At 67.1% G+C, this 922,746-nt stretch carries 856 protein-coding genes, 11 tRNA genes, 1 other RNA gene and 17 pseudogenes (2 of these 885 only partly in view); 400 read left to right on the top strand and 485 right to left on the bottom strand.

From position 1 onward, the window contains the following. The 16 genes from QGN32_RS13840 to ftsH form a co-directional block, all read right to left on the bottom strand. Window positions 1-213: the 5' portion of a CbtA family protein gene (locus QGN32_RS13840; RefSeq protein ID WP_326544950.1), read on the bottom strand. It extends 603 nt beyond the left edge of the window; only the first 213 of its 816 coding nucleotides appear in the window; it begins with the start codon at window positions 211-213; its stop codon lies beyond the left edge, outside the window. A gap of 21 nt (window positions 214-234) precedes the next feature. After that, entirely contained in the window at window positions 235-450 is a 216-nt protein-coding gene (locus QGN32_RS13835) for a CbtB domain-containing protein (RefSeq protein ID WP_326544949.1), read from the bottom strand. 311 nt (window positions 451-761) lie between these two features. Continuing rightward, window positions 762-3,308 carry an ATP-dependent protease ATP-binding subunit ClpC gene (gene clpC1, locus QGN32_RS13830; protein WP_326544948.1) on the bottom strand — a complete coding sequence of 849 codons (2,547 nt, stop codon included), beginning with the start codon at window positions 3,306-3,308 and terminating at the stop codon, window positions 762-764. A 266-nt stretch (window positions 3,309-3,574) separates the two neighbouring features. Beyond that, window positions 3,575-3,916 (bottom strand): histone-like nucleoid-structuring protein Lsr2, encoded by a 342-nt coding sequence (gene lsr2, locus QGN32_RS13825; protein ID WP_326544947.1) that lies wholly within the window; start codon window positions 3,914-3,916, stop codon window positions 3,575-3,577. Window positions 3,917-4,026: 110 nt separating this feature from the next. Beyond that, entirely contained in the window at window positions 4,027-5,565 is a 1,539-nt protein-coding gene (gene lysS / locus QGN32_RS13820; RefSeq protein ID WP_326544946.1) for a lysine--tRNA ligase, read from the bottom strand. A gap of 57 nt (window positions 5,566-5,622) precedes the next feature. Beyond that, entirely contained in the window at window positions 5,623-6,444 is an 822-nt protein-coding gene (locus tag QGN32_RS13815) for a type III pantothenate kinase (RefSeq protein ID WP_326544945.1), read from the bottom strand. 5 nt (window positions 6,445-6,449) lie between these two features. Beyond that, window positions 6,450-6,857 carry an aspartate 1-decarboxylase gene (gene panD / locus QGN32_RS13810; RefSeq protein WP_326544944.1) on the bottom strand — a complete coding sequence of 136 codons (408 nt, stop codon included), beginning with the start codon at window positions 6,855-6,857 and terminating at the stop codon, window positions 6,450-6,452. Continuing rightward, window positions 6,857-7,789: a pantoate--beta-alanine ligase gene (panC, locus tag QGN32_RS13805; RefSeq protein ID WP_326544943.1), complete on the bottom strand. Its 933-nt coding sequence runs from the start codon at window positions 7,787-7,789 to the stop codon at window positions 6,857-6,859. Before panC ends, panD begins: the two co-directional genes overlap by 1 nt. Beyond that, entirely contained in the window at window positions 7,786-8,721 is a 936-nt protein-coding gene (locus QGN32_RS13800; RefSeq protein WP_442791703.1) for a Rossmann-like and DUF2520 domain-containing protein, read from the bottom strand. The genes panC and QGN32_RS13800 overlap by 4 nt, the downstream gene beginning before the upstream one ends. 80 nt (window positions 8,722-8,801) lie before the next feature. Then, window positions 8,802-10,037 (bottom strand): DUF6779 domain-containing protein, encoded by a 1,236-nt coding sequence (locus tag QGN32_RS13795; protein WP_326544942.1) that lies wholly within the window; start codon window positions 10,035-10,037, stop codon window positions 8,802-8,804. A 78-nt stretch (window positions 10,038-10,115) separates the two neighbouring features. After that, window positions 10,116-10,592 (bottom strand): DUF3180 domain-containing protein, encoded by a 477-nt coding sequence (locus tag QGN32_RS13790; protein WP_326544941.1) that lies wholly within the window; start codon window positions 10,590-10,592, stop codon window positions 10,116-10,118. Further along, window positions 10,592-11,104: a 2-amino-4-hydroxy-6-hydroxymethyldihydropteridine diphosphokinase gene (folK, locus tag QGN32_RS13785; protein WP_326544940.1), complete on the bottom strand. Its 513-nt coding sequence runs from the start codon at window positions 11,102-11,104 to the stop codon at window positions 10,592-10,594. The genes QGN32_RS13790 and folK overlap by 1 nt, the downstream gene beginning before the upstream one ends. After that, window positions 11,101-11,481 carry a dihydroneopterin aldolase gene (folB, locus tag QGN32_RS13780; RefSeq protein WP_326544939.1) on the bottom strand — a complete coding sequence of 127 codons (381 nt, stop codon included), beginning with the start codon at window positions 11,479-11,481 and terminating at the stop codon, window positions 11,101-11,103. Before folB ends, folK begins: the two co-directional genes overlap by 4 nt. Continuing rightward, window positions 11,474-12,316, bottom strand: coding sequence for a dihydropteroate synthase (gene folP / locus QGN32_RS13775; protein ID WP_326549065.1), 843 nt, complete (start codon window positions 12,314-12,316; stop codon window positions 11,474-11,476). Before folP ends, folB begins: the two co-directional genes overlap by 8 nt. Window positions 12,317-12,351: 35 nt before the next feature. Further along, on the bottom strand, window positions 12,352-12,960 hold the full coding sequence (gene folE / locus QGN32_RS13770; RefSeq protein WP_326544938.1) for a GTP cyclohydrolase I FolE: 609 nt from the start codon (window positions 12,958-12,960) through the stop codon (window positions 12,352-12,354). Window positions 12,961-12,989: 29 nt separating this feature from the next. After that, window positions 12,990-15,326, bottom strand: coding sequence for an ATP-dependent zinc metalloprotease FtsH (ftsH, locus tag QGN32_RS13765; RefSeq protein ID WP_326544937.1), 2,337 nt, complete (start codon window positions 15,324-15,326; stop codon window positions 12,990-12,992). 202 nt (window positions 15,327-15,528) lie between these two features. Between ftsH and QGN32_RS13760 the strand changes: the two genes are divergently transcribed. From QGN32_RS13760 to QGN32_RS13750, 3 genes and pseudogenes are all read left to right on the top strand, one after another. Further along, window positions 15,529-16,494, top strand: a complete 966-nt coding sequence (locus QGN32_RS13760; protein ID WP_326544936.1) for an alpha/beta fold hydrolase — start codon at window positions 15,529-15,531, stop codon at window positions 16,492-16,494. Window positions 16,495-16,558: 64 nt separating this feature from the next. Beyond that, window positions 16,559-17,282: pseudogene (locus QGN32_RS13755) on the top strand (zinc-binding dehydrogenase); the annotation flags it as partial. Between the two features lie 16 nt (window positions 17,283-17,298). After that, window positions 17,299-18,045 (top strand): SIMPL domain-containing protein, encoded by a 747-nt coding sequence (locus QGN32_RS13750; RefSeq protein WP_326544935.1) that lies wholly within the window; start codon window positions 17,299-17,301, stop codon window positions 18,043-18,045. Here the strand turns inward: QGN32_RS13750 and QGN32_RS13745 are convergent. The 5 genes from QGN32_RS13745 to dacB form a co-directional block, all read right to left on the bottom strand. Beyond that, entirely contained in the window at window positions 18,042-20,261 is a 2,220-nt protein-coding gene (locus QGN32_RS13745) for a molybdopterin-dependent oxidoreductase (protein WP_326544934.1), read from the bottom strand. The genes QGN32_RS13750 and QGN32_RS13745 overlap by 4 nt on opposite strands. 84 nt (window positions 20,262-20,345) lie before the next feature. Next, window positions 20,346-20,936 carry a hypoxanthine phosphoribosyltransferase gene (gene hpt, locus QGN32_RS13740; protein ID WP_326544933.1) on the bottom strand — a complete coding sequence of 197 codons (591 nt, stop codon included), beginning with the start codon at window positions 20,934-20,936 and terminating at the stop codon, window positions 20,346-20,348. Beyond that, window positions 20,923-21,912 carry a tRNA lysidine(34) synthetase TilS gene (tilS, locus tag QGN32_RS13735; RefSeq protein WP_326544932.1) on the bottom strand — a complete coding sequence of 330 codons (990 nt, stop codon included), beginning with the start codon at window positions 21,910-21,912 and terminating at the stop codon, window positions 20,923-20,925. Before tilS ends, hpt begins: the two co-directional genes overlap by 14 nt. After that, window positions 21,891-22,961 carry a zinc-dependent metalloprotease gene (locus QGN32_RS13730; protein WP_326544931.1) on the bottom strand — a complete coding sequence of 357 codons (1,071 nt, stop codon included), beginning with the start codon at window positions 22,959-22,961 and terminating at the stop codon, window positions 21,891-21,893. The genes tilS and QGN32_RS13730 overlap by 22 nt, the downstream gene beginning before the upstream one ends. Continuing rightward, complete coding sequence (gene dacB / locus QGN32_RS13725; protein WP_326544930.1) at window positions 22,949-24,328, bottom strand: D-alanyl-D-alanine carboxypeptidase/D-alanyl-D-alanine endopeptidase; 1,380 nt, start codon at window positions 24,326-24,328, stop codon at window positions 22,949-22,951. Before dacB ends, QGN32_RS13730 begins: the two co-directional genes overlap by 13 nt. Window positions 24,329-24,442: 114 nt before the next feature. On the opposite strand from dacB, the gene QGN32_RS13720 reads away from it, so the two are divergent. From QGN32_RS13720 to QGN32_RS13710, 3 genes are all read left to right on the top strand, one after another. Beyond that, window positions 24,443-24,931 (top strand): inorganic diphosphatase, encoded by a 489-nt coding sequence (locus tag QGN32_RS13720; protein ID WP_326544929.1) that lies wholly within the window; start codon window positions 24,443-24,445, stop codon window positions 24,929-24,931. Between the two features lie 91 nt (window positions 24,932-25,022). Then, window positions 25,023-25,544, top strand: coding sequence for a 2-oxo-4-hydroxy-4-carboxy-5-ureidoimidazoline decarboxylase (locus QGN32_RS13715; protein ID WP_326544928.1), 522 nt, complete (start codon window positions 25,023-25,025; stop codon window positions 25,542-25,544). 152 nt (window positions 25,545-25,696) lie between these two features. Continuing rightward, entirely contained in the window at window positions 25,697-28,978 is a 3,282-nt protein-coding gene (locus QGN32_RS13710; protein WP_326544927.1) for a LuxR C-terminal-related transcriptional regulator, read from the top strand. Between the two features lie 96 nt (window positions 28,979-29,074). On the opposite strand, the gene QGN32_RS13705 is transcribed toward QGN32_RS13710, so the two are convergent. Further along, a complete protein-coding gene (locus tag QGN32_RS13705; RefSeq protein WP_326544926.1) occupies window positions 29,075-30,082 on the bottom strand; it encodes a TerC family protein in 1,008 nt (335 codons plus the stop codon). 275 nt (window positions 30,083-30,357) lie between these two features. On the opposite strand from QGN32_RS13705, the gene QGN32_RS13700 reads away from it, so the two are divergent. Genes QGN32_RS13700 through QGN32_RS13680 form a run of 5 tightly spaced genes read left to right on the top strand, consistent with a single transcriptional unit; the run spans window position 30,358 to window position 39,632 of the window. Continuing rightward, window positions 30,358-34,263, top strand: coding sequence for a Pls/PosA family non-ribosomal peptide synthetase (locus QGN32_RS13700; RefSeq protein WP_326544925.1), 3,906 nt, complete (start codon window positions 30,358-30,360; stop codon window positions 34,261-34,263). Continuing rightward, on the top strand, window positions 34,260-35,591 hold the full coding sequence (locus tag QGN32_RS13695) for a M1 family metallopeptidase (protein ID WP_326544924.1): 1,332 nt from the start codon (window positions 34,260-34,262) through the stop codon (window positions 35,589-35,591). The genes QGN32_RS13700 and QGN32_RS13695 overlap by 4 nt, the downstream gene beginning before the upstream one ends. Then, window positions 35,588-36,865: a polysaccharide biosynthesis protein gene (locus QGN32_RS13690; protein WP_326544923.1), complete on the top strand. Its 1,278-nt coding sequence runs from the start codon at window positions 35,588-35,590 to the stop codon at window positions 36,863-36,865. Before QGN32_RS13695 ends, QGN32_RS13690 begins: the two co-directional genes overlap by 4 nt. Window positions 36,866-36,880: 15 nt before the next feature. Then, a complete protein-coding gene (gene galE, locus QGN32_RS13685) occupies window positions 36,881-37,858 on the top strand; it encodes a UDP-glucose 4-epimerase GalE (RefSeq protein ID WP_326544922.1) in 978 nt (325 codons plus the stop codon). Next, a complete protein-coding gene (locus tag QGN32_RS13680) occupies window positions 37,821-39,632 on the top strand; it encodes a hypothetical protein (RefSeq protein ID WP_442791702.1) in 1,812 nt (603 codons plus the stop codon). Before galE ends, QGN32_RS13680 begins: the two co-directional genes overlap by 38 nt. A 221-nt stretch (window positions 39,633-39,853) precedes the next feature. On the opposite strand, the gene QGN32_RS13675 is transcribed toward QGN32_RS13680, so the two are convergent. Both QGN32_RS13675 and QGN32_RS13670 read right to left on the bottom strand, forming a co-directional pair. Then, window positions 39,854-39,929 (bottom strand) — tRNA-Thr (locus QGN32_RS13675). Between the two features lie 84 nt (window positions 39,930-40,013). Next, complete coding sequence (locus tag QGN32_RS13670) at window positions 40,014-41,222, bottom strand: DNA polymerase III subunit delta' (RefSeq protein WP_326544921.1); 1,209 nt, start codon at window positions 41,220-41,222, stop codon at window positions 40,014-40,016. An 88-nt stretch (window positions 41,223-41,310) separates the two neighbouring features. On the opposite strand from QGN32_RS13670, the gene QGN32_RS13665 reads away from it, so the two are divergent. After that, window positions 41,311-42,915: an adenylate/guanylate cyclase domain-containing protein gene (locus tag QGN32_RS13665; protein ID WP_442791840.1), complete on the top strand. Its 1,605-nt coding sequence runs from the start codon at window positions 41,311-41,313 to the stop codon at window positions 42,913-42,915. A 27-nt stretch (window positions 42,916-42,942) separates the two neighbouring features. Here QGN32_RS13665 and topA read toward each other — a convergent pair whose 3' ends face one another. The 3 genes from topA to QGN32_RS13650 form a co-directional block, all read right to left on the bottom strand. After that, complete coding sequence (gene topA / locus QGN32_RS13660; RefSeq protein ID WP_326544919.1) at window positions 42,943-45,732, bottom strand: type I DNA topoisomerase; 2,790 nt, start codon at window positions 45,730-45,732, stop codon at window positions 42,943-42,945. Window positions 45,733-45,866: 134 nt separating this feature from the next. Beyond that, window positions 45,867-46,457: a hypothetical protein gene (locus QGN32_RS13655; protein ID WP_326544918.1), complete on the bottom strand. Its 591-nt coding sequence runs from the start codon at window positions 46,455-46,457 to the stop codon at window positions 45,867-45,869. A 130-nt stretch (window positions 46,458-46,587) separates the two neighbouring features. Then, window positions 46,588-46,791, bottom strand: coding sequence for a cold-shock protein (locus QGN32_RS13650; RefSeq protein WP_006243848.1), 204 nt, complete (start codon window positions 46,789-46,791; stop codon window positions 46,588-46,590). 277 nt (window positions 46,792-47,068) lie between these two features. Between QGN32_RS13650 and QGN32_RS13645 the strand changes: the two genes are divergently transcribed. The 4 genes from QGN32_RS13645 to QGN32_RS13630 all read left to right on the top strand — a co-directional run bounded on the left by QGN32_RS13645 (window position 47,069) and on the right by QGN32_RS13630 (window position 51,586). Further along, window positions 47,069-49,396, top strand: coding sequence for a DEAD/DEAH box helicase (locus QGN32_RS13645; protein ID WP_326544917.1), 2,328 nt, complete (start codon window positions 47,069-47,071; stop codon window positions 49,394-49,396). 37 nt (window positions 49,397-49,433) lie between these two features. Then, window positions 49,434-50,435 (top strand): PAS domain-containing protein, encoded by a 1,002-nt coding sequence (locus QGN32_RS13640; RefSeq protein WP_326544916.1) that lies wholly within the window; start codon window positions 49,434-49,436, stop codon window positions 50,433-50,435. A 75-nt stretch (window positions 50,436-50,510) separates the two neighbouring features. After that, window positions 50,511-50,816 carry an Rv3654c family TadE-like protein gene (locus tag QGN32_RS13635; RefSeq protein WP_326544915.1) on the top strand — a complete coding sequence of 102 codons (306 nt, stop codon included), beginning with the start codon at window positions 50,511-50,513 and terminating at the stop codon, window positions 50,814-50,816. Continuing rightward, entirely contained in the window at window positions 50,816-51,586 is a 771-nt protein-coding gene (locus tag QGN32_RS13630) for an MMPL family transporter (protein WP_326544914.1), read from the top strand. The genes QGN32_RS13635 and QGN32_RS13630 overlap by 1 nt, the downstream gene beginning before the upstream one ends. On the opposite strand, the gene QGN32_RS13625 is transcribed toward QGN32_RS13630, so the two are convergent. From QGN32_RS13625 to ssd, 8 genes are all read right to left on the bottom strand, one after another. Next, on the bottom strand, window positions 51,587-53,002 hold the full coding sequence (locus tag QGN32_RS13625) for a cytochrome P450 (RefSeq protein WP_326544913.1): 1,416 nt from the start codon (window positions 53,000-53,002) through the stop codon (window positions 51,587-51,589). Window positions 53,003-53,141: 139 nt separating this feature from the next. Next, window positions 53,142-53,519, bottom strand: a complete 378-nt coding sequence (locus QGN32_RS13620) for an Rv3654c family TadE-like protein (protein WP_326544912.1) — start codon at window positions 53,517-53,519, stop codon at window positions 53,142-53,144. Further along, window positions 53,485-53,784 (bottom strand): TadE family type IV pilus minor pilin, encoded by a 300-nt coding sequence (locus QGN32_RS13615; RefSeq protein ID WP_326544911.1) that lies wholly within the window; start codon window positions 53,782-53,784, stop codon window positions 53,485-53,487. Before QGN32_RS13615 ends, QGN32_RS13620 begins: the two co-directional genes overlap by 35 nt. Window positions 53,785-53,807: 23 nt before the next feature. Next, a complete protein-coding gene (locus tag QGN32_RS13610; protein WP_442791701.1) occupies window positions 53,808-54,029 on the bottom strand; it encodes a DUF4244 domain-containing protein in 222 nt (73 codons plus the stop codon). A 3-nt stretch (window positions 54,030-54,032) separates the two neighbouring features. Beyond that, window positions 54,033-54,602 (bottom strand): type II secretion system F family protein, encoded by a 570-nt coding sequence (locus tag QGN32_RS13605; RefSeq protein WP_326544910.1) that lies wholly within the window; start codon window positions 54,600-54,602, stop codon window positions 54,033-54,035. Next, a complete protein-coding gene (locus tag QGN32_RS13600; RefSeq protein ID WP_326544909.1) occupies window positions 54,599-55,375 on the bottom strand; it encodes a type II secretion system F family protein in 777 nt (258 codons plus the stop codon). The genes QGN32_RS13605 and QGN32_RS13600 overlap by 4 nt, the downstream gene beginning before the upstream one ends. Further along, complete coding sequence (locus QGN32_RS13595; RefSeq protein ID WP_326544908.1) at window positions 55,372-56,538, bottom strand: TadA family conjugal transfer-associated ATPase; 1,167 nt, start codon at window positions 56,536-56,538, stop codon at window positions 55,372-55,374. The genes QGN32_RS13600 and QGN32_RS13595 overlap by 4 nt, the downstream gene beginning before the upstream one ends. Next, complete coding sequence (gene ssd / locus QGN32_RS13590) at window positions 56,535-57,599, bottom strand: septum site-determining protein Ssd (protein WP_326544907.1); 1,065 nt, start codon at window positions 57,597-57,599, stop codon at window positions 56,535-56,537. The genes QGN32_RS13595 and ssd overlap by 4 nt, the downstream gene beginning before the upstream one ends. Before the next feature lie 418 nt (window positions 57,600-58,017). Here ssd and QGN32_RS13585 point away from each other — a divergent pair, with 418 nt between their 5' ends. Further along, complete coding sequence (locus QGN32_RS13585; protein ID WP_442791700.1) at window positions 58,018-58,875, top strand: HAD-IB family hydrolase; 858 nt, start codon at window positions 58,018-58,020, stop codon at window positions 58,873-58,875. A gap of 420 nt (window positions 58,876-59,295) precedes the next feature. Here the strand turns inward: QGN32_RS13585 and QGN32_RS13580 are convergent, their stop codons facing one another. Beyond that, complete coding sequence (locus QGN32_RS13580) at window positions 59,296-60,054, bottom strand: Fic family protein (protein WP_326544906.1); 759 nt, start codon at window positions 60,052-60,054, stop codon at window positions 59,296-59,298. A gap of 113 nt (window positions 60,055-60,167) precedes the next feature. Here QGN32_RS13580 and acs point away from each other — a divergent pair, with 113 nt between their 5' ends. After that, on the top strand, window positions 60,168-62,126 hold the full coding sequence (acs, locus tag QGN32_RS13575; protein ID WP_326544905.1) for an acetate--CoA ligase: 1,959 nt from the start codon (window positions 60,168-60,170) through the stop codon (window positions 62,124-62,126). 120 nt (window positions 62,127-62,246) lie between these two features. On the opposite strand, the gene QGN32_RS13570 is transcribed toward acs, so the two are convergent. Continuing rightward, entirely contained in the window at window positions 62,247-62,957 is a 711-nt protein-coding gene (locus QGN32_RS13570) for a S1 family peptidase (protein ID WP_442791699.1), read from the bottom strand. A 153-nt stretch (window positions 62,958-63,110) separates the two neighbouring features. Here QGN32_RS13570 and QGN32_RS13565 point away from each other — a divergent pair, with 153 nt between their 5' ends. Next, complete coding sequence (locus tag QGN32_RS13565; protein ID WP_326544904.1) at window positions 63,111-63,620, top strand: phage holin family protein; 510 nt, start codon at window positions 63,111-63,113, stop codon at window positions 63,618-63,620. Continuing rightward, window positions 63,621-64,568 (top strand): alpha/beta fold hydrolase, encoded by a 948-nt coding sequence (locus tag QGN32_RS13560; protein WP_326544903.1) that lies wholly within the window; start codon window positions 63,621-63,623, stop codon window positions 64,566-64,568. On the opposite strand, the gene marP is transcribed toward QGN32_RS13560, so the two are convergent. From marP to nth, 4 genes are read right to left on the bottom strand one after another with little or no spacing between them, the layout of a single operon-like run. Then, on the bottom strand, window positions 64,565-65,752 hold the full coding sequence (gene marP, locus QGN32_RS13555) for an acid resistance serine protease MarP (protein ID WP_326544902.1): 1,188 nt from the start codon (window positions 65,750-65,752) through the stop codon (window positions 64,565-64,567). The two genes, QGN32_RS13560 and marP, sit on opposite strands and share 4 nt — an antisense overlap. Next, window positions 65,749-66,525 carry an NUDIX hydrolase gene (locus tag QGN32_RS13550; RefSeq protein ID WP_326544901.1) on the bottom strand — a complete coding sequence of 259 codons (777 nt, stop codon included), beginning with the start codon at window positions 66,523-66,525 and terminating at the stop codon, window positions 65,749-65,751. The genes marP and QGN32_RS13550 overlap by 4 nt, the downstream gene beginning before the upstream one ends. Next, a complete protein-coding gene (locus QGN32_RS13545) occupies window positions 66,522-67,181 on the bottom strand; it encodes a TlpA family protein disulfide reductase (protein ID WP_326544900.1) in 660 nt (219 codons plus the stop codon). Before QGN32_RS13545 ends, QGN32_RS13550 begins: the two co-directional genes overlap by 4 nt. Window positions 67,182-67,202: 21 nt before the next feature. Further along, window positions 67,203-67,985: an endonuclease III gene (gene nth, locus QGN32_RS13540; protein WP_442791698.1), complete on the bottom strand. Its 783-nt coding sequence runs from the start codon at window positions 67,983-67,985 to the stop codon at window positions 67,203-67,205. Between the two features lie 144 nt (window positions 67,986-68,129). Here nth and QGN32_RS13535 point away from each other — a divergent pair, with 144 nt between their 5' ends. Both QGN32_RS13535 and crp read left to right on the top strand, forming a co-directional pair. Next, window positions 68,130-68,423, top strand: coding sequence for a hypothetical protein (locus tag QGN32_RS13535; RefSeq protein WP_326549059.1), 294 nt, complete (start codon window positions 68,130-68,132; stop codon window positions 68,421-68,423). An 87-nt stretch (window positions 68,424-68,510) separates the two neighbouring features. Beyond that, window positions 68,511-69,185 carry a cAMP-activated global transcriptional regulator CRP gene (gene crp / locus QGN32_RS13530; protein WP_326544899.1) on the top strand — a complete coding sequence of 225 codons (675 nt, stop codon included), beginning with the start codon at window positions 68,511-68,513 and terminating at the stop codon, window positions 69,183-69,185. Window positions 69,186-69,270: 85 nt separating this feature from the next. Here the strand turns inward: crp and QGN32_RS13525 are convergent, their stop codons facing one another. The 4 genes from QGN32_RS13525 to sp36 form a co-directional block, all read right to left on the bottom strand. Continuing rightward, window positions 69,271-70,464 (bottom strand): integrase core domain-containing protein, encoded by a 1,194-nt coding sequence (locus tag QGN32_RS13525; protein ID WP_326544898.1) that lies wholly within the window; start codon window positions 70,462-70,464, stop codon window positions 69,271-69,273. A gap of 112 nt (window positions 70,465-70,576) precedes the next feature. Next, a complete protein-coding gene (locus QGN32_RS13520) occupies window positions 70,577-71,353 on the bottom strand; it encodes an MBL fold metallo-hydrolase (protein WP_326544897.1) in 777 nt (258 codons plus the stop codon). Between the two features lie 152 nt (window positions 71,354-71,505). Beyond that, the gene (locus tag QGN32_RS13515; RefSeq protein ID WP_326544896.1) at window positions 71,506-71,991 is read right to left on the bottom strand and encodes a RidA family protein; all 486 of its coding nucleotides are present in this window, start codon (window positions 71,989-71,991) and stop codon (window positions 71,506-71,508) included. Continuing rightward, a complete protein-coding gene (gene sp36, locus QGN32_RS13510; RefSeq protein WP_112557730.1) occupies window positions 71,988-72,149 on the bottom strand; it encodes a Sp36 family protein in 162 nt (53 codons plus the stop codon). Before sp36 ends, QGN32_RS13515 begins: the two co-directional genes overlap by 4 nt. Window positions 72,150-72,240: 91 nt before the next feature. Here sp36 and bagA point away from each other — a divergent pair, with 91 nt between their 5' ends. Both bagA and bagB read left to right on the top strand, forming a co-directional pair. Further along, complete coding sequence (gene bagA, locus QGN32_RS13505; protein WP_326544895.1) at window positions 72,241-73,260, top strand: ATPase BagA; 1,020 nt, start codon at window positions 72,241-72,243, stop codon at window positions 73,258-73,260. Then, on the top strand, window positions 73,260-74,390 hold the full coding sequence (gene bagB / locus QGN32_RS13500; RefSeq protein WP_326544894.1) for an ATPase BagB: 1,131 nt from the start codon (window positions 73,260-73,262) through the stop codon (window positions 74,388-74,390). Before bagA ends, bagB begins: the two co-directional genes overlap by 1 nt. A gap of 29 nt (window positions 74,391-74,419) precedes the next feature. Here bagB and QGN32_RS13495 read toward each other — a convergent pair whose 3' ends face one another. Further along, window positions 74,420-74,776 (bottom strand): WhiB family transcriptional regulator, encoded by a 357-nt coding sequence (locus tag QGN32_RS13495; protein ID WP_326544893.1) that lies wholly within the window; start codon window positions 74,774-74,776, stop codon window positions 74,420-74,422. A 294-nt stretch (window positions 74,777-75,070) separates the two neighbouring features. Between QGN32_RS13495 and ponA2 the strand changes: the two genes are divergently transcribed. The 5 genes from ponA2 (at window position 75,071) to QGN32_RS13470 (ending at window position 81,180) form a co-directional block, all read left to right on the top strand. Beyond that, a complete protein-coding gene (gene ponA2, locus QGN32_RS13490) occupies window positions 75,071-77,521 on the top strand; it encodes a transglycosylase/D,D-transpeptidase PonA2 (RefSeq protein ID WP_326544892.1) in 2,451 nt (816 codons plus the stop codon). 73 nt (window positions 77,522-77,594) lie between these two features. Next, a complete protein-coding gene (locus tag QGN32_RS13485) occupies window positions 77,595-78,554 on the top strand; it encodes a metallophosphoesterase (protein ID WP_326544891.1) in 960 nt (319 codons plus the stop codon). After that, window positions 78,551-79,657 carry an L-cysteine desulfhydrase Cds1 gene (gene cds1, locus QGN32_RS13480; protein WP_326544890.1) on the top strand — a complete coding sequence of 369 codons (1,107 nt, stop codon included), beginning with the start codon at window positions 78,551-78,553 and terminating at the stop codon, window positions 79,655-79,657. The genes QGN32_RS13485 and cds1 overlap by 4 nt, the downstream gene beginning before the upstream one ends. 350 nt (window positions 79,658-80,007) lie before the next feature. Further along, window positions 80,008-80,081: transfer RNA gene (locus QGN32_RS13475), tRNA-Pro, on the top strand. 79 nt (window positions 80,082-80,160) lie between these two features. Next, on the top strand, window positions 80,161-81,180 hold the full coding sequence (locus QGN32_RS13470) for an iron-containing redox enzyme family protein (RefSeq protein ID WP_326544889.1): 1,020 nt from the start codon (window positions 80,161-80,163) through the stop codon (window positions 81,178-81,180). On the opposite strand, the gene QGN32_RS13465 is transcribed toward QGN32_RS13470, so the two are convergent. Both QGN32_RS13465 and QGN32_RS13460 read right to left on the bottom strand, forming a co-directional pair. After that, a complete protein-coding gene (locus QGN32_RS13465; RefSeq protein ID WP_326544888.1) occupies window positions 81,160-81,378 on the bottom strand; it encodes a CDGSH iron-sulfur domain-containing protein in 219 nt (72 codons plus the stop codon). The two genes, QGN32_RS13470 and QGN32_RS13465, sit on opposite strands and share 21 nt — an antisense overlap. Continuing rightward, the gene (locus QGN32_RS13460) at window positions 81,375-82,070 is read right to left on the bottom strand and encodes a HemK2/MTQ2 family protein methyltransferase (protein ID WP_326544887.1); all 696 of its coding nucleotides are present in this window, start codon (window positions 82,068-82,070) and stop codon (window positions 81,375-81,377) included. The genes QGN32_RS13465 and QGN32_RS13460 overlap by 4 nt, the downstream gene beginning before the upstream one ends. A gap of 124 nt (window positions 82,071-82,194) precedes the next feature. Between QGN32_RS13460 and QGN32_RS13455 the strand changes: the two genes are divergently transcribed. Then, complete coding sequence (locus QGN32_RS13455; protein WP_326544886.1) at window positions 82,195-82,866, top strand: phosphodiesterase; 672 nt, start codon at window positions 82,195-82,197, stop codon at window positions 82,864-82,866. 1 nt (window position 82,867) lies between these two features. Here QGN32_RS13455 and QGN32_RS13450 read toward each other — a convergent pair whose 3' ends face one another. After that, window positions 82,868-83,029, bottom strand: a complete 162-nt coding sequence (locus QGN32_RS13450; protein ID WP_326544885.1) for a hypothetical protein — start codon at window positions 83,027-83,029, stop codon at window positions 82,868-82,870. Window positions 83,030-83,143: 114 nt separating this feature from the next. Between QGN32_RS13450 and QGN32_RS13445 the strand changes: the two genes are divergently transcribed. Then, window positions 83,144-83,722: a hemerythrin domain-containing protein gene (locus tag QGN32_RS13445; protein WP_326544884.1), complete on the top strand. Its 579-nt coding sequence runs from the start codon at window positions 83,144-83,146 to the stop codon at window positions 83,720-83,722. 15 nt (window positions 83,723-83,737) lie between these two features. On the opposite strand, the gene QGN32_RS13440 is transcribed toward QGN32_RS13445, so the two are convergent. From QGN32_RS13440 to QGN32_RS13430, 3 genes are all read right to left on the bottom strand, one after another. Then, window positions 83,738-84,631: a manganese catalase family protein gene (locus QGN32_RS13440; protein ID WP_326544883.1), complete on the bottom strand. Its 894-nt coding sequence runs from the start codon at window positions 84,629-84,631 to the stop codon at window positions 83,738-83,740. Window positions 84,632-84,701: 70 nt separating this feature from the next. Next, the gene (locus QGN32_RS13435) at window positions 84,702-85,688 is read right to left on the bottom strand and encodes an LLM class F420-dependent oxidoreductase (protein ID WP_326544882.1); all 987 of its coding nucleotides are present in this window, start codon (window positions 85,686-85,688) and stop codon (window positions 84,702-84,704) included. A 48-nt stretch (window positions 85,689-85,736) separates the two neighbouring features. Beyond that, the gene (locus QGN32_RS13430) at window positions 85,737-86,201 is read right to left on the bottom strand and encodes a GatB/YqeY domain-containing protein (protein WP_326544881.1); all 465 of its coding nucleotides are present in this window, start codon (window positions 86,199-86,201) and stop codon (window positions 85,737-85,739) included. Between the two features lie 82 nt (window positions 86,202-86,283). Here QGN32_RS13430 and QGN32_RS13425 point away from each other — a divergent pair, with 82 nt between their 5' ends. Genes QGN32_RS13425 through QGN32_RS13405 form a run of 5 tightly spaced genes read left to right on the top strand, consistent with a single transcriptional unit; the run spans window position 86,284 to window position 91,510 of the window. Next, the gene (locus QGN32_RS13425) at window positions 86,284-87,438 is read left to right on the top strand and encodes a hypothetical protein (protein WP_326549058.1); all 1,155 of its coding nucleotides are present in this window, start codon (window positions 86,284-86,286) and stop codon (window positions 87,436-87,438) included. 1 nt (window position 87,439) lies between these two features. Continuing rightward, the gene (locus QGN32_RS13420) at window positions 87,440-88,093 is read left to right on the top strand and encodes a DUF4129 domain-containing protein (RefSeq protein ID WP_326544880.1); all 654 of its coding nucleotides are present in this window, start codon (window positions 87,440-87,442) and stop codon (window positions 88,091-88,093) included. Continuing rightward, window positions 88,090-89,229, top strand: a complete 1,140-nt coding sequence (locus QGN32_RS13415) for a DUF4350 domain-containing protein (RefSeq protein WP_326544879.1) — start codon at window positions 88,090-88,092, stop codon at window positions 89,227-89,229. The genes QGN32_RS13420 and QGN32_RS13415 overlap by 4 nt, the downstream gene beginning before the upstream one ends. Further along, window positions 89,226-90,188 (top strand): AAA family ATPase, encoded by a 963-nt coding sequence (locus QGN32_RS13410; protein WP_326544878.1) that lies wholly within the window; start codon window positions 89,226-89,228, stop codon window positions 90,186-90,188. Before QGN32_RS13415 ends, QGN32_RS13410 begins: the two co-directional genes overlap by 4 nt. Continuing rightward, window positions 90,188-91,510: a DUF58 domain-containing protein gene (locus QGN32_RS13405; RefSeq protein WP_326544877.1), complete on the top strand. Its 1,323-nt coding sequence runs from the start codon at window positions 90,188-90,190 to the stop codon at window positions 91,508-91,510. Before QGN32_RS13410 ends, QGN32_RS13405 begins: the two co-directional genes overlap by 1 nt. On the opposite strand, the gene QGN32_RS13400 is transcribed toward QGN32_RS13405, so the two are convergent. Next, window positions 91,507-92,499: a stage II sporulation protein M gene (locus QGN32_RS13400; protein WP_326544876.1), complete on the bottom strand. Its 993-nt coding sequence runs from the start codon at window positions 92,497-92,499 to the stop codon at window positions 91,507-91,509. The two genes, QGN32_RS13405 and QGN32_RS13400, sit on opposite strands and share 4 nt — an antisense overlap. A gap of 28 nt (window positions 92,500-92,527) precedes the next feature. Between QGN32_RS13400 and QGN32_RS13395 the strand changes: the two genes are divergently transcribed. Continuing rightward, complete coding sequence (locus QGN32_RS13395; protein ID WP_326544875.1) at window positions 92,528-93,370, top strand: RDD family protein; 843 nt, start codon at window positions 92,528-92,530, stop codon at window positions 93,368-93,370. Here QGN32_RS13395 and QGN32_RS13390 read toward each other — a convergent pair. Further along, on the bottom strand, window positions 93,367-94,701 hold the full coding sequence (locus QGN32_RS13390) for a carotenoid oxygenase family protein (RefSeq protein ID WP_326544874.1): 1,335 nt from the start codon (window positions 94,699-94,701) through the stop codon (window positions 93,367-93,369). The genes QGN32_RS13395 and QGN32_RS13390 overlap by 4 nt on opposite strands. Before the next feature lie 78 nt (window positions 94,702-94,779). Between QGN32_RS13390 and QGN32_RS13385 the strand changes: the two genes are divergently transcribed. Both QGN32_RS13385 and QGN32_RS13380 read left to right on the top strand, forming a co-directional pair. After that, entirely contained in the window at window positions 94,780-95,325 is a 546-nt protein-coding gene (locus tag QGN32_RS13385; RefSeq protein ID WP_326544873.1) for a PadR family transcriptional regulator, read from the top strand. Window positions 95,326-95,389: 64 nt separating this feature from the next. Continuing rightward, the gene (locus tag QGN32_RS13380; protein WP_326544872.1) at window positions 95,390-96,100 is read left to right on the top strand and encodes a PadR family transcriptional regulator; all 711 of its coding nucleotides are present in this window, start codon (window positions 95,390-95,392) and stop codon (window positions 96,098-96,100) included. A 91-nt stretch (window positions 96,101-96,191) separates the two neighbouring features. Here QGN32_RS13380 and glpK read toward each other — a convergent pair whose 3' ends face one another. After that, a complete protein-coding gene (gene glpK / locus QGN32_RS13375) occupies window positions 96,192-97,709 on the bottom strand; it encodes a glycerol kinase GlpK (protein ID WP_326544871.1) in 1,518 nt (505 codons plus the stop codon). Between the two features lie 196 nt (window positions 97,710-97,905). Here glpK and QGN32_RS13370 point away from each other — a divergent pair, with 196 nt between their 5' ends. After that, window positions 97,906-98,670 (top strand): class I SAM-dependent methyltransferase, encoded by a 765-nt coding sequence (locus QGN32_RS13370; RefSeq protein WP_326544870.1) that lies wholly within the window; start codon window positions 97,906-97,908, stop codon window positions 98,668-98,670. Window positions 98,671-98,788: 118 nt separating this feature from the next. On the opposite strand, the gene QGN32_RS13365 is transcribed toward QGN32_RS13370, so the two are convergent. The 4 genes from QGN32_RS13365 to QGN32_RS13350 form a co-directional block, all read right to left on the bottom strand. Continuing rightward, complete coding sequence (locus tag QGN32_RS13365; RefSeq protein ID WP_326544869.1) at window positions 98,789-99,928, bottom strand: acyltransferase family protein; 1,140 nt, start codon at window positions 99,926-99,928, stop codon at window positions 98,789-98,791. Between the two features lie 28 nt (window positions 99,929-99,956). Further along, window positions 99,957-100,448: a catalase-related domain-containing protein gene (locus QGN32_RS13360; RefSeq protein WP_326544868.1), complete on the bottom strand. Its 492-nt coding sequence runs from the start codon at window positions 100,446-100,448 to the stop codon at window positions 99,957-99,959. Further along, window positions 100,412-100,888: a catalase gene (locus tag QGN32_RS13355; RefSeq protein WP_326549057.1), complete on the bottom strand. Its 477-nt coding sequence runs from the start codon at window positions 100,886-100,888 to the stop codon at window positions 100,412-100,414. Before QGN32_RS13355 ends, QGN32_RS13360 begins: the two co-directional genes overlap by 37 nt. 281 nt (window positions 100,889-101,169) lie before the next feature. Continuing rightward, window positions 101,170-102,003 (bottom strand): MBL fold metallo-hydrolase, encoded by an 834-nt coding sequence (locus tag QGN32_RS13350; RefSeq protein ID WP_326544867.1) that lies wholly within the window; start codon window positions 102,001-102,003, stop codon window positions 101,170-101,172. Window positions 102,004-102,142: 139 nt separating this feature from the next. Here QGN32_RS13350 and QGN32_RS13345 point away from each other — a divergent pair, with 139 nt between their 5' ends. Continuing rightward, the gene (locus tag QGN32_RS13345; RefSeq protein WP_326544866.1) at window positions 102,143-103,627 is read left to right on the top strand and encodes a glutamate-cysteine ligase family protein; all 1,485 of its coding nucleotides are present in this window, start codon (window positions 102,143-102,145) and stop codon (window positions 103,625-103,627) included. Between the two features lie 70 nt (window positions 103,628-103,697). On the opposite strand, the gene QGN32_RS13340 is transcribed toward QGN32_RS13345, so the two are convergent. From QGN32_RS13340 to QGN32_RS13295, 10 genes are all read right to left on the bottom strand, one after another. Continuing rightward, window positions 103,698-104,837 (bottom strand): MSMEG_1130 family ribosome hibernation factor, encoded by a 1,140-nt coding sequence (locus QGN32_RS13340; RefSeq protein ID WP_326544865.1) that lies wholly within the window; start codon window positions 104,835-104,837, stop codon window positions 103,698-103,700. Window positions 104,838-104,966: 129 nt separating this feature from the next. Further along, window positions 104,967-106,091 (bottom strand): ergothioneine biosynthesis PLP-dependent enzyme EgtE, encoded by a 1,125-nt coding sequence (gene egtE, locus QGN32_RS13335; protein WP_326544864.1) that lies wholly within the window; start codon window positions 106,089-106,091, stop codon window positions 104,967-104,969. Next, a complete protein-coding gene (egtD, locus tag QGN32_RS13330; protein ID WP_326544863.1) occupies window positions 106,088-107,089 on the bottom strand; it encodes an L-histidine N(alpha)-methyltransferase in 1,002 nt (333 codons plus the stop codon). Before egtD ends, egtE begins: the two co-directional genes overlap by 4 nt. Beyond that, complete coding sequence (gene egtC, locus QGN32_RS13325) at window positions 107,086-107,790, bottom strand: ergothioneine biosynthesis protein EgtC (protein ID WP_326544862.1); 705 nt, start codon at window positions 107,788-107,790, stop codon at window positions 107,086-107,088. Before egtC ends, egtD begins: the two co-directional genes overlap by 4 nt. Continuing rightward, window positions 107,790-109,064 carry an ergothioneine biosynthesis protein EgtB gene (gene egtB / locus QGN32_RS13320; RefSeq protein WP_326544861.1) on the bottom strand — a complete coding sequence of 425 codons (1,275 nt, stop codon included), beginning with the start codon at window positions 109,062-109,064 and terminating at the stop codon, window positions 107,790-107,792. The genes egtC and egtB overlap by 1 nt, the downstream gene beginning before the upstream one ends. Beyond that, window positions 109,061-110,353, bottom strand: a complete 1,293-nt coding sequence (gene egtA / locus QGN32_RS13315; protein ID WP_326544860.1) for an ergothioneine biosynthesis glutamate--cysteine ligase EgtA — start codon at window positions 110,351-110,353, stop codon at window positions 109,061-109,063. Before egtA ends, egtB begins: the two co-directional genes overlap by 4 nt. 120 nt (window positions 110,354-110,473) lie before the next feature. After that, a complete protein-coding gene (locus QGN32_RS13310; RefSeq protein WP_442791697.1) occupies window positions 110,474-111,112 on the bottom strand; it encodes a sensor domain-containing protein in 639 nt (212 codons plus the stop codon). Window positions 111,113-111,117: 5 nt separating this feature from the next. After that, entirely contained in the window at window positions 111,118-111,543 is a 426-nt protein-coding gene (locus QGN32_RS13305) for an organic hydroperoxide resistance protein (protein ID WP_326544859.1), read from the bottom strand. Between the two features lie 43 nt (window positions 111,544-111,586). Continuing rightward, the gene (locus QGN32_RS13300) at window positions 111,587-113,044 is read right to left on the bottom strand and encodes a catalase (RefSeq protein ID WP_326544858.1); all 1,458 of its coding nucleotides are present in this window, start codon (window positions 113,042-113,044) and stop codon (window positions 111,587-111,589) included. Between the two features lie 193 nt (window positions 113,045-113,237). Continuing rightward, a complete protein-coding gene (locus QGN32_RS13295) occupies window positions 113,238-113,636 on the bottom strand; it encodes a hypothetical protein (RefSeq protein WP_442791696.1) in 399 nt (132 codons plus the stop codon). 146 nt (window positions 113,637-113,782) lie between these two features. On the opposite strand from QGN32_RS13295, the gene QGN32_RS13290 reads away from it, so the two are divergent. Beyond that, a complete protein-coding gene (locus tag QGN32_RS13290) occupies window positions 113,783-115,000 on the top strand; it encodes an oxygenase MpaB family protein (protein ID WP_326544856.1) in 1,218 nt (405 codons plus the stop codon). 74 nt (window positions 115,001-115,074) lie between these two features. On the opposite strand, the gene QGN32_RS13285 is transcribed toward QGN32_RS13290, so the two are convergent. The 6 genes from QGN32_RS13285 to QGN32_RS13260 all read right to left on the bottom strand — a co-directional run bounded on the left by QGN32_RS13285 (window position 115,075) and on the right by QGN32_RS13260 (window position 120,512). Next, window positions 115,075-115,386: a DUF3303 domain-containing protein gene (locus QGN32_RS13285; protein WP_326544855.1), complete on the bottom strand. Its 312-nt coding sequence runs from the start codon at window positions 115,384-115,386 to the stop codon at window positions 115,075-115,077. A gap of 169 nt (window positions 115,387-115,555) precedes the next feature. Then, window positions 115,556-116,647 carry a DUF4185 domain-containing protein gene (locus QGN32_RS13280; protein ID WP_326549055.1) on the bottom strand — a complete coding sequence of 364 codons (1,092 nt, stop codon included), beginning with the start codon at window positions 116,645-116,647 and terminating at the stop codon, window positions 115,556-115,558. Between the two features lie 37 nt (window positions 116,648-116,684). Next, window positions 116,685-117,722 (bottom strand): aspartate-semialdehyde dehydrogenase, encoded by a 1,038-nt coding sequence (locus QGN32_RS13275; protein WP_326544854.1) that lies wholly within the window; start codon window positions 117,720-117,722, stop codon window positions 116,685-116,687. Further along, entirely contained in the window at window positions 117,722-118,987 is a 1,266-nt protein-coding gene (locus QGN32_RS13270; protein ID WP_326544853.1) for an aspartate kinase, read from the bottom strand. Before QGN32_RS13270 ends, QGN32_RS13275 begins: the two co-directional genes overlap by 1 nt. Window positions 118,988-119,060: 73 nt before the next feature. Next, window positions 119,061-120,041: a linear amide C-N hydrolase gene (locus QGN32_RS13265; protein WP_326544852.1), complete on the bottom strand. Its 981-nt coding sequence runs from the start codon at window positions 120,039-120,041 to the stop codon at window positions 119,061-119,063. A 21-nt stretch (window positions 120,042-120,062) separates the two neighbouring features. Further along, window positions 120,063-120,512 carry a hypothetical protein gene (locus QGN32_RS13260; RefSeq protein ID WP_326544851.1) on the bottom strand — a complete coding sequence of 150 codons (450 nt, stop codon included), beginning with the start codon at window positions 120,510-120,512 and terminating at the stop codon, window positions 120,063-120,065. 290 nt (window positions 120,513-120,802) lie between these two features. On the opposite strand from QGN32_RS13260, the gene leuA reads away from it, so the two are divergent. Next, window positions 120,803-122,620: a 2-isopropylmalate synthase gene (gene leuA, locus QGN32_RS13255; protein ID WP_326544850.1), complete on the top strand. Its 1,818-nt coding sequence runs from the start codon at window positions 120,803-120,805 to the stop codon at window positions 122,618-122,620. 15 nt (window positions 122,621-122,635) lie between these two features. Here leuA and QGN32_RS13250 read toward each other — a convergent pair whose 3' ends face one another. Beyond that, window positions 122,636-123,565: a DEDDh family exonuclease gene (locus tag QGN32_RS13250; protein WP_326549054.1), complete on the bottom strand. Its 930-nt coding sequence runs from the start codon at window positions 123,563-123,565 to the stop codon at window positions 122,636-122,638. Between the two features lie 233 nt (window positions 123,566-123,798). Here QGN32_RS13250 and QGN32_RS13245 point away from each other — a divergent pair, with 233 nt between their 5' ends. Together QGN32_RS13245 and QGN32_RS13240 are read left to right on the top strand one after the other, a co-directional pair. Next, entirely contained in the window at window positions 123,799-125,037 is a 1,239-nt protein-coding gene (locus tag QGN32_RS13245) for a MurT ligase domain-containing protein (protein WP_326544849.1), read from the top strand. After that, complete coding sequence (locus QGN32_RS13240; RefSeq protein WP_326544848.1) at window positions 125,030-125,746, top strand: type 1 glutamine amidotransferase; 717 nt, start codon at window positions 125,030-125,032, stop codon at window positions 125,744-125,746. The genes QGN32_RS13245 and QGN32_RS13240 overlap by 8 nt, the downstream gene beginning before the upstream one ends. Here QGN32_RS13240 and QGN32_RS13235 read toward each other — a convergent pair. The 3 genes from QGN32_RS13235 to QGN32_RS13225 are packed head-to-tail and all read right to left on the bottom strand — an operon-like array spanning window position 125,743 to window position 127,104. Continuing rightward, complete coding sequence (locus QGN32_RS13235) at window positions 125,743-126,141, bottom strand: hypothetical protein (protein ID WP_326544847.1); 399 nt, start codon at window positions 126,139-126,141, stop codon at window positions 125,743-125,745. The genes QGN32_RS13240 and QGN32_RS13235 overlap by 4 nt on opposite strands. An 18-nt stretch (window positions 126,142-126,159) precedes the next feature. Further along, window positions 126,160-126,771 (bottom strand): recombination mediator RecR, encoded by a 612-nt coding sequence (gene recR / locus QGN32_RS13230; RefSeq protein WP_326544846.1) that lies wholly within the window; start codon window positions 126,769-126,771, stop codon window positions 126,160-126,162. Beyond that, a complete protein-coding gene (locus tag QGN32_RS13225; protein ID WP_326544845.1) occupies window positions 126,772-127,104 on the bottom strand; it encodes a YbaB/EbfC family nucleoid-associated protein in 333 nt (110 codons plus the stop codon). Window positions 127,105-127,215: 111 nt separating this feature from the next. On the opposite strand from QGN32_RS13225, the gene QGN32_RS13220 reads away from it, so the two are divergent. Continuing rightward, window positions 127,216-127,989, top strand: a complete 774-nt coding sequence (locus tag QGN32_RS13220; RefSeq protein ID WP_442791695.1) for an Rv3717 family N-acetylmuramoyl-L-alanine amidase — start codon at window positions 127,216-127,218, stop codon at window positions 127,987-127,989. Between the two features lie 65 nt (window positions 127,990-128,054). Here the strand turns inward: QGN32_RS13220 and QGN32_RS13215 are convergent, their stop codons facing one another. Further along, window positions 128,055-128,492 carry an SRPBCC family protein gene (locus QGN32_RS13215; RefSeq protein WP_326544843.1) on the bottom strand — a complete coding sequence of 146 codons (438 nt, stop codon included), beginning with the start codon at window positions 128,490-128,492 and terminating at the stop codon, window positions 128,055-128,057. 65 nt (window positions 128,493-128,557) lie between these two features. Between QGN32_RS13215 and QGN32_RS13210 the strand changes: the two genes are divergently transcribed. Both QGN32_RS13210 and QGN32_RS13205 read left to right on the top strand, forming a co-directional pair. Then, complete coding sequence (locus QGN32_RS13210; protein WP_326544842.1) at window positions 128,558-129,946, top strand: FAD-binding oxidoreductase; 1,389 nt, start codon at window positions 128,558-128,560, stop codon at window positions 129,944-129,946. Further along, window positions 129,943-131,256: a class I SAM-dependent methyltransferase gene (locus QGN32_RS13205; RefSeq protein WP_326544841.1), complete on the top strand. Its 1,314-nt coding sequence runs from the start codon at window positions 129,943-129,945 to the stop codon at window positions 131,254-131,256. The genes QGN32_RS13210 and QGN32_RS13205 overlap by 4 nt, the downstream gene beginning before the upstream one ends. Before the next feature lie 13 nt (window positions 131,257-131,269). Here the strand turns inward: QGN32_RS13205 and QGN32_RS13200 are convergent, their stop codons facing one another. The 3 genes from QGN32_RS13200 to ffs all read right to left on the bottom strand — a co-directional run bounded on the left by QGN32_RS13200 (window position 131,270) and on the right by ffs (window position 134,564). Further along, window positions 131,270-133,114: a DNA polymerase III subunits gamma/tau gene (locus QGN32_RS13200; protein ID WP_326544840.1), complete on the bottom strand. Its 1,845-nt coding sequence runs from the start codon at window positions 133,112-133,114 to the stop codon at window positions 131,270-131,272. A 49-nt stretch (window positions 133,115-133,163) separates the two neighbouring features. After that, on the bottom strand, window positions 133,164-134,441 hold the full coding sequence (locus tag QGN32_RS13195) for an aspartate aminotransferase type Ic (RefSeq protein ID WP_326544839.1): 1,278 nt from the start codon (window positions 134,439-134,441) through the stop codon (window positions 133,164-133,166). 28 nt (window positions 134,442-134,469) lie between these two features. Next, an RNA gene (ffs, locus tag QGN32_RS13190) (signal recognition particle sRNA small type) lies at window positions 134,470-134,564 on the bottom strand. Between the two features lie 68 nt (window positions 134,565-134,632). On the opposite strand from ffs, the gene QGN32_RS13185 reads away from it, so the two are divergent. From QGN32_RS13185 to QGN32_RS13175, 3 genes are all read left to right on the top strand, one after another. Further along, window positions 134,633-134,718, top strand: a tRNA-Ser gene (locus QGN32_RS13185). A gap of 84 nt (window positions 134,719-134,802) precedes the next feature. Further along, a complete protein-coding gene (lucA, locus tag QGN32_RS13180; protein WP_326544838.1) occupies window positions 134,803-135,564 on the top strand; it encodes a lipid uptake coordinator LucA in 762 nt (253 codons plus the stop codon). Between the two features lie 28 nt (window positions 135,565-135,592). Then, entirely contained in the window at window positions 135,593-136,609 is a 1,017-nt protein-coding gene (locus tag QGN32_RS13175) for a S1C family serine protease (protein WP_326544837.1), read from the top strand. Here the strand turns inward: QGN32_RS13175 and QGN32_RS13170 are convergent. Then, on the bottom strand, window positions 136,606-137,262 hold the full coding sequence (locus QGN32_RS13170; RefSeq protein WP_326544836.1) for a TetR/AcrR family transcriptional regulator: 657 nt from the start codon (window positions 137,260-137,262) through the stop codon (window positions 136,606-136,608). The two genes, QGN32_RS13175 and QGN32_RS13170, sit on opposite strands and share 4 nt — an antisense overlap. Before the next feature lie 88 nt (window positions 137,263-137,350). Here QGN32_RS13170 and QGN32_RS13165 point away from each other — a divergent pair, with 88 nt between their 5' ends. Beyond that, complete coding sequence (locus QGN32_RS13165) at window positions 137,351-138,418, top strand: NAD(P)H-dependent amine dehydrogenase family protein (protein ID WP_326544835.1); 1,068 nt, start codon at window positions 137,351-137,353, stop codon at window positions 138,416-138,418. A 50-nt stretch (window positions 138,419-138,468) separates the two neighbouring features. Here the strand turns inward: QGN32_RS13165 and lipL are convergent, their stop codons facing one another. From lipL to QGN32_RS13135, 6 genes and pseudogenes are all read right to left on the bottom strand, one after another. Further along, entirely contained in the window at window positions 138,469-139,749 is a 1,281-nt protein-coding gene (gene lipL, locus QGN32_RS13160) for an esterase/beta-lactamase LipL (RefSeq protein ID WP_326544834.1), read from the bottom strand. Window positions 139,750-139,798: 49 nt separating this feature from the next. Beyond that, the gene (locus QGN32_RS13155) at window positions 139,799-140,257 is read right to left on the bottom strand and encodes a hypothetical protein (RefSeq protein ID WP_326544833.1); all 459 of its coding nucleotides are present in this window, start codon (window positions 140,255-140,257) and stop codon (window positions 139,799-139,801) included. Between the two features lie 71 nt (window positions 140,258-140,328). Then, window positions 140,329-141,099 carry a superoxide dismutase family protein gene (locus QGN32_RS13150; protein WP_326544832.1) on the bottom strand — a complete coding sequence of 257 codons (771 nt, stop codon included), beginning with the start codon at window positions 141,097-141,099 and terminating at the stop codon, window positions 140,329-140,331. Between the two features lie 76 nt (window positions 141,100-141,175). Further along, window positions 141,176-142,234 (bottom strand): non-homologous end-joining DNA ligase, encoded by a 1,059-nt coding sequence (gene ligD, locus QGN32_RS13145; protein ID WP_326544831.1) that lies wholly within the window; start codon window positions 142,232-142,234, stop codon window positions 141,176-141,178. A gap of 1 nt (window position 142,235) precedes the next feature. Continuing rightward, a pseudogene (locus QGN32_RS13140) lies at window positions 142,236-142,451 on the bottom strand (ATP-dependent DNA ligase); the annotation flags it as partial. A 126-nt stretch (window positions 142,452-142,577) separates the two neighbouring features. Next, window positions 142,578-143,369: a GntR family transcriptional regulator gene (locus tag QGN32_RS13135; RefSeq protein WP_326544830.1), complete on the bottom strand. Its 792-nt coding sequence runs from the start codon at window positions 143,367-143,369 to the stop codon at window positions 142,578-142,580. Between the two features lie 248 nt (window positions 143,370-143,617). Here QGN32_RS13135 and QGN32_RS13130 point away from each other — a divergent pair, with 248 nt between their 5' ends. The 3 genes from QGN32_RS13130 to QGN32_RS13120 all read left to right on the top strand — a co-directional run bounded on the left by QGN32_RS13130 (window position 143,618) and on the right by QGN32_RS13120 (window position 146,914). Beyond that, window positions 143,618-145,213, top strand: a complete 1,596-nt coding sequence (locus QGN32_RS13130; RefSeq protein ID WP_326544829.1) for a YeeE/YedE thiosulfate transporter family protein — start codon at window positions 143,618-143,620, stop codon at window positions 145,211-145,213. Window positions 145,214-145,368: 155 nt separating this feature from the next. Further along, a complete protein-coding gene (locus tag QGN32_RS13125) occupies window positions 145,369-146,433 on the top strand; it encodes an ATP-dependent DNA ligase (protein ID WP_326544828.1) in 1,065 nt (354 codons plus the stop codon). A gap of 58 nt (window positions 146,434-146,491) precedes the next feature. Beyond that, window positions 146,492-146,914 carry a hypothetical protein gene (locus QGN32_RS13120; RefSeq protein ID WP_326544827.1) on the top strand — a complete coding sequence of 141 codons (423 nt, stop codon included), beginning with the start codon at window positions 146,492-146,494 and terminating at the stop codon, window positions 146,912-146,914. Here QGN32_RS13120 and QGN32_RS13115 read toward each other — a convergent pair whose 3' ends face one another. Then, window positions 146,915-148,303, bottom strand: coding sequence for an MFS transporter (locus QGN32_RS13115; RefSeq protein WP_442791694.1), 1,389 nt, complete (start codon window positions 148,301-148,303; stop codon window positions 146,915-146,917). Window positions 148,304-148,485: 182 nt separating this feature from the next. On the opposite strand from QGN32_RS13115, the gene gluQRS reads away from it, so the two are divergent. Further along, entirely contained in the window at window positions 148,486-149,355 is an 870-nt protein-coding gene (gene gluQRS / locus QGN32_RS13110; RefSeq protein ID WP_326544826.1) for a tRNA glutamyl-Q(34) synthetase GluQRS, read from the top strand. 76 nt (window positions 149,356-149,431) lie between these two features. On the opposite strand, the gene QGN32_RS13105 is transcribed toward gluQRS, so the two are convergent. Beyond that, on the bottom strand, window positions 149,432-150,754 hold the full coding sequence (locus QGN32_RS13105; protein ID WP_326544825.1) for an acetyl-CoA hydrolase/transferase family protein: 1,323 nt from the start codon (window positions 150,752-150,754) through the stop codon (window positions 149,432-149,434). Window positions 150,755-150,836: 82 nt separating this feature from the next. Next, window positions 150,837-152,105, bottom strand: coding sequence for a tRNA guanosine(34) transglycosylase Tgt (gene tgt / locus QGN32_RS13100; protein ID WP_326544824.1), 1,269 nt, complete (start codon window positions 152,103-152,105; stop codon window positions 150,837-150,839). 17 nt (window positions 152,106-152,122) lie between these two features. On the opposite strand from tgt, the gene QGN32_RS13095 reads away from it, so the two are divergent. Continuing rightward, a complete protein-coding gene (locus QGN32_RS13095; protein ID WP_326544823.1) occupies window positions 152,123-152,572 on the top strand; it encodes a lipoprotein LpqH in 450 nt (149 codons plus the stop codon). Between the two features lie 119 nt (window positions 152,573-152,691). Then, window positions 152,692-153,156, top strand: a complete 465-nt coding sequence (locus tag QGN32_RS13090) for a lipoprotein LpqH (RefSeq protein ID WP_326544822.1) — start codon at window positions 152,692-152,694, stop codon at window positions 153,154-153,156. Between the two features lie 54 nt (window positions 153,157-153,210). On the opposite strand, the gene QGN32_RS13085 is transcribed toward QGN32_RS13090, so the two are convergent. Further along, window positions 153,211-153,552 (bottom strand): DUF732 domain-containing protein, encoded by a 342-nt coding sequence (locus QGN32_RS13085; protein WP_326544821.1) that lies wholly within the window; start codon window positions 153,550-153,552, stop codon window positions 153,211-153,213. A gap of 55 nt (window positions 153,553-153,607) precedes the next feature. Between QGN32_RS13085 and QGN32_RS13080 the strand changes: the two genes are divergently transcribed. Together QGN32_RS13080 and QGN32_RS13075 are read left to right on the top strand one after the other, a co-directional pair. Continuing rightward, window positions 153,608-153,979 (top strand): hypothetical protein, encoded by a 372-nt coding sequence (locus QGN32_RS13080; RefSeq protein WP_326544820.1) that lies wholly within the window; start codon window positions 153,608-153,610, stop codon window positions 153,977-153,979. Window positions 153,980-154,107: 128 nt separating this feature from the next. Beyond that, window positions 154,108-154,554 carry an ATP-binding protein gene (locus tag QGN32_RS13075; RefSeq protein WP_326544819.1) on the top strand — a complete coding sequence of 149 codons (447 nt, stop codon included), beginning with the start codon at window positions 154,108-154,110 and terminating at the stop codon, window positions 154,552-154,554. Here the strand turns inward: QGN32_RS13075 and QGN32_RS13070 are convergent. The 6 genes from QGN32_RS13070 to QGN32_RS13045 all read right to left on the bottom strand — a co-directional run bounded on the left by QGN32_RS13070 (window position 154,527) and on the right by QGN32_RS13045 (window position 159,052). Next, window positions 154,527-154,967: a response regulator gene (locus QGN32_RS13070; protein WP_326544818.1), complete on the bottom strand. Its 441-nt coding sequence runs from the start codon at window positions 154,965-154,967 to the stop codon at window positions 154,527-154,529. The two genes, QGN32_RS13075 and QGN32_RS13070, sit on opposite strands and share 28 nt — an antisense overlap. After that, window positions 154,964-156,535: a sensor histidine kinase gene (locus tag QGN32_RS13065; protein WP_326544817.1), complete on the bottom strand. Its 1,572-nt coding sequence runs from the start codon at window positions 156,533-156,535 to the stop codon at window positions 154,964-154,966. Before QGN32_RS13065 ends, QGN32_RS13070 begins: the two co-directional genes overlap by 4 nt. Beyond that, window positions 156,532-157,674: a PP2C family protein-serine/threonine phosphatase gene (locus QGN32_RS13060; protein WP_326549052.1), complete on the bottom strand. Its 1,143-nt coding sequence runs from the start codon at window positions 157,672-157,674 to the stop codon at window positions 156,532-156,534. The genes QGN32_RS13065 and QGN32_RS13060 overlap by 4 nt, the downstream gene beginning before the upstream one ends. 155 nt (window positions 157,675-157,829) lie before the next feature. After that, a tRNA-Ser gene (locus QGN32_RS13055) sits at window positions 157,830-157,920 on the bottom strand. Between the two features lie 138 nt (window positions 157,921-158,058). After that, a complete protein-coding gene (locus tag QGN32_RS13050) occupies window positions 158,059-158,508 on the bottom strand; it encodes a nucleoside deaminase (RefSeq protein WP_326544816.1) in 450 nt (149 codons plus the stop codon). 22 nt (window positions 158,509-158,530) lie between these two features. Next, window positions 158,531-159,052 (bottom strand): tRNA adenosine deaminase-associated protein, encoded by a 522-nt coding sequence (locus tag QGN32_RS13045; protein ID WP_326544815.1) that lies wholly within the window; start codon window positions 159,050-159,052, stop codon window positions 158,531-158,533. A gap of 180 nt (window positions 159,053-159,232) precedes the next feature. On the opposite strand from QGN32_RS13045, the gene QGN32_RS13040 reads away from it, so the two are divergent. Then, window positions 159,233-160,138 carry a prephenate dehydrogenase gene (locus QGN32_RS13040; protein WP_326549051.1) on the top strand — a complete coding sequence of 302 codons (906 nt, stop codon included), beginning with the start codon at window positions 159,233-159,235 and terminating at the stop codon, window positions 160,136-160,138. Here the strand turns inward: QGN32_RS13040 and QGN32_RS13035 are convergent. From QGN32_RS13035 to QGN32_RS13025, 3 genes and pseudogenes are all read right to left on the bottom strand, one after another. Further along, window positions 160,101-160,649, bottom strand: a complete 549-nt coding sequence (locus QGN32_RS13035; protein ID WP_326549050.1) for a putative glycolipid-binding domain-containing protein — start codon at window positions 160,647-160,649, stop codon at window positions 160,101-160,103. The two genes, QGN32_RS13040 and QGN32_RS13035, sit on opposite strands and share 38 nt — an antisense overlap. Before the next feature lie 44 nt (window positions 160,650-160,693). Further along, window positions 160,694-161,137 (bottom strand): annotated as a pseudogene (locus QGN32_RS13030) (ABC transporter permease family protein); the annotation flags it as partial. After that, window positions 161,098-161,503 (bottom strand): annotated as a pseudogene (locus QGN32_RS13025) (glycine betaine ABC transporter substrate-binding protein); the annotation flags it as partial. The pseudogenes QGN32_RS13025 and QGN32_RS13030, both read right to left, overlap by 40 nt. Before the next feature lie 82 nt (window positions 161,504-161,585). Here QGN32_RS13025 and QGN32_RS13020 point away from each other — a divergent pair. After that, window positions 161,586-161,960, top strand: coding sequence for a LapA family protein (locus QGN32_RS13020; RefSeq protein WP_326544814.1), 375 nt, complete (start codon window positions 161,586-161,588; stop codon window positions 161,958-161,960). Here QGN32_RS13020 and QGN32_RS13015 read toward each other — a convergent pair. Together QGN32_RS13015 and QGN32_RS13010 are read right to left on the bottom strand one after the other, a co-directional pair. Continuing rightward, window positions 161,957-162,985, bottom strand: coding sequence for a phosphotransferase family protein (locus QGN32_RS13015; protein ID WP_326544813.1), 1,029 nt, complete (start codon window positions 162,983-162,985; stop codon window positions 161,957-161,959). The genes QGN32_RS13020 and QGN32_RS13015 overlap by 4 nt on opposite strands. A 10-nt stretch (window positions 162,986-162,995) precedes the next feature. Further along, window positions 162,996-163,598, bottom strand: a complete 603-nt coding sequence (locus tag QGN32_RS13010) for a histidine phosphatase family protein (RefSeq protein ID WP_326544812.1) — start codon at window positions 163,596-163,598, stop codon at window positions 162,996-162,998. 17 nt (window positions 163,599-163,615) lie between these two features. On the opposite strand from QGN32_RS13010, the gene QGN32_RS13005 reads away from it, so the two are divergent. Then, window positions 163,616-164,389, top strand: a complete 774-nt coding sequence (locus tag QGN32_RS13005) for an SDR family NAD(P)-dependent oxidoreductase (protein ID WP_326544811.1) — start codon at window positions 163,616-163,618, stop codon at window positions 164,387-164,389. 78 nt (window positions 164,390-164,467) lie between these two features. Here QGN32_RS13005 and QGN32_RS13000 read toward each other — a convergent pair whose 3' ends face one another. Beyond that, complete coding sequence (locus QGN32_RS13000) at window positions 164,468-166,345, bottom strand: alkyl/aryl-sulfatase (RefSeq protein WP_326544810.1); 1,878 nt, start codon at window positions 166,343-166,345, stop codon at window positions 164,468-164,470. 51 nt (window positions 166,346-166,396) lie between these two features. Here QGN32_RS13000 and QGN32_RS12995 point away from each other — a divergent pair, with 51 nt between their 5' ends. Next, entirely contained in the window at window positions 166,397-166,939 is a 543-nt protein-coding gene (locus QGN32_RS12995) for a cupin domain-containing protein (protein WP_326544809.1), read from the top strand. On the opposite strand, the gene QGN32_RS12990 is transcribed toward QGN32_RS12995, so the two are convergent. The 4 genes from QGN32_RS12990 to QGN32_RS12975 form a co-directional block, all read right to left on the bottom strand. Further along, window positions 166,936-167,349 carry an MmcQ/YjbR family DNA-binding protein gene (locus tag QGN32_RS12990; protein WP_326544808.1) on the bottom strand — a complete coding sequence of 138 codons (414 nt, stop codon included), beginning with the start codon at window positions 167,347-167,349 and terminating at the stop codon, window positions 166,936-166,938. The genes QGN32_RS12995 and QGN32_RS12990 overlap by 4 nt on opposite strands. After that, window positions 167,342-167,845, bottom strand: a complete 504-nt coding sequence (locus QGN32_RS12985; protein WP_326544807.1) for a metallophosphoesterase family protein — start codon at window positions 167,843-167,845, stop codon at window positions 167,342-167,344. The genes QGN32_RS12990 and QGN32_RS12985 overlap by 8 nt, the downstream gene beginning before the upstream one ends. Window positions 167,846-167,928: 83 nt before the next feature. Then, window positions 167,929-168,001, bottom strand: a tRNA-Arg gene (locus QGN32_RS12980). A gap of 38 nt (window positions 168,002-168,039) precedes the next feature. Continuing rightward, window positions 168,040-168,128: transfer RNA gene (locus QGN32_RS12975), tRNA-Ser, on the bottom strand. 83 nt (window positions 168,129-168,211) lie between these two features. Here QGN32_RS12975 and QGN32_RS12970 point away from each other — a divergent pair. Both QGN32_RS12970 and QGN32_RS12965 read left to right on the top strand, forming a co-directional pair. Next, window positions 168,212-169,267, top strand: coding sequence for a pyridoxal phosphate-dependent aminotransferase (locus tag QGN32_RS12970; protein ID WP_326544806.1), 1,056 nt, complete (start codon window positions 168,212-168,214; stop codon window positions 169,265-169,267). After that, window positions 169,264-169,734, top strand: a complete 471-nt coding sequence (locus tag QGN32_RS12965) for a DUF4334 domain-containing protein (protein WP_326544805.1) — start codon at window positions 169,264-169,266, stop codon at window positions 169,732-169,734. The genes QGN32_RS12970 and QGN32_RS12965 overlap by 4 nt, the downstream gene beginning before the upstream one ends. Window positions 169,735-169,806: 72 nt before the next feature. On the opposite strand, the gene QGN32_RS12960 is transcribed toward QGN32_RS12965, so the two are convergent. Beyond that, on the bottom strand, window positions 169,807-170,385 hold the full coding sequence (locus QGN32_RS12960) for a TIGR03086 family metal-binding protein (protein ID WP_326544804.1): 579 nt from the start codon (window positions 170,383-170,385) through the stop codon (window positions 169,807-169,809). A 40-nt stretch (window positions 170,386-170,425) separates the two neighbouring features. Between QGN32_RS12960 and QGN32_RS12955 the strand changes: the two genes are divergently transcribed. Together QGN32_RS12955 and QGN32_RS12950 are read left to right on the top strand one after the other, a co-directional pair. Next, a complete protein-coding gene (locus tag QGN32_RS12955) occupies window positions 170,426-170,842 on the top strand; it encodes a hypothetical protein (protein WP_326544803.1) in 417 nt (138 codons plus the stop codon). 19 nt (window positions 170,843-170,861) lie between these two features. Continuing rightward, window positions 170,862-171,677 (top strand): crotonase/enoyl-CoA hydratase family protein, encoded by an 816-nt coding sequence (locus tag QGN32_RS12950; protein WP_326544802.1) that lies wholly within the window; start codon window positions 170,862-170,864, stop codon window positions 171,675-171,677. Here the strand turns inward: QGN32_RS12950 and QGN32_RS12945 are convergent. Continuing rightward, window positions 171,664-172,572: an NAD-dependent epimerase/dehydratase family protein gene (locus QGN32_RS12945; RefSeq protein ID WP_326544801.1), complete on the bottom strand. Its 909-nt coding sequence runs from the start codon at window positions 172,570-172,572 to the stop codon at window positions 171,664-171,666. The genes QGN32_RS12950 and QGN32_RS12945 overlap by 14 nt on opposite strands. Next, complete coding sequence (locus QGN32_RS12940) at window positions 172,572-172,985, bottom strand: hypothetical protein (protein ID WP_326544800.1); 414 nt, start codon at window positions 172,983-172,985, stop codon at window positions 172,572-172,574. The genes QGN32_RS12945 and QGN32_RS12940 overlap by 1 nt, the downstream gene beginning before the upstream one ends. A 46-nt stretch (window positions 172,986-173,031) precedes the next feature. Here QGN32_RS12940 and pdxR point away from each other — a divergent pair, with 46 nt between their 5' ends. Further along, the gene (pdxR, locus tag QGN32_RS12935; RefSeq protein ID WP_326544799.1) at window positions 173,032-174,438 is read left to right on the top strand and encodes a MocR-like pyridoxine biosynthesis transcription factor PdxR; all 1,407 of its coding nucleotides are present in this window, start codon (window positions 173,032-173,034) and stop codon (window positions 174,436-174,438) included. Here the strand turns inward: pdxR and QGN32_RS12930 are convergent. Together QGN32_RS12930 and QGN32_RS12925 are read right to left on the bottom strand one after the other, a co-directional pair. Further along, window positions 174,420-174,506: transfer RNA gene (locus tag QGN32_RS12930), tRNA-Ser, on the bottom strand. The two genes, pdxR and QGN32_RS12930, sit on opposite strands and share 19 nt — an antisense overlap. A 39-nt stretch (window positions 174,507-174,545) precedes the next feature. Continuing rightward, entirely contained in the window at window positions 174,546-175,058 is a 513-nt protein-coding gene (locus tag QGN32_RS12925) for a MarR family winged helix-turn-helix transcriptional regulator (RefSeq protein ID WP_326544798.1), read from the bottom strand. Between the two features lie 79 nt (window positions 175,059-175,137). Between QGN32_RS12925 and QGN32_RS12920 the strand changes: the two genes are divergently transcribed. Continuing rightward, the gene (locus QGN32_RS12920) at window positions 175,138-176,109 is read left to right on the top strand and encodes an NAD(P)H-quinone oxidoreductase (RefSeq protein WP_326544797.1); all 972 of its coding nucleotides are present in this window, start codon (window positions 175,138-175,140) and stop codon (window positions 176,107-176,109) included. Between the two features lie 4 nt (window positions 176,110-176,113). On the opposite strand, the gene QGN32_RS12915 is transcribed toward QGN32_RS12920, so the two are convergent. Then, on the bottom strand, window positions 176,114-177,310 hold the full coding sequence (locus QGN32_RS12915; RefSeq protein ID WP_326544796.1) for a cysteine desulfurase-like protein: 1,197 nt from the start codon (window positions 177,308-177,310) through the stop codon (window positions 176,114-176,116). A 360-nt stretch (window positions 177,311-177,670) separates the two neighbouring features. Between QGN32_RS12915 and QGN32_RS12910 the strand changes: the two genes are divergently transcribed. From QGN32_RS12910 to QGN32_RS12890, 5 genes are all read left to right on the top strand, one after another. Next, complete coding sequence (locus QGN32_RS12910) at window positions 177,671-178,177, top strand: bacterial proteasome activator family protein (RefSeq protein WP_326544795.1); 507 nt, start codon at window positions 177,671-177,673, stop codon at window positions 178,175-178,177. 10 nt (window positions 178,178-178,187) lie between these two features. Beyond that, on the top strand, window positions 178,188-178,979 hold the full coding sequence (wzt, locus tag QGN32_RS12905; RefSeq protein ID WP_326544794.1) for a galactan export ABC transporter ATP-binding subunit Wzt/RfbE: 792 nt from the start codon (window positions 178,188-178,190) through the stop codon (window positions 178,977-178,979). 10 nt (window positions 178,980-178,989) lie between these two features. Further along, window positions 178,990-179,910: a galactofuranosyltransferase GlfT1 gene (gene glfT1 / locus QGN32_RS12900; protein ID WP_326544793.1), complete on the top strand. Its 921-nt coding sequence runs from the start codon at window positions 178,990-178,992 to the stop codon at window positions 179,908-179,910. Next, window positions 179,907-180,737, top strand: a complete 831-nt coding sequence (wzm, locus tag QGN32_RS12895; RefSeq protein ID WP_326544792.1) for a galactan export ABC transporter permease subunit Wzm/RfbD — start codon at window positions 179,907-179,909, stop codon at window positions 180,735-180,737. Before glfT1 ends, wzm begins: the two co-directional genes overlap by 4 nt. A gap of 768 nt (window positions 180,738-181,505) precedes the next feature. Continuing rightward, entirely contained in the window at window positions 181,506-181,817 is a 312-nt protein-coding gene (locus QGN32_RS12890) for a TFIIB-type zinc ribbon-containing protein (protein ID WP_326544791.1), read from the top strand. Here QGN32_RS12890 and QGN32_RS12885 read toward each other — a convergent pair. After that, a complete protein-coding gene (locus QGN32_RS12885; RefSeq protein WP_326544790.1) occupies window positions 181,814-182,560 on the bottom strand; it encodes a phosphotransferase family protein in 747 nt (248 codons plus the stop codon). The genes QGN32_RS12890 and QGN32_RS12885 overlap by 4 nt on opposite strands. Window positions 182,561-182,644: 84 nt before the next feature. On the opposite strand from QGN32_RS12885, the gene QGN32_RS12880 reads away from it, so the two are divergent. From QGN32_RS12880 to QGN32_RS12860, 5 genes are all read left to right on the top strand, one after another. Then, entirely contained in the window at window positions 182,645-183,043 is a 399-nt protein-coding gene (locus QGN32_RS12880) for a GtrA family protein (RefSeq protein ID WP_326549049.1), read from the top strand. Between the two features lie 190 nt (window positions 183,044-183,233). After that, entirely contained in the window at window positions 183,234-184,634 is a 1,401-nt protein-coding gene (dprE1, locus tag QGN32_RS12875; RefSeq protein WP_326544789.1) for a decaprenylphosphoryl-beta-D-ribose oxidase, read from the top strand. Further along, the gene (gene dprE2, locus QGN32_RS12870) at window positions 184,635-185,417 is read left to right on the top strand and encodes a decaprenylphospho-beta-D-erythro-pentofuranosid-2-ulose 2-reductase (protein WP_326544788.1); all 783 of its coding nucleotides are present in this window, start codon (window positions 184,635-184,637) and stop codon (window positions 185,415-185,417) included. Further along, on the top strand, window positions 185,417-187,315 hold the full coding sequence (locus tag QGN32_RS12865; protein WP_326544787.1) for a galactan 5-O-arabinofuranosyltransferase: 1,899 nt from the start codon (window positions 185,417-185,419) through the stop codon (window positions 187,313-187,315). Before dprE2 ends, QGN32_RS12865 begins: the two co-directional genes overlap by 1 nt. Before the next feature lie 11 nt (window positions 187,316-187,326). Next, window positions 187,327-190,560 (top strand): arabinosyltransferase domain-containing protein, encoded by a 3,234-nt coding sequence (locus QGN32_RS12860; RefSeq protein WP_326544786.1) that lies wholly within the window; start codon window positions 187,327-187,329, stop codon window positions 190,558-190,560. A gap of 46 nt (window positions 190,561-190,606) precedes the next feature. Here QGN32_RS12860 and QGN32_RS12855 read toward each other — a convergent pair whose 3' ends face one another. Both QGN32_RS12855 and QGN32_RS12850 read right to left on the bottom strand, forming a co-directional pair. Then, window positions 190,607-191,011: a putative endonuclease domain-containing protein gene (locus QGN32_RS12855; protein ID WP_326544785.1), complete on the bottom strand. Its 405-nt coding sequence runs from the start codon at window positions 191,009-191,011 to the stop codon at window positions 190,607-190,609. Further along, window positions 190,992-191,570: a type IV toxin-antitoxin system AbiEi family antitoxin domain-containing protein gene (locus tag QGN32_RS12850; protein WP_326544784.1), complete on the bottom strand. Its 579-nt coding sequence runs from the start codon at window positions 191,568-191,570 to the stop codon at window positions 190,992-190,994. The genes QGN32_RS12855 and QGN32_RS12850 overlap by 20 nt, the downstream gene beginning before the upstream one ends. A 174-nt stretch (window positions 191,571-191,744) precedes the next feature. Here QGN32_RS12850 and QGN32_RS12845 point away from each other — a divergent pair, with 174 nt between their 5' ends. The 4 genes from QGN32_RS12845 to QGN32_RS12830 all read left to right on the top strand — a co-directional run bounded on the left by QGN32_RS12845 (window position 191,745) and on the right by QGN32_RS12830 (window position 200,038). Then, window positions 191,745-195,023: an arabinosyltransferase domain-containing protein gene (locus QGN32_RS12845; RefSeq protein WP_326544783.1), complete on the top strand. Its 3,279-nt coding sequence runs from the start codon at window positions 191,745-191,747 to the stop codon at window positions 195,021-195,023. Then, window positions 195,020-198,217, top strand: a complete 3,198-nt coding sequence (locus tag QGN32_RS12840; protein WP_326544782.1) for an arabinosyltransferase domain-containing protein — start codon at window positions 195,020-195,022, stop codon at window positions 198,215-198,217. The genes QGN32_RS12845 and QGN32_RS12840 overlap by 4 nt, the downstream gene beginning before the upstream one ends. Before the next feature lie 286 nt (window positions 198,218-198,503). Then, window positions 198,504-198,746 carry a hypothetical protein gene (locus QGN32_RS12835; protein ID WP_326544781.1) on the top strand — a complete coding sequence of 81 codons (243 nt, stop codon included), beginning with the start codon at window positions 198,504-198,506 and terminating at the stop codon, window positions 198,744-198,746. Window positions 198,747-199,012: 266 nt separating this feature from the next. Beyond that, window positions 199,013-200,038 (top strand): transporter substrate-binding domain-containing protein, encoded by a 1,026-nt coding sequence (locus QGN32_RS12830; protein ID WP_326544780.1) that lies wholly within the window; start codon window positions 199,013-199,015, stop codon window positions 200,036-200,038. A gap of 55 nt (window positions 200,039-200,093) precedes the next feature. On the opposite strand, the gene QGN32_RS12825 is transcribed toward QGN32_RS12830, so the two are convergent. The 16 genes from QGN32_RS12825 to glf all read right to left on the bottom strand — a co-directional run bounded on the left by QGN32_RS12825 (window position 200,094) and on the right by glf (window position 222,805). Continuing rightward, window positions 200,094-200,942: a pyridoxamine 5'-phosphate oxidase family protein gene (locus QGN32_RS12825; protein ID WP_326544779.1), complete on the bottom strand. Its 849-nt coding sequence runs from the start codon at window positions 200,940-200,942 to the stop codon at window positions 200,094-200,096. 31 nt (window positions 200,943-200,973) lie between these two features. Next, window positions 200,974-201,270 (bottom strand): protein UsfY, encoded by a 297-nt coding sequence (gene usfY / locus QGN32_RS12820; RefSeq protein ID WP_326544778.1) that lies wholly within the window; start codon window positions 201,268-201,270, stop codon window positions 200,974-200,976. Window positions 201,271-201,309: 39 nt separating this feature from the next. After that, on the bottom strand, window positions 201,310-201,693 hold the full coding sequence (locus QGN32_RS12815; protein ID WP_326544777.1) for a phage holin family protein: 384 nt from the start codon (window positions 201,691-201,693) through the stop codon (window positions 201,310-201,312). 93 nt (window positions 201,694-201,786) lie between these two features. Continuing rightward, a complete protein-coding gene (locus QGN32_RS12810; RefSeq protein ID WP_326549048.1) occupies window positions 201,787-202,797 on the bottom strand; it encodes a DUF4331 family protein in 1,011 nt (336 codons plus the stop codon). A gap of 171 nt (window positions 202,798-202,968) precedes the next feature. After that, window positions 202,969-204,543 (bottom strand): acyl-CoA carboxylase subunit beta, encoded by a 1,575-nt coding sequence (locus QGN32_RS12805; protein ID WP_326544776.1) that lies wholly within the window; start codon window positions 204,541-204,543, stop codon window positions 202,969-202,971. Beyond that, window positions 204,540-209,936, bottom strand: a complete 5,397-nt coding sequence (pks13, locus tag QGN32_RS12800; RefSeq protein WP_326544775.1) for a polyketide synthase Pks13 — start codon at window positions 209,934-209,936, stop codon at window positions 204,540-204,542. The genes QGN32_RS12805 and pks13 overlap by 4 nt, the downstream gene beginning before the upstream one ends. 14 nt (window positions 209,937-209,950) lie before the next feature. Beyond that, the gene (gene fadD32 / locus QGN32_RS12795; protein WP_326544774.1) at window positions 209,951-211,840 is read right to left on the bottom strand and encodes a long-chain-fatty-acid--AMP ligase FadD32; all 1,890 of its coding nucleotides are present in this window, start codon (window positions 211,838-211,840) and stop codon (window positions 209,951-209,953) included. A gap of 177 nt (window positions 211,841-212,017) precedes the next feature. Next, a complete protein-coding gene (gene culp6, locus QGN32_RS12790) occupies window positions 212,018-213,019 on the bottom strand; it encodes a carboxylesterase Culp6 (RefSeq protein ID WP_326544773.1) in 1,002 nt (333 codons plus the stop codon). An 18-nt stretch (window positions 213,020-213,037) separates the two neighbouring features. Continuing rightward, a complete protein-coding gene (locus tag QGN32_RS12785; protein ID WP_326544772.1) occupies window positions 213,038-213,523 on the bottom strand; it encodes a DUF732 domain-containing protein in 486 nt (161 codons plus the stop codon). Window positions 213,524-213,580: 57 nt separating this feature from the next. Then, window positions 213,581-214,468 carry an alpha/beta hydrolase-fold protein gene (locus QGN32_RS12780; RefSeq protein WP_326544771.1) on the bottom strand — a complete coding sequence of 296 codons (888 nt, stop codon included), beginning with the start codon at window positions 214,466-214,468 and terminating at the stop codon, window positions 213,581-213,583. A 138-nt stretch (window positions 214,469-214,606) separates the two neighbouring features. Beyond that, a complete protein-coding gene (locus QGN32_RS12775; RefSeq protein WP_326544770.1) occupies window positions 214,607-215,656 on the bottom strand; it encodes an esterase family protein in 1,050 nt (349 codons plus the stop codon). A gap of 411 nt (window positions 215,657-216,067) precedes the next feature. Further along, a complete protein-coding gene (gene aftB, locus QGN32_RS12770; protein WP_442791693.1) occupies window positions 216,068-218,155 on the bottom strand; it encodes a terminal beta-(1->2)-arabinofuranosyltransferase in 2,088 nt (695 codons plus the stop codon). Then, window positions 218,133-219,047, bottom strand: a complete 915-nt coding sequence (locus QGN32_RS12765; RefSeq protein ID WP_326544768.1) for a decaprenyl-phosphate phosphoribosyltransferase — start codon at window positions 219,045-219,047, stop codon at window positions 218,133-218,135. The genes aftB and QGN32_RS12765 overlap by 23 nt, the downstream gene beginning before the upstream one ends. A gap of 41 nt (window positions 219,048-219,088) precedes the next feature. After that, window positions 219,089-219,610 carry a phosphatase PAP2 family protein gene (locus QGN32_RS12760; RefSeq protein ID WP_326544767.1) on the bottom strand — a complete coding sequence of 174 codons (522 nt, stop codon included), beginning with the start codon at window positions 219,608-219,610 and terminating at the stop codon, window positions 219,089-219,091. Continuing rightward, window positions 219,603-221,540 carry a glycosyltransferase gene (locus tag QGN32_RS12755; RefSeq protein ID WP_326544766.1) on the bottom strand — a complete coding sequence of 646 codons (1,938 nt, stop codon included), beginning with the start codon at window positions 221,538-221,540 and terminating at the stop codon, window positions 219,603-219,605. Before QGN32_RS12755 ends, QGN32_RS12760 begins: the two co-directional genes overlap by 8 nt. Continuing rightward, entirely contained in the window at window positions 221,537-222,805 is a 1,269-nt protein-coding gene (glf, locus tag QGN32_RS12750) for a UDP-galactopyranose mutase (protein WP_326544765.1), read from the bottom strand. The genes QGN32_RS12755 and glf overlap by 4 nt, the downstream gene beginning before the upstream one ends. Before the next feature lie 219 nt (window positions 222,806-223,024). Here glf and QGN32_RS12745 point away from each other — a divergent pair, with 219 nt between their 5' ends. Together QGN32_RS12745 and QGN32_RS12740 are read left to right on the top strand one after the other, a co-directional pair. Next, window positions 223,025-223,942: a hypothetical protein gene (locus QGN32_RS12745; protein ID WP_326544764.1), complete on the top strand. Its 918-nt coding sequence runs from the start codon at window positions 223,025-223,027 to the stop codon at window positions 223,940-223,942. Between the two features lie 193 nt (window positions 223,943-224,135). Further along, window positions 224,136-225,710 carry an N-acetylmuramoyl-L-alanine amidase gene (locus tag QGN32_RS12740; RefSeq protein ID WP_442791839.1) on the top strand — a complete coding sequence of 525 codons (1,575 nt, stop codon included), beginning with the start codon at window positions 224,136-224,138 and terminating at the stop codon, window positions 225,708-225,710. A gap of 6 nt (window positions 225,711-225,716) precedes the next feature. Here the strand turns inward: QGN32_RS12740 and QGN32_RS12735 are convergent, their stop codons facing one another. Genes QGN32_RS12735 through QGN32_RS12725 form a run of 3 tightly spaced genes read right to left on the bottom strand, consistent with a single transcriptional unit; the run spans window position 225,717 to window position 228,085 of the window. Next, window positions 225,717-226,532 carry an HAD family hydrolase gene (locus QGN32_RS12735; protein WP_326544762.1) on the bottom strand — a complete coding sequence of 272 codons (816 nt, stop codon included), beginning with the start codon at window positions 226,530-226,532 and terminating at the stop codon, window positions 225,717-225,719. Then, on the bottom strand, window positions 226,529-227,302 hold the full coding sequence (locus tag QGN32_RS12730) for a lysophospholipid acyltransferase family protein (protein WP_326544761.1): 774 nt from the start codon (window positions 227,300-227,302) through the stop codon (window positions 226,529-226,531). Before QGN32_RS12730 ends, QGN32_RS12735 begins: the two co-directional genes overlap by 4 nt. A 6-nt stretch (window positions 227,303-227,308) precedes the next feature. Continuing rightward, window positions 227,309-228,085: a lysophospholipid acyltransferase family protein gene (locus tag QGN32_RS12725; RefSeq protein WP_326544760.1), complete on the bottom strand. Its 777-nt coding sequence runs from the start codon at window positions 228,083-228,085 to the stop codon at window positions 227,309-227,311. A gap of 68 nt (window positions 228,086-228,153) precedes the next feature. Between QGN32_RS12725 and QGN32_RS12720 the strand changes: the two genes are divergently transcribed. Continuing rightward, window positions 228,154-229,704 (top strand): Rieske 2Fe-2S domain-containing protein, encoded by a 1,551-nt coding sequence (locus QGN32_RS12720; protein WP_326544759.1) that lies wholly within the window; start codon window positions 228,154-228,156, stop codon window positions 229,702-229,704. After that, a complete protein-coding gene (locus QGN32_RS12715; protein ID WP_326544758.1) occupies window positions 229,701-230,033 on the top strand; it encodes a hypothetical protein in 333 nt (110 codons plus the stop codon). The genes QGN32_RS12720 and QGN32_RS12715 overlap by 4 nt, the downstream gene beginning before the upstream one ends. On the opposite strand, the gene QGN32_RS12710 is transcribed toward QGN32_RS12715, so the two are convergent. The 3 genes from QGN32_RS12710 to serS form a co-directional block, all read right to left on the bottom strand. Further along, a complete protein-coding gene (locus tag QGN32_RS12710; protein ID WP_326544757.1) occupies window positions 230,030-230,593 on the bottom strand; it encodes a hypothetical protein in 564 nt (187 codons plus the stop codon). The genes QGN32_RS12715 and QGN32_RS12710 overlap by 4 nt on opposite strands. A 10-nt stretch (window positions 230,594-230,603) precedes the next feature. Continuing rightward, complete coding sequence (locus QGN32_RS12705; RefSeq protein WP_326544756.1) at window positions 230,604-231,752, bottom strand: zinc-dependent alcohol dehydrogenase; 1,149 nt, start codon at window positions 231,750-231,752, stop codon at window positions 230,604-230,606. A 79-nt stretch (window positions 231,753-231,831) separates the two neighbouring features. Further along, complete coding sequence (gene serS / locus QGN32_RS12700) at window positions 231,832-233,091, bottom strand: serine--tRNA ligase (RefSeq protein WP_326544755.1); 1,260 nt, start codon at window positions 233,089-233,091, stop codon at window positions 231,832-231,834. 92 nt (window positions 233,092-233,183) lie between these two features. On the opposite strand from serS, the gene QGN32_RS12695 reads away from it, so the two are divergent. The 3 genes from QGN32_RS12695 to QGN32_RS12685 all read left to right on the top strand — a co-directional run bounded on the left by QGN32_RS12695 (window position 233,184) and on the right by QGN32_RS12685 (window position 235,222). Further along, a complete protein-coding gene (locus QGN32_RS12695; RefSeq protein ID WP_326544754.1) occupies window positions 233,184-234,602 on the top strand; it encodes a septum formation family protein in 1,419 nt (472 codons plus the stop codon). A gap of 4 nt (window positions 234,603-234,606) precedes the next feature. Then, window positions 234,607-234,957: a metallopeptidase family protein gene (locus tag QGN32_RS12690; RefSeq protein WP_326544753.1), complete on the top strand. Its 351-nt coding sequence runs from the start codon at window positions 234,607-234,609 to the stop codon at window positions 234,955-234,957. Window positions 234,958-235,030: 73 nt separating this feature from the next. After that, window positions 235,031-235,222: a hypothetical protein gene (locus QGN32_RS12685; RefSeq protein ID WP_326544752.1), complete on the top strand. Its 192-nt coding sequence runs from the start codon at window positions 235,031-235,033 to the stop codon at window positions 235,220-235,222. Here QGN32_RS12685 and QGN32_RS12680 read toward each other — a convergent pair. Both QGN32_RS12680 and pheA read right to left on the bottom strand, forming a co-directional pair. After that, window positions 235,202-235,888 carry a histidine phosphatase family protein gene (locus QGN32_RS12680; protein ID WP_326544751.1) on the bottom strand — a complete coding sequence of 229 codons (687 nt, stop codon included), beginning with the start codon at window positions 235,886-235,888 and terminating at the stop codon, window positions 235,202-235,204. The genes QGN32_RS12685 and QGN32_RS12680 overlap by 21 nt on opposite strands. Beyond that, a complete protein-coding gene (gene pheA / locus QGN32_RS12675) occupies window positions 235,885-236,811 on the bottom strand; it encodes a prephenate dehydratase (protein WP_326544750.1) in 927 nt (308 codons plus the stop codon). The genes QGN32_RS12680 and pheA overlap by 4 nt, the downstream gene beginning before the upstream one ends. 120 nt (window positions 236,812-236,931) lie before the next feature. Between pheA and QGN32_RS12670 the strand changes: the two genes are divergently transcribed. The 3 genes from QGN32_RS12670 (at window position 236,932) to QGN32_RS12660 (ending at window position 239,777) form a co-directional block, all read left to right on the top strand. After that, on the top strand, window positions 236,932-237,729 hold the full coding sequence (locus QGN32_RS12670; protein ID WP_326544749.1) for a DUF2470 domain-containing protein: 798 nt from the start codon (window positions 236,932-236,934) through the stop codon (window positions 237,727-237,729). 19 nt (window positions 237,730-237,748) lie between these two features. Further along, a complete protein-coding gene (locus tag QGN32_RS12665) occupies window positions 237,749-238,519 on the top strand; it encodes a CPBP family intramembrane glutamic endopeptidase (protein WP_326544748.1) in 771 nt (256 codons plus the stop codon). Between the two features lie 151 nt (window positions 238,520-238,670). After that, window positions 238,671-239,777: an LCP family protein gene (locus tag QGN32_RS12660; RefSeq protein WP_442791838.1), complete on the top strand. Its 1,107-nt coding sequence runs from the start codon at window positions 238,671-238,673 to the stop codon at window positions 239,775-239,777. Window positions 239,778-239,822: 45 nt separating this feature from the next. Here QGN32_RS12660 and QGN32_RS12655 read toward each other — a convergent pair whose 3' ends face one another. The 3 genes from QGN32_RS12655 to QGN32_RS12645 are packed head-to-tail and all read right to left on the bottom strand — an operon-like array spanning window position 239,823 to window position 241,853. Further along, entirely contained in the window at window positions 239,823-240,641 is an 819-nt protein-coding gene (locus QGN32_RS12655; RefSeq protein ID WP_326544747.1) for a glycerophosphodiester phosphodiesterase, read from the bottom strand. Window positions 240,642-240,646: 5 nt separating this feature from the next. Further along, window positions 240,647-241,666, bottom strand: a complete 1,020-nt coding sequence (locus tag QGN32_RS12650; protein WP_326544746.1) for a DUF4328 domain-containing protein — start codon at window positions 241,664-241,666, stop codon at window positions 240,647-240,649. Window positions 241,667-241,700: 34 nt separating this feature from the next. Next, the gene (locus QGN32_RS12645; RefSeq protein WP_326544745.1) at window positions 241,701-241,853 is read right to left on the bottom strand and encodes a hypothetical protein; all 153 of its coding nucleotides are present in this window, start codon (window positions 241,851-241,853) and stop codon (window positions 241,701-241,703) included. A gap of 382 nt (window positions 241,854-242,235) precedes the next feature. On the opposite strand from QGN32_RS12645, the gene QGN32_RS12640 reads away from it, so the two are divergent. Further along, complete coding sequence (locus QGN32_RS12640; RefSeq protein ID WP_326544744.1) at window positions 242,236-242,394, top strand: hypothetical protein; 159 nt, start codon at window positions 242,236-242,238, stop codon at window positions 242,392-242,394. Window positions 242,395-242,467: 73 nt separating this feature from the next. Here the strand turns inward: QGN32_RS12640 and sodN are convergent, their stop codons facing one another. Continuing rightward, window positions 242,468-242,890 (bottom strand): superoxide dismutase, Ni, encoded by a 423-nt coding sequence (sodN, locus tag QGN32_RS12635; RefSeq protein WP_326544743.1) that lies wholly within the window; start codon window positions 242,888-242,890, stop codon window positions 242,468-242,470. Between the two features lie 83 nt (window positions 242,891-242,973). Between sodN and QGN32_RS12630 the strand changes: the two genes are divergently transcribed. From QGN32_RS12630 to QGN32_RS12615, 4 genes are all read left to right on the top strand, one after another. Then, window positions 242,974-243,252, top strand: a complete 279-nt coding sequence (locus tag QGN32_RS12630; protein ID WP_326549046.1) for a S24/S26 family peptidase — start codon at window positions 242,974-242,976, stop codon at window positions 243,250-243,252. 120 nt (window positions 243,253-243,372) lie between these two features. After that, window positions 243,373-243,906 (top strand): peptidase, encoded by a 534-nt coding sequence (locus QGN32_RS12625; RefSeq protein ID WP_326544742.1) that lies wholly within the window; start codon window positions 243,373-243,375, stop codon window positions 243,904-243,906. 263 nt (window positions 243,907-244,169) lie between these two features. Beyond that, the gene (locus QGN32_RS12620; protein ID WP_326544741.1) at window positions 244,170-244,877 is read left to right on the top strand and encodes a TMEM165/GDT1 family protein; all 708 of its coding nucleotides are present in this window, start codon (window positions 244,170-244,172) and stop codon (window positions 244,875-244,877) included. A gap of 305 nt (window positions 244,878-245,182) precedes the next feature. Beyond that, window positions 245,183-245,581: a helix-turn-helix transcriptional regulator gene (locus tag QGN32_RS12615; protein ID WP_326544740.1), complete on the top strand. Its 399-nt coding sequence runs from the start codon at window positions 245,183-245,185 to the stop codon at window positions 245,579-245,581. A 51-nt stretch (window positions 245,582-245,632) separates the two neighbouring features. On the opposite strand, the gene QGN32_RS12610 is transcribed toward QGN32_RS12615, so the two are convergent. After that, the gene (locus tag QGN32_RS12610; protein WP_326544739.1) at window positions 245,633-246,793 is read right to left on the bottom strand and encodes a hypothetical protein; all 1,161 of its coding nucleotides are present in this window, start codon (window positions 246,791-246,793) and stop codon (window positions 245,633-245,635) included. Further along, window positions 246,790-247,281 (bottom strand): ImmA/IrrE family metallo-endopeptidase, encoded by a 492-nt coding sequence (locus tag QGN32_RS12605; RefSeq protein WP_326544738.1) that lies wholly within the window; start codon window positions 247,279-247,281, stop codon window positions 246,790-246,792. Before QGN32_RS12605 ends, QGN32_RS12610 begins: the two co-directional genes overlap by 4 nt. 221 nt (window positions 247,282-247,502) lie before the next feature. On the opposite strand from QGN32_RS12605, the gene QGN32_RS12600 reads away from it, so the two are divergent. The 8 genes from QGN32_RS12600 (at window position 247,503) to QGN32_RS12565 (ending at window position 258,237) form a co-directional block, all read left to right on the top strand. Then, window positions 247,503-248,159 (top strand): DUF6474 family protein, encoded by a 657-nt coding sequence (locus QGN32_RS12600; RefSeq protein WP_326544737.1) that lies wholly within the window; start codon window positions 247,503-247,505, stop codon window positions 248,157-248,159. A gap of 89 nt (window positions 248,160-248,248) precedes the next feature. Then, window positions 248,249-248,794: a copper resistance CopC family protein gene (locus tag QGN32_RS12595; RefSeq protein ID WP_326544736.1), complete on the top strand. Its 546-nt coding sequence runs from the start codon at window positions 248,249-248,251 to the stop codon at window positions 248,792-248,794. Then, entirely contained in the window at window positions 248,791-249,714 is a 924-nt protein-coding gene (locus QGN32_RS12590; protein ID WP_326544735.1) for a CopD family protein, read from the top strand. Before QGN32_RS12595 ends, QGN32_RS12590 begins: the two co-directional genes overlap by 4 nt. A gap of 61 nt (window positions 249,715-249,775) precedes the next feature. Next, window positions 249,776-250,288: a hypothetical protein gene (locus QGN32_RS12585; RefSeq protein WP_326544734.1), complete on the top strand. Its 513-nt coding sequence runs from the start codon at window positions 249,776-249,778 to the stop codon at window positions 250,286-250,288. Between the two features lie 215 nt (window positions 250,289-250,503). Then, complete coding sequence (locus QGN32_RS12580; protein WP_326544733.1) at window positions 250,504-253,311, top strand: ATP-binding protein; 2,808 nt, start codon at window positions 250,504-250,506, stop codon at window positions 253,309-253,311. Window positions 253,312-253,313: 2 nt separating this feature from the next. Further along, complete coding sequence (locus QGN32_RS12575) at window positions 253,314-256,181, top strand: ATP-binding protein (RefSeq protein ID WP_326544732.1); 2,868 nt, start codon at window positions 253,314-253,316, stop codon at window positions 256,179-256,181. After that, window positions 256,178-256,657: a ribonuclease E activity regulator RraA gene (rraA, locus tag QGN32_RS12570; RefSeq protein WP_326544731.1), complete on the top strand. Its 480-nt coding sequence runs from the start codon at window positions 256,178-256,180 to the stop codon at window positions 256,655-256,657. Before QGN32_RS12575 ends, rraA begins: the two co-directional genes overlap by 4 nt. Before the next feature lie 200 nt (window positions 256,658-256,857). Then, the gene (locus tag QGN32_RS12565) at window positions 256,858-258,237 is read left to right on the top strand and encodes a 13E12 repeat family protein (protein ID WP_326544730.1); all 1,380 of its coding nucleotides are present in this window, start codon (window positions 256,858-256,860) and stop codon (window positions 258,235-258,237) included. Window positions 258,238-258,264: 27 nt separating this feature from the next. Here QGN32_RS12565 and QGN32_RS12560 read toward each other — a convergent pair whose 3' ends face one another. Then, on the bottom strand, window positions 258,265-259,740 hold the full coding sequence (locus QGN32_RS12560) for a flavin-containing monooxygenase (protein WP_326544729.1): 1,476 nt from the start codon (window positions 259,738-259,740) through the stop codon (window positions 258,265-258,267). Between the two features lie 79 nt (window positions 259,741-259,819). On the opposite strand from QGN32_RS12560, the gene QGN32_RS12555 reads away from it, so the two are divergent. Then, a complete protein-coding gene (locus QGN32_RS12555) occupies window positions 259,820-260,461 on the top strand; it encodes a TetR/AcrR family transcriptional regulator (protein ID WP_326544728.1) in 642 nt (213 codons plus the stop codon). 23 nt (window positions 260,462-260,484) lie between these two features. Next, the gene (dinB, locus tag QGN32_RS12550) at window positions 260,485-261,690 is read left to right on the top strand and encodes a DNA polymerase IV (protein WP_326544727.1); all 1,206 of its coding nucleotides are present in this window, start codon (window positions 260,485-260,487) and stop codon (window positions 261,688-261,690) included. Here dinB and QGN32_RS12545 read toward each other — a convergent pair. The 10 genes from QGN32_RS12545 to QGN32_RS12500 all read right to left on the bottom strand — a co-directional run bounded on the left by QGN32_RS12545 (window position 261,679) and on the right by QGN32_RS12500 (window position 271,404). After that, window positions 261,679-262,104 (bottom strand): hypothetical protein, encoded by a 426-nt coding sequence (locus QGN32_RS12545; protein ID WP_326544726.1) that lies wholly within the window; start codon window positions 262,102-262,104, stop codon window positions 261,679-261,681. The genes dinB and QGN32_RS12545 overlap by 12 nt on opposite strands. Before the next feature lie 132 nt (window positions 262,105-262,236). Then, complete coding sequence (locus QGN32_RS12540; RefSeq protein WP_326544725.1) at window positions 262,237-263,241, bottom strand: PHP domain-containing protein; 1,005 nt, start codon at window positions 263,239-263,241, stop codon at window positions 262,237-262,239. Window positions 263,242-263,280: 39 nt separating this feature from the next. Beyond that, complete coding sequence (locus QGN32_RS12535) at window positions 263,281-264,756, bottom strand: hydrogenase large subunit (protein WP_326544724.1); 1,476 nt, start codon at window positions 264,754-264,756, stop codon at window positions 263,281-263,283. Continuing rightward, complete coding sequence (locus QGN32_RS12530) at window positions 264,753-266,222, bottom strand: proton-conducting transporter transmembrane domain-containing protein (protein WP_326544723.1); 1,470 nt, start codon at window positions 266,220-266,222, stop codon at window positions 264,753-264,755. The genes QGN32_RS12535 and QGN32_RS12530 overlap by 4 nt, the downstream gene beginning before the upstream one ends. Beyond that, window positions 266,219-266,884, bottom strand: a complete 666-nt coding sequence (locus tag QGN32_RS12525; RefSeq protein WP_326544722.1) for a hypothetical protein — start codon at window positions 266,882-266,884, stop codon at window positions 266,219-266,221. Before QGN32_RS12525 ends, QGN32_RS12530 begins: the two co-directional genes overlap by 4 nt. Beyond that, window positions 266,881-267,837 carry a respiratory chain complex I subunit 1 family protein gene (locus QGN32_RS12520; RefSeq protein ID WP_326549045.1) on the bottom strand — a complete coding sequence of 319 codons (957 nt, stop codon included), beginning with the start codon at window positions 267,835-267,837 and terminating at the stop codon, window positions 266,881-266,883. The genes QGN32_RS12525 and QGN32_RS12520 overlap by 4 nt, the downstream gene beginning before the upstream one ends. Window positions 267,838-267,842: 5 nt before the next feature. Beyond that, window positions 267,843-269,762: a proton-conducting transporter transmembrane domain-containing protein gene (locus tag QGN32_RS12515; protein WP_326549044.1), complete on the bottom strand. Its 1,920-nt coding sequence runs from the start codon at window positions 269,760-269,762 to the stop codon at window positions 267,843-267,845. 41 nt (window positions 269,763-269,803) lie between these two features. Further along, a complete protein-coding gene (locus tag QGN32_RS12510; RefSeq protein WP_326544721.1) occupies window positions 269,804-270,283 on the bottom strand; it encodes an NADH-quinone oxidoreductase subunit B family protein in 480 nt (159 codons plus the stop codon). Beyond that, window positions 270,280-270,612 (bottom strand): ArsR/SmtB family transcription factor, encoded by a 333-nt coding sequence (locus tag QGN32_RS12505; protein ID WP_326544720.1) that lies wholly within the window; start codon window positions 270,610-270,612, stop codon window positions 270,280-270,282. The genes QGN32_RS12510 and QGN32_RS12505 overlap by 4 nt, the downstream gene beginning before the upstream one ends. 99 nt (window positions 270,613-270,711) lie before the next feature. Then, window positions 270,712-271,404, bottom strand: coding sequence for a potassium channel family protein (locus QGN32_RS12500; RefSeq protein WP_326549043.1), 693 nt, complete (start codon window positions 271,402-271,404; stop codon window positions 270,712-270,714). A gap of 182 nt (window positions 271,405-271,586) precedes the next feature. Here QGN32_RS12500 and QGN32_RS12495 point away from each other — a divergent pair, with 182 nt between their 5' ends. Next, the gene (locus QGN32_RS12495; RefSeq protein WP_326544719.1) at window positions 271,587-273,083 is read left to right on the top strand and encodes a potassium/proton antiporter; all 1,497 of its coding nucleotides are present in this window, start codon (window positions 271,587-271,589) and stop codon (window positions 273,081-273,083) included. A gap of 482 nt (window positions 273,084-273,565) precedes the next feature. Here QGN32_RS12495 and QGN32_RS12490 read toward each other — a convergent pair whose 3' ends face one another. The 4 genes from QGN32_RS12490 to QGN32_RS12475 all read right to left on the bottom strand — a co-directional run bounded on the left by QGN32_RS12490 (window position 273,566) and on the right by QGN32_RS12475 (window position 283,086). Continuing rightward, window positions 273,566-274,399: a polysaccharide deacetylase family protein gene (locus QGN32_RS12490; protein ID WP_326544718.1), complete on the bottom strand. Its 834-nt coding sequence runs from the start codon at window positions 274,397-274,399 to the stop codon at window positions 273,566-273,568. 159 nt (window positions 274,400-274,558) lie between these two features. Next, window positions 274,559-276,025: a glutamate synthase subunit beta gene (locus QGN32_RS12485; RefSeq protein ID WP_326544717.1), complete on the bottom strand. Its 1,467-nt coding sequence runs from the start codon at window positions 276,023-276,025 to the stop codon at window positions 274,559-274,561. Continuing rightward, entirely contained in the window at window positions 276,018-280,631 is a 4,614-nt protein-coding gene (gene gltB / locus QGN32_RS12480; protein WP_326544716.1) for a glutamate synthase large subunit, read from the bottom strand. The genes QGN32_RS12485 and gltB overlap by 8 nt, the downstream gene beginning before the upstream one ends. 409 nt (window positions 280,632-281,040) lie before the next feature. Then, window positions 281,041-283,086: a heavy metal translocating P-type ATPase gene (locus tag QGN32_RS12475; RefSeq protein WP_326544715.1), complete on the bottom strand. Its 2,046-nt coding sequence runs from the start codon at window positions 283,084-283,086 to the stop codon at window positions 281,041-281,043. A gap of 64 nt (window positions 283,087-283,150) precedes the next feature. On the opposite strand from QGN32_RS12475, the gene QGN32_RS12470 reads away from it, so the two are divergent. Beyond that, window positions 283,151-283,954, top strand: a complete 804-nt coding sequence (locus QGN32_RS12470) for a PaaI family thioesterase (RefSeq protein WP_326544714.1) — start codon at window positions 283,151-283,153, stop codon at window positions 283,952-283,954. Between the two features lie 24 nt (window positions 283,955-283,978). Next, entirely contained in the window at window positions 283,979-285,358 is a 1,380-nt protein-coding gene (locus QGN32_RS12465) for a chloride channel protein (protein WP_326544713.1), read from the top strand. On the opposite strand, the gene QGN32_RS12460 is transcribed toward QGN32_RS12465, so the two are convergent. The 3 genes from QGN32_RS12460 to QGN32_RS12450 form a co-directional block, all read right to left on the bottom strand. Further along, on the bottom strand, window positions 285,351-285,914 hold the full coding sequence (locus QGN32_RS12460) for a Dps family protein (RefSeq protein WP_326548854.1): 564 nt from the start codon (window positions 285,912-285,914) through the stop codon (window positions 285,351-285,353). The genes QGN32_RS12465 and QGN32_RS12460 overlap by 8 nt on opposite strands. Window positions 285,915-285,983: 69 nt before the next feature. After that, window positions 285,984-286,895 carry a DNA-3-methyladenine glycosylase family protein gene (locus tag QGN32_RS12455; protein ID WP_326548853.1) on the bottom strand — a complete coding sequence of 304 codons (912 nt, stop codon included), beginning with the start codon at window positions 286,893-286,895 and terminating at the stop codon, window positions 285,984-285,986. A gap of 9 nt (window positions 286,896-286,904) precedes the next feature. Further along, window positions 286,905-287,279, bottom strand: coding sequence for a DUF427 domain-containing protein (locus tag QGN32_RS12450; RefSeq protein WP_326548852.1), 375 nt, complete (start codon window positions 287,277-287,279; stop codon window positions 286,905-286,907). Between the two features lie 111 nt (window positions 287,280-287,390). Here QGN32_RS12450 and QGN32_RS12445 point away from each other — a divergent pair, with 111 nt between their 5' ends. From QGN32_RS12445 to QGN32_RS12435, 3 genes are all read left to right on the top strand, one after another. After that, window positions 287,391-287,618, top strand: coding sequence for a DUF222 domain-containing protein (locus tag QGN32_RS12445; protein ID WP_326548851.1), 228 nt, complete (start codon window positions 287,391-287,393; stop codon window positions 287,616-287,618). A 298-nt stretch (window positions 287,619-287,916) separates the two neighbouring features. Next, on the top strand, window positions 287,917-288,387 hold the full coding sequence (locus QGN32_RS12440; RefSeq protein ID WP_326548850.1) for an SRPBCC family protein: 471 nt from the start codon (window positions 287,917-287,919) through the stop codon (window positions 288,385-288,387). Next, the gene (locus tag QGN32_RS12435; protein ID WP_326548849.1) at window positions 288,387-289,037 is read left to right on the top strand and encodes an enoyl-CoA hydratase-related protein; all 651 of its coding nucleotides are present in this window, start codon (window positions 288,387-288,389) and stop codon (window positions 289,035-289,037) included. The genes QGN32_RS12440 and QGN32_RS12435 overlap by 1 nt, the downstream gene beginning before the upstream one ends. Before the next feature lie 69 nt (window positions 289,038-289,106). Here QGN32_RS12435 and QGN32_RS12430 read toward each other — a convergent pair whose 3' ends face one another. Genes QGN32_RS12430 through QGN32_RS12415 form a run of 4 tightly spaced genes read right to left on the bottom strand, consistent with a single transcriptional unit; the run spans window position 289,107 to window position 291,912 of the window. After that, window positions 289,107-289,925, bottom strand: coding sequence for a class I SAM-dependent methyltransferase (locus QGN32_RS12430; RefSeq protein ID WP_326548848.1), 819 nt, complete (start codon window positions 289,923-289,925; stop codon window positions 289,107-289,109). A gap of 9 nt (window positions 289,926-289,934) precedes the next feature. Then, on the bottom strand, window positions 289,935-290,969 hold the full coding sequence (locus QGN32_RS12425) for an NAD-dependent epimerase/dehydratase family protein (protein WP_326548847.1): 1,035 nt from the start codon (window positions 290,967-290,969) through the stop codon (window positions 289,935-289,937). Beyond that, on the bottom strand, window positions 290,966-291,472 hold the full coding sequence (locus tag QGN32_RS12420) for a nuclear transport factor 2 family protein (protein ID WP_326548846.1): 507 nt from the start codon (window positions 291,470-291,472) through the stop codon (window positions 290,966-290,968). The genes QGN32_RS12425 and QGN32_RS12420 overlap by 4 nt, the downstream gene beginning before the upstream one ends. Before the next feature lie 38 nt (window positions 291,473-291,510). Next, a complete protein-coding gene (locus QGN32_RS12415; protein ID WP_326548845.1) occupies window positions 291,511-291,912 on the bottom strand; it encodes a hypothetical protein in 402 nt (133 codons plus the stop codon). Window positions 291,913-291,971: 59 nt separating this feature from the next. Here QGN32_RS12415 and QGN32_RS12410 point away from each other — a divergent pair, with 59 nt between their 5' ends. Both QGN32_RS12410 and msrA read left to right on the top strand, forming a co-directional pair. Beyond that, the gene (locus tag QGN32_RS12410) at window positions 291,972-292,217 is read left to right on the top strand and encodes a peptide-methionine (R)-S-oxide reductase (protein ID WP_326548844.1); all 246 of its coding nucleotides are present in this window, start codon (window positions 291,972-291,974) and stop codon (window positions 292,215-292,217) included. Continuing rightward, window positions 292,214-292,726, top strand: coding sequence for a peptide-methionine (S)-S-oxide reductase MsrA (msrA, locus tag QGN32_RS12405; protein ID WP_326548843.1), 513 nt, complete (start codon window positions 292,214-292,216; stop codon window positions 292,724-292,726). Before QGN32_RS12410 ends, msrA begins: the two co-directional genes overlap by 4 nt. A 7-nt stretch (window positions 292,727-292,733) precedes the next feature. Here the strand turns inward: msrA and QGN32_RS12400 are convergent, their stop codons facing one another. Together QGN32_RS12400 and QGN32_RS12395 are read right to left on the bottom strand one after the other, a co-directional pair. Further along, complete coding sequence (locus QGN32_RS12400) at window positions 292,734-294,065, bottom strand: cytochrome P450 (protein WP_326548842.1); 1,332 nt, start codon at window positions 294,063-294,065, stop codon at window positions 292,734-292,736. After that, complete coding sequence (locus tag QGN32_RS12395; RefSeq protein WP_326548841.1) at window positions 294,062-295,441, bottom strand: cytochrome P450; 1,380 nt, start codon at window positions 295,439-295,441, stop codon at window positions 294,062-294,064. Before QGN32_RS12395 ends, QGN32_RS12400 begins: the two co-directional genes overlap by 4 nt. 100 nt (window positions 295,442-295,541) lie before the next feature. Here QGN32_RS12395 and QGN32_RS12390 point away from each other — a divergent pair, with 100 nt between their 5' ends. Further along, window positions 295,542-296,147 carry a TetR/AcrR family transcriptional regulator gene (locus QGN32_RS12390; protein WP_326548840.1) on the top strand — a complete coding sequence of 202 codons (606 nt, stop codon included), beginning with the start codon at window positions 295,542-295,544 and terminating at the stop codon, window positions 296,145-296,147. Between the two features lie 5 nt (window positions 296,148-296,152). On the opposite strand, the gene QGN32_RS12385 is transcribed toward QGN32_RS12390, so the two are convergent. Beyond that, window positions 296,153-296,722, bottom strand: a complete 570-nt coding sequence (locus tag QGN32_RS12385) for a TetR/AcrR family transcriptional regulator (protein ID WP_326548839.1) — start codon at window positions 296,720-296,722, stop codon at window positions 296,153-296,155. A 65-nt stretch (window positions 296,723-296,787) separates the two neighbouring features. On the opposite strand from QGN32_RS12385, the gene QGN32_RS12380 reads away from it, so the two are divergent. Beyond that, window positions 296,788-297,435: a class I SAM-dependent methyltransferase gene (locus QGN32_RS12380; protein ID WP_326548838.1), complete on the top strand. Its 648-nt coding sequence runs from the start codon at window positions 296,788-296,790 to the stop codon at window positions 297,433-297,435. Here the strand turns inward: QGN32_RS12380 and mmpH are convergent, their stop codons facing one another. From mmpH to manT, 3 genes are read right to left on the bottom strand one after another with little or no spacing between them, the layout of a single operon-like run. Beyond that, on the bottom strand, window positions 297,436-298,515 hold the full coding sequence (gene mmpH / locus QGN32_RS12375; protein ID WP_326548837.1) for an MMP endo-(1,4)-3-O-methyl-alpha-D-mannosidase: 1,080 nt from the start codon (window positions 298,513-298,515) through the stop codon (window positions 297,436-297,438). Then, window positions 298,502-299,233: a class I SAM-dependent methyltransferase gene (locus tag QGN32_RS12370; protein WP_326548836.1), complete on the bottom strand. Its 732-nt coding sequence runs from the start codon at window positions 299,231-299,233 to the stop codon at window positions 298,502-298,504. The genes mmpH and QGN32_RS12370 overlap by 14 nt, the downstream gene beginning before the upstream one ends. Then, window positions 299,227-300,462, bottom strand: a complete 1,236-nt coding sequence (gene manT / locus QGN32_RS12365; protein WP_326549042.1) for an MMP alpha-(1->4)-mannosyltransferase — start codon at window positions 300,460-300,462, stop codon at window positions 299,227-299,229. Before manT ends, QGN32_RS12370 begins: the two co-directional genes overlap by 7 nt. A gap of 222 nt (window positions 300,463-300,684) precedes the next feature. Between manT and QGN32_RS12360 the strand changes: the two genes are divergently transcribed. Continuing rightward, window positions 300,685-301,110: a DUF3224 domain-containing protein gene (locus QGN32_RS12360; RefSeq protein WP_326548835.1), complete on the top strand. Its 426-nt coding sequence runs from the start codon at window positions 300,685-300,687 to the stop codon at window positions 301,108-301,110. Here QGN32_RS12360 and QGN32_RS12355 read toward each other — a convergent pair. Further along, window positions 301,076-301,184 (bottom strand): annotated as a pseudogene (locus QGN32_RS12355) (PPOX class F420-dependent oxidoreductase); the annotation flags it as partial. The gene QGN32_RS12360 and the pseudogene QGN32_RS12355 overlap by 35 nt on opposite strands. A 225-nt stretch (window positions 301,185-301,409) precedes the next feature. Here QGN32_RS12355 and mycP (QGN32_RS12350) point away from each other — a divergent pair. From mycP (QGN32_RS12350) to QGN32_RS12335, 4 genes are read left to right on the top strand one after another with little or no spacing between them, the layout of a single operon-like run. Continuing rightward, window positions 301,410-302,768 (top strand): type VII secretion-associated serine protease mycosin, encoded by a 1,359-nt coding sequence (mycP, locus tag QGN32_RS12350; RefSeq protein WP_326548834.1) that lies wholly within the window; start codon window positions 301,410-301,412, stop codon window positions 302,766-302,768. Then, a complete protein-coding gene (eccE, locus tag QGN32_RS12345) occupies window positions 302,765-304,162 on the top strand; it encodes a type VII secretion protein EccE (protein ID WP_326548833.1) in 1,398 nt (465 codons plus the stop codon). Before mycP (QGN32_RS12350) ends, eccE (QGN32_RS12345) begins: the two co-directional genes overlap by 4 nt. 26 nt (window positions 304,163-304,188) lie before the next feature. Further along, window positions 304,189-305,709, top strand: a complete 1,521-nt coding sequence (locus QGN32_RS12340; protein ID WP_326548832.1) for a PPE domain-containing protein — start codon at window positions 304,189-304,191, stop codon at window positions 305,707-305,709. Then, window positions 305,706-306,047: a YbaB/EbfC family nucleoid-associated protein gene (locus QGN32_RS12335; RefSeq protein WP_326548831.1), complete on the top strand. Its 342-nt coding sequence runs from the start codon at window positions 305,706-305,708 to the stop codon at window positions 306,045-306,047. The genes QGN32_RS12340 and QGN32_RS12335 overlap by 4 nt, the downstream gene beginning before the upstream one ends. On the opposite strand, the gene QGN32_RS12330 is transcribed toward QGN32_RS12335, so the two are convergent. The 4 genes from QGN32_RS12330 to QGN32_RS12315 are packed head-to-tail and all read right to left on the bottom strand — an operon-like array spanning window position 306,044 to window position 309,152. Beyond that, on the bottom strand, window positions 306,044-306,538 hold the full coding sequence (locus QGN32_RS12330; protein ID WP_326548830.1) for a TIGR04338 family metallohydrolase: 495 nt from the start codon (window positions 306,536-306,538) through the stop codon (window positions 306,044-306,046). The two genes, QGN32_RS12335 and QGN32_RS12330, sit on opposite strands and share 4 nt — an antisense overlap. After that, window positions 306,535-307,314 (bottom strand): DUF2786 domain-containing protein, encoded by a 780-nt coding sequence (locus QGN32_RS12325; protein ID WP_326548829.1) that lies wholly within the window; start codon window positions 307,312-307,314, stop codon window positions 306,535-306,537. Before QGN32_RS12325 ends, QGN32_RS12330 begins: the two co-directional genes overlap by 4 nt. A 15-nt stretch (window positions 307,315-307,329) precedes the next feature. Beyond that, window positions 307,330-308,316: an alpha/beta hydrolase family protein gene (locus QGN32_RS12320; RefSeq protein ID WP_326548828.1), complete on the bottom strand. Its 987-nt coding sequence runs from the start codon at window positions 308,314-308,316 to the stop codon at window positions 307,330-307,332. Next, window positions 308,313-309,152 (bottom strand): alpha/beta hydrolase, encoded by an 840-nt coding sequence (locus tag QGN32_RS12315; RefSeq protein ID WP_326548827.1) that lies wholly within the window; start codon window positions 309,150-309,152, stop codon window positions 308,313-308,315. The genes QGN32_RS12320 and QGN32_RS12315 overlap by 4 nt, the downstream gene beginning before the upstream one ends. Window positions 309,153-309,168: 16 nt before the next feature. On the opposite strand from QGN32_RS12315, the gene QGN32_RS12310 reads away from it, so the two are divergent. The 3 genes from QGN32_RS12310 (at window position 309,169) to QGN32_RS12300 (ending at window position 312,340) form a co-directional block, all read left to right on the top strand. After that, a complete protein-coding gene (locus QGN32_RS12310; RefSeq protein ID WP_326549041.1) occupies window positions 309,169-310,182 on the top strand; it encodes a sigma-70 family RNA polymerase sigma factor in 1,014 nt (337 codons plus the stop codon). A 114-nt stretch (window positions 310,183-310,296) separates the two neighbouring features. Next, window positions 310,297-311,058 carry a pirin family protein gene (locus tag QGN32_RS12305; RefSeq protein ID WP_326548826.1) on the top strand — a complete coding sequence of 254 codons (762 nt, stop codon included), beginning with the start codon at window positions 310,297-310,299 and terminating at the stop codon, window positions 311,056-311,058. Continuing rightward, window positions 311,036-312,340, top strand: a complete 1,305-nt coding sequence (locus QGN32_RS12300; protein ID WP_326548825.1) for a PQQ-dependent sugar dehydrogenase — start codon at window positions 311,036-311,038, stop codon at window positions 312,338-312,340. The genes QGN32_RS12305 and QGN32_RS12300 overlap by 23 nt, the downstream gene beginning before the upstream one ends. Here the strand turns inward: QGN32_RS12300 and QGN32_RS12295 are convergent, their stop codons facing one another. Beyond that, a complete protein-coding gene (locus QGN32_RS12295; RefSeq protein ID WP_326548824.1) occupies window positions 312,341-312,619 on the bottom strand; it encodes a GlsB/YeaQ/YmgE family stress response membrane protein in 279 nt (92 codons plus the stop codon). Between the two features lie 327 nt (window positions 312,620-312,946). Between QGN32_RS12295 and QGN32_RS12290 the strand changes: the two genes are divergently transcribed. Next, window positions 312,947-313,975, top strand: coding sequence for a phosphodiester glycosidase family protein (locus tag QGN32_RS12290; RefSeq protein ID WP_326549040.1), 1,029 nt, complete (start codon window positions 312,947-312,949; stop codon window positions 313,973-313,975). On the opposite strand, the gene QGN32_RS12285 is transcribed toward QGN32_RS12290, so the two are convergent. The 16 genes from QGN32_RS12285 to fadD5 all read right to left on the bottom strand — a co-directional run bounded on the left by QGN32_RS12285 (window position 313,972) and on the right by fadD5 (window position 331,141). Then, a complete protein-coding gene (locus QGN32_RS12285; RefSeq protein WP_326548823.1) occupies window positions 313,972-314,742 on the bottom strand; it encodes a fructosamine kinase family protein in 771 nt (256 codons plus the stop codon). The two genes, QGN32_RS12290 and QGN32_RS12285, sit on opposite strands and share 4 nt — an antisense overlap. 2 nt (window positions 314,743-314,744) lie before the next feature. Continuing rightward, entirely contained in the window at window positions 314,745-315,575 is an 831-nt protein-coding gene (locus tag QGN32_RS12280) for an SDR family NAD(P)-dependent oxidoreductase (RefSeq protein ID WP_326548822.1), read from the bottom strand. 9 nt (window positions 315,576-315,584) lie between these two features. Further along, a complete protein-coding gene (locus QGN32_RS12275) occupies window positions 315,585-316,268 on the bottom strand; it encodes a YoaK family protein (RefSeq protein ID WP_326548821.1) in 684 nt (227 codons plus the stop codon). A 15-nt stretch (window positions 316,269-316,283) separates the two neighbouring features. After that, the gene (locus QGN32_RS12270; RefSeq protein WP_326548820.1) at window positions 316,284-317,150 is read right to left on the bottom strand and encodes a mammalian cell entry protein; all 867 of its coding nucleotides are present in this window, start codon (window positions 317,148-317,150) and stop codon (window positions 316,284-316,286) included. After that, window positions 317,117-317,668, bottom strand: coding sequence for an Rv1363c family protein (locus QGN32_RS12265; RefSeq protein WP_326548819.1), 552 nt, complete (start codon window positions 317,666-317,668; stop codon window positions 317,117-317,119). Before QGN32_RS12265 ends, QGN32_RS12270 begins: the two co-directional genes overlap by 34 nt. Further along, window positions 317,665-318,648 carry an RDD family protein gene (locus tag QGN32_RS12260; protein ID WP_442791807.1) on the bottom strand — a complete coding sequence of 328 codons (984 nt, stop codon included), beginning with the start codon at window positions 318,646-318,648 and terminating at the stop codon, window positions 317,665-317,667. The genes QGN32_RS12265 and QGN32_RS12260 overlap by 4 nt, the downstream gene beginning before the upstream one ends. Continuing rightward, window positions 318,645-319,289 carry an Rv1363c family protein gene (locus tag QGN32_RS12255; protein ID WP_326548818.1) on the bottom strand — a complete coding sequence of 215 codons (645 nt, stop codon included), beginning with the start codon at window positions 319,287-319,289 and terminating at the stop codon, window positions 318,645-318,647. The genes QGN32_RS12260 and QGN32_RS12255 overlap by 4 nt, the downstream gene beginning before the upstream one ends. Next, window positions 319,259-320,824, bottom strand: a complete 1,566-nt coding sequence (locus QGN32_RS12250; RefSeq protein ID WP_326548817.1) for a virulence factor Mce family protein — start codon at window positions 320,822-320,824, stop codon at window positions 319,259-319,261. The genes QGN32_RS12255 and QGN32_RS12250 overlap by 31 nt, the downstream gene beginning before the upstream one ends. 3 nt (window positions 320,825-320,827) lie before the next feature. Beyond that, window positions 320,828-321,979: a virulence factor Mce family protein gene (locus QGN32_RS12245; RefSeq protein WP_326549038.1), complete on the bottom strand. Its 1,152-nt coding sequence runs from the start codon at window positions 321,977-321,979 to the stop codon at window positions 320,828-320,830. Between the two features lie 98 nt (window positions 321,980-322,077). Continuing rightward, complete coding sequence (locus QGN32_RS12240) at window positions 322,078-323,727, bottom strand: virulence factor Mce family protein (protein WP_326548816.1); 1,650 nt, start codon at window positions 323,725-323,727, stop codon at window positions 322,078-322,080. Window positions 323,728-323,738: 11 nt separating this feature from the next. After that, window positions 323,739-325,307: an MCE family protein gene (locus QGN32_RS12235; protein ID WP_326548815.1), complete on the bottom strand. Its 1,569-nt coding sequence runs from the start codon at window positions 325,305-325,307 to the stop codon at window positions 323,739-323,741. Beyond that, on the bottom strand, window positions 325,304-326,335 hold the full coding sequence (locus QGN32_RS12230) for a virulence factor Mce family protein (protein WP_326548814.1): 1,032 nt from the start codon (window positions 326,333-326,335) through the stop codon (window positions 325,304-325,306). The genes QGN32_RS12235 and QGN32_RS12230 overlap by 4 nt, the downstream gene beginning before the upstream one ends. Beyond that, a complete protein-coding gene (locus QGN32_RS12225) occupies window positions 326,332-327,543 on the bottom strand; it encodes an MCE family protein (protein WP_326548813.1) in 1,212 nt (403 codons plus the stop codon). Before QGN32_RS12225 ends, QGN32_RS12230 begins: the two co-directional genes overlap by 4 nt. Before the next feature lie 4 nt (window positions 327,544-327,547). Continuing rightward, complete coding sequence (locus QGN32_RS12220) at window positions 327,548-328,417, bottom strand: MlaE family ABC transporter permease (protein ID WP_326548812.1); 870 nt, start codon at window positions 328,415-328,417, stop codon at window positions 327,548-327,550. 1 nt (window position 328,418) lies between these two features. Then, window positions 328,419-329,213, bottom strand: a complete 795-nt coding sequence (locus tag QGN32_RS12215; RefSeq protein ID WP_326548811.1) for an MlaE family ABC transporter permease — start codon at window positions 329,211-329,213, stop codon at window positions 328,419-328,421. Between the two features lie 212 nt (window positions 329,214-329,425). After that, a complete protein-coding gene (gene fadD5, locus QGN32_RS12210; protein ID WP_326548810.1) occupies window positions 329,426-331,141 on the bottom strand; it encodes a fatty-acid--CoA ligase FadD5 in 1,716 nt (571 codons plus the stop codon). A gap of 83 nt (window positions 331,142-331,224) precedes the next feature. On the opposite strand from fadD5, the gene QGN32_RS12205 reads away from it, so the two are divergent. Continuing rightward, window positions 331,225-331,917, top strand: coding sequence for a GntR family transcriptional regulator (locus QGN32_RS12205; RefSeq protein WP_326548809.1), 693 nt, complete (start codon window positions 331,225-331,227; stop codon window positions 331,915-331,917). Window positions 331,918-331,988: 71 nt separating this feature from the next. On the opposite strand, the gene QGN32_RS12200 is transcribed toward QGN32_RS12205, so the two are convergent. Both QGN32_RS12200 and QGN32_RS12195 read right to left on the bottom strand, forming a co-directional pair. Beyond that, the gene (locus QGN32_RS12200; protein WP_326548808.1) at window positions 331,989-332,429 is read right to left on the bottom strand and encodes an SRPBCC family protein; all 441 of its coding nucleotides are present in this window, start codon (window positions 332,427-332,429) and stop codon (window positions 331,989-331,991) included. 16 nt (window positions 332,430-332,445) lie between these two features. Further along, window positions 332,446-332,898, bottom strand: coding sequence for an acyl-CoA thioesterase (locus QGN32_RS12195; RefSeq protein WP_326548807.1), 453 nt, complete (start codon window positions 332,896-332,898; stop codon window positions 332,446-332,448). Window positions 332,899-332,958: 60 nt separating this feature from the next. On the opposite strand from QGN32_RS12195, the gene QGN32_RS12190 reads away from it, so the two are divergent. Both QGN32_RS12190 and QGN32_RS12185 read left to right on the top strand, forming a co-directional pair. Continuing rightward, on the top strand, window positions 332,959-334,065 hold the full coding sequence (locus QGN32_RS12190; RefSeq protein WP_326548806.1) for an alcohol dehydrogenase catalytic domain-containing protein: 1,107 nt from the start codon (window positions 332,959-332,961) through the stop codon (window positions 334,063-334,065). 46 nt (window positions 334,066-334,111) lie between these two features. After that, window positions 334,112-335,009, top strand: a protein-coding gene (locus QGN32_RS12185; protein ID WP_326547988.1) for an IS5 family transposase whose coding sequence is annotated in 2 segments (ribosomal slippage) — window positions 334,112-334,458 and window positions 334,457-335,009 — 900 coding nt in all. Because the reading frame shifts where the segments join, the coding sequence is not laid out codon by codon here. A 103-nt stretch (window positions 335,010-335,112) separates the two neighbouring features. Here QGN32_RS12185 and QGN32_RS12180 read toward each other — a convergent pair. Together QGN32_RS12180 and QGN32_RS12175 are read right to left on the bottom strand one after the other, a co-directional pair. Next, window positions 335,113-336,909, bottom strand: coding sequence for an acyl-CoA dehydrogenase (locus QGN32_RS12180; protein WP_326548805.1), 1,797 nt, complete (start codon window positions 336,907-336,909; stop codon window positions 335,113-335,115). After that, window positions 336,906-337,589: a TetR/AcrR family transcriptional regulator gene (locus tag QGN32_RS12175; protein ID WP_326548804.1), complete on the bottom strand. Its 684-nt coding sequence runs from the start codon at window positions 337,587-337,589 to the stop codon at window positions 336,906-336,908. Before QGN32_RS12175 ends, QGN32_RS12180 begins: the two co-directional genes overlap by 4 nt. A 136-nt stretch (window positions 337,590-337,725) precedes the next feature. On the opposite strand from QGN32_RS12175, the pseudogene QGN32_RS12170 reads away from it, so the two are divergent. The 5 genes and pseudogenes from QGN32_RS12170 to QGN32_RS12150 all read left to right on the top strand — a co-directional run. After that, window positions 337,726-337,836: pseudogene (locus tag QGN32_RS12170) on the top strand (CAP domain-containing protein); the annotation flags it as partial. Between the two features lie 302 nt (window positions 337,837-338,138). After that, window positions 338,139-339,659 (top strand): Re/Si-specific NAD(P)(+) transhydrogenase subunit alpha, encoded by a 1,521-nt coding sequence (locus tag QGN32_RS12165; protein WP_326548803.1) that lies wholly within the window; start codon window positions 338,139-338,141, stop codon window positions 339,657-339,659. A gap of 3 nt (window positions 339,660-339,662) precedes the next feature. Beyond that, on the top strand, window positions 339,663-341,108 hold the full coding sequence (gene pntB, locus QGN32_RS12160) for a Re/Si-specific NAD(P)(+) transhydrogenase subunit beta (RefSeq protein WP_326548802.1): 1,446 nt from the start codon (window positions 339,663-339,665) through the stop codon (window positions 341,106-341,108). A 168-nt stretch (window positions 341,109-341,276) separates the two neighbouring features. Continuing rightward, on the top strand, window positions 341,277-341,387 hold the full coding sequence (locus tag QGN32_RS12155; protein WP_326549037.1) for a hypothetical protein: 111 nt from the start codon (window positions 341,277-341,279) through the stop codon (window positions 341,385-341,387). Between the two features lie 49 nt (window positions 341,388-341,436). Then, on the top strand, window positions 341,437-342,576 hold the full coding sequence (locus QGN32_RS12150; protein ID WP_326548801.1) for an acyl-CoA dehydrogenase family protein: 1,140 nt from the start codon (window positions 341,437-341,439) through the stop codon (window positions 342,574-342,576). Here the strand turns inward: QGN32_RS12150 and QGN32_RS12145 are convergent. Both QGN32_RS12145 and QGN32_RS12140 read right to left on the bottom strand, forming a co-directional pair. After that, window positions 342,566-343,750, bottom strand: a complete 1,185-nt coding sequence (locus QGN32_RS12145; protein WP_326548800.1) for a sensor histidine kinase — start codon at window positions 343,748-343,750, stop codon at window positions 342,566-342,568. The genes QGN32_RS12150 and QGN32_RS12145 overlap by 11 nt on opposite strands. Next, the gene (locus QGN32_RS12140; RefSeq protein WP_326549036.1) at window positions 343,751-344,347 is read right to left on the bottom strand and encodes a response regulator; all 597 of its coding nucleotides are present in this window, start codon (window positions 344,345-344,347) and stop codon (window positions 343,751-343,753) included. A gap of 233 nt (window positions 344,348-344,580) precedes the next feature. Here QGN32_RS12140 and QGN32_RS12135 point away from each other — a divergent pair, with 233 nt between their 5' ends. Further along, a complete protein-coding gene (locus tag QGN32_RS12135) occupies window positions 344,581-344,823 on the top strand; it encodes a hypothetical protein (RefSeq protein WP_326548799.1) in 243 nt (80 codons plus the stop codon). A gap of 58 nt (window positions 344,824-344,881) precedes the next feature. On the opposite strand, the gene ahpD is transcribed toward QGN32_RS12135, so the two are convergent. Then, window positions 344,882-345,415 carry an alkyl hydroperoxide reductase AhpD gene (ahpD, locus tag QGN32_RS12130; protein ID WP_326548798.1) on the bottom strand — a complete coding sequence of 178 codons (534 nt, stop codon included), beginning with the start codon at window positions 345,413-345,415 and terminating at the stop codon, window positions 344,882-344,884. 2 nt (window positions 345,416-345,417) lie between these two features. Continuing rightward, the gene (locus tag QGN32_RS12125) at window positions 345,418-346,005 is read right to left on the bottom strand and encodes a peroxiredoxin (RefSeq protein ID WP_326548797.1); all 588 of its coding nucleotides are present in this window, start codon (window positions 346,003-346,005) and stop codon (window positions 345,418-345,420) included. A gap of 167 nt (window positions 346,006-346,172) precedes the next feature. Between QGN32_RS12125 and QGN32_RS12120 the strand changes: the two genes are divergently transcribed. From QGN32_RS12120 to QGN32_RS12110, 3 genes are read left to right on the top strand one after another with little or no spacing between them, the layout of a single operon-like run. Then, entirely contained in the window at window positions 346,173-346,430 is a 258-nt protein-coding gene (locus tag QGN32_RS12120) for a hypothetical protein (RefSeq protein ID WP_326548796.1), read from the top strand. Window positions 346,431-346,453: 23 nt separating this feature from the next. Beyond that, a complete protein-coding gene (locus QGN32_RS12115) occupies window positions 346,454-347,767 on the top strand; it encodes an acyl-CoA dehydrogenase family protein (protein ID WP_326548795.1) in 1,314 nt (437 codons plus the stop codon). Then, entirely contained in the window at window positions 347,768-348,571 is an 804-nt protein-coding gene (locus QGN32_RS12110) for a tyrosine-protein phosphatase (protein ID WP_326548794.1), read from the top strand. A gap of 7 nt (window positions 348,572-348,578) precedes the next feature. Here the strand turns inward: QGN32_RS12110 and QGN32_RS12105 are convergent, their stop codons facing one another. From QGN32_RS12105 to QGN32_RS12065, 9 genes are all read right to left on the bottom strand, one after another. Next, window positions 348,579-349,742 carry an LLM class flavin-dependent oxidoreductase gene (locus QGN32_RS12105; RefSeq protein WP_326548793.1) on the bottom strand — a complete coding sequence of 388 codons (1,164 nt, stop codon included), beginning with the start codon at window positions 349,740-349,742 and terminating at the stop codon, window positions 348,579-348,581. Between the two features lie 36 nt (window positions 349,743-349,778). Next, complete coding sequence (locus tag QGN32_RS12100) at window positions 349,779-350,273, bottom strand: DUF456 domain-containing protein (protein WP_326548792.1); 495 nt, start codon at window positions 350,271-350,273, stop codon at window positions 349,779-349,781. 16 nt (window positions 350,274-350,289) lie between these two features. Then, window positions 350,290-351,033 (bottom strand): methyltransferase domain-containing protein, encoded by a 744-nt coding sequence (locus QGN32_RS12095; RefSeq protein ID WP_326548791.1) that lies wholly within the window; start codon window positions 351,031-351,033, stop codon window positions 350,290-350,292. A 22-nt stretch (window positions 351,034-351,055) separates the two neighbouring features. After that, a complete protein-coding gene (locus QGN32_RS12090) occupies window positions 351,056-351,757 on the bottom strand; it encodes a haloacid dehalogenase type II (RefSeq protein ID WP_326548790.1) in 702 nt (233 codons plus the stop codon). Beyond that, window positions 351,758-352,729 (bottom strand): NADPH:quinone oxidoreductase family protein, encoded by a 972-nt coding sequence (locus QGN32_RS12085; RefSeq protein WP_326548789.1) that lies wholly within the window; start codon window positions 352,727-352,729, stop codon window positions 351,758-351,760. Between the two features lie 7 nt (window positions 352,730-352,736). Then, on the bottom strand, window positions 352,737-353,600 hold the full coding sequence (locus QGN32_RS12080) for an SDR family oxidoreductase (protein ID WP_326548788.1): 864 nt from the start codon (window positions 353,598-353,600) through the stop codon (window positions 352,737-352,739). Window positions 353,601-353,611: 11 nt separating this feature from the next. Further along, window positions 353,612-355,036 (bottom strand): aldehyde dehydrogenase family protein, encoded by a 1,425-nt coding sequence (locus QGN32_RS12075; RefSeq protein WP_326548787.1) that lies wholly within the window; start codon window positions 355,034-355,036, stop codon window positions 353,612-353,614. 162 nt (window positions 355,037-355,198) lie between these two features. Beyond that, window positions 355,199-356,134 carry an SAM-dependent methyltransferase gene (locus QGN32_RS12070; protein ID WP_326548786.1) on the bottom strand — a complete coding sequence of 312 codons (936 nt, stop codon included), beginning with the start codon at window positions 356,132-356,134 and terminating at the stop codon, window positions 355,199-355,201. A 45-nt stretch (window positions 356,135-356,179) separates the two neighbouring features. Next, window positions 356,180-356,815: a TetR/AcrR family transcriptional regulator gene (locus QGN32_RS12065; RefSeq protein WP_326548785.1), complete on the bottom strand. Its 636-nt coding sequence runs from the start codon at window positions 356,813-356,815 to the stop codon at window positions 356,180-356,182. A 263-nt stretch (window positions 356,816-357,078) separates the two neighbouring features. Here QGN32_RS12065 and QGN32_RS12060 point away from each other — a divergent pair, with 263 nt between their 5' ends. After that, the gene (locus tag QGN32_RS12060; protein ID WP_326548784.1) at window positions 357,079-359,247 is read left to right on the top strand and encodes an FUSC family protein; all 2,169 of its coding nucleotides are present in this window, start codon (window positions 357,079-357,081) and stop codon (window positions 359,245-359,247) included. On the opposite strand, the gene QGN32_RS12055 is transcribed toward QGN32_RS12060, so the two are convergent. Together QGN32_RS12055 and QGN32_RS12050 are read right to left on the bottom strand one after the other, a co-directional pair. Beyond that, the gene (locus tag QGN32_RS12055; protein WP_326548783.1) at window positions 359,228-360,196 is read right to left on the bottom strand and encodes a pirin family protein; all 969 of its coding nucleotides are present in this window, start codon (window positions 360,194-360,196) and stop codon (window positions 359,228-359,230) included. The genes QGN32_RS12060 and QGN32_RS12055 overlap by 20 nt on opposite strands. Before the next feature lie 61 nt (window positions 360,197-360,257). Then, window positions 360,258-361,490 (bottom strand): DDE-type integrase/transposase/recombinase, encoded by a 1,233-nt coding sequence (locus tag QGN32_RS12050; protein WP_326548782.1) that lies wholly within the window; start codon window positions 361,488-361,490, stop codon window positions 360,258-360,260. Window positions 361,491-361,592: 102 nt separating this feature from the next. Here QGN32_RS12050 and QGN32_RS12045 point away from each other — a divergent pair, with 102 nt between their 5' ends. Then, window positions 361,593-361,862, top strand: coding sequence for a winged helix-turn-helix transcriptional regulator (locus QGN32_RS12045; RefSeq protein ID WP_326548781.1), 270 nt, complete (start codon window positions 361,593-361,595; stop codon window positions 361,860-361,862). Between the two features lie 150 nt (window positions 361,863-362,012). Here QGN32_RS12045 and QGN32_RS12040 read toward each other — a convergent pair whose 3' ends face one another. Continuing rightward, on the bottom strand, window positions 362,013-362,321 hold the full coding sequence (locus QGN32_RS12040) for a hypothetical protein (RefSeq protein WP_326548780.1): 309 nt from the start codon (window positions 362,319-362,321) through the stop codon (window positions 362,013-362,015). Continuing rightward, window positions 362,321-362,848, bottom strand: a complete 528-nt coding sequence (locus QGN32_RS12035; protein WP_326548779.1) for a hypothetical protein — start codon at window positions 362,846-362,848, stop codon at window positions 362,321-362,323. The genes QGN32_RS12040 and QGN32_RS12035 overlap by 1 nt, the downstream gene beginning before the upstream one ends. 210 nt (window positions 362,849-363,058) lie before the next feature. On the opposite strand from QGN32_RS12035, the gene QGN32_RS12030 reads away from it, so the two are divergent. Continuing rightward, on the top strand, window positions 363,059-363,358 hold the full coding sequence (locus QGN32_RS12030; RefSeq protein ID WP_326548778.1) for a hypothetical protein: 300 nt from the start codon (window positions 363,059-363,061) through the stop codon (window positions 363,356-363,358). Window positions 363,359-363,457: 99 nt separating this feature from the next. Then, the gene (locus QGN32_RS12025; RefSeq protein WP_326548777.1) at window positions 363,458-364,840 is read left to right on the top strand and encodes an acyl-CoA dehydrogenase family protein; all 1,383 of its coding nucleotides are present in this window, start codon (window positions 363,458-363,460) and stop codon (window positions 364,838-364,840) included. Between the two features lie 107 nt (window positions 364,841-364,947). On the opposite strand, the gene eccD (QGN32_RS12020) is transcribed toward QGN32_RS12025, so the two are convergent. The 13 genes from eccD (QGN32_RS12020) to QGN32_RS11960 form a co-directional block, all read right to left on the bottom strand. Continuing rightward, entirely contained in the window at window positions 364,948-366,474 is a 1,527-nt protein-coding gene (gene eccD / locus QGN32_RS12020; RefSeq protein ID WP_326548776.1) for a type VII secretion integral membrane protein EccD, read from the bottom strand. Then, window positions 366,471-367,823 carry a MinD/ParA family ATP-binding protein gene (locus tag QGN32_RS12015; RefSeq protein WP_326548775.1) on the bottom strand — a complete coding sequence of 451 codons (1,353 nt, stop codon included), beginning with the start codon at window positions 367,821-367,823 and terminating at the stop codon, window positions 366,471-366,473. The genes eccD (QGN32_RS12020) and QGN32_RS12015 overlap by 4 nt, the downstream gene beginning before the upstream one ends. An 87-nt stretch (window positions 367,824-367,910) precedes the next feature. Then, on the bottom strand, window positions 367,911-368,198 hold the full coding sequence (locus QGN32_RS12010; RefSeq protein ID WP_326548774.1) for a WXG100 family type VII secretion target: 288 nt from the start codon (window positions 368,196-368,198) through the stop codon (window positions 367,911-367,913). A 29-nt stretch (window positions 368,199-368,227) separates the two neighbouring features. Continuing rightward, window positions 368,228-368,530, bottom strand: a complete 303-nt coding sequence (locus QGN32_RS12005; protein WP_326548773.1) for a WXG100 family type VII secretion target — start codon at window positions 368,528-368,530, stop codon at window positions 368,228-368,230. 95 nt (window positions 368,531-368,625) lie between these two features. Next, window positions 368,626-369,912 (bottom strand): PPE family protein, encoded by a 1,287-nt coding sequence (locus QGN32_RS12000; RefSeq protein WP_326548772.1) that lies wholly within the window; start codon window positions 369,910-369,912, stop codon window positions 368,626-368,628. Between the two features lie 56 nt (window positions 369,913-369,968). After that, entirely contained in the window at window positions 369,969-370,262 is a 294-nt protein-coding gene (locus tag QGN32_RS11995) for a PE domain-containing protein (RefSeq protein ID WP_326548771.1), read from the bottom strand. A 168-nt stretch (window positions 370,263-370,430) separates the two neighbouring features. Then, complete coding sequence (eccCb, locus tag QGN32_RS11990; protein WP_326548770.1) at window positions 370,431-372,188, bottom strand: type VII secretion protein EccCb; 1,758 nt, start codon at window positions 372,186-372,188, stop codon at window positions 370,431-370,433. Further along, complete coding sequence (gene eccCa / locus QGN32_RS11985) at window positions 372,185-374,413, bottom strand: type VII secretion protein EccCa (RefSeq protein ID WP_326548769.1); 2,229 nt, start codon at window positions 374,411-374,413, stop codon at window positions 372,185-372,187. Before eccCa (QGN32_RS11985) ends, eccCb begins: the two co-directional genes overlap by 4 nt. Beyond that, window positions 374,410-375,885 carry a type VII secretion protein EccB gene (eccB, locus tag QGN32_RS11980; RefSeq protein WP_326548768.1) on the bottom strand — a complete coding sequence of 492 codons (1,476 nt, stop codon included), beginning with the start codon at window positions 375,883-375,885 and terminating at the stop codon, window positions 374,410-374,412. Before eccB (QGN32_RS11980) ends, eccCa (QGN32_RS11985) begins: the two co-directional genes overlap by 4 nt. Window positions 375,886-375,887: 2 nt before the next feature. After that, window positions 375,888-377,609: a type VII secretion AAA-ATPase EccA gene (eccA, locus tag QGN32_RS11975; RefSeq protein ID WP_326548767.1), complete on the bottom strand. Its 1,722-nt coding sequence runs from the start codon at window positions 377,607-377,609 to the stop codon at window positions 375,888-375,890. Continuing rightward, the gene (locus QGN32_RS11970) at window positions 377,602-378,075 is read right to left on the bottom strand and encodes a YbaB/EbfC family DNA-binding protein (RefSeq protein ID WP_326548766.1); all 474 of its coding nucleotides are present in this window, start codon (window positions 378,073-378,075) and stop codon (window positions 377,602-377,604) included. Before QGN32_RS11970 ends, eccA (QGN32_RS11975) begins: the two co-directional genes overlap by 8 nt. Then, window positions 378,065-378,862: an ESX secretion-associated protein EspG gene (locus tag QGN32_RS11965; RefSeq protein WP_326549035.1), complete on the bottom strand. Its 798-nt coding sequence runs from the start codon at window positions 378,860-378,862 to the stop codon at window positions 378,065-378,067. The genes QGN32_RS11970 and QGN32_RS11965 overlap by 11 nt, the downstream gene beginning before the upstream one ends. Window positions 378,863-378,918: 56 nt before the next feature. Next, window positions 378,919-379,245, bottom strand: coding sequence for a type VII secretion target (locus tag QGN32_RS11960; RefSeq protein WP_326548765.1), 327 nt, complete (start codon window positions 379,243-379,245; stop codon window positions 378,919-378,921). A 524-nt stretch (window positions 379,246-379,769) separates the two neighbouring features. Between QGN32_RS11960 and QGN32_RS11955 the strand changes: the two genes are divergently transcribed. Further along, complete coding sequence (locus QGN32_RS11955; protein ID WP_326549034.1) at window positions 379,770-381,101, top strand: MinD/ParA family ATP-binding protein; 1,332 nt, start codon at window positions 379,770-379,772, stop codon at window positions 381,099-381,101. A gap of 3 nt (window positions 381,102-381,104) precedes the next feature. Here QGN32_RS11955 and QGN32_RS11950 read toward each other — a convergent pair whose 3' ends face one another. After that, window positions 381,105-381,839, bottom strand: a complete 735-nt coding sequence (locus tag QGN32_RS11950; RefSeq protein ID WP_326548764.1) for a transcriptional regulator — start codon at window positions 381,837-381,839, stop codon at window positions 381,105-381,107. Between the two features lie 309 nt (window positions 381,840-382,148). On the opposite strand from QGN32_RS11950, the gene QGN32_RS11945 reads away from it, so the two are divergent. After that, window positions 382,149-382,439, top strand: a complete 291-nt coding sequence (locus tag QGN32_RS11945; protein ID WP_326548763.1) for a WhiB family transcriptional regulator — start codon at window positions 382,149-382,151, stop codon at window positions 382,437-382,439. Window positions 382,440-382,632: 193 nt separating this feature from the next. On the opposite strand, the gene QGN32_RS11940 is transcribed toward QGN32_RS11945, so the two are convergent. Further along, the gene (locus QGN32_RS11940; protein ID WP_326548762.1) at window positions 382,633-384,201 is read right to left on the bottom strand and encodes an acyl-CoA carboxylase subunit beta; all 1,569 of its coding nucleotides are present in this window, start codon (window positions 384,199-384,201) and stop codon (window positions 382,633-382,635) included. A gap of 72 nt (window positions 384,202-384,273) precedes the next feature. Here QGN32_RS11940 and QGN32_RS11935 point away from each other — a divergent pair, with 72 nt between their 5' ends. Genes QGN32_RS11935 through QGN32_RS11925 form a run of 3 tightly spaced genes read left to right on the top strand, consistent with a single transcriptional unit; the run spans window position 384,274 to window position 386,024 of the window. Then, window positions 384,274-384,693: an EVE domain-containing protein gene (locus QGN32_RS11935; protein WP_326548761.1), complete on the top strand. Its 420-nt coding sequence runs from the start codon at window positions 384,274-384,276 to the stop codon at window positions 384,691-384,693. Window positions 384,694-384,709: 16 nt separating this feature from the next. Continuing rightward, window positions 384,710-385,675, top strand: coding sequence for a pirin family protein (locus QGN32_RS11930; RefSeq protein ID WP_326548760.1), 966 nt, complete (start codon window positions 384,710-384,712; stop codon window positions 385,673-385,675). A 7-nt stretch (window positions 385,676-385,682) separates the two neighbouring features. Further along, a complete protein-coding gene (locus QGN32_RS11925) occupies window positions 385,683-386,024 on the top strand; it encodes a GNAT family N-acetyltransferase (RefSeq protein ID WP_326548759.1) in 342 nt (113 codons plus the stop codon). A 200-nt stretch (window positions 386,025-386,224) separates the two neighbouring features. Here QGN32_RS11925 and QGN32_RS11920 read toward each other — a convergent pair whose 3' ends face one another. From QGN32_RS11920 to QGN32_RS11880, 10 genes and pseudogenes are all read right to left on the bottom strand, one after another. Then, window positions 386,225-387,178, bottom strand: a complete 954-nt coding sequence (locus QGN32_RS11920; protein WP_326548758.1) for a ferritin-like domain-containing protein — start codon at window positions 387,176-387,178, stop codon at window positions 386,225-386,227. 123 nt (window positions 387,179-387,301) lie between these two features. After that, a complete protein-coding gene (locus tag QGN32_RS11915) occupies window positions 387,302-387,781 on the bottom strand; it encodes a nitroreductase family deazaflavin-dependent oxidoreductase (protein WP_326548757.1) in 480 nt (159 codons plus the stop codon). A 4-nt stretch (window positions 387,782-387,785) separates the two neighbouring features. Beyond that, a complete protein-coding gene (locus tag QGN32_RS11910; RefSeq protein ID WP_326548756.1) occupies window positions 387,786-388,286 on the bottom strand; it encodes a pyridoxamine 5'-phosphate oxidase family protein in 501 nt (166 codons plus the stop codon). A gap of 43 nt (window positions 388,287-388,329) precedes the next feature. After that, window positions 388,330-389,493: a DUF7373 family lipoprotein gene (locus tag QGN32_RS11905; protein ID WP_326548755.1), complete on the bottom strand. Its 1,164-nt coding sequence runs from the start codon at window positions 389,491-389,493 to the stop codon at window positions 388,330-388,332. Between the two features lie 117 nt (window positions 389,494-389,610). Then, window positions 389,611-391,551: a DNA topoisomerase subunit B gene (locus QGN32_RS11900; protein WP_326548754.1), complete on the bottom strand. Its 1,941-nt coding sequence runs from the start codon at window positions 391,549-391,551 to the stop codon at window positions 389,611-389,613. Between the two features lie 363 nt (window positions 391,552-391,914). Continuing rightward, complete coding sequence (locus tag QGN32_RS11895) at window positions 391,915-392,040, bottom strand: hypothetical protein (protein ID WP_326549251.1); 126 nt, start codon at window positions 392,038-392,040, stop codon at window positions 391,915-391,917. 26 nt (window positions 392,041-392,066) lie between these two features. After that, window positions 392,067-392,185, bottom strand: a pseudogene (locus QGN32_RS24290) (sulfotransferase family protein); the annotation flags it as partial. Between the two features lie 773 nt (window positions 392,186-392,958). Continuing rightward, entirely contained in the window at window positions 392,959-394,752 is a 1,794-nt protein-coding gene (locus QGN32_RS11890) for a hypothetical protein (RefSeq protein ID WP_326548753.1), read from the bottom strand. Next, complete coding sequence (locus tag QGN32_RS11885) at window positions 394,749-395,819, bottom strand: site-specific integrase (protein WP_326548752.1); 1,071 nt, start codon at window positions 395,817-395,819, stop codon at window positions 394,749-394,751. The genes QGN32_RS11890 and QGN32_RS11885 overlap by 4 nt, the downstream gene beginning before the upstream one ends. Window positions 395,820-396,703: 884 nt before the next feature. Further along, the gene (locus QGN32_RS11880) at window positions 396,704-396,877 is read right to left on the bottom strand and encodes a hypothetical protein (RefSeq protein ID WP_326548751.1); all 174 of its coding nucleotides are present in this window, start codon (window positions 396,875-396,877) and stop codon (window positions 396,704-396,706) included. A gap of 473 nt (window positions 396,878-397,350) precedes the next feature. Here QGN32_RS11880 and QGN32_RS11875 point away from each other — a divergent pair, with 473 nt between their 5' ends. Both QGN32_RS11875 and QGN32_RS11870 read left to right on the top strand, forming a co-directional pair. Then, the gene (locus tag QGN32_RS11875) at window positions 397,351-397,962 is read left to right on the top strand and encodes a hypothetical protein (RefSeq protein ID WP_326548750.1); all 612 of its coding nucleotides are present in this window, start codon (window positions 397,351-397,353) and stop codon (window positions 397,960-397,962) included. Then, window positions 397,959-398,933 carry an ImmA/IrrE family metallo-endopeptidase gene (locus tag QGN32_RS11870; RefSeq protein ID WP_326548749.1) on the top strand — a complete coding sequence of 325 codons (975 nt, stop codon included), beginning with the start codon at window positions 397,959-397,961 and terminating at the stop codon, window positions 398,931-398,933. Before QGN32_RS11875 ends, QGN32_RS11870 begins: the two co-directional genes overlap by 4 nt. A 276-nt stretch (window positions 398,934-399,209) precedes the next feature. On the opposite strand, the gene QGN32_RS11865 is transcribed toward QGN32_RS11870, so the two are convergent. Further along, the gene (locus QGN32_RS11865; protein WP_326548748.1) at window positions 399,210-399,446 is read right to left on the bottom strand and encodes a hypothetical protein; all 237 of its coding nucleotides are present in this window, start codon (window positions 399,444-399,446) and stop codon (window positions 399,210-399,212) included. 29 nt (window positions 399,447-399,475) lie between these two features. Continuing rightward, window positions 399,476-401,530 (bottom strand): DEAD/DEAH box helicase, encoded by a 2,055-nt coding sequence (locus tag QGN32_RS11860; protein ID WP_326548747.1) that lies wholly within the window; start codon window positions 401,528-401,530, stop codon window positions 399,476-399,478. A 135-nt stretch (window positions 401,531-401,665) separates the two neighbouring features. Between QGN32_RS11860 and QGN32_RS11855 the strand changes: the two genes are divergently transcribed. The 3 genes from QGN32_RS11855 (at window position 401,666) to QGN32_RS11845 (ending at window position 408,625) form a co-directional block, all read left to right on the top strand. After that, complete coding sequence (locus QGN32_RS11855; RefSeq protein ID WP_326548746.1) at window positions 401,666-402,613, top strand: oxidoreductase; 948 nt, start codon at window positions 401,666-401,668, stop codon at window positions 402,611-402,613. Beyond that, window positions 402,610-403,128 carry a hypothetical protein gene (locus tag QGN32_RS11850; RefSeq protein WP_326548745.1) on the top strand — a complete coding sequence of 173 codons (519 nt, stop codon included), beginning with the start codon at window positions 402,610-402,612 and terminating at the stop codon, window positions 403,126-403,128. Before QGN32_RS11855 ends, QGN32_RS11850 begins: the two co-directional genes overlap by 4 nt. Window positions 403,129-403,603: 475 nt before the next feature. After that, complete coding sequence (locus QGN32_RS11845) at window positions 403,604-408,625, top strand: DEAD/DEAH box helicase (RefSeq protein ID WP_326548744.1); 5,022 nt, start codon at window positions 403,604-403,606, stop codon at window positions 408,623-408,625. On the opposite strand, the gene QGN32_RS11840 is transcribed toward QGN32_RS11845, so the two are convergent. Further along, a complete protein-coding gene (locus QGN32_RS11840) occupies window positions 408,603-410,285 on the bottom strand; it encodes a DUF262 domain-containing protein (RefSeq protein ID WP_326548743.1) in 1,683 nt (560 codons plus the stop codon). The two genes, QGN32_RS11845 and QGN32_RS11840, sit on opposite strands and share 23 nt — an antisense overlap. A gap of 329 nt (window positions 410,286-410,614) precedes the next feature. Continuing rightward, window positions 410,615-410,697: transfer RNA gene (locus QGN32_RS11835), tRNA-Leu, on the bottom strand. A gap of 257 nt (window positions 410,698-410,954) precedes the next feature. Here QGN32_RS11835 and QGN32_RS11830 point away from each other — a divergent pair. The 7 genes from QGN32_RS11830 (at window position 410,955) to pknB (ending at window position 420,613) form a co-directional block, all read left to right on the top strand. After that, a complete protein-coding gene (locus QGN32_RS11830; RefSeq protein WP_326548742.1) occupies window positions 410,955-412,370 on the top strand; it encodes an FhaA domain-containing protein in 1,416 nt (471 codons plus the stop codon). Between the two features lie 142 nt (window positions 412,371-412,512). Continuing rightward, the gene (locus QGN32_RS11825; protein WP_326548741.1) at window positions 412,513-412,980 is read left to right on the top strand and encodes an FHA domain-containing protein FhaB/FipA; all 468 of its coding nucleotides are present in this window, start codon (window positions 412,513-412,515) and stop codon (window positions 412,978-412,980) included. After that, window positions 412,977-414,518, top strand: a complete 1,542-nt coding sequence (locus QGN32_RS11820) for a PP2C family protein-serine/threonine phosphatase (protein ID WP_326548740.1) — start codon at window positions 412,977-412,979, stop codon at window positions 414,516-414,518. The genes QGN32_RS11825 and QGN32_RS11820 overlap by 4 nt, the downstream gene beginning before the upstream one ends. Then, complete coding sequence (locus QGN32_RS11815; protein WP_326548739.1) at window positions 414,515-415,927, top strand: FtsW/RodA/SpoVE family cell cycle protein; 1,413 nt, start codon at window positions 414,515-414,517, stop codon at window positions 415,925-415,927. Before QGN32_RS11820 ends, QGN32_RS11815 begins: the two co-directional genes overlap by 4 nt. Beyond that, window positions 415,924-417,399, top strand: coding sequence for a D,D-transpeptidase PbpA (gene pbpA, locus QGN32_RS11810; protein ID WP_326548738.1), 1,476 nt, complete (start codon window positions 415,924-415,926; stop codon window positions 417,397-417,399). Before QGN32_RS11815 ends, pbpA begins: the two co-directional genes overlap by 4 nt. Further along, window positions 417,396-418,739 carry a protein kinase domain-containing protein gene (locus tag QGN32_RS11805; RefSeq protein ID WP_326548737.1) on the top strand — a complete coding sequence of 448 codons (1,344 nt, stop codon included), beginning with the start codon at window positions 417,396-417,398 and terminating at the stop codon, window positions 418,737-418,739. The genes pbpA and QGN32_RS11805 overlap by 4 nt, the downstream gene beginning before the upstream one ends. Continuing rightward, window positions 418,736-420,613 carry a Stk1 family PASTA domain-containing Ser/Thr kinase gene (pknB, locus tag QGN32_RS11800; protein WP_326548736.1) on the top strand — a complete coding sequence of 626 codons (1,878 nt, stop codon included), beginning with the start codon at window positions 418,736-418,738 and terminating at the stop codon, window positions 420,611-420,613. The genes QGN32_RS11805 and pknB overlap by 4 nt, the downstream gene beginning before the upstream one ends. Here pknB and QGN32_RS11795 read toward each other — a convergent pair. Next, entirely contained in the window at window positions 420,591-421,277 is a 687-nt protein-coding gene (locus QGN32_RS11795; protein ID WP_326548735.1) for an aminodeoxychorismate/anthranilate synthase component II, read from the bottom strand. The genes pknB and QGN32_RS11795 overlap by 23 nt on opposite strands. A 33-nt stretch (window positions 421,278-421,310) precedes the next feature. Further along, complete coding sequence (locus tag QGN32_RS11790; protein WP_326548734.1) at window positions 421,311-422,075, bottom strand: DUF881 domain-containing protein; 765 nt, start codon at window positions 422,073-422,075, stop codon at window positions 421,311-421,313. Between the two features lie 100 nt (window positions 422,076-422,175). On the opposite strand from QGN32_RS11790, the gene crgA reads away from it, so the two are divergent. Both crgA and QGN32_RS11780 read left to right on the top strand, forming a co-directional pair. After that, window positions 422,176-422,439: a cell division protein CrgA gene (gene crgA, locus QGN32_RS11785; protein ID WP_112558699.1), complete on the top strand. Its 264-nt coding sequence runs from the start codon at window positions 422,176-422,178 to the stop codon at window positions 422,437-422,439. 154 nt (window positions 422,440-422,593) lie between these two features. Next, window positions 422,594-423,016: a PH domain-containing protein gene (locus QGN32_RS11780; protein WP_326548733.1), complete on the top strand. Its 423-nt coding sequence runs from the start codon at window positions 422,594-422,596 to the stop codon at window positions 423,014-423,016. Between the two features lie 7 nt (window positions 423,017-423,023). Here QGN32_RS11780 and QGN32_RS11775 read toward each other — a convergent pair whose 3' ends face one another. Next, window positions 423,024-423,551 (bottom strand): peptidylprolyl isomerase, encoded by a 528-nt coding sequence (locus tag QGN32_RS11775; RefSeq protein ID WP_326548732.1) that lies wholly within the window; start codon window positions 423,549-423,551, stop codon window positions 423,024-423,026. Between the two features lie 106 nt (window positions 423,552-423,657). On the opposite strand from QGN32_RS11775, the gene cwsA reads away from it, so the two are divergent. Next, window positions 423,658-424,083, top strand: a complete 426-nt coding sequence (cwsA, locus tag QGN32_RS11770) for a cell wall synthesis protein CwsA (RefSeq protein ID WP_326548731.1) — start codon at window positions 423,658-423,660, stop codon at window positions 424,081-424,083. 43 nt (window positions 424,084-424,126) lie between these two features. Here cwsA and QGN32_RS11765 read toward each other — a convergent pair. The 11 genes from QGN32_RS11765 to dnaA form a co-directional block, all read right to left on the bottom strand. Further along, a tRNA-Ala gene (locus tag QGN32_RS11765) sits at window positions 424,127-424,199 on the bottom strand. After that, complete coding sequence (locus tag QGN32_RS11760; protein WP_326548730.1) at window positions 424,190-424,315, bottom strand: hypothetical protein; 126 nt, start codon at window positions 424,313-424,315, stop codon at window positions 424,190-424,192. The genes QGN32_RS11765 and QGN32_RS11760 overlap by 10 nt, the downstream gene beginning before the upstream one ends. Before the next feature lie 16 nt (window positions 424,316-424,331). Further along, window positions 424,332-424,405: transfer RNA gene (locus tag QGN32_RS11755), tRNA-Ile, on the bottom strand. Between the two features lie 94 nt (window positions 424,406-424,499). After that, complete coding sequence (locus QGN32_RS11750; protein ID WP_326548729.1) at window positions 424,500-425,402, bottom strand: DUF3566 domain-containing protein; 903 nt, start codon at window positions 425,400-425,402, stop codon at window positions 424,500-424,502. A gap of 29 nt (window positions 425,403-425,431) precedes the next feature. Further along, a complete protein-coding gene (gyrA, locus tag QGN32_RS11745) occupies window positions 425,432-428,434 on the bottom strand; it encodes an intein-containing DNA gyrase subunit A (RefSeq protein ID WP_326548728.1) in 3,003 nt (1,000 codons plus the stop codon). 22 nt (window positions 428,435-428,456) lie between these two features. Beyond that, window positions 428,457-430,493: a DNA topoisomerase (ATP-hydrolyzing) subunit B gene (gyrB, locus tag QGN32_RS11740; RefSeq protein ID WP_326548727.1), complete on the bottom strand. Its 2,037-nt coding sequence runs from the start codon at window positions 430,491-430,493 to the stop codon at window positions 428,457-428,459. Between the two features lie 228 nt (window positions 430,494-430,721). Beyond that, a complete protein-coding gene (locus tag QGN32_RS11735) occupies window positions 430,722-431,276 on the bottom strand; it encodes a DUF721 family protein (protein ID WP_326548726.1) in 555 nt (184 codons plus the stop codon). Next, entirely contained in the window at window positions 431,273-432,436 is a 1,164-nt protein-coding gene (gene recF, locus QGN32_RS11730; RefSeq protein WP_326548725.1) for a DNA replication/repair protein RecF, read from the bottom strand. The genes QGN32_RS11735 and recF overlap by 4 nt, the downstream gene beginning before the upstream one ends. A gap of 11 nt (window positions 432,437-432,447) precedes the next feature. Continuing rightward, entirely contained in the window at window positions 432,448-433,341 is an 894-nt protein-coding gene (gene gnd, locus QGN32_RS11725) for a phosphogluconate dehydrogenase (NAD(+)-dependent, decarboxylating) (protein WP_326548724.1), read from the bottom strand. A 27-nt stretch (window positions 433,342-433,368) separates the two neighbouring features. Continuing rightward, a complete protein-coding gene (dnaN, locus tag QGN32_RS11720) occupies window positions 433,369-434,562 on the bottom strand; it encodes a DNA polymerase III subunit beta (protein ID WP_326548723.1) in 1,194 nt (397 codons plus the stop codon). Between the two features lie 566 nt (window positions 434,563-435,128). Further along, a complete protein-coding gene (gene dnaA / locus QGN32_RS11715) occupies window positions 435,129-436,613 on the bottom strand; it encodes a chromosomal replication initiator protein DnaA (RefSeq protein WP_326548722.1) in 1,485 nt (494 codons plus the stop codon). 554 nt (window positions 436,614-437,167) lie between these two features. Here dnaA and rpmH point away from each other — a divergent pair. The 9 genes from rpmH (at window position 437,168) to QGN32_RS11670 (ending at window position 443,543) form a co-directional block, all read left to right on the top strand. Continuing rightward, window positions 437,168-437,311, top strand: coding sequence for a 50S ribosomal protein L34 (gene rpmH, locus QGN32_RS11710; RefSeq protein ID WP_059165437.1), 144 nt, complete (start codon window positions 437,168-437,170; stop codon window positions 437,309-437,311). A 33-nt stretch (window positions 437,312-437,344) separates the two neighbouring features. Further along, window positions 437,345-437,704: a ribonuclease P protein component gene (gene rnpA / locus QGN32_RS11705; RefSeq protein WP_326548721.1), complete on the top strand. Its 360-nt coding sequence runs from the start codon at window positions 437,345-437,347 to the stop codon at window positions 437,702-437,704. Next, window positions 437,701-438,081, top strand: a complete 381-nt coding sequence (gene yidD, locus QGN32_RS11700; protein WP_326548720.1) for a membrane protein insertion efficiency factor YidD — start codon at window positions 437,701-437,703, stop codon at window positions 438,079-438,081. The genes rnpA and yidD overlap by 4 nt, the downstream gene beginning before the upstream one ends. Further along, a complete protein-coding gene (gene yidC, locus QGN32_RS11695; protein ID WP_326548719.1) occupies window positions 438,074-439,186 on the top strand; it encodes a membrane protein insertase YidC in 1,113 nt (370 codons plus the stop codon). Before yidD ends, yidC begins: the two co-directional genes overlap by 8 nt. A gap of 34 nt (window positions 439,187-439,220) precedes the next feature. After that, window positions 439,221-439,763 carry a Jag family protein gene (locus QGN32_RS11690; RefSeq protein ID WP_326548718.1) on the top strand — a complete coding sequence of 181 codons (543 nt, stop codon included), beginning with the start codon at window positions 439,221-439,223 and terminating at the stop codon, window positions 439,761-439,763. Window positions 439,764-439,803: 40 nt separating this feature from the next. Beyond that, a complete protein-coding gene (gene rsmG, locus QGN32_RS11685; protein WP_326548717.1) occupies window positions 439,804-440,493 on the top strand; it encodes a 16S rRNA (guanine(527)-N(7))-methyltransferase RsmG in 690 nt (229 codons plus the stop codon). Further along, window positions 440,490-441,509, top strand: coding sequence for a ParA family protein (locus QGN32_RS11680; protein WP_326548716.1), 1,020 nt, complete (start codon window positions 440,490-440,492; stop codon window positions 441,507-441,509). Before rsmG ends, QGN32_RS11680 begins: the two co-directional genes overlap by 4 nt. A 57-nt stretch (window positions 441,510-441,566) precedes the next feature. Then, window positions 441,567-442,559, top strand: coding sequence for a ParB/RepB/Spo0J family partition protein (locus QGN32_RS11675; RefSeq protein ID WP_326548715.1), 993 nt, complete (start codon window positions 441,567-441,569; stop codon window positions 442,557-442,559). A 189-nt stretch (window positions 442,560-442,748) separates the two neighbouring features. Beyond that, a complete protein-coding gene (locus QGN32_RS11670) occupies window positions 442,749-443,543 on the top strand; it encodes an acetyltransferase (protein WP_326548714.1) in 795 nt (264 codons plus the stop codon). On the opposite strand, the gene QGN32_RS11665 is transcribed toward QGN32_RS11670, so the two are convergent. From QGN32_RS11665 to sigM, 5 genes are all read right to left on the bottom strand, one after another. Then, on the bottom strand, window positions 443,540-444,736 hold the full coding sequence (locus tag QGN32_RS11665; protein ID WP_326548713.1) for an N-acetylmuramoyl-L-alanine amidase: 1,197 nt from the start codon (window positions 444,734-444,736) through the stop codon (window positions 443,540-443,542). The genes QGN32_RS11670 and QGN32_RS11665 overlap by 4 nt on opposite strands. 144 nt (window positions 444,737-444,880) lie before the next feature. After that, window positions 444,881-445,228: a thioredoxin gene (gene trxA / locus QGN32_RS11660; RefSeq protein ID WP_326548712.1), complete on the bottom strand. Its 348-nt coding sequence runs from the start codon at window positions 445,226-445,228 to the stop codon at window positions 444,881-444,883. Window positions 445,229-445,242: 14 nt separating this feature from the next. Continuing rightward, on the bottom strand, window positions 445,243-446,214 hold the full coding sequence (gene trxB / locus QGN32_RS11655; protein ID WP_326548711.1) for a thioredoxin-disulfide reductase: 972 nt from the start codon (window positions 446,212-446,214) through the stop codon (window positions 445,243-445,245). A 94-nt stretch (window positions 446,215-446,308) separates the two neighbouring features. After that, window positions 446,309-446,923, bottom strand: a complete 615-nt coding sequence (locus QGN32_RS11650; protein WP_326548710.1) for an RsmA family anti-sigma factor — start codon at window positions 446,921-446,923, stop codon at window positions 446,309-446,311. Window positions 446,924-446,980: 57 nt separating this feature from the next. Beyond that, window positions 446,981-447,502, bottom strand: a complete 522-nt coding sequence (gene sigM, locus QGN32_RS11645; protein ID WP_326548709.1) for an RNA polymerase sigma factor SigM — start codon at window positions 447,500-447,502, stop codon at window positions 446,981-446,983. On the opposite strand from sigM, the gene QGN32_RS11640 reads away from it, so the two are divergent. Continuing rightward, the gene (locus QGN32_RS11640) at window positions 447,501-447,842 is read left to right on the top strand and encodes a hypothetical protein (RefSeq protein ID WP_326548708.1); all 342 of its coding nucleotides are present in this window, start codon (window positions 447,501-447,503) and stop codon (window positions 447,840-447,842) included. The two genes, sigM and QGN32_RS11640, sit on opposite strands and share 2 nt — an antisense overlap. A 71-nt stretch (window positions 447,843-447,913) precedes the next feature. Here the strand turns inward: QGN32_RS11640 and QGN32_RS11635 are convergent, their stop codons facing one another. From QGN32_RS11635 to QGN32_RS11585, 11 genes and pseudogenes are all read right to left on the bottom strand, one after another. Then, the gene (locus QGN32_RS11635; RefSeq protein WP_326548707.1) at window positions 447,914-449,014 is read right to left on the bottom strand and encodes a hypothetical protein; all 1,101 of its coding nucleotides are present in this window, start codon (window positions 449,012-449,014) and stop codon (window positions 447,914-447,916) included. Between the two features lie 533 nt (window positions 449,015-449,547). Then, window positions 449,548-449,925 carry a hypothetical protein gene (locus QGN32_RS11630; RefSeq protein ID WP_326548706.1) on the bottom strand — a complete coding sequence of 126 codons (378 nt, stop codon included), beginning with the start codon at window positions 449,923-449,925 and terminating at the stop codon, window positions 449,548-449,550. Continuing rightward, entirely contained in the window at window positions 449,922-450,215 is a 294-nt protein-coding gene (locus QGN32_RS11625; RefSeq protein ID WP_326548705.1) for a hypothetical protein, read from the bottom strand. The genes QGN32_RS11630 and QGN32_RS11625 overlap by 4 nt, the downstream gene beginning before the upstream one ends. After that, window positions 450,197-450,445: a hypothetical protein gene (locus QGN32_RS11620; protein WP_326548704.1), complete on the bottom strand. Its 249-nt coding sequence runs from the start codon at window positions 450,443-450,445 to the stop codon at window positions 450,197-450,199. Before QGN32_RS11620 ends, QGN32_RS11625 begins: the two co-directional genes overlap by 19 nt. Further along, complete coding sequence (locus tag QGN32_RS11615) at window positions 450,442-452,553, bottom strand: DUF3631 domain-containing protein (RefSeq protein WP_326548703.1); 2,112 nt, start codon at window positions 452,551-452,553, stop codon at window positions 450,442-450,444. Before QGN32_RS11615 ends, QGN32_RS11620 begins: the two co-directional genes overlap by 4 nt. Window positions 452,554-452,795: 242 nt before the next feature. Beyond that, window positions 452,796-453,023: a hypothetical protein gene (locus tag QGN32_RS11610; RefSeq protein WP_326548702.1), complete on the bottom strand. Its 228-nt coding sequence runs from the start codon at window positions 453,021-453,023 to the stop codon at window positions 452,796-452,798. A 422-nt stretch (window positions 453,024-453,445) separates the two neighbouring features. Then, window positions 453,446-454,861, bottom strand: coding sequence for a recombinase family protein (locus QGN32_RS11605; protein ID WP_326548701.1), 1,416 nt, complete (start codon window positions 454,859-454,861; stop codon window positions 453,446-453,448). Between the two features lie 23 nt (window positions 454,862-454,884). Beyond that, window positions 454,885-455,001, bottom strand: a pseudogene (locus QGN32_RS11600) (RNA polymerase sigma factor SigM); the annotation flags it as partial. A gap of 67 nt (window positions 455,002-455,068) precedes the next feature. After that, window positions 455,069-458,590: a murein biosynthesis integral membrane protein MurJ gene (murJ, locus tag QGN32_RS11595; protein WP_326549033.1), complete on the bottom strand. Its 3,522-nt coding sequence runs from the start codon at window positions 458,588-458,590 to the stop codon at window positions 455,069-455,071. A gap of 128 nt (window positions 458,591-458,718) precedes the next feature. Then, a complete protein-coding gene (locus tag QGN32_RS11590; protein ID WP_326548700.1) occupies window positions 458,719-461,133 on the bottom strand; it encodes a DUF6049 family protein in 2,415 nt (804 codons plus the stop codon). Continuing rightward, window positions 461,130-461,987 carry an NUDIX hydrolase gene (locus QGN32_RS11585; protein ID WP_326548699.1) on the bottom strand — a complete coding sequence of 286 codons (858 nt, stop codon included), beginning with the start codon at window positions 461,985-461,987 and terminating at the stop codon, window positions 461,130-461,132. Before QGN32_RS11585 ends, QGN32_RS11590 begins: the two co-directional genes overlap by 4 nt. 200 nt (window positions 461,988-462,187) lie before the next feature. On the opposite strand from QGN32_RS11585, the gene QGN32_RS11580 reads away from it, so the two are divergent. Continuing rightward, window positions 462,188-463,648, top strand: coding sequence for a CCA tRNA nucleotidyltransferase (locus QGN32_RS11580; protein WP_326548698.1), 1,461 nt, complete (start codon window positions 462,188-462,190; stop codon window positions 463,646-463,648). Between the two features lie 109 nt (window positions 463,649-463,757). After that, complete coding sequence (locus QGN32_RS11575) at window positions 463,758-464,240, top strand: pullulanase (protein ID WP_326548697.1); 483 nt, start codon at window positions 463,758-463,760, stop codon at window positions 464,238-464,240. A gap of 30 nt (window positions 464,241-464,270) precedes the next feature. Here the strand turns inward: QGN32_RS11575 and QGN32_RS11570 are convergent, their stop codons facing one another. The 3 genes from QGN32_RS11570 to QGN32_RS11560 all read right to left on the bottom strand — a co-directional run bounded on the left by QGN32_RS11570 (window position 464,271) and on the right by QGN32_RS11560 (window position 467,530). Continuing rightward, a complete protein-coding gene (locus tag QGN32_RS11570; RefSeq protein ID WP_326548696.1) occupies window positions 464,271-465,329 on the bottom strand; it encodes an AAA family ATPase in 1,059 nt (352 codons plus the stop codon). A gap of 130 nt (window positions 465,330-465,459) precedes the next feature. Next, entirely contained in the window at window positions 465,460-466,236 is a 777-nt protein-coding gene (locus QGN32_RS11565) for a TIGR03084 family metal-binding protein (protein ID WP_326548695.1), read from the bottom strand. A gap of 10 nt (window positions 466,237-466,246) precedes the next feature. Continuing rightward, a complete protein-coding gene (locus QGN32_RS11560) occupies window positions 466,247-467,530 on the bottom strand; it encodes an MFS transporter (protein ID WP_326548694.1) in 1,284 nt (427 codons plus the stop codon). Window positions 467,531-467,639: 109 nt separating this feature from the next. Here QGN32_RS11560 and QGN32_RS11555 point away from each other — a divergent pair, with 109 nt between their 5' ends. Continuing rightward, window positions 467,640-468,245: a YqgE/AlgH family protein gene (locus tag QGN32_RS11555; protein WP_326548693.1), complete on the top strand. Its 606-nt coding sequence runs from the start codon at window positions 467,640-467,642 to the stop codon at window positions 468,243-468,245. Between the two features lie 7 nt (window positions 468,246-468,252). Here the strand turns inward: QGN32_RS11555 and QGN32_RS11550 are convergent, their stop codons facing one another. Next, window positions 468,253-468,612, bottom strand: a complete 360-nt coding sequence (locus QGN32_RS11550) for a hypothetical protein (protein WP_326548692.1) — start codon at window positions 468,610-468,612, stop codon at window positions 468,253-468,255. Between the two features lie 78 nt (window positions 468,613-468,690). After that, window positions 468,691-469,656, bottom strand: a complete 966-nt coding sequence (locus QGN32_RS11545) for an LpqN/LpqT family lipoprotein (protein WP_326548691.1) — start codon at window positions 469,654-469,656, stop codon at window positions 468,691-468,693. Between the two features lie 193 nt (window positions 469,657-469,849). On the opposite strand from QGN32_RS11545, the gene leuS reads away from it, so the two are divergent. From leuS to QGN32_RS11530, 3 genes and pseudogenes are all read left to right on the top strand, one after another. Further along, window positions 469,850-472,708 carry a leucine--tRNA ligase gene (leuS, locus tag QGN32_RS11540; RefSeq protein ID WP_326549032.1) on the top strand — a complete coding sequence of 953 codons (2,859 nt, stop codon included), beginning with the start codon at window positions 469,850-469,852 and terminating at the stop codon, window positions 472,706-472,708. 92 nt (window positions 472,709-472,800) lie between these two features. Next, window positions 472,801-472,875, top strand: a pseudogene (locus QGN32_RS11535) (hypothetical protein); the annotation flags it as partial. Between the two features lie 363 nt (window positions 472,876-473,238). After that, complete coding sequence (locus QGN32_RS11530) at window positions 473,239-473,670, top strand: endonuclease domain-containing protein (RefSeq protein ID WP_326549031.1); 432 nt, start codon at window positions 473,239-473,241, stop codon at window positions 473,668-473,670. A gap of 21 nt (window positions 473,671-473,691) precedes the next feature. On the opposite strand, the gene QGN32_RS11525 is transcribed toward QGN32_RS11530, so the two are convergent. Beyond that, complete coding sequence (locus QGN32_RS11525) at window positions 473,692-474,363, bottom strand: SDR family oxidoreductase (protein ID WP_326548690.1); 672 nt, start codon at window positions 474,361-474,363, stop codon at window positions 473,692-473,694. Between the two features lie 54 nt (window positions 474,364-474,417). Here QGN32_RS11525 and ggh point away from each other — a divergent pair, with 54 nt between their 5' ends. After that, the gene (gene ggh / locus QGN32_RS11520; RefSeq protein ID WP_326548689.1) at window positions 474,418-475,758 is read left to right on the top strand and encodes a glucosylglycerate hydrolase; all 1,341 of its coding nucleotides are present in this window, start codon (window positions 474,418-474,420) and stop codon (window positions 475,756-475,758) included. A 3-nt stretch (window positions 475,759-475,761) separates the two neighbouring features. On the opposite strand, the gene QGN32_RS11515 is transcribed toward ggh, so the two are convergent. The 9 genes and pseudogenes from QGN32_RS11515 to QGN32_RS11475 form a co-directional block, all read right to left on the bottom strand. Further along, a complete protein-coding gene (locus QGN32_RS11515) occupies window positions 475,762-476,208 on the bottom strand; it encodes a MarR family winged helix-turn-helix transcriptional regulator (RefSeq protein WP_326548688.1) in 447 nt (148 codons plus the stop codon). A gap of 75 nt (window positions 476,209-476,283) precedes the next feature. Beyond that, window positions 476,284-476,418, bottom strand: a pseudogene (locus tag QGN32_RS11510) (peptide ABC transporter ATP-binding protein); the annotation flags it as partial. A gap of 149 nt (window positions 476,419-476,567) precedes the next feature. Then, window positions 476,568-477,245 carry a GntR family transcriptional regulator gene (locus tag QGN32_RS11505; RefSeq protein WP_326548687.1) on the bottom strand — a complete coding sequence of 226 codons (678 nt, stop codon included), beginning with the start codon at window positions 477,243-477,245 and terminating at the stop codon, window positions 476,568-476,570. A 73-nt stretch (window positions 477,246-477,318) separates the two neighbouring features. Continuing rightward, window positions 477,319-478,119, bottom strand: a complete 801-nt coding sequence (locus tag QGN32_RS11500; protein WP_326548686.1) for an LLM class F420-dependent oxidoreductase — start codon at window positions 478,117-478,119, stop codon at window positions 477,319-477,321. A gap of 91 nt (window positions 478,120-478,210) precedes the next feature. Beyond that, window positions 478,211-479,116: an Rv0045c family esterase gene (locus QGN32_RS11495; protein ID WP_326548685.1), complete on the bottom strand. Its 906-nt coding sequence runs from the start codon at window positions 479,114-479,116 to the stop codon at window positions 478,211-478,213. An 81-nt stretch (window positions 479,117-479,197) separates the two neighbouring features. Then, complete coding sequence (locus tag QGN32_RS11490; protein ID WP_326548684.1) at window positions 479,198-480,274, bottom strand: inositol-3-phosphate synthase; 1,077 nt, start codon at window positions 480,272-480,274, stop codon at window positions 479,198-479,200. Window positions 480,275-480,308: 34 nt separating this feature from the next. Next, window positions 480,309-480,863: a PadR family transcriptional regulator gene (locus tag QGN32_RS11485; RefSeq protein ID WP_326548683.1), complete on the bottom strand. Its 555-nt coding sequence runs from the start codon at window positions 480,861-480,863 to the stop codon at window positions 480,309-480,311. 113 nt (window positions 480,864-480,976) lie between these two features. Continuing rightward, window positions 480,977-481,831, bottom strand: coding sequence for a DUF1707 SHOCT-like domain-containing protein (locus QGN32_RS11480; RefSeq protein WP_326548682.1), 855 nt, complete (start codon window positions 481,829-481,831; stop codon window positions 480,977-480,979). 23 nt (window positions 481,832-481,854) lie between these two features. Continuing rightward, a complete protein-coding gene (locus QGN32_RS11475) occupies window positions 481,855-482,691 on the bottom strand; it encodes a thioesterase family protein (protein ID WP_326548681.1) in 837 nt (278 codons plus the stop codon). A 96-nt stretch (window positions 482,692-482,787) separates the two neighbouring features. On the opposite strand from QGN32_RS11475, the gene QGN32_RS11470 reads away from it, so the two are divergent. The 3 genes from QGN32_RS11470 to QGN32_RS11460 are packed head-to-tail and all read left to right on the top strand — an operon-like array spanning window position 482,788 to window position 487,392. After that, window positions 482,788-483,213 (top strand): DUF5318 domain-containing protein, encoded by a 426-nt coding sequence (locus QGN32_RS11470; RefSeq protein ID WP_326548680.1) that lies wholly within the window; start codon window positions 482,788-482,790, stop codon window positions 483,211-483,213. Beyond that, on the top strand, window positions 483,206-485,725 hold the full coding sequence (locus QGN32_RS11465; RefSeq protein WP_442791806.1) for a transglycosylase domain-containing protein: 2,520 nt from the start codon (window positions 483,206-483,208) through the stop codon (window positions 485,723-485,725). Before QGN32_RS11470 ends, QGN32_RS11465 begins: the two co-directional genes overlap by 8 nt. A 5-nt stretch (window positions 485,726-485,730) precedes the next feature. Further along, entirely contained in the window at window positions 485,731-487,392 is a 1,662-nt protein-coding gene (locus tag QGN32_RS11460) for a glycosyltransferase family 87 protein (RefSeq protein ID WP_442791837.1), read from the top strand. Here the strand turns inward: QGN32_RS11460 and QGN32_RS11455 are convergent. Continuing rightward, a complete protein-coding gene (locus QGN32_RS11455; RefSeq protein ID WP_326548679.1) occupies window positions 487,385-488,695 on the bottom strand; it encodes an adenylate/guanylate cyclase domain-containing protein in 1,311 nt (436 codons plus the stop codon). The two genes, QGN32_RS11460 and QGN32_RS11455, sit on opposite strands and share 8 nt — an antisense overlap. A 142-nt stretch (window positions 488,696-488,837) precedes the next feature. Between QGN32_RS11455 and rpsF the strand changes: the two genes are divergently transcribed. The 5 genes from rpsF to dnaB all read left to right on the top strand — a co-directional run bounded on the left by rpsF (window position 488,838) and on the right by dnaB (window position 492,383). Further along, window positions 488,838-489,128 (top strand): 30S ribosomal protein S6, encoded by a 291-nt coding sequence (gene rpsF, locus QGN32_RS11450; protein ID WP_014818429.1) that lies wholly within the window; start codon window positions 488,838-488,840, stop codon window positions 489,126-489,128. Window positions 489,129-489,244: 116 nt separating this feature from the next. Then, a complete protein-coding gene (locus tag QGN32_RS11445) occupies window positions 489,245-489,748 on the top strand; it encodes a single-stranded DNA-binding protein (protein ID WP_326548678.1) in 504 nt (167 codons plus the stop codon). Between the two features lie 44 nt (window positions 489,749-489,792). Further along, window positions 489,793-490,047 carry a 30S ribosomal protein S18 gene (gene rpsR, locus QGN32_RS11440; protein WP_064402259.1) on the top strand — a complete coding sequence of 85 codons (255 nt, stop codon included), beginning with the start codon at window positions 489,793-489,795 and terminating at the stop codon, window positions 490,045-490,047. A 13-nt stretch (window positions 490,048-490,060) separates the two neighbouring features. Further along, on the top strand, window positions 490,061-490,519 hold the full coding sequence (gene rplI / locus QGN32_RS11435; protein WP_326548677.1) for a 50S ribosomal protein L9: 459 nt from the start codon (window positions 490,061-490,063) through the stop codon (window positions 490,517-490,519). Between the two features lie 481 nt (window positions 490,520-491,000). Beyond that, entirely contained in the window at window positions 491,001-492,383 is a 1,383-nt protein-coding gene (dnaB, locus tag QGN32_RS11430; protein WP_326548676.1) for a replicative DNA helicase, read from the top strand. Between the two features lie 166 nt (window positions 492,384-492,549). Here dnaB and QGN32_RS11425 read toward each other — a convergent pair whose 3' ends face one another. The 5 genes from QGN32_RS11425 to QGN32_RS11405 form a co-directional block, all read right to left on the bottom strand. Then, window positions 492,550-493,938: an LAGLIDADG family homing endonuclease gene (locus QGN32_RS11425; protein WP_326548675.1), complete on the bottom strand. Its 1,389-nt coding sequence runs from the start codon at window positions 493,936-493,938 to the stop codon at window positions 492,550-492,552. Window positions 493,939-494,272: 334 nt separating this feature from the next. Next, complete coding sequence (locus tag QGN32_RS11420; protein ID WP_326548674.1) at window positions 494,273-494,962, bottom strand: type 1 glutamine amidotransferase domain-containing protein; 690 nt, start codon at window positions 494,960-494,962, stop codon at window positions 494,273-494,275. A 477-nt stretch (window positions 494,963-495,439) separates the two neighbouring features. After that, on the bottom strand, window positions 495,440-495,880 hold the full coding sequence (locus QGN32_RS11415; protein ID WP_326548673.1) for a nitroreductase family deazaflavin-dependent oxidoreductase: 441 nt from the start codon (window positions 495,878-495,880) through the stop codon (window positions 495,440-495,442). Between the two features lie 140 nt (window positions 495,881-496,020). Beyond that, on the bottom strand, window positions 496,021-496,143 hold the full coding sequence (locus tag QGN32_RS11410) for a hypothetical protein (protein ID WP_326548672.1): 123 nt from the start codon (window positions 496,141-496,143) through the stop codon (window positions 496,021-496,023). Window positions 496,144-496,272: 129 nt separating this feature from the next. Further along, window positions 496,273-496,848 (bottom strand): TetR/AcrR family transcriptional regulator, encoded by a 576-nt coding sequence (locus QGN32_RS11405; protein WP_326548671.1) that lies wholly within the window; start codon window positions 496,846-496,848, stop codon window positions 496,273-496,275. Between the two features lie 198 nt (window positions 496,849-497,046). Here QGN32_RS11405 and QGN32_RS11400 point away from each other — a divergent pair, with 198 nt between their 5' ends. Together QGN32_RS11400 and QGN32_RS11395 are read left to right on the top strand one after the other, a co-directional pair. Then, entirely contained in the window at window positions 497,047-497,982 is a 936-nt protein-coding gene (locus QGN32_RS11400) for an acetoacetate decarboxylase family protein (RefSeq protein ID WP_326548670.1), read from the top strand. 68 nt (window positions 497,983-498,050) lie between these two features. Then, window positions 498,051-498,971 (top strand): NAD-dependent epimerase/dehydratase family protein, encoded by a 921-nt coding sequence (locus QGN32_RS11395; RefSeq protein ID WP_326548669.1) that lies wholly within the window; start codon window positions 498,051-498,053, stop codon window positions 498,969-498,971. Here the strand turns inward: QGN32_RS11395 and QGN32_RS24285 are convergent. Genes QGN32_RS24285 through QGN32_RS11380 form a run of 4 tightly spaced genes read right to left on the bottom strand, consistent with a single transcriptional unit; the run spans window position 498,935 to window position 501,243 of the window. Then, the gene (locus QGN32_RS24285) at window positions 498,935-499,423 is read right to left on the bottom strand and encodes a zinc-ribbon domain-containing protein (RefSeq protein ID WP_442791805.1); all 489 of its coding nucleotides are present in this window, start codon (window positions 499,421-499,423) and stop codon (window positions 498,935-498,937) included. The two genes, QGN32_RS11395 and QGN32_RS24285, sit on opposite strands and share 37 nt — an antisense overlap. Next, the gene (locus QGN32_RS11390) at window positions 499,420-499,608 is read right to left on the bottom strand and encodes a hypothetical protein (protein WP_326548668.1); all 189 of its coding nucleotides are present in this window, start codon (window positions 499,606-499,608) and stop codon (window positions 499,420-499,422) included. The genes QGN32_RS24285 and QGN32_RS11390 overlap by 4 nt, the downstream gene beginning before the upstream one ends. Further along, entirely contained in the window at window positions 499,605-500,420 is an 816-nt protein-coding gene (locus QGN32_RS11385; protein ID WP_326548667.1) for an SDR family NAD(P)-dependent oxidoreductase, read from the bottom strand. Before QGN32_RS11385 ends, QGN32_RS11390 begins: the two co-directional genes overlap by 4 nt. 49 nt (window positions 500,421-500,469) lie before the next feature. Next, window positions 500,470-501,243 carry a hypothetical protein gene (locus QGN32_RS11380; protein WP_326548666.1) on the bottom strand — a complete coding sequence of 258 codons (774 nt, stop codon included), beginning with the start codon at window positions 501,241-501,243 and terminating at the stop codon, window positions 500,470-500,472. Between the two features lie 303 nt (window positions 501,244-501,546). Here QGN32_RS11380 and QGN32_RS11375 point away from each other — a divergent pair, with 303 nt between their 5' ends. The 4 genes from QGN32_RS11375 (at window position 501,547) to QGN32_RS11360 (ending at window position 504,728) form a co-directional block, all read left to right on the top strand. After that, a complete protein-coding gene (locus tag QGN32_RS11375; protein WP_326548665.1) occupies window positions 501,547-502,080 on the top strand; it encodes a TetR/AcrR family transcriptional regulator in 534 nt (177 codons plus the stop codon). Between the two features lie 276 nt (window positions 502,081-502,356). Continuing rightward, window positions 502,357-502,608 carry a type II toxin-antitoxin system ParD family antitoxin gene (locus tag QGN32_RS11370; RefSeq protein WP_326548664.1) on the top strand — a complete coding sequence of 84 codons (252 nt, stop codon included), beginning with the start codon at window positions 502,357-502,359 and terminating at the stop codon, window positions 502,606-502,608. Beyond that, window positions 502,605-502,901, top strand: a complete 297-nt coding sequence (locus tag QGN32_RS11365; RefSeq protein ID WP_326548663.1) for a type II toxin-antitoxin system RelE/ParE family toxin — start codon at window positions 502,605-502,607, stop codon at window positions 502,899-502,901. Before QGN32_RS11370 ends, QGN32_RS11365 begins: the two co-directional genes overlap by 4 nt. A 681-nt stretch (window positions 502,902-503,582) precedes the next feature. Further along, the gene (locus QGN32_RS11360; protein ID WP_326548662.1) at window positions 503,583-504,728 is read left to right on the top strand and encodes an ATP-binding protein; all 1,146 of its coding nucleotides are present in this window, start codon (window positions 503,583-503,585) and stop codon (window positions 504,726-504,728) included. 115 nt (window positions 504,729-504,843) lie between these two features. Here the strand turns inward: QGN32_RS11360 and QGN32_RS11355 are convergent, their stop codons facing one another. Then, a complete protein-coding gene (locus QGN32_RS11355; protein ID WP_326548661.1) occupies window positions 504,844-505,749 on the bottom strand; it encodes a VOC family protein in 906 nt (301 codons plus the stop codon). 284 nt (window positions 505,750-506,033) lie between these two features. On the opposite strand from QGN32_RS11355, the gene QGN32_RS11350 reads away from it, so the two are divergent. The 3 genes from QGN32_RS11350 to QGN32_RS11340 all read left to right on the top strand — a co-directional run bounded on the left by QGN32_RS11350 (window position 506,034) and on the right by QGN32_RS11340 (window position 508,518). Then, entirely contained in the window at window positions 506,034-506,261 is a 228-nt protein-coding gene (locus QGN32_RS11350) for a CopG family transcriptional regulator (RefSeq protein ID WP_326548660.1), read from the top strand. Further along, window positions 506,251-506,679 carry a TA system VapC family ribonuclease toxin gene (locus QGN32_RS11345; protein WP_326548659.1) on the top strand — a complete coding sequence of 143 codons (429 nt, stop codon included), beginning with the start codon at window positions 506,251-506,253 and terminating at the stop codon, window positions 506,677-506,679. The genes QGN32_RS11350 and QGN32_RS11345 overlap by 11 nt, the downstream gene beginning before the upstream one ends. A gap of 735 nt (window positions 506,680-507,414) precedes the next feature. After that, entirely contained in the window at window positions 507,415-508,518 is a 1,104-nt protein-coding gene (locus QGN32_RS11340; RefSeq protein WP_326549028.1) for a coiled-coil domain-containing protein, read from the top strand. A 4-nt stretch (window positions 508,519-508,522) separates the two neighbouring features. Here QGN32_RS11340 and QGN32_RS11335 read toward each other — a convergent pair whose 3' ends face one another. Together QGN32_RS11335 and QGN32_RS11330 are read right to left on the bottom strand one after the other, a co-directional pair. Further along, complete coding sequence (locus QGN32_RS11335; protein ID WP_326548658.1) at window positions 508,523-509,329, bottom strand: DUF1906 domain-containing protein; 807 nt, start codon at window positions 509,327-509,329, stop codon at window positions 508,523-508,525. Window positions 509,330-509,446: 117 nt separating this feature from the next. Next, complete coding sequence (locus tag QGN32_RS11330) at window positions 509,447-510,547, bottom strand: ferritin-like domain-containing protein (protein WP_326548657.1); 1,101 nt, start codon at window positions 510,545-510,547, stop codon at window positions 509,447-509,449. 179 nt (window positions 510,548-510,726) lie between these two features. Between QGN32_RS11330 and QGN32_RS11325 the strand changes: the two genes are divergently transcribed. Next, on the top strand, window positions 510,727-512,028 hold the full coding sequence (locus QGN32_RS11325) for a DUF2786 domain-containing protein (RefSeq protein WP_326548656.1): 1,302 nt from the start codon (window positions 510,727-510,729) through the stop codon (window positions 512,026-512,028). A 73-nt stretch (window positions 512,029-512,101) separates the two neighbouring features. Here the strand turns inward: QGN32_RS11325 and QGN32_RS11320 are convergent, their stop codons facing one another. Together QGN32_RS11320 and otsB are read right to left on the bottom strand one after the other, a co-directional pair. Continuing rightward, window positions 512,102-513,493: a wax ester/triacylglycerol synthase family O-acyltransferase gene (locus QGN32_RS11320; protein WP_326548655.1), complete on the bottom strand. Its 1,392-nt coding sequence runs from the start codon at window positions 513,491-513,493 to the stop codon at window positions 512,102-512,104. A 236-nt stretch (window positions 513,494-513,729) separates the two neighbouring features. Beyond that, a complete protein-coding gene (gene otsB / locus QGN32_RS11315) occupies window positions 513,730-514,545 on the bottom strand; it encodes a trehalose-phosphatase (protein ID WP_326548654.1) in 816 nt (271 codons plus the stop codon). Between the two features lie 136 nt (window positions 514,546-514,681). Here otsB and QGN32_RS11310 point away from each other — a divergent pair, with 136 nt between their 5' ends. The 3 genes from QGN32_RS11310 to QGN32_RS11300 all read left to right on the top strand — a co-directional run bounded on the left by QGN32_RS11310 (window position 514,682) and on the right by QGN32_RS11300 (window position 517,506). After that, window positions 514,682-515,674 (top strand): acyl-ACP desaturase, encoded by a 993-nt coding sequence (locus tag QGN32_RS11310; protein WP_326548653.1) that lies wholly within the window; start codon window positions 514,682-514,684, stop codon window positions 515,672-515,674. A 91-nt stretch (window positions 515,675-515,765) separates the two neighbouring features. Next, on the top strand, window positions 515,766-516,119 hold the full coding sequence (locus tag QGN32_RS11305; RefSeq protein WP_326548652.1) for a VOC family protein: 354 nt from the start codon (window positions 515,766-515,768) through the stop codon (window positions 516,117-516,119). A gap of 94 nt (window positions 516,120-516,213) precedes the next feature. Then, window positions 516,214-517,506 (top strand): hemolysin family protein, encoded by a 1,293-nt coding sequence (locus tag QGN32_RS11300; protein ID WP_326548651.1) that lies wholly within the window; start codon window positions 516,214-516,216, stop codon window positions 517,504-517,506. 12 nt (window positions 517,507-517,518) lie between these two features. On the opposite strand, the gene QGN32_RS11295 is transcribed toward QGN32_RS11300, so the two are convergent. Then, entirely contained in the window at window positions 517,519-520,347 is a 2,829-nt protein-coding gene (locus QGN32_RS11295) for a cation-translocating P-type ATPase (RefSeq protein WP_326548650.1), read from the bottom strand. Window positions 520,348-520,500: 153 nt separating this feature from the next. Here QGN32_RS11295 and QGN32_RS11290 point away from each other — a divergent pair, with 153 nt between their 5' ends. Further along, complete coding sequence (locus QGN32_RS11290; protein ID WP_326548649.1) at window positions 520,501-522,102, top strand: FMN-binding glutamate synthase family protein; 1,602 nt, start codon at window positions 520,501-520,503, stop codon at window positions 522,100-522,102. Window positions 522,103-522,125: 23 nt separating this feature from the next. On the opposite strand, the gene QGN32_RS11285 is transcribed toward QGN32_RS11290, so the two are convergent. Beyond that, window positions 522,126-522,722, bottom strand: a complete 597-nt coding sequence (locus tag QGN32_RS11285; RefSeq protein WP_326548648.1) for a TetR/AcrR family transcriptional regulator — start codon at window positions 522,720-522,722, stop codon at window positions 522,126-522,128. Between the two features lie 180 nt (window positions 522,723-522,902). Between QGN32_RS11285 and QGN32_RS11280 the strand changes: the two genes are divergently transcribed. The 6 genes from QGN32_RS11280 (at window position 522,903) to QGN32_RS11255 (ending at window position 529,273) form a co-directional block, all read left to right on the top strand. Then, complete coding sequence (locus tag QGN32_RS11280) at window positions 522,903-523,307, top strand: MmpS family transport accessory protein (RefSeq protein WP_326549027.1); 405 nt, start codon at window positions 522,903-522,905, stop codon at window positions 523,305-523,307. Further along, complete coding sequence (locus tag QGN32_RS11275; RefSeq protein WP_326548647.1) at window positions 523,304-526,192, top strand: MMPL/RND family transporter; 2,889 nt, start codon at window positions 523,304-523,306, stop codon at window positions 526,190-526,192. Before QGN32_RS11280 ends, QGN32_RS11275 begins: the two co-directional genes overlap by 4 nt. Before the next feature lie 31 nt (window positions 526,193-526,223). Continuing rightward, complete coding sequence (locus QGN32_RS11270) at window positions 526,224-526,661, top strand: hypothetical protein (protein WP_326548646.1); 438 nt, start codon at window positions 526,224-526,226, stop codon at window positions 526,659-526,661. Between the two features lie 205 nt (window positions 526,662-526,866). Beyond that, window positions 526,867-527,346 (top strand): cupin domain-containing protein, encoded by a 480-nt coding sequence (locus QGN32_RS11265; RefSeq protein WP_326548645.1) that lies wholly within the window; start codon window positions 526,867-526,869, stop codon window positions 527,344-527,346. A 174-nt stretch (window positions 527,347-527,520) separates the two neighbouring features. Then, window positions 527,521-529,038, top strand: coding sequence for a molybdopterin-dependent oxidoreductase (locus tag QGN32_RS11260; RefSeq protein WP_326548644.1), 1,518 nt, complete (start codon window positions 527,521-527,523; stop codon window positions 529,036-529,038). Window positions 529,039-529,051: 13 nt separating this feature from the next. After that, window positions 529,052-529,273: a hypothetical protein gene (locus tag QGN32_RS11255; RefSeq protein WP_326548643.1), complete on the top strand. Its 222-nt coding sequence runs from the start codon at window positions 529,052-529,054 to the stop codon at window positions 529,271-529,273. Here the strand turns inward: QGN32_RS11255 and surE are convergent, their stop codons facing one another. Together surE and QGN32_RS11245 are read right to left on the bottom strand one after the other, a co-directional pair. Then, on the bottom strand, window positions 529,274-530,080 hold the full coding sequence (surE, locus tag QGN32_RS11250; protein WP_326548642.1) for a 5'/3'-nucleotidase SurE: 807 nt from the start codon (window positions 530,078-530,080) through the stop codon (window positions 529,274-529,276). Window positions 530,081-530,102: 22 nt separating this feature from the next. After that, on the bottom strand, window positions 530,103-531,095 hold the full coding sequence (locus tag QGN32_RS11245) for a 1-phosphofructokinase family hexose kinase (RefSeq protein ID WP_326548641.1): 993 nt from the start codon (window positions 531,093-531,095) through the stop codon (window positions 530,103-530,105). A 106-nt stretch (window positions 531,096-531,201) separates the two neighbouring features. On the opposite strand from QGN32_RS11245, the gene QGN32_RS11240 reads away from it, so the two are divergent. Continuing rightward, window positions 531,202-531,828, top strand: a complete 627-nt coding sequence (locus QGN32_RS11240) for a TenA family protein (RefSeq protein WP_326548640.1) — start codon at window positions 531,202-531,204, stop codon at window positions 531,826-531,828. On the opposite strand, the gene QGN32_RS11235 is transcribed toward QGN32_RS11240, so the two are convergent. The 3 genes from QGN32_RS11235 to QGN32_RS11225 are packed head-to-tail and all read right to left on the bottom strand — an operon-like array spanning window position 531,819 to window position 534,854. Continuing rightward, window positions 531,819-533,144, bottom strand: coding sequence for an MFS transporter (locus QGN32_RS11235; RefSeq protein ID WP_326548639.1), 1,326 nt, complete (start codon window positions 533,142-533,144; stop codon window positions 531,819-531,821). The two genes, QGN32_RS11240 and QGN32_RS11235, sit on opposite strands and share 10 nt — an antisense overlap. A 46-nt stretch (window positions 533,145-533,190) precedes the next feature. Then, a complete protein-coding gene (locus QGN32_RS11230; RefSeq protein ID WP_326548638.1) occupies window positions 533,191-533,643 on the bottom strand; it encodes a rhodanese-like domain-containing protein in 453 nt (150 codons plus the stop codon). 8 nt (window positions 533,644-533,651) lie between these two features. After that, window positions 533,652-534,854 (bottom strand): YVTN family beta-propeller repeat protein, encoded by a 1,203-nt coding sequence (locus QGN32_RS11225; RefSeq protein WP_326548637.1) that lies wholly within the window; start codon window positions 534,852-534,854, stop codon window positions 533,652-533,654. A 170-nt stretch (window positions 534,855-535,024) separates the two neighbouring features. Between QGN32_RS11225 and QGN32_RS11220 the strand changes: the two genes are divergently transcribed. From QGN32_RS11220 to QGN32_RS11160, 13 genes are read left to right on the top strand one after another with little or no spacing between them, the layout of a single operon-like run. Next, window positions 535,025-535,846, top strand: coding sequence for a class I SAM-dependent methyltransferase (locus QGN32_RS11220; RefSeq protein ID WP_326548636.1), 822 nt, complete (start codon window positions 535,025-535,027; stop codon window positions 535,844-535,846). Beyond that, window positions 535,843-536,544: a helix-turn-helix transcriptional regulator gene (locus QGN32_RS11215; RefSeq protein ID WP_326548635.1), complete on the top strand. Its 702-nt coding sequence runs from the start codon at window positions 535,843-535,845 to the stop codon at window positions 536,542-536,544. Before QGN32_RS11220 ends, QGN32_RS11215 begins: the two co-directional genes overlap by 4 nt. 15 nt (window positions 536,545-536,559) lie before the next feature. After that, entirely contained in the window at window positions 536,560-537,369 is an 810-nt protein-coding gene (locus QGN32_RS11210; RefSeq protein ID WP_326548634.1) for an ABC transporter permease, read from the top strand. A 26-nt stretch (window positions 537,370-537,395) separates the two neighbouring features. Further along, window positions 537,396-538,211 carry an MlaE family ABC transporter permease gene (locus QGN32_RS11205; protein ID WP_326549026.1) on the top strand — a complete coding sequence of 272 codons (816 nt, stop codon included), beginning with the start codon at window positions 537,396-537,398 and terminating at the stop codon, window positions 538,209-538,211. Between the two features lie 7 nt (window positions 538,212-538,218). After that, on the top strand, window positions 538,219-539,256 hold the full coding sequence (locus QGN32_RS11200; RefSeq protein WP_326548633.1) for an MlaD family protein: 1,038 nt from the start codon (window positions 538,219-538,221) through the stop codon (window positions 539,254-539,256). Further along, window positions 539,253-540,284, top strand: a complete 1,032-nt coding sequence (locus QGN32_RS11195; RefSeq protein ID WP_326548632.1) for an MlaD family protein — start codon at window positions 539,253-539,255, stop codon at window positions 540,282-540,284. The genes QGN32_RS11200 and QGN32_RS11195 overlap by 4 nt, the downstream gene beginning before the upstream one ends. A 56-nt stretch (window positions 540,285-540,340) precedes the next feature. Further along, complete coding sequence (locus tag QGN32_RS11190) at window positions 540,341-541,252, top strand: MlaD family protein (protein ID WP_326549025.1); 912 nt, start codon at window positions 540,341-540,343, stop codon at window positions 541,250-541,252. Continuing rightward, entirely contained in the window at window positions 541,222-542,331 is a 1,110-nt protein-coding gene (locus tag QGN32_RS11185; protein WP_442791804.1) for an MlaD family protein, read from the top strand. Before QGN32_RS11190 ends, QGN32_RS11185 begins: the two co-directional genes overlap by 31 nt. Beyond that, window positions 542,328-543,326: an MlaD family protein gene (locus QGN32_RS11180; protein ID WP_326548630.1), complete on the top strand. Its 999-nt coding sequence runs from the start codon at window positions 542,328-542,330 to the stop codon at window positions 543,324-543,326. The genes QGN32_RS11185 and QGN32_RS11180 overlap by 4 nt, the downstream gene beginning before the upstream one ends. Beyond that, on the top strand, window positions 543,323-544,279 hold the full coding sequence (locus QGN32_RS11175) for an MlaD family protein (RefSeq protein WP_326548629.1): 957 nt from the start codon (window positions 543,323-543,325) through the stop codon (window positions 544,277-544,279). Before QGN32_RS11180 ends, QGN32_RS11175 begins: the two co-directional genes overlap by 4 nt. A 27-nt stretch (window positions 544,280-544,306) precedes the next feature. Continuing rightward, a complete protein-coding gene (locus QGN32_RS11170; RefSeq protein WP_326548628.1) occupies window positions 544,307-544,918 on the top strand; it encodes a hypothetical protein in 612 nt (203 codons plus the stop codon). Between the two features lie 10 nt (window positions 544,919-544,928). Then, window positions 544,929-545,540, top strand: coding sequence for a hypothetical protein (locus QGN32_RS11165; RefSeq protein ID WP_326548627.1), 612 nt, complete (start codon window positions 544,929-544,931; stop codon window positions 545,538-545,540). After that, a complete protein-coding gene (locus QGN32_RS11160; RefSeq protein WP_326548626.1) occupies window positions 545,527-545,982 on the top strand; it encodes a hypothetical protein in 456 nt (151 codons plus the stop codon). The genes QGN32_RS11165 and QGN32_RS11160 overlap by 14 nt, the downstream gene beginning before the upstream one ends. A gap of 3 nt (window positions 545,983-545,985) precedes the next feature. Here QGN32_RS11160 and QGN32_RS11155 read toward each other — a convergent pair whose 3' ends face one another. From QGN32_RS11155 to QGN32_RS11145, 3 genes are all read right to left on the bottom strand, one after another. Then, window positions 545,986-546,498, bottom strand: coding sequence for a hypothetical protein (locus tag QGN32_RS11155; protein WP_326548625.1), 513 nt, complete (start codon window positions 546,496-546,498; stop codon window positions 545,986-545,988). A 514-nt stretch (window positions 546,499-547,012) separates the two neighbouring features. Beyond that, window positions 547,013-547,918 (bottom strand): DUF1028 domain-containing protein, encoded by a 906-nt coding sequence (locus tag QGN32_RS11150; protein WP_326548624.1) that lies wholly within the window; start codon window positions 547,916-547,918, stop codon window positions 547,013-547,015. A 210-nt stretch (window positions 547,919-548,128) separates the two neighbouring features. After that, window positions 548,129-549,160, bottom strand: coding sequence for a fused (3R)-hydroxyacyl-ACP dehydratase subunits HadA/HadB (locus QGN32_RS11145; RefSeq protein WP_326548623.1), 1,032 nt, complete (start codon window positions 549,158-549,160; stop codon window positions 548,129-548,131). A 252-nt stretch (window positions 549,161-549,412) separates the two neighbouring features. Here QGN32_RS11145 and QGN32_RS11140 point away from each other — a divergent pair, with 252 nt between their 5' ends. After that, window positions 549,413-549,763 (top strand): YidH family protein, encoded by a 351-nt coding sequence (locus QGN32_RS11140; RefSeq protein WP_326548622.1) that lies wholly within the window; start codon window positions 549,413-549,415, stop codon window positions 549,761-549,763. 1 nt (window position 549,764) lies between these two features. Next, a complete protein-coding gene (locus tag QGN32_RS11135; protein ID WP_326548621.1) occupies window positions 549,765-550,070 on the top strand; it encodes a DUF202 domain-containing protein in 306 nt (101 codons plus the stop codon). Between the two features lie 26 nt (window positions 550,071-550,096). Here the strand turns inward: QGN32_RS11135 and QGN32_RS11130 are convergent, their stop codons facing one another. The 3 genes from QGN32_RS11130 to QGN32_RS11120 are packed head-to-tail and all read right to left on the bottom strand — an operon-like array spanning window position 550,097 to window position 551,874. After that, a complete protein-coding gene (locus tag QGN32_RS11130) occupies window positions 550,097-550,387 on the bottom strand; it encodes a metal-sensitive transcriptional regulator (protein ID WP_442791836.1) in 291 nt (96 codons plus the stop codon). 11 nt (window positions 550,388-550,398) lie between these two features. Beyond that, the gene (locus tag QGN32_RS11125; RefSeq protein WP_326548619.1) at window positions 550,399-551,274 is read right to left on the bottom strand and encodes a sulfite exporter TauE/SafE family protein; all 876 of its coding nucleotides are present in this window, start codon (window positions 551,272-551,274) and stop codon (window positions 550,399-550,401) included. Window positions 551,275-551,280: 6 nt separating this feature from the next. Beyond that, window positions 551,281-551,874, bottom strand: coding sequence for a rhodanese-like domain-containing protein (locus tag QGN32_RS11120; protein ID WP_326548618.1), 594 nt, complete (start codon window positions 551,872-551,874; stop codon window positions 551,281-551,283). A 200-nt stretch (window positions 551,875-552,074) separates the two neighbouring features. Between QGN32_RS11120 and QGN32_RS11115 the strand changes: the two genes are divergently transcribed. From QGN32_RS11115 to QGN32_RS11070, 10 genes are all read left to right on the top strand, one after another. Continuing rightward, window positions 552,075-553,454 carry an MBL fold metallo-hydrolase gene (locus tag QGN32_RS11115; RefSeq protein WP_326548617.1) on the top strand — a complete coding sequence of 460 codons (1,380 nt, stop codon included), beginning with the start codon at window positions 552,075-552,077 and terminating at the stop codon, window positions 553,452-553,454. Between the two features lie 33 nt (window positions 553,455-553,487). Continuing rightward, window positions 553,488-554,699 (top strand): NAD(P)/FAD-dependent oxidoreductase, encoded by a 1,212-nt coding sequence (locus tag QGN32_RS11110; protein WP_326548616.1) that lies wholly within the window; start codon window positions 553,488-553,490, stop codon window positions 554,697-554,699. A gap of 41 nt (window positions 554,700-554,740) precedes the next feature. Further along, a complete protein-coding gene (gene trxA, locus QGN32_RS11105) occupies window positions 554,741-555,112 on the top strand; it encodes a thioredoxin (protein ID WP_326548615.1) in 372 nt (123 codons plus the stop codon). Between the two features lie 63 nt (window positions 555,113-555,175). Next, complete coding sequence (locus QGN32_RS11100; protein ID WP_326548614.1) at window positions 555,176-555,739, top strand: COG4315 family predicted lipoprotein; 564 nt, start codon at window positions 555,176-555,178, stop codon at window positions 555,737-555,739. A gap of 59 nt (window positions 555,740-555,798) precedes the next feature. Next, window positions 555,799-556,629 carry an LLM class F420-dependent oxidoreductase gene (locus tag QGN32_RS11095; RefSeq protein WP_326548613.1) on the top strand — a complete coding sequence of 277 codons (831 nt, stop codon included), beginning with the start codon at window positions 555,799-555,801 and terminating at the stop codon, window positions 556,627-556,629. 135 nt (window positions 556,630-556,764) lie between these two features. Next, window positions 556,765-557,970, top strand: coding sequence for an acyl-CoA dehydrogenase family protein (locus QGN32_RS11090; RefSeq protein WP_326548612.1), 1,206 nt, complete (start codon window positions 556,765-556,767; stop codon window positions 557,968-557,970). Next, window positions 557,963-559,159, top strand: a complete 1,197-nt coding sequence (locus QGN32_RS11085) for an acyl-CoA dehydrogenase family protein (RefSeq protein WP_326548611.1) — start codon at window positions 557,963-557,965, stop codon at window positions 559,157-559,159. Before QGN32_RS11090 ends, QGN32_RS11085 begins: the two co-directional genes overlap by 8 nt. A gap of 50 nt (window positions 559,160-559,209) precedes the next feature. After that, a complete protein-coding gene (locus QGN32_RS11080; protein WP_326548610.1) occupies window positions 559,210-560,199 on the top strand; it encodes a glycoside hydrolase family 6 protein in 990 nt (329 codons plus the stop codon). Between the two features lie 99 nt (window positions 560,200-560,298). Continuing rightward, on the top strand, window positions 560,299-561,438 hold the full coding sequence (locus QGN32_RS11075; RefSeq protein ID WP_326548609.1) for a glycoside hydrolase 5 family protein: 1,140 nt from the start codon (window positions 560,299-560,301) through the stop codon (window positions 561,436-561,438). A 164-nt stretch (window positions 561,439-561,602) separates the two neighbouring features. Continuing rightward, window positions 561,603-562,277 carry a L,D-transpeptidase family protein gene (locus tag QGN32_RS11070; RefSeq protein WP_326548608.1) on the top strand — a complete coding sequence of 225 codons (675 nt, stop codon included), beginning with the start codon at window positions 561,603-561,605 and terminating at the stop codon, window positions 562,275-562,277. Here the strand turns inward: QGN32_RS11070 and QGN32_RS11065 are convergent, their stop codons facing one another. The 6 genes from QGN32_RS11065 to QGN32_RS24360 all read right to left on the bottom strand — a co-directional run bounded on the left by QGN32_RS11065 (window position 562,278) and on the right by QGN32_RS24360 (window position 567,532). Next, window positions 562,278-563,537 (bottom strand): oxygenase MpaB family protein, encoded by a 1,260-nt coding sequence (locus tag QGN32_RS11065; RefSeq protein WP_326548607.1) that lies wholly within the window; start codon window positions 563,535-563,537, stop codon window positions 562,278-562,280. It abuts the gene before it with no gap. 14 nt (window positions 563,538-563,551) lie between these two features. Next, window positions 563,552-564,376 (bottom strand): TspO-related membrane protein, encoded by an 825-nt coding sequence (locus QGN32_RS11060; protein WP_326548606.1) that lies wholly within the window; start codon window positions 564,374-564,376, stop codon window positions 563,552-563,554. Between the two features lie 34 nt (window positions 564,377-564,410). Beyond that, complete coding sequence (locus QGN32_RS11055) at window positions 564,411-565,142, bottom strand: peroxiredoxin (RefSeq protein WP_326548605.1); 732 nt, start codon at window positions 565,140-565,142, stop codon at window positions 564,411-564,413. Window positions 565,143-565,211: 69 nt separating this feature from the next. Then, a complete protein-coding gene (locus tag QGN32_RS11050; RefSeq protein WP_326548604.1) occupies window positions 565,212-566,558 on the bottom strand; it encodes an MBL fold metallo-hydrolase in 1,347 nt (448 codons plus the stop codon). A 17-nt stretch (window positions 566,559-566,575) separates the two neighbouring features. Continuing rightward, window positions 566,576-567,349, bottom strand: a complete 774-nt coding sequence (locus QGN32_RS11045; protein ID WP_326548603.1) for a sulfite exporter TauE/SafE family protein — start codon at window positions 567,347-567,349, stop codon at window positions 566,576-566,578. A gap of 18 nt (window positions 567,350-567,367) precedes the next feature. Beyond that, a complete protein-coding gene (locus tag QGN32_RS24360) occupies window positions 567,368-567,532 on the bottom strand; it encodes a DUF8730 family Cys-rich protein (RefSeq protein ID WP_500862309.1) in 165 nt (54 codons plus the stop codon). Between the two features lie 231 nt (window positions 567,533-567,763). Here QGN32_RS24360 and QGN32_RS11040 point away from each other — a divergent pair, with 231 nt between their 5' ends. Together QGN32_RS11040 and QGN32_RS11035 are read left to right on the top strand one after the other, a co-directional pair. Next, window positions 567,764-568,033, top strand: a complete 270-nt coding sequence (locus QGN32_RS11040) for a metal-sensitive transcriptional regulator (protein WP_326548602.1) — start codon at window positions 567,764-567,766, stop codon at window positions 568,031-568,033. Window positions 568,034-568,060: 27 nt separating this feature from the next. Next, window positions 568,061-568,459: a DUF302 domain-containing protein gene (locus tag QGN32_RS11035; RefSeq protein WP_326548600.1), complete on the top strand. Its 399-nt coding sequence runs from the start codon at window positions 568,061-568,063 to the stop codon at window positions 568,457-568,459. A gap of 40 nt (window positions 568,460-568,499) precedes the next feature. On the opposite strand, the gene QGN32_RS11030 is transcribed toward QGN32_RS11035, so the two are convergent. The 3 genes from QGN32_RS11030 to QGN32_RS11020 form a co-directional block, all read right to left on the bottom strand. Next, the gene (locus QGN32_RS11030) at window positions 568,500-569,273 is read right to left on the bottom strand and encodes an enoyl-CoA hydratase/isomerase family protein (protein WP_326548599.1); all 774 of its coding nucleotides are present in this window, start codon (window positions 569,271-569,273) and stop codon (window positions 568,500-568,502) included. Between the two features lie 110 nt (window positions 569,274-569,383). Further along, window positions 569,384-569,848: a hypothetical protein gene (locus QGN32_RS11025; RefSeq protein ID WP_326548598.1), complete on the bottom strand. Its 465-nt coding sequence runs from the start codon at window positions 569,846-569,848 to the stop codon at window positions 569,384-569,386. A 218-nt stretch (window positions 569,849-570,066) separates the two neighbouring features. Further along, window positions 570,067-570,903, bottom strand: coding sequence for a class I SAM-dependent methyltransferase (locus tag QGN32_RS11020; RefSeq protein WP_326548597.1), 837 nt, complete (start codon window positions 570,901-570,903; stop codon window positions 570,067-570,069). A 167-nt stretch (window positions 570,904-571,070) separates the two neighbouring features. Between QGN32_RS11020 and QGN32_RS11015 the strand changes: the two genes are divergently transcribed. The 3 genes from QGN32_RS11015 to QGN32_RS11005 are packed head-to-tail and all read left to right on the top strand — an operon-like array spanning window position 571,071 to window position 574,957. Then, window positions 571,071-572,651, top strand: a complete 1,581-nt coding sequence (locus tag QGN32_RS11015; protein ID WP_326548596.1) for an FMN-binding glutamate synthase family protein — start codon at window positions 571,071-571,073, stop codon at window positions 572,649-572,651. Window positions 572,652-572,703: 52 nt separating this feature from the next. Next, window positions 572,704-574,062, top strand: a complete 1,359-nt coding sequence (locus QGN32_RS11010) for a WS/DGAT/MGAT family O-acyltransferase (protein ID WP_326548595.1) — start codon at window positions 572,704-572,706, stop codon at window positions 574,060-574,062. A gap of 52 nt (window positions 574,063-574,114) precedes the next feature. Beyond that, complete coding sequence (locus QGN32_RS11005) at window positions 574,115-574,957, top strand: SDR family oxidoreductase (protein ID WP_326548594.1); 843 nt, start codon at window positions 574,115-574,117, stop codon at window positions 574,955-574,957. A gap of 11 nt (window positions 574,958-574,968) precedes the next feature. Here the strand turns inward: QGN32_RS11005 and QGN32_RS11000 are convergent, their stop codons facing one another. Together QGN32_RS11000 and QGN32_RS10995 are read right to left on the bottom strand one after the other, a co-directional pair. Further along, window positions 574,969-576,219: an MFS transporter gene (locus tag QGN32_RS11000; RefSeq protein WP_326548593.1), complete on the bottom strand. Its 1,251-nt coding sequence runs from the start codon at window positions 576,217-576,219 to the stop codon at window positions 574,969-574,971. Beyond that, complete coding sequence (locus tag QGN32_RS10995; protein WP_326548592.1) at window positions 576,216-576,698, bottom strand: MarR family winged helix-turn-helix transcriptional regulator; 483 nt, start codon at window positions 576,696-576,698, stop codon at window positions 576,216-576,218. Before QGN32_RS10995 ends, QGN32_RS11000 begins: the two co-directional genes overlap by 4 nt. Window positions 576,699-576,971: 273 nt before the next feature. Between QGN32_RS10995 and QGN32_RS10990 the strand changes: the two genes are divergently transcribed. Genes QGN32_RS10990 through QGN32_RS10980 form a run of 3 tightly spaced genes read left to right on the top strand, consistent with a single transcriptional unit; the run spans window position 576,972 to window position 580,916 of the window. Further along, a complete protein-coding gene (locus QGN32_RS10990) occupies window positions 576,972-577,400 on the top strand; it encodes an MmpS family transport accessory protein (protein ID WP_326548591.1) in 429 nt (142 codons plus the stop codon). Beyond that, entirely contained in the window at window positions 577,397-580,282 is a 2,886-nt protein-coding gene (locus QGN32_RS10985; protein WP_326548590.1) for an MMPL/RND family transporter, read from the top strand. Before QGN32_RS10990 ends, QGN32_RS10985 begins: the two co-directional genes overlap by 4 nt. Window positions 580,283-580,298: 16 nt before the next feature. Beyond that, complete coding sequence (locus QGN32_RS10980; RefSeq protein WP_326548589.1) at window positions 580,299-580,916, top strand: TetR/AcrR family transcriptional regulator; 618 nt, start codon at window positions 580,299-580,301, stop codon at window positions 580,914-580,916. On the opposite strand, the gene QGN32_RS10975 is transcribed toward QGN32_RS10980, so the two are convergent. From QGN32_RS10975 to QGN32_RS10965, 3 genes are read right to left on the bottom strand one after another with little or no spacing between them, the layout of a single operon-like run. Beyond that, window positions 580,913-581,806, bottom strand: a complete 894-nt coding sequence (locus QGN32_RS10975; protein WP_326548588.1) for a ferredoxin family protein — start codon at window positions 581,804-581,806, stop codon at window positions 580,913-580,915. The two genes, QGN32_RS10980 and QGN32_RS10975, sit on opposite strands and share 4 nt — an antisense overlap. Next, window positions 581,803-583,026, bottom strand: a complete 1,224-nt coding sequence (locus QGN32_RS10970; RefSeq protein WP_326548587.1) for a cupin domain-containing protein — start codon at window positions 583,024-583,026, stop codon at window positions 581,803-581,805. Before QGN32_RS10970 ends, QGN32_RS10975 begins: the two co-directional genes overlap by 4 nt. Before the next feature lie 10 nt (window positions 583,027-583,036). Continuing rightward, window positions 583,037-583,282, bottom strand: coding sequence for a BatC protein (locus tag QGN32_RS10965; protein WP_326548586.1), 246 nt, complete (start codon window positions 583,280-583,282; stop codon window positions 583,037-583,039). A gap of 91 nt (window positions 583,283-583,373) precedes the next feature. Between QGN32_RS10965 and QGN32_RS10960 the strand changes: the two genes are divergently transcribed. The 5 genes from QGN32_RS10960 to QGN32_RS10940 all read left to right on the top strand — a co-directional run bounded on the left by QGN32_RS10960 (window position 583,374) and on the right by QGN32_RS10940 (window position 588,781). Next, window positions 583,374-584,093 carry an NUDIX hydrolase gene (locus QGN32_RS10960; RefSeq protein ID WP_326548585.1) on the top strand — a complete coding sequence of 240 codons (720 nt, stop codon included), beginning with the start codon at window positions 583,374-583,376 and terminating at the stop codon, window positions 584,091-584,093. A gap of 123 nt (window positions 584,094-584,216) precedes the next feature. Next, complete coding sequence (locus QGN32_RS10955) at window positions 584,217-585,389, top strand: acyl-CoA dehydrogenase family protein (protein ID WP_326548584.1); 1,173 nt, start codon at window positions 584,217-584,219, stop codon at window positions 585,387-585,389. Between the two features lie 7 nt (window positions 585,390-585,396). Beyond that, window positions 585,397-586,488, top strand: coding sequence for an acyl-CoA dehydrogenase family protein (locus tag QGN32_RS10950; protein ID WP_326548583.1), 1,092 nt, complete (start codon window positions 585,397-585,399; stop codon window positions 586,486-586,488). 330 nt (window positions 586,489-586,818) lie between these two features. Further along, on the top strand, window positions 586,819-586,947 hold the full coding sequence (locus tag QGN32_RS10945) for a hypothetical protein (protein WP_326548582.1): 129 nt from the start codon (window positions 586,819-586,821) through the stop codon (window positions 586,945-586,947). Window positions 586,948-586,975: 28 nt separating this feature from the next. Beyond that, a complete protein-coding gene (locus tag QGN32_RS10940) occupies window positions 586,976-588,781 on the top strand; it encodes a fatty acyl-AMP ligase (RefSeq protein WP_326548581.1) in 1,806 nt (601 codons plus the stop codon). On the opposite strand, the gene QGN32_RS10935 is transcribed toward QGN32_RS10940, so the two are convergent. After that, window positions 588,778-589,755 (bottom strand): aldo/keto reductase, encoded by a 978-nt coding sequence (locus QGN32_RS10935; RefSeq protein WP_326548580.1) that lies wholly within the window; start codon window positions 589,753-589,755, stop codon window positions 588,778-588,780. The genes QGN32_RS10940 and QGN32_RS10935 overlap by 4 nt on opposite strands. A 209-nt stretch (window positions 589,756-589,964) precedes the next feature. Between QGN32_RS10935 and QGN32_RS10930 the strand changes: the two genes are divergently transcribed. The 4 genes from QGN32_RS10930 to QGN32_RS10915 all read left to right on the top strand — a co-directional run bounded on the left by QGN32_RS10930 (window position 589,965) and on the right by QGN32_RS10915 (window position 595,685). Next, a complete protein-coding gene (locus QGN32_RS10930; RefSeq protein ID WP_326548579.1) occupies window positions 589,965-591,080 on the top strand; it encodes an alpha/beta hydrolase fold domain-containing protein in 1,116 nt (371 codons plus the stop codon). Window positions 591,081-591,238: 158 nt separating this feature from the next. After that, window positions 591,239-591,994 carry an SDR family oxidoreductase gene (locus QGN32_RS10925; protein ID WP_326548578.1) on the top strand — a complete coding sequence of 252 codons (756 nt, stop codon included), beginning with the start codon at window positions 591,239-591,241 and terminating at the stop codon, window positions 591,992-591,994. A 107-nt stretch (window positions 591,995-592,101) separates the two neighbouring features. Beyond that, the gene (locus tag QGN32_RS10920) at window positions 592,102-594,900 is read left to right on the top strand and encodes an ATP-binding protein (RefSeq protein WP_326548577.1); all 2,799 of its coding nucleotides are present in this window, start codon (window positions 592,102-592,104) and stop codon (window positions 594,898-594,900) included. A gap of 119 nt (window positions 594,901-595,019) precedes the next feature. Further along, entirely contained in the window at window positions 595,020-595,685 is a 666-nt protein-coding gene (locus tag QGN32_RS10915; protein ID WP_326548576.1) for a nitroreductase, read from the top strand. Here the strand turns inward: QGN32_RS10915 and QGN32_RS10910 are convergent. Beyond that, window positions 595,682-596,579, bottom strand: a protein-coding gene (locus QGN32_RS10910; protein ID WP_326548575.1) for an IS5 family transposase whose coding sequence is annotated in 2 segments (ribosomal slippage) — window positions 595,682-596,234 and window positions 596,233-596,579 — 900 coding nt in all. Because the reading frame shifts where the segments join, the coding sequence is not laid out codon by codon here. The two genes, QGN32_RS10915 and QGN32_RS10910, sit on opposite strands and share 4 nt — an antisense overlap. A gap of 238 nt (window positions 596,580-596,817) precedes the next feature. On the opposite strand from QGN32_RS10910, the gene QGN32_RS10905 reads away from it, so the two are divergent. The 6 genes and pseudogenes from QGN32_RS10905 to QGN32_RS10885 all read left to right on the top strand — a co-directional run bounded on the left by QGN32_RS10905 (window position 596,818) and on the right by QGN32_RS10885 (window position 599,876). Then, window positions 596,818-597,426 carry a sigma-70 family RNA polymerase sigma factor gene (locus QGN32_RS10905; RefSeq protein WP_326548574.1) on the top strand — a complete coding sequence of 203 codons (609 nt, stop codon included), beginning with the start codon at window positions 596,818-596,820 and terminating at the stop codon, window positions 597,424-597,426. A 14-nt stretch (window positions 597,427-597,440) separates the two neighbouring features. Further along, window positions 597,441-598,154 carry an SDR family NAD(P)-dependent oxidoreductase gene (locus QGN32_RS10900; RefSeq protein ID WP_326548573.1) on the top strand — a complete coding sequence of 238 codons (714 nt, stop codon included), beginning with the start codon at window positions 597,441-597,443 and terminating at the stop codon, window positions 598,152-598,154. Window positions 598,155-598,182: 28 nt separating this feature from the next. Continuing rightward, window positions 598,183-598,614, top strand: a complete 432-nt coding sequence (locus tag QGN32_RS10895; protein WP_326548572.1) for a cupin domain-containing protein — start codon at window positions 598,183-598,185, stop codon at window positions 598,612-598,614. Window positions 598,615-598,638: 24 nt separating this feature from the next. After that, a complete protein-coding gene (locus QGN32_RS10890; RefSeq protein ID WP_326548571.1) occupies window positions 598,639-598,959 on the top strand; it encodes a DUF7218 family protein in 321 nt (106 codons plus the stop codon). Window positions 598,960-598,988: 29 nt separating this feature from the next. After that, window positions 598,989-599,077: pseudogene (locus QGN32_RS24280) on the top strand (DUF899 domain-containing protein); the annotation flags it as partial. Between the two features lie 145 nt (window positions 599,078-599,222). Further along, complete coding sequence (locus QGN32_RS10885; protein WP_326548570.1) at window positions 599,223-599,876, top strand: hypothetical protein; 654 nt, start codon at window positions 599,223-599,225, stop codon at window positions 599,874-599,876. A gap of 1 nt (window position 599,877) precedes the next feature. Here the strand turns inward: QGN32_RS10885 and QGN32_RS10880 are convergent, their stop codons facing one another. From QGN32_RS10880 to QGN32_RS10865, 4 genes are read right to left on the bottom strand one after another with little or no spacing between them, the layout of a single operon-like run. Beyond that, window positions 599,878-600,951, bottom strand: a complete 1,074-nt coding sequence (locus QGN32_RS10880) for a M42 family metallopeptidase (RefSeq protein ID WP_326548569.1) — start codon at window positions 600,949-600,951, stop codon at window positions 599,878-599,880. A 56-nt stretch (window positions 600,952-601,007) separates the two neighbouring features. After that, a complete protein-coding gene (locus tag QGN32_RS10875) occupies window positions 601,008-601,232 on the bottom strand; it encodes a hypothetical protein (RefSeq protein WP_326548568.1) in 225 nt (74 codons plus the stop codon). A 23-nt stretch (window positions 601,233-601,255) separates the two neighbouring features. Next, on the bottom strand, window positions 601,256-602,713 hold the full coding sequence (locus QGN32_RS10870; RefSeq protein ID WP_326548567.1) for a protein adenylyltransferase SelO: 1,458 nt from the start codon (window positions 602,711-602,713) through the stop codon (window positions 601,256-601,258). A gap of 30 nt (window positions 602,714-602,743) precedes the next feature. Then, window positions 602,744-602,998 carry an ANTAR domain-containing protein gene (locus QGN32_RS10865; RefSeq protein ID WP_326548566.1) on the bottom strand — a complete coding sequence of 85 codons (255 nt, stop codon included), beginning with the start codon at window positions 602,996-602,998 and terminating at the stop codon, window positions 602,744-602,746. A gap of 212 nt (window positions 602,999-603,210) precedes the next feature. Here QGN32_RS10865 and QGN32_RS10860 point away from each other — a divergent pair, with 212 nt between their 5' ends. The 4 genes from QGN32_RS10860 to QGN32_RS10845 all read left to right on the top strand — a co-directional run bounded on the left by QGN32_RS10860 (window position 603,211) and on the right by QGN32_RS10845 (window position 609,952). Beyond that, the gene (locus tag QGN32_RS10860; protein WP_326548565.1) at window positions 603,211-604,104 is read left to right on the top strand and encodes a mycobacterial-type methylenetetrahydrofolate reductase; all 894 of its coding nucleotides are present in this window, start codon (window positions 603,211-603,213) and stop codon (window positions 604,102-604,104) included. Window positions 604,105-604,126: 22 nt separating this feature from the next. Continuing rightward, window positions 604,127-608,017 (top strand): ATP-dependent RNA helicase HrpA, encoded by a 3,891-nt coding sequence (gene hrpA / locus QGN32_RS10855; protein WP_326548564.1) that lies wholly within the window; start codon window positions 604,127-604,129, stop codon window positions 608,015-608,017. An 86-nt stretch (window positions 608,018-608,103) separates the two neighbouring features. Continuing rightward, on the top strand, window positions 608,104-608,886 hold the full coding sequence (locus QGN32_RS10850; protein ID WP_326548563.1) for a glutaminyl-peptide cyclotransferase: 783 nt from the start codon (window positions 608,104-608,106) through the stop codon (window positions 608,884-608,886). 37 nt (window positions 608,887-608,923) lie between these two features. Further along, window positions 608,924-609,952 (top strand): tocopherol cyclase family protein, encoded by a 1,029-nt coding sequence (locus QGN32_RS10845; protein WP_326548562.1) that lies wholly within the window; start codon window positions 608,924-608,926, stop codon window positions 609,950-609,952. Between the two features lie 19 nt (window positions 609,953-609,971). Here QGN32_RS10845 and lipE read toward each other — a convergent pair whose 3' ends face one another. The 4 genes from lipE to QGN32_RS10825 all read right to left on the bottom strand — a co-directional run bounded on the left by lipE (window position 609,972) and on the right by QGN32_RS10825 (window position 612,687). Next, window positions 609,972-611,207: a lipase LipE gene (lipE, locus tag QGN32_RS10840; RefSeq protein ID WP_326548561.1), complete on the bottom strand. Its 1,236-nt coding sequence runs from the start codon at window positions 611,205-611,207 to the stop codon at window positions 609,972-609,974. Next, window positions 611,204-611,686, bottom strand: coding sequence for a peroxynitrite isomerase (locus tag QGN32_RS10835; protein WP_326548560.1), 483 nt, complete (start codon window positions 611,684-611,686; stop codon window positions 611,204-611,206). Before QGN32_RS10835 ends, lipE begins: the two co-directional genes overlap by 4 nt. Before the next feature lie 9 nt (window positions 611,687-611,695). Continuing rightward, window positions 611,696-612,181, bottom strand: a complete 486-nt coding sequence (locus QGN32_RS10830; RefSeq protein WP_326548559.1) for an Rv1352/Rv1906c domain-containing protein — start codon at window positions 612,179-612,181, stop codon at window positions 611,696-611,698. 107 nt (window positions 612,182-612,288) lie between these two features. After that, on the bottom strand, window positions 612,289-612,687 hold the full coding sequence (locus tag QGN32_RS10825; protein ID WP_326548558.1) for a heme-binding protein: 399 nt from the start codon (window positions 612,685-612,687) through the stop codon (window positions 612,289-612,291). A 299-nt stretch (window positions 612,688-612,986) separates the two neighbouring features. On the opposite strand from QGN32_RS10825, the gene QGN32_RS10820 reads away from it, so the two are divergent. Both QGN32_RS10820 and QGN32_RS10815 read left to right on the top strand, forming a co-directional pair. After that, entirely contained in the window at window positions 612,987-613,400 is a 414-nt protein-coding gene (locus QGN32_RS10820; RefSeq protein WP_326549024.1) for a VOC family protein, read from the top strand. Window positions 613,401-613,414: 14 nt separating this feature from the next. Continuing rightward, on the top strand, window positions 613,415-614,248 hold the full coding sequence (locus tag QGN32_RS10815; protein ID WP_326548557.1) for a rhomboid family intramembrane serine protease: 834 nt from the start codon (window positions 613,415-613,417) through the stop codon (window positions 614,246-614,248). 3 nt (window positions 614,249-614,251) lie between these two features. Here the strand turns inward: QGN32_RS10815 and QGN32_RS10810 are convergent, their stop codons facing one another. Further along, window positions 614,252-616,159, bottom strand: coding sequence for a potassium transporter Kup (locus QGN32_RS10810; protein ID WP_326548556.1), 1,908 nt, complete (start codon window positions 616,157-616,159; stop codon window positions 614,252-614,254). A 99-nt stretch (window positions 616,160-616,258) separates the two neighbouring features. Between QGN32_RS10810 and QGN32_RS10805 the strand changes: the two genes are divergently transcribed. Next, the gene (locus tag QGN32_RS10805; protein ID WP_326548555.1) at window positions 616,259-617,068 is read left to right on the top strand and encodes a hypothetical protein; all 810 of its coding nucleotides are present in this window, start codon (window positions 616,259-616,261) and stop codon (window positions 617,066-617,068) included. On the opposite strand, the gene QGN32_RS10800 is transcribed toward QGN32_RS10805, so the two are convergent. After that, window positions 617,061-617,726 carry an O-methyltransferase gene (locus QGN32_RS10800; RefSeq protein WP_326548554.1) on the bottom strand — a complete coding sequence of 222 codons (666 nt, stop codon included), beginning with the start codon at window positions 617,724-617,726 and terminating at the stop codon, window positions 617,061-617,063. The two genes, QGN32_RS10805 and QGN32_RS10800, sit on opposite strands and share 8 nt — an antisense overlap. Window positions 617,727-617,796: 70 nt before the next feature. Between QGN32_RS10800 and QGN32_RS10795 the strand changes: the two genes are divergently transcribed. The 9 genes from QGN32_RS10795 to QGN32_RS10755 all read left to right on the top strand — a co-directional run bounded on the left by QGN32_RS10795 (window position 617,797) and on the right by QGN32_RS10755 (window position 625,550). Beyond that, window positions 617,797-618,759: a DUF4129 domain-containing protein gene (locus QGN32_RS10795; protein ID WP_326548553.1), complete on the top strand. Its 963-nt coding sequence runs from the start codon at window positions 617,797-617,799 to the stop codon at window positions 618,757-618,759. Beyond that, on the top strand, window positions 618,756-619,241 hold the full coding sequence (locus QGN32_RS10790) for a hypothetical protein (RefSeq protein ID WP_326548552.1): 486 nt from the start codon (window positions 618,756-618,758) through the stop codon (window positions 619,239-619,241). Before QGN32_RS10795 ends, QGN32_RS10790 begins: the two co-directional genes overlap by 4 nt. Next, the gene (locus QGN32_RS10785) at window positions 619,238-620,203 is read left to right on the top strand and encodes an AAA family ATPase (RefSeq protein WP_326548551.1); all 966 of its coding nucleotides are present in this window, start codon (window positions 619,238-619,240) and stop codon (window positions 620,201-620,203) included. The genes QGN32_RS10790 and QGN32_RS10785 overlap by 4 nt, the downstream gene beginning before the upstream one ends. After that, complete coding sequence (locus tag QGN32_RS10780) at window positions 620,200-621,453, top strand: DUF58 domain-containing protein (protein WP_326548550.1); 1,254 nt, start codon at window positions 620,200-620,202, stop codon at window positions 621,451-621,453. The genes QGN32_RS10785 and QGN32_RS10780 overlap by 4 nt, the downstream gene beginning before the upstream one ends. After that, window positions 621,450-621,893 carry a hypothetical protein gene (locus QGN32_RS10775; RefSeq protein ID WP_326548549.1) on the top strand — a complete coding sequence of 148 codons (444 nt, stop codon included), beginning with the start codon at window positions 621,450-621,452 and terminating at the stop codon, window positions 621,891-621,893. Before QGN32_RS10780 ends, QGN32_RS10775 begins: the two co-directional genes overlap by 4 nt. Before the next feature lie 111 nt (window positions 621,894-622,004). Next, on the top strand, window positions 622,005-623,396 hold the full coding sequence (locus QGN32_RS10770; protein ID WP_326548548.1) for an HNH endonuclease signature motif containing protein: 1,392 nt from the start codon (window positions 622,005-622,007) through the stop codon (window positions 623,394-623,396). An 81-nt stretch (window positions 623,397-623,477) separates the two neighbouring features. Continuing rightward, window positions 623,478-624,839, top strand: a complete 1,362-nt coding sequence (locus QGN32_RS10765; protein WP_326548547.1) for an MFS transporter — start codon at window positions 623,478-623,480, stop codon at window positions 624,837-624,839. A 21-nt stretch (window positions 624,840-624,860) separates the two neighbouring features. Continuing rightward, the gene (locus tag QGN32_RS10760; protein WP_326548546.1) at window positions 624,861-625,253 is read left to right on the top strand and encodes a hypothetical protein; all 393 of its coding nucleotides are present in this window, start codon (window positions 624,861-624,863) and stop codon (window positions 625,251-625,253) included. Between the two features lie 9 nt (window positions 625,254-625,262). Beyond that, window positions 625,263-625,550 carry a hypothetical protein gene (locus QGN32_RS10755; protein ID WP_326548545.1) on the top strand — a complete coding sequence of 96 codons (288 nt, stop codon included), beginning with the start codon at window positions 625,263-625,265 and terminating at the stop codon, window positions 625,548-625,550. Window positions 625,551-625,552: 2 nt separating this feature from the next. On the opposite strand, the gene QGN32_RS10750 is transcribed toward QGN32_RS10755, so the two are convergent. Beyond that, on the bottom strand, window positions 625,553-625,903 hold the full coding sequence (locus tag QGN32_RS10750) for an aminopeptidase (RefSeq protein WP_326548544.1): 351 nt from the start codon (window positions 625,901-625,903) through the stop codon (window positions 625,553-625,555). Window positions 625,904-626,054: 151 nt separating this feature from the next. On the opposite strand from QGN32_RS10750, the gene QGN32_RS10745 reads away from it, so the two are divergent. Next, window positions 626,055-626,945 carry a DMT family transporter gene (locus QGN32_RS10745; protein WP_326548543.1) on the top strand — a complete coding sequence of 297 codons (891 nt, stop codon included), beginning with the start codon at window positions 626,055-626,057 and terminating at the stop codon, window positions 626,943-626,945. A gap of 113 nt (window positions 626,946-627,058) precedes the next feature. Here the strand turns inward: QGN32_RS10745 and QGN32_RS10740 are convergent, their stop codons facing one another. Continuing rightward, window positions 627,059-629,026 (bottom strand): ATP-binding SpoIIE family protein phosphatase, encoded by a 1,968-nt coding sequence (locus QGN32_RS10740; protein WP_326548542.1) that lies wholly within the window; start codon window positions 629,024-629,026, stop codon window positions 627,059-627,061. Window positions 629,027-629,210: 184 nt separating this feature from the next. On the opposite strand from QGN32_RS10740, the gene QGN32_RS10735 reads away from it, so the two are divergent. Then, the gene (locus QGN32_RS10735; RefSeq protein WP_326548541.1) at window positions 629,211-629,579 is read left to right on the top strand and encodes an STAS domain-containing protein; all 369 of its coding nucleotides are present in this window, start codon (window positions 629,211-629,213) and stop codon (window positions 629,577-629,579) included. A gap of 315 nt (window positions 629,580-629,894) precedes the next feature. Here the strand turns inward: QGN32_RS10735 and QGN32_RS10730 are convergent, their stop codons facing one another. The 3 genes from QGN32_RS10730 to QGN32_RS10720 form a co-directional block, all read right to left on the bottom strand. Further along, window positions 629,895-632,093 (bottom strand): elongation factor G-like protein EF-G2, encoded by a 2,199-nt coding sequence (locus QGN32_RS10730; protein WP_326548540.1) that lies wholly within the window; start codon window positions 632,091-632,093, stop codon window positions 629,895-629,897. Window positions 632,094-632,204: 111 nt separating this feature from the next. Beyond that, a complete protein-coding gene (locus QGN32_RS10725) occupies window positions 632,205-632,624 on the bottom strand; it encodes a TIGR03668 family PPOX class F420-dependent oxidoreductase (protein ID WP_326548539.1) in 420 nt (139 codons plus the stop codon). Further along, window positions 632,621-633,184, bottom strand: coding sequence for a hypothetical protein (locus tag QGN32_RS10720; RefSeq protein WP_326548538.1), 564 nt, complete (start codon window positions 633,182-633,184; stop codon window positions 632,621-632,623). Before QGN32_RS10720 ends, QGN32_RS10725 begins: the two co-directional genes overlap by 4 nt. Before the next feature lie 186 nt (window positions 633,185-633,370). On the opposite strand from QGN32_RS10720, the gene QGN32_RS10715 reads away from it, so the two are divergent. Genes QGN32_RS10715 through QGN32_RS10700 form a run of 4 tightly spaced genes read left to right on the top strand, consistent with a single transcriptional unit; the run spans window position 633,371 to window position 637,199 of the window. Continuing rightward, window positions 633,371-634,501, top strand: coding sequence for an ABC transporter substrate-binding protein (locus tag QGN32_RS10715; protein ID WP_326548537.1), 1,131 nt, complete (start codon window positions 633,371-633,373; stop codon window positions 634,499-634,501). Between the two features lie 57 nt (window positions 634,502-634,558). Continuing rightward, complete coding sequence (locus QGN32_RS10710; RefSeq protein WP_326549023.1) at window positions 634,559-635,380, top strand: ABC transporter permease; 822 nt, start codon at window positions 634,559-634,561, stop codon at window positions 635,378-635,380. Then, on the top strand, window positions 635,377-636,159 hold the full coding sequence (locus QGN32_RS10705) for an ABC transporter permease (RefSeq protein WP_326548536.1): 783 nt from the start codon (window positions 635,377-635,379) through the stop codon (window positions 636,157-636,159). The genes QGN32_RS10710 and QGN32_RS10705 overlap by 4 nt, the downstream gene beginning before the upstream one ends. Continuing rightward, window positions 636,156-637,199, top strand: a complete 1,044-nt coding sequence (locus QGN32_RS10700) for an ABC transporter ATP-binding protein (protein ID WP_326548535.1) — start codon at window positions 636,156-636,158, stop codon at window positions 637,197-637,199. The genes QGN32_RS10705 and QGN32_RS10700 overlap by 4 nt, the downstream gene beginning before the upstream one ends. Window positions 637,200-637,228: 29 nt before the next feature. Here the strand turns inward: QGN32_RS10700 and pyrE are convergent, their stop codons facing one another. Together pyrE and QGN32_RS10690 are read right to left on the bottom strand one after the other, a co-directional pair. Further along, complete coding sequence (gene pyrE, locus QGN32_RS10695) at window positions 637,229-637,801, bottom strand: orotate phosphoribosyltransferase (RefSeq protein WP_326548534.1); 573 nt, start codon at window positions 637,799-637,801, stop codon at window positions 637,229-637,231. A gap of 14 nt (window positions 637,802-637,815) precedes the next feature. Continuing rightward, window positions 637,816-638,616: a HugZ family pyridoxamine 5'-phosphate oxidase gene (locus QGN32_RS10690; protein WP_326548533.1), complete on the bottom strand. Its 801-nt coding sequence runs from the start codon at window positions 638,614-638,616 to the stop codon at window positions 637,816-637,818. A 74-nt stretch (window positions 638,617-638,690) separates the two neighbouring features. Between QGN32_RS10690 and treS the strand changes: the two genes are divergently transcribed. The 4 genes from treS (at window position 638,691) to QGN32_RS10670 (ending at window position 642,759) form a co-directional block, all read left to right on the top strand. Further along, complete coding sequence (gene treS / locus QGN32_RS10685) at window positions 638,691-640,511, top strand: maltose alpha-D-glucosyltransferase (RefSeq protein ID WP_326548532.1); 1,821 nt, start codon at window positions 638,691-638,693, stop codon at window positions 640,509-640,511. Then, window positions 640,511-641,845: a maltokinase N-terminal cap-like domain-containing protein gene (locus tag QGN32_RS10680; RefSeq protein ID WP_326548531.1), complete on the top strand. Its 1,335-nt coding sequence runs from the start codon at window positions 640,511-640,513 to the stop codon at window positions 641,843-641,845. Before treS ends, QGN32_RS10680 begins: the two co-directional genes overlap by 1 nt. A gap of 20 nt (window positions 641,846-641,865) precedes the next feature. Next, window positions 641,866-642,246: a hypothetical protein gene (locus tag QGN32_RS10675; RefSeq protein WP_326548530.1), complete on the top strand. Its 381-nt coding sequence runs from the start codon at window positions 641,866-641,868 to the stop codon at window positions 642,244-642,246. Between the two features lie 132 nt (window positions 642,247-642,378). After that, window positions 642,379-642,759 (top strand): hypothetical protein, encoded by a 381-nt coding sequence (locus tag QGN32_RS10670; protein WP_326548529.1) that lies wholly within the window; start codon window positions 642,379-642,381, stop codon window positions 642,757-642,759. A gap of 5 nt (window positions 642,760-642,764) precedes the next feature. On the opposite strand, the gene glgX is transcribed toward QGN32_RS10670, so the two are convergent. Next, window positions 642,765-644,909: a glycogen debranching protein GlgX gene (gene glgX / locus QGN32_RS10665; RefSeq protein WP_326548528.1), complete on the bottom strand. Its 2,145-nt coding sequence runs from the start codon at window positions 644,907-644,909 to the stop codon at window positions 642,765-642,767. A gap of 112 nt (window positions 644,910-645,021) precedes the next feature. On the opposite strand from glgX, the gene QGN32_RS10660 reads away from it, so the two are divergent. Further along, window positions 645,022-645,843, top strand: a complete 822-nt coding sequence (locus tag QGN32_RS10660) for an enoyl-CoA hydratase/isomerase family protein (RefSeq protein ID WP_326548527.1) — start codon at window positions 645,022-645,024, stop codon at window positions 645,841-645,843. On the opposite strand, the gene QGN32_RS10655 is transcribed toward QGN32_RS10660, so the two are convergent. From QGN32_RS10655 to QGN32_RS10610, 11 genes are all read right to left on the bottom strand, one after another. Beyond that, window positions 645,840-646,391 carry a nicotinamidase gene (locus tag QGN32_RS10655; RefSeq protein ID WP_326548526.1) on the bottom strand — a complete coding sequence of 184 codons (552 nt, stop codon included), beginning with the start codon at window positions 646,389-646,391 and terminating at the stop codon, window positions 645,840-645,842. The genes QGN32_RS10660 and QGN32_RS10655 overlap by 4 nt on opposite strands. A gap of 11 nt (window positions 646,392-646,402) precedes the next feature. Then, complete coding sequence (locus tag QGN32_RS10650; protein ID WP_326548525.1) at window positions 646,403-647,731, bottom strand: hypothetical protein; 1,329 nt, start codon at window positions 647,729-647,731, stop codon at window positions 646,403-646,405. Further along, complete coding sequence (locus tag QGN32_RS10645) at window positions 647,731-648,129, bottom strand: hypothetical protein (RefSeq protein ID WP_326548524.1); 399 nt, start codon at window positions 648,127-648,129, stop codon at window positions 647,731-647,733. The genes QGN32_RS10650 and QGN32_RS10645 overlap by 1 nt, the downstream gene beginning before the upstream one ends. Continuing rightward, on the bottom strand, window positions 648,126-648,284 hold the full coding sequence (locus tag QGN32_RS10640; protein ID WP_326548523.1) for a hypothetical protein: 159 nt from the start codon (window positions 648,282-648,284) through the stop codon (window positions 648,126-648,128). Before QGN32_RS10640 ends, QGN32_RS10645 begins: the two co-directional genes overlap by 4 nt. Further along, window positions 648,284-650,107: a hypothetical protein gene (locus tag QGN32_RS10635; protein WP_326548522.1), complete on the bottom strand. Its 1,824-nt coding sequence runs from the start codon at window positions 650,105-650,107 to the stop codon at window positions 648,284-648,286. Before QGN32_RS10635 ends, QGN32_RS10640 begins: the two co-directional genes overlap by 1 nt. Window positions 650,108-650,189: 82 nt before the next feature. Next, complete coding sequence (locus QGN32_RS10630) at window positions 650,190-651,653, bottom strand: aminotransferase class I/II-fold pyridoxal phosphate-dependent enzyme (protein WP_326549022.1); 1,464 nt, start codon at window positions 651,651-651,653, stop codon at window positions 650,190-650,192. A 20-nt stretch (window positions 651,654-651,673) separates the two neighbouring features. Continuing rightward, the gene (locus tag QGN32_RS10625) at window positions 651,674-652,852 is read right to left on the bottom strand and encodes a zinc-dependent alcohol dehydrogenase (protein ID WP_326548521.1); all 1,179 of its coding nucleotides are present in this window, start codon (window positions 652,850-652,852) and stop codon (window positions 651,674-651,676) included. A 330-nt stretch (window positions 652,853-653,182) separates the two neighbouring features. Further along, the gene (locus tag QGN32_RS10620; RefSeq protein WP_326548520.1) at window positions 653,183-654,463 is read right to left on the bottom strand and encodes an HNH endonuclease signature motif containing protein; all 1,281 of its coding nucleotides are present in this window, start codon (window positions 654,461-654,463) and stop codon (window positions 653,183-653,185) included. A gap of 168 nt (window positions 654,464-654,631) precedes the next feature. Then, window positions 654,632-655,309, bottom strand: coding sequence for an EspK C-terminal domain-containing protein (locus tag QGN32_RS10615; RefSeq protein WP_326548519.1), 678 nt, complete (start codon window positions 655,307-655,309; stop codon window positions 654,632-654,634). Window positions 655,310-656,869: 1,560 nt separating this feature from the next. After that, on the bottom strand, window positions 656,870-657,820 hold the full coding sequence (locus QGN32_RS24355) for an ESX-1 system-associated protein (RefSeq protein WP_500862308.1): 951 nt from the start codon (window positions 657,818-657,820) through the stop codon (window positions 656,870-656,872). 155 nt (window positions 657,821-657,975) lie between these two features. After that, window positions 657,976-658,680: a type VII secretion target gene (locus QGN32_RS10610; RefSeq protein WP_326548518.1), complete on the bottom strand. Its 705-nt coding sequence runs from the start codon at window positions 658,678-658,680 to the stop codon at window positions 657,976-657,978. A 320-nt stretch (window positions 658,681-659,000) separates the two neighbouring features. On the opposite strand from QGN32_RS10610, the gene QGN32_RS10605 reads away from it, so the two are divergent. Then, window positions 659,001-659,666 (top strand): O-methyltransferase, encoded by a 666-nt coding sequence (locus QGN32_RS10605; protein ID WP_326548517.1) that lies wholly within the window; start codon window positions 659,001-659,003, stop codon window positions 659,664-659,666. A gap of 317 nt (window positions 659,667-659,983) precedes the next feature. Beyond that, window positions 659,984-660,490, top strand: coding sequence for an MBOE_33420 family protein (locus QGN32_RS10600; protein WP_500862307.1), 507 nt, complete (start codon window positions 659,984-659,986; stop codon window positions 660,488-660,490). 11 nt (window positions 660,491-660,501) lie between these two features. Here the strand turns inward: QGN32_RS10600 and ilvD are convergent, their stop codons facing one another. Then, window positions 660,502-662,232 (bottom strand): dihydroxy-acid dehydratase, encoded by a 1,731-nt coding sequence (gene ilvD / locus QGN32_RS10595; protein WP_326548516.1) that lies wholly within the window; start codon window positions 662,230-662,232, stop codon window positions 660,502-660,504. Window positions 662,233-662,312: 80 nt separating this feature from the next. Here ilvD and QGN32_RS10590 point away from each other — a divergent pair, with 80 nt between their 5' ends. Continuing rightward, window positions 662,313-662,927, top strand: a complete 615-nt coding sequence (locus tag QGN32_RS10590; protein ID WP_326548515.1) for a DUF305 domain-containing protein — start codon at window positions 662,313-662,315, stop codon at window positions 662,925-662,927. 1 nt (window position 662,928) lies between these two features. Next, a complete protein-coding gene (gene ricR, locus QGN32_RS10585) occupies window positions 662,929-663,219 on the top strand; it encodes a copper-sensing transcriptional repressor RicR (protein ID WP_326548514.1) in 291 nt (96 codons plus the stop codon). On the opposite strand, the gene QGN32_RS10580 is transcribed toward ricR, so the two are convergent. Next, window positions 663,216-663,509 carry an MTH1187 family thiamine-binding protein gene (locus tag QGN32_RS10580; RefSeq protein ID WP_326548513.1) on the bottom strand — a complete coding sequence of 98 codons (294 nt, stop codon included), beginning with the start codon at window positions 663,507-663,509 and terminating at the stop codon, window positions 663,216-663,218. The genes ricR and QGN32_RS10580 overlap by 4 nt on opposite strands. Window positions 663,510-663,692: 183 nt before the next feature. Here QGN32_RS10580 and QGN32_RS10575 point away from each other — a divergent pair, with 183 nt between their 5' ends. Beyond that, a complete protein-coding gene (locus QGN32_RS10575) occupies window positions 663,693-664,742 on the top strand; it encodes a L,D-transpeptidase (RefSeq protein ID WP_326548512.1) in 1,050 nt (349 codons plus the stop codon). Window positions 664,743-664,794: 52 nt separating this feature from the next. On the opposite strand, the gene QGN32_RS10570 is transcribed toward QGN32_RS10575, so the two are convergent. After that, on the bottom strand, window positions 664,795-666,777 hold the full coding sequence (locus QGN32_RS10570; protein ID WP_326548511.1) for a M13 family metallopeptidase: 1,983 nt from the start codon (window positions 666,775-666,777) through the stop codon (window positions 664,795-664,797). Beyond that, a complete protein-coding gene (locus QGN32_RS10565) occupies window positions 666,774-668,087 on the bottom strand; it encodes a glycosyltransferase (protein WP_326548510.1) in 1,314 nt (437 codons plus the stop codon). The genes QGN32_RS10570 and QGN32_RS10565 overlap by 4 nt, the downstream gene beginning before the upstream one ends. Window positions 668,088-668,177: 90 nt before the next feature. On the opposite strand from QGN32_RS10565, the gene QGN32_RS10560 reads away from it, so the two are divergent. Continuing rightward, the gene (locus tag QGN32_RS10560; RefSeq protein ID WP_326548509.1) at window positions 668,178-668,768 is read left to right on the top strand and encodes an Rv1363c family protein; all 591 of its coding nucleotides are present in this window, start codon (window positions 668,178-668,180) and stop codon (window positions 668,766-668,768) included. After that, complete coding sequence (locus QGN32_RS10555; RefSeq protein WP_326548508.1) at window positions 668,765-669,454, top strand: hypothetical protein; 690 nt, start codon at window positions 668,765-668,767, stop codon at window positions 669,452-669,454. The genes QGN32_RS10560 and QGN32_RS10555 overlap by 4 nt, the downstream gene beginning before the upstream one ends. Before the next feature lie 4 nt (window positions 669,455-669,458). On the opposite strand, the gene QGN32_RS10550 is transcribed toward QGN32_RS10555, so the two are convergent. Genes QGN32_RS10550 through QGN32_RS10540 form a run of 3 tightly spaced genes read right to left on the bottom strand, consistent with a single transcriptional unit; the run spans window position 669,459 to window position 673,333 of the window. Continuing rightward, window positions 669,459-669,854, bottom strand: coding sequence for a CoA-binding protein (locus QGN32_RS10550; protein WP_326548507.1), 396 nt, complete (start codon window positions 669,852-669,854; stop codon window positions 669,459-669,461). Window positions 669,855-669,875: 21 nt separating this feature from the next. Beyond that, window positions 669,876-670,400 (bottom strand): XRE family transcriptional regulator, encoded by a 525-nt coding sequence (locus QGN32_RS10545; protein WP_326548506.1) that lies wholly within the window; start codon window positions 670,398-670,400, stop codon window positions 669,876-669,878. Further along, window positions 670,397-673,333 carry an MMPL family transporter gene (locus QGN32_RS10540; protein WP_326548505.1) on the bottom strand — a complete coding sequence of 979 codons (2,937 nt, stop codon included), beginning with the start codon at window positions 673,331-673,333 and terminating at the stop codon, window positions 670,397-670,399. Before QGN32_RS10540 ends, QGN32_RS10545 begins: the two co-directional genes overlap by 4 nt. Before the next feature lie 358 nt (window positions 673,334-673,691). Here QGN32_RS10540 and QGN32_RS10535 point away from each other — a divergent pair, with 358 nt between their 5' ends. Together QGN32_RS10535 and QGN32_RS10530 are read left to right on the top strand one after the other, a co-directional pair. Beyond that, on the top strand, window positions 673,692-674,264 hold the full coding sequence (locus QGN32_RS10535; protein ID WP_326548504.1) for a hemophore: 573 nt from the start codon (window positions 673,692-673,694) through the stop codon (window positions 674,262-674,264). A 189-nt stretch (window positions 674,265-674,453) separates the two neighbouring features. After that, window positions 674,454-674,828, top strand: coding sequence for a heme-binding protein (locus QGN32_RS10530; protein WP_326548503.1), 375 nt, complete (start codon window positions 674,454-674,456; stop codon window positions 674,826-674,828). A gap of 62 nt (window positions 674,829-674,890) precedes the next feature. On the opposite strand, the gene QGN32_RS10525 is transcribed toward QGN32_RS10530, so the two are convergent. Further along, entirely contained in the window at window positions 674,891-675,268 is a 378-nt protein-coding gene (locus tag QGN32_RS10525; RefSeq protein ID WP_326548502.1) for a DUF3054 domain-containing protein, read from the bottom strand. 55 nt (window positions 675,269-675,323) lie between these two features. Continuing rightward, window positions 675,324-676,388 (bottom strand): lysylphosphatidylglycerol synthase transmembrane domain-containing protein, encoded by a 1,065-nt coding sequence (locus QGN32_RS10520; RefSeq protein WP_326548501.1) that lies wholly within the window; start codon window positions 676,386-676,388, stop codon window positions 675,324-675,326. Window positions 676,389-676,463: 75 nt separating this feature from the next. On the opposite strand from QGN32_RS10520, the gene QGN32_RS10515 reads away from it, so the two are divergent. Next, complete coding sequence (locus QGN32_RS10515) at window positions 676,464-677,603, top strand: AI-2E family transporter (protein ID WP_326548500.1); 1,140 nt, start codon at window positions 676,464-676,466, stop codon at window positions 677,601-677,603. Between the two features lie 90 nt (window positions 677,604-677,693). Here QGN32_RS10515 and mmpL3 read toward each other — a convergent pair whose 3' ends face one another. Genes mmpL3 through trmB form a run of 3 tightly spaced genes read right to left on the bottom strand, consistent with a single transcriptional unit; the run spans window position 677,694 to window position 682,187 of the window. Then, window positions 677,694-680,678 (bottom strand): trehalose monomycolate exporter MmpL3, encoded by a 2,985-nt coding sequence (gene mmpL3, locus QGN32_RS10510; protein ID WP_326548499.1) that lies wholly within the window; start codon window positions 680,676-680,678, stop codon window positions 677,694-677,696. A gap of 52 nt (window positions 680,679-680,730) precedes the next feature. After that, window positions 680,731-681,438 carry an NYN domain-containing protein gene (locus QGN32_RS10505; protein ID WP_326548498.1) on the bottom strand — a complete coding sequence of 236 codons (708 nt, stop codon included), beginning with the start codon at window positions 681,436-681,438 and terminating at the stop codon, window positions 680,731-680,733. After that, window positions 681,435-682,187, bottom strand: a complete 753-nt coding sequence (trmB, locus tag QGN32_RS10500; RefSeq protein ID WP_326548497.1) for a tRNA (guanosine(46)-N7)-methyltransferase TrmB — start codon at window positions 682,185-682,187, stop codon at window positions 681,435-681,437. Before trmB ends, QGN32_RS10505 begins: the two co-directional genes overlap by 4 nt. A gap of 164 nt (window positions 682,188-682,351) precedes the next feature. Between trmB and QGN32_RS10495 the strand changes: the two genes are divergently transcribed. The 3 genes from QGN32_RS10495 (at window position 682,352) to QGN32_RS10485 (ending at window position 686,836) form a co-directional block, all read left to right on the top strand. Next, on the top strand, window positions 682,352-683,332 hold the full coding sequence (locus QGN32_RS10495) for a hypothetical protein (RefSeq protein ID WP_326548496.1): 981 nt from the start codon (window positions 682,352-682,354) through the stop codon (window positions 683,330-683,332). Further along, the gene (locus QGN32_RS10490; RefSeq protein ID WP_326548495.1) at window positions 683,329-684,801 is read left to right on the top strand and encodes a hypothetical protein; all 1,473 of its coding nucleotides are present in this window, start codon (window positions 683,329-683,331) and stop codon (window positions 684,799-684,801) included. Before QGN32_RS10495 ends, QGN32_RS10490 begins: the two co-directional genes overlap by 4 nt. A gap of 208 nt (window positions 684,802-685,009) precedes the next feature. Then, on the top strand, window positions 685,010-686,836 hold the full coding sequence (locus tag QGN32_RS10485; protein WP_326548494.1) for a phosphoenolpyruvate carboxykinase (GTP): 1,827 nt from the start codon (window positions 685,010-685,012) through the stop codon (window positions 686,834-686,836). 112 nt (window positions 686,837-686,948) lie between these two features. Here QGN32_RS10485 and QGN32_RS10480 read toward each other — a convergent pair whose 3' ends face one another. The 5 genes and pseudogenes from QGN32_RS10480 to QGN32_RS10460 form a co-directional block, all read right to left on the bottom strand. Then, complete coding sequence (locus QGN32_RS10480) at window positions 686,949-687,224, bottom strand: hypothetical protein (protein WP_326548493.1); 276 nt, start codon at window positions 687,222-687,224, stop codon at window positions 686,949-686,951. 36 nt (window positions 687,225-687,260) lie between these two features. After that, the gene (locus tag QGN32_RS10475; protein ID WP_326548492.1) at window positions 687,261-687,590 is read right to left on the bottom strand and encodes a hypothetical protein; all 330 of its coding nucleotides are present in this window, start codon (window positions 687,588-687,590) and stop codon (window positions 687,261-687,263) included. 88 nt (window positions 687,591-687,678) lie between these two features. Then, window positions 687,679-688,290, bottom strand: a pseudogene (locus QGN32_RS10470) (adenylate/guanylate cyclase domain-containing protein); the annotation flags it as partial. Continuing rightward, window positions 688,287-690,959, bottom strand: a complete 2,673-nt coding sequence (locus tag QGN32_RS10465; protein WP_326548490.1) for an ATP-binding protein — start codon at window positions 690,957-690,959, stop codon at window positions 688,287-688,289. The pseudogene QGN32_RS10470 and the gene QGN32_RS10465, both read right to left, overlap by 4 nt. Continuing rightward, entirely contained in the window at window positions 690,956-693,616 is a 2,661-nt protein-coding gene (locus tag QGN32_RS10460; RefSeq protein ID WP_326548489.1) for an ATP-binding protein, read from the bottom strand. Before QGN32_RS10460 ends, QGN32_RS10465 begins: the two co-directional genes overlap by 4 nt. Window positions 693,617-693,724: 108 nt before the next feature. Here QGN32_RS10460 and fadD4 point away from each other — a divergent pair, with 108 nt between their 5' ends. Both fadD4 and QGN32_RS10450 read left to right on the top strand, forming a co-directional pair. Further along, entirely contained in the window at window positions 693,725-695,245 is a 1,521-nt protein-coding gene (gene fadD4, locus QGN32_RS10455) for a fatty-acid--CoA ligase FadD4 (RefSeq protein WP_326548488.1), read from the top strand. Then, window positions 695,242-696,126 carry an enoyl-CoA hydratase/isomerase family protein gene (locus QGN32_RS10450; RefSeq protein ID WP_326548487.1) on the top strand — a complete coding sequence of 295 codons (885 nt, stop codon included), beginning with the start codon at window positions 695,242-695,244 and terminating at the stop codon, window positions 696,124-696,126. The genes fadD4 and QGN32_RS10450 overlap by 4 nt, the downstream gene beginning before the upstream one ends. A gap of 54 nt (window positions 696,127-696,180) precedes the next feature. On the opposite strand, the gene QGN32_RS10445 is transcribed toward QGN32_RS10450, so the two are convergent. Continuing rightward, window positions 696,181-697,329 (bottom strand): acyl-CoA dehydrogenase family protein, encoded by a 1,149-nt coding sequence (locus QGN32_RS10445; RefSeq protein WP_326548486.1) that lies wholly within the window; start codon window positions 697,327-697,329, stop codon window positions 696,181-696,183. An 86-nt stretch (window positions 697,330-697,415) separates the two neighbouring features. Between QGN32_RS10445 and QGN32_RS10440 the strand changes: the two genes are divergently transcribed. Genes QGN32_RS10440 through QGN32_RS10430 form a run of 3 tightly spaced genes read left to right on the top strand, consistent with a single transcriptional unit; the run spans window position 697,416 to window position 700,797 of the window. Beyond that, window positions 697,416-698,327, top strand: a complete 912-nt coding sequence (locus QGN32_RS10440; RefSeq protein WP_326549020.1) for a hotdog family protein — start codon at window positions 697,416-697,418, stop codon at window positions 698,325-698,327. A gap of 44 nt (window positions 698,328-698,371) precedes the next feature. Beyond that, a complete protein-coding gene (locus QGN32_RS10435) occupies window positions 698,372-699,499 on the top strand; it encodes a CoA transferase (RefSeq protein ID WP_326548485.1) in 1,128 nt (375 codons plus the stop codon). Further along, window positions 699,493-700,797, top strand: coding sequence for an amidohydrolase family protein (locus QGN32_RS10430; protein WP_326548484.1), 1,305 nt, complete (start codon window positions 699,493-699,495; stop codon window positions 700,795-700,797). Before QGN32_RS10435 ends, QGN32_RS10430 begins: the two co-directional genes overlap by 7 nt. A 1-nt stretch (window position 700,798) precedes the next feature. Here the strand turns inward: QGN32_RS10430 and QGN32_RS10425 are convergent, their stop codons facing one another. Further along, complete coding sequence (locus QGN32_RS10425; RefSeq protein WP_326548483.1) at window positions 700,799-701,701, bottom strand: alpha/beta hydrolase; 903 nt, start codon at window positions 701,699-701,701, stop codon at window positions 700,799-700,801. Window positions 701,702-701,802: 101 nt separating this feature from the next. Between QGN32_RS10425 and QGN32_RS10420 the strand changes: the two genes are divergently transcribed. The 4 genes from QGN32_RS10420 to QGN32_RS10405 are packed head-to-tail and all read left to right on the top strand — an operon-like array spanning window position 701,803 to window position 703,592. Further along, the gene (locus QGN32_RS10420; RefSeq protein WP_326549019.1) at window positions 701,803-702,276 is read left to right on the top strand and encodes a hemerythrin domain-containing protein; all 474 of its coding nucleotides are present in this window, start codon (window positions 701,803-701,805) and stop codon (window positions 702,274-702,276) included. A 29-nt stretch (window positions 702,277-702,305) separates the two neighbouring features. Beyond that, window positions 702,306-702,497, top strand: coding sequence for a ferredoxin (locus QGN32_RS10415; protein ID WP_326548482.1), 192 nt, complete (start codon window positions 702,306-702,308; stop codon window positions 702,495-702,497). 16 nt (window positions 702,498-702,513) lie between these two features. Next, window positions 702,514-703,161, top strand: coding sequence for a helix-turn-helix transcriptional regulator (locus QGN32_RS10410; protein ID WP_326549018.1), 648 nt, complete (start codon window positions 702,514-702,516; stop codon window positions 703,159-703,161). Continuing rightward, complete coding sequence (locus tag QGN32_RS10405; RefSeq protein WP_326548481.1) at window positions 703,158-703,592, top strand: hypothetical protein; 435 nt, start codon at window positions 703,158-703,160, stop codon at window positions 703,590-703,592. The genes QGN32_RS10410 and QGN32_RS10405 overlap by 4 nt, the downstream gene beginning before the upstream one ends. On the opposite strand, the gene QGN32_RS10400 is transcribed toward QGN32_RS10405, so the two are convergent. After that, entirely contained in the window at window positions 703,593-705,761 is a 2,169-nt protein-coding gene (locus QGN32_RS10400) for an acyl-CoA dehydrogenase family protein (protein WP_326548480.1), read from the bottom strand. 165 nt (window positions 705,762-705,926) lie between these two features. Between QGN32_RS10400 and QGN32_RS10395 the strand changes: the two genes are divergently transcribed. Together QGN32_RS10395 and QGN32_RS10390 are read left to right on the top strand one after the other, a co-directional pair. Continuing rightward, window positions 705,927-707,150: an alpha/beta hydrolase fold domain-containing protein gene (locus QGN32_RS10395; protein ID WP_326548479.1), complete on the top strand. Its 1,224-nt coding sequence runs from the start codon at window positions 705,927-705,929 to the stop codon at window positions 707,148-707,150. A 23-nt stretch (window positions 707,151-707,173) separates the two neighbouring features. Then, window positions 707,174-708,592: a WS/DGAT/MGAT family O-acyltransferase gene (locus tag QGN32_RS10390; RefSeq protein WP_326548478.1), complete on the top strand. Its 1,419-nt coding sequence runs from the start codon at window positions 707,174-707,176 to the stop codon at window positions 708,590-708,592. Window positions 708,593-708,634: 42 nt separating this feature from the next. Here the strand turns inward: QGN32_RS10390 and QGN32_RS10385 are convergent, their stop codons facing one another. Both QGN32_RS10385 and QGN32_RS10380 read right to left on the bottom strand, forming a co-directional pair. Beyond that, window positions 708,635-709,909, bottom strand: a complete 1,275-nt coding sequence (locus QGN32_RS10385) for an alpha/beta hydrolase (protein ID WP_326548477.1) — start codon at window positions 709,907-709,909, stop codon at window positions 708,635-708,637. 42 nt (window positions 709,910-709,951) lie between these two features. Next, window positions 709,952-710,761, bottom strand: a complete 810-nt coding sequence (locus tag QGN32_RS10380) for a lysophospholipid acyltransferase family protein (protein WP_326548476.1) — start codon at window positions 710,759-710,761, stop codon at window positions 709,952-709,954. A gap of 109 nt (window positions 710,762-710,870) precedes the next feature. On the opposite strand from QGN32_RS10380, the gene QGN32_RS10375 reads away from it, so the two are divergent. The 7 genes from QGN32_RS10375 to QGN32_RS10345 all read left to right on the top strand — a co-directional run bounded on the left by QGN32_RS10375 (window position 710,871) and on the right by QGN32_RS10345 (window position 714,695). Continuing rightward, window positions 710,871-712,073 (top strand): serine/threonine-protein kinase, encoded by a 1,203-nt coding sequence (locus tag QGN32_RS10375; protein ID WP_326548475.1) that lies wholly within the window; start codon window positions 710,871-710,873, stop codon window positions 712,071-712,073. Window positions 712,074-712,121: 48 nt separating this feature from the next. Next, window positions 712,122-712,310, top strand: coding sequence for a hypothetical protein (locus QGN32_RS10370; RefSeq protein ID WP_326548474.1), 189 nt, complete (start codon window positions 712,122-712,124; stop codon window positions 712,308-712,310). 109 nt (window positions 712,311-712,419) lie between these two features. Next, entirely contained in the window at window positions 712,420-713,202 is a 783-nt protein-coding gene (locus tag QGN32_RS10365; protein WP_326549017.1) for a crotonase/enoyl-CoA hydratase family protein, read from the top strand. 39 nt (window positions 713,203-713,241) lie between these two features. Continuing rightward, a complete protein-coding gene (locus QGN32_RS10360) occupies window positions 713,242-713,448 on the top strand; it encodes a hypothetical protein (RefSeq protein WP_326548473.1) in 207 nt (68 codons plus the stop codon). Between the two features lie 11 nt (window positions 713,449-713,459). Further along, window positions 713,460-713,795, top strand: a complete 336-nt coding sequence (locus QGN32_RS10355; protein WP_326548472.1) for a DUF8129 domain-containing protein — start codon at window positions 713,460-713,462, stop codon at window positions 713,793-713,795. Between the two features lie 105 nt (window positions 713,796-713,900). Continuing rightward, window positions 713,901-714,161, top strand: a complete 261-nt coding sequence (locus tag QGN32_RS10350; protein WP_326548471.1) for a hypothetical protein — start codon at window positions 713,901-713,903, stop codon at window positions 714,159-714,161. 12 nt (window positions 714,162-714,173) lie between these two features. Continuing rightward, window positions 714,174-714,695: a dihydrofolate reductase family protein gene (locus QGN32_RS10345; protein WP_326548470.1), complete on the top strand. Its 522-nt coding sequence runs from the start codon at window positions 714,174-714,176 to the stop codon at window positions 714,693-714,695. A gap of 8 nt (window positions 714,696-714,703) precedes the next feature. Here QGN32_RS10345 and QGN32_RS10340 read toward each other — a convergent pair. Both QGN32_RS10340 and QGN32_RS10335 read right to left on the bottom strand, forming a co-directional pair. Next, window positions 714,704-715,264: pseudogene (locus QGN32_RS10340) on the bottom strand (TetR/AcrR family transcriptional regulator); the annotation flags it as partial. Window positions 715,265-715,338: 74 nt separating this feature from the next. After that, window positions 715,339-715,476 carry a hypothetical protein gene (locus QGN32_RS10335; RefSeq protein WP_326548469.1) on the bottom strand — a complete coding sequence of 46 codons (138 nt, stop codon included), beginning with the start codon at window positions 715,474-715,476 and terminating at the stop codon, window positions 715,339-715,341. A gap of 246 nt (window positions 715,477-715,722) precedes the next feature. Here QGN32_RS10335 and QGN32_RS10330 point away from each other — a divergent pair, with 246 nt between their 5' ends. Next, on the top strand, window positions 715,723-717,558 hold the full coding sequence (locus tag QGN32_RS10330) for an acyl-CoA dehydrogenase (RefSeq protein WP_326548468.1): 1,836 nt from the start codon (window positions 715,723-715,725) through the stop codon (window positions 717,556-717,558). A gap of 1 nt (window position 717,559) precedes the next feature. On the opposite strand, the gene QGN32_RS10325 is transcribed toward QGN32_RS10330, so the two are convergent. Both QGN32_RS10325 and QGN32_RS10320 read right to left on the bottom strand, forming a co-directional pair. Beyond that, on the bottom strand, window positions 717,560-719,035 hold the full coding sequence (locus QGN32_RS10325; protein WP_326548467.1) for an aldehyde dehydrogenase: 1,476 nt from the start codon (window positions 719,033-719,035) through the stop codon (window positions 717,560-717,562). A 55-nt stretch (window positions 719,036-719,090) separates the two neighbouring features. Then, window positions 719,091-719,852 (bottom strand): class I SAM-dependent methyltransferase, encoded by a 762-nt coding sequence (locus QGN32_RS10320; protein ID WP_326548466.1) that lies wholly within the window; start codon window positions 719,850-719,852, stop codon window positions 719,091-719,093. Window positions 719,853-719,898: 46 nt separating this feature from the next. Between QGN32_RS10320 and QGN32_RS10315 the strand changes: the two genes are divergently transcribed. After that, window positions 719,899-721,059: a glycosyltransferase family 4 protein gene (locus tag QGN32_RS10315; RefSeq protein ID WP_326548465.1), complete on the top strand. Its 1,161-nt coding sequence runs from the start codon at window positions 719,899-719,901 to the stop codon at window positions 721,057-721,059. Here QGN32_RS10315 and QGN32_RS10310 read toward each other — a convergent pair. Both QGN32_RS10310 and QGN32_RS10305 read right to left on the bottom strand, forming a co-directional pair. Beyond that, window positions 721,043-721,462, bottom strand: a complete 420-nt coding sequence (locus tag QGN32_RS10310; RefSeq protein WP_326548464.1) for a type II toxin-antitoxin system VapC family toxin — start codon at window positions 721,460-721,462, stop codon at window positions 721,043-721,045. The genes QGN32_RS10315 and QGN32_RS10310 overlap by 17 nt on opposite strands. Next, complete coding sequence (locus tag QGN32_RS10305) at window positions 721,459-721,692, bottom strand: FitA-like ribbon-helix-helix domain-containing protein (protein WP_326548463.1); 234 nt, start codon at window positions 721,690-721,692, stop codon at window positions 721,459-721,461. The genes QGN32_RS10310 and QGN32_RS10305 overlap by 4 nt, the downstream gene beginning before the upstream one ends. A gap of 335 nt (window positions 721,693-722,027) precedes the next feature. On the opposite strand from QGN32_RS10305, the gene QGN32_RS10300 reads away from it, so the two are divergent. Then, entirely contained in the window at window positions 722,028-723,350 is a 1,323-nt protein-coding gene (locus tag QGN32_RS10300) for an adenylate/guanylate cyclase domain-containing protein (protein WP_326548462.1), read from the top strand. Between the two features lie 154 nt (window positions 723,351-723,504). Continuing rightward, on the top strand, window positions 723,505-724,071 hold the full coding sequence (locus QGN32_RS10295) for a dihydrofolate reductase family protein (protein ID WP_326548461.1): 567 nt from the start codon (window positions 723,505-723,507) through the stop codon (window positions 724,069-724,071). 111 nt (window positions 724,072-724,182) lie between these two features. Here QGN32_RS10295 and QGN32_RS10290 read toward each other — a convergent pair whose 3' ends face one another. The 3 genes from QGN32_RS10290 to pgfA all read right to left on the bottom strand — a co-directional run bounded on the left by QGN32_RS10290 (window position 724,183) and on the right by pgfA (window position 728,066). Beyond that, window positions 724,183-724,950, bottom strand: a complete 768-nt coding sequence (locus QGN32_RS10290; RefSeq protein ID WP_326548460.1) for an SDR family NAD(P)-dependent oxidoreductase — start codon at window positions 724,948-724,950, stop codon at window positions 724,183-724,185. Window positions 724,951-725,181: 231 nt separating this feature from the next. Further along, window positions 725,182-726,843, bottom strand: a complete 1,662-nt coding sequence (locus QGN32_RS10285; protein ID WP_326548459.1) for an MmpA family trehalose lipid delivery protein — start codon at window positions 726,841-726,843, stop codon at window positions 725,182-725,184. Window positions 726,844-726,869: 26 nt separating this feature from the next. Continuing rightward, on the bottom strand, window positions 726,870-728,066 hold the full coding sequence (gene pgfA / locus QGN32_RS10280; RefSeq protein ID WP_326548458.1) for a cell envelope lipid trafficking protein PgfA: 1,197 nt from the start codon (window positions 728,064-728,066) through the stop codon (window positions 726,870-726,872). 227 nt (window positions 728,067-728,293) lie between these two features. Between pgfA and QGN32_RS10275 the strand changes: the two genes are divergently transcribed. Next, entirely contained in the window at window positions 728,294-729,406 is a 1,113-nt protein-coding gene (locus QGN32_RS10275; protein WP_326549016.1) for an acyltransferase family protein, read from the top strand. A gap of 127 nt (window positions 729,407-729,533) precedes the next feature. On the opposite strand, the gene QGN32_RS10270 is transcribed toward QGN32_RS10275, so the two are convergent. After that, window positions 729,534-730,997 carry an AMP-binding protein gene (locus QGN32_RS10270; protein ID WP_326548457.1) on the bottom strand — a complete coding sequence of 488 codons (1,464 nt, stop codon included), beginning with the start codon at window positions 730,995-730,997 and terminating at the stop codon, window positions 729,534-729,536. Between the two features lies 1 nt (window position 730,998). Further along, entirely contained in the window at window positions 730,999-731,970 is a 972-nt protein-coding gene (locus QGN32_RS10265; protein ID WP_326548456.1) for a phosphotriesterase family protein, read from the bottom strand. Between the two features lie 75 nt (window positions 731,971-732,045). Between QGN32_RS10265 and QGN32_RS10260 the strand changes: the two genes are divergently transcribed. Further along, window positions 732,046-733,641: an MFS transporter gene (locus QGN32_RS10260; protein ID WP_326548455.1), complete on the top strand. Its 1,596-nt coding sequence runs from the start codon at window positions 732,046-732,048 to the stop codon at window positions 733,639-733,641. Here QGN32_RS10260 and QGN32_RS10255 read toward each other — a convergent pair. Both QGN32_RS10255 and QGN32_RS10250 read right to left on the bottom strand, forming a co-directional pair. Next, window positions 733,634-737,845, bottom strand: a complete 4,212-nt coding sequence (locus QGN32_RS10255) for an alpha-(1->3)-arabinofuranosyltransferase (protein ID WP_326549015.1) — start codon at window positions 737,843-737,845, stop codon at window positions 733,634-733,636. The genes QGN32_RS10260 and QGN32_RS10255 overlap by 8 nt on opposite strands. A gap of 10 nt (window positions 737,846-737,855) precedes the next feature. After that, window positions 737,856-738,029 (bottom strand): DUF2613 domain-containing protein, encoded by a 174-nt coding sequence (locus tag QGN32_RS10250; RefSeq protein ID WP_067214267.1) that lies wholly within the window; start codon window positions 738,027-738,029, stop codon window positions 737,856-737,858. Window positions 738,030-738,137: 108 nt separating this feature from the next. On the opposite strand from QGN32_RS10250, the gene QGN32_RS10245 reads away from it, so the two are divergent. Both QGN32_RS10245 and QGN32_RS10240 read left to right on the top strand, forming a co-directional pair. Then, window positions 738,138-739,325, top strand: a complete 1,188-nt coding sequence (locus QGN32_RS10245; protein ID WP_326548454.1) for a glycoside hydrolase family 3 N-terminal domain-containing protein — start codon at window positions 738,138-738,140, stop codon at window positions 739,323-739,325. Window positions 739,326-739,382: 57 nt separating this feature from the next. Beyond that, window positions 739,383-740,012 carry a TetR/AcrR family transcriptional regulator gene (locus QGN32_RS10240; protein ID WP_326548453.1) on the top strand — a complete coding sequence of 210 codons (630 nt, stop codon included), beginning with the start codon at window positions 739,383-739,385 and terminating at the stop codon, window positions 740,010-740,012. A gap of 54 nt (window positions 740,013-740,066) precedes the next feature. On the opposite strand, the gene QGN32_RS10235 is transcribed toward QGN32_RS10240, so the two are convergent. The 3 genes from QGN32_RS10235 to QGN32_RS10225 all read right to left on the bottom strand — a co-directional run bounded on the left by QGN32_RS10235 (window position 740,067) and on the right by QGN32_RS10225 (window position 743,185). Beyond that, a complete protein-coding gene (locus QGN32_RS10235) occupies window positions 740,067-740,885 on the bottom strand; it encodes a tellurite resistance TerB family protein (RefSeq protein ID WP_326548452.1) in 819 nt (272 codons plus the stop codon). Window positions 740,886-740,961: 76 nt separating this feature from the next. Continuing rightward, a complete protein-coding gene (locus QGN32_RS10230) occupies window positions 740,962-741,783 on the bottom strand; it encodes a MaoC/PaaZ C-terminal domain-containing protein (protein ID WP_326549014.1) in 822 nt (273 codons plus the stop codon). Window positions 741,784-741,805: 22 nt separating this feature from the next. Further along, window positions 741,806-743,185 (bottom strand): 3-oxoacyl-ACP reductase, encoded by a 1,380-nt coding sequence (locus tag QGN32_RS10225; protein WP_326548451.1) that lies wholly within the window; start codon window positions 743,183-743,185, stop codon window positions 741,806-741,808. A 45-nt stretch (window positions 743,186-743,230) separates the two neighbouring features. Here QGN32_RS10225 and QGN32_RS10220 point away from each other — a divergent pair, with 45 nt between their 5' ends. After that, a complete protein-coding gene (locus QGN32_RS10220) occupies window positions 743,231-744,529 on the top strand; it encodes an acetyl-CoA C-acetyltransferase (protein WP_326548450.1) in 1,299 nt (432 codons plus the stop codon). 457 nt (window positions 744,530-744,986) lie between these two features. On the opposite strand, the gene QGN32_RS10215 is transcribed toward QGN32_RS10220, so the two are convergent. Then, the gene (locus QGN32_RS10215) at window positions 744,987-746,822 is read right to left on the bottom strand and encodes an acyl-CoA dehydrogenase (RefSeq protein WP_326548449.1); all 1,836 of its coding nucleotides are present in this window, start codon (window positions 746,820-746,822) and stop codon (window positions 744,987-744,989) included. A 238-nt stretch (window positions 746,823-747,060) separates the two neighbouring features. On the opposite strand from QGN32_RS10215, the gene QGN32_RS10210 reads away from it, so the two are divergent. Continuing rightward, on the top strand, window positions 747,061-748,146 hold the full coding sequence (locus QGN32_RS10210) for an NAD(P)H-dependent amine dehydrogenase family protein (RefSeq protein ID WP_326548448.1): 1,086 nt from the start codon (window positions 747,061-747,063) through the stop codon (window positions 748,144-748,146). A gap of 79 nt (window positions 748,147-748,225) precedes the next feature. Here QGN32_RS10210 and QGN32_RS10205 read toward each other — a convergent pair. The 3 pseudogenes from QGN32_RS10205 to QGN32_RS10195 form a co-directional block, all read right to left on the bottom strand. After that, window positions 748,226-755,770: pseudogene (locus QGN32_RS10205) on the bottom strand (SDR family NAD(P)-dependent oxidoreductase); the annotation flags it as partial. Window positions 755,771-755,805: 35 nt separating this feature from the next. Then, a pseudogene (locus tag QGN32_RS10200) lies at window positions 755,806-756,702 on the bottom strand (IS5 family transposase). 38 nt (window positions 756,703-756,740) lie between these two features. Next, a pseudogene (locus QGN32_RS10195) lies at window positions 756,741-760,166 on the bottom strand (type I polyketide synthase); the annotation flags it as partial. A 242-nt stretch (window positions 760,167-760,408) separates the two neighbouring features. On the opposite strand from QGN32_RS10195, the gene QGN32_RS10190 reads away from it, so the two are divergent. From QGN32_RS10190 to pe, 4 genes are read left to right on the top strand one after another with little or no spacing between them, the layout of a single operon-like run. Next, window positions 760,409-761,830: a condensation domain-containing protein gene (locus QGN32_RS10190; RefSeq protein WP_326548447.1), complete on the top strand. Its 1,422-nt coding sequence runs from the start codon at window positions 760,409-760,411 to the stop codon at window positions 761,828-761,830. Between the two features lie 26 nt (window positions 761,831-761,856). Then, complete coding sequence (locus QGN32_RS10185; RefSeq protein WP_326548446.1) at window positions 761,857-764,889, top strand: MMPL/RND family transporter; 3,033 nt, start codon at window positions 761,857-761,859, stop codon at window positions 764,887-764,889. Between the two features lie 26 nt (window positions 764,890-764,915). Further along, window positions 764,916-766,682, top strand: coding sequence for an AMP-binding protein (locus QGN32_RS10180; protein ID WP_326549013.1), 1,767 nt, complete (start codon window positions 764,916-764,918; stop codon window positions 766,680-766,682). A 1-nt stretch (window position 766,683) separates the two neighbouring features. Then, window positions 766,684-767,826: an acyltransferase PE gene (pe, locus tag QGN32_RS10175; protein ID WP_326548445.1), complete on the top strand. Its 1,143-nt coding sequence runs from the start codon at window positions 766,684-766,686 to the stop codon at window positions 767,824-767,826. A 5-nt stretch (window positions 767,827-767,831) separates the two neighbouring features. On the opposite strand, the gene QGN32_RS10170 is transcribed toward pe, so the two are convergent. Further along, window positions 767,832-768,500 (bottom strand): GAP family protein, encoded by a 669-nt coding sequence (locus QGN32_RS10170; RefSeq protein WP_326548444.1) that lies wholly within the window; start codon window positions 768,498-768,500, stop codon window positions 767,832-767,834. Window positions 768,501-768,681: 181 nt separating this feature from the next. On the opposite strand from QGN32_RS10170, the pseudogene QGN32_RS10165 reads away from it, so the two are divergent. Then, window positions 768,682-768,756 (top strand): annotated as a pseudogene (locus QGN32_RS10165) (oxidoreductase); the annotation flags it as partial. A 32-nt stretch (window positions 768,757-768,788) separates the two neighbouring features. Here QGN32_RS10165 and QGN32_RS10160 read toward each other — a convergent pair. Further along, complete coding sequence (locus QGN32_RS10160; protein WP_326545296.1) at window positions 768,789-770,108, bottom strand: IS256 family transposase; 1,320 nt, start codon at window positions 770,106-770,108, stop codon at window positions 768,789-768,791. Window positions 770,109-770,229: 121 nt separating this feature from the next. Between QGN32_RS10160 and QGN32_RS10155 the strand changes: the two genes are divergently transcribed. Then, window positions 770,230-770,667, top strand: coding sequence for a flavin reductase family protein (locus tag QGN32_RS10155; RefSeq protein ID WP_326549012.1), 438 nt, complete (start codon window positions 770,230-770,232; stop codon window positions 770,665-770,667). A gap of 54 nt (window positions 770,668-770,721) precedes the next feature. On the opposite strand, the gene QGN32_RS10150 is transcribed toward QGN32_RS10155, so the two are convergent. The 5 genes from QGN32_RS10150 to QGN32_RS10130 are packed head-to-tail and all read right to left on the bottom strand — an operon-like array spanning window position 770,722 to window position 774,811. After that, entirely contained in the window at window positions 770,722-770,883 is a 162-nt protein-coding gene (locus QGN32_RS10150; RefSeq protein ID WP_326548443.1) for a hypothetical protein, read from the bottom strand. Window positions 770,884-770,942: 59 nt separating this feature from the next. Then, window positions 770,943-771,692, bottom strand: coding sequence for a succinate dehydrogenase/fumarate reductase iron-sulfur subunit (locus QGN32_RS10145; RefSeq protein WP_326548442.1), 750 nt, complete (start codon window positions 771,690-771,692; stop codon window positions 770,943-770,945). Beyond that, window positions 771,689-773,605 (bottom strand): fumarate reductase/succinate dehydrogenase flavoprotein subunit, encoded by a 1,917-nt coding sequence (locus tag QGN32_RS10140; RefSeq protein ID WP_326548441.1) that lies wholly within the window; start codon window positions 773,603-773,605, stop codon window positions 771,689-771,691. The genes QGN32_RS10145 and QGN32_RS10140 overlap by 4 nt, the downstream gene beginning before the upstream one ends. A 41-nt stretch (window positions 773,606-773,646) precedes the next feature. Beyond that, a complete protein-coding gene (gene sdhC, locus QGN32_RS10135; protein ID WP_326548440.1) occupies window positions 773,647-774,468 on the bottom strand; it encodes a succinate dehydrogenase subunit SdhC in 822 nt (273 codons plus the stop codon). A gap of 49 nt (window positions 774,469-774,517) precedes the next feature. Next, window positions 774,518-774,811: an Rv0250c family protein gene (locus QGN32_RS10130; RefSeq protein WP_326548439.1), complete on the bottom strand. Its 294-nt coding sequence runs from the start codon at window positions 774,809-774,811 to the stop codon at window positions 774,518-774,520. A 109-nt stretch (window positions 774,812-774,920) separates the two neighbouring features. Between QGN32_RS10130 and QGN32_RS10125 the strand changes: the two genes are divergently transcribed. After that, on the top strand, window positions 774,921-775,679 hold the full coding sequence (locus QGN32_RS10125; RefSeq protein WP_326548438.1) for an isocitrate lyase/PEP mutase family protein: 759 nt from the start codon (window positions 774,921-774,923) through the stop codon (window positions 775,677-775,679). 9 nt (window positions 775,680-775,688) lie between these two features. Then, complete coding sequence (locus QGN32_RS10120) at window positions 775,689-775,982, top strand: hypothetical protein (RefSeq protein WP_326548437.1); 294 nt, start codon at window positions 775,689-775,691, stop codon at window positions 775,980-775,982. Window positions 775,983-776,036: 54 nt separating this feature from the next. Here the strand turns inward: QGN32_RS10120 and QGN32_RS10115 are convergent, their stop codons facing one another. Further along, window positions 776,037-776,477, bottom strand: a complete 441-nt coding sequence (locus QGN32_RS10115) for an Hsp20/alpha crystallin family protein (protein WP_326548436.1) — start codon at window positions 776,475-776,477, stop codon at window positions 776,037-776,039. Window positions 776,478-776,680: 203 nt separating this feature from the next. On the opposite strand from QGN32_RS10115, the gene nirB reads away from it, so the two are divergent. Both nirB and nirD read left to right on the top strand, forming a co-directional pair. Beyond that, complete coding sequence (nirB, locus tag QGN32_RS10110) at window positions 776,681-779,230, top strand: nitrite reductase large subunit NirB (RefSeq protein ID WP_326548435.1); 2,550 nt, start codon at window positions 776,681-776,683, stop codon at window positions 779,228-779,230. Beyond that, a complete protein-coding gene (nirD, locus tag QGN32_RS10105) occupies window positions 779,227-779,574 on the top strand; it encodes a nitrite reductase small subunit NirD (protein ID WP_326548434.1) in 348 nt (115 codons plus the stop codon). The genes nirB and nirD overlap by 4 nt, the downstream gene beginning before the upstream one ends. A gap of 86 nt (window positions 779,575-779,660) precedes the next feature. On the opposite strand, the gene QGN32_RS10100 is transcribed toward nirD, so the two are convergent. The 12 genes from QGN32_RS10100 to QGN32_RS10045 all read right to left on the bottom strand — a co-directional run bounded on the left by QGN32_RS10100 (window position 779,661) and on the right by QGN32_RS10045 (window position 790,791). Next, window positions 779,661-780,341, bottom strand: coding sequence for a sirohydrochlorin chelatase (locus QGN32_RS10100; protein WP_326548433.1), 681 nt, complete (start codon window positions 780,339-780,341; stop codon window positions 779,661-779,663). Further along, a complete protein-coding gene (locus tag QGN32_RS10095; RefSeq protein WP_326548432.1) occupies window positions 780,338-781,486 on the bottom strand; it encodes a uroporphyrinogen-III synthase in 1,149 nt (382 codons plus the stop codon). The genes QGN32_RS10100 and QGN32_RS10095 overlap by 4 nt, the downstream gene beginning before the upstream one ends. 185 nt (window positions 781,487-781,671) lie before the next feature. Further along, the gene (locus QGN32_RS10090) at window positions 781,672-782,241 is read right to left on the bottom strand and encodes a GNAT family N-acetyltransferase (RefSeq protein WP_326548431.1); all 570 of its coding nucleotides are present in this window, start codon (window positions 782,239-782,241) and stop codon (window positions 781,672-781,674) included. A gap of 26 nt (window positions 782,242-782,267) precedes the next feature. Then, complete coding sequence (locus QGN32_RS10085; protein WP_326548430.1) at window positions 782,268-783,152, bottom strand: 5-oxoprolinase/urea amidolyase family protein; 885 nt, start codon at window positions 783,150-783,152, stop codon at window positions 782,268-782,270. Continuing rightward, complete coding sequence (locus tag QGN32_RS10080; RefSeq protein ID WP_326548429.1) at window positions 783,149-783,838, bottom strand: 5-oxoprolinase subunit B family protein; 690 nt, start codon at window positions 783,836-783,838, stop codon at window positions 783,149-783,151. The genes QGN32_RS10085 and QGN32_RS10080 overlap by 4 nt, the downstream gene beginning before the upstream one ends. A 74-nt stretch (window positions 783,839-783,912) precedes the next feature. Then, on the bottom strand, window positions 783,913-784,614 hold the full coding sequence (locus tag QGN32_RS10075) for a queuosine precursor transporter (RefSeq protein ID WP_326548428.1): 702 nt from the start codon (window positions 784,612-784,614) through the stop codon (window positions 783,913-783,915). Between the two features lie 103 nt (window positions 784,615-784,717). Further along, the gene (locus QGN32_RS10070; protein ID WP_326548427.1) at window positions 784,718-785,626 is read right to left on the bottom strand and encodes an ABC transporter substrate-binding protein; all 909 of its coding nucleotides are present in this window, start codon (window positions 785,624-785,626) and stop codon (window positions 784,718-784,720) included. A 70-nt stretch (window positions 785,627-785,696) separates the two neighbouring features. Next, a complete protein-coding gene (locus QGN32_RS10065; RefSeq protein WP_326548426.1) occupies window positions 785,697-786,506 on the bottom strand; it encodes an SDR family oxidoreductase in 810 nt (269 codons plus the stop codon). Between the two features lie 39 nt (window positions 786,507-786,545). After that, window positions 786,546-787,310 (bottom strand): MOSC domain-containing protein, encoded by a 765-nt coding sequence (locus tag QGN32_RS10060; RefSeq protein ID WP_326549011.1) that lies wholly within the window; start codon window positions 787,308-787,310, stop codon window positions 786,546-786,548. Window positions 787,311-787,755: 445 nt separating this feature from the next. Further along, complete coding sequence (locus tag QGN32_RS10055; protein WP_326548425.1) at window positions 787,756-788,727, bottom strand: YihY/virulence factor BrkB family protein; 972 nt, start codon at window positions 788,725-788,727, stop codon at window positions 787,756-787,758. A 50-nt stretch (window positions 788,728-788,777) separates the two neighbouring features. Further along, window positions 788,778-789,740: a DNA polymerase domain-containing protein gene (locus QGN32_RS10050; RefSeq protein ID WP_326548424.1), complete on the bottom strand. Its 963-nt coding sequence runs from the start codon at window positions 789,738-789,740 to the stop codon at window positions 788,778-788,780. A 13-nt stretch (window positions 789,741-789,753) separates the two neighbouring features. Next, on the bottom strand, window positions 789,754-790,791 hold the full coding sequence (locus tag QGN32_RS10045) for a CobW family GTP-binding protein (protein ID WP_326548423.1): 1,038 nt from the start codon (window positions 790,789-790,791) through the stop codon (window positions 789,754-789,756). 64 nt (window positions 790,792-790,855) lie between these two features. Between QGN32_RS10045 and QGN32_RS10040 the strand changes: the two genes are divergently transcribed. After that, on the top strand, window positions 790,856-791,404 hold the full coding sequence (locus QGN32_RS10040; RefSeq protein ID WP_326548422.1) for a CsbD family protein: 549 nt from the start codon (window positions 790,856-790,858) through the stop codon (window positions 791,402-791,404). A gap of 81 nt (window positions 791,405-791,485) precedes the next feature. After that, on the top strand, window positions 791,486-792,094 hold the full coding sequence (locus QGN32_RS10035) for an IF2 family translation initiation factor (RefSeq protein ID WP_326548421.1): 609 nt from the start codon (window positions 791,486-791,488) through the stop codon (window positions 792,092-792,094). Window positions 792,095-792,100: 6 nt separating this feature from the next. Here the strand turns inward: QGN32_RS10035 and QGN32_RS10030 are convergent, their stop codons facing one another. Next, complete coding sequence (locus QGN32_RS10030; protein WP_326548420.1) at window positions 792,101-793,513, bottom strand: NCS2 family permease; 1,413 nt, start codon at window positions 793,511-793,513, stop codon at window positions 792,101-792,103. A 10-nt stretch (window positions 793,514-793,523) separates the two neighbouring features. After that, a complete protein-coding gene (locus tag QGN32_RS10025) occupies window positions 793,524-793,958 on the bottom strand; it encodes a MarR family winged helix-turn-helix transcriptional regulator (RefSeq protein ID WP_326548419.1) in 435 nt (144 codons plus the stop codon). A 51-nt stretch (window positions 793,959-794,009) separates the two neighbouring features. Between QGN32_RS10025 and QGN32_RS10020 the strand changes: the two genes are divergently transcribed. Beyond that, on the top strand, window positions 794,010-794,645 hold the full coding sequence (locus QGN32_RS10020; protein ID WP_326548418.1) for a TIGR03086 family metal-binding protein: 636 nt from the start codon (window positions 794,010-794,012) through the stop codon (window positions 794,643-794,645). On the opposite strand, the gene QGN32_RS10015 is transcribed toward QGN32_RS10020, so the two are convergent. From QGN32_RS10015 to QGN32_RS10005, 3 genes are all read right to left on the bottom strand, one after another. Then, window positions 794,629-795,000 carry an NYN domain-containing protein gene (locus tag QGN32_RS10015; protein ID WP_326548417.1) on the bottom strand — a complete coding sequence of 124 codons (372 nt, stop codon included), beginning with the start codon at window positions 794,998-795,000 and terminating at the stop codon, window positions 794,629-794,631. The genes QGN32_RS10020 and QGN32_RS10015 overlap by 17 nt on opposite strands. A gap of 130 nt (window positions 795,001-795,130) precedes the next feature. Beyond that, window positions 795,131-795,583 (bottom strand): STAS domain-containing protein, encoded by a 453-nt coding sequence (locus tag QGN32_RS10010; protein WP_326548416.1) that lies wholly within the window; start codon window positions 795,581-795,583, stop codon window positions 795,131-795,133. Between the two features lie 82 nt (window positions 795,584-795,665). Beyond that, window positions 795,666-796,910, bottom strand: a complete 1,245-nt coding sequence (locus QGN32_RS10005) for a DNA polymerase domain-containing protein (RefSeq protein WP_326548415.1) — start codon at window positions 796,908-796,910, stop codon at window positions 795,666-795,668. A gap of 55 nt (window positions 796,911-796,965) precedes the next feature. On the opposite strand from QGN32_RS10005, the gene fadD2 reads away from it, so the two are divergent. Continuing rightward, entirely contained in the window at window positions 796,966-798,744 is a 1,779-nt protein-coding gene (fadD2, locus tag QGN32_RS10000; protein WP_326548414.1) for a long-chain-fatty-acid--CoA ligase FadD2, read from the top strand. A 108-nt stretch (window positions 798,745-798,852) separates the two neighbouring features. On the opposite strand, the gene QGN32_RS09995 is transcribed toward fadD2, so the two are convergent. The 6 genes from QGN32_RS09995 to QGN32_RS09970 all read right to left on the bottom strand — a co-directional run bounded on the left by QGN32_RS09995 (window position 798,853) and on the right by QGN32_RS09970 (window position 803,999). Further along, on the bottom strand, window positions 798,853-799,164 hold the full coding sequence (locus tag QGN32_RS09995; protein ID WP_326548413.1) for a hypothetical protein: 312 nt from the start codon (window positions 799,162-799,164) through the stop codon (window positions 798,853-798,855). Between the two features lie 37 nt (window positions 799,165-799,201). Continuing rightward, window positions 799,202-799,480 carry a hypothetical protein gene (locus tag QGN32_RS09990; RefSeq protein WP_326548412.1) on the bottom strand — a complete coding sequence of 93 codons (279 nt, stop codon included), beginning with the start codon at window positions 799,478-799,480 and terminating at the stop codon, window positions 799,202-799,204. Window positions 799,481-799,543: 63 nt separating this feature from the next. Next, entirely contained in the window at window positions 799,544-801,748 is a 2,205-nt protein-coding gene (locus tag QGN32_RS09985; RefSeq protein ID WP_326548411.1) for an acyl-CoA dehydrogenase family protein, read from the bottom strand. A gap of 9 nt (window positions 801,749-801,757) precedes the next feature. Then, the gene (locus QGN32_RS09980) at window positions 801,758-802,747 is read right to left on the bottom strand and encodes a 2-hydroxyacid dehydrogenase (RefSeq protein WP_326549010.1); all 990 of its coding nucleotides are present in this window, start codon (window positions 802,745-802,747) and stop codon (window positions 801,758-801,760) included. Then, complete coding sequence (locus QGN32_RS09975; protein ID WP_326548410.1) at window positions 802,738-803,880, bottom strand: alpha/beta hydrolase; 1,143 nt, start codon at window positions 803,878-803,880, stop codon at window positions 802,738-802,740. Before QGN32_RS09975 ends, QGN32_RS09980 begins: the two co-directional genes overlap by 10 nt. Continuing rightward, complete coding sequence (locus QGN32_RS09970; RefSeq protein WP_326548409.1) at window positions 803,877-803,999, bottom strand: hypothetical protein; 123 nt, start codon at window positions 803,997-803,999, stop codon at window positions 803,877-803,879. Before QGN32_RS09970 ends, QGN32_RS09975 begins: the two co-directional genes overlap by 4 nt. Window positions 804,000-804,093: 94 nt before the next feature. Here QGN32_RS09970 and QGN32_RS09965 point away from each other — a divergent pair, with 94 nt between their 5' ends. Then, the gene (locus tag QGN32_RS09965; RefSeq protein WP_326548408.1) at window positions 804,094-804,669 is read left to right on the top strand and encodes a VOC family protein; all 576 of its coding nucleotides are present in this window, start codon (window positions 804,094-804,096) and stop codon (window positions 804,667-804,669) included. On the opposite strand, the gene QGN32_RS09960 is transcribed toward QGN32_RS09965, so the two are convergent. Further along, window positions 804,666-805,280: a TetR/AcrR family transcriptional regulator gene (locus QGN32_RS09960; protein ID WP_326548407.1), complete on the bottom strand. Its 615-nt coding sequence runs from the start codon at window positions 805,278-805,280 to the stop codon at window positions 804,666-804,668. The genes QGN32_RS09965 and QGN32_RS09960 overlap by 4 nt on opposite strands. Window positions 805,281-805,361: 81 nt before the next feature. Between QGN32_RS09960 and QGN32_RS09955 the strand changes: the two genes are divergently transcribed. Then, window positions 805,362-806,252, top strand: a complete 891-nt coding sequence (locus tag QGN32_RS09955) for an oxygenase MpaB family protein (RefSeq protein ID WP_326548406.1) — start codon at window positions 805,362-805,364, stop codon at window positions 806,250-806,252. Between the two features lie 127 nt (window positions 806,253-806,379). After that, complete coding sequence (locus QGN32_RS09950) at window positions 806,380-807,267, top strand: class I SAM-dependent methyltransferase (protein ID WP_326548405.1); 888 nt, start codon at window positions 806,380-806,382, stop codon at window positions 807,265-807,267. A 1-nt stretch (window position 807,268) separates the two neighbouring features. Here QGN32_RS09950 and QGN32_RS09945 read toward each other — a convergent pair whose 3' ends face one another. From QGN32_RS09945 to QGN32_RS09930, 4 genes are read right to left on the bottom strand one after another with little or no spacing between them, the layout of a single operon-like run. Then, a complete protein-coding gene (locus QGN32_RS09945) occupies window positions 807,269-808,300 on the bottom strand; it encodes an amidohydrolase family protein (protein ID WP_326548404.1) in 1,032 nt (343 codons plus the stop codon). A gap of 24 nt (window positions 808,301-808,324) precedes the next feature. Beyond that, window positions 808,325-809,329, bottom strand: coding sequence for a VOC family protein (locus QGN32_RS09940; RefSeq protein ID WP_326548403.1), 1,005 nt, complete (start codon window positions 809,327-809,329; stop codon window positions 808,325-808,327). Continuing rightward, window positions 809,326-810,198 carry an alpha/beta fold hydrolase gene (locus tag QGN32_RS09935; protein ID WP_326548402.1) on the bottom strand — a complete coding sequence of 291 codons (873 nt, stop codon included), beginning with the start codon at window positions 810,196-810,198 and terminating at the stop codon, window positions 809,326-809,328. Before QGN32_RS09935 ends, QGN32_RS09940 begins: the two co-directional genes overlap by 4 nt. Next, on the bottom strand, window positions 810,195-811,790 hold the full coding sequence (locus QGN32_RS09930) for a bifunctional 3-(3-hydroxy-phenyl)propionate/3-hydroxycinnamic acid hydroxylase (RefSeq protein WP_326548401.1): 1,596 nt from the start codon (window positions 811,788-811,790) through the stop codon (window positions 810,195-810,197). The genes QGN32_RS09935 and QGN32_RS09930 overlap by 4 nt, the downstream gene beginning before the upstream one ends. A 72-nt stretch (window positions 811,791-811,862) precedes the next feature. Here QGN32_RS09930 and QGN32_RS09925 point away from each other — a divergent pair, with 72 nt between their 5' ends. The 12 genes from QGN32_RS09925 to eccE (QGN32_RS09870) all read left to right on the top strand — a co-directional run bounded on the left by QGN32_RS09925 (window position 811,863) and on the right by eccE (QGN32_RS09870) (window position 827,205). Beyond that, window positions 811,863-812,513 carry a TetR/AcrR family transcriptional regulator gene (locus QGN32_RS09925; protein WP_326548400.1) on the top strand — a complete coding sequence of 217 codons (651 nt, stop codon included), beginning with the start codon at window positions 811,863-811,865 and terminating at the stop codon, window positions 812,511-812,513. Window positions 812,514-812,684: 171 nt separating this feature from the next. Next, window positions 812,685-814,502 carry a type VII secretion AAA-ATPase EccA gene (eccA, locus tag QGN32_RS09920; RefSeq protein ID WP_326548399.1) on the top strand — a complete coding sequence of 606 codons (1,818 nt, stop codon included), beginning with the start codon at window positions 812,685-812,687 and terminating at the stop codon, window positions 814,500-814,502. After that, on the top strand, window positions 814,499-816,064 hold the full coding sequence (eccB, locus tag QGN32_RS09915) for a type VII secretion protein EccB (RefSeq protein ID WP_326548398.1): 1,566 nt from the start codon (window positions 814,499-814,501) through the stop codon (window positions 816,062-816,064). The genes eccA (QGN32_RS09920) and eccB (QGN32_RS09915) overlap by 4 nt, the downstream gene beginning before the upstream one ends. Next, entirely contained in the window at window positions 816,061-820,050 is a 3,990-nt protein-coding gene (eccCa, locus tag QGN32_RS09910; RefSeq protein WP_326548397.1) for a type VII secretion protein EccCa, read from the top strand. The genes eccB (QGN32_RS09915) and eccCa (QGN32_RS09910) overlap by 4 nt, the downstream gene beginning before the upstream one ends. Then, window positions 820,050-820,358: a PE domain-containing protein gene (locus QGN32_RS09905; protein ID WP_326548396.1), complete on the top strand. Its 309-nt coding sequence runs from the start codon at window positions 820,050-820,052 to the stop codon at window positions 820,356-820,358. Before eccCa (QGN32_RS09910) ends, QGN32_RS09905 begins: the two co-directional genes overlap by 1 nt. Window positions 820,359-820,360: 2 nt before the next feature. After that, the gene (locus tag QGN32_RS09900; RefSeq protein ID WP_326548395.1) at window positions 820,361-821,926 is read left to right on the top strand and encodes a PPE family protein; all 1,566 of its coding nucleotides are present in this window, start codon (window positions 820,361-820,363) and stop codon (window positions 821,924-821,926) included. 52 nt (window positions 821,927-821,978) lie between these two features. Further along, entirely contained in the window at window positions 821,979-822,272 is a 294-nt protein-coding gene (esxG, locus tag QGN32_RS09895) for a type VII secretion system protein EsxG (RefSeq protein ID WP_326548394.1), read from the top strand. 29 nt (window positions 822,273-822,301) lie between these two features. Then, complete coding sequence (locus QGN32_RS09890) at window positions 822,302-822,592, top strand: WXG100 family type VII secretion target (protein ID WP_326548393.1); 291 nt, start codon at window positions 822,302-822,304, stop codon at window positions 822,590-822,592. A gap of 6 nt (window positions 822,593-822,598) precedes the next feature. After that, window positions 822,599-823,465 carry an ESX secretion-associated protein EspG gene (locus tag QGN32_RS09885; protein WP_326548392.1) on the top strand — a complete coding sequence of 289 codons (867 nt, stop codon included), beginning with the start codon at window positions 822,599-822,601 and terminating at the stop codon, window positions 823,463-823,465. Continuing rightward, window positions 823,447-824,874, top strand: coding sequence for a type VII secretion integral membrane protein EccD (gene eccD, locus QGN32_RS09880; RefSeq protein ID WP_326548391.1), 1,428 nt, complete (start codon window positions 823,447-823,449; stop codon window positions 824,872-824,874). Before QGN32_RS09885 ends, eccD (QGN32_RS09880) begins: the two co-directional genes overlap by 19 nt. 10 nt (window positions 824,875-824,884) lie before the next feature. Further along, window positions 824,885-826,291, top strand: coding sequence for a type VII secretion-associated serine protease mycosin (gene mycP, locus QGN32_RS09875; protein ID WP_326548390.1), 1,407 nt, complete (start codon window positions 824,885-824,887; stop codon window positions 826,289-826,291). Then, window positions 826,288-827,205 (top strand): type VII secretion protein EccE, encoded by a 918-nt coding sequence (eccE, locus tag QGN32_RS09870; protein ID WP_326548389.1) that lies wholly within the window; start codon window positions 826,288-826,290, stop codon window positions 827,203-827,205. Before mycP (QGN32_RS09875) ends, eccE (QGN32_RS09870) begins: the two co-directional genes overlap by 4 nt. Here eccE (QGN32_RS09870) and QGN32_RS09865 read toward each other — a convergent pair. After that, the gene (locus QGN32_RS09865; protein WP_326548388.1) at window positions 827,192-828,388 is read right to left on the bottom strand and encodes an alpha/beta hydrolase family protein; all 1,197 of its coding nucleotides are present in this window, start codon (window positions 828,386-828,388) and stop codon (window positions 827,192-827,194) included. The genes eccE (QGN32_RS09870) and QGN32_RS09865 overlap by 14 nt on opposite strands. Before the next feature lie 41 nt (window positions 828,389-828,429). Between QGN32_RS09865 and QGN32_RS09860 the strand changes: the two genes are divergently transcribed. After that, window positions 828,430-828,942 (top strand): methyltransferase domain-containing protein, encoded by a 513-nt coding sequence (locus QGN32_RS09860; RefSeq protein WP_326548387.1) that lies wholly within the window; start codon window positions 828,430-828,432, stop codon window positions 828,940-828,942. Window position 828,943: 1 nt separating this feature from the next. Here the strand turns inward: QGN32_RS09860 and stf0 are convergent, their stop codons facing one another. From stf0 to QGN32_RS09845, 3 genes are all read right to left on the bottom strand, one after another. Next, the gene (gene stf0, locus QGN32_RS09855) at window positions 828,944-829,744 is read right to left on the bottom strand and encodes a trehalose 2-sulfotransferase (protein WP_326548386.1); all 801 of its coding nucleotides are present in this window, start codon (window positions 829,742-829,744) and stop codon (window positions 828,944-828,946) included. Between the two features lie 65 nt (window positions 829,745-829,809). Then, window positions 829,810-831,177 carry a sulfatase family protein gene (locus QGN32_RS09850; protein ID WP_326548385.1) on the bottom strand — a complete coding sequence of 456 codons (1,368 nt, stop codon included), beginning with the start codon at window positions 831,175-831,177 and terminating at the stop codon, window positions 829,810-829,812. Between the two features lie 109 nt (window positions 831,178-831,286). Continuing rightward, window positions 831,287-831,769 (bottom strand): hypothetical protein, encoded by a 483-nt coding sequence (locus QGN32_RS09845; protein ID WP_326548384.1) that lies wholly within the window; start codon window positions 831,767-831,769, stop codon window positions 831,287-831,289. 48 nt (window positions 831,770-831,817) lie between these two features. On the opposite strand from QGN32_RS09845, the gene QGN32_RS09840 reads away from it, so the two are divergent. Then, window positions 831,818-832,489 (top strand): phosphatase PAP2 family protein, encoded by a 672-nt coding sequence (locus tag QGN32_RS09840; RefSeq protein ID WP_326548383.1) that lies wholly within the window; start codon window positions 831,818-831,820, stop codon window positions 832,487-832,489. On the opposite strand, the gene QGN32_RS09835 is transcribed toward QGN32_RS09840, so the two are convergent. Continuing rightward, the gene (locus QGN32_RS09835) at window positions 832,443-833,936 is read right to left on the bottom strand and encodes a bifunctional phosphatase PAP2/diacylglycerol kinase family protein (RefSeq protein ID WP_326548382.1); all 1,494 of its coding nucleotides are present in this window, start codon (window positions 833,934-833,936) and stop codon (window positions 832,443-832,445) included. The two genes, QGN32_RS09840 and QGN32_RS09835, sit on opposite strands and share 47 nt — an antisense overlap. A gap of 112 nt (window positions 833,937-834,048) precedes the next feature. Here QGN32_RS09835 and QGN32_RS09830 point away from each other — a divergent pair, with 112 nt between their 5' ends. Next, window positions 834,049-834,702, top strand: coding sequence for a L,D-transpeptidase family protein (locus tag QGN32_RS09830; RefSeq protein WP_326548381.1), 654 nt, complete (start codon window positions 834,049-834,051; stop codon window positions 834,700-834,702). 1 nt (window position 834,703) lies between these two features. Here the strand turns inward: QGN32_RS09830 and QGN32_RS09825 are convergent, their stop codons facing one another. Together QGN32_RS09825 and QGN32_RS09820 are read right to left on the bottom strand one after the other, a co-directional pair. After that, window positions 834,704-835,162, bottom strand: a complete 459-nt coding sequence (locus QGN32_RS09825; protein ID WP_326549009.1) for a nuclear transport factor 2 family protein — start codon at window positions 835,160-835,162, stop codon at window positions 834,704-834,706. A 108-nt stretch (window positions 835,163-835,270) separates the two neighbouring features. After that, window positions 835,271-836,779, bottom strand: coding sequence for an FAD-dependent oxidoreductase (locus tag QGN32_RS09820; protein WP_326548380.1), 1,509 nt, complete (start codon window positions 836,777-836,779; stop codon window positions 835,271-835,273). 110 nt (window positions 836,780-836,889) lie between these two features. Between QGN32_RS09820 and QGN32_RS09815 the strand changes: the two genes are divergently transcribed. Further along, a complete protein-coding gene (locus QGN32_RS09815; protein WP_326548379.1) occupies window positions 836,890-838,575 on the top strand; it encodes an Hsp70 family protein in 1,686 nt (561 codons plus the stop codon). Window positions 838,576-838,650: 75 nt separating this feature from the next. Here QGN32_RS09815 and QGN32_RS09810 read toward each other — a convergent pair whose 3' ends face one another. Further along, window positions 838,651-839,808, bottom strand: coding sequence for a DUF7159 family protein (locus QGN32_RS09810; protein ID WP_326548378.1), 1,158 nt, complete (start codon window positions 839,806-839,808; stop codon window positions 838,651-838,653). 199 nt (window positions 839,809-840,007) lie between these two features. Here QGN32_RS09810 and QGN32_RS09805 point away from each other — a divergent pair, with 199 nt between their 5' ends. Further along, the gene (locus tag QGN32_RS09805; protein WP_326548377.1) at window positions 840,008-840,676 is read left to right on the top strand and encodes a VldE C-terminal domain-containing protein; all 669 of its coding nucleotides are present in this window, start codon (window positions 840,008-840,010) and stop codon (window positions 840,674-840,676) included. Between the two features lie 376 nt (window positions 840,677-841,052). Here the strand turns inward: QGN32_RS09805 and QGN32_RS09800 are convergent, their stop codons facing one another. From QGN32_RS09800 to QGN32_RS09785, 4 genes are all read right to left on the bottom strand, one after another. Beyond that, window positions 841,053-841,304 (bottom strand): hypothetical protein, encoded by a 252-nt coding sequence (locus QGN32_RS09800; protein WP_326548376.1) that lies wholly within the window; start codon window positions 841,302-841,304, stop codon window positions 841,053-841,055. A gap of 393 nt (window positions 841,305-841,697) precedes the next feature. Next, window positions 841,698-842,117 carry a hypothetical protein gene (locus QGN32_RS09795; protein WP_326548375.1) on the bottom strand — a complete coding sequence of 140 codons (420 nt, stop codon included), beginning with the start codon at window positions 842,115-842,117 and terminating at the stop codon, window positions 841,698-841,700. Between the two features lie 361 nt (window positions 842,118-842,478). Next, window positions 842,479-843,843 (bottom strand): adenylate/guanylate cyclase domain-containing protein, encoded by a 1,365-nt coding sequence (locus tag QGN32_RS09790; RefSeq protein WP_326548374.1) that lies wholly within the window; start codon window positions 843,841-843,843, stop codon window positions 842,479-842,481. A gap of 144 nt (window positions 843,844-843,987) precedes the next feature. Beyond that, window positions 843,988-844,061, bottom strand: a tRNA-Gly gene (locus QGN32_RS09785). A 45-nt stretch (window positions 844,062-844,106) separates the two neighbouring features. Here QGN32_RS09785 and dcd point away from each other — a divergent pair. The 6 genes from dcd (at window position 844,107) to QGN32_RS09755 (ending at window position 851,573) form a co-directional block, all read left to right on the top strand. Next, window positions 844,107-844,679: a dCTP deaminase gene (gene dcd / locus QGN32_RS09780; RefSeq protein ID WP_326548373.1), complete on the top strand. Its 573-nt coding sequence runs from the start codon at window positions 844,107-844,109 to the stop codon at window positions 844,677-844,679. 133 nt (window positions 844,680-844,812) lie between these two features. After that, window positions 844,813-846,129, top strand: a complete 1,317-nt coding sequence (locus tag QGN32_RS09775) for an ammonium transporter (protein ID WP_326548372.1) — start codon at window positions 844,813-844,815, stop codon at window positions 846,127-846,129. A 204-nt stretch (window positions 846,130-846,333) separates the two neighbouring features. Then, the gene (locus tag QGN32_RS09770; protein WP_326548371.1) at window positions 846,334-847,935 is read left to right on the top strand and encodes a DUF7159 family protein; all 1,602 of its coding nucleotides are present in this window, start codon (window positions 846,334-846,336) and stop codon (window positions 847,933-847,935) included. A gap of 74 nt (window positions 847,936-848,009) precedes the next feature. After that, entirely contained in the window at window positions 848,010-849,347 is a 1,338-nt protein-coding gene (locus QGN32_RS09765) for a UDP-glucose dehydrogenase family protein (RefSeq protein WP_326548370.1), read from the top strand. Between the two features lie 80 nt (window positions 849,348-849,427). Beyond that, on the top strand, window positions 849,428-850,738 hold the full coding sequence (locus QGN32_RS09760) for a cytochrome P450 (protein ID WP_326549008.1): 1,311 nt from the start codon (window positions 849,428-849,430) through the stop codon (window positions 850,736-850,738). A 91-nt stretch (window positions 850,739-850,829) separates the two neighbouring features. Then, window positions 850,830-851,573, top strand: a complete 744-nt coding sequence (locus QGN32_RS09755; protein ID WP_326548369.1) for a maleylpyruvate isomerase family mycothiol-dependent enzyme — start codon at window positions 850,830-850,832, stop codon at window positions 851,571-851,573. On the opposite strand, the gene QGN32_RS09750 is transcribed toward QGN32_RS09755, so the two are convergent. From QGN32_RS09750 to QGN32_RS09725, 6 genes are all read right to left on the bottom strand, one after another. After that, entirely contained in the window at window positions 851,563-852,810 is a 1,248-nt protein-coding gene (locus QGN32_RS09750) for a YibE/F family protein (protein WP_326548368.1), read from the bottom strand. The genes QGN32_RS09755 and QGN32_RS09750 overlap by 11 nt on opposite strands. A gap of 21 nt (window positions 852,811-852,831) precedes the next feature. Then, a complete protein-coding gene (locus QGN32_RS09745) occupies window positions 852,832-854,106 on the bottom strand; it encodes a pyridoxal phosphate-dependent aminotransferase (protein WP_326548367.1) in 1,275 nt (424 codons plus the stop codon). A gap of 46 nt (window positions 854,107-854,152) precedes the next feature. Continuing rightward, the gene (locus QGN32_RS09740) at window positions 854,153-857,083 is read right to left on the bottom strand and encodes a heterodisulfide reductase-related iron-sulfur binding cluster (RefSeq protein ID WP_326548365.1); all 2,931 of its coding nucleotides are present in this window, start codon (window positions 857,081-857,083) and stop codon (window positions 854,153-854,155) included. A gap of 138 nt (window positions 857,084-857,221) precedes the next feature. Beyond that, complete coding sequence (locus tag QGN32_RS09735) at window positions 857,222-858,898, bottom strand: Hsp70 family protein (RefSeq protein WP_326548364.1); 1,677 nt, start codon at window positions 858,896-858,898, stop codon at window positions 857,222-857,224. Window positions 858,899-859,005: 107 nt separating this feature from the next. Further along, on the bottom strand, window positions 859,006-861,540 hold the full coding sequence (iniR, locus tag QGN32_RS09730; RefSeq protein ID WP_326548363.1) for an isoniazid response ATPase/transcriptional regulator IniR: 2,535 nt from the start codon (window positions 861,538-861,540) through the stop codon (window positions 859,006-859,008). A gap of 3 nt (window positions 861,541-861,543) precedes the next feature. After that, window positions 861,544-863,325 (bottom strand): Hsp70 family protein, encoded by a 1,782-nt coding sequence (locus tag QGN32_RS09725; protein WP_326548362.1) that lies wholly within the window; start codon window positions 863,323-863,325, stop codon window positions 861,544-861,546. Between the two features lie 247 nt (window positions 863,326-863,572). Between QGN32_RS09725 and QGN32_RS09720 the strand changes: the two genes are divergently transcribed. From QGN32_RS09720 to QGN32_RS09705, 4 genes are all read left to right on the top strand, one after another. Continuing rightward, window positions 863,573-864,103: an Rv0340 family IniB-related protein gene (locus tag QGN32_RS09720; protein ID WP_326548361.1), complete on the top strand. Its 531-nt coding sequence runs from the start codon at window positions 863,573-863,575 to the stop codon at window positions 864,101-864,103. A gap of 260 nt (window positions 864,104-864,363) precedes the next feature. Beyond that, on the top strand, window positions 864,364-865,359 hold the full coding sequence (locus QGN32_RS09715) for an IniB N-terminal domain-containing protein (protein ID WP_326548360.1): 996 nt from the start codon (window positions 864,364-864,366) through the stop codon (window positions 865,357-865,359). Between the two features lie 99 nt (window positions 865,360-865,458). Continuing rightward, a complete protein-coding gene (locus QGN32_RS09710; RefSeq protein ID WP_326548359.1) occupies window positions 865,459-867,501 on the top strand; it encodes a dynamin family protein in 2,043 nt (680 codons plus the stop codon). A gap of 77 nt (window positions 867,502-867,578) precedes the next feature. Further along, entirely contained in the window at window positions 867,579-869,096 is a 1,518-nt protein-coding gene (locus QGN32_RS09705; RefSeq protein ID WP_326548358.1) for a dynamin family protein, read from the top strand. A 28-nt stretch (window positions 869,097-869,124) separates the two neighbouring features. On the opposite strand, the gene QGN32_RS09700 is transcribed toward QGN32_RS09705, so the two are convergent. The 3 genes from QGN32_RS09700 to QGN32_RS09690 all read right to left on the bottom strand — a co-directional run bounded on the left by QGN32_RS09700 (window position 869,125) and on the right by QGN32_RS09690 (window position 871,473). Continuing rightward, window positions 869,125-869,586 (bottom strand): hypothetical protein, encoded by a 462-nt coding sequence (locus QGN32_RS09700; protein WP_326548357.1) that lies wholly within the window; start codon window positions 869,584-869,586, stop codon window positions 869,125-869,127. Window positions 869,587-869,837: 251 nt separating this feature from the next. Continuing rightward, on the bottom strand, window positions 869,838-870,782 hold the full coding sequence (locus QGN32_RS09695) for an LLM class F420-dependent oxidoreductase (RefSeq protein WP_326548356.1): 945 nt from the start codon (window positions 870,780-870,782) through the stop codon (window positions 869,838-869,840). 67 nt (window positions 870,783-870,849) lie between these two features. Then, on the bottom strand, window positions 870,850-871,473 hold the full coding sequence (locus QGN32_RS09690; protein ID WP_326548355.1) for a TIGR03085 family metal-binding protein: 624 nt from the start codon (window positions 871,471-871,473) through the stop codon (window positions 870,850-870,852). A 164-nt stretch (window positions 871,474-871,637) separates the two neighbouring features. Here QGN32_RS09690 and QGN32_RS09685 point away from each other — a divergent pair, with 164 nt between their 5' ends. Next, window positions 871,638-874,406 (top strand): cation-transporting P-type ATPase, encoded by a 2,769-nt coding sequence (locus tag QGN32_RS09685; protein WP_326548354.1) that lies wholly within the window; start codon window positions 871,638-871,640, stop codon window positions 874,404-874,406. Here the strand turns inward: QGN32_RS09685 and QGN32_RS09680 are convergent. From QGN32_RS09680 to QGN32_RS09665, 4 genes are all read right to left on the bottom strand, one after another. After that, window positions 874,390-874,839 carry a hemerythrin domain-containing protein gene (locus QGN32_RS09680; RefSeq protein ID WP_326548353.1) on the bottom strand — a complete coding sequence of 150 codons (450 nt, stop codon included), beginning with the start codon at window positions 874,837-874,839 and terminating at the stop codon, window positions 874,390-874,392. The two genes, QGN32_RS09685 and QGN32_RS09680, sit on opposite strands and share 17 nt — an antisense overlap. Before the next feature lie 226 nt (window positions 874,840-875,065). Further along, a complete protein-coding gene (locus QGN32_RS09675) occupies window positions 875,066-875,536 on the bottom strand; it encodes a DUF5709 domain-containing protein (RefSeq protein ID WP_326548352.1) in 471 nt (156 codons plus the stop codon). 79 nt (window positions 875,537-875,615) lie between these two features. Continuing rightward, window positions 875,616-876,092: a DUF2231 domain-containing protein gene (locus QGN32_RS09670; RefSeq protein WP_326548351.1), complete on the bottom strand. Its 477-nt coding sequence runs from the start codon at window positions 876,090-876,092 to the stop codon at window positions 875,616-875,618. A 122-nt stretch (window positions 876,093-876,214) separates the two neighbouring features. Continuing rightward, a complete protein-coding gene (locus QGN32_RS09665) occupies window positions 876,215-878,584 on the bottom strand; it encodes a heavy metal translocating P-type ATPase (protein WP_326548350.1) in 2,370 nt (789 codons plus the stop codon). 167 nt (window positions 878,585-878,751) lie between these two features. Here QGN32_RS09665 and QGN32_RS09660 point away from each other — a divergent pair, with 167 nt between their 5' ends. The 6 genes from QGN32_RS09660 (at window position 878,752) to QGN32_RS09635 (ending at window position 888,249) form a co-directional block, all read left to right on the top strand. Beyond that, window positions 878,752-881,124 carry a lysylphosphatidylglycerol synthase transmembrane domain-containing protein gene (locus QGN32_RS09660; protein ID WP_326548349.1) on the top strand — a complete coding sequence of 791 codons (2,373 nt, stop codon included), beginning with the start codon at window positions 878,752-878,754 and terminating at the stop codon, window positions 881,122-881,124. Window positions 881,125-881,231: 107 nt separating this feature from the next. After that, window positions 881,232-883,859, top strand: a complete 2,628-nt coding sequence (gene mgtA / locus QGN32_RS09655) for a magnesium-translocating P-type ATPase (protein ID WP_442791803.1) — start codon at window positions 881,232-881,234, stop codon at window positions 883,857-883,859. Window positions 883,860-884,045: 186 nt separating this feature from the next. Next, window positions 884,046-885,905, top strand: a complete 1,860-nt coding sequence (dnaK, locus tag QGN32_RS09650) for a molecular chaperone DnaK (protein WP_326548348.1) — start codon at window positions 884,046-884,048, stop codon at window positions 885,903-885,905. Then, complete coding sequence (gene grpE, locus QGN32_RS09645; protein ID WP_326548347.1) at window positions 885,902-886,534, top strand: nucleotide exchange factor GrpE; 633 nt, start codon at window positions 885,902-885,904, stop codon at window positions 886,532-886,534. The genes dnaK and grpE overlap by 4 nt, the downstream gene beginning before the upstream one ends. A 150-nt stretch (window positions 886,535-886,684) precedes the next feature. Further along, window positions 886,685-887,863, top strand: coding sequence for a molecular chaperone DnaJ (dnaJ, locus tag QGN32_RS09640; protein ID WP_326548346.1), 1,179 nt, complete (start codon window positions 886,685-886,687; stop codon window positions 887,861-887,863). Beyond that, window positions 887,863-888,249: a heat shock protein transcriptional repressor HspR gene (locus QGN32_RS09635; RefSeq protein ID WP_326548345.1), complete on the top strand. Its 387-nt coding sequence runs from the start codon at window positions 887,863-887,865 to the stop codon at window positions 888,247-888,249. The genes dnaJ and QGN32_RS09635 overlap by 1 nt, the downstream gene beginning before the upstream one ends. Here QGN32_RS09635 and QGN32_RS09630 read toward each other — a convergent pair. The 3 genes from QGN32_RS09630 to QGN32_RS09620 all read right to left on the bottom strand — a co-directional run bounded on the left by QGN32_RS09630 (window position 888,246) and on the right by QGN32_RS09620 (window position 891,539). Then, the gene (locus QGN32_RS09630) at window positions 888,246-889,148 is read right to left on the bottom strand and encodes an aldose 1-epimerase (protein ID WP_326548344.1); all 903 of its coding nucleotides are present in this window, start codon (window positions 889,146-889,148) and stop codon (window positions 888,246-888,248) included. The two genes, QGN32_RS09635 and QGN32_RS09630, sit on opposite strands and share 4 nt — an antisense overlap. Window positions 889,149-889,345: 197 nt before the next feature. Then, window positions 889,346-890,512 (bottom strand): FAD-binding oxidoreductase, encoded by a 1,167-nt coding sequence (locus tag QGN32_RS09625; RefSeq protein WP_326548343.1) that lies wholly within the window; start codon window positions 890,510-890,512, stop codon window positions 889,346-889,348. 16 nt (window positions 890,513-890,528) lie between these two features. Next, on the bottom strand, window positions 890,529-891,539 hold the full coding sequence (locus tag QGN32_RS09620) for an ABC transporter permease (RefSeq protein ID WP_326548342.1): 1,011 nt from the start codon (window positions 891,537-891,539) through the stop codon (window positions 890,529-890,531). A 97-nt stretch (window positions 891,540-891,636) separates the two neighbouring features. On the opposite strand from QGN32_RS09620, the gene QGN32_RS09615 reads away from it, so the two are divergent. Then, window positions 891,637-892,278 carry a TetR/AcrR family transcriptional regulator gene (locus QGN32_RS09615; protein ID WP_326548341.1) on the top strand — a complete coding sequence of 214 codons (642 nt, stop codon included), beginning with the start codon at window positions 891,637-891,639 and terminating at the stop codon, window positions 892,276-892,278. On the opposite strand, the gene QGN32_RS09610 is transcribed toward QGN32_RS09615, so the two are convergent. Then, complete coding sequence (locus tag QGN32_RS09610; RefSeq protein ID WP_326548340.1) at window positions 892,275-892,925, bottom strand: GAP family protein; 651 nt, start codon at window positions 892,923-892,925, stop codon at window positions 892,275-892,277. The two genes, QGN32_RS09615 and QGN32_RS09610, sit on opposite strands and share 4 nt — an antisense overlap. Beyond that, window positions 892,925-893,074, bottom strand: coding sequence for a hypothetical protein (locus QGN32_RS09605; RefSeq protein WP_326548339.1), 150 nt, complete (start codon window positions 893,072-893,074; stop codon window positions 892,925-892,927). The genes QGN32_RS09610 and QGN32_RS09605 overlap by 1 nt, the downstream gene beginning before the upstream one ends. Window positions 893,075-893,265: 191 nt before the next feature. Between QGN32_RS09605 and clpB the strand changes: the two genes are divergently transcribed. The 7 genes from clpB (at window position 893,266) to nhaA (ending at window position 902,111) form a co-directional block, all read left to right on the top strand. Next, window positions 893,266-895,812 (top strand): ATP-dependent chaperone ClpB, encoded by a 2,547-nt coding sequence (gene clpB / locus QGN32_RS09600; RefSeq protein WP_326548338.1) that lies wholly within the window; start codon window positions 893,266-893,268, stop codon window positions 895,810-895,812. Window positions 895,813-895,941: 129 nt separating this feature from the next. Next, window positions 895,942-896,775, top strand: a complete 834-nt coding sequence (ttfA, locus tag QGN32_RS09595) for a trehalose monomycolate transport factor TtfA (RefSeq protein WP_326548337.1) — start codon at window positions 895,942-895,944, stop codon at window positions 896,773-896,775. 14 nt (window positions 896,776-896,789) lie between these two features. Then, entirely contained in the window at window positions 896,790-897,566 is a 777-nt protein-coding gene (locus tag QGN32_RS09590) for an SDR family NAD(P)-dependent oxidoreductase (RefSeq protein ID WP_326548336.1), read from the top strand. A gap of 12 nt (window positions 897,567-897,578) precedes the next feature. After that, window positions 897,579-898,478, top strand: coding sequence for a hypothetical protein (locus QGN32_RS09585; protein ID WP_326548335.1), 900 nt, complete (start codon window positions 897,579-897,581; stop codon window positions 898,476-898,478). Next, window positions 898,471-899,145: a TrmH family RNA methyltransferase gene (locus QGN32_RS09580; protein ID WP_326548334.1), complete on the top strand. Its 675-nt coding sequence runs from the start codon at window positions 898,471-898,473 to the stop codon at window positions 899,143-899,145. Before QGN32_RS09585 ends, QGN32_RS09580 begins: the two co-directional genes overlap by 8 nt. A gap of 15 nt (window positions 899,146-899,160) precedes the next feature. Continuing rightward, entirely contained in the window at window positions 899,161-900,270 is a 1,110-nt protein-coding gene (locus tag QGN32_RS09575) for a glycoside hydrolase family 76 protein (RefSeq protein ID WP_326548333.1), read from the top strand. Further along, window positions 900,267-902,111, top strand: coding sequence for a Na+/H+ antiporter NhaA (nhaA, locus tag QGN32_RS09570; RefSeq protein WP_326548332.1), 1,845 nt, complete (start codon window positions 900,267-900,269; stop codon window positions 902,109-902,111). Before QGN32_RS09575 ends, nhaA begins: the two co-directional genes overlap by 4 nt. Here nhaA and QGN32_RS09565 read toward each other — a convergent pair. Further along, entirely contained in the window at window positions 902,108-902,782 is a 675-nt protein-coding gene (locus tag QGN32_RS09565; protein WP_326549006.1) for a DedA family protein, read from the bottom strand. The two genes, nhaA and QGN32_RS09565, sit on opposite strands and share 4 nt — an antisense overlap. Before the next feature lie 222 nt (window positions 902,783-903,004). Between QGN32_RS09565 and fbaA the strand changes: the two genes are divergently transcribed. Then, window positions 903,005-904,045, top strand: coding sequence for a class II fructose-bisphosphate aldolase (gene fbaA / locus QGN32_RS09560; RefSeq protein WP_326548331.1), 1,041 nt, complete (start codon window positions 903,005-903,007; stop codon window positions 904,043-904,045). 112 nt (window positions 904,046-904,157) lie between these two features. Beyond that, complete coding sequence (locus tag QGN32_RS09555; protein ID WP_326544898.1) at window positions 904,158-905,351, top strand: integrase core domain-containing protein; 1,194 nt, start codon at window positions 904,158-904,160, stop codon at window positions 905,349-905,351. An 86-nt stretch (window positions 905,352-905,437) separates the two neighbouring features. Here QGN32_RS09555 and QGN32_RS09550 read toward each other — a convergent pair whose 3' ends face one another. Further along, window positions 905,438-906,277 carry an Rv0361 family membrane protein gene (locus QGN32_RS09550; RefSeq protein ID WP_326548330.1) on the bottom strand — a complete coding sequence of 280 codons (840 nt, stop codon included), beginning with the start codon at window positions 906,275-906,277 and terminating at the stop codon, window positions 905,438-905,440. Between the two features lie 114 nt (window positions 906,278-906,391). On the opposite strand from QGN32_RS09550, the gene QGN32_RS09545 reads away from it, so the two are divergent. Beyond that, window positions 906,392-906,808 carry a DUF3151 domain-containing protein gene (locus QGN32_RS09545; RefSeq protein WP_326548329.1) on the top strand — a complete coding sequence of 139 codons (417 nt, stop codon included), beginning with the start codon at window positions 906,392-906,394 and terminating at the stop codon, window positions 906,806-906,808. Here QGN32_RS09545 and QGN32_RS09540 read toward each other — a convergent pair whose 3' ends face one another. Genes QGN32_RS09540 through QGN32_RS09530 form a run of 3 tightly spaced genes read right to left on the bottom strand, consistent with a single transcriptional unit; the run spans window position 906,809 to window position 909,139 of the window. Next, a complete protein-coding gene (locus QGN32_RS09540; protein WP_326548328.1) occupies window positions 906,809-907,699 on the bottom strand; it encodes a cation diffusion facilitator family transporter in 891 nt (296 codons plus the stop codon). It lies immediately after the preceding gene. 59 nt (window positions 907,700-907,758) lie between these two features. Beyond that, window positions 907,759-908,541 (bottom strand): site-2 protease family protein, encoded by a 783-nt coding sequence (locus tag QGN32_RS09535; RefSeq protein WP_326548327.1) that lies wholly within the window; start codon window positions 908,539-908,541, stop codon window positions 907,759-907,761. Window positions 908,542-908,560: 19 nt separating this feature from the next. Beyond that, complete coding sequence (locus QGN32_RS09530) at window positions 908,561-909,139, bottom strand: peptidase M50 (RefSeq protein ID WP_326548326.1); 579 nt, start codon at window positions 909,137-909,139, stop codon at window positions 908,561-908,563. An 81-nt stretch (window positions 909,140-909,220) separates the two neighbouring features. Between QGN32_RS09530 and QGN32_RS09525 the strand changes: the two genes are divergently transcribed. Next, window positions 909,221-910,516 carry an adenylosuccinate synthase gene (locus tag QGN32_RS09525; protein ID WP_326548325.1) on the top strand — a complete coding sequence of 432 codons (1,296 nt, stop codon included), beginning with the start codon at window positions 909,221-909,223 and terminating at the stop codon, window positions 910,514-910,516. 28 nt (window positions 910,517-910,544) lie between these two features. Beyond that, window positions 910,545-911,177 (top strand): PaaI family thioesterase, encoded by a 633-nt coding sequence (locus tag QGN32_RS09520; RefSeq protein WP_326548324.1) that lies wholly within the window; start codon window positions 910,545-910,547, stop codon window positions 911,175-911,177. Window positions 911,178-911,188: 11 nt separating this feature from the next. Here QGN32_RS09520 and QGN32_RS09515 read toward each other — a convergent pair whose 3' ends face one another. The 3 genes from QGN32_RS09515 to QGN32_RS09505 form a co-directional block, all read right to left on the bottom strand. Further along, complete coding sequence (locus QGN32_RS09515) at window positions 911,189-911,380, bottom strand: ferredoxin (RefSeq protein WP_326548323.1); 192 nt, start codon at window positions 911,378-911,380, stop codon at window positions 911,189-911,191. Window positions 911,381-911,471: 91 nt separating this feature from the next. Next, a complete protein-coding gene (locus tag QGN32_RS09510) occupies window positions 911,472-912,206 on the bottom strand; it encodes an alpha/beta fold hydrolase (RefSeq protein WP_442791835.1) in 735 nt (244 codons plus the stop codon). A 16-nt stretch (window positions 912,207-912,222) separates the two neighbouring features. After that, window positions 912,223-914,271 carry an MMPL family transporter gene (locus QGN32_RS09505; RefSeq protein ID WP_326548321.1) on the bottom strand — a complete coding sequence of 683 codons (2,049 nt, stop codon included), beginning with the start codon at window positions 914,269-914,271 and terminating at the stop codon, window positions 912,223-912,225. Window positions 914,272-914,341: 70 nt separating this feature from the next. Between QGN32_RS09505 and QGN32_RS09500 the strand changes: the two genes are divergently transcribed. From QGN32_RS09500 to QGN32_RS09475, 6 genes are read left to right on the top strand one after another with little or no spacing between them, the layout of a single operon-like run. Next, the gene (locus QGN32_RS09500; RefSeq protein WP_326548320.1) at window positions 914,342-914,857 is read left to right on the top strand and encodes a MarR family winged helix-turn-helix transcriptional regulator; all 516 of its coding nucleotides are present in this window, start codon (window positions 914,342-914,344) and stop codon (window positions 914,855-914,857) included. Further along, entirely contained in the window at window positions 914,854-916,140 is a 1,287-nt protein-coding gene (gene purT, locus QGN32_RS09495) for a formate-dependent phosphoribosylglycinamide formyltransferase (protein ID WP_326548319.1), read from the top strand. The genes QGN32_RS09500 and purT overlap by 4 nt, the downstream gene beginning before the upstream one ends. Before the next feature lie 4 nt (window positions 916,141-916,144). Beyond that, window positions 916,145-916,603, top strand: a complete 459-nt coding sequence (locus QGN32_RS09490) for an Rv0361 family membrane protein (RefSeq protein ID WP_326548318.1) — start codon at window positions 916,145-916,147, stop codon at window positions 916,601-916,603. 20 nt (window positions 916,604-916,623) lie between these two features. Then, window positions 916,624-917,037: a rhodanese-like domain-containing protein gene (locus QGN32_RS09485; protein WP_326548317.1), complete on the top strand. Its 414-nt coding sequence runs from the start codon at window positions 916,624-916,626 to the stop codon at window positions 917,035-917,037. After that, window positions 917,034-918,275 carry an O-succinylhomoserine sulfhydrylase gene (locus tag QGN32_RS09480; protein WP_326548316.1) on the top strand — a complete coding sequence of 414 codons (1,242 nt, stop codon included), beginning with the start codon at window positions 917,034-917,036 and terminating at the stop codon, window positions 918,273-918,275. The genes QGN32_RS09485 and QGN32_RS09480 overlap by 4 nt, the downstream gene beginning before the upstream one ends. Continuing rightward, on the top strand, window positions 918,276-918,692 hold the full coding sequence (locus QGN32_RS09475; RefSeq protein ID WP_326548315.1) for a hypothetical protein: 417 nt from the start codon (window positions 918,276-918,278) through the stop codon (window positions 918,690-918,692). A gap of 70 nt (window positions 918,693-918,762) precedes the next feature. Here QGN32_RS09475 and QGN32_RS09470 read toward each other — a convergent pair whose 3' ends face one another. After that, window positions 918,763-919,626 carry an SDR family oxidoreductase gene (locus QGN32_RS09470; RefSeq protein WP_326548314.1) on the bottom strand — a complete coding sequence of 288 codons (864 nt, stop codon included), beginning with the start codon at window positions 919,624-919,626 and terminating at the stop codon, window positions 918,763-918,765. A 105-nt stretch (window positions 919,627-919,731) separates the two neighbouring features. Here QGN32_RS09470 and QGN32_RS09465 point away from each other — a divergent pair, with 105 nt between their 5' ends. Further along, entirely contained in the window at window positions 919,732-920,262 is a 531-nt protein-coding gene (locus tag QGN32_RS09465) for a GNAT family N-acetyltransferase (RefSeq protein ID WP_326548313.1), read from the top strand. 31 nt (window positions 920,263-920,293) lie between these two features. Further along, complete coding sequence (locus QGN32_RS09460; protein ID WP_442791802.1) at window positions 920,294-920,593, top strand: hypothetical protein; 300 nt, start codon at window positions 920,294-920,296, stop codon at window positions 920,591-920,593. A gap of 95 nt (window positions 920,594-920,688) precedes the next feature. Here QGN32_RS09460 and QGN32_RS09455 read toward each other — a convergent pair whose 3' ends face one another. Further along, window positions 920,689-921,423, bottom strand: a complete 735-nt coding sequence (locus QGN32_RS09455) for an MBL fold metallo-hydrolase (protein ID WP_326548311.1) — start codon at window positions 921,421-921,423, stop codon at window positions 920,689-920,691. Window positions 921,424-921,457: 34 nt separating this feature from the next. Here QGN32_RS09455 and fgd point away from each other — a divergent pair, with 34 nt between their 5' ends. Next, on the top strand, window positions 921,458-922,468 hold the full coding sequence (gene fgd / locus QGN32_RS09450; protein WP_326548310.1) for a glucose-6-phosphate dehydrogenase (coenzyme-F420): 1,011 nt from the start codon (window positions 921,458-921,460) through the stop codon (window positions 922,466-922,468). A gap of 26 nt (window positions 922,469-922,494) precedes the next feature. After that, a protein-coding gene (locus QGN32_RS09445) for an endonuclease/exonuclease/phosphatase family protein (RefSeq protein ID WP_326548309.1) crosses the window boundary here: on the top strand, window positions 922,495-922,746 show its start. 720 nt of this gene lie beyond the right edge of the window; the window shows 252 of its 972 coding nt (coding positions 1-252); the start codon lies at window positions 922,495-922,497; its stop codon lies beyond the right edge, outside the window.

Genomic DNA, 922,746 nt, shown 5'->3' with positions numbered 1-922,746 from the left:
GCCGCGGGTGAAGCCCTCGAACCCCGCACCGCCGTGGTGGTGATGTCCGGCGTGTGCGGCGCTGTGCAACGCCTCGTGTGCGGCGCCGACACCCTCTTCGTATCCGATCGCCCGCTCGATGACGGGTTCGACGAAGATGCGGGCGAAGACGAAGGCCAATACTCCAGCCAGGGCGCCGGCCAGCAGGCCGCGCCCGATGATCTGCTTTTCCATCGTGTCGGCTGCCTCCGGAGATCAGTGGCAGGGGAAGCCGAGCAAGTGGCGGGCGTCATGCACGAACTCGTGGATGACGGTGTTGTTGCCGAACACCGACGTCGCACCCTGGTCCAGGCCGACGAAGTAGAGGACCAGAAGGGCGAAGAATGCGGTGAGCGTCAGCCACATCACCGCCTTGGTGGCGGAGAAGTCCAGCGCGGGCGCAACGCTCTTACGGGCGTCGGGAGAGGTCATGTCGGTGTCCTTTCCGGGATTTCGCGTCCCAGTTCCCGCACGGCGAGCCGTGCATCGGGTCGAGCCGTCGGCGAGCGTCGGGTCTGACTTGACACAGTGGCGCGACCGTTCTGGATTCTCACCAGATTCCTTCGCCCGCCGATAACATCGCACATCCTATCCATTGGGTCCAGCGATGCGCGGCGAAGGCCACACATCGAGTGTGCGCTCTGATCCGCCGTCGCGTATGAATCCGCACGCCCGACAGACTTCGGCACGGAAAACGGGCGGCACCCGCTTGGGGTACCGCCCGTCTTTCGGCCTTGACGCTGCTATTCGGCCGGGCCGGCAGCACCGGCCGCGCCGGCCTGGGCAAGGTCGGGCTCGGCCACCGGGGCCGGCTTCTTGGGCCCACCCGCGAACGTGAACACCGCGTCCTCGCCGGCGCCTTCGCCGTCCCAGTTGTCAACGTCGACCGTGACGAGCTGACCGGGCCTGATCTCGTCGAACAGGATCTTCTCCGACAGTTGGTCCTCGATCTCGCGCTGGATGGTCCGGCGCAGCGGCCGAGCACCCAAGACCGGGTCGAAACCGCGCTTGGCCAGCAGCGACTTCGCCTTGGGAGTCAGCTCCATCTCCATGTCCTTGGCCTTGAGCTGCTTGCCGACCCGCGTGATCATCAGGTCGACCATGCGGACGATCTCGTCCTCGGTCAACTGGTGGAAGACGATGATGTCGTCGATGCGGTTGAGGAACTCCGGCCGGAAGTGCTTCTTGAGCTCGTCGTGAACCTTCTGCTTCATCCGCTCGTAGTCGTTCTCACCGCCGCCCTGGGTGAAGCCCAGGCCGACCGCCTTCGAGATGTCCTTGGTGCCCAGGTTCGACGTGAAGATCAGCACGGTGTTCTTGAAGTCGACCGTGCGGCCCTGACCGTCGGTCAGCCGGCCGTCCTCCAGGACCTGCAACAGGCTGTTGTAGATTTCCTGGTGGGCCTTCTCGATCTCGTCGAACAACACGACGGAAAACGGCTTGCGGCGCACCTTCTCGGTGAGCTGGCCGCCCTCCTCGTAACCGACGTAGCCCGGAGGGGCGCCGAACAGCCGCGAGGCGGTGAACCGGTCGTGGAACTCGCCCATGTCGATCTGGATGAGCGCGTCGTCGTCCCCGAACAAGAACTCCGCCAGCGCCTTGGACAGCTCGGTCTTACCGACACCGGAGGGCCCGGCGAAGATGAACGAACCGGACGGGCGCTTGGGGTCCTTCAGGCCGGCGCGGGTGCGGCGGATCGCCTTCGAAACAGCACGGACGGCATCCTCTTGCCCGATGATCCGCTTGTGCAGCTCATCCTCCATGCGCAGCAGCCGAGTCGTCTCCTCCTCGGTCAGCTTGAACACCGGGATGCCGGTCCAGTTTCCGAGCACCTCGGCGATCTGCTCGTCATCGACCTCGGCGACGACATCGAGATCACCTGAGCGCCACTGCTTCTCACGCTCGGCCCGCTGCGCGACCAGCTGCTTCTCCTTGTCGCGCAGACTCGCCGCCTTCTCGAAGTCCTGTGCGTCGATCGCGGACTCCTTCTCCCGGCGCGCGTCGGCGATCTTCTCGTCGAACTCGCGCAGGTCTGGCGGCGCGGTCATCCGGCGGATCCGCATCCGGGCACCCGCCTCGTCGATCAGGTCGATCGCCTTGTCCGGCAGGAACCGGTCGTTGATGTAGCGGTCGGCCAGGGTGGCGGCGGCCGCGATGGCGCCGTCGGTGATCGACACCCGGTGGTGCGCCTCGTACCGGTCGCGCAGTCCCTTGAGGATCTCGATCGTGTGCGCGACTGTCGGCTCGCCCACCTGGACCGGCTGGAACCGCCGCTCCAGCGCGGCGTCCTTCTCGATGTACTTGCGGTACTCGTCGAGCGTGGTGGCGCCGATGGTCTGCAGCTCGCCGCGGGCCAGCTTCGGCTTGAGGATGCTGGCGGCGTCGATCGCGCCCTCGGCGGCACCGGCACCGACGAGCGTGTGCAGCTCGTCGATGAACAGGATGATGTCGCCGCGGGTGTTGATCTCCTTGAGCACCTTCTTCAGGCGTTCCTCGAAATCGCCGCGGTAACGGCTGCCGGCCACCAAAGACCCCAGGTCCAAGGTGTAGAGCTGCTTGTCCTTCAGCGTCTCGGGCACGTCGCCGTGCACGATGGCCTGCGCCAGCCCTTCGACGACGGCGGTCTTGCCGACGCCGGGTTCGCCGATCAGTACCGGGTTGTTCTTGGTGCGCCGGCTCAGCACCTGCATCACCCGCTCGATTTCCTTCTCGCGGCCGATGACCGGGTCGAGCTTGCCCTCCATCGCGGCCGCGGTCAGGTTGCGGCCGAACTGATCGAGCACCAGCGAGGTGGACGGGCTGCCCGCCTCACCGCCGCGGCCGCCGGTGCCGGCTTCCGCGGTCTCCTTGCCCTGGTAGCCGCTCAGCAGCTGGATGACCTGCTGCCGCACGCGGGTGAGCTCGGCGCCCAGCTTCACCAACACCTGGGCGGCGACACCCTCGCCCTCACGAATGAGGCCGAGCAGGATGTGCTCGGTGCCGATGTAGTTGTGGCCCAGCTGCAGCGCCTCGCGCAGGCTCAGTTCCAGCACCTTCTTGGCGCGCGGGGTGAACGGGATGTGACCCGACGGCGCCTGCTGGCCCTGGCCGATGATCTCCTCGACCTGGCTGCGCACGCCTTCCAGCGAGATGCCCAGCGATTCCAGCGACTTGGCCGCTACGCCCTCACCCTCGTGAATAAGTCCCAACAGGATGTGCTCGGTGCCGATGTAGTTGTGGTTGAGCATCCGGGCCTCTTCTTGAGCCAGGACGACGACCCTGCGGGCACGGTCGGTGAATCTCTCAAACATCGGTGGTTACCTGCTCTCCATCAATAGGTCGGTGCCATGCGCGCCCAACGGTCTCGAGTAACACACCGCACCTACCATCCACTGTAGTGGGCAGCGGGGCGGCGCGTCCCGCCCGCCGGTCTGCTCTGAGCGGACAGCCCTGGGCATAAACGCGCATAGGCCGCATACCCGTCGCTACCGAACAGCAACGCATCGCCGGGGTGATTCGTTTCCTGTTCGCTGGCGCAGCAGGTTCGCGGCTAGCGAACAGGCAGTGACGACCGCCGCTAGGTCGCCGCGTGAAAGGCGTCGATCACGTCGGCGGGAATTCGGCCGCGCGTCGACACATTGTGCCCGTTACGACGCGCCCACTCCCGAATCGCGGCACTCTGCTCACGGTCGATCGCCGCTCGCCCACGACTCGAGCCTGCCGTGCGTCCACGCCGACGACCGCCGACGCGGCGACCGGCGTCGACCCATTGCTTCAAGTCATTCCGCAGCTTCGCGGCATTCTTGGAAGAAAGATCGATCTCATAGCTCACGCCGTCGAGACCGAATTCAACAGTCTCGTCAGCCGCACCTTCGCCGTCGAAATCGTCGACCAAGGTAACTGTGACTTTCTTCGCCATGGCACACGCCCTTCTTCGCGATCACATGATCGCAGTTAAGTCCCTCGAACCCGGCACCAATCTGCCATATTTGTATGCGCTATTTCAACATGATCGGAATGTCGCTGCGTTCAGTTGCCGTGGCGCCGAACAATCGGGAACAAAACCGTCTCTCTAATCGATAGTCCGGTCAACGCCATCATCAATCTATCGATGCCCATCCCCGTACCTGTAGAGGGCGGCATGGCGTACTCCAGCGCCGTCAGGAAATCCTCGTCGAGAGCCATCGCCTCGTCGTCGCCGGCAGCCGCCGCCCTGGCTTGGGCTTCGAACCTCTCGCGCTGGATCAGCGGGTCGATCAGCTCCGAATAACCGGTGGCCAACTCGAAGCGCCGGATGTAGAGGTCCCACTTCTCGGTGACGCCCGGAATACCGCGGTGCGGGCGGGTCAGCGGCGTCGTCTCGACGGGGAAGTCGCGGACGAAGGTCGGCGCCCACAGCGTGTTCCCGACGGTGTGTTCCCAGAGTTCCTCGACCAATTTCCCGTGGCCGTAGCCCCGATCACGCGGAATCTCGACTTCGAGCCGATCCGCGATAGCCCATAACTTGTCGGCGGGCGTTGCCGGAGTGATCTCTTGGCCCAGCGCTTCTGACAGAGATGGATACATTTCGACGGACTGCCATTCGCCGTCCAGATCGTAGGTAGTGCCATCGGGCAATGGCACGCTACGTGTTCCGATGGCCTCGTCGGCGACCTCTTGAATAAGCTCTCTGGTCATGAGCGCCGAATCGTCGTACGTACCGTAAGCCTGATATGTCTCGAGCATCGCGAATTCCGGTGAATGGGTGGAATCCGCACCTTCGTTTCGAAACACCCGATTCAACTCGAAGACACGCTCGAATCCGCCTACCAGTGCCCGCTTGAGGAACAGTTCCGGGGCGATTCGCAGATACAGGTCCGTATCGAGCGCATTGGAGTGCGTCACGAACGGTCGTGCCGCCGCGCCACCGGCGACAGTCTGCAGCATCGGCGTCTCGACTTCGAGAAATCCGCGCCGCTCCAGCGCCGATCGCAGCGCACGCACCACCGCGACCCGCTGGCGGGCAATAGATCGAGCCTCGGGTCGCACGATCAGATCGACGTAACGCTGGCGGACCCGCGACTCTTCGCTCATCTCCTTGTGCGTCACCGGCAGCGGCCTCAAGGCTTTGGAGACGATTTGCCAGGAATCGGCCAACACCGAAAGTTCCCCGCGACGAGAGCTGATCACTTCACCCCGCACGAACACGATGTCGCCGAGGTCGACGTCCGCCTTCCACGCCTGCAGCGATTCCTGTCCGACCTTGTTCAGGCTGATCATCACCTGCAGTTGAGTGCCGTCACCCTCCTGCAGCGTGGCGAAGCAGAGCTTGCCGGAGTTACGGGCGAACATCACCCGACCCGCGACACCGACGACCTGGCCGGTCTCGGTGTCGGCCGCCAGGCCGGGATAGTCCTGGCGGATATCGGCGAGGGTGTGGGTGCGCGCGACCTCGACCGGGTACGGGTCACGCCCCTCGGCGAGCAGTCGCTCACGCTTTGCCTGACGAATCCGGTACTGCTCCGGAATGTCAGGCTCGGATGTCGCGGCCGCTGCCGGTGCGGTCCGGGGCGGGTCAGATGCGGTCACGTCGTGCCAGCCTAGTGAAGAGATTCTGGTGTCGTTGGTCGCGCCGAACGCAACCAACTACACCGACATCCCCTTCTTGAGGCGGCCGCGCTGGTTGTCGCGATTCCGCTCGAACACCAATCGCAACCCGTCGAGGGTGAGGTGCTCGTCGTAATGCTGGACGGCGCGCATATCCGGCAGCAAGCGTGGCGCGGTGTGTCCGGTGGCGACCACGGCGATGTCGGTGCCGGCGAAACCCTCGACGTCGTCGCGGATGCGCTGCACCAGCCCGTCGACCAGCCCGGCGAACCCGAACACCGCGCCCGCCTGCATGCACTCGACGGTGTTCTTCCCGATGACCGACCGAGGCCGGGTCAGTTCGACGCGCCGCAGCGCCGCCGACCTGGCCGCCGCCGCATCGGAGGACACCTCGACACCCGGCGCGATCGCGCCGCCGAGAAACTCGCCCTTCGCCGAGACCACGTCGACGCAGATCGACGAGCCGAAGTCGACCACGATCGCCGCGGTGCCGAACCTGTGGTAGGCGGCGAGACAGTTGACGATGCGGTCGGCTCCGACTTCCTTCGGGTTGTCCACCAGCAGCGGAATCCCGGTGCGCACGCCCGGCTCGATCAGCACATGCGGCACCGACGGCCAGTACTGCCGGAGCATCTCGCGCAGTTCGTGCATCACCGACGGGACGGTCGAGAGGCCGGCAGCTCCGGTCAGCCGTTCGGAGTCGTCGCCGATCAAGCCGTCGATGGTCAGGGCCAGCTCATCGGCGGTGACTTCGGATTCGGTGCGAATCCGCCACTGCTGCACGACTTTCGCGTGATCCCCCGAGCCCGACACCAGACCTACGACGGTGTGGGTGTTGCGGACGTCGATCGCTAGTAACACCGCAATTACCGTGGCGACATCAGTTCGGCCGCATCGGCCGGTACGAAGGCGGGGTCGTGCCCGAGGTCGACCTGTTTGTTGTCGGCGTCGACGAACACGACCCGCGGTTGGTACGTCCGGGCCTCAGCATCTTCCATCGAGCCATAGGCGATCAGGATCACCAGATCTCCGGGATGCACGAGATGGGCTGCGGCGCCGTTGATCCCGATCACACCGCTGCCGCGCTCACCGGTGATCGCGTAGGTCACCAGCCGTGCGCCGTTGTCGACGTCGACGATGGTCACCTGCTCGCCCTCGAGCAGGTCGGCCGCATCCATCAGGTCCGCGTCGATGGTCACCGACCCGACGTAGTGCAAGTCCGCCTTCGTGACCGTGGCACGGTGAATCTTCGATTTCAGCATCGTTCGTAACATCAATTCCTCCAGGGAAGTTCGTGTTCGTCGAATGGGACGTCCGGGCCGGGGCCCGAGGGCAACCCGATGTCTATGGCGATGTTGTCCAGCAGCCTGGTGCTTCCGAGCCGGCCGGCCACCAGCATGCGAGCCGCCCCCAGTTCCGGTGCAGGCCCGAGCATCGGGTCGCGCACGTCGAGGTAGTCGACCTTGATGGCCGGCACCTCGTCGAGCACCGCGCGTGCCGCGTCGAGCGCGGCCGCAATCCCTTCTCCCGCGGCATACATTCCCGCCAGCAGTGCCGCCGACAACGCGCCGGCGTGTTCACGCTCCTCCGCGTTGAGATAGCGGTTGCGCGACGACATCGCCAACCCGTCGGCCTCCCGCACGATCGGCACGCCGACGATCGCGACGCCGACGTTGAGGTCGGTGACCATCTGACGGATCAACGCCAACTGCTGGTAGTCCTTCTCCCCGAAGAACGCGCTGTCGGGATGGATGATGTTGAGCAGCTTGAGCACCACCGTCAGCACACCCTCGAAATGCGTTGGCCGAGCCGACCCTTCGAGCTCCAAGCCGAGAGACCCGGGCCGAACGGACGTGCGGGTGCCGTTCGGATACATGTCGGCGACGCTCGGTGTGAACGCGATCTCGACGCCCTCCGCGCGCAGTACGGCGAGATCGTCGTCGAGCGTGCGCGGATACGCGTCGAGGTCTTCGTCCGCCCCGAACTGCAATGGGTTGACGAAGATCGACACCACCACGACGGCGCCCTGGACGCGCTGGGCGGCGCGGATCAGGGCGAGATGACCGTCGTGCAGGGCGCCCATCGTCGGCACCAGCATCACGCGGCGACCGGTGCCGCGCAGCGCCCGGGTGACGGCCGAGACGTCGGCCGGGTAGGCGTAGACGTTCAATTCGCCCGCGGTGAACTGAGGTTTACGTCGGGTCATCGGCCCGCCCCCGGCCTGAGTGCAGCGAACACCTCACCGGGCGCGTGCGCGCGCTGGGCGGTGCGCAGCGAGTTCGCCCGATATGCCTGTGCCAACTCGGGATTCACCTCCGTCAACGCGTCCAGATGATCCGAGACCGCGACGGCGTCGCCGCGCGCCACCGGACCGGTGAGCGCCGCCTGACCGCGTCGTAGCGCGTTCTCCAGCGAGGCGCGCGCCAGCGGGCCGACGACCCGCTCCGCGATGCCTCCCGGCGCGTCGCCGACCAGTTCCTGCCCGAGCAACTCTTGGCCCCACAACGCGGATCTCAGTGCCTCGACCGCGTCGAGGAGCACGGTCACCACGTGGTTGCTCGCGTGCGCCAGCGCGGCGTGGTACAGCGTGCGGGCGTCCTCCCGGACCCGGAACGGTTCCCCGCCGATCTCCAACACCAGCGACTGGGCGATCGCGTATCCGACTTCGTCCGCGGCGGTCACCCCGAAGCAGGTGTCGGGCAGCCGTTCGATGTCCTCGTCGGTGCCGGTGAAGGTCATCGCCGGGTGGATCGCCAGCGGAACGCAGCCCTGCTCCGCCAGCGGCGCCAGCACGCCTATGCCGTTCGCGCCCGAGGTGTGCGCGACGATCGTGCCGGGCCGCACCGACCCCGTCGCCGCCAGACCCGACACCAACTCCGCGAGCACGGCGTCCGGCACCGCGAGCAGCAGCAGTTCGGCACGGCCGGCCACCTCGTCGACCGGAAGCACCGCGGTGTCGGGCAACCGGCGCTGCGCGCGGTCGCGCGAGGCATGTGAGATCGCGCTGCACGCCACCACGACATGCTCGGCACGCTCTAGGGCGACGCCCAGCACGGAACCGACGCGACCTGCGGAAATAATGCCGACACTGAGCCGCGCCGGACGGAATCCGTCAGGTGGGGTCCCCATGGAGACCATGAAGTCGACCTCGCTGAGAGTTGATGAGTGTTCGTTCCGGTCCTGCGATGCGGGTACCGGACGGGCCTTACGAGACTAACTCACTCCTCGCGGCGGCGCCGACGCCGACCCGGGGTCGGGCTGGCTTGCAACCGGGCCAACAGTTCTGCGACGGACTGACCGGCAGTGTCTGCGTCATCTGGGCTGCGGTGACGAGACCGCTCGCTGGCCGGCGCCGGATGGGGCGGCGCCTGCGCTGGTTCGGCGGCCAGCGTGGGCGGCGCGGGGTGTCCGGGAGCGCCGCCGTCCGGCGGGGCGGAATGCCTGCCGCGCCGCGGTTCGGGTGGCGGCGCCGACATGGTCGGATGAGCGACCGCGTGCTGGGCTACATCTTCGGGGGCTTCGGGGGCGCGCCGCCTGCCGACGTATTCCGTCGGCGCTCCATCGATGCCCGACACCCAGTTGCTGCCGGGGGCGCCCGGCGGAATCCACTGGCCATCGGCGGGTGCGGGCTGCCACTCGCTCGCCCACGACGGCTCGGGAGCGGGCGTCTGCGGTGGCGGTGTCGGGTGTGTGGGCGCGACCGGCACGGGCTCGGGCCCCGGTGGTGGCGGCGGCGGTGGAGTCCACGGGGCGGATTCCTCCGCCGGCTGCCGTCCCCAGTCGGCGTCGGTGGATCTGCGGTGCGCCCCACGCGCATCCGACCTTGTCTCCCAATCGAACTCGGCCGGCTGCGGTTCGGCGGGGACGTCGATGATCGGGCTCTCCTCGGTTCGCTCCTCGATGTCAGGGCGGTATTCGTCGATGCGGCTGCTGCTGACGCGGCCCGTCGTCTCCGCGTCGCGCGCCCAGTCGCTGTAGGCGCGCACCGTGGTCCGCTCGGTCTCGATCGCGGGGCGCTGCGACAAGTCCGTATCGAAGAGGATCTCCAGATGGGTCCGTAGCGCGGCCAGCTCAGCACGCAACCCTGCCACCTCGTCGGCGGCCTGGGCGCGCACCTCCGCCTCGAGTTCGCGGCGCAGCTGGGTCTCCAGCGACAGCTCGTACTCCCGCCGCGCCGAGATCTCGCGGTCCAACTGCAGGTCGTAGACGAGCTTGAGGTCACGCACCTTGGCCTGGTCGACGTCGCTTTGACGTCGGTAGATGACGGAGACGAACGCCGCGACCACCGCCGCCCACAATGCGAGGATGACCGCGAGCTTCAGTAGCTCCACCCGGTTGGTGAACACCAGGGCCGAGCTGGCCGCGATCGCCAACACCAGCAACGCGGTCAACAGCATCCAACCCGGCCTGCGGGTGCCGCGCCGATACCGGGCGCTGCGGGTCGGACCGGTCATGGGGGCGACTGTACCCGTCACTGGTCACTCCGCGTGTCGCCTCATCGGCGATTCGGCCACGCGTCCCCCGGAACTCCGTTATTCCGTTGCCCCATCGGCGTTCTCCGGTGGCTCGCCCGGAGACTTGCAGCAATGCTGCAACCACAGCGCGGCAACAACCAGCAGCAGTGCGCACCCCGCCGCCACCGCGGCGCCCGCGGTGTCCTCGGCGGCGACGCGCAAAGTCGAGCGGCGCGGCAGCAGGTAGACCAGGACGCCCGACCACCATCCGAGCATCAGCGCACCCACCCACGCCGAGGCCTTGGCGACCACCACCGACCTCGCCACCGCGAGAGGATCCAGCCGGCCGGATCCGACACCGATCTCGCCGTCGTTGATCTTGGCCCGAACCTGAAACCCCCAACCGGCTTCGGCAATCGCGACGACGAGTAACGAGATGCCCGTCCACAGCGTGATCGGCGGGAACCAGCGGTACAGCAGGAGCAGGAGTAGATAGCCCGCGACCGCGGTGAGCACCGCGGCCGCCGTGAGGTCCCGCCAGCGGGTCGGCCCCATCAGCGCAGCACCAGGTCGGTGTGGCGGACACTGTCGCGTTCGGTCGAGTCGAGCGCGGCGAGCAGCTCATCCACCCGGCGCGGCTGCCCAGCCACGGTCAACACGGCGTCCGGCTCGACCGCGAGCCAGGGCATGAGCACGAACGCGCGCTGATGGGCCCGCGGATGCGGCAGCGTCAGCTCGGCGTCGTGCGAGATCAGCTCGCGGCCATCGGCGCGGCAGGTCACGATGTCCACGTCGAGTGTGCGCGGACCCCACCGTTGCGCGCGCACCCGCTCGGCGGACCGCTCGAACTCGTGGGCGCGGCGCAGCCACCCGCGGCCGTCGAGCGTGGGGTCGTCGGCGATGACCACGGCGTTGAGGAACGGTCCTTGGTCGACACCGCCCCAAGGCGCGGTCTCGTAGACCGGCGACACCGCGCGCAACGTCGCCCCGAGCCCGTCGACGACCGAACGCAGCATCGCCAACCGGTCGCCGAGGTTCGACCCGATCGAAAGAACCACTCTGGTCAAAGGTCACCGCCACTGCCGCGGCGCGATCGCCGGACCACGACCGCGACGTCGGCGAAAGTCAGCGGGATCGGCGCGGCCGGCTTGTGCACGACCACCTCGACGGCGTCCACGCGCTCATCGGTCATGACGTCGTCGGCGATCTCGCCGGCCACCGTCTCGATCAGTTGCCGCGGCGGACCGGCCACGATGTCGGCCGCCCGCTGCGCCAGCGTCCCGTAGTCCAGGGTGTCGGCGAGGTCGTCGCCGACCGCCGCGGCGGCCAAGTCGAGCCACACCGTGATGTCGACGACGAAGTCCTGGCCGTCGCGCCGCTCATGCTCATAGACACCGTGCTGACCGCGTATCTTCAACCCGCGCAACTCGATTCGGTCAGGCACCGTCCATCCCCCGGTCGTTCCGCTCCTGCCCGCCGGAAGTCCAGGCCCCCAGCACCTTGATCGCATCCACCGAGGCGCGCACGTCGTGCACCCGCACCCCCCAGGCGCCGTGCAGGCCGGCCAGCGCGGAGATCACCGCCGTCGCGGTTTCCCGACCGTCGGGCGGGCGCGGTTGGCCGTCGGGACCGGCCAGCAACGTGCCCAGGAAGCGTTTGCGCGATGCGCCGACCAGCACCGGGATGCCGGTGGCGACGAACTCGGGCAGCGCACGCAGCAGTGCCCAGTTGTGTTCGCCGGTCTTGGCGAAACCGAGCCCGGGATCGATGACGAGGTTGGTCGCGTCGACGCCGGCGGCCACCGCGGTGGCCACGCTGGCGAGCAGTTCGGTGCGCACCTCGTCGACGACGTTCCGGTAGGCGGGCACCGCGTGCGGCCGGTCCGCGCCGACGGATCGCCAATGCATCAGCACCCAAGGCACTTTCGCTTCGGCGAGCAGCGGAGCCATGCCCGGGTCGGCGCGGCCGCCGGAGACGTCGTTGACGATCTGGGCGCCGTTTTCCAGCGCCGCCCGTGCGACTTCGGCGTGCATGGTGTCGATGCTGACGGTGACGCCCTGCGCGACGAGGTCCCGGATGACCGGGCACACCCGCGACTTCTCGACTTCGGGATCGATGCGGGTAGCGCCGGGACGGGTGGACTCGCCGCCCACATCGACGATCGCCGCTCCCTGGGCGGCCAGTTCCAGCCCGTGCTCGACGGCCCGGTCACGATCGAGGAACAACCCACCGTCGGAGAAGGAGTCGTCGGTGACGTTCACGACCCCCATGACTCGCACCTGCGATGCCGGAGGGGCCATAGGGCTGGGAGGGTTCACTTGCGCAGGATCAGGTCCAGCGCCTCGGCCCTCGATGCCGCGTCGACCTTGAACTGCCCGCGCACGGCCGACGTGGTCGTCACCGCGCCCGGCTTCCGCACTCCACGCATCGCCATGCACAGATGCTCGGCCTCGACCACGACGATCACCCCCCGCGGATCGAGTTTGCGCATCATCGCGTCGGCGATCTGCCCGGTGAGCCGTTCCTGCACCTGCGGTCGTTTCGCGTAGAGGTCGACCAGCCGGGCGATCTTGGACAACCCGGTGACACGGCCGTCCTGGCCCGGGATGTAGCCCACATGCGCGACCCCGTGGAACGACACCAAGTGGTGCTCGCAGGTCGAGTACATCGGGATCTGCTTGACGAGCACCAGTTCGTCGTGCTGCTCGTCAAAGGTGGTATCCAGCACCGAATCCGGGTCGATGTAGAGCCCGGCGAACAGCTCCTTGTACGCGCGCGCCACCCGCGCCGGGGTCGACTCCAACCCATGCCGGTCCGGATCCTCCCCGACGGCGAGCAGAAGTTCGCGGACCGCGGCTTCCGCGCGCTGCTGGTCGAACTCTGCGGGGCTGAACGTGACAGAGTTGTGCTGCGACTGCGCCATGGAGCCTCCTGTGAACCTGGGCGGGCCTGTCAGCCGTTGCGCCGGCTGTTGTCCTGACCCTGGTCCTCGTTCGGTTGGGGTGGGGTCCCGTGAGCGCCGGGTTGGCCGGACTGTGGGTAGGGCTGATACGGCGGGTAGGGCGGCGGAGCACCGGCGGCGTTGGGATTGTGCCAACCCTGGTGGGGCGGTGGATACCAGTAGCCGTGTGGCTGCTGGACCGGCGGCTGTTGCTGTTGCGGCTGTTGCTGTTGTTGCGGCGGCGGCGGCCAGCCCGGAGCGTGCCAGCCGGCGGGTGCGCCGTAGTCCGGCTGCGTCGGGGGGGTCGCGGAGGAACCGTTGCCGTTCGTCCCGTTCGCACCGTCGGCGACCTTGGTGGCTTCGGCGGCCTTGCTCGCCGCGGCGATGGCGGCCTTGAACGCGGGTTCAGGCACCGGTTTCGGCCACTCCTCGCCGCGCTCGATCGCGAGCTCACCCGGTGTCTTGATCGGCGGCTTGTCCGACGGCACGCGGCCACCGAAGTCGTCGAACATCGTCAGCCGCGGGCGCTTCTTCACGTCGCCGAAGATCTCTTCGAGTTCGCGCCGGTGCAGCGTCTCCTTTTCCAGCAGTTCGCCCGCTAGCGTGTCGAGCACATCGCGGTACTCGGTGAGGATTTCCCATGCCTCGGTGTGGGCCGCCTCGATGAGCTTGCGAATCTCGTCGTCGATGATCTGCGCGACCTCATGGCTGTAGTCGGGCTGGGTGCCCATGGTGCGGCCCAGGAACGGATCGCCGTGCTCGGTGCCGTAGCGCACCGCACCGAGCTTGGAGCTCATGCCGTACTCGGTGACCATCGCGCGGGCGATCTTGGTGGCCTGCTCGATGTCGGAGACTGCGCCGGTGGTCGGCTCGCGGAACACCAGTTCCTCGGCCGCCCGTCCGCCCATCGCGAACACCAGCCGGGCGATCATCTCCGAACGGGTCATCAGGCCCTTATCGTCCTCGGGCACCGCCATTGCATGGCCGCCGGTGCGGCCGCGGGCGAGGATGGTCACCTTGTAGATCGGGTCGATGTCCGGCATCGCCCACGCCGCGAGCGTATGTCCGCCCTCGTGGTAGGCGGTGATCTTCTTCTCGTGTTCGCTGATGATGCGGCTCTTGCGGCGCGGTCCGCCGACGACGCGGTCGACGGCCTCTTCGAGCGCGGGGCCGGTGATCACGGTGCCGTTCTCCCGGGCCGTCAGCAGCGCAGCCTCGTTGATGACGTTGGCCAGGTCGGCGCCGGACATGCCGACGGTGCGCTTGGCCAGCCCGTCGAGGTCGGCGTCGGGGGCGATCGGCTTGCCCGCGGAGTGCACCTTGAGCACGGCGCGGCGGCCGGCAAGGTCGGGGTTGGAGACCGGGATCTGGCGGTCGAAGCGGCCGGGGCGCAGCAGCGCGGGGTCGAGGATGTCGGGCCGGTTGGTGGCCGCGATCAGGATGACGCCCTGGCGGTCGCCGAAGCCGTCCATCTCGACGAGCAGCTGGTTGAGCGTCTGCTCGCGTTCGTCGTGGCCGCCGCCGAGGCCGGCGCCGCGCTGACGGCCGACCGCGTCGATCTCGTCGACGAAGATGATGCACGGGCTGTTCTGCTTGGCCTGTTCGAACAGGTCGCGCACCCGGGAAGCGCCTACTCCGACGAACATCTCGACGAAGTCCGAACCCGAGATCGTGAAGAACGGCACCCCGGCCTCGCCGGCGACGGCACGGGCCAGCAGCGTCTTACCGGTTCCGGGCGGCCCGAACAGCAGCACGCCCTTGGGGATCTTGGCGCCCAGCGCCTGATATCGCGACGGGTTCTGCAGAAAGTCCTTGATCTCGTAGAGCTCTTCGACGGCCTCGTCGACGCCGGCGACATCGGCGAAGGTGGTCTTCGGCATGTCCTTGTTGAGCATCTTGGCTTTGGACTTGCCGAAGCCGAAGCCCATCCGGCCCCCGGTCTGCATGCGGGAGAACATCACGAACAGGCCGACCAGCAGCAGCAGCGGCAGCAGGTAGATCAGCAGCGAGCCGAGCATGCTGCCCTGGTTGACCACCGTGTTGATCTCGGCGTTCTTGGCCTGCAGCGCGTCGAACAGCGTCGCGCCGTACCCGGTCGGGTACTTGGTGATGACCTTGTCGCTGTTCTCGGTGTCGCTGTTGCCGCTCTTGAGGTCCAGCCGAAGTTGCTGTTCGCGGTCGTCGATCTGCGCGCTGTTGACGTTGTCACCGTTGATCTGGGCCACCGCCACCGACGTGGGGATGGGCTTGTAGCCGCGCGTGTCGTCGCTGAAGTAGTAGAACGACCAGCCCAGCAGCAGCATGACCGCGATCACGGTCAGCGTGCGGATGACATTTTTCCGATTCATCAACTATCCGTCGTCGTTCGGCCGCCTACGGCCGTTAGTTCTGTCCAACATGTGCGCGGTTGGAATAGTTCAGGCTACCGCTAGACCAACGAACCACGGTTCCCGACGGTTCTCCGCCGGCCATGCCCGAATCTGAGCTTGTGTTCGAAGTTTCGGCGTTTTTTCGCGCACAAGCTCAGTTTCGAGGCGTATTGCTAGGAGCGTGCTCACACCGACCCAGCGGTTCGTCGACACCAACGGGGTCCGCCTGCGGGTGCTCGAGGCCGGCGAGCCCGGCGCCCCACTGGTGGTCCTGGCGCACGGCTTCCCCGAACTTGGGTTCTCCTGGCGTCATCAGCTGCCGGCGCTGGCTGACGCCGGTTTCCATGTGGTGGCGCCGGACCAGCGTGGTTACGGCGGGTCATCGAAGCCCGACGCCGTCGACGCCTACAACGTCGTCGAGTTGTGCGCAGACGTCGTCGGCCTGCTCGATGACGCCGGCGCCGATCGGGCGGTGATCGTCGGCCACGACTTCGGCGGCGTGGTGGCGTGGGCCGCCCCGTTGCTGCATCCGGACCGGTTCGCCGGGGTGGTCGGGATCTGCGCGCCGCCGGTCCCGCGCTCCCGGGTGCCCACGACGCAGGCGTTCCGCCGCATCTTCGGCGACAAGTTTTTCTACATCCTGTACTACCAGGAACCGGGCCGGGCCGACGAAGAGCTCAACCGCGACCCCGCCACGTCCATGCGCAAGCTCTTCGCCTCGACCGCCTCGTCGCGCGGCGGGCTGGTCGGCGAGCGGATGACCGCTCCCGGCCCTTCCGGGTTCCTCGACCGTCTCCCGGACCCCGGCGGTTTACCCGACTGGATCAGCCAGGCGGAGTTCGACCACTACGTCGACGAGTTCACCCGCACCGGCTTCACCCCCGCGCTCAACTGGTACCGCTGCTTCGACCGCAACTGGGAGCTGACCGCCAGCACGCCGGCCCCGACGATCGATGTGCCCGCCCTGTTCATCGGCGGCACCGAGGACCCGACGCTGGCCTACACGCCGCGGCATCGCGCCCGCGAGGTGGTGTCCGGCGATTACCGCGAGGTGATGATCGACGGTGGCGGACATTGGCTGCCGCAGGAGCGGCCCGCCGAGGTCAATGCCGCGCTGCTCGCGTTCCTGACCCGACTGGAGTGGTGAATGCGCGTCACCGTACTGCGCGACGGACCGGCTCACCCGCGAGATCACCGGCATGCCGGTGCAGGGTGGGCTACCCGTCGACGTCGGCGATGACGTGTTCATGGGCCACGAGTTCAACGCGGAGGTCCTCGAGGCCGGTCCCGGGATCGACGCACCGCCGCCGGGAACGCTCGTGACGTCGTTGCCGGTCTTGTTGTCGCCCAGGGGCTTCGAGCCGATCATGTCCAGCAACACGGTGCTGGGCGGCTACGCCGAGCGGATGCTGCTGTCGGTGCCGTTGCTGCTGCGGGGTGCCCGAGGGCGTCGACGGCATCGCGATCATCGCCGCGCTGCGCCTCAAAGGCGTCGAATGTACTGCGGCAGCTGATTTTTCGACGACCCGCCGGCAACTTGCGGTGACGATGGGCGCGCACGTGGCCCTGGACCCGGCACAGGGGTCGCCGTTCGACAGCACGACGCCCGCGGTGGTCTTCGAGGCCGTCGGCGTGCCCGGCATCGTCAACGACGCGATGCGGCGGGCGCCGATGGGCAGCCGTCTGGTGGTGGCCGGGGTGTGCGTGCCACCCGACACCGTGATGCCGTTGTTCGGTATCGCCAAGGAGATCAGCGTGCAGTTCGTCAACTCCTACGACCACAACGAATTCGCGGAGTCGTTGCGCGCCATCGCCGACGGGCTCATCGACGTCTCGCCGCTGATCACCGGCGAAGTGGGCCTCGACGGTGTGGCGGCTGCGTTCGACGAACTCGGGGACCCCGACACGCACTGCGAGATCATGGTGACGCCCTGACGGTAGGGTGCCAGCCATGCCAATCGCTGCCCGGGCGAAGACGCCCTCCCGAGTCCTCGCAGTCGCGGCGGTGGGCCTCATCGCGCTCCTGTCGGGTTGTGACGCGAAGGCCGCCCCCGTCCTGAACAACGACGACGGCGCAGCGCGTCAGGTCACGGTCGTGGGGACCGGCGAGGTGCTCGGCACGCCGGACACGCTGACGATCGATGCCGCCATGGAGGTCGTCGCGCCCGACGCCGCGGGCGCCCTGAACCAGACCAGCCAACTGCAGCGTGGCGTGATCGACGCATTGGTGGCCTCCGGCATCGACCGCAAGGACATCAACACTTCCCAGGTGAGTGTTCAGCCGCAGTACGCCGGTGGTGACAGCTCGAACATCAACGCCTACCGGGCCTCGAACACGATCGACATCAAGGTCCGCGAGTTGAACTCTGCCTCAGAGGTGTTCGGGATCATCGCGGGCAGGGGCGGCAACGCGACGCGGATCAACGACGTCACGCTCGCCATCGAGGACGATTCCCAGCTCGTCCGCGAAGCGCGTGCGCGGGCGTTCAACGACGCCAAGAGCCGGGCCGAGCAGTACGCGCTGCTGGCCGAGCTGGATCTCGGCAAGGTGCTGTCGATATCGGAGGCGCCGACATCGACGCCGCCGACGCCCTATCCGGGCCAGCGCGGTCCGGCGGCGGAGATGGCGGCGGTGCCGATCGAACCGGGCCAGCAGGCCGTCGGCTTCAACGTGACGGTGGTCTACGAACTGACCTAACCCGGTGGGGCGATGTCCACCGGTATGCCGTTGAGCACCGCGGTACCCGACAACGGATCGAGGTGGTTGCCGGCGTTGAGCTGGTTGACGTTCACCCCGGGCGTACTTGCCGCGACCCGTTGCCCGGTGCCGCCACGGTCGTGGCCCCAGCCATGGGGCAGCGACACCACACCGCGGCGCATGTCCGGCGTGATCTCGATCGGGGCCAGCAGCTCGCCGCCGGGCCCCTTGACGATCGCGGTGTCGGTCAGGCCGAGGTCGGCGGCGTCGTCGGGATGGATCCGCAGCGTGCACCGGTTGGATCCGCCCGACAGCGCGGGCAGGTTGTGCATCCAGCTGTTGTTGGATCGCAGGTGCCGCCGCCCGATGAGCACGAACCCGCCGGGGCGCACCGCCAGCGCATCCCGCAGCCGTGCGACATCGGCCGTCAACCGCGGCGGCGCGAGCTCGATCCGGCCGGACGGCGTGCGCAGCACCTGCTTCAGACGCGGTTGCAGCGGGCCGAGGTCGATACCGTGCGGTGCGTCCTTGAGCTTGGCCAGCGTGAGGCCGTCGGGGTTGACGCCGAACGCATCGCCGTAGGCGCCGAGGCGCAGCATCATGTCGAGACGGCGTTCGTAACCCGGGCCCGGCGGGAGCATCGCGGTCAGGTCCTCGACCGATCGCCCGGCGACCGGCGAATCCGGGTCGGCGACTTCCCTGGTCAGGGTCGTCGCGATCACCTGATCGTCCACCAGCGTCGGATCGCCGTCGGGGCCGAGCCCGTACAGGATCAGCGCGATCCGCGAGAGCAACTCGGCTTCGTCCGGCCGGTCGGTCAGCGGTAGCGCCGGCGGTGAATAGCGCGCGTTGTTGCGGACGGCAAGGGCGTTGAGCGCGAGGTCGAAATGTGCGCTGCGAGACGGCGGGGGCGGCGGCAGGATGACGTCGGCATGCCGGGTGGTTTCGTTGAGGTAGGGGTCGACGGAGAGCATGAACTCCACGCCGCTGAGCGCCTTGTCGAGGCGGTCACCGTCGGGCGCGGACAACACCGGGTTGCCTGCGATCGTGATCACGGCCTTGATCTGCCCGTCGCCGGGGGTGTCGATCTCCTCGGCGAACGCTGCGGCCGGAAACTCCGACAGCGCTTCGGGATAACCGGACATGCGGCTGTGCCAGCGGCCGGTGGAAAAGCCGCGGCCCGGCTTCGCCGGACGTGGTGCGGGCGTGATCGGCGAGAGCGGGAACATCGCACCGCCGGGCCGGTCCAGGTTGCCGGTGAGGACGTTGACGACGTCGACGAGCCAACTGCCCAACGTGCCGAATTCGACTGTGGACGTGCCGATCCGGCCGTAGACGGCGGCTGACGGCGCGGCCGCGAGCTCCCGGGTGAGCGTACGGATGTCGTCGGCCGGTACGTCGCAATAGGCCGCGACCGTCTCCGGCGGGAAGTCAGCGGCGAGAGCGCACACCTCGTCGATGCCGTTGACGTGCCCGGCGAGGTCCTTCAGGTCGACGAGGTCCTCGTCGAAGAGCACGTGTACGACGGCCATCAGCAGCGCCGCATCGGTGCCGGGCCGCGGAGCCAGGTGGCGGTCGGCGAGTTCGGCGGTGCGGGTGCGGGCGGGGTCGATGACGACGAGGCGACCACCGCGTCTGCGCAGTGCCCGCAGTTTTCCGGGGAAGTCCGCCGCGGTCGCCAGACTGCCGTTGGACACAAGGGGATTCGCGCCGATGACCACGAGGTGGTCGGTGCGGTCGAGGTCGGGCACGGTGAACGCGACGGGGCTGCCGAACATGAACCCCAGCGCGACGTGCTTGGGCATCTGATCGAGTGTGCTCGCCGAGTACACCTGTCGGGTGCCCAACGCTTTGACGACCAGCGGCGTGTACAACCCGCCCGCGATCGTGTGGGCGTTCGGATTGCCCAGGTACACGCCGACCGACGCACCGCCGTGCTCGGCGATGACACCGCCGAGGCCCTGAGCGACCGCGGCGAACGCCTCTTCCCACGTCGCTGGCGTCAGTACGCCGTCACGACGGACCAACGGCTGGGCCAACCGGTCGGGGTCATTGTCGAGTTCGGCGAAGCTGGCGCCCTTCGGACAGATGAAGCCGTGGCTGAACACGTCGTCTTTGTCGCCGCGGGCACCGGTGACGCGACCGTCGTCGATGGTCAAAGTCAGGCCGCAGGTGGCTTCGCAGAGTGGACAGATGCGCAGCCCCGTATCGCTCATGCCCCCATCTTGCGCCGAAACGGTATTCCGGCAGGCTTCTACTCGAACTTTTCCTGCGTAGACGCAGTCTCGCGAGGAAGCCGTTCAGTGCTGCTCGTACACCTTCGGGTCCAGCGTGCCGATGTAGTTGAGGTCGCGGTAGCGCTCGGCGTAGTCCAGGCCGTAGCCGACGACGAACTCGTTGGGGATGTCGAACCCGACGTGCGCGATGTCGACGTCGGCGCGCACCGCCTCGGGTTTGCGCAGCAGCGCGCACACCCGCAGCGAGCGGGGATGGCGGGTCGCGAGGTTGCGCAGCAACCACGACAGGGTGAGGCCGGAGTCGACGATGTCCTCGACGATCAGCACGTCGCGGTCGTTGATGTCGCGGTCGAGATCCTTGAGGATGCGCACCACACCGGACGACGACGTCGACGAGCCATACGAGCTGACCGCCATGAACTCCAGCTGCGTCGGCAGCGGGATGGCGCGCGCGAGGTCGGTGACGAAGAACACCGCACCCTTGAGCACGGTGACCAGTAGCAGATCTTGGCCATTGGCCTCGACGGCGTCGCGGTATTCCTCGCCGATGCGTGCCCCGAGCTCGGCGATCTTGTCCTGAATCTCGTCGGAGGACAGCAGCACCGACTTGATGTCGCCGGAATACAGCTCGGCGGGTTGCTCAGGCACGGGCACAGTTTTTCATGGTTCCCACCGGCTCTGTGTGCAGGGTCAGCATGCCGTCGCGGCGGCCTGCGACCAGCCGTCGGTCGCGAAGCGGCGACCCGACCGCGACCCCGCCCTGGCCTCGCCAGGCCGTGACCAGGGTGTCCACCCCGCGAATCTGTTTGTCGGTGAGTCCGCTGGCGCCCCCGTCAAGCAACCAGCAACGAATCACCCTGCGCCGCAGCGCTTCCGGTAGTTCAGCCAGCTCCGCGGCGTCGAGGGCGTCGTCGCGGCGAAGCCCGGTCAGCGCGCGGTCGGCGAGTTCGTCGAGGGTGTCGGTATCGGCGCGCAGCGCGACTGCGGTGCGCGCCAGCGCCTCGGCCACCCCACCGCCGAGTACGTCTTCGAGCAGGGGCAGCACCTCTTCCCGCAGCCGGACCCGGGTGAACCGGCGGTCGGTGTTGTGCGGGTCGTGCCACGGTGTCAGGCCGAGTTCGGCGCACGCGGCCCGAGTCACCGCGCGCCGGACACCGAGCAGGGGCCGGTACCACGGCGGGTCGCACGGTCGCATGCCGGCGATCGACCGCGGTCCCGAGCCGCGGCCCAACCCCAGCAGCACCGTCTCAGCTTGATCGTCCAGCGTGTGCCCGAGCAGCACCGGCAGTCCGTTCCGCGCCGCTTCCAGGGCACGGTAGCGGGCGATACGCGCCGCCGCCTCAGGGCCGCCCGCCGCTCCGACATCGACGCGAATGACCTGCACGGCAACACATCCCACTGAAAGCGCCTGCTGTCGCGCGGTTTCCGCGACGGCCGCGGAGTTCGGCTGCAGCTGGTGATCGACGATCAATGCGGTGGTCGATTTCATGCCCGCCGCCACCGCGGTCAACGCGAGCGAGTCCGCACCCCCGGACAGTGCGACGCACCAGCGGTCCTCGCCGGCGCCGAAGTCGCGGTCGAACCCCGCGATCGCCGACCGCAGCGCGGCTACAGCACCCTGTCGATCCATCGTTGCGGCTCGTCGATTTCGATTGGTAGCGGCAGTGTTTCGGGACTCGACCACACGGTGTTGAACCGGTCCATCCCGACGGTGGACACCACGTGGTCGACGAACGCCTTGCCGCGGGTGTACTGGCTGATCTTGGCGTCGACTCCCAGCAGTGCGCGCACCACACGCTGCAGTGGCGACTGCTTGCGCCGGCGCCGTTCGTCGAACCGCCTGCGGATGGTGGCCACCGACGGCACCACCGCCGGACCGACGGCGTCCATCACGTGCTCCGCGTGGCCTTCCAACAGCGTGCCCAGCACCAGTAGTCGGTCGAGCGCCTCACGCTGCGGCTCGGACTGCACCGCCCGCAGCAGCCCGACGATGCCACTCGAATTCGCTTCGGCGACATCGATGTCGGCATCTTTTCGCCGGCTGCGCACGAATTCTGCCAGTCGCGAAGCTATCTCGGTGATGTCATCGGTGCCTTCTTCAGTGAGTACCGCGAGTGCCCGGGACATGTGGTCGACCAGCCACGGGTTGGCGCGAAACTGCACGCGGTGCGTGACCTCATGCATGCAGACCCAGAGCCGGAAGTCGTAGGGCTGCACCCGCAGCTGCCGTTCGACGGCGATCACGTTGGGGTAGACCAACAGCAGTTCGCCGCCGCCGGGACCGAACGGGTCGTACTGGCCGAGGATGCCCGAGGAGATGAACGCCAGCACCGCGCCCGTCTGCGCCCCGGTGATGCGTCCGCTGATGAAGCCTCTGGGGTTCTCCGACCCCCCGGTCATCACCCGCATCGACTGGGTGGCCGCGCGGATCCACTGCGGCCGATCCACGATTCGGGCCTCGGGGATCTCGCTGCCCTCGGTCATGCCGGTGACCTCGCGCACCGGCAGTTCGGCCGTGCGCGACGCCTCGGCCAACTGCTCGATCACCTGGTTCCGCGTGTAGTCGGTGGACGCCGGACTGGGACGGGCCAACTTCTCCCCGACGGTGGCCGCGAATTTCCAGTCGACGGCGCGACCGACAGAAAGCGTGGACTTCGTGGTGGTAGTCATCGGCTGCATCCGCACTTTCGTAAAGTGGCGGCCAGGTTGTCGAGCGCGATGCGTCCGGTCGGGCCCGCGTTGTTGGAGATCAAAGCGAACGTGAGCACCCGCCCACTCGCGTCGGTGACAATGCCCGCCAATGAGTTGGTGCCGGTGAGCGACCCGGTCTTGGCGCGCAGGAAACCAGCGGCGGGTTTGACGATGTCGGTGTCCAGATAGCGGTTCGAGAGTGTTCCGCTGCCCCCGGCGATCGGCAACAGGTCGACCAGCGGTCGCAGCTTCGGCCGGTCGCTTCCGGCCGCGGCTTGGACCACCTCGTCCAGTGTCTCCGCGGTGAGGCGGTCGTCGACGGAGAGTCCGCTCGAGTCGAACAACCTCGCGCCGGTGGTGTCGATCCCGGCGTCCTCGAGCGCGCTGAGTGTCGCGCCGACGGCGCCTTCGAAGCTTTCCGGCCGGTTGAGTCCCGCGGCGACCTCGCGGCCGATCGCCTCGGCCATCACGTTGTCGGAGGGGTTCATCATGTCGCGCAGCCGCGAAATCAGTGGCGGGGACGAAACGGCGGCGATCTCCTTGCCGCCGGCCGCGCTGCCGGGCGCCATGCTCACCTTCGCCGGGTCGATCCGCAGCGCCACCGCCAGCGCCCGGCCGGCGTCCAGCGCAGGCGTCCGGGACCGTGCCGAGTCGACGCTCACCGGCTGGGTGCGGCCACCGTCGAGCATGACCGACTCCATCGGCGCGATGTCGCCGCCGTCGATGTCGAGTGGATCCCAGCCCGGCGCCATGGTCGGTCCGCTGTATGCGCTGACATCGACCTGGACGGCCGTCACCTCGATGCCGCTGCCGCGCACCTGGTCGGCTAGGTCGCTGATCCGGGCCGCGTCGCGGTACCAGGTGTCCTCGCCGGCGGCGGCCGCCGACAGCGTCGGGTCGCCGCCGCCCTTGAGTACCACCACCCCGGGCCTGCTGCCGCTGAAGACGCGCGTGGTCAGCCGGGCGTCGCGATCCAGTACCAGCAACGCCGCGGCGGCGGTCAACGTCTTGTTCGTCGACGCCGGCTGCATCGGCACGTCGGCGCCCCGCTCCCACAGCGGGGCCGCGGTGATCGCGTCGGTGACACGGCCGGTGAGATCACCGAGGTTCGGGTCTGCCAGCGCCGGCGCGAGCGCGGCAGCCAACCGGTCCGGCAGCGGCTTGGGCGCAGAGTCGGCGACCGGCACGATACTTGGGTTCGCGGTCGCGGCCGCGGGCGTCGGCTTGCCGGCCGAGGCTTCGGTGGACGGACCCGCCGTGAGCAGCGCGGCCACCAGCACGACGACGGCGACCAGCGCCAATACCGTCGCGCCGATCGCCACATGCGTGGTTCGCCGCCACTGAGTGGGCCGCATGACTCTCCTGCTCAACTAGACCGCCCCCGTACAGCAGCGTATCGCTCCATTAAGGTTGACCCGCGTTCTCACAGGACGACCCGGTACCAGAGCACAGGGCAAGGAGCCGCAGCGGTGCAATTCGACGTAGTAATCGAGATTCCCAAGGGTTCGCGCAACAAATACGAGGTGGACCACGACACCGGCCGGGTGAAGTTGGACCGCTACCTGTATACGTCGATGGCGTATCCCGCGGATTACGGGTTCTTCGAAGACACGCTCGGTGAGGACGGCGACCCGCTCGACGCACTGGTGCTGATGACCGAGTCGGTGTTCCCCGGCTGCATCGTCGAGGCCCGGCCGGTCGCGATGTTCCAGATGATCGACGAGGCCGGCGGCGACGACAAACTGTTGTGCGTGCCCGTCGGCGACCCTCGCTGGGACCATATCCAGGACCTCTCCGACGTCCCCTCCTTCGAACTGGAGGCCATCAAGCACTTCTTCGTGCATTACAAGGACCTCGAGCCGGGCAAGTACGTCAAGGCCGCCGACTGGGTTGGCCGTGCGGAGGCCGAGGCCGAACTTCGGGCGTCGGTGGAGCGGTTCAAGAAGTCCGGGCACTGACTCGGCACTGACAGCACCGACGGCGGATATTTTTCCCTCGCCGTAACACGGCGTAACCCGGACGTCCCGCTCGCGTCCGATCATGATCTGCGTGTTGCTCCATCAGGGGATCGGCCTCGAGGCGTTCAACGCAATGCCGATGCGCAGGGCGGTGCATGCCGTATACGAATGCTGCTACAGCGTGCCGCTGGCCGCCGATCTGGCGCGGGGCCGGCCGTACGCCGACCACGACGCACTGTTCCGTGAGGCCGACGCGTCGCTGTTCGGCTTGGGCGAGGATTCCGTCGGCACGATGCTGCAGGCGTACCCCGACATCGGGCGGCGGCCGGGCAGCGGGAAGTCGGCCGCCGAACAGTGCGCGATCTGGTGCGACCAGCCCGAGGTGATGGAGCGACTGGCGCAGGCCTCGAAACGCTACCTCGAGCATTTCGGCTTCGGCTTCGTGATGTTCATCAACGGCTACGACGCCGAACAGCTGCTCGCGACGATCACCGACCGGATGCACAACGACGTCGAGACCGAGCGCAAGGTCGTCCGCAACGAGTTGGCCCGCATCAACCGCACGAGGCTTGGACGCATGCTGGGACCCGAGGGCGGCTACGACAACTGGTGAACCGCGCGCACTGAGCGCACGGTTGTCGCACGCGAATCCCGAGTAACCCCGTCCACAGGCGTGCGCTCCGCGGTGGCGTACGCATCCGGCGTGCGAACAATTGGCGTTTTCGCTGATGTTTCGGCGATCAACGGCGCCGCATGCTGGCTAGCATGAGCGAAACCAGCTCGAGCGATATTGGCCCGGACATGAGCGAGCTTCCGACTGGAACGGTCACGTTGCTGCTGGCCGATGTCGAAGGTTCGACTCGGTTGTGGGAAACCCAGCCCGACGCGATGACGGCCGCGGTCGCGCGCCTGGACCGGGCCCTGGCCGATGCGGCCGATGCTCACCGCGGGGTGCGGCCTGTCGAGCAGGGCGAGGGAGACAGCTTCGTCATCGCGTTCGCCCGCGCCGCCGATGCGGTGTCTTGCGCCCTCGCATTGCAGCGCGCGCAGTTGGCGCCGCTCAAGCTGCGCATCGGAATCCACACCGGTGACGTCCATCTACGTGACGAGGGCAATTACATCGGACCGACGGTCAATCGCACCGCGCGCTTGCGCAACCTGGCGCACGGCGGACAGACCGTGCTCTCGGGTGCGACGGAACCGCTTGTGATCGACCAACTTCCGTCGGACGTGACACTCGACGATCTCGGCACACACCCACTGCGCGACCTGCCTCGCCCGGAACGGGTGATCCAGCTCTGCCACCCTGATCTGCACAACGAGTTCCCGCCGCTGCGCACCGCGAATGTGGTTGCGGCCGAGAATCTTCCGGTTCAGCTGTCGAGCTTCATCGGACGCAAGAAGGAAATCGGCGGTATCCGCGAGGCCCTCACCGGCAACCGGCTCGTCACCCTGACCGGCGCGGGCGGGGCGGGCAAGACGCGGTTGGCGGTGCAGGTCGCCGCCGAGATGGCCAGCGGGTTCACCGACGGTGTGTACTACGTCGACCTGGCGCCGATCACCGACCCCGATGTGGTGCCCGTGGCGACCGCGCGTGCGCTGGGACTGCCCGACCAGCCCGGGCAGCCGACGATGGACGTACTGCTGCGGTTCATCCGCGAGCGCCGGATGTTGATCCTGCTCGACAACTGCGAGCACCTGCTCGACGCCAGCGCGGAACTGGTCATCGCGCTGCTGGGCAGCTGCCCGGCGCTTACCCTGCTCACCACGAGCCGCGAGCCGATCGGCGTGACGGGTGAGGTGAGCTGGCGGGTGCCGTCGTTGTCGCTGGCCGACGACGCTATCGCCTTGTTCACCGACCGCGCACGGCGGGTCAAGCCCGACTTTCACGTCACGGTCGAGAATGCCGAGGCGGTGACCGAGATCTGTCGCCGGCTCGACGGACTTCCGCTGGCCATCGAGCTCGCGGCGGCCCGGATCCGTGCGTTGTCGCCGACCGAGATCCTCGAGAGTCTGCATGACCAGTTCCGCCTGCTGACGGGCGGCGCGCGTACCTCGGTGCGCCGCCAGCAGACGTTGCGCGCGTCGGTCGACTGGTCGCACGCGTTGTTGAGCGAGCCGGAACAGGTGTTGTTCCGAAGGCTCGCAGTATTTTTCGGCGGCTTCGACGTCGACGCCGCGCACGCTTGCGCAGGCGATGCCGACAGCGAGCGCTACCAGGTGCTCGACCAGCTCACGCTGCTGGTGGACAAGTCGCTCGTGGTCGCCGAGGACAGCCGGCGCGGCACCCGGTACCGGCTGCTGGAGACCGTGCGGCAGTACGCCCAGGAGAAACTGCACGAGTCCCGCGAAGGCGACGAGATACGGACGCGCCACCGCGATCACTACACCGCGACGGCCACACTTCTCGACCGGCCGCCCGATGCCGACCACGAACGGCATGTCGATTGGGCCGAAGCCGAAATAGACAATCTGCGAGCAGCTTTCGCGTGGAGCCGGGAGCGCGGCGATGTCGAGCGCGCGCTTACGCTCGCGTCGTCGCTGCAACCGCTGTGGCTGACCCGAGGCCGGATCCAGGAGGGGATCGGCTGGTTGAGCGCCGCACTTGCCGACGCGGACCCGCAGACCGCGGGCGCCTCGGCGGCCCGCGTGCGGGCGTCGGCGAACAAGGCACTCCTCCTTGCCTTCCTCGCCACCAACGACCACGCCAGCGAGGTGGAACAGACCCTCGAACTGGCCAGGGAGCTGGGAGATCCCGCACAGCTGGCCCGGGCGTTGACCGCCTGTGGAATGTTCGCCGCTGCCGACGAATCGGCCCGGCGGTACTTCAGCGAGGCCGCCGACGTGGCGCGAGAACTGGGTGATTCGTGGATCCTGGGTCAGATCCGAGCACAGGAGGCGCTGGCCGGCTTCATCGGCGACCGCACGACGGCCGTCGTCCAGGCGGCCGCCGAGGAGGGTCTCCGGATCGCCGCCGAGATCGGTGATGCCTTCGTGTCACGCCAGTGCCATATGGCGCTGGCATGGGAAGAACTCCTCGCCGGGGACCTGCGAAAGTCTGTCGTCACGCTGGATGAGCTGGCCCAGGATTGCTCCACCAGTCGCGATTCGATGTTCTCGATGTACACCTCGGTCATACAGACCTACGCCCTGGCCTACATGGGAGAGGTGGACCGGGCTCGGGTGGCCTCGGACACCGCCCTCCGCCACGCGTCCGAGCTCTTCGACTACTACAAGGGCGCGGTCCACGTGGGGTTCGCTTACATCCATCTCGCCGAGGGAGACGCGGCAGCCGCATGGGCTGAGCACAACAAGGCCCGCGCGCTCACAGGTATCGATTCCCGCATCGCCTCCGTTTTCGCCTGGACGCCGCTGGGCCCGTTGGCATGCGGCGACCGCGACGCGGCTCGTCGCGCTGCCGATGAGGCAGTTGCGCATACGGCGGGGATCGGCCGATCGCTAGCGCTGGCGGCGCGCGCCTACGTGGAGGTCGCGCAAGGCGAACTCGACTGCGCCGAACACGATGCCCACCAGGCGCTCGACCTGGCGTCCTGTCTCGGCGGCCACCTCGTCGTGCCCTTCGCACTCGACTCCCTCGCTTCCGTGGCGGCGCAAACCGGCAACCCAGTGGCAGCGGCGCGCCTCTTGGGCGCAGCAGACGTGACCCGTCGACACATGGGCATAGTGCGATTCAAGGTGCTCGACGCGGCCGCTCAAGCGACCACTGCCACCCTGCGAGAAACTCTGCGCGACAACGACTTCGATGCCGCCTGGGATGAAGGTGCCGCGCTGAGTATCGAGGAGGCCATCGCCTACGCGCAGCGCGGCCGCGGCGAGCGCAAACGCGCGGGCAGTGGGTGGGCGTCGCTGACCCGCGCCGAGCTCGACGTCGTGAAACTCGTCAGTGCGGGCCTGGGCAACAAGGAGGTAGCCGCACGGCTGTTCGTCTCACCTCGCACCGTCCAGGCTCATCTCACCCACATCTACGCCAAACTGGGCCTGACGTCGCGAGTGCAGCTCGCCCAGGAAGCGGCCAAGCACGGCTGAGTCAAACGCCTCGAGCGCACGGTTCTGTACCCGAATTCCGAGAGACAGCGCGAACGAGCTTGCGCTCGAGACGCAGAAAAGCCTCGCACCCAGCGCTCAGCGCGAATCCAACGATTTCCTGGCGCCGTTCGCGGCGTTCTTCAAGTCGTGTATCCGCGTCTTGTACAGGCTCGCCGCGGTGGTGATGAGCAGCGTCACGACGATCACCGCCAGCGACAGCAGGGTCGGGATCTCGGGCACCGGGACATGCTCGCCGCCGTTGATGAACGGCACCTCGTTCTCGTGCAGTGCGTGCAGCAGCAGCTTCACCCCGATGAACCCGAGGATCAACGCCAGCCCCTGGGACAGATACACCAGCCGCTTGAGCAGGTCGCCCAGCAGGAAGTAAAGCTGGCGCAAACCCATCAGCGCGAACACGTTCGCCGTGAAGACCAGGTACGGCTCCCGGGTCAGGCCGTAGATGGCGGGGATGGAGTCGAGCGCGAAGATCAGGTCCGTGGTGCCGAGTGCGACGATGACGAGGAACATCGGCGTCATCAGCCGTTTGCCGTTCTCCTTCACCCACAGCTTCAGGCCGTCCCACTTGTCGGTGAGGCTCAGGTGGTTGCGGGCGAACCTGACCACGATGTTGTCGCCGTCGTCCTCGTGATCGGTGTCGCGCGCCAGGTTGATCGCCGTATAGATCAGGAACGCGGCGAAGATGTAGAACACCCACGAGAACTGGTTGATCGCCACGGCACCGAGCGCGATGAAGATGCCACGGAAGATCAACGCCAGGATGATGCCGACGAGCAGCGCCTGCTGCTGGTACTTCCTGGGCACGTTGAAGCTGGCCATGATGATCAGGAAGACGAACAGGTTGTCCACCGACAGGCTGTACTCGGTGAGCCAGCCGGCGAAGAACTCGACCCCGTACCGGCTGCCGTGGAAGAACCACGTCCACAACCCGAACGCGATCGCCAGCCCGACGTAGATCGTCAGCGCGATCCCGGTCTCCCGTCTCGACGGTTCATGCGGCCGACGGCCGATCACGACCACGTCGAACAGCAGAATGGCGATCGTCACGCTCAGCGTGATGATCCATTCGAGTTGGGAAACGTTCACCGATCCTCCGGTCGTCAAAGCGCCGGAGGTCTCTTCCACCGCCACGGTAAAGCGTGCCGGCCCGCAGCACCGGTCGTCCGACGACGGCCGACGTGATGACGGCACCGCGGCGAAGGAATACTCCCCTCCGCAGGCGATTCTGCCAGGTACCAGTGGATGACCGAAACGGGCAGAACAAAACCCCCGCCGGTTGCGGTCTGACGGTTTCCCAATTGTGATCGCGACCCGCGTGCGGCGCAGGCGTCCCGTGCGCGTCGCTGAGTAGTTTTGTACCCGTGACTGGGCAGTTGCCGCCGGAATTACCGCCGCAGTATCTGCGGTCCCCGTCCGCGCCGCAGCCTCGCACGCTCATCGACATCCTCTACGACACAGCGAACCGCTACCCCGAGGCCCCCGCAATCGACGATGGCGACGTCCAGCTCACCTACGCCGAACTGATCACCGACATCGAGGACAGCGTGGCCTGGCTGGCCGCGCGCGGGATCGGCCGTGGGGACCGGATCGGGATCCGGATGCCGTCGGGCAATTACGCGCTGTATGTCGCGATCCTGGCGATCCTGGCCGCCGGCGCCGCCTACGTGCCCGTCGACGCCGATGACCCGCAGGAGCGCGCCGAGTTGGTGTTCGCCGAAGCCAACGTGGTGGCCGTGATCACCGAGGCCGGACTGTCCCGCGGCCCCGGCTCGTCGCGAGGTTGGCGCGCGGCGGCGCCACTCGGCCGTGACGATGCGTGGGTCATCTTCACGTCCGGCTCCACAGGCACCCCGAAAGGGGTCGCGGTCACCCACCGCAGCGCCGCCGCTTTTGTCGACGCCGAAGCACGAATGTTCCTGCGCGACAACCCCATCGGGCCCGGCGACCGCGTGCTGGCCGGGCTGTCGGTGGCGTTCGACGCATCCTGCGAAGAGATGTGGCTGGCCTGGCGCCACGGTGCCTGCCTGGTGCCAGCACCGCGCTCGCTCGTGCGCAGCGGGATGGACCTGGGACCGTGGCTGATCGCGCGCGACATCACCGTGGTGTCCACCGTCCCGACCCTGGCCGCCCTGTGGCCCGCGGAGGCCCTCGAGGCGGTGCGGCTGCTGATCTTCGGCGGCGAAGCGTGCCCACCGGAACTGGCAGAACGGCTCGCGGTCGAGGGCCGCGAGGTGTGGAACACCTACGGACCGACGGAGGCAACCGTCGTGGCGTGCGCCGCGCGCCTGTCGGGAAGCGGCCCGGTGAGCATCGGGCTGCCGCTGGCCGGCTGGGATCTGGCCGTGGTCGACCGCAACGGTGAGCCGCTGCCGTACGGCGAGGTGGGCGAACTCGTCATCGGCGGCGTGGGGCTGGCCCGCTACCTCGACCCGGAGAACGACGCGAACAAGTACGGGCCGATGCCGACACTCGGGTGGTCGCGCGCCTACCGCAGCGGAGATCTGGTGCGGCTGGAGCCCGACGGCCTCTACTTCGTCGGTCGCGTCGACGACCAGGTCAAGGTCGGTGGCCGTCGTATCGAACTCGGTGAGGTCGACACCGCCCTGGTCAACCTGCCCGGAGTGAGCGGCGGCGCGGCCGCCGTACGACGCACTGCCGGCGGCACCCCACTTCTGGTCGGCTATATCGCGAGCGCCGATCCGTCGTTCGACCTTGGCAAGGCGCGCGCCGCTCTGGCCGAGACGTTGCCCGCCGCGCTGGTGCCCCGGCTCGTGCTCGTCGACGAACTACCCGCCCGCACCTCGGGCAAGGTCGACCGCGACGCGCTGCCGTGGCCCGTCGCCGTCGACGGCGGCGACGGCGACGGCCTGACGGGCACGACGGGCCGGCTCGCCGGGCTGTGGCGCGACGTGCTCGCCGCTCCGGTCGACGGCCCCGAAGCCGACTTCTTCGCGCTCGGCGGCGGTTCGCTCTCCGCGGCACAACTGGTTGCCGCCCTGCGCCGGCGCCACCCGCAGGTGACCGTGGCCGACCTGTACGACCACCCTCGGCTGGGGTCGCTCGCGGGCTTTCTCGACGAGCTCGATCCGCCGCCGCAAGTCCGTCCGCGCGAGGTGAAGCCGACGCCGCGTCGGACCCAAGCCGTCCAGGTCACCTTGGCGCTGCCGCTGGCCACGCTGACCGGGTTGCAGTGGGTGGTGTGGCTGGCGCTGGCCAACAACGTCCTGTCCGGGTACGTGCCCTGGACCGTGCCGGTGAACTGGTGGTGGGTCGGCCTGGGCTTCGTGCTGTTCGTCACCCCGCTGGGCCGATTGGGTATCGCCGCGCTGTGCGCCCGGCTTCTGCTCGGCGGGTTGTCTCCCGGCACCTACCGGCGCGGCGGGCCGGTCCACCTCCGCGTCTGGCTAGCTGAGCGGCTCGCCGAAGCCAGCGGCGCCGAAAACCTCGCGGGCGCACCGTGGTTGGTGTACTACGCACGTGCGCTGGGCAACAAGGTCGGCAAGGGTGTGGACCTGCACTCGACACCGCCTGTGACCGGCATGCTCAGACTCGGACACCGCAGTTCGGTCGAACCCGAGGTCGACCTGTCCGGCCATTGGATCGACGGCGACCACTTCCACGTCGGGCCGATCACCGTCGGGAACGACGCGACGATCGGTGCGCGCACCACGCTGCTGCCTGGCGCCGTCGTCGGTAAAGACGCCGATGTGGCCCCCGGCTCCGGCGTCGTCGGCAAGGTGAAAAACGGCCAGTACTGGACGGGTTCGCCCGCGGTGAAGTCGGGCAAGGCGCGCCACCCGTGGCCGGACCACCGACCGCACCGGGCCCCGCTGTGGGTGGCGGTCTACGGTGTCGCGTCGATCCTCATCAGCGCGCTGCCGCTGCTCGCGCTCGCGGTCGGATTGGCCGTGATCGGCTACGGCGTCCGCAATACCGGCTCGGTGACGGATGCGATCGCGCCCGCCGCGCTGTGGACACCGGCGGCGACCTTGGCGGCCGCCGTAACCTACGCGGTAGTGACGGTGATCGGGGTACGACTGCTATCGCTGGGGCTGTGCGAGGGACATCACCCGGTGCGCAGCCGCATCGGATGGCAGATCTGGGCCACCGAACGCCTGATGGACGCCGCACGCACCTACCTGTTCCCGATCTACGCGAGCCTGTTCACGCCCTCGTGGTTGCGGCTGCTGGGAGCCAAAGTAGGCCGCGGGACCGAGATTTCGACCGTCCTGCTCATACCGAAGTTCACGGTCGTGGAGGACGGCGCCTTCTTGGCCGACGACACCATGGTGGCGTCTTACGAGTTGGGCGGCGGCTGGATTCACGTCGCGAAGGCGACGATCGGCAAGCGTGCGTTCCTCGGCAACTCGGGCATCGCACAACCGGGCCGCAAGGTACCCGACGACGGGCTGGTAGCGGTGTTGTCGGCAGCCCCGCGCAAGGCCAAGGCCGGCTCGTCGTGGTTGGGCAGCCCGCCGGTTCGGTTGCGCCGCAAGCCGACCGCAGCAGATGCGCTGCGCACGTTCCACCCGTCGACGAGGCTGAAGCTACTGCGCGGGCTGGTCGAGACGTGTCGGATCGTACCGTTGATCGTGACCTTCGGGATCGGTGTCGCGGTGCTGCTCGCCCTGCAGTGGCTGGCCGTACAAGCCGGTTGGCGGTGGGCCGCACTGGCCTGCGGTGCAGTGCTGTTGGTTGCGGGGGCGATCGCCGGACTCGCCGCCGTGATCGCGAAATGGCTTGTGGTGGGGCGCATCGTGGCCGGCGAGCATCCGCTGTGGTCGCCGTTCGTGTGGCGTAACGAGGTTTCCGACACTTTCGTGGAGACCGTCGCCGCGCCGTGGTTCGCCCGCGCGGCCGGCGGGACGCCGGTGATGAGCCTGTGGCTGCGGGCGCTGGGCGCCAGGGTCGGCCGCGGGGTTTGGTGCGAAACGTACTGGCTGCCGGAGGCCGACCTGGTCATCCTCGGGGAGGGCGCCACCGTCAACCGGGGCTGCGTGGTGCAGACGCACCTGTTTCACGACAGGATCATGCGGATGGACACCGTCGTCCTGGAGCAGGGTTCGACGCTCGGCGCGCACTGTGTGGCGCTGCCCGCGGCGCGCATCGGTGCCGGAGCGACCGTCGGTCCGGCCTCGCTCGTCATGCGTGGCGACGAAGTGCCCCCGTCGACGCGATGGCAGGGCAATCCCATCGTGTCGTGGCGTGTCTCACGCAAGAAGCACGCCGGCGCGCCGGCATCTTCGACCAGAGAAACGGCCGCGTGACCAGAGGCAGGAAGAAGTCGACACCGGTCATCGACCCGTACCTGCCCGCCAGCGGCAACTTCGGTTATCGGGCGTCGCGCTATGAACTCGACCTCGAGTACAAGGTGGCGATCAACCGACTGTCGGGAACGGCGACGATCACCGCGGTGACACTTGCCGCGTTACACACCTTCACCCTCGACATCACCGACGCGCTCGCGGTCACGAAGGTGACCGTCAACGGTGCTCGCCCGCAACAGTTCCACACGTCGTCGGGCAAGCTGCACATCGCTTTGCGCGATGCGCTGCCCGCCGGTGCGGCGATGACGATCGTGGTGCGCTACGGCGGCGCTCCCCGGCCGATCCGTTCACTCTGGGGCGACGTGGGTTTCGAGGAGCTTACCGATGGCGCGCTCGTCGCCGGCCAGCCGAACGGGGCGCAGTCGTGGTTCCCGTGCGACGACCATCCGAGCGCCAAGGCCAGCTTCCGCATCCAGATCGCCACCGAGACCCCGTATCACGTGATCGCCAACGGCGAGTTGGTGTCTCGGCGGGCTCGTGCGGCAATGACGACGTGGACCTACGAGTTGCCCGAGCCGACGTCGACATATCTGGTCACGTTGCAGATCGGCAGGTACGAGCGCCGTCGCATGGCCGGCAACGGCGTCTCGATTCATGCGGTTCTCCCGGACCGGTTGCGTGAGAACTTCGAGCATGACTTCGCCCGGCAACCGCAGATGATGAAGCTGTTCGTCAAGTTGTTCGGGGCCTATCCGCTCGATGAGGGTTACACCGTCGTGGTGACCGACGACGACCTCGAGATTCCGCTCGAGGCACAGGGTATTTCGATTTTCGGCGCCAACCACTGCGACGGTAGGGGCAGAGCCGAGCGGCTCATCGCCCATGAACTCGCCCATCAGTGGTTCGGCAACTCGGTGACCGCGAAGCGGTGGCGCCACATCTGGTTGCACGAGGGGTTCGCGTGTTACGCCGAATGGCTGTGGTCGGAGAACTCAGGAGGCCGCAGCGCCGACGAGTGGGCGCACCATTATCACCAGCGGCTCGCGAACTCGCCGCGGGACCTCGTGCTCGCCGACCCCGGTCCCCGCGATATGTTCGACGACCGCGTGTACAAGCGCGGGGCGTTGACATTGCACGTGCTGCGCCGCCGACTCGGCGATGCCGACTTCTTTGCCTTGCTGCAGGATTGGACCGCTCGCTATCGGCACAGCTCGGTGGTGACCGACGATTTCACGGGGCTGGCATCGCATTACGCGAACGAGTCACTTCGGTCATTGTGGGAACCCTGGTTGTATTCGACCGGGTTACCCGATCTGGAATCGCCGTGACCGATGCGGGTTTCGATGCGCTCAGCGCGAGCGGCGCATCACCCTCCGGTCCGGCCGCGCGCAGCAGTGTCGTCCGTGTCGGCGCGGCGACCGCCGTAACCGCGCTGTGCGGCTATGTGGTGCTCTACCTGGCCGCCCGCGACCTGGAGCCCGCCGGCTTCTCGGTGTTCGCGGTGTTCTGGGGAGCGTTCGGCTTGGTCTCTGGTGCGGCGTTCGGTCTGTTGCAGGAGGCCACCAGGGAGGTGCGGTCCGCCGCGCACGCCGAGATGACGGGAACGCAACGGACCCGTCCGATGTGGGTGGCCGCCGTGGTGGGCGTGGTGTCGGCCGTTGCGATCGCGCTCAGCTCACCGCTGTGGTCTGAACACGTATTCGTCGACGCACGGTGGCTTTCGGTCACGCTGCTGGCCGTCGGCCTGGCCGGGATCTGCTTGCACGCAACGTTGCTCGGCATCCTGGCCGGATTGGACAGGTGGACCGCTTACGGGTCGCTCATGGTGACCGATGCGGGCCTGCGGGTCCTGGTGGCCGTCGTGACCTTCCTGGTCGGCTGGGGTCTGGCCGGCTATCTGTGGGCCACCGTCGCGGGTGCGGTGGCGTGGCTGATCATGCTGATCGCCTCACCGGCCACCCTGCGGGCCGCGACACTGCTGACCCCGGTCGGCACCGCGACATTCCTGCGTGGCGCTGCACATTCGGTCACGGCAGCGGGGGCCAGCGCGATCCTGGTCATGGGATTTCCGGTGCTGCTGCAGGCGACCTCCGGCGACCTCGGCGCGGCGGGCGGCGTCGTGATCCTGGCCGTCACGCTGACGCGGGCGCCACTGCTCGTTCCGCTGACTGCGATGCAGGGCAACCTGATCGCTCATTTCGTCGACCAGCGCGCACACCGATTGCGTGCCCTCGCGGCCCCCGCGCTCGTCGTGACCGGTGCGGGCCTGATCGGTGTGCTCGCCGCCTGGACGGTCGGACCGTGGTTGCTGCGCAGCGGGTTCGGCGCCGAGTACCGTGCCGACGGCGCACTGCTGGCGTGGTTGACGGGCGGGGCCATCGCCATCGGGTTGCTCACACTGACCGGCGCGGCGGCAGTGGCGGCGGCCCTGCACCGCGCGTACTCGCTGGGCTGGGTGTCTGCCACGGTTGCCTCGACGCTGTTGCTGCTGTTACCGCTCGACCTGCAGACCCGGACGGTGATCGCGCTGCTGTGCGGGCCGGTGGTCGGCATCGCTGTGCATCTGGCCGCGCTGTCGTCCGTATGCTGGCCCCGTTCTTAAGGTGAGGAAGACCGAATGACTTGGCTGGTGACCGGAGGCGCCGGATACATCGGTTCGCACGTCGTGCGGGCGGTGTCCGACGACGGCATCCCGGTGGTGGTCATCGACGACCTCTCCACCGGCCTCGAGCGATTCGTCCCTCCGGCCATCCCCTTGGTGCGCGGTAGCCTGCTCGACGGTCCACTCGTCGTCCGTACGCTCGAGGAGCATCGTGTCTCCGGCGTCATACACATCGCGGGATTCAAGTACGCGGGCGTCTCCGTGCAACGGCCGCTGCACACCTACGAGCAGAACATCTCGGCGATGGTCACGCTACTGAAGGCGATGGACACCGTCGGCGTCGACAACGTGGTGTTCTCGTCGAGCGCCGCCACCTACGGCACCCCGGATGTCGACATCGTCACCGAACAGACACCGACGGCTCCCGAATCACCGTACGGGGTGAGCAAACTGGTGGGCGAGTGGATGATTCGCGACGTGGCTCGGGCGTCCGGGTTACACCACACGAGCCTGCGTTACTTCAACGTGGTGGGCTCGGGTTCGGCGGACCTGTTCGACGTCAGCCCGCACAATCTTTTCCCGCTGGTGTTCGACATGCTCTGTCGCGGTGAAACGCCGCGGATCAACGGTGCCGACTACCCCACCGCCGACGGCACCTGCGTGCGTGACTACATTCACGTGTCGGATCTGGCATTGGCACATGTCGCCGCGGCGCGGCGGCTTGCCGCCGGTGAGCCGGTCGAGCCCGTTTACAACCTCGGCAGCGGTAGCGGCACATCCGTGCGGGAGATCATGACCACGATCCGGCAGGTCACTGGCTTCGATTTCGAACCGGTCATCGGCCCGCGCCGAGCGGGTGACCCCGCCCGTATCGTCGCATCCGGCGACCTGGCGGCACGCGATCTCGACTGGCAGATGCGACATTCGCTGGAGGAGATGGTGCGGTCCGCATGGATTGCGCGCCGACACGCGGGGGACGCGTATCCGCGGTAACTTCGCGCTGGGCAACTGGGTCGCTCGCACCGCCGTCGTCCTGATCGTCGTGCAGTTGGCGATCCGGGCGGTACTGGCATTCGGCGGCTACTTCTACTGGGACGACCTGATCCTGATCGGCCGCGCTGGCACCCAGACACTGGTGTCGCCGGCTTATCTGTTCGACGACCACGACGGCCACGTCATGCCGGGGGTTTTCCTGGTCGCGGGCGGAATCACGCGGTTGGCTCCGCTGAACTGGGTCGGCCCGGCGATCAGCCTGCTCGTACTGCAGTCGCTGGTCTCGCTGGCCCTACTGCGGACGCTGCACGTCATACTCGGCTGGCGGCCAGTGCTGTTGCTGCCGTTGACCTTTGCGTTGTTCACGCCGCTTGCGGTACCCGGGTTCGCGTGGTGGGCCGCGGCGCTGAACTCGCTGCCGATGCTGGCGGCGATGGCGTGGGTGTGCGGCGACGCGATCCTCTTGTTGCGCACCGGCAATCAACGCTACGCGGCGACGGGTCTTGCGGTGTACGTCGGCGGACTGCTGTTCTTCGAGAAGGCCGCGGTGATCCCGTTCGTCGCATTCGCCGTGGCGGCGCTGTTGGCGTACGTGAGCGGTACCGGGTCGCCGAAAGCGGTGTGGCGCAAAGGCCTCCGGTTCTGGGTGCCGGCGTTGGGGGTGACCGTCGGCTGGATCGCCGTGTATCTGGTCGTGGTCGATCAGAAGCGGTGGAGCCTGGATCTGGCGATGACGTGGGACCTGCTCGCGCGATCGGTGACGCACGGGGTCCTGCCCGGCCTGGTCGGCGGACCGTGGCACTGGCAGCGCTGGGCGCCGGCGTCGCCGTGGGCTACGCCGCCGATGACGGCGATGGTGCTGGGGTGGGCGGCGCTGGCCGCGGTGGTGGCCGTGACGTTTGTCCGCAAACGGCGCATCGGCCCGGTGTGGTTGGCGGCGGCGGGTTACGCGGTGGCCTGCCAGATCCCGATCTACCTGATGCGGTCGTCACAGTTCACCGCTCTGGAACTGGCGCAGACGCTGCGCTACCTGCCCGACCTTGTCATTGTGCTGACTCTGCTGGCCGCGGTCGGGCTGTGCGCGCCGAATCGCGAGGGCTCGCAGTGGCTGGACGCGTCGCGGACGCGCACGGTGGTGACGTGTGCGCTGACAGTGGCATTCGTGGTCAGCAGCTTGTACTCGACCGCGACGTTCTTGACGAGTTGGCGCGACAACCCGGCACACAGTTATCTGCAGAACGCGCTGGCGGGGCTGGCCGAGGCCGCCCGGCTGTCCGATGCGCCGATGCTCGACCAGGAGGTCGACCCGATGGTGCTGCAGCGGGTGGTGGGACCCGAGAACCGTGCCGGCCACATGTTCGCGCTGGTGCGCAATCGTCCTGAATTCGCCGTCGCCACAACGGAGTTGCGCATGCTGGATAACGCCGGTCGGGTGGTCGACGCGAAGGTGACGTGGGTGCGCAGCATCGCGCCGGGACCGGAGCCGAACTGCGGATACCTCGTGCAGCCGGACGCCCCGGTCCGGATGCCGTTGGACGGACCCCTGTTGCCTGCGGACTGGACAGCGGAGATCAACTACCTGGCCAACAGCGACGGCTCGATGACGATGTCGCTGTCGGAGGGCCAGCAGGTCAAGGTGCCGGTCCGGCCCGGGCTGAACCGCGTGTTCGTCCGGTTACCGGGTGCTGGCGACGCGATCGAGGTGCGTGCCAACACCGCGGCGTTGTCGGTGTGCATCGCGTCGGGGCCGGTCGGATTCGTGGCGCCGAGGTAGCCGGCGCGCTGAGTTCTTCCGTGACGGGCAACTTCTGCCGCCGGATGAGATCGCCGACGACGACCGGAACAGCTACGGAAGGTAGTCGACCAATTACCTGACACCGTGGCCACATATCCCGCCGCGCGATCGACGTGTTCGGCCGCAGGCACGCCATAATCGCCCCCCAGTGAGTTCCCCGACAAGAATTCCGGGTTTTCCGCGAGGGCCTGAGCCGGACGTGGAGCCACCTAGGAGAATCGAACTCCTGACCTGCTCATTACGAGTGAGCCGCTCTGCCGACTGAGCTAAGGTGGCGTGCTCGCGATGAGCGCCTGCACGGAGAGCAGACGGCACCGTCGGGCGGGACGAGTCTACGGCAGGGCCCGCCGCGGACCCAACTCAGTCGCGCAAGGCCTGCCCGACCGTCGCGACCATCGCGTCGACCGCGAACTTCGGCTTGACGTTGACCGCGAGCGCCTCCCGACACTCCAGCACCGCTTCGATGCAGCGCAGCAGCTTGTCCGGCGATGCATGCGCGGCCAGCTTGGCAACCTCGTCTCCCATATCGGGGTGGTTGTGCTGGACGCTGCTCGCGCCGGACGACACCAGCAGCGCGTCGCGGAAGTACGTCGCCAGATCGATCAGGGCCCGGTCGAGGGAGTCGCGTGACGCCCGCGTCTTGCGTGACTTCTGCCGTCGCTCAAGGGCATTCAGCGCCCCCGCCGCGCCACGCAGCGAGCCGGCCGTCCCCTTTCCGGTGCCACCGGCGCCCAGTGCGGTGCGCAGTTCCTCTGTCTCGGCCTCATTGCGGTCCACCGTCAGTGCCAGGGCCTCGTCCTCGGCCGTCTTCACCAACTCCTCGGCCGCGGCGTAGGCCCGCGACGGCGTCGCCGCGTCGCGCGCCAGACCCAACGCCCGCTTCCGGCGTTCCCGGGCCGCTTCGTCGGTGGCCAGCCGTCGAGCCCTGCCGACATGGCCGCCGCTGACCGATGCCGCCCACTGCGCAACGTCGTCCGCGAGTCCGTCGCTGTCGATCAGCATGCCCGCGATCGCCTCCACGCTCGGCGTCACCAACGCCACATGCCGACAGCGGGAGCGCAGCGTGATCGCGATGTCTTCCGGGTCCACCGACGGCGCGCACAGCAGGAACACCGTCGACGGCGGCGGCTCCTCGACGACCTTGAGCAGCGCGTTCGCCGCCCCCTCGGTCAGCCGATCGGCGTCCTCGATCAGCACGATCTGCCACCGTCCGGTACCTGGCCGCCGCGACGCGATCTGCACGATGGCGCGCATCTCGTCGACGCCGATCGACAAACCCTCGGGGATGATCCGTCGCACGTCGGCGTGGGTACCGGCCATCGTCGTGGTACAGGCCCGGCATTCGCCACAGCCCGGCACACCCGGGGCGGTGCACTGCAGCGCCGCCGCGAAGCACAGCGCCGCCACCGATCGGCCCGAACCCGGCGGCCCCGTGATGAGCCACGCGTGTGTCATGGTCCCGGTTATCCCGTCGGTGTGAGCCGCCTCACCGCGCGCGGCGCGCGCCGCAGCCACCAACTCGGCCTCAATAGCCTGCTGGCCCACCAGACGCGAGAAAACACCGCCCATCGCAGATAACAGTAGTGCTGCGAACCGACACGTCCGTCTCACAGCACCCGTAGCCGTCCCCGATGCCCGATACGGTTGACGCGTGGCCATTCAGGATCGACCGATCGGGCGAATCAGCGCATTCGTCCGATGGGCCGCGCGCACCCCATGGCCGGTGTTCACGCTGGGCATGGTGCAGGCCGACATCATCGGCGCCCTGCTCGTCCTGAGCTTCCTGAGGTTCGGGCTGCCCCCCGAGGACCGGATTCAGCTGCAGGATCTGCCCGCCTTCAACTTGGCGGTCTTCCTCGGCTTCCTGTTCGTCTCCTTCACCGTCGCGGCGTACTGGAGCCTGCGGCTGCTGATCCCGGTCATGCGGTGGCAGCGCCGCGACATGCTGCTCGGCGACCGGGATCCGGCCGACACCGAGGTCGCGCGCACCCGCGCGCTGAAGATGCCGTTCTACCGGTCGGTGATCAACGTCGTGAACTGGCTGTTGGGCTCGGTGGTGTTCATCGTCGCCAGCTGGCCGGTCGCCAGTAAGTCGGCGCCGGTGGTCGCGGTCGCCACCGGGCTGGGTGCCACCGCGACCGCGATCATCGGTTACCTGCAGTCCGAGCGGGTGCTGCGTCCCGTCGCCGTGGCCGCCCTGCGCGGTGGGGTTCCGGAGAACTTCCGCGCGCCCGGCGTGGTGGCGCGACAGGTGATGACCTGGGTGCTGTCGACTGCGGTTCCGATCATCGCGATCGTGCTGGCATTGGTGGCCAGCAAGTTCGGGGTCCTGACCGCGCCCGCCGACCGCCTCACCACGCCGATCCTGATCCTCGCGATCTCCGCGCTGGTGGTCGGGCTGGCCGGTACCGTGCTGGTGGCGATGTCGATCGCCGACCCGCTGCGCCAGCTGCGCTGGGCGCTCGGCGAGGTGCAGCGGGGCAATTACAACGCCCACATGCAGATCTACGACGCCAGCGAGCTGGGCCTGCTGCAGGCCGGATTCAACGACATGGTGCGCGACCTGGCCGAACGGCAGCGGCTGCGCGACCTGTTCGGCCGCTACGTCGGGGAGGACGTGGCGCGGCGCGCGCTGGAGCGCGGTACCGAACTGGGCGGTCAGGAACGCGACGTCGCGGTGCTGTTCGTCGATCTGGTCGGCTCGACGCAGCTTGCGGCGACCATCCCCGCCGCAGAGGTCGTCAACCTGCTCAACGACTTCTTCCGCGTCGTGGTCGACACGGTCAACCGGCACGGCGGATTCGTCAACAAGTTCCAGGGCGACGCGGCGCTGGCCATCTTCGGCGCGCCGATCGAACATCCCGACGCCTGCGGCGGCGCGCTCGCCGCCTCACGCGAACTGCATGACGAGCTGATCGAGGTGCTGGGCCAGACGGAGTTCGGCATCGGGGTCTCCTCTGGCCGGGCGATCGCCGGGCACATCGGCGCGCAGGCCCGGTTCGAGTACACGGTGATCGGTGATCCGGTCAACGAGGCGGCCCGGCTCACCGAACTGGCCAAGCTGGAAGAGGGACACGTCCTGGCCTCCGCGATCGCGGTCAGCGGGGCCCTCGACGCCGAAGCGCTCTGCTGGGACGTCGGTGAGGTCGTCGAACTTCGCGGGCGAGCGGCCCCGACGCAGTTGGCGCGGCCGCTGAATTTGCTCTCACCGGATGCGGCGGCCGGCGCCGAACGTGAAGTCGTGTCCGAAGAATCGCGCTGATTTCGAGCACAACCGCACGTTCGCGGGCTAGCTCTTCTTGGCGGCCTTCTTCGCGGGCGCCTTCTTCTTGGTCGCCTTCTTCGTCCGCTTCACCGGACCGCGCGCCCGTCGATCGGCGAGCAGTTCGGCGGCGCGCTCGTCGGTGATCGACAACACGTCGTCACCCTTGCGCAGGCTGGCGTTGGTCTCCCCGTCGGTGACATAGGGGCCGAACCGGCCATCCTTGATCACCATCGGCTTGCCCGTGGCCGGGTCGTTGCCCAACTCGCGCAGCGGAGGCGCCGCGGCCCGTTGGCCGCCTCGGCGTTTGGGCTCCGCATAGATCTTCAGCGCCTCGTCGAGCGTGATGTCGAACATCTGCTCTTCGGTGGCCAACGACCGAGAGTCCGTGCCGCGCTTCAGGTACGGGCCGTAGCGACCGTTCTGCGCGGTGATCTCCTCGCCCGTGTTCGGGTCGACGCCGACGACACGTGGCAAAGACAGCAACCGCAACGCGTCCTCGAGCGTCACCGATTCCAAATCCATCGTCCGCAGCAGCGAACCGGTCCGCGGCTTCGGGCCGGTCGGCTTTTTGCCCTTCTTCGCCGTCGACCCCGCGTCACCCTCATCGGGAGGCTCGGGCAACACCTCGGTGACGTAGGGCCCGTAACGTCCATCCTTGGCGACGATCTCGTGTCCGGTCGCCGGGTCGACACCCAGCGATCGGCCCTCTTGCGGTGTGGCGAACAGCTTTTCGGCGAGGTCCAGTGTCAGCTCGTCCGGGGTGAGCTCGTCTTTGAGGTTGGCTCGCTGCGGGGCCGGCTCACCGTCGTCTCCAGCGACCATCCGCTCCAGGTACGCGCCGTTCTTGCCCACCCGCACATAGATCGGGCGGCCCTGTTCATCGTCGAAAAGCTTGATGGAGTTGACTTCTCGGGCGTCGATCTCCTCGAGGTTGACCCCGACGAGCTTCTTCAGCCCGCCCGATCGCGCGATCGAATCCTCGACTCCGTGAGCACCACCGAAGTAGAAGTTGTTGAGCCAGTTGGTCCGTCGCTCGTTACCTGCGGCAATCTGGTCGAGCTCGTCTTCCATCGCCGCGGTGAACCCGTAGTCGACGAGCCGGCTGAAGTGCTGTTCGAGCAGTCCGATGACGGCGAACGCCACCCAGGACGGCACCAGCGCACTGCCGCGCTTCATCACGTAACCGCGGTCCTGAATGGTCTTGATGATCGACGAGTACGTCGACGGCCGGCCGATGCCGAGATCCTCGAGCGCCTTGATCAGCGAGGCCTCGGTGTAGCGGGCGGGCGGCGTCGTGGTGTGCCCGTCGGCCGTGAGCTCCTTGGCGTCGACGCGCTGGCCCTCGGTGAGGTTGGGCAGTCGGCTCTCGGCGTCGTCGGCCTCGCCGCCGGCTTGATCGTCGATGCTCTCGACGTAGGCCTTCAGGAAGCCGGCGAACGTGATCGTGCGGCCGGACGCACTGAAGATCACCTGCTGGCCGTCACGCGACGTCCCGCCGATGCGAAGGCTCAGCGTCGTACCGCGCGCATCGGCCATCTGCGAGGCCACAGTGCGCTGCCAGATCAGCTCGTAGAGCCGGAACTCGTCGGTGTCGAGCTGGCCGTGCAGCTGGCCCGGCGTGGAGAACACGTCCCCCGCGGGGCGGATCGCCTCGTGCGCCTCCTGCGCGTTCTTCACCTTGCGCGTGTACTGCCGCGGCGACGGGTGCAGGTACTCCTCGCCGTAGAGCTGACGGGCCTGGTTGCGGGCCGCTTCGACAGCGCTCGCCGACAACGTCGTCGAGTCGGTACGCATATAGGTGATGTAGCCGTTCTCGTAGAGCCGCTGCGCGACGCTCATCGTGCGCTCGGAAGAGAACCGCAGCTTGCGGCCCGCCTCCTGTTGCAGCGTCGAGGTCATGAACGGCGCGTAGGGCCTGCGGGTGTAGGGCTTCTGCTCGACGGACCTGACCGCCAACTGCGCCCCGCGCAGACCATTCGCCAGCGCGGTAGCGCCGACCTCGTCGAGTACCAGGACCTCATCGGGCTTGCGGACCTGACCCAGCGAGTCGAAATCGCGTCCGGTGGCCACTCGCCGCCCGTCGACGGTGTTCAGCTTCGCGGTGAAGGTGGGCGGGGACGCCTGTGGGTCGGACACGCCGGCGTCGAGCTCGGCGGTGACGTCCCAGTAACCCGCGCTGCGGAACGCCATCCGCTCGCGTTCGCGCTGCACGATGATCCGCGTCGCGACCGACTGCACCCGCCCGGCCGACAACTTCGGCGCGACCTTCTTCCACAGCACCGGGCTGACCTCGTAGCCATAGAGCCGGTCCATGATGCGGCGGGTCTCCTGGGCATCGACCAGGTCGCTGTCCAGGTCGCGGGGATCCTCGGCGGCGGCCCTGATGGCCGGTTCGGTGATCTCGTGGAACACCATCCGCTTGACCGGGACACGCGGCTTGAGCGTCTCGAGCAGGTGCCAGGCGATGGCCTCGCCCTCGCGGTCGCCGTCCGTCGCCAGATACAGCTCGTCGACGTCCTTGAGCAGGCCCTTCAGTTCGGCGACGGTGCTCTTCTTCTCGGGGCTGATGATGTAGAGCGGCTCGAAGTTGTTCTCCACGTCCACCCCGAGGCGGGCCCATGGCTCCGACTTGTACTTCGCGGGCACGTCGGCGGCGTTGCGCGGCAGGTCACGGATGTGCCCCCGGGAGGACTCGACGATGTAGCTGGAGCCGAGGTAACCGGCTATCTTGCGCGCCTTGGTAGGCGACTCGACAATGACGAGCCGCCGCACGCTACCGTTGCGACCGCTGCTGGCGCGGTCTCCGTCTGCCACCTGTACTCAGCTCCACTTCTTGCGCTGCCGACGTTGTCGAGATACCCCCGCGGCGGGGCCCTCGACCCTGTCGGCATGTGACAATTTCGCACCCCGCGCCACCCGACGCAAACTGGCCCCCCTCTATACGGCCGTCAGATCCGCGGCCACTGCTGAAACGCCTCCGCGTTGCCCGGAGGTTCCCCCACGTTCTCTACCAGGCGTGATAGCCGACGACGACCGCTGATCCGCAGCGCTGGGCGCGACCCGCGAGTACCGATCAACGTCGGCGCGATCCCCACCCGCATCATGGCCGACGCGAGCGGCGAATGCGTGTCCGGCGCGTGCGGGTCCAGACCGAGCAGATACCGGTCCGCCTCCGGCGTGCCCGCCGCCAACGTCCAGGCCCGAAGCTCCCGTGGCCCGGGCAGCCACTGCGGTGGGACGGTCTTGACCGCACCGCGGGTCCAATCGGTCGCGATACCGACCAGCCGGGGGTCGACCGCGGTGCGCACCAGCGGGGTGTTTTCGTCCGTACGTGCGATCTCCGGCTGCAGACCGGCCTCGACGATCATCTGGGCGAGCGCCTCGGCCCGCCACAGCGCATCGACGACGACCGACAGCCGCGCCCCCTGCTGCGAGCCCGAACCCACCAGAACCACCTGGCCAGGTGCGGCGAGCAGCCCGGTGAGGTCGGCGACCGCGGGGGGCACCGACTCCGCCGAGAAGAACGACAGCTGGCTCACAAATCGACAGTAAGCCAGGTCTCCCTATCTACCGTGTCGGCCGTGCCGCAGCGCGCCGGAATAGCGAACACCCCGCGGCGCCCGGTCTCGGATGCGCGCGGGGTGTTGCCTTTGGTTTGTGTTGGTCGCTCTAGACGGCCCGAACACCAGTGGCCTGCGGCCCCTTGGGGCTCTGGCCAACCTCGAACTCGACCTTCTGGTTCTCCTCCAGGGTGCGGAAGCCGCTGCCCTGAATCTCCGTGTAGTGGACGAAAACGTCGGCGGAGCCGTCCTCCGGGGCGATGAAGCCGAAGCCCTTCTCCGCGTTGAACCACTTCACAGTTCCCTGTGGCATTTCCTGTTGTTTCCTTCTCTTATTCACCGGGTGCGGTCCACCGTCTTTCGGTACACCGGGCCCGTTCCGACCGCTCTCCTTCGTGGAAGCTCGGAACTCGACCCGACCTACAACCCTCGCAGGAACCGCGATCGCAACGTCGATCCTGCGAGTGCTAGTACACGAACACAGAAGCTGCGACCGCGGTAAGTCAATCACGTTCCTCGCTGCGGCAACAGTCTCGGCGTTACAAGTGGGGAACAATTCACCTAAAGACGGGTCTCGGAGAGGACGATCGATGGCTGATTTCGGCCGCGAGCTACTCGCGTGCGCGGTCGAAGGCACGGGGCGGGGCGGGCAGAATCCGCTGCGCCACGTCGCAGATATTCCGCCGCGCCAGGGCCGGCCGCGGGGCTGGCCGTGCTGGGCCGACCCAGATGTGGTGCGGGCGTTTGTTGATCGGGGCATCGAGGCACCGTGGTCACATCAGCTTGCCGCGGCGGAGCTCGCCCACGATGGTCGCCACGTGGTGCTGTGCACCGGAACGGCGTCGGGCAAGTCGCTGGCCTACCAACTGCCGATATTGACAGATCTGAAGGCGGACCCGCGAACCCGCGTGCTCTACCTGTCGCCGACCAAGGCGCTCGGCCACGACCAACTCCGAACTGCGGTGGCGCTCACCGAGGCTGTCGGCTTACCCGACGTCGCGCCGTGCGCCTACGACGGCGACAGTCCCAGCGACGTGCGGCGCTTCGCCCGCGAACGGTCACGGTGGATCTTCTCCAATCCCGACATGATCCACCTGTCGCTGCTTCGCAACCACGCCCGCTGGGCGGTGTTCCTGCGGAACCTGCGCTATCTGGTTGTCGACGAATGCCACTACTATCGCGGCATTTTTGGCTCGAACGTGGCGATGGTGCTGCGCCGGCTGCTGCGCCTGTGTGCGAGATACTCGGCCACCGGCAACGTGCCCACCGTGATCTTCGCCAGCGCGACGACGGCCGCGCCGGCAGAGACGGCTTCGGAACTGATCGGGCAATCCGTCGTCGAGGTGACTGAAGACGGGTCGCCGCAGGGTGCCCGTACCGTGGCGCTGTGGGAGCCACCCCTGCTCGAGGACGTCGTCGGTGAAAACGGGGCACCGGTAAGACGTTCGGCAGGCGCTGAGGCGGCGAGCGTGATGGCCGACCTGGTCGCGGAGGGGGCCCGGATGCTTACGTTCGTGCGGTCCCGCCGCGGCGCCGAACTGACAGCGCTCGGTGCGCGAGCGCGTTTACAGGACCGGGCGCCGGATCTGGCCGATCGGGTGGCGTCCTATCGCGCCGGTTACCTCTCCGAGGACCGCCGCGCTCTCGAACGCGCGCTGGCCGATGGTGACTTACGGGGGCTGGCAACCACGAACGCGTTGGAGTTGGGTGTCGACATCGCGGGCCTGGACGCCGTTGTCCTCGCCGGGTTTCCGGGCACTGTGACGTCGTTCTGGCAACAGGCCGGCCGGTCCGGCCGACGCGGGCAGGGGGCACTGATCGTGTTGATCGCCCGCGACGATCCGCTCGACACCTACCTGGTACACCATCCGGCCGCGCTGCTGGACAAGCCCATCGAACGCGTCGTGATCGATCCGACGAACCCGTATGTGCTTGGGCCGCAGATTCTCTGCGCCGCAGCCGAACTTCCGCTGACCGACGCGGAGGTCCGGATGTGGAACGCCGAAGCGGTGGCGGATGCGCTCGTCGACGACGGATTGTTGCGCCGACGGGCCAACGGCTACTTCCCCACCCCCGGCACGGATCCGCATCCGGCCGTCGATATCCGCGGGTCGTGGGGCGGCCAGATCGCGATCCTGGAAGCCGGTACCGGGCGGATGCTGGGCAGCACCGGCGCGGGCCAGGCACCCGCCTCGGTGCATCCCGGTGCCGTATACCTGCATCAAGGCGAGACCTACGTCGTCGACTCGCTCGACTTCGAGGACGGCGTGGCGTTCGTGCATGCGGACGATCCGGGCTACACCACCTCCGCCCGAGAGGTGACCGACATCTCGGTCACCGGACAGGGCGAGCGAAAGACCTTCGGCCCGGTCACCGTTGGACTCGTACCGGTATCGGTGACCAATACGGTGATTGGTTATCTGCGCCGACGCCTGACGGGCGAGGTGATCGACTTCGTCGAACTCGAGATGCCCACCCGCACGCTGGACACCACCGCGGTGATGTGCACGATCACCCCAGAGGCGTTGCAGCACAACGGTCTCGAACTGCTTCGAGTGCCTGGGGCCCTGCACGCCGCAGAACACGCGGCCATCGGGCTCCTGCCGCTGGTCGCCAGCTGCGATCGTGGCGACATCGGCGGAGTCTCGACTGCGGTCGGTCCGGTACAGGGGTTGCCGACGATTTTCGTCTACGACGGATATCCCGGCGGGGCCGGTTTCGCCGACCGCGGCTTCCAGGGGCTTGCCACGTGGTGGGCGGCGACGGCCGACGCGATCGAGGCGTGCGAATGCCCTGCGGGTTGCCCGTCGTGTGTGCAGTCGCCCAAATGCGGCAACGGAAACGACCCACTGGACAAGCAAGGTGCGGTGCGGGTGCTGCGCCTGGTGCTCCGCGAGATTTCGGGATCCTCGAGGTGAAGGACGATGCCAACTGCCCACCGGTAAAGTGTCAACCATGATCCACGACTGGGTGCTCGTGGAGACGCTGGGCAACGAGCCCCTCGTGGTCGCGCAAGGTCATCGAACCAAGAACTTGATTCCGATCAGTGCGTTCCTGCGACGCAATCCCCACTTGATGGCGGTCCAGACCGCGATCGGCGAGACCGTGCGCGCGCGACAGGGCCTGAGCAGCATCACACCGAAGAACGACCGAGTCATTCGCACGGAGGTCGTGCAGATGACCGACGGCCGGATACACGGGGTACATGTCTGGATCGGACCGCCCGACATGGAACCTCCGGAGCGGCCGCTGCCCGGACCACTGATGTGGGATCTCAACACCGGAACCGCCACAGCCACCGAGGAATCTTTGCTCAACAGCGGCTGGGATCCGCAGCGGGAGGCCATGCAGAACCGCACCTTCGCCGACGATCTGCCGATGCGCGAGCTCAACCCGAGCGAAGCCAAGGTGTTGACGATGGCGATCAAACGCGAGCCGGGCACGATCTTCTGCAGTACCTGGGACGTCAACGACTACCGCGGTGAGCCGATCACTGTCGGCTTTGTCACGCGTACGGTGCTCGAATCCGACGGCGACGGCCCGGATCGGCTGCTGTGCCGGGCGATGAACTGGCGCAGCGAACCGGACCCGGAGGTGCCACCGCAGGACCACCTCGCGCAGCGAATCCTCAACGGGCTGGCCCAGCCAGGTGTGCACCGCGCACTGGTGGACCCGACGAATTGGACCCTGCTGAAGTGGCTCGACGATCCCGCGCCATTCTTCGACTGGCGGGTCAGCTTGGCGGGCGAGCACGCGGTGCATCCGGCGGACCGCCGCGAGATGGAGAGGATGGCAAGCGAATTCGCGACCGGGTCGGCCACCGGTGTACTGAGGATGACCGGGATCGGCGACAGTGAGTGGGCGCCGGTGCACGTGACAGTGAACCGGGTCGAACTCGACGATGACGTGTATGTGGCGCTGGCCACGCTGCGCCGGCCCAACGAGTCCGAGTCCTAGCCCGGCGGACCCGCCGGACCCGCGCAGGCTACCGCGCGCGGTCGGTGCTGTTGCCGGGCATCACTGTCGAAGCGCGTGCGGTGGCCGCCGTGGAGCCCGGCGCGCGGTGAGGACGGTTCGGCCACGTTGGTGGGCGTCGCGACGATGGCGGTGCTGGTGGCGCTCACCGTCGGCGCGGTGTATGTCGGTTCGGCGGTGATCGGGCGACACCGGGCACAGGCGGCCGCCGATCTGGCCGCGTTGGCGGCCGCGAACGCGGTGCCCGACGGTTCGGCGGCGGCGTGCAGCCATGCGACCGTGATCGCGCAGGCCATGAATGCGGCGGTTACCGGAGGAACGCATCGAGAACGTCGATATCCTGCGCCGTCCGGCGGATCCTGATGTTCTGCTGGTCGAAGCCGATGGCCGTCGCCGAGGGTGCTTATCTCGCGGTGCTCCCGGATGTCGATCAGGGCAGTGATGCGGCCCACCGTCTGCTCGATGACGTTCGCGCAACCCCAGCTCCGGGTGCCGTGGCGGTCGGCGGTTTGGCTGCGGAGAACTTCGACACCAAAGATGCTCTGTTCGAGACGGTTCCGTCGGCCGCGGCCTTGATCGCGGTGGCGATGTTCGTCGTGCAGTTCACCTTCACCCGAAGTGTCGTCCTGCCGCTGAAAGCTCTGGTGCTCAACATCGTCAGCCTATCGGCGACTCTGGGCGCTATGGTGTTCATCTTCCAGGAGGGCCACCTGCAGTGGCTGGTCGGAGATTTCACCGTCACCGGGACGCTGCCTACCGCGACGCCGATTGTCGTCATCTGCGTGGTGTTCGGGCTGTCGATGGACTACGAGGTCTTCCTGTTGTCCCGAATCAGCGAGGAGTACCGGCTACACGGGGTCACCGACCTTGCGGTGATGTCCGGGCTGCAGCGCGTGGGTCCGATCGTCACCGCGGCTGCGCTGATCATGTCGATCGTGTTCATCGCGATGGCCACCTCCCAGGTCTCATTCATCAAGTCGCTGGGCGTCGGGTTGACGTTGGCGATAGCGCTCGACGCCACACTCATTCGAGCAATTCTGATGCCTGCGGATGAAGTTGATGGGACGTGCGAATTGGTGGGCGCCCCACTGGCTGCAGCGGCCCGCGCGTTCGATCGTGGCAACGCGCGGTGATCAGGATCGGCTGCGCGCAACCAGTTGAATGCCGTCCTTCGGCCGTCTGGTGATTCCTGCCTTGCTCTGGGACGGAGGACCAGAGGCCAACTCGAACGTGAAGCGCTGACTCATGATTGCGGCGATCAAGGCCATTTCCATGAATGCGAAACTCTGCCCGATGCAGATGCGCCGGCCTCCGCCGAACGGGAGAAACGCCGAACGCGGAAGGTCTTTGTTCTTGGTCAAAAACCTGCCGGGATCGAAGGTTTCCGGATCGGGCCACCAACGCGGGTCATGGTGGATGTGGTTGATCTGGATGAAGATCGTGGTGCCACGCCGAATGTGGTGCCCACCGATGACGTCGTCCGCTACAGCACGCCGAGCGATGATTCCCCACACCGCGGGGAAGTAGCGCTGCGCCTCCTGTATGCACGCGATGGTCCACGGCAACCTGTGCAGGTCGTCCGCGCCTGGACGGTGGGCACCCAACACATCATCGATCTCGGTGAGCATCCGGTCACGAGCCCCGGTGTGCAATGTCATCAGATACCAGAACCAGGACGAGGTATTCGCAGTCGTTTCGTTTCCCGCGAGCATGAACGTCATGGCTTCGTCGAGGATCCGCTGGCGTGACCACGTACCCTCGTCGGCGCGCAGCAACACGTTGAGCAGGTCAGCGGACTCGGTCGGATGCGCCTTTCGCTCATCAATCAATGCGTCGATCGCACGGCCAAGAGCCAGGGCGTGGTTCTGCACACCCCGCAGCGGCGGCGGAAAGGGCACTCCCGAGTGCGCCAACCAGCGCAGCACTTCATAGACCGGTCGCGGCATCAGACCGCACAACCCGAGTCGTGCCAGGTGTTCTGCATGTTGCAGGCCGCGCGTCGCAAGGTCGTGCATGGTGTGCAGCAACGGGCCGAAGTCCTGGCTGAAGAGGGTATTGGCGACGACCCGGAGGGTGGTCTCGACCATCACATCGTGCATGTCGAACTGTGCGCCCGTTGGCAAGCCGTCGGCGACGCCGATGATCGGATCGATCATCAGGTCGACGATGGCGTCGAGGTGACGCCGCGCAAAGGTCGGACTCAACGCCCGACGGTGGGCTGCCCACGAGTCGCCCTCGTCGGTGACCAGATTGACCCCTGCGAGGGTCCGGATGGGCTCATATTCGATGGATTTGACGTAGTTGGCCCGAGCCTCATACAGCACGTGATCCACGTAGTCGGGATGGCTGATGGAAACGAACCGGCGGCCACCGCAACGGAATCGGGTGAAGTCGTTGCCGCATGTCCGATCCAGGAAGCCGTCGGCGTCATCGAATCCGACAGTGATGGCCTCGCGGGTCATCGTCCAGGTGCTCAGGCGTCTGGCCGGTCCTCGAGTCGGGCCCCAATCACAGGCGCCCACCCGAGCGGCGGTTTGTGTGCTGCCCATCGCTTCACCTCCGTCGGTCTGATGCGAGAACGCCACCCCGACCGTCGGTGCCCGGTTCCGTGACGGAAATCGTCACTCCGGTTTGCTTCGGTGAGCCCAGTAACGAGCTACTGCAATATCGCAGCGCCGAGCCGTGCCACTACTGAGCCGCAGCGACCGGACCTGCCCGCGCGATGGCGCGCGCCGGGCCCACCGCTAGCCGGCCCACTGCCACCGGGACCTCCACGGCCACGACGGCATCCAACTGGTCCACCAAACAGCCGGTAACCGCCGCATTCATGGCCTGCGCGATCACGGTCGCATGGCTGCACGCCGCCGCCGAACCGTCGGGCACCGCGTTCGCGGCCGCCAGCGCGGCCAGATCGGCGGCCGCCTGTGCGCGGTGTCGCCCGATCACCGCCGAACCGACGTACACCGCGCCGACGGTGAGCGCCACCAGCACCGCCATCGTCGCGACGCCCACCAACGTGGCCGAACCGTCCTCACCGCGCGCCGGGCTCCACGGCGGCCACCGCACGCGCTTCGACAGTGATGCCCGGCAACAGCACCGACCGCGCGCTGACCGTCGCCACCACCAACCCGCCGTCGCGCTGCACCCCCACGGCCGCGCCGTCGGGCGCGACGTGGCGTGCGACGGCCGCACCGTCGTCACCGCGCGCCGCAAGGCGAGCGGCTTCTCGTGCGGCGTCGACGCATCGGATGTGCATCGACACCGCGGTGAGCACGGCCACGCACACGATGAGCACCGCGACAAGGCCGGCGAGCGCGAACGCCGCCTCCACCGTCGCAAATCCGGCCTCCGCACCTAGGCGTTGGTGCTCAGCGCGCGGGTGATGATGTTGGTCAGCGCGCTGACGATCGAGTCGCCGGTGACCACCGTGTACAGGATCGCGCCGAACGCGGCCGCCGCGATCGTGCCGATCGCGTACTCGACGGTCGACATGCCGTCGTCGTCGGTGATCAGCAGCATCAGCCTCGCTTGCAGTACCTGAAGTGTGTTGTGCACCTTCATTTTTCCCCTCCCCATCTTTCACAGAATTCCGGACCGCAGCACGTCGCCTGCCAGCCCGGCGACCACCGGAACGATGCCCAGGCACAAGAACGCCGGCAGGTAACACACGCCCAGGGGGCCGGCAATCAAGACCGACGCGCGTTCGGCCGAGGCGCGGGCCGAATCCGCGGCATCGTCACGCGATCGGGCCGCCAGTTCGATGACGCCCTGCGCCAGCGCTGTTCCGGAGGATGCCGACCGGCGCGCCAGCCGCAGCAATGTCTCGACGTGGCGGTCTCCGTGGGCTGGGTGCGCCCAGGCGGTCGAAGGGTCCGCGCCCAGCACGAGCAGATCCGCTGCCCGGCACAACGACCGGGCCAGCTGTGGCGGCGCCGACGGCGCGGCGACCGCCGCGGCGGTAGACACCGCCATGCCCGACCGTAGGCAGGAGGCCAGCACATCGAGCGTCGACGCGAACGCCAGGGGGTCGCGCTGCCGGACCCCTTTCGGTGGTCCCGGGACCGTGCGGGGAGTGACCCGGAAATACGCCCGAGAAGGCGGACCGCCGACCATCACGGCAGCGGCGAGAAGCATCGCCGCGAGTGTCATTCGACCACCCCGCCGGTGATCCGGTCCGACCACGCCAGACCGAGACACGTCAGCGTCACACCGGCGACCAGCAGCCACTGACCGCCTGAGAACAGAAAGCGTAGCGGCTGGGCGCCGATCAGTTCACCCAGTCCGACCCCGAGCAGTGGCAGCGCGGCGAGCACCGTGGCGGTGGTACGCGCACCAGCCATTCCGGCGGTCACCTGAGCCGAGAAACGTTCCCGCGCAACGATGTCCCGTTGGGCGGTGTGCATCAGTGTCGAGATGGCGAGGCCGTGGGACTGGGCCAGCTGCCAACAGAGGGCGAGCCGTTGCCAGTGTGCGGGCAGCGCTGATCGCACGGCCACACTTCGAAGCCCGGCTGCCACATCGGCGCCCATCCGCGCCCGGGCCGCGACCGTCCGCAGGGACGCCGCGACCGCGCCGTCGACCTCCGCTGCCGCGGCATCGAACGCGGCCACCGGGTGGGCGCCGATCCGCAACTCCCCGACGAGGATGTCCAGCGCGCCTTCCAGTGCGGCCGCTTCCGCGGCCCGGTGCCGCTGCCTGCACCGGCGGCGTCTGCGGGCCTCCGCGGTGAGCGCGGCGATCGCGCCGGCCACCACCGCACCCGACGGGGCCACGACCATCAGGGCCAGAAGGCCGAGCACCAGCCATGCTGCGACCGGGACCCGCATCGGCCGGTGAGACCCGCCAGCGACCTGGACCCACCGCCGCCGCGGGCTCGGTGCGATCACAAGCGCCAGCGCCAGGGCCAGTCCTGCGACACTCACAAGCCGTCCCGCTGCCGGACGAGAGCACGCAGTCGCTCAGCACCGCAACCGAAACCGTGCCCGAGGCGCCAGACGGTCGAGACGCGGACCCCGCCGTCGTCTTCGGTTGCCAGGATCGCGATCTCACTGAGCCTGCGAATGCCCGCACGATCGCGGGCAACGTGAATCACCACCTGCACCGCGGCCGCAAGCTGGCTGTGCAACGCGGCTCGGTCGAGCCCACCGAGCGCGGCGAGCGCTTCCAGGCGGGCGGGCACCTCACCGGGACTGTTGGCGTGCACGGTTCCCGCGCCGCCGTCGTGACCGGTGTTGAGGGCGCCGAGCAGGTCGACCACTTCGGCGCCGCGAACCTCACCGACGACAATGCGGTCCGGTCTCATCCGTAATGCCTGTCTGACCAGGTCGCGCACGGTGACCTCGCCGGCGCCTTCGACGTTGGCGCAGCGCGCGACGAGTTTCACCAGATGCGGATGCGCGGGAGCGAGTTCGGATGCGTCCTCGACACAGATGATCCGTTCGGTTGCGGGGACGGCACCAAGGACAGCGGCCAGCAAGGTGGTCTTGCCCGCGCCGGTGCCGCCGGAGATCAGGAAGGCGAGCCGTGCGCGCACGACGTCGTCGAGCAGGGCGGCGGCGGCCGGTTCGATGGCGCCGGCCGCGGTCAGTGACGCCAGGTCCTGGGTGGCGGGGCGCAGCACCCGCAACGACAAACATGTTCCCGCGGAAGCGATCGGCGGCAGCACCGCGTGTAGGCGAACCGTGAACTGGCCAGCGCCAAGACCGGTCAACTGGCCGTCGACCCAGGGCTGCGCCTCATCGAGGCGCCGTCCGGCGGTCAGCGCCAATCGCTGCGCGAGCCTGCGCACGGATTCCTCATCGGGAAATCGGATCCCGCTGCGGCGCAGTCCGTTACCATCGTCGACCCACACCGCATCCGGTGCTGTGACGAGAACGTCGGTGACGCCGGCGGCGGACAGCAGCGGGTCGAGCAGCCCCGCACCGGTCAACTCGGTCTCGAGCAAACGCAGCCCGCTGAGCACCTCACTGTCACCGAGCAAGCCGCCGGACTCCGCGCGGATCGCTGCGGCCACAACCGTCGGCCGCAGCGGTGCGGCCTCCGCGGCGAGGCGCTCGCGGACCCGGTCGATCAACGAGTCACTCATGCGGCGCCGACCGCCGGACGCTGCTGCAGCACTGCGAGCACCTTTCGCGCTGCCCGTCCGAGTGGTGACCGTCGCGGGACCCGCAGGCCGCCGCGCTCGAGGGCACCCGCCACACCGGGTTGCGGACGCATCGCCGCCAGCAGTGGCAGCCCGACGATTTCGGCCACCTCCGCCGACCGCAGCCCGCCCGGCGCCGGACCGCGGACCACCACGCCCGAGTTCGGGTTGACCGTCGACACCCACCGCGCGACCACACCCGTCGCGGCGCACGCCCGCACGTCGGCCGAAGTCAGCACAACGACGAGATCCGCTGCTGCCAGCGCGGTTTCGGCCACTCCGGTCGATCGCCTCGGCACATCGCACACCACGGTCGCGCCGCCGCGGCTGCCCGCGTCGATCACCGCACCCAGTGGCGCGGCGTCGACGTCGCCGCCCCCACGGCCGCCGGACAACACGCTGACATCGTGCACACGCGGCAGCGCCTCGCGCAGCGCTTCGTAACTCAGCCGACCGCCCCGCAGCTCCAAATCGGGCCAGCGCAGGCCGGATTCGTGTTCACCACCGACGGCCAGGTCGATGCCGCCGCTCCACGGGTCGGCATCGATCAGGAGCGCATCGGTTGCGACGCGCGCCAACGCCGTCGCGAACACCGACGCCCCGGCGCCGCCCCGGCCGGCGATGACGGCGGCCACCGCACCGCGGTTCCCCTGCTCGTGCACGGTCTCGGCGGCCTCGGCCAGCTCGGCCATCAAGTCACCGTCCTGGGCGGGCAAGGTGATGACGCGCTGAGCGCCGACGGCGATCGCCGCCTGCCAGTCAGCGGCACCGGGGCTGTCGCGACTCACGAGCACGACCCGGGCCCGCCGCGGAAACGCGCGTGCCGCGCAGCGTTCAGCGGCGGTTGTGTCGAGGACGACTGCAGACGCATCGGTCCACACTTTGCGGCTGGACGGCTCCGACGCGTGAACCACCGGCGCACCTGCCGCCGCGCACACCCGGTCCACGTCATCGCGCAGCGCCGGGTCCGCGACCAAGGCGAGGTACCCACGTAACGAAGCCATGGTTTGTAGCCTGTGCCCTGCGGTGCGGCGACGCTACCGGCCCGGGCGCAATCTGTGGATGAACTCGGTAATGGGGATAGACGTTCGAGAACCGAAAAACGAAAACAGCGTTCCGCTACCAAAGGGAAATGGATTCAAATATCCGGAATGCGAAAGCGCGTGAAAAAGGGACGACCCCCGCCAGGGGGGGAGGAGGCGGAGGTCGTCGTGTATCAGCCCCGGGGGGTCGGGCTGATGCACACCCGACATAAGCCGGGTAAAGCTCACTATACACACGCCGGTCGGTCCAAGCGCAAGTGCTGATGACATATGCAGACGGCCCGATTTGCGGAAGTGTGGGGTCACCGACACGTGTCATAACCTGCCACTTTGTACACTCGCCCGCCGATTGTCACGCGGCGGCTCCTATGCTGGCGCTGTGAGTGCATCTGGTCCGGCCGCCGAGGCTTCGAACGCCTCCCCGACGGGTGTTCCGACGGACATTCCGGTCCGCACGGCCGCATTCTTCGACCTCGATAAAACGGTCATCGCGAAATCCAGCACGCTGGCTTTCAGCAAACCTTTTTTCGAGCAGGGGCTGATGAATCGCCGGGCGGTGCTCAAGTCGACCTACGCCCAATTCCTGTTCCTCATGTCGGGCGCCGACCACGACCAGATGGACCGCATGCGCGCCTACGTCACGAACATGTGCGCGGGGTGGGACGTCGAGCAGGTGAAGTCGATCGTCGGCGAGACACTCCATGACATCGTGAACCCGTTGGTGTTCGCCGAGGCGGCGGAGCTGATCGCCGACCACAGGTTGTGCGGCCGTGACGTGGTGATGGTGTCGGCTTCCGGCGAGGAGATCGTCGCTCCGATCGCCCGCGCGTTGGGCGCCACCCACGCGATGGCCACGCGGATGGTCGTCGAGGACGGCAAATACACCGGGGAGATCGCCTTCTACTGCTACGGCGAGGGTAAGGCAGCGGCGATCCGTGAGTTGGCGGCGCGCGAGGGGTACGCGCTCGAGCACTGCTACGCCTACTCAGATTCGATCACCGATCTGCCGATGCTGGAGACCGTCGGGCACCCGAGCGTGGTAAACCCCGACCGCACGTTGCGCAAAGAAGCGGCCGCGCGGGGTTGGCCCGTGTTGAACTTCTCCGACCCGGTGTCTCTACGGGACCGAATCTCGGCGCCCTCGGGTGCCGCCATGGCCACCACCGTTGCGGTCGGCATGAGCGCGTTGGCGGCCGGCGCGCTGACCTATTCACTGCTGCGGCGCTTCGCTTTCTAGGCGATGCTTCCCCCGGTGGCCACCGCGCGCGTAACAATCCGGCCTAGTGGCGAATTTGGGCCTTGATGTGACCGCGGTCACGGGGTACAAAGGAACCACGGAAGCTTGGAGAGGCCAAGACCGAGCCGGAAGAGAAGGCTCGGATCTCCCGCTTCAGGCTCCCCAGCACGGATCCCGGCACCCACGCGGAGCACATGCCGCGGAATAGGCAAAAGTGTTGCGGGCCTGCGTATTTGCGAAGAGCGGACGGCCACGGCGGCCCCTTGGGTGGGGTTGCAGCCGAAGCGCATCGACAAGACGCCGAGGCCACCCACGCAGCCCATGAGAGCACGCTTGGTAACCGGTGTCCGTGTTAGCGGGCGACGAGCCGAACCCTGTTCGGGCCGTCGCCCGCTTCGCGTTACTGGCGCCAGCGATGGGTCAGGACGACGACGCCGCCTGCGCGATCGACAGCGCCTCGCGGGCCCCCGCGTGCAGGGCGCGGCAACTCAGCAGGATCCACGCCGTGAGGCCGTCGGCGGTCCCGGACGAAAAGCCCCGCGCCGCAGCGTCGTAATCGCCCGACTGGCGCATCCAGTAGACCTCCGGCACGCCGAGGCCGTGCGGATCGAGTCCGGTGGTGATCGTCACCAACCGGGACGCCGCACGGGCCACCACACCGTCGGCGACTCCGAACGGCGCGAGAGTGAGAAGTTCACCGTGCACGACGGCCGCCAGCACCGGTGCTGGCACCCTGGTTCCTCCCGTGACGATGTCGGCCAACAAGGCCAGCCGAGTACCGACCTCGGCGTCGGTGCGCGGACGGCCCAATCGCTCGTCGTCGGTGATATCCGCGGCCGCCAACGCGTGCAGCCTCGCCATCGCCTGCAGCGGGGCTCGCTGCCACACACCGACCAGGGTCGTCGCTCCGCCTTCCAGCGCTTCGGACACCCGCAGCGCGCCGGCCAGCACCGGATCCGGCGTACCGTCGTCGGACAGCTGCAGCGAGCCGCCGTCCAGCACCGACGACGCGCGCGCGGCCCGCAACGCGGCCTCGGCGGCGTTCTTCGGCCAGCCACGGAGATTGGTGCGATGGCGGTGCGCGCGGCCCAACGCCTCGCGCGCCTCCTGCGCCGCCTCGGCGACGCCGGGCAGTTCCGCCAGCGGCGCCAACGCGTCCTTCGCGAAGCTACCGGTCACGGCAGCACACGCTAGCCCACCGTCGATCCGTCAGCCATCACGCTGCAGCCGCGGAGGGATCGGTCTGCGACATGCCAATGTGCGCCGCCGACAAGGTGACTACCCTCACAGATATGACAGAGACATCGGCGCAGCACGCTCACGGACCGTCCGTTTATCCCCCGTCCCCGGAGTTCGCCGAGCACGCCAACGCGACCGAGGATCTGTACCGCCAGGCCGAGAAGGACCGGTTGGCGTTCTGGGCGGAACAGGCCAACCGGCTGTCGTGGGAGACGCCTTTCACCGAGGTGCTCGACTGGTCGGAACCTCCGGTCGCCAAGTGGTTTGTCGGTGGCAAGCTCAACGTCGCCTACAACTGCGTGGACCGGCACGTCGAAGCGGGCCACGGTGACCGGGTGGCCCTGTACTGGGAGGGCGAACCGGTCGGCGACTCACACGCAATGACCTATGCCCAACTCAAAGACGAGGTCTGCAAGGCCGCCAACGCGCTGACCGAACTCGGGCTGCGTACGGGTGACCGGGCCGCCATCTACATGCCGATGATCCCCGAGGCAATTATCGCGATGCTGGCGTGCGCGCGTCTCGGGGTGTTGCACAGCGTGGTGTTCGCCGGATTCTCCTCCTCGGCGCTGGCGGCCCGCATCGAGGACGCCGAAGCCAAGTTGGTCATCACCACCGACGGGCAGTACCGCCGCGGTGAAGCGGTGCCGTTGAAAGAAGGCGCCGACGAAGCGGTGAAGGGCCAAGCCTCCGTCGAGCACGTCTTGGTGGTGGCGCGCACCGGTATCGACGTGCCGTGGACCGAGGGCCGTGACGTGTGGTGGCACGAGATCGTCGACGACGCCTCCGCCGAACACACTCCCGAGGCGTTCGATTCCGAGCATCCGCTGTTCCTGCTGTACACCTCGGGCACCACCGGCAAGCCCAAGGGCATCGTGCACACCTCCGGCGGCTTCCTCACCCAGTCGTCCTACACCCACTACTACGTGTTCGACGCGAAGCCGGAAACCGACGTGTACTGGTGCACCGCCGACATCGGCTGGGTCACCGGGCACAGCTACATCGTGTTCGGCCCGCTCTCCAACGGGTGCACCCAGGTGGTGTACGAGGGCACGCCCAACTGCCCGAGCGAGCACCGTCACTTCGAGATCATCGAAAAATACGGCGTGACAACCTATTACACGGCACCGACGCTGATCCGGACCTTCATGAAGTGGGGCCGCGACATCCCCGATGCCCACGACCTGTCCAGCTTGCGCCTCCTGGGGTCGGTCGGCGAACCGATCAACCCGGAGGCTTGGCGGTGGTACCGCAAGGTGATCGGCGGCGACCGGACGCCGGTCGTCGACACCTGGTGGCAGACCGAGACCGGGGCGATCATGATCTCCCCGCTGCCCGGCGCGACGGCGGCCAAGCCGGGTGCGGCGATGGCGCCACTGCCGGGCATCACGGCCAAGATCGTCGACGACGAGGGCAAGGAACTGGCGCCCGCCGCCGAAGGTGACGAGCCCGTCACCGGCTACCTCGTGCTGGACCAGCCGTGGCCGGCGATGCTGCGCGGCATCTGGAAGGACCCGGAACGTTACAAGGACACGTATTGGAAGCGGTTCGAAAAGCAGGGCTGGTATTTCGCCGGCGACGGGGCCAGGATCGACGCCGACGGCGACATCTGGGTGCTCGGCCGCATCGATGACGTGATGAACGTGTCCGGACACCGCATCTCGACCGCGGAGGTCGAGTCGGCGCTGGTCGGTCACTCCCACGTCGCCGAGGCCGCGGTCGTCGGGGCCAGCGACGAGACCACCGGCCAGGGCATCTGTGCGTTCGTCATCCTCGAGGCGCACGCCAAGGACAGCGACGACATGGTGCAGGAACTGCGCGAACAGGTCGCCAAGGAGATCGGAAAAATCGCCCGGCCCAGGGAGATTCACGTGGTGCCCGAGCTTCCCAAGACCCGCAGCGGCAAGATCATGCGGCGGCTGCTGCGTGATGTCGCCGAGGGTCGCGAGCTCGGGGACACGTCAACGCTGGTGGACCCCAGCGTGTTCGAGGCGATCCGGGCCAGTAAGTAGGCGGTCGGCCGCTCGCTAGCCGGCGCGCGGTGGCCACGGTTGCCGCCGTAACGGTTTGATTGCTCGCACCCTGGTGCGCGCTATCAACCCGTTAGTGCCCACCCCGCGCGCGAGGAGAAATCAAGTGACCGCACCGACGGGGACGAACCCCGTCCCCGCGCGTTGCTTGGCGGCAATGTCGGCAAGCTGCGTGTTGAACGACATGGTCACCGCTGGGGTGTGCAGCGGGATGTACTTGATGACGCACGTCGGCAAAGTCTCCGAGAACGCCCCGTGGATCATGCCGACCAGGCGGTTGTTGACGGTGACCGGCGCGCCCGAGTCGCCGGGCTGACCGCACACCTGGTTGACAATGGTGCCCGGCTCCTGCCCCGGCCCCCAGGTCACGCCGCACGAGTAACCGGTGGTACGGCCGAGTTTGCACGCGATGTCGCCGGCGACCGGATCGGGACCCAGTCCGTCGATCTCAAAGCCATCGACGTTGTTGACCGGACGCACCTTTTGCGGATCGAACTCGATCACCGCGTAGTCGAGCGCGTCGTTGCCCGCCACCATCGTGCCCAGTACTCCGGCGCCATCGGCGCCCTCGGCACCGACTGTCGCGCCCGGGCCGCCGCAGTGTGCCGAGGTGAAGCCCACGAGCTTGCCTCGATAGTCGCTGCCGATCGCGGTGAGCGTGCACAGCGTCTCACCGTTGACCACCAGGCCCGAGCCCCCACCCAGCGGGATCAGCGCTTGGGCTGGCGCGACGGCGGGCGTCGCGATGAGGGTTGCTGCGCAGACGGCAATGGTCGCGGCGAGACGACTCGGGCACAGGCCGCTGGTCTTCACGTGAACATTTCCCCTTTGATGCGCCCCGACCTGCCCTGTCATTGATCGAAGCAGTCTATCGTCGGTCGGGATCGTTCGAGCGCACGCCACATGGCAACATGAGTCGCGACCGAAACCAGAGCCGGCAATCCGGGCCACGCGGGAGGAACAGTCGTGAGCGATCGCAGGAGTAGCGCGCCGACCACCGTCACGTCGATACCGCTGGTCGACCCGCACGCCCCGAAGGCCGACCCGTCCATCGGTGATCTCGTCAGGGACGCGACGACGCAGGTGTCCACGCTGGTGCGTGCCGAGGTGGAGTTGGCCAAAGCCGAGATCACCCGCGACGTCAAGAAGGGCCTCACCGGTAGCGTCTTCTTCGTCCTCGCGCTGGTCGTGCTGTTCTACTCGACGTTCTTTTTCTTCTTCTTCCTCGGGGAGCTGCTCGACCTGTGGCTGGTGAAGTGGGCGGCATACCTCATCGTGTTCGGTCTGATGGTGGTGGTCACCGCAGTGCTCGCCTTCCTCGGTTACCTCAAGGTGCGGCGCATCCGGGGACCGCAGCAGACGATCGAATCGGTCAAGGAGATCCCCGAGGCGCTGACGCCGGGCCATGACAAGGCCAAGGAGATCGCGTCGGGCGACGGAAAGCCGGCGTCGACGGCCGATCCGTCAGGCTGGTAAGTGCCCCCACCCGCTCCATCGGTCGTCCGCATCGACGGGCCGTGGCGCCATCTCGAGGTGCACGCCAACGGAATTCGCTTCCATGTCGTCGAAGCGGAGTCGCCCGCCCCCGTGCCTGCGAGCACCGAGCGGCCGCTGGTGATTCTGCTGCATGGATTCGGCTCGTTCTGGTGGTCCTGGCGCCATCAACTGCGCGGCCTCACCGGTGCCCGCGTGGTCGCCGTTGACCTGCGCGGTTACGGTGCCAGCGACAAACCCCCGCGCGGCTACGACGGCTGGACGCTGGCCGGCGACACCGCCGGTTTGGTACGCGCACTGGGCCACAAGTCCGCGACGCTGGTCGGGCACGCCGAGGGTGGCTTGGTGTGTTGGGCCACCGCCGTGCTGCATCCCCGCGCGGTCCGGGCCATCGCGTTGGTCAGCTCGCCGCATCCGGTTGCGCTGCGGGCCTCGGCGCTGCGCCGCCGCGACCAGGGGCGCGCGCTGTTGCCGTGGATGCTGCGCTACCAGATACCGATGTGGCCCGAGCGCAGGCTCACTCGAAACAACGCCGAGGAACTGGAACTCCTCGTTCGCAGCCGCGCGAGTCGCAAATGGGTTGCTACCGAAGACTTCTCCGAGACCGTCGGCCACATGCGCCGTGCGATTCAGATCCCGGGCGCCGCGCACTCTGCCCTGGAATACCAGCGCTGGGCGGTGCGCAGCCAGTTACGTGGCGAAGGCCGTCGCTTCATGGGGTCGATGAAGCGTCCCATCAACGTGCCGGTGCTACACCTGCGCGGTGACGCCGACCCGTACGTGTTGACCGATCCCGTGTACCGCACGCAGCGTTACGTGCCGCACGGCCGGTACGTATCCCTGGACGGCGCAGGGCATTTCGGACACGAGGAGGAACCGGACGCGGTCACCGCGCAGCTGTCGCGCTTCCTTGGCCAGGTATACGGCTAACTGATGCAGGCACCGGTCGGCACCCGCTCGCTGTTGCTCAGCCTGTCCAGTTGATGTGACACCTCGTCGGCGGTGAGGACGAAGCCGGTGTCGGCGTCGTCGACTGCCGCGCCGAACACCACACCAAGCACGCGACCTTCCCGGTCGACCATCGGACCACCCGAATTACCTTGGCGCACGGTACCTCTGACGGTGTACACCTCACGCTCCACGGTTGTGGTGCGGTAGATGTCGGGACCGCTGAGCTCGATGATTTCGCGGACGCGCGCCGGAGTGGCGACGAAGTTGCCGCCGCCCGGATATCCCATCACCACGGCGTCGGTGCCGGTGGTGGCCGGGGCATCAGCGAAGGGCAATGCCGCCGACGGCAGGTCCGGCACGTCGAGAATCGAGATGTCGGCCTGCGGGTCGTAGGACACGACGAACGCGTCGTAGGTCTGCCCGTCAGCCTCGACGGTGACGCTCTCCGAGCCGGCGACCACGTGCGCGTTCGAGATGACGCGATTGGTCGCGGCAACGAAGCCGGTGCCTTCCAACACCTTTTGGCACCCCGGCGCCACGCCGCGGATCTTGACCACGCTGGGGCGCGTCGCCGCCACGACCGGGTCGGCGGCGAGCGAGGCGTCGGGAGCGTCGACGGCGACGATCGGGGTGCGGCCGAAGGGTTGCAGCACGTCCGGCAGGCCCGAGGTGTCCAGCAGAGCCGAGAGCCGCGTCGGCACCGACCGCAGCCACTGCGGCGCAGCGTCGTTGACCTCCTTGAGCACCTTGGAGCCGCGCACCGCGGCGGCCAGGTTCGGTTGATCCGAGGACTGCAGCGGATACGTCAGCATCCACGCGGCCACCAGGACCGCGACGATCTGTATCGCCACGCCGACAAGCGAGTCGACCGCGCGCAGCGAGCGGTTGCGGATGGCGCTGCGCACGGCACGGCCCAGCACGACGCCCGCGATCTCGCCGACCACGACCAGGGCGAGGATCAGAAACAGCGTCACGAACAGCCTGGTGCGGGGACCGTCGATGCTGGCGACCAGGTGCGGAGCCAACAACACTCCAGCGACCGCGCCGAGTACCACCCCGAGAAACGAGAGCATCGAGCCCAGCGCGCCCGAGCGCCAGCCCGAGATGCCCGCGACGAAAGCGATACCGAGGACGACGAGGTCCACCCACTGTGACGAAGTCATGGTTGTACCTCACCGTAACCGGCGCCGCGGCCGACAAGCGCCATTGCGTCCTCGAGTTCCCGCACGTCGCCGGTGTCCCACGGCTGGGCCCAACCTGCGACGTCGAGCATCGCCGAGATCACCTGACCGGTGAAACCCCACACCAGCATCTCGTTGAGCAGGAACGCCGGACCGGCGTATCGGCGGGTGTTGGCGTTGCGGTACACCATGATTCGGTTCTCGGGGTTGACGAACGCGCGCACCGGCACCCGGGCGACGTGCGCCGTCTCGGCTTCGTCGACGACACCCACCGGACCGGGGTCCGGCGAGTAGGCGAGCACCGGTACGACGTGGAAGCCCGACGGCGGAATGAACAGCCGCTCCATCGTGGTGAGCGGATGCAACCGACCGCTGTCGATACCGGTTTCCTCGTTGGCTTCGCGCAGCGCCGTCTGCACCGGGCTGCGGTCGCCGGGTTCGACCGCGCCACCCGGAAACGCGGCCTGCCCGGCATGGTGTCGTAAAGTGCCCGCACGCACGGTGACCAGCAGGTCTGCCTCCTCGGGTGCGCCGCCGGTGGGAGAGCTGGCCGGCCCGGAGAACAGCACCAGCACCGCTGCCTCACGCGCGTCGGCCTGCGCCGGTTTCCCTTCGCTGGTGACCATTGCGAGCAGTTCGGGCGGCACCCGCCTGCGGTAGGCGTGCTTGATGTCGGGAGCGTTGTCCAGCAGCGGTTTGAGCCAGGCCGGGGCGGCGTCCGGGGCCAACCCGCTGCCCTCGCTGACCCAGCTCACCCCGGCTCTCCCGTCCTTGGGCCGACTTCCGGTCCTACCGCCGCGGCGATCTCGTCGGCACTGGTGAACGAGCGCGGCAGGACGTCGGCAACGCTACCGTCCGCGCGCAGCACCACGGTTGCGGGCATGACGTTGGGCACCCGCAGCGCGGCGGCGATCAGGCGTCTGCCGTCCTGCAGGGTGGGCAGGCGCACGCCGAGTTCGGCCAGCCGCAGCAGCGCGGCGGTCTCGCTTTCGTCCTGATGCACGGTCAGCACCGTCACCGCAGAACCCATGCGTCGCTGGTACTCGGCCATCGCGGGGAGTTCCTCGGCGCACGGCGCACACCAGTACGCCCACAGATTGAGCACGACAACGCGGCCGGCGAGCGTCTTGGCGACATCCACGGTTGCGCCGTCCCCCGCACACTCCAGGGCGATCCCGCGCAGGGCTTCGGGACCGGGCCCTGCCCCCGGTGAGGGGCAGGGTCGCAGATCCGCAACGGCCCGCGGGCCCGAGAGGGCCTCTGCGGTGTCGGCATCGCGGCGGTCCCGTGCGCTGTTCAGAGACGACGGCCCGGTGGAGGAGGTGTCATCGTCGAGTTGCGCCCACAGCGCCCACCCGAGCGCGACCATGACAACGAGCACCACGACTGTCCAACGGGTCGAGGTACGCATGGTCGGTCGGGGTAGGCGGGGTTACAGCCCGGCCATGGCCAGCAGATGCTCGGTTTCGGGCCCCTTGACCAGCGGCGCAGCGGTCAGGGGGTCGGTCGGTCCCATACCGAACGAGGGGCAGTCGCTGGCCAGCACGCAGACGCCGCATGCCGGCTTGCGCGCATGGCAGACGCGACGGCCGTGAAAGATCACCCGGTGGCTGAGGTCGGTCCACTCACTGCGCTCGATGAGCTCGCCGACCGCGTGCTCGACCTTCACGGGATCTTCTTCGGTGGTCCACCCCCACCGGCGGACGAGCCGACCGAAGTGGGTGTCGACGGTGATACCGGGAACGCCGAACGCATTGCCGAGGATGACGTTGGCGGTCTTGCGCCCGACACCGGGCAGCGTGACCAGTTCCGCCATGGTCGAAGGGACCTCGCCGTCGAACCGTTCGACGAGTTCCTGCCCGAGCCGGATGAGCGAGTTGGCCTTGTTGCGGTAGAACCCGGTGGGCCGGATCATCTCCTCCAGCTCGGCCCGGTCGGCCTGCGCGTAGTTCAGTGCGGTGCGGTACTTCTTGAACAGCGCCGGGGTGGTCAGGTTGACCCGCTTGTCGGTGCTCTGCGCCGATAGGATCGTCGCGACTGTCAGCTCGAGCGGGCTGGTGAAGTCAAGCTCGCAGTACACGTGGGGAAAGGCCTGCGCCAGCGTGCGATTCATCCGGCGCGCGCGCCGAACGAGACCGATGCGCGTTTCACCGTCCCGATTTCGGGCGCGCTTCGGCGCGCCTGACTTCTTTGCCGACGTCCCGCTCACGGTCACAGATGCCAGCGTACTGAGACGCTCCGACAGCGCTGTGCCGAGCTACTGCGGACCGGTGACGATTCGTGATCGCGCTGAGACCTTCGGCGTGTTTACTTCACCCTTGTGTCCTGGTTGTTCGTTGGCCTGATCCCGGGATTGCTGATGGTTGCCACCCTCGGCCTGCAGCGACTCGAGGCCGGCCTGCACCGCGACACCGTCTCAGCCACCGATGTGGCCAAGTTCTTCCAGCACGCCGAGCCCTCCGACGTCGACACGCTGGCACGCGACGGGATGAGCCGCGCGCTGGACGGTCTGCGCGAACGGCAGCACATCGAGCACCCAATCGTCAACGGATCGGCCGCGGCCCATCGCACCGCAGATTTGCCCGCACGGCGATATCCCGAGCAATGCGTGAATCCGGAGTTTCAGCCGTCCCGACATGCAGATCGTGTGTAGCGTGGGCTGGTCACGAAATCGGATACCTCTAGACTTATCTCGCTACCGCTAGAGGTCGGCTTCACCTAACAGCTTAAGAGGGGCAACGTGGACGAGATCCTGGCGCGGGCCGGAATCTTCCAGGGGGTCGAACCCAGCGCCGTTACCGCGCTGACGAAGCAACTGCAGCCGGTCGACTTCCCCCGGGGGCACCTCGTGTTCGCCGAAGGTGAGCCCGGCGATCGGCTTTACATCATCATTTCGGGCAAGGTGAAGATCGGCCGCCGGTCGCCCGACGGCCGGGAGAACCTGCTCACGATCATGGGGCCGTCGGACATGTTCGGCGAGCTTTCTATCTTCGACCCCGGGCCGCGGACGTCGAGCGCGACCACGATCACCGAGGTGCGCGCGGTGTCGATGGACCGCGACGCGTTGCGGGCATGGATCGCCGACCGCCCGGAGATCGCCGAGCAGCTACTACGGGTGCTGGCCCGCCGGCTGCGCCGCACCAACAACAACCTCGCCGATCTGATCTTCACCGACGTCCCCGGCCGGGTGGCCAAGCAGCTTCTTCAGCTGGCGCAGCGGTTCGGCACCCAGGAGGGTGGCGCACTACGGGTGACGCACGACCTCACCCAAGAGGAGATCGCCCAGCTCGTCGGCGCATCGCGGGAAACCGTCAACAAGGCGCTCGCCGACTTCGCGCACCGGGGCTGGATTCGCCTGGAGGGCAAGAGCGTTCTGATTTCCGACTCGGAGCGACTGGCCCGCCGCGCCCGGTAGCGACTTGTGGAGCCGCACCGGCGGTGAGCGCCGTGTGGTGTCTCGGGACATCGCTGACACTTATGTCTCGGGACATCGCTGACACTCATGATGCCGGTTTGGGCTCGCGGGTGCGATAGGTGCGGGTGGTCTTGTCGATGGACTGGTAGTTGCGTGTGGGATCGGCAGTGAGAGTGCGCACGAGTCGGTTGCCGCTGAAGATGGTGATGTGCTCGCCGTCGCGGATGACATCGCAGTCGTGGCCGGCCCAGCGCAGCCCGACGTTGACCTTGTAGGGCGCGACGAACACCTGTCCCGACTTCTCTCCGACGGTGCGGCGGCTGACGAACACCGGTGCGGGCAGTGGACGCTCGGCGGGGCGGGCCATGACGGTGGCGCTGAATGCCTCGGCCGGGGTGGCGCCACGTAGCGCGCGGTGCGGCCGTTGGTGGTTGTAATAGGTGCGGAACTGCTCGAGCAGGGCGTTGAGTTCCTCGACAGTAGCCGCCGGATCGCGGGCAGACAGCCACTTCTTCAGCGTCTGCCAGAACCGCTCGATCTTGCCGCAGGTCTGCGGGTGAAACGGCGTCGAGTTGATGGTCCGCACCCCGAGAGCGCGCAGATTGACCTCGAAAGCTGATTCATGCGCGTGGAAGCGGCCAGTGTAGACGATTCCGTTGTCCGACAACGACATCGATGGTATCCCGCACTCGTCGATGCCTGCCAGCATCACCTCCCAGACAAGCTCGGCGTCCGCGTCACCGGCACCCGCGCGCAAACCCACCACATACCGGGAGTGGTCGTCGAGACTGCCCGCGATGCCCACCGCGCTGCCGTCGGCCAGCGTCCATCCGGTCCAATCGGACTGCCAACACTCGTTGGGCCGATCGAAGCAAAACCGTTTGGTCGCCGACTTCGGCCGCTTCTGTGGCTGCGGGACGATCGCCCCGCGACGGGTCAAGATCTGCCACACCGTCGACACTGACGGCACCGCGATACCCTCGCGCTGCAACGACCACACGATCGACTGTGCACCGTGATCGCGGCCATCCTCGATCAACTGCTTACGCCGCAACACGATCAGGTCTTCCACCTCGACCGGGGTCTGCCCCGGCGAAGTCAGCGGACGCCGCGACCGATCCTGCAGACCCTCGATCCCACCGTCACGGAAACGCTTGCGGAACTTGTAATACGTCTGTCGACTGATCGCGCTGTCCCGGCAGAACTGCGCCACGTTGTCGACCTGGCCGGCCAACGCCGAAGCCATCCGAATGTCCATCGCCGTCACCTTCTGAGCCATGAGCCATCCTGGCCCAGGCCCTACTCAAGTGTCAGCGATGTCCCGAGACATACAACTGTCAGCGATGTCCCCGAACAGAACACGGCGGTGAGCGCCGGTAACACTCCACAAATCACCCGCGCAGGTAGTCCAGCTGAGCCTGGACGCTCCATTCCGCGACGTCCCACAGCTTCTCGTCGACATCGGTGTAGACATGCTCGACGACCTGGCGGATGGTGGCGTCGTCGCCGAGCGCGCGTAACGCCGCACGCACCTGGTCGAGCCTCTCCTGGCGGTGGGCCAGATACATGTCGCTCACCGCTTCGAGGTCATCGAGATCGGGGCCGTGGCCGGGCAGCACCGTGCGACGGCCGAGTCCGCGCAACCGTTGCAGTGAATCCAGGTAGTGGGCGAGGCTGCCGTCCTCCTTGTCGATGACTGTGGTGCCGCGGCCGAGCACGGTGTCCGCGGTCAACACCGCGTCGTCGAGGACGAACGACACCGAGTCGGCGGTGTGCCCGGGTGTGGCCATCACGGTGATGCGCAGGCCCGCGGCGTCGATGACCTCGCCGTCGGCGAGCGGCCCGCCGAGGCCGCGCAGGAACCCGCTGCCGACGGCCCGCACCACCGCGCCGGTGCGGTCGACGATGTCGTCGATGGCACCGGTGTGGTCCTCGTGTTTGTGGCTGATCAGCACCAGCGGGATGGTGCCGAGCTCCGCGATCCGCCCGATGTGCTCGACGTCCTCGGGGCCGGGGTCGACGATGATCATGTCGTCGCTGCCCGGGCCGCGCAACACCCAGGTGTTGGTGCCTTCCAGCGTCAACAGGCCGGGGTTGTCACACAGCAGCACCGAAGCCGTTTCGGTGACCGGGCGGAGCAGGCCGTACGCCGGGTGCTCCGGCGTCACTCGACCTCCGCCCGATCGTCGCTCACGCGACCTCCGCCCGATCGTCGCTCACGCGACCTCCGCCCGATCGTCGCTCACGCGACCTCCGCCCGATCGTCGCTCACGCGACCTCCGCCCGATCGTCGCTCACGCGACCTCCGCCCGATCGTCGCTCACGCGACCTCCACAATCACCTCGACCTCCACCGGCGCGTCCCTCGGCAGCTCGGACACTCCGACGGCCGACCGGGCGTGCGCGCCGGCCTCCCCGAACACCTCGGTGAACAACTCCGATGCACCGTTGACAACGCCCGGCTGGCCGTTGAAGCCTGGCGCGGAGGCGACGAATCCGACCACCTTCACCACGCGCGTGACCGAGTCGATGCCGACCAACGAGTGCACGGCGGCGAGCGCGTTCAGCGCGCAGACCCGGGCCAGCTCCTTGGCCTGCTCGACGCTGACCCCGGCGCCGACCTTGCCGGTCGACAGCAGCTCCCCGTCCTGTATCGGCAGCTGGCCCGCGGTGTAGACGAGGTTGCCGGCTCGGACCGCGGGCACATAAGCCGCCAACGGCGCCACCACTGGGGGCAGATCGATGCCGAGCTCCGCCAGTCGCGACGCTGGAGTCAGATCTCGCCGACCCTCCGGCTCCGGAGTCATTTCGGACGTTTGAGGTATGCCACGTGCTGTTCACCCGTGGGGCCGGGCAACACCGACACCAACTCCCAGCCGTCCTCGCCCCACTGGTCGAGAATCTGCTTGGTGGCATGTGTCAACAGCGGGACAGTGGCGTACTCCCATTTGATCGCTTCGCTCACGCCGTCCACCTGATTCCTTCGCTCATGTCGCCGAGCTTATCGGGGACCGCGGAGGTGAAGCGTCCCGAACACCTTTAGTTAGCATGCACGGGTGGCTTCCACTACCAAAGACGGTAGATCCGTCGGCTGGCCCGCTCGGCTGAGCAAGGCTCGCCTGCATTTCGTCACCGGCAAGGGTGGCACCGGCAAATCGACGATCGCCGCATCGCTGGCGTTGGCTCTGGCCGCCGGCGGACGCAAGGTCCTATTGGTGGAAGTCGAAGGGCGCCAAGGCATTGCGCAGCTGTTCGACGTCCCGCCACTGCCCTATCAGGAGGTCAAGATCGCGACCGCCGAGGGCGGTGGTCAGGTCAACGCGTTGGCGATCGACACCGAGGCCGCGTTCCTCGAGTACCTCGAGATGTTCTACAACCTCGGCCTGGCCGGGCGCGCGATGCGCCGGATCGGGGCCGTCGAGTTCGCGACCACGATCGCGCCCGGCCTGCGCGACGTGCTGCTGACCGGCAAGATCCGCGAGATCGTCACCCGCGCCGACAAGGGCAAGCACCCCGTCTACGACGCCGTCGTGGTCGACTCACCGCCGACCGGTCGCATCGCGCGGTTCCTCGACGTGACCAAGGCGGTGTCGGACCTGGCCAAGGGCGGCCCGGTGCACGGACAGGCCGAGAGCGTGGTCAAGGTGCTGCACTCGGATATGACCGCGATCCACCTCGTCACGCTGCTGGAGGCACTGCCCATCCAGGAGACGCTGGAGGCTGTCGAGGAGTTGAGGGACCTCGGCCTGCCGATCGGCAGCGTCATCGTCAACCGCAACATCCCGGCATACCTGCCGCCCGACGCGCTGGCCAAAGCCGCCGAAGGTGACATCGACGCCGACACCGTGCGCACCGAACTCGCCGCGGCCGGAATCACGTTGTCCGACACCGACTTCGCTGGGCTGCTGACCGAGGCGATCCAGCACGCCACTCGGATCAGGGCTCGTGCCGACAGCGCCGAACAACTCGACGAGTTGGACGTCGCGCGGCTGCAGCTGCCGCAGATCAACGACGGTGTGGACCTCGGCAGCCTCTACGAACTCGCCGAAGAACTGGAACGACAGGGGGTGCGTTGATGAGTGCCACTCCACCGGCCCTCGACATGGGCTCGATTCTCAAGGACACGTCGAACCGGGTCGTGGTGTGCTGCGGTGCGGGCGGCGTCGGCAAGACCACCACCGCGGCGGCGATGGCGTTGCGCGCGGCGGAGTACGGCAGAACCGTCGTGGTGCTGACGATCGACCCGGCGAAGCGACTCGCCCAAGCGCTCGGCATCAAGACGCTCGGCAACACCCCACAGCGGGTTCCGCTCGCCCCAGAGGTGCCCGGCGAACTGCACGCGATGATGCTTGACATGCGCCGCACGTTCGATGAGATGGTCATCCAGTATTCGGGGACGCACCGGGCGCAGGAGATCCTGGACAACCAGTTCTATCAGACGGTGGCCACGTCGCTGGCGGGCACTCAGGAATACATGGCGATGGAGAAGCTGGGCCAGCTTCTCGCCGAGGACCGATGGGACCTGGTCGTCGTCGACACGCCACCGTCACGCAACGCATTGGACTTCCTGGACGCCCCGAAGCGGTTGGGCGGCTTCATGGACAGTCGGCTGTGGAAGCTGCTGCTGGGTCCCGGCCGGGGTATCGGCCGGCTCGTCACTGGCGCGATGGGGCTGGCGATGAAGGCCTTGTCCACGGTTCTCGGATCGCAAATGCTTTCCGACGCAGCGGCTTTCGTGCAGTCACTCGACTCGACGTTCGGCGGCTTCCGCGAGAAGGCCGACCGCACCTACGAACTCCTCAAGCGGCGCGGCACGCAGTTCGTGGTGGTGTCGGCGGCCGAACCCGATGCGCTGCGCGAAGCGTCGTTCTTCGTCGACCGGTTGTCCGAGGAGAGCATGCCGCTGGCCGGATTGATCCTGAACCGCACGCACCCGATGCTGTCGGATCTGCACGCCGAGAAAGCCGAGGAGGCCGCGGAGACGATCGAGAAAAACGACCCCGACTCGTTGACGGCCGCCGTGTTGAGGATTCACGCCGACCGGGCGATGACCGCCAAACGTGAAATCCGGTTGCTGTCCCGGTTCACCGGCGCCAATCCGCACGTGGCGATCGTGGGTGTGCCCTCGTTGCCGTTCGACGTGTCGGACCTAGAGGCTCTGCGGGCCATCGCCGAGCAGATCACGGGTGAGGCAGCCGCGGCATAGCGGCGAACCAAGCAGAAGCGCGTATCCGTTCAGACCGCGCTGCGGTGCTTGCGCTGGGCGGCGAAGAACTCGGCCCACGAAACCACCTCGGGGTGCTGCTTGAGCAGTGCGCGGCGCTGCCGCTCCGTCATCCCGCCCCACACCCCGAACTCCACGCGGTTGTCGAGCGCGTCGGCGCCGCACTCGAGGATGACCGGGCAGTGCCTGCAGATCACCGCGGCTTTGCGCTGTGCGGCCCCCCGGACGAACAGCTCATCAGGATCGGTCTGGCGGCATCGGGCTTGCGACACCCAGGCGATGCGGGCTTCGGCTTCAGCACCTTGGACAACACTCTGGGCCGAAGACGTCATCGCGGTTCTGCGCACCGCGGGCCTAGTTGCTGACACCAGGGTTCCCTCCGTTCCAACCGCCTCCCGGCCAACACCGGTACGGCGCAGTCCCTCGATGTAGAACGCTGCTGCGATCTACGCCACATTGCGAGGGGTCAGTGTGACCTGTATCGCACTGTCCGACCAAATTAGATGGTCAAAGGCGTTCTGCGCAATACGTAGAAACCCTCTATTTTGGGACGACCGTGCCGTCAGGGTACAAAATTGACGTCCGCGCCGGTCGGGGGCGGTCTTCCGGATCCGTCATTGACCGTGAGAAGCTGCCGTTTTGCGGCGTCTAGTCTGTAGGTCATGCCGGACAGCCCGCCGCCTCGACCGCCGACAACGGTCACGGTGATCAAGCTCGCCTGGTGCGTTCTGCTGGCGAGCGTGATCACCGCGGCGTTGATGTTTCCGGTCGTCGGCGGGTTCGGTCTGATCTCCAACCGGGCCTCCGACGTCGTCGCGAACGGTTCGGCCCAGCTGGTGGAGGGCGAGGTCCCGCAGGTGTCGACGATGGTCGACGCCAAGGGCAACGTCATCGCCTGGCTCTATTCGCAGCGCCGTTTCGAGGTGCCCAGCGACCAAATCGCCAACACGATGAAGTTGGCGATCGTCTCGATCGAGGACAAGCGGTTCGCCGAGCACAACGGCGTCGACTGGCAAGGCACCCTGACCGGTTTGTCGGGCTATCTGTCAGGCAATCTCGACACCCGCGGCGGGTCCACGATCGAGCAGCAGTACGTGAAGAACTACCAGTTCCTGGTGGTGGCGCAGACCGACGCCGAGCGTCGGGCCGCCATCGAGACCACGCCGGCCCGTAAGCTGCGCGAGATCCGGATGGCGCTGACGCTCGACAAGACGTTCACCAAGCCCGAAATCCTCACGCGGTACCTGAACCTGGTGTCGTTCGGCAACGGCGCCTTCGGTGTGCAGGACGCCGCGCAGACGTACTTCGGTGTCAACGCCTCCGAGTTGAACTGGCAGCAGGCCGCACTGCTGGCCGGCATGGTGCAGTCGACCAGTGCGCTGAACCCGTACACCAACCCCGAGGGTGCACTGACGCGACGAAACCTGGTGCTGGACACCATGATCCAGAACATCCCCGAGGAGGCGGCGGCGTTGCGGGCCGCCAAGGAGCAGCCGCTTGGCGTTCTCCCGCAACCCAAGGAACTGCCACGCGGCTGTATCGCCGCGGGTGACCGGGCGTTCTTCTGCGACTACGTGCTCGAGTACCTGGCGCGCGCCGGCATCAGCAAGGAACAGGTCGCCAGGGGCGGTTACCTGATCAAGACCACGCTCGACCCGGATATTCAGGGTCCGGTGAAGGCGGCCGTCAACCAGTTCGCCAGCCCCGGCCTCGACGGCGTCGCCAGCGTGATGAGCGTGGTCAGGCCCGGTAAGGAGTCACATCCGGTACTGGCGATGGCCAGCAGCCGCACGTACGGACTGAACCTCGATGCCGGGGAGACCATGCAGCCCCAGCCGTTCTCACTGGTGGGTGACGGCGCCGGCTCTACGTTCAAGATCTTCACCACCGCCGCGGCCCTGGAGATGGGCATGGGCATCAACGCCCAACTCGACGTGCCCGCGCATTTCCAGGCCAAGGGCCTGGGCAGCAGCGACACCCCGGGCTGCCCGGCCGCCACCTGGTGCGTGAAGAACGCCGGCGGCTACCGCGGCACGATGAACATCACCGACGCGCTCGCCACATCCCCTAACACGGCCTTCGCCAAACTGATCTCGCAGGTCGGCGTGCAGCGCAGTGTCGATATGGCGGTCCGGCTCGGCCTGCGGTCCTATGCGCTGCCTGGTACCGCCCGCGATTACGACCCCGGGAGCAACGAAAGCCTGGCCGACTTCGTCAAGCGGCAGAACCTCGGCTCGTTCGTGCTGGGCCCGATCGAAGTCAACGCACTGGAGTTCTCGAACGTCGGAGCCACGCTGGCGTCCGGCGGTATGTGGTGCCCACCGAACCCCATTGCCCAGGTCGTCGACCGCAACGGCGAGGACGTCGCCGTCACCACCGAGACCTGTGAGCAAGCGGTGCCCGAGGGGCTGGCCAACACGCTGGCCAACGCGATGAGCAAGGACGACCAGGGCGCAGGCACCGCAGCGGCGGCGGCCGGTTCGGTGGGCTGGGACCTGCCGATGGCCGGCAAGACCGGCACCACCGAGGCGCACCGCTCGTCGGCCTTCCTCGGGTTCACCAACACGCTCGCCGCCGCCAGCTACATCTACGACGACTCCACCTCACCCGGCGAACTGTGTTCGTTCCCGTTGCGCAAGTGCGGATACGGCGACCTGTACGGCGGTAACGAGCCGGCCCGGACGTGGTTCGCGGCGATGAAGCCGATCGCCAACAATTTCGGTGAGGTTCGCCTGCCGCCGACGGATCCGCGGTATGTCGAGGGCGGTCCCGGCTCGCGGGTACCCAGCGTCTCCGGGCTGACGGAGAGCACCGCCCGCCAGCGGCTGCGTGACGCCGGCTTCCAGGTCGCCGACCAGGCCTCGTCGGTGAACAGCACGGCACCGCGGGGTTCGGTTGTCGGCACCGCGCCGGCCGGGCAGACCGTGCCCGGTTCCATCATCACGATCCAGGTGTCCAATGGCATCGCACCCGCGCCGCCGCCTCCGCCGGCCGCGATACCCGGGGTGCCCGGGATCCCCGCGCCGGTTGGTTCGACGGTGGTGGAGATTCCCGGCCTGCCGCCGATCACCGTGCCGATCCTCGGTCCGGCGCCGCCTGCCCCTCCGCCCTGATCGTTGCGCAGTCGCGCACCCGGGGAGACGGGTGAAGGCGGTCAGTGGGCGCATCTGGCAGTAGGCTTCCAGCATGTCCGCGCGTTCGACGATCCTGAAGAACTCCGCCAAGGCGTCCGTTGGTGCGCTGGTAGCGGCCGTCGGCTATGCATCGGTCATCGAGCGCAACGCGTTCGTGGTGCGGGAATTGACGATGCCGGTGCTCTCACCCGGGTCGTCGCCGTTGAAGGTGCTGCACATCAGCGACATCCACATGCGGCCCGGACAGCGGCGCAAGCAGGCCTGGCTGCGCGAACTCGCGAGCCTCGAGCCCGACCTGGTGGTCAACACCGGCGACAACCTCGCGCACCCCAAGGCGGTGCCCGCGGTGGTGCAGGCGCTGTCGGAGCTGCTGTCGGTCCCCGGTGTCTTCGTGTTCGGCAGCAACGACTACTTCGGGCCGCGGGCGAAGAACCCGCTGAACTACATCACCCGGCCCGGCCACCGCGTCCACGGTGAACCGCTGCCGTGGCAGGACCTGCGGGCCGCGTTCACCGAGCGCGGCTGGCTCGACCTGACGCACACCCGTCGTGAGCTGGAGGTACGCGGTCTGCTCATCGCCGCAGCCGGCGTCGACGACCCGCACCTGTCCCGGGACCGCTACGACACGATCGCGGGCCCGGCCAGTCCGGCCGCCAACCTCACGCTGGGGCTGACCCATTCGCCGGAGCCGCGGGTGCTCGACCGGTTCGCTGCGGACGGCTACCAGCTGGTGATGGCGGGCCACACGCACGGCGGCCAATTGTGCCTGCCGTTCTACGGCGCGCTCGTCACCAACTGCGGTGTGGACCGGTCGCGAGTCAAGGGTCCGTCGCGGTGGGGTGCACGCACCCAATTGCACGTCTCGGCGGGCATCGGCACCTCGCCGTATGCTCCGCTGCGGTTCTGCTGCCGGCCGGAGGCCACGCTGTTGACCCTCGTCGCGGCGCCGATCGGCGGCCGCGACGCGGGTACTCGGGCGGGCACGTCCCATCCCAGCGTCTCGGTGCCTTGACCGAAACGGCAACACAAGCCAGTCGCAGCAGGCCACGCGCGTGGGTCAATGACGCGGTGCGGTTGATCGAGGCCGACGCACGCCGCAGCGCCGACACCCATCTGCTGCGGTATCCGCTGCCCTCGGCGTGGTGCGACGGCTGTGATTTGCAGCTGTATCTCAAGGACGAGACGACCCACATCACCGGTAGCCTCAAGCACCGGTTGGCGCGCTCGCTGTTCCTCTACGCGTTGTGCAACGGGTGGATCGACGAAGGCAGCACGATCATCGAGGCATCGTCGGGATCGACGGCGGTGTCCGAGGCGTACTTCGCGGCGCTCCTCGGTCTGCCATTCATCGCCGTGGTGCCGTCGTCGACGAGCGCAAGCAAGATCGCCTTGATCGAATCACAAGGTGGCCGTTGCCATTTCGTCGCAGAGGCCAGCCAGGTTTACGCCGAGGCGGAACTGCTCGCCGAAGACACCGGCGGGCACTACATCGACCAGTTCACCAACGCCGAGCGGGCCACCGACTGGCGTGGCAACAACAACATCGCCGAATCGATCTTCGAACAGATGCGAGACGAGGCACATCCGGTGCCCGAGTGGATCGTGGTGGGAGCGGGCACCGGCGGCACCAGCGCCACCATCGGCCGCTATATCCGGTATCGGCGCTACGCCACCCGGTTGTGTGTGGTCGACCCGGAGAACTCGGCGTTCTTCCCCGCCTACGCGCAGGGCCGCGGTGATGTGGTCACCGGGATGTCGTCGCGAATCGAGGGCATCGGCCGGCCACGAGTGGAGCCGTCGTTTCTGCCGGACGTGGTCGACCGGATGGTCCTCGTGCCGGATGCCGCGTCGGTCGCGGCCGCCCAGCACGCCAGTGCAGTGCTGGGCCGCCGGGTGGGGCCGTCGACCGGGACGAATCTGTGGGGGGCGTTCGCGCTGTTGGCGGAGATGCGGGCCGAAGGGCGCAGCGGATCAGTGGTCACGCTGCTGGCCGACAGCGGCGACCGCTATGCAGACACCTACTTCTGCGACGAGTGGCTGACCAGCCAGGGACTAGACCCCTCGGAGTTCGCGTCGGTGTTGGTCGAGTTCGAACGCTCGGGCCGCTGGCTCTGATCGTCGCTGCCCATCAGCGGGCCGTCGGAAGTGAGAAAGAGCCACACCGCGGCGAGCACGAAGAAACCCAGATAAAGGGATGCGCCAAGGCCGGTCATCTCGTCCTCGCTTCGTCGATTGCTGTTCTCATGATGGACAACGCCGCCGACAAGTCCTTGCTTCCCGCGGCGTGTCGCGAAGTCGGTCTCGAACCCGTTTCCGGAGGCGCGGCCCGACGCCGAAATCTGCGGAAGGGTCGTGGCGCGGCGCGAATCACCGCCCTGGCGCAGAAGTCGCGAAGCCATGCAGGCCTCGCCGGAAGGCGTTTGGCTTAGCCGCCCGCCGGTGCGATACGCTGTCGTGGCTTCACGCGGGGTGTGGCGCAGCTTGGTAGCGCGCTTCGTTCGGGACGAAGAGGTCGTGGGTTCAAATCCCGCCACCCCGACTGCGAAAGCATCGCCTCAATGGCTTCCTGTCCGCCGAAAACGGGTTTGACCGGCGGGGACAGGGGTAATGATGAGAGCGTGACGCTTCCGTCGACGCTAGTCGAGCCCGCCCTGCCGAAGGCCGTCGGGCCATTGTCCGCCACCGTCATCGACCTCCTCCGGCGCGATCGCGCCGCCCTGCACGTCCGGCCCATCGACGTGCCCGTCCTAGAGGCTGACCCCTACGGCTTGGACCTCCAACTGACCCTCTACGTCTGCTACGAGTTGCACTACCGCGGTTTCGCCGGCGTCAACCCTCGGTGGGAGTGGAATCCGTCGCTGCTGCACCTGCGCGGCAGGCTCGAGGAGACGTTCCTGTCCGCGGTGCGCCAGGAGGTCGGCGAGATCGCCGAGGGCGACACCGCCGAAGCCGAGATGGACAAGCTGTCTATCGAACCCGTCGAGGGCGAGGGCCCGTCGTACTACCTGCGCGACAAAGGCACCTGGGAGCAGATGCTCGAATACTTCGTGCACCGCTCGGTGTACCACCTCAAAGAAGGCGACCCGCACGCATGGACCATTCCGCGTCTGGTCGGACATTCCAAAGCCGCCTTCGTCGCGGTCGAGTTCGACGAGTTCGGCGGCGGCCGGGGAGAACACGTGCACCAGCATCTGTACGGCGAGCTGATGGAGGCGGCGGGCCTCGACTCGTCCTACCTCGAATACCTCGACAACGTGCCCGCCGACGCGTTGGCTTCGGTGAACTTGATGTCACTGTTCGGTTTACACCGCGAATTGCGCGGCGCCTCGATCGGGCACTTCGCATCGACGGAGATCACCTCGTCGCCCGGATCACGACGGTTGGTGGAGGCGTTGCGCCGCATGGGCGCCCCGGACGCGTGCGTCGCGTTCTACCAGGAGCACGTGGTGGCCGATGCCGTGCACGAGCAGGTGGTGCGCACCGACGTCGTCGGCGATCTGGTCGCCAGGGAACCGCATCTGGACCGCGACGTCGTGTTCGGCATCCGGGCGCGCGATGTCGTCGAGGAGCGGTTGGCCCAGCACTTGATGAGCTGCTGGACCGATAACCGCTCGTCGCTACGCCGACCTCTGGACTGACGGCTCGCTGCGCTTGCGGCACCGATGACTGGTGTCGCACATCGGATAATCCTTGCTGCGCCGGCAGGTGCAGATCGCCACCATGAACCGATCCGATTCCACAACCTGCCCGTCGGGCATCTCGATGCGAACCGGGCCCTGCACCATCAGCGGGCCGTTCGGCACCACTCGCACGGTCCGAGGTTCGGTGCCGCTCACGGCTTGTCCGCTCGGATCACGAGCAGTTCTTCCTCGCGGCGGCCCGGTTCGAGACGGCCCATCTCCTCGAGCCACTCGGCGCGTGACGTCAGCACGGGGCCAAAGGGAATCCACTGCCGTGCAACGATTTCGGCGTCGAGCCCGACGCTGGCCAGCGCACCGAGCGTCTGACGCGGACCGGCGAACTCCGATTGCACCAACAGCAGGCTCCCGCCATGGTCAAGAATCTCGGACGCGGCGGCGCACAGCGGATCGAGCACAAGTCGGCCGTCGCAGCCGGCGTCCCACGCGCGCGGCGGTCCCACATGGGCCGGAAGCGGATCGCACGCGCCGGTCGGATCATGCGGTACGTACGGCGGATTGCACACGATCAGATCGAACGGACCGAATTCTGCTGCCCGCGCCCACGATCCGAGGTGTACGTCGATATCAACGCCGACAGCCACTGCGTTGGCCCGCGCACACCGCACCGCACGAGCACAGATGTCGAGTGCGGTCACCGATGCGGCACCCTGCTCGGCGGCGCCGATGGCGACGACGCCGCTTCCGGTGCACAAGTCGACCACATGCCGTCCCCGCGCCAGCCCGACGTCGTCCATGACCTCGATGAGCAGTCGCGAATCTTCCTGTGGGGCGTAGACGCCCTGGTCCGCGATTACGGGGTTGCGGACGTCGGTGTATGCGGTTGTCACATCGGCCTCTCGACAAAGTCCTGCGCTGCGGCACTGCAGCGCTGCCGTGAATAAATGCCCGGTCTTCGGCTCGCTAAACGTCGGTAATCGTTTTGCCGGGTCATCGTGTGGGCACACGACTACCGTGCAAGCCTCCGATATCGCCGCGTTGCCGATCCGCTTGGGTGCCGCCATCCGTAACAGTCGGCTGTTCCACCCGTCTGGGGTGATGGCCGAAGGGATCTTCGAGCGTATCGCCTCCGAGCACGAGGGGTTGCCGATGAACTCCTGTGACGTCCTCGCCCGCGTTTCCAAGGGAGTCGGTCTACCGGGTGCCTCTCCCGACGTCGCCGGCCTGGCGTGGCGAATCCCGCCACCGCCGGATCTGCGGTCCTGCAGTCCGTGGGACGTGTTGCTGGCGTCGACGTTTGCCGGGACCCGCGTCGGGCTGGCACCGGTACTGTCGTGGTCCGGTGCGATGTTCTCCAGCCTGATGCCGCTGCGATATCACGACGACTTGTGGTGGGTGCGTGCCCGCCTGGCTACGCGGATCGAGGCGCGGGGCTTGTCGCTGGCCGCCGTCGAAGACCAGATCCACTCGACGGGGATCACCTTCAACATCGAGCAGGCGCCGGGTGCCGACGCGTTTCGCCCGCTGGCCCGGTTGACGCTTCGCCACGTCGACCCCAGCTGTGACGACATCGCCTTCGACCCCACCATGCACAGTGACCCCGAGGTGGAACTGGCGCCGCGGTGGCTCGGCGACTTCCGGCGGTCGGCCTACAAGCGAAGCAGACAGGGTCGAAACGCCGAGTGATTCAGGCGGTAGGCTCGCCGCCGGTCTCGGCGACGTCGGGGGCGTTCTCTCGGGTCGCCATGCCGCCCTCGCGGCCCTCGTCCTTCGGTCCCGTGCGTTGTGCCTTGCGCTTGTCCCGCTCGTCGGCGTCGTCGTCGTCGTAGATCCCTTTACCGGTAGGCATATCGGTCCTTTCGTCTCTCGGTGAGCTACCCGTCGATCCAGCGTTTCAACCGCGGGCACAGGGGTATGCGCCGCGGATTGTCCGACCCCCGACAGCCCGAAAGGTTCGGAAAATATGGACGCGTTGACGTTTCTGCGTGAAGACCACAAGAGCGTGCTCGGCGTGCTCGAAGTTCTCGACGGCGCGCCGTCTGGCACCGGCGCCGAGATGAGCGGCCTGCGCACCATGGTAACCAACTTGATCATCGCGGAGTCTCAGCATGAGGCGATCGAGGAGCAGGTCTTCTGGCCCGCGGTGCACGATGCGATCGGCGACGGCCTCGTCGACGAAGCCATCGCTCAGGAGCAGACCGGCAAACAACTGCTTCAGATCCTCGAGGACAAGGAACCCGGCGACCCCGAATACCACGATGCACTCGCCGAATTCGTCAAGGTCGGCCGTGAGCACATCCTTTACGAACAGGACGTGGTATGGCCGGCGTTCGAGGCGGCGGTCGATCGCGAGGAGCGCGAGAAGATCGGTGAGAAGCTCGAGGCCGCCAAGAAGATCGCCCCGACCCGGCCGCATCCGGGCACCCCGGGCAGCTCGGTCGTGCAGAAGACGATGGGCCTCGGCGCCGCGGTGATGGACCACTTGCGCGATGCAGCCAGTGGCCGCGAAGCCGACAACCCGCCGGATCCGCAGCAGCACTGACCGCCTGCGCGGCGACTAACTTGTCGCCGTGTGCTGTTCGTGGGTGAACGGCTTTTCGCCCTGCACGGCGGGCTGACCGTTCGGGCAGCGCTCGGCGCCCTTGTTCTCCCGCTTCTTGGTACCGAGCCACTGTTGGTTGGGCTTTTCGACGTACTCCCATTCCATGCCCTCGGGCCACGGACCCTGACCCTCATTCCACGGGCCGCGCGCCGAGCCCTGCCCGTTGGACATGTTGAACGCCACGTTCTGGAAGCGATCGTCGCCGGGTAGCTGGCCGGGCGGGAAGTTCACCGGCAGTTCGTTGAGCGCCGCGGTGAACTGCTGGAAATGCGCCACTTCCCTGGTCATCAGGAACGTCAAGGTGTCCTGCACACCTGGATCGTCGGTGAATTGCTTGAGATACTCGTAGACGATTTTGGCCCGTGACTCCGCGGCCAAATTGCTTCGCAGGTCGACGGTCGGATCGCCGTTGGCATTGACGAACGTGCCCTGCCACGGAACGCCGGCGGAGTCCTTGACATCGGGTCCACCGCCCGAGAGCGTGAAGTACAACGGGTTGACCGCGACGCTGTGGATGATCTCGTCGCGACCGTCACGGGTGGCCACCGCAGGCATCCAGTCGCAGCGTTCGTTGGCCATCTTCAGGTCGTCGTTGAGACCGTCGAGCAGCATGGTGATCAGTGAGCCGACCATCTCGAGGTGGCTGAACTCCTCGGTGGCGATGTCCATGAACAGGTCATACATCTTCGGGTTCTTCTGGCGCAGCACGAATGCCTGCGTGAAGTACTGCATGGCGGCCTTGAGTTCGCCGTTGGCGCCGCCGAACTGCTCCTGCAGCAGGGTTGCGAAACGTGGGTCCGGCTTCTCGACGCGCACCTCGAATTGAAGATCTTTGTCGTGTGTGAACATCAGGCCTCCCGGGCTGTGTGATTGGCAGGTCGGCGCGGAATACCCGGGAGGGCGGCCGTCAAACGGTGAATCAGCCCGATGCGGCGCGCAGCTTTTCCAACAGCGGCGCTGCCGCTTCCTTCAGAAACTGCTCCTGACCCTCGTCGCCGATCTGGACCAGCGCGATATCGGTGAACCCGGCTTCCCAGTACTTGCTGACCGCCTCGACGATCGCATCGAGGTCCGGTCCGCACGGGATGGAGTCCGCGACGTCCTCGGGGCGCACATACTGCGTCGCACCGTCGAAGCCGGCCGTAGTCGGCAGATCGGAGTTGACCGCCCAGCCGCCGCCGAACCACCGGAACTGGTCGTGAGCGCGGCGCACAGCGGCGTCTTTGTCGGTGTCCCAGCAGATCGGAATCTGACCGACGACGCGCACCTCTCCCGGCAGGCCGGTCGCGCGCCTGGCGTCGTGCCACGCATCGACGAGTTCCTTCTTGGGTTCGGTCGCGATCAGGTGATCGGAGAGCGGGGCGAAGGTCTCGACCGAGCGCTCGCCGGACACCGCGGTGGCGATGGCGACCGGCGTCTCCGGAAGGTCCCACAGCCGGGCCGAGTCGACCTCGAAGTACTCACCCTTCCAGTCGACGAGTTCGCCGGTGAACAGCTCGCGGATGACCTGGATCGCTTCGCGCAGCATGTCCTGGCGCCGCGCGACCGTCGGCCAGCGCATGCCGACCACGTGCTCGTTGAGGTTCTCTCCGCTGCCCAGACCGAGGGTGAAGCGGCCGTCGGCGAGGATCTGCAACGTGGCGGCCTTCTGCGCGACGATCGCCGGGTGGTAGCGCATGGTCGGGCAGGTGACGTAGGTGAACAACTCGACACGCTCAGTGGCGTGTGCGACGGCGCCCAACACCGACCACGCATAGGGCGCATGTCCCTGCGCGGCCAGCCACGGGAAGTAGTGGTCGGAGGACACCTCGAAGTCGAAACCCACGTGCTCCGCCGAAACCGCATAGTGGACAAGCTCTTTTGGCCCGCTCTGCTCTGTCATCAGGGTGTAGCCGAACCGAGTCATGGGTCGGGGGTACCCGGGGTCTGACCCGTGAAAACGATTGCCGCCCGGCTACAGCCTGGCCTTCACCGCCGCCGAAAGCCGGGTGCCGTCGGCCTTACCGGCGGCGATTGCGGTCGCGGCCTTCATCACCAGCCCCATCTGCTTGGCACCTGGTCGCTCGCCGATCTCCTCGGCCACCTGTGCGATCGCGGTGTCGGCCACATCGGCCAGTTCGGCTTCGGTCAGCGGCGTCGGCAGGTACTCGTCGATGACGCGTGCTTCGGCGTGCTCGTTGGCGGCCAGCTCACCGCGCCCGTTCTGGGTGTAGATCTCGGCGGCCTCACCGCGTTTCTTGGACTCCCTGGCCAGGACCTTGAGCACCTCGCCGTCGGTGAGTTCGCGCGACTGCTTGCCCGAGACCTCCTCGGTGGTGATCGCGGCCAGCAGCATGCGCAGGGTCGCGGTGCGCAACTTGTCCTGCGACTTCATCGCAGCAGTGAGGTCGGCCCGCAACCGCTCCTTGAGTTCCGCCATGAGCCAAACGTACGCCGCGCGCGATCGCCACGACCGCCCGACGACGTTGTCAATTCACGCCGTCCTCGACAGGATGGTGGCCATGAGCACCGACGCCGGCGGGTCCGGTCCCGCAGGTCTGCCGCCGCCGGGCTACCCACCACCGGGTTACCCGCCGCCCGGTTATGCCCCACCGGGGCACGGCCCGCCGCCCGGGCACTCGCCACCGCCCGGCTACGCGCCACCGGGCTACTGGACGCCGCCGGGTTACCTCCCGCCCGCACTCAAGCCAGGCGTGATCCCGCTGCGCCCACTGAGCCTGTCCGACATCTTCAACGGTGCGGTCGGCTACGTCCGGGCGAATCCGAAAGCCACGCTCGGCCTGACCACCATCGTCGTGGTCGCCACGCAACTCCTCGCGCTGATCCTGTCCCTCGGCCCTCTCGCCATCGGCGGGCAACTGGTCCCCTCGCTCAGTGGTGAAGAGGAGGTGTCGACGGGCGTGCTGCTCGGTTCGATGATGTCGAGCCTCGCCGGATCGGTCGCGAGCGGGCTGGCGTCGATCTTGCTGAGCGGGATGCTCACCGTGGTCGTCGGCAGGGCAGTCTTCGGCTCCGGGATCACCATCGGCGAAGCGTGGCAACGACTTCGCGGTCGGCTGTGGGCGCTGATCGGCTTCACCATCCTCGAGGTGCTCGGCGCGCTGCTGTTGATCGCTTTGGGCGTCGGCGTCGTCGCCTGGATCGCGTACGCGGCGGGCGGCGCCGCAGCGGTGGTCATCGGTATTCCGTTGGCGCTGATGTTGTTTGCGGCGCTGGTGTACCTGGGTACGATGCTGACCTTCTCCCCCGTCATCATCGTGCTCGAGCGCCTCGACATCGTCGCCGCCGTCCAGCGGTCGTTCACGTTGGTCAAACGGGACTTCTGGCGGGTGTTGGGTATCCGGCTGCTCGCGGTGATCGTCGCTCAACTCGTCGCGGGCGCGGTGGCATTCCCGTTCAGCCTCGCCGGGCAGATCGTGCTGATGTCGGCCGCGACGACGGCTGCCGCGCTGCTCGCCCTGATCCTGTTGACAGTCGGGGGTGCAATCGGCCAGATCATCACCGCACCCTTCAGCGCGGGCGTGGTGGCGCTGCAATACACCGATGGCCGCATCCGCCGAGAGGCCTTCGACCTCGTGTTGCAGACCGGTGCCGGGTACGGACCGGCCGCACCCTCGGACTCCACCGACCATCTGTGGCTGATCCGCCAGAACTGACGTGCCGACGATAGACATCGACAGCGATGCCGCGCACGCGGCTGCTCAGCGCGAACTCGCAAAGCCGATATATCCCAAGGGCTCCCTGTCCGAGCAGGTCATCAGCTGGATCGAGGATTTGCTGTACCGCCTGTCGGTAAAGGGCGCCTCGGTGCCCGGCGGCTGGGTGACGGTCACGGTGCTGCTGATCCTGTTGGTGATCGCGGTGGTCGTGGCGATCCGGATTGCGCGACGGACCATGCGAACAGCTCGTAGCCGTGGGCAGACGTTGTTCGGCGACCATGAGCTGACCGCGGCACAGCATCGGGCCGCCGCCGAACAATGCGCCGCCGCCGCGGACTGGGCCGCAGCGATCCGGCACCGGTTGCGGGCCGTTGCACGCCAGTTGGAGGAGACCGGAGCCCTCGTTCCGGTACCGGGCCGCACCGCCACCGAACTCGCACGTGACGGCGGCCGAGAGTTTCCGCACCTCGTGGACGAACTGTACGCTGCAGCAACCGCTTTCAATGACGTCACCTACGGCGAACGACCCGGCAGCGAGGCTGCCTACCGGCTGATCGCCGACCTCGACGACCACGTGGGGTCGCGGTCCCCGGTGGCAACCTCCACGACCGCCGCGCCCGCCGCATCCGACGGTTGGGCCGAAATCCGATGACCGCCGTGGAACCGACGGTCCGCCAACGATGGCGCGCTACGCGTTGGGTACTGCTGGCGCTGGCCGTCATCGTCGCGTTCGCGAGCTTGAGCGCCTACCTGACCGCACCCCGACCAGGGGGCCGAATGGATCCGAACTCCACCGGCCCGGACGGGACGCGGGCCCTGATGACGCTGCTGCGCGAGCACGGCGTCGATGCCGTCGAGGCACCCGACGTGGCCGCGGTGGAGGCGGCCGCCCGGCCCGACACCCTGCTGGTGGTGGTGCAGACCTATCACCTCGTCGATGACGACATACTCGACCGGTTGGCCGCCTTGCCAGGAAACCGTCTTCTGGTGCAACCGATCTCACGCACCCGCCAGAAGCTGGCGCCGCAGATCGAGCTGGGCGGGGCCACCACGTTCGGTGGCGGCGAGCGGCCCGACTGCGAGCTGCGCGAGGCCACCCGCGCCGGCGCTGTGCAGTTCGGGATCAGCGACGCCTACGTAGCATCGGACGACGACACCGCCGTCACACGCTGCTACGACGGCGCTCTGGTCCGGTACACCGCCGGCGGGCGGGAGATCACGGTGGTCGGCAATTCGGATTTCATGACCAATGGCGGATTGCTGAAACAGGGCAACGCCGCGCTCGCCATGAACCTCGCAGGTACGAATCCACGGATGATCTGGTATGCACCGCAATTCACCGAAGGGGAAGCAGACGGTGGCGCAACCCTTTTCGATCTCGCACCGGAGCACGTGAGCTGGATCCTGTGGCAGCTGGTCGCGGTGGTGGTGTTGCTGGCGGTCTGGAAGAGCCGCCGCATCGGTCCACTCGTCGCCGAACGGCTCCCGGTCGTGGTACGCGCCTCCGAAACCGTGGAAGGACGCGGCCGCCTGTACCGTTCGCGGCGGGCCCGTGGCAGCGCGGCCGACGCGTTGCGCACCGCCGCACTGCAGCGCATGCAGCCCCGGCTCGGCCTCGACATCGACCCCGACCCCGACGCGGTTGTCCAGGCGGTCTCTGCGCACTGCGGGCTCCATCCACAAGCCCTGGCGCACATACTATTTGGTCCACCACCCGGTGACGACACCCAATTGGTCACCCTGGCCCGTGAACTCGACGACATCGAAAGGCAGGTTGCACGCTCGTGAGTCAGCCCCCCGGAAGCGATTCGGCCCGAACCGCACTGCTGGCGCTGCGCGCCGAGATCGCCAAGGCGGTTGTCGGACAGGACGCGGTCGTCAGCGGACTGGTGATCGCGCTGTTGTGCCGCGGCCACGTCCTGCTCGAGGGAGTCCCCGGGGTCGCCAAGACACTGCTGGTACGCACGCTGGCCTCGGCGCTGCAATTGGACTTCAAGCGTCTGCAGTTCACTCCCGACCTGATGCCCGGCGACGTCACCGGCTCCCTTGTCTACGACGCGCGCACCGCCGAGTTCGAGTTCCGGTCCGGACCGGTGTTCACGAACCTGTTGCTGGCCGACGAGATCAACCGGACACCACCCAAGACTCAGGCCGCGCTACTGGAGGCCATGGAGGAACGCCAGGTCAGCGTCGAAGGGGAGGCGCGCCCGCTGCCGGATCCGTTCATCGTCGTCGCCACGCAGAACCCGATCGAGTACGAGGGCACCTATCAGCTGCCCGAGGCGCAGCTGGACCGGTTCCTGCTCAAGCTCAACGTGCCGCTGCCGGCGCGGGAACAGGAAGTCGCGATTCTCCAGCGACATGCGCACGGCTTCGACCCCAGGGACTTGTCCTCGGTGCGGCCCGTCGCCGGAGCGGCGGAGCTGGCCGCCGGACGTGCCGCTGTGCAGCAGGTGCTGGTGGCCGACGAGGTGTTCGGCTACATCGTCGACATCGCGGCCGCGACAAGGCATTCGCCCTCTTTGCAGCTGGGTGTGTCGCCGCGCGGGGCGACGGCCTTGTTGGCGACCGCCAGGTCGTGGGCGTGGTTGTCGGGGCGCAACTACGTCACCCCCGACGACATCAAGGCGATGGCCCGCCCGACCCTGCGCCACCGCATTCAACTTCGGCCGGAGGCCGAACTGGAAGGCGCCACCCCCGACCGCGTCCTCGACGGCATCCTCGCAGCTGTGCCGGTGCCACGCTAGTGGTCCTCACCGGACGCGCCGCGCTGGTCGCACTCATCTGCGTCCTGCCGATCGCGGTGTCGCCCCGGCCGGCCGCGACATTCACCGTGCTGCTGGCCGCACTGATCGCGCTCGTCGCGCTCGACGCCATGCTGGCCGGCAACACCCGTCATGTGCGGTTCACCCGGTCGGGAGACACCACCGCGCGGTTGGGTCAGCAGGTCGAGGCCACGCTGCTGGTCGAAAATGCCGGCCGGCGTCGCATCAGGGGGGCCGTACGCGACGCCTGGTCGCCGAGCGCGCGAGCCGATCCCCGCGTTCATCCGGTGAATGTGGCTACCGGTCAACGAATCCGGCTCGGCACGACATTGCGGCCGGTGCGCCGCGGTGACCAGGATTCCGCGTTGGTGACGGTGCGCGCGACGGGACCGCTCGGTTTGGCCGGGCGGCAGAGCTCGCACCGGGTGCCGTGGCGGGTGCGCATCCTGCCGCCGTTCCTGTCGCGCAAGCACCTTCCGTCGCGGCTGGCCAAACTGCGTGAGCTCGAGGGCAATACGCCTGTTCTGATCCGCGGGCAGGGCACCGAGTTCGACTCGCTGCGCGAGTACGTCATCGGCGACGACGTCAGGTCGATCGACTGGCGCGCCTCTGCCCGGCGGGCCGACGTGGTGGTCAGGACGTGGCGACCCGAGCGTGATCAGCGGGTGGTCATCGTGCTCGACACCGGCCGCACGTCTGCCGGCCGCGTCGGGGTGGACCCCACCTCCGACGACCCGTCCGGATGGCCGCGGCTGGACTGGTCGATGGATGCCGCGTTGCTGCTGGCGGCGCTGGCGGCCCGGGCCGGCGACCACGTCGACTTCCTCGCCCACGACCGGGTCACCCGCGCCGCGGTGTTCAACGCGTCGCGCACCGAACTGCTTGCGCAGCTGGTTGCGGCGATGGCCCCGATCGAGCCGGCGCTGATCGAATCCGACGCGCGCGCGATGGTCACCGCGGTGCAGCACCGCGTCCGCAGGCATGCGCTGGTCGTGTTGCTCACCGACCTCAACCCATCGGCACTCGACGAGGGCCTGATGACCGTGCTCCCACGGCTGACCGCCAAACACGCGGTAATGGTCGCCGCCGTCGCCGATCCCCGGGTCGAAGTGATCGCTGCCGGCCGTGCCGACGCCCCTCAGGTCTACGACGCCGCGGCGGCCGAACGGTCACGCAACGACCGCCGTGCGATCGCATCGCGGCTGCGGCGCAGCGGGGTCGACGTGGTCGACGCCGCACCCGAGGAGCTGGCGCCCGCATTGGCCGACCGCTACCTGGCACTGAAAGCCACCGGACGGCTCTAACCGACCGGCACCACGTCGGGCGCGTCCTCGACGTCCCCGGTTTCGCCGGCCCGTTCGGCCTTGCGGCCGAAGTGCAAGACGTAAGCGAGGAAGGCGATCTCGGCTGCCACACCGATGGCGATACGCGCCGCAGTCGGCAACGGCGACGGTGTGACGAGCGCCTCGATCAGGCCCGAGACCAACAGCATCGCGACCAGTCCGCCCGCGACCGCGCCGATCGCGCGGCCCTGTTCGGCCAGCGCCTGCCCCCGCGACCGGTTGCCCGGCGCAATCACCGACCACCCCAGCCGCATCCCCGCCGCGGCCGCCAGAAACACCGCGGTGAGTTCGAGTAATCCGTGCGGGGTGATGAGCCCGAAGAAGATGTCGCCCTTGCCCGCACCGAACATCAACCCCGCCGCTACGCCGAGATTGGCGGCGTTCTGTAACAGCACATAGGGGATCGGAATGCCGAGCAGGATCGCAAAGCCCAGGCACTGCAACGAGATCCAGGCGTTGTTCACCCACACCTGCAGTGCGAACGAGCCGGCCGGGTTCTCGCTGTAGTACGCAGCGAAGTCGTTGTCGACCATTTGCGTGATCTCATCGGGCGTGCCGATGGTGGCCCGCACTTCCGAGCTGCCAGAAACCCACATCGCGATGACGGCGGTGACGGCGAGGAACAGGACGGCCGTGGCCAGCCACCACCACCGGGCCCGGTAGGCGACCACCGGGAACGACACGGTCCAGAAGCGGACGAACTCGCGCCACAGCGGCGCGTGCGCACCGGTCACCACGCTTCGTGCCTGTGCGACCAGGCTCGACAGCCGACCGACGAGTACGGGGTCGGCGGAGACGGCGCGCACCATCGAAAGGTGCGTCGACACGCGCTGGTAAAGGTCGACCAATTCGTCGACTTCGGCGCCGGTGAGTTGCCGCCGCCGCTTGATCAGCCGCTCCAGCCGGTCCCAGGTCGGGCGGTGCGTGAGCACGAACGCGTCGACATCCACATCCCGAATCCTAGTAGCGTTACAACTTGTGATCTGGCAGCAAGAACCCGTCGTCACCGGGGACGCGGTGGTCCTCGATGTTCAGATCGCCCAGCTGCCGGTGCGCGCGGTGGCGGCGCTCATCGACATCACCGTCGTCTTCTTGCTGTATGTCACCGGGATACTGCTCTTCAGCCTGACGATCACACAGTTCGACCCGGCGCTGTCGGCGGCCATCCTGATGATCTTCACAGTGCTCACCCTGATGGGATATCCGCTCGTGTTCGAGACCGCAACCCGGGGCCGGTCGCTGGGCAAGATCGCGATGAGGCTCCGGGTGGTGTCCGAAGACGGTGGTCCAGAACGGTTTCGGCAGGCCTTCTTTCGCGCGCTGTCCGGTGTGATCGAAATTTGGATGCTCGCCGGCGGACCCGCGGTCATCTGCAGCTTGTTGTCGGCCAAGGGCAAACGGCTCGGCGACATCTTCGCGGGCACCGTGGTGATCAGCGAGCGGGCACCCCGAATGTCTGCGCCACCGCCGATGCCCCCGCAGCTTGCGTGGTGGGCATCGTCGCTACAACTTTCCGGGCTGCGTCCCGAACAGGCCGAGCTGGCACGTCAGCTCCTCGCCCGCGCAGGGCAATTGGATCCTAGGGTGCGTGATCAGATGGCGTACCGGATCACCACCGACGTGATCGGGCAGATCTCACCGCCGCCACCACCGGGGACACCGCCACAACACGTGCTCGCGGCGGTGCTGGCCGAGCGTCACCGCAGGGAACTGGCTCGGCTGGGGGCAACACCCGCGCCAATGCCGCCACCACCACCCGCGTGGCCCGGCCCGCGACAGCCGGTTCCGCCGTCACCGGGCGGTTTCACCCCGCCCAGCTAGCCCGCGATCCAGTTGCCGTGGAAGCCGTACGGAACCCGTTGCGGCAGTTGGATCCTCGCGACGGGCGGAGCCGCGAAGTCGGCGGCGTCGATGATGACGAGGTCGCTGCCGTCGCGCGTGGGGTCGTAGACGTAGCCGAGGTACCACCCGCTGCTCTCGTCGCCGGCACCCGAACTCGACGGTACGAACACCGCCTCCCCCGGCCCGCCCGGGGCGTCCGCAGAACCGAACGCATGCTCGACTCCATCGCCGGTGTTCAGGTCGTAACGCACCAGGCGACCGTCGCCGACCGCGACCGTGTATCGGGCGGGCAGCGTCGCCAGGCGGTCGTCGATGCGCGGGAACTCGACCGCACGGTCGTCAAGTTGGCGTTCGGCGACGCTGCCGGCGGCAAGGTCGATCGTCCACCTCCACAGCACCCCGTCGGCCTCGAATCCGCCGGTTCCGCGCCACAGCTCAGGGTACCGAACCGCCTGTAGCACAACCGAATCACCGTCATCGTAGGCATTGGCAACGTGGAATACGTAGCACGGGTCGATGTCGAACCACCGCACCTCGCCGAACGGGTCGTCGCGGCGCAGCAGTCCAAGTCTGGCGCCGTAGTCGTCGTCCCAGCGGTAGGGCATGTCACCGTTGCCCTTCATCGCGATATCGAGGTCGAAGACGATCGGCAAATCCATGAATACGACGCGCGAAGCGGTCAGCGCGAAGTCGTGCATCATTGTCAGCGCGGGCACGTCGAGCGGCCGGTTGATGGTCAACTCACCGTTGGCGTCGGCGCGGTGGTAGGTGACATGGGGCGCAAAGATGTTGCCGTAACCGAAGAAATGCAGTTCCCCGGTGGCGGGGCAGATCTTGGGGTGCGCGGTCATGGAGTCGACGAGCTTGCCGCCGAAGTCGTAGGCGCCCACCGTCTTCAGGTCGTTGGTGATCTCGTACGGCAGGGAGGACTCCACGAGCGCGAGCGTCTTCCCCGCGTGGTTGACGATGTGGGTGTTGGCGACGCTGGACCGCAGGTTACGGGTGCCGTCGGCATTGTAGACCGGGAAATCGGAGATGAAGCTGTCGGTGCGCACCCATCGGTTGCGGTACCACTTGGCCCGGCCGTTCTCGATGCGGACACCGTGGATCATGCCGTCGCCGGTGAACCAATGCGCGGAGGCCTGGCGTGGGTTGGGTCCGTTTCGCAGGTACCAACCCTCGATCTCGTCCGGGATAGCGCCCTGCACGGGCAGGTCGTACTCGGTGAGTTCGTCGGCGACGGGCGCGTAGTTGCCGCGACGGAAAAAGTCGTCGGCGCCGAAGAGGGTCGAGTCCGTCGTCTCGGTCATGAGGTCTCCTTGGGAGTCTGTTCCGTCGACCCTGACATGTCACTAGTGACATGTCAAGAGTGGAGGTACTATCGGGCAGTGAGTTTGCGAATCGCCGCGCTGGGGCTGCTCGCTCAGCATCCGGGCAGCGGATACGACCTGCTGAGACTCTTCGAGAACTCGTTGGCCAATGTGTGGCCCGCCACGCAGAGCCAGTTGTACGGGGAGCTGAACAAGCTGGCCGAGTCCGGGTTGATCGAGGTCTCCGCGATCGGCGCCCGGGGTCGTAAGGAGTACCGCATCACCGAGGCCGGCCGAACGGAACTGAGCCGCTGGATCGCCAACCCGCGAGACGATCCGCCGTTGCGCAGCGCCGGCCTGCTGCGCGTCTTCCTGCTCGGCGAGATCCCCTCCGAGCAGGCGCGCGAGCACCTGGCCGAGATGGCCGAGCGCGCCGACGCCGAGGTCGAGCGCCTGGAAGAGCTACGCGACTCGATTCAGTGGGACGACGACGCCGGGTCGGTATATGGCCTGGCAGCCCTGGACTACGGGCTGCGCATGAACACGATGCAGGCCGAGTGGGCCCGCTCGGTGATCCAGACGATCAGCGCGCGGAGCCCGCAATCGGACGTTGCATCGCGATAGATGCCGATATATCGTCAACGCATCGGAGGCACGTTCGGTGCTCCCCACCGTCCAAGGAACGCTGATGACCAACCCATTCACCCCGCCCGGTGGCTTCACTCAACCTTTCGGCGGCCTTAGCTTCATCCCCCTCGACCGCCACGTCCTGCAGGATCAGTGGCGCCAGGCCCGGCGCGCCCACCGCGAATTCCGCGAACAAGTTCGTGAGCACCTCCGTCAACACGACGCGGGCTCGGGCGGCTCCGGTGGTCGCGGTTTCGGCGCGATCCCCGTCATCAACCTCGGTCTCGACCCGCGCGCCGGTTTCGGGATGGCCGGTGGCCGACGTCGCGGCCGCGGCCGCCGCGGCGATGTGCGCTCGGCGATCCTCAAACTGCTGGCCGAGCGCCCCATGCACGGCTACGAGATGATCCAGGAGATCGCCGATCGCACCGCGAACCTGTGGCGCCCCAGCCCCGGGTCGGTGTATCCGACCCTGCAGCTACTCGTCGATGAGGGTCTCATCGCGGCAACTGAAAGCGACGGCAGCAAGAAGCTCTTCGAGCTCACCGACGAAGGACGCGCGGCCGCCGACAAGATCGAGACCCCGCCGTGGGAGGAGATCGCCGACAGCGTGGAGCCCGGCCATGCCAACCTCCAGAGTGCCGTGGCCCAGCTGACTGGTGCCGTCGCACAGTCGTCCTACGCCGCCGACGAGGAGCAGCAGCAGCGGATCGTCGAGATCATCAACAACGCGCGCCGCGACATCTACGGCATCCTCGGCGAGTCCGAGTAAACGCCTTGCCGGGATAGGCCGGGCGGTGTGTTTCGGCCAGCCCGCGACCATGAAGCAGGCGCTCGGCGGGTGATCGAAGTCGACACCGAAATCACTCGACGTCGACCCAGTCGAGCGTGCGCTGGACCGCCTTCTGCCAACCGGCGTAAGCGCTTTCGCGCTGCTCCTCAGTCCATGACGGCGTCCAGCGCCTGCCCTCTTGCCAGTTGGCGCGCAGGTCGTCGGGATCGTCCCAGAACCCGACGGCCAGACCGGCGGCATACGCCGCCCCCAGGGCCGTGGTCTCGGCGACGACCGGCTTGACCACGTCGACGCCCAGCACGTCGGCCTGGATTTGCATGCACAGGTCGTTGGCGGTGATGCCACCGTCGACCTTGAGGACCTCCATGTGCACGCCCGAGTCGGCTTCCATCGCGTCGACGACATCGCGACTCTGGTAGCAGATCGCCTCGAGTGTGGCACGTGCCAGATGCGCGTTGGTGTTGTACCGCGACAGCCCGACGATCGCGCCGCGCGCATCCGAGCGCCAGTACGGAGCGAACAATCCAGAGAAGGCGGGCACGAAGTACACGCCGCCGTTGTCGTCGACCTGACGCGCCAACGCCTCGCTCTGCGCGGCGCCGCTGATGATTCCCAGCTGGTCGCGTAGCCACTGCACCGCCGAACCGGTGACCGCGATCGAACCCTCCAGTGCGTAAACGGGTTTCGCATCCCCGAACTGATAACACAAGGTGGTCAGCAAACCGTTCTGCGAACGTACGATCTTCTCGCCAGTGTTCAGCAGCAGGAAATTGCCGGTGCCGTAGGTGTTCTTGGCCTCCCCCGCGCTCAGACACACCTGCCCCACCATCGCCGCCTGCTGATCGCCGAGTATCCCGGTCAGCGGCACCTGGCCGGCGACGGGACCGTCGTCTCGGGTGATGCCGTAGGACTCGGGGTACGACGAAGGTTTGATGTCGGGCAGCATCCGCCGCGGAATCCCGAAGAACCCCAACAGTTCGTCGTCCCAGTCGAGTGTCTCCAGGTTCATCAGCATGGTGCGGCTGGCATTGGTGACGTCGGTGACGTGCACGCCGCCGCGGGTCCCGCCGGTCAGGTTCCACAGCACCCACGAGTCGGCGGTGCCGAAGAGCGCGTCGCCCATTTCCGCGGCCTCACGGACGCCGTCGACGTTCTCCAGAATCCACTGCACCTTGCCGCCGGAGAAGTAGGTCGCGGGCGGCAGGCCGGCCTTATGACGAATCACGTCTCCGCGACCGTCGCGGTCCAGCGCCGAGGCGATGCGGTCGGTGCGGGTGTCCTGCCACACGATCGCGTTGTAGTACGGCCGTCCGGTCTTGCGGTTCCACACCAGCGTCGTCTCGCGCTGGTTGGTGATACCCAGCGCCGCGAGGTCGGTGGCCGACAGGTTCGTCTTGTTCAGCGCCGACATGATGACCGCGGCGGTGCGCTCCCAGATCTCGACGGGGTTGTGCTCGACCCAGCCCGCCTTCGGCAGGATCTGCTCATGCTCGAGTTGATGGCGACCGACCTCGGTGCCATCGTGGTCGAAGATCATGCACCGGGTACTCGTGGTGCCCTGGTCGATCGCGGCAACGAATTCGGCCAAGCTCTTGCTCCCCTCTCGACGGCAGTCGTCGTCCATCATGGACTACATGGCCAGGACGCCCGCGGACTTCGGAGCCGGAAGGCCGGCGACATCCAAAAGTGGAGCCGGAAGGCCGGCGACATCCAAGAGTGGAGCCGGAAGGCCGGCGACATCCAAGAGTGGAGCCGGAAGGCCGGCGACATCCAAAATTGACCGCATGCCCCGCGGCGGGCCCGACGCGTCGTGTCTGGACCGACTCCTTGAAACCGACCGCCCCGAGTACCTGGACCGCGACTCCGTCGACCCCGCCGACGTCGCACGCAAGCGCAGCGTGATCCGCGCGCTGGAGTTCACCGGTGAACTGTTCGGCAGCACCGAGAGGTTCGCCGAGATCGCGCTCGCCGAAATCGAGGATGTCGCGGACCCCGAGATCCTCGAACTCGGCGCAGGCCACGGCAGGTTGTCGAGCAAGCTGCTCGACTGGCATCCGACGGCACGGTTGACCGTCACCGATGTCGACGAGGCAGCGGTGGCAGCGATGGCCGCAGGCGACCTCGGGCAGGACCCCCGCGCGACGGTCCGCCAGATGGACGCCACGGACATCGACGCGCCCGACAGTTCGTTCGATCTCGCGGTTTTCGCGCAGTCGTTTCATCACCTGGCGCCGTCGCGGGCCGCGCGGGTGTTCGCCGAAGGCACCCGGGTAGCCGACACGCTGGTGATCATCGACCTGCCGCGGCCACCGTCGCCGCTTCATCTCGCGCGCTTGGCGTCGATGCTTCCGTTCGCTCCGCTGCTGCCGTTCGCGCACGACGGCGTGATCAGCTCGCTGCGAACCTATAGCCGGTCGGCGCTACGCGCGTTGGCAGCCTACGCCGACCCCGCGATCGAGATCGACTTGCGCGGAGGGCCGTTGAGCCCTCAGATCGTGGTGGCGCGACGCGGCGGTGCGGATGCGTCGCGATCCGGCGACCAGCGCTGATAGCCGAACTCGATGAGGGCATCGAGCAAGTCGTACAGACCCGGATGCCGTACCAGCAGAGCCCCAATCAGCCTCACGCAGACGGTGATACCCGAGTTTGTACCCGCCAAACCCCGGCTCACCTGCGCGGGCGCGTCCACCGATGCAGGAGCCACGCGACCGGGATCGTCATCGCCAAGGTGACGACGAACAGCACCACCACCGATCCGGTGTACACGGGCCACCGAAGCACCGAAACCAACGCGATCTCCATCACGACCACGTGGAGCAGGAAGATCTCATAGGAGATCTCGCCGAGCCACACCATCGGCCGACTGCCCAGAATCCGCGAATACCAGCCGGTGTCACCAAGCGCCAACGGCGCCACGACCAACGTCGCGATCGCCGCGTAGAACAGCACCTTCGCCACGTCCTCACTCAAGTCGAGCGCCGGTGCGTCCGTCCGACCTGCTATCGGTGTGGCCACCACCAGGTACGCCACCACCGCGAGCGGCACCGCGAGCATGGCATAGCAGCGAATACCCTTGTGGGCCAGGACCGATAACGTCATACCACCGACGAACCACACCAGATAGTGCGGAAGCCACAATCCTGCACCGTTGGGTAACCACTCCGTCGTGTGCATGACGACGAGCCACAGCGGGCTCAGCGCACCCAACGCCGCCAGCCCCGCCAGCAGCGCTGTTGGTCGCCACTGCCGCCGGCACAGGGTCACGAGCAAGAGGTACGCGAGCACAGGCAGCGCCGCGTAGAACGCGACTTCGACCGCCAGACTCCACATCTGGGTCAGGCCCTGATGCATGAATGCGGTGATGTAGTTCCCGCTGTAGATCTGAGTGAGGGTGAGGTTGCGCAGCAGACCGTGCCAGGTGTGGCCGGGATTCGGAGTGATGTGCCGGAACTCGTAGACGGCGTAGACCAGCAGCACCGTCACCGCGTAGGCCGGCATGATCCGCCGCACACGGCTGCGCGCATACCGCCGCACCCGCGGCGGCGCCGCACCGGTCGCGACCGCGCGGACCCACGCGTTGAACAGCAGGAACCCCGAGAGCACGAAGAAGATCGCGACGCCGATCTCCATGCGCGCGAAAACCAGGCCCAGATAACCGCGGTTGAGCGCACCGGTGCCGTACGCGGCGTGAGTGGCCATCACGAGCAGAGCGGCGACAGCCCGGATTCCCGTGAGCGACGCGACGCGGTCGACCCTCGAAACCTGTTCGAGCCCACCCTGGTCGACGTCGTCCGGCGGCGAGGTCACCGGGCCAGTATGCCGGTTCGGGGTTGGGTTACGACGCCTTGACCACGCGTTCGTTCGGCACGCAATGGGTCATCTTCAACCCCTCGACGTCCCTCGGGCCATTCTTGCCGAAATTCTGCCTGCGCTGCTCCTCGTCCTCCGTGAGTGTCTGCGACTTCAGCGGTTCCAGGTCGCGGACGTCGTCGACCGAGATGCCCAGTCCCTCACCGACGCGCAGGCCCAACTCGTCGTCACACATGAACAAGTGCCACACCATTCGTTCCTGCACCTCGCGGGTGGCCTCGGAGATGTTGGTGACGAAGTTGGCCACCAGGTCGTGCTTCTCCCACTGCTCCATCAACTGGTAGCGTTGGCCGGCCTGCTCGTAATCGTTGGTCCGCGGAATTCGCTTGCGCGTCAACCGTCCTGAGATCTTCGGGCCCACTTCGTCGGGCGTCGCAGCCACCGCTTCGCGCAGGCCGCCGGTGATCGACGGCTCGTAGTTCACATGGGCGCCGATGTTGTCGACTCCGTACTGCATGGGCCGCCCTGCTGGTTCGTCGACACTTTGGCGTTCTTGGGCTGGGTGACCGGCAGCTGAGGGTAGTTGGGCCCGACTCGGTAGCGCTGGGTGTCGGAGTAGGAGAAGGTGCGGCCCACCAACACCTTGTCGTCGGAGAACTCCAACCCATCGACGAGCACGCCGGTGCCCAGCGCGATCTGCTCGTTGTCGTTGAAGAAGTTGTCGACGTTGCGGTTGAGGACCATTCGGCCGACGAGCTTGGGCGGGAAGTCGTTCTCCGGCCACACCTTGGTGTCGTCGAGCGGATCCCAGTTGAGCTCGGGGTGGTCGTCGTCGCTCATGATCTGCACGAGCAGCTCCCACTCGGGAAAGTCACCTCGTTCGATGCTCTCGTAGAGATCCTTGGTGGCGCTGCCGAGTTCGGTGGCCTGGACCGCTGCCGCATCGGCTTCGGTCAGGCTCTTGACACCGGCCGATCACCGTCGAGAACCGGATCGCCAGATCGGGTGCGTTTGCCCGCCTCCGAGAAGAGCTTGGCAGGAAGTGGTAATTCTCCATCGTCGCCGGTCCACGGGCGCCGATGGTGCGCTGGTTCTGGTTGTCGGAGACGGGGTGGCCCTGGCGGTCGGTGAGGATGTCGCGGGTGTCGTCGGAATCGGAGGGTATCGAGGAGACGTCGGTCATGGGTGAGTCCTTCGGATCGGTCGATGACTCTCCCGCCTGCCCACCTTGCCGCGGGTCAAACGGTGACCGACGAACCGCGTTCCAATTCGATGATCCGGTCCGACAGCCCACGTCGCTTCATCTGTTCGACGAAGTCGGACAGCGGTGAAGCGAACACCCCGTAGTCGTCGAAGTGCACCGGGATCATCTTCGGCAGGTCGAGCAACTCGACGACGTCGGCGCCCTGGCGGCCGTCCATCGTGACCGTCAGCCCGAACGGCAGGTGCCGACCGAACGGCAGCCGGGTGCCGCCCAGGTGCAGAACACCGACGTCGATCGACTCGAATCGCACTGGTATTTCTCTTAGTTCGTCGATCATCAAGGTGTCCCCGGATATGTAGAGGCGGCGGCGCGCCGTCCCGTCGGAGAACTCGATCATGCTGCCCATCACGGGTGGCAGCACCCGGTCGACAGGGCTCGGCCCGTGTCGGCCGGGCAGCGAGGTGACTTTGACGGATACCGCGCCCATGGTGAGCTCGTGGTGCTGCCAGGTCTTCAGCGCCACGGCCCGGCCGAAGCCGCGGCGGGCCAGCCGTTTGGCGGCGTGCGGTGTGGTCAGAATCGGCAACGCATGGTCGAGCCGACTTTGCGACACCCGGTCCCAGTGGTCGCCGTGCATGTGCGACAGCACCACCGCGTCGAGTGCGGGCAGTTGGTCGATGTCGAGCGCAGGCCCGTGTAGCCGCTTGGACAGCAGACCGTACCCCAGGTATGCGTGCTGGCCCCGGTGCAAGAAGTTCGGGTCAGTCAACAGCGTTATCTGCTCTTCGCGCGAGCGCTCATCGCCGTTATGCCGGCTACCGGAGATCAGCGTGGTGGCATTGCCGATGAAGGTGACGGTGACGTCCATCGTCCTGAACTACCCGCCGCGGCGGGCTTTATGCAGGAACGCCCGGCGAGCGCGCTCGCGGGGCCGCGAACGACCGCGAAATGTCGACCAATCGCGGCGTGTCCGGATGCAAACGCGGGCGCTCGCCGACAATGGCAGTGTGGGCGAGGAAGTGAAGGGCACCGGCTACAGCAGCGCGCAACGCCGGGAGTACCGCCGCAAGGTCCAGCAGTGCCTCGACGTCTTCGAGACAATGCTCGCCCAGTCCAGCTTCGAATTCGAACGGCCGCTGACCGGCATGGAGATCGAGTGCAATCTGGTCGACTCGGCCTACCAGCCCGCGATGAGCAACTCCGAGGTGCTTCAGGCGATCGCCGATCCGGCATACCAAACGGAATTGGGCGCATACAACATCGAATTCAACGTCCCCCCGCGGCGGCTGCCCGGGCGGGCGGCGCTCGAGCTCGAAGCCGAGGTGCGCGAAAGCCTGAACGCGGCCGAGACGAAAGCCAACCGTCACGACGCGCACATCGTGATGGTCGGGATCCTGCCGACGTTGCTGCCCGAGCACCTGGCGGGCCGGTGGATGAGCGAGTCGACGCGTTATCAGGCGCTCAACGACTCGATCTTCACCGCCCGGGGCGAGGACATCCTGATCGACATCGTCGGGCCGGAGCGGCTGAGCCTGCAGACCGCGACAATCGCGCCGGAATCCGCGTGCACCAGCATGCAGTTGCACCTACAGGTGTCGCCCACCGAATTCGCGCAGAACTGGAACGCCGCCCAGGTGCTGGCCGGTCCGCAACTCGCGCTGGGCGCCAACTCCCCGTACTTCTTCGGTCATGAACTGTGGGCCGAGACGCGTATCGAGTTGTTCGCCCAGGCCACCGACACCCGGCCCGATGAGCTCAAGGCGCAGGGTGTCCGTCCGCGCGTCTGGTTCGGCGAACGCTGGATCACGTCCATCTTCGACCTGTTCGAGGAGAACGTGCGCTACTTCCCGTCGCTGCTGCCGGAGTTGTCCGACGAGGACCCGATCCGTGAGCTCGCCGAGGGCCGCACCCCGATGCTGTCGGAGTTGCGCCTGCACAACGGCACCATCTACCGGTGGAACCGGCCGGTGTACGACGTCGTGAACGACCGTCCGCACCTGCGGGTGGAGAACCGTGTGCTGCCCGCAGGCCCGACCGTGGTCGACATGATGGCCAACGCCGCGTTCTACTACGGCGCGCTACGCACCCTGTCCGAGGAGGACCGTCCATTGTGGACGAAGATGAGTTTTGCTGCGGCAGAACATAATTTCGTCGAAGCAGCCCAGCACGGCATGGACGCCCGGCTGTACTGGCCGGGCTTCGGCGAGGTGACCGCCGACGAGTTGGTACTACGCCAGCTGTTGCCGATGGCCGACGACGGCCTGCGGCGCTGGGAGGTCGCGGCCGAGGTCCGCGACCGCTATCTGGGGGTGATCGAAGGCCGCGCCAAGGCCGGTCGCAACGGCGCCACGTGGCAGGTCGCGACGGTGCGCGCGCTGCAGGAACGCGGGATGGCGCGGCCCGCGGCACTCGCGGAGATGCTGCGCCGGTACGGGGTGCGGATGCACAGCAACGAACCCGTGCACACCTGGGGCGAAGGGTTCGACGAGTGAGAGCGGACCTGCGGAACCGTCAGCGGGTCACGGCCGCACATGTCTGTCCCAGCCGAACGTTCAGCACGCGTTACCAGCGCAGGAGGGCACCCACGCCGGCAGCCTCGCCGAGGGTGCCACCGGCGGCCCCCTCGACGGGACTGATCCGCGCGCCCGTTTGAAGGGCTCGCTCGACCAACCGTTCCGTCAGTCGGGGTTCCGGTGTGGCCTCTGGACTCGTGCCACGCTCGTCACCGCCATAGAGTGCGCCGTCTCGCCCAACCGTTCCCACATACCGAACCTCAGGGTCGTACACCAGGTGTGCGACCCTTCCGGCGTTCAAGGCCGCAGCCACCTCGGACAAGCCCAGCGCTCCGAGTCCCGTCCCGGCGGCGGCGCGCACTTGCGCCAAGAGGTGACTCTCGCGCTCCTTGTGCTGCGCATGAACCCATTCGGTGATCGCCGCCGCCAGTTCAGCGTCATCGAACCCATTCAGAATGCGGGGGTCGACGAATACACGGTCGCGCAGGTCCTGCGGAAACTTCGGGACGATTGTCTGCGTCCAGCGCTCCTCACCACTGACGAGGATCCGCTCCCAACCGCGCTCGCGGGAGAGTTCGGCAGCCACGTGGGTCACCTGGTCCAAGAACCGCTGACTCCGGTCGCGCTCCCGGGCTTGGCGTTGTTCGCGCACCGGAGTGTTGAACTGCCCGGCCGGTCCGCCGCCGATCTGCCCGGCACGCTCGTGCGGCGCCTCGATGTACTCCTGCGCCAGCCGGCTCAGCTCCCGCAACGAGCCGAGTCGCCACTCGAGCAGCCGGGCCGCATCGCCGGACACAACGACGACACCAGCCCGGCGACCTTCGTCGAGAAGCTCGAGGAGCGGGTGGATGAACGGGCCGCTGTCCAGCACGACCCGGTTACCGACCGGCATCTGGCTCTCGAGTCGCATGATCCAGTCACTTCCCAAAGCTGCGAACGCGATGCGGCCCCGGCCCGACTTTCCCGCAACTGCCAGGGTTTCGATCTGGGGCCAGAGTCGCTCGAGCGCCGCACCCACGTTGCGGCGCTTATCCGCGTCGGCATCCTGGCTCACCCGGCGCTGCAGTTCCCGGTACCGATTTCTCAGGTCGATGCCGGTTGCTTGCAGGTTAGGGTCGTGCCGCTGGTCGGCGTTCACATAGACGGACAACACGCCCAGTGCGTCACTGCGTTGCGATAGCTCTCGCAAACCACCATCATCGAGCCGCTCAATCATGACCACGGTTGCTCACTCGTCCCTTTCGCTACCTTTCTCTCTTGTACCCGACCGCTGCCGCTTCTGCACAAGACATGACGGCACGCGTCCGCCTGGCGGACGTCACACCCGTCGAGTGCTGGCCGACAAAGCCTCGGCGAACAGCGCGAGTTCCTCGGGAGTGACGTCGACGTGGGGCGACGCCCGAAGCAGCGGTGTCGTCATCTCGAACGGAGCACGCTGGACGTCGGCGTAGGTCGTGACGATCCCGTGCTCGGCGATCAGGCCGGCGCGGACCCTGCGCGGATCGGCGCCGTCCGTCGGGGCCAGCGTCGTGATCGCGGTCGGCTCGTCGCGCGGCTCGACGACCCGCCACCCACGCAACCCGGCCACGGCGTCGCGGGTCAGCCTGCCCACCTCCGCCAGCCGGGTCCGCACCTGGTCGGGGTGTTCGGCCAGGTGCTCGCCCAACGCTACCGAAAAGCCCACTCGGGCAGCGATATTCGCCTCACCATGCTCGAGGCGCTGCAGGACGGTCGAGGAGAGGTTCCAGCCCGGCGGTGGCAGCCGCGGCCGCAACCGCTGCGCGAGCTCTGGGTGGATCCCCAGGAACCCCACCCCACGCGGGCCCGCGAGCCATTTCCGCGACGAACCATAGATCGCCGCCGGCGTTACCGCACAGTCGAGATGTCCCAGCGCCTGGGCGGCGTCGACCACCAGCGCCACACCGGAGTTCCTGCAAACGCCGGCCAGCGCCGACACCGGCTGCGCCAGGCCGCGGTGGCTGGCCAGCGCCGTCAGGTGCACCAACGCGGGCGGATCGGCGGCCAGTTCGCGAGCAGCGCCCTCCAGGTCGAGCCGGCCATCGCGATCGGCGGGCAGCGCGCGAACGGCGAACCCGTTGGCCGCCATGATCGCCAGGTTCGGACCGTACTCGCCGGGCAGGCACGCCAGGATCCGGTCACCGGGCCAGGCGCCGAGCAGCAGGTCCAACGCGTTGTTGGCGCCGGTGGTGAACACGATGTCGGTGCTCGCCAGCCCGGTCAATGCGGCGATCGCCGCCCGCCCGGCGTCGAGCACCGGCGCGGCGGCCTCGGCGGCGACGTAACCGCCGGCTTCGGCTTCATGGCGGGCGTGCTGGCCGGCGGCGTCCATCGCCGCCATGCTCTGGCGCGAGCAGGCCGCGCTGTCCAGGTGCACGCCGGCGACCGCCGGCCGGGCCGACCGCCACCGCTGCGCGAGGGTCATTTCGTCGACAAGGTCAGTCCGAAGTCTCCTCCGGCGTCGGTCCACCAGTGGGTGAGCGGTAGCCCGGCCGCGGCCAGTTCGGCCTCGATGCCGTCGGGCCGGAACTTGCACGACACCTCCGTCAGCATCTCCTCACCGGCCGCGAACTCGGCAGTCAGTTCGAGATCGCGCACATGGACCCGTTGCGCTTCGGTGGCGCGCAGCCACATCTCGATACGTTCTTGGTCCGCGTTCCACTTCGCCACATGGGCGAACGCGTCGAGATCGAAATCGGCGTGCAGTTCGCGGTTGACCACTGCCAGCACGTTGCGGTTGAACGTCGCGGTGACACCCGCGCTGTCGTCGTAGGCGCGTACCAGGCGGTCGGTGTCCTTCACCAGATCGGCGCCCAGCAGCAGGCTGTCACCGGGTCGCAGCATCTCCGAAAGGGCAGCCAGGAAGTCGGCGCGCGGGCCCGGGGTGAGGTTTCCGATCGTCGATCCCAGGAAAGCGACGAGGCGACGGCCCACGCTGGGGATCTGGCCCAGGTGCTCCTCGAAATCCCCGCACACCGCGTCGATCTCGATACCGGGATACTCGCTCTGGATGGCCGACCCGGCGGCGGCGAGCACGCTGGCGTCGACGTCGAACGGGATGAACCGGCGCAGCGATTCACGCTCGTGTAGCGCGTCGAGCAGCATGCGGGTCTTCTCCGACGTACCGCTGCCCAGTTCCACCAGCGTGTCGGCGCCCGAAGCCTCGGCGATTTCGTCCGCCCGGTCCCTGAGGATCTCGGCCTCGGCCCGCGTCGGGTAGTACTCGGGCAGCCGGGTGATCTGGTCGAACAGGTCGCTGCCGACGGAGTCATAAAACCACTTGGGTGGCAACGATTTCGGTGATGATGTCAGACCGTCGAGCACGTCTCGGCGCAGCGCGGTCGCTGCCGAGTCGGCGGACAGGTGGTTCGACAGCGACGGCGTGCCTGCGCAATCCGCGTCCGCTCCTCGTTGGACTGTCATCGGGATCCTCTCAGTGGGACCAGTTGCACGCGCGAAGGCGTGACGTCGACAAGGTGTCGATCCGGGATCTCCTGCCAACCCGGGTCGTCGTCGTAGGGTTCGCTGGCCAGCACGACCCCGTCCGAACGCCGTAGCGCCGACAGCGTGTCACCCCAGGCGGTAGCGAGCAGACGAGATCCGTTACCCGCCAATATGTTCAACCTCGCATTGGGATCTACGGCGGCGACCTCGACGATGGTGTCGCCCAGTGCGTCGAGGCCGCGGTCGAAGATCAGCGCCGCGAGCAGGGCGCTGTCGTTGGTCGACTCGGCGCTCGCCGAAGGCGGTAGGACCGCGCGATCGACCAGACCGTTGTGCGAGAGCAGCCAGTGGCCGTCGGTGAACGGCGCCGCTGCGGTCGCCTCGATCGGCATGCCGACGGTCGCCGAGCGCACCGCGGCGACGACACAGCCGCTGCGCAGTGCGGGTGCCACCGACGCAAGCGAGGCGTCACTCCACATCGGGGTGGCGCTGCGCCACCGGCAAGGCGTGCCGCCAGGCAGATCGGGTGAGTAGAACCCGACGCCCCAACCGTCGGCGTTCATCAGCCCGTGTTTCTGGCGACGCGGTGAGTACGACTGCACCAGAAGGCCGTTGGTGGGTTCGATGACCAGCGAGGCCACCGACACGGGTTCGCCGAGCCACCCCAGATGCCTGCACATCAAACGTCCCAGGCCAGCCGCACACCGGAGAAGATCTGGCGGCGGACCGGATGGTCCCAGTTGCGGAAGCTGGGCCGCAGCACGCTCGGCGCGACGGCCCACGACCCACCACGCAGCACTTTGTAGTCGCCCTCGAAGAACGGTTGTGAGTAGCGGTCGTAGATCATCGGCGTGAACCCCGGCCACGGCCGCAGCGGCGACGTCGTCCATTCCCACACGTCGCCGAGCATCTGCTCGACGCCGTAGGCGGAGGCGCCCGCGGGATAGGCCCCGACCGGTGCCGGACGCAGTGCGTCGCCGCCGAGGTTGGCCAGGGTCGCGTCGGGTTCGGTTGCGCCCCAGGGATAGCGGCGACGGGCACCGGCCGCGGGATCCCACGCGCAGGCTTTCTCCCACTCCGCCTCGGTGGGCAGCCGGGCACCCACCCATGCGGCGTAGGCCTCGGCTTCGAAGAACGTGACATGCTGGACCGGCTCGTCGGCTGGGATGCTCTCGACGTGGCCGAACCTTGTGCGGGTGCCGTCCTGGTTCCAGAACTGTGGCGCCCGCAGGCCTGCCTCGATCCGATGCGCCCAGCCGCGGCGCGACCACCAGCGCGGATTGTCGTAGCCGCCGTCCTCGACGAACCGGCGCCACTCCCCGTTGGTGACCGGTACGCGTCCGATGCGGAAGGCGGGCACGTCGACTAGGTGTGCCGGGCGTTCGTTGTCCAGCGAATCCGGTTCGGTGACCGCGTCCACGCCGAGCACGAATTCACCGCCCGTTACCAGTACCGATGTGCCCGTCACGTCGGGGCGTCCGGGGGGCAGCGGCGTTCCGGTGTCCAGCAGCGGTGGCCCGGATCGCAGGTTCAGCGCCTGCAGCATGGTTTCGTCGTGCTGATTCTCGTGGCTGATCACCAGGGCGAAGCCGAACCCCGGGCTCACGTCGGGCAGCGCATCGAGTGTGTCGAGCACCCGGTTACGCACGGTGCAGCAGAACGCCCTGGCGTCCGACGGCGGTAGCAGCGGAAGGTTGGCCCGGCTGGCGCGGGAGTTGGCGAACGCGTCGTAGAGCCGTTCGACGTCGGGGCTGAGCACGCCGGGCCGCCTTGGATCCCCGTCGCGCAGTAGCCACAGCTCCTCCTGCTGGCCGATATGGGCGAGGTCCCACACCAGCGGGCTCATCAGCGGGCTGTACTGGCGGCCCAGTTCCGCGTCGTCGAGGTCGACAAGCCGTAGCGTGCGCTCGCGGGCTTTGGTGAGTTCGCGCGCGATCGTTTCGCGTGAGGTCACATCGCCCCCCGTGCCAGTTGGGTGACCGCGGACGCGATCCCGTAGTCGACGACCCGGTCGCTGAAGTCGTCGGCCGGACACCGTCCCATTTCGACCGAACGCACCAACTGTCGCATCGATTCCTCGAGTTCGGCCGGTGCCCGGTCGGCGGCGGTGCGCACGCATCGTTGGGCGGCCGATCGTAGGTGCCGGTCGCCGAGGCCGATCTGGGCGGCCCGGTCCCATGCGGTTGCGACGGGTTCGGTGGCTTCGGCGGCGATGGCGGCGGCGGCCGGGTCGTCGAGCAGGGTGGTGATGGTGAACGCAACCGCGGGCCAGACGGCGTCCGGCACGCTGTCGAGGTAGCGGATCTCGAGCCACTGGCGCGGCCGAACCGGAGGGAACAGGGTCGTCAGGTGGTAGTCGAGGTCGGCCTCGGTGGGTCGACGTCCGCCGAGCGACACCCGGCCGTCGGCCCAGTCGGCGAACGGCACCCATTCGGTGACCGGTTCGGCGTCGGCTCCGGGGTGATTGACGAGCATCACCGGTGCCCTGAGCGCATATCGGGCCCAGTCGCTGGCCGGGTCGTCGCCGCTCTCGCCGAGTACGGGACCGCAGCGGGCCGAATCCAGTTGCCCCCACACCCGTTGCCGAGCGGACTGCCAGCCGGAGAACCGTCCGCTCAGCAGCGGCGAGTTCGCCGCGATCGCGATCATCGTCGGTCCGAGCGCGTGCGCGAGCCGGACCCGGTCCGCCCAGCCGTCGCGCGGACCCGCGTCGAGGTTGACCTGAACCGACGCCGTCGAGGTCATCATCGCCGCACCGGCAACACCGGTATCGCTGGCCTCGAAGAAGGCTTCCATCGCGCGGTAGCGCGCACCGGGATTGACCCGCTGTGGGGGACGCAGCGGGTCGGCGCCCAGCAGTGCCAGCCCTAGCCCGGCGTGGGCGAACGCCGCTCGAAGAACCACGTGATCGGTGGCCATCGCGTTGATCGCGGCGAGCGGCCCCGGCAGCGGCGGGCCGGAGAGTTCAACGGCGCCACCGGGTTCAACGGTCACTCTGCTGGCACCCGGTAGTGGCGGAAGTCCGGCGATGGTTGCGGTGAGGTGATCCCAATCCGGCCTGCGCATGGGGTCGGCCAGGTCGAAGCAATGCGCCTCGATCTCAAGGCCCACCCGGCCCACCGAGCCGTCGCGCAGACAATTGCCCCCAACATGTTGCGCAGCGGCGTCAGCGCTGGACAGCTCCGCTGCGACAGCTGGCGACGGGTGCGCGTCGTCCAACCCGGACGTGATGGTGGTGGTCATCCCTACCATCCCCTTCCGGGTTTGGACCGATCGCCCCCTTCAACCATCTTCCAGACGGGACCGACAAGTCTCGCGGTTTTCCGATGACGCGTTCGTTACAAATGACCGAATCCGGCTCGGCTACTGGCCGAGAGCGTTCTGCATCGCGCCGGCAAGGACGTTCACCGCGGGACCGCCGTTACCAGACTGGCAGACCTTCGCTTGCAGCAGGACGTTTTCGCGCTTGCGGGTGGTGGTGAAGCAACGCCGATCCGTCCCCGCCTCCTGTTTGACCCAGTCGGCGTCCGTCGCCGAGGCGGGACCGCCGGTGAAGGTCCAGACCTGAGTGGTGAAGTTGTCCAGGTGCATCGCGGAGGTCTGCCCATTGCAGCCGACAGTGCGGTCGACGACGCGACGGAAGGCCCGGTCGGCCGCGTCGCTCGTCGCGAACACACCGACCGCCTGCTTGACGAGATGCGTCGCGTCGCCGGCCGACTCCTGGGTCACCGCACCGTTGAACGCCGCGAGGTCGGGATCGGAGTAGACGTCGGGCAGGCCGATGTCGGCCCAGTTGTTGCACGCCGGGTTGTCGACGAAGAACGTCTGCACCGGTTCCGAGAACACCGACTCAAATCGCATTGTCGCGCCGACGATATTGCCCACCGATCCCTTCGGGAGCACGGCATAGTTCACCACGCCCGGATCCGAAGGGCGGCCGTATACCGGGGCGGCGAACACGAGCGCCGCCGCGACGGCGAGCGCTGCGGCCGCGAACCGCACCGGGATCAGACCTTGGCTGACGTTTTGACGTCGATGTTGCCGCGAGTGGCCTTCGAGTATGGGCAGACCTGGTTGGCCTTGTTCATCAGATCTTCGGCCTGGCCCTGCTCGATGCCGGGCAGGTATCCGATGATGTCAACGCTCAGCCCGAAACTGGTCTCATGCTTGCCGATGCCGATCTGCACCGTGACCGCCGTGGCATCATCGAGCTGCACGTTCTCGTTCTTGGCCACCAGCCGCAAGGCGCCCAGGAAGCACGCGGCGTATCCGGCTGAGAACAGCAGTTCGGGGTTGACGCCTTCGCCACTGCCACCCATCTCCTTGGGCGGACGGGTGTCCAGGTCCAGCTTGCCGTCCGAGGACCTCACGTGGCCGTCGCGGCCGCCTCCGGACGCGGTGGATTCTGCGGTGTAGATGGCTTCGATACTCATGGGCTCGATCATGCCAGCCTGGCCGCGGACGGCAAGAGCCCCGTCACTTTCCGCCGCCGGACTTGGCCCGCACCCCCTCCTCGACCTTCTTTCCGAGATCGGCGTCGACGTTGCGCCAGTACTCGAACGCCCGCGACAGTACCGGTTCCCGCACACCATCGGACAAGCTGCCAATGATGTTGGAGGCCAGACGGTCCCGCGCGGCATCGTCGAGTACGTCGCGGACGAGCGTGCCGGGCTGGCCCCAGTCGTCGTCGTCCGGACGCAACGTGTATGCGGCGCGGACCATGTCGCCGTCGGACATCCAGCGCACCTCGGCGGCCCGCGCCTCGTCGGCCTGGGGACCACCGTAGGAGTTCGGCGCGTACACCGGGTCGGTGACGTTCTGAACCCGCATCACGCCGTCCTTGGAGTAGCTGTTCACCTCCACGTGCGGTGAATTCACCGGAATCTGCTTGTAGTTCACCCCGAGGCGGGCTCGGTGCGCATCGGCGTAGGAGAACCCGCGGGCCAGCAGCATCTTGTCCGGGCTCAACCCGGTGCCGGGGACGATGTTGTTCGGCTCGAACGCCGCCTGCTCCATCTCGGTGTGGAAATCGGTGACGTTGCGGTTGAGCACCATCTTGCCGACGTCGATCAGCGGGTAGTCGCCGTGCGGCCACACCTTGGTCAGATCGAAGGGGTTGTACCGGTAGGTCTTGGCCTCTTCGAACGGCATGATCTGCACCTTCAGTGTCCAACTCGGGTGATCACCGCCCTCGATCGCCTCGTAGAGGTCCCTGGTGTGGTAATCGGTGTCCTCGCCCGCCAGCACGTCGGCCTCTTTCTGGGTAAGGAAGTCGATGCCCTGGTCGGTCTTGAAGTGGTACTTCACCCAGAAGATCTCGCCGTCGGCATTGATCCAGCTGTAGGTGTGGCTGCTGTAGCCGTTCATGTGCCGCCACGTCTTCGGAATACCCCGGTCGCCCATCAGCCAGGTGACCTGATGCGCGGACTCCGGTGAGAGGCTCCAGAAGTCCCACTGCATGTTGTTGTCACGCAAGTTGTTCTTTTGCAGTCGTTTCTGCGATCGGATGAAGTGCTGGAACTTCAACGGGTCGCGCATGAAGAAAACCGGCGTGTTGTTGCAGACCAGGTCGAGGTTGCCCGCTGAGGTGTAGAACTTCAGCGCGAACCCACGCGGGTCGCGCCACGTGTCCGGGCTACCGCGCTCACCTGCCACGGTGGAGAATCGGGCCAGCATCTCGGTCTTGGTGCCGGGTTGGAACACCGCGGCCCTGGTGTACTTGCTGACGTCGTTGGTCACCTCGAAGTAGCCAAACGCACCGGCGCCCTTGGCGTGCGGCTGGCGCTCCGGAATGCGCTCCCGGTTGAAGTTGGCCATCTGCTCGATCAGATAGTGGTCCTGGAGCAGGATTGGACCGTCCGGCCCGACGGTCAGCGAGTTGTCATCGCTCGGGGCGGGATTGCCCGCGTCGTTGGTCGTGTACTTGTCGGTCATCAGGCGTCACTCCTCGAATCGGACGGCATTGGGCTGCGCCGCCTCATTCAAGGTGGAGTCTCCTGAGTGGATCGATCCCAAACATCACGTCGAGGACGCGATGAGGGCGCCGGTTCAAATGCTCCCGGGTGTACTGATGCCCGTGCCCATGCCGGCCATCGACGGCGATGCCGGCCCTCGAGTTCGAATGTTGTTACGGTCGTGCCGGCGCAGTCGTGGTCGGCGCCTCGGGCGACTGTGGCGGTTGCGGCGGCTGGAAGCGTGGGCCGCCCGGCGCGCCAGGACCGCCGACCGACGGACGTTCGAACTCCCCGCGCGGCCCCATCGGAAATCCCGGTGGCGGCCCCCGGTGGAAGTTCCCGGCGTCGCGATCGTGGCCGCCAGGATGCCCGCCGCGGTGGTGGCCCCCGGAGTGTGCGCCAAGGATGAAACCGGAAAAGAAGATCACCGCGACGACGAACACCACGCCGGCGACGATGCCGACCCAGGCGGCGGCGGCACCGAGCCTGGAGCGGCGCGGTTCCTGGCGCACCGGCGTGACGTCATGCTCGGCAGTGGTAGCGGTTGCGGGTTCGGATGGCGTTTCGCTCATACCTGACATCTTGCGGGTGGTTTCGATGAGCCCGTCATGCGCCGCCTATGAGCCGGCTGTGAATGCGCCGATTGACATCCGCTGAGCGCGCGGCCTACTTTCGACTACACGCGTTGTCAGACTCTGGCTCGAAGGGAACCGAGATGATGGAACAGCCTGTCCCGGCGCGTCATCCGGAGCGTCCCCGGCCGGTGCCGGCCAGCATCCGCGCCATGGCAACGGTGTTGAACATCGGCGTACCGACGGCACAGCAGTGGGACAGGCTGGGCGAACGGCTGACCGTCGGCGACGAACCGATGGACCGCCTCGTGGAGTGGATGACCGACGCCGGGATCAAGCAGACACGGCCGTTGTTCGACCGGGCGCTCACCCATGGCATCGACGCGGCACCCGAAGCGCCGGAACCGCTGCGCGTCTTCTTCGCACGGGTGGAAGCCCTCCCCGCGTGGGTCGACTCGGCGAAGCTGCGCCGAGGGCAGCGTGCGCTGCGGCGCGGCGGCGCCGACGGAATGTACGTCGCGCGTGACGTCTCCCTTCTCGGCGGCTACCAGTTCTCCGGGTTCAACAAGACGCTGCTGCGCACCGGCGCGCTGGAGAAGGGCTCGAACAAGCGCTTCGCCGAGACGATGCAGTGGGCGATGGACGTCATCTCAGAAGGCGGGCTCGAGCGGCTGGGTGCCGGCTATCGGTCCACCCTGCGGGTTCGGCTGATCCACGGACTGGTGCGCCGACATGTCGCCGCGATGCCGGACTGGCGCGCCGATGAGTGGGGCGTCCCGATCAACCAGACCGATATGGCGGCGACGCTGATCGGCGCGCTCGTCGCACCCGCCGTCGGCGTGATGGGGATGGGGATCGTGTTGCGGCCCAAAGACTATGACGCCATCGCTCACTTGACTCGCTACGTCGGATGGCTGATGGGGGTGGAGGACGAGTGGCTGCCGCGCGGATTTCGCGACAGCATCCGGGTGCTCTACCACACCCTCGGCGCACTCGCCGAGCCCGACGAGTCGTCGCGGCAGTTGGCTGTCCCGATGGCCGACGACCCCATGATCTGGCATTACGACACCATGCCCACGATCCGGCGTCGCATCGCACGGGCTCAACATCTTTCGGTCACCAGTGGCTTCTTGGGTCCCCGCACCATGCGTGCTCTGGGTCTGCGGCCCCATGTGCCCTGGTATCCGGCGTTACGACTGCCTGTGAACCTCGGCCGAAGCGTGGCCGCCGTGGCCTTGCCGGGCGGTATCGGCCGCGCGACGGCGCGCGGGGACCGCGAACACAAGGCGTTGATGCGGACGATCATCGGGGACAGCGGAGCGACGATTGGCGAGTCGGCCCACCAGGTCGGCAGCGTCGCCTGACCGGGGCTTGAACAGGTTCACCGACCGACGATGGGGCCGGCCATCACGCCGACCCCATCAGTTCATAAGGCGATTCAGGCGAACGAGGCTCTGAAGTCGATGCCTCCTTGGGCCGCTTGTGCCCAGTCGTTCATGTCCACTACTGGATGGATGTTGAACACGTTGAACGGGGCGAACTTCGACGTTTCCGTGAGGAGCTCGGTCGGATTGTCGGTCTCCACGATGGCGAACCCGCCTTCTCCGTCCAGGCGGCCGACGAACTGGTGGAAAGTCATGCCTGCGGGCGGTTGCCACTTCGAAAACAATTCGAGAGCACGCCGCACGCCTTCCTCATTCTCCTTACCCGAGCCCCCGAGACGGTTCGTCCACGTCATGGCATATTTCATTCGTTCCTCCTAGCACTGTGTTGAACTAGTGGTGTGCGGAGGCGTCGATCACGGCGTTCCTGCACTCTTGCAGTGTCCTCCGGTGTCGCGTCCGCCGCGGGCAAAGCGAAAACCCGGGCGCCGTCCTGTTTGACTTCGAAAAGTGTTGTTTCACAGCGGAATTAGCTGCCTAGGGCTGGTACGGGTTCACCGCAAATTGGATCACCCGGTAGGGCGACCCGCCGCGCGGGCCGGTGTTCCATTGGCTGACGAAAATTCGCACCTCGTCCAGCGCCGAACCCGGTGAGATGTAGCCGCCGTACGGTTGGGCCAGCCGGTTGTTCTCCGGCGGCCCGAGATGATCCACCGGGTACGGCCACTCGGAGGCGACGACGACGGACGTCATCGGCGCGGTGCCCAGCCCGGTGGGATCGTTGGCCACGCGCATTTCCATGTTGCCGGTCGTGGCGTTGAAGTACGACAGCACCGTCTTGCCGTCAATCTGCCGGATGCTCATCTCGCCGATTAAGTCCGGCCACAGCGGTGTGGGCGGTTGACCCCAACCCGAAACCGCCGACCAGCCCTGCCAGCTGGACCGGTCCTCGAATTGCTCCGGTGTGGCCCGGTACAGCACCAGCGGCTCGCTCCGGTCGAAGTTGTTGGCCACGATGTACACCCACCCGCTCTGCGAGTCGGCCCGCGGTATCGGGTCGTAGTAGCCGCTGATCTGGGACTGCCGACCGTCGGCGTAGTCCGCCGCACGTTCGGACCCCGGCACCGTCGGCCAATTGCCCCGCGCCGGATCTGGTTTGACCAACCTCGACGACTCGGGCTTCAGCTCCCGCACCGTGGTGACCATCATGTAGTTCTCCCGGTTGATCTGGACGACACCTGCGGGCAGTTGCGACATACCCGCAGGGGTCGGATCGGCCAGCAGCGGCCGGTCGGTCCCGGTCACGCCGTCGTAGCGCACGCCGGTCGGATCGCTGAGCGAATCCGTCTCGACGTGCAAGGCGATCGGTGAGAACCAGCCGCCGTAGCCGACACCCTGCCCGGCGAAACTGTCGCCGCACACCTGCAGGATGCCGCTCGGAAACTCCATGAACTCGCACAGGTCCGTGGCACCCACACCGTAATCGCGTGTCGGTGTACCGGTGCCGGCCGTCGGTCCGATGCGGATCACTTGTCCGGGCGCCAGGGGCGGCAACACCGGGCCGGGGATCGGCGCGGGCTGGGCCGCCGCGGCACCGATCGCCGAAACTGTATTCCAGCAGAGAAATATCGAGAGAAGGCCTGCTGGAATACCGTTTCGGCGCAAATCAACCTCGAGCCAGCAGTTCGGCGATCTGGATCGTGTTGAGCGCCGCGCCCTTTCGAAGATTGTCTCCGGAAACGAACACCGCCAGCCCACGCCCGTCGGGCACACCGGGATCCTGTCGGATGCGGCCGACCAGCGAGTCGTCCTCACCGGCGGCCGCCAGCGGCGTCGGGACGTCGACAAGCTTGACACCCGGGGCCGAAGCCAGCACCTCGGACGCCGCAGCAACGGAAAGGGATTGCGAGAACTCGAGGTTCAACGACAGCGAATGCCCCGTGTAAACCGGAACTCGCACGCATGTCCCGCTCACCGCGAGGTCCGGGATGCCCAGGATCTTGCGGCTCTCGTTGCGCAGCTTCTGATCCTCGTCGGTCTCACCGGAGTCGTCGTCGACATACGAACCTGCCAGCGGGACGACGTTGAACGCGATCGGGGCCACATACGTCGAGGGCGCCGGGAAGTCCAGCGCGGCACCGTCGGACACCAAGTCCCTGCTGCTGCCGACGACCGCGCTCGCCTGACTGAACAGCTCCTCCACACCGGCCACGCCACTGCCCGACACCGCCTGGTAGGTGGACGCGATCATCCGCACCAGGCCCGCTTCGTCGTGCAACGGCTTGAGCACCGGCATCGCCGCCATCGTGGTGCAGTTCGGGTTCGCGATGATCCCCTTCTTCAGCGATACGCCGCGCACGTCGCGCGCGAAGTTCACCTCGCTGACCACCAGCGGCACGTCGGGGTCCTTGCGCCACGCCGACGAGTTGTCGATCACGACGGCGCCCGCGTCGGCGAACCGCGGCGCCTGCACGCGCGACATCGTCGCGCCCGCGGAGAACAACGCGATGTCCAGGCCGGCGGGATCGGCGGTCGCGGCGTCCTCGACCTCGATCTCCTGCCCGCGGAACGGAAGCTTCTTGCCCTGCGAGCGCGCCGACGCGAAGAACCGCACGCTGGTCGCCGGAAAGTCGCGCTCTTCCAACAGCGTTCGCATCACCTGGCCGACCTGACCGGTCGCACCGATCACACCGAGGTTGACCATTACCGCCCCGTTCCCGCGTACACCATGGCTTGCTCGTCGCCGCCCAGGCCGAACGCCTCGTGCAGCGCGGCGACCGCCTTGTCCAGATCGGTGTCCTTGACCAGCACCGAGATCCGGATCTCCGAGGTGGAGATCAGGTCGATGTTCACCCCGACCTCGGCCAGGGTCTCGCAGAACTTGGCGGTCACCCCGGGATGGCTCTTCATCCCGGCCCCCACCAGCGACACCTTGCCGATGAGGTCGTCGTAGAGCACGCCGGTGAAGCCGATCTCGCTCTGCAGCGAGCTGAGCTTCTGCACCGCCGCCGGGCCGTTGTCGCGGGGGCAGGTGAAGGTGATGTCGGTCTTGCCGTCCTCGACCTTCGAGATGTTCTGCAAGACCATGTCGATGTTGATGTCGGCGTCAGCGACCGCGCGGAACACCTTGGCGGCGTAGCCGGGCACGTCGGGGATACCGACCACGGTGACCTTGGCTTCACTGCGGTCGTGTGCGACTCCGGTCAGGATGGCGTCTTCCACGGGTATGTCCTCCATCGATCCGGTCACCAGGGTGCCGGGATTGTCCGAGTATGACGAGCGCACGCGGATCGGCACGTGGTAGCGACGGGCGTACTCCACACAGCGCAGCATCAGCACCTTCGCGCCGCAGGCCGCCATCTCGAGCATCTCCTCGAAGCTGACCTGGTCGAGGTGTCGGGCGTTGGGCACGATGCGCGGGTCGGCGGTGAAGATGCCGTCGACGTCGGTGTAGATCTCGCAGACGTCGGCGTTCAGCGCCGCGGCCAGCGCCACCGCGGTGGTGTCCGAGCCGCCCCGCCCCAGCGTGGTGACGTCCTTGCTGTCCTGGCTGACGCCCTGGAAACCGGCAACCAGCACGATCACCCCTTCGTCGAGCGCGTCGCGCAGCCGGCCGGGGGTGACGTCGATGATCTTGGCGTTGCCGTGGATGCCGGTGGTGATCACGCCGGCCTGCGATCCGGTGAAAGACCGCGCCTGGGCGCCCAGCGAGTGAATGGCCATCGCCACCAGCGCATTGGAGATCCGCTCACCGGCGGTCAGCAGCATGTCCATCTCGCGCGCCGGTGGCGCGGGGCAGACCTGGTTGGCCAGGTCGAGCAGGTCGTCGGTGGTGTCGCCCATCGCCGAGACGACCACGACTACGTCGTTGCCCTGCTTTCTCGTCTCAACGATCCGCTCGGCGACGCGGCGGATCCGCTCGGCGTCGGAGACCGAGGATCCGCCGTACTTCTGCACGACGAGCGCCACTGAACAAGCCTTTCAAGTGCCGGAGAAGGTCCCAACAAGGATAAGGGCTGCGCGCACCTGGTTTATCCCGCGGTCACACCCCCAGGAAAGCGAACGGCTCGGCCCGCTCGAACATCGAACTGGCGTCCCCGGCGTAGATCGTCTTCTCCCCCTCCCCGAGCGGCAGCCGCAGCGCCGGGGCGCCCGCGGAGAAGTCGAGCTTGCGCAGTTCCACCCAGAACGTGTTCGGCGAGAGCGCCGACTCGAAGAAGTAGCGCAGCGACTTGTGGTCGACGACCGTGCGCCAGCGCGTGCTGGAGATGTTGGGCTCGTCCGAGGTGGCGATCCCGTACGGCACCGACGCGTTGCGCACGACGCTGAACACCGTCGCGGCGGCCAGCAACGGATCGTCGCTCTTCGGGACCGCGTCGATGTAGAACGAGGCCCGCACGAAACGGTCGGCGGCACGGTTGGTGCCCGGCAGCATCACGGTGCCGCCGATCTGCTTCCAGTACTCGGTGATCGCCAACTGCTTGTCGAACGTCGGCGAGTTCGTCATCACCTGGTACTGCCTGCCGTGGTGGATGACCTGTTCACCGTCGATGTACTCGACGATCGCGCTGTCCCCGCTCGCGTCCGACATCGCCAGGTGCAGCGTCGCCATCCGCTGTTGCCCCGGCACCTCCGCGGTGGCGACCCGCAGCGGGGTCGCGCGCAGCGCCTGTACCGCCTCGTCGACGGTCGCGAAGTTGTCGAGCACGTACTGCCCCCACAGCGCGAGCGAGACCGCGGGACCGCCGGCGGTTTCGGCGGGGTACTGCGATTCGGCCAGCCACAACAGGTTGACCGCGAGGCCGGCCTCGTTCACCCCGTCGGTGGTGCTGATGTCGTATCCGGTGGCGACGACGCTGCCGTACTTGGCCGTCCACTCGGCGGAGTGGGCGCCCGCCTGGCCGGTCCGGTGGACGCCGCGCGGCAGCGCCCACAGGTTCGTCCCGATCTCGGACTTCCAGTCCATGGAGCGACCGGTGACGTTGCGATCATTCGTCCCGAAATAAACCACACGTGTGCACACGCCAGCCAGCTTATGGGGTGCTCAGGAGCAAGCCTTGGTCAACTCTGCGGTCTTGTGCTGGATCTGCGCGTCGATCGCCGACATCTCGTAATAGATCTCGGGCGCCGGCGCACCGGGTGCCCGGGATTCCGTCTCCGCGCGGGCCTGGGGCATCTTCTGGACGAACATCGCGGCGAGATCGGCGAGTTCCACCGCGGTGAACCGGAGCTCCGGAGCGTCGATCTTGCGGGCGCGTTCGGCCAGCCCGTCCGCCCAGTCCCGATAGGCGATCTCCTCGGCCGCGGTGGGCGCTCCCTCGGCGCCCTCGCTCTTCTCGCCGATCAACTCGCTCTGCGACTTGTTGTACTCGAGCAGGTCGAGCACGGGGCCGCACTCCTTCGGCGGTTTCTGGAACTGGCTGTACACCAGCGCCACGACCACGACAACGACCACGACGATCGCCACCCACCAACGCCGGCCAAGTGTCCTCACGGCTCGAACTTTAGCCAGCGCCGGTTCGTACGGCTGTCTTCCATCCTCGGTGAGCGCTCATCCTTGACTTCGAGGGCGCTGGACCGTACCCGGCTGAGCGCTCGCGGCACTGGAAGCCCACGCGGAGTGCGTTTTGTGACGGGCGCGGGTGCGGAGTACAGTAGCCCCAATGTTCTCGGTGCAGCGGGTGCTCCTTCTCGGCAGCCGCGACGGGGTCTGATCCAGACCGGCTTCCCGTCGCGGGTGTTTGCGGTGCGCCGGTCGAGTCCCCCTAATCCCGGAGCGACACCGTGACCACCTTCTCCAAAGCATCGTCCGATTCACCTGACGCGTTCTCGTCAGTTCGCCAGATCACCAAACCCTCCGGCCCGGCCACACCCGGCCAGCCGGCGTGGAATACCCAGCGCGGATCGGCGATGCCCGTCAACCGCTACCGCGGCTTCGCCGACGAGGTCGAGGCGATCGCGCTCCCGGACCGCACCTGGCCCGACAAGGTCATCAACCGCGCCCCGATGTGGTGTGCGGTGGACCTGCGCGACGGCAACCAAGCCCTGATCGACCCGATGAGCCCGGCCCGCAAGCGTCGCATGTTCGACCTGCTGGTGCGCATGGGTTACAAGGAGATCGAGGTCGGCTTCCCGTCGGCCAGCCAGACCGACTTCGAGTTCGTCCGGGAGATCATCGCCGAGGGCGCGATTCCTGACGACGTCACGATTCAGGTGCTGACGCAGTGCCGCCCGGAACTGATCGAGCGGACCTTCGAGGCGTGTGAGGGTGCGCCACGCGTCATCGTGCACTTCTACAACTCGACGTCGATCCTGCAGCGCCGGGTGGTGTTCCGTGGCGACCGCGACGCGGTGAAGGCGATCGCCACCGACGGTGCGCGGATGTGCGTCGAGGAGGCCAAGAAGTACCCGGGCACCCGGTGGCGGTTCGAGTACTCACCGGAGTCCTACACCGGAACGGAGTTGGAGTACGCGGTCGACGTCTGCAACGCCGTCGCCGAAATCATCGCGCCGACGACCGACGCGCCGCTGATCGTGAACCTGCCTGCGACCGTCGAGATGGCCACGCCCAATGTGTACGCCGACTCGATCGAGTGGATGCACCGGCACCTGACCCCGCGCGATGCCATCATCTTGAGCCTGCATCCGCACAACGACCGCGGAACCGCCGTCGCCGCAGCCGAATTGGGTTACCAAGCCGGTGCCGACCGGATCGAGGGCTGCCTGTTCGGCAACGGCGAGCGCACCGGCAACGTCTGCCTGGTGACGTTGGGCATGAACCTGTTCTCCCGCGGCGTCGACCCGCAGATCGACTTCTCTAACATCGACGAGATCCGGCGCACCGTCGAGTACTGCAATCAGCTGCCGGTGCACGAACGCCATCCCTACGGCGGCGATCTGGTCTACACCGCGTTCTCCGGCAGCCACCAGGACGCGATCAACAAGGGCCTGGACGCGATGAAGAGCGATGCTGATGCCGCCGACAAAGATGTCGACGACATCCTCTGGCAAGTCCCTTACCTGCCGATCGACCCCAAGGACGTCGGACGCACCTACGAAGCCGTCATCCGGGTCAACTCGCAGTCCGGTAAGGGCGGCGTCGCCTACATCATGAAGGCCGATCACGGCCTGGCGCTGCCCCGGCGGCTGCAGATCGAGTTCAGCCAGGCGATCCAGAAGATCACCGACGGTGAGGGCGGGGAGGTCTCACCGAAGGAGATGTGGGATGTCTTCGCCGAGGAGTACCTGACGCCCGTCCGGCCGCTCGAACGTGTCCGGCAGAGTGTCATCGCTTCCGAGGTGGACGGCGGCACCGACACCGTCGAGGCGGTGGTGAAGGTCGACGGTGTGGAGCACGAGATCGTCGGCGCGGGCAACGGCCCATTGGCGGCGTTCGTTGACGCGTTGGGCGCCATCGGGTTCGACGTATCGGTGCTCGATTACTCCGAGCACGCACTTTCGGCGGGCGAGGAGGCGCAGGCCGCGGCCTACGTCGAGGCGTCGATCGGCGGAAAGACCGTGTGGGGGGTCGGGATTGCGACGTCGATCACCACTGCCTCGCTGCGCGCGGTGGTGTCCGCGGTCAACCGCGCCGCGCGGTGATTCCGTTTTCGACGGTCAGAAAAGTGCGAGCTGATCGCCGGCGGGCGTGGTGTCGGTGAACTCTTCGACGCCGACACCACCGACGACACCGTCGAGATAGCGCATGAAGTCGGTGTCGGTCACCAGCGGAAGGCCCAGCTCGTTGGCCTGATAGCCCTTGCCCTGGACCGCGTGGGCGTCGTTGCAGATGATCAGCGATGTCTCGGCGCCCACGGTGTCGGTGTACGCCAACCCCGCATGCAGGATCCGCTCGATCAGCTCCTCGTGGGTGCGTTCGACCTGCGCCGACAACGCGACCCGCATGCCCTGCACCAGGGGCCGCCCCGCGACGAAGCGGCCCGGATTGAGGTAGGCGCACGGTAGTCGAGCCGCGACCGCCTTGAGGGGGCGGAGCTCGTCATGGGTGACAAGCCCGTTGGGCCAGCGCCGCCGAGACACCGGATGCACCGGCAGCCAGACTTTGCGTTCCCGCGCGCGCACCAGCACCGGCTTGAGGATCTGTGCGAGCACCAGCGCGTCGTCGAGCGCGTCGTGCGGCCGCATCTGGCTGATTCCCCAGTGCGCGGCCAACGTCTCCAGCCGCAGGTTCTCAGTGCCCAAGTCGAGCCTGCGAGCGAGTTCGACGGTGCACATCACGGCTTCGGTGGGCAATTCACGGTTCACCAATTCGGCCTCGGCCGCCAGGAACGCGTAGTCGAAGCCGACGTTGTGCGCGACCAGGGTGCGGCCGTCGAGGAGCTCGACGAGGTGGTCGACGACGTCGGCGAAGGCCGGCTGGCCCGCCAGCATCTCGGCCGTCAGCCCGTGCACATGGGTCGGGCCGGGATCGACGCCCGGGTTGAGCAGGCTGTAGAAGCTGTGTTCGACGTTCCCGTCGTCGCCGAGGGCCAGTGCAGCGATGCTGACGATGCGTGCCTGACCCGGCCGGAAGCCCGACGTCTCCACGTCGACGACCGCCCAGCCCGATCCGGTGTCATCCGCCGGCCGGCCCCAGGAGCCGCTCGGCCGGCGACATCCGGCGTCAGAGCCGCTCGGCCGGCGACATCCGGCGTCAGAGCCGCTCGGCCGGCGACATCCGGCACCGGTCTTGCTCACTTCGTCAGGATGGCACGGTGCTGTGACATAGCCGGGACGTCGCCGAATCGCCCGCGAGCGTGTCGGCTACCTAAACTGCCGGGGTGGTCACCACTCGTGGACGGGTCGCACTCGCCGCAGGCGCGGCGGCGCGCTGGGCATCGCGGGTCACGGGGCGTGGTGCCGGCGCAATGATCGGTGGCCTCGTCGCGCTGGCGCTGGACAAGTCGCTGCTGCGCCAGTTGGGCGAGGGCCGACGCACCGTGCTCGTCACCGGAACCAACGGCAAGTCGACGACCACACGGATGCTCGCGGCGGCGCTGCGGACGATCGGAAATGTCGCTAGTAACGACACCGGCGCGAACATGGACGCCGGTCTGGTGGCCGCGCTGGCCGGTGCCCGCGAGGCGCCGCTGGCCGCGCTCGAGGTCGACGAGATGCACGTCCCGCATGTCGCCGACGCGGTCGACCCCGAGGTGATCGTGCTGCTCAACCTGTCGCGTGACCAGTTGGATCGCGTCGGCGAGATCAACCACATCGAGCGCACGCTGCGCGGCGGCCTGGCGCGCCACCCTTCCGCGGTCGTGGTCGCCAACTGTGACGACGTGCTGATGACCTCGGCCGCGTACGACAGCCCCGATGTGGTCTGGGTGGCCGCAGGCGGAAGCTGGGCCAACGACTCGGTCAGCTGCCCGCGATCCGGTGAGATCATCGTGCGCGACGGCCAGGGGCGGGACTGGCACTCCACCGGCACCGATTTCAAGCGGCCCACCCCGCACTGGCGGTTTGACGATTCGAACATCTATGGGCCGGAAGGTCTTTCGCTACCGATGCGGCTGGCGTTGCCCGGCACCGTCAACCGCGGCAATGCCACGCAGGCGGTGGCGGCGGCCGTAGCGATGGGCGCCGAACCGGCGGCGGCGGTGGCGGCGGTGTCGGGCGTCGACGAGGTGGCCGGACGCTACCGCACCGTCCGCCTCGGCGAGCACACCGCGCGGGTGCTGCTGGCGAAGAACCCCGCGGGTTGGCAGGAGGCGCTGTCGATGGTCGACAAACACGGTGCGGGCGTTGTGATCTCGGTCAACGGCCAAGTACCCGACGGCGAGGACCTGTCATGGCTGTGGGACGTGCGGTTCGAACACTTCGAGGACACCCACGTCGTGGCCGCGGGGGAGCGGGGTACGGACCTCGCGGTGCGGCTGGGGTACGCCGGCGTCGAGCACACGCTGGTTCACGACACCGTCGCAGCGATCGCGTCGTGCCCCCCAGGGCATGTCGAGGTGATCGCCAACTACACCGCGTTCCTGCAACTGAACCGGGCACTGGAGCGTCGCGGTGTCTGAGTCGGCGGTTCGCATCGGCCTGGTGCTGCCCGATGTGATGGGGACCTACGGCGACAGCGGCAATTCGGTCGTGATGCGACAACGGCTGCGGCTCCGCGGGATTGACGCCGAAGTCGTCGAGATCACCCTCAACGACGCAGTGCCCGCAGAACTCGACCTGTACACGCTCGGCGGCGCCGAGGACTACGCCCAGCGCCTCGCCACCAGACACCTGCTGCGCTACCCCGGCCTGCAGCAGGCCGCGGCCAGGGGCGCGCCGGTGCTGGCGATCTGCGCGGCCATCCAGGTGCTCGGGCACTGGTATGAGACCTCGTCGGGCGAACGTGTGGAGGGCGTCGGCCTGCTCGACGTGACGACTTCGCCGCAGGGCGAGCGCACGATCGGCGAGGTGGTGTCGGAGCCGTTGTTGGCCGGATTGTCGCAGCGGCTCACGGGATTCGAGAACCACCGTGGTGGAACGGTTCTCGGCGACGGAGCGCGGCCGCTAGCCCGGGTGGTCAGCGGTGCGGGCAACCGCGCCGGCGACGGCATCGACGGCGCGGTGCAGGGCAGCGTCGTCGCCACGTATCTGCATGGGCCTTGTCTGGCCCGCAATCCGGAGTTGGCCGACCATCTGCTGAGCCAAGTCGTCGGTGAGCTGGCTGCGCTGGAGATCGACGAGGTGGAACAACTTCGTCGAGAGCGCCTGGCCGCGCCGCGGAGGCACTAAAGGCCTAGGTCGCGCAGGAACTCCGGCTTGTACGCCTCGAGAATCACGTAGCCCGGATCCGGGGTGGGCACCTCGGGCGCGTCGTCGGGCACCTCCTGCCCGCTGACGGGGTCCACCCAGCCCTGCCTCGCGGCGTCCCACCGGCTCACGGTGTACCGCGCGGTGACGTGGTCGTCGGCCACCAACGTCCGCACCGTACGTTCGGCCTCCTGCGCGTCGGCCAGGGTGCCGGTGTAGAGCTGGATGCGGTCGCCGTCGCGTGTCACCGTCACGCGCGATCCGAGCCGCTTGCGTGCGTCATCGTCGAGGTCCAGAGTCCGCAGCTTCTCCCAGAACGAGAGCTGGTGCTCGGCGCTGCCGAGTTCGACCTCGACCTTGAACTCCTCGTCCGGCATGAATCCCCTTCCTCCGGCTTATGCCATGGCGCGCCGGCCCGCCAGCGCGCGGCCCAGCGTGAGTTCGTCGGCGAACTCCAGGTCACCGCCCATCGGCAGGCCGGACGCGATCCGCGTCACGGTCAGACCCGGGATGTCGCGCAGCATGCGCACCAGATACGTCGCCGTGGCCTCCCCCTCGGTGTTGGGGTCGGTCGCGATGATCACCTCGGTGACGTCCACGCCGTCGATCCGTTCACCGATCCTGTTGAGCAGCTCGCGGATTCGCAGTTGCTCGGGCCCGACGCCGGACAGCGGATCCAGAGCACCGCCCAGCACGTGGTAGCGGCCGCGGAACTCGCGCGTGCGCTCGACGGCCTGCACGTCCTTGGGTTCTTCGACCACGCAGACCAGTGACGCGTCGCGGCGCGGGTCGCTGCAGATGCGGCAGCGGTCGTGGTCGGAGACATTGCCGCACACCGCGCAGAACTTCACCCCGTCACGAACCTTGTTGAGCACGGCCGTCAGCCGGTCGATCTCGGGCGGCTCCACCGACAGCAGGTGAAAGGCGATTCGCTGCGCGCTCTTCGGCCCGATACCGGGCAGCTTGCCGAGCTCGTCGATCAGGTCCTGAACGGGTCCCTCGAACAATTACATTCCCGGCGTGCCGAGGCCGCCCATCCCGCCCGCCAACGGCCCGAGCCGGTCGTGGGCGAGGATGGTCACCTGCTTGGAGGCGTCGGAGATGGCGCCGACGATCAGGTCCTGCAGCGTCTCCGGGTCCGCTGGATCGATCACCTTGGGGTCGATCCGCACGGCCACCACCTCGCCGCTTCCCTTCATCGTGACCTGCACCAGCCCGCCACCGGCCTGACCATGCACCTCGGCGTTGGCCAGCGCTTCCTGCGCCTCCATCAGCTGTTGCTGAACCTGCTGGGCCTGAGCGAGCAGTGCCGACATATCGGGTTGGCTTCCGGGTTGCATGACGGGTCCCCTTGCGTCTTGGTTGCGGTCCGGTCTCGACTTGGTCTCTGTCGTCGGCTCGCGGCCGTTTGAGCTTTCAGCCTAGTCGGGGTTGCGGCTACGGTGACGCCCGTGCCTGCCCGCCTGCGTGTCGGGGCCACTAGAGCAATGCGCGGCTCAGCCGCGGTGGCCGCCGGTCTGCTCGTCGCCGCGTCGACGTTCATCAACCCTGCTGTCGAAGCCGACGCCGCTCCCGCCAACCTCGCGGGCAAGATCGTGTTCCTGGACCCGGGCCACAACGGCGCCAACGACGCGTCCATCAGCAGGCAGGTGCCCACCGGCCGCGGCGGCACCAAGGATTGCCAGGCCAGCGGCACCTCCACCGAGGACGGCTACGCCGAGCACACCTTCGCCTGGGACACCACGCTGCGGATCCGTCAGGCGCTCACGGCGCTGGGGGTGCGCACCGCGATGTCCAGGGGCGACGACACCGGGCTGGGCCCCTGCGTCGATGAGCGCGCCGCGCTGGCCAACTCGCTGAAACCGAACGCGGTCGTGAGCATCCATGCCGACGGCGGTCCGCCGACCGGACGCGGCTTCCACGTCCTGTACTCGTCTCCGCCGCTCAACGACGCACAGGCGGGGCCGTCTCCTCGATTCGCGGCGATCATGCGCGACCAGTTGCAGGCATCGGGCTTCGTACCGTCGACGTACATCGGTTCCGGTGGCCTCAACCCCCGCTCCGACATCGCGGGCCTGAACCTGGCGCAGTTCCCGTCGATCCTGGTCGAGCTCGGCAACATGAAGAGTCCCGTCGACTCGGCGCTGATGAAGACACCGGAAGGCAGACAGAAGTACGCCGACGCCGTTGTGCGCGGGATCGCGGGGTTCCTGGGCTCGGCGTAGCCCTCTTGCCCGCTTAAGCGGTTGATCGCTCGCACCCGGTGCTTGTGATCAACCACTCAACGACGTTATTGCTCCAGGTACTTCTTGAGGTTGTCCAGTACCTCGCCCTGGATCTTTCGCAGGCCCAGCGGCGCGAACGTCTTCTCGAAGAACCCACCGATGCCACCCGCACCCTGCCACGACGTCTTCACCGTCACCGAAGAGCCGGAACCGGCGGGCGAGACGGTCCAGTTGGTGATCATCGACGAGTTGGCGTCCTTCTCGATCACCGTGTGGCCCGCCACGTCGACCTCGGCCTTGACGTCGCGCACCCGCGACTTGGTCGCCTGCAGCCTCCACCTGGCCACGGTGCCCGCGCCCTGGCCGCCCTCGAGCACCTGGTACTCGCTGTAGTGCGGCGACAGAATCTTCGGACGAACGGTCGCGTAATCCGCCACGGCCGACAACACCGTCTCCGGTGCCGCCTCGACCAAGACGGTGCTGGACGCGCTGACCTGTCCCATCGGTGCAAGCTCCTCGTAGAACGTTTCGTGTGGTCGCACCCGCGACCGCGGACTAGCGTATATGTGTGTCTGTTGCCCGAACCGACGCACATGCTCTTCAGGCCGCGGGCGTGCAGCGGCTACTGACCAGCTACCGTGCGATCCCGCCCGACGCCACCGTGCGCCTCGCCAAGCCCACCTCGAACCTGTTCCGCGCGCGAACCAAGACCACCGCGAAGGGGTTGGACGTTTCGGGCCTGACCGGTGTCATCGCCGTGGACCCCGACGCGCGCACCGCCGAAGTGGCGGGCATGTGTACATACGAGGATCTGGTGGCCGCGACGTTGCCATACGGCTTGTCCCCGTTGGTGGTACCGCAACTGAAGACCATCACGCTGGGGGGAGCGGTCACCGGGCTCGGCATCGAGTCCGCGTCGTTCCGCAACGGACTGCCACACGAGTCGGTGCTGGAGATGGACATCCTGACGGGCACCGGCGAAGTGCTCACCGTTTCGCCGGATCACCATACCGACCTGTTTCGCGCCTTCCCGAATTCATATGGCACGCTGGGATATTCGGTCCGACTGAAGATCGAGCTGGAGACCGTGCGCCCGTTCGTAACGGTGCGTCACCTGCGGTTCAACAGTATCGAGGACCTCGTCACCGCGATGGACCGCATCGTCGAGACCGGCGGCTACGACGAAACCCCGGTCGACTATCTCGACGGTGTGGTGTTCTCCGCCGACGAGTCTTACCTGACGGTGGGATTTCAAACCGCGACGCCCGGACCGGTCAGCGACTACACCGGCCAACAGATCTACTATCGCTCGATCCAGCATCCCGGCGAGAACGGCGCCGAGAAACACGACCGGTTGACGATCCACGACTACCTGTGGCGGTGGGACACCGACTGGTTCTGGTGCTCACGGGCGTTCGGCGCGCAGAATCCGCGGATCCGCCGATGGTGGCCGCGGAGATTCCGTCGCAGCAGCTTCTACTGGAAGCTCGTCGCCTACGACCAGCGGTTCGACATCGCCGACCGGATCGAGAAGCGTAACGGCCGTCCGCCCCGCGAACGCGTCGTGCAGGACGTCGAGGTACCGATCGGGCGGGTCGCCGAGTTCCTGCGCTGGTTCCTCGACAACGTGCCGATCGAGCCGATCTGGTTGTGTCCGTTGCGGCTTCGTGATGTGGGCGGCTGGCCGCTGTACCCGATCAGGCCGCACCACACTTATGTCAATGTCGGGTTCTGGTCGTCGGTGCCCGTCGGGCCAACCGAAGGGCATACCAACAGGCTGATCGAACGCAAGGTCAGCGAACTCGATGGCCACAAGTCGCTGTACTCGGATTCCTGTTACAGCCGCGAGGAATTCGACGATCTCTACGGCGGAGAAACTTACAAGATCGTCAAGAAGGCTTACGATCCAGATACACGGCTGCTCGATCTGTATGCGAAGGCGGTGCAACGACAATGACGACTTTCAAAGAACACGCGATACCGGCGCTCGCCGGAAGGCTCACACTGGCGCAGATTCTGGAGATCTTCGCCGCGGGGAACCTGCCGCTGCGGTTCACCGCCTACGACGGCAGCGCGGCCGGCCCCGAGGACGCCCCCATAGGCCTGGAACTTCTGACACCACGGGGCACGACGTATCTGGCCACCGCACCCGGAGATCTGGGACTGGCGCGGGCTTACGTGTCCGGTGACCTGGAACCGCACGGTGTACACCCCGGCGACCCCTATGAGTTGCTCAGGGCGCTCGCCGACAAAATGGACTTCAAGCGACCGCCCGCGCGGGTGCTCGCGAACATCGTGCGTTCCATCGGTATCGAGCACCTGAAGCCGATCGCACCGCCGCCGCAAGAAGCCCTCCCGCGCTGGCGGAGAATCGCAGAGGGACTGCGACACAGCAAGAGTCGTGATGCCGAGGCGATACACCACCACTACGACGTCTCCAACAGGTTCTACGAGTGGGTACTGGGGCCGTCGATGACCTACACGTGCGCCTGCTATCCACACGGCGAGGCCACGCTCGAGGAGGCGCAGGAGTACAAATACCGGCTGGTGTTCGAGAAGCTGCGCCTGCGGCCCGGCGATCGCCTGCTCGACGTGGGCTGCGGTTGGGGTGGCATGGTGCGCTACGCGGCGCGGCGCGGGGTCAAGGCGATCGGCGTCACGCTGTCGAAGGAGCAGTCGTCCTGGGCGCAGAACGCGATCGTTCAGGAAGGCCTCGGCGACCTCGCCGAAGTCCGGCACGGCGACTACCGCGATGTACGCGAGTTCGGCTTCGACGCGGTGTCGTCGATCGGGCTGACCGAACACATCGGCGTACACAACTATCCGGCCTACTTCGAGTTCCTCCAGTCCAAGATGCGGCCCGGTGCACTGCTGCTCAACCACTGCATCACGCGGCCGGACAACCGGACCGGAGCGGCGGCGGGTGGCTTCATCGACCGCTACGTCTTCCCCGACGGTGAGCTCACCGGGTCCGGCCGCATCATCACCGAGGCCCAGGACGTCGGGTTGGAGGTGGTGCACGAGGAGAACCTGCGCAACCACTACGCCCTGACGCTGCGCGACTGGTGCCGCAACCTGGTGGAGCACTGGGATGAGGCCGTCGCCGAGGTCGGCCTGGCGACCGCCAAGGTGTGGGGTCTCTACATGGCCGGGTCGCGCCTGGGCTTCGAGACGAACGTCGTACAGCTGCACCAGGTTCTGGCGGTCAAACTGCACCGCGACGGCCGTGACGGCGGGCTGCCACTGCGGCCGTGGTGGACACCGTAATCTGCGCGGTGCCTCAGCCGTCGATGCGGCGGGCGCCGAGTTCGCTTTGCAGTAACTCGAGCGCGGCTTCCTCCGGATCGCGGCGCGGCGCGTCGGAGGTGTCGGCGCCGGCTTCAGCCAACAACTCCTCCTCGTCGTCCTCGCGCGGTGCCCGCGCCGCCGCCGCGTTTTCGGTCTCGGGCGCGGGCGGTGCGGCGGGCGCCGCTTCACCGGTTTCGCACCGGATCCGCCAATCCACGCCGAGGGCGTCTTTCAACGCTTCGCGGATGACGTCCGCGTTGCGCTGCTCGGTCAACCGCTTGGCCAGCGGCGCCGACTCGTGGGTGAGCACCAGCGTGTCGCCCTCGACCGCGCGGACGATGGCGCCCGACAACATCACCTCGGTGGTGCGACTGCGCTCTCGCACCTTGTCGCGCACCGTGGACCACATGCTGCGCACGGCCGCCGCGTTCGGCTCCCCCGTCACCGCCGCCGTGGGCGGCGCCTCCACCACCGGATCCGACGGCGGCCGAACCGGCGGCGGGCTTTCGGACGCCGACTCGGGGTCGGCGGGCGGCTCGGGCGCGGCCGGCGGCTCGGGCGCGGGTGCCGGCGGCGCCTGCTCGACGACGGGCGGCTGCGCCTCGGCGGACCTGCTCTTGCGGGCGTACTGCCTCGGCGGTCCACCCGCTTGCGACGCCGCGCCCTCACCAGCCGGAATCGACATGTCGAGACGGGTTTCGATGCGCTCGACGCGCTGCAACAGCGCCGATTCGGTGTCGCTGGCCGACGGCAGCAACAGCCGTGCGCACACCACCTCCAGCAACAACCGCGGTGCCGTCGCCCCGCGCATCTCTCCGAGACCGGCGTGCACCACCTCGGCGTACCGGGTCAGCGTCGCGGTCCCGATGCGCGCTGCCTGCTCCCGCATGCGCTCGAGCACATCTTCCGGCCCGTCGACCACCCCGCGCGCCGCGGCGTCGGGCACCGACTGCAGCACGATCAGGTCGCGGAACCGCTCCAGCAGGTCGGTCGCGAACCGGCGCGGGTCGTGGCCGGCGTCGATCACGGCTTCGACGACCCCGAACAGGGCCGCGGCATCGCCGGCGGCCAGCGCGTCGATCGCGTCGTCGATCAGCGCCACGTCGGTCGCTCCGAGCAGCGCCAGTGCCCGCGCGTAGTCGACGTGGTCACCCTCGGCGCCGGCCAACAACTGATCGAGCACCGAGAGGGTGTCTCGCGGTGATCCGCCGCCGGCGCGGATCACCAGTGGATACACCGCGTCGTCGACGGTGACGTTCTCTTGTGCGCAGATGCCTTCCAGCAGCGATCGCATGGTGCGCGGAGCCAGCAGCCGGAACGGGTAGTGGTGCGTGCGCGAGCGGATGGTCGGCAGCACCTTCTCCGGTTCGGTGGTCGCGAACACGAAGATCAGGTGTTCGGGTGGCTCCTCGACGATCTTCAGCAGCGCGTTGAAGCCAGCCGTGGTGACCATGTGCGCCTCGTCGACGATGAAGATCCGGTACCGCGACTGCGCCGGCGCGTAGAACGCACGGTCGCGCAACTCACGGGTGTCGTCCACCCCGCCGTGGCTGGCGGCGTCGAGTTCGACGACGTCGACGCTTCCGGGACCGTTCGGTGCGAGCGCCACGCAGGAGTCGCACACCCCGCACGGGGTGGCGGTCGGACCCTGCGCGCAGTTCAACGAGCGGGCCAGGATGCGCGCAGACGAGGTCTTGCCACACCCGCGTGGCCCAGAGAACAGGTACGCGTGATTGATCCGGCCGGAGGTCAGCGCCGTCGACAGTGGCTCGGTGACATGTTCCTGGCCGACGACCTCGGCGAAGGTCGCGGGCCGGTACTTGCGGTAGAGCGCCACGGTCAGCAGGCTACCGGCGGGGTGTGACGAGGTGCGCCGGCCCGGCCCATCAACTTCTCAGCAACGACTCGGTGGCCGACAGCAGCGCGCAGGTGGCCAACCCGTCGATCGCCGCGCGCAGCTCAGGCTCAGCCGGCATCGTCGGGGCGATCCGGATGTTCTTGTCCTCGGGGTCTTTTCGATAGGGAAACGTGGCGCCGGCCTCCGTCACCGCGATGCCGGCGTCCTTGGCGAGCGCCACCGTGCGCTTGGCCGTCCCGGGCAGCACGTCGAGGCTGATGAAGTACCCGCCCTTGGGTTCGGTCCACGACGCGATCTTCGACTCGCCGAGCCGGTCGGAGAGTATCTCCAGCACCGCGGCGAACTTCGGGGCCAGCAGTTGCTGATGTCGCTGCATCTGCAGGCGCACCCCGTCGGCGTCGCGGAAGAAGCGCAGGTGGCGCAGCTGGTTGACCTTGTCGGGGCCGATCGACTTCTTGCCCGCATGCTGCAGGTACCAGGCGATGTTGCCCAGCGACCCGCCGAGGAAGCTGACCCCGGCACCGGCGAACGTGATCTTCGACGTCGACGCGAACACCAGTGGCCGGTTCGCGTTGCCGGCGACCTCGGCCAGCCCGAGCACGTCGACATTGCGGACGAAGTCGTGCGTCAACGTGTGCACCGCGTACGCGTTATCCCACATGATACGGAAATCCGTTGCCGCCGTTCGCATTTGCACAAGCCGACGCACGGTCTCCCAGGAATAGGTGACGCCCGTCGGGTTGGAGTACACCGGCACGCACCAAATGCCCTTGATGGCCGGGTCGGCGGCGACGAGTTCCTCGATCATGTCGACGTCCGGGCCGTCCTCGCGCATCGGCACGGTGATCATCTCGACGCCGAGGCTTTCGGTGATCGCGAAGTGCCGGTCGTAGCCTGGAGCGGGACACATGAACTTCAGCGTCGGCTCCTGGCTCCAGGGCCGGGCCGAGTCGGCGGTGCCGTGCAGAATCGAGAACACCACGACGTCGTGCATCAGCTCCAGGCTGGCGTTGTTACCCGCGATGAGGTTCTGCACCGGGATACCCAGCAGTTCGCCGAAGATCGCGCGCAGTTCCGGCAACCCGTGCACACCGCCGTAGTTACGGGTGTCGGTGCCGTCGGCGTCGCGGAAGTCGTCCCTGCCCGGCAGGTCGAGCAGTCCATTGGACAGGTCCAGTTGCGCCGAAGACGGCTTACCGCGGGTCAGGTCGAGTTTGAGGCCTTTGGCCTGCAGCTCGGCGTAATTGCGCTTCTGCTGCTCATGTTGTGCAGAGAGGTCATCTCGGCCGAGCGACAGAAAAGACACCGGACGCCTTTCGACGGGAGACGCGTGAAAGAGGGGACCCCGCGCACCCGCCAGAGCCCATTGACCCTTGCTGCCTTCCGGCCCTGGGGGAGTTCACAGGATGGACGCCGCGCGGGGTCCACGGCGAGTCTAATACCAGCGCCGCACTCGTCCCGATGGGCTCGTCCGTGAGGTCGGCTACCATGGCCCGCGGAGGATTCGCCTAGTGGCCTATGGCGCTCGCCTGGAACGCGGGTTGGGTTAATAGCCCTCGCGGGTTCAAATCCCGCATCCTCCGCACTCGGCCCGGGGTGCGGTCTGATGGCCTGAGCTGACGGCCCGCCCGGTCGCACCCTGGGCCAACCAAGCGTCTAGGAGGAGTATGAGCCGCACCGTTGCGGTGATCTGGCACGCGTCGTTCTGCGTCGTCGCCGGTGTTCTGTACTTCTTCTTCGTGCTCCCGCGCTGGCCCGAACTGATGGGCGACACCCCGCACACGCTGGGCACCGTGCTGCGCATCGTGGCGGGGGCGCTGATCGGGCTTGCGGCGCTGCCCGTGGTCTTCACACTGCTGCGCACGCGCAAACCGGAGTTCGGCACCCCGCAGATGGCGTTGACGCTGCGGGCGTGGTCGATCGCCCTGCACGTGCTGGCCGGGGTGCTGATCATCGGCGCCGCGATCAGCGAGATCTGGCTGTCGCTGGATGACGCGGGTCGCTGGTTGTTCGGCATCTACGGTGCCGCCGCGGCGATCGCGCTTCTCGGCGTCTTCGCTTTCTACCTGGCTTCGGTCGCCGAACTGCCCCCACCGCCGCCGAAACCGCTCAAGGTCAAGGCGCCGAAGCAGCGCCGCCGTCGGGGCAAGGGTGCGGACGACGGCGAAGAAGTCGAAGAGGCCGAGGCCGGCGAGGACGCCGCCGCCATGTCCGCGGATGAGACCATCGCTGCCGGCCCGGACGAGGGGGCGGGCGCCAAGGCCGACGCCAAGACCGATACCGAAGAGACCGATACCGAGTCCGACGAAACCGCATCGAAAGCCGCCGAAGAAGACGAGCCCAGCGAAGGCAAACTGCGCAATCGCCGGCCCGAGTCGGCGCGCCGTCGCCGCAGGCGGCTGCGCGGTGGCGTGGCTGTAGACGATTAGCCCCGCGAGCATCGGGCAATATGGGCCTATGGGCAAATTCCCCCTTCGGCGTCCGTTCGCGACGCTGCTGATCGCACTGGCGACCGCGCTGGCCATGGTCACACCGGTATTTCCGGCCACGGCCGCGCCCGTCGACCCGATCGCGGCGGCAGCGCAGGTCGAACCCGCCGTCGTCCGCATCAACACCGAGATCGACTACCAGGGCGCGTACGGCAACGGTGCCGGTTTCGTGCTCGACCCGAACGGTCAGGTGTTGACCAACTTCCACGTCGTATCAGGTGCCGACCGCATCACCGCCAGCGTCGGTGGCCGGTCCTACCCGGCTGAGCTCGTCGGATATAACCGCAGGCGTGACATCGCCGTACTGCAGCTGATCGGCGCGTACGGCTTGCCCGTCGCGCCGATCGGAGATTCTGCGCGGCTGGTAGCCGGCGAACCCGTCGTCGCACTCGGCAACGCCAACGGGACGGACGGACCGCTGACCCGCGAAATCGGCACCATCACCGGGTTCGGCCGGACCGTGAACGCCGAAGACTCGCTTACCGGCAGCAAGGACGAACTCGATGGCCTCCTCGAGTTCGCCGCGCCGGTGGTCGCGGGTGACTCGGGCGGTCCCGTGGTCAACAGCGCCGGGCAGGTGGTCGGCATCACCACCGCCGCGTCGGTGAACTTCCGGTTCGGTCCCGGCGGCGAGGGCTTCGCGATCCCGATCAACGACGCCATGCCGATCGCCAACCAGATTCGAGCCCGGACGCCGTCCTCCGAGGTGCACGTCGGCCCGCCGGTGCTGCTCGGTGTGGGTGTGCGCTCGGCTCAACGTGGACCCGGCGTGCAGATCGTCGACGTCCTGCGCGGCGGGCCCGCCGACGCGGCCGGCATCCGCCCCGGCGACGTGCTGACGGTTCTCGACGGCACCCCGCTCGATTCGGCGACGACACTGACGTACGTGCTGGACAGGCACTACCCGGGCGACGTGATCGACCTGACGTGGATCGATCGCGGTGGGCTCGCACGAACCGGCAAGGCCACGCTGACGCCGGTTTAGCCGCCGAGCAGACGGTCCAGCGCCCCGATCAGCGCGTCCAGTTCGAAGTCGAACTGATGCTCGGCATCGTGTCGCTGGGATCGGGCTGACGCCAGCACCCTGCGCAACGCCGGATACGTCTCCTGCGGTTCGTGCTCCAGGGCCGCCGACGTCTCCGCGCGGTGCCGGTGCACGCCGGCTGCGGTCTGCGCGACGCTGCTGTGCGCCGCGGACTGCGCGATGTTCGACGCCGCGGTCAACGCCTGGCGGGCGGTGTCGGGCGAGAAGCCGGCGGTGAGCAGCGCGTCGAGCACCCGGTCGGCGAGTGCCAACGCGGCCGCCGCGCCGATACCACGCAGACGGCTGAAGTCAGTGGCCGCGCCCACCTGGATCAGCCCGTCGCGGAACGCGACGGCGTAGGCGCGCACGACCGCGCGCCAGTCCTCGTCCACCGGCAACTCGACGCTGGTGAGTCCGCGTTCGAACAGATCGGAGATCACCAGCGTCAGCAGGCCCTCCCGGTCGCCGACGTAGTAGTGCAGGGCCTTGCGGCTGACCCCGAGCGCATCGGCGACGGCCTGCATCGTCAGGTCTGCGCTCGCCACGTCGCGGGCCGCCGCGACAATTTGGTCTCGGCTGATCCGGGGCGGACGACCCCTGGTGCGGCCGTTCATCCCGGTCAGGTTAAAGCCTGCGCAGACAATTTTTCGCCGCTCGGCAAAAAAGCGCTCGCGCCGCACGGTGATTTCCTATGCTGTGCGGGTGCCAACCACTCCCTATCGCGTCGTCCAGTGGACCACCGGCAATGTCGGCAAGAGCTCGGTGGCGGCGATCGCCAACAACCCGAACTACGAACTCGTCGGCCTCTACGCATGGTCGAAGGACAAGGTGGGCCAGGACGCCGGTGAGCTTGCGGGCATCGCGCCCCTGGGCGTCAAGGCCACAAACGACGTCGACGAACTGCTCGCGTTGAAGCCCGACGTCGTCGTCTACAACCCGATGTGGATCAACGTCGACGAACTGGTGCGCATCCTCGAAGCCGGGGTCAACGTCGTGGCGTCCGCCTCGTTCATCACCGGACACAACCTCGGTGACGACCGGGACAGACTCGAGCAGGCAGGCAAGCGGGGCGGTGCCACGCTGTTCGGGTCGGGGGTGAGCCCGGGTTTCGCGGAGCTGCTGGCCATTGTCGCCTCGACGGCTTGCGACCGGGTCGACAAGGTGACGATCGCCGAGTCCGCCGACACCACGCTCTACGACTCACCCGACACCGAGCGGCCCGTCGGCTTCGGTACCGCGATCGACGATCCCAACCTGCAGCCCATGGCGGCCAAGGGCACCGCGGTGTTCGCCGAGGCCGTGCGGCTGGTGGCCGACTCCATCGGCGTCGAACTCGACGAGATCAAGTGTGTGCCCGAATATGCCCAGACCACAGAGGATCTCGTGATGACCTCGTGGACGATCCCGGCCGGCCACGTCGCGGGCGTGTATGCCAGTTGGCAGGGTATCGCAGGCGGCAAGACCGTCGTCGACATCAACGTCCGGTGGAAGAAGGGCCAGACCCTCGATCCGGACTGGCAGTTTGACGGTGACGGCTGGAAGATCACCATCGACGGCCGGCCCACGGTCAACATGCAGGTCGGATTCCTGCCGCCGCCGGACATGATCGCGAATGCCAAGTCGATCGAGGACTTCTTCGTGCTCGGCCACATCATGACCGCTATGCCGCCGATCCACGCGATACCGGCGGTCGTGGCCGCGGCGCCCGGCATCGCCACCTACAACGATCTGCCGCTGCCGCAGGCGCGGTGGGTCGGGCCCAGGAACTAACGCCGGCCGAGCCGGCAATTCAACTAACGCCGGCCGAGCCGGCAATTCAACTAGCGCCGGCCGGCGGTCCGCTTCTGCTGTGCCGGTTCCCTATATCGCGCACCGTATTTCGGGACCATCAGCGGTCCGGCGTGCCGCGCCGCGCCGATCGCGGTGCGCATCGGACGGGCCAACGCGGCGAACGACCCCATGTCAAGCACCATCGGCGTCAAAAGGCGGTTGTGCACGAACGCGAATGCGCTGCCGCTCTGGGGGTCGGCCCAGCCCAGCGTGCCGCCCAAGCCAATATGCCCGAATCCTTTGAGCAGCCCGGGAATCGGCGATTCGTGGTACCCGAGATGGAACGGCATCGGCACGCCCATGTTGAGGTCGGGCCAGGGCCGCGGTTTGCCGACCAGGCCGCGGGCCAGATCTTCGGACAGAAACTCGGTTCCGTCGATGCGGCCGTCGTTGGCAATCGCTGCATACATTTTGGCCAGCCCGCGCGCGGTGACCACGCCGTTGGCCGCGGGCACTTCCCCATCGAGGAACGGAATATCGCCCTGGACAAACGATTTGATGCCGGGGAAGAACATCGCCCCGAAGCCGGCGGACAGTGGCAGGCCGGCGATCTTCGGGGCGACGAGATTGAACACCGGGTTCGCCCGCACGCTTTGTGGCACCAGGATCTGCGCGACCTTGGTCGGCGCGTCGGCGGGCGGGCGGCCCAGGTGAAGGCCGTCGGTGTTCAGCGGCCGGGCCACCTCCTCGCGGATCAACTCACGCATCCCCTTCCCGGTCACCGAGCGAGCCAGGCCGGACAGCAGCCAGCCGAATGTGAGCGCGTGATAGGCGGGCAAACCGTGGAGGTGATCGACGTGGGCCTCGGCCATCTTGGCCTCCATCGCCTGGTGGTCGAGCAGCTCGTCTTTGGACATGCCCTGCAGGCGTGAGAGGCCGGCCCGATGCCGAAGCACGTCGCGAACCGTGATCCGGTCCTTCTTGTTCACGCCGAATTCCGGCCAGTAGGTTGCCACCGGCTCGTCGTATGACAGCAGGCCACGATCGACCAGCCGGTGGATGACCATGGCGGCGACGCCCTTGGTCGCCGAGAACACCATCGCCCCGGTGTCGGCCTTCCAGAAACGCTCGCCCGCACGGTCCGACCACCCCGTCCAGACGTCGACGACCGGCCTTCCGTCGATGAAGACCGCCAGCGCACCGCCGCCGAACCGGCGGCCGGGGAACAAGCCGTCGAACATCCTGATGACGGTGCCGAACCGGGGATCCGAGGCGCCTTGCACCCCGCGGGGCAGCCCTTCTCCTACGCGGAGCAGCGACGCCTTTGCCATAAGGCCACAATGCAGCCGTCGGCTGTCGCTCGGTGCCGAATGGCGGAATTCAGCCGACCACCTGCAACACGTTCGCCTTCAGTTGCGCGCCCGGCGGCCCTTCCAGCACGACGTCCTGGAGGATCTTGGCCTCGTTCTCGTGCACGGTGAACTCCCCCTTCTGTGGCGCGTTACCCCCCACCACTTCGTAGAAGACCGTGAACGGTGTCTCCGGCAGGGGATGCAGCCCAATATATTTCCGCTCGATCGTGTACTTGTAGGTGCACGCGCGCGACTCCGGTGTGCACTGCTGGTCGGTGACGACGACGTTGACCGCGAATTCCACCGGCGTCGGCACCTTCGGCGCCGGCGGGGCGAGCGTGGAACGCGGCGCTGTCGCCCGCGGCGTCTGCCTGGTGTCGGTGACGTTGCCGAAGATCATCGCGCCCGCGATGCCGACACCGCCGGCCACGAGAGCGACCAGGGCCAGGCCTGCGGACCACTTACGTACGGCCGAGGAAACGCGCATGCGAACAGGGAACCTGGTTCACCGGCCGGTCCGCAGCATTTCGCCGCTACCGAGTGTCCGAGTGGCTGACCTCAGCCGCCGGGCGGCGGTGGCGCAGTCGTGACGGTCGTCGTGGGCGACTCGGTCGCGGTCTGCGTGCCGGGACTCGTGGTGGCCGGAGTCTCTGTCGGCGCAGCGGTCGTGGGCGTTTCGGTGCCAGTTGCCGGTGGCGGAACCGGCGAGACTGTCGTCGTGGTGACAGTCTCCGTCGCTGTCTCGACGGAGGTGGTGGTAGCCGGCGCGCTCGCGGGGCTGAGCACGCCACAGGCGACGCGGGGCGGATCGGTTTCGGTAGGCATGCCGCCCTGCGTGCTCTCGTGTATCACGATCGACGAGCCTTGCGGCGTCTTGAGCTGTTCCGCGGTGAAGGCGTCGGTGGTAGCGACCAGCTTCCCGGCTCCGTCTGACCGCACCAGGAGCGGCGGCAGGTCGCCACTGGCCGGCTGCTCGGCGTGTCCGGGCGCCTGGAAGTGCTCGCCTGCCGACGCGAAACCATCGTTGGCATCGCAGCTACCGACGGCATGGATATGCATGCTGTGGAAGCCCGGCGACAGGATGCCACTCTCTATGGTCTCGACGGTCACCGTGGCATATCCGCCGGTGAAATCGATGGTGGTATCGGCGACGTGCCGGCCATCGACGGTGTTGATCTGGGCGGTGAGAGGTTGCTCACCCGCCGCTTGGGTCGTCGTTGTCGTCGTTGTGGTCGTCGTCGTATCCGACGCATCGTCGGACGCCTGATTCGAACAGCCGCCCACCGCGACCGCCAGCACGGCAAAGCCAACACTCACTCGCTTGATCATGAACCCACCGTACCCGGGTGACGGACGACACAAACCGCGATTTCCGCTCGTGTCGACGATCCGGCTTTCGACCGTTTCAGCTCGTGACCGGATTGCCTTCGTCGTCCCAGTTCGCAGCCACCTTCTTGCTCGGCTGAACGCGCGGTGGCTCGCCCGGCATCTTCGGATAGTTCGGCGGATACGGCAGATCGCCCAGCCCCCGGTCCTCGTCGGCCTTGACCATGTCCAGCAGTTTCTTCAACGACTGCGGCTTGGCATCGATGTCGGCCCACGGATCCGTCCGCCTCGCAACGAGATCCGGGACCGTCGCGATCGTGTAGTCGTCGGGGTCGGCCCCGCGCAGTTCGTCCCACGTCAACGGCGTCGACACCGTGGCGATCGGGGTCTTGCGCGCCGAGTACGCCGAGGCGAACGTGCGGTCCCTGGCATTCTGGTTGTAGTCGATGAAAATTCGCGTGCCCCGTTCTTCTTTCCACCACGACGTGGTCACCGCCTCGGGAGCCCGTCGCTCGACCTCTCGGGCCAGCGCGATACCGGCGCGACGGACCGCGATGAAGTCCCAGTCCGTCTTGATCCGCAGGAAGACATGCACGCCCCGACCACCCGAGGTCTTCGGGTAGCCGATCAGACCCAACTCGTCGAGCAGCGGTTTGAGCACATCCACCGCGACCGAGCCGGCATCGGCGAAACCCGTTCCGGGCTGCGGGTCGAGATCGATGCGCAGTTCGTCGGGGTGCTCGGTGTCCGGGCACCGCACCTGCCAGGGGTGCAGCGTGATCGTGCCCATCTGCGCCGCCCACGCGATCGCCGATGGATGGGTCACCTTCAGCGCGTCGGCCGTCCGGCCGGAGGGGAACGTCACGGTGCAGGTCTGCAGATAATCGGGATGCTTTTGCGGCACCCGCTTCTGGTAGATCTCCTCCCCTTCGATGCCGTCCGGGAAACGCTGCAGATGCACCGGCCGGTCGCGTAACAGCGCCACCATCGGTTCGGCGACCGACAGGTAGTAGTCGAAGAGCTTGCCCTTGGTGCCGTCCTTCCCCAGCTTCGGGAAGTACACCTTGTCGCGGTTGGTCAGCCGGACCTTCACCCCGTCGACGTCGACTTCCTCAGCAGCGGTGCGCTTTCTGGCCATCTCAAGACTCCAGGACGTCGTAGAGGTCGTAGTTCAGCGGTACCTCGAGCTGGTCGAAGGCCACCGCGCACACCTTCTCCCGCCGGATGGGGATCCACCGCTTGCCGGCGGCCGAATTCCACCGGCTAGGGTCGCCTTCGCGCATCTCATCGCCTTCCCGCAGCGGCTTCAACTCGCCCCACGGCTTGGTCCTGTCGGTCGGGGTGAATGACGCTGCACACTTCAGCTACCACGCACGTAGCTTGACCGTAGGCCCGTTGAGTCACGTACTGGACCACTCGACAGATCTATTCAATAACCGTCGGTTCGGCAACCCGTTGCGCCCCGCCGGCTCGCCGTTTCTTCAGCGACTCAGCGACAGGGCGTCTGCGGCGAGAAACCGATAGCCCTCAGTTGGCGAGAAGCGGGCGCTGACCGTGAAATGGTCACCACGAATCAACGTGTGCCGCAATTCCATTGGACGCTGGTCCACACAACCGAGGCGGCGGATCGCCAAGGCGGCGCAGCGCTCGTCGAGCGCGAGCACCTCGGCCTCGGCCGGCGCGGGAATGACCGCGGTGATGTCCTCTCGGCCACCGGTCAGCCGCACCCCGCAACGTTTCTCGAGTTCGATGTAGAGCGCCGTGTGGGTGAAATCGGCCTCCAGCAGCGGTTCGGCGATCTCGGCGGGTAGCCAGGCGAAGTCCAGCGCGAGGGGATGGTCGCCGGCCATTCGCAACCGCTCGAGATACACCAGCGGCGCCTCGGGCGGCAGGTCCAACGTCTGGGCCACGCTGGGATCGCGGCGGACGTCGAGCACGCGCACGACACTGCGCTGGGGCAGACCGACGGCCTCAACCGCGGCGAAGAGGCTGTACAGCGCACCGAGCGGCTGTCGGATCACCGGCCCATCGGCGAGCCGGGAGGCTCGTCCCCGCTCGGCGATCAACACCCCGGCGTGGCGCAAGTGTCGCAGTGCCTCGCGCACCGTGTGGCGGCTCACGCCGTAGCCACTGGTCAGGGCATGCTCGCCAGGAAAACCGGAGGTGAACTCACCGGACTGAATGCGGGCCAGCAGGTCGGCGTGCACCTGCGCCCACAACGGCAGCGCGCTGCTGCGGTCGATCCGCGACGCCAGGTCACCGACGTCGACCATCAGTGCCTCCTCGTCGCCGCTCGCATTGAACTTTCCATTCTCCGTCGCGCTAATGCGTTACCAAGCATCTCTGTTTTCGGCAGCGATTCGGGGTGGCACCGCCATGAGTTCCTGCCTACCATCAAATGTACGTACATCCGTACACCGGTGTGAAGGTCCCAGATGCCTATTGAGGGAAGCCGCTCAGGCTGGCGGATAGCCCTGCTCGCCACCCAGCTCAACGGGGTATGCCCCGAACGGATCACGACATGATTACCGTGACCGCACCGCTGTGGGTGGGGCTTCTCATCGGAGCCGCATTCGGCGTGCCCGCCGCGTTGTGGGGAATCGGGAACCCCGAGACCCTCATACGAGCGGCCAGGCTCATCGACCGGCTACTCATCGGATGTTTCGCGTTTGTCACGGCGATCGGCGCGGTCCTCCTTTACGGAATGTATGCGCTGGGGTTCTCGATGCACTTCTCGCCCAAGCCGCTCTACATCTACGGGGTAGCCCTTGGCGGAGTTCTGTTCGGGGTGGGCCTGGCCATCAGCGGCTACCTCCCGGGAACGGAGTGGATCGCCCTCGGCGAGGGCCGTCGTGACGCCCTCTACGCAATTCCCGGCGGGTTTCTCGGCGCCGCAACGTGGACCGTCCTCTACCAAACACCTGCCGGGCAGTGGCTCGTGACTACGGCGAACTACGGAGACTTGGTGGTCACCGGCAACATCGCCCACATCCATCCGCTTGCCACGTTCGCTGCGGCCGTCGGCTACGCGGCGGTGGCTTTGACCCTTCTCTACTTCCTTCCCCGGTACAAAGGGGGCCAGCACAGTTGTATTCGACACCTGGGGACCTGCGCCGTCGACGAGCACGACCGGGTGTTCATGCACGACACCGCGGAATATCTCGCTGAAGGTGCGGTTGATCCGACCGGCGCGCGCACCCCTGGCTGGTATCAGCGACTGACCTCCCGCGACGTGCCGGCCCCGAACTTCTACGCTCGCACCATCAGCGCTGTCGGGCTCGCCGTAGCTGTCGTCGTGGTCCTCGCAATCTTCCTTCATCAGATCTTCGGCCAGTCGACGACTTACTCATGGCTGGTCGGGAAGCTGTTGTGGCCCGATTACACCTACAGCGAAGAGGTGTTCAAAACCATCGGCTGGGAGCCGTTCACCAACGTCGGCGTCCTCTTCGGCGCACTGGTCTCGGCGCTGTTCATCAGCCGTCGCTTCACCGCCTTCCGCGCCGTTGTACCACCCTCGTGGCGCAACCGGTTCGGCCCCAGTTCGGTCAAACGCGCAATCGGCGCGTTCGGCGGGTCGTTTCTGGTGCTCTTCGGTGCCAGGATGGCCGGTGGATGCACAAGTGGTCATACGCTGAGCGGCGGGGTCCAACTCGCACTCAGCGCCTGGCTCTTCACCGCCGCAATGGTGACCGCGATGCTCATCACGGCCCGCCTGCTCTACGCGGACGCCAACTGGCTGACCAACCCAGGCGGCTTGACCAGACGGTCACCACGCAGCCAAGCCGACTGTCGAGGTGGCCCAATGAAGGCGCGAGCCGCGCTGCTGGTGGGAACTGTGTTGGGGTCTTTTGCACTCATGACCACCATCGGCGCGGTGATGACCGAAGACCACCCGCAAGGCCCGCTCTCGCTCGGCGACGTGCTCGTCCCGGGAGCGATCCCGGTGCTGCTGGTGATCGCGATCACCGTGGCCTGCCGCACCCCGTCAGCGCAGCGGGACGCAGGGACAGGAAACGCGCCGACACAAGACGTGACTTCTGTCTCAAGCGCACGCCATAGCGCATCGGATGAGTCCTTCTCACAGCATGTTTCGCCGCACACGAGAAGTCGCCCATAGCGCTACGTTCGGGTCAGGCGAGAAGCGCGTTGAGGGATCGAGGTAAGGATCCGCACCACGAGGCGCACCTTCGCTTTCGAGCACTGCCTGCATGCGACGATCTTCGGACCTCCGACGCCGGGCATGTCATGGCCGGGTCGTACTAGCATCGCCGGATGCGCCTGCCCGTGATGCCGCCGGTGTCGCCGATGCTCGCCAAGTCGGTGAAGTCCATACCTCCTGACGCGTTATATGAGCCGAAGTGGGATGGCTTCCGGTCGATCTGCTTCCGCGACGGCGACGAGGTGGAGTTCGGCAGCCGCAACGAGCGCCCGATGACCCGCTACTTTCCCGAGTTGGTCGATGCCGCCAGAACCGAGCTACCCGATCGGTGCGTCATCGACGGCGAAATCGTCGTGGCGTCCGCTCGCGGACTGGACTTCGAGGCGCTCCAGCAACGCATCCATCCGGCCGACTCGCGGGTGCGGATGCTGTCCGACAAGACACCCGCATCGTTCATCGCGTTCGACCTGCTCGCGTTGGCCGACATCGATTACAGGTCAAGGCCGTTCATTGAGCGCCGCGCCGCGCTTGTCGACGCACTCGTCGACGCCGGCCCGAGAATCCATGTCACGCCGGCGACGACCGATCTGACCACCGCACACCGCTGGTTCGGCGAGTTCGAGGGTGCGGGCCTCGACGGCATCATTGCCAAGCCGCTGAACGTCACCTATCAGCCGGACAAGCGCGTGATGTTCAAGATCAAGCACGAGCGCACCGCGGACTGCGTAGTCGCCGGCTACCGAGTGCACAAATCCAGCAGGGATGCGATCGGTTCGCTGCTGCTCGGGTTGTACAAGGATGACGGCACACTCGCATCCGTCGGGGTCATCGGCGCCTTCCCGATGGCCCGGCGCCGCGAGCTGTTCACCGAATTGCAGCCGCTGGTAACCACATTCGACGAGCACCCGTGGAACTGGGCGGCACACATGGCCGGCGAGCGAACCCCGCGGCGCAACGAGGGATCCCGCTGGAACGCGGGCAAGGACCTGTCCTTCGTGCCGCTGCGACCCGAGCGGGTGGTCGAGGTCCGTTACGACCACATGGAAGGCGACCGGTTTCGCCACACCGCACAGTTCAACCGCTGGCGCCCCGACCGCAACCCCCGTTCGTGCACCTTTGAACAACTCGAGCAGCCCGTCACCTTCCAGCTGGGCGACATCGTTCCCGGTCTTGGTTGATCGAAGAAGTTTCGGCAAGTCGACGATCTGCGCGCGCCCGGCATGTGATGCTCCCCCAATGGTGCTCACACGTGCGACGGCGGCGGCCGTCATCACCGGCGTCGCCATCGGTTCGGCCAGCCCCGCCTGGGCAGAGCAGCGACTCGAAGGCGACTACCGGCTCGTCGACGGCGCGACCACGAACACCTGGGTGATCACCACGCAGTGCAACCCGGAAGGCCTTTGCGGAGGGACGGTTTCGAGTTCGACCGGAATGATCGCCCAGATCGGCAAGCAGGCGGGCGGCCCCTGGACCGTCGAGCGTCACGACGTCTTCAACGGGCGTCGATGCGCCGACGGCAGCACCGGCCCGGCCGATCTGACATATTCATTCGATCCGGCCAGCTTGGTGGGCAGCCTCCGCTACACCTGGAAACCGGGAACCTGCAACGACCCCAATCCCGGCGAGACCGAACAGCCGATCAGCCTGCAGCCGGTGTAGTCAGCCGCGCGTTCCCTCGAGTTCGTAATCCAACTGCGGCGGCGCTTCGGGCGTGCCCGGGATCTCCGTGCCGTTGATCGGAAACCGCGCGGTCTCAGGCACTTTGACCAGTGCGATCGCACCGATGACACACGCCGCCATCATGTAGTAGGCCGGCACGAGGTTGTCACCGGTCGCGTTGACCAGCCAGTCGTTGACCGCGGGTGCAGTGCCCCCGAATATCGCCGTCGACACGTTGTAGGCGATAGCGAAACCGGCGTAGCGCACCTGCGTCGGAAACATCGCCGGGAAGGTGGCGGAAATCGTCGCCAGCTGCGGAACGTAGAGCAATCCCAGCACGGCGAAGCCGATGACCGCGCCGATCACGCCGGTAGACATCAGCATGAACATCGGAATGCCCGCGGCGAACAGCCCGATCAGCGAGATCCACCAGATCGGCTTGCGCCCGATCCGGTCCGACGCGAGGCCGGCGAACGGCAGGAACACCATCATCGAGAGCATGCCGATGATGGGCACCACGAGCGACATGTCGGTGGACAGGCCGATCGATTGCTCGAGGTAGGTAGGCATGTAGGTGAGCAGCGTGTAGTTCACGACGTTCAGTGCGACCACGAGGCCGCCCAGTCTCAGAATCGGACCTTGGTACTGGACGAGGAGATCCTTGAACGCGGCGCCGACGTTGCCCTCCTGCTCGCCCGCTTCCTCCAGCTCCCTGAACACCGGGGTCTCGTCCAGCCGCGTGCGCAGGTACAGCCCGATCAGGCCGAGCGGAGCGGCGACCAGGAACGGTAGCCGCCAGCCCCAACCGCCCATCTGGTCGTCGGAAAGGACCAGCGAGAACCCCAGCATCATCAGCGCGCCCGCCGAGAACCCGGCCAGCGTGCCGAACTCGAGGAAGCTGCCCAGCACACCACGACGACGCGTCGGCGCGTACTCCGCCATGAACGTGGCGGCCCCGCCGTACTCTCCGCCGGTGGAAAAGCCCTGGATCATCCGCAGCACCACCATCAGTGCGGGAGCCCAGAGCCCGACCGTGGCGTAGCTCGGGACGAGTCCGACGCCCAGCGTGGCACCGGCCATCACCAGGATCGTGATCGCCAGGACCCGCCGGCGACCGAGTCGGTCACCCAGTGGGCCCCAGACGAACCCACCGAGCGGCCGGACGAGGAAGGAGACCGCGAACGTCATCAACGCCAGCAACGTCGCCGTGGCGCCGTCGCCCGGGAAGATGGCTGCGGCGATGTACGAGACGCCGTAGGCGTAGAGGCCATAGTCGAACCATTCGGTGAAGTTGCCGACGGCCGACGCCGCGATGGCCTTCTTCACGTCACCGGGCGGCGCTTCCTGCTCAGATCCGCACTGTGGGCTGGTGGGACCTTCGGGGTCCACGCGGGTGCCTCCTCGCGGCCGTCGGGCACGGCCCCGCGGCGCCTAGCACGCTGAGCGCCGGCATAGGGTCCGTGTTTCTCGGTGCAGGGCGAACGTACCAGCGCGCGTCGCGGGTGCCCTGAACCAGGCTGCGCTGAGCTGACCGTTCTTGGCCGCTCACCGCGTGCGGCTAGATTTCGGTGATGAACGCCGGCAGGTTCGCCCCGAGCCCGTCGGCCGACCTGCACATCGGCAACCTGCGCACCGCGGTGCTCGCCTGGCTGTTCGCTCGCTCCACGGGCCGGCGGTTCCTGATCCGTGTCGACGACCTCGACGACCGCACTTTCGCCGATATCGGACGGCGACAACTGGCCGACCTGGCGGCGATCGGGTTGACGTGGGACCTCGTGGAGTGGCAGTCCGAACAACCCGACCGCTACTCCACCGCGATCACGGAGCTGGGCGATCGCGGATTGCTCTACGAATGTTATTGCAGCCGTAAAGATATCGCCCAAGCGCCGCGAGCCCCGCACGCACCTCAGGGCGCCTACCCCGGCACCTGCCGCGACCTCACAGACGCCGAACGGGCGATGCGGCGGGCCGAGACAGGGCGGCCGCCGGCGTTGCGACTGCGCACCGACGCGATCACGCACACCGTCCGCGACGTGTTGCACGGCAGCTACACCGGTATCGTCGACGATTTCGTGGTGCGTCGCGGCGACGGGGTCCCCGCCTACAACCTGGCGGTCGTCGTCGACGACGCCGCGCAGGGCGTCGACCAGGTGGTGCGGGGTGACGACCTGCTGCCGTCGTCGCCTCGGCAGGCCTACCTGGCCCGGATGCTGGGTCATCCGGAACCGGTCTACGCCCACGTCGCGCTGGTCCTCAACGAGGACGGGGCCCGGTTGGCCAAACGCGACGGCGCCGTGACGCTCGCCGAGATCGGCGTGCGCCGGGCGCTGGCCGAGATCAGCGAGTCGTTGGGCTGGCGGGCCGGCGACGTCGAGGGCATGCTGGCCGAGTTCGACCCGGAACGGTTGCCGCGCGGACCCTGGATTTATCGTCCCGGCTAGTTCCGCGAGCGACCGCGTTTGTACGGGGTGGCGCGGTGTGTCGCCGGACAGACGCGGTCGCTCGCGGGATCTGGGTCTAGGGGACCGGGGAGTGGCCCTTCGCCGCGCGTTCGGCCGCTGCCAACAAATCGTCGCGGAACTGCGGATGCGCGATAGCGGCAAGCGCCTCACCGCGTTCGCGTACCGTCTTGCCCTCCAACTCCGCGGCACCGTACTCGGTGACGATCACGTCAACGTGGTGCCGAGGGGTCGTGATCACCGCGCCCGGTCCGAACCACGGCACGATCCGCGACCGCACCGCGTCGCCCTCCTCGAACGTCGAGGGCAGACAGATCAGCGAGCGGTCCGACAACTCGAGGCCGGCACCGGCGACGAAATCCTCGGCGCCGCCGATCCCGCTGAACTGGTTGCCGCCGATCGTGTCCGCGACGACCTGGCCCTGGATGTCGATCGCGAGCGCACCGTTGATCGACACCATCTCGTTGTTGGCGCCGATCACCCCTGGGGCGTTGACGATCTCGACGGGCAGGAACGCGACGTCGCGGTTGCCGTCGAGCCATGCGTACAGTTCCGACGAGCCGAACGCGAACGTCGTCACGCTCACACCGTCGTAGATGCCCTTTTCGGTGTTGGTGACCTTGCCCGCGCGATGCAGTTGCATGCAACCGTCGGTGAACATCTCGCTGTGCAGACCGTATTCGCCGCCGTCGCCCTCGGCCAGCAGGGCGGCGACCTGGCTTGGGATCGAACCGATGCCGGTCTGCAGCGTCGCGCCGGAGGCGACGAACGTGACGGCGTGGCGTGCGATCGCCTTGTCGACTTCGGTGGGCGCTGCAGCGCCACCCGGGAGTGCGAGCGGCGCCTCGGTCGAGGACACGAGGACGTCGATCTCGTCGACGTGCAACGCGTGCCGATGCTCTTTGCCGAGCCCGAACGTCCGCGGATAGGCGGTCGAGGCCTCGACGATCAGCAGCCGATCGGGATCCGTTCCGGCGCGGCGCAATTCGCTCACCGTTCCGCCGGCGTGCAAGGACAGCGAGCACCAGCCGTCGGTGTCGGGCGGTGTCGCGACCGTCGTCATCACCCGAGGTGCCTGCTGCTCGAGCAACGGTCCGAATCGGCGGAAGTCCGCCGGTGCGAACTCGACGTCGGCACCCGCGTCGCGCAGCGCCCGCTCGAGCGGACCGTAGAAACCCGACAGGTAATGCACACCGGGCCGCGCGAACAGTTCGGTGCCGACGGCGAGCAGCGCGCCGTAGACACGCAGATCGGTCCAGTCCTCGCGCTGCCCGAGTGCCCGCAGGACCGCCGGCGGCTGGCCGGGGCCGAGCGGGATGCCCAACGTGTCGTCGGTCCCGAGCAGCGCGGCCGCCTGCTCCGCGGTCAGCTCGGTCGGCATGGCGCTCATCCTGCGCGAGGGACCGGCTTTGTACACGCATTTGCGGCGTGTCGTGGGACAGACACGGTCACTCGCCCTGGTGCTATTGGGTGTAGTACCGGCCGAGGACGTCGGCACGCAACTCGTCGAATTCCCCCGCACCGATGGCGGCGCGGATCCGGTCGACGAGCCGCACCACGAACCGCTCGTTGTGGATGGTGCCCAGCGTCGCCGAGAGGATCTCCTTGGCCTTGAACAGGTGGTGCAGATAGGCCCGGGTGTAGTGCGCGCAGGTATAGCAGTCGCAGTCCTCGTCGATCGGCGTGAAGTCGCGGCGGAACCGCGCGTTGGTGATGTTGAAGCGACCGGTGCTGGTGTAAACCGCGGCGTTGCGCGCAACGCGCGACGGGGACACACAATCGAACGTGTCGGCGCCTGCCGCGATCGCATCGAACAGATCGTCGGGTTCGCTGATGCCCAGCATATGCCGCGGTTTGTCGGCGGGCAGCTCGCTGCACACCCACCCGACGATGGTCGCCAGGTTCTGTTTCTCCAACGCGCCGCCGATCCCGTAACCGTCGAAGCTCAGGCCCTCGGCGGGCCCGGTTTCCTCGCCGATCGACACCAGGCCGCGCGCGGCCTGCCTGCGCAGATCCTCGTACTGCGCGCCCTGCACGATCCCGAGCAGCGCTTGCGTCGGCTTATCCGACCGGGCGGCCTGCAGTCGCCGATGCTCGGCCAGGCAGCGCACGGCCCAGTCATGGGTCCGCTGAACGGACTGCTCCTGATATCCGCGGGTGTTTACGAGGGTGGTCAGCTCGTCGAACGCGAAGATGATGTCGGCGCCCAGCTGATGCTGGATGCGGATCGACACCTCGGGGGTGAAACGGTGCACCGACCCGTCCAGGTGTGACCGGAACGTCACCCCGTCGTCGTCGACATTGGCCAGTCGCTCCTTGCCCTCGGCGATGATGTCGTCGGCCCGGACCCGCTCGGTATCCATCGCAAGCACCTTGCGGAAGCCCGCTCCCAGCGACAGCACCTGGAAACCGCCGCTGTCGGTGAACGTCGGACCGGGCCAGTTCATGAACGCGCCCAAGCCCCCGGCCTCGTCGACGATGTCCGCGCCGGGCTGCAGATACAGATGATAGGCGTTGGCCAGAAGAGCCTGTGCGCCAAGCTCTTTCATCATTTCCGGCAGTGCCGCCTTCACGGTGGCCTGGGTGCCGACGGGAATGAACGCCGGGGTATGGATGTCGCCGTGCGGGGTGCGGATGACGCCGGTACGGCCAAGCCGGCCGGGCAGTTCGGCCGTCACACTGAAATACGGTGCCGACGACTCTTTCGGAGTGGGAGATTTCGGCACGGCCACGCCGTAGATTCTGCACTGTGCGAAATCGGTCGATCCTCACCTGCTGCGCCATCGCGACTGTGTCGGCGCTGGCCGGATGCTCCAGCCCTCCGGACTACGAAGCGCCCGCCGGCGAGATGGTGGCGGGCACGGCGCAGGTGACCGTCAACGGAAACGACGCCGGCACCACCAAGGTGGTCCAGTGCAATACGACGGAGTGGCTGACTACGATCACCACCGGCAATCAGACCTCAGGGGTCACGGCGATGGTGTCGAACAAGGACGAACTGATGGTGGAGTCGGTCAGAATCAACGACGTCGGCGGCTTCACCGGTAGTTACACCGCCGGGGTAACCGAGGAGGCAGGGGCGGCTGAAGTCGCTATGACGGGCAGGACCTACGACATCTCGGGTACCGCCGACGGCTTCAACACCGACAAGCCGAGCTTCCGCGTTCCCGGCAAGTTCGCCATCAGGGTTTCCTGCTGACCAGCCATCTCGCTGCAATGATCAATTTTCCTCGAAACCGCTGTTGGCAGATTTTCCGCGAACCATACTGCTCTAGATGATCCGATCTTGACGGGTCACACACACAAAAGGAGAACAGGGTGAAGCGTGGTTTCCTGATTGCCATCGGCGGCGCGGCGATTGTCGTCGCCGGTATGTCCGGCTGCTCCTCGGGTGACAAGAAGTCCGAAACTTCGGGTGAGACGTCGACTGCCGCCGCGGCGGAGGGTAAGACCACCGTCACGATCGACGGGCAGGATCAAGCCGTCCACGGCACCGTCGTGTGCAGCGACATGGGCGGGAACACGAACATCGCGATCGGTGACGCCACCACCGGCATCGGCGCCGTGGTCAGCTCCGGCGACGAGCCCACCGTGCAGTCCGTCGGGCTGGGCAATGTCAACGGCGTGACGCTCGGCTTCCAGAGCGGTACCGGCCAGGGCGACGCCAAAGCCGAGAAGGACGACAAGACCTACAAGATCACCGGCACCGCGACGGGCGTCGACATGGCCAACCCGCTGCAGCCGGTCAACAAGCCTTTCGAGATCGAGGTCACCTGCCCGTAGTCAGGTCATCGAGCGCGATGGAAGGCGGCGTCCCGACAGGGGCGCCGCCGCTTGTCATCCCCGGTAGCCGGCCGCCGACTGGCGCAACTGCCAGATCTGCGCCGGGCACAGCTCGTTGACCGCCTGGTTGATCAGGTACATGCCCTGGTACTTGTCGGCGGTGTGGAAGTCGGCGGTCACCTGGTCGACGAGCTGGCCGTAGCCCATCCTGGCCGCCACCCGGTCGCAAACGGTCCTGCCGTAACCGATCGCGGCGTCGGCGTTGGGGAAGTTGTAGCCCGGTCGCACGTGCACGTTGACCAGGTAGGCAACCACGTCGGCATGGGCCGAGGGGGCGGAGAACAGTGTGACCGCGCCCGCAGCGGCGGCGGCCAGCGCAGCGATCACCGGCTTCATGGTTTAGAGCCTATTCCGCGCCCGCCGTTGATGCGGGCACATAGGCTAACCACTTATGAGGCTCATGGCTGCAGCTGCGCTCGCGCTCGGGTTCGTCGCCGCACCGATGGTGACCGCTGCGACGGCGTCGGCGTCTCCCGGCTACTGTGACGGCGCGGATTGTGTGCCGTACGTCGACCGGAGCGCGGTGGAGGGCACGCACTGCACGCAGAACACCCGCTACAACTTCGGGATCGACGCGTCGGGCAACACGCTGGCGTGCAACTCGCGCAGCACATGGATCACGTCGCCACCGCTGATCGGCATTCGCACCAACCGACTGCCGTGTGGTGACGCGACCGGGGTGGCGCAGTCGCCCGACGGCGTTCCGCTCAGCTGCCTCGAGGGCGCATGGACGCCCGACTACCGGGTCATGTTCTACGGCTGAGGCCGCTCGGGGGACGGCCCTCGTGCTGCGGCCATCGGTATGTGATTCGCGGCTCGCTACCGATTCGAGATCGACGGCGTAGGCGTGGCATACGTGAGGAATCGGGGCAAGCGGGGTACAACCACGACGTGGTGATCGATGTGTGTCTGCGGCCGGCCGACCCGCTTCGGATCGAGGTGTCGGCAACCGCGGATCGACTCGCACAGATTCGTCGCCGGCTTCTCGACTGGATGGAACCGATCGGGGTGCCCGAGGTGGTGAGCGCCGACATCGTGCTGGCGGTCAACGAGGCCGCGACCAACTGCGTGGAACATGCCTATCGCGGCAGCGACGAAGACGGGATGGTGGTCGAGGCGACCGCCGAGCACGAGCGAATCGTGGTCTGCGTCTCCGATCGCGGTGAGTGGCGACCACCGAGCACAGGGCCGACGACCCGCGGCCGCGGGCTGCCGATCATCCGTGCGGTGGGCGACGGTGTGCAGGTCTTGAGCTCGGCTTTGGGCACCACCGTGCGGATCGACTTCGACGTGACGGCCGCCGGCGGTGGTCAGGAGTTGGGCAGCCGAACCACCTGAACGAAGAACTCGTCGATCTGCCGAACCGCGTTCATGAACTGATCGAGGTCTACGGGCTTGGTGACGTACGCGTTGGCGTGCAGCTTGTAGCTGCGCAGGATGTCCTCCTCCGCCGACGACGTGGTGAGCACCACTACCGGGATGTGGCTCAGGTCGGCATCGGACTTGATCTTCTCCAGCAACTGCCTGCCGTCGTACTTGGGCAGGTTGAGGTCCAGCAGGATCAGATCAGGCCGCGGCGCGTCGGCGAACTTGCCTCGGCGGTAGAGGAAGTCCAGTCCCTCCTCCCCGTCGCGCGCAACATGCAGGGAGTTCTTGATCTTGTTGTGCTCGAATGCTTCTCGAGTGATCAGTTCGTCACCGGGATCATCCTCGATGAGCAGTACGTCGATCGCGCGGCCGTCCGATGTCATGCGGTTGATCCTTCCATAATGGCTGCGACGGGCTCGTCGACAACGCAGGGGATGGTGAAGCGGAACCTGGTGCCGTCGCTGTGACCGGTGTCGATCCAGATGGTTCCGCCGTGGTGTTCGACGATCTTCTTGCACAGTGCCAGGCCGATTCCGGTGCCGGTGTAGACATCTCGTCCGTGCAGCCGCTGAAAGATCACGAACACCTTCTCCGCGAACTCCTCGGGAATGCCGATGCCGTTGTCGGTGACCGTGAACACCCACGAGCCGACGCGCGTACCTTCGCCCACCGCACAGTCGATGACGATCCGCGGCGGAACGTCTCGCCGCCGGAACTTCACCGCGTTCGCGATCAGGTTCTGCCACAGCATCGTCAGCAGCGTCGGGTCACCTTTAATGGTGGGTAGCGGGGCGCCGGTTCGGACCACCTCGGCACCGGACTCCTCGATCGAGGTGGCCACGTTGTCGATCGCGTCGGACAGCACTGCGTCGAGGTCCACATCGACATCGGTTGACCCGAGCCTGCCGACGCGGGAGAAGGTGAGCAGGTCGTTGATCAGCACCTGCATACGCTTGGCGCCGTCGACGGCGAACCCGATGTACTCGGCACCGCGTTCGTCGAGCTTGTCGCCATAGCGCTTCTCGAGCAGCTGGCAGAACGATGCCACCTTGCGCAGCGGCTCCTGCAGGTCGTGCGAGGCGACGTAGGCGAACTGCTCGAGTTCGGCGTTCGACCGCTGCAGTTCGAGCGCCTGCTCGCCGAGTTGTTCCCGAGCCGTTCGCGACGCCTCCAGCTCGTCGACGATCCGCTGCCGCATGTCCTCGACGTCCGCGGCGATGGACTGGATGTCGCGGGGACCGCGCACCGCGATCCTCTCGTCGAAGCTGCCCTCGGTGATCCTGCGGCACGACGCAGCGAGCGTCTCCAGCGGGCGTGTGACGGCCTTGCGCACCAGCACCGCCAACAGGATCCCGGCGAGCAGGAGCGTCGAGACGATCGCGATCAGCAGCGTATCCCGCCATTTCTGCACGGAAGCGAGTTCGTCGACGGCGTCCTGGCGCGCCTGCGTCAAGCCGCGGTTCTGGTTGTCGAACAACACGCGCAGGGCGTCGAATCCGGCTTTTCCGCGTTCGGCCGCCGCGGCGTCGAGGCCCTTCGGCGTACCCGGCGTCACCGAGGCGATCAGCGGATCCGCGTAGGTGGTGCGCCACGCGGTAGCTGTCTGTTCGATTGCGTCCAGGTCGTCGATCAGCTCCCGGCGGTGGCCGACGCCCTCGCGGATCTCCTCCGCGGCGGCGCTCTCGGCCCGAAGGCCGGCGAAGTACAGCGCGAGGAACTGGTCGTCGGCGGCGATCGCGTAGCCCCGGATGGCCGTCTCCTGATCCCGAAGCGCCGCCTGCAACTGGTATGCCGCGACGCGGGCGGGCTGGATACCGAGGTTGAGCTCGCGCGAGACGTCGTCGGTCCGGTTCAACAGCAGCGCGGTGGTGATCGCACCGATGAGTATCACGACGCCCATCAACGACAACACCAGGTTCTGCCAACCCTGGACGGTGAAGCGCGCTCTCATCCGGTGACTGTCCGCTCCACCCGCACGACCGCGATGTCGTCGCTGATGCCGCCCACCGACTGCGCGCGGCGCTCGACGTCGTCGATCAGCGCCCTGACGAACTCGCGGCCGGGTAGATGCGCATAGCCTTTGGCGACCTCGAGCAGGCCCTTCTCGCCGAGGCGTTCGGTGCCGTGACCCGAGCGGCCCTCGAACAGCCCGTCGGTCAGCAGGACCAGGCCGCATCCGGGCGGCAGGTCGAAGATGTTCAGCGGCCACTCGTGGCCGGACAGGCCGAGCGCGGGACCGACCTTCGGCTCCAGCCACTCCACGGTATCGGGCCCGTGCAGCAGCATCCCGGGATGGCCGGCGGACACGACGTTGAAGCTGAGGCTGTCGGTGGACATCGCGACACTGATCACCGTCGCGAAGATGCTCGACCCCGGCCGTTCGGTGCTCAGGATCCGTTCTAGTTGGCGCATGCGTTCGTTGCCACGCAACCCCGCGAAGGTCAGCGCGCGCCAACCGATCCTCAGCGCCACCCCGATCGCGGCCTCGTCGGGGCCGTGCCCGGCCACGTCACCGACCATGATGTGCACCGTGCGGTCGGGCGTCTGCACGAAGTCGTAGAAGTCACCGCCGAGCAGCGCATGCTGTCTGCTCGGCCGGTACTCGGCGACGATGTCGACACCCGGCCGGTCCAGAAGCAGCGGGGAGGGCAGCAAACCGCGCTCGAGACGAGAGTTCTCCATGGCGCGCAGTTCGCTGGCGTGCAACTCCACCGAGGTCAGCTCGGCGCGTTTGCGTTCCACCGCATAGAGCAGCGCGCGGTGCAGCGTCTCCGGTTCGACGCGGCCCTTGACGAGGTAGTCCTGGGCGCCGGCGGCGACGGCGGAGATGCCGAAATGCGCGTCGTTGAGCCCGGTCAGCACGACGATCGGCATGGTGACGTCACGCCTGGCGATCCGGTCGAGGGCCTTCATGCCGTCGGCGTCAGGCAGGTTCAGGTCGAGCAGCACGCAATCCGGTCGCGAGGTGTCCAGATGCCGTTCGCCGTCCTCCATGGACGGCGCCCATACGACATCGATTTCGGCCTCGGCATCGGCGATCAACTCCTCGACCAGCATCGCGTCGCCGCGGTCGTCCTCGACCAGCAGCACCGAGAATGGCCGCAGCGCAGCGCCACCGCCGGCCGAGGCGGACGGGCCCTGGTCAGGAAGCGCGCGCATATGCAACCAATTCTCTCGCGTTGGTCACCGCGGTCGCCTCGACCTCTGCTTCAGTGACGAAGTTGACAATAATGCCTGAACTCATTTGGCGGTGGCGGAGGGATTTGAACCCTCGGACGGGGGTTACCCGTCACACGCTTTCGAGGCGTGCTCCTTAGGCCGCTCGGACACGCCACCGTGTGGCAGCTTACCGGGCACCCGCCCGTCTACTCCAATCGCTGCCGGGCGGACGAGTTCCAGTCGCGAGTTCTGCGCGAGGGCTGTGAAATCCGCCTGAGTACGACCCTCCCGCAGACATCGCGCGTCGGCGACGTCTCACCGCTGCCGCGCGAAGAACGCCTCCAGCAAAGCCGCGCACTCGTCCGCCAAGACCCCGCCGCGTACCTCTGGCCGGTGCGTCAACCGCCGGTCCCGCACCACATCCCACAGCGACCCGACGGCTCCGGTCTTGGGCTCCCACGCGCCGAACACCACCCGAGCCATCCGCGCCATCACTGTCGCGCCCGCGCACATCGTGCAGGGTTCGACGGTGACGGCCAGCGTGGTGCCCTCCAGCCGCCAACCGTCCCCGAGCACGCGGGCGGCGGCCCGGATCGCGAGGATCTCCGCGTGCGCGGTGGGGTCGCCGAGCGCTTCGCGTGCGTTGGCGGCGCGGGCCAGTTCGGTGCCGTCGGCGGAGACGACGACCGCGCCGACCGGGACGTCACGGGGGTCGGCGGCGCCGGCGGCCTCCAGGGCGGCGCGGATCAGCGCCTCGTCGATCACCTGCCCAGGCTCAACTGTCGGTTCACCGACCCAAGCGCTCCAGCACCGCCGACAACTCGTCGGCGAACCCCATCTCGCGCGCGATGCTGTTCAGTTGCTCGTCGGCGTAGAGATCGGGGTCAGCGAGGATGACACGAAGCACATCCTCGTGCAGGCCGATGTCGGACAGCAGGCCCAGGTCGCCCTCCTCGAACGGTTCGGCATCCTCGAGTTCCTCGAGCTCGATTTCGGCGTCCAGCTTCTCCAGCGCCTCCGCGGCGATGTCGTACTCCAGCGCGGCGGTGGCGTCCGAGAGCAACAACCGCGTGCCCGAGGGTGCCGGACGCACGATCACGAAGAAGTCATCCTCGATGTCGAGCAGCCCGAACACGGCTCCGGCACTGCGAATCTCACGCAGCTCGGTCTCGGCGGCGGCCAGGCTGCTCACCGCCGCGCGGCGCAGGGGTGCGCAGCGCCACTTGCCGTCCTCCCGGACGACAGCCACGCCGAAGCTGTCGGGAGTGTCAACGGACTGCTGCCGCGCCGGTGCACGCTGTGCTCCCATGTCGGCCTACGGTAGTCCCCGACCATGTCCTTTTCCATGCCCTTTTCCAGCCCTTGACCAGGAATCGACGCCAAGCCTGACGTCGGTCGATGGCCCGCTATCCCGACGATATGCCAACCTTGGAGGGTGACGAACACCCCGGTTTGCGTGGTCGGCCTCGGGCTGATCGGTGGATCGGTGATGCGCGCGGCGGTGGCCGCCGGACGTGAGGTGTTCGGTTACAACCGGTCGTTGGAAGCCGTCCAGGCGGCGACCGCCGACGGCTTCGACGCGACCGAAGACCTCGATGCGGCGCTCACTCGGGCGGCGGCCGGCAACGCGCTGATCGTGCTGGCGGTACCGGTGCCCGCACTGGGCCAGATGCTAGGCCGTATCCGCGAAACCGCGCCGAACTGCCCGCTGACCGACGTGACCAGCGTCAAAACCGCTGTACTGCAGGAAGTTCAGGCGTTCGGACTGCTGGATCGCTTCGTCGGCGGCCACCCGATGGCAGGCACGGCACACTCCGGCTGGACGGCGGGCGACGCGCGGCTGTTCGTCGGTGCACCGTGGGTGATCAGCGTCGACGAACACGTCGATCCCGAGGTTTGGACGCTGGTGATGAACCTCGCGCTGGACTGCGGAGCGGTCGTCGTCCCCGCCCGCTCCGACGAGCACGATACGGCCGCCGCAACGATCTCCCATCTGCCGCACCTGCTCGCCGAGGCGTTGGCCGTCACCGCGGGTGAGGTGCCGCTGGCGTTCGCTCTCGCGGCGGGCTCGTTCCGAGACGGCACCCGGGTGGCCGCGAGCGCGCCCGCTTCGGTGCGGGCGATGTGCGAAGCCAACGCCGACCAACTGGTGTCCGTGCTGGAGCGCATGCTGGAGCTGCTCAGCCATGCGCGCGACGCGCTGGCCGAGCACAAACCGCTCACGGATCTTGTCGAAGCCGGGCACGCCGCGAGGATCCGCTACGACAACTTCGGCAGGCCGGAGGTCGTCACGGTCGTCATCGGCGAAGACCGGTGGCGCGACGAACTGGCCGCCGCGGGCCGCGCCGGCGGGGTGATCAGATCCGCGCTGCCAGTCCTGGGTAGTCGAGGATGAAGCCGTCCGAGTCGACGCTGATCGTCGTCTCGGCGACGGGTGAGTGCAGCTTGATGCCGTCCTCGGCGCTGCTGTAGCTGATCACCGCCGACTCGACGGACAGGTCGGGCAGCCGCACGTACGCGACCGGACAACTGATCGAGTCCGAACGCTGATAGAGCCCGGTGCGCCGGATCGGCAGCGCGTTGAAGAACGGGCTGTAGACCACGTCGACGTCGAGTGCACCGTCGTACCCGGCGCGCGACGATTCCCCGGTGTGCTGCTGGACCAGCCACATGTTCTCTTCGTCGCGAGCGATCGACAGCTGACGCTCGCGCTCGGCGAGAGTCACCCTTATGGAAAGCCGGTTGGTGGCGCCGGTTTCGTCGGTCACCAAGTCGTAGGAGGCGGAGAACGCCGGATGCGACGGCGTCGCGGCGGCCACGATCCGGCCGGCGGCCTTGATGCGCTTGCCCGAGACGTGCACGCGGACCAGCTCCATCCGCGGGACGTCATGCGCCTGCCAGGTCATGATCGCCGGCCAGGTTTTCTCGGAGCCGCCTGCTTCACTCACCCCTATACCGTAGGCGAAGGATCCCCCCGTTCGGAACGTGCGTGGACGGAGGTTTTTCGGGCGCGGTGTGATGTTGCGCGCTCTCGGGATTCGAGGACGACCTCGTCACCGAGAAAGGGCTGCGGCATGGCGCGTCCGCGATTGCGCAGGCGTCCGGTTCCCGGCACCGACGCCCACACCGCGAACGCGAGCGCGCCCTCGAAGAGCAGCGCCAGCGCCGTCACCATCAGAGCGCCGACCAACGCGAGATGGAACTGCCGCACCTTGATGCCGTCGATGAGGTAGCGGCCCAGCCCGCCGAGGCTGGCGTAGGCGGCCACGGTCGCCGTCGCCACCACCTGCAGCGTGGCGGTACGCAGCCCGCCCAGGATCAACGGCATCGCGATCGGGGTCTGGACCCGCAGCAGGATGCGCCGCTCGCCCCGCTGGTGAGCGCCTGCACGGTCGCGGTCCGCCGCCGTCGCTGATCGCGACGAAGTTCGCGGGCGCGATGTCGAGGCCGTAGGAGTCCTCGAGCCCCACCAACCCAGTGACGCGGGTCCGAAACTCCGACGGCGCACCGACTTTCACCTCGGCGGAATGCTCGGCCAGGTCGCCGATGGTCTTGAGGTTCCACCGCTGTGCCGTCGCCTCGGTCACCGCGAGGGTGTCCTTGTCCTCCGCCGCAGACGGATACAGGATCGACAGATCTCCGGGGAGCGCCTTGAACAGCGCCAGCAGGACCGCGTCGGGGGTGGTGCGGTGGTGTCCTCGTTGAAGTACTGCAGCAGGTTGCCGGTGTACTCGGGGATGAGGTCGATGGAATGGTCCTGTCCCAGTCCTCTCGCGCCGTCGTTGGTTGGACACTATCCAGAGGTGGTTTCATTCGCCGAGCGAAAGGGCAAAGATGGTCCCATGACCACCGATCCGTCAGTACCACCCGATTCGCCGGCGACGGGTGCGGGCCGGGGGACACCGCCGGATCCGACCGCCACCGCGGGTGAGTACCTGGTCAAACCCGAGTCCGCCCTGAAGTTCACCCGGGCCGCAGCACTGTGGTCCGCACTGATCACCGGTTTCGTGGTGCTGATCGTGCTGTTGGTGTTCATCATGCAGAACACCGACACGACGACCATCCACTTCCTGCCGTGGGAATGGAATCTTCCTCTCGGCGTTGCCATTCTGTTGGCCGCCGTCTGCGGTGGCTTGCTGACCGTCGCCGTCGGCACCGCCAGGATCGTTCAGCTGCGGCGGGCGGCCAAGAAGAACTTCAAGGGTCGCAACGCTTAGCTCTTCAGCGCACTCAGGCCCTCGGCGATCAGCGGACCGACGGCCTTGTCCACCTCATCGGTGTCGGCCGCGACACCGCCCCCCATGCGCGCTCGAAACGCGATGCCCGCGGCGATGATCGCGACCTTGAAGTAGCCCAGCGCAAGGTAGAAATCCCAGTGATCCAACGTCTGCCCGGCCGCTTGCGAGTACCGGTTCGCGAGGTCGTCGGCCGCCGGCATGCGCGGCGAGGCCCACGCCGAACTCGCGTGGATCACGTTGAACAACGGGTGACGGTAGACGCACATCAGTGCGGCGTCGCTGATCGGGTCGCCCAGCGTGGACATCTCCCAGTCCAGCACGGCGAGCACCTTGGTGGCATCCTCGACGTCGAGCATCGTGTTGTCGATCCGGTAGTCTCCGTGCACGATCGAGCTGCGGCCCTGCGCCGGAATGGCATCGCCCAGCGCCGCGTGCAACCGGCGGACATCCGCGTCGAACGGGTCGTTCTCGCGCTGCACGAGCTCCCATTGCGAACCCCAGCGACGCACCTGGCGCTCGAGATACCCCGCGGGCTTGCCGAAGTCGCCGAGGCCGACCGCCTCCGGGTCGACGGCGTGCAGATCGGCCAGCACCTTGATCAGCGCATCGACGGTGTCGCTGATCGCGGACTCGTCGCCGAGCGCTTCGAGTTCGTCTGCGTGGCGCACGACCCGGCCCGCCACATACTCGACCATCTGGAACGGCGCGCCGAGCACCGAGTCGTCGTTGCGCATGGTCACCGCGCGAGGGACGGGAACCGCCGTGTTCTGCAGCGCGGCGACCACCTTGTACTCGCGGGCCATGTCGTGCGCCGACGGCGTCAGGCCGTGCAGCGGCGGCCTGCGCAGCACCCACTTCGACTGGTCGTCGGACACCAGGAAGGTCAGGTTGGACCGGCCGCCGGAGATCAACTCGGCGCGCAGATCACCCGAGCGCGCGATGCCCTCCGACCGCAGATGGCGGTCCAGGGCGTCGAGGTCGAGCCCGTCCAGAGAGGCGGTCATTCGCAAATGTCTACCACTGCTGGTTTCTGGGCAGCAGATCCCATACGTGCTCGGTGGCGTTGACGCCCGCCACGAAGAAGGTCTCGCGCGACGACGAGTACAGCAGCCGGGTGATGCCGGCGTAGTCCACTTGCACGCACAGCAGTCGCTCGGTGGCCATGACGTCGTGCACCAGGGCGTTGATGACACCGCCGTGACTGAACAGCGCGACGGTGTCCTCGCGGTCGGCGCCCCGCACGATGTCGTCGACTCCGGCCTTGACCCGGGCGATGAACGCCGACTGGTCCACGCCGGTTGGCAGCTCGCCGTTGGCCAACCGCCGCATGTCCTCCTCGGAGATCTCCTCGACTGGGGTGTAGTGCGAGAGGTCGCGGTCGTACTCGGCCAGTCGCTCGTCGATGTCGACAGACAACCCCAGCGCCTCGGCGACCGGTTCGGCCGTCTGCACCGCGCGCCGTTGTGGGCTGCTGACCAACCGCGAGACCGGGAACCGGGCGAGCGCCTCGGGCAGGCGTCTGGCCTGTTCGATGCCTTCTTCGGAGAGGTCGGGATCGGAGCCCTGGCCGGGCTCGCTGCGGAGCGGTAAGGCATGTCGGATGATGAGCAACTGCACCGTGCCACCATAGAGCCGTGGGATCCGACAACGATTTCGTAGCCGAACTGTTCGACCTCACCGACCGGGTGGTGCTGGTCACCGGCGGCAGTCGCGGGCTGGGCAAAGAGATGGCGTTTGCCGCCGCCCGGTGCGGCGCCGACGTGGTGATCGCCAGCCGCAAGTACGGCTCCTGCGCGGCCACGGCCGAGGAGATCACCGCCGCGACCGGACGCGCGGCGCTGCCCTACCAGGTGCACGTCGGTCACTGGGACGAGCTGGACGGGTTGGCGGATGCGGCGTACGAGCGCTTCGGCAAGGTCGACGTGCTCATCAACAACGCGGGTATGTCGCCGCTGTACGAGTCGTTGGGTTCGGTCACCGAGAAGCTGTTCGATTCGGTGATCAACCTGAACCTGAAGGGCCCGTTCCGGTTGTCCGCGTTGGTCGGTGAGCGCATGGTCGCCGACGGTGGCGGCTCGATCATCAACGTGAGCTCGAGCGGTTCGCGCCGGCCCCGACCCGAGCAGTTGCCCTATTCGGCGGCCAAGGCGGGGCTCAACGCGTTGACCGAGGGCCTCGCGCTCGCCTACGGCCCGTCCGTGCGGGTCAATACGCTGATGCCCGGTCCTTTCCTCACCGACATCAGCAAGGCGTGGGACATCCCGGCGACGACAGCGGGTGCCCAGCACTTCGCTTTGAAGCGACTCGGCGAGCCACCCGAGATCGTCGGCGCCGCACTGTATCTGATGTCGGACGCGTCGAGTTACACATCGGGTTCGATCATCCGTGTCGACGGCGGGATGCCGTGATTATTGGTGCGCCGAAATAGCATTCCTGGGCGTAATTTCGCCGGATTCACAGCCAGGAATGCTATTTCGCGGGCCGGGCTACGGCGTGATGATGTTGAAGCCCGGGTCGGGGCGGTCCAACACGGCGATCAGCGACTGCAGCGCCGCGGCGTCGCCCGATATGTCCAGGCCGGGTGAGCTGTTGTCGCCGGCGGCGAGCGCCAGCAGGCGCGGCTTGCCGACCAGCGTGACGGTCGCCTGAGCCGACGCCGCGTCCGCCGCCACCTTGCGGTGCACCAGCACGCCGTTGCGCAGCGTGAGCCGGTAGTTGGTGGCGGTGTCGAGGAAGGTGATGTCGACGGCGATGTCCAAATCCCATGCGCCCGGGCCGTTCACGTTGAGCGCGAACGCGTCGAACATCTGCTCGGGAGTGAGCTGGCCCAGGACCGACGGCGACGCGCTCTGGGTGGGGGTGCCGAAGTTGCCGTCTCGCAGTTCGGTCGCGCCCGACAGAAAGAAGTTGCGCCACACGGCGTTCTCGGCGCCGTACGCGAGTTGCTCGAGCGTGTCCGCGTAAAGGGCGCGGGCTTCGGCGTGGTTCTCGTCGGTGAATACGGCGTGATCCAAAAGCGTTGCAGACCAGCGGTAGTCGCCGTCTTCGAAAGCCTTGCGCGCGATCTCGACGACGCGGTCGAGACCTCCCATCGCCTCGACGTACCGAGGTCCGATCGCGGCTGGCGGATGCGCCCACAACCGGCCCGGGTTGCCGTCGAACCAGCCCATGTAGCGCTGGTAGACCGCCTTGACGTTGTGACTGACCGAGCCGTAATAGCCGTGAGCGTGCCATGCCTTCTCCAGCGCCGGCGGCAACTGGAAGTTCTCGGCGATCTCGACCCCGGTGAAGCCCTGGTTGAGCTGGCGCAGGGTCTGGTCGTGCAGATACGAGTACAGATCCCGTTGCAGCGAAAGGTATTCCACGATGCGGTCGCGACCCCAGGTCGGCCAGTGATGCGAGGCGAACACGACGTCGGTGCGGTCGGCGAACGTGTCGATCGCCTCGGTCAGATAGCCGGCCCAGCCGTGTGGATCACGCACCAGCGCCCCGCGCAGCGTCAGCAGATTGTGCAGGTTGTGGGTGGCGTTCTCGGCCATGCACAGCGCACGGAATCTCGGGAAGTAGAAATGCATTTCGGCGGGGGCTTCGGTGCCCGGTGCCATCTGGAACTCGATCTCGACGCCGTCGATGGTGTGGGTCTCGCCGGTCTTCTTGATGTCGACGGTCGGCACGATCAGCGCCACCTCGCCGGTCGACCCGACCTGTCCCAGCCCGCAGCCGACCTGTCCCTGGGGACCGCGCGCCAGGGCAGCGCCGTACATGTAGCCGGCGCGTCGCGCCATCGCCGTTCCCGCGTAGACGTTTTCCTGCACGGCGTGCTCGGTGAAATGCTCGGGCGCGATGATCGCGACCCGGCCCGCGTCGACGTCAGCCTGGGTGGTGACCCCGAGCACGCCGCCGAAATGGTCGACGTGGCTGTGGGTGTAGATAACAGCGCTGACGGGGCGGTTTCCGCGGTGTTCGCGGTACAGCGCCAGCGCCGCGGCAGCGGTCTCGGTGGAGATGAGCGGGTCGATCACGATGACGCCGCTGTCGCCCTCGATGAAGCTGATGTTGGACAGGTCGAGTCCCCGCACCTGGTAGATGCCCTCGACCACCTCGTAGAGGCCCTGTTTGGCGCACAGTTGGCTCTGCCGCCAGAGGCTTGGGTGCACGGACGTCGGCGCGTCCGCGGCGAGAAACGAGTAGGCGTCGTTGTCCCAGACCACCCGACCGTCGGCGGCCTTGATCACACACGGTTCCAGAGCCCCGATGAAGCCGCGGTCGGCGTCGTCGAAGTCGGCGGTGTCGTCGAACGGCAGCGCGCTGAGGTGCTCCCGGTGGGCGGACTCGATGACGGCGGTGGGCGGTTTCTGCTCCATGACGCCACGATATTCACCCCAGTGTCGGCTCGCGGCTGGTTCACTGAGCCCATGGGTGTACGTCGAGTGGTGACCGGGCACGACGCGTCCGGCAAGTCCGTATTCGTCAGCGACCGGACCGTGGCGCCGCAACTGCCCGCGTTGATGCCCGCTGCCGAGTTCCACCTGCTGTGGGGCGGGGACAAAACCCCGCAGTTCCCGGACGACGGGGCGATGCCGCAGTGGCACACCTACTTCCCGCCGGTCGGTGGCTTTCGGTTCGGGATGTTCACGGTGCCGCCGCGCGTGGCGGACGCCGAGCAGGCGTTCCTGACAGCCGAGGAGGCGCTGGCCGATCTGGAGGCCAAGCTACCCGGACTGGCCGGCTACATGGACCCGTCGGATCCGGGCATGCACACCACCGCCACCATCGACTTCGAGGTCGTGCTCGACGGCACCATCGTCCTCGAACTCGATGACGGCGCTGAAGTCACCCTCAGTACGGGAGACACGGTGGTGCAGAACGGAACTCGGCACCGTTGGAAGAACCCAGGCGACAAGCCGGCCCGGCTGGCGTTGTTCATCTGCGGGGCCGAGCACGCCAACGTCGGCTAATCCTGGCGCTCGCCCAGCCACTGTTCGCCTCGGCGTTTGGAGGCGCGCGACAGCCAAGCGTCCTGAATGAGCTCGGTCAGCTCGACCTTTCCGATTTCGGCTAACCGGCTGGCGCGCACCAAAACCGACGGGTGCCCCTCGAAACGGTCGGTGGTGAAGAACGGCGACGCGGGGTCCTGGACGAGCGCCAGCTTGTCCATCTCCGACTCGACCCAGATCATGATCACGTCGGCGTAGCGTTCGCCGGTCTCCGGGTCTTCGGCGTCGGGTTGAGGGGTGCGGAAGAACACGAACGACTTGCCGCCCACCTGGTAGATCGCGTTGCCCTTCGGCCCTTCGATGCGCTTGGCGTGCGGCATCGAGGCGGCGATCGCGTGTACGTCGGCCACCCGCGCCGGCCGGTCACGCACGGCGGTCCAGCCGGTGTAGCACGACGTCGGACAGCGTGCCGTTTCGCGCCATCGCGGTCATGTACGTGCAATGGGGCTGGCGGCGCCGGTCGGTTGGTGAGCCCGGATTGAGAAGACGCAGACCGGTCTTGGCGGTCGTGTCCCACGGGATATGACTGTGGCCGAACACCAGCACGTCGGTATCGGGATACTCGCGGGACATCCGCGCCTCGCGACCGGTCGCGGCACCGGTCTCGTGCACGACGGTGAACCGCAGACCCTCGAGCGTCACGTCGGCACGTTCGGGCAGCCGCTGCCGTAGTTCGGCGCCGTCGTTGTTGCCCCAGCAGGCGACGAGACGCTTGGCGCGAGCGTCGAGCGCGTCGAGCAATGCCGGTTCCACCCAGTCGCCGGCGTGTATGACGACGTCGGCCCCGAGCACCTCGTCCCAGACGCCCCCGGGCAGGTCGCGGGCGCGCTTCGGGACATGGGTGTCGGCGATCAGCAGCAGCCGCATGCCGCTATCTTCGCCGAACGTGCGCTGAGCGCGAAAAGTCGACCCGAAAATCGCAGTGGCGGCACACTCGCGAGAAGAAACAGCGCGCCCGAAGGGATTCGAACCCCTAACCTTCTGATCCGTAGTCAGATGCTCTATCCGTTGAGCTACGGGCGCTTGTGTTCAGTTGTCTTGGCTGACGTGGTCAACCGCGGCGGAGGCGAGAGGATTTGAACCTCCGGTCGCCTTTGAGGGCGACAACTCATTAGCAGTGAGCCCCATTCGGCCGCTCTGGCACGCCTCCCGACGATTACCGCCGATCCGACAGCGTACACAGGGGCCGCCGCGCGAGGCAAAGCGCATACGGCCGACCCATAAACTGTTGCGGTGACCGTCCGGCTGCGCCCCGAACTGGCTGATCTGCCCGCATACACCCCCGGCAGGACCGTTCCCGGCGCAATCAAGATCGCCAGCAACGAGACCGTGCATCCGCCGTTGCCGAGCGTGCGGGCCGCGATCGAGAAGGCCGTCGACGGCATCAACCGCTATCCCGACAACGGCTACGTCGAACTCCGGGAGCGGCTCGCCAAACACGTCGACTTCGCCCCCGAGCACGTCTCGGTGGGCTGCGGGTCGGTCAGCCTGTGCCAGCAGTTGATCCAGATCACCTCGACCGTCGGCGACGAGGTGTTGTTCGGATGGCGCAGCTTCGAGATCTATCCGCTGCAGGTGCGCACGGCGGGAGCCACGCCCGTCCCAATCCCGCTGACCGACCACACTTACGACCTCGACGCGATGCTGGCCGCGATCACCGACCGCACCCGGCTGATCTTCGTGTGCAACCCGAACAACCCGACGGGCACCGTCGCCGCCCCCGACGCACTGGCCCGCTTCGTCGCCGCGGTGCCGCCGCACATCGTGATCGCGCTCGACGAGGCCTACGTCGAGTACATTCGCGAGCCGATGCTGCCCGACAGCTTCGGCCTGGTCCGTGCTCATCCCAACCTTGTTGTGTTGCGGACGTTTTCGAAGGCCTACGGGCTGGCCGGCCTGCGGATCGGTTACGCGGTGGGCGACCCGGACCTCATCGCCGCGCTCGGCAAGGTGTACGTGCCCTTCACCGCGACCAGCGTGTCGCAGGCCGCCGCGATCGCGTCGCTCGACGCCGCCGACGAACTGCTCGAGCGCACCGACTTCGTCGTCGCCGAGCGCTCCAGGGTGACCGCTGAACTGCGCGACGCCGGCTATACCGTGCCGGATTCCCAGGCCAACTTCGTCTGGCTGCCGCTGCCCGGGCGCGCTCAGGAGTTCGCCGCGACGTCGGCGGAGAACCGCATCATCGTTCGGCCCTACGGCGACGACGGGGTGCGGGTCACTGTCGCCGCAACGCATGAGAACGACGCGTTCATCGAGTTCGCCCGGCGCTGGAAAGGAAGCACATGACCTCGACCCACACTGCCCGTGAAACGTTCACCGAGCTCACCGAGCGCACCGGGCAGATCTCCGACGAAGAACTCGACGCGTTCTGGGCCACGCTGCGACCGGCCACCATCGACTTCATGCTGGGCGAGTGGAAGGGCGGCGAGTTTCACACCGGGCACAAGGCCAACGGGTTCATGGAACGCCTCGACTGGTTCGGCAAGACCTTCCACTCCGCGACCGACGCCAAGCCGTTGGTGTGCCTGGACGCCGACGGCAACAAGTACTCCAACACCGAGGCGATGAAGGGTGAGGCCAGTCTCTGGATGGAGGAGTTCCGCGGTGAGGTGACGGCCTCGATGGTCTACGACGGCGCGCCGGTGCACGACCACTTCAAGGTCGTCGACGAGAACGCGGTCGTCGGCATCATGAACGGCAAGGGTGCCCTCGACGGGACCAGACACCTGTACTTCTATCTCGAGCGGGTGTGACGCTCGCGAAATCGACACCAGGGTCGTGAGAAGGGGCCGATCCACGACCCTGGCGTACGTCTCGCGAAGTGCCTACGCCCGCCGACCGGTATAGGCGAGCAACCGCGTCAGCGCATCTGCATCGGCGGCGACATCGATCGGGTCGTCGAAACCGACGTTGACGCGACCCTCCGGCGTGATGATCTTGTGCGCAAGCCCCAGCAAATAGTCGGACAACGACTCTGGGGCGGTCACCTCACGCCCGACCGCCGCGGCGTAATCCCACGCGTGCACGAGGAACTCGATCGAGAGCACACCGACCATCACATTGGCCGGTGCCTCGTTGCCGCCGAACTGCACGGTGCCGTCCAGGCCACGGCGCTGCCATGCGTCGAGCGTGGACCGGCCCGCGAACACCACCTGCTGCTCGACTGACGCGTCGCGGTCACGCTCGGTGAACTCCGCGCCCGCCATCGCGCCGATCGTTGTGATCGAGCTGAGCAGGTGATCGGTCAGCGCGGCCACGTCGAACTCGCGGCACGGGGTCTGCTTGTGCAGGTCGTCGGCGGCGATGCCGTGCAGCACGTGCTGTAATACGGCGAACGATTTCTCCGCACTCCGCAGTTGGTCGGTCGGCGGCGATTCGGGTCCTGCGCGCAAGTCCTCGGGCATGACGCCACGCTACGTCGCCGTTGGGCATATCGTTGCCGGGGTGAAGACGCATGTGCGGCTGGCGGCCGCGGTGCTGGTCCTCGTCGCCGTCACGACGGCATGCCAGCGCACCACGGAGGGCTCCGTCGCGATGACGACCGAACCGGGGCCGCCGTTGACCTCCCCGTCGATTCCGGGTTTGCCGGACATCGGGCTTCCCGATATCCCGCTGCCCACCCGCAACACCGACGTCCCGGTCGTGCCCGCGCCGCCGAATGCTTTGTCGATGACGTGCGAGGAGTACAACGGGCTCGACGAGCCGACCCAGGTCGCCGTGATCCGCGAGATCCTCAAGCAGGAGGGCAACCCGCTCGGCCCCAACGGAGAAGGCATCGGCCAGATGCTCGTCGGCGCCGCCTGCCAGTTCCTGCCGAGCGCCACTGTGAACGAGGTCCTGCTCGGCAAGCCGCCCGGCTGACGAACTAGCGTGTTGGGCCATGGGCGAGGCTTACGAATCCGTCACCGTCGACGTCTCCGACCACGTCGCCCGGGTGACGTTGATCGGTCCAGGCAAGGGCAACGCCATGGGCCCGGCGTTCTGGGCCGAGTTGCCCGACGTGTTCGGCACGCTGGACGACGATCCGGAGGTCCGCGCCATCGTGCTGACCGGATCCGGTAAGAACTTCAGCTACGGACTGGATCTGGTCGCGATGGGCGGCAGCCTGCCCGGCCTGGACGCCGGCGCGAAGGGTCGACTCGGCTTCCACACCACGCTGCAGAAGATGCAGGGCGCGATCAACGCGGTCGCAGACTGCCGCACGCCCACCATCGCCTCGGTGCACGGTTGGTGCATCGGCGGGGGCGTGGATCTGATCAGCGCGGTGGACATCCGCTATGCCAGCGCCGATGCCAAGTTCTCTGTGCGCGAGGTGAAACTGGCGATCGTTGCCGATGTCGGCTCGCTGGCCAGGCTGCCGCTGATCCTGTCCGATGGCCATCTGCGCGAGTTGACGCTGACCGGTAAGGACATCGACGCGGCACGCGCCGAGAGGATCGGTTTGGTCAACGACGTGTACGACGATGGCGACTCCGCTCTGGCTGCGGCGCATGCAACGGCCGCCGAGATCGCCGCCAATCCGCCGCTGACGGTGCGTGGTGTCAAGGATGTGCTCGACCAGCAGCGCATCGCCCGGGTGTCGGAGAGCCTGCGCTATGTGGCCGCATGGAATTCGGCGTTCCTGCCGTCGAAAGATCTGGGCGAAGCAGTCACCGCGATGTTCGAGAAGCGGCCACCGAACTTCACCGGCGAATAGGGGTCCATCCCAATTCGGTCTTGGCCTTGGCATTCGATAGAGGCAGCCAGGTGTCGCCGAACGCAGCCACCCCGTACGGTGCCACGAGCTTGACCAGTGTGCGCGGGATGCGCAGATACCGGCGTCGCCCCAGCTTTTCGGCCAGTTCTCGCGTGTAGTCGTTGAAGGACTGCGGGCGGTCGTCGACAATGTTGTAGATCTGCCCGCCCCGACCGCGGTCGAGCGCATCCGCGGTGGCCGTTGCGACGTCGTCGATGTGGGCCCAGCCCACGATCCCCGAGCCACCCATGTCCAACGCCACACGCCATCTCGCCATCCGCGTGAACATCTCGTCGTGCGGTACGCCCGGTCCGTAGAAAGCCCCGTAGCGCAACACGATTCCCTCGGTGTCACTCTCCTCGGCGGAGGACAGAATCTTCTGCTCCATCCCGCGCATCGCCGCCAGCATCGCGTCCCCGCCGGGCGGCGGCGGACCGGGATACGGATTGCTCTCGTCCATCAGCGCCGGACCCGAAGCCGAATAGCCGTAGGCGAAAATCACCGACTCGGCGACGATGCGCCGCACACCGGCACGCTGCGCGGCCGCCAGGAGGTTGGGCGCACCGAGCCCCCACAACTTTCGCGCAGGCTCGAAATCCCTGACCCGCATGGGTCCATGCTTCGGCAATGTGGTCAACAGCGACACCACCACTTCCGGGCCGACATCCGCGACCGCCTTGTCGACGCCGTCGGCATCGAAGACGTCGACCACCATGGGCTTGGCTCCCGCTGTTGCTATCTGCGCCGTTTTGGACGACGACCGGGTCAGTCCGACCACCTCGTGACCGCGAGAGGTCAGCTCCCGCAACAACGGAACACCCGGCACACTCGTCGCGCCGGCTACCAGTACGCGCATCAGCGTCCTTTCCTTTCCGTAATGACGTTGGCGCGCAGCGCCATCGCCAGGATCAATGTCGTGAGCACCAAGCCGCCGGCTTCCAGCCACCCGATCCACTCGCCCGCGCCGTGGTGCGGGTCGATCAGGTGGCTGATCGCATGCAGCGCCCAGTGCAGCGTCGCGAAGGTCAGCGCCGGAGTGCGCCAGGTCGGCCACCGCACCGCGACGAGCAGCATGAGTCCCTGTGGCACTTCGAAGGTGGCGTTGTCGAAGATGTAATGGTCGTTGCGCACGCCGAAGTTGCCGAGCGTGTCGAAGAACGCCCCGGGCGCGAACATCATGAACAGACCCACGGACAGCGCATACAGCCCGAAGACGATGAGCGTCACCTCGACCAACCCGGCCCTTGTGCGCGTCGGTGTCGTTGTCATACGGTCACGCTAGTTCCTCACTGGCCTCAAGATAGGCTCCAATCTCGTGGCGAAATCGGGTACCACTTCCGGCCCGGAGCTTCTGCTGGAACTCGATCGCAGCGCCACCGACCCGCTGCACCGCCAACTCGCCGACGGTCTGCGGGGCGCCATCCGCGCAGGACTCCTGGCACCGGGAACACGACTGCCGTCGAGTCGGGTGCTGGCCGCCGACCTCGGAGTTTCCCGGCGGCTGGTGGTCGACGCCTACGGCCAACTCGTTGCCGAGGGGTTCCTGCTCGGCCGACGCGGGTCGGGCACGATCGTCGCCACGGTCGACACCATGGAGCTGCCGATCCGTGGCCTCGACGGACCGAACCCGCGCTACGACATCGACTTCCTGCCGGGATCACCGGACCTCCGGAGCTTTCCACGTGATGCGTGGCTACGGGCACTGCGGCAGGGACTGGCCGAGATCGGATCGGATGCATTTGGCTACGTCGCGCCCCAAGGGCTGTTCGCGGCGCGGGTCGCGGTGGCCGACTACCTGCGCCGTACCCGCGGTGTCCACGCCGACCCGCATCACATCGTGCTGTGTTCGGGCGCGACCCAGGCCGTGGCGTTGCTCGCCCAGGTGCTGTCCACGACCTCGCTGGCGATGGAGGACCCTGGGTTCTGGTTGCACCGAAAAGTGCTTGAACACAACGGGATCGATCCCATCCCCGTTCCCGTCGACGAGGACGGTCTCGATATCGATGCGCTGACGGCCAGCGCTGCGGACACGGTACTCGCCACCCCCGCGCACCAGTCGCCGACCGGGGTCGTGCTGTCGGCCGCGCGTCGGACCGAGCTGATGGACTGGGCACGAGGCGATCGTCTCGTCATCGAGGACGACTACGACGCCGAGTACCGCTACGACCGTGCGCCCGTCGGCGCGTTGCAGGGCATCGCGCCCGATCGCGTCGTCTACGTCGGCTCGACCAGCAAGACCCTGGCCCCAGGCCTGCGCATCGGCTGGATGGTGCTGCCCGCCCACCTCATCGGTGTCGTAGTTCGCGCGAAAGGTCTTGCGGACACCGGAAGTTCGGTGATGGACCAATTGGCGTTCGCACAGCTGCTGGCCTCCGGAGGATACGACCGGCACCTGCGCCAGATGCGTCGGCGCTACCTGACGCGGCGCGACGCCATGCTGCGGGCACTTCGCCAATACTTACCTCAGGCGACCGCGCTCGGCGCTGCGGCCGGTGTCCATCTGACCGTGCGGTTTCCCGACGGCTTCCCAGTCGAGGACCTGGTGCGCCGGGCCGCTGCCGATCGCGTTCGCGTCGAGCCGCTCGCACCGTGTTACGCAGACCCGGCGTCTGCACCGCCGGGTCTGCTCCTCGGCTACGCCAACCTCACTGAGACACAGATCGATTCGGGCGTGCAGATGTTGGCACGCGCCGCTCTGAGCTGCGGTGGCGGAGGGATTTGAACCCCCGGACGGTGTTAGCCGTCTCTCGCTTTCAAGGCGAGTGCATTAGGCCGCTCTGCCACGCCACCGCCGACAAGGGTACGGCACAGCCGCGGCGAGGAGATCGCTCAGACGCGGCCGAGCTTGGCGTTCGAGGACCCGTTCTTGAGCGCGACGCTGATCCGCCTGCTGTTCTCGCCCATCGCCGCGACCTGAGGCCGCGACAATCGGCCGAGAAAATGCGTGCGCACACCCTCGCCGTACGTGATCATCGCCTCATGCACCGCGGCCCGGCCGTCCTCTGTGATGCTGGCCAGCACACCGCGACCGTCGTCGGGGCTGGCCCCGCGACGCACCAGGCCCTGCAGTTCCAGCCGACGGATCTGCCTGGTGACCCGGCTGGGTAGCGACATCAATCCCTCGGCGAGATCGCCCATGCGGGCCGATCCTGTCGCGGACTTGTCCAAGATGTCGAGCAACCGCACGTCGTTCAGCGTCAGGTGGTGTTTGTCCACAAGCGACCGGTTCAAGGTCGCGTACAGGCGCAGCGCCGCATCCAAAAAGTTTTGCCAGGATCGCTGTTCTGCGATGTCCAGCCCCGGCATATCCCCCGCGGTACGACCCGCGATAATCCCCTCCATGCGGTCATAGTAGAACGGCCGTGACATTGCTGGCGAGAGATTCGCCAGACTGTTCTCGCAGGCTAGTACCGTTATCCGGATGCACGCGATCGTGGCCGGGCCGGATGGCCGATTGAGCTGGCAAGAAGTTCCCGACATCGCGCCCACCGGCGACGAGCTGCTGATCAAGGTGGCCGCCGCCGGGATCAACCGCGCCGACCTGCTGCAGGCGGCGGGCAACTATCCCCCGCCGCCCGGCGCGAGTGAGATCCTCGGTCTCGAGGTTTCCGGAACGGTTGCGGCGGTCGGCAAGACCACCGAATGGTCGGTCGGACAACAGGTCTGCGCATTGCTGGCCGGCGGTGGGTATGCCGAGTACGTGGCGGTGCCGGCCGGCCAGGTAATGCCGCTTCCCGCCTCGGTGCCCCTTCACGAGGCGGCCGGTTTGCCCGAGGTGGCCTGCACGGTGTGGTCGAACGTGGTGATGACGGCCGGCCTGACGGCAGGACAACTGATGCTCGTTCACGGCGGCGCCAGCGGCGTCGGCACCCACGCCATCCAGGTGGGCCGGGCCATCGGCAGCCGCGTGGCCGTGACCGCCGGATCGGCCCACAAGCTCGACCTGTGCGCCGAGCTCGGGGCGGACGTGACGATCAACTACCGCGACGAAGACTTTGTGGCGCGGGTCAAGGCCGAGGGGGGCGCCGACGTGATCCTCGACATCATCGGTGCGGCCTACCTGGACCGCAACATCGACGCGCTGGGTCACGACGGCCGGTTGGTGATCATCGGGATGCAGGGCGGCGTGAAGGCCGAACTCAACATCGGCAAGCTGCTCGGCAAGCGTGCGGGGGTCATCGCCACCGCGCTGCGCGCACGTCCGGTCAGCGGCCGCGGCAGCAAGAGCGAGATCGTCGCCGAGGTGGTGGCCAATGTCTGGCCGTTGGTCGAAAGCGGCCAGGTGCGGCCGATCATCGGTGCGGAGTACCCGGTGCAGGAAGCCGGCGCGGCGCACGAGCTCCTGCAGTCCGGTGACGTATCCGGGAAAGTTCTTCTGCGCGTATCGGATTAGCGCGTCAGCCCAGCGATGCGAGCGCGCGGACCAGCTGATCGACCTCGGCGGTGGTGGTGTAGTGCGCCAGGCCCACCGTCACGGCGCCACCGATGTCGTTGACGCCGATCACGTCCAGCACGCGCGAGCTCGAGTTCGAGATCGCCAGGATGCCGTTGTCGGCCAGCCGCTGCACCACCCGATCTGCGGGCACATCTCTGACCGCGAAGCTCAGCACAGGGATCCGCGATTCGGGTTGGCCGATGACCATCACGGTCGACAGTGACCGCAGCGACACCATCAGATAGTCGAACAGCCTGCTCATGTACGAGTTCGCCGACTGCATCGAGACGGCGAGCCGTTCGCGACGCGTGCCCTTAGCGTTCTCGTCCAGGGAGGCCAGGTATTCGGTGCTCGCCACCACTCCGGCGAGCAGGCCGAACTGATGCGCGCCGAGCTCCAGGCGCGCCGCCCCCGTCGCATGCGGGTCCAGCGACACCGAACCGAACGTATCGATGAGCGAGGGGTCACGGAAGACCAGCGCACCGATCGGCGGCCCGCCCCAGGCCAGCGCGTTGACCGCCACCACGTCCGCGTCGATCTCGTCGATGTCGATCAACTGGTAGGGCGCGGCGGCGGAGTGGTCGACCACGACCAGTGCGCCCTGGTCGTGGGCGAGCTTCGTCACCGCTCGGAGGTCGGTCATCGTGCCCAAAGTGGATGAGGCAGAAGCGATTGCAACCAGCCGGGTCGGCCTGGTGATCAGGCTCTCCCACTGCCAGCTGGGCAGTTCGCCGGTTTCGATGTCGACCTCAGCCCACTTCACCTTCGCCCCGTACCGGTTGGCGGCACGCAGCCACGGCGCGATGTTGGCCTCGTCATCGAGGCGGGTGACCACCACCTCATACCCGAGACCGACCCGCGAAGACGACGCGTCCGCCAGCGAGGTCAGCAGGATGGCGCGGTCGGCGCCCAGCACTACGCCGCGCGGGTCGGCGTTGACCAGGTCGGCCACCGCCAGCCGGGCGGCCTCCAGTACCGCGGCGCTGCGCCGGGCCGACGGGTGTGGACCGAGCGGCGTGGCCATCGACCCGCGAAAAGCCGTGGACACCGCGCGCCCGACAGCGTCGGGCAGCAGCATGCCGTGCTGGGCGTCGAAACGCACCCACCCATCGCCCAGAGACGGGTGCAACCCGCGCACCCGGGCGACGTCGTATGCCATGCCAGCCCACCTTCGAGCGTCCGTGGTTCACAAACCGACACGATTCTGGCCGATGATTGGCCCGACCCGCCATGTCGGACTGGGTCTGTTGCGCAGCCATACTAGTCCAGTGACCTTGGCTGTCGGCACCCGAAGCCGGTTGTCGTTGCTGGTCAGCGCCGGACCAGCCGTTGGCCCGGCCGACCGGCTGCTGCCGGGTTTGCGGTGGGGGCAAAGGTCCACGTCGCCCCCGGCGCGGCAATCGAGGCGTGCGCAACGGACTAGTGTCGCTAGATGGTTCGCGGCCGCGTGCGGGGATCGCGAGGTCCCCGCAGCTGCGAGTGCCGTGGATTAGTCCGAACCTAGAGGGAACCCAGGAGTATGACCGACGACGACAACATCGAGATCATCAGCGGCAATGCCGCCGACGCCGATGCCGACGAGGAGCAGGACGGCAAGTCGCTGACCGACCTCGTCGAGCAGCCGGCGAAGGTGATGCGGATCGGCACCATGATCAAGCAGCTCCTCGAGGAGGTGCGGGCCGCGCCGCTCGACGACGCCAGCCGCACCCGGCTCCGTGAGATCCACCGCACCAGCATCACCGAGCTGGAAGAGGGACTCGCCCCGGAGTTGCGGGACGAACTCGAACGGCTCACGCTGCCGTTCACCGAGGACGGTGTGCCTTCGGACGCCGAGTTGCGGATCGCACAGGCGCAGTTGGTCGGCTGGCTGGAGGGCCTGTTCCACGGCATCCAGACCGCGCTGTTCGCCCAGCAGATGGCCGCCCGCCAGCAGTTGGAGCAGATGCGCGGCCAGGGCGCGCTGCCGCCCGGAATGGCCATGCGCGGCGGACCGCCGGGGCAACACGGGACCGGGCAGTACCTGTAGGAGCCGGTTGGTGGTCCCGCACATCGAAACCCGCAACGCGTGGGTGGAGTTTCCGATCTTCGACGCGAAGTCGCGCTCGCTGAAGAAGGCTTTCCTCGGCAAGGCCGGCGGCGCGATCGGACGCAACGAATCCAACGTCGTGGTCATCGAGGCGCTGCGGGACATCACCATGTCGTTGAAGCTCGGCGACCGGGTGGGCCTGGTGGGGCACAACGGCGCGGGCAAGTCGACGCTGCTGCGACTGCTGTCGGGCATCTACGAGCCGACCCGCGGGGTGGCGAGGGTCAACGGACGGGTGGCGCCGGTGTTCGACCTCGGCGTCGGTATGGACCCGGAGATCTCGGGTTTCGAGAACATCGTCATCCGCGGCCTGTTCCTGGGGCAGACCCGCAAGCAGATGATGGCCAAGGTCGACGAGATCGCCGAGTTCACCGAGCTCGGCGACTACCTGTCGATGCCGTTGCGCACGTACTCGACGGGTATGCGGGTGCGTCTCGCGATGGGCGTGGTGACCAGCATCGACCCCGAGATCCTGCTGCTCGACGAGGGCATCGGCGCGGTGGACGCCGAGTTCCTGAAGAAGGCGCAGAGCCGGCTGGCCCAGCTGGTGGCGCGCTCCGGCATCCTCGTGTTCGCCAGCCATTCCAACGAGTTCCTGGCCCGGCTCTGCAACACCGCGATGTGGATCGACCACGGCACCATCAAGATGGCCGGCGGCATCGAGGACGTCGTGCGGGCCTATGAGGGCGAGGACGCCGCCCGGCACGTCCGGGAAGTCCTCGAAGAGACGCGCTCAGCATGACCGGCACGCGATGAGCCGCTCGCGCGAAGAGCAGAAGACCGTCTGCGCGGTGGTGGTCACCCACCGGCGGCCCGACGAACTGGCCAAATCGCTGGAGGCGGTGTCGGCTCAAACCCGCGTGCCCGACCATCTGATCGTCGTCGACAACGACAACGACTCGCGCGTCGCCGAGCTGGTGTCCGGCCAGCCCGTCCCGACCACGTATCTGGGCTCCCGGCGAAACCTCGGTGGCGCAGGCGGTTTCGCGTTGGGCATGCTGCATGCCCTGGCCCTGGGTGCGGGCTGGGTTTGGCTGGCCGACGACGACGGGCGACCCGCCGACTCCGAAGTACTGAGCACCCTTCTCGAATGCGCCACCCGCCACCATCTGGCGGAGGTGTCGCCGATGGTGTGCGATATGAACGACCCTGGGCGACTGGCGTTTCCACTGCGCCGGGGCCTCGTGTGGCGGCGCCGCGCCGACGAGTTGCGCACCGAATCCGGCGCAGACCTACTGCCGGGCATCGCCTCGCTGTTCAACGGGGCCTTGTTCGCGGCGGCTACGTTGGACGCGATCGGCGTACCGGACCTGCGGTTGTTCGTGCGCGGCGACGAGACCGAGCTACACCGCAGGCTGGTGCGCTCCGGCCTGCCGTTCGGCACCTGTCTGAACGCGGTGTACCTGCACCCGCAGGGCGGCGACGAGTTCAAACCCATCTTCGGGGGCCGGATGCACACCCAGTATCCGGAAAGCGCTGCCAAACGTTTCTATACCTACCGGAACCGCGGCTATCTGCTGTCCCAACCAGGATTGCGGCGGCTGCGGTTTCAGGAGTGGGCGCGCTTCGGTTGGTTCTTCCTGGTGTCGCGCCGTGATCCCGCCGGGCTCATGGAGTGGATCCGATTGCGGCGCATGGGCCGTAAGGAGAGGTTCGGGAGGCTTGCACAGTGACCTTCACCGACGCCGCCGGGCAGTCGAAGACGATGGGACGGGCATGGGGCGACCTCGTCGACGGCTTCGGCAAGCACGAACTGTGGCTGCACCTCGGCTGGCAAGACATCAAACAGCGCTACCGCCGCTCGGTGCTCGGCCCGTTCTGGATCACGATCGCCACCGGTGCCACCGCGGTCGCCATGGGCCTGCTCTATTCGAAGCTGTTCAATCTCGAACTGGCCGAACACCTTCCGTACGTCACGCTCGGGTTGATCATCTGGAACCTGATCAACGCAGCGATTCTGGAGGGCGCCGACGTGTTCGTCGCCAACGAAGGGCTGATCAAGCAGTTGCCCACGCCGCTGTCGGTGCACGTGTATCGACTGGTGTGGCGGCAGATCATCCTGTTCGGCCACAACATGATCATTTTCGTGATCATCGCGATCATCTATCCCAAGCCGTGGAAGTGGACGGATCTGGCGGTCATCCCAGCGCTGGGACTGATCGTGCTGAACTGCATCTGGGTGTCGTTGTGCTTCGGTATCCTGGCCACCCGCTACCGCGACATCAGCCCGCTGCTGGTCAGCCTGGTACAGCTGTTGTTCTTCATGACGCCGATCATCTGGAACGAGTCGACCCTGCAGCAGCAGGGCGCGGGCTCGTACGCCAAAATCATCGAACTCAACCCGCTGCTGCACTATCTCGACATCGTGCGGGCCCCGTTGCTTGGCGCCGACCAGGAACTGCGCCATTGGCTGGTGGTGATCGTGTTGACGGCGATCGGCTGGATTCTCGCGGCCTTCGCGATGCGCCAGTACCGCGCCCGCGTCCCGTACTGGGTCTGACGGAGTTACGTTGCCCAGGCGACGCTTCGGTGCGTCTGTTCGGTGACAAGCGTGACCAAAGTCCCTAACCCTCGTACCTGCGCCTGTCCTAGGATTTTTCGCGGGGCCATAACAGATGGGGGAGACGGTCATGAAACCGGGTTCGGCTACGTTTGGTGCGATGTATGCGGCCGCGATCGCCGCTGCGATCGCTTGTCCCCCAGCCGCTTTGGCTGACACTTCGAATTTCGACGGCACATATTTCGCGCAATCGGCGGACGGCCAAACCACGTTATGGACCGTGTCTTCTGATTGTGAAACCGAGGGCTGCCGGGCGCACTTCACAACCGCTGGCGGGTGGAGCGGCGACCTCACGATGACCGGCGGTCGATGGGTCGGCACGACGTTCATCACTCGCGCCTACCACTGCTTCCTCCAATGGCACGACGGCGATGTCACTTTTTCCGTTGACCCGGTTTCACTCACCGGTAGTTACTGGGCGGCGCCCAATCCCCACTGCAATCCTCCTCCAATGAGTTTCACACTGAGCCGCAGCGGGGGATCAGCGCCACTACCGCCACCGTCATCACCACCGCCGGGGTCGCCGCCACCGGGCTGGAAGCCTCCTGCGAATCTGCCAGGTTTCGAAGGACCTTTCCCACCCGGGGTCAACCCGTCGACTGGCATGCCACAGGATCCGAACATCGGCATCACCGGCGGCTAGGCAGGATTGGCCGGCCTTCCTACTGGACGCGGAACCTCACCGCCCCCGGCAACCGTTATCCGGAAATGAGCATCCCGCCATACCAGCCGCCCTCTACACCGTCCGGCGCCGCCGGCACACTGACGTGCCCGAAGTGCGCGGGCTCGATGCGCACCTACGACCGCAACGGCATCCACCTCGAGCAGTGCGACACCTGCCGGGGGATCTTCCTCGACTTCGGCGAGCTCGAGTCGCTCACCGAGATGGAGAACCGGTTCGTGCAGGCCCCGCCGCCCCCGCCCGCACAGCCGGGCTACGGCTACGGTCCGGGCTGGGGGCACCGCGGCAACAAGTACTACCGCAAGCAGGGGTTCGGCCGGCTGTTCTTCTCCAGCTAGAGCATTCGCGCGCAGGCCCCCAGCAGTAGCTCGTCGCCGGGATGGTGGGCCGCAGCCTGTACGACGGCCGCCCGGGCGAACGTGTCGAGCACCGGCCAGGGGTCGCCGTCCGGCAGGGCGGGTCCGCCCGCGGCGCGGTAGGCGTCGACGAAGCGAGCCCAGTCGTCGTCGGGGATCAGCCCGGCGGCCCAGAATCCGGCCGGCCGTGCCAGGTCCCACGCCGGATCGCCGACTCCCAGATCGTCGACGTCGATGAGCACCCACGGGGCTTCGGCATGTTCGCGACCGAGTTGGCCGAGATGCCAGTCCCCGTGCACCAACGTCAGCGGACGGTTCGGTGAGCCGGACCGCCACACCGCATCCGGAAGACCGGCCGCGGCACGCCGCACCGCGGGGTCACCGTTCGAGCGCAGCGCGTCCACCGCCCGTCGCATCCGCTGCGGCCAGCCATGCGCGGGCACCCGAGGCGGCCACGATTCGGAGTGCAGCCGGGCCAGCAGCCGCCCGGACTCGGACCACGGCACGGATCCCGGTTGTGGTGCAAGGGTTTCCACCCACGGCCATCGGCTTCGCCACCGTCCTTCGACTGGCTCCGGGACGGGCAGAAGCGGCGAGAGCAGGGCCGTCGACCGGGCGGCGACACCCAGTCGTACCGTCAGTGCGCGCGGGTCGGTTCCGGGCCGATGCAGCTTGTAGACGACGTCTCCGTCGACGACGATCTCCGCACCGGACCGGGTCCGCACACCTGCAAACCTAGCGGCCAAGGCCGCGCTGAGCGCCACGCCGACAGCGCTGCGCCGTAAGCTGCCCGGGTGGCCGAGCCCCCGATGCAGCCCAGCCTGACCCTGGGCACCCAGGTGTGGCGGTTCATCGTCACCGGCGGCTTCTCGGCCATCGTCGACTTCGGGCTCTACGTCGCGATGCTCGCCGCGGGTCTGCACGTCAACGTGGCCAAGACCCTCAGCTTCATCGCCGGCACCACCACGGCCTATCTGATCAACCGCCGATGGACCTTTCAGGCGCCGCCGAGCGCCGCGCGGTTCATCGCGGTGTGTGCGCTCTACGCGGTGACCTACGCAGCTCAGGTCGGCATCAATTACGTGTTCTATACGGCGTGGGAGGACAAGCCGTGGCGGGTGCCGGTCGCGTTCGTCATCGCCCAGGGCACCGCGACGGTCATCAACTTCGTCGTGCAGCGGATGGTGATCTTCCGTCTTCAGTCGTAACGGGCCGTGCTGTCGCCTCACCGGCGACCCGGCTCATGGCGCCGTGTCCTGCGTCGGCAGCCGATGGAGCCGGTGATCAACGACCCGGCCCCTTATCTCGCGTGAAAACCGTAACGCACCGCCACAACCGCCGAACGCACTGATTTCGCTGCTCACCGAACCGGGACCGGTGCACGGTACCCTCGTTTCGATGTCCGAGAACCTGCCCACGACCTCGCGTGCCCTGACCGGCTTCGGCCGCACCGCACCATCCGTCGCGCAGGTGCTGAGCACACCGGACGTCGAACTGATCGCACAGGCGGTGCGCGAGGCCGCCGACCGAAGCGCGTCCGGCCCCGCGTTCGGGCGCCGCGGCGTGCTCGCGCGCGGGCTCGGCCGGTCCTATGGTGACCAGGCGTGCAACGGCGGTGGTCTGGTCGTGGACATGACCGCGTTGAACAAGATCCACTCGATCAGCGCCGATTCGGCGGTGGCCGACGTCGACGCGGGCGTCAGCCTGGACCAGTTGATGAAGGCGGCCCTGCCCTTCGGGTTGTGGGTCCCGGTGCTGCCCGGCACCCGGCAGGTCACCGTCGGCGGAGCGATCGCCTCCGACATCCACGGCAAGAACCACCACAGCGCGGGCAGCTTCGGCAACCACGTGCTGTCGCTGGATCTACTGATGGCCGACGGCGAGGTGCACACCGCCACACCCGACGGCCCGGACGCCGAACTGTTCTGGGCGACGGTCGGGGGCAATGGCCTCACCGGGATCGTGCTGCGCGCCCGAATCGCGATGACGCGCACCGAAACCGCCTACTTCATCGCCGACGGCGTGGCCACCAAGGGCCTCGACGAGACCGTCGCCGCACACCTGGACGGCAGCGAGGACCGGTACACCTACTCCAGTGCCTGGTTCGATCTGATCAACCCCCCGCCTAAACTGGGCCGTGCCGCGATCAGCCGTGGCAGCCTCGCGAGACTCGATCAGCTGCCCCCGAAGCTCGCCGAGAATCCGCTGAAATTCGATGCGCCCCAACTGTTGACGGTGCCGGACGTCTTCCCGGTCAGCGCGATGAACAAATGGTCGTTCATGGCGATCGGCGAGGTCTACTACCGGCTCGGCGGAACCTACCGCGGCAAGATCATGAATCTGTCGCAGTTCTACCACATGCTGGACCTCGTCAGCGGGTGGAACAATGCTTATGGCCCAGCGGGTTTCGCCCAGCATCAGTTCCTGGTACCGCCCGACGCGCTCGAGGAGTTCAAGGCCATCATCCGCTGGATCCAGACCCGCGGCCACTACTCGGCGTTGAACGTGTTCAAGCTGTTCGGGCCGGGCAACCGCGCGCCACTGAGCTTCCCGATGGCCGGGTGGAACGTCGCCATGGACTTCCCGAACAAGCCCGGTATCAACGAATTCCTCAACGAACTCGACGACCGGGTCATGAAGTTCGGCGGGCGCGTCTACACCGCGAAGGACTCCCGGGTCAGCGCGGAAAGGTTCCACAAGATGTATCCCCGTATCGACGAGTGGATCGCCGTGCGGCGCAAGGCCGACCCGAACGGCGTCTTCGCATCCGACATGGCCCGACGCTTGGAGTTGCTCTGAATGGTTCTCGACGCCGTAGGTAACCCCCAGACCATCCTGCTGCTCGGCGGCACCTCCGAGATCGGGCTGGCGATATGCGAACGCTACTTGCGCAACGCGCACGCCCGGATCATCCTCGCGGACCTGCCCGGCCACCCCCGCAAAGGCGAGGCGATCGCCGCGATGACGGCCGCGGGCGCCAAATCCGTCGAGTGGATCGACTTCGACGGCGCTGACACCGCGAGTCACCCCGCTGTCGTCGACAAAGCCTGGGACAGCGGTGACGTAGATGTGGCGATCGTGGCGTTCGGACTGCTCGGCGACGCCGAGGAGCTCTGGCAGGACCAGCGCAAAGCCGTCCAGGCCGCCCAGATCAACTACACGGCAGCGGTTTCGGTCGGTGTGCTGCTCGGTGAGAAGATGCGCGCGCAGGGCTTCGGACAGATCATCGCGATGAGCTCGGCGGCCGGTGAGCGGGTCCGGCGCTCGAACTTCGTCTACGGCTCCACCAAGGCCGGCCTGGACGGCTTCTACCTCGGCTTGGGTGAGGCGCTGCGGGACTACGGCGTTCGGGTGCTGGTGATCCGGCCCGGGCAGGTGCGCACGACGACCACGATCGAGCACTGGAAGGCCACCGGCGCGAAAGAGGCCCCGTTCACCGTCGACAAGGAGTATGTCGCCGAACTGGCGGTCACGGCGGCTGCGAAAGGCAAGGATTTGGTATGGGCGCCCGGAGCGTTCCGGTACGTGATGATGGTGCTGCGCCACATTCCGCGGCCGATCTTCCGCAAGCTTCCCATCTGATGCGCGGCACGCTGGCCGGGGAGCCGCGCCGGCGGCGACATTGGACAGTGGCCGGCCAGATGGCGGCGGCCGCCGCGGTGGCGATCGTCGTGGCGGTGGTGTCGCTGGCCGCGATCGCGCGGGTGGAGTGGCCCGCCTACAACTCGTCGAATCAGCTCCATGCGCTGACCACAGTCGGCCAATTCGCCTGCCTGGCAGGGCTATTGGCGAGCGGTCTGGTGTGGCGGCGGGGCCGGCGGCTGCTCGCCGAGGCCTCCGCGACGCTCTTCCTGTCGGCGTTCGCGGTGGTGACGCTCGCGATGCCGCTCGGCGCGACCAAGCTCTACCTGTACGGCGTCTCCGTCGATCAGCAGTTCCGCACCGAGTACCTCACCCGGCTCGCCGACAGCGCCGCACTGCACGATATGACCTACCTGGGCCTGCCGCCGTTCTATCCGCCGGGCTGGTTCTGGATCGGGGGTCGCCTCGCCGCGCTGACCGGAACACCCGCGTGGGAGATGTTCAAACCGTGGGCGATCATCTCCATCACAGTCGCGATCGCGGTGGCGTTTGCGTTGTGGGCGGCCATGATCCGCTTCGAGTACGCGCTCGTCGTCACCACCGCCACCGCCGCGGCCACGCTCGCGTACTCCCCCGCCGAGCCCTACGCCGCGATCATCGTGGTGCTGCTGCCGCCGGTTTTCGTGCTGGCGTGGTCGGGGTTGCGTGGTGGCAGTCGCAACGGCGGGTGGGCCGCGGTCGTCGGCGCCGGTCTCTTCCTCGGCGGGGCCGCGTTGTCATACACGCTGCTGTTCGCCTACGCCGCGTTCACGTTGGCGATCATGGGAGTGCTGCTCACGGTGGCGCGCAAGCGGATCGAGCCGCTGGTGCGGCTGCTGGTCATCGCGGCGATCTCGGGTGCCATCGCGCTGATCGGGTGGGCGCCGTACCTGATCGCCGCAGTCTCCGGCGAGCCCGCCGACTCCGGAACCGCGCAGCACTACCTGCCGTCGGACGGTGCGCAGCTGGAGTTCCCGATGCTGCACTTCACCTTGCTCGGGGCGCTGTGCATGGTCGGCACACTGTGGCTGGTCTGGCGCGCCCGCTCGTCCACCCGGGCGGGTGCGCTCGCGATCGCGGTGCTCGCCGTCTACGCCTGGTCGCTGCTGTCGATGCTGACGACGCTGGCGGGCACCACCTTGTTGTCGTTCCGGCTGAATCCGGCGCTGACCGTGCTACTGACCGCGGCTGGTGCCTTCGGCTTCATCGACATCACCCGCGCGCTCGCCGCGCGGGTGCGCCCCGAGAACGCGCGGCGGGTGATCGCGGCGGCCGCGACGCTGGGCGCGATCGGCGCGGTGACGTACAGCCAGGACATTCCCGACGTGCTGCGGTCCGACATCGTCGTCGCCTACACCGACACCGACGGCTACGGTCAGCGCGCCGACCGCCGCCCGCCGGGGGCCGAGCGCTACTACCGCGAGATCGACGCCAAGATCACCGAGGTGACGGGCCGCCCGCGCGATGAGACCGTCGTGCTGACCGCCGACTACAGCTTCCTGTCGTACTACCCCTACTACGGTTTCCAAGGGCTGACGTCGCACTACGCGAACCCGCTCGCGCAGTTCGAGAAGCGGGCCGAAGCGATCGAGGGCTGGGCCACGCTCACCGACGCCGACCAGTTCATCGAGGCGCTCGACGCGCTGCCGTGGGAGCCGCCGTCGGTGTTTCTGATGCGCCGTGCTGGTTCGGGAGGCGCCGACGACACCTACACCCTGCGGCTGGCCTCCGACGTCTACCCGAACCAGCCGAACGTGCGGCGTTACCACGTCGCACTGGACGAGGCGTTGTTCGACGACCCGCGCTTCGAGGTGTCCACCATCGGCCCGTTCGTGCTGGCGATTCGGCAGCCCAATTAGGATCGAACCCCGTGGTCGGTGAAGCCGGGGTCGCGTCCAACCATCGGACGGTGCGGCTGATTGCCATCGTCGCCGGGTTGCTGGGCGCGCTGCTCGCGATTGCCACCCCGTTGATGCCGGTGACGCAGACCACCGCGCAGCTGAACTGGCCGCAGAACGGCGTGCTACAGAGCGTGGACGCCCCGCTCATCGGCTACGTCGCCACCGACCTGGAGATCAGCGTGCCGTGCCGCGCGGCCGCCGGGCTGGCCGGACCGGACACCGGCGGGCGCACCGTGCTGCTGTCCACGGTGCCCAAACAGGCGCCCAAGGCCGTCGACCGCGGACTGCTCATCGAGCGGGTCAACAACGACCTGCTGGTCATCGTGCGCAACACCCCGGTGGTCAGCGCCCCGCTGGATCAGGTGCTCAGCCCGCAGTGCCAGCGGCTGACCTTCACCGCCCACGCCGACAAGGTGACCGGCGAATTCGTCGGCCTGATGCAGGGTCCCGGCACGATCCCGGCCGAGGCTCCCGGTTTACCGCTGCGCGGCGAACGCGGCGGCTACGACTTCCGGCCCCAGATCGTCGGGGTCTTCACCGACCTGTCCGGTCCGGCGCCACCGGGGCTGGAGTTCTCCGCGACCCTCGACTCCCGCTACAGCACATCGCCGACGCTGCTGAAGACGCTCGCGATGATCATCGGGGTGGCGATGACGATCGTCGCGCTCGGCGCGCTGCACATGCTGGACGCCGCCGACGGCAGGCGGGTCAAACGCATTCTGCCGCGGCGGTGGTGGTCGCTGACTCCGTTGGACGGGGCGGTCACCGCGGTGCTGGTGTGGTGGCACTTCGTCGGTGCCAACACCGCCGACGACGGGTACATCCTGACCATGGCCCGGGTGTCCGAGCACGCCGGCTACATGGCCAACTACTACCGGTGGTTCGGCACCCCCGAGGCCCCGTTCGGCTGGTACTACGACCTGCTCGCGTTGTGGGCGCACGTCAGCACGAACAGCGTGTGGATGCGCCTGCCGACGCTGGTGATGGCGCTCGCATGCTGGTGGCTGATCAGCCGCGAGGTGATCCCCCGCCTGGGCCATGCGGTCAAGTCCACCCCCGCGGCGGCGTGGACGGCGGCAGGCCTGTTCCTGGCGTTCTGGCTGCCGCTGAACAACGGCCTTCGCCCCGAACCGATCATCGCGCTCGGCATCCTGCTCACCTGGTGCGCGGTGGAGCGCGGCGTGGCCACCAGCCGGCTGCTGCCGGTGGCCATCGCGATCATCATCGGTGCGCTCACCCTGTTCTCCGGCCCTACCGGTATCGCCGCCATCGGCGCGCTGCTTGTCGCTGTCGGTCCGTTGAAAACCATTGTCGCGGCCCATGTTTCGCGGTTCGGATATCTGGCGCTGCTGGCGCCGATCCTGGCCGCGGCCACCGTCACGATCATCCTGATCTTCCGGGACCAGACGCTGGCGGCCGAACTGCAGGCCAACGCGTTCAAATCCGCGGTCGGGCCGAGCTTGAGCTGGTTCGACGAGCACATCCGCTACGAGCGGCTGTTCACCCTGAGCCCGGACGGCTCGGTCGCCCGGCGCTTCGCGGTGCTCATGTTGCTGCTGGCGCTGGCCGTGGCGGTGGCGATGTCGTTGCGCAAGTTCACGATTCCGGGGACCGCCCTGGGCCCCAGTCGCCGCATCATCGGCATCACGGTCATCTCGTTCCTGGCGATGATGTTCACCCCCACCAAGTGGACGCATCACTTCGGCGTGTTCGCCGGCCTGGCCGGCTCGCTGGGCGCCCTGGCCGCGGTCGCCGTCACCGCGACCGCGATGCGCTCGCGCCGGAACCGGTCGGTGTTCGCCGCCGCGGTGCTGTTCGCGATGGCGCTGTCGTTCGCCACCGTCAACGGTTGGTGGTACGTCTCCAACTTCGGCGTGCCCTGGTCGAATGCCATGCCGGAGTGGAAGTTGGGCTTCAGCACGATTTTGCTCGGACTGTCCCTGCTGGCCCTGCTCGCCGCCGCGTGGTTCCACTTCTCCGGACGCGATTCCTCGCCACCGGGCCCGCAGCGTCGATGGCAGCGAATCATGCAGTCGCCGTTGGCCGTTGCCACCTGGCTGGTGGTGGTATTCGAGGTGCTGTCGCTGACCCTGGCCATGATCGACCAGTACCCGGCATGGAGCGTCGGGCGCTCCAACCTCGAAGCGCTGGCCGGCAAGACGTGCGGGATGGCCGAGGATGTGCTCGTCGAGGAGGACCCCAACGTCGGCATGCTGGCCCCCATCGACACGCCGGTCGGCGAGGCGCTCGGCGCCGGCACCGCGCAGGGGTTCGGCCCCAACGGCATTCCGACCGACGTCTCGGCCGACGAGGCGATGAGCGGACAGGGCACCTCAACGAACTTCGCCGACACCGATTCGGACGACGACCAGGCGGGCAAGGGGGGCACCGAGGGCGGCACGACGGCCGCCGCAGGCATCAACGGCTCGCGGGCCCGGCTGCCCTACCACCTCGACCCGGCCCGCACGCCGGTGTTGGGCAGTTGGCGCTCCGGCACCCAACAGCCGGCGCAGCTGCGCTCGGCCTGGTACCGCCTGCCGCCGCGGGACAACGCCGGCCCACTGCTGGTCGTCTCGGCGGCCGGCCGTTTCGATGCCGGTGAGGTCGTCGTGCAGTGGGCCACCGACGCGCAGGCCGCCGACGACGAGCCGGGCGGCACGATCGAGTTCGGCGACGTCGGCGCCTCTCCCGCATGGCGCAACCTGCGGACTCCGCTGACCGCGATTCCGCCCGAGGCCACCCAGATCCGACTGGTGGCCTCCGACGACGACCTCGACCCGCAGCACTGGATCGCGGTGACGCCGCCGCGCATCCCGCAGCTGCGCACGCTGCAGGAGGTCGTCGGCTCGGAGGACCCCGTGTTGCTGGACTGGCTCGTCGGCCTGGCGTTCCCCTGCCAGCGGCCCTTCGCCCATCAGAACGGCGTCGTCGAGGTGCCGAAGTGGCGGATCCTGCCCGATCGGTTCGGCGCCGAGGCCAACTCCCCGGTGATGGACTACCTCGGCGGCGGGCCGCTCGGCATCACCGAACTGCTGGTGCGAGCCACCACGACGCCGACCTACCTCAAGGGCGACTGGTTCCGCGACTGGGGCTCGCTGCAGCAGCTCACGCCCTGGTACCCGAACGCCGCGCAGGCTCGACTGGATCTGGGCACGGCAACGCGCAGCGGGCTGTGGAGCCCGGGACCGCTGCGACTTTCCTGAGCGCCGTGGCGCTAGGTGGTTGACTGCGCGCACCTGCTGCGTGCGATCAACCGGTTAACGCGCTCGCGGTACGACACTCAGGGCAGCTTCGCAGCCGACCTGTCCAGCCCCGCCGACGGAGCAAGCCGCCGATCAGTGCGGCGGTGCGGCACGCATCGCCGAAGACGAGTCCGTAGGTCACCCGCGTGGTGATCAGGTCCGAGCGACTCAGTTCTGCCAGATCGCGCAGCGCATCGCGGTCGCGATCGTGCGGCGAATCATGAAACGCGCGACCGTCGAGCTCGACCACGACGCCCTGCCCGCGATAGCGCACATCTTGGAAGGTGGACCGGCCTGTCGCTCTGCTGCGGATCTGACGCTCACCGCGGGGCAACCCGTGGGCCCGCTCGACCCGGTGCAGGTAGCCACGCTCGAGCACCGAACATGCGCCGTCACCAAGATCGTCGAGCATCGCCTGCAACATGCGCCGGCCGCAAACACGTTGACGGCCCGCCAGCGTCTGCAGGATCCCGCTGCGGAGTCGTCCGCCGGTCGGCACACACCCGCGCCAGCACCGCGAATGCGGCCGCCACATCGTCCGTGCGGAGCTCGTCGCTGACCACGTCGATCAGCGCGTGCTCCAAGCGAATCGCCGGTGGGCTGCGGTCGAGTTCGGCGCGTCGGGTGAAGTCGGGCATCCGATGCAGCACGACTCGTGGCAATGGCCGCAGATTGCGCGCTGTGTCGACGGCGACGTGAACGACCGTCGTCGGCGGATCGGGCAGCGCCGACGCGTGAGCCAACGCCGCCGGCCAGAACGCCAGCACCGCGACCCAATGCCGCTGCGCTTGTGTGAGCCGCCCGCTGTGGTTCACGTAGACGCCCCGACAGACCGGTGTCAACTCGCGTCTGCGCACCAGTCTGGCGATGTCGCGATCGGTGCCTCCGGCGACCAGAACCTGGCGGCGGGAAACGACTCCCTCCTGGCTCCAGGTCAGGTCATCGATACGCCCGAGACGCCAGCGAGTCACACGGGTAAGCGTGACCGGACAACGACCCGACGGCCATCCCGTCCGACCGCCGCTGTGGATAACGGCTTAACCGGTTGATTGCACGCACGTGCTGCGTGGGATGAACCAGTTAGTGGGCAAGTGTCGGCCCCGCATCGGCGGCGCACACACGCACGTCGCCTACCATCGACCCTCGTGCCACGCGACGAGGATGAGCGGACCGACCGGTTCGCGCGACTGATCGCCGTCGTCGCGGGCATCGCCGGCATACTGCTGTGCGGTCTGGTGCCGCTGCTGCCGGTCAAGCAGACCACCGCGACGATCCTGTGGCCGCAAGGACCGGGACCCGACGGGTTCGTCAGCGACATCACCGCCCCGCTGGTCTCCGGCGCGCCGCAGGCTCTCGACATCTCCATTCCCTGCCAGGCCGTCGCCACCCTGCCCGCGGCCGGTGGCCTGGTGCTGTCGACGGTTCCGCCGGGCGGAATCGATGCCAGCCGCAACGGGCTGTTCGTGCGCGCCACGTCCGACGTCGTGGTCGTGGCGTTCCGTGACTCCGTCGCGGCGGTGGCACCGCGCTCCGCGGTCGCCGACGGAGCGTGCAGCGCGCTGCGCATCTGGGCCGACCCCGGGCAGGCCGGCGCGGATTTCGTCGGGCTGCCCGGCGCAGCGGGAATCCTGCCGGCAGAAGAGAAGCCGCAAGTCGCGGGCATCTTCACCGATATGGAGGTGGCCCCACAGCAGGGACTGTCGGCGCGTATCGACGTCGACACCCGCTTCATCACCTCGCCGACCGCGCTCAAGCTCGCCGTGATGGTGCTCGGGGTGGCATGCGTGATCGCGTCGCTCGTGGCGTTGGCGGTGCTGGACCGTCGGAGTGGTCGGCGCGTGCCGCGCGGCCTGTCGGGGTTCTGGCGCGCCGGGTTCTGGCACTGGGTGGCCGATGCCGGAGTCATCGGCACCCTGCTGCTGTGGCATGTCATCGGCGCCCTGTCGTCCGATGACGGTTACAACCTGACCATCGCGCGCGTCTCCGCCGACGCCGGTTACACGGCGAACTACTACCGCTTCTTCGGCGCCGCCGAGGCCCCGTTCGACTGGTACCAGTCCCTGCTCGGCGCTCTCGCGTCGATCAGCACCGCGAGCGTGTGGATGCGTCTGCCCGCGACGCTGGCCGCGATCGGCGCCTGGTTGATCGTCAGCCGCTGCATGCTGCCCCGACTCGGCCGCCGCCTGGCGGCCAACCGGGTGACGGTATGGACGGCCGGCGCGGTGTTCCTGGCGGCCTGGCTGCCGTTCAACAACGGACTGCGACCCGAACCGCTGATCGCGTTCGGCACCGTGGCCGTCTGGGTGCTCGTCGAGAACGCGGTTGCGACGCGGCGGACGTGGCCGGCAGCGCTGGCGATCGTCGTCGCCGTGTTCAGCGTCACGCTGGCTCCGCAAGGGTTGATCGCGATCGCGCCCTTGCTGGTGGGCGCCCGTGCGATCGTTCGCACCGTCCGGACCCGGCGTCCCGTCGACGGCCTCCTGGCCCCGGTGGCCGCGCTGCTGTCGGCGCTCGCGCTGATCTTCGTGGTGGTGTTCCGGGACCAGACGCTGGCGACGGTCGCCGAGTCGGCCCGCATCAAGTACGTCGTCGGCCCGACCATCGCGTGGTACCAGGAGTTCCTGCGCTACTACTTCCTCACCGTCGAGGACAGCGTGGACTCGTCGCTGACCCGGCGCTTCGCGGTACTGGTGCTGATGCTCTGCCTGTTCGGGATGCTGGCGGTGCTGTTGCGGCGCGGCGGCGTGCCCGGCATGGCCAGGGGCCCGGTCTGGCGGCTGCTCGGGTCGACGGCCATCGGGTTGCTGCTGCTGACGTTCACGCCGACCAAGTGGGCCGTGCAGTTCGGCGCGTTCGCCGCCCTGGCGGGCGCGCTCGGGGCGGTGACCGCGTTCGCGTTCTCCCGGGTGGGGCTGCACAGCCGCCGCAACCTCGCGTTGTACGTCACCGCGCTGCTGTTCGTACTGGCCTGGGCGACATCAGGTATCAACGGCTGGTTCTACGTCGGAAACTACGGGGTGCCGTGGTTCGACAAGCAACCGGTGATCGCCGGTATCCCGGTGACGGGCATCTTCCTCGCGCTGGCGATCGTGACCGGTCTGCTCGCCGGGTGGCTGCACTTCCGGATGGACTACGCCGGGCACACCGAGGTCGCCAACACCAAACGCAACCGCGTGCTCGCATCGACGCCGCTGCTGGTGGTGGCGACGATCATGGTGATACTCGAGGTCGGCTCCATGGCCAAGGGCGCCGTGCAGCGTTACCCCGTCTACACGACCGCCAAGGCGAACCTCTCGGCGCTGACGTCCGGGCTCTCCGATACCAGTTGCGCTATGGCCGACGATGTGCTCGTCGAAGCGGACACGAATGCCGGTATGCTGCAACCGGTTCCGGGGCAACGCTTTGGCGAGTACGGTCCGCTCGGAGGCGAGGACCCGGTGGGCTTCACCCCCAACGGCGTCAGCGACACGCTCGAACCACCCGAACCGATCACCGCCAACCCGGGCACGGTGAACTCCGACGGCTCGCCGAACGAACCGAACATCGGCATCGGTTTCGCGGCGGGCACCGGCGGCGGTTACGGCCCCGAGGGAGTGAACGGGTCGAAGGTTTTCCTGCCGTTCGGTCTCGACCCCCAGCGCACACCGGTGATGGGCAGCTACGACGAGAACACCCTTGCGGCCAGGGTCACTTCGGCGTGGTACCAACTTCCGCCCCGGACCCCGGACCGGCCGTTGGTCACCGTCGCGGCGGCCGGCGCGATCTGGTACTACGAGGAAGACGGCTCGTTCAACTACGGTCAGTCGCTGAAGCTGCAGTGGGGTGTGCACCGTCCCGACGGCAGTTACCTGCCGCTGGCCGAGGCGCAGCCGATCGACGTCGGACCCGGCGCCCACAAGGCCTGGCGCAACCTGCGTTTCCCGCTGGCGGCGGCGCCGCCGGAGGCGAACGTCGCCCGCATCGTCGCCGACGACCCGAACCTGTCCACCGACCAGTGGTTCGCGTTCACCCCGCCGCGGGTGCCGGTGTTGGAGACCGCACAGCAGTTCCTCGGCTCGGAGACGCCGGTCCTGATGGACATCGCCACGGCCGCGAACTTCCCCTGCCAGCGCCCCTTCTCCGAACGTCTCGGCATCGCCGAACTCCCGGAGTACCGCATCCTCCCGAACCTCAAGCAGGTGGTCGTGTCGTCGAACCAGTGGATGTCCGCTCAGGACGGCGGGCCGTTCCTGTTCATCCAGGCGTTGCTGCGTACCGCGACTGTGCCCACGTACCTGCGTGACGACTGGTTCCGGGACTGGGGTTCGATCGAGCGCTACGACCGTGTGGTGCCCGAGTCGCAAGCCCCGGATGCGGTTGTCGAGCAAGGAACCGCGCGGGTGTTCGGCTGGAGCCGCAACGGACCGATCAGGGCGCTGCCATGAGCCGACCGCTGAGCTCCGACGTCAAAAGCGCGCGCTGGGTGGCGGCGATCGCGGGTCTCATCGGCTTCGTGCTGTCCGTAGCGACCCCGCTGCTACCGGTCGAACAGACCACCGCAACGCTGAATTGGCCGCAGCAGGAGCAATTGACCAACGTCACCGCGCCATTGATCAGCCAGACGCCGGTGCGGATGTCGGTGACGGTGCCGTGTGACGTCGTCCGGTCGATGCCGCCGCGCGGCGGGGTGGTGTTGGGCACCGCGCCGAAGGACGGTAAGCAGGCCGCATTGCAGGGTCTGTTCGTCACGGTCAACAGCCAGCGTGTCGACATCACCGACCGGAACGTGGTGGTGGCGAGCGTGCCTCGGGCGCGGGTGGCTGGGCCCGACTGTCAGCGGATCGAGATCACCTCGACAGAGGAGGGGACCTTCGCGACGTTCGTCGGGCTGTCGAAGCCGGACGGCGAGCCGCAGTACACCGGGTTCGCGGATCCGAACCTGCGACCCGCGATCGTCGGGGTGTTCACCGACCTGACCGGTCCCGCGCCGCCCGGGTTGAGCCTGTCCGCGGAGATCGACACCCGATTCACCACGGAGCCAACGGCATTGAAGCTGGCCGCGATGGTGCTGGCCATCGCGTCGACCGCGATCGCGCTGCTCGCGCTGTGGCGCCTGGACCGGATGGACGGCAGGCGGATGCGGCGGCTGATCCCGCAGCGGTGGCGCACGTTCACCCCCACCGACGTGGTGGTGGTCGGAGGGTTCGTGGTCTGGCACGTGATCGGCGCCAACTCCTCGGACGACGGCTACATCCTCGGCATGGCGCGGGTGGCCGGGCACGCCGGCTACATGTCGAACTACTTTCGCTGGTTCGGCAGCCCCGAGGATCCGTTCGGCTGGTACTACAACCTGCTGGCGATGATGACCAGCGTCAGCGACGCCAGCATCTGGATGCGGCTGCCGGATCTGGTCTGCGGAATCGTGTGCTGGCTGCTGCTTTCCCGCGAGGTGCTGCCTCGGTTGGGGCCCGCGGTGGCGGCGAGCAAGCCCGCGCTGTGGGCCGCGGGCCTGGTACTGCTGGCGGCGTGGATGCCGTTCAACAACGGCTTGCGGCCGGAGGGCCAGATCGCCACCGGTGCGCTGATCACCTATGTGCTGATCGAGCGGGCGATCATTTCGGGCCGGCTCACCCCGGCCGCGTTCGCGATCATGACGGCGTCGTTCACGCTCGGTATCCAGCCGACCGGCCTGATCGCGGTGGCCGCGCTGCTCGCGGGCGGCCGCCCCCTGCTGAGGATTCTGGTGCGCCGCCGACAGGTCCTCGGCACCTGGCCACTGGTGTTGCCTCTACTCGCCGCGGGTACGGTGATCCTGACCGTGGTGTTCTTCGACCAGACCATCGCGACGGTGTTGGAAGCCACCAGGATTCGCACCGCTATCGGCCCTAACCAGGAGTGGTACACCGAGAACCTGCGCTACTACTACCTGATCCTGCCCACGGTCGACGGGTCGTTGTCTCGGCGGTTCGGGTTCCTGATCACCGCGCTGTCGTTGTTCGCGTCGATGTTCATCATGTTGCGGCGCAAGCGGGTTCCCGGTGTCGCCCGCGGACCGGCGTGGCGGTTGATGGGCATCATCCTCGGCACGATGTTCTTCCTGATGTTCACCCCGACGAAGTGGGTGCATCACTTCGGTCTGTTCGCCGCGGTGGGTGCCGCGATGGCGGCGCTGGCCACGGTGCTGGTTTCGCCGAAGGTGCTGGCGTGGTCCCGAAACCGCATGGCGTTCCTGGCCGCGGTGTTGTTCGTGCTGGCGCTGTGTTTCGCGACCACCAACGGCTGGTGGTATGTCTCCAGCTTCGGCGTGCCGTTCAACAACGACAAGCCGGCGATCGGCGGAGTCACGATCAGCACGGTCTTCTTCGTGTTGTTCGCGATCGCAGCGATTTGGGCGGCTTGGCTGCACTTCTCGTCACGAACCCGCGGTGAGGGCCGGATCGCGCGGGCGCTCACGGCCGCGCCCGTTCCGGTGGCCGCGGGCTTCATGGTGGTCGTGTTCGTCGGCTCCATGCTCGTCGGGGCGGTCCGCCAGTACCCGACGTATTCGAACGCGTGGGCCAATCTGCGGTCTTTCACCGGCGGCTGCGGATTGGCCGATGACGTGCTCGTCGAACCGGATGCCAATGACGGTTTTCTGGCACCGCTACCCGGAGACTACGGGCCGCTGGGGCCGCTGGGCGGCGTCGGCCCGGTCGGTTTCACCTCCAGTGCTGTGCCGGAAAAGATTGTGGCCGAGGCGATTCGGGTCAACCTGCCGACGCCCGGTACCGACTACGACTGGGACCAGCCGATCAAGCTCACGACTCCCGGCGTCAACGGCTCGACGGTGCCGTTGCCGTACGGGCTCGACCCGCAGAGGGTACCGCTGGCAGGCAGCTACGTCGACGAGCCACAGCAGGAGAGCAGGCTGACATCGGCATGGTACGAGTTGCCCTCGCCCGACGACGCGCATCCGCTCGTGGTGATCACCGCCGCGGGGACCATCACCGGCGACAGCGTGTTCAACGCACGCACCGAGGGTGAGACCGTCGAGTTGGAGTACGCGCTGCGCGGCCCCGACGGTGCGCTGGTGCCCGCCGGGCGACTGGTGCCCTATGACCTCGGGCCGATTCCGTCGTGGCGGAACCTGCGGTTCCCACGTACGGACATTCCGGCCGATGCGGTCGCGGTTCGTGTTGTCGCCGAGGATCTTTCGCTGACTCAGGGCGACTGGGTGGCGGTGACGCCGCCGCGGGTGCCCGAACTGCGGTCGGTGCAGGAGTACGTCGGCTCGGAGCAGCCGGTGCTGATGGACTGGGCAGTCGGCCTGGCGTTCCCGTGCCAGCAACCGATGCTGCACGCCAACGGCGTCACCGACATCCCGAAGTTCCGCATCACGCCTGACTACAACGCCAAGCGTAAGGACACCGACACCTGGCAGGACGGCCTCAACGGCGGGCTGCTCGGGATCACGGACCTGTTGTTGCGCGCACATGTGATGGCGACGTATCTGTCGGAGGACTGGGGGCGGGACTGGGGCTCGCTGCGGCGGTTCGAGTTGACCCCCGACGCCCGCGACTCGGTCCCCGCCACGCTGGACTTCGGCACGGCGACGCACAGCGGTCTGTACAGCCCGGGCCACATCCGCATCAAACCGTAATCAGTTTTGCGCGAGCGTGCGGGTTTGAACATGACACACCGCATATTTTCAGCGCTTTGCGCACGCTCGCGGGCGTTGACCGCGCACATCTGCGGATTGATCCCCTACCCGGCTAGCCTTGATCCGTGGACCAAATCCGGCTAGCTAGGCGCCGCCGATGTCCACGCATGTGGTGGAGTGGAAGCGGCGCGGGCAATGGCAAGTTGCGCCCGCGGAAGGCGGTCCTGTCCGAGTTGCAGAATGAGCTCCTCGCGTCATCAGGCGTCACGGGATTCGACCAGCCACGGTGGACGTCGTCGTCAACACCCACCTCCATTTCGCCCACGTCAACTGGAACACGTTGCGAACCAAGGACTCCTGGACACCGACCTTCCACAACGCCCGTTATCCAATACCCGAAGCCGACTACCGGCACTTCGGTCTCGAGGGCCTGGCCCAGGCCACCGCGCACCGAGGGGCATGGCGGCGGGCAGCAGTGGTGCCGCCCACCATCGGGGCCATAACCCTACCGGGTCGTCGCTCGCGGTGACACGTTCACGGTCGACTGCCGGCTTGGGATTCCATGGATTCCATGGATCTGAACGGCTCCGAGCGGCTGCCCAGGAGAACGACGCTTGTATGGTCGACGAGAGCCGTGAAAGTGAAAGAAGGTTCGACCGTCTCATGGGTGTGCGGTGGTATTTGCTGGCCTTGACCGCGCTCTGGGTATGCCTGCTTGGAGTAGTACCCGGTGCCGCCCCGAGCGCTTACGCCGATCCCGCACCCCAACCACAACCCGTGCCCGGGGAGCAGTCGGTGACCGCCGCCGTTCACACACTGGAACCATTCGTCATGCCGACCGGCAGCGGCGAGTTGACAGGTTTCAGCATCGATTTGTGGGAGGAGATCTCCAAACGCCTGGGCTGGACAACCGAGTACCTCGACACCGACGATGTGGGTGGCCAGTTGGCGGCGGTCGCCGACGGGAGGGCCAAGGTCGCCGTCGGAGGCATTTCGTTGACGGCTCAGCGGGAGCAGTCTTATGACTTCTCCCATCCGACGCTCGACGCCGGCTTGCAGATCATCGTGCCCGTCCACGACACCCGGCCCTCAATACCCGGCTTGGGCGGCTACCTCGACCTACTGTTTTCTCGGACGATGCTGATCTGGCTGAGCGCCGCGGTAGTCGTCAGTGTCGTTCCCGCACACGCCTTTTGGCTGACTGAACGCCGTAGCGATAGGCCGGTGGTGTCGCGCGCCTACTTCCCCGGCATCGTTCAGTCGTTTGGGTGGGGCATCGGCTCATTGGTGGGCAAGAACAGCGCCTCGGCCACGAAAACTATCACGAAGGCGTTGGCGATCCTGTGGGGGTTTGCAGGCATCGTCTTCATCGCCTATTACTCGGCGAACCTCAGCGCCACGTTGACCGTCGCCAAACTGGACGCCAAGATCACAGGACCGGCCGACTTGTACGACAAATCTGTTGCCACCGTCGCAGGCACAACAGCCTCCACTTTTCTGCGAGGTATGGGCATCGATGCCACCGAAACCCACACCATCGAAGACTCTTACCACCTGTTGCGCGAGGACGGGTACGACGCCGTGGTCTTCGACGCCCCGGTTCTCCGTTACTACGTCGCCCACCGTGGCGAGGGTGTCGCGGTGATGGCGGGACCAATTTTCCATGAAGAGGATCAGGGTTTCGTCACCAAGATCGACAGTCCACTGCGCAAACCGATCAACCAAGCGCTGTTCCGTATGCGCGAAGACGGGACGTACAACCTCATCAAAGAGAAGTGGTTCGGCGACGACACCGCGACCACCGCGGGAGACATGAACTAAGCGTCGCGCGCGGTGACGCCTTCATGGTCGATGACTGGTTGAACCTTCCTCGGCTCTATGCAAGATCCATCGCGAGCGCCGATTGCGGGCTGATGACGACGTAGGCGCTGTGCGCCTGGCCGTAGTACCGCGCTCGCAGCCGCCAGAGCCGTAGGTGTCGCAACTCGTCGACGAGGAACCGGGGGTGCAGGTAGTAGCGCGCCGCGATCTGAGCCAGCATCGCCGGCGGCGGCATGCCGGTTTCCGCGCGGGCGCGCCCACGAACCAGCATGCGTTCGGCTCCGCAGCCACGCTCGCCGCCGAACAGCACGGCTACCTGCGGGCACACCGACACATTTCGCACGGACCAAGACGACGCCGACGTCCCAGCACAGATGTGGCCGCGGTCCACGACGAACCACAGCGGTACCGCAAACGCCGTACCCTTGGCTGACCGGCTGGCCAGGATCATCACGCGCGACGCGTCGAGGATCTCACGATCGGTCATTGGCACGGGTCGGGGCAAATCTGTTGTGACAGAACGGCTCGAGTTGTGCCGGTGCATCGCTTCGGCGATCGCCGGGTCGTCGCGCAGTGCGCCGTAGTCCCAGGCCACGACGCGGCGCGGGGTGATCCGGTAGGCGCCGTCACCGATCGCCGAGGCCGTTCCCCTGATCGTCAAAGAACGCAACCGGAACCACTGCGGTCCGTCGTCGGAAACCAGAACGACGTCGCAACCCCGCAGATCGGGCGTACCGGGCGGCACCACGACGATTCGCGGCGCATGCGCCGGGTCCACACCGTCGAGCTGTGCCCGCACCGGTAGCAAGACCAGCTGGTCGGCGACGACTGCGGAAAGCGCCGTGCGCGGCGGTGTCGTGGCGAGATCGGCCACCACCTGGGGTGTGACGTCGCGGGTGATCACCGTGGCTCTCTCGGCAGCGCCGGAGCCGTCCTCAGCCGGTCGGCGTGCGTCGGTCAGCCTCCCAACGCTCTTCGAGCTTGAGCACGCGGCGGTTCTCGACGACGATCCACATGGCACCGGCAACCGCTGCGAGTACGGCGATGAGCACCGTCGAGTAGAGCCACTCGTAGTGTTCATATGCGGCCACGGCGACCGTTGCCATCATCCCCGCGGCCGACACTGCCAGCAGGATCAAGCCGGGCCAGTAGAAGTTGTCCTTCATCGTGATTCCGGCATGGGGTTGTGTGGTCCGATGGTGATCCGTCGGATCGTGATGCGTATGTCCCATGAGCCCCTCCCTCCTGGTCGGACAGATCTGCGGACCGGGTCAGGCTGCGCCGACCGGCTTGCGGGCCAGCGTCGCGGGCAGGCAGATGGCACCGATTGTCGTCACCAGCCACACCACCAGCGTCGTGGCCAACCATGACGCGAACCCGTCGATGCTCAACCCCTGGGTCAGCGCGGCGGCGGCCGCCAAGCCGAGAACGGTCAACGCCAACCCTGCGCCGCCGAGGAGCAGCGACGCGTAGTCGTGCGGCAACTTGAGGAGGACCAACGACGTGAGCGCTTGGCCCACCGAGAACACCACCACGGCGACGAGGAAGGCCGGCAGGGTCACCGAGACGCCTGGCACCACCCAGGCCGCCACAAGCAATCCGACGGCCCAGGAGCCCAGCAGCGCGATCGCGCGTACCAGGACTTGCCTGTCCATGGTGTCAAGCGTAGGCCGCTATTCGACGGCTGTGAAGGTACCCCGCGCCACCGAATAGCAGGTCGATGACCGCCGCGTCATTGCACCGGTGGTTCAGTGCGGCGGACCGAGGTAAGGAAACTCGGTCAGGGTGTCGGCGTGAGGGCTCAAACCGCTGGGCGGGCACTCGCCCTTGGTCAGGAAGGCCAGGCGGTAGTCGATTACGTCGTCTGTGAAGGTCCGGCCGTTGGGATACTTGGCGGGTTTGGACGGGTTGAAGGTCAACATGTCGGGCAGGGTGCCCTCGTTGTCGATCGCCGCGATGGCTTCTTCCCGGGTGTAGCCGCCAGTGTGTCCCATGAGGTGGATGAATTGGCCGATCCACCGCTCCCGGTCGTCTATGGGTTCGCCGGCGTTGTACTCCAACTTGGTGTCGTCAGTGTTGAAGAAGCTGCTGACCGACGGATGGCCGGCCCGGTCGACATGTTGGAGTTCGCCGTCGCGGCGCAGGCTGCATCGTCCCCAGATCCGGATATCGGGATCCGCACCCAGATAAGCGGTCGGAAGTTCCAGGACCATCGAGAAGACATTGGCCGTTGCGTTGGAATCCTCGCCGGTCCACGGCGATTTCCCGGCCAGCGCGTCGAGGTGAGGCGCGGTGAAGTTCCGGGCTCCCGACGTGTCGAACAGGTTCTTGATGCCGTCGAAGTCGAAGAAGAACGCGTCGCTGCGCGCGCCGGCGAAGAACGTGAATCCGTCTGATCGAGCGATGTTGGGAGCCTTGCCGAACGAAACGTCGACGGTGTCGAAGATCTTCTCGCCGACGGCTTCGGGTTCCTCGGCCTCGTCACCCTTTGCCAGCAAGACATCGACGGTCTGCCGACCGTTCTGCGGCGGCGAGAAGACGTAGCTGAACGCAATGTCGTTGCGCAGGTCACCGTCGTTGTCGATGGCAAGCCGGTAGATGGCATCGGGGTGCAGCGCGTCTGCGTTCGGATTCGCGTTGAGGATCAGCACGGTCCGAGTGGGGTCGGCGGGTGATTGAAAGGCGTACAGATCGCAGAGATCAAGCCGCTGATCGCCCAGCGGCGGACCGAGGCTCAAGCCCGTGAAGTGGTTCGACACAGTCGTCAATCAAACCGCACCGAGCCGGCCACGTCCTGACAATCGAGGCGTCGTGATTGACCGATGCGCACGGTGACGCCCTCACGAGCGTGCGCAACGTGCAGCGTTTCCGCGGCGCTTCGTGTGCAAACACGCACGCTCGCCGGCCGCGCGTGGGCCCACGCGCAAACGTTAAATCGGCGTCAATCCGTGCTTGCGCTGCACGCGACTGATCTGCTTGTCCCGCAACAGGTTCATCGACTTGCGAAGCAGCAGCCTGGTCTCGTGCGGCTGGATCACCGCATCGATGAAACCGCGCTCGGCGGCGATCCACGGCGTGGCCATGTTGAGGTTGTAACCCTCGATGAAGTCGGCACGGATCTTCTGCACCTCCGGCGCCGTCGGGTCGGGGAACCGCTTCACCAGCAGCTGCGCCGCACCCTCGGCTCCGATCACCGCGATACGCGCGGTCGGCCACGCGAAGTTCAAGTCGGCCGAGAGTTGCTTGGAACCCATCACCGCGTACGCGCCGCCGTAGGACTTGCGGATTGTGATGGTCACCTTCGGCACGTCGGCCTCGACGACGGCGTTGAGGAACCGGCCGCCGCGCTTGATGATGCCGCCCTTCTCCTGCTCGACTCCGGGCATGAAACCCGGTGTGTCGACCACGAAAACCAGTGGCAGGTTGTACGAGTCACAGAATCGGATGAACCGGGCCGCCTTGTCGGAGGCCGCGTTGTCGATAGACCCGGACAAATGCATCGGCTGGTTGGCGATCACCCCGACCGGACGGCCGTCCACCCGCGCGAACGCGGTGATGATCGCCGGACCCTGCTGCTCGGCGACGTCGAAGACGTCGCCGTCGTCGAAGATCCGCAGCAGGATCTCGTGCATGTCGTAGGCCATGTTGTCGCTGTCCGGCACGATCGAGTCGAGCTCGTAGTCGTGCGGCGTGAGTTCCGGTTCCAAGCCCGGGTTGACGATCGGCGGATCGTCGAAGGTGTTGGCGGGCAGGAAGTCGAGGTAGTCGCGGACGTACTGGAATGCCGCGGCCTCGCTCTCCACGACCTGGTGGATGTTGCCGTAGCGGGCCTGCGCGTCGGCGCCGCCGAGCTCGTCGAGCGACACGTCCTCACCGGTGACGTCCTTGATCACGTCCGGACCGGTGACGAACATGTACCCCTGGTCGCGTACCGCGACCACCAGGTCCGTCTGAATCGGCGAATATACCGCTCCCCCAGCACATTTGCCGAGAATGATCGAGACCTCGGGGACCAGCCCCCGCAGCAGTTCGTGGCGCCGGCCCAGTTCGGCGTACCAGGCCAGCGATGTCACGGCGTCCTGGATTCGGGCGCCCGCCGAGTCGTTGATACCGATGATCGGACAACCGACCATCGCCACCCACTCCATCAGCTTGGCCACTTTACGGCCGAACATCTCACCGACCGAGCCCTGAAACACCGTCTGGTCGTGGCTGAACACGCCGACCGGCCGACCGTTGATCCTCGCGTGACCGGTCACCACCCCGTCGCCGAACAGCGCGTTGGGATCCCCGGGCGTCTTCGCCAGGGCACCGATCTCGAGGAAGCTGCCCGGGTCCACGAGCGCGTGGATTCGGGCGCGGGCGCTCGGGATGCCTTTCTTGTCCCGCTTGGCGACCGCCTTCTCACCACCGGGCTCCTTCGCCTGCTCCAGCTTCTCGCGGAGCTCGGCCAGCAGTTCCGCGGTGGTTTTGGTGCGGGCGGGCGGGAGAGATTCAGTGGTCACTTGCTCTCGCTCTCGATCCGGCTGATCGCTTCGCTCATGTGGGCGCCGACCTTCGCAATGTACGGCTCGTCGATCGCCTGGATGTGCTCACCCCCGATCGGCACGACCTCCAACTCCGAGACGAACTCGCCCCAGCCGCCGTCGGGCTTGCGGGTCGCGTAGCGCGGCTCGAAGTAGATCGCGTCGTCGTGGTAGCGGTCGGCCATGTACAACGTCACCTTGCCGTCGTACGGCCTGATCTCGGCGGTGTCGATGGCCCGCTGATCCAGGTACGACGTGCGCTGGTGCTCGATGATGCCGCCGGGGATCTGCACGCCGCTCTGGCTGACCACGTCGAGGACGAACTTGACCTGGCCCTCGTCATCGAGCTGCTCGAGTTCCTCGTAGGGGATCTCGGGCACCTCGACGTTGAACGTGCGCTCGGCGAACCGCGCGTAGCGATCCCAGCGCGCGCGGGTCTCCTCCTGCGTCTGCGGGATCTCCTCGCCCGGGCGCACCGCGTCGATCAGCCCGACGAACCGGACGTCGGCGCCGGCTTGCTTGAGGCCGATCGCGCAAGCGTAGGCGAGCACGCCTCCCAGTGACCAACCGGCCAGGATGAACGGGTGATCACCGTTGAGCTCCAACAGCTTCGGCACGTACTCGCGGGCCCGGTCCTCGATGGAACCCTCGACGCGTTCGATGCCGTACATCGGCGTCTCCGGCGGCAACCGCTTGAGCAGCGGTTCGTAGACCACCGTCGAACCGCCCGCGGCGTGGAACACGAACACCGGGATATGGTCGGAACCTTCCCGGGGGGCGCGGATGGTCCGCACGAAGCCGTCGATCTCGCCGCCCTCGAGATATTGGCGGACGGTGGTCGACAGCTCCTCGACCGTCTTCGCCGCACGAACATCGTCGACGGTGACCGTGCCCTCGTCGACGCGCTCGGTCAGGCGCTCGGCGATCTTGGCGGCGGTGGCGTCGTCGATCGCGGGCAGGTCGTTGAAGATGCCGCCCGGCGACTTCCCGGTCACGATGGCCCACGTCGCGAACGTGACCCGCTCCGCTGCGTCACGCGGCGGCACATCGGCGCCCAGCGCCTCGGTGACCGCCTCCTGGCTGAGCACCTTCGCGGCCGCGGCGACCGTCGACTGCGAGGGACCGCTCGGGTCCGTGGGCGGCGGCGGGACAGCCGGGCCGCTGGGGTCCGTCGGCGGCGGGGGAATGTCGCCGGCCGTCGCAGTGCCCGCACTGGTCACCTCGGAAGCGACATCGCTGCCGGCCTTCTCGGCGAGCACCTGCTCGAGTTCGGCGACGGTGGTCGCGCCGCCCATCAACTCGGCCTGCTCGGCGGCGATCTCCTCGGCGGTCTTGGTCTTCTGGTGCTCGGCGAGCTGGTCCACCTCGTCGCGGTGCTCGATCGCGTACTCGATCAGCTTCTCGACCGCGTACAGGTTGGCGTCGCGCACCGCGGTCAGCTGGATCGGCGGCAGGTCGAAGTCGTACTCGACGCGGTTCTTGATCCGCACCGCCATCAGCGAGTCCAGGCCGAGCTCGATCAGCGGCACCTCCCACGGCAGGTCCTCGGGCTCGTAACCCATGGCAGCGCCGACGATCGCGCCGAGCCGGTCGTGGATCGTCTCCCCGGTGTCCGGCGACCATTTCGCGAACCCCGCGGCAAGACCGGCGCCCGCGGTCAGGTTGTCCTGCAGTATCTCGGCGGTGTCTTCCTCGGGCTCATCGGCGGGCACCGAAACCTGTTCGGCCACAATGGCACCCGTGGCGACCGCAACCGGCAGCGCACCGGCTGCACCGTCACGACTCACCACGGCGTCGTACACCAACGTGAACGACTCGTCGATGCGCGCGTGCACCTGCACGCCGGCCCCGCCGGGATGGCGCGTCAGCGTGGTCACCAGCCGCGCCCCCTCGCCGGGGACGGCGCGCTGCTCGGAAGCGACCAGCTTGGCGTCGGGAAGCACCTGTGCGGCAGCGGCTTTCACCAGCGCGGCGAGATCCGGCTCGCCCTTGGGCGCGAACTCCCAGACGTGCCTGCCGTCCGGGGTGGCGACGTGGTTGCCCGGCATCATCACCGAGCTGTCGCCGGTGAACCGCGCGTCGAGCCAGTGCGGCTTGCGCCGGAACCTGGTCGGCGGGATGTTCGCGAAGTCCAGCGCCCCGGCCAGCCCCTTGGACCGGCGGGGGAACAACGTCCGGAAGTCGAGATCGTGGCCGTAGACGAACAGCTGCGCCATCGCGACGGTCATGGAGTCGACCTCGTCCTGCTTGCGCGCGAGCGTCGCGATCAGCTGCGCGTCATGCAGGCCCGCGGCAGCCGTCGTCAATCCGACCTGCATGAGCGCCACGGGATTCGGGGCCAGTTCCAAGAACGTTGTGTGCCCGTTGTCGACGGCGTTGCGGACGCCGTGGGTGAAGTAGACGCTGTGGCGCAGCCCCTTCTTCCAGTAGTCGACGTCGTGAATCGTCTCGCCGGGCCGGATGTAGCGGCCCTCGTGCACCGTCGAGAAATAGCCGATGTTGATCGGGTGCGGTTCGATGCCAACGAGTTCCGCGGCGAGTTCGCCGAGCAGCGGGTCCATCTGCGAGGTATGGCTGGCGCCCTTGGTCTGCATCTTGCGGGCGAATTTGCCCTCTTGCTCGCAGCGCTCGATGATCGCGTCGACCTGGTCGGGTGGGCCGCCGATGACGGTCTGGGTCGGCGCGGCGTACACACACACCTCCAGATCTTTGAAGTCGGCAAACACCGTCTCGATCTCGTCGGCCGAGTACTCGACCAGAGCCATCAGGCGAATCCATTCGCCGAACAGCATTGCCTCGCCCTCACCCATGAGGTGCGCACGCGAACAGATGGCCCGGGTGGCATCGGCCAAACTCAGCCCGCCGGCGAAGTAGGCGGCGGCCGCCTCGCCCAGTGATTGCCCCACCACCGCAGCGGGTTTCGCACCGTGATGCTTGAGCAGCTCACCGAGTGCGATCTGCAGAGCGAAGATCACCGTCTGGACTACCTCGATGGGATATTCGCAGGTCTCGTTGGTGTAGTCGACCGCATCGTCGAGGATCAGCTCGAGGATCGAGTAGCCGCGTTCGTCCTGGATGAGAGCATCAACCTTGTTGATCCACTCGGCGAAGACCTCGTTGCGCAGGTACAGGCTCTTGCCCATCTTGCGGTGCTGGGCCCCGAATCCAGCCAGTACCCACACCGGTCCGTTGGTGACCGGCCCGTCGGCGGAAAACACGCTCGGGTTCTGCTTGCCCTCGGCGACCGCACGCAGGCCCTTGATCGCCTCGTCGTGGTCGTGGGCCAGCACCACCGCGCGGGAGCGGCCGTGGTTGCGCCGCGACAGCGCGCGCCCGATCGACTCCAGCGACGACTCGCGCCCCTCGGGGCTGTCGATCCAGTCGGCCAGCTCGGCCGCGGCCGCCTTCTTGCGCGACGTGAGGAAGCCCGAAACCGCTAACGGCACAACCGGAGTGGGTTGCTCCCCGGATTCCAGTTCCTCGCGGGCGATCTCCAAGAGCCGCTTGGCTTCGTCGGTCAGGCCGGGCAGTTCCGGCTCGTCTTCGAGCGTGGCCGGTGGCCGGTCCAGCCCGTCGTCATCGTCGTCGAGAAACTCGCCGTACTCGTCCATCCGGACACCGCCGACGTACACGGCGTTGGCTTCCGAAGGTGCAGCGACAGCCTCGGGTTCCGGCTCGGGTTCGGGTTCGACGAGGTCGGTCGGAAGCACCTCGCGCAGCACGAGGTGCGCGTTCGCACCGCCGAACCCGAAGCCGGAGACACCGGCGATCGCCAGTCCGCTGTAGCGCGGCCAGTCGGTGACGGCGTCGGCGACCTTGAGATGCACTCCGTCGAAGTCGATGTAAGGGTTGGGCCCGGCGTAGTTGATCGACGGCGGAATCTTGTCGTTGCGCAGCGCCAGCGTCATCTTCGCCAGGCTCGCCGCGCCTGCGGCCGACTCCAGGTGTCCCACATTGGATTTGACGGCACCCAGCAGCGCGGGCTTGTCGGCGGCGCGGCCTCTTCCGACGACACGGCCGAGCGCGTCGGCCTCGATCGGGTCGCCGAGGATGGTGCCGGTGCCGTGCGCCTCGATGTAGTCGACGACGCGCGGGTTGATACCGGCGTCCTTGTAGGCCTTGCGCAGCACCTCGGCCTGCGCGTCGGGGTTCGGCGCGAGCAGGCCGTTGGACCGGCCGTCGTGGTTGACCGCGCTGCCCGCGATGACGGCGAGAATCTCGTCACCGTCGCGCCGGGCGTCGGAAACCCGCTTGAGCACCAACATGCCGCCGCCCTCGCTGCGGGCATAGCCGTCGGCGTCGGCGGAGAACGACTTGATCCGGCCGTCCGGCGCGAGCACGCCGCCGACCTCGTCGAAGCCGACCGTCACCAGCGGGGTGATCAACGCGTTCACGCCGCCGACGATCGCGACGTCGGCCTCACCCGCACGCAACGCCTGCACACCCTGGTGCGCGGCGACCAGCGAACTCGAGCAGGCGGTGTCGACGGTCACCGACGGGCCGCGGAAGTCGTAGAAGTAGGAGACGCGGTTGGCGATGATCGAGCTGGAGTTGCCGGTGATCGCATACGGGTGGGTGACGCTCGGGTCCGACAGGGCCAGATTCTGGTAGTCGGCGTTCGACGAACCCACGAACACCGCGACCGCCTCGCCACGCAGGCTCGACGCGGGGATGCGGGCGTTCTCCAGTGCCTCCCAGGTCAATTCGAGCGCCATCCGCTGCTGCGGATCGATGTTGTCGGCCTCCATCTTCGACAGCGCGAAGAATTCGGCGTCGAAGCCCTTGATGTCGGAGAGGTAGCCGCCGCGGGTGCGGGCCTTGGCGACGCGCTCGGCAATGCGCGGCTCGCAGAGGAACTCCTCCCAGCGGCCCTCGGGCAGGTCGGTGATCGCGTCGCGACCCTCCATGAGCGCGCGCCACGTCTCGTCGGGGGTGTTCAAATCCCCGGGGAAACGGGTGGCCAGACCGACGATCGCGATGTCCTCGACGTCACGCGTGCGCGTCCAGTCCTCGTCGTTGGCGGTGTCGTCGATTTCCGGCTCACCCTCGACGATCACCGTCGCCAACGACTCGATCGTGGGGTGGCGGAACGCCACGGTGGCCGTCAACGTGACGCCGGTGAGGTCCTCGATGTCACTGGCCATCGCGACCGCGTCGCGCGACGAGAGGCCGAGCTCGACCATCGGCGCGGACTCGCTGATGGAGTCGGGCGACTGGCCGGTGGCGTTGCCGATCCAGTTGCGCAGCCACTCGCGCATCTCGTTGACCGATATGTCGGTTTTAGGGGAGGTGAGCGGCTTCTCGGGTGCCAGCTGGATGTCGTCGCCGGAGGGCATCTCGGGTTGCTGCGAATCGTCCTGTGTTTCAGCCATATTCGAAGGAGTTCTCAGTCTGTCTCGTCGGGGAACGCGTTGGCGATCTTCCCGCTCCGCAGACTGCCGTCCAGGTAGGCCGAGCGGCACGCACGGCGGCCGATCTTGCCGCTCGAGGTGCGCGGGATCGCGCCCGCGGGGGTCAGCAGCACGTCGCGGACGGTGACGCCGTGACGCACGGCGACCGCGGCGCGGATGTCGTCGGCGATCGGTCCCATGTCGAGCTTGTGGGCGCCGGGTGCGCGTTCACCGACGATCACCAACTGCTCGGACGTGTCGTCGGGATCGCGCTTGAGCCCGGAGTGGGCGTTCTCGAACACCTCGTCGGGCAGCTGGTTGGCCGGCACCGAGAACGCCGCGACGAACCCGGTGCGCAGCGCCTTGGTCGCCTCCTGCGCGGAGTACTCGAGGTCCTGCGGGTAGTGGTTGCGGCCGTCGATGATCACCAGGTCCTTGACCCGGCCGGTGATGTAGAGCTCACCGTCGTGGTAGGCGCCGAGGTCGCCGGTGCGCACCCATGTGGCGTCGTCGTCGGCACCCTGCGCGTGCGACGGATTGGTCCGTGACTTCAGGATGTTCTGGAACGTGGCCACGGTCTCGTCCGGCTTACCCCAGTAGCCGGTGCCCATGTTCTGGCCGCTGATCCAGATCTCGCCGATCTGCCCGTCGGGCAGTTCGGTAGCGCTCTCGTGGTCGACGATGACGGCCCACTCCGCAACGCCGATCTTGCCTGCCCCGGCCTGCGGCACGGCTTTCGGTGAATCGTCGGGCACCGCCACGAAGCGGCCGGCGTTCAACTCGTCGCGGTCCACCGCGGTGATCGTCGGCTCGGCGTCCATCGGCGTGGTCGACACGAACAGCGTCGCCTCGGCCAAGCCGTACGACGGCTTGATCGCCTGTGGCTTGAAGCCGAACGGACCGAACGCCTCGTTGAAGCGGTGCACGGTCGCGGCCGAGATGGGCTCACTGCCGTTGAGGATGCACTTGATGTTCGACAAGTCCAGCGGCGGCTCACCGTCCTTGGGCACCCCGCGCGCCGCGGCGTGGTCGAACGCGAAGTTCGGGGCGACCGAGATCGTCCCACCGGTGTCGCCTTCCTTGCGCGCCATCTCGCGGATCCACCGGCCGGGACGGCGGACGAACGCCGCCGGGGTCATGAACGTCACGTAGTGACCGATCATCGGCGACAGCAGCACGGTGATCAGCCCCATGTCGTGGAAGAACGGCAGCCAGGAGACGCCGCGGTCGCCCTCTTCGCCTTCGAGCGCCTCGATCACCTGGACCACGTTGGTGGCCAAATTGAGGTGCGTGATCTGCACACCGGTCGGGATGCGGGTCGACCCCGACGTGTACTGCAGGTACGCGATCGTGTCGTGTTCCACGTCGACCGGTTCCCAGGTCGCGCCGACCTCGTCGGGCACGGCGTCGACGGCGATGACGCGGGGGCGGTCCTTGGCGGGGCGGGTGCGGAAGAACTTGCGCACGCCTTCGGCCGCCTCGGTGGTGGTCAGGATCGCCGACGGGTGGCAGTCGTCGAGCACGGCGTGCAGCCGGCCGACGTGGCCGGGCTCGTTCGGGTCGAACAGGGGCACCGCGATCCGGCCGGAGTACAGCGTCCCGAAGAACGCCACGAGGTATTCGAGGTTCTGCGGACACAGGATCGCGACGCGGTCCCCCGGCTGGGTGACCTGCTGCAGGCGGGCGCCGACGGCACGGTTGCGGGCGCCGAAATCGGCCCAGTGCAGATCGCGTTCGACGCCGTCGCGTTCAGTGGAGAAGTCGATAAACCGGTAGGCGAGTTTGTCTCCACGCACCTTCGCCCATCGTTCGACGTGTTTGACCAGGCTGCCGTTGTCCGGAAACTTGATCAGACCGTCCTTGATGAACGGGTTATGGAACCCCATCGCACTCTCCTGTCAACGGCACCCGCTTCTGGATGCCGATTCGCACATGATCCCCGAGCCGCCCGTCAAGCCCCGGACCAAAAAAATCGTACCGGCCAGTTAGCCGCTTATTGCTCTTAGTTTTTTCTTAATGTTATGTGACTGCTTGGCTCAGTCCAAATCAGGTCCGGTCACAGGTCAGCCATGTTTCGGCCGCGGAGCGTTATCGATCACCTCCTGCGCCCAACCAAGTGTCCACTGTGTGGCCGACGCCCCGTCGAGATTCCAGAACTGCGTGGTGGCGTACATCGCGTGGATTGGCTGCCCCGCACCGCCGAGGAGGATGTCGATGGTCTTCGGCAGGTTCATGATGTTGAACGCCTCCGGCGGTGCCGAGCAGATCAAGTCGCCGGGAGCGCAGATCTCGTTGACGCGGTCGTTGAGCATGCCGAACCCGCCAGGCCGGGGTCCCGTCATGGCCAGCCCCATCCCGTCGAGCAGCGGCACATCGCGCAGGGTGATCTCGGCGCCCTGGCCCGGCGGGTTCGGGCCGACGTCGGCGCCGACGCCGGTCTGCCGGCGGCCGTCGGCGATCAACGTCACACCGAGCACCAGGTCCTCGTCGACCGGACCGCGCCCGTTGCCGATCTGGCCGGCGATGTCCCCCGCGATCACCGCGCCCTGCGAGAACCCGACGAGCACATAGCTGGTCAACGGGCAGCGCTCGGTCATCTCCGTCATGGCCCTGACCGTCGCGTTGAAGCCCTCGGTGCGGCTGTCGTTGTAGTTCATCTGACCGTCCTGCGAGAACGGATTGTGGAACTGCGCGGTGTAGGGGACGGTGAACACCTCGAGGCGATCGTCACCGAACTGCTCGCGAATCGGGTTGGTGACGCCGAGCAGCAGCGCGATCGGGAACTGAGTCGGGTTGAACGGATCGAGTTGCGGCGAAGACTCCCACGTGCCAGGGACCGAGATCAGCTGCACGTCGGGGCAACTCGCGTCTTGAAACTCCGGCCGCGGCTTCTTTGTCGGCACAGCACCCGGCGGCGCCGAAGTGGGCGGAACGGCGGTCGGCCCTTCGGGCTTACGCAACATGACGACGACGATCACGACAAGCAGCACCACGACGAGGGCCATCGCCCCGGCTGCGACGAGCGCGAGGATGCGGTGGCGTTTCCGCCGATTGGTATTGGCCATGTATCGGTTGAGCTCCCGCTAACAGAGTCGTTCGGTCGCGATGCGAATGTAATCGGCGGTGGTGGCATCAACATCTGCTCTGACATCAGCACCGACGTCGACGGACGGGGCCCCCATACCGTCGATCTGATCGCTCACATCGTCGCGTACCAGCGGATAGACCGAATCCCACACCGCCCGATCGTCGTGCTTGGCGGCCCTGGCCTGGCACACGTACGAGCCGATTCGCAGGGCCAGCAGGTCGCTCGACGGGGTGACGCCGGTCGCTGCGAGACCGTCAAGGTAGGCCTGCTGCCGCTCGGTCAGGACGAGCGCGTTCGACTGGCCGGCCGCCGACGGGGGCACGGGCGGCGTGGCGCTGGACCGGCCATGCGCAGGCGCCGCCTCTGACGTCGGCAGTCCCATGGTCGCCATCACGTCGTGTCCCGAACACCCGGTCAGCAGTGCGGTCGCCGAAGCGATCAGCAGCGATCCTGCCGCCGTCGTCCGCACCGAGCGTTGCACTCCTCCAAGGTACCGGCTGCCCGTGCCCGGACCCGGGTGGCGATGGTGCGACGCCGGCTACGCGATCGTCGCCGCCAATTCCCCGCTCATGGCGGCAAGCTGACCGCTCCAGGAACCCCAGTCGTGGGCGCCGCTCGTCGGGAAGTCGAAATGCCCGTTGTGGCCGCCGACGGAGCGGTAGTGCTGGTAGAACTCGCGGTTGGTGCCCTGGGCGATGTCGCAGTAGCCGATCATCGCGGCGGGATCGGTGCACCCGCCGACCGGACCGCTCCAGACCCACAACCGGGTGTTGTTGTCGGATAGCAACTGCACATGGGCGTTGGGCGAATGCCACTTCCACCGGCCCAGCTGTGGCAAACCCCACATGTTGCGGGTCTCGACCCCGCCGAACTGGGCGAGCCCTGCGGTGATCGCGCCGTCGACCCCGGTGCGCTCGGGGGTCAGGAAGCCGGACAGGGAGCCGGCGAAGCGGTAGCGGTCGGGGTGGAAAGTGGCCATCGCCATCGCCCCGTAGCCGCCCTGCGCCGCACCGACGATGCCGTGCCCAGACGGTGCCAGCCCCTTGTTGGCGGCCAACCAGTTCGGCAGCTCGTCGGCGAGGAACGTCTCCCATTGGCGGCTGCCGTCGGCTTCCCAGTTGGTGTACATGCTCCACGCACCGCCCGCCGGCGCGGCCACCGAGATGCCCTTCCCGGCGAGGGTGTTCATCGCGTTGCCCGCGGTCACCCAGTTGCTGACGTCGGGGGCGGCGTTGAACGCGTCGAGCAGCACCACCGCGTGTGGGCCGCCGCCCTGGAAGGCGACGGGAATGTCGCGTCCCATCGCGCCCGACGGCACCATCAACATCTCGACCTGTGCGTTGGCGGGCGGCGCCATAGATGTGCCAGCGGTCCACAGACCGGCGGCCAGCGCCACGGTCAAGATCGCTCGGAAGATCCGCTGCATGGCCTGCCCACCTCACGTTCGTCTGAGTCCCCGCGCGTGGTAGTCAATCACACACCGGCGCGAACGTGGTCGGAAAAGGCCGACGGCGGCGACCCCGCAGGATCGCCGCCGTCGACTATGAAGTTATTGCCGCACCGGTCAGTTACCGGCGTCCGTCGTCTGGAGCGACGCCTCGGTCGCGATCGGCGTCGACGGCTGCGGTGTGGCACCCAGCACGCGCTGGATGTCGGGCTTCATCTGCTGCAGCTGCTGACCCCAGTACGGCCAGTCGTGGGTGCCGCCCGCGGGGAAGTTGAACACGCCGTTCTTGCCGCCCGCGGCGAGGTACTCCTCCTGGAACGTCTCGTTCGTCCGCAGCGTGAAGCTCTCGAGGAACTTCGCGTTGAAGTTGTCACCGGCGATCCGGCCGTTGATCTCGGCAGGCTTGCCGTTACCGCAGAACACCCAGATCCGGGTGCCGTTGGCGACCAGCTTGTCGATGTTGACCATCGGATCGTTGCGCTTCCACGCCGGATCGCTCGACGGGCCCCACATGTCCTCGGACTCGTAGCCGCCGGCGTCACCCATCGACATACCGACCAGCATCGGCCACCAACCCTCGGAGAGGTTCAAAAAGCCCGACAGCGAAGCCGCGTACTGGAACTGCTGCGGGTAGTAGATCGCGAGCGTGAGCGCGGCCGATCCGGCCATCGACAGCCCGACCGCGGCGTTGCGGTTCGGGTTCACGCCCTTGTTGGCCGCCAGGTAGGCGGGCAGTTCGCGGGTGAGGAACGTCTCCCACTTGTAGGTGGAGCAACCGGCTTTGCCGCAGGCCGGCTTGTACCAGTCGCTGTAGAAGCTGGACTGGCCGCCGACCGGCATGATCACCGCGAGGCCGGAGTCCAGATACCACTCGAACGCGGCGGTCTCGATGTCCCAGCCGTTGAAGTCATCGCGTGCGCGAAGACCGTCGAGCAGATACACGCCCGGCGCGTTCGGGCCGCCGTTCTGGAACTGAACTTTGATGTCACGGCCCATCCCGGCGGACGGAACCATGAGGTACTCGACCGGCAGACCCGGACGAGAGAAAGCCTGCGCGGTGGCTGAGCCTCCGATGGCGCCGATTAGGCCCGGCAGCACGGCGGCCGCCAGGGCGGCTCCCGCAAGCCGGCGAACCCAGGCACCCCGGATCTTGCCAACGAACTTCATGCGTCATCTATCCCATCTGTTGTATGCCGCTCGCGGAATCGCCCCTCGGGCAAGCCGCGTAACCCGTGCAGTCAACCACACGTCGGCGTGATCTTCCCATTCAGAGTGTGTCGTTCCTGGTCACGCCCCTCGGCCGTGAAGTGTTGTGATCAGGTCCAGCGTTGTTCCCTCCGGCCGTCGAACAAACCGTCCGGAAGACTTTGTTGCTCTTGGTGTCGGGTCGGCGTTTCACATCGAGCGGCGTGGATCCGCCTGGCGCACAACAAATGGACAGACAGGTGCCGTCGGCCACGAGTCTGCCGCCCGACCTGACCGGGTCGGAGGTTCGCACAGGTTGGACCATCCGTTCGTAGGGCGTGCGCCGCGGAAAGCGGTTCGCGACTCCTCTATCGTCCGAATGGGGTCATAGCGTTACGGGCCCGTCGCGGGCATTCCCGTGTACGCCTCGGTTGTGGGCTCCGGCACAGGCAATCCACAGCGTGCAAGCTCATACAGCGGCACGCGATCGATCCTGTACTGCGTGAACCGGTAGGCGTTCAGGAAGTTCGACAGGAAGCGCCGCGGGCTCATCGGGCCGCGCACCGACGTCAGCATCGCGTCGGTCTCCGGACACTCCAGTGCCGCCTCGGCTTGTCTGATCCAGTCCTCGTCGATGTAGCCGGGGATGAACTGTGGTTCCTTGAGGAACGGCCCTTCGGCGATCGCCCAGTCGGGAAACAGGTTCTTGTCGTGGCCGATACGGCCGTCGTCGAGTCGCGCGGTGTGCGCCGCCAACGGGTTGGCGAGCCCGATCTGGTCGATGACCCGCACGTCCAAACCCACGTTCATACCCAACATGCCGAGGTTGGTGAAAAAGACTGTGTGCGGGCCTTTGTAGTCCGCCGGGGCGTCGGGCGGCGGCGGCAGCGCGGGCACCACATCCCACTGGTCGTAGTTGCCCGAAGGCAGCAGCAGCGCCCCATCCGGCGTGTTGTCCAGCGCCTTGAGCACCGCCCGCATCCGCGGATAGTCCAGGTAGTCGGCTGCGGTCAACGGGTGTGCGTGGCCGGTGGCTTGGGAGTAGAAGCGCCGCTCGTCGACGATGCCCGAGTAGGTGACGCGGGTGGCGTCGCTGCCCATCCCGCTCGAGTTCGCCGCCCACAGCGCCCATCCGACCACCGCCAGCCACAGCACGCTGGTGGCCCCGACGAACAGATAGCCTGCGCCACGGGCCATTCGGATCCCGTCGGGCAGTACGACCGGAATCACGGCGATGGGCGTCAGCAGACAGAAGAGCGGGGTCAGCAGCACCCTGCCGTGCATGAAGTCCCCGCCCTGGCGGATCCAGTAGATCGCCTGCAGCAGGCCGCTGACGAGGAAGAAGATCACCACGGCGGCCGGGCTCTGCACCAGCCGCGCCCACCGTCCGTAGCCAGGCGCCGCCGGGGGCCGGGTCGGTCGGGGACGCCCGCGGGTGACCCACACCACCGCGGCCAGCCCGGCCAGCAGAATCGCCGGCGCCCACAGCAGGTAGGGCTGGTTGAAGTTGGCCAGGTAGACGAAACCCTGCGACCACTTCGAACCGGTCGCGTCCTTGGCCAGCGCGGTACCGGGAAACAGCAAGCCGTAGTAACCCATTCGGAAGATCTGGTATGCCACTGGGACCAGACCACCCGCGACGATGATCAGCACGCGGCGGCGCCGATCGCGTGCCGCTATCAGCATCATCACGAGGGCGAGCCCGCCGATCAGCGCCAACTCCGGTCGCACCAGCACGCTCATGCCGGCGACGAAGGCCAGTGCGAGGTCGAACGTTCCGCTGACCGCCCGCGCCGGCGGCACGGGGCGCTGTGAGCCCAGAGGCTGTCGGCGGATCGCCGGTGCGCCCCCGCGGGTGACCGGGGCCGACGCGACGTGGTGCGCGCGCGGTTCTTGTGACCAGCACACCATCATCCACCACAGCAAGCCGAGATATGCCAGCACCAAACCGTTTTCGAGTCCGGAGGTGGCGAAGTCGCGGGCGGGCGGTACGGCGATGTAGACCAGTGCCCCCGCGGGCAGCATCAGTGCGCGTCGGCCCTGCAGACTCGGCGCGTACAGGCGGCCGGTACCCAGCATCGCGAACACCACACCCAATACGCTGAGCACCAGCGCGAGGACGAGCACCACGTACTCCAGCCGCACCGAGCCGCCCACCAAGGCGCCGAGATAGACCAGATAGGTCCAGACCGTGGAGGTGTTGGCCTCCACCCGCTCGCCCGCGTTGAACACCGGACCGTTGCCCGCCAACAGGTTTCGGACTGTCCGCAACACTATCAGGCCGTCGTCGGCGATCCAGCGCCGCTGCCACGCACCCCAGCCGAACAGCACCGCCACCACCAGCACGCTGAGCCACAGGCTCAGCCTGACCGTGTTGTCGTATCGGAGGGCGGGCCAGCGGGCCAGGCTGCGCCCGACCTCATCGGCCCATCGGCCCGCGGCCGGCGGGCGCACCTTCTCAGCTGAGGAAGACGGCGGCACCAATGGTCCCGATCCACGCCAGCAGCAACAGCTGCAGTACCCGGTCCTTCAAGGCGATCTCCTCGGGCTCCCCCGCCAACCCGCCGTCGACGTCGACCGCGTACCTCAGGATTGCGATCGTGATCGGGATGATCGTGACCGCGTACCACGACGCGGTCGCGCCATCGCGCTCGAAGGCCCACAGCCCGTAGCACAGCACCATCGCAGTCGCCGACAATGTCCACACGAAACGCAGGTACGACGCCGTGTAGCTCTCCAGCGACTTGCGGATCTTGGCGCCGGTGCGTTCGGCGAGTTGCAGCTCGGCGTACCGCTTGCCGGCCACCATGAACAGTGAGCCGAAGGTCATCACCAGCAGGAACCATTGCGACAGCGGGATTCCCGCCGCCGCACCGCCCGCGATCGCCCGGATCAGGTAGGCCGACGAGACGATGCAGATGTCGAGCACGGCTTGGTGCTTGAGCCCGAAGCAGTACGCCAACTGCATCGCGATGTAAACCGCGATCACCACGGTCAGGTTCGTGGCGGCCAGCAGCGAGATGACGAGCGCCGCGGCGGCCAGCACCACGGCCGCGGTGTAGGCGAGCCATTCGGGGACGACGCCGGCCGCGATCGGTCGGAACCGTTTCGTGGGATGCTGCCGATCGGCCTCGACATCGCGTGCGTCGTTGACCAGATAGATCGACGAGGCGGCCAGTGAGAACGCCACGAACGCGATGACTATCTTGAGCCCGACTTCGCGGTAGTCGTAGTGGATGTCACCGCCGAGGGCGGCGATCGGGGCAGCGAGGACGAGCAGGTTCTTGACCCATTGCCGCGGCCGGATCGCCTTGATCAAGCCCGTCGCGACGTTGCGCGGTGGCCCGTTGACCGGTGCCGGTTGTTCGCTCATTGGCCGTACGCTTCCTGCGCTGCTGTCACTGGAGATGCTCATCAGTTCCCTTCGGCGCGCTCGGCGACCGTGCCGACAACCTTGGCCACGACCGCCCCGACCGCGACCCCGGTGAGGACGTCACTGGGATAGTGCACGCCAAGTACCAACCGCGACAACGCCATCGGCGGTACCAGTAGCACCGGCAGCGGCAAACCGGTGGCCCTGGCCATCAGCAGCGACGCCGTGGTGGTGGACGTGGCATGCGCGGACGGGAAGCTCAGCCGGCTCGGGGTTGCGACGTTGACCGAGATCGCGGGGTGGTGCGGACGTTCGCGACGCACCACCCGCTTGATCACGACCGCCGCGGCGTGGGCGATGAATGCGCCGACCCCCGCGGTCAGCCAGGCGCGCCGCCGGTCGGCCTGAAAGATGGCTCCCACCAATGCAATAGCCAGCCAGCCCAGGCTGTGCTCGCCGAAGTGCGACAACACGCGTGCGCCCGAGAGGATCCCCGGGCGGTCGGCCAGCGCGGCTTGCACGGCGACCAGCGCGGCCTCTTCGCCGTGCGGACTCTCATCCATGTGCGGACGACTCCAGTAAGACCGTCTCCCACTTCTGCTTGCTCGACAGCGTCGGCAATGCCTCGCGGTAGACCTTGCGCATCCGGTTGAACCTGCGCGCGAGGCGCGACTGACGCTTCAGCGATTCCCGAAGCAGCTCGAACATCTTGTCCCGGTCGCGCTGGCGGTACACCACGCCGCGGCCGTCGGCGGTCGTGACCGTGACACCGTCGACCCGGCACAGCGAGAACCACCTGGCGTCCTGGGTGGCGACGTTGATCTGCGGACGGCGATGGTGTTCGGGGTCGTGTGCCCTCAGTTGGTGCACCACGCCGCGCGACAGGCGCCACGAGATCGCCAGCGGATTGGTCGGGATGTTCACCTTCTTGCGCCACCGCTTGTCCGACGGCGTGGGCAACTCGGCCGCGCTGGGCAGCACGACCGCGTCCGGGTACTCCTGGCGCATCTTGCGCACCTCGGGCAGCGCCGACTCCAGGATCGAGAAGATGCGTTCGGGGCCGGCGAGGAAGTCGTCCATCGCCTTGTTCTGAATGGCGACGGTCGAATATTCAAGGCACAGAAGGTGTTTGAGGGTCGCCTTCAGATGGCTGGCGATCAGTCCGCTGATCTTGCCGTCCCAGTGCAGGGCCGCGACGACCAACCGGTTGCGCAAATGAAAGTACGCCTGCCAGTCGATCGCGTCGTCTTTGTCGCTCCACGCCATGTGCCAGATCGCGGCGCCGGGAAGCGTTACGGTCGGGTAGCCGTGCTCCCCTGCGCGCAGGCCGTAGTCGGCGTCGTCCCACTTGATGAACAGCGGAAGCGGCTGACCGAGTTCCTCGGCGACCTGGCGCGGGATCATGCACATCCACCAGCCGTTGTAATCCACATCGATGCGGCGGTGCAGCAGCCTGCTGCGGGGCGAGTCCTCGTCGCTGAGCGGGTGGCGGGCGAAGTTGTGGTCGTATTCGGTGTTGACCGCGTTGGTCCACATGAAGTTCTCCGAGTCGACCATCTCGCCCATGACGTGCAGGTGCGAGGGCTCCTGCAGGTTGAGCATCTGGCCACCGACCAGGGTCGGCGACTTCGCGAAGCGGTTCATCGCCAGCGCCCGCAGGATCGAGTCCGGCTCGATGCGGATGTCGTCGTCCATGAACAGGATCTGTTCGCAGTCGGTGTTCTTCAGCGCCTCGTACATCACGCGGCTGTAGCCGCCGGAGCCGCCGAGGTTGGGCTGGTTGTGAATGGACAGCCGGTTGCCGAGCGCGGCGGCCGCCGCATCGAAGCCCGGATGGTCCTTGGCTTTGTCGGTCCCCTGATCGGAGACGATCACGGCACCGATCACCTTGTCCACCAACGGATCCGACGTCAGTGCCGCCAGCGCGTTGACACAGTCGGCCGGGCGGTTGAAGGTCGGGATGCCGACCGCGATGTTCGCCCGCCCCTGCGCGGGCACCGGCGCGTACCAACCAGCGTGGTGCAATGTCGACGGTGCGTCGGTGGCGATGTCGAACCAGATCCAGCCGCCGTCCTCGAACGGGCTCAGGTCGATCTCGAACTCGACGAACGCGGGTTCGTCGTCACGCTCGCCGGCCACCGGCGCGCCGCTGACGGTGATGCGGGCTCCGGTGGCCTTGGATCGGTAGACGTCGACGCGGGCGCTGCCGGTGAGCTCGACCCGCAGGACCACCGATTGCAGTGTCGACCAGCGGCGCCAGTAACTGGCGGGGAAGGCGTTGAAGTAGGTCGCGAACGACACCTCCGATTCGGTGCCGATCTCGAGCTGGGTGCGTGTCGGCGCGTGCGCACGCCTGGCGTTGGTGTCCGCTTCCTCGATATAGAGCTTGCGGACGTCATGCGGTTCGCCCGGGCGCGGCAAGATGACACGCGCCAACAGGCTGACCGCTTTCGATTCCGCGGCGTCGAGCGCGCCGGACGGGATGTCGCTCATGCGCTGCTGCTTTCTGGGCTCGGTTCGGCTAGTGGCGCACCGTCACGTAGGTGCGGGGCGAGCGTGTTGTCGTACATGCTCAACGCGCTGGCGATGGCCATGTGCATGTCCAAGTACTGGTAGGTGCCCAGTCGGCCACCGAACAACACCTTCGCAGAAGCGGTTTCGGCCTTGGCTCGGGCCCGGTATGCGGCCAGCAGGGCACGGTCGGCTTCGGTGTTGATCGGGTAGTAGGGCTCGTCGTCATCGTCGGCGAACCTGGAGAACTCGCGCATGATGACCGTCTTGTCGGTCGGGTACGCGCGTTCGGGGTGGAAGTGCCGGAACTCGTGGATCCGGGTGTAGGGGACATCGAGGTCGTTGTAGTTCATGACGGGCGTGCCCTGGAAATCCCCGGTGTCGAGCACTTCCAGCTCGAAATCGAGGGTGCGCCAGCCCAGTCGTCCTTCGACATAGTCGAAGTACCGGTCGAGCGGGCCGGTATAGACCACGGGAGCCGACGGGGCTTCTCGGCGCAGCGTGTCACGCACGTCGAACCAGTCCGTGTCCAGCCGAACCTCGATGCGCTCGTCGGCCGCCATGTTCTCCAACCACTTGGTGTAGCCGTCGACGGGCAGTCCCTCGTAGGTGTCGTTGAAGTATCGGTTGTCGAAGGTGTAACGCACCGGAAGCCGGGCGATGTTGGCGGCCGGCAGGTCCTGGGGATCGGTCTGCCACTGTTTGGCCGTGTAGCCCTTGACGAACGCCTCGTACAACGGGCGCCCGATCAGCGAGATGGCCTTCTCCTCGAGGTTCTGCGCGTCCTCGGTCTTGATCTCGGCGGCCTGCTCGGAGATCAGTTGGCGCGCCTCGTCGGGGGTGAAGTACTTACCGAAGAACTGCGACACCAGGCCCAGACCCATCGGGAACTGATAGGCCTGCCCACCGTGCATGGCGTACACCCGGTGCTGGTATCCGGTGAACTCGGTGAACTGGCGCACGTACTCCCACACCCGCCGGTTGGAGGTGTGGAAGAGATGCGCCCCGTACTTGTGCACCTCGATACCCGTGCGCGGCTCGGGCTCGGAGTAGGCGTTGCCACCGATATGTGGGCGCCGCTCGATGACGAGAACCCGTTTGTCGAGTTGGGTTGCCACGCGCTCGGCGATCGTCAGGCCGAAGAACCCGGAGCCGACGACAAAGAGGTCGAACCGGGCTCCGTCGCCTGGGAGCGGTGGGCCCCCGCGCGAAGCGCTGGGGACGACCGGGGGAACAGGGGAGGTCATCGGCAGCAAGGGTATCCGACCGCGACCGCACCGCCCGAATCCGACAGGAGGCGAAGGTTTCGATCGGCTCACGATTACGTATCGCCACTTTCGTCTCAATAGTCGCATCAGTACCGTCGATCACGTCGGCCCAGACCGCCGGCAGCGCAGGACCTGGGTTGTTCACCTGAATCGCCTAGCAGACCACCTAGTCGTAGCCCATGTATTGAGGAGACTTCCGTGCCGAACCGACGTCGACGCAGGCTGTCGACAGCCACGAGCGCAGTCCTGGCCCTGGCAGTCGCGAGTCCCGCCGCAGTAGTCGCCGTAACCGAGTTGTCGGAGAGCACCGAGCCGGCGGCCCAGCACCGCGAATTCGTCCAGGCAGCGATGATCACGGATCTGCCGAACGAGCTGATATCCGCTCTGTCCCAAGGCCTCTCGCAGTTCGGTATCAACCTGCCGCCGATGCCGACCGGGATCCTGACGGGCACGGGCTCGAGCACGCCGACGACGCTCACGTCTCCCGGGCTGACCGCGCCGGGCCTGACCACGCCGGGCCTGACCACGCCGGAGCTGACGTCGCCGAGCCTGTCGACGCCCGGGCTCAGCACGCCCGAACTGACCACGCCCGGCCTGACCGCGCCGAGCGCCACGGTTCCGTCGGTCACCGGGGCGGCGCCCTCGCTCACCGACCCGGCGCTGACCAACCCCGCGCTGTCCAGCCCGGCGCTGAGCAACCCGGCGCTGACCAGCCCGACCGGCGACACGAGCGCATTGACGACCCCGGGCCTGTCGACGCCGCCGGCGCTGACGGATACGGGTCTGGGCGCCACCCCGATCTCGGCGACCTCGGGGCTGCCCGCCCCCAGCGAGGTGCCGATCGCGGCGCCGATCGGGTTGGACCCGGCGGCCGGTACGTATCCGATCCTCGGCGATCCGTCGCTGGCGACGATGCCCGCCGCCGCTCCCAGCACCGGCAGCGGCGGCATCATCGGCGAGCTGTCGAGCATGGCCGATCAACTGGGCGCAGGACAGGCGATCGACCTGCTCAAGGGCATGGTGATGCCCGCGATCATGTCGGCGGTCAAGCCTCCGGGCGCTCCTGCCGCCGCCCCGGTCCCCGTGCCCGTACCGGCGCCCGCACCCGGCGCCTGAGGCCTGTCACCAGACGGCACCGCAGACGCCGCGCTTCAGGCTCTGCGGTGCCGGTGCAGGTCGTCGTCGATTAGTGCTGCTCCGGGCCGTGTCGCACCACAAGTAACACCTGGCACATACGTAACATCGGTGCGTGCCGTCCCACCGTCCGACGCCAACGCTGCTTTTCACCGCGCTTGCGGCGACGGTCGCGATGCTGCCGATGGCGATCTACGGCCTGCCGGCAGGCGGTGACGACGAGGCGACGATCGCCGGGACACCCCAACTTGCGCAGCGCCCGCTGACCGGCCTTGCGGGCGGTGAGACGATCCGCGAGATCCACCAAGACACGCCGTTCTCGCTGGTGGCGCTGACCGCACAGGATTTCACCGGCACGACTGCCAGGGTGCGGGCCAAGAAGGCCGACGGCACCTGGGGGCCTTGGTATGAGGCCGAACCCCTCGAGGGCGTCGGTCCGGACACGCCCGCCGCCGGACCGCTCGGCACCGAGCCGGTGTTCGTCGGGCGCACCACCACCGTGCAGATTGCGGTGACCCGCCCCGCCGACGCGGCCAAGACGCCGGAGGCTTCACCCGAACAGGGGCCCGAACAGGGGCCCGAACTGGGATACATTCCGGCAAACACCGAGCACCCGTTCGGACAGAACCTCAACGCGGTGCTGATCAGCCCGCCGCAGGCGCCACCGGTCGACACGTTGCCGCCGCCGTCGGCGGTGAACGCGCCGGGCATGCCGCCGAACATCATTAACCGGTCCCAGTGGGGCGCCGACGAATCGATGCGCTGTGGAAACCCCCGCTACGACATGGGAATTCGAGCGGGAGTGGTGCACCACACCGCCGGCAGCAACGAATACGCCCCCGAGGACTCGGCGGGGATCGTCCGGTCGGTGTACGAATACCACACGCGCACGTTGGGCTGGTGCGACATCGCCTACAACGCGCTGGTCGACAAGTACGGACAGGTCTTCGAAGGCCGCGCGGGCGGCATGACCAGGCCGGTCGAGGGCGCGCACACCGGCGGCTTCAACCACGACACCTGGGGTGTGGCGATGATGGGCAACTTCGAATCGGTGCCGCCGACACCGATCCAGTTGCGCACCACAGCCCGGTTGCTGGGATGGCGGCTCGGGCTGGACCACGTCGATCCCCGCGGCACCGTCGTGCTGGCCTCCTCGGGCGGTTCGTTCTCGAAGTTCCCGACCGGCTCGACCCCGAAGCTGCCTGCGATCTTCACCCACCGCGACGTCGGCGCCACGGAGTGCCCAGGTAACGCGGCGTACGCGCTGATGGACCACATCCGCGACATCGCCGCGCGGTTCAACCACCCGCCAGGGCCCGCCGACCTGGCCGAATCGCTGCGCGGTGGCGCCATCTTCGCGCAGTGGGAGGCGAGGGGCGGAATGAACAGCCCGCTGGGCAGGCCGACGTCGCCGGAGGCCTCTGGTGAGGGCGGCGCCCGCTACGTCACCTTCGAACGCGGGGCGATCTACTGGTCGCCGCCGACCGGCGCCGAACCGATCACCGGCGAGATCTACAAGGCATGGGGCGCGCTGGGTTTCGAGCGCGGTGCGCTCGGGCTACCGACCAGCGCCGAGATCCACACCCCGCTGTGGATCGTGCAGAACTTTCAGCACGGCACGCTGAACTTCGACCGCGAGAAGGGCACGGTGACCCGGGTGTTCGACGGCATCCCGGTCGAACTACCGAAGCCGGCGGGCGACACCGCGCCCGTGCAACTCGAGCGGTTCACCCCGCCGATCAGCACCTGAGTGCCGCTACATCCACCACCGCTCGAGCACCCGCGCGACTCCGTCGTCGTTGTTGTCCGACGTGACCTCGTCGGCCGCGGCCAGCGCGGCGGGATGAGCATGTCCCATCGCCACCCCCAGCCCCGCCCACTCGAGCATCGGCACGTCGTTGGGCATGTCGCCGAATGTGACGATCTCTCCCGCTGAGATGCCGAGCGGACGGGCAACCTCGGCCACCCCGGTGGCCTTACTGATCCCCACCGGCATGATCTCGACCAGACCGTTGTCGGTGGAATAAGTGATATCGCCGTAGTCCTTGATGTGTTCGGCGAGCGCGGCCGCCATGTCGGCGCTGCGCGCACCCCCCTTGCGGACGAGCAGCTTGATCGCCGGGGCGCTGAGCAGGTCCTCGAACGACACCTCGGTGTTGTCCGGGTTGAGCCAGGCGTGTTCGTAGCCGGGCGAGCTGACGAACTGCGGGGTCGCGGCGTCATGGGCGCTGTCCCCCACCCGCTCGACGGCCAGGCCCGCCCGGGGAATCACGCGTGTCGCGATCTCGGCAAGCTCGCCGAGCACGTCGGTGGTCAGCGTGCGGGCGGACACGATGCGGTCGATCGCCGGGTCGTAGAGCACCGCACCGTTGGCGCAGACGGCCATCGGGGCAAAGCCCAGCTCGTCGACGACCGGTTGCACCCACCGCGGGGGCCGCCCGGTGGCGAGCACGAACTTCGTCCCCGCCTCCACCGCAGCGGTGACCGCGGCCCTGGTGCGCGGCGAAACCTTTTCGTCGCTGTCGAGGAGCGTGCCGTCGACGTCGGAGGCGATCAAGAGCGGCAATGTCATCGCCGAGATCCGCCTTCCCGCATGGCACGTCTACGGGCACGCTCGGTCCACTCCGCCTCGTCGAGCGCCTTCGCTTCCTCGGGTGTCGGCGCGCTGCCGCCGAGCCGGCGCGGCACCCAGTACGCGCCCTGCGGGCACGAATAGTCGCGCTGCGCCTCGTGCAGCAATTCGGTCATCGCCGAACGCAAGTACTGCAACGTCTGCTCCATCGTCTCGCCGGCCTGCAAGGGTTTACCCATTTCGACGGTGATCGGAATCTTGGCGCCGCCTCGCCGACCCCAAAGGTGCCGTGGATGATCTTTCGTCCAGAGCCGTTGCGCGCCCCACACGACCAGCGGAACGATCGGCACCTCGGCGTCACGGGCCATGCGGGCCGCGCCCGTCTTGAACTCCTTGAGCTCGAAACTGCGGCTGATCGTGGCCTCCGGATAGACGCCGACGAGCTCGCCTGCGCGCAGTCGTTCCACCGCGACCTCGTAGGCGCCGGCCCCGGAGCGCCGATCCACCGGAATCGTGCCCGTGTGGCTGATGAGGAAGTTGATCACCTTCACTTCCTGCATCTCTTTTTTGATCATGAAACGTAGGCGCCGCTTGCGGTGGTGCACCGCCAGCGCGGCGGGCATCCAGTCGACGTAGCTGGTGTGGTTGATGGCGATCACCGCGCCGCCGCCGGCGGGAAGGTTCGCCAGCCCCCGATAGGTGATCTGGATTCCGTTGACCCTGACCGCCGCCTTGACAAGTACCTCGAGTGTGTAGAAAACGGGCTCCATGGCGAACTAACCGTCTGCTCCATCGGGGTCGAGTCGTTGCCTGCGCCTCGCGGCCTTCTCGGCTGCCTCCTCGGCGTCCATCCGATTGGCCTCGGCGAGCGTCGGCGCTCCACCGCCCAGCCGGTGCGGCACCCAGAACTCGCCGCTGGGATACGGCCCGTAATCGTCCTGAACCCGCTCCAACAGGTGCTGCATCCGCGAATGCAGCAGCGCGGTCAGGTCAGCGGCGGGCAGGGTCGGCTCGATCGGCTCGCCGACCGCGACGGAGATCGGCACCTTGGGGCGCCACATCTTCTTCGGATGACCTTTGGTCCAGATTCGCTGTGCGCCCCACACGATGTGCGGAACGATCGGCACGTCTGCGGCGATCGCCATCCGCGCGGCCCCGGACTTGAACCCCTTGATCTCGAAGCTGCGGCTGATCGTGGCCTCCGGATAGACGCCGACCAGCTCACCTTCCTTGAGTTTTTGGCAGGCCTCGTCGAACGATCCCGCGCCGCTGTCACGGTCCACCTCGATGTGACGCAGGCTGCGCATGACCGGGCCGGTGACCTTGTGCTCGAAGACCTCTCTCTTCGCCATGAAGCGGACCTTGCGGCCGAGGCCCTGCCGGTAGGCGGGCAGGCCCGCGAACGTGAAGTCGAAGTAGCTGGTGTGGTTGATCGCGACCACCGCGCCGCCGGTGGCCGGCAGGTTCTCCACGCCGGTGACCGTGAACTTCAACCCCTGCACGCGCCACACCAGCCGCGCCAATTGGATGACGGTGCCGTATACCGGTTCCACGATGGCAAGCGTAGTCGCTGCCTGCCGTTAAGCTCATAGCAGTACGAATCCGTCCCGAAAGGGTATCAGTGCAGGTCACGAGCATCGGACACGCCGGGTTCCGGGTCGACACCCGGGCTGGAAGCATCTTGTGCGACCCCTGGGTCAACCCGGCCTACTTCGCCTCCTGGTTCCCCTTCCCCGACAACAGCACGCTGGACTGGGACGCGCTCGGCGACTGCGACTACCTCTATGTCTCGCATCTGCACCGCGACCACTTCGACCCGAAGCTGCTGCGCCGGCACGTCAACAAGGACGCGGTCGTGCTGCTGCCGGACTATCCCGTGCCGGATTTGCGCCGGGAACTCGAGAAGCTGGGATTCCACCGGTTTTTCGAGACGGCGGATTCGGTCACGCACACCGTGCGCGGCCCCAAGGGCGATCTGCGCGTGATGATCATCGCGCTGCGTGCCCCGGCCGACGGTCCGATCGGCGACTCCGGAATCGTGATCGACGACGGCGAGACGGTCGTGTTCAACATGAACGACGCGCGTCCGGTGGATCTGGACGTGGTGCACGCCGACTTCGACCACGTCGACGTGCACATGCTCCAGTATTCGGGCGCCATCTGGTACCCGATGGTCTACGACATGCCCGCCCGCGCCAAGGAGGCCTTCGGCATCCAGAAGCGGCAGCGCCAGATGGACCGCTGCCGCCAGTACATCGCACAAGTGGGTGCCACCTGGGTCATCCCGTCCGCGGGGCCGCCATGCTTCCTCGATCCGGAGTTGCGCGACCTCAACGACGACCACGGCGACCCTGCCAACATCTTCCCCGACCAGACGGTGTTCTTGGACCAACTGCGCAAGCACGGCCACGACGGCGGCCTGCTGATGATTCCCGGATCGGCGGCGGCTTTCACCGGCTCGCAACTGGATTCGTTGACTCACCTACTGCCCGACGATCAGCTGGCGTCGATTTTCACCAGCGGCAAGGCGGCCTATATCGCCGACTACGCCGAACGGATGGCGCCGATAATCGCCGCCGAGAAGGCGAGTTGGGCCGACGCCGCCGGCGAGTCGCTGCTGGAACCCCTGCGCACCGCGTTCGAGCCCATCATGATCCAGAGCGACCAGATCTGCGACGGTATCGGCTACCCGGTCGAGCTGCGGCTGGGCCCCGAGACGATAGTCCTTGACTTCCCGAAACGGGTTGTGCGCGAACCTATTCCCGACGAAAAGTTCCGGTACGGGTTCGCGATCGCACCGGAGTTGGTGCGCACCGTGCTGCGCGACGACGAACCGGACTGGGTCAACACCATATTCCTGTCCACGCGGTTCCGGGCCTGGCGGGTCGGCGGATACAACGAGTACCTCTACACGTTCTTCAAGTGCCTGACCGACGAGCGGATCGCGTACGCCGACGGCTGGTTCGCCGAGGCGCACGACGACTCCTCGTCGATCACGCTCGATGGCTGGGAGATCCAGCGGCGGTGTCCGCACCTCAAGGCCGACCTGTCGAAATTCGGCGTCGTCGAAGGCTCGACGCTGACCTGCAACCTGCACGGCTGGCAGTGGAATCTGGAGACCGGCCGCTGCCTGACCAGCAAGGGGCACGAGCTGCGAAGCACGCGCAAGTGACCGCGCCGCAACAGCTTTACGACGACGGGATGATCCAGGTCGACCGTGAGGCGGTCACCCTACGCCGGTACCACTTCCCGTCGGGCACGTCGAAGATCCTGCCGGTGCGGTCGATCCGCGGGTACACCGCGACCCCGCTGGACTGGCTGCACCGCTACCGGCTGTGGGGCAGCTCGGACCTGTGTCGCTGGCTGCCGCTGGACGTGGGCCGACCGCGCAAGAGCACCCTGGTCACGCTCGACGTCGACGGCAACCGGTGGCGACCCGCGTGCACGCCCGCGCACCCCGACCAGTTCATCGAGGTACTCGACGACCTGCTGCAGGGCTAGCGCCGACCGCGGCGCAGGCGCCGCACCGCAAGGACCCCCGCGCCGGCCGCTGCCACCCACGGGCCCGCCACGATGAGCGGATCGAGCCACATGTGGTTGACGTCCGCCCGCTTGCTGTTCGCGCGCGCCGCCAGGCCGTTGTACTTGAGTTCTGTCATGAATCCGGTTTCGGTGATCGGGTTGTCCGGGTGAAGGCTGACCAGCGACTGCAAATGGTGTTCGACGGCGTCGACACGGTCGGCGAGGATCAGCAGCAGCCAGTGAGCGGCGCGGCCTTCGCTGTACTTGCGGTACGAGTAGCGCCGGATCGCACCGGAGAGCCCCCGCGGCGGCGTCGACGTGCCGAACACCGGCGTGAGGAACTGATGCTCGATCGACCGCTCCCGGGGCCACTTTTCGGGTTGCCGCTCGGGGAAGTCCCAGCGGGCCCCGGTCTCGACCGCCTTCAGCTTGGGTACCGAGGGGCGGTCGGCCGGGTCGAGGTCTACACCCCAGCCCGGGATGCGGGCCCGCAGATCGTCGGAGGTGGGGACGGGTGGATGGTCGGCGGTGTAGGTCATGATGATCCTGTCAGGCGGCGTCGGGCACGATGACCGGCTTGATGCAGTCGTCGAGCTTGGCAGAGAAGATGTGATAGCCCTCGGCAATGTTTTCCAGCGGAATACGATGGGTGACAATGTCATTGGGCTTGAGGTAACCGTTCTGAACGTGCGAGAACAGTCGGGGCCACTGCCGTTTCACCGGGCACTGGTTCATGCGCATGGTCAGGCCCTTGTTCAAGGCGTCGCCGAACTTGACCGCGGAGAACATCGGCCCGTAGGCACCCACCACCGAGATCGTCCCGCCCTTACGCACGGAATCGATCGCCCAGTTCAGCGCTACCGGTGAGCCGCCCTGCATCTTCAGCTTGGCAGCGGTCACATGTTGCAGCAGATTCCCGTCGGCCTCGGCGCCCACCGCGTCGATCGCGACGTCGGCCCCGAGATAGCCGGTGGTCTTCTTCATCTCCACGACGATGTCGTCGTACTCGGCGAAGTTGCGGGTCTCGGCATGCGCGAACGCGCGGGCCTTTCGCAGCCGGTACTCGAGGTGGTCGATCACGATCACCCTGCCGGCGCCCATCAACCAGGCGGATTTCGCGGCGTACAGCCCGACCGGTCCGGCACCGAACACCACCACGACGTCGCCCTCGACGATGTCGCCGAGTTGCGCGCCGAAGTAGCCGGTGGCCAACGCGTCGGTGCACATCAGCGCGTCCTCGTCGGACATCCAGTCCGGGATGAGCGCCGGCCCGACGTCAGCGAACGGTACTCGGACGAACTCCGCCTGACCGCCGTCATATCCGCCGCAGGTGTGCGAGTAACCGTAGATTCCGCCGACGGCGGTCGCGTTCGGATTGACGTTGTGGCAGTTGGAGTACAGCCCACGGGCGCAGAAGTAGCAGGAGCCGCAGAAGATGTTGAACGGCATCATGACCCGGTCGCCCGGCTTGAGGTTCTGCACCGAGGGGCCGACCTGATCGACGACACCGATGAACTCGTGGCCGAAGGTCATTCCGACCCGGGTGTCGGGCATCATGCCGTGGTACAGGTGCAGGTCCGAACCGCAGATCGCCGCGAGCGTCACCCTTACGATCGCGTCGTTCGGATGCTCGATCGGCGGAACGTCTTTTTCCTCCACACGCACCTTGTACGGGCCGCGGTAAACCATCGCCTTCACGGCGCGCCTCCTAGAGTCGGGATGGGTTCGCTTTACCCAGGGGCGGGCGTGCGAAACCACCTCGGCTCGACGAAGGGCGCTACCGCGTCGGCGTCAGCACATCCGTACCGACGAAGGGCGTCAATGCTTCCGGGACCCGGACGCTACCGTCGGGCTGCTGATGGTTCTCCAGGATCGCCACCAGCCAGCGCGTCGTCGCGAACGTGCCGTTGAGCGTGGCCGCGGTCTGCGGGCGTCCGTTCTCGTCGCGGTACCGCACCGCCAACCGGCGCGCCTGAAAGGTCGTGCAGTTCGACGTCGAGGTCAGCTCGCGGTAGGTCTGCTGGGTGGGAACCCAAGCCTCACAATCGAACTTGCGTGCGGCCGACGACCCGAGGTCACCCGCTGCGATGTCGATGATGCGGTACGGCACCTCGATCTCGGCCAACATCTGGCGCTGCCAGCCCAGCAGCCGGTCGTGCTCGGCCTCGGCGTCCTCGGGCTTGCAGTAGACGAAGCCCTCGACCTTGTCGAACTGGTGCACGCGGATGATGCCGCGGGTGTCCTTACCGTGGCTGCCCGCTTCGCGGCGAAAGCACGACGACCAGCCCGCGTAGCGCAACGGTCCGCCGGACAGGTCGACGATCTCGTCGGCGTGGTATCCGGCCAGCGGCACCTCGGAGGTGCCGACGAGGTACAGGTCGTCGGCCTCGATGCGGTAGACCTCCTCGCTGTGCGCGCCGAGGAAACCGGTGCCGGCCATGATCTCCGGGCGCACCAGCACCGGCGGGATCATCAGCCGGAAGCCGTTCTCGGTGGCCAGCCTGACCGCCAACTGGAGCAGCCCGAGTTGCAGCAGGGCGCCCGCCCCGGTGAGGAAGTAGAACCGCGCCCCGGCCACCTTGGCGCCGCGTTCGAGGTCGATCAGCCCCAGTGACTCACCGAGTTCGACGTGATCCTTGGGGTTCTCGAGGTGCGGCGGTTCGCCGACGGTGTCGAGCACCACGAAGTCGTCCTCGCCGCCGGCGGGTACGCCGTCGATGATGACGTTGGAGAGGGCCAGGTGGGCCTCGGTGAACGCGCGGACGGCTTCGGCCTGCTCGGCCTCGGCGGCCTTGACCTTTTCGGCGAGTAGCCGGGCCTGCTCGAGCAGTGCCGACCGCTGTTCGGGCTCGGCCTTGCCCACCTTCTTGCTCGCGATCTTCTGTTCGGCACGCAGATTGTCGGCCGTCGACACTGCGGCCCTGCGGGCGGCGTCGGATTCGAGTAGCGCGTCGACGAGTCGCGGGTCTTCGCCGCGAGCGCGTTGCGAGGCACGGACCACATCCGGGTTTTCGCGCAGCAACTTGAGGTCGATCACGCCGCAACCCTACTGGTCGATGCGCCAGGCCAGCACAACCGCATAACTTTACAACTGCATCACTTGTCACAGCACCTGACACGCCTGTCACAATGGAGCAGATGTTGGACGCACCCGGTCGGCCAATCGGCGCGGAAGAACGCGACGATCTGCAGCAAGGCGACACACAGGCACCGGAGCGTTCGGCGTGGTGGACAACTCTGCATGCCACGTCGACGCGCCGCGCGCTTGTGCTGACGGCTCTGGGCGGGCTGCTGATCGCCGGCCTGATCACCGCACTTCCGCAGACCGAGGGTGCCAGCGGGCTGACCGCCAGCACGATCTCTCTCGGCCCCCGCGGAAATGCGACGTTCGAGCACGCCAAGGCGGGCGACTGCCTCAATTGGCCGGACCGTACCCCCGACGCCGCCGAGATCGTCGACTGCAAAGAGGAGCATCGGTTCGAGATCGCCGAGTCGGTGGACATGCGCACCTTCCCCGGCAGCGAGTACGCGCCGGAGGCGGCGCCGCCGTCGAGCGCCCGCATCCAGCAGATCAGCCAGGAGCAGTGCTCGACGGCCGTGGCGCATTACCTGGGTCCGCACTTCGACCCGAACAGCCGCTTCACCGTGAGCATGTTGTGGTCGGGCGACAAGGCGTGGCGCCAGTCCGGTGAGCGCCGCATGCTGTGCGGCCTGCAGTTACCCGGGCCCAACAACCAGCAGATGCCGTTCGCCGGCAGGGTAGCCGAGATCGACCAGTCCAAGGTGTGGCCCGCAGGCACCTGCTTGGGGATCAACCCCACCACCAACCAGCCCACCGATATCCCGGTCGACTGTGCAGCGCCGCACGCGATGGAGGTCACCGGCGCGGTGAACGTCGGCGAGAGGTTCCCCGGGGCGCTGCCGCCGGAGCCCGAGCAGGACAGTTTCATCAAGGACGCCTGCACCCGGATGACGGACGCCTACCTGGCGCCGATCGAGCTGCGCAGCACCACGCTGACGCTGATCTACAGCACCGTTTCGCTGCCGAGCTGGTCGGCCGGCAGCCGTCAGGTGTCGTGCAGCATCGGCGCGACCCTCGGCAACGGCGGTTGGTCGACGCTGCTCAACAGCGCCAAGGGCCCGCTGCTGATCAACGGTCAGCCGCCGGTGCCGCCGCCGGACATTCCCGAAGAGCGGTTGAACTTCCCGCCGATCCCGATCACCGACGACGACTCGAGCAGCGGCTCGTCGCAGACCAGCAGCGGACAGACCTCCAACAGCAGCAGCTCCAGTGACAGCGGCCAACAGTCGTCATCGCACGGGCCGGCGCAGTCCCCGAATGCCAACGAGACGGAGGCGCCGGCCGGCCCCGAGCCCGCTCCTGGCAACACGTTCCTCAACGCCCCGCCGCCACCGCCGGGCGCGCCGCCGCCACCGCCGCCGGGTGCACCGCTGCTCCCACCACCACCCGCGCCCGCGCCGCCTCCCCCGGCACCCGCGTTTGCGCCGCCCCCGCCGGCTCCGGCTCCGGCGCCGCCGGGACCGTAGCCCCGTGGCCGTGCGGATCAGCCCGCAACGGTTCGACGAGCTGGTCTCCGAGGCGCTCGACCTGATACCGCCGAAGCTCGCCGACGCGCTGGATAACGTCGCCGTGCTGGTCGAGGACCGCAACGACGAGGAGCCCGGCCTGCTCGGCCTGTACCAGGGTGTCGCCCTGACCGAACGCGATTCGTGGTACGCGGGCTCGCTGCCGGACACGATCACGATCTACCGCGGGTCACTGCTGGAGGCCTGCGACAGCGAGCAAGAGCTCGTCGACGAGGTGGCGATCACCGTGATCCACGAGATCGCCCACCATTTCGGCATCGACGACGAGCGCCTGCACGAACTCGGCTGGGCATAGCGGATTCGGCAACAGCGAATGACGCACCGCGCGGCAACCACGCGTTGTCCGCCACGGGTGCTATCAAAGGGTCATGACGGAGTGCCGAAACTGTGTGGCGGGCCTCGAGCACTGCCATGGCACCGTCGTCCACCACGCGATGTACCGGCCGGAGTGCACGGAGCCCGACTGCACGAGCCCGGAAGTCGTGCACACGTTCGTGGTCGACTGCGAGGCGATCGGCTGCACGTGCGCCGTCTCGCTGTCAGCCCATCGGGTCGGCTGACCGCAAGGCGTCCTCGACCGGGTTGACGTCGGGCTCGGGGTAGAACGGCGGTGTCATCGAGCCCCACTGCACGCAGCTCCACCTACCGTCGGTGATCGGCGCCAGCACGACGGCCTCGGTGTTGCTGAGGTGATGGTCGAGCGCGAAGCTGCTCTCGACGCCGGCCAATACCGACGACACCAGCCGGATCGCCGCGCCGTGGCTGACCACCACGATGTCGCCGTGCCAGGCGTCGTCGTCGAGGTGCCGCATCCGCAACTGGGTGATGGCCGGCACATACCGGTCCAGCACCTCGCTACCGGTCTCCCCATCGGGCATCGGTGCGTCGAGGTTGCCCTCATGCCACTGCTGGTAGACGGTCTCGAACGTGGCGATCGCTTCGTCGTCGCTGCGGTTCTCCAACTCGCCCACCTGGACCTCGTGGATGCCGCCGACTTCCAGGGCTGCTAACCGCATGGCACCCGCGATCTCTTCGGCGGTCTGGCGTGCCCGGTGCGCCACCGAATGCGCCAGAATCGCGGGCGGCGCCGCCAGGCGGCTGGCAAAGGAGCGCGCCTGGTTGCGGCCGAGATCGGTCAACTCCGCGCCGGGGGGCCGGGTGTCGAGGCGACGATGGACGTTGGCCAGTGACTGTCCGTGGCGCACCAGCACCAGCCGTCCGCTCACGGCTTACCTTCCCTGAGCCGCGCCAACCAGCGGGAGGCTTCGTCGAGTTCGGGAGGCGTCGCTCCGACGGCCGCTCCGGTCGGCCAGGACCCGAGGAATCGCACTTCCGAACAACGACGGTGCAGCGCCTTGAGCGCCTCGGCGACCGCATCGTCGTCGATGTGGCCGACCCAGTCCAGAAAGAAGATGTAGGTGCCCAATCCCGTTCGGGTGGGCCGTGATTCGATCCGGGTCAAGTCGATGTCACGGACCGCGAGCTCCGTCAGCGCCGCCACCAGCGCGCCGGGTACGTTGTCCAGTCGCAACACCACCGAGGTCCGGTCGGCGCCGGTACGGCCCGGCGGCGGAGCGGGCGGTCCGGCCAACACGAACCTGGTGCGCGCATTGGGTTCGTCGACGATGTCGGACGCCAGCGCCGTGAGCCCGTAACGCTTCGTGGCCAGGGCGGTGCTCACCCCAGCGTCGGCGCGGCCCTCGGCGACGTCGCCCGCGGCCGCTGCGTTGGAGTTGGCGGGCACTGTTCGCGCCGACGGCAGGTGCTCGGCCAGCCAGTTCCGCACCTGGGCGGCCGCCACGGGAAACGCCGCGACCGTCGCCACGTCGCCGGCATGGGTACCGCCACGCACCGCGATCGTGAACGACACGTCGAGCGTGAGCTCGGCGAAAATCTGCAGTGGCGTGCCGGTGGCCAGGCCGTCCAGGGTCGGCAGCACCGACCCTTCGATCGAGTTCTCGATCGGCACGCAGGCGTAGTCGGCGTCGCCGCCGCGAACCGCGGCCAACGCGCCGGTGGTGCTCTCGGCGGGGACTGGGATCACCTCGTCCGCCCCCACCCCGTGGGGCAGCATTCCGCCGTCGGACATCTTGAGCAGCGCCGCCTCGGTGAAGGTTCCCTGAGGTCCGAGATACGCGATGCGTGGCACGGTCCAACAGTATCGGGACTGTCGGGCCGCCCGCGGTAATGCCGTTCCGCTGCACGAAAGCCTTGCGGGATTCCCTAGCGTCCAGTTAAGTTAGGCTCACCTTATTTTATGGGAGGCGGAATGGCGACGACGATCACGGCACCGACGACGGCCGAGCGGATCCGCAGCGCATGCGCCAAGGCGGGCGGCGCGATGCTCGCGGTGGAGGGCTGTGAGAACGGGCAGCCCACCGAGGCTCCCGTGCACCATTTGCTTGGCGACGGTTCGTTCGCGATCACCGTCCCACTCGACAGCGCCGCGGCGGCCAAGGCCGTCAGCTCCGGGACCGGCGGCGTGCAGGCGGTGCTGGAGATGACCGACTACGCCCCGCTCCCGCTGCGTGAACCGGTGCGATCGCTCGTGTGGATCCGGGGGCGCCTGCACGGCGTAGCCGCAGGCGAGGTGCCGGCGCTGCTCGACCTGATCGCTTCAGAGGACCCCAACCCGGCCCTGCTGCAAGTGAATTCCGCGTCGTCCGACGGCGACCGCGGCCACACGCTCCTGCGCCTGGAGATCGACTCGGTGGTCGTGGCGGATTCCACCGGCGCCGAAGCCGTCGGGGTGAGCACGCTGCTCGGCGCACGGCCGGATCCGTTCTGCGCGATGGAGTCGTGTTGGCTGCAGCACATGGAGTCGGCGCACCGCGAGGTCGTCGAGCGGCTGGCCAGTCGGCTGCCGATGTCGTTGCGGCACGGCCGTGTTCGGCCCTTGGGGTTGGACCGATACGGCGTGCAGCTCCGGGTGGAGACAGACGAAGGCGATCACGACGTGCGGCTACCGTTCTACAAGCCGGTCGACGACGTCACCGGGCTCAGCCAGGCGATCCGGGTGTTGATGGGTTGCCCGTTCCTGAACGGGCTGCGCGCACGAAAGCTGTGACGTCGCTACCGTAGCTCCGGTGACCGGCGTCCCCGACGAGCTGACCGACCCCCGACGACGCCGGACCTTGCGTATCGAGATCACCGTCATGCTGGCGGTGACGTTCGGCCTCTCCGCTTACAGCGCGCTGCTGAACCTGATCGAGGCCGTGTTGCTCGGTCTCTCCGGTCAGGTCGTGGCGCTCAATCCGCGCCGCTCACCGTTCGATCTCATCGATCTCGGGCTCAATCTCGTCTGGGTCTTTCAACTGTCGGCGTGGGGCGCGCTCGCCGCATACCTGTTGTGGCGCAGCGGAATCGCACCCAAGTCAATCGGCCTGGGCCGACCGCGGTGGCGGCCCGACCTGCTCGGCGGGGTCGGCCTGGCCGCGCTCATCGGCCTGCCCGGGCTGGCCCTGTATCAGATCGCCCGCATCCTCGGGATGAACGCCGACGTCGAGCCCGCCGAGCTCTACGACACCTGGTGGCGGATACCGGTCCTGTTGCTGACGGCGCTCGCGAACGGCTGGGCCGAGGAGATGATCGTCATCGGGTACTTGGTCACCCGGCTGCGACAACTGCGGGTGAGCCCGGTGACCGCGGTCGTGGCCTCGAGTGCGCTCCGCGGTCTCTACCACCTGTATCAGGGCTTCGGGGCGGGGTTGGGAAACCTGGCGATGGGACTGGTGTTCGGCTACGTCTACCTGCGCACCGGTCGGCTGTGGCCGCTGATCATCGCACATGCGTTGATCGACGCCGTGGCGTTCGTCGGCTATGCCCTGGCCGCAGGTCACCTGGGCTGGTTGCGGTGAACACGCCGCTGCGCGACGTAGATTTCTTTAGGTGACCGACAACCGGCAGCCGCCCCGCGGTTTCGAGCCTCCGCCGAGGGCGCGCCGGGAGCCGTCGCAGGTCATCCGTCGCGATGCCGACTACCGGCCGCCCGCGGCGCCTCCGCCGCGCATGCCGCCCCCGCAACCGCCGCCCCCACCACGGATGCCGCCACCGCGGATGCCACCACCACGGATGCCACCACCACGCAGGCGGCCGCCGCCACCGCCGCCCCCACAGGGCGCCCGGCCCCCTGGCCCGCCGAAGCCGAAACCCCCGCGCCGCAAACGATATTGGGGGCGGCTGCTGCTAGCCGTGCTGTTGGTCGCGGTCGTGGCCGCGGTGGCCGGTGGCCTCTGGCTGGACTCGTCGCTACAGCGCATCCCCGCGCTGCCCGACTACCCGGACCGTCCCGCGGCCGGTGCGGGTACCACCTGGCTGCTCGTCGGGTCGGACAGTCGGCAGAGCCTGACGCCAGAACAACAGGCGCAGTTGGCCACCGGGGGAGACCTCGGCGACGGCCGCACCGACACGATCTTGCTGTTGCACATCCCGGGCATCGGCTCGAGCGCGCGGACCACGATGATCTCGATTCCTCGCGACTCCTACGTGTCGATCCCCGGGTACGGCAGCGACAAGATCAACGCGGCGTTCTCGATGGGCGGCGCCCCGCTGCTCGCCCAGACGGTCGAGCAGGCCACGGGGCTCCGGATAGACCACTACGCCGAGATCGGGTTCGGCGGGTTCGCGACCATGGTCGATGCCGTCGGTGGAGTCACGATGTGTCCCGCGGAGCCGATCAGCGACCCGCTGGCCGGAATCGACCTGCCCGCCGGCTGCCAGAAACTCGACGGTCGCAGCGCGCTGGGGTTCGTCCGCACCAGGGCCACCCCGCGCGCCGACCTGGACCGCATGCACCACCAACAGGAGTTCATGTCCGCGCTGCTGCATCGCGCCACCAGCCCCGCGGTGCTGGCCAACCCGCTGCGCTGGTATCCCATGGCGCGTGCCGCCGCCCGTACCGTGGCCGTCGACGACGGTGATCATGTCTGGGACCTCGCCCGGCTGGCCTGGGCCATGCACGGTGATGTCCTCACCGCCACCGTGCCCATCGGCGAGTTCACCAGCGGTGGCTCCGGCGCCGTCGTGGTGTGGGACGAGGCCCTCGCGAGCCAGATGTTCGAGGCGCTGCGCACCGACGCGCCGGTCCCTCAGGAGGTTCTCGACGCCCAGCCGTGAGCAACGGCGTCGACCCGGCGCACAACTCGTTCGGCACTTCGCGAACTAGTCGCGCCCGGCGCCGGCCAACCCGTTCTGCAGCCAGTCCTTGGTGCGGCCTGGGTGGTTGGTCCCGACCCACGCCACACCGAGATCGCGGCAGTACTGCACGTCCTCGAAGTGATCGACGGTCCAGCAGTACATCGCGCGGCCTTGAGCGGCCGCGCGGTCCACCAACTCGGGATGTTCGCGCAGCGTCGCGATCGACGGCCCGACCGCGGTGGCCCCGACGGTCGTGGCCGCGCTGCCGCCCAGGTACCGCGACGTCTCGCCGAGCAGCACCGTCGGCAACATCGGGGCCGCACGCCGGACTCGCCACACTGCGGCCGCCGAGAACGACATCACCACCGCGCGCGACAGGTCCGCCGATGCGGGTGCGGCGATCCCGAACCGGTGCAGCACGGCCAGCACCTTGCTCTCCACCAGCGCACCGAACCGGACTGGGTGCTTGGTCTCGATGAACAGTTTGACCGGACGATTCCAGTCCAGCACGAGCGTGATCAGGTCATCGAGGGTCAGCAGGCCCGTATCGCCTTGTCTGGCAGCGTCGTTCCGGCTCGGGTGCCACGCGCCGTAGTCCAGCTCGCGGAGTTGCGCAAGCGTCATCTCACTGACGAGTCCCGTTCCGTTCGACGTGCGGTCGACCTTGCGGTCGTGCACACACACCAGATGGCCGTCGCGGGTCAGCCGCACGTCACATTCGACAGCGTCGGCACCCTCCTGCAGCGCCAACTCGTACGCCCCGAGCGTGTGCTCTGGACGGTGAGCCGACGCGCCGCGGTGCGCCACCACGAACGGATGGCCGGCTTCGGCATCGCCAGTCATACGGCCTATGCTGCCGGGTTCTGGCCATGAGACTCAACCGAAACGCCGGATTCCGGTCGGTTGTCGGCCGTCGGCTGGTAATCCGGGACGATCACCCAGCGCTTGCTCGGCCGCTCGACCGGGTGCCGCTCGAAGCCGAGGACGACCTTCGTGGCGAGCAGCAGGGACGCGAGCGCCAGCAGATAGGCGACCGTCGTGGTCATCGTGTTGTCGGCGATGCCCTGGGCATCTCGGGTGAAGCTCGTCGCGATCGACCAGATCGACACCGCGTAGCTGGCCACCCACACAAGCCACCAGACCACGATCGGACGACGCAGCCAACTGAGCCGCTCCTCGACCGTCGCCAACTCCAGGACGAACACCGGCGCCCAGAACAGGTTGACGAAGGGAAGCAGACAACCGACCTGCAGGAGCCAGCCGGGCCGGGGGTCGGTCGTGCCACGATAGGAGTACGCGGCGGCCCGCCGAGCGATCAGCCAGTTGGCCAGCACGACCAGGCTGGCCACCACCATGACCGCGGCGACTACGCTGAGCGCGACGCCGAACCATGTTGCTCCAGCGGCTATCCACGGGTTCAGCAACACCGAGCGGTTGATGATCAGCAGCACGTAGCGGACCAGATGGATCAGCGCCGCGGCGCCCAACACCGACATCGCCAGCAGCAGGGTGCCATGGACCATGGCGGCCGACGGTCCTCGTCGCGGTGCCTCCTGCTGCTGGTCGGCCGCGGCGACCTGGTCCATCAGGCCCCACCGCGGGATTGCCGCGTAACGAGGCGTCGGACCGAGCACGCGTCGCGGGCGCCGCGGCATGGGCGGAGCGCCAGGGCGCACCGCAATCCAGCGATAGCCGGGGGGCAGCGGCGTCGCGGACCTCATGGGGGCGCTCGGGCGCGCGCTCCACTGGGTGTTCGCGCCGTCCGGCGCCGACGGCGCCATCAAGGTGCCGTTGCAGCGTGGACACCAGCTCCGGCGGCGGTCGCGCACATTCCACCGCGTTCCGCACTGGGCACACACCTGAATCATTTCGCTCCTCGCGCGGGCAGGTCCATTTCGCTTTTCACCAGGGAGCCGGCCACTCGACCAGCGTAGCGACGCCCGGTAGGACCAGATCCGCGCCACCGTCCTCGGTGATCACGGGCGGACCAGCTCCAGTTCGCGCGAACACGTCGAGCAGATCGTCCCGGGCCTGCGCGAACGCTGCGTCGTGCACGCGCCAATGCTGACATGCCGCAGGCCGGTTCGTGCCGCCAGCAATTCCGACCTATCCACAGATTCCACAGGTCCATCCACAGGCGACCAACCTCGGGAAACCCGGCATGATCCGCTGAATCTGGATATCTCCTGAAGATTGCTGTGGATAAGCCCCTAGGAATCGGGCGTGCCCATCCACAGCCCCGCTCGCCGGTGAGCGAAATTCCTAGCAGTACTAACCGCGACCGGGCCCCGCGCGCCCGTCGCGACGGCTTCCCCGACCATCCGGGGCGCCGGGATTTCTTCCCTAGGACAACAGAGGTTATGATCGGCGTCACAGTTCGATGTTGTGACAGATCTCACCGCGGGGGGACGCCAAACGTGCAGGTCAGGAGGGGTTTATGACGTCTTCGATGGGTTCGGGTTCGGCGATGCCGCCCACGGAGTGGCAGGCGTCGGCGAATGCGCCCTATACCCGCACCCAGTTGATGGCGTTTCTGCGGGCCGGTGCGATCGCGCTGGTGCTGCTGGCCGTGCTGGCCGTGATCGTCCTGTTCTGACAGCGCCGCCCGCTCTCGCGGCAAAAAAGGAGCCGCCGGTCGATGACTCGGCGGCTCTTTGGCGTACGGGCTCTCAGGCGGGCGGGTAGACACCCATCTGCTTGCCCTTGTCGGTCTGCCAGAAGATGTCGGCGATCTCGTCGATGGTCTTGAGCAGTTTCTCGGCGACGGCGGCGTCGAGTGACTTCTTGACCTCACCGGCGCCGTGCACACCGTCCCAGAACAGCTGATGCAGGTTGGGGAACTGCTCGAAGTGATCCTTGGCGAAGAAGTCGGCCCACAGCACCATCAGGTGATGCTTCACCTCCTCGGCCTGACGCTCCTTGATGATGATGCAGCGCGTGCGGAAATGCTCGTCGTCGGAGTCGTGATACTTCTGGATCGTCTTCAAACAGGAGAGCGCTTCGATCTTGGCCTGCGCGGGGTCATAGACGCCGCAGTAGAGATCACAATGGGCATGGGCGGGGGTCGCGTTGGTGAACAGTCGATGCAGCATGTGTCTTAACTTACCCTTTGCGGGTGGCCCGCAACCAGACACCGCGACGCCGGTTGCGACTGTTCCGGGTGATCGACGACTCGATGCGTCCCACGGTCTGTCCTGGCGATGGGCTATTGGCCCTGCGGGGCGGACGCATTCGGCGCGGCCAGCTACGGGTCTTCCAGGATCCGCGGCGTTCGACACGGTGGCTCGTCAAGCGGGTCGGCGACGTCTACGGCGCGGGACGCGACGTCATCTTCGAAGCCCGCTCGGACAATCCGAGGGCCACCGGCGCTGCCGACTCGCACGACTTCGGCTGGATTTCGGCGGCCGGGTCGTATCGCGTGGTGTGGACCTCGCGAGCGAAAAGCCGCGGTTAGCAGTCGTGTCCACTTGCGTGCCAGCAGAGTTCTACCGCATTCTGAGCGAACCGACCCACTGGGGTGTCGGACATCGCCGGCTCCTGACCGGCGTCCGAACACCGATGGCGCGGAGGCGATATGGAGAGAGAGTCCGGCCGGGCGATCGAGATCGCCCCGTTTCATTCGCGCGGTTCACTCAAGGGTTTCGTGATTTCGGGCCGCTGGCCGGATTCGACCAAGGAGTGGGCGCAGTTGCTGATGGTCGCCGTCCGGGTCGCATCGCTTCCTGGATTGCTCTCGACGACAACGATATTCGGCGCCCGTGAAGAGTTGCCCGACGAGCCCGAACCCAACACCGTCGGCCTGGTCGTCGCCGAAGGCACCGTTGTCGGCGAATCAGCGGTGCCGCCAGGATATTTCGCCGAGCACCAGCCGCCGGCCCTGCTGATGCTGCATCCGCCCTCGGAGACCACGCCGTCACTGCCGGAGTGCACGGGTGCCGCATCCGGTTGCGTCCTACTGCCCGGCCTTCCCCATCTTGGCCTCGAGCATCGTGCCGCGTGGGTGGAAGCCGAAGCTGACGGGACGGTGACATCGATGGTGAGCAGGGTCGGTGTCGACCCGATCAGCCACCCGGACACCGCGATCCTCGCGATGCTTCTTGCGGCATAAGGGTTTTCGAACCATTTGATTTGGGCCCCTGAACGGCGGATTCGGGCAGCCGAAAATCGGGGAGCGCTGGCGTGAGCGCATGTCCGTGGCTATGGTCGGTGGGGTAAGCGAAGGGGAGTAGCCCCCAATCGTCGTGTCGACATACTGGCGCAAGCCCGGCCGGCGAACCGCACCTCGTGAGAGGCGTGGTGGGCGAGACCTTCGACCGAAGCCGGTGGGCGTGAGATCGATCCCGTCGGCGACGCGTCGAAAGGGTCGTCCGAATGCTCACCGCCATCCTGGTCAGTCTCGCCGTGGTCTTTGTCGCCGAACTCGGCGACAAGTCGCAGCTGATCACCGTTACCTACTCGCTGCGTCACCGATGGTGGGTGGTGCTGTCCGGGGTCGGCATCGCCGCAATGCTGGTGCACGGCCTGTCGGTGACGATCGGACACTTCCTCGGGTTGACGATGCCCGAGCGTCCGATCGCCTTCGTCGCGGCCGTCGCGTTCCTGCTGTTCGCGGTGTGGACGTGGCGCGAACGGGGCGACGACGGTGCAGAGGTGCGGATCGCCGAACCGCGCTTCGTCGTCCCCGCGATCGTCTCGTCGTTTGTGCTCGCCGAACTCGGCGACAAGACGATGCTCGCGACCGTCGCCCTGGCCAGCGACCGCAACTGGGCCGGCGTCTGGATCGGCGCGACCGCCGGCATGGTGCTGGCCGACGGTGCCGCCATCGCGGTCGGCAGGCTGATGCACAAACGACTGCCCGAACGCTTCCTGCACGGCCTGGCCAGTGTGCTGTTCCTGCTCTTCGGGCTGTGGCTGCTGTTGGACAGCGCGCTCGGGCTTCGCTGGGTGGCCGTGGCGGTCACCGCTTCGGTCGCCGTCTTGGCGGCGACGGCCTGGCTGATCCGCAACGGGACCGTGGGCACGCGTCGCAGGATCGGGAAACCCATGTGTCGTCAGGGCGTCCGATACTGGCAAACATAGATTTGTGCTCCCATACCCGAAGTCGGCGTTGCGGGCGACGTTCGGCGAGCTTTCCAGAGAAACGATTTTTGACGCTTCCATAAAATTGCTCGACGGAGCCGCTATTGTTTGCTTCGCCGCACCTTGAAGTGGAGGTGCGGGCACCCGCCGAGTCCGTCGCCGGCGCCGCTGGAGGCGGTGGCCGTCGAAGCGGTGGATCAACTTTTCCACCGTTTGCACTTGGTTGAGGCCACGACACTCGCTACCATGATCAGCAAATACGCCGCATATACACCGCTCGTCTAAAGCATGTGGAGGTCAAATCTATGAGCACGACGTTCGCCGCTCGCCTGAACCGGCTGTTCGACACGGTCTACCCGCCGGGACGCGGCCCCCACACCTCTGCGGAGGTGATCGCAGCGCTCAAGGCCGAGGGCGTCACGATGTCTGCGCCGTACCTCTCGCAGCTGCGCTCGGGCAACCGCACCAACCCTTCTGCGGCCACCATGGCCGCTCTTGCCAACTTCTTCCGGATCAAGCCGGCGTACTTTACGGACGACTCGTACTACGAGAAGCTCGACAAGGAGCTGACCTGGCTGGCAGGCATGCGTGACGAGGGCGTCCGACGTATTGCCGCACGCACCGTCGGATTGTCGCCGGAGGCGCAGCAGGACATCGTCCTGAAGGTCGATGAGCTGCGTCGCCGCGAGCACCTCGACGATTAGCCCGACGCGGTCGGCACCGCCGTAGCTGGCGAAGCACGCCTGTGTGATCAGCTACGCGGCTCGACGCGCTGAACCGTTACGGATCAGCGCGCGGTATTGCTCGGCGATGTCGAGAATCCACTCGCGGTCCGAGTACTCACTGGGCTGCCGCAGCCAGCCGAGGCCGGGAAAGCTGACCCGCTCCGATTCCGAGGCGTCCTCACGTCCGGAATAGATCCACTCGGCGATCGCGCGCGCCTGTTCCTTCGGCGGCACCGGCGGTGACTCGAGCTCGGTCTCATCCAGATCGGGGTCGTCGCCGGATACCGCGCCAGCCGAATCGACGCGGAGCTTGCGCCTATATTCGGCGGCCGTGGCCTCCAGAAACAGCCCGTCAGAGATCAACGACATCCGCTCGGCCACCCGGAACACGAGCGGTCCACGAGGCCGCACCCCGATCCCGATGTCGGGGTGCCTTCGACCCAACTCGGTGAGGATCGGCTGGATGACCCGGAGTTCCCGCCTGGCGCCGAACCAGTCCTCGACACTGGGCAGCAGCGCCCCTGCAGCGACGACCAGCATCGCGCAGGTCAGAAGCGTCGCTGCGGCTCCCACACCCACCGGACCGCCCCTACCGACAGCGCGCAAGAAGGCGAACGCGAAAGCCACCACGATCAGCACGATGCCGATGGTGAACACGAACAACGCGCGACCGCGGCGGCTGCGGTTCGAATACCGTAGACCGGCCCACGACACCAGTGACAACGCCAGCAACACGTAAAGCAGCGGCAGGAGCCACGGCAGCGAGTAACCGCCGCTATTCAGGTTGTGTCCCAGATACTCCTGCGGGGACATCTCGGGTTGCCGGCCCACGCCGAAGAAGGCCACCACGCTCACCACCGCGATCGCCGCCGCGACGGCGTACTGCGCGATGGCGATCTTGCGGATCGTCCCGGGTCTGCGCACCGACGACGCGGCCGTGATCATCACGCAACTGCCGGCCGCACACCCGACGAGCGCCACCTGGGACAGACCGATGGAGATGTTGGGCCACCGCAACACCGTGTCGACCAGCAGGGTCAGCGGCTGCCAGTTCAAGGCGGCGACCAGCGCCAGGCTGGCCAGCGCCAGGATCATCGCGGTGCTCACCAAGCTCTGCTTGTTGACCAGGGCCCAGCCGATGCGTAGGCCGGTGGCCAGCCCGAGCAGACCGGCGATCACCCAAATGATCAACCAAACGCCTCTCCGAGCCGGACCTGGACGATCGAGGAGCGGTCGGATGGCAGCCGGCCAAGCCGGTACAGCAGCAAGGCCGCGAAATCTTCGGCCTCCTGCTCAGCATCCTCACCGGCAGGCCCCATGCAACCGGTCCGCTGGTTGAGCATGTAGCTGATGAGATCGGAGCTGGCGAGTTCCGTGCTCTCCTCGGCCGCCTGAGCGACCGGGATGCCGTCGTGGCCAAGCACCAGATGCCCGAGTTCGTGGGCCAGCGTGCGATCCCACGCGGGTAGACCCTTCTGGATCAGGAAGACGTCATGGTCGTAGTACTGGCGCCACTGCCCACAGACACCGGCCGGCAGATCCGCCATCTTCAGCTCGATGGGTCGATTGCGGTCTTCACTGACGGCCTGGACCAGCCGGGTCAGCGATACTTCCCCCTGCCGCGGTGCCAGTTCGAGCACGGCACCGACCGCGCGGGTCACGCGGCGGTTAGCTGCCATGAGTCCCCCTTTTGACCAGTTTCGCATACGTCGCGGTCCGTACCAGCATGCCCGTAACGCGCGGTGCAGCCAAGACGTAGCCGCTGCCCACTGCGCTGTTATGCGCTGCCGCCGAGCCGCCCGCGGGCCGAACGCGCCGAACGATAGGGTTGTGCTGCACCGACAACCCCGCACACAGCAGTGACGTGAGCAGCTGAGAAGACCATCGGGAGGCAGCCGGGATGAGCCCGTTCAAACGACGCAAAACCCGCGCCACCCGCAAGGCCGAGGCCCGCGCGATCAAGGCGAAGGCCAAACTGGAGGCAAAGCTGGCCGCGAAGAACGAGGCCCGACGCATCAAGGCCGAAACGCGCGCCGAGACCAATGCGCTCAAGGCGCAGCTGAAGGCCCAGCGCGACAGTGACAGGGCGGCACTGAAAGTCGCCGAGATGCAGTTGAAGGCCGCCCGGGAAGGCAAGTTGCTATCCCCGACACGGATTCGCCGTGTGCTGACCGTGACGCGACTGCTCGCCCCCATCGTCGTGCCGGTCGCGTACCGGGGTGCCATCACCGCGCGCGGCTACATCGACCAGCGGCGGGCGGACCGTCTCGGTGTTCCGCTCAGCCAGGTCGGCCAGTTCAACGGTCACGGCGCGCAGTTGTCGGCCCGCATAGCCGGTGCCGAGCAGTCGTTGCGCCTCGTCGCCGAGAAAAAGCCGAAGGACGCCGAGACCATGCAGTTCGTCGCGGCGATCACCGAGCGTCTCGGTGACCTGTCGGCCGCGGTTGCCGCGGCCGAGCACATGCCGGCGCCGCGCCGCCGGTCGGCGCACGCCACGATCGAAAGCCAACTCGAGGGGATCGACGCCGACCTGATGGCTCGGCTCGGCGTGAGCTGAGCGACGATGTCCCCGTCCGACTTCGCAGCCAAACCTCCGTGGTGTGCCGTGCACGCTGACCGACATCACGAACCAAAGGCCATAACACGATGAGAACCATCACCCGGGCGACTCTTCACGCCCTCGTCACCGTCGCCGTAGGCGCAGTCCTGATGCTCTGGCTGGCCGCTGCTGTGCTGATTGGCGCAGGCACCGCCGGCGCGCACGCCACCCGCATCGCCACGGACCCAGCCGAGAACGCCAGCCTGACCCAGGCCCCGGCGGCTGTCTCGGCGACGTTCAGCGAAGAACTACAAGCCCAGTTCGCGGCGATGACCGTTGTCGGCCCGGACGGCAACCTGTGGTCGACCGGCGACCCCCAGGTACAGGGCGCCGTCCTGAGCATCGGCGTGCGTCCGCTCGGGCCCCCCGGCAGCTACACGGTGAACTACCGCGTGACGTCGGCCGACGGCCATGTGATCAACGGCTCGTGGAAGTTCGAGTTGACCGTGCCCGGCACCGGGACACCGGGCCCAGCGGCGTCCGCTCCCGCCGACGCTCCCAGCGAGGACCAATTCCCCGTCTGGCCGTTCTTCGTGGGCGCCGTCGTCATCATCGGCGCGGGCGCGGTGTGGGCGGTGCGACGGCGCGCGTGACGCGTCGAGGCACGGCGGCCGTCGGGGCGCTCCTCGCCGCTGCCGCAACCGTCCTGGCCTGGGCACTGGCGTATCCGCAGGCGCCGCTGGGTCTCACCGCGGTGCGCGTCTTGGCCGACTGCGCCGCCGTCGTCACGCTGGGGCTGACCGTGCTGCCGATGCTCGACGACGAGCGTCACCGGCGCGAACTGTCGACCCGCGCGACGCGGCCGCTGGTGGCGGCATCGGTGCTGTGGCTGCTGGCCGAACTGACCCGGATGCTGACAGCGGCCGCGCTGGCCGCCGCGGTTCCCATCGGCAGGCTCGACGTGCACGCCACCGCCGACTTCGCCGTGGCCACGGCGGCCGGTCGAGCGGGCTTGCTCGCCGTCGCGGCCGCCGCGGTCATATTCGCGGCCGCGCTGGCCGTCCCCCGGTCCGCCTCGTCGAACGTCGTGATGATCGGTGCCGCGGCGGTCGGTGTTGCCGCGCGTCAAGTCACCGGCCATGTCTCGGAAAGCCCGCTCGGTGGCCTTGCCGTGACCGTGCACACCCTGGCCGCCGCGCTGTGGTGCGGGGCGCTGGCCGGTCTGGTACTGACCGTCGACCACCGCGGCCAGTGGGCCCGGATGCTGCCGCGCTTTTCGCAGTTGTCGCTGGTCTGTGTGCTGGTCCTGCTCGTCGGCGGGGCGGTCGGCGCCGCGGTTCGACTGGGCGCACCGGCCGAGTTGTACGCCACCGGATATGGGCGGGTGTTGTCGGCCAAGATCGCGGTGACCGGGGTTCTCGTGGTCCTCGGCTGGCGTAACCGCACCATGTGGTTACCAGCCGCAAAGTCGCATCGAGCCTCCGCAGTGGTGTCACAACATCGGTCGCGGCTCGAAACCGCGCTGATGATCCTGGCGCTGGCGCTGGCGGCCGGACTGGCCGTCTCCGGTTAGCGCCACACCCGACCTGGCATGATGACCCTGGCGGAGACAGATACTGCAAAGGAGCAGCCCGATGCCAGACCAGCAGGGCCGACCCGACGAACGGCCGCAAGGCTCACCACCGGCCGATGAGTCGACCCCGCGGTCCGCTGCCGCGGAGTCGGCGGGTATTTCCGCGGACCCACTGAGCCCTCCGCAGCCGGCGAAGGGGACGCCCGCCAAGAAAGCACCGGCGAAGAAGGCCGCGAAGAAGGCGCCGGCGAAGAAGTCCGCGGAAGCCACACCGGCCAAGAAGGCGGTCAAGAAGGCACCGGCCAAAAAGGCACCGGCCAAAAAGGCACCGGCCAAAAAGGCGGCTGCAGCCAAGCCGGTCGGGGCCGACAGCAGCCTCGAATCCGCGGCTAAAGTGACCGCCGCCCAAGCCAAGTCGACGGTTACCAGTGCCGGCAACCCGGTGTCGGGACCGGCGCAGGTGCCGTTGGCCGGCCCCGAGTCGTCGCGGCTTCCGATTGCCGTGGCGATCGCAGCGGGCCTGCTGGCGATCATCGTTGTGCTGCTGATCCGCCGCGGCGCCGGCGACGACTGACCAAAGCGCTTGACCCTGACGTGGCGTCAGGGTCTGCCTGGCCGAGATGTAGGTGGCCGGCGCGCTGTTCACCCGGTATACGACGACGTCGAAAGGGGCCTGGCGCGTTTCCTGCACGTCATCGTCGTGGCGAGTTCGAGTCGCTTTCGAGACGCTGAAGCCCGTTCCCAACTACGCTGAGAGCGCTGCTGACAGGATCAGCGAAGGTTGGGGGCATGATTGGGCAGCCACCTTCGGGCACGGTGACGTTTCTCCTCACCGACCTCGAGGGTTCAACGCGGCTCTGGGAGCAGGACCCCGAGGCGATGAAGGCCGCGATGGTCCGCCACGACGAGTTGCTCGAGAAACTGATTGCGGCTCATCGCGGCCACGTGTTCGCGCGAATGGGCGACGGAATGGCGGCGGCGTTCACCACCGCGCGTGACGCGGTGGTGGCGGCAGCGGCGTTCCAGGATGCGCTGAGTGCACAGGCCTGGCGAACCGACCGGCCGCTGCGCGCACGGGTCGGACTGCACACCGACGAGGCGGCGGTAGTCGACGACACCGGCTACGCGAGCCTGCCGATCAATCGCTGCTCGCGGTTGATGACCGCTGCTCACGGCGGGCAGACGGTCGTTTCCGGCGCCACCGAGATGCTGCTGCGCGGGCAGTTGCCGGCCGGCATGGATCTTGTCGACCTCGGCGAGCACCGGCTCCGCGACCTCGGCCGACCGACACGGATCTTTCAATTGGTGTGTGACGGTGACCGGGAAAGCTTCCCGCCGCTGCGAACACTCGACTCTTTCCCGGGAAACCTTCCCGCGCAAGTGAGTTCGTTCATCGGCCGTGAAGCTGATGTGGCCCGCGTCGTATCGGCACTCGATGCCTCACGGGTGGTGACCGTGACCGGTGTCGGTGGAGTCGGCAAGACCCGCTTGGCATTACAGGTCGCCGCCGACGTCTTGCCCCACTATCGCGACGGGGCATGGCTGGTGGATCTGGCTCCCATCCGCGATACCGATGGTGTGGCAGGTGCGGTCGCGACATCGCTTCGACTGTCGAACATCGGCGGGAAGTCGTTGGAAGACTCACTGATCGAGGCGTTCGCGCAGTCCCAGCTACTGCTGCTGCTCGACAACTGCGAGCATCTGCTGGGTCCGGTTGCCCGGCTCGTGACGCGGATCGAGCGGGAATGCCCAGATGTGGTCATTCTCGCCACGAGCAGAGAGGGGATGGCAATCGACGGCGAACAATTGATCGCATTGCCACCGCTGGCGGTCGGCGACCCCGACGAGGACGTTGACTCGCTCATACACTCTGACGCGATCGGTTTGTTCGTCGAACGGGCTCGACAAGTCAAGGCGGACTTCGCTTTGACTGCCAGCAACGCCCGTTCGGTCGTGGAGGTGTGCCGGCGTCTCGACGGTGTGGCTCTTGCAATCGAATTGGCCGCCGCCCGAATCATCGCGATGAGTCCCGGGGAACTTCTGACGCGCCTTGACCGCAGATTTCAGGTTCTGGCGGGTGCGCGACGCGGCGCGGTCGAACGCCACGCCACGCTTCGCGCCGCCATCGACTGGTCCTACGACCTGCTCAGCGAGGCGGAGCAGCGACTGCTCGGCCGGATGGCGGTGTTCTCGGGAGGGTGCACGCTCGAAGCAGTCGAAGAGGTCTGCAGTGGTGATCCCGTGCAGCAAGAGGACGTCATGGACATGGTCGCCGGCCTGGTCGCGCGCTCACTGGTCATCGCCGAGGATGCGGACCAGGGCACGCGATATCGGTTGCTGGAAACGATCCGCCAATACGGTGAGGAGAAAATCGCAGAGTCAGGCGAGACCGCCGCGTTGACGATCCGGCATGCCGAGTTCTACGCCGCGTTGTCAGCGCGTGCGACGCAAAACTCCTATGGCCCGGAACAACTGGTGTGGGCCTCCCGGATAAAGCTCGACCACGACAACATCCGGTCGGCTTTGAGCAACGCCGTGGACGCCGGCAACGCCCCGCTCGCGGTACGGCTCGTCGCCAGCCAGCCCCACCAAGAGAAGGCCGAGGGGCCGACGGGCGAGGTACTCCGCATCGAGGCGGCACCCGTCATTGCATTACCAGGCGCTGCCGAGGAGCCCGGGTATCCGTTGGTGCTCATGACCGCGGCATACAACGTGCAAGCCACGGGCAACTGGGACGAAGTCGGCGAGCTCTGCCGACAGGCGGCGGAGGCGCAGCGGCGCATCGCGGGCGCGCAACATTCCGATCGAGTCGAGATGGACACCTTCAGCCTGCGCGCACAACAGGCGCTGGCCGGTGGCGAATACGCCAGGGCGGTCACGGCGTACGGCCGGGCCGCCGAATTGGCGCTCGCCGCCGGGTACACCGGCCTCGCCGGCATTTTCCGGGCGTATCGCGTCCAATGCACGATGCTGGGCGGAATCGACACCGCGCAAACGGTATCGGAGGCCGAAGAAGCGGTCGCCCTGGCCAGGCAGTCAGGTATGCCGGGTGCGATCGTGATCAGCCTGAACGCGTTGGCATTGGCCCTCGTTGACAGCGACCCCGTGCGTGCCCGGGCCGTACTGCGCGAGAGTATCGAGCTCGCCAGCACCCCGGGCCAGGAAGTGTCCTCCGGTGTGCTCACCGCCTGTCTCGTTGCCGGGCGCCTTCGCGATTGGGACCTCACGCTCGCGTTGACAGGTAAGACCATGCGCCTGTGGCGGTGGAGCGTGGCGTTGATGCAAAGCGCGCCATGCCTTTCCCTGTGCGCGCGTGCGATCGCCGACAAGCGGCCCGAGGTGGCAGGTGTGCTGCGAGGCGCGGCCTACGCCGCGTATGCACAAGCAGGTGCATCCGCTGTGACACAGCCGGTCAATACGACATCCGCGGCTTCGAAGGCCAACTTCGTTCTGGCAGCGTTGCAGGAATCCGGTGAAATCGTCTCCGCCGCAATCGGTGACGACCGGCGACGTGAGCTGCGCATTCAAGGGGCCGCCATGACGATGGACGAGGCGATCTCGTATGCGGTGGCCAACATCGAGGCTGAGCCGGCGTAGAGATGACGGCTCCCCGCAATCCGCCCTCGGGCACAGTGACCTTTCTCCTCACCGACTTGGAGGGGTCCACCCGGATGTGGGAGCAGGATCCGAAAGCGATGAAGGCTGCCATGGAACGCCATGACGCCCTGCTCGAGAAGGTGGTTGTGGCTCACCGCGGTTATGTCTTCGCTCGAATGGGCGACGGGATGGCGGCCGCGTTCGCGACAGCTCGCGACGCCGTGGCGGCAGCGGCGATCTTCCAGCGAGCGCTGGCCGACGAGCCGTGGTCGACGCCGCTTCCGCTGCGGGCCCGTGTGGGACTACACACCGACGAGGCCGTCGTGGTAAACGAGAACAACTACGCCAGCCAGCCGGTCAACCGATGCTCGCGGTTGATGGCCGCAGCCCACGGTGGGCAGGTCGTCCTGTCCGGTGCAACCGAAGCTCTGGTGCGCAGCCAGCTTCCCGACCGAGCACACCTGGTCGACCTTGGCGAACATCGGCTTCGCGACCTGGGCCGTCCCACAGAGGTTTTCCAGCTGGCCATCGATGGCCTCGGTCAGGAGTTCCCGCCGCTGCGCAGCCTGGATTCGTTTCCGGGCAACCTTCCGGCACAGGTGAGTTCGTTCATCGGCCGCGAAGCCGACGTGGCGCGGGTCGCGCGAGCGCTGACCGAGTCACGGGTTGTGACGATCACCGGCGTCGGCGGTGTCGGCAAGACCCGCTTGGCAATTCAGGTTGCCGCTGAGCTCCTGCCGCGCTATCGGGAAGGCGCCTGGCTGGTCGAACTGGCACCCGTAACCGAACCGCCAGGCGTAGCCGAAGCGATCTCCCAGGTATTCCAGCCGACCAACCGCACCGGACAGTCGCTGGAGAATGGCCTCGTCGAGACGCTTTCGCAGAAACGTCTCTTACTCGTGTTGGACAACTGTGAACATGTCCTGGGCTCAGTGGCGCAGCTCGCGACACGGATTGAAAGATCATGTCCCGGAGTCGTGATACTGGCCACCAGTCGGGAAGGCATGGCCATCGATGGTGAGCAGCTGATCGCACTGCCGCCGTTGACCACGGGCTCGCCGGACGACGACATCGAATGCGCGATCCATACCGACGCCGTCAGGTTGTTCGTCGAACGCGCGCGCCGCGTCAAGGCCGGTTTTGCGCTCAATGAGCACAACGCCCGCGCGGCGGTGGAAATCTGCCAGCGTCTCGATGGTGTTCCACTAGCCATCGAACTGGCGGCCGCGCGCGTGATCGCGTTGACCCCCGCCGACCTATTGCACAGGCTCGACCGCCGGTTCGAGCTACTTGCCGGCGGCCGGCGCGGCTCCGTCGGCCGGCACGCAACGCTGAGGGCGGCCATCGACTGGTCATACGCACTGCTCGAGCCCGCCGAGCAGCGTCTGCTCGCTCGCATGGCCGTGTTCTCCGGCAGCTGCTCGCTCGAGGCGATCGAGGAGGTCTGCAGTGGTGATCCCGTGCCACGTGCGGCGGTGCTGGATTTCGTCACCAGTCTGGTGACCAAGTCGTTGGTGATCGCTGAGGAGCAAGTAGCAGGTATGCGCTACCGCCTATTGGAAACTCTCCGCCAATACAGCGAAGAGCGGCTCGCCGAGTACGACGAGATCGGTGCCATGCGCAACCGGCACTGTCGCTACTACGCCGAGTTACTGGCGGACGCCGCGCGCGGGAACTTCACGTTGGGGAGGGGCTGGTTTTCGGGTCTGGGCAACTGGACTCGAGGGGTCGGCCAGCGGCAAGTCGGTTCCGAGCGCGACAATATCCGATCCGCGCTCGCCAACGCGATCGCGGCCAACGACGTCGTACACGCTGTGCAGATCGTGGCCAATCATCCCCACCGTCACCGCGCGAACGCCAATCGAATCGGCCAGATGTGGTCGGTGCCGGCGTCGGAAGTACTTGAGATGCCCGGAGCCGCAGAGTATCCCGAGTATCCACGGGTACTGATGGTCGCGGCGTACGAGGCGCTGGACGGCGGCGATCCGAGGCGTGCCGACATGCTTCGCAGTCGAGCGCTGGAGGCTGCTCACGACACGGTTCTAGAGGGCCCTCCACTGGAGATCGACGCCTTCACATTGCGCGCAGAGGCGTCGCTCGCCGCGGGCGCCTTCGTAGACGCGGTCGAGGCTTATGTGCAGGCAGCCGAGCTTGCCGAGCAATACCCCGGCATTGCCGCGATCTTCCTTGCCTACAGCGTCAGCAGCGCGCTGCTCGGAGGCATGAACCGCGACGAGGCGACTTCCAGGGCCGAACGGGCGATGGTCTTAGCCCGCCGGTCCGACATGCCAGGCGCCAGCGTGATAGCACTCAACGCGCTAGCGCTGGCTCTGGTCGACACCGATCCTGAGCGAGCAAGGGCGTTGCTCGAAGAGAGCGCGCAACACTGCAGTACGCCGAGCCAGGAGATCGCTCCTGGGTTCATCACCGCGTCGCTGGTGGCCGGGCGGCTGCGCGACTGGCCGCTCACGCTGTCCCTCGCCGGTCGAGCGATGTACATGTACCGCGGCATCATGAACCCCATGCATTCGGCTCCTTGCCTGGCTGAATGTGCACGGGCGCTGGCAGAGGATCGACCGGACGTCGCCGCGGTTCTGCACGCAGCCGCGTACAGCGCCTTTCGAGATGCCTCGTTCTTCGTCGAGTCAGCCAAGCGGTCGGTTCCATCTACGGGGTCCGCGAGCGGCAACTTCGTTCTCCAGGCTCTACGTGAAGCCCGTGAGATCGTCGCGGCGGCTCTGGGTGACGAACCCGCTCATGAGCTTCGTAGAATCGGGGCGGCGATGGGGTTGGACGAGGCGGTCTCCTATGCGCTGGCCAACATCGACCCGAAGCTGCTCACCGGGCCCATCGCTAGCATCGACGGGTGACCATCGAGCCTCGCCCCACCGCTGACCTCGTCGACGACATCGGCCCCGACGTCCGCAGCTGCGATCTGCAACTCCGCCAGTTCGGCGGCCGCACCCAGTTCGCCGGACCGATCACCACAGTGAAGTGCTTCCAGGACAACGCGCTGCTGAAATCCGTTCTCTCCGAACCCGGCGACGGCGGCGTACTGGTGATCGACGGCGATGGATCACTGCACTCGGCCTTGGTCGGCGACGTCATCGCTGGCTTAGGCGTCGGAAACGGTTGGGCCGGTTTGATCATCAACGGGGCGGTCCGCGACTCCGCGATGTTGCGCACGCTCGACATCGGCATCAAGGCGCTGGGCACCAACCCTCGCAAGAGCACCAAGACCGGCGAAGGGCGACGCGACGTCGCGGTCGAGTTCGGCGGCGTGGTGTTCGAGCCCGGCCACCTTCTCTACAGCGACGACGACGGCATCGTCGTCACTGGACCGTAATTCCTCAGAGGAAACCGACGGATGCGACGGTAACGCAGTCGTGCTCGCAGATCAGCGCGTCTATCACATGGGTCCGACATCTTCGCCCCGGTATGCCGCCGACGCCCTAGGTTATCCCCAAGTCGGGATCGATCCACAGATCGCTCGTGGATGGGTCTTGAGACGCCTGGTTTGGCATGTGTGTTCGATACCGTTGCGGTATGGGCGAATTCATCACCGGAGCAGCGGCGCGGGAGCGGTTTTCCGCGCTGCTGGATCAGGTCGATGCCGCACATGCCCAGATGTGTGGGCTGTCTTCTGACGAGGTCGGTACCGAGTTTCGGGTCGAGATGGCCGAACGCCTCGAATCGCAGGAGCGCGGTAACCGGGGGTTGATGTATCGGGTGTTCGGTGAGATCGGCGACCCCCCGGACGAGCCCGCGATGGCACCCACGGTGGTGGACCGGCTGTGGGCGCGGCTGCGGGTTCCGCCCAACGAGATCAAGCGCCGCATGAAGCTGGCTGCGCGATTACGCCCGCGCCGCCAGATCTCTGGCCCACCGTTGCCGGCCGAACTGGCCCAGGTGGCCACGGCCGTGTCGGACGGGACGATCGGCGAAGACCATCTCAAGGCGATCGCCAAAGCGATGGACCGGCTGCCCTCATGTGTGTCGGCCACGGAACGCGATGAGGTCGAAGCCAGCCTGGTGCGCGAGGCGATCAAGAGTGATACCGAAATCGTCACAGCGGCGGCCAAGATGATCGATGCGATCTTCAACCCCGATGGCGACTACGACGAGAAGGATCGTGAACGCCGCCGCGGCGTCACGTTGGGTCCTCAAAGGCGCGACGGCATGTCGCGACTTCACGGTTGGATCGACCCGGAAACCCGCAGCTATGTGGAGGCCGCCACCGCCGCGGTGCGGCCGGGTCGCCACCTGCCCGACGGCACGACCGCTGAGGTCAAGGACGAGCGCAGCATGGCCCAGCGCTGCCACGACGGCATCAAACTGGGCCTCAAGGCCGGAATCGCCTCGGGTGAGTTGGGTCGGCATCGCGGACACGCGGTGACGGTGATCGTGCGCACCACCCTTTCCGAACTCAACCAGGCCGCTCACGCGGTGCGCGACCCCGCCGTCCCGATGCCCGCGCCGGCGCAAACGGGCGGTAACACCGCCTTGCCGATGCGTGACCTGATCCGGATGGCCACCGATGCCATCCACTATCTGGCGGTGTTCGACGATCACAGCGACCGTCCGCTCTACCTCGGGCGCCAGAAGCGGGCGGCCACTGCTGATCAGCGCATCATCTGCTACGCCCGCGATGGCGGCTGCACCCGGCCCAACTGCACCGCTCCCGGCTATCACTGCGAGGCGCACCATAGCCCCGACTGGGGAATGGACGGGCCCACCGATGCCGATCATCTGTTCTTCGCCTGCGGGCCAGACCACAAACTGGCAACCGAAGGCCACTACACGACGACGATCACCGAGTCCGGACGGCTGGCGTGGACTAACGGCACTTCACCGCCGCAGGTCAACCGCATCCATCATCCGGAGGAACTTCTCCGCAGCGACTCGGACCCGCCGAACTCCGAGTAGCGGGTGCTAGGCCAGTCCTAGGCCGTCCTAGGCCGAAGCCGTCACCAGCGCATGGTGTTTGGTGAACTTCAGTGCCTCGTCGTCGACCTTGCCGCGCCGGATCAACCGTAAGTCGAGCAGATAGTTCTGCTTTAGCCGCCACGGTGCGACATGTCCGGCCTTGGGCAGGTAGTCCAGCGCCCGCAGGACATAGCCGGGGGTGAAGTCCATCAGCGGGCGCTCGTCAACGCTGTTGCCGGGATGCTGCGGCTCGACAGTGTCGAATCCCTTGGCGTCCATGTAGTTCAGCACTCGGCAGAAGAACTCGGACACCAGATCGGCCTTCAGCGTCCACGACGCGTTGGTGTAGCCGATCGTGAACGCCATGTTCGGCATGTGGGTCAGCATCATGCCCTTGTAGGCCATCGTGTCGTGCAGGTTGATCGGCTCGCCGTTGCGCATGATCGATGCGCCACCGAACAGCTGCAGGTTCAAACCCGTTGCGGTGACGATGATGTCGGCGGTCAACTCCTCACCGCAGGCAAGCTTGATGCCGGTCTTGGTGAACCGCTCGATGGTGTCGGTGACGACGTCGGCCTTGCCACGCCTAATCGTCTTGAAGAAATCACCGTTGGGCGCCAGGCAGAGCCGCTCGTCCCACGGGTTGTACCGGGGCCCGAAGTGCTTCTGCACGTCGTAGCCCTCGGGTAAACGGCGCTGCGCCATGGTCATCAGTTGCTTGCGCATGAAATTCGGGAAGCGCCTGCTGATCGTGTACTGCGCGAACTGGAACAGGATGCTCTTCCAGCGATTCAGCACGTACGCCGGTTTCTCGGGCAGCGTCTTGTTCGTCTGGACGGTGAACGGATCCACGTCGGGCAGCGAGCCGATGTAGGTCGGCGAGCGCTGCAGCATCGTGACGTGGCCGGCGCCTGTGTCGGCGAGCGCGGGGATCAGCGTGACGGCGGTGGCGCCGCTGCCGATCACGACGATCTTCTTGCCCTGGTAGTCGAGGTCCTCGGGCCAGTGCTGCGGATGGATGAGGGTGCCCTCGAAGTCGTCGCGACCGACGAAGTCCGGGGTATAGCCCTCGTCGTAGTTGTAGTAGCCGCTCGCGGCGAACAGGAACTGCGCGGTGATCTCGGATTCCTCGCCGTCGCGGTCGATGCGCACGGTCCAGCGGTTGTCGTCGTCCGACCAGTCCGCCGACACCACGTGGCTGCGGAAGCGGATGTGCTTGTCGATGCCGTACTCGGCCACCGTCTCCTCGAGGTACGCCATGATCGACGGCCCGTCGGCGATCGCCTTCTCCGACGTCCACGGCTTGAACCGGAAGCCCAGTGTGAACATGTCCGAGTCGGAGCGGATGCCCGGATACTTGAACAGGTCCCAGGTGCCGCCGAGGTTCTCCCGCCGCTCCAGGATCGCGTAGGTCTTGCCGGGGCAGCGGTCCTGCAGATGCCAGGCGGCGCTGATGCCGGAGATGCCGGCTCCCACGATGACGACGTCTAGGTGTTCAGTCATGGTACCGGAGCGTATCAACGGTGTGTCGAGTGCGTCAACGGTGTGTCGAGAAAGTCGACAGCGTGTAAAGTCAGCGGATGTGACCACCGTTAGCCAGCCCCGCGGGTCGAGGGGTCGCCGCTCCGCACGGCCGTCCGGCGACACCCGCGAACTGGCCATTCTTGAGACCGCGACTCGACTCCTCGACGAGCGGCCACTACACGAGATCTCGGTCGACGACCTGGCCAGAGGCGCCGGGATCTCCCGTCCGACCTTCTACTTCTACTTCGCGTCGAAAGATGCAGTGCTGATGACGCTCATCGAACGCGTCATCATGGAGGCCGATTCCGCGCTGGAGTCGGTGTCCGACCAGATCCCGACGGATCGCTACGCGTTCTGGCGGACGGGCATCAATTTCTTCTTCGCAGGATTCGGCGCGCACAAGGGGGTTTCCCGCGCGGGATACGAAGCACGGGCGACGATCCCCGCGGCCGCGGAACTGTGGTCGCGCTTCATGCAGAAGTGGATCGACAACACCGCTCGCATCATCGAAGTCGAGCGGGCCAGGGGCCAAGCGCCGGCGACCCTCCCCGCCCTGAACCTGGCAACCGCGTTGAACCTGATGAACGAGCGGGTGCTGATGGCGGCGTTCGCCGACGAGCGGCCCGCCGTACCGGAGGAACAGGTGCTCGACACGCTCGTGCACATCTGGGTCACCACGATCTACGGCACCGCGGGATAGCTGTCAGTCCTTGATGCGAACATATGTTCGTGTCGCAGTGCGCGAGCATCCTCCACGCCGACCTCGACTCGTTCTACGCATCGGTCGAGCAGCGTGACGAACCGTCGCTGCGCGGGCGGCCGGTGATCGTCGGCGGCGGCGTCGTGCTCGCGGCCAGCTACGAGGCCAAGGCATACGGTGTGCGTGCCGCGATGGGCGGACGGGAGGCACGTCGCCTCTGCCCGCAAGCGGTCGTCGTGCCCCCGCGCATGTCGGCCTACTCGCGGGCCAGTGGCGCGGTATTCGAGGTCTTCCACGACACCACGCCGGTGGTCGAACCGCTGTCGGTCGACGAGGCGTTTCTCGACGTCTCGGGACTGCTGCGGGTTGCGGGCACGCCGGTCGAGATCGCCGCCCGGTTGCGCGCGCGGGTTCGTGAAGAGGTGGGGTTGCCCATCACCGTCGGGATCGCGCGCACCAAGTTCCTGGCCAAGGTCGCCAGCCAGGAAGCCAAGCCCGATGGACTGCTGCTTGTCCCACCCGACCGCGAGCTGGCGTTCCTACACCCGCTGCCCGTACGGCGGCTGTGGGGCGTCGGCGCCAAGACGGCCCAGAAGCTGCATTCCTACGGCATCGAGACGGTTGCCGACGTGGCCGAACTGAGTGAGTCCACGCTCGCTTCGCTGGTCGGTGGCGCGATGGGCGGCCGGCTGTTCGCACTGTCGCGCAACGTCGATCGGCGCCGGGTGGTCACCGGGGTGCGCCGACGCTCGGTCGGTGCGCAGCGCGCGCTGGGCCGGCGCGGGAACACGATGTCGGCGGAGGAGATCGACGTCGTCGTCGTCAACCTGATCGATCGAATCACCCGGAGGATGCGCAGGGCCGGCCGGACCGGACGCACGGTGGTGCTGCGGCTGCGGTTCGACGACTTCGACCGCGCCACCCGGTCACAGACGATGCCGCGTGCGACCGCGTCGACCGAGGTCATCCTGCACGCCGCCCGGGCACTCGTCTCAGGGTCCGCACCATTGATCGCCGACCGTGGCCTGACCCTCCTCGGGTTCGCGGTATCCAACATCGACCGTGAAGGCACGCAGCAACTCGAGCTGCCGTTCGAGGAGAGCCGCGACATGTCCGCGGTCGACGAAGCGGTCGACCGGGTGCGCCGGCGGTACGGCAACGCGGCCGTCACCCGCGGCGTGCTGCTCGGCCGCGATCCGGGCCTCGAGATGCCTGCGCTACCCGACTGAACCGGGCTTGCCCTTGCGTGGCTGGGCCTTCGTCCGCTTGGCGGGCGCTGCCTTCTTGGCTGCCCGGCCCGGTTCCGGAGGCGGATTGCCGGCTCCCGTCTTCGCCGACTTCATCGGCGGAACAGTCTTCTTGGCGGGAGCCTTCTTCGCGGGCGTCTTCTTTGCGACGACGCCCTTGGCCGGCACCTTCCTCGCGGGCACTTTCTTCGCCGCCGCCTTCTTCGCCGCCGGCATTTTCGTCACCGCCGCCTTCTTCGCGGGCGTCTTCTTCGCGACGACGCCCTTGGCCGGCACCTTCCTCGCGGGCACTTTCTTCGCCGCCGCCTTCTTCGCCGCCATCTTCTTCGCCGGCCGGCGCGACGACGGGCTGACCTGCTCAGCCTCGTCCCCGGACGCCCCGCTGACGCGTCGCACGAGGCGACCTGCCGTTTCACCAGCAGCGGTCGCTAGTTCTGCCGCACGTGCGCCGAGCGCCGCGGCCGTGTCACCGATTTTTCGTCTCACTGTCACCCAGTACCCGGTTCGGCGTCGTTAATCGCGGGCGGTTCATGACGCGGCCCACGCCAGCAGGTCGTCGGCGGGCCAGGTATTGACGATGCGCTCGGCCGGAACGTCCGCATCGAGCGCACGCTGCGCCCCGTAACCGAGGAACTCCAACTGCCCCGGAGCATGTGAATCGGTGTCGATCGAGAACAGGCAACCGATCTCCAAGCCGAGCTTGAGCAACCGCGTCGGCGGGTCGCGACGTTCGGGCCGCGAGTTGATCTCGATGGCGGTGCCGTTGTCCCGGCAGGCGGTGAACACCTGTTCTGCGTCGAACTTCGATTCGGGACGGACGCCCCGCCCACCGGTGACCAGTCGGCCGGTGCAGTGACCCAGCACATCCGTGTGCGGGTTGGCGACCGCCCTGAGCATGCGCCGCGTCATCGACGGGGCGTCCATCGAGAGCTTCGAGTGCACGCTGGCCACCACCACGTCGAGGCGTTCGAGCAGTTCGTCCTCTTGATCGAGCGAGCCGTCCTCGAGGATGTCGACCTCGATGCCGGTGAGAATCCGAAACGGCGCGACCCGCTCGCGTAACTCGTCGATGACGTCGAGTTGGTGGCGCAGCCGCTCGGCTGACAGACCGTTGGCGATCCGCAGGCGCGGCGAATGATCGGTCAGCGCACAGTACTCGTGTCCCAGATCCCTTGCCGCGAACATCATTTCCTCGATCGGGGCCGATCCGTCGGACCAGTTCGAGTGCACGTGCAGATCGCCGCGCAGCGCTGTGCGGATGTCACCACCGCCCAGATCCGCGGCGTTCGAACGGAGTTCGGTCAACACCTCCGGCTCGCGTCCCGCCCACGCCTGTGCGATGACCTTCGCGGTCTTGGGCCCGATGCCCGGCAGCGTCTGCCAGCTGTTCGCCGTGCCGTGGCGGTCGCGTTCGGTCTCGGACAGCGCTTCGACGACGTCGGCGGCGTTGCGGTAGGCCATCACCCGGCGCGGATCTTCGCGCGCGCGGTCCTTGTAATAGGCGATCTGCCGCAGGGCGACGATGGGGTCCATACCCTCCAGTGTGCCCGTGGGCAGTCGGGTCGATTCACGTCACAGATCGTTGCCGGCGTAGGACAGGTTGAAGCTCTTGTTGGTCAGCGGGAAGTCCGGCACGATCGTGTCCGCCATCGCCACCGGCAGGGCCGGCCAATTGAACCAGGACGGGTCGACGATTTTGGCCCGCGAGATCCGACCGCCGGGACCAACCTCGATGCGGTGCACGATCGTCCCGCGCCAGCCTTCCACGATGCCGAGCCCACTCGACGCACCACTGCCACGGCTCAAGGGACTCCGGTGTTCGATCGGCCCGCTGTGCGACTCGACGAGCGCACATGCCAGTTGGACGGACGCGGCAAACTCGTCGCGGCGCACGCAGTAGCGCGCCAGCACGTCTCCGGCGGCCGCGCCCACCTCGGTGACCGGCAACGCGACGGTCGGATGGTCGAGGCGTGCGTCGCTGCGAAGTCCGCTGGCCCGGGCCGGGTAGCCGAGACAGCCCAGTGCCTGCGCATCGTCGTGCGACAGCACGGAGGTCCCGGCGAAGCGCTCGTAGACGATCGTGTTGTGCAGCGTCAGGTCGGCCACCTCGGCGAGGTCGGCGGCGACGCCTCGTAACACCGCGGGATCGGGCAACGTCCGCAACTCGACCCGACCGGGCCCGATGGCTCCCCGCAGCAACCGGTGGCCGGTCACGACGGCGTTGAGGCGCAGCAGTTGCTCGCGGATTCGTTGCGCGTGGATGTTGGCCAACCCGAAACCGACGTCGTTGGCGAGCGCGCCGAGGTCGGTGGCGTGGTTGTACAGGCGCTCGAGTTCGACGACGAGGGCCCGCAGGCGGTGCACCTCCTCGGGCAGTGTGACACCGACCGCGTCCTCGACCGCGAGGCTATGCGCCAGAGCATGTGCCGCCGACGTGTCACCGCTGACCCGTTCGGCCAGCGCCACCCCCTCCGTGGCGGCGCGTCCCTCGAACAGCTTCTCCACCCCGCGGTGCACAAACCACAGCCGCGCCTTGAGCCGCAACACGGTCTCGCCGACCACGGAGAACCGGAAGTGGCCGGGCTCGATCAACCCCGCGTGCACCGGGCCCACCGGGATCTCGTACACCCCCGTGCCTTCGACCGTGACGAACGGAAAGCGTCCCGTCGGCTCGAATGTCGGTGCAGGACCGGCATTGTGGCGCATGGGATGCCAGTCCTGCGGCCAGTGCGCGTGCCGGACCAGGCGACGGGGCCGCGGGTGTCCCACCGGCCGGATGCCGTACAGATCGGCCATCTCACGTTCGAACCGGCTCGCCGGGAACGACAGATATGCCATCGACGGCACCGTCGGGTCGTCCGGAGGGAGCACACACTCAACCTCGAACCGGCGGTCAGGCCGGCCGGCCAGGAAGAGGTACACCACCCGAAGCTGGCCGCCGTCGTCGTGCGCCGCCACCAGCGCGAGCCGAAAACCCGACCCGAAAAGCTCTTCCGCCTTGTCTCTCAGCGCATCCCGGGATATGCGCTGGTGCACATAGTCGCTCATGACAAGGCTCCGAGATGGCCGGCCGCGGTGCCGAACAGGTCGGTCAGTGGACCCGCCGTGACGCCGAGTGTGATCGAGACGACAACCCCCAGCAGCAGCGCCGCCGCCACCGACCCGGGCACGGCGATCGCGGGTGCGCCCGCGGGTGCGCTACCCAACAACATCTGACCCGAGTTGCGGGCCAGGGCGGTGAATGCGATCACGATCAACACCATCGCCGCCGCGAGCGCCCAGGCCAATCCGGCATCGGCCAGCGCGCGCGCGATCGCCAGTTCACTGGCGAACATCGCGAACGGCGGCAGTCCGAGCAGCACCACCAACCCGACCGTGAATGATCCGCCGACCAGTCGGGAGCGCCGCACCACACCCCTGATGTCGCTGATCGCCGTGGAGTCGTGCGCCGCCTGCAACTGACCGCCCGCCAGGAACAGCACGGTCTTGCCGACACCGTGCGCGAGTACGTGCAGCAGCAGTGCCGCGATCGCCAGCGGCGTCCCGGCTGCAGCAGCGATCGCAATCAGCCCCATGTTCTCCATCGAGGAGTACGCCAGCATGCGTTTGACGTCGCCGGTGACCGTCAGCATCAGCGCCGCGATGAGCAGGGTCACGAGGCCGACCACGATCAGCCCGGTGCGCAGGAAGCCCGGTCCGGTCGCGGCGTCGACGATCGGTTTGATGCGCAGCAGGACCGAGAACGCGACCGCCAGCAGCACCCCGCTCATCAACGCCGACACCGGCGCCGGGGCTTGGCTGTGCGCATCGGCTAGCCAGGTGTGAAACGGGAAGAGTCCTGCCTTGGCGCCGTAGCCGATGAGCAGCAGACCGCCGGCCAATCGCATGACACCCGGATCGAGGTCTGGCGCGTACACGGCGAGCACGTCGAGGTTCAGCGCGTGGGCATCGGGTGCGCCCGCGTGTTGGGCGGCGAAGTACGTCAGCACCGTGCCCAGCAGGGCCATCGCGATGCCGACCGAGCAGATCACCACGTACTTCCAGGTGGCCTCCAGGGACCCCCGGGTTCGGCGGTGGCCTACCAGGAACGCGGTGACGACGGTCGTCGCCTCGACCGCGACCCAGATCACGCCGATGTTGTTGGCGCACACCGCCAACACCATTGCCGCGATGAACGCCGGAGTCAGCACCCCGTAGAGTCGGGCGCCGCTGGCGTCGGTGTGGCCGTGCTCGAGTTCGGCGCCGATGTAGCCGATGCCCGCCCCTGTGGTCAGCGTGGCCACCACACCGATGACGATCAACATGGTCACCGAGAGAGCGTCGGCGCGCAGCAGGCCACCCAGCGTCACGTGCTGCGCGGACCCGACCTGCGCGGCGAGCAAGACACCGCAAACCAACACCGTGGCGGCCGATACCACCGTCGCGGTGGCAGTCCAACGACGCCATCCGACAACAAGATTCACCAACGCCGCGATGACCGGCGCAAGAATGGGAACGACAAGCAATGTGGTCATCGGTCCCGCAGCTCCTGGAGCCGATCCAGGTCGGCACCGCCGAACGCCCGGCGCAGACGTCCGGTCAGGATTCCGATGATCAGCACGGCGAACAACACGTCCAGCGATGCGCCGAGCTCGACGATCAACGGCACACCGGCGGTCAGCAGGAACGCCGCAGCCGTGATCCCGTTGTCCAGCATGAGGAATCCCGCCGCTTGGGACACGGCATGCCGTCGGGTGGTCATCACGAACAGCGCGATGAGAATCACCGCAAACGCCGCGGGGACCGCGTTGACGACCGGGTCCGCGGTCAGGTCGACCAGTGGCCGCGTAATCGCGAACGCGACGATGGTCAGTACGCCGGTGATCAGGAGCGAGGTGGCGGTGTTCACCAACGGCGTCGCCTCACGTTGCCCCTCCTCCTCGGCCGCCAGCGCCCGGGCGAGCAGCCAGGGCAACATCACGGCGCGCAACACCAGCACCGCACAGCCGACGGCCAACAGTGCGGTATCACCGTGGTGCACGCCGCGAACGATCGGAATCGCGGCCAGCGCCACGCCCTGCCACGCCAGCAGGCGCACGATGGCGCGGAGGTCACGCCGCCATACGATCAGCATCGCGGCGAGGGTGAGCCCGCCCGCGGCGAAGTCGATCACGGTGACGAATCCGTTGTCGGTCATGAAGTTCCCTGCACGGTGAAGAAGTTGGCCGCGGTCACCGCCAGCAGTGCGAGCCCGAACGAACCGGCGAGCAGTTCGGGCACCCGGAACAGCCGCAGCTTGGCGATGAACACCTCGACACTGGCCAGCAACACCGCCAGTACCGCGACCTTCACGGCGACAGCCGCGACACCGATGACGACGGCGGTGGCCGTGGGCTGTGTACCGGCAATCCCCCACGGCAGGAACAGGTTCGCCAGCAGCGCCAGCAGCACGGTCAGTCGCATGGCCGAAGCCCACTCGACCAGCGCCAGCTTGGGTCCGGCGTACTCGAGCACCATGGCCTCGTGCACCATCGTCAACTCGAGATGGGTGGCCGGGTTGTCCACCGGCAACCTGCCGGTCTCGGCGATGATCACGATGACCAGCGCCGCGAACGCGAGAACGCCCGCCAGAGACGCCACCTGGGCAGGGTGCTCCAGCGTATTGGCCACCAAAGCAGCCAGATTCGACGAACCGGCGGGGATCGACAAAGCGAACACCGCCAACAGGATCGTCGGTTCGACAAGTGCCGCGATGGTGATCTCGCGGCTGGCGCCCATACCGCCGAACGATGTGCCGGTGTCGATTCCGGCGAGCGTGAGCGCAACTGTACCCAAGAACAGCAGTCCGACCACCGCGAACAGGTCGGCGCTGGAGTCCAGCGGCGACCCGGTCGCCACCAGCGGTGCGATTGCGGCGATCAGCAGAATCGTCGCGGCGAGCACCACAGGGGCTGCGGCGAAGACCAGCGTGGTGCCCTCGGGTGTGATCTGTTGTTTACCAAGTTGTTTGCGTAGATCCCGCCAGGGCTGCAGGACCCCGGCACCCGCGCGGCCCTCCCAACGCGCTCGTACCTGGCGCATCACCCCGACCACCAGCGGCGCCCCGAGCGTCACCGCAGCGAGTTGGGCCGCGCCCGCGAGACAGGACATCAGGGTCATTTGGCCACCACCAGGATGACGAGCACCCCGATGGCGCCGTATGTCAGGTAGAGGTGGACGCTGCCGGTGTGGGCCCGGCGCACCGCATTCGCTGCGGCCGCCACCGCCCGCACGACCGGCGTGTACAACCGCTCCTCGATGGCGTCGCCGATCCGGTTCCGATACGTGACACGGTCCGCCATGTACCGCGATTCGGCGGTCGGGGTGACCTCGACGTCGGTGTCGGGCCGAAGAACGTCATCGAATACCCGCTGCAGCGGTTCGGCGAACGACGTCGCGGTGTACTGCATCCGGGGCGTCAACTCCTCCGCGCCACACGCCCACAACGGCCTGGTCACGGCGGCAGGGCGGGCGCGTGCACGCCATTGGCCCGCCACCACGACGGCCAACATCGCGACCACCAGCGCCGCCGCGATCAGGCCTGGCGCGATCGAGCTCGGCACGCCGGGCAGCCGTATCACGGTGCCGAAGTCGGTGAAGCCCACGCCCCGCGCAGCCGGCACGGTGTCGAGCACCCGCTGCAGCGCGGGCGCCACCAGCGCCGGCACCACCGCAACCAGCACGCAGCCCAGGGCCGCGATGGTCATACCAGCCACCATCGACCGCGGGGATTCCGTTGCGGCCGAGGCAGGTTGGGTTCGCGGCCGGGCCAGGAACCCGATGCCGAAGGCCTTGACCATCGCGGCCACCCCGAGCCCCATAGCCAACGCGACGGCGCCGACCGCGAGCGGACCCGTCAACGACATCACCGCGTCGTGGCCGGAGGCGTGGATCAGCGACTGCAGCAGCAGCCACTCGCTGACGAAGCCCGCCCCGAGCGGCAGCCCGGCCGCGCCCAGGGCCGCCACGGCGAACAGCGCAGTGGTCGCCGGCATTCGCCGCGCCAGGCCGCCGAGTCGGTCAAGATCCCGCAGGCCCGTCGCTGCCAGCACCGAACCCGCTGCCATGAAGCCGAGTGACTTGAACGCCGCATGCGCGATCAGGTGAAGGGCCGCGGCGGCCATCGCGATCGTTGCGGGGCCAGCGGCCCCGGCGTCGGCGAACAGCGTCGCCGCGCCGAGCGCAAGAGTGATCAGTCCCATATTCTCGGTAGTGGAATAGGCAAGCAGCCGTTTGAGATCCGTCGCGACGGTGGCCTGGAGCACTCCGTAGAGGGCGGACACCGCGCCGACGCCCATCATCAGCAGCCCCCACCAGCGTGGGCCGACACCCAGCAGCTGCAGGTCGATCCGGACGATCCCGTAGACACCGAGGTTCACCATCGCTGCGCTCATCAACGCTGACACCGGGCTGGGCGCCTCGGGATGCGCTCGCGGCAGCCAGGCGTGCAGCGGCACCAGGCCCGCCTTTGAGCCGAAGCCGGCGAAGGTCAGCAAGAACACCGCTGTCCGTGCGCCGTCGGCCAGGTAGGTCAGGTCGGCGAAGCGGTCGGAGCCACCCGCGGCGGACAACACCATCAGGCCGACGAGAATGGCGACGAAACCGAGTTGGGTCATCGCCGCATAGACCAGTGCCGCCGAGCGCACTTCGGGCCGCGCGTGCTCGGCCGCCACCAGCACCAGTGAGGCGACGGCCATCAGCTCCCACGCGAACAGGAACGTCGTCACCGACGCCGCAGCCGGGACCAACAGCATGGCGGCCACGAACACCGGCAACATGGTTGCCGCGGCCCGGCTCAGATGGTGGGAGTAACCAATCGCGTACACACCGACCGGCACCGCGACCGCCCCAATCAGCGCCATGAAGAAGCCGCCGAGCGGGTCGAGATGCAGCTGCACACCCGACAGGGGTAACAACCAACCGATGCTCACGGCCCGGGGGGCGCCGAACATTCCGAGAAGGCCAAGCCACACCCCGACGACACCGACAGCCGAGGTGGTCAGCCCCAGAGCAGTACCGAAAGCGTTGTGAGACAGCCCCTTCTGTTCCAGCGCCGGTGGAGGGGCGAGTACGGCGGTCACTTGCCGGTCACCGACCGCAACGCGGCGACGATCTGGTCCGGGCTCGGCGGGCAGCCCGGTATCTCGACGTCAACGGGCACCACCTCGCCCACCGCGCCGACCACGCCGTAGGCGTCCGCGAACACGCCACGATGCAGCGCACAGTCTCCGCACGCGATCACGAGGCGCGGCTCCGGTGTTGCCGCGACGGTATTTCGCAGCGGGTCGGCCATGTTGCGGGTGACGACGCCGGTGACCAGCAGGGCATCCGCGTGACGGGGCGAGGCGACCAGTCGGGCGCCGTACTGCTCGGCGTCATAGACCGGACCGAACGCACCGCCGATCTCTACCTCACACCCATTGCACGAGCCGGCGTCGACATGGCGGATCTGCAGCGAACCACGCACGCCCGCCGGCGGCTCCACCGTCGCCGGCGGTGGCGGGCCGCCCCGCTCGACGATCCGCCCGGTCCGCAAGATCTTGCCGAGCCAGCTCATTGCTCACCGCGCAGGTCTTCGAGCGCGGCGACGCGATCGGCGAGCACGGTCGTCAACACCTTGCGGGCCACCGCCAGCAACTCGGCGATATCCGGTGAGGCGATGGAGTAGATGACGTTGGTGCCTTCCTTGCGCGCGGTCACGACTCCTGAGCGGCGCAGCACACCCAACTGCTGAGACAGGTTCGACGCTTCCAGTCCGACCTCACCGAGCAGTTCCCCCACACCCCGGTCACGCTCGGCCAACAGCTCCATGATCCTCACTCGGGCCGGGTGGCCGAGCGTCTTGAAGAACTCACCCTTGAGCCGGTACAGCGGCTGCGGTTCCACCACGCTCTCCTGAAGACTTGTTGATTTCTTGAATCAATTAATTGAAGAATTTATCAGACGAAGGACCGCGTCGCATCGCCGCTGTCAAGGCGGTCAGGCTCAGGTGGCGGGGTATACCTGATCGAGCCGTCGGGTGGCCCCCTGTACGAGGCCCTGGACCTCGCCGTGGCCGAACCCGCCGGCGAGGAACAACATCTCGTCGCCCGCCTCCAGCACGTCGTCGGGCTGCGGCAGCACGATCCCACTGTCCCGGATGATGATCGCCAGCGCGGTGTTCTCCAGCAGGGGAAGATCACGCATCCGCTGGCCCACTAGCGGATCCCCTTCGGGGAGAGTCAGTTTGGCCAGACTCACCTGGCCGCGACGCAACTGCATCAGGCGCACCACGTGGCCGATGTCGATGGCGCCCTCGATCGCTGCGACAAGCGCGCTCGGCGCGGAAACCGCGACGTCGACACCCCACGCCTCGGTGAACAACCACTCGTTGCGGAGATCGTTGACCCTGGCCACCACGCGGGCGACGCCGAACTCCGTCTTCGCCAGCAGGGCGGCCGCCAGATTCACCTTGTCGTCGCCGGTGGCGGCGATCACCACGTCGCACATCTGCAGCCCGGATTCCTCGAGCGAGGACAGCTCACAGGCATCGGCCAGCAGCCATTCCGCCTCGGGAACCGTACTCGGCTCGTAGTGGCGGACGTCGCTTTCGATGAGCAGGACCTTGTGGCCGTAGTCGAGCAGTTCCTTTGCGACCGACCGTCCGACGGCGCCGGCGCCGGCGATCCCGACCCGCATCATCGGCCGCTCGTCGACAGGGGGCGACGCGTCGAAGAACCCCCACCGGAGTCCGAACACCACCTCATAGTGACTCATGAACCCGGCTTTCCGTGCAGCTACCGGGTGAGACGCCGGGCCGTCAATCGTGGTAGGTGCTTTACTGCACCTCACACCACCCATCCGGTCCGAACGGGGATGCAATGACCCTGCAGCAGTTGTACCTTGTGCTGCTCATTGCTGGGGTGGTGCTGCTGGGGAGCATCGTCGCCACCAGGGCGGCCAGTCGTGTCGGCCTGCCCAGCCTGCTGCTGTTTCTCGGCGTCGGCGTCATCGTCGGGGAGGACGGCCTCGGGCTGCAGTTCGACAACTATCTGCTCGCCGACCACTTGGGCACGGTTGCCCTGGCCATCATCCTGGTCGAGGGCGGTCTGACGACACGGTTCTCCGACGTGCGGCGAGTGCTGGCCCCGGCGGGCGTACTCGCCACCCTCGGTGTCGCGGTCAGCACACTCGTGACCGCCGCCGGCGCTCACCTGCTGCTGGGAATCGACTGGCAGTTGTCACTGCTGCTCGGCGCCGTGGTCTCCAGCACCGACGCAGCGGCCGTGTTCTCGGTGCTGCGCGTGGTCCCCCTGCCGCGCCGGGTGGCGGGCCTGCTCGAAGCCGAATCCGGCTTCAACGACGCCCCGGCCGTCATCCTCGTGTTGATGTTCAGCGTGGCGCCGCTCGAGTTGTCACCCGTGCACGCAATCACTGAAGTGGTCTACGAGCTGGTCATCGGCGCGGCGATCGGATTGGGAGTCGGGTTTCTGGGCTCGATAGCGCTGCGCCACATCGCTCTTCCGGCGTCCGGTTTGTACCCGCTGGCTGCGTTCGGGCTCGGCATGGTCGCGTTCGCCGCCGGAGGCACCGCGCACGCCAGCGGATTTCTCGCCGCCTACCTGGCCGCGGTGGTGCTCGCCAATTCCGGCCTGCCGCACCGCTCGGCCACGCGCTCGTTCGCCGAAGGTCTCGGCTGGCTCGCACAGATCGGCCTGTTCGTCCTCCTCGGGCTGCTCGTCGACCCCAGCGATCTCGCCGCGGAAGTGGTGCCCGGCATCGTGACCGGCCTGGTGTTGCTGCTCGTCGCCAGGCCGCTGTCCGTCGTGGTCTCGCTGATCTGGTTCCGGATCCCTTGGCGCGAGCAGCTTTTCGTCTCCTGGGCCGGCCTACGCGGCGCGGTCCCGATCGTGCTGGCGACGTTTCCGATCGTAGGCGGCGTACCCGACAGCATCCGCATCCTCAACATCGTGTTCACCCTCGTGGTGGTGTTCACCCTCGTGCAGGGGCCGAGCTTGCGCCCGCTCGCGCACCGGTTGGGCCTCATCCCGAAGGAGGCGACTCGCGAGATCCAGGTGGAGTCCGCTCCCCTCGACGTGCTCGATGCCGAACTGCTGACGATGACCGTGCAGGCGCCGTCGCAGTTGCACAACGTCACCGTCATGGAACTGCGGCTGCCGGACCCGAGCGTGATCACCCTGATCATCCGTAACGGCCGTACCTTCGTTCCGCAGCCGGAGACCCGCATCGCGATCGGCGACGAACTGCTCATCGTCACCACCGCCAAGACGCGTGCGGCGGCCGAGCGCCGGTTGCGGGCGGTGAGTCGCAGGGGCAAGCTGGCCTACTGGTTCGACGAATACGGCGAAACCGAATAGACGGCCCTACGGTCACGGGAATATAACGATTTGGCAAACTCGGGGCCGGACACGCTCCGGTGGCGGGAAACCGGCGCTATCTGTTCGCTAGACGCCGTAGAGGCGAAGCTCGTCGGCGGTGATCAGGCGTTCGGCCTTGGCTGGGAATTCGCGGCTCTTCAGCGGATGACGTAACAGTGACCAGGCGATTCGGCTCACACGTGACCGTGATAGCGGGTTGACATACACGGAACTGACTCCTGCGTCTAATCCGATAGCTGACCGGGGGCCCACATTACCGCAGCGCCCTCGTGAAGTCATTAGACCCCCACGCCCGGGCAAACTATGTTAGGCGCGCCGAAGAATAATCAGATGTTTTTAGAGTGACAGAAGTTATGCGTGTGGTTGTCGGCTACCCGCGAACACCGGTGCCCGTTTGTGCAGGCTTCATCTGCGACCCCCGGCTGAGCGTATGAGCCCGAACACCCGCGCCGATGCCGCGGTCACGGCTTGAGGAACACATCGTCCAGCGTCACGGTGCGTAGCCGGCGGGCGCGGATGATGTCGACCAGTTGGCCGTACACCTCGGTGACGGGCGTGTGGTTGAGATGCCCGATCACGATGGCCTGGGCGGTGAAATACCTGTCGGCCATCTTGACGATCTCGCCGGCGGGAACCTGGACGTGATCCTCGAGCGTGCCCGACCACAACGTGTCGATGACGTAGCCCAGATCGCCAGAGAGCTTGTCGACGTGCGGGTTACGCGCACCGTAGGGCGGCCGGAAGTAGGGACGCGCGTCGACTCCGTATGTCTTCCAGAGGAAGTCGTGGTTGCGCCGAAACTGCTCGGCGACGTCGACGAGTGGCAGCTTGGTGAGGTCGGGGTGTGACCAGGTGTGGTTGGCCAGCTGAATCTGGCCGTCGTCGACCATCGGCCGCAGCAGTTGAACGTGATCGGTCCAGGAGCGGTAGACGCCGTTGACGAAGTAGGTCAGCCGTACCCCGGTGTCCTTGGCGAACTGCGTGTAGGCGCGCACGACGCCGCTGCTCACTCCGTCGTCGACGGTCAACGCCAACAGATCCCCGCTTCCGGGCAGACTGCTCAGCACGCCGCCACCCGGCAGGGCGATCCGGGCCGATTTCGGTGGCGGGGGCAACAGCCCGGCCGACGTCGCCGCCGCCGGTTGCGACGCCGCTGCGCCCGCCACTCGCGATTGCTCGCCGGTGGCGCACCGACTCAGCCCCACGGCGCCCACGGTCGCGATGGACAGGGCAACGATGAAGTTGCGCCGGTTGAACTCCAACCCGACGCGCCCGGTTCGGTAGCGGTCGATCACCGCCCTTACTGTCCCGCGATCGAACGCAAACGCCGTCTATTGCGACGCGTGTCGCGGCAGGAACTAGCGCTGCGCTCTGCTCTTCGCGCGAGCGCTCATCGCTGCCCTCTGCTCTTCGCGCGAGCGCTCATCGCTGCCCTCTGCTCTTCGCGCGAGCGCTCATCGCTGCGGCACGGCTGTCGGCTTGATCGGCGTGGGCAGCGCGGAATGTCCCATCAGGTAACGGTCCACCCCGGCGGCGGCAGCGCGTCCTTCGGCGATGGCCCACACGATCAGCGACTGCCCCCGGCCCATGTCACCGGCGACGAAGACGCCGGGCACCGACGAGGCGAAGTCGGCGTCGCGGGTGACGTTGCCCCGCTCGTCGATCTCCACACCCAGGTCCGTGAGCAGGCCTTCGCGCTCGGGGCCGGTGAATCCCATCGCGAGCAGCACCAGATCGGCTTCCATCTCGAACTCGGTGCCGTCGACCTTCTCGAACTTGCCCGCGGTCATCTTCACCTCGTGGCCCCGCAGGCCGGTGACCCGGCCATCGCGCCCGATGAACTCCTCGGTGTTGACCGAGTAGACCCGCTCGCCGCCTTCCTCGTGCGCAGAGGACACCCGAAACATCAACGGGTAGACCGGCCACGGCGTCGAGTCGGCGCGCGTCTCCGGCGGCCGCGGCATGATCTCGAACTGGTGCACGCTGGCGGCGTCCTGGCGGTGTACGGTACCCAGGCAGTCGGCGCCGGTGTCACCGCCACCGATGATGATGACCTTCTTGTCCCTGGCGTGAATGGGCGGCAGGCCGTTCTCGTCGGTGACGGGGTCGCCCAACTGCACCCGGTTGGCCCACGGCAGGTACTCCATCGCCTGGTGGATGCCGTCAAGTTCGCGCCCCGCGATTGGCAGATCGCGCGCCTGCGTCGCGCCGCCGGCGAGCACCACCGCGTCGTACTCCTGGCGCAGCTGCTGCGCCGTGATATCGACGCCGACGTTGACGCCGGTGCGGAACTCGGTGCCTTCGGCCGCCATCTGCTCCAGACGACGGTCGATGTGGCGCTTCTCCATCTTGAACTCGGGGATGCCGTAGCGCAGCAGACCACCGATGCGGTCGTCGCGCTCGAACAGCGTGACGCCGTGTCCGGCGCGGGTGAGCTGCTGGGCCGCGGCCAGACCGGCGGGCCCGGAGCCGACGACGGCAACCTTCTTGCCGGTCCTGACCTCCGGCGGCAGCGGCACCACATAGCCCTCGGCCCAGGCCTGGTCGATAATCTCGACCTCGATCTGCTTGATCGTGACCGGATCCTGGTTGATGCCGAGCACACACGAGCCCTCGCACGGCGCCGGGCAGAGCCGACCGGTGAACTCGGGGAAGTTGTTCGTCGCGTGCAGCCGCTCGCTCGCATCGCGCCAGCGACCGTTGCGCACCAGGTCGTTCCACTCGGGGATCAGGTTGCCGAGCGGACAGCCGTTGTGGCAGAACGGGATACCGCAGTCCATGCAACGCGTCGCCTGCTCCCGCAGGGTGTCGTGAGAGAAGTCCTCGTAGACCTCTTTCCAGTCGCGCAGGCGAAGCGGCACCGGTCGCCGCTGCGGCGTCTCGCGCTTGGTGTATTTGAGGAAACCGCGGGGATCAGCCACTGGCGGCCGCCATGATCGCTTCGTTGACGTCGCTGCCGGTGCGTTCGGCCTCCGCGATCGCCTCGAGAACCCGCTTGAAGTCGCGGGGCATCACCTTGGTGAAGTGCTTCACGTTGTTGTCCCAGTCACTCAGAATGCGTTCTCCGACAGCGGAATCGGTGGCGTCGACGTGGGCCCGGATCGTGCCCGACAGCCACTCGAGGTCCTCTTCGTCGAGGTCTTCGAGTTCCACCATCTCGGCGTTGAGATTGCCCGGCAGTGCACGATCCGGGTCGTAGACGTAGGCGACGCCACCCGACATGCCAGCGGCGAAGTTGCGGCCCGTCGGCCCGAGGATCGCGATCTTGCCGCCGGTCATGTACTCACAACCGTGATCGCCCACCCCTTCGACGACCGCATGCGCACCGGAGTTGCGCACCGCGAACCGCTCACCGACCTGTCCGCGGATGAACGCCTGGCCGCTGGTCGCGCCGAACAGGATCACGTTGCCCGCGATGATGTTGTCCTCCGCGACGTAGTCGGCGGGGGCGTCGTCCGACGGGCGCACGACGATCCGTCCACCCGACAGGCCCTTGCCGACATAGTCGTTGGCGTCGCCGTAGACCCGCAGCGTGATGCCATTGGGGACGAATGCCCCGAAGCTGTTGCCTGCCGAGCCGTCGAAGGTGATGTCGATGGTGCCGTCCGGAAGTCCCTGTCCGCCATATGCTTTGGTCACCTCGTGGCCGAGCATCGTGCCCACCGTCCGGTTGACGTTGGCGATGGTGGTGGAGAACCGGACGGGTGAACCGGCATCCAGAGCCTCGCGGCACATCACGATCAGCTGCTGGTCGAGCGCCTTGTCGAGCCCGTGGTCCTGACGTGAACTGCAGTACAGGTCCTGGTTCATGAACGCGGACTCGGGCTCGTGCAGCACCGGCGTCAGGTCGAGCTTGTGGGCCTTCCAGTGCTCGGCGGCCTTCGTGATGTCCAGCGCGCCGACCTGGCCGACCATCTCGTTGACCGTCCGGAAGCCCAACTGCGCCATCAACTCCCGGACTTCCTCGGCGATGAACATGAAGAAGTTCTCGACGAACTCCGGCTTGCCGGTGAACCGCTCACGCAGCACCGGGTTCTGCGTCGCCACGCCGACCGGACAGGTGTCGAGGTGGCAGACGCGCATCATGATGCAGCCCGACACCACCAGCGGCGCGGTGGCGAAGCCGAATTCCTCGGCGCCCAGCAGCGCCGCGATCACAACGTCGCGGCCGGTCTTGAGCTGACCGTCGACCTGAACCACGATGCGATCGCGAAGACCGTTGAGCAGCAGCGTCTGCTGTGTCTCGGCCAACCCGAGCTCCCACGGCGCACCCGCGTGCTTCATCGAGGTCAGCGGCGTCGCGCCCGTGCCGCCGTCGTGGCCGGAGATCAACACCACGTCGGCGTGCGCCTTCGACACGCCCGCCGCCACTGTGCCGACACCGTTCTCGCTCACCAGCTTGACGTGTACCCGCGCCTGCGGGTTCGCGTTCTTCAGGTCGTGGATCAGCTGCGCGAGATCCTCGATCGAGTAGATATCGTGGTGCGGCGGCGGCGAGATCAACCCGACACCCGGTGTCGAGTGCCGTACCTCGGCGACCCACGGGTACACCTTGGCACCCGGAAGCTGGCCGCCCTCACCGGGTTTCGCGCCCTGGGCCATCTTGATCTGAATGTCTGTGCAGTTGGTCAGATAGTGGCTGGTGACACCGAACCGTCCGGACGCCACCTGCTTGATCGCACTGCGCCGCCAGTCGCCGTTCTCGTCACGGTCGAAGCGGTTGACGTGCTCGCCGCCCTCACCGCAGTTCGACCGGCCGCCAAGGCGGTTCATCGCGATGGCGAGGGTCTCGTGGGCCTCGGCGGAGATCGAGCCGTAGCTCATCGCGCCGGTGGAGAACCGCTTGACGATCTCGTCGGCCGACTCGACCTCGTCGAGCGGCACCGGCGGGCGTATCCCGTCGCGGAACCTCAGCAGGCCGCGTAGCGAGGCCATCCGCTCGCTCTGGTCGTCGACCAGCTTGGTGTACTCCTTGAAGATCGAGTACTGCCCGGTGCGGGTCGAGTGCTGCAACTTGAACACCGTGTCCGGGTTGAACAGGTGGTACTCGCCCTCACGGCGCCACTGGTACTCGCCGCCGACCTCGAGTTCGCGGTGCGCCCATTCTTCGGGGCGGTCGAGATAGGCCAGGGCGTGCCGGGCCGCGATGTCATCGGCGATGTCGTCGAGTTCGATGCCGCCGACCGGGCACGTCAGCCCGGTGAAGTACTCGTCGAGCACGTGCTGGCTGATGCCGATGGCCTGAAACAACTGCGCACCGGTATAGGACGCCAGCGTGGAGATGCCCATCTTGGACATCACCTTGAGCACACCTTTGCCCGCGGCCTTGACATAGTTGGCCTTGGCCTGGTCGCTGCTGATGCCGGAGATCACCCCACGGTCGACCATGTCCTCGATCGACTCGAACGCCATGTACGGGTTGATCGCGGCGGCCCCGAATCCGCACAGCGCGGCCATGTGGTGCACCTCGCGGGCGTCGCCGGCCTCCACGACGAGGCCCACCTTGGTGCGGGTGCGGTCCCGGACGAGGTGGTGGTGCACGGCCGCCACCGACAGGAGCGACGGGATCGGCGCCATCTGCTCGTTGGACTCGCGGTCGGACAGCACGATGATGCGGGCGCCCTCGCGGATCGCGGTCGACACCTTGGCGCGCACGTTGTCCAGCGCCTCCTTGAGGCCCTGACCGCCGCGGTTCACCGGGTACAGGCAGCGGATCACCGCGGCACGCATCCCGTGCTTGTTGCCGCGGATCTCGTGGTCGGGGTCGACGCACATCAGTTTCGACAGCTCGGCGTTGCGCAGGATCGGCTGGGACAGCACGATCTGCCGACACGACTCGGGACCCGGGTTGAGCAGGTCGCCCTCGGGCCCCACCGCACCCTGCAGGCTGGTGACGACCTCTTCGCGGATGGCGTCCAGCGGCGGGTTGGTCACCTGGGCGAACAGCTGCTGGAAGTAGTCGTAGAGCATCCGCGGACGCGTGGAGAGCACGGCGATCGGGGTGTCGGTCCCCATCGAGCCCAGCGCCTCGGCGCCGGTGCGCGCCATGGGCGCCACCAGCAGGTTGAGCTCTTCGTAGGTGTAGCCGAAGACCTGCTGCCTGAGCACCACGCGGTGGTGCGGCATGCGCACGTAGTCCCCGGGTGGCAGTTCGTCGAGGTCGAACAGCCCGGCGTCGAGCCACTCCTGGTAGGGGTGCTCGGCGGCGAGTTCGGCCTTGATCTCCTCGTCCTCGACGATGCGGCCCTGGGCCGTGTCGACCAGGAACATCCGGCCGGGCTGCAGGCGCATCCTCTTGACGACGGTCGACGGGTCGAGGTTGAGCACGCCGGCCTCCGACGCCATCACCACCAGGCCGTCGGCGGTGACCCAGATCCGCGACGGACGCAGGCCGTTGCGGTCGAGCACCGCACCGATCACCGTGCCGTCGGTGAACGTCATCGACGCCGGGCCGTCCCACGGCTCCATCAGCGAGTCGTGGAACTCGTAAAAGGCCCTCCGTGCCGGGTCCATCGACTCGTTTCGCTCCCAAGCCTCCGGGATCATCATCAGCACCGCGTGCGGCAGGCTGCGCCCGCCGAGGTGCAGCAGTTCGAGCACCTCGTCGAACCTCGCGGTGTCCGATGCCCCGGGAGTACAGACCGGGGTGATCTTGTCGAGGTCCTGATTGGGGCCGAAGACGTCTGTCCTGATCAGCGCCTCGCGCGCACGCATCCAGTTCTCGTTGCCGTTGACGGTGTTGATCTCGCCGTTGTGGGCGATGCGCCGGAACGGGTGAGCCAGGGGCCAGGACGGGAACGTGTTGGTCGAGAAGCGGGAGTGCACGATACCCAACGCGCTGGTGAGCCGGTCGTCCTGCAGGTCGAGGTAGAACGCCTTGAGCTGCGGCGTGGTCAGCATGCCCTTGTAGACGAAGGTCCGGCCGGAAAGACTTGGGAAATAGACGGTTTCGCGCCCCGGGCCGTCCTGCCCCGGGCCCTTGGTGCCGAGTTCGTGCTCGGCGCGCTTGCGCACCACGTACGCGCGACGCTCCAGTTCCATGCCGGAGGCGCCCTGCCCATTCCCGTCGCTTCGCTCGCCCAGGCCTAGGAACACCTGCCGGAACGTCGGCATCGCGTCGCGGGCCAGCGCGCCGAGCGGCGACTCGTCGATCGGCACCTCACGCCAGCCCAGCACCTCGAGACCTTCGGCCTCGGCGATCTTCTCGACGGCCTCGCAAGCGGTCGCCGCATCCTTGGACGACTGCGGCAGGAAGGCGATGCCGGTCGCGTAGCTGCCCGGTTCGGGCAGCTCGAAGTCGACCACCGCGCGTAGGAACTCGTCCGGAACCTGCAGCATGATGCCCGCGCCGTCGCCCGTGTTCGGCTCCGCACCCTGAGCACCACGGTGCTCCAGGTTCACCAGAGCGGTGATCGCCTTGTCGACGATGTCGCGACTGCGGCGGCCGTGCATATCGGCAACCATGGCCACGCCGCACGCGTCATGCTCGAACGCGGGGTCGTACAGCCCCTGGCTCCTGGGCGCCATTCCCACCTACCCTTTGCTCGCAAGTCTTACGAAGCTTCTGCCTGACAGCCGTGACAACGGCATTTCGCCGGGTCGGCCATGGAGTGCCTTCGTGCGGCATCGAACGCCGGCTTTTTTCCACTTGCCTCGAGTGAAGAAAACGATATGACAAACACCCGGTCACGCGCCAACTTAGTGGACCCTAACCAGGCGACGGGGCGATGCGGCCGATCCGCTGACCCCCATCCCGCTCAGCGTCGAAAGATGCTGTCTGTCATGGTCTTTCGGGAGCCGAGGCGGATCTCGACCGGGATGCGGCATACATCACACTTGCCTTCTCTTGCCGCAGAAGTTTGCTGCAATTTCTCCCGCTGCGTGTCTGCCAGCTTAGATCCGACTAAATCAATTTGCTCAAAGCCTAGTCAGATTCTTAAGAAACGGCCTTCAGGCTCGCTTCGGGGGTGATGTCGAGTCGCCGCAGCAACTGGGCGTTGAGCGCCACCACCACCGTCGACGCCGACATCAAGATCGCGCCGACAGACATCGGCAGCACGAAGCCGACCGGTGCCAGCACCCCTGCCGCGAGGGGGACCGACACGATGTTGTATCCGGCTGCCCACCAGAGGTTTTGCTTCATCTTCCGATAGGACGCCCGGGACAACTGCATCACCGACAGCACCGAGCGCGGATCCGAGCCGGCCAGGATCACGCCGGCCGAGGCGATCGCGACGTCCGTGCCCGCGCCGATCGCGATACCGACGTCGGCCTGTGCGAGCGCGGGGGCGTCGTTCACGCCGTCCCCGACCATCGCAACCTTGCGGCCCTCGTGCTGCAATTCGGCTACCTTCGCCGCCTTGTCCTCCGGCCGGACGCCGGCAAACACCCTCTCGATCCCCACCTCGGCGGCCACCGCCCGAGCCACCGCCTCCGCATCGCCGGTGATCATCACCACTTCGACGCCCAGCTTCTGCAGCGCCGCGACCGCCCGCCGCGACTCCTGGCGCACCTCGTCGGCGAGTTTGACCGCGCCGATCACCTCGCCATCGACGACGACGTGCAGGATGATCGCGCCTTCCTCCCGCCACCGCGCGGTCTCGGGCAGATCGGCCTGGCCCGCCTCCGCCAGCATCCGCGGTCCGCCGACCTGCACGGTGCGGCCGTCGACGCTGGCTGTGACGCCGACCGCGGGCGAGGAGCTGAAGTCGGTCGCCGACGGCACCGCCAACCCGCGCTGGTCGGCGGCCGCGACGATGGCGCGGGCCAGCGGATGCTCGGAGTCCGCTTCGGCCGCCGCCGCCAGCGCCAGTACGTCGTCGGCAGCGCGGTCGGGCACTGTCGCGATATCGGTGACGGTCGGTTCACCCTTGGTCAGCGTGCCGGTCTTGTCGAACAGCACGGCATCCACGGTCCGCATGCTCTCTAGCGCCAACCGGTCCTTGACCAGCACGCCACCGCGGGCGGCCCGTTCGGTGGCAATCGACACCACCAGCGGTATCGCCAAGCCGAGGGCATGCGGGCAGGCGATCACGAGCACGGTGATGGTCCGGACGACAGCCCCCGCGGGCAGTCCGATGAACGACCACACCACTGCCGTGACGCCCGCCGCCGACAGCGCGAACCAGAACAACCAGCCCGCCGCCTTGTCCGCCAGTCGCTGCGCCCGCGACGACGAGTTCTGCGCCTCGGCCACCAGCCGCTGGATACCGGCGAGCGTGGTGTCGTCTCCGATCGCGGTGACCTTCACCCGCAACGCCGAGTCGGTGGCGACCGTGCCGGCGACGACGTGATCGCCCATGCCCCGCCGCACCGGGCGCGATTCCCCGGTCACCATCGACTCGTCGACGTCGGCGGCACCGTCGACGATCTCCCCGTCGGCGGGCACATTTGCTCCGGGCCGGATCAGCACGACGTCGCCCAGCCTCAACTCGGCCGGTGCGACGGTCTCGGTGCCGTCGTCGACGATGCGTTCGGCTTCGTCGGGCAGCAGCGCCGCAAGGGAGTCGAGCGCCGAAGTGGTCTGCGCGAGCGAGCGCATCTCGATCCAATGCCCGAGCAGCATGACCACGATCAGCAGGGCCAACTCCCACCAGAAGTCCAGCTGATGGTGCAGCACGCCAAGGCTCGCACCCCACGAGGAGAGGAACGCCACGGTGATCGCCAACCCGATAAGCAGCATCATTCCCGGTGTGCGGGAGCGGATCTCGCTCACCGCTCCGGTCAGGAAGGGCCGACCACCCCACACATACATCACGGTGCCCAGCACCGGTGACACCCATCTGACGCCGGGGATGTCGGGCACGGAATAGCCGAGGATCATCGCGAACATGCCGGACAGCGCGACGGTCGGTACCGCGAGCACGAGCATGGCCCAGAACAACCGCCGAAACTCGGCGACGTGACCGGCGTGATCGTGCGCGCCGGCATGGTCGTGTCCGGAATGCGCGACGGAATCCGGATGGTGCTCGACATGCGTCATGGCCGCCATGTTATACCCCCTGGGGGTATATGGCCAGCGTGGCTGTCGGTCAGGCTGTATTTCGATGTCACACCCACTGAATACTCCGCTGGGCCGGTTCGGCATCGTGACGTCCGAGGATGCGCCCGACGCATGTGTGGCCTCGATTCCCGTCGGTGGAATGGTCAACCCACTGACCAACGCGCCGACCATCGCGCCGCTGGCGATGCTGGTCGACCACGCCTGCGGCCTGGTCAACCACCGGCGGCGGGCCGCCGGCGAGTGGACGGTATCCAGCGAGCTCTCGCTCGAAGCGGACCCCGACGCCGCCGAAATCGTCGCGGGCGCACCGGATGTGCCGGTGGTGGCGACGGCGCGGCCGTTCGGCAACAAGACCGACGTGGCGTTGGCGTCGTGCGAACTCGGCCACCGGGGCACGGTGCTCGCCACCGCGACCGTGCGCTCGTTCTACATCCACACACCCGGTGACCTCGCACCGTTTCCCGACGGACCGACCGGACCCCTGCCACCGGGGACCCTCGCCGATCGGATGGCGGTTCGGGTCGCCGAGAGCGGCGGCGCGGGCCAGGTGCTGCTGCAGGACGAAGACCCCGTGCTGAACAATTCCATCGGTATCGTGCACGGCGGCGTGTCGGCGATGGCACTGGAGCTGGTGGCGTCCGCGGCGCTCAACGCCGACCGTCCCGGCCAGCCGCTGCGGACATCCTCACTGCACGTCAATTTCCTGCGACCGTTTCATAGCGGAGCCGAATCCCGTTATACCGGAACCTGTTTGCGTGTCGGACGCAGCACCGGCGTCGGCGAGGCCCAAGCCATCGGCCCCGGCGGAGCACTCGCGATCATCGCGAGACTGACCGCGTACCGCTGAGATCCGCAGTAGCATCTGGAGACCATGCCCGAGGCCCGCGAAACCGGCGGCGGTCTGGGCGGGTTCGTTCGTCGCTCCGGATATGTCCGTAAGTGGCTGATCCTCGGGATCGCGATCGGCGTCGTCGCCGGACTCGGTGCGGTGGTCTTCTACTTGGCGCTCGACTATGCGGGCAATTTCTTACTCGGCGACGTCGCGGGGTACCGGATTCCCAAACCCGTCGGTGACGGCGGCGACCCCGGCTCGGCCGGCTTCGACCGGCCGTGGGCAATCCCGCTCGTGGCGTGCGGCGGCGCACTCGTGTCGGCTTGGCTGGTGGCGAAGTTCGCGCCCGAGGCCGAAGGACACGGCACCGACAGCGCGATCGAGGCCGTACACACCGATCCCCGCGCCATCCGCGGTCGGGCCATCGTGGTCAAGACGATCGCCAGCGCCTTGACCATCGGTTCGGGCGGCTCCGGCGGCCGCGAGGGTCCGGCGGCGCAGATCTCCGCCGGCTTCGGCTCCATCCTGACGCGGTGGCTGGACCTGTCCGACGAGGACGGACGGATCGCGGTATCGCTTGGAATCGGTTCGGGCATCGGGGCAATCTTCGGCGCACCGCTGGGCGGCGCCGTGCTGGCTGCCTCGATCGTGTACCGCCGCGACTTCGACTACCAGTCGCTGATCCCCGGGTTCATCACCTCGGCGACCGCCTACGCGGTGCTCGGTTCGATCCTCGGCTTCGACCCGCTGTTCGGATTCGTCGCCGCCGACTACCGGTTCGACCACCCGTCGGATCTGGGCTGGTTCTTCGTTCTCGGCGTGGTCGCGGCCAGCTTCGGATACCTCTATGCCCGCATCTTCTACGGGACCGTCGCGCTGACCAAGCGCCTTCCAGGCCACAAGGTGCTCAAGCCCACGTTGGGCGGGCTGGCGGTCGGATTGCTGGCGCTCGTCATCCCGCAGATCCTGGCCAGCGGATACGGCTGGGCGCAGAAGGCCACCGCCACCGACACCCTGATGGCGATCCCGCTGTGGATCGTCTTGATCCTGCCGCTGGCCAAGATCGTCGCGACCTCGCTGTCGATCGGCACCGGTGGTTCCGGCGGCATCTTCGGGCCCGGCGTGGTGGTGGGCGCGTTCGTCGGCGCCGCGTTGTGGCGCCTCGGCGATCTCGTGCACGCACCCGGAATTCCCGACAGTCCGGCCGTTTTCGTCGTCGTCGGCATGATGGCGTGTTTCGGCAGCGTGGCGCATGCGCCACTGGCCGTGATGATCATGGTGGCCGAGATGACCGGGTCGTTCTCGGTGATTCCGTGCGCGATAGTGGCGGTCGGAATCGCCTACCTGCTCATCTCGCGCACCGACGTGTCGATCTACCAGGCGCAGCGCCTCGACCGCGAGACCGCAGCGACTACTTGACCGGAGCCTTCTTCTTGGCCTGGCTGGCGGCGGCCTTCTCGGTGCTCGCGCCCTTGTTGGCCAACTGACCGCCCGAATTCTCCAGATGCGCGCGCACGAACCACTGGAACTTCTCCAGTTCGGCGGAATGGCCGATCAGCATGTCCTGGGTGACCGGGTCGGCCTCCTCGGTCTCCTCGATGTTGTGGCGGGTGTCTTCGACGATCCCGTCGTAGACGAGATCGAGCGCGGCGAGATGAGCCTGCACGGTGTCGCGCGCGAGCGAGTAGTCGCCCCAGGACCGGTCCTCGATGATGGCGCCCGGAGTGCCCTTCGGAGAGAAGCCGAGGGTGGCGATGCGTTCGGCGACCTCGTCGGCGTAGCCGCGCACCAGTTCGACCTGCGGGTCGATCATCTCGTGCACGCCGATGAAGTTCGGGCCCACCACGTTCCAGTGGATGTGCTTGAGGGTCAGGTGCAGGTCGTTGTACCGGCTCAGCTGCTTCTGCAGAAGCTCGGCGACCTTGGCGGCGTCTTTGTCGGTCATGCCGGGGACGGTGTATTCGGATCTGGGCATCGAAAACTCCTTTGCGGTGTCGAGCGTTCGACTACCCGGTGTGGCGGGGCGGTAATCACGCAGCGGGCGTCACAAATCGACGAGGTTCGGAATGGCCATGCGCGGGCCGAACCGCGGCAGCACCGCCAACCCGCTCGCTTCCAGCAGTCGCACGGCGCGGTGGCGGTGCGGCCGAAGCGGTGCGAGCAGATCCACCATCGCGGCGTCGTCGATCGGGTGGCCCAGCAGGCTCCAGCCGACCATCTTCGCCAGGTGATAGTCCCCCACCGACAGTGCATCGGCGTCGCCGAACGCGCGCTGGGCGGTCTCGGCGGCGGTCCAGTCACCGACCCCGGGCAGCGACGCCATCGCCGCGCGGGCGCCCGCGGGTGAACGGGTGCCCAGCCGTTCCAGGGAGTCGGCGCGCTGCGCGCAGCCGACAACGGTCCGGGCCCGGCGGGGGTCGACGTTGGCCCGATGGAACTCCCACGACGGGATGCGGCGCCAGACGTCGCCGGGCGGCGGGACCCGCATGTGGGCGGGCGCCGGCCCGGGTGCGGGCGCGCCGTATCTGGTCACGAGCAGTCGCCATGCGCGGCGCGCGTCCTTGCCGTAAACCCGCTGTTCGAGCACCGCGGGAATGAGCGCCTCCAGTACGCGGTCGGTCCGGCCGAGCCGTAGATGCCGGACTCGCTGTTGCGCCGCGGCGATGGTCGGCTCGCCGGGCACGAAGTCGGCGCTGTCGTCGTACGCGCCGAGTTGAGCGGGCAGCGACTCGGCGAACTCAGCCGCCCCTGCGCCCCAGGCTTCGCAGTCGACGGTGTTGGGCGCCGACTTGGTGAGGCGCGTGGTGACCGGGCCGCTGCGCATCAGGCTGGTCCGCCAGATCGCCCCGTCTGGCGCGTCGAAATAGCACGGGTCCTTGCGGCCACGGCGCAACGGCGCCAAGGTCAACGACGGACTGACCGGCCCGTCGAAGACGACGCTGACCGAGGTGTGCACGGGGCCAGGCTATGCCACCGTGATGTCGGCCTTGTCCGGATAGAACGCGACGTGCCCGGCGATGGGAGCCACGGCGGGATAGGGCCTCTCATAGGTCCAGACGGCGTCGTCGACGGTTGCACCCGCTTCGGTCACGACGTGGTAATAGCTAGCGTCACCCTTGAACGGGCAATACGTGGTGGTGCCGCTGGGCCGCAGTCGCTCCGCTTTGACGTCGTAAAGCGGAATGTATTGCACGGTTGGATAGCTGGACTCCTGCAGCGTGACGGCGTCGTCGGTGTCGGCGACGGTCTCGCCGTCCACCCGGACGGTGACGTGCCGGCCCGTCGGCTCGATGGTGATCGGATGCTCGGCGGTGGGCTCGAGCATGGGTCGTGCGCTCATGCCATGTCCAACGCACGTGGTACCCGTCAGGATTCCTGGCTTGTCCGACTCCTATATGAGAGTCATGGGCGGCTGCCGGCCACCGACGCCGCAGTACCAAACGCCGCGTCGATGCGATGGCCCACGGCGTGTGCGAGCACGACCCGCGCACGCTGGCCGCGCACGCTGGCCGAGCGCCGCGCCGATGCGCTGGGAGCATTGGCCGCCGGCAACGAGCACCTGGGCTGCGCGTGCGGATCACCGACCTGCGATGCGCCCGGCCGGCAGGCATCCACCCTCGTCGTCCATCTGCTCGTCGACCAAGCCGCCGTCGACAACGCGGCCCGGCGGCTGGCATGACATTCAACTGCCCGATGGGCACCGTGATCTGGAAATCGCCGAGCGGCCGGGACCTGCACCACCCAGCGCGGCAGCAAGCTTTTCTTCCAAAACTGGGACACCACCACCGCCAATCTCCCACCACCCATCACGCCAACTGGCGGTGATCGCGCGGCCGCCATGCCGAAACGAAAACGCAGCCGCGCAGCCGAATTCGCCGCCCGCATCAGAGCCGAGCGGACACGCAACACCACACCCACACCGTCTTGATCGGCGTCAGCCTCCCCGCGAGGCCTCCCGAAGTGATTACGATCGCCGCATGAGCGAATCAGGTCCGGCCTCCGCGCAGGCGGAGGTCACTATCGACGCCGACCCCGACACGATCTACCGCCTCATCACCGACCTGCCGACGTTGGCGTCGCTGGCCGAGGAGACCTACGCCATGGAGTGGCGCAAGGGTAATGCGGCACAACCGGGTGCGGTGTTCCGAGGGCAGAACCGCAACGGGTCGCGCACTTGGACAACGACCTGCACCGTCACCGCCGCTGACCCCGGCCACGTCTTCGCGTTCGATGTGCGCAGTGCGGTCATTCCGGTCGCGCACTGGCGTTATGACATCGCCTCGACGGGTGACGGGAAATCGCGCGTCACCGAGAGCACCTGGGACCGGCGACCCGGGTGGTTCCGGGTTCCGGCGGGCTGGGCCACGGGCGTGAAGGACCGCGATACCGCCAACGCCGACCACATCCGCCAGACGCTGCAACGGTTGAAGGAAAAGGCCGAAGCCTGATGCTGGACAAACGCGGCGCGGCATTCGTGTTGACACTCGGTGACGACGAGAACCGCTTCCACCCGGACAGGCTGGCCGCGATCAATGCGGCTCTCGACGAGGTGGAGGCGGCGGACGGGCCGAAGGCCGTGGTCACCACCGGGGTGGGCAAGTTCTACTCCAACGGGCTCGACCTGGACTTCATGGCGGCCAATCCCGATGCGGCCGAGGCGAACCTGGCCGAGGTGCATGCCCTGTTCGCCCGCGTGCTGGCATTCCCGGCGCCGATCGTGGCCGCGGTGCAGGGGCATGCGTTCGCCGCGGGCGCGATGCTCACGCTCGCCCACGACTCGATAGTCATGCGTGCCGACCGCGGTTACTTCTGCCTGCCGGAGGTCGACCTCGGCATTCCGTTCACGGCGGGGATGAACGCGCTCATCCGGTCCCGGCTGCCGATTGCGACCGCGCACGAGGCGATGACGACCGCGCGACGCTACGGCGGTGAGGATGCCCGCGCGGCCGGAATCGTAGCGGCGACGGCCGGTGAGGCAGAGGTTCTCGACGCGGCGGTCGCCCGTGCCGAGGCGCTGGCCGCGAAGGCCGGCGCGGTGTTCGGGGCGATCAAGGCGCGGCTGTACGCCGAGGTGATCGCCGAACTCAGGGTCCGCTAGGGCCGAAATGAACCTTTGCACGAAAGTTCGGACAATCTTCGTGCAGGTCTTCAGTTTCGAGTTCGAGGCTCAGAACGCGTAGCGGTGGTACTGCGCCATATAGCGCAGCGACGGCAGCGCTGACAACGCCCGAGCCATCGCCCGGTAGTACCAGGCGAGGTCGCGGAAGGTCGAGGAATCCAACGCCGACACCCAGGCCAGCAACCGGATACCGGGTACCGCGTCCACGAGGTCGTCGGGGCCGTCGATGCCCCAGTACAGCTTCGCCCCCGAGCGGCGCACCACTGAGTTCAAGAACTGCGAGCGGATACCGAGCCGGTTGAACGCGTCGAACTGCAGCTCGCCGGACGGGAAACCGCCGACGACGCGCCGCAGTAGCGCCAGGCCCTCGGACTCGGTTAGGTACATGGTCAGGCCCTCGGCGATCATCAAAGTCGGTCGATCAGAGGGTATTTCGGCCAGCCAGGTCGGATCGGTGACCGATGCGGCGATCACGCGATAGTGCTCCCGGTCCGGGTAGAGGCGCGTACGCAGATCGGCCACGTCGGGATAGTCGACGTCAAACCACTCCACACCCGGCCCCGGATCCACCCGGAACGCCCGCGCGTCCAGCCCACAGCCCAGATGCAGCACGACCGCTTCGGGATGGACAGCCAGGAACTGGCGAGCCCACATGTCGAAATGGGCGCTGCGGGTGGTCACCGACGGGGAGTTCGCGGCGGTGATCGACGTCTTCGGCCAGTCGTAGTCGATGTGGTCGACGATGTCCTTGGCGAACCGGTCGCCCAGAATCGGTTTCGGCAGGTCGGCGTCGAGCGCTTTGGCGTAGAACGTCGCGAGCATCGTCTGCGGCGCGCCGGACAGGTCGACTTGCAGCTTTTCGGGCATGCCTCGAGGCTAACCGGCTTTGCTCTGACGTCGGGCGTCGCGCAGACCGGCCCAGAACCGTGCCGCCTCGCGGATCGACTCCTCGACCGGCCTTGGCTGCCAACCGAGTTCGCGTCTGGCCTTGCCGCAGGCCACCGGCGCTTCGGCCCGCATCAGCCGCAGCGACTCCAGCGACAGCTTCTCGTCGGTTCCGGTCAGCCGCGCCTTGACGGTGCCCAGCGTGGCCATCGCGTAGGACACCGGCAGCGGGATCGTCCTCGTCGGCGGCGGCACCCCGGCGGCTTCTGCCGCGATGCGCACGACCTCGGCGTTGCTGATCATCTTCTCCGAAATCAGGTAGCGTTCACCGACACGGCCGTGCTCGGCGGCGAGAATCATTGCCCGCGCGGCATCGTCGACTCCGACGGCCTCGAGTTCGATACCGCCCAGCACGAATGGCAGCTTGCCGAACGCCGCGGCGGCGATGATCGCGCCGTGCGGCGTACGACCCCAGTCGCCGCTGCCGTACGTGGTGGACACGCACATCGCCACCGCGGGCAGGCCGTGTTCACGCGCGTACTGCAGCACGAGGGCCTCGGCCTGAACGCGGGACCGCACATACGGCGTCAGACCCCGGAGCCGAAAGGTCGGCGACATCTCGCCTCCGTCGGCGATCACGTCGGCCTCGGTGGCCACATGCCCGCGCCGGCGCCCGACGGTGACGTAGCTGCTGGTGTAGACGAAGCGGCGGAGACCGGCGTCCTTCGCGACCTCGAGCACGTTGCGGGTGCCCTCGACGTTCGTGTGAAACAGCGGGGCGGCGTCCTTGAGCCAACCCCTGGTGTCGACGACGCAGTAGTACACGTCGTCGACACCGTCCATGGCCGCGCGCAGGGTGTCGTTGTCCCAGATGTCCCCGAGGAACCGGTCGACGGGCAGATCATCGATGCTGGTGGTGTTGGCGTTCGGACGCACCATCGCTCGGACGTCGTGCCCGTCGGCCACCAGCAGCCGGGCGACATGCGATCCCAGGAAGCCGTTGGCCCCGACGACAAGCTTGCTCACTCGGCGCCTCCGTAGTGGCGCAGCCACTCCTGGGCCTCGTCGGGCAGCGTGCCGAGTTCGGCTGCCGTGCGGCACCACTTCACCGTCGCCTTGACGAACCGCAGCGGGTTGTAGATGTCCTCCTGGCGGCGCCACAACCCGTCGCCGGCGTAGGTGAGGATCGAGATGTTGGTCGCGCTGATGATCGTGCCGTCGCCGGGGTCGCGCATCGGGTTGTCGAGTTCGCAGATGACCCGGCCGGTCGGCTCGTCGAACACGCTCCACAGCGACGGGAACGACGTCATGTAGCTGCCGGGGAACGACTCCATCGTCTTCCAGATCCACGGGCGAACCTGCTGGCGACCGCGCATCGTGCCGGCTGCGTGCTCGACGTAGACGACGTCGTCGGTGTACTGGTCGACCCAGGGATCCCAGTCCCTCGTCTGCGCGGCGCGGTCGACCGTCGCCTCGAACCTCTCGAATGCCGCGGAGAGTTCCTCACGGCTGAAGGGGCTGCTCGTCACACCAGAACTAGAACACGTTCTACCAACGTTGTCGAGCGTCAGAACGCCGTGAGCACTTGCCGCGTGCCCAGCGGACTCTGCAGCGGGACGTCGAGGCTGCCCTCCACCGCGATCAAGATGCATGCCCGGCCGACGGCTTCGGGAAGCGTGCCACCGCGCAGTTCGACGGTGACGGTTTCCGGCGTCTCCTGCGCAGTCGCGTGCACGCCGTAGCACTGCGGCGTGCCCGTGGTGAAATGCACCGCGACGGCGCGGTCATCGGACACGCGGCTGAAGGACTCGGCGCGCATCGGGTGCGGGTCGACGATCGCCGGGTTGTCGGTGAACACCAGGCCGGGATGGCCGGGCCGCTCCGCGAGTGCGGCGGTCTCGGCCCACGCCGACGGCGCAACGCAACCCGCCAACAATGCGAGGCCAATGACGGCGACCACCCTGCGCATCACACAACCGTAATCCGCACCCGGAACACGCCGGTCCGTGCGGCGGTTATACAGGCACCATGAGTTACCGCAAGAATCCCGCCGCCGTGGACGCGTTGTCGCCCGAGCAGAACCGCGTCACGCAGGAGAACGGCACCGACCGGCCGTTCACCGGGCACGTCTTCCCCGACGGGCCTCGCACGGACGGTGGGTTGCGCTACTGCATCAACTCGGCTTCGCTGAGGTTCATCCACCTCGACGACCTCGAGGCCGAGGGTTACGGCGAGTACAAGAAGCTGTTCGCAGCGGAGGAGGCGCAGGCATGAACGACAAGAAGGCCATCCTGGCGGGCGGTTGCTTCTGGGGCATGCAGGATCTGATCCGCAGGCAACCGGGTGTGGTGTCGACGCGCGTCGGCTACACCGGTGGCGAGAACGCCGGCCCCACCTATCGCAACCATCCCGGGCACGCCGAGGCGATCGAGATCGTCTACGACCCGGCGCGCACGGACTACCGCGCATTGCTGGAGTTCTTCTTCCAGATCCACGACCCGACGACGAAGAACCGTCAGGGCAACGACGTCGGTACCAGCTACCGGTCGGCGATCTTCTACCTCGACGAGGATCAGAAGCGCGTCGCGCTGGAGACCATCGCCGATGTCGACGCCTCTGGGTTGTGGCCCGGCAAGGTCGTCACCGAGGTCATCCCCGCTGCCGACTTCTGGGAAGCCGAACCCGAGCACCAGGATTACCTCGAGCGGTATCCGAACGGTTACACGTGCCACTTCCCGCGGCCGGGCTGGAAACTGCCGAAGCGCGAGACCGCCGGCCAGTAGCCCCGCGTCAAGCGCGGTGGCGTACCACGACCCGGCCGCCGGCCTTCGGGGTGAACGCGATCCCGCGAAAGTGCACCTTCTCGTCCGGCGCGTTATCCGTCTCGATCACGAAGTGCCGCAGCACCGTTCGTAACACCACGTCCATCTCGACGTTCGCGAACGCGGACCCGATGCACCGACGGGTCCCGCCGCCGAACGGCACCCATGCCGTCGGGGGGCGCTTACCCAGGAACCGTTCGGGGTCGAAGCGCTCGGGGTCGGGGAAGATCTCCGCGTTGGCGTGCATCTGGGCCAGCGACATCATCACGGTGTAGCCGTGCGGAATCCGCCACTGCCCGACGTCGAAATGCGGTGCGAGGACGTGTCGTCCGGAGAAGTCGATGACGGTCCGGTTGCGTTGCAGCTCGTTGATGAAGGCCTGGCGGTACTCGTTGCCACCCTCGTCGTTCTCCTCGACCAGTCTGGCCAGCACCTCGGGATGGCGGCGCAGCCGCTCGAACGCCCAGCCGAGCGTCGACGCGGTGGTTTCGTGACCGGCGCCGAGGAGGGTGAGCAGTTCATCGGAGACGTCTTGCCGCGACATCGGGGTGCCGTCCTCGTACGTGCTGCCCAGCAGCAGCGCGAGAATGTCGGTGCGCTCGCCGCGGGCCGGGTCCGCCTCAGCCTTGTCGATCAGCGCGAACACGATGCGGTCGAAGTCGCGCCGGAACGCAGCCAACCGGCCCCACGGACTGTATCGACCGGTCTTGAACGGCGGCTGGGGCAGGGTCGCCATGCGCGAACCCAGCTTCGCCCACGGCGGGATGATCTGGCGCAGGTAGTCGAGTTCGGCCCCGTCCGCGCCGAACACCGTGCGCAGAATGACGTTCAGCGTGATCCTGTTCATCGGTTCGAGCGTCGGGAACTCGACACCCTCCGGCCAGGTCGCGGTCTCGCGGAGCGTCTCCTCCTCGATGATCTTCTCGTAGTTCTTGATGCTCTGGCCGTGGAACGGCGGCGCCAGCAGCTTGCGGCGCTTGCGGTGCTCGGCGCCGTCAAGCGCGAAAACCGAACCGGGACCGAAGATCCGGCTCAAATTGGGCTGCACGTTGATCAGATCGTCGGTGCTCGCAAGGTAAACCGATCGGATCAGTGCGGGATCGGCTATCACCACGCTGCGCCCGAAGAACGGCACATTGATCGCGAACACCGGACCATACCGGTTGAATGCCTTCCTCAGGAACCACCGGCGAAACCCCGTCATGAGCACCATCTGAAGGGCTTTGGGCAGCGGCACCGCGGGCGGCATCCTGCCGGGCATCACCGGGGCGTCCTCGTTGGCGACGGCTGCGTTGGTCATCGGTTGGTCGGCTCCTCCTGGGCGAGCGGGGTCTGTCGGCGGTGCACCACGATGCGGCCACCGTTCTTCGGGGTATAGGCAACGCCGCGCGAGTGCACCTTCTCCCCGGGTGCTGCGGTGCTGTCGATCACGAAGTGGCGCAGCACCGTGCGCAGTACCACGTCCATCTCGACATTGGCGAACACGGCGCCGACGCAGCGTCTGGTGCCCCCGCCGAACGGGATGAAGGCGAATGTCGGCGGCCTGGTTTCGAGGAAGCGCTGCGGATCGAAGCGGTCGGGGGCAGGGAACTCGGCCGCCCGGTCGTGCATCAAGGAGATGCTTGCCAGCACCGTATACCCCTGTGGGATGACCCATTCGCCCAGTTCGAGGGTCGGCGAGTAGACATGCCTGCCCGCGAAGTCGATCACGGTGCGCGAGCGCTGCACCTCAGCGATGACGGCCTGGCGGTATTCGTTGTCTTCGGTTCCCGCCTCTGTCACCAACTTCGCCAGGACGTCCGGGTGGCGGGTGATCCGTTCGAAGGCCCACGCCAAGGTGGAGGCAGTGGTCTCGTGGCCGGCGGCCAGTAGGGTCAGCAGTTCGTCGGCGATCTCCTTGTGCGACATGGCAGTACCGTCCTCGTAGCTGCTGCGCAGGAGCAGCGCCAGGACGTCTTCCCGGTCGTCGAAGCCGGGGTTGGCCGCGGCCCCGGCGATCAGCTTCTCGATGACCACGTCGTACTGCCTGCGATATTCGGCGAGCCGGCCCCACGGGCTGAACCGGCCATAGGTGCGTGAAGGCGTGGGAAACGTCACCAGCCGCGAACCCAATGTCACCCACGGCGGGATGATGCGCCGCAGCTCGTCCAACTGCTCATCGTCGGCGCCGAACACTGCGCGCAGGATCGCGTTGAGCGTGATCCTCATCATCGGCTCCAGCGTCGGGAATGCTTGCCCCCGGGGCCAGTTCGCCGACTCGCGCAGTGTCTCCTCTTCGAAGATTTTTTCGTAGTTCTTGACGCTCTTGCCGTGGAACGGTGGGGTCAGCAGCCGGCGGCGGCGACGGTGCTCACGTCCGTCGAGTGCGAACACCGAACCGGGCCCGAGCACCCGGGACAGATTCGGCTGCACGTTGCCGACGTCGTCGGTGTTGGCCAGAAAGAGCTGCTTGGCCAGCTGCGGGTCACCGACCACAACCGTGTGCCCGAACACCGGAATGTTCATCGTGAAGACGGGGCCGAGGAGGCGGGCGAGCCGGGCTAACGTCCAGCGACGTGAAACGGCGAACGCGACACCCAGCAGCGGCTTGGGAATCGGCGGCTTGGGCGGCAGTCTGGCTGCGCGAGGCGCCGCCTGCGCAGATGTGGGCGTTTCGACGATCATGGCTTCGCTCATTACGCTCCCGGCCGGTTCCCCGGTACTACGATGTACCGCAGTGTTGGTGTTGTACGGTACCGCTTGGTACCAAGGGATGCAAGGGTGTCGAGGAGGCGGTATGACCACTGCGCTGGACAACGGCGCGCACACCGTCGCCGCCGATCAGTTTCGCGATCGAGTGCTCGACGGTCTGGCCGCATCCATCGCCGAGCGCGGATACCGCGACACCACCGTCGCCGACATCGTGCGACATGCCCGGACGTCGAAGCGGACCTTCTATGAGCAGTTCACGAGCAAAGAGGAATGCCTGATCGAGCTGTTGCGGCGCAACAACGAGACGATGATCGCGAGCGTGCGGGCGGCGGCGGAGCCGGAGACCGACTGGCGTGACCAGATTCGCTCGGCGGTGATCGCCTACGTCGACCACATCTCCGCACGGCCGGCGATCACTCTGGCCTGGATCCGCGAGGCCCCCGCGCTGGGCGCCGCCGCGCATCCGCTGCATCGGGAGGCGATGGAGCATTTCACCGACATGCTCGTCGACATCAGTTCCAGCGCGGGCTTCCAGCGCGCCCAACTCGCGCCGTTATCACGCCCCCTGGCGCTCATCATCCTGGGCGGGTTACGCGAACTGACCGCGCTGTTCGTCGAGGACGGCGGTGATCTGTGCGGCATCGCCGAACCGGCGATCACCGCTGCCGTGGCGATTCTCGGCTCACGCTGAGGAATTCAGCCCACGATCAACCGCGCCGATTTCTCAAGTCGCTCAGCGATTTCGGGGTAGGAGGCATACCCCATGCCCGCGCGCACCAGGGCGCCGGAGTACAGCATCTCCAGCGAGTCGATGACGTCGGGATCGATGTCGGCGCCCAGCGCCGAGGCGAGCCGGTCGCGGATCTCGCGACCGATGCGCACCCGCAGCACCTCGACGTCGGGGTCTCGGCCCAACAACGCGGTCGTCACCGCACCGGCGAACTCAGGCTCGTCGGCGACCAGCAGCGCGACGTGCCGCAGCACCTCGACCACCCGGGTCGCGGGATCGCCGGACTCGTGCGCGGCCGGCGACGACGCTGCGAGCCGTCGCCAGAAGACCTCGGCAACGAGGTGTTCCTTGGAGGAAAAGTAGGTGTAGGCGGTGGCCGCCCCGACACCTGCATCGGCAGCCACTCGTCGCACCGTCAGACCCGCGAAGCCCTCACGGCCGAGGAGATCGACCGCGGCCCGACCCAAGCGGTCGACGGTGTCTGCCTGCTTGGCGGTCAGACGGCGCCGAGTCGACTCCAGGGCCGTGTCGGACACATGTCCGGACGCTACTACAACGCCCCGGCACCAGCAATGATTCGGCCCCATTAGTCTGGCTGGCGATGCGCACCACTGATGAACTCTTCGCCCTGGCCGAACAGGTCACCGGATTCATGCCCGCCGACGAGGGCCGGGCTCTGTTCGACGCGGCCGTGAAGTATCTCGCCGACGGCATCGGCGTCGAGATCGGCACCTACTGCGGCAGGTCGACCGTCTTGCTCGGCGCGGCGGCCCAGCAGACCGGCGGCGTGATCTACACCGTCGACCATCATCACGGCTCCGAGGAACACCAGCCGGGCTGGGAGTACCACGACGCGTCGATGGTGGATGCCGTCACCGGTTTGTTCGACACGTTGCCCACCGCGCGGCACACGCTCGACGCCGCCGGGCTGGACGATCACGTGGTCGCGGTCGTCGGCCGCTCGCCGGTGGTCGCACGCGGATGGCGAACCCCGTTGCGCCTGTTGTTCATCGACGGGGGCCACACCGAGGAGGCCGCCCAGCGCGACTTCGACGGCTGGGCCAGATGGGTGGAGGTGGGCGGCGCGCTGGTCATCCACGACGTCTTCCCCGACCCCGACGAAGGCGGGCAGGCGCCGTTTCACATCTACCGACGTGCCTTGGCTACCAACGAGTTCCGCGAGGTTTCGGCAACCGGGTCCATGCGGGTGCTGGAGCGGACCGCAGGTGTTGCCGGCGAACCGCTGTAGCTAGCGATCGCTTGTCGCGCACTCGCAGTCGTACTCGCCTTCGAGGCCGCGCGGGAGGTCGACCCCGCGGAAGATGCTGCTCGCCGGCGTGGTGGACGACAGCGCGTCGGCGGCCAGGATCATCGCGGCACCCGTCCAGGTCGTGCGTTCCTCCGGCCAGCGCTTGCCGTCGGCGAACACCAGCCCCGTCCAGTAGGAGCCGTCGGCCTCACGCAGGTGGTGCATCGCGGTGAACTGCTCCCGGGCGCGGAACGTGTCGCCAATCGCATCCAAAGCCATTACCAGCTCACAGGTTTCGGCGCCCGTCACCCACGGCCGGTCGTCGACACACCGGATACCGAGCCCGGGCACCACGAAGTCGTGCCACCGCTCGTCGATCCGAGACCGCGCCGGTGCGCCGCGCACCGCGCCGGTAAGCACCGGGTAGTACCACTCCATCGACCAGCGGTCCTTCACCGTGAACGCCTCGGGATGGTGGGCGATGGCGTGGCCGAGTCGACCGACGGCCACCTCCCATTCGGGCTGCGGATCGTCGAAGTAATCCGCGAGCGCCAACGCACACCGGATGCTGTGGTAGATGCTGGCGCACCCCGTCAGCAGCGCGTCTTGCTCGATGCCGGAAGGACTTTGGGCCCAGCCAATCTCGCCGCCGCTGAGCTGCATGCCCAGCACGAAGTCGATCGCCTTGGCGACCACCGGCCACATCGTCTCGGCGAATCGGCGGTCGCCGGTGATCAGCACGTGGTGCCAGACACCAGTGGCGATGTAGGCGCAGAAGTTGCTGTCGCTGTTGGCGTCTTCGATGACGCCGTTGCGCAGCTGGATCGGCCAGGACCCGTCGGGCCGCTGGGTCGTGCGCGACCACTCGAACGCCGCGCGTGCCGGTTCGGTCAGGCCGGCCGCGGTCAGCGCCATCGCGTTCTCGATGTGGTCCCACGGGTCGGTGTGGCCGCCGTCGAACCATGGCAGCGCCCCGGACGACTCTTGAGTTGCGGCAATCGATCTTGCGGTCTGGTGACACTCCTGCGGAGTGAGCACACCCGGGACACTCGGGATGCCTTCGAGTTCAGGCGTCAGCACCGACGACCACCGGTTTCTCGAAGTACAACGCGACGCTCTTGCCGATCAGCGGGTTGAGCACCGACTCGGCCGTCCGTGTGAGCCATGGCCGGCTCATCATGTCCCAGACCAGCATGCGGTGGTAGACCTTCACCGCGGGATGGTCCGAGTTCTCCGTTCCCACCGCGCATTTGAGCCACCAGAACGGGGAATGCAGGGCATGCGCATGGTGGCTGTGCACCAGACGCAGGCCGTGGGCGAGCACCTTGTCGCGCAACCGGTCGGCGTGATAGATCCGCACATGCCCGCCCTCGTTCGCGTGGTACGCATCGGAGAGCACCCAGCAGAGCTTCTCCGGAAGCCACCGCGGCACCGTGATGGCGAGCGTTCCGCCCGGTTTGAGCACCCGGACCAGTTCCGCGATGGCACCCTCGTCCTCGGGCACGTGTTCGAGGATCTCCGAAGCGATCACGCAGTCGAAAGTGCCTCCGGCATAAGGCAGGTTGAGCGCATCGCCCTTGACCACCTCGGCCTTGGCCGCCAGCGGCGCCTCCCCCTGCGCGCGCATGGCGGTCAAAATCTCGTCGACGTCGTTGAGGTCGGCGGCGTTCTGATCGAAGGCGATGACGTCCGCGCCGCGCCGGTACGCCTCGAAGCTGTGCCGGCCAGCGCCGCAGCCCACGTCGATCACCTTCGTGCCCGAGCCGACCCCGAGCCGGTCGAAGTCCACCGTCAGCATGCGCCGACCCGTTCGCGCGCCTGCTCGTAGACCGCAACGGTCTGCGCCGCAACCGATTGCCAACTGAACACTTCCATCGCACGCTTGCGCCCGTTGGCGCCTAGACGCGCCAACTCGCGCGGGGAGTCGAGCAGGTCGCCGAGCACGGCGGTCAGTTCGTCGACGTCGGCGGGCCGGACCAGCCGGGCACATTCACCGTCGGCCCCGACCACCTCGGGCAGCGCACCGGCACGGCTCGCCACGATCGGCGTACCGCTGGCCATCGCCTCCACCGCGGGCAACGAAAAGCCCTCGTAAAGCGAAGGGATACAGGCCACTTCGGCCGACGCCAGCAGATCGGCCAGCTCGCCGTCGGACAGTCCGCTCGAGCTGTGCACGATGTCGGAGATGCCGAGTTCGGCGATCAGCTTCTCGGTGGGACCGTTCGGTTCGAGCTTGGCGACCAGCTGCAGTTCGAGGTCGCGTTCGACGCGTAACCGCGCGACCGCGTGCAGCAGGTGCCTGACCCCCTTGAGCGGAACGTCGGCGCTCGCGATCGCGATGATGCGGTTGCGCACCCGCCGCTCGGCCGGCTTGAACATCGCGGTGTCGACGCCGAGCGGCACGACGTGCAATTGGCTGGGCGCGACGCCGAAGTCCTCGGCGATGTCGGCCGCTGAGGTGGACGACACCGTGAGGAGTTCGGGGATCTCGCAGGCGACCTGCTTCTGCATCTCGGCGAAGCCGTACCACCGCCGCACCAGCGGTTTGCGCCACCACTTGGCGGCGGCGACGTCGACGACCTTGTCGCGCGTGATCGGGTGGTGCACGGTGGCGACCACCGGCAGACCGAGGCCGGCGATCTTGCGCAGGCCGGTGCCGAGGCACTGGTTGTCGTGCACGACGTCGAACTCGTCACGACGCTGGGCCAGCGCACGCGCGGCGCGCAGGCTGAACGTGCGGGGCTCCGGGAAGCCGGCCGTCCATGTGGTCAACAACTCGAGCAGGTCGATCGAGGTCTTGATCTCGTTCGGCCACGGGATCCGGAACGGGTCCGGTTCGCGATACAGGTCCAGGCTCGGCACCTCGGTGAGCCGGACCCGAGGATCGAGGTCTTCGGGATAGGGCTGGCCGGAGAACACCTCGACGTCGTGGCCCAGGTCCGCCAGGCCGCGGCTGAGATAGCGGACATAGACGCCCTGCCCACCGCAGTGGGTCTTGCTTCGGTACGACAACAGTGCGATGCGCATCTTCAACTCAAGACGATGCGCGGAAGCGGATGAATCCAGGGCCGGTGAGCTGGGCAAATCGTGTCACGCAACAACTCCGAACCTTCTGGACATGTGTCCAGACTATAGTTTGACGTGCTAGTGGACGCAACGCGGCCGCCATGCTCTGACTATCACAGCGGCCCGAGGTCTCGCGTGTCGGCCTCTCGGTTCCGCGGTCCGGCGAGCGGGTATCCGCCCGTCATGAGCAGACATATCGAGGCGACCTTCGACATCGGCAGTTGGGACGAGACGCCGTTCGAGGACGGCGACGAGGCCACCCGGCTGACCGAGGCCCTGGTCGCCAAACGCTACGACGGCGACATCCAGGGCACCTCGACGACGAAATGGCTCCTGGCCTACGCGCCGGACAAGAGTGCGCTGTTCGTCGGCATCGAGCACATCACCGGCACCATCGGGGGAAATCCCGGCGGCCTGGTGTTGCTGCACGACGGCTCCTATCGGGATGGCGTCGCCAGCGCCGACGTGCGGATCGCATCGGGCACCGGCGGGTTGGCCAACGCCGCGGGCAGCGGGAAGTTCCGCGCCGATCCGGCCGGCGCGATCACCCTCGACGTCGTCGGCTTGGACACTGCTATCGCCGAGTCTTCTCGGGGAACCCGCCGGTAGCCACGGGGCCCCCAGCGCCGCGGGGTGATGCGAATGAGGCACTTGCCCTGCTCCACCATCGCCTGGCGGTATTCGACGCGGCCCGACGACATCGGCGGTGGCGAACTTTCGGGCATCTCCCGGCCGTAGCGACGACCATCTGGACCAGATAGCGGAACGACTCCCCCCGGTGGCCCCTTAAGATTGGCTGCGTGCATCTGCCCTATTGGCTTGACGTGAGAGTTTGCCCTGGCCAGCGGGCGGTATCGAGTTTGCTGCCGGTATCCTGGCACACCGCCCGCCGGGGAGGTGCGTGACGCGTGCAGCGCATCTTCGAGCGCGTCACCGTGCTGCTGGCGGCGCTGCTGCTCGCATTGCTCAGCGCTCCCCCGGCGACCGCGATCGAACCCCCGACGATCGATCCGGCGGCCGTGCCTCCCGACCAGACGGGGCCGGACCAACCGATGGAACAGCGGCGCATCTGCTCGGCACCTGCGGTGTTCCCGAACGCGAATTTCGCCGACCGGCCGTGGGCGAACGACTACCTGCGGTTGTCCGAGGCGCAGAAATTCGCGACCGGTGCGGGCGTCACGGTCGCGGTGATCGACACCGGCGTCGTCGGCTCGCCGCGGGTGCCTGCCGAACCGGGCGGGGACTTCGTCGACCAGGCCGGTAACGGGATGTCCGACTGCGACGCACACGGCACGCTGACCGCGTCCATCATTGCGGGCAGGGCCGCACCGACCGACGGGTTCGTCGGCGTCGCCCCCGACGCCCGCGTCCTGTCGCTGCGGCAGACCTCCGAGGCGTTCCAGCCGGTCGGCTCGCGCCAGGACCCCAACGACCCGAACACCACGCAGACCGCGGGGTCGCTGCGCAGCCTGGCCCGGGCGGTGGTGCACGCGGCCAACCTCGGCGCCCAGGTCATCAACATCAGCGAGGCGGCGTGCTACAAGGTGACGCGCCCGATCAACGAAACGGGGCTCGGCGCCGCCATCAACTACGCGGTCAACGTCAAGGGCGCGGTCATCGTCGTCGCCGCCGGCAACACCGGGCAGGATTGCACGCAGAACCCACCCGCCGATCCGGCCGTTCCGGCGGATCCGCGCGGCTGGAAGCAGGTGCAGACGATCGTCAGCCCGGCCTGGTACTCGCCGCTGGTGCTGACCGTGGGCGGCAACGCCCCGAACGGCCAGCCGAGCACGTTCTCGATGTCGGGGCCGTGGGTGGGCGCCGCCGCGCCCGCCGAGAACATGGTGGCGCTCGGCTACGACGGCACTCCGGTCAACGCGCTGCAGGGCCAGGACGGCCTGATCCCGATCAGCGGCACGTCGTTCGCCGCCGCGTACGTCTCCGGGTTGGCGGCGCTGCTCAAACAACGCTTCCCGGCGCTGACACCGGCTCAGATCATGAACCGCATCACCGCGACTGCACGTCACCCGGGCGGCGGCGTCGACAACTACGTCGGCGCCGGGCCGATCGACCCCGTTGCCGCGCTGACCTGGGATGTGCCCGAGGGCCCGGACCGCGTGCCGTATCAGGTCAAAGAGATTCCGGCCCCGGTGTTCACCCCTCCGCCCGACCGGGGACCGATCACCGCGGTGATCGTCGCGGGCGCCGTCCTCGCGGCCGTCCTGGGGCTCGGCGCCATGGCTCGTCGCGCGTTGAGGCGCCGATGACCAGGGTTCTCGGCATTTTCGGGCTGCGGTTCACGACCGGCCACGCGATCTGGGCGGCGGCGCTGATCCCGGGCAGCATCGTGTTGTTCGCGAACCTGAGCCTGCTGTGGCTGGGCATCACGCTCGCAGTGCTCATAGCGCTCGCCGCGGTGGTCACGATCCGCGGTCGGCGGGTGACGGGTTGGGTGGCGGCGGTGTTCGCATGGCGCCGGCGGCATCGCAATGTGCCGGCGCAGCCGTCGGAGCCCGCGGTGGGCGCAACCGTGCTGCCGGGTGACCACGTCGCGGTGCGGTGGCAGGACGGCTACCTCGTGGCGGCCATCGAGTTGGTGCCGCGCCCCTTCACGCCCACGGTCATCGTCAACGGCGAGGCGCTCACCGACGACGTCGTCGACACCCGCCTCGTCGAGCAACTCGTCGCGGCGCACTGTCCGGATCTCGAGGCCGACGTCGTGTCTTCGGGGTACCGCGTCGGCAAAACCGCTCCGGCGACGCTGGTTTCGCTCTACGAGCAGGTGGTCGGGCCCTATCCGGCACCGGCCAATCGCCGGACCTGGATCGTGCTGCGAGCCGACCCTGAGACCACCCGCAAGTCGTCGCAGCGCCGTGAGTCCGGCGTCGCCGGACTGGCGCGGTACCTGGTGGCGTCCGCGACACGGATCGCAGACCAGTTGGCGAGCAACGGAATCGATGCCCGACCGGCGCGCAGTTTCGACGATTTCGACCGTGCGACCGAGATCAGTTTCGAGCGGGAGACGTGGTCGGCGATCAAGGGCCGCAGCGCCTTTACCGCCGCCTACACGGCTCCCGGCGGTCCGGACGTGTGGTGGTCGGCCCGTGCCGACCACACGATCACCCGGGTCCGAATCCGCCCCGGGGAAGCGCCCACGTCGACCGTGCTGCTGACAACATTGGCGAATCCTTCGACACCACACGGCTTTTCGTGCCTGTTCGGCGGCCAACGAGCTGCGCTGCACGGCATCAGCCCGGTCAACGACCGCCACTACGAGCTACCGATCGGTTCGGCGGGGGTGCTCGTCGGTGAGACGGCGGACCGCTATCCCGTGTACATGCCGTTCGATGATGTCGACGTCAGCATCAACCTCGGCGACGCGCGACTGTTCACCCAGTTCATCGTGCGGTCCGCGGCAGCGGGGGCCGTCATCACGCTGCTGCCGCAGTTCGGCGAGTTCGCCGGATACGTCAACGCCCGGATCGGGCAAGAGGCCAAGGTCGCGTGGCCGAACGCGACGACGTACCTGGGCCCGCATCCGGGCGTCGGCCGAGTCATGTTGCGCAGCAGTTTCATCCAAACGCCACGCCACCGCGAGCTGCCGATTCGGCTGATCAACCCGCGGGAGGAAAGCCGCTACCAGATGGCCCTCGAGGGCTGAGCCGACATGCGGACGGAGGGATAGCCATGGGCGACGTGCAACGGGTCGACCCGGGCGCGCTCTACGGCCAGGCCGGCGAGATGATGGCCCAGCAGTGGCACAATCCCAACGCCGAGGCGGTCGTGCCGCCGGATGCGCTTCCGTCTTCGTCCGCCGCGGTCGCCAACCTGAACGACAACGCGAAGTCGCTGTTGGAGTTTCAGGAGTGGGCCGAAAAGGAGAACCGGCGCATCGCCGAAATGCTGCAGACCGCCGCCGACGCGTACCAGAGGGTCGACGAGACCTATGGCCGGGTCATAACCGATCCGGGGCGCCGCGCCGCGGTCGAGGCGATCCCGATCCCCGCTCCGGCCACTGCACCGCCCGCCACACCGACACCCGTCGGCGCTCCGCGCACGCTCGACGCGAGCGGGTACAGCGACGTCCATAAGACGCAGGCGGAGTTGACCTCACCCGACGACGGCAGCAGCTTGAAGGTCGCGATGTTGCAGTGGGCTGCGGCCGCCAGACATGTCGAGGCCAAGGCGCCGCGACCGCCCGGCGGTGACTGGGAGGGGGAAGCCGCCGACGCCGCGTATTCCCGTATGACCGAGTTCGAGGGCCACTTGCGGCAGCTGTCCGAGGGCTGGGCGGACCTGGCCGTGGCTGCCGCCAAAGTCCTTGAGGCACACGGCGACGCGAAGTCCCGGCACGCAGACATCCACGGCGAGTACGTGAAGCTGGAGAAGCGACTGAACGAGCTCGCGGCGCAGACGACCGCCGAAAACTCGATCGCGACCCAGTCCGAAATGGAGAAGATCCAGAGCCGGATGCGGGAGCTTCAGCAGCAGTCCGACGAGGTGCGCCAGGACTACGCGCACAACGCCACGTTCTCGCCCGTGCGGCCCGAGATGCCGGCGGGCGGTGGCGCCGACCGCCCCGGCACGGTCGGCGGCAACGGTGGCGGTGGCGGTGGCGGTCAACAGCCCACGGGCGATCCCGCCGGGATGGCCGAAAAGATGGCGCACTCGCTCGGCGGTGAGCCGCAGTCCGGCGCGGGGGGCGGGGCCACGCCGGTTGGCGCCGGCGCACCCTCGTCCAGTGGTGCGCCGTCGGCAGGCAGCGGTGTGGGCGCAGGCACGCCCAGCGGTACCGCGCCTTCTGCCCGGCCGCCGACGGACCCGAGCCTGCGGCCCGCGGCGGCCTCCCGTGGCAGTGGGTCCGGTGGAGGTGCCGGAGCTGGCGCCGGTGGCGGTGGCATGCCGGCGACGCCGATGTCCGCGCCGGTGACCGCGGAGACCGTGGCACCTGCGCCGACGACACCGGCCGCGGCGAGCGCGGGCGCGGGACCGTCGGCGGATGGCCGCGCCGCCGGCGGCATGGGCGGCGGCATGGCGCCGATGGGCCACGGGGCGGGCGCACAGCAGGGCAAGGAGAAGCGCCGCGATCCCCGGTTGGCGCCCGACGAGGACCTGTACACCGAGGACCGTCCGTGGACCGAGGCGGTCATCGGCAATCGCCGGCGCAGGGAGGTCGGCGACGGTCGCGAGGGTCGAGACGCGACGTGACCGAGGAGATGCATCCGGACGTCGCTGCTGTTCTGCAGCAGGCGCAGCGACTGCAGTCGATCTTGGACGATCAGTTGCACCGGATGAACACTCAAACGTTCACGGCCACAGACGAAGCCGATACCGTCGAGGTCACGCTGAACGGACACCACTATCTGACGGGGGTGTTCATCGAGGAGGGCCTGCTTCGCCTGGGCGTCGAGACCGTGCAACAGCGTCTCAACGAGGCGCTGCAGAACGCGACCGCCGCGGCCACCGCCTCGATCGAGGCCGATCGTGAGCGCCTCGACGCGGCCGTCGCCGGGCTCACCGACGCGCCGGGAGACCAAACCTGCTAGCGCACACCTTCTTTCGCGTATATGACGCGTAGCACGTGGGCGGCCTCGGGACCCATCGCCGCCTCGGCCAGTTCACAGAAGGTGGCCACGAATTCGGGGCCGTGCGGCGGTGCGGTCCCGCAGAGGTGGTGCGCGATCTCGTGCAGAACGACCAACTCGCGCAGCGCCCAACGGGTTCGGCCGTCGGGCACCGCGATGACCGCACCGTCACCGCCGACCTCGTAGTGGGCAGCGGCCTCTCCGCGCCGGGACCGTACCGTCAGCGGCGTCACGTGCGGCCACCGTCGTCGTACCGTGGCCAACGCCAGCACGTCGTCGACGTAGCGTTGTACCGAATCCACCGAGGCGAACCGCGCTTCCGGCGGCAGCGTCAACGAGGTGCCGAAGAAATCCACGGTGCGGCTGCCGTGCTCGGCGGCCCTGTCGAACAGCGTCCGGACGAACACCTCGGCCGCATAGACCTTCGCCCTCTGAGCGTCGCGCGCGGTCACTTCCCTCCCGAGGCGCTCCGGCGCCGACTTCCAGCCAGCGCCGAGCGGGCGCCCGCGAGTTCGGGGCTGGGCCCGAGCCTGGCCCTGCGTCCGGCCCGGTCACCCGCACGGCGGGCGGCCGACGAGTACCCGGCGGTCGCGCTGGTGGCCCGCCAGGTGCCGCGGGCCTCCGACGTCTCGCGGTAGAAGTCACGCAGCTCGAGATCCTTGTCGCGCAACGCGATCGCGGTTCCCGGCTGAGCTTCGCGGCTGTTCGTGGCCTCCTGACGCGCCTCCTCGCGGGCCTGGGCCAGCCGCTGCCCGACACAAGCGCCGAACGCCAACTGGAAGTTGATGCGTGCGGTGATGGTGGGGGTGGGTCGATGCGCACCCGAGGCGATGTAGGCCTGCGAGGCCTTGACCATCTGCATCACCAAGCTGGCGTACAGCGCGTGGCTGGCGTCGATGTCCTCGGGGAAGCCGTAGGCGTAGACGAAGGTCGAGTTCGACGCGACGTCGCATTTCACGTCGTTGGCGTGCGCGATCACGGTGAACAACTGCACATAGGTGCGCAACCCGCGGGTGCCCGCATTGCCGATCGTGATGGTGCGCTGCGCCGGAAGCTGCGCTTTGGTGCGCTGATCGGAATGGGCCCGTGCGACGGCGAGATCGATCGAGGTCGCCGTCGCCAGCCGCTGCGCAGCGGTCATGAACGCGTCAGCTTCGTGCAGGTTGTCGGTGCCCTCGGCCTGGCGCAGCAGCGCGGCGATCCGGGCCAGCATCTTGTCGTCGGTCACTGCGCCAGATTAGGGCTACTCGGCGACAAAGCGATCCACCGCTTCCACAACCTGTGGAGAAAGCGGGTCTTGGGAGGCGTAATCGGCGACGTTGTCGGTCGGGTCGTCGCGCAGCACGTGGTTGACGCCCTTGAGCTCGACGACCGTCAACGCGGTGTGCGCGAGCGCGTCGACGAGGGGTTTGACCGCGTCACACGGCGACTGGAGGTCGGCGTCCGAACACGTCAACAACACCCGGGTGCCGGCGGGCACCTCGGCCGCCAGCACCAATGGGTCGATCTTGTCGGCCTTGATCACCGCGTTGACGTTGCCGGGATTCAACAGCGCGCCGAGGCCCTCGGGGAGGTTCGGCGGCACGGTCCCCTCGTTGCGGACGTCATCGACGGCCGCAAGCCATGTCGACAGCGCCTCGGGGCTTGCGTTGGCGCGCACCCGGTTGGTGATGATGTCCAGGTAACGACCGGGCAAGGGCTGAAACAAGCCCAGTGAGCGGATCTTCGGCGCACCGGGGTCGGTGTCGGCGGCAAGCGACATCGCGTGGATGGTGCCTTCACCGAGTGCGTAGACGGAGATGCGGGCGGCATCGGTGCGGGATTGCCCGGCCAGGTAGCGGACCGCGGCTTTCGCTCCCGTGGTGTAGGTCGCGCTGATCACCTCCGTGGGCCGCTGCGCGTACGGACCCAGGCCGGTCTTGCCGGTGCCGACCTTGTCGTAGCGCAGGCTGGCCACGTCGCGGTCGGACAACAGTTCGGCGAGTTGACGCATGTTTCCGACGGGCCCGGCGACCTGGTTGTCGCCGTTGCGGTCGGTGGCTCCACTCTCGGAGATCAGCAGCGCGGCGGCACCCGCCGCCTCGGCGGTCCGGTGCCGGTAGGTGCCGTGGATGGTCAGGCCGTCGGCGGTGAAGGTGACCTCCTCGTCGACCCACTGCACCTTGTCGGACGACGAGCAGGCGGCCAACGCGAGTATCAGTGAAAGTAGTCCGGCGGCAACAGCTTTCAAAGCTTCGCCTCAATCCACGAGGTGACGTCGTCGAGCACGAGGTCGCGCTCGGGCTCGTTGAAAACCTCGTGGTAGAGCTCGGGATAGACCTTCATGTGCGCGTCGGTGGAGGCGACGCACGACAGCAGACGATGGCTGCCGGCGACGGGGATCAGCTTGTCCTGCTCACCGTGCACCACCAACAGCGGCGCCTCCAGCGCCGACGCCCGCTGCGGCATGGACTCGCCGACCGCGATCAGCGCCTTGGCGATCCCCGCGGGCAGCCTGCCGTGATGCACCATCGGGTCGGCCAGGTAGGCGGCCACCACTTCGGGGTCTCGGGACACCGCCTCGGTGGGCAGTTGCTCGACCGGTAGGCCGGGCAGGATGCCGCCGACGAGCTTGGCCACGGTGATCATCAACGGCGACACCCCGTCCTGCGCGTAGACGGCCGGCCCGGACAGCACCATCGCGGTGTAGTCGCCGGGGTGCTCGACGCCGTAGGCGAACACGACGCCGCCACCCATGCTGTGCCCGACGACGATGAGCGGCAGTTGGGGGTGCTCGTCGGCGGCGATCCCGACCAGGGTGTGGAAGTCGGCGGTGTATTCGCCGATGTTGCGCAGGTAGACCCGTTTGCCGCCGGACCGGCCGTGGCCTCGCAGGTCGAGTGCGTAGGTGGTCAGGCCGGCTTCGCCGAACCGCTGTGCGACATGGTCGTACCGGCGGGCGTGCTCGGCATATCCGTGGCAGAGCACGACCACGCCGCGTGGATCGCCGTCGGGGGTCCAGACGTCGTAGACGATGCGCACACCGCCGATACCGTCGAAGCTGCGTTCGCTGCGGGTCGTGGCCACGCAGCGAGACTATCCGTTGTCGGACCCACTGATTAAGCTCGGCGGCGTGACGGTCCTGGCTCACGACGTCGACGACAGCAGCGCCGAGGATGCCTTCCTGGCCGATGCCCAGCGGTATCGCCGCGAACTGCTCGCGCACTGCTACCGGATGACCGGCTCCATGCACGACGCCGAGGACCTGGTGCAGGAGACCTATCTGCGGGCGTGGAGGTCGTACCAAGGCTTCCAAGGCAACTCGTCGGTGCGCACCTGGTTGTACCGGATCGCCACCAACACGTGCCTGACGGCGCTGGGCAGCCGGCAACGGCGGCCGCTGCCGACGGGGCTCGGAGCACCGAGTTCGGATCCGGTCGACGACATCGTCGCGCGCGACGAGGTGCCGTGGCTGGAGCCGCTGCCCGACGAGTCGACCGACCCGTCGAACATCGTCGCCGCCCGGGAGTCGGTGCGGTTGGCGTTTGTCGCGGCGCTCCAGCATCTCTCGCCGCGGCAGCGTGCGGTGCTGGTGATGCGCGAGGTGCTGCAGTGGAAGGCCTCGGAGGTGGCCGATGCCATCGGCACGTCTACGGCCGCCGTCAACAGTTTGTTACAGCGGGCGCGCGCACAGCTGGACGCCATCGGCCCGACGCAGGACGACGAGCTGCAGCCGCCCGAGTCGCCGGAGGCGCAGGACCTGCTGACGCGCTACATCGCCGCGTTCGAGAGCTATGACATCGACAAGCTGGTCGAGTTGTTCGCCGCGGACGCGGTGTGGGAGATGCCGCCGTTCGACGGCTGGTATCAGGGTCCGTCGAACATCGTGCTGCTGTCGAGAACGCACTGCCCTGCGGAGGGCCCGGGGGACATGCGGTTCATCCGGACCACCGCGAACGGCCAGCCCGCCGCCGCGCTCTACATGCTCAACCGGCAGACCGGTCTCCACGAGCCGTTCCAGATGCATGTCCTCGACGTCGGACGCGATGGCATCACCCACGTGGTGGCGTTTCACATGACGTCGTTCGAGAAGTGGGGCCTGCCCGGCACGCTCTGAGGTTTCGGCCGTCAGTGGCCACATATGCCACGCGATCAGACGGGACTGTTCAGGGCGATAATTGGCCACTCGGCAAGAGGGAAACCTAGGCTGGGCTGCGAGCGAGAGGTAACCATGACCACCCCCACCGTCGACATCCGGCGCGCCGACGACCGCGCGAGGACCAAGATCTCCTGGCTGGACTCCAAGCACTCGTTCTCCTTCGGCAGCCACTACGCGCCCGAGAACACTCATCACGGTCTGCTGCTCGTCAACAATGACGACCGGGTCGCACCGGCTGCTGGGTTTGACACCCATCCGCACCGGGACATGGAGATCGTCACCTGGGTATTACGCGGTTCGTTGGTGCACCAGGACTCGACCGGCCACTCCGGTGTGATCTATCCCGGTCTGGCGCAACGGATGTCGGCGGGGCGCGGCATCCTGCATTCGGAGAAGAACGACTCGTGGATGCTGACGGGCGCCGAGACTCACAGTGAACCAGTGCATTTCGTGCAGATGTGGGTGGCGCCAGACGAGTCGGGGATCGACCCGGGCTATCAGCAACTCGAGATCGCCGATGAACTGCTGCGGGGCGGGTTGGTGACGCTCGCCAGTGGTATGTCCGAGCACCGCGACCACGCCGCGATCGCGATCGCCAACAGGTACGCGGCCCTGCACGGCGCCCGTATGCATGCCGGCGACAGCATCGGGCTCCCGACGGCGCCCTATCTCCATTTGTTCGTCCCGCGCGGTGAGGTCGAGCTCGAAGGTGCCGGCCCGCTGCACGAGGGGGATGCGGTGCGATTCACCGGATCGGGCGGCCAGCGCGTCACCGCCACCGCACCCGCCGAGATTCTGGTCTGGGAGATGCATGCGAGTCTGGCTGCGGCGTAACGTAATCGCGGGTCTAACCGGTGCTGTGCTGTTGACGGCATGCTCGGCGTGCTCGGAGACCGCGCCCGAACCGACTCCCCGGCCGAGTTCGCCCGCGCCGACTGCCGACGCCTCGACGGGCCTGGTGCCTGTCACCGTCGCGGTCGACCCAGAGTTCGCGCAGTCGCCGTTCGACGAGCCTCGCCAGGCCTTGGTACCCGCCGGGTGGTCGATGTCGGTGTGGGCCCGCGTCCCCAAGGCGAGGCTGGCGGCGTGGGCCCCCGACCGCACGCTGCTGGTGTCGCAGCCGAGCACCGGCGAGGTGTTGCGGCTGCAGCCCACCGACACCGAACCGCGCCAGTCGACGCTTCTCGAGAACCTCGACCAGCCGCACGGCCTGGCATTCGACGGCGCCACGCTCTTCGTCGCAGAAAGCGACCAGATCGACACCTACGACTACGCCGACGGCGCGGCGACCAACCGGCGCACAGTCGTCGCGGGCCTGCCCGACGCGAAAAGCCCCGACCTCAAAGGCGCCTACGCGCACGCGCTCAAGTCCGTCGCAATCGGCCCCGACGGCAGCGTCTACTTCTCGATCGGCTCGACCGGCAACATCTCCGCAAAGGACCGCGACGCCCATCCGCCACGCGCCACGATCATGCGGGTACCGCCCGGCGGTGGACCTGCCGAGCCGTTCGCGACGGGTGTGCGCAACGGGACCGGGCTGGCGGTCGCGCCCGACGGGTCGGTGTGGACGGCGAACAACGGCCGCGACAACGTCGCCGATCCGCGGACCGGCGAGGTCGACATGGCCTATGTCAGCGAAAATCCGCCGGAGGCGGTGGCCCGGCTGACGCCAGGTCGCGAACTGGGTTGGCCCTACTGCAATCCCGACGGCGGCCCGGCCAACCTGCCCTTGATCCGCGACGTGCAGACCAACGCCGACGGCAGCCGGATGGATTGTGCGGCACTCCCACCCATCGAGCAGAGTCTCGGCGCACACGCCGCCCCGTTGGGCATGAGCTTCACCGACGGTGTGTTGCCGGCGCCGTATGCCACTGGCGCACTCGTCGGCGTCCACGGCTCGTGGAACCGCGAGCCACCACTCGCGCCCGAGGTGGCGTTCTTCGGTTGGCACAACGGCGAACTCGCCGACCAGCAGACACTGGTCGGCGGGTTCCAGGCCGACGACGGCTCGAGGTGGGGCCGTCCGGTCGCCGCGGTGGTCGGGCCCGACGGCGCGGTCTACATCACCGACGATTACGCCGACGCGGTCTATCGATTGGCCCCTCCTCGACGCTGATCAGGTTCTGGGCGTTCCGGCGCCTCGGCGTCCGGTGATCGCCACGTAGATCGCAATGAGGATGATCGCGACGACCAAGCCGATGACAAACGGAATCGGCGAGAACATCTTGTCGCCGGTGCCGAACGCCGCGTTCGAGATCCACGAACCGAGCAGTGCGCCGACCGCGCCGAGCAGGATCGTGATGAGCACACCGACGTTCTGCTTCCCCGGCAAGATCAGTCTCGCCAGCGCTCCGAGGATGGCGCCGACGATGAGCGCCACGATGATCGTCCACATATCTGACTCCTTTTGTTGCGGCGCACGGGCGCCGTCTAGATCACAGTGCCCGGCAAGTGGGCTTCCTAATCAATGAGTTCGGTCGACACCACCGGCGGCGACATGACTTGTATGGACTCTTCGCATGCAACCCCCACCGCGCGCATGCCGGAAGGCTCAGTGCCCTAGCGCAATCCGACCGGAACGGTTCCGTTATCTCCTTGTGACGAGAGTTGACAGAGTTGCTGTTGTGATTAATGTCTGGGGTTCGGGTGGTTCGACGAAAGGGTTGCCGTGCGGGGTTCGACGGCCGCGTCTCGCCACTTCGCAGCGGTGGCGGCGGTGCTGATGATGTGTGCGGTGGTGGTGATGACGGCGGGGGTGCCAAGCGCCACCGCGGCCAGCGCACGCGAGTTGCTCGCCAACGCGATCGCCACCACCCGCGGCTCCTACCTCGTCTACAACTTCGGCGGCGGTCATCCCGCCCCCATGCTCAAGGCCGGCGGCGGGTGGTACGAGGCGGCCAACGGCGGCCGCTTGATGATCATCAAGTCGGCCTCCACCCGGCTCGCTCCGCGCCTCCTGGTCGACTCGCACAGCGGATTCCAGGCTCGCTGCGAACGCGATCCGCGCGCCCGCACCGGAGAGGGGCTATTGCAGGCGTCTGAGATCTTCACCCCGCTGCAGGCCTGGCAGGCCCTCGGCCAGCCGACGATCGCGATCAACGCCAACTTCTTCGACGTGCGCGGCCAGAAGGGCGGGTCGTGGAAGTCCACCGGATGCAGTTCGCCACTGGGCGCGTACGTCGACAACACCCGCGGCCAGGGCCGGGCCAATGCAGCAGTGACCGGGACCGTGGCCTACGCGGGTAAGCAGGGACTGTCGGGCGGCAACGAGCACTGGAAGGCGTTGTCGACGATGATCCTGCCGATTGGCGGGGCGCCGTATGTGGTCCCGCCCAAGAGTCAGGACGACTACGACGCCGCCTCACCGGTGGTCCAAGGACTGGTGGACAAGGGCGCGCGGTTCGTCGCGGTGGCCGGGATCGGTCTGCTCGCCCCCGGTGACACGGGCCAACTCAACGACGGCGGCCCGAGCGCGGCGCGCACCGCGATCGCGTATGCCAAGGACAAGGACGAGATGTACGTGTTTCAGGGCGGCAGCTATACCCCCGACCAGATCCAGGATCTGTTCCGCGGCCTGGGCAGTGACACCGCGGTGCTGCTCGACGGCGGCGGTTCGTCGGCCATCGTGCTGCGTCGTGACACCGGCGGCATGTGGGCCGGCGCGGGCGTCCCGCGCGGGTCCTGCGACACCCGTCAGGTGTTGTGCGACTCCCGCGAGCGCGCGTTGCCGAGTTGGCTCGCGTTCAACTAGATTGCCGTGCTGGCGCTGCGCGCCGCGGCGGCTGTCTGCCCCGCGTAACCGCCCCCGAACAGCACGACGTGGGCCAGCAACGGGTAAAGCTGGTGCAAACCGAACCGATCGCGCCAGCCCGCCTGAAGCGGCCGCACGGATCGATAGCCGTCGATCACCACATCCAGATATGGGCAGCCGAAGAGCGCCAGCATCGCCAGGTCGGTCTCGCGGTGACCACCGTGCGCAGCGGGATCGATCAGCACCGCACCGTGCGGTGTCCACATCACGTTGCCGCTCCAAAGATCGCCGTGTAGACGCGCGGGGGGATCGTCGTGGTCGAAGTCGCCGGCCTCACACCGCGCCATCACGGTGGCGATGTCCGCGCGGCAGCCGGCGTCCAGTCGATCGGCGGCCCTCCCCACCATCGGCGCCAACCGTTCCTGCGCGTAGAACGCGCCCCACCGGTCGTGGCCCGTCAGCGACATCGGCAGCGGCTGGTGCAACGGCCCGAAGAACCCCGGCCCGACCCATCCGTCCGGCGGTGCCCCGAATGCCGAGGCCCCCGCATCGTGGGTGCGGGCGAGCCGGCCTCCGAACTCGTGGGCGGCGGCGCGGCTGGGCGCGGCGCTCTGCAACCGCTCAAGGGTGAGGCTGGTGTCATCCTGGCCCAGCACCTTGGCGCACGGTACGCCGCCAGCCGCCGACGAGAGCCAACCCAGCCCAGCGGCTTCGCAGGCGAAGTAGCCCGCGGGGGCTGATGCGTCGTGCTTGACGAACTCGGCCACCGCTACGGCTGGCCGGACACCCGGCGTAGCACGGCGTCGCGGACCTTCGTCGGGATATTGGTCATTACCGCCACTTGCAGTTTGGGCCCCAATCCGACGACGTAACGTGGCCGCGGCCTGCGGGCGGTGAGCGCCTCCTCGACGAGGGCGGAGACCTTCGCGGTGGGAACCGCGCGCCGCTGCCCTACCGGCACCATCCTTTTCATACCAGCGATGTGCCTGGCATACAGCGTGCGGTGCTCGGCCGAAAGCGCGGCCTCGACGTCGTCAACGGTGGCGTCGGCGGTGCGCCACATGTCCGTGTCGGTTTGCGCCGGCTCGACGACGACGACCGGTATCTTCCAGGGCCGCAACTCCATTCGCAACGCATCGGCGGCCGCCTCGAGCGCGAACTTGCTCGCCCCGTAGGCACCGAACAGCGGCACCGACACCCTGCCGTTGATGCTGGAGATGAATACGATTCGGCCGCGGGACTCCCGCAGCCTCGGCAACACCGCGCGAGTGACCGCGAGCTGACCGATCACGTTGATCTCCAACTGCTTTCGCCAATCCTCGGTGGTCACAGCCTCCAACGGTCCGGCGACCACGACACCGGCGTTGTTGACCACCGCATCCAGTCGAGGGGGCAGCGCCTCGGACAGCGCGGCGATCTGGTCGGCGTCGGTGACGTCAAGGAGTACCGCTGAGATTCGTTGCAGGTTGAGCGCGGTGACGGCATCGGCGTCCTGCTGCGTGCGCACACCCGCGACCACCTGCCAGCCGGACGCGGCCAAGTGCTCAGCGATCGCCTTGCCGATCCCTCGTGAAGCGCCGGTGACGAGTACCGATGGCATAGGGCAACACTAGACCCGCGGCCGGCGGCCGCCGAACCAGAACAGCACTGCGCTGATCGCCACCAGCGCCGCCGCGAGCGCGATGATCGGCGCAACGGTGAAGCGGGTCATCGTCGCCCCCACCACCGCCCCCGCGCACATCGTCAGCACCACGCAGTAGCGCAGCCTCTCGCGCTCCCCGGTGCCGCCGGCCATCCGGCTGTCGAATCCGATCCGCACGATCGTCGTCGTCAGCACCGTGGTGGACAGCTCCTGGATTCCGAACTGCTGGGCAGTGGAGTTCTGCACTCCGAAGGCGAGGGACAGCCCCGCGATGAGAAGCAGTTTGGTGTCGTCCCGATAGTCGAGCACACCGGCGCCGGCGAGCACCGACAGCGCCACCAACATGAGGACCTCGAACGTCAGCGTGATCGTCAGCCACCGGCGAACGTCGGTGCCGAGGTGGCGGGCCAACCGACCGCCCACCACCGCACCCGAGACGAAGCTGACGAACGCGACGAGCGCCGCGATCACGTCGACACCCGAATGCGGGACGAGCCAGAACCCCAAGAAGATCACGTTGCCGGTCATGTTCGCGACGAAGACGTGGCCGAGCTTCAGCACGCTGACCGCGTCGACCAATCCGGTCGCGAAGGTCAGCAGCAACAGGCTGGTGATCGTCACCCGTTGTGAGACAGGCGATTCGACGGTCACCCCCGTGCCTTCCGGTTACAGCTGCGGTGTCAGATCCAGCGACGTGATGGTCGACATGCGGGTGATCAACCACTTCGCATCTCGGTGTTCCATCGTCAACCGGTAGGACAGATAGCGCAGCGACGGGATGTTCTTGGTCATCGGGCTGGTCGCCACCGAGTTGGTGTAGACGATCGCGGTGGCCTCCGACGGAGTCAGCGTCTCCACCGCGGCGCCGAGCACCTGCGTCGTGTTGGTGACCTGCGCCTGTTTGTTCGTCGCGACGATCGCGTCGATGTACTTGCGGTATTCGTAGGCGAAATCACCGCCGAGGAAACCGGCCGACCTGTCCGGCAACGTCTCCATGTTGTCCGGTGTGTACGTCCACAGGGTGGAGATCGCGCTCGCGGCCGTGCGGGCCACGTCGAGTTTGGTGCTGATCTCGGCGCGTTCGGACAAGTACGGCTGCAGGGTCGCTCCGGCGAACGCGGCAGCGCCCACGAACAACACCGCCGCCACCGCGGCCACCACGGCCAGCCGCCTACCGGCGGGCCGGTGCGGCACGAACCTCACTTCCTGGGCCACCACCTCGGATTCGCCGGCCGCCCCGGGCTCCGCGGCGGCCGCCGGTTCATCGGGCCCCTCCACCGCCGGTTCGTCGGTCTGCTCGTCGGTCGCACGCCTTCTGCCGCGGCGATTCGCCTTGCCCACCGGCCGGAGCGGGACCGGTGCGTCGCCGGAAACCGCGTCCGCCGTCGTCACCTCGTCGCCGGAATCCGGCTCTGGAGCGGAGGTTTCCGGTCGCGGGCGCCGGGAGAACCACCGACGTCGACGCGGTGCGGGAACGGATTCCGTCGAGGAGCCGGTGGTCAGATCACCTGGATCAGCTGGCTGATCTTCCACTGCTGTCCTTCCTTGATAGCCGTTGCGATCCAACGATTTCCACTCTCGACCGTCGACTTGCCGTCCGCCGCTTTCGTGGAGACCTTGGTGGCGACCAGAACGTCGGCGCTGCCGTTGTCATTCCAACGCTGCACGCCGGCGGCCATGACGGTGCCGCTGGTGGGCTCCGCCTGCGCGACCTGGATGAGGATTTCGTTCTGCTTCTCCTTGAACATCTTGGCGAAGTCGCCGGTGCCCTGCGCCAGTATCCGCTCCACGTATGCGTTGGCATTGAAGGGATCCAGAGTCGTGTAGTCGGTCATGAACCCGCTGACGTACACCAGAGCGGCATTGTCGTTGGCGGCGGTCCGTTGATCGCTCTCGTGACTGATTAGCATCAGCGCTCCGGCACTGATCGCGACCGCCATCAGCAGCGACGCCACCGCGGCGAGGATCGGCAGTCCCCGGCGCCGCAGCGGCTTGGGAACCACTTCGAAGAAGTCCCGCTCGTCGGCGCCGATTCTGCGCCGCGGACTCATTGGCCCTGCGCATTCATGTGCGGCCGTTTCAACACCGTGAGGTCGGCGACGCGCCACTGGCCGTCACCCGATTTCTCGAAGTGCACCTGCACGGTCGCGGTGACGAACTTGAGGTCTTTCGGATCGTCGCCGCGCTGGCCCTGCATCGCCAGCAGCATTTCCGCCTGCTCCGGCGAGGCCTTCAGCACCGCGCTGCTCACCGCCCAGAACTCGTTGGAGGTGACACCGGCGTTCTGCACTGCCTGCTGCTGGTCGATCAACTGCTGACGGTATCCGTCGGTGGTCAGCGACTGAGCGCGTGAGAAATCCTCCTGCAGTGTGTCGCGCCGGTAGCTGAGCATCTGCTCGACGATCCGGGGGCCCTGCTCGGCGATCTGCTGCCGGGTCTGGTCGACCGCGCGCTCGTGTCGGTAGACCACCCAGTAGTTCACGGCGACCGCTGTCGCACAGATCACCGTCGCGACGATCAGCGCAATCCCGGTCAGCTTGCGGACATTTCGCTCCGGCCGCGGCACGGTACGCACCTCGGTCCGCAGCAGGAGATCTGCGAAGGTGCGGCTACGCCGATCCCACAGCGGCCAGAACCATCCGATGAACAGTGCGGCGGTGTCCAGCAGGTGCGCGATGTCACGCAGCAGAAGTCGCCACATCCCGGCGCGTGAGCCGTCTCGCCGGGTGACCGCAGTGCCGACCACCGCGCGCCCCAGCGAGAATCCGACGAGCGGCGGCAGCACGAGGCGATTGACCGCCATGGTCATCAACACCAGCGCGATCACCGCGAGATATCCCCACCACAGCGGACTGCGCTGGGGCGCGGTCAGCGACACCAGCGCCAGCGTCGTCAGGACCGCCATCCCGACCAGGACGTCAATGGCGAACGCACCGACCCTGGCCGCCCACGACGCCACCGGTTCATCGACCACCTGGGCGCAAGCCGAGGGGTCCGGTTCGGTGTCGAGCACCAGAGTCGACGACGTCACGACGTGACCTGATCCAGGTTGGCGACCTTGTAGGTTCCCTCGTCGGGCGCCATCTTCACCCGAAGGCGGTAACCCTGCTCCTGATCGGCGATATCGGAGTTGGTGACCTTGACCCGCACCGCGACCAGGATGTCGAACGACCCGTCGTCGTTGTGTTTCTCCACCGCGGCGCGCATGTCCGACACCTGTACCTGGACGTTCGCGGCCTGATAGGCATCGACCAGCACACCGGCGTAGAGCGAGGACTGCACGGCGAAGTCGCCGGTCGAGCACTCGATGATCTTGGACTGCGCCGCGGTCATGGCGGCGGTGTCGGGGGCGTGCGTCGCGGCCACACAGTCCTTGGCCGCCTGCAGCGCGGCGGCCTCCGCACGATCGGTGGCCGCAACCTGCCGGTCGTTATGGAGCAAGAGGAATCCCGCGACGCCGACGGCGACGGCCAGCGCCAGCAGGGCCACGCAGATGGTGACGGCCAATCCGCGTCCGATCCTCGACGGGCGGCGCGGCTCGGCTGAGATCTCTTGGTCGGTGCTGTCGGGTTTCTCGGTGGGTTCGCTGTCTGCGGATACTGCTAACGATTCGTCGGGCGTCTCATCAGCATCGGTGGGGTTCAGCTGGCGGGTGCCAGCATCTCCTTCCATCCGTCGTCTCCTGGGTTACTCGAGTTGCTGACGTTGTACTTCACGCCGTCGGGACCGACCACCTGGCCGCTGGTCGGGCTGTACACCGCCGTGGAGCCGGGTGGCCCTGGTGCCGGAGTGTAGATGCAGGGGTTGGGCTGCTGTCCACTGCAGGTGACGCTGCCCTGTCCGGGCGGGCTCAGCGGGTCGCTGATCGGCGCCGTCGAATTCGGCGGCGGCAGGTCACTCGCCGGCGCGGGGTTCATACCGTTGTTGACCGACGGGGCTTGGATGACGCCGCGACCCGGGTTGACACCCTGGTCGCAGCGGGCACCCGGAGCTGGGCAGGACAGGATCTGGTTCGGGTCGCCGTACCACGGGTTGGTTCCCAGCGGGACGTACGGCTCGTTGCTGCGGCACTCCATCGGCGTCGCCGCACGCTTGCCGGGGACGTCGGCGCACGGATAGTTACGCGCGCCGCGAACCACGTTGGCCTGGTAGTCCTTTGGGATCTTGCAGTAGGTACCGCGCGGCAGCGGTGCCATGCTGGTGTCGGCTGGCGACCGCCACTCGGATGCGGGCAGGAAGCCGGTCAGACACGGCGGCGGCTGGTTGATCGAGAGCGCCAGCGGCAGCTGACCCAGATCCTCGAACAACGTGCCTGCCTGCGCGGCCACCGACCCCTGGGGCAGTACCACCAGCGTCTGCTCTAGGCCCTTGTTGTAGCGCTTGAGCATGTCGATGACGATCGCCAGGTTCGCCAGGGTCTGCGGCAACGAGTCGCGGACACCGCTGAACACCGCCGACACCTGGTCGAGCGTCGGAGGAGCCTGCTGTAGACCACTGCGCAGCGCGGCGTCCTGCTCCGCCGACTGCGCGGCGATCACATTGAGGTTGCGCGACCACCGCTCGATGTTGTCGCCCGAGGTGACCTGGCTGTCCAGGATCGGTCCGGCGTTCTCGATGATGTCGTTGACCTGAGGAAGGTTCTCCTGGAAGCCCTGTGCGATGTTCGTGGTCGAATCGACCAACCGCTGCAGCGCCGGACCCAAACCGCCCACGGCTTGCGATGTTTCGGTGAGCAGCTTGTCGATCTTCTCTTTGGGCAGCACCGCCAGACCCTTGTTCGCCGCGTCCAGTGCCGGACCGACCTCGCTGGGCACCGTGCTCTCGGTGATCGTCGAACCCGGCGACAGGTACTGGCCCGGATTGCCCGTCGACACCAGGTCCAGGTACTGCTCACCGATTGCCGACACCGAATGCACGTTCGCCGTCGCGTCCGCGGGGATCTTGTAGCGGTCCTCGATGCGCATCACCGCCAGCGCGCCCCGCTCGGTCGGCTCGACCGACGTCACCTTGCCGATCTGCGTGCCGCGGTAGGTGACGTTGGCCGTCGCGTACAGACCACCCGAACGCGGCAGTTCGGCCTTGAGTTCGTACTGGCCGATTCCGGCGAGGCTCGGCAGGCGCAGGTAATACCAGCCCAGCACCACCAGCGCGACAATCGTCAGGATGGTGAACAGCACCAACTGAATCTTGACGAATCTCGTCAGCACAGCTCACTCACCCCTTTCCACCAGCGGGCCGTTCGGCGCATTGTGTGCGTTCGGCGTGAACCGCACGTCCGGAATCATCGTGGCCGGATCGCGACCCCACGCCTGCTCGAGCGCGCGCAGCATGCCCGATACACCCGTACCCGACAGGACCCCGTTGTCGAGCGCCGACAGCGTCAGGTCGACCATCAGCGACACGTTCAGGTAATCGCCGCGCACCACCTTCGGCACGTTCTCGATCGAGAACGGCGCGGTCAACATGAGTTTCAGCGCGCCGACCAGATACGGCGACGCCCGGCCCAACTGCTTGAGCGGCCGCTGCAGGTTCTGCAGGTTGGTGTGCAAGTTGTCACTGGCCGGGGCCAACGCACCGTCGGCGGCCTTGCTGATCCGCCCGATCGCCTCGACCGCATCGGCGAACAGATCGCGGGTGTCCGCGAAATGCTTGATCAGAGGCGGGAACTCGGTCAACACGCGGTCCAGGGTGTCGTTGCGTTGCGCGACGACCGACAGCAGCCGGTCGGTGGAATCGATTGCGCGCGTGATGTCTTGGCGCTGCTGGTTCAGTTCGTCGGTGAAGGTGTCCAGCTTGTTGAGGAATTCGCGGATCTGGTCGGCCCGACCGTTGAGCACGTTGAAGATCTCGGTCTGGATGACCTCGAGATTCTGCACGCCACCGCCCTGCAGGATCGACGCGATACTGGCCAGCACCCGTTCGGTGGAGGGGTAGGCCGACGCGTTCGCGAGCGGGATCGTGTCCCCGTTGCGCAGCGGCTCCGGCGACGGGTTCGGCGGCGGCTCGAGCTCCACGTGTTGCGAGCCCAACAGGCTGGTCTGGCCAATGCGGGCCAACGCATTCTTGGGCAGCTTGATGTCGGGCCGCAGATCCAGGGTCAAGGTCGCGACCCAGTTCTTCAGCTCGATGGCGCGGACCCGGCCGACGTAGACGTCGGCGACGCGGACGCGGCTGTTGACGTTGAGCGCCAATGTGTCCGGCATCTGTACGTAGATCGTCGTCGCATCCGACCCCGAGCCCGGACCACCCGGCAGCGGCACGTTGGCGATGCCCTTCCAGGAGCCGCACGAGGTCAGCACGAGTGCGATCGCGCCGAGCGCGACGGTGCGCTGGGCCAGCCTTTTCCACTTGCGAGCGCTCATCACCTGTTGTCTGTTCTTCGCGCGAGCGCTCATCACCTGTTGTCTGTTCTTCGCGCGAGCGCTCATCACCTGTTGTCTGTTCTTCGCGCGAGCGCTCATCACCGACCTGCCTCTGCTGGTAGCGGCGGTCCCACCGGACCCGGCGCCGCGGGGGCCGGGCCCACACCGGGAGCAGGCAGCGGTCCGGCCATGGCTGCTCCGCCCGGGTCACCCGGCACCACACCGGGAGCCGGTGGCGGCGGCGGTCCCGGCTGCGGATACCACGGCGGCGGCAGCGGGTTGTTCTGATCGAACGCGTTCGGCGGGCCAGGCAGGTTGCCGTCGCGCGTTGTGCCGAACGCGGGAGGTGCGGCACCGACCACGCAGTTCGGGCCGCCCAGCAGTTCCGCCAGGCACTCCGGGGTCATCATGTTCGCCGTGAACGGCTGCACATCGACGCCCTGCATGCCCGGCGCGGCGACCCAGCCCTGCTCGTGGTTACCGTGGGAGAACAATGTGTCGCGCGACCAGATGCCGGGGACGGTCGTGTCCTTGTACCCCGGCGGCGGCTGCAGGCGCGGTTCGGAGTACGCGATGTGCTTGGGCAGCGTCAGCGCGGAAGCGAACTGGTTGACCCCGAACGGCGGGAAGTTGAACTTGATCGCGTCGAGGATCGGCGCGAGATACTGCGCGCACATCTCTGCGGACTCCTGATATCCGAGCCTGCTGCCGGCTTGGATCGAACTGCATACGAACTGCAGGGGATTGGCGAAGTTGTTGATCACGGGGATACCCATGACGCCGCCGGTGACCGGCGAAATGATGTTCATCAGGTTCGCGCCCAGTGTGGGGAACACGTGCAGCGCCGTCTCCAGGCCGTCGCGCGACTCCGGCTGCAGGATCGCGGTCGTGGTCTGCTCCAGATTGTCGATGTCGTGGACGAGGACCTCGGCGTTCTCGTCGAGGAACCCCCGCGTCGTGGTCAACAGCTGGTTGAGGTCCTGTAGGGCGTTCGCAACCTCCCGATCGGTGTTGGTGAACGCATTCGTGAATTCGGCGAGGTCGTTGTTGAGCGCGACGAACTGCTGATCGCTCTGGTGCAGCGCATTGACGAACAGTGCCAGGCTCTTGACCACGCTGAAGAAGTCATCGCGGCCCTCGTTGAGCGCGAACAGCGCCTCGGACAGGTTGTTCAGCGTCGCGTTGAGCTGCTTGCCCTTACCGGCGAAGCCGTCGGCGGCCGATTCAATGATGTCGCCGAACGGGCCCTTCGGCTGATCCGGAGTCGGCCCCAGGTCAGTCAGGATCCGGTTGATCGAGTCGCGCAATTCGTCGTACTCGACCGGCACCTGCGTGCGGTCTAGCGGAATGACTGCGCCGTCCTCCATCACCGGTCCGCCGGTGTACGGCGGCGACAGCTGGATGGTGCGCGACGCCACCAGGCTCGGGTTCAGGATCGACGCGGTGGCATTGGCGGGCACCTTGAACTTGTTCTCATAGTGGAGGGTGACCTTCATCTTGTCGCCGGCCGGTTCGATCTTGTCGATCGCCCCGACCCTCACACCCATGATCTGCACCTTGTCGCCCGGATACAGCGCAAGAGTGTCACTGAAGTAGGCGACGACGGTGTTCGTCGTCAGCCTCTTGTACAGGTTGTAACCGACGAAGGCGGCCACCAGCGCCAGCACCACGATCAGCGCCCCGATGATGACCGTCGCGCGGGAAACCGCGGGCAACTTCAGGTTTCGAACGTTGAAAATTGTCGACATCTGCTATCCCCCTACCCCTGCTGCGAACCTGGCGGGAGGAACGGCGGATTCCCCGGCAACGGCGGCTGTCCGGCAGGCGCCAGCTGCTGACCGGGCCCCGGTGTCGCCGGCGCTGGTAACGCCGGTGGCAGCGGTGCGATGCCGGGCGTGAAGTCCGCGGGCAATGGGGGCATCGGGCCGACCGGCACGGTGCGGGCACCTGGCGGCGCCGGCCCAAGCTGGCCGTGCCCGCCGGGTACGTTCGGCGGGATCTGGCCGGGGATGGCCGCGGCGGGCACGCCCGGCGACGGCTGCGGACCGTGCACGTTCGGGTCGGAGGTGGCGACGTTCGGCGGCCCGTACGCGGGACCGCCGAAGGGGCCCACACTCAGGTCGGCGCACGGCAGCGGATTCCCGGGTCGCGGCAGACCGTCGGGCGGTGGCGTGTACGAGCACGGCGAACCTTTCAGCACACCGGGTCCCGGGTTCTCCGGGGTGCCCTCGAGCACGGCGGGTCCCGGCGGCGGGGCGCCGTTGTCGAAGCCCTGGGCGTTCGGATCCGGGAACCGCCAGGCCGGCAAGCCCGCGTCGCGCCAGAACTTCTCGGGGTCGATACCGCGCTTCTTGAATGCGGCGTCCACGAACGGCTGCAGGATCTGGCCCGGTAACAGGTTGACGAGCATCACCTTGAAGTACGGGCCGGACGCGACCGCTTCGCCGAGCGACGCCACGAAGCTGGCCGTGGTGACGAGCGTGTCCATCAGGTCGTATCGACGGTCGCGGAGCACATCGCTGACGACCCGCAACTGTTCGAGGACCTTGTTCAGGTTCGGATTGTCGTCGATGAGACCTTTGACCTGTTCGGAGAACGCGCCGACGCGCTCGAGCAGCATGCCGACCGCGTAGCTGCGTTCGTTGATCGCGCCGAGCAGAGTCTGGGCGTTGACCAGCAGGTTGTTGATCTGCTCGCTGCGGCTGCCGAGGATGCCCGCGATCTTGTTGGCGTTGCGCAGCAGCTTCTTGATGTCCTCGTCGCGCTTGCCGACGGTGTCGGAGAACCGGGCCACCCCGTCGAGCGCGGCGCTCAGGTGCGGGTAGGTCTGGTCGATGGTCTCCGAGAGCACGTTCAGCGACCGCTTTACAGTCTGGGTGTCCCACTCCGAGGCGGCCTTGGTCACGTCGAAGAAAGCGTCGTAGATCTGATACGGCGTCGTTGTCTGGCCGAGCGGCAGAACACCGTTGGCGCGCAACGGTTCCGAACCGCGTGGCTCGATCTCGAGGTTGCGCCGGCCGAGAATGGTGTCGGTGCGGATGGCGGCGCGGCTGTCGGTGCCGATCTGCGTGCCGCCGAGCGAGTAGCCGATCCTGACCTTGTCGCCCTCGATCTCCATGCTGCGCACCACTCCGACGTCGACGCCGGCGATACGCACCTTGTCGCCGTTGGTGATGCCTCCGGTGTCGGAGAACTGCGCGTAAAAGGTAGGCGTCGCGAACAGCATCGGCACGCTGGCGAAGCTTTGACCGACGCCGATGACGAGCACCACGACGAGGATGCCAAGGAGCCCGTTTCGGACCCGGTTCGACCCTTCGAGCGTCCTCATTGCGGCGTGCACCTACCCGACGGCTGGCTGAAGAGTTTGACGGTCCGTACCGGTCCGCCCGGTTGAAGCCCGTTGAGGCGTAGCGAGATATCGCAGGCGTAGAAATTGAAGAAGTCGCCATAGATACCGCCGGCCCGGCCGATGATCTTGAACGCGGTGGGCAGCCTGGTGAGCAGGTCGTTCAGCTCGTCCTTCTGATCAACCAGCGGCTGTAGCGTGACCTCGAGATGCCCGACGGTGCTCTGCAACAACGGCCGGTTGTCGGCGAGGAGATCGGCGACCGTACCTGCCGCGTCGCTGATGTCGGCGACCGAGCCGGCGATCGGATCTCTACGGTTGTTCAGCCCGGAGATCAGCTTCTCGAAATCCTGCACCGTCTGGTCGAATTGGGCTTGGTGCTTGACCGTGGTGTCGAGCACGGTGTTGAGGTTGCGGATCACTTCGCCGATCGCCTGGTCCCGGTCGGCCAGCGCCGAGGTGAGCGATGCCGTCTGATCGAGGATGTCGTTGATGGTGCCCCCCTGGCCCTGGAACACCGTGATGATCGACCGGGCGATCTCGTTGACCTTGTCGGGGTCGAGCGCCCGAAAGACCGGTCGGAACCCGCCGATCAGCGCGTCGAGATCGAGTGCGGGCTGGGTCCGCTCGATCGGGATCGTGCCGCCCGCGGGCATCCGCTTGTCGCTGTCACCCCGCTTGAGTTCCAGGTAGCGGTCGCCGATGAGGTTGAGGTAGCGCACCGACGCGGTGGTGCCCTCGAACAGCGGTAGCGAGCGGTCGACGTTGAATTCGACTTTTGCCTGCGATCCGCCGTTGACCAACTCGACGTTGGACACCTTGCCGACCTCGACACCCGATGCGCGGACGAACTGGCCCGAGCGCAGCCCGCTGGCGTTCGAGAAGATAGCGGTGTAGCCGGTCGTGCGGTCGAAGCGCACCTGCCCGAACACCACGATGATGATCGCGGTGAACATCAACAGCACCACGGAGAAGATGCCGAGTTTGATGGCGGTACCGGTGATTTTCATGGGTTGATCGTGTTCTCCCCCACCTGACGTCCCCAGACGTACTCGATCAGGATCGGCTGGCCCAGCTCGAAGTGGTTGTACGGCGCGATAGACGCACCGGAGTCCATGACGAGATACGGCGCGGGCCACAGGTCGCGGGTGACCGGCTGCCAACAGCCCGGGCGGCCCTCGGGGCCACCCCGGGCGTTCACTCGCGGCAGGTTGTCCGGGTAGACGTAGGGGTTTGCCGCACCCATCAGCTCCGACAGGGTCCGCAGTGAGTAGCCGTTCCCGCCGAGCGAAGCCGCCACTTTGGGCTCCACGTCGTGGAAGTTGCGAATCGTGCAGAAGAGGGCCGGACTGTATTCGTCGAGCAGTTCCGAGGTGATGACGAGGTCCTCCGCGCCGCGAACCAGATAGGGCCCGCCGCGCTCGAAGACGTCGGCGCCGGTGTTGCCGAACCCGACGGCCGACATCAATGCCTGGTCGATGTTGCCTCGCTGCTCGTTGAGCGTGCGAGCGGTGGTGACGGCGTTCTCCAGTCCGGCGAACAGGTCGGGCGCCGCATCGGCGTACACCTCGCCGAGGTCGGCAAGCAGCCGGTTGTCCCGGCGAAGTTCGGGCATCCTGGCGTTGACGTCGGTGAGGATCTCGTTGCCGTTGATGATCGACTGTCCGAACCGCTCACCGAGCCCGTCGAGCGCCTCGGCCGTCGCGGACAGTGTCTGGTTCAGCTTTATCGGGTCGACCTGCTCCGAGAGCGACACGATGGTTTCGAACAACGTGTTGAACTCCGTCGTCACCGACGTAACGTCGATTACATCGGATGACGTGATTCGTTGGGTCGACGGAGTTTTCGGCGAAGTGAAATTGACGTACTTGTTGCCGAAGACGGTCGTGGCGTCGATGCTGGCATCAACGTTCTTCGGAATCAGATCGACGTACTTGTCGTCTACCTCCAGCGTGATCTTCGCTCGCGGTTCACCGCCCACGTCCACCGCCTCGACGGAGCCGACACGTCCGATCTCCACGCCGTTGTAGGTCACCTTGGCGCCGGGGTCCATCGACAGGCCGGCACGAGCGGCCATCATTGTCAACTGGGTGCGTGGCAGGAACTCACCGCGGAACTGGAAGTAAACCAGCACGAGCGCGGCGATCACCAGGAGGGACAACACCAGTCCGGCCAGCTTGTAGGGCGGGGTGCGCGGGTTGTTCAGCGGTGCGGTCATGCCGCTACACCGTCAGGTTGAAGTTCGGGTCGACGCCGTAGAGCGCCAACGCAACGAACAGAACCACGAGCGCCACCGCGACCAGTGATGCCCGCATCGCTCGTCCTACGGCCTCGCCGACACCGACCGGCCCGCCGCTGGCGAAGTAGCCGTAATAGCAGTGGTTGAGCATCACGATGATCGAGATGATCACCGCATCCATGAACGACCAGAACACATCCTCGGGCCGTAGGAAGGTCCGGAAGTAATGCTCGTAGGTGCCCGTCGACTGGCCGTAGAACAGCGTCGTGGTCATCTGACCAGAGAAGAACGACAGGATCATCGCCACCGCGTACAGCGGGATGATCACGACGAAGCCCGCCATGATGCGGGTCGACACCAGATACGAGATCGACTTGATACCCATCACCTCGAGCGCGTCGATCTCCTCGCTGATGCGCATTGCGCCCAACTCCGCGGTGGCGCCCGCGCCGACGGTGGCCGCCAGGGCGACGCCCGCCACCAGGGGCGCGGCCGACCGCACGTTGATCATCGCCGCGAAGAAGCCGGTGAACGCCTCGACACCGATGTTGCCCAGTGACGCGAAACCCTGGATCGCCACGAGCGACGACCCGGACAGGCTGACGAAGCCGACGATCGCCGACGTGCCGCCGATCACGGCCATCGCGCCGGTGCCCATGCCGATCTCGGCGATCAACCGCAGCGTCTCTTTCCGGTAGTAGCGCAGTGCATGCCCGATGGATCCGATCGCAGTGACGACGAACCACGCGACGTGCCCGACGCTGTCCAGTCCCCGGGCAGGGGCGCTCACCAAACCCGTCGTGCGATCGAATGCCCGCGGGAACCGGGAGCGCAGTACCTGAGCGGTCGACATGTCAGCGCCCCGTTCCGAACCGGACACCGATCGTGGTCAGCACCACGTTGACGGCGAACAGCGCGATCACACACAGCACCAATGTTTCGTTGACCGCGGTGCCGACGCCCTTGGCGCCACCAGACACCGTGAGGCCGCGGTAGCAACCGACCAGCCCCGCGATCAGGCCGAACGTGCCGGCCTTCACGATGGAGATCACTACCTCGGGCAAGCCGGTGATCAGCGTCAGCGTGGACACGTAGGCGCCCGCGGAGACGTTCTGTAGGTACACGCCGAAGATGAAGCCACCGACCAGGCCAATGGTCACCACGGCGCCGTTGAGCAGCAGTGCAACGAACGTAGAGGCGACCACACGCGGTACCACGAGGCGATGGATCGGATCGATGCCGAGCACCTCGAGCGCGTCGATTTCCTCACGGATGGTGCGCGCTCCGAGGTCCGCGCAGATGGCGGTGGAGCCGGCCCCGGCCACGACAAGCACTGTCACCAACGGCCCTAGCTGGGTTACCGCGCCGATCGCCGCGCCGGCGCCGGACACGTCGGCGGCGCCGAACTCCGCCAGCAGGATGTTGAGCAGGAAGATGAGGAGCACCGTCAGCGGCGCCGACACCGCCAGGGTGGGTAGAAACGACACCCGGAACAGGAACCAGCTCTGCAGGATGAACTCACGCCACTGAAAAGGGCGCAGGAGGGCCTTGCCGGTGAGGACGCACATCCGCGTGAAACCGCCCACGGCCTCCAGCGCAGGCCTGGTCTGATCGCGGACGTAGTCTCGAATCCCGGTCGATGCCGTCACGAGTCTGCTCCCGCGGCGCAACGGCGACTGTCGTGGTGCCCCGGCAGCCCCTGTCGCACGACACCTCCTTGCCCAAGCCTGGCGGATGTAGCCGTCGTCTCACTACCGGTCGGTAGTAAGACGGACCACAGGAATGTACCCGATGCCGTTCCCGCCGTGCAGGGCATCCGCCGGATTGAGCCTGTAACCGTTAGCAAACCCGTTTCCGTTTCCTAGTCCTTCTGCGCCGCAGCAGAAAACGTTGGCGTAGCGGAACTTTCGCCCGCGTCAATCGAAATTGCGGACCCGAATCGGGTGCGCAATTCGGTTTTCAGGACTTTGCCGGCGGGATTGCGCGGCAACGCGTCGACGACCTCGACGGCCTTCGGGTGCTTATACCGGGCCAGCCGCTGGTCGAGGAACGCATCGAGCGCGCGCAGGTCGAGGTCGTCCTGATCGCCTGCGCTGAGTGCGACGACCGCAACCGGTACCTCACCCCATCTCTGGTCCGGGCGCCCGATCACCGCGACCTCGGCGATGGCCGGGTGGGCGGCGAGCGCGTTCTCCACCTCCGCGCAATAGATGTTCTCGCCGCCGGAGATGATCATGTCCTTCTTGCGGTCGACGACCCAGACGTAGCCCTCCTCGTCCTGCCGGACGAGGTCTCCGGAGTGGAACCAGCCGCCGGCGAACGCTTCCGCGGTGGCTTGCGGATTGTTCCAGTAGCCGGCCATCAACGTCGGTGCGCGGTAGACGATCTCGCCGACCTGGCCGACCGGGACGTCGTTCATGTCGTCGTCCACCACGCGGGCGGAGACGGTGGGGATCACCTTGCCGACCGAACCGAGCTTGCGAATGGCGTCCTCGCCCAACAACATGCAGGTCACCGGCGACATCTCCGTCTGGCCGAACGCGGCGAGGATCTGACTGCCGGGGAAGGTCTCGGCCATCTGGCGCAGCAGGGTGTCCGACGCAGGAGCGGCGCCCCAGGACAGCGCCCGCAGACGCAGGGTGCGGGGCCGCGCCTGCTGTGCGGCACACACCGCCTGCCACTGAGCGGGCACCAGGAAGATCCCGGTGACCTGCTCGGCCTCGAGCACGTCGAGAAGTTCGTCCGGATTGAACGCGCCCAACGGGTAGATCACCGTCGGCCGTCCCAACAGCAGGCCGGGAATCATGTTGCCGATGCCGGCGATGTGGAACAGGGGCACGCCGATGAAGCCGACGTCGTGGTTGATGTCGGCGCCGTTGGTGAACAGGAATGTCAGCGCCTGGCCGGCGAGGTTGGTGTGGGTGAGCACGGCGCCCTTGGGATGGCCGGTGGTCCCGGAGGTGTACATGATCAGGGCCGGAGCGTCGTTGGGGATGTCCACGGTGGCACGCGTGATTTCGGGGGCCTCACCGGCTTCGGCGATCAGGTCGTCGTAGCCGACCACGTCTTGTTCGGTAGCGCCGCCGGCGACGATCACGGTGGTCAACGTCGCTGAAACGTCGGGGAGGTCACGCACGGCGGTCGCGACGTTGGCCAGCACCGCCTCGGTGATAACCACCTTGGCCTGGCAGTCGCTGACCAGAAACGCGATTTCGGGTGGGGTCATCCGGAAGTTGACGGGGACCGCGATCGCGCCGAGCTTGTTGACGGCCAGGAATGACTCGACGTACTCCGTGCGGTTCAGCATGAGGATCAGCACGCGGTCGCCGGAGGCCACCCCGTGTCGGCACAGCGCTGCGGCCAGCGCACCCACCCGCTGATCGAGTTCGCGCCAGGTTGTCGTGCGGCCGAGGTACCGCAGCGCAGTGGCATCCGGCTGCATCAGGGCGTGGCGAGCCAACTGGTTCGTCCAGTTCTGCCTCCGGGCGAGATACGGCTGCGAGGTGGGATCCGGCTCGATCAACTGCTGCTGCTCCGTCTGATGTGGGTTGCGCGTCGTTGATATTTGATCAAACATGGTATTGCCCCGGTCACACTATGGCCTCGGCCGCTCGGGGACAAGCCCTCGTCAGTGCTGGCCAGAAAAGACCGGAGACCACGGTGAACGCACCAACCGCACGGCGGCCGAGGCCGCAGCGCGGGGTCCGGCGCGAGCAGCTGTCCGACGAGGTCGCGGCGCGGTTGCGCGCCGACATCATGACCGGCGTCCTGCGACCGGGCACCTTCGTCCGGCTCGACGAGACCGCTGCGGCGCTCGGGGTGAGCATCACCCCCGTGCGTGAGGCGCTACGCACGCTGCGCGGCGAAGGCATGGTGCAACTCGAACCGCACCGCGGGCATGTGGTGGTACCGCTGACGCGCACCGACGTCGAGGACATCTTCTGGCTGCAGGCCGCGATCGCCAAGGAGCTGGCGGCCACCGCCGCGGTCCGCATCACCGAGGCCGAGATCGACGAGTTGGACCGTCTCAACGACGAACTGGCCGCCGCCGTCGGGAGGCATGCGACGGAGGAGGTCGCCACGGCGGAGTTCGCCTTCCATCGGGTGTTCAACCGGTCCACCGGCCGCATCAAGCTGGCGTGGTTCCTTCTCCACGTCGCCCGCTACCTGCCCGGCCAGATTTACGCCGGCGACCCGCAGTGGGGCGTGTCGGCGGTGGCCGGTCACCGTCAGCTGATCGCGGCGCTTCGCCGACGTGACGTGGCGACCGTCGTCGCGCTGACCGCCGGCGAGTTCACCGACGGCGCGCAGCGGCTGATCGTGCGCCTCGACGAGGCGGGGCTGTGGAGCTAAACCGTGTCGAGCGCTCAGCTATGTACACAAACAGCAATGGTTTCTGTACGCCAGTGCGCGCTCGCCGTCCGCTACTTCGCGGCCAACTGCTCGGCGCGGGCCTTGAGGTTGTCGGCCAGGTAGTCCAGCGTGTCACCAATCGCCTTCTTCACCATCGGCTTCGGGATGGGCAGCCTGGTCTCGACGTCGAGGTCGACGGTCAACAGTGACGTCGCGCCGATCGGCACCACGGAGAACTTCTGCTCCTGCTTCTCGAAGTGGTCGCCCTGCTGCAGCACGGTGAAGATCTGGTTTTCGCCCGGGTAGTACACCGCAGTGATGAACGTGCCGGCCTGGCCTTGCACGACCACGTCGAGGCGTAACTGGCTGGGGCGACCGTCGTTGTAGCGCGCCAGCACCCAGCACCCGTGGATCTCGTCGTTCCACTGCGGGTAGGACTCGAAGTCCGCGACGATCCCCATGATCGCCTCGGCGGAGGCGGCCACCTCGACGGTCTTGCTCACGAGCGGCATTCGACGAGCATATCGACTACACGCCGGGGTCGACGCGCGCCATTTCCAGCAGGCCGCGGATCGGCTCCGGGATCGGCACCGGCCTGCGACCGGCCCTGGCGACGTAGACATGCACCCAGTGCCCGACCGCAGCGACCGGACCGTCCTGAGCCCACAGCCCCAATTGGTACGTGACGCTGCTGGTGCCCAACCGCGTCACCGCCAGGCCGACCGAAAGTGGTTCCGGGAACCGCAACTCGGCCAGGTACCGGCAGCCCGATTCGGCCACCACCCCCAGCCACGGCACCGTCAGCGGATCGACCTTGATGCTGGTGTTGATCCAGCCGTTGATCGCCGTGTCGAACAACGCGTAGTACACCGCGTTGTTGAGGTGGCCGAACATGTCGTTGTCTGCCCACCTGGTCGTCACAGGCCAGTGCACCGGGAAGTCGTCTTCGCGTGGCGTGACGGCCGGTTCCCGCTCGGTCATGGCAGCAGTCTGGCAGAGCGCAGTTGCCGGCTCGGCCGGCGCGAAGGCAGGCTGGTTCCGATGAGGATCCGCGGTGCCGTGTTGGAGGAGACCGGCCGCTCCCGGCCGTACGCCGAGTCGAGGCCACTGTCGGTCGGGGAACTCGAGCTGGCGCCGCCGGGGCCGGGTGAGCTGCTCGTGCGCATCGAGGCGGCCGGGCTGTGCCACTCCGACCTGTCGGTGGTCGACGGCAACCGGGCCCGGCCGGTGCCGATGCTGCTCGGCCACGAGGCCGCCGGCGTCGTCGAGGAGGTCGGCGCCGGTGTCACCGACGTGGCTATGGGCACCCGCGTGGTGATGACGTTCCTGCCTCGGTGCGGCGACTGCGCGGCGTGCGCGACCGACGGCCTGACCCCTTGCGAGCCGGGCAGCGCGGCCAACGCGGCGGGCACGTTGATGGCCGGTGAACGCCGGCTGTCGCGCGACGGCCGCCCCGTCCACCACCACCTCGGCGTTTCCGGTTTCGCCGGCCACGCCGTGGTCGACCGGCGCTCGGCGGAGCCGGTACCCGGCGACGTGCCCGCGGTCGAGGCCTCGCTGCTCGGCTGCGCGGTGCTGACCGGCGGTGGCGCGGTGATCAACGCCGGCCGACCCCGGCCGGGCGACACCGTGGCGGTCGTCGGGCTCGGCGGCGTCGGCATGGCGGCAGCGCTCACCGCGCTGGCCCAGGACGACGTCCGTGTGGTGGGCGTCGACCGGCTGCCCGGCAAGCTCGAGCGGGCACGTGCCATCGGTGTGCACGACGTATGCACCCCAGAGGAGGCGCGCGAGCGCGGGCTCAAAGCGGCCGTCGTGATCGAAGCCGTCGGCGATCCGGCTGCCCTCGAGGCCGCGGTCGACCTCACCGCCGCGGGCGGGCGGACGGTCACGGTCGGCCTGCCCCGTTCTGACGCGCGAATATCTTTGTCGCCGTTGGGGTTTGTCGCCGAAGGTCGGTCGCTGGTCGGCAGCTATCTGGGTTCGGCGGTGCCTTCGCGGGAGATCCCCTACTTTGTGGGATTGTGGCGCGCGGGACGGCTGCCCGTGGGGTCACTGGTGTCCTCGACGATCACGCTCGACGAAATCAACTCGGGCATGGACGAACTCGCCGACGGCAGGGCGCTGCGTCAGGTCATCCGCTTCGACTAGGGCGTGTCTGACAAAGGTTTTGGGTGCTGTGCCTGAAGCTTGAGGGATGTCGCGATTCGAGTTGTTGTCCGATGCCCAGTGGGCGTTGATCGAGGATCTGTTGCCAGTGCGGACGGGCAAGCGGGGCAGGCCTTTCCAGAATGCCCGCTCGATGGTGGAGGGGATCATCTATCGGTATCGGTGTGGAATCGCCTGGCGTGATGTTCCCGAGGCGTTTGGGCCGTGGCAGTCGATCTGGACCTGGCATCGACGGATGAGTGCCGATGGCACCTGGGACAGCGTGTTGGCGCGGTTGCTAGCCGCCGCCGAGGAGGCCGGGATCATCGATTGGGCGGTGGCCGTGGATTCCACGATTGCGCGCGCCCATCAGCACGCCACGAACGTCACCCGCCACACAGGGGGCTGGGTCGAATTACACGAATCCGGGCGTCGAGCCGCCTGACCACGGTATCGGTCGCTCACGCGGCGGGCTGACCAGCAAGATCCATCACCTCGTCGACGGCCGAGGACGACCCATGGTGGTGCTTGTGGGCCCTGGCCAAGCCCACGACGGGCCGGTGTTCGAGCATTTGCTCGCGCACTTGAAAGTGGACCGCCGCCGCGGTGGCCGAGCGCGTACTCGTCCTGATCGCGTCCGCGGGGATCGGGCCTATTCCAGCCGCGTGACCCGCACTCGACTCCGCCGGCGCGGCATCGGCGCAGTGATTCCCGAACCGTCCGATCAGATCGCCCACCGCAAGCGGCGAGGATCGCGCGGCGGACGACCACCGGCTTTCGACGCCGAGGATTACAAGGGCCGCAACGTCGTTGAACGCAACTTCAACGTCGTTAAGCAATGGCGCGGATTGGCCACCCGCTACGACAAACTCGCCATCGTCTACCGCGGCGCAGCAGTCCTACGCGCCATCACCCTCTGGCTACCCCATTTATCAGACACGCCCTAGTCGCCAGTTCGGTCCAGAACTGATCCCAGGTCTCGTCGAAAGTGTTGGAAATCATCGCCCGACCGGCTTCCCGGTGACATCGGAAGGCTAAACAACTTGCCGGTCAGAACCAGCTGTCGCGCATCTCCAGGGTGGTGCGGTCCAGGCTCGCGAGGAGGTCGAGTTGCGGTGCGGTCTTGGGCAGTTCGTAGCGGAAGAAGTAACGGGCGGCCTGACGCTTACCGTCATAGAAGTCTCCGTCATGACCGTGCGCGGCAACCTCCTGCTGCAACCAGATCCAGGCGACGACGATGTGCCCGAACGCCTCGAGGTAGACCACGCTGTTGGCCATCGCGGCCTCGATATCGCCGGAGCCGAATATCTCGGCGGTCACGGCGGCGAGGCGTTGCCATGCGGCGTCGAGCAAGACTGCGTGCTCGGCGGTCTGGCCGCCGAGCGCGCCCGCCTCCGCCACCGTCCGCCCGATCGCGGTGCCCACCGCGGCCAGGCCGGCCCCGCCGCGCGCGGGGACCTTTCGGCCCAACAGGTCAAGGCTCTGGATTCCGTGCGTGCCCTCGTGGATGGGATTGAGCCGGTTGTCGCGGTAGTGCTGCTCGACGTCGTACTCGCGGGTGTAGCCGTATCCGCCGTGCACCTGGATGGCCAGGCTGTTGGCTTCCAGACACCATTGCGACGGCCAGCTCTTGCCGACCGGGGTCAGCATCTCCAGCAGCAGTGTGGTGCTGTCCCGCTCCTCGTCGGAAGCGGCGCTGTGCGCAAGATCGACCAGCTTCGCGCAGTACAACAGCAGCGCCAGCCCGCCTTCGGCATACGCCTTCTGCGCCAACAACATTCGTTTCACATCCGGGTGCGCGATGATCGGGACCTGCGGTGTCGAGGGATTGTTGGAGGTGAGCGGACGGCCCTGGGGGCGCTCGCGGGCGTACTCCACCGATTTGAGGTAGCCGGTGTAGCCGAGCGCGACCGCGCCCATCCCGACCCCGAGACGTGCCTCGTTCATCATCGTGAACATGTAGGCGATGCCGCGGTGGGCCTCGCCGACGAGGTAGCCGACCGCCCCCGGCCGGCCGCCGGGGGTGTAGGCGCCCTCGCCGAGGTTCAGCACAGTGTTCGTGATACCGCGCTGCCCCATCTTGTGGTTCAGCCCGGCCAGCACCACGTCGTTACGTTCGCCGATCGCACCGTCCGCATCGAGCAGGTACTTGGGCACGATGAACAGCGAGATGCCCTTGGTGCCCGGCGGCCCGCCGGGGATCTTGGCGAGCACCAGGTTGACGATGTTGTCGGTCAGTTCGTGCTCGGCCCCGGAGATCCACATCTTCGACCCGAACAGCCGATAGCTGCCGCCCTCCTGCGGTTCGGCGCGGGTCAGGATATCGGCCAACGACGAACCCGCCTGCGTCTCCGACAGCGCCATGGTCCCCGAGAACCGGCCGGCCAGCATCGGTTTGACGAACCCGTCGATCTGCTCCTCGGTGCCGAACCGGGCCAACAGGTTCGCGTTGGCGATCGTGAGCATCAGGTAACCGGTCGTGCTGAGGTTCGCCGCGGAGAACCAGGCAACCGCGGCCTGCGCCACGGTGGCGGGCAACTGCGCGCCACCGAGCCGGTGCTCCATCGCCATCGCCATGAGGTCGGCCTGCGCGAACGCATCCCAGGCTTCCTTGACCTCCGGTATGACCGTGACCTTCTCGCCGTCGAAGGTCGGCTCGCAGGTGTCGCTCTTCTTGTTGTGCGTCGCGAAGTACCGCGTCGCCAACTGCTCGCACAGATCCAGCACGGCGTCGAAGGTCTCGCGTGAATGCTCGGCGAACCGCTCGCGTTCGGTCAGCTCGTCGACCCGCAACCACTCATAGAGAAGGAAGTCCAGGTCGCGGCGCGACAGCAGGAGCGACTTCACGGCGCGGCCGCAGCGTCGGGTTCGCCGGACAGTGCGTCCACCTGAATGCCCAACGGCGAGTCCGCCCGCACCGACTCGTCGCGGATCAAGCCGCGCAGCAGCGCCGTGCTGAACTCGACGGCGATTTCGGCCGCCGTGCGCCTGCCGTGGGGCCGCAGCCAGCGATAGGCGCCCAGCGTCATGCCGATGTAGCCCAACGCCAGCACATGGGAGTCGCAGTCGTAGAACTCGCCGCTGGCGATGCCGCGGTCGATCACGTCGCGCACGTGCTCGTAGACCTGGGTCTCCTTTTCGCGGATGTAGGCCACCTGGTCCTCGGTGAACCACTCGCTGATGTAGGGGCCCTCCTGGAAGTACACCGCCGCGCGCTCGATGTCGCTGGCGATGCCCACCAGCAGTCGCCGGGTGAAGTGGTAGATCGTCTCGCGGGCCGACGCCGACGGATCGTCGTGCAGCGCGTCGACGGTGAAGTCGGCGGCGCCCTTGTAGATGTCGTAGAGGATCAGCGACTTGCTGGCGTAGTAGTGGTAGACGGTCGCCTTGTTCAGGCCCACCGCGTCGGCGATGTCGTCCATGCGGGTGCCGTGATACCCGCGCGCGGCGAAGAGCTTGGTGGCGACGGCCAACAACTCATCGCGACGAGTCCTCCCGTTTCCGGTGCCGGCGTCCGAAGAGGTCATGGCGACTCACTATATGCAGGCCGGCACCACGTCCGGGCGTCAATCAACTGGTTGGGAGTGTAGGTGTTGGGGTGTCGCCGGCCGCGGTCCGGGTCTAGACTCCGTTCAGTACCGGCCGCACTCGAGAGGTGACCACATGGATCCGAACCCGGACTATGACGCGAGCGACGAGCTGGAGTACGGCATCAACTGGTTCGCCTGGATCCTCCGCGGGGTGTATCCGCCACCGGCCTATCCCCCGGTCTGAGCGGCTGCGCAAGGAAGCGCCCGGATCGCCATGCGGATGGCGACGTAGATCACCGATGAGGTGACGAGAAAGATCGGCCGGCCCCGGCCAGTGCGATGCGCGATGCGCGCTGTCGCGAGCAATCTCTCCTGATCCAACAATCCGCCGAGACTGCGGACAGATCGCGATTCGGCGCGATATCGCGATCTGGCAGCAGTTTCGATGGCGCTCGCCATGCCGTCTATCCCTCACGCCGGGTAAGCGGACGGCTCATGACCGGAGGGCCATGCCGGTCGCCAAGCGGTAGATGGCAGACTTTTCGGATGATCATCGGGATACCTAGCGAATCCCAGGCGGGTGAAACGCGGGTGGCCGCCACCCCGCAGACCGTCGGTGCACTCCTGAAACTGGGCTACACCGTCGTCGTCGAGTCGGGCGCGGGCGCTGCCTCCAGTTTCGCCGATACCGCCTACGAGGACGCCGGGGCGGAGATCGGTGACCCCTGGGCCGCCGACATCGTCCTCAAGGTCAACGCTCCCCGGGACGATGAGATCGCACTTCTCAAGGACGGCGCAACGCTGGTCAGCCTCATCTCCCCGGCGCTAAACCCGGAGCTCGTCGAGAAGCTGTCCGCCCGCCCCATCACCGTGCTGGCGATGGATGCCGTCCCGCGTATCTCGCGGGCGCAGTCGCTTGACGTGCTGTCGTCGATGGCGAACATCGCCGGATATCGGGCAGTCGTCGAGGCCGCGCACAGCTTCGGCCGGTTCTTCACCGGACAGGTGACCGCGGCCGGCAAGGTGCCCCCGGCGAAGGTGCTGGTGGTCGGCGCGGGGGTGTCCGGGTTGGCCGCCATCGGCGCGGCCGGCAGCCTCGGCGCGATCGTGAAAGCGACGGACCCGCGGCCGGAGGTCGCCGATCAGGTCCGTTCCCTCGGCGGGGAATACGTGTCGATCGAGTCGGCGGAGGCTGAAGTTTCGACGACCGGTTACGCCAAAGAGATGGGCGAGGACTACAAGGCCCGCGAGGCCGCGCTGTACTCCGAGCTGGCCAAGGACGTCGACATCATCATCACCACGGCGCTGATCCCGGGTAAGCCCGCACCGCGCATCATCACCGCGGACATGGTCGCGTCGATGAAGCCCGGAAGCGTGATCGTCGACATGGCCGCCTCCAACGGCGGCAACGTCGAGGGCACGGTGAAGGATCAGGCCATCGTCACCGACCACGGCGTGACCATCATCGGCTACACCGATCTGGCGGGGCGCCTGCCCGCAACCGCCTCGCAGCTATACGGCACCAATCTGGTGAACCTGCTCAAGTTGCTCACGCCGGAGAAGGACGGGCAGTTCACCCTGGACTTCGACGACGTCGTCCAGCGGTCGGTGACCGTGGTCCGCAACGGCGAGACCACGTGGCCGCCACCACCGGTCCAGGTGTCCGCGGCACCCGCGGCCGCTGCCGCGCCGGTGGAGGTCGGCACCGCCAAGCAACCGATGACGACCGCGCGGCGGCTGGGGTTGACGTTCGCCGCCGCGGCGGTGCTGTTCGCTCTGATCGCACTCTCGCCCGCCGCACTGCAGGTGCACCTGACCGTGTTCGCGTTGGCGATCGTGATCGGTTACTACGTGATCGGCAACGTGCACCACGCACTGCACACCCCGCTGATGTCGGTGACCAACGCGATCTCCGGCATCATCGTCGTCGGCGCGCTGTTGCAGATCGGCCACGGAAGTGTCGCCATCACCGCACTGGCAACGGCAGCGATCCTGCTTGCCAGCATCAACGTCTTCGGCGGCTTCGCGGTGACCCGCCGCATGCTGGCGATGTTCACGAGGAGCTAGATCATGTTCTCCATATCGACCGCCGCCACCGGCGCCTACGTCGTCGCCGCGCTGCTGTTCATCCTGGCCCTGGCCGGCCTGTCCAAGCACGAGACGTCAAGGGCCGGAAATGCTTTCGGTATCGCCGGTATGGCCGTCGCGCTGCTCGCGACGATCGCGCTAGCGCTGGCCCGCCACATCGAACCGCTGGGCCTGGCGCTGCTCATCGGCGCGATGGTCATCGGGGCTGCGATCGGCCTGTGGCGCGCCAAGGTCGTCGAGATGACCGGTATGCCCGAGTTGATCGCGCTGTTGCACAGCTTCGTCGGCCTGGCCGCAGTGCTGGTCGGCTGGAACGGCTATCTGCACGTCGAAGGTGAGCTGGCCGGATCCGAGGCCGCGCAGCTGGCGCAGGAGGGCATGCTCGGCATCCATTCGGCCGAGGTCGTCATCGGGGTGTTCATCGGTGCGGTGACGTTCACCGGTTCGATCGTCGCCAACCTAAAACTCTCGGCTCGCATCAAGTCCGCGCCGATGATGTTGCCCGGCAAGAACTTCCTCAATGTCGGCGCGCTCGTCGTCTTCGCCGCGCTCACCGTCTGGTTCGTGATCGACCCGCAGCTGTGGCTGCTGGCGGTGGTCACTGCGCTTGCGCTGCTGCTCGGCTGGCACCTGGTCGCCTCGATCGGGGGCGGCGACATGCCGGTGGTGGTGTCTATGCTCAACAGCTATTCCGGTTGGGCCGCAGCAGCTTCGGGCTTCTTGCTGTCCAACGACCTGCTCATCGTCACCGGCGCGCTCGTCGGCTCCTCGGGTGCGTACCTGTCCTACATCATGTGCAGGGCGATGAACCGCTCGTTCATCTCGGTGATCGCAGGCGGCTTCGGGATCGAGGCCGGGCCCGCCGACGACAAGCACTACGGCGAGCACCGAGAGATCACCGCCGACGGGGCGGCCGAGCTGCTCGAATCGGCCACTTCGGTGATCATCACACCGGGGTACGGCATGGCCGTCGCCCAAGCCCAGTACGGTGTCGCCGAGTTGACCCGCAAGCTGCGCGAGCGCGGCGTCAACGTGCGGTTCGGCATTCACCCCGTCGCGGGACGACTGCCCGGCCACATGAACGTGCTGCTGGCCGAGGCGAAAGTGCCCTACGACATCGTGCTGGAGATGGACGAGATCAACGATGACTTCGACGACACCGACGTGGTGCTCGTCATCGGCGCCAACGACACAGTCAACCCGGCGGCCTCCGAGGACCCCGGCAGCCCGATCGCGGGCATGCCCGTCCTCACGGTGTGGAACGCCAACGACGTCATCGTGTTCAAACGGTCCATGGCCTCGGGCTACGCAGGCGTGCAGAACCCGCTGTTCTTCCGTCAGAACACCCAGATGCTGTTCGGTGACGCCAAGGACCGGGTGGACGCGATCAACGCCGCGCTCACCGAAGCGGTCTCCTCCGCGCGCTAGATTTTTCGCATCGGCGCGATCCCCCGGTCGTCCGCGGTGTCGAATTCGCCGCGCGAGGTCATTGGCAACGCTGCGGAAACTTGGCCGCCTGGTGGAGCGCAATGCCCTCGATGCAGCCACACGTGGTACGCGGCGACGCTGTTCGCGGTAATTCCGATCCGGAACTTCATGCCCGGCGCGCCCGGGGCGTGGATCGACCGCATCCTCGCGTCGTGGATGCTGCTCGCGGGACCGCGGCGATGGGACTGTACTTCACCGCCTGGTGAAAACGCAGACTGAACAGTGCCCTGATCGCGGGCGCCTCGCCGGATTGCCTAATGTTCGGTGCATGACGGTCGACCGGTTGTTGCCTTCCGCTGACGCAGAGGACCTGATCGCGCTCACCCGCGACATCGCCGACAAGGTGCTCGACCCGATCGTCGACGACCACGAGAGCGCCGAACGCTATCCCGAAGGCGTGATGGCTCAGTTGGGCGCAGCCGGCCTGCTGAGCCTGCCGCAGCCCGAGGAATGGGGTGGCGGCGGCCAACCCTACGAGGTGTACCTCCAGGTGCTCGAGGAACTTGCGGCGCGCTGGGCGGCGGTCGCGGTCGCGGTGAGCGTGCACAGCCTGTCGTCGCATCCGCTGCTGGGATTCGGCACCGACGAGCAGAAGCGGCGATGGCTCCCCAGGATGCTCTCGGGAGAGCAGATCGGCGCCTACAGCCTGTCCGAGCCGCAGGCGGGTTCCGACGCGGCGGCGCTGCGGTGCGCCGCGGTCAGAACCGAAGGCGGCTATACACTCAACGGCTCCAAGTCCTGGATCACCCACGGCGGGCGCGCCGACTTCTACACCCTGTTCGCCCGGACAGGCGAAGGGTCGCGGGGTATTTCGTGCTTCCTCGTGCCCGGTGATCTGCCCGGGCTCACCTTCGGCAAGCCCGAGGAGAAGATGGGCCTGCACGCCATCCCGACCACCTCGGCGTTCTACCAGGACGCTCACATCGATGCGGACCGATTGATCGGCGAGGAGGGCCAGGGTTTGCAGATCGCTTTCTCCGCACTGGATTCCGGGCGGTTGGGCATCGCCGCGGTCGCGACCGGACTGGCGCAGGCCGCCCTCGACGAGGCCGTCGCCTACGCCAACGAGCGAACCACGTTCGGGCGCAAGATCATCGATCATCAGGGCCTGGGATTCCTGTTGGCTGACATGGCGGCCGCGACCGCCAGCGCGCGTGCGACGTATCTGGACGCGGCGCGACGGCGTGATCTGGGCCGACCCTACTCCCAACAGGCGAGCGTGGCCAAACTCATCGCCACTGACGCCGCGATGCAGGTCACCACCGACGCCGTGCAGGTGTTCGGGGGCGCGGGCTACACCCGCGATTACCGAGTCGAGCGATACATGCGCGAAGCGAAGATCACCCAGATCTTCGAGGGCACCAACCAGATTCAGCGCCTCGTCATCGCCCGCGGGCTCACTTCTTGACCGCAGGCTCCGGCGGCGAAGTGACCGTGACCTGCGTTCCGTAGCCGTCCTCGGAGCTCACCTGCATCGACCCGCCCATCGCACCGAACCGGGCCAGCAGCGAGCCCAACCCGATATGGCCGTCTGCGACGTACTGTTCGAGCATCGACGGGTCGAATCCCTTGCCGTCGTCGGTCACGGTCAACACGATTCGGTCCCCACGGCGTGACAGGCCGACCCGCACCGCGGTCGCGCCGGCGTGCTTGTGGATGTTGGCAAGCAGTTCCCGCGCCGCCCGGTACAGCAGCTGCTGCGACTCGGGCTTGCCGACATCGTCGAGATCCGCATCGACGACGTAGTTGCCGCGGGACTCGAACTGCCGCAACAACTCTCGCACCGCAGGGGTCAGCCCGAGCTGAGCGAGGACCTGCGGGTGCAGTTCGGTCACCGTCGAGCGCAGCGCGGCAGCGGTCTGCTGCAGCGCGGTGTGCACCGCGTCGAGCGCGGGATCGCCGGCGCGTTCACGGACCTCGTCGAGGTCCAAGTGCGCCGCAAGCAGTGTCTGCAGGGGTCCGTCGTGCAGATGCTCGGCGACCTCTCGGTTGTGCCGCTCGTCGGCCTGCATCGCTTCGGACACCAACTGGCGCCGCACCTCCTGCAGGCGCAGCACGCGCGCTTGGCGGCGCACCAGCACCGCACAGAGCGCGGTCGTCGCCGCGGCGGACCACAGCAGGAAGCCGAACTGCGTGTAGACGACATCCGGCAGGCCGACCGAATCGTCGCGTTTGGAGTAGACGATCCACACCGCCAGATATGCGATCGCCGTACCGGTTCCGAGCAGCGCGGTCAACGTCGGCCGGTCCTGGAACGCCACCGCGATCGGCAGCAGGAAGAACACCGGCAGCAACGCCGCGGTCGCGCCCCCGGACACCAGGCATAAGACGACGATGACGAGGACGTCGACCCCGGTCGACGCCCAGTCCGCCCACCGGGGCACCGGTCCGCGAAGAACCATCACCAGCCACAGCACTGCGGCGGTCGCCCAGACCCCCAGCACAGCGGCGTAGAAGCCGGGTAGCCAGTGGTCGACGTCCCAGATCCACACCAATGCGCCGACGAGCGCGATCAGCGGCAGCCGTAGAACCGCGGTGACGCGCACAGGTTCTGCGGCGAAGAAGCTTGCGATGCGGTCCATTTAGTTCAACAGCTTGCGGCGCATCGCCTCGGCGACGGCGGCGCCACGGTCGTTGACGCCGAGCTTCTCGTAGAGCCGCTGGACGTGGGTCTTCACGGTCGATGGGGCCAGATACAGCTGCTTGGCCATCGCCGGAATGCTGGTGCCGGACGCGATCAGGTTGAGCACCTCGCGTTCTCGCGAGCTGAGCACTGGGCCTTCGGGCTCGGCGCGCTTGCGGATCTCGCCGGCCAATCCGGCGGCCAGCCGCGGCGCGACCACGTCGCGACCCTTGGCGCAGTCGAGAACCGCAGCCACGAGTTCGGAGCGGGTCGACTCCTTGGGCAGAAATCCCGCCGCGCCGTTCTGCAGCGCTTGGTAGACGATCGCCGACTCGTCGTGCGCCGAGACGAGCAGCACCCGGGTGGGTAGTTCGTCGCGCAACACCGCGGCGGCCACCTCGGCGCCGTCCATCCCGGGCATCCGGTAGTCGAGCAGCGCGACCTGCGGCGTGTGCGAGCGGATCGCAGCGAGCGCCGTCATCCCGTCGTCGGCCTCGGCCACCACCTCGATCTGACCGCTGGAGACCAGCGCACGGACCACGCCGTCGCGAAACATCGGGTGGTCATCACCCACCACCACCCGCACCTTTTCGCTGGTGAAGCCCGTCGCCACGCATTTCAGCTTGGCATAGCGGCCGCCTCGTTTCCGCCGATTGGGGGACACCGGATTCATCCGGTTCGACCACCGTTCGCCCGACATACAGCGCGCCTGGGCTGCACCAGTCTTGAGTCATCGCCGAGACAGACCGGCGGACGGAACAACAAACAACTGCCACAGGAGAATTCGAAATGACCACCAACACCACTCGCCGCGTCGCTCGCCACTTCGCACTGCCGATCGTCGCAGCCGGGATCGTCGCTGGGGCGCTCGGTTTCGCCGGTGCCGCGAACGCCGGCACCTACTCGCCCGACAACACGCCGCGGCCGGGAATCGTCGCGGCGCCGTCCCACACGGCTCCATCGGGTCAGTCGGGATCACGTGGCCACCGCGTCGACCACCTGCAGATCGTGCAGCCGAGCTGGCACCCCTGATTCTCTACGGACAGCAAAGAGCGGGGCACCACAGGTGCCCCGCTCTTGTGCTTGGTTCCTAAACCGCGGTCAGTACGTCGGCGGTCTGCAACGCCTGAGCGACGCCGGAGACGATCGCTGCCAGGCGGATCGCCTCGAAAATCGCCGTCCGCGACACCTCGGCGTCACGGAGCGTCTTCTCGTGCGCCGCCACGCAGTTGCCGCATCCGTTGATCGCCGACGCCGCCAACGACCACAGCTCGAAGTGCTCCTTCGCGACACCGGGGTTGCCGATGATGTTCATCCGCAGGCCCGCCCGGAGATCGTCATAGGCGCCGTCGAGCTGGCCCTTGGTGCGGTAGAACACGTTGTTCATCCCCATGATCGCGGCCGCGCCGAGGGCCGCGTTGTAGGCCTCCTCGCTGAGGACGTCGAGTGCGTCCTCGGCGATCTCGCGCAGCAGCCGCTCGGACTTGGTCGCGGCGGCGGTCGCCACCAACGCGCCCCATAGCTGTTCTTCGGACAGCTCGGTGGTCCTGACGATGCTGCCGAAGTTCAGCTTCAGATCCTTGGCGTATTCGGGCAGCGCTTCCTTGATGTTGTCGATGCTCACGGTCACACCGCCTCGGCCAGCAGCTCGGCCGGCTTGATCGTGGGATCGCCCTTCTTCCAGTTGCATGCGCACAGCTCGTCGGACTGCAGCGCGTCGAGCACCCGCAGCACCTCGTCGACATTGCGGCCCACGGACCCGGCGGTCACCGACACGAACTGGATCTCGTTGTTGGGGTCGACGATGAAGGTCGCCCGGTCGGCGACACCGTCGTCGTTGAGCACGCCGGTGGCCAGCGCCAGCTCACGCTTGAGGTCGGAAGCCATCGGGAACGGCAGCTTCTTGAGGTCATCGTGCTGGGCGCGCCACTGGAAGTGAACGAACTCGTTGTCGACGGACACCCCGATCACCTTCGCGTCGCGGTCCTCGAAATCATCGTTGAGCTTGCCGAACGCCGCGATCTCCGTCGGGCACACGAAGGTGAAGTCCTTGGGCCAGAAGAAGACGATCCGCCACTTGCCCTCGTTGTCCTCGCTGGTCACGCGGGTGAAGTAGTCGTCGGGTTGCTTGGCATCGACCTCGGACAGATCACCGCCGACCACCGCCGCCATGTCGTAGCTGGGGAATTGGTCACCGATCGTCAACAATGCCATCGCTAGTACACCATCCTTGTCGTTTAGTTTGGATTCAGTCCAATTCTGCGCGTCTTGGCCTGCGAAGACAAGCCCAACGAACGTGATTGTGGCCACACGTCGCTACGAAATAGGTTCGCTTTCAGCCTATTTCGTCGAGCCGCCAAGGCGTTGCTACCGTAGGGGAGGTGTCCGACATCAGCGAGAACGACCCCATCGAAGATGTCGCCCCTGGCGACGTCGTCCTCGTCGACCGCGGCGACGCAGAGCCCGTCCCGTGCAAGGTGGTCCACAAGGACGGCGCCGACGGCGGCTGCCTGGTCACCTACGAGGTCGACGCCGGCACGACGTTTCAAGTCGAGTACCCGGCCGGCGCCCTCGTCACCCGTTCCCTCGAGGCGAAATGGGAGTCCGGGCAAAGCCCGACGCAGCACAAGCCGGTCTGACGGGGTGACATATCGTGGCTGGCATGGACTTCGCGCTGTCGGCCAAGGCTAAGGACTACCACAACCGCCTGACCGCTTTCATGACGGAGTTCGTCTTTCCCGCGGAGGCTGATTACCACCGCTACCGCGAGGAGGCCGGGCCCAAGGACCACACCGTCCCGCCGGTAGTCGAGGACCTCAAGAAGATCGCCAGGGAACGGGGGCTGTGGAACCTGTTCCTGCCCGCCGAGTCCGGTTTGACCAACCTCGAGTATGCCCAGCTGGCCGAGCTGACGGGCTGGAGCATGGAGATCGCGCCGGAGGCCACCAACTGCGCGGCGCCCGACACCGGAAACATGGAAACGCTGCATCTGTTCGCCAACGAGGCCCAGCGCAAGCAATGGCTCGAACCGCTGCTGGCGGGCGAGATCCGCAGCGCCTTCGCGATGACCGAACCGGCGGTCGCCTCCTCGGACGCCCGCAACATCGAGACCACGATGCTGCGCGACGGGGACGACTACGTCATCAACGGGCGTAAGTGGTGGATCACCGGGGCCGCCGACCCGCGCTGCAAGATCATGATCGTGATGGGCCGGACCAACCCCGACGCGGCCAGCCACCAGCAACAGTCGATGATCCTGGTGCCCACCGACACCCCGGGCGTGGACATCCAGCGATCGCTGCCGGTGTTCGGCTGGCAGGATCAGCACGGGCACTGCGAGATCGTCTTCGACAACGTCCGGGTGCCCACGGCGAACCTGCTGCACGAAGAGGGCAGCGGGTTCGCGATCGCCCAGGCTCGGCTGGGCCCGGGCCGCATCCACCACTGCATGCGGGCGCTGGGCGCGGCCGAGCGTGCACTGGCACTGATGATCGACCGGGTGCAGAAGCGGGTGGCGTTCGGCAAGCCGCTGGCCGAACAGGGCGTGGTGCGCGAGTCGATCGCCAAGTCGCGAAACGAGCTCGACCAGGCCCGGCTGCTCTGCCACAAGGCAGCGTGGACCATCGACCAGCACGGCAACAAGAGCAAAGACACCCAGGTGCAGGTGGCCCAGATCAAGGCCGTCGCTCCGCAGGTGGCGTGCGATGTGATCGACCGCGCCATCCAGGTGCACGGCGGGGCGGGTGTCAGCGACGACTTCCCGCTGGCCCGGCTGTACAGCTGGCACCGCGCGATGCGGCTGTTCGACGGGCCCGATGAGGTGCACATGCGCACCATTGCGCGAGCCGAATTGGGCAGGGAGAAAAGCGCTCTCGCTTCGGCGGCGAGCCGCCAATCGGATCATGCGGCGAGCCGCCAATCGGATCATGCGGCGAGCCGCCAATCGGATCATGCGGCGACCGGAGGGGCCGGGTAGGTGCCCGGCAACCCTGACGCCCTGTCGGGGGCGTGGAACTTCCGCGACATCGCCGAGGAGACCGGGATCGCGCCGGGACGGTTCTTCCGGTCCAGCGAGCTGAGCGGACTCGATGACACCGGCCGCGACCTACTGCGTCGACTCGGCATCACCGATGTCGCCGACCTGCGCTCGGAACGCGAGGTCGAGCGTCGGGGGCCGGGGCAGGTGCCCGAGGGCGTCGCGATCCACCGGTTGCCGTTCCACGAGTTGGCCAAGCCCGGGGCCGAGGCGCCCCACGAGCAGAGCTTCCAGCGCATGATGTCCGAAAAGCCCGACGACGAGGACGTCACCGTCGCCGCGAGCCGGTTCATGGTCGAGGAGTACCAGCGGTTCCCGACACTGCCGGGCGCACATCTTGCTGTGCGGCAAGTCATTTCAATGTTGGCCGGCCAGCGCCCGGTCATTACCCACTGCTTCGCCGGCAAAGACCGCACCGGGTTCACGGTCGCGACGGTACTCGAGGCGGTCGGCGTGGATCGCGACGCGATCGTGTCCGATTTTCTTCGCAGCAATGAGGCGGTGTCCCGTCTTCGCGACAGCATCCTCTCCTCGATCCGCGACAGGTCCGAGAACAGCACCGACGAGATCGTCACGTTCGCCGAGGCGCGACTCACGGAGGAGGTGCTCGGCGTGCGCGAAGAGTACCTGGAGACCGCTCGCCGCTCGATCGTAAAGAACTACGGCTCGCTGCGCGGCTATCTCGGGGCCGTCGGAGTGCGGGACGACCAGGTGCGACGGCTGCGCGTCCAACTCCTGACCTGACGGCCGACTACGTCGAGCCCTTCTCGTCCTCGTACTTCTTGGTCATGTGGTCGATCGCGTTGAGCTGTGTCTGGGCCAGGTCTTCGCGCACATCGCGGGCCCGCGCCGCGGCGTCCAGCGTCGGCTGGGCCTGGCCCTGGAAGTGCGGGATGACCTCGGCGGCGAACAACTCCGCGGAGCGTCTGGTGGCCGCCGGGTTGGCCCATTCGTGGCCCATCTGCAGCATGCACCCGAAGCCGCCGGACTGGTCCCATAGCCGCTGCACCTGCGCGCGGGCCCGTTCGGGCGTACCGATGACGCCGGCGCCCGCGTTGTTGATGATGTCGATCATGTCGTCGATGCGGTCGCCGGGAATGGTCATCTGCGGGAACGCCGCGACCTTCTGGAAGTACTCGAACCACGGCTCGATACCGAAGCGGACGTCGGCGCGCGCCTGCTCGTCGGTCTCGGCGATGTGCATGGGGCAGACCAGCGACCAGTTTCTTCGGTCGACGGTGGTGCCGAACGCGGCCGCGCGTTCTTCGGCGATGCCCCAGTGGTGTGCGAGCGCGTCGAAGCCCTCGACGACGAGCGTCGCGCCGATCGACAGCAGGCCGATGCCGTGCTTACCCGCGAGCCGCGCCCCGGTCGGCGAAGCCACCGCGGCGACGGCCAGCGGGATGCCGCCCTCCGAATAGGGCGCGAGTTGCAGCCGCGCATCGAACAATTCGTGTGTGGGAGTCTTGGCCGAGACGGTCTGCCCGGCGAGCAGCCGGACGACGATGTCGAGGTTGGTCTCCAGCAGTTCGCGGGTGTCGGTGGGCGTCAGGCCGATCATCGCCGAGTCGGTGGGAAGCGAGCCGGGTCCCATGCCGCCGATGATCCGGCCGTGCGTGAGGTGGTCGAGCAGCATCAACCGATCGGCCGTCCACAGCGGGTTGTGGTACGCCAGCGAGATGACACCGGTGCCGAACCGGATCCGCTTGGCGCGCTGGGCGGCCGCGGCGATGAACACCTCCGGCGAGCTGATGATCTCGCTGCCCGCCGAGTGGTGTTCGCCGATCCAGGCCTCGTCGAAGCCGAGCGCGTCGAGGTGCTCGACGAGTTCCAGGTCGCGCTGGATTGCAAGCGTCGGGTTGGTCCCGGCACGGTGAAACGGTGCGATGAAGTATCCGAAGCGCAACTTGGCCATTCCTGAAACGTAGCCAGTGCGCGGCGCCTTGTAGCGCTATTGCGTCAGGTAGACCCCGCCGACCCAGGCGACGGTGGCGAGCAGCGCGCCGACCAGTTCGACTCCAACCGACAACGCGACGCCCTTCAGCGCATGTTTCGTCGATGCCCACGCGATACGCTGATCATGCCGGTTGGCCAGTTCGGCCAGGTAGATGCCCAGCACGAAGCCGATCGGCAACCCGAGAACGGGGATCACGAAGAAGCCGATCACCCCGAGCGCCGCGCCGGCGACCAGGCTCCAGGTGCGCACGTCCGCTGCGCGCATCCGCCGCACCGGCCACGTGTACTTGATCAGCGTGGCCGCACCGAGCACCACGGTCGCCACGCCGAGCGTCGCCCAGGCCGTGAGGCTGTTCTCCTGGCTTTCGTAAACGGCCCATACCGTGATCGCCCCGAACACCAGCAAGACACCGGGCAGCACCGGGACGACGATTCCGACGATGCCGACCGCGATGGCCAGCGCGACAAGCACGATCCCGCCCGCGCTCATGCGTCGAATCTACTTGTCACGGGCGCCGGCCCCGGACCCACTGGATGCTGCGCAGGGTTTTGCTGCCCACACCGGCGAAACCGTGTTGCTCGAACAGGTCGCCGAGATCGTCTTCGCCGAAGAAGTGTGCCCCGCCGCTCGACAGCAGCCGAAGGGGCGGCGGCACGTTGCCCACCGTGGGCACCATGATCGCGATGCGGCCGCCGGGCCGCAGCACCCGAAACATCTCCGCGACCGCAGCCGACGGCTCCGGAATCAGTTGCAGCACCGCCAGTGACGTCACCGCGTCGAAGGTCGCTTCCCGGAACGGCAGCCGCTGGGCGTCCGCTCGCAGGAACCCGATGTTCGGCGCCGTCTGTGCGCTGACCGCACGGGCCAGCATCGGTTCGGAGATGTCGATACCCAGAGCCAGCCCGTCCGGTCCCACGGCGCGCGCCAGCGCTGCGGTCACGTTGCCGGGTCCGCTTCCGACGTCGAGCGCGACCCCGCCGGCTGCGATGTCGAGCCAGTCGATCGGCAGCTGCCACGCACCGACGAACCGGCGGGCGAAGGCCTGTGCGTGGTCGTAGAACATCGACCCTGGTCCAGAGGCCCATACGGTCTGGATGAAGCCCGTGTTCTTCGGCGGCGCATGGCTGGGCGAGTCGTCGAGTACGTCCAGGTAGCCGTTGCTGACGTCGGGATGCGATGGCGGTTCGGTGAAGAGTTCGAGTGCCCGCTTCAGTGCCGGCGGCACCTGCGCGCTCAGTTGATCGGTCACCCTTCCACGTTACGCCTGGCGTTCAAGCGCCCAGCTGGTCGGCCAGGTCACCGAAATCGGCTGCCATGACGTCGAATTCGCCGTCCTCAATTTTCGACGGGCGGCGCCTGCCACGGCCGTTCTCCAGCGGACGGTCGACATGGGCGGTCATCAGCCCCGCTCGCTTCCCCCCTCGCAGGTCACTGGCGTGGGCGGCCACCAGCATCAGCTCGCCGGGTGCCACGTCGAGCAGTTCGGCGCAGCCGAGGTAGGACTCGACGTCGGGCTTGTAGTGGCGGAACAACTCGGCCGAGATCACGCAGTCCCACGGCAGGCCTGCCCTTTTCGCCATGTTCGTGAGCAGCGAGACGTTTCCGTTGGACAGCGTTGTGATGACGAAGCGTGACTTCAGCCGGGTGAGGCCCTCGACGGAATCCGGCCACGGGTCGAGTCGATGCCAGGCTCGGTTGAGATGGTCGACGGCCTCGTCGGGAACCGTGATACTCATCTGCTCGAGCAGCCCGAGCAGGATCATCCGGTGGAGGCCGTCGATGTTGGTCCACGGGAGCTCACCGCGGCGCACCCGGTCCATCGCGGGTGGGTAGCCGGCGCGCCAGTCATCGGCGAACGCGGCCCAATCCGCCGCCACGCCATGGGTACGGCCGAACTGCTCGAGCTCGCGGATGATGCTCGAGCGCCAGTCGACCACGGTGCCGAAGACGTCGAACGCCAGTGCTTTCGGCACTTACGGCTCCAGCACGACCTTGCCGAGCACGCCGCCGTCGGCCAGGGTCTGCAGGGCCTTTGCGCCCTCGGCCAGCGGGAAGCGCATCGGGGGCGGTGGCCGCAGGCCGGCTTTGACCAGTTGCGCGACGCCGAACTCGAACACCGACTGCGATCCCGGCCGGCGGTTGACGTATTCGCCGTAGCCGACCCCGATGACCGCGACGTTGCGTAGCAGTAGCCGGTTCACCTTGACGGTCGGAATCCCGCCCGCCGCAAAGCCGATGACCAACAGCCGGCCCTCCACTGCGAGCGCACGGATCGCGTCGTCGAACGCGTCACCGCCGATCGGATCGACCACCAGATCGACGCCGCGGCCGTCCGTCGCCTCCTGCACGGCCTTCAACCAGCCCTCGGTCAGTGGCAGCACCACATCGGCGCCCAGCGACTCGACGAACTCGATGGCATGCGGTCTGTGCACCATCGCGATCACCCTGGCGCCCAACGCTTTCGCGATCTGCACCGCGGCGGTGCCCACTCCGCCCGCCGACCCGAGTACCAGCACCGTCTCACCGGGCCGCAGCGCACCGCGCTTGGCCAATGCGAAGTACATCGTCTGGTAGTTGCCCAGCAGTGCAACGGATTCCGCGTCGCTCAGGTCGTCCGGAGTGGGCATCAAGTTGTCCGGTGTGACCGCCACCCGCTGCGCCCACGCCCCGAGCGCCGACAGCGCGGTCACCCGTTGACCGGCTTTGAACTCCGACTCGTACGGCGCCGACCGCACCACCCCGGCGACCTCCATGCCGGGGACGAACGGCGGATCGAGTCGCAGTTGGTACTCGCCGCGCAGCAGCAACAGATCGGGGAAGCTCACCCCGGCGGCACCGACGTCGACCACGACGGCGTCGTCGCCGGCGACGTCGGCAGGGTCTTTCAGGTCGGTGTAGACCAGTCCGGCCGGTCCGGTGAGCTCCTGCGCGACAAGCGCTTTCATCCAGGACTCAGCCGAGGCTGAAGGTGGCGCGCTGAGCCGCCGACAGATCGGTGATCTCGCCCCACTTGGCGGCGATGTCGTCGACCGACGGAACCTCGGAGAAGGTGACGCCCTCATTCTGGAACAGTGCCGTGCGCTGCACCTTGCCGCCACCGACGATGAAAACCGAAGCCGTGTCCGGCAGTTCCTCGGTCATCAAGTAGGCCACCACGGGCGCAACATATTCCGGCGTCAGCTTCTCGAAGACCTCCGGCGGCAGAATGTCCTGCGTCATCCGGGTCGCCGCGATCGGCGCGACCGCGTTGGTCTTGATGTTGTACTTCGCGCCCTCCTGCGCCAACGTGTTGATCAGCCCGACGAGGCCGAGTTTGGCGGCGCCGTAGTTGGCCTGACCGAAGTTGCCGAACAGACCGCTGGTCGACGTCGCGACGACGACCCGGCCGAAGTTGTTCTCCCGGAAGTGCGGCCACGCCGCGCGGATCACGTTGTAGCCGCCGTACAGGTGCACCTTCAGCACGGCGTCCCAATTGGCGAACTCCATCTTGTGGAACGTGCCGTCGCGCAGGATGCCCGCGTTGGAGACCACGCCGTCGACCTTGCCGAACTCGTCGAGCGCGGTCTTGATGATGTTCTCGGCGCCCTCGGGCTCGGCGACGCTGTCGTAGTTCGCCACCGCGCGGCCGCCCGCGTTTTTGATCTCCTTGACGACCTCATCGGCCATGTTGTGCCCGGCACCGGTGCCGTCACGCGAACCGCCGAGGTCGTTGACGACGACGCTGGCGCCCTCCTTGGCGAGCGTCAACGCGTACTCGCGCCCCAGTCCGCCGCCGGCTCCGGTGACGACGATGACGCGATCCTGCACTCCTGGCATGGGGTTCCTTTCTAGAACAACCGTCTGGCGAGCTTGAATGCCTTCTCTGTATACGGGGGATAGATGAAGGCGCCGATGTCGGGTCGGGTCGGCTTGGTCATCACGGTCTTGCGGTGGCTGAACGTCTCGAAGCCGAACTTGCCGTGGTAGGCGCCCATACCGGACGGGCCGACGCCGCCGAACGGCAGCTTGCTGGTCGCGAAGTGGAACAGCAGGTGGTTGACCACCATGCCGCCCGCGGGGATCTCCTTGACCACCCGTTCACGGATACTCTTGGTCTTGGTGAACAGGTAGGCCGCCAGCGGCTTGGGTCGAGAGTTCACGAAAGTGATTGCATCATCGAGGGATTGGACCGTGATGACCGGCAGGATCGGCCCGAAGATCTCGTCGGTCATCAGCGGTTCGGCCGGATCGGGGTCGACGACGACAGTGGGGTGGAGGTGCATGTCCTTCGCCTCGGACTTGCCTCCGACTGCGACGTCGCCCTTGGTCGCCGCCAGCGCCGCGGTCAGCCGGTCGTAGTGGCGCTGGTTGACGATCCGCATCCCCTGGGGGTGGTCGACCTCGTATGTCGAGATGGCCTCGGCGATCTTGCCGACCAACTGGTCGCGGATCTTCGCGTCGGCCAACACGTAGTCGGGCGCGATGCAGATCTGGCCGGAGTTGATCAGCTTCGTCCACGCGATGCGCTTGGCCGCGACATCGATGTCGGCGTCGGCGGCGACGATCACCGGGCTCTTACCACCGAGTTCCAGCGTGACGGGGGTCAGATGCGGGGCCGCCCCCTCGTAGACCTTGCGCCCGATCTCCGTACCGCCGGTGTACAGCAGGTAGTCGAAGCCCTGCGCGATCAGTTCCTGGCTGACGCTGCCGTCGCCCTCGACCACCGCGACCGCATCGCTGTCGAGGTACTTCGGCACCAACTGCGCCATCAGCGCCGACGACGCCGGCGCCACCTCGGACGGCTTGAGGACCACGGTGTTGCCGGCGGCGATCGCACCGACGGCGGGCCCCAGCGTCAACGCGAACGGGAAATTCCACGCGCCGATGATCAGCACGGTGCCGAACGGCTCGTATTCGATCCAGCCGAGGCCGGGCAGCTGCGACATCTCGAGCATCCGGTAGCGCCGGCGCGCCCACTTGCGCACGTTCTTGGCGGCGTCCTTGGCCTCACCGGCGACGCTGGCGATGTCGGCCAACCAGGCCTCGAACGGTTTGCGGCCGAGATCCTGCTCGAGTGCGGCGGCGATCGCCTGCTCGTTCTCGACGACTAGCCGCTCCATCGCTTTCAGCTGCTGTCTGCGCCAGTCGATGCTCTTGGTGCGTCCGCTATTGAAGGTGTCGCGCAGTCGGCGGACGACGCGCGGGATGTCTTCGGCGCCTTGCGACGGTTCGGCGATATCGGTGGTGGTATCGGTGCTGGCATCGGTGGTCATGGTGGGAGTCCTTCCTGACCCGAGGATGCCTCGATCCTAACCAACCGGTTGGGCCCAGAAGGCCTGACCTCCGGTTCGGCACCTTGACTTCCGCGAGTGACCGTGTCTGTATCTCGACACGCCGTGAGTCAACGTACAAACGCGGTCAGTCGCGGTTAGATCTCAGTCCTTCTCCGCGATGACGAACTCCGAGAAGCCGCCGTCGTTCGAGTACTCGGCCGGCAGCACCCAGCGTCCCAGGCGGCGCATCTCTTGCTGTGAGGCCACCGCACTCGGTCGCCAGCCGTGCGCGTCGAGCCACTCGGCGACGTCCGCGCGGTCCGGGTCGTTGTACATCAGCTCCGCGACGTCGACGGAGTCCTCCATCCCGAACTGCGCGCGGACGCGCTCGAACCGTTCCCGCATCTGCGCGCGACGTTCCTCGGCCTGCACCCCGACCGTCTCCACCGACACGCGACTGCCCGATGTACTGAGCGCGGTGATCTGCTCGAAGAGTCGGTCCTGGGCGTCGGCGGGCAGATACATCAACAGGCCTTCGGCCAGCCAGGCGGTCGGCGAACCGGGATCGAAACCGGCCTCCCGCAGCGCCGCCGGCCAGTCGTGGCGCAGGTCGACGGCCACCGCGATACGGTCGGCCGTCGGCGGCGCGCCGCGTTCGGCCAGCCGGGTGGCCTTGTACTGCAGCACCTGGGGCTGATCGATCTCGTACACCGTCGTGCCCGCCGGCCACCGCAGGCGGTACGCGCGAGAGTCGAGCCCGGAGGCGAGGATGACGATCTGCCGAATGCCGGCGGCCGAGGCGGCGGCGAAGTAGGCGTCGAAGAAATGTGTGCGCACGGCCTGGTAGTTGCCCATGTGCTCGAAGATCGCGGCGACGTCGGGATCGGCCTCGGCGACCTTCGCGCCGACTTCGGGGTCGAGCATGACGTCCCAGACGCCCCCACCGGCCCCCGCGACCAGCAGTTTGGCGAACGGATCACGAATCAGCGCGTCGTCCCGCTCGGTCTCGGCGGCGCGGGCGGCAGCCACCATGACGGCGGTCGAACCGACGCTGGTCGCGATGTCCCAGGTGTCATCTTCGGTGCGCAACGAACTCACGGGAACCATCCTAGCCGAAGAACTTAGGCTAGCTATCGGAGCTGTTCAGGACCGCAGTCGCCCGAGGTTGCTACCGATCACCAGCTCGAACTGCCGCACCACTGCTTTGAGCCCCTCGTGGCTGCCGACGAAGCCCGCATAGAAGCCCATCCCCCACATCACCGCGACAAGCATCTCGACGAGCGAGTCGACCTCGGTCTCGGTGGCGAGTTCACCGCGCTCGACCGCTTCGTTGACGGCCCACGCCACGAAGTCGCGGGAGTGCTTGAGCGAGTCGTGCTTCTCGTCGCCGAGCTCCGGATGGCGCTGGGCCTCCAGCACCGACGTCACCAGAAATGCTGCCGCCGAACGATCTTCGGAATCCGCCTGCATCGCCGCGGTGAAGTACGCGGACAACCTGGCGAGGAAGGCCGTCTCGCCTTCGGCACGCGCCCGGCCCGCGCTAACTATCGCGGCGTTGGTCTGCTCGACGACTTCCCGCCACAACACTTGTTTGTTCGCGAAATAGTGGTTGATCGCCGGCCGCGTCAGATCCGCGCGGATCGCGATCGCCTGGAACGTGGCAGCGTCGTAGCCGAGTTCGCTGAAAACTGCGCGAGCGGCTCCTATGATGCGCTCCCGCGTCTCGGCGGCCTTCGCTGCGGGGGGGCGGCCAGGACCTCTTTTCGCCGTATGCGGCACGGTCAAATTGTGCCACACGTCACCTACGTCCTCCGACACCTTCCATCGGGAGTGACAGCCGCGGGCCATGTCAGCAAACTGCCGGTCAGCCGGCACGGATCAGCCCTAGAGAATCGGTGCCGCGAAGAACTAGTGTCGCGGTGATGGGCAGCGTCGCATCGGCGGGACGGTTACTTCGACGTGCCGTACGAGGTACTGCAGAACACGCAACAGGCGCGGCTTTTCGCGTCGGTTCCCGACGGTGAGTAGCGCGGGCCACGGGCTTGTCGCTCGCTGAGGTCGCCATCCCGGTGTGGCGCCGCGCGGTCAACCGCCTCCGCCGGCGCGATCCCGAATTTGACGCGCTACGCCGCGCGACCCGCGCGGCCATCGTGCTCCCGGTCGCGGCCGCGGTGAGCTTCGCGGTCGGCGGTGGCTCGCAGACGCCGATGTTCACGATCTTCGGTTCGGTCGCCGTGCTGATCCTGGTGGACTTCCCCGGCAACCGGCCGGCGCGGGCGTTGGCCTACTTCGGCCTCGCGTTCAACGGCGCCGTCCTGATCACACTCGGCACCCTAATCGCGCCGCATCCGTGGCTGAGCGTCGCGGTGATGTTCGCCCTCGGGGTGGTGGTGAGCTTCGCCGGGGTGCTCAGCGAGATCATCGCCGCCGGACAGCGCGCCACGCTGCTGACGTTCGTGCTGCCCGCCTGTACACCGGTGGGGCCCGTACCCGATCGGTTGCTCGGCTGGCTCATCGCGCTGGCGGTATGCGTGCCCGCTGCGCTGTTCGTCCTGCCGCCGCGCCACCACGACGAGTTGCGTGGCCACGCGGCACGGGTGTGCAATCGGCTGGCCGACTGCCTGGCGGGCACCACCCCGGCGAAGAACGTCACCCGGGCGATGAACCAGTTGTGGGAGACGTTCCTGGGGGCAGACTTTCGTCCGGTCGCACTGACGGCAGGCAGCCGGGCCCTGGTCCGGGTGGTCGACGACCTCGGCTGGCTGGCCGACCGGGTCGCCGACGACACCGGCCGACTGCTCGCCGATATGAAGAACCCGCTGATCCGGGTGCTGCGGGATTCGGCTGCGCTGTTGCAGATCTCCGACTCCTCGGCACGCAGCGCCCGCAGCGCAGACCTCGACGAGGCGCTGGCCGAACAGCGCGTCATCGCCCAGGGCCGCTACCGCGAAGACATCGTCGAGATCCTCGGCTCGTCGGACGACGCGGATGCGATCGCCGTGGGCCGGAAGCTGTTGGGACGGCGGACGTTTTCCGCGACGGTCGGCGTGACCGGACGCGTCATCCGCAACGCCGCAGCCGCCGACGCGCGTCCGGTGTGGGCGCGTGTGTTGGGTCGTCGCCTACCCAAGACCGGCACCGCCGACTGGGTGATGCCGGAGACCACGGCCGTCGCCGCGATCACACGCGGGTTCCTCGCCACCCGTGCGGTGGTGCTGCGCAACAGCCTTCGCACCGGTCTCGGCTTGGCGATGGCGGTCGCGGTCACCCACCTCTTCCCTCTTGAACACGGCTTCTGGGTGGTGCTGGGTGCGATGTCGGTGCTGCGCAGTAGCGCGCTGACCACCGGCACGCGGATGGTGCGCGCCGTGGCGGGCACGGTGATCGGATTTCTGCTGGGCGTCGGGCTCATCGAACTGGTCGGTGTCGACCCGGTCGTCATGTGGATGCTCCTGCCGGTCGTGGCCTTCGGGTCGGCGTTCGTGCCCGAGGTTGCGTCGTTCATCGCCGGCCAGGCCGCGTTCACGATGATGGTGCTGATCATCTTCAACGTCATCGCGCCGACCGGTTGGAGTGTCGGGCTGATCCGAGTCGAAGACGTCGCCGTCGGCGCCCTCGTCGGGGTGATGGTGTCTGTGCTGTTGTGGCCGCGCGGCACGCGAACCCGGTTGTGGCAGGCCATCGGGGACGCGTTCGCCATCGGCGCGACGTTCCTCAAGGCGGCTGTGCGGAGGGTGACCAGCGGTGCGTCCGAGGATATTTCCGACCGAGTGGTCACGCTGAGCCAGGAGGCGCTCCGGGCATCCCGAACTGTGGATGATGCGGTGCGCCAGTTCCTTTCGGAGGGCAGCGGCCCCACCGATATCCGCGGGCCGGCGGTGCGATCGGCGAACCGGGCAGTCAGGATACGGGCCGCCGCGGAGCTGATCGCGGACGTCGTTCCCCCGCCGCACGGGGTCTACCCGAGGACCCGGGCGGTGCTCGAAGCGCACGCGGAAGCCATCTGCGGGAAAGCCACCGGCGCGCCCGCCGATCCGCTCCCGCCGGTCAGCGACGAGTTCGTGATGGCCCTGCGCGCCGAGGCGGCGAATGACGACCTCGCGGTCGCAGCGGCGCTGCCGCTGGTGGCCGTTGCGGCGCAGCTCGGCGCGTTGGAGTTGCTCTACCCGAAACCCACACCCGCTAAATCGGTTAAGGGCGGTGGGGCATAAGGGCATTCGGCGGGATAGTGCCGAACTTGCCGGCCTGATAGTCCTCGAGTGCCTGGATCAGTTCGGCCTTGTTGGTCATGACGAACGGACCGTACTGGTACACCGGTTCGCGAATCGGCAGGCCGCCGAGGATCAGCACTTCGAGCGCCGGGCGATGTGCATCCTGGCTGCCGCGCGCCGCCACCTTGATGCGGTCCCCCGGTCCGAGCACGGCGAGCTGTCCCTGGTGGATGGGATGCGCGGCCGGACCTACCGTTCCGCGTCCGGACAACGCGTAGACGAGCGCATTGAAGTCCCGTCGCCACGGGATGTCGAGTTGCGCGCCCGGCTGAATCGTCGCATGCGCCAACGTGATCGGAGTGTAGGTGGTTCCCGGCCCCAGGTGCCCGTCGAGGTTGCCGGCGATGATGCGCACCAGCGCCCCGCCGTCATCGGACGAAAGCAGCCTGACCTGATTGCCCTCGATGGCTTGGTATCTCGGGGTGGCGAACTTGTCTTTGCGCGGGAGGTTCACCCACAGCTGGATGCCGTGGAACAGGCCACCGCTTTCGACGAGTTCGGCGGGCGGCGTCTCGATGTGCAGGATGCCGGAACCGGCGGTCATCCACTGCGTGGCCCCGTCGGTGATCAGGCCGCCGCCGCCGTGCGAGTCCTGGTGCGCGAATCGGCCGTCGATCATGTAGGTGACGGTCTCGAAACCGCGGTGCGGATGCCAGTCGGTGCCCCGCGGGTCGCCGGGTTCGTAGTCCACCTCGCCCATCTGGTCCATATGGACGAATGGGTCGAGTTCGGCGGCAGGGACGCCTGCGAAGGCGCGCACCACCGGGAAGCCCTCCCCTTCGAACCCGCGCGGCCCAGTGGTGATCGACCGGACGGGCCGGTCGGTGTCCGACGGTGCGGGTGCGGCGATGCGACGGAGGGTGAGGGTGTCGGCAGTGATAGCGGGCATGCCAGCTGCAACCGGACTGTAGTCCGATACATTCCCTGGCTCGTCGGCAAGTTGCCTCATGTCAAGATGCGCGCGTAGGGGTGTTCGTTGCCTCACGTGAGCGTGCGCGCTTGGTGACTGGTGGTTGGGCGCCGTCGCCAGCTTTGCTGGTGGCCAGGATGAAGAGCTGCGCGGTCAGAGCCTGGATCTGGCGTTGAGTGGCGGCGGGGTTGATCAGCGAGTAGGAGCGGGTCAGCGCCACGATGCGTTTTACCGGCGTGGTCGGGTGGTTGATCGCGCGGTGAAACGGAGTGGTGGCGGTGTCGTGTTTGCGGGACACCTTGGCTCCTGTGCGGACTTTGGATATCAGCTTCTGCTGGGGGTGGAAGTAGTTGGTCAGCTTTGACTGCAGGTGCCAAATCTCGTTGAGCAACAACAGTTCTGACGCGGTGTCGTAGCGGTAGTATCCGACCACGGTGCGGACCACTGACCAGTTCTTCTGCTCGACGTGGCAGCCGTCGTTCTTATTGCCCGGGCGTGCTCGGGTGAAGGTGATGCGGCGGTCTTGGCACCATTTGAGTAGGTCGTCGTTGATGAATTCCGATCCGTTGTCGCAGTCCACGCCCAGGATCGGGAACGGCATCGCCGCAGCGATGTGATTGAGGGCGGCCACCACGGTCTTGGCGGCCCTGTCGGGCAGTGAGCGGTTCTCGGTCCAGCCGGTGGCAATGTCGGTGACCGTCAGCGTGAAGGCATGGCCCCCACCGCGATTGCCGCCGTCATGAAAGACCGTGTCGATCTCGACGAAGCCGGGCACAGCATCGTCCCATTCGGCCCAAGTGCGTACCGGGATCTGGCTTTTGAGCAGTGATCCCGGCTTGGTGCCCACACGCCCTTTGACCTTGTGTTTGGCCCGTTCATCGGCTAGGCGGCGATCAATGGTGGCCGCCGACATCGATACCAACAGTGCCGCGGTCTCATCACTGATGACCAGCTCCCGGAAGTGGCGCAGCACGGCCACCAGCTCTGCGAGCATGGGGGCGAGCCGTTTGCCGGCCGGCATTCCCAGCACCGTCCAACAGACCGTCAGCGCCGCGATGACCTCGGGTCCGTACGTCACCGGCCGCGGACCACGCGGAGTAACACCTTTGGGCCGCAGCGCAGCGGTAAGCGCCTTGCGAGCGTGGTTTCGGTGCCAGCCGGTATTGGCGCACAACTCGTCGAGGATCCGACTCTTGCCGCGCTTACTGGCCTGCTGGTAGCGGATCGCGGTCGTCTCGGTGATTGCTCTGCGCTGTGCCAACCTCAACCCCATCCACTGGGCGTACACGCGCATTTCTAATGAGGCAACGAATCACCGTTTCGCGCGCATTTCTGATGAGTCAACGCGGTCGGTGGGTCAAGCTACGATTCGCACATGAGTTCGAACAACGTTGCGAATGTTCTCGCCTCTGTCGAGTCCGCGTACAAAGAAGTGGCCGCTCTTCGGGTGGAAGGGTTGTCTCGCACCGACCTGTACGCGCTGCTGGCGCGGCTCGACAAATTGGACCGGCAGCGCGCTGCGCTCGACCGCCGGCTGCTGGGACGGTTGCTCGCCGAGAACGGGTTGTCGGCCAACGATGTCGCGAGACGGCTGCGAATCTCGCCGGGAGAGGCGCAACGGCGCCTCGGTCAGGCGGCTTCGTAGCCCCGAGCGCGGGTTGGCGTGCCATCCGGTCGAGCTTTGCGACGGCATCTCCTGAAGCGATTCCAGTTAAGAACGACAGCCTGCAGGTCGCTGGCAATCCCACGTCCGCCATGCCGGGATTCGGTTAGCACGAAGCGTCGAACAGCCACATCACTGCGTTTCGGGCTTGAGCGTCCATGCCGGAATCCAGTGCGTGACGGGTTTGCGGCGAGCACCGTAGGCAATCTCATAGGTCACCAATCCCCACCAGTAGCCCTGCTCGCACAGACCCCAGCACGTCAGTCGGCCCTCTACGACGGTGTGCATCTGCAGCCCAGCCGGGTTGTAACCGCCGGCGGCATGCGGCTCGCGCGGGAACACCGCGGCCAGATCGACGAGCACGGTGACCGGCGGATCGACGCGGCGGAACGCCTGCTGAACGGGCTGGCCGTTGTATCCGATACCCTTCAGCTCACCCATCATTCGATCATACGTTCGAATACCGGAACGACGAGCGCGATCGGTCGGCGGAAGCCGAGTCCGGCCAGGCGGGCGTGACGCACACTGTCGATGCCGACGGTGCGCACGTCGCCGGACGTCGGTTCATAACACGCCAGGCGGCGCCCGTCCGTCGCGACGATCAGCACCCAGTGCCGCGGGATGAGGCCTCCGACCAGCATCGGGACCGGCCATCCCGCGGCGACGACCCGTAGCACGTCCGCGAGGGTGTCCCGGTGCCCGCGGAAGAACCGCCACCGACACCGGACCCCGGACGGCAGGCTCGCCTCGGTGAGCGCCCGGCTCATCCCGCACGGAGTGGCGCCGAGTCGCCTCGGCCATATTCGGTTGATCTCGGCGTGCACCCTGGCCTGCTCCGCCGCGAACCACGCCGGTTCAGTGAGCGCGGCGCGCCGATCCGGATCGACCAAAGCGCCGGCGACCGCGGCGACCGTCGGGCCGCACGTGACGCCGTCGCGTTGTCGTAGCCGAAGGCCGACCAGTTCCATCGCCCCAGTGTCGCTCTGATTGGCCCGATTCGGCCCGCCGAACATGGGCAGTCGGGCCTCCCGCAGCCGAGTTGCTGCCAACCGGCAACCAATTTCTGCCACTGGAATTAAACCCGTTGACCACGCGGTTTCCAAGATCAGCTGCAGCTACGAACCGCGACACATGCCACGGCTCGGACCCGGAAGGCAACAACGGAAGAAGGCTCCGAAATGAAGATGTTTGGTATCGCTACCGTCGCCGCTAGCGCCTTTGCCGCCGTCCTGATCGGACTGGCAGCGCCGGTCCAAGCGGCGCCGTCTGGACCTGGGAGCGCCCAACAGACCATCAGCGAGCTCGAATCCCAGGGCTACCACGTGATCGTCAACCGGATCGGCAACACCCCGTTGGCCAAGGCGTCCGTCCTGGCGATCCGCACCGGCCAGACCTACACCCAGACGAACAGCGTGGGAGTCGGCGGAAACCGCACCACCCGGATCGTCAACAAGACCGTCTATGTAGACGTGCAATGAGTCCCGCAGACAAGCCCCCGCGATGCCCGGCATCCGGGGGCTTGCCCGCTTCGGCGAACACGTGTTTCGCAATGCCCACGGCTGGCTAATTCATTGAACGTGGCCTTCGACCTGACGCCCACCGCGGCACAGCACGAGCTGGCGCGACGGACCCATGAGTTCGCCGAAGAGGTGATCCGCCCGGTGGCGCTCGACTATGACCAGCGCCAGGAATTCCCCTGGCCGGTGCTCGAGGAAGCCGCTACCCGAGGTTTCTACAGCCCACTGTTCTATCGGGACCTCATCGGCGACCCGACCGGAGTGTCCCTGCCGATGTTCATGGAGGAGTTGTTCTGGGGCTGCGCGGGAATCGGCCTCGCGGTGGTGATGCCGGCGCTGGCCCTGTCCGCGATCGGCCAGGCCGCCACACCAGAACAAATGCTCCAGTGGGCACCCGAATGTTTCGGCGCTCCGGGCGATCTCAAACTGGCGGCGCTGGCGATCTCGGAACCCGAAGGCGGCAGCGATGTCCGCAACCTGCGCACCACCGCCCGACGCGACGGTGATGACTGGATCATCGACGGCCACAAGATGTGGATCGGCAACGGTGGCATCGCCAACGTGCACGTCGTCAACGCGGTCGTCGACCAAGAGCTCGGACACAAGGGGCAGGCGCTGTTCATCGTGCCCGGCGGCACCCCGGGGCTGGAGATGGTCCGCAAGCTCGACAAGCTCGGCTGTCGCGCTTCGCACACCGCGGAACTGAAGTTCGACGGCGTCCGAGTCCCCGCCGACAACCTGCTCGGCGGCCAGGACAAGCTCGACCACAAGCTGTCCAAGGCTCGCGAGGCGGTCAAAGGCGGTCAGCGCTCCGGATCGGCCACGCTCGGCACCTTCGAGCAGACCCGTCCCATGGTCGCGGCACAGGCCCTCGGAATCGCCCGGGCTGCACTGGAATACGCGACGGAGTACGCCAACCGGCGGGAGGCGTTCGGCGCTCCGATCATCGACAACCAGGGCATCGCCTTTCCGCTCGCCGAACTGGCGACCTCGCTCGACGGCGCGCGTCTGCTCACGTGGCGCGCCTCCTGGATGGCGGCGAGCGGAGTACCTTTCGAACGCGGGGAGGGGTCGATGTCCAAGCTGGCTGCCAGCGAGGTCGCGGTCCGCGCCACCGAACGCGCCATACAGACGCTGGGCGGCTGGGGATACATCAAGGATCACCCCGTCGAGAAGTGGTACCGGGATGCCAAGCTGTACACCATCTTCGAGGGCACCAGCGAGATTCAACGTGTCGTCATCGCCAATGCGCTGGGTGCCGCCGACGGCAAGCCACCCCTGCACTTCGATCTCGAACCCACCGGCGGGCCGATCAACCGCGTCTTCGGCCGGGGCACGCCCCTGCGCGGTCGCGCCGCCGACGCCGCGCTTGCCGCGAAGGACCGGGTGCCTGCGCCGATAATGCGGTTGGCGATGAACGTGTTGCGCCCGCCTCGCAAATGACATTCGGATAAGGGGTCCGATGCCGAACGAGCGGACGACCGATCTGCTTCTTCGACGACCGTCACCGCCGACGGTGTGCACCGCGAACGTACAGCGACACAGTGGAGTTAGAAACGCAGGTTGCGCAAGAGGTCGTAGACGCTGGCGATCCAGAGCAGCATCGGGATCACCGCGGCGATCGCTGCGCCGTCGAACAGTTCCAGGATTCGCTTGGTCACCGGCGACACCCGGCGCACGCCCGCTGTGGCCCCGACGATGATCAGCGCGACGATTCCGGCGATAAGGTATCCGGCCAACACCAGCCATGCCGACTCCGGGTACCACAGGCAAAGCCGGGTCATCACACCGGTCGGGATGACGACAGCGGCGGCCAAAAGCGCCCACGCGCACCATCGTTCGGCGTACAGCCGCGACCGGAACGCGCAGATCGCGGTGACCAGACCCGCCACGATCATGCTGTGTACGAAGAAATGACCTTGCACCACGACGGCGATCGCGCCGATCGACAGCACGAGTGCTCCGGCCGTGACGAACCCGATCAGCAGCCGCTTGGCCAATTGACTACGCTCGTGCAGCCGCGCCGCGGAGTCTGGAACCGACTCGATGATCGCCTGCCAGGTCGGCGATTCCTCGTCCGTGCCCGAGGTCGCGACCGGGTCGAGCAGTTCGTCGTTGGCCACGGTCTCCCCCGGCGCCGGAATGGGTGGCAGCGCGATCCTGGCCACCGCGACCGTCAGCTTGGCCGCGTTGGTCACCACGATCAGGCCGAAGGCGATCGCACCCACAGGCACCCAGTACTGCCAGCCGTAGCCGTAGCCGATCGCCGCGGCGGTCACCGCGACGGCACTGACGGAGGTGAACGCGGCCAACTCCGCTCTTCGGCGCGGACCACCCCGCGTCGCCAGGGTCAACAACAGCACCACCGCGGCCGCCCCGGCGATCTGCGGCGCACCCAGTCCGCCGGCCCCGCGGGGTAACGGCACGCCCAGTGCGACCGCGCCGGCGAGAGTCGGTATCGCCGCCGCCAGCAGGCTCTCGGCCATGTCGAGGTTCTGGTAGTGGTTGGTGGCCAACGCGCTGCCAGCGAGCAGGCCCAGACCCAAGACGCCGAGGGCCACAGCCCACCACCACTCGTGGTCTGCGCGAGTCCATCCGACCAGCGTCATCACCGTCACAACCAGTGCTACCAACGGGATAGCCAGGCCGACAAAGCGATTGAGCGCGGATCGGTCGAACTCCGGTGACTCGTCGAGCACCGCGATCGCGTCGATGACATCCTCGACGAGCGGACGGTAGCGCTCAGTGCGACTGACCGACACCAGGGTCAGCAGTGACCCGTCGACAACACCGGCATCATCCAGCGACTCATTGAACTTCAGCGGCGGGGCGCCGGGCCTTGCGAACGCCCAAACCCCTTGCGCGGTGAAGTCGAACCCGGCGAGGATGTCTTTCGGTGTGTCCTCGAGCAGTTCGGCCAACACCGCCACCGTCTCGTCGATGTAGGTCTCGATGGGCGCCGCCGCGGGCAGCACCAGATCGGTCATCCGCCGGCCGGTGAGGATCGTGACTCGAGTGGTCGACGACCGCCCGGGCGTGAGGTTCGACGTGGATGCTGCTGCGGCGGTGGAGGTCAACGCCGTTCGAGCCTGTCGAAGTCGTCGGACAGGGCTGCGGCCAACTCGATGATCCGCCGGCGCAACGTCCTGCTCAGCAAGTCGAGCTGGATCTCCGTGCCCGCCGCGATGTGCTTGTCAAAGGGCAGCACGACGACCCGTCCCGGCGGGACGTGACGCTCGAACTGCGCGACCAAATCTTCGACGTCGATGTTCGGCGTGCCCGGGACGACATGGTTGATCACCACACACGACCGGCCGAGCAGGTCCTGATATCCGTTCTGCCGCAACCAGTCCATCGTCATCGCCGCCTGCCGGGCGCCGTCGATCGACGCACTCGCCACGATGACCAGGCCCGAGACGGTCGCCAGCACGCCGCGAGCCGCGGGCTGGAACAGTCCAGCGCCGCAGTCGGCCAGCACGAGATTGTAGTAGCGCGACACGATGTCGGTCACGCCCTTCCAGTCCTCATCGTTGAACTCGCGCCGCGCTCCGCTGTAGTCCTCGCTCGAGAGCACCTCGAGGTTCGCGGCGTTCATGCTCGTGTATGCGCGAATGTCGTTGTACCGCGCGAGTTCCTTGTCCGCGAGCAGATCTGCGACGGTGGCGGCGGACTGGCGCCCGGCGCGGTCGGCAAGGTTGCCCCCGTCGGGATCGGCGTCGACCGCCAGGATCCGGTCGCCGCGGACCTTGCTCATCGCCGATCCAAGCGCGACTGTCACGGCGGTCTTGCCGACGCCGCCCTTGAGCCCGAAAACGCCGATCTGGTAGGAATCGCGGGCATTTCGGCGGATCCGGGTGTGCAATTCCATCTCGTAGAGCTCGTCGGGCGACAGTCCGAGGTTGATCCTGGTCAATACGTAGAGCAGGTGGCGCCAGCCCCGCTGCGACGGCATCTTCACCGCCGATTTCACCCCGACATGGGCCAGCGCATCGATCGCGCGGTGATTGCCGATCGTGGCCGCCGACGTCTGCGCGGGCGCACCGAAGCCCCCGCCCGTATCGGACTGCGCATCCGCGAAATGCTGGCTCGGCGCGGGCGCCGGGGCGGGCCGCGACACCGGTGTCGGCGCGGGCCGCGGCTGTTCGAAGCGCGCGCCCGCCGGGCCGCCCGACTGCGGGATCCGCATCATCGCATTGGGCTGGTGCTGCGGGGCCGTCGACCGCGCAGCAGGCATCTGGGTGGTGACCTCGGTCTGGTGCGGCGGCGGCGCGGCGGTCTTGGCCTGGCTGGCGCCGACGGGCATCAGCGGCGGGGTCACCTCGCTGCGGCCCGGCCCACCCGCGGGCATCGGCGCCACGGCGCCGTCGTCCGCTGTCTGGACAGCATCTCCGGTGGAGTGAAAGAGCCGGTCATAATCGGCCGACATGAGTACCTCTCAAAGTCAGTAACGCCGAAACGCACATGGTGGGCGGGATTCCCGTAGGTCGCCCGCCCACCTGCGCGCAACGTCGTGTCAGGCGAACATCCCGGTCACGCCGGCTTCGGTCTGGGCCATGGTCGCACCGGCCTCACTGATGGTCTGCGCCAGGTTCTGCAGGGCCGCATTGAGCTCGGCGGCAGTGCTGTCCCAGCGCATCTGCACGGCCTGATAGGCCTCCGAGCCCGACCCGCCCCACACCGCGGCGAGCGTCGCGAGGGAACCCTTGCCCTCGTCGAGCAGGCCGGCGGTGGTGCCGACGGCGCCCTGGATCTCACTGGCGCCGCCTTCGATGCCGGCGAAGTTCCATACCTGTTCGGTCATGTCTGTACTCCGTTTCTGTGGGTGGAAGGTCAGAGATTCATGGCCGACGACAGCGTCCCGGCCGAGTCTTCGTCCGTCGCGGTGTACTGCACCCCGCCGGTGTGGATGTTGGCCGAGATGTCGTTCAGCTCCTGGATCTGGCGCGCCGCGGCCTCGTTGTAGCGCACCAAGGCGGCCTGCGCGGCAGTGCCGGCCTGGCCGACCATCTGGCTCGCCAACGCGCCGGCAGTCGCCTCGACGTGAGAGATGACGCCTTTGAGCTCTCCGGAGATCCGCTCGAAGTTAGCTGCCTCCTTGGCGAGGACAGCGGCATCGGTATTCATCTGTGCCATGCTCGATACTCTTTCTTTCTTCCTGTGTCCTCACCACATATGCGGAAATGGCGAGTCTTTCCGGCCGGTTGACCGGGAAGTCTTTCGGTGCGCGACTACCAATCGTCGTCGTCGTCTTCGCCCAGGTCCTGCGGCAGCACCCGTGGTGGCGTGAGACCTTGTTTGGCGCCACCGCTGGTACCGCGCTGGCCCATCGCTCCCATGGGGGTCCCGCCGCCGGCCGCGCCGACCGGTGCCAGGCCGCCCCCGGTTCCGCCGCCCGCTGCGGCGCCGGGCGCGACGGCCGCCGAGGGCTGCCCGATGAGGTCGGCCATCAACGGCGTGCGCGCCATCGACCCACCTGCCCCGGGCAGCGACGCCGCACGCACCAAGCCCGCGCCGGACGCGGCGCCCGACCCGCCGGCCAGCGGATGGTTCGACAGCGGGCTGGCCCCGATCAGTCCCATCTGCGCCTTGTCGCTGCCACCGAACGAACCGATCTGGCTGAACATCGACGTCACCTGTTGCAGCGGTTGAGTCAGCTGCTGCATCGGCTGCATCACCATCTGGCTGGCCTGCTGCGGCAGTTGCCCCAGCGTGGAACCCAGTTGGGAGGCCAACTGCATGCCCACCTGCATGCCCTGCTGGGCGCCCTGCTGCAGCTGTTCCTGTGAGCCGAACTGCCGAGCGTTCTGGGTGCGCTGCGTCTGCCCCTCGGCGTGCACGGCCGCCTGGTTGGCCTGCGACACCGCACGGCCCGCGGTCAAACCGGCCGACTCGACCGTCGCCTGCGCACCCACCTGCGCGATCGCCGCGTTGCGCAGCGCCGCACCCGGTGCACCGGCCGCGGCCTGACCGAGTGCCGCGCCGACGGCGCCCTCCCCGACGCCCGGGAGCACGATCGGCGTCATCGGCATGATCGGCTCGAACATGATGTTCATGGCGGTCTCGGCTTGGTAGACGTCCATCGCCCCGGCCGCCTGATTCCACATCCGCACGAAGTAGTCGAACTCGTTGATCCCGATCGGGAGCGTGTTGACGCCCAGGAAGTTGGTGGCCTCGAGCACCGCGTGGGTGATGTGGTTCTGTTCGATCTCCGGTAGCGGCGGGGTGGTGGCCATCGCGAGGTTGTACGAACTCGCCTGCGCCGTGGCCTGTAGCGCTCTCTTCTGCGCCTGCGCCGAAACCGTGCGTAGCCAGACCACCATCGGCATGGTTGCAGTTACCGCACGTTCACTTGCCGACCCGCTCCATGTCGACGTCAGGGCAGCCAGGCTCGCGGCCAACTCGTCGGCCTGAGTTTCGAGGAAGATCGCCAGCGCCTCCCACCCCGCGGCCGCTTGCAGCATCGGCGCCGGACCGGCGCCGGCCATCAGCCGCGCAGTGTTCAACTCTGGCGGCATTCCATGCCAGAACATCGTCGATTACGTCCTCGCCCGCAGAGCGGTTCCGGGTCAGATCAGAAGTTCGCAGCGTTGGCGCTGTCGACCGTGGTGTAGATGCCGGCGGCTTCCATGTAGGCCGCACCGGCGCGAGTCATCTCTTCCTGCGCGAACGTGTTCATCGCGAGCGTCTCGACACCCTCGGCCGCGAAAGCCACCGCGGCCTGGGCCGAAACCTCGTCTGCGCCTGCGGGCACCAGCGCGGTCACCGCGGCGGTTGCGGTGGTGCCTGCGGCCAGGCCGCGCGCCCCGTTCGCCACCACCTGTGCGCCGATTCCCGCCGCCCCCGGATTGTGCGTCATCGGTTGCATCTGCAGCTTCTCCTTATTGAGTGTGAACTCGCGGAATATGGATTTATACGCGCCCGGGACTCGGCTCCCGACAGCTCGGAACCATCCTTCGATCCCTTTGCTGATCACCCGCCGCTGGGTTTGCTGACGCGTCCGGATTACATCCTAACCGCGGGCCAAGGGTGCTCATTACACAAGTTCTTCCGGCGGATCGACGTAGGCGGCCTGGATGACCTCCTTTCCGTCCGGCGAGACCAGGAATGCCTGGCCAGGCGGTCGCCGTTTGAGCTTGATCTCGCTGGAGGGAAACTCCTGTTTCTCCCCGGAGAGGAACAACGTGGGCGAACCGGCGCCGTAGGCGGCCCCCACGAATTTGTCCATGGTGGCCCGGTGAGCCTGGCTCATCTGACAGGTCACGACGAGGTGCAGGCCGATGTCGGCTGCCGCGGGCAGCAGCGGGAAGAGCGGCGCCATCGGCGGCACCACGCCGCTGGCCGCGACGATCATGTGCCAGTCGTCGACCAGCAGCACGACGTCCGGACCGCTCCACCAGGACCTGGCCCGCAGCTGGGCGGTGGTCAGATCCGGTGGCGGCAACCGCTTCTGCAGGTTGATCGCCAGGGCCTTGACGGCCTCTTCCAGCGTCGCGTTGTTGCGGTTGACCGCACCCGCCGCAAGCAGATGCGTCTCGGGCACCGCGTCGAGGAGACCCGACCGATAGTCGGCCAGCATGAACCGCACCTGCTCGGGGCTGTTGCGTTTACAGATGGCCTGCACGACGGCATGGGCGATCCGCGTCTTTCCCGACTTGGGCGCGCCGAAGATCAACAGGTGCGGAGTCGTGTGCATGTGGTTGTAGGCCACGGCCATATCGGATTCCCGAAGGCCGAGGGGCACCGTCCACCGGACGCGGTAGTCGGCGTCCGGCCCCGGCGGGTCGGGATCCAGCTCATGCAGGTAGATGCGCTCGGGAAGCACGCGGACCTTCGGCGCCTGATCGGTGTGCCGGGCGGCGATGATCTGCACCGCTTCCGACATCGCGGCGACGAGGTCGTCTGCGCTGTGGACACCGTCGAGCCGGGGCACACCCATCATCAGGTGATGCTTTTCCATCGAGATCGCGCGGCCCGGCCGGTTGGCCGGGATATCGCGGGTGATGCGGTCGATCTGGGTTTCGTTCACGTCGCCGAGCCGAAACTCGACTTTCGTCCCGAGATAGTCGCGCACTCGGGATTTCAGCTCAGTCCAGCGCGGCGTGGAGATCACCGTGTGCACCCCGAACTGCAGGCCCTGCCCGGCGAGGTCCTGCACCACCGGCTCGAGGTCGGGGAACTCGGCGACGAACGCCGGCCAGCCGTCGATCACCAGGAACACGTCGCCGAACGGATCGGCCGCCACCGGATGGCTCGGGTCTTCGCGCATCTGGCGATATGCGGCCATCGAGCCGACGCGGTACTGCTTGAACAGTGCTTCACGTTGGCGTAGAACGGCTTTCATCTCGGCAACCACACGGTTGACCCGGTCTGGCTCGGATCGGGTCGCGACGCCGCCGACGTGCGGGAGGTCTTCGAGGTACATCAGACCGCCGCCGCCGAGGTCGACGCAGTAGAATTGCACCTGCCGCGGCGTGTGGGACGCCGCGGCCGAAATGAGCAACGTCTGCAGGAAGGTGGACTTGCCGGTCTGCGGCGCTCCGCCGACAGCGATGTTGCCGCTGGCCGACGACACGTCGATGCCCCACACCTCCTGGCGGTGCCGGCGCGGCTCGTCCATGATGCCGAGCCCGAAGCGCAGCGGACGGCGCTCGTGGTCGTTCGCGATCAACTCATTTACCGGCGTGGGGTCTGCCAACGGCGGCAACCACATCCGGTAGGCGCGGGTCTCGCCGGTGGTGAGCTGGTCGAGCACCACTTCACGCAGCACCCGCTGGTCCGGTTCGACGCTCACCGCGCCGCCACCGCTTCGGGAATCGGAGCCGCGGTGAACTGGCGGATCCGCAACCGGGTCTGCCCGTTGGTCCGCGGCTTCACCTCCGAGTCCTGATGTGCGGCCGCCGGTACATAGTTGATTCCGGTGTAGACGCTCTGGAACTTGACGGGATCCTCCATGCCGACGCGGAGGAATCCGACGCCGCTCTCCTTGTTCGTGATGTACTGCGCCTCGGGCGTTCCGATCACCGCCTTGGACTCCGCCGAACTCGTGGTCCGCAGTGCGATGCGGTAAGTCAGGTTCGGTTCGAGCTTGTCGATACGCACCCCGCCGGTGTTGAGCGACTGCGTCGCCAGCAGCAGGTGCACGCGCAGCGACCGACCGACGCGGCAGATGCGGTCGAACAGCCCGATGAAGTCCGGATGGTTCTGCAGCAGCTCGGCGAATTCGTCGACCACGACGAAAAGTGTTGGCAGGGGCGGCAGGTCGGCCCCGCGTTCCCGGTGCTTCTCGTACTCGGCGACACCGGACAGCGCGCCCGCCGCGCCGACCTGCATACCGGCCTGCCGCAGGATTGACTGCCTGCGGTCGAGTTCGCCGCTGAGCACCTCGCCCATCCGGCTGACCAGCTCGGCCTCCTCTTCCATGTTGGTGACGACGGCCGCGGTGTGCGGCAACTTCTCCATGCCGAGGAACGTCGAGCCGCCTTTGAAGTCGGTGAGCAGCAGGTTGACCTGGTCGGGATGATGGGTGGCCGCCAACGACAGGATCAGCGTGCGCAAGAACTCCGACTTACCGGAACCCGTTGTGCCGATGAGCATCCCGTGTGGACCGGCGCCGAACTCGGCACCCTCTTTGATGTCGAGGTACATGACCTCGCCGGTTTTGAGCTCGTGACCGAACGGGATCCGCAACCGGTCATGGTCGGTGTCGCTGAACATCCGCCACCGTGCCGGAGTCACCTCCTCGATCGACTGTGCTCCGACGAGTTGATGCCACTCGGTGGCGACCTTCTTGTGCACACGAACGCTCTTGTCGATGATGGTGCCGGTGATCGACCAGCCGGCCAGCCTCCGTGCCACGCGACCTGCCTGGTCCGGTGTCATGTGATCGACCTTCGAGGTGACCAGCCGGTAAGTCTGGTTGGGCAGCCGATCGTCGGCCGTACCGTCGGCCGCCACCCGGAGCCGGTATGCCGAGCCCCGGTGGTTGCCGAGCGTGATGACCGTGACGCCGGCCCGGCCGTCGACCGGGAACCCGGCCTTGCCGCCCGTGAGGTCGATCACCACGACGTAGGGCCCGCTGGGCGCTGCGTCCGCGGTGTGAGGGCCGCGCGCGGTCAAGTCGCCGACGCCGTCGGGACGGGTGAAGATCATGCGGGTCGGGCCGGCGGCGTCCGTGTCGGTCTGATGCTGCACATGCGGCAACCACTTGAGCCAGGCCCAGTCGGGATCCTCGGGGTCGTCGGTGAGCACCCGAATCTGCAGGAGGTCCGGCGGATGGAAGACCGCGAGGTGACAGATCATCGCGGTCAGCAGCCCGGCAGCGCCGGGCTGGTCGCCACCGACGGCGATCGTCGGGAATGTCCTCAACTGCAACAGTTTCGGACAGTCGTGAATGAGCCCGTGGGTGCGAAGGAACTTCGTCACCCACATATGGCTCACCGGCTCCAGGTGCGGCTGCGGTGCCCCCTGCGGACCCGCCAGCTCGCCACCGACGGCCGGCTTGAGTAACCGGTCCACCGCGGGTTCGGCGCCCAGGCCGACCCGGGTGGCGGCGTAGAAGTCGGCGTTCGTCTGTCGCGACCACTGGCGGTTGGTGCCGATGATCGACAGCAGGTCTTCCGGGTGCGGCGCGTGGTAGTTGAAGAACGTCACCTGCGCGGCCGCCGAGGAGGTGACCCGCGTGCGGAGTCCGGCCAGATAGCGAAGGTATTCCCTACGGTCCGCGTTGATCTCGGGAACCCGCTTGCCGCCGGGCCCCCCGCCCGCCATGAAGCCGACGGTGGCCATGACCATCATCAGCGGCATCATCAGCATGTACGGCGAGAGTTGCCGGATGCCGGTGAAAATCATGATCGCGATCATGCCGAGCATGCCGCCGCCCATCACCCACGGCAGCGCCTTCTGGATGCCCGACGGCGGGATCTCGACGCCGAGGTCCTCCGGCGGCGCGACGTTGATCTCACCCGGTGTGAGTCGCGGTCCCCGCTTGATGATCGGGGTGAACTTTTTGGTGGTCATCCGCCGCCTCCGGTCTGGGATGTGGCCGGCTGGGCGGCGGAGCCGTCACCGGCCTTGCGCGGGTTGGGGTCTGCGGGCAGGGTGTCGTGTTCGACGAGCGCCGCCTCCTTCGACAGCACCGGGCCGTCCACCAGAAGGCCGACCACTTGCCACGGTGCGGTCGTCGGTCCGCTCAGGCCGAGCGCATTCCCGGTGTCCTCGTTGGGCAGACCGTAGCGCACGCCCTGCGGGTCGACGTAGTACAAGCTCTCGCCGTAACGCGGATCGGGCGACTGCAACCGGATGTACTGACCACCATCGATGTAAACCGTTGCGTCCCCGCCGATCTGCCTGATCCCGGTGTTGATCGCCGATGCTGCGATCGGCAGCCGGCGCCCCGCGATCACCGTCGTCTTCGGGGCCTGATCACCGGGTTCGCGCTGCCACGCCCAGCACAGCGTGGGGGCATCCTCACGCAGCAGGATGTCCAGCGGCTTGTCGGGCAGCGGCGAGGCGAACACATGCTCGCGGATGTCCGCGACCACGCTCGCTTCCACCGATGGCGGCGTCACGAGGCCGTACGAGTTGGTGGCGCGGATCGCCGCGGCGGTGGTGTTGTTCACCCGCGCGACCCCGTCGGGCAGCACCACGAAATGCTGTTCGCCGTCCTCGGTGAGCGCCTTGAACACCGCGCCGATCACCAGATTCGCCGGCAGCCCAACCGAGTTCGGCGCTCCCGAGAACGGGATGTCGGGCAGCCGCCATGGTCCGGCGTTGGGAAGCGCGTTGAACAGCCCCTCCGAGATCGGCGTCGCCCTGGCGGTGACCGGGATACCGACCGCAGAGGTGACCGCCCGGTCGGCGAGATCGATGTCGTGCCTGCCGCTTTCGGTGACCAACCAGGTGTCGTTCCGGTAGGAGACCAGCATCCCCTGGCCGGGGCGCATCGGACCGACGGAGGCGTCGGTCACCAGGGGCCGCACGATGGCCGACGTTTCGAGGTTCGGCGCCACGCTCTCGGGTTTGGTGACGGTGTCGCACAGCGTCCACATCGAGTTCGCCCCACCCACCGGTGTCGCGTAGGGCGCCCCGGGGATTCCGATGGGCTGACCCTTCGGCATGCGATTCAACTCGTCGGACTTCACCGCCACGGGCGTCCCCGCGTTGCCGAGCACCAGCCGTGCCGAGGTGAGGTTGTACACCGGCCGCAGTTGGTCCGAGCCCGGCAGCACAATGTAGAGCTGGTTGGTGCCGCGGTCGACGAGAAGCGTGTCGCTGCCGCGCTTTCCCAGCGGTTTGAAGTACGCCAGCAGCGCAGCGCCCAGGCAGATCAGCACCGCGATGATCACGCCGGCCGATACCGCCCGGCTGTAGAACTGCAGCGGGTCGTCGAACATCCGGGTGTCTCGGCGCACAATCGCGTGCTCGACGCGGCGCAGCAGGAAGCGCCAGCCGCTGACCTGCACCTTGGTGGTGAGCCGGAAACCCGCCATGTCTACTCGCCGATGTTCAGACGTGCATGGACCGCACCGATGGCGGCGGCCATGTCCTCGCCGTTGATCTCGCTGAGCTGATCGACGTCGAGGCTGTCGACGTCCAGCGAACGGGCCAGCCGCATGTCGCGGTTCTGCTCACCCGCCTCGACGAGTTGGCGCGCGTAACGGCCGTTACCCGCGATGTCGAGCGCGGGTTTACCGTTCAGCGTCCGCCGGCTCAACAGCGTCGCGGCTTCGGCCACCCGCTTCGCGGCGTCCTCGGTCAGCGCCGAATCATTGGCCCTGGCAATGACTCCTGCGATCGCCACGATCTCGTCTGGGCTGTAGGAGTCGAACTCGATACGGGTGGCGAACCGCGACCGCAGACCGTCGTTGGATTCCAGCAGACGGTCGATGTCCGCGCTGTAGCCGGCGATGATGACAACCAGGCGGTCGCGGTCGTTCTCCATCCGGGCGAGCAGGGTGTCCAGCGCCTCGGTGCCGAATGGGTCGGCGCGGCCGTCGCGTTCCTGCACCAGCGTGTAGGCCTCGTCGATGAACAGCACGCCACCGAGGGCGCGGTCGATGGTGCGGCTGGTCTTGACCGCCGACTGGCCCTCGTACTCGGCGACGAAATCCTTGCGGGAGGACTCGACGAGTTTCGGCTCGCCGATCACGCCCAGGCCGGCCAGGATGTTGGCCACCACGCGGGCGATCGTCGTCTTACCCGTGCCGGGCGGGCCGGCGAAGATCATGTGCTTCGACGTCTGCGCCACTTTCATGCCACGCGCCGCCCGGACCTTGGCCATCTGCGTAGCCGCGCGGTAGGCCTCGATCTGCTCCTTGACCCGTGTCAGCCCGATCTGGCGGTCCAGCTCGGCCTGCGCCTCCGCGAGCAACCGGTCGCGACCGGAGGTATCGGCCTCCACGCTCTTCGGATCCCACGGATCCTTGCGCGCGGCAATCTCCTCGGCCGTCGTGGTCGTCAGTCGGTAGGACGGATCACGCAGTGCTGCAGTGACTTTCGACTCAGGATGGGTGGCTTGCAGCCATTCCAGCAGCGCCATCGCTGCGTCTTCGTTACCCTGGCTGCGACGCGTCATCGCCAGGCACCACGCGATCGCCGGGGCGCACGCTTCGCCCGCTGGCGAGGAGTTGGACTCGGTCAACCGCCGTTCGGCCTCGGTGAACAGGCCCAGGTTGGCCGCCGCGACGCCGTGTGCCACCCCGGCCGCCGCCGCGAGGAATTTGTCGGGCCACCCGGCGGCGCCGCGAACTTGATCGATCACATCGGTCCAGCGTTCGGCGGCACCGTAGACAACGGCCTTGACCCACGACACCAGGTGCTCGGCGCCGGCCGACGGCACGTCCTCGAGCGCCTCCATGGCGTCGGCGTAGTTGCCGACCGCCGCCTCGTTCGCCGCGAAGCCCATCGTGACGGCCAGCGGTGAGTTGACCGGGTAGGTGATGTCACCGAATTGCCCGCCGATCGGAACGCGGGCGTTGAGGCTGTTCATCGAGATCTCAGCGGAGCCGGCGAGTTGGCCGAAGTTGGCCCGCGAGTACCACGCCCGGAACAACGTGGCCCGGTCGGTGTCGCCGCAGCGGATGCGGCCCACCCACGCGTCGCAGGCGGACTCGTCCAGAGTCGTGATATCGGTGAAGATCTCGAATGAACGCGCTGGTGCGCTGGGCAGCAAGCCGACCGCACTTCCGAACAGGCTGGCGAGGTGCTCAGTCATGATCACCCGCATATCTTGTCGCGAACACGCGTGCGCGCTCGGCTTGGGCTTGTTCGGGGCTCGGCAGGCCGAGCTCGCGGGTGAGGAAGTCGCGGGTCGCCGCGTCGTCGTGGCCCTGTTCGCGCATACCCTCGAGCATGTTCGCGTGCTGCCTGGACTTCGCGTCCTGGGTCGCCAGGCCGGCGACGACCACGATGTCGGCGGCGAGGTCGGCTTCGGTCAGCTCGCAGGCCTTGGGCGACAGCTCGATTCGGCTCACCCGGCCGTCGAGGGCGCTGCTGACGGAGACCGTGCCCGGCGGGTTGGTCACGGTGGCGACGACGGCCGGCGATTCGGTCTCGTCGGCTTCGTCGACGGCATAGACATCCAGGGCGTCGAGGACGGACTCGTCGGTGCCGCCGCCACGAACGCCAGGGTCGAACGCGGCCAACTCGTCGTGATCGTGTGGGGACGTATCACCCGCCATGTGTGGCTTCCTCACTTCGGATCGGGCCCGACCGGTCCAACGTGGAGTGGTCGAACCACTTGCCCGAGGGCAGGAACTCGATGAGGCCGTCCAGTGCGCGCTGCAGGTTCTCGGGACTGCCCGGTAGGAAGCTTCCGTAAAGCTCGCCGCTGACCCGGCGCGGAATCGACACGATGCGCCCGTGCCTGGAGTCGAGCACGCCGGCCGCGACGTCGGCCTGGGTGAACGTGCCGCCCGGATGCCGCTCGATCGCGGTGATCTCCACCCAGCTCTGGGGGTCGGAGATGATGTCGGCGTAAGCGCGCGCCGACGCCGGCGCGATGCCGTAGGCGGCAAGCTGATTTGCGTTGCGGCATTCGGAAAGTTTGCTAGCCACGCCCGTCAGCGGCTCCACCTCGGCCGGTGTCGCGGTGCCCAGGACCGTCATCACCATGCCCGCCAGCCCGACCTGTGGGGCGATCCGCTGCAGCACCAGCATGTCGCCGCCCCGAGCCGCAACGACGTGCCGGTCACCCTTGCGGCAGACCACGAAGCGGATCATCTTGCCGCCGACGTCGCGCCGCCACCACCGCGCTTCCAGCGTGCGGTCCGCCCGGCTGAGCGTGTCGACCATCGCCGCGACCTCCGGGTGGGGTTCACCGAAGGCGTCGAGCACACCTTGCGCGGTCAAGTCCCGGGCCACCTGCTCCCATACGAGGTCACGCAGATCCGGTTGCGGAATGTTCAGCCGGATTCCCAGCGCGGGCGGGAACTCCATCAGGCCCAAGCGGTTGGCGATCACCAGCATGCCGTCGATGGTGACCTCGACACCGACGACGTCGTCGATGTGGGTGGCCTCCGAGCTCACGACCGGTCCGCCCGCAGCTGTGCGTCGAACGCCGAACCCGCCGTAGTATCGGTCCGGTCGTAGCGCCGGGCAGCGTCGACCAGCTTGTCGCACAACGAATCCGAGACGTCGGCCACGTTGGCGCCCGTATTGCGTCTGGAGGCGAGTACCGCATCGAGTGCGGTGGAAGTCGGCGTGGCGATGCTGCCGTGGGTGTTCCTGACCGCTGCGTCGACGCCCCCGACCGCCTCCGTCACAGCACGGGCATCGGAAGCCGCGCGGGCGTGCCTGGCCGCCAGTTCGCCGAGGTGCGCAGCGGAGACGCGCAGATCATCGCCGGACATGGGTGCTCCTCCGCCCTCCTTCACGCTGTACGGTGCGGACCCGCTGGGCGCAGCCGGTGGATGTCCGCCGCACTGTGCCTAGCCTCACATTTTTGCCACGGTTCGCGCACGTCGGACCCGACGTCAGTTGCGCGAACCTCTTTGCCGGAGTCAGCGTACCAGCGGTTCACCACCACCCCGTCACGAAATTCTGCGCCCCTCGTGGGTGGATCACGGTACCCCGGATCGGGCTCCCAGTTAATCACCAAGCCCTTATCGCACGGGTATAAGCGCTGCTATGCCTGCTACAGCAAATTGTATTGACCATCTCCCCCACACCGCCCGCGTGGTCAACTCGTGAACGGTTGTCAACGCTGACAAGCTCCGCTTGCGGTTCTTCCCGGTGCCCGGTCCGGGGCTGGAAGGCAGCTTCGACGACATCGGAGGAGCCTTCGATGTGTTAGCTGAGACCGGACCCAGGGGGCCGCATGGCCGGGTGGTTGATACTTGAGCAGGGGCCGACACACCATCCAGAGGAGATCGCATTGACCGACCGCGATGACGCGTTGCGGAAAGAACTCGGCTGGACGGGCTCCGAAGAAACCGGCTACGAGCCGTCCGCTGCCCACCCCGAGGCGACAGCTTCACCGCCTGCAGCGGGATTTCCGGGGCCTGAGCCGCCGCGCGGCAGCTTTCGCGAGCAGCCGCCCCGGTTCGGTCCGCCCCCGGACTCGCTGCACGATACCGGACCGGTGCCCACCGGTGACCGACCTGACCTGCCAATGTGGGGTCAGCCCACCAGACAACACCCGCCTCAGCCGCCGCAGCGACCTGGCCCGCCACCGCAGCAGCCCGGTCAACCGATGCCCGGCCAGTGGCCCAGCCCCGGGCCCGGTGGGCAGGCCCGGCCCGCGCCACCGGCGCCGACAGGTTCTTTTGCCGAGCGGATCAGGCCCGACGAATTGATTCCTCAGCGCCGGGTGCCACCCAGCCGGGGCTGGCGTTTCGTCCTCTACCGGGCCACGTTCGGGGCCGTGAACCTCGGACCCGGACCGGACGAGATCCGGCAGGCCGAATTGGTGGCCAAGATCCGGGGCGTCCTGCGGGGTCACTACAAGATCGGCGTGATGGGCAAGGGCGGGGTCGGTAAGACCACCGTCTCGGCGAGCATCGGCTCGGTGTTCGCCGAATTACGGCAGGACGATCGGGTGGTCGCGATCGACGCAGACACCGCGTTCGGAAAGCTCGGCAGCCGTGTCGATCCAAGGGCGCCGGGCTCATACTGGGAATTGACGTCCGACCAGCATCTGGACACCTTCGCCGACGTGCGCAGCCGGGTGGGCAACAACGCCGCCGGGCTCTTCGTCCTCGCCGGTGAAGGCACCCCCGCCCGCCGCCGCGTGCTCGACCCGGCGATCTACCGCGAGGCCACCTCCCGGTTGGATCGCTACTTCACGATCTCGATCATCGACTGCAGCTCGACGATGGACTCGCCGGTGACCCAGGAGGTGTTGCGAGATCTGGACGCGATGATCGTGGTCTCCTCCCCGTGGGTCGACGGCGCTGCCGCGGCGGGCCAGACACTGGACTGGTTGGCCGCCCACGGGTTGACGGGACTACTGCAGCGCACCGTCATCGTACTCAACGACTCCGACGGCCATGCCGACAAACGGACGCGTTCGATTCTGGCGCGACAGTTTTCGGGTCAAGGACAGCGCGTCATCGAGGTGCCCTTCGACGGGCATCTGCGCCCGGGCGGCGTCATCAACGGCACGACCGAAATGTCCGCGAGAACCCGGCGCCGGTTCCTCGAGATCGCCGCTGCGCTGGCCGAGCACTTCCCCACCACCGACGACCGAAGCCGCGAACGGTACTGATGCTCAGGCGAGTTCGGTGATCAGTGCCTCGATCGCCTCGGTGGCCGCTGCGGACACCGGCTGTTCGGCTTCGGTGTGCACGATGTCGTCGTCGGAAACCCCGGCGGCCTGAGCGGTTTCGGAGATCGTCAGGTTCGCGCCGCGACGGGCCGCATAGAGGCGCTGGCCCAGCGTCGGGTCCGGGGACCGCGCCGCGCGCAGCATCAGGTCGGCGTAGCGCGTTCGCACTGCACTCAGTGCCTTGATCAGCGGCGGGGTCACCCTGCTGATCCGTGCCGCCCGAGCGGCGACGCCCTCCAGCTGGCGAAGATCGGCGAGGACCTTCGCCACCTTCGGCCCGAACTCGGGATCATCTGGTGCCGGCAGCGCGGCGATCGCCGAATCGAACGTGCTCACCGCGGTGATCACTGCCTGCGCGATCAGCGGCACTTCGTCTTCACGCAGTCCTGCCGAGGGCTGGTCCTCGGGGCTTGCGACCGGCTCCCCCTGCCGAATCCGCGCGATCGCTCCCGGTGGCCACCGCAGCACCTCCTCGAGCTTTGCTCGGGTCCGCTCCCGCGGCCAGCTCCTGCCCTTTTCGAACGCGATCAGGGCCCCGGCATTGATGATCCCGTCGGCGGCCAGGCCGCGCTGGCTGATGTTGAGTTCGCGACGCCGTGCCGCGGCTGCCGCGCCGGCTCGGACCACGCCGGGATCGGACGCCTCGGTCGATCGATCGGCCGATTCCGGGTTCGTCATGATGCGGTGGTCCTCGGGGCGGGCAGCGGGAGCGGCCCCGCGATCGTATCTTTCGCGGTGGCCAATGCTACGGGTTGGGGCCGCGTGGCGCCGCGGAAAGGCGTGTTGACGCTCTGGTTGCACGCCGGTCGTAACTAGTGCATCGCTACGGTCCCCTATGGGCTTGCCTGTGTCCGTGCACGTCAGACGTTGGGCTCTGTCGAAAACAGCCCCGGTCATGCTATCTAAACGTTGCATCGCTACGGTTTATCCGCTACGTTCCTTGGCATTGCGGTACACGCGCCGCAGTCAGCGCAGAGGAGCACACTGATGAACACGACTGAGTGGGACGAAATCCCCGTCGGCGCCTGCACCCGGGATCCGGAGCGGTGGACCACGTCGGCCGACGAACAGGCCAAGGCCATCTGTCGGGCCTGTCCGCGGCGCTGGCTCTGCGCCCGGGAAGCCTGCGAATTACCGCGCGCCGAGGGCCTCTGGGCGGGCATCTCCGTGCCTGAGTCCGGACGTGGCCGCACGTTTGCCCTGAGGCAGCTGAAGTCCCTGGCCGAACGCCACGGCTACTCCGTGCGCGATCGCCGGCTGCACGCGGAATCCGCCTGAATCGTGGGTCCGCCCACCGCCGGATCGGGGGGTCGGCGGTGGGCGGGCCGACTCCCGTCGTCGCGTCGGATAAGTTCCGCTGCGGGTGAGTTGAGGATTGCGACGGTGCCGGGCATGCCCGGGCCCCACACATCCGTTACGAGCGACCACTCGCCGAGAGGCGCAATGCGGCACCGTCCTCCTTTCCTGCCGGCTACCAGGTGTCGACGAAGCGTCGGCGCGTCCGAGGATGCGTGTGCGCGGTGGCCGCCGTCAACGTATTGATGACGACGTCGCGGGTTTCGGCCGGGTCGACCACGTCGTCGATCTCGAAGAGCTGAGCGGCGTTGAGCGCCTTGGCATTATCCTGTGCAGCCGCCGTTGCCTGACGCACCCGCTCCTCGCGTTCGGCGTCGTCGGCGATCGCCTCGAGTTCCTTGCGCATGCCCAGCCGAACCGCACCCTCCAGGCCCATCGGTCCCAGGTGCGCACCGGGCCACGCCACCGTCAGCAGCGGCTCGCGCAGACTGCCGCCGGTCATCGCCTGGGCGCCCAGCCCATAGCCGCGGCGCAGTATGACGGCGATCAGCGGAACCTCGAGCGCGGCGCCTGCCACCAGCATCCGGGATGCGCGACGGACCAGCGCCTCGGATTCCGCCGCCGGGCCCACCATGTAACCGGGACAGTCGATGAGTGAGAGCACCGGAAGACCGAAGGCGTCGCACAGCTGCAGGAACCGGGCCGCTTTGTCGGCAGCGGCCGCCGTGATCGCGCCCGCCATCACCATGGTGTTGTTGGCGATGACACCAACCGGACGGCCGGCGAAGCGGGCCAGCGCGGTCAGCATCTCCGGCGCGAAACGGGGCCGCAGGAGCGTCACCGACCCCTCGTCGGCGAGCGTCTCGACAACCGGCGCGACCTGATACGCCCGCCGAGCGCGTTCGGGAACCATTGTGCGCAACCGGGTTTGGTCGCTCACCGGCCCCGGCTCGAGGGTGCCCTGGAAATATCCGAGCAGCCGTTTGGTCACCTCGACCGCTTCGGCTTCGTCAGCGACGACGACGTCGACCACCCCGTTGGGCTCCTGCATACTGATCGGGCCCACCTCGTCGGGAGGGACGTCGCCGAGCCCGCCGCCGGCGATCATCGCCGGCCCGCCCATGCCGATCGACGTGGCCTCCGTCGCCACGATCAGGTCAGCGCACCCGGCGATGACGGCGTTGCCCGCGAAGCACCGGCCATGTACGACGGCGATTCGCGGCACCACGCCCGACAGCGCTGCCCACAGCTTGAACGCGCGCGCGTCGAGCGCCGAGACGACTGGTATGTCAGTGTCACCCGGCCGCCCGCCGCCACCTTCCGCGAAGAACACCGTCGGCAGACGCATCCGCTCGATCAGCTCGAACAACCGGTCCTTCTTGCGGTGCCCCAGTGCGCCCTGAGTGCCGGCCAACACCGTGTAGTCGTAGGACAGCACCGCGCAAGCGCTGCGCTCGTCGCCGAAGTACTCGCCGTTGATCCGTGCCGTGCCGGCGACCAAGCCGTCGGCGGGCGTGTGGGCGATCAGGTCGTCGGCGTCGCGGCGGTGACGCTGCGCGGCGATGGCGAACCGTCCGTACTCGACGAAAGAACCCTCGTCGACGAGGTCGGCGATGTTCTCCCGTGCGGTCCTGGCGTTCGCCGCGTGTCGCCTGGCCACCGCCTCTGGGCGGGCCGCGTCCTCGGTGAACGTGCGGCGGCGCAGCAGTTCGGCGTGGTCGTCGCGCAGCGACTCGTCACTCACGGCGTCCGATGTTATCCACAGGCGGTTCCTCCGGCGCGCCGAACTGTCAGCGGTCGGGCTTAACGTGCGGTCATGACGAACTGGATCAACACGGTAAGCCGTGACCACGTCGCACTCAGCGTTCGCGGCCGCTTCGCTCAGGCAAATCACGGCAAGCCGCACATGTTGCGAAAGATGGCTCGCGGGGACTGGATCGTTTTCTACTCCCCGCGCACCGTTTATCCCGACGGCCCCCCGCTGCAGGCGTTCACCGCGATCGGGCAGATCGCCGACGACGAGCCTTACCTCGACCCCGGGTCGCCCGACATCGAACGGTGGCGGCGCAACGTCGATTTCATCGACAGCTCCGAGACCCCGATCCGCCCGCTTCTGGAGCAGCTGGACTTCATCCAGGACAAGGCCCGCTGGGGATACAAATTCCGCTTCGGGGTCTTCAAGATCGACGATGCCGACTTGGAGGTGATCCGTTCGGCGATGACGGGCACTGGCTGAGGCCTACTGTGGGCTGGTGAGCAACACCGAAACGGCCCCTGCCGAAGTCGCCTGCGCGGCAGTACCGTTCGCCGGTGTCCTACATCCCCGGGAGGTGCCGCTGGGCGGACCGCGGGCGATCCGGGTGCGACGGACACTGCCTCAGCGCGAGCGGTCGCTGATCGGGGCGTGGTGCTTCGTCGACCATTACGGCCCGCACGACGTGCGCGGTGGCACGGGCATGGATGTGCCGCCGCATCCGCACACCGGCCTGCAGACGGTCAGTTGGCTGTTCAGCGGTGAGGTGGAGCATCGCGACAGCGCGGGCGTGCATGCGATGGTGCGGCCAGGCGAACTCAATCTGATGACCTCCGGCGCCGGTATCTGCCACTCCGAGGTGTCCACGTCCGCGACCACGATCCTGCACGGTGTGCAGTTGTGGGTGGCGCTGCCCGACGAGGCCCGCGACACCGATCGCGGTTTCGCGCACTTCGTTCCGGTGCCGCGCCTGGTCGGCGACGCGACGCTGCGGGTTTTCCTCGGCGAACTCGAAGGCCTGCGCTCCCCGGTAAACACCTTCACGCCCCTGCTGGGCGCGCAGGTCGACCTCGATCCCGGCGCGGAAGTCCGGTTGCGGGTCGACCCGGGCTTCGAGCACGGTGTGCTGCTCGACCACGGCGACGTCTCCGTGGGCGGCGTCCCGCTCGAAGTCGCCGACCTGGCGTTTCAGGCCGCTGGGACCGATCGGTTGGACTTGGCGAACCGCGGGACCGAACCCGCACGGCTGGTGCTCCTCGGCGGTCCTCCGTTCCCCGAGGAGCTGGTGATGTGGTGGAACTTCGTCGGCCGCAGCCATGACGACATCGCGACGTACCGCGCGTTGTGGGAGAAGGGCGACGACCGGTTCGGCGCGGTAGCTGGATATGAGGGCGCGACCGAGCGGCTGCGCGCTCCTGCCCTGCCGAACGCGACGTTGCGTCCGCGGCGCAATCCCTGGGTATAGAGAAACCATGGCAACCGACAAGACCGGCGCGCCCACTGGCGTCACCAAGGAATCTGACCGCTTCGTCATCGCGGTCGAGGGAAAGCCTGCCGGGTTCACCGAGATCGCCGACCGCGACGGCCAGCGGATCTTTCCGCACACCGAAATCGACGACTCGTTCCAGGGTCGTGGGCTGGCGACGATCCTCATCGGCGAAGCGCTGGGGCAGACGCGCGACGCCGGAATGCGGATCGTTCCCATCTGCGAGATGGTGGCGTCCTACGTCGACAAAAACGACGAGTTCGCCGACGTCGTCGATCCGGTGACCGACGACGTCAAGCAGTGGCTGGCCGATCGTCAGTCCAGCTAGTCCGCCATCGTCGTCGCGGGGAGAACCGCGTTCTTCACCCACCCGCACCGACGACCCGTCGCCGATTCCTGCCGCAGGGTCGCGATTACGATTCACAGCCCCGGCGCAGAAATCGGCGGGCGGCTGCGGCGGCGAAAACCTAACCCACACAAGAAAACACCCCGCGGAGTCGCGGGGTGCTTTCCGTGCCATCCATCAGGTCAGCTGATGCCGACGACCTCCTGGGCGATGTCGGCCAGGCGCGTCTGCGCAGCCGACACGAGCCGCTGGCGGTCCTTGTGCATCTCCTCGTAGGCGATGATCGTGCGGATGTCGGACGGGTCGTCCAGATCCTTCACCGCGGCCACCGCATCGCTGAGGTTGAGCTCGTCGTATCCGGCGATCGGCAGCTCGTCGGCGTCGACCACGCCGCCCGCGGCGCGCGCCTTGTGCAGCGCGTCGGCCGCTTCACCTGCGCCCTCGCGGCGCACGACCTTCTCGGCGCTCCGCAACGCGCCGTCACGTGAGGCGCCGAGCGCCTTGAGCGTGATTTCGCCGACACGCTGGGCGCGCTCGCGCAGGTCCTCGACGGCCGGGCCCGTCGAGCGCAGCAACTCCGCGATCCGCTCGACCGACTGCGCCGACCACTGCCCCGGCAGGTTCACCAGCTTGACCGCGGTACCCGCCGCGGCCTGCAGCGGGGTCCGCTGCAGTGCGGCCGGCCCGCCGAGCGCATCCTCGGCCAGCACGGTGGTCAGCCAGTTCACCGTCGCCGAGTGCGCGGTGATCAGGCGATCGGCGAGGTCCTGCACGTCCGGCTTCTTGGCGGCCACCGCCAGTGCCTTGACGTAGCGGGCCCGGTCGAGCAGCTGATCCTCCAGGGCCAGGTCGCCCAGCAACGCCTCGTCGAACGGCTGCGCCTGCTCGGTGAGCGCCTTGACCGCCGCCGCGGCGCGGCCCAGGAATGGCCCGATGGTGTCGGGGAAGCCACCCAGGTCGCGGATCGCCTTCTCGATGGCTTCGGCCCTGATACGCCCGTTTTCGGCGTTCTGGGTCAACTCACGGCGCACCGCCTCGGTGCGCGCCTGCGCGATCCGGGTCTCGGCCACCTGGATCTCGGTGTGCGTGAGATCAAGAATCGTGCGCAACTGGGTGAGCAAAGTGGTAGTACTCATGAATTTCGCCCCTTAAGCGTTGACGGGTTGGGTCGGCGCTGGGGTGCACCTAAGACGTTGGCTACCCGACCGCAGGGGGCTGTCGAACGTGTCAGCGGTGTGAGATGAATCGCAATCGGCGCGTCACCGCGGCTGCAGGATGACGACCGGAATCTCACGGTCCGCCCAGGACTGATAGGTGTCGAAATCGGCGTACGCCTCGACCAGCTTCGGCCACAGCCGGGCCCGCTGCTCGCCCGTCGCGGTCACAGCGCGCACGGGTCGGCGATCCGAACCGATCTCGATATGGGCATCCGGGTTGGCGACCAGGTTGCGATACCACTGCGGGTCTGTGTCGCGTCCACCCTGCGAGGCCACGACGATCACGTCATCTCCGTCGCGGATGTACACCAGCGGGGACACCAGCGTGCGGCCGGACTTGCGGCCGATGTGCTCGAGCAGCAGCGTCGGCACCGGCTTCTTGAAGCCCGCTCCGACGCGCCAATTCGCGCCGATCTTCCCACCGGAGCGGCGGTACACCCACACGTGCGCCTTGCCCGCGTATTTCATGACCTTGGAGACGACGGGCGAGTTCAGTTGCTTGGGCTTGTTCTTCGGATCCATACGATCAACCTAGATACTGCGCGGTGCTGCCGCCGAGTGGCATCGCGGGCATACCGAGCTTGCGGTGGTCCCAACTACGGCTCCGCTGGGGCACCACCCGCACACAGATGCGGTTGTTCATCATCTGGTCGACGAACGGGCGCATCTCGTCGGAGTACCGCCCCGTGTAGCGCTCCCATACGCTGATCCCAACGCGCAGAACGGTTTCGGGGTCGTCGACGATCTCGGCGCGGCCGTCGATAGAGACGCCGCGCAGGGTGTCGTAGGTGTCGCCGTCCTCGATCATCACCGTCACGGTCGGGTTGCGGCGCAGGTTGACCGCCTTCTGCGACTTGGCCTTCGTCTCGAACCAGATCTCACCGTCGAGTACGGCGTACCACATCGCGACCAGGTGCGGCCGGCCGTCGGGAAGCACCGTGGCCATGGTGGCGGTGCGGCTGCGTTCGATGAATTCGGCGATCTCGTCGTCGGACATGACGATCTTCGCGCGCTCGTTCCTACCCACGGTCGAATACTGTCAGGTCGTCGGCACAGGGATCCCGTTACCCCTAGCTCATCAGCATGATGTACTGCGCGGCGGTCATCTGCTGGGCGGCCAGCAAGGTCGGCGCGCTCGTCTCGAGGGTGTAGCGGTCGGCGGTCGCCAGGCAGTAGAAGCCGCCCGCGGTCATCTTCAGGCAGCGGCTGCCCGGCATGTTCGGAACCGGGTTCGTGGGCTGAGCCTCCGCTGACACCTCGTCGAAGAACTCGTCGACGACATCCTCTGCACCGTCGGCGTCCTCGGCCTGGTAGACGGTCGCGCCGGCCATGGCGACGAGGTCAACACCGGTGTCGGAGAACAGCTTTGCCGAACGGGCAGGGTCGGATTGGAAGTGCAGAGCGCCGCGTCGCTCGTACGTGGCGGGTTTGCTGAACGTCATGTCCTGGCCGCTGAGGGGGAGCGTCCTGGCCAGCAGGCCGCTCGGGTCGATCGAGATGTCGGCGAGCTCACTCAAGTCGGTGGCGCGAAAATTTTCGATCGTCGAGCTTTGCAACTCGATGCTCGTCGCCACCAACTGTGCCGCGGCGTCCACACCGGCGGTCGCCTGCGCCTGTTGCATGAAGACGTAGGGGCCCTGCGCGGTGAACGAGCGCGCAGCGCCGAACTGCCCGATGTCGCGATCGGCCCCGGTGTAGCTGGTTGCCCGCGCCTCCGGGTGGCCGGGGATCTCGAGTTTGGGTGCCGGACCATCGGCGCCCTGCTGCTGGGCCGCGGCATCGCTCAGGTCGGTGGCCGCGGCCTCCGCAGCGCCGTCGTCGGCGAATCGCAGCACCGCGTTGAGCAACACCCGGCGGTTCTTCTCGGTGCGCACCGAGGCGAAGCCGGTGACGAAGTCGTGACGACCCGCCGCCGCGGCGACGTTCATCGGCCCGATCAACGCGAGAGCCTCGGCGCGCGGCAGCACCACCGCGCCGAAGCCGAATGAGCCCGTCAGCGCGGAATCCACCTCCCACGGCCCGACGACGTAGTCGGCCAGCCGCTGACCCTCGAGCACCGCACCCAGCATGGGATCACCGGCGCCGCCCAGCGGTTCCCTGGCCGCCGTCGGAAACCGGCCGGCGTCCAACTGATCGAAACTCAACGTAAGGCCCGAGGGTCCGCCGGAGGCCTTGACTGCCGCCCCGTCGACCATCGACGTACATGCCGTGGTCAGCAGCGCGACTACCGACACAAGCGCAAGAATTGGGTGCCGCATTCAGTCGAAATTACCCGCGTCGGCCGCGTCGGCGGCTCAGGCTTGCCGACGGCTCGCCGAGGCTTGACGGAGTTGAGACTTTCTCACCAACCGCTAGACGTCCAGGAACCGAACATCTCTGGCATTGCGGGTGATGAAGCTGCGCCGGGCTTCGACGTCCTCCCCCATGATGACGGAGAACAGCTCGTCTGCCGCCGCAGCATCGTCGAGGGTGACTCGGCGCAAGACCCGTACCGACGGGTCCATGGTGGTCTCCCACAACTCCTTTGCGTCCATTTCGCCCAATCCTTTGTACCGCTGGATGCCGTCGTCCTTGATCTTCTTGCCGGCGGCGAGCCCGTTCTCGAGGAGGCCATCGCGTTCCCGGTCGGAGTACGCGTATTCAGGCTCACTGCGCTGCCACTTCAACTTGTACAACGGTGGCTGCGCGAGGAACACGTGGCCGTGCTCGATGAGCGGACGCATGAAGCGGAACAACAGCGTCAGCAGCAACGTCGAGATGTGTTGTCCGTCGACATCGGCGTCGGCCATCAAGACGATCTTGTGGTAGCGCAGCTTCGAGATGTCGAAGTCGCCGCGGATTCCCGTGCCCAATGCGGTGATGATCGACTGCACCTCGGTGTTCTTCAACGCCCGGTCCAGACGAGCCTTCTCGACGTTGATGATCTTGCCGCGCAACGGCAGGATCGCCTGGAACATCGAATCCCGGCCGCTCTTCGCCGAGCCGCCGGCCGAATCACCTTCCACCACATACAGTTCCGACTTGCGCGGATCGGTCGACCGGCAGTCCGCCAACTTGCCGGGCAACCCGCCGATATCCGCTGCGTTCTTACGCTGAGTCGCGATGTTGCTCCGTCGGTTTCGCGCGGAAGCGAGCGCGCTTTCGACGATCCTTCTCGCCTCGGCAGGATTCGCGTCGAACCACTGAGTGAGCCGCTCCTGACAGACCCTCTGCACAAACGACTTGACGTCGCTGTTGGTCAACCTGGCCTTGGTCTGGCCCTCGAACTGCGGCTCGGACAGCTTTACCGAGACCACCGCAACCAGGCCCCGGCGGACGTCGTCGCCGCTGGGCGCCGGATCTTTGGGCTTGAGCAACTTCTTGTCCCGCGCGTACTTGTTGATCACCGGTGTCAACGCGGCGCGGAAGCCATCCTCGTGCGTACCACCGTCGTATGTCTTGATCGTGTTGGCGAACGTGTGCACGGATACCTTGTCGCCGACGTGCCACTGCATGGCGATCTCCACCTCGCGGGCCGGGTCGTCCTCACCGCCCGCGGTCTTGCCGCGGAAACTGATGACACTCCGGTGAATCGGCTCCTCGGTGCCGATGTGCCTGACGTAGTCGACCACGCCACCGGGGTAACAGAAGGTACGGCGCTTGACCGGCCCGCCACCGCGCTCGTCGGTCAGGTCGATGGTCAAACCCCTGTTGAGGAAGGCCATCTCGCGCAACCGGCTCTCGACGGTCGCGAAATCGTATGTGGTGGTTTCGAGAATGTCGGGATCCGCCCAGAACCGAACGGTGGTGCCCGTCTGCTTCGTCTTCTCACCCTGCGTGAGCGTGCCCGGCACCGCGCGCTCGTAGCTTTGGGACCACTCGTAACCATCTCGGCGGATGTCGACTTCAAGACGGGTGGACAGCGCGTTGACGACGGAGATCCCCACGCCGTGTAGACCTCCGGCGACGGAATAGGCGCCCTTTCCGAAACCTTTCGAGACGGTGTGAAGGACCGTCATCACGACGTCGACGGTGGGCCGGCCCGTCGCGTGCATGCCGACCGGGATGCCGCGACCGTCGTCGGCGACCTCCACCCCACCGTCCTCGAGCAGGCGGACCGCTACTCGGGTGGCACAGCCCGCCATCACTTCGTCCACCGCGTTGTCGACGACTTCCCATACGAGGTGGTGCAGACCGCGCTCGCACGTCGAGCCGATGTACATGCCCGGACGTTTGCGGACAGCCTCCAGCCCCTCGAGCACGTGGACCTGGTCTGGGCCGTATTCCGTCAAACGATTTTGGGCAGCGTTCATCGTCACAGGTGTCTCCCGTTCGGTGGTTGATACGAGCCGGTATGGGTCCGGCGAAGCGATGGAACCATCTTACCATCCCGTTAGTTCTGCACGCGATTTTGTATGCGGTGTTGTGCCCTCTGGTATCCCTCAGGAATAGCGTATGGCGACTTGGGAGGGTCCGACCGGCCGAGGATGGTTTTCGGCCCTTTATAGAGCCTCTCAGTCCGCATCACCGCGACGCCCGCAGCTCTGAGTCAGCCGGCTGCTCGGGCGGCAGCCTTCCGGCCAGCGAACGACGCGCTTCGACCCCCTAGGGAGCGCGGCCCGAGAACCGGTGCCAGGCATGCACTGGGGCCGCTCGCGCGTTTGCCAGAGGTCGTACTATCCCCGGACGATCGTGTCGATCGGGATGGAGCGTTCGAGCATGCCGTAGGTCTCTTCGCCGTCCCAGGGATAGCCCACGCCGGCGTGTTGCAGCGCAGGGAAGTTGGCGTTCTCCTGTTTCATGGCGCGCACCGAGTAGGGGTTGTCGTCGTGGGGTCGCGATGCGTCATGACATAGCGTGCGTCGGGAAACGCGGCGTCGACACCCTCGAGCCACAGCGCGTGCGACGGCACTTCAAGCGCCGCTGGCGCGTGGGCTCGCCCCATTGCGGCGTTGGCCCACATACCCGACGATGCGTTACCCGAGGAACGTCTCACCCCGGGCGTTGAACCGGGCCTCGTCTCGCAGCCAGGCCAGCAAGATTTCGAGGCCTTGCCGATACGGACCGTCGCCCGCGTCGGTCAACCCGTTTCCGCTGTGGCGGCTTCGTGAACTTCTGCGACCGTGAGCACTTCTCATCCCATCCGCCGTCCGCCGGCGAATTCCATGGTATGCCCGCACGTGTAGCTGGCCGCCTGGGCCGACCGCCACACTCAGGTAAGCGTGGCAGCCTTATCTACTGGGGCAACGAGCGCTATCGCTACGATGACGAGCGCAATGAACCGGCCGCGCAATCGCCGCCACTTCAAGCATCTTCGCCCACGGAGAACTCGCCCGCAGAAACACAATGGTCACGACCTCTTTCGAGCTCGTGACCTAAGTGCGCGCAGTTCGTGGAACCGCTTTTGTTTGTGTGGAGTTCAGGTGCGCTGGTTGACGCAGCAAAATGACGGTCGGTTCCACGGCTTTCCCCGGGTTTTTCCACAGCCTTTTCGTCGGGCAGGCCAGTGCGGCGCTGGGCGGTCGTCGGGGCTTGAGATTGGGCGGTGGACTCGCGTGATACCGACCGAGATGAACCGATGGCGCAGCGGGTGATGCGCGCAGAATCGCCGCAGGCTGTTGAGCTCCGATTTGGTGCCGGTAATTCCACAGGGTTTTCGCTCGCTGCAGACAGCACGACGCGGGCCAGGTGTTGAGGCCTGGCCCGCGTCGGATGGGGTGTCAGCTGCGTGGTGGGATCCGCGCCGGTGGGTGGCCGAGGTCGGCGGTGAGTTGGCGCATTCTGATGTCGATCGATTCGCGGCGCCGGGCGGCGCAGCGGTGGTGGTCCTGTTGGGCGCGGATGTTGGCGGTGACGGCCGCCAAGGCGATGGCGATCTTGATCATCGGCGTGCGCCGGGGTCCGGTGGTCAGCTCGTCGAGGCCGGCGACGTACTTCGATTTGAGTTGGCTGAAGCGTTGCTCGGTGAGTGCGCGGGCGGCTTCGAAGTAGAGGGTGTGCTCCCAGGACCCGGGGATGAGATCCCACTGCGCCAGCCGCAGTTGGTCGGCGGTCAGGGTGACGGTGGTGCTCGATTTCGCGCAGCACGCGAGGTCGTGGGCTGACCAGTCGGGTTGGGCCAGCGGTATCCCAACGGTGTCGGCGTTCAGCGATTCCGGCTTCAGCGGGCATTTGACGGTGCCGAGTGCAGCCGGGCAGACCAGGCGAACCTTTGCGGCGATGCGTGCGTCGTCGCCCAGGCGTGGTCGGCCGCGCCGGACGGCGGCCAGGGTGGGCCGGGTGTGGTGGCCCATCAGGAAGGGGTAGATGGCGCGCAGGCGGCGGTCGTGGGCGCGGAAGCTGTCGTGCTTGAGCAGTTCTTCGGTCTTCGGGGTGCGGTGCCCGTGAATACGGTCGGCGACCGCGGGGCAGTAGAACGCTCCGGCGTAGTGGATAGGCCCCGGGGGTGGCCCGACGGGTGCACCGGGCGGGTTGGCGCTGGGGAAGCTCACCGACCAAGGGCTGGGGTAGCGCACCACCGGTGAGTAGCGGGTGGTGAGCATGAGCTCTCCGAACCCGGTCTTGTTGTTGTAGCCCATGTCGGCGGTCAGCAGAGGCCACCGGGTACGGCCTTCTCGGCGGGCGTCCAGGCCGGTGCGGCGGGCATGGGCCAGCGCGGTGGCCAGGCCTTGGATGCTGGCGCCGGTGGGTGCGTGCACGTCCATTCCGATGAATACCGGGGGTTCGGCGTGCAGGGCGTCGCGGCGGGCCACGCGGGTGAGGAAGGTGGCGCCGACGCCGAAGCCGCTGGCTTTGATTTCCCGCGGCCCGCCGGGTCCGGCGGTGCTTTCGGTGTTATGCAGGGTGCGGTCTTTCTCGCGTACCCAGTACTTGGCGATCGCAGAGGCTCCGCGGTAGCGGACGTCTTTGACACCGAGGGTGCCACCGGGACCTGCGGTGTTGATGATGGTTTCGTCGACGACGGCGTCGCCGTCGCAATCGTTGGGCCGCTGATTGTCGACGGAACCGTACAGCAGGTCGTTGATGAGGCGGGTGAGACGTTCATCGGCGGCCGCGCAGCGGTGGAGATCCTGTTCGGACCGCTTGCGCAGGAGTGCCTTGAACTCGGCGTTGGTCATCCGTCGCGACGGCAGGTCCCAGTCCGGGTCCAGCGGCTGCATGCGCAGCGCCCAGAATCGGTGGAAGCGTTTGTACTCGCGGGCAGCGTTACTGTGGATCGCGGCGCAGTCCTGGTGGGCCATGCCCACCGCGGACAGCTGTTGGGGTGTGAAGGCGCCGATGGTGTCCATCGCGCCGCGCAGGCTGTAGGGCAGCCCCGCCAAGAATCGCACCAGGAGCGCGACGAGCACCGCGGTGCTCGTGTAGCGGATGCCAGATCGTCGACCACCGGGGTGCACGCTGTGCTGGTAGTGGTCGTCGATCTGTTGTGCAGCAGACGATTTGGCGATCACGTTCAGGGCGGTGGTGAAGACGGAATCTGAGAAGGTGCAGAGGGGTTCGCGGTCTCGGATCATCGTTGGTTCTCCTGCAGGGTAGTGATGGCGTGGCGAATCGTGTAGGTGGGCAGCAGCGGGCGTTGATCGACCAGCACGCGCAGATCACTGACATCGGCCAGTTGGAGAAGTAGTGCGGCTGGGACGGTGGCGGCCAGATCGAGGATCCAGCGGTTGCGGAGCCCGAGGTGATTCATGCCGGCGTGGCCGTGGCGTCGCAGATCGCCATTGGTGCGATTAACGATGTTGCGTTCGGGCTGTTCGGTTTTCGGGGACAAGACCAGTCCACTGCCCACGGCGACCGACAGGCTCAGCAGCCGTGCCGCGATCGCTGGGTTGACGACGGGGACTTGCCGGACCCCGCCGAGTCGGTTGGGCAGCGCCACCACCGCGATCGCCCTGCCATCGACGGACATCGAAGTGATCGATGTCCCGCGTAGTGACCTGAAGTCCCCTGCCCTGGCGCCAGCCCCGTAGGACAGGTCGAACAATGCCTGTGCACGCTGGGCCAGTCTGGCCGGCAACCTGGGGATGAGATGTTCCAGACGAGCGACTTCGGCCATGCTCGCCGCCGGTAGACGTTTGCGCCGCGGTGCTGGCACGGCGTGGGAGCGCGGGAACTGTTGGGGGTGCAGTTCACGTCCGATCCCGTACAGGATGTAGCGGCGTTGCCGCAGCGAGCGTTCACTGTTGACTTTCGTCCAGATCAAGTACTCGTCGACGTTGGCGCGGGTGAATGCTCGCGCGGGGTCGATCACATCACCAAATGACGACCACATCAGGAACCGGGCGATCAGTCCGGTCGCTTTGCGGTCATCTTCGCCACCGTTACCGTTCTTCAGGCACCGCAGCCGCGCGGCCTCGCGCACCGCCGCAGCGGCGAGTTCGCGGTTGTCGGCGCGGATGGTGACCCTCTGCAACGCCTGCAGCCGCTCGGACTGAGTGATCGCGAACGGCGGCGTCGGCCGTACCGCATCGCGTGCCACCTCCGCGGCGCGTTCATCACATTCTGCGGCGACTGTCGGCCGCTCTGCGGGTAGCGGCGTTGAAGGGGTCGCCGCGGTGGCCATCTTGCTGAATCGCGCCATCAGACGCGCCACCCCTCAGGCCGCAGGTGCGAGCGGACTATCCGAGATTGATGCGGCGTGGCCGGTTGACACAGACATGTGGGCACGGTGAAATACACCTATCCCCTCCTTGGGGTCAGAGAGCGTGAGAACTCTTGATGAACGCCGAAGCCGGGTTGCCGCCCGGCTTTTGGCATTTGTGCGCTCGGCACAGCCGAGCATGATGAGAAGGGCGCGTTGTAGCGCGAGAACCGTTCAGCAGCTACCTATTCGGGCCTCCTTCACTTTGCGCGGGACGTTTCCCTGGATCGGGCTCGACCGGCGGATGCTGAACCTCACCAGATAGGGCGCGGGTCAATAGCCGCTCACCGGTCTGAGATAACGTCAGCCCTTCGCATTTGGCGTACGCATAGAGGCGGTCGGCCAGCGACGGCGATAACCCGAACTCCACCCTGACGCGACTGCGCCGCTCCATCATTGGTCTAGGCATCGACACCTCCCCGAATCGGCGCGATCGGCTCGTACCGGCATTCACCGGGAAATATAGCGCGATGGAACTGCGCCGTTAGCCGACCGCAATGCCCACTTCGTGGGTTGCGCAGGTTCAGCTAGCTCTATACAAAGCAGCCGCAGAAAGCACGTTCAGGCGCGTCACGCCCCGACTGCGCTTCGCGCTCGAAGCCCAAATATGCTGCTATACAACAGAATTTGTGCCTCCCACGCTTGGCCATACACGCAATGCCGCTCGTGCTCGGCGCTTCGTGGAACTGTAGCGGCGCTAAAACTACAGAGCTCCGAACTGTAGCGCGCTAAAGAAATTGCTTAACTTTAGAATTCGGCCTTAACATCGGCGTGTCGCGTACCCAGTGGAGGGCTCTCGCATGGGACCGTCACGTACGCAACTGCTAGCGCCAGGCGCCGTCGATGACGTCTGGATCGTCGAGATCGACTGCAGCAGCCGCGGCCCTGTCCAAATCCTCGATAGTCAGCGAATGCACAGGTCGGCAGTCAACGTCAGACTGCGTCCGTGTGTCGCTCTCCAATACTCCGGGAGTGCGCTCGACTGGTGAGACTGTCATGTACACACCTTCCGCCATGTAAGGCGGTCTTGCGACGAGCAGGTTGGTAAACCGCGCCGCCTTTTCGACGCCTGATCGAAGCCTTGCGCAGTGGGCGCCATGGAGAGACGATGCTCGTGGCATCCTCGGTGCCATCGCTCAGTGGTCGCCGCCCTGATAATGGGCGATGACCACGGAAGGGCAACCCACCATGACTTTGGAAGACCGCGGTAGCGCCCGCCTCGAACGAATCCTGGCTGACCCCGAGCGGGCCGAACGCGTCAACCAGATCCGCCAACAGATGGACGCTGACGATTACGCTTATCGAGCTGAGCAGGAACGACCGCGGGGCTGCTGCTGAACTGATACCGGGCGCCGACGACGACTCCGTCCGCTGGTGTGGTGTGTTCACAGCCCGATAGTGGGGTCTGGCGTGACACGCCGTCTACTACATTCCTTGTTGAATTTCTACACGCTATGTAGCATCTGGTGCCGTGGACCCAAGCGCCGACGAACTGATCGACCCGTTCGCGAAAATTCTCGTGTCGTCCTATACCAGCGCGTCAGCAGCGGCCAGAAGCTTCACTGCCGAGTGGGACTATCCCCCGACGCAGATGCTGAAAGTGCATACCTTCCGCTCGATCATCCAGGCGAACGTCGATCGGTCCGATCGCTACGTCTTACACGCCGGCTACTCCGAGGCTGGCCGGGTGCAAGTCACCGACCGTGACACCCGGGAGAGCTACTTGATCCGCAGCCGCACCATGGTCGATATCGATGAAGCCAAGAATGGTGACCACCAGCTTTCACTGTTTGTCGTCCCGACACCGCGACCGGTGGCAGGATTCCCTAACTTGCTTGCCTACAAATTCGACCGTAAGGGCATGACTCTGTGGACATGCCCAACCAAGTATGCAAGCCAAGCCAGTCGGCGACTTGTTCCAGCTAATAGCCCTGAGCTACTGGGCTTTTGGCCATTCGTCGATGTGCCCGCACCACCGCCCGATGGCGGCGGTGGCGGCCTTTTCGATCAGGGGGCCGTAGACCCCTTCGACGACCTTGGCGACCCCGACATCGACGATCTCGGTGAAGCCGGCGGGCTGTGAACAGGCTGCGCGCTTACCGGGACATCGAGGGGCTGAACCAGACAGATCTTGCCGAGCTGCTGGGAATGTCGACCGCGATGGTGTCTGCCATTGAGAGCGGCCGCCGACCATTCAATGGTGACCTCAGCTCAATTGGATACAGCAACGAGCGCCTTGAACTTCCTGATATGTCGGCCCCGATGCACCGCGCCCGGGCGTCAACCCTCGTCGCGGCCAAGAACCGCGCGAAGGAGCTACTGCGGCTAGCTGGTGAGGTCTTCGCTGAGCTCGTGGCCATCACACCCAAGGCACCGAGATCGAAACTGCTGGAACTGGAAGCGGTGCACACGTTTCAAGACGTAGAAGAACGAGCCGCGGAATTGCGGACAATACTGGGCCAGGAAGAATCTGGCCCGATCCGCAACCTGACAGCACTGATTGAACGGGCAGGGGTGTGCATCATCCCCATCGCTGGGCTCGCTGGCGTCGACGGGCTTTCTGCGTGGGTCAACGGCGTCCCTGTCATCGGTATCGACCCTTCAGCGCCCGGTGACCGCTTTCGTTTCGGCCTAGCACATGAATGCGGACACCTCACTCTCCACAACCGGCACCACGACAACGTCGAACGCGAAGCTAACCGATTCGCCGGAGCACTGCTGTTCCCGCAGGATGACTTTGACGCCGCCATGGTCGACAAGGTGAAGCTGCAGGATTTCATTTCGCTGAAGAACACTTGGGGCATGTCCATCGCGGCGACGATCTATCGCGCCCACGAGCTGGAGTACATCGACGATGCCCGCTACCGCGCGCTGCAGATTCAAACTTCCAAGTGGCGTCGATCAGAACCCGGTGAGTTCAGGCCGAGCACCGGCACTCTGCTCCCTCGGCTCGTTGAAGTTAACGGTGGCACCGCAGCCGTGGCCACGAAACTTGGAATCAACACAAAGCACCTCGCCACACTGACTAATTGGAGTCACCTACGCGTGGTGTGATCCACGCATGTTGGTAACGGGTCCTCCGATTGTTCGCCACGAAGAGGTTGCGGGAGGGCGCGCCGTTGCTCTGCGGCGTTTGCCCAGGGCTGCGAACAGCTCTTCGTAACTGAGCACCACTGCGACGACGGAGTCGTGCTGAAGGCGCTCACTGGCTGATGGCGACTATGCGTGGTGTAGGGGTTGGCGCCGGTTCGTAAGTGCTCCACGGCGCTACGACACGCGCACGGTGACGGGGATTTATCCTCGGCTGTCGCCCACCGCAAGTCGCCGCTGTCAGAGGCCCAGCTGCTGGCGGAGTCGATTGAGATCCTCTTGAGCGAGATCGAGAATGTCGGCGGCCGCTGCTGGGCAGTACCGGAACGACGTCTCGTTCTCGACGATGACCAGGTGGGTGTCACCGGCCAGCAGGTGGTGGGCCTTCTTGCCCTTGCGGTGCGCCGCGCACGCGCGCTGGTGGTTGGTCCGCGGCGTTTCCACATGCATGTGGCGCAGAACGGCTTTGGTGGGCATGCTGACTCCTTCAGACGCGCGCGGGCGGGTTACCCGCGCTCGGACCGCTGGGCGCGCAGGGTGTCGCGGACGGTGTCGCCGAGGTCGTCGATGCGCTCGAAGATGGTCCTCAACTGTTCACGTGTCCACTCTCCTCGAGTGTTGTTGTCCATGCCGACGGCCTCGTTGATCGCGGCGTGCAACAGCCGGATCACGATGGCCGAATTGTGTTGGCGTCGACCGCCGGTGACGGCCATCAGCTGGTGACCCCGCGGCGGGAGGTCGAGGTCGGCCAGAATTCGGTTGGCGACTGATTTGGTGCGGTCGTTGACGCGGGTGCGGGCTGACTGCCGCTGGCGCTGCGGTGAGACCGGGATCGGAGCCGGGGCCGGCGGAGCAGCGGCAGCCTGTTGAGCCATCAGGCGCTGACGTAGTTGCTCGCGGTCGATAAGGTCCCCGAGCCGGAAACCGGGGGCGACCTCCCGGTTGAGGAGTTCATCGAGGACGCGGTCGTCGGTGGGGTCGAGGTAGGTCTGCTCGACGAAGTCGGTGAGGATCTCGTTGTCGACGAGCATGCCGTCGTCGAAGCGCCTGGCCCGCGGTTCGCCGTTGTCCTCCCCGTCGTTGTCGGTGTTGCCGGCGACCCATCCGCGCACCAGGGCTTGGTCGTCGAGGTCGAGTTCGCGGAACTCTGCCCACCGTGCGTCGTTGTTAAGCCCGACGTGGGAGACGATGTGGCCCTGGTTGTCGGGATGGTCGGGGGCGGCCTCCTGCACGACGCGCATCACCCTGCCGACGAACTGGATGTAGGGCGCCAGGCTGCGGAAGGGCCGGAAGATCGCGGCGACGCTGAGCCGCGGGTGGTCGAAGCCCTCACCAAGCATCTGCACCTGCACGATGCAGTCGAGCTGGCCTTGGCGCAGCCGCTCGATGACGGCGTCCTGGGCGTCTTCGTCCATATTGGAATGGATCTCGGCCGCGCGGTATCCGCACTCGTTGTAGATCGCGGCGACCTGCCGGGCGTGGTCGACTGAGCATGCTGCGGCGATGATCTGGTGCTGGATACCAGTCTGGGCGCGCATCCGGTCGCACGCCTGGATGCTGGCCTCCACGATATGGCGGTTGCATTCGGTGCTCAACGCCACGCCGCGGCGGAACCAGGCCTCCTCGCGCAGTTCCAGGACTTCGTCGAGGGTGTGGCGGCGGGTGTCGTCGCGGTAGGTGAAGTACAGCTCGGCGGGGGCGACGTTACGGGAGTAGATCTGCTTGATGTAGCCGGTGATCATCGCACGGGTGAACGGATACCGGTAGACGATCTCGCCGTGCAGCTGCTGCTGGTCGGAGCGAAACGGGGTGGCGGTCAAGCTGACGACCTTGGCATTGGGGAATCGCCGGAACACCTTCTGCCAGCTTTCGGCGGCGGCGTGATGGCCCTCGTCGACGAGGATCATGTCGAAGAAGTCCTCCGGGAACTGCGGTAGCCACCGGTCGGCCTGACTGGCCAGCTGCTGGATGTTGCAGACCACGAAGTCGCTTTCGATGGCGTCGTGGATGTTCGCGTTGGGGCCGTCGAGCACCGCCATCCACGGCCCGGCGGTGAAGTCCGACAACACCCTGCACTTGGTCCAGAAACACTGGGGGCTGGTGATGTCGACGGCATCGGCGACCCCTTTGCGGATCGTCAGGTTCGGTGTGATCACCAGGGTGCGGCCACGGGCGATGCCGAAGGGCAGGGTGGCCATGATGCCGGTCTTGCCGCACCCGACGGGGATCTGCACGATCGCGGGATCGGTGCGGTGGGCGAAGTGTTCACGAACCTTGCGGTGGGCTTCGCGCTGCGGGTCGCGCAGCGCAGGATTGGCTTCGATGTCGGCGTTGGCGGTGGCGAACACGCTGCTGTCGGCGCCGGCAGCGGCCGCCTCCTGGGCACGGCGGTACTGCAGCCGGAAGGGCTCCAAGTCAGCGCGACGGTAGTAGCGGTAGTCGCTGCCGGGGCGCCGCAGCGCCGGCAGCGTGCCGTCGCGATCCCATCGGCGCAGAGTCTGCGCGGATACCCCGAGATACGCCGCTGCATCCGCGACCCGCAGGAAATCTTGATCAGCCATACTGAGACCCTACAACATTGCTCAACCCTAACAACCCTAGTACGGTGGGCGTGTCCGGCGGTTTCACACGGTGGCCGTCAGGTGTCAGCTCACCGACCTACGGTGGCATCGGCTCCGGGACAATAAGGGGGCGGTATGAAGCGCACCGTGCAGTACTGGCGGCTCATCGGACCCGACGGCAAGCCGCTGGCCGGCAAGTTCCCGGTCGGGCAGGTGGTCCGGCGCTTGTGCGCGGCAGAAGCGGCCGACCAGAACCGGTACCGGCACTGCCGCGACGGCATGGTGCTGTTGGCCAAAGGTGTAGCCGAGCCCGACCACCGGATGATCGTGCTGGACAAGGTGCGTCGCGAGAACCTGCCCAGCGTGGGCGATCCGATCGGCGCGCGCCGTGCGATTCCACTCGGCGAGGATGAAGGGCTGCTCGAACCCACCTACTGCCTGTTCACCGCCCGCAACATCATCGCGATGCTCACCAGCGGGGACGGCCCGCGGCCCCGCCGGCTGATCGACTACCTCAACGCCAAGATGGACATTCAGGTCGGCATCGAGCCGGTGCTCACCCAGAACCTCGACGACGTCCTGGCCGAGATGCGCATCTCCGAGATACAGGTCGCCATCCCGGTCAGTCGCATCGACCGCAACCTGATCGGCGGTGACTGGATCGAGGCCCTCGACGGCGCCCGCCTGCTGGCCCAGGACGGCGTCGTGCGCATCGGGTTGTCGGTCGGGCGCCGCGGCACACGGGCCCACAAGGAGTCCATCCGAGCCCGGCTGAGCCAACGCGTCGCCGATCTGCGCGGCTCGGGCGCGCTGTCGGAGTTCGATTCCGCCCGGGTCAGCGGCACCATCTCTGGTTCGCCGCGATCGGTGGATCTGCTCGAAGACCGCTTCGTCGAGAAGACCGACGTCGACGCCGACCGGCTCAACGACCCGCAACGCTCCATCGCCTACGCCCGTGAGGTGCTGGGCGCGGCGGTGACCAAGAACAAGGAGTACCTCAAGTCGGTAGTCGAACCGGTGGCCGACGGCTCGGTCAGCTTCCCCGACACCTTCATCGACATCCCCGACGACGAGCAGAGATGACCGAGCCGCTGCTGATGTTCAGCCGCTGTCAGCGGCTCCAACACCGGTGGGTGCGCCACCGCTGGACCGACCTGCTCCTGGTCGCGATGCTGACGGGCGGATGGTTTCTCGCCGGCCAGCGTTGCTGGATACCGCTAATCCTCACTGAGATTCCCGAGGACGCTCGCCGCACTCTCTATCAGATCATTGCGACTATCGCCGCCACGATGGGCGGGTTCGTCCTGACCAGCATTTCCATACTGGTCAATTTGCTGCGCACACCGCTGAACACCATCGACCGGCTCCTGCCCGCCCGCGACAAGCGCACCGTGGGCACGTTATTCGTGCAGGTACTGCCCCGCCTGCTTCTGGTGTTTCTGTTGACCATCGTGGCGATCGTGACCGACGCCAACGTCGCAGTCGGGTACTGGCCGTTGCAGCTGCTGACGATGGCTGCTGCCGTATGGGCGATGCTCAGCATCGCCAGGGTGGTCTGGGTGCTGCACCGCCTCCTCACAGCATCCGCCGAAGGATAACGGGCCCCGCCTCCGCAAGGGCATACGGCGGCTCACTGCTCGGAGCCACGGGTTTACCAACCACAAAGGTCTTTTTTTCCAACCATCGCGTGCGACTGCGACACCTCACGTGTCCGGGACAGATCGAGTCCGGCGCCGAAGCACCGCGGAAGAGCACGAGAACCGGCTTCGTCACACTGTCGGGGCTGCGTCGCGTGCATCGTTGCGAACGTTTCACTTCGTCTGCCCCTCACCAAGTCGGTCGTGAACTTCACCTGGCCATGAGCCGGTTCACTTCCGATCCGCCATACAGGTCACCGCTCACCCTTCCCGACGGCCTCGACCGTGCCCGCTGAGGACCCTGAACAATCGTGTCTGTCACGGCGGCGAGGTAGCTACGCGGAGAACAGCACGCGTGACACGCGCGTACCGACAGACGTCACCGCCCCACACGCCTACTCTCAGGGCTCACGAGATCGATGCAGGGGGTATGTACATGGGTTCGATCCACGAGGTGATGGAGGCGTTCCGCGAAGCCCCATCGAACTCGGAGCGGGGCACGAAGTTCGAGAAGCTGATGGTGCGCTATTTCGACCTGGACCCACTGCTGTCGCAGCAGTACGACGAGGTGTGGCGGTGGATCGACTGGCCCGGCCGGAAGGGCAAACCCGACACCGGCATCGACCTCGTTGCCCGCGAACGCGACAGCGGTGAGTACACAGCGATCCAGTGCAAGTTCTACGAGCCGACACACCAGCTCCGCAAAGAGGACATCGACTCGTTCTTCACCGCGTCGGGCAAGAACCCGTTCACCAACCGGATCATCATCTCGACCACCGACCGGTGGGGCCGCAACGCTGAGGACGCTCTCGAGGATCAGTCCGTGCCGGTGCAGCGGATCGGCCTGGCTGAGATCGCGGACTCGCCGATCGACTGGGATATCGCATGGGTTGACGGTGACTTGCGGATCGACGTCTCTGAGGCGACCCGTCACGAACCTCGCCCGCATCAGGCAACGGCGATCGACAAGGTCTTCGACGGGTTTGCCGCCGGCAACGACCGCGGCAAGTTGATCATGGCCTGCGGCACCGGGAAGACCTTCACCGCGTTGAAAATCGCGGAGCGCACGGCGGCCGAGAAGGGCGGCAGCGCCCGCATTCTGTTCGCAGTGCCGTCGATATCGCTGCTGAGCCAGACGTTGCGAGAGTGGACCGCCCAGACTCAGTTCGACCTGCGAGCCTTTGCCGTCTGCTCGGACACAAAGGTGTCCCGCGCAGCGGAGGACATCAACACGTACGACGTGGCGATCCCGGTGACAACGAACGCCGCGAAGCTGGTGCACGAGATGGAGCACCGCAAGCGTGCGAAGGGCCTGACGGTGGTGTTCACCACCTACCAGTCGCTGCCGGTCGTCGCCGACGCCCAGGACCTCGGGGTAGCTCCATTCGATCTTGTGATCTGCGACGAGGCGCACCGCACCACCGGCGTGACCTTGGAAGGTGTCGACGAGTCGAACTTTATGAAGGTTCACGACGCCGCCTACCTGCACGCTGACCGCCGCCTGTACATGACGGCCACACCGCGAATCTACGACGAGACCGTCAAGGCGAAGGCCGACGAGCATTCCGCCGAGATCACGTCGATGGACGACGAGACAAAGTTCGGCCCCGAGTTCCACCGCCTGTCCTTCGGCGAGGCGGTTGAGCGCGGCCTCCTCACCGACTACAAGGTCCTCGTCCTCACCGTGGATGAGGAAATGGTGGCCGCTCCCCTGCAGACCCAGCTCGCTGGTGGTGACGGCGAGCTTCGCCTCGACGACGCCACGAAGATCGTCGGCTGCTGGAACGGTCTAGCCAAGCGCGCCGGCAAGACCCCCGATGGACAGGGCTTCGTGCCCGGCGAGGCCCCGATGCGCCGGGCGGTTGCCTTCGCCAAAGACATCGCCGCCTCCAAGAAGGTTGCCGAGCTATTCCCGAAAGTCGTTGACGCATACCGCGAAATGCTCACCGATAGCCAAAACGACGGCGTCGGCATCAACGAAACGAACCTCGAACTCGCTGTGCAGGTCCGCCACGTCGACGGCACCTTCAACGCCCTGGAACGCAACCGCGAGTTGCAGTGGCTCAAGGCCCCGCTGCCGGAGAGCGAGTGCCGAATCCTGTCCAACGCGCGGTGTCTGTCAGAGGGCGTGGACGTCCCCGCACTTGACGCGGTGATGTTTCTGCACCCGCGCAACAGCGTCGTCGATGTCGTCCAATCCGTCGGTCGCGTGATGCGTAAGGCCCCTGATAAGGACTACGGGTACATCATCTTGCCAGTCGCCGTCCCAGCCGGAATCTCGCCGTCACAGGCCCTCGGCGATAACCGCCGCTTCAAGGTCGTGTGGCAGGTCCTCAACGCCCTCCGCGCTCACGATGACCGGTTCAACGCCATGGTGAACTCGATCGCCTTGAACGCCGCGAACCCCGGCGCAGTCACCGGCCGCGGTTCGGACCGGCTGCTCGGTGCACACATCGGCCCCACCACCGACAACCCGGAGACGCTCGCAGCTGCCAGCTCAACATCCACAGTGACTGCCCCCGGGGACCCTCCGGCCGGTGTTGCTGACGGCCACGGATCTGGCGGTGGTGGCCTGGCGTCTCAGATGGCGTTGTTCTCCCTGTCGGAGTGGCAGGAGGCGATCTACACCCGCATCGTGGACAAGGTTGGCACCCGCTCCTACTGGGAGGACTGGGCCAAGGACGTCGCCGACATCGCCGCGGCACTGATAACGCGCATCAGAGCGCTCCTCGATGGCGCCGATCCCAAGGTGGGAACGGCATTCGACAAGTTCCTACAGGGCTTGCGTGACAACCTCAACGACTCCATCACTCGCGATGATGCGATTTCGATGCTCGCCCAGCACCTGATCACTGCGCCGGTATTCGACGCGTTGTTTGCCGGCCACGAGTTCGCCGCCCATAACCCCGTGTCACGCACGATGCAGACGATGGTCGAACAGCTCGGCGGGGCCGGTCTGGAGGCGGAGACCGAACACCTTAAAGGCTTTTACGACTCGGTGCGGATCCGCGCCTCGGAGGTCACCACCGCGGACGGAAAGCAGCAGGTGATAGCTGAGCTGTACGAGAAGTTCTTCAAAGTGGGGTTCGCGAAGCAGGCCGAGGCGCTGGGCATCGTCTACACCCCCGTCGAGATCGTTGACTTCATCCTCCGTGCCGCCGACCAGGCATCCCGGGAAGCATTCGGTCGCGGCCTCACTGACGATGCAGTTCACATCCTCGATCCGTTTACCGGGACGGGCACCTTCATCACCCGACTGATGCAGTCGGGTCTCGTCCGGCCAGAAGACTTGGCCCGCAAGTACGCAAACGAGTTGCACGCCAACGAGATTATGCTGCTTGCGTACTACATCGCCGCGGTGAACATTGAGACCACGTACCACGCACTTGCTACTGAAGCGGAGTACAGCCCGTTTGAGGGCATCGTATTGACCGACACCTTTCAGATGACCGAAGACGACGACTCGATGGATGCGGAGATATTCCCGCAGAACAATTCTCGGATCGTGAGGCAGCTGGCCGCACCGATCCACGTAATCGTCGGGAACCCCCCGTACTCTGTGGGTCAAGAATCAGCCAACGACTTGAACGCCAATATGGCTTACCCCACCCTAGACAAGCGGATCGCGGACACGTACGCAAAGCTGTCGACGGCAAAGACGCAGCGGACCCTCTACGACTCCTACCTGCGGGCGTTCCGGTGGGCAACCGATCGAGTTGGTGATCACGGGGTCGTGGCGTTCGTCTCCAATGGCGGATGGATCGACGGTAACACCGCCGACGGCATTCGCCTGACCCTCGCTGGCGAGTACAGCCGGATCTACGTCTACAACCTCCGAGGCAACCAGCGCACCGCCGGCGAGCTGTCCCGCAAGGAGGGCGGCAAGGTGTTCGGTTCCGGGAGCCGCAGCACCGTCGCGATCCTCATCGGAGTGAAGGACCCCGCCAACAGCGAACCATGCAGAATCCTCTATCGCGACGTCGGCGACTATCTGACCCGCGAGCAGAAGCTGGAGATCGTCGCGGGAGGCGACCTTGAAACGGTTGAATGGCAGGTAATTACACCGAACGAACATGGAGATTGGGTACATCAGCGAAGCGGCGACTTCGCGGCGTTGCCAGTCATCGGGGACAAGAAGCCGGCGGCAGGCGTGACCAAGGTGTTCTCGGTTCATTCGTTGGGGCTCAACACAAGCCGCGACTTGTGGATTTACAACTCTTCCGCGGAAAAGTTACGGCGGTCGATTGAGCAGTTCGTCGCTCACTACAACGACGAAGTCGATCGCTTCGCTGACTATTCCGCAAAGCGCGGCTTGACCAAGTTGGACGAGGCGGATGCCGATAAGTACCTCAGCGAGCATCCCGAAACGACCGCTGCCAGCTATCTCAAATGGTCATCCAGCCTCAAGCAGCAGCTCGCGCGCCTTAAGAAGTCGACGGTCGAGGAGGCGTTCCAACGGAGCATGTACCGTCCGTTTTTCGCCCAGCATGCGTACTTTGGTCCGACACTGATTCACCGTAGGGGGACTCTGGATCGAATCTTCCCGACCGCCCATCATCAGAACATCGGGATGTATGTCGTCGGATTCGGATCGGCCGTCCCGTTCTCCGTACTCATGGTGAACCGAATCCCCGATCTGCACCTTACGGGAGCAGGCAGCGGCGGCCAGTTCTTCCCGCGTTGGACTTACGAAAAGGTTGCGGCTAAAAGCGTGGGGGCTCCCGCGCTCGACCTCATTACCGGGCCCCACGGGTTGGAGGAGATTGACGAGCACGGCTACCGCCGCGTGGACAACATCACCGGCGAATTGCTCGGGTTGTTCCGGGATACGATCGGCGATCAGGTCACCAAAGACGACATCTTCTTCTACGTCTACGGACTCTTACACGACCCGCATTATCGTGAGACCTTCGCGGCAGACCTTAAGAAGATGCTGCCGCACATCATCATCCCCGAGTCGCGGGAGCGCTTCGATCAGATCGGCGCTGCCGGCAGAGCGCTTAGTGATCTCCACGTCAACTACGAGTCCGCCTCGCCGTTCCCCGTTGACGTACAGCTCAAGCCCGGCGCGGATCATCAGAACCCTCAAACCTGGCGTGTGACGGACAAGAAGATGAGGTGGGCGAAAAAGAAGGACCCGTCGACTGGCAAGAGCGTCGACGACGTCACTCAGCTAATTTACAACCAGAAGGTGACCATCGCAGACATCCCCGAGGCCGCTGAGCGGTACATGATTGGCTCCCGTTCGGCGCTGGCTTGGATCATCGACCGATACCAGATTAGGACAGATAAGGCGTCCGGCCTCATCAACGACCCGAATGACTGGTGCGACGAGCACGAAGACCCTCGATATATTGTTGACCTCATCGCCAAAGTCACCACGGTCGCAGTCGAGACGATGAGAATTGTGGACAGCCTTGGGTCTGCGCCGAGCTCTACACCCCCAACTCCCGCTTGAGTCGCTCACGCATTCGCAATTTGCGCGCATCGAAGAAGTCCAAGAAGGAATCCATTTCTAGTGGGAGTCCGGCGAGATCGTTGGCGTCGACGTACGTTTTCCTCCGGGCTTCCGTCGGAAAGACACGGTCGGACGCCACCCAATCCGCTGGTATTGACGCCCGCTTTTCGACGTTGGGAACTCCCGCAAGAAGTTGCAGGTTAGGCAGTAGGTTGAAGGAGCTCAGATACTCACTGATCTTCTCGCTCGGAATCCCCTGAGCATTCAACTTTGCCTTGCTGAAGCGCGATTTCGGGAAGATGTGATCCTCGTGGAACTCGTTACTCAAGTCGAGCCCGGGATACAGAATCGAGAGCACGGTGAAGGAGCGCGGTTTGCCGTATTCCAGGGCGAGCAGGTCGTCGATCTCAGTCGCATCGAACGCCAAGGATTTCCCAACTGCAGCCATCTCCCTCTCGACGTCGGCAACCGGAAAGCCCTCCGCAGACGCGGTTTTCAGCACCTCTCGTATCCGTCCAAGAACCGTGTCCAGACCAGAACCCCAGATACCTCTCTTGATTAGAGAACGCGCCACCCATCGCTGGATTGCAAGCCGATCGTCCGCGTCCTTCGAAGAGGTCAGGTAGGTGTCTGAAACACCCCGGGTGTGAAGATAAAACGCGATCGGGAGAAGAACGCTGTCGGCGGTCAGATTTCGATCGGTGTATCCGAAGCTTTTCAGCAGGGATGCAGCCCGAACGAGGGCGTCTTCAATCGAGGCCCACATGCTCTCAACCTTCGCCATGTTTTCTGTGGTGAAGTTCGTGAGCTTGAAGCGAAGATCGACGTCGGCGATCGCGAGTGCCGTCTTAAGGACGAGGTCCTTCGAGAAGTTGAAATCCCGCCCATTGCTGTTGAGCTCACGCACGAGGTCCCGCACCTCTTCACGTGCGTCCAGGTCCTTCCATTGATTGGTCGCCATCGAGAGCAACAAGTCGGACGAGGACAGCTGTGTGCCACCACTATTCACCCGAACGAAGATCTCGAGCACGTTGTCAGGATCCTGGTCCGTGACCTCGAAGTAATTGAGGACGGGGCTTGTACGAATTGCCTTGCGGAGTGTGGCCAAGCGCCGCACACCCTCGCGGTCATCGACGATTCCACGGGCCTTGATGACATCGATGAAGCCGACCGCATCATCCTCCAACTTCAGGACATCACCGACTTTGAACCACCTGTCCGGCTCGCCCGTAGACGCTTTGGCATCTTCGTCCGTCAAGAACTGGAGGTCATACTTCAGCCCGAGCTCTTCCTCGGGAGGGTCCTCTGCAAGATTCAGGTACAGCCGACGATCCGGGAACGCGTTGGTGCTGTTCCACCAGGCTCCCTTCTTCTTGTCCGCGTAAGTTCCGTAAAGCGCGATGTTCAGAGCTGTCAACCGCTGCTGTCCGTCCAGGATCGCGGTGATTCCCTGCCCAGACGGAACCGAGGCCTTCTGCGCAAATGGATGATCTCGCTCGTGGTACCTCGTAAGGAATTCGTAGAACGTGTAGTCGGCGGCTGTATGCGGCTCCACCTTCCAGAACAGGAACGAGCCGACTGGGTATCCCCGCATGAGGCTGTCGACGAGCTTCACGATTTGGCGCGGACCCCACACGAACTCCCTCTGGATGGCAGGCATGAGGTAATTCCGAGCGTGGATCTGCCGGAGGACGTGTTCGACGGCCTTTGCAGTTTCGTACGACAAATCTCGCCCCCGCGTGCGTATTGGAACCCGTGAAGCACGACCCTAGATGACACGCCGCGAATCTGGGATCGTGCGTCTGGTTCGCGGGTCGATCAGCAACTTCTCCCCTGCCAAGTCCGCCTCGACTCCGTCGGGACTTGGACAATCCGGTCCCAAAGCGACCGAGGTCGCACTGGTGTGGTCTAGCCCCACCAAAACACAAAGGTCACGAACCATTTCTGGTTCGTGACCTCATGCGTCGGAGTTCGTCGAACTCCTCTTTGTGGGCGAAGGGGGACTTGAACCCCCACGTCCCGAAGGACACTGGCACCTGAAGCCAGCGCGTCTGCCATTCCGCCACTCGCCCCAACAACCGGGGAAGCCTAGCACGTCAGGCACCCCGCTCCTCAACGGTACCGGCTGCCCGACCAGCCCCGCTCGCACGCGACCGACGATCGTGACAAAGGTCTCTGAACTGCATCGATTCGATTCTCAGAATTCTGTTGGTCCCGCAGCACGGCGCTCGGCCGATACCATGCACATGAGCATTGTGGCCAGGCGACACGCTGGTACCCGTGCCATGAGCAGGGTCTTCGAACGACGACGAGTGAGGCGGGCGGTGACATGGGTCTAGTCGACCGCATCGAGCGCAAGCTCGAGTCGACGGTCGGTGACGCATTCGCCCGGGTGTTCGGCGGCTCGATCGTCCCGCAGGAAGTCGAGGCGATGCTCCGGCGGGAAGCCGACACCGGTGCCCGGGAAGTGCTCAGCGGCCAGGTTTTGGCGCCGAACGACTACGTTATTACCCTCAGTGTGCCTGACTACCAGAAGGTGAGCGCCGACCCCGACCTCACGTCAGCGACTTTCGCCAAACACTTGGAGGGATACATCCGTGAGCAAGGGTGGCAAACGTATGGTGATGTTGTTGTCAGATTCGAACAATTATCCACCCTGCACACCGGACAGTTTCGCGCGCGTGGAGCGGTCAATCCTGACTCGACCACTGGCGAACCCGCCCCACCACCTCGAGAACGTGCGTCCCTCGCAGAATCAGGAGTACCACCGATGAGCGACAACCCCACCTACCGCGGCGGCCAGGGGCCGGGGCGGCCCGCCGACGATCACTACGACGAGCACTACGACGAGCGGTACGGCCGCCAGGACGACCGCGGCCAGTATCCCCCGCCCGATCAGGGCGGCTACCCGCCTCAGAGCGAGCCCTACCCGCCGCGCCAGAGCGGCTACCCCGACCAAGGCGGCTACCCCGACCAAGGCGGCTACCCGCCACCGTCGTACGAACAGCGGCCGCCGACCGGTGGATACGGCCCGCCCCCACAAGCCGGCTATCCCGATCAGGGCTACCGGCAGGCTCCCGGCGGCTACGGTCCGCCACAGGGCGGACAGCCCGGCTATGGCGGCGGCCCCGCCGGCGATTACGACTACGGCCGTCCGCCGGCGCCGAGTCGGCATGAGGACAGCGGCTACGGCCGGCCCGAGCCACGGCCCGCGTACCCCGACCAGGGCGGCTACCCGGACCAGGGCGGCTACCCCGACCAAGGCGGTTACGGCGGCCAGCCCTACGGCCGGCAGGACCAGGGTTATGGCGCTCCGCCGGATTACGGCCGCTACGGTGACGCCCCTGGCGCCGGATACGCCGAACCGGGCTACGCCGAGCCCGCCGGCGGCGGTTACGACTACGGTCAGCCGGCCGGCTACGGCGGTGGTTACGGCCAGGGCGACTACGGCGCGGCCGCCGCGACCGTCACGCTGCAACTCGACGACGGCAGCGGCCGGACCTACCAGCTGCGCGAGGGCACCAACGTGATCGGCCGTGGCCAGGACGCGCAGTTCCGGCTGCCCGACACCGGGGTGTCCCGGCGCCATCTGGAGATCCGCTGGGACGGGCAGGTCGCGCTGCTGTCCGATCTGAACTCCACCAACGGAACTACCGTGAACAACGCGCCGGTCCAGGAGTGGCAGCTCGCCGACGGCGACGTGATCCGGCTGGGTCACTCCGAGATCATCGTCCGCGTGCACTGAGCATCGAGGCCGGCCGCGGCCGAGACGGTGAAGCTGGTCGCTTCCCGCTCCTGTCGGTAACCGTCCAAGTATCGTGACGGTGCCGAGGCTGGCTGCGTGGCGCCGACGCGACTGAACGGGACGGAGACGGAGAGGACGTCAGATGCAGGGGTTGGTGCTGCAACTGACGCGTGTCGGATTCCTGTTGCTGCTCTGGCTGTTCATCTGGTCCGTGCTGAGGATTCTGCGGACGGATCTCTACGCCCCCACCGGTTCGGTCATGGTGCGCCGTGGGCTACCGCTGCGGGCCTCGCTGCTGCCCAACCGGGGCCGTCGTAACGTGGCCCGGCATCTGGTGGTCATCGAGGGCGCGCTGGCGGGGACCCGTATCACGCTGGGCAGCCAGCCGGTGCTGATCGGACGGGCCGACGACTCGACGCTGGTGCTCACCGACGACTATGCCTCGACGCGGCACGCCAGGCTGTCGCCTCGAGGTCCGGAATGGTATGTCGAAGACCTAGGATCGACCAACGGCACATACCTCGACAGGGCGAAGGTGACGACCGCGGTACGCGTTCCGATGGGCACGCCGGTTCGGATCGGCAAAACGGTAATCGAGTTGCGCCCGTGACACTGGTGCTTCGATACGCCGCACGCAGCGACCGCGGCCTGGTCCGGGCGAACAACGAGGACTCCGTTTACGCCGGTGCGCGACTGCTCGCGCTCGCCGACGGCATGGGCGGCCACGCCGCGGGTGAAGTGGCCTCCCAACTGGTGATCGCCGCGCTGGCCCACCTCGACGACGACGAGCCTGGCGGCGATGTGCTCAGCAAGCTCGACGCCGCGGTGCGCGAGGGCAACTCGGCGATCGCCGCGCACGTCGAGGCCGACCCCGAGCTCGAGGGCATGGGGACGACCTTGACCGCAATCCTGTTCGCGGGCAATCGACTCGGCCTGGTGCACATCGGCGACTCGCGCGGTTACCTGTTGCGCGACGGCGAGCTGACCCAGATCACCAAGGACGACACGTTCGTCCAGACGCTCGTCGACGAGGGCCGCATCACGGCGGAGGAGGCGCACAGCCATCCCCAGCGGTCGTTGATCATGCGCGCGTTGACCGGCCACGAGGTGGAGCCCACGCTGATCATGCGGGAAGCCCGCGTGGGCGACCGCTACCTGCTGTGCTCCGACGGGCTCTCCGACCCGGTCAGTCACGAAACCATCCTCGAGGCGCTGCAGATCTCCGATGTCGCCGAAAGCGCCGACCGCCTCATCGAATTGGCCCTTCGCGGCGGCGGACCCGACAACGTCACCGTCGTGGTGGCCGACGTCATCGACAACAGCGACTACGACTACGGACAGACCCAACCGATCCTGGCAGGTGCGGTCTCGGGCGACGACGACCAACCGCCGCCCAACACCGCCGCCGGTCGCGCGTCGGCGTTCAACCCGCGACGCAACGAAGCCAGACGCGTTCTACCGGAACCCGAGGAACCGCCGCGACCGCCGAAGTCGCGGCGGCGAATGTTCATCGCCGCCGTCCTTGTGGTTCTGGTCGTGTTGGCCGCATTGGCCATCGGACGCGAGATCATCCGCAGCAACTACTACGTAGCCGCCCACGACGACACCGTGTCGATCATGCGGGGTGTGCCGGGATCGATCCTCGGGTACCCGCTGCAGGAGCCGTACCGACAGGGCTGCCTGACCGAACGCAACGGCCTCAACCTCATCAGTCCGGGCCAGCAACCACGCGACTGCCAGATCTTCCGCGTGCGCGATCTCAAGCCGTCCGAACAACGCCAGGTCCTCGCCGGTCTGCCGACGGGCTCCGAGGATCAGGCGATCAACCAGATCAACCAGCTGGCACGGGATTCCCTGCTCCCGATCTGCGCGCCGCCACCGCCGCCGCCGGCGCCGCGCACCAGTGCCGCGCCACACAGCCCGGTGCCCTCGAACTCCCCCGGCGTACCGAACAATTCGCCAACGCGCGCTGAAACCGCAACTCCGGCACCGGAAACGCCACGGACGGTGACGCAGCCACCGGCCTCCCCGACGCCGAGACCGCTACCCGAGTCGCCGACACCCAAACCGCCGCCGCCCCCGCCGACCATCACCGCGCTGCCTCCGCCGCCGCCCGAGCCCGGAATCAATTGCCGGGAAGTGTCATGACCACCCAACCGCAGTCCGCGGTCGCCGTGACGCCGCCACTTCCCAACCGGCGAAACGCCGAACTACTCCTGCTCGGCTTCGCCGCCGTCATCACCACTCTCGCGCTGCTGCTCGTCGAGGCCAACCAGGAGCACGGCCTGCACTGGGATCTCGCGCGCTACACCGTCGCATACCTGGCGCTGTTCAGCGGTGCGCACCTCGCTGTGCGCCGCTTCGCTCCGTACGCCGACCCATTGCTGCTTCCGGTCGTCGCGCTACTGAATGGGTTGGGGCTGGTGATGATTCACCGCCTCGACCTCGCTTCCGGCGAGCTGACCCAGGACGGGCTCGGCGGCACTGCCAACCAGCAGATGCTGTGGACCCTCCTCGGAGTCATCGGGTTCTCGCTCATCGTGATCTTCCTGCGCGACCACCGACTGCTGGCCCGCTACGGCTACGTCTGCGGGCTCACCGGCCTGATCCTGCTGGCCATCCCGGCCATGCTGCCACGCTCGATGTCCGAGCAGAACGGTGCCAAGATCTGGATCCGGTTGCCGGGCTTCTCGATTCAGCCCGCGGAGTTCTCCAAGATCCTGCTGCTGATCTTCTTCGCCGCGGTGCTTGTCTCCAAGCGCGACGTCTTCACCAGCGCGGGCAAGCACATCCTCGGCATGGATCTCCCCCGCCCCCGCGACCTCGCCCCGCTGCTGGCCGCGTGGATCGCCTCGGTCGGGGTGATGATCTTCGAAAAGGACCTCGGCACATCACTGTTGCTGTACGCGTCTTTCCTCGTGCTGGTCTACGCGGCCACCGACCGGATCAGTTGGGTTGTCATCGGTCTAGCCCTGTTCGCTGCGGGAAGCGTTGTCGCATATCACCTTTTCGACCACGTCCGCGTCCGTGTGCAGACCTGGCTGGATCCGTTCGCCGACCCCGATGGGGCGGGCTATCAGATGGTGCAGTCGCTGTTCAGCTTCGCGACCGGAGGGATCTTCGGCACCGGCCTCGGCAACGGCCAGCCCGGCACCGTGCCCGCCGCGTCAACCGACTTCATCATCGCCGCCGTCGGCGAGGAGCTCGGGCTCGTCGGCCTGGCGGCGGTGCTGATGCTGTACACGATCGTGATCATCCGCGGCCTGCGCACCGCAATCGCCGTGCGTGACAGCTTCGGCAAACTCCTGGCCGCGGGCCTGGCCTCGACGTTGGCGCTGCAGTTGTTCATCGTCGTCGGCGGCGTCACCAAGCTGATTCCGCTGACCGGATTGACCACACCGTGGATGTCCTACGGCGGGTCCTCGCTGCTGGCGAACTACGTGCTGCTGGCGGTCCTGGTGCGCATCTCGCACGCCGCGCGGCGCCCCATCGTCACCGGCCCCCAGACCCCGACGCCGATCGCCGCGGCCAGCACCGAGGTGATCGAGAAAGTATGAACACGTCACTGCGCCGCATCGCCGTCACGGTCATGGCACTGATCGTGCTCCTGCTGGGCAACGCCACCCTGACGCAGGTGTTCACCGCCGACGGGCTGCGTTCGGACCCCCGCAACCAGCGCGTGCTGCTCGACGAGTATTCCCGGCAACGAGGCCAGATCTCCGCGGGCGGCCAGTTGCTGGCCTACTCGGTGTCGACCAACGGCCGGTTCCGCTTCCTGCGGGTGTATCCGAATCCGCTGGCGTACGCCCCGGTCACGGGCTTCTACTCGCTGCAGTACTCGAGCAGCGGCCTGGAACGCGCGGAGGACGGCATTCTCAACGGCTCCGACGAGCGGTTGTTCGGCCGCCGCCTCGCCGACTTCTTCACCGGGCGCGACCCGCGGGGCGGAAACGTCGACACCACGATCAAGCCGCAGGTTCAGCAGGCGGCCTGGGACGCGATGGAAGACGGCTGCGACGGCCCCTGCAAGGGCTCGGTGGTGGCCATCGAACCGTCGACGGGGAAGATCCTGGCGATGGTCTCGTCGCCGTCCTATGACCCGAACCTGCTGGCCACCCACGACATGGCCGCGCAGACCGCCGCCTGGCAGCGACTGCGCGACGACCCCGAGTCGCCGCTGCTGAACCGGGCGATCTCCGAGACGTACCCGCCGGGGTCGACCTTCAAGGTGGTCGCCACCGCGGCGGCACTGCAACGGGGTGCGACGGTGAACACCCAGCTCACCTCCCAACCGCGAATCCCGCTGCCCGACAGCACCGCAACGCTGGAGAACTACGGTGGCACAGCCTGCGGCGGTGCGCCCACCACGTCGTTGCGGGAGGCCTTCGCGCGGTCGTGCAACACCGCGTTCGTCGAGTTGGGCCTCGACACCGGTGCCGATGCACTGCGCTCGACGGCCCGCGCATTCGGCCTCGACGCAACTGCGCCGACGATCCCGCTCCAGGTCGTCGAGTCCCGCGTCGGCCCCATCGCCGACGCCGCTGCGCTGGGGATGTCGAGCATCGGTCAGAAGGACGTCGCACTCACCCCCCTGCAGAACGCACAGATCGCCGCGGCCATCGCCAACAACGGAGTGGCGATGCGCCCATACCTGGTCGATAGCCTGAAGGGACCCGACCTCGCGAACATCGCGACGACGGCTCCGCAGGAAGAGCGCCGGGCGGTGTCGCAGCAGGTCGCGGATACACTTACGGACTTGATGGTCGCCGCCGAGCAGGTGACTCAGCAGAAGGGAGCCATCGCCGGCGTGCAGATCGCATCGAAGACCGGCACAGCGGAGCACGGCACCGATCCGCGCAACACCCCTCCGCATGCCTGGTACATCGCCTTCGCTCCGGCTCAGGCCCCCAAAGTCGCGGTGGCGGTGCTGGTCGAGAACGGCGGTAATCGGCTGTCGGCCACCGGCGGCGAGTTGGCCGCGCCGATCGGCCGGGCGACGATCGCGGCAGCCCTGCGGGAGGGCTCGTGACGGCCCGGGTGGGAGTGACGCTGTCCGGTCGCTACCGGCTGCAGCGGTTGATCGCCACCGGTGGCATGGGTCAAGTCTGGGAGGCCGTGGACTCCCGGCTGGGTCGGCGGGTGGCAGTCAAGGTGCTCAAGGCCGAGTACTCCACCGACCCCGAGTTCGTCGAGCGGTTCCGCGCTGAGGCGCGCACCGTGGCGATGCTCAACCACCCCGGCATAGCCAGCGTGTACGACTACGGCGAGACGGACATGGACGGCGAGGGCCGCACCGCCTACCTGGTGATGGAACTGGTCAACGGCGAACCGCTGAACTCTGTGCTCAAACGGACCGGTCGGCTGTCGCTGCGCCATGCGCTCGACATGCTCGAGCAGACGGGCCGCGCTCTTCAGGTCGCCCACAGCGCGGGCCTGGTGCACCGCGACGTCAAGCCGGGCAACATCCTGATCACCCCGACGGGTCAGGTGAAGCTCACCGACTTCGGCATCGCCAAGGCCGTCGACGCCGCGCCGGTCACACAGACCGGAATGGTGATGGGCACCGCGCAGTACATCGCACCCGAGCAGGCGCTGGGCCACGACGCGACCGCGGCGAGCGACGTGTACGCGTTGGGAGTCGTTGGCTACGAATCGGTTTCGGGCAAGCGTCCGTTCACCGGCGACGGTGCGCTGACGGTGGCAATGAAACACATCAAGGAGACGCCGCCCCCGCTGCCCGCCGATCTGCCGCCCAACGTGCGCGAGCTGATCGAGATCACTCTGGTGAAGAACCCGGGTATGCGGTATCGCTCCGGCGGGGCGTTCGCCGATGCGGTCGCCGCGGTGCGTTCGGGCCGGCGCCCACCACGGCCGAACGCCGCACCCTCGATCGGCCGGGCCGCACCGACCGCCGTGCCGTCGGCCACCCAGGCCCGCGCCGCCGCCGATATGACGGGCCGCACGGCGACCACCACCGCGCGCCCCCGGTCGACGAGCGGCAGCCACCGACCGCCACCGACGCGGCGCACGTTCTCATCGGGTCAGCGCGCACTGCTGTGGGCCGCGGGTGTGTTGGGGGCACTGGCGATCATCATCGCGGTCCTGATCGTGCTCAACGCACAGGACCGCCAAGACCGGCAGCTACCGCCACCGACGATCACCAACACCATCACCGAAACCACTCCCTACGCGTCTCCCGCCGCGCTCCCCGATCAGCCCATCCGTGGGGGTGCCGACGGTGGTGGGGAACAATCGGGGGTGACCACACCGCAGGCGATTGCGGCACCGGCACTGGCGCTGGCGCCGCCGTCGTCCCCGGCACAAGAGCCGTACCAGCGACTCTCGGCTTCAGAACAGACATCGCAATGACGACCCCGCAACACCTGTCCGATCGCTATGAGCTCGGCGAGATCCTCGGCTTCGGCGGCATGTCCGAAGTCCATCTCGCACGCGACACGCGCCTGCACCGCGACGTCGCGATCAAGGTGCTGCGTGCCGACCTCGCCCGCGATCCGAGCTTCTATCTCCGGTTCCGTCGCGAGGCCCAGAACGCCGCGGCGCTCAACCACCCCGCGATCGTCGCGGTCTACGACACCGGCGAGGCCGAGACACCGACCGGTCCGCTGCCCTACATCGTCATGGAGTACGTCGACGGCGTGACGTTGCGCGACATCGTCCACAGCGACGGCCCGATGGAACCGCGCCGGGCCATCGAGGTGATCGCCGACGCGTGCCAGGCGCTGAACTTCAGCCACCAGCACGGCATCATCCACCGCGATGTCAAACCGGCCAACATCATGATCAGCAAGACCGGCGCGGTGAAGGTGATGGACTTCGGTATCGCCCGCGCGCTGGCCGACGCCAACAGCGTCACGCAGACCGCCGCGGTGATCGGCACCGCGCAGTACCTGTCGCCCGAGCAGGCCCGCGGCGAAAAGGTCGACGCTCGTTCCGACGTCTACTCGCTGGGCTGCGTACTGTACGAGATCCTCACGGGCGAGCCACCTTTCATCGGTGACTCCCCTGTGGCCGTGGCCTATCAGCATGTCCGCGAAGACGCGACACCGCCGTCGCGGCGCAACCGGGCCATCAGCCCCGAGCTGGACGCGGTGGTGCTCAAATCTTTGGCGAAGAATCCCGATAACCGCTACCAGAGCGCCGCGGAGATGCGCGCCGATCTGGTGCGCGTGCACAGCGGTGAGCAGCCGGATGCCCCGAAGGTGTTCACGGACGCCGAACGCAACTCGCTACTGTCGGCGCCGCCGAGCCATGAGCGCACCGAACCGATCGAGCCCATGCCCGCGCCGCAGCCCGCCGAGTACGCCGACCAGGAGCGCCGCGGCTCGGTTGGTCGGTGGCTGGCCGCGGTGGCAGTCCTGGCCATCCTCACCGTCGTGGTCACAATCGCGATCAACATGTTCGGCGGGAGCCCCCGCAACGTGGAGGTGCCCAACGTCAGCGGGCAGCCGTCCGCGGACGCGGTCGCCGAGTTGCAGAACCGTGGGTTCAAGACACGCACCCAGCAGCGGCCGGACTCGATCGTGCCGCCCGACCACGTCATCAGCACCGATCCCGCCGCCGATACGGCGGTCGAGGCGGGCGAGGAGATCACGCTCAACGTCTCTACTGGGCCGGAGCAGCGCGAGATTCCGGACGTCAAGAACCTGACCTACCCGGAGGCGACGAAGAAGCTGGCCGAAGCCGGCTTCGAGAAGTTCAAGCCGTCGTCGTCCCCGTCGACACCGGAACTGAAGGACAAGGTGCTCGGCACCAATCCGCCGGCGAACCAGACTTCGGCGATCACCAACGAGATCACCATCGTGCTGGGCTCGGGGCCGGCCAGCCGTTCGATACCCGACGTCAAGAATCAGACCGAGGCGCCGGCCCGACAGATCCTGACCGCCGCCGGGTTCACCAACGTGGTGTCGGTCCAGGCCGACAGCCCCGAGCCCTGCGGACAGGTCATCGGAACGTTGCCGACCGCCGGACAGGAATCCCTGCTCGACAGCCCGATCCAGCTACAGCTGTCGGCCTGTAACCAGTTCCTGATGCCCGATTTGCGCGGCATGTTCTGGACGGACGCGGAACCGCGGCTGCGGGCGCTGGGATGGACAGGCTCCCTCGACAAGGGCGCCGACGTACGAGACAGCGGGCAGCGCACCAATGCGGTAGTGACCCAGAGCCCGTCGCCGGGCAGCGCGGTGAACTACGGCTCCACGATCACGCTGAGTTTCGCGTCGTAGCGTCCCCGTGGCCGACCTGGATGGCACTGGCCACCTCGTCTTCCAGTTGCCGGACCAGGGACTCCGCGGGTGCCGCGCCGCAGTAGCCGAGCCAGTTGGCGAGCATGCGGTGCCCGCCTTCGGTGAGGATCGATTCCGGATGGAACTGCACGCCGTGGATCGGCAACTCGATGTGTCGCACCGCCATGATGACGCCGCCCTCGGTGCGTGCGATCACCTCCAGCTCGGCAGGCACCGTCTCGGGCAGGATGGTCAGCGAGTGATACCTGGTTGCGGTGAAGGGATTCGGAAGTCCCTGCAGCACACCGGAATTGGTGTGGTGGACGACACTGGTCTTACCGTGCAGCAGTTCGGGCGCGCGGTCCACGGTGCCGCCGAACGCCACGCCGATCGCCTGGTGGCCAAGGCACACTCCCAACAGCGGGATCGCCGCCGCCGCACACGCCTTGACGAGGGGGATCGACGCACCTGCCCGCTCGGGGGTACCCGGCCCGGGGGACAGCAGCACACCGTCGAACTCGGCGGCGGCCTTGGCGACGTCGGCGTCGGTGGCCAGGCGGTCGTCGTCGTTGCGCCATACCTGCGCATGCACCCCGAGCTGACCCAGGTACTGGACCAGGTTGAACACGAAGCTGTCGTAGTTGTCGACGACCAAGACCTGCATCAGGCAAGGTTACCGATTGCGGTTTTGGGGCGGTCAGTACCCGATCGGGCCCGCCGGCTTGGCGAACTTCATTCGGATCGGTTCCTTGTGCCCGACCAAATCGACCGAGGCGCGGGGCTCTTCGGAGTACCCCAGGCCGAACCGCACCACGTACTGACGGTAGAGGTTCACCAGGGGAGCGGCCGCCAACGCCTCCTGCATGGCGGACGCATCGCCGATCGCGGTGATCACGTAGGGCGGGCTGTACGTGCGTCCGTTGAGTAGCAGGGTGTTGCCGACGCACCTCGGCGCCGACGTGCCGATGATCCGCTGATCCTGCATCTGGATGCCCTCGGCGCCGGCACTCCACAAGGCGTTGAGGACGGCGTCGATGTCCTGCTGGTGCACCACGAGGTCGTCGGGGGAGGCGTCGCGGGGGAACCGCCCCTGAGCATCGCGCTGGGCGTCGTTGAGCGTCACGACCAGGCCCGGGCCGCGCAGCGGGTCCAGACCGGCCTCGGCCGCCAACCGCGCCGCGCGTCCGGTGATCGCGGTCAGGGCGGCGTCCGCGCCGGGGCTGCCGCCGTGGTGGGTTTCGACGGCCGTCGCGAGCGCATCGCGTTCGGCGCTGAGCCGGTCCACCGACTGCTGGGTCTCGCGGACGAGGTCGACAAGCCGCGGGGCGTCGCTGCGCCGGATCTCATCACCGCCGGAGACGCCGTGCGTCGCCGCAAGCAGCAGGCCGGCAAGCAGGCAGACCACCGGCACCCCGTACCGCCACGCGGTCGAGCGCGGGCCGACCCTTCGTCGCCTTAGCACGGGGCGACGCAACCACTGCATGGCTTCCCTGACTCTCCGGTGTCGGACCTACGTTAGGCTCGTACCCACATCGTCGCACTCAGTTGTCCCGAAGGTACCCATGCCCAAGTCCAAGGTTCGTAAGAAGAACGACTTCACCATCAACCCGGTGAGCCGGACGCCCGTCAAGGTGAAGGCCGGGCCGTCCAGCACCTGGTTCGTGGCGCTGTTCGTCGGGCTGATGCTCATCGGCCTGGTTTGGCTGCTCGTCTTCCAGTTGGCGTCGTCGGCCATTCCGTTTCTCGCCGAGTTGGGTCCGTGGAACTACGCGATCGCGTTTGCTTTCATGATCACGGGTCTGTTGCTGACCATGCGGTGGCGCTGAGCTGCCGTCCGCACAGATGCATTCATCTTCGTCATCTCGCGTCACCCTGCCAGCAACCTCGCGGTAATCGGATCACACCGATGTGATTCATCCCCATTGGGGATAGCACTTGTGGATAACCGCATTCACCGCGGTGGAAGGGTGTGCAGAACGCGTGCAGCAAACTCAATGGAGCCCTCCCGCGGCTGGTATCGCGGCGTGCGGAATAGGGGGAATCATCTTGGCAACCCTCGCTGTGACGCTGATCACAGACCCCCCGGGCCGGCTTTTGGGCGGCATTGCCGGGGTGGGTTTGCTGTTGTTTGCAATCTTCTCGTGGCGCGCGCGGCCGAAGCTGGCAATCAAAGATGGTGCCCTCGTCAGCCGCGGCTGGGTGAGTACGAGAGTTTTGCCACGCGACGACGTGAAAGTGATCCGGATCACTGAATTTCGTCGACTCGCCCGCAAAGTCCGGCTACTTGAAATCGATACGGTCGACGGCGAGTTGCTCGTCTTCACCCGGTGGGACTTGGGCACGGACCCCTTACAGGTGCTCGACGCGCTGACCGACGCCGGCTACGCCGGCGCCGGTTCCTGACCTCCGGTCAGGCGATGGTGATCGAGTCGACGACGACTGGATCGGTCGGCCGATCACTGCGGTCCGTCTGTGTCGTCGCGATCGCATCGACGACCTTCTGCGACTCGGGGTCGACGACCTCGCCGAAGATGGTGTGCTTGCGATTCAGGTGTGGAGTCTTGGTGACCGTGACGAAGAACTGCGACCCGTTGGTACCCGGCCCGGCGTTGGCCATGGCCAGCAGATAGGGCCTGTCGAACTGCAGCTCGGGATGGAATTCGTCCTCGAACTTGTAGCCCGGTCCGCCGCGGCCGGTACCCGTGGGATCGCCGCCCTGGATCATGAAGCCGTCGATGACGCGGTGAAAGACCACGCCGTCGTAGAAAGGCCCGGACGTGCCGCCCGATGCGTTCTCCCCGCTGTAATCCTTGGTTCCCTGCGCCAGGCCGACGAAGTTGGCGACGGTCTTGGGCGCGTGGTTTCCGAAGAGTGCGATCTTGATGTCGCCGCGGTTGGTGTGCAGGGTCGCGGTCGCTGTCTGAATAGGGCTCGTCACGGGATGTCAGTGTGCCACGCCGCGTTCGGCGCCCAACCGGCACCGCTGTCTTCCGCGAGATGGCAGGCTGGTGTAGTCGCCATCCCGGCTGCGAGAGAGGTACCCCATGAGCTCCAAGACGGACGTTCTGTTGACCCCGGGCCAGCGGCTGCGCCGCGGCCTGAAATACACGGCGGTCGGCCCGGTCGACGTCACCCGTGGTGCGGTTGGGCTCACCGTTCACGGCGCGCAGTCGGCGGCGGACCGTATCCGGCACGCCATCGACAACAGCCGACTCGCCACGGAGATCGGCGAGGCACAGAACACCATCGCGCAGGAACTGGCCGCGGCTCAGGGCGTGCTCGCCAACCTGCCTTCGATCATCGCCGACGTACGCAAACCCAAGCGCAACAGGCGCCGGCCGCTCCTGCTCGCGGCCGTTGGCGTGGTCACGCTGGCCGGGGGAGCGGTGGCCTTCTCGATCGTGCGGCGGTCGACGCAGCCGGAGCCGTCGCCCTTGCCCCCGAGCGTCGAAGTCGCTCCCCGGCCGTGACCGTGCGCCGCAGGGAAGCCAGGAAGTGCTCGAAAGTTTCTTGTGGAGCCTAGGAGAATCGAACTCCTGACATCTACCTTGCAAAGGTAGCGCTCTACCAACTGAGCTAAGGCCCCTGGTTCGGCGGCGCATCGGGCGCCACGTGCCACACCTCGAGGCCGTGTCTGGACCGCCAGACCGCGACGGCGACTGCGGCGGCGATCACCGTGACGATCACCAGCACCCGCCTCATGGTGTGAACCTTTCCGTGGGGCTAGGAGGACTCGAACCTCCGACCTCTTCGTTATCAGCGAAGCGCTCTAACCGCCTGAGCTATAGCCCCGTATCGCCGTTATGGCCGAGCGACGAGATTACCGCAACCGTGGGCTCGCGCCCAAACTGCGGTGCGCACGTCAGTCCCGTCGGGGGGCCGACAATCAATCTCGGTCCGCGAGCGTGACTTCCACGCCGCCGACCAAGTCCGTAGTGAGGTTGTAGATGAACGCACCGATCGTGGCCATCGCCGTCAACAGCACGATGTTGACCAAGCCGATCAATGTCGCGCCGCCGAAGATGGTTCCGCTGGACACCAGCTCACCGCCCGACCCGCCGCCTGCACTGGTGAGGAGGTCACCGACGTTGCTGTTGAGCTTGCTCCACACGCCCATACCGCCGAGCACCAGATAGAGGAACGCGACCGCGATCATCCACACGAAGAACAGCGCCACGGAGAGCACCGCCGACACTTTCAACGTGCTCCACGGGTCGATCCGGCGGATCTGCATGCTGGCGCGGACCGGCCCCTTGTGCCGGGTGCCGACCTGGACGCGCGCACCGGACACAGGCCGGGTCGCCGGCTCCGCGTTCGGCCGCTCAACAGCCTTACGCGGCTGCTGCTGTGGCGGGCGCGGCATCGGTCCGGACAGGTCCGGTAGCTCGCTGACATAGGTTTCCGGGCGCGGGGCATCGGGCCGCTCGCCGCGCGAGGGCACCTCCTCGGTCGGAGTCGAACCACCCGCCACGAACCGGTTCGCCCGGGCGTTGGGGGAGTTGGCCGGACCGCCGCGGGAATCGTCGGTCGGCCGTTCCATCGGGTGAGCGTCGTCGCCAGAGCCCTCGCCCTGCGGGCCCGCACCGGGAGCCCGCCTCGGCGGCTCCGGCGGCCGCTGCCCCTGCTGCGCCGCCCGCGCCGCCGGTCCACGCTGCCACGGCGGTGCGTCGACGCGGTCGGAGACCTCAGGCCGGGCCGTACCGGGCACGTCGTGATTGGCCGCGGAGCCGTTGGCGCCGCCTGGACCGTCGCTCGCGCGGGGGCGTCCCGGCTCGTCCGGTGAACTCACCTACGGCTCCTCCTGGTCCCGTCCCTGGGTCAGGCACCGGGGTCGGTGTTGACCTGGTCGGTGCTGTCGCCTTCCTCCGCGTTGCGCGCGATGGCTATCAGTGTCGTGCCCTCACCCAGGTTCATCAACCGAACACCCTTGGTTTGCCGCCCGGCCTTGCGAACCTGGCGAGCCGCCGTCCGGATGACGCCTCCACCCGAGGTGATTGCGTACAACTCTGTGTCGTCGTCGACGATCAACGCACCCACAAGACTGCCACGGCGCTTGTCGAATTGGATCGTCAGGACCCCTTTGCCGCCGCGGCCCTGGACCGGGTACTCGTCGATCGCGGTGCGCTTGGCGTAGCCGCCGGACGTTGCGACCAGCAGATACGTATCCGGCCGCACCACGTTCAGCGACAGCAGCGCGTCGTCGGTGTTGAACCGCATGCCCTGCACACCGGAGGTCGCGCGACCCATCGGCCGCAGCGCCTCGTCGGTCGCCGAGAACCGGATCGACTGGCCCTTGGCCGATACCAGCAGGAGGTCGTCGTCGGCCGAGCACAACACCGCGCCGACGAGCTCGTCACCGTCCCGCAGGTTGACCGCGACGATGCCCCCGGACCGGTTGGAGTCGAAATCGACCAGCCGCGACTTCTTGACAAGGCCGTTGCGGGTGGCCAGCACCAGATAGGGCGCGTCCTCGTAGCTCTTGATCTGGATCACCTGCGCGATCCGCTCTTCCGGCTGGAACGCCAGCAGGTTCGCGACGTGCTGTCCGCGCGCGGTGCGCGAAGCCTCGGGCAGGTCGTAGGCCTTGGCGCGGTAGACCCGGCCCTGGGTGGTGAAGAACAGGATCCAGTCGTGGGTGGAGCACACGAAGAAGTGGTTGACGATGTCGTCCTGCTTGAGGCCGGCACCCTGCACGCCCTTGCCGCCGCGCTTCTGGCTGCGGTACAGGTCGGTCTTGGTCCGCTTGGCGTAGCCGGTCTCGGTGATCGTGACCACGACGTCCTCGCGGGCGATCAGGTCCTCGTCGGCGACGTCACCGTCGGCGGCGACGATGCGGGTGCGCCGGTCGTCGCCGTACTTGTCGGCGATCTCCTTGAGCTCTTTTCGGACGATGGTGCGCTGCCGCTTCGGCTTGGCCAGGATGTCCTCGAGGTCGGCGATCTCGGCCTCGATCTTGGCCAGGTCGTCGACGATGCGCTGTCGTTCCAGGGCGGCCAGACGGCGCAGCTGCATGTCCAGGATCGCCTGCGCCTGGATGTCGTCGATGTCGAGCAGCTCGATCAAGCCCTGCCGCGCGACGTCCACGGTCTCCGACGCCCGAATCAACGCGATGACCTCATCGAGCGCATCGAGCGCCTTCACCAGACCGCGCAGGATGTGGGCCCGCTCGTTGGCCTTGCGCAGGCGGTAGCGGGTGCGCCGCACGATCACGTCGAGTTGGTGGTTGACGTAGTGCCGGATCAGCTGGTCGAGCCGCAACGTACGCGGCACACCGTCGACGATGGCCAGCATGTTGGCCCCGAAGCTGGTCTGCAGCTGGGTGTGCTTGTAGAGGTTGTTCAGCACCACCTTGGCCACCGCGTCACGCTTGATCTCGATGACGATGCGCAGACCGACACGGTCGCTGGACTGGTCCTCGATGTTGGAGATGCCGGCCAGCTTGCCGTCGCGGACCTGCTCGGCGACCGAGGTGATGAAGTTGTCGTGGTTGACCTGATACGGCAACTCGGTGATGACGATGCCGGTGCGGCCGCGGTTGTCCTCCTCGATCTCCACCACGCCGCGCATCCGGATGGACCCGCGGCCGGTGGTGTAGGTGTCCGAGATACCTTGGGAGCCAACGATCAAACCCGAGGTCGGGAAGTCCGGCCCCTTGACGCGTTCGGTGACCGCGGCAAGCGTGGCCTCCTCGTCGGCCTCGTGGTTCTCCAGGCACCAGTACACCGCATCGGCCAGCTCACGCAGGTTGTGCGGCGGGATGTTGGTGGCCATGCCGACGGCGATACCGCCCGAACCGTTCGCCAGCAGGTTGGGGAACCGGCTGGGCAGAACGGTCGGCTCCTGCACCCGCCCGTCATAATTCGGGATGAAATCGACTGTCTCCTCGTCGATTTCACGCAGCATCTCCATCGCCAGCGGAGTGAGCCGCGCTTCGGTGTTGTGGCTGACGAAGCCGTTGGTGATAAACGCGTGGTCGTCGGTATCGACGCGGATGCTGTAGACCGGTTGCACGCCCGCGTCGGTGACTGATGCGACGCGCGCGTAGGAGTAGTCGCCGATTGCGAATTCTCCGACGGAATTTCGCTGGCTTCGATTGCGAGATTCACAATCGGGCAGCATCGCCACGCGATCGCCCGACCGGATGTCCTCGATCAGCTTCCACTCGAGCGTCGGTACGCCACCCACCTCGTCCAGGCACAGCAGCGGATGGTTGGCCGTGCCCGTCAGGGAATGGCCGTCGGCGGTACGGACCGTATAGGTGTCGTGATCGCCAGAGTGGAACAGCCGGTCGGCAACGACCGGTTCACCGTGGCGGCCAAGGACCTTCATCTCGACCACGTTGTCTGAGTTCGGCTTTGCATCAGGCACGACTGCATCGATTCGGACGCTTCTGCCTTCGGGCAGGCTGATCAGCGCATCACCTGTGATGCAGTACCGCATCGCGGCCGGCGGGTCGTTGCCCGGCGAACCGAAGTTGCCCTGGCCGTCGACCAACGGGTAGCGCAGCGACCACGGCTGGGCCATCCGGACCAGGGTGTCGTAGATCGACGCGTCACCGTGCGGGTGGTAGTTGCCCATCGTCTCGGCAACGGAGCGTGCGGATTTCGCGTGGCTACGGTCCGGCCGGAAGCCCGAGTCGAACATCGCGTAGAGCACCCGCCGGTGCACGGGCTTGAGGCCGTCGCGCACCTCGGGCAGCGCACGCCCGACGATCACGCTCATCGCGTAGTCGATGTAGCTGCGCTGCATCTCCTGCTGGATGTCGACGGGTTCGATGCGGTCGCCTGCTTCGTCGCCGGGCGGCAACGTGGTGTCAGTCATATGATTTCAGCCTTAGCTTGGGTTAAACATCAAGGAAGCGAACGTCTTTGGCATTGCGGGTGATGAAGCTGCGTCGGGCTTCGACGTCCTCGCCCATCAGGATCGAGAACAACTCGTCGGCGGCCGCGGCGTCGTCGAGGGTGACCTGCCGCAACACCCGCACCGACGGATCCATCGTGGTCTCCCACAGTTCCTTGGCGTCCATCTCGCCCAGACCCTTGTAGCGCTGGATCCCGTCGTCGGTGTTGATCTTCTTGCCCGCCTTGCGGCCCGCCTCGAGCAACCCGTCGCGCTCCCGATCGGAGTACGCGAACTCGGGCTCGCTGCGCTGCCATTTCAGTTTGTACAGCGGCGGTTGCGCCAGGAACACGTGGCCGTTCTCGATGAGCGGCTTCATGAACCGGAACAACAAGGTCAGCAGCAGCGTCGAGATGTGCTGACCATCGACGTCGGCGTCGGCCATCAGCACGATCTTGTGGTAGCGCAGCTTGGAGATGTCGAACTCATCGTGAATGCCGGTGCCCAGGGCGGTGATGATCGCCTGAACTTCGGTGTTCTTCAGCACCCGGTCAATGCGCGCCTTCTCGACGTTGATGATCTTGCCGCGCAACGGGAGGATCGCCTGGAACATCGAATCGCGACCGCTCTTGGCCGAGCCGCCGGCCGAATCACCTTCCACCACATACAGTTCGGACTTGCGTGGGTCGGTGGAGCGGCAGTCGGCCAGCTTGCCCGGCAGCCCGCCGATGTCGGTGGCGCTCTTGCGGCGCACCAGCTCGCGCGCTTTACGTGCGGCGATGCGGGCCTGTGCCGACGAAACCGCCTTGTTGACGACGGTCTTCGCTTCGGCGGGATTGGCGTCGAACCAGTGCGTGAGTTCCTCGTTGCAGATCTTCTGCACGAACGACTTCACCTCGGTGTTGCCGAGCTTCGTCTTGGTCTGACCCTCGAACTGCGGTTCGGCGACCTTCACCGAGATGACCGCGGCCAGGCCCTCACGGATGTCGTCGCCGGTGAGGTTTGGGTCCTTGTCCTTGAGGAGCTTCTTGTCCTTGGCGTACTTGTTGACCACGGAGGTCAGTGCGGCGCGGAAGCCTTCCTCATGGGTGCCGCCCTCGTGGGTGTTGATCGTGTTGGCGAACGTGTGCACCGACTCCGAATAGCCCGCGTTCCACTGCATCGCAATCTCGACTTCGTGGCCCGGGCCCTTGCCGGCGAAGTCGATGATGCTCTGCTGGATCGGGGTCTTCGTCCGGTTGATGTGCTTGACGAAGTCGACCAGACCGCCGGGGTAGTGGAAGACGCGATGCTTGACCTTGTGCGGCGCCGAATCCGCGGCCGCCTTTTCGTCGGCGGTCTTCGGCGCCTCGGCGGTGTCGCTGACCACCTCGTCGACGACCTCTTCGGCGGTCACCCGCTCGTCGGTCAACTCGATGGTCAGACCCTTGTTGAGGAATGCCTGTTCCTGCAGGCGCCGCGCGACGGTCTCGAAGTCGTACTCCGTCGTCTCGAAGATGTCCGGATCGGCCCAGAACCGCACCGTCGTCCCGGTCTTTTTGGTCTTGCCGCCCTGCTTGAGCTCACCGGGCACCGACTGGTCGTAGTACTGGAACCACTCGGAGCCGTCGCGCATGATCGTGACCTCGAGCCGCGAGGACAGCGCGTTGACGACCGAGACACCGACGCCGTGCAGACCGCCCGAGACCGTATATCCGCTGTTCTCGCCGCCGAACTTGCCGCCGGCGTGCAACTGCGTCATGACCACGTCGACGGTCGGGATGCCCGCCTGCTTGTGCTTCTCGACGGGGATGCCGCGGCCGTCGTCGGTCACACTGACGCTGCCGTCCCCGAGGATCTTCACGTCCACGCGCGTGGCATAGCCGGCCATCGACTCGTCGATCGCGTTGTCGACGACTTCCCAGATCAGGTGGTGCAGCCCCCGCTCACCGGTGGAGCCGATGTACATGCCCGGACGTTTGCGAACAGCCTCGAGCCCTTCAAGAATGGTGATGGCATCGGCGCCGTACTCCTTGGGAGCACTCTTCTTCTGGGCAGCCACGTTGGACGGGTCTCCTTGGTCTCTTGCCGGGGAAGGCTGGCTAGGCGGCGGATACCGCCCGCAAATCTGGTTCCATCCTAGCGGCAGAGCCTCACAGCACCGACTCTGAGGCGGCGTTTCTACACACCTATTTGCGCCGCCTGTGGAATTTCTCGCTCTAAGGTGCCTGAAGACGCTTGAGAGCTAGGATCGCGCCGTCCTCGCGGCTTTCAGCCTACAGCGGCCCTGCTATCCGTACGTGTCGCGCGGACCCCGCCCGGCAATGTGGTAGCGGCCTTTACGCCACGACGGTGCAGCGGGGCCGACGATTCTCAGTGATTTCACGACCCCGTCGCCCACCGCGTCGGCGATCTTGGCGAGCACTTGAGCCTGCACCATCCGCAGTTGCGTGGCCCATGCGGTCGACTCCGCCGAGATGGTCAGCACACCGTCGCTCAACGCGGTAGGGGTCGCGTGGGCCGCGATCCCCTCGCCGACGACCCCGGCCCAGCGGCCGAATACGGCCCCCTCGGCGACCCGTGCAGACCACCCGCGGCTGCGAGCCAGTTCACTGGCCGCTGACCCGATGGGTTGGGGATCTCGCGAGTCCGGACCCGGGCCCGACCACCGTCGGCGACGGTTGCCGGCGATCCGGTGCGGCGCCGGCCCGCGGCCGCGGCCGACATCCTTGCCTTGGCTGCGCGCCGCGCCGCGCGCCTCCTCGAGCGTGCGCCGCACCAGGTCCATCCCGCGCAGGTTCGCCAGGTGCTTGGGCGGCCCCGGATCGCCACCGGCCGACGTCATGACTCCACCACCGAAATCCGGCCCGTATCCTCGTCTCGCATCGTCACCCCGATCCTGCGTGCATCCCAGTCGCCGGGAATATCCTCCGGCACCGCCGCGGTCACCAAAACCTGCTCGGCCGAGGCCGCCACGGTGGCCAGCGCCTGCCTACGGGCGTTGTCCAGCTCGGCGAACACATCGTCGAGCAACAGCACCGGATCACCGAAACCGTCCGCGCGCAGCAGCTCATAGGCCGCCAACCTGAGCGACAATGCCAACGACCACGATTCACCGTGGCTGGCAAAGCCTTTCGCGATCTGGTCACCGAGCCGCAATTCGAGGTCGTCGCGGTGTGGGCCCACCAGACAGACCCCGCGTTCGAGTTCGGCATCGCGCCGGCGGGCCAGCGCATCGAGCAGCGCCGTCTCGAACAGTTCCGCGTCAGCACTTCCCGCCGCCGCCTCGGTCTCCACCACGTCCACACCGCTTCGGTATCGGATCGCCGCGGGCCGCGACGAAGGGGCCAACAGTTGATATGCCTTCTCGACCTCGGGTGCCAGCTGGTTGACGAGGTCTACCCGCGCCGCGATGAGCCGCGCTCCCTTTTCGGCCAGGTGCCCGTCCCAGACGTCGAGCGTGTCGAAAACGCTGCGGTCGCCACGGAATCGCGCGCCAGCGGCGGTTTTCAGCAGCGCGGTCCGCTGACGCAGCACCTTGTCGTAGTCGGCGCGGAGGGCGGCCACCTGGGGGCGACGGGTGGTCGCCAGATCGTCCAGATAGCGACGACGTTCACCGGGATCCCCGCGGACGAGCGCCAGATCCTCTGGAGCGAACAGGACCGCCCGCAGCACCCCGAGGATCTCCCGCGCGGTACGCACAGGGGAGCGGTTGAGCCGCGCCTTGTTGGCGCGTCCCGCGGTGATCTCCAGGTCCACCGCAAGTTCGCGGCCTTCGTTGACCACGATCGTCGAGACCACCGCACGTTCGGCGCCGGTCCTGACCAGCGGCGCGTCGCCGGCCACCCGGTGCGAACCGAGTGTCGCCGAATACCACAGTGCCTCAACAATATTGGTCTTACCGAACCCGTTTGGGCCGACGAACACGGTGCGGCCCGGCTCGAGGTCCAGCTCGACGCGTGACCATGAGCGGAAGTCGGTCAGCCCGAGGCGTCGGACATACACTGCCTAGCCGCCTACCCGGACTCGCTGATCCGTTTGACCGCGTGTCCACCGAACTGATTGCGCAGCGCGGAGACCGCCTTCATGGCGGGCGAATCCTCCTGACGCGAGGCGAACCGTGCGAACAGCGACGCCGCGATCACGGGCATGGGGACCCGATGGCTGATGGCCTCCTCGACCGTCCATCGACCTTCGCCCGAATCCTCGGTGTAACCACTGATTTCGACGAACTCCGGGTCTTCCTTCAAGGCCTTGGCGAGCAGCTGCTGCAGCCAGGACCGCACCACCGTGCCGTTGGTCCAGGCCTGGATGACGGCCTGGGTGTCGGTGATGAGCTCTTCGGCCGCCAGCAATTCATATCCCTCGGCGTAGGCCATCATCAGCCCGTACTCGATACCGTTGTGCACCATCTTGGCGTAATGCCCCGCGCCCACCGGACCGGCGTGCACGAACCCGTCTTCGCGGGGTCCGGGGGGCCGCAACGCGTCGAAGATCGGCATCGCCCGGGCGATGTCGGCGTCGCTGCCGCCAACCATCAGACCGTAGCCCTCGTTCAATCCCCAGACACCGCCGGAGACACCGGCGTCGATGAACGCAATGCCCTTGCCGGCAAGCAATTTCGCGTGGGGCCCGTCTTCGGTGAAGCGGGAGTTACCACCGTCGATCACAAGATCTCCCTCACCGAGCTCACCAGCCAGGGAAAGGATCGTGTCGTGGGTGATCGGTCCCGACGGCACCATCACCCACACCACCCGCGGTGCCTCCAACGCAGCAGCCAACGCCGCCAGCGTCGGCACATCGGTCACTTCCGGTCGCGGGTCGTAGCCGACGACTTCATGACCGCTGCCACGCAGGCGCTCGCGCATGTTGAAGCCCATTTTTCCCAGCCCGACCAGACCGAGTTGCATATGCGCCCCTTCCGTGGCGTCCGGCCGTCAGCCTGGAAGCCGCACTGGCATCAACAGGTAGACGTAGTCGCTTTGCTGCGCGGGGAACGGCCCTGCCGCGCCGACATCGCCGTCATCGTCTCTGGCCGCCCGCAACACCGCGGGGCGGCTGGGCACCGTGAAACCGAAAGTCACCCGCTCGGAATGCAATGAACTCAGGCCGTCCGTCAGGTACGTGGGGTTGAACGCGATGGTCAGCGGTTCACCGGCGAACTGCACGGGTAGGTCCTCTTCGGCGCTCCCGACGTCGTCGGCGCCAGCGGAGAGGTGCAGCGAGTCCTCGGTGAACTCCATCCGCACCTGGGCGCCGCGGTCTGCGACCAGAGCCACACGCTTGATGGCGTCGGTGAGTTCGCCGACGCCCATCGTGGCCGTCGCGGTGTGCTCGGTGGGCAGCAGCTGCCGATACTTCGGGAATTCCGCATCGAGCAGCCTGGTGGTGCTGCGCTTGCCACCGCTGCTGATCCCGAGCAGACCCTCCTTGCCGACCGCTGGTCCGGCACCCAACGCCAGATGCACATCCCCTCCGTCGGAGCCGGCTTTCGCGGCCTCCGACAGCGTCTTGGCCGGCACCAGCACTGCGGATTCGATGTCGGCACCGAGCGTCGACCACGTCAGCTCGCGCACTGCCAACCGGAACCGGTCGGTAGCCGCCAAAACGACCTTCTCCCCGGCGATCTCGACACGGATACCGGTCAGCATCGGCAGCGTGTCATCGCGGCCGGCGGCGATGGCGACCTGGCCGATCGCTTCGGTGAACAAGTCTGCGGAGATGACACCGGTCTCTTCGGGTAAGGCGGGCAGCGTGGGATAGTCCTCGACGGCCATCGTCGGCAGCGAAAAGCGCGAGCTGCCGCAGGTCAAAGACACGCGGGTGCCCTCGACGCCCACGTCGATCGGCTTGGCGGGCAACGCCCGGGTGATGTCGGACAGCAGCCGGCCGGACACCAAAACGCTGCCCGGTGAGGCGATCTCGGCGGGCACCCGCACCTCGGAAGACAACTCGTAGTCGAATCCCGAGATCGTCAGCCCGTCATCGGAACCGGTGAGCAACACACCGGCGAGGACCGGGACCATCGGCCTGGTGGGCAGATTGCGGGCCACCCACGCCACGGCGTCGGCGAAGTCTTCTCGCACCAGGCGGAACTTCAGATCGGTGACACCAACCGTTGTCGTCGCCACGTCCATAGGGTCCCTTCGATCACTAAACGACAAGCATTCAGCAGCGGTTTCGCGGTGTCTCACCACACGTCTGACCGATGCGTCCCCGACGACCGTAACGGCTGTCGCTGAATCACCGTAGAGCTTTCCGCCCCAACTTGAAAGCTAATCGATCGGGCCGACATCGACGGCGCTCGGCGACTTCGGGCCTGCCCGGTTGGGTGGTTTCACAGCCGTCTGCTTTGAAGAAGATTCTTCGAAGATATACAAGCAACAGTATTAGGGGCTGTGGATGCTGGGGATGAACCCATGTCGATCCTGCATAACGGCGGCGCGCCGAGGTGCGGCAGCTGTGGATGAATCCCCGGCGGCATGGGACAGATTGTGGATATGCCGCCGGTTGGGTAGCAGTCAACAGGTAATCGGCCGATTGGTCCCAAGTTCTCCACACCGATGTGCACAGGCTGGTGATGTGGCAGATGGTGCCGGCGGTACAGAAGAATTCGTCAAAATTTCGTGGGCAGACGCGAACAACGGCGCTACTGGTCGCGCGGCGAAGCGTCGGACGGGGGAGTGGGACGGGCGAATCAGCGCTTGGAGCGCTGACGGATTCGCGTGGTGAGTTCCTTGACGTGATCGAAGACCTCACGCCGCTCGGCCATTTCGCCGCGGATCTTCTTCTCGGCGTACATCACGGTGGTGTGGTCGCGTCCGAACGCCTGGCCGATCTTCGGCAGGGACAGATCGGTCAACTCCCGGCAGAGATACATGGCGATCTGGCGGGACTGCGCGAGTGCGCGGGTCTTGCCGGGGCCACGCAGTTCCTCGACCGTGGTCTCGAAATACTCCGCGGTGGCCGCCATGATCGCCGCGGTGCTGATCTGCATGGTGCTGGCGTCGGAGATCAAGTCACGCAACACGATCTCGGCCAGGGACTTGTCGATCGTCGTCTTGTTCAGCGATGCGAACGCGGTGACGCGGATGAGCGCGCCCTCGAGTTCGCGGATGTTGCGCTCGATGCTGCTGGCGATGAGCTCGAGGACGTCGTCGGGCACGTCGAGACGGTCCATCTGCGCCTTCTTGCGCAGAATCGCGATTCGCGTCTCCAACTCGGGCGGCTGGACGTCGGTGATCAGCCCCCACTCGAACCGGGTCCGGAGCCGGTCTTCGAGGGTGGCCAGCTGTTTGGGGGGCCGGTCCGACGAAATGACGATCTGCTTGTTGGCGTTGTGCAGCGTGTTGAAGGTATGGAAGAACTCCTCCTGAATGCCTTCCTTGCCCTCGATGAACTGGATGTCGTCGACCAGCAGCACGTCGATGTCGCGGTAACTGCGCTTGAACGAGGCCTTGCGGTCGTCGCGCAGCGAGTTGATGAAGTCGTTGGTGAACTCCTCGGTCGAGACATATTTGACGCGCATGCCGGGAAACAGTCGCTGCGCGTAGTTGCCCGCCGCGTGCAAGAGGTGGGTTTTTCCGAGCCCGGATTCGCCCCAGATGAACAGGGGGTTGTACGCGCGCGCCGGCGCCTCGGCGATCGCCAGCGTGGCGGCATGGGCAAACCGGTTCGACGCGCCGATGACGAACGTGTCGAACGTGTAGCGACGGTTGAGGTTGACGGCGGTCGGGTCGTCGGTCAACGTGTTCGGCACCCGGCTGGTGAAATACGTCGGCCAGCTCTCTTCGGCGCTGACGCGCGCTTCGAGGTCCTCGTCGACTTCGTCGGATTCGATCACCGCGGACAGTCCGTTGAGCGGGGCGTCGGTGTCGTCGGGACCGGGGTCGGCGATGCGCACACCGAGTTCGACGCGCTGGCCGAGCTGACGGCTCAACGCACTGATGATCGGCTCCCGGAGGTGGCGCTCGATCTCGTTCTGGACGAATGGCGTGGGAACCGACAGCAGGGCAAAGCCTTCTGTGATGACGAGTGGTTTGACCAGCTTCAACCAGGCTCTTTGCTGTGGCGTGAGGGCCGGGCCGGTGACGTCGTCGCCCGTTGCCGTGGGACCCCCGTTGAGTTCGGCGACCACCGTGTTCCACACGGCGACGAACGGGGGATCGAGGTCAGCTGTCAACGACGACTACCCCCTTGCGGCCGACTCACAGACGACCAAATGAACGATGGCGATCTGTCCACAAAGTTATCCACAGGCTGTGGAGACAGGACAGTCGTCGTCGTTCCGTTGTCTACCGGCGGGGAGGCCGCGGGCCGGGGCACATCACGGTGGTGAGGCATCCTGTGGGCTCACGACTAGTCGGGCATCCTCGCTTCGTTGTCCGTCGCCGTTTCGTTATCGAACGGCATTGGCAGAAGCTAACAGTTTTCTTCGCGGGTGCCAACCGTTCGGCAAGATTGTGTGGACGGATATTTTCCCGTCGCGCGCATCGGTGACGGGTGTTGCAAATGTGGCTGACCGCAGGGTCATTCGGCAAGGTTTGACCCAGCGAAATCTCGTCAGTACCCTCGAACAGTCGCCCGTACGAGGCGATACGGCTGCGACCCAGCACTAACTGGGGACCGCGCCGGCTAGCAAGACGGACGAGCTTACCAACGGCAACCGCGTCCAAACCGATGTCGTACGGCCTCGGTGAGGGCTGTGGGTGCCAGACGCAACAAGGAGAGACAGCCGTGGCCAAGGGCAAGCGGACCTTCCAGCCGAACAACCGGCGCCGCGCGCGCGTGCATGGTTTCCGGCTGCGGATGCGGACTCGGGCCGGCCGGGCGATCGTCGCAAACCGACGCGGCAAGGGCCGGCGCAAACTCACCGCGTGATTCCCACGTGACTTCAAGCGGGAGTTGACGCTGGTGCTTCCGGCGCGGAACCGCATGACGCGGTCGACGGAGTTCGGGACCACGGTCAGCCGAGGGATACGCGCGGTGCAGCCCGATCTCGTCGTGCACGCGCTGCGAAGCGACGCGGCGGCAGAGCCCGGGCCACGAATCGGACTGGTGGTGTCGAAAGCGGTCGGCAACGCGGTGCAACGGCATCGGGTGGCTCGGCGGCTGCGTCACGTCGCGCGCACGGTCCTCGATGAACTGGACCCGGCGGACCGGGTGGTGATCCGCGCGCTGCCCAGCAGTCGGCACGCGATCTCGGCGCGGCTCGAACAAGAGTTGCGGACCGCTCTGCGGCGGACGCGACCCAAGCCCGAGGACCTCCGATGAAGATCTCGATGGGGAGGGCGGGCCCATGGGTGGTCCGCGCGGTCATCTACGTGATCCAGCTGTACCGGCACACGATCTCACCGCTGCGGCTGCCGACGTGCCGGTTCACTCCGACCTGCAGCCAGTACGCGGTGGACGCGCTGAGTGAGTTCGGTCTGCTGCGCGGCGGCTGGCTCGCGACGGTACGGCTGCTGAAGTGCGGGCCGTGGCATAGGGGAGGATGGGACCCGATACCGGAACGTCCGACATCCAAATGCGAAGGTGACGCGCAGGCGTCGTGTGCGCCCGCGGGCGAGTCCTCGGAGGATCGGGACACCGCCGCCGACGGCAACGGCGGCGGCCCAGCATTGCGAGCAGGAAGCGAGACGCGTGTTTAACTGGTTCAGCCTGGACATCATCTACTACCCGGTGTCGGCGATCATGTGGGTCTGGTACAAGCTGTTCGCTTTCCTGCTCGGCCCGTCCAACTTCTTCGCCTGGGCGCTCTCGGTGATGTTTCTGGTGTTCACCCTGCGAGCGATCCTCTACAAACCGTTCGTCAAGCAGATTCGCACGACGCGCCAGATGCAGGAGTTGCAGCCCCAGATCAAGGCGCTGCAGAAGAAGTACGGCAAGGATCGCCAGCGGATGGCGCTGGAGATGCAGAAGTTGCAGCGCGAGCACGGATTCAACCCGATCCTGGGCTGTCTGCCGATGCTCGCCCAGGTTCCGGTGTTCCTCGGCCTGTTCCACGTGCTGCGCTCGTTCAACCGGACGCAGGGCGGCTTCGGTCAGATCCAGCTCTCCGTGGAGCAGAACCGGGCTACCGGCAACTACGTGTTCAGCCCGAGCGACGTCGCCAACTTCCTGGATGCGCACCTGTTCGGAGCACCGTTGGGCGCCACCATGATTCAGCAGCACGGGCTGGATGCCTTCACCGTGTTCAACCGCGCCGCCGTCATCGGGGTCGGCGTGCCGATCATGATCCTGGCCGGCATCGCGACGTACTTCAACAGCCGGGCCTCGGTCGCGCGGCAGAGTCCCGAGGCCGCCGCCAATCCGCAGACCGCGATGATGAACAAGCTGGCGCTGTACGTGTTCCCGCTCGGCGTGGTCGTCGGCGGGCCGTTCCTGCCGCTGGCCATCATCATGTACTGGCTCGCCAACAACATCTGGACCTTCGGCCAACAGCACTACGTGTTCGGCAAGATCGAAAAGGAAGAAGAGGCCAAGAAGGTCGAAGCGCAGGAGCGGCAGGCCAAGAACGCGCCGCCGCCGGGCGCCAAGCCGAACCGCACCCGCAAGGGCCAGGCCGAAAAGGCACCGGAGTCGGTGGCCGAAGAGGACACCGGCAGCGGCGAGTCCGCGTCGGAGAACAGCGCCGCCGAGAAGAAGCCAACGAGTAAGAGCCCGGGCAAGACGGTGACCGGAGCGAGCAACCGCACGCCGCGCCCCGGCGCCAGTCCGCGCCCGGGGGCGCGGCCGAAGAAGCGTAAGCGTTGACCGGGCTGCACCGGTGAAATGAGGGAGAGACGATATGACAGACGCCGATACGACCGCGCGCGACGACGTGATGGAGGAGAGGGACGCGGCCACGCCGGTCGCCGAGGATGACCTTGAGGAGAGGTTGGTAGCCGAGGGCGAGATCGCAGGCGACTACCTCGAGGAGTTGTTGGACCTGCTCGACTTCGACGGTGACATCGACCTCGACGTCGAGGGCGACCGCGCGGTCGTCAGCATCGACGGCGGCGATGACCTGAACAAGTTGGTGGGCCGCAAGGGCGAGGTGCTCGACGCCTTGCAGGAACTGACTCGGCTGGCCGTGCATCAGAAGACGGGGGAGCGCAGCCGCCTGATGCTCGATATCGCGCGCTGGCGGCGCCGGCGGCGCGATGAGTTGGCCGCGCTCGGCGCGAAGGTCGCGAGGCGGGTGCTGGAGACCGGCGAACGCGAAGAGCTTGCCCCGATGACGCCGTTCGAGCGCAAAATCGTGCACGACGCGGTGGCGGGCATCGACGGGGTTCACAGCGAGAGCGAGGGCGCCGAGCCGTCGCGGCGCGTGGTTGTGCTCGCCGACTGACCAGAGTTACACGCATGTAGTTCCTAGCGCGATCCGGAGGATGTTTCACGTGAAACATGGCGAGGTGTCGGCACCGCCGGAAGCGGCCGGCACCTTGTTCGGGGAGCGCCTGGAGGAGGCGGAAGTCTATGCCGCCGTCCTCGCGGGGGCGGGGGTGGAGCGAGGCCTCATCGGGCCGCGCGAGGTCGATCGGCTCTGGGACCGGCACATCCTCAACAGCGCGGCGGTGGCCGAGCTCATCGGTCCGGGATCCCAAGTGGCCGACATTGGTAGTGGCGCGGGCCTACCCGGGATACCGTTGGCGTTGGCCCGCCCAGATGTTCATGTCACGTTGATCGAGCCGCTCCTGCGCCGCAGCGAGTTTCTGCGAGAAGTGGTGGCGGAACTCGGTCTGCGAGTGACGGTGGTGCGCGGGCGAGCCGAAGAGCCCGGGGTGAGGAAACAGGTGGGGGAGCAGGACGTGGTGGTGTCCAGGGCGGTGGCTGCCCTGGACAAGGTCGCTCGATGGAGCATGCCACTGCTGCGCATGAATGGCCACATGCTCGCGATGAAAGGCGAGCGCGCCGAAGAGGAGATCCGCGACCATCGGCGTGTGATGGCGTCGCTCGGTGCGGCCGATGTAAGGGTAATGAGGTGTGGCGCGAACTACTTGGATCGACCCGCGACCGTCGTCATGGCACGGCGGGGGACCGCGGTAGCGCACCGGCCAACGGGCAGGAGACGGGGATGACTTCGCCGGTGCACGACGGGGGCCGATCCGCGGATGCGGCATCGAGCGCACCCGGCAATGTTTCACGTGAAACCGGGGAGACCCATGTTTCACGTGAAACATGGGCGCAGGACCCGGCGCCCGCCGAATGGGCCGATCCCGTCGGCATCGACACCCCGATAGGGGCGGAGGCCGAACGAGCCGTGCGACTGCTGCATGCGGCGTCGAAGGGCAGCCTTCCGCGCCCCGACCGGCAGCGCGTCTTCACGATCGCGAACCAAAAGGGCGGTGTCGGCAAGACGACGACGGCCGTCAACATCGCGGCCGCACTCGCCTTGCAGGGGCTGCAGACGCTCGTCATCGATCTGGACCCGCAGGGTAACGCGAGCACGGCGCTGGGGATCGAGCATCGCCCCGGGACGCCGTCGTCGTACGAGGTGCTGATCGGAGAGATGCCGCTCAGCGACGCCCTGCAGCGCAGCCCGCACAGCGAACGCCTCTACTGCGTGCCCGCGACCATCGACCTGGCCGGCGCCGAGATCGAGTTGGTGAGCATGGTCGCCCGTGAGGGCCGGCTGCGCGCCGCGCTGGCGTCGCTGACCGACTACAACTTCGACTACGTGTTCATCGACTGCCCACCGTCGCTCGGCTTGCTGACGATCAACGCATTCGTCGCGGCGCCCGAGGTGCTGATCCCGATCCAGTGCGAGTACTACGCGCTTGAAGGCGTGGGCCAGTTGATGCGCACGATCGAGATGGTCAAGGCGCACCTCAATCCGCAGCTCGACGTGACCACGGTGATCCTCACGATGTATGACGGACGCACCAAGCTCGCGGACCAGGTGGCCTCCGACGTACGAGCCCACTTCGGCGACAAGGTTCTCCGGACCGTCATCCCGCGCAGCGTCAAGGTGTCCGAGGCACCCGGTTACGGAATGACGATCCTCGATTACGACCCCGGGTCGCGGGGGGCGATGAGCTACCTGGATGCGAGCCGCGAGATCGCCCGGCGCGGCCAGAACGTAGGCCACCGATGAGCGCTTGCGCGAAGAGGAGAAAGTACCGATGAGCGCTTGCGCGAAGAGGAGAATTTGATGAGCCAACCGACACGCAAGCGCAGCGGCCTCGGCCGGGGCCTCGCCTCGCTGATCCCGACCGGGCCCGCGGACGGAGAGCAATCCGCCCTCGGCCCCCGGATGGGCGACGCGGCCGCCGATGTCGTGATCGGTGGACCATCGAACGGCAACACGGCCCACGACGTCGGCGCAATTTACCGCGAGATCGATCTGGCGTCGATCGAGGCGAACCCGCGGCAGCCGCGCCAGGTCTTCGACGAGGAGGCCCTCGCCGAACTCGTGCACTCGATCCGCGAGTTCGGGCTGATGCAACCGATCGTCGTGCGGGCGTTGCCGGCCGGCGAGCCGGGCAGCCCTCGCTTCCAGCTCGTGATGGGGGAGAGGCGCTGGCGTGCCGCCCAGCAAGCCGGACTCGCCACCATCCCGGCGATCGTGCGGGAGACCACCGACGACAGCATGCTGCGCGATGCGCTGCTGGAGAACATCCATCGCGTACAACTGAACCCGTTGGAGGAGGCGGCCGCGTATCAACAGTTGCTCGACGAGTTCGAAGTGACCCACGATGAACTCGCCGCTCGGATCGGCCGGTCGCGCCCGGTGATCACGAACATGATCCGACTGCTGCGGTTGCCCATTGCGGTGCAGCGGCGAGTTGCAGCGGGCGTGCTGTCGGCCGGCCACGCGCGTGCCTTGCTGTCGCTCGAGGGCGGGCCGGAGCAGCAGGAGCAACTGGCCGCGCGGATCGTCGCCGAGGGACTATCCGTGCGGGCGACCGAGGAAGCGGTCACGTTGGCGAACCGGGCGGGCCCAACTGCCCCGTCGGCGCCGAAGCGCAAGCCCATCCACATGCCGGGGCTGCAGGATGTTGCCGAGCGGCTGTCCACCGCCTTCGATACGCGGGTCACGGTCAGCCTCGGCAAACGCAAGGGCAAGATCGTCGTCGAGTTCGGGTCGGTCGACGACCTGCAACGCATAGTCGAACTGATGAGCGCGTCCGACCACACCGGGTAATTACGTCACTGTGACACAAACCCGGTCGACGGCGGCGCAGCTTCTCGTTTGAAGGAAACGGCCTGTGAGACAACATGTTTCGGGTGTACACGTGACAGCCCCGCGAATCGAAGGGCCGACGCGGCGGGACCCTTCTATCCTGGAGTGGCAGCTGTGCAAGTCCGCACCGCGTAGGACCCGGGGAGTTTAGTGTCGGCACGCGTCACGCCTCTACGGCTCGAAGCGTTCGAGCAGTTGCCCAAGCATGCCCGTCGCTGCGTGTACTGGGAGGTCGATCCGATGACCCTCGGGCGAGGCGCGGGTGCCGCGACGCCCGGGGTCGACGACCACCTGTCCGACCCCGAATTCGAGAAGGAAGCGTGGCTGTCGATGGTCATGCTCGAGTGGGGATCGTGTGGACAGGTCGCGGTGCAGTGCAGTGACGAGCAGACAGACGACGGGCCGGCCCCGTTGCGCGGGGACGAGCCCTGTCTGGGCTATGCGTTCTATGCGCCGCCAGGCGCCGTGCCGCGGGCACGTAGTTTCCCGACCGCACCCGTCAGCGCCGACGCGGTATTGCTCACCTCGCTGGGCATCGAGCCCGGCGAGGATGCCGACGGGGTGTCGCGCATGCTGATCGGTGCCGTGGTCGGTGATCTGGTCCGCCGAGGCGCGCGGGCGCTCGAAGCGTTCGCCCACACCGCCGAGGTCGGGAAGTTACTCGAACCGCGGGTGGTGACGCCGGCGCTGCGACCCGTTCTCGAGGTGCTCGGCGACTGCTCGGTCGAGCAATGCGTCCTCGACGTCGACCTATTGCTGGACGCGGGTTTCGTGGTGGTCGCCCAACACCGGTACTTCCCCCGGCTGCGACTGGAGTTAGAACAGGGGTTGGGCTGGAAGGCCGATGTCGAGGCGGCGTTGGAGCGGCTGTTCGAGTTCGCGCAGCTGCGCCAGCCGGTCGGGGCGGGTGCGGGTTCGTCCGGGTCGACCGCGGTCGACGGCTAGGACGGGCTGACGCGGCCGGCTTGTTCGACCGAGAGTTCGTGTGCCAGCAGTTCGGCGAACGTGAATGTGCCTGTGGGACGGTCATTCTTGCCGAGCAGGTAGAGCCGCTTCACCGCGGCGAGCATCCCCTCGGCGATCGAATCGCGAGCCTGCATCGACACCAGCATGGCGCCGTCGTACGGGTTGGTGATGTAGCCGACGTCGACCTGCACCGTGGGCATCCGGGTCAGGCGCAGCAGGTCCCACGTCCGGCCATGGGTACGGCAGTCGCGTAACCCGGTGCGGGCCACCACTTCTCGCTGAACGAAATCAGCCAGGTTGCGTCCGATGGTGGACACCGACCCGTGGGAGTTGCCGAAATAGAACGATGCGACACCGTTTGCGGCCGGACTCGGCTGGGTGGCGCAGCGCAGGCTGATCATCAGGTCTGCGCCGACGGCGTTGGCGGTCGCAGCGCGTTCGGCGTCCGACGGCGCGCGGTTGGCCGGGCGCGACAGAAAGGTCTCCATACCGATGGCGGTCATTCGGCCTTCGAGCCGACTGGCCAGGTCCCACAGGATGTCTGACTCGCTTATCGGACCGGCCGGACCCTGCATGATCTGACCGGGGTCGTCACCGCCGCGGCCCGGGTCGATGATGATGCGCTTACCGGACAGTCGGGGACCGGAGCGGCGGACCAACTCCTCCTCGCGGATCGCGTGCGGCGAACCGCCGGTGACGCGGGAACCCAGGAAGTACAAAGAGCGCAACGTTTCCGGGCCACAGATGCCGTCGGGATACAGGCCGTACTCGCGCTGGTACGACATCAACGCATTGTGTGTGGTGAGGCCGAAGTGCCCGTCGACCAGGCCGGTGTAGAAACCGAGGTCCTGCAACCGGGCCTGCAGCGTCGCGACGTCGTCGCCGAACATCGGGGCGCCGAACTGGTGGCTGAGAGTGCGTGCACCGAGACGATACGACGCCTCTTTCAGTGCCCGGTAAGTCGCTTCGCCGACGATCCCGTCCACCAGCAGGCCGCGATGCTGCTGGAAGGCGCGCACCGCCTGGTCGAGTCCCGCGTCGAACATGTCCACCGCCACCTGCCTGCCGGTGGTGATCTCCTCGTCGGAGTTGTCGAGCATGCCCAGCGCCGTCAGTGCAGCCCTGATCTCGGTGACCGCGGCCCCGCGGTCACCGCGACGCAGACTGGACATATGCGGCCCTTCGGTCACGGTTGTCAGCTGCGCAACGGCGCTGACGAGGTTGACGTGCTAGGCACGATTGTCGCAGATGCTTCGCCGATTCAAGAAAACCCCAGGCTGGTGTCTGCGCCGCGGATTGGCCGAATCAGGCCACGGTCAGAGCACGTCGCTGAGCTCGCGCAGGAGCGCAGCCTTGCCTTTCGCGCCAACGATCCGCTTCACCGGCGAACCATCCTTGAAAACGATGAGCGTCGGGATCGACACCACCTGGAAATCGCGCGCGGTGGCGGGGTTGGCGTCGACGTCGAGTTTGGCGACCGTCAATGCGCCGGCCTTCTCGGTGGCGATCTCCTCGAGCACCGGGGCGATCATCCTGCACGGACCGCACCAGGTGGCCCAGAAGTCCACCAGCACCGGGGTGCTGCTGGACAACACCTTCTGGGAGAACGAGTCGTCGGTCACCGCTACCGTAGAAGATCCAGTGGATCCAGCGCTGTCGGGCATTCGTGGGGCTCCTGTCAAACGGGGGTTTCGGTGGCTTCATCGCTTGGGCCAGAACCGCTTTCGGCAAGCCAGCGTTCGGCGTCGATGGAGGCCGAGCAGCCGGTGCCCGCGGCGGTGATGGCCTGGCGGTAGGTGCGGTCGACGAGATCGCCTGCGGCGAACACACCTTCGATCGAGGTACTTGTCGAACCCTGCTGAGTCAGGACGTAACCGTCGTCGTCGAGGTCGACCTGACCGCGCACCAGATCCGAACGCGGATCGTGGCCGATCGCGACGAAGACACCGGTGACGGCGAGCTTGGATTCCTCACCAGTGATGTTGTTACGCAACCGGACACCGCTGACCTTGGGGCTGCCTTCGACCTCGACGACGCCGGTGTTGGTGAGGAACGTGATCTTCTCGTTCGCGCGAGCGCGGTTCAGCATGATCCGGGACGCGCGAAATTCGTCGCGGCGGTGCACCAGCGTGACGCTGCGGGCGAACTTCGTCAGGAAGATGGCCTCTTCCATCGCGGAGTCGCCACCGCCGACCACGATGATGTCCTCATCGCGGAAGAAGAACCCGTCGCACGTCGCGCACGTGCTCACGCCCATGCCCAGTAGGGCCTCCTCACCCGGCACACCGAGGTGCCGCGCCGCCGCGCCCATCGCGAGGATGACCGCGCGGGCTCGATATGTCTGGTCGCCGACGGTAACGGTCTTGACCGGTCCGTCCAGCGAGACCGCGTCGACATCCTCCATCCGCAGGTCCGCACCGAAGCGCAGCGCCTGTTCGCGCATCTCGTCCATCAGTTCCGGGCCGGTGATGCCGTCACGGAAACCGGGGTAGTTCTCCACCTCGGTGGTGGTCATCAACGCGCCACCGAACTGGACACCTTCGAACACGAGCGGCGCCAGTTGTGCACGCGCGGCGTAGATCGCGGCGGTGTAGCCGGCCGGGCCGGATCCGATGATGATCAGATCATGAACCGTGGATGTGGTGGTCATGAGCGCCTTTCTGCCGCATTAGGTCGGCACCGCTAGCAACACCAGCCTAGGCGGTGGTGTTCCCCGGGTTTCGCGGACAACCTCGCTGGACAGATTACGGTCGCCTGACCACGGTTTCGGCCAGCAGCCCGCTGTGCACCGCGGGGCAGCCCGCGTCGACCACCACGGCGCGGACATCGTCGGCGTTCGCCGGCACCAGTAGAAGCACGGCGGGGCGTCCAGCCACGTCGACGGGGCGCGCGCCGAGGACGGGAGTGGGTGCCGGGTGGCCCAGCCCCGCCAGGCAGGCGGCGCGTCGCTGCGGGTCGGCCAGGGGGCCGTAGTCGGGTGGTGCGGACAGCAGAGCGATGAGCTGCGAAACGGTGAGCGGGACCGTGGGTGGCGGCCGCGACACCGTGATGCGTTCGGCTGTAGGCCCGGACCGGGAGAACGGGGCTGCGGGATCGCGAGCCAGCATCGACGTTCCGATGACCACCGCGGCCACCGTCGCGGCGAGACCGACGACCAGCCCGATGACGTGTACCCGTCGCAACCGGGGCCGTTCGACGGCGTGAGTCGGTTCGCCGGCGACCCGCAGCGCGGCACCGATCCGCGCGGTGACCTCCGCGGGCACGTCGGGCGCGGAGGCCGCGTCGTGGCGCAACCGGGCCAGTTCGTGGCGGACCCGCTCGAGCGCGGGATCCGAGGGGTCGTCCGTTCCGGTCTGCATCGTCAGCCAGTCTCCACCACGAGAGGTAAGACGCAGCCGAACCATCCTCGGTTCCGGTCAATCGCTACGAGCAGAGGCTTCCTCGGTGGCCTCCGCGTCGAAGTACTCGAGCGCTTCGGCGAGCTTGGCCCGGGCGCGCGAACACCGGCTCTTGACTGTGCCCTCGGGCACGCCGAGGATACGCGCGGTCTCCGCCACCGAGTAACCCTGCATGTCGACGGCCACCACCGCGGCGCGCTGCTCGACCGGCAACCGCAACAGCGCGCGCTCGACGACGATCGCGGTGTCCACCCGCGACGCCGGGTCGCCGATGTGTCCGAGGTCGTCGGACAACGACTCGGCTACCCGGGTTTTGTTGCGCCGCAACCGATCCAGACATGCGTTCACCACGATGCGGTGCAGCCAGCTGCTCACGGCGGCGTCGTATCGAAAGGATGGCGCCCTTCTGTGTGCCTTGAGCATCGCGTCCTGCAGGGCGTCGGCGGCGTCGTCGGGGTTGAGGCTGGTGATCCGGGCGATCCGGTACAGCTGGCGGTGGTGGCGATTGCGGAAACTGCACTCTCTGAAAGGACACACCATGACCGACCAACCTCCCGCCAGCGCCGCCGACCGACCGCCCACACTCACCGTTTTCACGCTCGCGGCGCTGCTCTGGCCCAATGATCGGCGCGCCGACGACTTCCAACAACGCCTAGAGCGCCTCGTGGCACACCATGGGAAACCGATGATCATCGGGCTACTTGAGGAACTGCGCGAGCTTCACGCGCGCCGTGAGGTTGCGCAGGCCCGGCACGCGGGCACCGTCAGCGAAATCCTGCCGCTCACTGACAAACACAAGCGGCTCGCGATGGACCCCCTTCTAGACACATGGCTAGCGGAGCAAGGCCCTCCCGAAGACGCCGCCGAGCCGCCCGCCTGAACTGTTCGGTTCGCCGTGCCCGGCGCGCCGCGAGGGGAATCCACTAAAACCCCACGGCGCGCCGGGTGGCCTTACGGCGTCACCAAGTCAACAGCGACGATCGCGGCCTCGTCATGCTGCAGCAAGGCCGCGTAGGTTTCAGCCCGCAGCGTCGTCATGTTCGTGTTCAGATTCGGCAGCGACGCCAGCAGAACCGGGGTCGCGTGCGCGGAGAACGCGCGGCCGTTGAGCACCACTCCGACACCCGCCGTGACCGCCGCGCTGACAATCAACGCAATGCCGTTGAAGCGCAGAACCTCTGTACTGATCCCGTCGCCGGGGCCTACCGCGGCCTTGTCGCTGAGCAGCGGGTAGTCGGCCGGGTTGACGATGATCGCTGTCGGTCGCGCGCCGGTCGCAGCCCACACTGCAGCGATGCCCGCGTCGGCCTGGTGTGATGCGCTGGTCGTGTAGGTGACCGGTGTTCCCGCTGCGGTCTCCAGCGCAGCAACGAACGCCGCGTTGACGCTGAACACGCTTTCACTGGCGAGCCGCTCCGACACCGCAGTCGCGCCAACGCCGAAGCGGATCACCTGATCGGAGACCTCTTCTACAACCGCGAACGCCGCGAGCGTTTCCTGTTCCAGCGTCGGATCGGTCATGTTCGGCTTGGTGCCCGCCTCGGCGGTCGCGCTCCGCGCCACCAATGCAGCGAACCTCGGTCCGCTGACGGTGAGCGAGTCCGCGGGGAAGAACGGGATCGACGCCTCATCCCAAATCCAGCGCGGCCTGCCGATCGCCTCAACAGCCACATTGGCGCGGGCACCGGCGACGGCCGTGGTGACGCTGCGGGTTTCGATCAGCGCCCGGTACGGCACGCCGTGGCTCAGCGCCTCGACGAAGTCGCCGAGAGCGGCGTGGTCCTCGGGCCGCGAGCCGCGGGTCTCGACGGCTGTGGCGACCGCTGATCGCATCCGCTCGGAGTGCTCGGCAATCGCGTTCGCCGCCATCAGCGCTTCGAGCTCGGCGCGGTCGTCGCGTATAAGTTGATCTTCGCGCGGCGTGAGGTCGCGGCCCTCGGCAACGCAGCGATTCGCGCGCGTCTCGACACGCTCGGCGGCGGCGCGCAGACGCGCCTCGCGTTCGGCGCGGGGCAGCTCTACGAGCGCGTCGACATCGGTTCGTGTGCTCATATCAGTTCCAACTTTCGTGGGAAATTCGGCCGACGGCGCGAACGCCAGCGCGCGCACCGCAACAACCGGTGGGGTGAAGGACAAAAGGCCCGGCGGCCTGGGGCGCGCGAATCTGGCGTCGGCCCCGAAGGATATGCGGACAACGGCCCGAAACCCTCGAAAAGTGGATGACCGCAACGACGGTCGAACCCACAGCCCGCAACGGCGGACGATTCCAAGCATACCGGCTCAAATATGCGACCTAACCGAAAGCCGTTGCACGTCAATAGGATTGACGCGGAGGGTATCTCGCGGAATCCGTTGCTTTCCAACATGATTCGGGGCGGTTCCAGCAAACGGCGTCGGGCAGTGCAGGTAGTTTGCTGGAAAATCAAGATCAATGTGGATTCGCGGGATAAAAATTGGCCTCGACCTTGGGTCCCCAGGCTCGAAGCCCCTCAAAAAAAGAGGGTACACCATAGCTGCGGCGTTTGCTAGTGCCATCGAAACGGGTTGCACCGCAAAGGCTTTCGCGTTGTGAAACATGTTGGCGTTCATCGCTTTTCGTCGCCGTTGCCAGTATTGAAGAACCGCAGCGCTCGGGCCGGTCGCCTCGGCGGCGCGTCGGGGTTTGCGCCCGCTGCCCGCAGCCAGCGTCGGCGCTGAGCTGCGGAGACGTTGCAACTCGCGTGGCTTGGTCCGATGTAGCGCGACCGGTCGGTGTCGTGGTGGTCTAGGTGCCATTTGTGCGCCGGGTGGATGGGCTTACCGCAGCGGGCGCAGGTGGCCAGGCCCGCGGCGACGATGCGCCCGACGCGTTCGCGTTCGGCTTTGTGTGCCGCGTCGTAGCCGCGTTGATTGGTCGTCGCCCGTCGCGGTGTTGCTCGGCGTGGTGGTGGTAGGCGGCGCAAGTTGCGTCGGCGTCTGGTCATGTGGCGCGCCCTCTGTAGCGCCCGGCGACGACACCGGGTGGTCGCGACGCGTACGGCAGCGAGCGGACCCACGCGGCGCAGTCGGTCAGCGACGGGCACCGCTGGCACAGGCGCAGTGCGGCGTCACGGCTGGCGGCGTCGTCAGCGTCGAACAGCCACGGCCGGTCGCGGCATGCGGCGCCTTCAAGGCGAGGCGTGCCGTGCAGGACCGTCGCGGTGAGCGTGAGCCAGCCGGGTCGGTGGGCGTCGACGGGGCGTCGTGAGGAGCGGCTCACGGCGCTGGCCGCCATTCGACAATGCCGGCGGCGGCCGGGCAGTGGTCGTCGTGGTAGACGCGGCCGATCGCGTCACCGCCGGGTAGCAGGATGATCGCGCCCTCGGCGGTGCAGTCGGCGCAGGCGTCGGTCAGACCGTGGATGACGCCGGGCAGCCCGGTTGTCTCGACGCGGTGCTGCAATTCGATGATGCGCCGGGCTGAGTGGGGGTCGCGGGCTTTGGCCCGGCGTTGGCGTCGGCTCATCGGTCGACCGCTATTCTTTGCTGGCAGTCGTTGCTGTGGCCTTGCGTCTCGGTGTGACAACCGCATTCGGGACAGCGGCCGGGGCCGGTCGGCGGTTTGAATTGCGAGGCGGAGTGACGCCCGCCGAGTTGCGACCCATTTGTATCCGGAACATCCGGAACATCCGGAACATCTACGAGCAATGCCTGTTCAGAGAGTGTTTTGCCTGTTCCGTTCGTGTTCCACTTGTTCCGTTCGTGTTCCACTTGTTCCGTTTGTGTTCCATTAGCAGAATCGGCTGACCTGCGATGTTCCGGATGTTCTGGCTGTTCCGGACATGGGCGCTCGGGTAGATAGCGGTGCCACGCTTGGGCGAGTCCGTCGTCGCCGCCGACGAGGTACCCCTGTGCTGTGTGCTCACCGATTCGGACCTTTGTCGACCGCACTCCGTACCGCTTGAGTTCTTTTGCTAGCCGACGCTGATCGAGTGGCTTGCCCCACAGGTCGCGCCACTCCGATTCCTCGTCGTGCAGCAGCGCGAGAATCAGGTCAACAGAGAACATGCGGTCAAGCTCGCCGAACGCGTCGCGCACGTCGCGCAGCAGCCGCAGGCCGAACGACAGCGCATCCGGTTCCGCATTGAGCACGAAGTGACGGCACGCCGCCCGTGCGCGCTGCGGCCAATCACCGCCTGCGGCGTCGGCGATGATTATGAGCGCTTCCCACACTTCGGCGGGTCGGTCGCGAACGCCTTCGGGCATCGTGGGCCGTGCTGCGGTCAGCGTGTCGTGATGAGCGCAAGTCCACGCTTCGATCAGTTCGCGCAGCGGCGCGGCTTCCGCGGCAGCGTCGCGTTCGCGGAACTCCGCAACGTGTTCGTCGGGTGCGCGTCGTCGCATGTGCAACGTGATGGCGCGGTCGGTGATCGTGGCGGGCATCTTGCCGGCGAGCCCGGCGAGCGCTACCGGCGCGAACACGGGGAACTCTCGCACCTTCATGTTCTTGGCGTCGCCTTCGCAGCGGTCGACGGTGGCGCCGCACTTGTAACCGGCGTTGAACAGTGCGCGCAGGTCTTCGGCTTGCGGGTTGTTGGTCTTGCCGAACACCGCGTCAGCCTCGTCTTGCAGCACGGTGGGCGGCGCTTCACCGGCCGCCGCGATGCGCCGGTACAGTGCGGCCGTCGTCGTGCTCAGCGTGAGTTTGGCGTTACGGCACAGCAGCGCCAGCACTTCGAGCACGCGGGTCTTGCCGCTACCCGGTTCGGGTGAGTCGAGCACCAACCGCGGCGTGACGTAGAACGCGTTGACGGCCCAGGTGTGGACGATCCACAGCACGACGACCACTAGATGATGTGTCGTCGCGAATGCCAGGAATCGGCCCGCGAAGCGCTCCACGTCGGCCAGTAGCGCGGCGCCGTCGATCGGGTCGGGTTCGGGCACCGGGACCAGCTCGTCAAGTGTGTGATCGGCGGCCAGGTGGTCGGCGAAGTCTTTGCAGTCTTCGGCGGCTTCCACGGTTCGCACCGACGCGGCGACACCGCGCAACAGTTTGGCGACCCGGGCGGCGTGGGTATAACCGGCCTCGTCCTTGTCGGTGACGATTACGGCGTGCTTGCCGCCCAGAACCGACCAGTCGTAGCGGTTTAGGTTCTTTTGACCGGCACCCATCGGCGCGCAGACGGCGACGCCACCGGCCGCCTCGACTGCCTCAACATCCTTTTCACCTTCGGGCACGTAGACCGTTTCGGTGTCGCCGATGCGGTCGGCGTGAAACAGGTTGGGGTCATCCTTTTCGCCCCATTGCGGGAATGTCTTGTCGGGCTTGCGGCGCACCTTACGGCCGCCGGGGTACGAGTATGTCCTTGTCGGGTTGTATATGTCACGCATCCCCGGCTCGTCGAACAGGTCCCGCCACTGCAATGCGAGTGCGTTCAGCACGTCGAGGCGCTTGCAGTGGGCGCGGCAGTCGAACACGACGCCTTTACCGTCTCTGCGTGGGCCGATGGACAGCGACGGCTTGTTGTCGTCGTGGGCCGGGCACTGCGCCCTCGCCCGCCCGTTGCCGGATTCTTTGACTTCGCGCCCGTTGGCCCGCAGCGCGTCGAGTATGCGGTCGTAAGCGGTGCTCATAATGTCGCCGCCGTGGCGTTCAGGTAGTCGAGAATGTCGCCGTAGCCGGTAATATCGGTGTCATCGACTTGGGCGTCGTGCTGAGTGTGGGTCCTTTCTGGGGCCCACATTCTGCTATCGGGTGGCGTCATCGTTGGCCGCCTCCCGCGCACAACGTCGGCAATATCCGGCGGCTCTGTCCTGGGCGCGCACCAGCGCCCGGTCGCAGACCCGGCAGCGCGGCTGCCACACCGGCGGCGCGTTCATGCTTCACCGCCGTTGGTGCGTACCGGCCGCAGTAGCTCGGCGAGTCGGGTGCGTTGCTCGTCATTCAACGGCGGGGCTTGAGCCAGCACCCGTTCGACGTAGTCGCTGATACGCGCTTCGGCGAGGTCGCGTTTGGCTGCGAGAAAATCGGGGTCGTCGGGAGTTCGGCTGCGGGTGTATGCCGCAACCCGCGCTTTGTGGTGAGCAATAACTTTGCTCGGCATGGGACGCTCCTAGGCGTGTGTCATCCACACGCCCGCTGAGGCGTCTTAGAGCGCCGGTGTTAACCCTGTCCCGGCCGGGAGTCGCCCGATTCGCGTTCGGCTCAACCGAACATCTGCAACTGTGCCCTACAGGTTAGCAGCTAAATCAGCAAGTGATATGTGCGGAATTCCGGCGTCGGCCAACTTGCCCAGAACCGCGAAAAGGGTTTCCCGCCGAGCCACGACAACGGTCCGCTGATCCCCGCACTTGTCGCACCACAGACGCCACCGCCGGTTCTCGAAGATGACGCTTGTTCGGTCGTGCCGTGGGATCTTTTCGTACCAGTCGCCGCTCGCCATGCGAACGAACGTTGTCACGTTCTCGTCTCGACCGGGATGCCCAGCACCGTTGCAGAAAATGAAGACCTCCGACGCCACTCGTCTCACCGCTTCCAGGTCACCCGCACCCGTTCTGGGTCGAACACACGGCCGTGACCCCGGCCGACCGGCATCACGGTGACCGTCATCAACACGTCGATGACGGCGCGGAACCGGTCCGGTGACAGCTTCGCGACCGCATCGGCCGCCCGCGGTGTGCCCAGCGGTATACCGTCGAACACCCGCAGCCGCTCCTGGTCCTGGCGGCGGCGTTCGATGGCGGCCAGCTTCTCATTCGCCCGTGCGGTACGCCCGGCCAGCCGCTTACCGTCGATGATGCCCTCGTCGTATTCGCGTTCCGCATCGGCGATCTGCGCCAGCAGCGCATTCGCCTCGATGCGCAGCGCCTCGGCCTCGGCCTCGTCGTGAAGGTCTCTGCGCAGCAGATCGACAGCGTCGGGCATCGCCAGCCGACCGCCGACGAGGCGGTACATCAGCGGCACGACATCGTCGGCGCGGATCACCACACCCTGACAGGCCCGGCAGCCGTAGCGCACCCGGCGCGCCTGCTCATTCGACCACTGCGCCGCCAGATAGCCGTCGCAGCCGTCCCTGCCGCACAACATGACGCCGGTCAGCAGATGGCGCTTGACGGTCTTACGGCCCGGTGCGCGTCCAGGTGTGTTGAGCACCGACTGCGCTGCCCGCCAGGTGTCCTCGTCGACCAGCGGAGTCCAAGTGCCCCTTACCGGTTCGCGCTTCTTGTCACAGACGATTTCGCCGTTGTACTCACGCAAACCGGCGTTGCGCGCCTTACGCAGAAACAGGCTCACGCTCGACTGCCGCCACGGCTTGCCGGTCAGCCCGACCGCGCCCGCGTCGTTGAACATGCGGGCGATGTCCTTGAGGCTCGACCCGGCCAGCACAGCCGCATACGCCTGCTTCACCAACGGCGCGGTCTGCGGATCCGGCTCGGGTCCGTTCGGTCCTTCGAGGTAGCCGAACGCCCGTTTCCAGTGCGGGCGGCCGTGCTCGGCCTTCTGGCGGGCGGCGGCGCGCTGACGGGCGGCCTTGCGCTCGGTCTCGGACTTGCCGACCGCGCCTTTGATGCGGGCGAACAGCCGCCCGTTGTCGGTGGCCAGATCGCAATCGCCGGTGACGGTGGCCAACGCCAGCCGGTGCTCGTCGGCCAGGTCGATGAAGTCCTCAAGCTCTCGGGGCTGGCGGTGCAGCCGGTCGAGGTCCCACGTGACGACGGCGTCGATGCGGCCTGCGCGAATGTCGGCCAGCATCCGCTGGTATTTGGGCCGGGGCTTGCCGTTGGTGGCCGACCGGTCGTTGTCGACGTACTCGGCGACGTCGGTCCAGCCGCGCTGCTCGCACAGCGTTAGGCAGTCCTTGCGCTGGCGGGCGACGGCCAACTGGTTGCCGTCACGGTCGAGGCTCTGGCGCAGGTAGATGGCGGTTCTCGTCGCATTCATACGCTAGAGTGTACTTGCCGCTATCGACGGTGGTGGCGGTAGAACAACTCCTCGAACGCGTACCGGTCGCCGGCGACGTGCGCGGCGAGCAGCTCCGCGTCACTGCGTTCCCGACCGGACTGCCCCCCAAAGCTCCCCACAGGCGAACACTAAACGGCTACGCGGGTACCTCCCGACACATCTTTGCCGGCCTGGGGATGGGCAGGCTCAGGACGCCGACTTGACCGTTATCTCGGCGATGTCGGAGCGGCTTTCGCCGCTGACCTGGCCGAGCGTGGAAACCCACACCAGCAGGTTGGAGGTGGGCGAGGCGTTCTCCACCTTGATGGTGTTGGACCCGGGCTTGAGCTGGGTGGCCGGCGTCAACACCGTGGTGTCGGCCAGCGACGACGGCGTCGACGACTGCGCCGAGCGAATCTCCACGGCGGTGCCGGTGCTGTTGAGATCGATGTCGACCTCGCCGACCGTGGTGGATTGCGGCAGTTGCAGCATCAAGCCCACACCGTTCTTGAAGTTCGGGAACGGCACCGGATCGGTGTAGGTGTCGATCGGCCACACCGTGGACTTGTCGCCGTCGATCGCCAACCTCGCCTGTGCGGGCGCGTCGGCTTCGCCCTCGGGGGAAAAGACCGTCGCCGAAGTGGGTTTGACGACATTGCCGCCGCCGCTGCCGCCGCCATCGCCGGCCGACTCGGCGGTCGTCGGGTCGTTGAGCCCGAGCCGGTCGCCGCCGAGGCCGTCGCCGACGTCACCGAAGATCCGGCTCAGCACGGTCGCCAACACCACCAGCGCCACGACGACGATGGCACCGCCGACGCCGAGCCCGATCATCAGCGCTTTGCGGCGGCGCGCCTGGGCCTCGGGGTCCTCGGCGACGCCGTCGGGCCTGCGCGGGGTGGGATGCTCGGGGTCGTCGACGGGGGAGATCACCTCGGTCCGGTCGGCGATCGCCGTCGCCTGTTGCAGCAGGTTCAGCAGGGTCGGTGCGCTGCGGATGCCGCCGCCCTCCTGTACGGCGCGCGCGGCCGCGGCCGAGATCTGGAACGGTATTTGGCGATCGATGGCGCGCGGTTCAGTCGGTTGTCCCGCGGCGTCGAGTTCGGCGGGCGCCAACCCGCTGCGCGCCCCGTGTTCGGGCAGCGGCCACCGGTTGACCAGCAGCGCGTACAGCGTCGCCCCGATGCCCCGAATGTCGTCCTCGGGTGTCGCGTCGGGCAGCGTCGCCGGGAAGGCCAGCGCGACATCGCCCTCGATGCTGACCCGCACGCGACTGGGATGGTCGATCGACAGGGCCACCCCCGCGCGGTGTGCGGCCTCGGCGGCCGCCGCCAGCGACTGCATGGCCCTGGCACCGCCGATGGGGGAGGGCGAGGTGTTGGCCACCTCGGCCAACGACCCGCCCCGGATCCACTCCGACACGACCAGGCCACCCGACCCGGTATTGACGACGTCGAGCACGCGCGCGATGCCGGGCATGTCGATACGGCTGAGCTTGCGTGTGCGCGTCAGAATTCCGCGCAGCACTTCGTCGGACATCGTGTTGTCCGGATCGACGAAGGTGAGCGCAACCTGACGGTCGAGTGCGGTATCGAGCGCCTGCCAGAACTGCAGCGTCGGCGGACCGCCGTGGCACACCAGCAGCCGGTAGCGGCCCGCGGCGATCACCGCGCCGGGGATGAGGTGGACGTCCTCATCCGAGGTGGCGGCCTCGATGGCAGGTTCGCGCGGGGGGTCGAACGCGAGGGGTTCGCGGGTGGGGTCGCCGCCGTAGTCGGAGGGCGGCCGTCCAGACACCGGCATTCGCGCAGTGCCGTTCTCGGCGGCGAACTCGGTCGTCTGGCCGGGACCGGGCACGTCGGGCTGGAGGTCGTCGGCGACGACGTCGGACGGGCCGCTCGATGACACCGGGAGCCGGGTGGTTGCCCCCCTGTCGGGACTGGGCGGGGGGCCACCTGCGGATTCGTCGCTCACCGCTGGTCCTTTCGGCTTCCGGTCCCAAGCATCTGGGGGAGGTGGTCCGCGCCGCACGGTCGGTGGACCGTGACGTTGGCCCGGCGCGGACGAATTCCTCTGTTCAGGGTACGTGAGCGAGGCGCGTGTTCGCGGCCGGTCGCCGGTCAAAGCAGCTCTCGACGACGTGGGCGCCGTCCGCCCCCCGAAGCGGCGGCGGGCGGCGGTCAGTGCGGCCTGGGCGTCGGGGACGCGTGCAGCCAGTAGGACCGCGACCATGACCGGCACCATGATCAAACCGAGCACCGTCAACCGCAGCAGGGAGCCGGCGCCGCCCCAGTTCTCCGTCAGCGACTCGAGCCCGAGCAGCTGGTCGGCGGCGTGGCCGAGCATGCCTGCGAGCAGGGAGGCGGCGATGGCGACCAGGATCGTGCGCACCACTTGAACGCTGATCAGGCGTCCGCCGGGCGGGTCGAGGTGTGCCCTCAGTAGGAAGTAGCCGACGGTGGCACCGGCCAGAAAGCCCAGGCCGTTGGCAGTACCCAGGTACCCGGCCACCAGATCGGGATCGTCGGTGAGATGCGGCGCGATGAGCGAGGCGATGATCTTGACGGTTGTGATCACCATGATCAACAGGATCGGTGTCCATGGCTGCTGCCGCGCGTAGAACACCCGAAGCTGCAAGAGCACAAGGGCATAGGGGATCAACGTGAACGCTGACAGCGTGATCGCCACGCCGAGGTAGTTCGCGTCGACCTGGCCGAAGTTGCCGTAGGCGAAGAGCGCGCTGCCGATCGCCGGCCCGCCGACCGTCATCAGCGCCACGATCGGGATGAGCGTCACCATCGTCAGCCGAGTGGCCAGCGAGAGGTCGGCCAGCACCGCGCGCTGATCGTTGGCGGCGGCGTTGCGACTCAACCGCGGCATCACGACGGTCAGCACCGTCACGCCGATCATGCCGAACGGCAACTGCAACACCAACCACGTGTAGTTGTAGATCGCGGGCCCCGAAGCCGCAGCGCCACTGGCGATCCGGTTGCCGACGATCAAACCGATCTGGCTGATCAGCACGTACAGCACCATTGCGGCGGCCATCGCACCGAACTGCTTCATCCGCTCGTCGATGCCCCACAGCGGGCGCAGGCTTATGCGCTCGCGGCGGATCGCCACCAACAGCACCAGCACCTGCGTCACCGTTCCGAGCGTCATCCCGATGCCGAGCACCAGAAGCTTCGCGTTGCCCATTCGTACCGGATCGACCGAAAGTTCGCCCGGTACAACCAGATACAAGCCGAGAGTCGCCAACGCGACCAGGTTGTTACATACCGGCGCCCAGGCGGGAGGACCGAACACGTTGCGGGTGTTGAGGATTGCCATGAACACCGACGACAACCCGTAGAACAGGACTTGGGGAAGCAGCAGGTAGGCGAACGCGGTGGTGAGGTCGCGGTTGACCTCCGGTTGGCTGCCCAGCATCAGCCCGACGAGCATCGGCGCCGTCGCCACCGACAGCGCGGTGATGATCAGCAGCAGCGTCGTCGCCAGCGTGACCAGGCGGCGGACGAACGCCGTGCCGTTGTCGGGATCGTCGCGCTCGGCGCGCGCCAGCACCGGCACGAAGATCGCGGTGAACGTCGCTTCGAGGACGAGCGCGGCGATCAGGTTCGGCAGTTGATAGGCCACCGAGAACGCACTCGTGAGCGCGGCGCCGAGGATGGTCGCGAGCAGCACGATGCGGGCAAACCCGGTAAGCCTGCTGACCAGCGTCGCCACCGCCATGCCCCATGACCGGGAGACCACCGCCGCGTCGGATAGCTCCGGGCGACCGGCCCGGCGTCGCGGCGCCGGTCCGCGGCTGAGCCGGGGCGGGGGGTCGCGCGGCGGCCGAGGCGGCGGCGCTGCGGTGTTCACCGCACGCCGCCGGACGCGCCGGTGCCCCTGCGCCCGGGCCGGCTCAGCGGTACGTCGTGCGACTCGTCGTCGTAGCTCAGCGCGACTTCGAGCGGATCGGGACGGTCGAGATCGGCCCGGTCCGGCTGGCCGCGGAAGCGGTGCCACAACCGGCGGCCAGCGAGCAGCACCAGGACGGCACCGGCCGAGAGCGTGATGAAGAACAGCACCTTGCCGTAGGCGTTGGAGTGCACCGACAGCCGCACCGGCTCACCGAGGGGCAGTCCGTCGGCGGTGCGGAGCGTGACGTCGACGGCGACCCGCTGGGTGAAGTGCACCTCGATCGGCACGCGCAACGGTAGGTAGCCCGGCGGCAGCACGATCTCGCCCATGTCGGTGACCGTCATTCCGGGGGGCGCGTCGACGTCGAGGCGGACCCGGATCGGCACTGGCAGGTCGTTGCGGAGCGCCAGCGGCAGGGGACTGCGTTCGGTGGCCAGCGTGTAGGCGCCGCCGGGGTTGACGATGGTGACCGCGTTGAAGATGTCGTCGACGGTATGCCCGACGGTCGTGAGTCGTTGCTGCGCAAGGCCGTTGCGGGTGTCGGGCGGCACCGACTGGCTCAGCGCGCGCAGCATGTCCTCCCGCAGCGGCGCGGTATAGCCGTACCCGGTCAGACCAGTGCGCTCGTCGGTGGTCAGCGCCCCCGTCAGCCGCCACAGCCGGGCGGTGACAGCGGAGATGCCCGCAACCACCGAGCTGTCGAACCGGGCGTCGGGATCGCCCAGGTCGTCGCCGGGCAGCGGGGCCACCTCCTGTGGCGAGACCGCGCTGCTCTCCCCGATCACAGCGGGGAGTGGACGCGGTTGGGCCAGCCCGGCGTTGATCGCGGTGGACACCGCCGTGAAGACCGCCCGGGCGTCGTCGGGCTGCAAGCTCCACGCCAGCGGCGGCATCAGGATCTGTGTGCGCGGCGTGACGTCGGGATTCAGCGCCCGCCACAGCAGCGCGCCGAGCGCGTCCTGGCGCCGGGCCACCGATGAGTCATGCTGCAGCGGGATGACCAGGGACGGGTCCAGATATCCCGGAGTCACCGGGTCGGTGCCCGCACCGGCCAGTGCAGCGCCGACGGCCGGATCGAAGGGCGCCGCCACGAGTTGCGGCGTGAAACGCACCGGACGGGTGTCGGCGACGCGGGTATTGGTGACGTCGGTGTCACCCATCCCCGAGTCGGCGGCCGCGACGGCCACCGTCTGGCCCCCCTGGTCGGACAGCAGGCGCACCGCGGGACCGGTCAGCGGACCATCGCCGACGAGGCTGGCACCGCGCACCGAGGCGACGCCGAGAATCTGATCGACGATGTCGCCCGCGGACACGGCTGCGATCCGGTCCAGCCCGGGGTCGCCGACACGGCGCAGCGCATCGAGATCGGCCTGCGCATAGGTGGTCGAGGCGACGCACATGCCCCTCGCCAGCGCCTTGAGCCGGTTCAGCCAGGCCACCGCGGCGTCCTGTCCGGCGCCGGGACGGGTTGGTGGGCCGGGCCCCGCGTCGGGGCCGACGTTGACGACGTAGCCACCCGTCATGGCGTTGACGGTGACGAGCAGATCCGGGTCGACCGCGAGGCACGTCGCCGTCCGCACCCGACCGTCGGGGTCGACCGGTGGGCTGGTGGCGAACTCGACCGCCGACAACAGCGTGTCGAGGCGCCCGCCCGGCGCCAGCGAGGTCGCGAGGTCGTCGTCGGTGAGTCGCACCGGCGTGCTCCCGCCCGGTGCTCCCGCCGCGAGTCGGGGCCGGTCCGCGATCGGCCAGAGCATGGTCAGCAGGACCGGCTTGGAGGTGTCCGGTGGTTCGACCGTCGTCACGGCGTCCGCCGCGGACTCGGCGCTCGGGTCCGGCGGGACGCCGAGTACCGGCAAGAGGAAGCGAGAGTCGTCGAGCCGGGCTGGCGCACCGTAGTCGGGTGTGCCGTTCACGTTGACCATCACCGGGTAGACGCCCGGTTCATCGATGCTGAGCGACGGTCGGTCGGCCGAGCGCAGCGGGTACGAGAGGACGAACGGAACCTCTTGTCCACGAGCGAGTTCCGGCGACAGCTGGACGAAATCCCCGACGGGTTCGAATTGGTCGATGTCGCCGGTGAGGTTGGTGCGCAGGCCGATAGACGTCGGCACCGCCGCGGCGTCCTCCAGCCGGACCACCACGTCCCGCACCGGCCGGTCGCCGACGTTGAGCACGACACCGGCGACGGTGACGACGGGTTCGCTGGTGGTGGTCACCACGTCGGGGGTGACGCGGTCGACTCGCACCTGCAGGAACGGCGTCGAGCCGGGTTCGGCGGCGGCGGTGCGCGGTACCGCGACCGGCAGGGCGCTCAGCGCCAGCAAGATGAGCGCCGCCAGCGCGCGCAGCAGCGCTGCGGAGGTCACGGGCCCTGTCCGCAGCCGTTCGTCCGGCGGCCGGGCTGCGTCTTCCCCCACTCGCTCCGCTCGGCCCCCGGGGACGGTTGAGCGCGATCGTCGGGACGACGGTTGCGGGCGTGCGAATGCGTCTGGGGCCGGCGGCGCGGCGACGATCGGGGTAGTGGCGGCAGCGCGGCCGGGCCGTGGGCGTGCAGCATGTCGATCAACTCCCAGGCGACCTCGGCGAGCCGGCGCTCGTCGGCGTAGGCCAGCCGTGACGGCAGTTCCGTCAGTGGCACCCACGCCACCTCGGTGACCTCGAGGTCCTCGTCGGAGAGTTCGCCGCCGAGGAAGCGCATCAGGTAGTGGTGCACGGTCTTGTGCACGCGCCGACCTTCGGTGACGAACCAGTAGTCGATACTGCCCAGCGCGGCGAGCACGCTACCCTGCACACCGGTCTCCTCGGCGACCTCGCGGACGGCGGTCTGCTCGGCGGTCTCACCCAACTCGATGTGCCCCTTGGGCAGTGACCACAGCATGCGGCCGCGTCGGTCGGTGCGTCCGATCAGTGCCGCGACCTGACTGTCCTTCGGGCCGTCGATGCCGTCGATGACCAGCCCGCCGGCCGATGTCTCGTGCACCGTGCGCAGCCGGTCGGGGGGACGGCGCGGACGCGCCTTCTTGGACTGCCAGTTCTTGCTGTCCGGTTTCCTACCGAGGGCGGCATCAGTGTTGAGGTGGGCACCGGGAATCGGCCGGGGAACGGGGCGGTTGTGAGGCTGTGCGGGCTGATCGGATGAGGCCTCGGGGGGACCTGCCGCGCGTCGGCCACGGCGCCGCCCCCGGCGCCGTCGTGGTTTGGCCTGTTCGCCGTCCGACACCCAAGCGATAGTAGCTGCCACGCCTATTGGCTCCCTCCGCACTCACCGGTCGTGACAGAGCCGTTGCACATTCGTGTGACCGTCAGCCTCCTCGTCGCGGCCTGGGGGCCGCTTGATCGTCGGCTGGCCGGGTGGGATTGTCAGCCTCCTCATCGCGGCCTGGGGGCCGCTTGATCGTCGGCTGACTAGGCTGTCCGAACGTGCCCGTATCCCCGACCGACGCTGAACTGCTGGCCACCGCGCAGGTCGCGCTGAACCGCCACGGCGCGGTCCTGCGCGAGCTCGGCCGGCTGTTCGCTGACGCCGGCCACGAGCTGTATCTCGTCGGCGGAAGTGTCCGTGACGCGCTGCTGGGTCGGGTGCTGACCGATCTCGACTTCACCACCGACGCCCGCCCCGAGCAGATGCAAGAGTTGCTGCGCCCGTGGGCCGACGCGCTGTGGGACACCGGCATCGGGTTCGGCACCCTCGGGCTGGCGAAGGGCGAAGAGCGACTGGAGATCACCACGTTCCGCGCGGACAGCTACGACCAAGTGTCCCGGCATCCCGAGGTGCGCTTCGGCGACAACCTCCATGACGACCTGGTGCGGCGCGACTTCACAGTCAACGCGATGGCCGTGCGCATAACCGCCGATGGGCCGGCCGAGTTCCAGGACCCGCTGAACGGGTTGACGGCGCTGCGCATGAAAGCACTGGATACACCCGCCGCGCCGGAGGTGTCGTTCGGCGACGATCCGTTGCGCATGCTGCGCGCGGCGCGCTTCGTCTCGCAGCTGGAGTTCACCGTGGCGCCGCGGGTGGTGACCGCGCTCGTGGCGATGGCGCCGCAGCTGGCCCGCATCACCGCCGAGCGGGTCGCCGCCGAACTGGACAAGCTGCTGCTCGGTGCGGATCCGATCGCGGGTATCGACCTGATGGTCCAAAGCGGGTTGGGCGATGTGGTGCTCCCCGAGGTCGGCGCGATGCGGATGGCCATCGATGAGCACCATCAGCACAAGGACGTCTACTGGCACTCGCTGACGGTGCTGCGCCAGGCGATCGAGCTAGAGGACGACGGTCCCGACCTGGTGTTGCGCTGGGCGGCGCTGCTGCACGACATCGGCAAGCCGGCGACACGTAAGCACGAGCCCGACGGCGGGGTGAGCTTCCACCACCACGAGGTGGTGGGCGCGAAAATGACGCGCAAGCGGATGCGGGCGCTGAAGTACTCCAAGCAGATGGTCGACGACGTGTCGCAGCTGGTGTACCTGCACCTGCGGTTCCACGGATACGGCGGCGGGAAGTGGACGGACTCGGCGGTGCGCCGGTACGTCACGGATGCCGGCCCGCTTCTGCCGAAGCTGCACAAGTTGGTGCGCGCCGACTGCACCACCCGCAACAAGCGTCGGGCAGAGCGGCTCCAGGCGAACTACGACGACCTCGAGCATCGGATCGCCGAACTCGCCGAAAAGGAGGATCTGGCCCGGGTGCGGCCCGACCTCAACGGCAACGAGATCATGGAGATCCTCGGCATACCGGCTGGCCCGCAGGTCGGTCAGGCGTGGCAGTACCTCAAAGAGTTGAGGCTGGACCGCGGCCCGCTGTCACGCGAGGAAGCCGTGGAGGAATTACTGGCCTGGTGGAACGCCAAGGGTGGCAGCTCGGGCTCAGCGCGCGAGTGACCGCGTCTGCACGGCGACACGCCGCCGGAGTACGTGCAGGAAGGGGCCCACGCGCGGGGGATCCGACCGATATGGAACCCATCCGTTGAGGCCGTGCGTCTGATCAGGCATGGACTACTGCCTCGGTGACGGTGACGGCTCGGCCACGATCTGGTCGGGCACGCCCGATGTGGATGTGGACGGCGATGGGTCGTTCGAAGCGGTGGGGCTCGATTTCGACGGCGATGGGTCGCCCGACGACGCGATGGCCGATTTCGACGCCGACGGTATCGCCGACCACTTGGTGCGCGACCATGCCGAAGCCGCAACCTATTTCACTGACGACGGCACCGGCACCTGGACGGTCAGCGTGGAGCGGGGACTGCGGTGGTTCGGGCTCGACGGCGTCGAACAGTTCGGCGGCCCACTGGTGGACGTCGATGCTGACGGCCAAACCGACGACAGGTTGCTGGATGTCGACGGCGATGGACTGGCCGACCGGGCCTTGGGTGGCGACGTCGCCTACGTCGACACCGACGCCGACGGCCGGTGGGACATCAAGCTGACGGACACCGACGGCGATGGCCGAGCCGACTCCGCCGGCGAGGTATAGCGTCTGCCGCCCCGGAGTCGTTCGGGCCGGCTAGCCACCGGGTCTATCGAGAAAATCGCCCCAGACCCAGCCCTTGCCGTCGGGGCCACCGGTAAAGGAGATGCGACACCAGTTGTCCGGATTGCAGCCGAACAAGCCGGTCCGTTGACCGTCACCGCCGTCCAACACACCGATGACCTTCCCACCGCCGCCGGGAGCGTCGTATACATCTACGTCGTCCGTGATCTCCACGCTCTTACTCATCGAGTCCGTCAGCGGGCCCCGCCCCTCAGGCGGTGGATTGGCTGGTATCGGGCCCTCCCGCGGAGGCTGCGGCTTCGGGGGATCCGCGAGCGTCAAGCATGAAATTGGAAATACGGAGCGGTAATTTGTCCTCGATGACGGAGCCACCTCATCGACGCTGAGACCACTCATGTAGTAGTCGTCGCCGACGCTGCCCGTATAGCGTCCGCGTGACCCCTCGTTCCACTGGATGACCAAGTTGATGTCGCGGCCTTCGATGCCACCGCTGACGTTTCCGGTCATTTTCGCGCCGGAATCGCCCGTGGCCTGAGCCGGTCCGCTGGCTGTCGACCCCGTCGAACTGAATGTCACGCTCCAACCGTTGGTTTGTCTCAGCCGCTCGTCCTTCCACAGTGAGCTGATCGCGTCCGGAGCGATCTCACCCGATCGATGCGTGAGCACGACTGTGGCAGCCCGCCTTTGGACGAGTTGTTGGACAACCAGGGCGGACTGTTCGTCGAGCAGGTGGGCATCGTCAACACCGATCACCGTCGACGTCGGCGGCTGGCCACCGACCAGCTTGTCGATCACCTCCAGGACACGGCGTAGCGGATCGGGACCGAATGCGGTGGCGTATTCGGCGAATGCACCCAGCGGGACGGAGCGCCCCGAGGCAGTGGCAGCGACCCAGTGGCAGCGCCGTCCGTGACTGCGGGCTTTGGAGATGGCCTCACGAGCGAGCCGCGTCTTTCCCACACCGGCCGCACCGGCAAGCACCACGCCGCTTCCGCCGTTCGGGGTCGCGATTGCCTCGGAGACGAACTGCATCTCTTCGTCCCGTCCCACCAGAGGCCAACCGCCCCGCACCGTCGAATTGTATTTGCTCGAGGTGCGCCAAGCTATTGTTCAGCGCCCACTGCAAGCACTACGAGTGACCGCGTCTGCACGGCGACACGCCGCCCTCGGGCGTACAAACGCGGTCGCTCGCAGGAAAGGGCTACCCGCGGCCAGACCCCGGGGGGCCTGCGAACGCCTGCGCAATGCCGAGCCACTCCTCGGCGTCCGCGCCGACCGCCTGCACGTCCAGCGTCGAGCGCGGCCGTCGTTGGGTGACCAGCATGCAGAAGTGCTCCGCCGAACCGGTGACCCGCTGCTCCGCGTCCTCCGGTCCCCACGACCATGTCGAGCCGTCGGGCGCACGTAACTCGACGCGGAACGGCTCAGCGGGCGGTTGCCGGCCGTTGACCGCGAACGAGAAGTCGCGGGTGCGCACGCCGATGTGGGCGATCGAGCGCAGCCGCGCGGTGGCTGGCCGTTGCACACCGAGCGCGTCGGCGACGTCGAGGCCGTGCGCCCAGGTCTCCATCAGCCGGGCCGTCGCCATCGACGCCGCGCTCATCGGCGGCCCGAACCACGGGAGTTTTCGTCCGTCGGCGACGTTGCGCAACTCGTCGTGCAACCGAGCGCGGGTGCGCCGCCAGTCGGCGAGCAACTCCGCGGACGGCACGGCGGCCAACTCCTCGGCGCCCGAGTCGACGAAGCCGGCGGGGTCCTTGGCCGCCTCCTCGAGCAGCGCCGCGAACGCGGCCTCGTCGGTCACCGCGGTGAGCGCGACGCGGTCGGTCCACAGCAGATGCGCGATCTGATGGGCGACAGTCCAGCCTTCTGCCGGGGTGGGCTCGGCCCAGCGGGCGGCGGGAAGGTCGGAGACGATGGCGTCGAGTTCGTCGCTCTCGGCGCGCAGGTCGGCCACGAACGGCGCGGCACCAGCCATGACGGCCACTCTAGCCCGGGGCCGACGTGCGTTTCGCGATTGTCGCGTGCGCGCCCAGGCCGACGAGATACACGCCGACGCCGGCCAGCGCGAGTGCCGGCTGCCGCCCGTCGGGCGGAATCACGCTCGCCGAGAACGCAATAGCGATGATGAACGACATCCAGAACAGCGAGTCCTGCACGGTGAAGACGTGCCCGCGCAGCGCGTCGTCGACGTCGAGCTGCATGGCGTTGTCCGCGCACAGCTTGACCACCTGACCCGCCATGCCGAGCAGAAACCCGCACACCACCATCATCGCCAGGACCAGTCCCGAACCGGCCAGCTGGATCAGCGCCGCGATCGCCAACGCGCCGTTGGCCGTGGCGTAGCGGCCCCACCGCCGCACCGCCACCGGCATGACGGCTGCGGCGATGAACGACCCCGCGCCGGTCGCCGCGACGAACAGCACCGCGGTGCCCAGGCCCGCGACCTGGTGGGTGTCGGTGTGGCGCACCATCACCAGAACCAGCAGGCTGTTGATCCCGAACACCATCCGATGCGCGGCCAATCCGGTGAGGGTCGCGGCCACGGTGGGCACCGCCACCACCGTGCGGACGCCGTGCACCCAACCGGTCGCCACCGCGTAGAGCGCCGACCCGTGGACCGCGCGCGCACTGTCATCGGGACCGAGCATGCGCGGCGGGAAGCGCCACGCGAGCCACAGCGCCAGCGCCACCGGAACGGCGACGATCAGGATGATCGCCGCGGCACCGGCGTCGTCGGCGCCGAACAGCCACCGGGGCAACAACATGAAGTTGGCGCCGAGGAAGGCGGCCGCCGCGCCGGTAGCGATGGCGACGGAGTTCATCGACACCACTTGCGCTCTCGGTACGACGTGCGGCAGCGCCGCCGACAGCCCGGACGAGACGAACCGGGTGAACCCGTTGACGATCAGCGCGCAGCACAGGATCCACAGATCCCCCGCTCCGGAGTCGAGCAGCGCGGCGACGGCGAGCGCCAGTACCAGGCGGCCGGCATTCGCGGCGACCAGCACCAGCCGCCGATCCCACCGGTCGAGCAGCGCGCCGGCGAACGGGCCCAGCAGCGAGTACGGCAGGAACAGCACCGCGAACGCACCCGCAATCGCCCACGGTTCGGCGGCCCGCTGCGGATTAAACAGGATCGCACCCGCCAGGCCCGCCGCGAACAGGCCGTCGCCGAACTGGCTCACCAGCCGCAGTTCCAACAGCCGCCGGAATTCGGGCAGGCCGCGGACCGACCGCCAGACGGCAATGGGCGCGCGAAGATCGGGCACGTGAGATCTCGTTCCTGGAAGTTCGGATCGGGACCGCACCCACAGTACAAATTCGCGGTGAGGTCACGCTTGTCCGCCACGAGGCGGTCGCCGGTGCCATGATGGACGGGTGGCGCAGTCAGAGGACCCGGAGGATTTCATCGCTCCTGCGGCGCCGCGCGTGCGGGCCGGAACGCTGCTCCTTGCCAACACCGACCTGTTGGAGCCGACGTTTCGCCGCAGCGTGATCTACGTCGTGGAACACAATGACGGCGGCACACTCGGCGTGGTGCTGAACCGGGCGAGTGAGACGGCGGTCTACAACGTCTTGCCGCAGTGGGCCAAACTGGCCGCCAAACCGAAGACGATGTTTGTCGGCGGGCCGGTCAAACGCGATGCCGCGCTGTGCCTGGCGACCTTGCGCGCTGGGATGGAGGCCACGAACGTCCCTGGCCTACGTCATGTACAGGGTCGGATGGTGATGGTGGACCTCGACGCCGACCCCGACTCGATCGCCCCGGTGGTCGAGGGCGTGCGGATCTTCGCCGGCTACTCGGGTTGGACGATCGGTCAACTCGACGGCGAGATCGAACGTGACGACTGGATCGTGTCGTCCGCGCTCCCGTCCGATGTCCTGGTCGAACCGCGGGTCGACCTGTGGTCGCGGGTGTTGCGCAGGCAGCCGTTGCCGCTTTCGTTGTTGGCGACGCATCCGATCGACGTGAGCCGCAACTAACGCCGCCTCAACACGACAGCGTGCAGGACGTGCACGCGCCACCGCAGCCACCGGACTTGGCCGCGGCCGCTTCGGTGCGAGCGCTGACCCGGGCGACGGTCTTCGCGCTCTGCCAGCATCCGGCGGCTATGGTGCCCACCGCTCCGAGCACGCATACGGTCAGCACGACGACGGCGCTCCTGGGCTCTGCGGCCAGCGCGACCGCACCGCCGGCGGCGAGCATCGCGGCCGCAGCCAACTGCGTCGGCGCCACTGAGCGCAGCACTGCCTGTACGGGGTCCCCGGATGGTGGGCGGCGCAGCAGCCACCCGCCGACACCGGCGGTCGCGGCGGCAGCGCACAGGCAAAGCACCGCGGCGATGAGCATGCGCCAAAGGATAACGAGGCCCGTCGTGCAAGGAGTTAGGGCGTCCCCCGGGCGCCAGGCTTCGCCCGGGGGACAGGCCTAACGGGGGCGGCCCGGTTGGGTCCCCAGCGCGGCGGCGCTGGGGAACTGTGGGGCCGCCGGCGCGCCGGTGGCGGCGGGTGGAGCGGCGTCCCCGGCGCCGGGAGTGGCCGGGGAAGCCGCGCCGGGGACGTTGACCCGAAAGCCGTTGACGATCGCGTCGGTCGCGTCTGCGGCCGCGACAACTTGATCGACACTGGTGGTCACCGCCAGCGACACCAGGTACTTATCTGGTCCGCTGGTGGCGATGACGTGGCGCCTGGAGGTGTTCAGGGTCATGTTGTTCTCGCGGTAGGTGCCCTCGATCAACGCCGACGGCATACCGCCCCACTCGGCGAGCGACGCGTCGGTGGACCGCCAGGCGGGCCGCTGCTGGCTGTCGATGAAGCCGTGGCTGATCGCTTCCCGCGGGTCGAAGTCGCCGACCAGCTTGTACACCACCACCTGTGCGTTCGAGGTGTAGAGCCCGTTGCCGCCGACGCGGTCGGCGATCACGGCGAACGCGTCCGGCACATTCGGGTCGGGGACGTGCTCCCAGCCGCGCGGCATCGGCAGAACGATGTTGAGCGCCTTGAAGTCGCGGCTGGTCTGCGGCTCGAGTCGGACTCCCTTCTCGGCGAAGAAGTCCCTCATCGTGCCGGAGCCGGCGGGCGTGATCGTCGCAATCGGAGCGGGCGCGGCGGGCGTGATCGTCGCAACCGGAGCGGGCGCGGGGGCGGCCACCAGGCCGGGCGACGCGGTGCCCGGGGGAGCGACACCCGTGGCGGAGCTCACACCCGGTTGGGTGAGGGCTTGCGCGTTCGGCGCGACCGTGACGGTCTGGGTGACCGTGGCGGGGGCGGGCAGCGGCGGTTGCGGGACGAGGGGTTCGGCCGACGCGGTCGTGCCCGCCAAGCCGAGGACGCCGGCGGTGGCGGCGGCCACACCTGCGGCCAGAATCCGCCAGCGGGGGGCGATCTCGATCATCTGCGACGGTCCTTCCGAACAGCACGGGAAGAGGTTCAGTCGCTGACTGTATCGACCGGCGAACCTTGGCCACCAGCGTCGGAATCGAGCTGCAACCGTGTTCTGACTTCCCCGCAATGCAACCGAGACCGACCCGTGGCCGAACGACCCTCAATAGGGGTGCTTATACCCTGGTGATGTGACAGACGCGCCGATGGTCGACACCCCGCACCACCGTTACACCGCGGAACTGGCCGGGCAGATCGAGCGCACCTGGCAGCAGCGGTGGGCCGAAGCGGGGACGTTCCACGTGCCCAACCCGGTGGGCTCGCTGGCGCCCGCAGACGGTTCGCAGGTGCCCGCCGACAAGATGTTCGTCCTGGACATGTTCCCGTACCCGTCGGGTGAGGGCCTGCACGTCGGACATCCGCTGGGCTACATCGCCACCGACGTCTACGCCAGGTACTTTCGGATGACCGGACGCAATGTGTTGCACGCGTTGGGTTTCGATGCATTCGGTCTACCCGCGGAGCAGTATGCGATCCAGACGGGGACGCATCCGCGGATCCGGACCGAGGCGAACATCGTCAACTTCAAGCGTCAACTGGGCCGCTTGGGGTTCGGCCACGACGCGCGGCGCAGCGTCGCGACCACCGATGTCGACTACTACAAGTGGACGCAGTGGATCTTCCTGCAGATTTACAACGCGTGGTTCGACAGGTCGGCTGACAAGGCCAGACCCGTCACCGAACTGGTAGCCGAGTTCGAATCCGGCGCACGCAAACTCGACGACGGCCGCTCGTGGGCAGCGCTGACGGACTCGGAGCGCGCCGACGTCGTCGACTCCTACCGCTTGGTCTACCAAGCCGATTCGTTGGTGAACTGGTGTCCGGGGTTGGGCACCGTGCTGGCCAACGAGGAGGTCACCGCGGACGGCCGCAGTGAGCGCGGCAACTTCCCCGTGTTCCGCAAGCGGTTGCGGCAGTGGATGATGCGTATCACCGCATACTCCGACCGGCTCCTCGACGACCTCGAGTTGCTGGACTGGCCGGAGAAGGTCAAGGCCATGCAGCGCAACTGGATCGGCCGGTCGACCGGTGCAGTGGTGCTGTTCGGCACGGACGCCGGTGACATCGAGGTGTTCACCACCCGGCCGGACACTCTGTTCGGCGCTACGTACATGGTGCTGGCCCCCGAGCACGAGTTGGTCGACAGGCTGGTCGCGGACCAGTGGCCCGCGGACGTGGACCCGCGGTGGACGTACGGCGCAGCGACTCCCGCCGAAGCGGTCGCCGCCTACCGCACCGCGATCGCAGCGAAGTCGGACCTGGAGCGCCAGGAGAACAAGACCAAGACGGGCGTGTTTCTGGGTGCGTACGCGACGAACCCGGCCAATGGCCAACGGGTTCCGGTCTTCACCGCCGACTACGTACTGCTGGGCTACGGCACCGGGGCCATCATGGCGGTGCCCGGTGGCGACCAACGCGACTGGGACTTCGCAACGGCGTTCGGGCTACCGATCGTGGAAACGGTTGCCGGTGGCGACATTTCACAGGGCGCCTACAGCGGTGACGGTGAGGTGGTCAACTCTGACTACCTGAACGGGCTGAGCGTCGCATCGGCCAAGGAAGCGATCACAGGGCGACTGGCTGCCGTCGGCCGTGCGCGGCCGCGCGTCGAGTACAAGTTGCGGGACTGGCTGTTCGCGCGGCAAAGGTATTGGGGTGAGCCGTTTCCAATCGTCTACGACGCCGACGGTCGCGCGCACCCGCTGCCCGAGTCGGCGCTGCCGGTCGAATTGCCCGACGTGCCCGACTACTCGCCTGTGCTGTTCGACCCCGACGACGCCGACAGCGAACCATCGCCGCCGCTGGGCAAGGCGACCTCGTGGGTGAACGTGGAGCTGGATCTCGGCGACGGGCTCAAGTCCTACACCCGCGACACCAACGTCATGCCGCAGTGGGCGGCCAGCTCGTGGTACGAGTTGCGCTACACCGACCCGCACAACCAGGAAGCATTGTGCGCCAAGGAGAACGAAGCGTACTGGATGGGGCCGCGGCCCGCCGAGCACGGCGCCGACGATCCTGGGGGCGTCGACCTGTACGTCGGCGGCGTCGAGCATGCGGTGCTGCATTTGCTGTATGCCAGGTTCTGGCACAAGGTGCTCTACGACCTCGGCCACATCACCTCACGGGAACCGTACCGACGCCTGGTGAACCAGGGCTACATCCAGGCATTCGCCTACACCGACTCGCGCGGCGCCTATGTGCCAGCTGCCGAAGTCGTTGAGCGCGAAGGCAAGTTCTACTGGCATCCGTCTGATGTCGCCGACGGGTCGGCTCCGGGACCCGATGGTGAGATCGAGGTCGAGCAGGAGTTCGGCAAGATCGGAAAGAGCCTGAAGAACTCGGTGTCGCCGGACGAGATCTGCGACAACTATGGAGCGGACACGCTGCGGGTCTACGAGATGTCGATGGGGCCGCTCGAGGCGTCGCGGCCGTGGGCGACCAAAGACGTCGTCGGCGCGCACCGGTTCCTACAACGGGTATGGCGGCTGATGGTGGACGAAGAGTCCGGTGCCAACCGCGTCGCCGAGCACGAGGCGATCGACGAGCAGACCCTTCGCTTGTTGCACCGCACCATCGCGGGGGTCTCCGACGATTACACGAACCTGCGCAACAACACCGCGGCGGCCAAGCTCATCGAGTACACCAACCATCTGACCAAGCAGGGTGTGACGGCGCGGCCGGCGCTGGAACCGTTGGTTCTGATGATGGCGCCGCTGGCCCCGCATCTGTCCGAAGAGCTGTGGCGGCGGCTGGGCCACGATTCGTCGCTGGCGCATGGGCCCTTCCCCGTCGCCGACCCGCAGTACCTCGTCGAGGACACCGTCGAGTACCCGGTGCAGGTCAATGGAAAGGTCCGCGGCCGCGTGACGGTTGCGGCGGATGCGAATGCCGATGCGCTGGAGGCCGCCGCGCTGGCTGACGAAAAGGTGCAGTCCTTCATCAACGGCGCCACGCCGAAGAAGGTGATCGTGGTGGCAGGCCGCCTCGTCAACATCGTCCTGTGATTTCGGTGCGCTACCAGTCGGTGAGCGATCGGTAGCGCACCGAAGCTGCCGGCAATGGAACCGCGTCGGGTGTTGCGTGCGTCCTTTACTGCGTGCTTCGAGAACTTCTGCGGGAGCAGGATGGCGTCATTACCTCCGCTCAGGCGCGCCGGATTGGCCTCAGTGACCAGGCGATCCAGCGGCGTGTGAGGGCCGGTCATTGGAGGCGGTGCGCGAAAGGCGTCTACTTCGTCGACGATCGGGAATTCACTGACGCGGCACGTGTGCGCGCAGGTGTGTGGAGCTATGGCGAAGGCGCAGTAGTCGGCGGTCTTTCCGCCGCTTGGTGGCACGGACTGACGCAGTTCGCGCCGGTTGTCGTGGACGTGACCGTTGGGCGGACTGCGCACGGGCGGTGCCACAGTGGTACTCGACTGAGGCGACGCGACCTCGACCCGGCGGATGTCGACACGTTGCGACGACTGCGCGTAACCGCCAAGCCATTGACGGTCATCGAAGCCGCGATCACGCGACCAGGCGGAGCCAAACTGATGGACAGCGCGCTGCAACGCGACGTCCAGTTGGATGATCTCTGGCGTGCACAGGTGCGCAATAAGGGCCGGTACGGTTCATCCGCAGCGCGAATCCTTCTGCAGGCGGCCGCCGACGGCGCGCGGTCCGTCGCCGAGCGGCTGCTCATCAAGCTCTTGCGTGAGGCGGGGATCACTGGCTGGAAGGCCAACTACCGGGTAGGTGGCTACAAGGTCGACGTCGGATTCCCTGACCTCGAGATTGCGCTGGAGACGGACGGCTTTGCGTTCCACAGCGACGCGGAGGCGTTTCAGATCGACCGGAAACGACAGAACGCCATCGCGCTGCTCGGCTGGCAGGTCTTGCGATTCACCTGGCTCGACTTGACCGCCTACCCGGCACGAGTGATCGCGACAGTCCGCGAGGCGATTCGGTGCGCTACAAGTCGATGAGCGATCAGTAGCGCACCGAAATCACTGGGAGCGCGGGCGGACGATGATCTCGTGCACATGGGCGTCCGGCGGCGAGTGCACCGCCTCGGCGATCACTCGCGCCACACTCTGCGGGCTTAGAAACCGCGACGGGTCATACGACCCGCCCTCGTAGGCGACCAAACCCTCCTGCATCTCCGTGGCGATCCGCCCGGGATGCACCGACGTGACCCGCAGCGACGGTTCGTCGTTGCGCAACGAGTCGGCGAACGACCGCAGAGCCGACTTGCTCGCCGAATACGACGCCAGGCCCGGCGAGGCGTTGATGCCCGAGCCGGAGTTCACGAACAGCACCTGTCCGCGCGCGGCACGCAGCGCGGGAAGCACGGCGAGCGTAAGTGCAACCGCCCCAACGATATTGACCTCCATGGTGGCGCGCCACTCTTCGGCGGTCGACTCGGCCACCCGGGCGGGGAACACCACACCGGCGTTGTGGATCAACACATCGAGTTCGACGATCGGCTCCACGGCGGCCGCGATCCCGGAAACGTCCGCGAGGTCGATCGGCCAGGTGGTCGCCCCGAACTCAGCGGCCACCGCGTCAAGTTGGGCCGACGGCCGCCCCGCCAGAAACAGCGTGTGGGTCGGCGCGAGCGCCGCCGCAATCGCCGCTCCGAGCCCACGTGATGCACCCGTTATCATCGCGGTCGGCATGTCGGGAACCCTACCGATCTGCGTTTCGGCTCGCCGCGTCGCATCATGGAACGGATGCCACCCGACCACAGCTTTGCGCCGACCCAGCTCGCGGCCCGCGCCGCCTACCTGCTGCGCGGTAACGACCTGGGTACCATGACCACCGCCGCGCCGCTGTTGTACCCGCATATGTGGAGCTGGGACGCGGCGTTCGTGGCGATCGGGCTGGCCCCGTTGAGCGTCGAGCGCGCGGTCGTCGAACTCGACACCCTGCTCTCGGCGCAGTGGACCAACGGGATGATCCCGCACATCGTGTTCGCCAACGGCGTCGACGGCTACTTCCCCGGGCCGGCGCGCTGGGCCACCTCCGCGCTCGCCGCGCACGCGCCCCGCAACCGGCACACCTCCGGCATCACCCAGCCGCCGGTACACGCGATCGCCGTGCAGCGCATCCTCGACCACGCCCGCACCCGCGGCCGCTCCACCCGCGCCGTCGCCGAGGCCTTCCTGGACCGCCGCTGGGCCGACCTGGTCCGCTGGCACCGCTGGCTGGCCGAGGCCCGCGACCCGCAGAAGCGTGGCCGCGTCACGCTGTACCACGGGTGGGAGTCGGGTATGGACAACTCACCGCGGTGGGACAGCGCCTACGCCAACGTGATTCCGGGCACGGTGCCGGAGTACCAGCGCGAGGACAACACGATTGTCACCGACGCCAGCCAGCGTCCGACCGACCTCGAGTACGACCGCTACCTCTGGTTGCTCGAGGAGATGAAGTTGGCCCGCTACGACGACGAACTGCTGCCCAAGGTCATGAGCTTCGCGGTCGAGGACGTGTTCGTCTCGGCGATCCTAGCGGTCGCCTGTGATGTTCTCGCCGAGATCGGTGAGGACTACGGCCGCCCGCACGCCGATGTCCGCGATCTTTACGCATGGGCCAAGCGGTTCCGCGAGGGCGTCGTCGACACCACCGACGAAAGAACCGGCGCGGCACGCGATTACAACGTTCGAGCCGATAAGTGGGTGGCTACCGAAACCGTAGCCCAATTCGCCCCGCTGTTGTGCGGCGGCCTCCCGCACGACAAGGAACGCGCACTGGTGAAGCTGCTGGAGGGCCCGCGGTTCTGCGGCCACCCGGACCTGAAGTACGCCAGCATCCCGTCGACGTCGCCGGTGTCGCGCGAATTCCGCGCGCGCGAGTACTGGCGCGGCCCGGTCTGGCCCGTCATGACGTGGTTGTTCTCCTGGTGCTTTGCCCGCCGCGGCTGGGCCGAACGCGCTCGGCTGCTGCGCCAGGAAGGGCTCCGTCAGGCCAGCGACGGGACCTTCGCCGAATACTACGAACCGTTCACCGGTGAACCGCTGGGCAGTATGCAGCAGTCGTGGACCGCGGCCGCGGTACTGGACTGGCTCGGCTAGGCGTTACTCGGCCAGCCGCTCGAGCGGGGCGATTGCCCTGGTCAGCATCTCCCGGTCCTCCGGGCTCAGCTTCGCCAGCAGGTTGGCCAGGTGCGCTCGCCGAACCTCGAGCGCCTCCTGGTGTTGGGCGCGGCCTTCCGGCGTGATGTCGACGAGCACCGCCCGCAGGTCAGACGGGTCGCGCGACCGTTTGACCAAGCCCAGCTTCTCCAATCGGCGGATCGCGACGGTCGTCGTCGGGGTGCGGACACGTTCGTGGGCGGCCAGATCGGTCATCCGCATCGGACCGCGCTCCAGCAGCGTCAGCAGGATCGACAGCTGAGCCAGCGTGAGATCGCCGGCGTCGTTGCGGCTGGTATCGCTGCGACGCAGCACCGAGAAAACCCGCGAGAGGACCCGCTGCAACTCCCCCGACAGCTCCGCGACCTGCGGTTCTACGACATCCGCCATAATTTCGGCAGTCTAACCTGTCTGTCGCTGCCACGATGCGTGACGGACGCGTTATTTCCAAAGTACTTCGGTTGGTCAAAGCACTTGGGAAAGGAACCGCTGCAGCCGATCGGTCTCGGCGGCGCCGAAAATCTGCTCGGGTGGCCCGGCCTCCACCACCTTGCCGTGGTCCATGAACACGACCGCGTCCGACGTCGAACGCGCGAAGCCATTTCGACTGGCTGCACGGTGCCCGACGCCTGCTGTGACGGAGCCGCCCAGGCGTCGATCTGCCGCATCTTCAGGCTGGCATAGACGGTGTTGTAGTCCGGATACTTGACCGGCTGCCCTGCAACGTATCGGTCGCCGTCTCGGCTCGATCAGAATGCAGCGGACGGGGCGCCGGCCGCGTGCAGGACGCCGCGGCGGACGAGTTCGGCGAGCATGATGCGACCCATCAACTCGCTGCGGTCAACGCATGCGTTGCGCGCGGCCGCCTGGTCGCCGCTGCGGATCGCTGAGGTCTCGTTCTCGTAGTACGGCAGCATCTCGTCCTGATTGCTCAGGTATCCGACCCAGAACGTGCGCGGGGTGAAGGCCTGTACGGACCGGATCAGCGCGGCCAGTCGTGGGCCGGCATACGCGTCGGTGATCACGGTGCGGTACTGCCAGGCCGTGTCGTAGAAGGCGCGGGACTCCCGGGTGCTGCGCAACACACCCGTCAGCGTGTTGAGTTGGTCGACGACTCCGGAGTCCCGGTCGGCCGCCGCGCGGGCCGAGGCCATGCCCGTCAGCAAGCCGTGCAACTCGTGGTGCTCGCGGACGAACGCCACATCGAAGCGTTCGACGAACGCGCCACGGTGATATCGGGTGGACAAGATGCCGTCGTGTTCGAGTTGCACGACGGCCTCTTGGATCGGCACGCGCGACAGTCCGAGTTCGTGTGCGATCTCGTTGCGGTCGATTCGATCGCCGGACCGGAGCTTGCCGGTCAGGACCATGTTCACGACGTGCGCGACCACAAGGTCTTTTTCCTTGACCCCATACTTCTTGGGCATAGGCGGGATACCCCCACGCGGCGCGGTGCGGCGACAGTCTACGCGGTCCGGCGTGCCGGCGGGCTACGTCGGTTCAGTCGCCTTCGTTTCGACGGCGGTCTCGCCACCGCACCAACGCCTCGGCTTCGGACAGGTCGTAGTCGGGTCCGTTGACCCCGACGGTCAGCATCGTGACGCCGAGGCCGGCCAGCGCCTCGGCCTCCGCGAGCAGCGCATCGATGGTCTTGCCCGAAACCGCCGCCGACCGCTCGATGGCCGCGGGATCACGGCCGACGTCGGCGCAGTGGCCGGCGAGGATCTCGGCCTTGCGCGGATACTCGGCACTGTCGGAGAAGCTGTGCCAGATGTCGCCGTGCTCGGCGACCAGGCGCAGCGTCTTCTTCTCGCCGCCGCCGCCGATGAGAACGGGGATGTCGCGGGTGGGTTGCGGGTTGAGCTTCGCGAAGCGCGACATGATGCGTGGCATCGCCGCGGCGAGATCGTCGAGCCTGCTGCCCACGGTGCCGAACTCATAGCCGTACTCGTCGTAATCCTTTCGCTTCCAACCCGACCCGATGCCCAGGATCAGCCGGCCGTCGCAGATGTGGTCGACCGTGCGGGCCATGTCGGCCAGCAGTTCGGGATTGCGATAGGAGTTGCAGGTGACCAACGCACCGATCTCGATGCGCGACGTCTGCTCGGCCCAGGCGCCCAGCATGGTCCAGCATTCATAATGGGCGCCGTCAGGATCGCCGTAGAGCAGGAAGAAGTGGTCCCAGTTGAAGGCGACGTCGACACCGATGTCCTCGCACCGGCGGACCGCGTCGCGGATATGACTGTATTTCGGGGAGTGTTGCGGCTGCAGTTGCACGCCGACTCGGATCGGGTAGGTCACGTGTCAACCGTACGTAGGGCCGGCCCCCCACTGCGCGAGCGGCCGTGCTTGCACAGCGACACGCCGCGGGTTTGTGTACAGGCGCGGTCGCTCACCGCTGCTCGGCGAGCACACCACGCAGAATCGAGATCAGCTTGAGAGGCTGGTCGCTCTGCACCGAGTGGCCGGAATCCTCGACGATCTGCACATCCTTGAACCCCGGTGCCCGGCGGGCGAATTCGGCAGCGTCGTCGTCGTTGACGAAGAACGAGTTGGCGCCGCGCACCAGCGTCGTCGCCACCTCCAGTCGAGGCACGTCGTCCCACAGCCCTTCGAAGCCCTCGCCTTTGCGTATCGCGTCGTAGCGCCAGGTCCACGTGCCGTCCTCGAGCCGTCGAGCGTTGTGGAAAACGCCCCGCCGCAACGACTCCCGGTCGCGGTGCGGTGCCGCAGCGACCGTTTTCTCCAGCATCGCGTCGAACGAGGGGAAGATGCGCTCGCCCTGCACCAACGCCACGGTGCCCTTCTGCTCCTCGGTCATCTCGAGGTGCCGCTCCGGCGCTGACGGCGTCACGTCGACGAGCACCAGCCGGCGCACCAGATCCGGCGTCTGCACCGCGAGCCGCAACGCACTCAGACCACCTAGCGACATGCCGACCACCAAGTCGGCGTCGGACGCCAGGTCCCGCACGACAGGTTCGATCGTGACCGCATTGCTCTTCGGCCCGTAGACGCCGTCCTCGCGCCATGCCGAGCGACCATGCCCAGGCAGGTCGATAGCCAGCGCCGGTTCGCCGAGGCCGACGATCACCGTGTCCCAGGTGTGCGCGTTCTGAGCACCACCGTGCAGGAAAACCACTCGCGGCGGCGCGTGGCCGAACTTCAAGGAACTGATCGGCCCGGAGTCGATGCGTTCGACGTGGGGCACCGACTCGACACCGGCCTGCCGCGCGTTCTCCTCGAGGAAGATGAACTCCGACAGCGTGGCCAGTTCGTCGTCAGGCGAGATTTCCGTCACCACAGGACCCTACAAAACGCGCGATTCGTGGAGCCTCGGCGGCGCTCAGCGCCGGTAAGACTCCACGAATTGCGAAGGGGGTCAGCCCTCGATGAAGGTTTCCAGCTGCGCGCGGGCCACGTCGTCGGGGAGCTGCTTGGGCGGGCTCTTCATCAGGTAGGCCGACGCCGCCTCGACGGGGCCGCCGATTCCGCGGTCCTTGGCGATCTTCGCCGCGCGCACCGCGTCGATGATGACGCCGGCCGAGTTCGGCGAATCCCAGACCTCGAGCTTGTACTCCAGGTTCAGCGGCACATCGCCGAACGCGCGACCCTCGAGCCGGACGTAAGCCCACTTGCGGTCGTCGAGCCAGCCGACGTGATCGGACGGGCCGATGTGCACGTCCTTCGTGTTGAACTCGCGCTGCAGGTTCGACGTGACAGCCTGGGTCTTGGAGATCTTCTTCGACTCCAGGCGCGAACGCTCGAGCATGTTGAGGAAGTCCATGTTGCCGCCGACGTTGAGCTGCATGGTGCGGTCGAGCTGCACACCGCGGTCCTCGAACAGCTTGGCCATCACGCGGTGGGTGATCGTGGCGCCGATCTGGCTCTTGATGTCGTCGCCGACGATCGGCACACCGGCGTCGGCGAACTTCTTCGCCCACTCCGGGTCCGACGCGATGAACACCGGCAGCGCGTTGACGAACGCCACGCCGGCGTCGATCGCGCACTGCGCGTAGAACTTGTCGGCCTCCTCAGAGCCCACCGGGAGGTAGGACACGAGCACGTCGACCTCGGCGTCCTTGAGCGCCTTCACCACGTCGACCGGGTCGGAGTCGGACACCTCGATGGTGTCGGCGTAGTACTTACCGATGCCGTCCAGGGTCGGGCCGCGCTGCACGGTCACGTTGGTCGGCGGTACATCGGCGATCTTGATGGTGTTGTTCTCCGACGCGAAGATTGCCTCGGACAGGTCGAAGCCGACCTTCTTGGCGTCGACGTCGAACGCGGCGACGAACTTGACGTCGCGGACGTGGTACGGGCCGAGCCGCACATGCATCAGACCGGGCACAGTCGCGGTCTCATCGGCGTCTTGGTAGTACTGCACGCCCTGTACGAGCGACGACGCGCAGTTGCCCACGCCGACTATCGCGACCCGCACCTCTCCGTTGGCTGACATGACGACTTTCTCCCTCTTCCTTGCTGGTTTTGCCTTAGGGCTGCACTGTGTTGTCTGAGCGCCCTTGGCTCAGACGTTCCGCCGCAATCAACTCGTTGAGCCATTTCACTTCGCGCTCGCTGGACTCCAGCCCGAGCTGATGGAGCTGCCGGGTGTAGCGGTCGATTGAGCTGCTAGCCCGCGCGACGGCTTCACGCAGACCCTCACGGCGTTCCTCTACCTGACGACGACGCCCCTCCAAGATCCGCATCCGGGCCTCGGCCGGGGTGCGGTTGAAGAAGGCGAGATGGACACCGAAACCGTCGTCGGAGAAGTTCTGGGGGCCGGTGTCGGCCACCAGCTCGGAGAAGCGCTGTTTACCCTTCTCGGTGAGCTGGTAGACGCGCCGCGCGCGGCGCATCTTCGGAGTGCCGTCCGGCGCCGCATCCTCGACGATCAGCCCGTCGGCCTGCATACGCCGCAGCGCGGGATACAGCGATCCGTAGGAGAATGCGCGGAAGGCGCCGAGTAACCCCGTCAACCTCTTGCGAAGTTCGTAGCCGTGCATGGGTGATTCGTGCAGGAGTCCCAGGATGGCGAGTTCGAGCACCAGGACACCCCCTCCAAGAATCGCAGCTAGCCGGTTACGGCGGTTCGACACCTCGCACAATAGTATCGCGCCGATATATTCAGCGCGAACGCCGGGTTACCTTCGCGCGAACGTCAGCCGGGGTAGTGGATCTGTTTGACCGTGCCGTCGCCGGCCAACTCGATATAGCCGCTGCCGAAGTCGCTGGACACGTAGACGTCGACCGAGAGCCCGCCGGGGGTGGTCGGGTCGGTGGCCGGATCGATGCTGAGGTAGGTGCTCTCGACGTCCTCGGGCTTGATGCCCAGCGTCTCCGGTGCGCCACGCAGGACACCGACGACGGCCTTCGCGTCGAACTTGCTCAGATCGGCCTCGACGGCGTCGCCGGTTTTCGAGGTCGACGACGGATCGTCCCAGCCGCCGCGGTAGCTGTAGTTCAGCTCGCGGCGGTCCTCGTTCGGATCCGGCCGAGTCAGCGAGGCGTAGTCCGGATAGACGACGAGGCGGTAGCCCGTGGTGTCGCCGAACCGTTGCTCCATCTGCTCGAGCAGCCCCGTCAACCCGCCGAGCGAGTGCAACTGCTTGGGCGGGGTGAGCACCACCGGAGTGATGCCGTCGGACTTGGCGCCCGGATCGGAGGTGAAGTTCAGCGGCGACGGGGTGTTGCCGTACAGACCCCAGCCGATCGCGATGCCGAGCACGACGAGCACACCGGCCACGGCGATCCGCAGGCCCCACCCGTCCCCCGCCACGAAAGTCGGTCGCGTCTTCTTCAGCGTCGGCAACTGCACCGGGGAGTTGTTGGTCTGAAGGTCGGACACCAGGGCCTGCAGCTCGCCGAGCGTGGTGGCGGTCGTCGCCGCCTTGACCCGCTCGCCGTGCTCGGTCATCGACAGCTGGCCCTCGCTCAGTGCGCTGTCGAGGATCTGGCACGTGTCGTTGCGGTCGCTGTCTTTCGCCCGCGTTCGGAGTGTCTGCCGTGTTGCCACGACGATGATCGTAGAAGCAGGGGTCAGCGGATGAGCCCCTGAGAAGTCAGCACGGCGAGCAGCGACCCGTCGGAGCCGCGTAGCGAGCCGTACGCCGAGACGGCTCCGCTGGCGACCGAGCCCCGCGCCTCCAACAGCCGCCACGCCGTCGACGGCACCAGATGCGCCCCGGGCTGCCACACAAGGCTGAGGTCGAGGCTCAGCAGCCAGGCGTCGACGAAGCCGCAGACCTTGCCGGGCGCGTCGAATAGGTGGGCGTCGGCGTGCAGCACATCGGCGATCTGAGGATGCTCGAGCGGGTCTGCGGTGAGATCGCCGCCAGCGGCGCTGACCCACAACGCCACCTCTGGGCGACGGTCCGCGAAGCGGGTAAGGCTGGCCGGGTAATCGATGCCGCGGCGGTGGGCGAATCGCAGCGACGGATACTCCTCGCCGATCCAGTCCAGCGGCGGTGCGGTCGCGAGATCCGGCAGCGGATCTACGTAACGCTCGAAGGGGACCGGCGCATCGACCGACGGTGGTGCCTGCCAGCCGTCGGCGAACCAGCCGTTCGCGGCGATGATCGTGCGGCCCCGCTGGCGGATCGTCGCTTCGACGGCCGCGGCCGACCGTCCGCCGCGGATATCGCGCACCTCGAGTTCGAGCGGACCGGGTGCGCCGGCGTCGACGAAGGTCACCGACAGCGACGCCGCCACGGGCCGACCGCTGTGGACGAACATCGCGGCCAGCGCGAGTGCCGAGGTGTAGCCGCCGAAGGCTCGACCGTCGAAACACCACCGTTCGGGAAGCTCACGGGTGAACCGGCTCGTACCGTCACCGGCCGGTCCACCGTCGAGGGCGAAGTCGCACCCGTCCAGCATTCAGTTCTCCCGTCTGTCGAGATGAAACACCTTAGAGAGCGGCGGTACCGTGCCGTCACGCTCCGGTAGTCGCGTCGCCGACGTACTCTGGTCCTCGTGCGATTGCAGCGACAGGTGGTGGACTACGCGCTTCGGCGCCGGTCCCTGCTGGCGGAGGTCTATTCGGGACGCACCGGTGTATCCGAGGTCTGCGACGCCAATCCCTATCTGCTGCGCGCCGCCAAGTTCCACGGCAAGCCCAGTTCGGTGACGTGCCCGATCTGCCGCAAGGAACAGCTCACGCTGGTGTCGTGGGTGTTCGGCGATCATCTGGGCGCGGTATCGGGTTCCGCGCGAACCGCCGAGGAGTTGGTCCTGCTGGCATCCCGATACGACGAGTTCTTCGTACACGTGGTCGAGGTATGCCGCACCTGCAGCTGGAATCACCTGGTCAAGTCGTACGTGCTCGGCGCGGTCCCGCCACCGAAGGGGTCTCCCGGCACTCGGACCGCGCGCTCGCGTGCGCGCACGGCCAGTGAATAGCGAAGGGCGCCACGACCCGTCAGCCAACGATGTCCGTTCGGGACGCGAGGCTGACGGCGTGAGCGCGCGCCAACCCGAGCCCGCCGATGCTGCGCAGCACCGACCACCCGCCAATCCTGCGAGGCGGCCGATGCCGCCCGACGATCGACACACCTCGGTGCTACCGCCCGTCCGCGAGGCGCGACCGCCGCACCTACGCGACCCCGTCGACGTCGTCAAGGCGGCGCTGGACGGCACCCCGGCCCCCAAGCCGCCGCCACCCCCGCCGCGTAGGCCACCCGGTGGTGGCGGCCCGCCGAGCGGCCCCTCGGGGCCCAGGCGCAACCTGCCCCCGCAGATCAACTGGCAATGGGTGCGTCGCGGCGGTCTCATCGCGGCGGCGGTATTCATCGTTCTGCCGCTCATCACGTTCGCGATGGCCTACCTGATCGTCGACGTCCCCAAGCCCGGCGACATCCGCACCAACCAGGTGTCGACGATCCTGGCCAGCGACGGCAGCGAGCTGGCGAAGATCGTTCCACCCGAAGGCAATCGCGTCGACGTGAACATCGACCAGATCCCCGTGCAGGCGCGCAACGCGGTGATGGCCGCCGAGGACCGCGACTTCTACACGAATCCGGGTTTCTCGTTGACCGGATTCGGCCGAGCCATCAAGAACAACCTGTTCGGCGGCGACCTCCAAGGCGGGTCGACGATCACCCAGCAGTACGTCAAGAACGCGCTCGTCGGTTCGGAGCGCTCCGGCATCGGCGGCCTGATCCGCAAGGCCAAGGAGCTGGTGATCTCGACGAAGATGTCCGGCGAGTGGTCCAAAGACCAAGTGCTGCAGTCTTATCTGAACATCATCTACTTCGGTCGTGGGTCCTACGGCATCGCCGCGGCGTCCAAGGCGTACTTCGACAAACCCGTCGAACAACTCAACGTCGCAGAAGGAGCGCTCCTGGCCGCGCTGATCCAGCGGCCGTCGGCGCTGGATCCGGCGGTCAACCTCGAAGGCGCCACGGTGCGCTGGAACTGGGTGCTCGACGGCATGGTCGAGATCGGTGCGCTGTCGCCGCAGGAACGTGCGGCACAGGTGTTCCCCGCGACCGTGCCGCCGGATCTGGCGCGTTCGCAGAACCAGACCACCGGGCCCAACGGCCTGATCGAACGTCAAGTGCAGCAAGAACTGCTCGACCTGTTCGACATCAACGAAAAGACGCTGAACACCGAAGGCCTGCAGATCACCACGACCATCGATCCGAACGCACAACAGGCCGCGGAGGAGGCGGCGTCGGATTACCTGGACGGCCAGGACCCCGACATGCGCACCGCGATCGTGTCGATCGATCCGCGCACCGGCGGGGTGAAGGCGTACTACGGCGGCACGGACGCCAACGGCTTCGACTTCGCCCAGGCCGGATTGCCGACGGGGTCGGCGTTCAAGGTGTTCGCATTGGTCGCCGCGCTGCAGCAGGGCATGGGATTGGGCACCCAGGTCGACAGTTCGCCGTTGGAAGTCAACGGGATCAAGATCACCAACGTCGAGGGCGGCGGCTGCGGCACGTGCAACATCGCCGAGGCGCTGAAGCGCTCGTTGAACACCAGCTACTACCGGCTCATGCTGAAGCTGGACAACGGACCCGAAGACGTCGCCGACGCCGCGCACCAGGCCGGTATCGCCGAGAGTTTCCCCGGCGTCGATCACACGCTCTCCGAGGACGGTCAGGGCGGTCCGCCGAACAACGGAATCGTCTTGGGCCAGTATCAGACCCGTGTGATCGATATGGCATCGGCGTACGCCACGCTGGCGGCGTCGGGCGTGTACCACAAACCGCACTTCGTGCAGAAGGTCGTGAACGCCGAGGGTGAGGTGCTGTTCGACGCCTCGCAGCAGGACAACTCGGGTGAGCAGCGGATCGACAAGAAGGTGGCCGACAACGTGACCTCGGCGATGCAGCCGATCGCCGCGTACTCCAACGGTCACGCGTTGGCCGGCGGCCGGCCGTCGGCCGCCAAGACGGGCACCAACCAGCTCGGCGACACCGGCGACAACCGCGACGCGTGGATGGTCGGCTACACCCCGTCGCTGTCCACCGCTGTGTGGGTCGGTACCACCGAGGGCACCAAGCCGCTGGAGAACAAGTGGGGCTCACCGGTTTACGGGTCCGGGCTGCCGTCCGACATCTGGAAGGCGACGATGGACGGCGCCCTGAGTGGCACCGACACCGAGTCGTTCCCCAAGCCCGAGGAGATCGGTGGTTACGCGGGGGTGCCGCAGGCGCCGCCACCGCCACCTTCGACGACGGCCCCGCCGACGGTGACGTCCGCTCCGCCGTCGGATACCGTCATCCAGCCGACCATCGAAGTCGCGCCGGGCATCACGATCCCATGGGGCCCGCCGACGACGGTTCCCGCTGTACCGCCACCGGCACCAGGCGCTCCCGCGCCAGGACCAGTCCCCGGTCCTGCGCCCGGGCCGGTCGGGGCCCCGGTTCCGGTCGCTCCCGGCGCCCCGCCCCCGCCTCCGTGACCGACGTGGGGGGCGAGGAGACAGGCGACTCGAAAACGGTGTCGCCGGGCACGCCAGCCCATGACACGAGAAGTCTCGACGATCGGGATCTGCCGAGCCGCACGGACGCCATAGGCGCCGCGCTGTCCGATGTCATCGGTGGGCCGGTGGGCAGGCACGCGATGATCGGCAGGCAGCGGTTCCTGACCCCGCTGCGCGTCATGCTGATCATTGCGCTGGTGTTCCTGGCGCTGGGCTACTCGACTAAGGCCGCTTGTCTACAGACCACCGGGACCGGGACTGCGGGCCAGCGGGTGGCCAACTGGGAGAACCAGCGGGCGTACTACCAGCTCTGCTACTCCGACACGGTTCCGCTCTACACAGCCGAACTGCTGAACCTCGGCAAGTTTCCGTACAAGTCGAGCTGGATCGAGAAGGACGCCACCGGTCAGCCGCATATTCAGTACGACGGCAACATCGCGGTGCGATACATGGAGTATCCGGTGCTGACCGGGATCTACCAGTACGTGGCGATGTCGTTGGCCAAGACCTACACGGCGCTGACGAAGCTGGTGTCGGTGCCGGTCATCGCCGAGGTGGTGATGTTCTTCAACATCGCCGCGCTCGGCTTGGCGTTGGCGTGGCTGACGACGGTGTGGGCGACGTCGCGGCTAGCGGGTCCGCGGCGGGTTTGGGATGCCGCATTGGTGGCGGCTTCACCGTTGGTGATCTTCCAGATCTTCACGAACTTCGACGCGCTGGCAACGGCTTTCGCGACCGGCGCGCTGCTCGCTTGGGCGCGGCGAAAACCGGTGCTGGCCGGCGCGCTGATCGGGCTCGGGGTCGCGGCCAAGTTGTATCCGCTACTGCTGTTGGCCCCGTTGACGGTCTTGGCGGTGCGCACCGGCAAGCTGCGCGAGGTTGTTAAGACCGCCGTGGCGGCCGTCCTGACGTGGCTGGTGGTCAACCTGCCGATCATGGCGCTGTTCCCAAGGGGGTGGTCGGAGTTCTTTCGGCTCAACACCCGCCGCGGCGATGACATGGATTCGATCTACAACGTGATCAAGTCGTTCACCGGTTGGCGTGGTTTCGACCCCGATCTGGGTTTCTGGCAACCACCGACGGTGACCAACACGGTCTCGGCGATTCTGTTCGTATCGTGTTGTATTGCAATCGCCTACATCGCGCTGACCGCGAATCGGCGGCCCCGGGTGGCGCAGATCGCGTTCCTGGTCGTCGCGGCGTTCCTGTTGACGAACAAGGTGTGGAGTCCGCAGTTCTCCCTGTGGCTGGTGCCGTTGGCGGTGCTGGCGCTGCCGCACCGGAGAATCCTGCTGGCGTGGATGACGATCGACGCGCTGGTGTGGGTGCCGCGGATGCTTTACCTCTACGGCGAAGCGAAGAACGGGCTGCCGGAGCAGCCGTTCACGATCACCGTGCTGCTGCGCGATATCGCGGTGGTTGCATTGTGCGTCTTGGTGATTCGCCAGATCTATCGCCCGGAGTCAGACCTCGTCCGAGCCCGCGGTGTGGTCGACGACCCGGCCGGCGGGGTTTTCGACCATGCGCCGGACGCGCCGCCTCGCTGGTTGCCGGACTGGTTGCGGCCGGATGCGTCGAGACTGCGCACAGATCGCGAATCCGCGGAAGATCGCGAACTGACCGCAGTTTCGACGAGCTCTAGGTAGAAGCGACCGCGGCGAGCCGCCATTCCCCGGGCACACCCTTGAGCTTGTGGGTCCCGCGGTCGGTGAACTCCAGCCAGGAGCCGATCACCAAATCGCGTAGCGTGCTCGACACCAGAACTTCGTTCGGACCGGCGAGGGCGCTGACCCGCGCGCCGATGTGGACGCCGATTCCGCCGATGTCGTCGCCACGGACCTCGCATTCGCCGGTGTGCAGTCCGGCGCGGACTTCGATGCCCAGCGCTTGTACGGCGTCGCGAATCGCCAAGGCGCAGCGAATCGCTCGCTGCGGGCCGTCGAACGTCGCGAGGAAGCCGTCGCCGGAGGTGTTCACCTCGTGGCCGCGGAAACGGGCGAGTTGTGCCCGGACGACGGCGTCGTGCGCGTCGAGCAACGCATGCCAGTCGCGGTCGCCCATTTCTGCGGCGCGGCGCGTCGAATCGACGATGTCGGTGAACAACACGGTGGCCAACACCCGGTCGTCGGGCACGTCGGCTTGCTCACCGGTGAGGAACTCGGCGATCTGTTGAAACGATGCGCGCCACGGTTCGACGAAGTGGTAGGTGTTGCGGCCTGGTAGCTCAACGTATTTCGCATCGGATATGTGGTCGGCGACGTAGCGGCCCATCGCGGGAACGATCATCGCGTCGTCGGAGTGGTGGATGACGAGGCTTGGTACGCGGATCGTGGGGAGCAGCGCGCGCACGTCCATCGCAGAGACCATCGGCATCATGAGGGCAACCGTGGCCGGGCTCGCCGCCAGGCGTTCCATCCGAGCCCACGCCGCCCGAATCTCTTCGTTCCATGGCATGTCTGGATTGAGCATCCGTTGAAACTCGCCCGTTCCCCACATCGCGACCATGATCGAGGTAGCTTCCTCGGGATCGAGCGGGCCGCCGACTGCAGCTGCGTAGCAGTCAAGAGCCACCAACGCCTTCGTCCGAGACGGGTATGTGGCTGCAAACAGCGCGGCCGCGGCGAAAGCGCCGTCGATGGCGACAAGAACGGCTTCGCTACCGCCGAGATCGTCGAGGACCGCCGTGATGCTGTCAGTCCACTGCTCCAGCGTCGGCAGCGCCCCAGGAGTGACGGGATCCGAGGCGCCGGTGCCCGGTTGGTCGAGGAAAATCAGTCGACCGATCGATGTCATCGCCTCGATCCAGCCCTGCATTGACGGCAGCTCCGGCAGCACCTCGCAGCAGGTGAACCAGTTCGGCACGAACACGATGTCCCGTTTGCCTTCCGGCGAGGCGCGGTAGGCGACCCGCAAGTCTCCGTTCAGCGCGTAGCGCGTCTCGGAGAACATGGCAGCAGTCTAAATCCGCCGAACAGTGCGATTTCGCAGATCAGCGCGGTTTCCTGTAGCCTGGGCCGGTTGCCGACGCAGGCGACCCTCCTGCCACGGACAGTCCGTGGCCGATCAGACCGTAGGAGGTGATGAGGTCTTCATGCGTCCATACGAAATCATGGTCATCCTCGACCCCACCCTTGACGAGCGCACCGTGGCTCCGTCGCTGGAAACGTTCCTCAACGTGATCCGCAAGGACGGCGGCAGCGTCGACAAGGTCGACATCTGGGGACGGCGCCGGCTGGCGTACGAGATCGCCAAGCATGCCGAGGGCATCTATGCCGTCGTCGATGTGAAGGCCGAGCCCGCCACCGTGACCGAGCTGGACCGTCAGCTCAACCTGAACGAGTCCGTGCTGCGGACCAAGGTCATGCGGACGGACAAGCACTAGTCGAACGGCGTGTACTCGTCGTAGTGCTTCCGTAGGCTCGCCTGCGACTACATCGAGCGACACCGCCGGCGATGAGCGCTTGCGCGAAGAGCCGAAGACCGAACCAGGAGGACATCGTGGCTGGTGACACCATCATCACCGTCGTCGGAAACCTGACCGCCGATCCCGAACTGCGTTTCACGCCGTCGGGGGCGGCCGTCGCCAACTTCACCGTGGCGTCGACACCGCGCATCTACGACCGGCAGAGCGGGGAGTGGAAGGACGGCGAAGCGCTGTTCCTGCGCTGCAACATCTGGCGCGAGGCCGCCGAGAACGTGGCCGAAAGCCTGACCCGTGGTTCGCGGGTGATCGTGCAGGGCCGGCTCAAACAGCGCTCGTTCGAAACCCGCGAGGGCGAGAAACGCACCGTGGTGGAACTCGAGGTCGACGAGATCGGCCCTTCCCTGCGTTACGCCACCGCCAAGGTGAACAAGGCCAGCCGCAGCGGCGGTGGTGGCGGCGGCTTCGGTGGTGGCGGCGGCGGAGGTTCGCGCCCCGCCGAGCAGCCGAAGGACGACCCGTGGGGCAGCGCCCCGGCGTCGGGCTCGTTCTCCGGATCCGACGACGAGCCGCCCTTCTGATGACAACTGATCAGCGATTGAAGAAGTAAGAAAGAGAAAGACACATGGCCAAGGCCACCAAGCGTCGGCCGGCTCCCGAGAAGCCGGTCAAGACCCGCAAGTGCGTGTTCTGCTCCAAGAAGGGGCAGACCATCGATTACAAGGACACGGCGCTGCTGCGCACGTACATCAGCGAGCGCGGCAAGATTCGTGCCCGCCGCGTCACCGGTAACTGCGTGCAGCACCAGCGTGACATTGCGATCGCCGTGAAGAACGCGCGCGAGGTTGCGCTGCTGCCGTTCACCTCGTCGACGCGATAGGCAGGACAAGAAGATGAAACTGATTCTCACCGCTGACGTCGAACACCTGGGTGTGCAGGGCGACATCGTCGAGGTCAAGGACGGCTACGGCCGTAACTATCTGGTGCCGCGCGGCCTGGCCGTCATGGCGTCCCGCGGCGCGGAGCGCCAGGCCGAGGAGATTCGTCGGGCACGCGAGCAGAAGGTCATCCAGGGCCGCGAACACGCCGTCGAGCTGAAGACCGCGATCGAGAACCTGGGTCCGGTGCAACTGCCCGTCAAGGCCGCTTCCGACAGCGGGAAGCTGTTCGGTTCGGTGACGACGGCCGACGTGGTCGCTGCGATCAAGAGTGCCGGCGGTCCGAACCTCGACAAGCGCACCGTGCAGCTGCCCAAGGCACACATCAAGACAACCGGCACGCATCCCGTCGCGGTGCGGCTCCATCCGGAGATCGCTGCGTCGGTGTCGCTGGAAGTCGTAGCCGGAAAGTAAGCACAGCCTCAAATACGGCCGGGTGAAGACGAGATCGAACTTCACCCGGTCGTTGCTGTGCGCGCTGGCGAACTTTCAGCGGCAATCAGCCGTAGCGAAGATCATTCGCTGTTAACCTGAACGGCCCCTCGGCGCAATACAACACGCCCGACTTGGCAACCTCGGCCGACACGCCGAGCCACTTCTCATCCACAGCATCCTCAAGGGCTTATGGTGCGGCTATCTGCGCAGATGCAGACAGCGAAGTGGTTGATTAACAGGTTCTCCCCAACGACTCAACATGGCCGTCCCGACCTATCCACACCCCATCCACAGGTCTATGAACAGGGCTGGGTTGCGCCCCTGCCAGCAACGTCTAGCGTAAGCCGTCGGCGGGACCGGTCCGGGGCCAGTGAAGCGGTTTGTCGCCGGTCTGGCTTACAGTCGCGAATAGCGGATATCGAATGTATGTTCGATGGTGAACAGAGGGGTGAGGCGCTTCGTGGCTGTCGTGGATGACCTTGGCCGTCCGGGTATGGATACGCCGCCGCCGAGCGAGGACTTCGGTCGCCAACCTCCCCAGGACCAGGCAGCCGAGCAGGCGGTCCTCGGCGGGATGCTATTGAGCAAGGACGCCATCGCCGACGTGCTCGAGAAGCTGCGTCCGGGTGACTTCTACCGTCCGGCCCACCAGAACGTCTACGACGCGATCCTCGATCTCTACGGCCGTGGCGAGCCGGCCGACGCGGTGACGGTGGCCGCCGAGTTGGACCGGCGGGGGCTGCTCCGCCGCATCGGCGGGGCGCCGTATCTGCACACGTTGATCTCGACGGTGCCGACGGCCGCCAACGCCGGCTTCTATGCGGGCATCGTGGCGGAGAAGGCGCTGCTGCGGCGTCTGGTCGAGGCGGGCACAAGGGTCGTGCAGTACGGCTACGCGGGTGCCGAGGGAGCGGACGTCAACGAGATCGTCGACCGCGCGCAGTCGGAAATCTACGATGTCACCGAGCGACGCACCGCCGAGGACTTCGTTCCGCTCGAAGAACTGCTGCAGCCGACGATGGACGAGATCGACGCGATCGCGTCGCAAGGCGGATTGGCGCGTGGCGTCCCGACGGGCTTCGTCGAACTCGACGAAGTGACCAACGGGTTGCATCCCGGTCAGATGATCATCATCGCGGCGCGGCCGGGGGTTGGCAAATCGACTCTAGGACTGGATTTTCTGCGATCGTGCTCGATCAAGCACCAACTGCCGAGTGTCATCTTCTCGCTGGAGATGAGTAAGTCGGAGATCGTGATGCGGCTGCTGTCAGCCGAGGCGAAGATCAAGCTCGCCGATATGCGGTCGGGTCGGATGAGCGATGACGACTGGACGCGTCTTGCGCGCCGGATGAGTGAAATCAGCGAAGCGCCTTTGTATATCGACGATTCGCCGAACCTGACCATGATGGAAATCCGCGCTAAGGCTCGCCGACTGAGCCAGAAGGCCGGGCTGCGACTGATCGTGGTCGACTACCTGCAGTTGATGACATCGGGCAAGAAGTACGAGTCGCGACAGCAGGAAGTATCAGACTTCTCACGAAGCATGAAGCTCATGGCGAAGGAACTCGATGTTCCCGTAGTGGCGATCAGCCAGCTGAACCGTGGTCCCGAGCAAAGGACTGATAAGAGACCAATGGTCTCTGACCTGCGGGAAAGCGGAAGTTTAGAGCAGGATAGCGACGTAGTTATACTTTTGCATCGGCCGGATGCCTTCGAGCGTGACGACCCGCGCGGCGGTGAAGCGGACCTGATTCTCGGCAAGCATCGCAACGGCCCGACGAAGACGATCACCGTTGCGCACCAACTACATTTGTCGCGCTTCGCGAACATGGCAAAGCAATAGTCGCCGATAACACCCGAATATGTAAACCGCGACAAGTGCAGCTGATACGCAACCGCAGCAGCGTTCATCGTGCCCCCACGCATTTCTTCGGCCGAGCCTGACTATGACCGCTACGTCTCATGCATCGTCACTTCGACATCACGAGATCAGGCGCTCATGGGTTAACTCAATTTCCTAGGGACTGCACCAATACACCTTGCATGACAACCGGATCGCGCTGGGTGCCGCTGAAGTCGGCTATCTCGTGGAACCCGAGGCTCACCATGTCGACCACTTTGTCCCAGTAAATGTCGTTCGTCGCAAGTTCGTGAAGCACTCGATCATCGAGGGTGCTGGCTATCCGATGCAGCCGCGATCGACCTGGCGCGTGAGTCCACATCAAGGGACCGTCGAACCTCGTATTTGTCGCCAGAGCGAAGTCCATATCAGACCAGTTTCGTTCCTTTAGAAGGCCTCTAACGTACTGCCAGATTTCAGAAGGAACCGTATCCGTGCCGGGCCGCCGCACACGCCCAGAAAGTTGAGCGACGACCTCTGTCGCTTTGATGCCCCGTTCACCGTGCACCCCCACCTTCGTGAGGAATCCGACCTGATTCACGGCCCTGTCGATAGTAAGGTGCCAGCAGGGGCGATACTGCGCCTTGCGAGTTCGCGTAATTCTGCCCTGCACGCCTACTCGCAGTAGCAGCTGCATCACGTCGTCGATGAGTCTACGGCTCGTGGACGCGTAGTAAACCCTCCCCTGCGCCATTTTCGAATCCCACCGCACCGACCCGTCGGTCGCCCAGAGATGTCGCAAGAACAAGGCGACCTGGTCGTTGGGTAACGCGAATACGCTCGCAGGAACGAACTTTTCGTAACTACGCAAACCAAATAGGCCGAGGTCGTCTAGCCATTCGGCGATCGGATTGCGCTTGCCATGGGTTAAGCGATATGGCGCGGGGAGACGCAGAGTAGTGACGCGAGCGGCGGCGTATTCATCGCGGATCGCCGTCACTCCGAAGTGTGCTGCCGCAATCGTGACCGCCACAAGGTTCGCTTCGTCGATGGATGCGTAGCGAATTGGCTGGCGCTTCACACATGACCCATCACCGATCATGTGGGCCAACAGGATCACTTCTGAATCGTGCATGCGGGTCGGCTTTTCAGGCTCCGGGAGCCGCCGCACTACTGCGATCCTGTTTCCAACCGCCAACTCGGATATCGACGACCAGCCGCCGAGCTTTCGGACAGACTGAGACGAACTGGCTTCGAGCACACGTCCCGACGACAATCGGATTCTCAGCACCTCGCGCGCATCTACCGAGGCCGACCCTGTCATACGCCGTTTGACGAGACGCATCCGCTCATCGACTGACCACAGAAGCGGTCGTCCCCCGGTACGGGCCAGCTCTTCCAACGGACTTTCAGAACCGTTATCCGCTCTCGCTACCCGTGGTTGTGGTTCCTTTACCCGACCTCGCTTCTCGGTGGCGGCACCGCGTACCCGGTCCTCTTCGTTTGTGATGACCAATGATCTATGGCCAGGTTCGCGAGCGTTATTGGCACCTTTCATGACTCGACGTTACTGCCGCCCACCGACAGTTTTGATGCGAATTAAGTTGGCGACAAAGACTTTTTGGTCGGTGAACAATGACGTTCGATAACCGGTGACCCGCGAAATCCCGGTGGTGGCACTACAGCTGCTGCTGACAAATGCGGTGCGGATCCCCAGTCTGAGTGTCGTTTTCCCATTCGGATGTCATCTCAATGTCGTGTATGACATCGAAACCGGGACCGGCGGAGGCCGACGTATTCGGGTTCCTACCTTCGAACTCCTGCAGCGCTTTGCGGCACAGTCAGAGCGAAATCGGTTATCCCTTGCGGTAATTCAACATCAGAGGTGGCGATCAGCCCTGAAGAAGCGAAGCGACCTTCTTTGCTGTTTCTTTGGCCGAGCCCGGATTCTGTCCGGTGACGAGGTTTCCATCGACGACGGCGTAGGAGACGAAGGGAATCTTTCCCTTTTCGTATAGTGCGCCGCGTTGCTTTGCCCGTTCCTCGGCGTTGTACGGGACGAGCTTGTCGACGCGGGCAAGGACTTCTTCGAGCCAGGCGAAGCCCGTCATCTTCTTTCCGGCGATGAGGTAGGAGCCGTCGGAGAGCTCGGTGTTGAGGAGTCCGCAGTAGCCGTGGCATACCGAGGCGACTATGTCTCCGCGTTCGTAGATCTCGCGGGTGATCCGTTGCAGGCCTTCGCTGTCGGGGAAGTCGTACATGACCGCGTGACCGCCTGTGAAGTAGATGGCGTCGTAGTCGCTTGAGTCGATCTCCTCGGGGCGCAGGGTGCTCTCCAGCAGTGCCATCTTGGCCGGATCGGCGTGCCAGGCCTTGGCGGTTTTGTCGTAGTTGGGGAACTTCAGCGCCCTGGGCTCGAGCGGCACTTTGCCGCCAGCGGGGCTGACGAGCGTCTGCTCGAAGCCGTGCTCGTCGAAGACGTGCCAGGCGTGGGTGAGTTCGGACAGCCATAGCCCGGTGGGATGGCCGGGGTCGTCGTAATGAGCGACGTTGGTGACCACGTTCAGGATGCGCTTAGCCATTTCCATCCTTGTCTTGAATGTTCATATTGCATCGGCTACTTCGGTTCGAGGCTCGTCAAGTGTGTTCTTGTCGATTGGGAGCGGCGTCCTGGAGTGGACGTCGCTTCGTGCCGAGCGGGCTGGGTTGGGCGGATATTGAGCCGATGATCAGCTGTTCGGACCTGAATCCGTTGTGCCAGTGGTGGGATGACCGACCAGCGACCACCCCAGCCCGTGGCACCTCGCCCCAACAGGTCGGTCTGCCGCCCAGGCCATCAGGTCCCCGGTTCGCGAGTACGGGCTCGACCAGTGCACGCACGCTTGCGGGGTCACTGACCTCGGCCACTCGGTAGTCCAGTCCGCCGGGTTGCTCGGTGAGCCTTGCCAGCCGGCCGGTATCGCGCCCGACAAGCACCGGCCGCAGCCCGCGACGCCGGAGGGCGCCGATCACCAGACCGCCTGTGTACCCGAAGGCCACGATCTGATTGCCCATTGCCGTCAGTCCCGCAGCTCGCAGATCACCACGGGAATGTCGCGGCTGGTTCTCTTCTGGTAGTCGGCGTAACCCTTATACGCCGCGACGATCTTCGGCCACAGCTCCGCCTTCTCCTCCGGAACCGCCGTGCGAGCGCGTACCTTTCGCCGAGATCCGTGAATGACCACCTCGGCGTCGGGGTTGGCCTGGAGATTGCGATACCAGTCGGGATCGCGATCGTCTCCACCCTTCGACGCGACCAGCACCACGCGAGCCGAATCATGAACCGGTGCGGTCAGATAGCAGGACCTCGGCTCGCCGGTCTTGCGCCCGACCGTGTGCAGTTCCACCACCGGCATCCCAAACGGTGTGGACAGCAGCCTGTTGCCGCTGACAGTCAGGACCACGCGGTGTGCCAGGTTCATCGCCTTGGCGCTCAAATCTTTCAGAGCGTTTCCGTTCATCGGTGCACCTTCGTCGGAGCCGGTATGGTCACGTGAAGCCGCGGTGCTTCACGACTGGCGGTGTCGCCGTCATGATGCGGTGTGGCCGGCGAACTCGGCCCGATGGCCGCCGGATGTCTTCGGCTACTGCAGCGCATTCTTCAACGCGTCGATCGCAAGGCCGGCGGAACCGCGTAGATCCGGGGGTGCGGGTCGGTCTGCTCACACAATTCCTTCGCCTCGGGCTCGAGGTACGGGGTGATGGGCGGCGGGAGGTCGGCCATGACGTGTCTCCACCTTCTGCGCAGAGTGCATTCACAATTGCGATGCGCCCGAATGTGTGCATCGCTTACATTGACGCTAGTGCGCCCGTGTGGGCGGAGTCAACGGCGACCTTCGCGGCGCGATCGAATTCAGCGCGCAGCGGTGAGCACGGCGATGAAGGACGAGCGAACCTGAGCCGCAACATCCTCGATCGACGGGCTGGTGAGCTTGCGGTCCAGGTAGAGGTAGGCCAGCCCGTGGACCAGTCCCCACCCGCCCAGGGCGAGGTCGATGGGGTCTGCGTCGGGGAACACGCGCGCGATCGCGGTCGCCAGGAGTTCGTGTACCTCGGCGGCCGCTCGCACCCGTTCGTCGCTCTCGTAGTCGCATTCGTTGCCAAACATCAACCGGAACAGCGCGGGCCGGCGGAGCGCGAACTCGACATATGCGACGCCGAGTTCGGCAAGCTCGTCGACGTTGCGGGGCAGTTCGCGTTCCCGCGTCAGGTCGGTCTTCAGGTCACGCAACCCCTGGGCCGCCAGTGCGGATTCCAGGGCCTCGCGGTCGGGGAAGTGGCGGTAGGGCGCGGTGGGGGAGACACCGGCCTGGCGTGCCACGGCGCGAATAGAAAACGGGTCGCCACGTTCCAGCATGCCCATGGCCGACGTCAGCAGCGCGGCGCGCAGGTCGCCGTGGTGATAGCCGCTCTTGGGCGTGGGCGTCATTGCTGAACGATCCTTCCGGTGCTTCTCGAATTCCATCATCGAACCGAGCGGCGCGCGTCCGGGGCGGACACGCCCACGAGGTGATCGCCCCTCCAGCGAGGCGTATCGCCGTACGTCAGAGAAATGTTGACACTGCACACATCAAAGTCTACCGTCGCATGTGAGCAATGCACACATTCGATGTACGGGAGCTGGACGATGGCGCCGAAGACGAACCCAAGCGACGCCATGGTCGCGGAAACGGTTGAGGTCGAGCTTGGCGGCCGCAAGCTCGCGGTCCCGAAGGGTGGGCTGTATGACCGCTACCGGATGCACGCCGACCTGGACGCCGTCGCCGCGGACCCGCGGGTGCCTAGTGTGGACTTCTTCCGGACGCTGCCCAAGACCGAGGTGCAGTCCGCGATCGGTCCGACTCGGACACCGAACTTTTACTATGCGATGTCCAAGGCGCAGATCACCTACCTTGCACCGACGAAGGCGCTGCGCACGCGGCTCCCTCGTGGGTTGGACCCGCTGCAGATCGCTCCGGGCATCGGCGTGTTCTCCGTGGTGTTCTTCCGGTACGACGTGTGTGACATCGACTTCTACACCGAGGCCACCGTCGGCATCGCGGTCCGGCCGGCGTGGCATGGCAAGCTCGGAACCGCTGACCTGCTCTCCGCCCGCGCCAACGACTCGATGCACGCCTACGTTCTCTCGCTGCCGGTGAGCACCGAAATCGCCCAAATCCGCGGCCATGACGGCTACGGCTTTCCCAAGTGGGTCACCGAGATCGATGTTGACATCGACGAGCAACGGACCGCAGCCAGGGTGGCCAACGACGATGGCAGCACCGACATCGCGATCGATGTTGCCACGCCGAAGCAGAAGCGGATCGCCAGCGGCACAAGGGTTTCGACACTGACCTCGTACACCGAACTCGGCGGCGGCTGGAACGCCACACTGAGCCAGACCAACAACCTGGTTGCCGGCAGCACGCTGCTCCCGAAAGACGTGTCACTGGAACTGGGCACCGGGCGCCTGACCGACGACGTCCGCTCCCTCAAGCCCATCAAGGCGCTGCGCTTCGACGTCTTCACCGAATGCCAGAACGCCCTGCACATTCCGGTGCCCGTCTCGTTCCCGGCGACGTAACCGCAACCATGACCGCCGCCAAGCCGGGCGTGTGATGCAGGCGCTACCCGAACTTTTAGGAACGCGTAATGCAAACCGTATTGGGAGCCAACGGACAGATCGCCGAGCAGCTGACCCGCTACCTCCACGACACCATCTCCGAGGACATCCGGCTGGTTAGCCGCAACCCGGTCAAACTCCGCGACACCGATCAACTGTTCCCGGCTGACCTCATGGACGCCGACGCCACAGCAGACGCCGTCGCCGGCACCGACATCGCCTATTTGACCGTGGGCCTGCCGATCGACTCGGCGCTGTGGGAACAGCAGTTCCCGGTGATGATGGCCAACACCATGACCGCCTGCCGAAAACACGGGACCAAACTGGTCTTCTTCGACAACACCTACATGTACCCGCGGACGTCCGCGGCGCAGGTCGAAGACACCCGATTCGAGCCGGCTGGCCGCAAGGCAACGGTGCGAGCCCAGATTGCCGACATGCTGCTCAAACAGATGCGCGCCGGCACGATCGAAGCCGTCATCTGCCGAGCGCCCGAGTTCTACGGTCCCGGAAAGACGAAGAGCCTCACCAACTCCGCTGTCTTCGATCGCATCAAGCAAGGCAAACGGCCGATGATCCCGGTCGACGCCCACACCAAGAGAAGCCTGATCTGGACGCCCGACGCCAGCCGCGGCATGGGATTGATCGGCAACACCCCAGATGCCTACGGCCAAACCTGGCATTTGCCAACCGATCCCGAACGGTTGACCTATGCGCAGATGATCGACATCGCCTCGGAAATCACCGGCCGCGACATCCGCTATACGACGGTCCCGGAAATCGCGTTCAAGGTCGGCGGATTGTTCAACCCCGCAGTCAGGGAAGCCACGGAATTGCTACCCCGCTACCGCGGCGACAACATTTTCGACTCCTCGAAATTCGCCGACCGATTTCCCGACTTCCCACCCACGACCTACCGAGAGGGGATCGCCGAGATCCTCAGCGGGTAACCCCTCGACATCCCGCACGAGAAATCACGAATATGGGACTGACCCAGACGACACGACGTGAGACTCCACGCACCACCGCGTATCAGTGCGCCGTGAAGTGACACGCGAAATAGGAACCGACAGGTGGCGCCGGCGAGAGTGCTCGAGCGTGACTTTCGGCGGCGATTGGCACAAAGAGAACTAGGTGGACGAAGTCTCGGCCCCGGAATTGACGGTCCGCCGTTGCACAGCGGACATAGGTAGATGTTGTTGATCCGGTTTGACGGGCGGGCGCGCCAATGATGGCTGCAGTCCTGACAGATCCACCAGAACTGCTGGTTCGAACAAGGCGTGACATCAGCGGGGTTAGCGGCGCGTTTTGCTGGTGGTCCATTGCTTGGCAATGGCGGGATAGCGTTCTGATAGCGAGCGGCCAGACCCAGGTCTTGTTTGGCGTGGAGGTCGTCAATCATGGGGTCTTGACGAACGTCGGGTGCATGCTGCCCACCCCCGACGCCATAGTGGCGTACCCCTCAAGGCGGGTGGCATCGCACAGCGCCCACACACCGGCCTTGCTCGCCGCATAGGGGCCGTTGAGAGGAGTCATGGCGCCGATCTGCAGGGACGTGGTGATGCTCTGGGTCATCGTGGGGGTCATCGTGCATCTTTGGCGGTGAGGCCGGGCTGAACGCGCGCAGCGAGTGCCGCTGCTCCGCGTTGATATGCGGGACCGAGGAGGCGGACGAGGATGTCGAGGGCGTAGGCGTCCGTACCGATCAGGACCCGAGGGCGCCTACGCCTGACCCCACGAAGGATGATCTGGGCCGCTCGGTCGGAGGAGATGCGGGCGAGCTTTTCGTCGTAGAGTGCTGCCACGGCTGCGGCGTCCTCGCCTGCGGCAACGCTGGCGTTGCGCGCGATAGCGGTTTTGACGCTGCTGGGATGCACGCAGGTCACCTGGACTGGGTGTCCAGCAGCGAGCATCTCCTGACGCAGTGATTCGGTGAATCCGCGGACCGCGAACTTCGAAGCACAGTAGGCGCTTTGACCGGCCAGTCCGAGAAGGCCGAAGAGACTGGAGACGTTGATGATGTGGCCGTCCCCGGATTTGATGAGGTAGGGGAGAAATGCCTTGGTGAGATTGACGACACCGCCGTAGTTGATGTCCATCACTCGGCGGATCTGGGACAGATCGGAGTGTTCGAAGTCGCCGTGGTGTTCGACGCCCGCGTTGTTGTAGAGCTGATGCACAGTGCCGAAGCGGGCATGGAGCTCCTCGGCGTAGGTGAACGCACCGAGGTGGTCGGTGACATCGAGACGGTGGCTGGCGACTGAGCCGCCCGCGGCCTGGATGAGGTCAGCGGTCTCGGCAAGCCCGGCCTCGTCGACGTCGGTGATCGCCACCGTGGCGCCTTCCTTGGCCAGATTTGTGGCGAGCGCGCGACCGATACCTGAGCCTGCACCGGTCACGACGGTGACCTTGCCGGCGAAGGTCCCACGGGGGCGGAGAACAGGTGGTTCATCGCGGCTCCTCGATGACGGGCACGGTGCGGTCGACGGCGTAGGCATGGACAGCGGTGAGCGTTTCGGACTGCTCGTCGACGATGGCCTTCAGTTCGGGGCTGGCCAGGAGATCGTTGACGTCGTCGCGGCTCGGCAACCCGAACACGATGGTGCCGTCGTGGCGGTGGCTGGGTGGATAGGTGTGGGACAGGCCGGGCGTGCGGTGAGCGATCCCGGTGATGGGAAGGAAACTGTAGGAGCGAACGTCGAGCGCGCCGACGTCGTGGAGGGCTTGGCCGAAGCGTCGGTGGACGAAAGCGCGGAACTTGCGCAGCGGGACACCGCGCCGGCGGCGTAGCAACAACACGGTCCTATGGCCGACCGCGGGCTCATGGTGGTTGGTCCACCGGGTGCCGCCGCCGGGGCCGCAGATGTGGCCGAGAACGTTGTCGAAGACGTTCTGCTCGTCGTGGAAGATCGTGCCGAGCATTCCGTAGGCAGCACGCGCCATTTCGGAGAAGTTGCGCAGTCGCACTTCGGTCACGCCGTCCCAGCGAAACAGGTCGGTGGGCTGCGTTCCGACGGTCGGTGTGGCGGGCCAGGAGCCGTGATCGGTCGCAGAGAAGTGGTACTGGTTGTACTCGCAGATGTGCCCGCCGCGCTTGACCAGTTCGCCGTGCGGTCCTGCCCAGTAGTCATCGGCGACCTCACGGGGAAGGTCGGCCCGGAATCGGACCGGGTAGATCCCTGAGAGGGTTTTGGTGGGGGTGATCAACGGTGCCGGGGTCATGGCTCTCCTTGTCGGGCGGATGAATCGCAGACAGAGCGGTGAGGCTCGCTTGGCTCATGGTGTGGACTCGAGCCGCGAGGCCCTCCCGTAGTCGAGAGTTTCTGATGAAATCATCACAAACGAGAGTCACGCCTGTCAAGATTTTCTGATAACTTCATCAAAAGCTTGGCGAACGGAGAGGCCGGAACCATGACCACTGAAGTCTCCACACAGTCCACGCGCCGGCCCGACCCACGCAAAGCACGCACTCGTGCCTCCTTGATTGCCGCCGGTCGCCGGCTCCTGGCCGCAGGGCGCACCGCAGTGAGCGTCCAAGAAATCACCAACGAGGCCGGAGTGGGCTTCGGCAGCTTCTTCAACCACTTCGACAGCAAGGAGGAACTCTTCGCCGAGGCGGTCGCCAGCACCCTCGACGCCTGGGGCCAGATGCGCGATCTCGTTGTCGAAGGCATCCATGACCCTGCAGAAGTGTTCGCCACCAGCTTCCGGATGCTCGGCCGCATGCAACGAGAACTTCCTGAGCTCATTCGGGTGGTGCTCAACCAAGGCATGTCCGTGTTGCTGACCGATCGTGGACTGCGGCCACGCGCGTTGGTCGACCTGCAACGGGGTATCGAGACCGGACGGTTCAGTGTTCCCGACGCCGACATGGGGTTGATGATGTCGGGTGGGGCTCTGCTCGGACTCGTGCAACTCCTTGACGCCGACGCCGACCTCGACAGCGAGCAGGTGTCCGACGACTACGTGCGACACGTGCTTCTCATGCTCGGCCTGGATGCTGGGGAGGCTGACCGGCTGGTGGCGCTTCCGCTCCCGCCGCTCCCCATTCCCGAGTGAGTTGATCCGACTGCGTCAGGACAGCCCGGGCACCATTTCGGAGACGATCACCGATTCCGATGACGCACGACCGCAAACACGAACGCGGGCTTGCCTGATAGCGCGCTATCGACCGGAAGAATTGAAACGCAACTCATCTTGAGGCAGGCTGCCGATCCTGTCCGAACCGTGCAGTCACGTGGCAGCGATCAAACACATCGAGCAAGCAGACATGAGCGCAGGTTTCGAAACCCGAGCACGAAGCCACGGTTACCAATAGTTGGTACGCTCTGCTGCATGGGAAGGAACACCTCATTCAGCCTGGACGACCATTACAACGCGTTCATCGAGGATGAGGTCGCGTCGGGCCGCTATCGTTCAGCCAGCGATGTCGTGCGTACCGCATTGCGACTACTCGAGGATCGCGAGACGCGGCTGCGCGCACTACGTCAGTCCTTGATTGTGGGTGAATGCAGCGGTGAGTCAACACCGTTCGACTTCGATGAGTTTGTATCGCGAAAGCGGGCCGAGGAACCGCGTGGTCGGTGAGCCGCTATGTGCTCTCACCTGCCGCACGGGCGGACCTTAGTGACATCTGGGACTACACCTGCGAGCGTTGGAGCGAAGATCAGGCTGAGACCTACGTTCGTGAGATCCAGCGAGCGATCGAAGGGTTAGCGGACCATCCTCTAATCGGACGTGTGTGCCACGAGGTGCGCGAGGGTTACCGAAAATACGCGGTCGGATCGCACACGCTGTACTACCGGATTGCTGGCGACGACCTGATTGACGTGGTGCGGATCCTCCACAAGCGGATGGATGTCGATCGACACCTCGACTGAACGCTCGTAGGACATGAAACGACGAACCGGGCTGCGCACGCACCTTCGGGACGACCGGATCAAAACTACCTGCGCGTGTGAATTGGCGTCGGGCATTCTCAAAGGCATTCGGCACCAAGACCTCATCGCATCAGTTCGACCATTTACTCGACAGTGACGACACAGCTGACTGTCGAGCGAGCCACCCCGTCCGGCTCATGCGTAGCACCAAGCAGGTGTCGCTTTCAAAACCCGATCAACGCCGCGTTGATTGCTTTGAGCGACGACCGCGAGACGCAAGGCGCTCGGCAGCGGCCATCGGGTTCACTGCGAGCACCCAGCCGCGCTGGCAGCGTTGCTGGGCGCTTCAGCCGTCGCGGTGATCCGACTGCGTCGTCGCCCACACCGTCGAAACGATCACCGGACGTTGGCGACCGGACTCGGGTAGTCCGGTCCCGGTTAACGACCGCCGATGCAACGCAGGATCGAGGACTCGCCGATCGCAGTAAGGGAGGCGGCCGAGCCCAGAAGTAGACACACCGCGCTGCTTGTGGTGGTGGTGCTGCGGTCCTTCGGCTGCTGCTGCCGTACGGCAGCCGGATGGCGGCCGGATGGCGGCCGGTGTCGGCGAACATCCCTGACCGCCGTATAAGTCCGTATACTTCAGGGCGAGTTATACCGATCTATGCGTGAGGACGTCCGATGGGGCCGAGCCCGTACGCACCCGGCTCATTGCCGGAGTACCTGGCCGGTCGCGGCCGCGAGCGCGATCTGATCCGTGACAAGGTGTCACGGCTGAGCATGCTTGGGCGTTCCGGTGGGCCGTTGCTGGCCTTCCACGCTCCGCGAGGCCTCGGGAAGACATCGTTGTTGCGCATGGCCCAGCGCGACGCGATATCTGAAGGGTTCCTCACCGCGTGGGTTACTGGGCGTGATGACCGGCCCATGGCGCTCGATCTGGCGCAGGGGTTGAGCGCGGCGGTAAAGGAGCATTCCTTCGGTGAGCGGGCGAACGCGATACTGCACCGCCTTGCCCAGGTACAGGTTGAGTTCGGGATCCCGGGCGTCAAGGTCGGAGCGACTCTTTCCGCCAACGACAAGGTGTCGGGTTCGGCGGTGCTCGAGAAGTTGCTCGAGGATGCGGGCCGGTTCGGCCGCAACCACGACGCGAAGGGGCTGGTTGTGTTCGTCGACGAGTTCCAGGAAGCCCAGTTGGCAGACCGCAAGAGTCTTCTGATCGGGCTGCAGCACTTTGATGGTGCCCCGGACGCGATCCCGGTCGCGGTTATCGCTGCCGGCTTGCCTTCGTTGCCGCCGGCGGTGACCGAGGCGGCCACGTTCGGCGAGCGGTCACGGTTCCTCGAACTCGGCCTGCTGAGCGAGGTTGCCGTTGCCGAGGCGATTCGGTTGCCTGCGGAGCAACACGAGGTCACCTGGTCTGACGAGGCCATCGTGGCCGCAATCGAGCTCGCTGCCGGCTACCCGCACAAGGTGCAGTTGATCGGAGATGTCACGTGGGAGGTCGCACGGCCCGACCCGAGGAGCACGATCAAGATCGGCCATGTGCGGCGGGCCGAGGAAGAGATCGAGGACCGCATGACGGGCCTGTTCCGCACCCGTCTGGCCCGCGTCACACCGGAGCAGCAGAGGTTCCTGGCAGCCATGGCAGCGGTGGGGGATGGGCCGGTGGAACGGGCAGCGATCGCTGCCGAACTCGGTGTGGCGACCACAGCGGTGAGTAGGCCTCGGCAGCAGCTGATCGACCGGGGCTACATCGAGGCGGTTGGACACGGGAAGCTTCGGTTCACCATTCCAGGGTTCGCGGCCTACATCCGCACTACTGGTTGAACCACCGCGCGAGCCGTCTGGGCTGCCTCCGCAGAAAATGACACCTTGGCGGCCCCACCGGGCCCGCGTTGATCGGGGACGCCCCGGTCGGACTGTAAGGGCCGGGCCGTGATTGTCAGCCTTCCCTATAGGCGGCTTCGAGTTCGGCGATGTCGAGCTTCTTCATGGGCATGAAGGTTCGGGTGATGCGATCGATTTGTTCGCGAGTGCCGTTAGCCAGCATGTCGTTCATGACGGTCGGTGATATCTGCCAAGACACGCCGAACCTGTCCTTGAGCCAGCCGCATTGTTCTGATTCCGGTACCGCGGTGAGTCTTTCCCAGTAGTAGTCGACCTCGTCCTGGTCGTCGCAGTTGACGAGCAGCGACACCGCTTCGTTGAAGGTGAAATCCTGCTCGGCTGCGGAGTCCATGGCAGCGAACCACTGGTTCGCCAGCATGAAATCGGCGAACATCAGCGAGCCTTCGTTGGCCGGACCGGTCTGTTCGGTGTATCGCGCCACTGTGCCGCGCTTCGAATCCGCGAAGACTTCGGTGTAGAAGTGGATCGCGGCTTCAGCTTGGTTGGTGTGTTCGCCGCCGAACATCAGTGATGGCAGGATGAACGGCCGCGGTTCGCCCGCAGGATCGGTCAAGATCAGCTGCCATGACACGCCGAACCGATCCTGGACCCAGCCGTAGCGCTCGCTGAACGGGTACTCCCCGAGCGGCATCAGCGTTTCGCCACCCCCGGCCAGTTCTTCCCAGAGCTCGTCGAGATGCTGTCGAGCATGACCGTCGGTGCTCGGGTCGAAGTTGACCATGAACGATATCGACGAATTGATCGTGAAGATCGGTCCGGCGCTGATGGCGATGAAGTCGTGCCCGTGCAGGTTGAACGACACAACATCGCTGTCGCCACCGGGTGTGTCCTTCAGCGTTGCGGTGGCGGTGAGGCTCGAGCGGGGGAACACGCTGACATAGAAGTCAGCAGCTTCCTTCGCCTCTTTGTCGAACCAAAGGTGCGGAACGATTTTCTGCATTCGATACTCCCTCTTCGCTATTCCTCGGTGAGGTTCGGAAGTGCAGGGCGCGCCCCGGGGCGAGCCATGACCTCGCGGCGCCCTCGCGTGTCAGAACCCTGATGGGTAGACCGACGGGATGCCAGGAACTCATCGCACAAGATTGGTGTCCTATAGCGCCGTACTCTCGCCGGAGTCAGGCGTGGCCGCCACCGTACCGACCCCCCGCGGCTCGACGGCTCAAGCATCATGGTGATGCAGTTAGCAACACATCATGATGCGCGACGCGGGCTAGAATGGGCTTCATGCGTACGACGGTGGTGATTGACAGCGACGTTGCCGCTGAGATCGAGCGTCTTCGTCGGGAAGGGATGGGCCTCAGTGAGGCCCTGAATCTACTGGCCCGACGAGGGATGTCCCGGTCGCCGGCATCCAAGCCCGCCAAGTACAGGCATCGGACCTCGCGTATCGGCCTGAAGGTCGACGTCACGAACATCGCCGATGTGCTCGATTTGCTCGACGATGATCGTTGACGCAAACCTACTGCTGTATGCGGTGGACGAGGGCAGCGCGCACAATGCCACTGCCGCGGCGTGGCTGCAAGAAGTCCTCGAAGGCGACAGTCGAGTTGGCTTACCCTGGCAAACGCTCGGCGCCTTCGTCCGCATAGCTACCCATCCGAGAGTCGTAGAGAATCCCTTATCGGGTTCGAACGCTTGGAGGTACGTGACGGAGTGGCTTGCGGTGCCGGTGGTGTGGATCCCGCCCGCGACCGAGGCTACGGCCGCGGTCTACACCAGGCTGTGTGAGCAGGTCGATATCACGGGTAATCTCGTGCCAGATGCGCAACTGGCCGCTCTGGCGATTGAATTCGGAGTCGAATTAGCCTCTGCTGACACCGATTTCATGCGCTTTCCCGGCCTACGCTGGATCAACCCGCTGAGCGCGTAGCCTTACACCGCTTAAACGGCCCCGGTTCGACGGGCGGGCCAGTAATCCCATCGATGCACTTGGAAACGACTTCGAGCCAACACTGGCCGCGTGAACCTGGGCGAGGCCATTGTTGACTTAGCAAAGTCCCTATCCGGGCTGGTGTCGCGCTGCGCGACACCGGGATCGCGTTGCCTTTGTCGTGGTCGGGGCGGTGCAGATAGGCGACCAACATGATCTGGTCACCGACCCGAGAACTGCATCTCATCACGTGAACCTTGTCGTTGGGCGCCTCAATCACATGCGCCGGGTGCGGCCCGATCTGAGCGGTCGCCGCGTGGTAGGTATCGGCGCCGATGGTGTGGTATCGCGACGAACTTCATGATCGCTGACGATGGAGTTCGTCGACCAATATCCTGCTTTACGCATACGACGCTGCGGCCGGTGAGATGCACGAGACGGCAGGTCATCGAGGGGGTACGGCTCAGCAATCCGGTTACGCGCTGATGAGACGACTCACGGGTGTCCGATTTTCCGTGAGAAGCCGCTGCAATCACGAACAACAAGTGCATGGTCACCGTCTTCGGCCGCACTCATTGCGTACCGAACCCCGATGGCAGCGACCGGTTGCATGCGAGCGGCGGATGGAAAGGACCGGTAGGACGAGTAGACATCGTCGGTGTCAGTTCGTAGCCTTTCCCGGGACATCACCAGCGGGCCGAGATCGGCCTCGAACCAAGGATCGTGACAATCCGCGTGACCGGGATACGCCACTCGCTCCGACGAACGGTGTGCGGCTGTACAACCGCGGTCCTGGCGCTGGCCATGTCAATAAGCGCCGTCGGCGCGGACCCGTCGGCTGACGCGTTGTCCCGGCTCGACGAGTTGTCCCGGCAGGCGGTGCAGAGTCGGGAGGCCGTCACGGCGGCTCAGCGCGATGTCGACGCCAAACTGGCCGAGCAAGCAGCGGCCGCCGACCGCCACCGCACCGACCTGGCTGTCTTGGAGGCCGCGAATTCCCGGTTGAAGCCCTATCAGGCCGCTGTCGACAGGATCGCGGCGATGGACTACATGAGTGGGCGCGACGGTCAGATGGCGGCGCTGCTGACGGCGTCCTCACCGCAGCAGCTGATCGACAGCCTGTCGCTGCAGCGGGTGGTCGGCACCACGACGGCCGATCAGTTGGCCGCTTTTCACTCGGCACGGGACCGCGCGGCCACCACCGCCCGGGCGTCAGAGAAATCGGCCGAAGAGGCCCGAACCACCGCGGAGTCCGCCGCCGCCGTGCGCGCAGAACTGCAGGCCAAATTGAGTGAGCTGCTGCGTCAGATCGCCGCCGCGGAGGCCCAGTACGCGGCACTGGCGCCGCAGCAGCGGGCGATCGTCGACAACGCGCCCCCGCCGAGTGCGCCCGCTCCGGCGGACCCGGCGATCGTCGCGATGCCGGGGCCGCCTCCTCCAGCAGACCTCGGCCCGAGCCTTGCAGCCGTGCGCGCCGATATCCCCGAGGCGCTGCCCATAGGCGTGGCATCGGAGGCCGGGTTACAGCCCAACACCGTCGTGGCCGCACGCGCTGTCAGTCACCGGTTCCCTCAGATTGCCGACATCGACGGGGTTCGCCCGGATTCCAAGCCGTGGCATCCCAGCGGGCTGGCCATCGACATCATGATTCCCAACCCCGAAAGCCCCGCGGGCATCGCGCTCGGTGACCAGATTCTCGCGTTCGCGATGAGCAATGCGGGCCGATTCGGACTACAGGACGTGATCTGGCGCGGCACGTATTACACACCGGCCGGTCCGCAGGCATCGGGTTACGGCCACTACGACCACGTGCACATCACCGTGACACCACGTCGCTGACGGACTACGGATGCAGGTTCCACTGGCCGCAGTCCTGGGCCAGCACGTCGTTGACGTCGACGCGGATGCCGCCGACCACCGGTCCTGGGTTCGAGGCAGTGTCGATGATGCGCTGGTAGAGCACCGCGCCAGGGTATATCTGACCGTTGGACCAGGACCGGGTCTGCCAGGCCCACACCTTGCCGGGCGAGCTTGACCTGCCGATGACGCCGTCGGCGGCGGCCCACTGACACGTGCGGATACCGCCGTAGACCCCGGTGCGCAGGACGCCGATCACCGAATTGATCCCGCGAAACCAGGGCAGCGCGACGTTGTTCCACGTCTCGCGGTCGATGTCGTCGTCGACGCTGAAGAATATGGGTGCGCTCTTGCCACCACCAGCGGCGGTGTGCAACTGCCAAGCCGTGCGCGCGTCGGTGACGCCCCCGGCGTACCCGCGGGTGAAGTCCGACGGTGCCGTCCCGCCCGGCTTGCCGTATTGGTAGTTGCTGACAATCACCAGACCGGCGGCGGTCAGCGACTTCGCATAGGGCAGGGTGATCGGTTTGGCCCCAAAAGATGAGCCAGGCCGCGACGTCGAGACGTAGTTGATCACCCCGGCGTGGCCGGCGGCTCGGATGTCCTGTGCCGGGATCTGGCGCATGGCGTAGTCGATCAGCGTGGGAGCGGCGGCGGTCGCTGCGGGCGCACGGGCACCGGCTATGGCGCCGAGTCCGGCCAGCGCCGACGCACCGACGGCGTAGCGCAGCGCGTCACGCCGCGAAATTGGGCGCGAACGGCGGCCGCTCGTAGTCCACGGCGTTTCTCGCACCTGGGGAAGTTAACAAAGTGACAGCTGTTAACAACGTAGCCGCGCCGCCGGGGGAGCGCTTCGGTGTGAATCTAGTTGAGCCTGGGCAAATGCGGCTGGAAGGTGGTGCGACGCGAGTTAGCTCGCGCCTGCTGCGATCACCTGGTCCACCTCGACGGCCCGGCTGGCCATCTCGGCGTGTGCCTTGTCGAGCGCTTCGGCCTGATCTTCGTCGGCCTTCATCAGCGCTTCGATGTCGAAGGCGGCCATGTCGAGAACACCCATGTCTCTGAAGGCCTTCTGCACCTTGTCGCCCCACAACCCGATGTCCTTGACGATCGGCACGATGCGACTGAACAGGTGGGAGCGGAACTGGATCATCATCGGCGCCGTGTCCACCCACTCGGCGCACGCTTGGACGTCGAGGCCGAGGGTCTCGAAAACCTCCTCGCCGCGGAACCGGTCGCGCATCAGGTAGCAGGCCTCCACGACGAACTCCTCACGCTCGTCCCGCTCGGCTTCAGTCAGCGCGGAGTAGTAGTCCTTCAACGAGATTCGGCCGAAAGCGACGTGCCGGGCCTCGTCCTGCATGACATATGCCAGCAGTTGTTTGGCCAGTGAGTCAGGCTGCGCCAGGTCACGCTGAACCCCGAAGGCGGCGAGCGCGAGCCCCTCGATAAGCACCTGCATGCCGAGATAAGGCATGTCCCAACGCGAGTCGCGCAGAGTGTCCTCCAGCAGCGCGGTCAGGTTCTTGTTGATCGGGTAGACCAGGCCGACCTTCTCCTGCAGGAATCGCGAGAACGCCTCGACGTGCCGGGCTTCGTCCATGGTCTGAGTGGCCGCGTAGAACTTCGCGTCCAGATCCGGGACCACCTCGACGATCTTGGCCGCGCACACCATCGCCCCCTGCTCACCGTGCAGGAACTGCGAGAATTGCCAGGCCTGCGAGTGCCGGCGCATCTCGGCGCGACGTGAATCGTCTGCTGCCTCCCACATCGGGCTGCCGAACAGCGGATGGAACTCGTCGGGCAGCCCGATCGGGTTCATCGGGTCGACGTCCTGCGCCCAGTCGATGCGCGACTGGGCATCCCACTGCTTGTCCTTCCCCTTTTGGTACAGGGAAAGAAGCCGGGCACGTCCCTCGTCGTATTCCCACGTAAAGCGCGCGTCGCCGGCGCTCGGAACCTCCCACGAGTAGGGCTCGGGCACGTCCGTGTACTTATCTCTGGTGCTCATGCGCTGTCACCCCTTCGCGCGGTGCGACCGAATGGTCATATGACGCGGATCACAATCGTTTCAGCCTTGGACGGGGCCGTCAAGCCAGGTGGGCAGGCTACTTGCTTAGGCCGGCGGTCGCGAAACTGTGGCTTGCCGACTGAGGCAGGTTGTCGGACCCCTTCGCCAGACTTCGGTTCATGAGTAGACGCAACCGCGAGAAGCGGGCCGCCAAGCAGAAGAACCGGCGGCGGGCGTCCGCCGAGCGAGAACGCGTGGATTCAGGCTTGGGCCAGGACCGGGCGCTGCTCCTCGAATCGCTCGTGCTGGCGTTGAGTACGGCCGCGTCGCGTCCCGGCGACCACGCGGCGCGGTACGCCGCTGAAATCCTCGGGCAGTACGGAGCCTTCGCACGCGATCTCGACAGCGCGGCAGACCTCGCCGTGCACGAGGCCATCAGAGCGGCGTGGGCTCACGGCTGGTCGCCAACCGACTTGCACGAGGCTGCCCGTCGCAAGTTGAAGTCGGCCGACGGCCGATATCTCGACGAGGCCATCCTCGTCGAGTCCCAGGCGTATGCGGTCGCGTCACTGCACCCGCGGTGGCGCGCCGATCTCGCCGATATTTCGACCGCCGCCGGTCCCGCAGGACCGGCGCCGCAGATGTGGCGTTGGGCGGCCTCGAACGGCGTCGACCGGCGCGAAGCCCTCGCCGTCGTGGTACGAGTACTGAATCTGCTCGGCAGACTTCCAGCCCTTGAAGCGCTGCTACCGCCGCCCGGCACTTACCGCTACACCCCATCGACGGTGAGCGACGTCGACGAGAAGGCGCTCGCCAAGGTGCGGGCCCTGCTCGCTAAGGCCGAGGCCACCGAATTCGCCGAGGAAGCGGAGGCGCTTTCCGCCAAGGCGCAGGAACTGATGAGCAGGTATTCGCTACAGGAAGCAGTTGCCGACCACGAGCGCGGCCGGACGCCGGTGGCGCTCGCTCGACGGATCTGGATCGAGAATCCGTATGCCGCGCCCAAGGTGCTGCTCGTGCAAGCGGTAAGCAGTGCCAATCGGTGCCGCGCGGTATGGACGGAGAACCTCGGAGTCGTCACCGTCGTCGGCTCCGACACCGATCTCAACCTGGTCGAACTGCTCACGACCTCGCTTCTGCTGCAAGCCAATCGGGCCATGCTCGGCGCTGGACGGCGAAACGGCAGCGGTGCGCAGACGCGGACCAGATCGTTTCGTCAATCGTTTCTCGTCGCGTACGCGCAGCGCATCGGCGAACGGCTCGACAGCACCAGCACATCGGTCACAGAAGAGATCAAGCAGGACGCCCGACTGCTTCCGGCGCTGGCGGCCAGTAGCCGGGCGGTCGATGAACTCGTCAATAAGCTGTTCCCGTCGATGACGGCCCGCTCGGTGACAGTGTCCAGCGGCGCGGGCTGGGGCGCCGGGCGCGCAGCGGCCGATATGGCGGTGCTCGACGTGCGGGGATCGATCGCGGGCTAGCCCGAGACAGTGCTCTGAGAGGATTTCTTCGAACTTCGCTGCAGAGGCACCGACTAACGCTCCACCCTGGTGCTCATCGGGCTCGGCCAGACAGTCGTCGCGTCTCCGTCTTGAGTTCCGCATAGGCCCTGCCGGTCTGTTCTGCGAGGGCATGGACGTCGCCGATCGCGGCGGTATTGGCGATGAAACCGAAATCGATGTGATCGCAGTAGGAGGTGAAGGTTACATTCAGGCCGATCGAGGCGGCCATCGCGGACACCGGGAACATCCCGATCAGTTGTGCGCCGTTGAGGTAACGAGTCTTCTTGGGGCCCGCGACATTTGAGATCACCAGATTGCATGCTGGGTGGCCGACGCGCTCCAGGTGGGTGGTAGCGCCCGCTCCCGCCAGAGCGAGCAGGACGACTCCATAGGTCATCGCCGCGTCCGTCGACATCGCGCCGAGTTCCGTCTTCGCCGTGGTGACCGAGCGGACCACCTGCCGCAGCCTTTCGGTAATCGGTGCCGCCGGCTCGCCGAGACGCGCGAAAATCGCCGAGACGCGTGTGCCCACCGCACTATCGCCTTCGCCGCGCAGCGAGACCGGACACATAGCGATGAACTCGTGCGCGTAGGGCTGGCCCGCCTCGTGCAGATAGGCGTGCAGACCGTGGTCGATGATCGTGGCTGCGACATCGTTGAGCGTGGCTCCGTGTTGGCGGCCGATCTGGTGCATCTCCTCCCACGGCAGCGCCAAGGTGGCGAAACCGCGCGCCTGTGCGGGCGGCGCATTGGTGGGGGCACGGCGGGCCACGAATGGCAGACTTCCCTCCAAATGCGATCCGAACGCTGCGCTCAGAGCCTTGCGCAACGCTCCGAGCGAGATCTGGTTGACCGCAGCGACTTGGACGACGGCCGCGTGAATCGCATCGGTGAGCCGGCGCAGCGCGGGTGAGGGCGTTTTGGGCTCCGGCTTCGGGGGCGGCAGTGCAAATGCCGGTACCGGGATGGAGGGTTCGTCCGACAGGCTGAGCCCCGCGTATAACTTCTTCAGCCCGGACACCCCGTCGATGATGCTGTGGTGGGTCTTGGTGTAAATCGCGAACCTGCCGCCGGGCACCCCGTCGATCACCCAACACCGGAACAGCGGACGATGGCGGTCGAGCATCGGCTCATGCAGGTCCGCGACGAGCCGCAGCAGATCTTCGTAAGAACTTTGAGCCGGCAGTGACAGGTGCTGAACGTGGTAATACGGATCCCAGGCGTCGGCTTCACGGAAGTGCGGTGCGCCCGCGCCGATGACTTCCGGCACATAATTGAACGGCGGCAGCGGCCGGTAGCTGCGGTAAGCCCGCACGATCTCGCGCACCAGTGATCCACGCCCGCGGGGCTTCTTGAACAGCAGCATCGCTCCGACATGCGTCGCCCCTCCGGGCGACTCGATCAACAGCCATCCCAAATCCAGCGGAGGAATCGCTGTGTTCATAGCGGCCTTCCTCTCCAGAGTGTGGCAGTCGCGAGTGTGCACCTGCGGGCCGGATGCGCGCAGGTGATTGCCGCGTTTACCGACCACCTCGTCGTCACGTCACGACTCGCGGCGCTCCTCGGATACTGCCCGCGTGGGGACGCAGCCGTTGCCGGTCGATGTCAGCACCTCGGGCCAGCGCTTCGCGCCGCCAGCGAGAGGCAATATTTCGTTGTCCGGCAACGGTTCCGACACCTTCAGCGGCCCAGCCCAGCCAGGAAGCGTTGCACCTCGTCGACCGAATCGAGCACGAACTGCGCTGCCGTTTCCCGATCGCTCACCTCCGGATCGTCGGCCCGGCCGACGAAGATCCCGATCCCGCGATCCTGCAATGCACGGAACGCGTCTTCGTCGGTGATGTCGTCGCCGAGATAGAGCGGGATCACGTCGTCGCTGCCGAGCCCGAGCACATCGATGAGATGCAGCACCGCCTTGCCCTTGTCCCAGTCGACGTTCGGCTTGATCTCGTAAACCATCTTTCCGGGTGTGAGCGCGACCTCGTCGGGGTGTTCGGCGAGCAGCCTGTGCACGCTATCGGCGATGCGGTCGCGATCCTGGGGGGCAACTTGCCGATAGTGCACCGCGACCGACGCCCGTTTGGGTTCGATCCGAACTCCGGGTATTGAGCCGACGTCGGCACGAAGCCGGTCGGTCACCTTGGTGATGAGATCGAGATACCCGGAGACGCGGTCGTCGGTGATCGAGCCTTGTTGCGGGGTCCAGATGTCGAAGCCGTGGCTTCCCGCGACGACCAGATCATCGACGCCCATCAGCTGCTGCGCCACTGCGCGGTCCCGGCCGGTGATGATGCAGACCGGGCAGCGGGCCGCCAACTCCCGCACCGTCCTCCGCATGTCCTCCGACATCAAAGCGTCCTCGGGCCGATCCACGATCGGGGTCAGCACCCCGTCGTAGTCGAGGAAGACCGCAGGCTTGCGGCCCGCCAACCGCCGCTGCACCGTCTCCTCCTCGCCGACCGCTGAGCGCAGATCGCTCACCCTGCTGGTACTCACCCGCAGACCTCCTCCAGAATCCGGGACCCGCCGATGCGAGAAAGAGCACAGATCGCCACCGCACGGTGACTTGATGTTACTAGGGGGCACAGATATATTTACTGCAACCGTTAGACACAGATACCTGGGAGGGGCCATGGCCCAAGGCCTGACCGACGCTCAACTACTCCATGAGCTGGAGCCCGTCGCCGAGCGACTGCTCAACCGGCATATCTCGATGTTCAAGGAGTGGCGTCCGCACGACTACATCCCCTGGTCGGACGGCAAGAACTACTACGCCCTCGGCGGCCAGGACTGGGATCCCGAACAGTGCCAGTTGTCCGAGGTCGCCCAGGTGGCGATGGTGCAGAACCTGCTCACCGAGGACAACCTGCCGTCCTACCACCGCGAAATCGCGATGAACTTCAGCATGGACGGCGCCTGGGGCCAGTGGGTCAATCGCTGGACCGCCGAGGAGAACCGGCACAGTGTCGCGCTGCGTGACTACCTCGTCGTGACCCGTTCGGTCGATCCGGTTCAGCTCGAGCAGTTGCGTCTCGAGCAGGTCACCCGCGGTTTCTCGCCCGGCCAGAACCAGCAGGGCGACCTGTTCGCCGAGAGCCTGTTCGACTCCGTCGTCTACGTCTCGTTCCAGGAGCTGGCCACCCGCGTCTCACACCGCAACACGGGCAAGGCCTGCAACGAAACGATCGCCGACAAACTGCTGCAACGGGTTTCGCACGACGAGAACCTGCACATGATCTTCTACCGCGACATCACCGAAGCCGGTCTCGAGATCGCGCCCAACCAAGCCATGGCGTCGGTGCATCGGGTGCTGCGCAACTTCAAGATGCCCGGCTACACCGTTCCGGAGTTCCGCCGCAAGGCCGTGATCATCGCGGTCGGCGGCGTCTACGATCCGCGTATCCACCTCGACGACGTGGTGATGCCGGTGCTCAAGAAGTGGCGCATCTTCGAACGCGACGACTTCACCGGCGAGGCCGCCCGGATGCGCGACGACCTCGGTGTGCTCGTCGAGGAACTCGAGGAGGCCTCACAGAAGTTCGAGGAGTCCAAGCAGCGTCGCCTCGAGCGCGAAGCCCGCAAGGCCGAGAAGCTCACCGCCAAGGCGCTGAGCGCGTCCGCCTGACGGAGTTGGCAGTCACGGCGCAAGGAAACGAATCCGCGTTCTACTGTGGATGCGCGCCAAAGGCGCTGGCACGCAGACACAGGAGGCACCGTTGAGCGAGCACGAAGTACGGATGATCGTCTTGTCGACCGACGACTTGGATGAGTCGATCCGGTTCTACAGCGAGACCCTGGGGATGCCGGTGAAGTTCCGCGACGGAACCCATTTCGCGGCGCTCGACGGTGGCGCTGTCACACTCGCACTGGCCACCGCGGTGGATCACCCCATACACGGGCAGGTCGTCGTGGGTATCAAGACCGATGATGTCGACGCCGCGGCGAAGGCGGTCGAGGCCAGCGGCGGCGGCATCGTGAAAGGCCCCTACGACGACGCGCACGAACGCCGCGCTGTGGTGTACGACAACAAAGGCAACGGCTTGGTTTTCTATCGTCCGTTGAACCGGTGAAAGTCGCGCGGCCACACCACGATCTCGACTGACGTTTCTGCCACCGCGCCGTGAGTGGCTGGTGTGACCGCGGCCGACCGAGTAGCAATTCCTTATGGGTGACTACTGGTTGAGCCTGGCCTTGGTCGGGGCACTGATGTTGGTCAACGCGGTCTTCGCGGGCAGTGAGATGGCCCTGATCTCACTTCGAGAGGGACAGCTTCGGCAGTTGGAGCGCCGCGGTACCCGCACGGCACGCACGCTGGTGCCGCTCGCCCGCGACCCTAACCGGTTTCTGGCCACCATCCAGCTCGGTATCACGCTGTCGGGGTACCTGGCTTCGGCGGCTGCGGCCGTTACGCTGGCCCAGCCGTTGGTGCCGGCATTGGGATTCCTCGGTACCGCCGCCCGCGCCGTGGCGGTGGCGCTGGTCACCGTCGTCCTCGCATTCGTCACCCTGGTGATCGGGGAGCTGGCACCCAAACGGCTGGCCATGCAGCATGCGCTGCGGTGGGCCATGCTGATCGCCCGCCCACTCGACCTGCTGGCCACCATTTCCCGGCCGGCGGTTTGGCTGCTGGGCAAGGCCACCGACGTCGTCGTGCGGCTGCTCGGTGGTGACCCGAACCTCGGTCAGCAGCCACCGACTCCGGAGGAGCTGCGGGACCTCGTCGCCGGTCATCGCGGCTTGACCGTCGAACAGCGCATGATCATTACTGGCGCGCTGGAGATCAACGAACGCGTGCTGCGCGAAGTCGTCGTGCCCCGCCGGTCGGTGTTGATGCTGGAGGCGGACATGCCGGTCGAGCAGGCCCGGACGACGCTGGCCGACAGCGGGCATACCCGTGCACCTGTGGTGGAGGCTCGTAACCTCGACGACGTCGTCGGCGTGGTGCATCTGCGGGACCTGCTCGGCGAAGATCACCTCGTCGCCGACGCTGCCCGGCCGGTCGTCCAGTTTCCCGATAGCCTACGTGTCTCAGAAGCGCTGCGCCGCTTCAAATCTGACCGGGAGCAGTTCGCCGTCGTCATCGACGAACACGGCGGCTCTCAGGGCATCGTCACACTCGAGGACCTACTGGAGGAGATGGTCGGTGAGATCTACGACGAAGCCGACACCGACGTCCAGGCGGTGCGCAATCTGGCCGACGGGAGCATGCTTGTGCCCGGCACCTTTCCCATTCACGACCTGCCCGACATCGGCGTCGACGTCCGCGACGCCCCCGATGCTGACTACACGACGATCGCCGGCCTGGTGCTGGTTCTCCTCGGCCGCATCCCCACCGTGCCGGGCGACCGCGTCGACCTCAGCAGGTGGACGGTGGAGGTGACAGCGACGGAACAGAACGCCATCACGGAGGTGCGCCTCAGGCCGCGCGGCAAGCCGGCAGTCGAGACCGAACCCTGACGCGTGCCGTGCCTACCTGACACCAATGGGAATGCGTCTGCGGTGCCGTGCGCGCAGGATCAGCTTGCGCAGTTCGTCGAACCAGAGCACTGACGATGCCATCGCGACCGCCACGCCCCAATGGGTGATGTCCAGCGGCGCTGTACCGAAAGCGGTTTGCAGAAGCGGCATTTGGACCACCGCGATCTGCAAGACGACACCGAGGGCCAGCGACGCCCACAGCCAACCGTTGCTGAACAGGTGCCGGAACGCGCTGCTTGTCTCCGAGCGCGAGTTGAAGGCGTTGAAGAACTGGGCGAACACCAGCGTGGTGAACCCCGCGGTGCGCGCCACGTCCAACGAGTCCGATCCCTCGATGAGACCGCCCGGCAGAAAGATGTCCATCGCCAACAGGGTGGCCGCTCCCATGACCAAGCCGATGGACAAGATGCCCCGCCACATTTCGCGGTCGATGAGCCGATCGGTCGGCCGCCGCGGCGGCCGGTCCATCACGTCGTCGATCTCCGGGTCCACGCCCATGGCGAGGGCGGGACCGGCGTCGGTGACGAGATTGATCCACAGGATCTGAGTGGCCAGCAACGGCAGCACGATGCCGTCTCCCGAGCCGGCGGTCAGGCCGATGGCGCCGGCCAACACCACACCGAAGAACACCGTGAAGACTTCGCCGATGTTCGACGACAGCAGATAGCGCAGGAACTTCTTGATGTTGTCGAAGATGACCCGGCCCTGGCGCACCGCCGAGACGATGGTGGCGAAGTTGTCGTCGGCGAGGATCATCTTCGCGGCTTCCTTGGTCACCTGTGTTCCGGTGATCCCCATCGCCACACCGATGTCGGCCGACTTCAGCGCCGGAGCGTCGTTGACGCCGTCGCCGGTCATCGCGACGACCTCGCCCTGGGCCTGCAGCGCGTCGACGATCTGGAGTTTGTTTCGCGGGGCGACGCGGGCGTAGACCGACGTCGTGGCCGTCACCTCACGCAGTCGGTCGTCGGACAGCGAACCGAGTTCGACGCCGGTTACCGCCTTGGACCCCGACCCGACGATGCCGAGGTCCTCGGCGATGCGCACCGCGGTGCCGGGGTGATCGCCGGTGATCATCATGACCCGAACGCCCGCCCGGTGGGCCTCGGCAACGGCATCGGCCACCTCGGGTCGGGGTGGGTCGATGATGCCGACGACGCCGACGTAGACGAGGTCGTGTTCGTCGTCTTCGTCCAGCCGATCGGGCGTGCCCGCCTCGTCGACCCAGCGATAGGCCACCCCGAGCGTGCGGAACGCCTGCGCGGACAGCTCTTCCACGGCGGCCAGCGCGGCCGCGCGCCGGTCGGCGTCGAGCGGTTGCACCTGCTCACCAACCTGCACCGCGACACAGCACGACAGCAGCACATCGGGTGCGCCCTTGGCCATCACCGCGGCGCCATCACCCTCACCGGCGACCAACGTGGACATCATTTTTCGTTCGGAGGTGAACGGCACCTCGGCGTGGCGCTCGAAGTGCTGCGCACGGTCGACGGCGCCCTCGAGCTTGTGGGCGGCCACCAGAAACGCCGCCTCGGTCGGATCGCCCTGGATCTCCCAGTCGCCGTCACGGAATGTCAGCTGTGCGTTGTTGGCCAGGCACCCGCCCGTGAGCACCATGCGCGCCTCGCGGGTGAGCGCCGGATCGGACAACTCCTGCCCGTCGGCCAGCGCGGTGCCCTCCGGGCGGTACCCCACGCCGGTCAGTTCGACCTCGCCCGAGGCAGTGCGGATGCGCTGGATCGTCATCTCGCTTTTCGTCAGTGTGCCGGTCTTGTCCGAGGCAATGACGGTGGCCGAACCCAGCGTCTCCACCGAATGCAGCTTCTTGACGACCGCGTTGCGCCGGGCCATTCGCTGCACGCCGATGGCCAGCACGACGGACAGAATGGCGGGCAACCCCTCGGGCACCGCCGCCACCGCGAGCGACACCCCCAGCAGCAATACGGTGACGAAACCGCTCGCCGTGGACACCTCGTTGACCAGTGCGGTCACGACCATGACCACCACGGCGATGGCGATGACCGTGATTCCGAGCAGCTTGCTGACCCAGGCGAGCTCCTTTTCCAGGGTGCTCGGTTCCTCTTCGGTGGCCTCGAGCATCTCGGCGATCGAACCCATCTCGGTGTCCATACCGATCGCGGTGACGACCGCCCGGCCTACCCCCTGGGCCACCGCGGTGCCCCGGAACACCATGTTTTTGCGGTCGCCGAGCGGGACACGCTCCGCCAAGGCGATGGCGTCCTTCGTCACCGACTCACTTTCCCCGGTCAGGGACGCCTCGGAGATGCGCAGCGCCGACGACGTCAGCAACCGGGCGTCGGCACCGACGGCGTCGCCCTCGTTGAGCACCAGGATGTCCCCGCGCACCAACTCCCTCGACGGCACCGTGTGCAACTCACCCTCACGCAACACCATCGACGTCGACTCGGTCATCGACTGCAGTGCCGCGACGGCCGTTTCAGCCTTGTTCTCCTCGACGAACCCGAGGATGCCGTTGAGCACCACGATCGCAGCGATGACGATGGCGTCGACCGGCGCGCCGGTGGCGCCCTCGGCCATCCAGGCCGCCACCGAGATCACCACCGCGACCAACAGCAGATAGATCAGCGGATCCTGGAATTGCGCAAGGATCTTTCGCCACACCGGCACCGGTGGCTCGGACCGCAACTCGTTGGGGCCATCGCGTTTCAGCCGACGGGCGGCCTCGGTCGACGACAACCCCACCGCCGGATCTACCGCGAAGTCGTGGGCGACGTCCGCGCCGTCTCGTATCGACGGATCGAGCGACGTATCGATGGGCACACCCACCTGAAGAATCATGCCCCATCACGGCGGCGAGCGAAGGCAGCCCATCCAGATGCGTGCAGGCGCGCGAAGACCGCAATCCCGTTGTGCTGCATGTTGAGCGAGGGTTCGGGGCATAAGCAGGCGATCAGTACCCGTGCGGGACCCAAGAATGGAAGGGTGGGCCGAATGACGAAGCGAACTCTGGCCGCGCTGGCTCCCGCCGCCGCCCTCGTCGGCGTCGCGCTGCAGGACCTCGCGCAAAAGGAGCACGCCCTCCGTCGCAACTTCCCGATCATCGCGCGGGCGAGGTACCTGCTGGAGTCGGTCGGCCCGGAATTGCGGCAGTACATCATCACCAGCAACGACGCCGAGCGGCCGTTCAGCCGCGACCAGCGGCGCTGGGTGTACACCTCGGCGAAGAAGGAGAACAACTACTTCGCGTTCGGAACGGACAACGACACCGAGAATGCCGCCTACCCGATCATCAAGCAGGCCACGTTCTCCGACGTCGTGCCCGCCTCGCCGATTCACGGGCACGACATCGAGGTGCCCGGTGCAAAAGTGCTCGGCGGCCCCCGCGGACGTCGGCATGCCTTCCGGCCGTCGTCTGTGGTCAACGTGTCGGCGATGTCGTTCGGCTCGCTCAGTCCCCAGGCGATCGAGGCGATCAACAAGGGCGCCAAGATCGCCGATTTCTGGCACAACACCGGCGAGGGCGGTCTGTCGGATCACCATCGCCAAGGTGGCGACTTGGTGTTCCAGGTCGGCACCGGCTACTTCGGTTGCCGCGACGAGCACGGCAGCTTCGATCTCGACCGGCTGATCGACGTCGTGGGCTCCGGCCCGGTCCGCGCCATCGAGTTCAAGCTGAGCCAGGGCGCCAAACCCGGCCTGGGGGGTCATCTGCCGGGCGCGAAGGTGAACGCGGAGATCGCCCGGATCCGTGGCGTCGAGCAGGGCAAGGACGTCGCGAGCCCGTCCCGGCACACCGCGTTCCGCAACGTCGACGAGATGCTCGACGTCATCGAGCGCGTTGCCGATGCCACGGGTTTGCCCGTCGGCATCAAGTCGGCGGTGGGGGAGATGGGCTTCTGGCAGGAACTGGCCGACCGGATGGCCGACGGGCAACGCGGCGTGGACTTCATCACGATCGACGGGGGCGAAGGCGGCACCGGCGCCGCCCCGCTCGTCTTCGCCGACCACGTGTCGTTCCCGTTCCGGGTCGGCTTCGCCCGGGTGTACGGGCTGTTCGCTTCGGCGGGTTTGACCGACCGGGTCACGTGGGTCGGGTCGGGCAAGCTCGGGCTGCCCGCCAATGCGATCGTGGCGTTCGCCCTGGGCGTCGACCTCATCAACGTGGCGCGGGAGGCGATGCTGGCCATCGGCTGCATTCAGGCGCAGAAGTGCCACACCGATCGCTGTCCGACCGGTATCGCGACGCAGAACGCGTGGCTGGCACGGGGATTGGATCCGGAGCAGAAGTCGCACCGGCTGGCCAACTACGTCCTGACGTTGCGCCGCGATCTGCTGAAGGTCTCCGAGGCGGCCGGGGTTCGTCACCCGGCCATGCTGGGCCCGGAGGACGTCGAGATCCTCGACGGCGACCGCGGGCACCGAACGCTCGGCGAGGTGTACGGCTACCAGCCAGGGTGGGGGACCCCCGGCCCGGAGATCGTCGGCGACATCGACGCGTACATGTCGCGATACGACGATCGGCCCGGGACCGACGAGGTCGTTGAGCACGCGCCGCTGAAACTGGCGACTGAGCCGAATCAGGCGACGGAATAGGTTGAGCCGGAAGGGGTTAACAATCAATCCGCCGAGGTGTGGTACCCAAGGCTGGGCAGCAGGACGTCGTCGACCATGATCCGGACCGTCTCCTCGGTCGGCGGCCGCGCGGAGACGAGGGCACGGAACACGAGGTAGCCCGGCAGCAGGTCGTAGATTTCGTCGTTGATTCGCGCTTCATCGATCTCGCCGCGCGCGACGGCGTCGGCAAGGACCTGATCGATCACGAGCTTGCGCTGATGAACGAACTCGTCCTGCATCGCCTGCTTCAATCCCGGGTTGTGCGACATCTCGTTGAGAACGGCTCGCATGGTGCTGCCGTGCTCACACGCCTGCCGGCACACCGAGGCGCCGAGCGCGAGCAGATCGTTTCGCAGGGAGCCGGTGTTCGGGGGGACAGCGGTGACAGAGGTGCCTTCGATGAAGGCGGCAAGCACCAGGTCCGCCTTCGATGGCCATCGTCGATACACCGTCGCCTTGCTGGCCTTCGCTTGCGTCGCAACGGCTTCCACCGTCAAGCGGTCGTATCCGTGTTGCTGCAGTTGCTGCAGCGTGATCGCCAGCAGTTCGGCCTCCCGCGCGGTCCACCGCGACCCCGAGGGTTTCCCGGATTCAGACACTGTGCGCACTCCTCGAACTGCCGCACGTAACGGTTGCGGCCACCAGTACGGTACCGTACCGTCTTCAGACGGCCTATGCGCGCGCTCAAGCTGCCACGCCAGGCCCGACAAGTCGGCCGGAGAGCGAAAGGGCCTCGGGTGAGCGGTTTCTCGGTAGGCAAGGTGGTCCGTCGACGATGGATGATCGTGGTCGCCGTGATCGTCGTCGCGCTTGTCTCCTTCAGCATCCACCGGCTGCACGGGATTTTCGGATCCAACAACGTCGTGTCCCGTGCCGGCGCCGACGCTCTGGAAAACACCGGATTCAACCCCAAGCGCGTGCTGCTCGAAGTCTTCGGCACGCCCGGCTCCGTCGCCACCATCAACTACCTCGACATCGACGCCCAACCCCAACGCGTCGACGACACACCTCTGCCGTGGTCGCACGAGTTGACCACCGACGAGCCGACCCTTTTCGTCGACCTGCGCGCGCAAGGTGACGGGACGCTGATCGGCTGCCGCATCACTGTGAACGGAGTGGTGAAGGACGAAAGGTCCTCCGACGACGTGAACGGCTACATCTCGTGCCTGGACAAGACCGCATGAGCGTGGACCACGCCCAGGAATCGGTGCGCGCGTCCAGGCCGGCACGCCTCATCCGACGCCTGGCCTTACCGATCCTTTTGTTGTGGATCGCGGTGGCCGCGGTGACGAACACCGTCGCCCCCCAACTCGAAATCGTCGGAGCACAGCGGTCGGTGTCGCAGAATGCCGCCGACTCACCGTCGATCATGGCGATGCGTCATATCGGCGACGTCTTCGACGAGTTCGACTCCGACAGCGCGGCCATGATCGTGCTCGAGAGCGATCAGCCCCTGGGCGCCGAGGCGCACGAGTATTACGACGGACTGGTGCGCCGGTTGGCGGCCGACACCAAACATGTCGAGCACATTCAGGATTTCTGGGGTGATCCGTTGACGGCCGGCGGCTCGCAGAGCAAAGACGGCAAGGCTGCACTCGTGCAGCTGTACCTCGCGGGCAATCAGGGTGAGGCGCTGGCGAATCAGTCCGTCGATGCCGTTCGCGAGATCGTCAGGAACACGCCGCCGCCGGCCGGGCTGAACGTCTACGTCACCGGTGCGGCGCCGCTGATCACCGACAACTTCCAAGTGGGCAGCGCAGGCACGCACAAAGTCACCGGCATCACCTTCCTGGTGATCGCGGTGATGCTGCTCCTCGTCTACCGCTCCATCCCTACCACGCTGATCGTGCTCGTCACGGTGCTCGTCGAGCTCGCCGCAGCGCGCGGCGTCGTCTCGGTGCTCGCCAATTCCGGACTCATCGGCCTGACCACCTATGCGACGAATCTGTTGACGCTGCTTGCGATTGCGGCCGGTACCGACTACGCGATCTTCATCGTCGGCCGATACCACGAAGCACGCAACAAAGGCATGGACCGGATCACGGCCTACCACGACATGTTCCGCGGCACCGTGCACGTCATCGTCGGATCGGGGTTGACGATCGCCGGCGCCGTCGCCTGCCTCGCCTTCACCCGACTGCCGTACTTCCAGACACTGGGCATACCGGCCGCCATCGGCGTTCTGGTGACTTTGTCGGCCGCGCTGACGCTCGGCCCCGCCGTTCTCCTGATCGCCACCCGCATCGGGCTGATGGAACCGAAACGCAAGACGCGCGTGCGCGGATGGCGTCGGATCGGCACCTCGATCGTCCGGTGGCCGGGCCCCATCCTTGCTGTCTCCTGCCTGCTGGCACTGGTCGGCGTGCTGGCCCTGCCGGGTTATAAAACCAGCTACGACGCCCGCGACTATCTACCCGAATTCGCGCCGGCCGTGATCGGTTACGCGGCCGCCGAACAACACTTCTCCGAGGCGCGGCTCAATCCGGAACTGCTGATGATCGAGGCCGACCACGACATGCGCAATCCCGCCGACATGCTGACCTTGGAGCGCGTCGCCAAGAGCGTCCTGCACACCCGCGGCGTATCGCTGGTGCAGTCGATCACCCGACCGCTGGGAACACCGATCAGCCACAGCTCCATCCCCTTCCAGATCAGCGCGCAAAGCGCCAGCCAGATCATGAATCTCAGCTATCAGCAGGCGCGCGGCGCCGATCTGTTGAAGCAAGCCAACGAGATCAGCAACACCATCGACATCCTCAAGCAGCAGGTGGCGTTGCAGCAAGCCAGCGCCGCCGCCACGCACGAGCAGACCCAGGCCTTCCACGACACGGTAGAGATCGTCAACGACCTCCGCGACAAGCTGGCCGACTTCGACGACCAATTCCGGCCGATACGCAACTACTTCTACTGGGAGCCGCACTGTTTCGACATTCCCATGTGTGCGGCCCTGAGATCGGTGTTCGATTCTCTGGACGGAATCAGCCTTCTCGCCGACCAATTCGCCAGCATCACCGCGAGCCTCGACAAGTTGGACGCACTCCAACCGCAACTGTTGGCTCTTCTCCCTCCGCAGATCGCCATCCAGGAGCGCAACAGGGACCTCACCCTGTCCAATTACGCCACCACGACGGGAATCAACGCGCAGAGCGAAGAGGCGCTGCAGAATTCGACCGCAATGGGCCAGGCGTTCGACGCCGCCAAGAACGACGACTCGTTCTATCTACCCCCGGAAGCGTTTGACAACGCCGATTTCAAACGTGGCCTCAAGTTGTTCCTCTCGCCTGACGGCAAGGCCGCGCGCATGATCATCACCCACGACGGTAAGCCGGCGACACCCGAAGGCATTTCACACATCGACGGGATCAAGGAGTCCGCGTTCGATGCGATCAAAGCCACACCGCTGTCCGACGCCAAGATCTACGTGGCCGGCACCGCCTCGACCTACAAGGACATTCGGGACGGCGCCAAGTACGACCTGCTGATCGTGGCATTGGCCGCGATGGCGCTCATCCTGCTGATCATGATGTTCATCACCCGCAGCCTGGTGGCCGCCGTGGTGATCGTGGGTACCGTCGCGCTGTCGCTGGGTGCGTCATTCGGGGTGTCGGTTCTGGTGTGGCAGTATATTTTCGGGCTCCCGTTGTACTGGATCGTGCTTCCGCTCGCGATCATCCTGCTGCTCGCCGTCGGCGCGGATTACAACCTGTTGCTGATCTCGCGGTTCAAAGAGGAGATCGGCGCGGGGCTCAACACCGGCATCATCCGCGCGATGGCCGGAACCGGCAGCGTGGTCACGGCGGCGGGCCTCGTCTTTGCCGCGACGATGTCCTCGTTCATCTTCAGTGACCTCGTCGTGCTGGGCCAGATCGGCACCACGATCGGTCTCGGACTGCTGTTCGACACCTTGATCGTGCGGTCGTTCATGACACCGTCGATCGCGGCCCTGCTCGGCCGCTGGTTCTGGTGGCCGCTGAACATCCGGCCGCGACCGGCCAGCAGAATGCTGCGCCCGTACGGATCGCGCCCGGCCGTGCGAACATTGCTGCGTTCCGAAAGGCAGGTTCGCTAACACCGCGCGCGCGACGGTCGATAACCCCGGCATGACCTCGGTTCGCGCTTGCGGTGTGCTCGCCGTCGCGCTCACCGCACCCTGGCTGTGGTCGGCAACCGCCCATGCCGACGCCTTCGCGTACCTCGACCGAGTCCCCGTGGTGGCATCCCCGACGTGTGGCGGGAGCGTCAGCGCCGAGGCCCAGGTGACACCGGTACAGGTCGGTGATCGGGTCGAGGACGGGGTCCGCGTTGCAGTCCACTACGACGCCGGCATCTACGACGGTTCCTGTGCGCTCACCGCGACCGCGACCTGGGAGAACCTCGACACCGGCGCCTCGGGCGGCGGTGACATCACCGCGGTCTCGACAATCGACCGGCACTACGGTTTCATCGGGTACGCCAGCACCACATTCGAGACCGGAAGCGGCACTGTGGTCGTCACGCTCAGTTCGCATCCGGGTGCCGAGATGCGCATCACGACGTGAGATCACCTGCGCAATCCACGAAACCATTCTCGCTGAAGCTGCTTCGCCGAAGTTGGCGATCATCTTGTCGGTGCTCGGGGCCTCCAGCTCTCCGCGATGGCGGCCGATTCGTCGGCGCCTTCCTCGCCATGCCGACGGTTTCGATGGTCGCAGGTCGCAGGACGGTGCCCTGTGACAGCATCGAAACAGGAAGGAGGCACATGCCATGACGATCGATGACAACGGGCCCCGCCCCAACGCCTTCGACATCGAAACGGCCACCCGCCAGAACGAGAACTATCGGACGGTGGCCTGGACCGGGAAGTACCTCCAGGTCACCCTGATGTCCATTCCGGTTGGCGAGTCCATCGGCCTGGAAGTCCACCCCAATACCGATCAGTTCCTGCGTCTCGACGCCGGCCAGGGCAGGGCCGTCATGGGCCCAGCCAAGGACCGCCTCGATTTTCAGCGAGACGTCTCGGACGGTTGGTCCATTCAAGTTCCCGCCGGCACCTGGCACGACGTGATCAACACCGGTGACGAACCGCTGCGGGTCTACGTGATCTATGCCCCGGTGCATCACGCATCCGGCGTGGTCCAGCCGACAAGCGCCGAGGCCGCACGGGACGAATCGGCCGGCACCGACGAGCCCCCCGCCTGGACTGCTCAGCCCAAGGAAACGGCGCCCGATCAGCACGCCGGCTGACGTCTTTGTACGCCCGAGAGATCAGCTGACGCAATCGCCGCGGTCATCACCCACTCCGCCCGACCTGGGTGTCGATTTCGGGTGAGTTCGGATGATTCAGGACGACCCGTTCTGGTCATCCCCTTGGGGGGACGCGCTTTACTAGTGCGGCCCCCAACCATCGATGGAGGCTTCGTGGATCCAGATTTTCCGCTGTGGCTGCGGACCACCCACCTACTGAACTTCTTGCTCATGGGCATCCTGGTGCGCAGCGGGTGGGAGATCATCGCTTCGCTGCCACGCTTCTGGTGGCGCAACGACTGCAAGCCCGGCACCGAGTGGGTCAAGTTCACCCGACGCAAGCTCCCGACGCAGGAGGGGGTCTACACCTCGCTCATGGACGAGCGCACCGCGAGTCCGCTGCTGACCCTGCCAGGTCGGAAGAACGTCGGCCTGGGCCGGCACTGGCACGCCGTGGGGACGACCCTTTGGCTGCTCACCGGGATCGTGTACGTCGTCTTGCTGTTCGCGACCGGGCTGTGGCGGCGGATAATTCCGACCTCGTGGGACGTGTTCGGTGACGCGATGGAATCGCTGCGCATCTACCTCGGTTTCGGAATCCCCTCGATCGAGCATTTCCAGCCCTACGACGCCCTGCAGATGCTCGCCTACACCGGCGTCGTCTTCATTCTGGCGCCGGTGATGATCCTCACCGGGATCGCGATGTCGCCGGCCGTCCGGTCCCGCTTTCCGTGGTACGTCAAGGCGTGGGGCGGACACCAGGGGGCACGCTCCATCCACTTCATCGGCATGGTGCTGATGCTCGTGTTCGTCGTGATCCACGTCGGGCTGGTGTTCCTCGTGCACCCGGAGTACAACCTGCCCCACATGGTCTTCGGCGTCACCGATCCGTCGCGCTACGCGCAGGCCTTCACCATCGCCATCGCCACCATCGTCGCGGCGATCGCCTTCTGGATCGGCCTCAGCTACCTCACCCTCGCCGACCGGGTCCGCGCCCAGAAGGTGCTCGTCACGGTCACCGAACCGGTGCGCAGGGTTGCGTTGGGCTGGATGAAGCCCCGCATGGGACGACAGCGCACGTACACGGAAGAGGACATCTCCGAGTTCCACTGGACCAACGGGCTCCCCCCGACGGCGGACGAGTCCACCGAGTGGCTTGCGCACCGCGACAACGACTTTCGCGACTGGCGTCTCGAACTCGGCGGCGATCTGAGCGGGAAGAAGCTGTATCTGAGCCTGGAGGACCTGCGAGCGCTGCCGAAGACCGAGTACATCGCCGTCCATTCCTGCATGCAGGGTTGGACGGCTACCTCGAAGTGGGGTGGTGTGCGGCTGCGTGACGTCCTGGACTTGCTCGGCCCCCGCCCGCAGGACGCGAACTACGTGATGGTCACGTCGCACGGCCTGGCTCAGGAGATGTTCGACCATCGTCCACGAGAACCCTTCTACACCGCGCTCTCACTGGACATGGTCGAGGAGGACGACACGATCCTGGCCTACGAGCGCAACGGCCGCCCGCTCGAGCTCCATCTCGGCGCACCGTTGCGGCTGCGGGTCGAGTCGAACCACGGGTACAAGATGGTCAAGTGGATCCGGTCCGTCGAGTGGATCTCCGACTATGCCGATTACGGCGACGGACGCGGCGGCACCCGCGAGGACGCTGCGCTGCAGGCGTTCAACGGCCGGATCTGACAAGGAGCCACCGATGATCAGCACCACCTACCGAGTCGGCGGCATGTCCACCGCCGAGGACGCGCGCGCGGTCAAGGACAGCCTCAGTGCGGTGCCGGGAATCGGCGCGGTGGCAACCGAGATCGTTCCCGGCGGGGAGTCAGTGGTGATCCTCAAACACGAGGAGGACGTCGAACTGGATCGCTCCGTACTTGACGCGGCCGTGCGCAAGGCCGGTCGATACACGCTGTCCTGATCAGCGGCCACTCGACCCAGAAGCATCAGCGCCCCTCGGGGCCGATGCCAGCCACTTCCGCACGAGATCGCCGTCATCCGCCTCGACCGACCGCAGCTCCGTCAGGGTAGGGTGCCCGGCATCGAGCAGCGCGCTGTCGGTGTCCTCCTCGGGCTTGTCGGACATCTCGACCTCGCTCAGGCGGACACCACCCCCGCGCACCTCCTCGACCCGTGTCTGTACCGCGCCGCCCCGAGCCAGCCGCGCATGGCGGATCGGGCCCAGTTCGGCCGCGGGGCGGTCCGGGACGTTGAGTGAGAGGACGGTGCCGTCGGGTGCGTCGAGCAGCAATTCCAGCACCGGTACCAACAGGCCGGCGGCGGCGTTCCAGTGCCGCTCACCGGTGGGGTGGAGCGCGACGTCCAGTGACACCGCCAGGGCGCGGGTGTCGCTGATCTTCGCGGTGAGCGCGGCGCCGACGGTGCCGGAGTGCAGTATGGCCCGCCCGACGTTGGCGCCATGGTTGATCCCGGACAGTACGAGCTCGGGTCGCGGGTCGAACCAGCCATTGAGCGCGGCGGCGACGATGTGGCCGGGCTGGGCGTGCACTGCCCAGGCCTCGACACCGTCGAGGTCGGACAGCTCCCGGCGCTCGACGATCGTGTGGCCATCCCGGCGGACCGCGCTCAGCGCCGCGCTCGCACCGCTGGCCTGCTCGGCCGGCGCAGCCACGATCACGTCCAACCCTGCTCCCCGCGCTGCCGCGGCCAGCGCGCGCAGGCCGGGGGAGTCGATCCCGTCGTCGTTGGTCACCAGTGCGCGGGGCACGCGCCTACCTCCTCCGTGGGGGCTACTTCCATTGGCGCACCTCGACCCGTTCGGCGAGCGTCTCCACGGCCCGCGCGCCGCCGGTGCCCAGTCCGTGCCGCACGACGTTGAGCGCCCCACAGGCCGCGCCGATTTGTAAGGCCTCGCGCAGCGAGCGACCGCTCGCCAGTGCGGCGACGATGCCCGCTGTCATGGAGTCCCCGGCGCCCGTGGGGTCGGCCGGCTCCAACGCCGGCATCCCGACCTCGACGACCGCAGGGCCCCGTGTCCCGTCGCCGTCGGCATCCTTGCCGTCGAGCAGCGCCAGTGCCGGCGCGGATCCAGCCCGGGACACGACGATCGTGCCCGCACCGTCGTCCCGCAGGCTACGCATGGCGGTGACCAGGTCGTCGGCGTCGTCGGACTTCGCCCTGCCGTCGGCGAGCAACTCTTCGTGGCTCACCTTGATCAGGTCCGGCCCGCCGGCAAGCACCGCCTCGAGCCGCTCGCCGGAAAGGTCGGCCGCCACCTTGCAGCCGTTGGCCTGCAGGTCGGTGGCCAGGCGCCGGTAGAGGTCGGCGGGCAGCACCTGGTCTTCCTGCGGACCAGACAGCAGCACCCGGCCGTGAGTCAGGCCTTCGGTGAGGGTGAGCTCGTAGAGCGAGTCGAGTTCGTGGCGGTCGAGCGGGCTGCCATCGGCCTCGGCCACGATGTCGCGGTCCCCTGAGCGTCGGTCGTGCACGTACGCTCCGTTTCGCGCGCTGACCGGCACACTTCGCACGGTCACGTTTCGCGCGGGCAGCAGGTGACAGAGGACGTCGCCGGTCTCCCCGCCGAGCGCGCAGCACAGCACGACCGGCACGCCGAGCGAGGACATCATGCGCGACTGCCACACACCCTGGCCCCCGGCGTGGACGTGGATGTCCGCCTCACCCGAGCGGTCCTCGACCGTCACCGTGAGAACGGGTAGCGGAGCGAAGATGACGACGGCACGACGGTCGTCCGATGCCTCCCCGCGGGATTCCTTGTCCGTCATGGGCGACGGAGTACCCCACCCGGGCGGGGCCTACCCACGGCTAGAGTCCATCAGACCGAGTGCTCGAACTCGCAGTGGTGTATCGCGCGACGGCGTGGGAGGCGGCATGACACTGGCAGCTCAGATGTGGGCGGACAACGCCGACCTGGTGGCCGAGGTGCTGGACAACCCGTTCGTACGGGGTATCGCAGACGGCTCGCTGGATCGCGATCTGTTCGCCGGCTACATCGCCCAGGATGCATACTTCCTCGAATCCTTCGCCCGTGCATACGGTTTGGCGCTCGCCCGGAGCCCGGACACGGCCACCCTGATGGCCTTCGCCGACCTGCTCGCCGGGGTGCGTGAGGAACTCGGGCTGCACGCGTCCTATGCCACGTCGTGGGGTATCGACATGGCAGGCGTCGAGCCTGCCGCGGCGACACTGGCCTACACCGAGTTCCTGCTGGCCACCGCGGCCACCGCCGATGTGGGTGTGGTGTGCGCGGCGATGACACCGTGCATGCGGCTCTACGCGCACATCGGAATCACGCTCGATGGCGACACGGCCGGACCCTATGCGCAATGGGTGCAGACCTACGCCGATCCGGGCTTCGAGGAAGTGGCTGCGCTGCTGGAAGGACTGCTCGATCAGCTTGCCGACGACGTTCCCGCGGTGCGGGCGGCATACCGGCGCGCGATGCGGCTGGAGCTGGCGTTCTTCGAGGCGGCGCTGATGCGACCGGGTCACCGCTGAACAGGAGCGCGGTGCGGCCGGTTGCCCAGGGCGACGACCAGAGCGGCCGCCACCAACGACAGCGTTCCCACCACCCATAGCGCGACTCTGCTGCTGCCGGTCAGATCGGTGAGCCAGCCGGTGATATAAGGTCCGCCGAACCCACTGAGGTTCCCCAGCGAGTTGATCAGTGCGATACCGCCGGCGGCGGCTGCTCCAATCAGGAAAGCCGATGGCAGAGACCAGAATACGGGCAACGCGCACATCACAGCGCAGGTGCACAACGTGACGGCCAGCATCGCAAGGTAGACGTCGGTCATGTAGAGCGCCGCCGGGATCGTGATACCGCCCACTATCGCCGGAATCGCGACATGCCAGACCCGTTCGCCGGTCCGATCCGAATGCCGCGCCCAGGGCACCATCACGATGGCGGCCACGACGTAGGGCACCGCGGTGACCAGTCCGCGTTGAATGACGTTGAGGTGGACCCCGTACTCCTGCTGGAATCCGGCGACGATGGTGGGAAGGAAGAATCCGACGGCGTAGAGCCCGTAGGTGATGCAGAAGTAGACGAACGCCAGGGCAAGGATCCGCGGATGGGTGAGGGCCCTCTTCAGGGGCCAGTGTTCTGCCCTCTCGACTGCAGCTCGCTCGTCCGCCAACGTCTTTTCCAGCCAGTGCTTTTCGTCGGTATCCAACCAGCTCGCGGCCTGGGGCCGGTCGGTGAGGTAGAACCAGCACATCACCCCCAGTGCGACGGCGGGCAGCCCTTCGACCAGGAACATGAAGCGCCACCCGGCGAGCCCGAAGACCCCGTGCCCCCATTCGATGACCAGCGACGAGATGGTCGCGCCGACGGCGGTGGACACCGGTACGGCGATCATGAACAGCGAGACCGCCCGCGACCGCTGCTTCTCCGGGAACCAGAACGTGAGGTACAAGATGATGCCGGGGAAGAAGCCGGCTTCGGCCACGCCGAGGAGGAAGCGCAAGACGATCAGGGTCTCGGTATTGGGTACGAATGCGATTGCGGCGCTGACGGTCCCCCAGCTGAGCATGATCCGGGCCAGCCATCGCCGCCCGCCAAACTTGTGCAGGGCGATGTTGCTGGGTACCTCGAGCAGCAGGTAACCGAGGAAAAAGATCCCCGAGGCGAAGCCGAACATCTCGGCAGTCATCCCGAGGTCCTCGTTCATGCCGTTGGGTCCGGCGAAGGCGATGTTGACCCGATCGAGGTAGTTGACGATATACAGCAGGACGAGGAAGGGGATCAGGCGCCGGGAGACCTTCGTCAGCGTCCTCTCACCGACGGCGCGGTCCGGAAGGTAAGTGCTCACGGTGGTCCTTCCCGGCTCGCGGCAGCGCCGTCTGGTGGCGCGGTCTTCAGATGCCCAGCACCGGACGACCGTCGGCTTGCCATGCGCGCATACCCCCGCGAAGTTCGACGACGTCGGTGTAGCCGAGATCCCGAAGCGTTTCGGCCGCAACCGTACTCATCGGCCCGGACCGGCAGTAGATCGCCAGGGCGGTATCGCGATCGGCGGGTAGGCGGTCGGCCTGCGTTTGGATCTGATCGAACGGAATCGACAGGTCCGTGCCGGGGATGTCTCCTTCGAAGGGCACGTGGACGTTCAGCGTAATGCGAGCGGGCTCGGCGATTGCTGCGGCGAATTCGTCCGAGTCCACCAGCCGCGCGGCGCTTGCCGTCTCGGGATGCGATGTTGAGGTAGGGCGGGAGTCTTCCGACGCGCACGCGCCCAACACCATCACGCCGAACGCTGTCAGCGCCCCGGCGAGCCATCGTGATACCGACGAGTGTCCAGCTGAGCCAGGCATGTCGCACCTCACCTGTGATGGGGCTCGGGATGGTGCGACGGTGGCGGCCCGCTGTCGTTCGCATCGGGGGCGGGCAGAGTCAGCGCAATGGTGGGCGCACTGGCGGCGGGCGGGCGCGGTGAATAGCTGATCCCGTTGGGGCCCTTGCCCACTGGGATGGTGGCGGGCACCGTCTGGCTGGTCAGATCGATGGCCGAGACGCTGTGGTCGTAGCTGTTGGTGACCCACGCCAGGGTTCCGGCGGGAGAGATCACCACACCGTGTGGTCCAGCCCCGGTCGGGACGGTTGCGCGCACGGTCATGTCAGCCGTGTCGATCAGCGAGGCGCCATGGCCGGGCGCGTCCGGAGTGCCTTGGTCGGCCGAGACCACCGTCGCGTCGTCGGGCGTGAGGTACACCTGGACCGGCGGTGCCGAGACCGCGACGCTGCCGACCACCTTGCGCGCGTGCAAGTCCACCTTCACCACCTCCGCAGGCTCGGTGATGCCGGTGTATGCGTAGCGTCCGTCGGCGCTGACCGCGACCTGCGCCGGGCCATCGCCCACCGGCACCGAGAACTGCGTGCGATCGGTCTGCGGGTCGATCACATCCAGTGCGCCGGTCGTGTGGTTGGCGACGACGATCACCGAACCGTCGGCCGCCGCCCGTAAACCGTGCGGCATCCCGCCCACCTCGATCCGGCCCACAGGCTGCAGGCTGCGACCCTGGAACACCGACACGCTGCCGTCGCCGGAGTTGGCCACATAGACCTTGCCGTTGGGTGCCTCGATCACGTGCGCCGGGTGCGGGCCCGTCGCGGCGATCGCCGCGACCTCGTAGGTAGTGGTGTCGATCGCCACGACCCTGTCGGTGCCCGCGCTGGTCGCATACGCCGTTCCGGCGTCTCGCCCGACTTGGACGTTGTGCGGCCCTTGGATGCCGGTCAGCGTGGTCGCCACCGCGTTGGCCGCCGTATCGATGACGGTCAGGCTGTTCCCTGTCTCGTCGGCCACCCAGACCGACCCCGCCACGGTGACCGACTCCGGCGGAGGGGTCGAGGGGGTGGCTGATTGCTGCGCGGTCCCGGTCTCACCGCCTGAGCAGCCCGCCAACACGGCAGCCAGCACCGCAGTGAAGAGGACGGCAGAAAGCTTGACGCTCGCCGACGCGGCCGGCCACGAGCCGCCGCGAGGCGTCCGGACACCAGGAAACCGGGTCGAAAACGCAGGCATGACTCGACCGTACCGGCTGCGATGACCCGGCCACTCGCGATCGCGCCTCGAGGGACTTGCCTTAGGCTAACCAAACTCTTAATGTTTGCCGAAAAAGATTCCGCTTAATGATGGCGGAAGCAGGAACCGGTGCGGATCACTGCGCGCCCCTCTCGAAAAGGATCGAGAAGATGACCCAGAAGGAACAGCTTCCACTGGCGGCGCGATCGTGGGCCGACCTGCCGGGGCACTGGCTTTTGGCGCGGTTGGGTAAGCGCGTCCTGCGACCCGGCGGCCTGGAGCTGACCGCCCGGCTGTTGGCGGGCGCCGGGATCGGCGGCTCCGACGTCGTCGAACTGGGCCCGGGCCTGGGGCGCACCGCCAAAGACATCGGAGCACTCCGGCCGGCGTCGTACATCGGCGTCGACGAGAGCGGCGAGGCCTCGGCAATGGTCCAGCAGGTCATCGACGCCACAGGCGGGCGCGCTGTGGTTGCCGACGCGGCCTTTACCGGCCTTGAACCCGACAGCGCCGACGTCGTGGTCGGGGAGGCCATGCTGACGATGCAGAGCGACCGGGGCAAGAAGGCGATCATCGACGAAGCGTTCCGGGTGCTGCGCCCCGGCGGCCGCTACGCCATCCACGAACTCGGCCTCAAGCCGGACACCCTCGCGCCGGAGATCAAGGATGCGGTCAGGCGCGACTTGGCCCGGTCCATCAAGGTCAACGCCCGCCCGCTCACCGTGCAGGAATGGTCCACGTTGCTCGCCGAGTCGGGCTTCTTGGTCAAGACCGTCGAGCAGGCGCCGATGGCACTGCTGCGGCCCAGACGCGTGCTCGCCGACGAGGGCCTGTTCGGGACGCTCCGGATCGCGGTCAATGTGCTCACCCATCCCGCGGCCCGCAAGCGTGTGCTCGGCATGCGGGGTACCTTCACGCGCTACCGGGATGCCTTGACCGCGGTGGCAATCGTGGCCGAGGTGCCCGGCATAAAACCGACGTCCACGCCATGACGACGGCCGCGACGGCCGAGCACACACACGAGGCCGGCGGCCCCATCCAGAGCAGGCCGGAGCGGGGCGCCGGGCAACAGCGCCAACGCGTACTCGGCGTACTGCGCGACGCAGCGGGCCCCGTCGACGCACGGCACGTGGCGGACAGGCTGGACATCCACGTCACGACGGCCCGGTTTCATCTGAGCACGTTGGAGAGTCAAGGTGTGGTGCGCCGCGGGACCGAGACTCGTCACCGCGGCGCGGGACGGCCACAGCTGATTTACGAGATCGTCCCACGGCTCGACTACGCCGACATCGTCGCGCTGTTCGCCGTCCACCTCGGTGGCAGCGCCGCCGAACGCGAAGCCCGCGCGCTGGGCATCGGCGCCGACCTGGCGCACCGGATCAACCTCGCCACACCGCGCGCCGGGACCGTGGTCGCCAACCTCATCGTCGAAACGCTCGGCGAACTCGGATTCCAGATCCACTCCGTAGTCAATGCGTTCGGCACCGTCACAGTCCGGATCTGCGCCTGCCCACTTGCCGAAATCGCCACGGAAGCACCAGAAGTGGTGACCGGTATTCAGCAAGGACTCCTCCAGGAAATCCTCGACGCCAATACCGACGCGCTCGGCGCCCGCTACCACGCGACCGTACGCCCCGACCCGCACCACGGTGCGTGCCAAGTGCACCTGACCGCGCAGCCCGAACGCTGAGCATCGGACTCCACCGTGGCCGTAGAGACTGTCCCGCGCCTCGCCGCAGTGCCGGTCCGCAGCCTGGCGGCGATCGGCCGGGGCGTCGGTCTCGCGACCGCCGTATTGAAGTACTCGGTCAAAGACGTTGTCTTGCTGCGTCTTCCGGTTGGCGAACTCATCGTTTCGGCGTGGATGTTGTTACGGGTGACCGCCGCGCCGGCGGTGTTGATGGCCATCCCGATCGGTGCGCTGGTGTCCGTCCAGGTCGGCGGTCTGGTCAATCAGCTCGGCGCGACCTCCATGGTCGGCGCGGCCAGCGGTTTCGGTGTGATCCGTCAGGGCGCCCCGATGGCGGGTGGCTTCCTGATGGGCGGTGTGGCTGCCGCCGCGATCGCATCCGACCTGGGCTCGAGGCAAGTGCGCGAGGAGCTGGATGCGCTGCGCGCCATGGGGATTGACCCGGTGCGCCGACTCGTCGTTCCACGCTTCCTGGCGCTGGTGCTGATCGCTCCGTTGCTCTGCTTCGTGATCATCGGCTCGGCGGTGTCGGCGTCCTACCTGATCGCCGTGGGACTCAACGGCGTGACCGTCGGCAGCTTCTGGATGTCGTTCGGATCGTTCGCCAGGGAACTGGACGTCTGGTTCGCGATGGGAAAGACGGTCGTCTTCAGCGTCATCGTCGGGATCATCTCGGCGCTGCGCGGCATCGAGGCCAAGCGCGGGCCCCGCGGGGTCGCCGATGCCGTGAGCTCGGCGATCGTGCTCAACGTCGTATGCATCGTCATCGCCAACGTCGCGATCACCCAGGCGCTGACGATGTTCTTCCCGGCGGAGGTCTCGTAGTGAGGCAGACGGCCAGTAGGCCCGTGATGGCCCTGGGGCAACGCACGCACGGGGCTCTTCGAACCATAGGTCAGTGGGCGGTGTTCGTCGGCCAGACGCTGTGGTTCCTTCCGTTGACAGTGCGGCGGTATCGACGCCAGACCTGGCAGGCTCTCAACGGGTTGGTGTGGGGGCGGGGTTCGATCATCGTCGACGGCGGCGTCCTGTCCGTGCTGCTGATCATGGGCATCGCGATGGGCGCCTCGATCGCGATCGAAGCGTTCTCGATCCTCAACATGATGGGCTTCGGCGCGTTGTCGGGCATCGTCGCCGGCGTCGCCAACGTCCGGGAGATGGCGCCTTTGGTGACCGGCATCGCGTTCGCGATCCAGGCTGGTTGCCGAATGACGGCCGAGATCGGCTCCATGCGGATCTCGGGTGAGATCGACACCACCGAGGCGATGGGTCTGCGCCCGATCCCGTTCGTCGTGGGGACCCGGCTCATCGGCGGCCTGATATGCGTGATCCCCGGCTACTTCGTGGTGCTGATCGCCAGTTTCGTCGTCGCCAACACCGTGGTCGAGGTGTTCCGCGGTCAACCGGGCGGCACCTACGACCACTATTTCGTCCAGTTCCTCTCCCCGGTCGACATCGGATACTCGGTTACCAAGGCGGCCGTCTTCTGCGCGATGGTGACGCTCATCCACTGCTATTACGGGTATTTCGCGTCCGGGGGTCCCGTGGGCGTGGGGGAGGCGTCCGGCCGGGCCGTGCGCGCCAGCCTGGTCATGGTGGTCGTCGTCAACTTCGCCCTGACTGTCTCGATGTGGGGGCTGCGACCCGAGTTCGTGTTCCGGGGGTAGGCGACGCATGTTGTTTCGAACCTCGGCAGAAGACGAAGCCCGGATCCTGGCCCGCGTCGGCCTCACGCTCGTCGTCATCACCGTTACCGCTGTCGCCCTGGTGATCTCGGTGGTAGCTGTCAAACCAGCGGCCGAGCACGCGGACCCGGACACCGCGATGACGGTCGACACCCCTTACGTCGGTCAGGGCGTCACGGACGGAACCCCGGTGCTCATGCACGGCGTGCGCGTCGGCGAAGTCGCATCCGTGTCCAGCCGTCCGGAAGGCGGTGCGCGCCTACACCTGCGGTTGCGCCCGGAGCCCGCCGAGGGCCTGACCGACACCCTCGCCATCGACTTCCGCCCCTCCAATTACTTCGGCGTGACCGGGGTCAACCTGATTCAGGGGCCGGCGCGGGGAGTGCCCCTGCACGACGGTGCGCAACTCGACCTGGTGCCACGTGGCAACTACACGATGCAGGCCCTGCTGACCCGGGTCGGCGAACTCACCAACGGTGTCGTGACCCCCGAACTGGTGTCGGTCATCGACCGGGCCACCCGCTACGTCGACGGTCTGAACCCGCTGATGGAGACCCTGGCGCTGGTCGCCAACAGCGTGACGAAGGTGCAGACGGTCAGCGCCGAGCACATGATCCGCAATATCGCCGGAATCAGCGTTGCCGCACCCTCTTTCGTCGACGCGGCCACCGACCTGGTCGACCGGCTGGACCACACCGGCCTCGACGTCGACGAGCGCTTCTTCCAAGAGCGCTTCCTGGCCACGGTGCAACTCGCCTCGACCGGCTTGTTCGGCTCGGTCGGCAAGCTGCTGTCGTCGCACGTATCCGACCTGCTGCCGGCGACCGAAGTCGTTCGCACCCTCGCCTCGCCGGTACCCGGGATCGCTCGCGCCGACGACATCTCAGAAACACTGGTGGAGCTGCGAACCCGATTCGAGCGGATGTACGAAGGTTCACCCGACCAGCGGGCACTTCAGGTGCGTATCGTGCTCGACAGCCTCCCCGGCGTGGCCGCCCCACTCGGCGCGATGGGAGGTTCGCGGTGAGCCACCGGATCAAGGTCATCACGCCCAGAGCCGCGCTGTGGCGGCTCGCGGTCAGTGCGGTCCTCGCCGTCGTGGTGGGCGTCGTGGTCATCAACGTGCTGCGCCAGCCGGTTTCGGGAGAGACACGCGCCTATGCCGCGGAGTTCACCGATGCGTCGGGTGTGCAGATCGGTACCGACGTGCGGGTGCGCGGAGTACAGGTCGGCAAGGTCGAATCGGTGAAGGTGATCCGGCGGGCCGGACAGAGCCTTGCCGAGGTCGGCTTCACGTTGCAGAAGCGGTTCGGTGTGGCGGCGTCTGTCCGCGTGGCGGTCAAGTTCCAGGCGCTGACGGGGCTGCGCTATCTCGAGATCATCGATCCCGTCGACGCAGGCGTCGGAAACATTGCGGCAGAAGCGGTGACGCGAATTCCCACCTCCATGACCCAACCTTCGCTGGACATCACGACGTTGTTCAACGGGCTTCAACCGGTGCTGGCGACGCTGAGCCCCGAACAGATCAACACGTTCACCGACAACGTCGCCACGTTCCTGTCCGGCGGCGGCGACGGGTTAGGGCCGATGCTCGACAGCATCAACCGGCTGACCGAGTTCGTCTCCGACCGGCAGACCGTGATCTCGACGCTGCTGCACAATCTCAGCGCGGTCTCCGACTCCGTCGGCGGACGCTCGAAGGACTTCATCCAGCTGCTGAATTGGGCGAACCGTCCGATGGACGCGGCTGAAAATGTGCTCGACGAGTTCCGCAAGTCCGACCTGTACGGGCCGCAGTTCACCCAGGCGGTCGTCAGGCTCCTCAACAACCTGGGCCTGCGGCCCGGAGCCGAGATCGACACCGGGCTGGACAAGGCGCTGACCAACTTCAACGACGCCATCGACAGCTTCAAGATGGTTCCCGTCGTGTGGGAGAACATCGGCCCGCCATCGGCAACCGGTGACGTCGTGCCGTGCTCGCGTGGCCGCGCACAGTTACCGGCGACGATGGACGTTCTGCTCAACGGCCAACGGGTAGTGCTGTGCAACCCCTGAGGCAACCCCTGAGGCGACTCGGCCATCCGATCCTGCTCGGTATCGGTGCGTTGATCATGGTCGCGGCGATCGCGGTGACCGCCGCCGGCGTCTACATCAGCCCGCCCGATCAGCAGCTCGTCACATTCCGCACCGAGGACGCCGCCGCCGTGCGGCCCGGCGACGCCGTCCGGATCGCCGGGGTGAACGTCGGCAAGATCAAGGATTTGGCGATCCAGCCCGACCACGTCAGGGTCCGGGCGACGGTCGACAAGGACGTGTTCGTCGGTGATCAGTCCCAGATCCAGGTCCGCATGCGCACCGTGGTCGGCGGGTACTACACGGCGATCGTCTCGCTAGGCGACGAGGCGTTGGGCGACAAGGTCATTCCCGTCGAGCGGGTCACGATGCCCTACAACCTGGTCCGCACGGTCACCGACGCCACCGGCATCACCGAGGACGTCGACGCCAGGCCGATCAGGGAATCGCTGGACGACCTGCAACGCGGCCTGGCCGGCGACAACGTCGAAACACTCGCCGCCATCATGGATGCCGGAAACGGCCTCACCGCGGCGATCGAGGCGCAACGCGGACAGATCTCGTCGATACTCAACCTCTCCGACGAGTACATCCACGCGCTGAGCGGTTACACCGACGAACTCAAGCGGATGGTGCGCAAAGTCTCGGTCATCGAACAGACGCTGACCTTGTACTCGCAGGGCTTCGGTCAGGCGCTCAAAGGGATGGGCGATATTCTGGATTCGCTCAACCCGGTCGGGCAGTTCTATGCGGGGCACCGCGACAAGTTCATCGAGAAGGTCCGCAACCTGCAGGAGATGGTTCAGACGTGGGCGGACCGTAGTGGCCTCGTCGTGCGTGGGCTCAGACGGGTGCGCGACAAGCTCGAACGGGTGCTCGACGCGCAGAACGCCCGGCCGGAACTACTGGCCACGGATCTGTGCATCCCGGTACCGGGGAGCGCGTGTTGACGGGGTTCAGCGTTCGCCGACAGTTGGCCGTGCTCATGGCGGTCACCACCACCGCCGCCGCAGTGGTCTCGTGCGGCGCGACACACCGCTCGGCCGATCACGCCTACTGCGCGATCATGGCCGACAGCATCGGGCTTTACACCGGTAACGCAGTGACGCAGATGGGCTTTCGCGTCGGCACCGTCACCGCGGTGGAACCGCGGACCCACGACGTCCGCGTCAGCTTCACCCTCACCGAGCAGCGCAGCATCCCGGCCGACGTGACCGCGGTCATCCGGTCGGTGTCGATACTCGCCGACCGGTCACTGGAACTGGTGGGCAACTACGCCGGCGGACCAACACTCGCCGTCGAGAACTGCATTCCGTTGGAGCGCACCGCAACTCCGAAGAGCCTGTCGGAGATGGTCGGCTCGATCGCGGCCTTCGCCGACACGATCAGTCCCGACGAATCCACCAACGTCGCGGACACCGTCCGTGGTCTCGAACAACTTCTGACCGGCCAGGGCGGCCGCGCAGGCGACTTCCTGACGCGGCTCTCGGCGGTCCTCGACAGCCCCGATCAGGCGATCAGCGACACCGGCTCCATCGTGGCCAACCTCGCGCGTCTGACCGGCGAGCTGAGCACGATCCGAAGCACGCTCAAACAAGTGCTGCTCGACGCCGAAGCGACCACACCCGACCTCGTCGTAGCCACCGACGGGGTCAAACGGATGACGCGCACCCTGCCGCTGATGGTCACCCTCGTCGCCGACCTGGAACGCGAACTCGGCGAGCAGACCCAGCGCGTGCTGGACACGGTCTCGGTGCCGTTGCGCAAGGCGAGTCCGCACGCCACCGCGGTGTCGGATCTGCTCAATCCGATCCCGGGCTGGATCACCAGTGTGTCGGATCGATTCAACGAGCAGGGGCTGCAGCTCAAGTGGCGGCCACCGATGTTTCGGATCCGGACTCAAGACGGACTGTTGTTGTGCGGCACCATGAATGCGCGCGTCCCAGGCAGTTGCGCGGACGTCGCAGGCACGCCTTACGCCGTCGACGTCGCGCTGCTGCAGTACGCAATCACCGAGGCCAGCCGATGACCCGACCGCTCGTGCGCCTTCTGGCGGCCGTCCTCTGCGCGGCGTTCGTGCCGTCGTGCACGGCGCTGACGGTGGACTCGCTGCCCGCGCCCGACGGCGACCGTGACGGTTACGACGTGATCCTGGAATTCGAGGATGTCCTCAATCTTCCGGATCGTGCCCGGGTGGTGATGGACGGTGTCCCGGTCGGCCTCGTCACCGACATCGGCATCGTCGACGCGCGGGTGGACGTCACCACCAGAATCGACTCCGATGTGGTCGTGCCGTCCGACGTCCACGCGGCACTCAAGCAGCCCACCGTGCTCGGCGACATCTTCGTCGCGTTGGAACGACCCCCCGACAGCGACCCCGCGGGGGCGCCCCCGCTGGGACCCGGCGACACCGTGCCGCTGGCACGGACCTCGTCGCCCGCCCAGATCGAAGACACCATCGCCAGCCTGGCCAACTTCGTGGCCAGCGGAGCGATCCAACGCGCACAGAACACGATGATCGGCCTGAACAAGGTGGCCGAGACCGGCGACGTCGAACTGAACGAGATCATGAGGCGGCTGACCACCAACCTCTCCGATCTGGCCGACAACCTCGACTCGGTCGACCTCGCGCTCGGCGGGATGACCGACACCTCAGCGGTGTTGAGCGGCAAGCGGTCTGCGATGGAGTACTGGTTCTCTCCTGCGGGGATGCTCGGATTCGACCGCGCGACCCAGGTGACGTCACGGCTTTCCGTGATGATCCCGTCGATCGGCAGCGTGTACAGCGGCGGTTTCTGGCTGGTGCCGATGCTCACCACGATGGGCGACGCGGCGGGTGCCGTGCAGGCGTCGAAGTGGGCCGTGGAGGACGAGTTACCCAGATGGCGAGAGTTGTTCACCGACTACTTCCTCCCGCAGGACAAATATCCGGCGATCAACATCACCTCGATCGTCGGGCCGGATGGCCGTGAGCTGTCCGGCGATGTCCACGACGTGCTACGGATCCTGGGGGCGACGCCATGAGTGTGCGAAACCTGCTGACGGTCACCGCGTTGACGGCCATCGTGGTGCTGGCCGTCGGCTACATCGGCACACTCGGCGTCCGAATCCGCCCCCCGGACCACCGCACGAACCTGTCGATGACCGTGACGAACATCAACGGACTGGTGGCCGGCTCGAACGTCTTGCTGCGCGGGGTCCCTGTCGGCAAGGTGACCGCGATCGACACCACGGTCGACGCGGCCACCGTCGACTTCTATATCGAGGGCGCCCATCAGGTGCCGGTGGACAGCACCGTGCGGCTGGACAACCTCTCCGCGTTGGGCGAGACCTACATCGGGCTCTTCCCGCGGACGTCCGGCGGGCCGGTGCTGAGCGACGGCCAGCATCTGGCGGCCGAAGCCGTCACCCAGCCGCCGACGATCTCCGACCTGGCGGTGAGCGTGGGCCGGCTCCTGCAGCAGGCCGATCCCACGCTGTTGGCGCGGATCGTCACCGAGGCCGACACCGCGTTGGGGGACCCGGATGCGGTGCTGCCCAACCTCACTCACGCCGCGGCGCTGATGCGCAGCGAGGTGATGAGCCTGGACGGCCGGGGGCAGGAGCTTCTGATCAATATCCAAACCCTGCTGCGCAACGCGGAATTCGTCGGGCCCACCCTGGCCAACCTGGCGCCCCACCTCAACCAGCTCGGACCCAACGTCCAGGGTATCTTCGCCGGAGCGATGAACCTGGTCCTCGCGGGTTCGCCGGAAGCCCTCGAACGGTTACAGGCCTACCTGGCGAGGATTCAGAACTTCCTCGACACCAGGGCGCCGGATGTCAAAGTGCTGGCCGAAACGCTGCTGCCCAACATCCGCTCGATCGGTTCGGCGCTGACGAACTTCGACACCGGGCGGCTGTTGGGCAACATGCTGCGCGGGGTGCCCGAAGACGGGGCGATCGAACTACGCGTCTCGGTGGTCCCACCGGGGTAGAAGTAATTCTCAACAGGTAAGGAAGGCATGGACATGGGCGACGCCAACAATGACGACGTCGACTCACCGGACGAGACCGACGCTGCCGCACCGGCCCAGACGGCGGTGAGCGGCCCGCGGCAGGTCTCGATCTCGCTGCGCACGTTGCTTTTCGGCGCGCTCGTGCTGGCGCTGGCCGCCGGCCTCGGAGTGTTCGCCTGGTTGTACGTCGATGCCCGAAGCGAACTCGACGCGCAGGCACGCCAAGCCGCCGGCAACCAGCGGGCCGAGCAGGTCGCGATGGACTACGCCGTCGCCGCGGCGCAGATGGATTTCCGCGATCTGAACGCCTGGAAAGGCCGCTTGGTGGCCGGAACATCGCCGGAGCTGACGAAGAAGCTCGGCGAGGCAGCGGATTCCATGGAACAGATCCTGACCCCGCTGCAATGGGAATCGACGGCCAGGCCGTTGGCGGCCGTCGTACGCAGCAGCGTGGGTGGCGCCTACGTTGTCGACGCGTTCGTCAGCGTCCTGACCAAGACCACTCAGGCGCCGCAGGGCCTACAGTCCACCGCGACGTACAGCGTCACGATCGACAGCAATCAGGACTGGCTGATCACCGACGTCGGTGGGATCGACGCCGTGGTCGGCGCCCGGTGAGGACTCGGCGATGACGAGAATTTTTCGCTGCGCAGCCGCGGCCTTCGCGTGTGTGGCCATCGCGATGTCTGCGGCGGCCGGGCCGGCGCTCGCCGATCCGCCGCCTGACCCCGTCGGGCAGGAGCCCCCACCGCCACGCCTTCCCGTCATCGTCCCGACGGCGACCGACTGGCAGCCCAAATTCCCCGCCCTGTACGAGGATGCGCGCCGCCACGTGACCGAGGCCGACATCACCGCGCAAAGCGAGATGTGCCAGTGGTTCACCGCCCAGTACGACGAACTGCTGCAGCAGATCGACCGCTTCAACATCAAACTCATCAGCCGGAACGGGAACTGGGCCGCCGGCGACGTCATGGCCCACGCCGCCGCCGTCACCGCCAACATCGACCAGTCGGTGGAGTTCTTGACGCCGCGGGCGCGGGCGCTCACCCAGACCCGAACGTTCGCGGGTGACAACTACTTTCCGCTCTATCAGGGCGAAAGCTTCTACCTCATGTGGCAGCATCTTTCGAACGTCAGCGGCGGGATCAGGGCGCGCCAACCGGCCTGGTTCACCGGACCCTCGGTGCAACGGTTCAAATACTGGGGCAGCAGGATCAACCGCTCCCATGTCTGCGACTGAACTCGTGAAGGGTCTGCCGATCGCCTTCGTCGGCGTGGCACTGCTGTGTGCGCCGCCCGCGGGTGCCGAACCCGCAGATGAGCTCGAACAAGGCATCGCCGCCGTGCGGGCCGGCGGATCGTGCGCCGCGCTGCGACACGACCCGCTCGTCGAGCAGGCGGCCGAGATCTCGAACCGGTCGACCGAGGACTACCTCAATCACGATGCCGAGTACGTTCCGGTGGCCGATCCGCTGATCGTCTTAACGGACCTCGGCAGTGACGCCGGCATCGCCACGCAGCTCCAGGGCCACGGCGATACGGTCGCAGCGGCGGTCAAGGGAGCGCTCCTGCAAGGGCATTCGAGCCTGGCGGACTGTTCGTATGAGGCATTCGGCACCAGTGTGATCCGCAATCCCGACAAGGGATACACGTTGGTGGTCGCAGTTCTCGCCGGGCCGTGAACGTCATCGCCTGCGAAGATCCATCCAAGGTGGGGTCAGCCATGTTCCGGTGTTGCTGATCAGCAACCGCAGCGGCCCCCGCTCACAGTACGTTTGCGCATCACTCGTGACGGCGCACGTCGTCCCCTGGTGCTCGAGGAAGGTGCGCGATCGCAGCGGGGAATGCGCTCGGGCCGCAGGCATCCGGAACGGCACCGACCAGTCGTAGTGCATGGCGCGGTCGCCGGTCACCCAGCCCACCGCCTCGGTGCCCGGCGGGGCGCCGGGAATATCGCCGCGACAGGCGAAGCTCCCGCGGCCCCAGATGCCACAGTTCTGCCCGGTCGGCGCGGTGAACCACACCCCGTCGGCCCCCGGCACAAGGTAGGGACCCACATCCTGCCGCTCGAAGAACCTGATGGTCGGCCATGGCTCGGGCTCGGGCTCGGCATGGGCGCACGGCGATGACGCAAACGCCAGGAGCAGGGGACCGAGTGCGAACAGGGCGCGTAGCGCGGTGGTGGTTCTCACGGTCACCGCACGGCCGTTGACGACTTCATGCGATTTCCCCGTGGTGGCTCGCGAGATCTGCGGCAACGAGTATCACGACTTCATGTGGCAAGTAGCGGAGGGCCCCTTCTACCGACGACGAGCTCGATTGGGTTGGCCTCCCCATGGGACCATGGGCTGGTTGGCGGGGGGCGCCAGTGTCGAGGGCCGCGCCTTGATCGACACACTGCCACTGGTTTGGCAGATCGTCGCACCGCCCGTGTCCTGGCAGGTTGGTCGAGCATCGGCGGCCGGAGCCGAAACGACGGCCAGGACCGTCAAACTCACGATGAGCAGTGTCGACTTGCCTCGATTGGTCATATGTCCCTTGCCCTTGAGCCTTGACCATCCGACACTACGATGTTCATGCGCTGGCCGTCCTGGTATCGGCGTCATCAAGGGCGGTCCGATATCACGACGTCAGCATCCGGGCCCAGCGGCACGCTCTGTGCTACCCCGCCAGGACTGGCACCAACAGCGCCCAACGGACAATGGGCCGCCCCTAACGCTGTAGCTCTTCGAGCAAGCGGATGACGGGTGTGTTCGAGGATAGGAGTCCCACCTCGGTGAAGCGGCGGGCAGCTTCGAGGAATTGCGGCGCGTCAATGGCCAGCGCGGCTAGTACTCGGGCGGCGTCGGCCTCACGATCAGCGTGTGCCAATACGATTGCGGTCCACAACGCGATGTCGGGGTCCCGCGCGGGATCTGGATCAGGAAACCGATCGAGTCTGGCGAGCGCATCGTCGGGACTGTCGCCAAGGGCAAGATCGAACGCCTCCACGGCATTGTGGTAGCGCGCATTCTGGTCGATCAGGTGATCGAGCACGCTGATCGGATCCTCGTGGTCGTCGACGCGTAGATCCACCAGGCGGTCGTGCCACGGCCGACCGGTCGTCGTGGCATCGACGACCACGATCGCCGCCGAGCGCTTGCCGCGGAGATCGCCGCCCTCGTTCTCCGCGGCGTGTAGCGCGGCAGCAAGCCGGGTCGGCACCGAAGCCTCCGTGTGCTCCCATGCGTCGAGCATGGCCTCCCAGACGGCCTCGGAGACAACCATGTTCGCGAGGGCCACGCACCCGTGGCCCGTAACGTGACCGGCCGCGGGGACGCAAGTATCGCCGGTATACACAGCGATGTTCGTATTGGCATCGACCATTGCCACCTGACGGCGCTCAGGGTGCGGGTCCACACTCTGCAACGCCGTCAGCGCCTCGGTTGCGGTCAGGCCCGCCCTCAGGATGTCCAGGCCCAAGTCGCCGTACATGGGTTCGCCCATCGACTGCGTGGCGATCACCCCGTGACCGGGCATCGCCCACGGAACGCTGCTACCCACCGCGAACGCCTGAGATTGGCAGGCCACGCCCATGAGGCCGGTTCGATCGTCGCGAGCCACGATGGAGTAAGTCATTCACTGACCATACGCGCGGTAAACCACGGCTCCCTCCACTGTGAGGGGTGAAACGGCACGAAGGAAACATCGAGAATCCTTGCGCAGCAAGGAATCGGTCCACAGCGTGTCAGATAGGCCGCTTGGTCACGCAGCCGTACGTAGTCGGCAACCGCTGAAACCGCCTGTGGCCCATCATGACCGCCTGCAGCGCGCCGCCGGGTGTCCAGATCAGCCGAAACGGATGTTCATGGTCGCGAGCCCGAAGATCTTCTTCCCACCGGACTTCGCCGTCACCACGACGACACCGGAGCGGGTCGCCGGATCCAGAGACTTGATCCGGCCGCTGAACTCGATGTCGGCACCCTCCTTGGCCGAGACGACCGCGGGTGCCGAGAGCCGCACCGCATACCGGGTGACAGCGCCAGGGTCGCCTGACCATTCGGAGACGAACCCGGCGCCCAACCCCATGGTGAGCATGCCGTGGGCGATCACGTCGGGCAGCCCGGCCAGCTTGGCGATGTCCTCGTCCCAGTGGATCGGATTGGCATCACCGGCCACCCCGGCATAGTTCACCAGGTCGCCGCGCGACAGGGTGGTGTGGCGCACCGGTAGTTCGTCCCCGACCTTGACGGTATCGAAGGACGGCGTGCCCGGCGTGCGGTTCAACCCGCCGTCGGCTATCCGCACCTGCCCCTGCGGCCGCACCGTCTTCTGGTACTCGCCGTCCAATGAGCCGATTCCGGAGAAGTCGACGTCGTGCATCATCGCGTTCTGTACGGCGGTCTTGATCGCCGGATCGAGGTCCTCGGCGGTGACGCCGACGACGGTGGTGTGCAGGGTGTGCACCCGCTCGCCGGCCGTGTCGGTGAAGGTGTTTGTGACGGTGATCATGTCCCGGCCGGCGATCCTGCGCACCGATGTCAGCTCGACGTCGACGTGCAGTTCGTCGCCGGCGACGATCGGGCGGTGTTGCTCGAAGACCTCCTCGGTCTGCAGATAGGTGTCGTAACCGACGACGACCTGTTCGAACATGCGGCGATTGCAGGACATGCCCGGGGCCGAGGTAAACGTCAGCGGCGTGACCAGACCGGTGTACCCCAGCTCAGCGGCGGCGTCGGTGTTCCAGTGCGCGGGGTGGTAGTCCTGCACGGCACGGGCGTACTCGCGCACTTTTTCGCGGCCGACCAGGTAGGTGTCGTCCATCTCGTAGTAGTGGCCGACCCGCGCTTCGATCGCCGGCGCTTCTGGTGCTGCGGTCATGACTGCTCAACTTTCCTGTCGGCTTGTCGCTGTGGCCGACCCCCCAGCACACTAACGCGCGCGAACTCCGGGCATGGATGCCCTCGTCGGAGGCGTGCGGAGTTGAAACGCGAATATCCGCGGACTACAAGGCTTTGAATGCGATAGACAAGACCATGGCAGTCACCGAAGCAGTCGCAGCTTGGCGGCGCCGCACGAAGAGATCCGGACATGCCGTATGCGGCCCACCGCCGAGCGGAAGCGCGTGATTCGATGAGTGCTGAGCAAGAACCGGACTACCGCTTCACGTTGGCCAACGAACGGACTTTTCTGGCGTGGATCCGGACGGCGCTGGCGTTGATCGCCGGTGGCATCGCCGTCGTACAGTTCGTGCCGTCGTTCGGAGTTCCCGGGGTGCGACATGGCCTCAGCGTGGCGTTGGCCGCCACCGGTGGTCTGCTCGCCCCGTTGGCGGTGCGGCGTTGGCAGCAGGTTCAAGCCGCGATGCGCCGCGGCGAGGACCTACCGCGGACCCATGTGCCGCTGATGCTGGGAGGCGCGCTGTTAGTGCTCACCACGGTGGTCCTCGTGGTGCTGGTGGTCTGGCCCCCGTCCGGCCAGTGAGATGGATGGTCGCGACCCGATGAAGCCTGGGCTACCCGCAGAGCGCACCCTGTTGTCATGGGAGAGAAGCTCGTTTGGATTCCTGGTCGTTGGAGCGCTGGTGCTGCTTCGGCAGCACGGACCCCTTGGACCGGCGCGCGGCCTGCTGGCGATCACCGCGTTGTCGCTCGCATTGTTGGTCTTCACGCTCGGCTATCGACGGTCGCGACGGATCAGGACTATCCCGCACGCAGAGGTTCTGCTGATCGGCGGCGCTACTTTCGGCTTCGCGACGGCCGTGATCGTTGTGCTGTTGTCCACGTGGTGACCGTCGGCAAGTCCGCGCTCGACGGGTCAGGCCAAGGCCAGAAACAGCTTCTCCAACTCGGCTTCGGTCAGCGGTTGGTGACCCTCGGGGGACTCACCGGTCAGGCACTCCCGTAAGCCGGTCGCCACGATCTTGAACCCGGCTCTGTTCAGCGCCCGGGACACCGCGGCCAACTGGGTCACGATGTCCTTACAGTCCCGGCCCTGCTCGATCATCGAGATCACGCCGGCGAGTTGTCCCTGAGCCCTGCGCAACCTGTTGAGCACCGCGACGACCGCGTCGGCGTCGGCGACAACGGCGCATCGTCCCTCGTCCATGGGAGTGGAGTTCATGCGACTGCCCTGCCAGAGGTGGCCACACCGGTGGGGCGACGCAGCGGACAATGCGCGAAGCGCGTACAGGCCAGCGTCATGCCCGCGGCGATCGCGGTCAGCGCCACGGCCGCGATTCCGACGCTCAGGTGGATCTCCTGGGCCAGGATGACCGAGGACATCGCGAGCACGAACCAACCGAAGGTCTTCCGCAGCGCCGCAGGGTCGACCATCGCGGTCAGCCGGGCTCCGATCAGGGCGCCCAGCACGGCCGCGGCCGTCACTGCCATCGCCACCGTCCAGTCGATCTGAACGCTGGACAGATATCCGGCCAGACCCGCGAACGACTTCATCGCGATCACGACGAGCGAGGTGCCGACCGCGACGGGCATCGGCAATCCCCCGAGCAGTGCGAGGGCGGGTACCACGAGGAATCCGCCCCCGGCGCCGACCAGGCCGGTGACCAACCCGACCACCAGGCCCTCCGCGATGATCTTCGGCATCGGCAGGCGCTGGTCGCCCCCGCCGGTCTCGACGGTCCTGCGCCCACGCAGCATGGCGATCGCCGTGGCGACCATCATGACGGCGAAGCCGATGAGCAGGACGGTGCCCGGAATGAATCGGGCCAGCAATCCGCCCGCGTAGGCGCCGGCCATGCCCGCTGCGCCGAAGATCAGACCGGTGCGCCATTGCACCCGGCCGGCGCGTGCGTGCGAGACCGCGCCGATCGCGCTGGTGACGCCGACGACCAGAAGCGAAGTGGCGATGGCCTGTTTGGCGTCCATTCCGGCCACGTAGGCCAACAGCGGAACGGTCAGGATGGAACCGCCGCCGCCGAGCAACCCCAGCGCGATACCGACGAAGACGGCCAGGCCGATGGCGAGCGCAATCATGATCCGCTAGCCCGCTTTCTTGTCCGCGGAGGTCGAATCGACAAGCTGGGCCACGACGCTCTGGGCGTCGCAGGTGGCCCCGCGGTTGTAGGGCAGCTTCGACAGCATCATGCCCATGGCGCAGGTGTTGGACAGGGCCGCGAACGCCAGGCCGCCCCCTATGGCGCCGGCCACCCACTTGAGCTTCGGGGCGGCGATGCTGCCCAGGATGCTGGTCAGCACGATCGAGCCGGCGACCAGCCGGACCTGTCGCTCGAGGTCCCACCGTGGCAGGCCGCGGTTGACCTCGAATCCCTGGGCCTCCCAGGCGGTGATGCCGCCGGCGAGGATGTGCACGTTGGCCAGACCCGCGTTGCGTAGCGTCTCCTCGGCCTGGGCGGCGCGCTGACCTGAGCGGCAGACCAGGACGACGTCCTCATCGAGGTGCTGAATGATCTCGTCGCGGTGTTCGCGCAACAGATCCAGCGGCACGTTGTAGGCGCCGGCGATGTGGGCGGTCTCGAACTCGCCCGGGGTCCGGACATCGAGCACCCGAGGCGGTGTGGGCGAGCCGAGCAATTCGCCGAGGGCCTGCGAGTCGATCGTGGCGGAAGCGGTCATGGCGAGTCCTTTCGAGTTCGGCACCGGCCTCGGAGCCGATACCGGTGGGGGTATGCTTGCCAGCATGTTACACATACGCCCGGGGGTACATGCAACCGCGGAATATCTGCGGCCATGGTCGACTTGACATACCCATGGGGGTATAGGCACGGTAGATGCCAGAAGGCTTCCTCCGCCAACCGAACGAAAGGGCTGCCGCCATGAAATTCATCCAGTACTACCTGGACTGCCTGTCCCATGCGTCGTATCTGATCGGCGACGAAACCACCGGGCGCGCAGTCGTTGTCGACCCACAGCGGGACGTGGCCGAGTACCTGGCCGATGCCGAGAAGTTCGGCTTGACGATCGAACTGGTCATCGAGACCCACTTCCACGCCGACTTCCTGTCCGGTCACCTGGAACTCGCCAAGGCCACCGGAGCCAAGATCGTGTACTCCTCGGTCGCCGAGACCGAGTTCGAGTCGATGGGCGTCGCCGACGGCGAGCGCTACTCGCTGGGTGAGGTGACCCTGGAGTTCCGCCACACCCCGGGCCACACCCCCGAGTCGCTGAGCATCGTGGTCTACGAGCACGCCGGCGATGAAGTGCCTTACGGCGTGCTGACCGGCGACGCGCTCTTCATCGGTGACGTCGGCCGGCCCGACCTGCTGGCCTCGATCGGGTTCACCCGTGAGGAGTTGGCCGACAAGCTCTATGACTCGCTGCACAACAAGTTGATGACCCTGCCCGACGCCACCCGGGTGTACCCGGCACACGGCGCGGGTTCGGCCTGCGGCAAGAACCTGTCAACCGACCTGTGGTCGACGATGGGCGACCAGAAGCAGACCAACTACGCGCTGCGTGCTCCGGACAAGGCGACCTTCATGAAGTTGGTCACCGAAGGGCAGCCACCCGCACCGAGCTACTTCGTCTACGACGCGATCCTCAACCGCAAGGACCGTGAACTGCTGGACGAGACCAAGATGCCGACGGCGATGACCTATGAACAGGTGCTGGACGCGATCGAGCGCGGTGCCGTCCTGGTCGACGGACGCAGCCCCGAAGAGTTCGCGCAGGGCCACCTCCGCCACGCCATCAACATCGGGCTCGACGGCCGCTATGCCGAGTTCGCCGGATCGGTGGTGCCCTCGGATGTCGACATCGTGCTGTTCACCGAACCGGGCCAGGAGTTGGAGGGCAAGAACCGGCTCGCCCGTATCGGATTCGACCGAGTGATCGGCTACCTGGACCGGCCGTTCGAGGTGATGCTGGCGCACCAGGACGACGTGCAGATCGCGTCCAGACTGACTGCCAGGGCGTTCGACCGACGCGCTTCCGAGCTGGCCGACCTGCAGGTCGTCGACGTGCGCAACCCCGGTGAGGTCGCGGCGGGGACGATCCCCAATGCGATCGACATCCCCGTGGGCCAGCTGCCGGCCCGGCTGGGCGAGTTGGATCCGGCCAAGCCGACAGTCGTGTACTGCGCCGGCGGGTACCGGTCGTCGGTGGCCGCAAGCCTGTTGCGGCACAACGGCTTCGTCGATGTCAGCGACATTCTGGGCGGTTTCGGCGCCTGGGAGGAAGCACGCCAGAACGCCTGAGCCACAGCCGAACAGGAAGGAAACGAGAGCACCATGCTTACCGCGAAGCACCAGATCGTCATCGTCGGCGGCGGCACAGCCGGCATCTCGGTGGCCGCCCGGCTGCTGCGCCGAGGTTTCTCGGACGTCGCCGTCATCGAGCCGTCTGACACGCACTACTACCAGCCGTTGTGGACGCTCGTCGGCGGCGGCCAGGCGAAGGCGTCGACGACCGCACGGCCCGAGGACTCGGTGATGCCCAAGGGTGCGACGTGGATCAAGAACGCGGCGGCGGCCGTTGATCCGGAGAACAACACGGTCACCTGCGTGGACGGAGCGGACTACGAGTACGACGCGCTCGTGGTCTGCCCCGGTATCCAGCTGGACTGGAATCGCACCGAGGGGCTGGCCGAAGCGCTCGGCAAGGACGGGGTTTCATCGAACTACCGGTTCGATCTCGCGCCCCGCACGTGGGAGTTCATTCGCGACCTGCGATCGGGCAGCGCGGTGTTCGCCATGCCGTCGGGTCCGATCAAGTGCGCCGGGGCACCGCAGAAGATCGCCTATCTCGCCAGCGACTACTGGCGAAAGCAGGGCGTGCTCTCCGACATCGACGTCCACCTCGTGGTGCCGACGCCGCGGTTGTTCGGCATCCCGGCGATCGCCGACAACCTCGACGCGATCGCCGCCGACTACGGCATCACCGTGCACACCAACGCCGAGGTGACGTCGATCGACGCGGCGGCCCACAAGGTGGGCATCACGCACACCGGGGACGGCCCGCCCAGCACCGAAGCCCACACGATGCTGTCCTACGACATGCTCCACACCGTGCCCCGACAGTCGGCGCCGGACTGGATCAAGTCGAGCCCGCTGTCGACAGGCGACGCAGGAGGGTATGTCGACATCGACAAGCACACCATGCAACACGTGCGCTATCCGAACGTGTTCAGCCTCGGCGACGCCGGGTCGTCACCGAACTCCAAGACCGGTGCTGCGATCCGCAAGCAGGCCCCGGTGGTGGTCGACAACATCGAGTCGTTCTTGGCGGGCCGCCCGTTGCGCGGCTCCTACAACGGCTACGGATCGTGCCCGATCGTCACATCCACGCACGCGATGCTGCTGGCGGAGTTCGACTACGACCTGAACATGACCCCGTCGCTGCCGCTGCTCGACCCGACCAAGCCGCACCGCGGCTACTGGTACCTCAAGAAGTACGGGCTGCCGTTCATGTACTGGAACCTGATGCTCAAGGGCCTGGCGTAGCAGTTCGCCTCTCCCACAAGGAAACAAGAAAGGAAACGGCCATGGCCACCAAGAGTCTGACCTACGACGACTTCGAGTCCACCGTCGTCGGCAATCCGATCGTACTGGTTGACTTCTGGGCGTCCTGGTGTGGCCCGTGCCGCGCCTTCGCCCCGGTCTTCGAGCGGTCCTCGGAAGCGCACCCGGATGTCGTCCACGCCAAGGTCGACACGCAGGCCGAACGTGACCTGGCCGCGACGCTGGAGATCCGATCGATCCCCACGGTGATGGCCTTTCGGGACGGCGTGCTCGTGTACAGCCAGCCCGGGGCGATGCATCCGGCGGCGCTCGAGGACCTGATCAGCCGGGTGAAGGCGCTCGACATGGCCGAGGTCCGCGCGAAGATCGCCGCACGGAAGGCGGCGTCGGCCTAGCGCAGCAGCCGGCTCGGCACCCCGCCACGTTTGAGTGCCGGCGCTGCTGGAAATGGATCGTTCATGCCCACGCCCCGAAGCGTCGCATGCGCATCGATCCTGACAGCAAGTGTGCTCGCCCTGGCCGGTTGCTCCGCGCTCGAGAACAAGGAGACCAACAGCGCCGCGACATCCACCACACAACCCCCGGCGACCGCCCCGCGAACCGAACCGACCGCCGCGGCGCCCAATCCGCCGCCGTCGGTCGAGCGCAAGCCGCCGATCGGGGACGTGTCCCTGGGGATCGACGACCGCGGCGATCTCGGTGAGATCGTCGTCGACAGCACCGGTCGGACGCTGTACGTCTTCTCGGCGGATGCCGCGAACGAGCCCACCTGCTACGGCGAGTGCGCCGACACCTGGCTGCCGCTGTTGGCCAACGCCGATCCGGCCGGCGGGACGGGCATCGACGTGGCGGCGGCGCGAACCGTCCCGCGGCGGGACCGCGGTGATCAGGTGACTTACCGTGGACAACCGCTCTATCGGTACGCGGGAGACACCACCGACAGAGACGCCAAGGGACAGGGCCTCGACATGTTCGGCGGCGAATGGCACGTGCTGACCAAAGACGGCCAACCGCTGGCCTGAGGAATAGCTTTGGCAGAACCGGCGTTGCCGAACGCATCGACGGCAGTGAGGGCGCGCGCATGGAATTCGGTATCTCGACCTTCGTCAACGACGACACCATCGACACCGTGTCGCTCGCCCGCGCGATCGAAGAGCGCGGTTTCCACGCGCTCGCGGTGGCCGAACACACGCACATCCCGGCGAGCCGGCAGTCCCCGTACCCGATGGGCGGCGACCTGCCCAAGATCTATTACCGGACGTTGGACCCGTTCGTCACGCTCGCCGCGGCGGCGGCAGTGACCTCCGAGATCGAGTTGATCACCGGTATCGCGCTGCTGATCCAACGCGATCCGATCATCACCGCCAAAGAGGCGGCCAGCATCGATGTCATTTCGGGAGGCCGGTTCGTGTTCGGCGTGGGGGCGGGCTGGAACATCGAGGAGTTGCGCCATCACGGCACCGACCCGAAGACGCGCGGCGCGTTGCTCGACGAACGCATCGAGGCCGTCAAAGCGCTGTGGACCGACGAGCCCGCCGAGTATCACGGGCGCTTCGTCGACTTCGACTCTTCGTATTCGCGCCCGAAGCCGGTGCAGAAGCCGCATCCCCCGCTCCTGATCGGCGGCGACTCCGACGCCACGGTCAGGCGGGTGATCCGTCATGAGGCCGGCTGGATGTCCAACCCGCTGCCGGTCGACCGGCTGACTAAACGAATCACCCAGATGCGCGACGGCGCGAGCCATGACGTGCCGCTGACGACGTTCGGCACGCCGATCGATCCGGCCTACTGGCGCGCGCTCGACGACCTCGGTTACCGGCAGGCGAACTTGCTGCTGCCCACGAAATCGCGCGACGACTCGCTGCGACTGCTCGACGACTACGCCGCCAAGGTCGCCGAGTACCACCGATAGGGTCCCGCGGCACTCACGCTCGCTAGTTGGTTGATCGCACCCACCAGATGCGTGCGATCCACCCCTTAAGCGCCACACGACCGCCGACCGCATCCCGCTGTCTGTCGGCGCGCGCCGAGTTCCTATCTTTACTGCATGAGCAATGACGCTGATGCCGACCGGGTAGCCGAGTCGGCGCGCGGAGTCGTCGCCGACCACGACCCGCAGAAGGTGCCCATCCCGGAGTTTCTCGGCGCCTGCTACGACGCCGGCCTGTCGTGGGTCCACTTCCCCGACGGCCTCGGCGGGCTCGGCGTGACCCGCGGCCTCCAGGCCGTCGCCGACCGCATCCTGCAGGGTGCGGGCGGGCCGGTGCCCCTCGGGCTCAACCCGATGGGCTACGGCATGGCCGCGCCGACGATCCGCGAGCACGCGCAATCCGACGACGTGAAGCGGCAGTGGCTGCGCCCCCTGGCGACCACCGAAGACCTGTGGTGCCAGCTTTTCTCCGAACCCGGCGCCGGCTCCGACCTCGCGGGCCTGGCCACCTCCGCAGTGCGTGACGGTGACGACTGGGTCATAAACGGTCAGAAGGTGTGGACCAGCCTCGCCCACCGTGCGCGCTGGGGGCTGCTGCTCGCGCGCACCAACCCCGACGTGCCCAAGCACAAGGGTCTGACGTACTTCGTGATCGACATGCACGGCGCCGGCGTCGAAACCCGGCCGCTGCGCCAGATGACGGGGCAGGCCGAGTTCAACGAGGTCTACTTCACCGACGCGCGGATCCCGGACAAGCACCGCCTCGGCGAGGTCGGAAACGGCTGGGCCGTCGCGATGACCACGTTGATGAACGAACGTACCGCGCTCGGCGGCAGCGGCAGCCGCCGCGGCGCGGGCACCATCGCCGACGCGACAGGGCTGTGGGCGTCGCGGCCCGAACGGCACTCGCCGATACTGCGGGACCGGCTGACCCAGTTGTGGCTTCGCTCGGAGGCGCAGCGACTCACCTCCGAACGGTCACGCGCCGCGGCGACCGTCGGGGGGCCGGGTCCCGAGGGTTCGATCGGCAAGCTGGTCGGCGCCGAACTCAACCAGGACATCTACCAGTGGTGCATGGATTTCCTTGGCCCCGAAGGGATTCTGTATCACGGGTACCAGCAGGGTAGTGGCCACCTGGGTGGCCAAAAACACAGTGACTGGCAAGGGCCCATCCAGCAGCGGTACCTGCGCAGCCGCGCCAACACCATCGAAGGCGGGACATCCGAGGTGATGCGCAACATTCTCGGCGAACGCATACTCGGGCTGCCCGGCGACTTGCGCGCCGATGCCGGCATGCCGTGGAAGGAGATCCCGCGTGGCTGAGAAGGCTGACAGCTCTGTTGAGCAGGCAGAGTTCACGTTTACCGACGAGCAAACCCAATTACGGGACGCGGTACGCAAATTCAGCGCCGAGCACTTCGCTGAGGAGACTGTCCGTGAGCTCATGGAGTCCGACCCGCCGTTCGACCCCAAGGTGTGGGCCCGGCTGGGCGGCGAACTCGGCGTGCTCGGGCTTTCGGTGCCCGAAGCCGACGGTGGCGTCGGCGGCACCCTCGTCGACCAGGCCGTCGCCATCGAGGAACTCGGAGCACGGCTGGCGTGCGGGCCCCTGTTCGGCACGGTGTACCTCGCGATCCCCGCGCTGGTGGCCGCTCCGTCCAGTCCCGCCCGCGATGAACTGCTCGCCGAGCTCGTCGAGGGCCGGCGCACCGCGGCCCTCGCCGTGGTGGATCGCGCGGGCGTCTTCGATCCGGATGCTGTTGCGGTGACTGTGAGCCGAGACGTGTTGTCGGGCAGCGTGACCCAGGTAGTCGACGGCGATATCGCCGATGTCCTGCTGGTCGCCGGTCGCGGCTCCGACGGTGTCGCCCTGTACGCCGTCGACACCGCCGCCGACAGCGTGCAGCGCACCCGACTGGCCACGCTCGACCTCACCCGGTCCGAGGCCAACGTGACGTTCGCCGACGCGCCCGCACACCTGATCGCCGGACCCGACGAGACCACCCGGGTCCTCAACCACGCGTTGCAGGTCGGCGCGGCGTTACTCGCCGTCGAGCAGGTCGGCGCCGCGCAGCATCTGCTCGATCTCGGGGTCGAGTACGCGAAGTCGCGGCTACAGTTCGGCCGGCCGATCGGATCGTTTCAGGCGGTCAAGCACCGGCTCGCGAACCTGCTCGTCGACGTCGAACACGCGAGGTCGACTGCCTACCACGCGATCTGGGCGCTGACCGACGGGTCCGACGACCCGGCATTGGCGACGAGCATCGCACAAGCGGTCTGCTCGGCCGCGCTCACCCGCGTCGCCAACGACACGATCCAGGTCCATGGCGGGATCGGCTTCACCTGGGAGCATCAGGCCCATCTGTACTACAAGCGCGCCACCACCGACGCGGTGCTGCTGGGCAGCGCGGAAGAACATCGGGAGCGAATCGCGGCGATGGTGCTCGACGGCGGCCAAGACAGCAAAGCCGCGGAACGGGTGCCCCGAGTCGCCGACGGTCTGCCGGCATGACGGGCATCGCTGATTCGCGCTCGACCCAGCCAGGCACTAATTTTCCTCGGGTGATGTTTTCAGTTGCCGGCGCAGCCGCGCGGCGGATTGCTCCGCTCCTGACTGTCGCGGCGCTCACTCTGGGTCTGAATGCCGGCCCCGTGCCGGCAGTTCGCCTCGCCAGCGAAGCGAACCCGCTGGTCGGTGCGCCCTTCTACGTCAATCCGGATTCGGTGGCGATGCGTGCCGCGCAGAAGGCCGATCCACCGAGTCCGGAGTTGACCACCGTCGCCAACACGCCGCAGGCGTACTGGCTCACCCCCGGACCGTCGGCTTCCACGGTCGCGAATTACGTCGGCGACGCGCAGGCCGCCGGTGCCATCCCGGTGCTGTCGATCTACGGAATCCCGCACCGCGACTGCGGCAGCTTTGCCGCGGGCGGCATGGCGAGCGGCGCCGCGTACCGGGCATGGATCGACGGCATCGCCGCCGGCGTGGGCGGTTCGCGGGCCGCGATCATCGTCGAACCCGACGCCCTTGCCATGGCCGACTGCCTGTCGGGCGACCAGCGCCAAGAGCGCTTCGACCTGATCCGCTATGCCGTCGACACGTTGACCCGCAACCCGGCGGCGGCCGTGTACGTCGACGCGGGACACCTGCGCTGGCACAGCCCCGAGGAGATGGCTTCCCGGCTGAACGAGGCCGGTGTCGAGCACGCGCTGGGGTTCAGCCTGAACGTCGCGAACTTCTTCACCACCGAGGAGGAGATCGGCTACGGCGAGGCGATCTCGGGGCTCACGAACGGCAAGCACTACGTGATCGACACCTCGCGCAACGGCAACGGGGCGGCGCCCGACTCGCCGCTGCACTGGTGCAATCCCGGTGGCCGGGCACTCGGCGTGCCACCGACCACGCAGACCGCGGGTGCGCACGCCGACGCCTACCTGTGGATCAAACGCCCCGGCGAATCCGACGGCACCTGCGACAAAGGCGATCCGCCTGCGGGCACCTTCGTGAACCAGTACGTGATCGAATTGGCCCGCAACGGTAGTCCGCGGTGAGCGTTTCGACCGGCTCGATCGGTAACGATTCGAAACCTGTTGTGTTGCAGGATGAGATATGAGCAGTGACGGCCACGTCGCGAACACTATGTTCACATCGTGCGCCGGCGAACCGCCCTCAAACTCCCGCTGTATCTGGCAGCAGCCGCGGCACTGACCAAACTCCCGCTCGCCGCTGCCGCCGAGACGGGCCGTTGGTCGGCTGACCGCGCCAACGCCTGGTACGCGGAACAGGGTTGGCTGCTCGGCGCCAACTATGTCACGTCGAACGCGGTCAACCAGCTCGAGATGTTCCAGGCCGCAACCTATGACGCGCGCCGCATCGACGGCGAGCTCAGCGTGGCCAAACGAATCGGGATGAACACCATGCGGGTGTTCCTGCACGACCAACTGTGGGCCACCGACCGTGCGGGCTTCAGCCAGCGGCTTTCCCAGTTCGTCTCGATCGCGGCGAGCCACAACATCAAGCCGCTGTTCGTCCTGTTCGACTCGTGCTGGGATCCGTTGCCCCGGGCGGGACGTCAGCGTCCACCGATCAAAGGAGTGCACAACTCCGGCTGGGTGCAGAGCCCTGGCGCACACCGTCTCGAGGACCCGGCCTACACCCGGGTGCTGCAAAGCTATGTCACCGGAGTGGTGGGGCTGTTCCGCAATGACCCGCGAGTCCTCGGCTGGGACGTGTGGAACGAGCCGGACAACCCGGCAAAGGATTACCGCAAGGTCGAACACGCCGACAAGCAGAAGCTGGTCGCCGCCTTCCTGCCCCACGTCTTCGGTTGGGTGCGGGCGGTCAAACCGATCCAACCGTTGACTAGCGGTGTGTGGCAGGGCCACTGGCGAGATCCCGGCGCCCGCAGCGCGATCGCGAGCCGGCAGCTCGAGCTTTCGGACGTCATCAGCTTCCACAGCTACGGCAATCCCTCCGAGTTCGAGGATCGCATCGACGAACTCGCTCCGTTGGGGCGCCCGATCCTGTGCACCGAGTATCTGGCCCGCAACCTGGGCAGCACCGTGGAAGGAATTCTCCCGATCGCCAAGCGGCGCAACGTCGGTGCCTACAACTGGGGCTTCGTCGCCGGACGGACACAGACGTATCTGCCGTGGGATTCCTGGCAGGAGCCTTATACGACGCTTCCGGAGACATGGTTCAGCGATTTGATCCACCCCGACGGACGGGCGCATGACTCCAACGAGATCCGCTTCATCCAGAAGCTCGCGGGGGTGAGTTCCGCCAGCTGACGGTCATCGGAGAATCGCCGAGCTGGGTAACATCGGCTGAGCGGATAGCGACTGGATCTCGCATTGGCCGCGAACAGGTTTCGGTCGCGTCTTTGTGCCGCTGTGCCCGGATACGATGTCCGGATTCCCAAGTCGATGGTTCGCGTCCCCATACCGAGGTGCCTGTGAAACTGCGAAACGCGCTGGTGTGTCTCGCAGTTGCGCTACTGGGCGTACCGCTCGCCGCGCCCGCCACGGCCGATCCTGCCGCTGTCCCGGCCGGGCCGTCGACGCAGTGGATCGTGGTCGGCGTGCCCGCCGCGAACGCCACGTCAGGAACCCTGACCGCCTTTCAGCGGGTAGGCCGGCAATGGAAGGCCGTCCTGGGACCGACGCCCGCCAAAGTCGGCGCGCTCGGCGTCGGCGCCCCCGCTGACGGCGTCCACCGCACTCCGGTGGGAACATTCACCTTCGACCAGGCCTTTGGCCGCCAACCCAACCCGGGCACCAAAATGCCGTATTTCCAAGCGACGAACCAGGACTGGTGGGACGAGGACGCCGGCTCGCCGACGTACAACACCCACGTGCGCGGACCTCGCAAACCGTCGTCAATCGCGGAGAACCTGTACGACTCCGGCCCCGTCTACGACTACGCCGTCAACATCACGGTGAACCCGCAACGCATTCCGGGACGGGTGTCAGGCATTTTTCTGCACGTGACTGACGGGAACCCCACTTGGGGATGTGTGGGTATCGGGCGCGACGAGATGCGCAAACTGCTGACCTGGCTCGATCCCTCAGCGGCCCCGCGGATCACCATCGGCGTCGGAAACCCCTCGCTCGTGCCGGCGCGCACGTGATCAGCGCCGCAGGGGTACCGCGGCCTCGAACGCCGCCGCCTTGCCGTCCGATTGCCACCGCAGCCAGGCCTCCCACCGCCCGAGGTTGGCCTGCTGCCATCGGCGGTCGGCGCTCGGTGACAACCGCCGTGCGATCTCCAGCGTAAGGATCACCGGAAATCGCATTAGCAGCAACAAGATTCCGGGCAGTGCCGATGGTAATCGGTAGCGTCGCCGGTTCCACGGCAACATGTACAGGCCGAGATATCCGGCTTGTACGCGGTAGTGATACTCGGCGCGGAGCCGCTCGAGGCCTCGATGGGCCGGCGCGGGCTCGAAGGCGGGAACGAAGGACTGGACGAGTTCTGTGCCGCTGTCCGCGCTGTCGTAGCTGCGTGCGGAGTCGCACATGAACAAGATGCGCCACGCATCGGCGACGGTCTCGGGGAAGTAGCCCTCGCACCGGACACCGACGAGGTGGCCGCAGTAGCGGTTGAAGTGCAGGACGGCACGCATCTCGTGCGGTGAGGTGAGGTGCCCGAGCAGGTACAGGCCGAGCGCCGGTGCGACGCTGCCACCCAGCAGCGTCAGCAGCATGGCCGACTGGCTGATCGGCAAACCCCAACGCTCGGCATCCCACTCCGGGTGCTGCTTGACGCGGTCGCGGACGCTGACATGCATGATCCGCACGTGCAGGGAGGTGTTGCGGCCCAACGAACCTGGTGTCAGGATGGCGCCGGGCCGGCAGACTTCGATCCACCAGCGTGAGGTCTCCAGGTACCGGTGCAGGGCGCGTTGGCCGGCATAGCCGCCCGAAAGCGAGAGCGGGATCGCCAGCCAGCCCTCGGTGTACGTGTCGTTGGTGCCGGCGTTGCCGAGCGCGCCGAGTGCGTAAGCCCAGCGGCGCCAGACCGCGGCGCCTTCCTCGACGAGGTCCGGATCGACCCATTCGGGTAGCTGCTCGAACTCCTCGAACAGCGCACGCATCGAGTCGGGCGTCTCGGGGACATTGTCGATACCTTCCCGCTGCGCCTTCTCGACGAGATCGCGGGCCTTTCTGGCGCCGAGGTCACCGTGATAGGTCTCGGCGACGAATCGCTCGGCGACGGGATCGCCCTCGGTGAGACCGGCGATGAAGGCGCGCGCGACGGCGTCGGATGGAAGGAGGTCGACGCCCGCGAGTCGGTTGGCGGCGCTCCGTAGTCGGGCGCGCCGGCGGCTGAGACCGGGATACCGGAATGCGGTCGGCGCTCGAGGGGGTCGTGTGCTGGCTTCCGGCATGCGTCTTCGGCCTTCTAATCGGCGAGCGCGCGGTTGTTCGCGGATCCACTCGGCAGATGCGTACGCAAACGTGCGCTCAGCGGTATGGCGATTCCCACTGCCACCGCGCCGATCAGCGAGGCGATCAGGATCGAGGTGGTTTCGTGCAGGCGCACCGCGATGCCGATCAGCGCCCAGATGAGCACCAGCGCAAAGGCAACGTCATGGTGGCGCAGGCTCATCACCAACCCGAGGGCGGCCGCGACCACGAGCATGATCACCCCCCAGGCCGGCTCGGAAAGCCCGAAGCCGGACCAGCCGGCGTCGTCGAGCGTGATCGTCGCGTTGGCGATCGTCGCGACCGATACCCAGCCCAAGTAGACGCGGAACGGGATGTGCACCGTCCACCGCTCCAGCGTCGAAGTGGGCGGTCGGCCGGCCTGTATGCGGTAGATGACGATCAAGGCGACGAGCAGTACGACCATCAGCAGCATGCTCAGCGGGAACCGGTTGTGATGCCAGGCGAACAGCCAGCAACAGTTCGCGACGGCGGTCAGCACGTACCAGGGCGCGATCGCGCGTGCGGCGCCGCTGTCGGTGCGGGCGCTGCGAAGCGTCAGGCTCAGGTAGACGCTGTAGGCGATCACTCCGAGGTAGATCAAACCCCAGATGGAGAAGACGTAACCGGCTGGGACGAAGTACACCTCGAACCGGCGGGTGACGTCACCGGTGGTCTGGCCGTTGATCGGCAAAGCGTTGGCCAGGTAGTTGACGACGAGCGTGGCCGCCGTCGCGAGGCTGACCGCCAGCGGCAGCAGCAGCGTCGAGATCGAACGGGGCTCGACGGTACGGCTGACCATGTAGGGCTCCTCTGCCTTCAAGGGTTTTCCGCGGTCAGCCGCGTCGGCGCCGGATAGCGGATTCGACGTCGGCAGCGGGCAATTCCTTCGTGCAGAAGAACCAGTCTTCGCATTCCACCCCGTCGACGTGGGCAGTCATCCGTTCTGCCGCCGTGCCACACGAACCGGCGGGCGGCACGATCACCCTGTCGCCGGGGCGCCAATCCGCCGGCGTGGCAACCTCGAAATGGTCAGCCGTCTGCAGGGCCTTGACGACTCGCAGCAGTTCGTCGAAGTTCCGGCCGAGCGACAGCGGATAGTAGATGACGGTTCTCACCACGCCCTTCGGGTCGATGACGAAAACGGCCCGCACCGCCTTCGTCGAATCCTCGCCCGGCATGATCATCCCGTACTTGCGGGCGACCTCCATGCTGATGTCCTCGATAAGAGGGAACGTCACCTCCACATCGCGCATGCCCTTGAAGGCGATCTTTTCCTTGATGGTGCGCAGCCAGGCGATGTGGCTGTACAGGCCATCCACCGACAGGCCGACCAGGTCGGTGTTGTAGGCCGCGAACTCCTCTTGCATCGACGCGAACGTCATGAATTCGCTCGTGCATACCGGCGTGAAGTCCGCGGGGTGGGAGAACAAGATGACCCACTTTCCCGCGTAGTCGGCGGGGAAATTGATCTCTCCCTGGGTCGTGACGGCCCGAAACGACGGGGCGGGGTCTCCGATGCGCGGCATGGTCGCGGTGGGAGCCGGCGTGGCGATGTCTCCGGTCATGATGGTTCCTTTCTCAGTTCGGGCGGGAAAACGTCATGAGGCTGTGCCCATTGTCCATGGGGCAGTGCCCTAGGCCACCAGACCTGTGTTGCGAGCGTTGTCGAAGTCGTCGTCGATCAGAACGACGCCGTGGCCTGCGCGGTCGAGGAAAGACGCCGCGATCGAGGACCGATAGCCGGACTCGCAGTGAACCCAGACCGTCGAGGCGGGGACTTCGTCAAGCCGTTCCGGCAGTTCGTGTAGCGGTATGTTGACCGCTCCGGGGATGTGGTCCTCGTCGTACTCGTGGCTCTGCCGCACATCGAGCACCGCCACCGTCTCGGTGCGACGCTGTTCGGCCAGTCGAGCGAAATCCGCGACGGGGTAGGAGCCGAGCGGCGTTCCGTCGCGCAGCTTTTCGATATCCCCGGTTGCCGCACCCGTCAGCCGGTCCACCCCGATGCGGACCAACTCACGCTTGGCGTCTGCGATCTGCTCCGGTGACTCGCCGATCAACGTCACCGGTGCGCCCCAGTCGTAGAGCCAGCCGAAGTAGCTCACAAAGGAGCCACACAGCTCGAAACCCAACGACCCCTGTAGATGTCCGGCGGCGAAGGCGGTGCGGTTGCGCAGATCGGCCACCCACTCGCCGGCCTCGATGCGACGCCGCAGTTCGGTCGGGTCGATCGGTTCGGGCGGCGTCAGATCCACGGGCGCCGGCCCTTCGCGGTTGATGACGCCCATGTGCGCGTAGTACGCCGGATAGGCCGAAAGGCCCGCGAGTAGTTCGTCGACGAAGCTCTGCTCGTCCTGGGTGAGCGCCGGGTTGGTGTGCCGTTGCTCACCGATCGTGGATTCGTCGCCCGAAGCAGGTGTGGCCGAGCAGAAACTGCCGAAGCCGTGGGTCGGGTAGATCGCCGTGTCGGCGGGCAGGCGCTCGGCGAGTTTCCGAACGGAGTGGAATTGCGCGTGGGTGAGTTCCTCGGTGTGGTCCGCGCCGAGCAGGTCGGTGCGCCCGGTGGTGCCGAACAACATCGAGCCACCGGTGAAGACCCCGTGGACCTCGCCGTCGAGGTCGCGCAGCACATAGCTGACGTGATGGTGGGTGTGGCCCGGGGTGTGCATCACCTCGAGCCGGAATGGTCCGGCGTCGATGACCTCACCGTCGGTGACGGCGCGGCGGGGGTATCTGACGTCGTCGCCCGCCGGCACCACATATTCGGCGCCTACGGTCCGCGACAGTTCCAGTCCCCCGGTCACATAGTCGTTGTGCAGGTGCGTCTCCAGTACATGGGCGATGCGCACCCCGCGGTCGTCGGCGAGTTCGAGGACCCGGTCGATGTCGCGCTGCGGATCGATCGCAACGGCTATGTCGCCGTCGCTGATCAGATAGCTCCGGTCACCGAGCCCGGAGGTTTCGATGATCGAGACGTCCATGCTTTCTCCCTTGCTGTTCAACTCAAGAAGATGGTGTCGACGAGTATGTAAGCGGCGACGACGAAGACGAGGTAGGCGAACCAGCGCTGCAGGCGGTCGGTGTCGATCCTGGTGCCGAAGTATCCGGCGACCAGCGATGCCAACATCGCGGCCCCGACGAATGTCGCGGTGATCGACCAATCGACGCTGATGCCGTGGAGATGCGAAAAGATGCCGGCTACCGAGTTGGCGACGATGACCAGCAGCGAAGTGCCGATCGCCGTGGCCATCTCGACGCCGAGCACCACCACGAGCGCCGGGATGATCAGGAAGCCGCCACCGACGCCGAACAGTCCGGTCAGCAAACCGACCACGAGGCCGGCACCGATCGACCGCGGCGCGCAGCGACGCCAATCGACGTGCCCCTCGCGCACCTCGCATGCGGTGCCGGTGTTGTCCTGGCCGGCCAGCATGCGGATGCCGGCGACCACCATCACCACCGCGAACCCGATCAGCAGCGCCGGTTCGGGCAGGTGTCTGCTGATGGCGCTGCCGAGAACGGTCGCCGGAATCCCGGCCGCCGCGAAGATGCCGGCCATCCGCCACCGAACCTGTCGGGCGCGGATCTTCGGCAGGACCCCGACGGCCGACGCGGTGGCGACGACGACCAACGAGATCGGAATGGCCTGTTCGACACCGAAACCCATCCCGTAGACCAGCGCCGGGACGGCGAGGATCGAGCCGCCGCCGCCGAGCAGACCCAGCAGCACGCCGATCAGCGCACCGAGGCCGAGGCTCAACGCCACCGTCATGTCAGCCCTGTACCCGGGCTATCGGCGCCAGAACCCGCGTGCGGGACGCCGCGGCGGCTCGCTCACCCGCTCACAGCGGCACTGCTGTGCGGCCGGCACCGACCGCATGACCTCGTCGACGTGCTGGCCGCAGCCATCCCACGTCGTCTTGCCGCAGGACGGGCACTGAACTGGGTAGCACATGGGTGAAACCTCCTTTCCTGGCTCGACGTCTCACACAGCGGCGTGATAACCCCGACGGGCACCGGATGCCACAGGGATGTGCGCAGCTTGTGCGGGGACATACCCCCAAGGGTATATGCTGTCGGGCGTCGAAGGAAAGCGGGCGGGGGAATCGTGGCCGCCCCTGCGGCGCTGACCTGGATGAGGCATACCCCCGCGGGTACCATGGAACTACTGACGAAAGGAACCATCATGGTCGGTGACGAAGAATCCATCTCCGCGGTACTCAACCGACTCCGGCGCGCTCAAGGCCAGCTCGCCGGCGTGATCGGGATGATCGAAGATGGCCGCGAATGCAAGGACGTTGTCATCCAACTCGCGGCGGTGTCGCGAGCGCTCGATCGCGCCGGCTTCAAGATCGTCGCGACCGGTTTACGGGAATGCATGACGGGCGATCAAGAGGGGAACGAGAGGCCTATGACCGAAGCGGAACTGGAGAAGCTCTTCCTCGCGCTGGCCTGACCGCCCTCAACCGACAAAGGAGTCATCATGAGCATCGCCCTGTCCACGAGTTTGAAGACGTCGTTCGACGACGCCGTCGCCCGCACCCGCGAGGCGCTGGCGGAACAGGGGTTCGGCGTCCTGACCGAGATCGACGTCAAGGCGACGCTGAAGAACAAGCTCGATGAGGACATGGAGAACTACCTCATCCTCGGCGCGTGCAATCCGCCGCTGGCACATCGGGCCATCGGCGTGCAACCGCAGATCGGTCTACTGCTGCCGTGCAACGTCGTGGTGCGCAGCGATCCCGACGACCCGGAAACGACGCTCGTCGAGGCGATGAACCCGCAGTTGCTCGTCGACGTCACAGACGAGCCCGGGCTCAAACCGGTCGCCGAGGAAGTCGGAAGTAAGCTGCAAGCGGCCATCGACGCGCTGTCGCGGTGACCTCGACGCTCAGGCCAGGCGGCGCGGTGTAGATCCGGAGTCAGCGGCCCAGCCACCTCGGCTTGCGCTTCTCCTGCCAGGCCCTGATCCCCTCACCCACGTCTTCGGTGGCGGCGGCCACCTTGCGCATGGTCTCCCCGAACCGGACGGACTCGATCCACCCCATGTTGGCCGTGCGCCACGCCACCTCCTTGGTGGCCCGTTGCGCCAACGGCGCCGCCTCGGTGAGCGTGCGTGCCCACGAGCGCGCCTCCGCCCGCAGATCGTCGGGCTCGACCAGCCGCCACACCAGGCCGATCTCCCTGGCCCGCTCGGCCGTCATCGGCTTGCCGGTCAAGAGAAGCTCCATCGCGTCGGCCCACCGCACCCGTTCGGGCAGCCGGATGGCACCGACGATCGTGGGCACTCCGAGCGACACCTCTGGAAACGCGAAAGTCGCTGTGGTCGAGGCGATCACGAAGTCACAGAACAGGACACCGGTCAATCCGTAGCCGATACAGGGACCGTTGACCGCCGCGATCGTCGGTTTGAACAGTTCCATCCCGCTCTCGAAAGAGTTGATCGTCGGCTTCTCCCAGAACGTGCCGCCGAAGGTGCCGACGGACCCCTCGCCGTCCTTGAGGTCGCCGCCGGCGCAGAATACGTCTCCCTTCGCGGTGAGGATTCCGACCCACGCGTCCTCGTCGTCACGGAACCGCTCCCATGCCGCGTTCAGACCGCGCCGGACCTCGCCGTTGATCGCATTGCGCGCCTCGGGGCGGTTGAGGGTGATGGTGGCGATGTGATCGGCCAGCTCATAGGTCACGACGCTCATGGCTGCACCATAACCACGTGGCGACACGCTCTGGACGGGGCCGAGGCGATCGGCTCGTTGTGCTGTCGGTACTCGTGCCGCCGCATCAAAGGGGGTCGCTCGGCCGCCGGTCAGCGCACTGCCGAGCGCGGGCGCGCGCAACTGAAAACAAGGGTCGCGGGGTGGGGGATGCTTCGCTGCTGGGCGCGCTCATCACGGAGGATCCGCCTGTTGAGCGCCCGCTCGTCGCGTCGCGTCAGCGCGCGCCTCTTTCCAACGAGAAGGTCGAGTTGCTGCCAGCTGAGCCCGTCGAGCTCGCCGTCCTCGTCGTGGGTGGCGACGACGATGCAGCCGCGCAGCAGGGGTACGGTCTTCGCCGTGAACGTCGTGGTCGCCAGCAGCAGTTCGGTGGCTTTTCGGTTAGGGCGCCGTTGGCACCGCTGCGTCGACGGGCTGAACCAGAAGTCGAACTGCCGGTCGGCGCTGGTCAGGCACTGCAGGCCGTGATTCTCAACGAGCTGGTCGATATCGGCGGTGGTGTAGGCCCGGGTTTCGTAAACGTCGCCGGTGGTGCTGAAGTACAGGACGGTGTTCATCGTGAATTCCCATTCGTCTCTTTCTTCGGTGTGGTGGGACGGTGTCTGCGCACCGCCCTGTTACCAAAGTTACCCATGTGACATCTGGGACAAACCTTCATAACTATCCCGCCACAGTGGTTTGTTCTCCGAAGGCATGGTCCGATTCGCGCCGCCGAGTTCTGCACAGTGGTCGTGATCGCGCGCGATCGACGACCCTCCGGTCGATCTCGGCGCGCTCAGCCGAACTCGAGCAGGGTGTAGGCGCCGCGGTAGTTCCTCGTCGGCTTGAACTTCCAGAACGCGGGGAACGCTTTTTCGAAGAACCAGCCGCGGCCCTGCGGCATCGGTAAGTCGTGCACGGCGCGGACTCCGGGGACGGTGTTGACCAGATCCGCCAGTTGCGCCGCCGACAAGCTGAACGGCATCGGCGGAACGCGGTACCGGCGGGAGGATCGCACGCCCTTCGGGGCCAGCTTCTTCACCAGGACCGGTGGGAGGTCGAAGACCATCTGACCACACGGAAACCGGCTCGCACACGCGGAGATCAGGCCCATCGCCTCGGCCGGCTGCAGGTACATCAGCAGCCCCTCCGCGGTGATGAAGACACCGTTGCCGTTCTCGACCTTGTCCATCCAGGAGTAGTCGAGCGCCGACTGCGCAAGGGAGGCGATCCGGGGCGCCGGGGGCAGCAGCCGCTCGCGCAGATCGATGATCGGCTGCAAATCGACGCTCAGCCAACGAAATTCGGCATGCGGTAAAGCTGCGTGGAGGCGCCAGAAGCTGGTTTGCAGACCCTCCGCAAGGGCGACAACGGTGGCCAGTGGGTGCTCCGACAGGTAGCGGATGGCGGCGCGGTCGAACGCCAGTGAGCGCAGCGCCATCTCCTGGCCTTTGCGGCCGAACTTGCCGAAGTCGAAGTCGATCGCGTCGGCGAGACGGATCGCCATCGGATCGCCGATGATCGCGTTCGGATGGCGGGCCTGATACGCCCGTCCGTTCAGCGTCAGCAGTGCGGTCTCCGAGACTCCGGTCAAGGCGACGTCGCCGGCTTTTCGGTCGTCTGCGTGACCCATCACAACCAACGTACCCGTGCCGTCGGCGGACCGTCGGTGCGCGGCTGTTCGAAGATATCGAACCGTGGCGGCCCCGGCGGGCGGATCTTCGAACCGGCGGCCTGCCGCGTGTGCCACTCCGGCGACGGGTCGGTTTCGGGCCGAGGCTGTGCGGAAACACTGACGGCATGGGCCGGACCGTTCGTGGTCTCGCCGCCGCGGCCGCCTCGACGTTGGGCGCCGTGGCCGTGCGCGACCTTTTTCAACGCAAACACGCACTTCTTCGCAACTTTCCTCTCATCGGGCACGCTCGATACCTGATCGAGTCCGTCGGTCCGGAGCTGCGGCAGTACATCGTCGCCGCCAACAACGAGGAGCGCCCGTTCACCCGCGACCAACGTCGGTGGGTGTACGCCTCGGCTAAGGCGGAGAACAACTACTTCGGCTTCGGCACCGACAACGACCTCGAGTACACGGCCGGCTACCCGGTGATCAAACATCGCACATTCGCGCACACCGTACCGCCGTCGACGCCGAACGCCGCCACTCGTGAAACGAAGGTGCCGTGTGCCAAGGTGCTCGGCGCGGCTCGGGGCCGGCCCGGCGCGTTCCGGCCCAGTTCGGTGGTCAACATCTCCGCGATGAGCTTCGGATCGTTGTCGGCCAACGCCGTCGAGGCCCTCAATCGGGGAGCGGTCCTGACCGACTGCCTGCACAACACCGGCGAGGGCGGCATTTCGCGCTATCACCGCCACGGCGGCGAACTGATCTTCCAGATCGGCACGGCTTACTTCGGCTGCCGAGATTCCGAGGGTCGCTTCGATCTCGACAAACTCAAAGACGTGGTGGCCGGCGCGCCGGTGCGGGCCCTGGAAATCAAGCTCAGCCAGGGCGCCAAGCCGACCCTCGGCGGACTGCTACCGGCTCCCAAGGTGTCCGCCGAGATCGCCGAGGCGCGCGGCGTACCCGAGGGGCGCGACTGCGTCAGCCCATCCCGGCACGCCGAGTTCTCCGACACCGACAGCCTGCTCGACTGGGTGGAGCTGCTCGCCGCGGAGACCGGGCTGCCGGTGGGCATCAAATCGGCGGTCGGGGATCTCGAGTTCTGGTACGAGCTCACCGATCTCATGCGCAAGACCGGCCGCGGGGTGGACTTCGTGACGATCGACGGCGGGGAGGGCGGCACCGGCGCCGCGCCGCTGATCTTCACCGACACCGTCTCGCTGCCTTTCCAACTCGGCTTCGCCCGGGTGTACCGGATCTTCGCCGAGCGGGGCCTGAGCGACGATGTCGTCTTCATCGGCGCCGGCAAGCTCGGGTTGCCGGACAACGCCGTCGTGGGTTTCGCGCTCGGCTGCGACATGGTTTACGTCGCGCGGGAGGCGATGCTCGCGATCGGCTGCATCCAGGCCCAGGTATGCCACAACGACAAGTGCCCCACCGGGGTCGCCACCCAGAACCAGTGGTTGGCCCGCGGGCTGGTGCCGGAGCTCAAGGCCGAGCGGGTCGCGAACTACATCAGGACGCTGCGCCGCGATCTGGTGAAGGTGGCCGAGGCGTGCGGTGTGGAGCACCCCGGCCTCATCAATGCGGACGCGGTGGACATCCTCCACACCCGGACCACTTCCACGGCATTGCGCGAGGTGTACGGCTACGAGCCCGACATGGGACTACCGTCTGAGGCGGACCGCAAGGAGATCGTCCGGTTGATGACCACCAACGAACCGCAGGGGGACTCCGCGCCGGCCTCGACGTCCGCCGTCGGATGACGCGGCCGCCGGAACGGACAGACGAAGCTTCGAGCATCGACGCGGAGGCCGCATGCAACCGATATCACCGACCGACCTGATCTTCCTGCTCGGCGAATCCCGGGAGCATCCAATGCATGTCGGCGGTTTGCAGTTGTTCGCGCCGCCGGACGGGACCGGGTCGGAATTCCTGCACGAGATCTACGACGTCCTGCTCGAAGAGACCGACATTCAGCCCACCTTCCGCAAGCACCCGGCGTTCTTCGGCGGCCTCACCAACCTGGTGTGGTCGTTCGACAAGGAGGTGGATCTCGACTACCACGTGCGCCGCTCGGCGCTGCCCGCGCCCGGTCGGGTGCGGGAGCTGCTGGCGCTGACCTCGCGGCTGCACGGCACGCTGCTCGACCGCCATCGCCCGTTGTGGGAGACGCATCTGATCGAGGGCCTCGATGACGGGCGCTTCGCGGTCTACACGAAAACCCACCACGCACTGATCGACGGCGTTTCGGCGATGAAGCTGATGCAGCGCACGCTGACGACCGACCCGGACGACACCGAGCTGCGCGCCCCCTGGAGCCTGCCGCCGCGGCGCCGGACCGGTTCCAAGGCCGGACCCTCCCTGCTGCAGACGGTGGGCCAGGTCGCGGGTTCCGTCGCCGGCATCGCGCCGACCACGCTCTCGTTGGCACGCGCCGCGCTGCTCGAACAGGAACTCACACTTCCGTTCCGCGCGCCGAAGACCATGTTGAACGTCAGAATCGGCGGGGCCCGCCGCGTCGCCGCACAGTCCTGGGCACTGGAGCGGATTCAGAAGGTCAAGCGCGCGGCCGGGGTGACCGTCAACGACGTCGTGCTGGGGATGTGCGCGGGGGCGCTGCGCGAGTACCTCGCCGAGGAGAACGCTCTGCCGGACACGCCGCTGGTGGCGATGGTGCCGGTGAATCTGCGCAACGAGAAGGACGCCGAGGGCGGCGGCAACCTGGTCGGTGCCATCCTGTGCAATCTCGCCACCGACGTAGAGGATCCGGTGCGGCGGCTGGAAGCCATCGCCGCCTCGATGCGCAACAACAAGAACGTCTACTCCGAACTGCCTCGGCTACAACAGCTTGCGGTGTCGGCGTTGCTGGTCGGCGGGGTGGCGCTCGGGCTGCTGCCGGGTTTCGTCGCCACCGCCCCGCCGCCGTTCAACATCGTGATCTCCAACGTGCCGGGCGCCAAGGAGCCGATGTACTGGAACGGTGCCCGGCTCGACGGCAACTACCCGTTCTCGATCCCGCTCGACGGCCAGGCGCTCAACATCACGTTGGCCAACAACGCCGAAAACCTCGACTTCGGGCTGGTCGGGGACCGCCGCAGTGTCCCCAGCCTGCAGCGATTGCTCGGCCATCTCGAGACGTCGCTGAAAGAGCTGGAACGCGCAGCGGGCGTCTGACGCACCGGGCCGGTCGGGCGTCCCGTAACGCTTGCGGTATACGGTCACCGACATGAGTCGAGTGTCGATAATCACCGGTGGCGCGGGCGGCATGGGGCAGGCGACGGCTGAGATCGTCGGCCGGGACCACACCGTCGTCCTCTGCGACGTGCGAAAGGACCGGCTCGACAGCGCGGCGGCGACGCTGGCCGACCTGGGCATCATGACCACGGTGGTGCACTGCGACGTCACCGGCCGCCCGGCGGTCAACCGCCTGTTCGAGACCGCGGCGAACCTCGGCACCATCGCCTCGGTGATCCACGCCGCGGGTGTGAGTCCCAGCATGGGCGATGCCGCGTACGTCATGCGCACCAACGCCCTCGGCACCGTCAACGTGGACGAGACGTTCTTCGAGACGGCGGATGAAGGCGCCGCGATCGTCAACGTGGCGTCGATGGCCGCGCACATGCTGCCTGACGAGATGATCCCGAAAAGCCAGTTCCCCCAGGCGATGACGGATCAAGACGCATTCATGGCCGACATGCTGGCCGCATGCGACGTGGTTCCCGAGGAGGCGCGGTCGGGAATCGCCTACGCGCTGAGCAAGAGCTTCGTCCGGTGGTACAGCACCTCGCAGGCCGAGCGGTTCAACGGCAAGGGCCTGCGCGTCGTCTCGGTTTCGCCAGGATCCATCGACACCGAGATGGGCAGGCTCGAGGAGCAGGCGGGTGCCGGTGCGATGGTCGCCGATGCCGCCGTACCGCGGTGGGGCAAGCCCGAGGAGATGGCCGAGCTGCTCGCCTTCTGCGCGAGTGCCAAAGCCGGGTACCTCACCGGCACGGACATCCTGAACGACGGCGGAGTGATCGCGTCGATGACGGAGCGGGCCAGGACGGCCGCCGCCGAAAACACCTGAGGCGCATCGGGTTACACGGGCGCGGGTAGCGGGCCGACGAGCCTGGCCGGCCGGCACCACAGAGCGGCCGTCACGCACAACACCGCGGCGACGGCGAAGGCGGCCTGCACGTTGAAGGCGTCGGCGGTGCCACCCAGCAGCGCCGCGGCGATCGGCCGTGAGCCGAGGAACCCGACCAGCCACAGCGCCATGATCCGGCCGCGCAACTGCTCGGGCGCACGCTCCTGCACGACGGTGCTGAGGCCGGTCATCGCCCAGCCGAACCCGAGGCCGGCGAGCGTGAACCCGGCGATCGCGACCGCGGGCGCCGCCGCCGCGGTCAGCACCGCACAACCGGCCGCGAGCCCTGCCATCCCGATCGCCGATACCTTGTGCGACGGCATCCTGCCGCGCATCAGCGCGAGCACCGCCATGCCGACCGCCGCTCCGACACCGAAGACCGCTGACAGAGTGCCGACCAGGCGGGCGTCGCCGCCGAGTGCGTCGGCCATCGACGGCGTCAACGTGATCGACGAGTCGGACGCCAACCCGACCGTCGCCACCGCGACCAGTGCCAGGAAGAGCGGACGGTCGCGCCAGACGTATCTGATGGCCACGCGCACGCGGTAGTCCGTGTCGACGGCCCGGGCAGGCTTGGCGGGAAACCGAACGGCGACGAGGAAGAAGGCGAACACCAGATGCAGCACTGCGCTGACCGCGAACGCCGCCGCCGGACCCGTGTGCGCCGCGATGTACGCCCCGGCCGCGGGCCCGACGATGCGCCCGATTGTCATCGGAAAGCTGTTGAGCGCCATGGCAGTCGAGAGTTCGCCGTCGCGAATGAGGTTCGGCACGATCGACTGCATCGCGGGTCCGCCGACCACGAAGCCGAACCCGACCAGCAGGGTGCCCAGCAGCACGGGCATGGCCGCCGAGATCCCGTCCTGCGCCGGGTCGGCGAACAGCCACGCCGCCGTCAATCCCGATCCGGCCACACACAGCACCCTGCCGAGCAGTATCTGCCGCGCCGGATCCCCGATGTCGGCCCATTTGCCGCTGGTGGGGCTGAGGATCAACTGCGGCGCGAACTGGACGACGCCGACCATCCCCACCATGAGCGCCGACTTCGTCGCGTCGTACATCACGATCGCCGCGACGATGCCGTGCGTCCACACCGCGACGACCGAGAAGATCTTGCCCCAGAACAGCGCGCCGAACACCGAGTCGAAGATCAGCCCCAGCGCACCGCGCGGCCGCGGCGGGGCGACGGCCTCGGCCGTCATCGGGCGGCCGCCCGTTCGAACCGCTCGGTCAGCCGATCGAGCAGATCGACCAGGGTGTCGACCCTGGTGTCGGGCCAGTCGGCGATCATCTCCGCGACCAACTCGCTCCGCCGGTCGGCCACGGTGCCCAGCGCCTGGCGCCCCGCGTCGGTCAGCACCAGCGTGCACCGCCGTTGGTCGTCGGCCGCCGACGACTTGGTCACCAGGCCCGCGGCCACGACGGCGGCCACCGACCGGCTTGCGGTCGAGTGCTCGACGGCCAGGAAGTCGGCGACCTCCCGGATCGACGCGCCGTCGGAAAGCTGTTGGCACTGCTCGACCGCGCGCAGCACTCGCACGGTGGATGCGCTGGTGAGCGGGCCGGCACCGCCGAGAATTCGATCACGCCAACCGGGTCGCTGCCGCGCGACCGCCAGGCGGGTCAGCAGTTCGTCGAGTTGTTCGTATCGGGAAGGCGGCACTAAGTATGCATAGCACATACATATATTCCCTGGCGATTTCGGTGCGGTCGTCGCCGAACCGATTGTGCTCACGCAGAGAAACTGCGAGTAGCGGCCTGCGTGAGCGCAATCTGAGCGCACGCGGGGCCGCCGGTCGGGTGCACACAAGCATCTGCCGATCGCGCGGCCTCGGTTCGGAGTAAAGTGCTCCGCAGCGCGCGACACGGAACTCGGGTTCCGCCGTCGCGCCGGACCGGTCAAAGACACGCGCACGTCTCTACGTGGTTGGCCTGGATGGAAGGGATGCGCACGGTGTACCGAGTATTGAAACGGTTCTGGATCCCGCTACTGCTTGTGGTGGTCGTGGCCGTGGGCGCGTATGTCATCGTTCGTATCCGCGAATTGGGAGTCACATCTCCGCCAACGGCAGAAGGGTCCGGTTTCACCTCAAACTTCAACCCGAAGTACATCACGTACGAGGTGATCGGGTCCGGGGGCACCGTGAACGTCAACTACCTCGACGAACATGGTCAACCGAACCTCATCGAAAACGCCCCGCTGCCATGGTCATTCACCATTGTGACGACGCTGACGTCGATGTCGGCGAACATCATGGCGCAAGGCGACCGCGACGTCAGTGATCTCGGGTGTCGGGTGACCGTCGACGGAGAGGTGCGCGACGAGAGGGCGAGTACCGATGCAGTCAAGCCGTTCATCTACTGCTTGGTGAAATCCGTATGAGCGAGGCGCACACGAAATCTCACCGGCCACTCCTCGGTCGGATGGTTCGGGTCTTTTCGGTGCCGATCCTTTTGTTCTGGGTGCTCGTCGTGATCGGTCTGGGCACGTTGGTCCCGTCACTGGGCGAAGTCGCGGCGACCAGGTCGGTGCCGCTGAGCCCGACGAACGCGCCGTCATACAAGGCGATGCTGAATATCGGCAAGGTGTTTGAGCAGTACGATTCGGACTCCACCGCGATGGTCGTGCTGGAGGGCGAGGACGAACTCGGCGATGCCGCGCACAAGTTCTACGACGAGATCGTCGCCAAACTCGAGGCCGATCAGCATGTGCAGAACGTTCAGGACTTCTGGAGTGATCCGCTGACTGCGGCGGGCTCGCAGAGTGTGGACGGCAAGTCCGCCTACGTGCAGATCTTCCTCAACGGCTCGCAGGGCACCACCGCGAGCCACGAATCGGTGGCCGCCGTACGCGACATCGTTGCTTCGGTTCCCCCGCCGCCGGGTATCACGGCCCATGTCGCCGGCAACACGGTTCTCAATGCCGACACCAGCGTGGCTGGGCATCAGAGCATGAGGACGATGGAGATAGTGTCTGTCGCGATCATCATCACGATGCTGCTCATAATCTACCGCTCGGTCGTGACGATGCTCGTGTCCATGGTCGTCATCGGGCTGGGACTCTTTGCCGCAATGGGTGTTACGGCCGCCTTCGGCAATTTGGACATCATCGGTCTGACCCCGTACGCGGTGAGCATGGTGACGATGCTGTCCTTGGCCGCCGTAACGGATTATGTGATCTTTTTATGGGGCCGATATCAGGAGGAGAGGGCGAAAGGCCTCGATCGGGAAGAGGCGTTCTACGTTTCCTACAGTGGCACCTCGCACGTCATCCTGGGATCTGGGTTAACCATCGTCGGCGCCTTGCTGTGCCTGACGATGGCCAGGCTGCCGTACTTCCAGACCATGGGATTACCCTGTGCGATCGCGATTCTCGTGGTCATCGCCGTGGCTTTGACACTGGCGCCGGCGGTGCTCACCGTGGCGTCGAAGTTCGGACTCCTCGACGCCAAGCGGGAACTGTCGACGCGGAACTGGCGCAAGGTCGGCACCATCACCGTTCGCTGGCCCATTCCGATCATCCTGGTGACGAGCATGGTCGCCGCCGTCGGCTTCGTCAGCCTGATGACGTATGTGCCGCAGTACAACGACCAGAAGTTCACTCCCGAAGAAATGCCCGCCAACCGAGCCATGGCCGTCGCGGACCGCCATTTCTCCCAGGCCCGGATGAACCCCGAACTGTTGATGCTCGAGGCCGATCATGATCTGCGCACCCCTGCAGACATGCTCGTGATCGAACGGGTCGCCAAAGAGGTATTTCACATGCGGGGCATCGACCGGGTGCAGACCATTACCCGTCCTCTGGGCTCACCGATCGAGCACAGCAACATCCCCTTTCTGCTGGGCGCGCAGAACGCCGGCACCCTTCAGGCGGCGAAGTTCAACAACGACAACTCCGCGCAGATGCTTGAACAGGCCGACGAGATGAGCAAGACCGTCGCCAACATGGAACGCATGTACACCATTACCAAGGAGATGACCGAGACCACGCACAGCATGGTTGGCAGGACCCACGAGATGGCAGACACCACTAGTGACTTGCGCGACAGCATCGCCGATTTCGATGACTTCTTCCGCCCGTTGCGCAACTACTTCTATTGGGAGCCACATTGCTTCAACATCCCGATCTGCTGGTCGCTGCGGTCGATCTTCGACTCGCTGGACGGCATCGACACGCTCGCCCACCAGATACAAGGTCTCACCGTCGATCTTGACCGTTTAGACCAACTGCTGCCGCAGATGTTGCCGGTACTGCAGAACACCATCGAGTCGATGACGAAGATGCGCGATTTCATGTTGGCGACCTACAGCACCATGTCTGGTACTCAGGCACAGCAACAGGAACTGGCCAAAGGTGCTACGGAGATCGGCCTGTACTTCGATCAGGCCAAAAACGATGATTTCTTCTACCTGCCACCGGATGTATTCGACAACCCCGACTTCCAGCGCGGAATCGACATGTTCCTATCGCCGGATCACAAGGCGGTCCGGATGATCATCACCCACCAGGGCGACCCAGCTTCGGTGGAGGGCATCGAGCATGTCCGCGATCTCAAAGAGGTTGTCGCAGACGCTGTCAAAGGCACTCCGCTGGGGAACGCGAAGGTCTCGCTCGCGGGTACCGCATCGCTGTACTCCGACATGCAGGACGGCGTCGGAGTCGACCTGATGCTTGCGCTCACCGCGTCACTGATCCTGATCTTTTCGATCATGCTGGTGATCACCCGCAGCGTGGTGGCCGCCCTGGTGATCGTCGGCACCGTAGCCGCATCGTTGGGTATCGCATGTGGTTTGTCGGTCCTGCTCTGGCAGGACATCCTGGGCCTGGGCGTGCAGTGGATCGTGCTGCCGTTGTCGATGGTGATCCTGCTGGCCGTGGGTTCGGACTACAACCTTCTACTGGTCTCACGCCTCAAAGAAGAGATACACGCCGGGCTCAAAACAGGCATCATTCGAGGCGTCGGAGCCACCGGACGCGTCGTCACCGCGGCGGGTTTGGTGTTCGCCTTCACCATGATGGCGATGCTGGTCAGTGACCTGCGCGTGGTCGGCCAGCTCGGCATGACCATCGGTATCGGCCTGATCATCGACACGCTGATGGTGCGGGCTTTCATGACGCCCTCGATCGCCGCCGCGCTGGGCCGCTGGTTCTGGTGGCCGCTCAACACCTTTGAGATCACCAGACGTGGCCGCAGCGGACCCGAGCCAAAGCGTGCGGAGGGCCCAGGGGACACCGCACCGATCCCGCAACCCGCGGGGTCGTGAGTCAGGGTTCGCGGTGATGGCAGAGACTAAACCGAAGCTGCGCCGGCGCACCGAGGGGCGCCTGGACCGGTCGAGAGATCCCGCGATCCTCGACGCGGCGCTGGCAGCTCTCAAGGAACACGGCTACGACGCGACGAACATGAACGACATCGCCGCGCGCGCGGGGGTGGGCAAAGCGGCGATCTACCGCCGCTGGTCGTCGAAGGCCGCGCTGATGACCGACGCGCTGGTGTACTGGCGGCCCGATCTGCTCACCGACGACACCCCGGACACCGGCAGCCTCACCGGCGATCTCGAAGCGCTCATCGAACTCGCGAAACGCAACGAGGACGCGATCGTCTCCTACGACCTGATCCTCAAGGTCGCGCTCGAAGCCGTGCACGATCGCGAATTGGCCTCTGCGCTCGACGATCTGATGCTGCTGCGCGGACGGCGCATGATCTCGGGGATACTGCGGCGCGCCGCCGACCGTGGCGAGATCTCCGCCGACCGCGACTGGTCGCTGGTGGCCGACGTGACGACCGCGATGAGCCTCATGCGGGTCGTCAACGGCCAGCGCGTCGATGCGAAATTCGTCCGCGAGGTGATCGAAACCCTGGTGTTGCCCGCGACTCGCAACCCGGATCAAGGTTAGGTCTCGGCGGGACCCAGCGACGCCAGCGTGAAGACACGGACCTGGCCGGTGACCTGTGCCTGGCATTGCGACAGAAGGGGTTCGGACAACTCCTCGGCCAGGATCACCTCGATCCGACCTGCCTCACCGTCGAGCAGGACACGGATTCGATGGTCCCCACGCTCGACGGAGATCGGATGCAGCGCGTCGATGCGGTCATCGCTGTAGCGTTCGCGTGCGAAGTACTGCGCGGCCTGCACGGCATGCGGCAGCGACGTACGGCCGCGCAGGAACCGGTTGTCCAACCGGCCCTCGAAGTACCGGTGCACCAGGGCCGCGGAGTCCGTCGAGTCGACCCGTCCGTAGCAGAGCCCTTCGGGCAGGATGAGCATCGTCGCGGCGAACCGGTCACCGCCGAGATGCGAACATTCCCAAGTGAAGTCGGGATAAGCGGTCGCGATCGCGCGACATGCGCTGCGGCCCCGGACCGCGCAGCACTGATCGTGTTTACCGTGCGCGCAGATCGCGATCAGCGGATCTGCGGACAACTGCCCGTCGCTGCCGTCCAGCGCGAGCTCGAGGAAGTCCTCGGGCCCGTCGACCTCACCGTGGTGCAGTGCCTCGCTGCCCACACCGCAGTGCGCCACAAACCAACGCCACCTGGGGGTTTCGGGCCGTCGACCGTGCCGCCGGATGGCCGCGATCCGCATCCCCGCCTTCTCGATGCGGCGGACCACCGCGCGTCCGAGCTGCGGGTCGATGCAGTTCGGCGACTGCAGGAACGCCGACGACCCCCATGCGCCGCTCAGCTCGAGCAACACCCACGACGACCCGGCCGATGCGGTGCCGTACATCGGATCGTCGCGGGCCAGTGATTGGTCACTGCACGGGATTCGTTTCGCGACGGTCATTCGGCGCCGGAGGGATCGACGGTGCTCACGGGAACGAGGACGCCCTCCCGCAGCAGCCGCCGGATCAGCACCGTGGCGTCGGCGTGATCCAGCCCCGGCGTGCTCCGCGCATCCACGGCCTTCCCCAGGTGCATGGCCTGGATCGCGTCGCCGCACGCTCGGGGGAAGGTGATGGTCCGGTCCGGCAGGCGAAGCACGATCTGGTCGTCCGACTGGTCGACGGTCCCGATCAGCCCGTGGCGCCATTGCACGAGCGCGTCGGCGGCGCGATCGGCCGCCGCCAGCGACGCCAACGGGCGCACGGCGACCGGCCGCGTGCGGTCGACGTGCCGTCGCGACAACTGCGCGGCAGTACCTGCGCTCAGTGTCGCCGCGTCATCGCGCAACGACTCGACCAGCTCTGCCAGGACCTTGGTCACGGTCGCCATCGTCTCATCCGTGTCTGCGGCACCCATGGGCAGCGACGCACGGTAGGACGCGTGGGCCGCCAGCTGGTCGACGACGGCGCGGGCCACGTCGACACCGGTCACCGGCGCCACCCCGATGGTCAGATGGATCGAGGTCATCTCGAGTGCCTGCGCCGAATGCACCCAGCCGCGCGGGAGATAGAGCGCGTCGCCTTCGGAGAGCACCGTGTCGATGACCGGTGTGTCAGCGGCGCGCTTCTCGATCGCCGCGCGGTGCTGCGTCCACGGCTGCGACGGCAACGGGTGTTCGAAAACGGGCTCGTGCACGATCCAGCGCTTCTGGCCCGCCGCCTGCAGGACGAACACGTCGTGCACGTCGTAGTGCGGATCGAAGCCCCGATTGGTCGGCGGGGTGATGTAGGCGTTGGCCTGCACCGGATGACCGAGTTCGTCGACCGCCCGCCGGACGAAGTCGATGAGCGGGGGCCACAGCCGATGCAGCCCCTGCAGCACGATCGTCGCGCCGGACGCGAACTGGCTCAGCAGCTTCGCCGAATCGATTTGATCGGGCATCTCGGCGCCAAAGCCGGCCGGCCCGAGGTAGCAGTCCTTGGCCAGGACGTCGCCCTCCTTGGCCAGCCGGATGAACGGCGCGCGCACCCCGCGCTCGGCAATCAGCTCGTCGACCTTCTCGGATGACAGCAGATCGCTGAAGTCGCGGGGTAATGCGTCGGTCCGGCTGAGCAGCGGTCTGCGGCCCCAGTACTCGTCGGCGAACCGCCGGGCGTCGACCGCAACGCAGCGCGTCAGCATCGGGGCGTTATCAGGCGGTCCCGTCGGCGCCGCCGTCGTGCCCTTCGGGGTTCGAGCCGCCGTCGGCGGTGCCTTCGCCACCAGCTGTGCCGTCGGCGCCGCCGTCGTGCCCTTCTGGATTGGAGCCGCCGTCGGCGGTGCCTTCGCCGCCGGCCGTGCCGTCGGCGCCGCCGTCGTGCCCTTCGGGGTTCGAGCCGCCGTCGGCGGTGCCTTCGCCGCCGCCCGAGGTGGTGATGTCGTCATCGTCGAGTGCCATGTCGATCCCTTTCGCTGGGCTGATGCCGCATGGTGCCCAGGGAGTTGCCCCGGACGGTGCCGACGAAACAACGCGTCATTATGGTCAAGCGGTGACGATCTCCTACGACGCGTCGCTGCGCGAGCGGATCAGGGCGAACCTGTCGGGGCACGAGCGTCGCGCCGTGACCGACCCGGCCAAGCGGCATGCGGCGGTCGCGGTGGTGCTCGTCGACTCCGAGGTCGGTGAGGACCGGGTGGACCCGGCGGACGTCGACACCTGGAACGACGGGCGGGGCATGCCGGAAGCCGGCCTCGACGGCCGCATGGTCGACGTCTCGGGTGGGGCGGCCTTCTTCCTGTGCCGCAGGGCATCCCGACTGGCGTCACACGCCGCGCAGTGGGCGCTGCCCGGGGGGCGACTCGACCCGGGTGAGACGGCGGTCGACGCGGCGTTACGTGAGCTCGACGAGGAGGTCGGGGTCAGCCTGTCGGGCTCGACCGTGTTGGGCCTGCTCGACGACTACCCGACGAGGTCGGGATATGTCATCACCCCGGTGGTGATCTGGGGCGGCGGACGGCTGGAACCGCGGCCGGCGCCCGACGAGGTGGTCGCGGTGTACCGGGTTGGGCTGCACCAACTGCAGCGCGACGACTCGCCGCGCTTCATCGAGATCCCGGAGAGCCCGCGACCGGTCGTGCAGGTCCCCCTCGGCAACGACCTGATCCACGCGCCGACCGGTGCGGTGCTGCTGCAGCTTCGGTGGCTGGGCCTGGAGGGCCGGCACGATCCGGTCGACGAACTCGAGCAACCGGTCTTCGCCTGGAAGTAGAGTTTCTTCCCGCGAGTGGGGCAAGCCCCTGTCCAATTCAGCTTCAGGACACTTTTGCGTCTGCTCGTGGTGGGTAATCCGCGGATGTGCAGTGAGCGACCGCGACGAGGGACGGAGTCGGCTGTGAAGTTGGCGTTGAGTGACGAAGATGCGACGTTCCGCGAGGAGTTGCGCCGGCTCTACACCACCGAGATCCCCGAAGACATCCGCGAGCGGGGCAAGACCGGTCATTCGAACTTCCCCGACGACATGGTCGTCAGCCAGCGGATCCTCAACGCCAACGGGCTGGCCGTGCCGAACTGGCCGGTCGAGTGGGGCGGAAAGCGATGGTCACCGTTACAGCGACAGATCTGGCTCGACGAGATGCAGCTGGCCGGTGTGCCCGAACCACTGGCCTTCAATACGAAGATGGTCGGCCCGGTGATCGCCCAGTTCGGTTCGCAGGCGCTCAAGGAGCGGTTCCTGCCGCCGACGGCCAACATCGACATCTGGTGGTGCCAGGGCTTCTCCGAACCGGAGGCCGGCTCGGACCTCGCGTCGCTGCGCACCACCGCCGTGCGCGACGGGGACAGCTACGTCGTGAACGGCCAGAAGACCTGGACGACGCTCGGCCAGTACGCCGACTGGATCTTCCTGCTCGCGCGCACCGATCCCGAGGCGCCCAAGCGGCAGGCGGGCATCTCGTTCCTTCTCGCCGAGATGTCCACACCCGGCATCACGCTTCGCCCGATCGAGTTGATCGACGGCAGCTACGAGGTCAACGAGGTCTTCTTCGAAGACGTCCGAATCCCGGCCGATCAACTCGTCGGCGAGGAGAACCAGGGTTGGACCTACGCCAAGTTCCTGCTCGGCAACGAGCGCACCGGCATTGCCCGCATCGGGCTGACCAAACTGTGGATATCTGAGGTCAAGGAACACGCGGCGCGGCTGGAGGTCAACGGCAAACCGCTGTTGGCCGACCCGTTGTTCGCCGCGCGGGTCGCCGAGATCGAAACCGGGCTGCTGGCACTGGAGCTCACGCAGATGCGGGTCAGCGGAGCGGAGGCCGACGGTAAACCCAACCCCGCGTCGTCGATCCTCAAACTGCGTGGGAGCCAATTGCAGCAGGCCGCCACCGAGTTGTTCGTCGAGGTGGCCGGGCCCGATGCGTTGCCGTTCGACGCCACCGATGTCGACGTGCCCACCTGGGCGCAGGACGCCGCTCCGCGTTACCTGAACTACCGCAAGACGTCGATCTACGGCGGCACCAACGAGGTTCAGCGCAATATCATCGCTTCGACCATCCTGGGATTGTGAGCCGACCGTGGATTTCGACCTGACCGAGGAACAGCAACTACTCCGCGACGTGACTCGCGACGTGCTGTCGCGCCATGACGGCGCCCGCACCGGCGATGGGTCTGGTTGGAGCCGCGAGGTGTGGAGCCAGTTGGCCGAGGTCGGCATCCTCGGGCTGGGGTTCGACCCCACCGAGGCCGGCCAGATCGAGGCGATGGTGGTGCTGACCGAGATCGGCAGGCGGCTCGCACCCGAACCGGTCGCGCAGGCCGCGTTGGTCCCCGGCGGCCTGATCGCCGAATTGGGCAGCGACCGGCAGAAGGAGATCCTGGACGGCGTCGCGGCGGGTGAGACGCTGCTCGCGTTCGCCCACGCGGAACCCGGGACGCGGGTGCCGTCGCCCCAATCCGCTACCCGCGCCACACAAGACGGCGACGCCTGGACGCTCAGTGGGCGCAAGAACCCGGTGCTGGCCGGTGACACCGCCGACACGGTGGTCGTCACAGCGGCGTTGCCGGCCGGCGGCGTGGGGCTGTTCCTCGTCGACGGCGGGGCGGTGTCGCGGCACGCGTACCGGACCTTCGACGGCCGCGGCGGCGCGCAACTCGACTTCGACTCCGCACCCGCCGAGCTCCTCGGCGACGGGGGCGACGCGGCCGGGCACATCGCCCGCACCGTCATCCGGTTTCAGTCGGCGCTCTGCGCGGAGGCGGTCGGCGCGATGGAGGAGGCCCTGCGGCTCACCACCGAATACCTCACCAGCCGTAAGCAATTCGGTGTCCCGCTGAGCAAGTTTCAGACGCTGACGCAACGCGCCGCGGACATGTACGTCTCGCTGGAGCTCGCGCGGAGCATGAACTTCTACGCTGCGATGTCGATCGCCGACGACAGGTTCGACCCGGTAGTGGCCGCGCGGGCCAAGTTGCAGATCGGTCGGTCCGGCCGCCACATCGCGCAGGAGGCCATCCAGCTGCACGGCGGCATCGGGATGACCGCCGAGTACCCGGTCGGGCATTACGCCGCGCGACTGACGGCGATCGACAACACGTTCGGCACCGCCGACGACCAACTGCGTCTACTGATCCCGCACGTCGGCGACTACGGAACGGTGTCGCTCTAGTAGTGATTTCGGTGCGCTACCGATCGCTCACCGGTCAGGAGCGCACCGAAGTACATTCAGACCTTGGTCATCTGGCTTCCGCAGCAGACCTCTTGGTGTTGATCCGGCCTGTTGCAGGGGCATTCCTTCTCGTAGACGAGAACCGCTCCGCATTCTTTGCACTCATAGCGTTCTCCGGCGTCTCGCGACATGTCGATCTCCTCGCTTCGTGGTATCGGAAGAGTAGGCCTAAACCGACACCGCGGTGAGCTAGTTCGTCGGGGGACTTCGGTGCGCTAGTGATCGCTCACCGGTCAGGAGCGCACCGAAATCACCAAATCAGGAGCGGGCATGATGGGCGGCCTGCGCGACGCCGCGCTCGCTGATGCACACGTCGACCTGTGGAAGGGGCTGATCAAGGACACCACCGGGCCGGGCCGAGGCCCGGCAGGACTCACGGTGCCCTCGCTCGAGCGGTAGGGGCAGCGCCCCTACCTAGACTGCGAGCATGTCTTCCGCATCTGTGCCGCACGACGGTCTACTGCGGATCGAGGATTGTCTGGACGTCGACGGCCGGGTCGCGGTGCCCGCCGGGGTGAATCTGATCTCGCTCATCGACCGCAACATCGCCAACGTCGGCGATGCGCCAGCCTACCGCTACCTCGACTTCACCGGCGGCACCGAGGCGCGGGCCGCCGAACTCACCTGGACACAGCTTGGCACCCGCCTGCAAGCGGTCGCGGCGCGGCTGCAGCGGGTCGCCAAGCGAGGCGATCGCGTGGCCATCCTGGCGCCACAGGGCCTCGCCTACGTCGTCGGATTCTTCGGCGCGATCAAGGCGGGCGCCATCGCGGTGCCGTTGTTCGCACCCGAATTACAGGGCCACGCACAACGACTCGCCACCGCGCTGCGCGACTCAGCACCCTCGGTCGTCTTGACCACGGCTGCCGTGGCGGCGAACGTGCACGGCTTCCTCGCCGGCCTCGAAGGCATACCGCCACCGCGCGTCGTCGTTCTGGACGAGATCGGCGCCGACGAAGATTTCGAGGCGGTGGAACTGCGTCTCGACGACATCTCGCATCTTCAGTACACCTCTGGTGCGACGCGGCCCCCCGTCGGGGTCGAAATCACCCACCGTGCGGTCGGCACGAACCTGATCCAGATGATCCTGTCCATCGACCTGCTCGATCGAAAAGTCTACGGCCTCAGTTGGTTACCCCTCTTCCACGACATGGGCCTGTCGATGATCGGCTTCCCGGCGGTGTATGGCGGGCATTCGACGTTGATGTCGCCGACGGCGTTCATCCGCCGTCCGGAGCGGTGGATCAGGGCGCTGTCGGACCAGTCGCGGGAGGGCCGCGTGGTGACGGCGGCACCCAACTTCGCCTACGAGTACACAGCGCAGCGCGGGTTGCCCGCACCCAACGAGGACCTCGACCTGAGCAAGGCGGTGCTCATCATCGGCTCCGAGCCCGTAAGCATCGACGCGATCAACACCTTCAACGCCGCATTCGCGCCATACGGCCTGCCGCCGAACGCTTTTCGACCGTCCTACGGCATCGCCGAGGCGACGCTGTTCGTCGCGACCATCCCACCCGACGCCCACGCCGCCGCGATGTACCTCGACCGCGGGCAACTCGCCGAAGGCCGTGCCGTGGCCGTCGAAGCCGGCACTCCCGACGCCGTGGCGCACGTGTCCTGCGGACAGGTGGCGCGCAGCCAGTGGGCTGTCATCACCGACCCCGACATCGCCGCCGAGTTGCCCGACGGGCGGGTCGGCGAGATCTGGCTGCACGGCGACAACATCGGCAGGGGCTACTGGGGCAGGCCCGACGAGTCGCGCCGCGCCTTCGCCGCCCGACTCACGTCCCGGCTGTCATCGGACAGCCATGCGGAAGGCGTTGCGGAGCAGGCGAACTGGCTACGGACCGGCGATCTCGGGGTCTACCTGAACGGCGAGTTGCTCATCACCGGCCGACTTGCCGATCTGATCGTCGTCGACGGCGACCAGCATTACCCGCAACACATCGAGGCCACCGCCGAAAACGCCTCGGCGATGGTGCGGCCGGGACACGTCACCGCGTTCTCCGACGGGCGGGGCGTGGTGATCGTCGCCGAACGCGCCACCGGCACCGCCCGCAACGATCCGGCGCTGGCGATCGAGGCGATCCGCGTCGCTGTCCGACGGCGACACGGTATCCCGCTTGCCGACATCCGGTTCGTCGCTGCCGGCGCCATCCCGCGCACGACGAGCGGCAAGCTCGCTCGCGGCGCGTGCCGCACCGAGTACCTGGACGGGAAGCTGAACCGCTAGCCTCGATGGCGCAGCTTCTCGCGGACCGTATCGGCCAGGAAGCGAGCGGTCGACACCGGCCGGAAGGCGCGGGCGGCGGCCGTGAGCGCGGCTTGGGCCTCGGCACTCAGGTCGATGTCGGCGGCGGCGACGTTGAACTCGAGTTGCTCCACGCTCGACGCCCCGGGGATCGCGACGACGTTGGGCAGGCTGATGAGCCATGCCAGCGCCACCTGCGCGGGCCTCGCGCCGACCTCCGCGGCGACATCACGCAGGGTCTGCAGCAGCGGTTCGGCGCGGCGCAGGTTCTCGGTGCCGAACAGTGGGTTCATCGCACGGGCGCCGCCGCTGGGCCGGTGGTCCGGACCGTACTTCCCGCCGAGCAACCCCTGAGCCAGCGGGCTGTAGGCGATCACGATGCGGTTCTCGCGCTCCGCGAACGGCACCAGACGTTCGAGCGCCTGCGGATGGGCCAGCGAGAAGTGAACCTGGTTGCTGATCACCGGACGTCCCAGCGCGGCGTCGGCCCGCTGCCACCGGGCCAGCGAATAGTTGGACACACCCGCAGCCCCGATCACCCCGTCGTCGATCAGGTCGCGCATTCCCGGCATGATCACCGAATCGGGTACCACCGGGTTCGGCTGGTGGATCTGATACAGCGGGATCTTCTGCAGCCCCAACCGCTGCGCACTGGCCTGCGCGCGCTGCTTCACCACCGCCGGGAACGGGGCGACCGGGAACACCTTGCTGGCCACCGCCACATCGGCGCGCGCGTCGCCGAGCGCCTCCCCGAGGATCCGCTCGCTCTTGCCGAACCCGTAAATCTCGGCGGTATCGAACAGCGTGACCCCCAGGGCCAGCGACCGCTGGACGATCTCACGGGCCGGACCGGCGGCGTAACTGTCGCCGTAACCCCATTCCCGGGAGCCGAACTGCCAGGTCCCCAGCCCGATACGGCTGACTCGGCCGACTCCGTCGACGTCTAAATACTTCATGAGGGTCACGGTACTGACCTATCGGACTGGTTTTGCACCCCAGATGCCGGGGTATGTGAGGCGAGCTGAAGACAGTCGGCGTGGACACCAGCTTGAAAGGCGTAACGCATGCTCGAGTTCATCTGCCCCACCTGCGGGCATTTCAGCCTGGAAGAAGCCGTGTGCGAGTCCTGCGGTCACGTCTGCGACACCGACCTCGCGATGGCTGGATGACAATGTCCCTACATCCGTTCGATGTGGTCATGGCGTCGACGAGGCTGTACTCGTCGCTTCCGGTGGTCGGCAAGCACCTCGAACCGTTCGCCGGCCTGACCGCGATGGCGATGTACGGCCACCATTATGCGCCGGCAGCGCTGCGGGGCATGGTCACGCGCCGGTTGGGCGCCGACCCTGCGGCCGCCGCGCCAGCCGATGTCGCCGATCAGACCGTCTCGCCGCAGCGCGGTCGCCAGACACCGCCGTACCTGCGGTTCCGTGCGCAGCGGCAGCGTTGCCTGTATCGCAGCTCCGTGCGGTACGGGGACCACCCCACCCAGCTGCTCGACGTGTGGCGGCGACCCGATCTGTCGCCGGATGCGCCGGTGCTGCTGTTCGTGCCCGGCGGCGCCTGGGTGCGGGGCTCGCGCGTCATGCAGGGCCACACGATGCTGCACCACCTGGTCAAGCAGGGCTGGGTGTGTCTGACGATGGCCTACCGCGTGTCGCCGGTGCACCGCTGGCCCCGCCATATCGCCGACGTCAACGCCGCGATCGCATGGGCCCGGGCCAACGTCGACAAGTTCGGCGGCGACCGGAGCTTCATCGCGGCCGCGGGCTGCTCGGCGGGCGGGCACCTGGCTACGCTCGCCGCCCTGACTCCCGGGGACCCGACGTTCCGCGGTGAACTGACCGAAGACGCCGACACCTCGCTCGACGCCGTCGTCGGCATCTACGGACGCTACGACTGGCAGGACCGTTCGACCCCCACGCGCAAGAACTTCCAGAACTTCCTGGAGCGAGTCGTCGTCGGGCGCAACCAATCTCGTCATCCCGACATCTTCACCGCGGCGTCGCCGTTGGCGCGCATCCACGCCGACGCACCACCGACTCTCCTCATCCACGGTGAGCAGGACACGATCATCCCGGTCGGCGAGGCGCGGGACTTCGGCGAGGCACTGCGCGCGGTGTCACGAAACCCGGTCAGCTACAGCGAGATACCGCGCGCCGGTCACGGGTTCGACCTCGTGGACTCGTCGCATGCGCGGCGGCTCGCCGTCGAGGTGAGCACGTTCCTCGCCGACGTCCGTGGCCGCCAGCTCCAGGGTGAAACGGCCGCCGCTGTCTGACGTCTCTCACCCGCCGCGAGCGACCGCAGAACGTCGCCCGCGTGCGGCGTGTCGCTGTGCAGACCCGGACGCTCGCGGAATTTTTGGCCGGCGGGATGACTTCGCCGGCCGCCATCCGTTCTAAGGGCAGGAAGCTGTCGAACAACGGAAGGCTCATCATGAAGATCGTCGTCATCGGCGGAACCGGCCTCATCGGTTCGAAGTTGGTGCAGATCCTGGACGAACGCGGGCACGAAGCGGTCGCGGCCGCCCCCTCGACCGGCGTCAACACCTTCACCGGCGAAGGTCTGCGGGAGGTCATCGGCGGCGCCGCGGTAGTCGTCGACGTGTCGAACTCGCCGCGACTCGACGACTCGGCCAAGGAGTTCTTCCGTACGGCCACCACGAATCTGCTCATGGCGGAGAAGGACGCCGGCGTCGGCCACCACGTCGCGCTGTCGGTCGTCGGCACCGATGAGCTGGCCCCGCAGAGCGGTTACTTCCAGGCCAAGCTCGACCAGGAACGGCTGATCAGCGACGGGCCGATCCCGTACACGATCGTGCACGCGACACAGTTCTTCGAGTTCCTCCAGACACTGGCCGACTCGGCCACCGAAGGTGACACGGTGCGGATGCCGCCGGCGTACTTCCGGCCGATGGCCGCGGCAGACGTCGCGGAAGGGCTCGCCATCGCCGCGGTGAACGAGCCGGCGAACCGCATCGTCGAGATCGGTGGACCGGTGGAGTTCCTGCTGCCCGACCTGATCCGCGGTGCGCTGGCCACCCGCGGCGACAGCCGCCAGGTCGTTGCCGATCCCGTCGCGAAGTACTGGGGCATCGACCTCGGGGAGCGCACGCTTGTGCCCGGTGCGGAGGCCACCCTTTTCGATACCCGGTTCGAGGACTGGATCCTCGACGCGGCCGCCAGGGCCTGACCGGACCATAGACCCACCACCGCATCGGTCGCTACGATTCAAGATCGGACCGGGGTCATTCGTCGACGGCGACCGTCGAGGTCCACCCAACACGTGCGGTGGTGTCAATGTCAGGTCAGGGTGGAACGCAAGGCCTCCGCGGCCGTGCCCACGAGTGCGAGACGCTGCGAAACCTGGTCTCGGCCGTGCGATCCGGCAGTAGCCAGATGCTGATCCTGCGTGGCGAGGCAGGCGTCGGCAAGACCGCCCTGCTCGACTACGTCTGCGAGGCGGCTTCCGGATTCAACATCGTGCACGTCGCCGGGGTCGAGTCCGACATGGAACTCGCCTACGCCGGCCTGCAGCAACTCTGTGCGCCTCTGATGGCTCACCTCGATGCCATCCCCGGCCCCCAGCGCGACGCCCTCGACGTCGCCTTCGGGCGCGGCATCGGCGAGACGCCGGACCGCTTTCTGGTCGGCCTCGCGGTATTGAGCGTGCTGGCCGCGGCGGCCGACGAACAACCCGTGCTCTGCATCGTCGACGACGCGCAGTGGCTCGACCAGGTGTCGGTGCAAACGCTCGGCTTCATCGCGCGGCGATTGCTCGCCGAACCCGTCGCGCTCGTCTTCGCCGTCCGGGACCAACCCGAACTGCTGGCCGGCCTGCCCGAGTTGCCGATCGGGGGCCTGTCCGACACCGACGCCCGAGAGCTGTTGGAATCGGTCATGTTCGGCGCCATCGATCCGCGGGTACGCGACCGCATCGTCGCCGAGACCCGCGGCATCCCGCTGGCCATCGTCGAGGTGCCGCGCAGCGTGTCGGCCACCGAGCTGTCGGGCGGGTTCTGGATCTCGGGTAAGCGCTCCTCGACGGCGGCGGTCGAACAGGGCTTCGTCGGCCGGATCCAGTCGCTGCCGCGTCCGACCCGGCAGCTGCTGCTCCTCGCCGCCGCGGAACCGATCGGCGACGCCGCGCTGTTCCTACGCGCCGCAGCGCAATTGGGCATCGCGGTCGGCGATCTCGCGCCCGCCGAAGCCGACGGATTGATCGAGTTCGGTCCGCGGATGCGGTTCCACCATCCGCTGATCCGCTCGGCCGCTTACCGCGCCGCCGACCTGGGCGACCGCCGTGCCGTCCACCGGGCTCTGGCGGCTGCGACCGATCCGGAGGTCGATCCCGACCGACGGGCGTGGCACGCCGCCAACGCGGCGAGCGGACCCGACGAGGCCATTGCCACCGCGTTGGAGGATTCGGCGGCGCGGGCGCAAAAGAGGGGCGGGATAGCGGCAGCGGCAACGTTTTTGGAACGGGCCACAGCGCTGACGTCTGATCCGGCGCTGCGCGGAGCCAGGGCGGTGGCGGCTGCTCACGCCAAACGTGACGCCGCGGCACCGGAGGCGGCGCACGAGTTGCTCGCAATAGCCGAACTCGGCCCGCTGTCGGACGTCCAGCAGGCTCTCGTGGCGCGGTTGCGTGCGCAGATGGACTTCGTCCGCAGCAGGGCGGGTGAAACCGGTGCGCCGCGACTGTCGGCGACCGCGCCGCCGCTTCTGGATGTCGCCCGCCGCCTGCACGGCATCGACGGATATTCGTCGAGGGAGAGCTATCTCGAGGCGATCGCGGCACTTATGTACGCAGGACGCCTCGGGGATCGTCATGCGCTCATGAAAGCCGCCGAGGATGCACGAACCGCATTGGAGGATGTCTCGGACCTGCCGCGCCCGATCGACCATCTGCTCAAGGGAATAGCGGAACGGATCACAGGCGGGGTCGGGCACGGTTGTGCAGCGTTGCGGGCGGCGCTCGAAGCGATGTGTGAACGGGCGGACTCCGATGACGGCGTAGTCGGACGTTGGCTGAAGGTGCCGGGATTTGCGATCCTGCAGGAATCGTCGGCTCACGAACTGTGGGACGAGCGGATCCTGTTCAAACTGTCGACCGCCACGGTGCGCTGGGCCCGCTCCACCGGGGCACTCGCCGGCCTGCCGCGAGCACTCATCTACCGCGCAGGCGTACACACCATCACAGGCGAATTCGCGACGGCCGAACAACTTCTCGAAGAGGCCGCGTCGATCAGCGCGGCCACCGATCAGAACTCTCCGGTGCGGTACCACTCGGTGCTGCTGGCGGCATGGCGGGGCGACGCCGCGGAGGCGGGCCGGCTGCTCGAAGGCGCCGCGGCGGACGGGGCGGCCAGGGGCGAGGGGCGGCTGCTCGGGCTGACGGGCTACGCCACCGCGGTGTTGTACAACGGCCTCGGCCGCTACGAGGAAGCGTTCGCTGCTGCCCGAGCCGCATGTGACTACGACGACTTCGGAATTCACGGGTGGTGCCTGTTCGAGCTCGTCGAGGCGGCGACACGCACCGGGGCCGATGATACGGCCAGGCGCGCTGTCGACCGGCTCGCGGAGCGGGCGGGTACCAGCGGCACCGATTGGGGTCTGGGCGCACTGGCCAATGCGCAGGCGATGCTGGCCGACGGCGACGAGGCGGACCGCCTCTTCACCGAAGCCATCCAACGGCTGCGCCGCGCCCAGATCGTCGTGCACCTGGCGCGGACTCGACTCCTGTACGGCGAATGGCTGCGACGCGGCAACCGGCGCGTGGACGCACGACGTGAACTCACGGAAGCGCACGAGACTTTCAGCCGGATCGGCGCACAGGCCTTCGCTGAACGCGCGCGCCGCGAATTGGTGGCCACCGGAGAGAAGGTGCGCCGACAGCAGTCGAGCGCGGGCGGCGGGGAGTTGACGGCTCAGGAAGCGCAGATCGCCGGTCTCGCCGCCGAGGGTCTGACGAATCAGGAGATCGGCGCCCAACTGTTCATCAGCACCCACACCGTCGAGTGGCATCTACGCAAGGTGTTCGTCAAGCTCGGGATCACCTCGCGACGGCAGCTTCGCACCCTTACGTGGGCAGGCTGATTCTGCGCAGGCTTCGTAAACCCTGACAGACTACGGGCTTTCCAGGGTTCGAGGGTGTTCGTTTATCGGGAGGCTCTAGGTAGCAGCCAACGAGGCTGCGATCAGGAGGCAGGCCAGCGATGAACGTCTACGACGCAGTCACCAGCAGGCGCGCGGTGCGCGGATTCACCGACGGACCCGTCCCCGAAGACGTCCTGCGGCGGGTGCTCGCTGCGGCGGCGTGGTCGCCGTCGGGGTCGAACCTGCAACCGTGGCGCATCTATGTCGTCACCGGGGAACCGCTGGAGCGGCTCAAGAAGCTCGCCACCACTCGTGCGGCGGCCGGTGACCCCTGGGACGAACGCGAATTCGAGCTGTACCCGACCGAGTTGAAGCCTCCGTACAGCGAGCGCAGAGCACAGTTCGGCAGGGAGCGCTACAGCGCGCTCGGCATCGCGCGCGACGACTGGGAGGCCCGCCAGCGCGCGGCGATCGCCAACTGGGACTGCTTCGGCGCGCCCGCCGCCCTGTTCTGCTACATCGACCGCGACCTGGGAAGGCCGCAGTGGGCGGACGTCGGAATGTACCTGCAGTCCGTGATGTTGCTGCTGCGCGACGAAGGGCTGCACAGTTGCCCGCAGATGGCGTGGTCTCAGGTCCGCAAGACGGTCGCCGACATCGTGCAACCGCCGGACGAGCTCATGCTTTTCTGCGGCATGTCGATCGGCTACGAGGATTCCTCCGTCGGCTATGTGCGAACCGGGCGGGCCCCACTCGAGGAGACGGTCACCTTCATAGGCGACTAGGGCGTGTCTGATAAATGGGGTAGCCAGAGGGTGATGGCGCGTAGGACTGCTGCGCCGCGGTAGACGATGGCGAGTTTGTCGTAGCGGGTGGCCAATCCGCGCCATTGCTTAACGACGTTGAAGTTGCGTTCAACGACGTTGCGGCCCTTGTAATCCTCGGCGTCGAAAGCCGGTGGTCGTCCGCCGCGCGATCCTCGCCGCTTGCGGTGGGCGATCTGATCGGACGGTTCGGGAATCACTGCGCCGATCCGGCGCCGGCGGAGTCGAGTGCGGGTCACGCGGCTGGAATAGGCCCGATCCCCGCGGACGCGATCGGGACGAGTACGCGCTCGGCCACCGCGGCGGCGGTCCACTTTCAAGTGCGCGAGCAAATGCTCGAACACCGGCCCGTCGTGGGCTTGGCCAGGGCCCACAAGCACCACCATGGGTCGTCCTCGGCCGTCGACGAGGTGATGGATCTTGCTGGTCAGCCCGCCGCGTGAGCGACCGATACCGTGGTCAGCCGGCTCGACGCCCGGATTCGTGTAATTCGACCCAGCCCCCTGTGTGGCGGGTGACGTTCGTGGCGTGCTGATGGGCGCGCGCAATCGTGGAATCCACGGCCACCGCCCAATCGATGATCCCGGCCTCCTCGGCGGCGGCTAGCAACCGCGCCAACACGCTGTCCCAGGTGCCATCGGCACTCATCCGTCGATGCCAGGTCCAGATCGACTGCCACGGCCCAAACGCCTCGGGAACATCACGCCAGGCGATTCCACACCGATACCGATAGATGATCCCCTCCACCATCGAGCGGGCATTCTGGAAAGGCCTGCCCCGCTTGCCCGTCCGCACTGGCAACAGATCCTCGATCAACGCCCACTGGGCATCGGACAACAACTCGAATCGCGACATCCCTCAAGCTTCAGGCACAGCACCCAAAACCTTTGTCAGACACGCCCTAGCCGTCCCGCGCCGAACGTGCGGTCAGTGCGAGAATCAGCGCCCATTTTCGCAGTGATCGCACGCTCGACGGCGTAACCACCTAACCACCACGGACTACGGATGACGGACTACGGGTTTTCAAGGGTCCGCTTTCAGCCGGTTTGCGCGAGCGTGAGTTGTAACACCTGCGACTCGAGGAGATCTGATCATGACCGTCACCGCCCTTCCCGCGCGGACCACACCGGACCCGGAGCTCGCCGAGCGGTTCTCGCGCGAGGCCGGCCCGCTGTTCGGCGTGCTTGCCCGCGGCGCGCGCCGACTCGTCCGCAACGACGCCGACGCCGAGGACCTGCTGCAGGACACCTTTCTGCACGCCTACGCCGGCTTCGCCTCGTTCCAACAGGGCAGCAACATCAAGGCGTGGTTGTTCCGCATCCTCTACAACCGGTGGGTGAGCGCCCATCGAGCCAAACAGCGTCGCGTTGACGAGGTTGCGGCCGACGACATCACCGAACACGACTTGCTCGATAGCGCTGCCCGCCAACCCCGCGGGCTGCGTTCGGCCGAGACCGAAGTGCTGGACCTCCTACCCGACAGCGACATCACGGCTGCGATGGCCGCGATGCCCGACGGCTTCGGCGAGGTCCTGTTCTACGCCGACGTCGAGGGCTACACCTACGCCGAAACCGCGGAAATTCTCGGCATTCCGGTGGGCACCGCGATGTCACGTGCGTCCCGGGCCAGGAAGCGGTTGCGAATCGCGCTGGCGCACCTTTCCCAAGATCGCTCCGAAGCCATCGAAGACTGCATCGCGTAACACAGGAGGCCGCAATGGAATTGGCATACCAGAACGCTCTGATCACTGGAGGAACCGCAGGCATCGGCCTGGCGTGTGCGCGGCTGTTCGCGCGAGAAGGCGCCACGGTCATCGTCACGGGGCGGGATCCCGAGCGGGGCAAGCACGCGGCAGCCGGAGCCGACGGCAACGTGCGATTCGTCCAGGCCGACCTTTCGAACACGGAATCGGTGCAGGCTTTACTCGACGAGGCAGGTGCCGTCGACATCCTGGTCAACAACGCCGCCAGCTTCCCGGCGGCGCTGACCGTCGACCAGCAGCTCGGCGCGTTCGAGCGGACCTTCGACACCAACGTTCGCGGCTTGTACTTCCTGGCCGCAGGCCTGGTATCCGGGATGCTCGAGCGCGGCCACGGAGCGATCGTCAACGTCACCACGATGGTCGCGTCGAAGGGTGTGCCGGGGGCGGGCGTGTACAGCGCGTCCAAGGCGGCCGTGGAGTCGCTCACCCGTACCTGGGCCGCCGAGTTCGGGCCCGGCGGCGTCCGCGTCAACAGCGTCGCGCCGGGACCCACGAAAACCGAAGGCGTCGAGGCGGAATGGGGCGAGACCAACGAGGAACTCGGCCGCTCGCTACCGCTGGGCCGCACCGCGCGACCGCAGGAGATCGCGGAAGCGGTGCTGTTCCTCGCCTCGCCGCGCGCGAGCTTCATCACCGGTTCGGTGCTGCACGCCGATGGCGCCGGCTAGGCGGTCTGAGCAACAGAAGGAGATAACAATGACGAAAAGCTACGACATGTCCTGGGAAAACGCGTTGACGGTTGTGCAGGAAGTGCAGCCGCCGTTCATCCCCGAAGGTGCGCATGCGATGACGGTCGTTGTCGACTACCCCCCGGGGAGCGCGGGCGCGCCGCCGCACCGGCATCCCGGCGGCCCCGCCTTCGGCTATGTGCTGGAAGGGGAGATGCTGTTCGAACTCGAAGGGCAACCGCCGCGTGTGATCCGGGCCGGCGAGGCGTTCTGGGAACCCGGCGGCGACGTCGTCCACTACTCCGACGCCAACAACCGCGACGACATGAGGTGCCGCTTCACCGTGACGATGCTCTGCGTTCCGGGACAACCGATGTTGGTGCTCGTCGACAACGCTGAACTCGAAGCGCGCAAGCACCTGCGGGTGCCTGCCGATCCGATAGCCACTGTGGGGGAGTGACTTCGGATGCGGTAATTGCACGCCGTGTTCCTGCAGACCGCTGACCCACCGGCCGCGAGCGGCCGCAAAATGTCAGCTGAAACCGGCGTGCCGCTGCACAAACACGGACGCTCGCGGATTCTTCGGGCCGGGATGCGGGTATCTCCTATCCACGCGACCAAGGAGGAAACGATGGCGAAAGATCACGGTTCCAGCGTCAAGAACGACAAACAGTACGAGGGTTTGCGCAAGAAGGGCATGAGCAAACCGCGCGCAGCGGCGATCGCAAACTCGCCGGGCTCGTCCAGCCGTGGTGGCAAAAATTCCGGCGGCGGTAAGAAGTCCGCCGGATCCAAGAAGAGCTGACGATGACTTTCGGCCGCTGAGTCGGTAGGGGCCGCCAGCAGGAGGGGCAGGATTCGCCCGAGGGGTGGCCGCAGCGGCGACGTATTCGGGTTGGCTGGACTCGCCCGCCATCGCGCGCGGGCGTAGGGCCCGCCGCCGACGCGGCGTCGAAATAGCATTCCTGGTCGCGATATCGCGGTCGCAACAGCCACGGCTTCTCGTTGGCGGATAACGCGGATAAATTGTGCCGCGCCGCGGTGGCATCCTGGCTGCATGGAGTCGGTATGGGCCTGATCTTCCGCCTGGCCGAGTTGCTTATCGTGCTCGTCCCGCTCGCCGGCGTGCTCTACGGCGGATACCGGGCGTTCAGCGCGGCTCGCGCACGACAGGACACTACATCCGACCAGCTGCCCGCGGGTCCGCCGCCCCGCGTGAACACCGCGGCGACCTGGCAGGCGATCGCCCGGGCGGTGAAGGCGCACGACCGCACCGACACCCGGTGGCTCGAGTACGAACTCGACGTCGCCAAGCTGCTCGACTTCCCGCTGATGACCGATATGCGCGACCCGCTGACCGAGCGGTTCCACCGAACCAAGTTGCGGGCGGACCTGCTGCGGCCGGCGCAGGCCGAGGACCTCGTCGACGACGGCGACGCCGCTCGCGAGTACGTCGATGCGGTCACCGATTACGTGACCGCCTTCGACGCCGCCGAGAGCGAGGCGGTCCGGCGTCGACGCGGCGATTTCTCGGCGCAGGACCAGCAACGCATCGCCCGCGCCCAGAGCATGCTGCGCGTCGCCGCCGACACCGCAGCCACGCCGCAGGAGCGGGAGAAAGGCTACGAGCTGGCCCGCCGCGAACTCGACGGGTTGATCGTGCTGCCCGAGCGCGCCCGCGCCGCGATCGAGCGTGGTATCGCCGGCGAACTCGACGGCTGAGCTAAACGCCGCGCCGCAGGAACTCTGACAGCACCGCGCACATTTCCGGGATCGCCTGCCGAGCGATGACCTCGTAACCATGTGTGCTCAGCGTGGGTAGGCATAGGAGGCCGGCGCGCGGCGTGAGGGCGCTGGCCTTCGAGTGCGACGCATCGGATTCGAACGCGCCGAGCACCGCCGGCTGGGGTGAGAATCCGAGGTCGTTCGCGATTTCGAGCAGCGTGTCGGCCACGACCTTGTCGTAGATGGTCTCGGCGTCGCTGTACGCGACGATCGGGCCACCGCTGCAAGTGGTGCCGTACTCCGCCTCCGTCGGGCCCACCTCAAGCGCCAAAGTCAGATCACCCGGCAGCATGTGGCTGGCGTACGAGCCGCCGATACCGCCGATCTCCTCGCTCGTGGTGAACACCAGATAGGTGTCGCGGGCGGGGCGCTGGTCGCTCGCGGCCAACCGGCCGGCGACATCCAGTAGGGCAGTCACCGCGGCACGGTCGTCCATGAAGTAGCAGCCGATGTAGTCGGAGCCGACGTCGATGAGCGTGCGCTTGCTCCGGTGCACGCATGCCCGGGTGCCGGGCCGGATTCCTGCGTCGGCGAGATCGTCGGGTGTGTGGCCGGTGAACACGTACACATGCGTCCAGTCCAGCGCTTTGTCGCCCTGGTCCGGTTTGGTCTCCCAGATCCGCGGGCTCTCCTGGGTGGTGTGTTCGGAGCCGAGTGTCAGCACGCCGCAGACGGTCCGCTGGTCGCCTAGGACGTCGACCGGTCCGAGTCCGAAATTGCCGGGGTACATCGTCCCCAGCGGCGTCATGTGCAGCGTGCCGTCGGACTCGATCCGCTTGACGATCATCGACAACTCGTCCATGTGCGCCATCACCCGCGCGGCTTGCGCTTCGCTGTCCGCGCCGCGGATGAGGCCGACCACGTTGCCTGCCTCGTCGACCCACATCTCGTCGGCGTGCGGCTTCAACTCGCGAAGGCAGATCTCCCGCACGGCGTCTTCCTGGCCGCACGGACCGTAGGCGTAAAGCAATTCCTGAAGTAGGTCGCGGTGCGGGGCGTCGTCGGTCGTCATAGATCTTGATATTGCCCCGACACCGCCGGGCTAATCTCGGCGCGCCGAGAGCGCCGCTATGTCACCGGCGGATGCGGATACGGCGGTGGGACCGGCACACACAACCCGGTGCTGGTGTCCAGGGCCTTGCCGTCGACGCAGAACGACGCGCACCCGTAGATCACCCCGGTCTGGCCGGGTGGGCAGCAGCAGTTTCCGGGCTGGGCCGAGGCGATGGTCGGCGGGACGGCGCACAGTGAAGCGAAGAGCAGCGTCGCCGTCACCATCCGTCGCAAGGTCATGAAGAGAGTCTAGGGCCGGACCGTCACGTGCCACAGAAGGTTCGGTACTTCCCGAAATCCTCCGGCGCGGGCTCGGCGTAACGCTGCAAGCCGGGGCGCTCGTCGTAGGGTGCCGTCACGGCTTCCAACAACCCGTACAGCGGCTGGAGGTCGCCGCCTGTCGCGGCAGTGAGCGCCTCCTCGACGAGATGGTTCCGCGGAATGTAGATCGGGTTGGCGCGGTCCATCACCGCGGCGTCGGGCCGCAGCGCGTGCCAGCGCGCCAGCCAGCCGTCGAACGCGGCCAGGTCCAGGAACAGCCCGCGAGCGGGTTCGTCGTCTCCGCGAGCGGCCTGCCCAAGGTGACGGAAGAACGACGTGAAGTCGACGTGGCTCTGGTGAAGTTGCGCGGTCAGGTCGTTCATCAGCGGCACAGCGATCTCGTCGGGGATGGTCTCGGCGAGCCCGAGCTTGGCGCACATGCCGGCCGACAGCGCGTCCTGGAACCGGGGCGCGAAGCCGGCGAGGCTGCCCTCGGCGAGCGCGATCGCCTGCTGTTGGCCGTCGGCGAACAGGGGAAGCAGCGCTTCGGCCAGCCGGGCCAGGTTCCACGCCGCGATCGCCGGCTGGTTGCCGTAGGCATAGCGACCCCACGAGTCGATCGAGCTGAACACCGTGTCGGGGTCGTAAGCCTCCATGAACGCGCAGGGACCGTAGTCGATGGTCTCGCCGGAGATCGTCATGTTGTCGGTGTTCATCACGCCGTGCACGAAGCCGACCAGCATCCATTTCGCGACCAGCGCCGCCTGCACCGCGACCACCGATTCGAACAGCGCGACGTAGCGATTGCCCGCCGCGGCGGCCGCTGGGTGGTGCCGTTCGATCGCATGGTCGGCAACGCGCCGCAACAGGTCGATGTCGCCGGTGCTGGCGGCGTACTGAAAGGTGCCGACGCGCAGGTGACTGCGCGCAACCCGGACCAGCACGGCCCCGGGCAGCGGCGTCTCGCGCTGCACCTGGCGTCCGGTCGCCACCACCGCCAGCGAGCGGGTGGTCGGAATTCCCATCGCGTGCATGGCCTCGCTGACGATGTACTCGCGCAGCATCGGCCCGACCGCCGCCAAACCGTCACCGCCGCGGGCGAACGGCGTCGCCCCGGAGCCCTTCAGATGCACGTCGCGGAGTTCCCCGGACATCGTGGCGAGTTCGCCGAGCAGTAGCGCGCGCCCGTCGCCCAACCGCGGCACGTACCCACCGAACTGGTGCCCGGCGTACGCCTGCGCGACCGGCGTCGCACCGTCCGGGACCAGCGTGCCGACCAGCAACCGGAGTCCCTCGGGGCCGCGCAGCCACGCCGCGTCTAGACCGAGTTCGGCCGCCAACGGTTCGTTGAGCACGAGCAACCGCGGATCCGGTGCCGCCTCGGCCTGCCAGCGCACGGCCAACTCGGGCAGGTCGCTGGCGTAGTGGTCGGCGAACGAGACGGCGGTGGGTGCGCTCACCCTTTCCACAGTACGAGCGGTGCCAGCACCTCAACCGAAGCTGAAACGCTCCGGCGTCGTCAACAGCGCCCCCCACTCGGCGATCACCGCGCTGCGCGCCGCGCTGTTCGGGCACTCCGCGTTGCCGCTGGCGGCGGTGACGAGCGCGTCGGCGAGGGTGAACAGCGGCACCTGATGCTGCTGGGCCGCGCGGATGATCTCGCGGAATGCCTCGTCGACGGTGCAGTGGCGAAGTGCGATGAGAACACCTTCCGCGGTGTCCAGGCTTTGTCGTCCGGGTGTCATGCAACCGTTGGTACCAACCGCAGGCGGCACGGAGGTCACCGAGCGCTGGGAATCGGCTGAGAGCCCGTGGCCGCAGACGTGTGGGCGGCCTCGGCGGCGAAGTCGGTATGGTGAGGCTCCCGGGGAAGGGCGCGGATCGAGATTCGCGAGATCGGGGTCATCGGGGACCTGCCGCGCCGCGGGGAAGTGACCGTCTGGACAGGAGCAGCCCGGTGACGCTGAACACCATCGCGCTCGAGCTCGTGCCGCCGAACGTCGAGCGGGGCCACGAGCAGGCGCTGGAAGATGCACACAAGGTGCTGCGATGCTCCGCCGAGACGGGGCTCGACGGCCGCATCGGGCACCTGATGATCCCCGGCATGATCGAAGAGGACGACGACCGTCCCATCGAGATGAAGCCGAAGCTCGACGTGCTCGACTTCTGGAAGATCATCGCGCCCGAGCTCCCCGGGGTGCACGGCTTGTGTACCCAGGTCACCGCGTTCATGGACGAACCGACGCTGCGGCGGCGGCTGACGGACTTGTCCGCCGCCGGGTTCGACGGCATCGCGTTCGTCGGTGTGCCGCGCACGATGAGCGACGGCGAAGGCGGCGGGGTCGCACCGACCGACGCGCTGTCGATCTACGCCGACCTGGTGCGCAACCGCGGGGCGATTCTCATCCCGACCCGCGACGGCGAGCAGAGCCGGTTCGCGTTCAAATGCGACCGGGGCGCCACCTACGGCATGACCCAACTGCTGTACTCGGACGCGATTGTCGGCTTCCTGCGCGACTTCGCCGACGAGACCGACCACCGGCCGGAGATCCTGCTGTCGTTCGGTTTCGTGCCGAAGCTGGAGAGCAAGGTCGGGCTGATCAACTGGCTGATCCAGGATCCGGGCAACGCCGCGGTCGCCGAGGAGCAGGAGTTCGTCAAGAGGCTCACCGCCACCGAGCCGGTCGAGAAGCGCAAGCTGATGCTCGACCTGTACAAGCGCGTGATCGACGGCGTCGCCGGCCTGGGCTTCCCGCTCAGCATCCACCTGGAGGCGACCTACGGTGTCTCCACCCCGGCGTTCGAGACGTTCGCCGAGATGCTCGACTACTGGGCGCCCGAGAAGTCCTGACCGGCCGCCTATCCTTGCCGGAGTGTCCGGCCCGTCAGTCGCTGAGCTTCGCAAGCGCCTCGACGGACTGACGATCCGGGACGCCGCCCGGTTCGGCAGGCGCCTGCGACAGCTGCGCGGCGCCAGTCCGGAGAAGGTGGCCAAGCTCGCCGAACAGATCGCCGCCGCGGAGGCGCTCATCGCGACCCGCGCGGCGGCGGTGCCGACCATCACGTACCCCGAGCTGCCGGTCAGTGAGCGCCGCGACGAGATCGCCAAGGCGATCACCGAACATCAGGTGGTGATCGTCGCCGGCGAAACCGGCTCCGGCAAGACGACACAACTGCCGAAGATCTGCCTCGAGCTCGGCCGGGGAGTGCGCGGCACCATCGGGCACACCCAACCGCGGCGGCTGGCCGCCCGCACTGTGGCACAGCGCATCGCCGACGAACTGGGCGGCCCACTCGGCGACACGATCGGCTACACCGTGCGATTCACCGACCAGGCCTCCGATCGCACGCTTGTCAAGCTGATGACCGACGGAATCCTGCTCGCCGAGATCCAGCGCGACCGACGGCTGTTGCGTTACGACACGCTGATCCTCGACGAGGCCCACGAGCGCAGCCTCAACATCGACTTCCTCCTCGGATATCTCCGCGAACTGCTGCCCCGACGGCCGGACCTCAAACTCATTGTCACGTCGGCGACGATCGAACCCGAGCGGTTCGCGGCCCACTTCGCCGGGGCGCCGATCGCGGAGGTTTCGGGGCGCACCTATCCAGTTGAAATCCGGTACCGGCCTTTGGAAGTCGCGGTTCCCCCGGATGATTCCGATGATCCCGACGACCCCGACCACGACGTGGTGCGCAGCCAGGTTCGTGACCAGACCGAGGCGATCGTCGACGCCATCGGTGAACTGTCGGCCGAACCGCCCGGTGACGTGCTCGTGTTCCTCTCCGGCGAGCGCGAGATCCGCGACACCGCAGAGGCCTTGCGCGGGCTGGCGAACACCGAGGTGCTGCCGTTGTATGCCCGCCTGCCGGCGGCCGAGCAGCAGCGGGTGTTCCAGCCCAGCCGTGCCGCGCGGCGCGTCGTACTCGCGACGAACGTCGCCGAGACGTCGTTGACGGTGCCGGGCATCCGCTACGTCATCGACCCCGGCACCGCCCGAATCTCTCGATACAGCCGGAGGACCAAAGTGCAGCGACTGCCGATCGAACCGATCTCGCAGGCTTCCGCCGCGCAGCGGGCAGGACGGTCGGGCCGCACAGCACCCGGGGTGTGCATCCGGTTGTACTCCGAGGAGGACTTCGTATCGCGGCTGCGATACACCGAGCCCGAGATTCTGCGGACCAATCTGGCCGCGGTCATCCTGCAGATGGCGGCGCTGAATCTCGGGGATATCGAAACGTTTCCGTTCCTCGACCCGCCGGATCGGCGCAGCATCCGCGACGGCGTGCAGTTGCTGCAGGAACTCGGCGCATTCGACGCCCACGGCGCGATCACCGATGTCGGGCGCCGCCTCGCCCAGTTGCCGGTCGACCCGCGGTTGGGCCGAATGATCCTGCAGGCCGATACCGAGGGGTGCGTGCGCGAGGTCCTGGTGCTGGCCGCGGCGCTGTCGATCCCCGACCCACGGGAACGCCCCGTCGACCGCGAGGAGGCCGCCCGGCAGAAGCACGCCAGGTTCGCCGACGAGCATTCGGACTTCACGTCGTTCCTCAACCTCTGGCGGTATCTGTCCGAGCAGCGGAAGGAGTTGTCGGGCAACGCCTTCCGCCGCATGTGTCGCGACGAGTTCCTGCACTACCTGCGGATCCGGGAATGGCAGGACCTCACGGGACAACTACGCAGCATCGCACGGGATCTCGGAATCAGGGAGGCCAGCGAGCCCGCCGACCCGGCCAGGGTGCACGCGGCACTCATCGCCGGCCTGCTGTCGCACATCGGCCTGCGCGACGGGGACGGCCGCGAATATCAGGGTGCGCGCAACTCGAAGTTCGTGCTGGCGCCCGGTTCGGTTCTCACCAAGCGCCCGCCGCGTTGGATCGTCGTCGCCGAGCTCGTCGAAACCACCAGGCTGTTCGGGAGCATCGCAGCTCGTATCCAGCCCGACGTGGTCGAGCGCGTCGCGGGCGACCTGGTGCAGCGGACCTACAGCGAACCGCACTGGGACGCTCGCCGCGGTGCGGTGATGGCCTACGAGCGGGTTACCCTCTACGGCCTGCCGCTGGTACCGAACCGCCGCGTCGGATACTCGCAGATCGAACCGGAGCTGGCGCGGGAGTTGTTCATCCGGCATGCGCTCGTGGAGGGCGACTGGCAGACGCGCCATCACTTCTTTCGGGACAACGCCGCACTCCGTGCCGACCTCGAGGAACTGGAGGACAAAGCCCGTCGGCGCGACCTGATCGTCGGCGACGACGAGGTCTTCGCGTTCTACCACGCCCGAATCCCGGCGGACGTGGTGTCGGCGCGGCACTTCGACGCCTGGTGGCGCAAGCAGCGCCACGTCACGCCGGAACTGCTCACCTTCACCCGCGCCGACCTGCTCAGGACGGACGATGCGGCCACCGGGCAGCCGGATGCCTGGCACGCCGGCGATTTGACGCTGCCGCTGAGCTATCGCTTCGAGCCCGGTGCCGAGGACGACGGTGTCACGGTGCACGTGCCGGTCGAGGTGCTCGCGCGGCTCGGCGGCGACGAATTCGCCTGGCAGGTACCCGCCCTGCGCGAGGAGCTGGTCACCGCGCTGATCCGGTCTCTGCCGAAAGACCTGCGCCGCAACTTCGTTCCCGCACCCGACACCGCGCGTGCGGTGCTGGCCTCGATCACGCCCGGCGACATGCCACTGCTCGAGGCCGTGCAGCGCGAGCTACACCGGCGCACCGGCGTGCTGGTGCCGATCGATGCGTTCGACCTTGACAAGCTGGCGTCGCATCTGCGCGTCACGTTCGCCGTCGAAGGTGCCGACGGCACCGAACTCGGACGCGGTAAGGACCTCGACGTCCTGCAGCAGCAACTCGCCGCACCCGTGCGGCGTGCGGTCGCCGAGGCGGCCGGCGATCTGGAGCGGACCGGGTTACGCAATTGGCCCGAGGAGCTCGACGCGTTGCCGCGCACCGTCGAACGCGCTGTCGGCGGCCACGCCGTGCGCGGTTATCCGGCACTGGTCGATGCGGGGAGCGCGGTCGACGTGCAGGTGTTCGCGACCGCGGCCGAACAGCACGCGTCGATGGGGCCCGGCACCCGCAGACTGTTGCGCCTCGCGGTGGCCTCACCCGTCAAAGCCGTTGAGCGGCAACTACAGCCACGAAGCAGGCTGGTTCTCGGCAGCAACCCGGACGGCTCGCTGCAGGCGCTGCTCGAGGACTGCGCCGACGCCGCCACCGACATGCTCGCGCCCACGCCGGTGTGGACCCGCGACGAGTTCGCCACGCTGCGAGAGCGTGTCGCAGCCGAGCTGGCTTCCACCACTGCCGGAATCGTCACGCGCGTCGAGAAGGTGCTCGCCGCGGCGCACGACGTCCAGGTGGCGCTGCCGGCGTCACCGTCCGCCGCGCAGGCGGAGGCCATCGCCGACATCCGCGCACAGGTCGAGCGGATGTTGCCCCGCGGCTTCGTCACCGCCACCGGGGCGACGCATCTGGACGACCTCACCCGGTATCTGATCGCGATCGGTCGCCGATTGGAGCGGCTGCCGCACGGACTCGACGCCGACCGCGATCGGATGGACCGGGTGCACGCGGTGCAGGACGCCTACGACGAGTTGGTGCGCGCGTTGTCTCCCGCGCGCGCGGCCGGTGCCGACGTTCGCGACATCGGCCGCCAGATCGAGGAGCTCCGGGTCAGCTTCTGGGCGCAACAGCTCGGCACCCCGCGGCCGGTCAGCGAACAGCGCATCTACCGCGCAATTGACGCGGTGCGGCCGTGACGGCTGACACGGGCGGCGAACTCCGGCCCGCAACGCCGCCGCATCCGGTAGGCATATGCCCTATGCATGTCTCTGTGGTCCGCCGCGTGGCCATCGTCTTGTTCGCGGTGGCAACGGTGTCGTGTGGCGGCCCCGCGCCGACCGCCCAGAGCGACACGCCCACAGCGGATGGTTCCACACCGGTGATCAAACCCGTTGTGCTGAATGAGATTCCGCATGACGTCACGGCGTGGACCCAGGGGCTCGAGCTCGACGGACCGACCCTGTACGAGGGCACCGGCATCGCGGGCAGGTCGCAGATGCGTGAACTCGACCCGGCCACCGGCGCGGTGCGCCGCGCGGCTGCCGCCCCGAACAACTACTACGGTGAGGGCATCACGGTCGTCGACGACCGGATCTGGGAACTGACCTGGCGGAACGGGGTTGCGGTCGAATGGGACAGAGCCACCCTCACCCCGGTCCGGGAGGTTCCGGTCGAGGGGGAGGGCTGGGGCCTGTGCCGCGACGGGGACCGGCTGATCCGCAGCGACGGCACCGACCGCCTGCGGTTCCACGACCCGGCGACGTTCGCCGAGACCGGCTCCGTCGCCGTCACCCGCGATGGCCGGCCGCTGCGCAGTCTCAACGAGTTGGAGTGCGTCGACGGCCAGGTGTGGGCCAATGTCTGGCAGACCGAGACGATCGTGCGCATCGACCCGGCGACGGGCAACGTCAACACCGTGGTCGACGCCGCGGAACTGTGGCCCGGTCAGAACGGCAGCCGGGAAAAGGCACTCAACGGTATCGCCCACCTGGGCGGCGACGAATACCTGTTGACCGGCAAGTTCTGGCCGTCGATGTACCGGGTCCGGCTCGACCCGCCGAGCTGAAGGTTTGCGCCGAGTGAGAATCGTCAACGTAGCGCTCATGACCGCTCTCGAGACGACCAGGGACGCGACCAGGTTCGTCGCGGGACCGCTGGCCGGCGCCTACCGCCGCACGGGTGCCGATCTGCCGTTCAGCGACCCGCTGACGTCGCACGGCACCGAGATGGAGGGCTGGTTCTGGCGGCTCACCGATGCCGCGTCGGGACGCGTTGTGGTGGCGCTGTTCAGCGTCAACAAGCATCCGGACGGAGACTGGGCGACGACGGCGGTGGCGCTGCACCCGGGTGAGCGGGTCTATCGCGCGGCGCTGGATGATGCGACCGCGGGCGCGGACCCTTTTCGGCTCGATGCGGGCGACGGACAGTTCCACGCGACGTACGACCGGCTGCGCGTCGACCTTCCTGGCGTGCGTGTCGACATGGGGTTCGACGACCCGGTCCGATGGCCCAGGGCGCTGGCCGGCGGTGGCCTCGCCTCGGTCGTGCCGTTCCTGAACCAGTATTGGCATCCGTACCGGCTCGGCGGGTCTGCCAGCGGCACGGTCGAATTCGACGGCGAGCGCTGGGACCTCAACGGGGCCAAGCTCTATACCGAACGCAACTGGGGGGCCGGCTTCCCGCAGCGGTGGTGGTGGGGTCAAGCGCACGACTTCGGTGACGCCGACGTCTCGGTGGCGTTCTCCGGCGGACTGCTGGCGCTCGGACCACTCAAGCAGGACGTGGCCGGCGTCGTCGTGCGGATCGGGAACAAGGTGCTCCGATTGGCCCCGCCGACGGCGTGGGTGCGCTCCGATGTCGGGGACGGAACGTGGACGTTGCGGGCGAGGTCGCTTCGCTACCAGGTCGAACTGCACGGTGACGGGACACATCTCGACCCGCATGTGCTTCCCGTACCGCTGCCTGCCGAGCGGCGCAACGTCGACGCCGACTTCGAGCATCTCGGTGGTCGGTTGCGCTGTGTGGTCAAGGATTTCGGGCGGGCGGTCTTCGACGGCGAGTCCGAGATCGCGGGTCTGGAGGTCGGCAGCGTGCCCGGATGCGACTCTGCACGCCGAACTGAAGATATGTAGCAGGTTTCGGTGAACAAGCTCAGTTTCGCGGGAGTTCCGTAGCTATGGCATCCAGTAGCGCGGTATAACGATTGGCCTCGCGGTGCGGGCCGGGTTTGCCGCTGCTGATCAGCCCCGCGGCGAGTCGGCGTTGCGGGTCGGCCCACACGGCGATGTTCGTCAAGCCGGTGTGCCCGAAGGCGGCCGGGGCGTTGCGGCCGAACGGCCCGAACCGCTTGGAACCGAGCATGTATCCGGTACCCCAGCGCAGCGGTGCCAACCCGACCGCCACATCCGGTCGCAGCCGCCGGCTTTCGGCGGTCGCCGCCCGCAGCGTCTCTGGTGCCATGACGCGAACGCCGTCGAGTTCGCCGCCGCGCCGCAGCAATTCGGCGAACCGCGACAGTTCGAAAGCGGTGGAGACCGTGTTCGACGACGGCAGCACGCTGGTGAGGTACTGCGGGCTGTTGGAGAACGGGATGATCTTGTACAGCGAGCCGCCGACCGCCAATCGGAACACGGTGGCGGCGGGCTGGGGTAGCTCCTTGCCGGTCGCATGGCTCGACGCCACCAACGGAACGTCCTGTGCCGCAACGCCGTAGTTCGTCCACCTGAAGCTGAGCGGGTCGAGGATCTCAGTCGCGAGGATGTCGCGGATACTGCGTCCGGCCGCCGCGCCGACGATCTCGCGGATCAGCGGTCCCCAGGTCAGCCCGTGGTAGACGTGCACGAGGCCGGGCCGGTACAGCGGTTTGAGTTCGCCGAGCTTTTCGCAGGTGTATTCGCTGTCGTCCATGCGGCGCAGGTCCGGCCGCGGGCCGGTGTGGATGGGGATCCCCGCGCTGTGGGTCATCACGTGGCGGATCGTGGTGCGGTGCTTGCCATGGCTGGTGTAGGACGGCAGATACTCGCAGACGCGGTCGTCGAGCGAGAAGCAGCCACGCTCGACGAGCATGTGCACGACCGTCGACGTGATCGCCTTGGCCGCCGAGTACGCACAGAACGGCGTTTCGGTTGTGACGATCACCTTCTCGGCGTCCGGCGGATCGGAAGGTCCGTTCCCCCACCCGTGCCCGATCGCCCGGTTCAGCACAACCCTGCCATTGTGTCGCAGGCACAACTGGATCGCGGGCTGCATCCCGGCTTGATACCAGTGGCGAGCGGCCTGCCAGATGCGCTCCATCGATGCCGGGTCGACCTCAGAATGGTCCTCGGCGCCGACCGCGGTCACGGCGTCGAGGTCGGCCGGCACGCTGATTCTGCCGTCCGGCGTCATTCGGCCGTCCGGTGCAATGTCGCGGCCAGGTGGTGTTGCAGCGGTTGGCCCACGGCGGCCATCCGCAGCGAGTAGACGAGCTCGTCGCCGGCTACCCGAATCGAACGACCCAGCGCGGCAACATCTTTCGCTGATGACGTACGCCCGATCGCCGTCGCGGTCAGTTCGAGCTCGATGACCGGCCCGGTGATCACGAGCGTGCCCTCTTCGATCTCGGTGATCCCGGTCGGGTGGGCCAGTATCCATTCGGCGCGGCCCGGGGACGGAACTCTCAGATAGCCCGTCTCTGAGTGCAACGGCCGACCGTCGTCGGCGGCCGTCTTCTGCCGATAGGTCAGGAACGGCTTGCCGACGTGGTCGAACGCGATCTGCTCGGTGTAGCCGAACGGTTCGATCGTCGGATACTCGCCGGTGCCACGACCGGACCAGACGCCGAGAAGCGGCGCCAGTGGGGCGATGTCTGGGTGGAGGTCGGCCACTCCGTCAGGCTAGCGGGGGCCGCCGCTCAGGATGCCTTTGCCGATGAACGACCCGAGTTGTGCGAGCACGTCGGTGGCCGAGGCCTGCGGCGGCGGCGCGGCGTTGGTCTGCTGCCACGGCTGGCAGTCCCTGGTGGTGAACGCCGTGTCGGTCGCCTCGATGCGAACCACCTGCGGCTTTTTGGTGAGCGCGTTGTCGGGCACCTGGTCGTTGTTGACCCGCTTCCAGTAGCAGGCGCCGTTGTCGACCGGGCCCGCCGACGAATAGGTGCCCGGCAGTATGTCGGTGCCGACCTGGTAGGTGCCGTCTTTCTCGATGGACGACGCGGGAGCGGCGGGCGGCCCCGGCGCGGCGGACGGCCCCGGCGCGGCGGACGGGCCCGGAGCCGACGGATCCGGGTGGTGCGGCTCGTCCGGTTGGGCCTGCGCGACACCGGGCATGCCGAAGGCGAGAAGCGCCGTGGCGGCGACGGCGGCGAGTCGCGGCGAAATCATGCCGACCAGTGTAAAGGCACGCGCGGCCTGGGGATGAAAAACCCGTCGCCGCAGCGCGGAACTGCGGCGACGGGTCGAGCTGGTTTTCACGCCGTAGTTGTGTTGACTTAGCCGGCCATGAACTCGGCATAGGCCGACGACAGCTCCGGCGGCAGCGCCTGGATGTTGCACGTGCGCTGCACGTCGCCGATCGGCGAGAGGATGCCGCGCAGGTCGTAGTACTCCTGCGGATTGGCGTTGAAGTACCCGCGCAATGTGGCCGCGGCCTCATCGCGTGGCTGGCTGAACGCGGTGGTCACGGCCTGGTTGGCACCCGGATGGCTGTCCAGGTACGCGCGGGCCGAACCGGTCACCGAGCTGACGGTGCCGGACACGGCGCTGGCGCTGCAGTCCGGTGCGGCCATCGCCGATGGTGCGGCGATGGTTGCTGCCGCAAGCCCACCGAGCAGGCTGGCGGCACAGGCGCCGGCGATCTGCCGGCGCGCGGCGATACCACGGAATTTCATATTCCTTCTTTCCTTCGGATTTCTTGGTCGCGGATTCCCCCGTACCCGAAAACCAAGGTACCCAGAGCAAACCGGTGCAAACGCGGCTGCGGGAGCCGATATCGGACCGCTCGCAGGCGTTACAACGCAGCGGCGTGATCTGTACCGCAATTTCGGGGAAATTCGATAAGCGGGCGGGCAAGCAATTGCGGAGATCTTGAAAACTCTCAGAAATGGCCGGCGATCTTTAACTGATCGTGATGTGGATGGTGACCGAATTGTTATCGAGCGCAGGGCCCGCGGAGACGCTATCTAAGGTGGTGACTGTGAAGCTCGACCTGCTCAGTCCCGGAGTCGAAGTGGGCCTCGTGACGACGAACCTCGACGCGATGGTCGCCTTTTACGAAGGATTCCTCGAACTCGAACCCCAGGGCGAGGTCGATTTCCCCGGCGGTTCGCAGCGCCGGTACTCGCTGGGGGCCGGCGTGGTGAAGCTGGTGAGCTACCAGACGCCACCGCCGGCGCCGGTGGCGCCCGGTGGCGGGCGGGCGCAGGCGGGCATCCGGTACTTCACCGTGGGGGTGAACAACCTGCGGGACGTCGCCGAAGCGTTCGCCGCCTCCGAGTACGACGTGGTTGAACCGCTCACCGAGTTCGCACCGGTGCCCGGCATGGGCTGGATGTTCGTCGCCGATCCGGACGGCAACTGGATCGAACTGTTCGGAACCCTGTGACCGACTCCCACCCCATGTCGACCCCGCCGGTCACGCCGACGTGCTACCGGCACCCCGACCGCGTGACGTATGTCCGTTGCGCACGGTGCAACCGCTACATCTGCCCTGAATGCATGCGCGATGCCGCGGTCGGCCATCAGTGCGTGGAATGCGTGAACACCGGCGCGCAGCAGGTCCGTCAGGTGCGCACCCAGGCCACCAAGCCGATGGTCACCTATGCGCTGATCGCCGCGAACGTGGTGATGTTCGTACTGCAGATATCGGTGCCGGGCCTGCAGCGCGAATTGGTGCTGCAGTCCTACGCGGTGGCCGACGGCGAGCTGTACCGCTTGCTGACCTCGGCGTTCCTGCACTATGGGGCGGCGCACATCCTGTTCAACATGTGGGCCCTCTACGTGGTGGGGCCGCCCTTGGAGGCTGCGCTGGGCCGGCTGCGGTTCTCGGCGCTGTACCTGCTCAGCGCGCTGGGCGGATCGGTACTGGTGTACCTGCTGTCGTCGCCCGTCGCGCAGACAGCGGGGGCGTCGGGCGCGATCTTCGGGTTGTTCGGCGCGATCTTCGTGGTCGGCAAGCGACTCAACACGGACGTGCGGTGGGTGGTCGCCATCATCGCGATCAACCTGGCCTTCACGTTCGTCATCCCGCTGGTCAGTTCGCAGAACATCAGCTGGCAGGGCCACATCGGCGGGCTCGTCAGCGGCGCGGTGATCGCCACCGCGTACGCGTACGCGCCGCGCGGCTCTCGCAACCTGGTGCAGGCGGGCGCCACCGCGGCGGCGCTGGTGGTCTTCGCGCTGCTGATCTGGTGGCGCACGGCCGATCTACTGGCTTCGCTGGGCTTGGCCTGAGCTCTAGAGCTGGATGCGGGAGCCGACGATCACGGTGCGGTCGAGCGGCAGGCCGAAATGCCCTGCGGCGTCGGCGGCGATGTGCGACGTCGCGATGAACAGCCGCTTGCGCCACGGCGCCATGGTCGGAGTATCGCCCGCGAAGAGCTCGAGCTTGGACAGGAAGTACGACGCGTTGACCAGGTCGATCGGACCCTCGGTGTCCTCCGGATCGAGTAAGGCGAGCGCGCGCGGCACATTCGGGCGTTCCATGTAACCGAACCGGGCGACCACGTGGACGATTCCGTCCCGGGCATAGCCGAGGTCGTCGTGCGTCATCCGCTCGGCGTCGGGCACACGCGGCACCGTATCGGTCTCGATTGACAAGATGATCACGTGCTCGGTCAGCACGCGGTTGTGTTCGACGTTGGCCCGCATGGCCAGCGGAGCGGTGTGGCTGCCCCGGTTCATGAATACCGCCGTCCCCGGCATCCGGATCAGCGGCGGTTCGCGGCGCGTCAAGCCGTCGACGAACTCGCGTAACGGACCTTCGGCGTGTTCGCGTGCCCGGGTGACGATTTCGCGGCCGCGCTGCCACGTGGTCATCACGGTGAACGCCGCGACGGCGATGGTCAGCGGCAACCACGCGCCATGTACCAGCTTGGTGAGGTTGGCGCCGAAGAACATCAGATCGACCACCAGCAGCGCGCCTGCGCCGGGCAACACCGCCCACAGCGGCCATCCCCACCGGGTCCGCGCGTAGTAGAAGAACAGCAGGGTGGTGATCGTGATGGTGCCCGTCACCGCCATCCCGAACGCGTAGGCCAGTGCCGCCGAACTGCGGAAGGCGAACACCAGGATCAGCACCCCCAACAGCAGGGCGCCGTTGATCCACGGCACGTAGATCTGGCCGATGGTGGAGGCCGAGGTGTGCTCGATGCGAAGTCGCGGCAGGTAACCGAGGCGGGCGGCCTGCGACGTCACCGAGAACGCGCCGGTGATCACCGCCTGTGACGCGATCACGGTCGCGGCGGTGGCCAACAGCACCATCGGGACCCGGGCCCACTCCGGGGCCAGCAGGAAGAAGGGGGCGGCGACCGTGGAATCGTCGCCGAGGACCAGCGCGCCCTGACCGAAGTAGCTCAGCGTGCAGGCGGGCAGCACCAGGCCGAGCCACCCGAAAGTGATTGCCCGCCTGCCGAAGTGGCCCATATCGGCGTACAGTGCCTCGGCGCCCGTCACCGCGAGGACGATCGCTGCCAACGCGAAGAACGCAATGTGGAAATGGCCGCTGACGAAGGCCAGCGCGTACGTCGGCGACAGCGCCTTCAGGATCTCCGGATGTCCGGCGATGCCTCGCACCCCGCACGCGCCGATCGCGGTGAACCACAGGATCATCACCGGCCCGAAGAAGCGCCCGATGGTCGCGGTGCCGCGGCGCTGCACCGAGAACAGCACGACGATGATCACCGCGGTGATCGGGACGACGAAATCTCTGAGCCCCGGGTCGACCACCTTCAGCCCCTCGACCGCCGAGAGCACCGAGATCGCGGGCGTGATCATGCTGTCGCCGAAGAACAACGCCGCGCCGAACAGTCCCGCGGCGGCCAGCACCGCTGTGGCGCGTCGTCCGCGGCCGGTCCAGCGGCGCAGCAGAGTGATCAGCGCCATGATCCCGCCCTCGCCGTGGTTGTCGGCGCGCATGACCAGCGTGACGTAGGTCAGCGTGACGATGATCATCACCGACCAGAAGATCAGCGATACCACGCCGTAGACGTTGCTGTCGGCGACCGGGACGGGATGCGGGTCGTGGGGATTGAACACCGTCTGGATCGTGTAGATCGGGCTGGTGCCGATGTCGCCGAACACTACGCCGAGGGCGGCGATCACCACCGCCGAACGCAACGGGCCGGTACGCGGCGCTGTGTGCACCCGATGATCATCGCCGAGCGCCCGCTTGTTCGCGGCTCATCGCGACGGATGCGTACGTCAACCGTGCGCTCGGGGAACACGCTGAGGGAAGATGAGGTGATGGCCGACGATGCGCTCGACGAACTGTATGCCGCCAGGCCGGAGGGCTTCACCGCGCTGCGCACCAAGCTCGCGGGTGAGGCGAAGAAGGGTCGCGACACCGACACCGCCAAGCGAATCTCGGCGGCACGTAAACCGACGACCGCGGCATGGGTGGTGAACCGGCTCGCGCTCGGCGACGGGGACGTCAAGGGACGTTTGAAGGATTTGGGCGAGCGGCTGCGCGATGCGCATGCCGCGATGGACGGCGAACGTATCCGTGAGCTGTCGGCCGAGCAGCGCAGGCTGGTCAACGACTTGGCCCGGACCGCGTTCGAGGAGGCGGAACTCAAGAGCCCTAGCGGCGCGTTGCGTGACGACGTCACCGCCACATTGCAGGCAGCCGTCGCCGACCCGGATGTCGCCGACCGGCTCGGTCGGTTGACCAAGGCCGAAGAGTGGTCCGGTTTCGGCGAGTTCGGCGACAGCGCAATCGTTTTCAGCTCGACGGCCAGGCGCAAGCCGGAGCCTGAGCCCGAGCCCGCGGTCACGGACGACTCGGGCGATGGCGAGGACGCGGCCCGCCGGGAACTGCAGCAGGTGCTTGCCGCCGCGGAACGTGCCAGGGCCGAAGCCGACGATGCGCTGTCCGAACTGCAATCGGATCTGGCGGCCGCACGTCTGCGGCACCAGGATGCCAAGCGGCGGTTACAGCAGGCCGAACGCGGCCTCGCCGCCGCCGAAAACGCCTACGGCAAGGGCAAGCAGACCAGCCGCGATGCCGCAGCCGTCGTCAAGGAGGCCAAGGCCGGCCTGCGGCGGGCTAAGTGACTGCGCGACAGCTGATCTCCATGCTGTCGCTGTCCCTCGTGGGGAACGGGATGCTGACGTAGCCGTTCGCCGGGTCGCGGACATAGTCGACGTAGGGGGCGAGCTCGGTCATGGCCGTGTTGTCCGCGACGACGAGCGCCCCGGGTGTCAGGCGGGGTTCCAGCAGTTCAAGCACTGGCAGGTACAGCTCCTTCCACCCGTCGAGCAAGACGAAATCCACTGTGCTGTCGAGGGTTTGCAGGGTGTTCAGTGCGTCACCTGGCAGCACGGCAATGACATCGTCGAGCTTGATGTCGACGAACGTCTTCGTCGCGGCGGCAACTTTGGCCGCGCTCATCTCGGTCGTGACGACGCGACCGGTGCCGTTGTCCCGCACGGCCGCAGCCAGGTGGATGGTGGAGATGCCGAGGGACATGCCGAACTCGACGACGGTTGCCGGTCTGCTCGCCCGCAGCAGCGCGTAAAGCAGGCGACCCGCCTCCGGCGTTATCGGCAGATAGAAGTCGCTGAGCGCGTCGGCGCGCTCCTGCGGGCTGGCCTCCGAGAGGCGGGCGAAGTCGGCACCGCGGTCGCGCAGCGCCTCCATCTGGTACCGGGATTCTGCGTACATCCGGTCGAGTGCAGCGGCCACTCGGGGATCGTTCAATGTGGTGCTCATAGGAGTCGAACGTATCGGGCCGATCCGAACTCTGCGAGACCGCTTTCCGTGCCAGGATGACGACAAGGCCATGGGCGCTTCCGGCACGTCGACGCGACGCGTGATCGCGGTGATCACGCTCATGGTGCTTGCCGCATGGGCGTTGCGCGGTTACGTTCCCGGCGTCGACCGGACCGCGGAGCGAGCGGAGCCGCACCAGACCAATCCGGTGGCGCTGGCCGCGGTGGTCACCTTGCTGTGCGCGGCGGTGGCGATCATCGGCTTCGCGATCATCGTTCGGATGCGGGACAGGCGACCGCTGCCCGCGCCCGCGCGCGGTTTGCCGCGGGGTGCCGGGCCCCGGGAGCGGCCGTCGTGGCGGTTCGCGGCCGTCGCGCTGGTGGTGATCATCGGCTTGATGCTGCTTGTGGTGCTGCTGTCCCAGTTGGTGGATCCGGCGCCCATCGACCAGGCACCTGAGCCGGCGCCCCGGACAAACGCCCCTGGTGGACCGGTTCCGGACGAGCCGATTGCGCCGCGGCTGCCCGACGAAGGGGACAGCAGTGTCATCAACTACCTGATCCCCCCGATCCTGATGTTGATGGCGTTGATCGTCGTCGGTGCGGCGGTCGCATCGCGGCGACAGCGGGGCCGTGTGGTGCCGGCCGACGTCGCCGACGCCGACGAGGAGCCGGTGAGGCCGACGACCTCGACGTCGCTTGCCAGGGCTGCAGAGATCGGGCTCGCGGAGATCGGCGACCTCAGCCGCGAACCACGGGAGGCGATCATCGCGTGCTATGCCGCGATGGAACGCGAGCTGACGCGGGTGCCCGGGGCGGTACCCCAGGCGTACGACACCCCCACCGAGGTCCTCGCCCGGGCGGTTGCCAGCGGCGCGTTGCGCTCGGACAGCGCCACCGAACTCGTCGAGCTGTTCGAGGAGGCGCGGTTCTCCCCTCACGTGATGGACGAGAAACACCGGGACGCCGCGGTGCGGGTCCTGAACCGGGTGTTGACCGAACTGCCACAGCGCACCTCGGGGGCGATGGCATGAAAAGGCTTGTGGCCGCGGCGTTCCTGCTGGTGGCGGGTGCGGAGCTGATCGCCGTCGGCAGCCGCGACCGACAACTGATCCTGGTCGTCTCGGGTGCTGCGCTCGCGCTGGCGCTGCTCGCCGTGCGGTGGCAACTCACCCGTGACCCCGAGACCGGTTGCGAGCAGCCGTCTTCCGACGACGCCGCCGAGTCGCTGCGCCGGTGGCGGTCGCGAACGGAGCTGCTGATCAGCCGTGCGGAAGCCACCCGCACGGACTGGGATCGGCATCTGCGGCCGATGCTGGCGCGGCAGTTCGAATTGGCGACCGGCCAACGCCGAACCCGTAATCGCGCCGCCTACCACGCGACCGGGGCGATGTTGTTCGGCCCGCAGCTGTGGGACTGGGTCAATCCCGAGAACGTCGCGAGAAGCGGTGTCGACGAACCCGGCCCCGGTCGGGCGACGCTCGATCAGATCCTGCAACGGTTGGAGCGGGTATGACGGCAGGACTGCCTGCGGCGGCCACCACCGCGAACTGTGAAACGGTGCTCGACGAGATCGGACGGGTGGTGGTCGGCAAACGCGATGCGCTGGCGCTGATCCTGACCACGGTGTTGGCCGGCGGCCACGTGCTCATCGAGGATCTGCCCGGCCTCGGCAAGACGCTGATCGCCAGGTCCTTCGCCGCGGCGCTCGGCCTGGAGTTCAAGCGCGTGCAGTTCACCCCCGACCTGCTGCCCGCGGACCTGCTCGGCTCGACCGTGTACGACATGCAGTCGGGTCACTTCGAGTTCCGGCGCGGCCCGATCTTCACCAACCTGCTGCTCGCCGATGAGATCAACCGGACCCCACCGAAGACGCAGGCGGCGCTGCTCGAGGCGATGGCGGAGAGCCAGGTGAGCATCGACGGGGCCACGCACCCGCTGCCGGCGCCGTTCGTCGTGCTGGCGACCGACAATCCGATCGAGTATGAGGGCACATATCCGCTGCCCGAGGCTCAGCTCGACCGCTTCACAATCCGGCTCGAGTTGCGATATCTGTCCGAGCAGGAGGAGGCCTCGATGTTGCGCCGCCGTATCGAGCGCGGTTCGGCCGAGCCGACGGTCGCGCAGGTCGTCGACGCGCACGAGCTCGTCGCGATGCGGGAATCGGTGGAACAGGTCAGCGTGCACGACGATGTGTTGCGGTATGTGGTGTCGTTGGCCGGGGCCACGCGGCAGCACCCGCAGATCGCCGTCGGCGCGAGCCCGCGTGCCGAGATCGATCTCGTGCAGCTCGCCCGCGCCCGCGCGCTGCTGCTCGGTCGGGATTTCGTCGTGCCCGAGGACGTGAAATCACTTGCAGTGCCGGCGATCGCGCACCGAATCACCTTGCGGCCCGAGATGTGGGTGCGGCGGGTCCGGGGTAGCGATGTGGTCGAGGAGCTGCTTCGCAGGCTACCGGTGCCGCGGACCGAACCGTGATCGAAGCCCGCCGTACCGAAGCCGAATTGCGCTGGAGCGCATCGCCTCTCGCCCGATCACTGTTGACCTGCGCGGCCGTGGCGGTCGCCGTGGCGGTCCTAGGGTCGCGCTGGCAACTCATCGTGTTCGCCGCGCCGCTGATCGGGGTGCTGTGTTCGGTCGGGTGGCAACGGCCGGTGCCCAGGGTGCAGGTGCACGCCGATCCGGGTATCCACCGCTGCTTCGAGGGCGAACCGGCGCGGATGACGGTGTGGGCGGCCGCCGAAGACCACGCGGTGGAGCTGCTGACCGGCTCCGTGGCGGGCATGACGCTCGAGGTCGCCGAGCGGGAGAGCGTAAGCAGGCAGACCGTGCTGGCGTCCGCGGAGCGCTGGGGCCGGTATCCGCTGCAGGCCCACCTGACCGTCGCTGCGCGCGGCGGCCTCGTCGAGGGCAGCGGCGTGGTCGACGCCGCGGACGTGTACGTGTTCCCGATGGCCCCGCCGCAGTCGACGGCGATCCCGCGCACCGAACTACTCGATCGTCTGGGCACCCACCTGACGCGGCACCTCGGTCCAGGCGTGGAGTACGCCGACGTCCGGCGCTATGTGCCGGGAGATCAACTGCGGACGGTCAACTGGGCGGTGAGCGCGCGCCGGGGCAGCCTGCACGTCACCGAGCGACTGACCGACCGGGCGGTCGACGTGGTCGTGCTGATCGACAACTACGCCCAGCCTGCGGGGCCGGCGACCGAAGCCACCGAGCGTACGGCCCGCGGTGCGGTTCAGGTGGTGCAGAGCGCCTTGCGCAGCGGTGACCGGGCGGGCGTCGTCGCGTTGGGAGACCGGCAGCCGCGGTGGTTGAGCGCCGACATCGGCCGCCGGCAGTTCTACCGGGTTCTCGACGCGATGCTCGGGGTCAGCGGTGGCTACGAAACCACTTCGGGCACGCTGGCACCGCGCGCGGCGGTCCCGCCGGGCGCCCTCGTGGTGGCGTTCTCGACGCTGCTCGACACCGAGTTCGCGCTGGCGTTGATCGATCTTCGCAAGCGGGGCCACACCGTCGTGGCGGTCGATGTGCTGCAGGGTGCTCCCTTCGCGGACGGGTGTGACGCGCTTGTCGCCAGAATGTGGTCGCTGCAGCGATCGTTCATGTATCGAGACATGGGTACCGTGGGCGTGGACATAGTGGCCTGGCGCGACGAGGACTCGCTCGACCAGTCCATGCAATTGGTGCCCGACTATCGGCGGCCGGTGCGGAGGCGACGGTGAACCGCGCGCTGTCGACGGCGTTCGGCCTGGTGATGGTGGCCGCGGCCGCGCTGGAGGCCTCTGACCGCGCGCTGGTGGTATGTGCATTTGCAGTCGTTATGGTGTTGGCGAGCAACGTGTTTCGTCCAGCAGCCACCATTGCCGTGGTGACGGCGACCGCCGCTCTTGTGCTTGCGTCGGCGGGTCCGACGCTGGCGGCGCTGTGCGGACTGTCGAGTACGGCGTACCTGGTGCTGCGCCACACGGCCGACATCAGTCTGCCGACAGTTGCCGGGGCACTCGGTTTTACGACAGTCGGGCTGGCGGCCGCGATGTTGCCGTTCGAACTGCCGTGGGTGCCGTTGATCGCACCGCTCGCCGCGCTGGCGGCCGTGGTGTTGGCGACGCGACCGTTCTGGCAGGGCGGAAGGCGGAGCGGCGCGCCTAGCACAAGGGTCTGACAGTTTCGGGTCGAGTCGCGGTGTTGTCCCCAATCGTGGATTGGTCCACAGAATCTGCCCGAGATGAGCCGGGCAGCCCTTCAGTGGAGCTGGGGCGGATAGCGTTGAGTTATGGCAGGATTCGTTACTGGCGAGGCGGCGCGGGAGCATGCTTCCGTGCTGCTGGATCGGATCGACACCGCCCAGGCCGAGTTGCGGGATCTGTCCACCGACGAGGTCGGCAGCGCGTTCCGCGTGGAGATCGCAGAGCGGTTGGAGACTCAGCAGCGGGTGAACCGCGGGTTGATGTACCGCGTGTTCGCCGAACTCGCCCACCCGCCCGATGAGACCGGCGCCCGTCCTGACCTTTTCGACAAACTGTGGGCGCGGCTGCGGATTGCGCCGAACGAACTCAAGCGCCGCTTCAAGGTCGCGGCCCGAATCCGACCACGCGCGGCGTTGACCGGCGCACCGCTCCCGCCGGAACTGCCTGCGGTCGCCGACGCGGTCGAGGCCGGTGCGATCGGCGAGGATCACCTGCGGGTGATCACCCGGTGCATGGGTGGGTTGCCCTCCAACGTCTCTGTGGCCGACCGCACCGAGGTCGAGGAAAGCCTGGTGCGCGAAGCGGTGAAGACCGACGCCGAGGCGGTGCGGGTCATCGGGCGGCGCATCGACGAGATCTTCAATCCCGACGGGCATTACGACGAGGCGGACCGGGCCCGACGGCGCGGGCTGGTGTTGGGTCCCCAGGGCCGTGACGGGATGTCCCGTCTCCACGGCTGGATCGACCCCGAAACCCGTTGTTACGTCGAAGCGGTCACCGCTGCGGTGCGTCCCGGCCGGCACCTGCCCGACGACAGCATCGTCGAAACACCTGACGACCGGTCAATGTCGCAGCGGTGCCACGACGGCGTCAAGCTCGGTCTGAAGGCCGGCATAGCGTCGGGTGGACTGGGGAGCCATCGCGGGCATGCGGTGACGGTAATCCTGCGCACCACGCTAAGCGAGATGAATCAGGCCGCCCACGCGGTCGTCGACCCGAACGTGTCGATGCCGGGACCGGCGCGCACCGGCGGCAACACCGCGGTGCCGATGCGAGACGTGATTCGGATGGCCGCGGACGCAATCCACTTCCTCGCCGTGTTCGACGACCACACCGAGCGTCCGATCTACCTGGGCCGGCAGAAACGGATCGCCACCGCCGATCAGCGCATCATCTGTTACGCCCGCGACGGCGGATGCACGCGGCCGGGCTGCACCGAACCGGGTTATCACTGCGAGGTGCATCACTGCCCGGACTGGGCCGACGATGGAGCCACCGACGCCGACATGCTGTTCTTCTGCTGCGGGCCCGACCACACCGCGGTTAGTGAAGGCCGCTGGCACACCGGCATCACCGATAGCGGACGGCTGGCCTGGAGCAACGACACCTATCCCTCCGCAGTCAATCGCCTGCACCACCCGGAAGAACTCCTGCGCGGCAACACCGGCCCGCCCTCCGACGAAGATCACGGGGGTTAGCCGGTCCGCGATATCTTCTGAGGACGCCTATCAGTCGGTAGGCCGAATTGATAAGCGGGACGCTTACTTTCGGGAGGGCGCATGCCGAGCGATGTGCGGAAGGCGGTCACCGGCGCATCGATCGGCAATGCGGTCGAGTGGTTCGACTTCGCGATCTACGGCTTCCTGGCGACGTTCATCGCGGCCAACTTCTTCCCGGTGGGCGACGAGACGGCGGCACTGCTCAACACATTCGCGATCTTCGCGGCCGCTTTCTTCATGCGTCCGCTGGGTGGATTCGTGTTCGGACCGCTCGGCGACAAGGCCGGCAGGCAACGGGTGCTGGCCCTGGTGATTCTGCTGATGTCCGGCGCGACCGTCTTGATCGGCCTCCTGCCCACCTACGGCTCGATCGGTGTCGCCGCCCCGCTGCTGCTTCTGTTGCTGCGCTGCCTGCAGGGGTTCTCGGCTGGCGGCGAATATGGCGGCGGCGCAGTCTATCTGGCTGAGTTCGCGACCGAGCGACGCCGCGGGCTGACCATCACGTTCATGGTGTGGTCCGGCGTCTTGGGCTTCCTCCTGGGCTCGGTGACCGTGACGCTGCTGCAGGCGCTGCTCCCCGCCGGCGCGATGGAGAGCTACGGCTGGCGCATTCCCTTCCTGATCGCCGGGCCGCTCGGACTCGTCGGCCTCTACATCCGGCTGCGCCTCGACGACACCCCGCACTTCGCCGAACTCAGCAGAAGCGACCGGGTCGCCGAGTCGCCGCTGCGCGAGGCGGTGACGACGTCGTGGCGGGCCATCCTGCAAGTCATCGGATTGTTCATCGTCTTCAACATCGGCTACTACGTGGTGTTCACGTTCCTGCCCACCTACTTCATCAAGACCCTCGAGTTCTCCAAGACCGACGCCTTCGTTTCGATCACACTGGCCAGCCTGGTCGCGCTGGTACTCATTCTTCCGCTGGCCGCGTTGTCCGACCGGATCGGCCGCCGCCCGCTGCTGATCGCAGGATCGGTGGCTTTCGCGGTGCTCGGCTACCCGCTGTTCCTGCTGTTGAACTCCGGTTCGCTGGTCGCTGCGATCGCCGCGCACGCCGCTCTCGCGGTCATCGAGGCGATCTACGTCTCGGCCGCGGTGTCCGCGGGTGTCGAACTGTTCGCCACTACGGTGCGCTACAGCGGGTTCTCGATCGGCTACAACATCTGCGTCGCCGGGTTCGGCGGTACCACCCCTTACGTGGTCACCTGGCTGACAGCACAGACCGGCAGCAATCTGGCGCCCGCGTGGTACCTGATCGGAGGAGCGGTCGTCTCGATGGCAGCGATCCTTACGCTGCGGGAGTCCGCGAGCCGACCGCTCGTCCAGACCAGCGGCAGCAGGCGACACCGGCGATGCAGTGAGGAGGCAGCGCCGGACCCGCACGGGATACTTCGACCGGACTCCCAGCCGGCAGGCAGCTGACACCGTTAGCGTCTAATGCTCATGATGCGGTTCGGTGTTCTCGGCGCGGCCGTCGTGTCGATGGTGATCTTAGGTGCGGGCTCGGGCACCTGTACGGCGGGCGCCGACGGGTACTCGGGCGAGACGTACGGCGATGCCGCGGGGCAACTCAGCCAGGCGGGTAAGACGGCGGTCGTCTCGACCAGGGCGGGTGACACCCTGCCGAAGGACAAGTGCATCGTGACCCACTCCGAGTCGGCGCCGTGGGTCAAGGGCAAGTCGTTCAAGCCGGTTACGGACACGGTGCTGCTCGACCTGAACTGCAACGCCAAGGTCGCGACGGCGAAGGATCCCGGTAACTCCGCCGCCAGCCCCGAGGGCCGGCAGGCGATCAAGGAGGCCAACGACAAGAGGAAGCACCAGCGGCGCGGCTAGGGTGGTTCCATGAAACTTCGCGTGATGCCCTACGTCACGCTCTCGGTCGACGATCGGCTGCGCCGCCGCGTGCGCTCCGCCGGCGAACGACTGCGCGTCAACGTGCGGGCCTACCTCTTGAGTGCAGCCGACGACGTGGACTCGGCAATGGACACGGCCGGCGACAAGGTCCGGCGCGTGTGCGACCGGGCGGTCGACCGCGTCGACACGGCCGTGGCCACCGTCAACGACAGGATCGCGCCTGAGCGCGAGGCACCGCCCTTGCGGGTGGTCGCCGGCGGGCGCGAGGCCGGCTAGCGCTAGCCTGCGCGGGTGGTGCGTCCGCCGACCAGGAAGGCGCCGACAAGGACGACCACCCCGATGATCGCCACGGGGATCGACCACGTGCGGCGGTCGGATACCGCCGAATCGCACTGCGCGACGTAGTCCGGGGGATCCTCAGTCAGCTCGTCGATTATCGGCAGGTTCTTCAACTGGTTTGGATCGCTGTTGTTGGCTTCGCGGGCGGCGGAGTTGTCCGCGGCGATCGCGTTACCGCACGAGATCTTCTGGTTGTCGGGCCCCGAGATCGACACGGGCATTAGCAGGGCGATGACTCCGACGAGGAGGACAACCGCGCCGACCAGTAAAAGCAAACGTCGCAGATTCATGATCGGTTTGATGCCCCGATAGTTCGGGCACCAAACCTCGCAGCCGGCGTCGGCGCGCATGCCCTCTGCACCGGCCGGCGGTCCGTATGTTGTGCTTGTCCGATGTGCTCGCCACGGCCGGGAAGGATCGGAACGTCTTGGTAGGCCCGCTGTGGTAGCCCAGGGTCTGGTCGTTCTGCTTGCCCTGCTGGCCGCGGTCTTTCTGGCGATCGGCATCGTGGTTCGCCAGCGCGCCACCATGGACGTCCCGCAGGAGCTCGGCGTCAGCAGCGTGATGGTGATGACGCTCCTGCGCCGACGGCTGTGGTGGGCCGGCACCGGTGCGGCCGTGGCGGGCTACGTGTTTCAGGCCCTCGCGTTGATCAAGGGGTCGCTGCTCTTGGTGCAGCCGATCTTGGTGTCGGCCCTGCTGTTCGCGTTGCCGCTCAGCGCGCGGCTCGCCAACCGGCGGGTCACCCGCGGTGAGTGGATGTGGGCAATGCTGCTCACCGTCGGACTTGCCGTGTTCGTGGTGCTGGCCAAGACGCGGCCCGGCGACTACGAGGCCTCGGTCCCGCTGTCGGCGCTCGTCGCGGTCATATGCGCGGGCGCGGTGGTGGCTTGCGTGATCGTCGCCGTCCGCACCAACGGTTGGCGACGGGCGGTGGTGCTCGCGGTCGCGGTGGGCTTGCTGTTCGGTGTGGTCGCGGTGCTGACCAAGATCGTGATGTACCTGCTCAGCAATAACGGGTTGGGCGCAGTGCTGACGTCGCCGGCGCTGTATCTGCTTCTCCTGCTCGGTGTCATCGCGGTGTTCCTGCAGCAGTCCGCATTCCACGCGGGCTCACTACAGACCTCCGTGCCCACGATGTTGGTGCTCGAGCCGGTGGTCGCGGTCGTGTTGGGAGCGGTGGTGCTCGGGGAGAACCTCACCGTCGACGGCGTGAAGGCCGTCGCGATCTCGGTCGCGGTCGTAGCGATGGCCGCGGCGACCATCGCGCTGGGCCGTGACGAGGGCGCGCTGGAGGAGGAACTGGAGGCGGTGGCCAGGGGGACGTCCTAGCGGCGACGCGCCACGCTACGGCGCGTCGACTCGTCTCGCATCCCCGACACCGCGGACCACAGCAGCCTCGCTGCGTCGCAGGCGGGCGGGATCGGGGCGGCGGGAGAGCTTCGTCAGAGCCGAATCTCCGGTAACTGGAACGCCATATCAACGGTAGTGCCCGCCGAAGTCCCGTCGAGGTCCACGCGGTCGCTGAAGGCGCGCATGAGCGACAGGCCACGGCCGCGGGTACCCGGATCGACGGGCGGCGCCTTCCATGAGCCGAAGTCGGTGACCCGCACGTGCACCTCGGCGTGGTGCATCGCCGCTTCGACACGCATGCGCCCAGGGTCACGACCGCGGTAGGCGTGCTCGACGCTGTTGGAGCAGGCCTCGTTGACGACGAGGATGAGGTCGGACACCGACGAGTCGGAGGCGCCGTTGGCCGCGAGCCACGCCGCCAACCGGTGCCGAACCTCGGTCAGCTTGGGGGCGGTCGCGGTGTCGTCGATGACGAGGGAAGCCTTGGGCGACCGGTAGAGTACGATCGCCACGTCGTCGTCGTAGCCGCTGCGGGGCGCCAGCCTGCCGAGGACCGTGTCGGCGACCTCCTCGATCTGCAGGCTCGCCGTATCGGCTACCACAGCGGCCATCTGATCGATCTGGGTGTCGATCGACCGGTCGCGGCGTTCGACCAAGCCGTCGGTGTAGAGCATCAGCGTCGAACCCGGCAGCAGGGGATGAGTCGCCTGTGGGCGGGGTCGAGAATGCTTGACCGCCAGCGGGACGGACCCCGCCTTGTTCAGTAGCTGCGGCGGCGCCGCTTGGGAAACCAGGACCGGTGGCACATGGCCGGCGCTGCTGTACTGCACTGTCGCCGATTGGGTGTCGATGATCGCGACGAACACTGTGGTGCAGAAGGCGTCCGGGATGAATTCAGCGACCGAGTCGAGGTGTTCGAGCAGCGCCGACGGTTGCGCACCGGTGAGAAGCAACGCTCGCGTCGACGCCCGCAACTGCCCCATCACCGCGGCGGCCGACAGACCGCGCCCGACGCAGTCGCCGACCACGAGCCCGATCCGGTAGTCGCCGACGGGAATCACGTCGTAGAAGTCGCCGCCGATCTCGAGCGGATGGACCGCGGGTTCGTAGCGCACGGCGAACCCCGCCGGGAGGTCGATCGGCGCCAGCAGGGACCGCTGCAGTGTCAGCGATGTCTCCCTGGCGCTCTCGAACTGCCGGACGTGTTGCATGGCCAGGCTGAGGTGGCCGACCAGCGCCGCGACCAGGCGCCGGTCCTCCGCGCTGACCACTCGCGGCACCCGGTGTTCCAGGCACAACACGACATCCCCCGCACCGGTGAGGACGGCGACGAAACCCCTGGTGGTGCCGGCGCTGGGGGCCGCGCCGACCGGAGTCACGGTCAGCGGTATCCACCTGCGGGCATCCTCGAACGTGCGTCGCCAGTCGTCGCTCAGGTCCGCCCAGCAGGTTACTGCCGGTTCGCCGGCGACCCGGACCGTCGGATCTTCGCCTTCGGTCTTCGGCCACATGACCGTTATCAGCCGCTGGGCATCCAGGGGTATGCGGCACTGCGCCAGCGTTATCGCCAGCACCTCGTCCACGTTCTTGGCGACGCTGACGGCGGTAGCCAGTCGCGCCATCGATCGGTCGCGCTCCGCGGCAGCGCGTGGCGCGGTGACGTCCCGGATGGTGCCCACATAGAGGCCGCGGCGCGACTGGTGGTCGGGAACGGCGTTGACGCTTATCGCCGCCCACCGGATCCGGCCGTCGCGGTGCCGGATCCTGATCTCGGCGGTGAGGCGGCCGTCCCGGAGCAGTGCGCCCAGCCGGCCGCCCGCGGCGGCTTCGTCGACGGCCCAGGGATGAGGCATCTGATAGGGCAGACCCTCCTGGCCGTACCCGGTGACCTCGGCGAAGGCGTCGTTGATCTCGACGACACACCCGGTGGCGTCGGCGACGAAGAAGCCCTCCTGCAATGAGTTGACCAGCGCGCCGCGGAACTCGTCGCGATCGGCGAGGTCGTCGGCTCGCGCGCGTTCCCGTTCGTAGCGTTGGTAGAAGTCTCCGGGGTAGGTCATGGTCGCGGCAGTCGGCCCCTCCCAGCTCGCGCTCGCACTGGGAATCAACGAGCGCACAGGTCTCCTCCCGACATTAGCCTGCGCATCGCCCCTGATCCGCTGAAGCAGTGATCTACCGCGGGGCGCCACGCGTTAAGCTCGGCCCATTGCCGTCGCAGAGGCGGCGCTGACCGGAGGACGGCCATTGTCACGTAATGACCCGATTTCCACCTCGATCTCGCACGAGGACGGGATCGCTGTGCTGGCGGTCGCCGGCGACATCGACCTCGCCACCGTCCCGGCGTTCCAGGCGGCGATCACCGAGGCGCTCGCGCAGGAACGCACCGCGCTCATCGTGGATCTGTCGGCGGTGGACTTCCTGGCGTCCTCGGGACTGCAGGCGCTGGTCGCGACGCACGAAACCGTCAGCAAGTCCGCCCGCTTCGCCGTGGTGGCCAACAGCGCGGCGACCAGCCGGCCGATCCAGCTGACGGGGCTCGATCAGGTCTTCTCGCTGTATCCGACGCTGGCCGAGGCCCTCGGTGCGCTGAAGGCCGGTTCGCAAGCCGACTAGGTGCGAAGAGGGCCGCTGGGCTCGGCGGTCGTCGCGGCGCACATGTTTCGCAGGATGTCACGGCTCCCGAGAAGCGTTGGACGGCTTCATGATCGGCGCGCTGGGGGCAGTTGGTGCGGCGACCCGCCCCGGTGAGCGGCCGTCGAACCTCAGATCGACCCGTTGAACAGGCAGAGCCAGGCGGCCACCAGCGTTGCGACCGCGAGGATCCCGGTCACGACGGCGTGAGCCAGCAGATGCGTTCGGTCTTTCATCTCGGCGACGGTAGGCACTCGGCCTGAGAGGCCGCTGACAGGACATGCAGAGTCCGCTGATCTAAACCGGTGACGTGACTTTCGCGGCGGCGTGGTCGGGCATCGGTTCGTACCGCGCGAAGCTGCGCGTGAAGGTGCCGGCGCCATGCGCCAGCGAACGCAGATCGATGGCGTACCGGGTCAGCTCGGCCTGCGGGATCTCGGCCTTGACCAGCGTGCGGTCCTCGCCGACCGTGTCGGTGCCCAGGACCCGGCCGCGTCGTCCGGAAAGATCGCCCATCACCGCACCGACGAAGTCGTCGGGAATCAGGACCGACACCTCGTCGACGGGTTCGAGCAGGTTCACTCTCGTCGCCGCTGCCGCCTCGCGCAGCGCCAGCGCGCCCGCCATCTGGAAGGCGAAGTCGGACGAGTCGACGCTGTGGGCCTTTCCGTCGAACAGCGTCACGCGGATGTCGACGACCGGGTAACCCGGGCCCACGCCCTTCTCCATCTGTGCGCGCACGCCCTTCTCGACGCTCGGGATGAACTGACGGGGTACCGCACCGCCGACCACTTTGTCGACGAATTCGAAACCCGAGCCCTCGGGTAACGGCTCTACTTCGATGTCGCACACCGCGTACTGACCGTGTCCGCCGGACTGCTTGACGTGCCTTCCGTGGCCTTTGGCCTTGCCGCCGAACGTTTCTCGCAGCGGAACCCGTAGCTCGATGGTGTCGACGGCGACACCGTAGCGCCGCGACAGGTTGTCGAGGACGACGCTGGCGTGAGCTTCGCCCATCGTCCACAGCACGATCTGATGCGTCTCGGGGTTCTGCTCGATGCGCAGGGTGGGGTCCTCGGCGGTCAACCGCTGCAACCCCACCGACAGCTTGTCCTCGTCGGTCTTCGCTCTTGGCTGCACCGCGATGGGTAGCAGCGGTTCGGGCATCCCCCACGGCCGCAGCACGAGCGGATCGGACTTGTCGGACAGCGTGTCGCCGGTTTCGGCGCGGCTGAGTCGCCCGATCGCGCAGATGTCGCCTGCTGTCACGAAGGGCGCGGGCCGCTGCTGCCTGCCGAGCGGGAAGGACAGCGTGCCGATGCGCTCGTCCTCGTCGTGGTCTTCATGCCCGGCGAGCGAGCCGGCGACGGAGCCGTTACCGCCGAAGAACGACGAGAAGTGGCCGGACACATGCACGGTCGCGTCGGGGGTGATGGTCCCCGAGAACACCCGGACCAGGCTGACCCGTCCCACGTAGGGGTCGGAGGTGGTCTTGACGACCTCGGCCAGCAGCGGACCGCCCGGATCGCACGGTATCTCGGCACGCGGTTTGCCCTGGCGCGTGAAGACCTCGGGCAGCCGATGCTCGGGCGGGGAGGGAAACCCGGCGGCGATGATCTCCAGCAACTCGAGCGTGCCGACGCCGGTGCCGCTGCACGCGGGAATCACCGGGAAGAACGACCCCCTCGCGACCGCCTTCTCGAGGTCGTCGATGAGCACCGACTGTTCGATCTGTTCGCCGCCGAGGTACCGCTCCATCAGGGTCTCGTCCTCGGACTCCTCGATGATGCCCTCGATCAGGGCGCCGCGCCGTTCGGAGATGGTGTCGACGTACGAGTCATCGGGTTCGTGGGCGGCGGTGCGCTTGCCGTCGGCGTACTCGTAATGCGTCTGGGACAGTAGGCCGATCAGCCCGGTGCACGCCGCGTCCGATTCCTTCCCGCCCGGCTTCGCCTGCCCCGCCGGCAGATACAGCGGAAGCACCTTGTCGCCGAACGCCTGCTGCGCGGCGGCCAACGCGTTGTCGTAGCTCGCGCGGGCGTGGTCGAGTTTGGTGATGACCACCGCGCGTGGCATGCCGACCTGGCTGCACTCCTGCCACAACGACTTGGTGGGTTCGTCGATCCCCTCGTTGGCGGCGATGACGAACAGCGCACAGTCCGCGGCGCGCAGCCCCGCACGCAGTTCACCGACGAAGTCGGCGTAGCCGGGCGTGTCGATGAGATTGACCTTGATGCCCTCGTGCTGGAGCGACGCGAGCGCGAGGCCTACTGAGCGCTGCTGGGAAATTTCGGCTTCGTCGCTGTCGCAGACCGTGGTGCCGTCCTGCACGGAACCGGCTCGGGTCAAGACCCCCGAGGCCAGCAGAAGTGCCTCCACGAGTGTGGTTTTGCCGCCACCCGATGGGCCCACCAGCACCACATTGCGGATGGCGGCCGGACTGTCCGCGGTGGGAGCGGCTCCGGCGCCCTGGGAATGTGTCGTCTTGTCGGCCATGACGTGCCCTTTCCGCGGCGCCTCCGGGAATAGGCTGCCCTCAGCGGCGCAGTGTGTGTAGACCACAATTCCCCTAACCGACAGCGAGCACAAGGGCTTCGCGGAATCTGCTCAGGCCTGCCATGACGACCACTTCGTGACCGTCACGCTGATCACCGGACCGTCCAGCGCAATTCGCTGGTACTGCACGTACTTGCTGCGCAACAGCATGTATCCGGTCGCCAATTCCTCGCCGCTGTAGTGGATTTCGGCCCGGCCGTCGGCGCGCACCCACCAGAGCCGCGTCCAGTCGTCGTCGTAGTGATCGACGAGCATGCTCACTTGTGGGTTGGCTTCGATGTTGACCAACCGCCGCAGCCTGCGCGTCGACTTCCGTTTGGCGTCGACCGCGGTGTACACCACGCCGCCGTGCACGGCGAACACCACGGGCACCACGTGCGGTGCTCCGTCGGCTCCCGCGGTGGCGAGCATCGCGACGGGCGCCTCGGCAAACAGCGCGGCCGGTTCGAAGCCGGCAGGCACGTCCGTCATCGACTCTGGACGGGCCGCTGCGGCGCGACGCTGATCGGCGATCGCGTGACGGGGGTGCGTGTCACTCCGATCTCCGGATCGCGGGCGGTTCTCGGGGCAAGACTGCGCGGCCGGTAGGTCGCGGCAGGCGGCGGGGCGGCGGCCGGCGCCGGGGTCGCGACCGGTGGCCGTGGCGGAGGTGGGGGCGACTCGTTGGACGGGGATTCGGTGCGTGGGGCTTGGGTCTGGGCGGTTTGGCTGACCGGGGTGGGCTTGTCGTCCGCCGGTTGCCCGGGCGTGCGGAATATCAGCAGGACGCCGGAGACGACGATGGCGACCGCGGCGACCGCCGCGACGACCAGCAACCCGAGGGTGTGCCGTGTTCGATACCAGGGTGGCGGTGCAGGCTCGAAGTACCAGGTGTTCTCGTCGAAGGCGTCGAAGGACATGTCCCGGCCCGGCACCTGTTCGAGGTCGAAGTAGCCGACATCGGGTCCCGCCCCCGACCCGGCGGTGTCCGCGACGTCGACGATGTCGTCGAACAGGTAGTCGAAGTCCCCCGAGGCTTCGCGTTCCACCACACAGAGATGCTAACGCCGCTCAGCTGCACAAGCAGGGTGCCTGGCAAACCCCGGTCGAAGTTTCACGTTGCCGGAGCAACCGCGATAGGGTTTTCGAGCGCCTCGTATGGATTCATTCACCGCGGCGATCGGGTGCGGTAACCGCTGCGCCACTGCGCCGTCTCCTGACCATCGGAAGGTTCGGCAATGAAGTTCACCACTCTGGCGGTCGCATCCGCCGCATCCGTTCTCCTGCTGGCCGGTTCGGTTGCGTGCGCGCCGCCGGACAAGCGCGGAGACGGTGAGCAGACACAGTCCGGCGTGAAGGCGTCTGAAGCGACCTCCGCTGAGGATTTCGGCGGTATCGACGGGCTGGTGCAGGCGGCCAAGGACGAAGGCGAGCTCAATGTCATTGCCCTGCCGCCTGATTGGGCAAACTACGGCGCGATCATCAAGGCGTTCTCCGACAAGTACGGCATCAAGGTGAACTCGGGGCAGCCGGATGCGTCGAGCCAGGACGAGATCAACGCGGCCAACCAGCAGAAGGGTAAGGGCACCGCGCCCGACGTATTCGATCTCGGCCAGTCGGTTGCGCTGGCCAACACCGCGATGTTCGCCCCGTACAAGGTGGCCAACTTCGACGACATCCCGGCGGCGTTCAAGGACCCGGATGGCACTTGGGTCAACGATTACGGCGGTTACATGTCGATCGGGTTCGACTCGGCCAAGGTTCCACCGGTGACGAGCATCGACGATCTGCGCAAACCCGAGTACCGCGGCAAGGTGGCACTCAACGGCGATCCCACCCAGGCGGGTGCCGCGTTCTCCGGTGTGCTGATGGTCGCGTTGTCCCAGGGCGGTTCGGTCGACGACATCGCGCCGGGTGTCGAGTTCTTCCGCGAGCTGGCCGACGCGGGCAACTTCCTGCCCGTCGACCCGACGCCGGCCACCATCCAATCCGGTCAGACGCCGGTCGTCATCGACTGGAACTACACCAACGCCGCCGAGACCAAGAAGCTCCCGTCGTGGCAGGTGCTGGTGCCGCCGGAACACGCCGTGGCCGGTTACTACTACCAGGCGATCAACAAGGACGCCCCGCATCCCGCGGCCGCACGGCTGTGGCAGGAATTCCTGTACAGCGACGAGGCTCAGAACCTCTTCGCGCTCGGCGGCGTGCGCCCGGTCCGTGCCGACACCATGGTCGTCGACGGCACCTTGGACGAGGCCGCGGCGGCCTCGGTCCCGGTCATCGACGGGCCGGTGACCGTGCCCTCCCCGCAGCAGACCGAGGCGGCCACCAAGTATCTTTCCGAGCACTGGGCCGCCGCGATCGGCTGACCCGCGCACATTCGAGGAGCGAGCCTGAACAAGCTGCGCGACGCCGCCCGAGACACCCTGCCGCTGGTGCCCTTTCTCGCGGTCGTGGTGACGTTCCTGCTCGTTCCGACCGTCACGGTGATCGTCAACGCGTTCTTCGCCGACGGCGTGCTGTCCCTGACCCGTATCGAGGCGTTGTTCTCCGGGCCCGCGCTGTCGGCACTGGCCAAGAGCGTGGTGTTGTCGTTCAGCACCGCGCTGATCGGCGCCATCCTGGGCGCGGTGCTGTCCTGGCTGATCGTGTCCGGCCCGCCCACCTCGATGGTCCGCCGCGCGGTGTTGGCACTGTGCAGCGTGCTGGCTCAATTCGGCGGTGTGGCACTGGCTTTCGCATTCCTCGCGACGATCGGGCTGAACGGTGTGCTGACGCTGTGGGTCCAACAACTGGTCGGATGGAACCTCGCGGCCTCGGGTTGGCTCTACGGGCTGACCGGCCTGATCGTGGTCTACACGTACTTTCAGATTCCGCTGATGGTGATCGTGTTCGTGCCGGCCCTGGAGGGGCTGCGGAAGCAGTGGCGCGAAGCGGCGCTCAGCCTGGGTGCGTCGCGGCTGCAGTACTTCCGCGAGGTGGCCGCGCCGTTGTTGACTCCGGCATTTCTGGGGTCGGCGCTGTTGTTGTTCGCCAACGCATTTGCCGCGTACGCGACGGCGGCCGCACTGGTCAGCCAGGGCAGCCCGATCGTGCCGCTGCTGATCCGGGCGGCGCTGACCAGCGAGGTGGTGTTGGGTCAGTCCGGCTTCGCCTACGCGTTGGCGCTGGAGATGATCGTCGTCGTGGCTGTGGTGATGGTGGCCTACAACAGGTTGGTGCGACGCACGGCGAGGTGGCTTCGATGACTCGCGCGGCCAGGCTGATTCGGGGTGCGCTCTGGGTGTCGTTCGGGTTGTTCTTCCTGTTCCCGCTCTACGCGATGGCCGACTTCTCCACGCGCGACCTGATTGCCGGGGGACGCACCCTTCGGGCGTGGGCCAATTTGGTGTCCGACGATGCGCTGTACCAGGCCATCGTGGTCTCCCTGCTGCTTGCGGTGTTCACCGTCCTCGCGATGCTGGTGATCCTGTTGCCGACCATGATCTGGGTGCGGCTGCGGGCGTCGTGGATGAGCGGGGTGCTGGAATTCTTCTGCCTATTGCCGTTGACGATTCCGGCCTTGGTCATCGTCGTCGGGATGCGCAACGTGTACCTCTGGGTCACGTACTTTCTCGGCGAATCGGCGTTGACGCTGACGTTCGTCTACATCGTGCTGGTGTTGCCGTTCGCCTACCGCGCGCTGGACGCGGCGCTGTCGTCGATCGACCTGCGCACGCTCACCGAGGCGGCGCGGTCGCTGGGTGCCGGATGGACGACGACGATCTTGCGTGTGGTGGTGCCCAACATCTGGTCGGGAATCCTGTCCGCCGCGTTCATCTCGATCGCCGTCGTGCTCGGTGAGTACACGATCGCCTCGCTCAGCGGCTTCCAGACTTTGCAGGTGCAGATCGTGGCCATCGGTAAGGCCGACGGCCCGACCTCGGTCGCCGCGTCGTTGGCGGTGCTGCTACTGGGTTTCGTTCTGCTGCTCACACTTTCGCTGGTCACCCGCGGGCGCCGGCGAGTCCAGGGAGTCACCGCATGACCGCCGGAGTCGCCGTCGAGCTCGATGCGCTGACGCGGGTTTACGGTTCGGTGAGGGCGCTTGACGGCTTCACCTTGCACATCGAACCCGGCGAACTCGTCGCGCTGCTGGGCCCGTCCGGCTGCGGCAAAACCACCGCGCTGCGCATTCTCGCCGGCCTCGAGGCGGCTACCTCCGGGACCGTGACCGTCGACGGCACTGATGTCAGCGGCGTGCCTGCGAACAAGCGCGATATGGGCATGGTGTTCCAGGCCTACAGTCTCTTCCCTCACCTGACGGTGCTCGACAACGTCGCGTTCGGACTGAAGATGCGGGGAAAGTCGAAGCGGGAGCGACTGTCTCGGGCCAGCGAGATGCTGGATCTGGTCGGGCTGTCCCCGCACACCCACAGGTACGCAAGCGAGCTGTCGGGTGGGCAGCAGCAGCGCGTCGCACTGGCCCGGGCCCTGGCGATCCGGCCGCGGGTACTGCTGCTCGACGAACCGCTGTCGGCGTTGGACGCCAAGGTCCGTTCGCAGTTGCGTGACGAGATCCGCCGCGTCCAACTGGAAGTCGGTACGACGACTCTCTTCGTCACGCACGACCAGGAGGAGGCGCTCGCGGTTGCCGACCGCGTCGGGGTGATGAGCCAGGGCAGGCTCGAACAACTGGCGGCCCCTGCGGACCTCTACGCCAACCCGGCGACGCCGTTCGTCGCGGACTTCGTCGGACTGAACAACAAAGTGCCCGCGGCGGTCTCCGACGGCCGCGCTCAGCTGCTCGACACGTCCGTGCCCACGCTGGCGGGTTCGATCGCGTCGGGATCGGGGCTGGCCATGGTACGGCCGGAAGCGGTGACGGTGACCGCGGACCCGGCCGGCACGTCGACGGTCAACTCGGTGGCGTTCCTGGGGCCGATATCCCGCGTCTACGCCGCGATGCCCGACGGCACGGTGATCAGCGCGCAGATGGCCGGCTCGGCGGCGCGTGTCTTCGCGCCCGGCGACCCGGTCACCATCACCGTCGAAGCCGACGGGGTGCTGGTGGTTCGCGACGGGTGACTCACCCCCAACCCGCTCGTCGTCTCGAGCTAGGCGTCCTTGACCGGCTCGATGCCGAGATCCCGGTAGGTGACCAGCGCGGCGAACGGGACGTCGCGCGCCGCGAACCGCTTGGCGGCGATTTCGCCGCGGTCCACCATCGGGATCACCCCGGTGACGACCGCCCCCGCCGCGGTCACCCGGTCGAACGCGATCTCGGTCGAGCCGCCGGTGCTGATCACATCGTCGACCAGCAGCACCCGCATACCCGGCTCCAATCGAGTGCCCTCGATCCACTGTTCGCGCCCGCGCTGCTTCTGCTCCTTGCGGACCGAGAACCAGGCCTTGCCCGTGACCATAGCGACACCGTGCGCCAACGGATCGGCGCCCATCGTCAGCCCGCCGACCGCGTCGAACTCGATGCCCCGGCTCGCGGCCAGTTCGGCGACCGCGCGGCTGACGATCGCCAAGCGTTCACCGGTGTCGATCGCATACTTGCCGTCGATGTAGTCATGGCTGAGCTGACCGCTGGCCAACTTGAACGGCTCGTCGCGACGCTCGTGGCCGCGGGTGGCGATGAGTTCGAACGCCGCTTGCCAGGAGGAAGAAGGCTCAGCAGTCATGGGCCGATGGTATTTCAGCCTCGCCGCGCCAGGCGGGTCAGCTCGACGGCGGCCGAACGCAATTCGCCGACGGAGTCGATCGGCTCGGGGTAGCCGATCCGGGTGTAGGCCATTCCGCGGTCGGTGGTGATCCGCAGGTCCAAACCGTAGCGGTCGGCGCCCGTGCAGGTCGCCGCCGTGGTGTCCGGGTAGCCGCCCAGCACTTTGGCCATCGCGACCAGAGCGTCGGCGTGGTCGGCGTTCAGATGCGCGACGGCCCCCGCCGCGTACGGTTGCACCGGATCCGGACGCGCCGCGGTGTACGCCTCACCCGTCGCCGAGTCCATCCGCCCGTAGCCGCCGACCCAGCGAACGCGGTGCACCCGAAGCACCCACAGCGTGAAGTCGCTGTAGTCGATGTAGTACCTGGCGGCGGCAACGGCCGACAGGTGGGCATCGCGCGCGGCGCCGGCCTCGTCGGCGGTGGGCTGCCCGGCCACGCCGGCCAGCGTGATCCGGCCGCTGGCCAGCGGATCGGACTGTGGGTTCGGCGCGACGATCGCGATACTCGCCCGCGGGTCCGTCAAAAGGTTGCGGCCGTGCTCGGCGAGGTTGGACACGCACAGCACCGGCGCGCCGTCGAGCAGTCCGTACGTCACGAACGACGCCCACGGGTCGCCGTCGGCGGTCAGTGTCGCCAGTGTTGCGGTGTCGGTGGACGCGGCGATCGTCCGAGCCTCCTCGGCCGCCGACGGGCGGACGGGATTGACCACTTCGGTCAGCGGGGGAGGAACGGACGGAGCGTCACCGGGGTCGCCGTGATCGCGTGTTGCCACGCCGGAACGATACCGAAGTGCCCACGAATTCCCACCGATTCGATTCTTCGCGACATGGGTAGGTTGGACACGGTATGGAAGAACACCGTTTGGACCAACACAGCGGGGTCAGAGCATCCGACGTGTCCGCCGACCACGACCCGGCGGAGGGCAGCCACGTCGAGGACGGTGTCGTCGAGCACCCCACCGCCGAGGACTTCGGCCACGCCCGGGTACTGCCCGAGGACCGCACGTGGTTCAAGCGCGCCGTCTTCTACGAGGTCCTGGTGCGCGCGTTCTACGACTCGAACTCCGACGGCATCGGCGATCTGCGGGGACTGACCGAGCAACTCGACTACGTGAAGTGGCTTGGCGTGGACTGCCTTTGGCTGCCGCCGTTCTACGATTCGCCGCTGCGCGACGGCGGCTACGACATCCGCGACTTCTACCGGGTGCTGCCGGAGTTCGGCACCGTCGACGACTTCGTCGAACTCCTGGACGCGGCGCACCGTCGGGGTATTCGCGTCATCACCGACCTCGTCATGAACCACACCTCCGAGTCGCACGCGTGGTTCCAGGAATCGCGCAGGGATCCGGACGGGCCCTACGGCGACTTCTACGTGTGGAGCGACACCAGCGAGAAGTACACCGACGCGCGGATCATCTTCGTCGACACCGAGGAGTCGAATTGGACCTTCGACCCGGTGCGACGCCAGTTCTACTGGCACCGGTTCTTCAGCCACCAGCCCGATCTCAACTACGACAACCCGGCCGTACAGGAGGCGATGCTCGACGTCCTGCGGTTCTGGCTCGACCTCGGCATCGACGGCTTCCGGCTGGACGCGGTGCCCTACCTGTTCGAGCGGGAGGGCACCAACTGCGAGAACCTGCCCGAGACACACGCGTTCCTCAAACACTGCCGCAAGGTGATCGACGACGAGTACCCGGGCCGGGTGCTGCTGGCCGAGGCGAACCAGTGGCCCGCCGACGTGGTCGAGTACTTCGGTGACCCGGACACCGGCGGCGACGAATGCCACATGGCGTTCCACTTTCCGCTGATGCCGCGGATCTTCATGGCTGTGCGTCGCGAATCGCGGTTCCCGATCTCCGAAATCCTGGCGCAGACACCCGATATCCCGGAGATGGCGCAGTGGGGCATCTTCCTGCGCAACCACGACGAGTTGACGTTGGAGATGGTCACCGACGAAGAACGCGACTACATGTACGCCGAGTACGCCAAGGATCCGCGGATGAAGGCCAACGTCGGGATCCGGCGACGGTTGGCGCCGCTGCTGGACAACGACCGCAACCAGATGGAGTTGTTCACCGCGCTGCTGCTGTCGCTGCCGGGTTCACCGGTGCTGTACTACGGTGACGAAATCGGCATGGGCGACATCATCTGGCTCGGCGACCGCGACGCCGTGCGCACGCCGATGCAGTGGACGCCCGACCGCAACGCCGGTTTCTCCACCGCAACTCCCGGCCGCCTGTATCTACCGCCCAACCAGGACGCCATCTACGGGTATCAGTCGGTCAACGTCGAGGCTCAACGCGACATCTCGAACTCCCTGCTCAACTGGACCCGCACCATGCTCGCGGTGCGCAGCCGCCACGACGCGTTCGCCATCGGCAGCTTCCACGAGTTAGGCGGGTCCAACCCGTCCGTACTCACCTACGTCCGAGAGATCGAGAAGGAGGGCAGAAAAGACACCGTGCTCTGCGTCAACAACCTGTCCCGCTTCCCGCAGCCGATCGAACTGAACCTGCAGGCCTACAACGGACACACGCCGATCGAGATGACCGGATACGTGGAGTTTCCCCGTATCGGCCAGTTACCGTACCTGCTGACCCTGCCAGGCCACGGCTTCTACTGGTTCTCGCTGAAGGCGCCCAGCGCGGAGCTTGGAGAACAGTGATGACCCTGCCATTTCACGAGTGGCTGCCACATCAACGGTGGTATGCCGGCCGCAGCCGCGAGTTGGCCTCGGTGCAGCAGGCCGCAGGCGTCGGTCTGCGCGACGACCTGGACCTCATGCTGCTCGACGTCTCCTACACCGACGGCTCCAGTGAGCGCTATCAGGTCCTGGTGCGCTGGAACGCCGGGCCTATCGAGGAGTACGCGGAGGTCGCGACGATCGGCGCTGACGGTGACCGCACCGCCTACGACGCGCTCTACGACCCCACCGCCGCACAGTACCTGCTGTCGCTGATCGACTCGTCGGCGACCGTCGGGTCCGGTGAGACCACGGTGCGCTTCGCCAAGGAACCCGACGTCGAGTTACCGCTGGGCGCCGCACCGCGGGTGGTGGCGGCCGAACAGAGCAACACCAGCGTGGTGTTCGAGGAAAAGGCGATCCTCAAGCTGTTCCGCCGTCTCACGCCCGGAACGAACCCGGACATCGAATTGAACCGCGTGCTGGCCCGCGCGGGTAACCCGCATGTGGCGCGACTTCTCGGCTCTTTCGAGACGACCTGGGACGGCGAGCCGTGCGCGCTGGGCATGCTCACCGAGTTCGCGGCCACCTCGGCCGAAGGCTGGGATATGGCGACCGCCAGCACCCGCGACCTGTTCGCCGAGGGCGACCTGTACGCCGACGAGGTGGGCGGCGACTTCGCCGGGGAGTCTTACCGGCTCGGCGAGGCGGTCGCGTCGGTGCACGCGACACTGGCCGACCAGCTGGGCATCCAGGCCGCCATGTTCCCGACCGACACCGCGTTGGAGCGGTTGGCGTCGGCGGCCAAGGCGGTGCCCGACCTCGAGCAGTACGCACCGCTGATCGAGGAGCGGTACCGCAAGCTCGCCGAGGAGACGATCACGGTTCAGCGCATCCACGGGGACCTGCATCTCGGGCAGGTGCTGCGCATCCCCGAGGGCTGGCTGCTGATCGACTTCGAAGGCGAGCCCGGTCAACCGCTCGAGGAACGCCGCCGACCCGACTCGCCGCTTCGCGATGTGGCCGGGCTGCTGCGGTCCTTCGAGTACGCCGCGTATCAGCGCTTGATGGAGCAGTCCTCCGACGAAGACCACGACCGTCAATTGGGGGCGCGGGCCCGGGAGTGGGTGGACCGCAACGCCGCGTCGTTCTGCGAGGGCTACGCCGAGGTGTCCGGCGCCGATCCACGCGACTCCGGGCACGTGCTGGCGGCCTACGAGTTGGACAAGGCCGTCTACGAGGCCGCTTACGAGGCACGTTTCCGGCCGGGCTGGCTGCCGATCCCGCTGAAGTCGATCGCGCGCATCGTCGGTTGACACGAGACACCGCGACGGTCATGGCCAAGTACTTGCTCAACCACGCCGCGATCCTCAAGGCCCGGGAACTGATCGACGCGCGCCAGTACGTGCTCGACAGCGACTGGGGCGAGGTGCAGCCGCGCGCCGAGGCGCAGAACACCTACCTCGAAGCGCACTCGTGGGAGGACTACGCGCGCTGGCACCTCGGCCTCACCGACGGTGCCCGCGACGGGACGAAGGCGCGTTACGCGTTCGTCTACGGCGATTTCCGCCGGCTCCACCGCTCGGGGCTCATCGCGTGCGTGTACCGGGCCTCCGAATGGCGACACAAGGACGTCGAACTGGCCGCGCATCACGTGCTGCAATACCTCGACGAGAAGACGGGGCTCACGCCATCTGCGCCTATCGGCGGAGCATGACGACGCCTCGCGTGTGGTTACCCTCGCGAAGAATTGCGACAGTAAAAGCACCGTCTCACAGTTCGTTTTGGCCGGAACCGGCCGCAGGACGGGCGGCGTTTAGCGACGGAGCAGGTGGGCAACCGAATTACTGTGAGCGCAAATCCGGACCCAGACTATTCACCCAACGACGACGGCGGCGTGGGTGACACGCTGCGCCCCACGGAGGCGTTGGACTCCGATGACGTTCGTAACGACGACGGTGACGAAACCGTGGATCCGCCCGAGGGGTGGCGGGAAGCCGACAAGATCAATGCCGACGGCGAGGTCGACGAGAGCCTCGACGAGAAACTCGCCGCCGAGGAGCCCGAGCAGCCCGAACTGAACCAGCCGATCGGTGAGCCGAGCGGCGACACCGAACTACTCACCGACGACCAGATGGAGAGCATCGACCCCGACCGACACGGGCGCAGCGAGGGCCAGATCGACGGCACCCCCGAGGACGGTGACTCGTTCTTCCCCGTCGTCGAGTAGGGCGCCTACTCCGCCGGCGCGGCCTGCAGCACCACGACCGCCCGCGCGGGGACGGTGACGTTCTGCCCGGCGGCCACCGGTGTCACCTCGTCGTCGCCGGGCGCGGTTTCGATCACCGCGACCCAGGAGTCGCCGAACTTCTGCTCCGGCATCGCGAACTCGATCGGCTCGTAGTGGGCGTTGAAGCACAGCACGAACGAGTCGTCGGTGATGCGCTGTCCGCGTACGTCCAAATCGGGGATGCCGTTGCCGTCGAGGTACACCGCAATCGACTTGGCGTAGCCGGTTTCCCAGTCCTCGTCGCTCATCTCGGACCCGTCGGGTGCGAACCAGGCGATGTCGGGCAACCCGTCGTTGCCGCGCTGCCGCACCGGGCGCCCGGAGAAGAACCGGCGGCGGCGGAACACCGGGTGCGCCGCGCGCAGCGCCGACACGGTGCGGGTGAACTCCATCAGATCGGTGTCCGGGTTGTCCCAGTCGATCCACGACAGTTCGTTGTCCTGGCAGTAGACGTTGTTGTTTCCCTGCTGGGTGCGGCCGAGCTCGTCGCCGTGGGCGATCATCGGTACGCCCTGCGAAAGCAGCAGTGTCGCAAGGAAGTTGCGTTGCTGGCGCGCCCGTAGCGCGTTGACCTCAGGATCGTCCGTCGGCCCCTCCACGCCACAGTTCCAGGACCGGTTGTGGCTCTCGCCGTCGTTGTTGTCCTCGCCGTTGGCCTGGTTGTGCTTCTCGTTGTAGGACACCAGGTCTCGCAGCGTGAAGCCGTCGTGGGCAATGACGAAGTTGATCGACGCGACGGGCCGCCGTCCGGTCTGCTCGTAGAGGTCGGCCGAACCCGTCAAGCGGTAGGCGAATTCGTCCAGTGTCGCCGGTTCGCCCCGCCAGTAGTCGCGGACCGTGTCACGGTACTTGCCGTTCCACTCGGTCCACTGCGGAGGAAAGTTGCCGACCTGGTAACCACCGGGTCCGACGTCCCACGGTTCGGCGATCAGCTTGACCTGGCTGACCGTCGGATCTTGTTGTACGAGTTCGAAGAACGTCGACAGGCGGTCCACATCGTAGAATTCGCGGGCCAGGGTCGAGGCGAGGTCGAACCGGAAACCGTCGACGTGCATCTCGGTCACCCAGTACCGCAGCGAATCCATGATCAGCTGCAGCGAGTGCGGATGCCCGACGTTGAGGCTGTTGCCGGTGCCGGTGTAGTCCATGTAGTAGCGCTTGTCGTCGTCGACGAGCCGGTAGTAGGCGGCGTTGTCGATGCCCCGCATGGACAGGGTCGGGCCCAGGTGGTTGCCCTCCGCGGTGTGGTTGTAGACCACGTCGAGGATCACCTCGATGCCGGCTTCGTGCAGCGCGCGCACCATCGCCTTGAACTCCTGCACCTGCCCGCCCGGGTTCGGGCTCGAACTGTACTTCGAGTCCGGCGCGAGGAAGCCGATCGTGTTGTAGCCCCAGTAGTTGGACAGGCCCTTTTCGATCAGCGTCGAGTCGTTGGCGAAGTGGTGCACGGGCAGCAACTCGATGGCCGTCACGCCGAGCGACTGCAGGTGTTCGATGATCACCGGGTGCGCCACGGCGGAGTAGGTGCCGCGGATGTTCTCGGGGATGCCGGGGTGCGTCTGCGTCAGGCCCTTGACGTGGGCCTCGTAGATGACGGAATCGGCGTACTCGTAGTCCGGCGGCCGGTCGTTGCCCCAGTCGAAGTAGGGGTTGATGACCACCGACTTCGGCATGCTCGCCGCTGAGTCGTCGTCGTTGCGGCTGTCGGGATCGCCGAAGTTGTAGCCGAACAGCGATTGGTTCCAGTCGAAGGCGCCGTCGATCGCCTTCGAGTACGGATCGAGTAGCAGCTTGTTCGGGTTGCAGCGCTGCCCCGACGGCGGGTCGGAGGCGCCGTGCACCCGGTACCCGTACCGCTGGCCCGGTTCGATGTTCGGGATGAAGCCGTGCCAGACGAACGCGTCGTTTTCGGGCAACGTCACGCGGGTCTCGGTCCCGTCCGCGTCGAACAGGCACAGTTCGACCTTGTCGGCGGCCTCGCTGAACACCGCGAAGTTGGTGCCCGTCCCGTCGTAGGTCCCTCCGAGCGGATAGGCCTTACCCGGCCAGACCTCCAGGGATGCGGCTTGCGGGGCGGGGGCTTGGGTCAATTCTCACTCCAGACGACGACAGAACACGGACAACGAGACGATACGGGTGTGCCCGATGCGGCAGCATCAGAATCAACTCCGCACGAATATCACACGATCGAGGGAGAAACACGTGTCCGCCCGCCCCGAGCTGCCGCGTTACCGGACACTGCTGGTCGACTTCGACGAGGGGGTGGCCACCGTTACCCTCAACCGGCCGCGGCAGCGCAACGCCGTCGGCGACGGCATGCGTGAGGAGTTGGCCGACGCGTACCGGGTGTTCGGTCGCGACGACAGGGTCCGCGTGATCGTGCTGACCGGTACCCCGCCGGCCTTCTGCGCCGGCGCCGACCTGACGTCCGGTGCGGACACCTTCGCCGCGCCGGGACCGGACTTCAGCGCCGCGGGCGTCGACGTGCCCGCCTGGACGCTGCCCAAGCCGGTCATCGCCGCGGTCAACGGGCACGCGATCGGACTGGGGCTGACGCTGGCGCTGCAGTGCGACATCCGGTTCGTCGCCGCCGACGCCCGCTACGGCGTCGTGCAGGTGCGGCGCGGAGTCGTCGGCGACGCGTACTCGCACTGGATTCTGCCACGCCTGGTGGGCATCGCGACCGCGGCCGAGATCCTGCTCGGCGGAGCAACTTTCGACGGTGCGCGCGCGGTACAGCTCGGGCTGGCCAGCCGCGTGCTGGCGGCCGACGAGGTGTTGCCCGCCGCGCAGGAACTCGCCCGCGGCATCGCCGTGAACACCGCGCCGATGTCGGTGGCCGCCAGCAAGCGACTGCTGTGGGACTCCTTCGACCTGGACCGGGCGGCAGTCGGCAAGCGGGAAACCGAGATCCACTTGCGGTTGATGGGGCACGACGACGCCAGGGAAGGTGTGCGTGCGTTCATGCAGGGACGAGCGCCGTCGTGGACGGGTACCCCGGTCGACCCGACAGCGGGCGGCTAAAAAATTTCCACTCCTGCGGCGCGCAAGTCCTCAACGGCTTTCGCGGTCGACTCGGGGGCGACGCCGGCGGTCAGGCTCAATAGGACCCGCGTCGTGAAACCGTTGGCAAGGGCGTCGGCCGCCGTCGCCCGCACGCAGTAGTCGGTCGCGATGCCGGCGATGTCGATCTCGTCGACGCCGCGCTCGCGCAGCCATTCGGTCAACGGTGTGCCGTTCTCGTCGATCCCCTCGAAACCGCTGTAGGCCGCGGAGTATTCGCCCTTGGTGAAGACGGCGTCGAGCGCGTCGGGCCGGAACTGCCGGTGAAAGTCGGCGCCGGGGGTGCCGACGACGCAGTGCGGCGGCCATGAGTTCACGAAATCGGGGTCGTCGGAGAAGTGGTCACCCGGGTCGATGTGAAAGTCCTTGGTGGCCACCACATGTGTGTACTCGCTCTGGCCGGCCAGCAGCTCGGTGATCCCGCGGGCGACGTCGGCGCCACCATCGACGGCCAGTGAGCCGCCCTCGCAGAAGTCGTTCTGGACGTCGACGATGATCAGCGCTTTCATACCTTTCGACGCTACCCGCCGAACAGCAGGTACAGCCCGGTGAACGTGTAGCCGACCATGACCAGCATCATCGCCAGTTGTCCGGTGAGCTGGTAGCCCGACGGCAGCACCCGCAGCGCGCGGTCGTGCGCGGCGATCACCCCGCCGATGTGGCCGGCCAGCACGAAGCCGACCTTGAGGGTCGAGAGCACCGCGGGGTGCAACGACAAGAAGTAGCTGACTTCGGAGTCGGCCAGCCAGAACAGATTCCAGCCACGGGCGAGCGGGTCGGCCAACAAGATGATCGTCTGCTGACCGCGCTCGATTAGGTAGGTCAGGTAGTGGGCGAACACATAGCCGAGGACGATAGGGATCAGCGAATGAGCCATCAGGCCGGGCAACTGCCGGCGCCGGTCGCGGTCGACACCGCCGGTGGCGATCGAGGCGCAGCAGAACGTGCCCGCGACAATCGCCGCGAACGTTGCGAGGCCGGCCGTCTTGATCAGGGTTGCGGTCAGCGTCGACGAGGAGTGGTCATCGACGAAGCTCCGCCACGCCGGCATCGCCGAAAAGCTGTCGAATGCCGTTGATCCCAGCAGCACGGCCAGGACGGCGACGACACCCGGACGCACCGGCAGCGACGGGAGATGGTCGAACGGGTTGCCGATGGCCACCCTGCCGGTGTCGGGGTGCCGACGAAACGGGGACAGCCGCGATGCCACCACGCTGTATACCTCGAACGGGTCGGCCCGAGAGCACCAGCGCGCACCGCAGCACAGCGCCCCGGCGAAGGTAATCGCGAGGTAGGCCAGCAGCCAGATGCGAATGGCGCCAAGTGAACCCGGGTCGGGGCTGGCCAGTTCCAGCCAGACGAAGGCGAACAGGCCGACGGCGGCCGGCCAGTAACCCAACCATGCCGGATAGGTGAGCCCGAGCGAGCGTCCCCCCAGCAGGCGAAGGACCGCGCGCACCGGCGATATCGCCCGCCAAACGGGTCCGACGATCAGCGACACCGCTACCAGACCCACCCACAGCAGAACGTAGAACACGCCGGGCAGCGGGTTCCTGGCATCCTGTGGGCCGAGGACGGCGGCGAAGCCCACCCACACCGCGAACCCCAACCCGGCGAGTGCTAGGGCCCAGCGGGTGGCGGGGGCGTCGACCACCGTCGTCACCCAATCAGGCAGGGAACGCGCGGAATTGGTCGGATCGAACCTCGGCTTCTTCCACGCAAGCGCGACTACAGCGAAGGTGAACGTCAACGCCCACGCCGCTCCGATCAGCGCGTAGGTGAAGGGTATCGGCAGATCGGTGGAGCCGCCGAGGCCGTGGGCCAGTACGGACACCGACCCGCCCGCCATCACTGCTGGACTTGAACGGTGGCGACGACGCGGTTCAGCTCATGCAGCTCGATCTCGACGTTGCCGGGCACCTCGACACTGAACTGGAACTGCTGGCCCGGCTTCGGAGCCACCTTGAAGGTGTGCTCCGGCACGGAGTGCACATGCAGCTCATCGGCCGCATCGCTGTTGACCCGCAGCACAATCGGCTCGTTCAGCTTCGCTGGGACTTGTGCATTCGTCGGCGTGACCTTGCCGCCCTCGATTGTGATGTCGATGGTGACTCGGTCGGTTGGCCGTTGCTGATCCGGCGTGCCCGATGCGGTGTCGGAGCTTTGGGAGCCACCGCAGCCGGCGGTCAGGAGCGCCACGGCGACTACGATGCCGAAACCCAGTCGGCGGCTGACGGTCGGTGTCACGGTGCCCCTTCGTCGGTGGTCTTGCTGTCGGCTTTGCGGCGGTTCTTCATCGCGATGTACACCACCACCCCTGCTACGGCGATCGCCGGCGCGAAGGCGGGCACTGCGATCCACACCGAGTGGTCCGCCAGGATCGAAACGTCTGAGCCATCCATCACGACTGCGCGCTCGGTTGCAGCTCCGCGTCGCTGCCGGTCGGTTCACTGTTGTTGATCCGACCGGCACCCCAGGTGACACCCGCGACCATCGCCAGGGTGCAGACCAGGACCACCAGGCAGCCGACCAGCCACAGCGAAGCAGGAATGTCCGGGCTGCGCTCACGCTGCAGGATCGTGATCTCGGCGACGACGGGTCGGGTCATCGACGACTCGGCGGGCACCTCTTCGGCGCCGATACCCGGATCACCGGCCAGGTAGATCGGCACTGCGGCCAAGGTGCGTCCGTCGTGCAAGCGCAGCAGCGTCTTCCAGGTGCCGGACACCGGCATCGGTTCGGTGGAACGGTAGTGGCCCGGACCCACCTGTTGGAGGTGGTCGATGAAGATGCCGCGGTCGTTGGCCAGGCCACCTTGCCACCCGAGCACGGACACCCAGTTCGGGTCGTCGCCGATCAGGTTCGCGGGCGTGATCTGCACGTCCGCAGTCACGAACCTCTGCCCGTCGACACGGGGAGCTTCGGTGAGTGTGATTGCCGCCGAGGCACTTTCGGGAACGTCATAGCGGAGCCCGTTGGCCGTGGCTCCGCCGATCGCCAACACCGTCAACGCGACGATGCCGATCCCGATGGCACGGCGAGGCAGTCGCCGGCCGGTCAGCACCATGCCCACCATGGCGCCGCACGCGCCGGTCAGGATCGCCACCGGTACCGCCATCGCGAGCGCTTCCGGCCAGATGCTGGTCGGCCATGGGTAGGGATAGACAGCGCCGATCCACAAGGACTCGAGCCAGAGGCCGAGGGTGCCGACGCCTAGGCCTGCCACGGCACCGAACAGCACGGGACGCTTGATCAGCGGGGTCAGCCCGATCAGTTCGACCACTACCGCCGCACCGAGATACAGCGGGAACCAGTTGATCGGTGCGTCGAGGATCGGACCGACCGCGACCGCGACCAGTCCGCGCAGGCCGATGGCGATCAAGGCCGCAAGCAGAGCCGCGCCCCGGCCGAGGAAGACCCTGGCGGCGACCAGCGCCAGCGCCGCGGCGGCCGCGATGAGCATGGGCTGAAAGACCTGACGGAACTGTGGCACCCCGAAGTCGAATTCGATCTGGTAGACCGACATGCCGATGAGGACGCCCCCGAAGGCCAGGTACTGGACGAACTTCAGCCCGATCCCGTCGCGGGGCGCGTCGGGACCCACTGCCCGCTTCCCCTCGACCTCGAGATAGGCAGCGGCCAGGGTGGAAAAGCCGGCGCCGCCGATCATCATCAGGTGGGTCGGCCCCCACAGCGTCACGTCCTGACCGAAGATGCGGTGCCACATGTCGTCGAGCGGGAAGCCCATCAGGGCATAGAGCCCGCACCCGGCCATCACGATGCCGCCGACGGGTGCGTACCAGTCGTCGGTGATGCGTACGGCGGCCGGACCCGGCTTGTCGTATGGCAGCACCATCGCGGTGCAGCCGGCGACGAAGATCCCGAATAGCCCGATGAGGATGAAGTAGTGCGCCGGGTTGGCCAGCGCCCCGTCGTCGCGGCCGTTGCCGATGTGCAGGCTGACGTCCCAGATGAAGCCGAACAACGCGCAGATGATCGACGTGATGAACAGCGCGATGGGCAGGGCCACCCACGACGGGCGCTTGAAGCGGCGGCCGGACCAATCGCCGAGCCTGGCCAACCAGGTGATCTTGTGATTGCGGTGCATCCAGCCGATCCACAACAGCAGCGCGGCGACCACCGCCGCGACGGCGGTCAGGCCGATGATTTCGTTGAGCGCGGCCCCGCCGCCCTCGTCCTGCGCCAAGTACGAGATTTCCGTCATTTGCCCCACCTGCCGAATGTCGGAGGAAGCTCCTTACTCTTCGGTCATGTTGCCAGAAATCGGACAGACGAAACCAGGGGTATCAGGTACCGGCGACGCGAAACGTCTCAAGCGATGTATCAGCCGCGTCCGGAATGTTCATGCCCGCTGTCAGGCCCGTTCGCAGGTAGTCGATGATCGCGTCGGTGAGCAGTTCGCCGGGGACTACTGCGGGGATGCCCGGCGGGTAGGGCGTGATCTGCTCGGCGCACACGCGACCGGCGGCCTTGTCGGCGGGAACCTGCTCGACCTGCCCGAAGAACGCGTCGCGCGGTAGTTGCACCGTCTCGAGCTGGATCTCCTCGGGCGACGGCAAGCGCACCGGTGACGGCGGATCGAAGTCGGTGGCCGCTTTGCGCCATGCCCACAACGCGTCGAGTAACCGTTCACCGGTGGCGTCGTCGTCGGCGAACGACATGGTGGCCAGGATGCGCCGGTGGTCGCTCATGCCGAGGTCGATGTGCTTGTGTGCGCGCAGCCAGTCGTGGGCCTGGTAGCCGGAGGTGCCGGTGCCGGACACGTCGATCAGAATCTGCATGCGGTCGAGGTCGTGGGATGCCTCGGCGCCGAGCAGTTCGTCTTCCAGCACCTCGATGTCGGGGATACGCGCGATTTCACGGCGGAGTCGGTGGGCGAGCGAGAGTGCGTTGTCGAGCAGTTCGTGACCGTGCTCGACCATCTGCCGGCGCCAACCGTCCATAGCGGCATATATGAGCACGTTGGGGCTGGTGGTCATCAATAGGTCCGCGCACGCCGAGAGCCGGTCCTGGTCGATGAGGTCGCCCTGCAGGTGAAAGACGGAACCCTGTTCGAACCCGGCCCCCATCTTGTGGACGCTGACCACGCAGACGTCCGCGCCGGCATCCATCGCCCAGGTCGGCAGGTCCTCGTGGAACGGCAGGTGTGCGCCCCAGGCCTCGTCGACGATCAGCGGCTTGCCGCGTTCGTGACAGACATCCGCGATTCCGGCCAGGTCCGTGCAGGTGCCGTAGGGGCTGGGGCAGACGACGAGCGCTCCGGCGGCGTCGGGGTGCTTGTCCCAGGCTTCCCGGAATTCGTCCGGCGACGGGGGATGGCTGAAATGCCGTTCGGCGTCCCAGCGCGGGGTGACCCATCGCGGTTGCACGCCGGAGAAGATGAGGCCGGCGACGATGGACTTGTGGCTGTCGCGCGGCACGAGCAGGCCACCGCTGGCCAAGCCGGCGACCGCCATCATCGCGGCTTTGACCGACAGCGAACTGCCACAGGTGGAGAACCAGGCAACCTTGGCGTCGACCGCGTCGGCCATGAGATCCTCGGCGCGCGTGAGGTATTCGTTGCTGGTGCGACGGTCGTCGAGCCCGCCGCTGGCGAGCAGGTCGTCGGCGAACGCTTGGGGTCCGAGCACATCGAGCACGCGGCTGTCGGCGCCACGACCCTGCCGGTGCCCCGGCGGAGTGAAGCCGTAGCGGTTTGCCTGGCGGTAGTCGACGAGTGCGTCGAGCAGGGGGGCTTCGGAATGGTCCATGTCAGATCGGTCCATGTCGGTCACGGTTTGAGGATGACCTTGACCATGCCGTCCTCCTTCTTCTGGAAGGTTTCGTATGCCCCGGGTGCGGCATCGAGCGGCAGTCGGTGCGTGGCGAACTGCTCGACGCCCAGCGGATCCTCGGCGGTCAGCAGCGGCATGATGTCGGGCACCCACCGCTTGACGTTCGCCTGGCCCATTCGCAGCCGAATCTGCTTGTCGAACAACGTCATCATGTTGATGGGGTCGGCGGCACCGCCGTAGACGCCGGAAAGTGAGATCGTCCCGCCCCGCCGCACCAGCGCGATCGCGGAGTTCAGCGCCGCGAGCCGGTCGACGCCGGCGTTCTTCATCACGACGCGGCCCACCGGGGAAGGCAAGAACTGGCTCATGGTTTGCATGGTTTCGGCGACCGGCGAACCGTGCGCCTCCATGCCGACGGCGTCGATCACGGACTCGGCGCCGCGGCCGTCGGTCTGGCTCTTGACGATTTCGTCGGCGTCGTCGCTGCGAAGATCGATGACTTCGTCGCAGTACGCGCGGGCGCGCGAGATCCGCTCGTCGACCAAGTCGACCCCGATCACCTTGCAGCCCTTGCGATGTGCGGCGATGCGGCAGGCCATCGCGCCGATAGGTCCGAGGCCGAGGACCACCAGGGTGCCGCCGTCGGGGATCTCGGCGTACTCGACGGCCTGCCAGGCGGTGGGCAGCACGTCGGAGAGGTAGACGTAGCGGTCGTCGGGTCCGTCCTCCGGCACCTTGATATGGGTGTACTGCGCCTGTGGGACGCGCAGATATTCGGCTTGGCCGCCGGCGACCTCGCCGTACAGCTTGGAGTAGCCGAACAGTGCTGCACCGGTGCCCTGGTCGCGGTTCTGGGTGGTCTCGCACTGGCTCTGCAAACCGTGGTCACACATGAAGCAGTGGCCGCACGAGATGTTGAACGGTATGACGACGCGGTCGCCTTGCTTGAGATCGGCGACGTCGCGGCCGACCTCTTCGACGACACCCATCGCCTCGTGGCCGAGGATGTCGCCGGGGCTCATGAAGGCGCCGAGCACCTCGTAGAGGTGCAGGTCCGAGCCGCAGATGTTGGTGCTGGTGACCCGGATGATCGCGTCGTTGGGTTCCTTGATCGCCGGATCGGGCACGTTGTCGACGGACACTTTCCGACGACCCTGCCAGGTCACTGCTCGCATGCGCGCCTCCTAAGGTCTCAGGAGGGCGTGCCCATTCAGGCGCGAGTCAAACGTAGGCTACGCGGCTAGGCGATGCCGCGCAGCGGCCTATCCAGTAGGTCCGTTTGGCGATGGCGGCGCAGTGGTCGGCGCCAGCTCGACCCGGCGCGAGTTGGCGTGCGCCGTCGACAGTGACTTGAGAGGCGTCGCCGAGCACGTCGGTAACGGGGACTTCACCGGTGTAGGTGGAGTTGCCGTCCATGACTGCACGATGCGGTAGCAGAGGCTTTTCGCCTTTGGTGCCGAATTTCCCTATGCGCCAATCCCTTTGCCTGGCCTTGTTTGGCAGTTCTAATTGTTGGTCGGTGGTGGTTGGGGTTGGAAGGGGTCATACCACCACCATTGGGCGCGTTCGCCAAGGGGCCCGGGCCAGGGTGGCGCCGCCGGCGGGGGATCTTTGGGCGGGCGGGCCAGTGATCCCGGGTGTAAGGGTTCGCCATCGCGGTCGGTGACGCTCAACTGGTCGGCGGGTCCGGTGATGGTGATCTCGCCGCGGTGATGCATCCGATGGTGATAGGGGCACACCAACACCAAATTGTGCATTTCGGTGGGGCCGCCGTCTTCCCAGTGCCGGATGTGATGGGCGTGCAGACCGCGGGTGGCGTTACAGCCGGGCACCCGACAGGTGCGGTCGCGATACTCCAGCGCGCGGCGCAGCCGGCGGCTGATCACCCGCGTGGTGCGGCCCGACCCGATGACCTGGCCGTGCCGCTCGAGCCACACCTCACAATCGGTATCACACAACAATAATTGCCGATCGGCATCCGACAAGACCGGGCCCAGGTGCGGCCACGCGGCGGGCTTGTCGGCATCGAGATGCACGATCACCGTCGTGTGCTGCCCATGCGGGCGGCGCGCCACCTCGGCGTCCCAAGCGGTTTCCACCATGCGCATGAACGCATCAGTCAAGTTCGGAAACGGCGGCTGACACTCTGAGTCGCCCCCCGCACGGCGTTCCTGGCCCTCGCCGGAGCCGTCGGGTCCGTGGTCGCGATTGTGGTCGTTGATCAGCGCGTCGCGGTGTGACTTCAGCGCAGCGTCGAGCTTGGCAGCCTCGATGTTCGGCAGGGTAATCCGGTAGGTGCTGAAATGCTCACCGCTGATCTTGGTGAGCGAGCGCTTCGGCTGGGGTCGATCCGGTTCGGGGCGCGGTTCGAGTGTGAGCGCAAAGCGCAACTGGCTGACTGTGGCCACCGAAGCCAACTGCGCATAGTGGTCATCAGACCCGTTACTGGCGTGCTTGGCGATCACCCCAACCTGATCCAGCGACAGCCGACCCTCGCGCATCTCGGAAGTGCAGCGCGGGAACTCCTCAAATCGGTCCGCGATCGCAGCGACCGTCGTCGCCGTCGTCGTCGACAGCCCGAGTTTCCAGGCCACCAACGCCTTCACCGACCTTGCTCCGGTCGTGCTCCACAGATCGTCCCGATCGAGCTCGGCGGTGATCTGCACGATGCGCCCATCAATGGCATTGCGCTGACCCGACAGCTCTTCCAACTCCCCGAATAATTCCTCGAGACGCTGCGATCGACTCAAGTCGACCTCAACGCCGGAGGGAGCGATCGAAACCATGACGGCATCATGACAGCAGGGTCTGACATTGATGAGGGAGGAGCGTTACCGCGCCCGTGCTAGGTCTTAATCACCTGCCAACTGTTAGCGCGGCAGCGGCCTGCGGGCGCGATTACATCCAGCGGATTGCCGGAAGTAGCTGTAGTGCCTGTGGCCTCTGAACGAGAGCTAGACGGTGACGCGGGTGGCGATGGCGTCGGCCGCGAGAACGCTGAGATGCTGCCAGTAAATCCAATCGGCGATGGCGGCGCGCTGGTCGGCGGTGTCGGTCGCGGTGTGCGCTCGGTGTAGCGCGAGTTCTTGGGCGTGGTCGGCGTAGACGACGAAATTCTGCAATTGAACTTGACCGCGGTCCGGCGAGTTACTGAGCAAGGGTCGGAAGACTTCGAACCACAGGAGCGCGCGCCGATCGTCCGGCGGAGTGTTGTCGGTGGGTGGTGGTGGCAGCACTTCCGAAAGACCGCTCGGTGCAATAGCGGACAATCTTGCTGCTGCGTCGGGCGATATCACCTGGAGTCTGTGTCGCCCTTCCATTCGCCCACTTTCGGGTAGGTCATCAGGACGAAGGATAATCCTCGGTGCGCCAGGGTCGAATCCCTTGAACTGGTCATCGGTGGCGATGACGGCGCGCAAGTCGGTGTTGTGGTGCTGGGCCCAACCATGAAGTGCGAGGATCGGATACGTTGTCCAGCTGCCACGAATGCTCGCGGGAATGCTCTCGTCGGCGGTAACCATCTTGACGCGATCGGGCAGATTGATGCCTTCGGGGATGTAGCCGATGCCGTAGTTGTTCGCGACGACAATGGATCCGTCTTTGGCGAGGCCGGTGACCCAGAAGAAGCCCATGTCCGTGATGCCGACGTTCAGCGCCGCCGCGATGCGCTGGGCGAGTTGAGCGGGATCGCTCGCGGACGGACGACGAAGAGTTGCCGCGGCGATAGCCTCGCGCTGGGCACGCGCCGCTGAAACCGGAACGGGCGCAGGGGCACCCGTCGAACTCGACCCGGCACCCGCGGCAGGCGGAACGGCAGGACCGACGCCGGCAGCCGGGGCGACGGGTGCGGCCGGCGGGGGAGTTGCAGGCGGGCCGAGTTGCACCGGCGGTGCGGGCGTGGCACCTGTCGCGGGTGGCGGTGCGACGGGCGCCTGGCCGCTCCCGGCGGCGGGCCCGGATGCAGACGCGGTGTGGCTGGCTACGGGTGCCGAAGGAGCCTCTGGAGACGGGGAAAGTGCCGGTGTCTGCGCTGCTGATGCGGCCGTCATAGGGGCGGACGGCTGGGGTGGCGGGATAGGTGCTTGCGCAGCAGCTTTCGCCGCAGATTCAGCCATCGCTCGCTGGAACTCGGCCATCTGAGCTTGATTCGCCGCTGCTGCAGCCGGATTCATGGGGCTGGGTGCGCTTGGCGTGACTGTCGGTGTGGATGGTGCTGACGGGGTCGACGGGGTTGAGGTAACAGTGGAGCCCGCGGATAGAAGGCTGCCCGGGGTACTAATCCGTGGAGGCGCGGGCGCACCGGGATTGCCAGGCATGCCGGGGATTCCGGGCATACCGGGTGTAGTTGCAGGGGCGGGAGGTGCGGACGATGAGGCGTCCGATAAGGGCGAACTCATGATGGTGTCTCCGCCGCCCACGCCAGAGAGTTCCGTAGATGGCGGCGCAAGCGACTCGGATTCCGCCGGGATTTGAGGCGGATCGTCGGTTACTTCGCTTCCGCCGATCTCCCCAATCCCGTGAATTGCTGGCAGAGGAATATCTGGGATCGGTGGGGTTCCCTCAGGAGGGCTTTCCATCAGAGCGTTACCACCGACGCCGGACATGTCGCTCGCAGGCGCAAGGGTAAAGCCGTTTTTCGTATGTCCGTTGTGAAGCAGAGAAAGCCCTGCGGGCGACGGTGGCGATTGGGCGGCGGGCGGGGACTCGCCAGAAATCTCAGATCCCGCTTCCGCGACTATCGATGCGTTCTGCCCCCGGATCGCCGCGATCCCCTCCGAGATGGCAGATCGCTTCGCGTCTTCCGGTATGTCCGGGTGCGACTGGATCCAGTCGAGGATCTTGTTAGCTACCTCGACATTGCTCGTGATCTGATTCTTCGCGGCGATAGTGGCCGCGACGCTCTTGTTGAAAAATCTGGTTACCGCATCTAGTTGCTCGTTCACCGACTCCAGGTCAATGATGCGCTTATCCAGAGACTTACTGGCTAGGCTCGCTGCGCTGCCGGACCAGAGTCCAATACCGCTGAAAAATCGCAGCCGCTCCTGCTTAGCCAACTCCAATTGAGAACTAACGGATTTTGATGCCGCATCGAATGCTTCCGCGCACGTCCGGAGGACATCTTCGTCGACCTCTGGCCACGCTGGCGGTGTAGTCAAGCCGTAAGGGTCGGGCGGCCTACCGATGCCCATTCACTAGTCCCCCGCAGCCTTACATGCATCGAAAATAGTATTAGTGAGGTCAACTGCGACCGCAGAGAGAAATGAGTCAGCCGGGGTGTAGTTCGGTAGCGCTTGCGCAAAGGCGTGGCGGTACTGAGAGGCGAGTAACGCGAAGTCCTGGAGTACTGCATTACTGCTCTTCCGACCTAGCTCTTCGACATCGCCAGCGAAAGTTTCGATGACTGATGCGAGGGTATCGCCTGTCGACCGCTGCTGCGGCGTCCATTGAGTCACGGGCTTTGCCGCATCTATCGTGGCCCATGATTTGGTATCGGTTCGGAATCTCATTAGAAGTGGTTCCCACTTCGGGCACGTGATATCGGGTGAGGATAAGAACCGCGACGGATTTCGAGGATCCTGTAACGGCGACAGTTCTGATGGCGGAGCGACTTCGGGTACCAGTGACGCCCATGCCTGAGCTGATCCGTAAGCGATTGTGGCGCAGATGTTTGCGATTGCCGATGAGATATCTGCAACGACGGTGGCTAAGTAATTGTCGAGCGGTTCGTAAGAAGCAATTGCATCGTCGTATGCACGTGCGTATGCAACAAACTGTTCATACAGTTGGCGCATTGCCCTATGCGGGGTTGTGCGGATCAAGCGCTCTGTCTGACGGGCGGCGACTAGCATCGCTTCCCCGACGGCTATGTGCTTGGCGCGCTGGTCAGCTGACCATTCTGAGCCAGGGATGGAACGGTCGATGCTTTCCCATCCGTTCCTCTCAGCGTCCGCGAGTCGCTTGTTTATCGGTCCCCATGCCGCACACGTCGGATCCTCAGTGATGATGTTCGCGGGACCCTTGTCGTCTGCACTCGCTAGGCCAAAGGTTTCACCCGGTTCTGTCGGCTCGTCATCGGATGTCACTGAAATCGTCACTGCCACAGTAATTCCGATGATGGCTAGCAGTGCCACTCCGCCGAGCATCCACTTCCATACGTTGCCGCGCTTCTTCGGCGGTTGACCCGGCCATTGCTGCTGGGGCCAGGGCGGTTGTTGCGGAGGAGGACCGTACGGCCCCGGATAGCCCTGCGGCGGATCAGGATTCCCGGGCGGCGGACCTCCCGGCGGCGGCGGAAAACTCACAGCGCGATCCCCGGTCCCTCCTCAGTCGAACGCGCCGAGCCCGGCGAAGATGAAGTCTCGGGTGCGCGTTCACCATTCGTGTCACCGGCCGCTGTCTGTTCCTGCGGGACCGACTCGCCTGACCGCCCCGGCTCTTCCGCCTTGCCCGCCGTTTCCGCCAGCGGGCCAACCTGCTGCACTGCTTGTTGCGCCCCTTGCGTCATTGCCTGTGGGATTGCCGCCGCCATGCCCGCCGCTTGCATCGGTGCCTGGGTCGCCTGCTGTGTCATCTGCGCGGGTATCTGAGTCATCGAGCCCATCTGACCAGCCTGCCGAGCTTCGCCCGCGACCGGCGAAGCAGTAGCACCCGATGATGAACCCGCGAAGCCAGCGGTTGCGCCGCCGCCCGGGCCGGCGGCATCGTCCAGCGCTTCGTCGCGCTTGAGAATTTCCTCGGCGATCTGCCGGTCAACCGCGTCGTAGGTGTTGGCCGCGTTCACCACCTTCTCCGCGTACCGAGTCAACTCATCCTTGGTGACCGGCAACTGCGCGATCACTGGGTCGACCACCTCGGCCACCTTGGCCGCGATCGCCGTCGACAGAGCATCGCCGCCTGCTGGACTGTGGGAGGCCGGCGGAGGGGGGATGGCACCCGCAAGAGCCTGCAGCCGCGCACCGGCCTCGCGCACAAGGCCGGTGTCAATTCGCAGCGTTTCAGTCATCGTCTCTCCGCATGTCGATCAGCTTCGCGCCGATCGATTGGCGCCCACCTCAGGCGTCACCCGGCAAATGCTACCTGACCAGCAATAGCGACGATCACGCCAATTATGTCCATTCCTTGTGCCGAACCCGGCGATATCCTCGCCGCTCGTCGGTAGCCGGATCGCCCCTGCCACGGCTGACGAGTTACTCGCACTCGGAGCGGCCCATCGGAGCCCTCCGCGGACAACCCACCACGGCGCTGCCACCAGCAAACAACATCGGCTGATTCTCCCCGCAACGCAGATCATCGGCCCGTAGCCGCTCGGCTATCGTTTCGCACGTGGCCGACCCCGACTCCAAGGCGCTCGACGTCCTTTTCAACCGCATCCTCCACACCGAGGACGATGCCCTGCGCGCCGCGCGCGAAGCCGGCGATACCGCAGGCATGCCCGCCATTGAGGTCTCCGGCCAGCACGGAAAGTTGCTTTACCTCCTGACGACGATGACGCGGGCCACCAGCGTCCTCGAGATCGGCACCCTCGCCGGTTACAGCACCATCAACCTCGCCCGCGGCGTCGGACCCAACGGTCACGTCGTCACACTCGAGTACGAACCTGAACACGCCGAAATAGCGCAGGAGAACTTTGTCCGCGCGGGCGTGCAGGACCGCATCGAGATCATCGTCGGGGCGGCACTCGACACGCTGCCGGTACTCGCCGAACGCGGCGAGATATTCGATCTGTTCTTCATCGATGCCGACAAGGAGAACAACGTCGCTTACGTCGAGTGGGCCATCAAGCTGGGCAGGCCCGGCTCGATCATCGTGGTGGACAACATCGCCCGGTTCGGTCGTGTACTCGACCCTGCCGCCGACGACCATCAGGCCCGCGCCGTACGGGACATGCTCGAAATGATGGGAGATCATCCCCAATTGGAAACCGCCGCTATACAGACAGTCGGCACCAAGGGCTGGGACGGCTTTGCGGTTGCCCGCATCGCCGGCTAGGTGTCGTGTACTGCCTCGGCTTGGAACGCGCACTTCGAACCGCTATCCGCACGTCGTGCGGGCGCACGACATCGAAGGCGCACGTCGCTGTCCGCTACGGAAATCGCTTGCCTGACGGCACTATCACCTCATAGCCGGACGACGGCTTTCCGACTCTCGAGATCTGCTGGCGCATTTGCGCTCGGGAGAGGACCCACCTCGCCGCGTTGTATGACCGGTTCAAGGACGGCTGATGTGACAACTGTGGTAGATAGAGTCGAGAGTTCTCCGCCCGCCGAGGGCTCCCGGCCGAAGGGGTCCTCGTCGAGCCAAAGACGTTGTCGCTCGCCGTGTTCACCGGTTGTACCGCACTGGCGCTCGCGCCGGTGGCCGGTGCCGACCGCGCTGAGCCCATCCCGATCTACGGCTACTACAACGCGTTGCTCGACCACTCGCGACAGACCTTCAACGGTCGACCGGCGTTCGCGGAAGCGGCCATGCAGTTGGGGCTGTTCACCACCAACTGCGACGTGAACGGGTGCGTCTCCCGGTGGCTGAGGGAAACCGGAATCACTCAAGATCCCCATGCGCCATCGCAATTCGAGTACCGGTGGAGAGATGATCGTTGGGAGTCCGCCGGCGAATATCCCTTCTACTGCGATCCCGACGGCAGCGGCGGCACGGTGACCACGCAGCGCTCGGACTGGCTCAAGCCGAACGGTGATGGCAGCTTCTCCGGTGAGCGGACCTTCACGGTGCCCGCACCGGGATGTCCGGGCCAGGGGCCAGGCACGTACTGGCTGCCGATTTCGCTGACTCCGACCGATCCGCGGCCACCCCGCTGAACGGCGAAACGTCAGCCGCAGACCGCGCCTACCGCCGCCGATCCGACCAGCTTGGTGTATTTGGCCAACACGCCGGTGGTGTAGCGCGGCGGTAGCGGCTCGAAACCTGCCTTGCGCGACTCGAACTCCGCCGGATCGACCAAGACGTCGAGCGTGCCATTCGCCACATCGAGGCGAATGCGATCGCCGTCCTTCAGGAACGCGATCGGGCCGCCGTCGACGGCTTCGGGCGCGACGTGTCCGACGCACAGCCCGGTGGTGCCTCCGGAGAACCGGCCGTCGGTCATCAACAGCACGTCCTTGCCCAGGCCCGCACCCTTGATGGCGCCGGTGATCGCCAGCATCTCGCGCATCCCCGGACCGCCCTTGGGGCCTTCGTAACGGATGACGACGACGTCGCCGGCCTGAATTGTGCCGTCCTCCAAGGCATCCAGAGCTGCCCGCTCACGCTCGAAAACCCTCGCAGTGCCTTCGAACACGTCCGAATCGAAGCCAGCCGACTTGACCACGGCTCCCTCCGGAGCCAGTGAGCCGTGCAGGATCGTGATGCCACCCGTCGGGTGGATGGGGTCGTTGAGTGCGCGCAGCACCTTGCCGTCGGGATCGGGCGGCGCGATGTGTGCGAGGTTCTCGGCCATGGTCTCGCCGGTGACCGTCAGGCAATCGCCGTGCATCAGACCGGCATCCAGCAGCGCCTTCATCGCGACAGGCACGCCGCCGATGTGGTCGACGTCGAACATCACGTGCTTGCCGAACGGTTTGACGTCGGCCAGATGCGGCACCTTGGCACCCACCCGGGTGAAGTCTTCGAGGGTCAGCTTGACGTTGGCCTCATGGGCGATCGCCAGCAGATGCAGGACGGCGTTGGTCGACCCGCCGAACGCCATCACCACCGCGATCGCGTTCTCGAACGCCTCCTTGGTGAGGATGTCGCGGGCGGTGATGCCGCGGCGCAGCAACTCCACGACGGCCTGACCGCTGCGACGCGCAAACCCGTCGCGTCGGCGGTCTGTGGCCGGAGGCGCGGCGCTGCCGGGCAGGGACATGCCCAACGCCTCTGCGGCGGAGGCCATCGTGTTCGCGGTGTACATGCCGCCGCAGGCGCCTTCGCCGGGGCAGATCGCGCGCTCGATCGCGTCGACGTCCTCTCGGGGCATCAGCCCGCGTGCGCACGCCCCGACCGCCTCAAACGCGTCGATGATCGTCACTTCGCGTTCGGTGCCGTCCGACAGCTTTGCCTTACCGGGCAGGATCGACCCGGCGTAGAGGAACACACTGGCGAGATCGAGCCGGGCGGCCGCCATCAGCATGCCGGGCAGGGACTTGTCGCATCCGGCCAGCAGCACGGAACCATCCAGGCGCTCGGCTTGCATCACCGTCTCGACGCTGTCGGCGATCACCTCGCGCGACACCAGTGAGAAGTGCATGCCCTCGTGGCCCATCGAGATGCCGTCGGACACCGAGATCGTGCCGAACTCCATCGGGAAGCCGCCGGCCGCGTGCACGCCGTCCTTGACGGCCTTGGCCAGTCGGTCCAGCGACAGGTTGCAGGGCGTGATCTCGTTCCACGACGAGCCGACGCCGATCTGCGGTTTGGCGAAGTCGTCGTCCTCCATGCCGACCGCGCGCAGCATCCCGCGGGCGGCGGCCTTCTCGAGGCCGTCGGTGACGTCCCGGCTTCGGGGTTTGATGTCGGGCTCCGCCCGACGGCGGGCTTCGGGGTCCGGAGTCTCTGAGGGCATCAAATGATTATGCCTGCGGCGTTTTCCCTCGGCCAAACCCTTATCCATACCCCGGAGGGGTATCTGGTAGGATCGGGCTCATGACGTCCCGGATCACTCGCCTTGCCGCTGTCCTGCTCGCCCTCGCCACTGCGTTGCTGCTGACATCCTGTACCAGTACTGCGTCGGACGACCACACCAATCACGAAAGTTCCGACGAGCCCGCCATCAGCGGCGAACCGGCCGGCTACAACGCCGATGACATCGCGTTCGCGACGAACATGATCCCGCACCACGAGCAAGCCGTCGAACTGTCGGCGATGGTCCCGGACCGGTCCGTGAATCCCGAGTTGAAGGCGCTTGCCGAGCAGATCTCCGCGGCACAGGAGCCCGAGATCCGCACCATGAAGGTGTTGCTCGTGCAGTGGAACGAGAACCCGGACGCCCGGGCCGGGCACGGCGGAGAAGAAGGACACGGCGGTGCGATGCAGGGGATGGTCGACGACGCGACCATGGCCAAACTCAAGTCGCTGTCGGGGGCCGAGTTCGACACTCTGTGGCTCGAGTCGATGATCAGCCACCACCAGGGGGCGATCGAGATGGCCCGAGCAGAGCTCGCCAACGGCGCGAACGTCGACGCCAAGCGGCTGGCGCAGACGATGGTCGACACACAGCAGGCCGAGATCGATCAGATGAACCAAATGCTGAGAGGCTGAAATGACTGCGGTGCACGGCTATTCACAGCAGAAGGAAAACTACGCCAAGCGGCTGCGCCGAATCGAGGGCCAGGTGCGCGGGATCGCGAAGATGATCGAGGACGACAAGTACTGCATCGACGTGCTCACTCAGATCAGCGCCGTCAACAACGCGCTGCAGTCCGTCGCGCTCGGTCTGCTCGATGAACATCTGAGCCATTGCGTGTCCCAAGCGGTCGCGGTGGGCGGTGAGCAGGCCGAGGTGAAACTGGCCGAGGCGTCCGCGGCCATCGCGCGCCTGGTGCGCTCCTAGTCGCCCAGCACCTCGTCGATACGCCTGACCTTCGCCGTCAGCTGGCCGGTGTGGCCGGGACGGATGTCGGCCTTGAGCACCAGGCTCACCCGGGGCGACGCCGCGGCGACCACCTCAACGGCCCGCTTCACGACGTCCATCACCTCGTCCCAGTCTCCTTCGAGGTTGGTGAACATCGCGTTGGTCTCATTCGGCAGCCCCGACTCACGGACCACCCTGACCGCTTGGGCGACCGCGTCGCCAACGCTGTCGTCTCCGCCCATCGGACTCACACTGAAGGCCACAATCATGGGACCAGCCTGCCACCGAAGCCGCTGCTGCGTTGTTAACGCTAGGCACCTGGAGGCCGATGAATACCCCAGGTCAGCGGTGTGGATTGAGCGCTCGCCCAAGTAGAGGGGGCGCTTGGACGCCGGAGTGTGCTCGGTGCGCTATGCCACACTGGTTGGAGATCTGCGACTGGGAGGTTATGTATGCGCAGGCCAAAGCGCAGCCGACTGCTCACTGCCATCGTGGCGGCGAGCCTGGTCGGCGGGATGGTGCTCACCAGCCCGTCAGCCCTGGCTCAACCCGGTGTGCCACCGCCACCGGTGCCCGTCGATCCGGCCGTCGCGCCGGGGCCGGCACTGCCGCCGCCCCCACCGGCCGATCCACTCGCGGCCCCGGCGGCGCCGCCCGGGCCGGCTCCGGCGGCCGAAGCGCCCCCGCCGCCACCATCGTCGAACCCGTTCTTCGCGCCGCCCGATCCGCTGGCGCAGCAGCAGCCGATCCCCGAGGGCACGCCGGCGGGCCAGAACCCGACGCCCTACGTTGGTGCGCCGGTGTTCGCGCCGCCGTCCTTCAACCCGACCAACGGTTCGATCGTCGGCGCCGCCAAACCGATCTACATCAACTTCCAGCGGCCGATCGCCAACCGCCAAATGGCTGAGCAAGCGATTCACATCTCATCGAACCCGCCGGTGCCCGGCCGGTTCTACTGGATCGATGACACCCAGGTGCGGTGGCGTCCGCAGGACTTCTGGCCCACGGGCACGGTGGTGAACATCGACGCTTCGGGTACCAAGTCCAGCTTCACGGTGCCGGAGCAGCTGGTCGCGACCATCGACAACTCGACGTTGCAGATGGAGATCCATCGCAACGGGGAGTTGGAGAAGACGTTCCCCGTTTCGATGGGCAAGAAGGGCCATGACACCAAGAACGGCACGTATTACGTGCTGGAGAAGTTCGCCGACATCGTGATGGACTCGTCCACCTACGGCGTGCCGGTGGATTCGCCGCAAGGTTACAAGCTCAAGGTGAAGGACGCCGTGCGCATCGACAACAGCGGCGTTTTCGTGCACAGCGCGCCCTGGTCCGTCGGATCTCAGGGCGAGAGCAACGTCAGCCATGGCTGCATCAACCTGAGCCCCGCCAACGCGAAGTGGTTCTTCGACAACTTCGGCAGTGGTGACGCGGTTGTCATCAAGGGCTCGACCGGGATCTACAACCAACCCGACGGCGCGTCGGACTGGCAGATGTTCTAAGCGATTTCGGTGCGCTAACGATCGTATAGCGACTGTTAGCGCACCGAAATCCCTAGTTCCAGATGCGCACCCGCCGCTGCGGGTCGAGGTAGAGCGCGTCGTCCTCGGTGACGTCGAATGCCTCGTAGAACGCGTCCAAGTTCCGGATCACGCCATTGCACCGGAACTCCGGCGGTGAGTGCGGGTCGATCGCCAGGCGTCGGATGGCTTCGGCGTCACGGGATTTCGTCCGCCATACCTGAGCCCAGCCGAAGAACACCCGCTGCTCGCCGGTCAGCCCGTCGAGCACCGGCGCCGGCTCGCCCTTGCGCGACAGCCGGTAGGCGAGCAACGCGATCGACAGCCCGCCGAGGTCGCCGATGTTCTCGCCGACGGTGAACGCGCCGTTGACGCGCTGCCCGTTGCTCAACTGACGAGGAACATACTCGTCGTACTGCTCGATCAATTTCTTGGTGCGAGCGCCGAACTCGGTACGATCCTCGTCGGTCCACCAGTCGACCAGGTTCCCGTCGCCGTCGTATTTGGCGCCCTGATCGTCGAAGCCGTGCCCGATTTCGTGGCCGATGACCGCGCCGATACCGCCGTAGTTGACCGCGTCGTCCGCGTCGGCGTCGAAGAACGGCGGCTGCAGAATCGCTGCCGGAAAGACGATCTCGTTCATACCCGGGTTGTAGTAGGCATTCACCGTCTGCGGCGTCATGAACCACTCGTCACGGTCGACCGGTCCGCCGAGCTTGGCCATCTCGCGGTCGTACCCGACGGTGTAACCGCGCCGGTAGTTGCCGTACAGGTCGTCGCGCTCGATCACCAGGCTCGAGTAGTCGCGCCACCTCTTCGGATATCCGATCTTGGGCGTGAACTTGTCGAGCTTGGCCAGCGCCTTCTCCCGGGTCTGCGGCGTCATCCAGTCCAGGGCGTTGATGCTGACGCGGTAGGCCTCGCGGATGTTGGCGACAAGTTCGTCCATCCGCTCCTTGGCGTGCGGCGGGAAATGTCGCTCCACGTAGAGCTTGCCGACGGCGTCGCCCATCAGGCTCTCCACCACCGACACCGCGCGCTTCCATCGATCGCGGATCGTCTCGGTGCCCGAGAGCCTGCGGCCGTAAAACGCGAAGTCCTCGGCGACCAGATCGTCGGTCAGCAGGGCTGCGCGGGCGTGGATGACCCGCCAGCGCAGCCAACGCTTCCAGTCTTCTAGATCGGAGCCCGCCCACGCCGCGGCGAACGTGGTGAGGTAATCCGGTTGCCGCACAACCACTTCGGCGGCCTTCTCCGGTGAGCCGCCCAGCTCGGTCACCCACCCGGCCCAATCGAAGCCCGGCGCCTCGGCGGGCAGGTCCGCGAGCTTGCGCAGGTTGTAGGTCAGGTCGGCGTCGCGGCGCTTGACGACATCCCAGTGCGCGGCGGCCAGTTTGGTCTCCAAGGCGACGATGCGCGCCGCGGTTTCCTCGTGCTCGCCGTCGGACCCGTATACGAGCCCGAACATCGCCGCGATGTGCTGCGGATAGGCAGCCAGGATCTCGGCGTGCTGCTCGTCGCGGTAGTACGACTCGTCGGGCAGGCCCAAACCAGACTGGTTCAGGTGCAAGAGATACCGGCTGGAGTCCTTGGAGTCGGTGTCGACGTAGACGCCCGTCGCACCGCCGACTCCGCTGCGCTGCAACGCCCCCATCACCCGCGCGAGCGCCTCGGAAGTGTCGGCCGCGTCGATGGCCGTCAACTCCTCGAGCAGCGGTTGCACACCGCGCGCGGCGACGGTTCGCTCGTCCATGAAACTGGCGTAGAGGTCGCCGATGCGTTGTTCGTCGGTGCCCTGTGCGGCGCCCGATGCCGCCGCTTCGATGATGAGGTCGCGCACGCGCTCTTCCGCTTGGTCGTAGAGCAATCGGAAGGCGCCGTCGGTGGCGCGGTCGCCGGGCATTTCGTAATCGGTCAACCAGCGGCCGTTCACATGGCCGAACAGGTCGTCTTGGGGGCGGGCGGCGGTGTCGATGTAGTTGAGGTCTATGCCGGATTTGGTTGCTTCTACGGTCACCCCACCAGGGTGCCAGAACGCGTCGACAGCTTCGCGTGCCGTTGCGGCACCGCCAGGCTCGCCAAGGTCTCGGCGATGCGGTCGAAAGCCTGTGTCGCGCGGATTTCGTGGCGCACGCGGTGGGCCGCGACGCCGTAGGAATCAGTGCTGAGGATTTCCTCGACAGCGCCGGCGATCGCGGCGCGGGTGGGCCGCGAGGTGCCCAGGTTGACGCCGGCACCGGCGTGCGCCACGCGGGCGGCCACCTCCGGTTTGTCGGCCGTACCGCCCGCGACGACGAGCGGCACACCATGCGAGAGCGCCTGATGCACACCGCCGTATCCGCCGTTGGTGAGCATCACGTCGACGTGCGGCAACAATTCCGCATAGGGCAGGAAGTCGGTGACGTAGGCATTGGCGGGCATGGGTCCCGGAAGCGCTGTACGGCCACGGCACCCGGTCGTCGCGAGCACCAGCAGATCGTCCCGATCGGAGAGGGCCTCGAGAGTCGGGATCAGCAACGCGTTGAGATCGTCGTTGTCCCATGTGCCCTGGGTGACGTGGACGACGGTGCGCAAGTCGTGGGCCGGATCCCACGGCAACCCGTGCCGGTCATCGGCGGTCTGCGGGACGACGGGGCCGGTGAATACGACGGTCGCGGGCAGGTCACTGCGCGGGTACTCCAGCGCGGGCACTGTGAACTGCAACAAGCGGTCGGCGAGCAGCGGCCAGTCCGTGAGAAACACCTGCGACGGCGGTGCATCGACGGTAGCGAGCGCGGCATTCAGATCGGCCTGCACGTCGCCGAACAGCACCCGATGCGTCACCCACGTCATCGACTCGTAGTTGACGTCCGAACGCGGTGCCCACGCCGTTCCGAACGGCGGTGCGTCGGCACTGGACACCGTCAAGGGGCCGACCCCGCACACCAGAATCCACGGCCGCGGCCGATGACCGGTCAACAGCGGTAGGACACCGGTGAACGCGACATCGCACAGCACCGCGTCAAACCGCTCCCGCTGCAGTGCCTTACGCAGCGCCCAGTACTGGGCCGGTAGCGGGTCGATGAACACCGAGCGCATTTCGGCACGGCCCCGGTACCACCGGTCCAAGAGCGCAGGCGCCCCGCGCAAGCCGCCGTCGAATCGTCGAGGGCGTGCCGTATCGGGAAGTTCCAGCGCTGACAGGTTCCGCTCGGCCATCTCGTTCCGGTGCTCGGCGCCGGTGAGGATGGTGACGCCGTGACCACGCTTTCTCAGGTCGGCGCCCACGCTGAGCAGTGGCATCACATGCCCCGGGATCGGGCTGGCGGCGATCAGGTAGTTGGCCACGTACCCCCGCTTCCCCGATCGGTAGCGCCCGAGGGCTGTGATGTCGGCCGCTCACGCCTGTCTGCACCTTAACCCGGTACCCTCACGCGCATGCCCGAGGACGAGCCCACCGCAATCGAGGGGGGCCCCGTCTTCACCAGCTTGGGCATCGCATCGGCAGTGCTGGGGCTGATCGCGGTCGTCGCGGTGGCGCTTGCTGCGCTGATCTGGACTCAGCACCGCGACGACACCGACGAACTGAGGTACCACGCCCGCGTCATGCAGACCGCTGCCGACTGGACCAGCGTATTGATCAACATGAACAAGGACACCGTCCAGGCCGACCTGATCCAGCTGCACGAAAACACCGTCGGTCAGCTCAACGCGGATTTCGACGCGGCCGTCGAGCCCTACCGCAAGCTCGTGCAGACGCTGCAGTCGCGGACCACCGGGCAGATCGACTCGGTCGCGGTCGAGTCGATCTATCACCCGCAGCCGGGCCCGGACGGCGCACGGCCGCAGCCACTGCAACCCGAGGTGTCGGAGTTCGCGTCACGAACCGACACCGTCATGGTGGTGGCGACGTCTATCAGCGAGAACGCCGGGAGGCAGGAGCCGCAGACGGTGCGCTGGGCGCTGCGGCTGGACGTCTCCGACGTGGACGGCAAGCTGATGATCTCGCGGTTGGAGCCGATCCGATGAGAAACGCCTGGCGGGTCGCCGTGTTCGACGTCGCCGCCCCGCTGGCGGCGATGGCCGCGTTGGTGTACATCGGGATGGCTTTGGCCTGGCCGCTGTGGTGGGTGTCGGTCTGTTCGGTGCTGTGCCTGCTCATCGTCCAGGGCGTCGTGGTGAACGTCGTGCTGGCGCGCCGCGATGCGGTGACTGTCGGCACTGACGACGACAGCCCGGGCCTGCGGCTGGGAGTGGTCGCGGTTGCGACGGCGGCGGTGGTGGCCGCGGTGCTCGTCGGCTACCTGAAGTGGACGGTGCCCGACCGCACGCTGCGCAACGACACCGCGGAGGTGGTGGGCATCGCAAGCAGTGTGGCCGAAGCCTCGGCCACATTCACCCCGCAGAGTCCCACCGCGTCGATCGACCGGGCGGCGGCGATGATGTCGCCGCAGCGCGCCCAGGCATTCAAGGACGAATTCTCCACGGTGGCAAAGGAGTTGACGAGCCGCAACGTGTCTGCGCAGGCGAGCACCGTCTCGGCGGGCGTCGAGGCGATCGGCCCGAGCGCAGCCAGCGTCGCGGTGATTCTGCACGGGACGCAGAACTCGCCGGGAAAGCCGCCCGACGCCGCGGTGCTCGCGCTGCGGATCGCGTTGTCCAAGGCCGACGGTCGTTGGTTGGTCGACGACGTGTCGCCGATCCACTCGCGCTGATCGGCTAACCGAGAAGGCGGGCGTGGTCGACCTTGATGCAGCGGTCCATCACGACCTGCAGTCCGGCCGCCTCGCCGTCGCGGGCGACCTGCTCGTCCCACAGGCCCTGCTGCAGCCAGAGCACCTTGGCGCCGACGGCAATGGTGTCGGCGAGCACCGCGGGCAGGTGCTCACGCCGGCGGAACACGTCGACGAGATCGGGTACGACGGGCAGCGCGGCCAGTGACGGGTGGACCGGGGTGCCCTCGATCTCGGTGACGGTCGGATTGACCAGGTACAACTCGTAATCGGCTGCGGCCTTCAGGTAGGTCCAGATCTCGTGACTGGCGCGGTGCGGGTTGGGCGATGCGCCGACGATCGCCACCGTGCGGGTCTCCCGCAGAATCTGCTCGAGGTCCATTCCCGGCGTATACCCAGCCGGTCAGCCGTCGGGCCGGCTCGAACGCATCCGGGCGAACCGCTCCGAGAGTCGCTTCATCCGCACCATCATCGAAGCCGACGGGCTGGTCCGGCCGCCGAGGAACGCCGCGAAGTCGTCGGCGCGCACCCCGATACGCGACGCGAACTCCTGCCGGCTCAGGCCGGAGTGCTCCAGAAGGGCGCGGATGTGGCGGGCCACCTCTTCACGCTCGTTGGCTTCCAGGTGTTCGCGGGTCCGGGTGAGTACCTCGGCGAGGGCCTTGGACACGCCGTACGGCCGTGCCGTGTCGAGGACCTCCTCGACCTGGCGGGCGGTCCGGCCGAACGGATCCCGCTTGATCGCCGCGACGATGCGCTGCCAGACGGCGAGGTCGTCGGTTTCCAGGGCCGCGCGGATTGCGGCGGTGGGCCAGAACTCGACAGGCCGGTCGTCGGGTGCCCGCTTCGGCGCGGGCGGCGCAGACGGCCGGTCCTCGGAGGGACCCTCGGGGCGGCGGGTATCCCGAATGTCGGGACTCACCGTCACCTCGCCTCCTCCAGCATCGCGATCGCCACCGACAGGCAGCGCTCTTGAACCTTGGCCCATTCCGCCTCCGCCTCAGGGCCCGACATCCAGGTGTCGTGCTCGTCGGAAGGTCGCGGGTCGGCCAGCCGCCGCACCAGCTGGGTCGCCACCCATTGCTTCCTTGACTGTTGACCAGAGTAGTACCGGTCCATCGCGGTCAGCACTTCCGCCGCGGTGCGCGTGTCCATGCAGTCGACGAGATCGGCGAACTCGGCGTAGTCGCGGGTGGAGTTCCGACACATCAGGAGATAGCTCTTCAGCCGTAACGTTTCCGCAGCCGTCGGAATCTGCAGCCGGTCACCGGTCGGCAGTTGGACGTTGGTGGTTTCCATCGGGCTGCGCCGTTGCATCGGTGCCTGCTCGCAGTCCGATGCGGTCTCGAGCGCGTCGAGGGCGACCGACAGCCGGCCCCGCCACATCGTCACCGGATGCACCGGCGGTGCGACGGTGGCCAGCGCCGTGGCGGTGCCGCCGTTGCGGTGGCCACGGTTGAGCCGTTCGACACTGCGCATCTTCACGGTCGGGGCGGCCCAGGCGCAGCCGCTGAAGGCGAGCGGGTCGGCAACCGTAACAGCTTGCGGCACAAGGGTCTTCAACTTGGCTGCCGACTTGACGACCGTGCGTAACTCGGCCCCAGTCGGGCACAGCGAGGAGAGGTCGTCGGGGATGATGATGAGGTCGGACAGTTCCACCTTGGGCAGCGGCTTCTCGAAGTCCACCGACGGCAGGATGCGGGCCAGCCAGCGGGGCAGCCACCAGTTCCACTCGTCGAACATCGCCATCAGCGCCGGCACCAGAACGAGGCGCACCACCGTCGCATCCACCGCGATCGCCACCGCGCACGCCACGCCGAGTTGGGCCACCAGCGGCATACCCGCGAACGCGAACCCGGTGAACACCGCGATCATGATCAGCGCCGCGCTGGTGATGGTTCTGGCGCTGGTGCTCACGCCGTAGGCCACCGCGTCGCGAGTGTTGCGGGTCTGCAGGAAGCGTTCCCGGATGCGGGTCAGCAGGAAGATCTCGTAGTCCATGGACAAGCCGAACGTCATCGCCAGCACCAGCGGTGGGATCGTGCTGTCCAGCGACGAGATCCGCTCGAAGCCCAGGTCCGCCAACCAGCCCCACTGGAAGACCGCGACGAGGCTGCCGTAGGCGGCCGCCACCGACAGGACGGTCATCAGAACGCCCTTGAGCGCAAGGACCACCGACCGGATCGCGATGAGAAGCATCAGGAATGCGATCAGCGCCACGAAGACGAACACCAGCGGCTGCTTGGCCGACACCTGGTCATCGAAGTCCTTGATCAGCGCGGTCGGACCGCCGACGTCGATGTGCACGTTCTGGGCCCCGGGCGTCTGCGGCAACTCCGCGCGCAGCCAGTCGACGGTTTCGCGCGCGCCCATGTCCTCCGGGTCAACCGACAGGACCGCCGACAGCAGCGCGTGCCGGTAGTCCTCGCCGAACGACGGCGGGGCGACCGAGACCACGTTCGGGCCCTGCGCCATGCGTTTGCGAAGCGCGTCGAGTACCGGTTCCTTGGCGGGCGCCGACGCGGCATTGCCATCGGGGAACGCCACCAGCACCCGCACCGGCCCCAGCGCACCGGGCCCCAGCGCTTCTGCCGCGGCATTGACGCCGCCGCGGATCTCGTGCGTCGGCTCGAACTGACGCTGCATGCTGTTGCCGAGCAACATCGAGAATGCGGGCGCGGCCAGCGTGATTAGGAGCGCCGCGGCGGCCAGTGCCGACAGCCACGGCCGGCGCATCACCCACCCGGTCCAGCGCGTCCAGAACCGGGACTGGGTGGCTTCCGACCTTCTGGACCAGTGCAGATACGACGAGCGTTTGGCCGCCGCCGTGCCGAACGTCGCGAGCACGGCCGGGGTGAGAGTGGTGGAGGTGAGGACCGCAATCGCGACGGCGAGGATGGCGCCGGTGGCCATCGACACCAGCACCGGGGTCTGGATCAGGTAGATCCCGGTCACCGACGCGATCACGGTCACCCCGGACAGCACCACCGCCAGCCCGGACGTGGCCATCGCGGCGTCCGCCGCCTGCTCCGGATCCCGGCCGGCGCGCAGTTCCTCCCGGAACCGCATGAGGATGAACAGCGAGTAGTCGATCGCCAGCGCAATGCCGAACATCGACACTGTCGACGTGACGAACACCGACATCGTCGTGAACATCGACAACAGATAGACCAGGCCCATCGTCACCACGACGGTGCAGATGCCCAACAGCAGCGGTATGGCCGCGGCGGCCAGCGACCCGAACACCGCGAGCAGGACGATCAGGACGATCGGCAGATTCCACTGCTCCGCCTGGGCGATGTCGTGTTTGGTGGCCTGGGCCGCGGCCGCACCCAGCGCGCCCTGGCCGATCACGTACAGCTTGACCCGGCCGTTCTCGATCTCGCCGGGGTCCTCGCCGTCGATGCCGACCTTCTGGCGGAGTTGTTTGGCGACGTCGACGGCGCCGGTGTTGTTGAAGTCCAGTTGCAGCGTGATGACGTAGGGCCGGTCGGGCTGGGGTGGCGGCTGTCCCCCTGCGCTGCGCGCGGGCGGCCCCCCCAGCGGGTTGGGGACGACCTTGACGCTGGGCACTTCGGCGGCGAGGCGTTCGAGGTGCGCGACGGCGTCGTTCATGTCCTGGTACGAGGCGTCGGCGCGAGGGGCGGCGACCAACGCCAGCGGTGAGGCCCCCTGATCAGGGAAATGCTGCTCCAGTTCGCGCTGCACCCGCAGGGACTGTGATCCTTCGACCTCGAATCCACCGCCGGTGAGTTGACCGGACTGGTGGAGTGCCAGCCAGATCGAGGGGACGAGCAGGAGAACCCATACGGCGAACACCGCCCAGCGATATCTGCGCAGTTTGCTGCTCAAGCGCAACATGAATTGCTGGATTGGATCCCCGCTTTCTGCCCGGCGTTTTGTAGCCGAAGCGTACAGCAGCATGCGGTAAGCTGCCGGATCCTTCAGCGTCCTCGACAAGGTCGCGAGAAAACTGCCAGCAACGCCTCAAGCTGTTCTAATCCATTCTCGCGACCGGATCGAACGGCGTTACCGCCAAAGCAGGTCGACCGGCGCTGCATTCGTTCCCGGGCTCGCTGAATTAGCGCCGCAGCGAGCCGGATGGCAGGATGGGCCTCGGCCGTTTTCGGCGTCGGGGACTGATCGCCGTCCATCGCGAGAGTATTTGCGGATCGGTCGAGATCGTTGAGATCGTCCGCGAATCGTTAGGAGTTTGTCCGTGAAAACGACCACCGGGCTGATACGTCGCGGCCTTTTCGCTGTGTTCGCTGCCTCCGCCGCGGGCGGTGCCGTGGTAGCTGCGCTGGCGATACCGGCCCAGCCGTTGCTGCCGTCGGCGACCGCGGCGCAGGATCCCTGCGCGGCCAGCGAAGTTGCCAGGACGATCGGCGAGGTAGCCAACTCGACCGGCGACTACCTCGACGCGCACCCGCAGACAAACCAGGCGTTGACGACGATCTCCAAGCAGCAGGCAGGGCCGCAGTCCTTGGTTGCGCTGAAAACCTACTTCGACGCCAACCCGCAAGTGGCCAAGGACATGCAGCAGTTGCAGCAGCCGCTGGCGGGCCTGTCGGGCAAGTGCAAACTGCCGCTCACGATGCCCCAACTGATGGGTCTGATGCAGGCCGCCCAGCAGGGCGGAGGCCTGCCCGGGAGTTTGCCGGCGCAGGCGCCGACCGCGGCTGGCCCGGGACAGTCCACTGCGGGCAGCACGGGACAGCCGCATGCGGCGTCCCCGGTTTCGCAGGGCAGCGCCTCGGCGCCCGGGTCGGCCATCGCCGGTCTGCCCTGACCGACGACGACGCGCAGCAACCCCCCGTATCGATCTGAGCTGCGGATTCGGAGTTTTCCGGGATTGGTTGACGGCAAGACAGGAAACTCTGCGGACATTCTGCTTAGCTTTTCTTCGTTGGTCCCAGTTGGTTTATGTCGGTAACCGCCACGGTTACGGCCACTCCACTTCCGATGAAGGAGCTCAACCATGTCTCTCTCGGCCCGTACTGCGCGACGCGCGGTAGCTGGCACCGTCGGCACTGGCGCGATTGCCGGTGCGATGTTCTTCGGCGCGATGCCACTGGCGGCTGCCGAGCCGCCGAATTGCACCGCGGCTGACCTCGCCGGTGTGGCGTCCGGCGTCTCGGCGGCGACTTCTGCCTACCTGTTCAGCCACCCGGACGTGAACTGGTTCTTCACCAGCCTCGAAGGCCTGCCGCGCGAAGAGGTGCGCGGCAAGGTGCAGGACTACCTGAACCAGAACCCTCAGATAAGGGCCGAGCTGACCGGGATTCGCCAGCCCCTGGTCGACATCAAGAACCGCTGCGGCGACACCGACGGCGACGGCATCGCCGACAGCTAAGCGTTTGGCGCCGGGGTCGCCCGCGCGACAGGAGGATGCGGGCACCCGGGTGCCTGACTGTCTCAGCGACGGGTCGTGAGGCGGATCCCGACACGCCAGCCGAGTAACAGGACGGCGGTCGAAATCGACGCCACCACAATAAAGCTCGGCGCGGCGCCGGCTGACGTCAGTTTGCGCAGCAGCATTCCCACCACGATCGTGCACACCCACACCACGACCCCGGTCGGGATCAGCGCGTAGGGCCGTCGCCAACCGAGCGACGCCGCCCAACCGATCGCGGCGCCGGCCACGAACGGCCACGCCGTCTCGGCGACACCGGCGAGGTTCACGCCTTCGGCGTGGCTGCGCCGGCCGACCGCGGCGAACACGATCAGGCACGCCACGTCGGTTGCCAGTGCGGTCAGTGCCGCACGGGTCCGTTCCCCGCTATCGGTAGGCATCGGTCATCACATCCGATTGCAATGGCATAACGGCCTTTTCGTCACGTAGGGCGAATCACGGCTGTCGCTCGCATGTGTCGGGGTCGAGGTCCGTCTCGGTGCGGAACATGAACAAGAACACCACCCATCCGATCCCGGCGATGAGGATCCAGCTGATCAACCGGAAGATGAGCATCGCGGAAATCGCCGATGCCAGGGTCATCCCCCCCGACACCAGGCCGGGTACCAGCACCGCCTCGACCACCAGTAACCCGCCGGGCATCAACGGGATTGACCCGACCGCGCGGGCCGCGACATAGGCGACGACAACCCCGAGCAACGAGGGCCGCCCGCCGGCGGCATAGCAGGCGAACAGCAACGTTCCCACGCCCGTCACGAGGGTGAACATCGACCAGACGAACGCCACGCTGAGTTGGCTGCGGCTCAGCTTCACCGACTCGAGCTGCGCCAGCGTCTCGCGCCACTTGGCCAACCCGTTGTGGGATGGCTTGGCTCGCAGGTAGTTCACCCACGACAGCACCCGCACACCGGTGCCGTCGAGCAGATCCGGCCGGGAGGCCACCGCCTGCGCCAGCACGATCAGCATGATGAATCCGGTCAGCGTGAAGATCAGCGAGAACGGATTGTGCTTGGCGCCGAGGAAGAACGCGCTGCCCAGCCCCAGCAGCGCCAGGCTGATCACCTGCAGCGCTCCTGACATCACGAGCTGCCAGGAGGCGATGACCGGTGTCGCACCCCAGAGCCGCTGCTGGCGGTAGATGAACGTGGCCGACAACACCGGACCACCGGGGAGCGTCGTGCTCAGCGAGTTGCCGGCGTAAAACGCCGCCTGCGAATGCCACTGCCGCACAGGCACTTCCGCCGACCGCAGGAGCTTGCGCTGAATGTCACCGAAGAAGTGCATGGACGCCAGCGCGGTGCCGACCGCCGCCAGCACCCACCACCAGTCGGCGGAATAGAGGCTGTGCCAGGCCTTTGCGAGCTGATCCCACACCAGACCCAGTTCGACGGTCAGCACGACGGCCGCTGCGGCGAGAACCACCCACCGCAGCCACCGGAACTTGCTGCGTGTGCCCCGACCTTGGCTGCGGGGTGCACTCGCAGGCGCGTCGTGGGCCACGGGATCAGGGTAGTGCGTGGCCCGGCCGTTTCCCGAGAACCGGCCGCCGGACGGGCAGGCCGTTACGCTATCGGGATGCCAGGGGGCAGTTCTATCGATGACGAGGCGGTCTCGCCGCTCGTTCGCAAGGCCGCTGCATGGTCATGGCGACTGCTGGTGATCTTCGCCGCCGTGGTCGTCCTGCTGTGGACGGTCAAGCGACTGGAGATCATCGTCGTGCCGGTGGCGATTGCCACGATGCTGGCCGCGCTGCTGATGCCGGCGGTCGACTTCCTGGACCGCCGCGGTGCGCCGCGCGGTGGTGCGGTGGCGCTGATGCTGCTCAGCGGTTTCGCCGTGGTCGGCGGCATCCTCGCGTTCGTCGTCAGCCAATTCATCGAGGGCGCACCGGAGTTGACCGAGCAGGTCAGCCGCAGCATCGACGGTGTGCGCAGCTGGTTGATCGACGGGCCGCTGGGGCTGAGCCGCGAGCAGATCGAGCGCTCGGGCGACGCCGCGATAGAGGCCCTCCGGGACAACCAGGAGAGGCTGACCACCGGCGCGTTGTCGACGGCGGGCACGGTCACCGAGATCGTCACCGGCGCCCTGCTGGTCCTGTTCACCTTGATCTTCCTGCTACAGGGCGGACGCAACATCTACGCGTTCGTCACCAAGATCTTCCCCGCGAACGTGCGCGAACGGGTGCGCGACGCGGGCCGGGCGGGGTTTCACTCGCTGGTCGGTTACATCAGGGCGACGTTCCTGGTCGCGCTCGTCGACGCGGTCGGCATCGGTACCGGCCTGGCCATCATGGGGGTGCCGCTGGCGTTGCCGTTGGCGTCGCTGGTGTTCCTCGGCGCGTTCGTTCCGCTGGTCGGCGCCGTCGTCGCCGGTTTCCTCGCGGTGGTCGTCGCGCTGATCGCCAAGGGCGTGATCTATGCGCTGATCACGCTCGGTCTGATCATCGCGGTGCAGCAACTGGAAGGCCATGTGCTGCAGCCGCTGGTGATGGGCCGGGCGGTGTCGATCCATCCGCTGGCGATCGTGCTGGTGATCGCCGGCGGCGGCGTGCTTGCGGGGATCGTGGGCGCGTTGCTCGCGGTGCCGACGTTGGCGTTCCTCAACAGTGCGATCCGGGTGCTGACCGCACCGGACCCCGACGCCGAGGCGGCGGCTTTGGAGGTCGACGACGGCCCGCTGGTCAGGGCCGAGGCCGACGAGGTCCCGGACTCCTGAGCGCGTGTCGCGCGCAGCGTCGGAAAGACCACTTGAGCCCGACGGGCGAAGTCCGTCATCAACCCGACTCTCGGGGTTCGGCCTGAACGGTTACAGGCGGCCTTCTCGGCGCAGCAGGTCCTGCGCACTCAGGCCCCCGCGGCGCTGACGTTCCTCGTCCTCACGGGTGTTGAGCTTCTCGGTTGCCGCCTCGGCGTCGTCGCCTTGCTTACCTTGGGTAGGGATGGCGGTCGTCGCGTCGGGGTCGTGCGGCTGTGACCGCGGCGTCGGGATCGCCATGGTCGGCTCGTTGTTGCCCGGGCTTCCCACGGGCATCGCCCTGGTCGGTTCGGCCGACGGCCGTTGCGGTGTCGGCGGCGTGCCGGTGCCCCGCAACTCACCCAGCCACGACTCGATCTCGCGTTCCTCCCGCGCTGGCCGCACCCTGTCTTCAGGTGAGGTCCGCGGGGCGGGCGGCCGGGCAGCCTGCCGCGCCGACGCGGCGGCGTGGCTCACCGCGTTGCGCACGGCGTTCTTGGCCATCGACAGTCGCGTGGTCTGCGGCTCGTCAGCGGCGGGAGGTTTGGCGGCACTGGGTATGCGCGTCGTACCCGCAACCGACGGAGCATTCGCCCGCGGCTGTGCCGCGACCCGCGTAGCGCCGGGACGCGACGTCCCTTCGACGGCGGGATGCGTCGGATCGTGCGGCGGGTGTGGCCGCTCGGATGGGCGAGGCGGTACGGGCGCACCCGCACCCACTAACGCCTCGGGGTTCGCCTCATGCTGTTGGCTGGGCCCACGCACCGCGGGCCGCTTACGCTCGTCGGGCAGTTCGGTTTCGCCCAATCCCAGCCGTTCCTGGATGCGTTTCATCCACCTCGGCGCCCACCAGCAGTCGTCGCCGAGCAGTTTCATCACCGACGGCACCAGGAACATGCGGACCACGGTCGCGTCGAGAAGCAACGCGATCAGCAGGCCGAACGCCAGGTACTTCATCATCACCAGATCGGAGAACACGAACGCGCCGGCGACCACAGCGAGCACCAGCGCGGCACCGGTGATCAACCGGCCGGTGGTGGCGGTGCCGATGCGGATGGCTTCGGCGGTCGACATGCCGCGCTCGCGCGCCTCCACCATGCGGGAGACCAAGAACACCTCGTAGTCGGTCGACAGACCCCAGATCACCGCGATGATCAAGCCGATCATCGGCGCCATCAGCGGCTGCGGGGTGTAGTTCATCAGACCCGAGCCGTGCCCGACGACGAACATCCACGTCAGTATGCCCATCGTCGAGCCCAGCGTGAGCGCGCTCATCACCGCGGCCTTGATCGGTAGCACCACCGATCCGAACGCCAGGAACATCAGGATCGTCGTCGTGACGATCAGCAGGGTCACCATCAGCGGCAGCTTGTCGAAGAGACTGTGAATGCTGTCCTGCTCCAAAGCCGGTGTGCCGCCGATACTCATCGTGATCCCACGGGGCGGAGTCAGCTCGCGCAACTCGCTGAGTTTCTTGGCCGCGTCGTTGCGGTTCTCCAGACCGTTCTGGATCACCCGCACCGACGGATCCTTCGATCCGCCCTCCTGAACGGACCGCTCCTGCCACATCTTCGACGGATCCCCGTCGGCATCGATGAAGCCGGGCACCGTCATCGCCTTGTTGCGCACCTCGGCGATCTGCTGGTCGGTGATCGGCTCGCCGTCCTCGCGTTCCATCACGATCGTCAACGGCTCGGTGCGGAAGCCGGGGAAGGCCTTGTCGAACTCCTCCTGCGCCAGCCGGACCGGGTTGTCCGGCGGCAGGTACTTCTCGCTGATGCCGCCCAGCGAGAGCTGGCCGAGCGGAATGATCAGCAGGATCATCACGATGACGATCGGAGTGGCGAATGCGATGGGCCGCTTCATCACCCGGTTGACCAGCTTGCCCCAGAAGCCCTTCTCGACTTCGGCGCGGGTCTTGGTCTTCTGCGTCTTCTCCGACAGCCACTCCAGGTACACCCGCATCGGCTTCCAGTTACGGAAGAACGGCACCTTCAGCAGGGTGCGCACCCCGAGTGCGTCGACGTTGGGACCGAGGATGGCCAGCGCCGCGGCGAGCACGGTGATGGACAGGATCGCCGCGAGCATGACCGAGGCGATGATCGCGTAGGTGATCGACTTGAGGAAGCCCTGGGGGAACAGCAGCAGCGGAACCGACGAGGCCACCAGGATGACCGCGGAGAACATGATCGTGCGGCCGGAGGTCATCACGGTGCGCCGCACCGCGGCCTCGGTGTCGTAGCCCTCGGCGATCTCTTCCCGGAACCGGCTGACCATGAACAGGCCGTAGTCGACCGCGATGCCGAGGCCCATCAGCGTCACCACCGGCTGGGCGAAGAAGTGCACCGGCATGAACTCGGCGAGCAGGCGCATGATGCCGAGCGCACCGGCGATGGTCAGACCGCCGATGATGCCCGGCAGGGCGGCGGCGACCACGCCGCCGAACACGAAGAACAGCACCACGCACACCAGCGGGATGGCCGCGACCTCGGCCCGTCGCTGGTCCTCGCCGATGCTGCCGGTCAGCTCGCTGGCCAGCGGGTTGAGCCCGGCCAATTCGATGTTGCCGCCGTTGATCTGCTGCAGATCGGGTTCGACTGTCTGGTAGTTCTTCAGTATTTCGTCGTCGGTGTCACCTTTGAGCGGAATGCTGACGAACGTCTTGGACAGGTCGCCGGTCTTCATCTGCTGGACGGTTTCGCTCGCGGCGTCGGGTGCGCGCAGCCAGCCGACCCAGCTCACCACCTGGTCCGGATGGTCCTCGACGAAGGCGTCGAGTTCGCCGACGACGTCTCGCTGCCACTGCGGGTTGTCGACCTTCTCGCCGTCAGGCGGGGTCAGTATCGCGACGACGTGGCTGGTGCGGTCGCGACCGTAGACCTCGTCACCGACCACGGACGCGTGCACCGACTCGCTGCCATCGTCATAGAAGCCGCTCTGGGTGACGTGGCTGCCGAGGCTGATCCCGTAGATGCCGCCACCGAGGCAGAGCGCGACCATGACGCCGATGACGATGTACCTGTACTGGTACACCGTTCGACCCCACCAGGCGAACACGTAAGCTCCTTACTCGGTTTCTTCTCAGTAGTCGATGTCGACCTCGCGCAGTTCAGCTGCTGACCCGCGAGGTCAATAGCGAGGACAGCGGCCGGAACGGCTGCAACCATGCCCCCTGCTCGGGTAGCGAATCGAGGCCGATTCGCGGTAGCGGCTCCCGGAACACACCAGGGATGTCCTCCAGGTCGACGAACTCCAAGGTATCCGACGCTAGCGCCCAGCTGGCATGTTCGCGAAATCCGAGTACCTGGACCGGAACGCCGTCGCGGGCGATCTCCTCCAGCGGCTGCTTGAACGCCTGGCCGTCGGCCGAGGCCACCATCACGGCCGCTAGGCCCTCGCTGCGGCGCAGCGCGATGTGACCGAGCATGTCGGTATCGACATCGCTGTCCTCGTCGATCTTCGGTTTCGCGAAGACCGCGAAGCCCACGTTACGCAAGGCTTCCACCCACGGCCGGACGACATCGGCGCTGCCGGGCGCGATGTTGGTGAAGACCGTGGCCTCCGGCTCGAGCGTGACGTCCGGCCTCGCGGACGACAACTCGGCCGTCCGTGCCAGCAGCCATCGGCCCAGCGCATCGAACCGCGGGCGGTGCGCGGCGGTTGGCCGGCCCCCGAGGATCGAACCGAGACCCATGTCGAGGTTGGGGGCGTCCCAGACGAGCAGCACGCGGGCCGTCTGATCGTCCGGTGCCAGCGGGGATGCTTCGGGTGGCGCGAGCTGCCCAGCGAGTTGCCCGATGTCTTCTGTGAGGCTCATGACTTCTCCCACAGCAGTTCGGCGACGGCGCTGCCGGCGTGCTGCGCCTTGCCCTCGTACTTGGTGACCGGCCGCTCGACCGAGATCGGCAGGGGATCGGTCGGACTGACCCGACGCAGCCGCGGTTCGGCGTCACCCACCTCGGCGATCTGCTCGGCGTAACCGGCGTGGTCCGTCGCCGCGTGGAAGATGCCGCCGGGCCGCAGCCGGTCGGCGATCAAAGCGACGGTGGCCGGTTGCAGCAGTCGACGCTTGTGGTGGCGGGCTTTGGGCCACGGGTCCGGGAAGAACACCCGCACACCGGTCAGCGTGTCCGGTCCGAACATGTGCTGCAGCACGTCCACGCCATCGCCGCGGACCAGCCGGATGTTCGGCACTTCCTCGCGGTCGATGGCGGACAGCAGCTGGGCCAGCCCGCGCCGATACACCTCGACCGCGACGACGTCGAGGTGGGGTTCGGCCTTGGCCATCGCGAGGGTCGAGGTCCCGGCCCCGCAGCCGATCTCCAGCACCACGGGCGCCGACCGGCCGAACCACGCATCGCTGTCCAGCAGGGGGGCCGGCTCGCCACCGTCGCGCGCATGCATGCCGATCTCCGGCCAGAGCCGGTCCCATGTTGCCTGCTGAGCGGACGACAGCGTGGTGCGCCTGGTGCGGAAGCTGGTGACCCGGGGATAGCGGTGCTGCTCGGTGGGGACTCCAGGCCCCGATGCCGACCCCGTGGCGACGTCGGACCCGGGCAGCTGCATTCGTCCATGGTGTCTCATCGGGAGACGAGTACCCGCATCGTGGTGCAGATTGATACCCAACAGTTGCCTTCGGCTGGTATTGGCGGTTGTCCCCAGGAGGCGACACGGCCACTCGCACCACGCGGACCGAGGTGTCACGATCGTCACAGGGAGGCCGGTGTGTGATGTGTCAGCAGATTTTCGTCGAAGCGCTGCGGCAAGTCGAGCAGGAAAGCCGCGACGCGCGGGTGACACCGATCATCCGGCGCCTCACCGCGCCGATACGGGTCGCGGTGCGCGGCCGCGACGGGGTCGGTCGTGCCACCGTGGCCGCTGCGCTGACGGCCGCGAGGGTTTCGGTGTCACCCGGGCCGGCCGCCGACATCGACGTGCTGGTGATCGCGGAAGCACTCAAACCCGAGGACCGGGCGCTGATCGGAGGCTCGGGCCGGCCGGCGGTCGTCGTCCTGAACAAGGCCGACCTCACCGGCTTCGGCGCGGGCGGGCCGGTGGCGCTGGCCCACCAGCGGGCCGCGCGCTGCCGGGGGCTGACCGGACTCCCGACGGTGCCGATGATCGCGCTGCTGGCCGATGTGGTGATGACCGATGACCTCCTGGGTGCGCTGCACATCCTGCGCACCCAGCCCGCCGACCTGACGTCGACCGACGCGTTCACCGAAGCGCCGCACCCGCTGCCACGGGAGTTGCGTGAACGCCTGCTGGGAGTGCTCGACCGGTTCGGCATCGCCCATGCGGTGCTCGCGCTCGACCGGGGTGTGAGCGCCGATTCGTTGCAGAACCACTTGAGGCAGCTCAGCCGGCTCGACCGGGTCGTCGAGCACATCCACGCGGCCGGCGCACCGCTGCGGTACCAGCGCTTGCGGGTCGCGGTACGCCAATTACGTGCGCTCGCAGCACAATCGAACGAATCACGGTTGACCGACCTGCTGGTGACCGACGACAGCGTGCTGGCAATGATGACCGCGGCGGTCGATGTCGTCGAGGCGGCGGGCGTGACCGTCGACCGTGACGACGGCCCGGCCGCCCACCTGGGCCGCGCCGTGCACTGGCAGCGGTACGGCAGCGGTCCGGTCGACAGGCTCCACCGCGCCTGCGCCGCCGACATCAGCCGCGGTTCTCTGCGCCTGCTCGAGCGGTCGCGGTGAGGGCGGACGTGGCGAGCACCGATCCGCTCGCTTCGGCCGATGCGGTTGTCGCGGCCGTCGAACCGGGGCTGGCACCACCGGCGGTGCGGTCCCGCGATGTCGTACTCGTCACCGGTCCGTGGCTGGCGGGCACGACCAGCGTGGCCGCGGCGCTGCGCGAGCGCATGCCCGAACACACCTTCGTCGAGGCGGAGGAGCTTGACCAGGGCGATGCGCCCGCCGCGGTGGTGTTCGTGGTCTCAGCGGTGGCGCCGTTGACTGAATCCGACTGTCAACTCCTCGATCTGGCCACGCGGCATACCGACCTGGTGGTCGGCGTGGTCTCCAAGATCGACACGCACCGGAACTGGCGCGACGTACTGGCCGCCGATCGCGCGGTGCTGGCCGACCGGTCGCCCCGCTACGCCCACGTACCGTGGGTGGGTACTGCCGCAGCGCCCGATCTGGGGGAGCCAAGCGTCGACGAACTCGTGGGCCTGCTCCGGCAGCGGTTGGCCAGTCCGGAGCTCGGCCGACGAAATCGGCTGCGGGCGTGGGAAACCCGGCTCGAGTCGGCAATCGGACAGTTTCGTGCCGAAGGCGAGGGTTCGGATCGTCGGGCCCGCGTCGCGGCGCTGCAGAGGAGCCGTGACGACGTCGTCCGGCACCGCCGGCTGTCGAAGTCCGAACGCGTAGTCGCCCTGCGCAGCCAGACCCAACAGGCCCGTATCCAGCTCGGCCATTTCGCGCGCAACCGGTGTACGTCGGTGCGGACCGAACTCGCCGAGGACGCGTCGCAGCTGCCACGCAGCCGGCTCGGTGGCTTCGAGTCGCAGGTGCGTGACCGGGTCGACGAGGTCGTCGCGGAGGTCGAGGACGGCGTCACCGCCCAGCTGACCGACGCGGCGGCGCACCTCGGCCTGACCGTCCCGCCGGTCCCGGCGGCGCCCGCCGGTCCGGAGATCGCGTCGCCGGCTCTGAAGTCACGACGGCTGGAGACGCAGTTGACGATGATCCTCGGCGCCGGCTTCGGGTTTACCGTGGCGCTCGCGGTTTCGCGCTTGTTCACCGACTCGGCGTCCGGCCCGACCATCGCCGGCCTGGTGACGGGCGGGCTGGTGGGGCTGGCGTTGACGGTGTGGGTGGTGGGGATTCGCGGAGTCCTGCAGGACCGGGCGGTGCTGGACCGCTGGGTCACCGACGTCGTCGCCACGCTGAGGTCGGCGCTCGAGGAACGGGTCGCGACGCGGGTGCTGGCCGCCGAGAGCGCGCTGACATCGGAGTTGAGCGTGCGCGACGAACGCGAGGCCGTCGCGGCTGCGCAGCGGCTGGCCGAAATCGACGCCGAACTGCGCGAGCACGCGGCGCAAACCGCGCGGGCAGCGGTGGTGCGGGACCAGCGGCTGCCGTCGCTGCAGCGGGCGCTGGACGCGGTGCGGGCCGAGTTATCCGCGGCGCGGCCGGCCGAAAGTGCCGAATTCTCTGATTGACGCGCGTCAACACCCGGTACCCGATCCATGAAAGCCCTGTGAAACAGCCTTCTGAATCGTTCTTGTGAGTGATCGGACACAGTCCCGGTTCGCCGCCGCGTTCTTACCCGCGATAACCTCGATATAGGGAAACCGCGGCGCCGCCTGTCCCCGTCTGGTGGCGCATACAGAGCCTCTGGCCTGGCAGCAACAGACACAGGAGATTTTCATGACCGCAGCGACCATCCCCGGTTTGGACACCGCACCGACAAAGCACAAGGGTCTGCTCGCCTGGGTACAAGAGGTCGCCGAGCTGACGCAGCCCGACCGCGTCGTGTTCACCGACGGCTCCGACGAAGAGAACGCCCGGCTGTGTGAGCAGCTGGTGGCGGCGGGCACGTTCACGAAGCTCAACGAGGACAAGAAGCCGAACTCGTACCTCGCGCTGTCCGATCCTTCCGACGTCGCACGCGTGGAATCGCGGACCTTCATCTGCACCGAGAAGGAAATCGACGCCGGCCCGACCAACAACTGGATGGATCCGGCCGAGATGCGCGGCATTCTGACGGACCTGTACCGCGGGTGTATGCGGGGGCGCACGATGTACGTCGTCCCGTTCTGCATGGGGCCGCTCGGTGCCGAGGATCCCAAGCTGGGCGTCGAGATCACCGACTCCGAATACGTCGTCGTGTCGATGCGGACGATGACCCGGATGGGCAAGGCCGCGCTGGACAAAATGGGCGACGACGGGTTCTTCGTCAAGGCGCTGCACTCGATCGGCGCCCCGCTGGAACCGGGTCAGAAGGACGTGCCCTGGCCGTGCAACGACACCAAGTACATCACCCACTTCCCGGAGACCCGCGAGATCATGAGCTACGGCTCGGGCTATGGCGGCAACGCACTGCTGGGCAAGAAGTGCTACTCGCTGCGGATCGCCTCGGCGATGGCCCACGACGAGGGTTGGCTGGCCGAGCACATGCTGATCCTCAAGCTCATCTCCCCGGAGAACAAGGCGTACTTCATCGCGGCGGCGTTCCCGTCGGCGTGCGGTAAGACCAACCTCGCGATGCTGCAGCCGACGATTCCGGGCTGGCGTGCCGAGACCATCGGCGACGACATCGCCTGGATGCGGTTCGGCAAGGACGGCCGCCTCTACGCCGTCAACCCCGAGTTCGGGTTCTTCGGCGTCGCGCCGGGCACCAACTGGAAGTCCAACCCGAACGCGATGAAGACCATCGAGGCCGGCAACACCGTCTTCACCAACGTCGCGCTGACCGACGACCACGACGTGTGGTGGGAGGGCCTCGAGGGCGAGCCCGATCACCTCATCGACTGGAAGGGCAACGACTGGATCCTTCGCGAGACGGAAAGCAAAGCCGCACATCCGAACTCGCGGTACTGCACCCCGATGTCGCAGTGCCCGACGCTCGCGCCCGAATGGGACGACCCGCAGGGTGTGCCGATCTCGGCGATCCTGTTCGGTGCGCGCCGCAAGACGACGGTGCCGCTGGTGACCCAGGCCCGCGACTGGCAGCACGGGGTGTTCATCGGTGCCACCATGGGCTCCGAGCAGACCGCCGCGGCCGAGGGCAAGGTCGGCACTGTGCGCCGCGACCCGATGGCGATGCTGCCGTTCCTCGGTTACAACGTCGGCGACTACTTCGCGCACTGGATCGACATCGGCAAGCAGTCCGACGAGTCGAAGATGCCGAAGATCTTCTTCGTCAACTGGTTCCGCCGCGGCGACGACGGCCGCTTCCTGTGGCCCGGCTTCGGTGAGAACAGCCGCGTGATGAAGTGGATCATCGACCGGATCGAAGGGCGCGCGAACGGGCGCACCACGCCGATCGGCACCGTGCCCACCGCCGGGGACCTCGATCTCGATGGCCTCGACGTCGACGCCGCCGACGTGGACCTCGCGCTGGAGGTCAACGTCGACGAGTGGCGTCAGGAGATCCCGCTGATCGAGGAGTGGTTCGAGTTCGTCGGCGAGAAGCTGCCCACCGGCATCAAGGACGAATTCGACGGGCTGAAGCACCGCCTCGAAGCGGAGTAACTTTCTGGCGCGAGCGTGCGTGTCTGCTTCGCGCCACGCCGAGAATACTGAGCACTTTACGCACGCTCGTGGCTGAGCGAGCGCGGCCGTCCGCCGAGACGGTAGTCGCCGGTCAAACGGATCGCCTCGCGTTGCTTACCGTGAGGCGAGCTCGGGCCTGATCGATCTGGTCGAATGTGTACGCGACCATTTCGGCCGTCGTCATCTGTCCGCCTGTGCGAGTGAGGGATTCGTAGGTCTCATCCCCCAGTGCGTCCTCTAGGTGGGTCGCTGCCGCCTCCAGTCCCGGATAGGCGGACCTGTTGAACGGTGAGTCGGCGAAGCCGCTGATCGTGGCGGCGGCTTCCCAGTGCCCGAGTTTGTCGAAAAGCGTGACCAGAGGGGCCAACGAGTTCTTGACAAGGAAGAAGTTGCCCGAGTCGTACTAGAAGCGGATGGACACCATCGCGTAATTCAGAGCATCGCCGGGCTCACCGCACATCGTCGCCAGAGCGGTCAACATGGCGGCGATGCTGGACTGGGTGTTACTGCTTCCGTTTTGCTGAGCGATCCGGAACCCGCGACGCAACGCCTCGTAGGCAACCGAGGGAGAACGCTCGCTGTGCGCGGTGCCGTATGCGAACAATGCCCACGCGGCAAGAGTCGGGTTGTCGGTGGCGTCACTCAACGCCAGCAGCTCGACTGACACCGCCGCCGCCTCGTCGACGGCGCCAGCCATCGTCAGCGCGAGCCTGAAGATCGCGCGGGTATGCATGTGGGCCTCCGGATGGCGCGCCATCACAATGCGGCACCAGTCCACCCACCGTTCAGTCTGTCCGATTGCGGCGTACGGGCTGGCGATCGCGGTGGGCCTTGATCGCCGTCTCCACGTCTGCAAGTTCCGCTCGGCGCCCGATGAAGCTGGTTACAGGTGGGCGCAAGTTACCCGGCGTCGAATCCAGTGTGTTCAGCGGTGGAAACTCCGCACGTAACCCTTCGGCTCGAAGCTGTGAAATGTCAACGGGTTTGGCAATGCCACGCAAGTGTCTCGGTCCCATAGGCACCAGATCGACATCACTGAGGAGTCCTGCGGTCGTACCGTCGAGCAGGATCTGACCGCCGTTGCCGGCAGACATCACCCGTGCCGCGCGATTGAGGACGGCGCCGAAGTAGTCGCCGTCGCGCAGTTCTGCCTCGCCGGTGGCGATGCCCATTCGCACGGGTAGTTCGAGGCTGCGTTGGGCAGTCACCGCCGCGTCGACGGCGTTTCGGGGCGAGGAGAACACCGCGCACACGCCGTCACCGCTGTGCTTGAACACCACGCCGTCAAGGGCTTCGATCGCATCCTTCAAAACGGCGTCGTGAGCCGCGAGCGCGGTCTGCATCGCGCGGGCATCGATATCCCACCGCCGGGTCGAGCCCTCAATGTCGGTGAACAAGAACGTGAGAACGCCCGACGGCAGGTCGGATGTCACTGTAAATCACCAGAACTCGCCAGATCAGCACACGCCCGGTCGATCTGCTCAAGAGCGTAGTCCGCGATCGAGGCATTGCTCATGTTCTTGCCGACGTCCGCGAGTGACTCGTAGGCGTGGTTGCCGAGCACCTCGCGAAGATGGGTTATGGCCGTGTCCAGTTCGGGGTAGTAGTCGCCGACGAAGGGCGATGTGCTGAACCCGCTCAGTGTGGCCGCCGCCTCGGAGTAGCCGAGGCGGTCGAGGTACGCGACGAGCACCGCCGTCGGTTGCGGCAGCAGGGAGTAATTGCCGGACGTGACGTAGTTGTGAATCGCCACGCCGAGAAGGTCGAACGCTTCGGAAGAATCTCCGTTCGCCACCGCCAGCCTGCATAGGTTCGACGCGAGATAGGTCTCGAGCAGTCGGTTGCCGCTCTTCTTCGCGATCTCCAGGCCGCGGCGGTTGGCCTCCAGTGCCGCAGCCTGATCGGTGTTCTGTCGGACCCAGGAGTACATGTTCAATGCCCAGCAGATCAAGGCCGGGTTGCCGGTGATCTCCTCGACCCTGCTCAGACTTTCTGACTCCGCCTGCGCCTCGTCAAGGCCATCGGCAATGCTCAGCGCGCTGACGAAGTAGCCGCGTGTGTAGATGTGCGGACCCGACTCGCGAGTGATCTTGTTGCGGCAGTAAGTGATCCAACGGTCGAGGTTGCCTTCCATGCCGAAGTGGCCGGCGAGTTCAGCGTCTATCTCGAACGGGATCGCGTCGTAGCGATCACGCTCGATCGCCGTCAATCCGGCCCTTGCGTACGCGAACCCCTCATCGATTCGGCCGCCCATCGCGCATCTGGCCGCCATTGCATACAGCTGTGCGAGCCTTCGGTGATCCACCGCCTTGGCGGGCCCGACCAGTTCCTCGGCCCACGCGACGGACTCCATCTGTTCGACCCAGAACCCGAGGATCGACGAATAAACGGCGATCGGGGCGGCGATATCGAGATTACCGTGGTCGGCGGCCCACCGGAACGCGGTGCGCAGATTCGGCAGTTCGAGAGCGAACCACGAATAAACCTCGCGCTGCCGCGGACCGTCCCACAGTGCGAGAACGTCGCTTTCTCGGTCGGCGAAGTAGCGGGCATGTGCTTCACGCGCCGCTTCAGCCTGGCCCGACACGACGAGCTGTTCCTCGCTGAATTGCCGGATAGTCTCCAGCATCGAGAATCGTGAATGCGCCGCGGATCTGTCGGCGACCAGAAGCGACTTCCGGGTTAGGGCGTCGAGCAGGTCCAGAGCGGCGAACTCGTCGTCGGAGCCCGCCACCGCGGACGCTTCCGCAACGTCGAACCCACCGGCGAACACCGAACACCTTGTCAGCATATCCTTTTCGCGATCGTCGAGTAGATCAAAGGACCACTGAACCGCATGGCGCAACGTCTGATGACGTTCCAGCCCGCGCCTGGAGCCGACCAGGAGCCGGAACCGGTCATCGAGTCGATCCCGTACATCGACGACGGTCATGGACTGCAGGCGCGAGGCGGCCAGCTCGATCGCCAATGGAATGCCATCCAGCCGTCGGCAGAGGTCGACCACCACCTCCACCTCAGCGGGCATCAGTGAAATGCCCGGTGCGACAGCGCAAGCGCGCTCCAAGAACAGCGCCACCGCCGCCGAGTCGGTGCCCGTACGCACATCCAGCGACGGCACCGGCCAGAGTTGCTCGTCGGGCAGACGCAGACCTTCACGACTGGTCGCCAGGACTTTCACCGTCGACGACTGCGTGAAGACCGTTTCGATCATCGCGGCTGCCGCATCCAAGACGTGTTCACAATTGTCGAACAGCAGAAGCCGGGAACGCCCTTCGAGCGCTGCAGCCACGCTTTCGGCGACGGTCAGTCCCGGCTGCTGCGCAATACCCAGGACGGCTGCAACCGCCTCGGGCACCGTGGCGGGATCGCTGACGGTCGCAAATTCGATCACCCACACACCGTCCGGGAAATCGTCAGTGGATAGAGCGGCCACCTCCAGGCTGAGCCGCGTCTTGCCGACTCCCCCGACGCCGGTCAAGGTCACCAGCCGATGCGCCTTCAAGGCCGCTTTCAGGTCGTCGAGTTCGTCCTCGCGCCCGACGATCTTTGTGGTGGGTGTGCGCAGGTTACCCAGCGTGCGGTCGAGTGTCCGCAATGGCGGGAATTCGGTACGTAGGCCGGGGGCAAGCACCTGGAAGACTTCCACCGTCTTGGTGATGTCACGTAAGCGCTTCGATCCGAGCGGTCTCAGCTCGATGTCGGCGAGAAGACCGGCGGTAGTGCCATCCAGCAGGACTTGTCCGCCGTGGCCGGCTGCCATCAAGCGTGCGGTGCGATTGAGCACCGCGCCGAAGTAGTCGCCGCCACGGCACTCCGCCTCACCGGTCGCAATACCCATCCGCACCGGCAAGCGTAGCTGCCGTTGCACAACCACCGCCGTGTCGACCGCGGCGCGCGGGGAAGAAAACGCCGCGCAGATGCCGTCGCCGGTGTGCTTGAACAGCCAGCCGTCGTGCGACTCGATGGCACCCCGCATCACCTCATCGTGCGCCGCCAACGCCGAGCGCATCGCCTCCGCGTCCGTCTCCCACCGGCGGGTAGACCCTTCGACATCGGTGAAGAGAAACGTCACAATGCCTGACGGAGCGGCGTGCATGGTCATCCGTTACTTGAACTCGCGAGCTTGGCGCGCGCCAGCGCGATCTGCTCCAGTGCGAACTGCACCGTGGCTGCGTTGCCCATCGCTGCGCCATCACGGGCCAACTCTTCGAACGTCGAATCGCCGAGGACTGAACGCAAGTGTTCGACGGCCGCGGCGAGTTCTGGGTACGCGTGCTCGGACATCGGAGTGGCCGCCCTACCGGCCAGCCGCGCAGCCGGCTCATACAGCTGCAGCTGATCAAAGAGGACCGTGAGGACCGCCAAGGGGCTGTCGATCAGCGAGAAACTGCCGGCGTCATAACGAATCTGAGTCGCAAGAGCCAAGTTGTCCAAGGCGTCGAGCGGCCGTGCCTGACGGACGGCGAGCATGGCGAGCGCGAGCGAGGTGAACGACACATTCTGTTTGCTTCCGCTGTCCTGTGCGATCTTCAGCGCCCGACTCTGCGCCGCGTAGGCGGCGGCCGGGTCGCTGTAGCGCCGCGCCACCCCGTATGCGAACAGTGCGAAGCTGGTCCGCTGCGGATTTCCCTCCGCCTCCGCCACCGCGGGCAAGTCCTCGGATTCCTCGATGGCTTCGTCGAGGTGATCCGAGATCGCAAGCGAGGCGACGAGTGCGCTTCTGGCGTAGACGTGAGTTCCGTTGTCGCGTGCAATAACTTTGCGGCATATTTCACTCCAGACCTCGGGGTCGCCGAGTGCGGCGTAGAAACCGCCCATCGTGCATTCGAAGTCGAATGGAACGGGCTCGTAGCGACCGCTGTCGAGCGCCGATAGAGCGGCCCGCGCATATACCGTTGCATCGTCGAATCGTCCGGTGGTGTAACACCACGTGGCGAACACATACAGCTGTGCCAACCGTGGATGGTCCGCCTCCTCTGCGGCAGGAAGGAGGGCCTCGCTCCACGAGAACGGCTCGTGGATTTCGGCGATCAGGCCGATCGAGGCCGAGGGGACGACGATGGCCGCGGCCGTGTCGAGGTCGTGTGCGTCTACCGCCCAACGAAACGCGGTGCGCAGGTTCGCCAGCTCGGTGTCTAACCAGGCGTAGGCCTCTCGTTGGCGCGGACCGTCCCACAGCGCGAGCACGTTGGATTCCTGCGCAGCGAAGTAGCGGGCATGCGCATCGCGTGCGGCATCGGCGGCCCCATCTGCGACGAGCTGGGCCTCGGCGAACCGACGGATCGTCTCCAGCATGGAGAACCGCGTCCGGCCCGCTGACCGGTGGGCCCCCAGGAGCGACTTCCGTACCAGGGCATGGAGCAGATCCAGCGTCGCCATATCGTCGTCGGATCCGCTCACGGCGCACGCGCCGGCGAGCTCGAATCCAGCTGCGAACACCGAACACCGATTGAGAAGTGATTTCTCGTTTGCGCCGAGTAGATCGTAGGACCACTGCACGGCTTGGCGAAGCGTCTGGTGCCGATCCAGACCTCGCCTCGATCCGACGAGCAGTCGGAATCTGTCGTCGAGGCGGTCGCGAATCTCGTCGACGGTCATGGATTGCATTCGCGAGGCGGCGAGTTCGATCGCCAGGGGGATTCCGTCGAGACGACCACAAATCTCGGTGATCACATCGTCATCGTCATCAAGGGCCACGCCGGGAGCCACCGCCAGCGCCCGCTCGGCGAACAACGTTGCGGCGCTTGACTGGATATCTAGCGGCGGGACAGGCCACAGCTGTTCTCCGGCCAGGCCCAAACCCTCGCGGCTCGTCGCGATCACTTTCACCGCCGTTGAGGCGGCGAGGATCCCCTCGATGATGTCGGCCGCCGCGTCCAGCACGTGCTCGCAGTTGTCGAAAAGTAAGAGCCGCGACCGACTCTCGAGCGCGAATGCGACGCTGTCCGTCACAGTCAGTCCGGGCTGTTGGACGATGCCGAGAGCAGCCGCCACCGCGTCGGGCACGGCCGTGGGGTCCCCGACTGCGGCCAAGTCGATCAACCATGCACCGTCGGGGAAGGACTCGGCCGAAATCGCCGCCAACTCGACCGCCAGGCGGGTCTTGCCCACCCCGCCGACGCCGGTCAGCGTCAGCAGTCGGTGACTTTTCAGCGTCGTTTCCAGTTCCGCCAGTTGCGCCTCGCGTCCGATCAGGTTGGTAGCCGGCGCCCTGAGATTTCCCGGCGTCTCTTCGAGATTCCGCAGCGAGGGGAATTGGGCACGCAGCCCGGGCGCAGAGACTTGGAGCACTTCTACGGGTTGTGCGATGTCACGCAACCGCCGAATTCCCAAGCCGATAAGGTCGATCCCGCGGACAAGACCCGCAGTGGTTCCGTCCAGCAGAACCTGACCACCGTGCCCGGCCGCCATCAGCCGCGCAGTGCGATTCAGCACCGCCCCGAGATAGTCGCCTTCACCGCACTCCGCCTCCCCGGTGGCGATCCCCATCCGCACGGGTAGTTCCAGGCTCCGTTGAGCGGCGATCGCCGCGTCGACTGCGGCTCCCGGCGATGCGAACGCGGCACAAACGCCGTCGCCTGTGTGCTTGAACAGCCAACCGCCGTACGACTCCACCGTGCGCCGCAACGTATCGTCATGGGCGGCCAGAGCGCGCCGCATTTCTCCGGCGTCAGCTTCCCAACGCCGGGTCGACCCCTCGATGTCGGTGAACAAGAACGTGACGACCCCGGTCGGCACCGCTTTCTGTCCGCCATTCATCCGGCCGCACCGCCTTTTCCTGCGGATTGATGGTAAGTCGGCGGACTCGGTAGCGGACGGATTCGACCACTTGACACCTGTCAACTCGACGCATCGTAGAGTCAGCCCATGCAGATCCGCGAACATGCCGAGGCCACGCCCGACAAGCCCGCCGTCATCATGCATCCCAGCGGCACCGTCGTGACGTTCGGTGAGCTCGAGGCGCGCGCCAACAGGTTGGCGCATCACTTCCGGCAGGCCGGCCTCGTCGAGGGCGACACCGTGGCGATGCTGATGGAGAACAACGAACACTTTCACGCCGTGATGTGGGCGGCGCGGCGCAGCGGTCTCTACTACGTGCCGATCAACACGCATCTGACCGCGGCCGAGGTGGCATACATCATCGACAACAGCAACGCCAAGGCGATCATCGGCTCGGCGGCACTGCGCAACACGCTCGAGGGCCTCGGTGGCGAGTTGCCCCGTGGTCTACCCGAGTTGCTGATCATCGCCGACGACGGCCTCGAGGGCTGGCAGCGCTATCCCGAATGTGTTGCCCAACATGCCTATACACCGATCGCCGACGAGGTCGAGGGCGACCTGCTGCAGTACTCGTCGGGCACCACCGGTCGGCCCAAAGGCATCAAGCGCGAACTGCCACATCTTTCGCCCGCGGAGGCGCCCGGATTGATGACCATGCTCGTATCCGTGTGGATGCAGCCGAATTCGGTGTATCTGAGCCCGGCACCGCTCTACCACACGGCACCGTCGGTGTGGTCGATGACCGTGCAGGCTGCCGGATACACGACCGTCGTGATGGAGAAGTTCGACCCCGAAGGCGCGCTGGACGCCATTCAGCGTTACGGCGTCACGCACGGCCAGTTCGTCCCGGTGATGTTCACCCGGATGCTCAAACTGCCCGAGGCCGTGCGTAGTTCGTACGACGTGTCCAGCCTCGAGCGGGTAATCCACGCCGCGGCGCCGTGCCCCGTCCAGATCAAGAAGCAGATGATCGACTGGTGGGGGCCGATCATCGACGAGTACTACGCCTCCTCCGAGGCGCACGGGTCGACGCTGATCAGCGCCGAGGACTGGCTGGCTCATCCCGGTTCCGTCGGCAAGGCGATGACCGGCACCCTCCACATCTGCGACGAGGACGGCAACGAACTGCCTCCCGGTGAGCCGGGTGAAATCTACTTCGAGGGCGGAACGGCGTTCGAGTACCTCAACGATCCCGACAAGACCGCGCAGTCGCGCCACGGCCGCGGCTGGACGACGGTCGGCGACATCGGCTATGTCGATGAGGAAGGCTTTCTGTACCTCACCGACCGCAGGCACCACATGATCATCTCGGGCGGTGTGAATATCTACCCACAGGAAGCCGAGAATATGTTGGTGACGCACCCGAAGGTGTTGGACGCGGCGGTGTTCGGTGTTCCCGACGACGAAATGGGGCAGCGGGTCCACGGTGTGGTGCAAACCGTGGATCCTGCCGATGCTGCCCCCGAGTTCGGTGAGGAGCTGATCGGGTGGCTGCGGGATCGACTGGCGCACTACAAATGTCCGCGGTCGATCTCCTTCCAGGAGCAGCTGCCGCGCACCGACACCGGCAAGCTGTACAAGCAAGAACTGATCGAGAAGCATTCGTGACGCAAGTCGAGTTGGCAGCGGGCATCGTCATCGCGGTTGAATCGCCAACCGACGACGCCACTTTCACGCTGAGCGCCGACGACGCCGACGACCGGCGGGTGATCACCGTCGCGTCGGTGTCCGACGCGCTCGACGAACTTCGGGAGCGGTGTGCCCGATGGCCGCACGCCGCGGGCATCTGCGACGACGTTCTGCGCGCCGTCGACCCAGCCGCGCCGGCGTTCGCCGGCGTCATCACCGAGTCGCTGGCGTACTCGACCCTGCAGTCGGGTCCGGAGTTCGTCCGCTGGCATGCCGAACGGGGTCCCGCGCAGGTTCCCGAGATCGCCGATCCTGTCGTGGCCGAACGGGACGAGGGCACTCTGTATGTGAGGTTCAACCGCCCGGCCCGGCACAACGCATTCTCCACCGATGCGCGCGCCGCGCTGCTGGATGCGCTGGAGGTGGCACGGCTCGACCCGTCGGTCACCGAGGTGATCCTGTCGGGCAACGGCCCGTCGTTCTGCAGCGGCGGCGATCTCGCCGAGTTCGGTAGCTTCGTCGACCCGGTCAGCGCGCACTTCGCCCGCACGCGCCACAGCCCGGCGCTGGTGCTCGCCGAACTGAGCGCCAGGCTGGGGGAGCGGTGCCGCGCGGCGGTGCACGGTCAGGTGCTGGGAAGCGGATTGGAGATGGCAGCGTTCTGCGGGCACATTCAGTCGAGCGCCGACGCCGTCTTCGGGCTTCCCGAGCTCGGCCTCGGGTTGATTCCGGGCGCTGGCGGCACCGTCAGCGTCACCCGCCGCATCGGCCGGTGGCGGACGGCGTATCTGGTGTTGTCCGGCGAGACCATCGACCCGCCAACCGCGCTGCGGTGGGGCCTCATCGACGCGATCGCGTGATTTCGGTGCGCTACAAACCGCCCAGCGATCTGTAGCGCGCCGAAACCCCCTGAATCAGATGCCGCCCCGCGCCACCAGCTGCGCGGCGATGACGTTGCGCTGAATCTCGTTGGTGCCTTCGCCGACGATCATCAGCGGCGCGTCGCGGAAATACCGTTCGACGTCGTACTCCGTGGAATAGCCGTAGCCGCCGTGAATACGGACCGCGTCGAGCGCGATCTCCATCGCGACCTCGGAGGCGAACAGCTTCGCCATCCCCGCCTCCATATCGCAGCGCTCGCCGCTGTCGTAGCGCTCGGCGGCGTAGCGCGTCAGTTGGCGCGCGGCGGTCAGCTTGGTCGCCATGTCGGCCAGGTAGTTGCCGACGGACTGGTGCTTCCAGATCGGCTGGCCGAAGCTTTCGCGCTCCTGGGCATAGCGCAGTGCGTCCTCCAAGGCGGCAGTCGCCACCCCCAGTGCCCGTGAGGCCACCTGAATACGGCCTGTCTCAAGGCCTTTCATCATCTGCGCGAAGCCCTTGCCCGGTTCGCCGCCGAGAATCGCCGATGCGGGCACGCGGCAGTCCTCGAACGCCAGCTCGCACGATTCGACGCCCTTGTAGCCCAGCTTCGGCAGATCACGCGACACCGACAAGCCGGTCGTACCCTGCTCGACGAGCACCACCGAGATGCCCTTGTGCCGCGGCGTGGCCGCAGGATCGGTCTTGCACAACAGCGCGATCAACCCCGACCGCCGCGCATTCGAGATCCACGTCTTCGACCCGTTGATCGCCAGGCCACCGCCTTCAGACGGCAACGCGGTCGTCGACATGTTCTGCAGATCCGATCCGCCGCCCGGTTCGGTCAGCGCCATCGTGGCGCGCACTTCCCCGGTGGCCATCGCCGGCAGGTAGCGCCGCTTCTGGTCCTCCGTGCCGAACAGCACGAGCAACTTGGCGACCACGGTGTGCCCGCCCATCGCCCCGGCCAGGCTCATCCAGCCGCGCGAGAGCTCCTGGGTCACCTCGACATAGCAGGGCATCGACACGGGTGAACCGCCGTACTCCTCGGGGATCGCCAGACCGTAGATGCCGATCTGCTTCATCTGCTCGATCCACGCCTCGGGATATTCGTCGGCGTGTTCGACGTCACGCACGCGGGGCTTGACCTCGCGGTCCACGAACGCCCGGACGGTGGCGACCAGCATGGTTTCTTCGGCATCCATACGGACAGTTTGTACGATCGGATTTCGTGACCGGTCCCTACTTCGACGAGCTGCAAGTGGGGCAGGTCTTCGACACCGCACCCTCGATGACATTGACCGCAGGCGCGGCGGCCGTGCACCAGTCGATCGTCGGGGATCGCCTCCGCCTCGCACTGGACGGTGAGCTCGCGATGGCCGTCACCGGGGCGACCGGCCCGCTGGCGCACCCGGCGTTGGTGTGCGATGTGGCGATCGGCCAGACCACCCTGGTGACTCAACGGGTCAAGGCCAACCTGTTCTACCGGGGACTGGTCTTTCACCGGTTCCCTGTCATCGGCGACACGCTGTTCACCCGAACCGAAGTGGTCGGACTGAAAGAGAACTCGGCCAGGCCTGGGCGTGCGCGGGCCGGTTTGGCGGCCTTGCGGATGACCACCGTCGACCAACTCGGCCGCCTGGTGCTCGACTTCCACCGGTGCGCGATGCTGCCGCTGCGCGAGGGAGCCGGCGGCACCGGCCACGCCGACGACCTGGCGGCGATCGGGGTCGAGAGCCTGCCCACGCCCGACCCGACCGCGGGCTGGGACGCCGAGGCCTACCGCGCCAACGTCCAAGGCGCCGAGTTCGACGCGGGGCTCGCTGGCACAGTGCTGCACAGCACCGCCGACGTGGTGAGCAGCGCCGCCGAGCTGGCCCGGCTGACCTTGAACATCGCTGCGACGCATCACGATTGGCGGGTCAACGAGCAGAGGTTGGTGTACGGCGGGCACACCATCGGGCTGGCGCTGGCCCAGGCGACCCGGTTGCTGCCCAACCTCGTGACGGTGCTGGGCTGGCAGTCCTGTGACCACACCGGGCCGGTGTACGAAGGGGACACCCTCTACAGCGAGTTGCATGTCGAGCGCGCGGAGCCGCTGCCGGACGGCCGCGGCGTGCTGACGCTGCGGTCGCTGGTGTACGCGGTCGGTCAGCCGGACCGCGAGGTGCTCGACTGGCGGTTCAACGCGCTGCAGTTCTGAGCGGTTCCCACCCCGCGGTCCTCCCGCTTTCACAGAAGTCGACAATGGAGAACGTGGCGTCGTCGTGGTTGACCGTCCCCAGCGCCGCGCTCGAACGGGCGCGGCGGCTCGCAGACGCCTTCGAGACGTTCACCGGCGTCCCGGTCGACGCCGCCGAGTTGGTCGGGGGGCGCGCCGCGCTGTTGGGCTTGTCACCAGACGGGCGCGTGTCGGCGGGCGGTGCGACGCGCCTTCTGCAGAGCCGCGACGGCTGGTGTGCGCTCACGCTGGCGCGGCCCGAGGATATTGCCGCCGTCCCCGCGCTCGTGGCCGCCGACAGGGTGGACGAGCCCTGGCCGGCCGTGCAGGACTGGGTCGCGGGTAACGACGCCGTCGATGTGGCCGAGCGCGCCCGTCTGCTTGGGCTGCCGGTCGCTGCGCTCGCCGAGACACCCGCCGAGCCGTCGCGGGTGTACCCCTTCGGCGCGGGCACCGCGACACGCGGGCCGGCGGGCCTGCTGGTCGCCGACCTGTCCGCGATGTGGGCGGGCCCGCTGTGTGGGCAGTTGCTGTCACGGGCGGGCGCGATCGTGGTGAAGGTCGAGAGCGCCGCCCGGCCCGACGGCGCGCGCCGCGGACCCCAACCGTTCTTCGACTGGATGAACACCGGAAAACTCTCCTACGAAGTAGATTTCGATGAGCCCGCCGGACTGCGCGCGCTGCTCACCGCCGCCGATGTGGTGATCGAGTCGTCGCGGCCCGCCGCATTGATTCGCCGGGGGTTGGCGCCGACGGACATACCGCCGCGGGACGGCCGGGTGTGGCTGCGTGTCACCGGCCACGGCACCGACGGCGACCGCGCGAACTGGGTGGCCTTCGGCGACGACGCGGCCGTGTCGGGCGGCCTTGTTTGTGGCGCTCCCGATGATCCGGCGTTCTGCGGCGACGCGATCGCCGACCCGCTGACGGGTCTGGAGGCGGCGTTGGCCGTGGTGCAGTCGTTGCGCAGCGGCGGCGGCGAGTTGATCGAGATGTCGATGGCCGCCGTGGCCGCCACCTATGCCGAGTTGCCGCGCGAGGACCAATCCCCCTGCGCCATAACCCCGCAACCATCACAACCGGCGGCACCGCTCGGCGCGGACAACGAGGAAGTCGAGGAACTGATCCGACAGCGACGGTTCGTGCCTTGTTGATTGCGCGGGCGACTCTGCTCGACGGCGCAGGCGTCGACATCCGTGTCGCAGAACAGATCACTGCCGTCGAACAGACTCTCGCACCGCTTCCCGGTGAGCAGGTCTACGACGCCGCCGGCCGGACCGTCATCCCTGGCCTGCACGATCATCACGTCCATCTGCTGTCCGCCGCCGCGGCTCTGAGGTCGGCGCGGGTCGGTCCGGCGGAGGTGCGCAACCGGGCGGAGCTCGCCCGGGTGCTCGCGACGGCGCACGTCGGCGCCGACGGCTGGGTCAGGGCGGTGGGTTACCACGAGGCGGCCGCGGGGCGGCTCGACCGCGACGTGCTGGACGAGGTGTCGCCGCCGGTGCCGGTGCGCGTACAGCATCGCAGCGGTGTGCTGTGGACGCTGAACTCGGCCGGCCTGGCACGCGTCGGGATGGTCGATCATCCCGACGGACGGTTACGCAGCGCCGACCGATCCTGGTCGGATACGTTGCAGCGCAACGACACCGGACTGGCCGAGGTGAGCGCGAGGCTCAGCGGCTTCGGTGTCACCGGCGTCACCGACGCGACACCGGACCTCGAAGTCGGCGACATCGTCAGGCTTCTGGAGTCACATCGCACCAGAGGGGTGCGGCAGCGTATCCACTGCCTGGCGCCCGGTAAGCGGATTTTGCACGACCTCGACCTCGACCTCGACGAGCTCACCGCGTGGATCTGCGAACGGCACGCGGACGGTGCGCCCGTCGCCGTGCATTGTGTGACCGCCGCACAACTCGTCATCACGCTTTCGGCGCTGCGCGCAACTGGAACACACCCCAAAGACCGCATCGAGCACGCCTCCGTGGTCCCCGACGAGAGCCTCGCGGCCCTCGCCGAAAGCGGGGTGACCGTGGTGACGCAGCCCAACTTCGTCGCCGAGCGCGGGGATCAGTACCTCGCGGACGTGCCCGCCGCCGAACACCACGAGCTGTGGCGGGTCGCTTCTCTGGTCCAGGCGGGGGTGCCTATCGCGCTGTCGACCGATATGCCGTTCGGCGCCGGCGACCCGTGGGCGACCGTCCGTGCCGCGGTTCACCGCGTCACGGGCAATGGCACGGTGCTGGGCGCCGACGAACGCATCGCGGCCCCGGAGGCGCTGAGCATGTTCTTCGGCACGGGCGAGGATCCGTTGCGGCGCCGGGCCGTCGCGCCCGGCCAACCGGGCGATCTCGCGGTGCTGGCGCCACCAGCCGACGAAGCGGTCGAAACGCTGGCGTCCGACATGGTAGCCGCTACCGTGATCGCCGGCGAGGTCGTGTTCGAACGCGGGTGACTCAGGCCGCGGCGGGCGCCAGCGCTCGCTGCAGCATCGCGCACTGGCTGTCGAAGAACCGTTGCGAGACCGAAGCTTTCGGTGCGATACCGTCGAATCCGTGGAAGGCACCCTCGACGACCTCGACGTCGCACGGCACCCCCGCGGCCCTGAGTCGTTCGGCGTAGGCGAGGTCTTCGTCGTGGAAGAGGTCCAGTGTTCCCACCCCGATCCAGGCCGGCGGGAGGTTGGCGAGGTTCGCCCGGCGGGCGGGCACCGCCACTGCGGGGTCGGCGTCGCCGAGATAGACCGACCAGCCGAACTTGTTGCTCGACCTGTTCCACAGGCGATGTCCGGGCTTGTCGAGATCACGGCGATCGACGGTGCGGTCATCGAGCATCGGATAGACCAGCAACTGGGCGGCCAACGCCACGTCGCCACGATCGAGCGCCACCTGCGCCAGCGATGCCGCCAAGCCGCCGCCCGCACTGGCTCCGCCGATCGCGACGCGATCAGGATCCACCGTCGGCAGCGCCGCCAGCCAGGTCAAGGCCGAATAGCAGTCGTCGATCGCCGCTGGGTACGCATGCTCGGGCGCCAACCGGTAGTCGACAGAGGCGACCGTGACGCCGAGGCGCCGTACTAACCGCCGGCACAGTTGGTCGTCCTGCCCGGGGTGCCCGATGACGAAACCCCCGCCGTGAATCCACAGAAGCGCGGGACCCTGGCCCGTGTGACCGGTGGGCCGGTACAACCAAACGTCGACACCCGAAGGCAAGGTCAGCGCCTCCACGTCGCGAGGAACCCGCCGCCACATCCGCCGTGTGATCATTCGGACTATGGGCAGCGTCACGGGGGTGATCACCTGCTTGGGAGCGAGGCTGGCGGCGCGGCGCAGATCGGGATGGAAGTGACTCGGCGGCATCCGACAAGTATTACCTGACCGGCGTCGGCCGACGCCGTCCATTGTTTACACAATGCGAATTGTATAAACTCGTGCTGTCGTTACGGTGGCAGGAGAAGCGGATGCACACGTTGGCACTGGATGTCGCCCTGGAGCGAGAGCATCACGAAATCGACCGCGCCATCGAAACCTTTGTCGAGGGCCTTCCGGATGGCAGCGCGCGACCCGACCTGCTCATTGCGGCGCTCGAAACGCTGCGTCGCCACATCTATCTCGAAGAGAGCATGCTGTTTCCGCCGATCCGCGAGGCCGGGATGACGATGCCGATCTTCGTGATGATGCGGGAGCACGGCGAACTGTGGCGAACCATGGACGCCCTGGCAACCCTGCTCGCCGGTGATGCCGACATCGGCTCACTCGAGGACGCATGCGGTCTGCTGCTGGCTCAACTGCACCAGCACAATTCCAAAGAGGAACCGATCGTCTACTCCCACATCGACACCGATCTCCCCGCGCAGGCCCGCGCAGAGCTGTCCCGGTTCCTGGAGACGGGTCAGATGCCCGACGGATGGCTATGCCGGCACGCCGGGGAATGAGTGCCGATGGTGGTAATGGAGGAGGCATCATGCGCGTCGTAGTGGACCGAGACCGCTGTGAGGGAAATGCGCTCTGCGTGAAGTACGCGCCGGGGGTGTTCGAGCTCGACGACGACGACTACGCCGTAGTAATGGTCGACCCGGTGCCGCCCGAGCTGGAGGCGCACGCCGAGAAGGCCATCGCCGAGTGCCCGCGCGCGGCACTGTCCCGGAAGGACTGAGGGTGTGACGGCGGTGATTGCCGGGCGCCGCGAGGAGGTGCTGGCTACGCTGCGCGGCGCCGGCAGGCCGATGAGCATCAACGAGATCGCTGAGCAGCTGTCGATCCACCCCAACACCGCGCGTTTTCATCTCGAAGCACTGACCAAGCGGGGACGCGTCAACAGGGTCAAACCCAGCCGCACTAAACCGGGCCGACCACCTCTGATGTTCCGGGTGGCGACGGGCATGGACCCGGACGGTCCCCGTGACTACCGGATGTTGGCGCTCGTGCTGGCCGACGCCCTCGCGCGCCAGCGCGACCCGCAGGAGCGGGCGGTCACGGCCGGCCGCGAGTGGGCCAGAACCGCGGCCGTCGCCCATGACGCCGACGTCGTACGGGACCGCGAGCAGGCCGTCGACCGACTCACCGATCTGCTCGCCGAGTTGGGATTTGCTCCCGAAAGGCGTTCGGGTGATACCGAAATCGGCGAGATCGGACTGCACAATTGCCCGTTCCTCGAGGTGGCGGAGAGCCGCCGCGACGTGATCTGCCCCGTACATCTGGGCCTCATGCAAGGCGCATTGGCGGCCTGGGATGCGCCGGTCAACGTCGACGCCTTGATACCGTTCGCCGAACCGGGTCTCTGTACTGCCAATCTGAAACCGAGAGGGCGAGTTTCGTGACTGTCGCACATGCGATCGCAATCGCGGTCACCTTCTTGTGGCTGGGCATGGTGATCGCGATCTCCTTCGTCGAGGCCCCGCTGAAGTTCCGGGCACCGGGGGTTTCCCTACAGGTCGGCCTCGGTATCGGCCGACTGGTGTTCCGCGCGCTCAACAGCATCGAAGTCGCGCTGGCCCTGGTTCTGGTGATCGCCGTCGCGATCGAGCGGCCGTCGCCGACCGTCGTCATCGCGGTCGGCGTGGTCGTCGTCGCGTTGGCCGCTCAGCTGGTGGCGGTCCGGCCCGCACTGAACCGGCGCTCGGACGCCGTACTTTCGACACCGCCGGGGCAAGCGCCAGCGGGTCGGTCCCGCGTCCACTACGTCTACGTCGCGCTCGAAGCGGTGAAGGTCGTCGCGCTGATCGTCGGCGGAGTTGCCCTGCTGGCCTGACTATTTCAGCAGCGGGTCCCGCGGCAGACCCAGGATCCGTTCGGCGATCGTATTGCGTGTGATCTCCGAAGTCCCGCCCGCGATGGTCATCGCCCGGTTGCCGAGGTAGGCCTGCGTCAGCGTCGGGGCCTGCCCGACGACCGCCGCCGATCCCGCCAACTCCATGGCCAGTTCGGTCATCCGCTGGCCGGACTCGGCAACCAGCAGCTTGGTCACGTTGCCCTCGGGGCCCGGCTCCGAGCCCGCGATCGCCCGGGTCACCCGGCGCAGGTTCAGCAGGCGCAGCGTGTGCATCTCCGCGATGACCTCGCCTGCCCGCCGCACGTAGTTCGGCCGCGTCTCGGCGGGCGCGTTATCGAGCAGCTTGACCAGGTCCCCGGCGGTGAAACCGGTCGTTCCGCCGGAGCCGCCGCCGATCGAGATGCGCTCGTTACCCAGGGTCGCGCGGGCCACCAGCCAGCCCTTGTTCACGTCACCGACCACATCGGCGTCGGGTACGAAGACGTCGTCGAAGAAGACTTCGTTGAAATGCGCGTGGCCGGTAAGGCCCCGAAGCGGGTTCACCGTCACGCCAGGCGCTTTCATGTCGATCGCCATCATCGTCACGCCCGCGTGTTTGGGCGCGTCGGGATCGGTGCGGACCGTGGCCAAGCCCCACTGACACAGATGGGCCAGGCTGGTCCACACCTTCTGACCGGTCACCCGCCAGCCACCGTCGACCTTCTTCGCCGACGTCCGCACCGCCGCGGCGTCCGAGCCCGCCCCGGGTTCGGAGAACAGCTGGCACCACATCACCTCGCCGCGCAGCACCGGCTCGACCCATCGCTCGCGCTGGTCGTCAGTACCCGCCTGCGCGATGGTCAGCGTCACCCAGCCGGTGATGCCCATGTCCGGCCGCTCGATGTCGGCGAATTCCTCCTCGATGACCAACTGTTCGAGCACCTCGGCGGCGCGTCCCCACGGCCTGGGCCAGTGTGGCACCAGGTAACCGGAGTCGACGAGGAAGTCACGGCGCTTCTCTTCGGGCAGGGAGCGGAGCTTCGCGACCGCCTCACGTGCCTCCTCCCGGAACTGCTCGGCCTCAGGCGGCAGCGTGAACGAGGCGCCGTGCGCCCGCCCGCTGCGCTGCGCCTCCAGGATGTCGGTGAGCGGGTCACCGGCCTCGGCCGTCAACGCGGCGAGCGTGCGAGCACGCCTCAGATAGAGGTGGGCATCATGCTCCCAAGTGAAACCGATTCCGCCGTGCAGCTGAATATTGTTCTCCGCGTTGAAGATCTGTGTGCGGATCGCATGCGATGCTGCGACGGCGGCGGCGAACCACGCGCCGTCCAGATCGTCGGCGCGGGCGGCGTCCCACGTCGCGGCCGCCGTCTCCTCGGCGTTGACGAGCATGTTGGCGGCGTGGTGTTTGACTGCCTGAAAGGTGCCGATCGTGCGGCCGAACTGCTCACGCACCTTGGCGTACTCGACGGCCATCTCCATGCTCGCCCAGCTCACGCCAACCGCTTCGGCCGAGGCGAGAACGCGAAACACCGTACGCGCCTTGCGTGCTGCGCTACGCAGCACGCGACCCTCGGCAACCGTCACACCCTTCAGCTCGACGGAGCCGAGGCTGCGTGAGGTGTCCATCGGTTCGAGGGTGGTGATCGTGACGCCGTCGGCCGCGGCGTCGACCACGACTACGTCGTCGCCGGCGACGATGACCAGCACGTCCGCATCGGGCGCGCCCAACACCGCGGGGCTCGCACCGGTCACGACCAAATCGGAGCCGATCGTCACGCTGCCCGACACTGCGAGCGCGCCGACCGCGCTGCCGTCTGCCAGTCCCGGAAGAAGTTCGGCGCGAACCGAACCCGGCGCACAGCGGTCGATCACCGCCGCGGCGGCCACGCTCGGCAGGAAAGGGCCGGGACACAGTTCACGGCCCTGCGCTTCCAGCACCACCGCCAGTTCCGCAAGGCCGAACCCCGAACCGCCATGCTCCTCGGCGACGGCCAACCCGGTCCATCCGAGGTCCGCCGCGGCCGACCAGATCTCGGCGGGATGCGATGAGCCGCCGTCCAGTGTCGCGCGGGCGGCCGCCCGGCTGTTGACACGGTTGAGCTGGCCGAACGCCGCATCGGCCAGGTCGACGTGCTCTTCGGTGATGGCAAGCGCTGACTTACTCACAGTGGAAGTCCTCTTCGAAAAGGTTCACGGTCGCCAAGTCACGCTAGACGTCAGGCCCAGGTCACGGTATAGGAGACCCGGCCTGCTCCCAGACCCGGAAATGTCGCCGGTGGACACTTCAGCAAGTTGTCGTGCGCGCCGGGGCCACCGCGGTACAGTCGCGAAATGACGGTGCGACCGGACGCAAAGGATCCCGGCCCGACCTTGTCGGCGCGCGCGCGATGGTTGCTGAACGCCGGCCCGTCGGACTACATGCTGGCAATGAGCGTGGCGTCGGCTTCACTGCCGGTCATCGGAAAGCACCTCGAGCCGTTGGGCGCTGTCACTGCGATGGGTGTGTGGGGCTATCGCCACCTGCCCGACTTCCTGGGCGCGGCGGTGAAGTCGTGGCTCAGTTCGGGCGACGCCGAGCTGAGGCGGTCCGACCGCGACAGCACCAGTGCGGTCACCGAGGCCGCGCTCCGGGGTGTCGTCAACGCCAACGACCTCGCCATCGAATGGCCCGCGCCGGAGTCGGTGCCGCCGCTGTGGAAGGTACGCGAGCATCGACGCAGCGTGTACCGCACCTCGGTGCGGTACGGGCCGCGGGCCTCGCAACTGCTCGACGTGTGGCGACCCAAGGAGTTACCGGTCCTACCCGCGCCGGTGCTGATCTTCGTGCCGGGCGGGGCGTGGGTGCACGGCCGCCGTATCTTGCAGGGCTATGCGTTGATGTCCCACCTCGCCGAGAAGGGCTGGGTGTGCCTGTCCATCGACTACCGGGTGGCGCCGCATCACCGGTGGCCCGCGCACATCCACGACGTCAAGACCGCGATCGCCTGGGCCCGCGCCAATGTCGACAAGTTCGGCGGTGACCGCGAATTCGTGGCGGTCGCGGGCACTTCGGCGGGCGGGCACCTGGCGGCGCTGGCCGGCTTGACGCCCAACGACCCGGAGCTGCAGGCCGACTTGCCGGAGGGTTCGGACACCTCTGTCGACGCGGTGATCCCGATCTACGGCCGCTACTGCTGGGAGGATCGCTCGACCGTCGAACGGGTGCGGTTCGTCGAATTCCTGGAGCGTGTCGTCGTCGGACGCAAGGCCGCCGAACAGCCCGGCCTCTATCGCAAGGCATCCCCGATCGCGCAGGTGCATCCCGACGCGCCACCGTTTTTGGTCGTGCACGGCACCGGCGACAGCGTCATCCCGGTGGCGCAGGCCCGCGCCTTCGTCGAACGGCTGCGCAACGTGTCCCGGTCGGCGGTGAGCTACGTCGAGCTGCCGGGCGCCGGGCACGCGTTCGACATGACCGACGGCGCCAGGACCGGCTCGGCCACGACCGCAATCGGGTTGTTCCTGAACCAGATTCACCGCAACCGGACGCTGGTAGGGGCCAAAGAGGTTATCTAGGCACCTCCGGAGCGGATGGCGACGTGAAGAGGCTCAGCGGCTGGGACGCGATCCTGCTGTACACCGAAACTCCGACGGTGCACATGCACACCCTCAAGCTGGCGGTGATCGATCTCTCCGCGCTGGGCGACCGCACCTTCGGCATCGACGAGTTCCGCAGTGTCATTCACGGGAGGCTCTACAAACTCGACCCGTTCCGCTACGAGCTCGTCGACATCCCGTTCAAGTTCCACCACCCGATGTGGCGGCAGAACTGCGAGGTCGACCTCGATTACCACGTGCGGCCCTGGCGGGTGGAGAGCCCCGGCGGTCGTCGGCAACTCGACGAGGCGGTCGGCCGGATCGCCAGCACCCCGCTGGACCGGAGCAGGCCGCTGTGGGAGATGTACTTCATCGAGGGCCTGGCCAACGGCAGGATCGCTGTGCTGGGCAAGATCCACCACGCTCTCGCCGACGGGGTCGCGTCGGCGAATCTGCTTGCCCGCGGCATGGACCTGCAACACGGTCCGACGGCCGAGCGTGATTCGTACGCCACCGATCCGCCGCCGGGCAAAGGCGAGTTGATGCGAACCGCGTTCGCCGACCACATGCGCCAGATCGGCCGATTACCCGGCATCATGCGGTACACGGCGCAGGGCATCCAGCGGGTGCGCAAGAGCGCGAAGAAGCTCTCACCCGAACTCACCCGACCCTTCACGCCGCCGCCGTCCTTCATGAACCACCGTGTCGACGCGACGCGCAAATTCGCCACCGCCACGCTGGCGCTTGCCGACGTCAAAGAGACGGCAAAGCATTTGGGCGTCACGATCAACGACATGGTGCTGGCGATCTCCGCGGGCGCGCTACGTGAGCTGTCGCTGAAGTACGACGGGCACGCCGACCATCCGTTGTTGGCCTCCGTCCCAGTCAGTTTCGACTTCTCCCCGGACCGCATCTCCGGAAACTACTTCTCCGGCGTGATGATGACGGTGCCCATCCAGCTCGACGATCCGCTGCAGCGGGTACAGGCCGCGCACGAGGCCGCGGTGGACGCGAAGGAGACCCACCACCTCATGGGCCCGGAGCTGGTGAGTCGGTGGTCGGCGTATCTGCCGCAGGCGCCCGCCGAGCGACTGTTTCACTGGCTGGCCGAAAAGGACGGCCAGAACAAGGTGTTGAACCTGCCGATCTCCAATGTGCCGGGACCGCGTGAGCCCGGCCGGGTCGGCGGCGCGCTGGTCACCGAGATCTACTCCGTCGGCCCGCTCACGACCGGCAGCGGGTTGAACATCACGGTGTGGAGCTACGTCGACCAACTCAACATCTCGGTGCTGTCCGACGGGACTACGCTCGAGGACCCGCACGAGTTGACCGACGCGATGATCGATGCCTGCATCGAAATACGGCGCGCTGCAGGGCTTTCCGCTGAGCTGACGGTCGTCGAGAACGCTATGGCGCAATAGGACGACTGGCCTGGGGACACCTCCCGCTTGCGGGGGTTCAGGTCACGCGTCGGCCGCTCTTGCGTGCGGCACCTGGCCGGTCGACGCTTGATAGTTCGCGTGCACCCAGGACAGAAACTTCTCGACTGCCTGCGCGGTGTAGTGCGCTCGTGGTGAGCCGTAGTAGTCGAACGCGTGCTGGGCGTGCGGGATCTCGGCGTAGGCGACGGTCGACGTGGACACTTTGCGCAGCTTCTCGACGAACTCGCGACCCTCCTGCACCGGGATGATCGAGTCGTCCTGGCCGTGCAGCACGAAAAACGGTGGTGCATCGGGACGTACCCGCCTGATCGAGGACGCGTCGACGAAGGTCTGCTTGTTCTCGGTGATGCGCTTCTTGACCACGAATTTCTGCAGGAACGCGATGAACTCCCTGCGTCCCGATCCCCGCGCCGATATCCAGTCGTAGCGGCCGTAGATCGGTACGGCGGCAACCACGGAGGTGTCGGTGTCCTCGAAACCCGGCTGCCACTGCGGATCGTCCGGCGTCAGCGCCGCCAGCGACGAGAGGTGCCCGCCGGCCGAGCCGCCGGTGATCGCGACGAATTCGGGGTCCCCGCCGTAGTCGGCGATGTTCTCCTTGACCCAAGCCAGCGCTCGCTTGACGTCGACGATGTGCGCGGGCCACGTGTTGCGGGGGCTCACCCGGTAGTCGATCGAGATGCAGACCCAGCCGCGTTCAGCCATGTGGCTCAGCAGGGGATAGGCCTGCGGCCGCCGCATGCCGATAGCCCACGCTCCACCCGGTACCTGCAACAGCACCGGTGCCTTGCCGTCCCGTGGCAGGTCGGCCCGGCGCCAGATGTCGGCGCGGTTGACACGGCCGTGGGGCCCGTACTGGACGGTGTTGGCGCGTTCGACGTAGCGGCGGCGCACCAGTTCGTTCGGCGGGGCGCCGACCATCGAGGGGCGCCGTGAGGATCGCGAGGTCGCGGCGATCTGTTCGTAGTCGTCGCCGAGCGCCTCACGCAGCGGGTTCTCGAAGTACGGCCTCGACGTCGCGTTGCGGTACATGATCAGGCCGAGCAGAGCCCACGCGATTGTGGTCAGCACCAACGCGATGCGGCCCCGTGCGCCGCGGAAGTCGCCTCGTAGGCCGCGGCGCGCGGCGTCCAGCAATGAACCCGCCAGATACAGCGGCGCGGCCTCGGTGGTCGGCCAGCCGAACGCGAACACCGGAAGCGTGATGTAGCCCTCGCGGCCCAGCGGCCGCACACCGTTGGCCGCGTTGAGGAGTTCAGCGCCGGCGCGCAGCACCGGGTGACGGCGTCTAGTCATCGAGCACCGTCATAGCCGTGTCGACGCGCTCCGAAACCTTGCTCAACCCAGCACCGGCAGCCGACGCTCGGTGGCCAGTTCGTCCAGGGCCCGCTGCATCACGTGACGCACATGCGCGTCGACCTCGTCGATGTCCGGGTCCTCCCCGAACTCGGCGACGATGTCGATCGGCGGCAGCACCTGCATGACGATCTTCGACGGCAGCGGAAGGTTCGGCGGGACCACCAGCGACAGGCCGAACGGGAAGCCGAAAGATATCGGCATGATCTTGGCGCGGGCGAGGCGTGCTATCGGCCCGAGGCGCTTGGCCAGCCACGTGCCCCGCGACAGGAAGATCTGGGTTTCCTGGCCGCCGATGCCGACCGTCGGCACGATCGGCACTCCGGCGTTCAGCGCGGCCTTGACGTAGCCGGTGCGCCCGCCGAAGTCGATCACGTTCTCCGAGAATGTCGGGCGGTAGACGTCGTAGTCGCCGCCGGGAAACACCACGACCAGCCCGCCGGATCGCAGCGCCTCGTCGGCGTTGCGGTGGTTGGCGCTGATATAGCCGATCTTGCGGAAGAACTCACCGGTCGGGCCGACCATCAGCATGTCGTGACTCAGCGTGTACAGCGGACGGTCGTAGCCGTGGTGTTCGTAGAAGTCCGCGGCCAGTACCGGCACATCCATCGGCAGCATGCCGCCGGAGTGGTTGGACACCACCAGCGCCCCGCCTGCGGGCAGGTTCTCCAGGCCGCGCACCTCGGAGCGGAAGTAGCGCTTGAGGAAGGGCCGGGTGACGGCGAAGACGCGCTCGGTCAGCACGGGATCCCACTTGGTGAGCTGCGACGGCTCGGTGTCGGCGGTGGCCATTGGTTCCCTCCGATCGAAAACTGAAACGTGTTCTAGTTTATCCGAGCGCGTCTGTCCAGGCCAAATGCTGCTTGTTTGCGGCCCTGCCGGTGCGGCTACCTTATCGCGCATGGAGGGCCGCGATCTTTTTGCGGGCCGCTACGAACTCCGAGGCGTACTCGGCCGCGGTGGCATGGCCGAGGTCCAGGACGGCTGGGACACCCGGCTGGACAGGGCGGTCGCGATCAAGCTGCTGCATCCAGCGTTCGCCGCCGACGTGCACATGCGCCGCCGCTTCGAGGACGAAGCCCGGGCCGCGGCCGGGCTGAACCACCCGAACATCGTCGCCGTGCACGACAGCGGCGAGCAGAACTGGACACCGTTCATCGTGATGGAGCGGTTGCCCGGCCGAACGCTGGCCGACCTGATCGCCTCGGGGCCGATGCCCCCGCAGCGGGTGCGCGCGATGCTTTGCGACGTGCTCGGCGCCCTGGCGACCGCGCATGCGGCGGGCATCCTGCACCGCGACGTCAAACCAGCCAACATCCTGGTTACCGCGGACGGAAACGCGATGAAGGTCGCGGACTTCGGTATCGCGAAGACCGCGGGCGCCGCGCACACCGCGACCGGTCAGATCGTCGGCACCATGGCCTACATGAGTCCGGAGCGGGTTGCCGGCGTTCCGGCGTCGGTGGCCGACGACCTCTACGCGGTCGGGGTGATGGGATACGAGGGGCTGACCGGACGGCGGCCGTATCCGCAGGAGAACCCCGCGACGCTCCTGCGGGCGATACTCGACCAACCGCCACCGCCGATCGCGGTCGTCCGCCCGGACATCGACCCCGTGTTGGCCGCGGTGATCGACCACGCCATGGCCCGCGATGCCGGGAAGCGGTTCGACAACGCCGAGCAGATGAGGGCCGCGCTGGCCGGCGCGCCGTCGCTGTCCGCGATGCCGGCGAGCCCGCCAGCGCCGCGGCCCGCCACCAAGGTGCTCGCCGAACCGCTCGCCCCGTCCGCGGCCTACTTCGTCCCGCCGAAGCCGAGGCGGAAACGCATGAGCCGGGAGCGCAAACTGCTGCTCGCGGCGGCGTTATTCGTCGCGTTCGTCGTCGCAGGTCTCGCGCTGGCGCTGGATCCGTCGTCGACGACCCGGCCGCCGCAGCCCATCAGCACCAGCACCACCACGCAGCCGCCACCCCCACCGACGACCACCCCGCCGCCACCGCCGTCGAACGTGGCGCCGGTGATCGAGGCTCCGAAGAAGCCGAAGAAGGGCAATCCGGGCAACGGCAACGGCAGGGGCAACGGCAACAAGAAGGGGAACGACTAGCGGCGTGGCACCGCGTTTCAGACACCGAATCGGAGGGCGGATGCACCGATGACGACCGACAACTGCTACGACGCCGACCCGTTCCCCAAGATCAAACCCGGTGTCGGACTGCTCATCTCGTTGCGTACGAAGGTGTTGGCCGACACCGCCGAGCTCACTCCGCCGACACCGGTGGAGCCCGGCCTGACCGGCATTCCGGTCACGGACTCGAGGCCCGTCTCGCGCGTGCTGGTGTGAATAACGAAGTTGGGGTCCGCCGACGGTCACAACCGCGCGGTCGATCGCCGAGATCGGTGTGCATGCGGCCTCCGCGCCTGCCTAGGTCGTTTCGTGCAGGGTCGTTACGATCAGCCGCGTGAGTGACAACAACGAAGAAGTAGTGCTGGTCGAACAGCGGGACCGCATCCTGGTCATCACCATCAACCGGCCGCAGGCCAAGAACGCGGTCAACGCCGAGGTGAGCCGGGGGCTCGCCGACGCCATGGACCGACTCGACGGTGATGCCGGTTTGTCGGTAGGCATCCTGACCGGGGCCGGCGGCTCGTTCAGCGCGGGCATGGACCTCAAAGCGTTCGCGCGCGGCGAGAACGTGGCCATCGAGGGCCGTGGCCTGGGCTTCACCGAGCGGCCGCCGGCCAAGCCCCTGATCGCCGCCGTGGAGGGCTACTGCCTTGCGGGCGGCTGCGAGCTGGCACTGGCCACCGACCTGATCGTGGCGTCGAAGGAGTCGGCGTTCGGCATTCCCGAGGTCAAGCGTGGCCTGGTGGCCGGCGGCGGCGGCCTGCTCCGGTTGCCGCAGCGGATTCCGTACGGCCTCGCGATGGAACTCGCGCTGACCGGTGAGAGCCTGTCCGCCGAGCGCGCCCACGACCTCGGGCTCGTCAACGTCCTCGCCGAACCCGGCCAGGCGCTGGAGGCGGCGATCGCGTTCGCGGAGAAGATCACCGCCAACGGTCCGCTCGCGGTGGCCGCGACCAAGCGGATCATCGTCGAATCCCGCGACTGGAACTCCCAGGAGATGTGGAAGAAGCAGGTGGAGATCTTCGGGCCCGTCTTCATGTCGAACGACGCCAAGGAAGGCGCGATTGCGTTCGCCGAGAAGCGAGCGCCGAAGTGGACCGGCACCTAGAGGGGTTTCTTGCGCCGTCGTCCCGGGCAACCGGTACACATGGAAACGTTGACCCGGGCGCGGCACGCGCAGAAGCGCATCTTCAAGGCACAGCGGCGACTGTGGTTGTTGCAGGCCGCGGTGTGGCCGACGGTGGCGCTGGCCGGTATCGGTGCGGTGGCGGCGGCGGTCGTTCGGTATCGCGGACGCGCCGACGGGCCGGTATCAGCGGTCCCCTCGCCGACCGATGGCCTCCCTCACCTCTAAGGAGACAGCGCATGGCGCAGAGCGACGATCTGCCGATCACCGACTACGACCAGCTGCCCCTGACCGAACTTCGTCACCGCATCCGAGCGCTCGACGAACCGGCGTTGCGGGCGGTGTTCGACCATGAGACCGCGCACGGCAACCGCATTCCGGTGCTCGAGGTGCTGCACGCCCGGCTCAAGGAGCTCTCGCAGGGCGCCGAACCGTCGCCCGGCGATCCGAGCAATGCACCCGAGGCGAGTGGGACGGCGGGCGGTTCACCCGTGCAGGAGTCGACGGCCGCGCCGGCCAGCACCCCGCTGCGGCACGGCGTCGCGAACCAGACGCCGGCCCGCGGCAAGCCCTGAGCGTCGCGTCCGCTCCGCGTGTCGTGCGCCGAGATCTGCGCGACGGCTGTGCCCGCCGCTGAAGTCACGACCTTGGTGCAGATTTCGGCGCAGAGTGAGTCGCTGATGGGCACAACCGGCCTATCGGTGGCACTGATCACCGACGACGCTCGGTGGAACCTGCGTGGACGCAACCTGGCCGCCCACGGCAACGGCAGCATCGAGCGAATCCGCTTCGACAGCGCCGCCGACGTCCTCGCCACGCCGGCCGCCGCTTCGGGATCGATCTGCACGACCTCGACAACCACCGCGACATCGAGGCGCTCATCGACGAAGTCCTCGACAGCTGAAGCCGGCAGAAATTGTATGACCAGTGGAATGGGATGAGGAGCAACTGATTTGGCGACGGTCTATTACACCGCGTCCAGTTTGGACGGCTACATCGTCGATGAGCACGACTGCCTGGACTGGCTGACCTTCCGCGACATCGACGGGGACGGTCCGTTCAACTACGACGAGTTCATCGCCACGATCGGCGCCGTGGTGATGGGTTCGGCGACGTACGAATGGATCGTGCGCAATCAGCCGGGCGACTGGAGGTACGAGCAGCCGTGCTGGGTGTTGACGCGACGACCGCACATCGTCGAGCAGGGGGGCCGCGTGCAGACATTCGCCGGCGACGTCGCCGACCTGCACCCGACGCTGCTGTCCGCCGCCGCGGGCCAGGATGTCTGGGTGGTCGGAGGAGGGAATGCCGCGGGGCAGTTCGTGTCGGCGGGGCTGATCGACGAAATGATCGTCAGCTACGCCCCGTGTTCGCTCGGGGCGGGTTCACCGGTGCTGCCGATCCGTTCGGAGTGGTCGCTGGTCGAGGCGGCGGTCAACAGGGACTTCGTCTGCGTACGGTGGCGCTCGGCGTAGCTCCGGTCGGGAACCCCGTAGTTGCGGATGAATTCCCTTGATTTGATCAGGAATTCGAGCTGGTGGGCCACGTCGCGTAGCGGGTCGACGGTGCGCGTCGACCGGCACAGCACCACCGCGCCTTCCAGTGCGGCAATGGATGTGATCGCAAGGGAGGCGGCGTCGGACGCGGCGAAACCATCGGAGACGAACGCGCGCGTCAGCGCATCGCGCCAGTGGTCGAAGATACTGCCGGCAACCGTCGACAACTGCGGCTCCTGGTCCGCCGACCCGATTGCGGCCGCCACCACCGGACAGCCCGCGGCGAAATCACTCTCAACGAGGAGTTCTTCCCAGAACACCACGAACTCGCGGACGAGGTACATACCACCCTTGGCCGCGGCCTCGTCGATTACTTCGGTGATCGCCTCACCGGCGTAGCGAAGGGCCTCGCTGAGGATCTGGTTGCGGCCCGCGGGGAAGTGGTAGTAGACGGACCCGCGCGGCGCGCCACTGCGGGCCAGCACCTCGTCGATCGTGAGGCCGGCGGCGCCGCGCTCGCGCAGCACCTCGGCTGCGGCGATCAGCATCTTGGTACGCGTCGAACCGCGCTTGCCGGCGGTCTTGGTCACTGTGGAAGACAGGACAACCTCCAAGGCAACGGTCAGGCTGCGGGCGTGTAGCGCACCTGCGCCGAACGCCATCCGAACGTGCGAGGGGTGAAACGGAAGACCGGCCGTCGGCGGTCATCCACCCGATGCGTGAACCGGAGTCCGACGAAGTTGAGCTCGATGACCCACATGGGACGCCTCCCTGGTTATGACCTGCAGCATACAACCGGCAACAGGGGGCAGCAACAATTGTATTCCGCACCACATCGTCCGACCGGAAACCCAGGTGATTCCGCTAGTGGAAAGCCCGCGCTAGATGGCGAATTATGATTGAAAGCATAATTCGGCGGGATGTCACGTACCTCGCGTGAACCGCGGGTCGTCGCACGATCCGACCGCTACGCTCGGGCTCGAAGCGAGAACGAAAGGCGCTCGTCATGGGCCACTACAAGAGCAATGTGCGCGATTTGGAGTTCAACCTCTTCGAGGTGCTCGATCTGGACAAGGCGCTGGCGACGGGCGACTTCGGCGATCTCGACGGTGACTCGGTCCGGCAGATGCTCGACGAGGCCGCCCGCCAGGCCGAGGGGCCACTCGCCGAGTCGTTCGCCGAATCCGACCGGCATCCGCCAACCTTCGATCCGGCCACCCACGAGGTGACCCTTCCCGAGCCGTTCAAGAAGTCATTTTGGACGTGGCATCAGGGTGAGTGGTTCCGGGTCGGGATGCCGGAGGAGATTGGCGGAGCGCCGGCCCCCTCGATTGTGGAGTGGGCGATCAACGAGTTCGTCCTCGGCGCTCATCCGGCGGTGTTCATCTACCAGGCCGGTTCGAAGATGGCGGACATCCTCTTCGGCATCGGCAACGAACAGCAGCGTCACTGGGCCGGGCTGATGGTGGAGCGCGACTGGTGCGCGACGATGGTGCTGACCGAACCCGACGCCGGCTCCGACGTCGGCGCGGGCCGCACCAAGGCCGTCCCACAACCCGACGGCACGTGGCATATCGACGGTGTCAAGCGGTTCATCACCAACGGCGACGCCGGCGACCTCTTCGAGAACATCATGCACCTGGTGCTGGCCCGCCCCGAGGGCGCCGGCCCGGGCACCAAGGGGCTGAGCCTGTTCATCGTGCCCAAGTTCCACTTCGATGCCGAGACGGGCGAGATCGGCGAACGAAACGGTGTCTTCGTGACCAACGTCGAGCACAAGATGGGCTTGAAGGTGTCCGCGACGTGCGAGCTGACCTTCGGCCAGCACGGCGTGCCGGCAGTCGGGTGGCTGGTCAACGACACCCATAACGGTATCGCCCAGATGTTCAAGGTCATCGAGTACGCCCGAATGATGGTGGGCACCAAGGCCATAGCCACATTGTCGACCGGCTACCTGAACGCGCTGGCATACGCCAAGGAGCGTGTGCAGGGCGCGGACATGACCCAGATGGCCGACAAGACCGCGCCGCGGGTGACGATTCTGCACCATCCCGACGTGCGCCGGGCGCTGATGACACAGAAGACGTATGCCGAAGGGTTGCGCGCGCTGTACCTCTACACCGCCGCCCATCAGGACCCGGTCGTCGCGCAGCTTGTCTCCGGCGCCGACGCCCAGATGGCCGACCGCGTCAACGACCTATTGCTGCCGATCGTCAAGGGGGTGGGCTCGGAGCGCGCATACCAATGCCTGACGGAATCGCTTCAGACACTCGGGGGTTCGGGATTTCTGCAGGACTACCCGATCGAGCAGTACATCCGCGACGCCAAGATCGACTCCCTCTACGAGGGCACCACCGCCATCCAGGCGCAGGACTTCTTCTTCCGCAAGATCGCCCGCGACCAAGGTGCGGCGCTGGGGCATGTGGCCGGGCAGATCCAGCAGTTCATCAGCAGCGACTCCGCCCGTCCCGAACTCGCGGACGGCCGCGCCCTGCTTGCCACTGCGCTGCGAGACGTGCAGACCATGGTGGCCGCGCTGACCGGATACTTGATCTCCGCGCAGGAGAATCCGCGCGAGTTGTACCGCATCGGCCTCGGATCGGTGCCGTTCCTGCTCGCGGTCGGCGATCTGTTCATCGGCTGGATGTTGTTGCACCAGGCCGAGATTGCGCTTGCCGCCCTGGACGGCGACGTGTCCGACAGCGACCGGGCGTTCTACACGGGCAAGATCGCCGCCGCGAACTTCTTCGCCAAGCACATGCTGCCGCCGTTGACGGCTCAGCGCAGGATCATCGAGAAGGTCGGGCTCGAGGTGATGGACATGCCCGAAGCCGCCTTCTAGGTCAATCCTCCGGGGTGTAGCCGAACGGCAGCAGCACGCTCTTGTGCTCGACGTAGGCCTCGATCCCCTCGGGACCGTTCTCGCGCCCGATGCCGGAGTTCTTGTAGCCGCCGAACGGGGCGCCCGGATCGAACGCGTACATGTTGACCGCGTAGGTGCCGGTCCGGATCTGCGACGCGACTTCGAGCGCCTTCTTGTTGTCGGTCGTCCACACGCTGCCGGCCAGCCCGTACACCGAGTCGTTGGCGATGCGGATCGCATCATCTTCGGTCTCGTAGGGGATCACCGCCAGCACCGGACCGAAGATCTCCTCCTGGGCGATCGTCATCGAGTTGTCGACGTCGGCGAACACCGTCGGCTCGACGAACCAGCCGTTGTCGAGTCCCTCGGGGCGGCCGCCGCCGGTGACGATCCGGGCGCCCTCGTCGACGCCCTTCTTGATGTAGGACTCGACGCGGTCGCGCTGCTTCTCCGAAATCAGTGGTCCGATCGCGGCGTTCGGATCGTCGGGCAGACCGACGGGCATCCCCGAGATGAAGCTGGCGACCTTCTCGACGACCTCGTCGTAACGCGACCGCGGTGCGAGGATGCGCGTCTGCGCGACGCAAGCCTGCCCGCTGTTCATCACGCCCGAGAAGCCGAGCATCGGCAGGGTGGAGTCCAGATCGGCGTCTTCGAGGATGATCGCCGCGGACTTGCCGCCGAGTTCCAGCGTGCACGGCTTGAGCTTCTCGGCGGCGATCTTGGCGATCTCCCTGCCCACCGCCGAACTGCCGGTGAACGTGTACTTGTCGATCAGGTCGCTCGCGGTCAGCGCGCGGCCCGTCTCGGGGCCGCCGGGCACGATCGACAGCACGCCTTCGGGGAGGCCCGCCTCGGCGAACATCTCGGCCATCGCGAACACCGACAGCGGCGTCTCGGCGGCGGGCTTGAGCACCACGGTGCAACCGGCCAGCAGTGCGGGCCCGAGTTTGTTGGCGGCCAGGAAGAAGGGCACATTCCAGGCGGTGACGGCGCCGACTACGCCGATGGGCTCTCGCACGACCAGCGTCTGGCCGTAGATGCCGTCGCGGATCTCTTTCCACGCGAACTTGTCGGCCGCGCCGGCGAAGTACTGGAACGCCGACATCGCCGCGCCGTACTGCATCATGTCGACGATCGTCTGCGGCTGACCGGTCTCGGCGGCCAGCAAGAACTTCAGCTCGTCGCCACGCTCTTCCATCAGCTTGACGGCGGCGGCGAGGACGGCGGCACGCTCCTGCGGCGACTTGTGCGGCCACGGGCCCTCGTCGAACGCCTTGCGAGCCGCGGCGCAGGCGGCGTCGACGTCGGCGGCCGAGGCCAGCGGCACCTTGCCGACGAGCTCACCGGTCGCGGGTGAGCGCACCTCGATCACGTCCGACGTGGCCGGCTCGACCCACTTACCGCCGATGAACAGCTTGTCCCATTCGGTCCGATACGCCGTGCTCTGTGTCATGGCCGTCACACTACCCACCCCGGCCGGGAAACGAGAACCTGTTGCAGTCGGCCGATCAGGGCGCCCGCAGAACCAGCACCAGGTTGCTCACCAGAAACTCCCGCAGCACCGGCACGTTCGTCAGCGACCACGCCCATCGCGGGTGGTAGCGGGGGAAAGCTGCCAGTAACGCTCCGGTGCTCGCCGCCCACTCCAGCCCGTCGGCGGCCGACACGGCGAACAATGACGAGCCGTAGTTGTTCTTCGGCGGATGGCCGTGCCGGCGGGTGTACCTGCGCGCCGCCCGCGCGCCGCCGAGGTAGTGCCAGAGGCCGGTCTCGTGACCCCCGAACGGGCCCAGCCACACGGTGTACGAGAGCACCACCAGCCCGCCGGGGCGCGTCACGCGCAGCATCTCGGCCCCCATCTGCCAAGGCCGCGGAACGTGCTCGGCGACGTTCGACGAGAGGCAGACGTCGACGCTGGAGTCGGCGAACGGCAGCGCCATTCCCGAGGCTCGCACGTAGGGGACGTCGGCCGCGGTCGCCGGACCGGCGTGCATCTCAGTCGGATCGGGCTCTACACCGATGTAGTGAAACCCGTTGGCGGCGAACGATTCCGAAAAGAACCCGGGCCCGCCGCCGACGTCGAGCACGGTCGGGCCGGTCGGTGCCGCGCCGTGCACTCCGCGCCACAGGTCGGCGACCATCGCGGCGGTGTCCTCGGCGAGCGCCCCGTAGAACCGCGCGGGGTCGCTCCGCTCGAAGCGGAACTCCGCGACCAGGCGCAGCGACCGGGACAGCGTCGCCCGCTCCGCGAACAGGTCCGTGACTGGCATGGAACCGAAGACTACGCAGCGTCGCGATCCGACTACGCTGTTGCCGATGTCTGCCCGTCCGCTCCGATCGGTGCTGCTGCTGTGCTGGCGCGACACCGACCACCCGCAGGGTGGGGGCAGTGAGGCCTATCTGCAGCGCATCGGCGCGCAGTTGGTCGCGTCGGGAGTCGAGGTCACCCTGCGTACCGCGCGCTATCCGGGGGCGCCGCGCCGCGACATCCTCGACGGTGTTCGGGTCAGCCGTGGCGGCGGGCGCTACACCGTCTACATCTGGGCGGGGCTGGCGATGGTGCTGGCGCGAATCGGGCTCGGGCCGCTGCGGCGCGCGCGCCCCGACGTGGTGATCGACACTCAGAACGGCATCCCGTTCATGGCTCGGCTGGCCTACGGGCGGCGCGTCGCCGTGCTCGTGCACCACTGTCACCGCGAGCAGTGGCCGGTGGCGGGTCCGATGATGGGCAGGGTGGGGTGGTTCGTCGAGTCGCGGCTTTCGCCGCGCGCGCACCGGCGCAACCAGTACGTGACGGTGTCGCTGCCGTCGGCGCGCGACCTGGCGGCCCTGGGGGTGCGTCCCGGTCAGATCGCGGTGGTGCGCAACGGCCTCGACGAGGCGCCCGCTGATGCGCTCGAATCGGCCCGCTCCACCACCCCGCGGGTCGTTGTGTTGTCAAGGTTGGTGCCGCACAAGCAGATTGAGGATGCTCTGGAGGCCGTCGCGGCGCTGCGGCCCCGACATCCGGAGCTGACGCTCGACATCGTCGGTGGCGGTTGGTGGGAACAGCGGCTCGTCGAGCACGCTGCGCTGCTGGGCATTTCCGATGCGGTGACGTTCCATGGCCACGTCGACGACCAGACGAAACACCGTGTACTGCAACAGTCCTGGGTACACGTGTTGCCGTCGCGGAAAGAGGGCTGGGCGCTGGCGGTGATCGAGGCCGGCCAGCATTCGGTGCCCACGATCGGCTACCGGTGTTCCGGAGGTTTGACGGATTCGATCGTCGACGGGGTGACCGGGGTGTTGGTGGACGACTTCGAAGAGTTGGTCGACGGCCTGGACGCGCTGTTGTCCGATCGTGTGCTGCGCGAGCAACTGGGCGCCAAAGCCCTTGACCGTTGCGGCGAGTTCTCCTGGCAGCAGAGCGCCGACGCGATGCGCACCGTGTTGGAGTCGGTGCACCGCGGGCAGTACATCAGCGGCGTCGTCTAGTTCGAGGAGGCGTGTCGACCTCGCACCGAAGGCCTGGTGCACCGCGGATACGACGGTCGAGGGTGACGACCGTCGCGTCCAGTGTCTCGGCTAATGCGACATATGCCCCGTCGTAGCTGGAGAGATTCTCCCGTAATTCCCAAATGCGATCGGCCAGCAAGTCGTAGGGCCAGTAGTCGATAGCAAGGTCGAGAAGGTCGGTATGTGCTTGCACGGCTTGGTCGGCGGTGATCCTTCCGGCCAGTTCTTGCCGTCGCATGACGTTGGCGCACTCGAACGGCAGAAGCGTCGGCGCGTAAAGATCTGCTTCGCTGATCTTGGCGGTGGCCCATCGACCGTCGTCGCCTGAGTCCAGTAGTGCGGCCAGGATCGTGGAGGCATCGCAGACGACGCGCAATCTCACCGCCTGTCCGCGTCTTTGTCGGCGAGGATCGTCGCCGCGTCGAGTCGACTCCCGGTTGCTGCGACGCGCGCTCGTGCCCGGGCAAGAGTGTCCTGCACTGTCGGCTTGGCGGCGGTGTCGACAAGCATTCCGCGCAGGTATTCCTGAAGCGACTTTCCGGACCTAGCCGCCCGAATCGCCAACTCGTCGCGCACGTCGTCGGGGATGTCACGGATAGTGATGGCGACCATGTCTGCATTTTAGCTGCAATGCTGTGAATCTGCAGGCATCTCCTCCAGCGGACACGTATTCGTGTGGCTGGGTATCTCGCAAAGAGGCTGTCCAGGCTCCGAACGTGTACGCCGAATCGCCAGTCCTACCGTCATCGAGGTGCGCGGAGCCGGGTGGGCAACTGCACCATGGCCAGCCGGTGATGCTCCCTTCAAAAGTCATGAATGATCCGAGGCCACCGGTTTATCACGACACGATCTCGTACTCCCAGAAGGAAAAAGGGGCAGGCGCACTTCAAGAAGGGGTCGCGCCCAGATACTGCAATTCGACCTTCAGCTCGGCTTAGACTTCCGTCGTGTTCTCCGAGACGCGCTATGCGATGAACGGGGACTTGCGAGTCGCCTATCGGACGTCCGCTGAGGGCGAGCGAGACATCGTGTTCGTCCCAAATTGGTTCACGTGCTGCGAGCACCTTCCAGAACTGCCATCTATCCAGGGGTGGGTTGAGGCGATGGCATCGCTCGGTCGGTTCATCATTTTCGACCAGCCGGGCAGCGGAGCTTCCGATCCTGTGGAGCCGGGCGCGATGCCAACGCTGGAGCAATGGGCCGACAGCATCACTGCGGTGCTCGACGCTCTCGGCAGTCCCGGCGCAGCTCTGGTCACGTGGCCTGGCGCATTCCCGACGGCGGCGCTTTTCGCTGCGACACATCCGTCCCGAACCACCGCGCTCGTCGTGCTTCAGGGATGGGCCATTCCGGTCGTCGAACTCACTGACGGGCCCAATTACGAAGAAATCACTGCCAACGGGGTCGCCATGTGGGGCACAGGCGAATGGCAGCACGTGGTGAATCCGGACATGCCGTGGAACGAGGAGATTCGGGCAGCATGGGCACGATTTGAACGCCTGGCGGTGAGCCCACGGACCGTCGCGCTTCTGTTCCCTCTCTTCTCGGAATTGGATGTCCGGACCGTTCTGCCGACGATCCGTGTGCCGACGCTCGTATTGCAGCACGCCGACGACCCAATCGCCCCGCCAGCTTTAGGGAAGGATGTCGCCGATCGCATACCGGGCGCGAATTACGTTGAGCTGCCGGGGCGCAACGTCTACCACTTCGTCGAACCCGGCTGGCGCGAGTCCTTCCAGGAGATCGCCTCGTTTCTCACCGGCGAGCAGGCTGACCTCGCAGACGATCGGGTTCTTGCCACGGTGCTGTTCACCGATATCGTCGATTCGACGCGCCGAGCCGCGGAGATGGGCGATCGTGACTGGCACGCCTTGCTTGATGCGCACGACGCCGTCGTACGGTCGCAGCTGTCACGCTTCCATGGGCGCGAGGTCAACAGCACCGGTGACGGCTTTCTCGCGATGTTCGACGGTCCGCAGCGGGCGATCCGCTGCGCCATGGCAATCCGTGATGCGGCGCGGTCATTGGGCATCGAGGTGCGTGCCGGACTGCACACCGGCGAGTGTGAGGTTCGTGGCGATGACATCGGCGGGATCGGCGTGCACATCGGCGCGCGCGTAAGCGCGCTGGCGGGCGCGAATGACGTGCTCGTGTCCGGCACGCTGCGCGACCTCGTCATCGGGTCGGGGCTCCGATTCGAAGACCGCGGCGCTCACAAACTCAAGGGCGTACCCGGCGAATGGCACCTCTTCGCCGTCGCTTCTCCGTAGTGGTGGGATCCGGGCAAGAACCCTCCTCGCGGTCGGCGACGGCGTGCAGTCCACTCTGAAGGAGGCCGCCTAACGCTCGCCCATCCACGAGGATTTGAACAGTGTCCCGTGTGGTATCGCGATGAGTTCTGCCCTCCGGTGCAGTCTGATCTGCATGGGCAAACTCATCTATGGCTTCAACGTGTCGGTGGACGGGTACATCGCCGATGCAGAAGGCAACATCGACTGGTCCGATCCGAGCGACGAATTGCACCAGTACTGGAACGACTTTGAGCGTGAGACTGCCCTGTCGTTCTATGGCCGGCGGCTCTACGAGCTGATGTCCGCATACTGGCCAACCGCCGACAAGGCCCCGGACGCCACCCCTCTGATCGTCGACTTCGCCCGCATCTGGCGCGACATGCCCAAGGTCGTGTTCTCGCGCACCCTGGAGTCCGTCGACTGGAACTCCCGCCTGGAACGCAACGACCCGGTCGGGGTGGTAACGAAGCTGAAAGCCGAAACCGGCGGCAGGCTGGAAGTGGCCGGCGCGACGCTGGCCGCACCGATCGTGCAGGCCGGACTGGTGGATGAGTACCGGATCGTGATCGCGCCCACCGCCGTTGGCGGCGGCATCCCGTTCTTTCCGACCCTGCCGTCATGGATCTCGCTGCGACTGTTGGAGAACCGCACCTTCCCGGGTGGCACGGTCCTGCTGCGCTACGAGGCGAAACACGACTGACCGGACATACACAGCCAGGCGAGCTGCGATGCACTACGAGATACAGATCTCGACTTTGGCGTCGAGGGACCTAACCAACCAGTGACGAAATACATTCTCAGGCAGAGCAACTCAACGGAGGTGACGCAGCCCTGCGGCGACCTGGTCGCCCCACGCGATGGAATCCTTCCTACGCGCGAGGCGCGCGGCTAATTCCGGCGCTACGCCACCGAACCGCGCCATGATGCGGATGGGTAGTTCGGCGGCATCGACTTCGCCCAGGTTCTTCTCGATGGCGGCGATGACGCGACGCGCGACGAAGTCGCACGACGTTCCCTTCGTACCCGGCGTAGATGGAAGATGTGCATCGGCGAGCATGCCGGCGTCCATCATCGTTCCTGGAAAGACCACCGATGCGCTTACCCCAGACCCGTGAAGATCCTGGCGAAGCGATCCGCAAAAGCCGCGCAGCCCGGCCTTTGTGGCCGAGTAGATGGGTACGCGGGCGCTGGGCAGCTTACCGGCGATCGATGAGATGTAGACAAAGTGGCCACGCCCGCGTTGCAGCATCCCGGGAAGCAGCTGCTGTGTCATCAGCATGGGTGCTCGCAGGTTCACGTCGAGTGCCCGGTTCAGCTGCTCGGGCGTGAAGTCATCCAGCTTCCCGGTGGCGGGTAACGCCGCGTTTGCGACCATGATGTCGATGTCGGCCAAGCGAGCGGTCAGTTCGGCGACCTGGCCACTGTCTGCCAGATCGCAAACGAGGATTTCGGCACCGGTCAACTGCGACGTTAGAGACTGGAGGGCATCTTCTCGTCTACCGAGAAGGATGAGGTGCGCCCCGCGAGTGTGCAGGGCACGGGCAATCGCACCACCGAGGCCACCGGCAGCACCCGTCACCACCGCTTTCGCACCATTGATTTCCATCGCCGCCTCCTAGCCCTTTGACGACGAACGGTAAACCTTTGTCGTTCGGCTAGAGCCGTATCTCATATTTCTTCCGCAAACGGTGGTTTCGGCACAGGCACTTTGGGTTCGATCCGGCCTCTCAGTTTTTCGAGTAGGCCTCAGAAGCGTAGGGATCTTGCGCGCTCGGCCACGAGGGCCTACCCGTTGTATCGACGGAGCGAGTCAATAGCCGTGTCGGCGCCGTACCGCCGCCACGAGCGATAGGCCCGCGCCGACGAGGAGCAGCGCCAGCCAGCCCAAGTGAGCGGCCACCACGACGCCGCGGCCGTCGGCACGTGGCGATGAGCCGCCCACGCGGTACAGCGTGAGTTCCCCATCGGAGTAGGCGATGGGTAAGGGCAAATGCTCTGCGAGACCGTCTGATTCGATGACTACCCACCCGACGCCGGCATCCGCGAGCAGTTCGCGATCGGCGCTCTCGACGAGGATCTCCTGCACCTCGCGTGCCCGCTGTCCCTCCCCATGCACTGTCCGGTCGCCGATCTCGAGGTCACCGGTGGACAGCACCTCGGCGCGGACCCAACGCGGCAACGGGTCGAGCACCGGCGCCTCGCCCGCCCAGTCGAACCGGCGCATGCTGTCGACGGGCAGCACGGCGACAGGGCGCGGGTCGGCGTTGATCATCGCAGCCACCTTCGTCCACGCAGGCGGGTACTGCACCGGCGTCAGCTTGCCGCCCACCCCCCAAGCGAGGTCCGGCAGCGTCGCGATCAACGCCACGCAACACAGGAGCGCGGCCGCCGCGCCGGGCAGCCAGCGTCGCAACGTGACCACCGCCGCCGCTCCGGCCAGCGCGTAACCGGGCACCGCCAACGCCACCCACTTCTGCGCGTCGCGCACCACACCGAGTCCCGGCATGGCGCGGATCGCCGCCTCGACCACGACGAGACCGGGCCCGGTGGCCATCAGCGCGGGCACCACGATCGCGAACAACCCGAGCACCAACAGCGGCGCCGCCACGGGCCGCCGCAGCACGGCCGGCAGGCCCAGCGCGACGACACCCAGCAATGCCGCGGTCGCAACAACAGCGAAAAGCGTTGTGCGCGATGGTGGTACCGCGTCACCGTTCCAGATACCGCCCAGCCCGGCCAGGCTGAGGAGAGTTCCCAGGCCCGGCTCGGCCCGTGCGGCGAACGCGACGACCCCCTCGGCCTGCGACGACTCCAGGCTGCGCGCCATCGTCGCCGCGATCAGCCAGGGCAACGCTGCGACGACCGACGCGCCCAGCGCGAGCCCCGCACTCCGCCACCGCGACCACCCCCGGCCGGGCGCGAAGACGCACGCCAGGGCCGTTGTCGCGGCCAGCATCAACCCCGTCGGCGTCAGCCCGGCCAGTGCGATCCAGAAGACCAGCGCGCCCGCAGCGAGCCACGACCGCGCTTCCCGCATCCGCAGCATCGCGCCCGCCACCCACGGCAGGCACCCGTATCCGACGAGAAGGCTCCAGTGGCCCTGCAGGAGACGTTCGGCGACATACGGGTTCCACACCGCGATCGTCGTCGCCACACACTGCCCGGCCGGCCCGGACTCGGGCACCACCGCGGCGGCCAGACGTGCGGCGCCCCACCCCGCCAGCCACAGCCCGGCGATCAGCAGCGCCTTGACCACCACACCGCCGTCGACCACCGACGACACGACCGCCACGAAGAAGTCCTGCGGCAGGGCCCGCGGTGCGGCCTCCGACAGCCCGAGCGCGGCATCGGACAGATACGAGTGCGGCGTCGACACCGCATCGCGCAACAACAGGTACCCCGGGGCGAGCAGCGGCGTCGTCACCGCGAGGGCGAGCACCAGCGCATATGCCGGCGGGAACACGCGAGCCACCACCGACTGCGCCCGCAGGGGCGCGGTCAGACCGGTTTGTCCGGCGGCAGGTCGGTCGGTCGAGATGTCGGTATCTTCTCGGTCTTGGCTTCGGCCCCCGGAACCTTGATGCCCTGGGTGTCGAAGAACCCATGGTCGGCTTCGTCGAGACCGGGGTCGATCAGCGCGGACTCCGCACGCATGCTGAACGAGCCGAGCAGCGCGCCGCCGACCAGCAGCACCAACCCCATCGCGGTGAACGTGATCGGCAGGATGCGACCCCACAGCGCGACCCTGTCCCGTTCGTCACCCGCGCTGGCGACCTGGGACTCGACGGTCTCCTCGTTGAACGCGACCTTGTAGTCGACGAACGTCACCTCGGGCTTGAGCGGCTCGCGGGCGTAGTAGTGGTAGCCGTGCTCGTCCTTCTTGACGATCGTCCCGGATACCGGGTCGACCCAGAACGTGCGCTGGGCGGCGTAGTACCGCGACATCGTGACCGGCTCGTCGGGTTCACCGGGCACGCCCCACATCGCCGCGCGCGCGGTGACCTCGCTGTCGGCGTCGTCCTCGAACAGCGACGCGTACTTCACCGGCTCGACCAGCTTGCCGTCCGCGTCATACCCGATGTTCTGGCTGAACCGGTAGGTGGTCATGCCGTTGACGTCTTCCTCGCCGTCGTAGTTGGCGTCGAACGCCTTCTGCGCGATCGGGTCGAAAACGGAGTACGTCTTCTTCTCGGTGTCGAACGGGAACCGGTAGGCCAGGCCCTCGTGCGGCAGCGCGATGTTGGTCGGCGGCCTGTCGTCTTCCATGGCGCGTGGCTTCTGCACCGCGCCGCCCGGATTGCTCTCACTCGAGACCGCCTCGGCGGTCCTGCGGTTGACGGTCACGGTGTCGACCAACGCCAGCAGCAGACCCGTGTCCTGCTGTTTGTCGGTGCGCCGCAGCGAGCTACCGACCTGGAGCGTCACCACGTCGGCATTCGACGGGGACTCGACCGAGACCTGCTCCTGTTGCACCATCGGCACGTCCCGGTCGACTTTGAATCGTTCCGCGTTCAGCGATTGTGGGTCGAAGGCGGTCCCGGTGCCGTCGCTGATCAGCGTGGCATCCAGGTCGAGCGGAATCTTGGCGATCTTGCTGTGGGTGTAGGTGGACAGCAACAGCGCGGCGATCAGCAGGGCAGCTCCCAGCCCCAAGAGTCCGCACGCCGCAATACGCAGCGCCACTGCGCGGTTCAAACCGTGCCTCCTTCACCTGCGGTATGCCCGCAGAAACCCGTTTGACCCTAACAGCACAATTTAAAGGCGTCGTTCAGTCCGGGCGCACCCCGGAGGCCACCAGGCACCCCTGTTCAGCGAGTTTCGATCCGCCCGGCACACTGATTGCCGTGGGCGGGCAGAAAGACAGCCTGAACGACCGGGCGGAAGTCGGCGGGACTCGAGGGTTCCTGCCCGCCGTGGAAGGCATGCGGGCCTGCGCCGCCGTCGGGGTCGTCGTCACCCACGTCGCCTTCCAGACCGGCCACACCGGCGGGGTCACCGGACGGCTGTTCGGCCGGTTCGATCTGGCGGTCGCGGTCTTCTTCGCACTCTCGGGCTTCCTGTTGTGGCGTGGGCACGCCGCGGCAGCGCGCGGGCTGCGACCCATCCCGCCGACCGGCCACTACCTGCGCTCGCGGGTCGTCCGCATCATGCCCGGCTACCTGGTCGCGGTGGTGGTGATCCTGTCGCTGCTGCCCGAGGTGAAGGCGGACCTGACCGTGTGGCTGGCCAACCTCACCCTGACCCAGATCTACGTGCCGCTCACCCTGACCGCCGGGCTGACCCAGATGTGGAGCCTCTCGGTCGAGGTGGCGTTCTATCTCGCGCTGCCACTGCTCGCGTTCTTGGTGCGACGGATCCCGGTCCGCGCGCGGATTCCTGTCATCGCCGGTGCGGCGATCGCGAGCCTGGGGTGGGCGGTGCTGCCGATCGCCACAGCCGCCGGCGTAAACCACTTGAACTGGCCGCCTGCCTTCTTCTCGTGGTTCGCCGCGGGCATGCTGCTCGCCGAGTTGACGGTCACACCAGTCGGATGGCCGCACCGACTGGCCCGGCGGCGGGTGCTGATGGCGGTCGTCGCGGCGGGCGCGTTTGTGGTCGCGGCCTCGCCGATCGCGGGGCCCGAGGGGCTCACCCCGGGCACGGCCGGTCAGTTCGTCGTCAAGGTCACGATGGGTGCGGTGGTCGCAGGCGCGCTCCTCGCGCCGCTCGTCCTCGACCGTCCCGACACATCGCACCGACTGCTGGGCAACACCACGATGGTGACGTTGGGGCGGTGGTCGTATGGGCTTTTCGTCTGGCATCTCGCCGCGCTGGCGATGGTGTTCCCGGTCATCGGCGAGTTCGCGTTCAACGGGCACATGCCGGTGGTGCTGGTGCTGACAGTGGTGTTCGGGTTCGCGATCGCTGCGGTCAGCTACGCGCTGGTGGAGTCGCCATGCCGAACGGCGTTGCGGCGCTGGGAATATCGCCACAGCCGCCCGGTTCCGCCGCTGGACTCCTCGGTCAGCAGCGTGCCTGAGCCCGTCGCGCGGTGACTGGATTGCGCGGTTTTGGGTCCCTAACTGGTTGATCCCACGCACCAGGTGCATGCAATCAACCAGTGAGCCATCTCCGGGCGCTGAGCGCAGCGGTGAGATGGCGGTCGCCGCCGAGCATCGCCCCCTAGCTCAATCGCCGTCGCGAGATGACCTCGTCGCGCACCGCGGAGCGACGCGCCTTACCCGCGTCGTCGCGCAACGGCACGTCGGTGAACTCCACGCTGCGCGGCACTTTGTAGCGCTCGAGGCGTTCGGACAGAAACGCGATGACGGACGCCTCGTCGAGCCCGCCATCGGCATGCACGAGGGCATGCGGCACCTGGCCCAGGTCGTCATCGGGGACGCCGACCACTAGACACGACAGCACCCCGGGGTGCTCGCAGAGCGCCGCCTCGATCTCGGCCGGGTAGACGTTGCGGCCGCCGACGGTGAACATGTCGACCCGACGGTCGCTGAGGTAGAGGAAACCGTCGGCGTCGAAGTATCCGAGGTCGCCCAGCGAGTCCCAGCCGTCGCGCGACTTCGCGGTGGCGCCGATGTACCGGTAGGTGGGTGCGCTGCCCGGCGACGGCCGCATGTAGACCTCGCCGACCACGCCCGGCGGGCAGTCGTTGCCGTCGTCGTCGAGCACCTTCATCTCCCCGGCGACGACGACTCCGACCGAGCCGGGATGTGCCAGCCACTGCTCGCCGGAGATGAATGTCAGCGCCTGCAATTCGGTGCCGCCGTACAGCTCCCACAACGCATCCGGTGCCAGAAGCTCGATCCAGGCCCGCTTGACCGCGGGTGGACACGGAGCGCCGACATGCCAGAACCGCCGGATCGACGACAGGTCGTAGGCGTCGCGGTCGGCCCGGTAGACAGGAAGCAGGCGCTGCATGATGGTCGGCACCGTGGCCAGGTACGTGACGCGGTGTTCGGTGACCAACCGGAGGAACTCGTGCGGATCGAACCGCGGCATCACAACCAGATGGTGGCCCTGTACGAGTCCGATTGCGAACGTGGTGAATCCGGTGTTGTGGCTCAGCGGGACCGAGAGCAGGTTGACATCACCCTCCTGCGCGCCGAGCGGATAGCCCGCGTGGGGCGGGAACCGGCTGTCGCCGCCGGACTCGATCAGCTTGGGTCTGCCGGTGCTGCCGCCTGATGCCATGGCCTTGAACACCGGCGACACCTTCTCCGGGAGGGGCGCGTCCGATACCGCCGGGTCGGGTACGTAACCCGCGGGCACGCTTGGTGTCCGGTCCGTCGGGTGGTGGCGGCCCACCACCAGCGCGCGGGGCCGCAGCTCGAGCAGCCCTGCCAGTTCCGCGTCGGGCAGCCGCGGTGAGAGCGGCTGCGGCACCGCGCCAAGCTTCCAGATGGCGAGCACCGCCTGCGCCCACTCGATGGAGTTCGGCAGCACCACCGTGACGTAGTCAGCTTGTCGCACACCGAGTTCGGCATAGGCGCGGGCCAGCCGGTTGGTCGACGCGTCGAATTCGGCGCGGGTGAGCGTGACGGCCCCGCAGGTGACCGCCGGCGCGTCGGGCTCACGCTCGGCAAGGCTCGATACCTGTGTACTGATCGGGGCGACCGGCCCGGCCATGTCAGTAACCGCCCTGCGCCTCGAAGACCCGGCGCGGATTGTCGACGAGCATCGTGGTCAGCTGCTCGTCGCTGACGCCACGCTCCTTGAGCGCGGGAATGACGTCGTTGTGAATGTGTAGATAGTGCCAGTTCGGCATGGATTGCGGCACGAGGGTTTCCGGTAACCAGTCGATGAAGCAGGCTGCGTCGTGCGACAGCACCATCTTGTCGGCGTGACCGCGTTCGCACATCTGGGCCACGGTGTCGACGCGGTCCTCGAACCCGAGGAACACATCCACGCCGAACCGGTCCATGCCGATGAAGGAACCCCTGCCGATCAGCTCCTCCAAGTAGTCGAGGTCGGTGCTGTCGCCGCAGTGACCGATCATGACACGGGAGAGGTCGACGCCCTCCTCGGCGAAGATCCGCTGCTGATCGAGGCCCCGCTTGGTCGCGGCGTGTGTGTGCGTCGAGATCGGGACGCCGGTCTCCCGGTGTGCCTGTGCCACCGCTCGGAGCACCCGCTCGACGCCCGGCGTCAGGCCGGGTTCGTCGGTCGCGCACTTGAGGATGGCCGCCTTCACACCGGTGCCTGCGATCCCGGTGGTGATGTCTCGGACGAACATCTCGACCATCGGCTCGCCGAGGGGAGTGTCCGGACCGCTGAAATGAAAGAACATCGGCACGTCGTTGTAGGTGTAGACACCGGTCGCCACGACGATGTTGATGTCGGTCTGCGCGGCGATGCGCTCGATGCGCGGGACGTAGCGGCCCATTCCGATCACCGTGAGGTCGACGATGCTGTCGACGCCGCGGGCCTTCAGCTCGTTGAGGCGGACGACGGCGTCGGCCTCGCGCTCGGCTTCGTCACCCCAGACTTCCGGATAGTTGGCTGAGATGTCGCAGGACTGGATGAAGACGTGCTCGTGCATGAGGGTGACACCGAGATTCGCGGTGTCGATCGGCCCGCGGGCGGTGTTCAGGTGCGGCACGCGGCCGATGCTACGAGATAGCGGTCGCTCAATCGGGTACATGAGAATGGATCCATAGCGAAAGGCCAGAACCGCATGGCGGCAACATCCACGGTGCGCGCCGCGCCGTCGGCGTGGGCGCCGCTGTCCTCGCCGATCTACCGCGCGCTGTGGATCGCGCAGTTCGTGTCGAACCTCGGTACCTGGATGCAGACGGTCGGCGCACAGTGGATGTTGGTGGCTGATCCCAACGCGGCGGTGCTGGTGCCGCTGGTGCAGACCGCGACGACGCTGCCGGTGATGCTATTGGCGCTGCCCTCGGGAGTAGTGGCGGATCTGATCGACCGGCGTCGGCTGCTGATCGCCACTCAGGCGGCGATGGCGGCGGGTGTCTCGACGCTGGCGGTGTTGACGGGGGTCGGGCTGGCGACTCCCGCCGTGCTGCTGATCCTGCTGTTCCTGGTCGGTTGTGGGCAGGCCCTGACCGCGCCGGCATGGCAGGCCATTCAGCCCGAACTCGTCCCACGCGAGCAGATCCCGGCGGCCGCCGCGCTGACCAGCTTGGCACTGAACGGCGCACGGGCGGTCGGGCCCGCCATCGCGGGTGTGCTGGTGTCGCTGTCGGGACCTACGTTGGTGTTCGCGCTCAACGCGGTGTCGTTCGCCGGCATCGTGATGGTGTTGTTCGTCTGGCGCCGCCCGACCGCCGAACGGTTGTTGCCGACCGAGCGACCCGTGTCGGCGCTGAGCGCGGGCGGGCGGTTCATCCGCAGCTCGCCGGTGGTGCGGCGCATCCTGTTTCGGGCGCTGCTGTTCATCGCGCCCGCCAGCGCGCTGTGGGCGTTGCTCGCGGTCATCGCCAGTCGGCAACTGCATCTGTCGTCTGCGGGCTACGGCGTGCTGCTGGGCGCGCTGGGCGTCGGCGCCGTGTTCGGCGCGACGGTGCTGTCGCGACTGCTGACGGCGTTCGGCCGCAACGTCCTGCTGACGATCGGTGCCGTCGGCTTCGCGCTCGCCACCGCGGTGCTGGCCCTCGTACCGGTGTTGGCGGTCGTCATCGTCGCGATGGTGGTCGGCGGGATGTCCTGGTTACTCACGTTGTCGACGCTCAACGCGTCGATGCAGCTGAGCCTCCCGGCCTGGGTGCGGGCCCGCGGCCTGTCGGTCTACCTGCTGGTGTTCATGGGCGGCCAGGCGATCGGCTCACTGGTCTGGGGACTGGTGGCGGGCGCCACCAACAGCGTGACGGCGCTGCTGATCAGCGCCGGGTTGCTCGGCGTCTGCGCCGTGTCGTTGCTGTGGTGGCCGCTGCACCGAAGCACCGGTGACCTCGACATCGAACCGTCTGCGCACTGGCCGGAGCCGGCGCTGGTGTTCGAGCCCGCCCCACCCGACGGGCCGGTTGTTGTGCTGAAGACCTATCGGGTCGCACCGCAGGACGAAACGGCGTTCGTCGCGGCGATGGACCGGGTGAGGCGCTCGCGGCAGCGCACCGGGGCCGTGCAATGGCGGTTGTTCCGCAGCGGCGAGCGGCCCAACACGTTCGTCGAGGGATTCGTCGTGCGGTCGTGGTACGAGCATCTGCACCAGCACGCCATCCGGCAGACGAGGCAGGACCTGATCGCCGAGCAGGAGGTCGACAGGCACGTCATCGGCGAGCCCAAGCTCGAGCACCTGATAGCCGTCAGCTGAGCCGCTCACCGCTGCGCATCGGCACGGTCGAGACGGCGACGGCGGCCACCGAGACCAGCGTCAGCAGCTGCACACCCCATGAATGCCCGACGTAGCCGTCGACCGACCGCCACGGATTCTGGCTCAGCACCGCGCCGGCCAGAATCAGCCCGCCGGCCGACACGCCGACGGTTATTGCCTCGCAGAGTTTTTCGCGGTTCCGTAACAGACGCCGAACCCCCAGGGCGGTGCCGACCACGACGACGCCCCACGGTCCCGAGATCACCGCGCCGACGGCAAGCACCACCGCGCCAACGGCGACCGGGTGCGGTCGCCACACCGGCACCGGATCGGCGGGCGGGGGGCGCCTGCGCATCGGAAGGAAGGCCAGCAGTGCGAGCATCGGAAGCAGCGCCAGCCCGCCGATCAGGCCGACGCGGTAAGGTCCGTTCGACGGGAAGGTCAGCGTGACCGGGCCGGCCGTGCCCGGCGGCAGCAGCCAGCCCTGCTGCCAGCCGTTCACCGTGATGGGGTTCAGCGTTGTCCCGTCGCTGTCGTGCGCGACCCAGCCCGGGTTGATGCTCTCGGGCACCACCAGTACCTGGGACGCCGACGACGGAGAGACCGTCACCTCCCGGTGGTCTGCTTGCCACCTACCCGTCTGCACGGGAGTGGTAGGTGCCGCCCGTATTTCGTCGGCCAGTGGTCCCTCGAGTTGTGCGCCGTCCACGATGAACGCGGCGCCGGGGCTGATCACCAACTCCTGCTGTCCGGCGGGCAGCACGATCGGTTCGGTGCGGCACGGGCGCGCGGCGACGGGCGCGCCGTCGAGCAGGGCGCCGACGCTGGTGGTGAGCGAGGTCTGCACGAACTGGCCGGCGATGCCGATGACCGGCCCAGCACCGCAGGGCAATTCGATCTTGCGGCCCCGATTGGCCGCCGCGTCGGCGGCCGCGATCGGTGCGCCCCGGGCGTCGAGCACCGTCACCTCGGCCAGGCCCGGCGGTTTGAGTTGGTCGAAGCCGAGCGCCGTGCGGTCGATGACATCGTCCCAGTCGAGGATGGACACCGTCACGGTGTCCGTGACCCGCGGTTTGAGGTTCAGCGTCTGGGCTCCCGCATCCCCGACCACGCGCCGGATCTGCGGGCCGTCGCCCAGATCGACGGCCAGCAGGCTCGGATGTGCTGGAAGCTCTGAGGAACTCGGCGCGACCCGGAGCCCGGCGACCTCGCTGCGCCGGGGCAGCTTCAACGTCAGGGTGGGTGGCGTCCCTTGCTGTACGACACGCTGGGGGGCGGTCCACGCGGTGCCGGGATCACCGTCGGCGGCGGCGTAGGCCGAACCGAGAACGTCGACCGGATCGGCGTCGCCGAGGGCCCGGACGGCCCCCGGCGCACTGACCAGGTCGGCCAGTTTGGGGCCCTGGCGGGCGCGCACCCAGACCGTCGGCGTCACAGCGATCGGCGCCGGCACGGTCAGCGTCCGGCTGAGATTCACCGGTTCCTCGGGAGACAGCGCCATCAGGGCGGCGCACCTGAGACCGGTCGAGCTCTGAGCGCAGCCCGAGCGGCCGAGCAACTCAGAGCCCAGATCCCATTGCGCCACAGCAGAATCCGGAGGCGGACCGGGCACCGCCACGGTGTGGCGCAGGCTGACCGGATGGGCGAAACCGTTGGCGTCGTACTGGGTGACGGCGATGTCAGTGAGCCCGAACTGCACACCGGGCGACCCGTCGTCGGTGGCGACCGCAGTGATCCGCACCCACGGTGACTCTCCGTAGGGCAGCGCCGCGGTCAGCGGTTTGCCCGGCTCGTCGAAGCGCATCGTGCTGGTGCCGTTGACGGTCGAGATCTCCATGCGGCGGATCTGCGCGCCGACTGCGGTGGCGCTGGGGGTGACCGTGATCGTCGCGTTCGTGACGGGATGGTCGAAGTCGACCTGCAGCCACTGCCCGATCGCGGACTGCAGCGAGTTCGAAACCCAGCTCGTCGACGGATCTGCGTCGATGGCCGCGGCCGGACCGGTGGCGGGCGCGACGTTGGGAAGTGCGGTGGAGTCCGCCGCCGAACTCGACACCGAGACCCGGCCACCGTTCCACTGCCCGTACACGAGATCGGCTCCCGGAGAGGGGTAGTCGATGACCCGGTTGTGGGTGTTCCGGGCATCACCCGGGGCGCGGATCGCCGAGGAGTGGTCGTCGACGCGACCGTAGTCGGTTTCGCGCGCGAGCGGCGTGTCGGTCACGGTGACCCCGGTTCCTGGTGGGTCGGGCAGCCGTGCCCGCTCGGCGTCGGCGGTCAACAGCATGGGACCGAGCGGTGGCCGGTCGAGCAGTCGACGGCGCTCGTCGAGCCGCAACAGCGCCTCGGGTGCACCGTCGACGCGCGCCATCCGGTCGGTGTCCACCAGGTAGGGCGTCACCGGCATATCGGCGTGTACCCGGTAGATCTCGACGGCGGGGTAGCGCGGTCGCAGACCGCTGTCGGCGACGAATCCGGCCAAGGTGCCGGGCCCGACCAAACCGCCGAACTCCGCGACCTTGTCCAGGCCGGGTGAGCCGTCGACGGCCCGGTGCACGAGCAGCGGCCGTGCCGAGCGGGACGACTCGGGGTCCAGGTCGTTGCGCACCACGACGTACGAAATGCCCTGGCGGGCAAGGGTGTCGGCCAGCCCGGCGGACGGTCGGCCCGCGGCGAAGAGCCGCTGCACGGAGTCCAGCGCGCGGATCGTCTGTGGCGGCGTGAGCGGGATCGAGTCGCGGACACCCCACGGGCTGTGGCCGAGTACCTGCAGCGGTTCGTCGTGGCTGTTGCCCCACACCTGGGTGGCGAACGGCGCACCGGGCGCCACCAGTACGCGGCCGTCCGTGTTGTGTTGGTCGAGCCAGTCGGCGGTGTCATGCCAGTACTGCGGGATGGCATCGAAAGCACCTGGCGGAGTGAGCCTTCCGGTCCACGCCAGAGAGGTGCCTGCGGCCAGTGCGACCAGCACCACGATCCCCACCGCGACCCGCTTGTCCCGTTCGGGATGCGCCAGCGCCGTCGTCCACTCCGCACGCGGTGCGCTGCCCGGCAGCGGGATGCGGCCGAGGAGATGGGCCAGCCCCAGCGTCAGCGGCAGTCGCAGCAGCGGTTCCAGCTTGTGCAGGTTGCGCAGCGGTGTTCCGGATGCGTCGAGGAACGCCTGAACCTGCTGTGCAAGAGGTGATCCCAGTCCGCCGGAGTAGCCGAGTGCGAGCAGCGTGACACCGATCAACAGGATGGTGATCAGCCGCCCGCGCGCAGGCATCGTCGTCATGGCCAGTCCCGCCAGGCCGGCGGCCGCGACCAGGGCGGTGGCCAACACGGCAACCGAACCCGTCACCAGCGTGGCGCCGGCCGTCGCGTTCGGTGCGACGAACGGCGTCCAGGCATCCGTGCCGCGCAGCATCTCGGTCAGTGACATCCACCGCGTGGTGACGCCGGATGATTCGATGAAGTCGAGGAACGGCGGGCTGATCCGGCCCAGCATCACCAGCGCGACGACCCACCACAGCACGGCGAGTGTGATGCCGAGCGTCCACCACGCGGTGAAACGCCACCACAACCGGGTGGGGCGGTGACACGCCAACCAGATGACCGCGCACAGGCAACCGGTGAGGGTGGCCACCGCGTTGACCGCGCCCATCAACGCGACCGCCACGGCGGACCTCGCCGCGAGCATCCGCACCCGCGGTCCGCCCTCTGCCCTTCCCACCCCTCCGGACCCGCCCTGCAGAACGAGGATCATTGGCAGCAGCACCCACGGCGCCAGCATCATCGGCAGCGTCTCCGACGAGATCGCGCCGAGGGTGGTCAGCACCCGCGGGGACAGGGCGTAGGCGACCGCGGCGACGACCCGTGACGTGGGAGTGCCGATCCCGAGCGCCTCGGCCAGCCGCAGCAGGCCCCAGAACCCGACTACCAGCAGGATCGCCCACCACAGCCGCTGGGTCACCCAGCCGGGCAGGCCGATGACGTCGCCGACGAGGAAGAAGGAGCCGTGCGGGAACAGGTAGCCGTAGGCCTGGTTCTGGGCCTGCCCGAACGGCAGTTCGCTGTTCCACAGGTTGAACGCCCGGGTGAGGAACCGCAGCGGATTGGCGGTCAGGTCCAGCTTGGTGTCGGGTGAGATCTGTCCGGGTGACTGGGCGAAAGTCAGGGCCAGCGCCGCCGCAGCGGCCACCCACAGCCAGCGCCGCGACAGGGGCTCGGCCCTAACTTCTGTCGCCGTACTCGACCCTGTTGAGCACCGAGGACGCTGGATCGCCCGCTTGCAGAGGAGGCCTGTCGTCCTGCTGCACCATCAGCGTCACACCGAAAACGGCTGCCGCGCCCAGCAGCAGGCCGACCACGATGCTGGCGGCCGCCGGCACGAGGAACCGATCCATGCGGCAAAAGTAGCATGCGGCCCATGTGCGCAGCTGAACGCGTGTTCTGGTGGCACACGCCGACCACGTAATAGAACTGAGCCACCACAGCCGTTAGTGTCGAGGCCCATGGCCCTGCCCCGTGCATTGTGTGCCCTCGCTGCCACTCCCGTACTGCTGATGGCGTGCTCGCCCGCCGCCCAAGAAGCCGCGACATCACCCCCGTCGGCGCCCATCACCAAGGCGGCCACCGCCGTGCCCGACGCCCCGGCCGCACCTGCGGAAGCGCCGGCAGCCCCTGCGTGCGGAACCGGGGAGGCACTGCTGGCTGACATGTCGACCCGCGAGAAGCTCGCACAACTGCTGATGGTCGGCGTTTCCAACGCGGGCGACGCGCGCGCGGTCGTCGACACCCACCACGTCGGCGGCATCATGATCGGCAGCTGGACGGACCTGTCGATCATGGGTGATCAGCTGCGCGACATCGCGGGCGCGGCGACCCCGCTGCCTCTGGCGGTCAGCGTCGACGAGGAGGGCGGCCGGGTCTCGCGGCTGGCCCCGCTGATCGGTTCCCAGCCGTCACCGCGGGTGCTCGCGCAGACCAACACGCCCGAGCAGGTGTACGACATCGCGCTGCGGCGCGGCCATGCGATGCGAGGTCTGGGCATCACCATCGACTTCGCCCCGGTCGTCGACGTCACCGACGCGGCCAACGCCGACGGGGTTATCGGAGATCGGTCGTTCGGGTCCGACCCGACCGTCGTCACCGACTACGCCGGCGCGTACGCCCGCGGGCTGCGCGACGCCGGGGTGCTGCCGGTGCTCAAGCACTTCCCGGGCCACGGCTCCGGGTCGGGCGACACGCACACCGGCAGCGTCACCACCCCCGACATCGCCGATCTGAAGAACACCGACCTGGTCCCGTACCGCACGCTGACCGCCCAAGCGCCCGTCGGCGTCATGGTGGGTCACCTGCAGGTGCCCGGACTGACCGGCAGCGACCCGGCGAGCCTGAGCCCGGCGGCGTACGCACTGCTGCGGTCGGGCAACTACGGGGGTCCGCCGTTCGGGGGCCCGATCTTCACCGACGACCTTTCGGGCATGCAGGCGATCTCCGACCGGTTCGGCGTGGCCGAGGCCGCCTTACGCGGGCTGCAGGCCGGCGCCGATGTTGCGTTGTGGGTGAGCAGCGGCGAGGTGCCCGCAGTGCTCGACCGGCTGGAGAAGGCGGTCGACGCCGGTGAGCTGTCGCCGTCCAGCGTCGACGCCTCCGTGCTGCGACTCGCGGCGGTGAAGGGCCCCAACCCGCGCTGTTGATCAGACCCACCGCCCGCCGCTGACACCGCCCGACCACGCGTTGCCTACGCTGGTGGAATGGCCGGAGGGACCAAGCGGTTGCCGCGCGCCGTGCGCGAACAGCAGATGCTGGACGCCGCGGTGCAGATCTTCTCCGTCAACGGCTACCACGAGACGTCGATGGACGCGATCGCCGCGGAGGCCCAGATCTCCAAGCCGATGCTCTACCTGTACTACGGCTCCAAGGAGGAGTTGTTCGCGGCGTGCCTCGATCGGGAACTGGCCCGGTTCGTCGACGACGTGCGCAGCCGGATCGACTTCAAGCAGAGCCCGAAGGACCTGTTGCGCACCGCCGTTCTGGCCTTCCTGAACTACATCGACGCCAACCGAGCGTCGTGGATGGTGCTCTACAGCCAGGCCACCAGTTCTCAGGCGTTCGCCCACACGGTGCGTGAAGGTCGCGAGCGCATCATCGATCTGGTCGGCCGGCTGCTGCGCTCGGGCACTCGGAACCCCGAGCCCGACACCGACTTCGAATTGATGGCGGTCGCGCTGGTCGGTGCCGGGGAAGCGGTGGCATCCCGGGTCAGCGCGGGCGACGCCGGTGTGGATGAGGCTGCCGAACTGATGATCAACCTGTTCTGGCGCGGGCTGAAGGGTACGCCGTCGGATCATCCCGTCGAGACCGCGGTGAGATCGCCGAAATAGGCACATATCGCGATCTGTACGCGCTCGGAAACCAAGCGGGCGGCCTTGATTCGGCTACTCTCCTCCGGGTGGCCGCACCACGCGCGTCGATATACCTAGTTCCTGGAGGATCTCGTTGAGGGCGGCCTGCTCGGCTTCGTCCTCGTCGACAGCGGCGAGCAGATCGATCAGCGCTCGGGCACGATCCTCCGGTGAGAGTTCCAGGATGCCCGCGGACGATCCGGTCAACCCGTCACTTTTCAGGGCGGTCAGATATGCCTCGAGCGACACTCTGAGCAGGGTCGGGTCGCTGTCCGGTTGAATTTCGTTGTACGCCTGCCCGGTAGACAGCGGGGGCGAAGTCCGGGAGTCGCTGTAACCGGAGCCGGTCCCGAGCGGCCTCCAGGTCTCGACGTTGGACGGATTCAACAGGACGGGTACGGGGTCGTCGGATTGTCGAACCCAGGTATACGGTGGGTCGGGAGAACGCACGGCAGGGACGGTGAGTTCGATATGCCCCGCGACGAGCGGCCACCACGAGCGTTCGTAAAGGGAGGGCACGATTTCGAAGAGTTCCGAGGCGCCTGGATCGAGCGGGATCGTGATGTGCAGGGCATATTTGCCGGCGCTGCGTCGCCAGCCGCCCTCAAACCAGGTGTGTCGGTCGTTCGCCAGCACTCCGGGTATCAGTCGCTTGAAGTTGGCCAGGGTGGCAGCTGGACTCTGGGGTATGGCGTACGCCGTGAAGCGATAACGCGTCACACGGGCTACAACTTCGAACTGAATTCGCTTGTCCGACAGGTTCGTAATCTCGAGCTCGTATCCCGACGTATACGCGGGATCCTGACTCGAGCCTGACGGGGAGAATGACAGTTGGAAACCCGATACGAGCATGTCGTTGCCCCCTCCGCGACGTCCCCTCCAGTGTAGGCACCAGCAGGGCCGAGTAGAGCGTCTTCTCGTGCGGGGATTACAGCGAGCGCACCGTGCCGAACAGGTGCGGGTCGCCTTTCTTCAGGTGCCGCAACGTCAGGTCCCAGCCATCGGAGACCCGGTCGACGTACAGTCCGGCGTTGGCGGGCAACACCACCGGCTTGGCGAACTTCACCGAATACTTCACCGCGCCCGGTAGCTGGCCCTCGATGTTCGCCAGAACCGCTGCCGCGCTGAACATTCCATGTGCGATCACCGTCGGGAAGCCGAACAGCTTGGCCGCGACCGAGTTGGTGTGGATCGGGTTGTGGTCGCCGCCGACCGAGGCGTAGTGCCGGACCTGGCCGGGCGTGATGCGCAGCACCGCATTCGGCGGCCCCAGCTTGGGCTGCTTCTGCGGCGGCGGCTTCGGCTCGTCGGACAGGCTGGTGCGCTGCTGGTGCAGAAACGTCGTCACCTGATGCCACGCCCGCTCATTGCCGACGCTGACGTCGGTGAGGATGTCGACCAGCAGCCCACGTCGGTGCTCGCGCAGGTTCTCCGCATGCACCTTCACCGACACGGAGTCGGTCACCGCGATCGGGCGGTACTGTGTGATGTGGTTCTCGATGTGCACGGAACCCATTGCCGCGAACGGGAAGTCGAAGCCGGTCACCAACGACATCAGCGTCGGGAACGTCAGCGCGAACGGATACGTCAACGGCACGGTGTCGCCGAACTGCAGTCCCGTCACCGCCGCGTAGGCCGCCACGTTCTCGGGATCGATGCTCAGGTCGTCGACGGTCAGCGTGCGGTCGGGAAGCGTCTCGCCACGCGGCACCAAGGGCAGCGCGCCCACGGCAGCACGCGCCAGGTTCATCAGCCCGGACGGTTGGCTCACGTCACGCTCCCAGCCACGCTTGGCCGCACACCCGCACGGTGTTGCCGGTGACGGCGTTCGACGCGGGGCTGGCGAAGTACGCGATGGTCTCGGCGACGTCGACCGGCTGGCCGCCCTGGTATAGCGAATTCAGTCGCCGGCCCACCTCGCGGGTCGCCAGCGGGATCGCCTCGGTCATCTTGGTCTCGATGAACCCGGGCGCGACCGCGTTGACCGTGATGCCCTTGTCGGCGTAGGCCGCCGAGAGGCTGTCGGTGAGCCCGATCATGCCCGCCTTGGTGGCGGCGTAGTTGGTCTGGCCGCGGTTACCCGCGATACCCGCCATCGATGACAGTCCGACCACCCGGCCGCCCTCGCCGAGCGTGCCGTTGTTCACCAGTCCCTCCGCAAGTGCAAGCGGCGCAATAAGATTCACCGCGATGACGGAGTCCCAGCGCGCCTCATCCATGTTGGCCAACAGCTTGTCGCGGGTGATACCGGCGTTGTTGACCAGGATGTCGACGCGTCCACCGTGGTTGTCACGGAGATGTTCGGTGATCTTGTCGACCGCGTCGTCGGCGGTCACGTCGAGGGTCAACGCGGTGCCGCTCACCTTGGAGGCCGTCTGGCCCAGCGCGTCGGCGGCCTGCTCTACGTCGATGCAGACCACCTTCGCGCCGTCGCGCGAGAACACCTCGGCGATCGTCGCGCCGATGCCGCGGGCAGCACCGGTCACGATCGCGACCTTGCCGTCCAGCGGCCGGTCCCAGTCTGCCGGCGGCGCCGCGTCGTCGGCCCCGACCCGAAGCACCTGTCCGTCGACGTAGGCGGACTTACCCGACAGCAGGAACCGCATCGTCGACTCCAGACCCGTCGCGGCCGGCTTGGCATCGGGGGACAGGTAGACCAGGTTCACGGTTGCGCCGCGGCGCATCTCCTTGCCCAGCGACCGGGTGAACCCCTCGAGCGCGCGCTGCGCGATGCGCTCGTGCTCGTTGTCCACGAGTTCGGGCGTGGTGCCGACGACCACGATGCGTCCGGACGGGCCGAGGTTGCGCAACAGCGGGGTGAAGAACTTGTACAGGCCTTTGAGTCCGACGGGTTCGGTGATGCCGGTCGCGTCGTACACCAGCCCGCCGAACGAGTCGGCCCAGCGGCCGCCGAGGTTGTTGGAGACGACGTCGTAATCCTCGGCCAGGGCGGTACGCAGCGGTTCGACGACGCGGCCCTCGCCGCCGGCTGAGCCGGCGATCGAGCCGGAGCCGATGAGCAGCGTGCCCGCCAGCGGCGGGTCGCCGGGCCGGTAACGGCGCAGCGTCTCGGGCTGGGGGATGCCGAGTTGCTTGGCGAGGAACGATCCTGGCGTCGAGTGGACGATTTGCGAGTACAGATCGGTAGCCATGGGACAAACTTACTCCAGAGTAAGAAGGGTGGGTACTATGGGTTCATGGCTAGTGATACCCGCCGACGCGTCGCCATTCTCGGCGGCAACAGAATTCCTTTCGCCCGGGCCGACGGCGCGTACGCCAACGCGTCCAACCAGGACATGTTCACCGCCGCGCTGGGTGGGCTCATCGACCGCTTCAACCTGTCCGGGGAGACCCTCGGCGCAGTGATCGGCGGTGCGGTGCTCAAGCACAGCCGCGACTTCAACCTGATCCGCGAATGCGTGCTGGGCAGCGCGCTGTCGTCGTACACGCCCGCGTTCGACATCCAGCAGGCGTGCGGCACCGGTCTGCAGGCCACCATCTCCGCGGCCGACGGCATCGCCGCGGGCCGCTACGAGGTGGCGGCGGCCGGCGGCGTCGACACCGCCTCGGATGCCCCGATCGCGCTGGGCGACGACCTTCGCCGCACGCTGCTGGGATTGCGCCGGTCGAAGTCCAACGTCGACCGGCTGAAGCTGGTCGGCAAGTTGCCCGCCTCGCTGGGCATCCAGATCCCGGTCAACAGCGAGCCGCGCACCGGCATGTCGATGGGCGAGCACGCCGCGATCACCGCCAAGGAGATGGGGATCAAGCGCACCGACCAGGACGAACTGGCCGCGGCCAGCCACCGGAACATGACCGCCGCTTACGACCGCGGTTTCTTCGACGACCTCGTCACGCCGTTCTTGGGTGTGTACCGCGACAACAACCTGCGGGCCGATTCGTCGGCGGAGAAGCTCGCCAAGCTCAAGCCGGTGTTCGGGGTGCGCAACGGCGACGCGACGATGACCGCGGGTAACTCGACCCCACTGACCGACGGCGCTTCGGTGTCCCTGCTGGCATCCGACGAGTGGGCCTCGGCCCACGGCGTCCAACCGCTCGCCTACTTCGTCGACGCGGAGACCGCGGCGGTGGATTACGTCAACGGCAAGGACGGACTGCTGATGGCGCCGACGTATGCGGTGCCGCGGCTGCTGGCCCGCAACGGACTCGGCCTGCAGGACTTCGACTTCTACGAGATCCACGAGGCGTTCGCGTCGGTGGTGCTTGCGCATCTGCAGGCGTTCGAGTCCGAGGAGTACTGCAAGGAACGCCTCGGCTTGGACAAGGCACTGGGCAGCATCGACAGGACGAAGGTCAACGTCAACGGGTCGTCACTGGCTGCGGGCCATCCATTCGCCGCGACCGGCGGTCGGATCGTGGCGCAGTTGGCCAAGCAACTGGCCGAGCGAAAGCAGGAAACCGGGCAGTCGGTGCGCGGCTTGATCTCCATCTGCGCGGCCGGCGGCCAGGGCGTGGCGGCCATTCTGGAGTCGTGACAGAGATTCGCGCTCCGCTGTAACGCCGGTTGCAACGACGTCGATAGACCCCATAGCTCCGTACTGCCGTCTGACCCCCCGACCCGATGGCAGTACGGGGCTCTTACCTTGTGGGGCCTGGCGATCAGCCATCGCAGGTACAAAATTCGCTCTGGTGTGATCTAGAAGACCGGCGTACGATCGATCGCACGACGGGTTCGGGAGTGGCTGTTCCGAAGAGTCGGCAAGGGGTGAAAGCCGACCGCGCGAGACTGATGTGACGCACCTAGTGCCCTCCCGAACCCGCCCTTTTTGCGCCCGGTGCGGCTAGCCACACCGCCGCGACGGGGACGAGCGCTCACTCAGGTACAGATTCGAGCCACGAAACCGTCCGCCGTTGAGCGCTCGCCGTCCGCCGCCCAACCAAAAAACGCCCCCGGGAAGAGACCGGGGGCGGTTTCGGTGCAGCCAGGAGAACTTAGAAGGCCGCCTCGTCGAGTTCCATCACCTCGTTGTCGAGGTTCTCGATGATCTGACGGGTGCTGGTGAGCAGCGGCAAGAAGTTCTTGGCGAAGAACGACGCCACCGCGACCTTGCCCTCGTAGAAAGCGCGATCGTCGCCGCTGACGCCCGCGTCGAGCTTGTCGATCGCCACCGCGGCATGCCGTTGCAACAGCCAGCCGATCACCAGGTCGCCCACGCTCATCAGGAAGCGCACCGAGCCCAGGCCGACCTTGTACAACTGGGTCGGATCCTCCTGTGCTGCCATCAGATAGCCCGTGAGCGATGCGGCCATGCCCTGGACATCCTCCAGCGCGGTGGCCAGCAGTGCCCGCTCGGCCTTGAGCCGGCCGTTGCCTGCCTCGTTCTTGACGAACTGCTCAACCTGCCCGGACACGAACGCCAGCGCCTGGCCCTTGTCCCGCACGATCTTGCGGAAGAAGAAGTCCTGCGCCTGGATGGCGGTGGTGCCCTCGTAGAGCGAGTCGATCTTGGCGTCGCGGATGTACTGCTCGATCGGGTAGTCCTGCAGGAAGCCCGAACCACCGAAGGTTTGCAGGCTCTCGGTCAGCTTGGCGTAGGCCTGCTCGGATCCGACACCCTTGACGATCGGGAGCATCAGGTCATTGACCTTGGCGGCCAGTTCGGCGTCCACACCGTGCACCGCCTGGGCCACCGCGGAGTCCTGGAACGTCGCGGTGTACAGGTACAGCGCACGCAGGCCCTCGGCATAGGCCTTCTGTGTCATCAGTGACCGACGCACGTCGGGGTGATGGGTGATGGTCACCCGCGGCGCGGTCTTGTCGGTCATCTGCGTCATGTCGGCGCCCTGCACACGCTCCTTGGCGTACTCGAGCGCGTTGAGGTAGCCGGTCGACAGCGTGGCGATCGCCTTGGTGCCCACCATCATTCGAGCTTGCTCGATGACGTCGAACATCTGCGCGATGCCGTCATGAACCTCACCGACCAGCCAGCCGACGGCGGGAGTGCCGTGTTGGCCCAGCGAGAGCTCACACGTGGCCGAGACCTTCAGGCCCATCTTGTGCTCGACGTTGGTGACGAACACGCCGTTGCGCTCACCGGGTTCGCCGGTCTCCGGATCGAAGTGGAACTTCGGTACGAAGAACAACGACAGGCCCTTGGTGCCCGGGCCTGCGCCCTCGGGGCGGGCCAGCACCAGGTGCATGATGTTCTCGAACAAGTCGTCGGAGTCGCCCGAGGTGATGAAGCGCTTGACGCCGTCGATGTGCCACGTGCCGTCGGCCTGCTGCACGGCCTTGGTGCGGCCGGCGCCGACGTCCGAACCCGCATCGGGCTCGGTCAGCACCATGGTGGCGCCCCAGCCCCGCTCGGCGGCCAGCACGGCCCACTTCTTCTGCTCGTCGGTGCCGTTGTCGTAAAAGATCTCGCACATGCCGGCGCCCATCGCATACATGTACGCAGCCGGGTTCGCGCCCAGGATGTGTTCGATCAAGGCCCACTGCAGCGCGCGGGGCATCGACATGCCCCCGAGCTCCTCGGCGATACCCACCTTGTCCCAGCCGCCCTCGAGCAGTGCGCGCATCGACTTCTTGAACGAGTCGGGCAGCGTCACCGTATGGGTGCTGGGGTCGAACACCGGCGGATTGCGGTCGGCGTCGGCGAACGACTCGGCGATCGGGCCCTCGGCCAGCCGAGCCATCTCACCGAGCATCTCGCGCGCGGTGTCGGGGTCCAGATCGGCGTAGTTGCCCTCGCCGAGGGCCTTGTCGACCCCGAATACCTCGAACAGGTTGAACACCTGGTCACGAACGTTGCTCTTATAGTGGCTCACGATTCCTCCTCGATGAGACGGCCACTCACGGTTGGGTACTTATTGCTTAAGTTACCCACCAGTAACTGCCCGAACTATACCCATCGGTAACTTCAACCCAAACCTCGCCGGAACAATTTCCGCGACCTAACTAACCGCCCGGTTGGTGGAGGCCGCAAATCCGCAGTTGACAGGTGTCCGGTTGGCCGTTTGCGCCGGTTGTGAGAATCGTCACGGCCGAGCGGCCTATGGTGTGTCGATGCTTCGCGTCGCGGTCTGGGGCACAGGAAACATGGGGGCGACGGCCATTCGTTCCACGGTCGCGTTCCCCGGGTTACGGCTGGCCGGCCTCATCACGTCGTCGCCGGAAAAATCGGGCGCGGACGCGGCCGCATTCGCCGGGCTCGGCGGCTCGACGGGCGTGACCGCCACGACGGACGTCGACTCGGGGCTGAACAGCTGCGATGCGGTCGCCTACATGGCCTCCGGTGACATCCGGCCCGACGAGGCCGTCGCCGACATCGAGCGGTGCCTGCGGGCGGGCCGGCATGTGGTGACTCCGTCGCTGTACGCGCTGTATGACCCGCGTTCGGCGCCGCCAGGATGGCTGGACAGGCTCACGCGCGCCGCCGAGGAGGGCAGCTCCACGCTATTGGTCAGCGGTGTCGATCCAGGCTGGGGCAATGACGTGCTGGCCGTGATCGCCGCGGGCCTGTGCACCAGGATCAAGACGATCCGGTGCCAGGAGATCTTCGACTACTCCACCTACAACCAGCCGTTCGCGGTGAAGGTGTCATGCGGTTTCGGCGGCCCCATGGACGAGACCCCGATGATGCTGCTGCCGTCCGTGCCGACCATGGTGTGGGGCGGCAACATCCGATTGGTCGGACGGGGACTCGGCATGGAAGTCGACGAAATCGTCGAGGCGGTCGAGCGGCGCCCGCTCGAGGAGTCCGTCGAAACCGTGATGGGCCGGTTCGAGGAAGGGACTCAAGGGGCGTTCTGGCTGAAGGTCATCGGAAAGTCGGGTGGGCGCGAACGCATCGTCATCGACCACATCACCCGCATCCACGCGTCGTGTGCGCCTGACTGGCCGTATCCCGATCAGGGCGTCGGCGACCACCGCGTGATCATCGACGGCGACCCGCAGTTGACCATCACGACGCGCGCCGACGTGCCGGGCGGTACCCGCGCCGACGGCGGCAACACCACCGCCGTCAACCGGCTGCTCGGCGCGCTGGCCTGGCTGGCCGAGCAGAAACCCGGTATCTACGACGGGCTCGACGTGCCACTGCAGAGCGCCTTGCCGCCCGAGGTGCAGGCACAACGCTGGGCCGACTACTAGCTCGACTCTGTCCGCCGAGACTGCCGACAGATCGCACTTCTCGGCAAATCGGCGATCTGCCAGCAGTCTCGGCCTGGAATCATTGCGGCTTCGGTCCCGCGACGGTTTGCGGCTCGTCGGGCTGTGATTCGGAGTCGGGCAACTGGCCGACCAGATACCCGGCGAGGCCGCCGATGGTCGGATAGTCGAAAACCGCGGTCGCGTTGATCGTGAATGCGCCGCCGAACTGACTGTGCAGCCGGTTGCGCAGCTCGATCGCCATAAGCGAATCCGTACCCAGATCCAGGAATCGATTGGTCGCGGCGGGCGGCTGTGCCAGCCGCAGGAAGTTCTGGACTTCCCGCTGCAGGAACTCGGTCACGAAATCGGCGCGCTGCGGTACCGGTATCTCCTGCAGCTGCCGAAGCAACTCGCTGTCACCGGTGGCCTCCCCTTCGGGGCCGGGCAACACCAGATCGAGGACCGGCGGACGCGATGCGCCCAACAACTTGGCGGCCCGCTGCCAGTTGGCTTTGAGGACGGCAGCCTGGCCGGTCCCGTTGGCGACCACCTCGGCCAGCGCACTCAGCGCGGCCGACGGGGTCAGCGGAATCAGGGCCTGCGCACCGATATTGGCGCCGGCGGCTTCCGAGGAGGCCATACCGCCTTCGGCCCAGGGGCCGAAGTTGACGCCCGTGGCCGGCAAGCCCTGGGCGCGACGACGCGCGACCAGGCCGTCGAGCAGCGCATTGGCGGTCGCGTAGTTGGCCTGCCCGGGTGAGCCGAAGATGCTGGACACCGATGAAGACACGATGAAGAAGTCCAGATCGTCGTCTTTCGTCAGCCGCTCCAGGTGGTAGGCGCCGAAAGCCTTGGGCGCCAGAGTCGTACGGAATCGCTCCAGGTTCTGCTGGGACAGCAGCGCATCGTCGAGCACCCCGGCCAGGTGTGCCACCCCGGCGAGCGGAGGCAGCTCCTCGCGGATCCGCTCCAGCAGCTTCGCCACCTCGGAACCGTCCGCGACGTCGGCCGAGAAGGTGTGGATGCGGCACTTGTAGCGTTCGGTGATCTCCTCGATGGCCCGTTGTGCGTCCGCATCGGGTGCCCGCCTGCTGGTCAACACGAGGTCGCCAGCGCCGAGTTGGGCCAGATACGACGCCGTATGCAGACCGATCGCACCGAGGCCGCCGGTGATCAGATAGCTGCGATCGGCACGTGGTTGCAGGGGCGTCGGTATCTGAAGCACGATCTTGCCGATATGCCGCGCCTGCTGCATGCGGCGGAACGCGGTCTTCGCTTCGGTCAGCGGATAGATTTCGGCGGGCAGCGCAGCCCACTCGCCACTGGCCAGCCCCTCCGACACTTCGGTCAACAAGCCGCGAATACGCTCTGGCTCTAGGAAAGTCACCGTGTCCAGCGCCACGATCTCGTAAGCGATGTCGGGACGGGCCGCCGCCATCTGCTCAGGCGTCCAGATGTCGCGCTTCGCGATCTCGGCGAACCGGCCGTTCTGGGCGGTGGCTCGCACGGTCGCCTCGATGAACCCCTCGTTGGTGAGGCTGTTGAGCACCACATCCACACCCGAGCCGCCGGTGTCCGTCAGAATCTGGTCGGCGAAATCCGTCGTGCGCGAGTCGTAAACGTACTTGACACCCATCCTGCGCAGGGTGGCGCGCTTGTAGGTGCTGGCGGTCGCGAAGACGACCGCGCCGTGCTGCTGCGCCAGTTGGATGGCAGCGAGTCCGACGCCGCCGCTGGCCGCGTGAATGAGCACCCGATCACCGGGCTGCAACCGGGCCCAGTCGAACGCGAGTCGGGCCGTGAGCGCCGCGGCGGGGATGGTGGCCGCCGCCACCGCGCTGAGGCTCTCGGGTACCGGTGCCACCAACTGCGCGGGCACATTGAACCGGCTGGAGAAAGCTCCCTGCATGAAGCCGTAGACGCGCCGGCCCACCTCGAGCCCCGTGACAGCATCACCCAATTGCGCGACCACACCGGCGAAGTCGCCGCCGATCGGGCCCGGGTCGCCCGGATACAGGCCGAGGACGTTGAGCACATCGCGGAAGTTGAGTCCCGCGGCCTCCACCTGGATCTGCACGTAGCCCTCGGCCGGCGCCGGTACGTCCACTTCGATGAGCCGCAGGTTGTCGATCGCGCCGCGCTCGGTGGGCGCCAGAACGTAGTCGGTCGCGCGCGGCACCGTGAGATGACCGCTGCGTGCCCATGGCAACAGCCGCGATGCCAGCAGCTTGCCTTGCCGCACGGCCAGTTCCGGTTCGTCGACGGGTGCGGCCAGCAGGGCGGCCACTGCGCCCACGGCCTCGGGGGAACCGTCACAGTCGACCAGCTTGCAGCGCAGCGCGGGCTCCTCGTTGATCGCGGTGCGGCCGAAACCCCACAGCGCCGCCTGCACGGGGTCGACCGGCTCACCGGACTCGGTGGCAATGGCCCGCTCGGTGACGATCCACAGTCCGCCAGGCAGTTTGACATCGCCGCGCTGTACGGCGTGCACCACGCTGAGCAGGTCGGCGATCTGAGTCTCGATCCGGGTGGTGACGTCGGCGCTGGACTCGTCCGCGCCCGGTCCGGTGGCGCGCCACACCACCCCGGAGAACGTCAGCCCGCGTTCTCGCTCCTGGGTCAACAGCTGCCCCAGGGTCTCCGAATCCATGGTCGGGCACAAGGAGATGCAGCCCGGCACAGAGGCGGCCAATTCATCGAAACCGGCGATCAGCAGCGTGCCGTCGGGAGCCGAGGCATTTGATTCCGGTGACGGAACCTCGTGCCAGCCAGGCGTGTAGATCAGCCGGGCGGCATCCCCGCCGAGCCCACGCAACAGCGCCTCACGAGGGGCGCGTTTGACTGTGAACTCGCGAATACCGCCGAGCGGGCGGCCATCGCGGCTGACAAAATCGAGGTCGAAGATCTGCGTTTCACTGTCGAGTTCGTTGCTGTGCCACCGCGCCCGGCAGTAGAACCGGCGAGGCATCTTCTCGCGCAGCGCGACCTGCCCGTACCGCAGTGGCAAGAACAGGTCGCTGACGCCCTTCTCGGCGGCGAGAAGCGCCGGGAACGCTGGGAAGGCGACGCCCGTGCACAGGTCCATCAGCACCGGGTGCATCGGCTCGCTGCCGAGTTGCTCGGCTAGTTCTTCTCCGACGACGATGTCGCCGATCGCCTCGTCAGCGCCGAGCCACAGCGACTTCAAGGAGCCGGACCAGGCCGGCCCCCAGGACAATTCCATGTCAGCGAAGGTCTCGAACAAGTCCTGCGGACGCATGCGGTCGCACCGCTCGATGGTTTCCTCGATCGGATCCTCGGTCACCGGCTGGTCGGCGGAGCCGCTCAACACGGTGCCGTCGGCGTTCAACGACCATTCGGCGCCGCGTTCACCGTAGGGCCGGCTGTGGAGCTGGAATCTCCTCTCGCCGTCATCCCCGCTCGGGTGCAGCGTCAGCTGTACCTCGCGAGAACTTTTCTCCGGCAGGATGATCGGCTCGTAGAAGAAGACGTCCTTCACCTGTGCCGGCGCACCGACCGCGGCCAGGGCCATCGCCGCGTACGTGGCGCCGGGTACGACCACGGTGCCGTAGATGACGTGATCGGACAGCCACGGTTGCGACTTCACGGACAACCTGCTGGTGTAGACGGTGTCGCCGGAGGCGAGATCCTTTGCAACGCCGAGGATCCCGGACACCGCGGGCCCGACACCTCCTTCCACGGCGATGCTTCCCGTCCTCGGCCAGAACCGGCGGCGCTGGAAGGGGTAGGTGGGCAGTTCGACTCTGCGGCGGGGCCGGCGATGCAGCGCGGAGAAATCGGGCCGGTGGCCGCCGACGTAGGCCGCTGCCAGCGCGTCGGCGATCTGGCGCCGGTCACCGACACCCTTACGCAGCGAGACGATCGCCCGCGGCGCCGCCATGTGCACCGGCCATACCTGCACTGCGGCGCCGGTCAACGCCGGCTGCGGTCCGATCTCCATAAGAACCGTGGCGCCCAGCGCCGCCACCGTGCGCACGCTCTCGACGAATTGCACCGGCTGGCGCGAATGCCGCCGCCAGTAGTGCGCATCGAGCGGGGTCTGGGCGGAGAGCACGGCGCCGGTGCGATTACAGACCAGCGGCAGCGCCGGGACTGCGTAATCGAATTGCGCTGCATAGGACTCGAACTCGTCGAGTACAGGTTCCAACAGCTCCGAGTGGAAGGCGTGACTGGTCTCCAGCCAGGTGCAGCGGATTCCGTCGCCGGTGAGTCGCGCGACGATCTGCTCCAAGTCGTCCCCCGGACCCGACAACACGGTGTTGGGTCCGTTGTAGGCGCCGACCGATGCCCGGGGGAATTCGCCGGCGATGTCCTCTACGTGCTTGGCGTCGGCGAAGATCGCCACCATCCGTCCACCATCGGGGAGACTGCCGAACAGTCTGCCCCGTTCGGCCATCAGCCGTGCACCGTCTTCGAGGCTGAACACCCCGGCCACACAGGCCGCCGCATACTGGCCCACGCTGTGTCCCAGCACCACATCGGGTCCGATGCGCCACGACTGCCACAGCCGGGCCAGTCCCATCTCTACGGCGAAAAGCGCCGGCTGCGCGAACGAAGTGTGCCGCAGCTCGTGCCCGGTCTCGCGGTCGGTGGCGAACAGCACTTCGAGCAACGGACGAGGCAGCATCCCGTCGACCGCGTTCGCGCAGCGCTTGACGGTCTCGGCGAAAACCGGCTCGGAGTCGAACAGTTCTCGAGCCATCCCTGGATACTGGCTGCCCTGTCCGGTGAACAGCCACGCCGTAGTCGGTGCGTCGGCGCACTCGCCGCGCACGGCTCCCGGCCGTAAGCGGTTCTCGGCCAGGTCGGCCAGCAGCTCACGGGCGCCCTGCACCGAATCGACGACCAGCGCGCCGCGATGCTCGAAATGCGACCGACCGACGCCGGCTGTGTAGCACACATCGGCGATCTCGATCTTCGGATCGGTGCCCAGCCAGTCGCCATATCGCCGTGCCAACGCGATCAGCGCTTCCGGTGAACGCGCCGACAGAGGCAACACGTCGAGCGGATCCGCAACGGCCGTCGGCTCGATCGCGGCGGCCCCTGCCGAGTATTCGTCCCCGGTTGCCGCCGGCGGCGCCTCTTCGACGATCACGTGGGCGTTCGTACCGGTGAACCCGAATGAACTCACGCCTGCTCGCCGCGGCCTGCCGTTGGCTTGCCATTGCCTAGCCTGGTCGACGACCCGCACCGGCAGCGAGTTCCACGGAATGTGCGGCGACGGATCTTCGAAGTGCAGGCTCTTCGGCAGCGCTTCGTGCTGCAGCGACAACACAACCTTGATCAGGCCCGCTGCCCCCGACGCCGATTCGGTGTGACCGATGTTGCTCTTCACCGACCCGATCAGCAACGGCCGGTCCGGGTCACGGGAGGCGCCGTAAGCAGCCGCGGCCGCCTGCACCTCGATCGGATCACCGAGCGGGGTGCCGGTCCCGTGTGCCTCGAGATAGTCGACGTCGCCGCCCGTCAGACCGGCGCGAGCCAGCGCTGACCCGATAAGTCGTTGCTGTGCACCACCATTGGGCACGGTCAGACCGCTGGAGGCGCCGTCTTGGTTGACCGCGCTGCCCGTGATAACCGCGCACACTCGATCGCCGTCGCGCACCGCGTCGCTCAGCCTCTTGAGCACCAGGATGCCGCAGCCTTCGCTGCGCACGTAGCCGTCAGCGGTGGCGTCGAAGGTCTTGCAGCGTCCGACGGGGGACAACATCCTCGCGCGCGAGGCGGCGATCACGGTGACCGGGCTCAGCAGCACGTTCACCCCTCCGGCAAGGACCATGTCGCAGTCACCGCAGCGCAACGCCTGGACGGCCTGATGGACAGCCACCAGCGCGGAACTGCATGCGGTGTCGACGGCCACCGCCGGTCCCTCGAGTCCTAGGGCGAAGGCAACGCGGCCGCAGATCGCATTGAGCGCATTGCCGGTGATGAAGTAGGGCTCGATCTTGTCTACCGATTCAGATGACAGCAGGTGCGCATACTCGTTGGCGGCGACTCCGGCGAAGATGCCGGTTCGGCTGCCCCGCAGCGCCGCTGGCGAGTACCCGGCCCTTTCGAGGCCCTCCCAGACCGTCTCGAGCATCAGCCGCTGCTGCGGTTCGATCCAGACCGCCTCGCGCGGGGAGATGCCGAAGAACTCCGGATCGAAGCCGTCGATCCCGTCGAGGAATCCGCCGAATCGCGTGTACGTCTTGCCCGCCGCGTCTGGGTCCGGGTCGTAGAACTCGTCGATGTCGAAGCGATCTTCCGGGACTTCCCTGATCGCATCGACGCCGCCGGAGAGCAGCTCCCAGAACGCTTCCGGGTTCGGTGCGCCGGGGAACCGGCAGGAGACCGCGACGATCGCGATCGGTTCGTCGGTGCGCGTCGTCGGCACCGACGCCGGTCGAGGCTCTGAACGGGTCGGCGCGCTGAGCCCGAGCACTTCGTCGAGCAGGTGGTCGACGGCGTCGGACAGCCGAGGTCGATCCATCACCAGGGTGACGGGTATCTCCTTGCCGAGTCCATGTTCGAGGCGACGGCGAAGCTCGACGGCCATCAGCGAGTCCATGCCGAGATCGAAGAACCCGGCATCCTCGCGGATCTCGGAGGCATCAACGCGCGTCACATCCGCGACCGCGTCGCGCAGATAGTCGGTGAGCAGCCGCTTCCGTTGCTGAACAGGCGCGTTGGTGAGTCGCTCGACGAGCGGTGTCTTGCCGCCCGCTCCGAGCGCGGGTGGCGCCCCCGCCGGCGCGGGGGGCACCTCGCGCTCCAACTCCGTCAGGAAGGCTCGCCTCCCCGCCTGCTGGTAGAGCGGCAGGAAGCGCGCCCAGTCGATCCGGGCCACCACCGCCTGTGCGGGTCCCTGTGCCGACGAACCCGCCACCACATCGGCCAGGCCCGCCAGTGCATCGGTAGGTGACAACGTTTGCACCCCGCGCTGATTCAGTCGCGCAAGGGATTCCGCGTCGGCCATGCCTGCCGACCAGGGACCGAAGTTGACGCTGACCCCGGGAATGCCATGCTCGTGCAGCCGCCAAGCCAGCCCGTCGAGGAAGGCGTTCGCCGCGGCGTAGGCGCTCTGACCGTATCCGCCCCACACCGATGCGATCGAGGAGGTGCTGATGAAGAAATCGAGACGCAGGTCTGCCGCTGCCTCACTCAAATGCCAAGCACCCCAGACCTTTCCCGCGAAGACGCGGTCGAGTTCATCGTCATCCAGGTCACTCAGCGCGGTGGTGCCGATTTCACCCGCGGTATGGACGATGCCGGCCAGCGGCGGTAGCTCGGTGGCCACACCCGCCAACAGGCGTGCGACGTCGTGCGCGTCGGATACATCGGCGGTGATGACGCGGACCTCGCAGACGTGCTGTTCACCGAGGGCGTCGATGCGCTGCTGCGCAGCATCGCTGGGCGCGTGGCGGCTGGTGAGCACCAGATGCTTGGCGCCGTGCCCGGAGAGGTATCCGGCGATTTCCAGCCCGATCGAGCCCAACCCGCCGGTCACCAAATAGGTTGCATCAGATCGCAGTAGCAGTGGTGTACCGCCGGGCTGTCCAGTCCGTCGAACCAGCCGGGGGACGTAGACGTCACGACCGCGCAGCGCGATCTGGTCTTCCTTGACCTCGGAGTCGCCCGACGTCGTGATCCGGTCGACTAGGGCGTGTCTGATAAATGGGGTAGCCAGAGGGTGATGGCGCGTAGGACTGCTGCGCCGCGGTAGACGATGGCGAGTTTGTCGTAGCGGGTGGCCAATCCGCGCCATTGCTTAACGACGTTGAAGTTGCGTTCAACGACGTTGCGGCCCTTGTAATCCTCGGCGTCGAAAGCCGGTGGTCGTCCGCCGCGCGATCCTCGCCGCTTGCGGTGGGCGATCTGATCGGACGGTTCGGGAATCACTGCGCCGATCCGGCGCCGGCGGAGTCGAGTGCGGGTCACGCGGCTGGAATAGGCCCGATCCCCGCGGACGCGATCGGGACGAGTACGCGCTCGGCCACCGCGGCGGCGGTCCACTTTCAAGTGCGCGAGCAAATGCTCGAACACCGGCCCGTCGTGGGCTTGGCCAGGGCCCACAAGCACCACCATGGGTCGTCCTCGGCCGTCGACGAGGTGATGGATCTTGCTGGTCAGCCCGCCGCGTGAGCGACCGATACCGTGGTCAGCCGGCTCGACGCCCGGATTCGTGTAATTCGACCCAGCCCCCTGTGTGGCGGGTGACGTTCGTGGCGTGCTGATGGGCGCGCGCAATCGTGGAATCCACGGCCACCGCCCAATCGATGATCCCGGCCTCCTCGGCGGCGGCTAGCAACCGCGCCAACACGCTGTCCCAGGTGCCATCGGCACTCATCCGTCGATGCCAGGTCCAGATCGACTGCCACGGCCCAAACGCCTCGGGAACATCACGCCAGGCGATTCCACACCGATACCGATAGATGATCCCCTCCACCATCGAGCGGGCATTCTGGAAAGGCCTGCCCCGCTTGCCCGTCCGCACTGGCAACAGATCTCGATCAACGCCCACTGGGCATCGGACAACAACTCGAATCGCGACATCCCTCAAGCTTCAGGCACAGCACCCAAAACCTTTGTCAGACACGCCCTAGCCGGGCCCACTCCTCGGCGTTGCATTCGGCTAGGTCTGCCAGCCCGCCCCACACCTGCGGAAGCTCCAACGACGCGGCGCGACCGAATCCCCAGAGGCAACTCTGGTCCGGCACCACGCTGTCCGCGGCGGTGACTCGCTGTGCGCACCGGGTGACGACCCAGACGGGGATCCGCAATCCGGTGGCGGACACGGCGCGGATGAGGCGTGTCGTCCCGGCCAGGATTTGGTGCTGCATTCGCAGCAGCGACCGCGTTGACGGTGCGGTGCCGGAGTCCAAGGCCGCGACATGCACGATGCGCGGCATCGAACGATCTCCTGCCGCCGCGCGCAGGTCGTCTGCGAACCGCGCCTGGTCGGCCTCGGACATCGGTAAATCCACCATCAGGTGTTCGTCGCCACGGGTAATCAGCGCGTCGATCAACGGCCGGACGGCGTCGCCGTCGCCGACGAGGACCCAGGTGGCACCTCCGCCGTCGGCCGCGCGGGACGGTTCCGTGATTTTCTCCCAGCGGATCTCGTACCGCTGGTCTGTGATGGAGTGGGCACTACGTTGCTGATTATGTTGTGCTGCAAGCTTGGTCAGTAGGTCACGGGTCTGTTGATCGCTCGTATCGCCGAGAAGGCTGGCGAGTTCGGAGATCCTGCCGTCCTCGAGCAGGCGGATGGTCTCGGTGCGGGCCGCGTGCGGGCCCGGCTGCTCTCGAGTATCAGCCCGGTTGCCGGCCGAGTCGTCTCGGAACCAGTACCGCCGGTGCTCGAACGGGTAGGTGGGTAGGTTGACCTTTCGCGCATGCGCCTGACGGAACGCGCCGAAGTCGGGAAGATGGCCCAGCACATAGGCGTCCGCGAGGGCTTCGGTGATCTGTCGGTGGTCGGCGGTGTTGCGGCGCAGCGACGCGATCGCCCGCGGCAAGGAAGCCGTGTCGGGCCACGCTGCCAGTGCGCCGGCGGTGAGCACGGGTCGCGGGCCGATCTCGAGCAGCACTTTGCAGTTCATCTCGGCGAGGGTGCGCACACTCTTGGCGAACTCCACCGGTTGGCGCGCATGTCGGCGCCAGTAGGCACCGTCGAGCTTGACGCTCCTACCGAGAGCGACGCCGGTGCGGTTGTCGATCAGAATCCGCTGTGGGGTAGCGAATGTGAATTGCTGCGCGTACGACTCGAACTCGTCGAGGATCGGATCCAGCAGCGCCGAGTGGAACGCGTGGCTGGTTTCCAGCCAGTCGCAACGGACACCGTCGACCACCACTGGGGCCACCGCCTGCTCCAGATCCGCTGCGGGGCCGGACAGTACCGTGTTGGCACCGTTGTAGGCCGCGACCGACAGCCTCGGAAGCTCATCGGTCAGGCCCTCGACCCGCTCGGCCGCGGCGAACACCGCGACCATCCGGCCGCCCGCGGGCAGACTGCCGAAAAGCCGTCCTCGTTCGGCCATGAGCAGCACCCCATCCTCGATGCTGAGGACGCCCGCGACGCAGGCCGCCGCGTATTGACCGACACTGTGGCCCAGTACCACGTCGGGTTCGAGGCCCCACGACTGCCAGAGCCGGGCAAGGCCCATCTCGACGGCGAACAACGCCGGCTGCGCATATGACGTCTGTCGCAGCGTCGTGTCGGCCTCCGCGCTTCCCACATCGAAAATCACGTCGAGCAATGGCTTTTCGAGAACGTCGGCAACGGCATTCGCGCACCGTTTCATCGTGTCGGCGAACACCGGCTCGGTGTCGAACAGCTCGCGGGCCATTCCGGGGTACTGGCTGCCCTGACCGGTGAACAGCCAAGCCGTTTTCGGTGCTTCATGAGACTCCCCGCGAACCAGACCGGGCGCGGGGCGGTCGTCCGCGAGTGCGCCGAGCAGCTCGGTGGCGGATTCTCTGGAGTTGACCACCAACGCTGCGCGGTGCTCCAGATGGGCTCGACCGGTGCCGGCGGTGAAGCACACGTCGGCCAGGGCGGCCTGCGGGTGAGCGGTCAGCGAGGTGCGGTACTGGTCGGCGAGCCGCACCAGGGCGGCGGGGGTGCGCGCGGAGAGCGGAAGAAGGCCGAACCGCTGCGCGGGCCGCGGCGTCGCGACGGGTACGGGCTGCGGCGGCTCGGGAGCTTCTTCGAGGATGACGTGTGCGTTGGTCCCCGCGAACCCGAACGAGCTCACCCCGGCGATACGGGGACGACCATCGGGCTCCCAGGGGATGGTCTCCTTCACCACCTCTACCGGAAGTCGGTCCCAAGGGATGTGCGGCGACGGGTTCTCGAAGTTGAGGTGCTTCGGCAGGGTCTTGTGCTCGAGCGCCAGGATGACCTTGATGACCCCCGCGATGCCCGCCGCGGCTTCCAGGTGCCCGATGTTCGTCTTCGCCGAGCCGATCAACAGCGGCTGGCTGGATTCGCGCCCGGCGCCGAGTACCGTGCCAGCGGCGATGGCCTCGATCGGATCGCCCAGCGATGTCCCGGTTCCGTGCGCTTCCAGATATCCGACGTCGCCGGGTTCGACGTCGGCGCGCTTCAGCGCGTCGGCGATGACCCGTTGCTGGGCCACGCCGTTGGGTACGGTCAGCCCACCCGATGCGCCGTCCTGATTGATCGCGCTGCCCCTGATCACCGCCCGAATCCGGTCACCGTCGCGGATCGCGTCCCCGAGGCGTTTGACGACGATGACACCGCAGCCCTCGCCGCGCACATAGCCGTCGGCGGCGGCGTCGAAGGTCTTGCACCTGCCGTCGGGAGCGAGCATGTGGGCGCTGGAGAACGTGATCATGGTCGCCGGGGTGAGGAGGACGTTCGCACCGCCGGCGAGCGCAAGGTCGCATTCCCCCAAGCGCAGCGCCTGGCATGCCTGGTGGATGGCGACCAGCGACGAGCTGCACGCCGTGTCGACGGCCACCGCCGGTCCCAGCAGCCCCAACCGGTAGCTGATCCGTCCCGCCGCTGCCGCGTTCGAAGTTCCGATGGCCATGTAGGCCTCGATCTCGGGGTAGGTCAGCTCGTCGGAGGCCATTCCCAGGTAGTCGTGGGTTGCCAGACCCACGAACACACCGGTGTTGGTGTCGGTCAGTGCCGAGGGCGCAGTGCCCGAATGCTCCACGGCGTGCCACGCCGTCTCCAGCAGAAGCCGATGTTGCGGGTCCAGCATTCTGGCCTCGCGTGTCGACATACCGAAGAACGGTGCGTCGAATCCAGTCGGGTCATCGAGGAAACCGGCACGACGGGTCACGACCTTGCCGGGCGCCCCTGGTTCCGGGTCGAAGAATTCATCGGCATCCCAGCGATCTGCGGGCACCTCCGAAACCGCGTCGCGGCCCTCGCTTAACAGGGCCCAGAACTCGTCAGCGTCCTGAGCGCCCGGGAACCGCGCCGCATAGCCGACAATCGCGAAACGAGTATCCGGCTCGCACGGGTCCGCGGCAGCTCTCATGCCGTTGTCCCTCCTGCTTCGGCGGTCAGAGCTTGACCCCTGCGGGACGGCTGACGCACCCGAAAATAAGGTTCCCGACGCTCACTATGGCACGCATATCAGCGAGATGAAATGGCGCTGCCGCGCGGATTCGGCCGACGCCGGGCGACAGTGGAGGAAGCGGGAGTATGTTGATCCCGCAGCGGCCCTTTTGCCGGAGCGCGCGCCGGGCAAGAAGTGGGGCGGCTGTGGAGGGCTGAGGTTTGCGCATCGGCAAGATTACGGTTGGCGCACTTGGCGAATGGTCGCCCGAACCCGGCTCTGTCACCTCCTGGCATCCGACGGCGGCGGCTGCTGAACGGGCACGACAAGCGCCGGCCAGCTCGGTGCCGGTCAGCTACATGCAGCGCCAGCATCTTCGGAACTATTGCGAGCGGACAGGGGCGGGCCTCAACTTCTCCCGGCAGATCATCGCGAGCTGTGACGTGCGTGGCCGGTGTGATATCCCGGCCATGGATCACGCGGTGAATGCTTACCTGCGTCGGCACGACACCTTCCGCAGCTGGTTCGAACACATCGGCGACGGAGAGTTCGTCCGGCATGCCGTCCACGATCCGGGCGACATCGAGTTCGCGCCGACCGGCCACGGCAGCATGACGATCGACGAGATGCGCGCTCACGTCGTCGGCATACCGAGTCCGTTGGAGTGGGGTTGCTTCACCTTCGGAATAATTCAGCACGAAGGGCACTTCACCTTTTTTGCTGCCATGGATCATGTGCACGGGGACGCGACTTTGATCGGCACGACGATGCTGGAAGCCAACGGCATGTATTCGGCGTTGACCGCCGGCGGCGTGGCGCTCGCCCTTCCCGAGGCCGGGAGCTTTGACGATTTCTGTATCCGCGAGCGCGAGCGCACGTCGGAATTGACCGTGGACTCACCCGAAGTCCAGGCATGGATCGAATTCGCCGAGGGCAACGGCGGCGGCTTCCCTGAATTCCCGCTTCCCCTGGGCAGTCCGCTGGAGTCGAGAGGCAGTGACATGACCTCCGAAGTCTTGATGGACACGGCCCAGACGGAACGCTTCGAAGCGGCATGCGCGGCGGCGGGCGCGCGCTTCGTCGGCGGCTTGTTCGCCTGCCTGGCCCAGGTCGAGCATGAGCTGACGGGGGCACTGACCTTTTACGGGCTCACGCCCAGAGATTCCCGTTGCGCCACCGACAACTTCATGACGCAGGGTTGGTTCACCGGCTTGATTCCGATCACCGTACCGATAGGCGCGGCCTCGTTCGCCGATGCCGCATGGTCGGCGCAGACCTCTTTCGATTCGAATCTAAACATGGCCAAGGTGCCGTATTACCGCGTGCTGGAGTTGGCGCCCTGGCTGGACTGGCCGCGGCCGAACTTTCCCGTGTCGAATTTCTTCCATGCCGGCGCCGCCCCGCTCAATGCCGTCCTCGCCGCGGCCGATATGGGCTTGGCCGACAAGATCGGCATCTACCCGGACGGCCGGTTTTCCTATCAGCTCACCATCTACATATTCCGATATGGCGAGGGCACGGTGATGGCGATCATGCATCCCGATAATCCGATCGCCGGAAAATCCGTTGCCCGCTACATGACGGCGATGCGGTCCGTGTCCGTACTGGTGGCCGACGGCGGGCACTGGGGACGCGTCGCCTAGCGCGAAGCGCCGGAGATGAGGGCGATATGCGGCGGCTAGCCGATCTCGTGGTGCGGTGGCCTTGGGCGGTCATCGGCGTATGGGTGGCCATGGTCATCGCCCTGCCGCTGACGTTCCCGTCCCTTGGGGAGATGGCGCAGAAGCATCCCCTCGCGATCCTGCCGGCAGACGCACCGTCGAGCGTCACCGCCGCGAAGATGGCCGAGGCGTTCGGAGAAACCGGCAACGACGACCTGTTGCTGGTGGCACTGATCAACGAGGACGGGCTGGGGCCGGCCGACGAGGTCGCCTATCGCAAACTCGTCGACGCACTGCGCGACGACGTCACCGATGTCGTGTCGGTGCAAGACTTCGTCAGCACGCCACAGCTTCGACCCTTCCTGACGAGTGAGGACAAGACGACCTGGGTGCTTCCGGTCAGCCTCGAGGGGGAGTTGGGCACCCCGCGGGCCTTCGACTCCTTCAACCGGGTGGCCGACCTCATCAAGCAGAACGTCGAGCAGAACGTCGCAGGCGGCTCCCTGAACGCATACCTGACGGGCCCCGCAGCCACCGTCGCGGACCTCACCGTCGCCGGCGAACAGGATCGCCCGCCCATCGAGATCGCGATCGCCGTCCTGGTCCTCGCTGTGCTGCTGGTGGTGTACCGCAACCTGGTCACGATGCTGCTGCCGCTGGTGACGATCGGATCGTCGCTGCTGATCGCGCAGGCCGTGGTGGCCGGGTACTCCGAAGTGACCGGCTCCGGCGTCTCCAATCAGTCGATCGTGTTCCTGAGCGCGATCATGGCGGGAGCCGGGACGGATTACGCGGTCTTCCTGATCAGCCGCTACCACGACTATCTGCGTTCGGGCGACGACTTCGACCGTGCGGTCAAGGCGGCGATGAGGTCCATCGGCAAGGTGATCACCGCGTCCGCCGCGACGGTGGGGATCACGTTCTTGCTGCTCAGCTTCGCGCAGATGGGCGTGTTCAAGACGGTCGGGGTGTCGTCGGCGATCGGCATCGGCATCGCATACCTCGCGGGGTTGACCCTGCTCCCGGCGATCCTGGTGCTCGCGGGTCCACGCGGCTGGGTCAAACCCCGGCGCGAGCTGACCGCGCGGTGGTGGCGCCGTTCCGGTGCTCGCATCGTGCGTCGGCCGGTGCCCCACCTGGTGGGAAGCCTGTTGGTGCTGGCGCTGCTGGCCGGTATCGCCGTGTTCGCGGACTACAACTACGACGATCGCAAGGTCGTCCCGGCGTCGGCGCCGAGTTCTGTCGGGTACGCCGCGCTCGAGCGTCACTTCCCCATCAATCGGTCCATCCCCGAATACATCCTGGTCCAGTCACCGCACGACTTGCGCACGCCGCGTGCCCTCGCCGACCTCGAGCAAATGGCTTCTCGCGTCGCGCAACTGCCGGACGTCGGCTTGGTCAGCGGCATCACCCGGCCCCTTGGCGAAGTGCCGCAGGAGTTTCGGGCGACCTTCCAGGCGGGCATCGTGGGCGACCGGCTGGCGGACGGCTCGGCTCAGATCGGTCAACACACCGGCGATCTCAACCGGTTGACGGACGGAGCCAACACCCTGGCCGACAGCCTCGCCGACGTACGCGGTCAGATCGACACGATCGCGCCCAGCATTGCCGACCTCGTCGACACGTTCTCCTCGGTGCGCACCGAATACGGCGGGGACAAGCTGGTGCGCGACGTTGAGATCGCGGCCAAGCTCGTTACGAGCATCAACGCGCTGGGCAACTCCATGGGCGTGAACTTCCGAGCCGTCAAGGACATGTTCGCCTGGATCGGACCGGTCCTGACCGCACTCCAAGGCAATGCGGTCTGCGACGCCAACCCCTCGTGTGTCGACACCCGTCTGCAGTTTCAGCGGCTCGTCACCGCGCGCGAGGGGGGAAGCCTCGACGAGATCAACGGACTGGCCCAGGAACTGCAGGGTGTCGAGGACCGGCAGACCCTCAACGAGGCGGTGGCCAAGCTCAACACGGCGATGGCGAACGTCGCCAAGGTGGTCGACACGATGGGGCTGGACCAGCCCGGCGGCCCGCAGCGAGGTTTGACCGAGTTGCAGCGGGGCGCGAACCGTCTGGCCACCGGAAGCCGGGAAGTCGCCGGCGGAGTGGACGAACTCGTCGAACAGGTCAAGGTGATCGCCGCCGGACTCGACGAGGCATCGACGTTCCTGCTGACGATGCGGAACAACGCCGCAGACCCCTCCCAGGCGGGGTTCAACATTCCGGCCGAGGTGCTCAACCTGCCGGACTTCAAGAAGGCCGCCGTGGCCTACATCTCACCCGACGGCCGTTCGGTGCGCTACCTGGTCCAGACCACGCTGAACCCGTTCAGCCCCGGGGCGATGGATCAGGTCAACGACATCTACGACGTCGCGCGGGGCGCCCAGCCGAACACCATGCTGGCCGACGCGACGGTTTCGATGGGCGGGTTTCCCGTGGCACTGCGCGACACGCGGGACTACTACCAGCAGGACATCCGGTTCATCATCGCCGCGACGCTCATCGTCGTGCTGTTGACGTTGGTGGTGCTGCTGCGCGCGATCATCGCGCCGCTGTACCTCGTCGGTTCGGTGGTGGTCTCGTACTTCGCGGCCATCGGCATCGGGGTGCTGGCGTTCCAGCTGATACTCGGTCACGAATTGCATTGGAGCGTAGGGCCATTGGCATTCGTGGTGTTGGTTGCGGTGGGTGCCGACTACAACATGCTGTTCGTATCGCGGCTGCGCGACGAGTCGCCGCACAGCGTGCGTTACGGCGTGATCCGAACCTTGGGTTCCACGGGCGGTGTGATCACCGCGGCCGGCCTGATCTTCGCCGCGTCGATGGCCGGTCTGCTGTTCTCCAGCATCGGCATCGTCATCCAGGGCGGTTTCGTGATCGGGGTGGGCATCCTGCTGGACACCTTCGTGGTTCGCACCATCACGGTGCCCGCGATCGCCGCGTTGGCGGGACGGGCGAACTGGTGGCCCACCCGGCTGGAACCCCGACCGCGTGAGGCGCGGCCATCGAGCCTGTCGACCGGGCGATCTGATACGGAGATCTCGTGACAACGTCTGAGTCGTCGATCCTGTCGATGCTGCACGGACGCGCCAGTATGCGCCCAGACGACGTCGCGTTCACATTCACCGACTACACCGCCGACCCGGCGGGCGTGCCCGAGAGCCTCACGTGGTCACGGCTGGCGCGGCGAACGGTGAATCTGGCCGGCGAGATCCGGCGGCACGGATCGGCGGGGGATCGAGCGGTGATCCTCGCCCCACAGGGGCTGGAGTACATCTTGGCGTTCCTGGGCGCCATGCAGGCCGGGCTCGTAGCGGTTCCGCTGCCGTTGCCCCATCCCGGTTCTGGACACGACCGGGTGAGCGCAGTCCTCGTCGATACCGAGCCTTCGGTTGTGCTCACCACATCGACGGTCGCGGACGATGTCGGCGGCTTCGTCGATCAATCACGCCTGGACATGGTGCCGAAAACCGTCGAGATCAACGCTTCGGACCTGGACACCGAGGACGGTCCCGGCCTCGAGCCGGCTGATCCGCCGAGCATCGCGTACCTGCAATACAGCTCGGGCTCGACCCGACTGCCGACCGGAGTCACCGTCTCGCACCGCAACCTCACGGTCAATTTCGAGCAACTGATGCAAAGCTTCTTCGCCGAGTCCCCGCTGCCACCGGACGCCACTCTCGTGTCGTGGCTGCCCTTCTACCACGACATGGGTTTGGTGCTCGGGGTCTGCGCGCCGATCCTGTGTGGCCATCGCACCGAACTGATGAGCCCGCTGGCGTTCCTGGAAAGGCCGGCCCGGTGGATGCGGGCGTTGGCCGAGAATCGTCACGCGTGGTCATCGGCCCCCAATTTCGCGTTCGACCTCGCCGCCCGAAAGACGACCGACGACGACCTGGCCGGGCTCGACCTCGGCGAGGTGCTGGGCATCATCAGCGGCGCCGAGCGCGTCGAGCCCGCCACGTTGCATCGTTTCGTCGACCGGTTCGCGCACTTCAACTTCCGCGACTACATGATGCGACCCGCCTACGGCCTGGCGGAGGCGACGGTCTTCGTGGCGACGGGCACCTGGAAGGAATCTTCGCCGGCGGGCTACTTCGATGCCGACGAACTGGGCGCGTGCCGGGTTCGGCCCTGTCCGCCCGGGAAAGGCGCGGCGCTCGTCAAATATCGAGTGCCGCAGTCGCCTTCGCTGCGCATCGTCGACAACCAGACCTATCGCGAGTGCTCGCCGGACCTCGTCGGCGAAATCTGGGTGCACGGCGAGAATGTAGCCGACGGCTACTGGCGGAAAGATTCCGAAGAGCAAGGTTGTTTCGGCGCAACACTCCTAGAGCCGTCCCCGGGCACGCCGGACGGGCCGTGGTTGCGAACCGGTGACCTCGGCTTCGTCCACGACGGTGAGCTGTTCATCGTCGGGCGCATCAAGGATTTGCTGATCATCCGGGGCCGGAACCACTATCCCGAGGACATCGAGGCGACGGTGCAAGAGATCACGCGAGGTCGGGTCGCGGCGATAGCGGTTCCGGTGAACAGCACCGAGAAGCTGGTCACGATCATCGAGCTCAAGAAACCACCCGACCTCGACGACGAGGCGGTGCGCGGGCTCGCCGCACTCAGATGCGATGTCACCGCCGCGATCTCCAACGCGCACGGATTGAGCGTCTCCGATCTCGTGTTGGTGCCGGCCGGCTCGATCCCCACGACGACAAGCGGCAAGATTCGCCGCGCCGCCTGCGTCGAGCAGTATCAGCAAGGCCGATTCCCCCGATTGGACGCATCCGAGCCCAGAGATTCGGGGAGTAGGTTTGATGTTGTGCACCCGAGTGGGGCGGACTGAGATGAGGCGGCTTGTCGCCTTCGGCAGTGCGCTGACAACTCTCGGGGCCGCAGGCTGTTTCGGTCTCGGGATCGCAACAGCCGACGAGCCGCCTGTCCCGCCGCCGGCGCCCGCCAACCCGACCGTGGGTCCGCCGTCGCTGGGCACACCGGGTCGTGCGTACGCCATGGGGGGCGCACATGTACTGGGTATTCCGTACGACGAATACATCATGCGCACCGGTGCGGACTGGTTCCCTGGACTGGACCGGCAGATCGTCGATTACCCCGCGGGGCAGGTTCAGGGGCACACGTTGGAGCGGCTGTTCCCGGGTATCGGCCAACTCGACGACCGTTATTTCCCGGGCTTGGGCATCGACGGCCCCAGCGTCGGGGAGTCGGTCGACGTCGGGGTGCCGAACCTCATCGGCGCGATCCGTGCGGGCGGTCGCGGCACTGTGATCGGTTTGTCCGAGGGCGCGATGGTGCTCAACGATGCGCAGGCGCGGCTGGCATACGACCCGGCCGCACCGCCGCCGGACGAGTTGAGCTTCGCCATGTATGGCGACCCGGTGGCCCGGCACGCCTTCGGCGAGAGCTTCCTGACCCAGATGTTCCCCGTCGGGAGCGTCGTACCGTCGCTGGACTACCGGATCCCGCCGCCAGTGGAAAGCCAGTACGACACTTATCAGTTCGTCTCGGCCTACGACAGCATCGCCGACTGGCCCGACCGGCCGGACAACTGGATTTCGGTCGCCAACGCGATCGTCGGCCTCGCAACCGGTCACACCGCAGTCGCATTCACCGAACCGGGCATGGTGCCACCGCGCAACGTTCGGACGACGGTCAACTCCCGGGGCGCAAAGACGACGACGTTCATGATCCCCGAGGAGCACCTTCCGCTGGTGCTTCCGTTCAAATACGCCGGGGTGCCCGAGGAAACGCTGATCAAGCTCGACGCGGTGCTCAAGCCGTACGTGGATGCGGGCTATTCGCGTAACGACAACCCGCTGACAGCGCCGATCACGGTGGATCCGGTGAACGGCTACGACCCCGCGGAGGTCACCGCGCCGGCCACCCAGGCCGCCTTCGGCGGCGGTGCAGACCCGTTGTCGCAGCTGCTCTCAGGGCTCCAGTACGTGCTCAACAACCACCCCAAGCCTTGAGGCGCTCACAGTCCGGCGTACCCGATCCCGACCAGCACGCAGCCGATCACGGCCAGCAAGGCGCCGAGCCCGCGACGGCCCCGCGACCGCAGCCAGTGGTACAGCGCCGACAATGTGGCGCGGGTGCGGTCCGGGGCCACCAGGTAGCACAGCAACGGAATCTCGACGAGCGCGAACGCGACCACATTGAACAACATCAGGGCACCGAGCTGAACCGCGGTTGTGGCCCGGGAGGCGACGATGAGCGCCAGCGCGGCGAGGTAGTCGACGGACGGCAGTGCGATGCCGAGGCCGGCGACACCCGCGGTCCACAAGGATCGGCCGTTGAGCACTTGCCGGGCGAGGTCGGCGAGCGGTCCCGCCCAGATCTGCGCCAGGCTCGCTGCGCCGCGGCTGCGGCCCCAGACGCCCGTGGCTACCAGCGCCGCGTTGACCAGCACGACGGCGCCCACCACGATCTGCACCACGGGCAAGGTGAACTGAGCAGATCCGACCGCGGGACGCAGCACGAACAGCACGATCACGCCGACGGCCGTGCCCATCGCGAAACCGCCACCGAGGAAGGCGAGCAGCTGCCGTCGCGGCTGCGGGCGGTTGATCATCAGAACCGTCATTCCGACCCGGAACGGCTCGAGGCTGACCGCGACGGCCATCGCCAAGAGCGTGATCCACATAGGATTCAGCGGTCCTCGGCCTAGCGATCATCCGCGGCCGGATCGAGCATGGGCGTCACGTTACCGGTTGGGCTCACGGAGATTCGGGCGCCGTTAGCCGCCGCATCCACCGTCGTTTATTTGTCGGCGCGCGGCTGGGACGTGGCCACCGCGCACGGTCGCATGTGAAGATGGACTAGATATGAGCGCAACTGACCTCAGCCCGGGCATACTGCGCGAAGCGTTCGGGCACTTCCCCTCCGGTGTCATCGCGATGAGGAATTGTCAAGACCTGTGGATCGGGGTGTTTCAGGCGACCTCCGTTCCGGCTTGCTGGGCGTCGCCGTCTGATGGCGGTGTCGGTGGGGTGATGGCAGTGGGCCGCTCGAGGAGTTTGCCTTTGTGGAAGGTCGCCCCAGCGCGGACCAGGGCGACCAGGTGCGGGGCGTTGACGGACCGCCAGCGGGCTTGGGCGGCGTCGATCAGCTTGTAGGCCATGGCAAGACCTGCCGCGCGTGATCCCGGCCCCTTGGTGACTTTCGTTCTCAAACGTACTGTGGCAAAGGTGCTTTCGATCGGATTCGTCGTCCTCAAGTGGATCCAATGCTCGGCCGGATACTTGTAGAACTCCAGCAGGGTGTCGAGGTCGTCGGTGATCTTGGCGACCGCTTTGGGGTACTTGGCACCGAAGTCGGCCTCGAACGCCTTGACCGCGATCTGGGCCTTGTCGATGTCCTCGGCGTTGTAGATGTCCTTGATCGCCGCCAGCGCCGCGGGATGCGCTGATTTCGGCAGGGCGGCAAGGACATTGGCCTGCTTGTGAAACCAGCACCGCTGCTCCCGTGTGGCCGGGAACACCTCGCGTACCGCCTTCCAGAACCCCAGTGCGCCGTCACCGACAGCCAGCACCGGGGCGGTCATCCCGCGGCGTTTGCAGTCGCGCAGCAGATCAGCCCAGGACTCCGTCGATTCACGATAGCCGTCGGTGATTGCCACGAGTTCCTTACGGCCGTCAGCGCGCACCCCGAGCATCACCAGCAAGCACAGCTTCTCCTGGTCCAGGCGCACCTTGAGGTGGATACCGTCGACCCACAGGTAGACGTAGTCGGTGCTGGACAGATCCCGGCGTCTGAAGGCGGCGGCTTCGTCTTGCCACTGCGCCGTCAGGCGGGTGATCGTGGTGGCCGACAACCCCGCACCGGAGCCGAGGAACTGCTCAAGGGCCGGGCCGAAATCACTGGTCGACAGCCCGTGCAGGTACAGCAGCGGCAGCACCTCGCTGACCTGCGGGGACTTGCGTGCCCACGCCGGCAGGATCGCCGATGAGAACCGCAGGCGGTCGCCCGTGTCGGGGTCGACACGGCGGTCGTTGACCCGCGGCGCCTTCACCTCAACGGCACCGGCAGCTGTGAGCACCTCACGCGGCTGGTGATAGCCGTTGCGCACCACCAGTCGGTGGCCGTTCTCGTCGAGCTGGTCAGCGAACTGGGCCACGTAGGCGGCGACCTCGGCCTGCAGCGCGGCGGCCAGCATCTGCCGGGCGCCGTCGCGGACGATCTCGTCGAGCAACGACCGATCAGCGGTCTGCTGGCCGTTGGCCTGCTGGGCATCGTGAACTACCGTGAGCATGGGCGTACCTTCCCAACCAGCGCGCCAACGCCGGTCTTGATCGAATACCTGATTCCGTGAAGATCATCCTCGGGAAGGTGCGCCCACTTTCAGGCCGCCTCGCCGAGGCTCATCCACAGGTATTGATCATTGCTCCATCGCGATTGCCGCGGAGGTGGAGGGCACTCTGGTCGGCCTGGCCGCGAGCACGTTCGTGCCGGTCTCGCTCGACCCGCCGCTGGTGTCGTTCTGCGTCCAGAACACCTCCGAGACCTGGCCGAAACTCAAGGATCTTCCCTCGCTGGGGATCAGCGTGCTCGGCGAGGCGCATGACGAAGCCGCGCGAACACTGGCCGCCAAAACCGGGGACCGGTTCGCAGGCCTTCAAACGGTGTCACGGGAGTCCGGGGCCGTCTTTGTCGACGGCACCGCGGTGTGGCTGGAGAGTGCGATCGAGCAACTGGTACCGGCCGGGGATCACACCATCGTCATCCTGCGGGTCTGCAACATCACAGTGCACGCCGACATAGCGCCGATCGTGTTCCACCGCAGCACGTTCCGTCGACTCGGCGGGGGGTGATTTCGGTGCGCTACCTATCGATGGGCGATCTGTAGCGCACCGAAATCGCAAGACTTACGCTCGGGCGCTGAGTTCTTCGCGGTAGCCGGCGACCCGTCGTTCCAGCTCGTCGGCGTCGGCGGCGCGGCCCTCCTTGCGGGCCAGAGCCGCGCGCGTGCTGAGCTCGCGAATCGCGGTGCGAATGTCGTTGATGCTATGCGGATGCCGAAGTGCCACGGTGCAACCTTTCGTCGTTGATTGGCCGCTACCCGCAGACTACCCACCCGGCCCAACGCTCACCGGCGTCTGAACAACTTGTTGCCCAGCCACACCACCGGGTCGTACCGGTGTCCGGCGACCCGTTCCTTCATCGGAATGATCGCGTTGTCGGTGATCTTGATGTGTTCCGGGCAGACTTCGGTGCAGCACTTCGTGATATTGCACATGCCCAGACCGGCCTCGTCCTGGGCGAGATCGCGCCGATCCGCCGTATCGAGCGGATGCATCTCGAGTTCGGCGATGCGAATGAAGAACCGCGGGCCGGCGAACGCCTCCTTGCTTTCCTCGTGATCACGAATCACGTGGCAGACGTTCTGGCACAGGAAGCACTCGATGCACTTGCGAAACTCCTGTGACCGGCCGACATCCTCTTGCTGCATCCGGTACTCGCCGGGCTGCAGATCCTTCGGCGGTGCGAATGACGGGATCTCCCTGGCTTTCTGGTAGTTAAAGGACACGTCCGTGACCAGGTCGCGGATCACGGGGAAGGTGCGCAGCGGCGTCACGGTGATGACCTCGGACTGGTCGAACGTCGACATCCGTGTCATGCACAGTAGCCGGGGCCTGCCGTTGATCTCCGCCGAGCAGGATCCGCATTTGCCCGCCTTGCAGTTCCACCGCACCGCGAGATCGCCCGCCTGCGTCTGCTGCAGCCGGTGGATGATGTCGAGCACCACCTCGCCCTCGTTGACCTCTACCGAGAAGTCCTGCAGCGCGCCGTGGGTGTCGTCGCCGCGCCACACCCGCATCTTTGCCTGGTAGCTCATGCGCCTCTCCTAGACGAGTGGTTGGCGAGTTCTTCTGAAGTGAAGTACTTCTCCAACTCTTCGATGTCGACCAACTCCAACAGGTCGTCGCGCATCGGGACCTGATCCTCGGGGGTGATACTGATGTCGGGCACCACGGTCTCGCCTTCTGCCCGGCACACCAGCAGCGTCTTACGCCACGACGACTCCATCGACGGATAGTCGTCGCGCGTGTGCCCGCCACGGCTCTCGGTACGCTGCAGCGCCGCCATGGCGATGCACTCGCTGACCAGGAGCATATTGCGCAGGTCGATGGCCAGATGCCAGCCGGGATTGAAGTGTCGGCCACCTTCCACCCGCACCCGCTTGTACCGCTCGCGCAGTTCCTTGAGCTTCTCGATCGCCTCGCTCACCTCGTCGGCGTTGCGGATGATGCCGACCAGGCTGTTCATCGTGTCCTGCAGATCGAGCTGCAGGGTGTAGGGGTTCTCGGCGGCATCCCCGTTGGTCGGGCCCTCGAACGGATGCAACGCCAACTTCGTCGATTCTTCGAGGGCGGTGTCGGACACCTTGGGACGCTCGCCGAGTGCGCGGACGTAGTCGGCGGCGCCCATCCCGGCGCGCCTGCCGAACACCAGCAGATCGGAAAGCGAATTGCCGCCCAACCGGTTCGAGCCGTGCATGCCGCCGGAACACTCGCCGGCGGCGAACAGGCCGGGCGTCTTGGCCGCACCCGTGTCTGGGTCCACTTCGATGCCGCCCATCACGTAGTGGCACGTCGGCCCGACCTCCATGGCCTCCTTGGTGATGTCGACCTCGGCGAGCTCCATGAACTGGTGGTACATCGACGGCAGCCGCCGCTTGATCTCCTCGGCGGGCAGCCGCGAGGCGATGTCGAGATAGACGCCGCCGTGCGGAGTGCCGCGATCGGCCTTGACCTCCGAGTTGATCGCGCGGGCCACCTCGTCGCGCGGCAGCAGGTCAGGGGTGCGACGTGCGGAGTCGTTGTCCTTGAGCCACTGGTCGGCCTCCTCGATGCTCTCTGCGTACTGGCCTTTGAACACCGCCGGGATGTAGTCGAACATGAAGCGCTTGCCGTCGGAGTTCTTCAGCACACCGCCGTCGCCACGCACACCCTCGGTGACCAGGATGCCCTTGACACTGGGCGGCCAGACCATCCCCGTCGGGTGGAACTGGACGAACTCCATGTTGATCAGCGTCGCGCCGGCCCGCAGTGCCAAGGCGTGGCCGTCGCCGGTGTACTCCCAGGAGTTCGACGTCACCTTGTAGGACTTGCCGATCCCGCCGGTGGCCAGCACCACCGCCGGGGCCTCGAACAGGACGAAGTTGCCGCCCTCGCGGTAGTAGCCGAATGCGCCGGCGATCCGGTCACCATCCTTGATCAGATCGGTGATCGTGGTCTCGTGGAACACCCGGATCCGGGCCTCGTAGTCGCCGAACTCCGCCTTGTCCTCCTGCTGCAGGGAAACGATCTTCTGCTGCAGCGTGCGGATGATCTCGAGTCCGGTGCGGTCACCGACGTGCGCAAGCCGCGGATAGGTGTGGCCGCCGAAGTTGCGCTGGCTGATCCGTCCGTCCTTGGTGCGGTCGAACAGCGCGCCGTAGCTCTCCAGCTCCCAGACACGATCCGGGGCCTCCTTGGCGTGCAACTCGGCCATCCGCCAGTTGTTGAGGAACTTTCCGCCACGCATGGTGTCCTTGAAGTGGACCTGCCAGTTGTCCTTCGGGTTCGCGTTGCCCATCGCCGCCGCGCAGCCGCCCTCGGCCATCACGGTATGTGCCTTGCCGAACAACGACTTCGTGATCACCGCGACCTTCAGGCCGCGTTCGGCCGCCTCGATGACCGCCCGCAAACCCGCACCGCCGGCACCGATCACGACGACGTCGTAGGAGTGCCGTTCTAATTCAGCCATCAGTCCTCACTTGAATGTGTGCTAGTCGACGAATACTGGTGCTAGCCAACGAATCTCAGATCTGAAATCGTTCCGCTGGCGACTAGCATGATGTAGAAGTCCGTGAACGCCAGCGTGGCGAGCGTGGTCCACGCGAACTGCATGTGCCGCGTGTTCAACCAGCTGACCTTGGTCCAGGCCCAGTACCGGACCGGATGCTTCGAGAAGTGCTTGAGCCGACCACCGGTGACATGTCGACAGGAGTGGCAGCCCAGGGTGTAGCACCACAGCAGCGACACGTTGACCACCAGAATGACGTTGCCCAAACCAAATCCGAAACCCGAGGGCGAATGGAACGCGGCGATCGCGTCGTAGGTGTTGAGCAGAGATATCAAAAATGCGACGTAGAAGAAGTACCGGTGGCTGTTCTGAAAGATCAGCGGCAGGCGCGTCTCGCCGGTGTATTTGGTGTGCGGTTCGGCGACAGCGCATGCCGGCGGCGACTGCCACACCGAGCGGTAGTAGGCCTTGCGGTAGTAGTAGCAGGTGATCCGGAAGGCGAGCAGGAACGGCAAGACCAGCATGCCCAGCGGAATCCACGGCGGGAAGTGTCCGAACCAGACGCCGAGATGGCTTGCGCCCGGTACACAGGACGCACTCACGCAGGGGGAGTAGAACGGCGTCAGGTAGTGGTAGTCGTCGACCCAGTAGGCGCTACCCCAGAACGCGCGGATGGTCGCGTAGATGATGAACGCGGCCAATCCGATGTTGGTCCAGGTGGATGGCAGCCACCACCGGTCGGTGCGCAGGGTGCGCTGCGGGATCTGGGCACGGCTCGGCGAAAAGACGCCGGTCGCCTTGCGGTCGGCGGTGGGTGCGCTCACTGTTGCCTTTCGGTGTCGAGTTGTCCCGGGTGCTCTCCGACGTCCGCGGTCAGCGGACGCCGCCGAGCCCCTCGTCGTCGACACCGCGCCAGAAATCGGTGTCGTACTGGGTGTCCGGGATCGGGATGCGGTCGCCGGCGGGCTGGTGAACCACGCCGCGGGTCAGCTCCAGCTCTTCGGCGTCAATGTCGAGACGATCGATGTCGTTGAGGAGGCGCTCGGCATCGTTGACGATGCGACGCGTGCCCGGGGTGTCCCCGTACTTCGACGCCAACGATGTCACGCACCGCCGCAGGCTTCCGATTAGCTCGTGAAGCTCGGCAAGTTCGCTTGTGCTGGACAAATGACCTCCTTGGGCTGAAGGGTGTCAGGCATCACAGTACGACACCCGTCGCCCGCCGCATCATCCAGTCCACCGTGAAACCGATCACGTCAAACCGAAGGAGGGGCCGATGCCCGAGGAAACGCTCAAGGAGCGAGCCGACGCGCTGCTGGCGTTGCACAGGCCGGGAAACCCGGTGATTCTGCCGACCGTCTGGGACGCCTGGTCGGCGCGGCTCGCGGTCGACGAAGGATTTGCTGCGCTGACCGTCGGCAGTCACCCGGTGGCCGATTCGGTTGGCAAACCCGACGGGGAGGGCATGGCGTTCGACGACGTGGTGGCCCGCGTCAAGCAGATCACCGCCGCGGTCGACGTGCCGGTATCGGTGGACCTCGAGTCCGGCTATGCCCAGTCCCCGACGCGGCTGATCGACGGGCTGCTGGAGGCGGGCGGCGTCGGGTTCAACATCGAAGACACCGTGCACAGCGAGAACAAGAGGCTGCGCTCGGCCGCCGAGCACGCAGAGTTGGTCGCCGGGCTGCGGGAAGCGGCGGACCGCACCGGCGTGCACGTGGTGATCAACGCCCGCACGGATCTGTTCCTGCGCCAGGACGGCGACGAGTCCGATCGTGTCGACCGCGCGATCGCACGGCTGACCGAGGCCGCCGCAGCGGGAGCCGACGTCCTCTACCCGGTTGGCCGGCACGAGCCGGATACGCTGCGCCGCCTCACCTCTGAGTTGCCGCTCCCGGTGAACGCGATCGGTCTGCCCGATCAGGACGACCCCGCGTCGTTCGGACCATTGGGGGTGGCGCGTGTCAGCTTCGGACCGTTCCTGCAGCGCGCGCTGTCGGAGCGGGCCAAGGAGCTGTTGCAGCGCTGGGTTTAGGGCGGGGCCGTGTCTGACGACGACGATCGGAACTGGCAGGACGACCAGTCGCTGATCACGGCCGCCGGTGTCGCCGCGGCGGTGTTGGTGGCGATCCTGATCTATGCGGTGATCCGGACCGCGGACAGCGCCAAGGTGCCCGCATCCGTTCCGCCGCCTGCGCCCACGTCGGTTCCGTTGACGTATACGACATCGCCGACGACGACACCGCACTACACCACGCCGAGCGTCGAGACCACCGAAGTCAGGGGCCCGGAACCGTCGCCGACCCCAGCGACCACCACGGAGACGCCGGGCGGCTGAGACGCCGAAGCCGGTGGAACCTCAAGGGTTCCACCGGCTTTCGGGGCCGGGCTGCTACTTGGTTTCGATCGCGATGCGCTGCGCCTGGGCGCCCTTGTGGGCACCGGCCACGCGCAGCGTCAACACACCGGCGTCGTACTCGGCCTTGATGTCCTGACCGGTGACGTGGTCGGGCAGCTTGAACGATCGGCGGAACGAGCCGTAGCGCACCTCGCGGATATAGCGGACGTCTTTGGCCGGGTCACTGGCGCGCTCGTCGCGACGCTCGCCGTGGACCACCAGGTAGCCGCGGTCGACCTCGACGTTCACGTCCTTCTCGACGTCAAGGCCGGGTAGCTCGACGCGGACGAGCGCGTCGTCGCCGTCCCTGACGATCTCCACGGCGGGGGTGAAGGCCCCCGTGGACCAGTGCTCGGCGGTCACCGGGCCGAAGAAGTCGCGTACCCACCGGTCGAGGTCCCATGCGGGACGGGTCCGCAATGCCAAAGTGCTCACAGTTGTCGCCTTCCTCGCTGCTGACCGGCACCATGCCGGTCGCTCAGTCGATAAAACTTGAGTCACCATCACTCATGTTCCCCAGCACCGTTCGCCGTGAGCGAAGCCGTCTCACAACCGGCGCGAACGTGTGTGAGCACACCGTGATCGGCGCTTCACACGAGGCGACATTGCGGCAATATCGGCTGCTTAGCGTCGGCCGTATGCGGTCAACGAGAAGCGTGGTGGTGGTCGGCCACGGCATGGTCGGTCACCGGTTCGTGGAGGCGCTTCGGTCCCGTGACGTCGACGGCGACTGGCGCGTGACGATCCTTGCCGAGGAGGCCGACGCCGCCTACGACCGCGTCGGGCTCACCGGCTACACCGACCACTGGGACCGCAGCCTGCTGGCGCTTCCGGGTAACGACTACTCCGGCGACGATCTGGTGGATCTGCGGTTGGGCACCCGGGTGACGGGGATCGACCGGACCGCGAAGGAGGTGCTGGCAGCCGACGGTGCGCGCGTGCCATACGACGCGGTGGTGTTGGCGACCGGATCGTATGCGTTCGTGCCGCCGGTGCCGGGCCGCGACCTGCCAGTCTGCCACGTCTACCGCACCCTCGACGACCTGGACGCCATCCGGGCCGGTGCGGATACCGCGCTCGCCTCCAAGACGCCGGTCGGGGTGGTGATCGGCGGCGGTCTGCTCGGGCTGGAAGCGGCGAATGCGTTGCGCGCGTTCGGGTTGAGAACCCACGTCGTCGAGATGGCGCCGCACCTGATGGCGGCGCAGCTCGACGAGGCGGGCGGTGCGCTGCTGAGCCGGATGATCAAGGGCCTCGGTATCGAGGTACACACCGGCGTCGGCACCGAGAGCATCGTGCCGGTGCAACGCAACAAGCCGCTGCGCAAATTCGAACAGGATGACTCGGTGCGGTTGTCGCTCAACGACGGCAGCCACATCGACACCGGCGTGGTCGTGTTCGCGGCCGGTGTGCGCCCGCGCGACGAACTGGCCCGCGAAGCTTCCCTGGAGATCGCTCAACGCGGTGGCGTGCTAACCGATCTGTCCTGTGCCACAAGCGATCCCGACATCTTCGCGATCGGGGAGGTGGCCGCTATCGAGGGCCGCTGCTACGGGCTGGTCGGTCCCGGCTACACCAGCGCGGAGGTGGTGGCGGACCGGCTGCTGGGCGGCGCCGCGGAGTTCGGTGACGCCGATATGTCGACCAAGCTCAAACTGCTCGGCGTCGACGTGGCCAGCTTCGGCGATGCCCAGGGCCACACACCCAACTGCCTGAACGTCGTGGTCAATGATCCCGTCAAGCAGACATACGCCAAGCTGGTGCTTTCGGATGACGCCAAGACCCTGTTGGGCGGAGTCCTGGTCGGGGACGCGTCGGCCTACGGTGTGCTGCGTCCGATGGTGGCCAGCGAACTGCCTGGCGACCCGCTGTCGTTGATCGCACCGGTTTCCGACGGCGGTGCGCCGGGCCTGGGCGTCGGTGCGCTACCGGATATCGCGCAGATCTGCTCGTGCAACAACGTGACGAAGGGCGACCTGAAGCAAGCCATCGGCGCGGGATGCACCGATGTGGCCGGTCTGAAGAAGTGCACGCTGGCCGGCACCTCATGCGGCTCGTGTGTGCCGCTGCTCAAGCAGCTGTTGGAAGCCGAAGGCGTCGAACAGTCCAAGGCGCTGTGCGAGCACTTCGCCCAGTCGCGCGCCGAGCTGTTCGAGATCATCGGTGCCACCGAGATCCGCACCTTCTCCGGCCTGATCGAACGGTTCGGCACCGGAAAGGGTTGTGATATCTGCAAACCCGCGGTGGCGTCGATTCTGGCATCGACGAGCTCCGAGCACATCCTCGACGGGGAGCAGGCGTCGCTGCAGGACTCCAACGACCACTTTCTTGCCAACATTCAGCGCAACGGCAGCTACTCGGTGGTGCCGCGGTCACCGGGCGGTGAGATCACCCCGGAGCAGCTGATCCTGATCGGTGAGATCGCCAGGGACTTCGGTCTGTACACCAAGATCACCGGTGGTCAGCGCATCGACATGTTCGGGGCGCGAGTCGATCAGCTGCCGAAGATCTGGCGTCGACTCGTCGAGGGCGGAATGGAGTCCGGCCACGCCTACGGCAAGGCGTTGCGCACCGTCAAGAGCTGTGTCGGCAGCACGTGGTGCCGCTACGGCCAGCAGGACTCCGTCGACATGGCCGTCGTAATCGAGAAGCGCTACCGCGGCCTGCGGGCGCCGCACAAGATCAAGATGGCCGTATCGGGGTGTGCGCGCGAATGCGCCGAGGCGCAGAGCAAGGACGTCGGCGTGATCGCCACCGAACAGGGTTGGAACCTCTATGTGTGCGGCAACGGCGGGATGTCGCCGCGGCACGCACAACTATTGGCCGGCGACCTGGACGACGAGACGCTGATCCGCTACATCGACCGATTCCTGATGTTCTACATCCGCACCGCCGACCGGTTGCAGCGCACGGCGCCGTGGCTGGAGAGCCTCGACGGTGGTCTTGACCATCTCCGCGATGTCGTGTGCAACGACTCGCTCGGCCTGGCCGCCGAATTCGAGGAAGCGGTCGCCCGCCACGTGACGGGCTATGCCTGCGAATGGAAGGGTGTGCTCGAGGATCCGGACAAACTGTCGCGCTTCGTGTCCTTCGTCAACGCTCCCGACGTCACCGACCCCACAGTCGATTTCACCGAGAGATCGGGACGCAAGGTCCCGATCGGAATGCCGAAGGTGCCGCAAAGATGACGCTGCTGAACGAGATTCAGGTGTGGACCGCCGCGTGCCGCTACGACTTTTTGATTCCGAACCGCGGCGTCGGTGTGCTGCTGGCCGATGGCAGTCAGGCCGCGTTGTTTCGCCTCGACGACGGGTCGCTGAGCGCGATAAGCAACATCGACCCGTTCTCCGGGGCTGCGGTGATGTCGCGGGGTATCGTGGGCGACCGCGGTGGGCGCCCGACCGTGCAATCACCGATAAAGAAGCAGGCGTTCGCGCTCGACGACGGTGTTTGTCTCGATGATCCGGAGGTCTCGCTGCCGGTTTACCAGACACGGATCACCGCCGACGGCCACGTCGAGGTGGGCGGCTGACTTCTCCACCTTTTCCGCGAAATGGTATTCCAGCAGCGAAAGATCGAGTGGAGGCCTGCTGGAATACCGTTTCGCGGCAGAAACGCCTACGCGACCAAGGGCAGGCGGGCGCGGCGGAACCGGTTGGCGATCAGTCGCACCATCGCCGGGTGCGTGCCCAGCGGGTCGGCTACCGCGTCGGCTCCGCTGTTGCGCAGCCGGTCCTGAAACAGGCCCTCTGCCAACAGGTACGAGGCCACCACGACCCGCCGCGCGCCACGTCGGCGCAGCCGCGCCACCGCGTCGGCCACGCGCGGTTCGCCGGTGGCGGCCAACGCGAGCTCGACCCGGTCGCCGATGACCGCTGATAGCAGGGCCGAGGTGCGTCGTAGGTCCGACAAGGCGCCGCGGTCAGAGGTCCCGGCCGCCGCAAGCAACACGGAATCACCTGGCCGCCAACCGCATTCGATCAGCCGGTCGGAGAGCACGCGAGCCAGTTGGGGACTGGGGCCCAGCGCCTCGGTGACCGTCACGTCGGGATGTCCACTGGCCGCGACGTGCGCGGGAATGTCGGCGTTGACGTGATAACCACGGCTTAAGAAGGCGGGCACCACGGTCGTCCGGTTAGGCAGGGTCTGCAGCACGTCGCTCGGCGTTGGACCGAGCACGTCGACGAACGCGACGTGGACGCGCGCACCGAGCGTCATCGAGACCCGATCGGCGAGGCTGCCGATCAGCGCCACCCCGGCCTGCTTGCGGGTGCCGTGCGCCACCAGCAAGAGGCTCATTGTGCGTACGCCAGACTGTCGTCCACGGCCAGGCGGTACCCCCGCTTGACGACCGTCGACACGATGTTCTTGTCGCCCAACGCCGTTCGGAGCCGCAGCACGGCGGTCTCGACGGCGTGGGTGTCGGTGCCGGTGCCGGGTAGGGCCCGTAGCAGGTCAGTGCGTGACACCACCGCACCCGGTCGGTGGGCGAGCGCGCGGATCGTCGCCATACCGGCCGGCGACACGGGTTTGACGACGCCGTCGACCAACACGCAGGTGCCGCGGATCTCGAGCAGATGCCCAGCGACCCGAACTGTCCGCGAGCACAGTAGCGGCAGTTCGTCGGTGATGTGGCGGGCCAACGCGCCTAAGCGCATCCGCTCCGGGGCCGACGTCGGGACACCCAGTCGCACCAGTGGCCGGGCGGTCACCGGCCCAACGCACATCGCATGCACGTCGCCTCGGAACGCCGCGAGGACGCGGTTCTCCAACCCCATCTCCCTGGCCCGCAGCAGTACCGACGCGACGGCGGGTGCCGAGGTGAAGCTGACCGCGTCGAATCTCTCGTCGGCGATGCCGGCCACGAGTTGGTCGAAGTCACCGTTGTGCGGCGCCGGATGCCACCGGTACACGCGGATCGGCACGACCTCGGCACCGGCGGCACACAATTCGTCGAGAAACTCGGGAAACGGGTCCCAGTCCTCGGTGGCGCCGTGCAACTGCACCGCGATGCGTCGCCCGGCGATACCGCTCTCGACGAGGTAGTGCAGCAACTCGCGCGAGGACTCCGAATCCGGGGACCACTCCTCGGGTAGACCGGCCGCGCGCAGCGCGCCTGTCGCTTTGGGTCCGCGTGAGACGTTGCGCGCCTTGGCGAGCGCGACGATCAGGTCGTTGGCGAGCCCCCACCCGTCGGCGGCGGCGATCCAGCCCCGGAATCCGATCCCGGTGGTGGCGATCACGATATCGGGCGGCACGTCGATCAGGGCCTCGGTGTACATACGCAACGCATCGTCGTCGGGCAGCGGCACCATCTGGATCGCCGGCGCGCTGGTCACCGTCGCCCCGCGGCGGCGCAGTAACGCGCTCAACTCGTCGGCACGCCGGGCGGAGGTCACGGCCACCCGGAATCCGGTGAGCGGCGCCCAGTCGGGCTCAGTCATGGGACCTGTGTATGCACCGGATGTTTCCAAGCGATTAAATGGCCATTTCCAGGGCGTGTCGGTACCGCCCGCAAGCCGCAGCCGCTCATGAATGCCACGCTAAGCAGGCGTTATTGCGTCAACATGCCAGGCGGTGACCCCGCCGTGAAATTCCCCTCACCCAGCACGCGATGCCGGTGTGAGTCTCACCAGACGTCGCCCTCGCGCCAGTCGCACGTGATCTCGGCGCCGGTGTCGAGCTCGACACTCACCGGCAGTACGAACAACGCATTGTCGTCGTCCGGAGTGCGGGTCAACCCCGCGGGCGCCAGCACTGACGTCGGGCCCTGCCAGGGCAGCCAACCGCGGGCCAGGTAGATAGGCCTGCCTTGCTCCGACACGCTGACCGCCCCGAGTTGATACGCCCCGCGCAGCACCTGTTCGACGGCGTCCATCACGGCACGGGCCAGACCCTGGCCGCGCCAGTCCTCGCGCACCGCGACGGCCTCGACGTAGCCGCAGCGCAGCGCGGTATCGCGATACAGCAGCCGCCGCTGCACCACTGCCCCGTGGGCGATCAGCGCGCCGTGGTCGAAAATCATCGCGTGCATGCCGCCGAGGGATTGCTCCCAGTCGACTTCGGTGAACTCCCCACCGAACGCCTCGATCACCATGCGCTTGGCATCCTCACGCGTCAGGGGGTCGAGATCGGACGTGTGGATCAGGCGCGCGGTGTAAATGCGCACGCCGGCATCGAGGGGATCCTGAACATGCACACTGCTTTTCTACCAGCGCTGTCCGACTAGTGGCCCCCGAACGGTCGTCGGGGCCGTGACCAATGCATCCGCACGGTTTGCCCCGGCCGCACCTGAGCCACCTTGTCGATGTCCTCGTCGGCGACGACGCCGATCACCGGGTAACCACCCGTGACCGGGTGGTCTGGGCCCAAAATGACCGGAAAACCGTTCGGCGGCACCTGAATTGCGCCGCGAGTGGCGCCCTCGCTGGGAAGTTGCCGGTCCGGCCAGCGGTACTCGAGGGGCATTCCGACCAACCGCATCCCCACCCGGTCGCTCTTGTTGGTCGCCAGCCAGTTGGTGCGGATCAACACATCCGGGTCGACGAACCAGCCGTCGCGCGGGCCGGGCACCACCGTCAACTCGAGCACGTCGTCCTCGATGGGCGCGACCGGCGCCTGGTCGATTTCGGGGAACTCCCCGGTGTGCTCGCCGATGGGCAGCGGGTCGCCCGGCCGCAGCGGCTGCGGACCGATGGCCGACATCACGTCGTATGACCGCGAGCCGAGCACAGGCTCCACGTCGATGCCGCCGCGCACCGCCAGGTAGGTCCGCAGGCCGGAGTGCGGTGCGCCGAGCGAGATCACCTCACCGGCGCGGGCGAAGTGAATGCTGTTGGTACCGAACGGGACTCCGTTGACCGCGGGATCGGTGTCGGCACCGGTGACGGCGATCGCGAGATCACCGCCGTGCACCCGCGCCGCCAGTCCACCGAACGTCACCTCGATGGTGGCGCGGTTGTCTGGGTTGGCCACCAGCCTGTTGGCCAGCGTGTGCGAGCGGCGGTCGGCGGCACCGGACCGGCCCACGCCCATGTGCGCCAGCCCCGGCCGGCCCAGATCCTCGATGAGCGCCAGCGGCCCAGGGCGCAGGATCTCCAGCGTGGTCATGAGTCCACCGCCCGGAACCGCACCCACATACCCGACGTCAGCAGCGCCGGGTCGGCACGGTGGATGTCCCACAACACCGCTTGATCTTTCGAGGTGCGGCCGATCAACTGCCACCCGCCGGGGGACTCGCGTGGGTAGATCCCGCTGAACTCGCCCGCGAGTCCGACGGCGCCCGCCGGCACCTTGGTCCGCGGTTCGGAGCGTCGCGGGACCTCCAGCCGGCGGTCACCGCCGACGAGATAGCTGAAACCTGGTGCGAACCCGCCGAATCCGACGCGCCACAGGCGGCCGGTGTGCGCGGCGATCACCTCGTCGGGCGTCAGACCCGTCAGCCGGGCCACGTCGTCGAGGTCCGGTCCGTCGTAGACGACGTCGATCGTGAGATCGGCACGGCCGTCGGCCGGCGGTATCAACTCTGCGCCGAGGTCGGCATCGATGCGCAGACCGGCGATGCGTTGGCGCGTCGGCGCCTGGTACCGAGGTTCCGCGAGCTTGATCAATACGGTGCGCGAGGCCGGCACGATGTCGAGCACGCCGGGCAGGCCGGACTGCTGGATCGCGTCGGTCCATACCAGGACGTCGACGGCGCTGTCGAACTCGAGCAGCAGTGCTTGGTCCCCGTAGTCGCGGATCGGAACGGCGCCGGTGTCGTGCCCGCCACGGTCTTTTTCGGCGGTAACGCTCATGACCCGAAACTACCCGTGAGTAGCTAGCCGCGCCCAGGGTCTGTGAGCCTTGCCAGGAGAGCCTTACGGAAGCCTCAAATGGCGGGCTGATACGTCGGTTCGCGGTGCTTGACGAACGCGATCACCCGGTAGGTCACCGGCAGGACGACCACCTCCACCGCGGTCTTGTAGATCCATCCCAGCGCCACGTACGTCAGGAAGTCGGGCCACGTGTTGATCCCGATCGCGGCCGCGGCGATGCTGCAGAACACCAGGGTGTCGGCGAACTCGCCGACGACGGTCGACCCGATCAACCGCGCCCACAGGTGCTTTTCGCCCATGCGGGTCTTGACCTCCACCAGAACCCAGGCGTTGAGCGTCTGTCCGACGATGAACCCGGCCAGTCCGGCGATGACCAACAGCGTGAACGGTTTCATCACGGCCTCGAAGGCGGCCTGATTGGTGTAGAAGTCGGCGGGCGGTAGGACAGCGGTGAGCCAGAACGTGAACGCCGCGAGCGCCTCCATCACGAACGCGATGTAGATCGCCCGGCGGGTGGCCTTGAACCCGTACACCTCCGACAGCACGTCGCCGATCACGTAGGTGAGCGGAAAGACGACGAAGCCGCCGTCGGTGATCAGCGACCAGTCGCCGACGATCGGGCCGAACGCGATGCCCTTGGTCGCCGCCACGTTGGAGATCAGCACCAGACCGGTGAAGACCGCGACCAGCGTCGGGTAGTAGGCCGAGCCCGTCGTCGCGAACCCGCGGTGCTCGGTCTCGATGTCGACGGTCACCCGGCAATCCTCTCAGGACCGCTTCATGGTGTCGCCGAGCGTGAAACCACGTCGACAAAGCGGCCGCGATTTCGCCGTGAAGGCACGTTCGGCGCGTGACGAGTCAAGCCAACGCCTGGGCGATGCGCGGTGGCAGTTGCTCGGCCACCACCGGATAGGACAGCGGCGAGGCGAATGCGATCGCCCCCGCGAGTACCCTGCCCGTGAAGACGTTGGCCTTACCGCGTCGCGCGACGGCCGGGTGGGCGAGTAGTGCGCCCTGTTCCTCGTCTGATTCCGTGGCCCAGATCAGCACGTCGGCGTCGAGGCCGTCGGCCACGCCCAGGCCCATCGCGGTGAGGAACTCCGAGCGCCAACCGGGGCTAAGGGCCTGCGGCTCACCATTGTTCAGACGACCGTGCAACAACGCCGCCGTTCTGCCTCCGAACGCCTGGTTGGACGCGCCGGCCGCGGCGAACTTCTCGTCGACACTCGCGACCAAGGCCTGCATTTCGTCGTACTTGAAGACGGCTTGGCCGACCGTTCCCGCCTGGACCTTCCACGGCTCGAAGAACGCGTCCTGACCGGACTGCGCGACCGTCGGCGCGATCTCCGACAGCCTCGAGTACGTGTCGGAGTCCAGGCCGGCATTGGTGGCGACGATCAGGTCGGGGTTCAACGCCGCGATCCGATCCACCTGGATGCCGTCGGCCAGGCTGAGCACCGCCGGTTGTGCGCCGGCGAGTTTCGGCTGCGCCCATGGCCATACCGCGAAGGGTTCGCCACCGAACCAGTCGGTCACCGCGATCGGAACGACGCCGAGCGCCAGCAGGTCGTCCTGTTCGGTCAGACCCGCGCTGACGACCCGCGTGGGCGGCGCGGGGATCTTCGTCTCGCCGAAGGTGTGTTCGACGGTGACCGATCCGTCCTTGGCAACGGCGCCGGGCTTGTCCGCACTGCAACCGGCCGCCGCGGTGACGGCCAAGCCCGCGGTCAGCGCCAGGAATCTTCGCCGAGTAAGCCGTATGGCCACCCGGCGAGCGTAGCTAACCGGCCTCTCCAGGTCCCGAACAACACGACGGCGAAGCCGAGCCGCCCCGATCTCAGGACTGCGACAGCTTCTTGTTGGCGTAGCGGGTCAACCAGCCCGGGGAGAACCGGGAACTGAGGGTCATCACCTTGGTCTGCGATCCGACCGGGAAGTGCACCTGATGGATGGCGCGGCGCAGCCAGGACGGTTCGGTGGCTTTCACGATCGCGTCGGCGATGTCCTGGGCCGTCAGACGGATCCCGAGCGATTCGGTCGTGCCGGTCTTGATGTCGTCGGTCATCGCGGTCTGCACGTACAGCGGCCACATCGCGATGACCCGGATGCCGTAGCGGTTCCACTCGATGTCGAGCGCCTCGGTGATTCCGCGGACGAAGAACTTGGTCGCGCTGTAGTTGGCCAATTCGGCCTGGCCGTAGATCGACGAAGCGGAGGCAAGGTTGACGACGACCGAGTCCGGGGTCTTACGCAAGTAGGGGAATGCTGCGTAGAGGCCGTTGACCACGCCCTTGGCGTTGATGTCGATCTCCTTGTGATGGCCTGCGACGTCCATCTCCTCGAACCGGCCGGCGCGCAGGATGCCGGCGTTGTTGATCATCACATCGAGTCGGTCACCGGCGGCCCCGGCGAATTCGCCCACCCGTTGCGCCATCTCGTCGGGGTCGGTGACGTCGAGGTGGCCGGTGTGGCAGGTGCCGCCCAGTTGGTCGATCTCGTCGGCGAGGGTCTTCAGACCGACCTCGTCGATGTCGTAGCCGCCGACGACGAACCCGTTGCGGGCGAATGTCAGCGCGGTGGCGCGGCCGATGCCGGCGGCGGCGCCGGTGATGAAGACGGCCTTGCGGTGTGTCGAGGGGTTCGTCATCTGGTCGATTCTGTCAGGTGAGCGCTCGGCGCCGTGGGGTTACCTGATTCGTACCTCGTCGCCGGTGCCGACCGCGCCGGCGGTGACGACCTCGGCGTACAGGCCCGCGCAAGGCAAGGCTCCGGAATCGGGAACCTCGGCCCGGTTGTGCTCGAGCAGATACCGCACAGCATCCGGACGTCGTTGCATAGCACCGTGTTCGAGGGTGGGAACGGCGCAGCGCGGGGTTGGAAACGTGCCACGCAGCACGGCTTGGCCGACGTGGATCTCCGCCCCCACCCAGTCGTTCTCGAGGAACGGCGCAGTGCCGTCCGCGGTTTCGATGACGACGTTCGGCCGGTACCTGATCGCCTCGGCGCGGTCGACGCCGATCGCGTCCAGCGTGGCCGTGCTGATCAGGTGCACCGGCGAATGGTCGACGAAGGCGCCGCCGGGTGCACCCTGCCCGAGTTCGAGCAGTACGGGGTCGAACTCGGCGTCGATTCCGCGGGCCAGCACCTCGAGCGGGTCGGAGCGCTCGAGCACGGCGCCCGCGACCCGCTCGTCGGTGAGACGCACCGCGCGTCCGAGCAGGTCCGACAACGGTCCGCCCGCTTCGATGACCGCCACCTCACGGTCGTCGGGCAGCGTCACCACGACACCGTCATCGCCCGTGGCCGACGCGCACTGCAGCAGGGCCCTCCACAGCCTGGGGTGCTTGGCGGTTGCGACGCGCCCGGTCGCCTCGTCAATGACGGCGTACCGGCGGTCACCGTCCACGCCCAGCGGGCCGATCCGGATGGAGTCGCACTGCTCCCCGAGCATCGACTTCACCGGATAACGCCGCAGCGAAACGACGCGGCCCACATTGTCGCTCAATCCATCTCCGTCTCGTCCGATCGGCTCCGATAACCTCCAACGTACTTCGTAGCGTCATCGATGGTGTACGTCCGTACGTCTGATTAGAACGCGATGGCCTCCGTGCACAGCGTTCTCGCCGAGCGGGTCCTGACCGCCGACCGGATGGACGACATACCGCAATTGGATTCTCGTGGCTTATACCGGGACATCGAGCATCCTGTCGCCGGCTCACTCCGGTTCCGAGGTGGCCGATGGGTTTGAGTCCCGCCTCACCGAACACCTCCGCCCAGCTGCGGTAGCGCACCGTCAAAAGCTGTATGTGCATGCGACTTCGTGCGACGAAGCGGCCACTTTCCGATCAGATCATCGGAAGACGAGTCCTGAACCGCTGATCGGTCGATAGCTGGGATCAACCCTGGCCCGAGCCGCGTTCCGTGTCGAACCGCACGCTGACCCGCTGAAAGCCCTTGAGCCGTTCGGCTTTCGCGCGTCGGCTGTAGGTACGCCGGTCGGCGGAGGTGAGGTCGACATCGTCGGTGAACGGCGTCAGCAGTGCGCGGGGATGCAGCTGGTCGACCCGCACGACGTTGACCTCGGCGCACATCACCAGTGTCACCGAGACCAGGTACAGGAACGCCAGCAGGCCGAGCACCAAGGCGAACACGCTGTTGGTGGCGCTCGTCGACTTGACGACGTGGGCTACGTAGTTCGCCCCGAACCACTGCAGCAGTTGCCAGATCGCCGCCGCCGCGAGCGCACCGGGCAGCACGTCGCGGTAGGTCACGTGCCGCGCGGTGGTGACCCGAAAGGCGACCAGGCAGATGAGCGCGTTGATCGCCACGGTGGCGACGGTGACGCCGACCTTGCCGAGCCACCCGAGGCCGGCGGTCGCGTGGCCGACCGCCGACAGCACGGTGGCGGCGATCGCGGCCGAGCCGAGGACGAACAACAGAAGCAGGCTGCGCAGCCGCGACCGGATCGGGTCCGGGCGATTGTTGCGGGGCACCGCCCAGACCGAGTCCATCGCGTTCTGCAGGGCCTGACCGACACCGAGCCCGCCGTACAGGGCGCCGGCGATGCCGACCACGACGGCGGTGAGCCCGCCGCTGAGCTGTTCGGGTCGTTGCAGCTGTGACCCGATGACCGGGAACTGACTCAGCGTGGACTGGAGCACCTGCTGCTGCAGTTCCGGGTGGCCGACCAGAATGACGCCCGTCACGGTCGTCATCAGCAGCAGCAGCGGGAACAGCGACACGAACGCGTAATAGGTGATCAGCGCCGCGAGGTAGCCGCCCTGGTCGTCGACGTACTTGTAGATCACAGCGATGACGAACCCCACGCCACGGTTGCGTCGTTGCAACCGGTCCAGCCAGCCCACCATTCCCGGACCCCCTCAACCACGGGCCTCGCTGATGCGCTGGGCCATACCCGTTAATCGGATCGCTGAATCCGGCGCGCACGCGCCCGGCGCCTGCCCTCGTGCATCGCCGCCACCCGCGCCACGGGAATGGTCCTGCCTTGCTCGATCAGATCGATGGGCACCGTCTGCGGAGCGGGCATCGCCTCGGCCCACGGGTCGCGGCCGGCCAAGGCGTCGACCGCGGTGTGCACGGTGAAATCCGCCGGGGTGACGCGGTCGAGATCGGACCAGGCCACCGGGAACGACACCGGTGTGCCGGGACGCAACCGGGGACTGTAGGCGGCGACGACGGTCGCGCCGCCGACCCGGGTGGAATCGATGAACACCTTGCCGTCTCGATCCGCCACGATGAAAGCCGTTGTCGCACAATCGGGGTCGACGGCCTCCGCGCGCACAGCCAGGGCTCGGGTGGCCGCGGCGATGTCGTCGACCGGCGCGGTGTCGTCGACGGGGACGAATACGTGCACGCCTTTGGCGCCGCTCGTCTTCACCGCGCCCGTCAGGCCGCAGTCCGAAAGGGCTTGCCGGACAAGGAGAGCGGTGGCGACGACCGATCCGAAGTCGCTGCCCGCCGGCGGGTCGAGGTCGAGCACCAGATGCGTTGGGCGATAGATGTTGTCGGCCAGACCGAGCGTCGGGTGGAATTCGACGGCGCGCTGGTTGGCCAGCCACAGCAGGGTGCGCCGGTCGTCGCACAGGGCGTAGCGCACGTCGCGATGCGACGACTCCGCCCACATCGAGACCGTCTTCACCCAGTCCGGGGTGTACTTCGGCACGTTCTTCTGCATGAACGGTGCCCGTCCGCGCAGTACCCGCAGCACGGTCAAGGGACGTCCGGCCAGCCCGGGCAGAATCCGTTCGGCCACCAGGTCGAGGTAGTCGATCAAGTCGCGCTTGGTGGCGCCGGCATCCGGGCTCAGCGCCTGGTCGAGATTGGTCAACCGCACCCCGGCGCGCTGCTCCTCGGTGCTCATCAGCTCACCGTAATCAGATACTCAGGCGGCGGTGACGCTGCAGCCGTCGGACTCCCGCGGCCGACGCCGGGCCGTCGCACGGTGCCAGTGCGGCCTCGATGCGCTCGCGCACATCCTCGGCGTCTAGGCGGGTCCCGATCGCGACGAGCGCGTTGGTGACCGCCGATGACGGGGCGTTCGCAAGGTGAATCGAGGTACCGACGACGTTGACCACGTAGCGACGTCTCCGGTCGCGGTAGCGGACCGCAACCGTGCCCTTGAGTCGGTACACCCCCGCGGGCGGCCGCTCGAGCAGGTCGACGAGCGCCCCGGGCTCGACGCAACCATCACTGGTCACGGTGACCGAGCGGGCGTGCACGTGTGGGTGCTCGTCGGCGTCGTCCGCGGCGGTGTCGACGAGCAGTTCGCGCAACGAGAGTTGGCCGCCGACATCGGCGGATCCGGTCACGTCGTACAGCAGCGCGGGATCGACCCGGCCAGCGGTGGCGCCGACGACATGCGCATCCGGATTGCGTTCGTGCACACGCCGTTCGATCCGCTCCAGGACCTCCTCGCGGGCGTCGTCCGGAATCCGGTCGAGTTTGTTGACGACCACCAGCGAGGCCGCGCCGTATCGGGCCGGCGGGGTGGCGTGGTCATCGACGGTGTCGAAGTGCGCCGCTGCGTCGATGACGTCGACGAGGCCGCCGGGGCGCACCCGGTCCACGCCGCTGAACCGGATGATGCGCGAGATCGCTATCGGATCGGCCAGGCCGCTGGCCTCGACGATGATGGCGTCCAGGTCGAGCCTGGGCTCGGCGAGCTTGGCGAGCGCGTCGTCGAGCCCGCCCTCGTCAGGCAGGCAGCAGATGCAGCCGCCGGCGATCGACGCCGGTTCGTCGACCTGCCCGGTGACCAGCGCGGCGTCGACGTTGAGCTCGCCGAAGTCGTTGATGACGACGCCGACGCGGGCGCCTGGCTGGCGCAGCACGTGGTTGAGCAGGGTGGTCTTGCCCGCGCCGAGGTAGCCGGTGAGCGCGATGACCGGGATCGTCGCCAGCACGCCCCACATGATCGCAGCCCCGTGTTTCGGATCGTCGCCGATGTGGAACCTATGCCCTCGAGAGGAGGCCCCAATGACGGACCACGATAAGGCCGGACAGGCACGTGAAGGCCTGGTCGACTCGGTGAAGGGCAAGGCCAAGGAGATGTTCGGCGCGATCACCGGAAACGACTCGCTGACCGCCGAAGGCCAACTTCAGCAGGCCGAAGCCAAACGGCGCAAAGAGGCCAACACAATCGAGGCGGTCGCAGATGCCGAGGCGCGGCAGGCCCGTACCGACGTGGCCGAGGCCAGGCGCGAAGGCGCCGAGGCGCGCACCGCGGTCAATGCCGAGGCGGCCGCCGAGAAGGGCACGGTGGACGACCAGAAGGCCGCGCAGAAGCGCGCCGCCGAGGATGCCGCACACCGGCAGCTCGACCAGGAGCGCACCCAGGCCGAGCTCGACGCGGAGCGCAAGGCGCGTGGAGCCAGGGCCGAGCAGCGGGCGGAGGTCCACGACGCCGACACCCAGCTCGCCGGAACGCTCGAAGACCACCGCGAAGCCGTACAAGAGTCGGCAAGCGCGAAAGCGGAAGCCGCCCGCATCCGGCGGCAGGCCGAAAACCTCGACAACGACGCCTGATCAGGGCGCAAAAGGAGCTTGACGATGAGCCTGACCGCTATTCCGAGGGCGGTGCTGAAGTTTCAGTACCAGGTGGCCCGCATGCCGCTGCAGTTGATCGACGACCGGTTCGTCGCACAGCTGGACGACGAAGCCCCTGCCCGGCTCTTCTACCAGCGCTCGCTGGGGCTGCTGGACACCGCCGTCGGCGCCGCGCTCCGTGATCCCGAGATCAGTAAGCGGGGTGCCACGTTGGTCGAGCGCAGCGACGCGCTGCGCCGCGCGGCCCGCCTGGACGCGGCCGCCGACGAGAACCTCAAGCAGGCCGATAAAGACCTAAAGGCGACCCAGGAGAAGGCGCTGCAGGACAAGCAGCAGGCCTTCGAGGAGACCGAGGCCGAGGCCCGGCAGGCGCACACCGAGGCCCAGCAGCGTAAGCGCGCGGCTGTCGAATCGGCGGAGAACAAGGTCGTCGCGAACAGCAAGCGGGCCGATGAGGTCGCCGAGCAGCGCAAGAAGAACGTGGAGACCGCGAAGCGCCGCGAGGAAGAACAGATCGAGGCCGGCGATCGCGGTGCGGCGAAGGCCGCCAGCGTCAAGATGGCAGACGCGCAGGAAAAGCGCGTCGACGCCGCGACGACCCGCGCGCAGGCGGACACCATCGAGGACCTCGCCGAAGCCGAGAAAGACGCCCGGCAAGCCGACCGCTGACCCGCGCTAGATCCCGATCAGCGACTCGATCCAACCCCGCGCGAAGTACAGCAGGAAGCCCGCGGCGACGACCCACAACAGTGGGCTGATCTCGCGGGCCTTTCCCGCTGCCGAGCGCAGCACCGCCCAGGCGATGAAGCCGACGCCGATGCCGTTGGCGATCGAATACGAGAACGGCATCGTTGCCACGGTCAGCACCACGGGCAGCGCGACCGAGAACTCGGAGATGTCGATGTGGCGCAGGTGCGACACCATCATCGAGCCGACGATCACCAGCGCGGCGGCTGCCACCTCCGTCGGCACCACCGACGCCAGCGGCGAGATGAACATCGCCGCGAGAAACAACACGCCGGTCACCAGGTTCGCCAGGCCGGTCCTGGCGCCCTCGCCGATACCCGCGCCTGATTCGACGAAGACCGTGTTCGATGACGCCGAGGATGCGCCGCCGACCACCGCGCCGGCACCTTCGACGATCAGCGCCGACCGCAGGCGCGGGAACGTGCCCTGATCGTCGGCCAGTCCCGCCTCCCGGGCCAGCCCGGTGAAGGTGCCCATCGCGTCGAAGAAGTTCGCGAACACGAGCGTGAACACGAACATGGTCGCGGCGATCACCCCGATGCGTCCGAAGCTGTCCATGCTGACGGCGCCGACGAGCGACAGGTCCGGCAGTGCGAACGGTGAGCCCGACAGGCTCGGCACCGACAGGCTCCACCCGCCGGGCCTCTCGGCCGCCGAGCCGAGGTGCCAGATCGCCTCGATCACGACCGCGACGACGGTGCCGGCGACAAGCCCGATCAGGATGCCGCCCCGCACCTTTCGGGCCACCAGGATTCCCGTCAGCAGCAGCGTGAACGTGAAGACGACGGTAGGCACGGTGCTGATCGAGCCGCCGCCGTCGCCGCCCAGGCCGACCGGCGGTGACGCCAGGCCGGTGGAACCGATGAAGCCTGCGTCGACCAGGCCGACGAACAGGATGAACAGCCCGATGCCCGCCGTGATCGCGAGCTTGAGCTGCATCGGCACGGCGTCGAACACCAGGCGTCGCAACCCGGTCGCGGCCAGCACGACGATGATGAGCCCGTTGATCACCACCAGCCCCATGGCCTCGGCCCAGGTGAGGGAGCCGACGAGCGTCGTCGCGACGAACGAGTTGATGCCGAGGCCGGCGGCGAACGCGAACGGCATTCGCGCGATGAGCCCGAACAGGATCGTCATCACGCCCGCGGCCAGCGCGGTCACCGCCGAAATCTCGTCGAACTGAAGCCTCTGGCCGGTGACGTCCTCGGGGCTCGACAGGATGATCGGGTTCAGCACGAGGATGTAGGCCATCGCGATGAACGTGACCAGGCCACCGCGTGCCTCTGCGCCGACCGTCGATCCCCGCGCCGAGATCTCGAAGAAGCGGTCCAGGCGATTCATCGGTCAGACCCTATGGGTTGCCGTCGATGCGCGTCATCTCGTGCAGAGCCCGCAGAAACACCCGGCGGTCGGCGGTCGACAACACCGACAGCCACCGCTCCTCCCCGCGCTGAATCTCCGTCTGGACCGCGTCCTTGCGGGCGCGGCCGGCGTCGGTGATGGCCAGCAACCGTACGCGGCGATCGGCCGGATCGGGTCGCCGCTCGATGAGACCGTTGGCCTGCAACTCGTCGAGAGTGGCGATGATCCGGGTCTTGTCGGCGCCGATCGCCTCGGCGAGCGCGGCCTGGGTCCGCACCGGCGACTCGTCGAGCGCGAGAAGGACGCTGTACCCCCACATCGACACGTCGTGCGCGGCCAGGATCGGCGTCTCGAGCGCGATCAGCCGGCGCAGCAGCGGGGCGAGCATGGCCGCGAGGTCCGGTCGTCTCGGCTTCGGCGGCATGGCTGAATATTAAGCGTTGACCAATAATATGCAGACGCCTATTATAAACATATGATTATTACTAATGACCCTCGACCACTCCACCGGATCGCCGTCACCGCCTCCATCGACATCGTCGGTAATGTCGCGCCCAGCGACCTCGATCGGCCGACACCGTGTGCGGGCTGGGACCTTGCCGATCTGGTGACACATATCACCGTGCAGCACAACGGTTTTGCCGCTGCCGCGCGCGGCGCGGGTGCTGACCTAGCGGTGTGGGACCCCGCGACCGTCGCCGCCGCGGTCCGCGTGGACCCCGCCGGCGCCTACGCCGCGGCCGCCGCCGACGTGCTCGATGCGTTCAGCGCCGACGGTGTGCTGGAGGCGACGTTCGCGCTACCGGAGTTCGGCGAGGACGCCACCGTGCCCGGTGAGATGGCCATCGGCTTCCACTTCGTCGACTACGTGGTGCACGGCTGGGACGTCGCCCGCAGCCTTGGTGTGCCGTTCGCGCTGCCCGCCGAGGTGATCGAGGCTGTCCTGCCGCTGGCGTTCGCGGTTCCGGACGGCGACATCCGCGATGCGGACAACGCGCCGTTCGCCCACGCCGTCACGCAGGGCGAGGCGACGAGCGACCTCGACCGCGTGCTGCGCCACTTAGGCCGCTCGCCCGACTGGCGGGCGGAGGGCGTCACCGCGGGTCGATGAGATCGCGCAGCTTCTCCGCCGGGTAGACGGATGCGCCTGCGGCCCTCACCCGCTCGGCGAGGGTTCGGTCGGAGGTCGCGACGCGAATGCCGGTTGGGCCGTCGTCGGCGTGGACCAGCCGCACGATCTCGTCGTCTGCCGAGTTGGCCGCCGGATGCGGTGCATACGCGACGGTGACGACGGGCGAGACGATCGGTGGCTTCGGTGGGCGTTCGAACACCACCGTGACTTGGTCGCCGTCAGGCCGCCAGCGTTCCAATCGCTCGACGAGGGCGACCATCGCGCGGTGACGGTCGCGCCACCAGCCATCCGGTCGGGATCCGATCACGTTCATCCCGTCGACGATCCATCGCATCGGGCGTCGAGGGCGCGACGGCGTCGATGATTCAGTGAGCGGAGTGGCCGGTCTGCTTGGCCGTCGGATGCCGACGGCCAAGCAGGTAACCGAGCCAGCGAATGTCGAGTAGCACTTCGTAGCCTCCCCGCTATGCGGTTCTACTGATCAACAACGGCAACAGTCGGCGTCGTTGGTCGATGCTGTCGGCGAACTGTTGAAGCGCGTCCGGCACCGACTCGGCGACCGGCACGCTCACCCCGGCAGCGCTCAGCGCGCGCTGCACAGCATCGCTGGCGATGACCGACCATTCCACACCGGCGTGGAAGCAGTACTCATCGACGTCGTACATCAGCGAAACAATCTGTCCCATACAGGAATTCACACCGCTCAGGTCGAGAACGAACGGCTTCTCGGCAAGCACGAACCGGCCGGCGAGCGCGGTGATCCGTTCGATGTTGGCCGCATCGACGATTCCATCGACCGTCACGACCGTCGCCAGCTGGCGGCACACCGCGTGAAGCTGGGCGCCGGCGCAGTCGAATGTCGGATTTCCGTACATCACTGCCTCCCAAAGCCCCTCGGACTTGACCTTGGTGTTCAAGTTAAGCGATCAAGTTAAGGCAACCGGGAGCGGCGGCTAATACTTTGGTAAGAAGCCGAATTTGCTTCGCTCAGCAAATATGTCAGCCGTTGCCCGTCCCCTGGGGTCCGGAGTAGTTCGCCCACGGGCTGTAATCGGCGATCAACTTCTCCTGCGCCGGCCGTTGAGTTTCGGGCACATGTTGGAGGTTGATCCGGATGCGATACCAGATCGAACTGGGCCCGCGCATACCGTCGACGAGAACATCTGGGGGTTCGAGCTTTTCGGCTACCGACGGGTAACGTCTTCGCCATTCCTCCAACGCTGCCATCGCCTCGTCCTTGGTCTTGGTCCGGGCGATTTCGATCAGCGGCTTCGACGAGATACGGCGACCGTCCTTTGCGCCAGAACGCTTCGCACCGCGTGGTGCCTTCTCCGCCGGGCCGAGCCGGTCGGCAAGGCCGAGCAGCGCGTCCAGCGAGCCCGCCGAATCGTCGATGCCTTCCCACGGGTCGCCGCGCTCTGCGTACCTCTGCGGCACCGTCGCGATCGTGAACGCCTCCGGCCGGCAGTGTGGCACTTCGTTCCAGAGCAATGGCGTCGACACCCGGGCATCCGGCGTCGCGCGTACCGAGTAGGCCGAGGCGACGGTCCGGTCGAACGCGTTCTGGTTGAAGTCGACGAACACGCCTTCGCGTTCCTCTTTCCACCAGCGTGCGGTCGCGATGTCGGGCGCGCGGCGTTCGACTTCGCGCGCCACCGCCTGAGCGGCGAGCCGGACGAACTTGAACGGCCACCGTCGCTGAATCCGGGCGTAGATGTGAAAGCCTCGTGATCCCGACGTCTTGGGCCACGCCGTCAGCCCATGATCCTCGAGCACCTCGCGGGCGACCATGGCGACATCGATGATCTGTGGCCACGCCACACCGGGCATCGGATCGAGGTCGACGCGCAGTTCGTCGGGATGGGCCAGGTCGTCGGCCCGCACCGGATGGGGGTTCATGTCGACACACCCGAGGTTCACCACCCAGACCAGGCCGGCCGCGTCGCGCAGAACCGCTTCGGCAGCCGACGTCCCGGAAGCGTACTTCAGCTCGGCGACGTCGACGTAATCTGGCCGGTTCCGTGGCGCTCGTTTCTGGAACACCGCCTCTTCGGTGATGCCCTTGACGAACCGCTTGAGGATCATCGGCCGGTCCCGCACCCCGCGCAACGCACCGTCGGCGACGCTGAGGTAATAGCGCATCAGGTCCGACTTGGTCACCTCGAGATCGGGGAAGACGACCTTGTCGGGATGGGTGATGGGCACCCGCCGGCCCTCGACCTCCAGGTACCGGGGTGCGGCCATAGCGTCATGCTAGTTTCCCGGCCGGAGTGCGACGCCGGTCACATATTGTGGGTCCATGGCAAGTAAGTCCAGGCTCAGCGATCTCCCGTCTCAAGCGGTCGCCAAGGCTCAACAGCTCGTCGAGCGCGGGTCGGCCGAGCTGCACTACGCGGCCAAGATGTTCGGCGCCGGTGCGTTCAAGCTCGAACCGCCGCAGAACATCGCCGCGATGCTCGCCGACATCCGGCGCTGGGGCGAGTTCGGAATGATCCCCGCGCTCAATGCTCGCCGGACACCCGACCGCACCGCGATCATCGACGACTTCGGGGAGATGACCTTCTCCGAACTCGACGACGCCGCCCATTCGGTGGCCAACGGCCTGTTGGAGAAGGGCGTCAAGGGCGGTGACGGGGTCGCGATCCTGGCCCGCAACCACCGCTGGTTCCTCGCCGCTTTCTACGGCGCTGCCCGGACCGGTGCGCGCATCATCCTGCTCAACAGCGAGTTTTCGGGTCCGCAGGTCAAGGAGGTGTGCGAACGCGAGAGCGCCAAGCTGATCATCTACGACGACGAGTACTGCCAGGCCGTGTCCAAGGCCGATCCACCGCTGGGCAAGCTCCGGGCGCTCGGCGTGAACCCCGACAAGGACGAGCCGTCCGGCAGTACCGACGAGACTCTCGAGCATTTCGTCTCCCACCACACGGGCAAGCCCGCACCCAAGGCGACCAAGCATTCGTCGGTGATCATCCTGACCAGCGGGACGACCGGAACGCCGAAGGGCGCCAACAGAAGTACGCCGCCGACCCTGGCTCCGATCGGTGGCGTGCTGTCGCACGTACCGTTCAAGGGCGGCGAGGTGACGGCGTTGCCGGCGCCGATGTTCCACGCGTTGGGTTTCTTGCACGCGACGATTGCGATGATGCTTGGCACCACGCTGGTGCTGCGGCGGCGCTTCAAGCCCGCGACCGTGCTCGAGGACATCGAGAAGCACAAGGTCACCGCGGTGGTGGTGGTACCGGTGATGTTGTCACGCATGCTCGACGCGCTCGACGCAATGGAGCGCAAGCCCGACCTGTCGTCGCTGCGGATTGTGTTCGTGTCGGGGTCGCAGCTGGGCGCCGAGATGGCGCAGCGGGCGCTCAAGACGCTGGGACCCGTCATCTACAACCTGTACGGATCGACCGAGATCGCGTTCGCCACCATCGCGCGGCCCCAGGACCTGGAGAAGAACCCGGCTACGGTCGGCCCCGTCGTCAAAGGGGTCAAGGTCAAGATCCTCGACGACAACGGCAAGGAACTGCCGCAGGGTGAGGTCGGGCGGATCTTCGTCGGTAACTTCTTCCCGTTCGAGGGCTACACCGGCGGTGGCCACAAGCAGATCGTCGACGGCCTGATGTCGTCGGGCGACGTCGGCTATTTCGACGAGGACGGGCTGCTCTACGTCAGCGGTCGCGACGACGAGATGATCGTCTCTGGCGGGGAGAACGTGTTCCCGGCGGAGGTCGAGGATCTGATCAGCGGGCACCCCGAGGTCGTGGAAGCCACCGCGCTGGGCGTCGAGGACAAGGAGTGGGGCCACCGGCTGCGGGCCTTCGTGGTGAAGACGGACGGCGCCTCGATCGGTGAGGTCGAGATCAAGGAATACGTCCGTGAGAACCTGGCCCGCTACAAGGTGCCGCGCGAGGTGGTCTTCCTCGATGAGCTGCCGCGTAATCCAACGGGCAAGATCCTCAAGCGCGAGCTTCGCGAGATGGAAGCCGGCGGAGACGGCGATCAAGCAGAAGCCGGCGGAGACGGCGATCAAGCAGAGGCCGGCGGAGACGGCGATCAAGCAGAGGCCGACAAGTCGCAATAGTCCGCTCTCACTGCCGCGAGATCGGCGTGAGGGTCGTGATCGGGGCAGTTCGACGACCCCCCTGCAGAAATCGGCAACCGTCAAAGGCTTGAGCGACGCGATCGCGCCTTAATCGGCCATCATGGCGGCACCAGGAATCGACAGGCACACCAGCATCAATATGAGCAGGAACCATCCGGCGCCCTGCCACTGCACCCAGGTACCTTTCGCCTTCCACTCGCGGTAGGTTCTCACGAACGCGCCCACCCCACCGAGGAAGAGAATCAGGGGGACGGTCGACGCCGCGACGACCGATGTCTTCGACACGACCGCATAGAGGACGAAGGCCAGCGCCGCCACGGCGACAACCACGGCCACGTAGGTGGCAGCAGCGCGGAATGCCCGCGGCCGGTCCCATCGCTTCTCGACGTCGTCGGTCATGACTTCGGGATTGCCGTAAGTGGGTTCATCAAAACGCCTACCAGGGGCCGTTGACATACGCCGACAAACAACCGGGGATGTCGCGGCAGGCGATCACCGCGGTTTGGTCGGGCGTGCCACCGCGGATCTTGGGCGGCCGCGGCCCGAAGTTGCACGACGTCGTCCACGGGTTACCGGGGATAACGCCTGGGTAGCAGGGGGCCGTTTGCTGTTGCGACGCCGGTGGGCCGGCGAGAACCGTCGGCGTCAGTAACAGTCCGCCGAAAGCCGCGGCGCCGACCGCGGCGCGGGCAATGCGGGTGCAAAGGACCCTCATGACTTCCACCAACCGCTCGAACGCAACCGTCGCATTCAGGTTACGCCGCAGTGCGAAACGCTTTTACGGGTCGCGCGGCAGTCCGAGGAGACGTTCGGCGATGATGTTGAGTTGCACTTCGGTCGTCCCGCCGTAGATCGTGGTGGCCCGGCTGCCGAGCAGGTACTCGGCCCACCGGCCGGGCTCCTGCTGCGGGTCGCCGATCACGGCGTCGGTGCCGAACGAGGACACCGCGAACTCCGCGTAGCCCTGGCCGGTTTTCATCGACAGCAGCTTCGAGATCGCCGCGGCCGGCATCGGATCGCCACCGGCGAGCGTGAGCAGCGTCGACCGCATGTTGAGCACCTTGGCGGCATGCCCCTCGGCAATCAGTCTGCCCGCGTGGTTCTGCTCGATCTGGTCGAACTGACCGTCTTGGAGAAACTTGACGAACTCGGCCAGACTGGCCAGGAACGGCGGCTCGCTGCTGCCGATCGACACCCGCTCGTTGGTGAGCGTGTTACGGCTGACCTCCCAGCCGCGGTTGACCTCGCCCAGGACGAACTCGTCGGGCACGAATACGTCGTCGATGAACACGGTGTTGAACATCGCGTTGCCGGTCAGTTCGCGCAGCGGCTTGACCTCGACGCCGTCGCTGGCCATGTCGAGCAGGAAGTAGGTGATGCCATTATGTTTCGGTGCGCTCGGGTCCGTTCTTGCCAGCAGCGCCCCCCACTGCGAGTACTGCGCGCCGGTGGTCCAGATCTTCTGCCCGGTGATGCGCCAGCCGCCGTCGACCTTGGTGGCCTTGGTGGTCAGGCTGGCCAGGTCGGATCCGGCGCCGGGCTCGGAAAACAGCTGGCACCAGATCATTTCGCCGCGGAACGTCGGCGGTAGGAAGCGCTGTTGCTGCTCGTCGGTGCCGAACGCGACGATCGAGGGGATGATCCACGCCGCGATCCCCATCTGCGGGCGCTTGACCCGGCCGGTGTCGAACTCTTGGGCGATGATGATCTGCTTGACGGGACCGGCCGCGCGTCCCCACGGGTTGGGCAGGTGTGGCTGCACCCAGCCGCCCTCGGCGATCGCGACGTTGCGTTCCTCGCGCGGGATGTCTTTCAGCGCAGCGACTTCCGCCCGGATCTCGGCACGCAGCTTCTCGGTGTCCGGATCGAGGTCGATGTCGAGCTTGCGCATCCCGGTGCTGGTGGCCACGTCGACGAGCTGTTGCGGGTAGTCGGCGTGTCGACCGAAACCGGCCGCCAGGACCAGCGCACGCCGGTAGTAGACATTGGTGTCGTGTTCCCAGGTGAAGCCGATGCCGCCGTGCACCTGGATGCAATCCTGGGCGCAGTGCTGGGCAGCCTCGGGCGCCAGGGTGGCCGCGACGGCCGCGGCGAACTCGAAAGCACTTTCTGCAGCGCCGGTTTCGCGGTACTCGTCGATGGCCCGAGCCGCATCCCAGACCGCGGCGGTGGCCCGCTCGGTATCGGCGATCATCCCCGCGCACTTGTGCTTGATGGCTTGGAACTGGCCGATGGGCCTGCCGAACTGCTCGCGGATCTTGGCGTATGCGGCCGCGGTGTCAGTGGCCCAACGTGCCACACCGATGCACTCCGCGGACAGCAGCGTCGAGATCAGCGTCCGCGCCAGCGGGCGGCTCAGGTTGCCCAGCACCCGCTCGTCGGCGACCTCGACGGCGTTGGCGCGCACGTGCGCCACCGGGCGCAGCGGGTCGAGGCTCTTGACCGGTTCCATCTCGAGTTGGTCGGCGTCGAGGACCACCCACTCCTCACCGCTCTCGATCGCGACCGGCAGCACCAGCACCGACGCCTGCTCGGCGGCGGGTACGGCGCGCACCTCGCCGCGGATGACCAGGCCGGCGGCGTCGCCTTCGCCGTGCCGGGTGGCGGTCAGGCCGGAATCGATGGCGTAGGCCGCGATGGTCTCGCCGGACGCCAGGTCTGCGAGGATGGCCGCGTCGGGGTCGTGTGCGGCGATCAGTGCGCTGGCGATGGCCGACGGCACAAACGGTCCCGGCACCGCCCCATAGCCGAACTCGGCGACGACGATGGCCAACTCGAGAACGCCGAACCCCTGTCCGCCAACGGCTTCGGGCAGGTGCACGCCCTGCAGACCCTGTTCGGCAGCGCCCTTCCAATAGGGCGGCGGATTGGGAATCGGTGTCTCGAGCGCCTCGTGTAGCACCTCGGAGGGCGCCACCCGCGCGACGAAGGACCGCACCGAGTCGGCCAGGTCGTTGTGCTCAGGGCTGATGGCGATGGGCATACCTGCACCTCACTGTGACGGAGTCTCCCTATTAACCGGTCGGTTGGGAGTCACGATACCGTTCACGACATCGGCTAATCCACGGCCGTCCCGCAACCGGCGGCAGTTGTCCACCGCCTGCCTCAGGTACCGCCGCATGGTGTCGGCGGTGTACCAGCTCACGTGCGGGGTCAGTACAACGTTGTCGTGTCGGAGCAACGGATTGCCGGGCGCAATGGGTTCGGTCGCAAAGACGTCCAGGCCGGCGCCCGCCAACGTGTCCGCCAGCAGCGCGTCGACGAGGGCCATCTCGTCGACGATGGCGCCGCGGCTGGTGTTGACCAGCACCGCACCGGGTTTCATCAGGCTCAGCGCTGCACTGTCGATCATGCCTGCGGTCGACTCGGTCAGCGGAAGATGCAGCGAGACAATGTCGCTGGCGGCGAGCAGGTCGGGCAGTGCACGCCAACCGGGATGGCCGTCGTCGCGGGTACTGGTGTGCAAAACCTCCGCGTCCATCGCCTGGACTATCCGCTCCACCCTCTTGGCGATGTTGCCGTAACCGATCAAACCCACGGTGCAGCCGCCGATGTCGCGCACCGTCTCGCCCAGGCTCGGATCGGACGGCCAGCCCCGGCCCTCGCGCGTGATGCGGTCGAGTTCGGTCAGCCGGCGCACCGTGGCCAGCATCATCAGCACGGCGCCCTCTGCTACCGACGGAGCGTTCGCCCCGGGCATGTTGGCGACCGCGATGCCCAGACCGGTGGCGGCGTCCACGTCGATGGTGTTGACCCCGGCGCCCATCTTGTGTACCAGTAGACAGCGCTGAGCCTTGGCGAGGTCGTCACCGGAGATCGGCCGTAGCACGTGCCAGATCACCTCGGCCTCGGGAAGCTCCCGGTAGAAAGTCGTGTCGTCGTTCTCCGCGCAGTACCGAATGTCGAGCCAATCCGACTCTGGTGCAACGAAATCAACGGCCTTATCGCCGGGGACGAAATGGGCGAGGACTCTCAGCGCCATCGCTTCGCGATCCACTTGGCGATCGTATCGGCCTGCTCGGTGCGCGCACCCGGAGTGGTGAAGTAGTGGTCGGTGTCGATCGAGCACTGCGTCTTGTCCGTGCTGGCCAGCGCCTCGAAGATGTGCTGTGCGTCGGACGGGTACACGCCGGTGTCCTGATCGGCGTTGATGACCAGCGCGGGGCAGGCGATGCGGTTGAGGTGTGGTTCGGCGCGGGTCTGGGCGTGTCGCAGGCTCCACATGCCGATCCAGTTCCGCAGCGTGCATGCCGCCGCGATGCCGCGCGCAGATCGGTTGGCCTGCACCGGCACTCCGGCATAGCACATGTTCGCCGGTCGTTTCGTCGGCTCCAGTGTCGGATCCACCATCCGCGGGTCCGCCCACGTCCGCAACACCGTGAACGGACGGTCGGAGAAGCCGGCTGCGCGCACGTGCTCGAGTTCGGCTTCGGCCCAGTCGGTTATCGCGTGGTTGCGCGCGACCTGGGCGGCTCGGTACCGCTCGACGAACCCTGCCGAGAACGGGGGTCCGTTACGTTCGTCGAAGAGGTCGAGTTCAGGATCGCTTGCCACCGCGTCTGTTTCGTCGATCACAGCGCCGTCCATCCAGGCGGTGAGCACGTCTGGGCGGCCCGGATGTGCGGCGGTGGCGACATAGCCGTCGGCGGACATCAGGTCGGTGAGCCCCGCCGCAGGGCGCATGCCCTGCAGCGGCGTGACATGAGGGTCAACGGCTTGTGCCTGGTACGCCGCCATCAATGACCCGCCACCGGAATTTCCGAGCAGCACAATCGTTTCCACTCTCTGCACCTCCCGCAACCAACGCACCCCGACGCCGATGTCGACCAGCGCGTGGTCGAGCAGAAAACTGCTCTCGAACCCGCGATAGCGGGTGTTCCAGCCGAGGAAGCCGATGCCGCGGGTGGCCATGTAGTCGGCGAGATAGTGCTCGGAGAAGTCGATCTGGTAATGCGTGGCGATCATCGCCACCTTTGGCTTGCGGCCGACTCCCCGGTGATAGAGACCCTGACACGGGTGGCCACCGGCGCCGGCGCGGCGGGCGGTGGGGGAGTCGAGGCCGATGAACTCTCGGATGACACCCGGTGTTGCGGTGTTCGAGGGTGTTCTGGTCACTTCGGCCCCCGGTGGTCCGTCGGGTAGTCCTCACCGACCCAAAAGTTCTGTGGTTGAGTAGTTTCGGTGATGTCGTCGACCACCGTGAGCGGCAGGGGGACGCGCGGGACGATGGTCATACCAGTGCCGGTCCGTTCGTCATTGCTCGAGATTGCACCTGATGCTAAATTCGATTTGCGTTTCTGGCCAGAGATTCGCCTTAGGAGGCGCCAGGTGATCAGGCCCGACAATCCAAACTCCGAGTTCCAGCTCGGCGGTATCAATCATGTGGCATTGGTGTGCTCGGACATGGCGAAGACCGTCGACTTCTACAGCAACATTCTCGGGATGCCGCTGATCAAGTCGCTCGATCTGCCGGGAGGCATGGGGCAGCACTTTTTCTTCGACGCGGGCAACGGCGACTGTGTGGCGTTCTTCTGGTTCGCCGATGCGCCGGACCGAGTGCCGGGCATTTCCTCGCCAGAGGCGATTCCGGGGATCGGCGACATCGTCAGCGCGGTCAGCACGATGAACCACCTGGCTTTCCACGTGCCTGCCGAGAGGTTCGACGAGTACCGGCAGCGCCTCAAGGACAAGGGTGTGCGGGTCGGTCCGGTGCTCAACCACGACGAGAGCGAGGCGCAGGTCTCGCCGACCGTGCATCCCGGCGTCTACGTCCGATCGTTCTACTTCCTCGACCCCGACGGCATCACGCTCGAATTCGCCTGCTGGACCAGGGAGTTCACCGACAGCGATGCGGGTGCGACGCCGAAGACGGCCGCCGACCGGCGCCCCAGGGTGACCGCCTAGCGGTTCCCGGACGTCTGCAGGCCCGAGAGCGCGTCGATGCCGCCCGCGAGCCGGTCGACAAGCTCGTCCCAGTCGAGTCGAAGCGTGCCCGCCAGCCATGCGCTGATGGTCTGGCGGACTCCACCGACGGCGAAATGCGCTGTTGCCTCGTCGAGTTCGGTCTCGAGCGCGCCTGCGTGTTGGAATAGCAACGTCGCGAACAGGGCAGTGGACTCCGCGCGCTTGCGCACGATCTCCGTATTGGACAGTTGAACGCTGAACACCAGACGACCCACACGCTGGTCGGCGGCGACGGTGCGCACGATGTTCGCCATCGCCGCACGTGACTGTTCCCGCACGGGCACCGCGGCGACCGCAGCCTGGGTCGTCGCCGCGATGTCGGCTATCACCCAGTCGTAGACCTGGCCGGCGAAGTCGTCCTTGTCGGTGAACGACTCATAGAAGTAGCGGACACCTAGCCCCGCCTCGGCGCAGATCGCCCGCACCGTCAAGTCGGCGGGATCCTGGCCGCTTGCGCCGAGCAGGTCGAGGCCCGCCTCGAGCAGGCGGCGCCGGCGCTGCGCGAGACGCTCGCTCGCGTCGACGCCGCGATACGGACGGACCTGTGCCACAACGCCATCTTGACACCCGGCTTCGACCGGGGGCAATATCAGGAAACACCTGTTCTCACTTTTGCGCGATAGGGGTCTCTCATGGTCTCCGAGCCGATCGACCACGTCGGACGAGCGGTCAACGATCCGGTCCTGCCCGGGGTGCGGCTGCGGCGAGACGTCGCTCCGGAGGACGCCATGCTCGGCATCGGGCTGCTGTCCGGGCCGGCCAACGTGATCATGGAGCTCGCGCGGCCCGGCGTCGGCTACGGCGTTAAGGACAGCCGGGTCGAGAGTGGCCGCGCCGACCGGCACCCCATCAAGCGGGCGCGGACCACGTTCACGTACCTCGCCGTCGCGCTCGCGGGCAGCGACGAGCAGAAGGCGACGTACCGGCGCGCGATCAACCGGTCGCACGCCGAGGTGTACTCGCTGCCGGACAGCCCGGTCGAATACAGCGCGTTCAGCAGGGACCTGCAGCTGTGGGTGGCCGCATGCCTGTACAAGGGCTTCGTCGACGTGTACCGGATCTTCGTCGGCGAGATGGATGACGAGTCCGCGGACCGCCACTATCGTGACGGCGCTGCGCTGGGGACCACGCTGCAGGTGCCCGCGGAGATGTGGCCGGCCGACCGCAAGGCCTTCGACGAGTACTGGCAGGAGTCGCTCGACAAGGTGCACATCGACGAAGCGGTGCGCGAGTACCTGTGGCCGATCGCCGCGGGCCGGATCGGCAACGTCAAGGTTCCGGCGTGGCTGCAGAAGCGCACGGATGCCGTCAACCTCTTCATCACGACAGGCTTTCTTCCCCAGCGGTTCCGCGACGAGATGGGGCTACCGTGGGACGCGGCCAAACAGCGCCGGTTCAACCGCATGATGGCCGCGCTGGGCCGCGTCAACAACGTGATGCCGCGCTTCGTCCGGCAGTTCCCGTTCAACGTGCTGCTCAAGGATCTGGACTGGCGCGTTCGCATGGGCCGCCCATTGGTCTAGGTCGCGCGCCGGGCGCGGCCCGCCTGTGTGCACCCGGATCGCGAAATAGCCTCGCAAATGGCGGTTTTGCGATCTCGATGCCCACTAGACGCGGTGGCTGCCAGGTTGGTGGCGTACAAACAAGTACATGCGTACCGATGACGACAGCTGGGACATCACCACCAGCGTGGGCTCGACGGCGTTGTTCGTCGCGGCCGCCCGCGCACTGGAGGCGCAGAAGGCCGATCCGGTCGCGGTCGACCCGTTCGCAGCGGTGTTCTGCCGGTCGGCGGGTGGGGAGTGGGCCGCACTGCTCGACGGGGGAGCCCCCGAGCATGCGCTCAGGTCGGAGTTCGGTGTGGACTTCGTCAACTTCCAGGGCGTTCGCACCCGCTACTTCGACGACTACTTCCGCCGGGCCGGCGCCGCGGGTATTCCCCAGGTCGTGCTGCTGGCCGCGGGTCTGGACTCGCGCGCGTATCGCCTCGAGTGGCCCGACGGCACCGTGGTGTTCGAGTTGGACCAACCGCAGGTGCTCGAGTTCAAACGCCAGACGCTCGCCGGACACACCCCGCGCGCGGAACGCCGCGAGATTCCGGTCGACCTCCGCGACGACTGGCCACAAGCCCTGCGCGACAACGGCTTCGACGCGGGGAAGCCATCGGCCTGGATTGCCGAGGGGCTCCTGATCTATCTGCCCGCCGAGGCCCAACTCCAGCTGTTCACCGGCATCGACTCCCTGGCCGCACGCGGCAGCCACGCCGCCGTGGAGGAAGCGACGCCGATGGACGCCGCAGCGTTTCAAGCCAAGCAGGAAGAGGAGCGCGCCGCCGGCGACGAGAACACGTTCTTCAACCTGGTCTACAACGAACAGCACGAGCCCGCCGCGCAGTGGTTCGGCGCCCGCGGCTGGCATACCGAGGCCACACCACTGCCGGACTATCTGCGTGCGCACGGTCGTCCGGTACCGGCGGAGGACTCCGAAGCGGCGACGATGATCAGCACGATAAGCCTGGTGAGCGCCGTCAAGGCGTGAGCTACCGGGTGTCGATGAGTCTGGCAACTCCGCGCATCACCGTCCGACTGACCGCATACCGGATCCGCGCGCGTGGTGCCGGCGGCGTGTGTGCTGGAAAGGTTCCGAGCCGCGGGAATAGGGCGAGTGCGTTGTCGTGTTCGATGGCAGAACGGGTCTGCGTATCGATGGCTGGGTAAACCTCCAGGCCGGCGGCGAAGAGCTTGCCCGCGGGCAGCGGTGCGAAGGGCCAGTCGGAGCCGAAGGTGATGCGGCCGGGTTTGGTGAAGGCGAGCAGCGTGGGTAGTGCTGCGGCGCTGGAGGACAGCGCGGTGTCGAAGTAGAAGCTCGCGAAGTCGTCGAGGCTGTCGGCGGGGCTGGCGCCGGTGTCACCTGCGATGGCGACGGCCATGCGGTGGCTGGCATAGGGCACGAACCCACCGGCGTGGCTGAGGATGAATCTGATGTTCGGATACTTGCGGCGTATTCCGTTGCGCACCAGGAGATACGCCGCGCGGGTGGTGTCCAGGAGGAAGTCCGCGGCGAACGGCTGCACGCCGGGGACGGTCGGGCCCGGTAGGTCGGCCGGGTGGACGAACACGACGGCTGAGCGCTCGTCGAGGGCCGCCCACAGGTCGTCTTGGCCGTCTTGGCCCAGGTAGGTGCCGGCGTTGTTGGCCAGCAGCACCACGCCGTCGGCGTGCAGCGTGTCCAGAGCGCGGGCGGCCTCAGCGGCGGATTCGCCGATGTGAGGCATGGGGATGGTGGCGAAGAAGCCGAATCGTGCGGGGTTGTCGGCGACGAGTTGGGCGCCGTAGTCGTTGAGATCGCGAGCCAACGCTGCGGCGTCGCCTCCCGCGGACAGGAAGGTGGTGCCTGGTGTGGACACCGACAGGATCGCGGTCGATACGTTGAGCTCGTCCATTGCCTGCAGGGACGCCTCGGGGCTCCAGTCGGGCAGGGCGCGGCCGCCGGCGTCGTCGATGCGGGCCTTGCGCAGCGCGTCTCGGTAGAAGGGCGGTATGGCGTGGTGGTGGGTGTCGATGCGAGTCACGCTGGAACGTCTTCTTTCGCGGTGTCAGTTGTCGGGGATGCCGGCGCCGGCGAGGGCGGGCACGGCGTCTTCGCGGCGCAGCAGCGACTGGGCGCCGGTCTTGAACTGGTGCAGCTTGTCGATGATGGTCTGTCCCTCGGGGGTGTGGCCCCAGATGCTGATGCCCCGATAGGTAGCGGGTTCGAAGGTTTGTTCGTCGATGACCACGGGATTCCACCCGACTTCCCATTCGAATTCGGACGGGGTCATCGCGTAGAAGGACAGTTCCCTGTCGTTGGTGTGCTGGCCCATCGACAGCGCCATGGCGAAGCCGAGCTCCTTGACCCGCTGGTAGGCGGCGGTCACGTCGTCGAGGTCGGCGGCTTGGATGTTGAGGTGCTGGATACGGGTGCGGATCGGGTTGAGCGGCAACCGGTTCACTGCGGCGATCGCGATGGAGTGGTGTCGCTCGTTCACCCGTAGGAACCGGATCTTGAGCTTGACGCCACTGATGGTCTCGTCGATGTAGTCGGTGAGCCGTGCGTCCAACAGGGTGTCGTAATAGCCGCGCATCTGATGCGGCTTCTTCGAGGTGATCGCGACGTGGCCCATGCCGGAGTTACCGGTGACGAAGCCGCGGCTGAGCACGGTCAGCGGGTCGGGGGTGGTGTGGGCGCGGGTGAACAGTTCCTGGGCCAGGCCGTTGGGTCCCGGGATGCGCACGAGGCGTTCCACGCCGCGCAGCGCGGCTTCTTCGGCGGTGCCGTCGGTGACCGGGACGCCGTGGCGGGTGACGCGGCGCAGGATCTCGTCGAAGGTGGCGTGGTCGTCGAGTTGCCAGCCCACGGCGGTGACATCTTCGGCGGGTCCGCGTTGCAGCAGAAACCGGCACTGGTGGTCGTCGAGCCGGAATCGCACGACGTCGCGCAGGGTGTCGTCGAGGTGCATGCCGATGGCGTCGCGGCCGAAGCGGCGCCAGTCGGCGAAGCGGTCGGTCTCCACGACGAGGTAACCCAGGTGCACGTTCCCGAACACGCAGCGGTCGGTCATGACACGAAAAGCCCTCCCGCGGAGAGGAATTCGATGGCAAGCCGGTTGAACAGTCCGGCGCGTTCCCACTGCATCCAGTGGCCGGTCCGCGAGGTCATGATCAGTTCGGCGTGGGGCATGGCGTTGAGCAGCGCGGGTCCGCCGGCTGGTTTGTTGACCTTGTCGTCGCGACCCCACAGCACCAGTGTCGGGGTTTGCAGCGTCTTGAGTCGGGGGTCGCGGGTCAAGTCCATGCGCCACAGCGTGCGGAGCGCGAATGGCCCGGACGGGCGGCGCAGCGGCGGGTCGGCCACCACCTCGGGGTCGATGGAGGCCTCGTAGCGCAGGTCGATCAGTTCGTCGGGTACCGATGCGCCGTCGTAGACGAGGTAAGTGCGGATGAACATCTCAAGTTTGTCGCGGCTGGGGCCGTCGCCGCCGTAGTAGCCAAGCAGACTGTTCAGCCCCGCGGTGGGCAGACCTCTCGTGGTGCCTATACCGCCGGGACCCATCAACACCAACTTGTTCACCCGCTGCGGGGTGTCCAGGGCCAGACGCAGGGCGGCCGCACCGCCGTAGGAGTTGCCGATGAGATGCGCAGTGTCGATGTCGAGGTGATCGAGGAGGCCGCGGATCATGTCGGCGAGATAGCCGAAGGGGTCGGACTGGTCGACACCCTTGACCGAGCGGCCGTAGCCGGGCATATCGGGGACGATGACGCGGTAGCGCGCCGCGAGGGCGTCGATGTTGCGGGAGTAGTTCGAGACGCCGGAGGCGCCGGGTCCGCCGCCGTGCAGCATGACCACCGCCGGTCCGGAGCCGGTTTCGGCGTAGAAGATCGGCTTCTCGCTCACGGTGACGGTGTGTTCGGTCAGGTCGGCGGTGATCATGCGGTGACTCCCTCTCGGGTTGTGGTGACGGTGGCTGAAGGGCAGGACGTGGTCAGGCCGACCGGTGGCGGTGCCAGCGGCTGCCCGGATCGTGCTGCGGCATAGATGAACCCGTCGGGCCGGACAACGACGGCGTCTGCGTTCTTGGCGACGAGCCAGGTACGAAGTTCGTTGTTGCAGTCGGTGACGATTCCCGGCGATGGTGTCGCCCGCGGGCCGGCCAAGCAGATCACCGGGGCGCCGATCGCTTTCCAGGCGGAGTTGCCGGCTGGGGCGGGGCCGGTGTGCAGGACGGCCCACTGCCCGCCGAGGAGGTCGTCGAGTCGCACAGTGGTGCCGCTGTCGTCGGTCACCAAGGGCTGCGGGATCTGCCACCCGGAGGCCGAATGCTGGTCCGTGGCGAAGAACCCGTCGTCGTAACGGGCGTCAGGAATCCAGTAGAGCTTTTGTCCGCCGCTGAGTACGCCGGGAAGCTTGGTGAGCACGCGAAGAACGTGGTTGCGCAATGCGCACACGCTTCTACGCCGCTCGGTGATGACCCTGCCGACGACGACGGCACGCCTGGTGACCTCGGTGACATGGGGTTTGCGTTCGGTCTCGTACGAGTTGAGCAGGGCTTCGGGGGCCTGCCCGCGCACGACGGCCGCGATCTTCCAGCACAGGTTGGCCGCATCGCGTACGCCGGCCGACATACCCTGCCCGATCCACGGCGGCATGGCGTGGGCCGCATCACCGGCGAGGAAGACCCGGCCCACGCGCCAACGGTCGGCGACGCGGACATGATGGCTGTAGACCACCGCGCGCAGGATCTCGACGTGTTCGTCGGTGATGCCCTGATCGTTGAGAACCCTCCACACGTAGTCGTCCCTCACGAGCGCTTTCTCGTCCTCGCCCGCGCTGGCGGGATACTCCCAGCGGTGGTGTCCGAGTGGGGTGGGACAGTCGACCGTCGGGCGCTCGGGGTTGCAATGAAAGCGCAACCGGTCGTGGGCATCCCACCGCTTGAGCACCTTGGTGTCGATGACCACCCAGCGCTCCCCGTAGGTGCGTCCGGTATAGCCGATGCCGAGCAGGCCGCGCGTCGGTGAGGAGCCACCATCGGCGGCGATAACGTACGAAGCGCGGACCCGGCGCAGGGTGTCGGCGCGCAGGTCGCCGATCAACAATTCGACGTGGTCGCTCTTGTTCAGGGCGCGGAGGCATTCGGCTTCGAGGAGCACCTCGACATTCGGGAATCGGGTGACGCCTTCGCGCAGCACCTGGTCGATGGCGGGCTGGTAGATGAATTGCTGCGGCGGATGCCCGCAGCCGCGGCCGGTGATGGCGGTCTCGATGAACGGCACGCCCTCGGCGTCGACGAAGGCCACCGGCCGATCGGGCAGCATGTCGCGCTGGAGCCGGTCGGCCAGACCGATCGACTGCCACACCCGTAGTACCTCTTCATCGGTGGAGATGGCGCGTGCGCGGGAGTACACGTCGGGATCACGTTCGACGACAACCACTTTGAGGCCGAGCCGGCCGAGCAGGTTCGCGGCAGTGGCACCGGTGGGGCCGTAGCCGACCACCGCCACGTCGCATGTCAGATCGCTCACTGCCGGCTCCGGTCGGTCCACTTGTTCTGTAGTGATCACTACGGTAGCGTAGTGAACGCTACAGAGTCAAGCATGGGAAAGGGTCAGGCGGTGGCCGACAACGAACCCCCCGGCAAGAGGCGGCGACGCGCCGACGGAGAAATCTCGCGCGCCCGAATCCTGGACGCCGCAACCGAAATCGCCTCGGAGCGCGGCTACGAAGGCACCAGCATCGGCGCTGTCAGCGCGAAGTGCGGCTTGCCGGCCAGCTCGATCTACTGGCACTTCAAAGACAAAGACGACCTGCTCGCCGCGGTCATCGAACGCAGCTTCGGCACGTGGTTGACGGCATGGCAACTGCCTGCCGACGGCTCGGCGGTGAAGCGTCTCGAGGCGGTGGCGGCCCGAGCTGCCAAAGCTCTGCTCGATTCACCGGACTTCATCCGGCTGGGCCTGATGCTCGCTTTGGAGCGACGTCCCGTCGAACCGCGAGCGCGAGCGATGTTCATCGAGGTACGCGAGCAGGCATACCGGACGCTCACGTCGGGACTCGGGGGACTGATACCGGGCTTGACCGACGCGCAGGTTCACCAACTGGCCACTTACGCGCTCGCCGGCGCCGACGGACTGTTCATCACCAGGGAAATCGGCGGCGACGCTATCAACCTGATCGAGATGTTCGAACTTCACGCCCGCGCGGTCTACGCCACCGCCGTCGCGATGATCGAGGACAACGCCCGGTGAACGACATGTTCTTCACCTGATCCACAACCAATCGGCAGTGCACAACCCATTTGGCTGTCGCGCTTTCGCCTGTTCGCGGGCAGCACGTGAGTCTGTACAAGTTAGCTTAGTCAATGCTAACTTCGTGCGAACTAAAGTTAGGCTGCCATAACTCCGGGGAGATCACGGCGCGTGCCGCTACCAACCGATTCTGCCGCGACTTCGCGCGTCGACCACGACGTGGTGAGTCGGTTCGCCACATGTTGCCGAGCCCTGGGACTGTCGGTGCACGAGCGTCGGCGCCCACCGGACCCGGTCGCGGCCCGCGCCGGTTTCAGCGAGCTCACTCGCATCGCCCGGGACCAGTGCGATGCGTGGACAGGGCTGGCGGCTGCGGGTGACACCAGTCCCAAGGTCCTCGAAGCCGTCTGGCGGACCGTCACGACCGCGGGGGTGCTGCAGCGCCACGTGCAACTCGCCGAGGGCGCCCTGGCGTTCACCTACGATACCGGGCTCTACCTCAAGTTCTCTGCGGCGGCACCCGACGACTTTGTATTGGCCCACGCCGTAATGCTGTGCAATGCCGGTGATTTCGCCGCGGCGGACAAACTGGTCGAGCCGCTGATCACTCGGCGTCCGAACTGGCTCGACGCGCGGTGGGTGCGGGTCGCGATGTACTACCGCGCGGAGCGCTGGTCGGATGTGGTCCGGCTGATCACCCCGATCGTCAACGACACGCGGCTGGACGAGACGTACGCGCATGCGGTGCGCGTCGCGCTCGGCACCTCGCTGGCCCGCCTCGGCATGTACGCCCCCGCGCTGTCGTACCTCGAAGAGCCCGCCGGGCCAGTCGATGTCGCGACCGTGGACGGCACTCTGGTCAAGGCGCTGTGCCTGCGGGCGCAAGGCGAGGAACTCGACGCCGCCGACGTGCTCGCCGAGCTCTACGCCGCCAACCCCGAGAACGAGCAGGTCGAACTCGCGCTGTCGGACACCTCGTACGGCATCGTGCCGACCACGGCGGCGCGCATCGAGGGCCGCTCCGACCCATGGGACCCGGAGACCGAGCCGAACGAGGCCGACTTCGTCGACGCGGGCGCCAAGGAGCGCAAGGCGCATCTGCTGGTTGAGGCCGAGGCCGAGCTCGCCGAGTTCATCGGCCTCGAAGAGGTCAAGTATCAGGTCGCGCGGCTGAAGAGTTCGGTCGCGATGGCGCTCCGCCGCCAGGAGCGCGGCCTGACCGTGGCCCAGCGCACCAACCATCTGGTGTTCGCCGGCCCGCCCGGCACCGGTAAGACCACGATCGCGCGCGTGGTCGCCAAAATCTATTGTGGGCTGGGCATTCTCAAAAAGGAGACGGTCCGCGAGGTGCATCGTGCCGACCTGATCGGCCAGCACATCGGCGAGACAGAGGCCAAGACCAACGCGATCATCGACAGCGCGCTCGACGGGGTGCTCTTCCTCGACGAGGCCTATGCGCTGGTGTCGACGGGAGCCAAGAACGACTTCGGACTGGTCGCGATCGACACCCTGCTGGCGCGCATGGAGAACGACCGCGAGCGGTTGGTCGTCATCGTCGCCGGGTACCGCAAGGATCTCGACGCGTTCCTCGACACCAACGAGGGTCTGCGGTCCCGTTTCACGCGCAGCATCGACTTCCCGTCGTACACCGCGCACGAACTGGTCGAGATCGCGGTCCGCATGGCTGAGAAGCGCGACAGTGTCTTCGAACCGGCGGCACTCGCGCACATGGAAAAGCTGTTCGGCCAACTGGCTTCGGTGACCACACCGGACGCCGCAGGCGTGGACAGACGCAACCTCGACATCGCCGGTAACGGCCGGTTCGTCCGCAACCTGGTCGAGCGCTCCGAAGAGGAGCGCGAGTATCGACTCGACCACTCCGATTCCGACGATTTCACAGATGACGAGCTGATGACCATCACCGACGAGGACGTCACCCGATCCGCCATTCCGCTGCTGCGCGGCCTCGGTCTGGCGGTGCCCGAATGACCCAGCCCGACAGTCCGGATCGTCGGGCCTTCACCTCGCGAACACCGGCCAACGAGAACCCCGACCGGGTCGTGTACCGCCGCGGGTTCGTCACCCGCCATCAGGTGACCGGATGGCGGTTCGTCATGCGGCGCATCGCATCCGGTGTCGCCCTGCACGACACCCGCATGCTCGTCGACCCGCTCCGCACCCAGACCCGTTCGGTGCTCGTCGGTGCGCTGGTGTTGATCACCGGCCTCGCCGGGTGCTTCGTCTTCTCGCTGATCCGCCCCGGCGGGGTGGCCGGCAACGACGCGATTCTGGCCGACCGCACCACCTCGGCCCTGTACGTCCGCCTCGGCGAACAACTGCACCCCGTGTTGAACCTGACCTCCGCGCGCCTCATCGCCGGCCGCCCGGACAACCCCGCACAGGTCAAGACGAGCGAGATCGACCAGTTTCCCCGCGGTAATCTGATCGGCATACCCGGGGCGCCGGAACGCATGGTGCAGAACACGACTCACGACGCCGACTGGACGGTGTGCGACGGGGTTTCCGGACCCGCTGTCGGTGTCACGATGATCGCGGGCGCGCTGAGCGACGGCGGCGAGCGCGCGGTCCCGCTTCCGGACGACAAAGCGATCCTGGTTGCGAACCCGAGCGGCCCGAACGCGGGAACCTGGCTGCTGTGGGACGGCCGTCGGAGCCCGATCGACATGAACGACCGCGCGGTCACCAGCGCTCTGGGCCTGGGCACCGGGCCGCTCGACGCCCGTCCGATTGCGCCCGGTCTGTTCAACGCGGTGCCGGAGGCGCCCGCACTTACTCCGCCCGTCGTCCCGGGCGCGGGCGACCCGCCGCGGTACCCGTTGCCGGTGCCGGCACCGGCCGGTGCGGTGGTGGCCGCCTTTGCCGCCGACAACACGCTGCGTCACTACGCGGTGTTGGCCGACGGCCTGCAACCGATTTCGCCGGTGATCGCTGCGATCATGCGCAACACGAACTCGTTCGGCCTCGACCAGCCGCCGCGCCTGGGCGCCGACCACATCGCGCGCCTGCCCGTGGCCGACGTCATCGACACCGATGCGTATCCCCGCCAACAGCTTTCGCTCGTCGAGGCCGCCGATGCCCCGCTGACTTGTGCTCGATGGACGCGACCCGCCGACGCCACCAGCGCAACGCTGGAACTCCGTTCTGGGGTCACGTTGCCGGTGGCCGACGAACTGCGTACCGTCCCGCTGGTCGGGGCCGGTTTCGGCACCACCGCGAACCGGGTGGCACTGACACCCGGCCGCGGGTACCTGGTCCAGACGGTCGGACAGGACGACGGGGGAGCCTCGACGGCCCCCGTCGGCGGCGCATCCTTCTGGCTCAGCGACGTCGGCGTGCGTTACGGCCTCGACGAGGCCGGTGACGAGGACACCATCTCCGCGCTCGGGCTCAGCGGGCCCGCAGTACCGATTCCATGGTCGATGCTGAGCCAGTTCGCGCCCGGTCCGACGCTGTCGCGCGGCGACGCGTTGCTGGCCCATGACGCACTGGCCGCCGACCCCCGACCCGCCGTCGTGAGGGAAAGTCCGTGAGCCGACTCATTTTCGAGGCGCGTCGCCGCATCCCGGTGCCGACGACGCGCAAGGGCACCATCACGATCGAAGCGCCACCCGAACTGCCCCGGGTGATCCCGGCGTCGCTGCTGCGACGGGTGCTGCCCTACCTGATCGTCATCCTGATCGTGGGCATGATCGTCGCGCTGTTCGCGACGGGCATGCGGCTGATCTCACCGACGACGCTGTTCTTCCCGTTCGTGCTGCTGTTGGCCGCCACCGCGCTCTACCGCGGCACCGACAACAAGATGCGCACCGAGGAAGTCGACGCCGAGCGGGCCGACTATCTGCGTTATCTGTCGGTGGTCAGGGACAACGTGCGCGCGCACGCCGGCGAGCAGCGTGCGGCGCTGAAGTGGTCGCATCCGGATCCGGGGCTGCTCATCGATGTGCCCGGCACGCGCCGACAGTGGGAACGCGATCCCCACGACTCCGATTTCCTGGTGGTGCGGCTCGGAACCCACGACACCCCGCTGAACGCCACGCTGCGGGTGAAGGACAGCGCGGACGAGGTCGACCTGGAGCCGGTGTCGCACAGCACGTTACGGGCACTTCTCGATGTGCAGCGGACGGTGCGTGCGGCGCCGACCGGTGTCGACCTCGGCAAGGTCTCCCGCATCACGGTCCTCGGCGAACCCGACGAGGTTCGAGATGCGCTGCGCGCCTGGATCGCCCAGGCGGTCACCTGGCACGACCCGGCGGTGCTTGGCATCGCGCTGCTCGCGCCGGACATCGAGAGCGAGGACTGGGCCTGGCTCAAGTGGTTGCCGCACAACGACGTTCCCGGGGCGGTCGACGGGGCCGGACCGGCCCGCTACCTGGCGTCCGATATCGTCGAACTGCGCTCGCTGCTGGCACCGGCGCTCGATGACCGATCGGCGTTCGGCGCCGGCGGCGACGAAGCAGAAGTCAAACATCTGATCATCGTCGTCGACGATCCCGATGCGGACACCGCCGCACTGGTCCCTCGGGGCGGACTGGCCGGTGTGACGCTGGTGCAGCGCATCGCCGAACCGCCACACCGCGAACAGTACGCCGATCCGGAGCGGCCGATTCTGCAGTTGAGGGACGGCAAGCTGCAGCGGTGGCACACGGGTGGCTGGCAGTCGTACGTTGACGCCGCCGACCAACTCGACGTCGCGACCGCACGCCACATCGCACGCCGGCTGTCGAAGTGGGAGACGAACCCGAGCCATGCCCGCACCGGCAGCGCCGGTGTCGCCACCTTCTCCACACTGCTCGGCATCCCGGATGCCGCCGCGCTCGACGTGGCGAGCCTGTGGGCGCCGCGGACGCGCGCTGACGAACTGCGGGTGCCCATCGGTGTGACCGCCACCGGCGAACCGCTCGCCTTCGACCTCAAGGACGAGGCGGAGGGCGGCATGGGCCCGCACGGCCTGATGATCGGTATGACCGGCTCGGGTAAATCGCAGACGTTGATGTCGATCCTCTTGTCGCTGTTGACCACTCACTCCGCGGACCGGCTGATCGTGATCTACGCCGACTTCAAGGGTGAGGCCGGGGCCGACATCTTCCGTGACTTCCCGCAAATGGTCGCGGTGATCTCGAACATGGCCGAGAAGCGTTCACTCGCCGACCGGTTCGCCGACACCCTGCGCGGCGAGGTGGCCCGGCGCGAGCAACTGCTGATGGAGGCCGGCCGCCGGGTGCAGGGCAGCGCGTTCAACTCGGTGCTCGAGTACGAGGCTTACCGTGATTCGTCGACAGCGGCGGCCTACGACCTTCCGCCCCTGCCCACACTGCTCATCGTCGCCGACGAGTTCTCGCTGATGCTGTCGGATCATCCCGAGTACGCCGACCTGTTCGATTACGTCGCGCGCAAGGGACGTTCGTTCCGCATCCACATCCTGTTCGCGTCGCAGACGCTGGATGTGGGCCGGATCAAGGACATCGACAAGAACACCTCGTATCGAATCGGGCTCAAGGTGGCCAGTCCGGCCGTCAGCCGCCAGATCATCGGGGTGGAGGACGCGTTTCACATCGAGGCCGGCCCCGAACACAAGGGTGAGGGCTTCCTGGTGCCGACGCCGGGGGCCATGCCGGTCAAGTTCCGCAGCACCTATGTCGACGGCATCTATGATCCGCCTCGGATCGAGAAGTCCGTTGTGGTGCAATCGGTTCCGGTGCCGCGACCATTCACCGCCGGTCACGTCGAAGCGCCCGCCGAGACCGTCATCATGTCCGATCCGGCCGTTCACGAGGAGCGCGCGCCCCGCAAGCTCATCGCCACCATCGGCGATCAGCTCGCGCACTACGGTCCGAAGGCGCCGCGGCTGTGGCTGCTGCCGCTGGAGGATTCGATCCCGCTCGACGAGCTGGTCGCCCGCGTCGATGTCGCCGAGCGCGAACTGCGCTGGCCGCTGGGCGAAATCGACCGGCCGTTCGCGATGCGCCGCGACCCGCTGATCTTCGACGCCAGGTCCGCGGCGGCCAACGTGCTGATCCACGGCGGGCCGAAGTCGGGTAAGACGACTGCGCTGCAGACGTTCATCCTGTCCGCGGCCGCCCTGCACACGCCGCGCGACGTGACGTTCTACTGCCTGGACTACGGCGGCGGTCAACTCCGTTCGCTGCAAGACCTGGCTCACGTCGGCAGTGTCGCCTCGCCGTTGGAACCCGAGCGCATCCGGCGCACGTTCGGCGAGCTCGAACAGCTGCTACGCGCCCGCCAGGCGCACGGTCACTCGGGGAACGGCCGGCGCGACGAGTACGGCGAGGTGTTCCTGGTCATCGACAACCTGTACGCGTTCAGCCGCGACAACACCGACACCTTCAACACGCGGAACCCGTTGCTGGCCAAGGTCACCGAGTTGGTCAACACCGGGATGTCCTACGGCATCCACGTCGTCATCACCACCCCGAACTGGCTCGAGGTGCCACTGGCGATGCGTGACGGCCTCGGGCTGCGCCTCGAGCTGAAACTCTCCGACGCCCGCGACAGCAACGTCCGGGTGACCGGTGCGCTGCGGCGGCCAGCCGAAGCGGTGCCCGCCGATCAGCCCGGTCGCGGCCTGACCATGGCAGCCGAGCACTTCTTGTTCGCCGAACCGTCACTGCGTGACATCGCGGTGATCAACGAGCGCCATCGCGGCGCCGGCGCACCGCCGGTGCGGCTGCTGCCGCACGACCTGCCGCCGAGCGTGCTGGCCCCGTTGTATCCGGCACCGGAACGGGTCGTCGTCGGCCAGCGCGAGAAGGATCTCGCGGCCGTGTCGATGGCGTTCGAGCAGAACCCGTTGCTGATGGTGTTCGGCGATGCCAAGTCCGGCAAGACGACGCTGCTGCGTCACCTGATCCGTACCCTGCGGGAGAACTCCACGCCCGACCGCGTGGCGTTCACGGTGATCGATCGTCGCCTGCACCTGGTCGACGAACCGTTGTTCCCGGACAACGAGTACACACCGAACATCGACCGGATCACCCCGGCGATGATGGGGCTGACGGCGCTGCTCGAGAAGCGTCGTCCGCCGGCGAACCTCTCCCCGCAGGAACTGAGCCGGTGGAGCTACCGGTCCGGCGAGGACACCCACACCCACTACCTGATCATCGACGACGTCGACCAGATCCCCGACGCACCCGCGGTCAGCGGCCCGTTCGTCGGGCAGCGGCCCTGGACCGGCATCATCGGATTGTTGTCGCAGGCAAGCGAGTTGGGCTTGCGCGTCATCGTCACCGCACGGGCGACCGGTTCTGCGCACGCACTGATGACCGCACCGTTGCTGCGTCGCCTCAACGAACTGCAGGCGACGATCCTCATGCTGTCGGGTAATCCGCAGGACAGCGGCAAGATTCGCGGCCATCGGTTCCGCCGGTTGCCCGCGGGTCGCGCGATGTTGGTCGATGATGGCGATACCCCGACCTTCCTGCAACTCGTCAACCCGTTCGCGGACGCGGTTGCGCAAAGCACCGGCAACAACGGCAACAGTGGAAGGGAGCTCAACTGATGACTCTTCGTGTCGTCCCCGAAGGCCTCGCCGCGGCGGCTTCCGCCGTGGAGGCACTCACGGCCCGGTTGGCCGCGGCCCACGCCGCCGCCGCGCCCGCGGTCACCGCCGTGGCGCCGCCGGCCGCAGACGCGGTGTCGCTGCAGACCGCCGCCAGCCTGAGCGCCCATGGCACCCAGCACAATACGGTCGCCGCCCTCGGTGTCGAGGAGCTCGGCCGGTCCGGCATCGGCGTCGGACAGTCCGCTACCAGCTACGCCACCGGTGACGCGGCGGCAGCGGCGAGTTACCTGGTCGCCGGCAGCTGATCATGACCGCTCCCATCTGGATGGCACTTCCTCCTGAAGTCCACTCGGCGATGCTGAGCAGTGGACCCGGACCGGGTTCGCTGCTGGCCGCGGCGGGAGCGTGGCAGTCACTTGCGGGTGAGTATTCTTCTGCCGCAGCGGAGTTGACCGCGATACTGGGTGCGGTGCAGGGCGGCTCCTGGGAAGGGCCGAGCGCCGCGCAGTACGCGGCCGCCCATACGCCGTACCTTGCCTGGCTGGCGCAGGCCAGCGCGAAGAGCGCGGCCGCGGCGGCGCAGCACGGGGCGACCGCGGCCGCCTACACCACGGCGTTGGCCACGATGCCGACGTTGCCCGAGTTGGCGCTCAACAAGACCACACACGCGGTGTTGCTGGCCACGAACTTCCTGGGTATCAACACGATCCCGATCGCGCTGAACGAAGCCGACTATGTGCGGATGTGGATCCAGGCCGCGACGACGATGAGCGTCTACCAGGCGGTGTCGGGTGCGGCGGTGGCGGCGACACCGGTCACGCCGCCCGCGCCCTTCATGTTGACGCCGGGCGTGGGCGAGGCGGGTTCGGCCGCCGCCGATGCGCAGCAGTTCGCCGCGATGGCCACCGCCGCCGACGCGGGTGGGGCGCGAAACATCGCGGACTCGATCGCGGATTTTCTGCAGCAGATCGCGAAGTTCTTCGAGGACTTCTTCGAGTTGATCCTCAACTTCGCGCGGCAGTTCTTCGGCAGCATCCTGGATCTGCTCAACGAATTCATGAGCGGCTTCCTCGGATGGCTGTTGAATCCGGGGTCGGGGCTGGTGCTGCTATTCGTGCTCTACCAGGCGATCACCCAGCCGCTCGGCTGGACGACGTGGTCGCTGATCCTCAGCGCTCCGATATTCATCCCGTTGATGATCGCCGCCCTGCTGCCGGCCCAGACGCCTGCAGCCGCACCGGCACCGGCTCCTGCACCTGCGCCTGCCCCAGCGCCCGCCGCCGTCCGGCCGGTCGCCGAGCCGCGAGCCGAAACGCTTCCACCGGTGACCGCCATTGCACCGACGGTGACCACGGCGCCGCCCGCACCCGCTCCGTCGGTGGGAGTGGGCGCGCCACCGCCCCCCGGCGCGCCCGCGCCCGCGGTCGCCGCCGCGGTGCCGTACGCGGTGCCGGGTCCCGAACCGGAAGGTGGTGTCTCCCCGACATTCCGGGAGGGCACAAGTGTGAAGGCGCCCGCATCGGATATCGCCGCTCCGGCCGCCGCCGCAGCCGCGGCGTCGGCGTTGGCCAAGCGCAAGGCCCGCCGGAAACGCCCGCAGCCAATCCACCAACGCCAATACGCCGATGCGTACCTGGATTACGAGCCCGACGACCCTGATGAGGTGGCCCCGCCGCGCGAACCGGCCCGCCGGCCGCGGGTGGTGGCATCCGAGAAGGGCGCAGGCGCAGTCGGTTTCACCGGCGCGGCGGCCACGTCCGACGCCGAGCAGGCCAGCGGGCTCACCGAGTTGGCCGGCGACTCGTTCGGTGGTGGGCCCACCGAGCCCATGCTGCCCAGCGACTGGGACCGCAAGGGGGGAGAACACGACTGAACAGAGCTGATCGAAACCACATTCGCCGAACCACGATCCGAAAGGAAAATCCATGAGCCTCTTGGACGCTCACATCCCGCAACTCGTGTCATCGGAGGCCACGTTCTCCGCGAAGGCCGCGCTGATGCGCAGCACCATGGCGCAGGCCGAGCAGGCTGCGCAGTCGGCGCAGGCGTTCCACATGGGTGAGTCCTCGGCCGCCTTCCAGGCCTCGCACGCCCGCTTTCTCGAAGTGTCCGCGAAGGTCAATGCACTGCTGGACATCGCCCAGGTCAATCTCGGCGACGCGGCCGGCACCTACGTGGCGCAGGACGCCGCAGCGGCCAGCACCTACACCGGTATCTGAACTTCGAACTGACCTAAAGGGAGAACCTGATGTCTCAGATCATGTACAACTACCCGGCCATGCTGGCCCACGCCGGCGAGATGGGCGGTTACGCGGGGGCGCTGCACGCCGTCGGCGCCGACATCGCCAGCGAGCAGGCGGCATTGGCGGGCGCCTGGCAGGGCGACACCGGTACCACCTACCAGGCGTGGCAGGCGCAGTGGAACCTCGCTCTCGAGGAACTCGTGCGCGCATACCGTGCGATGGCGGCCACCCACGAGCAGAACACGATGGCGATGAGCGCTCGGGACCAGGCCGAAGGCGCCAAATGGGGTGGCTGAACCGCGGTGGCAGTTAACGCTGTCGAGCTGACCGCGGAGCAGGCCTGGTTCGTCGCCGACGCCTTGGGGGCAGGAAGCTACCCCTGGGTGCTCGCCATCACCCCGCCCTACAGCGAGGACGCCGCGCGTGCGACGTTCGAGGCCAGATTGTCGGCCGAACTGGTGAAGTTGGGTGTGATGACTCCCGACCTGGCCGTCGAACCCAATGTCCGACAATGGGTCACGACGACGTGCCGGCCTCGGCGGTGGCTCGAACTGAGATTCGTCCGCGACTCGGGCGACATGCTGCGCGGACACGTCGCCCGTCGCGACGAGGACACCGTCGTGGCGCTGCGCGGCGGCGGCCTCGTCACGCTGACCGCACTCGACGTGGATCACCCGCAGGCTCTGGTGCCCATCCTGACCGCGGGGCTCTCGGGCCGGCCACCCGCCCGCTTCGATGAGTTCGCCATCCCCGCGCGGATCGGCGCGCGCGCCGACGAACAGCTGCGCAACGGCGCGGCACTGGACGACGTCGTCGAGTTCCTCGGCATCCCGCCGAGCGCGCGCGCCGTCGTCCAAGCCGCCTATGCGACGGACCGCAGCTATGTGGAGATCGTCGCGGGAGACCACCGCGACGGTCACCGCGTCAGCACCGATGTCGGCGTCAGTGTCGTCGACACCCGCGAAGGCAGGGTTCTCGTCCACCCGTCGAAGGCGTTCGACGGCGAATGGGTGTCGACGTTCACTCCCGGTACGCCGCTGGCGATCGCGGCGGCCGTCGAGCGGCTCACCGCAACGTTGCCCGACGGGGCGTGGTTCCCCGACCTCCGATTGACCCGAAACTTCGACTCCGACCAGAGAACGGAACATCAATGGCAGACAGTTCAATGACCGGCGCCTCACCGACGGCGGTGATGCCGATCGTTCGCGTCGCCGTGCTTGCCGCGGGCGAGGCGGGCGGTCGAGTCACCGACATGGCGTTGCCGGCCGAGCTTCCCCTGCGCGAGATCCTGCCTGCGGTGCGGCGGATGGCGATGCCTGCCGACGAGGAGTTCGGCGATGCCGCACCTGTCGTCCTCTCCCTCGCACCGGTCGGCGGCGCACCGTTCAGCCTCGATGCGACGCTGGACACCGTCGGCGTCGTCGACGGCGATCTGCTTGCGCTGCAGCCGCTTCCCGCCGGCCCCGCCGCACCGCGGATCGTCGAGGACATCGGCGATGCGGCGGTCATCTTCTCGGCCGCCCGGGAAAGGCCCTGGGGTGCTGCGCATATCGCGCGCGGCGCGGCTGCGGCAGTGGTGACGCTCATCTCGGTCGCGACGGCGTTCGCTGCGGCACACAGCGACCTCAGCGGCGGATTCGTCGGTCTCGTCGTCGCCAGCAGCGTCGCGGCGCTCACGGTGCTGGCTGCACTGCTCACGTGGGGCCGCTCACCTCGGCTCGGCACCGCGCTGGCCGTGGCGGCATTGGCGCCGATCGCCGTGGCCCTCGGGCTCGCGGTACCCGGCGAGTTCGGACCGTCCCACGTACTGCTGGCCGCCGCGGGCGTGACGGCGTGGTCGATCATGAGCATCGTCGTGGCACAGCGAGCGATCGCGGTCTTCACGGCCGCCAGCGCCGTCGGGGCCGGTGCCCTGATCACCGCCGGAGCCGCCACCATCTGGCATCTGGATCACGTCATCGTCGGTGCCATTCTGGTGGTCTTGGCGTTGGTGGTCACGGTGCAAGCCGCCCAGTTGTCCGCGATGTGGTCACGCCTGCCCGTACCGGTGATCCCCGCCCCCGGTGACCCGACACCTGCGCCGCCTCCCCTGAAGGTGCTCGCCGATCTGCCGCGCCGCGTCCGGATCAGCGATTCGCACCAGTCCGGATTCATCGCCGGCGGGGTGCTGCTGTCCACCACCGGAGCATTGACATTGGCTGCCCCCCAGGGAGTTTCGATCTGGGCGTGGTACATCGTGGCAGCCGTGGCGCTCGGCTCGGTGCTACGCGCCAGGGTGTGGGATTCCGCGCCGTGCAAGGCATGGCTGTTGAGCCAGCCTTTCCTGCTGGCGATTTCGTTCCTGGTGGTCTTCAGCGTCGACGACCGCATCGCCGCGGCATGGTGGGCGCTGGCGGCGCTCGCCGGCTTGACGGCGGTGTGGGTGATCGTCGCGATGTTCCCGAGAGTGGCGTCGCCCGACACGTATTCCCTGCCGATGCGCCGCCTGGTCGGGTTCCTGGCGTCCGGCCTCGACGGATCGCTGATCCCGGTGCTGGCGTACCTGGTAGGGCTGTTCGCCTGGGTCTTGAACCGATGAGGCGTAGGTGATGCGCGACCGACTCCGTGCCGTTTTCGCGGGCGCGGCGGTGACGCTGACCGTCGTGGGCGTGAGTTGCCCTATGGCACAGGCGATCACTCCACCTCAGGTGGATCCGGCGGTGCGGCCCCCCTCGGGCGCCGCGGGCCCGGTGCAGCCGATGGCTCAACGCGGCCCATGTGTCACCACCGGTGTGCTACCCGGCACCGACCCCGGTGTGCCCGGGTCGAACCAGAAGCTGCTCAACCTCGACGGCGCATGGGAGTACAGCCGCGGTGACGGACAGGTCGTCGCGGTCATCGACACCGGGGTCAGACCCGGGCCGCGGCTGCCGAACGTCGATGCCGGCGGGGATTTCGTCGAGTCCACCGACGGACTGACCGACTGCGACGGGCACGGGACGCTGGTCGCCGGCCTGATCGCGGGCCAACCGGGACCCGACGGGTTCTCCGGCGTGGCACCGGGTGCCCGGATCCTCGCGATCCGGTCCACCTCGTCGCGGTTCTCACCGAGCGACATGGGGGGCAATCAGGCCACCGCACGTGTGGCGCTCGACGTCGCGACCCTGGCCCGCGCGGTTGTCCGGGCGGCGGATCTGGGTGCGCGGGTGATCAACATCTCCGCGGTCACCTGTCTTCCCGCCACCGAATCCGTCGACCAGAACGAACTCGGCGCGGCACTGCGGTACGCCGCCGTCGAGAAGGACGCGGTGATCGTCGCGGCGGCCGGAAACAACAAGATGGGCTTGAATCCGGGCTCGGCGTGCCCGTCGAACCCGCTGTCGGATCCGGCTCGGCCGGAGGATCCCCGCAACTGGGCAGGGGTCACGTCGGTGTCGATCCCGTCGTCCTGGCAGCCCTACGTGCTCTCGGTCGGTTCGCTCGATTCCGCCGGCCGTCCATCGGATTTCACGATGGCCGGACCGTGGGTGGGGATCGCGGCCCCGGGCCAGGACATCGCGTCGGTGGGCAACGGTGAGGGCGGCGGTCTCGCCAACGCGTTGCCCGACGACCAGGGCAGGTGGCATCCACTGAACGGATCGAGCTTTGCCGCCGCTTACGTTTCCGGCGTTGCAGCGTTGGTGCGCAGTCGTTTTCCCGAACTGACCGCCGAACAGGTCAGGGACCGGCTCACCGCTGGTGCACAAGGAGCGGCGAGGGCCCCGTCGAACCTGACCGGCGCCGGCCTGGTCGACCCCGTTGCCGCGTTGACATGGGACGTGACAAGGGCCGTTGGTGGCGATACCGAGCGGGAGCCACGACCGGTCGCCGCACCGCCGCAACCCGCACCGCCCGACTCGACTCCGAAGGTTGTCGCATTCGTCGGAACCGGGGTGCTGGCGTTGATCGCCGTCGTCACGGCCGCGATCGCGGCGTATCGGCGAAGGAACCTCGATAATCAAGCGGAGGCATCGTGACCGTTCGAATTGCGTTGGCGTCGTCGGCCGTTGTCCTGGCGGCCATGGCGTACCCGTGGGATACCACCACGGACCGGTGGATCGTGGGAATCGCCGTCGCCGTCGTGGTGGTGGTGTTCGCCTGGTGGCGCGGGCAGTTCGTGACGACGATGATCGGTCGGCGGCTGGCGGTGTTCCGGCGTAACCACTCCAGACCCAAGGCGCAGAATCCGAATCAGGTGACCGTGGTGTTGCGGGTGACCGACCCGTCAGCTGTCGGTGTGCCATTGCCGTTGGTGCTCGGTTACGTCGAGCGGTTCGGTGTCCGCAGCGAGAAGGTTCGGGTCACCAACCACGATGGGAACGGTGTCCGCACCACATGGATCAGCCTCACGCTCGACGCGAAGGCGAACCTGGTTGCCCCGCAGGCCCGTTCCGCGGACTTGCCGCTTCGCGACACCGCGCAGATCGCCGGACGGCGCCTTGCCGATCACCTCCGGGAGGCGGGCCTGGACGCGATCCTGGTCGATGACACCGACGCGCCGCTGGGTGAGGGAGCTCGCGAGAAGTGGCGGGGAGTCAAGGACGACCGCGGCTTCGTCTCGGCCTTCGGGATTCCGGTTGACGACAAGCTGGGCGAACGACTCGGTGAGGTGTGGTCACAGCCGGGCGAGGTTTGGACCGCCATCGAATTCAGCGGCCCGGCAGCCGATCCCGTCGTCGCGGCAGCGTGTGCCTTCCGCACTCCCGACGTGGTGCGCAGCGCCCCCGTATCCTGGTTGATCGCCGAAAGGGGAGTGCAACGACCGCTGCTCACAGCGCTGGATCCCAAGGCCGTCGGCCGGTTGGACGTTGCGGATAAGCCGGTTCTTGCGGGGCTGCTTGAGCGGATCGACTGGCCGGCCGGGTCGCAGCCCGAACTCAGTCGAACATGAAGTCGCGCATGAAGCGGGTCATTCTGCGTAGGTAGTCCGGCTGGCTGACATGGAGAACGTGGTTGCCGGGAAACCAGTGGAATGCGCAGCGGTCCCAGTGTTCCCAGAGCATCTCGGCTTGTTCGGGCGGCGCCAGCCGGTCGCCGAGTCCGGTGATGATCAGCCGGCGGTCCTTGGGTACCAGCGGGGCATAGTTCAACGGTGAAGAGAACAGGGTCGCGGCGCTGCTGAGCTCGGATTCTGTTCCTGACAGCAGGTTACGCAGGCCCACCACCTTGTTGGCGGGAAACCATTCGTCGACGGTCCGATCGGGCGCCACCACCGGCACGTTGGGGATGACGGCCTGGATTCTGTCGTCGACGGCCCCGATCAGCGCCGATGTGTAGCCGCCAAGCGACATCCCGGTCAAGGCGATGCGGTCGACACCGGTGTACTCGAGATAGTCGAGTACAGAGCGGAAGTCGTGCACGGCCTGCGCCATCGCCTCGGCGAAGCCCGAGAACCCGTTGGCGAAGAAGCCGTAACCGCTGAACGGCGAACCTTTCTCGGCACGGGAACCGTGGAAGGGCATGGTGTACAGCAGGACGTCGTATCCCGACCGGAAGAACCACGGCAGGGAGAAGAACAGGCCGTTGAACAGATACGGCGAGCCCATGAACCCGTGGATCACACACAGCGTCGGGTGCGGACCATCGTCGTGCCGCCAGTGCTGGGCATGCACGACGTTGTTGCGTTCGAAGCCACGACACTGTTCGCGCAAGGCCGGGTTGACCGCCTCGAAGCTGCTGTCGAACCGGATGTTCTGGACGCGGGCCCTCGCTATCCACTCGGCGAGCGGGCTCGCGGTGCGGGACGCAACCCGGGGCGACGTTGTCGGTGCCGGAAACGAGCGCGCGGAATCCTTGGCCGCGGCAGTTTCGGCGTAGAACTGCAACTGCGCGTGTTCGGCGCGCGATTGCGACCGGAGCAACCCGCCCGCCAGCGTCGGCAGCATCGTGGTCGCGAGCAGAGATGCGACCGCGGTGCGCAGCGCGATATCGGCCGCGGCGGACGAATCGACGATGAACCGCTGGCGCCGCGTGAGATCGGCCCGGTGCGGAAGCCCGCGAGCCCCGGCGTCGGCACCGGGTACATCGGGAACCGGGATGGGTGGATCGATCGGGTTGGCATCCGATTGGCTCACGTCCGCATGGTAACTCCATCGAGCGGTGCCAGACTGTGATCATGTGGAACCCCGACGTTTATCTGGCATTCGCCGACGAGCGCGGGCGTCCGTTCTTCGAACTGCTGTCGCGGGTCGACGCCGACGCGCCGCGGCGGGTGGTCGATCTGGGCTGCGGTCCGGGCAATCTCACGGCCGGCTTGGCGCAGCGCTGGCCGCAAGCCACCATCGAAGCGCTGGACAACTCACCGGAAATGGTGGCGGCCGCGCGCTTCCCATTCCACGAGGGACAGGTAGCCGATCCGACCGGTTACGCGAATCTGCTCACCGACGCCGGTTGCACGGTCGACGCCTGGGAGACGACCTATGTGCACGTGTTGACCGGCGATAACCCCGTTCTGGGGTGGATCACGGGCACCGCGCTTCGTCCGGTACGCGGTCGGCTCAGCGACAGCGAGTGGGAGGAGTTCCGGGCCGAACTGAGACCGCTGTTGGATTCCGCGTACCCGAAACGGACGGACGGTAAGACCTTCTTCCCGTTTCGGCGGATCTTCGTTGCGGCTCGGGTGGGCTGAATCAGGTGGCAAGCCCTTCTGTCTCGGCCTCGGCCCGGTATTTGTCCACCCATTCGTCGGAGCGTTGATCGGCCTGCCGTTCGAGGACCGGCGCGGGCGCGAGTCGCCGGTCCTGCCCGAGCGCTTCGAGGACGTCGCCGACGATCTGGGACAGGTTGCGCCACAACACCGGATACGACAACTCCATGGGCGTGACCTTTTCTTCGGCGAACCAGTTACGCCATCCCTCTTGCTGGGCGCGCAGCATCGTCACGATGTGGGCGATGGCGCCCGCGTGGTATTCGGCGCGGGCATCCCGCATCGGGTCCGGCCTGCCTCGCCAGACCCGGGTCTGTACGGCCCGCCAGAACGAGACAGCCTGTGAGACAACGTCAGGACGGTAGATGTGGATGAGAAGTGGGTCGCTGCCGATGACGTCACGGATCGCCGAGAGCAACCCGGTACCGGACCGGTCGGGCAGTCGGTCGGCACGGCTGAGCAGTAGTGGCGTCTGGTTCCACATCAGCTTGCCGCCCCAGATTCCGTTGGGGGTACGGCCCACAGTGCGGATGTAGTCGCGCCAGATCTCCGGTGGGGCCAGGTCGGGCTTGCCCTCGTCGAGGGGGTCGAGTAGGCGGAGAATCGACTCGTCGGTCACGCCCTCGAACCACTGCCGGGGCTGCGGCGATTGACTGGTGCCCGGCAGGTACTGGAAGAACTCACCGGGTTCGCCGGCGACCCCCGTCGCGCGCAAGGACTCCACCAACAAGGTGCTGCCGCTGCGCTGAGAGGCAAGCACGAGGTACGCCGTGTGGATGGGCATGCGCGCAGCCTACCGACACGGCAAACATTCGGCATCACATGCGTTTTCGTTCCGGATGAGCAAATCTATTGGCTGCCGCGGCGATGCTCGATACCGCGTTCCTCGGCGATCGCCGAGCGGCTCGGAAGCCGACCTTGAATATGTAGATACGTCTCGGTGTAGCGGATCGATATCCGGGTGCCCGCGAACTCCGAGGGGATCACATCGTGAGTCTTGACGCGCCAGTCGTTGAGCAGCAACGCCAGATCGTCGGCAGTGGCCTGCGCCTCGTCGCTGGCGCCGGGGCCGAGCAGATTGTTCGATTCGGTGGGGTCGGCTCGAAGGTCGTACAGTTCGCGCGGTGGTCGCCGCGCTTGCACCAGGGGTGCCACGGCACGGCCGGGAGCGCTGTCCGCGATGTCCAAGGGCAGGTCGAGTAGTGGCCGCGCAGCGTAGTTCTCGATGTAGCTGTACTCCTTGGTTCGGACCGCGCGGATCGGGTCGAAGGAGTCGTGGTAGGTCTTCGTGCTGTACACCTCGGTGCGTACCGGCGGCTGCGCGGCTCTCGACAGGGCGGCCGAATGCGACAGCCCCTCGACGTCGGCCGGGATGTCGACGCCGAGCAGTTCGAGCAGGGTGGGCACCAAGTCGACGCCGCTGAACAACTCGTCGTACACCATCGGTTCGATATCGGCGTCACGGGGCGGGCGCACGATCATCGCGATACCCGTTCCGGCGTCGTACAGGGTCGATTTGGCGCGAGGAAGTGCCGGACCGTGATCGGTCATGAAGACCACCCAGGTGGTGCGGTCGAGGCCGGTCACCGAAAGCGTGTCGAGTAACCGGCCGACCGCGGCGTCGGCCACCGATATCGCCCCGTAGAACTCGGCGAGATCCTGCCGGATTTCGGGTGCGTCGGGCAGATAGCCGGGAACGTCGACCTCGGTTGGGTCGGCCGGTTCGTACCTTTCGCGGGGGTACGGGCGATGGGTTTCGAAGAAGCCCGCCGTCAGCAGGAAGGGGTTGTCGGGCGGGTCGGCGAGCCAACGTGTCGCCTCTTGAACGACGTACTCACAGTAGGAGTTGGAGACGTCGAACTCGTCGAAGCCGAGCTTGGCCGGATAGGAGGTTTCATGCTGCATGCCGAACAACGCGGTGTGCCAGCCGGATTCGGACAACAGCTGCGGCAGGGTCCGGACACCCGCACGATACTCCCATCCGTGGTGGGCCAACCCGACCAAGCCATTGCTCTGGGGATACCGGCCGGTGAACAAGGAACCCCGCGATGGCGAGCAGAGCGGAGCCGTCGCATGCGCGCGGGTGAACAGGATGCCCTCTGCGGCGAGTTGATCGAGACGTGGGCTGGAAACGTCTTGGTGGCCGTACGCGCCGAGATAGCGTCCGAGGTCGTGCCAATGCACGATCAGCACGTTGTCGCGCCGGGGGTCGGTCACTGCGATTCCTTTCGTCGTTGACGTGTCTACCCCAACGTTTGTTTCGCCGTGCCGGCAACCCTTTCGCTCACCGATCGTGAGTTGTCCCCAAGCAACGAACCCCACCCTTCTAAGGGTGGTACGGCACGCCCACCGCGCGAAACACATACTCGGGTGGCACGTCGAACGCCAACGATCGCCGGGGCAGGCGCATGAGGACGTCCTCGGGGATCGGCACCTTGTAGTGCATCGAAAGTTCGCCGCTGAAACGGGAGTCGACTGCTGCGATGTCGACGTCGAGTTGCAGTCCGGTCTCTGACAGGTCGGCGGTCACGGCTCCGGACTGCGGGGCGTCCCAGCGTTGATCGATGGTGCGCGGCGCCAGTTTCGGAACCGTCGACAGCGTGCCGAGGACCCGGTCATTGGTCAGCGCCAGCGAGCCGACGTAGCTCGTGACGTTTCCGTTCGCGCGCCTGCCCGGGATCCTGCCGCTGAACCGCCGGGTCACCGCGATGTACTCAGCAAGGAAGATGACGCCTTCGGCTTCCACCACTGCCCGCATATCGTCGGGCAGACCGCCGATTCGCAGGAGCTTGCGCAGGAACACCGCCATGGGCAGCCACCCTAACGGCACGACGATTCGCGTGGTAGAGGTGAAGTCATGGCATCACGCAAGTGCTGGCTGGTGACGTCGGCGCTCGCAGCGCTCGCGGTGTACGCCCTGTTGTGGATCGGATTCGCGCAGCACTGGTCATGGCTGACCGCCGCCGATTCAGCTGCGCTCGAGGCCTTCTACCGTCGCGGCGAAGAAGATCCCGGCTGGGTGATCGGATGGGACCTCTTCTGCACGGTTCTGGGTCCGGGCGTCTTCCGGTTGTTGACCGTCGTGCTGATCATCGTCGCCCTGGCGCGGCGCAACGTCCGGATCGCGACGTTCCTTCTGATCAGCGTCGAACTTTCCGGACTCGTCACCGAGGCTGCGAAGGCGGCCGCCGACCGCCCCCGACCGGACACCGCGTTCGTCGACGCGCTCGGTTTGTCGTTTCCCTCCGGCCATGCTCTTGGGGTACTGGTCGCGGTGCTCGCGCTGTTGGCGGTGGGCCTGCCGATGGTTCCGCCACGTCTGGGAGCTTGGCTGATCACGCTGGGTGTGGCCGTGGTGGTTCTCATCGGCGTAGGCCGTGTCGTGCTCAACGTGCACCATCCCTCAGACGTGATGGCCGGATGGGCGTTGGGTTACGCGTATTTCGTGTTGTGCCTGTTGGTGGTGTCGCCCTCGCGGCCGATCACGGAAGCGGACGAAACACCGGCAGTGCCCGGTATCGCACGCTGAAGCTGGCCTTCGTGCACTCGGTTCCCACTTCACCGTCGTGGGCCAGCAGTGTCGGCCCGTCCACGGCGGTGAACTCGAACTCCGGCACCCGCATCTCGTGGTAGAGCGGGCTGCGGTCGAGCCGCCCGAGCGCAGCGTCGACGACGATACGCACCTTGCTGAACCGACGGCCGGTCTCCAGAATCCGGATGTCCATCAGGCCGTCGTCCATGTGATGCCGGCGCGATGGCGCGAATCCCGAGGGCAGATAGGCCGAATTGCCGAGGAAGAACAGGAAGGTTTGCAGGGTCTTGTTGTCGTACTGAATCCGCACGGGGTCCTCATGGCGCAGGGTGTGATACATCGCGTACAGCCCGGCCAGCGGTTTGCCGATCCTGCGTTCGTACTTCTCCCGGGTGCGCACGAACGCCGGGTACGCGCCGATACTCGCGGTGTTGACCACCATCTTCTCTTCGTTGAGACAGACCATGTCGACACACGCGACGCTGCCTTGCCGGATCGCATCGACTGTCTTGCCCACCGTGTCGCAACCGATGTCCTTGGCGAAGTGGTTGAACGTGCCGCCCGGGAAAACCGCCAGCGGGAGACCGGCTTCGACGGCGACCGCCGCGGCGCAGGACACCGTTCCGTCGCCGCCGCCGATGGCGAGAACCTCGGCGCGCTCTGCCGCCGAACGCAGCACAGCATTGATGTCGTCATCATCGTCGAGCTCGACGATCTGTGTGCGCGGCAACGCTTCTCGGACCTCTTCGATGATGCGCGCTCCCGTTCCGCTACCGGATGCCGGGTTGACGACCAACACCATGCCCGCTCCATCCGGGCGCGCCGGGGTGTCCACACGCAGTGGGTCGGCGGTCGGCAGCCTCGTCGGCACCAGTGGGGGCACCACCCGCCCGCCGAGCACCGCGATTGTCGCGCCAAGGCCGAATCCAGCGATCACATCACCGGGGTAGTGCGCACCGACGGCCACCCGGGACAGTCCCACCAGGCCGGCCAGGAGCGCCAATGGCAGACCCAGAGAAGCGCTCTCCAGGCCGACGCCCACCGCAAACGCGGCCGCGCTGGCGGAGTGCCCGGACGGAAACGAGTTGGAGGTCGGCTGGCGGCGGGTACGACGCACGAGCGGCACAGAGTCGAACAGGGGGCGCGGGCGACGCCGGATTCTCTTGGCGCCCTGATTGGTGATCAGGCTCGTCGCCGCCAACGTGAGCACCCCTCGCACAGCGCCACGTCGCGCCCGCGGCTTGCCCGTGGCGGCCAGCGCCGCCGCGATCGCCAACCACAGCTTCGAGTGATCGGCCGCCCGGGTCAGCGGCGGCATCACCGTGTCGAGCAGTGGCGTCGGTGACTCGGCGACCGCGTCGAAAATCTCCCGGTCGAGTGCACCGAGTCCCTGGGTTATCCGCCGTAGCCCTTCCGGCCGGCGACCGAACTGCGCGACATTCATCTCCCCAACGTATCCACAGTGACTGATAAATAATCTCGTCAGGGCAAACAACAGGAAGACGCGGCTGCGTGGCGTACTCAGAGGCGATGGCAACCAGACTTAGCATGGGTCGGTGCGCCGATCGCTGACCCTGTTGTGCGTGACCGTGTTGGCTCTGGCGACGGCGTCTGTCAGCCGGGCACAGACCGTACCGTGGTTCGCCCAGTCGGTGGGCTCGGCCACCCAGGTGGTTTCCGTTGTCGGCGTGGGTGGTTCGAAGGCCAAGATGGACGTCTATCAGCGGGCCGGGATGAGCTGGCGACCGATCGCGGCCGGCATACCGGCGTGGGTCGGGGCCAACGGGATGACTCCGCAGAGCCATGACGGTGAGATGAAAACGCCGATGGGCATTTTCACGCTGGACTTCGCCTTCGGCACCGCACCCAGCCCCGGGGGCGGCCTGCCATACGTTCAGGTCGGGCCGGACCACTGGTGGGACGGCGACATGAAGAGCCCGACCTACAACACGATGCAGGTCTGCAAGAAGGCGCAGTGTCCGTTCGACACCGACCCCGCGAGCGGTACCGAGAACCTCCAGATCCCGCAGTACGTGCACGCGGTGGTGATGGGGGTCAACAAGGCGCGGGTGCCCGGCAACGGCGGCGCTTTCTTCCTGCACGCCACCGACGGCGGGCCGACTGCGGGCTGCGTGGCGATCGCCGACGACAAACTGGTCGAGATCATCCGATGGCTGCGGCCTGGGGCGTTGATCGCGGTCGCTCAGTAGCTCAGATATTCAGCGCGCGACCGGTTTTGAGATTCATATTGAGCGACTCGGTGGAGACCGTCGCATCGTACGTGCGGTCGTAGCCGGTCTTGCTGATCTTCCAGCCGTCTGCGGTTCGCCGATATTCGTCGTGGTAAAACGCCGCACCGAAGAGCATGAAGTTGAAGTCCGGCACGATGACCCGGTCCTGGAGATACCACGTGCCGGTGGCCTCGTCGCCGTCGACGGTGATCTCGGGATGGGTGACGCGATGCTCGGTGATGATGTTGGCGGGCATCGATGTGCGCATGAACTCGACGAGCGAGTCACGATCGGTGAAGTGGTGCGATTCGCCGATCGAGGCGTCGTAGTCGCCGATGACGTCCTCGGTGAGAGTGTCGGCGAACTCGTCCCAATGTTTGGTGTCGAGGGCGCGCAAATAGCGGAACTTGACTTGCTGGATCTCGTCGATGTCACCCATGTCAGACATTGCAGCACAACACTGTCGAAGCGCGTGCAGTCCGGGCGTGAACTTCCTGGTCGTTCACCGTTCGCGGGCTTGGCACCGTATACAGCGTCGGCACACGGATCATCCGGGCGCCGCAGTGAGGTTACGCGTCGCCGGACCCTCCAACAGCGTGCCGTCCGGCGCAAAACGGGACCCGTGCAGGGGGCACTCCCACGACTCGTCGGCGTCGTTCCAGTTGACGATGCCGCCGAGGTGTGGGCATACCGGCGAAACCCGATACTCCTTGCCGTCGACCACGCTGCGGGCCTCGAGATCCCACGGCGGGCCACTGACAACGCCGCCCTCGTCGGGAGTGCGGTTGGCGATCCGCGTGACCGGCGTGATCCACCCGCGGGCCAAGTACAGAGCGACCTGTGCATTGGTCTGCATCGCCTTGGGGATGCCGGACAATTCGTGCGGGCTCCAACTCGCGAAGGCCTCTGCCCAGTCCATCCGGCCCCCGAGGATGCGACTCGACAGCGCGAGCGCGGCGGCGGTTCCGTTGGTCATACCCCATTTGTCGAAACCCGTTGCCACGAAGATCTTGTCGTTGCCCGGCAGGATCGGGCCGACGTAGGGTAGCTCGTCGATCGGCGAATAGTCCTGCGCAGACCAGTAATGCGTCTGCATCGCCCCGGGGTAGTGCAGCTTGGTCCACTGGTCGAGTTCCTGGACCGACGAAGCGGGGCTCTTCTCGTGTCCGACGGGATGCCCTGCGCCACCGGTGATCAGCCGGTCACCGTCCGGTGTCGGCGCATAGCGCAGCGACCGCGTCGGGGAATCGGCGGAGATGTACATGCCGCGCGTGATGCTGCCGGGCACCTTGTACGCCATGCAATAGGAGCGTTGCGGTTTGAGGCGGGCGAAGAAACCGCCGCGGTCCAGGATCGGAATGCCCGTAGCGAGAACGCATTGCTTGGCGTGCACATCGAACTCGTCGCCCCCGGTGGTGCGCACACCGAGTGCGAGCTTGTCGCCATCATTCGAAACCTTCTGCACCCGAACGCCCTGTGCCAGCCGGCCACCGCGCTCGTCGAGTTCTACGACAAGGCTATCGAGCAACGGCATCGGGTCGAACTGCGCTTGGTCGGCCAATCGGACCGCGCCGTGGAAGGGGAACGGTACATCGGCGTCGTCGACCCACTCGGCGTCGAGCCCCGCGGCTTCACACGCCTCCAACTCCTGACGCACCGACGGAACACCTTTCTCCGACTGCGCATAGGTGTACGCGTCCTCGCGTTGCACCGACAGTCCGTGCGCTTCGCAGTGCTTGATCAGCCACTGCTGGCCCTCCCGGTTGCCCTCGACATATCGGCTCGCGGTCCCGGCTCCGTGCTTGCCGACGATCTTCGACAGCTTGGTGCTCTGCAGCAGGCTGATCTTCGCCGTGGTGTTGCCGGTGGCCCCCGCCCCGACGCGCAGTGCTTCGAGTACCAGAACTTCCTTGCCGGCGCGCGCCAGCAGCACCGCTGTGATGAGTCCGGTTATGCCGGCGCCGACCACGACGACGTCGGCGGATCGGTCCGATGCGGCCAAGGGAACGGGCGGTGCCGGCTGCTCGACGCGGTTTGCTAGCCAGAGAGATGTCATACCGTTGCAGGTACCCGTTTGACACGGCCCAAAACCGCGGCGGCTGAACGAGGTTCGCACGGAGTGTCTGACCCGTTACCGGTGGTGGGACGGTTATCGTGTGGTTCGTTATGAGCGACCCGTTGGGGTTGTCGATCGGGACGACGAACTTGGTCGCGGTACGAGTCGGCAATCGACCTGTGACTCGGCGTTCGGTGCTCGCCTTGCCAGACGGCGTGGTGATGGCCGGTTTCGTGGAGCGGGTCGGTGATCCGGTGCCGCTGGTCGCCCCGAACGGATCACCACATACAGCGGATCGGCTCCTGGTCGAAGCGCTGGCCGAGTTGATCGACAGCGGCGGTGGGGCGCGGTCGGCCAACGTCACCGTGGCGGTCCCCGCCCACTGGGGACCGTCTCCTCAGCGAGCCCTGCGTGACGCGGTGCGCGGACATCCCATCTTCGAGGCCGACGGCACATCGGCCCGGCTGGTTTCGGATGCGGTGGCATCGCTGACGGCGTTGCAGGACAGTCCCGACTTCCCGGCACAGGGCGTGTTGGCGCTGGTGGACTTCGGTGGCGGGGGAACCAGCATCACGCTGGCGGATGCGGGCCGGGCTTTCGAGCCGATCGACGAGACCACACGTCACACCGAGTTCTCCGGTGAGTCGGTGGATCAAGCCCTGCTCGGTCACATACTCGGGGGGCTCGCGATGTCCGGCCAGGCCGATGCCGCGAGCACCGCCGCGGTGGAGTCGCTGGCCCGTCTGCGAAAGAAGTGCCGCGACGCCAAGGAACGGCTGTCGACGGAGCAGGCGACCGACGTCGACGTGCAACTGCCGGGGTACCGGGCGGTGATCCCGGTGACCCGAGGCGAACTGGAGTCGGTGATCGCGACACCACTCGCGGGTGTTCTGGCGGCGTTGGATACGACGTTGCGACGCAACGCAATCGAGTGGCCGGACATCGCTGTCGTGGTCGTGGTGGGCGGCGGTGCCGGCATTCCGCTGATCCGGCAGCGACTAGCCGAGCACTCCGGTTTGCCGGTGATACCGGCACCGCAACCCGGCGCTGCCGCTGCGCTGGGTGCCGCGCTGATCGGGAGGGACATCTCGGCCGCCGAGGCGCCGACCGGGTTGGCGCCGGTGCCGCCGGTGGAGGCTGGGGCGGCGGTCGAAGGTGAGGCGTCGGCGACCTTCCGGGCCCTGGCGTGGTCGCAGGACGACGCGGCCGACGAACCCATGCCGTACACGGCCTCGGGACCGTACGAGGCTCCCTACGACACCGGGTCGCTGCGGGCACCCGTGCAGTACGTGGCCCCGGTCGGACCGATCGACGAACCGCGCGCCTGGCAGCGGCTGCCGGGGCTGGTCTTCGGGATCGCGGCAGCCGTCGCGGTGGTCGCCGTCGGCGGCGTGGCCATCGCATTGACCAGCGCGACAGATGGGAGCGGCGTGACCGAGGCGCCACGTACCTCGCCGGCACCGCCACCGGTGGAGACCGTCGCCAGCAGCGCGCCGCCCCCGCCGCCGGCGACGAGTGAAGCGCCCCCGCCACCGCCGGTGACGACCGTTGTCGTCACGACGCGGCCGACGACCACAACAACTACAACCACGGTTACGACTACAACCACGGCTACAACTACGCCGACCACGACCACAACAACCACGACCACGACAACCACGAGCACGCCGACCACCACCACGCCGACCACCACAACGGCGACCCCGACGACCACCACCACCTATCTGACGGTGCCGTTCGTTCCTGTTCCGATCCCGATTCAAGTGCCGCAGAACCCTTACCAGCCGGTCCCGTAAGGGGGCTGTCGGATAATGCAGCGCTGAATCGGTTACTTGCGGCGGCGGTGGCCGTGGCGATTCCGGCCTCTAGCCTCAGCGCCCGTATGAGTAGTCCGGTTCGTGGAACCGGTTGATGATCGGGATTCGCTCGATGATGCGATCGCGTAGTCGAGGCTGCGGCGGCGGTATGTAAGCGGGCGGCGGCGGAGGCGGCGTGTAAACCGGTGCCGGCGGTGTATAAGCCGGCGCGGGGGGGTACGCCGGTGCCGGCGGGGTATAGGCCGGCGCGGGGGGCGCATAGGCGGGCGGTTCGTAGGCCGGCTCGGCGGCAGGCGCGGCCGGCGGCGGAGGCGCGACCACGGCGATGGTCTGTGCGACGACGGGCTTCGCCTCAGCCGGCGTCATCACCTTCTTGACCGCGGGTGGCACCTGTTCTGTGACGGCCCCGGGCGCGGCCTCGGGTGCCGGTGCGGAGTCGCTGTCGCCGGTCAGGCGCAGGCCGACTGCCGCCGAGATCGACACCACGAATGTCACGACCGCGGCGACAAGGACCGATGCCAGTGCCCCGACCTTCGACGGCGCTCGCATGCTCTCCGTGTCCAGTGTGTTCACCGCACGCGCCGATGCCAGCGCCGCCCCGCGGGCCAACGCGAGGTCGGCTTCGGCCGCGGAGAACACCGGGGAGTCCGTGACATCGCCGAGCGTCGAGGTGACCAGGTCGAGATCGCGGGCCGAACCAACCACGAAGATCGCCGCCGGGCGCCACTCATTGAGCTCGAGCATGGCGATGACGCTGCTCGGCAGCTCGACGACGTCCGCACCGTCGAGCGGTCGGGCGATGCGGTCGACGGTCACGCCGCGGGTGTTGACCATGGCGACCACGGCGGCGTCGGGCTCCACGATGCACACCGCGACGTCGTCGTATTCGGCGATGTCGGCGATGCCCGCCGCGAGTACCTCACCCGCCTCGAGTTCGGAGATCGCGATCGCGTTCTCGTACCCGCGAGCGGTCAGAACCGCCAGCACACTGGATGCGACCTCTTCGACCTCGTTGGTCCAGGTGACGCCGATGGCGTGGACGAGACTGCCGGCGACGTCGGCGAGCACCACATTGAGCAGATCGTCGGGATCGACATCGGCGTCGAAGTCGAACGATCCGCGGTCGACGGTGGCGCCTTCGCCGCTGGTGCCCTCGACGAGCACCCACCGAACCGTGCTGGACGTCATCGACATGCCGAGCACGAGGTCCATAACGTGTCCCCGTTTCTGTGTGAATCAGGGTCCGAGGCTACCCGCAAGGATCAGGGCCGGGACGGCACACCACCGTTCACGCTCATCGTCTGGGCGGTGGCGAAGCTGCGTCGCCGGAGAGCGGCAGTGCCGCCGAAGTACCCGACCGAATCGCTGAGCAGAATTGCGGGATATGTAACGGTTTGATATACACACCGACGTGGGACGGCACTCCGTAGCCAAGAAGCGGCGCACGTCACCGATGGCCGTGGCTGCAGTCATCGCCCCGGCAGCCGTCTTCTTCGCGGTGGCCGGAGACGTCCACTTTTCTGCTCGCCCCGCGCCTGAGGTCGAACCCGTGGTGGCCGAGGACACCACGCCGTGTTGCGTGGAGATCGTCGCGGCCGCACCGGCGGCACCGTCCGCTGCTGCGCCCATCGGCCTGGTGAACTCGAGCTCTGCGCCCGACCCGATGGTCGCCGCGGCCCGGTATCGCACTGTCGACCGCTCGTTGCCGGTCGGCATCGCTCCCGAGCGCGGATTACAGGTGAAGACCATCCTGGCTTCGCGGGCGATCACCGCGGCCTTCCCCGAGATCAGCAACATAGGCGGCGTGCGGCCCGATTCGCTGAGGTGGCATCCCAACGGTCTTGCCCTCGACGTGATGATCCCCAACCCCGGCAGCGCGGAAGGGATTGCACTCGGCGACGAGATCGTCTCGTACGTACTGCGGAATGCGAAGCGCTTCGCGCTTCAGGATGCGATCTGGCGCGGCGTCTACTACACGCCCGACGGCGCTCGCAGCGGCGGTTACGGCCACTACGACCACGTGCACGTCACCACCCACGGCGGCGGCTTTCCCACCGGTGACGAGGTCTACCTCCGCTGAGGCCGTTACTGGCCGCGTGCCGTCCCAATACCGCAGCTGGTGGTGCCGGTAGGGATCGGAGTGTCAGCCGGGGCGGTCCACCTTGGGCGGCGACCGCTGCTCGAGGCGGCGGAGCATCCACCCGAATACTTCACGTCGACTAGCACCTCGTCGGGCGCGACATTGCCCGCGACAGCCGCCATCAGCTCACGGCCTGCCTGGTGAACCAGATGTGCGGCGGCTTCGCATTTCATCCGGTCGTCGACATCGCGATCCCGCTTGTTGCTGCGGTGCGAAATGAAATCAGCTACCCGACGGGCCACGACTTCCACTTGATCAGCCATAGCGAGGTCCGACCTACCCTGCGCGGGTGACAGCACGTGCGCCACCGCTGTGGTCAGTGGTGCCCGCCGTCGTGTTGCCGGCTATCCGCCGAGCCGGTCTGCGGGTCAGGCGCCTCCGGTGCGGTGGGTGCGGGCACGCATGTGGGTGTGCCGTCGACGATGGATTCGCTTCCGTCGCACGCCGGTTCGGCGACAGACTGTGCGTGGGCGCCGCTCAGCGCGATGATGGCGGGAGCAGCGACGAGCGCAAAACCCAGGATGGTCGCACCAGCGAACCTCGCTACAGGACTTGGCAGATCGAACACCTGACACCTCCTCCGAAGGCCTCGGCGGGAAAGCATGGCTGACACACGACGCGCTCACCGCGAGGCTGCTTCGAGACTAACGCCACGGCACGGTCGAATTCAGGAGAACTGGCGGGCTATGGCGACCAGCCGGGCCGCACATCCGCTCAATCCGGGGCCGAGGAATCGGCGGCAGCTTGGCGACAGGCGACGGGTTCCTCGCTATGCGTCGCGGGGGATTACCCATATCGCTGCACGACATCGTCGAGCCAGTCCGGTGTGCCATATATGTCAGCCCGTACTTCTTCGCAAGCTCGCTGAGTTCGGCGGGCAGACAAGGGGCACAACGAGCTTCGATACTATGACCCGGACATCAGCAGCTCGCCGAGACGGTCCCGCACCTCGACAGCAGGGTCAGCCGACCTTTTGCAGCTGGAACGGGCTCTGGGTCACCATTCCGCCTTCACAGCCGTAATTGGAGTCTGATGACAACACGCCACTCAGCGTCACCGGGTCGACCGACATCGACACCACCGCCGGTTCATAGCGTCCGTCGTCGCAGATGAGACCGCCTGGCTTCGAGACCGTGAAGACCCAGCGGCCACCGGCCAGTCTGGTGGGAGTCCGCCACCCCTGGTTGCTGGCAACGGTGCCTGTGCAACCGGCGGGGCCGCAGCTCGTCGCGAAGGTCAGGACCAATATGGAGTCGCCGTCGGTTTCCCGGTAGGTGCCATTCAGCAACGACGGGTCGGCAGTCGCCGTACCGGCGAGTGCGACGCCTGCGATCGCGGGCACTGCGACCGCGGTAGCCAATGTGCGCAAGAGCTTTGCCATAGTGACCAGCAATGTAACGCTCGTGTCAGCCGATCGATGCCAGCGGCACGCCCGATTCCGCGGTTGTGTCCGTCCTGTCGCCGAATCGAAACCCGTGGAGCCGGAGACGTCGAGGTATGCCGCCGCTACGGTGGTGCATAACATCGGCGACCCCCGAGTCGCTGTCGAAGCTCGACGCATATCTCTGATCTAGGCGGTCAGCGCGACGATGAGGGGCATCCCATAACGGCTGCGGTGACGACTGATCCGACGACCGGCCGAGAAGCCGCGCTTCATCTGATATCTCGTCCCGCAACTGCTTTCGCGACACAAGGCTCGTTCCGTGTTGGTGGAGCTGGTGACGGGAATCGAAGCCGCGCTCTCAGTTCGGGGAGTACGGTGAGTACGCCGACGTGCTTGTCACTCGGTAGACATCGACATCTTCGGGCAGGCCCTTAAGGCACTGTGGGCCAAGATATTCGAAAGCCAAACCTGACCCTGCGGAGAGATCGCGAACCGTGCGGCTGGTCAGCACCTCGCCTGCGCTTGCCAACGCGCCGATGCGGGCGCCGGTGTGCACAGCCATCCCGCTCCACTCCTCGCCACGTCTCACACATTCGCCGACATGCACACCGGCACGTATGCGGATGCCCCTCGCCGCGAGTGAGGGCATCAACGCCAGCGCGCAGCGGACCGCCCTCGTGGGGCCATCGAAGAGTGCGAAAACACCATCGCCCGTATGCTTTGCGCGGACCCCTCCATATTGCGAAAGAATGTGGTCGACGACGCTGTCGTGGATGTCGAGTTGGTGTCGCCAGCGTGTATCACCGGCTTTGCCAAGTTGTTCCGTCGAGCTCACGATATCGGTGAACATGACCGTCTTGAGCACACGCTCGTCAACCGGTGCGCCGGCCCGCTCGAAGGTTAGATCGAGAACTATGGGCACGACCTCGCGCAGGATGTCAAACGCGTTGTGGGGACCCGGTGGAAACTCGAGGAATCGGGCATTGGGAATACCGGCTGCCAGAGCGGCAGTGGCTTCGAATGAGACAAATCGATCTCCTGATCGCGCGCAGACAAGCGCTGGCGCACGCACTTTGTCCAGTACATCGCGGACGTCTATCTCCATTAGCGCCTGCCACCACAGCCGTGCCAAATGCGGGCTTGCGATGGACCGTTGAAGCTTGCCGAACAGCTGCCGTACGCCCGGAAGATCGACGACATCGCCGTGAAACAGCTCGGCCAACGCGCCTTCTCCCCAGTGCTTTTCGATGTCATCGAGCTGCGCAGCGATCTGGTCTGGGGTGAATCCCCATGGGAAATCAGGCGGTTGCGCAGAGAACCTCGCAGCTGTCGCGTATAGCAGCAGCCTGTCGACTCGGTCCGGATACGTCACCGCGAACAGAATGCTGATAGGCCCCCCTTCGCCGGTGCCCATGAGAATCGGGTGCGCAGCTTCCACCGCATCGCATACTGCTCGGAGGTCGCCGATGCGCTCCGTCAACGAAGGTGCGTTGGTCACCGGGTCGGAGAGTCCCGCCCCTCGCTTGTCATAAACGACAAACTGTGTCTCTTGAGAGAACAGCTCGATGAGGGGTTGGTATGGGCTCGCCGGATCGCCGTACGTGTCGACATTGCCAACCACCCAGCCGGGCACCCACACGACGACCGGCCCCGAATCGCCGAACACTCGATACGCCAGGTGTACGTCACCATTGCGCGCATAACGCACCTGTCCATCAGACACGTCAATATCGTGTCACCAGCGAAGTGCGAGATCCTGGGATTTCGCTCACGGGCCTCCGACCGCGAGGCGGAGGCGCCCGCTACCGGTGTACCGGGCCGCCAACTGAGCCCAACGCCCTCTAGCGGGCTTTTCTCCTGGTCACTGTGGAGCCGGTGACGGGAATCGAACCCGCGCTCTCAGCTTGGGAAGCTGATGTTCTGCCATTGAACTACACCGGCCTGCTTGAGCACGAAGGCTAACATCCGAGCGGTTAGGCTCGTCGGGTGCTGCTCTCCGACCGCGACATCCGCGCCGAGATCGCTGCCGAGCGACTGGGCCTCGATCCTTTCGACGACACCCTGATCCAGCCGTCGAGCATCGACGTCCGCCTCGACAACCTGTTCCGCGTCTTCAACAACACGCGCTACACGCACATCGATCCGGCCAGACAGCAGGACGAGCTCACCACCCTCGTCCAGCCCGAGTCGGGGGAGCCGTTCGTGCTGCACCCCGGTGAGTTCGTGCTGGGCTCGACGCTGGAGTTGTGCACGCTGCCCGACGACCTCGCCGGCCGGCTGGAGGGCAAGTCCTCCCTGGGCCGTCTCGGGCTGCTGACGCACTCCACCGCCGGCTTCATCGACCCCGGGTTCTCCGGCCACATCACGCTCGAGTTGTCGAACGTGGCCAACCTGCCGATCACACTGTGGCCCGGAATGAAGATCGGTCAGCTGTGCCTTCTGCGCCTGACCAGCCCCGCCGAGCACCCTTACGGCAGTGCGCGGGCCGGGTCGAAGTACCAGGGTCAACGCGGTCCGACGCCGTCGCGCTCGTACCAGAACTTCATCAAGTCCAGGTGACTCTGGAGCCGACCGTTGAACCGCTGGTGAGAAGTCGGTAATCGCGGCGAAACACGAAACATTTCCGAAACACGCGTGCCGCGCCGCGGAAACGTCCGGCCGGAATGCTCTTCCCGACCGGGAGGAGACCCCCATGGACGCGATCGATCCCGCCGCTACGGCCTGGCTGCTGGCGGCGACGGCGATGGTGCTGTTGATGACGCCCGGCTTGGCGATCTTCTACGGCGGCATGGTCCGCACCACCGGCGTGCTCAACATGATCATGATGTGCTTCATCTCGATCCCGCTGTGTACCGTCGCGTGGCTGCTGGCGGGCTACAGCGTGGCCTTCTCCGAGGACGCCGGTCGCGGCCTGATCGGCAACCTCAGGCATTTCGGGATGCTCGGCATCGATCCGACGACGCTGCGCGGCGACGTCCCCGAACTGCTGTTCGCGACATTCGAGCTCACGTTCGCGATCGTCACCGCCGCGCTCGTCAGCGGCGCGATCGCCGACCGTGCCCGGTTCGCGGCGTGGACGGTGTTCGTCCCGGTGTGGACGGTGGCGGTCTACGCCGTGGTGGCGCACTGGGTCTGGGGCCCCGGCGGCTGGATGTTCGAACTCGGAGTGCTCGACTATGCCGGCGGCTTGGTCGTCGAAATCGTCTCCGGCGCATCGGCTCTGGCGCTGGCCCTGGTACTCGGCCCGCGGATCGGCTTCAAGAAGGACGCCATGCGCCCGCACAACCTTCCGTTCGTCTTGCTTGGTGCGGGGCTGCTGTGGTTCGGCTGGTTCGGGTTCAACGCCGGGTCGGCGCTGGGCGCCAACGGCACGGCGGCCGCGGTGTTCCTCAACACCTTGGTCGCCGGCTGCCTCGGCATGCTCGGCTGGATCACCGTCGAGCGCATCCGCGACGGCAAGCCCACCACGTTTGGCGCCGCCTCCGGTGTGGTCGCCGGCCTCGTCGCGATCACGCCGTCTTGTGGGACGGTCAACACCCTTGGTGCGTTCATCGTCGGGGCCGCGGCCGGAGTGGTCTGCTCGTTCGCGGTCGGCCTGAAGTTCCGGTGGGGATACGACGACTCGCTCGACGTGGTCGGCGTGCACTTCGTCGGCGGTGTCGTCGGTGTGCTGCTGATCGGCTTGATCGCCACCGAGGTGATGACCGCAGGCCCCTCGGGCCTCTTCTACGGCGGCGGTCTGACCCAACTCGGTAAGCAGTCGCTCGCGGTGGTGATCGTGGCGCTCTACGCCTTCACCGCCTCGTACCTGATCGCCAAGGTGATCGATCGGATGATGGGATTTCGCGTCAGCGCCGAGGACGAGACCACCGGCGTCGACTTCACCCAGCACGCCGAGACCGCCTACGCCGAGGGCGTGCACGGCCATGTGCCGACGCGTCGCCCGGGTCTGGCGGCGCTGGAAACCTTCGATGCGCCACAGCGCCCCGAACCCGCCGAAGACCACTGAAAAATAACCGTCGACCGCCGGGCGCCTACGGCGGTATACACGAGTAAGGTCGAGATACCGGCGTCGGCAGCATCCCCCTCAGCAAATACCGGCAGAGGCGTAACGCCTGTGCTACCCACGGCGATGAAGTACTAGTCGCCGACTTGTGCGGGGTGAGATGCCAATCGGCGACCCAGGCAGCGTAGCAAACTTAATGGAGGGGCAGTGGACATCGTACTGGGTGTGTCGATGACACCCGTGACGGTCCGCATGGTGCTGGTCGAGGGCGATAAAGCCGACGGGGCGATTGTCGACCACGACGTCTTCGACGTCCGCAGTGGCGAGGACCCGGCAACGTCGGACGCGGCCGCCCAGGTGGTGGATGCGGTGCTCGGCACCAAGGAGAGCGCCGAGACAGGCGGCCACGACCTCAAGGCCATCGGCGTCACCTGGAGCGACCATGCCGAGGCGGCCCAACTGCGCGATGCCCTGGCCGCCCGCGGCATCGACGACGTCATGCTCGTCTCCGACGGGCATGCCGCGGCCGCGCTCGCCCAAGCCGTTGGCCGCGCGGTCGGCTACGAGACCACGGCATTGCTGTTCATCGACCGTGACACTGCGACGCTGTCGGTCGTGCAGACCGACGACGGGTCGGTGACCAAGGTGCTCAGCAGCAGCCTGCACAGCCAGGACGCGATGGCGGTGCTGGCCGACATGGCTGCCGCCGTCGACGCCCAAGACGCGCCGCCACAGGGCATGTTCGTGGTGGGCTCCGGCGTCGACGTCAGCGCGGTGAAGAGCCATCTGGCAGATCTGGTGCGGTTGCCGGTGCAGGCTCCCGACGAGCCGGAGATGGCACTGGCCCGCGGCGCAGCACTGGCGGCGGCCAACGCGCCCGCGTTCGAGGCGTCCACCGTCGGACTCGCCTACTCGCAGGACCCCGATGGCACCACGGCCGGCTCGGCGTATGCCGGACTCGCAGGAGCCGAGACCCAGCTGGCCCCTGCCGGTGGCGACGGTGCCTCCCTCGACGACAACGGGGCGCGCACCGATCTGTCGCTTGTTCCCACCGAGGACCGCAAGCCGTTCCTGCTCGTCGGCAGCGCGCTGACGTCGATTTTCGTGGTCGGCGTTGTGGCGCTGGTGATTTCGCTGGCGGTGAACATCCGCCCAACGGCCGACCAGCGTCCGAGTCCCGCGCAGAGCGCGATCGTGCCGAGCACCGTCGCGCCCGCTCCGCCGCCCCCGCCGGCCGAACAGGCGCAGCCGATCGTGGCGCCACCGCCACCGGAGGCGGAGACCATCAAGGCCCCGGTCCCGGTCGTTCAGGAGCAGCCCGCGCCGCAGGCGCCGCCGCGGACCGTCTACGTCGAGGCGCCCGCCCCGGCGCCGCAAGCGCCAGCGCCGGCTCCTGCGCCGGCAGCACCGCCACCCGCGGCTGTTCCCGCGGCCCCTGTACCGGTGGCTCCGGCCCCGGTTCCGGTGTACGTGCCGCCGGTGGTCGCACCTCCGCAGTACTACCCGCAGCCGCAGAACCCCTGGAGTCCGCCGTGGTCACCGCCCCGTCCCAGGTGGACCCCGCCGAAGGTGCCGACGTGGACTCCGTCGTGGGACGAGGAGCCCGAGGTCTCCGCGCCCCGGGTGGCGCCTGTGCCGCGCGTGCCGTCCGTGCAGAAAGGGCCTGGTAGCGGCTCCGGATCCGGCAGCTATCCCGGCAGTGGGCCGGGGTGGTATCCGGGCGGATCGATCGACAACGGGTCCTCCCGCGGGTCGGGCGGGTCGCCCAAACGCGGCGGGTCGAACTGCTTCCTGATCTTCTGCAGTTAGCTTGTAACCTGCCGTTGGCCCGGCGCTCAGTGTCGCGTAGCGGTTAGCTCATCGGGACCGCATATCAAGACGCTATGCGGTGCACCGTCTTCGGCACGGGTTATCTGGGAGCCACCCACGCGGCGGGTATGGCCGAGTTGGGCCACGAGGTGCTCGGCGTCGACATCGACGCCGGCAAGGTGGCCAAGCTGGCCTCGGGTGAGATCCCGTTCTACGAGCCCGGTCTGCGAAAAATGCTCAGCGACAATCTTGCCGCCGGTCGTCTGATGTTCACCACCGACTACGAGGCCGCCGCCGATTTCGCCGACCTGCACTTCCTCGGTGTGGGAACGCCACAGAAGAAGGGGGAGTACGGCGCAGACCTGCGTCATGTGCACGCGGTGATCGACACGCTGGTGCCCCGGCTGCGGCGGTCGGCCGTGATCGTCGGCAAGTCGACGGTGCCGGTAGGGACGGCCGCCGAGCTGGCGGAGCGGGCGGCTGCGCTCGCACCCTCGGAGGTGAACGTCGAGATTGCCTGGAACCCGGAGTTCCTGCGTGAGGGCTTCGCCGTGCACGACACGCTGCGCCCCGACCGTATCGTGCTTGGGGTGCAATCGAGTTCGGGCAGTGCAGCGGCCGCGATCCGGAAACTGTACGCCCCGCTGCTGGCACAGCAGGTACCGCTGCTGGTCACCGATCTGCAGACCGCCGAACTGGTCAAGGTGTCGGCAAATGCGTTCCTGGCCACCAAGATCTCGTTCATCAACGCGATCTCCGAAGTGTGCGAGGCCGTCGATGCCGACGTCACGCTTCTCGCCGACGCACTGGGCTACGACTCGCGGATCGGTCGTCGCTTCCTGAATGCCGGGCTGGGGTTCGGCGGCGGCTGTCTTCCCAAGGACATTCGCGCATTCATGGCCCGCGCTGGTGAACTGGGCGCCAACCATGCCCTGACGTTCCTGCGTGAGGTGGACAGCATCAACATGCGTCGCCGCAGCAAGATGGTGGAACTGGCGGCCGTCGCGTGCGGTGGGTCGCTGCTCGGCGCGAACGTCGCGGTGCTCGGTGCTGCGTTCAAGCCGGAGTCCGACGACGTGCGCGACTCGCCCGCGCTCACGGTTGCGGGCATGCTGCAACTCAACGGCGCCAACGTCAGTGTCTATGACCCCAAGGCGATGGAGAACTCGCGGCGGGAGTTTCCGACGCTGGTCTACGCGACGTCGGTCACCGAGGCATGCGAGCGTGCCGATGCCGTGCTGGTGCTCACCGAGTGGCGCGAGTTCGTCGACCTGGATCCCGTCGACCTGGCCGGGACAGTACGCGCGAAAGTCGTTGTCGACGGCCGTAACTGCCTCGACGCCGACCGGTGGGGCGACGCCGGCTGGCAGGTGTACTGCCTCGGCAGGAGCGTAGCCCCGCTCGGTCGGTAGGCTCGGGCAGTGACCGAACCATTGCTCGGGTGAGGGAGGGTCACGTGGAACCGATTCGTCCGACTGGGCATGCGGGCCCCATCCGGCACCGGATCCGGTGGCTCGCGGTGCACGGTTTCGTGCGGGGCGTGTCGAAGTTGCTCGCCCGTCGCGGCGATCCATGGGGCCGGATGATCGCCGATCCGACCGTGCGCGCCGACCCGGTCGCGTTCGCCGAGGAACTCCGCGCACGGGGGCCGATCGTCGAGGGCGCCATCGTCGACCTCACCGTCGATCACGAGATCGCCAACGATCTGCTGCGGTCCGAGGATTTCGAGGTTCTGCCGATCGGGTCCAACCTGCCCAAGCCGGTGCGGTGGGTCGCGAACCGCACCAAGACCGACCTGCTGCATCCGCTGGAACCGCCGTCGATGCTGTCGGTGGAACCACCCGAACACACCCGGTACCGCAGTCTGGTGTCGTCGGTGTTCACTCCCAGAGCCGTTGCCGCGCTGAGGGACCGGGTGCAGGAGACCGCCGCATCCCTGCTTGACGAACTCGCCGCCGCTGAAACCGTCGACGTCGTCGATCGCTACTGCGCCCAGTTACCGGTTGCGGTGATCGGCGACATCCTTGGTGTGCCCGACGAGGACAGGGCCCAGGTCCTGGAGTTCGGTGAACGCGGTGCGGCGAGCCTCGACATCGGGCTGACCTGGCCGCAGTACCGAACCGTCTACCGCAGCGTCGAGGGTTTCAACGACTGGCTGTCCCGGCACCTCGAATCGTTGCGGCGCAACCCTGGCGAGGACCTGATGAGTCAGCTGATCGCGGCGTCCGACGAGGGCACCCGGCTCAATCAGCGCGAATTGATGGCCACGGCGGGTTTGGTGCTGGCCGCCGGGTTCGAGACGACGGTGAACCTGCTGGGCAACGGAATCCGGATGCTGATCGACCATCCACAGCATCTCCAGACGCTGGCGCAGCGCCCCGAGTTGTGGCCCACCGCGGTGGAGGAGATCCTGCGGCTCGACCCGCCGGTGCAACTCACCGCGCGGTGGGCGAGGACGGACACCGAGATTGCCGGCCACCTGGTCGATCGCGGCAGAGGCGTGATCCTCCACATCGCCGGGGCCAACCGCGATCCCAACGTGTTCGACGACCCGCATCGCTTCGACCTCGAACGCGAGAATGCGGGCAGGCATCTGTCGTTCTCCGGTGGCAGGCACTTCTGCCTGGGAGCGGCCCTCGCCCGCGCCGAGGGCGAGGTCGGACTGCGGACGTTCTTCGAGCGCTTCCCCGAGGCGCGGCTAGCCGGTGAAGGCAGCAGGCGCGAAACGCGGGTGCTTCGTGGGTGGGCGTCGCTGCCAGTCAGGTTGGGAACGGCACGTACTCCGCTGAGTTCGGCGTCCTGACGAGGCCGACGGGCGAGAGGGAACGACCCCGGCGCAAACGAGATCCGCATTATCGGCGGCTTTCGCGTCAAGTATTGAGTACGTTCGGGGCGTGGATTTCCGAGCCGCGCTGCTCGACCAGACCCGGGCCTTCGGGGAACTGATCCGCAGTGCAGACCCGTCAACACCGGTGCCGACCTGTCCCGACTGGACGCTCAAGCAGCTGTTCCGCCATGTCGGCCGCGGACATCGGTGGGCCGCACAGATCATCGCCGAGCACCGGATGTCCGCACTGGATCCGCGCGAGGTGCGCGACGGCAGACCGCCCGATGATCCCGACGGCGCGGCCGACTGGCTCATCCAGGGCGCGCAACTGGTCATCGACGCGGTCGACTGGGCCGGCCCGGCCACCCGCGTGTGGACGTTTCGCGGACCTCGTCCCGCGGGCTGGTGGATCCGTCGACGGCTGCATGAGGTCCTCGTGCACCGAGCGGACGCCGCGCTGGCCCTGGGGTCCGACTACGACTTGGCGCCCGACCTCGCCGCCGACGCGATCTGCGAGTGGATCGAGTTGATGTCGGGCTACAGTGCACACCCGGCGCTGGACGTCGGCAGGTCCATCCATCTGCACGCCACCGACGAGGGGCTCGGGCCGACGGGTGAGTGGACCATCGTCCATGACAGGGACGGCGTCTGGTACTCGCACAACCACTCCAAGGCCGACACCGCCCTGCGCGGCACCGCCACCGACCTACTTCTGGCGCTCACCCGTCGGCGCACGGCTGCCGACCTCGGCATCGAGGTGTTGGGTGACGCCGCGGTATGGGATGCGTGGCTGGAGCGCACTAGCTTTTAGGCAGGCCGGCCGAGCGACCGCCCGGAGTCGCAAGTACGGCCGCGATGCCTGTGGTCAGCGGCACCGACAATGCCAACGCGATACCACCGACCGCCGAGCGCGCGATCTCGATGGCCACGCTCTCGCTGGTGAGCACGTCGCCCAGGGTTCGGTTGGCCACGCTGAACAACAGCAGCAACGGCAGTGCGCTGCCCGCATAAGCCAGCACCAGCGTGTACACGGTGCTCGCGATGTGGTCACGCCCCACCCGCATCGCGCCCACATAGATCGTCCGCCGCGAGCTGCCCTCCAGTTCGGCCAGCTCGAACACCGTCGAGGCCTGCGTGACCGTGACGTCGTTGAGCACACCGAGCGAGCCGATGATGAACCCGGCCAGCAGCAGCCCGGTGATCGACACGTCGCCCAAGTACGCGGCCACCTCGTTGTTCCGATCTTCGGAGAGACCCGTCAGGTGCGCCAATTCGATTGCGCCCCAAGACAGCACCGCGGCCAGCAGCAGCGAGGTGAGCGTCCCGAGCAGAGCGGCGCTGGTCCGCAGACTCACACCGTGCGCCAGGTAGATGACCGCGTAGAGGATCAACGCCGATGCCACCAATGCGACGGGGATGGCGGCGGCGCCGTCGCGCAGCGCCGGGAGCATGAACACCACCAGCACCAGGAATGCGACCACGATGCCGACGAGCGCCCGCAACCCGCGCCATCGGGCGACCGCGACCACCACCACCGCGAACGCCGCGGCGAGCGCGATCAGCGGCCAGGTCCGTTCGTAGTCGTAGAACGAGTAGGTCGTGGTGCCGGCCGCGTCGACCTGGCGGCTGATGCGGACCTGGTCGCCGACGGCGAGGTCGGGTTGGCCCGGGCCGCCGCTGAACTCGAGGACGGTGTTCGCGCCTTCGTTGGGTCCCGACTCGATCGCGATCAGCGTCTGCACGCATTGCGCGCCGGCACCCTCGGCCGCAACCGGATCGGCGGTGAGCACCTGCCCGACCGACGGGCTGCCGCACGTCGCGGTGGTGCTCGAGCGAACCAGCCCCGACTCGGTGGTGACCGCGCCGCCCTCGGCGTTCTGAAACGGTAACGGAATGTCGACCTTCTGCTCGCTCGGCCACAACCACGCCGCCCCGGATAAGACGACCACGCCGATCGCGATCAGCAAGCCGACGACGATTTTCGCGGCGATCGGCCCGAGCGGCGCCGGACCCGTCGAGGAGTGGGAGTGCCCGTGCGAGTGCGTCACGGACAACAGCGTAGAAGGGCGCTACTGGCGGTAGCTGACCAGGAAGTTACCCAGCCGCTCGATCGCGTTCGCCAGGTCGCGGGCCCACGGCAGCGTCACGATGCGGAGGTGATCGGGTGTGGGCCAGTTGAAGCCGGTGCCCTGGGTGACGAGGATTTTCTCTTGCAGCATGAGGTCCAGGACAAGCTGCTCGTCGTCGACGATGTCGTAGACCTCGGGGTCCAGGCGCGGGAACGTATACAGCGCGCCTTGAGGTTTCACGCAGGACACCCCGGGGATTTCGTTGAGCATCTGCCAGGCCACGTCGCGCTGCTCGAGCAGCCGGCCACCCGGCAGCACCAGGTCGTCGATACTCTGATACCCGCCCAGGGCGACCTGAATCGCGTGTTGCGCAGGCACATTCGGGCACAGCCGCATGTTCGCGAGCAGGCTGATGCCCTCGATGAAGCTCCCGGCATTCTCTTTGGGCCCGGTGATCACAAGCCAGCCCGAGCGGTAACCGGCCACCCGGTAGGCCTTCGACAGGCCGTTGAAGGTCAGGGTCAGCACATCGGGCGCCACCGAAGCCATCGCGACGTGCTCGGCGTCATCGTAGAGGATCTTGTCGTAGATCTCGTCGGCCAGCAGCATCAGCTCGTGTTTGCGCGCCAAATGCGCGATCTGCGTGAGAATCTCACGGCTGTACACCGCGCCGGTCGGGTTGTTCGGATTGATCACCACGATCGCCTTCGTGCGGTCGGTGATCTTGGCTTCCAGGTCGGCGATGTCGGGCATCCACCCTTGCGTCTCGTCGCACAGATAGTGCACCGGGGTGCCGCCCGCCAACGACGTGCACGCGGTCCACAGCGGATAGTCCGGCGCCGGAATCAGTACCTGGTCGCCGTTGTCCAGCAACGCCTGCAGTGTCATCTGGATCAACTCCGAGGCGCCGTTGCCCAGATACACGTCCTCGACGTCGAACCTCGGGAACCCCTCGACGAGTTCGTAACGGGTGAACACCGCGCGCCGGGCCGGCATGATGCCTTTGGAGTCGGAATAGCCCTGGGCGTACGGCAGCGCCGCGATGATGTCGCGCATGATCACGTCCGGCGCCTCGAACCCGAACGGCGCGGGGTTGCCGATGTTCAGCTTGAGGATGCGATGACCCTCGGCTTCGAGGCGGGAGGCGTGCTCGTGCACCGGTCCCCGGATCTCGTACAGGACGTCCTGCAGCTTGGAGGACTGCGTGAACGTGCGCTGCCGCGGGGCATGCCCGGCGGCATGAATCGGCACGTGGTGCGTGGTCACGTCCTTCATGTTCTCACTTCTGTCCAGCGATTAACGAAAATCGCCGGGGAACGTCTCAGCGCTTGCCCGGCGGGCGAGCACCCCTGGCGATGCCGAGGCCCTTCACCGCCGGCGGCTCGGGCTTGTCTCCGCCGTCGCTGTCGGATGACTCAGGGGCAGCGCCGGATTCGCCGCTACTCGCCGGTTCCGCTTGCGTGGCAGCCGGTTTGGGGGCAGCGGATGGCTGCGCCGGCGCAGCCGCCTTCTTGGCGCCGGGTCGGCGCGCACCCGGGGCGATGCCCAGCCCCTTGACCTCCGGCTCGGGCTTGTCGTCCAATCCGCGGTCCGAGTCAGCCGTATCGGTCTTGCCGCCCGGCGTTGCCTGGTCCGGATCGACGTTGGGCGGCTGGGTGACGGTGGCTTCGCCCTCGTTGGGTGATGCCGGCTTGGCCGCCTTCTTCGCGCCCGGACGCTTCGCGCCCGCAGCAAGACCGAGTCCCTTCGCCGGTGGCGCTGCGGCAGCGGGCTTTTCGGCCGGTTCGCCCGCCGCCGCGGCCTTCTTCGCGCCGGGTCGCTTGGCGCCGCCCGCGATCCCGAGACCGGTGACCGGTTTGGTTTCCGTCGCCGTGGCGGCCTCGACCTTGGCGGCCTCGGGTTCCGGCTTGGGTTCGGGCTCAGCATCGGCCGGCGCCGCCGTCACGGGCGCCGCCGCGGCCAGCGTGGCGGCGCGCTCCTCGGCTTCTTTGGCCGCGGTGCCCTTCTCCGGCAGCACGATGGCGGTCTTGTCCAGCGAACCCAGCAGCAGCTGCGCCACGTCGAGAACCTCGGCCTTTTCCACGTTACGGCTGGCGGCCACGTCGTCGACACCGTCGGTGATCATCACGCGGCAGAACGGGCAGCCGGTTGCGATCGTCGAGGCGGTGTCCATGGCTTCTTCGGTGCGTTCCACGTTGACGCGCTTGCCGATGTGCTCTTCCATCCACATCCGCGCGCCACCGGCACCGCAGCACAGGCCGCGGTCGGCGTGCCGCGGCATCTCGGTCAGCTTCGCGCCCGACGCCCCGATCAGCTCACGCGGCGCCGAGTACTCCTTGTTGTGCCGGCCGAGGTAGCAGGGGTCGTGGTACGTGATGTCCATCCCACCGTCGGCGGGGGCGACTGGGATCAGCTTCTTGTCGCGCACCAGCCGGTTCAGCAGCTGCGTATGGTGCAGCACCGTGAAGTTGCCGCCGACCTGCGGGTACTCGCGGCCCAGCGTGTTGAAGCAGTGTGGGCAGGTGACCACGATCTTGCGGTCCACCCGCTCGACGCCCTCGAACAGCTCGTTGAGGGTCTCGACGTTCTGCGCGGCGAGTTGCTGGAACAGGAACTCGTTGCCCGAGCGGCGGGCCGAGTCGCCGTTGCAGGTTTCGCCCTCGCCGAGCACCAGGAATTTCACTCCCGCCGCGGCCAGCAGTTCGGCGACGGCCTTGGTGGTCTTCTTCGCGCGGTCCTCGTAGGCGCCGGCGCAGCCCACCCAGAACAGGTACTCGTAGCCGTCGAACGACTCGACGTCCTTGCCGTACACCGGCACGTCGAAGTCGACCTCTTCGATCCAGTTCGTACGGTCCTTGGCGTTCTGGCCCCACGGGTTGCCCTTGGTCTCCAGGTTCTTGAACAGCACGCCGAGCTCGCCGGGGAACTCGGACTCCATCATCACCTGGTAGCGGCGCATGTCGACGATGTGGTCGATGTGCTCGATGTCGACGGGGCACTGCTCGACGCACGCGCCGCACGTCGTACAGGACCAGAGCACGTCGGGGTCGATGACGCCGCCCTGTTCCTCGGTGCCTACCAGGGGCCGAGTGGCCTGTGCGGGACCCGAACCGAGGATCCGCTCGAAGCCCGACTCGGGGACGTGCTCGTGCGAATGCTCCTCGGATTGCTTCTCGCCGCGGAGTTCTTCCCCGAGACCGCCTTCGGGCGTGTTCTCCAGCGGCGATTCCTTGTCACCGAGGATGTAGGGCGCCTTGGCGAACAGATGGTCGCGCAGGTTCATGATCACGAGCTTGGGCGACAGCGGCTTACCGGTGTTCCACGCCGGGCACTGCGACTGGCACCGACCGCACTCGGTGCACGTTGTCATGTCGAGGTAGGCCTTCCACGTGAAGTCCTCGATCTTGCCGCGGCCCAGCACGGCGTCCTCCGGCGGATCCTCGAAGTCGATTGACTTGCCCTCATACTCGACCGGCAGCAGCGGGCCCAGGCCGTCGGGCAGTCGCTTGAACGTCACGTTGATCGGGGCCAGGCCGATGTGCAGGTGCTTGGAGTGCAGCACGATCAACAGGAAGACCAGCATCACCGCGATGTGCATGAGCAAGGCGATGGTCTCGACCCACTCGTTGGCAGTTTCGCCGAGGGGACTCAGCACCCAGCCCATGAACTGGGAGAAGAACGCGCCGTTGCCGTACGGCAGGGCACCGGTGTTCACCGCGGCGCCACGAACCAGCGCGTAGGTCCAGATGACGTTGAAGATCATGAACAGGATCAGCCAGGCGCCACCGGTGTGCGACCCATAGAACCGGGACTCGCGGCCGTGCTCCTTGGGTTCGGTGCGCACCCGGATGATCGCGAAGACGATGATGCCGGCGAGCACGGCGACGGCGAAGAAGTCCTGCAGGAAGCCCAGCGCGTCCCAGCGGCCGATGAACGGGATATGGAAGTCGTGGTCGAAGAGCAGACCGTAGGCCTCGAGGTAGACCGACGCCAGAATGAAGAAGCCCCACATCGTGAAGAAGTGCGCGAGGCCCGGAATCGACCACTTCAACAGCCGGGTTTGCCCGAAAACCTCTTTGATCTGCGTCCCGATGCGCGTGGCGAGGTGGTCTTTGCGGTTGTTCTCCGGGCTCGTCCGTGCTCCGGAGCGGATGAGGTTCGTCAGCCAGAGCACGCGTCTTGCGGCGAACACCAGAACGAGTGCGGTCAGCGCGAGGCCGACGACAAGCCTGATCAGCATCTGGGTATCCACGGCGCGCCTCCCGTTCCCAAGTTACTCAAGAGTAACTTATCTCAAGTTACCCGTCGGTAACTTTAGCTCAGGGCCTGCTCAAGCCCGGGGGTCATAGTTGCATCTCGGGAGGAAACGCCGCTACGAAGGTAGTCCTAACTAATCGCCGCCGCCCGGGCCGGGGTCGACGGGCACGGTGTCGGTACCCGTTTGGTCGACGCTCGAATCCGATCCCGCGGGTTCGCCGTTGCCGGGGCCCGGATCAATGGGCGGGGGGTCGGGCGACGGTGGGGCCTCGGGCGGCGTCGTCGGAGGTGTGCTCGACGTGGTGGGCGGCATGGCGGACGGTGTAGTGGACGGCGTGGCGGCCGCTGTGGTGGTGACCGGTGTCGGCGGCGGCGCGGTGGCCGGTGCGGGCGCTGCCTGTGCCGCCGGCGCCTGCCGGGGCGACTGGCGCTGCGGCGCGGACGACCGCTGTGCGGGGTGCACGACGATCGTGGTGGGTTGAGTGGCCTGCGGTGCCGAGGGCGCTGGAATGCGAGCCGGCGCCGCAGGCGCGGGGGAGGGCGACACCTCGGGAGTGAGGGTGGTCGCCGCGTCGACTGGGGTATCGGTGTGACCGCGCAACTGCATGACGCCGAACACCGCCGCGGTGATCACCGCGGCGGCCGCGGCGAGGCCGAACAGGACGAGCGGAGACCGCCTCGACGCCGCCTCCTGCTGCCATTCTTCGTGCTCGAAGTGGATCTCGGGCCGATGGCCGCCGGAGTGCACGGGTGCGTCATCCCGGTCGTCGTCCTGTGACCAGGCCAGCGCGACGGACGTACGCGACGGTGGTCCGGCGTCGAACAGCGCCGTGGCAATCTCGACGACGCGCCGGCGCTGGCCGATCAGCGCCGCGCCCGTGGCCGCGGCCAGCTGCGGTTGCGCGGTGGTCACCACGGGCGCACGCAGGTGCTCTGACAACTTCTGGGTGATCAGCGGGATGCGTGCGCCGCCGCCGACGGTCGCCACGGCCGTGACGGCGGCCGGCGGAACCCCGTAGCGTTCGAGCATTTCGTCCAGGGCGGCAAGGAGATCCGCGACCGGGTGCGCAGCGAGGCGCTCGAGTTCGCTGCGGGTGACGCGAATATCACCGCGGTGTCCAGGCAGGTCGACGGCGACGGCCGTCGCGGTCTCGGCCGACAGCCGCTCCTTGGCGGCGCGGCATTCGTCGCGCAACCGCGCCAGCGAGCCGACGACCGCTGTTCCGGACGGGTCGGCGTCGCAGGGGACCGACGACATCACGTGGGTGAGCAGTGCCTGATCCACAAGGTCGCCGGAGAAGTCGGGCAGCCGAAGCGTCTCTCCGACCACCGCGTGGTTGGCCGATGCGTTGGCGAGCGTGATGCTGGTCCCGCTGCCGCCGAAGTCGCAGAGCACCACGACGCCGCGGGACGGCAGGCCGGGGTCCGCGTCGAGCGTCGTCAACGCCGCGGTCGCGTCGGAGACCATCGGCACCTCGTCAGGCATGGTGCGGCGCAGGGTGTCGACGACCGACGGGCGCCAGTGCGCGGGTACGGCCACCGCCATGTCCGTCGAGCCGTAGCCTGCCGCCCGTGCGAGCGCGAGCAGCGCCTCGGCGAGCAGATGCTCGGGACGATGGGGGGTGCCGTCGGGTGCGATGACTGGCACCGGATCGCCTACCCGGTCGACGAAGCCGGCGAGCCGTCGCCCATGCAGTGTCACCTCGGACGGCCGGATCACCGCCGCATGCCCGTCGCGCGTCAACGCGAGGGTGGTCGCGCCGACCGACAGGCCTACCGGCCCGCTCGGAGTTGCCTGGTGATTGACCATGCGATGACGCTATGGCGACGCGTCGGGCGACGAATCCGGTGCGGGTCCCGTTGTCGAACCGGCCGGTTTAGGGGATCACCGTTAGGGGATGGCGCCGCGTTGGGTGATCAGGACTGCGGCGCCAGCATGGCGCGCAGCATCGACAGCATCTCCGAGCGGGACTCCGCGCCCAGGCGACGCCGGATCCGGGCGACGTGGTGTTCGACGGTCTTCGGCGAGATGGACAGCTGCTCTCCGATCCCCTTGTAAGGCATGCCGCGCAGGAGCAGTTCGGCGACTTCCGTCTCCTTCTTGGAGAGCCGCATGTACGACGGCCCCCTCGAGTCAATGTCAACCGATGCTTGCCGGGCCTTGCCACCGGGAGCCTCGTCGACCGCGACGGTCTGTTTCAGGTCGCGGGCCAACTGCAGCATCGCGCCCGACACCCGGCCGTCGGGGGTTTGCAACGCGGCCTGACCGGCCAGGCGGGTGGCGTCCCACGTGAGACCGACCTGCGCGAGCAGCCGTGCCGCGGTGGTGACCTCGTCGATGTCGACGTGGTTCGCCAGCACCCGCAGCCATGTTCGGCCCGCTGTGGCCAGCGTCTTGGCGAAGGCGCTGCGCCCGGCCGCGGCCGTCAGCGCCTGGCCGTGAGGGGCAACCGCGTCCGGCGCATTGGCGAGGATCCCGGCGTGCACGCCGGCCCAGTGCAGCGGCGCCGACCACAACACCGGATCACCGAGCGAGCCGAGCATCGTGAACGCCTCGTCGAGAGTGTGCTGTAGCCGGTCGATCTGACGCATCCGGGAGGCGGCCACCCACAACTCGCCGAGCGGCAGCAGCGAGAACAGGTCGATCGAATACTCGGCGAGCACCTCCACCGCCTCATACCAGTGCTTCTGCATTGCGCCGGTGTCGCCGCTGCGGCGGGCGATCGCGGTCTGCAGCGCGGTCGCCCACAGCGCGTCGCGGCGATGAAGGGGGGAGGCGTCGACGTCGGCGCACGCGACCGTGACGTCGGAGGTCGCCGCGGGCAGCTGACCGTCCAGCATGCGCACCCAGCCCAGCAGGAGCCGGTGTCTTCGGGCGACGAAAAGCCGTGCCTCGGCGCCGTCCTCGTGCCCCGCGCGCACCGCGCGGCCGATCACGCTGCGGGCCCGTACCGGGTCGCCCCCGTGCAGGGCGGCCAGCGTCACCAGCGCGGCCGGGGTGTCCGGGGCGACGACAGCCGCCGGTTGGTCCGCGTTGAGGGCCCGCCCAAGTCGGGCAACGGCGGCGGGGTAGGGCGCCTCGAGCGTCATCAGCAGCCCGTCGGCGAGGCTGCGTGCGGCGCGCGCCGTGGAGGTCGGAGGGCCGGTGGCCTCGGCGGACACCGCTGCGAGAGCGCCAGGTAGGTCGCCGGTCGCAAGCAATACCACCGCGCCGGCCGAGCTGACCAACGCGTCCGGATACGGGCCCAGCCAGCGGAACAGGTCGGCCGCCTGCGCGGCACCGCCGTCGTGCACGGCGATGCTGGCGGCGATCCGCACCGCGGCGGCCTTCTCGGCCGGATCCCCGGAGCCGAGCAGTTGATCGGTGAGCCTGTCCGCGGTAACGCAGTCCCCGGACAGCGCGAGCGCGTCCGCCAGCGGTGGGCTCAACGTGGTCGCACCTGCATCGGCGGCGGCGCGGTAAAGCCTTGCTGCCCTTGTGGGTTGGTGGTGACTGCGTGATGCAAATTCGGCGAGTGCGGTGGCCAACCGGTCGTCGCGCAGCCCATGCGCGGCCAGCTGAAGCGCGAGATCGGCTGACAGCGTGGATGATTCGAGTTGTGACACCAGAAGCGAAACCTCGGTGTCGTGATGCCTTGCCGCGCCGAGGATTTGTGCGATGCATTGATGCAGTGCCCGCAGGAAAGCGCGACTGTAGGACGGCTCGATGAGCCCGGTGGCGCGCGCCCGGTCCACCACCGCGGAGGCGTCCTCGGCGCTCATCCGCAACGCCGCCGCGACGTCGTCTGCTCCGAGGTCCCTGCTCAGCGACGTCACCAGTAACGCGTCGAGAGTGGCATCGTCGACCCGGCGCAGCCGGTCGGTCAATGCGAACTTCGCCGCCTGCAGAATTGCGGTGGCCGGTGCCTTCCCGTCGCCGCCGGCAGCGGCCGCGACCGCCGGCCGCAGCAGGAACGGGAGGCCCTCGGTCGCAACGATCAACGACCGAATGAACGCCGATGACGGCGTGGCACCGAGGTTTTCGGTGACGAAATTCGCCACTTCGGTCGGCGGCAGCGGTCCGAGCGTGACGATCGGGTTCTCCCGTTCGATCGCGGTGGCCAGCGCGCGCATTGGTAAGCGTTGCACGAGCGGCTCGGTGCCCACGATGACGGTGGAGGCGAGGTCGGCGACCCGATCTGCGAGGTGGTCGAGCTCGTGGTCGTCCAGCAGATGGGCGTCGTCGATGACTATCGGGGCACCCTGCTCGTCACCGACTCGCGGGGGCCGGGTCAGAACCGTTACACCGGCGGATCGCAGCACGGTCCGGATCGCGGTCAACACCGTGCTCTTACCGGTGCCGATACCTCCGGACACGAGCAACTTGACCGGTTCGTTCGGTGCGCCCGCCAATCTCGCGACCGCGTCACGCGCGGGCGGCGGAATATCGGTCCGCGGGTCCGACGCGGCCATGGTCTACGGCTCGTCTGGATTCGGCACGTCCGGCTCGGGTTCGACCGTCGTGGTGACCGGCGGCTCGGTCGTCGTCGGAGGCTGGGTGGTGGTGGGCTGCGTCGTCGTGGGACGCGTCGTCGTAGTAGTGGGCGGGGTTGTGGTGGTGGTTGTGGTGGTTGTCGTCGTCGTGGTGGTGGTGGTCGGGGACGTCGTCGTGGTGGTGGTGGTTGGCGGCGGTGGTGGCGGGGGCACGACGCTGGTAGTCGGCCGGCCGTCCTCGCCGGTGATCGTAATGGTCTGCGGGGCAGCCGAAGTCGTCTGTTGCGGCGACGGGCCGGTCTCGACGGTCGTCGCGGTCTCGGTCACGGGTGAGCTGTCGCCGGTGGTGCCCGTCAACGTGACCGCGAGGCCGCCGGCGGCCAGTAGCGCGGCCGCGGCCGCCGCGCCGAACAGCACCACCGGCCGCCGGTACCAGGGCAGCGGTTCGGGTTCGGGCTCGAATCCCTCTTCTTCGTGGGCGAATTCCATCGCGGGCCGCGCGCCGGTGCCACCCGGCTCGAACGTGTAGTCCTCACCGGCGTAGGGCACCGGTTCACCGGCCGGCGAGTCGTCCTGCGACCAGGCCAGCGCCCGAAACGTCGCCGAGCCTGCGCCGTCGGCGGCCGATTCGGAGGCCGCCACACCCGCGGCGCCGGCCGCCCACGCGGCGGCGGCCATGCTCGTCGGGGCCATCCCAGTCGGGGCATCCGCCGCGGCGGCCATCCCCGTCGCCGCCTGGGCGGCGTCGGCGATCAGCGCTGCGCCGGCGGCGACGTTGAGTTGGGACTGCGGCGTGGTGATCACCGGGGTGCGCAGCCGGGTCGACAGCTGCTGGGTGACCAGCGGGATGTTCGCGCCGCCGCCGACCGTCGCGACCGCCGACACGTTGGTCAGCGGAATGTTGTTGCGCTGCAACGCCTCTTCGACGGCGTTGAGAACTCCGGCGAGCGGTTCGTTGATCAGCTGCTCCAACTCGGTGCGGGTCACCCGCACGTCGGAGTCGAATCCCGGCAGGTCGGCGTGAACGACGGCGGTGGTGTCGGCCGACAGCTGCTCCTTGGCCAGCCGGGCCTCGTTGCGCAGCCGGGCCAGCGAGCTGACCGCGGCGGTGCTCGCCGGGTCGGCGTCGTTGGCCGCCGCGATGCCCGCGGCGACGTGGTTCAGCAGGATCTGATCGATCTGGTCGCCGGAGAAGTCGGCGTAGCGGACCGTGTCCCCGATCGCGCTGAAGCCGGCTGCCGCCTCGGCGAGGCTGATGCTGGTTCCGCTGCCACCGAAATCGCACAGCACCACGACGCCGCTTGACGGTAGCCCAGGTGCGGCCTGCAGTGCGGCCAGCGCGGCCGCCGAATCGGGTACCAGCGTGGGCGCCACCCCGTTCGGGGCGAGGCCCGGCGCGGCCCGCAACGCACCCCGCAATGCCCCCACCGTGGCTGGGCCCCAGTGCGCGGGCACCGCGACCACGACGGGGTCACCGCCGTCGACGGTGCGCGCCATCGCATCGAGAGCCTCCACCAGCACCCGCTCCCCACGGTGCGGCGAACCGTCGGCCGCGACCAGGGGCACCGGATCGCCGACGCGTTCGACGAAACCGCTCAACACCATGCCGGGCTGATTCAAGTTCGGATTCTCGGCGGGAACACCGACCTCCGGGGCGCGATCCTCGAACACGGTGAGTATCGATCGGCGCATGACCGGGGGGCGGCCGATTCGGGCCGCCACCAAGTTGGTCGATCCGATCGACAACCCGAGTGAGTCGCTCATCTCCACCTTTGCTTTTGGGTGCATTCGGACCCGGCCATCACGATAGCGGCTCATCCCCTTCGGGCACGGGAGCTGCCCCTAGTGCGGCGAAATCCCCTAACGGCCCGTCCCCTATCGGCGGCTCCGCGGAGGTGGGTTTCGCACCGATCACCAGGGCAGCCGCCGTCGATAGCATCGAGACAAGCCACTTTGGGCTGGGTCATATCTCCAGCCCGTATATATCCGTCCGCGGGAGGGAGGGTGTTTCATGGCCAACGAGCTGCTCGACTTCGTGATGTCGGTGGTGCGCGATCCTGACGTGGCCGCGCGCTTCGCCGCCGATCCGGACCAAGCCATTCTCGACGCGAACCTGACCAATGTGACCGGTGCCGATGTCCACGCCCTGATCCCGATGGTCTCCGAGTCGATGTCGGCACTGCCCACGACGGTACCCACCGGACTTGATGGCGGCATCGCGGAAGCGGCCGGCAACGTATGGAGCAGTGGTGCGGCCACCGCCGCATTCGACGCGTTCGGAGAGCACGTGCCCGCCGACGTGGTGGACGACGTATCCGCCGCTTTGATCTCCGATCCGACGGTCCCGGGGCTCGCCGAGCCGGACGTTCCGGATGTCGCGGGCGCCGATGACGCGTCGCTGCAGTTCGACCAGCCGGTGTTCGATTCGGACATGGAGCCGGCCGCCGTCGACGGCGTGCCGGCGATCGAGGACTTCGGCGATGCGGTGGCCGACGTCCACCAGGTCGATGTCGACTCCGGCGGGTTCGACATCTTCGACTGACCAACCAGGCGACAACATGCGCGGTCCCTCTGTGGGGCCGCGCATGTTGTCTTCTCGACCTGCGCGGCGGCCGAGAAGCAGCACCCCCAACCCATCCCCTAATCCCCTAATGCTTCCCCCATCCCGTTCCCGGGACGATGGTTCGCAGGGAGGGGTTGCGACCCCGTTTCTGTGCCGTCGCGCCGTCCATACCGTGGTCATCAGTTCGCCGGACAAACCGGCGACCAGACCCCGAAACGAACACCCCGAAAGGATCCGACATGAACCTCATCGACTGGTTTCTGAACCTTTTCCGCGACCCGGTCTCTGCTGCGGCGTTCGTCGCCGACCCCGACCGCGAACTGCACCAGGCCGGCTTCGGCAACGTCTCGGCCGCCCAAGTGCAGGCCGTGGCCGCCACCGTGGCGCCGGCGGCGGTGGTGCACGGGGGTGGTAACCCGGTGCTGGGTTTGCAGCAGGCGGTGGCCCAGACCCATGGGATCGCGTTCACCCCGCAGCGGCAGACCGAGGTGTTGTCGAACAACGACATGCTCAGCCATAACGACACGCGGTTGTTGAGCCCGGAGACCAACACGGTCAATCACGCCGGGCAGGACCAGCAGCAGGGTATCGGCAACGTCGGCCTGGAGTTCGGTGACATCACCTTCGGTGACAAGACCACCAACACCGCCACCGACGGCGGGGTGGTCAACACCGGCACCGCCGGCGATATCGATGCCACCAACGTCGATGGGGACGGCAACGTGGTCGGCGATGACAACGAGAACGTCAACACCGGCGATATCGAGGACTCCAACGTCAACATCGGCGAGGACAACGAGATCGACGACAGCGGCGATCAGAGTGCGGGCGGGGACATCATCTCCGATAACGAGGGCCCGGTCATCAACGACGTCGACATGAGTGGGGGCAACGGTGGTGGGGCTTCCGGTGGTGACGGTGGCGGCGGGCTGATCGGGGTCGGCAACGACGGTGGCGACGCCACCGGCGGGTCCGGCGGGGCCGGCGGCGGCATCGTTATCAACGACAACGACACCACCAGCACCAATGTCGATGGCAACCAGACCAATGTCGGCGACATCGACGGCAGCGTGTCCGGGGGCATCTCGGGTGGCTCGAGCATCGAGGACAACTCGGTGGACAACTCGGTGGACAATTCGGTCGACAACTCCGGTCAGGACAACTCGACCGACAACTCCGGTCAGGTCAACACCGACGTCGACGTGAGCACCACCGTCGACACCGGCCTGTTCTGAAGACAGCCGCACAACGCCACTGGCGGGGATCAAACGACGATCCCCGCCAGTCGGCACGTCTACCGTTGACTCACCGGCCCACCGGGACACGAGGATTCCATGACGCAAGGCAACAACCCCCGCACGGCGATCTCCAGCGACCGGCGCAAGGAGCCGGCCAGACAGGCTACGGCCGGCGAGCCGGCCAGACAGGCTACGGCCGGCGAGCCGGCCAGACAGGCTACGGCCGGCGAGCCGGCCAGACAGGCTACGGCCGGCGAGCCGGCCAGACAGGCTACGGCCGGCGAGCCGGCCAGACAGGCTACGGCCGGCGAGCCGGCCAGACAGACGAAGGTCGTCGTCGAACTGATCGAGCACACCAGCAAGATCGCCGGTGCCAACGATCGCGGCGACCTCGTCGAGCGGCTGGCCAAGGCCAAGGCCCGTATCACCGATCCGCAGATTCGGGTGGTGATCGCCGGCCAACTCAAGCAGGGCAAGAGCCAGTTGTTGAACTCGCTACTCAATGTCCCTGTTTCGCGGGTCGGCGACGACGAGAGCACGGTGCTTCCGACCGTGGTGACCTATGGCGAAGCCGCCAGCGCGAAGCTGATCGTCGCGCGCGGCGACGGCGAGGAGCCCGAAGCCATCGAGATCCCGATGGCCGACATCAAGAACGATCTACGGCGGGCGCCGCAGGCCGGCGGGCGTGAGGTGATCCGGGTGGAGGTCACCGCGGCCAGCCCGCTGCTCAGGAACGGCCTGGCGTTCGTGGACACCCCGGGCGTCGGGGGCCACGGCCAGCCCCACCTGTCGGCGACGCTGGGGCTGCTGCCCGACGCCGACGCGCTTCTGATGTGCAGCGACACCAGCCAGGAGTTCACCGCACCCGAGATGACGTTCATGCGGCAGGCATTCGAGATCTGCCCTGTCGCAACCATTATCGCGACCAAGACCGATCTCTATCCGCACTGGCGCCAGATCGTCGGGGCCAACAAGGCCCACCTGCAGCGCACGAATGTGACCGTCCCGATGATCCCCGCGTCGTCGCTGCTCCGCAGCCACGCGATCCAGCTCAACGACAAGGAGCTCAACGAGGAGTCGAATTTCCCCGCGATCGTCAAGTTCCTCAGCGAGCAGGTGCTGGGGCGCCAGAACGACCGGATCCGCGATCACGTCGTCAACGAGATCTATTCGGCGGCTGAGCATTTGACGCTCAAGGTCAAGACCGAGTTGGCTGCGCTCAACGACCCCGGCCTGCGTGACCGGCTCAAGGAGGAGCTCGAGCGGCGTAAGCAGGAGGCCCAGGATGCGCTGCAGCAGACCGCGCTGTGGCAACAGGTGCTCAACGACGGGATCGCCGATCTGACCGCCGATGTCGACCACGACCTGCGGGGCCGCTTCCGGGTGATCGCCCAGCACATCGAGAAGGTCATCGACACCTGTGACCCGACGCAGCATTGGGCCGAAATCGGCGCAGAGCTGGAGAACGCCGTGGCCACCGCGGTCGGCGACAACTTCGTCTGGGCCTACCAGCGTGCCGAGGTGCTGGCCGCCGAGGTTGCCCGCACGTTCGTCGAGGCTGGTCTCGATGCGGTCAGCATCCCGCAACTCGACCCCGGCCGGATGGGCGCCAGCCTCGGGGAGATGAAGTCGCTTCAGAAGCTGGAGGCCAAACAGCTGGGCAAGGGCCGCAAGCTGACCATGGGCATGCAGGGTTCCTACGGTGGGGTGCTGATGTTCGGCATGATGACCTCGTTCGCAGGCCTGGGCATGTTCAACCCGATTTCCCTCGGCGCGGGTCTACTGATGGGGCGCACCGCCTACAAGGAGAACGTCGATAACCGGATGCTGCGGGTTCGCAACGAGGCCAAGACCAACACCCGCCGCTTCATCGACGACACACAGTTCGCGGTCGGCAAGGAATCTCGCGACAGGCTCAAGGCGATCCAGCGGCAGCTGCGCGACCACTACCGCGGTATCGCCAACCAGACGACCAGGTCCCTCAACGAGTCGCTGCAGGCGACACTGGCCGCCGCACAGGTCCAGGAGGCCGAACGCAACGGCCGGATCAAGGAACTGGAGCGCCAGCTCAACATCCTCAACCAGGTCACCGACCACGCGGTCAAGCTGATGCCCGCCGAACCCGTGGGCACCACATAGCCGCCCCGGTGCATAAGCTGGACCCTTGGCATTGCCGAGTGGGGAGAACAGCCAGGAGCATCGGTGGACAGCGCGACATGAGCACGAGCGATCAGGTGCGCGCAATCCTGGGTGGGACCATCCGGGCGTACCAGGCCGACCCCGCTTATCGTCACCGCCCCGACGTGCACAACGAGCTGGAGCGCATCGGCGGCCGGCTCAACCAACCGATCCGTATCGCGCTCGCGGGCACTCTCAAAGCGGGTAAGTCGACCCTGGTGAATGCGCTTGTGGGCGAGGACATTGCGCCGACGGACGCCACGGAGGCCACCCGGATCGTGACGTGGTTCCGGCATGGCCCCACCCCGAAGGTGACCGCGAACCACCGCGGCGGCAGGCGGTCCAATGTGCCGATCGGGCGCGACCCCGACGAGGGCGGGCTCACCTTCGACTTCGCGAGCCTGGACCCCGAGGACATCGTCGACCTCGACGTCGAGTGGCCCGCCGCAGAGCTGATCGACACCACGATCATCGACACCCCGGGCACATCGTCGCTGTCCCCTGACGTCTCGGAGCGCACCCTGCGCTTGCTCGTGCCCGACGACGGGGTGCCGCGGGTTGATGCGGTGGTTTTCCTGTTGCGCACGCTGAATGCCGCCGACGTCGCGCTGCTCAAGCAGATCGGGGAGTTGGTGGGCGGGTCGACGGGGGCGTTGGGCGTCATCGGGGTGGCTTCCCGCGCCGATGAGATCGGTGCGGGGCGGATCGACGCGATGCTGTCGGCCAGGGACGTCGCGACCCGATTCACGGCCGAGATGGAGCGGACCGGCACGTGTCAGGCGGTGGTACCGGTGTCGGGGCTGCTGGCGTTGACGGCACGGACACTGCGGCAGAGCGAGTTCGTCGCGCTCGAGAAACTCGCCGGAGTGGACGCCGCCGAGCTGACCAAGGCGATGTTGTCGGTGGACCGATTCGTTCGCGAGGACGGAGACAGCGCCGCGCTCCCCGTCGACGCGGCGACCAGGGCGGCACTGCTGGACCGGTTCGGCATGTTCGGAATCCGCATCTCGATCGCGGTGTTGCGCGCCGGTGTCAGCGACTCGGTGGCGCTGGCCGACGAGTTGTTGGAGCGCAGCGGGCTGGTGGCGTTGCGAGACGTCATCGACCAGCAGTTCGCGCAGCGCTCGGACCTGCTCAAGGCGCACACCGCGCTGCTGTCACTGCGCCGGTTCGTGCAGCACAACCCGATCTACGCCACGCCCTACATCCTGGCCGACATCGACCCGCTGCTGGCCGACACGCACGCCTTCGAAGAGCTCCGGCTGCTGAGCCAATTGCGTTCGCGGCCAACGACTTTGAACGATGACGAGATGGCGTCGCTGCGCCGGATCATCGGCGGTTCGGGTACCGACGCGGCCAGCAGGCTGGGCCTGCAACCGGACAATCCCCACGATGGGCCACGCGCGGCATTCGCCGCGGCTCAGCGCTGGCGCCGACGGGCCGAGCATCCGTTGAACGACCCGTTCACCACCCGCGCGTGCCGGGCGGCGGTGCGTAGCGCCGAAGCGCTGGTCGCCGAGTACGCGGCGCGCGGCCAATCGGACAGGGGCCGCTGAGCGGCCAATCCGACAAGGGCCAACGAAACTAGGGCGTCGGCGGCGCGGTGACGGTTTCGGTCACCGTCTCGGTGCTGGTCTCCGTGCTTGTGCTGACGCTCGTGGTCGGCGGCGTGGTCGTGGTGGTCGTGGTGGTCGTGGTGGTCGGTGGCGTGGTCATCGGCGGCGGTGCGGTGACGGTCTCTGTCACGGTCTGCGGTGACGGCGATGTGGTGGGCGACGTGACGTACCGCGAAGTCGTCGTCAACGGCGTCAACGTAGTGCGTTCGGTAGTGGAGCCGTCGCCGCTGATCAGGCTGGCAAGCCCCCACACGATCAGGGCGACGATCAATGCGCCGAGCGCGCCGAAGGCGACCAGGGCCGCGGGCTTGCGGTACCACGGAACCGGCTCTTCGGGCGGCACGCCCTGGCCCCCGTTGCCGTAATTGATGTAGGCAGTGGGGTCGTTGTCGGAGTAGTTCGGGTCGTCGGGAGGTCCGTATCGCGCCACGGCCACCGATAGTAGGCGCTCAGGGAAGCGGATAGAGCGTGCGCGTCACATTTGTCCGCGGTCGGCGCGTCGTACGAGTTGCTGTTTCTTCGTCCTCCTCGTCAGAGGCACTCTGCGTCGTTGTGGGGCTGGTCGTCGACGTCGTTTCACTCCTTAGGTCGGCGGCGGGGGATCGCCACCGCCGTCACGGTCGTCGCGGCTGCCGCGGGCACGGCCACCGATCGTAGGGCCGCTCGGACGCGGGCGCTTGTTCAGCCGAGTTGCCGGACCACCTCGTGAGCGAAGAACTCCAGGTGCGCGAGGTCGGACATATCGAGAACCTGCAGGTATACGCGCTGCACACCGGCCTCGAGGAACGGGCCCAGGCGGTCGGCGATCTCGGTGGGTGTGCCGACGGTCGGGGAGTTGCTGCGCAGTTCGTCGACCTCGCGCCCAATCGCCGCCGCCCGGCGGGCGATCTCCGCGTCGTCGCGTCCCGCGCACAGTACGAAGGCCGCGGAATACGTCATCGAATCGGCGGACCGCCCGGTCTCCGAGACGGCCTTGCCGACGCGCTCGAACTGCGTTTTGACCGTGTCCAGCGGCACGAACGGCACGTTGAACTCGGCAGCGAACTTCGCCGCCAGCGCCGGCGTCCGCTTGGCCCCCTGCCCGCCGATGATGATCGGCGGGTGCGGCGACTGCGCGGGCTTGGGCAGCCCGGGCGAGCCGACGACGGTGTAGTGCCGACCGGAGTGGTCGAAGGTCTGGCCCTGTGCCGTCGTCCACAGACCCGTGATGATCTCGAGCTGTTCGGTGAGTCGGTCGAAGCGTTCGCCGAGCGATGGGAACGGAATCGCGTACGCCTGATGCTCGGCTTCGAACCAGCCGGCACCGATGCCGAATTCCACGCGGCCCCCGCTCATCTCGTCGACCTGGGCAACGGATACCGCCAGCGGCCCCGGATACCGGAAAGTCGCGGAGGTGACCATCGTGCCGAGGCGGAGCGTGGACGTCTCGCGCGCGATGCCGGCCAGCGTGACCCAGGAGTCGGTCGGGCCGGGCAGGCCGTCCCCGCTCATCGCGAGGTAGTGGTCGGATCGGAAGAACGCCGAGAATTCCAGATCCTCTGCTGCGCGTGCGACGGCGAGTTGGTCGGCGTAGGAGGCGCCCTGCTGCGGTTCGACGAAAACGCGGAAATCAACCGGTGAACTCACGACCGCCAGCTTAGGCGGGGGCAAGTTGGCGAGCGTGCTCCCGATGCGGGCCGGCCACGGCGAGCGGTTAGAGCCCCCGACGGTTGTTCCGTGCCGCCTCGACGACCTGTGCATCCCCGTCGAATTCGACCTCGACGGCGTCGCGACCCGAGACGAACAGCAGCAACTCCTGTGGTTCCCCGGTGACGGTCACGGCCGGGCCCTTCCCGACCGTGGCGAGCACCTTGCCCTGCGGGGTGCGCAGGGTGAGCCGGCCGGGAACCTTGCCCAGCGTCAGGCGAGCCATCACGGGCAGCGGACGGGTCAGCGCGGACACCGTCTCGTCATCGAGTGGCCGTGGCTGCCAATCGGGTTGGGCGCGCCGGACATCCTCGTGGTGGATGAACATCTCGCCCATGTTCGCCACCGGGTCGAGCAGCTTGAACGGCGAGAACAGTGGCGGGCCAGAGCCGACCTTGTCGAGCAGCTCGGACCACTCGGTGTTGTTCGCCGTCCGCTGCTGGACCTTGTCGGTGTAACCGGCCAATGCGGGGATCGCGATACCGGGAGCGGCGTCGAGCCTGCGTTCGCGCACGACGAGATGGGCGGCGAGATCGCGGGTGGTCCAGTCGCCGCAGAGGGTCGGTGCATCGGGTCCGACGGCGCGCATGGTTTCGACGAGTGCGGCGCGTTCACGCTGGGCGGCAGTCATGCACAACTGTAGAACGTGTTGATCCGGCGTCGTCCTACGGGCGGCGCCTCCTGTTCAATGGGAGTGAAACCCCCATAACGGGCCCAAGGTGTGCACATCGACACTGGGTATCGAACGGCGACCGTTTGCGGTGTCGGCCCACCCCGAAACGACCGAGGAGCATCATGGATGCGCTGTCCGCCGAACGCGGAAGTAGCGCGATGCAGGACGCGGCCGAAGAACCGTGGCATGTGCTGACGCCCGAGTTGGTGCTGAACCGGCTCGACTGCGGCATCGACGGGTTGAGCACCGAGGAGGTGCACCGCCGCCGGGAGCTGTACGGCCCGAACGAACTGGCCGCCGCCAAACGGCAGAACCCGGTGCTGAGGTTCATCAGGCAGTTCCACAACGTGCTGCTCTACGTCATGTCCGGGGCCGCGGTGATCACCGCGATCCTGCAGCACTGGGTCGATACCGCGGTACTTTTCGCGGCCGTGGTCATCAACGCCGTCATCGCCTTCTTGCAGGAAGGTAAGGCGGAAGCGGCCATGGAGGCGATCCGCCGGATGCTGTCCCCGCACGCCACGGTGATTCGCGAGGGCCGCACGGTCGACATCGACGCCGCGGATGTGGTGCCCGGCGACGTCATCCGGTTGGCGTCAGGGGATCGCGTCCCGGCCGACGTCCGGCTGTTGTCGACCGACGGTCTGTTGATCGACGAGTCGGCGCTCACCGGTGAGTCGGTTCCGGTCGAGAAGTCGACTCTGGCGGTGCCCGCCGACGCTCCGGTGGGCGACCGGGTGGGTATGGCGTATTCCGGCACCCTGGTCGTACACGGTCAGGGCACCGGCATCGTGGTCGGCACTGGCAGCGACACCGAGTTGGGGCGTATCAACCGGATGCTCGCGGGGATTGCGGTTTCGAGCACTCCGCTGCTGCGTCAGATCGACAAGTTCGGCCGCTTGCTGGCGGCGGTGATCCTGCTGCTGGCGGCGGGGACGTTTGTACTCGGTGTGCTGGCGCGCGGCCATGCGCCGTCGGAGATGTTCATGATGGTCGTCGCGCTGGCCGCCTCCGCCATTCCCGAAGGGCTGCCGGCCATCATGACCGTGACGTTGGCGATCGGCGTGCAGCGGATGTCGCGACGGCATGCAATCGTTCGTCGCCTGCCCGCCGTCGAGGCGCTCGGTTCGGTGACGGTGATCTGTTCGGATAAGACCGGCACTCTGACGAGCAACGAGATGACCGTGCAGCGGGTCGTGTGCGGCGGCCACGAGTTCGACGTCGGCGGGGTGGGCTACGCGCCCGTCGGCGATATCACGGTCGACGGCAGGATCATCGATCCGGTGCGCTATCCGGTGTTGGAGGCCACGGTTCGTGCGGGCGTGCTGTGCAATGACTCCAGCCTGCGGCAGGAGGACGACGCCTGGACGATCACCGGAGACCCGACCGAAGCCGCCCTGCTGGTACTCGGAGAGAAACTCGGCATGCCCTACGCTCATACCGAATCCCGTTGTCCCCGAACGGATTCCGTACCGTTCGAGTCCGAGATTCGGATGATGGGCACTCTTCATTCGGAGGGTGACGACGAGCCGCTGGTACTGGTGAAGGGGGCGCCGGAACGGGTGATAGCGCTGTGCGACCGGCAACGCGACCCGCACGGTGACCATCCCCTCGAGCAGACGTATTGGCAGCGCATGGCGGCCGAAATCGCCGCGCAGGGGCTGCGGGTGCTGGCGTTGGCGCAGCGGCGGGGGCACCAGCGGGTACCCGGCCAGCTGACGCTGGACGACCTCGACGGCGGGTACACCCTGTTGGGTCTGGTGGGCATCATCGACCCGCTGCGGCCCGAGGCGCTCACCGCGGTCCGCGAGTGCCACCGCGCCGGGATCAAGGTGAAGATGATCACCGGCGACCATGCCGCCACCGCACGTGAGATCGGAGCGCAACTGGGCATCGGCGTCGGCAAGCCGGCGGTCACCGGTGTCGAGCTTGCTGAGATGGACGACGCCAGATTACGCACTGTCGCCAAGGATTGCGACGTGTTCGCGCGAGCCAGCCCGGAGCACAAACTGCGCCTCGTGCGTGCGCTGCAGTCCGACGGCGAGGTCGTCGCGATGACCGGCGACGGCGTCAACGATGCGCCCGCGCTCAAACGCGCCGACATCGGCGTTGCGATGGGTGATCGGGGCACCGAAGCCGCCAAAGAGTCCTCGGACATCGTGCTGGCCGACGACAACTTCGCCACGATCGCCGCGGCGGTAGCCGAGGGCCGGACGGTCTACGACAACATCCGCAAGTTCATCTTGTTCATGCTTCCCACCAACGGTGGCGAGGCGTTGGTGGTGATCGCCGCGATCCTGTTCGAGCTGACCCTGCCGCTGACCCCGGCCCAGGTGCTCTGGATCAACCTGGTCACCTCCGCGACGCTGGGGCTGGCGCTGGCATTCGAACCCCCCGAGCACGATGTGATGGATCGGCGGCCGCGGCCGCCGAACGAGAACCTGTTGTCGCGCCACTTCCTATGGCGGGTGGGGCTGGTCTCGGTGCTGATGGCAGGCGGCGCACTGAGCATGTTCCTGTGGGAGTTGCGGCAGGGCACCAGCGTCGAGACCGCGCGCACGATGGCGGTCAACGCGATCGTCGTGGCGGAGATGTTCTATCTACTCAACAATCGGTTCCTGCTGGAGCCGGTGCTCAACCGCGTGGGGCTCTTCGGCAACCGGATCGCATTCGCGACGGTCGTGGCGTGCGTTGCGCTGACGGCACTGTTCACGTACACGCCGGCGATGAACGCGGTGTTCGGCTCCGCACCACTGACCTGGGTGGACTGGCTGAAAGCGGCAGGGGTCGGCGCGGCGGTCTTCTCAGCGGTGGAACTGGAGAAGCTGGTGGTTCGCCGATACCGTGGCCGCCGAACTCAGGCCCTGGCGGCCGTCACACACTCCACTTGACCATCTCCCGGTCGGGATGGGCCTCGTGCCACGCCTCGATCGCGGAGTTCCACTCGTCACCGTCCAGCATGGTGAGCGCGGCCGGAAAGATGCCGTCTTCCTCTTTCCTGGTGTGCTCCCAGAGGTCTTCGACCGCGTCACGGACCGCGGCCTGATGATGTGGGCGGGCCACGTCCACATCGGCGAGAAACTCGTTCAGTTCGCGGTGCTCGCGAATCAGCGGATCGATGTGCTCGGCGACCATCTCGTCGCGCGCCATCACCTTGAACAGTCCGTTCTCTTCGCCTTGCCAGTGCGATCTCAGTTCCTCACCCATTTCGGCGAGGAGGTGGCGCGCGGATTCGATGTCGCCGCGGTCAATCGCACGGACGGCTTCACCGCCGAGATTGAGTACATGGGCGTGCTCGGCGATGTAGTCACGGATCAACGGCATGTCGCGGCATCCGCAGTACTGACACATCACTCTCGACGCTACCCGCTCCAGGGCTCCGGCAATCGGTTGAAGGGCCGAACGGCCCCAGGTTCGTCGGACCCGCGGTCTTAGGTTCGGCGCAGAAGGCAAACCGCAGAGGTAAGGGAGAGACATGACCCGCCACCTTGCCGTCTGCGCGCCCCGACGGGTCACCGCCTGAGCGAGGTAGGGAGTGACGAGGGTCCGCTCAGTCGGTGAGTTCGTCTTCTTCCTCGTCTTCGATGATGTGCATCGCGGCTTCCTCTGCAGAAGCGGCACCGCCGCTGATACCGACATCGTCGGCGATCAGTTCCGCTTCGTCGTCTTCGCCGAAGCCCATGTCGGGTGCGAGCAGCCGGCCTGCCCGCGTGCGACCGACCTCATCATGCCGGGGAAACTCCGCCTCGCGCTCGGCAGCATCGGAGCGCTGCTGCTCGGCGTCGTCCAGCAACACATTCAGCCTCGAGATTGGATCTGGCTCTTCCTCTGCAAGGAGTTGGTCCATGCTCTCGGACGGGCCGAAAGCGCCTCGCCCCCAGGGACGCTCGGGCGGGGAATAGCCCTCGTCGAGGAGGTCGTCGGTGCCGCGGTCGATAAGGGTGTCCTCGGACGAAAGCTGGTTCTCGTCGTCCTCGTCGTACTGGCCCGACGCCGGGCCCGTCCCGTATGAGCTGGTCATGTCACGATTTTGGATGCGGGGTCCGGCCGGCACATAGGGCCGAATGGCCTCGAAGTACGGGGCCAGAGTGTGTTGACAGTCAGCTGTCGGCTTCGGTCAGCTCATCGCCCCATACCGCCCGTGCGCCTGAATCACCGATGCGCACCACCGTGACGATCGACGAGATGCCGACCACGAGGGCTATCAACATCGTCGCAACGCGGACCACCGTGCGGCGCCGATCAGACCGTCCATCGAACCTGGGGAGGACCGCCAGTGCGACGGCAACGAGAGCCATCGCGACCGAGAAGTAGATCATCCATTCACCACGCTCGGCGTGCGTCTGCAGGATCTCTCCGGGGTTCTCTTCGCGGTCGTACAGCCACTGGCCCGCCTCGACGGTCAGCGGTGTCAGCACCAGGGTGACGACGGCGAGGGTCAGGACGAGCCAGACAAGCCGTCGGCGCGCCGCCGGCCAGACAGCGCACAGCATTTCGAGCACGGCCGTGAGCGGCACCAAGGCCACCATGAAATGGATGAACAGAACATGCGCAGGCAAGCCTGCGATTACGGTCACTGCGCTCCTCGGTTCGATTCGACGCTGGACGATAGCGCACTTTCCTGGCCGCCGGGCGATACCGACTCGCCCCTGACCGGCGGTCCGATATGTATCCCAACCGACCCGGAGGGACAAACCGTTCATTCGCCTGATCCGCAACGGTTCTCGCTATCATCTTCTGCTGCAGCCGTCGCAAGTCCGTCCTCGGCGAGCGTGAAGTAGTTCTCCTCTTCCTGCAGAAAGTGCAGCCGCAATACGGCGTGCAGGCCGTACAGGCACGCAAGGAGGTCATCGCGCTGTTCGGGTTGTATGCCGTTGCCGGCCCGGGCGAGTTCGACATGGGCGCCGATTCGGTCGGACAGCCGGCGAATCTCAGCGTGCGTCCTGCTCATGGTCGCCGTGGCTTCACCACTCCCGAGCGGACTGGCCAGCGCGGGGTAGAGCCCGAATTCCTCGGCCTCCTCATGCGGCAGGATCCGGTCTTCGAGAAACGTATTCGCACGCATCACCGCCTCCATGGCGGTCGGGTCTGCCCCTGCGACCAATTGGTCTGCTGCGTCGCGCAGGAGGTCGACGGTGTCGCGCAGTTCGTCGTGTTCGGCCGCGAACCGCCGCAACATGTCCTCAGTCTCGGCCGGCAGCTCGACCTCGACGTCGGGGTTGCCGCGCAGTGCCCGCAGTGCGTTGAGGATGACGGCCACGTCGATGCCCTCCTGCAGCAGCGCGCCAGCGGCCGGAGGCAGCCAGCCCAAGGCGGCGATCACCATGGCCGCCAACGACAGTGCCATGCCGACCACCGCACTCTGCACGGCGATCCGACGCGACCACCTGGCGATGTCCATTGCGTCGGCGAGCCGATCGAGACGGTCCGTGGTCAATACGATGTCGGCGGCCTCCGAAGACGCGGTCGCGCCACGGGCGCCCATCGCGACACCGACCGTCGCGGCCGCCAGCGCCGGTGCATCATTGATGCCGTCGCCCACCATCACGGTGACGGCCCGTCGTTTCTCATCTTGCACGGCGGCGACCTTGTCGGCCGGGGTCTGGTGGGCGTAGACCTCGTCCAGTCCGAGCACGGTGGCGACTTCGCGTGCGGGTTCGGCGCGGTCGCCGGTCAGCATCACCAGGCGGTTCAGCCCAGCCGACCGCAGTCGGCGCACCGTGCGAGGGGCATGGCGGCGCAACGGATCCCGCAGCAACACCGCTCCGGCGGGCTCGCCGTCGATGCAGACCCACGCGATCGCCGCCGAATCGAGGCTCGCCCGGTTCACCGCTGCTCGGGCCCAATCGGCGTCACCGAGCTCACTTGACAGCTTCCCCACCTGGATGTGACGACCGTCGACGGTGCCGGTGACGCCGCGGCCGGCCTGTTCCGCCACTTCCGTTGGCAGCGAGGGCTTCAGGCCGCGGGTCATCGCTTCGGTGACGATCGCTTCGGCCAGCACGTGCGGCGACATCTGGTCCACCGATGCCGCCAACCGGAGCACCTCCTCGGCGTCTTGGCCAGGTGCGGTCAGCACGCCCACCACGACGGGGCGGCCCATCGTCAGTGTGCCGGTTTTGTCCAAGACCAAGGTGGTCGCACTTCCCAGCGACTCGAGCGCGCCGCCACTGCGGATCACCACGCCGTGGCGGGACGCGCGCGACAAGCCCGAGACGATCGCCACCGGCGCCGCGAGTAGCAGTGGACAGGGGGTGGCCACCACCAAGACGGCGACCGCCCGCACCGCCGACCCGGTCGCCAACCAGGCGCCGCCGGCGACGAGGAGCGTCAACGGCAGGAACCATGCCGCGTACCGGTCGGCCAACCGCACGATCGGCGCGCTCTCCGCGCGCGCTTCTTGGGCCAGGCGCACGATGCCCGCATAGGTGCTGTCCTCCGCCGTCGCTGTCGCACGAAGCTCGAACGAACTGCCGGCGTTGACCACGCCGCTGCGAACCGGCTCGCCGAAGCGACGTTCCACCTGGATGGATTCACCGGTGAGGACGGATTCGTCCAGTACCGCCAATGCGTCGGCGACGCGTCCGTCGACGGGCACGGTCTCGCCCGGGCCGACCACCAAGAGGTCGCCGACCGCGACCTCGGTGATCGGGATGACGCCGACCTCCGCGCCGACCCGCCGCCGTGCGAACCGCGGAGCACCCTCGAGCAGCGCGCGCAGATCACGGGAGGCGCGACGCGCCGCGGCGGCTTCGAGGGCTCGCCCGCCCGCCAGCATCACCGCGATCAGCGCGCCGGCGAGATACTCGCCGACGAGCAGAGTGCCCGTCAACGACAGCACCGCGATCACATCGACACCGGCGCGTCCCTGTCGCAGCGCCGAGACCACCCACAGCACCGCGGGAACCACGGCGGCGGCGGCGCCCGCGATCCAGCAGACGTCGGCCGCCCCGCGCTGTCCGATCAGCCACAGCACGCCGCCGACCGCCAACGCGGCAACGGTCACTATCACCAGGAGCGGTTCGCGCAGCGATCGCCAACGTGCGTCGCCCGCAGACTCTTGTCCCACGGTAACCATGGTGCTCGTATGGACCGTCGTGGTATAGCGGCTTCGGCCACCTTTGCGGTGAAAGTCCCGACGGACCCGGGCCAAAAGGCCCTATGGCCCTGGCGCCCGGCCGTCGAACCTCGAAGGTGCCGTGGCTTGGAGGAACTCAGTGAGCGGGCCGTTCAGACATGCGAGTTGACGGGCGCGAGGTCGCCGTGTCGGGCAGCTTGGTCCAGCCGCGGATCAGACGAAGCAACGACATGCTCCGGCTCGTGGTGGCGACGTTGATCCTGGCGACGGTTGTCACGGGTTCCGCGGTGATTCCAGACGGTTCGATGGCCGGCCTCGAGCGCTCCATATCGGACATTGTGGGGGTGCAGACGCCCGACTGGTCTGTGCGTCTATACCTGGTGTACGGCGGCGCTGTACTGGCCTTGCCGCTAGCGATCCTGGTCAACCTCCTTGTCGCGTGTCGCTGGAAGATCCTTGCGGCCTGTGCGAGTGCGGGGCTCATCGCCGTACTCGCGCTGTCGTTCGGGGGAACGGGCTACTCCGGGCCGCGCCGGCGCCTCGACGGGTTCGGCACTGTGGTGCCGCAATTCCTCGATGATCCGCGGTGGATCGCGATGGTCACCGCGGTCTTGACGGTCTCGGGGCCCTGGCTGTCCGGACGCTGGGGGCGGTTCGGGTGGGCCTTGCTTCTGGCGTTCGGGCCGGTGCATCTTGCCGTCAGCGCTGTGGTGCCGGCGGAGTCTTTGCTGGGCCTCGCTGTCGGGTGGTTGGTCGGAGCACTGGCCGTCCTGGTGGTCGGAACGCCCGCGCTCGTGGTTCCTCTGGAGGAGGCCGTCCAGGCGATGGCGAAACGCGGATTCCTCGTGACTGGACTGACCGTGCTGCGGCACGCCGGCCCCGGTCCATTGGTTCTCGCGACGAAATCTGATGGACCAATTCCGCTGGCCATTGTCGAGATGTACGGACCCAATCAAAGTAGCGGGGGAGCGCTGCGGCACGTGTGGCGATCGCTGCGGTTTCGTGCCGACGAAACCTCACCGCTGCAAGCCTCCCTGCACCGTGTCGTCGAACATCGCGCACTGATGACCATCGCCGTCGCGGCTGCCGGTGTTGCGAATATCCACACGATGGCATTTGCCCCGCTCCAGCGAGGGTGGATGATGTACGCGCACACGTCCGCCGCCGGCACCCCCATCACCGAAGCCTCGGGGACGTCTGCGGTGACTGCGGTGTGGGAAGCGCTCGATGTGTTGCACCGCCGAGAGATATCCCACGGCGACTTACGTGCCAGTGAGATCACGCTCGAAGGCGGTTCCGCCCGCTTCGGTGGTCTCCATCACGCCGAGCTCGGCTCGACCGACGCGCAATTCCAGTCGGATATAGCCCAACTCCTGCTCACCACAAGCAAACTGGGGGATGCGCAGTCAACGGTCGGGGCGGCGCTCGCCGCATTCGGCAAGGACGCGGTGCTGGCGGCCTCGGGACGACTGACCCAGTTCGCGTTGCCGAGGCGAATCCGCCAGGCTGTCGTCGACTTCGACGCCACGACGTCCGCGGTCCGCAACGAGGTGATGCGCCAGACGGGCGTGCCGCGGATTCCACCGCTGACGATCACCCGATTCTCCCGGAGCCAGGTCATCCAGCTGGTGCTGCTGATCGCGTTCGTCTACGTCGCGTACCCGTTCATCAGCGCACTGCCGACGTTCTTCAGCGAGTTGAAGACGGTGAACTGGTGGTGGGCCTCGTTCGGGCTCGCGGCGTCGCTCTTGACGTATGTCGGTGCCGCGGCGGCGCTGTGGGCATGCGCTTCAAAAGCGGTGCGCTTCTGGCGTCTGGCAGTCCTGCAGGCCGCCGATACGTTCGCGGCGATCACGACCCCGGCCGGCGTGGGCGGGCTGGCGCTGAGTGCGCGTTTTCTGCAGAAGAACGGCGGCCTCAGCGCGGTGCACGCCACCGCGGCGGTGGCCCTGCAACAAGCGGCACAGGTGGTCACCCACATCGGGCTGCTGACCTTCTTCAGCGTCGTGGCCGGCACGTCGGCGGACTTGGCGCACTTCGTTCCCAGGGCCGCCGTGCTCTTTCTGATCGCAGGCTTGCTACTCGGCGTCATCGGCGTGCTCATGGCCGTTCCGAGGCTGCGGCGCTGGCTCGGCACGGCGGTGCGCCCACGGCTGACCGCCGTCATCGGTGATCTGCTCGCACTGGCTCGAGAACCCAGACGGCTTGCGATCATCGTGCTCGGCTGTGCGGCAACGACACTCGGTGGCGCTTTGGCGCTCTGGGCCAGTATCGAGGCGGTCGGCGGCGGCGCCACCTTCGTAACCGTCACCGTCGTCACGATGATCGGCGGCACCCTCGCATCAGCCGCACCGACACCGGGCGGCGTCGGCGCGGTCGAGGCCGCGCTGATCGGCGGGCTCGCGGCCTTCGGAATGCCTGCGGCGGTGGCCGTTCCGTCCGTGCTGCTGTACCGGATACTCACCTGTTGGCTGCCTGTGTTGGTGGGTTGGGCGGTGATGCGGTGGCTCACCGCCAACGACCTGATTTAGTGTCCCGGTGAATTTGGGGCCTTTTCGCCCTATGCCCCGGCTATCCCTGTCGCGCACGATGTCGGCGTGAGATCTGCGACCGGTCGTAAGATTTCGGAGGCGGTGCCGTGGCGGTGACCTCGAAGGCGGGTCAGGAGCGGAGTCCTGCGCTCACCGCGGAGCAGGTGGCTGCCGCTGAAGCCGACACAGTGTTGGGCTGGTTGCATACGTCGGCGGACGGCTTGTCGCATGCGGAAGCAAGCGCGCGGTTGGAGCACCACGGCCCGAACGCCATTCGCACCCATCACGTCAATGCACTGGCGGTGCTCGGGCGTCAGTTGCGCAACGCGGTGCTGATCCTCTTGGCAGGCACCGCCGTCGTGTCGTTCTTCCTGGGCGACAGCACGCAGGCGATCATCATCGGCACAATCCTGACGGTCAGCGTCGGACTCGGCTTCGTCAATGAGTACCGTGCTGAAAAAGCCTCTGCCGCAATGCATTCACAAATGCGTCACACGGCCTTGGTGTGCCGCGACGGTCAGTTCGTTCGGCTTGACGTCACCCATATAGTTCCTGGGGACGTGATTCGGCTGTCGCTGGGTGAAGCTGTGCCCGCCGACGTGCGCCTGATCGACACCAGTGGACTGGAATGCAACGAAAGCATCCTGACCGGCGAGTCGACCGGCTCGCAGAAGTCGCCGCGGCCGGTGCCAGCCGGCACGGTGGTGACCGAATGCGCCGATGTGGCATATATGGGCACGATCGTCAGCGCCGGCGAGGGAACCGGGGTGGTGTACGCCACTGGCGGCGATGCCGAATTCGGCCGAATCGCGGGTGGTCTGGGGGAACGTCAACCCGAAACGGAGTTCCAGGTCGGGCTACGCCGGTTCTCGTACCTGCTGCTGCAGGTAGCGGTCGCACTGACGTTTCTGATCTTGATCAGCAACCTTCTGCTGCACAAACCGGTGATCGACTCCGTGCTGTTCTCGCTGGCGATTGCCGTCGGTATCACCCCGCAACTGCTGCCGGCCGTGGTCAGCACCAGCCTGGCGACCGGATCACGCCAGCTGGCCAAGCTCAAGGTACTGGTCAAGCGATTGGTCTGCATCGAAGACCTTGGCGACATCGACATTCTGATCACCGACAAGACGGGAACCTTGACCGAAGGCCGTATCAGCCTGGTCGACACGGTCGACGCGGCGGGCGCGCACAGTGATTCGGTTCTGCGACTCGGGCTCCTGGCGACCGACGTGGATCCGGCATCGGGCGGGGCCAGCGCCAATCCGCTCGATGCGGCGCTGTGGGAAGCGCCACTTGCCGCGCAATACGTGCGCGCCGCGGTGCAGTTGGCGACGTTGCCGTTCGACCATGATCGCAGGGCGGCATCGACTCTGGTCGATGACGGCGGCAAACGCCTGCTGGTGGTCAAGGGCGCGCCCGAACAAGTGTTGGCGCGCTGCCGGACAACGCCTCCGGAAGCCGACCGCACCCTGGCAGCGTTGTTCGCCGCCGGACGCCGGGTGGTGGCCGTGGCGAGCAAGGCCGCACCCGGACTGGCCGAGATCACCATCGACGACGAGTGTGACCTGGTGTTGGCCGGTTTCCTGGTCTTCGCTGACGAACCCAAAGCCGCCGCCCGGGAGTCGCTGGCTCAGCTGGCAGCACTGGGTATCGAGGTCAAGGTCGCGACGGGTGACAATCCTCGAGTGGCCGAAAAGGTCTGTGAAGAGCTGGGTTTGGCCTCCAAGGGCACGATCACGGGCTCCCAGCTGGAACCACTTGACGACGCCGAGTTCGCTCGGGCTGCGCAGGACCACAGCATCTTCGCTCGCATCTCGCCCGAGCAGAAGGCGCGACTCATCGCCTCGGTACGCCGCACCGGACGCTCGGTCGGCTTTCTCGGCGACGGAGTCAACGACGCGCTGGCCCTGCACGCTGCCGATGTCGGCATCTCAGTGGACAGCGCCACGGACGTCGCCAAGGACGCGGCCGACGTGGTTCTGATGGAAAAAGATCTGGGGGTGCTCGCCACCGGTGTCGCCGCGGGCCGTCGGATCTTCGCCAACACCATCAAATATGTCTTGATGGGCACGTCGAGCAACTTCGGCAATATGTTCAGCGCGGCCGCGGCCTCGGCCCTGCTGCCGTTCTTGCCGATGCTGCCCAGTCAGATCCTGCTCAACAACCTGCTCTACGACAGCTCGCAGCTGGCCATCCCCACTGACCGCGTAGACGATGAACAACTGCATGCGCCGTCACATTGGAACGTCTCCTTCATCCGTCGGTTCATGCTTGTCTTCGGCCCGATCAGCTCCTTCTTCGATTTCCTGACCTTCGGACTGATGCTGGGCGTCCTGCAGGCGGGCGTCGTCCAGTTCCGCACGGGCTGGTTCGTGGAATCCCTTGCCACTCAGACGTTGATCATCTTCGCGATCCGGACCCGCAAGGTGCCGTTCTTCCGCAGCCGGCCCGGTGGGCTTGTGACGACAACCAGCCTGGTCGTGGCTGGGCTGGGCGTCGTGCTCACGATCTCGCCGCTGGCTCGCCCGTTGGGGTTCACGCCGCTGCCGTGGCAGTTCTACGCGGTGCTGGCCATATTCGTCGTCACCTATCTGGTGCTGGTCGAACTGGCCAAGAAGTTGTTCTACGCCGAACCGATCAGACTCTTCGGGGCGCCGTACCGGACTCGCGGCACCACGCATCGCATCCACCGCCGCGCCGCCAGGTTCAGTCACCCCGCCGCCGGAGCTCGGTGACTGGCCGCGCAGGGCGGGAACAAACCGACCACAGCCGCCGTTGACCCCTTCGAGAGTTGAGTGCATCTGGCTCAAGTCTGGTTGACAGGATAAGGTTCGTCGGCGCAGGCTTGAGTGCGGTGTACTCAGCCCGAACGAGTGCAGTGCACCCGTGACCCCTAGCAGGACTACTCAGGAGGAACCAACATGGCTCGTGCGGTCGGAATCGACCTCGGGACCACCAACTCCGTCGTCGCGGTACTGGAGGGTGGCGATCCCGTTGTGGTCGCGAACTCCGAGGGCTCCCGCACCACGCCGTCCGTCGTCGCCTTCGCGCGCAACGGGGAGGTGCTGGTCGGCCAGCCCGCCAAGAACCAGGCGGTGACCAACGTCGACCGGACCATTCGTTCGGTCAAGCGGCACATGGGCACCGACTGGTCCGTGGAGATCGACGGGAAGAAGTACACGGCGCAGGAGATCAGCGCCCGGACGCTGCAGAAGCTCAAGCGCGACGCGGAGAGCTACCTCGGCGAGGACATCACCGACGCGGTCATCACCGTGCCCGCCTACTTCAACGACGCCCAGCGCCAGGCCACCAAGGAAGCCGGCCAGATCGCCGGGCTCAACGTGCTGCGCATCGTCAACGAGCCGACCGCGGCCGCGCTGGCCTACGGCCTGGACAAGGGCAGCAAGGAACAGACGATCCTGGTGTTCGACCTCGGTGGCGGCACGTTCGACGTCTCCCTGCTGGAGATCGGCGAAGGCGTCGTCGAGGTGCGTGCCACCAGCGGTGACAACCACCTCGGCGGAGACGACTGGGACGACCGGATCGTCGAGTGGCTGGTCGACAAGTTCAAGGGCACTTCCGGGATTGACCTGACCAAGGACAAGATGGCGATGCAGCGGCTGCGTGAGGCCGCCGAAAAGGCAAAGATCGAATTGAGCTCGAGCCAGAGCACCTCGATCAACCTGCCCTACATCACCGTCGACGCGGAAAAGAACCCGCTGTTCCTCGACGAGCAGCTGACCCGCGCCGAGTTCCAGCGCATCACCCAGGATCTGCTGGACCGTGCCCGCAACCCGTTCCAGCAGGTGATCAAGGATGCCGGCATCTCGGTGTCCGAAATCGACCACGTGGTGCTGGTTGGCGGCTCGACCCGCATGCCGGCCGTGACCGAACTGGTCAAGGAAATGACCGGCGGCAAGGAGCCCAACAAGGGCGTCAACCCGGACGAGGTTGTCGCGGTGGGCGCCGCGCTGCAGGCCGGCGTGCTCAAGGGTGAGGTGAAGGACGTACTACTGCTCGACGTCACGCCGCTGTCCCTCGGTATCGAGACCAAGGGTGGCGTGATGACCAAGCTGATCGAGCGCAACACCACGATCCCGACCAAGCGGTCGGAGACGTTCACCACGGCCGACGACAACCAGCCGTCGGTGCAGATCCAGGTCTATCAGGGTGAGCGCGAGATCGCCGCGCACAACAAGCTGCTCGGCAGCTTCGAGTTGACCGGAATCCCGCCGGCTCCGCGCGGCGTGCCTCAGATCGAGGTCACGTTCGACATCGACGCCAACGGCATCGTGCACGTGACCGCGAAGGACAAGGGCACCGGCAAGGAGAACACGATCCGCATCCAGGAGGGCTCCGGCCTGTCCAAGGAAGAGATCGACCGGATGATCAAGGACGCCGAGGCGCACGCCGAGGAGGACCGCCAGCGTCGCGAGGAGGCCGACGTCCGCAACCAGGCGGAGTCGCTGGTCTACCAGACGGAGAAGTTCGTCTCCGAGCAGCGCAGTGCCGAGGGCGAATCCAAGGTGTCCGAAGACACGCTGAGCAAAGTGGACGCGGCGATCGCCGATGCCAAGAAGGCGCTGGAAGGCACCGACATCGGTGAGATCAAGTCCGCGATGGAGAAGCTCGGCGTCGAGTCGCAGGCTCTCGGCCAGGCCATCTACGAGGCCACCCAGGCCGAGCAGGCGGCAGGCGGCGGTGCGGACGCCGGTACGGCGGACGACAACGTCGTGGACGCCGAGGTCGTCGACGATGACAACGACAAGGAGAACCCGTGACCGAACACGATGAGCACGAGCCGGTGACCGTCACCGACAAACGGCGCATCGATCCGGTCACCGGTGAAGTGAGAGAAGCAGGTTCCGGGCCGGCCCCCGGAGGCGCTGGGGCGGCGACATCCAGCCCCGGTGGGCCGGCGTCGGGCAGCGAGTTCGCCGGTGAAAGCCCGGAGGAAGCCGATAAGGCCTCCGAACTGCTCGCCGATCTGCAGCGGGTGCAGGCCGACTTCGCGAACTACCGCAGGCGTGCCCTGCGGGATCAGCAGGTCGCCACCGACCGGGCGAAGGCTTCGGTGATCACGCAGCTGCTGCCGATCCTCGACGACCTCGACCGCGCCCGCAGCCACGGCGACCTGGAGAGCGGTCCGTTCAAGGCTGTCTCTGACAAGCTCGTCAGTGTGCTTGAGGGCCTTGGTCTTTCGGGGTTCGGCGTCGAGGGCGACGACTTCGACCCGGAACTGCACGAGGCCGTCCAGCATGAGGGTGAGGGCACTCACCCCGTCATCGGCACCGTGATGCGACGCGGTTACAAGGTGGGCGACCACATCGTGCGCCACGCCATGGTCGGTGTAGTCGACACGGTGCCGGAGGAGGCGGCCGGCGACTCGCCGGCCGCGGAAGCCGAGTGATGCGGAGGTGGCGCGGAATGACCGAGAACTGCGGCTTCCGCGCCACCTTCGAGTCGGCGGGAGCACCGAATGCGACACGATTCGTCGGCAACCGTCAAAATCGGAATGAGACTGCGATAAACCTACAAGAGCGGAAGGAGGTGGCGCGGTATGGCTCAGCGTGAATGGGTCGAGAAGGACTTCTACAAGGAACTCGGCGTCTCCTCCGACGCCAGCGAACAGGACATCAAGCGGGCGGCGCGAAAGCTGCTCGCGGAGAACCACCCCGACCGCAACCCGGGCAACTCGGCGGCCGAAGAGCGGTACAAGGCCGTGTCCGAGGCCAAAGAGGTGCTCACCGATCCGGCCAAGCGCAAGGAGTACGACGAGACCCGGCGCTTGTTCGCCAACGGCGGTTTCGGCCGCGGCCGGTTCGGCGGTGGCGGGGGCTTCGGCGGATTCGGCGGCGGCGATGGGGCCGAGTTCAATCTGAACGACCTCTTCGACGCGGCCGGGCAAACCGGCGGCGCCAACATCGGCGATCTGTTCGGCGGACTCTTCGGACGCGGCGCTCAGCAGCCGCGGCCCAGCAGGCCGCGCCGCGGCAACGACCTCGAGACCGAGGCCGAGTTGTCGTTCCTCGAGGCCACCAAGGGCGTGGCGATGCCGTTGCGGCTCACCAGTCCCGCGCCGTGCACGAATTGTCATGGCAGCGGAGCGCGCCCCGGCACCAGCCCGAAGGTCTGCCCGAACTGCAACGGGTCCGGTGTGATCAACCGCAACCAGGGCGCGTTCGGATTCTCCGAGCCGTGCACCGAATGCCGCGGCAGCGGGTCGATCATCGAGCACCCCTGCCAAGAGTGCAAGGGCACGGGCGTGACCACGCGAACACGCACGATCAACGTGCGGATCCCGCCGGGCGTCGAGGACGGCCAGCGGATCCGGTTGGCCGGCCAGGGCGAAGCGGGTCTACGCGGGGCACCGTCGGGCGATCTGTACGTCACCGTTCACGTAAGGCCGGACAAGGTCTTCGGACGGGACGGCGATGATCTGACCGTCACCGTCCCCGTCAGCTTCCATGAATTGGCATTGGGAACAACGCTTTCGGTGCCTACGCTGGAAGGAAAGGTCGGCGTGCGGGTGCCCAGGGGCACGTCGGACGGGCGGATTCTGCGCGTGCGCGGACGCGGGGTGCCGAAACGCTCGGGCGGACATGGCGATCTGCTGGTGACCGTCAAGGTGGCGGTTCCGCCGAACCTGGAGGGTGAGGCCAACGAGGCGCTGGAAGCCTATGCGAAGGCCGAGCGGGCCAGCGGCTTCGATCCGCGGGCCGGATGGGCAGGTGCGTGATGGCAGCGAAACGGCCCAACGGCGAGGCCCGCACCTTCCTGATCTCGGTCGCCGCAGAGTTGGCCGGCATGCACGCGCAGACACTGCGCACCTACGACCGGCTCGGTCTGGTGCGCCCGCAACGCACTTCGGGAGGCGGCAGGCGCTACTCGCAGCACGACGTCGATCTGCTCCGTGAGGTGCAACGGCTGAGCCAGGACGAAGGCGTCAACCTCGCGGGCATCAAGCGCATCATCGAGCTGACCAACCAGGTCGAGGCGCTCCAGGCGCGGGTACGTGAGCTCAGCGAGGAAGTGGACGCGCTGCGCGGAGCACCGCGCCGCGATCTCGCCGTGATGCCGAAGAGCACCGCTGTCGTGGTCTGGCAGCCGCGAACCAAGCGCTAGACCACCGTGATAGAGAACCGAGCGGTCTCCGGCCTGCCGGCGGCCGCTTTTCGGTATCCGCCCCTTCGCAACGCGTCGGTGGGGGCGGCCATCGGCTCGATGGCCATCAGGTCGTCGTCGGTGGGTGCGAAGAGTTGCGCTGCGGGATAGCCACTTCCGAATGTCACGCCGATGCGGCGTTCACCAGCGGCGAGGGTGAACACCGCCCCCGCGGGTACCCGGTCGAAGCCGTCGTCGTATGCGGTGGTCTTCAGTTGCTCGGCCCCGCCCGGCCACGGCTCGTGAGCGCCGGTGGGGATGCCCTTGTCGTCTACCGGTAGGTGCCGCATCGGCGGGGTGCTCAACGTCCATTCCTCGCGGGGGACCCCGGGGATCTTCAGATAGGGATGGTAGCCGAAGCACAGCGGCACGGACACCGGTGAGGTGGGCGCGACCGTGGTCTCGACGGTGAGCGTTCGGGCGGCGAGGGTCACATGCTGGGTCAGCAAGTGCGGGAACGGAAACGACGCGAGAAGTTGTGCGTCGCGACCGTAGTCGAGCACGGCGGTCAGGCTGTTGTCCGTCCGTGCGCTGACCTCCCAGCCGGGGTAGGCGGCGAGCACGCCGTGGATCGGCGCGCCGTTTTCGTCGGTCCGCACACCGCCCGCTCCGGGGACCAGGGTGACGACGGTGTCGTCGACCTCATAAGTGTTCGCGCTCAACCGGTTCGCCCACGGATACAGGATCGGGATGCCCATCGTCTTGCCGTTGTGCACGTAGGCGGTCAAACCGCGGCGCTGGCCGAGGAACTCGGCACCCGCGTCGGCCAGCGAGGTGCCCACCATGCCGGCGGCCGGGACGAACGACGCGGTCAGCGATGACGACGGGTCCCGCAACGTGACGGTTTCGAAGTCGACCACCTGACGATCGTCGCATGCCGCACGAGCCCAGTCGCCGAGTGTGAAACCTCGGCGAAATATTGCACAGTTTTCCGCCAGGGTTTCACAACCGGCGCGGCTCAGTCGGAGACGATCGCCGCCAGCTGGACGAAATCCCCCGCGGCCCGGCGCGTCGATGTGGTCGTTGACGTCCTTGATCTTTCCGGCCTCGACGAGTCTCAGGACGCCAGGGGGTCGTGCTGAATGCGTTCGGCCGGTCCCCCTTTGGCGATCAGCGCGGCCTTGGTCGCCGTCACCATCTGCGGGCCGCCACAGATCAGGATCTGCCGATCGCCCCAGTTGCCGTATCGCGTCACCACGTCCGGAAGCAGGCCGGTCTGCCGCACGTGCAGCCCGCGGGGCGGCTGCACATCGGGATAGTCCGCCGCCCACGGCGGATCGACGTTGAACTCCGACACCGGCGTGACCGACAGCCAGGGGTTCTGCGAGGCGATCTGCCAGAGCGTGCGCAGATCGTAGAGGTCGCACGGATAGCGGCCGCCGAAGAACAGGTGCACCCGCGGATTGACGCCCCAGCGGGTGAGGTCCATGATCAGCGTCCGCAGCGGCGCGAGGCCGGTGCTACCGGCGACCATCAACACGTCACCGCCGTCCCGGTCCACGTGCAGCCCGCCGTGCGGGTTGGACAGCCGCCAGCGGTCGCCGGGTCTCGTCTCGCCGACGATCGCGGTGCTCACCATGCCGCCGGTCACCGATCGGATGTGGAACTCGATGCCGCCGCCGCGCTCGGCCGGGATCGCCGGGCTCAGGTAACGCCACCGCCGCGGCCACTGCGGAACCTGCACCGTGACGTACTGCCCGGGGTGATAGAACAGCGGCCGGTCCAACTGCAACCGGACGACGGAGACGTCGCGAGTGGCGCGGATGTGCTCGATGACCGTGCCGTCGCGGAACGGCGGACCCTTCTCCGCGTCGGCGGCACCGCGCATCAGCCCGACCATCAATGCCACGGCGTCCCGGGCGGCGTCGGCGAGTGCGTCGTCCCAGCGTTCGGCCAGGTGCGTGCGGAAGCTGCTGTACAGCGCGAACTGCAGGCTGTCGTAATGATGTTGTGTGACACCGTATTTGCGGTGATCGCGGCCGAGCTGGGCCAGGAACGCCACCGGCTCCTGTGCCCGTTGTGCCACGAGCTCACCCAAGACCCAGGTGACGGCGTGAGCGAACCTGTTGCGCTGTTCTGCCATGTCCGGTGGGAACAGGTCGCGCACCGAGGTGTCGATGGCGAACCAGTGGGTGTAGAAGCCGCGGATCAGCTCGTCGGAGCCGAGCGCGGGATCGACCGCGTCGCGCAGCATGCGCAGCGCGTCACGGTCATCGAGTCCCACGCGGTCCGAGTGTAAGTCAGGCTGCGCGTGCCCTCCGCTGCCGAAGCGCCGCGAGCACGATCAGCGCTACGCCGAAGACGGCCCAGCAGGTCAACACGATGGCGGGCACCGTGCCGCCCGCCCCGTCGAAGAAGGCCGCGGACCGCAGCAGGGTGGAGTTGGCGCCCTGTGGCAGGAACTGTCCGAACTGCCCCCAGCCGCTGGGTAGCAGTTCGGGGGCGGTGTTCAGCCCGGACAGCGGGTTGCCGACGAGCAGTGCGGCCACCGCGCCGAGCGCCAGCCCGACCCGGCCGAACAGCGAACCGAGCCCCAGCAGGGTCAAGGCCGTGGCCAGGATGCCCAGTGTCAGGGCACCGGTCACACCCCAGAAGTTCGCGTCGATCGAGCCCAACACCCAGCGCAGCAGAGCGGCGATCGACAGGCCGGCCACGCCCGCAAAGATCACGGTGGCGGCGAAGCGGGTCCAGACCTCGCGCTTGAGCGCGAGCGCCAGCGCGATCGCGGGTAGCAACCCGGCCAGCGTGATGGGTAATGCGGACGCGGCCAGTCCGGCGCCGCGCGGGTCGCCGGTCGTCGGCGGTGCCAGGTCCTCGACCTGAAGTTGCGCCCCGCTGCGCTGCGCGATGCCGGTACCGATCTGGGTCAGCACCTGGGCGATCATCGGGCTGCCCCCGGTGGCGGTCAGAAGGGTCGGCCCGTCCGGGCCGAACGCGATACCGCCGTAGACGTCGCGGTTTCGGATCGCGTCGCGCAATGCGTTCTCGCTGGGGTAGTAGGTGATCGAGAACGCGCCGGGGGCCTGTTGCTCCAGCGTCGCGGCGATCTGTGCGCCCGCGGCCTGCGGTCCGGCGGCGCCGATCGGCACGTCGCGCGGTGCGGTGCGTGCGGCGGGCAGCGCGAATGCGAGCGCGACGATGGCGACGACGACGGTGAGCACGACGATCACACCGGTCGCGCGGATGGCGGCCGGCGGTTCGTGGCGGGGTGGTTCGTGGTGGTTGGCCCTCACGGCCGTGTCAGGAGTCATGGCTGGTGCCTTTTCATTCGCCGTTGAATTAAGGTACGGGCAGCGTAACTCCACGCGGGATAGATTTCAACACCTATTGAAATGATAGCCTGAAGATATGCCCCGACCAGCGACGACGACCCGGCGCCGTGGACGCCGGCAAGGTGAGCCGGTATCGCGTGACGTGGTGCTGGCGGCGGCTCGCAAGCGGTTCGGCGCCGAGGGGTATGACAAGACCACGCTGCGCGCGATCGCGCGCGACGCCCACGTCGATCCCTCGATGGTGCTCTACCTGTTCGGCTCCAAGGCCGACCTGTTCCGGGAGTCGCTGAACGTGATCATCGACCCGGGGGCGCTGACCGCCGCCATCGCCGGTGGGCCGGACGACGATCCCGATATCGGTACCCGCATGGTGTGTGCGTACCTGCGCATCTGGCAGTCACCCGAGTCGGGCCCGACGATGGTGGCGATGCTGCAGTCGGCCACGTCGAACTCCGACGCCCACGAAGCGTTCCGCGGGTTCATGCAGAACTACGTGCTGACCGCGGTGTCCGGCGAACTCGGGGGCGGTGAGCAGGCCCGGTTGCGCGCGCTGCTGGCCGCAAGCCAACTCGTCGGCGCCGCGATACTGCGCTTCGTCATGAAGATCGCGCCGATGGCCACGCTGGCCGAGGACGACCTGGTACGGCTGCTGGCGCCGACGGTGACGCGTTACCTGACCGCCGACGCCGCGGAACTCGGGCTGCCGGATTCCGACTAGAGACCGTGCACGCCCTTGTACAGCACCATCAGACCGATCACCACGAGGATGCCCGCCACCAGCGTGGCGTGCTGCCGGTCCATCCAGTCCTTGAGTCGGGTCAGCGGTTCGTCGAGGCGGTCACCGGACACCGCGTAGGCCAGGATCGGCAGGGCCACCGTCGACCCGGCGACGGCGACGAACCAGGCGACGGCCACCCAATCGTCTCGTGTGCCGCCGCCTGCCGTGCCAATCGCCAAACCCGTTGCGGCACAGATGAACAACACCTTCGGGTTTACGACCGTCAGTGCCAACGCCGCACCGCCGGCGCGCAGCGGGGTCAGCTTGCTCAGGCTCTGCATCCAGCGCGGGGTGTGCGCGGACTTCTTGCGGGCGAACCAACGGTAGAGGCCGAGTACGATCAGTGTCGCGCCGACCACGATGCGCAACCAGGACGCCCACCCCGGCGGCCTGTCCTCGCGCCCGCCCAGCAGGCTGGACACCTGAAGAAAGGCGATCGTCAACACGGCCAATCCGGTCAGCCACCCCGCCAGGAAGGCCAGGGCGGTCGCGCGCGGCCGCGGGGTGTGCAGCACGAGCACGGCCGGGATGATCGACAGCGGAGAGAGCGCAATCACCAGCGCCAGTGGGATCAGTTCGGTCAGCACTATGCCGCTTGCGTGGAGTGGTACCGGCAGGCCTTCCATTCGCTGCCTTCGCGCAGGAAGTCGATATCGAAGGTCTTGGCGCTGGGCTGGTTTGCCGCTGCGAACCGGACCGTCGCGAAGCCTGCGAGGATGGCTGTGAGCCGACGCATGGCTCAAGACTGGTTGATACTCCTGTGAAAGTTGTGACACCTGGGCGGCGTGTTGCGTATTGCGTGCATCACCGCTGGGCCGGCGCGAATGAAATCGACTAGAGTTGAGCGGAACAGACTCAAGATTGACGACGTTGCACATTCCGACAAGCATTTTCTCAAGCTGATGTACCTAGGAAAGGGACGGTTTCGTGGACTCGTTCAACCCGACGACCAAGGCCCAGGCGGCGCTGACCGCGGCGTTGCAGGCGGCCACCACCGCAGGCAACCCCCAGATCACGCCCGCTCACCTATTGATGGCCTTGCTGACGCAGAACGACGGCATTGCCGCGCCCCTACTCGAGGCCGTGGGTGTCGAACCCGCGACGATCCGCGCCGAGGCGCAGCGGCTCCTCGACCGGCTACCCAGCGCCAGCGGCGCGGCATCGCAGCCGCAGCTGTCCCCGCAGGCCCTGTCCTCGATCACCGCCGCCCAGAATCTGGCGACGGAGATGGACGACGAGTACGTCTCGACCGAGCACCTGGTGGTCGGCCTGGCCACCGGCGACTCCGACACGGCGAAGCTGCTGACCGGGCACGGCGCGTCCCCGCAGGCGCTGCGCGAGGCGTTCGTCAAGGTGCGCGGGAGCGCCCGCGTCACCAGTCCGGACCCCGAGGGCACCTATCAGGCGCTGGAGAAGTACTCCACCGATCTGACCGCCCGCGCGAGGGAGGGCAAGCTCGACCCGGTCATCGGGCGTGACACCGAGATCCGTCGCGTCGTGCAGGTGCTGTCCCGTCGCACCAAGAACAACCCGGTGCTGATCGGTGAGCCCGGTGTCGGCAAGACCGCGATCGTCGAGGGCCTGGCCCAGCGCATCGTGGCCGGCGACGTGCCCGAGAGCCTGCGCGACAAGAACGTCATCTCGCTCGACCTGGGCTCGATGGTCGCGGGCAGCAAGTACCGCGGCGAGTTCGAGGAGCGACTCAAGGCCGTCCTCGACGACATCAAGAACAGCGCCGGGCAGATCATCACGTTCATCGACGAGCTGCACACCATCGTCGGCGCCGGCGCGACCGGCGACGGCTCGATGGACGCGGGCAACATGATCAAGCCGATGCTGGCACGCGGCGAGCTGCGCCTGGTCGGCGCCACCACGCTCGACGAGTACCGCAAGTACATCGAGAAGGACGCCGCGCTCGAACGCCGCTTCCAGCAGGTGTTCGTCGGCGAACCGTCGGTGGAGGACACCGTCGGCATCCTGCGTGGGCTGAAGGACCGGTACGAGCTGCACCACGGCGTCCGGATCACCGACTCGGCGTTGGTGTCGGCCGCCGCGCTGTCCGACCGCTACATCACCTCGCGGTTCCTGCCCGACAAGGCCATCGACCTCGTCGACGAGGCCGCGTCGCGGTTGCGAATGGAGATCGACTCGCGTCCGGTCGAGGTCGACGAGGTCGAGCGGCTGGTGCGCCGGCTGGAGATCGAGGAGATGGCCTTGTCCAAGGAGGAGGACGAGGCATCGAAGGAACGGCTGGAAAAGCTGCGCGGGGAGTTGGCGGACCAGAAGGAGAAGCTGGCCGAGCTGACCACCCGCTGGCAGAACGAGAAGAACGCCATCGACGTCGTCCGCGAACTCAAAGAGCAGCTCGAGGGGCTGCGCGGCGAGGCCGACCGCGCCGAACGCGACGGCAACCTGGAGAAGGCCGCCGAACTGCGTTACGGCCGCATCCCCGAGGCGGAGAAGAAACTCGACGCGGCGCTCCCGCATGCGGAGGCCCGTGAGGACGTCATGCTCAAGGAGGAGGTCGGCCCCGACGACATCGCCGACGTGGTGTCCGCGTGGACCGGGATCCCGGCGGGCCGGATGCTCGAGGGCGAGACGGCCAAGCTGCTACGGATGGAAGACGAGCTGGGCAAGCGGGTCGTCGGCCAGAAGAAGGCCGTTCAGGCGGTTTCCGATGCCGTGCGGCGCAGCCGCGCCGGTGTCGCCGACCCGAACCGGCCGACGGGCTCGTTCATGTTCCTCGGCCCGACCGGCGTCGGCAAGACCGAGCTGGCCAAGGCGCTGGCCGAGTTCCTGTTCGACGACGAACGGGCGATGGTCCGCATCGACATGAGCGAGTACGCCGAGAAGCACTCGGTGGCCCGCCTGGTCGGTGCGCCTCCGGGTTACGTCGGCTACGACCAGGGCGGCCAGCTGACCGAGGCGGTGCGGCGGCGTCCGTACACGGTGATCCTGTTCGACGAGATCGAGAAGGCCCACCCGGACGTTTTCGACGTGCTGTTGCAGGTGCTCGACGAGGGCAGGCTGACCGACGGCCAGGGCCGCACGGTCGACTTCCGCAACACGATCCTGATCCTGACGTCGAACCTCGGTGCCGGCGGTACCGAGGAACAGGTGATGGCCGCGGTGCGTGGGGCGTTCAAGCCGGAGTTCATCAACCGGCTCGACGACGTGATCGTGTTCGACGGGCTCAACCCCGAAGAGCTGGTCCACATCGTCGACATCCAGCTCGAGCAGCTGGCGAAGCGGCTGGAGCAGCGCAGGCTCACGCTCGAGGTGTCGCTGCCGGCCAAGAAGTGGCTGGCCGAGCGTGGGTTCGATCCTCAGTACGGCGCCCGCCCACTGCGCAGGCTGATCCAGCAGGCCATCGGCGACCAGCTCGCCAAGATGCTGCTGGCCGGCGAGGTGCACGACGGCGACGTGGTGCCGGTCAACGTCAGCCCCGACGGCGACTCGCTGGTCCTGGGCTGAGGTCCTTCCTGCCCGCGAAACTGTATTCCGGCAGGGGAATGTCGAGAAGACACCTGCTGGAACACAGTTTCGCGTCGGAACAGACATGAGTTCGGGGATTGCGGCTACCTGCAAGTAGGCTAGGACGCAATGGTTCCGCTTTGGTTCACGCTGTCCGCACTCTGCTTCGTGGGTGCGGGCGTGCTGCTGTACGTCGACATCGACCGTCGACGCGGGCTGGGACGCCGGCGCAAGTCCTGGGCGAAGTCGCACGGCTTCGACTACGAGCACGAATCGCGCGACATCCTCAAGCGCTGGAAGCGTGGGGTGATGTCGACCGTCGGCGACGTCACCGCCCGCAACGTCGTGCTCGGCCAGATCCGTGGCGAGGCGGTATTCATCTTCGACCTCGAGGACGTCGCGACGGTGATAGCGCTGCACCGCAAGGTCGGCACCAACGTCGTCGTCGACCTGCGGCTCAAGGGCATCAAAGAGCCGCGGGAGAACGACATCTGGTTGCTCGGCGCGATCGGCCCCCGCATGGTCTACTCGACCAACCTCGACGCCGCCCGGCGTGCCTGCGACCGACGGATGGTGACGTTCGCCCACACCGCGCCCGACTGCGCGGAGATCATGTGGAACGAGGAGCACTGGACGCTGGTGTCCATGCCGGTTACCAGCACCCGGGCGCAGTGGGACGAGGGGCTGCGCACCGTGCGCCAGTTCAACGACCTCCTCCGCGTGCTGCCGCCGACGCCGCAGGCGATGACGAGCCAGAGCAGCCAGGCCGCGCTCGCCCGGCGCAGCGGGTCGCCGAGTCGCCCGCTCACCCCCGCGGCGGGTCGCGCCGAACCGCCTCCCGGTCGTGCCGAGGCGCCGCGCCCCGAGGCCGCGCGTTACCCCCGGCCGCCGGCGGTCGCCCCCGATGCGGCCAGGCGGCAACCGCCGCGCAACGGACGGCACTCCCCGCACTATCAGCGGTAAGTAGTCTCATACGCATGTCTCGTCCCGTCGCACTCATCACCGGGCCGACGTCCGGCATCGGCGCGGGCTTTGCGCGCCGGTACGCGCGCGACGGTCACGACCTGGTGCTCGTCGCCCGCGACGGTGGGCGGCTCGAGCGCCTGGCCGCCGAACTGCGCGACGAGGCCGGTGCGAACGTCGAGGTGCTCACCGCTGATCTCGCCGAGGCCGCCGACCGCGCCAAGGTGGCCGACCGGTTGGCCGCGGGGGTGCAGGTCCTGGTCAACAACGCGGGGTTCGGCACCTCCGGGGAGTTCTGGGACACCGATTTCGCGCTCCTGCAGTCGCAGCTGGACGTCAACGTCGCCGCCGTCATGCAGCTGACGCACGCGGCGCTGCCCGCCATGCTGGCCGCCGGCCGCGGCACCGTGATCAACATCGCCAGCGTGGCGGGTCTGCTGCCCGGGCGCGGTTCGACGTACTCGGCCTCCAAGGCGTGGGTGATCTCGTTCTCCGAGGGTCTCGCGAACGGATTGGGCGGCACGGGAGTTGGCGTCCACGCGGTGTGCCCGGGATTCGTCCGCACCGAGTTCCACCAGCGCGCGGGCATCGAAATGGACGGGACCCCGTCGTGGTTCTGGCTCGAGGTCGACGACGTGGTGCGCGAGACGATGGCCCACGTCGGCAGGGGAAAAGTCGTCATCATCCCGGGTTTGCAGTACAAGGTGCTCACCACCGGCGCACGGCTGGTACCGCGAAACCTGGTGCGCGCCATGACCAAAGTCGTTGGCAGGGGCCGTGGGCGGACGTAGGGCATCGCGTACGTGCGTGCGCTGATCGCGGCGCTGACCGCGGTCGGCGTCGTCGCGGCATCGGCGTGCTCCCCTGACGACCGGTCGGCCCGGCCCTATGCGGCCCAGACCGCCACCATCGGGGATTCGCTTGCGGCGCTTGGCTGGAACATGTCGGTGTCGAATCTTCGCTTCGACGGCGACTACGCACTCTTCGACGTCGACGCATCACCTTCGGAGGCCGGCGAGGCGCACTCCAAGCCAGAAGACATCCGGTTCGGCCTCTACGGAGCGCTCGCACACCCGATCGAGGCCAACGCGATCGGCAGCTGCCGTGACGTGACCGACCTTGAGGTGCAACCGGTCTCGGCCCCAACCCCCGACCGGCTCACCGGGACGGTGTGCATCGGACCGGCGCGCGACCAGGTGCAGGTGCGGGGCGTCTACGCCTATTCCCCGCATGACCGGACGCCGGGCACCACCGTCGCGCATCCGGCGGCGTTTCCCGTCGGGCTGCCCACCGTCAGGGACACCGACACCGGGTTGTCGCTGACGACGACGAGCCTCGACGCGTTCCGTGCGGACGGCGCCATGCTCGACCCGACGGCGCTCGGCGACCCCGGCGCGTTCACCGGCAACGGATACATGCTGATCGGGCTCGAGATCAGTGGTGTGGCAGAGCAATACCGCGAGATTTCGGAGCAGCGCGGCGGACCCGCCATGGTGCTGGTGTCGCCAACCCTGCCCGCGCCGGGGTTGAGCCACGCGTGCGATGTCTACGGCGCTTCGGTGCTGGTACTTCCCGATGCATCGCGTGACGCGGTGCAGGTTCGTGCGTCGCTGTGCACCCAAGGTGAGATCAACACCGCCTTGCTGTATCCGACCGTTTCGCTGGTCGGCACCCACGCCGCGCTGTGGACCAAGAATGACTGAGTCGCCCGGGAGCCGCTCCGGCGGCGACATTGTGCCCGGTCCCACCGAATGGGGCGAGGGTCCCGGCGTAGGTCCGTGGCAAGGCCCCCTTCCTGCGGACCAGCGCTACGACCCAGCGCTGCTGAGGGACGGAGACACCCGCAATGTCGTTGACGCGTACCGCTATTGGACCCGCGACGCGATCGTCGCCGACATAGACAAGCGAAGACACCCGCTCCATATATCAATAGAGAATTTCGGCAACGACGCCAACATCGGCGCGGTGGTGCGCACCGCCAATGCGTTCGCGGTGGACACCGTGCACATCGTCGGCAGGCGGCGGTGGAACCGCCGCGGCGCCATGGTCACCGACCGCTATCAGCGACTGCGTCACCACGACACGACCGCCGCACTGCTCGAGTTCGCCGCCGAGGCTGGGCTGACGGTCATCGCCGTCGACAACGTCCCTGGGGCCGCACGCATCGAGACCACCCCGCTGCCGCGGGACTGCTTGTTGGTCTTCGGTCAGGAAGGGCCCGGGATCACCGCCGAGGCCAGGGCCGGCTCGGTCGCGACCGTGTCCATCGCCCAGTTCGGCTCGACTCGCAGCATCAACGCCGGCGTCGCGGCGGGCATCGCGATGCACACCTGGATCACTCAACACGGGGACCTTTCGGCGGCCTGGTAAGGCAGGATCGAGACCATGGATCAGCTCTGGGCCAACCGCGCCGCCAGTGCCGAGGCCGCGATCACCAAGCGGCACTTCAAACGACTGTGGGGCCTGCCCGGCACCCAGTTGGGCGTGGTTTCCTGGCCCGCGGCGCCGCGGCACCGCAAGTTCGGCACGTGGCATTACTGGTGGCAGGCGCACCTGCTGGACAACCTCGTCGACGCGCAACTGCGCGATCCGCAACCCGAGCGGCAGGAGACCATCGCCCGCCAGATCCGCGGACACCGGCTGCGCAACGGTCTGTCCTGGGTCAACGACTACTACGACGACATGGCGTGGTTGGCGCTGGCGCTGGAACGCGCCGGCAGGCTCGCCTCGGTGGAGCGTCCCAAGGCGTTGAAGAAGCTCTCCGAGCAGTTCCTCAACGCGTGGGTGCCGGAGGACGGCGGCGGTATCCCGTGGCGTAAGCAGGACCAGTTCTTCAACGCGCCCGCCAACGGCCCGGCGGCCATCTTCCTGGCCCGCTACGACCGGCTACGCCGCGCCCAGCAGATGTCGGACTGGCTCGACGAGACCCTGATCGACCCGGACACCCACCTGGTGTTCGACGGGATCAAGGGCGGCTCGCTGGTCCGGGCGCAGTACACCTACTGTCAGGGGGTGGTGCTGGGCCTGGAAACCGAACTGGCCGCGCGCACCGACGACCCCGAGCACGCCACCCGGGTGCGCCGGCTGGTGGCCGCGGTCGCCGAGCACATGGCGCCGGACGGCGTCATCAAGGGCGCCGGCGGCGGCGACGGCGGCCTCTTCAACGGCATCCTGGCGCGCTATCTCGCGCTCGTCGTGACCACACTGCCCCAGCGCGGCGAGGAGGATCGCGCGACCCGCGACACCGCCCGGTCCCTGGTGCTCGCCTCGGCGGAGGCGGCATGGCAGAACCGTCAACCCGTCGACGGGCTGCCGCTGTTCAGCGCGTTCTGGGACCGCACCGCCGAAATCCCCACGGCTGCAGGCGGTCAGGCGCAGTTCGTCGAAGGTGCGGTCAACGCCTCCGAGGTACCGGAGCGGGACCTGTCGGTGCAGCTGTCGGGGTGGATGCTGATGGAAGCCGCCCACGCCAGCAGCGGTGCAGCCGACACGTGAGCACCCAGGCCGGTCCACGGATCGTTCGCCTGCTGCCGGCGCGGTTCAGCCGTGACGCCAAAGCGGTCAGGGCGGGGGAGAACACCGCGGCGGCCCTGCTGCTGCTCTTCACCATCGCCGCGTTGGTCTGGGCGAATTCTCCATGGGCGCACAGCTATTGGAGTCTGCTCGACACTCACGTCGGATTCACCTTCGCCGAGCACCGCTTCGAACTGACCGTCAAGCACCTCATCAATGACGGCCTGATGGCGTTCTTCTTCTTCATCGTCGGCCTGGAGGTGAAGCAGGAGTTCGCCATCGGTGAGCTCACCGACCGGGCGAGGGCGTCGGTGCCGGTGGTGGCGGCGATCGCCGGGCTGGCTGTGCCTGCCGCGATCTTCCTGCTGTTCAACCCCTCCGGGGAGAATGCGCAAGCCTGGGGTGTGGTGATCTCCACCGACACCGCGTTCCTGGTCGGCGCACTGGCGATCATCAAGCCGAAGTTCCCGGCCCGGCTGCGCATCTTCCTGCTCACGCTGGCCGTTGTCGACGACGTCGGCGCGCTGTGCGTGATCGCACTGTTCTACTCCGACCGCATTGACGTTGTGCCGCTCGTGGTTTCGATGGGATTCATCACGGCGATCGCGCTGGCGCGCTTCCTGCCGGGGGGGCGTGGCCCCGCCTACGCCGCGCTCGGCTTCGCGCTGTGGGTGGGGTTGTACGCGGCCGGTGTGCACCCGACGCTGGCCGGTGTGGCCCTAGCGTTGCTGATCCCGGTCTTCTCCCCCGAGCGCAGCCAGGTCGAGGAGGTCGTCGCGCGCATTCGGGCGTTCCGGCAGTCGCCGAACTCGCGCTACGCACGCGAGGTGACCCGTGGTCTGCGCGACTCGATCTCGATCAACGAGCGTCTGCAGACCAGTGTCGGGCCGTACGTATCGTTCGTGGTGCTGCCGCTGTTCGCGTTGGTCAACGCCGGTGTGCGGCTCGACGCCCAGACCGTTTCCGCGGCGCTGCGCTCACCGCTGACGTGGGGCATCGTCACCGGCCTGGTGGTCGGCAAGTTCGTCGGCATCACCGCCACGACGTGGGTCATGCAACGCACCGGCGTCGGTGCACTCGCCCCCGGCCTGACGTTGCGCCGCATCGCCGGCGGCGCCGCGCTGTCGGGAATCGGTTTCACGATCTCGCTTTTCATCGTCGACATCGCGATCGACGATCCGGCGGGCCAGGAGCAGGCCATCATCGGCGTGCTGATCGCATCGGTGGTCGCGTTCCTCCTCGGGTGGGCGATCTTCCGGATCACCGACTGGGCCAGCCCGCCGGACCCGGTCGGTCTGAAGTTGCTGCGGCCGATCGACCCGGACCGCGACCACATCAACGGCGATCCCGACGCCCCGCTGACGCTGGTGGAGTATGGCGACTTCGAGTGCCCGTTCTGCAGCCGGGCCACCGGGGCGATCGACGAAGTGCGCGACCACTTCGGCGCCGAACTGCGCTACGTGTGGCGCCACCTGCCGTTGGAGCGCGCCCATCCGCGTGCCTTCGATGCCGCCCGCGCCAGCGAGGCGGCCGCGCTGCAGGGCAGGTTCTGGGAGATGGTCCACGAACTGTTCGGCCACCAGGACGATCTGGAGTGGTCGGACATGTACCGCTATGCCGTGGCGGCGGGCTGCGACATCGAACGGTTCGACCAGGACGTGCGTGTGCACTCGTCGAAGGCCCTACACCACGTGCAGGATGACGCGCAGGACGCGGAGTTGATGGACCTGAACTCGACGCCGACGTTCTTCGTCAACGGCACGCGGCACAAGGGGCCATGGGACGCCGCCAGCCTGATCCGTGCGCTGGAAGCCGCCCGCTAGCCCGGCTGCTCGCCGGGGTCGATCGGGGCTCCGGTCCGTTTGGCCGCGCGGCGCCGCTTGTACCACTCGATGAACATCGGCAGCACCGACACCACGACGATCGCGATCACGATCGGCTCGAGCAGTTTCTGGACGACCTCGAACCGGCCGAGCCAATAACCGAGCAGCGTCAGACCGACACCCCACACGATCGCGCCCACGACGTTGAACAGCGTGAACACCGGATAGCTCATTCGGGCCGCGCCCGCGGTCAACGGTGCCAGCGTGCGCACGATCGGCACGAACCGGGCGATGACGATCGCGAAGGGGCCCCGCTGCTCGAAGAACAAATGCGCTTCTTCGAGGTACTTCTGCTTGAGGAACCGCGCATCCGGTTTGAACATCGCGGTGCCGAGGTTGCGCCCGATCCAGTACCCGACCTGGCCGCCCAGGATGGCGGCGACCGGGATGAACACCAGCAGCTGCCAGAGCTGGAAGTTGATGACGTCGCCGCCCTCCTCGGCCAGCGCGGCCGTGCCCGCGGCCAGCATGCCCGCCACGAACAGCAGCGAGTCACCGGGCAGGATCGGGAACAACACCCCGGATTCAACGAAGATGACCAACAGCAAGCCGACCAGCGCCCAGGCGCCGAAGTAGCCGAGCAGCGTCATCGGGTCGAGAAAGTCGGGCATGAGCGCCAGCTGGTCGGTCGCCGCGAGGGCCGTCGACGGCGAGGGGGTCGTCACAAGGCCCCAAGATACCGGGCGGGGCCCGCCGGGCAGGAAACAGAAACAAACGTCGATGCGATAGCGGAGGGCCGGGCGCGCTACCGCATGGTTTTGACCATGTGAGTTTGAGCCTGTGAGCCGAGCCCTTCGGTGGGATAATCACCGAAATCGGCGAGAGGACGGCTCATGCCCATCGCAACGCCCGAGGCGTACGCGGAGATGCTCGACCGGGCCAAGGAGCACGCCTACGCGTTTCCGGCCATCAACTGCACGTCGTCGGAGTCGGTCAACGCCGCGATCAAGGGTTTCGCCGACGCCGGCAGCGACGGGATCATCCAATTCTCAACCGGCGGAGCGGAATTCGCGTCGGGTCTGGGCGTCAAGGACATGGTCACCGGCGCGATTGCGCTGGCCGAATTCGCGCACGTCGTCGCCGCGAAGTACCCGGTCACGGTGGCGCTGCACACCGATCACTGTCCCAAGGACAAGCTCGACACCTATGTCCGCCCGCTGCTCGCGATCTCGCGGCAGCGGGTCGCCGACGGCGGGCAGCCGCTGTTCCAGTCTCATATGTGGGACGGCTCGGCCGTGCCGCTCGACGAGAACCTCGCGATCGCCCGCCAACTGCTCGTTGAAGCCGTCGCGGCGAAGATCGTCCTGGAGATCGAGATCGGCGTGGTCGGCGGCGAGGAAGACGGCGTCGCGCACGAGATCAACGACAAGCTTTACACCACGGCAGAGGATTTCGAGAAGACCGTCGAGGCGCTCGGCGCGGGCGAACAGGGCAGGTACCTGTTGGCCGCGACGTTCGGCAACGTGCACGGCGTCTACAAGCCGGGCAACGTCCAGCTGCGACCCGAAATCCTCGACGAAGGCCAGAAGGTCGCCGCTGCCAAGCTCGGACTACCCTCGGACACAATGCCTTTCGACTTCGTCTTCCACGGCGGTTCGGGTTCGCTGAAGTCCGAGATCGAAGACTCGCTGAAGTACGGCGTGGTGAAGATGAACGTCGACACCGACACCCAGTACGCGTTCACCCGGCCCGTCGCGGCGCACATGTTCACCAACTACGACGGCGTGCTGAAGGTCGACGGCGAGGTCGGCGACAAGAAGGCCTACGACCCGCGCAGCTATCTGAAGAAGGCCGAGGCGTCGATGACCGAACGCGTCGTCGAGGCGTGCCGGGATCTGCACAGCGCGGGTCGTTCGGTCACCGCGAACCAGTGATTTGGGTGCGCTAACCGTCGCGCAGCGATCTGTTCTGTTCGGGGACATCGCTGACAGTTGTATGTCTCGGGACATCGCTGACACTTGAGTAGGGCCTGGGCCAGGATGGCTCATGGCTCAGAAGGTGACGGCGATGGACATTCGGATGGCTTCGGCGTTGGCCGGCCAGGTCGACAACGTGGCGCAGTTCTGCCGGGACAGCGCGATCAGTCGACAGACGTATTACAAGTTCCGCAAGCGTTTCCGTGACGGTGGGATCGAGGGTCTGCAGGATCGGTCGCGGCGTCCGCTGACTTCGCCGGGGCAGACCCCGGTCGAGGTGGAAGACCTGATCGTGTTGCGGCGTAAGCAGTTGATCGAGGATGGCCGCGATCACGGTGCACAGTCGATCGTGTGGTCGTTGCAGCGCGAGGGTATCGCGGTGCCGTCAGTGTCGACGGTGTGGCAGATCTTGACCCGTCGCGGGGCGATCGTCCCGCAGCCACAGAAGCGGCCGAAGTCGGCGACCAAACGGTTTTGCTTCGATCGGCCCAACGAGTGTTGGCAGTCCGATTGGACCGGATGGACGCTGGCCGACGGCAGCGCGGTGGGCATCGCGGGCAGTCTCGACGACCACTCCCGGTATGTGGTGGGTTTGCGCGCGGGTGCCGGTGACGCGGACGCCGAGCTTGTCTGGGAGGTGATGCTGGCAGGCATCGACGAGTGCGGGATACCATCGATGTCGTTGTCGGACAACGGAATCGTCTACACTGGCCGCTTCCACGCGCATGAATCAGCTTTCGAGGTCAATCTGCGCGCTCTCGGGGTGCGGACCATCAACTCGACGCCGTTTCACCCGCAGACCTGCGGCAAGATCGAGCGGTTCTGGCAGACGCTGAAGAAGTGGCTGTCTGCCCGCGATCCGGCGGCTACTGTCGAGGAACTCAACGCCCTGCTCGAGCAGTTCCGCACCTATTACAACCACCAACGGCCGCACCGCGCGCTACGTGGCGCCACCCCGGCCGAGGCATTCAGCGCCACCGTCATGGCCCGCCCCGCCGAGCGTCCACTGCCCGCACCGGTGTTCGTCAGCCGCCGCACCGTCGGAGAGAAGTCGGGACAGGTGTTCGTCGCGCCCTACAAGGTCAACGTCGGGCTGCGCTGGGCCGGCCACGACTGCGATGTCATCCGCGACGGCGAGCACATCACCATCTTCAGCGGCAACCGACTCGTGCGCACTCTCACTGCCGATCCCACACGCAACTACCAGTCCATCGACAAGACCACCCGCACCTATCGCACCCGCGAGCCCAAACCGGCATCATGAGTGTCAGCGATGTCCCGAGACATAAGTGTCAGCGATGTCCCGAGACACCACACGTCGCGCAGCGATCGGTAGCGCACCGAAATCCCTTATTGGGGCGCCTGACAGACCTTCCACTGGTCGTCGCGGAACTCCAGATCGAAGCTGCGGGTGGACCGGGTCTCGGGTGCGTAGGCCATGAACGCGGTGACGTTCGCCTCGGCGTGGTCCCCGTTGATCACCACCTGGTCGATGCTGGCGACCACGGGATACTGCTTGGCGGCGGCCACCCGTTCGTGGATCTCCCGCCAGGTCTCGTCGTCGTACTTGACGTAGATGTCCCGCTTGCTGCCGCAGGTGATGCTGCGGAGTTTCGCCAGATCACCGTTCTGGATCGCGGTGTCGAACTCCTCGATGGTGTTGCGCACCATCTCCTCCTGCGACACCTTGGGTCCCGAGTCGCGGGTCAGCAGCACGGTGCCCAGCACCGCGATCGCGACCAGCGCGGCGATGACCAGCACCACCGCCACCACCCAGCCCCAGCTGCTCCGCTGCTGCGGGGGCGGCTTGGGCGACTCGCTGCGCGGCGGAATGACCTGCGGGGCAACAGGTCTCTGTTGTCCAGGCGCTCCCGGCGGCGAAAACACCTCGGTGGCCGGATCGGCCGGGCTGTCGATCCTCTGCGTCGTGCCCGCGTCGAATCCCGAGGGTGCGGTGAACCGGCGTTCGCCCCCCTCGGTTCCCGGCACCGCGTCCGCCTGCGGTTGGGCGGGTGCCATCACCTCGGTCTCGGGTTCGTGGTCGCCGTGCGGCTCGATCACCTCGGTCACAGGGTCGGCGGCCTCGCCCGTGGTCTCGGGCGCCTGGGGATTCTCGGAGGCTCCAACGTCCGAGGCGTCCGACCCGTCCGGAAGATCTCCCGGCTGGTCAGGCCCTGATGGATTCGACATGCCTGCTGCGGTCCTCCCTTACGACGCTACGGCGGAAGCTTAGTCACCCGGTCCGGGTCTGCGCTCAGACCCGTGCGTCGCCGCCGGCGATGACGCACACGGCACAATGGGCCCATGACAGGGATGGGTGATCTGCTCGGACCGGATCCGGTGCTGCTGCCCGGCGACAGCGCCGCCGAAGCCGAACTCGCCGCGGGCGAGAAACCGGCGATCGTGGCGGCCGCACATCCCTCGGCTTCGGTCGCGTGGGCGACGCTGGCCGAAGGGGCGCTGGCCGAGGACAGGGCGATCACCGCGTACGCCTACGCGCGCACCGGCTACCACCGCGGGCTGGACCAGTTGCGCCGCAACGGGTGGAAGGGCTTCGGCCCGGTGCCCTACCGCCACGAACCCAACCGCGGGTTCCTGCGCTGTGTGGCCGCGCTCGCGCGGGCGGCCGACGCCATCGGCGAAACCGACGAGACCCAGCGCTGCCTGGACCTGCTCGACGACTGCGACCCGTCGGCGCGGACCGAACTCGGGCTGGCCTGACTACTCCGCTTCGCAGTTGCAGTCGCCGGTGCTGTCGCCCGGTTCCACCTGGACCGTCGCATGGTCCAGCCCGCGGGCGGTCAGCACGGCCCGCGCGTCGTCGAGCACCAGCGCCGAATCCCGGTTGCTGGTCAGGTGCGCGGTGACCATGTCCTTCCCCGGCACCAGCGTCCACACATGCAGGTCGTGCACATCGGTGACGCCTTCGACGGCACAAAGAGCGCCGCGCAACTCGTCGACGTCGATGTGCGCGGGCGAGGACTCCGACAGGATCCGCAGCGCCGCGCGCGCCAGTGAGAACGCCCGCGGCAGCACCCACAGCGCGACGAACACCGCGACCACGACGTCGGCGTAGGGCCAGCCCGTCGTGACCGTGACGATGCCGGCGATGAGCACCCCGATGCTGCCGACGGTGTCGGCGAGGACCTCCATGTAGGCGCCCTTGACGGCCAGGCTCGTCTCGGAGTGCGAGCGCAGCAGCATCATGACGACGGCGTTGGCCAACAGGCCCGCGACTGCGACGACGATCATCGGCACGCCGGGCACATCGGGCGCATCGCCGATCCGCTCGATCGCCTCAAAGAGGATGAAAGCCGCGACTCCGAGCAGCAGCACGGCGTTGGCCACGGCGGTGAACACCTCGGCGCGGTGCCACCCGTACGTGCGGGCGGGCGAGGCGCTGCCGTGCCGGGCGAGCAGGATCGCCGTGAGGCCCATGAACATCGCGACCAGGTCGGTGAGCATGTGACCGGCGTCGGCCAGCAGCGCGATGGAGTTGATCACCAGCGCCGTGACCAGCTCGATGACGAAGAACGCGGTGAGGACCGCAGCGGCGATGACCATCCGGCTCACCCGGGTGTCGCCTCTACTGTGATCGTGGCCGGCTCCCATGCCAGCAATCTATGCGCAAGTCCGCATATGTTGCAAGGGCGCGGACGTCCGCACGGCGACTAGAACCAGGCCGACCAGAAGCGGGTGAGGTCGCTGCCGAGCCAAACCAGCGGGCGCGGCACCCCGGAGAAGTCGAAGAACCACAGCACCGTCTGCCAGAACCACTGGTTGAGTCCCGGCGTGAAAAGCAGCAGCAGCAAGATCAGCAGCCCCCACTGCTTGGCCGGAGCCACCGCGCGTTGGGTCTGCGGGCTCAGATGCGGCTCGAGCGCGCCGTACCCGTCGAGGCCGGGCACCGGAAGCATGTTCAGAACGAACGCCGTCACCTGGAGGAACCCGAGGAACGCCATCCCGGCCCAGAAGACGCCGTGCGCCGGGTCGTAGAGCACGCTGGTCAGCACCAGCACCAGCACCGCGAAGACGAGGTTGGTGGACGGTCCGGCGAGGCTGACCAGCGTGCGCTGACGCTCGGTCATCCATCCCGTGCGGACGTACACCGCCCCACCGGGCAGGCCGATCCCGCCGATCGCGATGACCAGCACCGGCAGCCCGATCGACAACAGCGGATTGGAGTACCTGAGCGGGTTGAGCGTGAGGTAGCCGCGCACCGCGACGTCGCGGTCGCCGAACCGCCACGCGGTGTACGCGTGGGCGAACTCGTGCACGCACAACGACACCAACCAGCCCGCGATCACGAACGTGAACACCCCGACGTAGGCGAGTGGTCGGGAGTAGTCCGTCGCGCACGTCCACGCCACCGCGCCACCGGCCACGGTGGCCGCCACGATCGCCAGGAAGACGGGGCTGGGCCGCACCGACTGGTGCAGCGGACGAACGTTCACGCGTCGACGCTACCGGCTGTCAGCGCACCCGCAGCCAGCCCTCGGTGTGCCGGTAAAACGTCGAACGCTTGACCGGTCGAGCGGCGGACACCCCGTCACGGACGACGATGGCGCCGGTGGTGCCGAGCTGGGCCGCCCGCCCTGTCAGCCAGCGTCGTGGGCGGGTGCCCACGACGGCCGCCCGCAGCCCGGGCATGGTGTCCGTCGGCTCGATCCGCACGCCCGGCGCGTCACCGTCGAACAACACGATGTCGTCGACGACCGCTTCGCCGTGCAGCGGTTGTCCGGCCGGATCGCCGCGCCATTCGGCCGCGCCGACCAGCACGGTGCCCCCGTCGTCGCGGATCAGCGGAACCCGGGTCGCGCTCCCGCGCAGCGCCCGTCGCGCATGCCACCGACGTCGCACGTGCGCCACCTCGACGCCGAGTCGATCGGTGCGCAGCAGCCGGGTCAGCACCGTCGCCAAGTCCGCTTGGGAGCCGACGACGAGGAGGCGGCGGCAGGGGATATCGGCGGTTTCGGCGACCGGAAGCCCGCGCAGCGCACGAGGCAACCGACGGCGGCCGAAACGCAACACCACGACGTCAGTGGTGCTCAACACGGCTCCTCACAAGCGGCTGGGATAAGGTAGCTCACCGGCTGCAACAAGGTTTGATGCAGATTAGCGGGAGACTATGCGATGCCGGCAATCGTGCTCATCGGCGCCCAGTGGGGCGACGAGGGCAAAGGGAAGGCCACCGATCTGCTCGGTGGGCGCGTTCAGTGGGTGGTGCGCTATCAGGGCGGCAACAACGCCGGCCACACCGTCGTACTGCCCACGGGTGAGAACTTCGCCCTGCACCTGATCCCGTCGGGAATCCTCACACCCGGCGTCACCAACGTCATCGGCAACGGTGTGGTGGTCGATCCCGGCGTGCTGCTCACCGAACTGCAGGGGCTGGTCGACCGGGGCGTCGACACCGAACGGCTGCTGATCTCGGCGGACGCGCACCTGCTGATGCCCTATCACGTCGCGATCGACAAGGTCGTGGAGCGGTACGCCGGTAGCAAGAAGATCGGCACCACCGGACGCGGTATCGGACCCTGCTACCAGGACAAGATCGCCCGGATCGGGATCCGCATGGCCGACGTGTCCGACCCGGTGCTGCTGGCCGAGAAGATCGAAGCCGCACTGCAATTCAAGAACCAAGTGTTGGTCAAGATCTACAACCGGAAGGCGCTCGACGCCGCCGAGGTGGTCGACAACCTGCTCGAGCAGGCCGAGGGCTTCAAACACCGCGTCGCCGACACCCGCTACCTGCTCAACACGGCGCTGGAACAGGGCGAGACGGTTCTGCTGGAGGGCTCTCAAGGCACCCTGCTCGACGTCGACCACGGCACATATCCCTTTGTGACATCGTCGAATCCGACGGCCGGCGGCGCCGCGGTGGGGTCGGGCATCGGGCCGACCCGGATCACCACGGTGCTCGGCATTCTCAAGGCCTATACGACGCGGGTCGGCTCGGGGCCGTTCCCGACCGAACTGTTCGACGCCAACGGCGAGTACCTGTCGAAGACCGGCGGCGAGTTCGGCGTGACGACGGGCAGGCGGCGCCGGTGCGGCTGGTTCGACGCGGTCATCGCCCGGTATGCCACCAGGGTCAACGGCATCACCGACTACTTCCTCACCAAACTCGACGTGCTCTCCAGCCTCGAAACCGTGCCGGTGTGCGTCGGATACCGGGTGAACGGCCGGCGTCTGGACGACATGCCGATGACGCAGTCCGAGATCGCGCACGCCGAGCCGATCTACGAAGAGCTGCCCGGCTGGTGGGAGGACATCTCCGGGGCCCGCGAGTTCGAGGACCTGCCGGCCAAGGCGCGTGACTACGTGCTGCGGGTGGAAGAGCTTGCCGGAGCCCATGTTTCGTGTATCGGCGTCGGGCCCGGCCGGGACCAGACCATCGTGCGCCGCGACATCCTGGCGCAGCCGTGATGAGTGCTTGCGCGAAGAGCCGACAGCGATGACGGATCCGCACCTCGAAGACCCTGACTACGACAAGCACGGCGGGTTCCCGAACTATCAACGGGCCGAACCCGGTCCTGGGTTCGGCCGGTTCCTGGCGGCGATGCGCCGCGCACAGGACCTGGCGGTGTCGGCCGATCCGGACGGCGACACCTGGGAGCGGGCCGCCGACCAAGCCGAAGCCCTGGTGGCGCTGCTCGACCCGTTCCGGGCGGCCGAGGGCGCCGGCCCGGCCAACCGGGTGCCGTCGCTGCCCGGCGCGGGCAGCCTGCTGATGCCGCCGTACCGCGACGTGAATTTGAACCCGGACGGGGTGGAGCTGAAGGTGCAGTTCAGCCGCTACCACGTCGGGGGCAACTCCGCAGTGCACGGCGGGGTGCTGCCGCTGCTGTTCGACTCGGTGTTCGGCATGGTGATCCACGCCGTCGGCCGGCCGATCAGCCGTACCGGTTTTCTGCACGTCGACTACCGCAAGGTCACCCCGATCGATACCGAGTTGACGGCCCGCGGCTGGCTGCGGGAGGCCGAGGGGCGCAAGGCGTTCGTCAACGCCGAGTTGCGAGATCCCGGCGACAGCCTGCTCGCCGAGGCGAACGGGTTGATGATCCAGTTGCTCCCCGGGCAGCCGTAGCCTCCTGGCGGCTAGTCGACGAGCCGCAAAGCCTGTGACGGACAGAGCTTCACGGCCTCTTCGACGTGGTCGAGTTCGTCGTCGGGCACCTCATCGACGAGCACGACGACGATCCCGTCGTCGTCCTGGTCGAAAACGGCGCCGGCCGACATCACGCAGTTGCCGGCCTGGATGCAGACGTCGCGGTCGGCTTGCACTCTCACTTCGTCACCCCTTCGTCTCTTCATCCACTGACAAAGACGTCAGACCGCAGATGAAGTGGAAGAACCCGAACTGCACGTCACGGGCTCGACGCTACCCGCGAAACACGAAGCCCTCGATGACCTCGCTGACCAGGTCCGGATCCTCGAGCCCGGCCAGGTGCGCGACACCGTCGAGCACCACGGCCTCGCCGCCCGGGATGGCCGCGGCCATCGCGAGTGTTTCCGGCACCGGAAAGGTCGCGTCCTCCCTGCCCGCGACCACCAGTACCGGCGTCGTGATCCGGCCGAACAACGCGCGTTGGTCCGGCCGGTCCACGATGCTTCGCACCGCCCACCCGGCGGATCGCACATCGGCGGACTGCACGGTGTCGCGCACGAAGGCCACGACGTCGGGTCGCGTGGCCAACGTGGTAGGGCCCAGGAACGCCTTGAGCACCGAGCGGGTCACCGGCGGCCGGATCCCACCCATCAGCCGAGCCGTTCGCAGCAGCAGGCCGAATTCGACGCGCTGGCGGAGCCCCGCCCGCTGTGCCGTGCAGTTCATCAGCACGGCGCGCCCGATCCGCCCGGGATGCGTCGCGGCGAACGTGCCACCGATCATCCCGCCCCACGAGTTTCCGACGAAGTGGGTGCGCTGCACGCCCAGAGCGTCGAGGATGTCGACGATGCACTGCGCGCACTGGTCGAAAGTGAACGGCGCCGTGAGCTTTTCGCTGCCGCCGTGCCCCGGCGGGTCGACCAGGATGACGCGCCGGTCGGGCCCGAAATGTGCCGCCTGCGCGGACCACATGTCACCGGTCATCAGCAGGCTCGGCCAGAACATCATCGGCTCGCCTGAGCCGCTAACTTGGATCCGCAACCTGCCCAGCGCGGTGCCTACCGTGTGCTGCTCCACCGCCTGAACGGTAGTCCTCGCCCCGCAGCGCGGGCCACCAGATGCGCGGCCCGATGAGCGTGAACAGGGCGGGGATGATCACGGTGCGCACGATGAACGTGTCGAGCAGGATGCCGAGGCCGACGATGATGCCGATCTGGGTCAGCACGATCAGCGGCAGCACGCCGAGTACGCAGAACACCGCGGCGAGCACGATGCCCGCGCTGGTGATCACCGCCCCGGTCGCGGACACGGCGCGCACGATCCCGTCGCGGGTGCCGTGTTCGGGGGTCTCCTCACGGGCGCGGGTGACCAGGAAGATCGTGTAGTCCACGCCGAGCGCGACCAGGAACAGGAACGCGAACAGCGGCGTGGTGTTGTCCAGCGCGGGAAAGTCGAACAGATGCACGCTGGCCCACCCGCCGAGACCCAGCGCGGCCAGTGAGCTCAACACCGTCACCGCCACCAGAACCAACGGCGCGAGCGCGGCGCGCAGTAACACGTAGAGCACCGCGAGAACCACGAGCAGGATTGCCGGAACCACCACCATCCGATCCCGCGACGCCGCCGCGCCGGCATCGCGCGCGGTCGCATCGGAGCCGCCGACCAGTGCCCCCGGATCGACGTCGCGTACCGAATGACGCAGTCTGTCAATGGTTCCGAACGCCTCATCCGAAGCGGGTGCGGCCTCGAGCACCACCGACCACTGCGTCAGACCGGTCGGGGTCTGGCCCGCGGGGTGGGCCGACACCACCCCGGGTGTCTCGGTGATCGCGCGCTGCACGTCGGCGGCGCGGTCCGTGGCCGCGATGACACGCGTGGGGTCGGTCAGGCCGCTCGGGAAGTGGTCGGCGAGCCGTTCGTATCCGCTGACCGACTCCGCCTGCACCCGGAATTGTTCGGTCTGTGACAGCCCGAGCGGGGTGGCCGCCAACCCGGTGCACAGCAGCGCCAGACCGGCGAGCGCCACCGCTGCGACGCGACCAGGCCTGCGGGCCACCGCCTCGGCGATGCCGTGCCAGACGCCGCTGTCGGTCAGCGCCCGGTCCCCGACCTTCGGGATGAACGGCCAGAACAACCGCTTGCCGAACAGGCCGAGCAGCGGCGGCAACACCAGCAGCACGAACACCGCCGCCACGATCAGTCCCGCCGCCGCCTGCACGCCGAGGCTACGCACGCTCGGTGACGACGCGAACACCAGCGTGAGCAGCGCCAGCACCACGGTGGCATTGCTGGCGATTACCGCCGGACCGGCGCGGCGCACCGCGGTGTCCAGTGCGTCGCGATGGTTCTCGGTGCGGCCCAACTCTTCCCGGTACCGCGATATGAGCAGCAGCGCGTAGTTGGTGCCCGCGCCGAAGACCAAGACACTGGTGATGCCCGACGTCGAACCGTCCGGGCTCATGCCGACCGCCTGGGCGACCGCCGTGCCGAGCACCGCGGCGACCCTGTCGGCGAAGCCGATCACCGCCAGCGGCACCAGCCACAGCACGGGGGAGCGGTAGGTGATGATCAACAGCAGCGCCACCACCGCCGCGGTGACGGCGAGCAGCGTGAAGTTGGCCCCCGAGAACGAGTTCGCGATATCGGCGCCGAACGCCGGGCCGCCGGTGACCTCGCTGCGCAGATCGGCGGGCAGACCCTCGGCGGCATCTGCGCGTACCTTCTTGACCTCTTCGTTGAGTTCGAACCCGGTGAGTTCGGCGTTCAGCGGCACCACCGCCAGGGCGGCCGCGCCGTCGGTGGACACCTGGGCCGCCGGCCACTTCCGGTTGACGGCGTCGACGTCGGCAGGGCTGAGCGGCGTTCCGTCGATGCGGGTGATCACGACGATCGCGGGGACGCGTTCGCCGTCGGGGAACTGGCTCCGCAGCGCGTCGACGCGCGCCGATTCGGCGGAGTCGGACACGAGCACCGGTGACCGCGCGCTCGAGTCGTCGCTGCCGATGAGCCCCATCAGCGCACCGGAGAGCAGGACGACGAGCACCGCCAGTACCCAGGAGATGCGGCGCGACATGGCGACAAATATTTCAGAAACTTAACTATGGATCAAACGGCCCGGTGGCCGAACGGCCTATGCTTTCGGCGTGTCAGAAGACCGCGACGCACTGGAGGCGACGATCGCCGCGGATGTGCGGGCGATGAACGCGGAATCAGACGAGATCGGCAGGTTGTTCGCGAGCCGACACGACGTCGCGGCCAACGACTTTCGCGCTCTGCTGTATGTGATGGTCGCCGAGACCGAGGAGGCGCCGTTGACGGCGGGGGAGCTGCGCAGGCGGATGGGGATGTCGGCCGCGGCCATCACCTATCTCGTCGAGCGGATGCTCGCCTCCGGCCACTTTCGGCGGGAGTCCGATCCGCGCGACCGCCGCAAGGTGATCCTGCGGGTCGCCGAGCATGGAATGGGCGTCGCGCGAGGGTTTTTCACCCCGCTGGGTGAACGCATGCACGCCGCGTTGGCCCGGCTGTCCGACGCGGAGTTGGCGGCTTCGCACCGTACGTTCAGCGCGCTCATCGACGCCATGCGCGAGTTCCGCGGCGAGCTCGACCAGTCCGCTCTCTCGGCGCCCGGACCGTCTGGCAGGCTGGACAGGCGATGAGTGACACCCCTGACAACGACACCCCGGTCGATCCCGATGACCCGGTGACCGATCCCGAACCTGTCGCGGGGACGACCGGGACGTGCTCGGTGATGCTGTTGGGCTCGGGCGAACTGAGCAGGGAGTTGGCGCTGGCGTTCCAACGGCTGGGTACCGAGGTCATCGCGGTCGACCGCTACGCCGACGCCCCGGCTCACGGAGTTGCCGACCGCCCGATCGTCGCCAAGATGAACGACGCGGAGGCGCTGACCGCGCTGATCGAGAAGGAGAACCCGCGTTACGTGGTGGCCGAGGCGGGCCTGATCGCGGCCGACGCGCTGATCGCCGTCGCCGAGGGCGGCGCCATCGAGGTGTTCCCGACCCCGCGCAGCACGCGGCTGTCGCTGGACCGGGAAGGCCTGCGCAGGTTGGCCTCCGACGAGCTGGGGCTGCCCACCGCCCCGTTCTGGTTCGCGGGATCGACGGAGGAATTGGCTGCGGTCGCCCAGCACGCCGGGTTTCCGCTGGTGGTCAAACCGGTCGCCTCGGCGCCCGGCGAAGGCGAGTCGGTGCTGGTGCGCCCCGCGGACGTCGCGCCCGCGTGGCAGCGGGCGGTCGCCGCGGGCCGCATCCCGCACAACCGCGTGATGGTCGAGTCGGTGGTCGAGGTCGACTTCGAGGTCACCCTGCTGACGATCCGCACCGTCGGGCCGACGGGACCGGCGGTGCACTTCTGTGAGCCGATCGGACACCGCGCACGCAAGGAGCAAAACGGGCTTGGCCAAGCCGACGGCGACGCGCTCGAGTCGTGGCAGCCGCAGGCGTTGGCGCCCGCCGCACTGGACGCGGCGAAGTCGATCGCCGCTCGCATCGTGAACTCGCTGGGCGGGCGTGGCGTGTTCGGCGTCGAGCTGTTGGTGCGTGGCGACGAGGTCTACTTCGACAACGTGCGCCCGCGACCGCACGACAGCGGACTGGTCACGTTGCGTTCGCAGCGGCTCTCGGAGTTCGAGTTGCACGCCCGGGCGATCCTGGGGCTGCCCGTCGACACGATCATGATCTCGCCCGCCGCGGCTGAGGTCGTCTACGCCGGGGCGGAGGCGAAACCGGCGGCCGGCCAGGACCTGCAGGCCGTGCTCGCCGAGGCGCTCGCCGTCGCCGAGAGCGACGTCGCGCTGTTCAGCCGCCCCGACGAGACCGAGCCCCGGCGGCGGCTCGCGGTGGCGCTGGCGACGGCACCCGATCCGATCGTCGCCCGTGACCGCGCCCGACGCGTCACCGTGGCGCTGCGCAGGCTCTGGTAGCCCGGTGACGAACCCCGGGCCCGAACCCGATCCCACCCCCGACGACCGACCGACCGTGGCGCCCTTTCTGATCGCGCTCACAATCTTTGTGCTCGTGGTGATCGTAATCGGGTTGGTGAACCTGTTCGAGGACGAGGAACTGCCCGCCGACCAGCAGGTGGCCCGCGCCGCGGTTGGGCAGAACGACGCGCTGCAACGACAGGACTACGCCGACTTCCGCGGCTACACCTGTTCCGCACATGCGGGCACCGAGTCCGAAGTGCTTGCGGCTCAGCGCGATTCGGTCGTCATGCAAGGCGAGCGGTTCGTCGATGATGTCACCGACGTCGCGATCGACGGCGACCGCGCCACCGCGAAGGTGACCTACCACTTCGACAAGGCGCCCGACGACAAGAAGTCCGTCGAGTTGACGTTCGTCCGCGACGGCGACGGCTGGAAGGTCTGTTCCACCGGCCTCGGATAGCTGTGGGACACTCAACGACCGTGAGTTATGCCGGAGACATCACGCCCGAGGAGGCCTGGGAGCTGCTGACCGGCACTTCCGAGGCCGTGCTGGTAGACGTCCGCACCGACGCCGAGTGGCGCTTCGTCGGCGTACCCGACCTGTCCTCGCTGCAGCGCGATGTCGTGTTCATCGAGTGGAACCGCACCGACGGGACGCGCAACGAGTCGTTCGTCGAGGAGCTCGGGAGGGCCGGCGTCACTCCCGGCGATAGGCCCGTGGTGTTCCTGTGTCGCTCCGGCAACCGGTCGATCAGCGCCGCCGAAGCCGCCACCGAGGCCGGGATCGCGCCGTCGTACAACGTGCTCGACGGCTTCGAGGGCAACCCCGACGAGAACCACCACCGCGGGCGTACCGGCTGGAAGGCAGTCGGCCTGCCATGGAAACAGTCATGAGTTCTGGCCCGGAGAACACCGTTCCGTCCGTCCGCACCCACGCCGCACTTCCCGAGGGCGTCAGCCAGGCCACCATCGGCGTGCGCGGGGGGTTGCTGCGGTCGGCATTCGAGGAGACCGCCGAGGGCCTGTTCCTCTCCTCGGGCTACGTCTATGCGTCGGCAGCCGAAGCGGAGAAGGCCTTCACCGGCGATATCGACCGCTACGTGTACTCGCGCTACGGCAACCCGACGATCTCGATGTTCGAGGAGCGGCTGCGGCTGATCGAGGGTGCTCCTGCCTGTTTCGCGACCGCGACGGGGATGGCGGCCGTGTTCACGTCATTGGGTGCGCTGCTGGCGGCCGGCGACCGACTGGTCGCCGCGCGCAGCCTGTTCGGGTCCTGCTTCGTGGTGTGCAACGAAATCCTGCCCCGCTGGGGTGTGGAGACCGTCTTCGTCGACGGCGACGACCTCTCGCAGTGGGAAGAGGCGCTGTCGGTGCCCACCCAGGCGGTATTCTTCGAGACCCCGTCCAACCCGATGCAGCAGCTGGTCGACATTGCCGCGGTTTCCGAGCTCGCGCATGCGGCCGGCGCAAAAGTGGTGCTGGACAACGTGTTCGCGACACCGATTCTGCAGCAGGGCTTCCCGCTGGGTGCCGACGTCGTCGTGTACTCGGGCACCAAGCACATCGACGGGCAGGGCCGTGTGCTCGGCGGTGCGATCCTGGGCGGCAAGCAGTACATCGACGAGTCGGTGCAGAAACTGATGCGCCACACCGGGCCCGCGCTGAGCCCGTTCAACGCCTGGATCCTGCTGAAAGGTCTGGAGACGCTGGCGGTTCGAGTGAACTACCAGAACGAGTCGGCGCAGCGGATCGCCGAGTTCCTGGAGAACCATCCTGCGGTGAGCCTTGTGCGCTATCCGTTCCTCGAGTCGCATCCACAGTACGACCTGGCCAAGCGTCAGATGTCCGGTGGCGGAACCGTTGTCACGTTCGAGCTTTCGAGCGCCGGCAATCCGGCCGCGGCGAAGGAACGCGCGTTCGAGGTACTCGACAAGCTGCGTATCATCGACATCTCGAACAACCTGGGTGACGCCAAGTCCCTGATCACCCACCCCGCGACCACCACCCACCGCGCGATGGGCCCGGAGGGCCGCGCAGAGATCGGGCTCGGCGATGGCGTGGTGCGGATCTCGGTGGGGCTGGAGGGAACCGACGACCTGCTCGACGACCTCGACCAGGCGCTCGGCTAGGTGTCCAAGCGCAGCGACGCGAAGAAGGCCCGCCGCCGCAAGCGGCAGGCCGCCCGCGACGCCCGTTGGGTCCCGGACGGCGTCATGGACGCGCTGGCCGACGACGTCCAGCTGGCCGCGGTCCTGGAGCACTTCGACGAGCGAATCACCGAGCGCGGCTGGGTTTTCGACGATGACCTGTCCGACGAGGAGTCGGCGCTGTGGTGCTACCCGCCGTCGGCCGCCGACGTGCCCGACGAGGATCTGGTCGACGTGACGACGATCGTGCTGACCGCCGACGAGGCCGCCGACATCGCGCACGTCGTGTTCGTCGGCACGGCCGACGACTACCAGTTCAACCTCGAGGAGCTGTTCGACTGCCTCGACGTGGTCGAGGGCTACCGGTTGGGCGACCCGCCGCCCAAGTTCACCGCTTAGCGTGAGCGCTCACTCCGGTACGGTTTCTCCCGCGATTTGTGTACCGGATTGCGCGCTCACCGAAGCAAGGTCAGTCCTCGACGCGTCCTTCGACCACACCCTGCGCCGTCCGGGCGCGATCCTCGTACTGCTTGCGCGCGCCGGCATCGAAGTCGAGGAACACCCGGTCCAGGCCCAGCTTGTTGTTGAGCCAACGACGTCCGCGCGGGCCGAGCATCTGCGCGGCCTGGGCGGTGAAGCGGAGCGGAGTCGGCACTGAGACATGGGTTTTCGGCTTGTCCAGCGTCTTGACGATCGCCGCGGCGATATCCTCGGGCTCCACCGGTTTGATCGCCCCGCTGCTCTTGGTGCCCGAGATCAGCTCGGTGTTGGTGAACGGCGGCATGACCACCGACACGTCGACGTTGTGCGGCGCGACCTCGTCGGCCAGGGCCGCGGTCAGGCCCACCACGCCGAACTTCGCGCCCACGTACACGACCTGTCCCGGCACCGGGATCAGCCCTGAGAGCGAGGCGACGTTGACGATGTGCCCGCTGCGCCGCGCGATCATCTCCGGCAGCACCAGTTGGCAGCCGGTGATCACGCCGTACAGGTTGACCTCGAGCGTGGACCGGATCGACTGTTCGGATTCCTCGACGAACGGCCCGATCGGCATCACACCCGCATTGTTGACCAGCACGTCGACCCGCCCGCCGCCGTCGGTACGGGCCTTGTCGAAGAACGTCGCGAACGAGTCCCGGTCGGTGACGTCGAGCGGATAGCCCGACGCGGGCCCCAGGTTGCCCAACTGGGCGACGGCCGATTCCTGCAGCGCCACGTCGCGGTCGCCGATCACCACGCGGGCGCCGCGCGCCAGCAGCGCCTTCGCGGTCGCATAGCCGATGCCCCGGGCGGCACCGGTGATCGCGATGGTCCTGCCCCTGATGTTGTCCATGGACCGGACTTTACACCTGTCAAGTTTCTGCCGAGAGCGACCTGCAACCGGACGACATGCGGTTATTGGAATGCGTAGCATCCCATCACGTTGCACAGTTGAGTGATGACCATGTCCGCCCTCGACGACCTGCGTTTCGTGCCGGTCGGCCAGGACGATCCACTGGCCGAGCCGCTACTCGCCGAGTTGGCGGCCGAATATGCCGAGCGCTACGGCGGTAGCACCGAGCGCGTCTTGTGCTGGTTGCGGGGCTATCCGGCCGAGGAGTTCGCCCCGCCCGGCGGCGGGCTGCTGATCGGCTTGCGGGCCGGACGACCCGTCACCGGCGGCGCGTTCCGCCGGTTCGACCCCGACACCGCCGAACTCAAACGCATCTGGACCGACAGCGGCCACCGGCAGCGCGGCTACGCCAGGGCGCTGCTGAGCGAACTCGAGGCCGAGATCGCCGCGCGCGGATACACCCGGATCTACCTGACGACCGGCGATCGGCAGCCGGAGGCCGAGGCGCTGTATGCGGCCACCGGCTACACGCGCCTGGCCGAACCGCTGCCCGCCGAGGGCGAGGTCTATCCGATCGCGTTCGCGAAGGTGTTGCGACGTGATTCGTCCAGCGTCGCCGGTTGTTACCGGCTATAGGCTGTGCGTCAGGTGTCGCGCAGCGGGGGTGATGGTGGCGTTATCGCAGACGACGGTCGGCCTGCTGTTGGTTGGTGCCGGCGTACTGACCTTCCTGGTCGGGGTGGCCTCGCGGGTATTCATCGGCCGGCGTCGCGAGACCAAGGCCGTCCGCACCATGGTGCACACGTTCCGTCGAACGGGGGTGGCGCGTGTGCTGTTCGGCCGATTCGACAGCGACGTGCTCGATGACGACGAACTCGACGCGATGATCCTGATGCCGACGATCGTGGTGGCGTGCGGGCTGTGCCTGACCGCGGTCTTTCTGCTCGGCTACCAGAAACTCGTCTAAGCCCGCGACGCACCCCCTTCGCCGAACGTGCGCTCAGTGCGAAAAATCGGCCTCAAAATCGCGCTGGCCGCACGTTCGACGAGCGATACGCACCATCACGGGCGCGCGGCGGCCTCTGCCGCTTCCCGAATGGAACCGCGCCATAGCGGGCCGTGCCCCGGCAGCAGCACCTCGGTGTCCAGCAGGCCCAGCGCCCCCAGGCTGCGTACGCAGCCGTCCTGGTCGTGGTTGAACAGACCGGGCAGCAGCTGCGGTCCGCCGCGCGTGGACAGCGGGTGCCCGGTGACCAACGCGTCGCCGCTCACCAGCACACCGTCGACCAGAAACGAGCAGTGCCCGCTGGTGTGTCCCGGCGTCGGGATCGCCATCGGTTTGCCGGGCAGCTCCGTCGCGATGTCGTCGGTCAGGGGCTGCGCCGTGGGGATGCCGTCGCCCAGCATGGCGCCCTTACGGGTGATCGCCGCCGACCACGTGAGGTAGCTCGGCCGCCAGATGTGCTTGGCGATGTCGACCGGGGAGGCTTGCTCGAGATACTCCCGCTTGGCGTGGCCCACCTCTGCGCCATGGCAATAGACCGGCGTGCCATGCGTTTTCGCGAACCAGATCGCCGAACCGAAATGGTCGATGTGCGCGTGCGTCAACAGGATCGCGCGCAGATCGTCGAGGCCGAAGCCGAGCCGGCCCAGCGACGCGAGCACGTCGTCGCGGTCGCCGGGGAAGCCCGCGTCGATCAGCATCACGCCGGCGCCGTCGGTCACCAGCGTCCAGTTGACGAGGTCGGTGAACGCGAAATGGACGGTGTCGGTGACGGCGCTCAAGGCTGCTGCCATGCCGCGAGTTTAGGTGAGGTAGTAGAAACGAAGCGTGGCTGAACTCAAACTCGGATACAAGGCGTCGGCGGAGCAGTTCGCGCCGCGGGAACTGGTCGAGCTGGCCGTGGCGGCCGAAGAGCACGGCATGGACAGCGCGACGGTCAGCGACCACTTCCAGCCGTGGCGCCACGAGGGCGGCCATGCGCCGTTCTCCCTGGCCTGGATGACCGCGGTCGGCGAACGCACCAAGAGCATGATCCTCGGCACATCGGTGCTGACCCCGACGTTCCGCTACAACCCCGCGGTGATCGCGCAGGCGTTCGCCACGATGGGGTGCCTGTATCCGAACCGGATCTTCCTCGGAGTGGGCACCGGCGAAGCCCTCAACGAGATCGCCACCGGCTACGAGGGGGACTGGCCGGACTTCAAGGAGCGTTTCGCGCGGCTGCGGGAGTCGGTCAAGCTCATGCGCGAGCTGTGGCTGGGTGACCGGGTCGACTTCGACGGCGACTACTACCACACCAAGGGCGCCTCGATCTACGACGTGCCCCAAGACGGGATTCCGGTGTACATCGCGGCGGGCGGGCCCGTGGTGGCCAAGTACGCGGGCCGCGCGGGCGACGGGTTCATCTGCACCAGCGGCAAGGGTGAGGAACTCTACAAGGACAAGCTCATTCCGGCCGTAAGAGAGGGCGCCGAGGCCGCGGGCCGCAGCGTGGACGACATCGACCGGATGATCGAGATCAAGATCTCCTACGACACCGATCCCGAACTCGCCCTGGAGAACACCCGGTTCTGGGCACCGCTGTCGCTGACCGCCGAACAGAAGCACTCCATAGACGACCCGATCGAAATGGAGAAGGCCGCCGACGCACTGCCCATCGAGCAGGTCGCCAAGCGCTGGATCGTCGCGTCGGATCCCGACGAGGCCGTCGAGAAGGTCAAGGACTACGTCGACTGGGGGCTCAACCACCTGGTGTTCCACGCCCCCGGCCACGACCAGCGCAGGTTCCTCGAACTGTTCGCCCGCGACCTCGAGCCGCGGTTGCGCCGTCTCGGCTGATCGGTCGAGAACCGCACCATCACAACGTGATTCGAGTGTTGGCGACGGTCCTGGGCATCGTCGCGTTCGCGATGGCGCTGGCCGGGCTGCTGTCGCGCTATCTGCCGGTCAGCCATGAGATCGTGCTGATTCTCGCCGCGGCCGCGCCGTACCTGACGGCGGCGGGCGTCGCGGCGATGGTGCTGTTCGCGGTGGCGCGGCGGTGGGTGCCGACGATCGTGGCCTCGATGCTGTGCGTGGCGATGCTCGCCGTATTGGCCCCGCGGTACTTCGGACCG

This window comes from Mycolicibacterium sp. ND9-15 (assembly GCF_035918395.1).
Classification (GTDB): Bacteria; Actinomycetota; Actinomycetes; order Mycobacteriales; family Mycobacteriaceae; genus Mycobacterium.
Note: the sequence above shows the minus strand (reverse complement) of the source record. Positions and strands in the feature narration are given on the sequence as shown.

Bases quoted from the DNA above. Each gene is read 5' to 3' on its own strand.
- QGN32_RS11180 (WP_326548630.1), top strand. From the start codon at position 542,328: ATGACCCGACCGCTCGTGCGCCTTCTGGCGGCCGTCCTCTGCGCGGCG.
- QGN32_RS12055 (WP_326548783.1), bottom strand. From the start codon at position 360,196: ATGCCCGCTATCACTGCCGACACCCTCACCCTCCGTCGCATCGCCGCA.
- QGN32_RS10825 (WP_326548558.1), bottom strand. From the start codon at position 612,687: ATGAAATTCCGTGGTATCGCCGCGCGCCGGCAGATCGCCGGCGCCTGT.
- QGN32_RS09815 (WP_326548379.1), top strand. From the start codon at position 836,890: ATGAGCGACCCGTTGGGGTTGTCGATCGGGACGACGAACTTGGTCGCG.
- QGN32_RS10350 (WP_326548471.1), top strand. From the start codon at position 713,901: ATGGGCACAACCGGCCTATCGGTGGCACTGATCACCGACGACGCTCGG.
- QGN32_RS10525 (WP_326548502.1), bottom strand. From the start codon at position 675,268: ATGCCTACCGATAGCGGGGAACGGACCCGTGCGGCACTGACCGCACTG.
- QGN32_RS10650 (WP_326548525.1), bottom strand. From the start codon at position 647,731: ATGGCGGGCGGGTCGGTGTCCGTACTGGCCCACGGCCTCGGCGGCTCC.
- QGN32_RS12005 (WP_326548773.1), bottom strand. From the start codon at position 368,530: ATGGCACAGATGAATACCGATGCCGCTGTCCTCGCCAAGGAGGCAGCT.
- QGN32_RS09970 (WP_326548409.1), bottom strand. From the start codon at position 803,999: ATGACCATCGTCCCGCGCGTCCCCCTGCCGCTCACGGTGGTCGACGAC.
- QGN32_RS12305 (WP_326548826.1), top strand. From the start codon at position 310,297: ATGACCACCCCCACCGTCGACATCCGGCGCGCCGACGACCGCGCGAGG.
- QGN32_RS12035 (WP_326548779.1), bottom strand. From the start codon at position 362,848: ATGGAACTGGTCGGCCTTCGGCTACGACAACGCGACGGCGTCACGTGC.
- QGN32_RS12650 (WP_326544746.1), bottom strand. From the start codon at position 241,666: ATGATTCAGGTGTGTGCCCAGTGCGGAACGCGGTGGAATGTGCGCGAC.
- QGN32_RS13430 (WP_326544881.1), bottom strand. From the start codon at position 86,201: ATGGCGGAACTCAAGGAGCGGTTGCGGGCCGACCTCACTGCTGCGATG.
- QGN32_RS11735 (WP_326548726.1), bottom strand. From the start codon at position 431,276: ATGACGTCGGCCGGTGGCGATCCGGGGCCGCCCAAGCACCTGGCGAAC.
- QGN32_RS12815 (WP_326544777.1), bottom strand. From the start codon at position 201,693: ATGGACAGGCAAGTCCTGGTACGCGCGATCGCGCTGCTGGGCTCCTGG.
- QGN32_RS13645 (WP_326544917.1), top strand. From the start codon at position 47,069: ATGGCTGATTTCGGCCGCGAGCTACTCGCGTGCGCGGTCGAAGGCACG.
- QGN32_RS13080 (WP_326544820.1), top strand. From the start codon at position 153,608: ATGAGGCTCATGGCTGCAGCTGCGCTCGCGCTCGGGTTCGTCGCCGCA.
- QGN32_RS13605 (WP_326544910.1), bottom strand. From the start codon at position 54,602: ATGACACTCGCGGCGATGCTTCTCGCCGCTGCCGTGATGGTCGGCGGT.
- QGN32_RS10325 (WP_326548467.1), bottom strand. From the start codon at position 719,035: ATGACACAGAGCACGGCGTATCGGACCGAATGGGACAAGCTGTTCATC.
- QGN32_RS12755 (WP_326544766.1), bottom strand. From the start codon at position 221,540: ATGAGCGACATCCCGTCCGGCGCGCTCGACGCCGCGGAATCGAAAGCG.
- QGN32_RS12985 (WP_326544807.1), bottom strand. From the start codon at position 167,845: ATGCGGCTGCTGCTGATCGCCGACACCCATGTCCCGAAGCGCGCCCGC.
- QGN32_RS10360 (WP_326548473.1), top strand. From the start codon at position 713,242: ATGGAAACGTTGACCCGGGCGCGGCACGCGCAGAAGCGCATCTTCAAG.
- QGN32_RS10225 (WP_326548451.1), bottom strand. From the start codon at position 743,185: ATGGCTACCGATCTGTACTCGCAAATCGTCCACTCGACGCCAGGATCG.
- QGN32_RS12340 (WP_326548832.1), top strand. From the start codon at position 304,189: ATGGGCGACGTGCAACGGGTCGACCCGGGCGCGCTCTACGGCCAGGCC.
- QGN32_RS11290 (WP_326548649.1), top strand. From the start codon at position 520,501: ATGACGAAGCGAACTCTGGCCGCGCTGGCTCCCGCCGCCGCCCTCGTC.
- QGN32_RS11020 (WP_326548597.1), bottom strand. From the start codon at position 570,903: ATGGGTCACGCAGACGACCGAAAAGCCGGCGACGTCGCCTTGACCGGA.
- QGN32_RS13425 (WP_326549058.1), top strand. From the start codon at position 86,284: ATGAGCACCGACGCCGGCGGGTCCGGTCCCGCAGGTCTGCCGCCGCCG.
- QGN32_RS11860 (WP_326548747.1), bottom strand. From the start codon at position 401,530: ATGGCTGATCAAGATTTCCTGCGGGTCGCGGATGCAGCGGCGTATCTC.
- QGN32_RS11605 (WP_326548701.1), bottom strand. From the start codon at position 454,861: ATGAATGCGACGAGAACCGCCATCTACCTGCGCCAGAGCCTCGACCGT.
- QGN32_RS12465 (WP_326544713.1), top strand. From the start codon at position 283,979: ATGCCCGAGGCCCGCGAAACCGGCGGCGGTCTGGGCGGGTTCGTTCGT.
- QGN32_RS10715 (WP_326548537.1), top strand. From the start codon at position 633,371: ATGAAGTTCACCACTCTGGCGGTCGCATCCGCCGCATCCGTTCTCCTG.
- dprE1 (WP_326544789.1), top strand. From the start codon at position 183,234: ATGTCCGAGAACCTGCCCACGACCTCGCGTGCCCTGACCGGCTTCGGC.
- sodN (WP_326544743.1), bottom strand. From the start codon at position 242,890: ATGCTGCATCGACTGTTCACCAACGCGACCCCCGCCCATGCCCATTGT.
- QGN32_RS11160 (WP_326548626.1), top strand. From the start codon at position 545,527: ATGTCTGCGACTGAACTCGTGAAGGGTCTGCCGATCGCCTTCGTCGGC.
- QGN32_RS10615 (WP_326548519.1), bottom strand. From the start codon at position 655,309: ATGGGCTTCTTCTGGGTCACCGGCCTCGCCAAAGACGGATCCATTGTC.
- QGN32_RS13205 (WP_326544841.1), top strand. From the start codon at position 129,943: ATGACGACTTTCAAAGAACACGCGATACCGGCGCTCGCCGGAAGGCTC.
- QGN32_RS12470 (WP_326544714.1), top strand. From the start codon at position 283,151: ATGTCACACCCACTGAATACTCCGCTGGGCCGGTTCGGCATCGTGACG.
- QGN32_RS10925 (WP_326548578.1), top strand. From the start codon at position 591,239: ATGAAGATCGTCGTCATCGGCGGAACCGGCCTCATCGGTTCGAAGTTG.
- QGN32_RS12435 (WP_326548849.1), top strand. From the start codon at position 288,387: ATGCTGGACAAACGCGGCGCGGCATTCGTGTTGACACTCGGTGACGAC.
- lipL (WP_326544834.1), bottom strand. From the start codon at position 139,749: ATGGCAAAGGCGTCGCTGCTCCGCGTAGGAGAAGGGCTGCCCCGCGGG.
- panC (WP_326544943.1), bottom strand. From the start codon at position 7,789: ATGACCCGACGTAAACCTCAGTTCACCGCGGGCGAATTGAACGTCTAC.
- QGN32_RS10095 (WP_326548432.1), bottom strand. From the start codon at position 781,486: ATGACTGAGCCCGACTGGGCGCCGCTCACCGGATTCCGGGTGGCCGTG.
- QGN32_RS10765 (WP_326548547.1), top strand. From the start codon at position 623,478: ATGCCGAGCGATGTGCGGAAGGCGGTCACCGGCGCATCGATCGGCAAT.
- QGN32_RS12940 (WP_326544800.1), bottom strand. From the start codon at position 172,985: ATGACAACGACACCGACGCGCACAAGGGCCGGGTTGGTCGAGGTGACG.
- QGN32_RS10210 (WP_326548448.1), top strand. From the start codon at position 747,061: ATGCTTCGCGTCGCGGTCTGGGGCACAGGAAACATGGGGGCGACGGCC.
- QGN32_RS12380 (WP_326548838.1), top strand. From the start codon at position 296,788: ATGCGCACCACTGATGAACTCTTCGCCCTGGCCGAACAGGTCACCGGA.
- QGN32_RS13305 (WP_326544859.1), bottom strand. From the start codon at position 111,543: ATGAGTATCGAAGCCATCTACACCGCAGAATCCACCGCGTCCGGAGGC.
- fadD4 (WP_326548488.1), top strand. From the start codon at position 693,725: ATGCAGATCCGCGAACATGCCGAGGCCACGCCCGACAAGCCCGCCGTC.
- QGN32_RS10580 (WP_326548513.1), bottom strand. From the start codon at position 663,509: ATGATTGTGGCCTTCAGTGTGAGTCCGATGGGCGGAGACGACAGCGTT.
- QGN32_RS09810 (WP_326548378.1), bottom strand. From the start codon at position 839,808: ATGGACCTCGTGCTCGGCATGTCGATGACGTCCAGCACGGTTCGGTGG.
- QGN32_RS09825 (WP_326549009.1), bottom strand. From the start codon at position 835,162: ATGGGTGACATCGACGAGATCCAGCAAGTCAAGTTCCGCTATTTGCGC.
- QGN32_RS11630 (WP_326548706.1), bottom strand. From the start codon at position 449,925: ATGACCAGACGCCGACGCAACTTGCGCCGCCTACCACCACCACGCCGA.
- QGN32_RS09540 (WP_326548328.1), bottom strand. From the start codon at position 907,699: ATGGGAGCCGGCCACGATCACAGTAGAGGCGACACCCGGGTGAGCCGG.
- QGN32_RS11620 (WP_326548704.1), bottom strand. From the start codon at position 450,445: ATGAGCCGACGCCAACGCCGGGCCAAAGCCCGCGACCCCCACTCAGCC.
- QGN32_RS09525 (WP_326548325.1), top strand. From the start codon at position 909,221: ATGCCGGCAATCGTGCTCATCGGCGCCCAGTGGGGCGACGAGGGCAAA.
- QGN32_RS09555 (WP_326544898.1), top strand. From the start codon at position 904,158: ATGGCTCAGAAGGTGACGGCGATGGACATTCGGATGGCTTCGGCGTTG.
- QGN32_RS11760 (WP_326548730.1), bottom strand. From the start codon at position 424,315: ATGAGGCGGGTGCTGGTGATCGTCACGGTGATCGCCGCCGCAGTCGCC.
- eccD (WP_326548391.1), top strand. From the start codon at position 823,447: ATGGCAGACAGTTCAATGACCGGCGCCTCACCGACGGCGGTGATGCCG.
- QGN32_RS10740 (WP_326548542.1), bottom strand. From the start codon at position 629,026: ATGACCTACCCCGGAGACTTCTACCAACGCTACGAACGGGAACGCGCG.
- rplI (WP_326548677.1), top strand. From the start codon at position 490,061: ATGAAACTGATTCTCACCGCTGACGTCGAACACCTGGGTGTGCAGGGC.
- QGN32_RS12765 (WP_326544768.1), bottom strand. From the start codon at position 219,047: ATGAGCGAACAACCGGCACCGGTCAACGGGCCACCGCGCAACGTCGCG.
- QGN32_RS11325 (WP_326548656.1), top strand. From the start codon at position 510,727: ATGAGTAGACGCAACCGCGAGAAGCGGGCCGCCAAGCAGAAGAACCGG.
- QGN32_RS09615 (WP_326548341.1), top strand. From the start codon at position 891,637: ATGCCCCGACCAGCGACGACGACCCGGCGCCGTGGACGCCGGCAAGGT.
- QGN32_RS10880 (WP_326548569.1), bottom strand. From the start codon at position 600,951: ATGACGACCGACGACGCCCCGCACCGCGACCTACTTCAGGAATTGCTT.
- QGN32_RS11010 (WP_326548595.1), top strand. From the start codon at position 572,704: ATGCAACCGATATCACCGACCGACCTGATCTTCCTGCTCGGCGAATCC.
- QGN32_RS13670 (WP_326544921.1), bottom strand. From the start codon at position 41,222: ATGGGCGGTGTTTTCTCGCGTCTGGTGGGCCAGCAGGCTATTGAGGCC.
- trxB (WP_326548711.1), bottom strand. From the start codon at position 446,214: ATGACCACCACATCCACGGTTCATGATCTGATCATCATCGGATCCGGC.
- QGN32_RS10980 (WP_326548589.1), top strand. From the start codon at position 580,299: ATGGCAGAGACTAAACCGAAGCTGCGCCGGCGCACCGAGGGGCGCCTG.
- QGN32_RS10295 (WP_326548461.1), top strand. From the start codon at position 723,505: ATGGGCAAACTCATCTATGGCTTCAACGTGTCGGTGGACGGGTACATC.
- QGN32_RS13120 (WP_326544827.1), top strand. From the start codon at position 146,492: ATGGTGCTCACACGTGCGACGGCGGCGGCCGTCATCACCGGCGTCGCC.
- QGN32_RS10005 (WP_326548415.1), bottom strand. From the start codon at position 796,910: ATGGCCGCACCCCGGTACCTGGAGGTCGAGGGCCGGCGGGTGCCCATC.
- QGN32_RS11300 (WP_326548651.1), top strand. From the start codon at position 516,214: ATGGGTGACTACTGGTTGAGCCTGGCCTTGGTCGGGGCACTGATGTTG.
- QGN32_RS13440 (WP_326544883.1), bottom strand. From the start codon at position 84,631: ATGTTCACACACGACAAAGATCTTCAATTCGAGGTGCGCGTCGAGAAG.
- QGN32_RS10730 (WP_326548540.1), bottom strand. From the start codon at position 632,093: ATGGCCGACAAGACGACACATTCCCAGGGCGCCGGAGCCGCTCCCACC.
- QGN32_RS09835 (WP_326548382.1), bottom strand. From the start codon at position 833,936: ATGAATGTCGCGCAGTTCGGTCGCCGGCCGGAAGGGCTACGGCGGATA.
- QGN32_RS12880 (WP_326549049.1), top strand. From the start codon at position 182,645: ATGCAGCCCAGCCTGACCCTGGGCACCCAGGTGTGGCGGTTCATCGTC.
- QGN32_RS12115 (WP_326548795.1), top strand. From the start codon at position 346,454: ATGGACTTCGCGCTGTCGGCCAAGGCTAAGGACTACCACAACCGCCTG.
- QGN32_RS11475 (WP_326548681.1), bottom strand. From the start codon at position 482,691: ATGCTGGACGGGTGCGACTTCGCCCTCGACGGTGGACCGGCCGGTGAC.
- QGN32_RS13215 (WP_326544843.1), bottom strand. From the start codon at position 128,492: ATGGGACAGGTCAGCGCGTCCAGCACCGTCTTGGTCGAGGCGGCACCG.
- QGN32_RS10625 (WP_326548521.1), bottom strand. From the start codon at position 652,852: ATGCGAGCAGTGACCTGGCAGGGTCGTCGGAAAGTGTCCGTCGACAAC.
- egtC (WP_326544862.1), bottom strand. From the start codon at position 107,790: ATGTGCAGGCATCTGGGGTGGCTCGGCGAACCCGTGTCGGTGGCCTCG.
- QGN32_RS11150 (WP_326548624.1), bottom strand. From the start codon at position 547,918: ATGACTTACTCCATCGTGGCTCGCGACGATCGAACCGGCCTCATGGGC.
- QGN32_RS10590 (WP_326548515.1), top strand. From the start codon at position 662,313: ATGACGTCCCGGATCACTCGCCTTGCCGCTGTCCTGCTCGCCCTCGCC.
- QGN32_RS12245 (WP_326549038.1), bottom strand. From the start codon at position 321,979: ATGAGCGCTCGCAAGTGGAAAAGGCTGGCCCAGCGCACCGTCGCGCTC.
- bagB (WP_326544894.1), top strand. From the start codon at position 73,260: ATGAGTGCCACTCCACCGGCCCTCGACATGGGCTCGATTCTCAAGGAC.
- ttfA (WP_326548337.1), top strand. From the start codon at position 895,942: ATGGTTCCGCTTTGGTTCACGCTGTCCGCACTCTGCTTCGTGGGTGCG.
- QGN32_RS09935 (WP_326548402.1), bottom strand. From the start codon at position 810,198: ATGATCACCGCCGACCTGACCGAACACACCGTCACCGTGAGCGAGAAG.
- QGN32_RS10970 (WP_326548587.1), bottom strand. From the start codon at position 583,026: ATGCTGACGCGCTGCGTTGCGGTCGACGCCCGGCGGTTCGCCGACGAG.
- QGN32_RS10465 (WP_326548490.1), bottom strand. From the start codon at position 690,959: ATGACCATGCACGCCGCTCCGTCAGGCATTGTGACGTTTCTCTTCACC.
- QGN32_RS09720 (WP_326548361.1), top strand. From the start codon at position 863,573: ATGGCCAACGAGCTGCTCGACTTCGTGATGTCGGTGGTGCGCGATCCT.
- clpC1 (WP_326544948.1), bottom strand. From the start codon at position 3,308: ATGTTTGAGAGATTCACCGACCGTGCCCGCAGGGTCGTCGTCCTGGCT.
- QGN32_RS11380 (WP_326548666.1), bottom strand. From the start codon at position 501,243: ATGACCCCGGCACCGTTGATCACCCCCACCAAAACCCTCTCAGGGATC.
- QGN32_RS11015 (WP_326548596.1), top strand. From the start codon at position 571,071: ATGGGCCGGACCGTTCGTGGTCTCGCCGCCGCGGCCGCCTCGACGTTG.
- QGN32_RS11850 (WP_326548745.1), top strand. From the start codon at position 402,610: ATGACCGAGCCGCTGCTGATGTTCAGCCGCTGTCAGCGGCTCCAACAC.
- pyrE (WP_326548534.1), bottom strand. From the start codon at position 637,801: ATGACTGCTGAGCCTTCTTCCTCCTGGCAAGCGGCGTTCGAACTCATC.
- QGN32_RS11410 (WP_326548672.1), bottom strand. From the start codon at position 496,143: ATGGCCGACCTCCCGCCGCCCATCACCCCGTACCTCGAGCCCGAGGCG.
- QGN32_RS12510 (WP_326544721.1), bottom strand. From the start codon at position 270,283: ATGAGCTGGCTCGGCAAGATCTTGCGGACCGGGCGGATCGTCGAGCGG.
- QGN32_RS10770 (WP_326548548.1), top strand. From the start codon at position 622,005: ATGGCAGGATTCGTTACTGGCGAGGCGGCGCGGGAGCATGCTTCCGTG.
- QGN32_RS12685 (WP_326544752.1), top strand. From the start codon at position 235,031: ATGACGGAGTGCCGAAACTGTGTGGCGGGCCTCGAGCACTGCCATGGC.
- QGN32_RS10790 (WP_326548552.1), top strand. From the start codon at position 618,756: ATGAAAAGGCTTGTGGCCGCGGCGTTCCTGCTGGTGGCGGGTGCGGAG.
- QGN32_RS11145 (WP_326548623.1), bottom strand. From the start codon at position 549,160: ATGACCGCAGCACCAGAAGCGCCGGCGATCGAAGCGCGGGTCGGCCAC.
- gltB (WP_326544716.1), bottom strand. From the start codon at position 280,631: ATGGCGCCCAGGAGCCAGGGGCTGTACGACCCCGCGTTCGAGCATGAC.
- QGN32_RS10815 (WP_326548557.1), top strand. From the start codon at position 613,415: ATGTCGACCCCGCCGGTCACGCCGACGTGCTACCGGCACCCCGACCGC.
- QGN32_RS13360 (WP_326544868.1), bottom strand. From the start codon at position 100,448: ATGCAGTACGGAGTCGACAACATCGGCGCCCATGTGAACTACGAGCCG.
- QGN32_RS12840 (WP_326544782.1), top strand. From the start codon at position 195,020: ATGAGCCGACCGCTGAGCTCCGACGTCAAAAGCGCGCGCTGGGTGGCG.
- QGN32_RS12580 (WP_326544733.1), top strand. From the start codon at position 250,504: ATGATTGGGCAGCCACCTTCGGGCACGGTGACGTTTCTCCTCACCGAC.
- trmB (WP_326548497.1), bottom strand. From the start codon at position 682,187: ATGCAGCTGCCCGGGTCCGACGTCGCCACGGGGTCGGCATCGGGGCCT.
- QGN32_RS11110 (WP_326548616.1), top strand. From the start codon at position 553,488: ATGCTTACCGCGAAGCACCAGATCGTCATCGTCGGCGGCGGCACAGCC.
- QGN32_RS12920 (WP_326544797.1), top strand. From the start codon at position 175,138: ATGCACGCGATCGTGGCCGGGCCGGATGGCCGATTGAGCTGGCAAGAA.
- QGN32_RS13130 (WP_326544829.1), top strand. From the start codon at position 143,618: ATGATTACCGTGACCGCACCGCTGTGGGTGGGGCTTCTCATCGGAGCC.
- QGN32_RS10705 (WP_326548536.1), top strand. From the start codon at position 635,377: ATGACTCGCGCGGCCAGGCTGATTCGGGGTGCGCTCTGGGTGTCGTTC.
- QGN32_RS09725 (WP_326548362.1), bottom strand. From the start codon at position 863,325: ATGAGCGACTCACTCGGGTTGTCGATCGGATCGACCAACTTGGTGGCG.
- pntB (WP_326548802.1), top strand. From the start codon at position 339,663: ATGTTCTCCATATCGACCGCCGCCACCGGCGCCTACGTCGTCGCCGCG.
- QGN32_RS09520 (WP_326548324.1), top strand. From the start codon at position 910,545: ATGACGGATCCGCACCTCGAAGACCCTGACTACGACAAGCACGGCGGG.
- QGN32_RS11050 (WP_326548604.1), bottom strand. From the start codon at position 566,558: ATGGACGTCTCGATCATCGAAACCTCCGGGCTCGGTGACCGGAGCTAT.
- QGN32_RS10185 (WP_326548446.1), top strand. From the start codon at position 761,857: ATGCGGCGGCTAGCCGATCTCGTGGTGCGGTGGCCTTGGGCGGTCATC.
- QGN32_RS12395 (WP_326548841.1), bottom strand. From the start codon at position 295,441: ATGAGCGAAGCCATGATCGTCGAAACGCCCACATCTGCGCAGGCGGCG.
- QGN32_RS12080 (WP_326548788.1), bottom strand. From the start codon at position 353,600: ATGCCAGGAGTGCAGGATCGCGTCATCGTCGTCACCGGAGCCGGCGGC.
- QGN32_RS10035 (WP_326548421.1), top strand. From the start codon at position 791,486: ATGCCGCTGCAGTTGATCGACGACCGGTTCGTCGCACAGCTGGACGAC.
- eccB (WP_326548398.1), top strand. From the start codon at position 814,499: ATGACCCAGCCCGACAGTCCGGATCGTCGGGCCTTCACCTCGCGAACA.
- QGN32_RS09590 (WP_326548336.1), top strand. From the start codon at position 896,790: ATGTCTCGTCCCGTCGCACTCATCACCGGGCCGACGTCCGGCATCGGC.
- QGN32_RS13105 (WP_326544825.1), bottom strand. From the start codon at position 150,754: ATGCCGACCGAGCTGACCGCGGAGCAGGCGGCCGCGCTGCTCGGGACC.
- QGN32_RS13065 (WP_326544817.1), bottom strand. From the start codon at position 156,535: ATGAGAGCGCGCTTCACCGTCCAGGGTTGGCAGAACCTGGTGTTGTCG.
- leuS (WP_326549032.1), top strand. From the start codon at position 469,850: ATGGTCGACACCCCGCACCACCGTTACACCGCGGAACTGGCCGGGCAG.
- QGN32_RS11240 (WP_326548640.1), top strand. From the start codon at position 531,202: ATGACACTGGCAGCTCAGATGTGGGCGGACAACGCCGACCTGGTGGCC.
- QGN32_RS12255 (WP_326548818.1), bottom strand. From the start codon at position 319,289: ATGGAAGGAGATGCTGGCACCCGCCAGCTGAACCCCACCGATGCTGAT.
- QGN32_RS11090 (WP_326548612.1), top strand. From the start codon at position 556,765: ATGAGCAATGACGCTGATGCCGACCGGGTAGCCGAGTCGGCGCGCGGA.
- QGN32_RS10045 (WP_326548423.1), bottom strand. From the start codon at position 790,791: ATGTGGGGCGTGCTGGCGACGATCCCGGTCATCGCGCTCACCGGCTAC.
- QGN32_RS10640 (WP_326548523.1), bottom strand. From the start codon at position 648,284: ATGGATGGCTCAGACGTTTCGATCCTGGCGGACCACTCGGTGTGGATC.
- QGN32_RS10305 (WP_326548463.1), bottom strand. From the start codon at position 721,692: ATGGTCGCCATCACTATCCGTGACATCCCCGACGACGTGCGCGACGAG.
- ligD (WP_326544831.1), bottom strand. From the start codon at position 142,234: ATGGCCAGAAAGCGCACCGCTGCTGAGGAAGTCGACGTCGACGGGGTG.
- QGN32_RS09995 (WP_326548413.1), bottom strand. From the start codon at position 799,164: ATGACCGACGACGTCGAGAAGCGATGGGACCGGCCGCGGGCATTCCGC.
- QGN32_RS12440 (WP_326548850.1), top strand. From the start codon at position 287,917: ATGAGCGAATCAGGTCCGGCCTCCGCGCAGGCGGAGGTCACTATCGAC.
- QGN32_RS10505 (WP_326548498.1), bottom strand. From the start codon at position 681,438: ATGAGCCTCACAGAAGACATCGGGCAACTCGCTGGGCAGCTCGCGCCA.
- QGN32_RS12595 (WP_326544736.1), top strand. From the start codon at position 248,249: ATGAGAACCATCACCCGGGCGACTCTTCACGCCCTCGTCACCGTCGCC.
- QGN32_RS13485 (WP_326544891.1), top strand. From the start codon at position 77,595: ATGTCCGCGCGTTCGACGATCCTGAAGAACTCCGCCAAGGCGTCCGTT.
- QGN32_RS11830 (WP_326548742.1), top strand. From the start codon at position 410,955: ATGGGTCTAGTCGACCGCATCGAGCGCAAGCTCGAGTCGACGGTCGGT.
- QGN32_RS09845 (WP_326548384.1), bottom strand. From the start codon at position 831,769: ATGGCGGTGTTCCTGCGCAAGCTCCTGCGAATCGGCGGTCTGCCCGAC.
- QGN32_RS12050 (WP_326548782.1), bottom strand. From the start codon at position 361,490: ATGGGGTTGAGGTTGGCACAGCGCAGAGCAATCACCGAGACGACCGCG.
- nirB (WP_326548435.1), top strand. From the start codon at position 776,681: ATGCGGTCAACGAGAAGCGTGGTGGTGGTCGGCCACGGCATGGTCGGT.
- QGN32_RS11200 (WP_326548633.1), top strand. From the start codon at position 538,219: ATGTTGTTTCGAACCTCGGCAGAAGACGAAGCCCGGATCCTGGCCCGC.
- QGN32_RS11295 (WP_326548650.1), bottom strand. From the start codon at position 520,347: ATGATTCTTCAGGTGGGTGTGCCCATCGATACGTCGCTCGATCCGTCG.
- QGN32_RS10180 (WP_326549013.1), top strand. From the start codon at position 764,916: ATGCTGCACGGACGCGCCAGTATGCGCCCAGACGACGTCGCGTTCACA.
- QGN32_RS10425 (WP_326548483.1), bottom strand. From the start codon at position 701,701: ATGCCGCCGAGTCACTTCCATCCCGATCTGCGCCGCGCCGCCAGCCTC.
- QGN32_RS13415 (WP_326544879.1), top strand. From the start codon at position 88,090: ATGACCGCCGTGGAACCGACGGTCCGCCAACGATGGCGCGCTACGCGT.
- QGN32_RS10485 (WP_326548494.1), top strand. From the start codon at position 685,010: ATGACCGCAGCGACCATCCCCGGTTTGGACACCGCACCGACAAAGCAC.
- QGN32_RS10635 (WP_326548522.1), bottom strand. From the start codon at position 650,107: ATGACGGAAATCTCGTACTTGGCGCAGGACGAGGGCGGCGGGGCCGCG.
- QGN32_RS10140 (WP_326548441.1), bottom strand. From the start codon at position 773,605: ATGGCTGAATTAGAACGGCACTCCTACGACGTCGTCGTGATCGGTGCC.
- QGN32_RS10475 (WP_326548492.1), bottom strand. From the start codon at position 687,590: ATGCATACCCGCGCGATCTTCAGGCTCGCGCTGACGATGGCTGGCGCC.
- gluQRS (WP_326544826.1), top strand. From the start codon at position 148,486: ATGAACGCCGGCAGGTTCGCCCCGAGCCCGTCGGCCGACCTGCACATC.
- QGN32_RS11095 (WP_326548613.1), top strand. From the start codon at position 555,799: ATGGAATTCGGTATCTCGACCTTCGTCAACGACGACACCATCGACACC.
- QGN32_RS12220 (WP_326548812.1), bottom strand. From the start codon at position 328,417: ATGTCGACCGCTCAGGTACTGCGCTCCCGGTTCCCGCGGGCATTCGAT.
- QGN32_RS11815 (WP_326548739.1), top strand. From the start codon at position 414,515: ATGACCACCCAACCGCAGTCCGCGGTCGCCGTGACGCCGCCACTTCCC.
- QGN32_RS13015 (WP_326544813.1), bottom strand. From the start codon at position 162,985: ATGACCGCCTCTCTGGACGGGCTCGACCTCGACGCCCTGGACCGCCAT.
- QGN32_RS10680 (WP_326548531.1), top strand. From the start codon at position 640,511: ATGACCCTGCCATTTCACGAGTGGCTGCCACATCAACGGTGGTATGCC.
- QGN32_RS09940 (WP_326548403.1), bottom strand. From the start codon at position 809,329: ATGACCGACCGCTGCGTGTTCGGGAACGTGCACCTGGGTTACCTCGTC.
- QGN32_RS10920 (WP_326548577.1), top strand. From the start codon at position 592,102: ATGTCAGGTCAGGGTGGAACGCAAGGCCTCCGCGGCCGTGCCCACGAG.
- QGN32_RS11045 (WP_326548603.1), bottom strand. From the start codon at position 567,349: ATGACGGTGGCGTTGAGCCTCGGCCTCGGTGCGCTGATCGGCGTGCTG.
- QGN32_RS11515 (WP_326548688.1), bottom strand. From the start codon at position 476,208: ATGGCGGATGTCGTAGAACCGCAGGTCGCGGAGCTGTCGGGGGAGTTG.
- QGN32_RS11135 (WP_326548621.1), top strand. From the start codon at position 549,765: ATGGATGGTCGCGACCCGATGAAGCCTGGGCTACCCGCAGAGCGCACC.
- QGN32_RS11130 (WP_442791836.1), bottom strand. From the start codon at position 550,387: ATGGACGAGGGACGATGCGCCGTTGTCGCCGACGCCGACGCGGTCGTC.
- QGN32_RS11060 (WP_326548606.1), bottom strand. From the start codon at position 564,376: ATGGTCAGCCGTACCGTCGAGCCCCGTTCGATCTCGACGCTGCTGCTG.
- QGN32_RS10915 (WP_326548576.1), top strand. From the start codon at position 595,020: ATGAACGTCTACGACGCAGTCACCAGCAGGCGCGCGGTGCGCGGATTC.
- QGN32_RS10540 (WP_326548505.1), bottom strand. From the start codon at position 673,333: ATGTTGCGCTTGAGCAGCAAACTGCGCAGATATCGCTGGGCGGTGTTC.
- lsr2 (WP_326544947.1), bottom strand. From the start codon at position 3,916: ATGGCGAAGAAAGTCACAGTTACCTTGGTCGACGATTTCGACGGCGAA.
- QGN32_RS11855 (WP_326548746.1), top strand. From the start codon at position 401,666: ATGAAGCGCACCGTGCAGTACTGGCGGCTCATCGGACCCGACGGCAAG.
- QGN32_RS12740 (WP_442791839.1), top strand. From the start codon at position 224,136: ATGCTGCCGATGGCGATCTACGGCCTGCCGGCAGGCGGTGACGACGAG.
- QGN32_RS09745 (WP_326548367.1), bottom strand. From the start codon at position 854,106: ATGAAGGACGTGACCACGCACCACGTGCCGATTCATGCCGCCGGGCAT.
- QGN32_RS11000 (WP_326548593.1), bottom strand. From the start codon at position 576,219: ATGACGGCCGAGGCCGTCGCCCCGCCGCGGCCGCGCGGTGCGCTGGGG.
- QGN32_RS10020 (WP_326548418.1), top strand. From the start codon at position 794,010: ATGATTATTACTAATGACCCTCGACCACTCCACCGGATCGCCGTCACC.
- QGN32_RS13295 (WP_442791696.1), bottom strand. From the start codon at position 113,636: ATGAGCGAAACGCCATCCGAACCCGCAACCGCTACCACTGCCGAGCAT.
- QGN32_RS09455 (WP_326548311.1), bottom strand. From the start codon at position 921,423: ATGGCAGCAGCCTTGAGCGCCGTCACCGACACCGTCCATTTCGCGTTC.
- QGN32_RS11865 (WP_326548748.1), bottom strand. From the start codon at position 399,446: ATGCCCACCAAAGCCGTTCTGCGCCACATGCATGTGGAAACGCCGCGG.
- QGN32_RS11355 (WP_326548661.1), bottom strand. From the start codon at position 505,749: ATGCAGAAAATCGTTCCGCACCTTTGGTTCGACAAAGAGGCGAAGGAA.
- rpsR (WP_064402259.1), top strand. From the start codon at position 489,793: ATGGCCAAGGCCACCAAGCGTCGGCCGGCTCCCGAGAAGCCGGTCAAG.
- QGN32_RS11265 (WP_326548645.1), top strand. From the start codon at position 526,867: ATGACGATCGATGACAACGGGCCCCGCCCCAACGCCTTCGACATCGAA.
- QGN32_RS11390 (WP_326548668.1), bottom strand. From the start codon at position 499,608: ATGACCCCCACGATGACCCAGAGCATCACCACGTCCCTGCAGATCGGC.
- QGN32_RS10995 (WP_326548592.1), bottom strand. From the start codon at position 576,698: ATGTGCTATGCATACTTAGTGCCGCCTTCCCGATACGAACAACTCGAC.
- QGN32_RS10235 (WP_326548452.1), bottom strand. From the start codon at position 740,885: ATGCTCGTATCGGGTTTCCAACTGTCATTCTCCCCGTCAGGCTCGAGT.
- QGN32_RS12200 (WP_326548808.1), bottom strand. From the start codon at position 332,429: ATGCCGCTCGTGAGCAAGACCGTCGAGGTGGCCGCCTCCGCCGAGGCG.
- QGN32_RS11625 (WP_326548705.1), bottom strand. From the start codon at position 450,215: ATGGCGGCCAGCGCCGTGAGCCGCTCCTCACGACGCCCCGTCGACGCC.
- QGN32_RS12390 (WP_326548840.1), top strand. From the start codon at position 295,542: ATGACCACTGCGCTGGACAACGGCGCGCACACCGTCGCCGCCGATCAG.
- QGN32_RS12100 (WP_326548792.1), bottom strand. From the start codon at position 350,273: ATGAGCGCGGGCGGGATCGTGCTTGTCGCGCTGGCCATCGCGGTCGGC.
- ftsH (WP_326544937.1), bottom strand. From the start codon at position 15,326: ATGAATCGGAAAAATGTCATCCGCACGCTGACCGTGATCGCGGTCATG.
- lipE (WP_326548561.1), bottom strand. From the start codon at position 611,207: ATGACGCCGGACGGCAGAATCAGCGTGCCGGCCGACCTCGACGCCGTG.
- QGN32_RS11100 (WP_326548614.1), top strand. From the start codon at position 555,176: ATGCCCACGCCCCGAAGCGTCGCATGCGCATCGATCCTGACAGCAAGT.
- QGN32_RS12500 (WP_326549043.1), bottom strand. From the start codon at position 271,404: ATGCGGGTCGGGATCGCCGGCGCCGGCGCCGTCGGACGGTCGGTCGCA.
- QGN32_RS12175 (WP_326548804.1), bottom strand. From the start codon at position 337,589: ATGACCTCTTCGGACGCCGGCACCGGAAACGGGAGGACTCGTCGCGAT.
- QGN32_RS10965 (WP_326548586.1), bottom strand. From the start codon at position 583,282: ATGGCACTCGACGATGACGACATCACCACCTCGGGCGGCGGCGAAGGC.
- QGN32_RS13125 (WP_326544828.1), top strand. From the start codon at position 145,369: ATGCGCCTGCCCGTGATGCCGCCGGTGTCGCCGATGCTCGCCAAGTCG.
- QGN32_RS09620 (WP_326548342.1), bottom strand. From the start codon at position 891,539: ATGACTCCTGACACGGCCGTGAGGGCCAACCACCACGAACCACCCCGC.
- egtA (WP_326544860.1), bottom strand. From the start codon at position 110,353: ATGACCACCACCATCACGTCCGGGTTGGACGACGCGCACCCGTCGCCA.
- QGN32_RS24355 (WP_500862308.1), bottom strand. From the start codon at position 657,820: ATGCTCGGCGGAGTGGCACTGCTAGCCATCATCGGAATTACTGTGGCA.
- QGN32_RS10355 (WP_326548472.1), top strand. From the start codon at position 713,460: ATGGCGCAGAGCGACGATCTGCCGATCACCGACTACGACCAGCTGCCC.
- QGN32_RS11565 (WP_326548695.1), bottom strand. From the start codon at position 466,236: ATGGCTGGTGCCGCGCCGTTCGTGGCCGACCTGCGCGCCGAGAGCGAC.
- QGN32_RS09905 (WP_326548396.1), top strand. From the start codon at position 820,050: ATGACTCTTCGTGTCGTCCCCGAAGGCCTCGCCGCGGCGGCTTCCGCC.
- QGN32_RS11025 (WP_326548598.1), bottom strand. From the start codon at position 569,848: ATGAACACCGTCCTGTACTTCAGCACCACCGGCGACGTTTACGAAACC.
- QGN32_RS13730 (WP_326544931.1), bottom strand. From the start codon at position 22,961: ATGCAGCCGATGACTACCACCACGAAGTCCACGCTTTCTGTCGGTCGC.
- rpsF (WP_014818429.1), top strand. From the start codon at position 488,838: ATGCGTCCATACGAAATCATGGTCATCCTCGACCCCACCCTTGACGAG.
- dacB (WP_326544930.1), bottom strand. From the start codon at position 24,328: ATGCGGCCCACTCAGTGGCGGCGAACCACGCATGTGGCGATCGGCGCG.
- QGN32_RS12630 (WP_326549046.1), top strand. From the start codon at position 242,974: ATGCGTCCCACGGTCTGTCCTGGCGATGGGCTATTGGCCCTGCGGGGC.
- QGN32_RS10250 (WP_067214267.1), bottom strand. From the start codon at position 738,029: ATGGATCGGTTCCTCGTGCCGGCGGCCGCCAGCATCGTGGTCGGCCTG.
- QGN32_RS13135 (WP_326544830.1), bottom strand. From the start codon at position 143,369: ATGGTCGACGTCGGTGACCTGGCGTCGCGGATCGACCGCAGCAGCGCG.
- eccCa (WP_326548769.1), bottom strand. From the start codon at position 374,413: ATGACCACCAAAAAGTTCACCCCGATCATCAAGCGGGGACCGCGACTC.
- QGN32_RS13285 (WP_326544855.1), bottom strand. From the start codon at position 115,386: ATGAAATATGCCATGACGTGGACGAACCGTCTCGGGGGCTCGGGTAAG.
- QGN32_RS12710 (WP_326544757.1), bottom strand. From the start codon at position 230,593: ATGACCTACACCGCCGACCATCCACCCGTCCCCACCTCCGACGATCTG.
- QGN32_RS10905 (WP_326548574.1), top strand. From the start codon at position 596,818: ATGACCGTCACCGCCCTTCCCGCGCGGACCACACCGGACCCGGAGCTC.
- QGN32_RS09860 (WP_326548387.1), top strand. From the start codon at position 828,430: ATGTGGAACCCCGACGTTTATCTGGCATTCGCCGACGAGCGCGGGCGT.
- QGN32_RS11915 (WP_326548757.1), bottom strand. From the start codon at position 387,781: ATGGATCCGAAGAACAAGCCCAAGCAACTGAACTCGCCCGTCGTCTCC.
- QGN32_RS10945 (WP_326548582.1), top strand. From the start codon at position 586,819: ATGATGGGCGGCCTGCGCGACGCCGCGCTCGCTGATGCACACGTCGAC.
- gyrA (WP_326548728.1), bottom strand. From the start codon at position 428,434: ATGACTGACACCACGTTGCCGCCCGGCGACGAAGCAGGCGACCGCATC.
- QGN32_RS13525 (WP_326544898.1), bottom strand. From the start codon at position 70,464: ATGGCTCAGAAGGTGACGGCGATGGACATTCGGATGGCTTCGGCGTTG.
- QGN32_RS13745 (WP_326544934.1), bottom strand. From the start codon at position 20,261: ATGAGCGATACGGGGCTGCGCATCTGTCCACTCTGCGAAGCCACCTGC.
- purT (WP_326548319.1), top strand. From the start codon at position 914,854: ATGAGTGACACCCCTGACAACGACACCCCGGTCGATCCCGATGACCCG.
- QGN32_RS12030 (WP_326548778.1), top strand. From the start codon at position 363,059: ATGAAGATGTTTGGTATCGCTACCGTCGCCGCTAGCGCCTTTGCCGCC.
- pknB (WP_326548736.1), top strand. From the start codon at position 418,736: ATGACGACCCCGCAACACCTGTCCGATCGCTATGAGCTCGGCGAGATC.
- dnaK (WP_326548348.1), top strand. From the start codon at position 884,046: ATGGCTCGTGCGGTCGGAATCGACCTCGGGACCACCAACTCCGTCGTC.
- QGN32_RS11615 (WP_326548703.1), bottom strand. From the start codon at position 452,553: ATGAGCACCGCTTACGACCGCATACTCGACGCGCTGCGGGCCAACGGG.
- QGN32_RS10985 (WP_326548590.1), top strand. From the start codon at position 577,397: ATGAGCGAGGCGCACACGAAATCTCACCGGCCACTCCTCGGTCGGATG.
- QGN32_RS10085 (WP_326548430.1), bottom strand. From the start codon at position 783,152: ATGACCACGCTGGAGATCCTGCGCCCTGGGCCGCTGGCGCTCATCGAG.
- fadD5 (WP_326548810.1), bottom strand. From the start codon at position 331,141: ATGTTTGATCAAATATCAACGACGCGCAACCCACATCAGACGGAGCAG.
- QGN32_RS11420 (WP_326548674.1), bottom strand. From the start codon at position 494,962: ATGGCTAAGCGCATCCTGAACGTGGTCACCAACGTCGCTCATTACGAC.
- QGN32_RS11205 (WP_326549026.1), top strand. From the start codon at position 537,396: ATGGCCCTGGGGCAACGCACGCACGGGGCTCTTCGAACCATAGGTCAG.
- QGN32_RS13175 (WP_326544837.1), top strand. From the start codon at position 135,593: ATGGGCAAATTCCCCCTTCGGCGTCCGTTCGCGACGCTGCTGATCGCA.
- QGN32_RS12240 (WP_326548816.1), bottom strand. From the start codon at position 323,727: ATGTCGACAATTTTCAACGTTCGAAACCTGAAGTTGCCCGCGGTTTCC.
- QGN32_RS13650 (WP_006243848.1), bottom strand. From the start codon at position 46,791: ATGCCACAGGGAACTGTGAAGTGGTTCAACGCGGAGAAGGGCTTCGGC.
- QGN32_RS11950 (WP_326548764.1), bottom strand. From the start codon at position 381,839: ATGACGAACCCGGAATCGGCCGATCGATCGACCGAGGCGTCCGATCCC.
- QGN32_RS11965 (WP_326549035.1), bottom strand. From the start codon at position 378,862: ATGCTGGTGATCGCCAACCGCTTGGGCCTGATGGAGTTCCCGCCCGCG.
- QGN32_RS12575 (WP_326544732.1), top strand. From the start codon at position 253,314: ATGACGGCTCCCCGCAATCCGCCCTCGGGCACAGTGACCTTTCTCCTC.
- QGN32_RS11225 (WP_326548637.1), bottom strand. From the start codon at position 534,854: ATGCCTGCGTTTTCGACCCGGTTTCCTGGTGTCCGGACGCCTCGCGGC.
- QGN32_RS12075 (WP_326548787.1), bottom strand. From the start codon at position 355,036: ATGACCACCGATGCCAGCACCGATACCACCACCGATATCGCCGAACCG.
- QGN32_RS10885 (WP_326548570.1), top strand. From the start codon at position 599,223: ATGGGCCTGATCTTCCGCCTGGCCGAGTTGCTTATCGTGCTCGTCCCG.
- QGN32_RS12995 (WP_326544809.1), top strand. From the start codon at position 166,397: ATGGGTGTACGTCGAGTGGTGACCGGGCACGACGCGTCCGGCAAGTCC.
- QGN32_RS10895 (WP_326548572.1), top strand. From the start codon at position 598,183: ATGACGAAAAGCTACGACATGTCCTGGGAAAACGCGTTGACGGTTGTG.
- QGN32_RS12400 (WP_326548842.1), bottom strand. From the start codon at position 294,065: ATGACCAACGCAGCCGTCGCCAACGAGGACGCCCCGGTGATGCCCGGC.
- QGN32_RS10750 (WP_326548544.1), bottom strand. From the start codon at position 625,903: ATGAATCTGCGACGTTTGCTTTTACTGGTCGGCGCGGTTGTCCTCCTC.
- QGN32_RS10160 (WP_326545296.1), bottom strand. From the start codon at position 770,108: ATGCTCACGGTAGTTCACGATGCCCAGCAGGCCAACGGCCAGCAGACC.
- QGN32_RS12370 (WP_326548836.1), bottom strand. From the start codon at position 299,233: ATGCTGACGGTGGACTTCGACCGGCTCGGGGTCGGCTCGGGCACGAAG.
- QGN32_RS13170 (WP_326544836.1), bottom strand. From the start codon at position 137,262: ATGAACGGCCGCACCAGGGGTCGTCCGCCCCGGATCAGCCGAGACCAA.
- QGN32_RS09685 (WP_326548354.1), top strand. From the start codon at position 871,638: ATGGATGCGCTGTCCGCCGAACGCGGAAGTAGCGCGATGCAGGACGCG.
- QGN32_RS10620 (WP_326548520.1), bottom strand. From the start codon at position 654,463: ATGGTTTCGATCGCTCCCTCCGGCGTTGAGGTCGACTTGAGTCGATCG.
- QGN32_RS10275 (WP_326549016.1), top strand. From the start codon at position 728,294: ATGCGGGCCTGCGCCGCCGTCGGGGTCGTCGTCACCCACGTCGCCTTC.
- QGN32_RS12775 (WP_326544770.1), bottom strand. From the start codon at position 215,656: ATGAAGTTCGTTGGCAAGATCCGGGGTGCCTGGGTTCGCCGGCTTGCG.
- QGN32_RS10245 (WP_326548454.1), top strand. From the start codon at position 738,138: ATGGCCCTGCCCCGTGCATTGTGTGCCCTCGCTGCCACTCCCGTACTG.
- QGN32_RS11065 (WP_326548607.1), bottom strand. From the start codon at position 563,537: ATGCCGGAAGCCAGCACACGACCCCCTCGAGCGCCGACCGCATTCCGG.
- QGN32_RS11360 (WP_326548662.1), top strand. From the start codon at position 503,583: ATGGGGCCGAGCCCGTACGCACCCGGCTCATTGCCGGAGTACCTGGCC.
- QGN32_RS10055 (WP_326548425.1), bottom strand. From the start codon at position 788,727: ATGGTGGGCTGGCTGGACCGGTTGCAACGACGCAACCGTGGCGTGGGG.
- QGN32_RS09660 (WP_326548349.1), top strand. From the start codon at position 878,752: ATGCGAGTTGACGGGCGCGAGGTCGCCGTGTCGGGCAGCTTGGTCCAG.
- QGN32_RS10145 (WP_326548442.1), bottom strand. From the start codon at position 771,692: ATGAGCTACCAGGCAAAGATGCGGGTGTGGCGCGGCGACGACACCCAC.
- QGN32_RS12620 (WP_326544741.1), top strand. From the start codon at position 244,170: ATGCTCACCGCCATCCTGGTCAGTCTCGCCGTGGTCTTTGTCGCCGAA.
- eccA (WP_326548767.1), bottom strand. From the start codon at position 377,609: ATGACTGAGCACCTCGCCAGCCTGTTCGGAAGTGCGGTCGGCTTGCTG.
- QGN32_RS11945 (WP_326548763.1), top strand. From the start codon at position 382,149: ATGAACACGACTGAGTGGGACGAAATCCCCGTCGGCGCCTGCACCCGG.
- trxA (WP_326548712.1), bottom strand. From the start codon at position 445,228: ATGCCCGACAGCGCTGGATCCACTGGATCTTCTACGGTAGCGGTGACC.
- QGN32_RS10375 (WP_326548475.1), top strand. From the start codon at position 710,871: ATGGAGGGCCGCGATCTTTTTGCGGGCCGCTACGAACTCCGAGGCGTA.
- QGN32_RS13350 (WP_326544867.1), bottom strand. From the start codon at position 102,003: ATGGACGTCACCGTCACCTTCATCGGCAATGCCACCACGCTGATCTCC.
- QGN32_RS10315 (WP_326548465.1), top strand. From the start codon at position 719,899: ATGTCTGCCCGTCCGCTCCGATCGGTGCTGCTGCTGTGCTGGCGCGAC.
- QGN32_RS12230 (WP_326548814.1), bottom strand. From the start codon at position 326,335: ATGAAAATCACCGGTACCGCCATCAAACTCGGCATCTTCTCCGTGGTG.
- QGN32_RS09505 (WP_326548321.1), bottom strand. From the start codon at position 914,271: ATGTCGCGCCGCATCTCCTGGGTACTGGCGGTGCTCGTCGTCCTGCTC.
- QGN32_RS11795 (WP_326548735.1), bottom strand. From the start codon at position 421,277: ATGCAGGTCTTGGTCGTCGACAACTACGACAGCTTCGTGTTCAACCTG.
- QGN32_RS13450 (WP_326544885.1), bottom strand. From the start codon at position 83,029: ATGCCTACCGGTAAAGGGATCTACGACGACGACGACGCCGACGAGCGG.
- QGN32_RS13000 (WP_326544810.1), bottom strand. From the start codon at position 166,345: ATGGAGCAGAAACCGCCCACCGCCGTCATCGAGTCCGCCCACCGGGAG.
- QGN32_RS12855 (WP_326544785.1), bottom strand. From the start codon at position 191,011: ATGCTCGACGATCTTGGTGACGGCGCATGTTCGGTGCTCGAGCGTGGC.
- QGN32_RS12410 (WP_326548844.1), top strand. From the start codon at position 291,972: ATGAGTTACCGCAAGAATCCCGCCGCCGTGGACGCGTTGTCGCCCGAG.
- QGN32_RS10935 (WP_326548580.1), bottom strand. From the start codon at position 589,755: ATGAAGTATTTAGACGTCGACGGAGTCGGCCGAGTCAGCCGTATCGGG.
- QGN32_RS11175 (WP_326548629.1), top strand. From the start codon at position 543,323: ATGAGTGTGCGAAACCTGCTGACGGTCACCGCGTTGACGGCCATCGTG.
- QGN32_RS13535 (WP_326549059.1), top strand. From the start codon at position 68,130: ATGGTTGCCACCCTCGGCCTGCAGCGACTCGAGGCCGGCCTGCACCGC.
- QGN32_RS12925 (WP_326544798.1), bottom strand. From the start codon at position 175,058: ATGGAGGGGATTATCGCGGGTCGTACCGCGGGGGATATGCCGGGGCTG.
- QGN32_RS10420 (WP_326549019.1), top strand. From the start codon at position 701,803: ATGCACACGTTGGCACTGGATGTCGCCCTGGAGCGAGAGCATCACGAA.
- QGN32_RS12125 (WP_326548797.1), bottom strand. From the start codon at position 346,005: ATGGCATTGTTGACGATCGGTGACCAATTCCCCAGCTACGACATGGCG.
- QGN32_RS13545 (WP_326544900.1), bottom strand. From the start codon at position 67,181: ATGCGTACCTCGACCCGTTGGACAGTCGTGGTGCTCGTTGTCATGGTC.
- QGN32_RS12730 (WP_326544761.1), bottom strand. From the start codon at position 227,302: ATGGAGCCCGTTTTCTACACACTCGAGGTACTTGTCAAGGCGGCGGTC.
- eccB (WP_326548768.1), bottom strand. From the start codon at position 375,885: ATGGCGGGTTTCCGGCTCACCACCAAGGTGCAGGTCAGCGGCTGGCGC.
- QGN32_RS11140 (WP_326548622.1), top strand. From the start codon at position 549,413: ATGAGTGCTGAGCAAGAACCGGACTACCGCTTCACGTTGGCCAACGAA.
- QGN32_RS13515 (WP_326544896.1), bottom strand. From the start codon at position 71,991: ATGACTCCGGAGCCGGAGGGTCGGCGAGATCTGACTCCAGCGTCGCGA.
- QGN32_RS09775 (WP_326548372.1), top strand. From the start codon at position 844,813: ATGGACGCGATCGATCCCGCCGCTACGGCCTGGCTGCTGGCGGCGACG.
- panD (WP_326544944.1), bottom strand. From the start codon at position 6,857: ATGTTACGAACGATGCTGAAATCGAAGATTCACCGTGCCACGGTCACG.
- QGN32_RS13610 (WP_442791701.1), bottom strand. From the start codon at position 54,029: ATGGGGAGGGGAAAAATGAAGGTGCACAACACACTTCAGGTACTGCAA.
- QGN32_RS13795 (WP_326544942.1), bottom strand. From the start codon at position 10,037: ATGACCGGTCCGACCCGCAGCGCCCGGTATCGGCGCGGCACCCGCAGG.
- QGN32_RS11845 (WP_326548744.1), top strand. From the start codon at position 403,604: ATGGGTTCGATCCACGAGGTGATGGAGGCGTTCCGCGAAGCCCCATCG.
- dinB (WP_326544727.1), top strand. From the start codon at position 260,485: ATGTTCGTGTCGCAGTGCGCGAGCATCCTCCACGCCGACCTCGACTCG.
- QGN32_RS11995 (WP_326548771.1), bottom strand. From the start codon at position 370,262: ATGCAACCGATGACGCACAATCCGGGGGCGGCGGGAATCGGCGCACAG.
- QGN32_RS11825 (WP_326548741.1), top strand. From the start codon at position 412,513: ATGCAGGGGTTGGTGCTGCAACTGACGCGTGTCGGATTCCTGTTGCTG.
- QGN32_RS11545 (WP_326548691.1), bottom strand. From the start codon at position 469,656: ATGATCGAGATCGCCCCCCGCTGGCGGATTCTGGCCGCAGGTGTGGCC.
- QGN32_RS09765 (WP_326548370.1), top strand. From the start codon at position 848,010: ATGCGGTGCACCGTCTTCGGCACGGGTTATCTGGGAGCCACCCACGCG.
- QGN32_RS10270 (WP_326548457.1), bottom strand. From the start codon at position 730,997: ATGGCCGGGCCGGTCGCCCCGATCAGTACACAGGTATCGAGCCTTGCC.
- rsmG (WP_326548717.1), top strand. From the start codon at position 439,804: ATGTTTCACGTGAAACATGGCGAGGTGTCGGCACCGCCGGAAGCGGCC.
- ponA2 (WP_326544892.1), top strand. From the start codon at position 75,071: ATGCCGGACAGCCCGCCGCCTCGACCGCCGACAACGGTCACGGTGATC.
- QGN32_RS12945 (WP_326544801.1), bottom strand. From the start codon at position 172,572: ATGCGCGTACTGGTAGCCGGCGCGACGAGTGTGCCGGGTGTTCCGTTG.
- mycP (WP_326548390.1), top strand. From the start codon at position 824,885: ATGCGCGACCGACTCCGTGCCGTTTTCGCGGGCGCGGCGGTGACGCTG.
- eccE (WP_326548833.1), top strand. From the start codon at position 302,765: ATGACCAGGGTTCTCGGCATTTTCGGGCTGCGGTTCACGACCGGCCAC.
- QGN32_RS11885 (WP_326548752.1), bottom strand. From the start codon at position 395,819: ATGGCGCGATTCAGCAAGATGGCCACCGCGGCGACCCCTTCAACGCCG.
- QGN32_RS12670 (WP_326544749.1), top strand. From the start codon at position 236,932: ATGGCGACGACGATCACGGCACCGACGACGGCCGAGCGGATCCGCAGC.
- QGN32_RS10630 (WP_326549022.1), bottom strand. From the start codon at position 651,653: ATGGACCATTCCGAAGCCCCCCTGCTCGACGCACTCGTCGACTACCGC.
- QGN32_RS12265 (WP_326548819.1), bottom strand. From the start codon at position 317,668: ATGAGTCCGCGGCGCAGAATCGGCGCCGACGAGCGGGACTTCTTCGAA.
- QGN32_RS10675 (WP_326548530.1), top strand. From the start codon at position 641,866: ATGGCCAAGTACTTGCTCAACCACGCCGCGATCCTCAAGGCCCGGGAA.
- QGN32_RS11275 (WP_326548647.1), top strand. From the start codon at position 523,304: ATGAGCGTGGACCACGCCCAGGAATCGGTGCGCGCGTCCAGGCCGGCA.
- QGN32_RS12890 (WP_326544791.1), top strand. From the start codon at position 181,506: ATGAGCATCCCGCCATACCAGCCGCCCTCTACACCGTCCGGCGCCGCC.
- QGN32_RS09580 (WP_326548334.1), top strand. From the start codon at position 898,471: ATGACTGAGTCGCCCGGGAGCCGCTCCGGCGGCGACATTGTGCCCGGT.
- gnd (WP_326548724.1), bottom strand. From the start codon at position 433,341: ATGCAACTCGGTCTGGTCGGGCTGGGAAAAATGGGCTTCAACATGCGC.
- QGN32_RS12445 (WP_326548851.1), top strand. From the start codon at position 287,391: ATGCGATGGCCCACGGCGTGTGCGAGCACGACCCGCGCACGCTGGCCG.
- QGN32_RS11415 (WP_326548673.1), bottom strand. From the start codon at position 495,880: ATGAACGGAAACGCTCTGAAAGATTTGAGCGCCAAGGCGATGAACCTG.
- QGN32_RS12535 (WP_326544724.1), bottom strand. From the start codon at position 264,756: ATGAGCGACTATGTGCACCAGCGCATATCCCGGGATGCGCTGAGAGAC.
- QGN32_RS09465 (WP_326548313.1), top strand. From the start codon at position 919,732: ATGACCATGTCCGCCCTCGACGACCTGCGTTTCGTGCCGGTCGGCCAG.
- QGN32_RS12475 (WP_326544715.1), bottom strand. From the start codon at position 283,086: ATGACGCATGTCGAGCACCATCCGGATTCCGTCGCGCATTCCGGACAC.
- QGN32_RS12625 (WP_326544742.1), top strand. From the start codon at position 243,373: ATGGAGAGAGAGTCCGGCCGGGCGATCGAGATCGCCCCGTTTCATTCG.
- QGN32_RS11640 (WP_326548708.1), top strand. From the start codon at position 447,501: ATGACCGACCAACCTCCCGCCAGCGCCGCCGACCGACCGCCCACACTC.
- QGN32_RS13625 (WP_326544913.1), bottom strand. From the start codon at position 53,002: ATGGGCAGCACACAAACCGCCGCTCGGGTGGGCGCCTGTGATTGGGGC.
- QGN32_RS09550 (WP_326548330.1), bottom strand. From the start codon at position 906,277: ATGTCGAATCCATCAGGGCCTGACCAGCCGGGAGATCTTCCGGACGGG.
- QGN32_RS11215 (WP_326548635.1), top strand. From the start codon at position 535,843: ATGACGACGGCCGCGACGGCCGAGCACACACACGAGGCCGGCGGCCCC.
- QGN32_RS09925 (WP_326548400.1), top strand. From the start codon at position 811,863: ATGGGAAAGGGTCAGGCGGTGGCCGACAACGAACCCCCCGGCAAGAGG.
- usfY (WP_326544778.1), bottom strand. From the start codon at position 201,270: ATGGGACATACGCATCACGATCCGACGGATCACCATCGGACCACACAA.
- QGN32_RS10080 (WP_326548429.1), bottom strand. From the start codon at position 783,838: ATGAGCGTTACCGCCGAAAAAGACCGTGGCGGGCACGACACCGGCGCC.
- QGN32_RS13040 (WP_326549051.1), top strand. From the start codon at position 159,233: ATGCGCGCGGCGGTGGCCGCCGGACGTGAGGTGTTCGGTTACAACCGG.
- QGN32_RS09990 (WP_326548412.1), bottom strand. From the start codon at position 799,480: ATGAGGGTCCTTTGCACCCGCATTGCCCGCGCCGCGGTCGGCGCCGCG.
- QGN32_RS12190 (WP_326548806.1), top strand. From the start codon at position 332,959: ATGAGGATCCGCGGTGCCGTGTTGGAGGAGACCGGCCGCTCCCGGCCG.
- QGN32_RS12585 (WP_326544734.1), top strand. From the start codon at position 249,776: ATGCCAGACCAGCAGGGCCGACCCGACGAACGGCCGCAAGGCTCACCA.
- QGN32_RS12965 (WP_326544805.1), top strand. From the start codon at position 169,264: ATGACCTCGACCCACACTGCCCGTGAAACGTTCACCGAGCTCACCGAG.
- dprE2 (WP_326544788.1), top strand. From the start codon at position 184,635: ATGGTTCTCGACGCCGTAGGTAACCCCCAGACCATCCTGCTGCTCGGC.
- QGN32_RS12655 (WP_326544747.1), bottom strand. From the start codon at position 240,641: ATGACTGGCGATGCCGAAGCCGGCCATCCGTTCGTGGTGGCGCACCGC.
- QGN32_RS10065 (WP_326548426.1), bottom strand. From the start codon at position 786,506: ATGACGAACCCCTCGACACACCGCAAGGCCGTCTTCATCACCGGCGCC.
- QGN32_RS10460 (WP_326548489.1), bottom strand. From the start codon at position 693,616: ATGAATGGCGGACAGAAAGCGGTGCCGACCGGGGTCGTCACGTTCTTG.
- QGN32_RS09605 (WP_326548339.1), bottom strand. From the start codon at position 893,074: ATGCGTCGGCTCACAGCCATCCTCGCAGGCTTCGCGACGGTCCGGTTC.
- QGN32_RS09735 (WP_326548364.1), bottom strand. From the start codon at position 858,898: ATGGTCAATCACCAGGCAACTCCGAGCGGGCCGGTAGGCCTGTCGGTC.
- QGN32_RS10240 (WP_326548453.1), top strand. From the start codon at position 739,383: ATGGCCGGAGGGACCAAGCGGTTGCCGCGCGCCGTGCGCGAACAGCAG.
- QGN32_RS10930 (WP_326548579.1), top strand. From the start codon at position 589,965: ATGACAATGTCCCTACATCCGTTCGATGTGGTCATGGCGTCGACGAGG.
- QGN32_RS13640 (WP_326544916.1), top strand. From the start codon at position 49,434: ATGATCCACGACTGGGTGCTCGTGGAGACGCTGGGCAACGAGCCCCTC.
- QGN32_RS12760 (WP_326544767.1), bottom strand. From the start codon at position 219,610: ATGGATGAGAGTCCGCACGGCGAAGAGGCCGCGCTGGTCGCCGTGCAA.
- QGN32_RS10335 (WP_326548469.1), bottom strand. From the start codon at position 715,476: ATGTGGGTCATCGAGCTCAACTTCGTCGGACTCCGGTTCACGCATCGG.
- QGN32_RS09680 (WP_326548353.1), bottom strand. From the start codon at position 874,839: ATGCCGTTGATCCGTGACTACATCGCCGAGCACGCCCATGTACTCAAT.
- QGN32_RS13800 (WP_442791703.1), bottom strand. From the start codon at position 8,721: ATGGTCTCCATGGGGACCCCACCTGACGGATTCCGTCCGGCGCGGCTC.
- QGN32_RS10435 (WP_326548485.1), top strand. From the start codon at position 698,372: ATGGAGAACGTGGCGTCGTCGTGGTTGACCGTCCCCAGCGCCGCGCTC.
- QGN32_RS12010 (WP_326548774.1), bottom strand. From the start codon at position 368,198: ATGACCGAACAGGTATGGAACTTCGCCGGCATCGAAGGCGGCGCCAGT.
- glf (WP_326544765.1), bottom strand. From the start codon at position 222,805: ATGACCTCCCCTGTTCCCCCGGTCGTCCCCAGCGCTTCGCGCGGGGGC.
- QGN32_RS11125 (WP_326548619.1), bottom strand. From the start codon at position 551,274: ATGATTGCGCTCGCCATCGGCCTGGCCGTCTTCGTCGGTATCGCGCTG.
- QGN32_RS11490 (WP_326548684.1), bottom strand. From the start codon at position 480,274: ATGTCAGCCAACGGAGAGGTGCGGGTCGCGATAGTCGGCGTGGGCAAC.
- QGN32_RS12640 (WP_326544744.1), top strand. From the start codon at position 242,236: ATGACGTCTTCGATGGGTTCGGGTTCGGCGATGCCGCCCACGGAGTGG.
- QGN32_RS11690 (WP_326548718.1), top strand. From the start codon at position 439,221: ATGACAGACGCCGATACGACCGCGCGCGACGACGTGATGGAGGAGAGG.
- QGN32_RS10445 (WP_326548486.1), bottom strand. From the start codon at position 697,329: ATGGATGCCGAAGAAACCATGCTGGTCGCCACCGTCCGGGCGTTCGTG.
- pks13 (WP_326544775.1), bottom strand. From the start codon at position 209,936: ATGGCTGAAACACAGGACGATTCGCAGCAACCCGAGATGCCCTCCGGC.
- QGN32_RS12105 (WP_326548793.1), bottom strand. From the start codon at position 349,742: ATGGCCAAGTTGCGCTTCGGATACTTCATCGCACCGTTTCACCGTGCC.
- QGN32_RS11650 (WP_326548710.1), bottom strand. From the start codon at position 446,923: ATGCAGACCGGAACGGACGACCCCTCGGATCCCGCGCTCGAGCGGGTC.
- QGN32_RS13290 (WP_326544856.1), top strand. From the start codon at position 113,783: ATGGAACAGCCTGTCCCGGCGCGTCATCCGGAGCGTCCCCGGCCGGTG.
- QGN32_RS11675 (WP_326548715.1), top strand. From the start codon at position 441,567: ATGAGCCAACCGACACGCAAGCGCAGCGGCCTCGGCCGGGGCCTCGCC.
- QGN32_RS11680 (WP_326548716.1), top strand. From the start codon at position 440,490: ATGACTTCGCCGGTGCACGACGGGGGCCGATCCGCGGATGCGGCATCG.
- QGN32_RS13380 (WP_326544872.1), top strand. From the start codon at position 95,390: ATGACCAACCCATTCACCCCGCCCGGTGGCTTCACTCAACCTTTCGGC.
- QGN32_RS11840 (WP_326548743.1), bottom strand. From the start codon at position 410,285: ATGCCTGCCATCCAGAGGGAGTTCGTGTGGGGTCCGCGCCAAATCGTG.
- pe (WP_326548445.1), top strand. From the start codon at position 766,684: ATGAGGCGGCTTGTCGCCTTCGGCAGTGCGCTGACAACTCTCGGGGCC.
- QGN32_RS12660 (WP_442791838.1), top strand. From the start codon at position 238,671: ATGCCGCCCCCGCAACCGCCGCCCCCACCACGGATGCCGCCACCGCGG.
- QGN32_RS12540 (WP_326544725.1), bottom strand. From the start codon at position 263,241: ATGGACCCCATCGTCGCCCTGCGGCAGATCGCCTATTACAAGGACCGC.
- QGN32_RS10025 (WP_326548419.1), bottom strand. From the start codon at position 793,958: ATGCCGCCGAAGCCGAGACGACCGGACCTCGCGGCCATGCTCGCCCCG.
- QGN32_RS24360 (WP_500862309.1), bottom strand. From the start codon at position 567,532: ATGTGCTACCCAGTTCAGTGCCCGTCCTGCGGCAAGACGACGTGGGAT.
- QGN32_RS12280 (WP_326548822.1), bottom strand. From the start codon at position 315,575: ATGCCATCGGTACTCGTCACCGGCGCTTCACGAGGGATCGGCAAGGCG.
- QGN32_RS11960 (WP_326548765.1), bottom strand. From the start codon at position 379,245: ATGTCCGGCGATGATCTGCGCGTCTCCGCTGCGCACCTCGGCGAACTG.
- galE (WP_326544922.1), top strand. From the start codon at position 36,881: ATGACTTGGCTGGTGACCGGAGGCGCCGGATACATCGGTTCGCACGTC.
- QGN32_RS09980 (WP_326549010.1), bottom strand. From the start codon at position 802,747: ATGGCGCTGAGAGTCCTCGCCCATTTCGTCCCCGGCGATAAGGCCGTT.
- QGN32_RS12295 (WP_326548824.1), bottom strand. From the start codon at position 312,619: ATGTGGACGATCATCGTGGCGCTCATCGTCGGCGCCATCCTCGGAGCG.
- QGN32_RS10395 (WP_326548479.1), top strand. From the start codon at position 705,927: ATGACGGTGCGACCGGACGCAAAGGATCCCGGCCCGACCTTGTCGGCG.
- folE (WP_326544938.1), bottom strand. From the start codon at position 12,960: ATGGCGCAGTCGCAGCACAACTCTGTCACGTTCAGCCCCGCAGAGTTC.
- QGN32_RS11895 (WP_326549251.1), bottom strand. From the start codon at position 392,040: ATGAAACAGGAGAACGCCAACTTCCCTGCGCTGCAACACGCCGGCGTG.
- QGN32_RS09950 (WP_326548405.1), top strand. From the start codon at position 806,380: ATGCGTACCGATGACGACAGCTGGGACATCACCACCAGCGTGGGCTCG.
- QGN32_RS11925 (WP_326548759.1), top strand. From the start codon at position 385,683: ATGGCAACCGACAAGACCGGCGCGCCCACTGGCGTCACCAAGGAATCT.
- QGN32_RS10875 (WP_326548568.1), bottom strand. From the start codon at position 601,232: ATGACCTTGCGACGGATGGTGACGGCGACGCTGCTCTTCGCTTCACTG.
- QGN32_RS10125 (WP_326548438.1), top strand. From the start codon at position 774,921: ATGCCCGAGGAAACGCTCAAGGAGCGAGCCGACGCGCTGCTGGCGTTG.
- QGN32_RS10940 (WP_326548581.1), top strand. From the start codon at position 586,976: ATGTCTTCCGCATCTGTGCCGCACGACGGTCTACTGCGGATCGAGGAT.
- QGN32_RS12430 (WP_326548848.1), bottom strand. From the start codon at position 289,925: ATGCCCGAAAAGCTGCAAGTCGACCTGTCCGGCGCGCCGCAGACGATG.
- QGN32_RS13085 (WP_326544821.1), bottom strand. From the start codon at position 153,552: ATGAAGCCGGTGATCGCTGCGCTGGCCGCCGCCGCTGCGGGCGCGGTC.
- QGN32_RS12290 (WP_326549040.1), top strand. From the start codon at position 312,947: ATGATGTGTGCGGTGGTGGTGATGACGGCGGGGGTGCCAAGCGCCACC.
- QGN32_RS10655 (WP_326548526.1), bottom strand. From the start codon at position 646,391: ATGAAAGCGCTGATCATCGTCGACGTCCAGAACGACTTCTGCGAGGGC.
- ggh (WP_326548689.1), top strand. From the start codon at position 474,418: ATGCCACCCGACCACAGCTTTGCGCCGACCCAGCTCGCGGCCCGCGCC.
- QGN32_RS09510 (WP_442791835.1), bottom strand. From the start codon at position 912,206: ATGATGTTCTGGCCGAGCCTGCTGATGACCGGTGACATGTGGTCCGCG.
- QGN32_RS10230 (WP_326549014.1), bottom strand. From the start codon at position 741,783: ATGAACCTGGCGCGTGCTGCCGTGGGCGCGCTGCCCTTGGTGCCGCGT.
- marP (WP_326544902.1), bottom strand. From the start codon at position 65,752: ATGACTTCGTCACAGTGGGTGGACCTCGTCGTCCTCGGTATCGCTTTC.
- QGN32_RS11120 (WP_326548618.1), bottom strand. From the start codon at position 551,874: ATGACCGCTTCCGCCACGATCGACTCGCAGGCCCTCGGCGAATTGCTC.
- QGN32_RS11575 (WP_326548697.1), top strand. From the start codon at position 463,758: ATGGACTACTGCCTCGGTGACGGTGACGGCTCGGCCACGATCTGGTCG.
- QGN32_RS12155 (WP_326549037.1), top strand. From the start codon at position 341,277: ATGCCCGGCGCGCCCGGGGCGTGGATCGACCGCATCCTCGCGTCGTGG.
- QGN32_RS11370 (WP_326548664.1), top strand. From the start codon at position 502,357: ATGGGAAGGAACACCTCATTCAGCCTGGACGACCATTACAACGCGTTC.
- QGN32_RS12085 (WP_326548789.1), bottom strand. From the start codon at position 352,729: ATGAAAGCGCTTGTCGCGCAGGAGCTCACCGGACCGGCCGGACTGGTC.
- QGN32_RS10050 (WP_326548424.1), bottom strand. From the start codon at position 789,740: ATGAGCACCGAGGAGCAGCGCGCCGGGGTGCGGTTGACCAATCTCGAC.
- QGN32_RS12150 (WP_326548801.1), top strand. From the start codon at position 341,437: ATGACGGTCGACCGGTTGTTGCCTTCCGCTGACGCAGAGGACCTGATC.
- QGN32_RS13750 (WP_326544935.1), top strand. From the start codon at position 17,299: ATGCCAATCGCTGCCCGGGCGAAGACGCCCTCCCGAGTCCTCGCAGTC.
- manT (WP_326549042.1), bottom strand. From the start codon at position 300,462: ATGCGCATCGCACTGTTGTCGTACCGAAGCAAGACCCACTGCGGTGGG.
- QGN32_RS12225 (WP_326548813.1), bottom strand. From the start codon at position 327,543: ATGACCGCACCGCTGAACAACCCGCGCACCCCGCCCTACAAGCTGGCC.
- nirD (WP_326548434.1), top strand. From the start codon at position 779,227: ATGACGCTGCTGAACGAGATTCAGGTGTGGACCGCCGCGTGCCGCTAC.
- QGN32_RS10975 (WP_326548588.1), bottom strand. From the start codon at position 581,806: ATGACCGTCGCGAAACGAATCCCGTGCAGTGACCAATCACTGGCCCGC.
- QGN32_RS10170 (WP_326548444.1), bottom strand. From the start codon at position 768,500: ATGTGGATCACGCTCTTGGCGATGGCCGTCGCGGTCAGCCTCGAGCCG.
- QGN32_RS11665 (WP_326548713.1), bottom strand. From the start codon at position 444,736: ATGTCCAGTCTGCGTCGCGGTGACCGCGGGGCCGCGGTCACCGAGATC.
- dnaJ (WP_326548346.1), top strand. From the start codon at position 886,685: ATGGCTCAGCGTGAATGGGTCGAGAAGGACTTCTACAAGGAACTCGGC.
- QGN32_RS13435 (WP_326544882.1), bottom strand. From the start codon at position 85,688: ATGACTCGGTTCGGCTACACCCTGATGACAGAGCAGAGCGGGCCAAAA.
- QGN32_RS11190 (WP_326549025.1), top strand. From the start codon at position 540,341: ATGGTCGCGGCGATCGCGGTGACCGCCGCCGGCGTCTACATCAGCCCG.
- QGN32_RS12695 (WP_326544754.1), top strand. From the start codon at position 233,184: ATGGAGCAGATGTTGGACGCACCCGGTCGGCCAATCGGCGCGGAAGAA.
- QGN32_RS11320 (WP_326548655.1), bottom strand. From the start codon at position 513,493: ATGAACACAGCGATTCCTCCGCTGGATTTGGGATGGCTGTTGATCGAG.
- QGN32_RS11245 (WP_326548641.1), bottom strand. From the start codon at position 531,095: ATGACGGACAAGGAATCCCGCGGGGAGGCATCGGACGACCGTCGTGCC.
- QGN32_RS12360 (WP_326548835.1), top strand. From the start codon at position 300,685: ATGAGCAGACATATCGAGGCGACCTTCGACATCGGCAGTTGGGACGAG.
- QGN32_RS11395 (WP_326548669.1), top strand. From the start codon at position 498,051: ATGCAAACCGTATTGGGAGCCAACGGACAGATCGCCGAGCAGCTGACC.
- QGN32_RS11270 (WP_326548646.1), top strand. From the start codon at position 526,224: ATGACCTCGGTTCGCGCTTGCGGTGTGCTCGCCGTCGCGCTCACCGCA.
- QGN32_RS09480 (WP_326548316.1), top strand. From the start codon at position 917,034: ATGAGTTCTGGCCCGGAGAACACCGTTCCGTCCGTCCGCACCCACGCC.
- tilS (WP_326544932.1), bottom strand. From the start codon at position 21,912: ATGGATCGACAGGGTGCTGTAGCCGCGCTGCGGTCGGCGATCGCGGGG.
- QGN32_RS09820 (WP_326548380.1), bottom strand. From the start codon at position 836,779: ATGACATCTCTCTGGCTAGCAAACCGCGTCGAGCAGCCGGCACCGCCC.
- QGN32_RS09890 (WP_326548393.1), top strand. From the start codon at position 822,302: ATGTCTCAGATCATGTACAACTACCCGGCCATGCTGGCCCACGCCGGC.
- QGN32_RS13155 (WP_326544833.1), bottom strand. From the start codon at position 140,257: ATGCGCGTTTCCTCGGCCGTACGTAAGTGGTCCGCAGGCCTGGCCCTG.
- QGN32_RS11880 (WP_326548751.1), bottom strand. From the start codon at position 396,877: ATGACAGTCTCACCAGTCGAGCGCACTCCCGGAGTATTGGAGAGCGAC.
- QGN32_RS10795 (WP_326548553.1), top strand. From the start codon at position 617,797: ATGGGCGCTTCCGGCACGTCGACGCGACGCGTGATCGCGGTGATCACG.
- QGN32_RS12415 (WP_326548845.1), bottom strand. From the start codon at position 291,912: ATGCGCAGGGTGGTCGCCGTCATTGGCCTCGCATTGTTGGCGGGTTGC.
- QGN32_RS09795 (WP_326548375.1), bottom strand. From the start codon at position 842,117: ATGGCAAAGCTCTTGCGCACATTGGCTACCGCGGTCGCAGTGCCCGCG.
- crgA (WP_112558699.1), top strand. From the start codon at position 422,176: ATGCCCAAGTCCAAGGTTCGTAAGAAGAACGACTTCACCATCAACCCG.
- ilvD (WP_326548516.1), bottom strand. From the start codon at position 662,232: ATGCCCTCAGAGACTCCGGACCCCGAAGCCCGCCGTCGGGCGGAGCCC.
- QGN32_RS10530 (WP_326548503.1), top strand. From the start codon at position 674,454: ATGTCTCTCTCGGCCCGTACTGCGCGACGCGCGGTAGCTGGCACCGTC.
- QGN32_RS12520 (WP_326549045.1), bottom strand. From the start codon at position 267,837: ATGTCCTGTCTCGCGGGCGCGGCCCAACTCGCTGCGGTGACGCTCGGG.
- QGN32_RS10330 (WP_326548468.1), top strand. From the start codon at position 715,723: ATGGGCCACTACAAGAGCAATGTGCGCGATTTGGAGTTCAACCTCTTC.
- QGN32_RS10320 (WP_326548466.1), bottom strand. From the start codon at position 719,852: ATGCCAGTCACGGACCTGTTCGCGGAGCGGGCGACGCTGTCCCGGTCG.
- QGN32_RS13445 (WP_326544884.1), top strand. From the start codon at position 83,144: ATGGACGCGTTGACGTTTCTGCGTGAAGACCACAAGAGCGTGCTCGGC.
- QGN32_RS12140 (WP_326549036.1), bottom strand. From the start codon at position 344,347: ATGTTTCGCGACGGCGTGGTCCGTGCGCTGGTCTCCAGCGGTCAGATC.
- pbpA (WP_326548738.1), top strand. From the start codon at position 415,924: ATGAACACGTCACTGCGCCGCATCGCCGTCACGGTCATGGCACTGATC.
- QGN32_RS13045 (WP_326544815.1), bottom strand. From the start codon at position 159,052: ATGGGAGCACAGCGTGCACCGGCGCGGCAGCAGTCCGTTGACACTCCC.
- QGN32_RS09635 (WP_326548345.1), top strand. From the start codon at position 887,863: ATGGCAGCGAAACGGCCCAACGGCGAGGCCCGCACCTTCCTGATCTCG.
- QGN32_RS09690 (WP_326548355.1), bottom strand. From the start codon at position 871,473: ATGACTGCCGCCCAGCGTGAACGCGCCGCACTCGTCGAAACCATGCGC.
- QGN32_RS11635 (WP_326548707.1), bottom strand. From the start codon at position 449,014: ATGAGCACACGAACCGATGTCGACGCGCTCGTAGAGCTGCCCCGCGCC.
- QGN32_RS09575 (WP_326548333.1), top strand. From the start codon at position 899,161: ATGGATCAGCTCTGGGCCAACCGCGCCGCCAGTGCCGAGGCCGCGATC.
- QGN32_RS09710 (WP_326548359.1), top strand. From the start codon at position 865,459: ATGACGCAAGGCAACAACCCCCGCACGGCGATCTCCAGCGACCGGCGC.
- QGN32_RS11350 (WP_326548660.1), top strand. From the start codon at position 506,034: ATGCGTACGACGGTGGTGATTGACAGCGACGTTGCCGCTGAGATCGAG.
- QGN32_RS10575 (WP_326548512.1), top strand. From the start codon at position 663,693: ATGCGCAGGCCAAAGCGCAGCCGACTGCTCACTGCCATCGTGGCGGCG.
- ssd (WP_326544907.1), bottom strand. From the start codon at position 57,599: ATGGCTTCGTTACGTGGGTACCTCGCCTTGGTCGCGGACCCGGCGCTG.
- QGN32_RS11280 (WP_326549027.1), top strand. From the start codon at position 522,903: ATGATCGTGGTCGCCGTGATCGTCGTCGCGCTTGTCTCCTTCAGCATC.
- QGN32_RS10700 (WP_326548535.1), top strand. From the start codon at position 636,156: ATGACCGCCGGAGTCGCCGTCGAGCTCGATGCGCTGACGCGGGTTTAC.
- QGN32_RS13630 (WP_326544914.1), top strand. From the start codon at position 50,816: ATGTTCTGCTGGTCGAAGCCGATGGCCGTCGCCGAGGGTGCTTATCTC.
- QGN32_RS12915 (WP_326544796.1), bottom strand. From the start codon at position 177,310: ATGGCATACGACGTCGCCCGGGTGCGCGGGTTGCACCCGTCTCTGGGC.
- QGN32_RS10550 (WP_326548507.1), bottom strand. From the start codon at position 669,854: ATGGACCTCGAGCAGATTCTGCGGGAGACCCGCACGGTGGCGATCGTC.
- QGN32_RS11505 (WP_326548687.1), bottom strand. From the start codon at position 477,245: ATGCCCAAGAAGTATGGGGTCAAGGAAAAAGACCTTGTGGTCGCGCAC.
- iniR (WP_326548363.1), bottom strand. From the start codon at position 861,540: ATGGCCGCGTCGGACCCGCGGACCGATATTCCGCCGCCCGCGCGTGAC.
- sigM (WP_326548709.1), bottom strand. From the start codon at position 447,502: ATGGTGTGTCCTTTCAGAGAGTGCAGTTTCCGCAATCGCCACCACCGC.
- QGN32_RS13390 (WP_326544874.1), bottom strand. From the start codon at position 94,701: ATGACCGAGACGACGGACTCGACCCTCTTCGGCGCCGACGACTTTTTC.
- QGN32_RS10865 (WP_326548566.1), bottom strand. From the start codon at position 602,998: ATGACACCCGGACGACAAAGCCTGGACACCGCGGAAGGTGTTCTCATC.
- QGN32_RS11035 (WP_326548600.1), top strand. From the start codon at position 568,061: ATGAGCATCGCCCTGTCCACGAGTTTGAAGACGTCGTTCGACGACGCC.
- QGN32_RS11525 (WP_326548690.1), bottom strand. From the start codon at position 474,363: ATGCCGACCGCGATGATAACGGGTGCATCACGTGGGCTCGGAGCGGCG.
- trxA (WP_326548615.1), top strand. From the start codon at position 554,741: ATGGCCACCAAGAGTCTGACCTACGACGACTTCGAGTCCACCGTCGTC.
- QGN32_RS13790 (WP_326544941.1), bottom strand. From the start codon at position 10,592: ATGGGGCCGACCCGCTGGCGGGACCTCACGGCGGCCGCGGTGCTCACC.
- QGN32_RS13710 (WP_326544927.1), top strand. From the start codon at position 25,697: ATGAGCGAAACCAGCTCGAGCGATATTGGCCCGGACATGAGCGAGCTT.
- QGN32_RS10100 (WP_326548433.1), bottom strand. From the start codon at position 780,341: ATGAGCCTCTTGCTGGTGGCGCACGGCACCCGCAAGCAGGCCGGGGTG.
- QGN32_RS12525 (WP_326544722.1), bottom strand. From the start codon at position 266,884: ATGACCGACAACGGATTCGTCACCGTGATCGACTTCGCCGCGGGCGGG.
- QGN32_RS13835 (WP_326544949.1), bottom strand. From the start codon at position 450: ATGACCTCTCCCGACGCCCGTAAGAGCGTTGCGCCCGCGCTGGACTTC.
- QGN32_RS11330 (WP_326548657.1), bottom strand. From the start codon at position 510,547: ATGAGCACCAGAGATAAGTACACGGACGTGCCCGAGCCCTACTCGTGG.
- QGN32_RS12735 (WP_326544762.1), bottom strand. From the start codon at position 226,532: ATGACATTGCCGCTCTTGATCGCCTCCGACGTCGACGGCACGCTCCTC.
- QGN32_RS11970 (WP_326548766.1), bottom strand. From the start codon at position 378,075: ATGGCGGGTGATACGTCCCCACACGATCACGACGAGTTGGCCGCGTTC.
- QGN32_RS12045 (WP_326548781.1), top strand. From the start codon at position 361,593: ATGAGTTCGAACAACGTTGCGAATGTTCTCGCCTCTGTCGAGTCCGCG.
- QGN32_RS10725 (WP_326548539.1), bottom strand. From the start codon at position 632,624: ATGACGGACGTGCCTGCCGGCTTCGAACCGGCCGCGCTGTTTGCCGAG.
- QGN32_RS11400 (WP_326548670.1), top strand. From the start codon at position 497,047: ATGGCGCCGAAGACGAACCCAAGCGACGCCATGGTCGCGGAAACGGTT.
- QGN32_RS10015 (WP_326548417.1), bottom strand. From the start codon at position 795,000: ATGCGATGGATCGTCGACGGGATGAACGTGATCGGATCCCGACCGGAT.
- yidD (WP_326548720.1), top strand. From the start codon at position 437,701: ATGAAGATCTCGATGGGGAGGGCGGGCCCATGGGTGGTCCGCGCGGTC.
- QGN32_RS11530 (WP_326549031.1), top strand. From the start codon at position 473,239: ATGGACAGCGCGCTGCAACGCGACGTCCAGTTGGATGATCTCTGGCGT.
- ricR (WP_326548514.1), top strand. From the start codon at position 662,929: ATGACTGCGGTGCACGGCTATTCACAGCAGAAGGAAAACTACGCCAAG.
- QGN32_RS13300 (WP_326544858.1), bottom strand. From the start codon at position 113,044: ATGACCGACAAGTACACGACCAACGACGCGGGCAATCCCGCCCCGAGC.
- QGN32_RS10380 (WP_326548476.1), bottom strand. From the start codon at position 710,761: ATGGCCACCGCCGACACCGAGCCGTCGCAGCTCACCAAGTGGGATCCC.
- esxG (WP_326548394.1), top strand. From the start codon at position 821,979: ATGAGCCTCTTGGACGCTCACATCCCGCAACTCGTGTCATCGGAGGCC.
- QGN32_RS11030 (WP_326548599.1), bottom strand. From the start codon at position 569,273: ATGAGCGTCGTGACCTATGAGCTGGCCGATCACATCGCCACCATCACC.
- QGN32_RS09715 (WP_326548360.1), top strand. From the start codon at position 864,364: ATGAACCTCATCGACTGGTTTCTGAACCTTTTCCGCGACCCGGTCTCT.
- QGN32_RS10555 (WP_326548508.1), top strand. From the start codon at position 668,765: ATGAGAAACGCCTGGCGGGTCGCCGTGTTCGACGTCGCCGCCCCGCTG.
- QGN32_RS10845 (WP_326548562.1), top strand. From the start codon at position 608,924: ATGACCGCTCTCGAGACGACCAGGGACGCGACCAGGTTCGTCGCGGGA.
- QGN32_RS10785 (WP_326548551.1), top strand. From the start codon at position 619,238: ATGACGGCAGGACTGCCTGCGGCGGCCACCACCGCGAACTGTGAAACG.
- QGN32_RS09545 (WP_326548329.1), top strand. From the start codon at position 906,392: ATGACAGGGATGGGTGATCTGCTCGGACCGGATCCGGTGCTGCTGCCC.
- QGN32_RS09840 (WP_326548383.1), top strand. From the start codon at position 831,818: ATGGCATCACGCAAGTGCTGGCTGGTGACGTCGGCGCTCGCAGCGCTC.
- QGN32_RS12460 (WP_326548854.1), bottom strand. From the start codon at position 285,914: ATGCCCAGATCCGAATACACCGTCCCCGGCATGACCGACAAAGACGCC.
- QGN32_RS13070 (WP_326544818.1), bottom strand. From the start codon at position 154,967: ATGACATCGGACGGCCGCGCGATCGACGTACTGCTCATCGAGGATGAT.
- QGN32_RS12450 (WP_326548852.1), bottom strand. From the start codon at position 287,279: ATGAGCGCACGACCCATGCTCGAGCCCACCGCCGAGCATCCGATCACC.
- QGN32_RS11255 (WP_326548643.1), top strand. From the start codon at position 529,052: ATGATCAGCACCACCTACCGAGTCGGCGGCATGTCCACCGCCGAGGAC.
- QGN32_RS11055 (WP_326548605.1), bottom strand. From the start codon at position 565,142: ATGACCGGAGACATCGCCACGCCGGCTCCCACCGCGACCATGCCGCGC.
- QGN32_RS11230 (WP_326548638.1), bottom strand. From the start codon at position 533,643: ATGCCTGGCTCAGCTGGACACTCGTCGGTATCACGATGGCTCGCCGGG.
- QGN32_RS13275 (WP_326544854.1), bottom strand. From the start codon at position 117,722: ATGGTCAACCTCGGTGTGATCGGTGCGACCGGTCAGGTCGGCCAGGTG.
- QGN32_RS13370 (WP_326544870.1), top strand. From the start codon at position 97,906: ATGCCCCGCGGCGGGCCCGACGCGTCGTGTCTGGACCGACTCCTTGAA.
- QGN32_RS10560 (WP_326548509.1), top strand. From the start codon at position 668,178: ATGCCCGAGGACGAGCCCACCGCAATCGAGGGGGGCCCCGTCTTCACC.
- QGN32_RS13235 (WP_326544847.1), bottom strand. From the start codon at position 126,141: ATGCCGGACGAGGAGTTCAAGGTCGAGGTCGAACTCGGCAGCGCCGAG.
- QGN32_RS09675 (WP_326548352.1), bottom strand. From the start codon at position 875,536: ATGACCAGCTCATACGGGACGGGCCCGGCGTCGGGCCAGTACGACGAG.
- QGN32_RS12165 (WP_326548803.1), top strand. From the start codon at position 338,139: ATGATCATCGGGATACCTAGCGAATCCCAGGCGGGTGAAACGCGGGTG.
- QGN32_RS13035 (WP_326549050.1), bottom strand. From the start codon at position 160,649: ATGACCTGGCAGGCGCATGACGTCCCGCGGATGGAGCTGGTCCGCGTG.
- egtD (WP_326544863.1), bottom strand. From the start codon at position 107,089: ATGACAGTCCAACGAGGAGCGGACGCGGATTGCGCAGGCACGCCGTCG.
- stf0 (WP_326548386.1), bottom strand. From the start codon at position 829,744: ATGCCCATCCACACGGCGTACCTCGTGCTTGCCTCTCAGCGCAGCGGC.
- QGN32_RS11900 (WP_326548754.1), bottom strand. From the start codon at position 391,551: ATGAACGCTGCCCAAAATCGTTTGACGGAATACGGCCCAGACCAGGTC.
- QGN32_RS10440 (WP_326549020.1), top strand. From the start codon at position 697,416: ATGACATTGACCGCAGGCGCGGCGGCCGTGCACCAGTCGATCGTCGGG.
- QGN32_RS12145 (WP_326548800.1), bottom strand. From the start codon at position 343,750: ATGGACCGCATCGCAAGCTTCTTCGCCGCAGAACCTGTGCGCGTCACC.
- QGN32_RS10060 (WP_326549011.1), bottom strand. From the start codon at position 787,310: ATGCTCGGGGAGCAGTGCGACTCCATCCGGATCGGCCCGCTGGGCGTG.
- egtE (WP_326544864.1), bottom strand. From the start codon at position 106,091: ATGACCCTCGCGCAGCGGTGGCGGTCGGCCCGGCCGGCGGTCGCCGGC.
- QGN32_RS12780 (WP_326544771.1), bottom strand. From the start codon at position 214,468: ATGCAGCGGATCTTCCGAGCGATCTTGACCGTGGCGCTGGCCGCCGGT.
- QGN32_RS09470 (WP_326548314.1), bottom strand. From the start codon at position 919,626: ATGGACAACATCAGGGGCAGGACCATCGCGATCACCGGTGCCGCCCGG.
- QGN32_RS11040 (WP_326548602.1), top strand. From the start codon at position 567,764: ATGGTCGGTGACGAAGAATCCATCTCCGCGGTACTCAACCGACTCCGG.
- QGN32_RS12300 (WP_326548825.1), top strand. From the start codon at position 311,036: ATGCGAGTCTGGCTGCGGCGTAACGTAATCGCGGGTCTAACCGGTGCT.
- QGN32_RS11345 (WP_326548659.1), top strand. From the start codon at position 506,251: ATGATCGTTGACGCAAACCTACTGCTGTATGCGGTGGACGAGGGCAGC.
- QGN32_RS10515 (WP_326548500.1), top strand. From the start codon at position 676,464: ATGCCAGGGGGCAGTTCTATCGATGACGAGGCGGTCTCGCCGCTCGTT.
- QGN32_RS10260 (WP_326548455.1), top strand. From the start codon at position 732,046: ATGGCGGCAACATCCACGGTGCGCGCCGCGCCGTCGGCGTGGGCGCCG.
- QGN32_RS12235 (WP_326548815.1), bottom strand. From the start codon at position 325,307: ATGAGGACGCTCGAAGGGTCGAACCGGGTCCGAAACGGGCTCCTTGGC.
- QGN32_RS12910 (WP_326544795.1), top strand. From the start codon at position 177,671: ATGACCGACGACGACAACATCGAGATCATCAGCGGCAATGCCGCCGAC.
- fadD2 (WP_326548414.1), top strand. From the start codon at position 796,966: ATGGCAAGTAAGTCCAGGCTCAGCGATCTCCCGTCTCAAGCGGTCGCC.
- QGN32_RS12560 (WP_326544729.1), bottom strand. From the start codon at position 259,740: ATGACTGAACACCTAGACGTCGTCATCGTGGGAGCCGGCATCTCCGGC.
- QGN32_RS12615 (WP_326544740.1), top strand. From the start codon at position 245,183: ATGAGCACGACGTTCGCCGCTCGCCTGAACCGGCTGTTCGACACGGTC.
- QGN32_RS09985 (WP_326548411.1), bottom strand. From the start codon at position 801,748: ATGCCCATCGCCATCAGCCCTGAGCACAACGACCTGGCCGACTCGGTG.
- QGN32_RS12950 (WP_326544802.1), top strand. From the start codon at position 170,862: ATGGGCGAGGCTTACGAATCCGTCACCGTCGACGTCTCCGACCACGTC.
- QGN32_RS10495 (WP_326548496.1), top strand. From the start codon at position 682,352: ATGTGTCAGCAGATTTTCGTCGAAGCGCTGCGGCAAGTCGAGCAGGAA.
- QGN32_RS12040 (WP_326548780.1), bottom strand. From the start codon at position 362,321: ATGGGTGAGCTGAAGGGTATCGGATACAACGGCCAGCCCGTTCAGCAG.
- msrA (WP_326548843.1), top strand. From the start codon at position 292,214: ATGAACGACAAGAAGGCCATCCTGGCGGGCGGTTGCTTCTGGGGCATG.
- QGN32_RS09460 (WP_442791802.1), top strand. From the start codon at position 920,294: ATGGTGGCGTTATCGCAGACGACGGTCGGCCTGCTGTTGGTTGGTGCC.
- lucA (WP_326544838.1), top strand. From the start codon at position 134,803: ATGAGCCGCACCGTTGCGGTGATCTGGCACGCGTCGTTCTGCGTCGTC.
- QGN32_RS10805 (WP_326548555.1), top strand. From the start codon at position 616,259: ATGGCCGACGATGCGCTCGACGAACTGTATGCCGCCAGGCCGGAGGGC.
- murJ (WP_326549033.1), bottom strand. From the start codon at position 458,590: ATGGCGGTGGCGACGCTGGTCAGCAGGCTTACCGGGTTTGCCCGCATC.
- QGN32_RS12000 (WP_326548772.1), bottom strand. From the start codon at position 369,912: ATGCCGCCAGAGTTGAACACTGCGCGGCTGATGGCCGGCGCCGGTCCG.
- QGN32_RS10415 (WP_326548482.1), top strand. From the start codon at position 702,306: ATGCGCGTCGTAGTGGACCGAGACCGCTGTGAGGGAAATGCGCTCTGC.
- QGN32_RS11405 (WP_326548671.1), bottom strand. From the start codon at position 496,848: ATGACGCCCACGCCCAAGAGCGGCTATCACCACGGCGACCTGCGCGCC.
- QGN32_RS12015 (WP_326548775.1), bottom strand. From the start codon at position 367,823: ATGTCGGCCGATTATGACCGGCTCTTTCACTCCACCGGAGATGCTGTC.
- QGN32_RS10030 (WP_326548420.1), bottom strand. From the start codon at position 793,513: ATGAATCGCCTGGACCGCTTCTTCGAGATCTCGGCGCGGGGATCGACG.
- QGN32_RS12195 (WP_326548807.1), bottom strand. From the start codon at position 332,898: ATGACCGAGCGGGAACCGGCCGTCACGCCACGCGAAGACGACTTCCCG.
- fbaA (WP_326548331.1), top strand. From the start codon at position 903,005: ATGCCCATCGCAACGCCCGAGGCGTACGCGGAGATGCTCGACCGGGCC.
- culp6 (WP_326544773.1), bottom strand. From the start codon at position 213,019: ATGGCCAATACCAATCGGCGGAAACGCCACCGCATCCTCGCGCTCGTC.
- glfT1 (WP_326544793.1), top strand. From the start codon at position 178,990: ATGAGCCGCTCGCGCGAAGAGCAGAAGACCGTCTGCGCGGTGGTGGTC.
- QGN32_RS09955 (WP_326548406.1), top strand. From the start codon at position 805,362: ATGGTCTCCGAGCCGATCGACCACGTCGGACGAGCGGTCAACGATCCG.
- QGN32_RS12495 (WP_326544719.1), top strand. From the start codon at position 271,587: ATGACCCTGCAGCAGTTGTACCTTGTGCTGCTCATTGCTGGGGTGGTG.
- QGN32_RS10610 (WP_326548518.1), bottom strand. From the start codon at position 658,680: ATGACTGAAACGCTGCGAATTGACACCGGCCTTGTGCGCGAGGCCGGT.
- QGN32_RS10900 (WP_326548573.1), top strand. From the start codon at position 597,441: ATGGAATTGGCATACCAGAACGCTCTGATCACTGGAGGAACCGCAGGC.
- QGN32_RS13225 (WP_326544845.1), bottom strand. From the start codon at position 127,104: ATGCAACCCGGAAGCCAACCCGATATGTCGGCACTGCTCGCTCAGGCC.
- QGN32_RS24285 (WP_442791805.1), bottom strand. From the start codon at position 499,423: ATGATTGACGACCTCCACGCCAAACAAGACCTGGGTCTGGCCGCTCGC.
- QGN32_RS11610 (WP_326548702.1), bottom strand. From the start codon at position 453,023: ATGCCGAGCAAAGTTATTGCTCACCACAAAGCGCGGGTTGCGGCATAC.
- QGN32_RS11165 (WP_326548627.1), top strand. From the start codon at position 544,929: ATGACGAGAATTTTTCGCTGCGCAGCCGCGGCCTTCGCGTGTGTGGCC.
- QGN32_RS11115 (WP_326548617.1), top strand. From the start codon at position 552,075: ATGAAATTCATCCAGTACTACCTGGACTGCCTGTCCCATGCGTCGTAT.
- QGN32_RS12600 (WP_326544737.1), top strand. From the start codon at position 247,503: ATGAGCCCGTTCAAACGACGCAAAACCCGCGCCACCCGCAAGGCCGAG.
- QGN32_RS12135 (WP_326548799.1), top strand. From the start codon at position 344,581: ATGACCACCAACACCACTCGCCGCGTCGCTCGCCACTTCGCACTGCCG.
- QGN32_RS11550 (WP_326548692.1), bottom strand. From the start codon at position 468,612: ATGCTCATCGCCGCGGTGCTTTGCCTGTGCGCTGCCGCCGCGACCGCC.
- QGN32_RS11890 (WP_326548753.1), bottom strand. From the start codon at position 394,752: ATGATCCGAGACCGCGAACCCCTCTGCACCTTCTCAGATTCCGTCTTC.
- QGN32_RS10385 (WP_326548477.1), bottom strand. From the start codon at position 709,909: ATGACTAGACGCCGTCACCCGGTGCTGCGCGCCGGCGCTGAACTCCTC.
- QGN32_RS10755 (WP_326548545.1), top strand. From the start codon at position 625,263: ATGAAACTTCGCGTGATGCCCTACGTCACGCTCTCGGTCGACGATCGG.
- QGN32_RS11220 (WP_326548636.1), top strand. From the start codon at position 535,025: ATGACCCAGAAGGAACAGCTTCCACTGGCGGCGCGATCGTGGGCCGAC.
- QGN32_RS12565 (WP_326544730.1), top strand. From the start codon at position 256,858: ATGGGCGAATTCATCACCGGAGCAGCGGCGCGGGAGCGGTTTTCCGCG.
- QGN32_RS10800 (WP_326548554.1), bottom strand. From the start codon at position 617,726: ATGAGCACCACATTGAACGATCCCCGAGTGGCCGCTGCACTCGACCGG.
- QGN32_RS10370 (WP_326548474.1), top strand. From the start codon at position 712,122: ATGACGACCGACAACTGCTACGACGCCGACCCGTTCCCCAAGATCAAA.
- QGN32_RS12605 (WP_326544738.1), bottom strand. From the start codon at position 247,281: ATGGCAGCTAACCGCCGCGTGACCCGCGCGGTCGGTGCCGTGCTCGAA.
- QGN32_RS10830 (WP_326548559.1), bottom strand. From the start codon at position 612,181: ATGATTTCGCCGCGACTCGCCGCCGTCGCCGCCACGGCGCTTCTCGCC.
- QGN32_RS12530 (WP_326544723.1), bottom strand. From the start codon at position 266,222: ATGACCACATTGCTTGTCGTTCCCATTCTTGCGCCGGTCATCGCGGCG.
- QGN32_RS11920 (WP_326548758.1), bottom strand. From the start codon at position 387,178: ATGAGTACTACCACTTTGCTCACCCAGTTGCGCACGATTCTTGATCTC.
- QGN32_RS12960 (WP_326544804.1), bottom strand. From the start codon at position 170,385: ATGCCCGAGGACTTGCGCGCAGGACCCGAATCGCCGCCGACCGACCAA.
- QGN32_RS13595 (WP_326544908.1), bottom strand. From the start codon at position 56,538: ATGAGTGACTCGTTGATCGACCGGGTCCGCGAGCGCCTCGCCGCGGAG.
- QGN32_RS11170 (WP_326548628.1), top strand. From the start codon at position 544,307: ATGGACATGGGCGACGCCAACAATGACGACGTCGACTCACCGGACGAG.
- QGN32_RS13020 (WP_326544814.1), top strand. From the start codon at position 161,586: ATGACCACCGATCCGTCAGTACCACCCGATTCGCCGGCGACGGGTGCG.
- treS (WP_326548532.1), top strand. From the start codon at position 638,691: ATGGAAGAACACCGTTTGGACCAACACAGCGGGGTCAGAGCATCCGAC.
- QGN32_RS10760 (WP_326548546.1), top strand. From the start codon at position 624,861: ATGATGCGGTTCGGTGTTCTCGGCGCGGCCGTCGTGTCGATGGTGATC.
- QGN32_RS13150 (WP_326544832.1), bottom strand. From the start codon at position 141,099: ATGATCAAGCGAGTGAGTGTTGGCTTTGCCGTGCTGGCGGTCGCGGTG.
- QGN32_RS11310 (WP_326548653.1), top strand. From the start codon at position 514,682: ATGGCCCAAGGCCTGACCGACGCTCAACTACTCCATGAGCTGGAGCCC.
- QGN32_RS09565 (WP_326549006.1), bottom strand. From the start codon at position 902,782: ATGCCCGACTTTCTCGACCCGATGACGCTGCTCGGCTACTTCGGCGCC.
- QGN32_RS11935 (WP_326548761.1), top strand. From the start codon at position 384,274: ATGACGAACTGGATCAACACGGTAAGCCGTGACCACGTCGCACTCAGC.
- cwsA (WP_326548731.1), top strand. From the start codon at position 423,658: ATGAGCTCCAAGACGGACGTTCTGTTGACCCCGGGCCAGCGGCTGCGC.
- QGN32_RS12865 (WP_326544787.1), top strand. From the start codon at position 185,417: ATGCGCGGCACGCTGGCCGGGGAGCCGCGCCGGCGGCGACATTGGACA.
- QGN32_RS11425 (WP_326548675.1), bottom strand. From the start codon at position 493,938: ATGAAAGGTGCCAATAACGCTCGCGAACCTGGCCATAGATCATTGGTC.
- QGN32_RS09705 (WP_326548358.1), top strand. From the start codon at position 867,579: ATGAGCACGAGCGATCAGGTGCGCGCAATCCTGGGTGGGACCATCCGG.
- acs (WP_326544905.1), top strand. From the start codon at position 60,168: ATGACAGAGACATCGGCGCAGCACGCTCACGGACCGTCCGTTTATCCC.
- QGN32_RS09900 (WP_326548395.1), top strand. From the start codon at position 820,361: ATGACCGCTCCCATCTGGATGGCACTTCCTCCTGAAGTCCACTCGGCG.
- fadD32 (WP_326544774.1), bottom strand. From the start codon at position 211,840: ATGGGGTTCCATAACCCGTTCATCAAGGACGGTCTGATCAAGTTTCCG.
- QGN32_RS10040 (WP_326548422.1), top strand. From the start codon at position 790,856: ATGACGGACCACGATAAGGCCGGACAGGCACGTGAAGGCCTGGTCGAC.
- QGN32_RS11455 (WP_326548679.1), bottom strand. From the start codon at position 488,695: ATGTTCTCCGAGACGCGCTACGCGCTGAACGGAGACTTGCGGGTCGCC.
- QGN32_RS11005 (WP_326548594.1), top strand. From the start codon at position 574,115: ATGAGTCGAGTGTCGATAATCACCGGTGGCGCGGGCGGCATGGGGCAG.
- QGN32_RS10220 (WP_326548450.1), top strand. From the start codon at position 743,231: ATGGCTAGTGATACCCGCCGACGCGTCGCCATTCTCGGCGGCAACAGA.